The 922,746-nt window shown below is 55.6% G+C and carries 800 protein-coding genes, 6 tRNA genes, 3 pseudogenes and 4 riboswitches (1 of these 813 cut by a window edge); of the genes and pseudogenes, 407 read left to right on the forward strand and 402 right to left on the reverse strand.

The genetic code is table 11. From position 1 onward, the window contains the following. The 5 genes from NC979_RS00610 to NC979_RS00630 all read right to left on the reverse strand — a co-directional run. Positions 1-187: the beginning of an acetate/propionate family kinase gene (locus NC979_RS00610; protein ID WP_190522768.1), read on the reverse strand. It extends 1,019 nt beyond the left edge of the window; the window shows 187 of its 1,206 coding nt (coding positions 1-187); its start codon is at positions 185-187; its stop codon lies off the left edge, out of view. 83 nt (positions 188-270) lie between these two features. Next, the gene (locus NC979_RS00615; RefSeq protein ID WP_190522770.1) at positions 271-909 is read right to left on the reverse strand and encodes a histidine phosphatase family protein; all 639 of its coding nucleotides are present in this window, start codon (positions 907-909) and stop codon (positions 271-273) included. 61 nt (positions 910-970) lie between these two features. Continuing rightward, positions 971-1,609: a histidine phosphatase family protein gene (locus NC979_RS00620; RefSeq protein WP_190522771.1), complete on the reverse strand. Its 639-nt coding sequence runs from the start codon at positions 1,607-1,609 to the stop codon at positions 971-973. A 118-nt stretch (positions 1,610-1,727) separates the two neighbouring features. After that, positions 1,728-4,250, reverse strand: a complete 2,523-nt coding sequence (locus tag NC979_RS00625) for a glycogen/starch/alpha-glucan phosphorylase (RefSeq protein ID WP_190522772.1) — start codon at positions 4,248-4,250, stop codon at positions 1,728-1,730. A 129-nt stretch (positions 4,251-4,379) separates the two neighbouring features. Then, a complete protein-coding gene (locus tag NC979_RS00630) occupies positions 4,380-6,014 on the reverse strand; it encodes an alpha-D-glucose phosphate-specific phosphoglucomutase (protein WP_190522773.1) in 1,635 nt (544 codons plus the stop codon). A 183-nt stretch (positions 6,015-6,197) separates the two neighbouring features. Between NC979_RS00630 and NC979_RS00635 the strand changes: the two genes are divergently transcribed. Next, the gene (locus NC979_RS00635) at positions 6,198-7,184 is read left to right on the forward strand and encodes a GNAT family N-acetyltransferase (protein ID WP_190522774.1); all 987 of its coding nucleotides are present in this window, start codon (positions 6,198-6,200) and stop codon (positions 7,182-7,184) included. Positions 7,185-7,210: 26 nt separating this feature from the next. Here the strand turns inward: NC979_RS00635 and NC979_RS00640 are convergent, their stop codons facing one another. Then, a complete protein-coding gene (locus tag NC979_RS00640) occupies positions 7,211-7,864 on the reverse strand; it encodes a DNA-3-methyladenine glycosylase (RefSeq protein WP_199308989.1) in 654 nt (217 codons plus the stop codon). A 48-nt stretch (positions 7,865-7,912) separates the two neighbouring features. Here NC979_RS00640 and NC979_RS00645 point away from each other — a divergent pair, with 48 nt between their 5' ends. The 3 genes from NC979_RS00645 to NC979_RS00655 all read left to right on the forward strand — a co-directional run bounded on the left by NC979_RS00645 (position 7,913) and on the right by NC979_RS00655 (position 10,339). Beyond that, positions 7,913-8,035 carry a DUF8629 family protein gene (locus NC979_RS00645; protein WP_017297736.1) on the forward strand — a complete coding sequence of 41 codons (123 nt, stop codon included), beginning with the start codon at positions 7,913-7,915 and terminating at the stop codon, positions 8,033-8,035. A 65-nt stretch (positions 8,036-8,100) separates the two neighbouring features. Then, positions 8,101-9,837, forward strand: a complete 1,737-nt coding sequence (locus NC979_RS00650) for an MBL fold metallo-hydrolase (RefSeq protein ID WP_431190996.1) — start codon at positions 8,101-8,103, stop codon at positions 9,835-9,837. A gap of 103 nt (positions 9,838-9,940) precedes the next feature. After that, positions 9,941-10,339, forward strand: coding sequence for a PPC domain-containing DNA-binding protein (locus tag NC979_RS00655; protein WP_190522775.1), 399 nt, complete (start codon positions 9,941-9,943; stop codon positions 10,337-10,339). A 38-nt stretch (positions 10,340-10,377) separates the two neighbouring features. Here NC979_RS00655 and NC979_RS00660 read toward each other — a convergent pair whose 3' ends face one another. From NC979_RS00660 to NC979_RS00680, 5 genes are all read right to left on the reverse strand, one after another. Beyond that, positions 10,378-10,800, reverse strand: coding sequence for an HNH endonuclease (locus tag NC979_RS00660; RefSeq protein WP_190522776.1), 423 nt, complete (start codon positions 10,798-10,800; stop codon positions 10,378-10,380). Next, a complete protein-coding gene (locus tag NC979_RS00665; RefSeq protein WP_190522777.1) occupies positions 10,793-11,203 on the reverse strand; it encodes a hypothetical protein in 411 nt (136 codons plus the stop codon). Before NC979_RS00665 ends, NC979_RS00660 begins: the two co-directional genes overlap by 8 nt. Before the next feature lie 135 nt (positions 11,204-11,338). Then, on the reverse strand, positions 11,339-12,310 hold the full coding sequence (era, locus tag NC979_RS00670) for a GTPase Era (RefSeq protein ID WP_431190997.1): 972 nt from the start codon (positions 12,308-12,310) through the stop codon (positions 11,339-11,341). Continuing rightward, on the reverse strand, positions 12,294-12,731 hold the full coding sequence (locus NC979_RS00675) for a secondary thiamine-phosphate synthase enzyme YjbQ (RefSeq protein ID WP_190522780.1): 438 nt from the start codon (positions 12,729-12,731) through the stop codon (positions 12,294-12,296). The genes era and NC979_RS00675 overlap by 17 nt, the downstream gene beginning before the upstream one ends. Positions 12,732-12,826: 95 nt before the next feature. Next, positions 12,827-13,150: a ribbon-helix-helix domain-containing protein gene (locus NC979_RS00680; RefSeq protein WP_190522782.1), complete on the reverse strand. Its 324-nt coding sequence runs from the start codon at positions 13,148-13,150 to the stop codon at positions 12,827-12,829. A 250-nt stretch (positions 13,151-13,400) separates the two neighbouring features. Here NC979_RS00680 and NC979_RS00685 point away from each other — a divergent pair, with 250 nt between their 5' ends. From NC979_RS00685 to trxA, 3 genes are all read left to right on the forward strand, one after another. Continuing rightward, positions 13,401-13,751 (forward strand): hypothetical protein, encoded by a 351-nt coding sequence (locus NC979_RS00685; protein ID WP_190522784.1) that lies wholly within the window; start codon positions 13,401-13,403, stop codon positions 13,749-13,751. A 287-nt stretch (positions 13,752-14,038) separates the two neighbouring features. Next, positions 14,039-14,425, forward strand: a complete 387-nt coding sequence (locus NC979_RS00690; protein ID WP_190522786.1) for an alr0857 family protein — start codon at positions 14,039-14,041, stop codon at positions 14,423-14,425. Between the two features lie 122 nt (positions 14,426-14,547). After that, positions 14,548-14,898, forward strand: coding sequence for a thioredoxin (gene trxA, locus NC979_RS00695; protein ID WP_190522788.1), 351 nt, complete (start codon positions 14,548-14,550; stop codon positions 14,896-14,898). 6 nt (positions 14,899-14,904) lie between these two features. Here trxA and NC979_RS00700 read toward each other — a convergent pair whose 3' ends face one another. Next, positions 14,905-15,618, reverse strand: a complete 714-nt coding sequence (locus NC979_RS00700) for a hypothetical protein (RefSeq protein ID WP_190522790.1) — start codon at positions 15,616-15,618, stop codon at positions 14,905-14,907. A gap of 149 nt (positions 15,619-15,767) precedes the next feature. Between NC979_RS00700 and NC979_RS00705 the strand changes: the two genes are divergently transcribed. Next, positions 15,768-17,636 (forward strand): hypothetical protein, encoded by a 1,869-nt coding sequence (locus tag NC979_RS00705; protein WP_190522793.1) that lies wholly within the window; start codon positions 15,768-15,770, stop codon positions 17,634-17,636. Between the two features lie 4 nt (positions 17,637-17,640). Here the strand turns inward: NC979_RS00705 and NC979_RS00710 are convergent, their stop codons facing one another. The 3 genes from NC979_RS00710 to NC979_RS00720 all read right to left on the reverse strand — a co-directional run bounded on the left by NC979_RS00710 (position 17,641) and on the right by NC979_RS00720 (position 18,778). Next, positions 17,641-17,994, reverse strand: a complete 354-nt coding sequence (locus NC979_RS00710; protein WP_190522795.1) for a DUF4870 domain-containing protein — start codon at positions 17,992-17,994, stop codon at positions 17,641-17,643. 144 nt (positions 17,995-18,138) lie between these two features. Further along, positions 18,139-18,315 (reverse strand): 50S ribosomal protein L32, encoded by a 177-nt coding sequence (rpmF, locus tag NC979_RS00715; RefSeq protein WP_190522797.1) that lies wholly within the window; start codon positions 18,313-18,315, stop codon positions 18,139-18,141. Between the two features lie 121 nt (positions 18,316-18,436). Next, on the reverse strand, positions 18,437-18,778 hold the full coding sequence (locus tag NC979_RS00720; protein ID WP_348253514.1) for a hypothetical protein: 342 nt from the start codon (positions 18,776-18,778) through the stop codon (positions 18,437-18,439). Between the two features lie 308 nt (positions 18,779-19,086). Here NC979_RS00720 and NC979_RS00725 point away from each other — a divergent pair, with 308 nt between their 5' ends. Beyond that, positions 19,087-21,033, forward strand: a complete 1,947-nt coding sequence (locus NC979_RS00725; protein WP_190522801.1) for a caspase family protein — start codon at positions 19,087-19,089, stop codon at positions 21,031-21,033. Positions 21,034-21,195: 162 nt separating this feature from the next. Beyond that, the gene (locus tag NC979_RS00730; protein WP_190522803.1) at positions 21,196-21,696 is read left to right on the forward strand and encodes a DUF427 domain-containing protein; all 501 of its coding nucleotides are present in this window, start codon (positions 21,196-21,198) and stop codon (positions 21,694-21,696) included. A 45-nt stretch (positions 21,697-21,741) separates the two neighbouring features. Here NC979_RS00730 and NC979_RS00735 read toward each other — a convergent pair whose 3' ends face one another. From NC979_RS00735 to NC979_RS00750, 4 genes are all read right to left on the reverse strand, one after another. Next, positions 21,742-22,551: a hypothetical protein gene (locus tag NC979_RS00735; protein WP_190522804.1), complete on the reverse strand. Its 810-nt coding sequence runs from the start codon at positions 22,549-22,551 to the stop codon at positions 21,742-21,744. Between the two features lie 252 nt (positions 22,552-22,803). Next, positions 22,804-24,150 carry a UDP-N-acetylmuramoyl-L-alanine--D-glutamate ligase gene (murD, locus tag NC979_RS00740; RefSeq protein WP_190522807.1) on the reverse strand — a complete coding sequence of 449 codons (1,347 nt, stop codon included), beginning with the start codon at positions 24,148-24,150 and terminating at the stop codon, positions 22,804-22,806. Between the two features lie 7 nt (positions 24,151-24,157). Next, entirely contained in the window at positions 24,158-26,293 is a 2,136-nt protein-coding gene (gene glyS / locus NC979_RS00745) for a glycine--tRNA ligase subunit beta (protein WP_190522809.1), read from the reverse strand. A gap of 126 nt (positions 26,294-26,419) precedes the next feature. After that, positions 26,420-27,649, reverse strand: coding sequence for an adenylate/guanylate cyclase domain-containing protein (locus tag NC979_RS00750; RefSeq protein WP_190522811.1), 1,230 nt, complete (start codon positions 27,647-27,649; stop codon positions 26,420-26,422). A gap of 280 nt (positions 27,650-27,929) precedes the next feature. Between NC979_RS00750 and NC979_RS00755 the strand changes: the two genes are divergently transcribed. The 4 genes from NC979_RS00755 to NC979_RS00770 all read left to right on the forward strand — a co-directional run bounded on the left by NC979_RS00755 (position 27,930) and on the right by NC979_RS00770 (position 32,197). Beyond that, positions 27,930-28,829 (forward strand): CPBP family intramembrane glutamic endopeptidase, encoded by a 900-nt coding sequence (locus NC979_RS00755; protein ID WP_190522813.1) that lies wholly within the window; start codon positions 27,930-27,932, stop codon positions 28,827-28,829. Between the two features lie 430 nt (positions 28,830-29,259). After that, the gene (locus NC979_RS00760; RefSeq protein WP_190522815.1) at positions 29,260-30,690 is read left to right on the forward strand and encodes a lysophospholipid acyltransferase family protein; all 1,431 of its coding nucleotides are present in this window, start codon (positions 29,260-29,262) and stop codon (positions 30,688-30,690) included. A gap of 36 nt (positions 30,691-30,726) precedes the next feature. After that, positions 30,727-31,494 (forward strand): SDR family NAD(P)-dependent oxidoreductase, encoded by a 768-nt coding sequence (locus NC979_RS00765; RefSeq protein ID WP_190522817.1) that lies wholly within the window; start codon positions 30,727-30,729, stop codon positions 31,492-31,494. A gap of 100 nt (positions 31,495-31,594) precedes the next feature. Further along, the gene (locus NC979_RS00770) at positions 31,595-32,197 is read left to right on the forward strand and encodes a DUF4126 domain-containing protein (RefSeq protein WP_190522819.1); all 603 of its coding nucleotides are present in this window, start codon (positions 31,595-31,597) and stop codon (positions 32,195-32,197) included. A gap of 50 nt (positions 32,198-32,247) precedes the next feature. Here the strand turns inward: NC979_RS00770 and NC979_RS00775 are convergent, their stop codons facing one another. Next, positions 32,248-33,783 (reverse strand): alpha-amylase, encoded by a 1,536-nt coding sequence (locus NC979_RS00775; protein ID WP_190522822.1) that lies wholly within the window; start codon positions 33,781-33,783, stop codon positions 32,248-32,250. A gap of 203 nt (positions 33,784-33,986) precedes the next feature. Here NC979_RS00775 and NC979_RS00780 point away from each other — a divergent pair, with 203 nt between their 5' ends. The 3 genes from NC979_RS00780 to NC979_RS00790 all read left to right on the forward strand — a co-directional run bounded on the left by NC979_RS00780 (position 33,987) and on the right by NC979_RS00790 (position 36,464). Then, positions 33,987-34,172 carry a hypothetical protein gene (locus NC979_RS00780; RefSeq protein WP_190522824.1) on the forward strand — a complete coding sequence of 62 codons (186 nt, stop codon included), beginning with the start codon at positions 33,987-33,989 and terminating at the stop codon, positions 34,170-34,172. Positions 34,173-34,369: 197 nt separating this feature from the next. After that, positions 34,370-34,537: a hypothetical protein gene (locus NC979_RS00785; protein ID WP_190522826.1), complete on the forward strand. Its 168-nt coding sequence runs from the start codon at positions 34,370-34,372 to the stop codon at positions 34,535-34,537. A gap of 265 nt (positions 34,538-34,802) precedes the next feature. Beyond that, positions 34,803-36,464 (forward strand): transglutaminase domain-containing protein, encoded by a 1,662-nt coding sequence (locus tag NC979_RS00790; protein WP_190522828.1) that lies wholly within the window; start codon positions 34,803-34,805, stop codon positions 36,462-36,464. Between the two features lie 106 nt (positions 36,465-36,570). On the opposite strand, the gene NC979_RS00795 is transcribed toward NC979_RS00790, so the two are convergent. Then, positions 36,571-37,251 (reverse strand): transcription termination factor rho family protein, encoded by a 681-nt coding sequence (locus NC979_RS00795; protein ID WP_190522830.1) that lies wholly within the window; start codon positions 37,249-37,251, stop codon positions 36,571-36,573. Continuing rightward, positions 37,251-38,594: a ParA family protein gene (locus tag NC979_RS00800; protein WP_190522833.1), complete on the reverse strand. Its 1,344-nt coding sequence runs from the start codon at positions 38,592-38,594 to the stop codon at positions 37,251-37,253. The genes NC979_RS00795 and NC979_RS00800 overlap by 1 nt, the downstream gene beginning before the upstream one ends. A gap of 196 nt (positions 38,595-38,790) precedes the next feature. On the opposite strand from NC979_RS00800, the gene NC979_RS00805 reads away from it, so the two are divergent. After that, the gene (locus tag NC979_RS00805; protein WP_190522834.1) at positions 38,791-39,012 is read left to right on the forward strand and encodes a hypothetical protein; all 222 of its coding nucleotides are present in this window, start codon (positions 38,791-38,793) and stop codon (positions 39,010-39,012) included. On the opposite strand, the gene NC979_RS00810 is transcribed toward NC979_RS00805, so the two are convergent. From NC979_RS00810 to NC979_RS00840, 7 genes are all read right to left on the reverse strand, one after another. Beyond that, positions 38,978-40,306: a glycosyltransferase family 4 protein gene (locus NC979_RS00810; RefSeq protein WP_190522835.1), complete on the reverse strand. Its 1,329-nt coding sequence runs from the start codon at positions 40,304-40,306 to the stop codon at positions 38,978-38,980. The genes NC979_RS00805 and NC979_RS00810 overlap by 35 nt on opposite strands. Before the next feature lie 675 nt (positions 40,307-40,981). Next, positions 40,982-42,334 carry a leucyl aminopeptidase family protein gene (locus NC979_RS00815; protein ID WP_190522836.1) on the reverse strand — a complete coding sequence of 451 codons (1,353 nt, stop codon included), beginning with the start codon at positions 42,332-42,334 and terminating at the stop codon, positions 40,982-40,984. Positions 42,335-42,463: 129 nt separating this feature from the next. Further along, positions 42,464-43,660 carry a M20 family metallopeptidase gene (locus tag NC979_RS00820; RefSeq protein ID WP_190522837.1) on the reverse strand — a complete coding sequence of 399 codons (1,197 nt, stop codon included), beginning with the start codon at positions 43,658-43,660 and terminating at the stop codon, positions 42,464-42,466. A 125-nt stretch (positions 43,661-43,785) separates the two neighbouring features. Further along, positions 43,786-45,189, reverse strand: a complete 1,404-nt coding sequence (locus NC979_RS00825; RefSeq protein ID WP_190522838.1) for a FecR domain-containing protein — start codon at positions 45,187-45,189, stop codon at positions 43,786-43,788. Between the two features lie 239 nt (positions 45,190-45,428). After that, complete coding sequence (locus tag NC979_RS00830) at positions 45,429-49,028, reverse strand: CAAX protease (protein WP_190522839.1); 3,600 nt, start codon at positions 49,026-49,028, stop codon at positions 45,429-45,431. Further along, on the reverse strand, positions 49,021-49,938 hold the full coding sequence (locus NC979_RS00835) for a PHP domain-containing protein (protein ID WP_190522840.1): 918 nt from the start codon (positions 49,936-49,938) through the stop codon (positions 49,021-49,023). Before NC979_RS00835 ends, NC979_RS00830 begins: the two co-directional genes overlap by 8 nt. Positions 49,939-49,980: 42 nt before the next feature. Then, positions 49,981-50,490 carry a hypothetical protein gene (locus tag NC979_RS00840; RefSeq protein ID WP_348253515.1) on the reverse strand — a complete coding sequence of 170 codons (510 nt, stop codon included), beginning with the start codon at positions 50,488-50,490 and terminating at the stop codon, positions 49,981-49,983. A gap of 177 nt (positions 50,491-50,667) precedes the next feature. On the opposite strand from NC979_RS00840, the gene NC979_RS00845 reads away from it, so the two are divergent. Both NC979_RS00845 and ndk read left to right on the forward strand, forming a co-directional pair. Next, the gene (locus tag NC979_RS00845; protein ID WP_190522844.1) at positions 50,668-51,249 is read left to right on the forward strand and encodes a hypothetical protein; all 582 of its coding nucleotides are present in this window, start codon (positions 50,668-50,670) and stop codon (positions 51,247-51,249) included. Between the two features lie 166 nt (positions 51,250-51,415). After that, complete coding sequence (gene ndk / locus NC979_RS00850) at positions 51,416-51,865, forward strand: nucleoside-diphosphate kinase (RefSeq protein ID WP_190522846.1); 450 nt, start codon at positions 51,416-51,418, stop codon at positions 51,863-51,865. A gap of 151 nt (positions 51,866-52,016) precedes the next feature. On the opposite strand, the gene NC979_RS00855 is transcribed toward ndk, so the two are convergent. The 5 genes from NC979_RS00855 to NC979_RS00875 are packed head-to-tail and all read right to left on the reverse strand — an operon-like array spanning position 52,017 to position 54,408. Beyond that, on the reverse strand, positions 52,017-52,223 hold the full coding sequence (locus tag NC979_RS00855; protein ID WP_190522847.1) for a DUF2283 domain-containing protein: 207 nt from the start codon (positions 52,221-52,223) through the stop codon (positions 52,017-52,019). Then, entirely contained in the window at positions 52,220-52,483 is a 264-nt protein-coding gene (locus NC979_RS00860; RefSeq protein ID WP_190522849.1) for a hypothetical protein, read from the reverse strand. The genes NC979_RS00855 and NC979_RS00860 overlap by 4 nt, the downstream gene beginning before the upstream one ends. Further along, positions 52,476-53,189 carry an acireductone synthase gene (mtnC, locus tag NC979_RS00865; RefSeq protein WP_190522851.1) on the reverse strand — a complete coding sequence of 238 codons (714 nt, stop codon included), beginning with the start codon at positions 53,187-53,189 and terminating at the stop codon, positions 52,476-52,478. The genes NC979_RS00860 and mtnC overlap by 8 nt, the downstream gene beginning before the upstream one ends. Then, entirely contained in the window at positions 53,176-53,727 is a 552-nt protein-coding gene (locus tag NC979_RS00870; protein WP_190522853.1) for a 1,2-dihydroxy-3-keto-5-methylthiopentene dioxygenase, read from the reverse strand. Before NC979_RS00870 ends, mtnC begins: the two co-directional genes overlap by 14 nt. A 51-nt stretch (positions 53,728-53,778) precedes the next feature. Then, the gene (locus tag NC979_RS00875; RefSeq protein ID WP_190522855.1) at positions 53,779-54,408 is read right to left on the reverse strand and encodes a methylthioribulose 1-phosphate dehydratase; all 630 of its coding nucleotides are present in this window, start codon (positions 54,406-54,408) and stop codon (positions 53,779-53,781) included. Positions 54,409-54,714: 306 nt separating this feature from the next. On the opposite strand from NC979_RS00875, the gene NC979_RS00880 reads away from it, so the two are divergent. Further along, positions 54,715-55,113, forward strand: coding sequence for a response regulator (locus tag NC979_RS00880; RefSeq protein WP_190522857.1), 399 nt, complete (start codon positions 54,715-54,717; stop codon positions 55,111-55,113). A 179-nt stretch (positions 55,114-55,292) separates the two neighbouring features. Here NC979_RS00880 and NC979_RS00885 read toward each other — a convergent pair whose 3' ends face one another. The 7 genes from NC979_RS00885 to cheB form a co-directional block, all read right to left on the reverse strand. Then, a complete protein-coding gene (locus NC979_RS00885) occupies positions 55,293-58,283 on the reverse strand; it encodes a hybrid sensor histidine kinase/response regulator (protein ID WP_431190998.1) in 2,991 nt (996 codons plus the stop codon). A 90-nt stretch (positions 58,284-58,373) separates the two neighbouring features. Then, on the reverse strand, positions 58,374-59,831 hold the full coding sequence (locus tag NC979_RS00890; RefSeq protein WP_347403973.1) for a methyl-accepting chemotaxis protein: 1,458 nt from the start codon (positions 59,829-59,831) through the stop codon (positions 58,374-58,376). An 84-nt stretch (positions 59,832-59,915) separates the two neighbouring features. After that, the gene (locus tag NC979_RS00895) at positions 59,916-60,929 is read right to left on the reverse strand and encodes a chemotaxis protein CheW (protein WP_190522861.1); all 1,014 of its coding nucleotides are present in this window, start codon (positions 60,927-60,929) and stop codon (positions 59,916-59,918) included. A gap of 352 nt (positions 60,930-61,281) precedes the next feature. After that, positions 61,282-62,808 carry a CheR family methyltransferase gene (locus NC979_RS00900; protein WP_190522863.1) on the reverse strand — a complete coding sequence of 509 codons (1,527 nt, stop codon included), beginning with the start codon at positions 62,806-62,808 and terminating at the stop codon, positions 61,282-61,284. A gap of 2 nt (positions 62,809-62,810) precedes the next feature. Continuing rightward, positions 62,811-63,650 carry a pentapeptide repeat-containing protein gene (locus NC979_RS00905; RefSeq protein WP_190522865.1) on the reverse strand — a complete coding sequence of 280 codons (840 nt, stop codon included), beginning with the start codon at positions 63,648-63,650 and terminating at the stop codon, positions 62,811-62,813. 132 nt (positions 63,651-63,782) lie between these two features. Beyond that, complete coding sequence (locus tag NC979_RS00910) at positions 63,783-63,989, reverse strand: hypothetical protein (RefSeq protein ID WP_190522867.1); 207 nt, start codon at positions 63,987-63,989, stop codon at positions 63,783-63,785. 38 nt (positions 63,990-64,027) lie between these two features. After that, positions 64,028-65,092: a chemotaxis-specific protein-glutamate methyltransferase CheB gene (cheB, locus tag NC979_RS00915; RefSeq protein WP_190522869.1), complete on the reverse strand. Its 1,065-nt coding sequence runs from the start codon at positions 65,090-65,092 to the stop codon at positions 64,028-64,030. An 879-nt stretch (positions 65,093-65,971) separates the two neighbouring features. On the opposite strand from cheB, the gene NC979_RS00920 reads away from it, so the two are divergent. The 4 genes from NC979_RS00920 (at position 65,972) to NC979_RS00935 (ending at position 72,842) form a co-directional block, all read left to right on the forward strand. Further along, positions 65,972-69,439 (forward strand): PAS domain-containing hybrid sensor histidine kinase/response regulator, encoded by a 3,468-nt coding sequence (locus tag NC979_RS00920; protein ID WP_190522870.1) that lies wholly within the window; start codon positions 65,972-65,974, stop codon positions 69,437-69,439. Positions 69,440-69,472: 33 nt separating this feature from the next. After that, on the forward strand, positions 69,473-70,120 hold the full coding sequence (locus NC979_RS00925; protein WP_190522872.1) for a DUF1294 domain-containing protein: 648 nt from the start codon (positions 69,473-69,475) through the stop codon (positions 70,118-70,120). A gap of 57 nt (positions 70,121-70,177) precedes the next feature. After that, on the forward strand, positions 70,178-70,738 hold the full coding sequence (locus tag NC979_RS00930; RefSeq protein WP_190522874.1) for a hypothetical protein: 561 nt from the start codon (positions 70,178-70,180) through the stop codon (positions 70,736-70,738). Between the two features lie 286 nt (positions 70,739-71,024). Continuing rightward, positions 71,025-72,842, forward strand: coding sequence for an ABC transporter ATP-binding protein (locus tag NC979_RS00935; RefSeq protein ID WP_190522876.1), 1,818 nt, complete (start codon positions 71,025-71,027; stop codon positions 72,840-72,842). 97 nt (positions 72,843-72,939) lie between these two features. Here the strand turns inward: NC979_RS00935 and NC979_RS00940 are convergent, their stop codons facing one another. Both NC979_RS00940 and NC979_RS00945 read right to left on the reverse strand, forming a co-directional pair. Beyond that, a complete protein-coding gene (locus tag NC979_RS00940) occupies positions 72,940-73,416 on the reverse strand; it encodes a MerR family transcriptional regulator (protein WP_190522877.1) in 477 nt (158 codons plus the stop codon). Between the two features lie 224 nt (positions 73,417-73,640). Next, the gene (locus NC979_RS00945) at positions 73,641-73,898 is read right to left on the reverse strand and encodes a MoaD/ThiS family protein (RefSeq protein ID WP_190522878.1); all 258 of its coding nucleotides are present in this window, start codon (positions 73,896-73,898) and stop codon (positions 73,641-73,643) included. On the opposite strand from NC979_RS00945, the gene NC979_RS00950 reads away from it, so the two are divergent. Continuing rightward, the gene (locus NC979_RS00950) at positions 73,885-75,042 is read left to right on the forward strand and encodes a DUF4349 domain-containing protein (RefSeq protein WP_190522879.1); all 1,158 of its coding nucleotides are present in this window, start codon (positions 73,885-73,887) and stop codon (positions 75,040-75,042) included. The two genes, NC979_RS00945 and NC979_RS00950, sit on opposite strands and share 14 nt — an antisense overlap. An 80-nt stretch (positions 75,043-75,122) precedes the next feature. Here NC979_RS00950 and pheT read toward each other — a convergent pair whose 3' ends face one another. Next, the gene (pheT, locus tag NC979_RS00955; protein ID WP_190522880.1) at positions 75,123-77,561 is read right to left on the reverse strand and encodes a phenylalanine--tRNA ligase subunit beta; all 2,439 of its coding nucleotides are present in this window, start codon (positions 77,559-77,561) and stop codon (positions 75,123-75,125) included. A gap of 383 nt (positions 77,562-77,944) precedes the next feature. Here pheT and NC979_RS00960 point away from each other — a divergent pair, with 383 nt between their 5' ends. Beyond that, the gene (locus tag NC979_RS00960; RefSeq protein ID WP_190522882.1) at positions 77,945-79,534 is read left to right on the forward strand and encodes a serine/threonine-protein kinase; all 1,590 of its coding nucleotides are present in this window, start codon (positions 77,945-77,947) and stop codon (positions 79,532-79,534) included. Here the strand turns inward: NC979_RS00960 and NC979_RS00965 are convergent. Next, complete coding sequence (locus NC979_RS00965) at positions 79,531-80,721, reverse strand: AI-2E family transporter (RefSeq protein ID WP_242024167.1); 1,191 nt, start codon at positions 80,719-80,721, stop codon at positions 79,531-79,533. The genes NC979_RS00960 and NC979_RS00965 overlap by 4 nt on opposite strands. 217 nt (positions 80,722-80,938) lie before the next feature. On the opposite strand from NC979_RS00965, the gene NC979_RS00970 reads away from it, so the two are divergent. Together NC979_RS00970 and NC979_RS00975 are read left to right on the forward strand one after the other, a co-directional pair. Further along, positions 80,939-81,649 (forward strand): GDSL-type esterase/lipase family protein, encoded by a 711-nt coding sequence (locus tag NC979_RS00970; protein WP_190522884.1) that lies wholly within the window; start codon positions 80,939-80,941, stop codon positions 81,647-81,649. A gap of 29 nt (positions 81,650-81,678) precedes the next feature. Then, the gene (locus NC979_RS00975) at positions 81,679-83,097 is read left to right on the forward strand and encodes a DUF2252 domain-containing protein (protein ID WP_190522886.1); all 1,419 of its coding nucleotides are present in this window, start codon (positions 81,679-81,681) and stop codon (positions 83,095-83,097) included. 4 nt (positions 83,098-83,101) lie between these two features. Here the strand turns inward: NC979_RS00975 and NC979_RS00980 are convergent, their stop codons facing one another. Continuing rightward, positions 83,102-83,608 carry a Rid family hydrolase gene (locus NC979_RS00980; RefSeq protein WP_190522888.1) on the reverse strand — a complete coding sequence of 169 codons (507 nt, stop codon included), beginning with the start codon at positions 83,606-83,608 and terminating at the stop codon, positions 83,102-83,104. Between the two features lie 222 nt (positions 83,609-83,830). Between NC979_RS00980 and NC979_RS00985 the strand changes: the two genes are divergently transcribed. The 5 genes from NC979_RS00985 (at position 83,831) to NC979_RS01005 (ending at position 90,104) form a co-directional block, all read left to right on the forward strand. After that, a complete protein-coding gene (locus NC979_RS00985; RefSeq protein ID WP_190522891.1) occupies positions 83,831-84,808 on the forward strand; it encodes a carbohydrate ABC transporter permease in 978 nt (325 codons plus the stop codon). Between the two features lie 51 nt (positions 84,809-84,859). Continuing rightward, positions 84,860-85,708 carry a carbohydrate ABC transporter permease gene (locus NC979_RS00990; protein ID WP_190522893.1) on the forward strand — a complete coding sequence of 283 codons (849 nt, stop codon included), beginning with the start codon at positions 84,860-84,862 and terminating at the stop codon, positions 85,706-85,708. 171 nt (positions 85,709-85,879) lie between these two features. Next, positions 85,880-86,983 carry an ABC transporter ATP-binding protein gene (locus tag NC979_RS00995; protein WP_190522895.1) on the forward strand — a complete coding sequence of 368 codons (1,104 nt, stop codon included), beginning with the start codon at positions 85,880-85,882 and terminating at the stop codon, positions 86,981-86,983. Between the two features lie 121 nt (positions 86,984-87,104). After that, a complete protein-coding gene (locus tag NC979_RS01000) occupies positions 87,105-88,724 on the forward strand; it encodes a sensor domain-containing diguanylate cyclase (protein WP_190522897.1) in 1,620 nt (539 codons plus the stop codon). A gap of 84 nt (positions 88,725-88,808) precedes the next feature. Further along, positions 88,809-90,104, forward strand: coding sequence for an ABC transporter substrate-binding protein (locus NC979_RS01005; RefSeq protein ID WP_190522899.1), 1,296 nt, complete (start codon positions 88,809-88,811; stop codon positions 90,102-90,104). A gap of 209 nt (positions 90,105-90,313) precedes the next feature. Here the strand turns inward: NC979_RS01005 and NC979_RS01010 are convergent, their stop codons facing one another. Beyond that, positions 90,314-90,736, reverse strand: a complete 423-nt coding sequence (locus tag NC979_RS01010; RefSeq protein ID WP_190522901.1) for an acyl-CoA thioesterase — start codon at positions 90,734-90,736, stop codon at positions 90,314-90,316. A 45-nt stretch (positions 90,737-90,781) separates the two neighbouring features. On the opposite strand from NC979_RS01010, the gene NC979_RS01015 reads away from it, so the two are divergent. Beyond that, positions 90,782-91,447 carry a TetR/AcrR family transcriptional regulator gene (locus NC979_RS01015; RefSeq protein ID WP_431190999.1) on the forward strand — a complete coding sequence of 222 codons (666 nt, stop codon included), beginning with the start codon at positions 90,782-90,784 and terminating at the stop codon, positions 91,445-91,447. A gap of 52 nt (positions 91,448-91,499) precedes the next feature. Here the strand turns inward: NC979_RS01015 and map are convergent, their stop codons facing one another. After that, positions 91,500-92,486: a type I methionyl aminopeptidase gene (gene map / locus NC979_RS01020; protein WP_431191000.1), complete on the reverse strand. Its 987-nt coding sequence runs from the start codon at positions 92,484-92,486 to the stop codon at positions 91,500-91,502. A gap of 204 nt (positions 92,487-92,690) precedes the next feature. Between map and NC979_RS01025 the strand changes: the two genes are divergently transcribed. After that, the gene (locus NC979_RS01025; protein WP_190522906.1) at positions 92,691-93,218 is read left to right on the forward strand and encodes a GNAT family N-acetyltransferase; all 528 of its coding nucleotides are present in this window, start codon (positions 92,691-92,693) and stop codon (positions 93,216-93,218) included. Here the strand turns inward: NC979_RS01025 and NC979_RS01030 are convergent. Both NC979_RS01030 and NC979_RS01035 read right to left on the reverse strand, forming a co-directional pair. After that, positions 93,215-94,342: an aldo/keto reductase gene (locus NC979_RS01030; RefSeq protein ID WP_190522908.1), complete on the reverse strand. Its 1,128-nt coding sequence runs from the start codon at positions 94,340-94,342 to the stop codon at positions 93,215-93,217. The two genes, NC979_RS01025 and NC979_RS01030, sit on opposite strands and share 4 nt — an antisense overlap. Positions 94,343-94,430: 88 nt before the next feature. Then, positions 94,431-94,955 (reverse strand): bifunctional nuclease family protein, encoded by a 525-nt coding sequence (locus NC979_RS01035; protein ID WP_190522910.1) that lies wholly within the window; start codon positions 94,953-94,955, stop codon positions 94,431-94,433. A 310-nt stretch (positions 94,956-95,265) separates the two neighbouring features. Here NC979_RS01035 and ribE point away from each other — a divergent pair, with 310 nt between their 5' ends. Next, entirely contained in the window at positions 95,266-95,928 is a 663-nt protein-coding gene (gene ribE / locus NC979_RS01040; RefSeq protein WP_190522912.1) for a riboflavin synthase, read from the forward strand. 90 nt (positions 95,929-96,018) lie between these two features. Further along, the gene (locus NC979_RS01045) at positions 96,019-96,504 is read left to right on the forward strand and encodes a P-loop nucleotide/nucleoside kinase family protein (protein ID WP_190522916.1); all 486 of its coding nucleotides are present in this window, start codon (positions 96,019-96,021) and stop codon (positions 96,502-96,504) included. 5 nt (positions 96,505-96,509) lie between these two features. Here the strand turns inward: NC979_RS01045 and NC979_RS01050 are convergent, their stop codons facing one another. Together NC979_RS01050 and NC979_RS01055 are read right to left on the reverse strand one after the other, a co-directional pair. Then, positions 96,510-97,910, reverse strand: a complete 1,401-nt coding sequence (locus NC979_RS01050; protein WP_190522917.1) for a phospholipid carrier-dependent glycosyltransferase — start codon at positions 97,908-97,910, stop codon at positions 96,510-96,512. Then, positions 97,910-98,572: a glutathione S-transferase family protein gene (locus NC979_RS01055; RefSeq protein ID WP_190522920.1), complete on the reverse strand. Its 663-nt coding sequence runs from the start codon at positions 98,570-98,572 to the stop codon at positions 97,910-97,912. The genes NC979_RS01050 and NC979_RS01055 overlap by 1 nt, the downstream gene beginning before the upstream one ends. An 82-nt stretch (positions 98,573-98,654) precedes the next feature. On the opposite strand from NC979_RS01055, the gene hisC reads away from it, so the two are divergent. Genes hisC through coaE form a run of 3 tightly spaced genes read left to right on the forward strand, consistent with a single transcriptional unit; the run spans position 98,655 to position 101,928 of the window. Further along, positions 98,655-99,713 carry a histidinol-phosphate transaminase gene (gene hisC, locus NC979_RS01060; protein ID WP_190522922.1) on the forward strand — a complete coding sequence of 353 codons (1,059 nt, stop codon included), beginning with the start codon at positions 98,655-98,657 and terminating at the stop codon, positions 99,711-99,713. 5 nt (positions 99,714-99,718) lie between these two features. Then, a complete protein-coding gene (gene cobA, locus NC979_RS01065) occupies positions 99,719-101,344 on the forward strand; it encodes a uroporphyrinogen-III C-methyltransferase (protein ID WP_190522926.1) in 1,626 nt (541 codons plus the stop codon). Continuing rightward, positions 101,320-101,928, forward strand: a complete 609-nt coding sequence (gene coaE / locus NC979_RS01070) for a dephospho-CoA kinase (RefSeq protein ID WP_190522928.1) — start codon at positions 101,320-101,322, stop codon at positions 101,926-101,928. The genes cobA (NC979_RS01065) and coaE overlap by 25 nt, the downstream gene beginning before the upstream one ends. Here the strand turns inward: coaE and NC979_RS01075 are convergent. The 3 genes from NC979_RS01075 to NC979_RS01085 all read right to left on the reverse strand — a co-directional run bounded on the left by NC979_RS01075 (position 101,872) and on the right by NC979_RS01085 (position 105,524). Next, the gene (locus NC979_RS01075) at positions 101,872-103,950 is read right to left on the reverse strand and encodes a DNA methyltransferase (protein ID WP_190522930.1); all 2,079 of its coding nucleotides are present in this window, start codon (positions 103,948-103,950) and stop codon (positions 101,872-101,874) included. The genes coaE and NC979_RS01075 overlap by 57 nt on opposite strands. Positions 103,951-103,955: 5 nt before the next feature. Further along, the gene (locus NC979_RS01080; RefSeq protein ID WP_190522932.1) at positions 103,956-104,408 is read right to left on the reverse strand and encodes an SRPBCC family protein; all 453 of its coding nucleotides are present in this window, start codon (positions 104,406-104,408) and stop codon (positions 103,956-103,958) included. 168 nt (positions 104,409-104,576) lie between these two features. Further along, positions 104,577-105,524 carry a class I SAM-dependent methyltransferase gene (locus NC979_RS01085; protein WP_190522934.1) on the reverse strand — a complete coding sequence of 316 codons (948 nt, stop codon included), beginning with the start codon at positions 105,522-105,524 and terminating at the stop codon, positions 104,577-104,579. A 117-nt stretch (positions 105,525-105,641) separates the two neighbouring features. Here NC979_RS01085 and NC979_RS01090 point away from each other — a divergent pair, with 117 nt between their 5' ends. Beyond that, positions 105,642-106,427: a class I SAM-dependent methyltransferase gene (locus NC979_RS01090; RefSeq protein ID WP_190522936.1), complete on the forward strand. Its 786-nt coding sequence runs from the start codon at positions 105,642-105,644 to the stop codon at positions 106,425-106,427. 76 nt (positions 106,428-106,503) lie between these two features. Here NC979_RS01090 and NC979_RS01095 read toward each other — a convergent pair whose 3' ends face one another. Continuing rightward, positions 106,504-107,112, reverse strand: a complete 609-nt coding sequence (locus NC979_RS01095; protein WP_190522938.1) for a heme-binding protein — start codon at positions 107,110-107,112, stop codon at positions 106,504-106,506. 66 nt (positions 107,113-107,178) lie between these two features. Further along, positions 107,179-107,853, reverse strand: coding sequence for an HAD family hydrolase (locus tag NC979_RS01100; RefSeq protein ID WP_190522939.1), 675 nt, complete (start codon positions 107,851-107,853; stop codon positions 107,179-107,181). A 222-nt stretch (positions 107,854-108,075) separates the two neighbouring features. Here NC979_RS01100 and NC979_RS01105 point away from each other — a divergent pair, with 222 nt between their 5' ends. After that, positions 108,076-108,810 (forward strand): TVP38/TMEM64 family protein, encoded by a 735-nt coding sequence (locus NC979_RS01105; protein ID WP_190522941.1) that lies wholly within the window; start codon positions 108,076-108,078, stop codon positions 108,808-108,810. Positions 108,811-109,008: 198 nt separating this feature from the next. Here the strand turns inward: NC979_RS01105 and NC979_RS01110 are convergent, their stop codons facing one another. The 5 genes from NC979_RS01110 to NC979_RS01130 all read right to left on the reverse strand — a co-directional run bounded on the left by NC979_RS01110 (position 109,009) and on the right by NC979_RS01130 (position 113,590). Beyond that, positions 109,009-109,761, reverse strand: a complete 753-nt coding sequence (locus NC979_RS01110) for a glucose 1-dehydrogenase (RefSeq protein WP_190522943.1) — start codon at positions 109,759-109,761, stop codon at positions 109,009-109,011. 77 nt (positions 109,762-109,838) lie between these two features. Continuing rightward, positions 109,839-110,129: a type II toxin-antitoxin system VapC family toxin gene (locus NC979_RS01115; protein ID WP_190522945.1), complete on the reverse strand. Its 291-nt coding sequence runs from the start codon at positions 110,127-110,129 to the stop codon at positions 109,839-109,841. Between the two features lie 2 nt (positions 110,130-110,131). Then, entirely contained in the window at positions 110,132-110,374 is a 243-nt protein-coding gene (locus NC979_RS01120; RefSeq protein ID WP_242024168.1) for a hypothetical protein, read from the reverse strand. 115 nt (positions 110,375-110,489) lie between these two features. After that, entirely contained in the window at positions 110,490-112,238 is a 1,749-nt protein-coding gene (locus NC979_RS01125) for an ABC transporter ATP-binding protein (RefSeq protein ID WP_190522949.1), read from the reverse strand. 227 nt (positions 112,239-112,465) lie between these two features. Continuing rightward, positions 112,466-113,590, reverse strand: coding sequence for a YdcF family protein (locus NC979_RS01130; RefSeq protein WP_190522951.1), 1,125 nt, complete (start codon positions 113,588-113,590; stop codon positions 112,466-112,468). A 263-nt stretch (positions 113,591-113,853) separates the two neighbouring features. Here NC979_RS01130 and NC979_RS01135 point away from each other — a divergent pair, with 263 nt between their 5' ends. The 3 genes from NC979_RS01135 (at position 113,854) to NC979_RS01145 (ending at position 116,297) form a co-directional block, all read left to right on the forward strand. Further along, positions 113,854-115,518, forward strand: coding sequence for an ABC transporter permease (locus tag NC979_RS01135; protein ID WP_190522954.1), 1,665 nt, complete (start codon positions 113,854-113,856; stop codon positions 115,516-115,518). A gap of 67 nt (positions 115,519-115,585) precedes the next feature. Beyond that, the gene (locus NC979_RS01140; RefSeq protein WP_190522956.1) at positions 115,586-115,879 is read left to right on the forward strand and encodes a hypothetical protein; all 294 of its coding nucleotides are present in this window, start codon (positions 115,586-115,588) and stop codon (positions 115,877-115,879) included. A 10-nt stretch (positions 115,880-115,889) separates the two neighbouring features. Further along, complete coding sequence (locus tag NC979_RS01145; RefSeq protein ID WP_190522958.1) at positions 115,890-116,297, forward strand: type II toxin-antitoxin system VapC family toxin; 408 nt, start codon at positions 115,890-115,892, stop codon at positions 116,295-116,297. Positions 116,298-116,329: 32 nt separating this feature from the next. On the opposite strand, the gene NC979_RS01150 is transcribed toward NC979_RS01145, so the two are convergent. Continuing rightward, a complete protein-coding gene (locus NC979_RS01150; protein WP_190522960.1) occupies positions 116,330-116,548 on the reverse strand; it encodes a hypothetical protein in 219 nt (72 codons plus the stop codon). Positions 116,549-116,669: 121 nt separating this feature from the next. Between NC979_RS01150 and NC979_RS01155 the strand changes: the two genes are divergently transcribed. The 4 genes and pseudogenes from NC979_RS01155 to NC979_RS01165 all read left to right on the forward strand — a co-directional run bounded on the left by NC979_RS01155 (position 116,670) and on the right by NC979_RS01165 (position 120,407). Next, complete coding sequence (locus tag NC979_RS01155) at positions 116,670-116,852, forward strand: hypothetical protein (RefSeq protein WP_206755273.1); 183 nt, start codon at positions 116,670-116,672, stop codon at positions 116,850-116,852. 9 nt (positions 116,853-116,861) lie between these two features. Then, positions 116,862-117,473 (forward strand): annotated as a pseudogene (locus NC979_RS25260) (leucine-rich repeat domain-containing protein); the annotation flags it as partial. A 36-nt stretch (positions 117,474-117,509) separates the two neighbouring features. Beyond that, the gene (locus tag NC979_RS01160) at positions 117,510-119,780 is read left to right on the forward strand and encodes a COR domain-containing protein (protein WP_190522964.1); all 2,271 of its coding nucleotides are present in this window, start codon (positions 117,510-117,512) and stop codon (positions 119,778-119,780) included. A gap of 273 nt (positions 119,781-120,053) precedes the next feature. Then, a complete protein-coding gene (locus NC979_RS01165; RefSeq protein WP_199308991.1) occupies positions 120,054-120,407 on the forward strand; it encodes a hypothetical protein in 354 nt (117 codons plus the stop codon). A 137-nt stretch (positions 120,408-120,544) separates the two neighbouring features. On the opposite strand, the gene NC979_RS01170 is transcribed toward NC979_RS01165, so the two are convergent. Together NC979_RS01170 and NC979_RS01175 are read right to left on the reverse strand one after the other, a co-directional pair. After that, positions 120,545-120,691: a hypothetical protein gene (locus NC979_RS01170; protein ID WP_190522966.1), complete on the reverse strand. Its 147-nt coding sequence runs from the start codon at positions 120,689-120,691 to the stop codon at positions 120,545-120,547. A gap of 84 nt (positions 120,692-120,775) precedes the next feature. Further along, a complete protein-coding gene (locus tag NC979_RS01175) occupies positions 120,776-121,849 on the reverse strand; it encodes a Fe(3+) ABC transporter substrate-binding protein (RefSeq protein WP_190522968.1) in 1,074 nt (357 codons plus the stop codon). Between the two features lie 305 nt (positions 121,850-122,154). Between NC979_RS01175 and NC979_RS01180 the strand changes: the two genes are divergently transcribed. Then, positions 122,155-122,937: a hypothetical protein gene (locus NC979_RS01180; RefSeq protein WP_190522970.1), complete on the forward strand. Its 783-nt coding sequence runs from the start codon at positions 122,155-122,157 to the stop codon at positions 122,935-122,937. Positions 122,938-123,174: 237 nt separating this feature from the next. On the opposite strand, the gene NC979_RS01185 is transcribed toward NC979_RS01180, so the two are convergent. Then, positions 123,175-123,393 (reverse strand): NblA/ycf18 family protein, encoded by a 219-nt coding sequence (locus NC979_RS01185; protein ID WP_190522972.1) that lies wholly within the window; start codon positions 123,391-123,393, stop codon positions 123,175-123,177. Between the two features lie 274 nt (positions 123,394-123,667). Between NC979_RS01185 and NC979_RS01190 the strand changes: the two genes are divergently transcribed. Next, on the forward strand, positions 123,668-124,402 hold the full coding sequence (locus NC979_RS01190; RefSeq protein WP_190522973.1) for a GAF domain-containing protein: 735 nt from the start codon (positions 123,668-123,670) through the stop codon (positions 124,400-124,402). 23 nt (positions 124,403-124,425) lie between these two features. On the opposite strand, the gene NC979_RS01195 is transcribed toward NC979_RS01190, so the two are convergent. Continuing rightward, complete coding sequence (locus tag NC979_RS01195; RefSeq protein WP_190522974.1) at positions 124,426-125,091, reverse strand: Fe2+-dependent dioxygenase; 666 nt, start codon at positions 125,089-125,091, stop codon at positions 124,426-124,428. Positions 125,092-125,281: 190 nt separating this feature from the next. Here NC979_RS01195 and NC979_RS01200 point away from each other — a divergent pair, with 190 nt between their 5' ends. Beyond that, positions 125,282-126,646, forward strand: coding sequence for a D-alanyl-D-alanine carboxypeptidase (locus NC979_RS01200; protein ID WP_348253516.1), 1,365 nt, complete (start codon positions 125,282-125,284; stop codon positions 126,644-126,646). On the opposite strand, the gene NC979_RS01205 is transcribed toward NC979_RS01200, so the two are convergent. The 3 genes from NC979_RS01205 to NC979_RS01215 form a co-directional block, all read right to left on the reverse strand. Continuing rightward, on the reverse strand, positions 126,616-127,875 hold the full coding sequence (locus NC979_RS01205; protein WP_190522975.1) for a lipid-A-disaccharide synthase-related protein: 1,260 nt from the start codon (positions 127,873-127,875) through the stop codon (positions 126,616-126,618). The two genes, NC979_RS01200 and NC979_RS01205, sit on opposite strands and share 31 nt — an antisense overlap. A 129-nt stretch (positions 127,876-128,004) precedes the next feature. Next, the gene (locus NC979_RS01210) at positions 128,005-128,175 is read right to left on the reverse strand and encodes a hypothetical protein (protein ID WP_190522976.1); all 171 of its coding nucleotides are present in this window, start codon (positions 128,173-128,175) and stop codon (positions 128,005-128,007) included. A gap of 39 nt (positions 128,176-128,214) precedes the next feature. After that, complete coding sequence (locus NC979_RS01215; RefSeq protein WP_348253517.1) at positions 128,215-128,598, reverse strand: DUF2726 domain-containing protein; 384 nt, start codon at positions 128,596-128,598, stop codon at positions 128,215-128,217. Positions 128,599-128,857: 259 nt separating this feature from the next. On the opposite strand from NC979_RS01215, the gene NC979_RS01220 reads away from it, so the two are divergent. Continuing rightward, complete coding sequence (locus NC979_RS01220) at positions 128,858-132,262, forward strand: PAS domain S-box protein (protein ID WP_190522978.1); 3,405 nt, start codon at positions 128,858-128,860, stop codon at positions 132,260-132,262. A gap of 19 nt (positions 132,263-132,281) precedes the next feature. Here the strand turns inward: NC979_RS01220 and NC979_RS01225 are convergent, their stop codons facing one another. Then, positions 132,282-133,037: a hypothetical protein gene (locus NC979_RS01225; protein WP_206755274.1), complete on the reverse strand. Its 756-nt coding sequence runs from the start codon at positions 133,035-133,037 to the stop codon at positions 132,282-132,284. Positions 133,038-133,642: 605 nt separating this feature from the next. Between NC979_RS01225 and NC979_RS01230 the strand changes: the two genes are divergently transcribed. Continuing rightward, positions 133,643-134,473, forward strand: a complete 831-nt coding sequence (locus NC979_RS01230; protein WP_190522982.1) for an alpha/beta fold hydrolase — start codon at positions 133,643-133,645, stop codon at positions 134,471-134,473. 383 nt (positions 134,474-134,856) lie between these two features. Here the strand turns inward: NC979_RS01230 and NC979_RS01235 are convergent, their stop codons facing one another. From NC979_RS01235 to NC979_RS01250, 4 genes are all read right to left on the reverse strand, one after another. Beyond that, complete coding sequence (locus tag NC979_RS01235) at positions 134,857-136,224, reverse strand: SGNH/GDSL hydrolase family protein (RefSeq protein WP_190522984.1); 1,368 nt, start codon at positions 136,222-136,224, stop codon at positions 134,857-134,859. 754 nt (positions 136,225-136,978) lie between these two features. Continuing rightward, on the reverse strand, positions 136,979-138,292 hold the full coding sequence (locus NC979_RS01240) for a peptidoglycan-binding protein (RefSeq protein WP_190522986.1): 1,314 nt from the start codon (positions 138,290-138,292) through the stop codon (positions 136,979-136,981). 118 nt (positions 138,293-138,410) lie between these two features. Then, positions 138,411-139,223, reverse strand: a complete 813-nt coding sequence (gene cobA, locus NC979_RS01245) for a uroporphyrinogen-III C-methyltransferase (RefSeq protein WP_190522988.1) — start codon at positions 139,221-139,223, stop codon at positions 138,411-138,413. A 99-nt stretch (positions 139,224-139,322) separates the two neighbouring features. After that, the gene (locus tag NC979_RS01250; RefSeq protein ID WP_190522990.1) at positions 139,323-140,183 is read right to left on the reverse strand and encodes a CbiX/SirB N-terminal domain-containing protein; all 861 of its coding nucleotides are present in this window, start codon (positions 140,181-140,183) and stop codon (positions 139,323-139,325) included. 425 nt (positions 140,184-140,608) lie between these two features. Here NC979_RS01250 and NC979_RS01255 point away from each other — a divergent pair. The 8 genes from NC979_RS01255 (at position 140,609) to NC979_RS01290 (ending at position 153,689) form a co-directional block, all read left to right on the forward strand. Further along, a tRNA-Gly gene (locus NC979_RS01255) sits at positions 140,609-140,679 on the forward strand. A 540-nt stretch (positions 140,680-141,219) separates the two neighbouring features. Beyond that, positions 141,220-141,414: a heavy-metal-associated domain-containing protein gene (locus tag NC979_RS01260; RefSeq protein ID WP_190522993.1), complete on the forward strand. Its 195-nt coding sequence runs from the start codon at positions 141,220-141,222 to the stop codon at positions 141,412-141,414. A 35-nt stretch (positions 141,415-141,449) separates the two neighbouring features. After that, positions 141,450-143,699: a heavy metal translocating P-type ATPase gene (locus tag NC979_RS01265; protein ID WP_190522996.1), complete on the forward strand. Its 2,250-nt coding sequence runs from the start codon at positions 141,450-141,452 to the stop codon at positions 143,697-143,699. Between the two features lie 126 nt (positions 143,700-143,825). Beyond that, positions 143,826-144,431, forward strand: a complete 606-nt coding sequence (locus NC979_RS01270; RefSeq protein WP_190522998.1) for a cupredoxin domain-containing protein — start codon at positions 143,826-143,828, stop codon at positions 144,429-144,431. Positions 144,432-144,544: 113 nt separating this feature from the next. Continuing rightward, positions 144,545-145,147, forward strand: coding sequence for an NfeD family protein (locus NC979_RS01275; RefSeq protein WP_190522999.1), 603 nt, complete (start codon positions 144,545-144,547; stop codon positions 145,145-145,147). Between the two features lie 153 nt (positions 145,148-145,300). After that, the gene (locus tag NC979_RS01280) at positions 145,301-146,662 is read left to right on the forward strand and encodes a flotillin family protein (RefSeq protein ID WP_431191001.1); all 1,362 of its coding nucleotides are present in this window, start codon (positions 145,301-145,303) and stop codon (positions 146,660-146,662) included. Then, on the forward strand, positions 146,659-147,942 hold the full coding sequence (locus tag NC979_RS01285) for a flotillin family protein (RefSeq protein ID WP_190523001.1): 1,284 nt from the start codon (positions 146,659-146,661) through the stop codon (positions 147,940-147,942). The genes NC979_RS01280 and NC979_RS01285 overlap by 4 nt, the downstream gene beginning before the upstream one ends. A 1,244-nt stretch (positions 147,943-149,186) precedes the next feature. Continuing rightward, positions 149,187-153,689, forward strand: coding sequence for a DUF4347 domain-containing protein (locus NC979_RS01290; protein WP_190523003.1), 4,503 nt, complete (start codon positions 149,187-149,189; stop codon positions 153,687-153,689). 270 nt (positions 153,690-153,959) lie between these two features. On the opposite strand, the gene NC979_RS01295 is transcribed toward NC979_RS01290, so the two are convergent. Both NC979_RS01295 and NC979_RS01300 read right to left on the reverse strand, forming a co-directional pair. Then, positions 153,960-155,306 (reverse strand): Na+/H+ antiporter NhaC family protein, encoded by a 1,347-nt coding sequence (locus NC979_RS01295; RefSeq protein WP_190523005.1) that lies wholly within the window; start codon positions 155,304-155,306, stop codon positions 153,960-153,962. 179 nt (positions 155,307-155,485) lie between these two features. Beyond that, positions 155,486-159,499, reverse strand: a complete 4,014-nt coding sequence (locus tag NC979_RS01300; RefSeq protein ID WP_190523007.1) for a PAS domain S-box protein — start codon at positions 159,497-159,499, stop codon at positions 155,486-155,488. Between the two features lie 393 nt (positions 159,500-159,892). On the opposite strand from NC979_RS01300, the gene NC979_RS01305 reads away from it, so the two are divergent. The 4 genes from NC979_RS01305 (at position 159,893) to NC979_RS01320 (ending at position 165,111) form a co-directional block, all read left to right on the forward strand. After that, the gene (locus tag NC979_RS01305) at positions 159,893-160,522 is read left to right on the forward strand and encodes a DUF1176 domain-containing protein (RefSeq protein ID WP_190523011.1); all 630 of its coding nucleotides are present in this window, start codon (positions 159,893-159,895) and stop codon (positions 160,520-160,522) included. Between the two features lie 93 nt (positions 160,523-160,615). Beyond that, the gene (locus NC979_RS01310) at positions 160,616-161,923 is read left to right on the forward strand and encodes a P-loop NTPase family protein (protein ID WP_190523013.1); all 1,308 of its coding nucleotides are present in this window, start codon (positions 160,616-160,618) and stop codon (positions 161,921-161,923) included. Further along, a complete protein-coding gene (locus tag NC979_RS01315; protein WP_190523015.1) occupies positions 161,920-164,649 on the forward strand; it encodes an ATP-binding protein in 2,730 nt (909 codons plus the stop codon). Before NC979_RS01310 ends, NC979_RS01315 begins: the two co-directional genes overlap by 4 nt. Positions 164,650-164,829: 180 nt before the next feature. Next, the gene (locus NC979_RS01320) at positions 164,830-165,111 is read left to right on the forward strand and encodes a hypothetical protein (protein ID WP_190523017.1); all 282 of its coding nucleotides are present in this window, start codon (positions 164,830-164,832) and stop codon (positions 165,109-165,111) included. 198 nt (positions 165,112-165,309) lie between these two features. On the opposite strand, the gene cysC is transcribed toward NC979_RS01320, so the two are convergent. The 13 genes from cysC to NC979_RS01385 form a co-directional block, all read right to left on the reverse strand. Then, a complete protein-coding gene (gene cysC, locus NC979_RS01325; protein ID WP_190523019.1) occupies positions 165,310-165,861 on the reverse strand; it encodes an adenylyl-sulfate kinase in 552 nt (183 codons plus the stop codon). A gap of 37 nt (positions 165,862-165,898) precedes the next feature. After that, positions 165,899-166,843: a YihY/virulence factor BrkB family protein gene (locus NC979_RS01330; protein WP_242024170.1), complete on the reverse strand. Its 945-nt coding sequence runs from the start codon at positions 166,841-166,843 to the stop codon at positions 165,899-165,901. A gap of 419 nt (positions 166,844-167,262) precedes the next feature. Next, positions 167,263-167,427: a hypothetical protein gene (locus NC979_RS01335; protein ID WP_190523021.1), complete on the reverse strand. Its 165-nt coding sequence runs from the start codon at positions 167,425-167,427 to the stop codon at positions 167,263-167,265. 276 nt (positions 167,428-167,703) lie between these two features. After that, complete coding sequence (locus tag NC979_RS01340) at positions 167,704-168,516, reverse strand: Nif3-like dinuclear metal center hexameric protein (RefSeq protein WP_190523024.1); 813 nt, start codon at positions 168,514-168,516, stop codon at positions 167,704-167,706. 102 nt (positions 168,517-168,618) lie between these two features. Then, positions 168,619-168,966 (reverse strand): hypothetical protein, encoded by a 348-nt coding sequence (locus NC979_RS01345; protein WP_190523026.1) that lies wholly within the window; start codon positions 168,964-168,966, stop codon positions 168,619-168,621. A 195-nt stretch (positions 168,967-169,161) separates the two neighbouring features. Next, on the reverse strand, positions 169,162-171,072 hold the full coding sequence (gene ftsH / locus NC979_RS01350; RefSeq protein WP_190523028.1) for an ATP-dependent zinc metalloprotease FtsH: 1,911 nt from the start codon (positions 171,070-171,072) through the stop codon (positions 169,162-169,164). A gap of 163 nt (positions 171,073-171,235) precedes the next feature. Further along, positions 171,236-171,309: transfer RNA gene (locus tag NC979_RS01355), tRNA-Asp, on the reverse strand. Between the two features lie 86 nt (positions 171,310-171,395). Further along, the gene (locus tag NC979_RS01360; protein WP_190523030.1) at positions 171,396-171,683 is read right to left on the reverse strand and encodes an MSMEG_0570 family nitrogen starvation response protein; all 288 of its coding nucleotides are present in this window, start codon (positions 171,681-171,683) and stop codon (positions 171,396-171,398) included. A 128-nt stretch (positions 171,684-171,811) separates the two neighbouring features. Next, the gene (locus tag NC979_RS01365; protein ID WP_190523032.1) at positions 171,812-173,533 is read right to left on the reverse strand and encodes a peptide ABC transporter substrate-binding protein; all 1,722 of its coding nucleotides are present in this window, start codon (positions 173,531-173,533) and stop codon (positions 171,812-171,814) included. Between the two features lie 116 nt (positions 173,534-173,649). Further along, positions 173,650-174,189 (reverse strand): AAA family ATPase, encoded by a 540-nt coding sequence (locus tag NC979_RS01370; RefSeq protein ID WP_347403975.1) that lies wholly within the window; start codon positions 174,187-174,189, stop codon positions 173,650-173,652. 13 nt (positions 174,190-174,202) lie between these two features. Beyond that, on the reverse strand, positions 174,203-175,492 hold the full coding sequence (locus NC979_RS01375; protein WP_190523035.1) for a glucose-1-phosphate adenylyltransferase: 1,290 nt from the start codon (positions 175,490-175,492) through the stop codon (positions 174,203-174,205). Positions 175,493-175,768: 276 nt separating this feature from the next. After that, positions 175,769-177,502 carry a substrate-binding domain-containing protein gene (locus NC979_RS01380; RefSeq protein ID WP_190523037.1) on the reverse strand — a complete coding sequence of 578 codons (1,734 nt, stop codon included), beginning with the start codon at positions 177,500-177,502 and terminating at the stop codon, positions 175,769-175,771. A gap of 22 nt (positions 177,503-177,524) precedes the next feature. Beyond that, positions 177,525-177,911 (reverse strand): hypothetical protein, encoded by a 387-nt coding sequence (locus NC979_RS01385; protein ID WP_242024171.1) that lies wholly within the window; start codon positions 177,909-177,911, stop codon positions 177,525-177,527. 247 nt (positions 177,912-178,158) lie between these two features. Here NC979_RS01385 and NC979_RS01390 point away from each other — a divergent pair, with 247 nt between their 5' ends. Both NC979_RS01390 and NC979_RS01395 read left to right on the forward strand, forming a co-directional pair. Further along, positions 178,159-179,214: a ParM/StbA family protein gene (locus tag NC979_RS01390; RefSeq protein ID WP_190523039.1), complete on the forward strand. Its 1,056-nt coding sequence runs from the start codon at positions 178,159-178,161 to the stop codon at positions 179,212-179,214. Beyond that, positions 179,196-179,534: a hypothetical protein gene (locus NC979_RS01395; RefSeq protein WP_190523041.1), complete on the forward strand. Its 339-nt coding sequence runs from the start codon at positions 179,196-179,198 to the stop codon at positions 179,532-179,534. Before NC979_RS01390 ends, NC979_RS01395 begins: the two co-directional genes overlap by 19 nt. A gap of 202 nt (positions 179,535-179,736) precedes the next feature. On the opposite strand, the gene NC979_RS01400 is transcribed toward NC979_RS01395, so the two are convergent. Further along, positions 179,737-180,297 (reverse strand): HAD family hydrolase, encoded by a 561-nt coding sequence (locus tag NC979_RS01400; RefSeq protein WP_347403989.1) that lies wholly within the window; start codon positions 180,295-180,297, stop codon positions 179,737-179,739. Between the two features lie 532 nt (positions 180,298-180,829). Here NC979_RS01400 and bchI point away from each other — a divergent pair. After that, the gene (gene bchI, locus NC979_RS01405) at positions 180,830-181,936 is read left to right on the forward strand and encodes a magnesium chelatase ATPase subunit I (RefSeq protein WP_190523043.1); all 1,107 of its coding nucleotides are present in this window, start codon (positions 180,830-180,832) and stop codon (positions 181,934-181,936) included. An 8-nt stretch (positions 181,937-181,944) separates the two neighbouring features. Further along, the gene (gene ruvC / locus NC979_RS01410) at positions 181,945-182,445 is read left to right on the forward strand and encodes a crossover junction endodeoxyribonuclease RuvC (RefSeq protein WP_190523045.1); all 501 of its coding nucleotides are present in this window, start codon (positions 181,945-181,947) and stop codon (positions 182,443-182,445) included. Positions 182,446-182,494: 49 nt separating this feature from the next. On the opposite strand, the gene NC979_RS01415 is transcribed toward ruvC, so the two are convergent. Both NC979_RS01415 and NC979_RS01420 read right to left on the reverse strand, forming a co-directional pair. After that, positions 182,495-183,001, reverse strand: coding sequence for a GNAT family N-acetyltransferase (locus NC979_RS01415; protein WP_190523047.1), 507 nt, complete (start codon positions 182,999-183,001; stop codon positions 182,495-182,497). Positions 183,002-183,140: 139 nt separating this feature from the next. Further along, positions 183,141-183,722 (reverse strand): Uma2 family endonuclease, encoded by a 582-nt coding sequence (locus NC979_RS01420; protein ID WP_190523049.1) that lies wholly within the window; start codon positions 183,720-183,722, stop codon positions 183,141-183,143. Between the two features lie 157 nt (positions 183,723-183,879). Between NC979_RS01420 and NC979_RS01425 the strand changes: the two genes are divergently transcribed. The 4 genes from NC979_RS01425 to NC979_RS01440 all read left to right on the forward strand — a co-directional run bounded on the left by NC979_RS01425 (position 183,880) and on the right by NC979_RS01440 (position 187,997). Then, on the forward strand, positions 183,880-184,749 hold the full coding sequence (locus NC979_RS01425; protein ID WP_190523051.1) for a class I SAM-dependent methyltransferase: 870 nt from the start codon (positions 183,880-183,882) through the stop codon (positions 184,747-184,749). A 21-nt stretch (positions 184,750-184,770) separates the two neighbouring features. After that, positions 184,771-185,319 (forward strand): GNAT family N-acetyltransferase, encoded by a 549-nt coding sequence (locus tag NC979_RS01430; protein ID WP_190523053.1) that lies wholly within the window; start codon positions 184,771-184,773, stop codon positions 185,317-185,319. A 166-nt stretch (positions 185,320-185,485) separates the two neighbouring features. After that, positions 185,486-187,381, forward strand: a complete 1,896-nt coding sequence (locus tag NC979_RS01435) for a GTPase family protein (RefSeq protein ID WP_190523055.1) — start codon at positions 185,486-185,488, stop codon at positions 187,379-187,381. Between the two features lie 97 nt (positions 187,382-187,478). Next, positions 187,479-187,997: an NADPH-dependent FMN reductase gene (locus tag NC979_RS01440; protein ID WP_190523057.1), complete on the forward strand. Its 519-nt coding sequence runs from the start codon at positions 187,479-187,481 to the stop codon at positions 187,995-187,997. 105 nt (positions 187,998-188,102) lie between these two features. On the opposite strand, the gene NC979_RS01445 is transcribed toward NC979_RS01440, so the two are convergent. Next, the gene (locus NC979_RS01445) at positions 188,103-190,601 is read right to left on the reverse strand and encodes a ligase-associated DNA damage response DEXH box helicase (RefSeq protein ID WP_431191002.1); all 2,499 of its coding nucleotides are present in this window, start codon (positions 190,599-190,601) and stop codon (positions 188,103-188,105) included. Between the two features lie 467 nt (positions 190,602-191,068). Here NC979_RS01445 and NC979_RS01450 point away from each other — a divergent pair, with 467 nt between their 5' ends. Then, the gene (locus NC979_RS01450) at positions 191,069-192,778 is read left to right on the forward strand and encodes an SUMF1/EgtB/PvdO family nonheme iron enzyme (protein WP_190523059.1); all 1,710 of its coding nucleotides are present in this window, start codon (positions 191,069-191,071) and stop codon (positions 192,776-192,778) included. 108 nt (positions 192,779-192,886) lie between these two features. Here the strand turns inward: NC979_RS01450 and NC979_RS01455 are convergent, their stop codons facing one another. Both NC979_RS01455 and NC979_RS01460 read right to left on the reverse strand, forming a co-directional pair. Then, positions 192,887-193,768, reverse strand: a complete 882-nt coding sequence (locus NC979_RS01455; RefSeq protein WP_190523060.1) for an S-methyl-5'-thioadenosine phosphorylase — start codon at positions 193,766-193,768, stop codon at positions 192,887-192,889. 5 nt (positions 193,769-193,773) lie between these two features. After that, complete coding sequence (locus NC979_RS01460; RefSeq protein ID WP_190523062.1) at positions 193,774-194,643, reverse strand: Tab2/Atab2 family RNA-binding protein; 870 nt, start codon at positions 194,641-194,643, stop codon at positions 193,774-193,776. 315 nt (positions 194,644-194,958) lie between these two features. Here NC979_RS01460 and NC979_RS01465 point away from each other — a divergent pair, with 315 nt between their 5' ends. Together NC979_RS01465 and NC979_RS01470 are read left to right on the forward strand one after the other, a co-directional pair. Beyond that, positions 194,959-196,245, forward strand: coding sequence for a D-Ala-D-Ala carboxypeptidase family metallohydrolase (locus NC979_RS01465; RefSeq protein WP_190523064.1), 1,287 nt, complete (start codon positions 194,959-194,961; stop codon positions 196,243-196,245). 165 nt (positions 196,246-196,410) lie between these two features. Further along, positions 196,411-196,656, forward strand: a complete 246-nt coding sequence (locus tag NC979_RS01470; RefSeq protein ID WP_190523066.1) for a hypothetical protein — start codon at positions 196,411-196,413, stop codon at positions 196,654-196,656. Between the two features lie 19 nt (positions 196,657-196,675). On the opposite strand, the gene NC979_RS01475 is transcribed toward NC979_RS01470, so the two are convergent. The 8 genes from NC979_RS01475 to NC979_RS01510 form a co-directional block, all read right to left on the reverse strand. Further along, positions 196,676-198,058 carry a 16S rRNA (cytosine(967)-C(5))-methyltransferase gene (locus NC979_RS01475; RefSeq protein ID WP_190523068.1) on the reverse strand — a complete coding sequence of 461 codons (1,383 nt, stop codon included), beginning with the start codon at positions 198,056-198,058 and terminating at the stop codon, positions 196,676-196,678. 13 nt (positions 198,059-198,071) lie between these two features. Next, complete coding sequence (locus NC979_RS01480) at positions 198,072-198,260, reverse strand: hypothetical protein (RefSeq protein ID WP_190523070.1); 189 nt, start codon at positions 198,258-198,260, stop codon at positions 198,072-198,074. Between the two features lie 17 nt (positions 198,261-198,277). Next, positions 198,278-198,367: a cytochrome b6-f complex subunit PetN gene (gene petN, locus NC979_RS01485; protein ID WP_190523072.1), complete on the reverse strand. Its 90-nt coding sequence runs from the start codon at positions 198,365-198,367 to the stop codon at positions 198,278-198,280. Positions 198,368-198,481: 114 nt separating this feature from the next. Beyond that, the gene (locus NC979_RS01490) at positions 198,482-199,519 is read right to left on the reverse strand and encodes an agmatinase family protein (protein WP_190523074.1); all 1,038 of its coding nucleotides are present in this window, start codon (positions 199,517-199,519) and stop codon (positions 198,482-198,484) included. 15 nt (positions 199,520-199,534) lie between these two features. After that, positions 199,535-199,753 (reverse strand): HepT-like ribonuclease domain-containing protein, encoded by a 219-nt coding sequence (locus NC979_RS25265; RefSeq protein ID WP_431191012.1) that lies wholly within the window; start codon positions 199,751-199,753, stop codon positions 199,535-199,537. A 91-nt stretch (positions 199,754-199,844) separates the two neighbouring features. Continuing rightward, positions 199,845-200,177: a nucleotidyltransferase domain-containing protein gene (locus NC979_RS01500; RefSeq protein ID WP_190523076.1), complete on the reverse strand. Its 333-nt coding sequence runs from the start codon at positions 200,175-200,177 to the stop codon at positions 199,845-199,847. Positions 200,178-200,273: 96 nt separating this feature from the next. Further along, positions 200,274-201,557, reverse strand: coding sequence for a polyamine aminopropyltransferase (gene speE / locus NC979_RS01505; protein ID WP_190523079.1), 1,284 nt, complete (start codon positions 201,555-201,557; stop codon positions 200,274-200,276). A gap of 308 nt (positions 201,558-201,865) precedes the next feature. Continuing rightward, the gene (locus NC979_RS01510) at positions 201,866-202,417 is read right to left on the reverse strand and encodes a peroxiredoxin (RefSeq protein WP_190523082.1); all 552 of its coding nucleotides are present in this window, start codon (positions 202,415-202,417) and stop codon (positions 201,866-201,868) included. Positions 202,418-202,580: 163 nt separating this feature from the next. On the opposite strand from NC979_RS01510, the gene NC979_RS01515 reads away from it, so the two are divergent. From NC979_RS01515 to NC979_RS01525, 3 genes are all read left to right on the forward strand, one after another. Next, entirely contained in the window at positions 202,581-203,546 is a 966-nt protein-coding gene (locus NC979_RS01515) for an aldo/keto reductase (RefSeq protein ID WP_190523084.1), read from the forward strand. A gap of 324 nt (positions 203,547-203,870) precedes the next feature. Beyond that, a riboswitch (cyclic di-AMP (ydaO/yuaA leader) is annotated at positions 203,871-204,032 on the forward strand. 98 nt (positions 204,033-204,130) lie between these two features. Continuing rightward, positions 204,131-204,706: a universal stress protein gene (locus tag NC979_RS01520; RefSeq protein ID WP_242024172.1), complete on the forward strand. Its 576-nt coding sequence runs from the start codon at positions 204,131-204,133 to the stop codon at positions 204,704-204,706. 230 nt (positions 204,707-204,936) lie between these two features. Further along, the gene (locus tag NC979_RS01525) at positions 204,937-205,458 is read left to right on the forward strand and encodes a universal stress protein (RefSeq protein WP_190523086.1); all 522 of its coding nucleotides are present in this window, start codon (positions 204,937-204,939) and stop codon (positions 205,456-205,458) included. A gap of 190 nt (positions 205,459-205,648) precedes the next feature. Here NC979_RS01525 and NC979_RS01530 read toward each other — a convergent pair whose 3' ends face one another. Next, positions 205,649-206,305, reverse strand: a complete 657-nt coding sequence (locus NC979_RS01530) for a hypothetical protein (RefSeq protein ID WP_348253518.1) — start codon at positions 206,303-206,305, stop codon at positions 205,649-205,651. Here NC979_RS01530 and NC979_RS01535 point away from each other — a divergent pair. Further along, positions 206,304-207,320: an aspartate carbamoyltransferase catalytic subunit gene (locus NC979_RS01535; protein ID WP_190523090.1), complete on the forward strand. Its 1,017-nt coding sequence runs from the start codon at positions 206,304-206,306 to the stop codon at positions 207,318-207,320. The two genes, NC979_RS01530 and NC979_RS01535, sit on opposite strands and share 2 nt — an antisense overlap. A 78-nt stretch (positions 207,321-207,398) precedes the next feature. Here the strand turns inward: NC979_RS01535 and NC979_RS01540 are convergent, their stop codons facing one another. Next, positions 207,399-208,151 carry an ElyC/SanA/YdcF family protein gene (locus NC979_RS01540; protein ID WP_190523092.1) on the reverse strand — a complete coding sequence of 251 codons (753 nt, stop codon included), beginning with the start codon at positions 208,149-208,151 and terminating at the stop codon, positions 207,399-207,401. Positions 208,152-208,358: 207 nt separating this feature from the next. Between NC979_RS01540 and NC979_RS01545 the strand changes: the two genes are divergently transcribed. The 5 genes from NC979_RS01545 (at position 208,359) to NC979_RS01565 (ending at position 219,297) form a co-directional block, all read left to right on the forward strand. Then, complete coding sequence (locus tag NC979_RS01545; RefSeq protein ID WP_190523093.1) at positions 208,359-208,826, forward strand: molybdenum cofactor biosynthesis protein MoaE; 468 nt, start codon at positions 208,359-208,361, stop codon at positions 208,824-208,826. A gap of 261 nt (positions 208,827-209,087) precedes the next feature. Then, positions 209,088-215,195 (forward strand): hybrid sensor histidine kinase/response regulator, encoded by a 6,108-nt coding sequence (locus NC979_RS01550; protein WP_190523096.1) that lies wholly within the window; start codon positions 209,088-209,090, stop codon positions 215,193-215,195. Further along, complete coding sequence (locus NC979_RS01555; protein ID WP_190523097.1) at positions 215,192-216,883, forward strand: response regulator; 1,692 nt, start codon at positions 215,192-215,194, stop codon at positions 216,881-216,883. Before NC979_RS01550 ends, NC979_RS01555 begins: the two co-directional genes overlap by 4 nt. Next, positions 216,883-217,332, forward strand: coding sequence for a response regulator (locus NC979_RS01560; protein WP_190524431.1), 450 nt, complete (start codon positions 216,883-216,885; stop codon positions 217,330-217,332). Before NC979_RS01555 ends, NC979_RS01560 begins: the two co-directional genes overlap by 1 nt. Positions 217,333-217,335: 3 nt before the next feature. Further along, positions 217,336-219,297, forward strand: coding sequence for a hybrid sensor histidine kinase/response regulator (locus NC979_RS01565; RefSeq protein ID WP_190523098.1), 1,962 nt, complete (start codon positions 217,336-217,338; stop codon positions 219,295-219,297). A gap of 88 nt (positions 219,298-219,385) precedes the next feature. Here NC979_RS01565 and NC979_RS01570 read toward each other — a convergent pair whose 3' ends face one another. Beyond that, entirely contained in the window at positions 219,386-220,069 is a 684-nt protein-coding gene (locus NC979_RS01570; protein WP_190523099.1) for an SDR family oxidoreductase, read from the reverse strand. Positions 220,070-220,228: 159 nt separating this feature from the next. Between NC979_RS01570 and NC979_RS01575 the strand changes: the two genes are divergently transcribed. From NC979_RS01575 to NC979_RS01585, 3 genes are all read left to right on the forward strand, one after another. Continuing rightward, positions 220,229-220,783: a hypothetical protein gene (locus NC979_RS01575; protein WP_190523100.1), complete on the forward strand. Its 555-nt coding sequence runs from the start codon at positions 220,229-220,231 to the stop codon at positions 220,781-220,783. Between the two features lie 513 nt (positions 220,784-221,296). After that, positions 221,297-221,434 carry a hypothetical protein gene (locus NC979_RS01580; protein ID WP_190523102.1) on the forward strand — a complete coding sequence of 46 codons (138 nt, stop codon included), beginning with the start codon at positions 221,297-221,299 and terminating at the stop codon, positions 221,432-221,434. Further along, the gene (locus NC979_RS01585; RefSeq protein ID WP_190523104.1) at positions 221,431-221,673 is read left to right on the forward strand and encodes a DUF2811 domain-containing protein; all 243 of its coding nucleotides are present in this window, start codon (positions 221,431-221,433) and stop codon (positions 221,671-221,673) included. The genes NC979_RS01580 and NC979_RS01585 overlap by 4 nt, the downstream gene beginning before the upstream one ends. Before the next feature lie 323 nt (positions 221,674-221,996). Here NC979_RS01585 and NC979_RS01590 read toward each other — a convergent pair whose 3' ends face one another. Both NC979_RS01590 and NC979_RS01595 read right to left on the reverse strand, forming a co-directional pair. After that, a complete protein-coding gene (locus NC979_RS01590) occupies positions 221,997-222,740 on the reverse strand; it encodes a coiled-coil domain-containing protein (RefSeq protein WP_190523106.1) in 744 nt (247 codons plus the stop codon). After that, positions 222,737-223,378: a ParA family protein gene (locus tag NC979_RS01595; protein ID WP_190523108.1), complete on the reverse strand. Its 642-nt coding sequence runs from the start codon at positions 223,376-223,378 to the stop codon at positions 222,737-222,739. The genes NC979_RS01590 and NC979_RS01595 overlap by 4 nt, the downstream gene beginning before the upstream one ends. A gap of 393 nt (positions 223,379-223,771) precedes the next feature. Here NC979_RS01595 and NC979_RS01600 point away from each other — a divergent pair, with 393 nt between their 5' ends. Continuing rightward, the gene (locus NC979_RS01600; RefSeq protein ID WP_190523110.1) at positions 223,772-224,404 is read left to right on the forward strand and encodes a DUF1003 domain-containing protein; all 633 of its coding nucleotides are present in this window, start codon (positions 223,772-223,774) and stop codon (positions 224,402-224,404) included. A gap of 7 nt (positions 224,405-224,411) precedes the next feature. Here NC979_RS01600 and NC979_RS01605 read toward each other — a convergent pair whose 3' ends face one another. Next, on the reverse strand, positions 224,412-224,774 hold the full coding sequence (locus NC979_RS01605) for a response regulator transcription factor (RefSeq protein WP_190523112.1): 363 nt from the start codon (positions 224,772-224,774) through the stop codon (positions 224,412-224,414). 118 nt (positions 224,775-224,892) lie between these two features. Then, complete coding sequence (locus NC979_RS01610) at positions 224,893-225,795, reverse strand: cell division protein FtsX (RefSeq protein WP_190523114.1); 903 nt, start codon at positions 225,793-225,795, stop codon at positions 224,893-224,895. A 259-nt stretch (positions 225,796-226,054) separates the two neighbouring features. Between NC979_RS01610 and queG the strand changes: the two genes are divergently transcribed. Together queG and NC979_RS01620 are read left to right on the forward strand one after the other, a co-directional pair. Beyond that, the gene (gene queG / locus NC979_RS01615; RefSeq protein WP_190523116.1) at positions 226,055-227,035 is read left to right on the forward strand and encodes a tRNA epoxyqueuosine(34) reductase QueG; all 981 of its coding nucleotides are present in this window, start codon (positions 226,055-226,057) and stop codon (positions 227,033-227,035) included. Between the two features lie 46 nt (positions 227,036-227,081). Continuing rightward, positions 227,082-227,963: a tetratricopeptide repeat protein gene (locus tag NC979_RS01620; protein ID WP_313887172.1), complete on the forward strand. Its 882-nt coding sequence runs from the start codon at positions 227,082-227,084 to the stop codon at positions 227,961-227,963. A gap of 25 nt (positions 227,964-227,988) precedes the next feature. Here NC979_RS01620 and ppk2 read toward each other — a convergent pair whose 3' ends face one another. Together ppk2 and alaS are read right to left on the reverse strand one after the other, a co-directional pair. Then, positions 227,989-228,933 carry a polyphosphate kinase 2 gene (gene ppk2, locus NC979_RS01625; protein WP_190523118.1) on the reverse strand — a complete coding sequence of 315 codons (945 nt, stop codon included), beginning with the start codon at positions 228,931-228,933 and terminating at the stop codon, positions 227,989-227,991. 38 nt (positions 228,934-228,971) lie between these two features. Next, positions 228,972-231,623 carry an alanine--tRNA ligase gene (alaS, locus tag NC979_RS01630; protein ID WP_190523120.1) on the reverse strand — a complete coding sequence of 884 codons (2,652 nt, stop codon included), beginning with the start codon at positions 231,621-231,623 and terminating at the stop codon, positions 228,972-228,974. 339 nt (positions 231,624-231,962) lie between these two features. On the opposite strand from alaS, the gene NC979_RS01635 reads away from it, so the two are divergent. From NC979_RS01635 to NC979_RS01650, 4 genes are all read left to right on the forward strand, one after another. Then, positions 231,963-232,235, forward strand: a complete 273-nt coding sequence (locus NC979_RS01635) for an acylphosphatase (protein WP_190523122.1) — start codon at positions 231,963-231,965, stop codon at positions 232,233-232,235. A gap of 459 nt (positions 232,236-232,694) precedes the next feature. Beyond that, positions 232,695-233,777: a methyl-accepting chemotaxis protein gene (locus tag NC979_RS01640; RefSeq protein WP_190523124.1), complete on the forward strand. Its 1,083-nt coding sequence runs from the start codon at positions 232,695-232,697 to the stop codon at positions 233,775-233,777. After that, entirely contained in the window at positions 233,777-234,337 is a 561-nt protein-coding gene (locus tag NC979_RS01645; protein ID WP_190523126.1) for a hypothetical protein, read from the forward strand. The genes NC979_RS01640 and NC979_RS01645 overlap by 1 nt, the downstream gene beginning before the upstream one ends. A 56-nt stretch (positions 234,338-234,393) precedes the next feature. After that, positions 234,394-235,272: a hypothetical protein gene (locus tag NC979_RS01650; protein WP_190523127.1), complete on the forward strand. Its 879-nt coding sequence runs from the start codon at positions 234,394-234,396 to the stop codon at positions 235,270-235,272. Between the two features lie 155 nt (positions 235,273-235,427). Here NC979_RS01650 and rodA read toward each other — a convergent pair whose 3' ends face one another. From rodA to NC979_RS01665, 3 genes are all read right to left on the reverse strand, one after another. Then, positions 235,428-236,687, reverse strand: coding sequence for a rod shape-determining protein RodA (rodA, locus tag NC979_RS01655; RefSeq protein ID WP_190523128.1), 1,260 nt, complete (start codon positions 236,685-236,687; stop codon positions 235,428-235,430). A 116-nt stretch (positions 236,688-236,803) separates the two neighbouring features. Next, positions 236,804-237,868 carry an Mrp/NBP35 family ATP-binding protein gene (locus NC979_RS01660; RefSeq protein ID WP_190523129.1) on the reverse strand — a complete coding sequence of 355 codons (1,065 nt, stop codon included), beginning with the start codon at positions 237,866-237,868 and terminating at the stop codon, positions 236,804-236,806. A 211-nt stretch (positions 237,869-238,079) separates the two neighbouring features. Next, a complete protein-coding gene (locus NC979_RS01665) occupies positions 238,080-238,610 on the reverse strand; it encodes an SRPBCC family protein (protein ID WP_242024173.1) in 531 nt (176 codons plus the stop codon). 375 nt (positions 238,611-238,985) lie between these two features. On the opposite strand from NC979_RS01665, the gene hemF reads away from it, so the two are divergent. The 6 genes from hemF to NC979_RS01695 all read left to right on the forward strand — a co-directional run bounded on the left by hemF (position 238,986) and on the right by NC979_RS01695 (position 244,968). Further along, a complete protein-coding gene (gene hemF, locus NC979_RS01670) occupies positions 238,986-240,026 on the forward strand; it encodes an oxygen-dependent coproporphyrinogen oxidase (protein ID WP_190523131.1) in 1,041 nt (346 codons plus the stop codon). A 298-nt stretch (positions 240,027-240,324) separates the two neighbouring features. Next, positions 240,325-240,615 (forward strand): HU family DNA-binding protein, encoded by a 291-nt coding sequence (locus tag NC979_RS01675; protein WP_073609394.1) that lies wholly within the window; start codon positions 240,325-240,327, stop codon positions 240,613-240,615. An 8-nt stretch (positions 240,616-240,623) separates the two neighbouring features. Beyond that, on the forward strand, positions 240,624-241,739 hold the full coding sequence (gene cobD / locus NC979_RS01680) for a threonine-phosphate decarboxylase CobD (protein ID WP_199308996.1): 1,116 nt from the start codon (positions 240,624-240,626) through the stop codon (positions 241,737-241,739). A 94-nt stretch (positions 241,740-241,833) separates the two neighbouring features. Next, complete coding sequence (locus tag NC979_RS01685; RefSeq protein WP_190523132.1) at positions 241,834-243,378, forward strand: ABC transporter ATP-binding protein; 1,545 nt, start codon at positions 241,834-241,836, stop codon at positions 243,376-243,378. Between the two features lie 110 nt (positions 243,379-243,488). Further along, positions 243,489-243,971, forward strand: coding sequence for a peptidoglycan-binding domain-containing protein (locus NC979_RS01690; RefSeq protein ID WP_190523134.1), 483 nt, complete (start codon positions 243,489-243,491; stop codon positions 243,969-243,971). A 127-nt stretch (positions 243,972-244,098) separates the two neighbouring features. After that, the gene (locus NC979_RS01695; protein WP_190523136.1) at positions 244,099-244,968 is read left to right on the forward strand and encodes an arylamine N-acetyltransferase family protein; all 870 of its coding nucleotides are present in this window, start codon (positions 244,099-244,101) and stop codon (positions 244,966-244,968) included. A gap of 30 nt (positions 244,969-244,998) precedes the next feature. On the opposite strand, the gene NC979_RS01700 is transcribed toward NC979_RS01695, so the two are convergent. From NC979_RS01700 to holA, 6 genes are all read right to left on the reverse strand, one after another. Beyond that, positions 244,999-245,559, reverse strand: a complete 561-nt coding sequence (locus tag NC979_RS01700; RefSeq protein WP_190523138.1) for an FKBP-type peptidyl-prolyl cis-trans isomerase — start codon at positions 245,557-245,559, stop codon at positions 244,999-245,001. An 84-nt stretch (positions 245,560-245,643) separates the two neighbouring features. Beyond that, a complete protein-coding gene (locus tag NC979_RS01705) occupies positions 245,644-246,393 on the reverse strand; it encodes a winged helix-turn-helix domain-containing protein (RefSeq protein ID WP_190523140.1) in 750 nt (249 codons plus the stop codon). 223 nt (positions 246,394-246,616) lie between these two features. Next, positions 246,617-248,218 (reverse strand): GAF domain-containing sensor histidine kinase, encoded by a 1,602-nt coding sequence (locus NC979_RS01710; RefSeq protein WP_190523142.1) that lies wholly within the window; start codon positions 248,216-248,218, stop codon positions 246,617-246,619. Then, positions 248,154-249,197 (reverse strand): GTPase ObgE, encoded by a 1,044-nt coding sequence (gene obgE, locus NC979_RS01715; protein ID WP_190523144.1) that lies wholly within the window; start codon positions 249,195-249,197, stop codon positions 248,154-248,156. The genes NC979_RS01710 and obgE overlap by 65 nt, the downstream gene beginning before the upstream one ends. Then, the gene (locus NC979_RS01720) at positions 249,197-249,724 is read right to left on the reverse strand and encodes a DUF4168 domain-containing protein (RefSeq protein WP_190523146.1); all 528 of its coding nucleotides are present in this window, start codon (positions 249,722-249,724) and stop codon (positions 249,197-249,199) included. Before NC979_RS01720 ends, obgE begins: the two co-directional genes overlap by 1 nt. A gap of 166 nt (positions 249,725-249,890) precedes the next feature. Further along, complete coding sequence (gene holA / locus NC979_RS01725; RefSeq protein ID WP_190523147.1) at positions 249,891-250,877, reverse strand: DNA polymerase III subunit delta; 987 nt, start codon at positions 250,875-250,877, stop codon at positions 249,891-249,893. 145 nt (positions 250,878-251,022) lie between these two features. Between holA and NC979_RS01730 the strand changes: the two genes are divergently transcribed. Both NC979_RS01730 and cbiE read left to right on the forward strand, forming a co-directional pair. After that, the gene (locus tag NC979_RS01730; protein WP_190523148.1) at positions 251,023-251,640 is read left to right on the forward strand and encodes a precorrin-8X methylmutase; all 618 of its coding nucleotides are present in this window, start codon (positions 251,023-251,025) and stop codon (positions 251,638-251,640) included. Continuing rightward, positions 251,637-252,893 (forward strand): precorrin-6y C5,15-methyltransferase (decarboxylating) subunit CbiE, encoded by a 1,257-nt coding sequence (gene cbiE / locus NC979_RS01735; RefSeq protein WP_190523149.1) that lies wholly within the window; start codon positions 251,637-251,639, stop codon positions 252,891-252,893. The genes NC979_RS01730 and cbiE overlap by 4 nt, the downstream gene beginning before the upstream one ends. A 29-nt stretch (positions 252,894-252,922) precedes the next feature. Here the strand turns inward: cbiE and NC979_RS01740 are convergent, their stop codons facing one another. The 6 genes from NC979_RS01740 to NC979_RS25270 all read right to left on the reverse strand — a co-directional run bounded on the left by NC979_RS01740 (position 252,923) and on the right by NC979_RS25270 (position 260,113). Further along, entirely contained in the window at positions 252,923-253,687 is a 765-nt protein-coding gene (locus NC979_RS01740; RefSeq protein WP_190523150.1) for a CPBP family glutamic-type intramembrane protease, read from the reverse strand. 122 nt (positions 253,688-253,809) lie between these two features. Then, entirely contained in the window at positions 253,810-254,190 is a 381-nt protein-coding gene (locus NC979_RS01745; RefSeq protein ID WP_190523152.1) for an AbrB family transcriptional regulator, read from the reverse strand. Between the two features lie 1,275 nt (positions 254,191-255,465). Then, positions 255,466-257,433 (reverse strand): acetate--CoA ligase, encoded by a 1,968-nt coding sequence (acs, locus tag NC979_RS01750; protein WP_190523155.1) that lies wholly within the window; start codon positions 257,431-257,433, stop codon positions 255,466-255,468. Between the two features lie 324 nt (positions 257,434-257,757). Continuing rightward, positions 257,758-258,714, reverse strand: coding sequence for a ferritin-like domain-containing protein (locus NC979_RS01755; RefSeq protein ID WP_347403976.1), 957 nt, complete (start codon positions 258,712-258,714; stop codon positions 257,758-257,760). A gap of 11 nt (positions 258,715-258,725) precedes the next feature. Then, positions 258,726-259,445: a ferritin-like domain-containing protein gene (locus tag NC979_RS01760; RefSeq protein WP_190523157.1), complete on the reverse strand. Its 720-nt coding sequence runs from the start codon at positions 259,443-259,445 to the stop codon at positions 258,726-258,728. Positions 259,446-259,678: 233 nt separating this feature from the next. Next, positions 259,679-260,113 (reverse strand): L,D-transpeptidase, encoded by a 435-nt coding sequence (locus NC979_RS25270; protein WP_431191003.1) that lies wholly within the window; start codon positions 260,111-260,113, stop codon positions 259,679-259,681. A gap of 784 nt (positions 260,114-260,897) precedes the next feature. On the opposite strand from NC979_RS25270, the gene NC979_RS01770 reads away from it, so the two are divergent. Then, on the forward strand, positions 260,898-261,311 hold the full coding sequence (locus NC979_RS01770) for a hypothetical protein (RefSeq protein WP_242024174.1): 414 nt from the start codon (positions 260,898-260,900) through the stop codon (positions 261,309-261,311). Between the two features lie 88 nt (positions 261,312-261,399). On the opposite strand, the gene NC979_RS01775 is transcribed toward NC979_RS01770, so the two are convergent. From NC979_RS01775 to tsaD, 3 genes are all read right to left on the reverse strand, one after another. Then, positions 261,400-261,747, reverse strand: a complete 348-nt coding sequence (locus NC979_RS01775; protein WP_431191004.1) for a metal-sensing transcriptional repressor — start codon at positions 261,745-261,747, stop codon at positions 261,400-261,402. A gap of 70 nt (positions 261,748-261,817) precedes the next feature. Further along, entirely contained in the window at positions 261,818-262,237 is a 420-nt protein-coding gene (locus tag NC979_RS01780) for a glutaredoxin family protein (RefSeq protein ID WP_190523160.1), read from the reverse strand. Positions 262,238-262,314: 77 nt separating this feature from the next. Continuing rightward, positions 262,315-263,373 (reverse strand): tRNA (adenosine(37)-N6)-threonylcarbamoyltransferase complex transferase subunit TsaD, encoded by a 1,059-nt coding sequence (tsaD, locus tag NC979_RS01785; RefSeq protein ID WP_190523163.1) that lies wholly within the window; start codon positions 263,371-263,373, stop codon positions 262,315-262,317. A gap of 218 nt (positions 263,374-263,591) precedes the next feature. Between tsaD and NC979_RS01790 the strand changes: the two genes are divergently transcribed. The 3 genes from NC979_RS01790 (at position 263,592) to NC979_RS01800 (ending at position 264,874) form a co-directional block, all read left to right on the forward strand. Beyond that, positions 263,592-264,092 carry a Photosystem I reaction center subunit III gene (locus NC979_RS01790; protein ID WP_190523165.1) on the forward strand — a complete coding sequence of 167 codons (501 nt, stop codon included), beginning with the start codon at positions 263,592-263,594 and terminating at the stop codon, positions 264,090-264,092. A 48-nt stretch (positions 264,093-264,140) separates the two neighbouring features. Beyond that, positions 264,141-264,266 (forward strand): photosystem I reaction center subunit IX, encoded by a 126-nt coding sequence (psaJ, locus tag NC979_RS01795; RefSeq protein ID WP_190523167.1) that lies wholly within the window; start codon positions 264,141-264,143, stop codon positions 264,264-264,266. Positions 264,267-264,391: 125 nt separating this feature from the next. Next, positions 264,392-264,874 carry a photosystem I reaction center subunit XI gene (locus NC979_RS01800; RefSeq protein ID WP_190523169.1) on the forward strand — a complete coding sequence of 161 codons (483 nt, stop codon included), beginning with the start codon at positions 264,392-264,394 and terminating at the stop codon, positions 264,872-264,874. Between the two features lie 206 nt (positions 264,875-265,080). Here NC979_RS01800 and NC979_RS01805 read toward each other — a convergent pair whose 3' ends face one another. After that, positions 265,081-266,292: a methionine gamma-lyase family protein gene (locus NC979_RS01805; protein WP_190523171.1), complete on the reverse strand. Its 1,212-nt coding sequence runs from the start codon at positions 266,290-266,292 to the stop codon at positions 265,081-265,083. 139 nt (positions 266,293-266,431) lie between these two features. Here NC979_RS01805 and NC979_RS01810 point away from each other — a divergent pair, with 139 nt between their 5' ends. After that, positions 266,432-267,253 carry an acyl-CoA desaturase gene (locus tag NC979_RS01810; RefSeq protein ID WP_190523173.1) on the forward strand — a complete coding sequence of 274 codons (822 nt, stop codon included), beginning with the start codon at positions 266,432-266,434 and terminating at the stop codon, positions 267,251-267,253. Between the two features lie 225 nt (positions 267,254-267,478). On the opposite strand, the gene NC979_RS01815 is transcribed toward NC979_RS01810, so the two are convergent. Together NC979_RS01815 and gyrB are read right to left on the reverse strand one after the other, a co-directional pair. Beyond that, positions 267,479-267,832, reverse strand: coding sequence for a CU044_2847 family protein (locus NC979_RS01815; protein WP_190523174.1), 354 nt, complete (start codon positions 267,830-267,832; stop codon positions 267,479-267,481). A gap of 291 nt (positions 267,833-268,123) precedes the next feature. Then, positions 268,124-270,064, reverse strand: a complete 1,941-nt coding sequence (gyrB, locus tag NC979_RS01820) for a DNA topoisomerase (ATP-hydrolyzing) subunit B (RefSeq protein WP_190523176.1) — start codon at positions 270,062-270,064, stop codon at positions 268,124-268,126. A 206-nt stretch (positions 270,065-270,270) separates the two neighbouring features. Here gyrB and miaA point away from each other — a divergent pair, with 206 nt between their 5' ends. After that, complete coding sequence (miaA, locus tag NC979_RS01825; protein ID WP_347403977.1) at positions 270,271-271,158, forward strand: tRNA (adenosine(37)-N6)-dimethylallyltransferase MiaA; 888 nt, start codon at positions 270,271-270,273, stop codon at positions 271,156-271,158. A 94-nt stretch (positions 271,159-271,252) separates the two neighbouring features. Here miaA and ccmO read toward each other — a convergent pair whose 3' ends face one another. The 6 genes from ccmO to NC979_RS01855 form a co-directional block, all read right to left on the reverse strand. Then, a complete protein-coding gene (ccmO, locus tag NC979_RS01830; protein ID WP_190523180.1) occupies positions 271,253-272,122 on the reverse strand; it encodes a beta-carboxysome assembly protein CcmO in 870 nt (289 codons plus the stop codon). A gap of 36 nt (positions 272,123-272,158) precedes the next feature. After that, positions 272,159-272,827 carry a beta-carboxysome scaffolding protein CcmN gene (gene ccmN, locus NC979_RS01835; RefSeq protein WP_190523182.1) on the reverse strand — a complete coding sequence of 223 codons (669 nt, stop codon included), beginning with the start codon at positions 272,825-272,827 and terminating at the stop codon, positions 272,159-272,161. A 24-nt stretch (positions 272,828-272,851) separates the two neighbouring features. After that, on the reverse strand, positions 272,852-274,813 hold the full coding sequence (locus NC979_RS01840) for a RuBisCO small subunit-like domain-containing protein (RefSeq protein ID WP_199308998.1): 1,962 nt from the start codon (positions 274,811-274,813) through the stop codon (positions 272,852-272,854). A 127-nt stretch (positions 274,814-274,940) separates the two neighbouring features. Then, entirely contained in the window at positions 274,941-275,243 is a 303-nt protein-coding gene (gene ccmL / locus NC979_RS01845; RefSeq protein WP_073608507.1) for a beta-carboxysome shell vertex protein CcmL, read from the reverse strand. 6 nt (positions 275,244-275,249) lie between these two features. Further along, entirely contained in the window at positions 275,250-275,588 is a 339-nt protein-coding gene (locus NC979_RS01850) for a carbon dioxide-concentrating mechanism protein CcmK (RefSeq protein ID WP_017296879.1), read from the reverse strand. A gap of 138 nt (positions 275,589-275,726) precedes the next feature. Continuing rightward, positions 275,727-276,035: a carbon dioxide-concentrating mechanism protein CcmK gene (locus tag NC979_RS01855; protein ID WP_073608506.1), complete on the reverse strand. Its 309-nt coding sequence runs from the start codon at positions 276,033-276,035 to the stop codon at positions 275,727-275,729. Positions 276,036-276,892: 857 nt separating this feature from the next. Between NC979_RS01855 and NC979_RS01860 the strand changes: the two genes are divergently transcribed. Genes NC979_RS01860 through NC979_RS01870 form a run of 3 tightly spaced genes read left to right on the forward strand, consistent with a single transcriptional unit; the run spans position 276,893 to position 281,496 of the window. Further along, the gene (locus NC979_RS01860; protein WP_190523184.1) at positions 276,893-278,728 is read left to right on the forward strand and encodes an NAD(P)H-quinone oxidoreductase subunit F; all 1,836 of its coding nucleotides are present in this window, start codon (positions 276,893-276,895) and stop codon (positions 278,726-278,728) included. Between the two features lie 9 nt (positions 278,729-278,737). Next, complete coding sequence (locus NC979_RS01865) at positions 278,738-280,363, forward strand: NADH-quinone oxidoreductase subunit M (RefSeq protein ID WP_190523186.1); 1,626 nt, start codon at positions 278,738-278,740, stop codon at positions 280,361-280,363. Next, the gene (locus tag NC979_RS01870) at positions 280,360-281,496 is read left to right on the forward strand and encodes a CO2 hydration protein (protein ID WP_190523188.1); all 1,137 of its coding nucleotides are present in this window, start codon (positions 280,360-280,362) and stop codon (positions 281,494-281,496) included. The genes NC979_RS01865 and NC979_RS01870 overlap by 4 nt, the downstream gene beginning before the upstream one ends. 233 nt (positions 281,497-281,729) lie before the next feature. Here NC979_RS01870 and NC979_RS01875 read toward each other — a convergent pair whose 3' ends face one another. Beyond that, positions 281,730-283,151: an MFS transporter gene (locus NC979_RS01875; protein WP_190523190.1), complete on the reverse strand. Its 1,422-nt coding sequence runs from the start codon at positions 283,149-283,151 to the stop codon at positions 281,730-281,732. A 238-nt stretch (positions 283,152-283,389) separates the two neighbouring features. Between NC979_RS01875 and NC979_RS01880 the strand changes: the two genes are divergently transcribed. Beyond that, positions 283,390-283,920 (forward strand): phosphoribosyltransferase, encoded by a 531-nt coding sequence (locus NC979_RS01880; RefSeq protein WP_190523192.1) that lies wholly within the window; start codon positions 283,390-283,392, stop codon positions 283,918-283,920. On the opposite strand, the gene NC979_RS01885 is transcribed toward NC979_RS01880, so the two are convergent. The 6 genes from NC979_RS01885 to gloB all read right to left on the reverse strand — a co-directional run bounded on the left by NC979_RS01885 (position 283,886) and on the right by gloB (position 291,418). After that, entirely contained in the window at positions 283,886-285,058 is a 1,173-nt protein-coding gene (locus tag NC979_RS01885; protein ID WP_190523195.1) for a tetratricopeptide repeat protein, read from the reverse strand. The two genes, NC979_RS01880 and NC979_RS01885, sit on opposite strands and share 35 nt — an antisense overlap. A gap of 183 nt (positions 285,059-285,241) precedes the next feature. Further along, positions 285,242-285,862 carry a hypothetical protein gene (locus NC979_RS01890; RefSeq protein ID WP_190523197.1) on the reverse strand — a complete coding sequence of 207 codons (621 nt, stop codon included), beginning with the start codon at positions 285,860-285,862 and terminating at the stop codon, positions 285,242-285,244. Positions 285,863-285,964: 102 nt separating this feature from the next. Beyond that, complete coding sequence (locus tag NC979_RS01895) at positions 285,965-287,605, reverse strand: CHAT domain-containing protein (RefSeq protein WP_190523199.1); 1,641 nt, start codon at positions 287,603-287,605, stop codon at positions 285,965-285,967. A gap of 43 nt (positions 287,606-287,648) precedes the next feature. After that, positions 287,649-290,030 (reverse strand): protein phosphatase 2C domain-containing protein, encoded by a 2,382-nt coding sequence (locus NC979_RS01900; protein WP_190523201.1) that lies wholly within the window; start codon positions 290,028-290,030, stop codon positions 287,649-287,651. Positions 290,031-290,198: 168 nt separating this feature from the next. Continuing rightward, on the reverse strand, positions 290,199-290,546 hold the full coding sequence (gene ndhM / locus NC979_RS01905; protein ID WP_190523203.1) for an NAD(P)H-quinone oxidoreductase subunit M: 348 nt from the start codon (positions 290,544-290,546) through the stop codon (positions 290,199-290,201). A 98-nt stretch (positions 290,547-290,644) separates the two neighbouring features. Continuing rightward, positions 290,645-291,418 (reverse strand): hydroxyacylglutathione hydrolase, encoded by a 774-nt coding sequence (gene gloB / locus NC979_RS01910; protein WP_190523204.1) that lies wholly within the window; start codon positions 291,416-291,418, stop codon positions 290,645-290,647. Between the two features lie 229 nt (positions 291,419-291,647). Here gloB and NC979_RS01915 point away from each other — a divergent pair, with 229 nt between their 5' ends. From NC979_RS01915 to NC979_RS01940, 6 genes are all read left to right on the forward strand, one after another. Next, a complete protein-coding gene (locus tag NC979_RS01915) occupies positions 291,648-291,845 on the forward strand; it encodes a hypothetical protein (RefSeq protein ID WP_190523206.1) in 198 nt (65 codons plus the stop codon). A gap of 155 nt (positions 291,846-292,000) precedes the next feature. Next, on the forward strand, positions 292,001-293,059 hold the full coding sequence (locus NC979_RS01920; protein WP_190523208.1) for an NAD-binding protein: 1,059 nt from the start codon (positions 292,001-292,003) through the stop codon (positions 293,057-293,059). A 215-nt stretch (positions 293,060-293,274) separates the two neighbouring features. Further along, positions 293,275-293,751 (forward strand): response regulator, encoded by a 477-nt coding sequence (locus NC979_RS01925; protein ID WP_190523210.1) that lies wholly within the window; start codon positions 293,275-293,277, stop codon positions 293,749-293,751. Positions 293,752-294,342: 591 nt separating this feature from the next. Next, positions 294,343-296,652, forward strand: a complete 2,310-nt coding sequence (locus NC979_RS01930; RefSeq protein ID WP_190523211.1) for a sensor histidine kinase — start codon at positions 294,343-294,345, stop codon at positions 296,650-296,652. Continuing rightward, the gene (locus NC979_RS01935; RefSeq protein ID WP_190523213.1) at positions 296,606-297,052 is read left to right on the forward strand and encodes a response regulator; all 447 of its coding nucleotides are present in this window, start codon (positions 296,606-296,608) and stop codon (positions 297,050-297,052) included. The genes NC979_RS01930 and NC979_RS01935 overlap by 47 nt, the downstream gene beginning before the upstream one ends. Next, positions 297,013-299,052 (forward strand): response regulator, encoded by a 2,040-nt coding sequence (locus tag NC979_RS01940; protein ID WP_199308999.1) that lies wholly within the window; start codon positions 297,013-297,015, stop codon positions 299,050-299,052. Before NC979_RS01935 ends, NC979_RS01940 begins: the two co-directional genes overlap by 40 nt. A 7-nt stretch (positions 299,053-299,059) precedes the next feature. Here the strand turns inward: NC979_RS01940 and ileS are convergent, their stop codons facing one another. The 5 genes from ileS to NC979_RS01965 all read right to left on the reverse strand — a co-directional run bounded on the left by ileS (position 299,060) and on the right by NC979_RS01965 (position 308,451). Then, positions 299,060-302,044, reverse strand: a complete 2,985-nt coding sequence (gene ileS / locus NC979_RS01945) for an isoleucine--tRNA ligase (RefSeq protein ID WP_431191005.1) — start codon at positions 302,042-302,044, stop codon at positions 299,060-299,062. A gap of 60 nt (positions 302,045-302,104) precedes the next feature. Next, entirely contained in the window at positions 302,105-303,232 is a 1,128-nt protein-coding gene (locus NC979_RS01950; RefSeq protein ID WP_190523215.1) for a Ycf66 family protein, read from the reverse strand. 190 nt (positions 303,233-303,422) lie between these two features. Beyond that, positions 303,423-304,448, reverse strand: a complete 1,026-nt coding sequence (locus NC979_RS01955) for an anti-sigma factor antagonist (protein WP_190523217.1) — start codon at positions 304,446-304,448, stop codon at positions 303,423-303,425. Between the two features lie 204 nt (positions 304,449-304,652). Continuing rightward, complete coding sequence (gene acnA / locus NC979_RS01960) at positions 304,653-307,334, reverse strand: aconitate hydratase AcnA (protein WP_190523218.1); 2,682 nt, start codon at positions 307,332-307,334, stop codon at positions 304,653-304,655. 151 nt (positions 307,335-307,485) lie between these two features. After that, positions 307,486-308,451 (reverse strand): tetratricopeptide repeat protein, encoded by a 966-nt coding sequence (locus NC979_RS01965; RefSeq protein WP_190523219.1) that lies wholly within the window; start codon positions 308,449-308,451, stop codon positions 307,486-307,488. 171 nt (positions 308,452-308,622) lie between these two features. Between NC979_RS01965 and NC979_RS01970 the strand changes: the two genes are divergently transcribed. From NC979_RS01970 to NC979_RS01980, 3 genes are all read left to right on the forward strand, one after another. Further along, the gene (locus NC979_RS01970) at positions 308,623-308,988 is read left to right on the forward strand and encodes an NINE protein (protein WP_431191006.1); all 366 of its coding nucleotides are present in this window, start codon (positions 308,623-308,625) and stop codon (positions 308,986-308,988) included. A 10-nt stretch (positions 308,989-308,998) separates the two neighbouring features. Then, on the forward strand, positions 308,999-309,526 hold the full coding sequence (locus tag NC979_RS01975; protein WP_190523221.1) for a helix-hairpin-helix domain-containing protein: 528 nt from the start codon (positions 308,999-309,001) through the stop codon (positions 309,524-309,526). Between the two features lie 351 nt (positions 309,527-309,877). After that, on the forward strand, positions 309,878-312,277 hold the full coding sequence (locus NC979_RS01980; protein WP_190523223.1) for a phosphoketolase family protein: 2,400 nt from the start codon (positions 309,878-309,880) through the stop codon (positions 312,275-312,277). A 15-nt stretch (positions 312,278-312,292) separates the two neighbouring features. On the opposite strand, the gene NC979_RS01985 is transcribed toward NC979_RS01980, so the two are convergent. The 4 genes from NC979_RS01985 to NC979_RS02000 all read right to left on the reverse strand — a co-directional run bounded on the left by NC979_RS01985 (position 312,293) and on the right by NC979_RS02000 (position 316,065). Next, entirely contained in the window at positions 312,293-313,678 is a 1,386-nt protein-coding gene (locus NC979_RS01985) for an FAD-containing oxidoreductase (protein WP_190523225.1), read from the reverse strand. Then, complete coding sequence (locus NC979_RS01990; protein ID WP_190523227.1) at positions 313,678-314,136, reverse strand: DUF4126 family protein; 459 nt, start codon at positions 314,134-314,136, stop codon at positions 313,678-313,680. The genes NC979_RS01985 and NC979_RS01990 overlap by 1 nt, the downstream gene beginning before the upstream one ends. Before the next feature lie 368 nt (positions 314,137-314,504). Continuing rightward, on the reverse strand, positions 314,505-314,858 hold the full coding sequence (locus NC979_RS01995) for a hypothetical protein (RefSeq protein WP_242024176.1): 354 nt from the start codon (positions 314,856-314,858) through the stop codon (positions 314,505-314,507). Positions 314,859-314,970: 112 nt separating this feature from the next. Continuing rightward, a complete protein-coding gene (locus NC979_RS02000; protein WP_199309000.1) occupies positions 314,971-316,065 on the reverse strand; it encodes an HNH endonuclease in 1,095 nt (364 codons plus the stop codon). A gap of 481 nt (positions 316,066-316,546) precedes the next feature. Here NC979_RS02000 and NC979_RS02005 point away from each other — a divergent pair, with 481 nt between their 5' ends. Then, positions 316,547-316,837, forward strand: a complete 291-nt coding sequence (locus NC979_RS02005) for a hypothetical protein (protein WP_190523231.1) — start codon at positions 316,547-316,549, stop codon at positions 316,835-316,837. An 83-nt stretch (positions 316,838-316,920) separates the two neighbouring features. Here the strand turns inward: NC979_RS02005 and htpG are convergent, their stop codons facing one another. Continuing rightward, positions 316,921-318,894 (reverse strand): molecular chaperone HtpG, encoded by a 1,974-nt coding sequence (gene htpG, locus NC979_RS02010; protein WP_190523233.1) that lies wholly within the window; start codon positions 318,892-318,894, stop codon positions 316,921-316,923. A 1,116-nt stretch (positions 318,895-320,010) separates the two neighbouring features. Between htpG and NC979_RS02015 the strand changes: the two genes are divergently transcribed. Both NC979_RS02015 and NC979_RS02020 read left to right on the forward strand, forming a co-directional pair. Beyond that, positions 320,011-323,016 carry an ATP-binding protein gene (locus tag NC979_RS02015; RefSeq protein ID WP_190523235.1) on the forward strand — a complete coding sequence of 1,002 codons (3,006 nt, stop codon included), beginning with the start codon at positions 320,011-320,013 and terminating at the stop codon, positions 323,014-323,016. Next, positions 323,000-325,204: a two-component system response regulator gene (locus NC979_RS02020; protein ID WP_190523237.1), complete on the forward strand. Its 2,205-nt coding sequence runs from the start codon at positions 323,000-323,002 to the stop codon at positions 325,202-325,204. The genes NC979_RS02015 and NC979_RS02020 overlap by 17 nt, the downstream gene beginning before the upstream one ends. A 3-nt stretch (positions 325,205-325,207) precedes the next feature. Here the strand turns inward: NC979_RS02020 and NC979_RS02025 are convergent, their stop codons facing one another. Together NC979_RS02025 and dnaA are read right to left on the reverse strand one after the other, a co-directional pair. After that, a complete protein-coding gene (locus NC979_RS02025) occupies positions 325,208-325,804 on the reverse strand; it encodes a YdeI/OmpD-associated family protein (protein ID WP_190523239.1) in 597 nt (198 codons plus the stop codon). 119 nt (positions 325,805-325,923) lie between these two features. After that, entirely contained in the window at positions 325,924-327,345 is a 1,422-nt protein-coding gene (dnaA, locus tag NC979_RS02030) for a chromosomal replication initiator protein DnaA (protein ID WP_190523241.1), read from the reverse strand. A gap of 408 nt (positions 327,346-327,753) precedes the next feature. Here dnaA and def point away from each other — a divergent pair, with 408 nt between their 5' ends. From def to chlP, 3 genes are all read left to right on the forward strand, one after another. Beyond that, positions 327,754-328,317 (forward strand): peptide deformylase, encoded by a 564-nt coding sequence (gene def / locus NC979_RS02035; RefSeq protein ID WP_190523243.1) that lies wholly within the window; start codon positions 327,754-327,756, stop codon positions 328,315-328,317. A gap of 212 nt (positions 328,318-328,529) precedes the next feature. Next, positions 328,530-328,910: a hypothetical protein gene (locus NC979_RS02040; protein WP_313887178.1), complete on the forward strand. Its 381-nt coding sequence runs from the start codon at positions 328,530-328,532 to the stop codon at positions 328,908-328,910. 196 nt (positions 328,911-329,106) lie between these two features. Continuing rightward, positions 329,107-330,342, forward strand: a complete 1,236-nt coding sequence (gene chlP, locus NC979_RS02045) for a geranylgeranyl reductase (RefSeq protein ID WP_190523245.1) — start codon at positions 329,107-329,109, stop codon at positions 330,340-330,342. 327 nt (positions 330,343-330,669) lie between these two features. On the opposite strand, the gene NC979_RS02050 is transcribed toward chlP, so the two are convergent. After that, a complete protein-coding gene (locus NC979_RS02050; RefSeq protein WP_190523247.1) occupies positions 330,670-331,833 on the reverse strand; it encodes a GuaB3 family IMP dehydrogenase-related protein in 1,164 nt (387 codons plus the stop codon). A 169-nt stretch (positions 331,834-332,002) separates the two neighbouring features. Here NC979_RS02050 and NC979_RS02055 point away from each other — a divergent pair, with 169 nt between their 5' ends. From NC979_RS02055 to NC979_RS02070, 4 genes are all read left to right on the forward strand, one after another. After that, entirely contained in the window at positions 332,003-332,707 is a 705-nt protein-coding gene (locus NC979_RS02055) for an NAD-binding protein (RefSeq protein WP_190523249.1), read from the forward strand. 3 nt (positions 332,708-332,710) lie between these two features. Continuing rightward, positions 332,711-333,883: an anhydro-N-acetylmuramic acid kinase gene (locus tag NC979_RS02060; RefSeq protein WP_190523251.1), complete on the forward strand. Its 1,173-nt coding sequence runs from the start codon at positions 332,711-332,713 to the stop codon at positions 333,881-333,883. A 147-nt stretch (positions 333,884-334,030) separates the two neighbouring features. Beyond that, positions 334,031-334,492, forward strand: a complete 462-nt coding sequence (locus NC979_RS02065; protein ID WP_190523254.1) for a hypothetical protein — start codon at positions 334,031-334,033, stop codon at positions 334,490-334,492. 375 nt (positions 334,493-334,867) lie between these two features. Continuing rightward, a complete protein-coding gene (locus tag NC979_RS02070; protein WP_190523256.1) occupies positions 334,868-336,409 on the forward strand; it encodes a serine/threonine protein kinase in 1,542 nt (513 codons plus the stop codon). A 137-nt stretch (positions 336,410-336,546) separates the two neighbouring features. Here the strand turns inward: NC979_RS02070 and NC979_RS02075 are convergent, their stop codons facing one another. The 7 genes from NC979_RS02075 to NC979_RS02105 form a co-directional block, all read right to left on the reverse strand. Continuing rightward, positions 336,547-337,419, reverse strand: coding sequence for a universal stress protein (locus tag NC979_RS02075; RefSeq protein WP_190523259.1), 873 nt, complete (start codon positions 337,417-337,419; stop codon positions 336,547-336,549). A gap of 601 nt (positions 337,420-338,020) precedes the next feature. Further along, a complete protein-coding gene (locus NC979_RS02080) occupies positions 338,021-338,215 on the reverse strand; it encodes an NblA/ycf18 family protein (RefSeq protein WP_190523260.1) in 195 nt (64 codons plus the stop codon). Between the two features lie 526 nt (positions 338,216-338,741). Next, on the reverse strand, positions 338,742-339,494 hold the full coding sequence (locus NC979_RS02085; RefSeq protein WP_190523263.1) for a PP2C family protein-serine/threonine phosphatase: 753 nt from the start codon (positions 339,492-339,494) through the stop codon (positions 338,742-338,744). A 20-nt stretch (positions 339,495-339,514) separates the two neighbouring features. After that, positions 339,515-341,398 carry an ABC1 kinase family protein gene (locus NC979_RS02090; RefSeq protein WP_347403978.1) on the reverse strand — a complete coding sequence of 628 codons (1,884 nt, stop codon included), beginning with the start codon at positions 341,396-341,398 and terminating at the stop codon, positions 339,515-339,517. 110 nt (positions 341,399-341,508) lie between these two features. After that, a complete protein-coding gene (locus NC979_RS02095) occupies positions 341,509-341,838 on the reverse strand; it encodes a DUF6825 family protein (protein WP_190523265.1) in 330 nt (109 codons plus the stop codon). A gap of 124 nt (positions 341,839-341,962) precedes the next feature. Continuing rightward, on the reverse strand, positions 341,963-343,486 hold the full coding sequence (locus NC979_RS02100; RefSeq protein ID WP_190523266.1) for a protein kinase family protein: 1,524 nt from the start codon (positions 343,484-343,486) through the stop codon (positions 341,963-341,965). 83 nt (positions 343,487-343,569) lie between these two features. Beyond that, positions 343,570-346,344, reverse strand: coding sequence for a CBS domain-containing protein (locus NC979_RS02105; RefSeq protein WP_190523269.1), 2,775 nt, complete (start codon positions 346,342-346,344; stop codon positions 343,570-343,572). Between the two features lie 151 nt (positions 346,345-346,495). Here NC979_RS02105 and psbZ point away from each other — a divergent pair, with 151 nt between their 5' ends. From psbZ to NC979_RS02120, 3 genes are all read left to right on the forward strand, one after another. Further along, on the forward strand, positions 346,496-346,684 hold the full coding sequence (gene psbZ / locus NC979_RS02110; RefSeq protein WP_017301429.1) for a photosystem II reaction center protein PsbZ: 189 nt from the start codon (positions 346,496-346,498) through the stop codon (positions 346,682-346,684). Between the two features lie 12 nt (positions 346,685-346,696). Further along, positions 346,697-347,272: a 6,7-dimethyl-8-ribityllumazine synthase gene (ribH, locus tag NC979_RS02115; protein WP_190523271.1), complete on the forward strand. Its 576-nt coding sequence runs from the start codon at positions 346,697-346,699 to the stop codon at positions 347,270-347,272. A 115-nt stretch (positions 347,273-347,387) separates the two neighbouring features. Continuing rightward, a tRNA-Gly gene (locus tag NC979_RS02120) sits at positions 347,388-347,459 on the forward strand. A 432-nt stretch (positions 347,460-347,891) separates the two neighbouring features. Here NC979_RS02120 and NC979_RS02125 read toward each other — a convergent pair. From NC979_RS02125 to NC979_RS02135, 3 genes are all read right to left on the reverse strand, one after another. Next, entirely contained in the window at positions 347,892-349,649 is a 1,758-nt protein-coding gene (locus tag NC979_RS02125; RefSeq protein ID WP_190523273.1) for an adenylate/guanylate cyclase domain-containing protein, read from the reverse strand. A 259-nt stretch (positions 349,650-349,908) separates the two neighbouring features. Beyond that, entirely contained in the window at positions 349,909-351,111 is a 1,203-nt protein-coding gene (locus NC979_RS02130; protein ID WP_190523275.1) for a glycosyltransferase family 2 protein, read from the reverse strand. 185 nt (positions 351,112-351,296) lie between these two features. Further along, complete coding sequence (locus tag NC979_RS02135; RefSeq protein ID WP_190523291.1) at positions 351,297-352,118, reverse strand: HAD-IIB family hydrolase; 822 nt, start codon at positions 352,116-352,118, stop codon at positions 351,297-351,299. 386 nt (positions 352,119-352,504) lie between these two features. On the opposite strand from NC979_RS02135, the gene NC979_RS02140 reads away from it, so the two are divergent. Next, the gene (locus NC979_RS02140) at positions 352,505-352,951 is read left to right on the forward strand and encodes a T3SS (YopN, CesT) and YbjN peptide-binding chaperone 1 (protein ID WP_190523293.1); all 447 of its coding nucleotides are present in this window, start codon (positions 352,505-352,507) and stop codon (positions 352,949-352,951) included. Positions 352,952-353,048: 97 nt separating this feature from the next. Then, positions 353,049-353,852, forward strand: coding sequence for a peptidoglycan recognition protein family protein (locus NC979_RS02145; protein ID WP_347403980.1), 804 nt, complete (start codon positions 353,049-353,051; stop codon positions 353,850-353,852). Here the strand turns inward: NC979_RS02145 and NC979_RS02150 are convergent. From NC979_RS02150 to NC979_RS02165, 4 genes are all read right to left on the reverse strand, one after another. Further along, the gene (locus tag NC979_RS02150; RefSeq protein ID WP_206755277.1) at positions 353,849-354,550 is read right to left on the reverse strand and encodes a hypothetical protein; all 702 of its coding nucleotides are present in this window, start codon (positions 354,548-354,550) and stop codon (positions 353,849-353,851) included. The two genes, NC979_RS02145 and NC979_RS02150, sit on opposite strands and share 4 nt — an antisense overlap. A gap of 95 nt (positions 354,551-354,645) precedes the next feature. After that, positions 354,646-355,332 carry a response regulator transcription factor gene (locus NC979_RS02155; RefSeq protein WP_190523299.1) on the reverse strand — a complete coding sequence of 229 codons (687 nt, stop codon included), beginning with the start codon at positions 355,330-355,332 and terminating at the stop codon, positions 354,646-354,648. A gap of 212 nt (positions 355,333-355,544) precedes the next feature. Beyond that, positions 355,545-356,306 carry a response regulator transcription factor gene (locus NC979_RS02160; RefSeq protein WP_190523301.1) on the reverse strand — a complete coding sequence of 254 codons (762 nt, stop codon included), beginning with the start codon at positions 356,304-356,306 and terminating at the stop codon, positions 355,545-355,547. A gap of 113 nt (positions 356,307-356,419) precedes the next feature. Continuing rightward, complete coding sequence (locus NC979_RS02165) at positions 356,420-357,748, reverse strand: aminopeptidase P family protein (RefSeq protein ID WP_190523303.1); 1,329 nt, start codon at positions 357,746-357,748, stop codon at positions 356,420-356,422. Positions 357,749-357,989: 241 nt separating this feature from the next. Between NC979_RS02165 and NC979_RS02170 the strand changes: the two genes are divergently transcribed. The 3 genes from NC979_RS02170 to NC979_RS02180 all read left to right on the forward strand — a co-directional run bounded on the left by NC979_RS02170 (position 357,990) and on the right by NC979_RS02180 (position 359,645). Further along, positions 357,990-358,307 carry a hypothetical protein gene (locus NC979_RS02170; RefSeq protein WP_190524570.1) on the forward strand — a complete coding sequence of 106 codons (318 nt, stop codon included), beginning with the start codon at positions 357,990-357,992 and terminating at the stop codon, positions 358,305-358,307. Positions 358,308-358,375: 68 nt separating this feature from the next. Further along, positions 358,376-358,565: riboswitch (cobalamin riboswitch) on the forward strand. A gap of 119 nt (positions 358,566-358,684) precedes the next feature. Then, on the forward strand, positions 358,685-359,143 hold the full coding sequence (locus NC979_RS02175; RefSeq protein ID WP_206755278.1) for a hypothetical protein: 459 nt from the start codon (positions 358,685-358,687) through the stop codon (positions 359,141-359,143). A gap of 73 nt (positions 359,144-359,216) precedes the next feature. After that, the gene (locus NC979_RS02180; protein ID WP_242024177.1) at positions 359,217-359,645 is read left to right on the forward strand and encodes a DUF1636 domain-containing protein; all 429 of its coding nucleotides are present in this window, start codon (positions 359,217-359,219) and stop codon (positions 359,643-359,645) included. Here NC979_RS02180 and NC979_RS02185 read toward each other — a convergent pair. Next, the gene (locus NC979_RS02185; RefSeq protein ID WP_190523307.1) at positions 359,642-360,157 is read right to left on the reverse strand and encodes an ureidoglycolate lyase; all 516 of its coding nucleotides are present in this window, start codon (positions 360,155-360,157) and stop codon (positions 359,642-359,644) included. The genes NC979_RS02180 and NC979_RS02185 overlap by 4 nt on opposite strands. 130 nt (positions 360,158-360,287) lie before the next feature. After that, the gene (locus NC979_RS02190; protein ID WP_242024178.1) at positions 360,288-360,449 is read right to left on the reverse strand and encodes a hypothetical protein; all 162 of its coding nucleotides are present in this window, start codon (positions 360,447-360,449) and stop codon (positions 360,288-360,290) included. On the opposite strand from NC979_RS02190, the gene NC979_RS02195 reads away from it, so the two are divergent. Further along, entirely contained in the window at positions 360,420-361,253 is an 834-nt protein-coding gene (locus NC979_RS02195; protein WP_347403981.1) for a Uma2 family endonuclease, read from the forward strand. The genes NC979_RS02190 and NC979_RS02195 overlap by 30 nt on opposite strands. Before the next feature lie 139 nt (positions 361,254-361,392). On the opposite strand, the gene NC979_RS02200 is transcribed toward NC979_RS02195, so the two are convergent. Then, entirely contained in the window at positions 361,393-362,604 is a 1,212-nt protein-coding gene (locus NC979_RS02200; protein WP_190523311.1) for a hypothetical protein, read from the reverse strand. Positions 362,605-363,041: 437 nt separating this feature from the next. Between NC979_RS02200 and NC979_RS02205 the strand changes: the two genes are divergently transcribed. Beyond that, positions 363,042-364,190 (forward strand): pyridoxal-phosphate-dependent aminotransferase family protein, encoded by a 1,149-nt coding sequence (locus tag NC979_RS02205; protein ID WP_190523313.1) that lies wholly within the window; start codon positions 363,042-363,044, stop codon positions 364,188-364,190. Between the two features lie 223 nt (positions 364,191-364,413). On the opposite strand, the gene NC979_RS02210 is transcribed toward NC979_RS02205, so the two are convergent. After that, positions 364,414-365,988: a DEAD/DEAH box helicase gene (locus NC979_RS02210; RefSeq protein ID WP_190523314.1), complete on the reverse strand. Its 1,575-nt coding sequence runs from the start codon at positions 365,986-365,988 to the stop codon at positions 364,414-364,416. Between the two features lie 215 nt (positions 365,989-366,203). Here NC979_RS02210 and NC979_RS02215 point away from each other — a divergent pair, with 215 nt between their 5' ends. Beyond that, entirely contained in the window at positions 366,204-367,166 is a 963-nt protein-coding gene (locus NC979_RS02215; protein WP_190523315.1) for an aldo/keto reductase, read from the forward strand. Here the strand turns inward: NC979_RS02215 and NC979_RS02220 are convergent. Beyond that, the gene (locus NC979_RS02220; protein ID WP_190523316.1) at positions 367,131-367,340 is read right to left on the reverse strand and encodes a hypothetical protein; all 210 of its coding nucleotides are present in this window, start codon (positions 367,338-367,340) and stop codon (positions 367,131-367,133) included. The two genes, NC979_RS02215 and NC979_RS02220, sit on opposite strands and share 36 nt — an antisense overlap. Before the next feature lie 153 nt (positions 367,341-367,493). Between NC979_RS02220 and NC979_RS02225 the strand changes: the two genes are divergently transcribed. The 12 genes from NC979_RS02225 to NC979_RS02280 all read left to right on the forward strand — a co-directional run bounded on the left by NC979_RS02225 (position 367,494) and on the right by NC979_RS02280 (position 380,238). Continuing rightward, positions 367,494-367,781, forward strand: coding sequence for a YkvA family protein (locus NC979_RS02225; RefSeq protein ID WP_190523317.1), 288 nt, complete (start codon positions 367,494-367,496; stop codon positions 367,779-367,781). Continuing rightward, positions 367,781-368,623, forward strand: coding sequence for a metal ABC transporter permease (locus NC979_RS02230; protein ID WP_190523319.1), 843 nt, complete (start codon positions 367,781-367,783; stop codon positions 368,621-368,623). Before NC979_RS02225 ends, NC979_RS02230 begins: the two co-directional genes overlap by 1 nt. Before the next feature lie 358 nt (positions 368,624-368,981). Further along, the gene (locus tag NC979_RS02235) at positions 368,982-369,800 is read left to right on the forward strand and encodes an ABC transporter permease (protein WP_190523321.1); all 819 of its coding nucleotides are present in this window, start codon (positions 368,982-368,984) and stop codon (positions 369,798-369,800) included. Further along, positions 369,790-371,178, forward strand: coding sequence for an ABC transporter ATP-binding protein (locus NC979_RS02240; protein WP_190523323.1), 1,389 nt, complete (start codon positions 369,790-369,792; stop codon positions 371,176-371,178). The genes NC979_RS02235 and NC979_RS02240 overlap by 11 nt, the downstream gene beginning before the upstream one ends. A 64-nt stretch (positions 371,179-371,242) precedes the next feature. Beyond that, complete coding sequence (locus tag NC979_RS02245) at positions 371,243-372,076, forward strand: class I SAM-dependent methyltransferase (protein WP_190523325.1); 834 nt, start codon at positions 371,243-371,245, stop codon at positions 372,074-372,076. A 5-nt stretch (positions 372,077-372,081) separates the two neighbouring features. Continuing rightward, positions 372,082-373,119 carry a class I SAM-dependent methyltransferase gene (locus NC979_RS02250; protein ID WP_190523327.1) on the forward strand — a complete coding sequence of 346 codons (1,038 nt, stop codon included), beginning with the start codon at positions 372,082-372,084 and terminating at the stop codon, positions 373,117-373,119. Positions 373,120-373,286: 167 nt separating this feature from the next. After that, on the forward strand, positions 373,287-374,693 hold the full coding sequence (locus NC979_RS02255; RefSeq protein WP_190523329.1) for a glycosyltransferase family 4 protein: 1,407 nt from the start codon (positions 373,287-373,289) through the stop codon (positions 374,691-374,693). Then, a complete protein-coding gene (locus tag NC979_RS02260; RefSeq protein WP_190523332.1) occupies positions 374,690-375,607 on the forward strand; it encodes a glycosyltransferase family 2 protein in 918 nt (305 codons plus the stop codon). The genes NC979_RS02255 and NC979_RS02260 overlap by 4 nt, the downstream gene beginning before the upstream one ends. 11 nt (positions 375,608-375,618) lie before the next feature. Beyond that, entirely contained in the window at positions 375,619-376,797 is a 1,179-nt protein-coding gene (locus NC979_RS02265) for a glycosyltransferase family 4 protein (protein ID WP_190523334.1), read from the forward strand. A 170-nt stretch (positions 376,798-376,967) separates the two neighbouring features. Beyond that, positions 376,968-378,116, forward strand: a complete 1,149-nt coding sequence (locus tag NC979_RS02270; protein ID WP_190523336.1) for a glycosyltransferase family 4 protein — start codon at positions 376,968-376,970, stop codon at positions 378,114-378,116. 35 nt (positions 378,117-378,151) lie between these two features. Further along, on the forward strand, positions 378,152-379,114 hold the full coding sequence (locus tag NC979_RS02275; RefSeq protein WP_190523338.1) for a GDP-mannose 4,6-dehydratase: 963 nt from the start codon (positions 378,152-378,154) through the stop codon (positions 379,112-379,114). A gap of 50 nt (positions 379,115-379,164) precedes the next feature. Further along, a complete protein-coding gene (locus NC979_RS02280; RefSeq protein WP_190523339.1) occupies positions 379,165-380,238 on the forward strand; it encodes a glycosyltransferase family 4 protein in 1,074 nt (357 codons plus the stop codon). A 254-nt stretch (positions 380,239-380,492) separates the two neighbouring features. Here the strand turns inward: NC979_RS02280 and NC979_RS02285 are convergent, their stop codons facing one another. From NC979_RS02285 to NC979_RS02300, 4 genes are all read right to left on the reverse strand, one after another. Then, positions 380,493-381,305 carry a class I SAM-dependent methyltransferase gene (locus tag NC979_RS02285; protein ID WP_190523341.1) on the reverse strand — a complete coding sequence of 271 codons (813 nt, stop codon included), beginning with the start codon at positions 381,303-381,305 and terminating at the stop codon, positions 380,493-380,495. Between the two features lie 439 nt (positions 381,306-381,744). Beyond that, a complete protein-coding gene (locus NC979_RS02290) occupies positions 381,745-382,194 on the reverse strand; it encodes a phosphate-starvation-inducible PsiE family protein (RefSeq protein ID WP_190523343.1) in 450 nt (149 codons plus the stop codon). A gap of 13 nt (positions 382,195-382,207) precedes the next feature. After that, complete coding sequence (locus tag NC979_RS02295) at positions 382,208-384,442, reverse strand: molybdopterin oxidoreductase family protein (RefSeq protein ID WP_190523345.1); 2,235 nt, start codon at positions 384,440-384,442, stop codon at positions 382,208-382,210. A gap of 293 nt (positions 384,443-384,735) precedes the next feature. Beyond that, a complete protein-coding gene (locus NC979_RS02300; RefSeq protein ID WP_190523347.1) occupies positions 384,736-386,331 on the reverse strand; it encodes a ferredoxin--nitrite reductase in 1,596 nt (531 codons plus the stop codon). Positions 386,332-386,656: 325 nt separating this feature from the next. Between NC979_RS02300 and NC979_RS02305 the strand changes: the two genes are divergently transcribed. The 4 genes from NC979_RS02305 (at position 386,657) to NC979_RS02320 (ending at position 391,578) form a co-directional block, all read left to right on the forward strand. Then, a complete protein-coding gene (locus NC979_RS02305; protein WP_190523349.1) occupies positions 386,657-387,769 on the forward strand; it encodes a HEAT repeat domain-containing protein in 1,113 nt (370 codons plus the stop codon). A 237-nt stretch (positions 387,770-388,006) separates the two neighbouring features. Beyond that, positions 388,007-388,933 carry a LysR family transcriptional regulator gene (locus tag NC979_RS02310; protein ID WP_190523351.1) on the forward strand — a complete coding sequence of 309 codons (927 nt, stop codon included), beginning with the start codon at positions 388,007-388,009 and terminating at the stop codon, positions 388,931-388,933. Between the two features lie 46 nt (positions 388,934-388,979). After that, complete coding sequence (locus NC979_RS02315; RefSeq protein WP_190523352.1) at positions 388,980-390,062, forward strand: anthranilate phosphoribosyltransferase family protein; 1,083 nt, start codon at positions 388,980-388,982, stop codon at positions 390,060-390,062. A 382-nt stretch (positions 390,063-390,444) separates the two neighbouring features. Beyond that, complete coding sequence (locus NC979_RS02320; RefSeq protein WP_190523354.1) at positions 390,445-391,578, forward strand: S-layer homology domain-containing protein; 1,134 nt, start codon at positions 390,445-390,447, stop codon at positions 391,576-391,578. A gap of 60 nt (positions 391,579-391,638) precedes the next feature. Here NC979_RS02320 and NC979_RS02325 read toward each other — a convergent pair whose 3' ends face one another. Next, complete coding sequence (locus NC979_RS02325) at positions 391,639-392,310, reverse strand: MarC family protein (protein WP_199309001.1); 672 nt, start codon at positions 392,308-392,310, stop codon at positions 391,639-391,641. A gap of 109 nt (positions 392,311-392,419) precedes the next feature. Here NC979_RS02325 and NC979_RS02330 point away from each other — a divergent pair, with 109 nt between their 5' ends. Then, the gene (locus NC979_RS02330; RefSeq protein ID WP_242024179.1) at positions 392,420-393,070 is read left to right on the forward strand and encodes a TraX family protein; all 651 of its coding nucleotides are present in this window, start codon (positions 392,420-392,422) and stop codon (positions 393,068-393,070) included. A 143-nt stretch (positions 393,071-393,213) separates the two neighbouring features. Here the strand turns inward: NC979_RS02330 and NC979_RS02335 are convergent, their stop codons facing one another. The 12 genes from NC979_RS02335 to xth form a co-directional block, all read right to left on the reverse strand. After that, positions 393,214-393,378 (reverse strand): hypothetical protein, encoded by a 165-nt coding sequence (locus NC979_RS02335; protein ID WP_190523356.1) that lies wholly within the window; start codon positions 393,376-393,378, stop codon positions 393,214-393,216. 230 nt (positions 393,379-393,608) lie between these two features. Beyond that, a complete protein-coding gene (locus NC979_RS02340) occupies positions 393,609-394,070 on the reverse strand; it encodes an SH3 domain-containing protein (RefSeq protein ID WP_190523358.1) in 462 nt (153 codons plus the stop codon). Between the two features lie 74 nt (positions 394,071-394,144). After that, a complete protein-coding gene (locus NC979_RS02345) occupies positions 394,145-395,665 on the reverse strand; it encodes an AAA family ATPase (protein WP_190523360.1) in 1,521 nt (506 codons plus the stop codon). 108 nt (positions 395,666-395,773) lie between these two features. Further along, positions 395,774-396,289, reverse strand: coding sequence for a YceD family protein (locus NC979_RS02350; protein WP_190523362.1), 516 nt, complete (start codon positions 396,287-396,289; stop codon positions 395,774-395,776). Between the two features lie 39 nt (positions 396,290-396,328). After that, complete coding sequence (locus tag NC979_RS02355; protein ID WP_190523364.1) at positions 396,329-396,844, reverse strand: Jag family protein; 516 nt, start codon at positions 396,842-396,844, stop codon at positions 396,329-396,331. Positions 396,845-396,847: 3 nt separating this feature from the next. After that, positions 396,848-397,996, reverse strand: a complete 1,149-nt coding sequence (gene yidC, locus NC979_RS02360) for a membrane protein insertase YidC (RefSeq protein WP_190523366.1) — start codon at positions 397,994-397,996, stop codon at positions 396,848-396,850. Positions 397,997-398,103: 107 nt separating this feature from the next. Next, positions 398,104-398,499, reverse strand: coding sequence for a PH domain-containing protein (locus NC979_RS02365; protein ID WP_190523368.1), 396 nt, complete (start codon positions 398,497-398,499; stop codon positions 398,104-398,106). After that, complete coding sequence (gene rnpA / locus NC979_RS02370) at positions 398,486-398,863, reverse strand: ribonuclease P protein component (RefSeq protein ID WP_190523370.1); 378 nt, start codon at positions 398,861-398,863, stop codon at positions 398,486-398,488. The genes NC979_RS02365 and rnpA overlap by 14 nt, the downstream gene beginning before the upstream one ends. A 99-nt stretch (positions 398,864-398,962) precedes the next feature. After that, positions 398,963-399,100, reverse strand: a complete 138-nt coding sequence (rpmH, locus tag NC979_RS02375; protein WP_190523372.1) for a 50S ribosomal protein L34 — start codon at positions 399,098-399,100, stop codon at positions 398,963-398,965. Between the two features lie 63 nt (positions 399,101-399,163). Then, positions 399,164-399,739: a DUF2808 domain-containing protein gene (locus tag NC979_RS02380; RefSeq protein WP_190523375.1), complete on the reverse strand. Its 576-nt coding sequence runs from the start codon at positions 399,737-399,739 to the stop codon at positions 399,164-399,166. A gap of 212 nt (positions 399,740-399,951) precedes the next feature. After that, positions 399,952-403,242 (reverse strand): DEAD/DEAH box helicase, encoded by a 3,291-nt coding sequence (locus NC979_RS02385; RefSeq protein WP_190523376.1) that lies wholly within the window; start codon positions 403,240-403,242, stop codon positions 399,952-399,954. 221 nt (positions 403,243-403,463) lie between these two features. After that, positions 403,464-404,252 carry an exodeoxyribonuclease III gene (gene xth / locus NC979_RS02390; RefSeq protein WP_190523378.1) on the reverse strand — a complete coding sequence of 263 codons (789 nt, stop codon included), beginning with the start codon at positions 404,250-404,252 and terminating at the stop codon, positions 403,464-403,466. 76 nt (positions 404,253-404,328) lie between these two features. On the opposite strand from xth, the gene NC979_RS02395 reads away from it, so the two are divergent. The 8 genes from NC979_RS02395 (at position 404,329) to NC979_RS02425 (ending at position 410,621) form a co-directional block, all read left to right on the forward strand. After that, entirely contained in the window at positions 404,329-404,610 is a 282-nt protein-coding gene (locus NC979_RS02395) for a Precorrin-3B methylase (protein WP_190523380.1), read from the forward strand. A gap of 68 nt (positions 404,611-404,678) precedes the next feature. Continuing rightward, a tRNA-Ala gene (locus tag NC979_RS02400) sits at positions 404,679-404,751 on the forward strand. Between the two features lie 417 nt (positions 404,752-405,168). Next, positions 405,169-405,492, forward strand: coding sequence for a hypothetical protein (locus NC979_RS02405; protein WP_190523383.1), 324 nt, complete (start codon positions 405,169-405,171; stop codon positions 405,490-405,492). Further along, the gene (locus NC979_RS02410; protein ID WP_190523385.1) at positions 405,440-407,707 is read left to right on the forward strand and encodes a hybrid sensor histidine kinase/response regulator; all 2,268 of its coding nucleotides are present in this window, start codon (positions 405,440-405,442) and stop codon (positions 407,705-407,707) included. Before NC979_RS02405 ends, NC979_RS02410 begins: the two co-directional genes overlap by 53 nt. A gap of 612 nt (positions 407,708-408,319) precedes the next feature. After that, positions 408,320-409,108: a 4'-phosphopantetheinyl transferase family protein gene (locus NC979_RS02415; protein WP_190523387.1), complete on the forward strand. Its 789-nt coding sequence runs from the start codon at positions 408,320-408,322 to the stop codon at positions 409,106-409,108. A gap of 16 nt (positions 409,109-409,124) precedes the next feature. Then, complete coding sequence (locus NC979_RS25275) at positions 409,125-409,475, forward strand: penicillin acylase family protein (RefSeq protein ID WP_199309002.1); 351 nt, start codon at positions 409,125-409,127, stop codon at positions 409,473-409,475. Further along, positions 409,390-409,851 carry a penicillin acylase family protein gene (locus NC979_RS25280; RefSeq protein WP_199309003.1) on the forward strand — a complete coding sequence of 154 codons (462 nt, stop codon included), beginning with the start codon at positions 409,390-409,392 and terminating at the stop codon, positions 409,849-409,851. Before NC979_RS25275 ends, NC979_RS25280 begins: the two co-directional genes overlap by 86 nt. A 77-nt stretch (positions 409,852-409,928) precedes the next feature. Further along, on the forward strand, positions 409,929-410,621 hold the full coding sequence (locus tag NC979_RS02425) for an iron-siderophore ABC transporter substrate-binding protein (protein WP_347403982.1): 693 nt from the start codon (positions 409,929-409,931) through the stop codon (positions 410,619-410,621). A 38-nt stretch (positions 410,622-410,659) separates the two neighbouring features. On the opposite strand, the gene NC979_RS02430 is transcribed toward NC979_RS02425, so the two are convergent. Next, positions 410,660-411,622, reverse strand: coding sequence for a TauD/TfdA dioxygenase family protein (locus NC979_RS02430; RefSeq protein WP_190523389.1), 963 nt, complete (start codon positions 411,620-411,622; stop codon positions 410,660-410,662). A 907-nt stretch (positions 411,623-412,529) separates the two neighbouring features. Between NC979_RS02430 and NC979_RS02435 the strand changes: the two genes are divergently transcribed. The 8 genes from NC979_RS02435 to NC979_RS02470 all read left to right on the forward strand — a co-directional run bounded on the left by NC979_RS02435 (position 412,530) and on the right by NC979_RS02470 (position 418,767). Next, on the forward strand, positions 412,530-413,027 hold the full coding sequence (locus tag NC979_RS02435) for a protein tyrosine phosphatase family protein (RefSeq protein ID WP_190523391.1): 498 nt from the start codon (positions 412,530-412,532) through the stop codon (positions 413,025-413,027). 287 nt (positions 413,028-413,314) lie between these two features. After that, positions 413,315-413,851: an OsmC family protein gene (locus NC979_RS02440; RefSeq protein ID WP_190523393.1), complete on the forward strand. Its 537-nt coding sequence runs from the start codon at positions 413,315-413,317 to the stop codon at positions 413,849-413,851. 78 nt (positions 413,852-413,929) lie between these two features. Continuing rightward, positions 413,930-414,406 carry an acyl-CoA dehydrogenase family protein gene (locus NC979_RS02445; RefSeq protein ID WP_199309004.1) on the forward strand — a complete coding sequence of 159 codons (477 nt, stop codon included), beginning with the start codon at positions 413,930-413,932 and terminating at the stop codon, positions 414,404-414,406. 53 nt (positions 414,407-414,459) lie between these two features. Next, a complete protein-coding gene (locus tag NC979_RS02450; protein WP_348253519.1) occupies positions 414,460-415,083 on the forward strand; it encodes a hypothetical protein in 624 nt (207 codons plus the stop codon). Positions 415,084-415,102: 19 nt separating this feature from the next. After that, positions 415,103-415,933, forward strand: coding sequence for an ABC transporter ATP-binding protein (locus NC979_RS02455; RefSeq protein ID WP_190523396.1), 831 nt, complete (start codon positions 415,103-415,105; stop codon positions 415,931-415,933). 27 nt (positions 415,934-415,960) lie between these two features. Next, on the forward strand, positions 415,961-417,241 hold the full coding sequence (locus NC979_RS02460) for an ABC transporter substrate-binding protein (RefSeq protein ID WP_190523398.1): 1,281 nt from the start codon (positions 415,961-415,963) through the stop codon (positions 417,239-417,241). 81 nt (positions 417,242-417,322) lie between these two features. Beyond that, positions 417,323-418,102: an ABC transporter permease gene (locus tag NC979_RS02465; protein WP_190523401.1), complete on the forward strand. Its 780-nt coding sequence runs from the start codon at positions 417,323-417,325 to the stop codon at positions 418,100-418,102. A 53-nt stretch (positions 418,103-418,155) separates the two neighbouring features. Further along, a complete protein-coding gene (locus tag NC979_RS02470) occupies positions 418,156-418,767 on the forward strand; it encodes a TetR/AcrR family transcriptional regulator (RefSeq protein ID WP_190523403.1) in 612 nt (203 codons plus the stop codon). Positions 418,768-419,060: 293 nt separating this feature from the next. Here NC979_RS02470 and NC979_RS02475 read toward each other — a convergent pair whose 3' ends face one another. Beyond that, positions 419,061-419,534 carry an OsmC family protein gene (locus NC979_RS02475; RefSeq protein ID WP_190523405.1) on the reverse strand — a complete coding sequence of 158 codons (474 nt, stop codon included), beginning with the start codon at positions 419,532-419,534 and terminating at the stop codon, positions 419,061-419,063. Between the two features lie 124 nt (positions 419,535-419,658). Beyond that, a complete protein-coding gene (locus tag NC979_RS02480; protein WP_190523407.1) occupies positions 419,659-420,648 on the reverse strand; it encodes an isopenicillin N synthase family dioxygenase in 990 nt (329 codons plus the stop codon). A gap of 365 nt (positions 420,649-421,013) precedes the next feature. On the opposite strand from NC979_RS02480, the gene NC979_RS02485 reads away from it, so the two are divergent. The 4 genes from NC979_RS02485 to NC979_RS02500 all read left to right on the forward strand — a co-directional run bounded on the left by NC979_RS02485 (position 421,014) and on the right by NC979_RS02500 (position 424,442). Further along, the gene (locus NC979_RS02485) at positions 421,014-421,838 is read left to right on the forward strand and encodes a MetQ/NlpA family ABC transporter substrate-binding protein (RefSeq protein ID WP_190523409.1); all 825 of its coding nucleotides are present in this window, start codon (positions 421,014-421,016) and stop codon (positions 421,836-421,838) included. 19 nt (positions 421,839-421,857) lie between these two features. Further along, complete coding sequence (locus NC979_RS02490) at positions 421,858-422,865, forward strand: methionine ABC transporter ATP-binding protein (protein ID WP_190523411.1); 1,008 nt, start codon at positions 421,858-421,860, stop codon at positions 422,863-422,865. Beyond that, on the forward strand, positions 422,822-423,532 hold the full coding sequence (locus NC979_RS02495; protein WP_190523413.1) for a methionine ABC transporter permease: 711 nt from the start codon (positions 422,822-422,824) through the stop codon (positions 423,530-423,532). The genes NC979_RS02490 and NC979_RS02495 overlap by 44 nt, the downstream gene beginning before the upstream one ends. A gap of 121 nt (positions 423,533-423,653) precedes the next feature. After that, complete coding sequence (locus NC979_RS02500) at positions 423,654-424,442, forward strand: phosphate/phosphite/phosphonate ABC transporter substrate-binding protein (RefSeq protein ID WP_190523416.1); 789 nt, start codon at positions 423,654-423,656, stop codon at positions 424,440-424,442. 30 nt (positions 424,443-424,472) lie between these two features. Here NC979_RS02500 and NC979_RS02505 read toward each other — a convergent pair whose 3' ends face one another. Both NC979_RS02505 and NC979_RS02510 read right to left on the reverse strand, forming a co-directional pair. Beyond that, entirely contained in the window at positions 424,473-424,667 is a 195-nt protein-coding gene (locus tag NC979_RS02505; RefSeq protein WP_199303718.1) for a hypothetical protein, read from the reverse strand. A gap of 243 nt (positions 424,668-424,910) precedes the next feature. Then, on the reverse strand, positions 424,911-426,170 hold the full coding sequence (locus tag NC979_RS02510) for a tetratricopeptide repeat protein (protein ID WP_190523420.1): 1,260 nt from the start codon (positions 426,168-426,170) through the stop codon (positions 424,911-424,913). Positions 426,171-426,788: 618 nt separating this feature from the next. On the opposite strand from NC979_RS02510, the gene NC979_RS02515 reads away from it, so the two are divergent. The 3 genes from NC979_RS02515 to NC979_RS02525 all read left to right on the forward strand — a co-directional run bounded on the left by NC979_RS02515 (position 426,789) and on the right by NC979_RS02525 (position 430,430). Further along, on the forward strand, positions 426,789-428,303 hold the full coding sequence (locus NC979_RS02515) for a sodium:solute symporter family transporter (RefSeq protein WP_190523423.1): 1,515 nt from the start codon (positions 426,789-426,791) through the stop codon (positions 428,301-428,303). Between the two features lie 49 nt (positions 428,304-428,352). Then, a complete protein-coding gene (locus NC979_RS02520; RefSeq protein ID WP_190523425.1) occupies positions 428,353-428,823 on the forward strand; it encodes a hypothetical protein in 471 nt (156 codons plus the stop codon). Between the two features lie 281 nt (positions 428,824-429,104). After that, positions 429,105-430,430 (forward strand): LLM class flavin-dependent oxidoreductase, encoded by a 1,326-nt coding sequence (locus tag NC979_RS02525; protein WP_190523428.1) that lies wholly within the window; start codon positions 429,105-429,107, stop codon positions 430,428-430,430. Between the two features lie 334 nt (positions 430,431-430,764). On the opposite strand, the gene NC979_RS02530 is transcribed toward NC979_RS02525, so the two are convergent. After that, entirely contained in the window at positions 430,765-431,520 is a 756-nt protein-coding gene (locus NC979_RS02530; protein WP_190523430.1) for a Mut7-C RNAse domain-containing protein, read from the reverse strand. A 228-nt stretch (positions 431,521-431,748) separates the two neighbouring features. Next, positions 431,749-432,585: an SDR family oxidoreductase gene (locus NC979_RS02535; RefSeq protein WP_190523432.1), complete on the reverse strand. Its 837-nt coding sequence runs from the start codon at positions 432,583-432,585 to the stop codon at positions 431,749-431,751. A gap of 253 nt (positions 432,586-432,838) precedes the next feature. Between NC979_RS02535 and modA the strand changes: the two genes are divergently transcribed. The 3 genes from modA (at position 432,839) to NC979_RS02550 (ending at position 438,534) form a co-directional block, all read left to right on the forward strand. Continuing rightward, positions 432,839-433,660, forward strand: a complete 822-nt coding sequence (modA, locus tag NC979_RS02540; protein ID WP_190523434.1) for a molybdate ABC transporter substrate-binding protein — start codon at positions 432,839-432,841, stop codon at positions 433,658-433,660. A 32-nt stretch (positions 433,661-433,692) separates the two neighbouring features. Then, entirely contained in the window at positions 433,693-435,534 is a 1,842-nt protein-coding gene (gene modB / locus NC979_RS02545) for a molybdate ABC transporter permease subunit (RefSeq protein ID WP_190523436.1), read from the forward strand. A gap of 297 nt (positions 435,535-435,831) precedes the next feature. Next, a complete protein-coding gene (locus tag NC979_RS02550) occupies positions 435,832-438,534 on the forward strand; it encodes a bifunctional acetate--CoA ligase family protein/GNAT family N-acetyltransferase (RefSeq protein WP_190523438.1) in 2,703 nt (900 codons plus the stop codon). Between the two features lie 174 nt (positions 438,535-438,708). Here NC979_RS02550 and NC979_RS02555 read toward each other — a convergent pair whose 3' ends face one another. After that, positions 438,709-439,062 carry a hypothetical protein gene (locus NC979_RS02555; RefSeq protein ID WP_190523440.1) on the reverse strand — a complete coding sequence of 118 codons (354 nt, stop codon included), beginning with the start codon at positions 439,060-439,062 and terminating at the stop codon, positions 438,709-438,711. Between the two features lie 90 nt (positions 439,063-439,152). Here NC979_RS02555 and moaA point away from each other — a divergent pair, with 90 nt between their 5' ends. Beyond that, the gene (moaA, locus tag NC979_RS02560; RefSeq protein WP_431191007.1) at positions 439,153-440,154 is read left to right on the forward strand and encodes a GTP 3',8-cyclase MoaA; all 1,002 of its coding nucleotides are present in this window, start codon (positions 439,153-439,155) and stop codon (positions 440,152-440,154) included. Here moaA and ilvA read toward each other — a convergent pair. After that, a complete protein-coding gene (gene ilvA / locus NC979_RS02565) occupies positions 440,151-441,662 on the reverse strand; it encodes a threonine ammonia-lyase, biosynthetic (RefSeq protein WP_190523442.1) in 1,512 nt (503 codons plus the stop codon). The two genes, moaA and ilvA, sit on opposite strands and share 4 nt — an antisense overlap. Before the next feature lie 172 nt (positions 441,663-441,834). Beyond that, a complete protein-coding gene (locus tag NC979_RS02570; protein WP_190523444.1) occupies positions 441,835-443,346 on the reverse strand; it encodes a methyl-accepting chemotaxis protein in 1,512 nt (503 codons plus the stop codon). Positions 443,347-443,661: 315 nt separating this feature from the next. Between NC979_RS02570 and NC979_RS02575 the strand changes: the two genes are divergently transcribed. Further along, positions 443,662-445,938 (forward strand): hypothetical protein, encoded by a 2,277-nt coding sequence (locus NC979_RS02575; protein ID WP_190523446.1) that lies wholly within the window; start codon positions 443,662-443,664, stop codon positions 445,936-445,938. A 17-nt stretch (positions 445,939-445,955) separates the two neighbouring features. On the opposite strand, the gene NC979_RS02580 is transcribed toward NC979_RS02575, so the two are convergent. Next, positions 445,956-446,219, reverse strand: a complete 264-nt coding sequence (locus tag NC979_RS02580) for a DUF2584 family protein (RefSeq protein ID WP_190523448.1) — start codon at positions 446,217-446,219, stop codon at positions 445,956-445,958. A 187-nt stretch (positions 446,220-446,406) separates the two neighbouring features. Here NC979_RS02580 and NC979_RS02585 point away from each other — a divergent pair, with 187 nt between their 5' ends. The 7 genes from NC979_RS02585 (at position 446,407) to NC979_RS02615 (ending at position 455,801) form a co-directional block, all read left to right on the forward strand. Beyond that, on the forward strand, positions 446,407-447,144 hold the full coding sequence (locus tag NC979_RS02585; RefSeq protein ID WP_190523450.1) for an ABC transporter ATP-binding protein: 738 nt from the start codon (positions 446,407-446,409) through the stop codon (positions 447,142-447,144). Between the two features lie 31 nt (positions 447,145-447,175). Then, positions 447,176-448,570 carry an efflux RND transporter periplasmic adaptor subunit gene (locus NC979_RS02590; protein ID WP_190523453.1) on the forward strand — a complete coding sequence of 465 codons (1,395 nt, stop codon included), beginning with the start codon at positions 447,176-447,178 and terminating at the stop codon, positions 448,568-448,570. Between the two features lie 105 nt (positions 448,571-448,675). After that, the gene (locus tag NC979_RS02595; RefSeq protein ID WP_190523455.1) at positions 448,676-449,872 is read left to right on the forward strand and encodes an ABC transporter permease; all 1,197 of its coding nucleotides are present in this window, start codon (positions 448,676-448,678) and stop codon (positions 449,870-449,872) included. Positions 449,873-450,070: 198 nt separating this feature from the next. Then, positions 450,071-451,618 (forward strand): TolC family protein, encoded by a 1,548-nt coding sequence (locus NC979_RS02600; RefSeq protein WP_190523457.1) that lies wholly within the window; start codon positions 450,071-450,073, stop codon positions 451,616-451,618. Positions 451,619-451,845: 227 nt separating this feature from the next. Further along, positions 451,846-452,067, forward strand: a complete 222-nt coding sequence (locus tag NC979_RS02605; RefSeq protein WP_190523459.1) for a hypothetical protein — start codon at positions 451,846-451,848, stop codon at positions 452,065-452,067. A 115-nt stretch (positions 452,068-452,182) separates the two neighbouring features. Further along, positions 452,183-454,780: a chloride channel protein gene (locus tag NC979_RS02610; protein WP_190523461.1), complete on the forward strand. Its 2,598-nt coding sequence runs from the start codon at positions 452,183-452,185 to the stop codon at positions 454,778-454,780. A gap of 388 nt (positions 454,781-455,168) precedes the next feature. Continuing rightward, entirely contained in the window at positions 455,169-455,801 is a 633-nt protein-coding gene (locus tag NC979_RS02615; protein ID WP_190523464.1) for a PTPA-CTERM sorting domain-containing protein, read from the forward strand. 421 nt (positions 455,802-456,222) lie between these two features. On the opposite strand, the gene NC979_RS02620 is transcribed toward NC979_RS02615, so the two are convergent. From NC979_RS02620 to NC979_RS02630, 3 genes are all read right to left on the reverse strand, one after another. Further along, the gene (locus NC979_RS02620) at positions 456,223-456,876 is read right to left on the reverse strand and encodes a PTPA-CTERM sorting domain-containing protein (protein ID WP_190523466.1); all 654 of its coding nucleotides are present in this window, start codon (positions 456,874-456,876) and stop codon (positions 456,223-456,225) included. Positions 456,877-457,144: 268 nt separating this feature from the next. Further along, complete coding sequence (locus tag NC979_RS02625) at positions 457,145-459,331, reverse strand: GumC family protein (protein WP_190523468.1); 2,187 nt, start codon at positions 459,329-459,331, stop codon at positions 457,145-457,147. A 108-nt stretch (positions 459,332-459,439) separates the two neighbouring features. After that, the gene (locus NC979_RS02630) at positions 459,440-460,912 is read right to left on the reverse strand and encodes an SLBB domain-containing protein (RefSeq protein ID WP_348253520.1); all 1,473 of its coding nucleotides are present in this window, start codon (positions 460,910-460,912) and stop codon (positions 459,440-459,442) included. Positions 460,913-461,606: 694 nt separating this feature from the next. Between NC979_RS02630 and NC979_RS02635 the strand changes: the two genes are divergently transcribed. From NC979_RS02635 to NC979_RS02775, 29 genes are all read left to right on the forward strand, one after another. After that, positions 461,607-462,434 carry a WecB/TagA/CpsF family glycosyltransferase gene (locus tag NC979_RS02635; protein WP_190523472.1) on the forward strand — a complete coding sequence of 276 codons (828 nt, stop codon included), beginning with the start codon at positions 461,607-461,609 and terminating at the stop codon, positions 462,432-462,434. A 142-nt stretch (positions 462,435-462,576) separates the two neighbouring features. After that, the gene (locus NC979_RS02640) at positions 462,577-463,002 is read left to right on the forward strand and encodes a hypothetical protein (protein WP_199309006.1); all 426 of its coding nucleotides are present in this window, start codon (positions 462,577-462,579) and stop codon (positions 463,000-463,002) included. Between the two features lie 66 nt (positions 463,003-463,068). Then, the gene (gene gmd, locus NC979_RS02645) at positions 463,069-464,154 is read left to right on the forward strand and encodes a GDP-mannose 4,6-dehydratase (protein WP_190523474.1); all 1,086 of its coding nucleotides are present in this window, start codon (positions 463,069-463,071) and stop codon (positions 464,152-464,154) included. A gap of 247 nt (positions 464,155-464,401) precedes the next feature. Continuing rightward, the gene (locus NC979_RS02650; RefSeq protein WP_190523476.1) at positions 464,402-466,183 is read left to right on the forward strand and encodes a hypothetical protein; all 1,782 of its coding nucleotides are present in this window, start codon (positions 464,402-464,404) and stop codon (positions 466,181-466,183) included. A gap of 201 nt (positions 466,184-466,384) precedes the next feature. Continuing rightward, positions 466,385-467,083 carry a sugar transferase gene (locus NC979_RS02655; protein ID WP_190523478.1) on the forward strand — a complete coding sequence of 233 codons (699 nt, stop codon included), beginning with the start codon at positions 466,385-466,387 and terminating at the stop codon, positions 467,081-467,083. Positions 467,084-467,422: 339 nt separating this feature from the next. After that, positions 467,423-467,764, forward strand: a complete 342-nt coding sequence (locus tag NC979_RS02660) for a hypothetical protein (protein ID WP_190523481.1) — start codon at positions 467,423-467,425, stop codon at positions 467,762-467,764. A 257-nt stretch (positions 467,765-468,021) separates the two neighbouring features. Further along, positions 468,022-469,473, forward strand: a complete 1,452-nt coding sequence (locus NC979_RS02665; protein WP_206755279.1) for a lipopolysaccharide biosynthesis protein — start codon at positions 468,022-468,024, stop codon at positions 469,471-469,473. A 101-nt stretch (positions 469,474-469,574) separates the two neighbouring features. Beyond that, positions 469,575-470,648, forward strand: coding sequence for a nitroreductase family protein (locus tag NC979_RS02670; protein ID WP_199309007.1), 1,074 nt, complete (start codon positions 469,575-469,577; stop codon positions 470,646-470,648). A 107-nt stretch (positions 470,649-470,755) separates the two neighbouring features. After that, positions 470,756-471,904 carry a polysaccharide pyruvyl transferase family protein gene (locus NC979_RS02675; protein WP_190523485.1) on the forward strand — a complete coding sequence of 383 codons (1,149 nt, stop codon included), beginning with the start codon at positions 470,756-470,758 and terminating at the stop codon, positions 471,902-471,904. 35 nt (positions 471,905-471,939) lie between these two features. Then, entirely contained in the window at positions 471,940-472,926 is a 987-nt protein-coding gene (locus tag NC979_RS02680; protein WP_255524870.1) for a glycosyltransferase family 2 protein, read from the forward strand. A gap of 33 nt (positions 472,927-472,959) precedes the next feature. Next, complete coding sequence (locus NC979_RS02685; protein ID WP_190523489.1) at positions 472,960-473,871, forward strand: glycosyltransferase family 2 protein; 912 nt, start codon at positions 472,960-472,962, stop codon at positions 473,869-473,871. Positions 473,872-473,910: 39 nt separating this feature from the next. Continuing rightward, entirely contained in the window at positions 473,911-475,020 is a 1,110-nt protein-coding gene (locus NC979_RS02690) for a glycosyltransferase family 2 protein (RefSeq protein WP_190523492.1), read from the forward strand. Between the two features lie 60 nt (positions 475,021-475,080). After that, a complete protein-coding gene (locus tag NC979_RS02695; RefSeq protein ID WP_190523494.1) occupies positions 475,081-476,352 on the forward strand; it encodes a glycosyltransferase family 4 protein in 1,272 nt (423 codons plus the stop codon). A gap of 3 nt (positions 476,353-476,355) precedes the next feature. Then, positions 476,356-477,474, forward strand: coding sequence for a glycosyltransferase family 4 protein (locus NC979_RS02700; protein WP_190523496.1), 1,119 nt, complete (start codon positions 476,356-476,358; stop codon positions 477,472-477,474). A gap of 5 nt (positions 477,475-477,479) precedes the next feature. Further along, positions 477,480-478,721: a glycosyltransferase family 4 protein gene (locus NC979_RS02705; protein ID WP_190523498.1), complete on the forward strand. Its 1,242-nt coding sequence runs from the start codon at positions 477,480-477,482 to the stop codon at positions 478,719-478,721. After that, positions 478,709-479,884: a glycosyltransferase family 4 protein gene (locus tag NC979_RS02710; protein WP_190523500.1), complete on the forward strand. Its 1,176-nt coding sequence runs from the start codon at positions 478,709-478,711 to the stop codon at positions 479,882-479,884. The genes NC979_RS02705 and NC979_RS02710 overlap by 13 nt, the downstream gene beginning before the upstream one ends. After that, complete coding sequence (locus NC979_RS02715; RefSeq protein ID WP_190523501.1) at positions 479,881-481,275, forward strand: hypothetical protein; 1,395 nt, start codon at positions 479,881-479,883, stop codon at positions 481,273-481,275. Before NC979_RS02710 ends, NC979_RS02715 begins: the two co-directional genes overlap by 4 nt. 171 nt (positions 481,276-481,446) lie before the next feature. After that, positions 481,447-482,058, forward strand: coding sequence for an HpsJ-like protein, cyanoexosortase C-associated (gene hpsJ-C, locus NC979_RS02720; protein WP_190523503.1), 612 nt, complete (start codon positions 481,447-481,449; stop codon positions 482,056-482,058). Positions 482,059-482,138: 80 nt separating this feature from the next. Continuing rightward, positions 482,139-483,065 (forward strand): cyanoexosortase C, encoded by a 927-nt coding sequence (gene crtC / locus NC979_RS02725; RefSeq protein WP_190523506.1) that lies wholly within the window; start codon positions 482,139-482,141, stop codon positions 483,063-483,065. 222 nt (positions 483,066-483,287) lie between these two features. After that, positions 483,288-483,968: a PTPA-CTERM sorting domain-containing protein gene (locus tag NC979_RS02730; protein WP_190523508.1), complete on the forward strand. Its 681-nt coding sequence runs from the start codon at positions 483,288-483,290 to the stop codon at positions 483,966-483,968. A gap of 533 nt (positions 483,969-484,501) precedes the next feature. Continuing rightward, on the forward strand, positions 484,502-487,078 hold the full coding sequence (locus NC979_RS02735) for a DUF4347 domain-containing protein (protein ID WP_190523510.1): 2,577 nt from the start codon (positions 484,502-484,504) through the stop codon (positions 487,076-487,078). Between the two features lie 219 nt (positions 487,079-487,297). Next, a complete protein-coding gene (gene hpsJ-C / locus NC979_RS02740) occupies positions 487,298-487,921 on the forward strand; it encodes an HpsJ-like protein, cyanoexosortase C-associated (RefSeq protein ID WP_255524890.1) in 624 nt (207 codons plus the stop codon). A gap of 155 nt (positions 487,922-488,076) precedes the next feature. Further along, positions 488,077-489,561, forward strand: a complete 1,485-nt coding sequence (locus tag NC979_RS02745) for an NAD(P)/FAD-dependent oxidoreductase (protein WP_190523514.1) — start codon at positions 488,077-488,079, stop codon at positions 489,559-489,561. A 103-nt stretch (positions 489,562-489,664) separates the two neighbouring features. Further along, positions 489,665-490,813 (forward strand): glycosyltransferase family 2 protein, encoded by a 1,149-nt coding sequence (locus tag NC979_RS02750; protein ID WP_190523516.1) that lies wholly within the window; start codon positions 489,665-489,667, stop codon positions 490,811-490,813. A 44-nt stretch (positions 490,814-490,857) separates the two neighbouring features. After that, positions 490,858-493,482 (forward strand): glycosyltransferase family 2 protein, encoded by a 2,625-nt coding sequence (locus NC979_RS02755; RefSeq protein ID WP_190523517.1) that lies wholly within the window; start codon positions 490,858-490,860, stop codon positions 493,480-493,482. Positions 493,483-493,570: 88 nt separating this feature from the next. Then, positions 493,571-494,389, forward strand: a complete 819-nt coding sequence (locus tag NC979_RS02760) for an ABC transporter permease (protein WP_242024180.1) — start codon at positions 493,571-493,573, stop codon at positions 494,387-494,389. A gap of 1 nt (position 494,390) precedes the next feature. Continuing rightward, a complete protein-coding gene (locus NC979_RS02765; protein ID WP_190523519.1) occupies positions 494,391-495,647 on the forward strand; it encodes an ABC transporter ATP-binding protein in 1,257 nt (418 codons plus the stop codon). Positions 495,648-495,730: 83 nt separating this feature from the next. Next, a complete protein-coding gene (locus NC979_RS02770) occupies positions 495,731-499,255 on the forward strand; it encodes a trifunctional glycosyltransferase/class I SAM-dependent methyltransferase/polysaccharide deacetylase (protein ID WP_190523521.1) in 3,525 nt (1,174 codons plus the stop codon). Between the two features lie 717 nt (positions 499,256-499,972). After that, positions 499,973-501,337 carry a DUF8692 domain-containing protein gene (locus tag NC979_RS02775; RefSeq protein ID WP_190523523.1) on the forward strand — a complete coding sequence of 455 codons (1,365 nt, stop codon included), beginning with the start codon at positions 499,973-499,975 and terminating at the stop codon, positions 501,335-501,337. Positions 501,338-502,008: 671 nt separating this feature from the next. Here the strand turns inward: NC979_RS02775 and NC979_RS02780 are convergent. From NC979_RS02780 to NC979_RS02790, 3 genes are all read right to left on the reverse strand, one after another. Further along, on the reverse strand, positions 502,009-503,043 hold the full coding sequence (locus NC979_RS02780; RefSeq protein WP_190523525.1) for a bestrophin family protein: 1,035 nt from the start codon (positions 503,041-503,043) through the stop codon (positions 502,009-502,011). A 232-nt stretch (positions 503,044-503,275) separates the two neighbouring features. Beyond that, positions 503,276-504,940, reverse strand: coding sequence for a GTPase HflX (gene hflX / locus NC979_RS02785; RefSeq protein WP_199309008.1), 1,665 nt, complete (start codon positions 504,938-504,940; stop codon positions 503,276-503,278). 437 nt (positions 504,941-505,377) lie between these two features. After that, a complete protein-coding gene (locus NC979_RS02790) occupies positions 505,378-505,578 on the reverse strand; it encodes a chlorophyll a/b-binding protein (RefSeq protein ID WP_190523527.1) in 201 nt (66 codons plus the stop codon). A gap of 778 nt (positions 505,579-506,356) precedes the next feature. On the opposite strand from NC979_RS02790, the gene NC979_RS02795 reads away from it, so the two are divergent. Both NC979_RS02795 and NC979_RS02800 read left to right on the forward strand, forming a co-directional pair. Further along, a complete protein-coding gene (locus NC979_RS02795) occupies positions 506,357-506,797 on the forward strand; it encodes a CAAD domain-containing protein (RefSeq protein ID WP_190523529.1) in 441 nt (146 codons plus the stop codon). A 180-nt stretch (positions 506,798-506,977) separates the two neighbouring features. Further along, positions 506,978-508,282 carry a hypothetical protein gene (locus NC979_RS02800; RefSeq protein ID WP_190523531.1) on the forward strand — a complete coding sequence of 435 codons (1,305 nt, stop codon included), beginning with the start codon at positions 506,978-506,980 and terminating at the stop codon, positions 508,280-508,282. A gap of 98 nt (positions 508,283-508,380) precedes the next feature. Here the strand turns inward: NC979_RS02800 and NC979_RS02805 are convergent, their stop codons facing one another. From NC979_RS02805 to NC979_RS02835, 7 genes are all read right to left on the reverse strand, one after another. After that, positions 508,381-509,658, reverse strand: coding sequence for a serpin family protein (locus NC979_RS02805; RefSeq protein WP_199309009.1), 1,278 nt, complete (start codon positions 509,656-509,658; stop codon positions 508,381-508,383). Between the two features lie 113 nt (positions 509,659-509,771). Further along, positions 509,772-510,893: a tRNA (guanine-N1)-methyltransferase gene (locus NC979_RS02810; protein ID WP_190523533.1), complete on the reverse strand. Its 1,122-nt coding sequence runs from the start codon at positions 510,891-510,893 to the stop codon at positions 509,772-509,774. Then, the gene (locus NC979_RS02815; RefSeq protein ID WP_190523534.1) at positions 510,890-511,189 is read right to left on the reverse strand and encodes a DUF2103 domain-containing protein; all 300 of its coding nucleotides are present in this window, start codon (positions 511,187-511,189) and stop codon (positions 510,890-510,892) included. Before NC979_RS02815 ends, NC979_RS02810 begins: the two co-directional genes overlap by 4 nt. A 39-nt stretch (positions 511,190-511,228) precedes the next feature. Continuing rightward, positions 511,229-511,546, reverse strand: coding sequence for an ATP-dependent Clp protease adapter ClpS (clpS, locus tag NC979_RS02820; RefSeq protein ID WP_190523537.1), 318 nt, complete (start codon positions 511,544-511,546; stop codon positions 511,229-511,231). A gap of 300 nt (positions 511,547-511,846) precedes the next feature. After that, complete coding sequence (locus tag NC979_RS02825) at positions 511,847-513,190, reverse strand: sensor histidine kinase (RefSeq protein WP_190523539.1); 1,344 nt, start codon at positions 513,188-513,190, stop codon at positions 511,847-511,849. A gap of 85 nt (positions 513,191-513,275) precedes the next feature. Further along, positions 513,276-514,286, reverse strand: coding sequence for a thiamine-phosphate kinase (gene thiL, locus NC979_RS02830; RefSeq protein WP_190523541.1), 1,011 nt, complete (start codon positions 514,284-514,286; stop codon positions 513,276-513,278). A 105-nt stretch (positions 514,287-514,391) separates the two neighbouring features. Beyond that, positions 514,392-515,513, reverse strand: a complete 1,122-nt coding sequence (locus tag NC979_RS02835; protein ID WP_242024181.1) for a peptidylprolyl isomerase — start codon at positions 515,511-515,513, stop codon at positions 514,392-514,394. 252 nt (positions 515,514-515,765) lie between these two features. Between NC979_RS02835 and efp the strand changes: the two genes are divergently transcribed. The 4 genes from efp to NC979_RS02855 all read left to right on the forward strand — a co-directional run bounded on the left by efp (position 515,766) and on the right by NC979_RS02855 (position 518,305). Next, the gene (gene efp / locus NC979_RS02840; RefSeq protein ID WP_190524486.1) at positions 515,766-516,323 is read left to right on the forward strand and encodes an elongation factor P; all 558 of its coding nucleotides are present in this window, start codon (positions 515,766-515,768) and stop codon (positions 516,321-516,323) included. Positions 516,324-516,407: 84 nt separating this feature from the next. Then, the gene (gene accB, locus NC979_RS02845) at positions 516,408-516,899 is read left to right on the forward strand and encodes an acetyl-CoA carboxylase biotin carboxyl carrier protein (protein ID WP_190523544.1); all 492 of its coding nucleotides are present in this window, start codon (positions 516,408-516,410) and stop codon (positions 516,897-516,899) included. 27 nt (positions 516,900-516,926) lie between these two features. Further along, entirely contained in the window at positions 516,927-517,658 is a 732-nt protein-coding gene (gene pyrF, locus NC979_RS02850; RefSeq protein ID WP_431191008.1) for an orotidine-5'-phosphate decarboxylase, read from the forward strand. After that, positions 517,634-518,305 (forward strand): hypothetical protein, encoded by a 672-nt coding sequence (locus NC979_RS02855; RefSeq protein ID WP_190523547.1) that lies wholly within the window; start codon positions 517,634-517,636, stop codon positions 518,303-518,305. The genes pyrF and NC979_RS02855 overlap by 25 nt, the downstream gene beginning before the upstream one ends. Here the strand turns inward: NC979_RS02855 and cofH are convergent. From cofH to NC979_RS02870, 3 genes are all read right to left on the reverse strand, one after another. Beyond that, complete coding sequence (gene cofH, locus NC979_RS02860) at positions 518,203-519,414, reverse strand: 7,8-didemethyl-8-hydroxy-5-deazariboflavin synthase subunit CofH (RefSeq protein ID WP_199309010.1); 1,212 nt, start codon at positions 519,412-519,414, stop codon at positions 518,203-518,205. The two genes, NC979_RS02855 and cofH, sit on opposite strands and share 103 nt — an antisense overlap. A gap of 143 nt (positions 519,415-519,557) precedes the next feature. Continuing rightward, on the reverse strand, positions 519,558-520,616 hold the full coding sequence (locus NC979_RS02865) for an NAD-dependent epimerase/dehydratase family protein (RefSeq protein ID WP_190523551.1): 1,059 nt from the start codon (positions 520,614-520,616) through the stop codon (positions 519,558-519,560). Continuing rightward, positions 520,613-521,671, reverse strand: coding sequence for a Gfo/Idh/MocA family protein (locus NC979_RS02870; RefSeq protein WP_190523553.1), 1,059 nt, complete (start codon positions 521,669-521,671; stop codon positions 520,613-520,615). Before NC979_RS02870 ends, NC979_RS02865 begins: the two co-directional genes overlap by 4 nt. Positions 521,672-522,031: 360 nt before the next feature. Here NC979_RS02870 and NC979_RS02875 point away from each other — a divergent pair, with 360 nt between their 5' ends. The 5 genes from NC979_RS02875 to NC979_RS02895 all read left to right on the forward strand — a co-directional run bounded on the left by NC979_RS02875 (position 522,032) and on the right by NC979_RS02895 (position 527,514). After that, the gene (locus NC979_RS02875; RefSeq protein ID WP_242024182.1) at positions 522,032-523,234 is read left to right on the forward strand and encodes a polysaccharide biosynthesis/export family protein; all 1,203 of its coding nucleotides are present in this window, start codon (positions 522,032-522,034) and stop codon (positions 523,232-523,234) included. A 23-nt stretch (positions 523,235-523,257) separates the two neighbouring features. Continuing rightward, positions 523,258-525,438 carry a GumC family protein gene (locus NC979_RS02880; RefSeq protein WP_190523555.1) on the forward strand — a complete coding sequence of 727 codons (2,181 nt, stop codon included), beginning with the start codon at positions 523,258-523,260 and terminating at the stop codon, positions 525,436-525,438. 63 nt (positions 525,439-525,501) lie between these two features. Then, positions 525,502-526,212: a pyridoxine 5'-phosphate synthase gene (locus NC979_RS02885; RefSeq protein ID WP_190523558.1), complete on the forward strand. Its 711-nt coding sequence runs from the start codon at positions 525,502-525,504 to the stop codon at positions 526,210-526,212. 77 nt (positions 526,213-526,289) lie between these two features. Further along, positions 526,290-526,622: an MgPME-cyclase complex family protein gene (locus tag NC979_RS02890; protein WP_190523560.1), complete on the forward strand. Its 333-nt coding sequence runs from the start codon at positions 526,290-526,292 to the stop codon at positions 526,620-526,622. 187 nt (positions 526,623-526,809) lie between these two features. Next, positions 526,810-527,514, forward strand: coding sequence for a hypothetical protein (locus NC979_RS02895; RefSeq protein WP_190523561.1), 705 nt, complete (start codon positions 526,810-526,812; stop codon positions 527,512-527,514). 85 nt (positions 527,515-527,599) lie between these two features. On the opposite strand, the gene NC979_RS02900 is transcribed toward NC979_RS02895, so the two are convergent. From NC979_RS02900 to folD, 3 genes are read right to left on the reverse strand one after another with little or no spacing between them, the layout of a single operon-like run. Continuing rightward, a complete protein-coding gene (locus tag NC979_RS02900; protein WP_190523563.1) occupies positions 527,600-528,055 on the reverse strand; it encodes a divergent PAP2 family protein in 456 nt (151 codons plus the stop codon). Positions 528,056-528,069: 14 nt separating this feature from the next. Then, on the reverse strand, positions 528,070-528,999 hold the full coding sequence (crtE, locus tag NC979_RS02905; RefSeq protein WP_190523565.1) for a geranylgeranyl diphosphate synthase CrtE: 930 nt from the start codon (positions 528,997-528,999) through the stop codon (positions 528,070-528,072). A 57-nt stretch (positions 529,000-529,056) separates the two neighbouring features. Then, on the reverse strand, positions 529,057-529,917 hold the full coding sequence (gene folD, locus NC979_RS02910) for a bifunctional methylenetetrahydrofolate dehydrogenase/methenyltetrahydrofolate cyclohydrolase FolD (RefSeq protein WP_190523567.1): 861 nt from the start codon (positions 529,915-529,917) through the stop codon (positions 529,057-529,059). Between the two features lie 152 nt (positions 529,918-530,069). Here folD and NC979_RS02915 point away from each other — a divergent pair, with 152 nt between their 5' ends. From NC979_RS02915 to nadB, 3 genes are all read left to right on the forward strand, one after another. After that, positions 530,070-530,498: a hypothetical protein gene (locus NC979_RS02915; RefSeq protein ID WP_190523569.1), complete on the forward strand. Its 429-nt coding sequence runs from the start codon at positions 530,070-530,072 to the stop codon at positions 530,496-530,498. A 113-nt stretch (positions 530,499-530,611) separates the two neighbouring features. After that, positions 530,612-531,040, forward strand: a complete 429-nt coding sequence (gene psbU / locus NC979_RS02920) for a photosystem II complex extrinsic protein PsbU (protein WP_073608376.1) — start codon at positions 530,612-530,614, stop codon at positions 531,038-531,040. A 133-nt stretch (positions 531,041-531,173) separates the two neighbouring features. Next, the gene (gene nadB / locus NC979_RS02925) at positions 531,174-532,871 is read left to right on the forward strand and encodes an L-aspartate oxidase (protein WP_242024183.1); all 1,698 of its coding nucleotides are present in this window, start codon (positions 531,174-531,176) and stop codon (positions 532,869-532,871) included. 109 nt (positions 532,872-532,980) lie between these two features. Here nadB and NC979_RS02930 read toward each other — a convergent pair whose 3' ends face one another. From NC979_RS02930 to NC979_RS02985, 12 genes are all read right to left on the reverse strand, one after another. Further along, entirely contained in the window at positions 532,981-533,508 is a 528-nt protein-coding gene (locus NC979_RS02930) for a metal-binding protein (protein WP_190523571.1), read from the reverse strand. A 58-nt stretch (positions 533,509-533,566) separates the two neighbouring features. Then, entirely contained in the window at positions 533,567-535,639 is a 2,073-nt protein-coding gene (locus NC979_RS02935) for a hybrid sensor histidine kinase/response regulator (protein WP_190523573.1), read from the reverse strand. Next, positions 535,639-536,214: a chemotaxis protein CheB gene (locus tag NC979_RS02940; RefSeq protein WP_190523575.1), complete on the reverse strand. Its 576-nt coding sequence runs from the start codon at positions 536,212-536,214 to the stop codon at positions 535,639-535,641. Before NC979_RS02940 ends, NC979_RS02935 begins: the two co-directional genes overlap by 1 nt. After that, entirely contained in the window at positions 536,214-537,029 is an 816-nt protein-coding gene (locus NC979_RS02945) for a CheR family methyltransferase (RefSeq protein WP_190523577.1), read from the reverse strand. The genes NC979_RS02940 and NC979_RS02945 overlap by 1 nt, the downstream gene beginning before the upstream one ends. Before the next feature lie 171 nt (positions 537,030-537,200). Then, complete coding sequence (locus NC979_RS02950; protein WP_190523579.1) at positions 537,201-540,860, reverse strand: response regulator; 3,660 nt, start codon at positions 540,858-540,860, stop codon at positions 537,201-537,203. A 287-nt stretch (positions 540,861-541,147) separates the two neighbouring features. Next, complete coding sequence (gene tkt, locus NC979_RS02955; protein WP_190523581.1) at positions 541,148-543,154, reverse strand: transketolase; 2,007 nt, start codon at positions 543,152-543,154, stop codon at positions 541,148-541,150. Between the two features lie 239 nt (positions 543,155-543,393). Further along, on the reverse strand, positions 543,394-544,647 hold the full coding sequence (gene fabF, locus NC979_RS02960; RefSeq protein ID WP_190523583.1) for a beta-ketoacyl-ACP synthase II: 1,254 nt from the start codon (positions 544,645-544,647) through the stop codon (positions 543,394-543,396). Positions 544,648-544,800: 153 nt separating this feature from the next. Beyond that, positions 544,801-545,040, reverse strand: a complete 240-nt coding sequence (gene acpP / locus NC979_RS02965) for an acyl carrier protein (protein WP_073608383.1) — start codon at positions 545,038-545,040, stop codon at positions 544,801-544,803. Between the two features lie 236 nt (positions 545,041-545,276). Next, positions 545,277-545,873, reverse strand: a complete 597-nt coding sequence (locus tag NC979_RS02970; protein WP_190523585.1) for a Maf family protein — start codon at positions 545,871-545,873, stop codon at positions 545,277-545,279. Between the two features lie 243 nt (positions 545,874-546,116). Continuing rightward, a complete protein-coding gene (psbP, locus tag NC979_RS02975; RefSeq protein WP_190523587.1) occupies positions 546,117-546,659 on the reverse strand; it encodes a photosystem II reaction center PsbP in 543 nt (180 codons plus the stop codon). Between the two features lie 58 nt (positions 546,660-546,717). Next, positions 546,718-547,494 carry a class I SAM-dependent methyltransferase gene (locus NC979_RS02980; protein WP_199309011.1) on the reverse strand — a complete coding sequence of 259 codons (777 nt, stop codon included), beginning with the start codon at positions 547,492-547,494 and terminating at the stop codon, positions 546,718-546,720. 53 nt (positions 547,495-547,547) lie between these two features. Continuing rightward, complete coding sequence (locus NC979_RS02985) at positions 547,548-548,135, reverse strand: DUF2854 domain-containing protein (protein ID WP_190523589.1); 588 nt, start codon at positions 548,133-548,135, stop codon at positions 547,548-547,550. A gap of 115 nt (positions 548,136-548,250) precedes the next feature. Here NC979_RS02985 and NC979_RS02990 point away from each other — a divergent pair, with 115 nt between their 5' ends. The 7 genes from NC979_RS02990 to purD all read left to right on the forward strand — a co-directional run bounded on the left by NC979_RS02990 (position 548,251) and on the right by purD (position 553,809). Beyond that, positions 548,251-548,550: a hypothetical protein gene (locus tag NC979_RS02990; protein WP_190524573.1), complete on the forward strand. Its 300-nt coding sequence runs from the start codon at positions 548,251-548,253 to the stop codon at positions 548,548-548,550. Between the two features lie 134 nt (positions 548,551-548,684). After that, positions 548,685-549,002 (forward strand): 2Fe-2S iron-sulfur cluster-binding protein, encoded by a 318-nt coding sequence (locus NC979_RS02995; protein ID WP_073608387.1) that lies wholly within the window; start codon positions 548,685-548,687, stop codon positions 549,000-549,002. A gap of 146 nt (positions 549,003-549,148) precedes the next feature. Then, complete coding sequence (locus NC979_RS03000) at positions 549,149-549,331, forward strand: DUF8621 family protein (RefSeq protein WP_190523591.1); 183 nt, start codon at positions 549,149-549,151, stop codon at positions 549,329-549,331. An 11-nt stretch (positions 549,332-549,342) separates the two neighbouring features. After that, the gene (locus NC979_RS03005; protein ID WP_190523593.1) at positions 549,343-550,485 is read left to right on the forward strand and encodes a DUF3326 domain-containing protein; all 1,143 of its coding nucleotides are present in this window, start codon (positions 549,343-549,345) and stop codon (positions 550,483-550,485) included. A 135-nt stretch (positions 550,486-550,620) separates the two neighbouring features. Continuing rightward, positions 550,621-551,052, forward strand: a complete 432-nt coding sequence (locus NC979_RS03010) for a response regulator (protein ID WP_190523595.1) — start codon at positions 550,621-550,623, stop codon at positions 551,050-551,052. A gap of 49 nt (positions 551,053-551,101) precedes the next feature. After that, a complete protein-coding gene (locus tag NC979_RS03015) occupies positions 551,102-552,376 on the forward strand; it encodes a hybrid sensor histidine kinase/response regulator (RefSeq protein ID WP_190523598.1) in 1,275 nt (424 codons plus the stop codon). A gap of 152 nt (positions 552,377-552,528) precedes the next feature. Then, positions 552,529-553,809 carry a phosphoribosylamine--glycine ligase gene (gene purD, locus NC979_RS03020; protein ID WP_190523600.1) on the forward strand — a complete coding sequence of 427 codons (1,281 nt, stop codon included), beginning with the start codon at positions 552,529-552,531 and terminating at the stop codon, positions 553,807-553,809. Positions 553,810-553,812: 3 nt separating this feature from the next. Here purD and NC979_RS03025 read toward each other — a convergent pair whose 3' ends face one another. From NC979_RS03025 to NC979_RS03040, 4 genes are all read right to left on the reverse strand, one after another. Further along, positions 553,813-554,643, reverse strand: coding sequence for a DUF3598 family protein (locus tag NC979_RS03025; protein WP_190523602.1), 831 nt, complete (start codon positions 554,641-554,643; stop codon positions 553,813-553,815). 23 nt (positions 554,644-554,666) lie between these two features. Continuing rightward, positions 554,667-555,155, reverse strand: coding sequence for a MogA/MoaB family molybdenum cofactor biosynthesis protein (locus NC979_RS03030; protein ID WP_190523604.1), 489 nt, complete (start codon positions 555,153-555,155; stop codon positions 554,667-554,669). A 14-nt stretch (positions 555,156-555,169) separates the two neighbouring features. Further along, positions 555,170-555,505, reverse strand: a complete 336-nt coding sequence (gene psb28, locus NC979_RS03035) for a photosystem II reaction center protein Psb28 (RefSeq protein WP_190523606.1) — start codon at positions 555,503-555,505, stop codon at positions 555,170-555,172. A gap of 124 nt (positions 555,506-555,629) precedes the next feature. Next, positions 555,630-556,316 (reverse strand): hypothetical protein, encoded by a 687-nt coding sequence (locus NC979_RS03040; RefSeq protein ID WP_190523608.1) that lies wholly within the window; start codon positions 556,314-556,316, stop codon positions 555,630-555,632. Positions 556,317-556,449: 133 nt separating this feature from the next. On the opposite strand from NC979_RS03040, the gene NC979_RS03045 reads away from it, so the two are divergent. Continuing rightward, positions 556,450-557,877, forward strand: coding sequence for an MFS transporter (locus NC979_RS03045; RefSeq protein ID WP_190523610.1), 1,428 nt, complete (start codon positions 556,450-556,452; stop codon positions 557,875-557,877). 226 nt (positions 557,878-558,103) lie between these two features. Beyond that, positions 558,104-558,718: a fasciclin domain-containing protein gene (locus NC979_RS03050; protein WP_190523612.1), complete on the forward strand. Its 615-nt coding sequence runs from the start codon at positions 558,104-558,106 to the stop codon at positions 558,716-558,718. Positions 558,719-558,844: 126 nt separating this feature from the next. Here NC979_RS03050 and plsY read toward each other — a convergent pair whose 3' ends face one another. Together plsY and NC979_RS03060 are read right to left on the reverse strand one after the other, a co-directional pair. Further along, the gene (gene plsY, locus NC979_RS03055; RefSeq protein ID WP_190523614.1) at positions 558,845-559,495 is read right to left on the reverse strand and encodes a glycerol-3-phosphate 1-O-acyltransferase PlsY; all 651 of its coding nucleotides are present in this window, start codon (positions 559,493-559,495) and stop codon (positions 558,845-558,847) included. Between the two features lie 218 nt (positions 559,496-559,713). Then, the gene (locus NC979_RS03060; RefSeq protein WP_073608398.1) at positions 559,714-559,995 is read right to left on the reverse strand and encodes a hypothetical protein; all 282 of its coding nucleotides are present in this window, start codon (positions 559,993-559,995) and stop codon (positions 559,714-559,716) included. Positions 559,996-560,101: 106 nt separating this feature from the next. On the opposite strand from NC979_RS03060, the gene NC979_RS03065 reads away from it, so the two are divergent. The 6 genes from NC979_RS03065 (at position 560,102) to NC979_RS03090 (ending at position 566,032) form a co-directional block, all read left to right on the forward strand. Further along, positions 560,102-560,491, forward strand: coding sequence for a VOC family protein (locus tag NC979_RS03065; RefSeq protein ID WP_199309013.1), 390 nt, complete (start codon positions 560,102-560,104; stop codon positions 560,489-560,491). A gap of 411 nt (positions 560,492-560,902) precedes the next feature. Further along, a complete protein-coding gene (locus tag NC979_RS03070) occupies positions 560,903-561,988 on the forward strand; it encodes a D-alanine--D-alanine ligase family protein (protein WP_190523616.1) in 1,086 nt (361 codons plus the stop codon). Between the two features lie 355 nt (positions 561,989-562,343). Further along, positions 562,344-563,042: a response regulator transcription factor gene (locus NC979_RS03075; protein WP_431191009.1), complete on the forward strand. Its 699-nt coding sequence runs from the start codon at positions 562,344-562,346 to the stop codon at positions 563,040-563,042. A 315-nt stretch (positions 563,043-563,357) separates the two neighbouring features. After that, a complete protein-coding gene (locus NC979_RS03080; RefSeq protein WP_190523617.1) occupies positions 563,358-564,374 on the forward strand; it encodes an ABC transporter substrate-binding protein in 1,017 nt (338 codons plus the stop codon). Positions 564,375-564,434: 60 nt separating this feature from the next. After that, a complete protein-coding gene (locus NC979_RS03085; RefSeq protein ID WP_190523618.1) occupies positions 564,435-565,229 on the forward strand; it encodes an ABC transporter ATP-binding protein in 795 nt (264 codons plus the stop codon). Further along, positions 565,226-566,032: an ABC transporter permease gene (locus NC979_RS03090; RefSeq protein ID WP_190523619.1), complete on the forward strand. Its 807-nt coding sequence runs from the start codon at positions 565,226-565,228 to the stop codon at positions 566,030-566,032. The genes NC979_RS03085 and NC979_RS03090 overlap by 4 nt, the downstream gene beginning before the upstream one ends. Before the next feature lie 116 nt (positions 566,033-566,148). Here NC979_RS03090 and NC979_RS03095 read toward each other — a convergent pair whose 3' ends face one another. The 3 genes from NC979_RS03095 to NC979_RS03105 are packed head-to-tail and all read right to left on the reverse strand — an operon-like array spanning position 566,149 to position 569,359. Continuing rightward, the gene (locus NC979_RS03095) at positions 566,149-567,906 is read right to left on the reverse strand and encodes a CHASE domain-containing sensor histidine kinase (protein WP_199309014.1); all 1,758 of its coding nucleotides are present in this window, start codon (positions 567,904-567,906) and stop codon (positions 566,149-566,151) included. Positions 567,907-567,936: 30 nt separating this feature from the next. Then, on the reverse strand, positions 567,937-568,938 hold the full coding sequence (cbiB, locus tag NC979_RS03100; protein WP_278002597.1) for an adenosylcobinamide-phosphate synthase CbiB: 1,002 nt from the start codon (positions 568,936-568,938) through the stop codon (positions 567,937-567,939). Then, positions 568,916-569,359 carry an RrF2 family transcriptional regulator gene (locus NC979_RS03105; RefSeq protein WP_190523621.1) on the reverse strand — a complete coding sequence of 148 codons (444 nt, stop codon included), beginning with the start codon at positions 569,357-569,359 and terminating at the stop codon, positions 568,916-568,918. Before NC979_RS03105 ends, cbiB begins: the two co-directional genes overlap by 23 nt. Before the next feature lie 235 nt (positions 569,360-569,594). Here NC979_RS03105 and NC979_RS03110 point away from each other — a divergent pair, with 235 nt between their 5' ends. The 11 genes from NC979_RS03110 (at position 569,595) to NC979_RS03160 (ending at position 581,516) form a co-directional block, all read left to right on the forward strand. After that, positions 569,595-569,999 (forward strand): AbrB family transcriptional regulator, encoded by a 405-nt coding sequence (locus tag NC979_RS03110; protein WP_190523623.1) that lies wholly within the window; start codon positions 569,595-569,597, stop codon positions 569,997-569,999. A gap of 268 nt (positions 570,000-570,267) precedes the next feature. Beyond that, entirely contained in the window at positions 570,268-571,737 is a 1,470-nt protein-coding gene (locus NC979_RS03115) for a hypothetical protein (RefSeq protein ID WP_190523625.1), read from the forward strand. Between the two features lie 55 nt (positions 571,738-571,792). Next, positions 571,793-572,509, forward strand: a complete 717-nt coding sequence (locus NC979_RS03120; protein ID WP_190523627.1) for a C40 family peptidase — start codon at positions 571,793-571,795, stop codon at positions 572,507-572,509. Positions 572,510-572,542: 33 nt separating this feature from the next. After that, on the forward strand, positions 572,543-573,637 hold the full coding sequence (locus NC979_RS03125) for a putative bifunctional lysylphosphatidylglycerol flippase/synthetase (protein ID WP_190523629.1): 1,095 nt from the start codon (positions 572,543-572,545) through the stop codon (positions 573,635-573,637). Between the two features lie 66 nt (positions 573,638-573,703). Then, positions 573,704-574,750 carry a glycosyltransferase family 2 protein gene (locus tag NC979_RS03130; RefSeq protein ID WP_190523630.1) on the forward strand — a complete coding sequence of 349 codons (1,047 nt, stop codon included), beginning with the start codon at positions 573,704-573,706 and terminating at the stop codon, positions 574,748-574,750. A 52-nt stretch (positions 574,751-574,802) separates the two neighbouring features. Beyond that, a riboswitch (cyclic di-AMP (ydaO/yuaA leader) is annotated at positions 574,803-574,955 on the forward strand. 106 nt (positions 574,956-575,061) lie between these two features. After that, positions 575,062-576,399 carry an SLC13 family permease gene (locus NC979_RS03135; RefSeq protein WP_190523631.1) on the forward strand — a complete coding sequence of 446 codons (1,338 nt, stop codon included), beginning with the start codon at positions 575,062-575,064 and terminating at the stop codon, positions 576,397-576,399. A gap of 623 nt (positions 576,400-577,022) precedes the next feature. Then, positions 577,023-577,961 (forward strand): hypothetical protein, encoded by a 939-nt coding sequence (locus NC979_RS03140; RefSeq protein WP_190523632.1) that lies wholly within the window; start codon positions 577,023-577,025, stop codon positions 577,959-577,961. Between the two features lie 328 nt (positions 577,962-578,289). Beyond that, positions 578,290-579,909 carry a 2-isopropylmalate synthase gene (locus NC979_RS03145; RefSeq protein ID WP_190523633.1) on the forward strand — a complete coding sequence of 540 codons (1,620 nt, stop codon included), beginning with the start codon at positions 578,290-578,292 and terminating at the stop codon, positions 579,907-579,909. Between the two features lie 147 nt (positions 579,910-580,056). Further along, positions 580,057-580,776, forward strand: a complete 720-nt coding sequence (locus NC979_RS03150) for a hypothetical protein (RefSeq protein ID WP_199309015.1) — start codon at positions 580,057-580,059, stop codon at positions 580,774-580,776. 3 nt (positions 580,777-580,779) lie between these two features. Then, positions 580,780-581,229 (forward strand): surface-adhesin E family protein, encoded by a 450-nt coding sequence (locus NC979_RS03155; protein WP_199309016.1) that lies wholly within the window; start codon positions 580,780-580,782, stop codon positions 581,227-581,229. 128 nt (positions 581,230-581,357) lie between these two features. After that, positions 581,358-581,516 (forward strand): hypothetical protein, encoded by a 159-nt coding sequence (locus tag NC979_RS03160; protein ID WP_190524574.1) that lies wholly within the window; start codon positions 581,358-581,360, stop codon positions 581,514-581,516. 339 nt (positions 581,517-581,855) lie between these two features. On the opposite strand, the gene NC979_RS25285 is transcribed toward NC979_RS03160, so the two are convergent. After that, the gene (locus NC979_RS25285; protein WP_313887196.1) at positions 581,856-581,924 is read right to left on the reverse strand and encodes a BrnA antitoxin family protein; all 69 of its coding nucleotides are present in this window, start codon (positions 581,922-581,924) and stop codon (positions 581,856-581,858) included. 398 nt (positions 581,925-582,322) lie between these two features. Between NC979_RS25285 and NC979_RS03175 the strand changes: the two genes are divergently transcribed. Further along, positions 582,323-584,020: an NAD(P)H-quinone oxidoreductase subunit 4 gene (locus tag NC979_RS03175; RefSeq protein ID WP_190524512.1), complete on the forward strand. Its 1,698-nt coding sequence runs from the start codon at positions 582,323-582,325 to the stop codon at positions 584,018-584,020. Positions 584,021-584,316: 296 nt separating this feature from the next. Here NC979_RS03175 and NC979_RS03180 read toward each other — a convergent pair whose 3' ends face one another. The 8 genes from NC979_RS03180 to NC979_RS03215 form a co-directional block, all read right to left on the reverse strand. Next, entirely contained in the window at positions 584,317-585,087 is a 771-nt protein-coding gene (locus NC979_RS03180; RefSeq protein ID WP_190523634.1) for a carbonic anhydrase, read from the reverse strand. A 469-nt stretch (positions 585,088-585,556) separates the two neighbouring features. Continuing rightward, complete coding sequence (locus tag NC979_RS03185) at positions 585,557-587,572, reverse strand: hybrid sensor histidine kinase/response regulator (RefSeq protein ID WP_190523635.1); 2,016 nt, start codon at positions 587,570-587,572, stop codon at positions 585,557-585,559. Between the two features lie 9 nt (positions 587,573-587,581). Next, positions 587,582-589,711: an ATP-binding protein gene (locus NC979_RS03190; RefSeq protein WP_190523636.1), complete on the reverse strand. Its 2,130-nt coding sequence runs from the start codon at positions 589,709-589,711 to the stop codon at positions 587,582-587,584. Further along, positions 589,708-590,715, reverse strand: coding sequence for an ATP-binding SpoIIE family protein phosphatase (locus NC979_RS03195; protein ID WP_190523637.1), 1,008 nt, complete (start codon positions 590,713-590,715; stop codon positions 589,708-589,710). The genes NC979_RS03190 and NC979_RS03195 overlap by 4 nt, the downstream gene beginning before the upstream one ends. Before the next feature lie 14 nt (positions 590,716-590,729). After that, on the reverse strand, positions 590,730-591,110 hold the full coding sequence (locus NC979_RS03200; RefSeq protein ID WP_242024185.1) for an anti-sigma regulatory factor: 381 nt from the start codon (positions 591,108-591,110) through the stop codon (positions 590,730-590,732). Between the two features lie 4 nt (positions 591,111-591,114). After that, positions 591,115-591,531: an STAS domain-containing protein gene (locus tag NC979_RS03205; protein ID WP_190523641.1), complete on the reverse strand. Its 417-nt coding sequence runs from the start codon at positions 591,529-591,531 to the stop codon at positions 591,115-591,117. Between the two features lie 13 nt (positions 591,532-591,544). Continuing rightward, positions 591,545-592,396, reverse strand: coding sequence for an STAS domain-containing protein (locus tag NC979_RS03210; protein ID WP_190523643.1), 852 nt, complete (start codon positions 592,394-592,396; stop codon positions 591,545-591,547). Positions 592,397-592,688: 292 nt separating this feature from the next. Then, positions 592,689-592,850: a hypothetical protein gene (locus NC979_RS03215; protein ID WP_190523644.1), complete on the reverse strand. Its 162-nt coding sequence runs from the start codon at positions 592,848-592,850 to the stop codon at positions 592,689-592,691. 525 nt (positions 592,851-593,375) lie between these two features. On the opposite strand from NC979_RS03215, the gene NC979_RS03220 reads away from it, so the two are divergent. The 4 genes from NC979_RS03220 to NC979_RS03235 all read left to right on the forward strand — a co-directional run bounded on the left by NC979_RS03220 (position 593,376) and on the right by NC979_RS03235 (position 607,223). Beyond that, positions 593,376-596,705: a non-ribosomal peptide synthetase gene (locus tag NC979_RS03220; protein WP_190523646.1), complete on the forward strand. Its 3,330-nt coding sequence runs from the start codon at positions 593,376-593,378 to the stop codon at positions 596,703-596,705. Beyond that, complete coding sequence (locus NC979_RS03225; protein ID WP_190523648.1) at positions 596,702-602,545, forward strand: non-ribosomal peptide synthetase; 5,844 nt, start codon at positions 596,702-596,704, stop codon at positions 602,543-602,545. Before NC979_RS03220 ends, NC979_RS03225 begins: the two co-directional genes overlap by 4 nt. Before the next feature lie 247 nt (positions 602,546-602,792). After that, positions 602,793-603,368, forward strand: coding sequence for a Uma2 family endonuclease (locus NC979_RS03230; RefSeq protein WP_190523650.1), 576 nt, complete (start codon positions 602,793-602,795; stop codon positions 603,366-603,368). A gap of 210 nt (positions 603,369-603,578) precedes the next feature. Next, positions 603,579-607,223, forward strand: coding sequence for a CAAX protease (locus NC979_RS03235; RefSeq protein WP_190523652.1), 3,645 nt, complete (start codon positions 603,579-603,581; stop codon positions 607,221-607,223). 34 nt (positions 607,224-607,257) lie between these two features. Here the strand turns inward: NC979_RS03235 and NC979_RS03240 are convergent, their stop codons facing one another. Then, positions 607,258-608,673 (reverse strand): hypothetical protein, encoded by a 1,416-nt coding sequence (locus tag NC979_RS03240; protein WP_190523655.1) that lies wholly within the window; start codon positions 608,671-608,673, stop codon positions 607,258-607,260. A 108-nt stretch (positions 608,674-608,781) separates the two neighbouring features. After that, on the reverse strand, positions 608,782-609,528 hold the full coding sequence (locus NC979_RS03245; protein ID WP_190523657.1) for a hypothetical protein: 747 nt from the start codon (positions 609,526-609,528) through the stop codon (positions 608,782-608,784). A gap of 266 nt (positions 609,529-609,794) precedes the next feature. Here NC979_RS03245 and NC979_RS03250 point away from each other — a divergent pair, with 266 nt between their 5' ends. Continuing rightward, the gene (locus NC979_RS03250) at positions 609,795-610,610 is read left to right on the forward strand and encodes an FkbM family methyltransferase (RefSeq protein ID WP_190523660.1); all 816 of its coding nucleotides are present in this window, start codon (positions 609,795-609,797) and stop codon (positions 610,608-610,610) included. A 33-nt stretch (positions 610,611-610,643) separates the two neighbouring features. Here the strand turns inward: NC979_RS03250 and NC979_RS03255 are convergent, their stop codons facing one another. Next, positions 610,644-611,297, reverse strand: a complete 654-nt coding sequence (locus tag NC979_RS03255) for a hypothetical protein (RefSeq protein ID WP_190523662.1) — start codon at positions 611,295-611,297, stop codon at positions 610,644-610,646. 245 nt (positions 611,298-611,542) lie between these two features. Between NC979_RS03255 and NC979_RS03260 the strand changes: the two genes are divergently transcribed. Both NC979_RS03260 and NC979_RS03265 read left to right on the forward strand, forming a co-directional pair. After that, positions 611,543-611,953, forward strand: coding sequence for a hypothetical protein (locus NC979_RS03260; protein ID WP_190523664.1), 411 nt, complete (start codon positions 611,543-611,545; stop codon positions 611,951-611,953). Positions 611,954-611,957: 4 nt separating this feature from the next. Then, on the forward strand, positions 611,958-613,214 hold the full coding sequence (locus tag NC979_RS03265) for an aldehyde dehydrogenase family protein (RefSeq protein WP_190523666.1): 1,257 nt from the start codon (positions 611,958-611,960) through the stop codon (positions 613,212-613,214). 250 nt (positions 613,215-613,464) lie between these two features. On the opposite strand, the gene NC979_RS03270 is transcribed toward NC979_RS03265, so the two are convergent. The 8 genes from NC979_RS03270 to NC979_RS03305 form a co-directional block, all read right to left on the reverse strand. Beyond that, a complete protein-coding gene (locus tag NC979_RS03270; RefSeq protein ID WP_190523668.1) occupies positions 613,465-614,520 on the reverse strand; it encodes a glycosyltransferase 61 family protein in 1,056 nt (351 codons plus the stop codon). Between the two features lie 616 nt (positions 614,521-615,136). Continuing rightward, positions 615,137-615,628 carry a T3SS (YopN, CesT) and YbjN peptide-binding chaperone 1 gene (locus NC979_RS03275; protein WP_190523673.1) on the reverse strand — a complete coding sequence of 164 codons (492 nt, stop codon included), beginning with the start codon at positions 615,626-615,628 and terminating at the stop codon, positions 615,137-615,139. Between the two features lie 107 nt (positions 615,629-615,735). Beyond that, on the reverse strand, positions 615,736-616,518 hold the full coding sequence (locus NC979_RS03280) for a DevA family ABC transporter ATP-binding protein (protein WP_190523674.1): 783 nt from the start codon (positions 616,516-616,518) through the stop codon (positions 615,736-615,738). Further along, entirely contained in the window at positions 616,515-617,687 is a 1,173-nt protein-coding gene (gene devC / locus NC979_RS03285) for an ABC transporter permease DevC (protein WP_190523675.1), read from the reverse strand. The genes NC979_RS03280 and devC (NC979_RS03285) overlap by 4 nt, the downstream gene beginning before the upstream one ends. A gap of 53 nt (positions 617,688-617,740) precedes the next feature. Then, positions 617,741-617,926, reverse strand: a complete 186-nt coding sequence (locus NC979_RS03290; RefSeq protein WP_190523676.1) for a hypothetical protein — start codon at positions 617,924-617,926, stop codon at positions 617,741-617,743. A gap of 140 nt (positions 617,927-618,066) precedes the next feature. Beyond that, positions 618,067-619,230 carry an ABC transporter permease DevC gene (devC, locus tag NC979_RS03295; protein WP_190523677.1) on the reverse strand — a complete coding sequence of 388 codons (1,164 nt, stop codon included), beginning with the start codon at positions 619,228-619,230 and terminating at the stop codon, positions 618,067-618,069. A 9-nt stretch (positions 619,231-619,239) separates the two neighbouring features. Beyond that, positions 619,240-620,412, reverse strand: a complete 1,173-nt coding sequence (locus tag NC979_RS03300) for an efflux RND transporter periplasmic adaptor subunit (RefSeq protein WP_242024186.1) — start codon at positions 620,410-620,412, stop codon at positions 619,240-619,242. 158 nt (positions 620,413-620,570) lie between these two features. After that, positions 620,571-621,584, reverse strand: a complete 1,014-nt coding sequence (locus NC979_RS03305; protein ID WP_190523678.1) for a FecR domain-containing protein — start codon at positions 621,582-621,584, stop codon at positions 620,571-620,573. Between the two features lie 601 nt (positions 621,585-622,185). Here NC979_RS03305 and NC979_RS03310 point away from each other — a divergent pair. After that, positions 622,186-623,247 (forward strand): hypothetical protein, encoded by a 1,062-nt coding sequence (locus NC979_RS03310; protein ID WP_190523680.1) that lies wholly within the window; start codon positions 622,186-622,188, stop codon positions 623,245-623,247. 249 nt (positions 623,248-623,496) lie between these two features. Here NC979_RS03310 and NC979_RS03315 read toward each other — a convergent pair whose 3' ends face one another. Next, positions 623,497-624,072, reverse strand: a complete 576-nt coding sequence (locus tag NC979_RS03315) for a glyoxalase-like domain protein (RefSeq protein WP_190523687.1) — start codon at positions 624,070-624,072, stop codon at positions 623,497-623,499. 288 nt (positions 624,073-624,360) lie between these two features. Between NC979_RS03315 and NC979_RS03320 the strand changes: the two genes are divergently transcribed. After that, positions 624,361-625,137, forward strand: coding sequence for an RNA polymerase sigma factor (locus tag NC979_RS03320; RefSeq protein WP_190523689.1), 777 nt, complete (start codon positions 624,361-624,363; stop codon positions 625,135-625,137). A gap of 40 nt (positions 625,138-625,177) precedes the next feature. Next, the gene (locus tag NC979_RS03325; RefSeq protein ID WP_190523694.1) at positions 625,178-626,203 is read left to right on the forward strand and encodes a tetratricopeptide repeat protein; all 1,026 of its coding nucleotides are present in this window, start codon (positions 625,178-625,180) and stop codon (positions 626,201-626,203) included. Positions 626,204-626,288: 85 nt separating this feature from the next. On the opposite strand, the gene cphA is transcribed toward NC979_RS03325, so the two are convergent. The 4 genes from cphA to NC979_RS03345 all read right to left on the reverse strand — a co-directional run bounded on the left by cphA (position 626,289) and on the right by NC979_RS03345 (position 632,141). Then, positions 626,289-629,003 (reverse strand): cyanophycin synthetase, encoded by a 2,715-nt coding sequence (cphA, locus tag NC979_RS03330; protein WP_431191010.1) that lies wholly within the window; start codon positions 629,001-629,003, stop codon positions 626,289-626,291. 172 nt (positions 629,004-629,175) lie between these two features. After that, on the reverse strand, positions 629,176-629,919 hold the full coding sequence (locus NC979_RS03335; protein ID WP_190523697.1) for a DUF1995 family protein: 744 nt from the start codon (positions 629,917-629,919) through the stop codon (positions 629,176-629,178). 20 nt (positions 629,920-629,939) lie between these two features. Further along, on the reverse strand, positions 629,940-631,106 hold the full coding sequence (locus tag NC979_RS03340; protein ID WP_190523699.1) for a cysteine desulfurase family protein: 1,167 nt from the start codon (positions 631,104-631,106) through the stop codon (positions 629,940-629,942). Positions 631,107-631,232: 126 nt separating this feature from the next. Continuing rightward, entirely contained in the window at positions 631,233-632,141 is a 909-nt protein-coding gene (locus NC979_RS03345; protein WP_190523701.1) for a glycosyltransferase family 2 protein, read from the reverse strand. Between the two features lie 259 nt (positions 632,142-632,400). Between NC979_RS03345 and NC979_RS03350 the strand changes: the two genes are divergently transcribed. Beyond that, positions 632,401-632,562: a hypothetical protein gene (locus tag NC979_RS03350; RefSeq protein WP_190523702.1), complete on the forward strand. Its 162-nt coding sequence runs from the start codon at positions 632,401-632,403 to the stop codon at positions 632,560-632,562. An 18-nt stretch (positions 632,563-632,580) separates the two neighbouring features. Here the strand turns inward: NC979_RS03350 and NC979_RS03355 are convergent, their stop codons facing one another. Both NC979_RS03355 and NC979_RS03360 read right to left on the reverse strand, forming a co-directional pair. Beyond that, the gene (locus NC979_RS03355; protein WP_190523704.1) at positions 632,581-633,432 is read right to left on the reverse strand and encodes a glycosyltransferase family 2 protein; all 852 of its coding nucleotides are present in this window, start codon (positions 633,430-633,432) and stop codon (positions 632,581-632,583) included. A gap of 370 nt (positions 633,433-633,802) precedes the next feature. Then, complete coding sequence (locus NC979_RS03360) at positions 633,803-634,267, reverse strand: DUF309 domain-containing protein (RefSeq protein ID WP_190523706.1); 465 nt, start codon at positions 634,265-634,267, stop codon at positions 633,803-633,805. Positions 634,268-634,358: 91 nt separating this feature from the next. Here NC979_RS03360 and glmM point away from each other — a divergent pair, with 91 nt between their 5' ends. The 16 genes from glmM to NC979_RS03440 all read left to right on the forward strand — a co-directional run bounded on the left by glmM (position 634,359) and on the right by NC979_RS03440 (position 649,117). After that, positions 634,359-635,831, forward strand: a complete 1,473-nt coding sequence (gene glmM, locus NC979_RS03365) for a phosphoglucosamine mutase (protein WP_190523707.1) — start codon at positions 634,359-634,361, stop codon at positions 635,829-635,831. 224 nt (positions 635,832-636,055) lie between these two features. After that, a complete protein-coding gene (locus tag NC979_RS03370; RefSeq protein ID WP_190523708.1) occupies positions 636,056-636,820 on the forward strand; it encodes a hypothetical protein in 765 nt (254 codons plus the stop codon). A gap of 156 nt (positions 636,821-636,976) precedes the next feature. Then, positions 636,977-638,102, forward strand: a protein-coding gene (gene prfB, locus NC979_RS03375; protein ID WP_199309017.1) for a peptide chain release factor 2 whose coding sequence is annotated in 2 segments (ribosomal slippage) — positions 636,977-637,051 and positions 637,053-638,102 — 1,125 coding nt in all. Because the reading frame shifts where the segments join, the coding sequence is not laid out codon by codon here. Between the two features lie 114 nt (positions 638,103-638,216). Continuing rightward, on the forward strand, positions 638,217-638,417 hold the full coding sequence (locus NC979_RS03380; RefSeq protein ID WP_190523709.1) for a DUF3285 domain-containing protein: 201 nt from the start codon (positions 638,217-638,219) through the stop codon (positions 638,415-638,417). Positions 638,418-638,419: 2 nt separating this feature from the next. Next, positions 638,420-638,938: an rRNA maturation RNase YbeY gene (ybeY, locus tag NC979_RS03385; protein ID WP_190523710.1), complete on the forward strand. Its 519-nt coding sequence runs from the start codon at positions 638,420-638,422 to the stop codon at positions 638,936-638,938. Between the two features lie 72 nt (positions 638,939-639,010). Then, entirely contained in the window at positions 639,011-639,475 is a 465-nt protein-coding gene (locus NC979_RS03390) for a diacylglycerol kinase family protein (RefSeq protein ID WP_190523711.1), read from the forward strand. Between the two features lie 34 nt (positions 639,476-639,509). Continuing rightward, positions 639,510-640,115 (forward strand): anthranilate synthase component II, encoded by a 606-nt coding sequence (locus NC979_RS03395; protein WP_190523712.1) that lies wholly within the window; start codon positions 639,510-639,512, stop codon positions 640,113-640,115. 135 nt (positions 640,116-640,250) lie between these two features. Next, a complete protein-coding gene (locus NC979_RS03400) occupies positions 640,251-640,826 on the forward strand; it encodes a Uma2 family endonuclease (protein ID WP_190523713.1) in 576 nt (191 codons plus the stop codon). Positions 640,827-640,889: 63 nt separating this feature from the next. Continuing rightward, positions 640,890-642,533 (forward strand): phytoene desaturase family protein, encoded by a 1,644-nt coding sequence (gene crtI / locus NC979_RS03405; RefSeq protein WP_190523725.1) that lies wholly within the window; start codon positions 640,890-640,892, stop codon positions 642,531-642,533. A gap of 292 nt (positions 642,534-642,825) precedes the next feature. Beyond that, entirely contained in the window at positions 642,826-643,593 is a 768-nt protein-coding gene (locus NC979_RS03410; RefSeq protein WP_190523727.1) for an MBL fold metallo-hydrolase, read from the forward strand. Between the two features lie 114 nt (positions 643,594-643,707). Further along, positions 643,708-645,018 carry an aminopeptidase P N-terminal domain-containing protein gene (locus tag NC979_RS03415; protein WP_190523729.1) on the forward strand — a complete coding sequence of 437 codons (1,311 nt, stop codon included), beginning with the start codon at positions 643,708-643,710 and terminating at the stop codon, positions 645,016-645,018. A gap of 15 nt (positions 645,019-645,033) precedes the next feature. Beyond that, a complete protein-coding gene (locus NC979_RS03420; protein ID WP_199309018.1) occupies positions 645,034-645,297 on the forward strand; it encodes a hypothetical protein in 264 nt (87 codons plus the stop codon). Between the two features lie 117 nt (positions 645,298-645,414). Continuing rightward, positions 645,415-646,161, forward strand: a complete 747-nt coding sequence (locus tag NC979_RS03425; RefSeq protein ID WP_242024187.1) for a DUF1190 domain-containing protein — start codon at positions 645,415-645,417, stop codon at positions 646,159-646,161. Between the two features lie 6 nt (positions 646,162-646,167). After that, positions 646,168-647,514 carry a glutathionylspermidine synthase family protein gene (locus tag NC979_RS03430; RefSeq protein ID WP_190523731.1) on the forward strand — a complete coding sequence of 449 codons (1,347 nt, stop codon included), beginning with the start codon at positions 646,168-646,170 and terminating at the stop codon, positions 647,512-647,514. 44 nt (positions 647,515-647,558) lie between these two features. After that, complete coding sequence (locus NC979_RS03435; protein WP_348253521.1) at positions 647,559-648,401, forward strand: hypothetical protein; 843 nt, start codon at positions 647,559-647,561, stop codon at positions 648,399-648,401. A 643-nt stretch (positions 648,402-649,044) separates the two neighbouring features. Next, positions 649,045-649,117, forward strand: a tRNA-Val gene (locus tag NC979_RS03440). 1,235 nt (positions 649,118-650,352) lie between these two features. Here the strand turns inward: NC979_RS03440 and cas12k are convergent. The 5 genes from cas12k to NC979_RS03465 all read right to left on the reverse strand — a co-directional run bounded on the left by cas12k (position 650,353) and on the right by NC979_RS03465 (position 656,043). Next, complete coding sequence (gene cas12k, locus NC979_RS03445; protein ID WP_199309019.1) at positions 650,353-652,335, reverse strand: type V CRISPR-associated protein Cas12k; 1,983 nt, start codon at positions 652,333-652,335, stop codon at positions 650,353-650,355. Positions 652,336-652,568: 233 nt separating this feature from the next. After that, positions 652,569-652,988 carry a Mu transposase C-terminal domain-containing protein gene (locus tag NC979_RS03450; RefSeq protein ID WP_190523738.1) on the reverse strand — a complete coding sequence of 140 codons (420 nt, stop codon included), beginning with the start codon at positions 652,986-652,988 and terminating at the stop codon, positions 652,569-652,571. Between the two features lie 567 nt (positions 652,989-653,555). Beyond that, the gene (locus NC979_RS03455; protein WP_190523740.1) at positions 653,556-654,200 is read right to left on the reverse strand and encodes a hypothetical protein; all 645 of its coding nucleotides are present in this window, start codon (positions 654,198-654,200) and stop codon (positions 653,556-653,558) included. Next, a complete protein-coding gene (locus tag NC979_RS03460; RefSeq protein WP_190523742.1) occupies positions 654,197-654,727 on the reverse strand; it encodes a hypothetical protein in 531 nt (176 codons plus the stop codon). The genes NC979_RS03455 and NC979_RS03460 overlap by 4 nt, the downstream gene beginning before the upstream one ends. 959 nt (positions 654,728-655,686) lie before the next feature. Further along, positions 655,687-656,043 (reverse strand): hypothetical protein, encoded by a 357-nt coding sequence (locus NC979_RS03465; protein WP_190523745.1) that lies wholly within the window; start codon positions 656,041-656,043, stop codon positions 655,687-655,689. A 92-nt stretch (positions 656,044-656,135) separates the two neighbouring features. On the opposite strand from NC979_RS03465, the gene NC979_RS03470 reads away from it, so the two are divergent. Next, on the forward strand, positions 656,136-656,381 hold the full coding sequence (locus tag NC979_RS03470) for a helix-turn-helix domain-containing protein (protein ID WP_190523747.1): 246 nt from the start codon (positions 656,136-656,138) through the stop codon (positions 656,379-656,381). 205 nt (positions 656,382-656,586) lie between these two features. On the opposite strand, the gene NC979_RS03475 is transcribed toward NC979_RS03470, so the two are convergent. The 3 genes and pseudogenes from NC979_RS03475 to NC979_RS03485 all read right to left on the reverse strand — a co-directional run bounded on the left by NC979_RS03475 (position 656,587) and on the right by NC979_RS03485 (position 660,611). After that, positions 656,587-657,927, reverse strand: a complete 1,341-nt coding sequence (locus NC979_RS03475; RefSeq protein ID WP_190523749.1) for an FAD-dependent oxidoreductase — start codon at positions 657,925-657,927, stop codon at positions 656,587-656,589. A 1,009-nt stretch (positions 657,928-658,936) separates the two neighbouring features. After that, positions 658,937-659,887, reverse strand: a pseudogene (locus NC979_RS03480) (DUF3387 domain-containing protein). A gap of 331 nt (positions 659,888-660,218) precedes the next feature. Next, positions 660,219-660,611: an AbrB family transcriptional regulator gene (locus NC979_RS03485; protein ID WP_190523751.1), complete on the reverse strand. Its 393-nt coding sequence runs from the start codon at positions 660,609-660,611 to the stop codon at positions 660,219-660,221. 777 nt (positions 660,612-661,388) lie between these two features. Here NC979_RS03485 and NC979_RS03490 point away from each other — a divergent pair. Beyond that, on the forward strand, positions 661,389-662,270 hold the full coding sequence (locus NC979_RS03490) for a hypothetical protein (protein WP_190523753.1): 882 nt from the start codon (positions 661,389-661,391) through the stop codon (positions 662,268-662,270). Between the two features lie 59 nt (positions 662,271-662,329). Here the strand turns inward: NC979_RS03490 and NC979_RS03495 are convergent, their stop codons facing one another. From NC979_RS03495 to NC979_RS03505, 3 genes are all read right to left on the reverse strand, one after another. Then, positions 662,330-662,707 (reverse strand): hypothetical protein, encoded by a 378-nt coding sequence (locus NC979_RS03495; RefSeq protein ID WP_190523755.1) that lies wholly within the window; start codon positions 662,705-662,707, stop codon positions 662,330-662,332. A gap of 376 nt (positions 662,708-663,083) precedes the next feature. Further along, positions 663,084-663,782 (reverse strand): Type 1 glutamine amidotransferase-like domain-containing protein, encoded by a 699-nt coding sequence (locus NC979_RS03500; protein ID WP_190523757.1) that lies wholly within the window; start codon positions 663,780-663,782, stop codon positions 663,084-663,086. A gap of 146 nt (positions 663,783-663,928) precedes the next feature. Continuing rightward, complete coding sequence (locus NC979_RS03505; protein WP_190523759.1) at positions 663,929-664,471, reverse strand: hypothetical protein; 543 nt, start codon at positions 664,469-664,471, stop codon at positions 663,929-663,931. Positions 664,472-665,593: 1,122 nt separating this feature from the next. On the opposite strand from NC979_RS03505, the gene NC979_RS03515 reads away from it, so the two are divergent. Further along, the gene (locus tag NC979_RS03515) at positions 665,594-665,752 is read left to right on the forward strand and encodes a hypothetical protein (protein ID WP_190523762.1); all 159 of its coding nucleotides are present in this window, start codon (positions 665,594-665,596) and stop codon (positions 665,750-665,752) included. 32 nt (positions 665,753-665,784) lie between these two features. Next, the gene (locus NC979_RS03520) at positions 665,785-666,474 is read left to right on the forward strand and encodes an SAM-dependent methyltransferase (protein WP_190524531.1); all 690 of its coding nucleotides are present in this window, start codon (positions 665,785-665,787) and stop codon (positions 666,472-666,474) included. A 110-nt stretch (positions 666,475-666,584) separates the two neighbouring features. Here the strand turns inward: NC979_RS03520 and NC979_RS03525 are convergent, their stop codons facing one another. The 6 genes from NC979_RS03525 to NC979_RS03550 all read right to left on the reverse strand — a co-directional run bounded on the left by NC979_RS03525 (position 666,585) and on the right by NC979_RS03550 (position 670,726). Next, on the reverse strand, positions 666,585-667,244 hold the full coding sequence (locus NC979_RS03525; RefSeq protein WP_347403983.1) for a HupE/UreJ family protein: 660 nt from the start codon (positions 667,242-667,244) through the stop codon (positions 666,585-666,587). A gap of 136 nt (positions 667,245-667,380) precedes the next feature. After that, positions 667,381-667,737: a nitrile hydratase accessory protein gene (locus tag NC979_RS03530; protein WP_190523764.1), complete on the reverse strand. Its 357-nt coding sequence runs from the start codon at positions 667,735-667,737 to the stop codon at positions 667,381-667,383. Positions 667,738-667,771: 34 nt separating this feature from the next. Then, on the reverse strand, positions 667,772-668,380 hold the full coding sequence (gene nthA / locus NC979_RS03535) for a nitrile hydratase subunit alpha (RefSeq protein ID WP_190523765.1): 609 nt from the start codon (positions 668,378-668,380) through the stop codon (positions 667,772-667,774). 38 nt (positions 668,381-668,418) lie between these two features. After that, entirely contained in the window at positions 668,419-669,138 is a 720-nt protein-coding gene (gene nthB, locus NC979_RS03540; RefSeq protein ID WP_190523767.1) for a nitrile hydratase subunit beta, read from the reverse strand. Positions 669,139-669,190: 52 nt separating this feature from the next. Next, positions 669,191-669,754: a DUF1097 domain-containing protein gene (locus NC979_RS03545; RefSeq protein WP_242024189.1), complete on the reverse strand. Its 564-nt coding sequence runs from the start codon at positions 669,752-669,754 to the stop codon at positions 669,191-669,193. Between the two features lie 6 nt (positions 669,755-669,760). After that, positions 669,761-670,726, reverse strand: a complete 966-nt coding sequence (locus NC979_RS03550) for a CobW family GTP-binding protein (protein WP_190523771.1) — start codon at positions 670,724-670,726, stop codon at positions 669,761-669,763. Positions 670,727-671,195: 469 nt separating this feature from the next. Here NC979_RS03550 and NC979_RS03555 point away from each other — a divergent pair, with 469 nt between their 5' ends. Beyond that, the gene (locus tag NC979_RS03555; protein ID WP_242024190.1) at positions 671,196-672,401 is read left to right on the forward strand and encodes a transglutaminase domain-containing protein; all 1,206 of its coding nucleotides are present in this window, start codon (positions 671,196-671,198) and stop codon (positions 672,399-672,401) included. Positions 672,402-672,474: 73 nt separating this feature from the next. Here NC979_RS03555 and NC979_RS03560 read toward each other — a convergent pair whose 3' ends face one another. Then, a complete protein-coding gene (locus tag NC979_RS03560; protein ID WP_242024191.1) occupies positions 672,475-673,359 on the reverse strand; it encodes a GNAT family N-acetyltransferase in 885 nt (294 codons plus the stop codon). Positions 673,360-674,247: 888 nt separating this feature from the next. Between NC979_RS03560 and NC979_RS03565 the strand changes: the two genes are divergently transcribed. Together NC979_RS03565 and NC979_RS03570 are read left to right on the forward strand one after the other, a co-directional pair. Beyond that, complete coding sequence (locus NC979_RS03565) at positions 674,248-675,276, forward strand: HNH endonuclease domain-containing protein (protein ID WP_190523777.1); 1,029 nt, start codon at positions 674,248-674,250, stop codon at positions 675,274-675,276. A 3-nt stretch (positions 675,277-675,279) separates the two neighbouring features. Next, on the forward strand, positions 675,280-675,870 hold the full coding sequence (locus NC979_RS03570) for a class I SAM-dependent methyltransferase (protein ID WP_190523780.1): 591 nt from the start codon (positions 675,280-675,282) through the stop codon (positions 675,868-675,870). 280 nt (positions 675,871-676,150) lie between these two features. On the opposite strand, the gene NC979_RS03575 is transcribed toward NC979_RS03570, so the two are convergent. Then, positions 676,151-676,696, reverse strand: a complete 546-nt coding sequence (locus tag NC979_RS03575) for a tyrosine-type recombinase/integrase (protein WP_190523784.1) — start codon at positions 676,694-676,696, stop codon at positions 676,151-676,153. 347 nt (positions 676,697-677,043) lie between these two features. On the opposite strand from NC979_RS03575, the gene NC979_RS03580 reads away from it, so the two are divergent. The 12 genes from NC979_RS03580 (at position 677,044) to NC979_RS03635 (ending at position 687,785) form a co-directional block, all read left to right on the forward strand. Then, positions 677,044-677,334 carry a hypothetical protein gene (locus NC979_RS03580; protein ID WP_190523785.1) on the forward strand — a complete coding sequence of 97 codons (291 nt, stop codon included), beginning with the start codon at positions 677,044-677,046 and terminating at the stop codon, positions 677,332-677,334. Between the two features lie 89 nt (positions 677,335-677,423). After that, on the forward strand, positions 677,424-678,620 hold the full coding sequence (locus NC979_RS03585) for an exonuclease/endonuclease/phosphatase family protein (RefSeq protein WP_190523787.1): 1,197 nt from the start codon (positions 677,424-677,426) through the stop codon (positions 678,618-678,620). Between the two features lie 92 nt (positions 678,621-678,712). Beyond that, a complete protein-coding gene (locus NC979_RS03590) occupies positions 678,713-680,632 on the forward strand; it encodes a DEAD/DEAH box helicase (RefSeq protein WP_190523789.1) in 1,920 nt (639 codons plus the stop codon). Positions 680,633-680,649: 17 nt separating this feature from the next. Further along, positions 680,650-681,156, forward strand: coding sequence for a ribonuclease HI (gene rnhA / locus NC979_RS03595; protein ID WP_190523792.1), 507 nt, complete (start codon positions 680,650-680,652; stop codon positions 681,154-681,156). Between the two features lie 61 nt (positions 681,157-681,217). Beyond that, positions 681,218-682,261: an AAA family ATPase gene (locus NC979_RS03600; RefSeq protein ID WP_190523795.1), complete on the forward strand. Its 1,044-nt coding sequence runs from the start codon at positions 681,218-681,220 to the stop codon at positions 682,259-682,261. Beyond that, on the forward strand, positions 682,254-682,922 hold the full coding sequence (gene pnuC, locus NC979_RS03605; RefSeq protein ID WP_199309022.1) for a nicotinamide riboside transporter PnuC: 669 nt from the start codon (positions 682,254-682,256) through the stop codon (positions 682,920-682,922). The genes NC979_RS03600 and pnuC overlap by 8 nt, the downstream gene beginning before the upstream one ends. A gap of 42 nt (positions 682,923-682,964) precedes the next feature. Next, positions 682,965-683,324: a hypothetical protein gene (locus NC979_RS03610; RefSeq protein ID WP_190523798.1), complete on the forward strand. Its 360-nt coding sequence runs from the start codon at positions 682,965-682,967 to the stop codon at positions 683,322-683,324. Positions 683,325-683,365: 41 nt separating this feature from the next. Further along, a complete protein-coding gene (locus NC979_RS03615; protein WP_190523801.1) occupies positions 683,366-683,914 on the forward strand; it encodes a thermonuclease family protein in 549 nt (182 codons plus the stop codon). A 178-nt stretch (positions 683,915-684,092) separates the two neighbouring features. Further along, the gene (locus NC979_RS03620) at positions 684,093-684,572 is read left to right on the forward strand and encodes a PsbP-related protein (RefSeq protein ID WP_190523802.1); all 480 of its coding nucleotides are present in this window, start codon (positions 684,093-684,095) and stop codon (positions 684,570-684,572) included. A gap of 122 nt (positions 684,573-684,694) precedes the next feature. Beyond that, entirely contained in the window at positions 684,695-686,056 is a 1,362-nt protein-coding gene (locus NC979_RS03625; RefSeq protein WP_190523805.1) for a flavin monoamine oxidase family protein, read from the forward strand. Positions 686,057-686,092: 36 nt separating this feature from the next. Beyond that, positions 686,093-686,413: a hypothetical protein gene (locus NC979_RS03630; protein ID WP_190523807.1), complete on the forward strand. Its 321-nt coding sequence runs from the start codon at positions 686,093-686,095 to the stop codon at positions 686,411-686,413. A gap of 154 nt (positions 686,414-686,567) precedes the next feature. Then, positions 686,568-687,785 (forward strand): NAD(P)/FAD-dependent oxidoreductase, encoded by a 1,218-nt coding sequence (locus NC979_RS03635; RefSeq protein WP_190523810.1) that lies wholly within the window; start codon positions 686,568-686,570, stop codon positions 687,783-687,785. Positions 687,786-687,892: 107 nt separating this feature from the next. On the opposite strand, the gene recA is transcribed toward NC979_RS03635, so the two are convergent. Next, positions 687,893-688,981: a recombinase RecA gene (gene recA, locus NC979_RS03640; RefSeq protein ID WP_190523813.1), complete on the reverse strand. Its 1,089-nt coding sequence runs from the start codon at positions 688,979-688,981 to the stop codon at positions 687,893-687,895. A 166-nt stretch (positions 688,982-689,147) separates the two neighbouring features. Here recA and NC979_RS03645 point away from each other — a divergent pair, with 166 nt between their 5' ends. The 6 genes from NC979_RS03645 to NC979_RS03670 all read left to right on the forward strand — a co-directional run bounded on the left by NC979_RS03645 (position 689,148) and on the right by NC979_RS03670 (position 693,497). After that, on the forward strand, positions 689,148-689,372 hold the full coding sequence (locus tag NC979_RS03645; protein WP_190523817.1) for a hypothetical protein: 225 nt from the start codon (positions 689,148-689,150) through the stop codon (positions 689,370-689,372). 49 nt (positions 689,373-689,421) lie between these two features. Continuing rightward, the gene (locus tag NC979_RS03650) at positions 689,422-690,174 is read left to right on the forward strand and encodes a DUF4336 domain-containing protein (protein ID WP_190523820.1); all 753 of its coding nucleotides are present in this window, start codon (positions 689,422-689,424) and stop codon (positions 690,172-690,174) included. A gap of 183 nt (positions 690,175-690,357) precedes the next feature. After that, the gene (locus tag NC979_RS03655; protein WP_190523823.1) at positions 690,358-691,473 is read left to right on the forward strand and encodes a carboxylate-amine ligase; all 1,116 of its coding nucleotides are present in this window, start codon (positions 690,358-690,360) and stop codon (positions 691,471-691,473) included. 93 nt (positions 691,474-691,566) lie between these two features. Continuing rightward, positions 691,567-691,701, forward strand: a complete 135-nt coding sequence (locus NC979_RS03660) for a hypothetical protein (RefSeq protein WP_255524882.1) — start codon at positions 691,567-691,569, stop codon at positions 691,699-691,701. A 1,167-nt stretch (positions 691,702-692,868) separates the two neighbouring features. Then, the gene (locus tag NC979_RS03665; RefSeq protein ID WP_190523826.1) at positions 692,869-693,264 is read left to right on the forward strand and encodes a CAP domain-containing protein; all 396 of its coding nucleotides are present in this window, start codon (positions 692,869-692,871) and stop codon (positions 693,262-693,264) included. Then, positions 693,261-693,497, forward strand: a complete 237-nt coding sequence (locus NC979_RS03670; protein ID WP_347403992.1) for a CAP domain-containing protein — start codon at positions 693,261-693,263, stop codon at positions 693,495-693,497. The genes NC979_RS03665 and NC979_RS03670 overlap by 4 nt, the downstream gene beginning before the upstream one ends. Before the next feature lie 14 nt (positions 693,498-693,511). Here NC979_RS03670 and NC979_RS03675 read toward each other — a convergent pair whose 3' ends face one another. Then, positions 693,512-694,537: an endonuclease NucS domain-containing protein gene (locus NC979_RS03675; protein ID WP_190523830.1), complete on the reverse strand. Its 1,026-nt coding sequence runs from the start codon at positions 694,535-694,537 to the stop codon at positions 693,512-693,514. A 334-nt stretch (positions 694,538-694,871) separates the two neighbouring features. On the opposite strand from NC979_RS03675, the gene NC979_RS03680 reads away from it, so the two are divergent. After that, entirely contained in the window at positions 694,872-695,387 is a 516-nt protein-coding gene (locus NC979_RS03680) for a tyrosine-type recombinase/integrase (RefSeq protein ID WP_431191011.1), read from the forward strand. 938 nt (positions 695,388-696,325) lie between these two features. Here NC979_RS03680 and NC979_RS03685 read toward each other — a convergent pair. Next, a complete protein-coding gene (locus NC979_RS03685; protein ID WP_190523837.1) occupies positions 696,326-697,153 on the reverse strand; it encodes an AAA family ATPase in 828 nt (275 codons plus the stop codon). A gap of 1 nt (position 697,154) precedes the next feature. Further along, on the reverse strand, positions 697,155-699,029 hold the full coding sequence (locus tag NC979_RS03690; protein WP_190523840.1) for a Mu transposase C-terminal domain-containing protein: 1,875 nt from the start codon (positions 699,027-699,029) through the stop codon (positions 697,155-697,157). Between the two features lie 1,171 nt (positions 699,030-700,200). Here NC979_RS03690 and NC979_RS03695 point away from each other — a divergent pair. The 6 genes from NC979_RS03695 to NC979_RS03720 all read left to right on the forward strand — a co-directional run bounded on the left by NC979_RS03695 (position 700,201) and on the right by NC979_RS03720 (position 709,847). Continuing rightward, complete coding sequence (locus NC979_RS03695; protein WP_190523843.1) at positions 700,201-701,403, forward strand: sigma-70 family RNA polymerase sigma factor; 1,203 nt, start codon at positions 700,201-700,203, stop codon at positions 701,401-701,403. Continuing rightward, positions 701,387-702,517, forward strand: coding sequence for a DUF1822 family protein (locus tag NC979_RS03700; RefSeq protein ID WP_190523846.1), 1,131 nt, complete (start codon positions 701,387-701,389; stop codon positions 702,515-702,517). The genes NC979_RS03695 and NC979_RS03700 overlap by 17 nt, the downstream gene beginning before the upstream one ends. Before the next feature lie 11 nt (positions 702,518-702,528). Next, a complete protein-coding gene (locus NC979_RS03705) occupies positions 702,529-704,841 on the forward strand; it encodes a CHASE2 domain-containing protein (RefSeq protein WP_190523848.1) in 2,313 nt (770 codons plus the stop codon). A 303-nt stretch (positions 704,842-705,144) separates the two neighbouring features. Then, positions 705,145-705,876 carry a DUF928 domain-containing protein gene (locus tag NC979_RS03710; RefSeq protein WP_190523851.1) on the forward strand — a complete coding sequence of 244 codons (732 nt, stop codon included), beginning with the start codon at positions 705,145-705,147 and terminating at the stop codon, positions 705,874-705,876. Positions 705,877-705,937: 61 nt separating this feature from the next. Next, positions 705,938-708,898: a two-partner secretion domain-containing protein gene (locus tag NC979_RS03715; protein ID WP_190523855.1), complete on the forward strand. Its 2,961-nt coding sequence runs from the start codon at positions 705,938-705,940 to the stop codon at positions 708,896-708,898. Between the two features lie 340 nt (positions 708,899-709,238). Beyond that, entirely contained in the window at positions 709,239-709,847 is a 609-nt protein-coding gene (locus NC979_RS03720; RefSeq protein WP_190523857.1) for a hypothetical protein, read from the forward strand. Positions 709,848-709,994: 147 nt separating this feature from the next. Here the strand turns inward: NC979_RS03720 and NC979_RS03725 are convergent, their stop codons facing one another. The 19 genes from NC979_RS03725 to NC979_RS03815 form a co-directional block, all read right to left on the reverse strand. Further along, positions 709,995-710,630 carry a hypothetical protein gene (locus NC979_RS03725; RefSeq protein WP_190523860.1) on the reverse strand — a complete coding sequence of 212 codons (636 nt, stop codon included), beginning with the start codon at positions 710,628-710,630 and terminating at the stop codon, positions 709,995-709,997. Between the two features lie 20 nt (positions 710,631-710,650). Next, complete coding sequence (locus NC979_RS03730) at positions 710,651-710,881, reverse strand: hypothetical protein (protein ID WP_190523863.1); 231 nt, start codon at positions 710,879-710,881, stop codon at positions 710,651-710,653. A 117-nt stretch (positions 710,882-710,998) separates the two neighbouring features. Next, on the reverse strand, positions 710,999-712,723 hold the full coding sequence (locus NC979_RS03735) for a phage tail protein (protein WP_190523866.1): 1,725 nt from the start codon (positions 712,721-712,723) through the stop codon (positions 710,999-711,001). 98 nt (positions 712,724-712,821) lie between these two features. Next, positions 712,822-713,346 carry a hypothetical protein gene (locus NC979_RS03740; protein WP_190523869.1) on the reverse strand — a complete coding sequence of 175 codons (525 nt, stop codon included), beginning with the start codon at positions 713,344-713,346 and terminating at the stop codon, positions 712,822-712,824. A gap of 28 nt (positions 713,347-713,374) precedes the next feature. Next, a complete protein-coding gene (locus tag NC979_RS03745; RefSeq protein WP_190523874.1) occupies positions 713,375-716,089 on the reverse strand; it encodes a hypothetical protein in 2,715 nt (904 codons plus the stop codon). 3 nt (positions 716,090-716,092) lie between these two features. After that, on the reverse strand, positions 716,093-718,645 hold the full coding sequence (locus NC979_RS03750) for a baseplate J/gp47 family protein (RefSeq protein WP_190523877.1): 2,553 nt from the start codon (positions 718,643-718,645) through the stop codon (positions 716,093-716,095). A 6-nt stretch (positions 718,646-718,651) separates the two neighbouring features. After that, entirely contained in the window at positions 718,652-719,092 is a 441-nt protein-coding gene (locus tag NC979_RS03755) for a GPW/gp25 family protein (protein ID WP_190523880.1), read from the reverse strand. Then, positions 719,013-719,636 carry a hypothetical protein gene (locus NC979_RS03760; RefSeq protein WP_190523883.1) on the reverse strand — a complete coding sequence of 208 codons (624 nt, stop codon included), beginning with the start codon at positions 719,634-719,636 and terminating at the stop codon, positions 719,013-719,015. The genes NC979_RS03755 and NC979_RS03760 overlap by 80 nt, the downstream gene beginning before the upstream one ends. A gap of 4 nt (positions 719,637-719,640) precedes the next feature. Continuing rightward, positions 719,641-720,492 (reverse strand): phage baseplate assembly protein V, encoded by an 852-nt coding sequence (locus NC979_RS03765; protein WP_190523886.1) that lies wholly within the window; start codon positions 720,490-720,492, stop codon positions 719,641-719,643. Continuing rightward, complete coding sequence (locus NC979_RS03770) at positions 720,492-721,460, reverse strand: hypothetical protein (RefSeq protein WP_190523889.1); 969 nt, start codon at positions 721,458-721,460, stop codon at positions 720,492-720,494. Before NC979_RS03770 ends, NC979_RS03765 begins: the two co-directional genes overlap by 1 nt. A gap of 101 nt (positions 721,461-721,561) precedes the next feature. Further along, positions 721,562-725,206 carry a rhoptry family protein gene (locus NC979_RS03775; protein WP_190523892.1) on the reverse strand — a complete coding sequence of 1,215 codons (3,645 nt, stop codon included), beginning with the start codon at positions 725,204-725,206 and terminating at the stop codon, positions 721,562-721,564. Positions 725,207-725,273: 67 nt separating this feature from the next. Further along, a complete protein-coding gene (locus NC979_RS03780; RefSeq protein WP_190523896.1) occupies positions 725,274-725,849 on the reverse strand; it encodes a DNA circularization N-terminal domain-containing protein in 576 nt (191 codons plus the stop codon). A gap of 42 nt (positions 725,850-725,891) precedes the next feature. Beyond that, the gene (locus NC979_RS03785) at positions 725,892-727,160 is read right to left on the reverse strand and encodes a hypothetical protein (RefSeq protein WP_190523899.1); all 1,269 of its coding nucleotides are present in this window, start codon (positions 727,158-727,160) and stop codon (positions 725,892-725,894) included. Then, positions 727,150-727,305: a hypothetical protein gene (locus NC979_RS03790; protein WP_190523902.1), complete on the reverse strand. Its 156-nt coding sequence runs from the start codon at positions 727,303-727,305 to the stop codon at positions 727,150-727,152. The genes NC979_RS03785 and NC979_RS03790 overlap by 11 nt, the downstream gene beginning before the upstream one ends. Then, positions 727,302-727,661: a hypothetical protein gene (locus NC979_RS03795; RefSeq protein ID WP_190523905.1), complete on the reverse strand. Its 360-nt coding sequence runs from the start codon at positions 727,659-727,661 to the stop codon at positions 727,302-727,304. The genes NC979_RS03790 and NC979_RS03795 overlap by 4 nt, the downstream gene beginning before the upstream one ends. A gap of 147 nt (positions 727,662-727,808) precedes the next feature. Further along, positions 727,809-728,318 carry a hypothetical protein gene (locus tag NC979_RS03800; protein WP_190523908.1) on the reverse strand — a complete coding sequence of 170 codons (510 nt, stop codon included), beginning with the start codon at positions 728,316-728,318 and terminating at the stop codon, positions 727,809-727,811. Between the two features lie 15 nt (positions 728,319-728,333). Next, the gene (locus NC979_RS03805) at positions 728,334-729,332 is read right to left on the reverse strand and encodes a phage tail sheath C-terminal domain-containing protein (RefSeq protein WP_242024192.1); all 999 of its coding nucleotides are present in this window, start codon (positions 729,330-729,332) and stop codon (positions 728,334-728,336) included. A gap of 508 nt (positions 729,333-729,840) precedes the next feature. Next, complete coding sequence (locus NC979_RS03810; protein WP_190523922.1) at positions 729,841-730,581, reverse strand: hypothetical protein; 741 nt, start codon at positions 730,579-730,581, stop codon at positions 729,841-729,843. Positions 730,582-731,432: 851 nt separating this feature from the next. Then, positions 731,433-731,930 carry a regulator of G-protein signaling domain-containing protein gene (locus tag NC979_RS03815; RefSeq protein ID WP_190523925.1) on the reverse strand — a complete coding sequence of 166 codons (498 nt, stop codon included), beginning with the start codon at positions 731,928-731,930 and terminating at the stop codon, positions 731,433-731,435. 437 nt (positions 731,931-732,367) lie between these two features. Here NC979_RS03815 and NC979_RS03820 point away from each other — a divergent pair, with 437 nt between their 5' ends. The 11 genes from NC979_RS03820 to NC979_RS25295 all read left to right on the forward strand — a co-directional run bounded on the left by NC979_RS03820 (position 732,368) and on the right by NC979_RS25295 (position 745,665). Beyond that, positions 732,368-733,786, forward strand: a complete 1,419-nt coding sequence (locus NC979_RS03820) for an NB-ARC domain-containing protein (protein WP_190523928.1) — start codon at positions 732,368-732,370, stop codon at positions 733,784-733,786. Positions 733,787-733,983: 197 nt separating this feature from the next. Next, positions 733,984-736,566, forward strand: a complete 2,583-nt coding sequence (locus NC979_RS03825; protein ID WP_190523931.1) for a CHAT domain-containing protein — start codon at positions 733,984-733,986, stop codon at positions 736,564-736,566. A 162-nt stretch (positions 736,567-736,728) separates the two neighbouring features. Further along, positions 736,729-738,396, forward strand: a complete 1,668-nt coding sequence (locus NC979_RS03830) for a ShlB/FhaC/HecB family hemolysin secretion/activation protein (protein WP_190523934.1) — start codon at positions 736,729-736,731, stop codon at positions 738,394-738,396. Between the two features lie 182 nt (positions 738,397-738,578). Continuing rightward, positions 738,579-739,073 (forward strand): helix-turn-helix domain-containing protein, encoded by a 495-nt coding sequence (locus tag NC979_RS03835; RefSeq protein ID WP_190523937.1) that lies wholly within the window; start codon positions 738,579-738,581, stop codon positions 739,071-739,073. A 14-nt stretch (positions 739,074-739,087) separates the two neighbouring features. Then, positions 739,088-739,645, forward strand: coding sequence for an IS630 family transposase (locus NC979_RS03840; RefSeq protein WP_199309062.1), 558 nt, complete (start codon positions 739,088-739,090; stop codon positions 739,643-739,645). A 574-nt stretch (positions 739,646-740,219) separates the two neighbouring features. Then, a complete protein-coding gene (locus NC979_RS03845) occupies positions 740,220-742,538 on the forward strand; it encodes an NACHT domain-containing protein (protein ID WP_190523940.1) in 2,319 nt (772 codons plus the stop codon). Between the two features lie 241 nt (positions 742,539-742,779). Continuing rightward, positions 742,780-742,911, forward strand: coding sequence for a hypothetical protein (locus tag NC979_RS03850; protein WP_255524883.1), 132 nt, complete (start codon positions 742,780-742,782; stop codon positions 742,909-742,911). Positions 742,912-743,111: 200 nt separating this feature from the next. Beyond that, positions 743,112-743,507, forward strand: coding sequence for a hypothetical protein (locus tag NC979_RS03855; protein WP_190523943.1), 396 nt, complete (start codon positions 743,112-743,114; stop codon positions 743,505-743,507). A 322-nt stretch (positions 743,508-743,829) separates the two neighbouring features. Further along, positions 743,830-744,315: an allophycocyanin subunit alpha gene (gene apcA / locus NC979_RS03860; protein ID WP_190523946.1), complete on the forward strand. Its 486-nt coding sequence runs from the start codon at positions 743,830-743,832 to the stop codon at positions 744,313-744,315. A gap of 292 nt (positions 744,316-744,607) precedes the next feature. Continuing rightward, a complete protein-coding gene (locus NC979_RS03865; protein ID WP_190523950.1) occupies positions 744,608-745,054 on the forward strand; it encodes a response regulator in 447 nt (148 codons plus the stop codon). Positions 745,055-745,383: 329 nt separating this feature from the next. Then, complete coding sequence (locus NC979_RS25295) at positions 745,384-745,665, forward strand: DUF1830 domain-containing protein (protein ID WP_431191014.1); 282 nt, start codon at positions 745,384-745,386, stop codon at positions 745,663-745,665. Between the two features lie 50 nt (positions 745,666-745,715). On the opposite strand, the gene NC979_RS03870 is transcribed toward NC979_RS25295, so the two are convergent. From NC979_RS03870 to NC979_RS03885, 4 genes are read right to left on the reverse strand one after another with little or no spacing between them, the layout of a single operon-like run. Continuing rightward, the gene (locus NC979_RS03870; protein ID WP_190523962.1) at positions 745,716-746,843 is read right to left on the reverse strand and encodes a diguanylate cyclase domain-containing protein; all 1,128 of its coding nucleotides are present in this window, start codon (positions 746,841-746,843) and stop codon (positions 745,716-745,718) included. A gap of 5 nt (positions 746,844-746,848) precedes the next feature. Then, positions 746,849-747,538 (reverse strand): PAS domain S-box protein, encoded by a 690-nt coding sequence (locus NC979_RS03875; RefSeq protein ID WP_190523964.1) that lies wholly within the window; start codon positions 747,536-747,538, stop codon positions 746,849-746,851. A 59-nt stretch (positions 747,539-747,597) separates the two neighbouring features. Beyond that, positions 747,598-747,903 carry a hypothetical protein gene (locus NC979_RS03880; protein ID WP_348253522.1) on the reverse strand — a complete coding sequence of 102 codons (306 nt, stop codon included), beginning with the start codon at positions 747,901-747,903 and terminating at the stop codon, positions 747,598-747,600. Positions 747,904-747,961: 58 nt separating this feature from the next. Further along, on the reverse strand, positions 747,962-750,937 hold the full coding sequence (locus tag NC979_RS03885; RefSeq protein ID WP_190523966.1) for a chemotaxis protein CheB: 2,976 nt from the start codon (positions 750,935-750,937) through the stop codon (positions 747,962-747,964). A 916-nt stretch (positions 750,938-751,853) separates the two neighbouring features. Here NC979_RS03885 and ftsH (NC979_RS03890) point away from each other — a divergent pair. From ftsH (NC979_RS03890) to NC979_RS03900, 3 genes are all read left to right on the forward strand, one after another. Further along, complete coding sequence (ftsH, locus tag NC979_RS03890) at positions 751,854-753,710, forward strand: ATP-dependent zinc metalloprotease FtsH (RefSeq protein ID WP_190523968.1); 1,857 nt, start codon at positions 751,854-751,856, stop codon at positions 753,708-753,710. Between the two features lie 81 nt (positions 753,711-753,791). Beyond that, on the forward strand, positions 753,792-754,091 hold the full coding sequence (locus tag NC979_RS03895; RefSeq protein ID WP_190523970.1) for a P-II family nitrogen regulator: 300 nt from the start codon (positions 753,792-753,794) through the stop codon (positions 754,089-754,091). Positions 754,092-754,466: 375 nt separating this feature from the next. After that, positions 754,467-754,868: a fasciclin domain-containing protein gene (locus tag NC979_RS03900; RefSeq protein WP_190523972.1), complete on the forward strand. Its 402-nt coding sequence runs from the start codon at positions 754,467-754,469 to the stop codon at positions 754,866-754,868. A 198-nt stretch (positions 754,869-755,066) separates the two neighbouring features. Here NC979_RS03900 and NC979_RS03905 read toward each other — a convergent pair whose 3' ends face one another. The 9 genes from NC979_RS03905 to NC979_RS03945 all read right to left on the reverse strand — a co-directional run bounded on the left by NC979_RS03905 (position 755,067) and on the right by NC979_RS03945 (position 768,464). Then, a complete protein-coding gene (locus NC979_RS03905) occupies positions 755,067-759,686 on the reverse strand; it encodes a PAS domain S-box protein (RefSeq protein ID WP_199309024.1) in 4,620 nt (1,539 codons plus the stop codon). A gap of 752 nt (positions 759,687-760,438) precedes the next feature. Continuing rightward, entirely contained in the window at positions 760,439-760,684 is a 246-nt protein-coding gene (locus tag NC979_RS03910; RefSeq protein ID WP_190523975.1) for a hypothetical protein, read from the reverse strand. Positions 760,685-761,018: 334 nt separating this feature from the next. Then, entirely contained in the window at positions 761,019-761,492 is a 474-nt protein-coding gene (locus NC979_RS03915) for a TspO/MBR family protein (protein ID WP_190523978.1), read from the reverse strand. 168 nt (positions 761,493-761,660) lie between these two features. Further along, a complete protein-coding gene (locus tag NC979_RS03920; RefSeq protein WP_190523981.1) occupies positions 761,661-762,620 on the reverse strand; it encodes an aldo/keto reductase family protein in 960 nt (319 codons plus the stop codon). A gap of 218 nt (positions 762,621-762,838) precedes the next feature. After that, positions 762,839-763,789, reverse strand: coding sequence for an SDR family oxidoreductase (locus tag NC979_RS03925; RefSeq protein WP_190523983.1), 951 nt, complete (start codon positions 763,787-763,789; stop codon positions 762,839-762,841). A gap of 156 nt (positions 763,790-763,945) precedes the next feature. Beyond that, on the reverse strand, positions 763,946-764,506 hold the full coding sequence (locus NC979_RS03930) for a DUF2231 domain-containing protein (protein ID WP_190523986.1): 561 nt from the start codon (positions 764,504-764,506) through the stop codon (positions 763,946-763,948). A 674-nt stretch (positions 764,507-765,180) separates the two neighbouring features. Continuing rightward, complete coding sequence (locus tag NC979_RS03935; protein ID WP_190523988.1) at positions 765,181-766,827, reverse strand: alpha-amylase family glycosyl hydrolase; 1,647 nt, start codon at positions 766,825-766,827, stop codon at positions 765,181-765,183. A 520-nt stretch (positions 766,828-767,347) separates the two neighbouring features. Continuing rightward, complete coding sequence (locus NC979_RS03940; RefSeq protein ID WP_190523991.1) at positions 767,348-767,875, reverse strand: DUF2243 domain-containing protein; 528 nt, start codon at positions 767,873-767,875, stop codon at positions 767,348-767,350. A gap of 34 nt (positions 767,876-767,909) precedes the next feature. After that, a complete protein-coding gene (locus NC979_RS03945) occupies positions 767,910-768,464 on the reverse strand; it encodes a hypothetical protein (RefSeq protein ID WP_190523994.1) in 555 nt (184 codons plus the stop codon). A gap of 389 nt (positions 768,465-768,853) precedes the next feature. On the opposite strand from NC979_RS03945, the gene NC979_RS03950 reads away from it, so the two are divergent. Then, complete coding sequence (locus NC979_RS03950) at positions 768,854-770,017, forward strand: Gfo/Idh/MocA family protein (protein ID WP_190523997.1); 1,164 nt, start codon at positions 768,854-768,856, stop codon at positions 770,015-770,017. A gap of 80 nt (positions 770,018-770,097) precedes the next feature. Beyond that, positions 770,098-770,322 (forward strand): hypothetical protein, encoded by a 225-nt coding sequence (locus NC979_RS03955; protein ID WP_190524000.1) that lies wholly within the window; start codon positions 770,098-770,100, stop codon positions 770,320-770,322. Positions 770,323-770,663: 341 nt separating this feature from the next. Here the strand turns inward: NC979_RS03955 and NC979_RS03960 are convergent, their stop codons facing one another. After that, positions 770,664-770,801 carry a hypothetical protein gene (locus NC979_RS03960; RefSeq protein ID WP_190524003.1) on the reverse strand — a complete coding sequence of 46 codons (138 nt, stop codon included), beginning with the start codon at positions 770,799-770,801 and terminating at the stop codon, positions 770,664-770,666. Between the two features lie 487 nt (positions 770,802-771,288). On the opposite strand from NC979_RS03960, the gene NC979_RS03965 reads away from it, so the two are divergent. The 3 genes from NC979_RS03965 to NC979_RS03975 all read left to right on the forward strand — a co-directional run bounded on the left by NC979_RS03965 (position 771,289) and on the right by NC979_RS03975 (position 773,264). Further along, positions 771,289-772,026, forward strand: a complete 738-nt coding sequence (locus NC979_RS03965; RefSeq protein ID WP_190524006.1) for a general stress protein — start codon at positions 771,289-771,291, stop codon at positions 772,024-772,026. Between the two features lie 112 nt (positions 772,027-772,138). Beyond that, a complete protein-coding gene (locus NC979_RS03970) occupies positions 772,139-772,564 on the forward strand; it encodes a hypothetical protein (protein WP_190524009.1) in 426 nt (141 codons plus the stop codon). A gap of 181 nt (positions 772,565-772,745) precedes the next feature. Next, entirely contained in the window at positions 772,746-773,264 is a 519-nt protein-coding gene (locus NC979_RS03975; RefSeq protein WP_190524012.1) for a hypothetical protein, read from the forward strand. A gap of 230 nt (positions 773,265-773,494) precedes the next feature. On the opposite strand, the gene NC979_RS03980 is transcribed toward NC979_RS03975, so the two are convergent. Together NC979_RS03980 and NC979_RS03985 are read right to left on the reverse strand one after the other, a co-directional pair. Next, positions 773,495-774,208, reverse strand: a complete 714-nt coding sequence (locus NC979_RS03980; protein WP_190524014.1) for a response regulator transcription factor — start codon at positions 774,206-774,208, stop codon at positions 773,495-773,497. 283 nt (positions 774,209-774,491) lie between these two features. Beyond that, positions 774,492-774,563, reverse strand: a tRNA-Asn gene (locus NC979_RS03985). Positions 774,564-774,771: 208 nt separating this feature from the next. Here NC979_RS03985 and rpmI point away from each other — a divergent pair. The 8 genes from rpmI (at position 774,772) to NC979_RS04025 (ending at position 779,643) form a co-directional block, all read left to right on the forward strand. Further along, positions 774,772-774,969, forward strand: a complete 198-nt coding sequence (gene rpmI, locus NC979_RS03990) for a 50S ribosomal protein L35 (protein ID WP_073609358.1) — start codon at positions 774,772-774,774, stop codon at positions 774,967-774,969. Positions 774,970-775,024: 55 nt separating this feature from the next. Continuing rightward, positions 775,025-775,375: a 50S ribosomal protein L20 gene (gene rplT / locus NC979_RS03995; protein ID WP_190524018.1), complete on the forward strand. Its 351-nt coding sequence runs from the start codon at positions 775,025-775,027 to the stop codon at positions 775,373-775,375. A 49-nt stretch (positions 775,376-775,424) separates the two neighbouring features. Next, positions 775,425-776,192, forward strand: a complete 768-nt coding sequence (locus NC979_RS04000) for a transporter substrate-binding domain-containing protein (protein ID WP_190524021.1) — start codon at positions 775,425-775,427, stop codon at positions 776,190-776,192. 43 nt (positions 776,193-776,235) lie between these two features. Then, positions 776,236-776,775 (forward strand): tetratricopeptide repeat protein, encoded by a 540-nt coding sequence (locus NC979_RS04005; protein ID WP_190524024.1) that lies wholly within the window; start codon positions 776,236-776,238, stop codon positions 776,773-776,775. A 161-nt stretch (positions 776,776-776,936) separates the two neighbouring features. Continuing rightward, positions 776,937-777,098 carry a hypothetical protein gene (locus NC979_RS04010; protein ID WP_190524027.1) on the forward strand — a complete coding sequence of 54 codons (162 nt, stop codon included), beginning with the start codon at positions 776,937-776,939 and terminating at the stop codon, positions 777,096-777,098. 59 nt (positions 777,099-777,157) lie between these two features. Then, positions 777,158-778,243: a thiamine phosphate synthase gene (locus tag NC979_RS04015; protein ID WP_190524030.1), complete on the forward strand. Its 1,086-nt coding sequence runs from the start codon at positions 777,158-777,160 to the stop codon at positions 778,241-778,243. 123 nt (positions 778,244-778,366) lie between these two features. After that, on the forward strand, positions 778,367-778,591 hold the full coding sequence (gene thiS, locus NC979_RS04020) for a sulfur carrier protein ThiS (RefSeq protein ID WP_190524033.1): 225 nt from the start codon (positions 778,367-778,369) through the stop codon (positions 778,589-778,591). Positions 778,592-778,695: 104 nt separating this feature from the next. Continuing rightward, complete coding sequence (locus NC979_RS04025; protein ID WP_190524035.1) at positions 778,696-779,643, forward strand: DUF1517 domain-containing protein; 948 nt, start codon at positions 778,696-778,698, stop codon at positions 779,641-779,643. Between the two features lie 184 nt (positions 779,644-779,827). On the opposite strand, the gene NC979_RS04030 is transcribed toward NC979_RS04025, so the two are convergent. Further along, positions 779,828-780,451: an exopolysaccharide biosynthesis protein gene (locus NC979_RS04030; RefSeq protein ID WP_190524038.1), complete on the reverse strand. Its 624-nt coding sequence runs from the start codon at positions 780,449-780,451 to the stop codon at positions 779,828-779,830. A gap of 23 nt (positions 780,452-780,474) precedes the next feature. Continuing rightward, positions 780,475-783,303, reverse strand: a complete 2,829-nt coding sequence (locus NC979_RS04035; RefSeq protein ID WP_190524040.1) for an HAD-IC family P-type ATPase — start codon at positions 783,301-783,303, stop codon at positions 780,475-780,477. A gap of 90 nt (positions 783,304-783,393) precedes the next feature. Here NC979_RS04035 and NC979_RS04040 point away from each other — a divergent pair, with 90 nt between their 5' ends. Then, positions 783,394-784,485: an ATP-binding protein gene (locus tag NC979_RS04040; protein ID WP_190524043.1), complete on the forward strand. Its 1,092-nt coding sequence runs from the start codon at positions 783,394-783,396 to the stop codon at positions 784,483-784,485. Positions 784,486-784,555: 70 nt separating this feature from the next. Here NC979_RS04040 and NC979_RS04045 read toward each other — a convergent pair whose 3' ends face one another. Then, positions 784,556-784,978 (reverse strand): acyl-CoA thioesterase, encoded by a 423-nt coding sequence (locus NC979_RS04045; protein WP_190524046.1) that lies wholly within the window; start codon positions 784,976-784,978, stop codon positions 784,556-784,558. A gap of 262 nt (positions 784,979-785,240) precedes the next feature. On the opposite strand from NC979_RS04045, the gene cbiT reads away from it, so the two are divergent. Both cbiT and NC979_RS04055 read left to right on the forward strand, forming a co-directional pair. Then, positions 785,241-785,840 carry a precorrin-6Y C5,15-methyltransferase subunit CbiT gene (gene cbiT / locus NC979_RS04050; RefSeq protein ID WP_190524050.1) on the forward strand — a complete coding sequence of 200 codons (600 nt, stop codon included), beginning with the start codon at positions 785,241-785,243 and terminating at the stop codon, positions 785,838-785,840. Continuing rightward, the gene (locus NC979_RS04055) at positions 785,833-786,771 is read left to right on the forward strand and encodes an ADP-ribosylglycohydrolase family protein (RefSeq protein WP_242024193.1); all 939 of its coding nucleotides are present in this window, start codon (positions 785,833-785,835) and stop codon (positions 786,769-786,771) included. Before cbiT ends, NC979_RS04055 begins: the two co-directional genes overlap by 8 nt. A gap of 94 nt (positions 786,772-786,865) precedes the next feature. Here NC979_RS04055 and NC979_RS04060 read toward each other — a convergent pair whose 3' ends face one another. After that, positions 786,866-787,222, reverse strand: a complete 357-nt coding sequence (locus NC979_RS04060) for a hypothetical protein (protein WP_190524053.1) — start codon at positions 787,220-787,222, stop codon at positions 786,866-786,868. 130 nt (positions 787,223-787,352) lie between these two features. On the opposite strand from NC979_RS04060, the gene NC979_RS04065 reads away from it, so the two are divergent. From NC979_RS04065 to NC979_RS04105, 9 genes are all read left to right on the forward strand, one after another. Further along, on the forward strand, positions 787,353-788,390 hold the full coding sequence (locus NC979_RS04065) for a glycoside hydrolase family protein (RefSeq protein ID WP_190524057.1): 1,038 nt from the start codon (positions 787,353-787,355) through the stop codon (positions 788,388-788,390). Positions 788,391-788,662: 272 nt separating this feature from the next. Further along, positions 788,663-790,054, forward strand: coding sequence for a proton extrusion protein PcxA (locus NC979_RS04070; RefSeq protein WP_190524060.1), 1,392 nt, complete (start codon positions 788,663-788,665; stop codon positions 790,052-790,054). A 186-nt stretch (positions 790,055-790,240) separates the two neighbouring features. Continuing rightward, positions 790,241-790,423 carry a hypothetical protein gene (locus NC979_RS04075; protein ID WP_190524063.1) on the forward strand — a complete coding sequence of 61 codons (183 nt, stop codon included), beginning with the start codon at positions 790,241-790,243 and terminating at the stop codon, positions 790,421-790,423. A gap of 211 nt (positions 790,424-790,634) precedes the next feature. Next, positions 790,635-791,132 carry a DUF2231 domain-containing protein gene (locus tag NC979_RS04080; protein WP_190524067.1) on the forward strand — a complete coding sequence of 166 codons (498 nt, stop codon included), beginning with the start codon at positions 790,635-790,637 and terminating at the stop codon, positions 791,130-791,132. Next, complete coding sequence (locus NC979_RS04085; RefSeq protein ID WP_190524070.1) at positions 791,129-791,716, forward strand: DUF2231 domain-containing protein; 588 nt, start codon at positions 791,129-791,131, stop codon at positions 791,714-791,716. The genes NC979_RS04080 and NC979_RS04085 overlap by 4 nt, the downstream gene beginning before the upstream one ends. Positions 791,717-791,731: 15 nt before the next feature. Further along, a complete protein-coding gene (locus NC979_RS04090; RefSeq protein ID WP_190524073.1) occupies positions 791,732-792,694 on the forward strand; it encodes a cytochrome c oxidase subunit II in 963 nt (320 codons plus the stop codon). Beyond that, positions 792,687-794,372: a cytochrome c oxidase subunit I gene (ctaD, locus tag NC979_RS04095; protein WP_190524076.1), complete on the forward strand. Its 1,686-nt coding sequence runs from the start codon at positions 792,687-792,689 to the stop codon at positions 794,370-794,372. Before NC979_RS04090 ends, ctaD begins: the two co-directional genes overlap by 8 nt. Continuing rightward, entirely contained in the window at positions 794,359-794,964 is a 606-nt protein-coding gene (locus NC979_RS04100) for a cytochrome c oxidase subunit 3 (protein ID WP_313887078.1), read from the forward strand. Before ctaD ends, NC979_RS04100 begins: the two co-directional genes overlap by 14 nt. Before the next feature lie 116 nt (positions 794,965-795,080). Further along, positions 795,081-796,592: a GMC oxidoreductase gene (locus NC979_RS04105; protein ID WP_190524079.1), complete on the forward strand. Its 1,512-nt coding sequence runs from the start codon at positions 795,081-795,083 to the stop codon at positions 796,590-796,592. A 5-nt stretch (positions 796,593-796,597) separates the two neighbouring features. On the opposite strand, the gene NC979_RS04110 is transcribed toward NC979_RS04105, so the two are convergent. From NC979_RS04110 to NC979_RS04160, 11 genes are all read right to left on the reverse strand, one after another. Continuing rightward, entirely contained in the window at positions 796,598-797,305 is a 708-nt protein-coding gene (locus NC979_RS04110; RefSeq protein ID WP_190524082.1) for a carbonic anhydrase, read from the reverse strand. Positions 797,306-797,316: 11 nt separating this feature from the next. Next, entirely contained in the window at positions 797,317-797,628 is a 312-nt protein-coding gene (locus NC979_RS04115) for a P-II family nitrogen regulator (protein ID WP_190524085.1), read from the reverse strand. A 4-nt stretch (positions 797,629-797,632) separates the two neighbouring features. Next, a complete protein-coding gene (locus NC979_RS04120; protein ID WP_190524088.1) occupies positions 797,633-798,601 on the reverse strand; it encodes a sodium-dependent bicarbonate transport family permease in 969 nt (322 codons plus the stop codon). Positions 798,602-799,281: 680 nt separating this feature from the next. Then, positions 799,282-799,734: an orange carotenoid protein N-terminal domain-containing protein gene (locus NC979_RS04125; RefSeq protein WP_190524091.1), complete on the reverse strand. Its 453-nt coding sequence runs from the start codon at positions 799,732-799,734 to the stop codon at positions 799,282-799,284. Between the two features lie 371 nt (positions 799,735-800,105). Next, positions 800,106-800,792: a cysteine hydrolase family protein gene (locus NC979_RS04130; RefSeq protein ID WP_190524095.1), complete on the reverse strand. Its 687-nt coding sequence runs from the start codon at positions 800,790-800,792 to the stop codon at positions 800,106-800,108. A gap of 42 nt (positions 800,793-800,834) precedes the next feature. Then, on the reverse strand, positions 800,835-801,179 hold the full coding sequence (locus NC979_RS04135) for a cupin domain-containing protein (RefSeq protein ID WP_190524097.1): 345 nt from the start codon (positions 801,177-801,179) through the stop codon (positions 800,835-800,837). A gap of 52 nt (positions 801,180-801,231) precedes the next feature. Next, the gene (locus tag NC979_RS04140) at positions 801,232-802,776 is read right to left on the reverse strand and encodes an ABC transporter ATP-binding protein (RefSeq protein WP_190524100.1); all 1,545 of its coding nucleotides are present in this window, start codon (positions 802,774-802,776) and stop codon (positions 801,232-801,234) included. Between the two features lie 33 nt (positions 802,777-802,809). Beyond that, positions 802,810-803,568, reverse strand: a complete 759-nt coding sequence (gene biuH / locus NC979_RS04145) for a biuret amidohydrolase (protein WP_242024194.1) — start codon at positions 803,566-803,568, stop codon at positions 802,810-802,812. 154 nt (positions 803,569-803,722) lie between these two features. Beyond that, positions 803,723-804,652, reverse strand: coding sequence for an ABC transporter permease (locus tag NC979_RS04150; RefSeq protein ID WP_190524103.1), 930 nt, complete (start codon positions 804,650-804,652; stop codon positions 803,723-803,725). A 90-nt stretch (positions 804,653-804,742) separates the two neighbouring features. Further along, positions 804,743-805,840 (reverse strand): ABC transporter permease, encoded by a 1,098-nt coding sequence (locus NC979_RS04155; protein WP_190524106.1) that lies wholly within the window; start codon positions 805,838-805,840, stop codon positions 804,743-804,745. Positions 805,841-806,082: 242 nt separating this feature from the next. After that, positions 806,083-807,243, reverse strand: a complete 1,161-nt coding sequence (locus NC979_RS04160; protein ID WP_190524109.1) for a BMP family ABC transporter substrate-binding protein — start codon at positions 807,241-807,243, stop codon at positions 806,083-806,085. Positions 807,244-807,510: 267 nt separating this feature from the next. Between NC979_RS04160 and NC979_RS04165 the strand changes: the two genes are divergently transcribed. Further along, positions 807,511-811,254, forward strand: coding sequence for a WD40 domain-containing protein (locus NC979_RS04165; RefSeq protein WP_190524112.1), 3,744 nt, complete (start codon positions 807,511-807,513; stop codon positions 811,252-811,254). Positions 811,255-811,369: 115 nt separating this feature from the next. Then, positions 811,370-811,600: a regulatory protein SipA gene (gene sipA, locus NC979_RS04170; protein WP_073609289.1), complete on the forward strand. Its 231-nt coding sequence runs from the start codon at positions 811,370-811,372 to the stop codon at positions 811,598-811,600. Positions 811,601-811,635: 35 nt separating this feature from the next. Here sipA and NC979_RS04175 read toward each other — a convergent pair whose 3' ends face one another. Continuing rightward, positions 811,636-812,004, reverse strand: a complete 369-nt coding sequence (locus tag NC979_RS04175; RefSeq protein ID WP_190524115.1) for a hypothetical protein — start codon at positions 812,002-812,004, stop codon at positions 811,636-811,638. A gap of 306 nt (positions 812,005-812,310) precedes the next feature. Next, on the reverse strand, positions 812,311-812,487 hold the full coding sequence (locus NC979_RS04180; protein ID WP_190524118.1) for a hypothetical protein: 177 nt from the start codon (positions 812,485-812,487) through the stop codon (positions 812,311-812,313). A gap of 300 nt (positions 812,488-812,787) precedes the next feature. Between NC979_RS04180 and NC979_RS04185 the strand changes: the two genes are divergently transcribed. The 4 genes from NC979_RS04185 to guaD all read left to right on the forward strand — a co-directional run bounded on the left by NC979_RS04185 (position 812,788) and on the right by guaD (position 817,385). Next, a complete protein-coding gene (locus NC979_RS04185) occupies positions 812,788-813,258 on the forward strand; it encodes a hypothetical protein (protein ID WP_190524120.1) in 471 nt (156 codons plus the stop codon). Between the two features lie 187 nt (positions 813,259-813,445). Continuing rightward, positions 813,446-814,921 (forward strand): glycogen synthase GlgA, encoded by a 1,476-nt coding sequence (gene glgA / locus NC979_RS04190; protein ID WP_190524121.1) that lies wholly within the window; start codon positions 813,446-813,448, stop codon positions 814,919-814,921. Positions 814,922-815,086: 165 nt separating this feature from the next. Beyond that, a complete protein-coding gene (locus NC979_RS04195; protein WP_190524123.1) occupies positions 815,087-815,929 on the forward strand; it encodes a tetratricopeptide repeat protein in 843 nt (280 codons plus the stop codon). 100 nt (positions 815,930-816,029) lie between these two features. Beyond that, complete coding sequence (gene guaD / locus NC979_RS04200) at positions 816,030-817,385, forward strand: guanine deaminase (RefSeq protein ID WP_190524125.1); 1,356 nt, start codon at positions 816,030-816,032, stop codon at positions 817,383-817,385. Here the strand turns inward: guaD and kaiC are convergent. From kaiC to NC979_RS04215, 3 genes are all read right to left on the reverse strand, one after another. Continuing rightward, entirely contained in the window at positions 817,364-818,920 is a 1,557-nt protein-coding gene (kaiC, locus tag NC979_RS04205; RefSeq protein ID WP_190524127.1) for a circadian clock protein KaiC, read from the reverse strand. The genes guaD and kaiC overlap by 22 nt on opposite strands. Before the next feature lie 169 nt (positions 818,921-819,089). Continuing rightward, the gene (gene kaiB / locus NC979_RS04210) at positions 819,090-819,404 is read right to left on the reverse strand and encodes a circadian clock protein KaiB (protein WP_073609295.1); all 315 of its coding nucleotides are present in this window, start codon (positions 819,402-819,404) and stop codon (positions 819,090-819,092) included. A 71-nt stretch (positions 819,405-819,475) separates the two neighbouring features. Beyond that, on the reverse strand, positions 819,476-820,357 hold the full coding sequence (locus NC979_RS04215) for a circadian clock protein KaiA (protein ID WP_242024196.1): 882 nt from the start codon (positions 820,355-820,357) through the stop codon (positions 819,476-819,478). A gap of 191 nt (positions 820,358-820,548) precedes the next feature. Here NC979_RS04215 and NC979_RS04220 point away from each other — a divergent pair, with 191 nt between their 5' ends. Together NC979_RS04220 and NC979_RS04225 are read left to right on the forward strand one after the other, a co-directional pair. Continuing rightward, positions 820,549-822,519 carry a sensor histidine kinase gene (locus NC979_RS04220; protein ID WP_190524129.1) on the forward strand — a complete coding sequence of 657 codons (1,971 nt, stop codon included), beginning with the start codon at positions 820,549-820,551 and terminating at the stop codon, positions 822,517-822,519. Between the two features lie 123 nt (positions 822,520-822,642). Beyond that, positions 822,643-826,374 carry a bifunctional diguanylate cyclase/phosphodiesterase gene (locus NC979_RS04225; RefSeq protein ID WP_190524132.1) on the forward strand — a complete coding sequence of 1,244 codons (3,732 nt, stop codon included), beginning with the start codon at positions 822,643-822,645 and terminating at the stop codon, positions 826,372-826,374. 115 nt (positions 826,375-826,489) lie between these two features. On the opposite strand, the gene trpA is transcribed toward NC979_RS04225, so the two are convergent. The 4 genes from trpA to NC979_RS04245 all read right to left on the reverse strand — a co-directional run bounded on the left by trpA (position 826,490) and on the right by NC979_RS04245 (position 828,615). Then, positions 826,490-827,284, reverse strand: a complete 795-nt coding sequence (gene trpA / locus NC979_RS04230; protein WP_190524135.1) for a tryptophan synthase subunit alpha — start codon at positions 827,282-827,284, stop codon at positions 826,490-826,492. 167 nt (positions 827,285-827,451) lie between these two features. Then, a complete protein-coding gene (locus NC979_RS04235) occupies positions 827,452-827,757 on the reverse strand; it encodes a DUF3007 family protein (RefSeq protein ID WP_190524138.1) in 306 nt (101 codons plus the stop codon). Positions 827,758-827,763: 6 nt separating this feature from the next. Continuing rightward, a complete protein-coding gene (gene ndhL / locus NC979_RS04240) occupies positions 827,764-828,012 on the reverse strand; it encodes an NAD(P)H-quinone oxidoreductase subunit L (RefSeq protein ID WP_190524140.1) in 249 nt (82 codons plus the stop codon). Between the two features lie 123 nt (positions 828,013-828,135). Next, entirely contained in the window at positions 828,136-828,615 is a 480-nt protein-coding gene (locus NC979_RS04245) for an MOSC domain-containing protein (protein WP_190524144.1), read from the reverse strand. A gap of 447 nt (positions 828,616-829,062) precedes the next feature. Here NC979_RS04245 and NC979_RS04250 point away from each other — a divergent pair, with 447 nt between their 5' ends. The 4 genes from NC979_RS04250 (at position 829,063) to NC979_RS04265 (ending at position 837,368) form a co-directional block, all read left to right on the forward strand. After that, positions 829,063-830,022 carry a hypothetical protein gene (locus NC979_RS04250; RefSeq protein ID WP_347403984.1) on the forward strand — a complete coding sequence of 320 codons (960 nt, stop codon included), beginning with the start codon at positions 829,063-829,065 and terminating at the stop codon, positions 830,020-830,022. Further along, positions 830,022-833,606: a TonB-dependent receptor gene (locus NC979_RS04255; protein ID WP_190524558.1), complete on the forward strand. Its 3,585-nt coding sequence runs from the start codon at positions 830,022-830,024 to the stop codon at positions 833,604-833,606. The genes NC979_RS04250 and NC979_RS04255 overlap by 1 nt, the downstream gene beginning before the upstream one ends. Beyond that, positions 833,603-835,681: an OmpA family protein gene (locus NC979_RS04260; protein WP_190524149.1), complete on the forward strand. Its 2,079-nt coding sequence runs from the start codon at positions 833,603-833,605 to the stop codon at positions 835,679-835,681. The genes NC979_RS04255 and NC979_RS04260 overlap by 4 nt, the downstream gene beginning before the upstream one ends. A gap of 97 nt (positions 835,682-835,778) precedes the next feature. Then, positions 835,779-837,368, forward strand: a complete 1,590-nt coding sequence (locus NC979_RS04265) for a hypothetical protein (RefSeq protein ID WP_190524152.1) — start codon at positions 835,779-835,781, stop codon at positions 837,366-837,368. A 13-nt stretch (positions 837,369-837,381) separates the two neighbouring features. On the opposite strand, the gene NC979_RS04270 is transcribed toward NC979_RS04265, so the two are convergent. After that, the gene (locus tag NC979_RS04270) at positions 837,382-837,897 is read right to left on the reverse strand and encodes a pyroglutamyl-peptidase I family protein (protein WP_190524155.1); all 516 of its coding nucleotides are present in this window, start codon (positions 837,895-837,897) and stop codon (positions 837,382-837,384) included. 205 nt (positions 837,898-838,102) lie between these two features. On the opposite strand from NC979_RS04270, the gene hisH reads away from it, so the two are divergent. Together hisH and rsmD are read left to right on the forward strand one after the other, a co-directional pair. Continuing rightward, on the forward strand, positions 838,103-838,747 hold the full coding sequence (hisH, locus tag NC979_RS04275) for an imidazole glycerol phosphate synthase subunit HisH (RefSeq protein ID WP_190524158.1): 645 nt from the start codon (positions 838,103-838,105) through the stop codon (positions 838,745-838,747). Between the two features lie 2 nt (positions 838,748-838,749). Beyond that, complete coding sequence (rsmD, locus tag NC979_RS04280) at positions 838,750-839,301, forward strand: 16S rRNA (guanine(966)-N(2))-methyltransferase RsmD (RefSeq protein WP_190524161.1); 552 nt, start codon at positions 838,750-838,752, stop codon at positions 839,299-839,301. A 279-nt stretch (positions 839,302-839,580) separates the two neighbouring features. On the opposite strand, the gene NC979_RS04285 is transcribed toward rsmD, so the two are convergent. From NC979_RS04285 to NC979_RS04310, 6 genes are all read right to left on the reverse strand, one after another. Continuing rightward, positions 839,581-840,111, reverse strand: a complete 531-nt coding sequence (locus NC979_RS04285) for an HPP family protein (RefSeq protein WP_190524165.1) — start codon at positions 840,109-840,111, stop codon at positions 839,581-839,583. A gap of 295 nt (positions 840,112-840,406) precedes the next feature. Next, positions 840,407-841,768, reverse strand: coding sequence for a tRNA (N6-isopentenyl adenosine(37)-C2)-methylthiotransferase MiaB (gene miaB / locus NC979_RS04290; RefSeq protein ID WP_190524168.1), 1,362 nt, complete (start codon positions 841,766-841,768; stop codon positions 840,407-840,409). 187 nt (positions 841,769-841,955) lie between these two features. Further along, complete coding sequence (locus tag NC979_RS04295; protein ID WP_190524171.1) at positions 841,956-842,447, reverse strand: REP-associated tyrosine transposase; 492 nt, start codon at positions 842,445-842,447, stop codon at positions 841,956-841,958. A 293-nt stretch (positions 842,448-842,740) separates the two neighbouring features. Then, the gene (locus tag NC979_RS04300) at positions 842,741-843,028 is read right to left on the reverse strand and encodes a hypothetical protein (RefSeq protein WP_190524173.1); all 288 of its coding nucleotides are present in this window, start codon (positions 843,026-843,028) and stop codon (positions 842,741-842,743) included. A 189-nt stretch (positions 843,029-843,217) separates the two neighbouring features. Next, the gene (locus tag NC979_RS04305) at positions 843,218-843,361 is read right to left on the reverse strand and encodes a hypothetical protein (RefSeq protein WP_190524175.1); all 144 of its coding nucleotides are present in this window, start codon (positions 843,359-843,361) and stop codon (positions 843,218-843,220) included. Between the two features lie 414 nt (positions 843,362-843,775). After that, the gene (locus NC979_RS04310) at positions 843,776-844,036 is read right to left on the reverse strand and encodes a helix-turn-helix domain-containing protein (protein WP_190524177.1); all 261 of its coding nucleotides are present in this window, start codon (positions 844,034-844,036) and stop codon (positions 843,776-843,778) included. A gap of 117 nt (positions 844,037-844,153) precedes the next feature. Between NC979_RS04310 and NC979_RS04315 the strand changes: the two genes are divergently transcribed. Beyond that, entirely contained in the window at positions 844,154-844,402 is a 249-nt protein-coding gene (locus NC979_RS04315) for a hypothetical protein (protein ID WP_190524180.1), read from the forward strand. A gap of 39 nt (positions 844,403-844,441) precedes the next feature. Here the strand turns inward: NC979_RS04315 and NC979_RS04320 are convergent, their stop codons facing one another. The 3 genes from NC979_RS04320 to ntrB form a co-directional block, all read right to left on the reverse strand. Continuing rightward, a complete protein-coding gene (locus tag NC979_RS04320; RefSeq protein WP_190524183.1) occupies positions 844,442-845,284 on the reverse strand; it encodes an ABC transporter ATP-binding protein in 843 nt (280 codons plus the stop codon). 115 nt (positions 845,285-845,399) lie between these two features. Next, positions 845,400-846,806: an ABC transporter substrate-binding protein gene (locus NC979_RS04325; RefSeq protein WP_190524186.1), complete on the reverse strand. Its 1,407-nt coding sequence runs from the start codon at positions 846,804-846,806 to the stop codon at positions 845,400-845,402. 136 nt (positions 846,807-846,942) lie between these two features. Further along, positions 846,943-847,791 (reverse strand): nitrate ABC transporter permease, encoded by an 849-nt coding sequence (gene ntrB, locus NC979_RS04330; protein WP_190524189.1) that lies wholly within the window; start codon positions 847,789-847,791, stop codon positions 846,943-846,945. A 97-nt stretch (positions 847,792-847,888) separates the two neighbouring features. Continuing rightward, positions 847,889-848,048: riboswitch (cyclic di-AMP (ydaO/yuaA leader) on the reverse strand. A 431-nt stretch (positions 848,049-848,479) separates the two neighbouring features. On the opposite strand from ntrB, the gene queC reads away from it, so the two are divergent. Together queC and NC979_RS04340 are read left to right on the forward strand one after the other, a co-directional pair. Next, positions 848,480-849,166 (forward strand): 7-cyano-7-deazaguanine synthase QueC, encoded by a 687-nt coding sequence (queC, locus tag NC979_RS04335; protein WP_190524193.1) that lies wholly within the window; start codon positions 848,480-848,482, stop codon positions 849,164-849,166. A gap of 173 nt (positions 849,167-849,339) precedes the next feature. Continuing rightward, on the forward strand, positions 849,340-850,212 hold the full coding sequence (locus tag NC979_RS04340) for a phosphatidate cytidylyltransferase (protein ID WP_190524195.1): 873 nt from the start codon (positions 849,340-849,342) through the stop codon (positions 850,210-850,212). Here NC979_RS04340 and NC979_RS04345 read toward each other — a convergent pair. The 3 genes from NC979_RS04345 to NC979_RS04355 all read right to left on the reverse strand — a co-directional run bounded on the left by NC979_RS04345 (position 850,209) and on the right by NC979_RS04355 (position 852,840). Continuing rightward, positions 850,209-850,340, reverse strand: a complete 132-nt coding sequence (locus tag NC979_RS04345) for a hypothetical protein (protein ID WP_255524884.1) — start codon at positions 850,338-850,340, stop codon at positions 850,209-850,211. The two genes, NC979_RS04340 and NC979_RS04345, sit on opposite strands and share 4 nt — an antisense overlap. A gap of 109 nt (positions 850,341-850,449) precedes the next feature. Continuing rightward, on the reverse strand, positions 850,450-851,700 hold the full coding sequence (gene arsJ / locus NC979_RS04350; protein ID WP_190524198.1) for an organoarsenical effux MFS transporter ArsJ: 1,251 nt from the start codon (positions 851,698-851,700) through the stop codon (positions 850,450-850,452). 132 nt (positions 851,701-851,832) lie between these two features. Then, complete coding sequence (locus NC979_RS04355) at positions 851,833-852,840, reverse strand: ArsJ-associated glyceraldehyde-3-phosphate dehydrogenase (RefSeq protein WP_190524201.1); 1,008 nt, start codon at positions 852,838-852,840, stop codon at positions 851,833-851,835. A gap of 256 nt (positions 852,841-853,096) precedes the next feature. Between NC979_RS04355 and NC979_RS04360 the strand changes: the two genes are divergently transcribed. Continuing rightward, positions 853,097-853,711 carry a Uma2 family endonuclease gene (locus NC979_RS04360; protein WP_190524204.1) on the forward strand — a complete coding sequence of 205 codons (615 nt, stop codon included), beginning with the start codon at positions 853,097-853,099 and terminating at the stop codon, positions 853,709-853,711. 17 nt (positions 853,712-853,728) lie between these two features. Here the strand turns inward: NC979_RS04360 and NC979_RS04365 are convergent, their stop codons facing one another. Beyond that, positions 853,729-857,580 carry a hydantoinase B/oxoprolinase family protein gene (locus NC979_RS04365; protein WP_190524207.1) on the reverse strand — a complete coding sequence of 1,284 codons (3,852 nt, stop codon included), beginning with the start codon at positions 857,578-857,580 and terminating at the stop codon, positions 853,729-853,731. A gap of 170 nt (positions 857,581-857,750) precedes the next feature. Between NC979_RS04365 and fcl the strand changes: the two genes are divergently transcribed. Then, positions 857,751-858,704, forward strand: coding sequence for a GDP-L-fucose synthase (gene fcl, locus NC979_RS04370; RefSeq protein WP_190524211.1), 954 nt, complete (start codon positions 857,751-857,753; stop codon positions 858,702-858,704). Between the two features lie 15 nt (positions 858,705-858,719). Here the strand turns inward: fcl and NC979_RS04375 are convergent, their stop codons facing one another. Together NC979_RS04375 and NC979_RS04380 are read right to left on the reverse strand one after the other, a co-directional pair. Continuing rightward, positions 858,720-858,911: a hypothetical protein gene (locus NC979_RS04375; RefSeq protein ID WP_190524215.1), complete on the reverse strand. Its 192-nt coding sequence runs from the start codon at positions 858,909-858,911 to the stop codon at positions 858,720-858,722. Positions 858,912-858,981: 70 nt separating this feature from the next. Next, positions 858,982-859,542 carry a pilus assembly FimT family protein gene (locus NC979_RS04380; RefSeq protein WP_190524218.1) on the reverse strand — a complete coding sequence of 187 codons (561 nt, stop codon included), beginning with the start codon at positions 859,540-859,542 and terminating at the stop codon, positions 858,982-858,984. 306 nt (positions 859,543-859,848) lie between these two features. Between NC979_RS04380 and NC979_RS04385 the strand changes: the two genes are divergently transcribed. The 4 genes from NC979_RS04385 to NC979_RS04400 all read left to right on the forward strand — a co-directional run bounded on the left by NC979_RS04385 (position 859,849) and on the right by NC979_RS04400 (position 863,463). After that, on the forward strand, positions 859,849-860,958 hold the full coding sequence (locus tag NC979_RS04385) for an S-(hydroxymethyl)glutathione dehydrogenase/class III alcohol dehydrogenase (protein WP_190524221.1): 1,110 nt from the start codon (positions 859,849-859,851) through the stop codon (positions 860,956-860,958). Between the two features lie 134 nt (positions 860,959-861,092). After that, complete coding sequence (fghA, locus tag NC979_RS04390) at positions 861,093-861,944, forward strand: S-formylglutathione hydrolase (protein WP_190524224.1); 852 nt, start codon at positions 861,093-861,095, stop codon at positions 861,942-861,944. 48 nt (positions 861,945-861,992) lie between these two features. Next, complete coding sequence (locus tag NC979_RS04395; RefSeq protein ID WP_190524227.1) at positions 861,993-862,556, forward strand: DUF4168 domain-containing protein; 564 nt, start codon at positions 861,993-861,995, stop codon at positions 862,554-862,556. Between the two features lie 298 nt (positions 862,557-862,854). Next, on the forward strand, positions 862,855-863,463 hold the full coding sequence (locus NC979_RS04400) for a TetR/AcrR family transcriptional regulator (RefSeq protein ID WP_190524228.1): 609 nt from the start codon (positions 862,855-862,857) through the stop codon (positions 863,461-863,463). A gap of 85 nt (positions 863,464-863,548) precedes the next feature. Here the strand turns inward: NC979_RS04400 and NC979_RS04405 are convergent, their stop codons facing one another. Further along, positions 863,549-864,235: a glutathione S-transferase N-terminal domain-containing protein gene (locus NC979_RS04405; protein ID WP_190524230.1), complete on the reverse strand. Its 687-nt coding sequence runs from the start codon at positions 864,233-864,235 to the stop codon at positions 863,549-863,551. A 330-nt stretch (positions 864,236-864,565) separates the two neighbouring features. Between NC979_RS04405 and NC979_RS04410 the strand changes: the two genes are divergently transcribed. The 3 genes from NC979_RS04410 to NC979_RS04420 all read left to right on the forward strand — a co-directional run bounded on the left by NC979_RS04410 (position 864,566) and on the right by NC979_RS04420 (position 869,429). Beyond that, positions 864,566-865,333, forward strand: a complete 768-nt coding sequence (locus NC979_RS04410) for a hypothetical protein (RefSeq protein ID WP_190524233.1) — start codon at positions 864,566-864,568, stop codon at positions 865,331-865,333. 208 nt (positions 865,334-865,541) lie between these two features. Then, positions 865,542-866,231, forward strand: a complete 690-nt coding sequence (locus tag NC979_RS04415; RefSeq protein WP_190524235.1) for a DUF4079 domain-containing protein — start codon at positions 865,542-865,544, stop codon at positions 866,229-866,231. A gap of 66 nt (positions 866,232-866,297) precedes the next feature. Then, positions 866,298-869,429, forward strand: coding sequence for a UPF0182 family protein (locus tag NC979_RS04420; RefSeq protein ID WP_190524239.1), 3,132 nt, complete (start codon positions 866,298-866,300; stop codon positions 869,427-869,429). Between the two features lie 4 nt (positions 869,430-869,433). Here the strand turns inward: NC979_RS04420 and NC979_RS04425 are convergent, their stop codons facing one another. Further along, positions 869,434-869,871 (reverse strand): hypothetical protein, encoded by a 438-nt coding sequence (locus tag NC979_RS04425; protein ID WP_190524241.1) that lies wholly within the window; start codon positions 869,869-869,871, stop codon positions 869,434-869,436. A gap of 215 nt (positions 869,872-870,086) precedes the next feature. Between NC979_RS04425 and NC979_RS04430 the strand changes: the two genes are divergently transcribed. Next, the gene (locus NC979_RS04430; RefSeq protein ID WP_190524245.1) at positions 870,087-871,025 is read left to right on the forward strand and encodes a glycosyltransferase; all 939 of its coding nucleotides are present in this window, start codon (positions 870,087-870,089) and stop codon (positions 871,023-871,025) included. A gap of 68 nt (positions 871,026-871,093) precedes the next feature. On the opposite strand, the gene NC979_RS04435 is transcribed toward NC979_RS04430, so the two are convergent. The 4 genes from NC979_RS04435 to NC979_RS04450 form a co-directional block, all read right to left on the reverse strand. Next, entirely contained in the window at positions 871,094-871,300 is a 207-nt protein-coding gene (locus tag NC979_RS04435) for a hypothetical protein (RefSeq protein ID WP_190524248.1), read from the reverse strand. A 375-nt stretch (positions 871,301-871,675) separates the two neighbouring features. After that, a complete protein-coding gene (locus tag NC979_RS04440) occupies positions 871,676-872,671 on the reverse strand; it encodes an SGNH/GDSL hydrolase family protein (RefSeq protein WP_242024198.1) in 996 nt (331 codons plus the stop codon). A 199-nt stretch (positions 872,672-872,870) separates the two neighbouring features. Beyond that, a complete protein-coding gene (locus tag NC979_RS04445) occupies positions 872,871-875,741 on the reverse strand; it encodes a tetratricopeptide repeat protein (protein WP_190524251.1) in 2,871 nt (956 codons plus the stop codon). 105 nt (positions 875,742-875,846) lie between these two features. Then, entirely contained in the window at positions 875,847-876,380 is a 534-nt protein-coding gene (locus tag NC979_RS04450; protein WP_190524254.1) for a pentapeptide repeat-containing protein, read from the reverse strand. Between the two features lie 471 nt (positions 876,381-876,851). Between NC979_RS04450 and NC979_RS04455 the strand changes: the two genes are divergently transcribed. From NC979_RS04455 to NC979_RS04470, 4 genes are all read left to right on the forward strand, one after another. Continuing rightward, on the forward strand, positions 876,852-878,399 hold the full coding sequence (locus tag NC979_RS04455) for a SagB/ThcOx family dehydrogenase (protein WP_190524257.1): 1,548 nt from the start codon (positions 876,852-876,854) through the stop codon (positions 878,397-878,399). A gap of 74 nt (positions 878,400-878,473) precedes the next feature. Then, on the forward strand, positions 878,474-882,379 hold the full coding sequence (locus NC979_RS04460) for a PAS domain-containing protein (RefSeq protein WP_190524261.1): 3,906 nt from the start codon (positions 878,474-878,476) through the stop codon (positions 882,377-882,379). Further along, on the forward strand, positions 882,376-882,798 hold the full coding sequence (locus NC979_RS04465; protein ID WP_190524265.1) for a response regulator: 423 nt from the start codon (positions 882,376-882,378) through the stop codon (positions 882,796-882,798). Before NC979_RS04460 ends, NC979_RS04465 begins: the two co-directional genes overlap by 4 nt. Next, positions 882,795-884,945, forward strand: a complete 2,151-nt coding sequence (locus NC979_RS04470; protein ID WP_190524268.1) for a putative bifunctional diguanylate cyclase/phosphodiesterase — start codon at positions 882,795-882,797, stop codon at positions 884,943-884,945. The genes NC979_RS04465 and NC979_RS04470 overlap by 4 nt, the downstream gene beginning before the upstream one ends. 2 nt (positions 884,946-884,947) lie before the next feature. Here the strand turns inward: NC979_RS04470 and NC979_RS04475 are convergent, their stop codons facing one another. From NC979_RS04475 to gcvT, 4 genes are all read right to left on the reverse strand, one after another. Further along, the gene (locus NC979_RS04475; RefSeq protein WP_073609342.1) at positions 884,948-885,280 is read right to left on the reverse strand and encodes a hypothetical protein; all 333 of its coding nucleotides are present in this window, start codon (positions 885,278-885,280) and stop codon (positions 884,948-884,950) included. Between the two features lie 153 nt (positions 885,281-885,433). Further along, positions 885,434-887,425, reverse strand: a complete 1,992-nt coding sequence (locus NC979_RS04480) for an ATP-binding protein (RefSeq protein ID WP_190524270.1) — start codon at positions 887,423-887,425, stop codon at positions 885,434-885,436. 114 nt (positions 887,426-887,539) lie between these two features. Further along, positions 887,540-887,932: a glycine cleavage system protein GcvH gene (gene gcvH, locus NC979_RS04485; protein WP_190524273.1), complete on the reverse strand. Its 393-nt coding sequence runs from the start codon at positions 887,930-887,932 to the stop codon at positions 887,540-887,542. Positions 887,933-888,193: 261 nt separating this feature from the next. Further along, positions 888,194-889,300, reverse strand: a complete 1,107-nt coding sequence (gene gcvT, locus NC979_RS04490) for a glycine cleavage system aminomethyltransferase GcvT (RefSeq protein ID WP_190524276.1) — start codon at positions 889,298-889,300, stop codon at positions 888,194-888,196. Positions 889,301-889,515: 215 nt separating this feature from the next. On the opposite strand from gcvT, the gene NC979_RS04495 reads away from it, so the two are divergent. Further along, on the forward strand, positions 889,516-890,382 hold the full coding sequence (locus tag NC979_RS04495) for a GGDEF domain-containing protein (RefSeq protein WP_190524279.1): 867 nt from the start codon (positions 889,516-889,518) through the stop codon (positions 890,380-890,382). 7 nt (positions 890,383-890,389) lie between these two features. Here NC979_RS04495 and NC979_RS04500 read toward each other — a convergent pair whose 3' ends face one another. After that, positions 890,390-892,315, reverse strand: coding sequence for a hypothetical protein (locus NC979_RS04500; protein WP_190524282.1), 1,926 nt, complete (start codon positions 892,313-892,315; stop codon positions 890,390-890,392). Positions 892,316-892,574: 259 nt separating this feature from the next. On the opposite strand from NC979_RS04500, the gene NC979_RS04505 reads away from it, so the two are divergent. The 3 genes from NC979_RS04505 to NC979_RS04515 all read left to right on the forward strand — a co-directional run bounded on the left by NC979_RS04505 (position 892,575) and on the right by NC979_RS04515 (position 896,132). Continuing rightward, positions 892,575-893,288, forward strand: a complete 714-nt coding sequence (locus tag NC979_RS04505) for a response regulator (protein WP_190524285.1) — start codon at positions 892,575-892,577, stop codon at positions 893,286-893,288. A 121-nt stretch (positions 893,289-893,409) separates the two neighbouring features. Beyond that, positions 893,410-894,186 carry an RNA methyltransferase gene (locus tag NC979_RS04510; protein WP_190524288.1) on the forward strand — a complete coding sequence of 259 codons (777 nt, stop codon included), beginning with the start codon at positions 893,410-893,412 and terminating at the stop codon, positions 894,184-894,186. A 50-nt stretch (positions 894,187-894,236) separates the two neighbouring features. Then, entirely contained in the window at positions 894,237-896,132 is a 1,896-nt protein-coding gene (locus NC979_RS04515; RefSeq protein WP_190524291.1) for a serine hydrolase, read from the forward strand. Positions 896,133-896,336: 204 nt separating this feature from the next. On the opposite strand, the gene NC979_RS04520 is transcribed toward NC979_RS04515, so the two are convergent. From NC979_RS04520 to NC979_RS04530, 3 genes are read right to left on the reverse strand one after another with little or no spacing between them, the layout of a single operon-like run. Next, positions 896,337-897,077, reverse strand: coding sequence for an SH3 domain-containing protein (locus NC979_RS04520; protein WP_190524294.1), 741 nt, complete (start codon positions 897,075-897,077; stop codon positions 896,337-896,339). A gap of 43 nt (positions 897,078-897,120) precedes the next feature. Then, the gene (locus tag NC979_RS04525; protein ID WP_190524298.1) at positions 897,121-897,822 is read right to left on the reverse strand and encodes a class I SAM-dependent methyltransferase; all 702 of its coding nucleotides are present in this window, start codon (positions 897,820-897,822) and stop codon (positions 897,121-897,123) included. Then, positions 897,819-898,001, reverse strand: a complete 183-nt coding sequence (locus NC979_RS04530; RefSeq protein ID WP_190524301.1) for a hypothetical protein — start codon at positions 897,999-898,001, stop codon at positions 897,819-897,821. The genes NC979_RS04525 and NC979_RS04530 overlap by 4 nt, the downstream gene beginning before the upstream one ends. Positions 898,002-898,320: 319 nt before the next feature. Between NC979_RS04530 and NC979_RS04535 the strand changes: the two genes are divergently transcribed. The 4 genes from NC979_RS04535 (at position 898,321) to NC979_RS04550 (ending at position 903,048) form a co-directional block, all read left to right on the forward strand. Next, the gene (locus tag NC979_RS04535; RefSeq protein ID WP_190524304.1) at positions 898,321-900,852 is read left to right on the forward strand and encodes a mannose-1-phosphate guanyltransferase; all 2,532 of its coding nucleotides are present in this window, start codon (positions 898,321-898,323) and stop codon (positions 900,850-900,852) included. Beyond that, the gene (locus NC979_RS04540) at positions 900,849-901,316 is read left to right on the forward strand and encodes a single-stranded DNA-binding protein (protein ID WP_190524307.1); all 468 of its coding nucleotides are present in this window, start codon (positions 900,849-900,851) and stop codon (positions 901,314-901,316) included. Before NC979_RS04535 ends, NC979_RS04540 begins: the two co-directional genes overlap by 4 nt. A gap of 444 nt (positions 901,317-901,760) precedes the next feature. Further along, positions 901,761-902,840, forward strand: a complete 1,080-nt coding sequence (locus NC979_RS04545) for a DUF3095 domain-containing protein (RefSeq protein WP_255524886.1) — start codon at positions 901,761-901,763, stop codon at positions 902,838-902,840. Beyond that, positions 902,791-903,048 (forward strand): DUF3095 family protein, encoded by a 258-nt coding sequence (locus tag NC979_RS04550; protein ID WP_255524887.1) that lies wholly within the window; start codon positions 902,791-902,793, stop codon positions 903,046-903,048. The genes NC979_RS04545 and NC979_RS04550 overlap by 50 nt, the downstream gene beginning before the upstream one ends. Positions 903,049-903,266: 218 nt before the next feature. Here the strand turns inward: NC979_RS04550 and NC979_RS04555 are convergent, their stop codons facing one another. Genes NC979_RS04555 through NC979_RS04570 form a run of 4 tightly spaced genes read right to left on the reverse strand, consistent with a single transcriptional unit; the run spans position 903,267 to position 905,552 of the window. Beyond that, on the reverse strand, positions 903,267-903,926 hold the full coding sequence (locus tag NC979_RS04555) for a pyridoxamine 5'-phosphate oxidase family protein (RefSeq protein WP_190524310.1): 660 nt from the start codon (positions 903,924-903,926) through the stop codon (positions 903,267-903,269). A gap of 28 nt (positions 903,927-903,954) precedes the next feature. Next, the gene (locus NC979_RS04560) at positions 903,955-904,578 is read right to left on the reverse strand and encodes a transglutaminase-like domain-containing protein (protein ID WP_190524313.1); all 624 of its coding nucleotides are present in this window, start codon (positions 904,576-904,578) and stop codon (positions 903,955-903,957) included. Beyond that, positions 904,579-905,070 carry a GNAT family N-acetyltransferase gene (locus tag NC979_RS04565; RefSeq protein WP_199309026.1) on the reverse strand — a complete coding sequence of 164 codons (492 nt, stop codon included), beginning with the start codon at positions 905,068-905,070 and terminating at the stop codon, positions 904,579-904,581. It abuts the gene before it with no gap. Positions 905,071-905,108: 38 nt separating this feature from the next. Further along, positions 905,109-905,552 carry a GNAT family N-acetyltransferase gene (locus tag NC979_RS04570; protein ID WP_190524316.1) on the reverse strand — a complete coding sequence of 148 codons (444 nt, stop codon included), beginning with the start codon at positions 905,550-905,552 and terminating at the stop codon, positions 905,109-905,111. A 112-nt stretch (positions 905,553-905,664) separates the two neighbouring features. Between NC979_RS04570 and pdxR the strand changes: the two genes are divergently transcribed. After that, a complete protein-coding gene (pdxR, locus tag NC979_RS04575; RefSeq protein ID WP_190524318.1) occupies positions 905,665-907,122 on the forward strand; it encodes a MocR-like pyridoxine biosynthesis transcription factor PdxR in 1,458 nt (485 codons plus the stop codon). An 8-nt stretch (positions 907,123-907,130) separates the two neighbouring features. On the opposite strand, the gene NC979_RS04580 is transcribed toward pdxR, so the two are convergent. Beyond that, the gene (locus tag NC979_RS04580) at positions 907,131-907,901 is read right to left on the reverse strand and encodes an SDR family oxidoreductase (RefSeq protein WP_190524321.1); all 771 of its coding nucleotides are present in this window, start codon (positions 907,899-907,901) and stop codon (positions 907,131-907,133) included. Positions 907,902-907,987: 86 nt separating this feature from the next. Here NC979_RS04580 and NC979_RS04585 point away from each other — a divergent pair, with 86 nt between their 5' ends. After that, positions 907,988-908,338 (forward strand): hypothetical protein, encoded by a 351-nt coding sequence (locus NC979_RS04585; protein ID WP_206755281.1) that lies wholly within the window; start codon positions 907,988-907,990, stop codon positions 908,336-908,338. 256 nt (positions 908,339-908,594) lie between these two features. On the opposite strand, the gene NC979_RS04590 is transcribed toward NC979_RS04585, so the two are convergent. The 11 genes and pseudogenes from NC979_RS04590 to NC979_RS04640 all read right to left on the reverse strand — a co-directional run bounded on the left by NC979_RS04590 (position 908,595) and on the right by NC979_RS04640 (position 920,066). Then, the gene (locus NC979_RS04590) at positions 908,595-910,367 is read right to left on the reverse strand and encodes an ABC transporter ATP-binding protein (RefSeq protein WP_190524328.1); all 1,773 of its coding nucleotides are present in this window, start codon (positions 910,365-910,367) and stop codon (positions 908,595-908,597) included. 277 nt (positions 910,368-910,644) lie between these two features. Next, the gene (locus NC979_RS04595; RefSeq protein ID WP_190524331.1) at positions 910,645-911,022 is read right to left on the reverse strand and encodes a type II toxin-antitoxin system VapC family toxin; all 378 of its coding nucleotides are present in this window, start codon (positions 911,020-911,022) and stop codon (positions 910,645-910,647) included. Next, positions 911,022-911,237: a type II toxin-antitoxin system VapB family antitoxin gene (vapB, locus tag NC979_RS04600; RefSeq protein WP_190524334.1), complete on the reverse strand. Its 216-nt coding sequence runs from the start codon at positions 911,235-911,237 to the stop codon at positions 911,022-911,024. The genes NC979_RS04595 and vapB overlap by 1 nt, the downstream gene beginning before the upstream one ends. Positions 911,238-911,869: 632 nt before the next feature. Next, positions 911,870-913,648 carry an ABC transporter ATP-binding protein gene (locus NC979_RS04605; RefSeq protein ID WP_190524340.1) on the reverse strand — a complete coding sequence of 593 codons (1,779 nt, stop codon included), beginning with the start codon at positions 913,646-913,648 and terminating at the stop codon, positions 911,870-911,872. 203 nt (positions 913,649-913,851) lie between these two features. Next, positions 913,852-914,691: pseudogene (locus NC979_RS04610) on the reverse strand (YeiH family protein). Positions 914,692-914,703: 12 nt separating this feature from the next. Beyond that, positions 914,704-914,904: a hypothetical protein gene (locus NC979_RS04615; protein WP_242024199.1), complete on the reverse strand. Its 201-nt coding sequence runs from the start codon at positions 914,902-914,904 to the stop codon at positions 914,704-914,706. Positions 914,905-914,931: 27 nt separating this feature from the next. Continuing rightward, positions 914,932-915,654, reverse strand: a complete 723-nt coding sequence (locus NC979_RS04620) for a sulfite exporter TauE/SafE family protein (RefSeq protein ID WP_190524343.1) — start codon at positions 915,652-915,654, stop codon at positions 914,932-914,934. Between the two features lie 140 nt (positions 915,655-915,794). Then, the gene (locus NC979_RS04625) at positions 915,795-916,874 is read right to left on the reverse strand and encodes an Mrp/NBP35 family ATP-binding protein (RefSeq protein ID WP_190524346.1); all 1,080 of its coding nucleotides are present in this window, start codon (positions 916,872-916,874) and stop codon (positions 915,795-915,797) included. After that, positions 916,867-917,844, reverse strand: coding sequence for a HEAT repeat domain-containing protein (locus NC979_RS04630; protein WP_190524349.1), 978 nt, complete (start codon positions 917,842-917,844; stop codon positions 916,867-916,869). The genes NC979_RS04625 and NC979_RS04630 overlap by 8 nt, the downstream gene beginning before the upstream one ends. A 118-nt stretch (positions 917,845-917,962) precedes the next feature. Continuing rightward, positions 917,963-918,190 (reverse strand): 4Fe-4S dicluster domain-containing protein, encoded by a 228-nt coding sequence (locus tag NC979_RS04635; protein ID WP_017301328.1) that lies wholly within the window; start codon positions 918,188-918,190, stop codon positions 917,963-917,965. 172 nt (positions 918,191-918,362) lie between these two features. Further along, positions 918,363-920,066 (reverse strand): fumarate reductase/succinate dehydrogenase flavoprotein subunit, encoded by a 1,704-nt coding sequence (locus NC979_RS04640; protein ID WP_190524352.1) that lies wholly within the window; start codon positions 920,064-920,066, stop codon positions 918,363-918,365. 431 nt (positions 920,067-920,497) lie between these two features. Here NC979_RS04640 and NC979_RS04645 point away from each other — a divergent pair, with 431 nt between their 5' ends. Continuing rightward, a complete protein-coding gene (locus NC979_RS04645) occupies positions 920,498-922,540 on the forward strand; it encodes a LysR family transcriptional regulator (RefSeq protein WP_190524355.1) in 2,043 nt (680 codons plus the stop codon). Positions 922,541-922,746 lie beyond the last annotated feature (206 nt).

Here is a 922,746-nt window from a genome sequence, read left to right on the forward strand (position 1 = left end):
TGGGCAGCACCTGCTGCATCGATTCTCCTGCACCGCTGGCAGAGAGTTCTACCTTGCCCTGCTGATGGGTCCAGTCGAGGGCGGCGCGCCACAGGGGGGTGGGCACTGCGTCCTCGGCCCCCTGGCTAAGGTCAAACAGGCAGCTTTTGTGGCTGCTCGACCCGGCGTTAAGCACCAAAATTTTCATGGCACCCTACGAAACTCGGCCATTATCGTCCCACCTTCTGATCCACCAGCCGCCCAAAATCCAAAATCGCCATTCTCTAGTCCCTACGTCCCCGGTCTTGAATCTAGCTCGTCGGGTAGATGGGAGCGATCGCCGTGTTTGGCCAGCATCGGCCCATGTTGGTCGAACCGGACCAGACTGAGCGAAGCGACGGGCAGCTCGATGCGATCGCGGTACCGACCGCTATCGATACCCAACAGATTACAGAGCACCAGTCGAATCGTGGTTTTGTGCGACACAATCAGCACATTGCCGGTGCTGTGGTTGGCCTCAATTTCAGCCATCACCAGGGCGGCGCGGCTGGCTACCTGAACGCCCGTTTCGCCCCCCGTAGGCGGGTTCCAAGCGGGTTCGGCCAGCCAGCGCATGTAGTCTTGGGTGTACTCTGCCTGCACCTCGTCGTGGGTCTTGCCTTCCCACTCGCCAAAGAACATCTCCTTCAACCCGTCGCGCAGCTGCATGGTCTGGCCCGTGGCCTCACAAAAGGGCGTGGCGGTTGCCACCGTGCGCCGCAGCGGGCTGGCATATACTGCCTGCCAGTCTAGGTGCTGGTATTTGTCAGCAAAGGCCTGGGCCATAGCGGCACCTGAGGCAGTCAGCTCTGGGTCAGATAAGCCGCAGTAGGTGTCGCTCTGGCTCAATTCGGTTTCGCCGTGGCGGAGCAAGTAGAGGTTGAGAGTCATGGGGGAACGTCAAGACGCTACTCTCCTATCGTCTGGGTCGGCGCGATCGCTGGCATCCCCCCTAGGTGCCTGGTCTGGTCTCCAGCTCTGGGGGCAGGTGGGTGCGATCGCCGTGCTTCATCAACATGGGGCCGTTGTTACTAAATTGCACGTGGGTAACAGAGGCGACCGGCAGACTGATGCGATTGCGATAACGCCCCACATCCATCCCCATCAGGTTGCACAAAATAATTCGAATGGTGGCCTTGTGAGACACCACCAGCACGTTACCTTCGGCAAAGTTTTCTTCAATTTCGGCCATCACCAGCGAGGCCCGGCTGGCGATTTGCACTGAGCTTTCGCCCCCGGTAGGCGGGTTCCAGGCTGGTTCGGTGAGCCAGTGCAGGTAGTCGTCGGCAAAGTGCTCGCGCACATACTCGGCGGTTAGCCCCTCCCACTGCCCGTAGTTAATTTCCTTTAGCCCATTGCGCAGCTGCACATTCACGTCCACGGCTTTGCTCAAGGGCATGGCCGTCGCGATCGTGCGCTTCATCGGGCTGGCAAAGATAGCCTGCCAGGGCATGGCCTGATACTTGGCCGCAAAGGCATCGGCCATGGCCACGCCTTCTGTGGTGAGCTCGGGGTCTAGCTCGCCACAGAAGCCGCCAGTTTGGCTAAACTCGGTTTCGCCGTGGCGCAGGAGGTAGAGGTTGAGGGACATGGGGGATGTGGGGGTGGATGGGTAGGCGAGTAGGAGGGTGGATGGGGGGGCGAGTGAGTTTGGGCTTGGGCTCATTCACTTACCCATTACCCTCCCACCCATCTACCCATCCACCCATCTACACATTCAGTCCGGCCTGGGCCTGGACGTATTCCTTCAGTTCAATCTGCACGGGCTTGACGTGCCAAATCTGCTTGCAGTATTCGCGGATGGAGCGATCGCTCGAAAATTTGCCCATGCGCACGGCGTTAATAATTGACATGCGCGACCAGTTTTCTTGGTCTTGGTAGGCGGCGCTAGCTCGGTCTTGGGCGTCGATATAGGGCTGGTAGTCGGCCAGCAGCAGGTAGGGGTCGTGGAGGAGCAGGTTGTCGATCAGGGGCTTGAACAGCTCGCTGTCGCCCTTGGCGAAGTAGCCGCAGTTGATCAGATCAATCACTCCCTTCAGTTGAGGGTTGCTGTTGTAATAGTCCCAGGGGTTGTAGCCACGGGCTTTGAGGGCCATGACTTCTTCGGTGACCAGGCCAAAGAGAAAGAAGTTTTCGTCACCGACTAGCTCGCGAATTTCGACGTTCGCCCCGTCTAGTGTGCCGATGGTGAGAGCACCGTTCATGGAAAACTTCATGTTGCCGGTGCCGGAGGCTTCTTTGCCGGCGGTAGAAATTTGCTCGGATAAGTCCGCGGCGGGGTAGACCCGCTGGCCTAGGCTGACGTTGTAGTCGGGCAAAAAGATGACCTTGAGGCGATCGCCGATCGCGGCGTCATGGTTCACCACATCGCCGACAGCGGTGATGAACTTGATCATCAGCTTGGCCATGCGATAGCCGGGGGCTGCCTTGCCGCCAAAAATAAAGGTGCGGGGGGTGATATCCAAATTAGGATTTTGCCTCAGCCGGTCGTAGAGGGTGATGATGTGCAGCACGTTGAGGTGCTGGCGCTTGTACTCATGGATGCGCTTCACCTGCACGTCGAACAGCGAATCAGGACTCACCGTAATGCCGGTGCGCGTTTGGATGTAGGTGGCCAGATCTTGCTTGATGTCGCGCTTGATCTGCCGCCAGTGTTGGCGAAAGTCGGGGTCGTCGGCGTAGCCTTCCAGCGATCGCAGTCTTTCCATATCCTGTAGCCAGCCGTCCCCCACTTTCTCGGTGTAGAGAGCCGCCAAGCGGGGGTTGGCTAGGGCAAGCCAGCGGCGAGGGGTGACGCCGTTGGTGATGTTGCGAATTTTGCCGGGAAACATCTCGTGGAAATCTTTGAGAATGGTCTGCTTGACCAGCTCGCTGTGCAGCTCGGCTACGCCGTTGATGGCATGGCTGCCCAAGCTGGCCAAGTTGGCCATGCGCACGTAGCGCTCTCCCGACTCATCGATCAGCGACAGGCTAGAGAGTTTGGCCGAGTCGTTGAGATACTGCACCCGCACCTGATCCATAAACCGGTGATTGATCTCAAAAACAATCTCCAGGTGCCGGGGCAGCAGGCCGCCAAAGAGAGACAGTGACCACCGCTCTAGGGCTTCGGGCAGCAGGGTGTGGTTGGTGTAGGCGAAGGTGTTTTGGGTGACTTCCCAAGCCGTTTCCCACTCGATGCCGTGCTCGTCGATCAGCAGGCGCATGAGTTCGGCGACGCCGACGGCGGGGTGGGTGTCGTTGAGCTGGGCCGCAAACTTCTCGTGGAAACTGTCGAGCTGCCGGCCCGAAGTGAGATGAATGCGAATCATATCCTGCAGGGCGCAGGAGACAAAGAAAAACTGCTGCTCTAGGCGCAGCTGTTTGCCTTCGATTTGCTCGTCATTGGGGTAGAGCACCTTAGAGATATTCTCGGAGGTGACTTTGCTGTTGACCGCGCCGTAGTAGTTGCCAACGTTGAATGACTGAAAATCGAAGGACTCCACCGCTTCGGCTTTCCACAGGCGCAGGGTGTTGACAGTGTTGACCCGATAGCCGGGAATCGGCGTGTCGTAGGGAATGCCCTTCACCTGCTTAGCGGGAATCCAGCGCTTGCGGAAGCGGCCATCGGAGTCGGTGTAGCCCTCGGTGTGGCCGCCAAACCCCACGGTGACGGCCTCTTGGGGGTGGGCGATCTCCCAGGGGTTGCCGTGCTGAAGCCACTTGTCGGTGATTTCGACCTGCCAGCCGTCGCGAATTTCTTGGTCAAAAATGCCGAACTCGTAGCGAATCCCGTAGCCAATCGCTGGGATTTGCAGGCTAGAGAGGGATTCCATATAGCAGGCGGCGAGGCGACCCAGGCCGCCGTTGCCTAAGCCGGGCTCTTCTTCCTGGGCCATCAGATCGTTGAGGTCGAGACCCGATTCTTGTAGCGCCTGCCTAACCGGCTCTTCGATGCCGAGGTTGAGCAAGTTGCGGCCCAGATGCGGCCCCAGGAGAAATTCTGCTGACAGGTAGGTGACCAGCCGCACCTCCGAGCGCAGGTAGTTGCGGGTGGAATTGAGCCAGCGCTGCATCATGCGATCGCGCACCATGTAGGCCAGCGCCAGGTAAAAGTCGTTCTTGCTGGCCACCTCGGGCCACTTGCCCTGGATGTAAAACAAGTGATCGGCCAGGGCCCGGCGCAGGGTTTCAACGCTAATGCCAGTGCGATCGTCTTCGACATCGACGGTGGGGCAATTCATGAATGCTGTCATCGCGGGGGCTCTTTGAACAACAGAGGGGGGGAAGTGGTGAAGGGAAGAGTTTTGAGTTCTTAGTTTTGAGTTTTGAATTGCTGCCTAAATTCAAAACTCAAAACTCAACATTCAAAACTCTCCAGTCTTTTAGGTGATCACCGTGGGCTGGTCGCGCCCGGTCAGCGTCTTGATCTGCGCGATCTCGTCGGCTAGGGCAATCAGGTCGGCCAGGGCCTCCTGGGTATCTTGATTGTGCTTGGCGGCATCCGGTTCGTAGCGCTCCACATACAGCCGCAGGGTCGCGCCTGAGGTGCCAGTGCCCGACAGCCGGTAAACAATCCGCGAGCCGTCGGTGAAGCCGATGCGCACGCCCTGGTTTTTGGCCACGCTGCCGTCAACCGGGTCGGTGTAGGCAAAGTCGTCGGCGTAGTCGACGGTGTAGGGGCCAAAGGTTTGGCCGGGCATGGTGCCCAGCGCTCCGCGCAGGTTGCTGATTAAGGTGTTGGCGCGATCGCTCTCTACCCCCTCGTAGTCGTGGCGCGAGTAGTAGTTGCGCCCGTAGGTGCTCCAGTGCTCTTTGACAATGTCCTCCACCGACTGGCCCTTGACGGCGAGAATATTCAGCCAGAACAGCACCGCCCACAATCCGTCCTTCTCGCGGATGTGGTTAGAGCCGGTGCCAAAGCTCTCTTCGCCGCAGAGAGTGGCCTTGCCCGCATCCAGCAAATTCCCAAAAAACTTCCAGCCGGTAGGGGTCTCAAAGCAGTCGATACCTAGCTTCTCGGCGACGCGATCGGGGGCCTGGCTGGTGGGCATAGAGCGGGCAATTCCCGCCAGACCGTTGCGGTAGCCGGGGACTAGTGTGGCGTTGGCGGCCAAAATGGCAAGGCTGTCGCTGGGGGTGACAAAGAAATTGCTGCCGAGCACCATGTTGCGATCGCCGTCCCCATCCGACGCCGCCCCAAAGTCGGGGGCATTGTCGCCAAACATCACCTCGACCAAGTCGTGGGCGTAGACCAGGTTGGGGTCGGGGTGACCACCGCCAAAGTCCTCCAGCGGTTCGCCATTGACCACAGTGCCCACTGGAGCATTCAACCGACGCTCAAACAGGGCCTTGGCATAGGGCCCAGTCACCGCGTGCAGCGAATCCATGCAGAAGCGGAACTTGCCGCTAGAAAGCAGCTGCTTGATCTGGCCGAAGTCAAACAGGGTTTCCATCAGCGCCCCGTAGTCGCTGACGGAGTCGATCACTTCCACGGTGGTGTGGCCCAGGCTGTGGGTGGCGATGCGATCGAGGTCAATGTCGGTGGCGTCGAGAATCTTGTATTCGGTGATGGTCTGGCTGCGGGCATAGATCGCATCAGTAACGCCCTCGGGGGCGGGGCCGCCGTTGCCGGTGTTGTACTTAATGCCAAAGTCTTCGTCGGGACCGCCGGGGTTGTGGCTGGCCGAGAGAATGATGCCGCCAAAGGCGTTGTTTTTGCGAATTACGCAGGAGGCCGCCGGGGTGGAGAGAATGCCGCCCTGGCCTACTAGCACCCGTCCAAAGCCATTGGCGGCCGCCATTTTAAGAATAATTTGAATCGCTTGGCGGTTGTAGTAGCGCCCATCGCCGCCCACCACCAGGGTTTCGTTTTGATAGCCTTCCAGGCTGTCAAAAATCGACTGGACAAAGTTTTCTAGATAGTTTGACTGCTGAAAAACCTTAACTTTTTTCCGCAAGCCCGAGGTGCCGGGCTTTTGGTCGCTATAGGGCTGTGTGGATACGGTTTGAATACTCATAGGGTCAAAATTTGCTCCAAGGTCAACCAGGTGCAACCTCAGGATAAATCCCTAGCTAACTCTGAAGGATAAATCCCTCTCTAACTTATGGGGTAAATCGTAAGCCTTAGTTAAGGGATGGGGTTCAGGAATTGGCCCCTGCCGAGCTGTAGCAGCTCTAAAGCCCCCTCGTTTGTTGCATCTATGACTGCTCAACAACTGACCTCAATTCAGTCGCGCCCCAGCACAAGTCACGCCGATTTGCCCGCGATCGCCGCTTTTTACGAGATCTGTGAACAAGTTGACCAGCTCGACAACACCCCCACCCTCGCCGACCTCCAGCGCCGCCTCGACTACCCGCCCCCCGGCGGCACTCACCATCGCCAGCTCTGGGAAACCCCGAAGGGCGAGCTGGTGGGTCTGGTTGCCCTGTGGATCGACGACCCTGCTGATGTGGCCACCGATGCGCTAGAGGGTTGGGCGGGCATCTTTGTGCATCCCGACTGGCGCGGTGCTCACCTAGAAGCTGAACTGCTGAGCTGGGCCGAGCAGCAGGTGCGAGAGCAGGCCGCCGTTGCCCAGCGCTCCGCTAAGCTCTATGCCGGGACCAGAGCCGATGCTACCTACTACCGAGCTATCTACGAGACGCCGGGTTACGAGATGATTCGCCGGTTTCACACCATGGTGCGATCGCTGCTCAACCCCATCCCTCAGCCCCAGTTTCCTGAGGGCTTTACTTCTCGCCCAACCAACGCTGACGAAGCCGTTGCCTGGGTGGAGATGTTTAACGAAAGCTTTGTCGATCACTGGCACTTTACGCCGATGACGCTGAAGGACCGCCAGTTTCGCCTCACCTACCCCACCTACCAACCCGAATTTGACTGGGTGGCCGTTGCCTCCGATGGCACCCTGGCCGGGTTCTGCGGCGGTGCCATTGACCATGAGGAAAACACCCTGAAAAACCGCAAAGAAGGGTGGATCAACATTCTGGGTACCCGAAGAGGCTACCGCCGCCAGGGACTGGCGCGGGCTATGCTGCTGCAAGGGCTGCATCAGCTTCAGGCAGCGGGGATGGAAACAGCTCTGCTAGGGGTAGATACTCAGAACCCCAACCAGGCTATGGGGCTTTACGAATCCGTAGGATTCACCATCAAAGAAACTTACCTGACCTACCAAAAGTCTCTCGGATGAGAGCCCCAGTTGCTGGCCCATAAAAGCTACCGCTTTGACACGGCTTTGGATGCTGTAACATACCAGCGCCAGGGCAGGTCGGCTCCCTGGGTCAGGCCAATGCGGGTGGTTTGGGTGAAGTCGATCTCCCCCGCCTCAAGCCGCTGCTGCCAGTCAATATCCCGATGCTCTAGCCAGAGACCAGAGGCCGGGGTCAGGGGCAGGTCGGTGAGGGTGCGATTAATATCCAGCAAGAGGCAGAGCTTGCCAGGGCCAGCCCCCCAGCGAGCGGGTTTTTCGACCCGGTACCCTGCTAGCCAGGGGGGAATGGTGTCGAGTTCGACGGCACGAATCAGCACGGCGCTGGGGATGCGATCGCGATCGGTGATCACGTTAAAGCAGTGGTAAATGCCGTAGATCAGATACACGTAGCTGTAGCCCGGCGGGCCAAACATCACCCTATTGCGGACTGTTTCGCGGCGGTAGGCGTGACAGGCCGGGTCGCCCTCGGTATAGGCCTCGGTTTCGACAATGGTGGCGCTGAGCTGGCGACCGTCGGCCCACCGCCGCACTAGCCTACAGCCCAACAGGTCTGGTGCCACTTCTAAAGACGATCGTCCCAGCCAATCTGGGGTAATGGGCGCAGGCTGATTACAAAGCTTTATGTTGTCCTCTGAGGCAGGCTTGTTAAGATGACTCAAAACCAAAGCTCCGATAATACCGACCTTTCTATCATCCCTACTGCTCCTATGGATATCAAACTTGTACTGGCTGTGCTCACCGGGTTGTTTGTGGTTGCCACCCTCTTCTTTGGCACTAAAAACGGCTTCTACGACACTGACGACTACCACGGCAACGGTTCAGCTCACTAGGCTCACTCAGCATATTGGCCTGTTCATTGGCTTTGCTGTGCCGCCGTTAGGGTGTTCGCCGTTCCGTGAGTAATCTGGTCTGCTTTCCGTTTGGTGCGGGTCACGGCCAAGAAGGGCTGTGCCTAGAGCTGCGCATGGGGCCACGTCGCATCGTGCTCGACTGCGGCCTGCGGGATCTGTCGGTTTTAATGGCGGCGGGCGATGTTGGAACCGATACTCCTGAGCCGGTTTCCAAACGCTCTGCGAATCGCATCGCCTCCGCCGACCTGCTCTTTTGTAGCCACGCCCACAGCGACCACGCTCGCGGTGTTTGGGCGTTTAGCCAGGCCTTCCCCCAGGTGCCCATCTACGGCAGCGAGGTGACCGCCCAGCTGTTACCCCTCAACTGGCTGGGCGCAGAGGTGCCGCCCCACCTCTGCCAGGCGCTGCCCTGGCAGACACCTATCAGCTTGGCCGATGATCTGACGGTTCAAATTTGGCCCGCCGGGCATTTGCCAGGAGCCGCCTGTGCCCTGTTCACTTACCATGCGCCCCAACGCCCCTACACGGTGTTTTTCACGGGCGATTTTTTTATGTCCAATTCGCGCCTGGTGGATGGTCTGCCCCTAGAGGCGCTGCGAGGCCTCAAGCCAGATGTGCTGATCATCGAAGGTAGCTCTGGGTCGGCCCGCCATCCCCACCGCCGCCAGCAGGAGAATTTGCTGGCCAGCACGCTCCATGGCCTAGTGCAGCAGGGGCGATCGGTGCTGCTGCCCACGCCAACCCTAGGCATTGGCCAGGAGCTGGTGATGCTGTTGCGCAGCCATTACCAATTCACTGGCCAAGATATTACTGTCTGGGTCGATGAAACGGTGGCGGCAGGCTGTGACCTCTACTTGGAGCTGATGCCTGCCTTCCCCAGCAGCGTGCAGAATTTTGCCCGTCACCAGCCGCTATTTTGGGATGAGCGCATTTTGCCTCGCGTGCGCCGCTTAGGCACAGACGGTCACCCCCAGGGCGATTCTTCCGGTGCCCCCTGCATTGTGATCGCCCACCGTGAAGTCGATCTCAGCGACTACTGCCTCGCCTCGGCCCAGCCCTGGACCGTGCTGCTACCCGACTCGTTTGCCACCGCCATTGCCGATACGGTGCTAGGCACGCCCGCTACCGAGGCTGGGGCCGCTCTGGGCTGGCTGCAAACCCTGGCCGCCGAGCTAGAGTCGGAGCGGGTGCAGCTCGACACCTACCAGCTCACCACCCACAGCGATCGCGTCGGCACCACCCAGCTGATCCACAATCTGCGGCCTCAGCACGTGGCCTTTGTCCACGGCAATCCCACCCACCTCGCTGATCTGGCTGGGTTAGAAGAACTGCAAACCCGCTACCAGCTGCACCTGCCCTCCGCTGGCAAGGAAGTGGAGTTTCCCATCGGCGATCGCTTTATTCAGCCGGCCGCCCCCGACCCGGTCTTCGAAGGCGAAATTACCCAGGTTGATGACAGCGTATTGCTGCTGCTACCCGAAGACCTCACCACCGACCCCCGCTGGACGGCCTTAGCCGATACCGGCCTGGTCCAAGCCCGCTGGCAGGGCAACGATTTAGTGATCAAAGGGCTAACCCAACGCGACCTGCTGCGCACCGTAACGGGTGGGGAGACTCCCTGGCAACCGCCCAGCTGTCAAACCTGTCGCTTTCAGCGAGAAGGTCGCTGCCACGGCGGCGATTCTCCCCTGTACGGGCTGCAGGTGAGCCCCGATGGGGTGTGCCCTGCCTTTGAGGCGCGTCCAACTCGACCAGAACGGGATGATGAGGCGATGGCTTAAGGGGGAGTGGAGAGTGGGGAGTAGGAGAGTGGAGGAGCAGTGAATTCAAACCTCATTACCCCATCACCCCTTTACTCCCTTACCCCATCACCCCATCACTCCTATGCAAACCTACTGCCTACGCCTTACCCCAGGCCAAGATCTCAAGCAAGAGCTACAAGCCTTTGCCCAGGCTCAAGCGCTGGAAGCTGGGATAATTCTCACAGCGTTGGGCAGTTTTACCCAGGCATCGCTGCGGTTTGCAGCTGCCCCAGAGGCTACGCTAATCGAAGGCCCGCTGGAGCTGATTTCCCTCAGCGGGACGCTGTCGCGGCACGGCATGCATTTGCACGGAGCAGTGGCCGATGCCCAGGGTCGAGTCTATGGTGGGCACATCATGCCGGGCTGCTTGATTCGCACGACGGCGGAAATCGCGATCGCCAACCTGCCCCACCTGCGCCTGCACCGGCAGCCCGATTCGGTCACAGGCTACCTAGAGCTGGTAGTAGAAGCCCTTCCTTAAAGCGGGTTCGGCTTACTCTTCAACTTTTGCCGGAGTGCTCAGGGCGGATGCTTACCAAGTGCCGCCAATACCCTGCGAAGATTTACAATACCCTCTCGATTGAGCGCCAGTTTGTCTACGGTCGCTCTGCCAGTGGGTGTGATGCCCAGCATAAGGGTCAAATCTTGGCTCCAAACAAAATGCTCTTGCCGCTGGTGCTGGCGCGGATTGTAGAGCGGGACTATGTAGCCTGTCACAGGGTCATAGGCTTGAGTCTGAACGTACTTGCGGTTGTTGCAGCCCTGGCAGGCCAACGCTAAATTTCCTAAACTGTCATCACCGCCCTTTGAGCGAGGAATGATGTGCTCAATGGAGAAGGGGTCGGGAGAATATTTGACCTGACAAAGACAGTACTCGCAACACCCGGAAGCCCGCCGTGCAACGGCTTGTTTTTGTGACGAACTTAGGGATGGCTTAGCCATGAACAATGGGCTTGATGCCTAGATCGTCCATGACATTCTCTAAGGATTGCTGCCGTAACGCAGCGAGTTGCGCTAGGGCTTGGATGCGCTCTACATTGAGGGCTTCGATCCGGTCTGAAATCTCAATCAGTCGATAGTGCTCATCGGCGGTTAAGGTCTCAGCCTGGCGCTTGTCAATCAAGGCATAGTACTCATCCCACATTTCGCTGGGGAGGCCAAGATTGATGTACTGAAGTAGATCTGCTTCAGCTGCGGGTAGATGGTTAGTTGCCGTTTGGTTGGCGGATAGTCGGGTATGCAGGGTTTCTAAAATGTAGTGCTGAGGGTCGAGGCCCTGCTTGGCGGCTTCTGCCCGTAGTTGGATTTCCAGTTCTGGGGAGAGATAAAGGGTAATTTGAGTCATGGGATCGCCGGCGCTATTTGAGAATCTCTGGGCGTCTCTTGGGCGGTTGCGAGGAAAGCATATTGTCTGTGCAAAAAATCGCTTAACCCTATTCTGGCAAGCTTGCCCTCAAAGCGCACTACAACCGATGTTTCGCTACTCCTCGACCCGGTAGCCGAAGTCTTCAAGGCGGCTGCGGGATTGTCGCCATTTGGGCACCACTTTGACAAACAGCTCTAGATACACCTGACCCATCACCAGCTTTTGAATTTGCTGGCGAGCATCAGAGCCGATCACCTTCAGCATGCTGCCCTTTTTGCCGATCAAAATGCCCTTTTGCGACTCGCGCTCGACGTGGATGGTGGCGAGAATACGGGTGATGTTGGTGTCTTCTTCGACCCGGTCAACGGCGATCGCCACCGAGTGGGGCACTTCTTCCCGCGTGTTGAGCAAAATCTGCTCGCGAATCAGCTCGCCCATGATAAATCGCTCGGGCTGGTCGGTGACCAAGTTGGGCGGGTAGTAGTAAGGGCCGGGGTCGAGCTGGTCGATCAGCGTGGCGAGCAGGGTGTCGAGGCTGGTTTCGTGCAGGGCCGAGAATTTGACCAGCGGCCAGCCGTGGGCGTCAGCCATCTGCTGGTAGCTGGCGTCGAGGGGGGCGATCGCCTCCGGCTCCTCCGGCTGCTGGTCAACTTTGTTCATGCCCAGGATAACTGGGCCGCTGGTGTGGGCTAGCAGTTCGGCGACAAATTGGTCGCCCCGCCCCGCGTCTACGCTGCCATCGACCACAAACAGGGTGGTATCCACCGAGTCGATAGCCATGCGGGCGTTTTTGACCAAAATTTTGCCCAGCTCATGGTGGGGCTTGTGGATGCCGGGGGTATCGACAAAAATAATTTGGGCTTGGTCGTTAGAGAGAATTCCTCGCAGGCGGTTGCGAGTGGTTTGGGCAGTGGGGGAAGTGATGGCTACTTTTTGCCCCACCAAAGCATTCATCAACGTCGATTTGCCCACGTTGGGCCGGCCCACAATGCCCACAAATCCAGACTTAAACCCCTCCGGCGGGGTGGGGATAGCGTTGTAGCCAATCGGGTCAAAGGTGTCGACCATGCTAATAGCCTGTGACATGGACGATCACCTCGCGGCTTGATCCCCGCGCCCGGTGTTCCCACAGGTAGAGGCCCTGCCAAGTGCCTAGGCCCAGTCGTCCCTGCACAACCGGAATAGTTTCGCTGGTGTGGGTGAGCACCGTGCGAATGTGAGCCGGCATGTCGTCAGGGCCTTCGGTGCTGTGGATGTAGTGATTGCCCTCAGGCACCAGCTTGGCCAAGAAATTCTCTAGATCCACCAGCACGTCGGGGTCGGCGTTTTCTTGAATGATCAGGCTGGCAGAGGTGTGGCGCAGAAACACCGTACACAGCCCAGTCTCGATCCCCGAGGCGCGCACCACCTGCTCAACCTCAGCAGTGAACCGCTGGAGCGATTTGCCCCGCGATCGCAGGGTCAGCACCTGCTGGTGGTGGCGAGTGGTGGCGGTAGAAGATGTCATCGGGCAAGTTACCAGAATAGACCGTTATCTATTCTGGCAGAATTAAACACCCTCGGGAAACTTTGTTCCTTCGCCCTGCGGCTCTCCACTCTAAATCACTCCACACACAGGGGCACGAGGCGGCCCTGGGCGGTCAGCCCTAGCCGCATGGGCTGGTTGGCGAGAATGGGATTGCCAGTTAGGGCACACACCTGTTCACGCTCAGCTACCGCCCCAAAGCTGGCGCAGATGTCCTCGGGCTGTACCTGGGTTACACCTTCGCTAGGACCTTGCTCCACATACTGCCAAAGAATGTCGCGAATCAACGCCTGATATCCCCGGTTACCGGCCAGGGCTTTGAGTTTTTCCTTCAGCGATCGCTCTAGGCGAATGCTGGTAACTTCCATATCAGTGGTCGATACGCGAGTTAGGGTTGGCATTAGCGGGCACACCTCCAAGGGAAACATAAAAGACTTTTTCTGGAACGTGTCACAACTCGACTGTGGTTGTCACTAACGAGTTGTGTCTAACTAACAGTTTAGACAGACTAGACACGTTTGTATTACACGTGTAGTATTAACGTTATTCGAGCGTATCCGTCAAGCCTCCTCGCTGAGCGAAAGGTCTTGAGCTAACGGATGCCCTCATGCCTTCCTAAGCCTTGCTGTTTTACGCTTGAGGAACTCTGCCATGTTACGGATCTTGTCTACTGGCACCGCAATGAATATCGCCGTCACCACGGGCGATGCTGGCCAGATGGGCATGGTGGCGGGGTTCGCTGGCTATTTTAGTGGCCTGATTAGCCGACTGATTCGCTCTATGGGTGGGTTAGCCTTGGGCGATTTTGACAGGAGAGATCTATTTAAAGGGGATGCCTTAAGGGGCGACCGCCTTTGGGGAGATCTGTTCCTGTGGTTCAGGCCATCTCTAGTGCTAATGGGATGCCTCACTCGGGGCGATTCCCCTTTGGGGAAGTCGTGCCAACGCCTGAGCTGGCCCTATCCCCACTATTTTTCCCAGCATTCTGTGTCTCAGCATTAACCCGACCCCCGATCTGGCTCAGCGCCTAGAGGTAGCTGTTCCCAGCTAATTCCGTTTCGATCGGGCTTCAAATTTGGGTTTGCAGCAGTATTGCCGCCGTTGGCCTTTCACAAAGCCAAGGGTTCGCATCGGTATTCACCCACAGTCTGGCCGCTCAGGGCTGCCTGTGGTGCTCGTGATCCACCATGCGATCGCCTGGTTAGGCCACCGTTTTAGGGCCACTGCCGCCCCGACACAGCAAACTTAAGCAACGAAACTAGTTCACAAGTATCAAGGCATGAGGGATCATGTTGAAGCTAACTTATTCCGATGCAGATTTATTGATTGAGCATTTAGATCTCACCGTAGAAGCGATGGTCACCCAGCGCAGCTTAGTAGCTCTGCGGGCCGGACAGCCCCTGGTGGTGCAGCCGGGCTATGGAGCCTTTGCCCTGCCCGCCGACCTACCGGGAATTGCTGCATTCAAAGCTAGAAGTCAGGGGGCGATCGACATTGCCCCCTGCGATATCGACTGGCTCGAAGTCACCCTGCGGGGCACCTGGCTAGCCGACAATGCCGCCAGCGCCGAGGGCATTTTGGTGGTCGAACTTGGCCCCCAACTAGAGTCTCAGCTCGTCGCCCTGTGGCAGCGCAGCCTGAACTGGGTAGCGGCCCCCTGCTCTCAGGGGCGCTAAAAGTTGGGCGGTCTTGACCCCATCGCCCAGGCTTTGCAGTACCGTAGAAAATGAGGGCCGGATAGTTTTTACACTCCATAAAATCCCGACCAGACCAAAGACGCAGAGAAGGAGAGATTGAAATGGCTGACGATGCAACCTACCTCACCCTGACCGCCGACAACTTTGAGGCCGAGGTGATGCAGAGCGATGTGCCGGTGCTGGTCGACTTTTGGGCCGCCTGGTGTGGCCCCTGCCGCATCATGAACCCCATTGTGGAAGAGCTGGCCGAAACCTTTGCCGGTCGGGCTAAGGTCGCCAAGCTCAATGTCGACGAAGAAGACGCCCTGGCCCTCCAGTATCACGTGATGGCCATCCCCACCCTGATCTTCTTTCAGAATGGGGAGCGGGTTGACACCATCGAAGGTGTCGTCTCCAAGGATGACCTGGTGGCTCGGCTAGAGGCGTTGGTAACCGCCGGTTCGGCAGTTTAGACGGCTTTAGTTTTGGGTTGCCCCGCGCAGCACGGCCTCGCCATTGATAAACTCTAGGCCGTCGAGGGTGAGGCCGGCTTGGGGCAGGGCGAGGTTAATGCGCTCGGTGATTTGAGCTGGGTCGAGGCCAGTGAGGCGGGCTACATCGTCTAGCGATAGGTTGACTCGGCCGACTTGAATGCGGGTGTCATCGCCTAGCACTAGGCGGCCGTTGTCTACGCGGGGGCTGCCTTCGATGCCGATGTAGAGGGGGCGATCGCCCAGCATGGGCACGCTGCTCAGGGCCGTCTCTAGAGCTTGCTGAGCCTGGGGCGGCAGCTGTTGGGTGGGTAGGTCGGCAGGGTTGACAACAATGCCGCCGGCGACGCGATCGCCGCGAATCGTGGCGTTTAAACTATCTGCCTCTGGCAGAAACTGAGCCACCTCGGGCGTCTGGGCTATGCCCTCGGCCAGCAGCTGAGTTAGCTCAGCCTCGGTGAGGGAAATTTCAACTCGATTGTCGTCGCCATAGCGTACTCCCTGGCCGCTGGCCAGCTTACTCTCTAGCAGGTTGCCGCTGCCGGTACTGACATCGGCCACGGCTGTATCGGTACCGCTGGTGCTGTACCAGGTCGGCAGGGCCGTAGCCCGGTTCCAATAGAAAGCGGTAGCAGCGGCGGCCCCCGCCGAAAGACCGATCAATAGTGATAGCGCCAGTACAACAGCCTGCTTTGTCCGCATGTCTGACAACCCTCTCCCGGTCGTTTAACAGATATCATCGAGCCAGTCTAGCTCAGCTCTCCCACGCTAGCAAAAAGCTGTGTGGCGATTGCTGTAAAGACCCTAAAGTGGCCTATGGTATTGGTTGTAAAGACGTAGAGAATAGCAGCATGGGCACGACACAAGGGTTCATCCGCAAGGTCATGGGACTAGGACGGCGGGTTGTGGCCCTCTGTGCGATCGCGCTGCTCACTTTTAGTCTGGCTAGCTGCGCCAAACCCGTGCAGCCCACCGAACTGCTGTCAGAGCCTACCCCCCAGTCCAACCGTCTCACCGGGCAAATTGCCGAGGTGTCTCCCCCCGAAACCCTAGAGACCCTCAAGCAAATTATTGACGCCTACACGCCCCAGGTGCGTATTCTAAGCCCCCGCCCCGGCGAAGTGGTAGACGACACCAGCGTCTCGGTGCGACTCCAGGTGCGTGGTCTGCCTCTGTTTAAAGACGACGACTATGAACTCGGCCCCCATCTGCACCTGTTCCTAGACAACGAACCCTACAGAGCTGTCTACGACCTGTCAGAACCTGTTACCTTTGACGGGCTCTCCCCCGGTACCCATACCCTGCGCGTGTTCGCCTCACGCCCCTGGCACGAAAGCTTTAAGAACCAAGGAGCCTTTGACCAGCGCACGTTCCACATCGTGGCCCCCACGCCTCAAAACGAGCTCAATGCTAAGGCTCCCCTGCTCACCTACAGCCGGCCTCAGGCGACCTACGGGGCCGAGCCAATCATGCTCGACTTTTATCTCACCAATGCGCCTCTGCACATGAGCGCCCAGGCAGAGGCCGACGATGATCTGCACGACTGGCGCATTCGCTGCACCGTCAACGACCAAAGCTTTGTGTTTGACCAATGGCAGCCCATTTGGCTCAAGGGCTTTAAGCCGGGACGCAATTGGGTGCAGCTTGAACTGATTGACGAAAGCGGCAACCCTATCGACAACCGCTTTAACAATACCGTGCGCATCATCGACTATCAGCCCGGCGGCAGCGACACACTCTCTCGCCTAGTGCGCGGTGAACTGGGTCTGAAGGACGTGGCAGGAATTATCGACCCCACCTACGTGCCCCCAGCCCCCCCAGCTCCGGAGCCGACAATTGAGACCCCCGAGTCAGAACCTCAGCCTCCCTCCGCTGAAATAGAAACGCCAGGGCAAAATGCTCCTGAGCCTGGGACTACTCAACCAGAAATCGCTGCTCCAGAGTCATCCCAATCTGAAGCGCAGGAGCAACCCGCACCTGAATCAACTGCTCCAGACACCGCCACCCAAGGTCTTCCCCCAGTTGAACCTGAAGATGAGACGCCGCCCACGCCATTGCTTCTGCCAGAGAAATCAATAGAGTCAGAGGCGGCTAAGGAAGATCAACTTATGCTAGAAGACGATAGCACTGGGAAGGATGCCGAAGAGGATAGCCTGGAGTTTGAGCGCCCTGTTGAAGAAGCCCCTGCCTCGATCGCACCTGAGTCAAAAGATGCCATTGAGGATATGGTGCCCCCAGCAGATTTAGAGATTCCTCCCGTGCTGTCGCCCCAGGTAGAGCCCGAGCCTGTACCCGTGCTCCCAACTCCCCCCGCAATCTCAGAACCTACTCCAGAACCCAGCCCAAAAGGGTTGCTTAATCGTTTTAAGCAGTGGCGCAACCCAGCCAATTCGCCCTCCGCGCCCGCTAACCCCACCCCAAACACACCAGAAGATACCTTCGATCAGCTTCCCCAGGCCACGCCTGTCCCAGATGGGTTGTCTAACCCAGAGGCTGATGCAGCCCCTGAGCTACCTAGCGTAAGACCCGAGGAGGACGAGCCTACCGAGCCTTCTCTAGGTGAGGAACAAGCAGAGCCCAGCCCGCCCAGCACCGAAAAAGCCCCTGAGGCAGATTCCCCAGAGGCCGAGACCGACGAGCCTACGGAGTTGCCCCGCATTGAGCAGCCTAAGGTTGCGCCGCGATCGCCCCTAGTCCCAGAGGCGCGTCCGTTTATTTAGCTTGCTAATTTATTAATCGCAGCGTTAAGGGATATCGATAGGCTGTCCCTTCGTTAGCCTTAACTGCCGCTAAAATGACCAAAACTAACCAGGCGATGCCCAAAACAATCATTAAAGGAATCCCAACTAGCACAAAAATCAATACCCCTGCAACCACCATATAGATGGTCATGGAGATATTGAAGTTGAGCGCTTCCTTAGCTTGGTCATTGACGAAGGACATTTCGTCGCGCTTAACCAGCCAAATGACGAGAGGCCCAATAATATTGCCAAAGGGAAGAACAAAGCCAGACAGAGCGCTGAGGTGAGCAAGCATAGCCCACATGCGCGATTCTGGGTTGGAGTCGAGCTGGTTCATGGTGGTGGCAGAATGGAATAATCTGCCGCCAAGCTAACTTAAAAAGCAGGATAGACGCTCTATCCTGCTTACAAAATGTAGTATTCAGTTGCTGAATACAGACGAGGCAAACCCACAAGGGCCCATGAACATCGCCCTAGCACTTTACTCTTCGTCGTCGTCCTCTTCATCGTTGGGATACACAAAGCTAGTAGACCGCCCGGTGAGCACAGACTTGCCGAGGGACATGGCTTTCTTAGCCTGAAGCGCTGCGGTGCGCTTCCAGGTGGCGCGACGCTGGTCACGCTTTTGTTTGGAGGTTTTCTTCTTGGGAACCGCCATGACAGCAATACTTTAAGACTTCACAACCTTTCAAGCATAGGGCAAGAGGCTATTCTATGCAATTTTATTTTTCTGTCTAGCCCTGCGGAGCTCAACTACGCCTAGAACGATTGTCCCAGCGTTAGAGTTGATCGCCCGCATCCTCATCGCCGACCAAGTACCTAGCCGCTTCAAAGTAATCCGCCCATTGCGGTACATCGGGCAGGAGCTGCCACTCGCTGCGGCTGACCGGCACCGTAAGAATGGGGACAGAAATGCCCTGGTTGTCGCCAATGACGGTAACAATGACGTCGGTCATCAGCACATCGGCGTCGAAGCTGCGCTGAATGGCGGCCCGAGCGATAATTTCGGAGCGCTGCACTAGAGTTTCAAAACTTTCGCCCTGTTCGCGCACCAGGTAAAGGTTGACGCGCGACGTGTAGGCTTGGGCTGCGGGTGGGGTAACCAACGACGGCAGGGCCACACTCCCTAAACCCACCAACGCAGCTAGGGTGAATCGTGCTCCCAGAGACGCAATGTTGGACGGCCTATTGTGTCTTTTAGCGCGCCCATTTTTTAAAAGAGACATCAATTCCATGGACTGCTGCTCCACACATCCTCGCGGGATGTCCAAAAAGTGCTTTAACTCTAGCTATAGAGCCGCCAATCGTCAATTAAGAATTGTCGCCGTCTAGGGTTGCCGGTCTGAGCTTCCGTTTGGCCGAGCAGGCGCTACTATGGCAGGGGAATTTTTATCCCTCAACTCTGCAGTACGAGAGGCATTCAAAAGGCATGGCAAGCCACTGGCCCGTGATCGTTGGCATCAATCAATATCAATCGCTTCAGCCCCTGATGTACGCCCAGTTTGATGCCCTCGAACTGCGAGACTTTTTGGTGGCCGAGGTGGGATTGCCGGCCCAGTATTGCTCGCTGCTGACGGATATTTCGGCGGTGGTCTATGAGGGGGCGGCTGCGCCAACCCGCGAGGTGATGCTGCAACGGTTGGCCCAGAGCTGCGATCGCGCTGGCCCCGAAGATACCGTGTGGTTTTTCTTTAGCGGCTACGGGGTGCTGTGGCAGGGGAAAGATTACCTACTGCCCATTGATGCTGACCCCAATCGCATTGAGCAAACCGGCATTTTGGTAGAAACGCTGCTGAATCAATTGGCCCAGGGGAATCAGCGCCAATCCATCGTCATGCTCGACATGAACCGGCCTCAGAGCGCTCTCAGCCCTGCTCCTGGGGGCAGCAACCTAGGCGATCAAACCCTGTCTCTGGCTAAAAGTCTGGAGATTCCTCTGGTGCTCTCCTGCCAGCCCAACCAGTTTTCTCAGGAGACGCTGGCGGTGCGCCACGGGCTATTTACCGAGGCCCTGATTGAAGGCATGCGGTTCCACGGCTGTTTGACCTTGGCGCAATTGGTGAGTTACCTGCGCGATCGCGTGCCTGAGCTGTGCCAGCACCACTGGCGACCGGTGCAAAATCCTGTGGCATTGGTGCCTGCTGGCCAGCAGTACGCCATGCTCGTACCCCCAAGCCTGGTGGGCCAAATGCCCGTTGGCGTCATGCCCCCGCCTGAGATCTTGTCAGAACCTCAGCCAGAGCCAGAAATTGCCTTGCCGGTAGAGCCGAGTCCAGGCTGGTCGGTTTACCCAGCTCTGGTGCCTATAGATCCGCCCAACAATGAATTTGCTAAGCCTTGGCCACCGACCCAGCCGCTAGAACCGAAGCTGCTGCCGGGAGTTCTGCCTGAGGCCACGAAGCCGTCCGCTCCGAGTCAACCAACTGCCTCTAGCCTGGTGCCCTGGCAGCGCTGGGGAATTTTGGTAGCGGGCCTCCTGCTGCTCGGTGTGCTGTGGCGCAACCAAGAGAGCTTTGTGGGGGGAGGTTCTGCCACCGCGCCATCCGTCGTCCCCCCTACCGATGGGGCTGTTGTGGGGGGAGTTGCCAATCCTGCTGCTGAGACGGTTGGGGAACCCCTATTTCCAGGAACGGCTGCGAGTGGTGCCGAGGCCCTAGCACGAGCTAGAACGGCCCTTGACCAGCGTCAGTTTGGCGAGGCGCTGAGCTGGCTAACCCAAATTCCTGAGGGCGAACGTCCTGAAGATTACGAAGCCCTGGTTGACCAAGCTGAAATGGGCTATACCAACGCTGAGCTGTCGGGGGGGGCTGCCCTCAACCAGGCCCGCCGTCTGATTGAGCCGGTTTCGGCCTCCCTCTTTAACGATGCTATTGAGCAGGCTCGGCAGGTGCCTGTTGGGGATCCGGCCTATGACCAGGCTCAGGCTGATATTGAGCGCTGGAGTTTGGTAATTTTAGACCTTGCCGAAGGTCGAGCCGCTGCAGGTGATTTAGATGCAGCCATTTCGGCCGCCCGCCTTGTGCCTGAAGACCAGGGTGAGACCTGGGGACAGGCCCAGGCTCAAATTCAAAAGTGGGAGCAGAGTCGAATCAACCGGCAGCTGCTGCAAGAGGCCCAGAGCTTACTGCAGCCCGACCAGGCCACCTCGTTTCAGTCGGCGATCGCGATCGCTCAGCAAATTCCCCCCGACTACCCCGAGTCGGCGATCGCCCAGGAGCGTATCGATCAGTGGAGCCGAGATATTTTGGCGATCGCCCGCGCCCGCGCTGCCTCTGGCCAGCTTCCCAGCGCCATCTCTGCCGCGGGCCTAGTGCCCCCAGGTACTAGCGCCTATGAGCAGGCTCAGCAGGAGATTCAGCAGTGGCAGGGGCAGTGAGGGTAGGGGGTGGATGGGTGGGAGGGTAAATGGGTAGAGGGTAAATGGGTAAGGAGTTTATGCTTGAGACAATGCACTGCTAATAAATCACATTCAAATCCAGCTCTACTAATCCTCTTACCCCAGACCCATCCACCCCCCTACCCCTTTACTCCTTAACCCATGTTTTCTCCCCCCAACCGCATTGCCCCCGGTCCTGGTCAAGAATCCGTCTGGGATTACCCGCGTCCGCCCCGTTTAGAAGACTCGACTCGGCACATTCGCGTGGTGTTTAACGGTGTGGTGATTGCCGATTCGCGGCGCACCAAGCGGGTGCTAGAGACTAGCCATCCGCCGACATACTACATTCCTCCTGAGGATGTACAGATGCAGTATTTTCAGCCGGTACCCCGCTCGACGTTCTGCGAATGGAAAGGGGCAGCGGTGTATTTCACTGTAGCGGTGGGCGAACGGGTGGCCGAGCAGGTTGCCTGGGCCTATCCTCAGCCTACGGAAGCGTTCGAGAGCATTGCCAACTACATCGCCCTCTACCCCAGCCGCATGGAAGCCTGCTACGTCGATGATGAGCTGGTGAAGTCCCAGCCTGGCGACTTCTACGGCGGCTGGATTACCTCAGATATCGTTGGCCCCTTTAAAGGCGACCCCGGCACCTGGGGATGGTAATTCGGGTGGGCTATCCCTTACTCATCCACCCATCCACCCATCCACCTACTCCTCCCCCGTCTCCGAGCTACAGGTCGGCGCAATCCCCAAGTTGTCGCGGCTGGTGGTCATAATATCCACCGTGCGCTTAAGCTTGGCTTCTAAAAATTGCTTGTGATCGAGTAGCTGGCGCAGCTTTTGGTGACGGGCGATCGCCAAACTAATCGTGGACAGTTGCTCGGGTGGGCAGGGAAAGTACTGCACCCGACCGTCAGAGTCGAGGCTGCACAGACGATAGCCAGGACGGCCCAGATCGGTGCCGGCAGGGGCCGACTGCTCTTGGGGTGACTCTAGCGATTGACACAGCTGCTCGACGTAGCTGGAGAGGGCTTGGGGGTCGCCATGGCGCAGCAGGGCAGCATCGAGGGCAGCGGCTTGGCCAAGGTGCTCATCTACGGTCTCGAGCCAGCCATCGACGATCGGCCCTTCCATATAGAGGGTCTGAATGCGATGCACTGTCTGTTTTAGGTCTTGGTGCCAGGCTTCTACTGCCATTTGAATGTCTTGCAGCACCTTAACTGCTAAGGCTGGGTTGGCGTCGTGGCGGTGGCGGCTAAAGGTTGGCGATTTGCGGCGCGGTAGCAGGGGCAAATGCGAGAGCTGAGCCTGCACTGGAAAGGGAGCTAGGTGGGCCGGGGCATTCATAGCCTGGAGCACCGGCTTGGAATCAGCGCCGCTAGCAGGAGTATCGGCGCTGGCGGGCCTGCTGACACCGATGGTAAATGAAACTGGCCGTTGAGCAGAACGTCCTTCCCCGGCACCCACAGTAGGGGAGGGCACTGCAGAAAACTCAGCAGAATCAAACGAGTTGTCCATAGGGCATAAGAGAGACTGAGTCAGGCGGATGAGGGTAGATCAGGAACTGACTTGGGAAATGATTGCCCTGGATCAAATGGTTTGAAGGGCAGAGTTAGGCACCATCTGCTCCAATTTATACCTGAATAGTCAGGTTTAGACCAGCAAAAAGGTTTGCAGGATATAAAGTTTAGAAACTTTCAAATTGCAACCTTAACAACAATTGTTCTAGCTTTTGAACATTTCCTGAGCCCAACTTAGACGTTTAAGGCCCTAGGAAAATCGCTCCTGGCAAAGCTGGCGGAAGTGTTCGCCCCGCTGCTCAAAGTTGGGATACTGATCAAAGCTGGCACAGGCGGGGGAAAGCAGCACAACTGAGGCCCCCAGGGATGGGGCTACCTCAGCACCCCGCTCCACTGCTCGCTCCATGTTCTCGACAATGGCGTAGTTGCGGTAGCCTGCGGTCTCTAGGCGCTGGGCAAACTGGGGGGCGGCGTCGCCAATCAGCAGCACGGTGGCGGCCCGTTCGTGAATGCGCTGCACCCAGGCGGTGTCGTCGCCTTCCTTAGCTTCGCCACCGGCAATCAGCACGGCTGGGGCCTCTACCGATCGCAGCCCCACCTCAGCCGCATCGTAGTTAGTCGCCTTTGAATCATTGATGAAATCAATCCCCTGCCAGGTGCAGATGTGCTCTAGCCGATGGGGCACGCCGGGGAAGGTGGTCACTCCAGAGGCGATCGCCTCTGCATCCAGCTCTGCCAAGCAAGCTGCCGTGACCGCCAGCAGCAGATTTTGCTGGTTGTGGTCACCCACCATGCGTAAGGCATCGGCCCGCACGATAGGAATGCCTTCAAACTTTACCCAACCCTCGTCGATGTAGGCGGTGGGTCGCAGGGGCGCAATGGCCCGCTTCCCTGCGGCGCTCGTCCAGTAGGCAGAGGGAAACTCCTCCGGCATGTGCTGGCGCAGGTAGGGGTCGTCGCCGTTGAACACCGCCAGCTCTGAGCGGTGCATCAGCGTGGCTTTGATCTGGGCGTAGTTCTCGACGGTGCCGTGGCGCTGCAGGTGGTCGGGGGTGAGCGTAGTCCACAGGCCAATTTGCGGAGCCAGGGTAGCCGAGGCCTCAATCTGGTAGCTGCTCAGCTCGGCAATCACCCAGTCGGGCACCGTTGATTCTAGGGCCAGTTCGCAGGCGGCATAGCCAATGTTGCCGCAGGCGGGCGCATTGAGCCCAGCGGCCTGGAAGATGGCGGCGGTCAGGGCCGTGGTAGTGGTTTTGCCGTTGGTACCGGTAATGCCGACCCAAGGGCGATCTTGCAAGAACCGCCAGGCCAGCTCGGTTTCGCCAATGACTTCCAATCCGTTCTCGCGGGCGGCTACCAGGGCGGGGCTATCCCACGGCACGCCGGGGCTGACCACTAGCAGGTTGGTGCGGCTATCGGGCACAAAGCTGTAGTCGAGCAGTACGGTGATGCCGTCCTGGCGTAGGGCTTCCTGCTGGGTGACTAGGGCGGGGCTGGTGCCGCGATCGCTCAGCACTACCTGCCAGCCTTCGCGGTGCAGCAGCCGCGCTGCCGCTACTCCTGACTTACCCAGACCAATTACATGGGCGTTTTTCATGGCATCGCTATCCCTTAACGATAGCGCCAAAGTCGCCCAGTACCAGGGCGTGGTTGCGCAGCAGCCCCAGCAGGTTGAGGCGGTTTTGCCGCACCGCTGGCTCGTCGGCCATCACCAGCACGCTGTCGGGGCCATCAAAGAAGCCGCTGACCACCGGGGCTACCTGCTCTAGGCCCGCCACCAACCGGTCGTAGTCACGGCTAGCCTGGGCTGCCTGGGTCTGGGGCACCAGGGTTTTGAGCGCTGCCAAGAAGGCATGCTCGGCCTTAGCCTCTAGCTTGACCTCAGCAATCACGCCCTCGGGGTCGAGCACATTGGTGTCGAGGGTGCCCTGGGCGGCCAGGCGGGTGGCCCGGTTTACGGTTTCGTAGACCTTATCCATGCGGCCGTTACGGCGCATAGCTTGCAAGAACAGGGCGCGATCCTTGACATCTAGCGGATCGCTGAGGGCGCGATCGCTCAGTACCGCGTTCACCAAGTCGTAGTCGATGCCCTGCTCGTCTTGCAGCAGCGTCTGCACCCGCTGCAAGAAAAAGTCGTGGAGCTGGGTGCGCAGCGCTTCGGGGGCGTTGATCGCCAGGGTTGGATCCTGAGCAAAGTCTTGCACCACGGTATCGAGCAGTTTCGCCAAATTTAGGGGCAGCCCCGCCGCCCAGATAATATTTAGCACCGCGTTGGCGGCCCGCCGCAGGGCGAAGGGGTCTGAGGAGCCCGTGGGCAGCTGGCCAGTGCTAAAAATGCCAACTAGAGTGTCGAGGCGATCGGCAATGCCCACCACCTGCCCGGCCAGGGTTTGGGGCAGGCTATCCTGTGCGCCCTTTGGCAAATAGTGCTCGACAATGGCGGTGGCTACGGCCTCCGGCTCGCCGCTGTGGAGGGCATACTTTTGCCCCATCACCCCCTGGAGTTCGGGAAACTCGCCCACCATTTGGGTGACCAGGTCGGCCTTACACAGATAGGCGGCGCGGCGAATATGCTGGCGGGGCTGAGCTCCTAGGTTGAGCTGGTCGCAGAGGTGGTCGGCCACGGTGCCAATCCGCTTTACCTTGGCGGCCATGGAGCCCAGCCGTTCTTCAAAAGTGACGGTTTCGAGCTTGGCCACAAAGGCGTCGAGGGGCTGGGCGCGATCGGCGTCGAAGAAAAACTTGCCGTCGGAAAGGCGGGCGCGAATCACCCGAGCGTTGCCCTCGGCGATAATTGCGTTTTTGCTGGGGTCGCCGTTGGAGATGGTGATAAAGCTAGGCATCAGCGCCAACCCTTCGGCCTTCTGCTTCAGCGGAAAGTAGCGCTGGTGGCTCTCCATTTCGATGATGGCGACCTCTGGCGGCAGGTCGAGAAATTCGGTGTCGAACTTGCCCACGACGGCGGTGGGCCATTCCACCAGATTAGTGACTTCGTCGAGCAGGGCAGCAGAAATCATCGGCACGCCCCCCAGGGACTTGGCCTTCTCCTCGACCTGGTGCTGAATTAGCAGGCAACGGGCGGCGGGGTCGATTTCAACGTAGGCGTCGCGCAGTGCCTCGACGTAGTCTTGGGCGCGACGTAGTGGTACGGGCTCAGGGTGCAGCACGCGGTGACCCTGAGAGATGCGATCGCTCGTACAGACCAGCGACCCATTCTCGAGGGTGATGGGCAGCACCTCGTTATCCATCAGCGCCACCAGCCAGCGAATCGGGCGCGGAAAGCGCAGGTCGCCGTCGCCCCAGCGCATAAACCGCTTGCCCTCCAGCCCCAAAATCCACTGGGGAATCAGCTCGGTCAAAATATCGGTGGCCGCCCGCCCCCGAATCTCTTGATTGACAAACACAAACGATCCCTTGTCGGTGTCGCGCACCTCTAGGGCAGATACATCTACGCCCCTAGATTTAGCAAAGCCCTCGGCGGCTTTAGTCGGCTGACCATCCTTAAAGGCCGCCTGGGCCGGGGGGCCTTTGACCTCTTCCTGGCGATCGGGCTGGCGCACGGGCAGCCCGTCGAGCATCACCGCCAGGCGGCGGGGGGTGCCATAGAAGCGCACCGCTTCGGGGGCTAGAGCTTGCTCTGTCAATTCGGCAGGAATCCGGGTCTGCCACTGGTGGAGGGCATCGCTAACGAAACTGGCGGGCAGTTCTTCGGTGCCAACTTCCAGTAAAAATGTCGCCATAGAGTAGAGGTATGAGTTAACCGGGCATGATCTCGGGGGCCGTCTTGAGCACTGTACCGGGCTAAGCTATGCCGTGTTTACAGGATAGCTAGCTCAGCGGCCCGAATTTTTAGTCTCCCCAGTCTATCAAGCTTTTTGCTCAGGGCCGCTGTATTGATAGGTAGTCAAATAGCCATGACCTTTGACCATCACCTGGCCCACTTCTTCAAAGGTATAGCGGTGTTTGAGGTGCTGGTAAGTCGCCTCGGTAATTTGAATTTTGCCCGGCACGCCGTGGGACTCCATGCGGCTGGCGATATTGACAGCATCGCCCCAGAGGTCGTAGCTAAACTTTTTAATGCCAATCACTCCGGCCACCACCGGCCCAGTGTTGATGCCAATGCGCAGCTCAAACTTTTGCCCATCGTTGCGGGTGATGTGGGCGGCCGCTTCCTGCATAGCCAAGGCCATTTCCATGATGGCCTCGGCATGGTCTGGTCTGGGCAAAGGCAGCCCCCCCACTACCATGTAGGCATCGCCGATAGTCTTGATTTTCTCTAGCTGGTACTGCTCGGCCAGGCGATCGAAGGCCGAGAAAATCTGATTGAGCCAGTTGACCAGCTCTAGGGGGCTAATCTGAGCGGCCAGGGGAGTGAAGTTAACAATGTCGGCAAACAAAATCGTGACGTCGTCGAAGCGCTCGGCCAACGACCCCTCGAGCTGTTTGAGCTTGTCGACCACCGCCCGCGGCAGAATGTTTAACAATAGCTGCTCTGACTTTTGCTGCTCCAGGCGTAGGGCCTGCTGGGCCTGTTCGCGCTCCTGCATTTCTTGCTGAAGCTGAAGATTTTGAGCCTGCAAAAGCTGGGCTTGGCGGCGCAGAGCCTTTTGCAGATCGGCCAAGAGGTTAGTGGCGCTGCCCGCCGAGACCGCCCGCTGTGCCTGCTGCCGCAGCCGTCGCTGCATGCGGTGGGTGGTCACCTGGGCCTTAATGCGGGCGGCGGCCTCTTCAACCCAGAGAGCCTGGTCTATGTAGTCGACCACGCCAAATTCAAAGGCCCGCAGGCGTCGAGCCAGGGCCTGATCTCGGCCAATTACGGCTATGGCTACCTGGCGAGTGAGGGGCCGTTTTTTGAGGCGGTGACACAGCCGCATAGCGGCCGTATCAAACTGCTCTAGTGCTAGCAAAATTAGGTCGGGAGGAGTTGCTTCGGCTGCCGCAATGATGTCGTCTTCGCCAGTGGCCTGGTGCACCTCGTAGCCCGCGGCTCGTAGCACGTCTAATAACTCCACCAGAGGCCCCAAGGGGCTATCGGCCACTGGTGCCACTAAAATGATGCCGGGAATTGCGCCGGAATCTGGCGAAGCGTTGGTCATGGGGCCCTGGAGCAAGAATGACAGCCCCCATAACTATAGGCGCTGACCCGGAGGCGCAGAACAGTCACCGTCAATAAGCACCCTGCGGTGGGGCAGAGGATAAGCATCCTAGTTGGGGCTAAGCCCTGCCATGCTGCCCTCGGTCAAGGGCATAGTGCCTCAGTTATAGCGCTCCCTAATCAATTCATGGTTGAATCGGGGAAAACCGGATCAACTGCATCACCGGATAGCTTGAGGGCTGATTTCGCTGATTGGCGGTTTCTAGAACGGGTTTTGGTCTATGGCAGCGTGCGACAACAATCCGTTTCTGGTCCTGAAAGCCCGGCTGGTGGTGGCGACGTTTTTTGCTATTTTCATCGGCTGGCTCATGGTGTTGGGCACTCTGGGGGCCCTAGAGCTGTTGCCCCTGGAGGGCGATGACCCAATTTTGGCGCCCATCCTCTACAGCCTAATTTTTTTGGGCCTGTGCGGATCGATCTTGCTGGCGGCCCGGCGATCGGGCTTGCCCCTCAACCTGGCGGCGCTGCTGGGCTCTTGGCCTAGACGGCTGGCTTGGGTGCAGCTGCTGTGGCTGGTGGCGGGAGTGTTTCTGTTTTCGCTGGGGGCGTTTCAAGTGTCGTACCTAGGTTTGTCCGTGGTGGCTCCGGGGCTGGTGGAGGCCACGCTGCGGCAGTCGCTGCTGCTATCGGCTGACCAAGCGACGGATCCGAGTCTCTATAACGGGCTGATGCTGTTTTCGGTGTTGGTGGTGGCTCCCATTACCGAGGAGTTCATTTTTCGTGGTGTGCTGCTGCACCGCTGGGGGATGAAGTGGGGGGTGCGCCCGGCCATTGTGTTGACCTCGGTGCTGTTTGGGGTGCTGCACTCCAATTTGATCGGGCTGTTTGTGTTTGGGGTGGTGATGTCGCTGCTGTACCTGAGTACGCGATCGCTGCTGGTGCCCATGGCCGCCCACGCGATCAACAATGCGATCGCCTCAGGCATAGACGTTCTCTCTAACCAGCCCACCGCCAACACTATCGACACCCTGGCGGAGTTTCGCGCCAGCTGGTGGCTGGGGGTGCTCTGCTTGCTGGTGTCGGCTCCCTGGGTTTTGCGCTATGTGGTCTATCACTGGCCCAAGCATCGGGCGCTGCTGCCCTACTTCGCTAACCAAGGTTGCCGCCGCCACCCTGAGTAATACCACCGGCCTTGCCCTTCCCTGCCTGGGGAAAGTTGGCCAGGTTACGTAATTCCCTGGACGCCGCCAGGGTCGAAACCGAAGAGAATAAATTTAATTCTGAAGAACGCATGCAGGTCAGCTCAGCGGCTCACTTGGGGGCATTTGAACCTAAGAGCTGGTTTGTTTGAGAAAGCGTCCTTACAGGTAAATGTGTCTGACTCCAGGGGGCTTTCAGGGGTCAGACACTTTTATTTTTGGGGTGGTCCACAGAGGTGGACGCCTTGGTTGTGTGGTTCCGTAGCAGCGTCCTTCTCCTTTGGGAGGGGGACGTTGCTGTTTTGGGGCCTGAGGCTGTGATAGTCAAAGACTGGCGAAAGGCCAACGCAGGGGGGGGAATCTGCCCTACAGTGGGCTATGGAAAACTCGCCTACTGCTCCGGAGTCTGCCGTTGCCTCAGCTCAATCGCGCCCAGCCGCCCCTTGGCTTTATTCCGCCCCGCTACAAGTCCTGGGTGGTGCAGGGCTGCTATATCGTGCTGCCCCTGATGCTGCGGCTGCGGCTGCGGCCCTGGCTGCCGGCGGGCATTTGGCCGGTGACCTGCCACAATCCTGAGGTGTTGGCGGATTGCTTTCGTCAATTTCAGACGGGCAAAATTCGGCTGATGATGGCCTTTCGCCACAGCCAGGTTGACGATCCGTTGTGCCTGTCGTATCTGTTTTCGCGACTGGTGCCTCGGGCGGCCCGTCAGCGCGGTTTTAGCCTCAAGCGACCGCTGCACAGCTTTTTTATGTACGACCGGGGCATGCCTCTCTGGGCAGGGCGCTGGCTAGGCTGGTTTTTCGCCGCCATTGGGGGCATTCCGGTGCACCGGGGTCGGCGGCTTGACCTTAAGGCCCTGAAGGCGGTGCGCGAACGGATGATGAATGCGCCGCTGCCGGTGACGATTGCCCCCGAGGGCGCCACCAATGGTCACGGCGAAGTGATCAGCGACCTGGAACCGGGCACGGCTCAGCTGGCCTTTTGGGCGGTAGAAGATCTGCAAAAAGCGGGGCGTTCGGAGCAGGTGCTGCTGCTGCCGGTGGGGCTGCGCTACATCTACCCCCGCCCCGACTGGGCGGCCTTGAATCGGCTGCTGGCCCAGCTAGAGGCTGATTGTGGCTTGCCGGTGCAGTCGTTTAGTGAGCCGACGGCCATGGGGCCAGAAGACTACTATCCTCGGCTGCTGACCCTGGGGCGGCACCTGCTGGGCCGGTTAGAGCAGTTTTACCAGCAGTTCTATAATCTGTCGCCAGCTGCCGAGCCCGAAGATTCTGAACATCCCGCCGCGATCGCCCAGCGGTTGAGCCCCTTGTTAGACGGCTCGCTCAAGATCGGGGAGCGATTCTTTGGCCTACCCCATACGGGAACTTTGGTGACCCGCTGCCGCCGCCTCGAAGAAGCGGGGTGGGCCTATATTTACCGCGAAGACATTGCTGACCTGAAGCAGCTCTCAGCCTTCGATCGCGGCTTGGCCAACTGGATGTCGGAGGAAGCCACGCTGCACATGCGGCATATGCGCTTAGTAGAAAGCTTTGTGGCGGTGACGGGCACCTACGTAAAAGACAAGCCTACCTTTGAGCGCTTTGCTGAAACTACCCTGATTCTCTTTGACTTGGTGGAGCGGGTGAAGGGGACAAGGGTGCCCAAACGTCCCCAGCTGGGTACTCGCCAGGCGGTGATCAGTTTGGGGGAGCCGATGAATATTAACGATCGCTGGTCTGACTATGCCGAGTCACGGCGATCGGCGAAGGCTGCGGTGGAGACGTTAACGGCGGATATTCAAGCGGCAATGGAGGAGCTAATTCTGACGGCTGATGCCGCTGGGGGAGAGGCGTCATGACCCAGAAGTCTAACTTTGTGGAATGGCCGAGCCGCTATGACTGCTGAATTGCAAAACGATCGCCAAACCGGCTTGGTGGTGGGTGCTAGCCAAGGCATTGGACTAGGCTTTGTGCGGCAACTGCTGGCCGATGGGCGCTTCGAGCGGGTGTATGGCACCTACCGTCGGCCCGATACGGCCCAGGGGCTGTTAGCACTGGTCGAACAGTCGCCTCAGCTGGTTTGTCTGCCGGTAGATGTTACCGATGAGGCCACGATTGAGGGGGCGATCGCCCACATTCAAACCTTGACCCCGCGGCTGCACCGGGCGGTGTACTGCGTGGGGGTGCTCCACGACGGCGACTTTCAGCCTGAAAAGAGCCTGCGGCAGCTCACCAGCGAAAACTTGATGCGATCGTTTCAGACCAATGCCTTTGGGGCGGTGCTGTTGGCCAAGCACCTGATGCCTCTGCTGAAGCACGACCAGCCCAGTATTTTTGCCGCTGTATCGGCCAAGGTAGGCAGCATTGGCGACAACCGCTTGGGGGGCTGGTATGGGTACCGGGCTTCTAAGGCAGCGCTGAATATGTTCATGAAAACGGCCTCGCTTGAGTACGCCCGCCGTAGCCCCAATACCACTCTGGCTCTGCTGCACCCCGGCACCACCGACACCCGCCTGTCGGAGCCCTTTCAGCGGGGGGTGCCGCCGGAGAAACTGTTCTCGGTGGAGCGCACGGTAGCACAGCTCATGGCGGTGATGGATGGCCTCACCCCCGCCGATAGCGGCGAGTTTTTTAGCTGGGATGGCAGTCGCCTGCCGTGGTAGAGCCAGGCTGCCACAGATCTCTGGGGTTGTTGCTGGCTGGCTCGGGGGCTATTCTTAGGCCAAGGACCGGCATTTAGGAATAGTTGGGGAAGGACGCTCCATGGCTCTAAACCTTATGGATCTGCAATTGTTGGAGAGCATTGGCTTGGGCCTGGGCCTAGGGGTTGCCGCCGGATTTCGCGTAGTGGTGCCCTTTTGGGTGCTGAGTGCCGCCGCCCTATTTGGCCATCTACAGCTGACTAGCGGCATGACCTGGCTGAGCAGCACTACCGCCTTTGTTAGCCTTTCCATTGCTCTAGTGGTCGAAATTTTGGCCTACAGCGTGCCCTGGCTCGACAATGTGATCGATACCGTAGCGCTACCGGTGGCGGCAGTGGCGGGCACGCTGCTGATGGCGATCGCGGCTAACCAGCTTGACCCTTTTGCCCAGTGGAGCGTTGCGATCGTGGCCGGGGGCGGAGCCGCTGCCACGGTGAAAGGGTTGAATGGTCTGACCCGGCTAGTCTCCACAGCCACTACGGGCGGCGCCACGAACCTGATCATTGCTGGGGTGGAGCTGGTAGGGGCGATCGTGATCTCGCTGCTAGCTCTGGTGGCTCCCATCGTCATGTTTGTGCTGGTGTTGGCAGTCTTCATTCTGCTAGTGCGGTTTGCGATCAAGGCCTTTTACCGCTCGAAAAAAGCCGCTCCAGAGGTTGAATAAAGGGCATCCAAGTAGGATCGCGTCTGCTGACCAACCCCACGATTATGTAGCTAGCGGCTGAGCTTTGCCTCCACATGGAGGGCTAGGGCAGTCATCTCGGGCAGCGTGGCGGTAAATTGCCCGGCGCGGTTGACCAGCACAACTTTGGCATTGTTGGCACAGGCGGCGCCATCGGCGCTGAGACCCCCCTGCACTACATTGCAGTAGCGGCCCTGGGGCAGCTGGGTTTGAAAGGTGTGGGTCAGGGGTTCGGCCTCGCGGTTAATAGCGACAAAGCCCAGGTTGCCTCGGCCAAAGGCGATTTGGTTGGCCTGGTTGCTCCACCAGTTGGTGACTTCGGCCACGGATTGAGTGGCGTTGCGAAAGCCGACCATGCCAGAAATAGCTGGCCAGCGGTGCTCACAGACCCATTCATCAGAGCAGTTGGCCTGGCCATTTTGGTAGACGGGGCGGGTGGTGCCGTCGGCCTCGGCGGGTGGTCCCTGCTCCGAGTCGTCGAAGGCAAAGCTCGACATCACTTGGGGCTTGCCGTAGGGAAAGGCCAGCATAAATACGTTGGCCAGAGCGTAGAGGTCGCCGTTTTTGTAGGTGAGGTAATCACCGCCGCCACCATGGCCCCGTTGTTTGTCGTGGTTGTCGGTAAAAACTACTGCTTGGCTAGAGGGGGCCAGGCCCCAGCCCTCGCCTAGGGTTTGCAAGTTAGCTAGGGTCTCACCCTCTAAGCCTAGAAAGGCCTCGCCGATAAAACGGCCATACTTAAAGTCGAGCACGTTGCCGCTGTCGTAGAAGTCCTGTTTTCGAATGGCCTCGGTGCCGGGGTCGATCACTTCTTGGTAGATGTAGAGATTGGTGTCGGGGTGGCGATCGCGCAGTTGGTCTAAAATTTGCCCTAGCTCTTCGTTGCGAATGTGTTTGGCGGCATCGATGCGAAAGCCCGCTACGCCCATGTCGACCAGTTCACTCATGTAGTCGACGATGGTGGTCTGCACGGCGTTGGAGCTAGTGTTGAGGTCGGCTAAACCCACCAGCTCGCACTGGGTGACGTTTTCGGCATCGTCGTAGTTGGTGACGGGCTGGCGGCAGTTGTGAAAGTCTTCGGAGGCGTAGAGGTCGGGATAGTCGTATTTGCTGAACCGGGTGCCGGCGCTGCCCACTCCGCTTTCAAAGCCGGTCATGTGGTTGATGACGGCATCGGCGTAGATGGCGACTCCAGCATCCCGGCAGCGATCGATCATGGCTTGCAGGTCGGCACGGCTGCCGCTGCGGCTTTCGAGCTGATAGCTCACCACCTGGTAGCGCTGCCACCAGGGATAGCCGTAGTCGGCCAGGACAATGTGCTCGTGGGGTGGCGAAATTTGCACGGCTCGGTAGCCGTTGGGGCCGAGGTAGGTTTCGCACTCGGTAGCAATGTCGGCCCAAGTCCATTCGAACAGGTGCACCAGGGTAGTGGGGGTGGCTGATGCGGCTGGTGCTTGGGTAAGTGAGACTTCAGATGACAGTGCCGGAACTAAAGCACTGGGAGAAAACAGCATCACCAGGCCCAGTAGGCTGCTGGCTGAGACTGCACCCAAGACGATTTTCCACATAGGGGTATTTGGTCTAAAACGTATAAAAAACTACATTTTCAAGCAATAGCGTTGACTATTGTCACCGCTATCATGCACCTTCAACCCGCAAAAATAACCCTTCCCAGCTAAGGCCTGAGCCGGGTTGAAGAGAGTTCGGCCAGGGCTGCCATCCAGATAGGTATTAGTCGCGGGAGCGGCGGCAGAGGTTGCCAGGGTTGGCCATGGTTGCTGATGGCGAAATCGCTAAGAGTCTCGATACCATCGTTGTGATTGGGTGCTGGTTCCCTAGGCGAGCACCACATTTCAAACTCAACACTAATTTGATCAATGCTGATGCCCTTCAGCCTGAGCCTTATGGGCTACTGAAACTGGTGGTCTGTCACCTGGAAGAAGCGATCTTTTTCTAGCTGAGCTAAATTCAAAGTGGAACTAATGCAATTGTTCTATCAGCGGCTGGTGTTCCTTGGGGTGAGCTGTCGTGAGCACCTCTAGGCAGCAAACCTACCGCATGGCCTACAGAGTGGCCCTGAGCCGAGTGGTTGCTTAGCCTCTTTTCAGAAGCAAGGGTGCGTCCTTCACTATCCATTTAGCCCCCAAATTTCCTATGTTCCTTCCATTTTGTGCCCCCCCTTCCGCCGAATCGCGTCGCCAGTACCAGCGCTATAAGTTAGAGATGATGAAATCCTGGCGCGATTCCCTAGAAGCTCGCCTCGCCGCCCTCAATGCCGCAATTAGCACCGTGGAGCAGCAGGTTAGCCAGGAAGGCGAATAGAGCGAGGTGAGGGAGGTGATGCGGGGATGATAGGAACGCTCTTGGACTTCTCTATCTTCCTCATCCTCCCCACCTTCCTCATCTCCCCTATCTTTCTCACTCCCCCCACTTCTCTCACCTCTCCAATGAGAGAGATTGACTACAGTTTTCTTACGATGGGCTAGGGAAACTACACTTTTTGCCGTCTTAGTCCCCTAGGATATGACCTGAGCGGGTGCAGTTGCGGCTCCGCTAGCTATCTTCGTTTTGGGTTGCTCCGCTGGTTATGCCTGACTCTCCTTCTATATCCCCGGCCCTGCCCCTGGCGGGTGCTTCACTGCTTCAGCCGATTGGAGTCAAGGCGCTCTATGGCCTGACTTTGCAGGGCGATCGCCTGCTGGCGGTAGACCCTTTTCGCGGCTACCTGCTGCGCATCGATCCCAAAACCGAACAGGTAGAAGTTCTCAATACCTCCCAGGCTGAGGCTTTTTATGGAGCGACGGGAATTGCCTGTTGGCAAGATCAGCTGTGGTTTAGCTGCGATCACACCGTCTACACCACCACCCTTGGCGCCATGCAGCCCGAGCCTTTGCTGACGCTGCCCTACCCCGCCGATGGCGTCGCCGTGTGGGAAAACACCCTCTACGTTAGCTGCAAAAAGGGGGGCTGTATTTTTGTCTGCGATCGCACCTCGGGCCAGCGCATTACCCAGTTTTCGGCCCCGGGCATTGGGGTAGAAAATCTCTCAGTGTGGGGCGACTATCTGTGGGCCTGCGACCAGACTGAGCAAACCGTCTACTGCCTTGATCGCGCCACGGGCGAGCTAATAGTCAAAATGCTCACCCCCTTTGATAACCCCACTGGCATCGCGGTGCCGCCCCACACCACCCCCGACAGCGGCACCGTTTGGGTGGCCTACGCCGACGAAGAGCCCTACGTGCGCGACGACCCCAACGGCGAAGAGCCCTATGTGCTGACCTTTCGCGATCGCACCCTCATCCATCCTCTCAGCTATCGCTGGTACAAAGAGGCCAACTACTGCCGCACCACCGGCTACCTGGTCGAAATGACCTACGTCGAAGAAATCGACACCCTCGAAGACGCCCAGCCCCTAGAGAATGTGGAGTGGCGCATTGCCTTCCCTACCACGACCGATCGCCAGCGGGTTAAGTCGGTAGAGCCGGTAGGGTTGCCCTTTACGGAGGTGCAGCAGGCGGGCGATCGCATTGCCTGCTTCCGGTTCGACCGCATTGACCCCAACCAGCGCCACCTCTTTGGCTGGAAGGCCCTAGTCGAGGTCTACGGCATCAAGTACCAGCTCACTCCTCGCCAGGTCGAGTCGGCCCCGCCCCTGCCCCAGGACTATGGCCCCCGCTACCTAATCGACGATGACGAACTGTCTATGGATAAGCCCGCGATTCAGGCGGCCGCCCGCGAGAGCGTGGGCAGCGAAACCAATCTGCTGCGCCAGGTGCTCAGCATTCGCAACTACGTCTACGACAAGCTGTCTTATGCGGTGACGCCGGCGATCGAAACCCCTGAGGTCGTGCTCCAGCGGGGGCGCGGCTCCTGCGGTGAATACGTCGGTCTGCTGCTGGCCCTAATGCGCCTCAATGGCATCGCCTGTCGCACCGTGGGCCGCTACAAGTGCCCTGCCCACGCCGACCAGCCCGGCATTTACCTAGAGCCCGACTTCAACCACGTGTGGATAGAATTCTACGTGCCTGGTTTTGGCTGGGTGCCCATGGAGTCGAACCCCGACGATGTGCAGGAAGGCGGCCCCTACCCCACCCGCTTTTTTATGGGCCTGCCCTGGTGGCATGTGGAAATGGGCAAAGAAGTATCCTTTGAAAAGCTGGTGCTGCCGGCGGGTAGCCCAGACACGCGCCTGGGCGACATCGCGGTTAATCACATGCGATTTAGGATTATGGGCGAACTTGTCCCCTAGGGTTTGGCCACCAAGCCACGTATCGGCGCATCGTGAGTGCCCAAAACCTAATTCTTAGCCCACCTGAAGGCCATGAGTATAAGTGGGCATCCGTTACAACAGATGCTTAAGCTGCTGCTAGCAAGGCGACTAAATCTGCTTTCTTGAGCTTAGAGAGTCCTTTGAAATCGCGCTTTTGGGCCATGGTTTTGAGCTGTTGGGTGCTGAGCGACTCTAGCAGCTGACGGTCTGTAATTACCTCTGGCATGGGCTCTGGCGTGAGGTAAAAAACTTGCTCTAGCGTTTTTAGTTTTTTGCCAGCAGTGATGCGGCAGCCGAGTTTGGTAATGGGTTGCAGGTTCTTCCAATACTGGCGGGGAGCTGCATCTAACCGGGCTACTAAAGAAGCGTGACTGACGCCTTTGAGGGGAGTGCTGGGTTGACTCATTAGGTAATCTAGCGCGGCAGAAATCTCCTCGCGGCTGGCGGTGGAAAGGTTGGTTTTTGGCAGGGTTTCTTGGGCCAATGCTTGAGTGATGGCGACGGTCTCTGGCGCATCATCGGCAATAATACACCAAACTTCTTCGAGCCCGGCCTCGGCGGCGACGGCATAAATAAACGAATTGCCAATCACCTGATACTGATCAGGCGCAAGTTCTTTGACCACAAGCGGAACCCAGTTGCGCCCCTCAGGCCCGAGCTGGCTAGCTGCAGATTGAATGAGATATTCGTGGGCTTCGGTAGGTTCGCCAGGTTCAATTTCATCGAAGGGCAGGCACATTAAGTTGCCAATGTCTGAAAGACTCATTAGAGAAAATACTCCTTCACAAGATTTAGGTATTGCTCCCGCGCCGCTTTAAACGCAAATGCGGCCGGCATATGCATAAAATCAGCTCTTGATATGTAAGCCATGTAGGGAATGCTGATCATTTTGCGGTTCTCATGCCCTTGACTAGATTTCGGATAGAAATAAGGCTTGAGATCAAAACCATCAAAATTGGCTTTTGCATCTTGAATAATTTTGTCAATGGCTTGATGCATCAGCTGAATAGCTGGGCCGGTAGGCTTGAAAGTGTTGTTCATGAAGATCGGCAGTGCAATTGGGCCAGACTCACCAATCTGCTGACGTTCCTTTTGGATCTCAGGAATAAAGCGAGTGATAGCCGTTCCCGCATTTTGCAGGGAATGCAGATTGTCATGTCGTGCTGGAATTAAAACTGCATCGGCAGCGAAAATAGCTTTTTTAGCAAAAAGCCTCCAGTTTGGAGGAGCATCAATAAGGATGTAGTCATAATCGTTTTGCACTGATTCTAAAGCACGCTTTAAAGCATGTAGTTTAAGTTGTTGGCTAAGTTTAGCTTCGTCAAGATCGTTAGCCATCCCTTCGTCCGCAAGAATAATGTCAAATGAGGGAGGCCTTTGGACTTTTGGATGCTCTAATTTATGGGATGTTATAATTTCCCTAATATCTGGATCCCTGCTTTTAAGAATATTCAGCAATTTGCCTTGTAATGGTTGTAGATTAAGAGAGTCGCCTAAATCACTCTGATTAGGTTCAAAATCTACAATAAGAACCCGCTTTTTTAGAAGAGCTAAAGTGGTAGCTAGATTTAGCGTTGTCGTAGTTTTTCCTACGCCGCCTTTATTATTGTAAACCGTAACTATTAACGCTCGTTTTGGTGATTCGATGCGTTGTTTTAGATCTCTAGCAACACGTTGAATATCAGTATTTAATGGTATGCAAGGTGTTTCGGGGTGAATTACCTTGCCGTGCTTACGGAACAACTGCACATGCAAAGAGTTCACCAGAATGCCCCACTTTACCGATTCGGAGGCTGGATCTAAAAGATATCCCTTAAGTTGCCTAGCTGCTTCACGGTAATGATTATGATGTTCGTCCCCTAAATTTCTGACTCGTCCTTTGACCTCCATGTAGAGGTATGGGTGCTTTAGGTTTTGAGAAAAAATGTTGTCGTCACTATTTTTACGAGCAGCGTAGTCAACTCTGGGCTTTCCACCTATAGGAAACTGACTAAACCTTTCTGAAGCCCCGAAGCCTAAAGCTTCTAGGAACGGCGGGGCAAAAACCTCCATGACTTGGGCTTCAGCAGCATTTGGCAGAAGATTTTGAAAGGCTTGATCTAAATTCATGGGGGCGATCGCATGGCTTTAACCCTTTGTACAAAAAGAAGTCTTGAACACCTGAGCATTCAAGACAAAGTTGATAAAAGCTTTATGGACCATTTGTAAGCGCAATGCCTTGTGCAGAGGTGCGATCGCCTTACTAAACTGTGATCAGCACCCCTGCACGATAAAATGGGTCAGTTGAGTTATTCTCTTTAACTTCATGTCTATTTCTAAAGACGAGGCCAAGCAGCTACTAGAGCGCATGATTTTTGATGCCACCGACCCCCAAGACTGGGTGCAAGATGTGTGGGGTCTCAGCCCACTGATGGGCGACAGTGCTGCCAAGCTGCTAGAGGCTTTCTATATCCTCATCGACTGTTGCCCCGACGAGCAGCTTGACAACTTAGTCAAAGGACTTTATCGAGACCAACTAGAGTTTTAGCTGCTTTCTCCTTCGGCACAAAATTGGGCTTCGAGTCGGCGTTCAACAGGGGACGATGGGCTGTTTTTCGTCCGTATTTACTGATATCCAGGTTGCTTCTACAGATCTTTCGAACAACATCTTCCACCTGCGCTTCCCAACTTTTTGAGTACGAAAAGAATTGTTCTCTCAGAGCCAGAGCGTTTTTTTGCTTTTGCCGATAAAACTCTTTGTCCGTTGCCAGCTTCAAGATAGCGTTCAAATAATCGTCTACGTTGTCAGGGGCAACTTCCACCGCTGCATCTCTGACTACAGATAATGCTGGGCAAACAGGAGATGTGACAATTGGTTTTCCCATAATGACGCCCTCGGCAACAACCTTGTTGAATCCTTCAACAAAATCTTTAGTTGTTGGAACAGCAATAACATGGGACATTTCATACATCTTGCGAAGCTTATTGCGATCGCAGTGCCCATGGAGAACAAATTGCTTCTCAATGCCGGCTTCCAAAGCAGCCGCTTTAAGCTTTTCTACCTGACTACCAGTACCGCAAATGTTGAAAACACAGTTAGGATTGGTCAGGATAAATCTTTTCGCAACCTCTAAAAGTAAGTAGATGCCTTTGCTTGATTCCACTCTGCCAGCAAACAAAACCTGAAATTTCTCAGATTCAGTATCGTAATTTCGGCTCTTGATGTCGTCAAGAAACTCTTTTCTATAGGCAGGAACAAACGTCCGAATAGGGCGGCTGCGACCATTGGTAATTTTGATGATCTGATCTTTAATGTCTTCAGAGACGACGCAAATCTCTACACAGCCGTACCGAAAGAACCAGCTATTCAGCTTTTGAATAATTTGCTGCACAGTGCTAGGCCGCTTGTATTTGGGCCATAAAGTGCAGTGAATTGTGGGAATAACCTTAATGCCAAATAAAGGAAGAATACCTAGTAGGAACCAAAAGGTTCTGTCTTCAGTAACGATTAAAATATCAGCCTTGAAGAGAATTACTGAAAAAATCAGTCTCAATCCTGACCAAAGCTGACCAGCGAAGTAGGCCATGCTACTTCTGGATTGATGTTTTAGAGATCTAAATTCAATTTTAAAGTCATTATCTTGAATGAGGCCTTTCTTGTCTCTTGACGAAATAAGCCAAGATTTTGCATTGAATTTTTTGGCTAATTCATAAAAATGTTGAGCGTAGGTGATTGCAAAGTGAGAAGGATCATCTTGCCCTAAAACCCAATGCATATACACGCTCGTAGCGTCTACAGGGGCTGAAGAATATACTAGTTTTAACTGTTTAGCAGAGTTCATAGTTAGCAGTGGGGGCAGTTGTGTTGAGGGTTTCTGTACCAATCGCCACACAGCGTCTTGTGTGTTATCTCAATGACATTTAGAACTAATATGGCGGCTTGCAACCTGGCGGAATTAGCATGCCGACTTTTTGAGGGTTTTATCTATATATTTGAGTTCTTATCAAATAAGATGAGCGCTGAATCATATCGAGCTTGAAACTATTGATAGTCAAGCTCAATGATATATAAAGCCGCCGAGCGAGCCATACGCCTTTAGATAGGCTTTAATGCCTAGTTTTGACAGAACTATTCCTGGTTTTATTAAGCTAAGTTGAAGATAGTGAGTCTAGCTTTGCGATCGCGAACTAGAGCACTAAAGGAAATCTCAGTTTTTGGTTTTGCCAACGTCCTGTATTTCAACACTCCGGGCGGTTCTTAATGGCCAACGGCAGAATGCAAACTTTACCCTCTGCTGCCCTGGCTTGGTTAAGAAGAGATTATGGTTGCAGTGGTTGCTCGGAAAACGGTCAGCCTATTGGTATTTACGCATATAACAAATAGACCAGAGTGAATGCTATTCGCCCTGGTCTATTTGAGGTTAAAAAGCTAAGCTACAGAGCCGCTAAGAGGTGGCTAGACGAGCCTCCTGGCCCTCTACACTCCACTACGCTCATTACAATGCCAAAGTTTCAGGCTAGCCATTTGCCACTGTCTGTCGAATTAATTCAAACATTGCCCGCATGCCCATTGCCTCGCCGCCTTCGGGCCGACCGGGCAGGCTGCGCACGTTCCAGGCCATTAGATCGAGGTGTACCCAGGGAATCTCAGGCCGGATGAACTCCTGCAAAAACAGAGCAGCGGTAATTGACCCGCCAAAGGAGCTGTTCGAGATATTGGAGAGGTCGGCCACGGAGCTATCGATCATGTTGCGGTAGGGCTGGTGCAGGGGCAACTGCCAGAGGGGGTCATCGACGGCTAGGCCACAGGTCAGCAGCGTATTGGCTAGCTCGGGTCGGTTGCTAAAGCAAGCGGGTAGCTCAGTGCCCAGGGCAATGCGGGCTGCCCCGGTGAGGGTGGCAAAATCGACTACCAGTTGGGGGCCGGGTTCTTCGCACACGGCTTCCCAGAGGGCATCGGCCAGCACCAGGCGACCCTCGGCGTCGGTGTTACCAACTTCCACCGTTAGCCCCCGACGGGAGGGCACCACATCTAGGGGGTGAAGGGCATTGCCGGCGATGCTGTTCTCAACCGCCGGAATGAGCACCCGCAGGCGCACGGGCAGATGGAGACCCATGATCATCTCGGCGAGGCCAAGGGCGTTGGCGGCACCGCCCATGTCTTTTTTCATCAGCTTCATGCCGGCGGCGGGCTTGATGTCGAGACCGCCCGTGTCAAAGCAGACGCCTTTGCCTACCAGGGTGACTTTGGGAGCATCGGGGTTGCCCCAGGTGATGTCGAGCAGTCGGGGAGCCTGAGTATAGGCGCGCCCCACGGCGTGAATCATGGGGTAGTTTTGCTCAATCAGCTCATCGCCAACCAGGGTAGTGAGGTTGGCAAGGTGGCGATCGCACAGTTTCTGAGCCGCTGCCTGAAGCTGCTCTGGCCCCATGTCGCCTGCGGGGGTCGTGATCAGATCGCGCACTAGGGTGGTGGCCGCCACAGTGGTGGTGACGTAGGCAGTGTCGGCACCAGCCGGGGGCACAAGCTCTGCCGCCGGAGGAGGGGACTGGCGCTTGTAGGGGGTAAAGCTATAGCGGCCCAGGCACCAGCCCAGCCAGAGCTTGGTGGCTGTGGCAGCGGGCCACTCATCGGCGAGGGTGTAGGTATGGGGTGGCAGGGTTTTGGCCAGGTTTCCCAACGTCCAAGTGTCGACCGGGTCGGGTTTGCTCACCAGAACTTTAGCCAGGTTACCCTCGGGCCCGGGCACTAGGCAGACGGTACTAGGGTCGGCCTTGAACCCTGTGGCCTGGGCCCAAGCTTGGCCGTCGGCGTGGTCTTTGGCAAGGTCGGTCTGATTTACCAGGTAGATGGGAATCGGCGTTGACAACGTTACATCCTCCAGGGGTGGCACCCAAACCAATTAGTCTATCGAAGTTTTGGCCTGGGGGTAAGGCTCAGCCCGCGCGGGCCTAGCCTTGGGCCAAGGCAAGTATTTAGATGTGTTTAAACGGGGTTTCTAGCTACCCGGCGCCTGGGGCGCTAGCTGCCAGTAGCGGTAGCTGGCGTAGGCCATGGTGAGCACTCCAGCGGCGATCGCCGACTCATCCACTTCAAACTTAGGGTGGTGTAGTGGGTAGTTGATAGGGCGATCGGTAAAGCCTACCCCTAGGCGAAACATCGTGCCTGGGGCGTGCTCTAAATACAGCGAAAAGTCCTCGGCCCCTAGGGATGGCTCGTGGATAATTTGCAGATACTCGTTGCCTAGAACCTCACTGACACAGCGGGCGGTGAGCTCGGTCAGGGTGGGGTCATTGAGCACCGAGGGCACTCCACGGCGATAGTTGATTTCGTACTTGGCTCCGTAGGGCTGGCACACCCCCGCGACGATCGACTCAATCCACTGGGGCAGGTGGTTGCGGGTGTCGGGATGGAGCGATCGCACCGTGCCCAGAAGCTTCACCGTATCGGCAATTACGTTGGGGGCTCGCCCGCCCTGAATTTGGCCAATCGTCAGCACAATGGGATGAAGTGGGTTCTGGGTGCGGCTGATGGCCTGCTGTAAGGTCGTAATCACCTGCGATGCGATCCAGATGGCATCGATCGCCTCGTGGGGCCGTGCCCCGTGGCCCGATTCCCCCACAATAATAATTTCCAGATCATCGGCGGCGGCGGTGAGCGCCCCGTAGCGAATGCCAATAGTCCGCGCTGGCACCGTGGGGTAGGCGTGCAGCCCTAAAATAGCTGCGACCCCGGCCATTACCCCGTCCTCAATCATCCAGCGGGCACCCTGGGCAGTTTCTTCAGCAGGCTGAAACAAGAACCGCGTGGTGCCCGGCAGCGGCAGGCCCAGCTGAGCCAGCACCATAGCTGTGCCCAGGCCCACTGTTGTATGTACATCGTGGCCGCAGGCATGCATCATGCCCGACTGGTTCGAAGCAAAGGGCAGGTTAACCCGTTCGGCAATGGGCAATGCATCCATATCAGCCCGGATTGCCAAAATTCTAGGGTCACCATTGCCCGGCAGCTCAGCAACTACCCCGGTTTTGCCCACCAGCTCCTGCACCCGCAGCCCGCAGGAGGAAAGCACCCCCGCTACATAGGCTGCGGTTTTATACTCCTGTCCGCTGAGCTCAGGGTGGCTATGCAAGTGGCGGCGAATCTCTATCAGGCGAGGCGAAATCGCCTCAACAATCGATTTAATCTGGCTCAGCATGGGTTAGCACTGTCGGTAATGGCCACGTTTAGCCTAAAACAGGCCGGTTCTGATGTAACATACCGCACCAACCCGTTAGACTGGTTGCCCATTGACAGCCAATGTATCCCTAGGCGAGCCAAATTCTATTTGACAGGAGGAATAAACGGGTCGTCAGGTTGGGAACCACCCCCGCCGACCCCGCCGCCGTTACCAACGCCATTGCCCCCGCCGTTCTCGGAACCGTTGCCAACGCCGTTGCCATTACCGTTTCCACCGGCGTTGTTGTTGCCAGGGTCACCGCCTACACCGACACCGACGCCGTTATTGCCGTTGCCGCCGTTACCGTTGCCGCCGTTACCGTTGCCGTTGCCGGGGTCACCGCCCACACCGACACCGACACCGTTATTGCCGTTGCCAACGCCGTTGCCATTGCCATTTCCACCAGCGTTGTTGTTGCCGGGGTCACCGCCTACACCGACACCGACACCGTTATTGCCGTTGTTGCCTCTTGGATCGACACCTACACCCACACCGATGCCGCCGCCGCCAACCCCAATGCCTATGCTGCCGCCGTTATTACCAAAATCACCCCCTCCGGCGATCGGAGGTTGATTAAGACTCGGGTCAGGCGCAGGGGTATTAACCACCTCAGTCGGGAACTGAGAAGGGGTAGGAGAAACCCCAGCCGTAGCTGGAGATGGCAGCAGGTTTTGGTCAGTGATAATCTGACCATTGCTATCTATGCCAATCAGGGCTGGGTTCAGAGTGATGCTTTCGGAAAAAGGCACCTGCTCTGACAGAGCTTCTAAAGTCTCTTCGCGTACGGCCTCCAGGGCAGGCCCTAGGGGAGACTCAGCATTTGGATTGTCGAGCTCTAACCCCTCAACCAGCGGGCTGGTTTGGTAGAACGTGGGCAGGTCAAACTCAACCACCTGCACCTGATTATTTTGGATTAGGGCCATTTGGCCGCCGTAGAGGGCGTATTCGGTGGCGCTACAGTCGGCAACGCCTTCGCCGCAGCTGCTGGTAGTGATGGTCATGGGCCCGGCGGGGTTATTGGTGAGGGCCATAACCAGGGTCAGGTCGCTTTCTGGCACGTAGCGCACAACCACCGCTGAGCCCTGAATGCCTGTAACGGCACTAGGAGTTTGAATATTGGTACGGCCCTGCCCCGGCGGGATCAGCAGCAGAACGGTGCCGTTAGTGAGTCGAAAATTGCGCGTGTTGGGCACAAACCGAAAGGTAGCTCGCTCCCCAACCCGTGCCAGCGATCCATCGTTGAAGCGCAGGTCAGCCTGGGACGATGCGGCGGTGCGCAGGGCATCCCCGAGGGCTAAAAAGTCTGACATTCTCGCCGCCCGAGCCTGCCGTCCTCGAGGAATGAACTCAACTCGATTGCGTAGGGCTTCGACTTCGGCTCGGGTGAGGGTCACACTGGCTTGGGCTGGCAAACCCGCCAGCACGATCGCCACCAGAGAGGCTAGCCCGGTAATTTGAGTGGCTAGACGTCGGTGGCTCCGACGATAAAATTTACCGACGTTCAGCATGGCACAACCGCAGTAACAGCTTCTTAGGGTTTGAATGCTCTGGGCCAGGCAGCAGTGCGCTGGGAAGGAGCAGTTATTGACAACACTAGGAACACGACCAGTTCCGCTAACGACAATCAGGGGACCCTACGTATTTCTACAGTCTTGTGATAACAGATCCGTAAGAAAGTTATAAAGTGCCTGACCGACATTTTACTTCATCTTCATATACACATTACTTGATAAGTGCACAAGGTTCTTTACAGGGTGACAGGCGCTATGGGCTCTATTGTCGGGTCGTGGCCTCCCACCTGGTTAGTGCGCAATACCCACAGGCTAGCTCCGTAGCGGAGGCAGAGCTGGGTTATGGTGTCGCTGGCTTTGCGAGGCAGCATGGTGCGCCAGCTCAACAGTCCACGGCCCACGGTTTGAAGCGGAAAATCTGACAGGTTGCTGCCCAAAGATTCTCGCTCGTCGGCCCAATCGGCTCGGGCGCTGCCAAATGGCAGAAGTTTTTGCTGAAGGTGGCGGCGCAGGTCAAGCAACTGTTGAAACTGCTGGGCCTGATCGGGGTTGTTGGCCTCCCAAGCTTTTAGGGTGGTTCGGTGGGCGATGACCGCGGCCTCTAGATGGGCGGCGCTGGCGTACATGGCCTGGTTGGAATCTTGGGCGCAGTTGTTGGCAGGGCCGACGTAGGTAACGCCGGTGCCGTCGCCGGTGCGGTAGCGGGCGGTCATGAGCTCTAGCTCGATACGCAGATCGTCGAGGGCGGCCCAGACGGCTCCATTGAAATCAAAGGGCTCGGTGTAGGCGGGCAGCTTGATCAAAATGTCGGAGACGGGACGGGTGCCCAAAAATCCCCACTGGCGATCGCCCATGTACTTTGACCAGTCGAGGGTGCCCGCCACCAGCCCGCGTCGGTTATGGGTGTAGACCTGGTGATAATGGATATCGAACTGTAGCTCCTGGGTGAGCGGCTCGCGCGCCACGGTGGCGATGCCGTAGGCAAAGTGACCAAAGTAAACCGGGCCTCGGGCGGCGGGCTCGCGTTTTTGGCCGCCGATACCACCGTAGACATGCACCAGCAGGGCCTGGTCACCCTCTTGCCATTCGGCGATTGCGGCCTGCTCAGAGGGGGTTTTAGGATCGATCAGCACCGACTCGGTGGTGCCTTTTTTCTGCTCCAGGTTTTCCCATGATTCTCGGTGCAGGTGCTGCCGTCCCCGGCGGGCGCTGGCGATGGTGCGATCGGGTCGCAGTTGAAAGAGCTGACGGGGCCGCAGCGCCTGCACCACAAACTCGCCGTCGTGGGCCTGGGCGCCGTGGATGTACCAACCGGTTGAGTTGAGAGGCGATCGCTCCAAATCCCGATTGGTCGATGGCTCTATGCTATCCCCGTCGGGCACAACCTGCGGTAGTTGCACAGTTTCTTTAAGTCCGTCAAAGTTTTGAGTATCAGGGTTGTAGTGAACGACATGGTAGCGAGCGTTTGCTCCTGCCACCGGGTTCAGAAACTGCACCAGGGCGTAGTAAAGACCAGCAATTTGAATCGGCTCATTGCCAATGGTGAGGGTGAGAGAGTGGGGAGTGAGGGAGAGGGTGCTCCATTCGTCACTTGCGATCGCCTCCACAATGACGGGGTCAGGCAGCTTGACGATAATGTCGTCAACGGGGTGAGCCCCAGCCAAAGATTCTAATGGGGTGACCAACCGCCAGTGGTTGAGGCGGGTAGGCACAATCATGCCCTCTCGGTGCGAGGCCTCGGCTTCGGCGCTGAAGTGGATGTCGCGGGTCACGGCCTGGAAGCGCTTTTTCAGCCCTGGATTGCATCGCCAGCGCAGGTGTACCCGCTGCCCCAGGTAGTGCTGGTAGGCCGGAGGCGTGTGCAATAGCTCGAACCAGACGCCCTCTAACTGGAGACGCTCGTGGGCGTTGGGCAAAATCAGCCGCCCTAGCCAGTCGCCCACCGGGTGGTACTGGGGGGTGGGCAAGGTTTGCTGCACTGGGTAGTAGCTGGGGTGGTTAAAGGGCGCGCTCTGAAACCGGTAATAGTCGCCAGGATTGACCACCTGAATTTTTTGAATATCTAGGTATTGGCGCAGGTCGCCTGCCACAATGTCGAGGGTGAGGTCGAGGGTCTGCTGCAAGTGGCTGCGGCCATCGGGCAAAAAGGCCTGGTCGTCGAGCACGCCGCCGGGCACCTGGTGGCCCACTGGTCCTAGGCTGATGAAGCTGATTTTGCCTTTGCGCTTGGCTCGGTTCCAATAGCTCAAGGGGGCGATCGCCCAGCGCCGCGGAAACATAATTGGCCCCAGACGCTCAACCGGGTCGCGGCTGCCCACCAGGTGGTAGAGCTGCTCCGCCTCCATCACCCGCCCGTTGCCGCCAATCACCCCAGCGAGAGAAATCACCTCAATCGGGGCGCCCAAGGCCCGCTTGAGAAAGGGCACAATGCCCACGGCAATCTGCCCACCCCCGCTGTAGCCAATTAGCGTGAGGGGAATGCCCCCCTGGGCCGGGTAGCCGTTTTCTAGCAGGCTTTCGTAGACCTGCTGGGCCACCCCCTGGTTGTAGATGGGGCCAAAGCGCTGGTCGGCCGACACCGCCACAATCAAAATGTTGCGAATGTTGATGATCATCCCCACCCAGGGGCCGAGCCGCCGGGTCAAGGTTTCGACCCCGCGCCAAAAGAATGCTAGGGGACGGTTTTCGGTTAGCGACCGGTTGAGCACCGAGTAGGAAATCAGTCCCTTGACCAGAGTGATGTCGTCGGGGAGCTTGTGATCCAACTCGTCGAGGTAGCGAGCCACGCTGGGCTGGTAGTCGGCGGTGGCCTGGCTGATGCCGTCCAGGTAGACGATGTAGCGGCGGGGCAGCTTAGTGGTGGCTCCATCGGTCTTGGGCGTCTCGGGCGGAGGAGAACCGTCACCGTACCAACCGGCCCACCAGCCTAGAGCCTCCAGGGGAGCCAGCATGGCCCCCACCACTAAGGCGATCGCGCCAATCCAGATCAAATCAGCGAACCAGCGGGCCGGACGGCTCTGGCCATACCACTGGGTCATCAACCCTCTCAGGGGTTCTAGGCTGAGAGCAACCACCAGGGCTAGTAAACCCAAACCGCCGTAGATCCACAGCAGGGTCAACCGCCGCGATCGCGGCTTGAGCAAGGCTCCTGGCAAAGGTGTAGCACTAATACGGGCGGGCATCGCCCCCGGTAGTTCCGGCCCCAAAGGATTGGCCGCAATTAGCAGTTTGAGCTGACCGCGATCGACCACCAGCTGCACCCCCGCCGCCCAGTTGGCCAGCCAGCGCCCCAGGTTGACAATGGGCTGCCCCACGGTGGTTTGCTGCACCACCACCAGCCCCAACCAGCCGAGGGCCACATGCCCCGCCGCCTGCCCCACTGGAATCTGGCCCAACACCGCCAGAGCAAACACCACCGCCAGCAGGCTGAGCAGCGCCAGTAGCCGCAGCAGCGGCACGCCCAGATAGGGCATGGCTCCCAAAAAGCTAAACATCAAAGGCAGATAGCTCAGGGCCAAACTACCCTGCACCACCCGCCAGGGAATCGGTTGATCGAGCAGCCAGCGACTCACCATCCAAATGCTGAGCACCCAAAACAGATAGCCTGCTACAAACAACAGGGCCGACAGCACCAGGCTGAGCACAAACCGCAGCGGCTTGACTCGGTTGACGAAAAGCACAATGCCCTGCCCTACCGCCTGGGAAAAGCCCGCGACAAACACTAGCCCCAGAACGATGCTGTCAGGCATCTGGTGAAAGACTTGAAAGGCCTCTGGGTCTAATCTCAGCACCCCTCCCACTAGCTGCCAAAGGGTGTTGAAGGCAGGGTCAGCCATGGTTGGGGCTCGGCAGGCGATTCTCCCCTGGAGAGGCTGTGCCATCACCCAAAGTTGCTGCCAGAGTCGCTGCCGCTCGCTTGAGCGGGGGCAGCAACTCCAAAGGCAAGTTGAGTTGATTCAGCCCGGCCGCCTCCTTGGGCTGATGCTTGGCCCTGGGGTTGGGGGCACTGACTTTCGCTTCTGAAGGGCCGTGGAAGTCACTACCGCCGGTCATCACTAGGTCGTGATCACGGCAGTAGATTTCTAGACGCCGGATATCGCTAGGGCTGTGGTGGGGGTGATAGACCTCGACGCCCATCAGCCCGGCCTCCACTAGCTGAGGCAGCAGCGCATCAACGGTGGAGCCTTTAAACAAATAGGGATGTGCCCATACCGGCACGGCCCCGCAGTCCCGCAGCAGCTGAATGCCCTCAGCGGCAGAAAATTTGTCGTACTGCACAAAGACGGGGCCATTGTCTCCCAGCCAGCGATCAAAGGCCTCCCGCTTCGACTCGACGTAGCCTGCTTTGACCAGGGCGGCCGCTAAGTGAGGACGGCCGGGAGCCATGTTGCCCGCCATGGCAGGTAGCTCAATGGGGTAGCCCAGTTCGGCCAGCTTTTCGATCATCTGCTGGGCGCGGCGGCGGCGACCTTCAATGCGCTCTACGAGTGGTGGTTCCAGGGATTCTCGATTGGGGTAAAATCCCAGGATGTGCAGCGATCGCCCGTTCTCCACGGTGCTCAGCTCGACCCCCGGCACCACCTCTAGAGCATCTCCGGCGGCGGCGATCGCGTCATCCCACCCGGCTACGGTGTCGTGGTCGGTAATTGCCAATGCCTTCACCCCCGCCGCGATCGCTGCTGCTACGAGTGCAGCGGGGGAGAGAGTGCCGTCAGAAAAGGTGGTGTGGCTGTGCAGATCGAGCATTGCAAAGAGGCTATTTTATGTCTATTGTGCCGTATTTGCCCGCTACACCGCTGCCGTGGCCCGGTCAATAGCCTTTTCTACCAAAGCTTTTGCCTTCTCGTCGAGGGCTAACCAGTTGATTTCGCCATCCTCGTCAAGCAAAGCTGGATCCACCGAAACTGGCTGCTGAGGCTGGTAGTTGTCGAAGCACACCTCAAAGCACAGTTCCCAAACGTCTAGGGTGGCAGTGCGGGGCTCCTCAGCTGCGGCTTCGCTAGCGCTCTGGGTCAGCCGCAGCTCATAGCCGGGGGCTGGTGTAGGCAGCTGACTGAGCTGCTGGCGAATGGCTTTTTCGTCATCTGGGGAAGCCTCAGAGAGCTGAGCGGCTAAATCACGAACTTGCTGGCGCTGCTCAGGGGTGGCATCGCCGGGCCAGCGCAGCTGCTCCAGATAGTCGGTGCGCCAGTCAAGGGTTTCAGTGTGTTTGCGAATATTGTCGACTACGCGAATCAGGCAAGGCTGCATGAGCTCAGCGGCTTGGGCTTCATCGGTGGGAGAGGCAAAGGTTAGCATAGCGAAACCTAGGACAGCGTCGGTGCGTCGATCTGGGTTGGCCCAGCTGAGATCAATCTCGCCAGTGCAACCGCGTGACAGCATTTTAGCTGACCCCTGCATCTCCCAAATTTGTCTGCCCCTGCTTCAATAGAAGGCGAGAGGGCAGCTTTGCACTGCCGTCACCCCCGAGGACCTATGCCCCAGCGGCCTTTCCATAGCCCCGGCGCCGGGCTTGAATATCGCTTGCTGATGGCCCTAATCATGGCTAGTGCTGCCCTGGTTACGGTGCTGCTGATTCAGCTATTGCTGCCCTGGCTAGTGGTTGGAGGGCTAATTGCGGGTGCCCTGTGGTTTTGGCGGCGACAAAGAGCTCGAGATCGAGCGCTGCACCAGATTTTCTATGCCCAGGTTGCGGCCCATCAGGGGCGACTTAGCGTGCTCGACTTTGCGATCGCTGCCCAGCTCACCGGCAGTGAGGCCCGCCAATTTCTCGACCAGCGCGCCCAAGATTTTTGGGGCGACTTTGAACCCACCCCAAACGGGGATGTGCTCTACACCTTTCGTCCCACTACCCTGGACGCCGAGGTTGCAGCGCTCCAGGTGCTCTCGCTCACCGCTGCCGATCTGGCCCAACGTCTGGGCTGCACCGAAGCTGAGCTGACTCAGCCATCGGTGGCGGTGAATCTGCTGGTGTGGAGCCGCGATCGCGATCCCGACGGCTGTGGCTGGCGGTACGATGCTGGGCGCGATCGCTACTGGCCGGTACCAAAGGGTTAGGCGTATAAGTCAGGTTTCAGGAACAGCTTTCGCCTCTGAGCTGCGATCCGAAACCCGAAACCCAAACTCCCCCTCAACCATGAATCTTTGACCAAATCCTTTACAAAATGGCCACCGTTTCTGAGCATGGTAAAGGTCTTTCACCACGCACTAGGAACAGGTATCTATGGAACGCACTTTTTTGATGATCAAGCCCGACGGTGTCCAGCGCGGTTTGATCAGCAATATCATTGGCCGGTTTGAAACCAAGGGCTTCACCCTGGTGGGCATGAAATTCATGGCCGTCTCCCGAGAGCTAGCCGAAAAGCATTACGATGTGCACCGCGAACGCCCCTTCTTCGCCGGCCTGGTTGACTTCATCACCTCTGGCCCCGTGGTGGCTATGGTGTGGGAAGGCGAAGGCGTGATCGCCTCTGCCCGCAAAATCATCGGCGCGACCAAGCCCCTAGAAGCTGAACCCGGCACCATTCGTGGCGACCTGGGTGTGACCGTAGGCCGCAACATCATCCACGGCTCCGACGCTCCCGAAACCGCCCAGGCCGAAATCGCCCTGTGGTTCACCGACAGCGAACTCGTCAGCTGGGAACCCGCTGCCAAGGGCTGGCTCTACGAGTAAGAGATCTGAACAGGCCTCTTAGGCAAATAGCAACAAACATCGCAGCGTTCTTGGAACGAACGCTGCGATGTTTGTTGCTGAGGTTTGATGCCTTTTCCTTGAACCCTAGCTAACCCTAGATCTTCCCAGTCGTAATCTGCATTCTTATATTTTAAGCAGCTAGAAGTGGCACCCCGAGAGCTTGTAGGTTAACGGTTTCGACATTTTTGGAGTAGTTATCTAAAGTGATAGCAACAACTTTGCCATCACTGTCATAGTCCAAAATTAGATCATCAGTAATTGCATCTGTGTTGGTGATCGGTTTTGTTGTTAGCTCAATGGCAAGAGTATCTGTTTCTGGGAAATACTGAATCTTCATTGGGGCTCTTCACCTCGCTGCTGCCGCTTGTAAAAGTTGCGATCAAAAAAGGCATTGTGGACAGTTTCGCCATCCTCTAAGGTAACGACCCTCAACGTGCGACCTTCAGCTTCTTCAATATTGCCCCAGTAGGAAAGACGGTTATTCAGCTGCTTCTCTACTTTTACGGGGTTCGCCAAGACATAGCGTATCCATTCCCGCTTGACCTCTGGATGTTTCTGGGATGCAAAACCATCGAAGTAGCGAGTAGTTTTAAGCATCGCTAAACGTGATAGGCAGTTCCCCAAAGTGCCTAATCGACAATAGGTTTGAGGGGAAGTCGGAGGTGCCGGGGCGTTGTACCGCACGCACTTGCCAGCCGGCCTGTTGAGCCGCCTCCAACTCACCCAGATGGTCAGACAGGAACAGCAACTCCTCGGCGGCAATTCCTAGTGTGTCGGCAATCTTTTTGTAGGAAGTCGCATCGACTTTGGCTCCAGTAGTGGTATCGAAATACCCCTGAAAACAAGGGGTCAGATCGCCCACGATGGTATGGGCAAACAGCAGTTTCTGCGCCGCGATCGAACCTGACGAATAGATATATAGCGGCACTCCTCGCCGGTGCCATTCCTGAATGTGGGCGGCGGCATCGTCATAGACGTGGCTGTAGTAGGCCTTGGTGCGGTAGCCCTCGTCCCAAATCATGCCCTGCACGGCTTTGAGGGGGATGACCTTTTGGTCAGCTTTGGCCCAGGCCAAAAGTTGGGAGATGCAGTCTTCTACAGATAGATCGGCATCGCCCAACTCAGCCCACACCTGGGCCAAAATGGCCTGTCCCTCAGCCGTGGGAGCGAGGTCAGCCACAAAGGCCTCTAGCCGCTCCGTTGCGTAGGGGAACAGGGTATTTTTGACGAAGGCAATGTCGGTGGTGGTGCCTTCAATATCGAGCACGATCGCCCCTAGGGGTCGCTCTTCAAGCAAAAGCATGGTACTGGGGATATCCCTTAGCGATGGGGCTGTCGGTAAAGTGGGCCACCCAACCCTCGGGGTTATTGAACAGGCGAATGGCGGCGAACTGAGGTTCCTCACCCATGTCGAACCAGTGGGGGGTGTTAGCGGGTACGCCAATTAGGTCGCCAGCGGTGCAGAGGGTGGCGTAGATTTTGTCGCCCAGGTGTAGGTAAAACACCGCTTGCCCCTCCACGAAGAAGCGCACCTCGTCTTCTTTGTGAATGTGCTCATCCAAAAACTTCTGCCGTAGCTCGGTTTTTTGGGGATGCTCTGGGTGCATGCGAATCACATCGGCGGTGACGTAGCCGCTCTCGGCTTTGAGGCGATCGATATCTTTGGCGTAGGCAGTCAAAATGGCTTCGGGATCGGCCGCTGGGGGCAGTGGTGCCTGAGTCTGCCACTGCTCAAAGCGGACGCCAGCGCTGGCCAGGGCAGCGGCGATCGCATCCGCATCCCGGTACTCATCTAGCAGGGTCGCGCCGTCTTGATCGCTAAAAACACGAAGTAGGGTCATTGGAGTTAGTCCTTAAATTGAGGGTGTCCTGAAGGGATAAGCAAATCGGGGCTAAACAAATTTTTGATCGAGCAGTAAGGCTTGCAGGGCACAGCTCACCAGCACCTCTAATGCCTCAGTGGCCATGCGTGCCTGGGGCACGGTGGCTCCCCAGCTATACAATCCGTGGCCCGCGATCATGTAGCCCACAGACGCTGGTGCAGCCTGTAGCCGAGTCAGCACGGTCTCGCTCAGGGCTACCATATCTTGACTGTTGGCCACGATTGGGATGGCAACCTCTACATCATGGGTGGTAATTCCCGGCAATGCTTTGAGCAATTCATAGTTTGTTAACACCAGGTTGTCTTGTCCTCGGCTCAGCAGCCAGCGAGAGAGACTGACACAGTCTATAGAATGGGTGTGCAGCACCGCGCCCACCTCTGGGTAGGCCAGGTAGAGACTGGTGTGCAGCAGTGTCTCGGCCGATGCTCGCTTCCCCGGGCTGATGGGTTGCCCCTGGCTATCGACCACCATAATATCGGCGGGGGTGAGCTGTCCCTTGTCGCGTCCCGACACAGTAATGGCTACCTGCCCCTCAGCTAGCCGAGCCGAGTAGTTGCCGCTGGTGGCCGGTGCCCAGCCTTTACTGGCTAAGAAACCGCCTGCCTCCACTAACGACTGCGCGATCGCCTCAAACTCCATTCTCTAAGCCAGCCTTACCGATAATTTTGACTCACTACTCTAACACCATTGGCCCCATCACCGATGTCGCCTGCCACAGCTGGCTAAGGGGGGCTGATTACACGACTGTAGCGCGATCGCTTCAAGCAAACTGAACTGGATACAGTTCAGTTTGCTTGGCAACAGAAATTTCGCCGGTATTTTGGCATCAACACAGCGATGTTTGGGTAATTATCAAGCCGTTGCGTATAAGTACGTTATGAAAAAGATTAATTTTTGGGCATAACTATAACAAGCGCCCACATGATTTCAAGAGGTTGTTTGCATATGTCCACCTGCGCCGTCACCAAACAAACCGTCCTATCGGTGGATGACAGCTTAATTAGTCAGCAGATGATTAAACGCGCCTTGGACAACAGCTATCGGGTTCTGCTGGCCGACAATGCGGTGGATGCGCTGACTGTAATTTCTCAAGAGATGATCGAAGCCCTGCTGCTCGATATCTCAATGCCCGGCATTGATGGGTTTGAGCTCTGTCGCACGGTGCGCAGTCTGCCCCGGTTCAAAAACCTACCAATTGTGATGGTCACGTCTCGCGATACTGAGGCCGACCGGCAAGAAGCCCGCATGGCGGGAGCTTCTGGTTATTTGACTAAACCCTGCGAACCTGAGCGGCTCAAAGCCGTCATGGGTAGGCTGCTGCCCAAAGGCCTAGCTACAAACTAACCTCAGCATCCCAAATCGCTGACCTGCTGCGAAGTCGCGTTTGAACCTTTCTCCCAGCTCAAATTTGAGCACCTTTGCAATCCAACAGAGACCGGAAAAACTAGTTTTTCCGGTCTTTCGTTTTTAGGTTCTTTTAGGACTCAAGACGTCTGGCCGGCTTTGTCGTGACTCGAAGGCTGCTAAATCAGTCGGTTGAGGGTTTCAAACAGCACATCTTGGGTGAAGCTGCCCTTGGTGATATAGGCGTTGGCTCCGGCCTCGGCCCCTCTGCGGCGATCGTCCTCACTGGCCAGGGTGGTCACCAGCACCACGGGTAGTTCACTGTATTCCCGCTGCTGCCGAATGCGCTGGGTGAGGCCCAGCCCATCCAAATTCGGCATTTGCACATCTGATACAACGGCATCAAAAGGCCTGGTCTGTAGCTTGTTAAAGCCGTCTAGGCCATCCACCGCAGTCACCACTTCGTAGCCTGCCGATTCCAAAATGCGCTTTTCCTGAGTGCGGGTGGCGATCGAGTCTTCCACCAGCAGAATGCACCGAGGGCGGGCTTCGCGCAGAGCCGCAGTGCCGGTCGAGCTAGCCTCCGGTAGCGCTAGGGAACTGCCCGGATGGCGTACCGCCGTGATCAAATCCTGGGGGTTGAGCACCATGCAGACATCGCCAGTGCCTAGAATAGTGGCCCCAGAGATATACCGCACTCGCTTGAGCAACTGGCTTTGGGGTTTGAGCACCACCTCCTGCTCGTCTAGCAAGACCTCGACAAAGAGACCTAGGCGATCTGGGCCAGACTGCAAAATAATGCAGGCATGCCGCTTCTGGGGCCGTTCTCCCTGGTCGGATTGCCATCGCCCGCGCTGCTTGGGCTCAACCCTCGGCAGCCCCAGCAGATCGGCTAGCCACACCACCGAGAGCGGGCGATCGTCGTGCTTGATCGCGTTGTGGCCCTCTAAAGTAAAGATCTCGCTGGTCTGCACCAGGCAGGCCGTCTCTACAAACTCGGCGGGCAGGGCAAAAGTTTGACCGCCCGCAGCCACTAGCAGAACGTGGGCAGTGGCCAGGGTCGTGCCCAGCTGAACGCGGAGGGTGCAGCCCTCGCCCGGTTTCGACTGGACATCGATACTGCCCCTGAGGCGATCGACGTTAGTGCGTAGTACATCTAGGCCGACTCCGCGCCCGGAGATCTCGGTTACCAGGGTGCGGCTCGAAAACCCAGGACTGAGAATCAGCCCCTGAATTTGTGCGGCAGTCAGCAGCTCTAGTTCTTCTGGACGATATAGCCCCCGACGTACAGCCGCTTGTTTGATCGACTCGACGTCGAGCCCCCGGCCATCGTCACTTACTTCGATGCTGATGCCTGCCGATGTGCGGTAGCCGCGCAGGGTGATGGTTGCCACTTCTGGTTTGCCCTGCCGCCGGCGCTCGGCAGGCGACTCAATGCCATGGTCAATGGCATTGTGAATCATGTGTAGCAGCGGGTCTTTCATCTCTTCGAGAATGCGCTTGTCGGCGCGAGTGTCGCCCCCTTCAATTAACAGCTGTACCTCTTTGCCTTCCTGGCGTGCTAGGTCACGCACCAGTCGGGGAAACAGGTTAAAGAGCGTCGACAGCGGCAGCAGGCGCAGGGTGCGAATGCCTTCCTCTAAGCCGTCGGTGATGGTCTCTAGGCGAGTGGTGTCGGCGTGGAGGGCGCTGCCGAGCTGGCGCACCATGGTCCCAAACTGCTCTAGGTGCTGCTCAGTACGATTTTGAAAACTGTCGAGCTGTTGCCAGACGGGTTTACCCTGCTGGGCATCGTGAAGCAAAAAGCGACTCATCAAAAAATCGCGACTCCACTCTTCCCACAGGTTATTGATGGCGTCGATCTCGGCCAGTCGGTGGGCGACGCGAATTTTGGTGACCGTCAGCTCACCACTCTGGGTCATCAGAGCATCGAGGCTCTGGGTGGGGACGCGGATGGTTTCGATGCGGTAGTCGGTGGTGTTGGTTAGGTCGGGGTCTGAGGAATTGTGGGTGGGTAAGGGGGTGGTTGAGGAAGGGGGTGTAGGAGTAGAGAGTGAGGAAGTAGGGGGTGAGGAAGTAGGGGGGGAAGGGACTTCTGGAGATGGTTCTACGGGGTGACTGAGTAAATCGGGGGATGGGGAAGGGTCACCTACGGTGTCAGCGGTGGTGGGGCTCGCGGGTTTGGGGCTGAGGGAAGCACCCATGAGTTCGGTCAGGACGTAGAACAGGTTGATGTCGGTGGATTCGCCAGTGGTGGCTTCGTGCACTAGCTGATTCATAGCGGCTAGGCCATGGGAGAGGCGATCGCACAATTCCGCTGAGAGGGCTGCTTCGCCGCGCAGGAGTTCGCCGAGGATGTGCTCGATCTGGTGGGCGACCTTGCCAAGATCGGTGACCCCAAGCATGTTGCCATCGCCCTTAAGGGAGTGGGCCTCGCGCATAAGCGCCTCGAGGGTAGCTGAGTCGTCGGGGTGCTTTTCGAGGTGGAGCAGCCCGTCATCGAGGGCTTGCAGGCGCTCTTGGCTGGCGGTCTTGAAAATATCGCGCAGTTCGCTGTCGGTAATGTAGCGATCGCTAAGGCCAGGCGCGATCGCAGGGGCATCAATCAGGGCCGTACCATTTTGACTGGTTGCTCCCCCCATCTCCAGCAATTGAACCGGGGATGCATGGTTAGGGCCGAGACCATTGGTGTCTACCGGGGCGATCGCGCGATCGAAAATAGCGTCATCCACCTCTAGGGCCATGACCGGAGCAGGCGGCGCGGCTTCTGCCCCCATCAGCCTAGCCAGCACATAAAACACCTCTACCTCGGCGGCTTCGCCTGTCACCGCAGCGTGGACGAGCTGACGCATAGCCGCTACACCGTAGGCAAGGCAGTCAAACAGATCCGCGCAGAGGGCTTGCTCTCCGCGGCCGATGGCCCCCAAAACATGCTCGATCTGGTGGGCGACCTTGCCCAAATCGGTGACCCCGAGCATGTTGCCGTCGCCCTTGAGGGAATGGGCCTCGCGCATGAGTGCTTCGAGGATGGCCGAGTCGTCGGGGTGCTTTTCGAGGTGAAGCAGTCCGTCGTCGAGGGCCTGCAAGCGTTCCTCGCTGGCGGTCTTAAAGATGTCGCGGAGTTCGGTGTCGTCAATCATCATGGCAGGCGCTTCCCTCCGATGGGGCATGGGTTGCAGGAACAGGTGAGTGGGTCTATCCCGTGGAGATGTCTTCTCCTCAGCCTTCGGCGTTTAAGCCGTTAGGAAGGAGAAAGCAGCTTAAATAGCCACCTTGAGCTGGAGGGCACTCTCGTTGAGCTGATGGGTGCCAACCTTAATTTGGGTAATGCCGTGGGCGGTTTCTTGGGCGCCGGTGTTGAGGCTGTTCATGGCGCTCACCACCTGCTGAATGGCAACTGCCTGCTGCTTCACGTTGAGGGAAATCTGCTGGCTGTTGAGCACCACGTTGTTAACCGCCTCGGCTACCCCGGCAAAAGCATCGGCGGTTTCCTCCGCAATTCTGACCCCCTCTTCGACGGTTTTGGTGCCCTCGTCTGTGACCATCACCGTTGAGTTGATAGCGGTTTGAATGTCGGCCACCAGAGCGTTAATCTTTTCGGCCGATTTTTTACTTTGATCGGCTAGCTTGCGAATTTCGCCAGAGACAACCGCAAAGCCCTTGCCGTGCTCGCCGGCGCGCACCGCTTCGACGGCGGCGTTGAGGGCCAGCATGTTGGTTTGGTTGGCCAAATCGCTGACCAAGCTAGAGATGCCGCCAATTTGACTGGTTTGCTCACTCAGACGGAGAATTTGATCGGCGATCGCGTCCACTTTTTCTCTGAGGTCGCCCATGCCGTCAAGGCTGCGTTCAACGGCACGGGTACCACCTTCGGCCAAGGCTAGGACCTGTTGAGCACCGGCGGCGGCGGCTTCAGCTTGCTCTGCCGACTGCCGTGACGAAGCCCCTAGCTCATCCATAGTGGTGCTGGTTTCGCTTACCGAAGCGGCCTGTTGGCTGCTGCTGCGCTCCTGCTGCTCAATACTGGTGGCAATTTCGCTGGCTGAGCTAACAATGTTGCCCGCCGCTTGGTCCATAATGCGTGAGGCTTTGATAATTACCAAGGTGCCAATCAGAGCCGACAGCAGTAATGAGAGAGTGGCCGCTATCAGCAGCGTAAGTTGCAGCCGCCATAGGGCGGCCGCTTGGATCGTTTCTTGTCTAGCGACAATCTCACCTTCGAGGTCTTCCATATCGGTCAACAAGCTGCCGATCTCGCCGGTTAGAGCGCGCCCGTTGCTTTCTCGCCAAATTTGCACGCCTGCTGCGGTCTGATTTTGGTTGACCAGGTCGATCATGCCTTGATGGAGAGTAATGAACTGATTGATTAAAGTTGTAAGCTGAGCTAGGTTTTGCCGCTGTTCTTCATTGGTAATTTGAGCATCTAGCTCACTGACCACAGTCATGTAGTCTGATTTAGCTTCATTGAAGTCTAATAGAGAGGTTGGGTGTCTCTGGAGTAAATAGCCACGGGTAGCACGGGCCATAATCTGAAGGTTGAGGTTGACATGGTCAACCTTTTCGTGAGTTTCCCAAGCGCTTCTGAGTTCCTCAGAGATAGTCATAAGCTGGCGCACATTAGCCACTGCCATGCCCGCAGACACTACAAGGGCGAGTACTGGTACAGAGTAGCCTAGTACAATCCAGTGGCGTAGTTTCCAGGACTTGCGTTTGTTCACGGTGTCTCTCTGCAGAAGGGATGAAGAAAAGAAGCTAAAGGGATTAACTTTAGGGTTGAGCTCTAAGGAATCTTTCATAGTTAGCTAGTTTGAATGATCGACAACAAGATCGCCTGCGGTCAGCAATTTAGGCAAATCTAGAAGGGTTAACATAGAGCCGCCATGCTGAGCAAATCCTTTGAGGTAGGGGTTATTGCTGGAGTGGACGGCGGTGGGCGTTGCTGCTATCTCTGAAGCATGCAAATAAATCACATCGAAAACATCGTCAATGACAACCCCTGCTACTAGGGAGCCTAGCCGCATAACCACCGCTGTTTTAGGCAGGAGAGGAGCTGCCGGAGTCAAGTTTAGAAAATGGCGTACATCCACTAAGGTTAAAATTTCACCGCGCAGATTTATGTTTCCAACAATGTGCGCTGGGCAGCAGGGAATGGGAGTAATCTGAGGCACTTCAGCAAATTCGTACACGCTCTCTAACCCCAGGGCAAAGCGCTCGCCTTCTAAACCAATGACTGCCACCGCTGACAGATCTGACGTGCTTTCGTCGGCAATCAGCTGGGTTAATCCAGCGGCTCGGGCCTGGAGCACCTGTCGCTCGGCAGGGCTAAACTGTGCCATGAAGCGGTTGGTCTGGACCTCTGCAACCGAGGACGGGGCTGCACTGTGGGAGCCTTGACCGAGGGCTATTGGGTCTATTAAGACAATGACGGTGTCTCTCTGGCGGGCGAACCCAACAGTCAGCGGGTGTTCGCCACAGCCAAAATAGGGAGTCTCTAGGGCCGCAGTGATGCTGCTAGGGGCGATCGCCTCTACGTTTTGAATTTGGTCTACCACTAGCCCGATCTGTCGACTGCCGCACTGCACCACAATGACGGCTTGGCTAAGGGCGTTGGCCTGCTGGGGATAACCTAGGCACACCCTAAGGTTAATGACTGGCAGCAGCTGACCGCGCAGGTTCAGCACGCCAGCAACTTCTGGCCCCGATTCAGGTACCGAGATCAGAGCAGGCAGCAAGAACATTTCCTGTACGGCCTTAGCTGCTAGACCATAGTGGGCACCGTCTAGCGTGAACAAGAGGTAGGATGTCGGGGTCATCATGGGTTGCCCCCAAGGGGAATAAGCACGGCAAGGTAGAACGCAGATCCCTCCAGCCGACTCGATGAAGTCTGGGTTCGAAAGAAATCAATGCTTCGGGCTTAGCATTCCCCCATGGAATGAGTTATCCGCAATTCAGAGAAAATGTCTGGGCTCTAGCCATCGCCAGAACGATTAGGACATTTCACATACTCTTGCGTGATGGCTATATACCGTTGTGCTGCACCAGTTTTAGCTAGTGAAAGTCGGTATCCTAATCGCAACGGCGATCGCTATATTTTTAGCGCGCTGCTCATGGCGCAACCATTGCGCCATTCTACAAAAACTGTGATTTTGCTCTGTGTTGGAGACGAGATCAATCTTGAGATGATTGACGATCGCCGCCCGCGACCTGCTGCTTAAGATGCGCTTGCCATTGGGCAACGGTGGCATTGCTATGGTCGTCTAATACGGTGTTGGGAGGCAGCTTTGCTAATAGAGTGAGAGCATGCTCACGGGTTGTTTTAGCTTTCTCAGGCTGCTTGGCGCGATCGTAAATGCTAGCTAGGTCAAGATAGGCTTTAACGAAGTCAGGGTCTAGGTAAATAATTTTGCGCAGATGCTCTTTGGCAGCTTCTAAATTGTTCTCATCTTCGGCAATTTGGGCCAGCAGATAGTGCATGTCGAGGCTGAGGGGATCGTCGCAGATCACCCGCTGGCAGAGTTGTTTGGCCTGACTGTAGCAGCCTGTGTTGGCATAAGCCCGAGCGGCAATCTGACGCGCGGCGGTGCAGTCCGGATGGGCGAGGTACAGCTGTTTAGCAGCTCGAATGGCATTGGTGTAATCGTCTTGCTGGAGAAATGTATCCGCCTCTTGCAGGGCTGCTGCCAAGCCGTCATCCAGACTGGGGGGTGGGGTTTTGAGGGTAAGACGAGCTGGCTGTGAACTGGGTAAACTCTGCCATTGAGCAGCTGCGATCGACGCAGCGGCCTGGGGTAGGGCAGCCTGAGGTGGTTTTTGATAGACCACTGTCTCAGGAAAGCTAGTGACCAGAAACGGGCTGGTGTTTTGGCCGTAGAGTTCGGTATGGCCGGTGAGCAAATACCCCTGGGGAACTAGGGCGCTGTGAAACCTTTGAATAATTTGACCAATTGCCTGGCGATCGAGATAAATAAATACGTTACGGCACAAAATCAGGTCTAGGTCACCTGGCCCATGCCCCCGACTAGGGCAAGGGTCTTTGAGCAGATTGCCGACCTGAAAGACCACATGCTGCTGGAGGCGATCGCAGATTTTGTAGGCCTGGCGATCGGCCTGAAAATACTTTTGCTGTATAGCTGGGGGGGTCTGCCGAAAGGACCAGCTACTGTAAAGCCCCTGGCGAGCGCTTTGGACGGCGGCGGCGCTGATGTCGGTGCCAATCAGCTGCGCATCCCACTGGTGCCACGGAAAGTTGAGCTGGTCGAGGGCGATCGCAATCGAGTATAGCTCTTCCCCGGTGGAGCAGCCGGCGCTCCAAATGCGCAGGCTAGGTTTGGAGCCCAGGGAAGCCGCGGTCTGCTTGCGCTGCATAATTTCGGGAAGGAGGCGATCGCTCAGTAATCTAAGCTGGTTGCTGTCTCGAAAGAAATAGCTCTCATTGATAGTCAAAATCGAGTACAGCTCTTGCCATTCAGACCGCAGCTGGGGCGGGGTAGGTTGAGCTTTGAAACTATTTAGGGCAAGAAAACCTTGATCTAAAGCTTTGAGATAGTTGTGGTAGTCGGCTAAGGTCGTCAGCCCCAACGCTTTAGCCCGCAGCCAAACTTTGTCTGACAGGATCTGGAAATCTTGGGGGCGAATACACAGGCCAGAATGGTCGGCGATGAGATCGCTGATGCGCTTTAGGATCAGATCGTCCATGGCTAGTTGAGGGCGCTAGAGTCAATGGTGATGGCATCTCTGTCATGGCCCGGATGGGTCAAAATCAGTTGACCTAGGTTGACGCGCCACAGGTTTGTCTTTTTGAAGTTGGCCCCCGCCAGCTGGGCATAGTCGAGGCAAGCCTCAGAGAGGTTGGCCCGAAACAGGTTGGCATTTTCTAACGAGGCATTGCTCAGATCAGCTAGCCGCAGCACCGCTTCGCGCAGATCGGCTTCGGTTAGGTCGGCACCGCTGAGCACCGCTCTAAATAGGTTGGTGCCCACACAGCTAGCCCGCCTGAGATTGGCTTTGGCCATGTTGGCTCCCATCATGCTGGCGCAGTTCAAATTGGCTTGGCACAGGTTGGCGTTGCACAGGTTGGAGTAATAAAAGGTGGTTCTGACCAGATTGGCCGATTGCAGAATGGCCTCTCGCATATCGACTTCGTAAAAGTTAGACTCGCCCAGGTCAGCATCGTTGAGCAGTGTCTCTTGCATATCTGCTTTGTAAAAGTGTGAGTGGCGCAGGTTGGCGTTACTCAGATTAGCGGTATAAAGGTTGGTTTTATAAAAGTCGACCATGCTGAGGTTTGCCCGCCTCAAATCAGCCATGCATAGATCACAGCGGTAGAGGGTTGACGACTCAAAATTGGCCCGAGTGAACACACTTTCTCTTAGGTTGGCTTCGTAAAAATTGGCGTGGCGAAAGTCGATGCCAGGCAGATGCAATTTGCCTAAATCTGCTCCTTGAAAGTCTGGTCTAATACTGGGATTGTGAAGCCGCCAAGCATTCCAGCTCTCCACCCCTTTGTTGAGAATGTCTAAGTGTTCCGCATTTGCCATAGATAGGTGCTCCCTAAGTTACGCATGGAGGCCGCTTGACTAAGGGACCCTGCGCCAGGTGACGATGCTAAAAGAGGCGTTAACTAAGGGGGTGATGTGTTGGCGGCTATACCCAGTACGGCCAAAGGTCTGCTAGGTGAATTTTTGCCAAACCAAAAATGCCTCAGCCCTAGGGCTAAGCAGTAGATCTTTGACGAACTCTGTAGCTAGCCGATAACGGTGCCACAGCAGCTTACCCCAGTCCCAATTTTCCCTAGGGAGAGCGCTGGTTAACGCTTGTTCATATAGTTGGGTAATTTCCTCAGTCGCTGTTGCCGCGATCGCATTAATAAAAGCCAAAAAAACGGCAATAAAGTATCCAAGAATACTTTTAAGAGCTAATTAAGGCCGCTCACGAAAACCTGGCTGAGCAAAAAGGGAGCGATCGCGCTTAGGGGCAGTACCTGCTGAGCAGCCCCTAGGGCGATCGCCTCCTTGGGCATGCCAAATACCACACAGCTCGTCTCGTCTTGGGCAATGGTGAGCCCCCCCGCCTGGGACAGGGTCTGGAGTCCATCGGCCCCGTCGCGACCCATGCCCGTGAGCAGCACGCCCACAGCCGACCGGCCATAGTAGGCCGCCACAGATTGAAACATTACCGTTACCGAGGGGCAGTGCCCGGCCACTGGCTCCCCTTGAGAGAGCTGTATGCGCCCGCCCGCGTCGATTTCTAAGTGATGGCGTTCAGGGGGAAAGTAGGCTACACCAGGCTGCGGCACAGTGCCTGCTGTGGCGATGGTGACCCTCATGGCGCAGCTGTTGTCGAGCCAGTCGACTAACCCCTGCAAAAACCCATTGCTGATGTGCTGTACGCACACAATTGGCACCGGAAAGGTTTTGGGCAACTGCTGCATGATTGCCAGCAGAGCCTGGGGACCGCCGGTAGATGCGCCTAAAGCCAACAGTCGGGGGCGTCTCGCTAGCGAGGTGGTAGAGAGAGGCAACCCCGATGGAACGATTGGAGCTGGGCTGCGTCGCCGGTGAGTAAACACCGATACCCCTGCCAGCACTCGAATTTTGGCTAACAGCTCAGCCTTTGTCTTTTCATATTCGGAGGCTAAGCCCGTGCGGGGCTTAGGAAAGATGTCCAGCGCCCCTGCTTCTAAAATGCGAAAGACGGTTTGGGTATCTTCTTTCTGCACCGAGGCGCTGACCACCAAAATAGGGCAAGGGCAGCGGGCCATTACCTCTTCAGTAAGCTCTAGCCCGTTCATTTTGGGCATGTGCAAATCGGTGCAGATCAGGGTTGGCTTCACCGTTGCCATCATGTCTAGGGCTTCTTGGCCATTGTGGGCTACCCCCACGACCTCCATGTCGGCTGCCTCCCGCAAGATGCGCTGCAAAAGAACTAAGGCAACGGGTGAGTCGTCTACCAGCAAGAGGCGAATTGGGCCAGAGGGCATCTAGGTCTCTCTCGGAATCGTGGGCGGCTGGGTTCAGCGTAATCTATGGTGGCACCGCCTGACGCTGTTGCTGAGCAGAGACAGCGGGCCTAAATATACAGTCTCAGGCTGGGCAAGAACGCGGGGATAGACGGTCAATACGCGAAGCAAGTAAGTTAACCAGTGCGGTCTACGAGGGGTAGAGCGCTAGGTTGACCCTGTTTGTTTCACATTGATCTCGTCCCTGAGCTTGGGCGGTGCCGCAATTTCGCAGTTGACGTCAAAGCAGTGGGGGAGGCACTTTGCCTTAGCAGGCTGAGCGGTTGAACCTACAGTGCTGCGACAGCTTACTGATACTTAATTTTTCCCGCATAGCGACTGTGGCTACCGCTCAGTTGCACAACTACGCAATGGCAGCTAGCTCAAGGAAATGAATAGCTGCCTAGGAGGCAACTTGTATAAATAAACACCCAAAATAGAGGTCAAAGCCTAGGCTTAACAATTTGTCAGAGGTGTCATTCCCCAGGTTAAAGCTCTAAAATAAATCTGGGCAAATTGCCCTAGCACACCCTATCTTTGGGCGTTTTCCCCTGCCGGTGCTCTAAAAAGCAATTCTTAAAAATTAAGTGGTTCGCTTGAGCCCTGTAGTAGTCTGTAAGCCTGACGAGACGAGGGTGACGAGCTCTGTCTAATGTTTGGCAGGGAAGCATTTTGTCGACAGGTTTAGTGGTAGGCCACAGCGCAACGGGGCCCAACATCTGGTTTTCAACGTGGTTAATTAGTGATAGGCGTGTGCAGTAAAGAATGGCATTATCTAGCGGGCTGGCCTTTTTAAGAAACGGAGGAGAGACAGGATCTCTAATTCGAGCCTTTAATTGGTCAGATACGTCTTTAGGGCCTATGGAAACTTGGCCCCAAAGCTTGCGAATTGCGCTGCAAATTCTGCTGTCGTCCCGGTTTCCCATGCAAATTTTGTGGGGGCCAGACTACATTCAATTCTATAACGATGCCTATATTCCCATTGCTGGGAATAAGCATCCTGTCGGTATTGGTCAGCGGGCAGAGGAGTGTTGGCAGGAAGTATGGGATTTCTCGGGGGTGCTGCTGGCACAGGTCAGGGCTACGGGAGAGGCCACCTGGTCTGAGGATCTGCCGATGACTCTTAATCGAAACGGTCAGGCCGAAGAGGGGTATTTCACGTTTTCTTGCACGCCTATTTGGGATGAGCCGGACCAGGTGGCAGGTATTTTTATTGCCGTCAATGAAACCACTCAAAAAATTTTGGGAGAGCGGCGCGAACGGGCGTTGCTGTCCACCGCTCAAACGGCTGCTGAAAACTTAGAAAATGTCTTAACTAGCATCAGCGACGAGTTCATGATGCTGGACTCAAACTGGTGCTTTACCTACGTGAACGATCGCGCCGTAGCCGCTTTGCAAAGGCCTCGCTCCGAGCTGCTGGGGCAGCCGATTTGGGCGGTAGTTTCGGAGGCGATCGCCACTCCCTTCCATGAGCAGTTACACCGGGCGGTTGAGGCCCAAATCGCTACCAGTTTTGAACTGTTCTTTGCGACTGAGGGGCGCTGGCTTGAAAACCGGGTGTATCCCTTTAGCAATGGTGTGTCGCTGCTGCGGGTTGACATCACAGAGCGCAAAAATCTGGAGCGGGCTCTGCAAATCTCCCAAGAAGAGCTCAATAGCCTGCTCAACACCGCCCCAGCCTCGATCGCCCGCTGCCGCTTCTTTGCCGATCGCACCTACATTCTTGACTACCGCTCGGTGGGTTGTGAAGCGCTAACCGGCTACATCCTAGCCGAGATTACCCCCGAACTCTGGATGGCACGCACCTTTGCGGAGGACCAGGCTGTGATTGCCGGTCCGATGTTTGACGCGGTATTTGATCAACGGCCGATTACGGTCGAGTATCGCTTTCGCCACAAGGACGGCTCGACTCGGTGGATTGCCGACAGCCTGACCTCTCGCCGCGATCAGACTCAAAACTGTTGGATTGTGACCCTGGCGGGTGTTGATATCACCGCCCGCAAGCAGGCTGAAGATGCTCTCCGCTACAGCGAAGCCCATCTGGCTATGGCCCAGCGGTTAGCCCAGTTTGGCAGCTGGGAGTTTTACCCAGAGAGTCAGCAGAGCGTTTGGTCGGAGGCGATGTTTGACCAGTTTGGCTATGACCCGGCCCAAACGGAGCCCAACTATGGTGAACTCATGCAGCGCATTCACCCCGACGATCGCCGCATGGTGCAGCAGTTTATGGAACGGGCGATCGCCGATCACCATTCCTCTGCCTTTGATCTCCGGGTGGTCTTGCCCGACGGCTCGGTTCGCTACCTGCATTCTCGCTGCGAGCCGGTGATCGATGCTCAAAACCAGGTGGTCAAACTCATAGGCACCTGTTTAGACATCACCGATCGCAAGCAAATCGAGGTGGTCTTGCAGGACAGCCAATCGCGGCTACAGTTGGCCCTGCAGGGAGCGAACTGCGGCACCTGGGACTATGACTTGATCAGCCAAGATTTAGTCTGGTCCGATCGCTGTAAAGCGATTTTTGGTCTCGCCCCCGATATTAATATGAGCTTCGAGGTGTTCGCCCAGACCATTCACCCGGAGGATCGCGATTGTGTGCAGCAGGCGGTGGTAGAGGCGATCGCCCACCGCCAAGACTACGACGTGGAAATGCGTACCCTGTGGCCCGACGGCACCGTGCATTGGGTGCGCTCCATGGGGCGCGTGTATGACGACGAGCAGGGTCAGCCCTACCGTATGGCGGGCGTTGCACTAGATGTCTCGACCCTAAAGCAGACTGAAATTGCCCTGCGGGAGAGCGAAGAACGCTACCGGGTACTGGCGGAGGCCATGCCTCAAATGGTTTGGATGGCCGATCGCACCGGCGTTCAGTACTGGAACCAGCGCTGGTATGACTACACCGGCCTTTCAAAAGACGCCGCTGTTGGCCTCGGCGGCACTGAGATTGTGCATCCCGATGAGCAGGCGCGCGCTCTAGAGCTGTGGCAGCAAGCCCTGGACCAGGGCATTGGCTTTGATCTTGAGCAACGCATTCGTCGCCATGATGGCGTTTATCGCTGGTTTATCAATCGCGGCCTGCCGGTGCCCGACAGCAGCGGCACAGTTACCCGCTGGGTGGGCACCATCACCGATGTGGATGACCAAAAGCAGCTAGAAACCCAGCGTGTCCGGCTGCTAGAGCAGGAACGCGTTGCCCGAGAAGCCGCCGAGACCGCCAACCGCCTCAAAGACGAATTTTTGGCGGTGCTCTCCCACGAGCTGAGGTCGCCCCTCAACCCGATTTTGGGCTGGGCTCGGCTGCTGCGCATGGGTCAACTCAGCGAGAGCAAAGTTGCCTACGCCCTAGAAACCATCGAGCGCAACGCGAAACTTCAGGCGCAGCTAATCGATGACCTGCTCGATGTGTCGCGGATTCTGCGCGGCAAGCTGGTGCTCAACAGCCTGCCCGTTTCCCTAGTCACAGTTGTTCGAGAGGCCTTAGAAACCGTGCGCTCCTTAGGCGAGGCTAAGGAGGTGCAGTTTGATACCGAGCTCGACGGTGCATCACTCAAAGTCTTAGGAGACCCTAACCGACTCAAGCAAGTCGTTTGGAATTTGCTGTCGAATGCCGTCAAGTTTGCGCCCCAGGGTGGGCACATCGCTGTACGTCTAGCCTATGACGATAGCTGGGCGCAAATTCAGGTCAGCGATACTGGCAAAGGCATTGCCTCTGAGTTTTTGCCCCACGTGTTTGATCGCTTCAGACAGGCCGATAGCACTACGACCCGAGATTTTGGTGGCCTGGGGCTGGGGTTGGCGATCGCCCACCAGATTGTTGATCTGCACCACGGCACGATTGAAGCCGAAAGCCTCGGCGAAAATCAGGGAGCCACCTTTACGGTTCGGTTCCCGCTCATGTTTGACGCGGTAGAAATCCCAGCGGAGTTGCCTCCACCCTTGGCCCAGGGCGGCTTGCAAAATATTCACGTTTTGATTGTTGAAGATGACGCCGACAACCGCGATTTAATCACTACGACGCTTCAGCAGTTTGGTGCTAGGGTAACGGCTCTACCCTCGGCCGCCGCTGCGATTACGGCTCTCTCCCAAATGCAACCCGATATTTTAGTCAGCGACATTGGTATGCCCGGGATGGACGGCTACATGCTCATGGAGCAAGTTCGAGCATTAACCCATAACCAGCCCATTCCTGCCATTGCTCTGACCTCCTATACCAGCGTCGTCGACCAGCAAAAAGTGTTGGCCGCTGGTTTTCAAAAGCATTTGCCAAAACCGATGGAGTCGACCCAGCTAGTGGAGGCGATCGCAGCCCTGGTGCACCGCCGCTCGGTGTAGCCGAAGGAACAGTACTGAAGTTAGAATTCACCTATGAAATCTGACCTTCGCAGCGGCAAACTCACAAAATGGAACGATGATCGTGGGTTTGGCTTTATTCAACCGGCTGACGGAGGTAAAGACGTTTTTCTCCATGTGTCTGAGTTGAAAAACGCAACCCGTCGCCCTCGGGAAAATGACACGATTTACTATTACTGTCTGGTTAACCCAGACGGCAAAACCCGCGCTGTTGGAGCTTTTATTGCTGGTGCTAGGCAGCGATCAGAGTCTTCACTAAATGCTTCAAGGGGCACCCGCAAACCCGGCGAAAAATCATACTCCCGCTTGCCGATCGCTGAGCTACTGTTGCTGTTGGCGTTTCCTTTGGCGGGTGCAGCTCACTTTACCTGGCTGACAGGCAACCCGCTGCCGCTGGTGCTCTACCCTCTAATGAGCGTCATCACCTATTTCGTTTATGCCGACGATAAGAAGCGGGCTAAGCAAAAAGTGTGGCGAACCTCTGAACAAACTCTGCATTTCTGCGAGTTGATTGGTGGTTGGCCCGGTGGGTTTGTGGCTCAGCAAGTATTGCGCCATAAGAGCCAGAAACAGTCTTACCAAACTGAGTTTTGGGCGATCGTTGTAATTCACTACATGGCTTGGATAACCTGGCTAGTTCTAGGCAGAGCGCTCGTAGGCTAACCAGCAAAATTTTTGTGTAATAGCAGTTTTGAAACACCTGCATAGGTATGAGCCACTATGTCTGTCATGACTCCCATCTTTGCAGCTTGCCAAAGATTTGATTCCCAACGGGGCGATGCGTGGACTCGCTATGTTGAATGGTCTGGCTACGCGCACCTGAGCGAAGTTGTGTCGATGGACACGATACTTTGCCCATCGCTAATCGATGCCCTGATCGGCGCAGACTGGAATTTTAACGTTCATGCCGATAACCGAGTTCACTACTTTCGCGATTACGAATACCTAAAGCGTCGCATTGCCTATGATGGTGCGCGACATAATCTGTTGGCACTAATTGAAGCTCCCGATCGCCAGTTATCTGGATCTGATCTTTGGCCTAGTACCTTTAGCTTTTGCGGCTACGATATTTTAGACGTAGACAACTCGATTAGCCTGCTGCTGAACTGCGGAGCATTTCCATCAATTTTCGGGCCTGAGGATGTTAACCGATTTGGCCTGCTCGACCATTTTGCCCGTGCGGTAGAGATTGCCCATAGCCTGCGTCAGCTGTTTCCCGACGATTTTCACTGCAACGATTGTCGGATATGGGCGATCGCCCGGCATACAAATGCTACATAGCTATTTGAGTTTGGTTAAGTGTAGGCATGGGTAAAAGAACCTCAAGACGACATGCCTAATCCAGAAAAACTTGTTTTCTTTTACATTACGGTTAAAGCCACGCCGCCTATTTCGCTGGCGGGACGAGACCGTTGGTTTCAGGAAAGTATTCTTTTGGGGCAGCGTTGAATCCACACGGCAACTCTGCTAACCCTACGACTTCCCTGACAAAACACCTTGCGGAATCCAAGAACCTGTGTTGTAGTATCTATACTACAACGTATTCGACCGCAGGACGGTTACCGTCATGGCTTCCCTTCAGCATGTTCTCCGATACTACAGTCGCTACCGCTGGGCCGCGATTTGGAGTATCACCGCCAGCAGCCTGTTTCAGGTGGCGGATCTGGCAGTGCCCTACAGCATTGGCCAGTTGCTCAACGTTCTCTCAGACCAGCCCATTGACCCCCTGAGCCAGGGTATGGTCGACCGAGTGGCGGCTACGGTGGGCTATCCAGCGGGGCCAGGATTGGCGATCGCCCTCTTCCTAGCCATTATCTTTTTGGTCACTGTAGTACGCGCCCCCATTCAGCCCTGGCTGGCCGACTGGTTTCACTGGGATATTGCCCTGCGCACCCGACGCGACCATACCCACTCGGTGATTCGCAAGCTGCTGACCCTGCCCCTAGGCTTCTACGACCTGCACAACCCCGGCCGCATCTCGGGTCGGGTGGCGCGGGGCCTGTCTAACCACACCTGGACCTACCCCGAAATTGCCGGGCAGCTAATTCCTAAGTTGGTGCGCATTGCCGGCATTTTCGTCATCATTTGGTGGATTGACTGGCGCATCGCACTGATTTTTCTGATGTCCTTCATCGGTATTCTCAGCTTTAGCCTAAAGGATCTGATTCGCCTGAACAAAAAGGAGCAGGCCCTCGACACCTATATGGAGAATACCGAAAGCCGCACCTCGGAGATCATTACCAACATCAAAACGGTGAAGGCTTTTGCGGCGGAGAGTGACGAGCTGCGGCGGCAGAGTCAGCGATTGCAGCGCGAGTTCGCTGTAGTCATTCGTGTTATTCACAAAGGCTACGTCGTTCTGGGCACTTGGCAGGATCTAATCATCCAAAGTTGTGTGTTTGGGCTGCTGGTGATGACCCTGCTGGCTACCCTGCAGGGTCACATTTCACTGGGGCACTTTGTCACTACCCTGACGGTGTCAAGCATGGCCTACTCGGAGCTAGAGCCAATTAGCGACATGGGCGAAGTCTTTGCCCGCCGCTACGCCTCAATGCTGCACTTCCACGAGTTTATGGAAGAGCCGCTGGGCACCGACGCGGTGAATCTGACCGACGCCCCCGAGGGCCTGCCCACCTACCAGTTCACCGGCAAGGTGCATTTTGACCAGGTGAGCTTTGGCTACGACGCTGAAAGGCCCGTGCTGCAAGCCATCGATCTGCTGATTGAGCCTTACCAAATGGTGGCTCTGGTGGGGCGATCGGGTTCGGGTAAGTCGACTCTGGTGAAGCTGCTGTTTCGCTACTTCGACCCCCACAGCGGCCGCATTTTGATTGATGGCGAAGACATTCGCCATTTGGATGTGACGGGCTACCGGAAGCGGCTGGCGATCGTGCACCAAGAAGTGGATGTGTTTAACGGCACCCTGCTCGACAACCTGAGGTATGGCAACCCCACCGCCACCATGGATCAGGTGAACGAAGCCTGCCGCATCGCTCGGGTTGACGAGTTCATTCACCGCCTGCCTAAGGGGTATTACACCGTGGTGGGCGAGCGGGGCGTGCGGCTATCGGGCGGTCAGCGCCAGCGGTTGGGCATTGCCCGCGCCCTGCTGGTCAACCCCGATGTGCTGGTGTTTGACGAGGCTACCTCCAGCCTCGACTACGAATCGGAGCGATCGATTCAGCTGGCGATGCGATCGATTCTCGGAACGCGCACCACGATTATCATTGCCCATCGTCTAAGTACGGTGCGGGAGGCTGACAAGATCGTGGTTCTGGAGGAAGGCCGTATTGCCGAAGTCGGCAACCACGAAGAGCTGCTGGCCCACGGCGGTATTTACCACCGCCTGCACGTGCTGCAAGAAACCGGCGAAATGGTGTCCTAAGGGCTAATAGTTGCCTACAAGGTAGATGCCTAAGATCAAACCTAACAAAAAGCCTCTGGATGCTGAGTTCAGAGGCTTTTTTAGGATTGGACTTTGTCTATCGAGAGCGTGTCTTTCGTCTAAAGTGTTCGATATCTACCACCTTGGACGAGGTCGTCTTAGCCAGTGCATCGGCATAACTTAAGTCTGGCCCATTGAGAGGAGCCAGCACAAACTGCCCCATAGGGCAGCAGCTATGACCCACCAAATGAATAACTTGCGGTGTGGTTGTGCCCGATCGCACCCAGCTGACCCCGTGATTGCCAATCACCAAGTGCTTGTCGCGCAGGGTGCGGCCCACGCCGCGGTCATCAAAGTACTGTAGAATCTTGCGAATAGTCTGAAACGACAGGTGCTGGCGCAGCCGACTAATAGCGCGAATTTCAAGAATCTGCTCCCAGGAGTAGAACACCTCCAGTCGGGAAGAACCTCCGGACCGCTGGGGTACGATGATTCCTAGTTTTTCGAGATAGGCGAGTCGACTAGGGCTGCTGCGGGCTAAGACAACGGCATGGCGGCGAGGGAACCAGTCCATAGCGGGCGCTCCTACATAAACGCTAGATATGGGGTCAACAAGATTAACTCTACGCTATAGGTATGGAAAAGTCTGGGGCGCGATGAGCATTTCCAGAACTTGTGCAATCTTTTAAATACGGAAAAATGGGGATCGCCTATCCTGCCTTGGATGCGGCAACCCTAACGTTTTTTGAAGTTTCTTTGGCAAAGCAGAAAAGTTGCGATAGTTCGCTTGTGCTAGCTCTAGCCGCCGCTCACGGGAGGGATCAACACCACCTCGTCGCCGTCTTTTAGCAGAGTATCGTCGGCTACAAACTGAAGGTTGAGGCCCAGGCGGGTGCGATCGCGCCAAGCCTCCAACTTGGGATGCTCGGCTAGGGCGCGATCGCGCACCGCCCCCACCGTGGCCCCCTCTGAAAACTGCCACTGCACCTCGGGCTGGCCGTAGGCCTCCTGGTAAATGGCAAAGAGCTTGACGGTGACGGTAATGGACTCTGGCACTGGGGGCAATTCTCCTGAAGAGGCTGCGCTAACGCTCCTTGGCGTCAACCGTGCGATCCTATCAAGAATTACGGTGCGATCGCCCCTGCTCGCTCTACCGGTTTCAGTATTGGTAACTTGGGCGATTGCCGCGATCGCTCAGGCCATAGTAGAGCCATCCGAGTTTGGCTTAGGCGACCCGATGACCCGCTCTGCATTCCTCCGTGTCCATCGTGCTCAGTTTTTAGCGATCGCCCTAGGGGCTGCCCTGGTAGGCGGCTGTGCTGGCGTACCCGATATAGCAAGCCAGCAAGAAGCCATGGCCCCCGAATCCGGTGCAGTGTCGAGCGATGCTGCGCCAACTGCTAACCAGGCGATCGCTCCAGCAGATGCTGTGGCCTCTGATCGAGCCAAGGTTAGCGAAGTTATCGAGCCGGCTCCTAGCGACATTGGGCAGCCTGCGCCTCAGCTGGTCAAGCAGGCCAGCCTGGTGCTGGTGCTAACCGACATTGACGCCGCCGTAGACCAGGTTCAAACCATCCTTCAGCAGGCCCAGGGCGATATGCTGAGTCTGCAAGATCACCGCTCGCCTGAGGGAACGGCTCAGCAGGTGACCTTGACCCTGCGCGTACCCCAGGGCGAATTAGACGCGGTGCTGAACGCCCTCCGTCCCCTGGGAACCGTGCAGCAGCAGTCGCTGACGGCGGAGGATGTGTCGAGCCAGCTAGTCGATCTCGATGCCCGGCTGAAGAATTTGCGTCAGTCTGAAGCTGCTCTGCTGAAAATTATGGAGCGATCGGGGGAAATTTCCCACGTGCTAGAAGTAGCGCGGGAGCTCAGCACCGTGCGCGAGTCGATCGAGCGCATGGCGGCTCAGCAGCAAAACCTCAAACGGCAAGTGGCCTTTTCACAAATTTACCTAACCCTAGAAAGCCCGGTAACTCAAGTAACCCCGCTGCGCCCAGTGGGTGAAACTCTCGACAACACCTGGGAATCGGCAACTCAATCGGTGAAAGCGTTTACCGTTAGCGGGCTAAAGCTAGCGCTCTGGCTGCTGGCCTTTAGCCCCTATTGGGTGTTGCTGGCGGCGGTTGGCTACGGCGGCTATCGGCTGTGGCACCATCACACCGCACAGCCCGAACCGGCTGAGGCAGACAATAGTTAAGGTAATGCCCTAGTTAAAGCAAACCCCACGTTCCCTGAGCGGAACCGCAGGGAACGCGGGGCGGTGGCATGTCGGTGCAGTTAGCTGCGCAGCGTTACGCCAAACTGCTTCTCTAAGGTGGCGCGCACTTTTTGGTGCACAGGGTCTACCGTTTCATCGGTGAGGGTTTGGTCGGGGGAGCGGTAGACCAGACGAAAGGCCAAGCTACGCTGCCCTTGGGGGACGCTTTCGCCCCGGTACTCGTCGAATAGAGCGACCGACTCCAGCAGTTTGCCCCCGGCTTTGGTCATGGTTGTTGTTAGGTCGGCGACGGTGACCTCGAGCGGGGCGTAGAAGGCTAGGTCGCGATCGCTGGCCGGAAACGTCGAGTACGCGGCAAACTTTGCCGACTTTTGCAGCACTGGCACCAGGCAGGTCTCCAGCGCCGACCAGTTGAGCTGAAACACATACACCTCGGCGGGTAGCTCCCGCTGCTGCCGCAGCTGGGGATGCAGTTGACCAAAGCGACCTAGCTCCGTTCGCCCGCGCACCCATAGCGATGCGGTGCGACCGGGGTGAAAGCGTGGGTCGGTGCTATCGGCACGGTAGTCAACCGTCAGGCCCAGGCGGCTAAAGACTCCATCGAGAATACCTTTGGCCTCGTACCAGGTGAGGGGCCGATCTTGACCGCTGGTGACCCACTGGCTCGATCGCCCGTCGCCGCCGACAATGCCACCTACCGCTTCAGCCTCATGAATGCCGCCCTCGTCTTGCCAAAAGATGTGGCCGATCTCAAAGCCGTTGAGGGGGCCGTTTCCCTGGTTGAGGTTAAATTCGTAGGCATCAATCAGCCCATCCACCAAATCCTGACGCAGGGCCGAATATTCAGGAAAAAGGGGGTTGGCGAGGGTGACTTGGCGATCGCTAATTGGCTTAGTCAGCGAGTAGTGCAGCAGCTCGGTCAGCCCCGCCGCGCGAAACGTCTCCCGCAGCTTGCGACGCAGGGCCGCCTCTACCGATAAAAAGCCGCCGATCGCCTTTTGGGGCAGGGTGTCGGCAAAGTGGTTATAGCCGTAGAGACGGGCTACTTCTTCAATCAGATCCACTTCGCGCTCCAGATCGCGGTAGCGATAGGGGGGTACGGTTACGGCCCACACGCTCGCATCATCTGTCGGAGCTACCTGGCAGCCCAGGGTTTCTAGCAGCTTTTGAATGGTTTCAGGCGGCAGGTCTTGGGGCTGGTCGCCCAGATTGATCACTTTGCCCAGCAGTTGGGCTACCCGGCTCAGCCGCAGGGTAATCACCCGTTCGGGGATGGCCGCCCCGAGGGCGGTGGTGCCGGTGGTCTGGGCAATGACGGTGGCTCCAGCTAGCTCTTGCAGCAGCTGGAGGGCGCGATCGCAGGCCAGCCCTAGCTCTGCCGGGTTGACACCACGCTCGTAGCGGGCCGAAGCCTCGGTACGCAACCCTTGACTGCGGGCCGACTTGCGAATCGCCGCCGCGTCAAAAAAGGCGGCCTCTAGCATGATCGCCTGGGTGCCATCGTGGACCTCGGTGGCTTCACCGCCCATCACCCCCGCCAGGGCCACGGGCTGGTCGTTGGCCGTAATTAATAGAGTCTCGGGCTGAAGCTGACGCTTTTGGCTATCTAGGGTCACCAGGGTTTCGCCGGGCTGAGCATAGCGAACGCCGAGGTTGAGAGTGTCCCCAGTGGTCAGCAGGCGATCGCGGTCAAAGGCGTGCAGCGGCTGGCCCCACTCCAGGAGCACGTAATTCGTGACATCCACCACATTATTAATGGGGCGAGTGCCCGCTGCCACCAACCGCTGCTGCAACCACTGGGGTGAGGGGCCAAGGGCAATGTTCTCTAATACCGTGCCGATGTAGATTGGGCAGGCTTTCTCGTCGGGAAGGGCGATTCCCGGAGCTGTGGCGCTTTTTGGTACCGTCGGCGCCTGGGTCACCGGCAGGTGCAGCTCGGTCCCCGTAATCGCGGCCACTTCGCGGGCGATGCCCACCATGCTGAGGGCGTCAGCCCGGTTGGCGGTCGAGGTGACATCGAGAATCACATCATCTAGGCCGAGCAGAGGACGCACGTCTTGCCCCAGCTCTAGGCTGTCAGCTGCAAAAATATGGATGCCCTCAGAATCCTTCGCCAACCCCAACTCTGCCAGGGAGCAGATCATGCCCGCTGAGGGCACGCCGCGCAGCTTGCGGGGCTTGATGGTCAAATCTACCACCGGCAAGTAGGTATCGACGGTGGCCACTGCCACGTAGATGTCGGCTCGCACGTTGGCAGCCCCGCACACTATAGTTGAACTATCGGCTTGGCCAATATCGACCACACACACGCTGAGCTTGTCGGCATCGGGGTGCGGGGTACGCTCTACCACTCGGCCAACCACCACGCCATCGGCCCAAGTGCGTCTATCTTCAATGTCTTCGACCTCAAACCCGGCCATGGTTAGGGCATCGGCTAGCTCTTCGGCAGAAAGCTGGACATTGACGTATTCATTGAGCCAGTTCAGAGATATGCGCATGGTGGGGCTGTCTTGACCGTTAGAAAATCTAGAATGCTGTGGTTTATTGCCCAAACATTCTACCCCGTGGGCATTGCATCTACCCAAGGGCGCCAGCTCTCTACTGCACACCTGATTCACTATTGAGAATGGGGAGCAAGGGTTTATCGACTTTTCACATTTCCCCTGGATTTTGGGCAGAAGTATATATCCCTGTAGGTGAATGCTATAACCCCTCTCTGAAACAGGGAATAATTGGGGTAATGTGGCATTACCGAGAGGGGTCGGTCCCCACAGCTGCCGCGATCGCAGCCTTAGGGCTGCCCTGTTACTGCCCCGCTGCTGGTTAATTACCGCTTGCCGTGGCCTTCGGGCCCGTCTAGATACCCACCATTCTGGGCCGCATGAGCTACTGCATCAACCCTGATTGTTCTAAGCCTAAGAACCCCCCCACGGTTAACCAATGTCAAACGTGCGGGGCAGAGCTACTGTTGCGGGATCGCTACCGGATGATTCGGGCTCTGGGCCAGGGTGGCTTTGGGGCAACCTTTCTGGCTCGCGATGAGCTGCTGCCCGGCAAGCCCCCCTGCGTCATCAAACAGCTGCGCCCCTCCGCCGAAGCCCCCCACGTGCTCGAGATGGCACGAGATTTGTTTAAACGAGAAGCCAAGATCCTAGGGATGATCGGTAACCATCCCCAACTGCCCCGCCTGCTTGACTACTTTGAGAGCGAGCAAGAGTTTTTTCTGGTGCAGGAATATATCAACGGCCTCACCCTACAGCAAGAGGTCAAGCGCGGTGGCCCCTTCACTGAGGCTGGGGTCAAGCAATTCCTCAGCGAAATCTTGGCGATGGTGCAGTACGTCCACGATAACCACGTTATTCACCGCGACATTAAACCTGCCAACATCATTCGTCGTGACCAGGATAAAAAACTGGTGCTGATCGACTTTGGGGCCGTAAAAGACAAAGTCAACCCAGCCCAGGCCGCCAGCTCTGACCAGACAGCCCTCACCGCTTATGCCATCGGCACTCCCGGCTACGCGCCCCCTGAGCAGATGGCCATGCGCCCCGTCTACGCCAGCGATATCTACGCCTTGGGGGTGACCTGCATTTATTTGCTGTCGGCTAAAGCCCCCAAAGATCTCAACTACGACCCCAACAACGGGGAACTGCTGTGGCGTGAGCACGTGCACATTAGCGACCACTTTGCTGGTGTGCTGCAAAAGATGCTGGAGATCTCGGTCAAGCATCGCTACCAGAGCGTGGAGGCTATCCATCGCGACCTAGATCTTGAACCCTACATGGAAAGCCTGGCCCAAAACATGGCGTTTCCCACCTCGTTGGGGCCGGCCACCAGCGGCTATAGCATTGGCGGGCCAGTGAGTGGTTCCTCACCCCATGCCGCTATCAGCAACTCAGGGGGTGGCTCTCCGTCATCTCGCATGGCGGCAGCGATTCGAGCCCGGCGGGAGCGATCGCATTCGGGGGCCAAGAGCATGGCTCCCCTGGTGCCAACTCAAAACGGCTCGCCCACCCCGCGGAAAGCTACGCCCGCCGCTGCCGTGCTGTCTGCTGAAGATGTCAAGCAGAAGTACGCTAAAGGACGACGCGACTTTTCGCTGCAAACCTTCAAAGACCTTGATCTGCAGCGCACCCTGCTGGTCGAAGCTAACTTTAATCAATCAAAGCTGCCCAGTGCCAACTTCCAAGGCTCTGATCTCAGCAACGCCAACTTTGGCCGGGCTAACCTGTGCAAAGCAACCTTGCGCAACGCCAAGTTGATCAAGGCCTACTTCCACTATGCCAACTTGGAGGGGGCCGATCTGCGGGGGGCCAACCTCGCCCATGCCTGTCTGTCGAACGCTAACCTGCGGGGGGCCAACCTCTGCGGAGCTGACCTGACGGGAGCGCTAATTTCTGCCGACCAGCTGGCAGCAGCTCGCACCAACTGGTCTACGGTGATGCCCAACGGCCGCCGGGGCGTTCTTTAGGGCAGGGCTGGTGCTTTAGCCTGGGGTGAGCCAGCGCCGGAACTGACGGAGGCTTCTGCCTCAGGAACAGGCTGACGGGAGTTGCGCAGTGCCACTAGGGCTTCTTTGATAATGACAGCAGCGGGGACGGCCACAATTACGCCCAGCAGACCCCCTACCCTCGCCCCGGACAAGATGGCGATAAAGACCCAAAAAGGGTTCAAGCCAGTAACGCTGCCCAACACGCGAGGAGCAATGCCGTTTTCGACCAGCTGCTGCACAACAACCGCAGAAATCAGCATGGGGATGGCAATTTTGATATCCCGCAGGGCCACCAGTAGGGTAACGATGATCACGCCGACGGTGCCACCAAAGGGCACCAGCGCCAGCAGTCCCACGGTGAGGCCAAACAGTGAACCGAAGGGGACGTTCAGCAGGCCAAAAATAATTGTCAGAGCGGTGCCAAAGCAGCTGGCGACGATGAACTGGCCTAAAAAATAGTTGCGAAAGCTCTGCCGCAGGGTCTCTGAGAAGGGTTGCTGGAGGCGGGTCGGTAGCAGCCCTACCACCCCTTCCCACACCTCTTCGCCGTGCTGGAGCAGGTAGAAGGTGAGCACCACGGTCAGCACAACGTCGAGCAGCTTGTTGGCGGTAAACACCGCCACGTTAATGGTGAGGTTGAGGGCTTCCCCAGCAATGGACTGGATCTCGCGCTTGAGGCGATCGCTGGTTTGAGCGATTAGCCCATCGAGGTTGATCGGCCAACCCCATTCGGCCATCTTGCCGTCGAGCACTATGAGCTGGGTTTTGCCTGAGTCAAACCAGTCGGGCAAGCGCACTACCAGCTGCTGACCCTGGTCGATAACAAAGGGCAGCACTACAATAGCCAGCCCGGAAAATCCGACTAGAGCCAGCACTAGCACTAGGGTTGAGGCTAAGCCACGCTTGAGGCCGAGGGTCTCGAGGCGACCCATGGGATAGCTGAGCAAAAACGCCAGCAGACCCGCGATCAGCACGGTAACTAAAATTGAGCGGAAGTAACCGAAAATAACCGCCACCGCCCAAACGTTCAGTACGAGCAGCGGGGTAGCCAGCAGCACTAGGGTTGACTGCGCCATGGGAGTAAGCTCTTCCCACCAGCGGGCTAGCCAGCTTTTGGCGATCGGTTCGTTACCATGTGCTGCACCGTACTCCATACGTCTGCTCATGTGGGCCAGGGTCTATCGGGGCGCGGCCGTTATAGCCATCTACAGCCTAAGGCAAAGCAGCGGGTTTCAAGCTTGGGCGATCGCGCTTTTTTACCAGCCAGATGAAGGTTTGCCTCTGGCACTAGTCACCTCAAAGGGTAATATGTAAACAATTTAAAACAAATCCTTCTATAGTCCAGTTTGATTGGTTCGGCTCATTACCTAAGTTAATTACTCTATGCTGGCCTCCCATTCCGCCCCTACCTCAGGAATCATTCTCAAGCAGCCCCATCCCCAAAAGGTGCTGGTGCTGGGCGATAGTCTGGTGTACGGCTTTGGTGACCCAGAAGGCGGCGGCTGGGTTGAGCGCCTGCGTCGCTTGACCATGGCCCCAGGCCGTGAGGGGGCAGTTTTTTACAACCTCGGGGTGCGGGGGGATGGCGTCAGCCAGGTGAGACAGCGCCTTGACCATGAGTTTCGTAACCGAGGCGAGCTGCGCAACCGAGTGCCCGATCTGCTGGTGCTGTCGGTGGGTCTCAATGACTCGGCACGGGTGGGCAATACCCTGGGCCGTAACCGTACCGACTTTGACGAGTTTCAGGAGCATATGGAGGCGCTGCTGAACCAGGCGCAACGGCTGTGCCCGGTGCTGTTTATCGGCATGACGCCGGTCAACGAGCAGGCCATGCCCTTCTCAGAGGTGCTGTATTACACCCATAGCGACCAGTGGCGCTATCGTGAAGCCACTCGTCTGGTCTGCACCAGCCACAACATTCCTTACCTAGATGTGCTCAACCTGTGGATGGGCCGGGGTGAAGCCTGGTGGCAGCCGCTGATTTCTGTGGATGGCCTGCACCCCAACGTAGCTGGCTATCGGGCGCTGCTCCAGGACATTCTCACCTGGGATGCCTTTCAAGCCGCTGTCGATGTGCCGGTTGGTCAAGCCTAGCTACGCTGCTGTTTCTGGCCTGTATTGCTATGGTTACCGCTGACGAACCGGCTTCTAACCCAGCCGATGCTGATATACCTCAGTCGGTGGCCGATCGCATGGCAGCGGGCAAGGCTTTGCGGCAGCGGGTCAAGCGCTCTGACCTGGGCAAATATCACTCCCCTGCCAATCGCCCTGACCCGATAGCTCTGCTGCAGGCCCAGGCGACAACGCGCCTGCCAGCCCTGGTGCCGCTGCGCTACGGACGGATGCTGGCGTCACCCTTTGCCTTTTTGCGGGGTTCGGCGGCGGTGATGGTGGCCGATATTGCTCCAGCACCGACTACCGGCATTGAGGTGCAGGCCTGTGGTGACATGCATGTGTCTAATTTTGGAGTGTTTGCCTCGGCTGAGCGCAACCTGGTATTTGCCATCAACGACTTTGACGAAACCTACCTCGCCCCCTGGGAGTGGGATCTGAAGCGTCTGGCGGCCAGCATTGTGGTGGGGGGGCGGTATTTAGGAGGCGATCGCTCCCTTTGCCAAAACTCAGTGCGGGCGGCGATCGAATCCTACCGTCAGCACTTGGCCGCCTATGCCGACCTGCCTTACCTTGAGCTGTGGTACGACAACATTAGTGAATCCGAACTACTCGGAAAGCTGCCCGACAGCGCCGAGAAGTACGCCCAGCGAGTTTTGGATAAGGCGCGCGATCGCAACCACCTGCAAGTGCTCGACGAAATGACCAACCTGGTGGACGATCGCCACCACATCATCGAGTCACCGCCGTTGGTGGTGCGGGCCGAGACCCTAAGCGATGGCCCTACGGTAATAGCTGACGTGAAGACGCTACTGCAAGACTATTTGACGTCTCTGAGCGGCGATCGCCGCTTTTTGCTATCGCGCTACCGACTGCTGGATGTGGCCCGTAAAGTAGTAGGAGTGGGGAGTGTGGGCACCCGTTGCTGGGTGCTTTATTTAGAGGGCAAAGACGCCAGCGATCCACTGTTCTTACAGGTCAAAGAAGCCCAGCCCTCAGCGCTGGCTCCCTACTCCTCGGCGCGGTGTGACCATCGATTGCCCGACGACCACCAGGGGCGGCGGGTGGTGATTGGGCAGAAGTTGATTCAGGGGTCTCCCGATATTTTTCTGGGCTGGGGCAGCCTCAACGGCACCCACTACTACGTTCGCCAACTGCGCGACATGAAAGGCGGATTTAAGCTCGAACCCGACAAGTTTCAGGTGTCGAGACTGCCTGACTACTGCACCCTCTGCGGCTGGGCGCTGGCGCTGGCCCACGCTAAATCGGGCGACGCCGCCATGCTGGCGGGCTATATCGGTAAAGGCGATGCATTAGCCGATGCTCTGGTTCTCTTTGCCGAAGCCTACGCCGACCAAACCGAGCGCGACTACGATTGCCTAGTAGCCGCCGCTAAGCAGGGGCGCATTCCGGTTGACTACGAAGATTGAGGGGCTAGTCGAGACAGCCTTCATCTAGATCTGATCCTGTAGTCGGCGGCAGGCCAGACCGTTGAATTGGGCGGCCCAAAATCATATTCTGCGGCCGACTGACCGGTGGCGGCTGGGACGGGGCGGCTTCACACAAGGCCTCAACCTCGATTTCGACCAGCATATCGGGCTGCATGAGGGCAGGAATTTCGACGGTGGTGTTGACCGGGGGATGGTCGGCAAACAGCTCGTGGTGGGCCTGGGCGACTTCTGCCCAGCGGCTCATATCAGTGATGTAGATGCGGGTACGCACCACGTCGCTGAGGTCAGCATCCAGTTCTACTAAGGCCTGCTGAATGATCTCAAAGCAGCGCTTGGTTTGAGCGTAGGCATCGCCGGGGGCAAAGGTGCCCCCTTGGCCATCATTGGGAGCGGTGCCGGAGACAAAAATCTGTTGGCCTACCCGCAGCGCCCGGCAGTAGCCGACCTGCGCTTCCCACGGGGTACCCGAAAATGCTCGCTGCCGCGCCATCGCCCTGCCTAAGGTAAAATCAGCCCCAGCATAGCGTTATTCCTGGGTGGTGTCGGGCCTTTCAACCCGATGGCGGCTCGGAGCATCTCTAGAATGCCTGCCTTCAAACATAAGAGCGCTGAACTTGTTGCAGAATGGGGCATTGGCCCTGCAGCGATGGACGGGAATGGGTGGGCCTAGGGCAGGTAACGTCAAGACTGACTGACAGCTAATCGCAGGTCTATGGTTGTTTTCTCCAAGATAGGAATGGCGGTGCTGGCCATTTTGGTCGGTAGCGGTGGGGTTGTAGCTCTGTTTTATGGGGCGAATGCGCTGGTGGAGCGCTTTGCCCCAGGACGGCTCAAAGGTCGCATTCTGCCCTGGGTTTATCTAGGCCCGGCGCTGCTGCTGCTGCTGGCCTACCTGGTCATCCCAACGGTATTGACGGTTTACGTTAGCCTGCTGGATGCGCGATCGCAGTCCTTCGTCGGCCTCAGCAACTACATCTCCCTTTTTACTGATAAGGGCATGGGCGAGGCCTTTCGCAACAACATTCTCTGGCTGGTGGGGGTAACGGGGGGCAGCGTCAGCCTGGGGCTGCTGATTGCGGTGCTGGCCGACCGAGTGCGCTATGAGCCCTTACCCAAAACGCTGATCTTTCTGCCCATGGCGATCTCCTTTGTCGGAGCCAGCGTGATCTGGAAGTTTATTTACGCCTTTCGTCCGGCGGGGACTGCCCAAATTGGCTTGCTCAACGGGGTGATTACCAGCCTGGGCTTTGAGCCGGTGGGCTGGCTGGTTGAGCGATCGCTCAACAACTTCGCCCTGATCACCATTATGATTTGGCTGCAAACAGGCTTTTGCATGGTGCTGCTCTCGGCGGCGGTGAAGGGCATTCCCCAGGAGATGCTTGAAGCCGCCCGCATCGATGGGGCCAATGAGGTACAGATTTTTTGGCGCATTGTTGTACCCATGATTCGCTCCACCATTCTGGTGGTCTCGACTACCACCGTGCTGCTGGTGCTCAAGGTATTCGACATTGTGTATGTGATGACGGCGGGCAACCAGGGCACCGAGGTAATCGCCAGCCGTATGTTCAAGGAGATGTTTAGCTTTCGCCACTATGGCCGGGGCAGCGCGATCGCCGTCATTTTGCTGCTCGCCGTCATCCCCATCATGGTCGTCAACATCCGCGAATTCCTCCACCCCACTACCCGCTAAACCCCCTACCCTCCCACTCGCTAACCCTTCCACTCGCCAACCCTCTACCCCATGCCCCCCTGGCTCACCCGCACCCCCATCCACCTCGCCCTAGTCACCCTCTCCCTGCTGTGGACTCTCCCTAGCCTGGGTCTGCTGATCAGCTCCCTGCGGCCCCCGACTGACGTGCTCGCCAGCGGCTGGTGGACGGTGTTTCAGCACCCGTTTGAGTTCACCCAGTACAGCCTGGAGAACTACCGCGCGGTGCTGGGTGCGGCGGGCATGGGGCAGGCGTTGCTGAACAGCTTTACCATCGCGATTCCGGCGACGGTGATGCCGATCGCGATCGCCACCTTTGCTGCCTACGCCCTGGCCTGGATGGAGTTTCCCGGTCGCCAGTGGCTGTTTTTGGCGATCGTGGCGCTGCTGGTGGTGCCCCTGCAGATGACGTTTATTCCGCTGCTGCGCACCTACCGCGATTTGGGCCTAACGGGCACCTTTGCCGGGGTGTGGCTGGCCCACACGGGCTACAGTCTGCCCCTGGGAATTTACCTGCTGTGCAATTACATTCGGGCACTGCCAAAGGACTTGATCGAAGCGGCGGCGGTGGATGGGGCCACTCACCTCAAAATTTTTACGCGAGTGGTGATGCCGCTGTCGATGCCGGCGATCGCCTCCTTTGCAGTCTTCCAGTTTCTCTGGGTGTGGAATGATTTGCTGGTGGCGCTGGTGTTTTTGGGCGGCACCCCCACCGTCGCGCCCCTGACCATTACCCTCACCAACCTGGTCGGCTCGCGAGGCCAAGACTGGCATCTGCTCACCGCCGGGGCGTTTGTCACCATGACGGTGCCGCTGCTGGTGTTTTTTGCCCTCCAGCGGTACTTTGTGCGTGGGCTGTTGGCGGGGTCGGTGAAGGGGTAGATGGGTGGGCGGGTAGGCGGGTAGGCGGGTGGATGGGTAGGCGGGTGGATGGAGTAGATGAGCTTAAAACCCTGACCCCCTGATCCCTGACCCTTCCCATTCACTCTCCCACTCATCCACTCTCCCACCCATCCACCCTCCCACTCTCCCACCCATCCACTCCCCCACCCTATGCCCTCGGTCACCTTCAAGTCTGTTACTAAGCGCTACGGCGAGTTTGTGGCCCTCCGTGATTTGAATATTGAGATCGGCGATCGCGAATTCCTTGTCTTCGTTGGCCCTTCGGGCTGTGGCAAAACTACTACTCTGCGGCTGCTGGCGGGGTTGGATGCGGTTACTGCTGGGGATATTTATATTGGCGCTCGCCGGGTGAATGAGCTGGCTAGCCGCGATCGCAACATTGCCATGGTGTTTCAGTCCTACGCGCTGTATCCCCACATGACGGTGTATGACAACATGGCTTTTAGCCTGGAACTTCAGGGTTTGGGCAAGGGCGATATTCAGCAGCGGGTGCAGCGGGCGGCCCAGCAGATGGGGCTGGAAGATTTGCTTTACCGCAAGCCTAAGGAGCTATCGGGGGGGCAGCGGCAGCGGGTGGCGGTGTGTCGGGCGATCGTCCGCAACCCGGCGGTGTTTTTGATGGATGAACCCCTTTCTAACCTGGATGCTCAACTGCGCGTGCAGGCCCGCACCGAAATCAGTCGCCTGCACCGTGAGCTAGAAAGCACGTTCATTTATGTCACCCATGACCAGGTCGAAGCCATGACCATGGGCACCCGCATCGCCATTTTGAACCAGGGCGTCTTGCAGCAGATCGATACTCCCCAGGCGATCTACAGCGCTCCTAAAAACAAGTTTGTGGCCGGGTTTATCGGCAGTCCCGCGATGAATTTCTTTGATGGAGTTCTAGTCGAAATGGCCGATCAGCTTTGGTTCAAATCCGATGCTCTAAGCTTGCCTCTACCGCCGACAACCTCTGCCCAGTACCAGCGCTACATCAGTCAGCGGGTAATCTGCGGCATTCGCCCCGAAGACATTCACGATGCCCGCTACCTGCCTCCTAGCATAGTCACCGCTCCCCTCAAAGGCACCATTACCCACACTGAAAGCATGGGCCATGAGGTGATTGTTTACCTGGCTCTAGGCGACGGTCAGAGCTGCGCAGCTAGGGTAGATCGCCGCTCGACTCTGGCTTTGGGCGACAGGGTTGAACTGGCCGTGAACACCCATGTCCTACACCTGTTTAATTCCCACACTGAAGAGGCGATAAGTTAACTCTTTGGGTGGGGATTGTTTAGGAGCGACTTTTGCTAACTTAACAAAGAACAATGCTGAACAGGGAATAATTCGACTCTGGCACCTGTTCTGCTCAATCTACCACCAGAGGATTTTCTCTATGGCCAAGGTGCCTAGAGGTAAACGGCAGTCTCCCCGCTTTTGGAACGAGATTACTCCAGAGTCATCGGAGTTGCAGCTCTCCCCGACGGCATGGCGGCACGAGGCGACCGTGAACAGGCAGATTCAAGTTTATGCCCAGCTTCATCTGCTGCAGCAAATAGTTGACTCGATGCCTGCTTGCGTTTCCTATGTAGACAAAAATCTTTGCTATCAATACGTCAACGTCACGTATCAAGACTGGTTTGGTATCAAGCCGGAGGATCTCTATGGTCGCTCCTTGGAAACAGTGATTGGCACCGCCGCCTACGAAAAGGTTAAGCCCAATATCGATCGGGTTTTAGCGGGAGAAAAGGTGGTCTATGAAGCCACCCTACATTATGACCGGGCGGGGACGCGCTATGTGCACGCCACCCTGGTACCCGACTACGACACCGAGGGGGCGGTGAAAGGCTACTTTGCGTTGATTCAAGACCTGACCGATCGCAAGGCGGCAGAACTTGCCCTCCAGCGGAAGTCAGAGCAAGATCACACTCTTTGGCAGATCACCCAACGCATTCGACAAACCCTAGACCTACAAGATATTTTGGCCACTGCCACTGAGGAGGTGCAGCGCCACCTACACGTCGATCGCACCCTGATTTTTCAGTTCACCTCGGGCCACGGCGGCGAGGTCATTCAGGTTACCCATGAGGCTGACTGCCCTATAGCCATCACCGCTCATCAGTGCCAGGGGCAAGGGCTGCGGTCAACCTGCTATCAACATTATGGTCAGAGCACCGTGGGTGCTGTGGCCGACCTAGAGCAGCAGGATGCTGACCTCTGCCTCAGCCCCTTGATGCGGGCGATCGCGGCTAAGTCGGCCATTATTGCCCCGGTGCTACAGGCCCAGGGCGAAGGAGAAAACTGTCTTTGGGGGTTTTTGATCGCTCAGACCTGTAGCGACTACCGCCAGTGGAGTACGGGAGAAGTCGATCTGCTGGAGCAGGTGGCTGACCAGTTGGCGATCGCCGTGCAGCAGGCCGATCTACTGGCCAAACTCCAGTGCCAAGCTGAACGGCTAGCCGAGACCAACCAGGCCCTAGAGCAGGCCAACCAACGCCTCAATGAACTGAGCCGCCAAGATGCCCTCACTAAAATTGCCAACCGTCGCCATTTCGACGTCGTTCTTCAGCAGGAGTGGAAGCGCCTGAGTCGCAGCCAATTACCCCTTTCGCTGATCATGTTTGACGTTGATCGCTTTAAGCAATTCAACGATCGCCACGGGCACCTGGCTGGAGATGCTTGCCTGACCACCGTTGCCCAAACTAGCCAGGGCGTGGTTAATCGCCCTACCGATCTAGTCGCCCGCTATGGGGGCGAAGAGTTTGCTGTCGTCTTGCCCAATACCGATCTTTCGGGGGCACTCACCATTGCTGAAACCCTTCGCCGCAGCATCTGCGCGCTCAACATCGTGAATTTTGAAACAGAAACCGAGACGGTCTATGTCACCGTTAGCGTTGGGGTGGCCTGCCAAATTCCCACTGTCGGCACGTCGCCTCAATATCTGATCGACATCGCTGATCGGGCGCTCTACCGAGCCAAGCAGACCGGACGCAACCGCGTAGTCTATGGGGAATAAGGATTCTTTTCGCAGGGCTGGCACAGTAGAGTAACCTGGCCTAAGGTTAGGGCCATGCATGCCCACTGAGATCAGGCCACCACAATGAAAAAACTTCCCCAATTCGTCGGGCTTACGCTTATCTTCAGCGTTGTGATGGTTGGCTGCCGGTCGCAGTCAAACGCTCCCCAATCTACCGAAGCGCAGTCCGGCGATACCATCACCATTCTGGGCACCCTGACCGGCGTGGGCGAAGACAAGATGCGGGCCGCTATGGCTCCCTTTACCGCAGCTACCGGAATTGAAATTATCTACGAAGGCAGCGATGCCTTTACCACCCTGGTGCCGGTGCGGGTCGATTCGGGCAACCCGCCAGATATGGCCCTTTTCCCGCAGCCGGGGCTGATGATGGACTTTGCTGAGGCCGGGCAGATGGTGCCCCTCACCGACTTTATCGATCGCGCCACCCTGGGCGACGCCTACGACGAGTACCTGCTAAATCTGGTCAGTCTAGAAGACGATGTCTATGGCCTGTGGATGCGGGCAGATGTGAAAAGTCTGGTGTGGTACAACCCGCAGGCCTTTGAGGCCAAGGGCTACACTGTGCCTGAGACCTGGGCCGAGATGGAAGCGCTCAGCGATCGCATGATCGCTGACGGCAGCAAACCTTGGTGTGTGGGCATGGAAAGCGGACAGGCCACCGGCTGGGTGGGCACTGACTGGGTCGAGGACATTTTGCTGCGCCAGGCGGGGCCAGACGTTTATGACCAGTGGGTGAGCCACCAGATTCCCTTTGCTGACCCGCAGGTAAAGGCGGCGTTTGAGGGCTTTGGGGCGATCGCCCTCGACCCCGAGGCGGTGCTGGGCGGCACCACTGGCATTCTCAGCACCCCCTTTGGGGAGGCTCCGCTGCCGCTGTTTGCCAACCCACCGGGCTGCTACCTGCATCACCAGGCCAGCTTTATTGTGGAATTTTTGCCCGAAACCATCGAACCCGGCGTCAATCTCAGCGTGTTTCCGCTGCCGCCGATAGACCCTGCCCAGGGCAATGCGGTGATTTTGGGCGGCATTGTCTTTGGCGTCTTTAACGACACGCCAGCGGTGCGCGCCCTGATGGCCTACCTGGCCACCCCCGAACCCCACACGATCTGGGCCGGGCTGGGTAGCTACATCTCGCCACACCAGCAGGTGAGCCTCGATGCTTACCCCGATGACCTCACCCGCAAGCAGGCCGAGATTTTGAGAAATGCCGATGTGCTGCGCTTCGACGGCGCTGATCTGATGCCGGGGGCGATCGGCACGGGCGCCTTTTGGTCAGGCATTGTTGACTACGTCGATGGACAGGATCTAGATACCGTTCTCAGCGACATCGACGACGCTTGGCCCCCTGAATCAGAGTAGGGGCGAACGGCATTCATCTTCCAAGGGTGTTGGCTCTCGGAGCAGTTCTGTAACCAGGGTGCTGCACCAGTCGACGCGACCGATAAAAATTCTCAAGGCGATCGCTGGCGGCAGCGAAAAAGCTGCTCGAAAACACCCCAATCGTGAATGTGTCAGATCGCAGGGGCGCTGTTTCCCTTGGCTAAATGGAAAGATTCAACGAGCAAAAATTAGACTTCTGTGGCTACGTTTAGGTAGGGCGAAAACGAAGCCCTTTCATCAGGGGTCAGGCGCTTGGGACGCATGGTTTTAGCATCCACAAACAGACCTTTTTGCACGCCCTCAGCGGCCAACACCTGGTCGCCATTATAAAACCGAAACTGCATCACTGCCGAGGCGTTGCGCAGCTCCGACAGCCACATCTGGGCCTGGACGCGATCGCCCAAATACAGCGGCAACTTATAAATAATGTTGGTTTCAACTAAAACCGGCGCGATTCCCTGTTTGAGCACTTCGTGAATGGGCATGCCAATGGCTTCTAGCAGCTTGAGGCGACCAATTTCCATCCAGTGAATATAGACAGAGTTATTCACATGGCCCGCGAAGTCAATTTGATAGGTATAAACCTCAAGATCAAACAGTAGCTTGTGCATAGTCTGCTCTCAGCCAAAGAATGAATCGATCTAAGTCACCGCCCAGTGACACGGTATCATGGTCACCGGGTGGTGACAAGCCAGCAAGAGGACTTTATGGCGCGCGACAAAGAAGAAACCAAGGCCCGCATTTTGGCTGCCGTCGGCAGGCTATTAGCCGAATCTGGCTTTAAAGGTCTAGGGGTGAATGCGATCGCCCGTGAGGCCGGAGTCGATAAAGTTTTGATCTACCGATATTTTGAAGGGCTGCCGCAGCTGCTCCAAAGTTTTGCTAAGGAGGGTGACTACTGGCCATCAGTAGAGGAATTGGTGGGGGATGAGTCTACGGTGAATGCCGAAACTCTGGCCGGCTGGATGGCCTATCTGCTGTCAAGATTTTCAGACAATTTGCAAGAGCGCCCCATGACCCAAGAAATTTTGCGGTGGGAACTGCTTGAGGGCAATGAATTAACCCGTGAACTTGCCCATGTACGAGACAGATTTGCTCTAGACAGCCTAAAGTTTTTAGAAGAAAAAGGGTCTTTTCCTCCAGACAAAGATATTCCAGCCATTAGCGCTGTTTTAGTAGCGGGAGTGGTCTATCTCATGCTGCGAACTAAGTCTAGCAGCACGTTTATGGGCATCGACTTTAGCTCGCCTGCTGGTTGGCAGCGCATTCAGGCCGCCCTTGACTCCATGGTTCAGCTAACAGTTGCAGACAGCAAAAAATAACCGGTGACTTCGCTCAGCCACCGGTTATTTCAAATTTGCAGGGCTGCGATCGCTAGGCCAAAACCTTGGCAGGCGAGAGCGTCAGCACATCAACGCCGTCTTTGGTCACCACTACGGTGTGCTCAAACTGGGCCGACAGGGAGCGATCGACAGTAATTGCCGTCCAGCCATCCAGGAGCACTTCAGCCTCATAGCTGCCAATATTGATCATCGGCTCAATGGTGAACACCATGCCGGGACGCAGCTTTTTGCCCTTGCCCTTTTCGCCATAGTGAGGAATCTGCGGAGCGGCGTGGAAAATGCGGTGGACGCCGTGGCCCACAAAGTCGCGCACCACCGAGAAGCCTTCACCTTCAGCATATTCTTGAATGGCCGCACCGATGTCGCCCACCCGAGCCCCGGGCTTGACCGCACGAATTCCGCGCCACATGGCTTCTTCGGTGACTTCAACCAGACGACGGGCGGTGGGGGAAACATCGCCTACCAAGAAGGTGCGGGAGGTGTCGCCGTGGTAGCCGTCCAAAATGGGGGTGACATCGATATTGACGATGTCGCCGTCACGCAGCACGTCTTCGCCGTTGGGAATGCCGTGGCAGATGACTTCGTTGATGCTGGTACAGATAGAGCGGGGAAAGGGCATCACCGTACCGGCATAGCCCAAGGGAGCACTTTTAGCACCGTGCTTTTGGGTCCAGGTCTCGGCCAAGTCGTTCAGTTCTTGGGTGCTGACGCCGGGCTTGACGTGGGGAGTCAGATAGTCGAGCAGCTGAGCGGCGAGCTGGCAGGCTTTGCGCATTTTTTCTAGCTCGCGGCTAGAAAGGAGAGTGATAACTTCGGAGGGTTGCTTTTGTTCTTCCACGGTATCTTTGGCTCTGGGTGAATGGCTGGGGGTGAGTGCCTTAGCTATAGAGTAGGCATTTTCTCGGCGATAGAAACATTGAGGGTCTAAACCGACCGCTCCTGCCCAGCAGTAATTCCCTGGGTGATGATGCCAAAAATGCCATGCCGCTAGTATAGCAACCGACGTTCTACTGCTCATGGTTTGCTAAGTGCTTGCGTGTTTTAATGCCGGCTTTTTTTGACCAGAGGTAAGCTGATGCGTCCTCTGCTTGATGATGTCGCCCCCTTGGTGTGGTAGTAGGTCCATCCATCGTTACCCTCGCGGGTTATAGCGGTAGTTTGTTCTGCATTGCACAATGGTGCTCACCAAAGCCTGTTTCTTGAACAGTGAGTAGGTTGGCTGATGCCTTACCAAGTGCGCCCTGCAACCTTAGACGATCTGCCCAGTCTCACAGCCCTGCTAGAGGCGTACATGCAGGAGACCTTTCAGCGCCCTTGGGGTGGCACCTCCCAAAAGCTGGCCCAGGACGGGTTTGGAGCCGAGTTTGAGCTGATAGTGGCGGAAACAGAACCGCTAACGCCAATTGCCTTTGCCGCCTGGGGATCTCATTATGATCTGCACCACTGCATGAAAGGCGGTGTGATCATTGATTTGTTCGTCGATCCGGCCCATCGTGCTAGAGGCGTGGCGGCGCAGCTGATGATGGCGATCGCCGCTCAGGTTCAGCAGCGAGGTGGTGAGTATATTACCGGCGGAGCCGTCGATAACCCCAGCGCTCAACGGTTTTATCGGCGCTGTGCCCACAGCTTTTCAGCGGTAGAGTGCTACGTGTCAGGCCGGGCGTTTCGGCGATTGGCAGAGCTATCGGGCCAATCCATAAGCTACGTGGTGAGAAACCTACCAGAAGTCTCCTGGAACTACGAACCCTAATCGCCCCAGAGGCGGCGGCGGGTGGGGCCTTGGAGGCGATCGTGGGTGTCGCGCAGCAGAGTGGGAATATCTAGCTTTTCCGGGCAGCGGGGCAGGCAGTCGCCGCAGTCGGTGCAGCGGTTGGCCTTGCGGCCGGGGAACCAGTGACCTGCGTTCTCAAACATGCGGTACCGGTATTCGCCAAAGGGCTGCATGTCGTAGGCCACCGCCAGATTTCTGAGCCGCAGCACTTCTGGAATATTAATGGCTTCAGGGCAGGGCAGGCAGTCGTAGCACTGGGCGCAGCGATCGCTCCCTAAAGCAGCAGATTCCTGTACCGAGAGCCGTTCTAAGGCGGCGAGTTCGGCGGCGGTGAGGGGATAGGTGCGATCGCCCAAGCTTTCTAAAATTGCGAGTTCTGCCGGGATGGCGGGACCGGTGCTAAGGGTGGTGATGCGCGGGTCGGCCAGCAGCCAGCGATAGGTCAACTCCAACGGGGTAAACGGTGCGCAGAGTTCCTCAAGCTGGGCGGGCGGGGTGTAGAGCATACCGCCCTTGTCGCCAGGGGAGATGATGAAAATACCCATATCTCGCTCAGTGGCGAGGTTGAGGATGGGGGCGTGGCGCTGAAATAAATAGTAGTAGTGCAGGTTGACGAAATCGAACTGATCAGTAGCGATCGCCCCCTCGATCACCTCCCGACTGCCGTGGGTCGAAAACCCCACGTGGCCAACGCGGCCATCGGCTTGAAAGCGCCGCACCGCCGCCATGCAGCCCTGGGGATCGCTCACCCAGGCTAGGTGCTCAGGGGTGTTGAGGCCGTGGATGGCGAGACAGTCAATTTGGGGCAGTCCCAGCCGTTCCAGGGATTCCTCTAGGCGCTGAGTCATTGTGGCGGCGTCAGGCTGAGGTGTAACTTTGGTGGTGATTACCAAGTTGTCTGGCACCGCTGCTGTTTTGAGAAAAGCCCCTAACCAGCGCTCGCTAGTGCCATAGGCCTGAGCAGTTTCGATGTGGTTGATGCCCAGCGCCAACCCAGCGATCAGAGTGTCGCGAAACACCTTCTCAGAAGCCAGAGCGCGCATGATGCCCAGAGATAGCACCGAGAGCGATAGATTGGTGCGACCGAACCGCCGATAGTCCATAGCTGAAAGGTTTAAGGGGGCAGGGTATAGGGTTTAAGGGGTGGCCATAAACCCTGAGCCTTGTACCTTATACCCTAAACCCTTTGCCCTACGAGTCAGAGCTTTCCAGCGTATCGTTGCTGGTGGAGGACTTGCCCCGGTGGGTGAAATCGGAGGGGTTGATGTTGGCCAGAAAGGCTTGAAACGCTTTCTTCTCAGCCTCATCGGCGTCGGTATCGACAGGGATAGAGGCCTCGGCGACGACTTCTTCCATCACCCAGATGGGGGCGTCAAGGCGCAGAGCGATCGCGATCGCATCACTGGGGCGCGAGTCTAGCTCGCGGCGAATTTCGCCCTTGGAAAGGGTGAGCAGGGCAAAGTATGTGTTGTCTTGTAGGGAGTGAATGACCACGCGCTCCAGGGTCATATCCCACTCATCGAGCAAGTTGACAAACAGGTCGTGGGTGAGGGGACGGGGGGCGGGCTGGTTTTCGAGCACCGCGATGATGGAATTGGCCTGCTCGCGGCTGATGTAGATTGGAACCTGTCGGCGATCGGTAGTGTCTCGCAGCAAAATTACCGGAGTTCGCGACATCGCATCTAGGGCAATCCCGGCGACTCTCATTTCAATCATTGGTTTGGCCTCTTGGATCCGTTGATTGGCGTGCTCTAGGGGTGTTTGTCAGCCTGGAACCGATACTATTACTAGTGTACTGGGCTGTTTGCGTACCGGGCGATTTCTATGGATGGCAGGCTGAGGGTTACCCAGTGAAGCGATTCTAAAGCGACTGTGGGCGGGGGTTGCCCCCTTAGTCTACCTAAGCTTATCTATCAGCAGATGGAATACGGGATACTCTAAAGAAAAAAATTATTGCTTTAAGTATGCCCCGATTGGGCCCTAGGTGGGTCGCAGTTTCCCTGAGAATTTTCTTAAGGTTACAGCCATGTTTACTGGACTGATTCAAGCGACGGGTATGCTCTTTCACAAGGGCGATACCCAGGTCTACCTGCGCTGGGAGACCAGCCCACTGCCTGGTTCCCTTACCGATGTCGAACTGGGGGATAGCATCGCGGTAGATGGCATTTGCCTGACGGTAGAAACCATGTTGCCCGATGGCTTTGTGGCCGCAGTTTCACCGGAAACCCTCGATCGCACCTCCCTGGGCAACCTCCCCGACGGCAGTCGAGTCAACCTGGAGTCGTCACTGCGAGTGGGCAGCAAAATTGGTGGTCACTTTGTCACCGGCCACATCGACGGGCAGGGCCATCTAGAAGCGGCGATCGAAACCGACAACGCCTGGAAGCTTAGTTTTACCGTGGGCGATCGCCGGGTGGCCCGCTACATCGTGCCCAAGGGCAGCATTGCGGTGAATGGCATTAGCCTGACGGTGGCCGACTGTAGCCCCAGCGGCAACTGGTTCGCCGTGGCGGTGATCCCTGTGACCTACCGCGAAACCACCCTGCAACACCTGCGCCCTGGCCAGGCGGTGAACCTGGAGGGCGACGTGCTGGGTAAGTATGTAGAGAAATTCACGGTGGGCAAGGAGGATTCTGCGGCAGGAGGAGATGGGCTGTCGCTAGAGTTTTTGACAGAACACGGCTACTGATGCGATCGGCCAACACAGTCTGCTTTCGGGTCGGTTGTGCTATCAAAGTCAAAGAAAAAAGTTGGGCTAGGCGCAGATGAGGTGACGGCAATGGCTGACGCAACCCTTTACCTACTGTGCGGCAAAATTGCGGCGGGCAAGTCTACTAAGGCACGCGAATTGGCGAGCCAGCCCGGTACGGTTTTGATTGCCCAGGACGAGTGGCTGTCCACCCTCTACCCTGACGAGCTCAACACGCTGGCTGACTACGTTCGATGTAGCACGCGCCTCAACAGCGTGATGGGCACCCATGTTGAGGCGTTACTGAGAACGGGGCTCTCGGTCGTCCTCGACTTCCCAGCCAACACGGTGAAAAGTCGGCAGTGGATGAAAGCGATCGTTGAGCGAGCTGGAGTTGCCCATAGTCTGTATTACCTAGACGTGCCGGATGCCGAGTGCAAGCGGCGGCTGCGCCAGCGTAACGAAAGCGGCACTCACGAATATGCGCCAACCGAGGCTGATTTTGACCAGTTCACCAGCTATTTTGTGCCGCCCGCCCCAGAAGAGGGCTTTAACGTGATCACTATCCAGGGCTGAAGGCACTAGATCCACCCCGGCAGGAGCCAGCGGCGGTGGAGCGCTTCTAGCGAGAGGGGAGTGCCGAGGTAAAGGGGGAGCCAGAAAAGAAAGCTGAGGGCGATCGCCCCCAGCAGCACCAGAGCCAGCGGGCGATCGCGAGGGTGCTGCCACCACTGCGCCATTAGCCACGCTAGCCCCAAGGTGCTAACCGCCGCCATGCCCATCGCATGATACAGAAACGTGCAGCGACTCACCAGCGCCCAGGGCAGCCAGTTCGCTAGGTAGTTAAGCAGAATAAACAGCACTACGGCATTGCTTGGGGACCTAACCCCGCGATTTTCACCCGTCACTCGCCGACTCAGCCAGCCCAGGCCCAGAGCTAATACAGCCGCTGTCCCCAGCCACCACAACACTGGGTTCCCCATCGCGTGGATGGTCGTGGCTATGCCGTCAGCGCGTTCGTAAAAGTAGGCTACCGGGCGCATCATCAGTGGCCAGCTGTGCCAAGGCGAGCAGTAATCGTGACCTGCCCCCGCTGCGATCGATTGGTGGGTAGACCAAAGGCGACGGTGAATGCCCACTAGCGATTCGCCCGTTAACGCTAGATGGGGCAGCCACAGCAGCAGGTAGGTCGCCAAGGGAATCACGCCTAGGTAGGCCGCCCGCATGCGCCAGCGGTTGCCCCTCATCCCCCAGCCCCTTCTCCCTAAGGGAGAAGGGGCGCCAGAGAAAACTTCAAAGTCCCTCTCCCCTGGGGAGAGGGATTTAGGGAGAGGGGCTTCCCCATCGCTTGTGAGAATTTCCCACAGCAGCAGGCCCAGCCACAGTCCTGCCCAGTTCCACTTCACGCTGATGGCGGCCCCCAGGGCGATGCCTGCTACCCAGCGCCAGCGCGAGGAATGTTGGGCCTGACCTGCCCTGACCCATGCCCACTGGCCCAGCAGCCCCAGGGCCAGCCCGTAAATATTGATCAACGCCAGGCGCGACTCTACTAGAGTCAGCCCTTCCATCGTCATTAGCAATCCGGCCACCAGGGCGAAGGTGCGATGGCGCTGGGGTGGATAGTCATGGCTGAGGGCAAAGGCCAGCGCCGCCAACAGTACCGGAATTGTTGCGCCCACGATCGCATTCAGCCAGCGAAAGGCCAGCGGACTGACCAAAGCACCCTCTACCTCCACCGTGGGCCAACCCAGCCAGGCAACGGGCCACTGCCCAATCCAAATGCCCAAGGCGATTAGGTATTTGGCCAAGGGCGGGTGGGCGTCGAAGCTGGGCGTTCCCTGTAAATAGTCGAGCGAGAAGGGGACGTAGTAGATCTCGTCGAAGACTAGGCCATGGATGCGGCCCAGGCCAACCAGGCGCAGGCTGAGGGCGAGCGCCCCCAACCCCAGCATCCAACCCCAGAGAGGCACCCGACGAATCACTACTGCCCTTGGGCGGCCATGCGCTCTTTCATGCGATCGCGAAACGCCGCCAGATCTTCCGCTGAAGGTTGGGTCCTCTGCCAGGCGGGGCGATCCATCAGGCGGCTAGTCCAGGCTTGTAGGGTGGGGTAGTCGGCCATAGGCAGGCCCAACTGCTCAAACCAGGGAGCAAAGGTGCCCGCCACCACATCTGCCAGGGTGAGCTGCTCGCCGCAGAAAAAGGGGCCATTCCCCAGCTTGTCGGTATAGAACTTGAGCACCACCTCGGCCTTTTGCTTGGCCTGGGCGATCGCCTCCTCTGGGTCTTGGCCAAAGCCCATCATCTGTTTGATCAGCGGGTTGATGGCGGGCACCAGCTCGTTTACCGTCACCATTTCAACCATGCGCATCGTGGCGATGCCCTCAGGAGTGGTTGCCAGCAGCGAAGTCGTGGGGTACTTGGCTTCTAAATAATCCAAAATGGCGAAGGATTCAATGACCGTGAAGCCATCATCGACCAGCACGGGAATGTGGTGAAAGGGGTTGAGTGCCAAAAACTCAGGCTGAAATTGCTCTCCCCCCATGCTCATGGCCATTTCCTCGAAGGGCAAATTCTTCTCTAGCAGCGCCACCCAGACGCGGCGGGAGTTGACCGACAGCGGGGTATGGTAAAAGGTCAGCATGATCAAACCTTGCCTCAACAGGCTGAATGTCTGTGATCCAGCATTTCACAGGAAGTACTCTGATCCCCACGATTTATTTGTAATGAGTTACGTTCGCCCCAACATTGATGCGATGGCTGGCTACGTGCCGGGAGAACAGCCTCGCCCTGGCACAAGCATTATTAAGCTCAACTCCAACGAAAACCCCTATCCGCCCTCTCCCCAGGTGATCGAGGTGCTGCGGCATTTCGAGGATGAGCTGCTCAGGCGGTATCCTGACCCTTTTGCCCGTAACTTTTGCCAGGCGATCGCCGATGTTCTAGGCGTACCGGCGGACTGGATCATTGTGGGAAACGGGAGCGACGACCTGCTCAATCTTTTGGTGCGCGCCTGTGCCGACGACGCAGCCCGCTCGATTGTTTACCCCACCCCGACCTACGTGCTATATCGCACCCTGGCGGCGCTGCAACCTGCTACCGTAGTCGAGGTTCCCTATCCCGACGATTTTCAATTTCCTTTAAAGGATCTGGTGGCGGCCCAGGGGGCGATTACGTTCATTGCCACTCCAAACAGCCCTTCGGGCCACGTGGTAGCGCTGTCTGACCTGCGAGACTTAGCCCAGCAGGCTTCAGGACTAGTCGTGGTTGATGAAGCCTATGTCGATTTTGCTGAAGGTTCAGCGCTGTCGCTGGTGCAGGAATTTGACAACGTTATGGTGCTGCGCACCCTATCGAAGGGCTATGGGCTGGCGGGGCTGCGGCTAGGGTTTGGGATTGCCAATCCGGCGCTGTTGGCTGAGCTATTTAAGGTCAAAGACAGCTACAACGTCGATGCCCTAGCGATCGCCCTAGGAACGGCAGCCATGCGCGATCAATCCTACAAAAACACCTGCGTAGACAAAATCAAATCCTCGCGGGCGACGTTAACAAAAGAACTGCGGCATCTGAGATTTACCGTGCTCGATTCCCACGGCAACTTTGTCCTGGCTACGCCGCCCCAGCCCAACGCCGAGCAGCTGTATCTGGCCCTAAAAGAGCAGGGCATTTTGGTACGCTACTTCAAACAACCCCGGTTAGACGACAAGCTGCGAATTTCGGTAGGCACCGAGGAGCAAAACCACTCCCTGATCGCCGCCCTAACCCGTCTAACCCACGCCTTGTAATCGCTATGACTGAGCCAGGGACTGTCTATATTGTTGGGGCCGGGCCGGGGAGCATCGACTACCTCACCCTGCGGGGGCGCGACCTGTTGCAGCGGGCCGAGTGCCTGGTGTACGACGCGCTAGTGGATGAGGAGCTGCTGGGGTTGTTGCCGAGGGGGTGCGATCGCATCAACGTTGGCAAACGCGGTGGTCTGCCCAGCACCGCCCAAACCGACATCAATCAACTCTTGGTCAGACTGGCACTAGAAGGGCGTCAAGTGGTACGCCTTAAAAGCGGCGACCCCTTTATCTTTGGCCGCACTGCCGCCGAAGTGCAGACCCTACGCGAGGCGGGTTGTCCAGTAGAAGTTGTGCCCGGCGTTTCGTCGGCTCTGGCGGCCCCGCTGCTGGCGGGTATTCCCCTCACCGACCCGGTGTGGAGCCACGGCTTTGGCGTTTTTACCGCCCACGATCTTGATCTGCTTGACTGGCCCACCCTGGCTCGCCTGCGCACCCTGGTGCTGCTCATGGGCAGTCGCCACCTCGAAGAAATCGTTCACCGCCTGCGCCAAAACGGCTGCCGAGGCGACATGCCAGTGGCCATTATTCGCTGGGGCGGCCACCCCCAGCAGCAGGTGTGGGAAGGCAGCCTGCTCACCATTTGCCAGGCAACTCGCGGCGAAACCCTCTCCCCCTGTGTGATGGTGTTTGGGGAAGTTGTCCGCCTGCGTCCTTATCTGGCTTCGGGCAAGCAACCAACCCAAGATTCAAAATCCAAAATCCAACATTCTGGAGAGAGCCCTGGAGCGGTGCATTGCTTCGTGAATGCACCCTACGCATCCCATCACCCCATCACTCCCCTCCCTCTCACTCAAAAGACCATCCTCATCACCCGTGCGGCCGAACAATCCAGCGCCTTTGCTGACTTGCTCATCACCCAGGGAGCTACGGTGATCGATCTCCCCGCACTGGAGATGCGATCGCCGTCGAGCTGGGCTGGGCTAGATGAAGTGATCGCTGCTCTTCCCACCTTCTCTTGGCTGATTCTCTCCTCGGCTAATGCGGTGAATTTCTTTGTGGATCGGCTGCTGGAGCAGGGGAAGGATCTGCGCGCCCTGAGTTCGCTCAAAATTGCCGTGGTGGGGCGTAAAACGGCGGCGGTGCTAAGACAACGGGGATTGGTACCAGACTTTATTCCCCCCGACTTTGTTGCCGATTCCCTGGTCGGTCACTTTCCTGAAGCGGTGGCGGGGCAGCGGTTGCTATTTCCCCGGGTAGAAAGCGGCGGTCGGGAAGTGCTGGTGCAGGAGTTCACCGCCGCCGGGGCCGAGGTGGTGGAAGTGGCGGCCTACGAATCGGGCTGTCCAGAGTTCGCCGACCCAAACGCCTTGACAGCCCTGAAAAGTGGCAATGTGGATGTGATCACCTTTGCCAGTTCGAAAACCGTGGTGCATACGGCTCAGCTTTTGGAACAGGGTTTAGGTGCGGACTGGCGCGAGGTGCTGAAGGGGGTGGCGATCGCCTCCATTGGCCCCAAAACCTCAGACAGCTGCCGCGAGCTTCTAGGCCGGGTGGATATTGAGCCAGCGGAATATACCTTAGATGGACTGACGGAGGCGATTGTCACATGGGCCAGCGCATTATCGGCCTAACCGGGGGCATTGCCACCGGCAAATCAACCGTATCCGAGTACCTGGCGCGAGTACACCACCTGCCCGTGCTGGATGCCGATATCTACGCTCGTCAGGCCGTGGAGCCGGGGTCGGCGGTGTTGGGGGCGATCGCCAATCGCTACGGAGCATCTCTGCTTCACCCCGACGGCACCCTGAACCGGGGAGCGCTGGGGGAAATCGTCTTTAACCAACCCGCCGAAAAAGCCTGGCTAGAGCAGCAGATTCACCCCGTGGTCCGCCAGCGTTTCGGGGAGGCGATGGCTGAGCTGACCGAGGCTCCCGTCGTGGTGCAAGTCATCCCACTTTTGTTTGAGGCCAACCTAGCTGATCAGGTGAGCGAAATTTGGGTGGTGACCTGTCCCTTTGATCGCCAACGTCAGCGCCTCATGGAACGCAATGGTTTGACTGCCGAGCAGGCCACCGCCCGCATTCAAAGCCAGATGCCCTTGGCAGACAAAGTGGCCTTGGCGGATGTGGTGATCGACAACTCCGCCGACTTGGCCGCCCTATCCCGTCGGGTGGATGAGGCGTTGCAGCACACCCCCGAGGGCTTCCGGCGCTAGGGCCGTATTGGGCTTAGAAAAAGCGGCATAGGGGCTGCCCTGGGTTGGTCCCTGATGCCGCAGCCACAGTGCACAGAGCGTTGTACGAGAGGGGATGTCGGGCCAGAGCTTTTGGTGATTTGACAGGTCGAGCACGGTAGCCAGATCGGTTTGGCGCTGTAGCCAGTGGCGCAGGGGGGCACTGTTGCTCTGGGCCCAAAAGGGGTCGAGTAACACCCCGCAGCGACCGCCGGGCCGCAGGAGTTGCAGGCTGCGTTCTAGAAATAACCGAGACCAAAAAAGCCGATTCTGGCTCAGGCCATCAGGCCCTAAGCTGCTGTGGGGATATTGGTCAGAGCGGCGCAGGTAGTTACTCAGCCAGGTGAACTGGCCCCGGTACTCGGCCCAGGCTTGGGTGAGGTCGTGGTCGATGGTCAGCACCGGTTGGCGGTTGTGCCGAAAGGTAGAGGGAGCCACGTTTTTTTGCTCAAACAGAGTGGCATAGCGTTCCACAAAGCCCGCTTGGGTCGCCTCCACGGCCCCGCGAGGGAAGTGGCTGAGCACGATGTCGAAGCCGCCTTGATCGCGCCGCTGCTGGTGAAAATAGAATCCCCAATGGAAGGGCTGAGTGGCATCGACATCGGTCTGGTTCAGGGGGCGAGTGGGGCGATCGCCCGTCGGATCGGGCACCCGTAGGCCCAGCTGCTGGCTGCCCTCGCTCCACAGCAGGTGAGTGAGCTTGCCTTGGGCAATGGCGTCGAGTTCGTCGAGGCGATCGCGCAAAAAGTCGGCCTGGGCGTAGGCGGGCACGCTGCCCACTTCGGCCAGCAGCTGAGTCTGGCTGCGGTAGTGCTCTAGGCGCACCTGGCGCTCACCCAGCACAGACTGGTAGCTGTCAGCGATCAAGGGTTGGAGCAGATTTCCCTGGAGCGGAACGGCTTGTTCGGGATCTTTGACCCCACGTCGGGGCGGCACCTGATCGAATCGTTCGTCATCGACGCGCACTAGACCGACCAAAGCATTGCCCTGAAGCACGGTCAGGGTGAGGTCAGGCAATGCGGTGAGTTCTGTCGGTTGGCTGGTGTGCTGCACGCCCTGAAGCCACAACTGTAGCCGCGCTAGCTCTACCGCTGGGGGCCACAGGTCAAGGCCGTAGAGGGCGTGGGTGGCCAGGTGTTGGTAGAGGCCTAGGGTGGGGTTGTTGGGGGACGGTTTGGCCCAGTTGGGAATAGTTTTGGCAGAATTTTGGGTGGCGATCGCCCGCAATCCCAGGGCCAATTCCATCAGCTGATTGAGCGCCGCTACGAGAAAGCGCCCTGAACCACAGGCGGGGTCGAGTAAGGTGAGCTGCCCTAGCTCGGTCAACAGCGTTCCGGCCTCGGCGGGGGAAAGTTCCTTCAAAAGCTGTTCGGTGGAGCGATGGCGACGCCCGATCAGCACTTCAGCACGGTCGAGTAGGGTAGCGTGGATGGTGCGATCGCACAGTGCCCCTAGCAGTGGTGCTGGCGTTGCCATGGCGACTCCGTCATAGCTATTGACCGCCTGCTCTAGCAGCATGCCCAAGCCCGCGTCTAACCCAGCGGGCGTCGCCGCTGCCAGATCGGCCAGCCAGTGAAGGGTGGGCTCAAAGGCAGCATCGGGTAGGGGAACGTGGCCCCAGCGCTGGTCTAGTTCTGTAAATCGAAACGGCCCTGTGGGCACAAAAGGCAGTGGCCCTAGCCGCTGGCGCAAAGCTGGGGGGCGCTCCTCGGCGGGCAGGGTAAACCCCTGCTGGCAAAGCGGCTGTAGCACCTGTGAGAAGAAGCCATCTAGCTCGCGCTGCTGGCTCTGGCCAAACTGATTGTGTAAATACCACTCGTCACCGCCCAAGTAGCCCCGCTGTTGCAGGGCCGCCACGGCAATCAGCCGCGTGAGCAGCAGCGTGGCGTAGTGGCGGCGTTGACTGCCGGGTAAGGGCACCAGGGCGTCGGTCAACGTCTGCCAGCTCCGCTGAAAGCCTTGCACTAGGGTGGGGGTGGGGGGCTGCTCTACCGTAAGGCCCATGGTGCCTAGGGGGAAGGAGATTGTTTGTCCGCCATGGCGTAGTCGCGAAAGCGGTTGAGGTCGTCTTGCAGCGTAGCTTCGACCAACCGACCGAGGAACAGCCCGTCCATCCACTTGATGACGCCAGGCACCGAGTAAGACACGGTGAGCTTGACGGTTGACTGACCCTCTTTGCGATCGTAAAAGCGAATGGCCCCTCGGTTGGGCAGCCCGTCGATCGCCTCCCACTGAATAATCTGGTGGGTGACTAGGTTGGTGATCTTAGAGCGCCAGGTAAACTCAAACCCGCGGGAGGCCAGCTTCCACTCTGAAATCTCGGGGTCGGCATCGGAGACTTTGACAGAGTCGATCCACTTCATCCAGCGGGGCATCTGCTCTAGGTCAGACCACAGATTCCAGGACGTTTCTACCGGCACATCAACATCTACCGCTACGCTGTGATCGAGCCATTCACCCATGGTTTACCCCTGCCACTAATTAAGGCTGTGCCGCTGGCGCTTGCGAAGGCCATTGCAAAAGACAGGTGCGATCGCAAACTCAGTGCCAATGCGGTATTCCACGCCAGCACTGAGCCTATTCTACCCGTATTTCTTCGGACGCACTTTGTCTCCGCTGTTTTGTCGGTGCTACATTCCCTTGCGCGCTACTAAGGTGCGGTGGCGGGGGTCGCTGGGCACTGCGATGGGTGGCTCAAAGCCAGCCTCAACCAGGGCTGCTTCTAAATCAAAGGTGTAGTAGTCGTCGCTCCAGGGTTCGGTGCTTTTCATCAGGGTGAAGAGCACCGGGGGAAGCGCCTGAATCACGGGCGACTTGGGGTTGTTGTCGACAATGGCCAAGACCCCGCCGGGCCGCAGCACTCGCCGGGCTTCGGCAAAGATGGCCTGGGTAGCGGTGCGGGGTAGTTCGTGGGCAACAAACTGCATCGTCACCACATCAAACGACGCAGCGGGGAAGCCGGTAGCTTCTGCCGCCCCGTGTACCCATTGGGCAATTTCACGGTTGGTATCTTGGGATTGAGCCACCGCTAGCATGTAGGGCGACAGATCGAGGCCCACGGTGCGCACCGGATTTCTTTGAGCGTAGTGGCGGTGCAGACTGAGGGTAGAAATGCCCACCGAGCAGCCCACATCCAAAATGTCTGTCACCTCGGCTGGGCCATGCTGATCAAGCACCTCAAGAAAGCTGTGGCGCAGCCGGGCTTGAGCTGTTTGCCAGGACAACTCTTCCTGGGGCCAAACCCGCAGGGCCATGGCGTAGGTGGCGGGGGCGGCCTCAAAGGCGGCTTGCCAGCAGAGGTTGCCCTCGCTGTAGGCGTGGAAGGGCACTTGGTAATAGTCAGGATAGACCACCGCCGAATTGGTTAACTCATCCAACCGCTGACGCATTTCGGGAGTGTCGAGATCGAGGCAGGTTTGTCGCCAAGGAACACCATTTTTCTCGGCGGTTTTAATAAGCACCTGGCGGGCCTGGCGCTTCATCAGGGCGTAGAGAGCGGGGGTTTGAATGGCGCGGTTGACAATGCGCGAGAGCAGATCTTCGCCGGCCCAGTCGGGCTTGAGTTTAGTCGTGGTCATGGACGCGGTAAGGAGGGTTTAGGCTTACTGTACTGGATTGGCGAGGTGCGCTGGTAGAGCTTCTGACTGCTGCACCGCTGGGTTACGATAGCGACGTAGCAGTATGGCGATCGCTCTATGCCCCCCAATGTCTTACCGCTTCATACCCTAAACCCGCTGGGACGCTTTTCTGACCGCGCCCAAGACTATGCTCGCTATCGGCCGGGCTATCCTCCGGAGGCGATCGCCGCCATTTTGGCCGATGTGGACAACCTGCGATCGCTAGTCATCGCTGATGTTGGGGCAGGCACGGGCATTTCGAGTCGGCAGCTGGGCGATCGCGGCCCTAGGGTGATCGCGGTCGAACCCAATGCCGCCATGCGCGAGGCGGCCGAACCGCACTCCCAAGTGGTCTTTCACCCTGGCACGGGCGAACAGACGGGGCTGGCGGATGAGTCTGTGCATATTGTCACCTGTTGCCAGTCATTTCACTGGTTCAACGCACCGCTGGCGCTGGCGGAGTTTAGCCGCATCTTGCCGCCAGGGGGGCGCTTGGCCCTGCTTTGGAATGATTGGGATCTAGAGGACTCGGGCACGGCGGCCTACTATCAGATCATCCATGCCGTAGCGACCCGCGCCATTGACCACCGCGACCACACCCAGGCGCTCAAGGCGATTGAACAGCAGCGTGAGTTTTCGCGGGTGCAGCACCTGAGCTTTGACCATGGCCAAACGCTGACGCTGCCTGAGGTGGTGGGGCGATCGCTCAGCTCGTCCTATATTCCTAAGGAAGGGCGAGCCCACCTCCAGTTTCTCGATACCATCGCCGCCTGGCATGGAGCCTGGGCCACGATCGACGGCACGGTGACGCTGAAGTATGTTACCAACCTGTATCTGAGCGAAAAAATGGCCACCCACCCTTGAGTAGCTACATTATTCAGCTTTCACCGTTAACAGAAGAACTGCCGCTGCCGGAGCTAGACGAGCCGGGATGGTGCTATTAGTTCTTCCGAATTGGAATTTGAATATCGCTCCGCTTTAGGGCATCGGGCACATAGGGGCCATCGTAAAAGAAGCGGCGGGGCGGCCCTGCCACTGCATACTCAGGATGCGCTGCTAACCAGGCTTGCAGCTGTTGAATGCCGCTGGTGTAGACCTCGTAGTCATAGCCGCCCCTAACGCCAACACTCACCACCGTCATGGGCGAAATGTCTTCTACTTGCACGTTTTGGGCGATTTCCTGGGGCACGATATCTAAACTACGGTACAAAAACGAAACCGATGCGTCCCCTTCGCTCACCGCACCAGCCTCAAGGGTCGTAGTCGGGTAGCGCGTTTCTACCGGAGCCGTCATTGAAATATCGTTGCTGCTAATGTGACGAAAGAGCGGCGAGAAGCCTTGGGAGGGCGCGTTAGCTAAATCTCCCGTGACCTGCACCGTAGCGGCCCGATAGTCGGGATACTGCTTGATTTCAATTTCCCCATCCGCCGTTGGTGGCGGAAAGCCTACGGGCAGCGGTGCAGAGGCTTTGCTGTAGGCCCAAAGAAGCAGCGCCCCCACCCCGATTGCCACAACCCCCACAATTAGCAGACTCTGGCCCAGTTTCATAAAGACGGCTCGACACAGCTATAGCTTCAGTGTAACGACCTCCTCGAAGGCCTTCTTCGATAGGGGTTAACCCGCTGCGGCTTGCCCAAGGGGAGAGTGCTCGTAGTGGTGGAGCAGGTCGGCGGGGTCGTCGTAGATAGCGATCGCGCCCGCTAACTCCTCATCGCTAAAACCACCGCAGCGCACGGCAATCACCTTCACCCCGGCTCCGCCTGCCGACTCAATGTCGTAGGGGGTATCGGCCAGCATCACCATGCGATCGGGCGCGAGCTGTGCCTTTTTGACGGCGGCTTCGACGATGTCGGGGGCGGGTTTAGAGTTTTCGGCATCGCTGGACGTGGTGGTTTCGTGCAGCAGATCGTCCAGCTCGGCGATTTTGAGCATCACCTCTAGTTCCTTAGGGCTGGCGGAGGTGGCAATCACCACGTGCAGGCCCGCTTCCAGCATTTTTTGCACCAGCGCCCGTGCGCCGTTGGCGGGGGCAATGTCGGGCGCATACTTATTCAAGACCAGTTTTTTGCGATCGCTGGCGATTGTCTTGCCGGGTTCTTCTTCGTCATTGAGTTCAGGAATCAGCTTGGGCATGAGCTGATCGCCACCCATTCCCATCATCGCGCGCACCTGGTCAAAGGGCACGTCATAACCGTGGCTGGCGAAGGACTCAACCCAGGACCTGGCGTGGGCATCGTTGCTCAAAACCAGTGTTCCATCAACATCTAAAATGACGCCATCGAGTTGCATGCCGACCCCTGCTCTAGCTTTTGTTTGATTTTGACAGGAAAGCAACGGGCCCACATCTTCCAAGGGAAGAGTGTGTCAGGCATCAGTATTGAGTTTGTGTCCGTCTTATGATGTTCAAGCTGCAACGCTTACGTTTCTCAAGGCAGACGGCGAAAGTTCCGATCGCTGATTAAAGTTAACTACTCCCCCAGCCTGTCTCTATTGGCGCGGGATCTGACAGGTATGAAATTGACAATTTTGCGGAGCCGGAAGTTTTGGCTGTTGGCCTGCTGCGGCGTAATTGCGGCTTTGCTGAGCAGTCAACTGCCGCTGCAAGCTTGGTTTGTGAATATTGAAGGCTGGCTCAGCGCGTTGGGTTTTGTGGCGGCTCCGGTCTTTGTGGCGGTGTATTTGCTGGCGACCGTATTGGGTCTGCCTAACATTGTGCTGATTTTGGTGGCCGGGGCGGTCTTTGGTTTGATGCAGGGTATTGTGGTGGCTTCGGTGGCCGATACCCTAGGGGCGATCGCCTGTTTTTGGGTGGGGCGCACCCTAGCCCGCGATCGCATCAAGCGCTGGATGATCAAAAACCCCAGCTTTGCTCGCCTAGATCACGCCGTCGGCCAAAAGGGTTGGAAGATTTTGCTGCTGACGCGGCTGTCGCCCCTGGTGCCGTCTAACCTGCTCAACTATGGCTTTAGCTGCACCAAGGTGAATTTTTGGCAGTACTGCTTTTTTTCCTGGGTGGGCATGCTGCCGGTAATTACGCTGTATGTCTATTTGGGCTCCTTTGGCGTTGCCCTGTTTCAGGAGGGGCTCACCGCCAGAAAACTGTCGCTGCAAGGCGGTGGGGCCGTGCTGGCACTCTGTGCTGGGTGGTACACCACCAACTTGACTCGCAAAGCGTTAAACCCCAAGTGCCCCGACCAGTCGTCTGAGTCAGAGTGCAGACAATCTGAGCCAGAACGCAGACGATAAGGAGCGATCTCAACAGGGCAATTTCCTGCGTTAGCCCTGTAGCTTGAGACATGAGCTTTGGTAAACCCCGATTCATAATCAGGAAGCCCGTAGGGGCGTAGCATGCTACGCCCCTACAAATCGGGGGTACTCATGCGGGATTCGGGATCACAAGCACCTGTGCTTAACCCATAAATCTACTTCCCACCCCTGGGCTGTCTACTTTTGCACGGCGGTGAACCCGCCATCCACGACGAGGTTGTGGCCAGTCACAAACCCAGCCCCCTCAGAACACAGCCAGACGACGGCCTCGGCAATATCTTCTGGCCTGCCGATTCGCTGCAGCGGAATGCCGGCGGCTACCTGATCGAGCATTTCAGGCGGGGCTTCGGCCCATAGATCGGTTTTGACTGCGCCGGGGCTCACGGTGTTGATGCGAATGCGCTCGCTAGAATACTCCGCCGCCGCGGCGCGCGACAGGGCAATGACTCCCGCTTTAGCGGCTCCGTAGGCCCCATACCCAGCCACCCCCAGCAGTGCGCCTTGGGAAGAGGTATTCACGATCGCCCCACCGCCCGACTGCTGCATAGCGGGAATTTCGTACTTCATCGACAGCCAAACCGACTTGAGGTTGGCGTTGATTTCAAAATCCCAGTCGGCTTCGGAGAGGTCGGCCAGTTTACCCGAGGTGCCTGAACCGGCGTTGTTAAAGGCATAGTCGAGGCGACCGTAGGTGTCGACGGTTTGTTTAACCATAGCTTCGAGATCTGACGCCTGGGTGACGTCGGCTTGGATAAACATCGCCTCTCCCTGGGCTGCTTTGATCTGTTGGACAGTTTCCTCGCCCTTGTCGGAGCGGCGAGCGACCACCACCACAGTTGCACCCGCTTGACCAAAGGCGATCGCCGTAGCCCGACCAATGCCAGAACTTGCCCCAGTCACGATCGCAACTTTGCCTGCCATCGAAACCATGGATCACGCTCCTGAGTTACACAAGGATGCAGCTAATCCTAGCCCAGCCAGGGTTTTAGAGCTGTTTGCCTCATTACCTAACGGTCTATCACAAGGCCATCTCCAGCTGGTGCTGCTCCCATTCTGCCAACAGCCAAAGCCGACCCATCGTCAAAGGGAAGCGAGGTGAATTGCTTTAGGAACAACTGTTGTCGCTCTAGCGTTTGTACTGGATTGTTGCTACGCAAGGCACCGTAGAAAAGCTCGGCTTTAACCACTGAGCAGATTGCCATAGCTTTAGTCGGCGTAGAAAGTAGGCGATCGCGCACTAGAGGCGATCGCCCATTTAAGAACACGACGCATACGTTGGTATCGAGCAAGTAGCGCATGCTTAATCAAAAGCTCCGGTCAAATCGTCATCTAGAGCTGCCAAAATGCCGTGCCCGTCAGTCACAATGGGGTCATCAGCGCAGATGCCGTAGAAAGCTGCTAAGGATATTTCTACAGAAGCTGACGCCTGAACAGGTTGATATATCACCATTACGTCTACATCTCGGTCGGCCAACCCAACAGGCAGAGCAAGGTGCAGAATGCCATCTTGCCCAATGTGCTGACGCACTTTAATGCTTTCCATAGCGGTCATTTTCCTTGCTGTCTTCTTTACTCTGGCCTGGGTTTGATTGGCTGCTCTTTTTTCCTGTCAACCCTACCTGGATTTGCTCTAACCCACCCCCGGGCAAAGTGGCTCGCTACTGCAACACGGACTCTAGCTGGTGCTGCTCCCATAGGTTGCGGTAGAGGCCGGGCTGCTGCACCAGGTCGCGGTGGCGGCCCTGCTGCACAATGCGACCTTTATCCATCACAAAGATGCGATCGGCGGTGGCGGCGGCAGACATCTGGTGCGAGATAAACAGCACTGTCTTTTGCTGAGTGCCTTCCGAGAGGGCATTGAGAATGGCGGTGGCGGTGCGGTTGTCAACGCTGGAGAGGGCGTCGTCGAGCACCAGAATGGGGGCATCGACCACCAAGGCGCGGGCTAGAGCCGTGCGCTGCCGCTGCCCTCCCGAAAGGGTAATGCCGCGCTCGCCGACGATGGTGTCATAGTGGTGGGGAAAGTTCTGAATCTCTTCATCCATCTGGGCCTGCTTGGCGGCGTACTGCACCTCGGAGAACTCCATCAAGGGTTCGCCGTAGCGGATGTTGTTGTTGATGCTGGTGCTGAAGAGAAAGCTGTCTTGGGGCACGTAGGCGATCGCCCGTCTCAAGTCGGCCAAGGGCAGCTCGGTCACATCGTAGCCATCTAGATATAGCTGGCCGGGGCCAATGTCGAGCAGGCGGGGCAGGGCGTTGGCCAGGGTCGATTTGCCCGAGCCAATGGGGCCGACGATCGCAATTTGCTCCCCCGGCGCAATCTTAAAGTTCACCTCATCCAGTGCCGGGACTTTGCTGTCGGGGTAGGCGTAGTTGAGGTGGCGGGCCTCTAGGCTGCCCTTGATCTGCTCCAGGGGCAGGGGGATGGCGGTGGCGGCCGTCTGCACCTCCGGTTCGGCGTCGAGGATTTCTTCAATGCGGTTGATGCTGACCTCGCCGCGCTGGTAGGCGGTGATGGTGAACCCCAGCAGGGCGGTGGGAAACACCAGCCGCTCCACATAGAGCAGCAGGGCTACAAAGTCGCCCACGGTGATCACCCCCTCGGCGATCGCCCCCGCCCCCGTGGCCAAAATCACCAGCAGACCCACACTGGCCAGCCCCCCCAGCAGCGGAAACAGCATGTTACGGGTGCGGGCCAGCTTGAGGTTGGCGTCGAGCAGGCTGGTGTTGCGGTGGTTAAAGGCGCGGCGCTCGTTCTCTTCCTGGGCGTAGATTTTGATTAGCGCAATGCCGCTCATGTCTTCTTGAATCAGGTCGCTGAGGTCGGAGATGCGCTCCTGCACATGGAGCTGCTCGTTGCGCAGGCGATCGCTAAAGGTCTGCACCAGCACCAGCATCAGCGGGTAGACAATCAGCGAAATCAGCGTCAGCCGCACGCTGATTGACAGCATCACCGGCACCGTCAGGGCATAGGCAAACAGGGTATTGGCCAAGCTCAAAATCGCAAAGCCCAGCAAGCGGCGAATGTTGTCCACGTCGCTGGTGGCGCGGCTGATCAGCTCCCCGGCGGTGTTGCGGCCGAAGTAGGCGGGCTCCATGCTCAGCAGGTGCTGAAAGATGCGCTGCTTGAGGTCAAACTCCACCTGGCGGCCCACCCCAAACAGGGTAATGCGCGACACCATACGAATCACCCACATCACCGAGGCCAGCACCAGCACCAGCAGCGCGTAGTACATGATTCGGTCAAAGCTGAAAGTGACCTGAAGCTCGTCGATGCCGTTGCGAATCAGCAGCGGTATCCACACGCCAACCAAGTTCACAATAAATAGTGCAACAACACCCAGGCCAGCCTGCCGCCAGTGGGGTTTGAGGTAGGTACCCAGTTTTTGTAGCTGCGATCGCGCCATAACATCCGCCCTAATTGCCCCCCTATCCTAGACGAATTTGGCAGGGGCAATTGGACGCATACACTGGACTATAGCTGTTTCGTAAATTGCCGGAGAGGTACAGGGTATAGGGTTTAAGGTCTACGGTAACGCCCTGCACCCTACACCTTGCACCTTGCACCCTATACCCCGACCCTAACTGCTTGGAGCTCTAGCGCGCCGATTCCTAGCTGTCAAAACGGCTTCAACTAGATCGTCTCAACCACCTCATCCCACTGCATGCTAAAGGGAGGCAGCCAGCCCCGCAGGTAGTAGTAGATGGCGCTCAGCAGCTCGCCCCAGTAGCGCGTGGTCAGCGCCAGGGCGTTGACGTTGGGGGCTAGGTCGGCCAGGCTGGCCAGGGTATCGCGGTTTTCCAGGTTGGGGGTGCTATATAGCTCGGTGGGGGCTGCCACCACCTGAATGCCCTCATTCTCAAAGGCCAGTGCGGCGCGGCGCATAGTTAAAGCGGGGGCCACCAGCACCACCCGGTTAGCGTCGCGGTTGTTGCGGGCGGTGTCAAAGCGGCCTGAGCGGGCAGGCGCAGTAAACAACCCCTGCTCGCTTAAAAAGTTCCTTTGATCGACCACTGTGTTGCGAATGTCGGTGCCCGTGGCCTCAACCCGAATGCTCTCTGAGGGTACGCCCCGACCCACCAGCTGCTGACGAATTGCCTGCCTGAGGGGTTCTTGCTCTTCGCCCGTGCCAAACCGAGGCCCAGCGGTGACGGTCACAAAGGGGCGGGCCGCACTAATGCGGTTGTAGACATTGGCAGCACTGTTGAGCTGGGCCACCAGCGCCGGGTCGAGGGGGTTGTCGGCGTCGATGCGGCTGTTGAGGGCGTTGGTCAGGCGGTAGGCGTCAGCGTTTTCGCCAATCACCACAATTGACACGGCCCGATCGACGGGCACTTGATCGATCGCGGGGCAGATGTCGCTACATAGCCGCTGCTGGCTGGCGTAGGCCCGCTGCACCGACTGTTCAGAATGGTTGACCAAGGCCCGCGCAATCAGCGGCATGCTGGCGAAGAATAAAATCAGCAACGCCACCGTCACCATGCGCCCATTGACCTTTTTCATGCCGTCGCTGAGGGACAACGCCAGCAGCGTAATCGCCCCGCCCAGAGGGGTAAGCGGAAACACCAAAAACTGCCAAAACACCCCAATGGTGCTGTCGTCGGGGAATAAAAACGCCCCCGCAATCAGCGCCAAGATCATGGCTCCGCCGAACCAGGTCAAAAAGTTGGCGGGAATGAATTTTTTGAGCACCCACCACAGAAAGTAGCCGATGCCAAGCCACAGCAGCAGACGGGTTAATAGATTGAGAATATCCATAGTCAGATTGGCAACGGGCAGTTGGGTGCTGTCGGGCGAGGGGCGAAATTTGCGCCCTGGCCTGGGATGGCTTGGCGAGGGCTAACCTGGCCCCGCAGGAACTCTCTGCAAAGCATACTTCAGTAACGAAAACTCGGGCTATGTGCGGCTCTAATCATCCTCAAAGTCGTTCTTTGGCTATAGAAGACTTTTTAGTCGTGACCCGGTTGAGGGGCGGGGTTTCGTTCTGTGCTAAAAGGAATGGGTAGCAATAATTGCCGGTTATGAAATCCTTCGGTGCCCCCTGGAAAGCCTCACTGCCACGGCTCGACGGCTGGACGCTGGGCGTGGGGTTGATCGCCCTGGTGATGCTGCTGCCGGTGGCAATCATTCTCGCCAGCCTGTTTACTAACTCCAGCGACGCCTGGGGGCACCTGGCCGCGACGGTGCTGCCCGAATACATTCGCAACTCGCTGGTGCTAATGGTGGGGGTGGGGCTGGGGGTGCTGGCGATCGGGGTGAGCACCGCCTGGCTGGTGAGCACCTGCCAATTTTGGGGTCGCCGCTGGTTTGAGTGGCTGCTGCTGCTGCCGTTGGCCGCCCCCACCTACATCCTTGCCTACGTCTATACCGACACGCTGGAGTATTTTGGCCCAGTGCAGACGGCCCTGCGCGGCCTGTTTGGTTGGCAGCAGGCCACCGACTACTGGTTCCCCAACATTCGCTCCATTGAGGGGGCGATTTTGCTGTTTAGCCTGACGCTGTATCCCTATGTGTATCTGCTGGCGCGGGTGGCGTTTCTAGAGCAGTCAACCGCGACGCTGGAGGCGAGCCGCTGTTTGGGCTGTGGCCCCTGGAGCAGCTTTCGCTCGGTGGCGCTGCCCTTGGCTCGACCGGCGATCGCCGCTGGCACCGCCCTAGCTCTGATGGAAACCCTGAACGACTTTGGCACTGTGGCCTACTTCAGCGTGCCGACGTTTACTACGGGCATCTATCGCACCTGGTTTGGCATGGGCGATCGCCCGGCGGCGGTGCAGCTCTCGGCGGTGCTGCTGCTATTTATCTTTGCGCTGGTGGTGCTAGAGCAGCGGTCGCGTCGTCGGGCTCGCTACTACCAGGGCATGGCCCGCACGATTTCGCAGTCGCGTTACGGGCTGGGCGGGCTGCGGGCGGTGGGGGCCTGGCTGGTCTGCGCCGCCCCCGTGCTGCTGGGGCTGATCATTCCCACCGGGCTGCTGCTGGCGATGACGGTGCGCAATGCCGAGGCCACCTTGAATGGCGACTTTGTGGTGCTGGGGTTTAACAGTCTGGTGCTGGCGGTGTTGGCGGCGGTGCTGGCGGTGCTGCTGGCGCTGGTGATGGCCTACGGTCTGCGGCTCAACGGTAGGCCCTTTCTCACGCTGTCGGTGCAGGGGGCTAACCTGGGCTACGCCGTACCCGGCGCGGTGATTGCGGTGGGCACGCTGATTCCTCTGGCGCAGTTTGACAATGCGATCGATGGTTGGATGCGACAGACGTTTGGAGTTTCTACCGGGCTGCTGCTGAGCGGCACGATTGTTGCGCTGCTGTTTGCCTACCTGGTGCGGTTTTTGGCGGTGAGCTTTGGGGCGATCGAGGCGGGGTTAGGCAAAATTAAGCCTTCGCTGGATGATGCGGCCCGCAGCCTGGGCCAAACTCCCAACCAAACGCTGATGAAAATTCATCGCCCGCTGCTGGGGAGCAGCTTGCTCACGGCCACCATGCTGGTGTTTGTGGATGTGATGAAGGAGCTGCCCGCTACGCTGATCATTCGCCCGTTTAATTTCGACACGCTGGCGGTGCGGGTTTATCAATATGCGGCTGACGAGCGGCTGATCGAGGCTTCGGCCCCGGCGCTGGCGATCATTTTGGTGGGGTTGCTGCCGGTGCTATGGCTGAGCAAGCAGATCGCCAACGAGGGTAAGGTCTAAAATTGGCCGCTGAATGGCATAGATCGCTATGCTCTAGACAAGGTCTAGATCTCCTTGGAGGTATGCCATGACTCCACAACTTGAAGCCGCGATCGCTGCCATTCAGCCGCTCTCGCCCACAGAGCGGCTGCAACTGCTGCAAATTCTCACCCAAAGCGATTTGGGCGCAAATCCTCAACCCGATATCAAAGTGCTCAGTGCTCAGTTTTGGCAAGGCATCTCACTTCAGCAGCTACGCGATACCCAAAGCCCCACGACCGTTCATAGCCTAAAAGATCTGGCTGCTGACTTTTGGCCCGTAGAAGACTCGATTGAGGATTTCCTTGCCTTTCTGCGAAAGCAACGCCAGGAAGTGAGCTAGCTGAATTTTTATGGCTCTTTTGCTCATTGATACAGACATCGCTTCCTTCATCTTCAAAGGTAGTGACTATGCCGACCCTTACCTGCCACTGTTGAGCGATCAGGAATTGGCACTTTCGTTCATGACCGTTGCTGAACTTTTTCAGTGGGCAATCTTACGTCAATGGGGCGATCGCCGCCTTTCACGGCTAGAGCAATACCTATCAAATTATCTTGTTATTCCGGTTGACCAGCCGCTTTGTCGGGAATGGGCACAGGTTCGTAGCGATCGCCAGAGTGGAGGACGACTGATTTCTCCGCAGGATGCTTGGATTGCCGCAACAGCTTTACGCTACGGCTTACCGCTAGTTACTCACAACATCAAAGACTTTGCAGGAATTGGGAATCTACAGCTCATTACGCCTCCACCTAGCAACTAACCCGCGAGGTTTGGAAAAGGTGTCTCAGTGTCTCAATAGTCTAAACCTGCCATGAAATTGTCAACTGAACCGAACTGGACGTTGCCTTGAGCAAATTCGTGGCGAACTTGGGCTACGCTCTGGCTGAGTTCTTGGCGGCGCTGGTCTGCGATGCGTTTTTGCAACAGGGTGAGCACAGCCTCTTGATCTTGAAGGGAAAGAGACTCGACCGCATCAATGGCTTTTTGAAAGGCTGAGATCGGTTTAGGCATAGATTTTGGCGCGTACGCTGGATGGGTTGATCGTAGCACTGGCAGGAATTGTGATGCGGTAGAGAGACAGGGTAGCCAGAAAGCCGGATAGGCGGGCTATAACTGAGGCGGTAGATGGGTTTTGCAACGTAAAGGCACGGCGATGGCACAGAATGAGGCATACCGGATAGCGGAAGAGCGGATTGCAGCGGCGCTGAAGGAAGGGGCCACTGAGCTGGATTTGAGTGAATTGGGGCTGACTGAGGTACCTGCCAATATCACAAATTTAACCGGTCTCACAGCAATTAACCTTTCCAAAAATTAAATCACCGAGATCCCCGAGACGATATTTCAGCTTACCAATCTCATAGAGCTTAACCTTCGAGGGAATCAACTCACAGCGATTCCTGAGGCAATTTCAAGGCTAACCAATCTTACATCGCTTGATTTTTCCGAAAACCAGCTCACGGCAATACCCGAAGGTATATCCAAACTTACGAATCTTACAAGCCTTTACTTTTCTTACAATCGACTCACTCAGATTCCTGAGACAATTGCAACGTTGACAAAACTCACAGAGCTCTCCTTTTCCGTCAATCGACTCACTCGGATTCCTGAAGCAGTTACAAAGCTGACAAATCTTACAGAGCTTTTCTTTTCTCAAAATCAGCTAACCGAGATTCCTGAGGCAGTTGCAAAGCTGACAAATCTCACAGAGCTTTACCTTTCTGAAAATCAACTTAAAGAGGTTCCTGTAGTAATTGAAAAACTTTCAAAGCTTGAGACTCTTTTCCTCATAGAAAATCAAATTATTGAGATTCCTGAGGCGATAATCAGGCTCACCAATCTTACAAAGCTTTTCCTTTCTGGCAATCAAATCACTGAGATTCCCGAAGCGATTTCGACGCTAACTAATCTCACAGCGCTTGTCCTTTACGACAATCCTCTTAATCCTATTTTACAAAGTGCCTACTCGGGCGGCATGGAGGAGCTTTTTGCCTATCTCAGGAGTCTGCAAAATCCTCAGGAGGTGGAAACCCTCTACGAGGCCAAGCTGGTGTTAATTGGCGAAGGTGATGTGGGCAAAACCACCCTGCTCAAAGCGCTAACGGGCAAAAAACCTCAGGCGGGCGAGCAAACCACCCACGGCATCAGCATCGACATTCAAGCGCTCAGCTTGCCCCATCCCGACAAAGCTGATATCCAACTCAAATTCAACGCCTGGGATTTTGGTGGGCAAGAGGTGTATCGAGTCACCCACCAGTTTTTCTTTAGCAAACGCTCCGTCTATCTGCTGCTATGGGAACCCCGTCGTGGCGTGCAGCAGTGCCAGGTCGAAGACTGGCTCAGAATGCTGCGCCTGCGAGTGGGCGAAGCGGCCCGTGTCATTATCGTTTCTACTCACTGCAAAACCGGGGAGCGCATCGCCCGCATCGACAAACCCGTGCTCAAACGCGACTACGGCGACATGATTGTTGACTTTCTTGAAGTTGATAGCTTGATAGACGACCTAGACACAGGTGACAAAGTGGGCATCGCTGCCCTCAAGCAGCTAATCGCCGAAACTGCCAAAACCTTTGACCAAATGGGGGCCAAGCTCAACCGGGCCTGGCGCGAATCGCGCGATGAACTGCTGGCCTTGGCTGAACCGCGCATTACCTACGCCAACTTTACCGCCGTGTGCGAACGTCACGGTCTGAGTGCCATTGCCACTCGCACCCTAGCCGACCTGATGCACGACTTGGGCTACATCGTTTACTACGGCGACGACGAAGCGCTGCAAGACGACGTGGTGCTGCAACCAGAATGGTTAACCAAGGCGATCGGCTTTGTGCTGGAAGACCGCACCACCCAAGCCATGGACGGCATTTTGCCCGACAGCCGCCTCAAAGAGGTTTTGTTCGACCATCCCTTTGCCAACGAACCCCGCTACGAACCTGAACTATATCCCTTCTTTTTACGGCTGATGGAGAAATACGATGTCTCCTACCGTTTAGAAGACGGTACTGGTAGCTTGGTCTCTCAACACGTTCCCCAGGTGCGGCCCAGCTTGCCTTGGCTTCCAGAAGAAGAACCCGAACCCAACCGCCGCCGTATTGCCATGGTCTGCGTCATGGAAGAATCGCCACCGGGGCTAATTCCGTGGATGATTGTGCGTACCCACGAGTACATCTATCAGCGCCACGAAAACGACGGCAAAGAGCACCGGCTGCACTGGCAAAAAGGCATGTTTCTACGCAACAACCGTCACGGCGAAGCCATGCTGGAGCTGCGCGATAGAGAACTCCACCTCTATACCGAAGCCGTTTGGCCCGAGTATTTCACCAATGTGTTACAGCAAACTCTCCAGACCTTAATTGATTACACCTGGCCAGGATTGCAAGGCCGCTACTACTTTGCTGTCCCTTGTCCGACCAAAACAGATAACCAAGCCTGCATGGGTCGCTTTGAAATCGGCGCCCTACGACAGTTTTTAGAAGAAGGGGATGTTCGTTATCCCTGTCAGTTTTGCCGTACTCGTCACAATATTGTGGACTTGCTCTACGGATTCGAAGAAGAAACCACCCGTGAACAGCTCACTCGCATTGAGACCAAAGTTGATCGCGGCTTTGCCGAAATTCAAGATAACCTGGCCGAGTGGGAAAGCCGCATCGCTAACTACACCATGGGCATCATGCGGGCGATCGCCAATGAAGCCAAAGATGGTCCCCGCTTATTCACCCTCGAACCAATCGACGGCAACTGGCGGCGGCTATTCGACAAACGCTATCGCCTGCACCTGTGGTGCGAAGCCGAAAACTGCCAGCACCGGGTTCATCAGCCCAATTTAGGCGTCTATGAATTTGAAGCCCCCCGCGACTGGGTGATCGAAGTTGCCCCCTACGCCAACCTCGTCTCGCGGGTTCTGAAAACTGTACTGCCCCTGGCAATTCCTGCCGCCAACCTCTACTTTGGCAAAGACATCATGGACGATTGGACGATTCAGAAGTCTCTAGATGCCATGAAAGATGCTACAGGCACTCTGCTCAAAGAGGATTTTTCTGTCGCTGAACCCGGTCGCCTAAAGGATAGTCTACTCACCGAAGCCGAGCGATCGGGCCTTCTGGCTCTACATGCCTTTTTGCGCAAAGAAGACCCCCACCATCAGCGGTTAGGGCTAAAGCGAATGCCCACCTACACAGGCGATTACCTCTGGCTTTGCGAAGTCCACTATCAAGCCGCCCAGTCCAAAATTCCCGATCGCATCGAATAGCTTCCTTTCCAGGCGCAGGCCCAAAGCTCTCTTACGAATGGGTTTGCCCTGGCGATCGCCCATTGCCCCCTGGGCACCTTATTGCAATGGCAGATGGCCGTCATTTGCCACACTAAACCATCGCAAAGTGCTCTATCTTATGCCATACCAAAACATCAGTGCCGACCTGTCTACCGCAGACCTCAACGAAATCAAAGCTGCCCTGGCCACCATTCAGCAAAAGATGCCGTTTTAGTCAACCTCACCGCCGAAGAACGTCGCCGCCTCTACAAAATGGGCGACAAAAGCCTCGCCTTTGTCAGCAATAGCCTCACCGCCGCCCAGGCCAATCCCGACATTTTGCCCGCCAGCTTCGACGCCGCCGAGCTAGCCCGCGACTACCAGCTCGCCACGGTGCTGAGCGAACTGCGGCTCAACCTGCGCCAGATGACCGAAAAGGTTGACGACACCCTGCTAGCCGTCGGCAGCGAAGCCATGACCAGCAGCCTCAGCGTCTATGACTATGTCAAAGCCGCCGCCAAGCGCCAGCCCGGTCTCAAAGCCGTCGCCGCCCAGCTCGGAGAGCGCTTTAAGTCTATGCGTCAAAAAGCCGAGAAAGTAGACGTGATGGCCGAGGCTCGGCCCTAGCCGCTTGAGATACTGATACTCAATGCCGAAGCGCTGAGACTCAACTGCGAGACTGAAACACTCAGGCTTGAGTCTATCTAGGTTGACCCGCGAGAGTGTGGGTCTCGCAGTCGAGACTTTTTGCCTCAACCGTGAGACTAGTGGCCTCGCTGTCGAGGTTTAAAGCTAGTGGGGTGAGGTGCGATCGCCTTGCCGTCGAGTCTCAAAGACTCAGTATTGAGCCTCATACCCTCGCCGTCGAGTCTCAGAGCTTGGCCATCAAGTTCCCCGGTCTCGATCAGCAATCCTCGAACCCCTTAAACGATGAATGCCCTCTCAAACCTGAGAGGGCATTCATCAGTCAGCAGATGAAGCTAGCGATGCTAGACCTACTTCCAACCGGCGCGATCGGTGATGCGCAGAGCTTCGGGGTTGTTGCTGCCAAACACCGAGGCATTCAGCGAGTCTTCTTTAAATTCGCCAAAGCCTGCCACCACAGAGTCGATCTCAACGCCTTGCACCACGGGGTACTCGTTGTTGCTCTCGGCGAAGATGCGCTGGGCCTCGGGGCTAGCTAGATACTCTAGGAACTTCACAGCAGCCTCAGCGTTGGGCGCGGTCTTGACCACCCCGGCACCGCTGATATTGACGTGGGTGCCGCGCCCGTTAGCGCCATCACCCTGGTTGGGGAAGAACACACCCATCTTTTCAGCGATCGCCTGCTCCTCGGCCTTATCAGACTTGGCCAGACGAGCAAGGTAGTAGGTGTTGGAGATGGCAATATCGCCTAGCCCAGCAGCAGCGGCCTTGATCTGGTCGCTATCACCCCCCTCGGGGTCGCGGGCCAAGTTGGCCACCAAGCCCCGCGCCCACGCTTCAGTTTCTTCTGCCCCATGGGCAGCAATCATCGACCCGACTAGGGACTGGTTATAGATGTTGGTCGAGCTGCGAACGAGAATCCGCCCGCGCCACTTGGGGTCGGCCAGATCTTCGTAGGTCGATAGCTCAGAGGGATCAACGGTGTCTTTGTTGTACACCAGCACCCGCGCCCGCTTGGTTAGACCAAACCACAGCCCGTCGGGGTGGCGCAGATTTTCGGGAATCGCCTCGCTCAGCACCGATGAGGTGACCGGCTGGAACATATCTTCTTGCTCGGCGCGCCAGAGGCGACCGGCATCCACAGTCATGAGAATATCGGCGGGGCTATTTGCGCCCTCGCTCTTGATGCGCTCAATCAGCTGGTCGGCCTCGGCCTCAACCACGTTGACACGAATGCCCGTGGCTTCCCGGAAGCCAGTGTAGATCTGGTCGTCAGTGTCGTAGTGGCGAGCAGAATAGAGATTGACCACCGGGCCACGGCGAAAGCCAAACTGGGCGCTAGCAGGGCGCTGGCGTAGGTAGCCTGCGGCTACGGCAGTTGCGGCGGCACCGGCCCCTAAAAATGCGCGTCTTCCTAATCTCATAGGGTTTTTACCTCCAAAAATTAAACCTCAACTAAATCTCTAGGCAACTCCAACCGGACGGCCCCAGATCATTGAGATATCAGGTTGCATTGTATCGCTTAATGCGACCTTCTCTTGATAATGCCGCATTTAAGCTTAGCCCTATGGCGGATAGTCGCAATACCCTTGCGCTTCGTCGATGTCTCTGCTATTGAGTCAGTACCCTGTAGGCAAGGGCTTGAGACTAGAGAAGAATAGCTTTAGAATGGCCAATGAAGAATAAGTCTTGTTAGCTTAACCGCATCTGCGAGCGCAACCTTTCGACAATGACTCCCAGACTAACTACCCCACCGTTCTCCCTGCGCCGCTCTGCATCAAAGACCAAGGGGCGATCGCGATCGTGGCTGGGAGTAGTGTGTGCGATCGCGTCCCTCGCCGCCCACGGAGTCTTGCTGGCCCTGGTCGTCCCCGACTCAAACCAAGCTCCCCCGCTGACAGAAGACCTAGCAGAACCGGCTCCCCCGCTAGAGGATGTGGCGTTAACCGTGCTGCCACCCGCTGTAGAAGCACCTCCAGCCGTAGCCCCAGTCAAAGCACCGCCAGCTTTAACCTCGGCAAAGCCTGGGGCAGCTACAACCGCGATCCCTTCTCAGACTGCACCTCAAGCCTCAATAGCGCCGGCTCCCGCCGCTCAGCCCAAACCCTCGCCGCAGCCCACAGCGGCGGCTCCAGAACCGGCCTCAACCCCTCCCGCTGCACCCGCCTCAGAATCACCTGGCCCACCAGCGCTTTACGCCAACTTCCCCCATTTAGATGGGGCCCAGGCCGCCTGCCAAGGGCTGGCCGACTGCTGGCGCAGCCCGGTGAGCAGCAGCTGGCGCAGCGCCGCAGGCGATCTGCAAGCGCGGCTAGAATCCCAGGGCTACACCGTGAGCAACATCACTGGCGATGTCCTGTCTATAGACTCTGGGGTGCGGGTATACGCCGTCAGCAAGCCCGGCAAGCCCAACTATTACTTAAATCTGGTCTCGGTGCGGGAGGGTGTGCTCTACACCATGACCGCCGAACCCATAACCTCTGATCAAGTGTTGGCGTTGCAGCGATCGTAGGCAGTTTTGAAACTATCTGGTTAGTCAAAATACGGGCGGGCAGTTCGACAGATCTCTTCCAACTGCCGTTGCGGAACTTCTCACACCAATGTGAGATAGCTATATACCGTGGACGCCCAATAAAATGTTAGCCCAGCTTTTTCCTTGATCGAATGCTTGGAAAAAGCCGGGCTAATTGTCGCTGTAAGCGCTAAGCGTGAACTGTCTTGAGGTCATTGGCGTCTCTGGCAAAGGAAATTATCCTTCTGATAGTGCTTCGCGCAGGGAGTCGGGGCCTTTACCAATTTCCCAAGTGTTCTTCAAAATTTCCCGAAATGTGGTGGTTTGGTACAGCATTGCTTCTTTGAGCTGCACAAGGAGAGTTTGAGCATCTTCTGGGGAAAGCGATTGCACTTGCTCTTCAAATACCCGAAGCTCGAACTGTTGCTCAAGGGGTAACTCTTGGCGAATATCCATGATGACGTCTCTCTAATATGACTTCATGTTTATAAATGTAACACTTTATTAAAGGTTGTGGGAATATCTCTGCCTTGCGTGGTAATTAGCTTGCTCGTCGTTTCCTATGCAAGGCATTCCACTCGGCGAACGTTACCTCGTAGCTAGCTCTATAGGGCCAAGTTTTTACAAGGTACACGTTAAGCACTGTCAAGTCTTCGCTCGTAAGTTACATGCTTTTTGGTCAGCTTTTTAGAATGATTTATGCAATTGACCAAGGCATCGCCGCAATCTGATGCAAGCCAACATACCTACCCAAGAAGCTGATCGACTTGAAGCGCTTAGGCAATACAAGGTTTTAGATACACCCGCCGAGCGTTCCTACGACGACATCACTTCGCTTGCCGCCTTCATCTGCGATGTGCCCATTGCGCTCATTAGCCTGGTCGACGCAGAGCGGCAGTGGTTTAAATCTAAGGTAGGTCTTACGGCGCAAGAGACCGGCCGAGATGTTTCATTCTGCGCCCACGCCATCTTGAGCCCAGCGATCATGATTGTGAATGACGCGACCGATGACGAGCGGTTTGCCAACAATCCGTTGGTAACTGGCGAGCTAGGCATTCGATTCTATGCTGGAGTTCCTTTGATCTCTCCTGGTGGTCAGCCGCTCGGAACGCTGTGTGTGATTGACCGAAAACCTAGGACTTTAGAAGTCTGCCAAATCAGGACTTTAGAAGCTCTGGCGCGCCAGGTGGTGATGCAGTTAGAGCTACAGCGGGTGTCTTCGCAACTGGCTGAGGCGCTAGAAAAAATGGAGCTAATGGCTGGGTTAATTCCCATTTGCTCCTATTGCAAAGGCATTCGCAACGATGAGGGCTACTGGTCAACCGTAGAGTCGTTTATTCAGAAATATTCGGATGTCGGCTTCACCCACGGAGTATGTGACAACTGTATGAAACGACATTTCCCAGAGGTAGCAGACATTTTGCTCCCAAACCTGGGGACAAGGGGGATTATTCCAGAAGAATAGGCCTACTGCACAGCTCTGTGCCCCTACTCAGCCCACTGGCGTAGCAGGTTGGCGGTGGTTTTGGTCAGCAGATCAAACTCTGGGGTTTTGCCGGTTTGGGCAAACAGGGTGCGCTTTACAGTTTCGAGGTCGAAGAGAATTTCGCGGCGGGCGGCATCGCGCACCAGGCTTTGCACCCAGCCCACGACTACAATGCGATCGCCCTTTACCACCGGCTCCACCCGATGCAGCGTAGTGGATGGGTAGACAATAGCGCTCCCCGCCGCCAGCTTGTAGGGCTGCTCGCTGTCGGCTCCCTCAATCACCAGTTCGCCGCCATCGTAATCTTCGGGCCCGCTCAAAAACACCGTCAGCGACACATCTGAGCGATAAAAGTTGGCGCCTCCCATCAGGGCATTGTCGGTATGCCGTCCGTAGCTCATCCCCACCCCGTAGCGGCTAAACAGCAGGGAATGGATGATGCGGGGAAAGGCGATCGCCTGAAACAGCGGATTTCGTGCCAGAGCCTTTTGCACCACCGCCTTCAACGGCTCAACGGCCGCCTGTTTAGCTGCCTGCTCGTTCTGCTTAACCAGCTTGGCGTGCCAGCCCGCCGTCGTCTCCCCCGGCACAAATGCGGCCTGGGCCAGGCCCGCTTTGATTTGGGCCACTTCATCTGGGGTCAGCAGGTCAGCAATGCAGACAATCATCGGCGTGAACTGGGGAGGATATAAAGTTCAAGTACAGGGTAAAGGCTCGGGAACTGACCTTGGAGTTGCCGGCTTGAATCAGGGGTGAGTTCGCTCTCGGTATTCCCCTCGCCCTCTGCCCATCTCTCCGCTCACTGCCAGCCATCTGGTGTATCTTAGTCGGGTATCGCCCGAGATTGGGCTACACCGCGTGGAGGATTCGCAATCGGTGACTTCCCTATCGCTAATGACCCTACCCCTGGGCCTGTTCTCAGTCCTTTTAGGCATGGGAGAACCCAAGCCCCTGCAGCCGTCTGGGCTCAACCCCGCCGCGTTGCAAATTGAGTGGCAGTCGCCGTGGATTGCGGAGCTGGCCCGCGATCCGGTAGTAGAGGCGATCGTGGCCGACTATGTGGCGGGGCTGCAGCGGCAGGGCTGGTCAGTGCCCGACCAGGGCGTTTGGATTCAGGTGGGCCAGAGCGCGATCGCCGAGCACCGGGGCGACGTGCTGATGCCCGCTGCCTCGCTGACTAAGCTAGCGACCACCCTGGCCGCCCTTAAAACTTGGCCCCTTGACCACCGTTTCGAGACTCGGGTAGGCATGCGCGGCACCCTTCAGGCCGATGGTGTGCTCGACGGCGACCTAGTGATTCAGGGCAGCGGCGACCCGCTGTTTGTGTGGGAAGAGGGCATCGTGCTGGCCAACCGCCTGCAAGAGCTGGGCATTCAGCGGGTGACCGGGGAGATTTTGGTCAGCGGCTCCTTCACCATGAATTTTGGGGAGGAGCCGGCGGATTCTCTGGCGGATTTGCAGCAGGCGATGTCGGCATCAACCTGGACATGGGAGGCGCGCCAGGCCTACGCCAACCTGCCGCCCGGCACGCCGCAGCCCAGCCTAGAGATTGTCGGCACAGCCCGCTGGGTGCCGGCGACGGAGCTAGAGACCAGCGATGTGGAGTGGGTGGTGCAGCATCAGTCGCTGCCGCTGGTGGCTATTCTCAAAGCCATGAATATCTATAGCAATAACGTGATGTCTGAACTGGTTGCCGGCTTGGTTGGGGGGGCGGAGCCGGTAATGGCTAAGGCTACCGCCGCCGCCGAACTGCCCGCTGGGGAGATTAGCCTGGTCAACGGTTCAGGACTAGGAGTAGAAAATCAAATGTCGGCACGGGCGGCGGTGGCCATGACAACGGCCATTCAGCGGGAATTGAGCGCTCAGGACTTTTCGGTAGCTGACGTCCTGCCGGTGTCAGGGGAAGACATGGGCACCCTCATCGATCGCCGCATTCCTGCCACGGCGGCAGTCAAGACCGGCAGCTTAGCGGAGGTCAGCGCTCTGGCGGGAATGGTGCCCACGGCCGAAAAGGGGCCGGTGTGGTTTGCGATTATCAACAAGGGCTGGGACATCCCCGACCTGAGGGTGCAGCAAGACCAGTTGTTGCAGGCGATTCAGGCTCACTGGGGTGCGGCAGAAGCGCCCGCCGACCTGAGGACGAAGGTAGTCATGCAAACGGGGCCATTTCGCTATGGCGACCCCAGCCGCAATCAGGTGGCTGAAGAGGTGGCGTCGGAATAGGGCGCAGCGTAGTGCTGGTGCAGGGCTTTGGCGATCGCCTTGGCCGCCCCGGGTAGGCCCATACGACGGCGACCATTCTCGGCAATGCTCTGAAGCCGGGAGCCATCGGCCAGGCAGGCTTGTAGCGCTGCCCCTGTTTCACTGGGCTGGCTCAGCAAAATGATCGATTGCCCCAGCAACCTTGATTGAGACTCGGCAAAGGCGTAGGTGAACTGTGGCCCAGGGCCAGGGAAGGTGAAGACGGGCTTGCCCAGGCCGACGGCCTGCTCGGTGGCGGTGCCAGCGGTCGCGATCGCCGCGTCGGCCAGGTGCAGGCATTCAGCAAAGGCATTGGTGGTCAGCACCAGCCCACCGTTGTTTCGCTGAAATGTGGGGTATTTCCCAGCAACCGGCTGCCAGCCAGCGTCTAGCAAGACATCCTTAAATGCAGCCAAGTTGAGGGAGGGAGCGAGGGCAGCGAGTAGACGCACTTGGCGATCGCCGAAGGTCTCCATTACTGATGCGATCGCGCTTACCATTCGCTGCCAGTTATCAAAAGCTTCGGGCGCGCGGGAGCCGGGCAGCAGGGCCAGGGTGAGTTGAGCTGGAGCTGGGGCAAAGGTGGCAGTCAGCTGGGCGAGCTTGTCGGCGCTGGTGTTCAGGTCGTCCATCATCGGGTTACCGGGGTAGAGGGCCGGTACCCCGCGCTTTTGCAGCAGATCAGCGGTGAGCTGGTCGCGCACAAAAGCCCCTTGGCAGCGAGGGCGAGCCATCAGCCAGCGCTCCCAGGGCACATAGACCGAGCCCGACCAGCCTTCCAGGGGAGGGCGACCAGGCAATCGCCCCGTTTCGTTACGCAGATAGTATTCTGACTTGGCGGTACCTGTGAAAAAATACTCAGCGCCACTCTGCCAGGCGATCGCCAGGGGCACGATATCCCCCACCGCCAAAATTTTGCCGCCGCTTTTGGCCCACTGGCGGGCGGTTTTGATCTGGGCTAAGGTCAACCCCACCAGCCCCCCCTGCAAATCGCGCCACAGCTGGTAGCGATCCATGTAGATAAAGCCGCCGGAAGGCATCGCTTGGGTCGGTCCCTGGATGGCAATACCCGCTTTTTCATAGGCGCGTCCCTCACCCACAATCGGCAGCGCGGCCAGGGTCGGCGCACCGGGCAGTTGGCGCAGCTGCTTGAGAATGCGAACCGCAATGCCGTCTTCGCCGTGGCCGTTACTAATGCAGAGTAGCTTCATCGTTGCGGATTCAATGCTATCGGTGAGGATTCAACCCCAATGTTGAAAACTCAACACCATTGCCAACCCTAACAGAAAATGCATAAAGCACACCTGGAGGAATTGGACCGCAGCGGAAGGCACGGTCGCCTATGGTTTGCTGGGAGGCACTTTAGGTTTGGGCTTTGGCTTTGGTTTAACGCTGGGCTCGACTAGTTTGGCCTTTGGCTTGATCTCTGGCTTGGCTTTCTTAGACTGAGGCAGTCCCAACTTTTGAGCAATGTGGTGCTGAATGTCTTCGCGATCGTAGGCGGTCTGCACCGGAAAGCGAATTAGGGGTAGTCCAGCGCTCTTGACGGCCTAGTTGAGAAAATCGTCGCGTTTGACCCGGTCTACACGCTGGTGGCTGCTGTCGTCGAGTTCAACGGCGGCTAAAACTTTGAGGCTGGCGCGATCGCAGAGCACAAAATCGAAGTGTTTAGCCGATATCTTGTTGAAAGCCCGCTGCCAGTCGCCTCGGTTGTCAGTCTGAGGCTTGAGCACATCGGCAACGCGCACCTTGCCAAAGACGAGATACTGACTTTGGGTCGCATTCTGCAACGCGTGGTAGAAAGTAGTCTCCGCTTGGGTGAACAGATACTTTTGATAGCTGTAGGAGTAGGACTGAGCGGTGTCAGTTCCGTGCGCTTGGGTCGGCTTAGGCGAGGTGGAGTTGGCCTGGCGGCTGAGGAGGGCGATCGCCACAAATCCAACCCCAGCGCAAATCAGTAACAGAACAATCAGCGATGACACGTTTTTAACGACCCTTGACGGATGCTGGGCCCAGCATGCCCGACTCAACCCTCCTGGCCTCAGGGTCGTTAAATTATTGCTAGAACGAAAAACCCCTCAATGTTTCTTTGTGAAGGAACCGGATTTCGTTGCGAAACGGCCTTGTTTTCCCTACACCACCCTTTGATTTCCTTAGGATCTGGGTTTAGACCGTTTGCCGCTGGAACGCTCGATGAAACTGCTGGTGATAGAATCCGAACTGCTGGTTGCTCAGGCTCTAAAGCTGCTGCTGGACAGCGTAGCGTGCGCGGTGGAGGTAGCCTGTATTGACCCCCGCGTCACCCACAGCGACATTGCCAGCCTAATCGTCAAGGGACCATATGACTTAGTCATTCTCGATGGGGCTGTGGGGTTGAGTCTGGGGCCAGAGTTGCGCGCCCATCTGCCCCAAAGTCGCCTACTGCTGTTGACGAGTGAGGCCCTAGACACCCCGCTCTGGGCCACAGAAACCTTGAGAAAACCCTTTGAAGCGGTAGATCTCGTTGCTCGGGTGAGTGCTCTAATCGGTAAGCCCACCGCCTTAATTAGCCCCGTGGCTGAGCTGAGCCGCTGCAAACGGCTAGAGCTTTCCCTCAAGGCGTCGGAGGCGAAGCTCAGCAGCATTTTAGACAGCTCGATCGCGGCGATCGCCAGCTTTCAAGTCTATGCTGATGGCTGCTGGGAGCATGTATATTGGTCTGCCGGGTGCGAGCATCTGTTTGGCTACCCTCGTAGCGTCTACGACGACAAACAGTTTTGGCTGGCCCAGGTGCATCCCGACGATCGCGATCGGGTGATTATGCCCCTATTTAAAGACTTTTTTGCCGGTGGTCAGACCACCGCTGAATACCGATTTCGCCATCAGGATGGCACAATGCGCTGGGTTCACAGCGACTTTGCTTCGCGCGAGATTGCCGCTGGCTTTTGGGTGGTGACTTCTGTTAACTACGACATTACCGAGCGCAAGCAGCTAGAGCGCGATCGCGATCGGTTCTTAGCGGTGGGGTTTGATCTGCGCACGATTAGCGATCGCAGCGGCTACTTTCGCTGGGTCAGCCCTACCTTTGAGCAGGCCCTGGGCTGGACCGCCGCCGAAATGACCGCTGTTCCCTGGCGTGACTTTGTCCACCCCGACGATTTGGCAGCCTCTGTCAACGAAACTACCGCGATCTTCGAAGGGCGCAACACCTTGGCCTTTGAGAATCGCTACCGCCACAAAGACGGCTCCTACCGCTGGCTGCTGTGGAAGGCGCGGCTTCATGCCGACGACGATCGGATCTATGGCGGCGCGATCGACATTACCGAGCGCAAACGCTCCGAGGCCGCCCTGCGCGACTCAGAAGAAAAGTATCGCCTGCTGTTCAACTCTATGGACGAGGGGTTTTGCGTCATCGAGATGATTTTTGACGAGAGCGATCGCCCCATTGACCATCGCTTTCTCGACATCAACCCCACCTTTGCCCAGCAGACCGGCCTGATCGATGCCAAGGGCAAACGCGTCCGCGAAATGGTGCCCAACCTCGAAACCCACTGGTTTGAAAAGCTGGGCCGAGTGGCGCTCACCGGTGAGCCCGTGCGCTTTGAAGATCACGCCGAAGAAATGGAGCGCTGGTTCGACGTATTTGGCTTTCGCTTCGGCGCACCGGAACTGCGTCAGGTGGCGGTGCTGTTTCGCAATGTCACCGAGCGGCGGCAGGCCGACGCCGCCCTTAAGGAGAGCGAGCGCAAGCTGCGGGCCATCTTTGACAGCACCTTTGAGTTTATTGGTCTGCTTAAAACTGACGGCACCGTGCTCGACGTCAACCGCACGGCCCTGAGCGTGATTGCGGCTGAAGCCGAGGCGGTGATTGGCCAGCCCTTCTGGCTCACCCCCTGGTGGGATCACTTTCCTGAGCAGCGGGAGCGCCTGCGGCAGGCGATCGCCCGCGCCGCCCTGGGCGACACCATCCGCATGGAAAACCAGCACATCTGGGCCGATGGCTCCACCGCCTGGGTCGACTTCTCCATTAAGCCAGTTCTAGATGAGCAGGGTCAGGTGATTATGCTGGTGCCCGAGGGGCGCGATATCACTGGGCGCAAAACCGCCGAGCGCAAAATTCGCGAACAGGCGGCCCTGCTCGATATCGCCTCCGACGCCATCACCGTGCGCGACCTCGACCACCACCTGCTCTACTGGAACCGGGGGGCCGAGCGCCTCTACGGCTTTGCCGCCGAGGAGGTGGTGGGCCAGGTGGCCTACGACCTGCTACGCAGCGAAACCGCCCAGCACGGCGAGATGATGCCCGCCCTGCTAGAGCGCGGCGAGTGGCGCGGCGAACTCGACCGGTTTACTAAAACCGACCAAGCGGTGACCGTCGCCGCCCGCTGGACCCTGGTGCGCGACGAAGCTGGGCGGCCCAAGTTTATTCTCACGGTCGAGACCGACATTACCGCTAAAAAGGCTCTAGAGGCGCAGTTTTACCAGGTCCAGCGAGTTGAGAGTCTGGGGCGGTTGGCCAGCGGCATTGCCCACGACCTCAACAACGTATTTACCCCGATTGTCACGATCGCCCAACTGCTGCGCCTCACCCAGCATCACCTCAGCGACAAAGCTCAAGATCATCTGCGACTGCTGGAAGAGAGCGCCAAGCGCGGGGCCAGCATGGTGCAGCAAATTTTGTCAATTACTCGCAGCAGCAGCGGCACGCGCACGGAGGTCAATTTGGGGCCGCTGCTGCAAGATCTGGGGCACATCTTGCAGCAGAGTTTTCCCAAGCACATAGACCTGCACCTGCCGAAGCCAACTTTGGCCAGAGGCCAAGAGCTGCGGGTCAGCGTTGACCCAACCCACCTGCACCAGGTGCTGATGAACCTGTGCGTCAACGCCCGCGACGCTATGCACGAGGGCGGTAGGTTGACCCTGGCGGCGGAGCTGGTAACGGTGGATGTGGCCCTGGCTCAAGCCCACCTCGATGCTCATGCGGGGCAGTATGTGCGGCTGACGGTAGCCGACACGGGCACGGGCATTGACCCAGAGCTGCGCGATCGCATCTTTGACCCTTTCTTTACCACCAAAGCACCGGGCCAGGGCACCGGGCTGGGGCTGGCCACGGTGTTGGGCATTGTTAAGGCCAGCGATGGCTTTGTGCAGGTGGTCAGCGAGGTGGATGAGGGCACCCAGATGCAGGTCTATCTGCCGGCCCTCACCCAGCCCTCGGTCAGCGATGCCCCCGAGGCCGACGGGCCCGGCGCTCCCCAGCAAGGCCGGGGGGAACTGCTGCTGGTGGTAGAGGACGATGCCTCGGTGCAAGATTCGGTGCGATCGCTGCTGCTCAGCTACAACTACCGCATTGTGATGGCCAGCAATGGCTTCGAGGCGCTGGACTGCTTTGTTCAGCAGCCGACCTCCCTGGTGGTGGTCGATATGATGATGCCGGGCATGGATGGCATTACCCTGATTCAGCGGCTTAAAGCTATGCAGCCCAGCGTTAAAATTATTGGCACCAGTGGCTTGCCCACCTATCAGGAGAAGGCGCTGGCTGCTGGAGCCAGCACCTTTTTGCTCAAGCCCTACGACCTCAGCGACCTGCTCGACGCGATCGCCCTGCTGCTGCATTAGCCCGCTAAGGGAAGCTCGTTTAACAGCCCCGTGGCGGTACTCGGCTACCCGCATTAATGCGGTTAAGGTTGTTGAGGTTTAGCAAGGCGCTGCCATAGCGCACTACGCTGGGGCTAACCTGGCGACCTCGACGCACTTGCAAATAGCTGCTGGGTCCAAAACTTTGAAATGTCTCTCCGGTGCTGAGGACTTTAGCCCCCTGCAAATTTTGAACCGCAAAGCCCGATATCGTATTGCCACTTACCTGGCCTTGCACACAAATCGCTTCCCCATCAACATAGCCAAATACCCCTGTAATAGCGCTGCCCCGCTTGCTGAAAGTAAAGGTGACGCCACCGTTTGCAAGTAACGCCGCATCGGAGACAACACTGCTGCTAGGGGTGCTGTTCCAGTAGCGGTAGGTACCGTCTGGAAAATCTTGCACTCGGCTGAGGGCAGGCCGTGGTTCTGGGTTAGGTTCTGATATGACTTGGGCTTGGGTAATCAGCATCACCGTTTCTGTGTCAGCGCATTCGGGATCGCCTTGACACGAAGCCGCTTGGATGTCGCCCATTTCATAGGTAAATCGTACCTGCTCGCCAACGAGATTTTGCTCACAAATCTCAAAGTCGGCAAATTCTGTAAACGTTTCTCCCTCGTCATTTACCACTTCGACATAACAGGCGCGATCGCCCACATTTAAGCTTTGAACAGTGCCTATAGCAGGCTGCTGAGCCTTGCTGGGCTGTATTGATAGTAGGGGTAAGCCCAGCGCTAATAGTGCGATTGAGAGCAAGAAGTTTGTTTTTTTATGTAGCATAGTTTGGTAGACGTAGAATGGTTATTGACAAGTAGACATCCCCAATTAAACATGACTCTGATTCGCTAAAAGCATTCCTATGCGGTTCTTAATAGAGATAATCAAATAGGACGACCTACCATCAAAAAACTGATTTAACATAGAGTATAGGTAAGATAGTTTGATTGCGAGGTGCTTGACCTAACCAAGGCTGCGACTCTGCTGTAATATAATCGATCAAAATTTGTGCCCAGCTGGTGGAGAATGAATCCATTTGAGCGTGTAGCTTGATAAGCAAACACGCGTGTCTTAGAAAACGTAGGATGCGTTGTCGGCTTTAGAGTTGTTGCAATCCTCAGCTTTCCTTCGGATCGCAACGAACCATTTTTTCATAGGGCGATTTACTAACAAGTGCTATGCAATGGATAAGCAACAATTATTGCCGTAGATATAAGACTATAGGTTGTCGCTGATAGCGATCGCTAGACAGAGAGAATCACAAGAATCGTTTACAGTCAGCAGTAGCGCTTATCCCTCTTGAGAGAGCCCCACAAAGTATCAGGGTTTGTTACAGTCACAGAGATAGTAAGAATGGCAAGCGCATGTTTTTCAGCCAAGCTTCTACATCGCAATCCCAGTTGCATGAGCATTCTGTTGATCTGGGGGATTGCAAGATTTTTTATACCCTGGGCGGGCTGAAGTTAGACTCAGTTCCTATCGTGCTTCTGCACGGTTGGGGAATTTCTGTTGTGCCTTATCATGAAGTCCTGACCCTCCTGGCACAGCACCATCCTGTAATTGCTCCTGATTTGCCCAGTTTTGCCCGCTCGCCCTACTCCAACCTCATTCCCGATTACGACGGCTACGCTAAACTTCTACTTTCGTTTCTGGATGCCTTAAATCTTCAACAAGTACACCTGGTAGGGCACTCGTTTGGAGGAGGAATTTCAATTGCTTTATCTGCTCTTGCTCCAGACAGAATAAAAAGTTTGATTCTAGTAGATAGTACCGGCATTCCGACTGTATCTATCCCAGAGATAATACCAAGAAGGGCGATTGAAATGACAGCCCAATTGCTTCTTCCAAGACTAAGATTAAAATTGGTTGATATTCCCCGAGTCTTCTCCCATAACCTTTTGTTTAACACGGGAAACGTTATTCAAGCGTTACTACTTTCCTTACAGGTAAATCTGAAACATTTACTGCCAAAAATTAAAGCTCCTTGCTTATTGTTATGGTCAGAAAAAGACCTGACTGAACCGATAAGTGTCGCACGGGAGATGGCTGCAATAATTCCAGATTCCAGATTAGTTACTGTAGAGGAAGGCTGGCACGAATGGGGACTCTGGTATCCCGAGAAATCTACATCTCTCATGCTTGACTTTATTCATCAAGTCGAGCGTACCAACGCAGTTACGACAGGCTTTGCTTAAATTAGGGAGCGATCGGCAAACGTAAGGTGCTTTGTCAGCTTTAGGATCGTTGTAATCCTCAGCATTTAGCAGAGATCTGTCTGATTCATCCCACTTTTATGAAGATGCTGTTGACTTTTTTGTAAACCTTTCAACAAAGAGGAATATTGGGGTTCAATTTTATCGTCCACGCCTAGGTAATTCATTGTGTGAGTCACCGGAAGTGTATACGGTTGATTGGCTAGTGTCCTTTTCTCTTGAGGAGTTAGCTCCCATCAAAGACTTTCTCTCCATGAGGGACGTAAACGGGTTCAACAGCGAAAATCAGACATTTTCACCGACGTCCATTCCATATCCTTTTAGCGTTGGGTAGATTTTGCGTATCTACCTGATGCTTTTGTACTTCAGAGCCCATAGGGCTCGGGTTGAAGGGCCACTTGGTTAGCAATCGCCTCATAGAGCCGGTCTGATATGAGCGTGTAGGCCTCATCGGTTAACCCCGCTGGGCTTTGAAACGCCTGCCCCGCAAAGTCTTCATAGAGCGGGTAAAAATTCAACACCTGAGCATTGGCTGACTGGGTCTTGGCCTGGTTAGCAACAGCAGCTAAGCCTGCAAAACCAGTGCGCATTTGCTCCAGGTAAGCATTGTCTAATTCGCCCAAAATCGCCGATTCTTCAGGAGTCAAAGACTCTGGTTTGCGACTAGAGATCTCTGGCTCAATGGCGATGATGAGACGCTTTTTATTGGCTGCGGCCCAGCTCACCATCTGCCGCATGTGGCGACCGTAGCGATCGATGCGCTGTTCGAGTTCGGCTTGGTCGGCGGGCAGGCGATCGCTGAGGGTGGCATCCAAAGTGGGTGAGTAGAGATTGAGCGGTTCTGCCAGGCGCGGCTCTGCTTGCTGGCTTTGCAGACCGTAGCGTTTGATGCCCTGCACCACATAGAGCTGGTCAAACCAAGCCCGTGTCTGCTCACTCAGCTGAGCGCCAAACGACTGGCTTTCCCCGGTCAAATATTGCTCTAGCCCCGGCACATCGCTGCCCCGGTCGGCGCTAGGCAACATCAGGTCGGCGTAGCCCCCCATCACCACTACAAAGTCTGGATTGTAAGCGGCCACCCGCTGGGTCAGCATGGCCAGCGCATTGCCCGATGCGTAACCGGGTACGGCTGCATTCACAACTCGATATTGCCCATCGCGAATGCGCGGTGGCAGCGCTAGGGCTTTTTGCACCTGGTCAGCCCGAAAGGGCAGCGCACTGGGCTGAAACTGCCCAGGGTTAGCCCGCTGCTGGGCGACTTGATCGTTGAGCCGGGTTTCTAACTTGCTGGCAAAGGTGGTTTGGTTGTTGGAGCTAAGCTGCCCAAAAGCCGTCGAACCACCGAGGACAAAAATTCTAATCTCCCCTGCTGCCTTGGCGCTGGGCACGGCTTCTTCGTCTCGAAAGCCGCTGTCGTTGATCTGCCAAAAATTGCTCTGCTGGTTGCCCGCCAGCCGATAGCCCAATAGGGGGTCGCGCAGCGCGTTCAACTTGCCGTCGCTGGGCAGACCCGCGTAGGGCTGGCCATTTCGGCTGACAAACCGCAGATGGTAAGAATCAATGACATCAGAGGCCGGATTAGCGGTGAAGCGATCGCTGGTGCCCGTGGCGTGGGCTACCAGTCGCGTTAGCAACTCAATGCCAACAGGAATGCCAATCAGCAGCAGCAGAAACAGCGCCAACCGTAAACGGCGACGCGGCTTCTTCCTTTTGTATTGGTAACTGCTGTACATAAATTCCGCCACTCTCAAGTCCTACACATCAATAGGCAAATTAGCAGATCGATTGTAGGCGATCGCCGCCCCTTTGCTCGAATGGCCCTCAAATTGCAGTCAAACTTGGCACAGTCCATTATGAAGAGTCCAGGCCACGAGTTTAACCCCTTAACGTAGAAGCCAAAAGGGCAGCTTATGTTCCGCAACGCGCCAAATTGCTCAAAATCTACATAAATCAGGCGCGGCTAGCCTACCTGAGCGAGTGCTTTAAAGGTGAGCCACTGTAGCTTTTAGTCATCTATTGATACCACTTGCCTTTCTTAAAAAGCGGGATTTAGGGAGATCTTCACTTCTGCTACAAAAAACAGAACTTACCAATTGCCTTCTGATACAAAATCCGCCTTGAAAGATCCCGGTTCAAAACGGAGATCTCGTAGGGGTATTGCACTGCAATGCCCCTACAAACCGGGTGTAACCAAATAGGATTCGGTATGAAGAATATTCTATTAGTGTAGTGCTTATTTACTCCAGACAGAGGATTGTAAGATTCTCTCAAGTGAGATAAATAGCCTGATCTGTAAACTCTTTGACAGGCGGCAGATCAGGTAATCAAATATCTCTAGGGCTGTAAAAAACAACTTTAAAACAACCATGATCTCGCGACTTGTAAAAAGCAAAATAATTAATTTCATTTCCCCCAGCTTCAGGGTGCTGGGGGAATAAAGATAGAGTGATCTGCAAAGCGTCTAGACGAACATGGCAGTTTTGGTCGTTAGACCCCTAGACTGGCGCGGGTGCGGGAGCCGACAACGCCATCGGCGGTTAAGCCTCGGCTGGCTTGATACTGGCGCACGGCGCGATCGGTGCCGGGGCCAAACACCCCATCGGCTACTACCGAAAATCCGGCGCGGGCGATCGCCTGCTGCACAGCCCGCACATCGTTGCCTCGGGTATAGGGGTTGGCCAACCGCAGCACTCGTATAAAGGAGGGCGAGGTCGGGGTGGGTGGGGTGGTGGCCTGCTGTTGTAGCCTTGTCCAGGTTTCGGGACCGACGACGCCATCGGCGGTCAGACCTCGGCTGGCTTGAAACTGGCGCACGGCGCGATCGGTGCCAGGGCCGAAGATGCCGTCGGCGGTGACGGCAATGCCCTGGCGGCTGAGGGCCTGCTGCAGCGTCAGCACGTCGCTGCCCGAGGTGAGCGGGTTGGTGAGCCGCAGCAGCCGGTTTTGGGCAAGGGATGGGGCAGGAGGCGACTGTTGCAGCCGCGCCCAAGTTTGGGGGCCAACAACACCATCAGCCGGAAGGCCCTGCGATCGCTGAAACTGCTCGACGGCGATCGCCGTCGCCGGACCAAAATATCCGTCCGCAACTAGATTTGCCCCCCAGCGCACCAGCGCCTGCTGCACCTGCTGCACATCCTGACCATTGGTGTAGGGGTTGGTGAGGGATAGCAGTCGCGGTCCCGATGCTGTCGGTACCCCGCCGCCGCTGCCCGATACTGCGGGTCGGTTGGCTAGATAGGCCTGGGCCTCTTGGCTCAGGTAGCGGTTGCCGCTGGGAGTGCGACCGCCCGCTAGATAACGCTGCCCGGCGGTGCTGAGGGCTACCCCCGGCGTGCCTGCTAAAAACACATTGGCCTCCGATAGGCGGCGGCGCAGCAGCCCTTCCTCCACATTGGTGCCAGGGTTACGGTAGAGAATAAGGGCCGCCTCAAGGTTCTGCCACTCCTGATTGCGCAGCACCCGCGAAATGGTTTCAAAACCGCTGGACCCGTAAAAGTAGGCGCCCAGATTGTAGGCAAAGCTGAGAATCGCCCCCCGCTGGTTGTCATTCATCGTTGACCAGGTGGGAATGCGCTCCTGCGGCGGTAGATAGTTGTTGGCGACTTGCCGCATTAGTAGCTCGTCGGCCTCTTCTCGGGTGATGCGATCGCCCAACTTAAAGGGCTGGCCATTCTTATCGCGGGTTGAGCCCCAGCCGATGGTGATGGGCAAATTCCCGGTCTTGGGGTCTGGATAGGCTTGTAAACTCAAGCCCTCAAAAGTTTTGATCAGGTCTAGACCTGGCGTGGGCACCCCAGCCATAGCAATTACCTCGCGGAAAACGTTAGAACTTACCGCAAGTGTATCTAGACTCTGGGATGTCTTCGCTAGACCAAACGGCTAGGTCCGGCCTTAAACCGCTAGCCTCCCTACCCGAGGGCTAGGGCCAAAGGGTGCCGGTGGGACGACAGTGGCTAAAAACCTCGTGCCAGTTCACCACTGAGCCGATCACAGCGATCGCCGGAGCTTCAAACCCCGTCTCTGCCACCTGGGCCACGATGGTAGTCAGCGTGCCAATCAGTGTTTCTTGTTGCGGGTAGGTGCCCCAGCGAATTAGCGCCACGGGGGTATCGGCGCTAAGGTCGGCCGCGAGCAGCTCGGCGGTAATCGTCCCTAGGTTGTGAATGCCCATGTACACCACAATGGTTTCAGACCCCTGTGCCAGAGCGCGCCAGTTCACCCTCGGTCGATACTTGCCGGCCGACTCATGGCCGGTCACAAAAGTCACCGACGAACTCTGGCTGCGGTGGGTCACCGGAATGCCCGCATAGGCCGGCACCGCGACTCCAGCCGTAATGCCCGGCACCACCTCCACCCGAATGCCGGCTTCTATCAGGGCGGCCATTTCTTCGCCGCCGCGTCCAAACACAAAGGGATCGCCCCCTTTGAGGCGCACTACCACAGCGTGGGCCTTGGCCTGATCAATGATCAGCTGATTGATTTCCTCCTGCCCTAGGGAATGGCGACCGCGTCGCTTGCCCGCGTTGATCACCGTGGCCTGGGGGTTAATCATGGCCAAGATAGGAGCGCTTACTAAGGCGTCGTGGATGACCACATCAGCGCACTCCAGCAGCCCCTTGCCCCGCAGCGTAAACAGGCCCGGATCGCCCGGCCCTGCGCCGACCAGGTAAACCATGCCGTAGGGTTGGCCCCCCTGGGGCTGAACTGTAGGCCGAGAAGCTGCCGACACCATAGGCGTGATAAATCCAAACAAAAGGCAAAGAGGCTGGCTGAGGAAATTGGCCATTCCCTAGGGTAGACCGTTGCCGACCCAAGGTAGCGATCGCTGTGTCTAAGATACGAGCGACGACGGGTGAACCGCGTGGCGAAAGGCCACGCGCTGCATTGGCACCAGCGCCTGCTGAGGCTTGGTCGGTATGCGATCGAGGGCAAGGTCAATCACCAGGTTGGCCAGTTCGGGCGAAGGCCCCAGCGGCGGCAGCAGATGAAACCCCATTCGAGGAAAGCGCTCGGCCAGCTCTTCGGTGTGGTGGGTAATGGCATCGGTGGTGCTGCCCGCAAACAAGAAATAGGGCAAAATTGCCACCCGCTGCACCCCACTCTGCATATAGTGAATCACTTGGGTGTCTAGACTGGGAGCGACAGCCCAAAAGGCGGCAGTGCCCCCCAGCCCCTGAGCCAGGGTGTAAATAGGAGCATTGCCCCCGGGTCGGCGGCTGCCGTGGGACAACACAATTAGCGCTTCGGTGGCGGTGGTGCTTAGCTTGTGGCGCAGAAGACCTATAAGACCGGGATGGCTGCCCAAGTGCGGGCAGATCTCTAGGTTTAGGTCCGGCAGCTCGTGACGGGCCAGCTCGACCTCCGCTGGAATGTCTTCCATCACGTGGACGCCAGCCAGCAAAAACAAGGGGAGCACCCGCACGCGATTGACCCCGGCGGCCTGAGCCCGCTGGCTAAAGGCGACAATTTGCTGATGCAGCGGCACGGCTCCAACTTCAAGGCAGGCGGTGCCCACTAGGGGACCATTCACCGTCTCGGGCTGAGAGACTCGGCTGCGAAAAATACCGGCTTCTTCCCCAAGAGGGCTAGTCGTGCTGGGACGCAGCCAGTCTAACGCTGGAGCCCGCCGTAGAAATGATGCCGCCTGACTAGTCGCCGATCGCTCCATTGCCGCCCGTTCACCAAGCTCCATACGGCTATCTAGCTCCATACAGCTATCTGAACAGTTTGGGGGGCTCGGCTGGTTCCCCCATAGGCCAGGTTCCTGCGATCGCACGAAGTGAGCTAACCGCTCCATGCCTTGCCCGGGTCGTGGGTCGCGGCTACCGTGAGACACTAATAGATAAGCTGTCGATGCAGATGCAGACACAGGCAAACTCTAACTCTCTAAACAACAGCAGCAGGTCATCCACACACCGCTCAACCCTGGGGCTAGCGCACTACAGAGGGAAATCTTGCCGCCTTACAACAAGTAGTGCTGGCCCCTCATTATAAAGATTTAGTTCAAGGCGTCTGGTATCGTATCCATCAAAAGGTATGAGGGTTAGTTAGCTCGATATTTGGCAGCCCCAAGTAGCTCAGCTCCCAGACCCATTGTGGTAAAGTAAAAACTGGTTTGCGGGTGTAGTTTAGTGGTAAAACCTTAGCCTTCCAAGCTAATGATGGGGGTTCGATTCCCCCCACCCGCTTAGATGTTGTGCAGTGACTCACTATTTATCATCAGTAACGTATCAGTGTCGTTGAGGCCAGATTAATTTCATTGAGACATAGTGGTGTCGTCAAGCCGCTGGTGACACATTGTTTGTTTTCTAGGAAAAGCCTTTAGAAGGCTAAGGCTTTACCTTTCAACTTGCTTAAGGCCTTGTCGGCGCTGCTTTTTAAGCCATAATTTCTAGAATTTGCCGAAGTAGCAAGGTTGCAGGCCTTTCAGCTTCCCCTGTTTAGGGTGGTTGATTGTGACGGCAGCTTAAATAAACAATGCCTTCTGAGGCGAATTTAGGACAAAGGGTGAGCCTTGAACGATGAATGGAATAGCTAGCGGGAAAGACACCTTGCTGCATCCACAGGGGATAACCATTGACGTTGTGTAGCTGTAGGATGCGATCGCCCTATTTAGCCTCATGTGACCTGCCGGGCTAGCCGAGCAAAATAAATATACACCTACCCCCTTGACTCTCTAGCTCACTGGAAGCTTCACCATAGAGCCATACGAGTTCAAAGGCTTAGCCATGACGATTCAGCTGACTGTTCCTAACCTGGCCTGTTCTGCCTGTGTCAATACTGTCACTCAGGCAATTCAAGCAATCGATGCCACGGCCCAGGTGAATGCCGACCCCAAAACGAAGCAGGTCAACGTTACCACCGCAGCCTCAGAAACCGAGATTAAGCAGGCGATCACCACCGCCGGCTACACCGTTGCTTGAGCCCGCAGCCTACTCAAAATTTGAGGATCAAAGCGATGCAAAATCAAACCTTTAAGCTGCGGGGCATGAGCTGTGCCGCCTGCGCTAGCAATGTCGAAGCCGCCATTCGCTCGGTGCCCGGTGTCGATGTCTGTAACGTCAATTTTGGAGCTGAGCAAGCGGCTGTCACCTACAACCCTCGGCAAACGAATCCAGCCGAGATTCAGGCGGCGGTGGATGAGGCGGGCTACAAGGCCCAGCCCCTAGACGATGTTATGGCCCCAGAAGACGATGCCGAGCGGCGAGAGCGAGAAGCTGAAAACCGCAAACTCACTCGCAAAGCTGTGTTTAGCCTGGCGATCGCCGCCATTTTGGTGATCGGCTCGCTGCCGATGATGACGGGGTTGCCAATTCCCTTTATTCCGACGTGGCTGCACAACCCTTGGGTTCAGCTGGTGCTAACCACGCCCGTGCTGTTCTGGGCCGGGAACTCCTTTTACCTCAACGCCTGGAAAGCTCTCAAGCGCCACTCGGCCAGCATGGACACGCTAGTGGCCGTGGGTACCGGCACCGCGTTTCTCTACTCGCTGTTCCCTACCCTCTACCCCCAGTGGTTCATCGACCAAGGGCTCTATCCTGACGTGTACTTTGAAGCTGCTGCGGTGATTATCGCCCTGATTTTGCTGGGGCGACTGCTGGAGAACCGGGCCAAGGGCCAAACCTCCGAAGCCATCCGCAAGCTGATGGGGTTGCAGGCCAAAACCGCGCGGGTGATTCGCCGGGGTCAAGAAGTTGATATTCCCATTGCTGAGGTGGTGCTGGGCGACATCATTCTGGTGCGTCCTGGCGAGAAAATTCCGGTGGATGGCGAAATCGTCGAAGGCTCGTCCACCCTGGATGAGGCAATGGTGACGGGGGAAAGCGTGCCCGTGCAAAAGACCGTGGGCGACGAGGTGATTGGGGCAACCCTGAATAAAACCGGCAGCTTCAAGTTTCGCGCTACCCGCGTGGGCAAAGATACCTTCCTGGCGCAGATCGTCAAGCTAGTGCAGCAGGCCCAGGGGTCAAAGGCCCCGATTCAAAAGATGGCCGATCGCGTGACGGCCTGGTTTGTGCCGATGGTGATGGCGATCGCCATTCTCACCTTTATCGTCTGGTACAACGTCATGGGCAACGTCACCATGGCGCTGATTACCACCGTGGGCGTGCTGATTATTGCCTGCCCCTGTGCCCTCGGCCTGGCGACGCCGACCTCAATCATGGTGGGCACCGGTAAAGGCGCTGAGAATGGCATTCTGATCAAAGGAGCCGACAGCCTAGAGTTGGCCCACAAAATCCAAACCATCGTGCTGGACAAGACTGGGACAATTACCCAGGGCAAACCCACGGTGACCGATTACCTAACCGTAAACGGCACCGCTACCGAACTGCATCTGCTGAAACTGGCGGGATCTCTCGAACGCAACTCTGAGCATCCCCTGGCCGAAGCCGTGGTCAACTACGCTCAATCACAAGGGGTGACCCTAGAGAATTCCCAAAGCTTTGAGGCCATTGCTGGCAGCGGCGTTCAGGGCACTGTGTCTGGGCAGCGAGTTCAAATTGGCACCCACCGCTGGATGCAAGAACTCGGCATCGCCACCGATCGCCTACAGCAGCAGTGGGAGCGCACCGAATACCTGGGTCGTACCGTGGTGTGGTTGGCCGTTGATGGCCGGGTGAAAGCCATTTTGGGCATTGCCGATGCGGTCAAACCCTCCTCTGCCGCTGCCATTCGCACTCTGCAACGCATGGGCCTAGAGGTGGTGATGCTAACCGGCGACAACCGCCGCACCGCCGAGGTGATCGCCCGCGAAGTCGGTGTTACCCGCGTCTTTGCCGAGGTGCGCCCCGACCAAAAAGCCGCCCAGGTCGAAAGTCTGCAACGGGAGGGCAAGATCGTGGCCATGGTGGGCGACGGCATCAACGACGCGCCTGCGCTTGCTCAAGCCGATGTCGGCATGGCGATCGGCACGGGGACAGATGTGGCGATCGCCGCCAGTGACATCACCCTAATCTCTGGCGACCTGCACGGCATCGTCACCGCCATTCAGCTTTCCCGCGCCACTATGGCCAACATTCGCCAAAACCTGTTCTTCGCCTTCATCTACAACGTCGCAGGCATCCCGATCGCGGCGGGCATCCTCTATCCCATCTTTGGCTGGCTGCTCAGCCCGATTATTGCCGGAGCCGCGATGGCCCTCAGCTCCGTGTCAGTAGTGACGAATGCGCTACGGTTGCGGAATTTTCGGCCCAAGTTGCGAGGGTGATAGGGGTACGGGGTGATGGAGTGATTGGGTGATTTAAGTGTTGAATCCTCAATTACTCCCCAACTCCCCTACCCCATTACTCCCCCACTCCCTACTCCCTCACCCCCCATTCCCAGGTTCTTTCCCATGAAACTCAAACACCTTACCCTCAGCGGTTTCGCCAGTTTGGTCCTCACCACCACCCTTGCCAGCGGTACCCTAGCCCAAATGGACCATACGGGCATGGCTGAGTCCACTGGGCAGTTTCAGCGCATCGAACAACCCCTATGGTCTAGAGTTGCCGTTACCAGTGCTGGGCTAGGGCTGATCGGCCTCGAACTCTGGTGGTTCTTATTCAGCAAACCTAAGTCTCGCCAAGCTACGGCTACGGACGGTGTGCAGGAAGTCACCGTTACCGTCGATGGGGGCTACGATCCCAGCCACATCGTAGTGCAGGAGGGGCAGCCAGTGCGGCTGAATTTTTACCGCAAAGATCCCAGCAGTTGCTTAGAAGAAGTGCGCTTCCCTGATTTTCGCATTGCCCAGGTGCTGCCGGTAAATCAGACTACGGCAATCGAGTTCACCCCAACCCAGCCCGGTCGCTACGAGTTTGCCTGCGGCATGAACATGTTTCGCGGCACCGTCGAAGTGGTGGCCAATGGTGGTCAAGCCATCCTGCCTGAACCTATGACCGCCGTGAAATTTGCCCATTCCCCAGCTTATGCTGTAGATGCTGCCGCCGATGTGGGCTGACTCGCATCTGCTTTCACGTTCCAATTAGTGAAGAACACGGGCGTAGACTGGGTCGGCGCGAGTACCCTGGCAACGGGGATAAACCTGGCCAACCCCCTGAGGTGCCGCCAATTATGCTGATCTACGGTCTGTGTTTCATTGTCGGGGGCATTTTTGTCTTGTTGGCTGCCGTCGGCGGGCTGGATGGCGTAGACATCGACACCAATCTTGACTTCAATGTCGAAGCATCTGCCAGTGTTGACGACATTGACGCAGGCACCCAGATTGACCAAACGCTGACGGCTCTGCGCGATCGCTGGTGGCTGCCCTTTCTCAGCCTGCGGTTTTGGACCTTTGCCCTCTGCTTTTTTGGTCTGACGGGGCTATTGATCAACCTAGTACAGCCCAACTTAGCGGTCTGGTTAGGAACGCTAATTGCACTACTGATGGGTCTGTTTTGTGGGCTGGTGGCGGCGCTGGTGCTGCGATCGCTCGGTCGGCAGTCGGTTAGCAGCCTGATTCGTCCCGAAACCCTGACGGGCCAGATCGCCACGGTAGAAATTCCTTTCGATACCGACAGCCGAGGCAAAGTCAGCCTCAGCATTGCTGGCTCGACCGTCAGCTTTTTTGCCATTACCCAGGAAGACCGCGAGTTTCGCGTTGGCGAAACGGTGCTGGTGGTGGGGATGGAGCACAACAAGCTGTGGGTGGCCGCGGCTGAGGGGTTGAGGGAGTAGGGAGTGGGGGAGTGATGGAGTGGAGGAGTTAGAAAAGGCATCCTATCACCCTGTAACTCCATCACCCGATCACCCTATCACTCCCTCCCATTTTCAATATGGCCTGGTGCTAGCGATGACGACTCAAGGAAGAGGTTATGTATGGCGGATGGAATGACTAGAGCCGATACGGTGGCGATCGCGGAGGTGATGCCACCGGTGTCGGTGATTGGGCAGAGCGGGGGGCGGGCTTTGGGGGGGGGGGCGATCGCCGTCCTGATCTTCGTGGTGCTAATTACCATTTGGGGCGTCAACGCCCTGGTGCAGATCTGCGACCCCAACAAAATTTTGATTATCTCCGGGCGCAAGTATCGCCGGGCCGACGGGCAAACCCTGGGTTACCGGGTGATCTACGGCGGGCGAACCTTCCGCATTCCTATTCTCGAAACGGTCAAAACCATGGATTTGACCACCATGCCGGTGCCAATTGAGGTCACCAACGCCTACTCAAAGGGAGGCACGCCGCTGGATATTCAGGCGATCGCCAATGTCAAAATCGCTCGCGACGAGGTGCTGGTCGGCAATGCGATCGAGCGCTTTTTAGGCCGAGGTCGCGAAGAAATTTCTCGGGTGGCGCGGGAAACCCTGGAGGGCAACCTGCGTGGCGTGGTGGCCACCCTCACCCCCGAACAGTTGAACGAAGACCGGCTCCAGTTTGCCGAGCGCATCGCCAGCGACGTGCGTAACGACTTGGTCAAGCTGGGGTTGCAGCTCGACACCCTCAAAATTCAAAGCGTCGCCGACCAGGTTGACTACCTCAACTCCATTGGGCGGCGGCAGATCGCCAACGTGGTGCGCGATGCCGAAATTGCTGAATCTAACGCCGTCGCCGAAGCCGAGCAAATTGAAGCCGACAGCAGCCGCGAGGCCGAAGTCGCCAAAACCCAGGCCCGCACCGTAATTCAAGAAAAAGAAAACGAGCTGCGCCGCATCACTGCCGAGGTCGAAAAGCAGGCTCGCATCGAAGAAGAGCGCACCCTGACAGCCGCCGAAGAGGCCCGCGCCCGCGCCCAGCGAGAACTTCAAGCGATTCGCGCCCATTTGGAACAGGCCCGCCTAGAGGTGGAAAAAGTGCTGCCCGCCAAGGCCCAACAGCGCGCTCAAGAGTTTCAGGCCCGAGGGGCCGCCGCCACCCTCGAAGAAAACGCTAAGGCCTCGGCCCAAGCCAGCCAAATGCTGGTTCAGGTCTGGCAAGAAACGGGAGTAGATGCCTCCCAGATCTTTTTGGTGCAGCAGCTCGAAATGGTGCTCAAAGAGGCGGGGCGAATTCCCGGTCGCCTGCACCTAGGGCAAGTGAACGTAATTGACAACGGCGACGGCAAGGCGATTGCATCGCTACTCAACGCCTACCCCGAAATGGTGAAGCAGTTTCTGCGTCAGTCCGAAGACATCCTCGGTATTCCTCTAGCCGCTATCTCTCCCCTCACCCCCTCGGCCCCTACTCCCAAATCCCTACCCTCGGAGCAAACCCCATGAGCCTAATCTTCACCCTCCTGGTGGTCATGTTTGGGGCCACCGGCAGCCTGCTGCTGATCATCAAAAATCTCTACTACATCTGCCAGCCCAGCGAAGTGCTGATCTTTGCGGGCGATCGCCGCACCGTCGGCGATGGGCACAGCGTCGGCTATCGCTTGGTTAAGGGCGGCAGCAGCATTCGCAAACCCCTACTCGAAAAGACGTTCCGCATGGAACTCACTAACATGATCATCGAGCTGAAGGTGGCCAGCGCCTACTCCAAGGGCGGCATTCCCCTCAACGTCGATGGCGTGGCCAACATCAAAATTGCGGGTGAAGAACCGGCGATTCACAATGCGATCGAGCGCTTGCTGGGCAAGAGCCGCGAGGAAATCGAAAAAATTGCTCGCGAAACTTTGGAGGGCAACCTGCGGGGCGTGCTGGCAACCCTCACCCCTGAGCAGGTGAACGAGGACAAGATGGCCTTTGTCCGCAACCTGCTCGACGAAGCCGACGACGACTTGGCTCAGCTCGGCCTGATTCTCGACAACCTGCAAATTCAAAACATCTCCGACGACGTCGGCTACCTAAACTCGATCGGGCGCAAGCAGCGGGCCGACCTGCTGCGCGACGCCCGCATCGCTGAGGCTGAGGCCAAAACCCAGTCGGCCCTGCAAGCTGCCGAAAACCTCAAGCGCACCTCCCTGCGCCAAATCGAGGCCAAAATAGAAACCACCCGCGCCGATGCCGATCGCCGTCTGCAAAACGCCCTCAGCCAGCGCCAGGCCGCCATCTCCGAAGCCGAGTCCGAAATTGCCGCCGAAGTTGCCCGTACCGAAGCCGAACTCGCCGTTCAGCGCGAACGCCGCAACCAGGTCGAGCAGCAGCTCCAGGCCGATGTGATTGCCCCCGCCGCCGCCTCTTGCCAGCAGGCCCAGGCCCGTGCCAAGGGCGACGCCGCCAGCATTGTCGAAGACGGTCGCGCCCGCGCCGAGGGCATTCGCGAACTGGCTACTACCTGGAAGGCCGCAGGCGACCACGCCCGAGAAATCTTCCTCTTTCAGAAACTGGAGTCGCTGCTGGCGAATCTGGTCGACACCGTGCCTGATGTGCAGGTCGAAAGCATCACCGTGATCGATCCGGGACGGGGCGGCAATGCTACCAAGCTGGCCTCGTTTATGGAGCAGATGAAGCAGACCACAGGGCTAGATTTGGCCCAGACGTTGCAAAATCTGGGCGGCTGCAGTGTTTCGCAAGGGGCATTAGCCACCAAACTAGACGCTGATACAAATCAGGACTAAGGCGTTTGTTAATGGTTAGTTTTTAAGATCACTACTTAACCCTCTACGCTGAGCGAGAATTAAAACGCTAAGACATTTGGGCTTGGAATAGGAGAATCTTTGTAGCCCGCGGCTGAGTTTACCAAGCCGCAATACTAGGCCTTGGCTCAAACTGGCAGGATGAAGGGCTGCTGGTAGGCGGCAACTGCGGCGAGCTGCCCCCATCCGCTTGGCCTAGTAGAGCCAGGTGGGTTAAGCACTGTTGAAATGTGGCCTGCGTCAGCGGCGGCAGACTCAAGGGCAAAGTGGTGGTGCAAAAGCCTAGGGCGATCGCGGCTACTGTTGTCCAAAAAATAGGGGTTTTCTCTTAACGCGGGCTGTCAGTAATCCTAGTCTGGAGAGAAATGACCGTATTTTCAACTAGTAGCTTAAGGGAGCAAATCAGGCTGACGGCCAGACCATTGCGATCGCCTGCCCAAATTATTCTGTACCCACTCAACACCACCTCTATTGAGAGGATCTGTCCTCACCTCAGAGAAATTACTGAACTTTGTATTAGAGAACAGCGCTGACAAAAACAAGTAAGAAACTAAATTGGTATAGCTAAATTTTACGACTTTCCTGCTAGAAACAGAGATAACAAAAGGAGCGTGAAGAGCGGGTTGCCATCAGAGCTTGGAGTTACGGTTTGTAATGGCAGCAGGTGTTTGGGGTTTTTTGAAGAGAACTGGGCACATTCACTAGAGAGATATATGTTTTCGGTGGCGAATAACATTGAAACAGCCATTCTCTCTCCTGCTGTCTAGTCCATCTTTCGAAACGGATCCATCTATGCTTCAAGCCCCGTCCATGTTCGTTCAGCTTTACAATTTGAGTCTATTGGCGCACTCTACGCTTTAGATTTTTAAGCTACAAGCTTTTTAATTTGATTGCTCAAGCAACAATAACTTCATCATTTATCAAGTTGCTTTGTAGTAATCTGAAAAATCTAGGTCTACAACAGATAGGCTTATTTCACCTCAATTTATTAGTAGCCTTGGCATGTCGCAAACGAAGCAAAGCCTGCTAACTAATTCAGATGTAGCCGTTTAATACTTTTTGAGAGAAAGCAAATTTTTCTCCCAAAGTCTTGTTCATTCGCCATTGTTTTTGAGATTTCAGTGTTGCTTCTCAGCTTCATCGGTCGCTGGTTTTTCCGGTGCCTTGATTGCTTTTGAAACACCAGCGAAACTCAAAGTCTCGCTCATTCCACTAGGAGTACACTAATGTTTCAGCATACCCAGTCCGTTGTTTTTATTGATGCCAATGTTAGCGACGTTCCGAGCCTTGTAAGTGGGGTGTTGCCTGGGGTTGCTGTAAAGGTGTTGGCTGCCGATGTGGATGGTATTGGTCAGATTACCAACTACCTTGAGACTCACCCTGTCAGCACTGTGTATATTGTCTCCCACGGTGCTCCTGGTGTTTTATACCTAGGCAACACTCAACTCAATCTCACTAACCTAGAAGACCATGCCCAAGCGCTAAAGTCGTGGTTCTCTGGCCAAAATTCAAACTCTACTCTGCTGCTCTACGGCTGTAATGTGGCCGCCGGGGATGCCGGAACCGAATTCATCGAAAAACTTCACAAATTGACTGGGGCCGCCATCGGGGCCAGCACCACCAAAGTGGGTAACGCTGAACAGGGTGGTTCTTGGCATCTAGATGCCCACGTGGGAACACTCATTCCCAGCGATGCCTTTTCACAAGATGTGCTTGAAACCTACCCAGGGGCCTTTGTGATTTCAGTTACCCAGACTAATAACGCTACTACCTTGCTGAATACCCTGCTAGGTAATGTAGTTGGACTCAGTAATGTTCAACTCACAACAAGTGGTAATGCTGCTGCTTTTGGGACGTTTAGCAACGCGCCCTTCTCCTTTGACTCTGGTATTGTACTCAGCACAGGTGCCGTTACTAATGTTATAGGTCCCAATAATTTGGCAAATGCAAGTACCAATTTCGGTACTTCTTCTTCTGGCTTCTTTGACGTTGCCACCATAACCATAACCTTCGATGTCGCGGCTGGGATTATTGATCCTAAGGTTTTTTTTGATTTTGTCTTTGGCTCAGAAGAATTTCCAGAGTATGGAGGAGGAACCGTTAACGATAGCTTTGAGCTAAGACTGAATGGGACTAACCTAGCAAAGCTTAGCGATGGGCAAACCGTATCGATTAATAACCTCGCCCCTAGCCCCACGGGCCCATTTCACCCCGATTATGTGAATAATACGGGCGGGGCCGATGTGCAGCTGGATGCCTATACCAAGCCGCTAACCCTCGAAGGATCGTTGATCGCTGGACAAACCAATACCCTGCAGATTTTTATTGGTGATGTAGGCGATGGAGCTTTTGACTCGGCAGTTTTTATCCGGGGCGGTTCCTTTGGTACCGAGCCACCTCCCACTAACACCCCACCGACGGGCAGTGTCACCATCAGTGGCACCCCCACCCAAGGCGCAACCCTCACCGCCACCGCCACCCTAGCCGATGTGGATGGCCTTGGTACGATTAACTATCAGTGGCAAGAGTCCACCAATGGCACCACCTGGACCAATATTACCGGGGCCACGGCGGCAACCTTTGCCCTCACCCAAACCCAGGTGAACAAAGTTATCCGGGTGAACGCTAGCTTTACCGATGGCGGCGGCACTTTGGAAACGAAAACCAGTCCGGCAACCACCGCAGTGGCTAACGTCAATGACCCTGCCACCGGCGCCGTCACCATCAGCGGCACCCCCACCCAAGGCGCAACCCTCACCGCCACCGCCACCCTAGCCGACCCCGATGGTCTGGGCACTTTGAGCTACCAGTGGCAGCAGTCCACCGATGGTGTGAGTTGGACGACCATTGCTGGGGCTGCGGCTAGTACGTTTACCCTCACTCAAGGGCAGGTCAACCAGTTCGTGCGATCGCAGGTTAGCTATATCGACGGCGGCGGCACCCTCGAAACTGTTAACAGCAACGCCACGGCAGCCAAAGTGGCCAACGTCAACGATGCACCCAGTGGTTTAAGCGTTAAAAAGGTCTATCGCACTGCTGTAGAAAGGAACGTTCATGACTTTGCGGTTTACGACCCAACAACCAACAGTTGGAGTGCCCTAAACCCCATCACTACGGCTACTCAACTGGCAGTCTCGGCTAATAACGAGCTGTACATGCTAAACAGCGCTACCAACTCTATTCAACGTTATAACCCTGGCAATGATACTTGGGCCGATGTGCAGGCTGGGCCAAATGTCAATTGGGACTGGGGCAACTTAGAGGTTACCAACAACAACCAGTTTGTCCTTACAGCTCGGGGACAAACTACTCTCTACTACACCCAGGGTGGTACCTGGAGTTCTTTAGCGTTGCCTGGAGCAGCGGGTGGTTCGGCAGACTATGACCCAATCACAGGCAAGTTTGTCGTTAGCCAAGCTAGTGTACACGCTGCTTGGGAAGTAAACCTAGCCAGCGGTACCATCACGACATTTAATGTTGGTCAGGTTGGCACTGGCGAAATTCGTCGATTTGGCGAAATTTATGATGGGCGCTACTATGCGCAGGGGAGTGACACCCCAATTTATGCCTATGACCTGGCCAGCAATGGCATAGCGCTTCAGCAGGTTGGCCCCGCTAACAACCCTGTGGGCTCGTGGCTATCGGCGGCAGTAGATGCAGAAGAGGGGTTGTTTTATCTAGGTGGAATTTACGGTACCACCTTCTCTAGCTGGGATCCTGTAACCAATACCTTTACAGCCCTAGCTCCAGCGCTGACACCAAGCGACCACAATACTCTTGCTGTTGCAGCAGGTGGCGGGGGTGCTCCTGTTACCCTCAGTGGTGCTCCCCAGCAAAACAGCATACTTACCGCCAACACATCAAATTTGGTAGACCTAGATGGACTGGGTGTACTCAATTACCAGTGGCAGCAGTCTAGCGATGGCATCACCTGGACGACCATTGTTGGGGCTACGGCCAGTACCTTTACGCTTGCTCAAGGGCAGGTCGGCCAGTTCGTGCGGGCGCGGGTAAGTTACGTTGATGGCTTTGGCGCTGCTGAAGAAGTCTTTAGCGCTCCTACAGCTAGCAAAATCGCCAACGTTAACGATCTACCTACAGGTGGCGTGACCCTCACTGGTAATGCAGAGCAAGGCTCACTGCTCACTGCCACTGCCTCCGCCTCGTTTGGCGATCTCGATGGCTTGGGCACCTTAAACTACCAGTGGCAGCAGTCCACCGACGGCATCACCTGGACGACCATTGCTGGGGCTACGGCCAGTACCTTTACCCTTACTCAAGGGCAGGTTAACCAGTTCGTGCGGTCGCAGGTGAGCTACACCGACGGCGGTGGTAAAGCTGAGTTGGTTAACAGCAACGCCACGGCGGCCAAAGTGGCTAATGTTAGCTACGCACCCACAGGCAGCGTGACCATTGACGGCACCGTCGCCCAAGGTCAAATCCTGACGGCAAATACCTCTAACCTGTCTGATGCCGACGGCCTAGGCACCTTGAGCTACCAGTGGCAGCAGTCGACCGATGGCGTGACCTGGACAACGATTGCTGAGGCGACAGCCAGTACCTTTACCCTTACTCAAGGGCAGGTCAACCAGTTCGTGCGGTCGCAGGTTAGCTACACCGATGGTGACGGTACCGCTGAATCGGTCTTGAGCAATGCCACGTCTGCCAAAGTGGCCAATGTTAACGACGCACCTACGGGCAGCGTCACTATCAACGGCACCGTCGTCCAGGGTCAAACCTTGACGGCAAATACCTCTACTCTGGCTGATGCTGATGGCTTAGGCACTCTGAGCTACCAGTGGAAGCAATCTGTCGATGGCATTACCTGGAGCAACATTGATGGCGCGACTGGCAGTACCTTTAGCCCCCGCAATAACCAAGTAGATCAGTTCTTGCAGGTAGCGGTGAGCTATGTCGATGGACAAGGCACTGCAGAGTCGCTGACGAGTGCGAGCGGGAAGGTCGCGAAGTTCAACGCCACCTCTGACTTTAACGGCGACGGTTCTGTCGATATCTTTTGGCGGCACCAAACCGTTGGCGAGTCGGTATTCTGGCTGATGGACAACACTAAATTAGCCGGAGGTGATTTTCTCTCACCGGCTGTAGCGGATGTCAACTGGGACATCAAGGCCGTGGGTGACCTCAATGGCGATGGCGGCCCTGATCTAATCTGGCAGCACAAAACGAGTAATCAGGCCGTTGCTTGGCTCATGGATGGAGTTAACCTTGAGTCTGGCGCTCTTCTCTCTAACAGTTCTACCGATGGCTGGAAAGTGGTTGAAGCTGGCGACTTCAACAGCAATGGTAAAGACGACATCCTCTGGCGCAATGCCAATTCGGGTCAGCTTGCGGTCTGGTTTATGGATGGCACCAACCTAGTCTCTGGCGAGTTGATTACTGTCAATCCAGGCCTCGATTGGGAAGTGGGGGCCGTCGGCGACTTTACCAAGGATGGCAAGGTAGACATTTTCTGGGAACACCGCACTGCCGGTGTCAACGTGTTCTGGGAAATGGATGGCACTACCCTCGTTAAGGGTTATGAAACTACTGCCGCTGAAGCTAGTTGGAAGGCAGAGGGAGCCGCTGACTTTAACCAGGATGGTAACCTAGACCTGCTGTGGCACCATCCAGGCTCTGGGGAAAATGTCCTGTGGTTGATGGATGGTACGACGTTAAAAGATGGTGTTGTGTTAGACACCACGGAAGTTAGCTGGAACCCTGTCGTGTAGCGGCAAGGGGTAGGTTGCTGAACCGGGGTGGCTTACCACTCCGGTGTCAGTTCTCAGACCTGAGCAATTTTGAACCCATAGCCTGTACTAAGGTTATGGGTTTTTGCATTAAAACCACCGTGCCGACTCTTCACCTATGGGGCTTTGCCTTTATCACCGAGTTGCCCCACAGCTACGGCAAACTCATGTGGGTACTGACCCATAGGTCAAAGACAGCCTTAGATAGGCAAAGAGAATTAAAGCTAAACATCCCCCTTAAAGCGCTTAGACTCAGCAACGGGTTGTTAGGTTTTCACACAGCGACGATCGCCCCTTAACCCAGGCCAAACCCATCAGCGGCAGCAGGTAGAGATAGCAGGCAAAGGGAATAAACCCCGCATTCACTCCCAAAATGGTGGCGGGAACCAGCCCAGCGATGTTCCAAGGAATTAATGGGGAGATCACCACGACGGTGTTTTCTAGGTCGAGGGCTAGGGCAGGGGGTGGGACAGAGGTGCGGTGGTAAGTGGGGCCGAGCAGCTGTTGGGTCTGCAAAATGGCGATAGTTTGGGTGCAGCCAAAGGCGGCTGAGAGGGTGCCAATCACGGTGGTGGCCCAGATGCGATCGCCGGGTGTTTTGACCCGCTCTAGCGATCGCTCCAGCCGGTGTAGCAGCCGGGTTTCAGCAAAAATGCCCACAAAGGCGGTCGAGATTACTACCACCAGCGACACCCGCAGCATTGCCGCCACGCCGCCACCCAGCACAATAGCGCTGAGCGGCGAGTCAGCCTCTAGGTGAAACCCGGTGAGCAGATATTGCAGCACCTGCCACCCACTGTAGTGCTGATAGGCAATCGCCAGGGCGATCGCCGTGGCAGTGCTGGCCACCATGGCCCGCTGCACCGGTACCTTCAGCAGCGACAGCACCACCATGACCCCTGCTGGCAGCAGCGCCACCGGACCCAGGCGAAACTCGGCCGCCAGATCAGCCACCAGGTTGGACTCGGCTAGGGGAACTGGGGCAAACTCGGCAAAGCCAGCGTAGATTGCGATCGCCAGCCCCAGAGGCAGCAGCGAGGTGCGCCACATGTGGCGAATGTTGTCGTAGAGATCGGTGCGGGTGATGGCGGCAATCAACAGCGCACTAGAGGACATCGGTGAGGCGCGATCGCCTACGTAGGCTCCAGCAATAATTGCTCCGGCAATCAGGTGGCGATCAAACCCGCTGTTTTCGCCCCCCGCCACCATGATCATCAGCGCCACCCCTACAGTGCCCACGGTGCCAAAGGAGGTGCCCAGCAGCAGCGACACAGCACTAGCCAGCCCAAAGGCCACCAACACAAAGCTGTGAGGCGTTACCACTTGGAGGCCGTAGTAAACCAGCGTCGGCACCGTGCCCGCCGCCATCCAGCTGGCGGTGACGGCACCAATAATGAGCAGCACCCCAATTACGGGTAGGGCTTTTTGGCTGCCGGTCCACCCCATAGTCACCAGCGCCTGTAGCGAAAAGCCTCGCCGCCGCAGCACCCCCACAAACAAGGCCATGGCCAGCAGCAGCGGATAGGCGATAAATATGCCCTGCACCGCACTTACCAGCAGCAACCCAAACGACAGCCCAAAGGCCAGTCCAATATCCATAGCAGGGGATTCACCGAAAACAGCCTGCTTTACACCCTAGCGAAGGGCGATCGCCCCAGCAAAACCTTCCATCTATCCTGACTATCGATGCTGTCGATGGGCGATGGCGATCGCCGCTGCTAAAACCTTTGCTCTGATCCATCTGCTGTCAGCTTTTGAGTTAAGTGGGGGTGATTGCCTCACTCTAAAAGCTCACTGTGAGCGGCACGGCTGGCTATAGCTAGTTCTGTCACCACCAACAGCAGTCTTTCGGGCTCGATGGGTTTAGTCATATGTTGCTGAAAGCCATTGGCCAGGGCGCGGTGGCGATCTTCCTCGCGGGCAAAGGCGGTGACGGCGATCGCCGGTACTTGGCTGCCATATTCGGCCGGTAAGTGGCGAATCTGTTGCAGTAGGGTGTAGCCATCCATGTCGGGCATGGCGATGTCACAGACCAAGACATCGGGCTCAAAATTGGTCAAATGGGGCAACACCTCATGGGCCGAAGTGACGCCTCGCACCTCGGCCCCATGTTGACTCAACACCGTAGTAATCAAATCGAGACTGTCTTGGCTGTCGTCCACGGCTAGCACTCTAACGCCCGTTAGGTCGATGACGGTGGGCAGACGGGCGTCCTCAGTAGGTGGAACGGCGGCATCGGTCATCAGCGGCAGCCGCAGGGTAAAGGTTGACCCCTGCCCCTCGCCTGGGCTATCGGCGACAATGCTGCCACCGTGGGCTTCGACCAAGTACTTAACGATCGACAGCCCCAGCCCCAGCCCGCCGTACTGGCGAGTAATCGACACATCTTCCTGTCGAAACGAGTCAAAGAGCTGCGGCAAAAACTCGCGGCTAATGCCCTTGCCGGTATCGGTGATGGTCACCTGGGCGCAACCGTTCACCGCTTCGAGGCACAGCTCGATCTGCCCGCCCTGAGGCGTAAATTTGACGGCGTTAGACAAAAGATTCCAGATCACCTGCTGGAGGCGGGCGCTATCTCCTCTGACTAAGCAATCGTCGGCTAGGGTGGTGTGCAGCGCGATCGCTTTGGCCTGCACAGCGGTTCTCACCACATCGGTAGAGGCCTCAATTACCGAGGCTAAATTGATTGCAACATCGCTAATCTCAAGCTTGCCCCGCAGAATTTTAGCCACATCGAGCAGGTCGTCGATCAGCTGGGTTTGCAGCTTGGCGTTGCGCTCGATAGTTGACAAGGCGCGACGGGTCTTTTCGGCATCGAGCTGATTAGTCTGAAGCAGTTTAGCCCAGCCCAAAATGGGGTTGAGGGGCGACCTGAGTTCATGGGAGAGAATCGCCAAAAACTCGTCTTTGGTGCGGTTGGCCCGCTCCGCATTTTCTCGTGCCGTCTGCTCTCGCTCTAGCAGCTGCTTGCGCTCGGTGACATCGCTGGCCGCTCCAAACCATTCAACGATTTCATTGTGCTCGTTGAGTAGCGGCACCGCCCGCGACACAGTCCAGCCCACGGTACCGTCTGGTCGCAACACCTCGTGTTCTAGCTCAAAGGGGCGCTTGTCGCCAATGGCCTGCTGAATGGCCTCCTGCACTCGCGGGCGATCGCCCTGGGGAATGTAGGTGTCTAGCCATGAGCGATTGGGGCGATCGGTGCTGGGCAGAAACGCCTGGCCATCAATGCTGTACATCTCGCTCCAGTCAGCGCTCATTTTATAGAGCGTATCTGAGCTAGCGGTGACGAGTAGACGAAACTGGGCTTCGCTTTGGCTCAGTCGCGCTTCGGCCTGGGCGCGCTCGACGGCAGCCCAAGTGCGCTCGGCGGTCTCGTGAATCAACGAAATTTCAAGGGCCGTCCAGTCGCGGGGAACCGACTGACCGACGCTAAATACCGCGACCAGCTGGTAGTCTTTGACCAGGGGAATGGAGACCACCGCCGCCATGCCTAACTCTTTAAACTGGGCCTGTTCTGCCGGGGTGAGCATCGTGGTGTTGGCCACGTCGGCCAGCAGCAGCGGATGCCCTGTGCGCAGCAGCGTGTGCACAGTTGAGAAATCTTCAAAATGGTAAACCCCTGCTAGGCTGGGCTCACCGGCTTGTCTATAGTCATTGTGAACGGTACCCATGAGGGTAGCTTCGTTGTATTCGTAGTAATAGACTCGGCTGGCGTTTAGCTCTTCGCCAATCAGGTGGCAGGCGGTGGCTTGCACCTCAAGGGGGTCGCTCAGCACTCGCAGCGCATCGGCTAGGGTGACTCGAAACGCGTCTAGTTTGGCGGCTCGATGCAGTCGGGCCTCAGCCTCTTTGGCTCCGGTGATGTCTTGGAAGAGCACGGCCACTTTGCGCTCGTGGGGGGCACCGACGCGAAAGGCGTTGACGTCAAACCATCGACCCATTGACTGGGCCTGGTCTTCAAAGCGCATAGGTTCGCCGGTGAGGGCAACTCGGCCGAAGATGTCAAACCAAAAGGACTCAATATTGGGCACTAGCTCGCGAATGGTCTTGCCGAGGGCATTGGCTAGCCCCGACTGCCGCTCAAAGACGGGATTGGTCTCGATGTAGCGGTAGTCGATGGGCCGCTCTTGCTCGTCGAAGATCATCTGCAAAATGCAAAAGCCTTCGTCCATGGAGTTGAACAGTGATCGATATTTGGTCTCCGAGGCGCTTAGGGCGGCTTCGGCTAACTTGCGATCGTGGATGTCAACTAGGGTGCCAAACCAGCGCACAATTCGGCCAGTCTGCGGATCGCGGTAGGGTTCGGCCTGAATCAAAAACCAGTGGTAGAAACCGGCTGCTGAGCGAATGCGGTGCTCAGTTTTGAACAAACTGCCGCTCTCCAACGCTTGGTTGAACGTGTTCAGCGTCATGGTCACGTCGTCGGGATGGACGCAGCTGATCAGAGCCTCGATTGCTGTGGTTGGCTCGCGATCGGCCCCCGTATAGTTCCTCCACTGCTGGTTGACAAACTCGACTCGACCGGCGGCGTCGGTAATCCAGATTACTTCTGGCACCGTATTAGCCATCAGACGAAACCGTTCTTCGCTCTCTTGCAGGGCGGTGGCGGTGCGCTGGCGTTCGGTAATGTTGCGGGTCGAGCCCACCACCGCTTGCACTGAGCCGTCTGGGTCAGACAGCGGGGTGAAGATGTGCTCGTAGACGCCACTGATACCGATCGGGCTGGTGTATGAGGCCTCATCTCTGACGGGTTGGGCGGTGGTAAACACCTGCTCAACCTGTCGCTGAAATTTAGCCGCTAACGCCTCGGGGTAGTTGAGGTCAAAGAAGTTTTTCCCGACAACATCTTCTAACGACAATCCCCACAGATCGAGCAGGGGTTGGTTGGCAAACACAAAGCGGCCGTCGCGATCGAAGAGATAGACAAAATCGCTGATAGCCGACAGCATGGCGTCGAAAACGTGCGATTGCTCAACTAGATCGTCGTTGCTGTTGTCGAGAGCAGCCTCAGACTGTTTGAGCGCGCTGATGTCAACGGCGGTGCCGTAGCTCACCTGCTGCTCAGCGTCCAGCTGACAGCGCCAGCGCAGCCAGCGATAGGTGCCGTCGCGATGGCGATAGCGGTTTTCAAAGGCCAAAATTTCGCCGCCAGAGAGCAGGGTGTCGGCCGCTGCGATCGAGGGGGCAACATCGTCTGGATGGATAAAGTCAACCCAGGGGCGGGCGGTCATTTCGGCGGTCGTCCAGCCCAGCACCTGTTCAAAGGTGGGGCTCACCCAGCGAAAATAGCCGTCATAGCCGGCGATCGCCTGCAAATCTGACCCCACAGCCAGAAACCGTTCTCGATCTTGCGGTCTGGGGTAGGTGACTGGGTGGGTGCAGGGCATCATCGCATCGAGAGCCCGCTGAAGCTGATCGACGGTAAACTCGCTGCGGCACAGATAGTCGATCGCCCCCAGTTTCATCGCCTGGATAGCCACATTGGCATCGTTCTCGCCAATCACAATAATCGGTGGGCATTGGTGGTGCAGCTGGGCTCGGAGGTGTTGCACTAGCTCAAAACTGCGACTGTCGGGATGGTGAGACTCTAGAAGAATGCCATCGACTTGCTGAGTCTGACACAGGTCTAAGATCGGGCCGTCATACAGCTGAGCTACAACCTGATACGACAGTTCGCCATGCTGCTGCAAGAGCTGCTGATAGATATCGGCTCTGCCGTAAACCCGATCTAGAACGAGAACGGTGCGCTGGTTGTAGGTTGGCCTCGTAGAGCCATTGAGGTTTGCCATTATAGGGAGTGATGCCCCCGCCGCTCTAAGGTGTGAAGGTCTACTCCTAAATCGACGGCAAACGGCTTCTGAATACGCTCTGTAAGCTGCCCTAGGGTATAAACGAGGTAGCCCGCTTCCGGCTGCAATTGAGAAGGGGAAGAGGGTATCCGCGTTGACAGCATAGACTTCAGAATTTTGAGGGCTAGGTAGTTTTGTTCAAATTTTATCGGCTTTTCCCGATCGCGTTAATCCACCCGCAGACGGTACTTTAGAGCCTTTGCTTACCGCTAAAGAAGGATTGGGCTGAGGTTAGGGAATGCGCCGCTATTGAAGTTAGCTACTACCAGGACGGGAATGCTAGCAAAATAGGATCATGGCAACCTAACCGGCGATCGCGCTGAGGAGCACCGAGTGAGACAACTTAACGCCCAGAGCATAATGGCAGCTTTGGTGATAATTGCGATCGCCAGTTGCAATACGCCGCCAACCCCTACCCCCGAAGCATCATCTCCGACCCCAGCCGAGTCGGGCACTGCCGCTGACCCTAATAGTGAGAGCAACCTGCCTGCAGACGAGGTGATTCTGCAAACCGTTTACGACCAAGTCGAAAGCCTCGACCTCTGCAACGGGCTTTATCAGCCCGAGGTTGCCCAGGCAGAGTCGCGGGTTTATCGGTTAGATGACCGTGCCCTAGTGGAGCTGGTCTGTGCCAACGCCGCCTACCAGTCGGTCTACGCCTACGTGGCCTACCAGCCCGATGGCTCGTGGCAGCCGCTGTCGCTCGACGTGTTTTATCCCGATGAAACCGGGCAGTTTGTGCGCAGTAGCGAGGGCACTGTGGGCGGCCTGGCCACCTTTGACCCCGACCAAGAGCTACTGACGGTATTCAGTAAAGCGCGGGGCATTGGTGACTGTGGCTCCTTGGCCGACTACCGCTGGTCGGGGGGTGAGCTAGAGCTAGAAACCTTCCGCTACCAAGAGTGCAGCGACTTACCCGGGGAGGTTGTCGAGCCCGCTGACTATCCCCAGGTCTATCCCTAGATTCATTTAACCCTAAGAATAACGGTCGCTAAAGCTTTACCTTCGCCTACCGGCCCTTGCGCTACCCTGGGGGCAACCTTACAGCCGTTGCCTATGCTGGAGCTACAGCAGTTTTATGATGCCTGCGACCCCACCCAGCCGCTGCGGGGTAAGCGCTACTACATCGACTTCTCCACCGTGCGCGGTGGCGATATTGTTCAAGAGCTAGAGCGCAAAATTGCCCGCCTGGCTCGCAACCGTCCCACTACCCAGCTATTTACCGGCCACATCGGCTGCGGCAAGTCGACAGAACTCTTTCGCCTTCAGGACGCTCTGGTGCGGCGCAGCTATGAGGTGGTCTACTTTGAGTCAGACCGCGACTTGGAAATGGCCGATGTCGAAATCTCCGACATTCTGCTCAGCATTGCCCACAACATCAGCGAGCACCTCGACAAACTTGGCATTGCTACCCGGCCCACCTACCTGCAAGGCCTGTTTCAAAACCTGGCCGACACCCTGCGCACCCCGATGGAAATCTCCGATGTGAGCTTTTCGGCAGGCATTGCCAGCATTACGGCCTCGGCCAAGCAGAGCCCCGACATGCGTAGCCAGCTCAGACAGTATCTGGAGCCGCGCACCCGCAGCATTATTACCGCCATCAACGACGAGCTGCTCACCCCCGCCAACGATCGCCTCCAAGAGCAGGGCAAAAATCGCTTGGTGGTGATTATGGATAATCTCGATCGCATCGACAGCGCCCCCCGCTCCCAGGGACGGCTCCAGTCAGAATACATTTTTGTGGACCGGGGTGAGCAGCTCAGGCAGCTCGACTGCCACATGGTCTACACCATTCCCCTAGAGCTGATGTTTTCGAATGACCTGGTGCGGCTGTCGAATCGCTTTGGCACCAACCCCATGGTGCTGCCCATGGTGCCAATGCAGGACCGCAAGGGCAACACCGACGAGGCGGGCATGGCGCTGCTGCGGCAGATGGTGCTGATTCGCGCCTTTCCTGATTTCAACGTGAACCAGCGTATCGATGCGGTGGGCGAAGTCTTCGACGAGATGGCCACCCTCGATCGCCTCTGTCAGGTGAGCGGCGGTCACATGCGCAACCTAATTCGCCTGCTAGATGGCTGCCTGCGCAAGCAAGACCCGCCCTTTTTGCGCGACACCCTAGAGGCGGTGATTCGCAACGAGCGCGATAGCCTGATGGGTCTGGTCAGCGACCACGAGTGGGATCTGCTGCTCCAGGCCGTCTCCCGCCAGGATGTGCAGGGTGACGAAGATTACAACATTTTGGTGCGCAGCCTGTTTTTGTACGAGTACCGCGACGCCCAAGGCCGCTGGTTCGGCCCTAACCCCCTGCTGGCCGAGACCGATCGCTACCGTAGCTGGCTGGCCCAGCAGAGTCGACCATGAGCGGGCTTCAACGCCTGGGCACCAGTGACATTGTGGCCCACAACCGGGCAGCTCTGGCTGAGCTCAAGCGGGCGATTACCCTCAGGCCCAATCGCTTTTCGCTGGTGCTGGCTCGGTGTAACTACTCGCGCTTGCAGCGGCTGATGGTCGATCATTTGCAGACCTATACGCCCCTAGTGGAGCGATCGCTGCCCACCCACGTCACTACTCTGCTCCAAGCGTTGACCCTGCCCCCCGACTCCCCATTACCTTCGGCGCTGATGGTGACCGGTCTAGAGCAGCTGGAAAATGCTGCGGCGGTGTTTAAAGCCGCTAACCTGGGGCGCAACGCCTTTCCCCAAGCACTGCCGTTTCCGGTGGTGCTGTGGGTGAGCGATCGCACTCTGGCCGTTCTCAACCGCCATGCTCCCGACTTCAAGAGCTTTGCCGCTGCCCCTATCCCCTTTGAGTATCCCCCCGGTGAGCTGATCGACTCACTCCACGCCAGCGCTAACGACTTATTTGCCACCATGCTCTCATTGGGGGATAGCAGCCCCCACCCCGCCGAAGCCACCGACTTTCAACCGGGGTCGACCTTGCGCACAGAGCTAGAGTTTGCCCTGGCCGACATTGCCCAAACCCACGCCACCCTCGGCAGTGAGCTCACGGCCAGCCTCGACTTTCTCAAGGGCCGCGACGCCTTTAGCCGCAGCGACCTCGATGTGGCCCGCTATCACTTCGAGCAAAGCTTGAACTACTGGCAAAAATCCACCCGTGCCCATCCCCCTACCTCCCCACCTCTGACTCCGCCACCCCCTACCCCCCGTCAAAAACAAGCTGTCCTCCTCTTCTATCTGGGGGCGACCTGTCGCAGCCAGGCCATTCTGCAGCGGGTGGTCTACGATCGCATGCTGCACAAGGCTGAGAGCTACTTCACCGCTTGCCTGCGCATTTTTCGCGACCTGGGGGAGCCCGACCTGGTGGGCAAATTTATTCACGCCCTGGCGGAGGTGCAGCAAAAACTGGGGGCCTGGACTGCTCTGGCCCGCACCGCCCAGGAGGGGTTGACCCTGCACCGCCAAGACCCCATTCGCCTAGCCCGCAACCACGGCTACCTGGCGGAGGTGGCCCTGGCCCAAGGCGATGCTGCCACCGCCAAAACCAATGCTGAGCGGGCGTTGAATATTCTGGCGATCGCAGGGGCTGTTACTACCGGTTCCGCTAGCGAATCCGATGCCGAGTCGTCTCGCTCTGCCCTAGCGATGGCTAATCAGTATCAGCGGGGTTGGTACCTCTTTCTGCTGGGGCGGGTGTACATTGCCCAGGTGCAACCCGAGGCGGCTACTACCCTGCTCGAAGCGGCCTACACCTATACCGATCCCAACACCGATCTGCCCCTCTACCGCAGCATTCTGCAAACGCTGCAGCAGCAGTATTACCAGCAAAAAAAATACCGCGCCGCCTTTGGGGTCAAGCTCAAGCAGCGCCAGGTCGACACCCGCTTTAAGTTGCGCGCCTTTATTGGGGCAAGCGAAATTCAGCCCCAGGAGCCCCTGCGGGGTGGCGAGGGCTCTTCCCGGGCGCTGCTGGCCACCGAAATTCAGTCCTCGGGTCGCCAGGCCGATGTCGATGCCCTCACCGATCGCCTGGAGCAGGCCCGCTACCCGCTGGTGATTATTCATGGGCCGTCGGGGGTGGGCAAAAGCTCGATCCTCTACGCCGGGCTGATGCCCGCCCTGAGCAAGTCGTTTCCTGAAGGGCGATCGACCCTAGCGGTGCTGGTCAAGGGCTACCGCGACTGGCCCGATGAGGTCAACCAGGCTCTGGCTCGTGCCCTACAGCAGGTCAGCGAGGCCGACGGCATTCCCCCTGCGGCCCCCATTGACCCCATCGACCTGAGCGATCGCCTCAAACGCCTCACGGAGCAGAGCTATCGGCAAATCGTGCTGATTTTTGATCAGTTTGAAGAATTTTTCGTCGATGCCGTAGAGCTGACCCAGCGCCGCGACTTCTACGCCTTCTTGCTCGACTGCCTCAACACCCCTTACCTCAAGGTGGTGCTATCCCTGCGCGAAGACTACCTCCACCACCTACTCGAAATTGAGCGCGGCTTTGACCTCGATATTCTCAACAACGACATTCTCAGCCGAGAATACCGCTACTACCTGGGCAATTTTAAGGCCACCGACGCCAAATTTTTAATCCGCCGCCTCACCGACGACGCCCACTTCTACCTCGAAACGGCCCTGATCGACCAGCTGGTGGCTGACCTATCGACCCCCATCGGCGAGGTGCGCCCAATCGAACTTCAGGTGGTGGGGGCTCAGCTCCAGCGCCAGGAGATCAACACCCTGGTTGAATACCTTGACTTGGGAAACTCTCCCAAAGAAACCCTGGTGCAAAATTTTTTGGGCACCGTTGTGGACGACTGCGGCGCGGAGAATGCCGATCTGGCCCGCTTGGTGCTTTATTTGCTCACCGATATTGATCGCGACAGCCGCCCCTATCGCCCCCAACGCAGCCGAGAAGACATCGAAGAAGAGATTAAACTGCGCGGTGCCGTCTATCAATCAGACCAGCTCGACCTAGTGCTCGATATTCTGGTGGGCTCGGGCCTAGTGTTTTTGCTGCCCGATATTCCTATCGATCGCTACCAGCTGGTGCATGACTATCTGGTCAGCTACGCCCGTCGGGAACCGCCTGCGCGCTTGCTCAGCAAACTGCGGCGCAGCCGAGCTTTGGGGTGACGCTGGGTGCTTAGCTTATCCACTGGTACGCAGCAAGGGGAAGCCTGAATGTGTTTAAAGTCACCTGCTCAATGAAAATATCGCTCTTTTTTTGGGGAATCATTGATTTGCATCTACCTTAAGGCGTAATCTGAATCTATTCCTTAAGAGGGATGCAAAGTCGCCCGATAGAGTTGCCGTATGAATGACACCTGGCTTTCAGATTACGTTATTTACTCAGAACGAGCAGGGCAAGGCTACGCCCGACGAGCCTGTCGCCCCCTAGAATCCCACATTAAAAAGATGCTGGGGCTGCCCATTAGCGAAGTCTCTATCCAGGCCGAAATCAAATATCTTAGCCTGGTTGCCGGCGGTGCGACCTGCGAGTGCCCGGCCTGTAAGCTCAGAGCCCCTGGCAGTGCCGGCATCTTCTGGGCCGTCACCCGCAAAGACGCCGTGGAAAAGGTCTTTGAGGTAGAGTAAATCAAACCTCTGCTAGGGAGCAAAATTTCCTCGAAAATCTTGTTTCGCACTAGTTAATCCCGATGCCCATTATTCTGTGAGGAATAGTGGGCATCACTGCTATAGCGGTAAAGAAACTTGCGCCTACAGTCCGGGGGAGCCTGCCGTCGGATTGCCCAATTTGATGGCAGGCTAGGATGCCGTCACTAATAGCGTTGGCTAGGCTACCGCTGCCGCCGCCAGGTAGCCCATGGCTTCGAGCTTGTCAATCACCTGGGCCACGCTCTCTTCGACGGATTGTTGATCGGTGTGGCAGTGCACCTCGGGGTTGAGGGGCGCTTCGTAGGGGTCGTCAATGCCGGTGAACTGCTTGATCTCGCCAGCGCGGGCTTTTTTGTAGAGGCCTTTGACGTCGCGGTCTTCGCAGACGCTGAGGGGGGCATCGACAAAGACTTCCACAAAGTCACCTATGCGATCGCGCACCGTATCCCGCGCCTCGCGATAGGGCGAAATCGCTGACACTAGCACCACCACGCCGTTGCGAGTCAGCAGGTGCGACACAAAACCAATACGGCGAATGTTTTCATCCCGGTCTTCTTTGCTAAAGCCCAGGCCCTTGGTTAGGTTAGTGCGCACAACATCGCCGTCGAGCACCTCGAGCTGGCAACCCCGCTGGCGCAGTTCGGCCTCCAGAGCCCGAGCGATGGTCGATTTACCCGACCCGCTCAACCCCGTAAACCAGATCGTTACTCCACGCTGCGCTGTCGCCATTGGCCCATTCCGTAAACTGCTCTATAAATTAAACCACTTACTGGCCCCCTACCTTGGCCGTTAGCTTTTTCTGACCCTTACGGCTGCCAAACTGGTGGGCATAGACGTAGGTAAACTCGCCCCCCAAAAAGAAAATTTGGCTGGTGAGGTAAATCCATAGCATGAGCACCATGACCCCACCCACCACCCCGTAGGAGCGAAACTGACTGCCTAGGCTAATTACACTGTTGCTGATCAGCTGCTGCAAGATTAGCCACAGAACGGAAGTGAGCAGTGCCCCCAGCCACACATCGCGCCAAGCCACACGGGTGCTAGGCAGAGTTTTATAGAGCACCATGACCACCAACGTCAGCGTCACGAAAGAGATGCCTAGCCGCAGCCACGATAGCAGCTGTACCTGATCGATCGCCAGCACCGTCACCCACTCGTTCACCCCTTCCAAAATCTTGGTAATGGTGCCGATAGCAATGTTGGAAAGCAGCGACACAAAGATCAGGCTGGTGGCCCCAATCACCAGCAAAAACGCCAGAAACCGCCGCCACAAAAAGATAAAAGCCACTTCTCCCATGCCGTCAAAGCGGTGGTGACTGGGCTTGGTGTGCCAAATTTTGTCAAAAGACCGGCTGAGGGCCCCAAAAAAACCGCTGGAGGTAAACAGCAAAATGCCAAAACCGACGATGCTGGCGCTAGTGCTGCCGTTATGAAACTCTATGAGGGTGGCCTGCACTAGGGGAAAGGCGTCGGGGGGCAAAGCCTCCTGGGCGAAATGGAGCACGGCGTTGTAGGCATCGGTGCTGGGGCCAATGAGAAAACCCACAATGCTCAACGACACCAAAATCATCGGAAACATTGAAAACAGGGCGTAGTAGGCGAGGGCGGCACCCATCTCAAGGCAATCGTCTTGCTGCCACTTCATCAGGGTGCGGCCGATCAGCTTGGTCCACGCTGACTGCCCCACTCGATACTTAAAAAAATCGAGCATAGCCGCGTTGTTGATCCATTGGTGTGCCAGTGACCATGCGCGTCGCCAATGCTCTAACCGCGCCAGTTGTCTCCTCATTCTACTGACCCTATTTGTTCGCTAGAGGGTTGTGCCAGCTACCTACAGTGGCACAAAACACAAAAAGTAGAGCACTAAAGGACAAAATTGCTCGGTTTTGGGGCAATTCTCTTTCAGAGAGGCTGTGCCAAGCCCCGAAAACACAGGGTGTAGCTCTCAGCTCTCACAGCTCCATATTGTCAAATCCCTGCCGGGAAGGACGATCTACTGTGGCAGTTTCTACCAGTAGCTCAGGGCACCTACCGTTGACAAAAATGAGCTGCAAAATGCAGCCCCGCCGCACTCAGCTGCCGAGCGAGCTACAAAGACGTATTTGCTTCTATGAATGGCTTTGACTGGCGTCAGCTCGCTGATACTTTGACGCTGACTTTCTCACGCTTGGGGGCGGGAGCTACTAGGTGGGGGGCGATCGCCTGCATGGGGGCAACCTGAGGAGCCGTGGTGGTCACGTTCTGGGCGGCTTCAGTTTCATCCATTTGGTCGCAGAGAGCTTTAGATAGGGCCATAGCAGAGTAGATACCCGCCAAATAAAGCACAATATCAAACGCTCCAAAGTACAGATGGAACATGAGCCTAGCCCTCCTAGCGCATAAGGTTATTGCCGATACTACCCCATCCTTTATCAGGGTTCCAAGGGGGCAAAGTAATGGCTCTGCATAAAGCCCTAGCCAGTAGACAGGCAGTGGGCAGATTTTGATGAGGACAACTGGCTAGAAGTGCAGAGCTGCTGTTGAGAGTTCACCTAAGTGACTTGATATAACCCTTGAGATGAAACAGAGGCTTCAGTTGCCCCAAAATTGGCGAAAATCTTCGTCTTGGTCGCTGAGCTGTGCCCAGGGGGCACCCCACTGCTGCACAATCTCCGTCAGGCGATCGCAAGCGGGGCGTTCGGTAGCGTAGTGACCCGCATCGATCAGCACGAGGTTGCGATCGCGTCCTTCCTGAAACTGGTGAAACTTGCAGTCTGAGGTCAGGTATGCCTGTGCCCCGGTTTTAGCTACCGCTCCCATGAAGCTGGCGCCACTGCCCCCCAGCACCGCTACCCGGCTAATGGTTTGGGTTAGATCGGCGGCGGGGGAATAGATTAGGCGTGGCGGCGAGAGCTTGGCTTGGATCAGATCTAGCAGCCCTTGCAGACTGAGGGCGGGGCTGAGGTCGCCTACACGCCCGTAGCCAATGCCAGGTTGGGTAGGAACCACGGGTTCTGGGTTTTGCAGGTGCAGCACCTGGGCCAGCAGGTCGGCGGTGCCATCTTGCACCTGGTCAAAGTTGGTGTGAGCGGTGTAGATGCCAATGTTGTGGGCGATCGCCTGGCGCACCATATCCCCCACTGGGTCGCCCTGAATGACGCGCTTCAGCGGGCTAAAAATCAGTGGATGGTGGGCCAAAATTAGGTTTACGCCTACGCCTTGCTGACGGAGTTTGAGGGCTTCGGCCATCACTGCCAGGGTGGGCGTGAGGCATACCAGCACATAAGCCGGTTCGTCGAGCAGGCCGGGCTGCACTTGCCAACCACAGTTGTCCCAGTCTTCTTGCCAGGCGGGGTTGGCCCAGGCTTCGAGTTTAGAGATCAGATCTGCGATCGCGAGAGCCATAAAAAACACCGCTGACCAGGGTAGCCAGCTCCAGGAGAAAACCCTCCTAGTTTACCGCGTTACTCCCTGGCCAACGGCATCAGGAAGAGCTGTTGAGTGTGCTTACTTGGTCAAATTGCTCAGAGCGGCTTTGATCTTATCGATAGGCGAAGTGGCCTGGCCAGAGTTAGCGGGGGTGTTCATCTGGTTGGTATCGGCGTTTTTCTGCACTTCGTTCAGCCCTTGGTTGGCTCGGTCGATTACCTTGTCGCCGTCAAGGGCATTCTCAGGCTGCACCGATTTTTCAGCTTCGTTGTATACGCCGTTGAGGGGGGCTGTGCCCTGGGTGGGGCTACTAGGGGTACTGCTATTGGCCAGAGCAGGGGTAGCGGTCAGCAGCACCAGCATGCAGGAAAGAGCGATCGCAACATTGCGTGCCCAGGCCATCGCTGAAGCAAAAAAGGTATTCATAGTCGGTCTCCAGAATCGGATAGGAAAACTTATTTCGGCGATTTGGTGGTTCTGTCTCATCACCACTTGCCAAAGCTCCCCAGTTCTAGCGATTCGTCCACCCCAATTGAATCCCCCCACAGACATAGGTAGGAGGTAAAGATAGAGAGCATCAGCGTTCTATCTTTAGGCAGAGACAGGGCACCACAAGGTGTTCTAGCCAGCTTTGACCAAAAATTTCTCCGGAATTTGAGTATATTCGCTGACAATTTGGCGAAATTCTTCGCCGTCCACGGTCTCGCGCTCTAGCAGTACGTCTACTAAGTGATCCATCAACACGCGGTGCTCGCGCAGCAGGCTGCGGGCGCGATCGAGGCAGGTTAAGGCAATGCCGCGCACCTGGGCATCGATTTTGCTGGCCATTTCCTCCGACACCTCGCTGCGGGGCATCAGGTTGCGGCCTAGGAACACCTGGTTGTCCATGCTTTCTAAGGCTACGGGACCAAGCTCAGACATGCCGTAGAGGGTGACCATTTGACGGGCCAGGTTGCTCACCTGTTGAATGTCGCCGCTGGCTCCGGTGGTGGTTTCGTCGTCACCAAACACCTCGGCTTCGGCGGCAAAGCCTCCCAGGGCTACGGTGATGCGATCGATCAGCCAGTTGCGGGTGTAGAGGCCGCTATCGATGATGTCTTCGTTGGGCAACGACTGGGTAAAGCCCTCAATGCCGCCCGATCGTGGAATGATCGTCACCTTGTTCAGCTCGTCGGAGTGGGTGAGCAGGGTGGTGAGCAGAGCGTGGCCAACCTCATGGTAGGCGGTCATGCGCTTGCGGCTGCTGTCGAGCAGAGGGGTGAGGCTGAGGCCAATAGTGATGCGATCGATCGCATCTTCAATCTCGGTCATGCCCATCGACTCTTTGCGGCGGCGGGCGGTGAGAATGGCCGCTTCATTGAGCAGGTTGGCCAGCTCAGCTCCAGAAAAACCGGGGGTGCGCCGCGCCACTGCCTCAAGGGAAACCTCGGGCTCAATCTTTTTGTTGCGGGCGTGCACTTCCAAAATTGACAGCCGCCCCTTGTAAGTGGGCAGGTCAACCACCACCTGACGGTCAAAGCGGCCCGGACGCAGCAGCGCCAGGTCGAGCACATCCACCCGGTTGGTGGCGGCAATCACGATGATGCCGCTGTTGCCCTCAAAGCCATCCATTTCGGTGAGCAGCTGGTTGAGGGTTTGCTCACGCTCGTCGTTGCCGCCGCCGATGCCCGCGCCCCGCTGGCGACCCACGGCATCAATCTCGTCAATGAACACAATGCAGGGGGCATTCTCTTTGGCTTTGCGGAACAGGTCGCGCACCCGCGATGCGCCTACACCCACAAACATTTCCACAAATTCAGAACCGGAGATGCTGAAGAAGGGGACGGCGGCCTCGCCCGCGATCGCCTTAGCCAGCAGGGTCTTACCCGTACCAGGCTGACCAATCAGCAGCACCCCTTTGGGAATGCGCGCTCCAATGGCGGTAAATTTCTCCGGGCTCTTGAGGAAGGTAACTACCTCTTGCAGTTCTTCCTTGGCCTCCTCGATACCAGCTACATCGTCAAACACGACGCCGGTTTTGGCCTCCATCTGGAAGCGGGCCTTCGACTTGCCAAAGCTCATGGCGTTGCCTGCCCCTGCCGCCGATCGCCGCAGTAGCAGCAATAGCCCAAAAATTAGAATCAGCGCCAGCAGCGAATTGGTAGCCAGCCAGGCCAGAGCACCGCTGCTCGACGAGTCGCGAATTTCTACATCGACATCGTTGGCGCGCAGGCGGCGAATCAGCTCAGCGTTGCGCTCTCCGGCAAACAGCGCCACTTGTTCTGGTTGGGCGTCTTCAGCGGCATCCTCGAGGGTGACGTAGGCAATGCCTCGGGTTTCATCTAAGTCAACCTGTTCGACCTGACCCTGCTCAATTTTCTCTAAGAACTGCCCATAGGTCAGCCCTTCAGGCTCGCCCTCGGCCTGGGCAAGGGCGGGGGGCAGCGGCATCAGGGTTTGTAGCAAAAACCAGCCAATAGTCATGACACCCGTGGCGGTTGCGCCAGTGCGGGGGCGGAGGGCAGCCTGCTTGCCAGGGAAACGTAGGGTCATAGACGGTTTAACTCAGCGAAACTTTACCCGACGCTAGTATCGCCAGATACCGGATGGGCTGTTCACTAGTCTAACCCTCTCGTCCTGAAATGACCGCCTAGCCTACATACCTTTTGCCCCGCAAATTAAACATTCGCGGGGCAAAAGAAGAATTTGTGTAGAACGGGCCTGACGGGATTCGAACCCGCAACTTCCGCCGTGACAGGGCGGTGCTCTAACCAGTTGAACTACAGGCCCATGACTTAGGCAATTTCTATAGTGCGGCCTGGTGGGGCTTTTGTCAAACGACTGGCGAGAATTTCTAAAATTTTCTTTGAACCCCACTATTCCAAGAACTGGATCACCGTCACTGTGGGGGTGGATAGGTGGTCGTAGCGGCTGGCGGTGGCCTCGATTTGGCGCAGCTGACCCAGGGCCAAACTACAGGGCATGCCGTACTTGGCCTGCACGCGATCGCTGGCGATGGTCAAGGCAGTGCGCGATCGCTCCACAAAATCCGTCAGCGAATAGCTGGTAGCAGGGGCGAAGTAGTCTTTCACCACTAGCGATGGGGAGTAGCAGGTGTCTTGGTTGCCGTCGGGCCATTGGATTTGGAAGCGAATTTCGGGCATGGCAGGTGGATGGGTAGGGAGTGGATGGGTAAGGGGGTGGGCGAGTAGGGGATGAGGGGAAGGGGTGGGTGAAGGAAGAAACGCAAAACTCACCCATCCACCCCCTACCCATCCACTCATCTACCCCTCTAGGGGCGTCGCCACTCAGCGATATTCCAGGTACTGAGATCCCAGGGGGTGAGGTTGATGCCGGTGAGGCGGTTGCTGACGCCGGAGACATCGGCACGGTGGATGATGGGCATGACGGCGGCATCTTCGATCAGCAAGTCGTTCATTTGAATGAAGAGAACCTGGCGCTCTTCAGGGTCGAGGGTGGCGGCGGCCTGTTGCCAGAGGGCATCGTACTCGGGGTTGCAGTAGCGGGCGTAGTTGCTGCCCGACCAGTTGTTGGCCTTTTGGGCAACTTCGGCGCAGGTGTAGGTCTGCATATAGGACCCGGGGTCGGGGTTGGTGTTGCCAGTGGCAAACATTTGCAGGTCGGCAGAGAAGCGCTCGAGGGTTTCGCGGCTGGCCGGATCGCCTGAGAAGTAGACGCTGGCGTCGATGCTTTTCAGCTCTACCCCAATGCCAATCTGCTCCAGGGATTGTTTGACAATTTCCTGGGTTTTCTGGCGCACGGGGTTTACCGAGCTTTGAAAGACCACCTGCATTTCTTGCTCGTCTTTGTCGCGGGTGCCGTTGTTGTTGCTGTCGACCCAGCCTGCGGCGTCGAGCAGGGCAGCAGCGGCTTCGGGATCGTAGTCGTAGCTAGTGTTGCCCGAGGCAAAGGGGCTAGGGGCGACTAGAAAATTAGTGGTGGCCTGGCCAGTGGGACCGTAGATCTGGGTGGCAATGGTGTCGCGATCGAGGGCCAGATTTATGGCCTGGCGCACCAGGCGATCGCTAAAGAAGGGGTGCGGAAACTCGGTGCTGGAGGTTTCGCCGTCCGCGGTGGCCTGGTTAGGGTCGGTGAAGTTGATGACGACGCGCTCGAGCAGGGAGCCAAAGTTAGTCACCACTTCGCCCTGGCCCGCCGCCTCTAGCTGTTCAAGAATGGCGGCCTCGACCTGGAGGTTGTTGGCGTAGTCGACATCGCCCGTCTGCAGCACCGCCCGCGCTGCCGAGGTGGCGTCGCCGCCGCCCTTCAGCTCTACGCGGCTAAAGGCGAGTTGGTCGGCGTCGCGGTAGTTGGGGTTGGCCTCAAAGACAATCACGTCGCCGGGGGTAAAGCTGGTGACGCGGTAGGGGCCAGTGCCCACGGGCATGGTGTTGGCGGGGGCCTCGCGACCGTTGGGGCCGTTGTAGTCTTCAAAGATGTGTTTGGGCAGCACCATACCCTCGGTGCCGGTAAATACTAAATACCAGGCGGGGTTGGGCTCTTTGAAGGTGATCTGCACGGTGGTGTCGTCAATCGCCTCTACCCGTTCCACCAGCTCGTAGGTACCGGCGTTGACCGTAGCCACCTCAGGGTTGACGAGGAATTCATAGGTAAACGCTACATCCTCGGCGGTGAAGGGGGTGCCGTCTGACCAGGTAATGCCTTCTTTGAGCTTCCAGGTGACGGAGGTGCCGTCTGCGGCCACGCCGCCGTTGTCGAGGGTGGGCTCTTCGGCAGCTAAGAACAGCACCATGTTGCCCTCGGCGTCAAAGCTGGCCAAAGGTTCGAGGGTAATGCGGCTGGCCTCAGAGTCTTTGAACCCGCTGGAAAAGTGGGGGTTGAGAATGGTGGGAGCTTGCCAGTAAAGCAGCCGCAGAGTGTCGTCAGCGGCGACTGTGTCAGTGCCGGTTTCAGTTTGAGAACTCTCCGGTGCCCGACACCCGCCAAACAACAGCAAACAAAGACTAGCGGCAGCGATCGCACGAACGTTCATGGGCAACTCAATAGACTCTTGAAGATTGGCGGTGGGAGTTTAGACGCGAAGCGAGGCTTACGGATAGGGTTGACCCACGATGGCCTAAGTCCCAACAATCCCATGATCCCCAGGCATTAGCGTAGCGGGTCAGCAGATTGAGATGGTAAGCCAAGATACAGATCTGCTCTCAAAACTAGCACCCTGTTTACCCCCTCCTGCAAGGATGGTGGTGCTCCCTGAAGCTGGCGGTGCATGGTGGCAATGATGTCGGCCGGAACCTGGCGCGATCGCCCCCGGTTTTGCTCGATCGCTAGGCTCAGGGGCAGATCAAACCAGACTAGAGCGATGGAGGTAAAGCCGATTTGGCGGGCGGTTGCGATCGCCTCGCGCCGATGCCGCCGCCGCGCGTTGGTGGCATCGTAGATCACGCCCTCTAGCTCGCCTTGGTGAATGGCCGCGATCGTCTGCCGCCACTGAGTCATCACCTGCTGCCAGATCCGCAGCCAGTCGCCTTGAACGGCTTCGTCGCCGTAAAGCTGGGCCCGAAGGGCATCGGTAGACACAGTGCGGTAGCGGGGATGTGTCAAGACAAAATCCCTGGCCCAGGTTGATTTGCCGCTTCCGGGAATACCCACCAGCATCAACAGGGGCACAGGGATTTCAGCTTGCGTCACTGGATACCCGGCCTCAGATGATCATGCCGTCAGGAATCACCGCGTTCTTCAGCACCACGACAATGCCGCTGCGAATATAGAAGCCCAGATCTTCGCGCTCGGCCTCCTGCACGTTGTCCTTGTTGACGATTTGCACGTTGCGACCAATGCGGGCATTCTTGTCAATAATGGCGCGACGAATCACCGAGCCTTCGCCAATGCCCATGGGAATTTTGCCTCGGGTGAGGTGCTGGCTGCTCTCCGACAGTGGCTCGTAGTAGTCGGCTCCCATCAGCAGCGAGTCTTCGATCACGCAGTCGGCGTTGATGCGCTGGCGCAGCCCCACCACCGAGTGGTGAATGCGGCAGTTTTTAAGAATGCAGCCCTCGGTGATGCTCGACTGGGTGATTTGGCAGTCTTGCAGTTTGTTGGGCGGCAGGTAGCGGGCGCGAGTGTAGATGGGTGCGTCTTCGTGGTAGAAGCTGAAGTCAGGGTAGGGCTGCCGAGTCAGCGCCAAATTCGCCTCGTAGAAGGCTTCGATGGTACCGATGTCTTCCCAATAGCCGTCGAAGAGGTAGGCCTGCACGTTGTAATCGCGCGACGAGGCCGGAATAATTTCTTTGCCGAAGTCGGTTTGGTCGAGGTTCTTACGCAGCAGGTCGATCAGCACCTGCTTTTTGAACACGTAGATGCCCATCGACGCAATAAAGGGCTTCTCGACCGCCTGCTCAGCGCTGAGACCCAGGGAGGTGGTGTCGACCTTCATCTGCTCTAGGGCTTCGCCCTTGGGCTTTTCGCTGAAGTCGACTACGCGCCCGGTGCTATCGACCTTCATTAGGCCAAAGTCAGAGGCTTGCTTGTAGCCAATGGGCACTACCGACAGCGTGATATCGGCATTAGTGGCCCGGTGGCGCTGGACAAACAGGCTGTAGTCCATGCGGTAGAGGTGATCCCCGGAGAGGATGATGAAGTCCTCTACATTCCAGGAATCGAACAGCCACAGGTATTTGCGCACGGCGTCGGCGGTACCCTGAAACCAGCTGGGGCTCTCAGGGGTTTGCTGGGCCGCCAGCACTTCCACAAAGCCTTCGGTAAACTGCGAAAACTGGTAGGCACGACCAATGTGTCGGTTCAACGAGGCGGAGTTGAACTGGGTCAGTACGTAAATTTTGTGGATTTCGGAGTTGATGCAGTTACTTACAGGAATATCAATTAAACGATATTTACCGGCCAAAGAAACCGCTGGCTTAGCCCGAAATTTTGTTAATGGATAAAGGCGAGTGCCGGCACCGCCTCCTAGAATTATGGCCAGAACTGATTTCACAAGATTCCCTCAATAAGCCCACAAACTGGCTCGTTTTCACCGTCTGTTTCACATTTCCAGTGTGAGCCTGAGGGTACCGCTTGACAAGGGGTTTATGAAAATATTGTGGCGGAATGTGACCTAGGACACGCCAGCGGTTTTTGATGATCCCTATAGGGTAGGCCTTAGCCTCGGATAAGAGGTGCCGGCTGAGGAGCAGCCGGGCGCACAGATTATAGACCTACCGGTGAACTTGCCAACGTTCAAATTGTCTGGCCTTCTACTAGGATCCAACTCTTAAAGTCGGATCACCGACAGCGTTATGGCGCTGGTGTTGTTTTCGGGAAAGGTGTCGATAAAAAAAGCGCAAAGCTGGGCAGGTTCATCGACCTCTAGGGAGAGGGTGTCGGCATAGCCGTTGAGGGTGGACCAGGTGCCGTTGACCCAGACGCCAGTTTTCAAATTTGAGACCCGGCCGCCGTAGATCCACAGCAGTACCCAGGGCTCGCCGGATTGGATGTCGTCGCCGTAGTTAAAGGTGCCTGCTTTAATGCGAAGGATGTAGGAGCCGGGCTCGAGGCTGCAGGTGGCGGCTACCCGGTCCTGTAGGTACTGCATCTGGGCGCCTCTGAGCAAGACGGCGTTGTGGCGACTGTGCACGTTTATGGTTTGAATTGCGCAGGACCTAGAGACAACAGCCACATTTCGGACGGTAGCTGGCCCGGCTTTTAGGACTGCATCGCCAGCTACATTTCGGACGGTAGCTGGTTCGGCGTCTGGGACCGCATCACCAGCCATATCTCGGACAGGAGCTGGCTTGACTTCTAGGACCGCATGACTAGCTACATCTCGAACGGGGGTTAGCTCGGCTTCTGGGTTTAGCACAGGGGGTGGGGCTGCACTGCCTACCGAGGCTGCGTGGGGCGCTCCGGGTTTACTCTTACCCTTGAGCAGCCACCACAGCAGCCCGCCCAAAACAGGAATGCCCAACAGCCACCAGGGAAAACGCTCTGATGAAGCTGTCTCTGTTGTGGTGCCAGCGGGGGGGGCTAAAGCGGTGTCCTGTCCAGAGGTAGCGGTGGATTCAGGAGTTGCAGTTGGGGCTGGAGTAGCGATCGCAGGAGTAGCTTTAGGCGAGGGTGTTGCTGTCGGTGCTGTTGCCTTAGTTGCGGCAGCGGCAGTGTTAGTTGGCCCGGGCACCTTCATAAAAAAGCCGAGTAAGGCCAGGGCGGCGGGGGATGGGTCTTCGGAGTTGTAGACGTAGGCCCGATGCTGGGAGTAGGGATAGCGTGGGTCGTTGGGCAGCGTTTGGTGCATGGCTAAAACCCGGACATCGCTGCGGCCCAGCACCTGGGATGCCACCGCGTAGCCAATGCCGTCAGCACCGAGGGCATCGATCACGGCCTCGGTGTCATCGTCATCGATGGGGTCGGCGGTAGAGCCTGTGCCAAAGAAGGCTCCGTCGAAGGCGGCATAGCGGCTCAGGGCAATGCGGGTATCGCTGTAGTTGGGGCGATCGACCACGCGAATGCGGGCAGGGGCACCACCGACCTCTGCCCAGTTCCTAATTTCGCCGCGAAACATCTGGGCAAACTGATCGAAGCTGAGGCTGCCGTCAAAGGAGTTCTCAGTGCCGACAATCACGGCAATTTTTTCGCGCTCAATGGGCACTTCTACTAGACCTTGGCTGCGTTCGACGGCAGTCAAAGGTCGCCCGGCGGCCACAATATCTAGCTCGCCATCGATTAATGCCCTCAGGGCTGCGTCGGTGCGGCTGGCCCCCATTTCCACTGAGGCATTGGGGAAGCGTTGGAGGAAGCGATCGCGCAGGCCTTCGTTAACTAGCACCATACTGCTAGAGCCGTCGAGACGCAGCACCGCATCTGCCGGTAGCTCAGTAGGAATCGAGCCTTTGTCGGGGAGGGTACTTGGGGCTTGGGCTAGAAGGCGATCGGCGGCGATCGGAGAAACCGCCGCTGTGGTCAGCAGCAGCGCCACGGCCCGAGCCAGAGAAGGTGATTGAGTTGCCATGGTAGTATCTCTAACCGCTCCGCTAAACTCGCACGATCGAGAGGGTCAGTTCTTCGTCGTTGTCTTCTAAATACGTATCGAAGAAAAAGGCGCAAAGAGTAGTGGACTCCACCACCTCCATGACTAAGGCGTCGTCATAGCCGTTGAGCGATACCCAGGTGGCATTCACCGGCACGTTGGTCTTTTGGTTGATTACCCGACCGCCGTAGATCCATAGCAGCACTACCGGCTCATTGCGCAGAGTATCGGCCCCATAGCCAGAGCCCGAGCGAATTTTGACAATATTAGTGCCCGGTTCCAGCTGTACCGAGACTCCGGTTCGCTGCAGCGCCTCCATCTGCTCAGGGCCGAACTGAAAGCAGTTGCGCTGACTGTGGACCGTTAGGTCTGTGACTGTGCACCCATCCATAAACCCGGGTCTCCATCCAACGAGTTTGCTACTTAGAGACTGTAGGGCGATCGCCCCAAGCCCAAACAAAGATCCCACAAATTTTAAGGAATGCCTACCCGCTTGGACTTCTGAACTATGCCCTTGTCAGAATAATACAGGTGCACTATTGTTAGTTCATGCGTACTTATGGGTACAACCGTTCCCAATCTTACTGTGACGGTAGCCTAACGCACCGCTGACCTGATATCCCCCACGAGAGTTTCCTATGACCACGACTACCGCCCCCCGCAGCCGCTCCGCCGCTGGTGCGTCTCGGTCTTCGGCCAAGGCTCGCGGCACCCAGGCGGCCAGCGCCACCCCGGTGCTTGCCCTCGATGCCGGCAACTACGACCTCAAATTTTTTGCCGGCAGTGGACACCCCAAGGCCATTCGCTCGGTGCGCTACCAGCTGCCCCTAGGGCGCGATGCTGTCAGTTTCTCAGAAGCCTCTCCCCTGATCGAGCTACCCGATGGTCGCCGTTACCACTTTGGCGCCCAGGCCTACAAATACCGCCGCCAGCAGCAAACCGTCATCGAAAATAAGGTGGAACTGGCCAAACTACATCTCTATGCCTGCCTTGAGCCCCTAGCCGGCAACGTAGCCGACTACAACCTCAACCTCCATGTCTCTACCCCCAATCCGGCCCGCAATGGGGAAGATATTCAGGCTCAGCTGCTCGGTGTCCACGAGTTCATTCGCAACGACGTTGAGTTTCGCGTCAAGGTCGAATCGGTGGAGGTAGGCCGTGAGGGCATGGGGTCCTACCACTATGCCAAGGCCCAGGGCATTATCCCCGGCCAGGGCTACACCATTGTGGTCGATATTGGCGGCGGCACCTGGCTCACCCGCCTAGTCGATGCCGACGGCGAAGTGATTGACGAAAACATCATGGATCGTGGCGGCACCTACGAATTGGCCACTGCCATCAGCTTTGACCATCGCCTCACCGACCTCTTGGGCAGCAGCGCCGACCCCTGCATCGTCATGGATGGCTTTCGCACGGACCATGTCTACGCCGATACAGGCTTAGCCTGGGCTGATTGGCTCGATGAGTATTTAGACCCGTGGTTTAAGGGCATCTTCCAAACCGTGAAAGCCCAGTACACCCCCTACATGCCCAGGGTGACGCGCTTTTTGGTAACTGGTGGCGGCTCCCACCTGATCGCCGATCGCCTGCAAGGGCACGATCTGTTCGCCGTCATGGGCGACCCTCAATTTGCCAACGTTCGCGGCTTGTTCTTGATGACCGGGGATACCCAACTATGCATGACCACCAAATAACCCAGCCCGTCCCCAACTCGGGTCGCCCTACCCGCCACGACAATAAGGTTCGCCTCAGTCAAGATGTGCTCGAAAAAGCCGAACTCATTGCCGCTGAGTGGGGGCTTAAGAACGCCCGTGCCGCTGTAGAGGCTGTGTTTCGCCGCTATTGCGATGACTACCTCTACGGTCGCCCTCATGATGGGGGAGATAGTTTTGCCGCTCGGGAACCTGCTCTTCCTAGCTATGGCGAAGCCAAGTCTGCTCAAGTCAAGCGATCGCATCCAGCCCCGTCCAAATGTGAAGCGCTGGATGCATTAGATCAGCTCTTGGCACTTTGAAATGATTAAAACGCTAGCAGAAGTTTAGTTGACTTATAAGGTGCGCCAATGATTTACATTGCGCACCTTTCTTGTTTAAAGTTCTGCTCCGAGAGTATTGCAGCCAATAATAAATTCTGTTCTCGATAGCCCCCAGTTACCTGTCCTCAATAGCCTTAAGCTTCAGCCGAAAACTTCTTAAAAATTATATCCGTTGGGGCTGTCAGCTATTCCCAAAGCTCTGAAGGACGAAAGGGATTTCATTGAGGTCATTGATAGTTGCATCTGCTTCTTTTGCTTCCCCCCAATATAAACCTCGTTTCCAAATCGCTCTCATTCCGGCATTCTTAGCACCCACGATATCGACTTCAGGGTGATCTCCAACAAACACACTCATCTCAAGGGATGTTCCCAACTGCCTCGCGGCTCTGTGAAAGATCTCTGCTTGTGGTTTTCTTACTTGCTCAATCTCAGAAATTAAGATCACCTCAAAATAATCTTGAATTCCTAATCCTTCGATCGCACGAGTCTGAAACGTTCCTTTGCCATTGCTTACAATACCTAGCAAGTAGCCTTGCTGTTTCAAACCACTTAATACCTCAATAAGAGAAGGAAATGGAACACAGTGAGATTGAAACTGCGTCTCATAATCCTGGAGCAACGCTTGCCAATCTAAACCTCTTATCTCGAACTCCGCAACCAGACATTGATAAACCTTATCTTTCCAAACATGGCCACGACAGTCTAGTTCGATAAATCGGTTAACGTAATCGGCTTTAGGAATGTGGCTTAAGTAGTCGCCAAGTTTGTCATATTAGGCTGCAATAAACTGCTTAATTGATGCATCGCGATCGAGCAATGTTCCATCTAAATCAAAAAGAACTGCCTCAATCATCAGTTACGCTCCTAATAACCATCTCGACTCCTATACCGACGGACAAAGCAAGAATAGTCAATTCATAGTTAGAGAAAAGTTTTTTGCCTAAGACTTTATATAGAACAGATTTTCAGACGGGCTGTATTTGTCTGATAGCTTTGCAGAAGATATTAGGTGGAGGAATTCAGTGTAGCCGCATTGCCAATTTTGGTTGCGATCGCTCAAGCTCTCTTCAGCTTCAGCCTCTACAGAGCTGAAACTGTCTGCACCAGCCCGCTCGGTCATACTGTTTGATCGCACCCTAACTGCCCTTGTTCGCGTTTTGTCAGCTGCGGCTATTGAGAATCGTTCTTTTGCCTCGTGCTCAGCCAAAGGAGCGCAGGTACTGTGGCACAATGGAAGACACTCTTAAATTTTGCCGTCATCTTTTGAAACGCCTGTGAATTCTACTGTTGCGACCCCTTCGGCCACCTTTGCCCCCGCCCGCCGCGCGGTATTTCCCTTCACCGCCGTGATTGGCCAAGACGACATGAAGCTGGCCCTGCTGCTGAATGTCATCGACCCCAAAATTGGCGGAGTGATGATCATGGGCGATCGCGGCACCGGCAAATCCACCACCATTCGTGCCCTAGCCGACCTGCTGCCCGAAATCGAGGTCGTAGCCGATGACCCCTTCAGCCGTTCGCCCCAAGATCGCGACGTATGGGCCGAGCGCGGCACCGACGACCTACCCGTGGCGCACAAAAAAGTGCCCATGGTTGACCTGCCCCTGGGAGCCACCGAAGACCGGGTCTGCGGCACGATTGATATTGAAAAAGCCTTATCTGAAGGCGTCAAAGCCTTTGAACCGGGCCTGCTGGCCAAGGCCAATCGCGGCATTCTCTATGTAGACGAGGTCAACCTACTCGACGACCACCTCGTCGACGTGTTGCTTGACTCTGCCGCCTCGGGCTGGAACACTGTGGAGCGCGAAGGCATCTCCATTCGCCACCCGGCCCAGTTTGTGCTGGTGGGCTCCGGCAACCCCGAAGAAGGCGAACTGCGGCCCCAACTGCTCGATCGCTTCGGCATGCACGCCGAAATTCGCACTGTGCGCGACCCCGAGCTGCGGGTGCAGATTGTAGAGCAGCGCTCTGAGTTTGATCAAGACCCCGCCGCTTACCTGACCAAGCACCAGGCCGAGCAGGAAGCGCTCCAGGTCAAGCTGGTCGAGGCGCAGCAGAGGCTGGCTTCGGTCAACCTCGATTACGAAGACCGAGTGCGCATTTCTGAGGTGTGCTCAGAGCTAGATGTGGACGGGCTGCGGGGCGACATCGTCACCAACCGGGCGGCCAAGGCGATCGCCGCCTACGAGGGCCGTACTGAAGTCACCCTCGACGACATCAAGCGGGTGATTGTGCTCTGCCTGCGCCACCGTTTGCGCAAAGACCCTCTGGAGAGCATCGACTCGGGCTATAAGGTCGAGAAGGTGTTCTGCAAAGTGTTTGGTCTGGCCGACCCCGATGAAGCAGCGGTTAACGGTCGCCAGCCTGTGGGGGCTCGGTAAGCATCACTGTGGGTCAGCGCATTCTTGGGCTTGACCCAGGGTTAGCCATTCTGGGGTTTGGGGTAATCGACGGGGCCGATCTTTCGGCCCCGCCTGTCTCTGGCACCCACGCCGAGGCTGCAGTGGTCGATTTTGGCGTGATTGAAACCCCGGCTAAAACGCCAGTGGGTGATCGCCTCTGCACCATCTACACCGATTTGCACAGCCTGTTAGAACTGTACAAGCCGGATTTGGTGGCGATCGAGAAGTTCTTTTTTTACCGCATGGGCAACACCATTTTGGTGGCCCAAGCGCGGGGGGTGGTGATGCTGGTGCTGGCTCAGCACGGCCTGCCCTTTGTGGAGTTCACCCCGGCCCAGGTGAAACAGGCGCTGACGGGCTACGGCAATGCCGATAAGTCTGAGGTGCAGCAAGCGGTGGCTCGAGAGCTGAGCCTAGAGCGCATTCCCCGCCCTGACGATGCGGCAGATGGGCTGGCCCTGGCACTAGCGGCTTGGTATCAGCGTTAAGACATATCTAAATTCTTCGCTTCTCGTAATTGGCCAGCGGCTAGCAGTATTAAGGAATTTCGCTAGCGGCTGAGCCTAACTCCTTCTTCAGCAGAATGGCCTCGGGGTAATAGCCGAGAGATTGATATAGCGCTTGGGCCGCTTGATTTTGGCTAAACACTTGCAAGCTAATCTGCCTGTGCCCCTGCTGCTGCGCCCACTGGTGAGCCACCGTGAGTAGGGCCGTAGCGATGCCGCGCCGCCGATGCTCAGGGGCGACGTAGAGCATCAGCACGTAGGGATGCAGAACGCCGCTGCGTTGGTCGGTCGCCTGCCCTAACCAGATCGACCCCACTGGAGCAGCGGGGGGACCAGAAGTAGACTCTACATCCACCCACCAGAGGGGCGTGTCTCGGCCGAGGTAGCGATCGACCGTGGCGGCAATGTGGTCCGTGGGCTGGTGGGGGTCAAGCTCGGTGTAGGTGCGCTCCATAAATTTGACCACGGTGGCGCGATCGCGGATTGAGCCTATCCTCAACCTGTAGCCCGGCAGCGCAAAGCCATAACAGTGTTCCATGGACGCTTGACACAGACTACTTTGTAAAACCTTGTACTGGCCGCAAGGCCTCTAACCGTGGGTTTGAGTAATTAGGGTTTTTGAGGGTCAACAGATATAGTCTGTTGGTTTATTTAAGCACTTATTAGATCGGGTGTAGCTAGCTTTGCAGAATACTTGCAACGGTTAAGGTCAGTTCCGGAAAAATGGACGACTGAACCACGCTCTGGCTTTGGTATTCTGTGGCTTCGTACCACCCTTCCAGAAGAAGGCAAATGGTCACTTTACCCACCAGCGGGTCTACAATCCAATATTCTGGGATGTCCAGCACGCTGTACTCTGCCCGTTTTGCTCGGTAATCGGTGCTTTTGGTTGATTCACTCACAACTTCTACAACCAGCAGTGGTGGTGGCTCATTGAGGCGAATAACGGCCTCTCGTTCTTGTAAAGCCTCCCACTGCTCTAGTCTCAGCACCGATACATCAGGGATTCTGACGGTATCCCAACGTTCGCTGCGAGGGCTTTGCAGTCCTACTGTTCCCGCTAGGGCAATCCAAGCATTCTGAACTCGCTCAGCCTCGACATCAAACATCCTCTCCAGGCGCTTGATAATGGCCCCATGCTTACCAGTTCCCAAACTCATCGGTAGCAATTCCCCATTGATCAGTTCGCATCGGCGATCGCTGCCGTCGTCATAGGCTAGATACTCATCTAGGGTCAGGCGCTGAGTGGTAGTAGTCATGGCGTATCAGTACCGCTAGTGGTTTAAATTATGACATTCCCACAGTCATAGAAGCCTTCTCAATGGCTGTGGCGCGTTAACCCGCCCCTTTTCCCTGGCCAGAGAGAAACGAACTTGCTAGGCTGAGGGGAAGTTTGCGCGGCGTTGATATTGACCTATGGCAACTCAGTCTAAAACCCTGTTTGAGCAGTTCTTCGCGCCGATCTTTTCGCACCTGGTCGATCGCGATGCCCTGCTGCGGCTGCGCGACAGCATCGATTGGGAAGCCGGGGTGAACCAGTTCACCAATCCCCAGGTGGTGTATCCCAACTACTACAAAATCAGCAACTTTCACGGCATTAAAAACGGCTACCTGAATGTCGATGCCGCCCTCACCTACGACCCCATTACCCAGTACGTGCTGCCCCCTGGCGAAAACTGGGTGCGCGAGAGTCTGATCAAAGCCATTAAGGGCGAGCCTCGACGGATTTTAGATTTGGGCTGTGGCACGGGCACCACCACGCTGATGCTGAAGCGTCGCTTCCCTAATGCGGAGGTGATGGGTCTCGACCTGTCGCCCCAGATGCTGGTGATGGCCGACTACAAGGCTAAAGCGGCGGCGGTGGATGTGACATTTCGCCACGGCAACGCCATGGCCACTGGGCTGCCTGCCGCATCGTTTGACGTGGTGTGCGCCACGCTGCTGTTCCACGAAACCCCCCCAGCGGTGGCTAAAACCATTCTCTCAGAGGCGTTTCGGCTGCTGACGCCCGGTGGGCAAATGCTGGTGCTCGACGGCAACCAGCGCACCCTGCGGGCTAGCGACTGGCTTAGCAGCATTTTTGAGGAACCCTTTATTCGCGACTACGGTCAAGGCAATGTCGATGCCTGGTTGGGCTACGCCGGTTTCGAGCAGGTGCGCACGGAGGATGTGTTTTGGCTCAACCAGCTGAGCTGTGGCCGCAAGCCGTTGCCAGTGGCGGATCGCATAGAGCAGCCAGAGGGCGATCGCCAGTCCGATGATCTTCCCCTACCTCAGCCCGCCTAGCCTATTCAACTAGCTGAAGCCATGACCCAGGTTTTGCACACCGAGCGCCTGATGCTGCGGCCCAGCACTATGGCCGACCTCGACGCGGTGCGATCGCTGTGGACTGAGCCAGACGTGCGGCAGTTTCTCTTTGACGATCACACCCTTTCTCGCCAGGAGGCCAGCGACTTTTTGGCGGCCAGCGACGCGAGCTTTGCCCAGCAGGGCTATGGACTGTGGCTGTTTTTTGAGCGATCGCTGCTTGAGCAGTCGGGGGAGGTAATCGCTCCCTCAGACCCATCCCTAACTATTACCGGATTCTCTGGGCTAATCGCCGTTCCCGATGAACCACCCAGCCTGGTTTTTGGCACCCGACCTCAGCTCTGGGGCCGAGGCTACGCCACGGAATCAACGGCGGCAGTCTTGCGCTACGTCTTTGATGAGCTGGGGCTGGAACAAGTGGTGGCTGATGTGGATGAGCCGAATACGGCATCCATCCGCGTGCTGGAGCGTCTGGAGATGGTGCAGACGGGGCGAGCGATAGTGAATGACCGCCCTCTGCTCTACTACGCTCTGCAACCTACCAAATAGTCCTCAGAAATTGCTTGGAGCAAACCTTTAGCCTCCATTTCTGCCCTAAACCACGTGAAGAGTCAGGTGCGAATCCCTCAGCTCTAACTAACGTTTAGTGATTTGTGCCCTGGGTTTTAGCCCACCCTGCTTACACTAAAGACGTTGGATAGGTAGGGATAGGGCCATGGTGCGACTTCAACCCTGGCAGTGGGCGGTGCTGGCGCTGCCTCTGGTGGCGATCGCCGGATTCATTCTGACCGCAGCAGGCGCGCAAATTCACGCCTGGAAGCTGAACTGGATCTGGGGCGTGATCGTTCTCATGTTGGTGCTGTGGCGAGGATTGCTGGCTCGCTGGACTAAGCCTGTCTTTAAGCAGATGGAAGCGGCGCTAGAGCAGGTTCAGCAGGAGCTGGATGAGGTAACCGAAGCAGAAGCCCCAGCTAGCATTCCTAATGTTAAGTCCGCCGCTGCGGCACTGGAAGACATTCTCGTGGCGGCCCAGCAAGATCCACCCCTGTGGGAAGACTGGAACCCCTTTTGGGGGCGCTGCCGCGAGGTGGTGACGGCGGTGGCCCAGGCCCACCATCCTGGTGTGAAATACCCGCTGCTCAACATTTACCTGCCCGATGCCTATGGCCTGCTGCGGGGCACCGTAGACGATGTCGATCGCTGGATTGACACCCTAACTCCGGTGCTGGGCCAGGTGACCGTGGGTCAAGCAGTGCAGGGCTATGAGGTCTACCGCCAGGTCGAACCCTCGGCTCGAAAGCTCTGGCAGGCGTGGAACTGGGCGCAGTGGTTGATCAACCCCGCCGCCGCCGCCGCCCGCACCCTGAGCGAACCCACCAATGCCCTGGCTAACCAGCAGCTTTTGGGCAATTTGAATGCGCTGCTGCGAGAGGCTACCCTACGGAACCTGTACCGCCAGTCGGTAGCGCTTTACAGCGGTGAACTGCCAACCCTGCCTGGCCCCCAAAAGCCGCTGCCTACGGCCCAGACTCAGACTCTGCGGGAGATTCTCGACCAGGCTGAGTCGGTGGAGCAGGTGGCTGAGAAACCTGTCAACATTTTGCTGGTGGGGCGCACCGGGGCAGGTAAGAGCAGTGTGATCAACACGCTGTTTGACAGCGATCGCGCCGAGGTTGATGTGCTGCCCAGTACCGATACCATCAGCACCTACCGCTGGCAGGGCGACGCGGGCGAAACCCTCACTCTATGGGATTCTCCAGGTTACGAGCAGGTGAATCGCACCGACTATCGCGACCAGCTGCTCGACTGCGCCCGCGAGGCCGACCTGCTGCTGCTGGTCACCCCCGCCCTCGACCCAGCCCTGCAAATGGATGCCGATTTGCTGCGCGACATGCGCGAGGAGGTGCCCGATCTGCCCGCCATTACGGCTCTAACTCAGGTAGATCGGCTGCGGCCCCTGCGGGAGTGGCAGCCCCCCTACGACTGGCAGTGGGGCAACCGTCCTAAAGAAGTTTCTATCCGCGAGGCCACCCGCTACCGGCAAGAGCAGCTAGGGGAACTGTGCGATCGCATCTTGCCCCTGGTCACCCGCAACGCCGAGCGCCCTGGGTGGAATGTCGATGCCTTGTCCACCGCATTAGTCGAGCTGATTGACCCCGCCAAGGAACTGCGGCTGGCGCGGTTTTTGCGCGATCGCGAAACCAAGATCACGGCTTCGGCCCGTCTGATCAATCGCTACCGTCTGCAGATGAGCACCACCCAGGGGGTGACAGCTTTTCTCAAAAGCCCGGTGCTAAAGTTTCTCGCCACCCTCACCACCGGCTCCCCGGCTCTGGCCTACCTACTAGCCGAGCAAATTCCAGTCGAGCAGCTGCCCGTGGTGTTGGGCAAGCTCCAGCTCGCCTACGACCTGTTTAAGGTGATTGGCCCTGACAAGGTCCAGTTAGACCTACTCACCCTCTGGCCGCTGCTGCTCGACCACAACGACCAGCCCGATCGCGCCGCCTGGGCCTTTGGCCACGCCATGGTTGAATATTGGAGCCAGGGGCTAGCGATCGCCGACACCCGCCAGCGAGTTGAACATTACCTGGGGCAATACGATAATCGTTGAAATGCCACTAATCCTCCTGCCGATGGGCTTAAAATGCGCCAGCTGTCTTTAGCATCGGTGAAGCCATCGGTTCTGCCCCCATCACTCCCTGAGAACAATGCTGATCTTATCTGCCACCAACGGCACCAATCTTGAACTAGCCCGCGCCTTTGAATCTGAAGCAACCACCAGGGGCCTATCCGTAGAGATAATTAGCCTCCCCGATCTACACCTGCCGCTTTATGACTCCCTTGGGGGCAGCGGTGCTGACGATGGCCTGAGCAAGCTGGCCCAAGCCATGCGGCAGCACAAGAGCCTAGTCATCTGCGCGCCCGAGTACAACGGCTCCATTCCCCCAGTGCTGACCAATGCGATCGCCTGGCTGTCGGTGAGCACCGACGACTTTCGGGCATTATTCAACTCGCGGCCCGTGGCTTTGGCTACCCATAGCGGTGGCGGTGGGCAAAAGGTCATGCTGGCCATTCGGCAGCAGCTCTCGCATCTGGGCTGCACGGTGCTGGGACGAGAGGTGTTGAGTACTTCCCAAAAGGCGGCTAACCCCGAGGCGATCGCCGCCCTCGTCAGCCAGCTCGCCGCCCTCGAATCCGCCTATGAAGGCATCCCAGCACAAGGCTAAACGCATTCAGGCGAAACGTCACGGATGGCAAAAGAACGAGAGTTCAGCACAAAGAGCGAATGATACGTTCTTTGATCTTGGCTTTCTCGTTCTTTTACTATCCCCTCACTTCCTATCCCACTGCTCTTTCATACGCTGAATGCGCTCCAGCAGCGTCTCGTTCGACATACGAGAATTTAGCCGCTCCACCAGCAGCGGAAAGGCTAAGGGCGAGGGCCGTTTGGTGTCTTTCCACACAACCGATCGCTGATCTAGCCGCCTGAGCATCTTGGCCAATCGGTGAGTCTCTAGCTGGTCTTGCAGCACCTCCCGCTCCGCCTGCTTGAGCAGCAGATTGTCTGGCTCGTATTTGGTGAATACCTCGTAGAGCAGCGACGTACTCACCTGAAGCTGGCTCGACGTTTTGCGCGACCCCGGATAGCCCTTAAAAACTAGCCCCGCCACCTGGGCCACGCCGCGAAACTTGCGCTGGGTCAGCTCCGAAATGTTGAGGCTGGCGCGAATGTCGTCCTCCAAATTCTCTAGGCTAAAGAAGTCGCTAGAGAACAAATCTTGGTAGGGATACCCTTTGGGGCCAAGAATTTCAAAGCCGTAGTCATTGACCGAAATCGTGAAGGTCGCCGTCTTCTGCTTGGCGAATCGATAGCCCCAGAGAAACCCCAGCCCTTCGTGAACAAAGCGGCCCTCAAAGGGGAATACGTAGAGGTGTTGTCCCTCCCGTGTTTTGCAGCTTTCTACTAATAATTCATCGGCAGTGGGCAGCGTAGAAAGACGCTGCTGAGCTTCGAGAATGGGGGTAATGGTGAGAATTTCGTCGTTGGCGAGGGCAATATCGTGGTCAATGGTTGCGGATGGTGCACTGCTGTGCGAATGCACCCTACGGTTATCATCGTCATCGAGAAAGGATCGCACCCGTTCCACCTCGCGGCGCAAATGGTGGCTGAGTGTGTCTGAAATTGCCAGCTGCCCGCCGCCCCAAGTAGGCGTCACCGTCGATTTTTTGCGGGTGCCCTTGACGTAGAGCACCATGTCTTTCATTTGAAAGTATTCCAGCTGCCGCCCGCCGAAAAAGAACACATCCCCCTGCTTCAGCCGCGACACAAAAGATTCTTCGACGGTGCCAATCTCTTTGCGGTTGGTGTAGACAATCTTGACCGGCGTATTGGAAGTAATGGTACCAATGCCCATGCGGTGAATGCGAGCCAGTTTCGCATCACTAACTTTGAAAAGCCCATCTTCTCGCACTACTTTTTTGTAGCGAGGATAGGCTCCCAGACACTGACCACCGTTTTCGATAAAATCTAAAATCCACTGGTATTCTTCGTTGGTGAGGTCAGCATAGGCGACGGTTTGGCGCACATTGTCTAAAGTCTTTTGCGGCTCAAAGCCATCGCCACAGGCCAGGGTGACGAGATGCTGCACCAGCACGTCGTAGGGCTTGTGCTGGGGGCGACGAGTTTCCATGTCGCCCATTTCTAGCCCTCGACGAAAGGCAGAAATTTCGAGCAGTTCCAAAGCATTGGTGGGCAAAAAGAACACCTCCGAAGTACCTTCCGGCACGTGGGCGCTGCGCCCCGCCCGCTGCAACAGCCGTGCCAGATTCTTCGCGCTACCGATTTGCACGACCCGCTCCACCGGCTGAAAATCGACGCCCAGATCCAGCGATGACGTACACACCACCCACTTAATATCGCCAGACTTGACCCCCGCCTCGATCGCCTCTCGCTCTTTTACATTGATCGAGCCGTGGTGCAGGGCGATGCGATCGGCCTCTTCTGGCAGGGCAAAGTTTAGCGCCTGGTACCACCGCTCCGACTGGTTGCGGGTATTAGTAAAAATCAGAGTAGATTTCTCAATATCCAGCGCCTCCACCAGGGTTTCAAACATGCGCAGACCCAGGTGTCCCGCCCAGGGGAAGGTATCCACCGACTCGGGGCGAATGCTTTTGATCACCGTGTCGCGCTTCAAATTCGAGCGCACAATCACCGGCTCGGTGCCCAAGCCCACGGCGGTTTGAGCTGCTTCTTCCAGGTTCCCCAAAGTGGCGGAGATCGCCCAAGTGCGGAGCTTGGGCTGGAGCGAGCGCAGATACCCCAAACACAGCTCTGCCTGGGTGCCCCGCTTCGAACTCATCAGCTCGTGCCACTCGTCTAACACCACCGCCTGCAAATTGCTAAACCGCTTAGCCCCGTCTTTGTACGACAGCATCACCGCCAGCGATTCCGGCGTGGTGATCAGGATATTGGGCATGTTCTTGAGCTGCTTGGTCTTACGGGCAGAGCTAGTGTCCCCTGTGCGCGACTCGACGGTAATGCCCCAGCCCATCGCCTCGATCGGAGCTTTGATCGCCTGCTCAATGTCTCGTGATAGGGCGCGCAGGGGGGTGATGTAGAGCAGCTGCAATCCTTCTAGTGGGGTGGCAATCATTTCGGCGATCGCTCCCATTACCGCTGCATAGGTTTTACCCGACCCGGTGGGTACCTGCACTAGCCCGCTGCGTCCATCGAGATAAGCTGCCCAGGTTTCAGCCTGAAAGGCAAGGGGTTGCCAGCCACGGGTGGCGAAGTATTGGGCAATAGGGACAAGGCGCAGGTCAGATGTCACAGGGCTATTGAATGAAGAGATCGGCATCATCCCAGTGTAAAGGGAGATAGCTGCTCAGACTATTTACTACTCTTGCTGGCCTAGTTGCAGGTGGCGTGGAAAAGAGTGTTGAGGCACTAAGAGGAACATTGTTTTCGGCATTGATGACATCAACGATTGCTGTAATTCTTCTCAAATTGCCAACACTAAAAATTGATTAGTTTACTGGAGAAAGTAATTGAAAACCTTGTGAATAAACCTGAAAATAAGATTTTTTTACAGGTACTAGCTTGGGAATATGTCTAATCTATGCGGTGATAGCTAGAACGTTGAATAAGGGGTGAGACCCCTTATTCAACTGTTAAAAGTTCATGTTGTAAGGTCTGCCGTGTAAGGAATTCAACAATGTCACCGGAACTGGAATCTTTTGGTTGCCGTCTATCATCCTAGCTACCAGGTGTGCATTCTACTTTTGGCAGCTAACTCCTATGACTAATGCCAAGTCTATTTTCATTTCCTATCGTCGGTTAACTAGCATCGACATCACAGGGCGAATATATGACCGTTTAGTGGCTCATTTTGGCGAAAACAGCATCTTTAAGGATATTGATTCAATTCCTTTTGGAGTGAATTTTCGTCACTATTTAGAACAAGAGGTTAGCCATTGCCCTGTGCTGCTAGCAATCATTGACCCCCAATGGTTAAGGATTGCCGATGCTCACGGCAAGCCCAAATTGGCGAACCCCTCTGACTGGGTACGGGTGGAAATTGAGGCGGCTCTGCGACGCGATCGCCTCGTCATTCCCGTGCTAGTAAACGGGGCCACGCTTCCTGAAGATGCTGCTTTGCCCGAGGGGCTAAGGGGTTTAGTGCATCGCCAGAGCGCGGTGGTGCGCTGCGACCCCGACTTTCACCGCGATTTAGATCGGCTGATTCATCGCATTGAAGGCGTATTTAACAGTTTGGCTGTGGTTAGTTCCCCGCCGCCGTCGCCGCCGGTTTTCAGCCCGATCGATCGGCAGGCCGCTGCCCTGGACACCGCTAAGAAACCCGCTCAAGTGTCTAGAGCTCGGCCCATGGGGCGAAGACGCTGGTTACGCATGGCGGGTCTAGGCCTACTAGGCGGCGGCACGGCGATGGCGGTGCGTCAGCAGGTGCCAGCCCTACAGACCCTAGCCCCTGGAAATATTTCTCAGGCCATGCCCAGTCTGGTCACTCTACTCGATCGCCTTCAACAGGCCCTAGAGCAAGGGGAAGTTCCTACTGCAGAGCCACCAGACTTAGAACCTTCTGGTGTGGAGTCTCTGGAACCTTCTGAGGTAGCGACTCCTGACCCAGAGGTGCCTGCCCTTGAGGTAGCGGATTCAGGTGAGCTGTATAGCTATGAATCGGTAAGTGTCGATGAGTTTGGCATGGGGCGATCGCAGATTAAATTTTCCACTCCATCCCACAAAGCCCTGCGGTTAGAAACTCCGATTGGCCCAGTGACCCTGCGGCTGGTGTCGATTGTGGGGGGCCAGTTTGTGCTGGGTGCTCCCGATACCGAGCTGGGCCACGACCCCTCGCAGCCACCCCAAACCATTGCCGCCGTAGATTCGTTTTGGATGAGTGTGCACCCCATCACCCAGGGGCAGTGGCGGGCAGTGGCGCTGCTGCCCACTGTCAAGCGCGACCTCGACCCCAACCCAGCCTACTTCACCGGCAACGATCGCCCAGTAGAGCAGGTGTCGTGGCAGGAGGCGGTGGAGTTTTGCGATCGGCTCAACCAGTTGATCGAATCTCATCCCGATCAGCCTGGTCTACGGCGCTACCGCCTGCCCACAGAGATTGAGTGGGAATACGCCTGCCGCGCTAAAACCACTACCCCCTTCCACACGGGCCAAACCCTCACCACCGACCTGGCCAACTACAACGGCACCAAACCCTACCGCCAAGAACCAGTCGGCCAGTTTCGCGGTACCACTACAGCCGTTGGGGCATTTGGCAAAGCCAACGACTTTGGCCTCTACGACATGCACGGCAACGTGCTGGAATGGTGCTCCCCCAACCGAGACGCATCTTCTAACGATGACTGGCGAGTGGTGCGCGGTGGCTCATGGCAAAGCCCACCGCAGCAGTGCCGCTCAGCCTATCGAGCGGGCCTCAAGGCCGACACCCGCAGCAATGAGGTCGGCTTTCGCATTGTGGGTGAGGGGTGAGGGGCATTCAATGTAAGGGATGGAAAAGCAGGTTTACGGTATAAGGTGTAAGGCTTGCCGTAGACCCTACACCCTGCACCCTAAACCCATTCGCCTATTCCCCTAAACCTACTGCGGCAAATACTTTTTCAGCAGCAGGCTAAGTTTGTCGAGCGTGGCGGCGGGAGCCTTATCGAAGGGGGTAATGATGGCGTACTTCAGCGCCGAGTGGGCCTCCGACTCGGGCGGATTGGCGGCAACACGGTTCACCACTTCGCGAATTACCCGCTGGGCGTTGACGGCGTTCTTTTGCAGATTACCAATTACCATTTCGACGGTAACGCTGTCGTGGTCAGGGTGCCAGCAGTCGTAGTCGGTGACCAGGGCCAGGGTGGCGTAGGCGATTTCGGCCTCGCGGGCTAGCTTAGCCTCGGGCAGATTGGTCATGCCGATGATGGTCGCGCCCCAGCTGCGGTACAGCTCTGACTCGGCCTTGGTGGAGAAGGCAGGCCCCTCCATGCAGACGTAGGTGCCGCCCCGGTGCAGATCAACATCGGGTAGCTCCAAGCTTTCTACGGCATCGGCGAGCACCTTTGCCAGGGCTGGGCAAACCGGATCGCCAAAGGTGATGTGGCCCACTAGCCCTTCACCAAAAAAGGTGTTGACTCGGTTGCGGGTGCGATCGATAAATTGGTCGGGCACCACCATATCCAGCGGCTTGGCGGCTTCTTTGAGCGAACCTACGGCGGAGGCGGAGATGAGGTATTCCACCCCAAGGGATTTCATCGCATAGATGTTGGCGCGAAAGGGTAGCTCGGTAGGCATGAGGGTGTGGCCGCGCCCGTGGCGGGCCAAAAACGCCACACGAGTGCCATCCAGTGTGCCCAGAATGATGGCGTCTGAGGGGCTGCCAAAGGGGGTGTCAACGCGAACTTCTTCGATGTCGGTGAGGGCTTCCATTTGGTAGAGGCCGCTGCCGCCGATGATGCCAATCTGTGCCTGTGCCGCCATGGTAGTTACTGTCTAGTGCTGGACTGCATTATCATACCCGGCTGTTGCAAGAGCCAGAGGCCAGTGCTGGTCATGCCTGAGTCGTCCGGGCGCACTAGCAGAAAGTGGAGGCCTTGACTTGCCTGTTTACGCTGCTCAAAGCGTTGCCCTGCGGCAGCCACATCGGGGTCGCTGAAGGTGGTGAAGACCCAGCGATCGCACAATCCTGCATCCAAAATCAGTCCATCTGGTTCCCCCCGCACATAGCTCAGCCAAGCGGGATTGTTAGCCTGAATCCACTGGGCCAGGGCCATCGCTTGTCGTCCGGCATCGACTACAATTCCAGGAATTGGCGTGGTGCTGGCTAAGCCCAAACCGGAGGGCATTAAGCTCGGCAGCAGGTGGCGCAGGGGAATAGGTTCGTAGGGCAGGGTTTGCTCAAAGTCGTAGGCGGATAGCGCTGTGAAACCCCAGCGATCGCCCCAAAGATTTTCGGGCAGGGGAACAGGGGGCGGTGACTCGATATGCAGTGGGTTGTAGGGAATGGGGACGGCATTGGGTTGGGTGGGATACCATTTGGCCCGCTGCTGAAGCCACTGGTGCAGGGTAGCGGTGTGGCGGGTCGGTTCGACCGCAATTCCCAGCGACTCACAGCTCACGGTTAGCAGCGACAGCGCCTGGGGCCGAAACACCTGAATTTTCTCGGGGGGGCTACCGGCTTTTTCTAACGCTATGCCTATTTGCTCGCTCACCCAGGCTTTGTTCACCGACGATTGAGCAGTCATGGCCCCGTAGCTGAAAACAAAATCGTCGCTGCACAGCAAAATTTCCCAAAGGGGTTCACCGCTGGGGCTGGTCAGGGGTGGGCGGTGGAGATCGGCTTGCCAGACAGTCATGGTGGGTATCTGGCCGCTACGGGCTCAGCGCAGGGGCTTACATTTTAAGGCGTGGGGCTGAAGTTAGGCAGCAGGGTTGAAACAACCAGCGGCAGTCTCAGCATAGGGGAGAAGGCTAACTTTACCTTACCTAAATTGGTTGAGTGACGCGTCGATGAATGGTTGAGCTGGCAGGGGTCTCGCGTTCAACTGGAACTGGAGGCTAGTAGGCTCAGTCTGTAGAAACCATTGACTCGCACCCTTCCCTGGGTAGATGGCTTGGGGTTAAAAAATGGTGCTATATGATTGAGCCGTGGCGAGAGTGGGGAATGCAGGGTGAATCAAGTCTTACGCGTCAACCGGGCTACGGCGCTGGTGCTGAGGCCGGAGCCGCCGGGGCAGTTGGCTGCTAATGAGCAGGTAGCGATCGCCGCTGGGAGCGTCTATCCGCTGCAATCTTACGCCTATGCCGACGTTGACGGCGGGTTTAACGGCCACATTAAAGTGGCCTTTCGCGACAGCGCCCCCGGTGGGTTTAATACCTGGTTTGTGCCCAGTCGTGATACCCAGGTAGAGTCGGATGGCGTCGTGGTTTACCCCCACGAAGACCAGGAGGGCATGCCCGTGCTGTGGATTAATACCAGTACCCTGCTGAAGCGCCGTCCCCTCGACTCGGCTCTGCTCAACCCCAGCGAAACCGTTGCCGTGTCTCGGGGGCAATCCTACAACCTGCACTCCTACGCCTTTGCCGATAGCCAAGGCAACTTTAACAACCACATTAAAATTGCCATTCGCAACCCCGAGGACTTTGTCAATGGGCTGAGCACCTGGTTTGTGTATACTCCGCAAGCCTTTGTCACCCTCGACAACGATGTGGTGTTTCCGCGCCCAGACCCCAATGCCTTTGTCCTGCGCGTGACTGCTAACACTCTGTTTAAGCGTCGCCCGGTCGACAATAGCCAACTGGCCCCTAACGAGCGGGCCACTGCCTCACCGGGCACAGCAATCGTGCTCAGCAGCTACGCCTTTGCCGATGCTCAGGGGTCATTTAACGGCCACATTCGCTTTGCGATCAAGTACGTCAAAGATGACATCAACGGGTTGAATACCTGGTATGTGTTCCAGGGCCATGCGCGGGTCGAGCGGGCTGGAGTGGTCGTGTATCCACCTCCGACGGCACCACCGCCGCCCCAGTACGTGGGCCGTCCCTTTCGCCTACCGGGCAATACGTCAACGTTCTACACCGACCAGCCAATTATTCCCGGCGGTAGCTTTACCTGGGGAGAAGCCACACGAGACGCCACGCGCATTCCTGAAACCCAGGCGATCGTTGACAACATTATTGGTTTAGCTCGGGCACTCGAGACAGCGCGCGATCGCCTCAACCGCCCCTTTCAGATCACCTCCTGGTATCGTCCCCCAGCAGTCAACGCAGCGGTGGGTGGGGCCACTCGAAGTCAGCATCTCTTCGGCCGCGCCGCCGATATTCAGGTACAGGGGCTTAGCGGTCGCCAGGTAGCCAACGCGCTGATGCTGAGCTGGCCTGGAGGCATGGGCATCTACGGCAATATCCCCAACATCATTCACCTCGACACTGGCCCTAAGCGCACCTGGGGATTTTAGAGCTAGTGCTTAACTGAGAATACAACGTGCCATACCGAGCTCCCGAGGGAGCCACATCTGCAGTCCACATTGCCCAGAGCTACGGCTGAAATGGACGGGTACCTGCAACGGATTGCGATCGCTGGTTATGATAAAAGCGATTAAATTGATGTTCGCTAGATTGCTATGCCTCAGCCCAAACATACCCAGGCCCACCTGTCGCGCACGGTGCCCAAAGACCAGTCTGAATTCTTCAAAAAGCGCACCCGTGATTCGATGGAGTACTACATGGGTGCGAAGCTGCTAGAGGTGGGGGTGAACCCAAAAAATACTGTCTACCGCTGGACTTCGGAGATTAAGGGCAGCCAAGAAGTGATTACTGTAAGCGCCTACTGGGGCGATTCGCGCGAAAAGCTTGAGGCGTCAGAATAACGGTTTTTTGCGGAGCATGTTAAGCCTGCTGAAGCCTCACCATAAAGAACCCATCCATGTTTTGGCGATGGGGCCAGACGCGCACCCAGCCAGCGGAGGCAACCTCTAGTCCGTCCCCAAAGCCGGGTGTTGGCGGCTGCACCTGCCAGATAGGATGGGTGCGGCAAAATGATTCAATCACCGCTTCATTTTCGGTAGGGTGCAGCGTGCAGGTGGCATAGACCAGAGTGCCGCCGGGTTTGACGCAGCGAGCCGCTTCGGATAGCAGAGCGCTTTGCAGCTCGGTTAGCGTCGCTATGCTGTCTGGATTTTGTCGCCAGCGGGCATCGGCGTGGCGGTGCAGGGTGCCTAGCCCTGAGCAGGGGGCATCGACCAAGACTCGGTCGGCCTGACCGTGAAACTGGGCTAAGTCGGTGCTGTCGCCCGCGTGGGTATGCAAGTTGGTAAGGCCCAAACGGGTGGCGTTGGCGGTAATCTTTTTGAGGCGAGAGGGGGCGCGATCGCAGGCCCACACCTTGCCACCTTCCCCCACTATCTCTGCCATCTGGGTCGCCTTACCCCCCGGTGCTGCACACACATCCAGTACCGTCTCTCCGGGTTGCGGATCGAGCAGTAGCCCCACTAGCTGGGCACTGGCATCCTGCACGCTCCACCAGCCAGCTTCATAGCCGGGCAGGTTGGTGAGGGCTCCCTGGTGGTTCACCAGGCGCAGCCCCCAGGGAACACCGGAGATAGGTTCTACTGCAATATCTGCGGCGGCAAAGGCAGTTTTCACCGCTTCGACCGTGGCCTGCTGACGGTTGACCCGCAGGTCGATGGAGGGTACCTGGTTAAACCACTGGCAGAGCTGATCGGTTTCTTCCGCGCCAAGTTGGTCGAGCCATAGAGCGATGAGCCAGTCAGGGTAGCTGTGACGAATGCCCAGGGCGATCGCCGTGTCGTCGGGCAGGGCAAGGGGATCGGTACCGCCTTCCGACTGACGCAGGTACTGGCGCAGCAGGCCATTTACTACCCCAGAAAGCTTACCTAACCCATTCGCCTTGGCTAGATCAACGCTGGTATTCACCGCCGCCGAGTCGGGCACGGCGGTGAGGTAGCGCAATTGATAAAGCCCCAGATGCAGCACAAGGCGCAGCACCGGGGGCTGTTTATCCGCTGGGCGACTGCCCAGCTGATCGATGAGAGCGTCTAGAGTGCGCTGGCGGCGAACGATGCCATAGACCAGCTCAGTGGCAAAGGCGCGTTCGGCGGAGCGCTCCCCAGAGGAATCGCTTTCGCTCAACTTGGCCTGACCCAATGTGCGGTGTAGGGCTACATCGGCGTAGGCCCCGGCTTGCACTTGAAGCAGCACATTCAGAGCTAGTTGCCGTGCCCCAGAAGGTGCAGCAGCCCGAGTAGTCACGATTTTGGCCAAGCTAAGATTTTGCGCGCCGTTTGGAGGTCTGCCGATCGCGCTTGGCGGTCTGCTCGTCGTTTTTGCGGCGGCGGCGATCGCGCCAGTCGGCGGCGGTTAGATAGGCCACGCCGCCGGTCACGACGACCATTAGCACCAGGGCAATGGTGGCCAAAATGCTAAAAGCTTGAGCTTGTACAGTTGCTTCCATAGCTATAGACGCTGGGTTTAGAAACCGTTGCGACCCCAGACCACCATCGACAAAGAAAAGGTAAAGACGACCAGTAGTGAAACCCAGCCGAACGACAGAATGTCCATAGGTGCTTTCTTAAGACTCAAAACAACACAGCTACTTTTATCATAATGCCACGGCGTTTCCTCGCTTAAACATCTTGCTGCTCTAGGGAGCCAAGATTTCTGCTGGAAACCCTTTTATAGCCCCATCAAACAGCACAGCTTGTAAACGGCTCTAGCGCCCACATTGCCGTCCCACTCGCCGTCGCCTACTTCACAGAGGTCAAAGCCAACAATCTGCCGCCCGCTGCGCACCACTTGGCGCAGCAGACAAAATACCTCTTCCAGCTCTAGCCCGCCGGGGACGGGGGTGCCGGTGCTGGGGCAGAGCTTGGGGTCGAGGCCATCGGCGTCGAAGCTGACGTAGACTTTCTCAGGCAGGGCCGCCACGATCGCCTCGCACTGCTGCATCCAGGGAATACCCCGATAGGTATTTTCCTTCACCACCGAGTCGTAGTGGGTGACAACGCGCCCCTCAGACTGTTTGATCAGCGCCACCTCGTCGTGGCACAGGTCGCGAATACCCACCTGCACCAGCTTGCTCACCTGGGGCAGCTTCAGCAGGTTGTACATAATTGACGCGTGGGAGTAGCGAAAGCCTTGGTAGCCGTGGCGCAGGTCGGCGTGGGCGTCGATATGCAGCACGCCAAAGTCAGGGTGGCGCTCGGCCAGAGCCTGTAGGTAACCCAGGGGCACGCTGTGGTCGCCACCAATCACTCCTACCCGCTTGCCCTGGTCGAGAGCGGCGGCGGTCTGGGCGTAAAGCCAGCCGGTCATCTGTTCGCAGGCGTAGTTGACGTTGTCGAGATCGGTTTGCAGCAGGGGCTGGGTCGCGATCGCCACGCCCTCCTCCGTTGCTTGAATGACGCGATTCGCCGCTTCTCGCACCTGCTGATTGAGCTCATACAAATGCTGGGGAATCGGCGGCATATAAATTCCCTGGCGCCAGCCCTCAGGATTGTCGCGATCGTATAGATCGAGTTGGGGAGAAGCTTCTAGCACCCGCTGGGGCCCCTGGGCGGTGCCCTGGTGGTACGACACCGTCGCTTCCCAGGGCACGCCGAAGATGATAATGCCCGCTGTGTCGTAGTCGCAGGGCAGGCCGTAGAGGTTGCCGTTGTCGAGGCCGACACCACTGGGGTCGAAGGTTTGCAAATTGGCAGTTGAGGTAGTCATCGCAACGTGATCTTCTCACTTTTCGGGAGGGATATGTACCTTTAATTCTTCAATTAAGGGAGGAATTTCTGATTGAACTACTTCCCAAACAATATCGAGGTTAATATCATCGTAACTATGAACTAAGCGATTTCGCATACCGTTGATTTCTTGCCAAGAAATATTGGGCAAGTTTTGTCGAGTTGTCTCTGAGACACGTCTTGCCGCTTCAGCAATTACTAAAATCTTGCGAATGACCGCATCTTAGAGTTGAATATCCGCCACAAAATCGGTCTTTGAATATTGACCGATGTAAGCCGCTATCAGCTCCGCTGACTGAAGCATGTCAAGCAGGAATTGAAGATCCCGTTGCATAAATTACTTGGGTGGAGGAGATAATGGCTTGGCGCCGTAGGTAATTGCGACTAGTTTCTATCCCTTGACGCGTAATCAGATCAACTCTTCTAGAGAATAGAACCGTCAGTTCTGCTTCCATCTGGTCGAGGGTGCGAAAGGTTGGATGAGCCGCTGGGCGAAATTGCACCATCACATCGACATTGCTGCCACCATGAAAGTCATCGCGGAGAACAGAGCCAAACAAGGAAAACTCACTAACTTGCCAGCGATCGCAAAATTCAGCAATTTGTTCTATTGGTACTTCGATCTGAGCAACAGCCACGCTAGCTTGACCTGAGAACGGCAACCTACACTGCTCCGTAGAAGGGAGATAGGAGATTAGCAAAGAATGCTTCTCCTAATCTCCTAGTTTATTGCGTTAAGCCTTCAGCATGTTCTGCACGAAGGTGGGTAGTGCAAAAGCAGCTTGGTGCATGCCCACGTTGTAGTATTGCAGGCTGTGCTCGGCGGCAAAGGCTTCAGACTTCGCTGCATCCATGCCCTGGATGGGGTGAGCCGCGCCCTTGGTCGCGTAGTTAAAGCTCCACATGCCCGTTGGGTAGGTGGGAATAAACGCCAAATAGCAATACACGTTATCGTAGCCAAAAATGCCCTTCAAACAGTGGTGAATGTCCACAAAGGCATGCTGGTTAAACCGAGGTGACTCACTTTGAGCCGTGATCGCCCCACCAGGCTTAAGAATACGATGCACTTGCTGATAAAACGCCGTGCTAAACAGCCCCTCCGAAGGCCCCACCGGGTCGGAGGAATCGATCACAATGAGGTCGTAGCTGGCATCGGGGGCGTTGGCCACAAAGGCAATGCCGTCTTCGATGCGCAGGTCGAGCTTAGAGTCTTCTAGCGCCCCCGACAGCGAGGGCAAAAATTCCTTCGAGGCCCGCACTACCGCTTCATCAATTTCGACCATGGTGACCTTTTCTACCTGGGGATGACGCAAAATTTCGCGCACGCTGCCGCCATCGCCGCCGCCGATCACCAGCACATCCTTGAAGGTGGGATTTAGCAGCATGGGCACGTGGATGATCATCTCGTGATAAGCGTTTTCATCCTTTTCGCTGCACATCACCATGTTGTCGATGGTGAGCATTTTGCCGTAGGCAAAGGTGTCGAAAATCTCGACGGTTTGGTAGGGCGATTTTTCGCGGAAAATGCGATCGCCCTTGTGGCGAATCGACAGCGCAATATCGTCGTTCTTGTCGGTAAACCAGACGCTGCGGCTCTGTTTTGGGGTCACCAGCTTGTTGGTGATCTCGTCGCGCAGCTCACCCAGGTCAACGTCGATGCGCTCCAGCAGTTCGAGCTGGCCGCGGTTCATCTCTAGAGCCGAGCCGTAGTCGGCCTTGAAAGCGACCTTGAGCTTGTCGAAGGAGATCCAGGGGTTGACGGTGTCGCCGCAGGTAAACAGATCGACCGCCGCATAGCGGTACTCAGGCCAGGTGTGGATGGCCAAGTGACTTTCTTGAATCACCACTACCCCTGACACCCCAAAGGGCGAAAAATGGTGAAACACTGAGCTAATTACCGTGGCTCCGGCGTCGGCAGCAGCCCCCACCATGCTGCTCTCAATCAACGGTACGTCGTTGAGAATGTCTGACGAGCAGCCAAAGAACTCAACCAAAATATGTCGTCCGAGCGAATTCATGCGCCCTTTCCCCCTTAGAGTTGGCCCAAAACAAAGATCGACTACTGTATCACTGTTTCAGAGTCTATTTCCCCAGGGCAGTGCGAGGCGCTGCCTTAGGGATCTTGTAATGGTGTAGACCCCCAAGGGCGTTTTTGCCTGTCGGGCAGATCACAAGTTGTTGGGGAGCAATCGCGCTCCAAAAGATAAGGCCTACCGTCTCAAGGCCTTCCTTCGCGCCACCCGTACTCTCAGCCCTGTAGACTGCAAAGAATTGTGGGGACTGACTCTAACCCCGGCCCAACCAAGAGGCTAGGCCACCTATTCCCCTACACCTCCTGCTGCAACTCATCCAGCGTTGCCAGCACCTCTTGGCTGTGAATCACTGGCTGCACCCCTAAAAAGCGAGCCCGCATCGTGCCGTCGGGGCCAATGATGTAGGTGTGCCGCAGCGACATTGCTCCTAGCCATGAGCCGTAGGCTTTACTCACCGTTCCTTTTGGGTCAGACAGCAGCGGAAACTCTAACCCCTCCGAATCGCAAAACTCGGCGTGGGACTCAACACTATCGGCACTAACGCCAATCACCTGAGCATTGCGGGCTTTGTATTCAGCAATGTCGCGCTCAAAGCGCTGGGCCTCAATGGTGCAACCCGAAGTAAAGTCACGGGGGTAAAAATACAGCACTACCCACTGGTCGCGAAAGTCAGCCAACGACATTTCCCCATCGCCAGCATTGGTTGGCAGGGTAAATTCTGGAGCGGGCTCCCCCAGGGATATCTGGGTACCCCCCAGGGCTAAAGCCGGGGCGGGAGATATTACCCAGCTCAGCCAGGCCAGACAAAGACACAACACGGCCTGAAGTAAGCGACGGCGATTCATAAAAATCCAGTCCTGGGGAATAGAAAATTAATGGAAAAAACGGGACCAATCAAGCTCCAAATCATCCGATCGCTAGAGATTTCCGAAAGCTTTTTAACCAAAGTTTACAATATTGCTGTCTTCATCCTATGCCAGCTACCGCTCCCTTCAAGGAACTTTTACGATGCCTCTAACTACTGACCTACAAACCATTACCCTCGGTCCCAATGGCCCCACTGTACCGGCATTGGGGGTAGGTACCTGGGCCTGGGGCGACTCCCTGTTTTGGGATTACGGTAAAGCCTATAGCGACAGCGACCTGCACGCCGCCTTTGAGGCTTGTCTCGACGCTGGCCTGACTCTGTTTGACACTGCTGAAATCTACGGTTTTGGCAAGTCAGAGCGGTTGCTGGGTCAGTTTATGCAGCAGCGTCCTCAGCAGGCTGTGATTGCTACCAAGTACTTCCCGCTGCCCTGGCGATTTTCTCAGCAGTCGGTGGTAGATGCGCTGGCCGCCAGCCTCGATCGCCTTCAGGTGCCCTCGGTAGCGCTCTACCAAGTGCACTCACCGCTGAGCTTTTTGCTTAGCCAAAAAGACCTCATGCAAGCCCTAGCAGCAGAGGTGAAGCAGGGCCGCATTGGTGCCGTCGGAGTGAGCAACTACCCGGCCAGTCAGATGCGCCAGGCCCACGGTTATTTAGCTGAATGGGGCATTCCCCTCGCCGTTAACCAGGTGCAGTACTCGCTGCTCAACCGCAAAATTGAAACCAATGGCGTGATGGAAGCGGCACGGGAACTGGGCATCACTATTCTGGCCTACAGCCCCCTGGCCCAAGGGTTACTCACCGGCAAATACACTCCTGAAACTGACCTCAAACCCGCTGGTGCCAGACGTATCAGTCCTAGCTTTAGCCAGGAGAGCCTAACCAAACTCAAGCCTGTTATTCAGGCACTTCAAACAATCGGCGAAAAGCATGAACGTACCCCTGCCCAAGTGGCCCTCAACTGGCTAGTGGCCCAGGGCAATGTGCTGCCCATCCCAGGCGCTAAAAATGTTCACCAGGCCGCTCAAAACGCTGGGGCATTGGGTTGGCAACTGGCTGTAGATGAAGTCGACCAGCTGGCTCAGCTGACTCAGAACAAGCGCTAGGTCCAAAGGAGGCTAGGCTGCGATTGGGCCAGTGGCCCCAGGGGTATCGCTAGGCCTGACGGGGGGGATAGGCTGCGATCGCGACCTATCCTCTACCACTTCAAAGCCAAAGAATCCTTCTAACGGAAGATGTTCAATCAGAAATAAATGGTTTTCTTAAGAATATTTTTTATCTTGATTTGCGCTTTATTTTGTGTCAGTAAATTCACCCAAAAAATAAAAAACTATTGTTTTATTGCCCAGGTGTATCGCGAGATACAAATAGTCACATAACGCAAGGATTGTGTTGACGGTTTTCATTTTTCCCTTCTACAATTTAGAAGTCGAACAAGTCAGCCTAATCTAGTCGCCTCCAGGGGGCTAGAGCGGGGGAACCAGTAAAGGGGCGTGTTTCCGAGTTCTCAAACCCCCATGAAGGGTAATCGGAAAAGGGTATCTCTCAACCCTAGCCCGTCAGCTAACCTCGTCGGCGTTGAGGGAGACTGAACTATCACCATTTACGCTAATGCGTTGATTGTTTCAGTGTCCTAAGTCGTGTTAACACGGCTTGTTCGCTGTTCATGACTAGGCTCCAGGAGGGTCTCATGCAGCTCAAATCGCGCACCACTGCCCCATCAAGGCAGCCATTTCTGAATGCACCTCAGGTCTCTCCCGAGGCGGCAATCAAGCCCATGATTATGCGTTTAGAGGCGGCCCTAGGTCGTCGCGATCTCGCAAAGAATATTGTTTTATTACTGCGGCCGAAACCGCCTGTTACAGGCCCCAATACAGACGAGCAAACGATCAATTTTGTGGTCGGATACAGTGGCTCAGCCCATAGCCAGGCAGCCCTCGATCTGGCCCTATGCGTAGCTCATCAAACCCGTTTGGCTAAGCCTAACCCTGTGCTAGTGCATGTCGTCTATGTTGTCGATAAAACTCGCCCTAAAACCATTGCCAATGCCGATCGCATTCTGTGGCAGGCTCGCTGCTTGGCCAGTGAATGGCGCGGCTCACTCAACGCCCACCTGCGGGTAGGTCAGGTTGCGACCGAGCTTAGCCAGGTAGCCAAGGAGATCGGGGCTGAAGTGCTACTGGTGGGTTGTCACAACACCAAGCACCGCTTGGTGCAGCAGCTAGATTCTCAGACCCCGTGCTCTGTACTGGGGCTACCCAAGTAAATTGAGCACCTCGTCGACGTAGATCAGCACTAGGCATTGGACCTTCAACCGTGGAGCCGTCCTATTTGGTTAGGGTTCGCTATGCCCCTAAAAACCTATGTTGCTGATCTAGGTGTCATAGCCACGATTTGTTCTTGGGTGATGGTGGGGCGATCGTGTCTACCCCCACTTGAGCAGCTCCATTAGACGTTCTAAGCAACTTCGCCACCTATATTCTTGAGGAAGAAACTGTGAGCTATCAAAAGATTCTGGTGGCCCTCGATCGCACTGCCGCCTCCGATCGCGTTTTTGACTATGCCCTGGGGTTAGCCCAGTCTTCCCAAGGGCAGCTACAACTGGTTCACAGCCTCAATATCAGCTCCCACGACAACCTGGGGAAGCTGATTGATGCTGGAGTAGGCCTGCAAAGCCCTACTAATATGCAGCACGAAGAGGAGGCTGCCCGGCTACAGCGAGCTCAAGAGACTAAACAATGGCTAGAACAGTTGCGCGCTGAGGCTCTAAAACGAGATGTCTCAGCAGATTTTATTTGTGAAATGTCCGAGCCTGGCTCGTTTATCTGTCAGCTCGCTAAAACCTGGGGCGCCGACGTAATTGTGATGGGCAGCAGCGGCAAAAAGGGCTTGAAAAAACTCGTAATGGGCAGCACGAGTGACTATGTGTCAAAGCATGCTTCTTGTCCAACCCTATTGGTGCCCAACGATAGCAGTCAAGAGGTTGAACTTTTCTCTAAAGCCTCTGAACCTGCCTGAGCCGGAGTTTTTTAGCTGCCAATACAACACCTCCAAACAATTAGTATTGGGGAAATAAGACGGATACCTAAATTGGTATAGGTGTTGGGAAGTTGAAACTTTGTAGCTAATAAAAGCTTCAGCTCAAGTTAAGGCTACTTGCCCTACGCGGATCTGCTGGACGGACGTGCTGTTGTTTAAAGCTGGAGATTTACAGCACTAGGGGGTTGCCCCGGTTAGTAAACGTCACAGCCTCAATTCGCCAATCGGGCTGATTGATCAGGGTTTCTCGTAGGCTGCCCAGCAGGGCCTTTTGCTCACATACCGACAGCGATTGCAGCACTCGGCGCGAGTCGCGGGCCACTCGCAGGTCGATGGTAACGGTGTTGGTTTCTGGGTTAAAGCTGGTGCGGTAGCCCGAGAGGGTCAGCTCTGGAGTTACCTGCTCGGCCATGATTAGGGCAACGGTGTTCTCCATGCTCTGCTGGCGGGGTACCTGAATGGGCTCAGTTTGGTAGCCTTCGCAGCGATCGTCGAGGGTGTAGAGGTCCACGGCGACTGGGTCGGCAGGCACGACTAGCCGTCGGGCCTTGGCCTGCATCAGGCGATTGGCAGCGACAAGCTCATTGGTGGGGTCAGGCAAGGTTACCATGGGGCCTGAGCTTTCCTTGCCCAGTGGTTCGCTGGGGCTAGGGCTGGCAGTCGATTGGGTAGGGGTTGACGCGGCTATTCCTGACTCGGCCTCATTCTCCACGCACCCCCCCAGCAGAGCCAGCAGCGCTAGAGAAATCATCCCGAAGATCATCCTTGAGGCCCCGGGCCGGGTATGGTGGGGACGGTATTGAACGGGGTTGGGACAACGGACCATGGCAAGTGCTTCCTGGAATCGACGACACGTGCTGTCGCTGGCTGATTTTACGGCGGCGGAGTTTGAAACGGTGATGGAAACGGCGGTGAGCTTTTGGCAGGTGCTGTCGCGTCGCACCCGTAAGGTGCCCGCCCTGCAGGGGTTGGTGGTTACCAACATGTTTTTTGAACCCTCCACTCGCACCCGCAGCAGCTTTGAGCTAGCCGCCAAGCGCCTGTCGGCAGATGTGCTCAACTTTGCCCCCGGTACCTCGTCGCTCACCAAGGGTGAAACCATTCTAGATACCGCCAAGACCTACCTGGCTATGGGCACCAACTTAATGGTGATTCGTCACCAGGAGGCGGGGGTGCCAGGGGCGATCGCCGCCGAAATGGACCGGCTAAACACTGGTGTCGGCGTGCTCAACGGCGGCGACGGGCTCCACGCCCATCCCTCCCAGGCCCTGCTCGATCTATTCACACTGGGTCTGACCCTTGATCCGGAACAACCCACAGCATCGCTGCTGGCAGGCAAGAAAATTGCCTTGGTCGGCGATATTCTCCACTCCCGTGTCGCCCGTTCCAACCTGTGGTGCTTGACGGCCTGCGGCGCTGAGGTCCACTTGGCGGCCCCACCCACCCTGCTGCCCCCCGGTTTCGCCGACGCCTTTATTACCCAATCGCCCATTGATATTCCCCGCGCCATCGTGCAGCACAGCACCCTGGCCCCAGCCCTAGAAGGGGCCGACTTTGTCATGACCCTGCGCCTGCAAAAGGAGCGCATGGCCCAGCACCTGCTGCCCAGCCTGCGGGAATATCATCAAGGGTTTGGGGTAACGCGCGATCGCATCCAAGCCTGCCAACCTACCGTCAAAGTGCTGCACCCCGGCCCCGTCAACCGCGGCGTTGAAATCAGCTCTGACTTGATGGATGACCCCGCCCTAAGCCTAATTAGCGACCAGGTAACCAGCGGCGTCGCCGTGCGCATGGCGCTGCTGTACCTGATGGGAGTGGGGAAGAAAGGGAGTGAGGAGTGAGGGAGTAGAGAGTAGTTTTGCGTTAAGACATTTAATTCAAAACCCCATCACCCCGTAACCCCATCACTCCATCATCCCCTACGCCCCAAACCCCGGTTCCCCTGTTTCTCGCGCAAAATATCGGCCCATCATGCCATAGCCGATTAGTCCAGCCCATTCTCGCAGTACCAAAAATTGGCGTTTGCGATTGTCTAGACTTCGTGGGATGGGGCTGGGGTGGGGCGTGACCTCGAACCCCAAACTGCGGAATGTGAGGAGCGATCGCGCCATGTGGGGCGGGTCGGTGACTAAAATCAGCCGTCGAATTCCCCGAGGTTGCAGCAGTGCCGCTGTAAATAGGGCGTTTTCGTTAGTGGTGGCCGAGCAGGGTTCGCCGTCGATCGCCTCTGCTGGCAGCCCGGTGGCCTTTAGCATTTGGCCAATTTCTTTGGCATCGCTGCGCCCGCTGGCAAAGACGAGGGGGGCTCGCTGCTGCTGCCACAACTCGGCGGCCACCTGCACCCGGCTGGGTCGAAAGTCTCCCCCGCGGCCTAGTACCACAATGGCATCGGCAGGCTGGCCGCCATCGCGAGGAATCAGCAGCGCCAGTCCTTTTCCACCCATTTGGATCCTTAGGGGAGATAGGCCCAGACTGTAGAGCAGCACCAGCAGCACTCCAGCCAAACTAATCCGGCGCTTCCACCGGCGGGGGCGCACAATCCAGGGCGCAGCAATCATCACGGCCAGTACCGGCAGGATGGAGGTTGGCTGTAGGAGCAGATTGAGCAGTCGCCAGAGCGATCGCGTCAGGTCGCCCGCCGCTGTAATTTGACAGGCTGATAGATCAACCACGGTATACCTCCGGCTTAGACTTTAGATGCAAGGATGCCCACCCTATAATGCAAGGCATTGGCCACGGGGGCTGTCGGCCCCAATACGGGATGCCCCCGCCCTGATCGGTTGCCTTGCTAAGGGATGGCTGCATGACGTAACCGCCAGTTACGATAGACGAATTTTTGTGAAGCCGGTGCCGCTTCTGTCGTTATTTATGAGTTCTTTATGTCGCTTGCTACGCCAAAATCTGTTGCAGCACCTGCTGACAGTCTGCGGGTGACTTTTGCCCCTCTATCCCTCAACGAGGTTTATGGCCTGGCCGATGACCCCGCCAACGGCGCCGTGGTGGTGATGAGCGGCATGGTGCGCAACAACAGCGAGGGCAAAACTGTAGTGGCGCTGGAGTACCAGTCCTACGAACCTATGGCTTTAGAGGTGTTTAAGCAGATCGCCGCCCAGATCCGCGACACCTGGGCGGAGGCCACCCGTGTTGTCATTCACCACCGCACCGGCAAGCTGTCTGTGGGCGACATCAGCGTGTTGGTGGCCGTGGGCTGCCCTCACCGGGCTGAGGCGTTTGCCGCCTGTCAGTATGCGATCGACACCCTCAAGCACAATGCCCCGATCTGGAAAAAAGAGCACTGGGAAGATGGCTCGACCAGCTGGGTGAGTATCGGTGCCTGTGAGGAGTAGAAGATCGTCGATACAGCGCCCATTGTGTTTCGGCCCAGACAGGCGTTTTGAAGCGGAATGTGTAGGTTGCTTTCCTTATCTGTGGCTCCTTCTGTTCCGGTGATACCATGATCGCCAAGCGCTTCTGTCAAAGGAGCGGGCCGGGAGCAGTGTCCGTCCTTGTTTGGGGAGAATGTATAAAATTGCGGTGCTGAGTTTGTAACTATTTGCACCCATCGGCAGCGGCATTTTTGAGCGATCGCTAGGGATTCTTCAACGGTTTTGCAGGACATCACAGGCTATACCCTCCAACGAGCCGTTTATGAGGGAGCGCACACCCGAGTCTATGCTGGGGTGACTCAGCCAGGTGAGCAGCCTGTCGTGGTCAAGCTGCTGAGAGCGGAATATCCCTCCCTAGAAGAGATCACGCGTCTTAAGCACGAATTTAGCATTCTGGATGGCTTGGACAGCCCAGAAATTATCAAGGCGCTGGCACTAGAGCCATACCAAAATGGGCTAGCGCTGGTGCTAGAAGATTTTGGCGGCATTGCTTTAAGTGACTATCTGGGGCAACGTTCGCTAAGCAGCGATGAATTTCTTGCCATTGCCCTTCAGCTCACTGCTGCGCTAGCCGCACTACACCAGAGCCAGATTGTTCACAAAGACATCAACCCCCGCAACATTCTGATCCATCCAACCAGCGGACAGGTCAAACTGATCGATTTTGGCATTGCCTCGCGACTGTCTCGAGAAAACCTAACCGCAAGTCATCCCACGCTGCTGGAAGGCACCCTGGCCTACCTCTCGCCGGAACAAACCGGGCGCATGAATCGGACGATCGACTATCGCGCCGATTTTTACTCCTTGGGCGTGACCTTCTACGAAATGCTGACCGGTCAGCTGCCTTTTCAAGCCACTGACCCGCTGGAGCTGGTGCACTGCCACATCGCCAAAACCCCTGCGGCCCCCGATCAGCTCCGCCCCGACCTGCCCGCCGCCCTGGCTGGCCTGGTGATGAAACTGCTGGAGAAAACAGCGGAAGATCGCTACCAGAGTGCGCTGGGGCTGAAGGCCGATCTGGTGCGCTGTCAGCAGCAACTGCAAGAGACGGGCACTATCGCCCCCTTTGCGATTGGTCAACTCGACTGCTTCAGCCAGTTTCTCATTCCCCAGACTCTCTACGGTCGGGAAAACGAAGTCGCCACTCTGCTGGCCGCGTTTGAGCAGGTCAGCGCTGGAGCGGCGGAGCTGATGCTGGTGAGCGGATATTCGGGCATTGGCAAAACCTCTCTGGTGCAGGAAGTTCACAAGCCCATTGCTCGGCAGCGGGGGTATTTTATTGCCGGTAAGTTTGACCAGTTCAAGCGCAACAGCCCCTACGCGTCGCTGACTCAGGCCTTTCAAGAGCTGATGCGGCAGCTGCTAACCGAAAGTGACGACCGGGTCGCCCAGTGGAGAGCCAAGCTGCTGGTGGCCTTAGGTGCCAACGGTCAGATTGTGGTGGAGATGATTCCGGAGGTTGAGCGGATCATCGGGCCTCAGCCAGCGGTTCCCCAACTGGGGGCCTCGGAAGCGCAAAATCGGTTTAATCGGGTTTTTCAGCAGTTCATTGGGGTGTTCAGCCAGCCAGAGCATCCCCTGGTGATTTTTTTGGATGACTTGCAGTGGGCCGATCTGCCTTCCCTAAAGCTGATCGAGCTACTGGTGACGAATCCCGAGAGCCAGTATTTGCTGCTGCTGGGGGCCTACCGCGACAACGAGGTCAGCCTGGCCCATCCCCTCATGCATACCCTAGAGCAGATCCAAGCCGCTGGGGCAACGGTTCGAAATCTGGTGCTGCAACCGCTGGGGCTGCCCCAGGTCGCTCAGCTAGTGGCCGACACGCTACACAATGACGCCGCCCCAGCCCAATCTCTAGCCCAGCTGATCTTCAAGAAAACCCAGGGCAACCCCTTCTTTGTCACCCAGATTTTGAAATCGCTGCACCAGGACGGGCTGCTCTGGTTTGACTTTGACCAGGGCCAGTGGTGCTGGGATGGGGCGGTGTTGCAGGGTATTGAAATAACCGAGAACGTGGTGGAACTGATGGTGAATCAGATCCAGAAACTCTCTGCCAAGACCCAGCAGGTGTTAAAGCTAGCAGCCTGTATTGGGGATAAATTTTCCCTAGACGTGCTGGCGATCGTGAACGAAGCGTCTCAAACAGCAACGGCCAATGATCTGTGGGAAGCTCTGCAAGCCGAATTTGTGGTGCCCCTCACCCAGGCCTACAAAATTCCCCTGGTGATGGATTTAGACGATACTCCCGACGAAAGGTCGGTTGAGTCAGCGGCAGAAAAAACCACCGCTCAGATTGTCTACCGGTTTTTGCACGACCGGGTACAGCAGGCCGCTTACTCGTTAATTCCAGAGTCGCAACGGCGGTCAACCCATCTCAAAATTGGTCAACTACTGCTGCAAAATATTCCGGCGGCAGAGCGCAATGACAACATTTTTGCGATCGCCAACCAGCTCAACTACGGCGTCGGTTTGCTGACCTCAGAGGCTGAAGCCTACCAGATGGCCGAGATCAACTGGGTGGCAGGCCAAAAGGCCAAAGCCGCTGCCGCCTACGACTCGGCCCTGCGCTACCTGTCGGTGGGCCTGGAACTGTTGCCAGAAACCAGTTGGCAGCAGCAGTACGACCTGACCCTGGCCCTGCACAATGCCGCTGTTGAAACAGCCTACCTGAACGGTGATTTTGACCAGATGGAGGCCTGGGCCGCAACTGTTTTGCGTCAGGGGCGATCGCCCCTAGACACCATGACTGTGTACGAGGTCAAAATTCAGGCCTGCATGGCCCAGGTCAAACAGCTAGAAGCGGTGCACTTGGGGTTGCAGGCGCTGGAACGGCTGGGGGTGAGCCTGCCGCCGTCGCCCACCTTGGCCGACATTCAGCAGGTGCTGACCCAAACCGCTGGCTATCTAGAGGGCAAAAGTTCCGCCGACCTGCTCAACCTCCCTCCTATTCGCGACGCCGAGAAACTCGCCACCATTCGCATGCTGACCAGTCTCGGATCGCCCTGCTATCAGGCCGCACCGATGCTGTTTCCTTTAGTGATCTGCGAACAGATCGGTCTCTCCCTGCGCTATGGCAATTCTCCCTTCGCCGCCTACAGCTACGTGTGTTACGGGGTGATTCTTAACGGCATTTTGCAAGATAGTGAAGCGGCCTATCGGTTCGGCCAGCTCGCCCTCCAGGTGGTCGAAAAGTTTAACGCGGTGGATCTAAAAGCCAGCGTTAGCTTTATTGCCGGAGCCTGCACGCTGCACGGCAAAATTCACGTTCGCGAAACTCTGCCCTTGCTGTGGGAGGGCTACCAAAGTGGTCTGGAAAACGGCCAGCTTGAATACGGCGGCTACGCGGCGATTCAGCGCTGTCACCATGCATACATGATGGGGCAAGAACTGCCCAAACTTGCCACTGAAATGGCGACGATTAGCACTACTCTGGCCCAGCTCAAGCAGGACAACGCTCTGGGCTGGAACCAGATTGTGCAGCAATCGGTGCTGAATTTGATGGACTCGCCGGAGCACCCGAGCCGCCTCCAGGGAGCTATCTACCGAGAAGCAGAGGCCTTGCCCTTGCTCAAGGCCGGCAACGATCGCACTGGTCTGCACTACTTCTACCTCAACAAACTAATCCTCAGCTATCTGTTTGGCCAGTACGACCAAGCCCTAGAGGATGCGGAGCTAGCTGAACAGTACCTGGACGGGGTGAAGGGATTTTTAGTGGTGCCGGTGTTCCAGTTCTACGCTGTGCTGACCCGCCTGGCCCTGGGCGTGGCGGGAGCCCTGCCCCTCGACTCGGTGCTCAGCCAAGTCGAGCAGAACCAGGCGGCCCTACGGCGATCGGCCCAGTTTGCGCCAATGAACTTGCAGCACAAGCTGGATCTGGTGGAGGCGGAGACAGCCCGCCTGCTGGGGCAACCCTGGTTGGCCATGGAGCACTACGATCGCGCCATTGCCGGAGCCCGAGAGCATGGCTACAGTCAGGAAGAAGCGATCGCCAACGAGCGAGCTGCCGAGTTTTACCAGGCCCAGGGCCACGACAAAGTGGCTCAGGTGTATCGGGCTGAGGCCTACTACGGCTACCTACGCTGGGGCGCGATCGCCAAGGCCCAGGCGCTAGAGGCCCAATATCCCTCCCTGGGCACCCAGGCACCTAGGCAAGAGCCTGGCCCGTCGACAGCCTCGCTCACCAGCAGCTCGGTATCGACGGGCGGGCTCAAAGGCTTTGATCTCGCCACTGTCATCAAGGCCTCCCAAGCCCTGTCTGGGGAAATCGTGCTGAGCGATCTGCTCACCAAGCTGATGCAGATCGTGCTGGAAAATGCCGGGGCGGAGCAGGGGGCTTTGCTGCTGGACACCAATGGGCAGCTAGCGATCGCAGTCTCGGGCGCAGTTTCGGAAACGGTAGGTGATGATCGGGTTGCCGTGCAGCAGGGTGATCTTAAGCTCGGGAGCGATCGAGACGAGGTTGCTCCGCCGCCCCTACCCCTGTCGGTGGTCAACTATGTGGCTAGAACCCGGACCGCCCTAGTACTCAGCGATGCCACGGCCGAAGACCTATTTGCGACGGATCCCTACATCCTCGCTCAGCAACCCAAATCCGTTTTGTGTGCTCCCCTCCTGCACCAGGGAAAGCTGACCGGGCTGCTGTACCTAGAGAACAACCTCACCCCCGGTGCCTTTACCCCAGATCGTTTGGAGGTCTTGCAGCTGCTGGCAGCACAAGCCGCCATTTCGATTGAAAATGCTCGCCTCTATGCTGATCTGGAGGAGGCCAACCGCACTCTGGAAGCCAAAGTGGGCGATCGCACCCTAGAACTGCGCGATAAGAACGTCCTGTTGCAGCAGGAGATTCAGGAACGGCAGCGGGCCGAAGCGGCAGCCATGGTCGCCAACCGTGCCAAGAGTGAGTTTCTCGCCAACATGAGCCATGAGCTGCGCACGCCCCTGAACGGAATTTTGGGCTATAGCCAGGTGCTGAAAAAGCACCAGACCCTCACCGAACCGCAGCGGCAGGGCATCGATGTCATTCATCGGTGCGGTGAGTACCTGCTGACGCTGATCAACGACGTGCTCGATTTGTCGAAAATCGAAGCGCGCAGAATGGAGCTCCACCCAGAGGTCTTTCACTTGCCCCGTTTCCTCGAAAATGTGGTGGAAATCTGCCGCATCCGGGCCAGCCAGAAGCAGATTTCGCTGACCTACGAAATGATCTCGCCCTTGCCTGAGTACGTCTATGCCGATGAAAAGCGGCTCCAGCAGGTGCTGCTGAACTTACTGGGCAACGCCGTCAAATTTACCGAGGCGGGTCAGGTCTCACTCAAGGTCGGCCCTGCCCAAGCCTGGCTCCCGAGACGCGATCCGGAAGCTGATCGGGAGGGAGCGGCCGATTCTGCCAACCTGATTCGCTTTGAAATTATCGATACGGGGGTAGGCATTGCCCCCGAGCAATTGGCGCAGATCTTTGACCCGTTTCACCGCACCCCAGAGGCGGGGCAGCACACCGAGGGCACAGGGTTGGGGCTAGCAATTAGTCGCCAGCTGGTGCAGCTAATGGACAGCGACATTTGCGTCAGCAGCAATCTGGGCCAGGGCAGCCGATTTTGGTTTGACCTCGATCTGTCGACAACCCAGCCGGGCGAGACAAGTAGCCTGACCACCGGGCAGGTGATCGTCGGCTATGGGGGCGATCGCCGCACCGTTCTAGTCGTAGACGACAAGGAATATAACCGAGCCGTAATCGTCGACTTTTTAGCTCCCCTCGGCTTTCAGCTGTTGGAGGCGACCAATGGCCAAGAGGGGCTGGCCCTAGCGGTGCAGCATCAGCCCGATGTCGTGCTGGTAGACCTGGTGATGCCGCTGATGGATGGCTTTGAAATGACCCGTCGGTTAAAACAAATCCCGGCTTTGCAAACCACTGTTGTGATTGCCATTTCCGCCAGCGTGATGGAATTTGACTATCACCAGAGTCAGGCTGCCTGCTGCGACGATTTTCTGCCCAAGCCCATCCACGAACCGGCTCTGCTGGAAAAGCTTCAGCTCCACCTGGGGTTGGAATGGCTGTACGAGCCCATCTCTCCCACCCCCCTGCCATCTGCCCCAACCCAGCTCTCCACTTTCCCCCTCTTCTCCACCGCTATTCCTCCTGGGTCTGAACTCGACACCCTGCTCAACCTCGCTCTAATGGGAGATCTCAAAGGCGTCGTGGCCCATGCTGAGCGGCTCGAACAGCATGGGCCGCAGTGGGCCCCTTTTACCACCCAGCTCAGGCAGTTAGCCCTAAGCTATAAGGGAAGACAGGCCATCGACCTGATTAAACGCTATCAACCACCGGTATGAGCGAGGACGCCGCGAAGACTGCAAGCATTCTGGTAGTAGATGACACCCCGACCAACCTAGATGTGCTGTTCGATTTTTTGAACAATGCCGGGTTCAGAGTTCTATTTGCCGAGGATGGCGAAAGCGCCTTGGAAAAGGCGCGATACGCCAACCCAGATTTGATTTTGCTCGACATTCTCATGCCGGGTATGGATGGCTTTGAAACCTGTCGTCGCCTGAAACAGCAGGAAACCACCGCTGCTATTCCGGTAATTTTTCTAACCGCCCTCACGGAAACCACGGACAAAGTAAAAGGCCTGGCGCTGGGGGCGGTGGATTTCATCACCAAACCATTGCAGTACGAAGAGGTGCTGGCCCGGGTGAAAACCCACCTGCGCCTCCAAAGCCTAGCTCAACAGCTGCAAGCTCAAAACCTGTTGCTAGAGCGCGAAGTGCAGGAACGCACCGAGGCCGAAGCCGCTCTACAGCGCCAAAATCAGCGATCGCACCTGTTTGCTGACGTCACCCTCAAAATCCGCCAGTCCTTGCAGATCGACGACATTCTGCAAACGGCGGTCACTGAGGTTAAAACTATTCTCCAAGCCGACCGGGTGTTGATCTATCGCCTCTGGCCCGATGGCACCGGCAGCGGGGTAGCCGAGGCGGTGCAGCCCGGCTTTCCCCAGGTTCTAGGCATGGTGTTTCCCCAGGAGGTGTTCCCGACCGAATCTAAGGAACTGTACCGCCGGGGGCGGGTCCGCAGCTTAGTCAATGTGGCTCAAGATCACGTCGCGCCCTGTCTAGTCGAGTTCTTGCAGCAGTTGGAGGTGCAGGCCAAGCTGGTGGTGCCCATTCTCACCCAAGACGACCTGTGGGGCCTGCTGATTGCCCACCAATGTGCTGGCCCCCGGCATTGGACAGTGTTTGAAACTGAGTTGCTTCAGCAGCTCGCCGACCAAATTGCGATCGCCCTCACCCAGGCCCAGCTCCTAGAACAGGAGACCCTGCAGCGCCAGGAGCTCGCCCGCTCCAATGCTGAACTCCAGCAGTTTGCCTACATTGCCTCCCACGATCTGCAAGAGCCGCTGCGCATGGTCACCAGCTACCTTCAACTCCTAGAGCGCCGCTACAAAGGCCAACTCGACGCCGACGCCGATGACTTTATTCAGTTTGCCGTCGACGGGGCCCTACGCATGCGCACCCTGATTAACGACCTGCTGACCTATTCGCGCATTGGCACCCGGGGCCATGCCTTTGAGCTTACTAGCTGTACCGCCGCTGTTGAGCAGGCGATCGCCAATCTCCAGCTCGCGATCGAAGAAAGTGGGGCCGTCGTCACCTACCCAGACTTACCCCTTGTCCAAGCTGACCCCACCCAGCTAGTCCAGCTGTTCCAGAATCTGATCGGCAATGCCATTAAATTTCACGGTGAGGCTCCGGTTCGCATTGCGATTGCTGTCAGCCAAACGGAAGATGACTGGCTGTTTTCCGTCCAGGATAATGGCATTGGCCTTGACCCCCAGTACGCTGACCAAATTTTTGTCATTTTTCAACGGCTCAATAACCGCACTCACTATCCGGGCACGGGCATTGGGCTAGCGGTATGCAAAAAAATTGTGGAGCGGCACGGCGGCAGAATTTGGGTGGAGGCTGACCTAGACCAAGGATCAACCTTCTACTTCACCATTCCCCAGGGAGGCATGACATGATGGTGCCGTCCAGAAGCGTGGTACATCCCATCGAAATTTTGCTCGTGGAAGATAACCCTGGCGACATCCGGCTGACTCAAGAAGTGCTGAAGGAAGGCTCAATGCGCAATCATCTGAGCGTGGTGGATGACGGCGAGAAGGCGATCGCCTTTTTGAACCGCATTGCTCCCTACCGCCACGCGCCCAATCCCAACTTGGTGCTGCTCGATCTAAACTTACCCCGCCGCAGCGGCCTAGACGTGCTGAAAATGATTAAAACCAGCGCTGTGCTCAGGCACATTCCGGTGATTGTCTTTACCAGCTCCCAGGCCGAGGACGATATCAATCGCGCCTACGACCTCCACGCCAACTGCTACATCACCAAACCCCTTGATCTCGAGCAGTTTAGTCGCAGCATCAAATCCATCGAAGATTTCTGGCTGTCTGCCGTAGAACTGCCGTCGGAGTAACCTATGGTTCCCCAAGCCCCCATCCACGTTTTGCTGATTGAGGATAACCCCGGCGATCGACGGTTGATGCAGGAGCTGCTGCGGGAGGTGACCTCGGTTGCCATCCAGCTCGACTATGCCGACAGCCTGGATCAGGGCATGCAGTACCTCAAGCAGAGTCCCTTCGACGTCGTGCTGCTAGACCTTTTTCTGCCCGACAGTCAGGGGTTTGCCACCTTCACCCAGCTGCACCAGCAGGAGCGCAAAACCCCGATCGTCGTCACCACCGGCCTAAACGATGAAACCCTGGCGCTCAACGCCGTGCAGGCCGGAGCCCAAGATTATCTCGTCAAAGGCCAGATCACTGGCGAGCTGCTGGTGCGCTCAATTCGCTATGCCATTGAACGCAAGCGGGCGGAGCAAAAGATCCGCGAGCAAGCGGCGCTGCTCGATATCGCCACCGATGCCATTCTCGTTCGCGACGGGCAAAACCAAATTCTATTTTGGAATCGGGGCGCGGAGCGGCTGTACGGGTGGACAGCGGCAGAGGCCCTGGGGCAAAAAGCCACCGAGCTGCTCTATGCCGACGACAATTCAGTGCAAATGCAGCAGATTCAGCAGCAGTTAATGCTCGACAATGAATGGCACGGGGAACTCAATCAAATCACTAAAACCGGTCAAGCTATTACCGTTGAAAGTCGGTGGACTCTGGTGCGCGACGACGATGGTCAACCCCAATTCATTCTGGTGGTGAACACCGATATCACTAGCAAAAAACAGCTAGAGGCACAGTTTTTTCGCGCTCAGCGCTTGGAGAGCATCGGCACCTTGGCCAGCGGTATTGCCCACGATCTCAACAACATTTTGACCCCTGTCTTAGCCACCTCTCAGCTTTTACAGATGGAGTCATTCCATCAAGATGAACGCAGCCTAGAACTGCTCCAGCTTCTAGAGATAAATGCTCGACGCGGCGGCGATATTATCAAGCAAGTGTTGTCCTTTGCCCGCGGGGGTGAAGGCAAAAATGTAATTTTGCAAGCTGGACATGTGATTCGTGAAATTCAACAGATTATTCGCGGTACTTTTCCTAAATCTATTGAGCTGCGGGTAGATACCTCTATGGACCTGTGGCCCGTTGTGGGCAACGCCACCCAGCTCCACCAAGTGCTGATGAATTTGTGCGTTAACGCCCGCGATGCCATGCCCCAGGGGGGAACCCTAAAAATTTCGACAGAAAATCTCACCCTAGACGAAGCTTATACCCGCACAAATCTCGATGCTAAAGCCGGAAGCTATATTGCAATCACCGTTGCCGATAGCGGTAGCGGCATTGCGCCTGAGCTTCTCGATCGCATTTTTGAACCGTTCTTTACATCTAAAGAAATTGGCAAAGGCACCGGGCTGGGGCTGTCAACGGTGTTAGGAATTGTGAGGAGTCATCACGGCTTTATTACCGTCTCCAGCCTGCCCAATCAAGGTACTGAGTTCAAAGTTTTTCTACCTGCGGTTAAGGTTGCTGACCCCCCAGCGCGGAGTTCTACTGAGGTCTGGCTCGGCAATCAAGAGCTGATTTTGGTCGTCGATGACGAAGCCCCCATTCGGGAAGTGACTCAAGCCACCCTAGAGGCTTACAACTATCGCGTAATAACGGCCTGTGATGGTCTTGATGCGGTCGCCCTCTACGTTCAACATCAACATGACATTCGCCTGGTGATCATGGACTTAATGATGCCCGCTTTGGATGGGGCTACCACCTGCCGAATTCTACACAAGCTCAACCCCCAAGTGCATATAATTGCTGTCAGTGGGCTGCCGCAGCAAAATGCTGAGCCGACCTCCATTGCTGTCGAAATTGAAAGTTTTTTACCCAAGCCCTACACCATTGACGAACTACTTCAAGTCGTAGGTGAAGCGCTGAAACCTAAGGGATATCGGCAAGCAGGTTTTGCCCAACAGGTTAGTATTGGCCGCGGTGAAAGTGAGTGAGCTGGGAGGGCAAGCGAGGCAGGGAGGAAGGGCACGATTAAAAACTGCCGCTCTCCCCGGATCCTTTCCTTCCCTCATCCCCTATTCCCTACCCCGGTACTGTCAACGCGCGCCCATTATTCGAGGGCTGAAGGTTGAGGATATAGGGTACCGCTGCCTTTGCCCAGCTAGCGATAGGCGTATAGGCTGCAGCATCGTCGCCATAGCAGGTTTCGAGCATGGCGGTGTGAATAATGCCGGGGTTGAGGGCTACTGCCGCCATACCCGCCGGTAGCTCCTGCGAGAAGGCCTGGGTCAGCCCTTCTATTCCCCACTTGGTGGCACAGTAGGGGGCAAACTCTGGTGAGGTCGATCGCCCCCAGCCGGAGCTAAAGTTGACGAAAATGCCCGATCGCTGCTCGACCATGGGCGGCGCAAAGTGGCGAATAACGTTGACGGTGCCGTTGAGGTTGACTGCAACCACCGCGTCAAACTCTGCGGCGGGCACGCTCCACAGGGGGGCTGGATGATTGACCAAGCCCGCATTGTTGATCACCAAATCGGGCAGGCCATTGGCGGCGATCGCCTCCCTAGCCCAAGCTGCCACCGCTGCGTCGTCGCGAACGTCGACCGCCGTGAATTGGTGGGGGGCAGGGTACTGCGTCGTTAAGTCGGCGATGGTCTCGGCCCCGCGAGCACAGCCTGATACCCGATGGCCTGCCGCCACAAAGCCATCGACCATGGCTCGGCCCAGCCCCTGGCTTACTCCAGTGATGACGATGTGTTTACCCATGGTGTAGGTGCGCTCAAGGATAGTGCGATCGGACGATTCCGCTCCAGACTATGGCTGAGCATGCCTTAATCTGACCGTGGGCGCAAGGGGCGGGCTATGTCAGGATGAAATGAAATGGGGCATAGACAAGTCCTGGAACGTGGATACGGAAGCATCGTAATGGGCAACTGGAGATTGGGACTACGGCAAATACCGGTGGTAGTGGTGCTCTGCCTGGTGATGCTAGGGCTATGGGGCGTGAGTCAGCCCGCCCCTAGCGCCGTGGTGTGCGATCGCGCCGCCCCTGGTCAAGTCTACTGCCGGGCCACCCTACCGCTTCCCTGGGCCTGGCTGCCGAGTCAGAGCTTTTTGCTCAATGATGTGGCCATGACCTCAGAGCTGTGCGACAACAATCCCCACGGCGGCGTGCGCTTTTGCCACCGGCTGACGCTGCTGGGAACAGCTCATCAAATCACTCTGCCAGAGGTGCGCACGCCGCTGTCGACGGCGGCCTTAAGAGAGCAACTGCGCCAGTTTGTTGCCGGTGAGGGCAGCCCCCGCCTGAGCTGGTCTAGCCCTGGCAGCGGCGTGCCCTGGCGCACCCTGGTGATTGTGCTACTGCTGGTGGCGGCTAACTGGGCTCTGTGGGATGTGCGGTGGCCACCCGTGGCTCCCTCTCCCTTAGCCCTCGATGGCGCAGTGCCCGCCCGCCGTGCAATTGATACAAAGGATTAATATCGCCCAAAGGGCCTGACCATCAGCTAGAGCAATGCTCTTGACTATTGTCAAGAGATACACCGGCAAAACGTTACAAAACAAAATATCTAAAAGGGCTTTTCCCCAGGTTTTCCCCAGGTTCAACCGACTTTTCCCCAAGTTTTCCCCAGGAGTTCACGTTGGAGCACGGGCTTGGGCAGCCCTGTGGAAAACGGTATTTTCTTCAGCAGCGATCGCCTAGTCGGCTGCCTGCCCGCCTGTCTGCTGTTGGGAACCGCTAGAACCCCTACTCCGTCGTGGGAACCCTGGGCTGCTAGCTCAAACAGGCCTGTAAGGCAAGATTGACAGTATCCGAGGAGTTCGGCAAAATGATGCGACTGGCAGAGCCGAGTACCGCGCTCCCCCAGTCCGAAAGGCCCGTCTCTGGGTTCTTACAGGCTGGCTTATAGCACTCCGGTTTCGCCCTGGGCAAAGTTAGCCCAGATAAATCCCCATGTTCTTTTAGTAGACAGAGTGTTGCATCGGCAGGCGTTGAATCTTTCACGCCTGGTTGCTGTGGGCGGCTTTATGCTGCCCATCCCAATGGCTGGCTTCAACGCCGGTCCGCTGGATTTCGTCCCGCCGCGATCGCTACAGTTCATCTCCCCCTACCAAGGCAGCGCCCTATGACCCTCAACGTGAGCACTCCCAAAGTTAGCCTCATGGCAGAAGTGCCGGAAGACCTTTATAACGCGCTTCAGGTCTACCTAGATGCCAACCCCGCCTGGAGCCAGCACCGCGTATTCTGCGCCGCCCTATCGCTGTTTTTGATGCAGAGTAACCAGGGCGATAGTCAAAGAGCGGCCGCTAAAGGTCGTCGCGATGTCAACCGCATCTACCTCGATGCCCTGTTTGACTACACTATCTAGTGGCAAGTAGGCTAGCCGACCATGGGCTAGTACTTGACCAGGCTGATTGTGACAAGCTCTGACGGTCAGGGTTTAGGGTTTAAGGTCTCCCGTTCAGGGTGGGTCGTGAACCTTAAACCCTGAATTCCTAAACCTTGAACCCTCAATAATCAGTCACTTTTGGCTGGAGAGATTACTGGATTGCGATCGCTCGTAATCCGGGTTTGAGATGCAACTATCGCGCAAAATATCAGCGATAGTTTTTTCAACGGATTGCGATGCCCGTGACCTGGGTTTGAGGCGCAACTCTAAACGTCATACCTCAAACCCCGAGTTTTCTGCCCCTAATCAACCCAGCCAATATCGGAATCGGTCAACATCGGGTTGGGCTGCCCTTTTTGGATGGTGTACTCCGGCACCCCTCGATGGTAGGTAGGTCTATCCTTAGCTTCCATGGGGCGGCGGGGCGTGATGTCTACCCCAGAGGTACGGCGCGTTGCCGGAGACGGAGCCGCAGGGGGGGCCGGGGTCTCAGCTAGCTTCAGAATGGTTTTCTTAGCCTCATCCAGCTCGGCCTGAGTTTTGGTCAATGCCTCGGCCTTAGTCTTGGTTCCTGCCTCTGCCTGATCGAGGCTGTCCTTGAGCTCAAATAGACGGCCCTGTTGGGTTTCGAGATCTTTTTGCAGCCCGGCAATGATTTTCTCGAGCTGAGCCTTGTCTTTCTCAGCGGTGGCCAGGTCTTTTTCTAAAGCACTCACCCGCTGGGCTAGGTCAACATCGGGGGCGATCGGAGCCTCTGCTTTGTCCTCAGGCTCCGCCGTTGTGGCCTCTGCTTCAGCCTGGGGCTTAGCCGCAACAACCTCCGCCTTAGCCTTAGGGGCAGGCGCCGCTTTATCCTCGAGCTTAGCCGCCTGGCGGCTGGTAGCGGTGCGGCGAGAAGACCCAGACCGGGAAGCGCGGCGGCTGGCCGTAGCCTTAGGGGCTACAGGCGCTTCATCAGCCTCAGGTTGAGGGGCGATCGCAGGGTCTGGGGCGTCAGCCTTATTCACTTCTTCTTTAAGTAGATCGGAGAGGCTTTTTTTCGTCATGGCTGGGTCCAGTCTCGCTGTAGTTCTTCGGCAACTCGGCAGTAGTCAGAACGGGCCTCCTGGCTGTTTTTGCCGCGCCACTTGAGCACCGGCAGCCCCTCTAATGCGGCCCGCTCGTGAGCTTTGTAGGCACGAATAAACGCATTACAGGCGGGAATTTTTAGCTCCAGTAGGGTGTTCTGGGCTTCAATGGCTTCGCCGACGCTGCGGGAATCCACCTTCGTCAACAATACTCGATGGGATACCCCGCTGGGCGATACCGCTTCATTCACTGTAGTAATCAGCACGGCCAAATCCATGGGGGCCGGTGGTGTGGGCAACAGCAAATAATCCGCCGCTGGAATCACCGCCGCCAGGGTCGCTGACCCCAGCGCCGGCGGAGTATCCACTACGATCAGGTCATGGGTATGCTCCTGCCTGAGTCGTTTCAGCCGAGCTGGGTTAAATTCTGCTTTTACCTCAAAGCCCAGCTCAACCGGGCTGCGCCCCGTCCACCACAGGGCCGACCCTTGGGGGTCAGCATCGACTAGCAGCACCGATCGCGTCTCCGCAAACACCGCTGCTAAATTAACGGCGGTGGTGGTTTTGCCCACCCCTCCTTTACCGTTAAACACCGCTAACACAATTGGGCTAGCCAATTAAAGTTCCTCCTCAGGAGATGCGGCCAAAGCCTCTAGCAAGCTGACTACCAAGGTTTTTCGAGGATAGATCAGCTAGAGCAAGCGCTGCATTGCTCGGTTTCCAGAACCACGCCAACGCCTCAACCTACGGAATAGTACTGCAAGCTTGCTCGAACAGCATATCCAGATTTGCCCCATTCTCTAAAAACCTCGTCGCCTACCCCCACCCATCCCCCTGCCCCCTTGATAAAATACAGCCACCCTAGTCGAGATCAGCCCCAGGGCGCAGCATTATGCCATAACTGGCTGTGGCTGCCTCCTGGGGCTATTTGAGGCGATCGCTTTTGGAGATCCAAAAGCGCCCTATCGATATCGAAAGCTTATTACTCCTAACCGCTTACCCAATCTCCCATGGCTAATTCCACCGAGTCACCTGCCACTACGTCGTCAAGGACCTGGTTTAGCCGTCGTCCTAAGCAGCGCATTTTGACGGCTCCGCTGCCTGCCCCCATTGCCGAAAACATTGAAGCAATCATTGCCATTCACCGCCAGGAGGCCGAGAAGGCCTCGACCACCGAGCAAATTTTGGAGGTGGTGGCCTCGTGGTTTAGTCGACCTGGGTTCTTGTACCTGCTGCTGCTGAGTCTAGGCCTGTGGCTGGGTGGCGATGCGCTTAACCACGCCGGTCTGCTGCCCTTCGAACTACCCACCTTCGGCTGGGCGGACCAGGGACTAGATGCAGCGTCGCTGCTGATCTCGACCGGGGTGCTGATTCGCCAAAACCGCCAGGAAAGCTTTGCCGAACAACGCACCCAGCTGATGCTTCAGCTCAACCTGCTATCAGAGAAGAAAATTGCCAAAATCATTGCGCTGATAGAAGAGCTGCGGGAAGACCTGCCCGATATCGTGCAGCGCTACGACCACGAGGCCGCTCTCATGCAAATCTCCACCGATCCCCTGGCGGTGCTGGAGGCGCTAAAAGAAAACCTGGAAGAAGAAGTATCGGTGGAAAAAGAATCTAGAGAATCTGTAGAGGATGTTTAACCGAGAGCTAGCGCAGCAGCTGCTTGACGGTGCTGATCATATCGGCAGGGCGAAAGGGCTTGGTGATGTAGGCATCGGCCCCCTGCTTCATGCCCCAGTAGCGGTCAAACTCTTCGGCCTTGCTAGAGCAGATAATGACCGGAATATTTTGGGTGGCGGCGGTGTTTTTGATCCATCGACAGAGCTCATAGCCATTCATGTTGGGCATAACAATGTCGAGCACTACCAGATCGGGAGGCGTTGCCTGAATCATCTCCTGAGCTTCTACGCCATCTTTGGCTTCCACTACGGTCAGACCCGCCTTAATCAGCAGCCCGGCGATCATTTCTCGCAGGGTTGAACTGTCATCCACAATTAGCACTGTACTCATACCGATGCCTCGCTGACGGTATGCAGACCGCCCATTGCTCCGTAGCTATTATGGCCAATTTGGGCAGACTCTAACACTTTATTTGAGGACGGCATTGTAGAGGGTTATAGGGAAATAGCTAGCGCAGCGAAAACTTGCGAACTGCCAGCAAGCTGCCAATTAACCCCACTAGGGTACCTAGTCCCAGTAGTGCCGCAGGCAGCAAAATCAGCTGTTGGGGCGTTAGTCTCAGCCCCTGCACCACAAACTGAATAAAGTCGGCCTGCTGGGTGGCTAGCTCGGTTAAAAAACGCTGAATGGCAAACAACAATCCCCAGGCGACGGTGGCCCCAGCCAGGCCAAAGGTCGCCCCCTGCAAAATGAAAGGGAGGTAGATCCAAATGCGGGTGGCCCCGACTAGCTGCATGACCTCGATCTCGCGCTTGCGGGCCAGCACAATCAGGCGAATGGTGGTGGTGATGACGGCGGTGGCGGTGAGGGTGAGAATGGTGATGACAAATAGGCTGGTCCACTTGAGGCCGTCGTTGAGCTGGGCCAGGCGGGTGACAGCTTCGTCGACGTAGCGTACCTCATCGATGCCGTCGAGGCTTTGGAGCTGACTGGCGATCGCTGGCACCGACTCAGAATCCTTCGCTTTGACCTTGAGCTCGTCGACTAAGGGGTTGCCCTTGAGCTGATCGGTGGCTCCGGCAATGTCAGACAGGCCCAGATCGGCCACCAGAGACGCCCAAGCCGCTTCCTTAGTCACCGGGGTCACCGCCACTACGTTGGGAAAGCCCTCGACTACCGGCTGTAAATCGCTGGCCTGAAAGCCGCTTTCCAAATAAGCCGATACCTCCAGCTGGCTACCAAACTGGTTGAGCAGTCGCTCTAGCTGCCAGGTCGATTGCAGGCTAATGCCAAATAAGAATAGCAGCACGGTGATGGTGCTGATGGCCGCCCAGTTCATCCAGCCGCCGCGTCGCAGCCCTAAAAAGGTTTCGCGCAGCAGGTAGTCGAACTTGGTAAAAAGCTTAAACATAAGTGCCCTTGCCTGGGTGAGTTGGGCTGACGGTAATTGAACCGACAATAACAGATATGGGGGGCAGCACCCGATGCCAACGCTAACTACAGCATGGTACAAACTATGCTCTGTTCCTAACCTTGTCAAGGGGCATTCGTGATTCGCAACTGAGGTGGCTTGGGTCGGCTACTCTGAACCGAGCTTCAGGCCGCCCTGAGTAGGACTAGGCAGTAGCTAATATTAGAAGAGATCTAGGATTTTGAGGATAGACCTGTAAATGGCTGAAGCGGCTGGTTTGCCCGATCGCCAGGCGGTGATTGACCAGGCTCTAGCCCTGGGGTTTCACCTGGTGGGCATTGTGGCGGTGGGCCCTGAGCCGAGCCCCGCTGAAACCGCCGCCGTGGGTCACCTGCAAACCTGGCTCAACCAGGGCCACCAAGCCGATATGGACTGGATGGCAAACCCCCGACGGCAGGACATTCGTCAGGTACTGCCGGGGGCGCGATCGCTGATTTGCTTAGCCCTCAACTACTACACTCCCCATCGCCATTCCCAAAATCCGAGCCACGGCAAAATCTCGCGCTACGCCTGGGGTCGCGATTATCACCGGGTGCTGCACAAGCGCCTCAAAGCTCTGGCCGACTGGCTGACGACCGCTGGGGAGGGGACGGTTCAGGTGCGCTACTACGCCGACACTGGCCCGGTGCAAGACAAGGCTTGGACGCAGCAGGCGGGCCTGGGTTGGGTGGCCAAAAACGGTAACCTGATCACCCGCCAGTACGGTTCTTGGGTGTTTTTGGGGGAGCTGGTGACGACCCTACCCCTGGCTCCAGACCAGCCCCACACTGCCCACTGCGGCACCTGCACCCGATGCTTAGAGGCCTGCCCCACCGGAGCGATTACCCAGCCCTATGTGGTTGACGCCAACCGCTGCATTGCTTACCACACCATTGAGAATCGGGACGAAGCGCTGCCGGAGGCGATCGCACCTCACCTGCAAAACTGGGTGGCGGGCTGCGACATTTGCCAAGATGTCTGCCCCTGGAACCAGCGCTTTGCCCAGCCCACCACTGTCGACGAATTTCAGCCTCGGCCCGAGAACCTGGCCCCAAATTTAGATGACTTAGCTAATCTATCAGAAGCGGATTGGGACAGCCGATTTCGGGCTTCGGCCCTGCGGCGCATTAAACCGGCCATGTGGCGACGCAATGCCCAAACCGCTCAGAAGTGGTCGAGTGACCCTAACGCTGACCCGTAACCAAAGTACACTCTTATATAATTCTGCTGTCTAACCTGCGAACGCCGTGCTAAAACGCTCTCTCCTGCCCCTGCTCACCCTTTGTGGATTGCTTGGCGCTACCCTGCCGGCCCACTCCCAGGCTTTGACCCCCTATGTGCTGCCCCTCGACTACGACCTGATGACTGAGCAGGGGCAGTTTCTCGCTAACGAGGCCCAGCAGCTGGCAGAGTTTCAGCAGTTTGGGCGAGCGCTCGCCCTGGCACAGCTGGCGGCGCAACTGGCTCCCAACGATGGTCAGGTCTTGGCCCTGCTGGGCGGTCTCTATCTGCAAAACAGCGAGGTCGATAAGGCGCTACCGCTGCTAGAAGAGGCCCGCACTCTACTGCCCGAGAACGCCCGGGTGCTGTTTGCCCTAGGCTCGGCCTACCTGCAGCAAGACAACCCTCAGTTGGCCTCCAGCTATCTAGAGCAGGGTTTGCAGATTGAGCCCAACAACCCCAGCGCTCTGTTTGACCTGGGCAACACTTACTTTAAGCTGGGTCAGTATCCCCAGGCGATCGCCCAGTTTGAGCAGTCGGTGGCGGCAGAACCCGACTTTTGGCCCTCAGTGAACAACATTGGTCTGGTGCTCTACGAGCAGGGCGAGGCGCAACGGGCCGTGGAGTACTGGCGCTCCAGCCTGGAGCTAGCGGGCAATGAGCCCGAGCCCAAGCTGGCGATCGCAGCGGCCCTGCACGCCCAGGAAAACTGCGGGGTAGCAGTCCTTAGAGCTAGCAGCGCCGCCTGCCAAGAGGCGCTACGCCTGGGCACCGAAGCCCTGGAGCAAGACAGCCGCTACGCCGACATCGAATTTTTGAAGACCAACCTCTGGGGCGATCGCTTGCTAACCTCTACCAGCGCGTTCTTTGAGGTGCCTGACATCAAAGCCCTGATTGCCGAACTGTAGCTACTGATGGCAGGTTGCCGACCGATCAGTAGCGCTGGGGCACAAAAAACTGCTCGTTGATCGGGGGGCGCTCGTAGTCATCCGGCGCGCTGCGGCGTGGGGTTAGCTTGGGGGGCTCGGGGGTCATATCGACGTAGTCGATCTTGCTGAGAATGTGGCTAATGCAGTTAAGCCGAGCCCGCTTTTTGTCGTCCGCTTCGACCGTAAACCAGGGCGCTTCGGGAATGTTAGTGTGGGCAAACATGGCGTCTTTGGCCTGGGAATACTCGACCCAGCGATCGCGCGACTCCAGATCCATTGGGCTAAGCTTCCAGCGGCGGGCCGGGTCAGTAATGCGCGACTGAAATCGCCGCTCTTGCTCGTCATCGCTGACCGAAAACCAATACTTCAGCAGAATGATGCCCGATCGCACTAGCATGCGCTCGAACTCAGGGCAGGTGTGCAGAAACTCGTCGTACTGGGCGGCGGTGCAGAAGCCCATCACATGCTCAACCCCGGCCCGGTTGTACCAGCTGCGGTCAAAGCAGACAATTTCGCCGGCGGCGGGCAGGTGAGCCACGTAGCGCTGAAAGTACCACTCGGTTTTTTCGCGATCGCTCGGTGTTCCCAGGGCCACCACCCGGCAGCCGCGTGGGTTGAGCGGCTCGGTGAGACGCTTAATGGTGCCACCCTTGCCCGCCGCATCGCGCCCCTCAAACAAAATGACGATGCGGGTGCCGGTGTGCTTGACCCAGTACTGCATTTTCACCAGCTCCACTTGAAGGTGAGCCAGCTCTTTCTCATAGAATTTGCTGGTTAGCTTCGAGCTGCCTTCCGACTCAGAGATGAAGTGAAAGACAGGTGGCTCCAAGCCTTTGGCACGATCTTTTTTGCGCTGCTGCTTGGCCTTCTTTTTGGCTTTTTTCGTCTTTTTGGAGGAGTTAGAGTCCTCGGTGGTTCCGAGGTCGGCTGAGGCTTTGCGATCGCCCATGGGTGTTGCCCTAATAGACTGTCGCTATGAGCTTAACGTTAGACCAACGTCTCTAGCAGCTGTGCCTTAGCACTTGCCAACGCCTCCGGCAGCTTGCTGGCATCGCGCCCGCCCGCTTGGGCCAGATTGGGCCGCCCGCCACCGCCGCCGCCAGTGAGCTTGGCGATGCCGCCGATGAACTTGCCCGCTTGGAGCTTTTGCTCAATCACTTCTGAGCTGAAAGCGGCAACCAGGCTAACTTTCTCGGGTTCGGGCACGGAGCCCAGCACCACAGCCCCAGCTCCCAGCTTTTGCAGCAGGCGCTCGGCGGCGGTTTTGAGGGCTTCGGCGCTGACCCCTTCAAGCTCAGCCACGATGACTTTGAGAGAGCCCACGGCTTCGGCACTATCGAGCAGCTGGTCAGACTTCAGCACCGCCAGTTCAGACTTCAGTGCCTCTAGCTCTTTTTGGGCGGTCTTGAGGTCGGTTTGCAGGGTGGTGACGCGATCGCTCAGCTCCTCGGGCTTGGCTTTAAAGCGATCGCTCAGATCCCGCACCACGGCATCGCGCACGTTCAGATACTCCAGCACAGCGGGGCCAGCGACGGCCTCAATGCGGCGGGTGCCAGAGGCCACCCCGGTCTCAGAGATAATTTTGAACAGGCCAATTTCAGCGGTGTTGCTGACGTGGGTGCCGCCGCACAGCTCCATCGACACGCCTGGGAAGTCGATCACCCGCACCTCAGCGCTGTACTTTTCGCCAAACATGGCGATCGCGCCCTTGGCCTTGGCCTCTTCCAGCGCCATCACGGTGATCTCACCCTGGTGGCCTTCGGCGATCCAGCTATTCACCTGTTCTTCGACCTGCTGCATCTCGTCAGCCGTCAGGGCGCGGGGGCAGTTGAAGTCAAACCGCAGGCGATCGAAGGCGACCAGGGAACCGGCCTGGGAAATATCGGGGTCGACCAGCTTTTTCAGCGCCGCTTGTAGCAGGTGGGTAGCGGTGTGGTTGGCCTGGGCACGACGACGGCAGGCGCGATCGATTTGGGCCGTGACCTGATCGCCCACGGCCAGCGCACCCCGCTCGACTCGGCCAAAGTGAACGAAGAAGTCGCCGTCTTTTTTGACGTCGTGGACGCGAATCAGCAGGTCATCGCCCGACAGGTAGCCGCGATCGCCCACCTGACCGCCCGACTCCGCGTAGAACGGCGTCTGGTTCAGCACCACCTGCCCTTCCTGCCCCGCCTCAATGCGATCCACCGACTTCCCGCCGACCAGTAGTGCTTCTACTTTGCTGGCGCTGGTGGTGTCTTTGTAGCCCAAAAACTCCGTTGAGTGAATGTGTTCAGCTAGGCTGTCGAGGCTGCCCTGCACCGTCAGGTCAATGGTTTCGTGGGCATCCTTCGAGCGCTGGCGCTGCTCTTCCATTGCCGTTTCGAACCCGGCGGCGTCTACCGTCAGGCCCTGCTCTTCGGCAATTTCTTGAGTCAGCTCTAGGGGGAAGCCGTAGGTGTCGTAGAGCACAAAGGCATCGGTGCCCGAAATTTGCTGGGTCTGCGACTGGCTCTCGCGCTTGAGAATGTCGGTCAGCAGCTTTTCGCCCCGCTCCAGGGTTTCGAGAAAGCGGGATTCTTCGCGGTCGAGTTCGGCTTTGATCTGGACGTCGCGCTGCCGGGTGTTGGGGAAGGGCGTTTCTGCTAGGACGATCGCCGCCTCGGCCACCTTGCTAATGAACGCGCCCTCAATGCCAATCAGCCGTCCGTGGCGCACCACCCGACGAATCAGCCGTCGCAGAATGTAGCCTCGACCCACATTAGAGGCGGTAATGCCGTCGGCGATCATGTGGACGACAGCCCGCACGTGGTCGCCGATTACCTTGAGGGAGACCTTGGTTTTCTCGTCAGATTTTCCGTAGTCCAAACCGGCCAGCCCCGCCGCCGCGTCGATGATTGGCAAGATCAGGTCGGTTTCGTAGTTGTTGGGCACCTGTTGCAAAATCTGGGCCATGCGCTCTAGGCCCAGGCCGGTGTCAATGTTTTGGTTTTGCAGCGGCGTCAGGTTGCCCTCGGCATCCCGGTTGTACTGCATAAACACCAGGTTGTAGAACTCGATGAAGCGCGAGTCGTCCTCCAGGTCGATGTGGTCGTCGCCCAGCTCGGGGTGGAAGTCGTAGTAAATTTCCGAGCAGGGACCGCAGGGACCGGTGGGGCCAGAGGTCCAGAAGTTGTCGGCCTCATCCATGCGCTGGATGCGGTGGGCGGGGATGCCGATCTGGTTACGCCAGATGGCAAAGGCGTCGTCGTCTTCGCGAAAGACGCTCACTATCAGGCGCTCGGCAGGCAGTTTGAAAACTTCTGTAGATAGTTCCCAAGCCCAGGCGATCGCCTGCTCCTTGAAGTAGTCGCCAAAGCTAAAGTTGCCCAGCATCTCAAAGAAGGTGTGATGGCGCGCCGTGCGGCCCACGTTCTCAATGTCGTTGGTGCGAATGCACTTTTGTGAGGTGGTGGCGCGATCGACATCCGCCGGGCGCTGACCGAGGAAGATCGGCTTGAAGGGCAGCATGCCGGCAATGGTGAGCAGCACCGTGGGGTCTTCGGGCACCAGGGATGCGCTCGGTTTAATGGCGTGCCCCCGCGCCGCATAAAACTCCAGAAACGTCTGGCGAATCTCTGCGCCGGTCATCGTAGTGGAAGAGGTGGGGGACTTTGCCATGGAACGGGGGAAGGGGTGGATGGGTAAGGGGGTGGATGGGTAGGCGAGTCAGGGAAGCAACCGTAGGGTGCATCCGCAACGCGATGCACGGCCCTGGGAGCTTATAAATATCCCAAACTTCTATTTTGACCGATGATTGCAGATTGCGAAGCTAACTGGGTCAGATATTTGTGCAGAAGGGCGCGATCGCATCAATCTCGGTATCGGTGGGCCTCAGTCGAGTGGGCTGAGGGCGCATTTCGAGACAGCGGTTGCGATCGGCAGGGCGTGAGGGGTACAGGGTTAGAGCAAACGCCCTATGCGAAAATCTTGGCGTGATCAACCTACAGACCAGGGACTATGGAACAAATTCGAGCGGTGATTCATGGGACTGTGCAGGGCGTTGGGTTTCGCTATCACACCTGCCAGACAGCCCAAGAGCTGAAGGTTAAGGGCTTTGTACGCAACCAGCCAGATGGCACCGTTGAAATTGTGGCAATGGGTACTAGCGACCAGCTAAAGGCCCTATTGCACTGGGCACATCAAGGACCAGTGGGTGCCCGAGTTACCGGGGTAGAGATTGAACCTTATACAGGATCAGCTCATTTCGATGGGTTCACCATTGAGCGCTAGCCGCTGTGTCTAATGTAATGAATCAAAAGCAGCGCCGATCGCCCGTAGCTCCAGCCACAGCAGCGGAATGCCTGTAATGTAAGCCAGGCCAATAGTTATAACAATGTTGAGCATCACCTGAAACTGTGTAGCTGATGGCAGTAGTTGACGGTCTGTCAGCTACGGGTCGCTCTCTAAACCTGCGTCAAAGCGATCGCCGCCTCTCCACCCGCGCGATTTACCCCTGAAGATTTTTTTATCTACCTCCATAGTTTCATCAAGGTCGCTATCCATCTTGGTAGGGTGACAGTGAATTCAAACGGTAGCAAAGAGCAGTTAGAAACCCCTTACTTAGACCTTTGTATCGTTTCGCTCTTGAGGTGGGAAAAAGTTAGTTTTGTTTCGAATTCATAACAATTACTGACACCATCATCAATCAAAAGCATCACTCAAAAATCATCAATAAAATCAGGAGTCTTTATGAATAGCGATCGACAAGTCATAATCCAAAATCAGACTGATGCTGAGTCCGTCAGCCCTGCGACAAGTTTTTCACCCACCGTCAAGGTTCACGGTGAAGTGCCCCCAACCAACGTCTATGAGGTAGAGGCTAAGCCCGCGATCGACACCGAAGTCAAAACCGAAGTGAAACCAGAGCAGAGCCCACCCCAACCAACCCAGGAGAGTCAGTCTAACCCAACGCTGACCCGGTTATTGGTTGGTGGCCTAGTAGGCGGAACCCTAGGCACACTGGCTGCTGCTTTGGCCAATCGCAAAACCTCTAAGGGCTTTGACCACAGTGCCCAAGGGGTAAGCCGCGCCTTTAAAACCATTGGTCAGGGCCTGAGTCAGGCCGCCCAAGGAGTCGGTGATGCCGCCAGGAGCGTGGGTGAGGGTGCGACCTATGCCGTAGTGGGCTCGGCCCAAGACGCTGCCCAGAGCATCACGACAGGCACCCAACAGGTGAAATCGACCACTGCCGACGTAGTCCATACCACGACGGAGAAGGTGAACCAAACGGTTAAAGGCGCAACAGCGGGCATCACTGAAGCGGCTCAACAAGTAAAGACCACCGCGGCTGAAGCTGTTCACTCTACGACTGAGCAGCTCAACCACACTGTGAAGGACACTGCTGAGGGCATCACTGAAGGGGCTCAACAAGCAAAGACCACTGCGGCTGAAGCCGTTCAACCTACGACCGAGCAGATTAACCAAACTGTTAAGGACATTGCTGAGGGCACTCAACGCTCGGCGTCTGACGATTCAACAGTTGAACAACCCGTTTTAGTGGGTAATCAAGCCGTCATGGGTTCCACCTCAGAGATGGCTGATATTTTAGCGGTTGATGAACCTGCTTCAGAAATGAGTGATGTATTAGATGTCATTGATGCAGAGACTGTCAATCTTGACGACTGGAAATCAGAGGCTGAAATTCAAAGCGGTGTAGACGATTCCACCTCAGCCAACAAATTTGTTCAAGAAGAAATTACGATTTCTCCCCAGCCCTCTGCCTCTCTAGGGTTTGAGGCTACCCGCCCCAATGAGAAGCCAAGGAGAAAATAATGTCTACACCTAACGACGAAACCGTCACCACTAGGAATAGGAATCAGATTTCCCCAACGGTCGAGGATGAGTCTTATTCCTCTGAGCGAAACGTCGGTCCTAACAGTCAGGCGTTTACTAAGGTGGCCATTGGGGCTTTGATAGGGGCCACCCTAGGAGGTATTGCCGGCGCCTTGACCAACAGAGGCATTGTCGATCGCATCAACACCTCTGTGCGGGGAGTTGGCAATACCGTCAGAAAAACGACTGCTGGAATTGACGAAACTGTTAAAGGCGTGGGCGATGCGGTCCAAAGCGTTGCGGTTGGGGTCAATACGACCGCCAAGGAGATCAACGAAGCGGTGCGAGAAACGGCTGAGGGTATTAGCGGAACTGTAAAAAGTACCGTTCATACTGTGCAAAACACCGCTGATGAGGTTCAGGAGACGGTTGGCAGTACGGTGAACACCGTTAAGAGCGTAGTGGAGGAAACCACTGCGTCTGCCAACCCAGCACTGGATACAGAGCAAGCAACGCTCTATAAGCTAGTTCCTGTTACTGGCAACAAACCCAATGCCTAACTTCGAGCAACAAAGGGCACCCCAATGAACCCTATCGGCACGGCAGGACGTCGATTATGAGCTGGCTATCTCGACTGTTGATCAGAAAAAAAGTGCCAATCTGTCAGCCGACGGCAGCCTCGCCGGTTTCCCCAAGCCCACCACCGGAGTCGATGGCTCAGGTGGTGGTTGAGGAAACCATTATGGCGGTGGCGAAATGGTTGATCAGCCTGGCAAATCGCACCTTCGAAACGCAAGCAACCTCGCCAAAACCAGAGCCTCCCCCGCCGGCCGACCCAGCTGAGGAGCAGGTGGCCAGTGCCGAGGCTCCACCACTGGAAGAGACCAACCAAGCGAGTGTGGTAGACCAGCTGCTGGCAAAGTTTAGCGTTTTGATTGAGGAAGCTTGCGATCGCACCCAGTCAATTGCCCTGCTTGAAAGCCGCCTTCAGGAGCTTGAATCTGCTCGGCAAGGCACTCCAGATTGGCAAGACTCTATTCAACTTCTCAATCAGGCGGTGGTCAAACTTGATGGCCGCCTCAGCCAAGTAGAAAAGATATTGCAACAGGTTGACCTGGGCACGATCTCGGAGACCTTAGCGATCTCTTTGGAAAACGAATCCCACCTTCAGCAGTGGGCACAAACCTCGACCCAGCAAATTGCTGAGTTTAGCGTTCGCTTAAACACTGTCGAAACCGCTGCTGAAACAACCGAGGAGCAGCACCGCGCCAATCTGCATAAAATCTTTCAGGTAATTCAACCTACCATCCAACAAACAACGGCTCTTGAAGGGCGTGTTTCCTATTTGGAGAAAGTAGTCACTCAATTGAGACTGGTGCCTAAGTTCGTAGAGAGCAACCACCGCTCCATTACTACCCTGCAAAATCACCTTAAGCAGGTTGAGAGCAACTCAGTTTCAATCGGAAACGGGAACGGTGGCCAAAAAGGACTGTAGGTAAACCAGCTAGACCAACTCATGCTTGAGAGCCCCATAGAGACGGTTCCACAATCTGCCGCTTCTTACAGGACTGAGCGGTCCCTCGGTCGCTAGGTTCAGCGCTGATAGGGTTCGTCTGGCAAGGGTGAAGGTGGAGAATTTAGGCGCTCGCCCTAATCTGTAAACTTCAGGCGATGGCGAAAGTTTGCCACTGACTCAACCATGCCTAGGGCAATAAAGTTTGTCAGCAGCGCCGATCGCCCGTAGCTCAGCCAGGGCAGCGGAATGCCGGTAATCGGTGCCAGACCAATGGTCATGCCAATATTGACCACCACCTGGAACACAATCATTGATAACACCCCAATCGCCAGGAGTGAACCAAAGTCATCCTTGGCATTTTGGGCAATAATCACTAAGCGATAGCAAACTAGCCAGTAGGTGAGAATTACCACCATCGACCCCACAAAACCCCACTCTTCGCCCACCGCCGAAAAGATAAAGTCGGTGTGCTGCTCAGGAATAAAGTTGAGCTGAGTTTGGGTGCCGTTGCCCAAACCCTGGCCCCAGAGCTTACCCGCCCCAATGGCAATGCGCGACTGAATCAGGTGGTAGCCACCCCCCAGCGGATCTTTGTGCGGGTCGAGAAATAACACCAGACGATCTTTCTGGTAGTCCTGCAACAGGCCCCACAGCACGTCGCCCAGTTTGCCTGCAATCAGGTTCACCGCCGTGGCGACCACGGTGCTAAACCAGCGCCAGGGCAGCGTAAACCAAGCAGTCAGCCCCATAGCCAAACTCCACACCAGCCAGCCAGGTAGCACCAGGTGAAACATAATCGCCGCCACTAAGGGCGACACAAATAGCACCAACCAGCCGGGGTTGCAGTTGGCCCAGTAGAGCATGCCTAGGGTAATCGCCCCAAACACCAGCGAAGTCCCTAGGTCAGGTTGAACGAAGACAAGTACCCACGGCAGCACAATGACGGCGATCGCACTGCCAACTCCCCAAAGCGTGGAGGCGTCGCGGCGGCTGAGCATTGCCGCCAGGGTAATAATGATGCTCAGCTTGGCAAACTCTGAAGGCTGCACGTAGAAGCCGCCCAGGGCAATCCAGCTCTGGGCACCGCCGCCCACGGTGCCGATAAACATCACCGCCACCAGCAGCAGATTGACGATGCCGTAGATAATCCACTGCCAGTTGAGCAGGTGCTCGTAGCGACTGCGGGACACCCACAGGGCAATGCTCAAGCCGATCAGGCCCAGCACGCCATGGTTTAAGCCATAGTTGCCGTCAACTGTGTTGCGCTGAATGCTATGAATGACAACCGCCCCAAAAGCCGTGAGCGCCACGGGCAGCGCCACCAGCACCCAATCGATGCCCTGCCAGCCTACCGCCAGCGATCGCCACTGCTTTTGCGCATCGGTTAAAAACATTGCCGTTGCCTACCAGTTCGCCCAATTGATTATGCCAAGAACAAGCGGCAGAAGGTGCAAGGCGTAGGGTTCAAGGGACGACCTTAAACCCTATACCTTGCACCCTAAACCCCAACCTAAGACGCCAACGCCGCCACAGACACCCGAGCCGCCACCTGCTGGGCCATAGCTCGCAGCGCCTTAGCGCTCTCGGACTCAGGGTGCTGCACCACAATGGGTATGCCCTGGTCGCCGCCCTCGCGCACCGCCATCTCCAGCGGAATGCAGCCCAGCACCGGCAGGTCTAGCTCTTTAGACAGCAGCTCGCCGCCGCCAGAGCCAAAGATGTCGTAGCGCTTGTCGGGCGCGTCGGGGGGAATAAACACGCTCATGTTTTCGACAATGCCCAGCACCGGCACCTGGAGCTGCTGGAACATCTTCAGCCCTCGACGAGCGTCAGAAATAGCCACCGACTGAGGGGTAGAGACGATCACCGCTCCGGCCATGGGCACTGCCTGGGCCAGGGTGAGCTGGGCGTCGCCCGTGCCGGGGGGCAAATCCACAATTAAATAGTCCAACTCGCCCCACTCCACCTGGTAGAGAAACTGGCGAATAATGCCGTTGAGCATGGGGCCGCGCCAGATCACCGGCTGGTCGCGATCGATTAAGAAGCCCATCGACACCATTTTGACGCCGTGGTTGAAGGCGGGCTCTAGCACTTCTCCCTGCTTGACCACCACCTGAGCCTCGGTCAGACCCATCATGATCGGCGCGTTGGGGCCATAGATATCGGCGTCGATCAGGCCGACCTTTGAGCCCATTTGCGCCAGGGAAACGGCCAAGTTCACAGCTACGGTACTCTTGCCCACGCCGCCCTTGCCGCTAGAAACCGCAATGATATTTTTGACGCCGCCAATGCCGGTGCGATCGGGCAGGGCCTTTTGCTGGGGCGTCTCGGCGGTGACGTCTACCTTGACTGTTTCCACCCCCGGCAGCGATCGCACGGCTTTCTGACAGTCTTCAACGATGAACTCGCGCAGGGGGCAGGCGGGGGTAGTCAGCACCAGGGTGAAGCTGACAGTGCCGTCTGCAATCGCCACATTGCGGATCATATTGAGATCTACCAGGCTTTTTTGCAGCTCCGGGTCTTGCACCGGGCGCAGCACGTCTAAAACAGAAGCTTCGGAGAGGGTTGGGCTCATGGAGTTGAGGGAGTGGCCAGCAAGTTAAAGAATGGACGACATCGACAGTAGACGGCTTTGAATCACCAACCCTTGTAAACAATTGTTGACGATCGGTAGAGTGGGCATTGCCCAACGCTGCTCCTCTCGCACGTCACGAGATTGAGCAAACCATCCCCTATCTTAAGCTGCCCGGTCGCCCCTTGAGCACAAGTGCTTAGGGCAAGCGGTGCTACCAAACTTGAAAGCGAGAGTTGGGGCCGTTGAGCAGATTGGGGTGCTCAGCGGCTTCGGCCAAGGCCGAGGCCACCTTGGCGGCGTAGGGGCGCAGCAGCGACCAGGCCAGGGGCGACAGCCACCCCCGTAGGGTGACTGAATAAGAAATTTGAGTGCCCCGCACGGTGGATTTGAGGTGGTAGGTGACCCGCTCTTCCAGACCAGGAATGGGAAGTACCCGTACGCTCATCAACTCATGGGGCTGCACCCGTTCTACAAAAATCTTGACGGGAATGGGATAAATTCTGGTGAATGCTCGGTAGATTAGCCCCGGCTTAGGTTTTAGCCCCTGGGGCGCGTTGGTGCTGGTCAACAACGGATGCCAGGAGACATCAGCCAGGTTCATGATCGTCTGCCAGAGGGTTTCGACCGAGGCGGTGCTCACGATTAGATAAGACTTTTCAAGCTGCTGCTGCACCTGCACCCAGCGGTGAATCAGGTGCAAGAGGGTCAAAAACGGGCGGGGAAAACGCCCGACGCTAAACATAGCGATGCCCTCCATCGCTGGGCCGCCAGGCTTGAGCCTGAAGGCTATAACAAATTGAGGGGGCTGGCAAGACGATCATGGCGGGCGTTACGGGGGCAAACAAAGCTGGGCTAGGCCGAATTGTCGTTACAGAACGTTGCGTTTCTAAACATTTTTCTCAACCTGGCGGATGAGGTTGGTGTTGGGTCGGGTTTCACGGTAGCGTGTGAAAACTGGGTACCGTGACATGGTGTTGCCTAAGGCCAAACTGCCTAGACGGCCATCGGGCAAATACAGGCGGCGGGAAAAATTGGATCCGCAAACCCTGTTTAGGCCATTCCACAGTGTGACATATTCGACCCGGTGCCGACATAACATATTGTTTTCTCCACGCCCATGACCACCACCCCTGTATCTAAGCCCGCTGCTGCCAATACCGCACCTCCAACGGATTCTCGCGATCGCGTCAGCGCCATGCTGAAGCAGCTGCAAGACAGCATTTGTCAAAAGCTAGAGGCCCTCGATGGCGGTGCCCAATTTCAGCAAGACGCCTGGGAGCGGCCCGAGGGCGGCGGCGGGCGATCGCGCGTGATCAAGCAGGGCAATATCTTTGAGCAGGGTGGCGTTAACTTTTCTGAAGTGTGGGGCGACCACCTGCCGCCGTCGATTTTGGTGCAGCGCCCCGAGGCGGCAGGCCACCGTTTCTATGCCACTGGCACCTCCATGGTGCTGCACCCCCGCAACCCGCTCATTCCGACGGTGCACCTCAACTATCGCTACTTTGAGGCCGGCCCAGTGTGGTGGTTCGGCGGCGGCATCGACCTCACCCCCTACTACCCCTTCGACGAAGACGTGGTGCACTTTCACCAAACGCTGAAGGATACCTGCGATCGCCACAATCCCAATTACTACAAGGTCTTCAAACCCTGGTGCGACGAGTACTTCTACCTCAAGCACCGCGGCGAGACCCGGGGCGTGGGCGGCATCTTCTTTGACTACCAGGATGGTCAGGGGATGCTCTACCGAGGTCCCGATGCGGACAAAGCCGCCGACCAAACCAGCCAGGGCATTGGCGAGCTTCCCCCCCGCAGCTGGGACGACCTGTTTACCTTTGCCCGCGACTGCGGTAATGCCTTCCTGCCGGCCTACGTACCCATTGTGGAGCGTCGCCATACTACGGAGTACAGCGAGCACCAGCGGCAGTTTCAGCTCTACCGCCGGGGCCGATACGTCGAGTTCAACCTGGTGTATGACCGGGGCACGATCTTTGGTCTGCAAACCAATGGGCGCACCGAGTCGATTCTGATGTCGCTGCCCCCGCTGGTGCGCTGGGAATACGGCTATACCCCCGAGCCTGAGAGCCCTGAAGCTCGGCTATACGACGTATTTCTTAAGCCCCAGGATTGGGTTAACTGGTCGGGTAGCCCTGCTAGCTAGACTGACATCAAACCTCTGTATCCCTTAATAGGCAAGGGCTTGGAACATTGCCCTAGACCGCTTAGCAGCAGTGGTCTAGGGCTTTTAGTTGTTTAGATTTCTTAAAAAACCCCGGAATCCACATAAATTAAAGGTTTTGGCGATCCACTTTTCTAGGGATGCCCTTAGAATGGGGCAGTGAAATTCTGAATTGACAGGGGTTTCAGCCGTTTTGGCTACCGGGGCCGTTGTACGTGCTCTGGGTCTATCGTCAAATTGCGGCTGCTATCCCAGTGTTCTTTGCCCATAGGAGACAGTTATGAACAAAGCTGAACTCGTTGATAAGGTGGCTGAGAAAGCCTCTGCCGGCGATAAGTCTATGACCAAAAAAGACGTTGACTCGGTGATTACGGCCACCATTGACGCCATTATGGAAGCTGTTGCTACAGGCGAAAAAGTCACCCTGGTAGGGTTTGGCTCCTTTGAGCGCCGCGAACGCAAAGAGCGGGAAGGGCGCAACCCCAAAACCGGCGACACCATGGTCATTCCGGCAACTAAGGTACCTGCATTTTCCGCTGGCAAACTGTTCAAAGAAAAAGTGGCCAAGTAACCACCCCCTTGACTTTCATCCCGTCTGCTCCCACAGCTTCAATTCGACCCGTTCACGGGGGAAACCTGGTCTGGGCGGCTGCGATCGCCAACTGTTCCCCCGATTCTCTTATAGATTTTTCGGCCAGCATCAACCCCCTAGGGCCGCCCGAGTCGGTAGTTCTAGCTATGGCCGAGGCCCTGGGGCAGCTGCGCCACTATCCCGACCCTGACTATGTTGACCTACGCCGCGCCCTGGCCAACTACCACCAGGTGCCTGTCGACTGGGTGCTGCCGGGTAACGGTGCGGCTGAACTGCTCACCTGGGCCGCTCGAGATCTGGCTGAGGGGCCTGCCCCTGTGGGCTGCTACTTGTTGACTCCGGCCTTTGGCGACTATGGACGTGCCTTAGCCGCCTTTCGGGTTCCTATTCAGCCCTGGCCGCTTTCTCTAGAAGAGATTGCGGAGGACGGTACCTCTCAAAATGCTATCTCCTGGCCCGATGCCGAGGTAGCCGGCATCTTAATCAACAATCCCCACAACCCCACTAGCCGTTTATTTAGCATAGATAGCCTCAAGCCTCTGCTCGATCGCGCTGGCACCGTGATTGTGGATGAAGCCTTTATGGATTTTGTGCCGCCACAGCAGCAGCAGTCGTTGGTCGGTGAACTTGATCGCTACCCGAATCTGGTGGTGCTGCGATCGCTGACCAAGTTTTATACCCTGCCGGGTCTGCGCATTGGCTACGCCCTGGGCCACCCCGACCGCCTGCGCCGCTGGCAGCGCTGGCGCGACCCCTGGCCGGTGAATGCCCTGGCGGCGGCGGCGGCGATCGCAGCGGTGCAGGATAAGTCCTTTCAAACCCGCACTTGGGATTGGTTGCCCCCCGTTCGTACCGCACTGTTCAAAGAATTGCAGGCTATTCCTAAGCTGCGGCCTTTGTCAGGAGCGGCCAACTTCCTATTGGTTAGAACCACGATTCCTGCCCCGATACTGCAAGAAAAACTTCTGCGCAGCCATCACGTGCTGATTCGCGACTGTTTGAGTTTCCCTGAGCTGGGGGCAGACTACTTTCGGGTGGCGGTGCGCACCGCTGATGAAAATGAGCGCTTGCTAACAGCCCTGGGCCAGGCTGTGGCTGTATGATGCCCTCAATTTTGGCATCGGGCCTGGGCCAATTAGCCTGGGAGTCCTGGATAGTTGCCCTGTAGCGATTCCCGTCGAGATTCTTGAGCTACCTATGACCACCGTTGCTCCGCCTCTGCTGCACCTTAGTTCACCCCCCGAACTCAAGGTGGTGAACATGACCAAGCGGTTTGGTAGCCTAGTAGCCCTCAACGACGTCACCCTCACCCTCAAACCCGGCACCTTTCACGGGCTACTGGGGGAAAACGGGGCCGGTAAAAGCACCCTGGTGAAGTGCATTATGGGCTTTTACTCACCTACCGCCGGACAAATTCTGGTCAACGATCAGGTTTACCCGATCAAAAGTCCTAAGGATGCCCACAGCTGCGGCATTGGCATGGTGTATCAGCACTTTACCTCGGTGCCCGCCATGACCGTGGCCGAAAACCTGGTGCTCAGCCGCTACGATCGCACCCAAGTAATCAACTGGAATCGTGAGTACGCTGCCCTGCGCACCTTCATGGAGCGATCGCCTTTCCAGGTCGACCTTGACACGCCCGTAGGCCAGCTAGCGGCGGGGCAAAAGCAAAAGCTCGAAATTCTCAAGCAGCTCTACTTGCAAAGCCGCATTCTCATTCTGGACGAGCCCACCTCGGTGCTCACCCCTGACGAGGCCGACGAGGTGCTGGGGCTGCTGCGCCAGGAGGTGCAATCGGGCCACCTCAGCGTGCTGCTGATCACCCACAAGTTCCGCGAAGTGCTGGCCTTTACCGATGAGGTAACGGTGTTGCGCAAAGGCCATTTGGCGGGCCACGGGGCTGTGGCTGACCTGACCGTGGCCGATATGGCCCGGATGATGCTGGGAACCGAGCGGGCTACCAAGTCGGTCGATAAAGCTCCAATCGCAGAGCGCCATCCTGTGCTGATGGTGCATGGCTTGGGGGCGCTCAAAGACAATGGCCTATCCGCCTTTGGCCCCCTCGACCTGACGGTGCACAGCGGCGAAATTGTCGGCATTGCCGGGGTTTCGGGCAACGGCCAGCGGGAGCTGGTGGAGGTGCTGGCAGGGCAGCGATCGCCCACCCATGGCCACATCGAGGTCAACGGTGACCCCTACCGCGCCACCCGGAGCGAAATGTTTAGCCACGGCGTCTGCACTCTGCCCGAGGAGCCCCTGCGCAACGCCTGCGTGCCCGGTATGTCCGTAGCCGAAAACATGGCCCTGCGCACCTTCGATCGCCCTCCCCAAGCCCGCGCTCGCCTGTGGCTAATGCTCGGGGCTATCCGCAAGGCGGCTGAGGGATTAATTGCGGCATTCTCTGTCAAGACCCCCTCCCCCGATACCCCGATTCAAAATCTGTCGGGGGGGAACGTGCAGCGGGCGGTGCTGGCGCGGGAGCTGTCGTCCCCCGACGTCAATCTGCTGATTGCCGCCAACCCCTGCGTCGGCCTCGACTTTCAGGCTGTAGACCAGATCCACAACGCCCTGGTAGAGGCCTGCAACCGTGGGGTAGCGGTGCTGCTGGTGAGCGAGGATCTCGACGAACTGCTGGCCTTAGGCGATCGCATTCTGGTGATTAGCGAAGGGCAGTTTGTCTACGAGAGCCCTGTTGAGCAGGCCAACGTTGCCGACATTGGCCACAAAATGGCTGGTCACTAATGCCTTTGGGGGTTTTCCCCCTCGTGGAGCCGGTCTAGCAGCGGGTAAACTACATATCTAGCTTTGTTGCATGCTTTGTTGATACCGTACCAACACAGGCGAGTCAGACTATGGGTGAATCGTTAACGCAGCAAATTCCGGGCATTGCCGACGCCGAGTGTTTGGCTCTGGTGCAAGAATACTGTCGATTGGCGGTTCGCCCCAGCCTTAGCGATGCTGAAGGCCAGCGCCTTGATGAGCTGCTTGCCCTAGCTGAAGACGATGGCCGCCTCGACTTTTGGATCAATGAAGCCGACCACTTCATCGACCACGCTATTGGTCTGGGCAGCGCCACGCGGGTCTACGCCTCGGTGAACGAAAATCTCAAGGCGCGGCTGCGCGAACTGCTCGACCTCACCCAGACGGCTAACCCCGGCGATAAAGCCCTAGAGCTGCTTGAAGAGCTAGATGAAAGTCTGGCCGAGGGCGCTCGCCAGGTGCAGCAGCAGCTGGCCAAGCGCGGCTATGACCCTGGCCCGGTAGATGGGGTGGCGGGGCCTAAAACCCAGCGCGCTCTGCGAGACTTCCAGCGGTCTAAAGACTCTAGCCGCTGAGGTTAGCCCAGTCATCCGTTGACCTGATGCTTTTTCGGAGCCACTAGGCGATCGCCTGACGCTGACACTGCCAAGTCGTGGGTTGTCGGGGCAACAGGATTTTTGAGCTAGTTTGGGAGCGACAGCTATGGCACAAGATTCCCTCAACAACGCAGAGTCGGCGACTCTCGATCTAAAGGCTTATTTTGATCGCATTGACTGTGGTGCTTTGGGCCAAGCCTTCCAGAATGGAACGCTTGCGCCTACCTTAGATACCCTTAAAACCATTCACCAAGGCCATACCAGCACCATTGCCTTTGAGAATCTCAGCTCATTTTTCCACCAGCCCGTGTCCCTCGACCTGGATGCCCTGCAGCAGAAACTCATCCATGACCAGCGAGGCGGCTACTGTTTTGAGCAAAATCTGCTGCTGCGATCGGTGCTTGTGGCTCTAGGCTTTCAAGTTACAAACTTGGCCGCCCGCGTGCGGTGGAATCTGCCAGAGGACATCATCACGCCCCGCAGCCACATGCTGCTGAAAGTAGATATTGATGAAACTTCGTACATTGTCGACGTAGGTTTTGGCGGTTTAACGATGACAAAACCGCTGATGCTAGTGCCAGATCGGCCGCAATCTACCTCCCATGAACCCTACCGCCTGACGGTAGCTGGACAGACCTACTGCTTAGAAGCACAGCTCAACCAGGAGTGGAAACGGCTGTACTGCTTTGACTTGCAAGCGCAGCAGCGCTGCGACTACGAAGTGAGCAATTGGTACGTATCCACCTATCCTCAATCGCTGTTTGTCAATGCGCTGATTGCGGCTCGACCTGGGGATGGCTGCCGCTATGCCCTGCTCAACAACCAGTTGACCACGCGCTATCTCGACGGCCGCTCTGAGCAGCGTCTGTTGACCACCGCCACCGAATTGCACGACGTGTTGAGCGATCAGTTTGGGCTGCGGGTGCCCGAGACCCTAGATCTACAGCAAGCCCTAGAACGCTTCGCGGCATCCTAGGGCTTGCTTAGGGGAATTTGTGCTGGAAGGTTAACCGATACGCAGCAGTTCCACATCAAAGAGCAGGGTGGCGTTGGGGGGAATCACACCCCCAGCGCCACGGCTGCCATAACCCAGTTCCGAGGGAATTACCAGCTTACGCTGACCACCTACCCGCATGGTGCCAACTCCTTCATCCCAGCCTTTGATCACCTGGCCCACCCCAATTTGAAAGGTGAAGGGGCGACCGCGATCGCGGGAACTGTCAAATTTAGTTCCGTTTTCAAGGGTGCCGGTGTAGTGCACCGTAACCCGCTGCCCCGGCTGAGGCATGGCCCCTGTACCTTCAACAACGTCAACGTACTGTAGGCCAGAGTCGGTGGTCACCAAATTCTCTTCGGGCATCATGGTCGAGGCATCCTCATCGGCGGGAACTAGGTCAGCAGCAGCCTGGGCAAGTTGAGCAACGGGCGCAGCTATGACCTCTTCGGCAACCTGGAGATTGTCTAAACTTGCGGCCATGGCCTCGGGTTGGGGGCTGGTAAATTGAGCTACCAGCAGCACTACGCAGCAGGCTGCCAAAACTCCCAGGCTAATCAAAATTTCTCGCACGGCGTATCTCCCATTGCAGCTTGAGTTTTACCGATCATATCGCCTCTAGCGGCCCTAAGGGAAACCATCTACCTCCTTGCTCCCTTACCCAAACCGATACCCAAATCCTCGCAGCGTCGTCACGTACTGCGGGTGGGCTGGGTCGTGCTCAATCTTTTCGCGCAGCCAGCGAATGTGCACGTCTACGGTTTTGCGATCGCCCACAAAATCGGCTCCCCACACCGTCTGAATCAGCTCTTCCCGCGACCAAACCCGGTTAGGGCTCTGCATAAACAGTTCCAGAATGCGAAACTCCTTAGGCGATAGATTCACCTCTTGCCCCGCCACCAGCACCCTAAACTCTGTGGCGTGGAGCACGATGTCGCGGTAGGTCAGAATGGCTTTATCGGGCTGCGTCGCTGACCACTGGTATCGCCGCAGTAGGGCACGACAGCGAGCAATCAGTTCGCGCATGCCAAAGGGCTTGGGCAAGTAGTCGTCGGCGCCCACCTCCAAACCCACTACCCGATCCATCTCAGTTCCCTTAGCGCTCAAAATCAGAATCGGCATGTCCAGATTGTGGTGGCGCATCATCCGACAGATGTCGAGCCCGTTAACGCCGGGCAGCATGAGGTCAACAATGGCTAAATCAATGTCCAAGCCGGCAAAATTATCCCCAGCCGCTGGAAACATCAGCTCCAGGGCGCGATGGCCTGACTCGGCAGTGACCACTTGATAGCCCTGCTCCGTCAGCGCCAGAGCTACGGTTTCGCGAATTAGGTCTTCGTCGTCAATGATTAAAATACGCTCTTGCACTGTCGACAACGACGATCGACCGGGAGAAATTTTTTGCACAGCACAGCCAGCCTAACGGAGCGTGAACAGACGCAGGCAGACTGCGCACCACGGTCGATCGCTTCCCGTAGAGACTAGCTTGTAACCCAGGGAGTGCTCGTCAACCGTGGCGTTTGCCCGCCGCCCAGTTGGCGGCTCGGCGTCTGCACCACTCCGCTATCGTGTCGGACTTAGCTTAAGGAAACATCGGGTTCTGGTTAAGCTTACGTAAACTCGCCCCTACCTACCGTTGACAAGCGCTCTCGGCCGCGGCCGGGTAACCTAGCTCTGACTGCGCTTTGGTGGTCTCTAACCCCGGCAGCAGCACCATCAGCCGACAGTCGCTATCCCCACTTCCTTGGATGAGCAGCTGTCCGCCGTGACGCTGCACCAGGTGCTGGCCCAGCAAGATACCGAGCAGAGAGCGAGGGGGTTGACGAGGTACTGGAGAAGCCTGCAGTACGGTCACTACCTCCTGGGGTAGCCCTTCCCCTAGCCAAGGGTTAGACAGCCACAGGGCCAGAGCCAAGGTTTTGCCCCGCCGACAGGCATGGATGCGTAGAGCACCGTTTTCCCCGGCCACTTGCATGATGCTGAAGACCAGGTGATATAGGATTTGCTTGACCACGCGCTGGTCTAAGATCCAGTGGTTTTCGCCGGGTTCTACAGAGAGGTAGAGGGTCTGGGCGCTGGCTTCGGCCAGGGGAGTCAGGGTGGCTAGCACCTGCTGACCTATGGCTTCAATATCGACAGCGGTAGCCACCAGGCCAAAGCGTTCGGTCTCCAGGGGGTTGAGGTCGATAAGTTCTTCTACTAGAGCCATCAAAATCTGGCTGCTGCGATGCACAATGTCGGTGTATTCGCGCTGTTTGGGGGTGAGGGGGCCGTAGATCTCCCGGCTGAGCATGGTGGTCATGCCAAGCACCGTGGTCAGGGGGCTACGCAGATCCTGGGTGAGCTGACTAATTAGGTTAAGGCGCACTTGATCTACTAGAGACTCTAAGGGAGCTTGAGGGGTGGGAATTAGGCAGGTGGCCCGATGGCATTCGTACTCGCTCATGCCCCAACGAGCCGCCATGGCCAGAAACCCTAGCTCTTGGGCGGTGAACACTCTCGGCTGCACATCCATTACGGCCAGGGTGCCAATGCAGGTGCCCTGACCAGTCATAAGCGGCACTCCGCCATAGGCTCTAATGCCATAGGCCACGACTAAATTGTTTTGGGCCAAGACTGGATTCTCAAGCGTGTCGGTCACCAGCAGGGGCTGCTCGCTGTCGAGAATGTAGACCCCAAACCCCTCCAAGAGAGGAAGCTGGCGCTGCTGCGATAGGGGGTTGCCTACCCCCAGGGATGACAATCCGTGGGCCGCTCGCACGTACTCGGTCTGGTTGTCGGCCAAGGTAACCACGGCGATGGGGACGCCGAGGAAGCGAGCCGCCATTTGGACGGCCTCTTCCCAGGCGGGGACGCTGCTAGGTGAGCTGAGCTCAAGGGTAGCGATCGCCTGGCTGCGCCGCTGCTGACGCTCAGCCCAGGACAGACCTTGGAGGGAACAACAGGGCCAGATTTGCGGGGGAATTGCCGCTTCGTTCGCCGCTTTACCCTCGGGCACCACTGGAAACACAGAAACGCTCATGGCCAAAGCCCAATCCCTGATGAAACACAGGCTTAGCATGCCCGACGGGGATGGCTGAAGTAACGGTAGATAGGGGCAGACGGTATCTTTACGTACCGTCTGTGGGTTCTGGGTATAGGCGCTGGTGCTGAGGTTGCGATCGCGCTCAGTCTTGGGGTATGGCAAAGACCGTCGCTTCTGCCGCTGCCGCTGCTGCTTTGGCCTGGTCAAGCAGATCCCAAATCTGCTGAAGCATGGGGCCTAAGCCCGTACCGGCCACGGCTGAAATGCCATACACTGGCCCCGGCACCAGCGTTTCGAACTGGTGGATAAGCTCGGCTAGGGCTTCAGGGGTGAGGGCATCGACTTTGTTAAGGGCCAAAACCTGGGGGCGATCGCTTAAGTCGCGTCCGTAAGCTGCCAACTCCTGCTGGATGGTTTGGAAGTTCTCCACTGGTTGCTCGGCAGTGGCATCGACCACGTGCAGCAGCAGTCGAGTGCGCTCAATGTGGCGCAAAAACTCGTGGCCTAGCCCTAACCCCTGGTGTGCCCCTTCAATTAGGCCAGGAATGTCGGCGAACACGGTGCCGTCGCCCGAAGGACGGCGCACCACCCCCAAATTGGGAATTAGAGTCGTAAACGGGTAGTCGGCAATTTTGGGCCGTGCCGCTGACAGGGCTGAAATTAGGGTTGACTTGCCCGCATTGGGCAGGCCGACAATGCCGACCTCGGCCAGCAGCTTAAGCTCTAGGCGCAACCGCCGCTCTTCGCCAGGCAGCCCAGGCAGGGCGTGCTCTGGGGCGCGGTTACGGTTGCTGAGAAAATGGCGGTTTCCCAGTCCTCCCTTGCCCCCCTGGGCCACACAGAGCAACTGGCCAGGTTCGACTAAATCGCCCATCAACTGATCGGTGGCGACATCGTAGATGGCGGTGCCGCAGGGAACATCGAGGTATAGATCGACTCCGGCGGCACCAGTCATGTTTTTGGTGCCGCCCCGCTGACCGTTGTCGGCCTTAAATCGGTGGGCGTAGCGAAAATCAAGCAGGGTTTGGAGCTGCTGGGTAGCCCGCAGATAGATTGAACCACCGGGGCCACCGTTGCCCCCCGCTGGCCCGCCAGCGGGAACGTACTTTTCACGCCGAAAGGCAACAGCGCCATCACCGCCGTCGCCGGCAACGACCTCAACTTCAGCTTGGTCGATAAACTGCATTATTCAGCGCCGTTGACAGATTGTTGCTGAAGCTGGATCATTGCTGCTCGAATTTGCTCAGCCAAAGCCTGATCTTGGGGATAGGTGGCCGTGATCCGGTTGAACAGTCGTCCTGGCAACCCATGGGACTGCACAATTTCGCTGGCTCGGTTGCAGTAGTTGACGATGATCGTGCGGATGTCGCCACGCAGGTTGCGGGGCAGCTGGTTGAGGTTGGCGGTGCCAGTGCAGGACATATCAATGCTGCTAATGTCATGACTGGTGCCGGTTAGCAGGGTCTTGATTTGGCTTAAGGCCTCGTTGCGCGGGGCCTCCATCTCAAGAATTGAGGCGGCGTAGGCCGTTACTTCCTCAGAGGAGACCGAACTGTTTTGGGCTTGGGCAGCGGCTCCCAAGGTGACGTTGCCCGTGGCTGTGGGAATAGAAACGCCCGCGCCACCGGCTAGCACGGTCAAGCTGGCGATCGCAGTGGCCAAGACCAGGGTGCGACGGTGAGCAGATAAAGGGTAAGTCAATAAGTGAATCATTATGTTTATATCTCCTGTGCTGGTATCAACCAGAATGGCCCTGTGCTCCAACAAAAAAGAAGGCTCTCAAAGCAAAACTCTTTTTGGGTAAACGCCACCCTCGGCGCGATCGCTCGAATCTCACAGCCCAGACGGGACAGCACCCCTGTGAGTTCCAGCGGTGAGGCTAGGTACTACCGGGCCTAAACAACTGACAAATTTCTATCACTTTTGTGTGTAGAGTAGCGCGTTCATCCCTGCCCTGCTTTAGATCAGACTCTAATTCTAGTAGCAAAGGCAAACTCCGTTGCAATTGGGTGAGACTCAGCGATCGCACCTCTTGTTTTAAGAAGTAAATTCGCTTGGGATTAGCGATCTCTGCTGCCGCCGCCACCTCGGCGTCGCTGGCTACCCCAACTAGGGCTTTAAGCCACAGCCACAGCCGAAACTGGCTGACTAGAGTGGCCACAATGCGCAGGGCGGGCTCGTTGCGATCGAGCAGGTCGTTGACCAACCCCAGGGCGGTGGGGGTATCGCCCTGCTTGAGGACCTGGGCTAGCTTGAGGCTGGTCTGGGTCGATACCGTCACCAGCTCTGCGGCCACGGCAGGGGGAATAGGCTGTGGGTTTGCCCCCCAGTAAAGGGCTAACTTTTCCAACTCTAAGTGGAGCTGGCGGGTGTCGTTGCCCACCGCTTCCGTTAGCAGATCGAGGGTGCCAGACTCCAGGTTCATGCCCCGTTCCTTGGCTACGGCGGCGACCTGCTGGTGAATCTGATCAGTTTTCCAGGGGGGAATGGTGGCAAACTCGCGCACCTCACCCCAGGTTTTAAAGAATTTCGTGAACTTAGCCCGGCCATCGGGCTTAGCGGTGCTGGTAAGCAACAGTACTGAGGTGTCGGGCAGCTGGGGTAGGGTGCGCTCAAACTCGGCCAGAACGGGGTCTGGGCAGCGTTGCCCCAAGCTGGTATTCATTAGCCACACTAGCCGCTGGCCCTCGCCAAAGGGAGGCGTCATGGCCTGGTTGAGAGCCTGGGCTGGACCGTTGGCAGCCTCTGCTGGCACCACATCGTAATTAAAGCTGGCCCAGGCCTCGTTTAAGGTGCGCTGGCGTAGGGTTTGGACGGCCTTTTGGAGGGCAAAGTCGTCGTCGCCCCAGAAGTAGTAGGCGGGCATGGGAGGTGGGAAGTGGATGAGTGGATGGGGAGGGGAGTAGATGAGTAAGTGAAGGGAGATGGGGACGGTGGGGGAGTGGGGTGTGTGGGATGATGGCGTCTGAGATTGGGATGGTTTGTTGGGGCTAAGGGTATCTAGGGATTTTATGGCGCAGCTGTGGCAGAGCCCTATTTTAGAAGAAAGTTTTGCGCTGATTGACCGGGAAGTGGGCGAGCATGGGTTTACTCCGGCGGAGTATGCGGTGGTGCGGCGCGTCATTCACAGTACTGCCGATTTTGACTTTAAGGAGTTGGTGAGGTTTAGCGAGGGGGCGATCGCCACGGCGACCCATCATCTCTCAAATGGCGGCCCCATCATTGTAGATGTGACGATGGTGCGCCAAGGGGTGGCGGGCATGGTTGAGCGCACGTTTCAAAATCCTCTGCTGACAGCTGTGACATTGGGCGATTCGCCAGAGGATGGGCGCACCCGTACGGAGGCCGGACTGCTGCGGTGTTTGGAGGAGCATCCCAACGCGCTGGTGGCAATTGGCAATGCGCCGACGGCGCTAATGGCGCTGTGCGATCGCATCGCCTCAGGTCAGGCCCACCCTGCCTTAGTTATCGGTGCTCCGGTTGGCTTTGTGGCGGTCGAAGCCTCAAAACAGCGCCTGGCCCAGACCCCGGTGCCGCAAATTCGAGTAGAGGGCCGCAAAGGGGGCTCGCCGGTGGCGGCGGCCATCCTCAACGCCTTGCTGGTGCTGGCTTGGGAGCAGCAGGTATGACCCCAATTCAAGTGGTGGGAATTGGGTTGGATGGGCGAGAGGGGCTATCGCCCAAACTGCTGCAAATCATAGACCAAGCGGTAGTGCTGGTGGGCAGTCCCCGACATCTCAGTTACTTTCCTGACGCGACGGCAGAAACTTGGGTCTTAGGAGATCTAAAAGCAACCCTCGATCGCCTCCGTCAGTGGTTAGACACTACTAAACCCGGTATTGCCGTGGTTTTGGCCTCTGGCGACCCACTCTTTTTTGGCCTAGGGCGGTTGCTGCTCGACCACCTGCCCGCTGAGAGCCTAACCTTTCATCCCCACCTGAGTGCGGTGCAGTTGGCCTTTAGTCGGCTAAAGCTCCCCTGGCAGGGGGCGACGCTGATCAGCGCCCACGGCCGATCTACCGAAGAACTTACTACTGCCCTGCGGCGCGGGGATGCACTGATTGCGGTACTCACCGACCCGACTCACAATCCGGCTGCCCTAGGAAAGCTGATTCTCACGCTGGGGTTGCCCTATAGCTATCGGCTAACGATCTGTGAAAATTTGGGTGATGACGCCGAAACCATTCACCATTTGACGCCTGAAACTACGGCGAGTAAAACCTTTGCGGCCCTCAACGTGGTGGTGCTCCAGCGGCAGCATGAGGCAGGGCTCGATGCCGAAAATCTGCCGCTGATTGGCCTGCCCGATCGCGCCTTTGCTACCTTTAGTGATCGCCCCGGCCTAATTACCAAGCGCGACATTCGCATTCAAATTCTGGCCGACCTAGACCCGAGGCCAGGGCAGACTATTTGGGATGTTGGGGCCGGTACCGGCTCCGTCAGCGTTGAAATTAATCGCCTCTGCCCCACCGCCCAGGTTTACGCCATTGAGAAAACCGCCGCTGGCTACGGCTTAATTCAGCAAAACCAGCGCCGTCTAGGTAATACTAACCTACACCCGATCTATGGGGCTGCCCCTGAAGCCTTAGAAGCCCTGCCCGACCCCGATCGCATCTTTATTGGCGGCAGCGGCGGCCACCTGGCTGAAATTCTCGATCGATGCGCTCAACGCCTCCGACCCCAGGGCCGAATTGTCTTAGCCTTAGCGACCCTAGAGCACACCAGCACGGCGCTGTCCTGGGCCAGCGGAACCGCAGACGGTCGCTCTGCTTGGCCGGTAGATCTGCGTCAAATTCAGGTACAGCAAGGGGTTCGAGTCGGAGCACTGACCCGCTGGCAACCCCTCACCCCCATTACCATCATCACCCTGAACTATCCCTAATTCTCTTAGGTAATATAGCCATCGTCTGTTTATCCTAAAGCCCACACCCCTACCCCTGTAAGCACCAGCAACCCTAGGGGCAGCAAACCCGTGAGCGGCTGATCGGGCAGCCCTACTAGCCAAACTGGGCCATCTTTGCCGGGCTTTAGCAGGGCCAGGGCATCAATGGCGGCGATCGCAAACACCCAGCCGGCATGGAGCCCCCAGGCCAAGCCCAGGCTACCACCCCCGACCCAGCGAGCTAGCAGCAGCACCGCCCCCATCACCGCCAGCCCTGGCACCTGGCGCATTCCAGCGGGGCCATCCCACAGTAGGTGAGAGAAGGCAAAAATGAGGCAGACGGCGATCGCCATTAGCCCCACCGGCAGCGCCTGCCCCAGCCCGTTCACTAAGACGCCGCGAAATACCAGCTCTTCAATCCAGCCCACAAACAGCGCCAGGGGCAGTACCGCAAGCAGCACTACCCCTGGCGAAGGACTAGATATGGTTTGAGCATTAGTATGGCCCGTAGGGGAAAGCTCAGCCCCTTCCAAGGCAACGGGTTGATCAATCGACTGCCACCGTCGCCAGCCCAGCCCCACCTGCAATGCCACTAGCAGGACTACACCTCCGGCGGCTACCCCAAACCCGGCAGCGGTAGCTTTGGCAAAGGGCCAATCCCAAGCGATGCCGTAGGCTGACCAAGTGCTATTGGCGAGGCGACGATGCACCTCCACCGCTACGGGAGCCAGCAAATATAAAGGCAGCAGCAGGGGCAGCTTATGCTGTGGGGCAACGGGGTAGGTGAGCGGCACGCGAGCGATCCGCGCAACTAATAAGCAAACTGGAACCCCTAGGGTAATCCAGCTTAAAAAAAAACAATTAGATGCGCGATCGCTGACATATTCACAGACAGGATTGCCATAGTAAGCCAGTACTATTCTTCGTCAGAGTCGGCGTCGAGCTGCTTCAGATGAATGTGCTTGTAGCCCAGCTTAATCTCAAACTCGTCGCCAGACTTAAGGCCCATTTCTTGGGTGTAAGTGGCACCAATAACAATCTGGCCATTTTTGTGGACGCTAACTCGATACGTGGGTTCGCGGCCGCGGCCATCTTTACTGCTTTCAGGATCGAGGTTGATGCCTTTAGCCTCTAGTAGCGCATCGTAAAAGCCAGACAAATTGACCCGTACCTGATTGTCTTTGGTTAGGGTGTAGTAGCCGCATTCTTTAGCGGTTTCGCGCTTGGTTAGGTTAGATAGGTCTTTAACCTTTTGAAGCAATGCTTTGCCGGTCAGGGGATTGGGTTTTTCTGCCATTGTCAGGGAAAATCCTTGTGTAAGACGTGAAGCTGAATGCTAAAAAACGGCAGGTCGATCCTGGGAATAAGGGTGGCGACCATTGCGGAATAGCAGAAGAATAATAGCAAATAAATCTGCCCATTCGCACAACTAATTATAATCAAAGTATTAGAGGCTGTCACCCAAACAACAAACGATTTAGATCAGCTTTGACTGATTTTATTTCTCCGCTCATTTCTACTATAGGAGCAGGGTAGCTTCAGAAAAGCCAGGCTCTACGACTCTGCCATGGTCCAGGGTCACAATATTAGACTTTGCAAGCGCTTATTCAGACTGTCTGAGTTGCTTTTAATTACTCGCCCGATGACATTCCCTACTTCTCCTTGCTACCCAGCTTCCCCGTTTTTATCAAAATTTGGTGTGCTTAACGCCCGGTCCAAGACTCTCAGTCCGCGGCTTTGCTGATTGGAAAAAGGCATGAATGGCGATAGGGATAGTCAACTATTGCAAAGGCGCAGAGCATTGAGAGGCTGTTGAGAAAAGGATTGGCCGTAATGCTGTCCCCTGCTAGTTTCCCCTGACCTTCTTAAAAGGGGTTTTTTAGTCTCTACGTGCCCACTGGAAGGAAAAAATTGGGGGGATCTCAACCTTTGCTAGCCAGGGTAAGACTTTTAAAACACCCCCCTAAAACCCTGCTCAACCCGCTCGACCCACATTATCACTAGAATCATTTAGCCCCGTAAATTCTCCAATTCTGAGGGATTTACAAGCGCCAGCTCCCGCAGGGCTAGGGGCTGGGAACGATGCAAGCACCATATTAAGGGAAGGCGATCGCCCTAACCAAACTTTTACTCACTACAGGTTTTCCTTCAGCGGTTACAGATATGTTGGACGGGCAAGAAACCTGATTGGGCTTGCCACTCTAACTTGCAAGCGGTTGCTACGAGTGATGCCCGTAAAGTTACGGTGTCGCGATCGCTCAAAACTATCTCTCCCTGCTTTTAAACCTGTTTGAAGAACAAAATTTCCTCAAGAACGGCTCAAAATTAGCATAGTTTTTTTACAAATCTATCTCAAGATAGAGGTCATTGCGCCCCAGTTTAGAGTTGTTTGAGTGGAGTAAACACTGCACTTCTTTCCCAGGGAGGGTGTCTTGGTCAAGCACTAGTTATTCAGTCAGTTGTATAAACAAATCGGCGCGAGAAAGGCGCACTATGCTGGCAGAAGCCATGGCAGTAGTGCGCCTTTACTCAAGGAAATGCTGGATTTGCTAAAAGGAACCGAGGCTAAACGTTAGCCCTGGCGAAGTTGATCGAGCACACTTTGATCTTCCATTGTGGAAGCATCACCTGCGATCGCCTCGCCGCTGGCTAAATTGCGCAAAAAGCGACGGATGATTTTGCCCGATCGCGTCTTGGGCAGCGCATCGGCAAACCTAATTTCGCCGGGTCGGGCGATCGCGCCAATTTCATTCACCACGTGCTGTTTGAGTTCCTGCTTTAGCTCGTCGCTGGCGCTATAGTGACCCTCCAAAATCACAAAGGCAAAGATATCTTCGCCCTTGAGGTCATCTTTGCGACCCACCACGGCAGCCTCGGCTACCGCCGGATGGGAAACTAGCGCCGACTCGACCTCCATGGTGCCCAGGCGATGGCCCGACACGTTGATCACGTCATCCACCCGACCCATCACCCAAAAGTAGCTGTCGGCATCTTTGCGGGCACCGTCGCCCGCAAAGTATAGATATTGGCCGTTGACTGGGGCAATGTGTTCCCAGTAGGTGCGGCGGTAGCGGTCGTCGTCGCCGTAGACCGTGCGCATCATGCTGGGCCAGGGATGTTTGATCACTAGGTAGCCGCCCTCACCCGGGGGCACCGGGTTGCCGTCAAGATCGACCACATCGGCCAAAATACCGGGGAAAGGAAGGGTCGCGGAACCGGGTTTGGTGGCGATCGCCCCTGGCAGGGGCGTAATCATAAAGCCGCCGGTTTCCGTCTGCCACCAGGTATCGACGATGGGGCAGCGCTCGCCACCAATCACCTGGTGGTACCACATCCAGGCTTCTGGGTTGATCGGTTCGCCAACGGTGCCTAGCAGCCGTAGCGACGACAGATCTCGCGCCTTGGGCAACTCGTCGCCCATTTTGATAAAGGCGCGAATGGCGGTGGGAGCGGTGTAGAAAATGGTGACGCCGTACTTTTCAATTACATCCCAAAAGCAGCCGGGGTTGGAGGGCCGGGGCACCCCCTCATACATCACCGTAGTCGCTCCGTTCGACAGCGGGCCGTAGACGATGTAGCTGTGTCCCGTAATCCAACCCACGTCAGCCGTGCACCAATAAACATCGGTGTCTTTGATGTCAAAAGTCCACTTAAAGGTGGTGTGGGTGTATAGGTTGTAGCCCCCGGTAGTGTGCACCACCCCCTTGGGTTTGCCCGTGGTCCCGCTGGTGTAAAGAATGAACAGCAGGTCTTCGGCGTCCATTTCCTCAGCGGGACAGTGGGCTGAGGCAGTGGCTTGGAGCTCGTGCCACCAATGGTCGCGTCCTTCAACCATCGTCATCTCGGCCTTGGTGCGCTGCACCACCAGTACGCTAGACACACTGGGCACACCGCCGTCGGCCAGAGCCTGATCTACCGCGGCTTTGAGCGGCACAATCTTGTCTTTGCGAAAGCCACCGTCGGCTGTAATTACTACTTTGGCCTCAGCATCGTTGAGGCGATCTTTCAGTGCTTCGGCGCTAAAGCCGCCAAAGATGACGGTGTGGGGGGCACCAATGCGGGCGCAGGCGAGCATGGCGATCGCCGCCTCAGGCACCATGGGCATATAGATGCCGACGCGATCACCCTTCTGTACCCCCAACCCCTTGAGCACGTTGGCTACCTGGCACACCTCACGGTGCAGCTGGGCGTAGGTCAGGGTGCGGCTATCGCCCGGCTCCCCTTCCCAAATCAGGGCGGCTTTGTTGCGTCGCCAGGTAGTAAGGTGGCGATCTAAACAGTTGTAGGAAATGTTGATTTTGCCCCCCACAAACCACTTCGCAAAGGGCGGCTGCCAGTCGAGCACTGTATCCCAAGACTTAAACCAGTGCAGCTCCTGACTGGCGAGTTCTGCCCAAAACTGAGCTGGGTCTGCCGCTGCCCGTTCGGCCAGGGCACGATACTCCTCTAGGCTCTTGATGGATGCGTTTTGAACAAACTCATCAGCCGGCGAAAACAGGCGGTTTTCGTGGAGAATTGATTCGATGGTGGGGGAAGCCATAGACAATGCTAAGTCTCTTGCAAACACAAATAATATTAGAAGGCCGCTGTAGAAGAACGGCGTCCCTTAAAAACCATACGATTTTTAGTAGCCCTTTAAACAGCGTCTATGGTTTCCGTAATGTTTTCTAAAAAGTATGCTCAGCTTTCAAGATAGCTGTTTCTGAGGTACGGGAGGCCAGACCAGTTCAAAAAGCCCTGCCCTTAACTGTCTAAAACTAGACAAAAGCCGCTGCTCACGATAGAGCAACGGCTTTTGCTGAGTTAAAGCAGAGGTTTGTAAACGGCTCTGGTTAGCTCCGTAACGGTTGTCACCAAAGTGGGTTTACCACAATGCCCGAGGAGCGTTATTTTGTGTAGACCCGCCCTGGTTATTTGGCGTTGGGCTCGGGTTGTTTGGCGTTTGAGACCTGGGTTGGTTAGTTTGAGGAGCTTCAGTCAAAATCGGGCCGACGAGTGCCAAGACTTCACTCTGAGTTGCATAACCGTCGAATGCGTCAGAGCTAAAGGGAATAGGCGAACCCGGCCGATTTTCGTTGTAAATAACCTCAACACTGTTGGCGTTCTGTTTGGTCCTGGCATTCTCTGAAATCCAGGGATTAACATCAGCGCCTAGCAGGGTCTGCCGCAGGAACCTGACCCCGGCGGCATGGCGAGCTTCTACACTGTGGATTTCTAGCGCGGCCGCCAATACGGTTTTACCGGCTTCACCTGCGGCCAACAGGTTTTGTACTTGCCCTTTGTAAGCGGCAACACCTAGATCTTCGACGTACTGACCCACTAGCAGAAAGTCAGCCGGGTTAGCAAACGGGTCGCGGCCTAGAATAGCCGCGTAATTGGGGTTAGCTGGAATCACTACCGCATTTGGATTACCACCTAGCGAAGGCAGGACGGCTGAAAGATCGGCTACGTGCCGGGCTTCGTCTTGACCGTAGGAAACAATGATATCTTTCGCTGCCTGGGGAATGCCAGATAGACCACCGCTTTGAGCAGCCGTGACCGCACGGCGATAAAAGTCAGCTTCTAGTTTTTCCAAGGTGAGGGCATATTCAGTCACCTGTCGAGGGGACAAGACCGTTCCCTGGGCTTGGGCAGCAGCGGTCGGGCCAACACAGAAGAACAACAGCATTGCCAGCGGCAGAGCAAGGCCTATGGTGCGCCCTAGGTGCTGCATCTGCTCAATCTGCTGACCACAGCGATCGCGTAAAGCTGTCAGCTTGTCGAACAAGGGCAGCAGGGCCTGGTTTATCGGTTGAGAAATTGAATTAAAACGTGTTTTCACTGATGGTCTCCTTATGCAACGAGCGCGCCATTGATGGGATTGTTGAGAATGTCGAGGGAGCCGACGATGTCCACGATTTGTCTGGGACTGTAAAGCTCATCGTAAGCTCGGCCCTTGAATGGGTTGAGGCTAGCGACTAAGTCGTCATCACTCACCAAGCGATCGCTGTCTGGCTCAGTGGTGGGTCTCCCCAGCAGCGCTCGTACACCACCAGCATGGCGGGCTTCGACCGAAACAATTGAGCCTGCGGCCAGCAGGTAGGTGGGGTTGGTGAGGCTAGGGCCAGCCCCGTTGTAGGCATGGACGCCTACGTCTTCTAAGGTGACCGCTGTGTTGAGAATGGTGCTGCGATCGCTTAAAACAGCATTTAAGCCAGAGGAATTGAAGCTGAGATCAGTTGTTTCAAACAGTACCTGGTCGCCTAAAACACTCCGCAAAAATGTGACGTGAGCCGCTTCTTGAGCACCTAAAACTTGCATGTAATCCAGTTCTGTGCTGTCGGAAATTTGGCCAGAGTCAACGACAGCGGCGTAAAAAGCAGCCTCAAGTTCTTCTAGCAGCAGGGCAAAATTAAGAATACCCTCGTCGTTGGCAGCAAAGGTGAGGGTACTGCCGCCAGACTGGGCGCTGACCGCCTTAGGAAGAGCCGCAATCATCAACCCTCCAAAGCCTAAAGCCCCCCACTTCATCAAACTTCGGCGCGAGGCAAACAGTGATCTCTGTTGCTTCATATCGGCATCTCCTGAGAATCGTTCGTAGTTATCAATAGTCATGTGGATGCCATCGCAAAATTTTTTACGACAGACTCTACATACATAACGAACAGAGTGTGTTCTTGGATGTATGCCGTTTGGTATAAAAGAGCCCTTAGCTCCTCCTTCGAAGGAGAGAGGACTTTTTTAGAGCCGTAATTTAAGTAAGATGTTTGGCTCGGCCCAGCAGGATAACGTACGAGCAAAAAACGCTATGGCTCAACAATGACTGGGGTTCCCAACTTCACCATATCGAACAGCTGGCGAATATCTTCGTTGTACATACGAACGCAGCCGTGGGAAGCCGCCTGCCCTACAGAGTCCCGGTTGGGGGTGCCGTGAAATCCGATAACGTTGTTGCCATCACTCCAAAAACCGATCCAGCGATCGCCCAGCGGATTTTCTGAACCAGGCGGCATCACTTCATCGGTGAAAGGATTTGTCCATCCTGGCTGACTAATTTGTGAAAATACCTCAAACTCTCCGGTAGGCGTTTCCCACCCTGGCTTGCCAATGGCAACCGGAAAACTCGCCTCTACAGCATTGCCTCTGTGTACGTATACTCGGCGATCGCTCAAGCTCAGCCGCAGGTGCACCGGTTGCTCTACAACCTCGGGCAAGAGATCTGCCCCTAGCGGAGCAGCCACGGCAAATGAATCAGTTGAGGGCAAAGCCATCGTTGGACGAATCAGTATAGGCTCTGGCGTGCGTAAGCTAGGCTCTACCTGCTCAATTGGCTGCAACTGAGGCGTTTTTGATAGTGGATCAGTTTCCTGCTTATTAGAAGCCTTTGCTGCCCCCAAATCACTCAGCAGTAAGCTACTCAAACAAACAATTATTGACTTGTAGACCAGTGTTTTGGATCGTAGCAGAGCAGAGTTCATGGGCAACGGTGGATTTAGAGAAAAATCTCAGCAGGGTTACGACAACTTTAGCCTAAGCTAGTGAGCACGGTTATCTGCCTCAATTGCGATCTCTAGACAGCTACCTAAGCCCTTTCGACATTTCAATGTAAAGCGGCTGGGATTTTCGCTTGTTTTATTGTCGGTTAAACGTCTGGGACGGCAGTAGCTTGATCTTTTAGCCGTGGCCATTGACGACATTGTCGTAGCCAAGCTCAGTTTTCATATCGTGGGAAGCTGGATGGTTATATCGCCGATCTGGCTTTCAGCCACCGATCATTACGCGAGGCCACGGTGCTGTTTGGGGTGGAGGCGAAGTCGAGGGTAAGGAGCGTATGCGCACCTACTTTCTGGGGCAAAAAGGCCTGGCGATCGCGGCTAGGCCACTCTAAGCACTGGCTAACTCAACAATGATTTGTAGTGGCCGGCCGGGTATGCTAAGCCAAGGGAGTTCTTCTAGGTAGCCGGCGATACGTCTCGTGTCTATGGCTTGCTTCTTCAGTATCCTGTGCCACCACGTGATGGGTCTATGACTACGGTTAAGGCATCTGTACCGGCGCAGCCCGCGCCTCCGCTCTCTGCCCAAGACGCAATGCTGGAGAATATTATCGGAGTTGCCATCTTCGACTTCAGCGGTCTGCCCCGTGAGTATTTCGTCACCGCCGACAATGAAAGTACGAGCTGGGTGCAGGTCGTCTTTCAGGCCCTGGGGCTCAAATCCCTGCTGATGTCCTCGCTGAAGCTAGAGGGGTTCTCCCACATCTGCATTGAGCTAGACCAGCAAACCGCCTTTGTGGTGCGCACCAAAGAGGAGTACGTGGCTCTGCTAACGCGTAAACCGCTGGTGTTTGCTACGGCTCAGGAGAGCGATCGCTTTAGCCATTGGGTACGCCAGTTTGAACGCCTTCTTCTGCGCGAGCACAGTCGGTTTATCCCAGCCTAGAGGGTGCAGGGTATTAAAGGTGAAAGGATTGGCTAAACGCCTGCAATTTTGAGCCTAAACCCTAAACCTTGTACCCTTTGTCCCAAAGCTAAGGCAAAAACCGATCTAGTGCGGCCTTGAGCTCGGCGATTTCTTCTTCAATGTTGCCGTCTTCGGCAGCACGACCAATGCACTCAGTCAGGTGCTCATCGAGAATGATACGGGCGACGCGATCGAGCGCACCGCGCACCGCCGCCACCTGTACCAGCACATCCGGGCAGGGCCGGCTCTCCTGCACCATAGTCTTAATGCCGCGAATGTGACCCTCAATGCGGGCCAGCCGATTGACAATCCGCCGCAGCGATTCCGGATCATGGACGTGGGGATGTGCCCGGGTGTCGCCGGTAGGCTCGACCTCGTGCAGGTGAGAATGGGGGGTGGGGCTAGGGTTATGCAATGGAATTTGAGAATGAATAACAGACGGACAGAGGCGGCTGGCTCAACAGTAGAGCTTGCTCAACGCCACCCTATTGGGGCGGTAAAAACCCTGACAGATCGGCCAAATCGTCTAAAGACTTAACCCCTGGGGAGAGCTGACCATCGATTTCCCAGGTGGGATATCCTTGAATGCCCTTTTGCTCACACAGCTCTGGCTGGGGGTTATCGCCATCGGCGGCACACTCCACGTAGGGCACCCGATCCACAGCCTCACCAAACATCGCCTTTTGATCAGCGCAGTGGGGGCACCAGTAAGTCCCGTACATCACGCTGCCGGTATCGGCTAGGTGCTGGGCCAGCTGGGCCTCGTAGCTGGTCGCATCGGTAACTATTTGGGCCTGATCTGGCCCACACCCCGTTAGCAGCAGGGCACCCAGCACCAACCCTCCCAACCAGGAAAAGTTCAGCGGGGGCTGAGGCCAAGAACGAACGCGGTGCAGTGAAACCATAGCGCTTAACCAACACAACCCTTAAGCGGTGGATGGGCGATCGCCCACCTAACCCGCCGCTGAAACCCAGTGTAGCGTCAAGCCACGGCGATAGGCGCGTAAAGCTCCATGACCCGTGCCAGGTCGAGACGTGACTGGGCTCCCAGGGCGAAGCCTGAGCAATGCCCCTGATTTAGGTGGTCAGCGGCAGCGCAGCCAATCATCGCAGCATTATCGGTACAGAGGCTGAGAGGCGGAAACAGCATCCGCAGGCCGTGATCAGCGGCTGCCTGCTGGAGATGCTGTCGCAGACCGCTGTTGGCAGCGACCCCGCCCCCTACAGCCACTGTAGTAAGGCCGTAGGCCTGGGCACAGGCCACCACCCGGCGGGTCAAACTGCGGGCTACCGTGGCCTGAAAGCTGGCGGCTAAGTCGGCCACCGGTAGGGGATCGACCCCATCCGCCCTTAATTTTTCCACCAGTCGCAGCACCGCTGTCTTCAGCCCGCTAAAGCTGGAGTCATAGGGGTGGAAGCCCCCCTCGGGCCGCGAAATATTGCCCTCGGGCAGCGCGAACGCCTGAGGATTGCCAGTCTGGGCCAGCCGGTCGATGATGGGGCCGCCGGGATAATCCAGCCCCATCAGGCGCGCTACCTTATCAAAGGCTTCTCCAGCGGCGTCGTCGCGGGTTTGGCCCAGGGTCTGGTACTGACCGCAGCCTTTGACGTAAATCAGGCTGGTGTGCCCTCCCGACACCAGCAGGCACAGGTAGGGGGGCTCTAGGTCGGGACTGGCTAAATAGTTGGCGTAAATGTGCCCCTCGAGGTGGTGGATCCCCAAGAAGGGCTTGTGGTGCACCATGGCCAAGGTTTTGCCTGCCGTCAGCCCCACCAGCAGGGCTCCTACGAGGCCTGGGGTACAGGTGGCGGCGACCCCATCAATGGCGGCCCAGCTCAGTTCAGCCTGAGCTAGAGCTACGTCAATACTCTCACCTAGGGTAGCGACGTGGTGCCGCGAGGCTACCTCGGGCACGATGCCGCCATAGGGCTGGTGAATGGCGATCTGCGAGGCAACGACGGTGCTGAGGACGGTGCGATCGCGCACCACCGCCGCCGCTGTTTCATCACAGCTAGTTTCTATCGCTAAAATCGTCGCCATGGGGGTTGTGGTTCGAAGAGAACTAGAGTAAGCCGTGAAAGCGAATCAGAGTAAGGCGCACCGTAATTTGTAGAGATGTAAACACCCCACCGATCTTAGCTTTACGGGGGTTCGGCTGCGAGGTATTATGGCGACCAAGTTGGGTGAATTTTTGTTCAAAAAACTTAACTTTACGTTCAAATCGCCCTAGTTTCTTCGGTAATTAAAAGGAACAGTTTATGCGACGGTTTTTTGCTGTAGCACTTGTAGTGTTTCTCTGGTTTGGGTTTGCTGCCCCGGCTTCCGCTAGCCTGGCTGGCGACAACGTAGCCGGCCTTACCCCCTGTGGTCAAAACGAGGCATTTCTAAAGCGAGCCGCTGGTGCCAAGACTGAGGCGGCCAAAGCTCGCTTCGATTTTTATGGTAGCTCTACCCTGCTGTGTGGCAGCGAGGGCCTACCCCACTTGGTGGTAGACGGTGACCTGGCCCATGCCGGTGAGTTTCTAATTCCTAGCCTGTTGTTTCTCTACATCGCTGGGTGGATTGGCTGGGTAGGTCGCGCCTACCTAATCACGGTACGTGGTGACAAGAATCCCGAAGAAAAGGAAGTCATTATTGAGGTGCCCCTGGCCATCAAGACCATGTTAACTGGGTTTGCCTGGCCGCTACTTGCCTTCAAAGACATTGCTAGCGGGGCCATGTTTGCTAAAAACGAAGAGATCACTGTATCTCCTCGCTAGGTAAATCTCTCGCTGATCCCCAGAATAACGACCCAGGAGAATTAGACCATGAACAACGGCCTGCCTCGGTATTTGTCAACTGCCCCGGTGCTGATTACCGTGTGGATGTTGATTCACGCCGGTATTTTGATCGAATTCAATCGCTTCTTTCCCGATTTGCTGCTGCACCCTTAGGGAAAGACCTCGCGAGGCTGACCTTGCGAACTCGATGAAGAGATGGTTTCTGGAGACTTAACGGCGTCTAGAAACCGTCTTTATCTAATTGCTGTGATCTTGTTTGAGTTGGAGAAACTTCCCCCATGACAGACCTCATTCAGCCCGCTGGGGATCCGCAAATCGGCAACCTAGAAACGCCGATCAATTCCTCTGCGTTTTCAAAGGCTTTTATTGGCAATCTGCCCGCTTACCGCAAAGGGCTTTCCCCCCAGCGGCGCGGTTTAGAAATTGGTATGGCCCACGGCTATTTCCTCTACGGCCCCTTTGCTCTACTTGGCCCCCTGCGCGATTCTGAGATTCCTGGCCTAGCTGGGTTGCTGAGCGCGGCGGGACTAGTGGTGATTTTGACCGCTTGCCTGTCAATTTACTCGGGTTCTGGCCTTAACCACTCCGTTACTAGAGCCACCACCCCCTTCACCCCTCCCGCTAGCCTCGAAACCGATGAAGGCTGGAGCGAGTTTGCCGGTAGCTTTTTAATCGGCGGCATTGGCGGGGCTACCTTCGCCTACCTGCTGGCGGCTAATTTGCCTATTCTGACCACCCTAGTCAGCGGCGGCCACAGCTAAGCTTGCCTCTGTCATCTCGATTCTGTAAGCGCTAGGGGCGATGGACTGCAATCCGTCGCCCCTGGCCTCTTTAAAGGAGCCTTTCAAAATAGACAGCAGGGATGATATGTAGAGCGGGAAAAATCACTCTCTCGATAGAGCTTTGTGGGCTAAAGTTCTGGAGTCGAGCTAAGGGAACCGTGCCCAAGCTACAGCCAAAGGCTGTTTTACAACGGTCCGATCGCCTCTATCGCTGCCTCCACCGCTAGGGCCACGTGAGTCCAGTGGGTGCCGCCCTGGCAGTAGACGATGTAGGGCTCCCGCAGGGGGCCGTCAGCAGATAACTCTGAGGTGCTGCCGTCAATAAAAGTGCCTCCAGCCATCACCAGCTCGCTCTCGTAGCCAGGCATAGCACCGGGTACGGGTTCCACGTAGGCATCGATGGGTGAATGCTGTTGTACGGCCTTACAAAAGGCGATTAGTTTCTCGGGCGACCCCAGGCGAATGGCCTGAATCACGTCGCGCTGAGGCGCACTGGGGGCTGGGTTGACAGGGTATCCCAGAGCCGCAAAGGTAGACGCTAGCAGATAGTTGCCCTTCATCGCCTCACCGACCATTTGGGGAGCTAAAAATAACCCCTGGTAAAGCAGTCGGTTGAGGTTGAGGCTAGAGCCCCCGCTGGCACCAATGCCGGGGGCGGTGAGGCGGCAGGCGGCAGTCGCGACTAGGTCGGCCCGGCCTGCTACGTAGCCGCCAGTGGGGGCAATAGTGCCGCCAGGGTTTTTAATCAGCGACCCGGCTATGAGATCAGCTCCAACGGCCGTAGGCTCGCGGTCTTCCAAGAATTCGCCATAGCAGTTATCGACGAAACAGACAACGGTGGAATTCTGGTCTTTTACCGTAGCCACGATTTTTTCGATTTCGGCTATGGTAAGGGATGACCGCCAGCTATAGCCGCACGATCGCTGGATGTGCACCAGTCGGGTTTTTGGCCCCACTGCTGTCGCTAGGGCATCCCAGTCGGGGGTGTGGTCAGCGGTCAACGGTAACTCTCGATAGGACACCCCAAACTCTGCCAAGGACCCCTGGCCCTTACTCCGCAAGCCAATTACCTCTTCAAGGGTGTCGTAGGGAGTGCCTGCTACGGCTAGCATTTCATCCCCAGGGCGCAGCACGCCGTACAGGGCGCAGGCGATCGCATGGGTGCCTGAAACAAACTGCGATCGCACCAGGGCGGCCTCCGCCTGCACTATATCGGCAAAGACGCGATCGAGGGTGTCACGCCCCAGATCGTCGTGGCCGTAGCCCGACACGCTGTTAAAGTGGTGACTTCCCACCCGATGCTGTCGAAAGGCCTCTAATACTCGCGCTAGATTTTGCTTGACCTGAGCGTCAATTCCATAAAAAATCGGAAGGAGGGTCGAGTCAGAGGGCATCATCGGGTTTGATTGTTGCAATGGTTAAATTTTTTCGTTAAGAAACAGGGGTAACTATTGTCCCCTACATTTACTCTGCCTGAGCAAAATTCTTACTGAGGATTCCTGCTGGGGCGCTTGTCCAAAATTCTGAGATTTTCGCATGACTGCTGTAACTACCGAGCGTTTGTCCCGCGATTGGGTCACCCTTGGCTTCATGATTTTTGTCCACAGCATGGCGGCCCTGGCGTTTTTGCCCGCTAACTTTTCCTGGGCGGCGATCGGGGTAGCGCTGCTGCTCCACTGGTTTACCGGCTGTCTCGGCATTACCCTGGGTTGGCACCGGCTAGTCTCTCACCGTAGCTTTACGGTGCCCAAGTGGCTAGAGTACTTTTTTGTCTTTTGTGGCACCCTAGCTTGCCAGCATGGCCCGATTATGTGGGTCGGCCTGCACCGCCACCACCATGCTTACTCTGACCAAAGCCTCGACCACCACGACTCTAACAAGGGTTTTTGGTGGAGCCACATGGGTTGGATGCTGCGCGACGTGCCGGCCCGCCACGATGTTGACCGCTTCATCCGCGATATCAAAGACGATCGCTTCTACCTGTTCTGCGAGAAGTATTTCCTGCTGCTTCAGGTTGGCCTTGGCGTAGTTCTTTACGCTTTAGGCGGCTGGCCCTTTGTGCTGTGGGGCATCTTTGTTCGGCTGGTGGCGGTCTACCACTGCACCTGGTTGGTGAACAGCGCCACCCACAAGTTTGGCTACCGCAGCCACGAAACCGAAGACAAATCGACCAACTGCTGGTGGGTGGCGGTGCTCACCTACGGTGAGGGCTGGCACAACAACCACCACGCCTATCAGTACTCGGCTCGCCACGGCCTCAAATGGTGGGAAGTTGACATGACCTGGATGACTATTCGCCTGCTCGAAACAGTCGGTCTGGCCAAGAAAGTCAAGCTAGCTGGCTCTACTGAAAGCTAGATAATCGGTTCCGAACCAATAAAAGCAGGGTTAGTGCAAGTGCTGACCCTGCTTTTTATTGCGGTGCCAGCAGAGTTCTGCAGTATTTCGCTGGCATCAAACTCTTCAATGCTTCTTTGAATGGGCTAAACGCTCAATAAGTAACTGAACCTAAGGTCAGTTTTTGAGCTTAAGAGAAGAATCGCAGTTTCAGATTACCTACACAAATTTTGGCGGCTAGCTGATCTAACTCTCCTGGTTTTTAGGAAACTTGCAGGTGACCTCGACTTTAAAGTCACCATCAGTGGAACCATTAGCCAGCATAGGAATGCCGGTATCGGCGTTAATTTTAATACCAAAGCTGAGTTTGAGGTCTTCAACCTCAGCTCCAGCCAGGTTTTTGAATGCTCCTAGGGCATACATCGTGTAGGCACGAATAGTTTGGTGAACTGTTTGAAGCTGAGCACTAAAGGGCGGCGGCAGAGCCCGCGTTGGTGCGCCGGGTGGCAAACCATAGTCGCGGGTGGCATTGGAGTCGTAGGAGCCGGGTGGAGATGGTGCGGGTGCAGCAGGTAGAGCGACCGGCGGAGCAACTGGCATTCTGTAGGTCTCTACAACCTCAGTTTCCACATAAATGGTTTAGCTCGTGCCGTCATCATCCTCAAGCACAATCGGTTGAATCGTCGTCATAGATTGCCCCTAACCCAACGCTCCATAGGATACATTCGCTTGAGGGCGAACTATCCCATCAACCAAGGAATTGCTGCATCTCAAGGTTGTCTTAGAGGCACCCTTGAGATGCAACACAATGTTCACGCTGCTTCAATCCATGCCCAACGAGGGCCATGGTCGGTATGCTCAATCGCAATAAGCTTATCCTAGCTATCTACTCTAGATGTCCAGGTCTTCTAGCTTCATGCGGGAGCCGTAGGTTTCAATGAACTCGCGACGGGGAGCGACGCGATCGCCCATCAGGATCGTAAAGATGCGATCGGCCTCGGCAGCGTCTTCGATCTCCACCCGCTTCATAGTGCGGGTGGTGGGGTCCATGGTGGTCTCCCACAGCTGCTGAGGCATCATTTCTCCCAGACCCTTAAACCGCTGCACTGTGTAGTTGGCGTTGGCCGGAAACTCGTTGGTGATGAGGTTCTGCAGCTCGCGCTCGTTGTAGCAGTACCAGTGGTTGCGACCTCGCTCCACCTTATAAAGGGGTGGGCAAGCGATGTAAATGTAACCCTGATCGACCAAGTCACGTTGGTAGCGGTAAAAGAACGTTAGCAGCAGAGTGCGGATGTGGGCGCCATCCACGTCGGCGTCGGTCATCAGGCAGATGCGGTGGTAGCGTAGCTGCGATGAATCAAACTCCTCGCCGCGAATGCCCATGCCCAAAGCGGTAATCAGCGCCTGGATTTCAGTGTTTTTGTAGATCTTAGAGTCTTCGGTTTTCTCAATGTTGAGAATTTTGCCCCGTAGCGGCAGAATGGCCTGGAAGCGGCGATCGCGCCCCTGTTTCGCACTGCCACCGGCTGAGTCGCCTTCTACAATGAAGATCTCAGACTCGCTGGGATCGCGGCTGCTGCAGTCAGCCAGCTTGCCCGGCAGGGTAGACGACTCTAGCACCGACTTGCGGCGCACCAATTCTCGCGCTCGGCGGGCGGCCTCGGCGGCGTTGAAAGCCTGAATCGCCTTCTCTAAAATGGCGTCGGCTACGTTGGGGTGAAAGTCGAGGTACTCGGTTAGGGCTTCACCCACTAGAGAATCGACAATGCCGCGCACCTCGGTGTTGCCCAGCTTGGTCTTGGTTTGGCCCTCAAACTCGGGGTCAGGCACCTTCACCGAAATAATTGCCGTCAACCCCTCGCGGATGTTTTCCCCTGCCAGGTTTGACTCGGCGTCTTTGCGCTTGTTGCGCTTGCGGCTGAAGTTGTTGAGGGTGCGGGTCAGCACTGCCTTTAGCCCTTCTAGGTGGGTGCCGCCGTCGATGGTGCGAATGTTGTTGGCAAAGCCCAGCAGGTTGTCAGAGTAAGCGTCGATACACCACTGCAGCGCTGCCTCTACCTGCACCCCGTCACGCTCGGAGGAAATGTGGATAATCTCATCGTGGATGGGCTGCTTGTCGTTGTTGATGTACTTAACGTACTCAATGATGCCGCCCGCGTAGTGGTAGGTCGAAACCTTGGGCTGGTCCGACTTGATCACATCTAAGCGGTAGTCGGTGAAGATTACCTGAATGCCCGCGTTGAGATAGGCTAGCTCCCGCAGTCGCCCGCATAGGGTGTCGTAGTCAAACTCAGTACCGTTGTGAAAAATTTCGGTGTCGGGCAAGAATGTGACTGAGGTGCCTTGGCGTTTTTCGGCAATTTTCTCCGCCGATAGCTCGCCGATGGGCACACCGCGCTCGAAGCGCTGCTTGTGCACCTTGCCCTCGCGCCACACGGTGACTTCAACCCACTCTGACAGAGCGTTGACCACCGAAATGCCCACGCCGTGAAGGCCCCCAGATACCTTGTAGCCGCCGCCGCCAAACTTGCCCCCAGCGTGGAGCACGGTCATCACCGTTTCGAGGGCCGACTTGCCGGTGCGGGGGTGAATGTCGGTGGGAATGCCGCGCCCGTTGTCGGTGACGGAGACCGAACCATCGGCGTTGAGAGAAATATCGATGCGATCGCAGTGGCCCGCCAAGGCTTCGTCTACGGAGTTATCGACAACCTCGTACACTAGGTGGTGGAGTCCACGGGGCCCAGTGCTGCCGATATACATGCCTGGGCGTTTGCGAACAGGCTCAAGCCCCTCCAGAACCTGAATCTGATCGGCACCGTAGTCAGTTGTCATACTGTACGCTCCAAAAATGGGCTCTAAGCCACCCGAATGCTCGCCAGGTCAAAACACCTAGAAATTATAGCACAAAGCAGCCACAGCGGGCTCTAAGGCAACGTCAGCTCAAGAATGAACCAGGGATGCAATCACCTAAATTTTCCCGGCTAGAATCATCGTTTCAGGAAACAACGAATAATAGTTCAATTGTACCATTCCTATGGGTGATCGGCGGAGCTACGGCCACAGGCAAATCGTCTCTGGCGATCGCCCTAGCCCAGCGCCTTCAGGGGTGCATTCTCAGCGCCGACTCCCGACAAGTATATCGAGAGTTTGATATTGGAACGGCAAAACCTTCGGCATTTGATCGGCAGCAAATTCCCCACTATCTAATAGACATCTGCAACCCAACTGAAACCCTCACCCTAGCCCAGTACCAGCGCCAGGCCCAGCATCTAATTCACACCTTTCACCAGACGGGTGCTGTGCCCATGCTGGTGGGTGGTACAGGGCTCTACATAGATGCGGTGGTGAAAGGATTACGTATTCCGCCTGTGGCTCCCCAGCCCGTCCTGCGCGGACAGTTAGAGGCCCTGGGGCAGCCCCACTGCTACGCTCTGCTCAAAAGCCTGGACGCAGCTGCGGCCCAACGCATTCACTCTAATGATCCGGTGCGCACGGTGCGCGCCCTGGAGGTGTTCTATGTCACTGGCCAGCCCATGTCGACTCTCCAGGGAGAAGTACCTCCAGCGTATCCGGTGCTTTACCTAGCCCTCGACTGTGATTCCCTTGCGTTGGAGCGCCGCATTGCTCAGCGCACCCAAGCAATGATTGAGGCGGGATTTGTGGATGAGGTGACACATCTGCTGGGAAAATACGGCCCAGAGCTGCCCCTGCTGCAAACCCTGGGCTATAGCGAAATGCTGCGCTACGTGCAAGGGGATGTTTCTCTAGCGATCGCCCAGGCCGACATTGTGCAGCACACGCGTCAGTTCGCCAAACGCCAGCGCACCTGGTTTCGCAACCGGGCCACGGTGCAGTGGTTTGATGCCGATGCCGGAGATTTAGTAGAGCAAGTGTGGGATTGGTTCAAAGAGAGCAGGGATGGCTAGCCGTTGCCCTTTAATTGGGCAAGCGAAGACGATGCTCCTGGAGTGTCAATGGCATGCCAGACAACTTCCCTAGTTCAAATACTTTGCCAACTTGCTAAAGCTCTTCATCGGCTAGCTCTTGCTCGTCTACGGTCAGCTCTAGGGCAATGGGTGTGGCCTCTTCCGTCACCGCTTCGATTAGCACAGGTTCGGCTTCGGTCTCCTCTTGTTTGACTTCCAAGTTGAGGGGAATGCGCAGGGGTTCGGGCTGCTCCTGCTCCATTTCCATGACGGGCAGCGATTCAACCAGATCATCGAGGGGGCGAGGGATAACCATAACAGCGTGGAGTTCACCGATGCGCTCGGCTTCGTGCATGCCGGCTTCGATCGCGATCGCCACGTTGGGCAGCGATCCCCGAATCAAAATGGTGCAAAGGCCTTCGCCAATCGTCTCGTGGGACATCAGCTGCACATCGGCAGACTTGGTCATAGCATCAGCGGCTCCTACCATTGCTGGAAAGCCACGGGTCTCTAGCAGGCCAATAGCTTGACTGCCCATCTTGCCGCCGCTCTCGCCCCGCAACTCGTCCCAACGGGCGCAGATAGGCAGCACTGCTTCCAGGTTGGGCAACGGGCGCGGAATCAGCGTTGAAGAGACAAACTGACCAAAATCTTGGGCGGTTTTAATCCCAGCCTCTACCGCCATGCGCACGTCGGAAATGCCCCCCCGCACGATCGCAGTGCAGTGCCCACCGCCGGTCTTTTCATAGCCCACCAGCAGAACATCGGCGGCCTTTAGCATGGCGTCGGCTGTACCAACCACCGCCGGGAAGCTCTCCGTTGACACCATACCCAAGGCCGCGCCGCGATACTTGTCGCGCTGCTGGGCTTCTTTTTGACCTGGCGCAGGGGTCGCCAGGGTCAACCGCTTGGGCGTGCCAGACTTGAGGTCAAGGGGCGAGGCTAGTTTGCCGTCAGGTTGCATAGGGTGCCTCTACACAGGGGTATCTGCCTCTCCATTCTAGGGCCTGTCCTCTGAGCTAGCGCCATTGAGCGAATGACGCTGGGGAAATAGCGTGGCCAGTAGGCGATTGACCTGGGTTTTGCCGTAGACGGAGGATCCGTTTTGCCCAGCAACGTTTTGCCCAATACTGTTTTGAGTATTGCCGTTTTGGGCAGCACCGTTGGAGGTATTGCCATTCTGAGCGGCTCCAACAGCGGTATGCCCCGATCCGTTGAGGGCATTCCCCGTAGTGCCTAGGTTGCCGGCAGTTCCGTAGACGTAGCTACTAGTGTTAGGGGTAAACCCGTTAGATGCAGGCTCCTGGTCAGAAGATGTCTGCGTCGGATCGCCTAGCAAAGACCCCGGTGCGATCGCCTGGGAGGCCCCAATTGTGGGGTTGATGAGGGTACTATTAGCTCCAATACAGGTGTGCTGGCCAATGGAGCCGTGGCCCACTACCAGCACACCGCTGCCTAAGCTCACCCCTGGCTCAATCACCAGGTCACCGTGGTGGACCTGTATCACCACATCGACCCCCAAACAGACACCCGCAGAGATCACCAGACGGCAGCCAGAGGCTGCCCCTAGCAGTACCCCAGGTGCGATCGCCACTCCAGGCGCTATATCCACATCTCCCTGGATGTAGCCATTGGTAGGCTGGGTGATCACCTGGGCGGGTACTGCCACGGTCAAAGGTTGGATGAGAGGTCTCTAGGGTCGCTGGATAGTGGCTTCATGCACTCGTTTTTTCACCTTCGGATCGATGCCCACCAGGCGTACGTATTGGCCAGAGTGGTTGCGCAATTGCGACTCTAGGGCGTTGAGTACATCCGAGGCCCGACTTCCCTCTAGAATGCCGGCGTTTTGCCAGGCACCACTGCGGTAGCGGCGCACATCAGCATGCTCAACGCTGAGGCGATAGCCCTGGTTGAAGAGCCGCTGTACCTGCTGCACTACCTCCTGGGGAAGACCGCCCATAGGAGCTGCTCCATTGCTGGTCGGAGCACTGGAACTTGAGTAGGAGGGCGATGGGGCCGATGGGGCCGACTTCGAGCCCGGACGCTGCACGGTAACCGCAGCCACCCGCCGCTTAGCTCTGGGGTCAATGCCAAATACCCGCACATACTCGTTGGGGTGCTCAGCCACACAGGCATTGATAGCGCCCAAGACTTCTCCCTCGCGGTTGCTGGTGATAGTCTTACAAGACTGCCAAACATTGCTGTTGTAGCGGCGAGCATCGGCGTGCTCAGCCCCCACATGGTAGCCCTGGCTGAGCCACTGGCGCACCTGCTGAGCGACATCACCGCCGACCTGAGACGAACCACCGCTGGGACTAGGGGCTGACGCATAGGAGGCGCTGGGGGAGCCGCCCGATCGAGAATTCACTGCTGCGGATTTGCCGTCGGGGCGCTGGATGGTGATGGGAGCAACGCGGCTCTTCGCCTTGGGGTCAATGCCAAACAGGCGCACGTATTCACCTGAGTGCTCGGCTAGGCAGCGCTCAAGGGCACCAAAGACCTCACCCTCGCGGGACGACTGAATGGGGGAGCAGGTTTGCCACACGTTGCTGCTATAGCGGCGAGAGTCGGCATGCTCGGTGCCAATTCGATAGCCCTGACTGAGGTACTGACGCACCTGCTGCACTACCTCAGGCGACAGGGGGCCGCTGGCCGCAGCTGGGGCCGGACGATGGCCACCGTTGTTGGAAGGGCTGGAATAACTCGAATGGGAAGGCGCTGAGCCGCTGTTGGCGACAGATTTGCCATCGGCTCGCTGAATGGTGATGGGGGCGACCCGCTGCTTTGCCCTCGGATCGATCCCGAACATGCGCACGTACTCGCCTGGGTGCTGAGACAGACAGTTTTCGATCGCAGCCAGCACTTCAGGTTCCCGCTGGGACTGAACTGGGCTGCAGGTCTGCCAAACGCCACTGCGATAGCGGCGAGAGTCGGCGTGCTCGGTGCCAATGGTGAAGCCCTGGGCCAGGTACTGACGAACCTGCTGGACAACGTCGGGGGGTAGCAGTTGAGAATTCATAGTGCCTAATCCATCGCGTTCGTTTGAGTGTGCTGTGGTATGTAGAGACGCTGTGCTAGCTGACCCACCCAGGGGGGGCGCATGGCCGGGCGTTCCTGCAAGTTCCCTAATTAGGGCAATATCAATGGGGCCAACGTCGCGGAGGGCATCGGCCTGCTGCTGCTGGGTAATTACTGACCCCGAGGGAATCAGCTTGCCGGGCGGCACGTCCACGTCCTGCACCAGGGCGTGCATCATCACGACGCACCCGGCTCCCAATCGAGCATTGAAAAGAGTTGAGCGAAAGCCAATAAAGCAGTCGGCACCAATGTAGACCGGACTCTGCACCAGCACTTTGTGGGTGAGGATAGCGCGATCGCCTACCCAGACCGCCCAGGGACTGCGATCGTCTCCCAGCACCTGTCCCTGAGCACGACCATATACTGTGGCTCCCTCCTGCAGGGTGCTAGCGGCACCGAGCCGCACGGCGGCACCAGGGTCGGCCCGAACTACCGAGCCAGCAGCTAAAACTGCTCCAGGCTCGACAAGAACCTGGCCCTGCACCTGGGCTAACCCATGCACCCGAGCCGACGACCCAGATGACTGCTGCGAACCCCATGCCTGAGTCGGAGATGCCGCTGGTGTGCGGATCGCCATTGCCGTACGTCCTCCCAAAAAACCCCAACTAACTAGCTGCTCAACCACAGAAATGAGCTAATTGTGGGGAGAGTGTAGTCTTTGCCCGCGCTAGCTGAACTGGATCGCCCAGTGTCAAGAAAATCAACTAGCTAAAATCATCTCGCTTGTTGTAGAGATTGCCGCTGTCGAGACTCACAGTATCGACAATGGCAACCACCGCCGCATCCACAGGACGATTTTCGTAGCCGCGCTGCTGGCGGGCCCCGCTGCCCTGGGTAATCAACACCCATTCGCCGGGGCCAGCCCCTACCACATCGGCGGCCACTGTATAGTCAGGCAGTAAGTCGCCGGTTTCGCTAATGAGTTGCACTAGTAAAAACTTTGTGCCACTCAAGCTAGGCTCCTTGCAGGTGCTAACTACCGTGCCACGAACCTTAGCCAAGAGCATAGTGACTTATCTGCCGTAGGGGCGAATGCCGCTGACGCTCTCTCTAAACTGCTCTACCGCTTCGGTGTAGCGAATGGGCAGAACGAATTCTAGGTTTTCGTGGGGACGAGCGATGATGTGGGTAGACAGCACCTGGCCGCCATTGACCCGCTTCACGTTCTCAATACCAGCTGCGACAGAGGCCTGTACCTCAGACACGTCGCCGCGAATGATCACGGTAACGCGGCCGCTGCCGATTTTCTCATAGCCCACCAGGGTGACCCGGGCCGCCTTTACCATTGCGTCGGCAGCTTCCACCACAGCGGGGAAGCCCAACGTCTCGACCATACCAACTGCAATTGCCATGCTTTTATACGCCTTTTTTCAGAGAATACAGGAGCTCAAACGAGTGCTGAATTAGCCTTACCCCAGGCCAGGCCCACCAGCCCAGCAGACCCTTAAACCTTAGAACGAATAGGTCTCAAAAAACCGCACGCCCAAGGCCTAGCTGCGAAACTGCTCTACCGCTTCGGTGTAGCGAATAGGCAGAACAAATTCCAGGTTTTCGTGGGGACGAGCAATAATGTGAGTCGATAGAACTTCGCCGCCATTGACTCGCTTCACGTTTTCAACACCAGCGGCTACCGAGGCCTGTACCTCAGACACGTCGCCCCGCACAATCACGGTGACACGGCCGCTACCGATTTTTTCGTAGCCCACCAGGGTAACCCGGGCCGCTTTTACCATTGCGTCAGCGGCTTCCACCACAGCCGGAAAACCCAGCGTCTCAATCATTCCCACAGCAATCGGCATAGTCGAAATCTCCTTATAAATTTAGACAACCCTGGGTTTACCTAACGCACTTTGCCTGCTGTTCAGGCGCAAAAAAGCGTCCCAAAAGATGACAAGCCGGGAATCACCGTTGGGGAAGCAAAAACTTCAGATTGCCCAAAAATTCTTGATGACAGATTAAGCATAGGTGTCCGTAGTCACTTTTGCAATATAAGCCCCAATGATTGTTGCTAATGTTGAATATTATTAAAGCTAATGAGGCAAAGGTTTTTTTCTCGTAATCAATCCATAGGTTGGCAGTAGTGCTTGCTCACCTACTGCTTGGGCTTGGGACTCTACTGAATGGCTGGGCGGTACAAAGTGTAGGCCGTTGTAGTGTCTATCCAAGCTGGGCAGGCCGCCCAAATCTCCAAATTTATTGATCCTCAGTACGAATGCTCTAGATTGGGTTGTGATTTCTAATCGGTCGCTTCAGAAGTCTTTATTAGGTTACCCCCTCAAAATCATGGCTCTTGGGCCGACCCCCTCAGGGAATCAGGTAGAATAGCAAAACGCTTTGAATATAGAGGCAACGAGGCTTAGAGTTTTGCCCCGCCAGCTTTAGGGAGGGCCGTGCTCAACTTGGTAAATTTCTAGCCGGTTGGGGCTGATGGGTTGACCGTCGACTTTAGGTCTGATGCCGCAGGCTGCGCTTTGATTTGGCTCAGCTGTCAGCAAGTTGCTGCGGCCATAGGTAACCATCTGTGACGGCACGAGGTGCGATCGCGCCGCCAATCTGTCGAGCCTGAACTGCTGAATTTAGGCCGCCGTGGCCTTATTATTTGCTGAACCATCGCCGTTGGAGATAAGCATTTAAGGTGTTGTCAGAGAACGTCGGGATGACCCAATTTTTTGTTGAGACCAGCTGGCTGCTGCCGATGTATGGCCTCATTGGGGCGCTGCTATCGTTGCCCTGGTCCACGGGGTTGATTCGCCGCACCGGCCCTCGACCATCGGCCTACCTCAACATTGTGATGACTCTGGTATCCTTTGTTCATGGGCTCATGGCCTTTCGCGGCATTTGGAATCAGGGTCCTCAGGAACTGCTGTTTTCCTGGTTTGACTTTGCCGATCTACACCTCACGCTAGCCCTTGACATCTCGGTTCTCAACCTCGGTGCCCTAGAGCTGATCACCGGCCTCAGCCTGCTGGCCCAGGTCTTTGCCCTAGGCTATTTGGAAAAAGACTGGGCCCTAGCTCGCTTTTATTCCCTGATGGGAGTCTTTGAATCTGCCATGAGCGGGCTGGTGTTAAGCGGGTCGTTGTTTGTCTCCTACTCGCTGCTGGAGATGCTGACGTTGTCGACCTACCTGCTGGTGGGTTTTTGGTATGCCCAGCCCCTGGTTGTGACCGCCGCCCGTGACGCTTTCTTAACTAAGCGTATTGGTGACGTGCTGCTGCTGATGGGAGTGGTTTCCCTGGCTTGTCTGGCAGGCAGCCTCGACTTCAATGATTTGTACGAGTGGGTCAAGATAGAGCATCTATCCCCTACTATGGCCACTCTCCTAGGGTTAGCGCTGATTGCCGGGCCGATTGGTAAATGTGCGCAGTTTCCGCTCCACCTGTGGCTCGACGAAGCTATGGAAGGCCCAAACCCTGCCTCGATTTTGCGGAACTCGGTGGTGGTGACCTGTGGTGCGTACATATTGATTCGCTTGCAGCCGATTGTTGTGCTGTCACCGGTAGCCCTAGGTACGCTGGTGGTGATTGGCACAATAACGGCTCTGGGTGGATCTCTAGTTGCCTTAGCTCAAGTCGACTTAAAGCGTACGTTTTCTTACTCTACGAGTGCTTATCTGGGGCTGGTGTTTATTGCCGTCGGCACGACCTGGCCAGGGGTAGCGCTGCTGCTACTGCTGACCCACGCCGTAGCCAAGGCGCTGCTCTTTATGGCGGTGGGATCAGTGATTATGACCACCAACTGCCAAAACATCACCGAGCTGGGCGGTCTGGGGAGAAAAATGCCGGCGACTAGCCTGGCTTTTGTGACCGGTGCTCTAGGGATGGTCGGGGTAGTGCCCCTGGGCTGCTTTTGGGGGTTGCGGATGGGAGCAGATTTTCTAAGCCGTGACTATCCGCTGCTGACGCTGGTGTTTCTGCTGGTCAACGGGCTCACTGCATTGAATCTGACACGGGTCTTTCGTCAGGTGTTCTTAGGGACACCTCAGCCCAAAACCCGTCGCGCTCCAGAGGTGCCGTGGCAAATGGCAGTGCCGATGGTTACCCTGTCGATTATTACGCTGCTGCTGCCGCTGATCATGGGCAAGCTGCTGGTGCTGCCCCCTTGGCAATACATCAATTTGCCGATCGCGGCGCTGACGCTGGCTTCGGGCTGGATAGGCGTCGCGGTGGGAGCGACGGTGCCCCTGTCAAAATCGCTGGCGCGATCGCTCAACCGCCCCCTGCGCATTGCCCAAGACCTGCTGGCCTACGACTTTTACACCGAACGCCTCTACGACAAAACCGTGGTGGCGGCGGTGTCTACCTTGGCCCGGTTTAGCAGCTGGTTTGACCAATACGTGGTCGACGGCCTGGTAAACGGGGTGGGTCTGGCCTCGCTGTTTGGAGGTGAGGGGCTTAAATACAGCGCCTCAGGCCAGTCGCAGCTCTACCTATTGACTATCTTTGCCGGGGTGGGGCTGCTCGGAATTTTCATGACCTGGACGCTTTGGTAACGGTTGGCGATGCTGAGTGCACTGATTTTAATTCCACTGGTGGCGGCCCTGGTGTTGATCCTGTGGCCCGGCAAGCTAGAGGCGCAAACGGCTAAAGTCGTAAGCGGCATTGGGTTGGCCCTAACCTTAGTTTTGCTCGGCTTTTTGGCCACTCAATTTGAGCTGGCAACGCCGGGATTTCAGTTTGAGGAACTGCTGCCCTGGGTTGAGCCCTTGGGGCTGAGCTATCGCCTTGGCCTCGACGGATTGTCGCTGCCGCTGCTGGTAGTGAACAGCCTGCTGGGCCTGGTGGCAATCTATATTAGCGAACCCACTCTGCACCGCACTCGGCTCTACTATGTGCTGCTGCTAGTAATTAACAGCGCCGTGGCTGGGGCGTTTTTGGCGGCTAACCTGCTGCTGTTTTTTATCTTTTACGAGTTAGAACTAATTCCGCTGTACCTGCTAATTGCTATCTGGGGCGGGTCGCGGCGGGGCTACGCCGCCACCAAGTTTTTGATCTACACCGCCCTGTCGGGGGTGCTGATTTTGGGGGCCTTTTTAGGCTTGGTGTGGCTGTCGGGGAACACCAGCTTTGACTACGACAGCGGTCTGGCTGCGGCCCTGCCTCTGGCTCAGCAGGTTTCTCTGCTGGTAGCGCTGCTGATCGGCTTCGGTATTAAGGTGCCGCTGTTTCCATTCCACACCTGGCTGCCCGATGCTCACGTGGAGGCGTCAACGCCGGTGTCGGTGCTGCTGGCTGGAGTGCTACTGAAGTTGGGCACCTACGGCGTGGTGCGCTTTGGCCTCGGTCTGCTGCCCGATGCTTGGATGGCTCTGGCCCCCTGGATGGCGACCTGGGCCGTGATAAGCGTGCTCTATGGGTCGCTGGCGGCGATCGCCCAGACGGACATGAAAAAAATGGTGGCCTATAGCTCCATTGGTCACATGGGTTATGTGTTGCTGGCAGCGGCAGCCTCCACCCCGGTGAGCATTGTGGCGACGGTATTTCAGATGATTAGCCACGGGTTGATTTCAGCGCTGCTGTTCTTGCTGGTGGGGGTGGTGTATAAGGCCACGGGCACCCGCGACATGACGGTGCTGCGCGGTTTGCTCAACCCCGAGCGGGGTTTGCCCTTTGTGGGGTCAATGATGATCTTAGGGGTGATGGCCAGTGCTGGCATCCCCGGTATGGTGGGGTTTATTTCTGAGTTTCTGGTGTTTCGAGGCAGCTTTTTGATCTTCCCGGTGCAGACGCTGCTTTGCATGGTGGGTTCAGGTCTGACGGCGGTGTACTTTTTGCTGCTGGTGAACCGGGTCTTTTTTGGCCGACTGGCGATCGCACCCCCCACCGTTGCACCTCAAATCGATATTGATCTGCCCCCGGTGACTTGGCGCGATCGCGTCCCCGCTTTTGGTCTGGCCATGCTGATCATCGCTTTCGGGCTTCAGCCTAACTGGCTAGCCCGCTGGAGTGAGAATATTACCTTGGCACTGCACCAGCCCTACCAAGGCTTTGTGCAGGCTAGAACCCAATTTGCCCCCACGGCCGTACCCGCCGTTGCCGATACCCTTTTCGTTGACCCGGCCCTAACTCTGCCAACTCCTGTTTCCCCTGTCTTTGCCGACCCCAGTGCTGAGATCTCCCTGCCATGACCAAAACCCTATCTCTGGCCAAATCCAACCTCCACCCCCTAGAGCCCTTTATTCAAAAGCTACTAGGAGCCGAGGCGTTGCTGCCCGACTCTGAGAGCAACGTGATTGAGGTGGTGGGTATTCTCAAGAGCTATGGGGTCGTGCTCGATGCTTATTCCAAAAATCTGATTTACATTGCCGATCATCAGTTCTTGGTATTGTTTCCGTTTTTCAAGTATTTCAACGGCAAGGTAACTCTGCCTCAGCTACTGCGTCACTGGTGGCACGATCGCATCAACTTTGAGTACGCCGAATACTGCATGAAAACCATGCTCTGGCACGGCGGCGGCAAAATGGATGAATACCTCGACAGCGATGACTTTTTGCAGCACTGTCAGGCTGCCGTTGCTGCCAAGATCAAAACCAACCTACCGATTCGGGCGTTGAACGGTCTATTCCCCGATTTTCTGCCTGAGCAGGTGCGCCAGCTGGCCTACTACAGCGCCTTGGGACAGTTTTGGCGGGTGATGAGCGATCTGTTTATCGACCTGTCCGACGCCTACGATGCGGGCAAGGTACAGACTATTCCCCAGGTGGTAGCCTTCATCAAGGCGGGATTGGTGGCGGCGGCAGCGATTCCCATTAGCTATGCAGTCGAGATCGATGGAACCAGCTACGAACTGCTGCCCAAATCTGCCGGACTGACGTTTTTGATGGATGTGGCGGTTCCCTACGTGGAGGCAGTTTTCTTTCGCGGCACGCCGTTTTTGGGCACAGTTTCCTACAATGCTCAAGCCGACCAAATTTCCGCCGACCAGGGTCGCTTTGAGTATGGTGCTCTCTATGCCGACCCTTTGCCCATTGGCGGGGCAGGCATTCCTCCCACGCTGCTAATGCAGGATATGCGTCACTATTTGCCTGATTATCTGACGGCGTTTTACCAATCTAAGGGGCGCGGGCTTGACGATGTCCGGGTCAAAATTTGTCAGAGCTTTCAAAAGTCGATGTTTTGCGTCACCAGTGCCTCGCTGCAAGGGCTACTGCCCCACCCTGCGGATACCCAAGATCCCCGTGAGCAAGCCACTAACCACGCTTTCCTCGCTGGATGGATGGATCGCTTGGCGACTTCTCGGCTGGATGTGGTGCAGCTTTGACAAAGATTTTGAGCTAGCTTTTCATGAAGCTCATTTAGGTGATTTACGAGTTATACCATTCGGATACAGAGGCCTTTAAGGGGCACGAAGATCATCATCTTCGTGTCCTTGATCGTAGCGATAAACTTTCAATACTCGGCTGTACTGCGAACCGGAAAACTGGGCGGTGTATCGGCTGTAGATAGGCTATTGGTGTTAAGTGAGACGTCATCATTCATAGACGAATACTTTGGTCACCTCACTCCATCTATATCGTCTTGTTTCTGAACGCGATCGCGCTCAGCCAGTTGTAGCAGCATTTCTTCGTGCATCTGACGAGTGATAGGGTAAAGACGAGTCAACAGCATTGACATCGCTAGCAGCACCATGGGTACAGGGCCAATAAAAACGCGAATGGCTAGCAGGGCCGAGTCAGACTGCTGGGCCGCCTCGCTAACAAATCCTGAAGACTGTAGTGCCAGGCCCACCAAAAACAGCCCCAAAGCCAGGCCCACCTTTTGCAGCAGCGTCATAAAGGCGTAGAAAATTCCTTCTCGTCGCTGGCCGGTTTTGATCTCATCTAGCTCAATCACGTCGGGCAGCATAGCCCAGGGCACCACATAGGCGGTGGCCACCCCAAAGCTAATCACAATGCACAGCAGGTAGAGCGCCGCCACCTGCCCCGGCTGCACAAAGAACAGCGCAATCTGGGCAATGATCCAGGTGCCAATGCCGATGTAAAACACCTCCTGCTTGCCCAAACGACGGCTGAGGTAGTTGACCACCACCATCATCAAAATGGCGGTGCCCTGCACCAGCAGCGCCGCTAAAAAGTAAGAGTCAAGCCCCATCCAAAAAGTGGCGTAAAAGGGAATGATGCTGGCGGTCATCTGTAGGGCCAACCAGGCAAACAAATAGATGCCCACCACAAACACAAAAGCTCGGTTGGAAAAGACGACCCTGATCTGCTGGAGAAATGGCAACGCGGCTTCGTCAGTGTCGGCGGGCTGTAGGGCATTGCGCTGAACGGCATAGGGGTAGGTGCCCCACACGCACCACAGCAGCGGCAGCACCGACAGTACTGCGCAAATGCCACCTAAGACTAAATACTGCTGGCGCTGGTCAGTAATCACCTGGGCGATCACTAGACCGAGGCCGAGGGCGGCGATCGCCCCAAACAGCGACGCCCCCAGCCGAAAGGCGGTCAGCTCAGTGCGTTCGTCATAGTCCTTGGTCAGCTCGGCGGTGAGGGTGGTGTAGGGCAGGTTCACCACCGTATAAAACACCTGAAACAGCAGCGACATTACCACGTAGTACCAAAATCGGGCAGTGTCGCTCTCCCACCCCGGCACCACCCAGGTGAGAAAAAACGTCACCCCAAAGGGAATGGCTCCCAGCACAATCCAGGGATAGCGGCGGCCCCAGCGGGTACGGGTCTTATCGCTCAGATAGCCAATGAACGGATCATTAAAGGCGTCCCAAATGCGCCCGATCGCCAGCACCGACCCCGCCGCTACTGGGCTCAGACCTGCTGCTGTCGTCAAAAAAATCAAGAACGAAAACGACAGCAGGTTGGCGGTCATCCCTGGCCCAATGTCTCCAGCCCCAAAAGCCAGCTTGCCCCAAAGGGAAAACTTAGCAGGGGCAGCGATGGAAGAAGGCGGGTTAGAAGCCATAGATTACCTGTTTAGTGAATCCACACTCGATCGATGACAAGGCAACAGCTTGGGGGACGACAATTCAAACGGCGTCCTCGGTGTATTATTTCCCCATTGCACAATGCTTTACACCAAAGCCAGCTTAGGAACTGTAGCGCTTCCCTAGGCAAAACTCTACACTTGGGCTTAAATCACCTGGGCTTAAAACGGGCTGAGCACAGCGGCCTGCTGGGGGCTGCTTCAAAGGAGGATGGATATGGCTGATTTTTACGTGAGCTGGGACGACTATCACCGGGATATTGAAAAGCTCGCCATTCAGATCTACGAGTCAGACTGGGACTTTAACCAAATCGTTTGCCTGGCCAAGGGGGGGCTACGCATCGGTGACACACTCTGTCGGCTGTTCGATGTGCCCCTGGCAATTTTGTCCACCGCCTCCTACGGTGGGGCCGATGGCCGCACCCGAGGGTCGATCACGTTCTCCCGCGATCTGAGCATGACCACCCCCAGTCTGGGTAGCCAGGTACTGATCGTCGACGACCTAGTCGATTCAGGCTATAGCCTCAAGAAATCCATGGCCTGGCTGCACCACAAATATGGTTTCTACATTGAAGATGTGCGCACAGCCGTACTTTGGTACAAAGCTGAATCGATCATCAAGCCTGACTATCACGTGGTCTATCTACCCGATAACCCGTGGATTCATCAGCCCTTTGAACGCTACGAAACTATGAGCCCGGCCGATCTGGCGGCTAGTTATCAGCTTCAGCCGGAGCCGGCGACTTAGGGAAAGTTAGCTCCGCCGGTGCGGCAGAAGCTTCAGGCGGGCCGTAGAGGTGCTGGTAGCTCCAGTAGCCCATCAGCATCGTCACTAGGGTCAGGGAAATAATGCTGCCGGCTCGGCACAACCCCTGAATTGTCTTAGAGGCTCGCAGGGCACTGAGATAGTCGCCCTGCTGGTATGCCTGACGCAGATTCATGGCGCAGGCTAGGGCCGGAATGCCCAGGGGTGGAAAAATCACAAAGGCGGTGAGCAAGACTCGATGCCACCGGGCCGGGGGGCAGGGTTGCCCCTGAAACACCTTGTAGTGGCCCCGCCACTCAACTACCGGCTGACCTTGCACTTGGCCTGTGAGGTCGAAGCTGTGAATGTCATCCATTTGCCAGCTGATGAGCAGGGCGCGAATCTGATCGGGCAGGGTGAAATAGTTTAGCCCTACCCCCACCGGGCGGTGGATTTGAATGCGGAAACGGTCGTCTAAGTACTCGGCCTCGACGACGACTTGCTTAAGTCCCAGCTCCGCCTGTAGGCGCTGGGAAAGGGCGCGATCGCGGTGAACCTGCTGCAAGTGGTGCAGCTTTAGCCGCGCCTGATCGAGGTTGAGATCGTTGCAGAGGGCCAGCTCCCAGTCGTGGGCAGCGGCGATGGTTTGCCCGAGCTGCTCGTGAACGTGGCCTCGGTGCAGGTAGGCCTCAGCCAGGTTGGGGTTGGCGGCAATGGCGGCATCAAAATCGGCCAGGGCGGCGACATAGTCCTGCTGTCGAAAGTACAGCAGCCCCCGGTTGTAGTGAATTAGAGCATGGCCGGGCTGGTGCTGCAGCGCCTGCTGCCAGTCGGCCAAGGCTAGGTCATCTCGCCCCTGCTGGCAGTGGAGCAGGCCGCGGTTGCCGTAGGCGCGCACGTTGGCAGGATCAAGGGCGATCGCCGCCGAAAAATGCTCCAGCGCCGCCGCTGTGTCCTCAATTTGCCAGTATGCCTTGCCCAGCTCAATGTGGATATCGGCCGGACAGGGCGAGTGGTCTAGGGCCTGGGGCAAAACCGTCAGCGCCACCTCAATGTTGCCCTTGCGCATCTGGGTTAAAGCCTGCCGATGACGGTAGCGAGCCTGCTGACGACGTAACCAGGGAGTGAGGTAGAGTCCCATAACCTTGAAAATAGTGTGGAGGAGAAGCAACCACCCCCATGATTTCCCCGGAAATTAGGCTGTGTCAGTGAGGCGTTACGAAAATGTAACGGAGCATTAGGGCTTGGTAGTCGCTGTCATACAGGATCGCTAACTAATTGCCGCGATCGCCCCCCTCGGTAGAAGGATTTGTAGAAAAATCACCTATAGAAGCTCGCTACCCTCGTTCTGGGCCACCTTGAGAGCCACCGAGGCTACGGTCAGGGTGAGCCGCGCTTGCTCTAGATTAGATAACGAGTCCCAGTCAGTCGCCGGAATTGCCCGCAGGTTAAGCTCTAAAATCTCGCCCCGGCCGTCGCGTAGAGAGTAGGCCAGGGGGCGAGCCAGCACTGCCAAATCGTCAGCATTCCAGCCGGGCAGAATGTCGTCCACACACTGTACCAGCTGCTCAATTAGGGGTTGACCACTGCGGGCCAGGGCAGTGGCAGAGTTCGCCAGACGGTGTAGCAGCTCACTGGGCACGCGGCTCTGAAACTGTCGCAGATGCTCAAGCACCGGATTGACCGTCTGAGCCTTGGGGTCACCCATCTGGGTCGCCATCTGAGCAGATAATACTTGCCATCCCGCTGCGATCGCGGCATCCGTCTCTCCACCGTCGAGGGTGTCAAATTCTGTCTCTAGGCTAGCCAGGTAGGCCTCAGACTCAGGGGCCAGCGGTTGCCAGGGATACCCAGTTTCGGGGTCGAGAATACTGGCGAGCAAATCGTGTTCGGTAGCCATAGCGGGCTCAGAGGCGGAATTAGAAGACAGGGAAGACTGATTCATAGCGTTATCTACAGATGCACAAGAGGGTAACAAAGCCTGATGACTGTGGATACACCGCACTACTGAGGGATTCCGTACGGAGAGAACAATTTCCTGATTTCCCTAGCAGGGCGGGGATGATTTGGGGCTACCCTCAAGGGTAAATTCCATCAGTTCGCCTTCCGGACTACCAAACCGAATGGCCGTGCCCAGGGCGAGGGGCACCTCGGCCCGGTGGACGTGGTGCCAGCCATGGTTGTCAAAGTAGTACGACCCATAGCGGGAGCGATCGCGCAAGTAGTAGTGGGTCTCCTGCGTGCCGTTCTCAAACTGGGTGCGACAGAAAATTTCGGCGTGCTGCCCTGAGACCCAGGGTTCTAAGATGACCAAGTCGTTGTCGGGCAGTCGCCCTACCCGTAGGTAGCCATCGTAGAGGCGCCACAGCCGAGTTGGAGTAGCCAGGCAGCGCAGCACTACCGATTGGGTCATGCGCAGGTCTTGTCCCGGCAGCTGGGTTACAGCCAGGGCCGCCTCGCGCAGCAGATGCCCTTCAAACTGAGGGTGCTGGTATAGCACCGGCAGCGTCCAGGCTGGGTGGTTAAAGCGGTAGGCCGTCAGCAGATGTTGGCGGGCTAGGGCCACCGCCTGAGCGACCGGCTGCCGTTCGGCCAGTCCCCGAGCCAGCACCTGAATAAAACTCAGCGCCTCCTCGTCGGCAATGGAGTCGCGCATGGCCAACACCGCCGGCACCCCGTGGTGCAGCAGCACCTCCGCCAAGCTGCTGCGGGGGATGACCTCCTGCTGTTGCAGGTCGGGCTGGGCCCCCCAGCAGGTATTAAACACCGCCAGCCGAATGCCGTTGTGAGCTAGCCCCTGGGCCAGCTCCGTGCCGGTAAGGTTGCCCCCCTGGCGCAGAAACAGCATCCCACCGTCGGGGGCGGGCACCCCGTGACCCGCATAGAAGAACACGTTAAAGTAGCCGGTCTCTAAAGCCTTGAGCAGGGTTTTGGCATCGGGTTCTAGCAGGGTTTGCACCTGGCAAACTACGGGGCTCGCCCCCTGGTAGCTCAGGCGAGAGGCGCTCAGCTCCAGCAGCTGCTTCAGGGCCTCCGCTTCTTGGGGCAGTTGTAAAATCTGCTCGGTGTCTCCAGCGGTGATGCCGGGGTCGTCTTGACCCAGCACCAGCAGAATTCGCAGCGAGATGTCGAGCTCCGCCTCAGGCAGCGGCTCAACGGTGCTGGCAGTGCGGCTAAACAACACCTGGGGGCCCAGCGACAGCGCCGGACAGCCGGGTTGGGGCTGCATAATTTCCCAAGGCAGGCTAATTAGCTCAGGCGGGCGCACCTCTAACCGCAGCTTGAGCGGGCGATTTTGACCGATCGCCATGCCCAGACTGCGCTCTAAGGTCTGACGAATGGGGCCGTCAAACAGCCATTCCCACAGGCTGACTCCCAGCCCCTGCATCAGCCGCCCAGTGTAGCCGCCGGCTTCCGCCGCCGGAGCTACCCGGTCGAGCAGATCGTCGAGATGAAACTGGGGCACGTAGGCCGAGGGCACGTGGGGCACCTGGGGAAGCCCCCGCAGCGAAAAAAACTGCTGCCAGCTCTCCCAGATTTGGGCCATTTGGCTATCCCAGAGGCGATCGTGGTGGGCATAGCCGCCCGGAAACGGACTCTCTAATACCCAAATGGCGTAGTGGGTGGAGTCGGCCTGGGTGAGGCGATCAATGGCAAGGCACAGGGTAAGGTCATCGAATGACGGCATAGGCAGGCCTAAAGCATAGGGCCGGGTAAATCAGGGGAGCTGGCTAGGGCGTGCAGCGACCCGCTTGGGCCGGGGTGACTAGCTTTAGCACCGTGCCTGCCCCGTAGATCTGGCGAGTCTGCACCCAGCCCTCTTCCCCCGGAGCTAACAGGCGTTGACCTAGATTTGGGGCGGTAGGCAGGGCAGAAGGGGGTTGATTGGTTTCCTGAGGTTGTTGGTCAAGGGACTCGCCCGAGGGAATTGAGCAGACCCGCAACCGCACCCACTCGACATTGTCCGCCGTGGTTTGGCGACTGACAACCCTGAGTACGCTGCCTGTGGCTACGGCTCGAGTCTCTCCCGCTGCACTCAAGGCAGGCTGTGGGCTTAGCTGTAGCAGTTCACTGTTACCTGTTGCACTCAAAGGCGGCGCAGACTGCCAAAACGATCCAACGGCGACCTCAACAATGGCGGCCAAGGCGGCTTCCGGTAGCGGTCGCCCCGCCAGAGCAGGTGCCAACCCTGACGAGGCTATTGGTCGGAAAGCAACAGGCTCGGAGGAATTGCGGCTCAAGGCAAAGCCCACGCCCGCTAGCGCGGCGAGCACCACACCCACACCTCCCAAGAAGGGCACCCAAGGAAAGCCTGATCGTCTGGGGACTGGGGTCAAATCGGCCGGTGAGACTGGGGCCACGAGCCGGGTTGACGGCGTTGCGGCTGAACTGTCGGTCAAGGGGAGAGACCCAAGCACGCTGGGGGGAGTATTCTCTGCCTGCCGTAGGGAGCCCGCGGGTAGGATTGGCAGAGGGCCAAGCTGGGGCATAAACCGCATTAGCCCAACGGTGACGTTATCGTGGCCATTGAGCCGGTTCGCCTGCTGAATTAGGGCAGCTACAACCGGGCTGAGAGGACTGGGGGCGGTCGTTATAGGCGCTACCAAGTGGGGCGCAAGGATTTCGACGCGATCGTAGTCGCTGAGACCGTCAGAGCAGAGCAGTAGCACCATCGGATCGTCGAGCAGATGATGCTGTACGGAGGGATATAGCATGCCCGAGTCGCTGATGCCTAACGCCTGAATGAGCGCCCCTCCGCTAGGCAGCTGGACGGCCTCTGAGTAGAGGGCATAGCCCATTTGGGCTTCTCGGGACGCAACGTCGTCGTCTACTGTGATTTGGTAGCAGGTGTAAGGGCTGACTCGGTAAGCGCGACTGTCGCCAATGTGGGCGATGGAAACGTAGGGAAAATGCACCAGGGCCACCACCACGGTGGTGCCCATGCGGGCGCGGGCTGAACGATTCTCGTCGTTATTGCGGGCAGAAATGGCGTCGTTGGCCAAGATCAGGGCCTGCTTGAGGCGTTGGGCGATCGCCCCTGGAGATGGGTAAGCCTGCTGAGTGAGGGGCTCTAGCTCCTGCTGAAGCAGCTTGATGGCCGTTTGGGAGGCCACATTGCCCTGCTCATGACCGCCAATACCGTCGCACACCAGCAGCAGCGGCAGGGTCTCAACGCTGTCCGCTGAGACCGGTAGGCGCTGCTGGCGCGAGTCTTTCTCGGGATAGCAGGCATCTTCGTTGCGATCGCGGCTTGGCCCCTGATCGGTATCTGCCGCCCAATCCACCGTCACTAGCAACCCCTGGGCCAGGGTATGAATGGCTCCCTCCAGTTCGGCTACCAGCTCTTGGTCAGAAGCTAATTTCCCCTCCTTGAGGGCCTTACACAGCCAACTGAGGTAGGGGCGCACCTCGGGTTGAGCCGTGGCCACCAGCGCCTGCCACCGCTGGCTCAGCTGAGCCAGGGTAGGGCTAGAATCGTCGGCCACCAGCGTGGTGAGCCGCAGTAGAGCACCATCTACCCGCAGGTTGTCGAGTTCTAGAAGGGTAGTAGCCAACTGCTCTTCCATCAGCGCTGGCCACAGGGCTGCTACCTGCCGTAGCCAGTTGAGCTGCTGCAAAGGCGACCCCTCTGGCCACCGTTGAGCTAGCGAAGGTAGGATAGCGGCTTCAATTTTTCCTTGCCCAGGAGGAGCTCCTTTCTCGTCAACGGTCTGGGAATGCAGCCGCATAGCAATGGGAGCGTTGTCCAATAGCAACACCGTGGCCGATAACCCAGTTTGCTCTGACGTTAGGTAGGCATAGGGGCGAGGAACCTGCTGGGCCAGGTGAAACAGCTTTAGGTAAGCCATTACCGTGGCCGGAATTTTTTCTAGGGTAGGGGGAGGAGTGTCGGGCCGGGTGTCGAGCCAGAGTTGATGCTTCCCCTGGGTCCGTTTTTGACCCTCGCCCCAGACCAAAAAACGCCCGGCGATCAGCGTGCCAGAGCGCCCCGTGAGCAGCCCATCCCCAACCGCCAACAAAAAGCGATACAGCAGGGGAGTTTGGCAAACCTTGCAGTGGCTAGCAGGTGGGGTCGAAACCGACCGACAAGATGGGTTAGAGCACTGGAGCACAATCCGTTTGGGGCAGGTAAACAGCTCTTAATCCTTCATGGTATCTAACCCTAGCCGATTCAATGCCAGAATCTTTAGCCCCAGCCTAGCTGACTTCGACTAGCGCTAGGTCTGGGGCAATACCTTACCTATTTCACGGCGGTTGTGCCAGGGGTGCTAGGGACAGCCCTAGCTAGCTGACTTATCGGCCTCAACTCGAGGTAGCCCCATGCTGTAGTTGAGGGCGCGGCTCTTGAGGTTATAGCTAATGGCTCCCTGCTGCAGGAGCTGCCGAATGAAGTGCTCCAGATCGGAGCCAATGCGGCGCAGGTTGTAGTCGGTCAAATCTTCTCCGGCGGCGGCATCGACCAGTCGATCAAACTCGGCATAGACAGCCTTGATGGCATCGTCAGACCAGTTGAACTCGTTGTCGGGGTCAATGTCTAGGGTGAGTTTGTCTTCGCTGGGCACCAGCTCGTTGTTGGCAACAACAGCGGTGTAAATGTGAACGTGCCGAGTGGTCGATTTGAGCATCATAGCCAGGTGTCGCCCTTCTGAATAGTTGTGGTCTAGGGTGGTTTACCCCAGGATGTGCTGCTGTTGTGATTGTATAGCAACCGTTCCCTGGCTAGAGCTTAGAACAGGTCTTTTTTGCCCCTCAGCCGGGCAAAGGTCTGTACCGTTGAGGTGCTGTTCATGGCCTGCTGTAGGTTAGCTTCATCCCACCGGAGGAAGGGATTGGTTTGCTTTTCGAGCCCTAGCTCAGTGGGCACCGTGGGTTGGTCTTGGGCGCGGGCAGCCTCTACCTGTTTTAACCGCTTTTGCAGAGCGGCATTGGTGCCATCCACGGTGACGGCAAACTTGAGGTTGCTCAGCGTGTACTCGTGGGCGCACCAGACCCGAGTGGTGTCGGGTAGCTGACGCAGCTTGCCCAACGACTCAACCATCTGCTGGGGGGTGCCCTCAAATAGGCGACCGCAGCCTCCGGCAAACAGGGTGTCGCCGCAGAAGAGTTCTCCCCAGTCCTTGGCTGTAGCCGGAGCTAGGTAGTAGGCAATGTGGGCGTAGGTGTGGCCGGGCACGAAAATAACCTCGGCTTGGCGATCGCAGATCTGCACCCGATCCCCCTCCTGCAAAAAATGGGTCTGCCCAGGAATGCGGCCCCGATCTTCGGTGCCGCCGTAGACCTGAGCCTGGGGAAATTGCTCTAGCAGCTGGCGGTTACCGCCCACGTGGTCGCTGTGGTGGTGGGTGTTAAAAATGGCGGTTAGCGTTGCGCCCAGCTCCTTTAGGGTGTGGAGCACCGGCTCGGCATCGCCGGGGTCAACCACGGCAGCCTGTCCCTGAACGGCATCGTGGAGCACAAAGATGTAGTTGTCGCGAAAGGCCGCTACCCGATAAATTTCCATGTAGTGCTCCTTGTTCCGTGCTGTTTTTCCGTAGCTTTTCCGTGGAAAACCTGCCGTTGACCAAGCTTTAATACAGGTTTACTGAATCTTCACCAGCCGCTCAACCGTAGTGTTTAGAGATTGGGCATGCTGAAGGAAGCATGAAAATGTAGCAAGGGCTACACCGCAGGCTGCGGTACGGCCTTGCGAACTTCTACTATCGTCACTCCTGAATCGAGGATTTGCAATCATGGTGTCGTCTCTGCCCGCCCCAGATATTCAGTTGCTTGTTAGCGTTGCCATAGAGCAAGGGACTTTGAGCCGCCGCGACCATCTGAGCCTATCGACGGCGATGTTGAGCAATCCCCTGTTGACCGCCCGCGATCGCCAGTACATCAACCAGGTGTTTGACAATATTCGCTCTGGACGAGTGCGCCTGGCTGATTAGAACTTTCCTTATTTTTCTATACAGACACCGTTGCGCCCTGGCTAACCCCAGGGCGTTTTGCTTTTACAATTTAGGGCAGCTAGGGCTGCGGTAAGCTACGGGGTGGCCGTGCTCTGGGGCCAAGTTCAGATCTAGAGATTCAGCGGTCAACACCTGTGCGTCAAAACCGCCCTCGCTATGGCGAAACGACTGTTGAAGAAAGCTATCGGCACACTCGGCAACACCTGATTCGCGGGGCGATCGCCCTTGGCTGTGTGATGGTGTCGGGGGTGTGCTGGTATCACTTTATAGAGGGGTGGAGCTGGCTAGACTCGGTCTACATGGCGGTGATTACCCTGTCGACTGTGGGCTTTGGGGAGACAAACCCGCTGAGCCCCGAGGGTCGCCTCTTTACCATCCTGCTGATCATGACCGGGGTAGGCGTAATTGCCTATATTCTCAACAATCTCACCGAGGCGATCGTGCAGGGTCACTTTCAGGCCGGGTTTCGCTCACTTAAGCGGCGCAGATTTATGGAATCCATGCAGGGTCACTACATCATCTGTGGCCTCGGCCGTACGGGTCGCCAGGTTGCCACAGAGTTCTTTGCAGAGAATATCCCTTTCGTGGTAGTCGACTCTGAAGATAGCGCAGTGCAGAGAGCCCAACAGTTGGGATACATCACGCTTCAAGGTGACGCTACCCAAGATCAGGTGTTGCTCCAGGCTGGGGTAGAACGGGCCCGCTGTCTGGTGGCGGCCCTGCCCTCTGATGCTGAAAACCTCTACATCGTGCTCTCAGCCAAAACCCTGTCGCCCAATATTCGCACCATTGCCCGCGCCAGCAGCGAAGAGGCCATCCTCAAACTTCAGCGGGGCGGGGCTGATGTGGTGGTGTCGCCCTACATCACCGGCGGCAAACGGATGGCGGCGGCAGCCCTGCGGCCCCAGGTGGTGGATTTCTTAGATGGCATTCTCACTGGGGCTGAGCGCACAGTCTATGTGGAGGAGTTTTTGCTGCTGCCCGAGAGCTGTCCGATCATTGGCAAAACCCTGGCTGAGGCGCAGCTGGGTCGTCAGTCGGGGGCACTGATTTTGGCTATTCGTCGCGACGGTGGGGTGCTGCTTTTTGGCCCCACCGCCGATACTCGCCTCTACCCCGGTGACATGGTGATCAGCATGGGCAATACCGATCAGCTGCGGCTGCTGAGCCAAATTCTCAGCCCCATTGAATAGAGCAGAAAGGCGTGATTGTGGCTCTGAGGTTTATCTCAATCCAGAGCAGCAACCACTAAGGCTTTAAATCCTACAGTTTTCCGCACAGTAGTCATTTTCTGCCGTTTATCGCTAGTGTTCAGTATTAAGGTTTGATGCGCGGCCCACCCAGTGCTTGATCCGGGATGCGTTGATGGATCTTAGCCGAACCTAAACCCGCCCTTGGCGATGACCCTATGCAAGACCTGCAAGAACGCTTCATTTTGGTCATTGATCCCAACCCGGTCCATGCCCAGGTGGTTCAGCGGGTTCTGATCGAGGGATCAGGCTGCGATTCGCAAAGCGATCTGCCCCAGAATCACCTCGAAATTGTCGTGAGCGGGGAGGCGGCGATCGACTACCTGCTGCAGCAGGGTGAGTACGCCCAAGCTCCCCGCCCCGATTTAGTTCTGCTGGATCTCGATCTGCCAAAGCTGGAACTGTCGGAAAACGACGGCTACAACATTCTCACCACCATCAAGACGACGCCTCACCTCAGGCAGATTCCGGTGATTGTGTTTACGGAGTCTGACCGCAGCGAGGATATTTTGCGGAGCTATGCCAGCCAAAGCAACTGTTATGTAGTGAAGATGGCTGATTTAGAGCAGCTGTCTCACACGGTGAAGCAGATCGAGGCGTTTTGGCTTGGGATTGTAACGCTGCCGCTGCGGTAATCCTCTCCTGCTTCAATACATTTGGTAAACAAACAAAAACTATTTAGTATTCTTCCTCGTTGAAAGTCTGCTTTGAGAGAGTGATTGAAATCTAAATTTACCTAAAAAGCAAATTTCCTATTTTCTTAATAACCTTATTCTGAAGCCTCAATTTATCTAAGATATGCTGCTGAATAGAGCCACTTCAGAGCACGATGATCTAACTTGCAGCGGATGGTTGGGCTAGGAATTGTGCAGCACCAATGCATGGAACCCTGTCCCTTCTAGCCTCCTTGCCCAACCGCAGAGATTTTCCCAGGCCAAACGTTCGATTTTCTATGGAGTCCTAAATTTAAACAATTGGACCTAGGCTAACGTTTGTACTGCGATCGATGAGGTCGAGCCGAAAGCTGTTTTTCCTAGTTCTTAAGACTGCTTGAGACCTTGACGCGAGACATTAATGCTTGATTTGGTCGAGCCATTCTAAGGCTCTACTTGGCGCGGCATTGCAGGGCCTTTTCGGGACTAAACATTGCCCTAGACGATTAAAACTTACTTGCCTGAACACCGCCGACTAGCCCACTCATAACTTTCCCTAGGAGAGCGATTGCTATGACCCTTCGAAATCTGAACCTCGACGCCCAGCTGGTAAATCTCAAACAACCCGAGATTCACACCCTGACTCAGGTGCAGCCCCACGGGGTGCTGCTGGTGCTGCGGGAGGCAGACCTGTCGATTGTGCAGGTGAGTCGCAACACCCGCGATGCCTTTGGCCTAGCGGCGGAGGACGTGCTGGGCCAAACCTTGGATGACCTGTTCGACGCCTACCAGGTGGATCAGATTCGAGCGGGCCTGCGCCAGGAAAATCTGGACATCCTGAACCCTACCAAGGTGTGGGTGCGCCGTCGGGGCGATGACTACGCCGTGTACGACGCCATTTTCCACCGCAATAGCGAAGGCTTTTTGATTCTAGAGCTGGAGCCAGCGCTGACCAACGAGGCCATCCCGTTTCTGAGCTTCTACCACCTGGCGCGGGCATCAATTGGACAACTAGAGGCGGGGACAGCCAGCCTGGCGGATTTTTGCCGCATCATCGTCCACGAGGTGCGGCAGGTGACAGGCTTTGATCGAGTGATGCTCTACAAGTTTGATGATGACGGTCACGGCGAAGTGCTGGCCGAAGAAAAACTTGACGACATGGAGGCCTACCTGGGCCTGCACTTCCCCGAGTCTGACGTGCCTAAGCCGGCCCGCAAGATGTTTTTGTCCAACTGGATTCGGGTGATTCCCAACGCCAGCGCCGAGCCGGTGGAGCTGGTGCCTGCCCTCAACCCCGTCACCCAACACGGCACCGACCTGGTGATGTCGATTTTGCGGCAGCCCTACCGCTGCCACACCGAGTATCTGCACAACATGAATGTCGAGGCCTCTCTGACCATTTCGCTGATGAAGGATCAGAAGCTGTGGGGACTGATTGCCTGTCACCACAAGACACCTAAGTACGTGCCCTACGAGCTGCGCAAGGCCTGCGAATTTTTGGGTCGGGTGATTTTTGCCGAAATCTCGACCCTAGAAGAAGAAGCTGACCAGAGCTATCGTCTGAAGCTGGCGGCGGTGCAGTCGGCGCTAATTGACCAGATGGCGCGGGAAGATTACTTTGTTGACGGGCTGGTGCGCCACGACCCCAGCCTGCTGGATCTGGTGGGAGCTAAGGGGGCGGCGATTTGCTTTGGCGGCCAGTGGACCACCCTGGGCCGTACCCCGCCTGAGGAGGAGCTGAACTATCTGGTGCAGTGGCTGAGCACCTCGACCGAACAGGATGTTGTGGTGACCAATGCCCTGCCGCTGGACTACACCGAGGCTCAGCGGTTTAAGGATGTGGCCAGCGGTTTGCTGGCGATCGCCATCTCCAAGCGCAGCTACGTGCTGTGGTTCCGCCCGGAGGTGATTCAGACGGTGAACTGGGGCGGCAACCCCAACGAGGCCTATACCTTGGTGGGCGAGGGCGAGGAGCAGTGGCTGTGCCCGCGCCAGTCGTTTGAGCTGTGGAAGGAGACGGTGAGCTTGCGATCGCTGCCCTGGCAGCCGGTAGAAGTCAAAGCGGCCCTAGAGTTGCGCAAGGCGATCGTCAACATCGTGCTGCGTCAGGCGGAAGAACTGGCCCTGCTGGCCAACGACCTGGAGCGATCGAACGCCGAGCTGAAGAAATTTGCCTACATCGCCTCCCATGACCTGCAAGAGCCGCTCAACCAGGTGGCTAACTTTGTGCAGCTCCTAGAGATGCGCTACGACGCCAAGCTCGACGAAGACGGCAAAGAGTTTATTGGCTTTGCGGTAGAAGGGGTGAGCCTGATGCAAACCCTGATCGACGACGTGCTGGCCTACAGTAAGGTGGACCTCCAGGGCATTGAGTGGCAGCTGACGGAGGTGCAGCAGGCCCTCGACCAGGCCCTCGGCAACCTGCGCGGACGAGTAGCCGAAACCGGCGCGATCATTACCGTCGACCCGCTGCCCACCATCGTTGCTGACGGCACCCAGCTGATGCAGCTGTTCCAAAACCTAGTTGGCAACGCAATCAAGTTTCGCCAGCCTGGTGAAACGCCCCGGATTCACGTTGGGGTGCAGCGCCAGGAGGAGCACTGGCTGTTCTCGGTGGCCGACAACGGCATTGGCTTTGACCCCCAGTTTGCCGAGCGCATCTTTGTCATCTTCCAGCGGCTGCACACCCGCGACGAGTACGCTGGCTCGGGCATGGGGCTGGCCATTTGCAAGAAGATTGTCGAGTGCCACCGAGGCCGCATCTGGGTCGAGGCCGTCCCCGACCAGGGGGCGACCTTCTATTTCACCATCCCCGTTGAAGGACGCGATCGCAACCATGGCAACGGACGCAAGGCCAAAAACTATCTTTTTAGTCGAGGATAATCGCGGCGACATTCGCCTGATTCAGGAGGCCCTCAAGAGCACCGCCGCCCCGTGCGAGATTGTGATCGCCCGGGACGGCATGGAGGCGATGGCCTACCTGCACCGTCAGGGGGAGTTCGCTGAGGCCACTACCCCTGACCTGATTTTGCTCGATCTCAACCTGCCCAAGAAAGACGGGCGGGAGGTGCTAGCCGATATTAAAGCCAGCGACGCCCTCAAGCACATTCCGATCATTGTGCTGACCACCTCGCGGAACGAGGAGGACATTTGCAAGAGCTACGACCTGCACGTCAACTGCTACATCTCAAAATCGCGCAACTTGACCCAGTTGTTCAAAATTGTGCAAGGAATTGAGGCATTTTGGCTAGAAACAGCGACGCTACCCTCGAGTACCCCCTAAACCCGACGGCGGTGCGAGTTCTGCTAATTGAGGATGATTTGGCCGAGGCCCGATTTTTGCAGGAGGTGCTGAAAGGGGCACCTCGCAGTCGTTTTCAGCTCAGCCACGCCAAGCGATTGGGGGAAGCGATCGCCTGGCTAAGGCAAGACGGCTTTGATGTGGCCCTGCTCGATCTCACCCTGCCCGACAGTAGCGGCCTCGACTCATTGGATGTGCTGCTACAAGAAGCCCCAAGCCTGCCGGTGGTGGTGCTGACCAACACCAACGATGATGCTCTGGCGGTGGCCGCCGTGCGCCACGGTGCCCAAGACTATTTGATGAAGCGATCGCTCCAGCAGGAGGTGCTGGTGCGATCGCTGTTCTATGCAATCGAGCGGCAGCGAGCTGAAGACGCCCTGCGCAACGCCAACGAGATTTTGGAAGACCGCGTGCAGGCCCGCACCGCCGAGCTAGAAGCGGCCAATCGAAACCTGCGCCAGGAGATCGAGCAGCGCCAGCGCATTCAAGAACGCCTCACCCTGGCTCAAAACGCCGCCAGCATTGGCACCTTCGAGTGGTGCGTCGACGCACCCGATCGCGACCCCTCAAACCCGGTCGCAGATGTACCCTGGCCCATAGCCGACATGATGGCTAGCTTTAGCGACAGCTGGCCCTGGCCCATTCACCCCGATGACACCGAGCGGGTCACTCAGGAGCTAAGGCGGGCGCTGCAGCAGGGGCAGGGGCTCAAAACCGAGTTTCGTATTTTGGTCGGCGATCGGGTGCACTGGCTGACGATCAACAGCAGCCTGATTTGCGATGTGGAGACCCACAGCGAACGCCTGCTGGGCATTCATATGGACATCACCGACAAAAAACAGCTAGAGGCTCAGTTCCTGCGATCGCAGCGGCTCGAAAGTCTGGGTACTCTGGCCGGTGGCATTGCCCACGACCTTAACAACATTCTGACGCCGATTTTGCTGGTGGTGCAGCTCTTGCCGCTGAAGCTCAAGAACATGGATTCTTGGATTCTGGGGAAGCTTGATATCTTAGAGGCCAGCGCCCAGCGGGGAGCTGACCTGGTCAAGCAAATTCTTGCTTTTACGCGAGGGGTTGAGGGCAAGCGCTTTGCCCTCCAGGTTCACCATCTGCTGGCTGACATTCGCAAGCTAGTTCAGCAGACCCTGCCCAGATCCATTGATGTCTATGCCGACGTGCCAGATAGTCTGTGGCCGGTTTGGGGTGACGCTACCCAGCTGCACCAGGTGTTTATGAACCTCTGTGTCAACGCCCGCGACGCCATGCCAGCCGGCGGCACCCTGCACATTACCGCCGAGAACCTGACCCTAGACCATGACTCAGCCCAGCGGCATTTTCAGGCCCAGCCTGGCCCCTACGTTATAGTTACCGTTGCCGATACCGGCACCGGCATAGGACCAGCGGTGCTCAATCAAATTTTTGACCCCTTTTTTACTACCAAAGCCCTAGGCCAAGGTACGGGGCTGGGTCTATCGGCGGTGCTGGGCATTGTCGAAAGTCATGGTGGCTTTATCGACGTGCAGAGCCAGGTGGGCCAGGGTAGCCAGTTTCAGGTCTATCTGCCGGCCACCTTTGAGCCCAATCCTGCCGCTGTTACCCTCCCCAACCTGCTTGATGGTAGCCAGTCAACGGTGCTGGTAGTAGACGACGAACCCGCGGTCTGTGCCGCGGTACGCACGGTTCTAGAACTGCATAACTATCGGGTGATGGTGGCACACGGCGGGCAGGACGCGATCGCCCTGCTGAGCGAGCACGTGGATACCATCCACACCGTACTGATGGATCTAATGATGCCGACGATGGATGGCTTCGCAACGATTCCGCTGCTGAAGCGCCTTAACCCAGACCTGCGGGTGGTTGCCATGAGCGGCCTCAACTCCGTCGATGCTGTCGCCAAAGCCGAGCAGCAGGGGTTCCAGGGCTTCTTACCAAAGCCCTTCACTCGCCAAGATTTGCTTCAGCGCATGCAGCCTGTAGACTGACCAGCGGCTAAAAGGAGCCCGCTAGAGCTTCAACGCAGCGATCGCAGATCGTCGGATCATCGCTGCTCTCGCCCACGTGGATGGAGTAGTTCCAGCAGCGATCGCACTTCTCACCCTCGGCATCCACTACACCAATACCTAGGGCATCAGACTCGCTACTGCACTTAACGCTCGCCAGGGCTTCAGGAGTATCCAGCACCTCCACCTGGGAAACCAGGAACAGGTAGCGCAGTTCGTCTACGTGGTTAGAGGCAGGGGCAACTGCATCCGTAGGATTCATCGCTGCCAGCTTCGCCCGCAGTTCTGGATCGGCCACATATAGTAGCGCTTTAGCTTCCAGGGATGAGCCAATGTCCTTGGCTGTACGGGCCTGCTCTAGCACCCGGTTCACGTCCTGGCGCACGGTACGAATCTGGCTCCACAGATTGGCCAGATCCGGCTGCTGCCATTGGTCGTCCATTTGCACCCACCCCGCTTGAAACACCGATTTGTGGGCGGTGGGATAGGGCAGGTTTTGCCAAATGTCTTCGGCCATGTGGGAGAGCACCGGGGCAATGGAGCGGGCCAGGTTTTCGATCGCGATCGCCAGCACCGTCTGACAGCTGCGCCGCCGGAAGGAATCTGCCGCACTGATGTACAGCCGATCCTTGGCGGCATCCAGGTAAAAGTTCGACAGATCGACCGCGCAGAAATTCTGCACGGTTTGGAAGAACCGGAAGAACTGATAGGTTTCGAAGGCGTCGGTGATGTCGGTAAACACCTCGGTCATGCGGTGCAGCATGTAGCGATCGAGCTCGGGCAGCTGGTCGTAGGGCACGGCGTCCTTCGCTGGGTCAAAGTCGTGCAGGTTGCCCAGCAAAAACCGCGCCGTGTTGCGAATCTTGCGGTACACATCCGACATCTGCTTGAGGATGTTGCCCCCCAGGGGCACGTCAGAGGAATAGTCTACCGACGACACCCACAGGCGCAGCACGTCGGCCCCATAGGGCGGGTCCTGCTTCTGGTTTTTGCCGCCGTTGATCACAATTGCCGGATCTACCACGTTGCCGATGGATTTACTCATCTTGCGGCCCTGCTCGTCGAGGGCAAAGCCGTGGGTGAGCACCGTTCTGTAGGGGGCGCAGCCGTTCACCGCCACGCTGGTCAGCAGACTCGACTGGAACCAGCCTCGATGCTGGTCAGAACCCTCCAGGTACATATCCACCGGGTATTCCAGCTCGCCGCGCTGCTGAGCCACCGCCGCCCAGGAAGAGCCCGAGTCGAACCACACATCCATGGTGTCGGTGCCCTTGCGGTAGGTGTGGCCGTTGTTGCGGTACTGTTCTGGCAAGAGTTCCGCCTCGGTTAGCTCCCACCAGGCGTCGGAGCCTTTTTCGGCAAATAGGGCCTTGATGTGGGCCAGGGTTGTTTCGTTGAGCAGGGGTTCGCCTGTGGCTTCGTCGTAGAACACGGGGATGGGCATGCCCCAGGTGCGCTGGCGCGAGATGCACCAGTCGGAGCGATCGCCCACCATGGCCGTAATCCGGTTTTCGCCCGTGGCCGGAATCCACTGTACCGACTGGATCGCCTTTAACGCCTCGTCGCGGAAGCCCTCGACGGAAGCAAACCACTGCTCGGTGGCGCGATAAATTGTGGGCTGCTTGGTGCGCCAATCGTAGGGATACTTGTGGACGTAGGGCTCGTGCTTGAGCAAAGAACCCGCTTTCTCCAGGGCTTCAATCACCGCTGGGTTGGCGTTGGTGAGCACGTTGAGCCCCGCGAAAGGACCGGCTTCCTCGGTCATGTCGCCCTTTTCATCCACGGGGCAAAGCACGGGCAGGCCGTAGCGCTGACCCACTTTGAAGTCTTCGTCGCCGTGGCCAGGAGCGGTGTGCACCAGGCCCGTGCCCGACTCGGTGGTGACATAGTCGCCGCCAATCAGAATGGGGCTGGTGCGATCGAACAGCGGGTGGCGGTAGGTGGAGTACTCTAGGGCCGCGCCTTTGATTTCGGCTTTGAGAGTAAGTTCAGAGCCGAGCACCTGGGCCATGCGATCGCACAGATCCTTGGCAATGATCAGGTACTTAAACGGCTTCCCAGACGCTACCTCAACTACGGCGTAGGTCAGTTCCCCATTCACCGCTACCCCCAAGTTGGCCGGAATTGTCCAGGGAGTCGTCGTCCAGATCGCTACGCCCAGCTCGCCCAGGTAGGGCTCTAACGCCGCCTTGGCGTCAGGGGACGCACTCACCATAGGAAATGCTGCGTAGATGCTGGGAGAGGTGTGGCCTTCGGGATACTCCAGCTCTGCTTCTGCCAGGGCCGTCTGAGAGGTCGGACTCCAGTGAACAGACTTGAGGCCACGGTAAATGTAGCCCTTCAGGTACATTTGCCCAAACACCTCAATCTGAGCGGCTTCGTACTCCGGTGTGAGGGTTAGGTAGGGGTGATCCCAATCGCCCCAGACGCCGTAGCGCTTGAAGCTATCCCGCTGGCGATCGATTGCTTTAAGGGCAAAAGCCTTGGCTTTATAGCGCAGCTTGATCGGCGTCAGGTTAGCCCGCGCCTCTAGGTCCATGGCTTGGAGCACCTTCAGCTCAATCGGCAGGCCGTGGCAGTCCCAGCCCGGAATGTAGCGCGCCTTGCGGCCATTGAGCAGCTGGTATTTGTTGATTGTGTCTTTGAGAATTTTGTTGAGGGCGTGGCCAATGTGCAGATCGCCATTGGCGTAGGGTGGCCCGTCGTGCAGCACAAAAATCTCGCCGGGGTTGCTGGTCGACAGAGTTTCGTAGATCTGGTTTTCGGCCCAAAACGCTTGAATCTCAGGCTCGCGCTGGGTGGCGTTGGCCCGCATGTCAAAACTGGTCTGGGGGAGCAGAACGGTGTCTTTGTAGCTTTTAGGGTCTGTCACAGCCGGAGGTTGACTAAAGGTGAAGGATGCTCGCGCCATTATGGCAGATTCGGCCCGCTGACAGTCGCTGAGGGCCATCTCTGGTGAGCCATCTCTATACATTAGGCCAGGTTGAGGGCAATTGTCGGGCTAATCTTGGCGTTCGGGGTCGGGGGAAACGACCTATAGGTCGCTGGGCCAATTTTCCTCTTCCTCGGCTTCGGGAATGCTGGAAACCTCGCGGGCCTGAGGGTATGGGCTGGTCTCTTGAACGGCATCGGGTTCTAAAATGCTTGAACTGTCGCGGCTCAAGCTTGTATCCTGTGGCATTCCAGGAACGGGAACCGACTCGAAAGGAGTATCCCGGCGGGGCTCGTCCCCTTCAAACCCGTCAAAACTCTCAGTGGCTTCGGTATCAACGATAGTCACTGTCGAGGATGGATCCACGCCTGACGCGGCTCTGGCAGTGGAATCGGGGTTAGCAGCAGGTGGACGCTTGGGTTTGGCCAATGGCGAGGGCCGGGGTGGAATTTCGATTACCGCTCGCTTGGGTTTAGGGCTGGTTCTGGCTTTAACAATGTCTCCCACCCATGCCTTTAACCCGGCTAACCTGCTCCCGATCGGAGGGGGCTTCTGTTTAGTCTTGGCTTGGGGAGTTTTGGGGGAAGTTTGAGGATTTTTAGTGATTGGCGTAGCCTGCGGAGCGCGGGATTGGGGCGATCGCGCTGCTTTAACCGGTGGCGAAGTCGGAGATTTGGCAGGCTCCAAGACTACGGGTTCTGGAATGTGGCCTACGGGTTCAGGCGAGATGGCCCTAGAAGACGATGGCCGACGAGAGCTAGGCGCTAGCTCATCGACAAATTCGTAGTCCACATCCTTAAGAGACGACGCTCGAATTTCGCTGGTAGCGATCGCCGGATCGCCCGGCAGCCTGCCGTCTTCTGCCTGAGGCAGCCAGCGCCCCAGGGGAGTGCCCCGCAGCAGATCGACTGTCCACTGCTTCAGCTGTTGCCCAAAGGTCGCCCAAGACTCTTGAGTAACGAGCGTTTGTAAATCTAGCGGCGTGCGCTTGCGGCGCAAACTTAGAGTTTGCCAACCCAGCCAGCCCAGCAGCACCACGCTAGCCAAATGACCCAGCAGCTCAGTGGGCGAGGTTTGAACGGCGCTAAACCACAGCACCAGGCCGTAAAATGCCCCTACCCCGCTCCAGAAAAAGTCGTGGCGGCGATGCACTTCAGGGAAAAAGAAGGCGGCCCCATACAGCGAGATGCTGCCCAACCAAACTGCGATCGCTAGAACGTGAACCCCCATGCCGCCCACCGTGCCCGCTACCTCAACACCACTACTCTATCGCGGCTTGCTAGACCAGGTGCGATCGGACGGCTTCCTTAAAGTGGAAAATCTTTATTCTCCTTGAGAATAAAGATTTTCAGGAGTCTCTCGGCAGGTCAGCTATCCGCCCGCCTATCCTACTCACCTATCCACTTTTTCCCACGGTGCTTTACGACGCCCCGGCCTTCTTCGAAAACAGTACCAAAACTGTCTTAACGATCAGCTGGATGTCGTAGGCCAGGCTCCAGTTCTTCTGGTAGTCGAGATCCATGCGAATCACGTCTTCAAACTTTTTCACCGTAGATCGACCGTTGACCTGCCACTCGCCAGTCATGCCAGGTTTTACGTCGAGGCGCTGCCACTCAGGCACCTTGTACTGCTCAATTTCATCGGGGGTAGGAGGACGGGTGCCGACCAGGCTCATGTCGCCCCGCAGCACGTTCCAAAATTGGGGCAGTTCATCGAGGCTGGTGCGGCGCAGAAAGCGGCCTACTTTAGTAATGCGAGGGTCGTTTTCATTCTTAAACAGCGGCCCTTCTACTTCATTTTCGACCTGGGCCTTGAGCGCTTCGGCATCGGTCACCATGGAGCGAAACTTCCAAATGTGGAAGCGTTTGCCCATCCACGAGCAGCGCACTTGTCTAAAGAAAATCGGGCCGCCATCTTCGAGCTTAATAGCAATCACAATGGGCACCGACAGCACTGCGGTCAGCACCAAACCCACCAGCGCTCCGACGATATCCAGCAGGCGCTTGCCCTTTGAGGCCACTGAGGGATGGGTGGTCAGCGCTACAAATCTCATTTCGGGCTTAAGGGCAGGGCTCTCGGGCTCACCGGCAACCGGTTCAAAGGTAAACAGCTGCTCAAGGTCGGTTAGAGCCAGCACCATGCGTACCTGCTCTTGCACTCCCCGCAGCACCATGGCAATGCCCTTGGTCTGGCAGGTGCGATAGCAGATCACTAGGGCCCCTAAGCCACTACTGTCAATAAACTGAGTCTGGCTTAGGTCAATAATGATGGTTTCAGGGGTTGGTTGGCTTAGGCTGTGGTGCTTCACCTGTTGCTCAAACTCGACCGCCTCAACAACGGTTAAAGTAGACGGCACGCTAACAACCCGAGCGGTGTCTATCGCCTCATTAGAGAGCTGCTCTGCGACTACTTGTGGATCCTGATCTGGGGCAATGGATGAGGTCATACCGGCATCCCTGGTAATGGTTAGTGGCAATAGGTACTGTCAGAATTCCCTTGACAATGTCCAAACTATAGGAGGCGCGGTCTGGGGTTGACTTGACCACGCCTCCATCTTCAACGAGTCTTAACGAGTCGTTGATGAGTTGATTAGGAGAACCTGCGTATTTCTGCCCTTGACGGATACAGAATGTCAGGGTTCCAGAGCCCCCTAAGCAGCTAACAGCTGCCGCAGCACGTAGGGCAAGATGCCGCCGTGACGGAAGTACTCCACTTCATCTAGGGTGTCGATGCGGCACAGCAGCGGTACGGTGGTGCTGTCGTTACCGCTCCGGTGAATCACTAGGTTGACGGTCATGCCGGGCTGAATGCCGCCGCTGAGCCCCGTGAGGTCAAAGGTTTCACTGCCGTCGAGGTGCATCATACCTCGGTGCAAACCGTCTTTAAACTGCAAAGGCAGCACCCCCATGCCGACTAAGTTAGAGCGGTGAATACGCTCGAAGCTCTCGGCTACCACGGCCTTAACCCCCAACAGTCGGGTGCCCTTGGCCGCCCAATCGCGAGATGACCCAGTGCCGTACTCTTTGCCCGCGATTACCACGAGGGGGGTACCGCTGGCCTGGTACTTCATGGCGGCCTCATAAATGGACATGTCGGTACCGTCGGGCGTGTATCTGGTCACACCGCCTGAGGAACCGGGCACCATTTCATTCTTGAGGCGAATGTTGGCGAAGGTGCCGCGCATCATCACCTCGTGGTTGCCCCGGCGCGACCCGTAGGAGTTGAAGTCGGCAGCGGTGACGTGGTTGCCTACCAGGTAGCTGCCGGCGGGGCTGTCAGTCTTAATTGCTCCAGCCGGGGAGATGTGGTCGGTGGTGATGCTGTCACCCAAAATCGCCAGAGGCCGGGCACCAATGATGTCAGCAAAGGCCTGACCGTTGACGCTGGGGGCCATATCGGTGAAGTAGGGCGGATTTTGCACGTAGGTGCTGTCGCCGCTCCAGGTGTAGGTCTGGCTTTCGGGGGTAGCGATCTGCTGCCAGTCGGCGGTGCCGGTGAACACGTTGCTGTAGCGGCTGCGGAACATGTCGGGGGTGAGGGCGGCGGTCATTACCTCAAAGATCTCGGCGCTGGTGGGCCAGATGTCTTTGAGGTAGACGGGGCGGCCTTCGGGATCCTGGCCGATGGGGTCAGTTTTGAGGTCGATGGCGAGGCTGCCTGCGATCGCATAGGCCACCACCAGCGGCGGTGAGGCCAGATAGTTGGCCTTGGTGTGAGGGCTCACGCGCCCCTCAAAGTTGCGGTTGCCTGACAGTACCGCGCCCACCACCAGGTCGTTGCCATCAATGGCGCTGGCAATGGGGCCAGACAGAGGGCCAGAGTTGCCGATGCAGGTGGTGCAGCCGTAGCCCACTAGGTTAAAGCCCAGGGCATCCAGGTCTTCCTGAAGGTTGGCCTTTTCGAGGTAGTCGCTCACTACCTGGCTGCCGGGGGCGAGGGAGGTTTTAACCCAGGGTTTCACAGTCAGCCCCTTGGCCCGCGCTTTGCGAGCTACTAGACCGGCCCCAATCATTACCGAGGGATTGGAGGTGTTGGTGCAGCTGGTGATAGCGGCGATTACCACGTCGCCGTCGGTTAGCGAGTAGTCGGTACCCGCCACAGGGACGGATTGCTTCTCGGCGTAGGGCTTACCGCTAAAGCCAGGAAAGTCACTTTCCTTGAACTGCTGAGCCAGGGCCGCCAGGGTGACGCGATCTTGCGGCCGCTTTGGCCCTGCTAAGGAAGGTTCCACCGTGGCGAGATCGAGCGATAAGGAGTCGGTGAAGACGGGTTCGGGGGCGGCAGCATCGCGCCAGAGACCTTGGGCTTTGGCATAAGCTTCTACCAGGGCGACGCGATCGGGGTCACGACCCGAGAATTCCAGGTAGCGAATGGTTTCGCCATCGATGGGAAAGAAGCCGCAGGTAGCCCCGTACTCGGGAGCCATGTTGGCGATGGTGGCGCGATCGGCCAGGGTGAGGTGGTCGAGGCCGTCGCCATAAAATTCGACAAATTTGCCAACGACGCCCTTGGTCCTCAGCATCTGCACCACGGTGAGCACCAGGTCGGTTGCGGTAGCCCCCTCAGGTAGCTGCCCGGTGAGCTTAAAGCCCACCACCTCAGGAATCAGCATCGAAATCGGCTGACCTAGCATAGCGGCCTCAGCCTCAATGCCGCCCACGCCCCAGCCCAGCACCGAGAGGCCGTTGATCATAGTGGTATGGCTGTCGGTGCCCACCAGGGTGTCAGGGTAGGCAACGGTTTCGCCATTTGCGGTCTTGGTCCATACCACCTGGGCTAGATACTCCAGGTTGACCTGGTGGCAAATGCCGGTGCCCGGTGGCACCACGCGGAAGTTGTCGAAGGCGCTCTGACCCCAGCGTAAAAAGGCGTAGCGCTCAAAGTTGCGCTGAAATTCTTTTTCGACGTTTTGGCCAAAGGCGGCGGCGCTGCCGAAGGAATCGACCATCACCGAGTGGTCGATGACTAGATCGACTGGAGAGAGGGGGTTAATTTTGTCGGGGTCGCCGCCTAGGTTGACCATAGCGTCGCGCATGGCGGCCAGGTCGACCACAGCGGGCACGCCGGTAAAGTCTTGCATCAGCACGCGGGCCGGACGGTAGGCAATCTCGCGGTTGGAGGTTTTCTCCGTTAGCCAGTCGGCTACTGCCTGCACGTCTGTCGCCGTGACCGATCGCCCGTCTTCGTGGCGCAGCAGGTTTTCGAGCAGCACCTTAAGACTGAAGGGCAGGCGGCTGATATCGCCTAGGGCTGCTGCCGCAGCGGGTAGGCTGTAAATGGTGTAGGTGGTATCGCCTACGGTGAGGTGGGTCTTGGCATTAAAGCTGTTCACAGGGCTTGGGCTCTCCGATCGCGACGGGGATCTATCTATATTCGATCATAGATAGCGTTGCGATTTTATTACATGGGTTGTACCGCTGTGCTGTAGGCTTTGTTGCCAATCATTCCCTAAACCCAAGGAGGGTCTGGGGATTGCCTAGCGCTTAGCGGCTGGGACCTTTAGAAAATAGCTTGCCAAACAGAGATCGCTTAGGGCTGTCTGATGGTTTGCTATCCGGCTGCTTAGGGTTGTCCTGCGTAGGTGTGGCAGTAGGACGAGGCGGGAGATCAGTCATGGTGAGGTTGAGCTGCCGGGCATATTTCAGGGCTACAGCGTTGTTGGGATTGAGGCGTAGCGCCTGCTTGAAGTGCACCTTGGCCATGCCGGGCAGCTTTTGCATCAGATAGGCCTGACCCATCAGGCAGTGGTAGCTGCTGTTTTGAGGGTCAATTTTGAGGGCATCCTTGAGTTCTTGAATAGCGGCCTGAACGTTTTTACCCTTGAGATATTCTTGGGCTCGGCCGTAGTGGCGATCGGCGTAGGCCTGCCCCGATGATTTGCCGTTATTAGCAGGGTGATCTGCTAAGGGGTCAGATGCGATCGCGGTGGCAGATACTAGCCCGCTGCGCTTTTCGCGAATCACTGGCTCACCCATCTTGCGGCGCAGGTACACCAGGTTGAGTTCGCTGAGCTGCTGGGTGCAAGCTTCAAACTCGGTTAGAGATGTATATTGGCGATCGCACAGCTGATCGATCGCCTGCTCGTAAAACACGTCTACCTCGGCCTCGGCCACATCTAGCAGATACTTACCGGGTTTGCTGGTGGGCTGGAGTTTCTGATCGCGGCTGAGGCGGCGCACTTTGAAGCGGAGAGCCGCCAGTACCTCGTTGCGGCCCTTGTCTTGCTTGAGGCGCTGGTAGGCGGGGTTGACTAGCTTGGGCAGCACCTGGTCGGCCAGCTGGCGCAGCTCGGCCGGCACATCGATTAAGGCGTCGGGGTGCAGCTGTTTGGCTACCACCCGGTAGCGCTTGAGAATGCGACGCTCATCGGCTGCTACTGACACACCTAGTAGCGCGTAGGGATCGGTGAAACGGTTGAGCCATTCGGGGGAGAAGGCAGCGTGGGGCATTCAGGGGGCAGAACTAGAGGAGTTTATTCTATTGTTGCGGAACTAGTGAGAACGACGGCTCAGAATCCGGAGGGCAATGTCGATTCTTTACGCCCGTCTTATACTGAATTCACAAGCTAGTGCAAAGCTTTAGCCTCTATGGGCTCCATACGATAGCGAAGGGCAATGATGTTGGCAGAGCGTTCCCGTCGAACAGCCGTCATTCTAGCGTGGCTGGGGGTATTAGCCCCAGTGTCAGGATTCCACAAGTTTTATCTAGGTCAGCCCTTTTGGGGCACCCTCTATCTGCTCCTGAGCTGGACTCCCCTTCCTCGAGTTGCCTGTGCCGTTGAGGGTCTTATGCTGATGGCCCAACCTCTCAGTGCCTTTGCCCCATCAGAGTCTTCCACCAGTCAAGCTAAGGGGGGCCTTGACCCAGCTCAGATTAGCGCCCTTGGGGTGGCCCTGCGGGAGCTAGACACCCTGCGCCAGGAGGGGCTGATTTCGGAGCTAGAGTTTGAGCAGAAGCGACGTCAGCTTTTAGATCAAGTGGCCTAGGGATGCGACAGTGCTAAAACGTTGGCAAGGCTTGAGGGCACAGTTACATCCCCTGGCGGCTCGCCTGGGCCAACCGAACTATCGGCTCCAGTCTTACCAGGAGGTTGAGGTGGCCGCCAAGCTGGGGTTCACCTTGGATGTGAACCGGGCGACGGTTGATGACTGGCTGCGGTTGCCGGGGCTATCGATTCGCCAAGCCCAAGGGTTAGTGCGCCTGCGTCAGGCCGGGGTGCAGTTTCACTGTCTGGAAGATCTAGCGGCGGCCCTGGGAACGACCCCAACCCAGCTTAGACCCCTGGCTGCGGTGCTGTCGTTTTGCTACTACGAGGAGCACTGCGGTACTCTGCCCACGGTGAGTTTGAACCAGGCCACCCTCTCTCAACTGTGTGGCCTGCCCGGCATGCCCCCCGCGCTGGCCCAGGCAGTAGTGCAGGAGCGATCGCAGCGCGGCCCCTACCAAGATCTAGCCGATCTCCAGCGTCGCCTGGGTCTAGCCCCCGAGCTGGTGCAGACTTTGATGTACTATCTACGGCCCTAGCTATAGAGCTCAATCAGCATTACGAAATAGCTATATCAATGCTCACAAAAAAAGGCTGGTCCAACTCGTTTTGTGGAGTTGGCTAAGCAGCGATCGCACCTATCTTAGGGTTAGTTTTGAGGCGTAAATAGTTTCTTAGATGTCTGGAAATAAAACTATAAATCGCGATCGCTGACAAGCCTCAAATGCTTGCTTGGTAAAGTTCGTAGATTTTTTAGCTATCTTAATCAAAACTTAGTTTCAAGAAAGTATTGTCTAGACAATAGAAAATGCTCTAGAACGTTACCTAGGCACAAAAACCCTGTTTTTAATGCTTCAGAGATAGCGAGCACTTTTGCTGGAATTAACGTCATGGTAGTAGCCTCCCCGCCCCAAACCAAGCCCCTCACCGATGAGGAACTGCGCAAAACGCACGCCTATTGGCGAGCCTGCAACTACCTCGCCGTAGGCATGATCTACCTGCGCAGTAACCCTCTGCTAAAGGAACCCCTCAAGTCTGAGCACGTCAAGCACCGTCTGCTGGGCCACTGGGGCGCTTCGCCAGCCCTGAGCTTTACCTATATTCACTGCAACCGATTAATTAAAAAGTACGACCTCAATATGATCTTTGTGGCTGGGCCAGGCCACGGTGCTCCAGGGGTACTGGGGCCGGTCTATTTAGAAGGCACCTACTCCGAGATCTATCCCGACAAGAGCATGGATGAAGACGGCATGCGCCGCTTCTTCAAACAGTTTTCCTTCCCCGGCCATATTGGCAGCCACGTCACCCCCGAAACCCCTGGCTCAATTCACGAGGGTGGGGAATTGGGCTATAGCCTCTCGCACTCCTTTGGGGCCATCCTCGACAACCCCGAGTTAATCGTCGCTTGTGTCGTGGGCGACGGGGAGGCCGAAACGGGAGCCCTCGCCACCTCCTGGCACTCCAATAAATTTATCAACCCGGCTCGCGATGGCGCGGTGCTGCCCATCCTCAACTTGAACGGCTATAAGATCGCTAATCCGTCCATTCTCTCGCGGGTTTCTCATGAGGAGCTGGAATATTTGTTTAGGGGCTATGGCTACACGCCCTATTTTGTCGAGGGCAGCGACCCGGCCGATGTGCATCAGCAAATGGCCGCCGTCATGGAAGAGTGCATTCTCAAGATCAAAGACATTCAGCAAAACGCTCGCGTCAACGGCAGTCAGGAGCGCCCCCGCTGGCCAATGATTGTGCTGCGCACCCCCAAGGGCTGGACGGGGCCTAAAGAGGTGGATGGCCACAAGGTGGAGGGGTTCTGGCGGGCTCACCAGGTACCCATGGGCGGCATGCACAGCAACCCCGAACACCTGCGCCTGCTTGAAGAATGGATGCGCAGCTACGGTCCTGAGGAACTGTTCGACGAGAACGGTGCTCTGATTCCTGAGCTAAAGGATTTGGCGCCGGTTGGCCCTCGCCGCATGAGCTATAACCCCAACGCCAACGGCGGCATACTGCGCAAGGCTTTGAAGATGCCCGACTTCCGCAAGTATGCGGTCGACGTGCCGCAGCCCGGCAGCGTGGAGTATGAGAATACCAAGGCTCTGGGCATTCTCATGCGCGAAATTATGCGCGACAATCCCAACAACTTTCGCCTGATGGGGCCAGATGAAACGGCATCTAACCGATTGAACCCGGTATATGAGGTCTCCAAAAAGGCCTGGATGGCCGATTATTTGCCCGAAGACCTCGACGGCGGGGAGCTTTCCCAAGATGGTCGGGTGATGGAAATGCTCAGCGAGCACACTCTCCAGGGCTGGCTGGAGGGCTATTTGCTCACCGGTCGCCATGGCATGTTTCACAGCTACGAGGCCTTTGCCCACGTGGTCAGCTCAATGTTTAACCAGCATGCCAAGTGGCTAGACATTTGCAAAAACCACGTGCCCTGGCGGCGATCGGTGTCGTCGCTCAATATTTTGCTGTCGTCGCTAGTGTGGCGGCAGGACCACAACGGCTTTAGCCACCAAGACCCCGGCTATGTCGACCTGGTGACCAACAAAAGCCCTGACGTGGTGCGGGTTTACTTTCCGCCCGACGCCAACTGCCTGCTGTCGGTGGCCGACCACTGCTTCCGCAGCATCGACTACATCAACGTAATTGTTTCTGACAAGCAGAGCCACCTCCAGTACCTCGATATGGAGCAGGCGGTGACCCACTGCACCAAGGGACTGGGCATTTGGGATTGGGCCAGCAACGACGACTGCGGCACCGAGCCGGATAACCCTGACGTGGTGATGGCCTGCTGCGGCGACATTGTGACTAAAGAATCGCTGGCGGCGACCGCTATTCTGCGGGAAGAGTTTCCCCACCTGAAGGTGCGGTTTGTCAACGTGGTTGACCTGTTTACCTTAATTTCGTCTGGGGAGCACCCTCATGGGCTCAGCGATCGCGACTTTGACTCACTGTTCACCCCCGACAAGCCGATTGTCTTCAACTTCCACGGCTATCCCTGGCTGATTCACAAGTTGGTGTATCGCCGCTCAAACCAAGACCGCATTCACGTGCGGGGCTATAAGGAGCAGGGCAATATCAACACCCCGCTAGAACTGGCGATCAACAACGAGATCGATCGCTTCAACTTGGTGATCGACGTGATCGATCGGGTGCCCAAGCTGGGTTCGGCGGCGGCCCACGTGAAGGAGAAGATGAAGAACAAGATCATCGAGTGCCTTACCTATGCCCACACTGAGGGCAAAGATCAGGATGAAATCGTCAACTGGCAGTGGCCCTATTAAGCGCGGTCGGTGTCTTCAGGTGGGCGAAAGCGGCTGCATTTCGCCCACCACTGTGGGGATCAGCTCAGATACCGTGGGGTGAATGGGCACCGCCTTTTGCAGAGTGGTGTAGGGCTGGTCGGCAGTCATGATGTCGATCAGCCCGTGAATGGCCTCATCGCCGCCGACGCCCAAAATTGCCGCGCCGAGAATGCGCCGGGTTTCGGCATCGGCCACAATTTTGATCAAGCCCTGGGTCTCGCCTTTCTCAATGGCGCGGCCCACTTTTGTCATCGGTCTGGTGCCCATCAGCAGGGGCCGCCCGGTGGAGCGCGCCTGAGCCTCGGTTATGCCGACGCGCCCCAGGGGAGGGTCGGTATAGAGGGCGTAGGCGGGGATGCGATCGCTCACCCCTCGAGTCTCACCATCGAGCAGATTGGCGGCGACAATCTCAAAATCGTTGTAGGCGGTATGGGTGAAGGCACCTCGGCCATTGCAGTCGCCCAAGGCCCAAATGCCCGGCACAGTGGTGCGGAGCTGATCGTCCACGGTGATGTAGCCGTGCTCGTCGGTGGCGATACCGGCGCGATCGAGGCTGAGATCATGGGTGTTGGGCTGACGCCCTACCGCTAGCAGCACGTGGCTGCCAATCACCTCGGGCTCGCCGTCGGTACAGTCGAGATGCACCAATGCGCCATCGGCGTGGGGGGCAAAGGCAATACACTCGGCCCCTGTACGCACCTGTACACCCTCGGCTTCGAGCATGGCTCGAATCGCAGTGGATATATCCTCGTCCTCGCGGGAAACCAGGCGCGGGCCTTTCTCGACTACCGTGACCTCTGCTCCGAAGCGACGGTAGATTTGGGCAAACTCTAGGCCGATGTAGCTGCCGCCCACCACCACCAAATGTCGGGGCAGGCTGTCGAGCGCCAGCATAGATGTGTTGGTTAGATAGTCAATCTCCCCTACACCGGGCATATCTGGCACCCGCGCCCGACCGCCCACGTTGATGAAAATTTGCGGTGCGCTCAGGAGTTCGTCGCCGACCCGCAGGGTATTCGCGCTTTCAAAGCGGGCCTGACCATAGAACACAGTTAGGCGCTCCATACTGCCGAGCCAGGCCTCAAGGCCGCTGCGAGAATTTGCCACCACGGCATTGGTCCGCGCTTTGACCTGGGCCATATCGACCGCGATCGCGCCTGAGATCATCACGCCATAGTTGGCGGCGCGGCGGGCTAAATGTGCGGTATAGGCGCTAGCAACCAGGGTTTTGGTCGGTGTGCAGCCGGTATTAACGCAGGTGCCGCCAAACAGATGTTGCTCAATCAGCGCTACCTTCATGCCCGCCGCAGTCAGCCGTCCGGCCAGGGGTGGCCCTGCTTGACCGGCCCCAATGATTAGCGCGTCAAAGGATTGAGTCATCACAAGAGCCCCACAACTAAAACTGCGCCGACGATGGCGATCGCATCTTCGCTCAGCGCCGCCGGTAGGTCACGACCCAAGGCGGTAGCGAGGCGAGAACGGGCTGCCGCGCCGCCCAATGTGCCGATTACTGCGCCCACCGCACCTGCCATGAGTCCGCCCACCCAGGTGCCGCTAGGTAGGGCGATCGCCGCCCCTGAGAGGGCTCCACTGACAATGCGAGCGCCAAACTGGACTGGAACCTTGCGACTGGGTGTAAAGGGAAGTTGATCGGTGACGAATTCGCCCAGTGCCAACGCCGATAAGATCCAGGGGGTGAAGCGGTAGCCCAGGAAGGCGAGCCAGCTGCCGTCAAGGTCAAGGTAGCCCAGGTAGGCGGCCCAGCTGACAGCTGCGATCGCGGTCATGGTGCGTAGACCGGCAATGATACCTATCAGCAGCGCCAGCAAGTAAACCATAGGGCAGCCTCAACGGTTTGCATTCAATCACGGTCGCCTAGTCTCTGCTCTATTTCGCCCAAAACTCATAAGTAGACCAGCGCTAATTGATATAGCGACTGTCTATAGTCCGGCTTGTGAGAACTTTAATAACCGAAGGTTAAGAACCGATTTATCGTCTCGGGTACTGCGATGGCGAAATCATTGCATACACTCTCAATAGAGTCAACGACTTCTGTAAAGAGAGCCTTGACCCATGCAAATATCGTTACCTTTGGCTCTTTAAAAGCTAGAGATAGCCCGTTGGACTGGCAAAGTTGATGAATACCTACGCTCTGGCAGCTTAACCAAAGAACGCTTTTAACGGGTTCATCTACCTTGCTGAATAGCTAAGTTACAGAAAGTTCTAATGAGTTGTACTCGATTTCGACCCTGTCTCCATATTTGATATTTGGTATGGGCGGCGCAATTATTTCGATGATGGAAGGATTTTGAAAGTTGCGCTTTTTGGTCTCTGGGTGAGGGTAATACATCCAGCAGTTATAAGTTGAGGTTTGGAACAAAACCCGACAGCGAGAGAAGGAAAAGTCTTCGGGAGGATGGCGATCGGTCCACTCGACCTGGCGAAATGTGAGTTCAGGATCGGTTAGCTGAAAGGTGTGGGGACTAATGGAAATATTGAGCGTCCCCTTAAAATATTCTGTTAGATCCAACCCTAAAGCTTCAAAAAACGGCGTTTGCATTTCGATAGTCCCTCCAGGATAGGGACTATCTGTAGCGGAGCCGGAAGCTACTTGGTGGCCATGCTCCACTAAGCCACTTACAATGTGCCAATATCTATTAATCATCTACTAACTATTTATCTCTCAGGTCAGTCATATCTTTGTTTGATTTTCCAATATTGCATTTCCAACATAAGGCCTGCAAATTTTCTTTGTTATCTGTTCCACCTTTAGAACGAGGTACTATATGGTCAACATGCAGCGTAGTGCCATGCTCTTTAGCTGATCTTCCACAACTACAGCAAGTCCATTTATCTCTAGCTAATATTTCCCACCAAAGACCTGCTCGAATGAATTGATAGCTTTCCAATTCAGGCAAGTTGATTTCATCCTGAGCCTTTTTGAAAGGCTTATCTTCATCCGTCCACTCTTTTCGTCGGCTAAAATACCAACCTTTTGTGAACTGATAATCTATAAGCTTGTCCAACATCATCTCTAGTGGGTAGGTCTGACCTTTTGCAATTGTAATAAAGCTATCTAAAATTGGGTATAAAGCAACAAAAGCACGTTTAACTTCCCATAAACCTCTATGCCTGGAGGTCGGGAAGTAGTAAGTTGGGGAGAATATATATAGCGAGTATCTTGATAAATATTCGTCTTCTTCTGGGCTGTTAAGGATGGCGTCTGCAAGATTGGTATAAGTGAAATTGTGGGTAAATGTATATGAGATTCCATTTTCAGAAAATATTTTTTCTACTTTATCTATGCATTTATATAGGCTATCTGCAATTAATTTAATATAGTTATTATCCTGATCGAGACGTACGTATCCATACCCAAATGGCTGTAATACCACTGTTAATGCCCCATCTGGATATATTTCGTAAATCAACGAGCTACAGTGAATGCTGGCGTATTGACCACTTTTTCTTCTGAAGATTAGCTTTTGCTGGTGTCTTTTGCCTGAAACGCCCATAAAGACACTTTCAGAATCTACATTAGACATGGCCTCCTTGCGGTGGTTGGGACGATAGACAATGGTCATATTTTCGTAAGGATTTACACCGTAAACTTCCTCTATCTCTCGCAAAGATTCCTTGACTAAAACTTCTAGTCTGGGGAAGAAATAGTTTTGAAGAGTGTTGAGCCTAGTAGGTAGGTCAGGAACGTGAAATATCTCTTGATATTTGGCTTCAAATTTTAATTCGTCAAAGCTATTTTTGTCCATCTTGAATTTTTGATTTTGCTTGCTTCAAGGCTGCGAAAATGACATGCGTGCGAACCATTGTCTTGAGTTAGTTGAGCTAATTACTTTGATTGAACTGACTTCAGTTATAGTATTTTTTATTCATAGAACGTACGGCAATATCTTTCTCGAATAGGCTAAGAGTCTCTGTGTAGTTATGCCAATGAGAACTGCTCTATATGGCTAACTCCTCATCTAAGAATCCTATCTATCACTAACCTTTTAGAACTTATAACCGTTCCTGCAAACTTGGTTGCTGGCGAATGCAGTCATGGTGTGACTATACCCACCCCATGAAAGTACCCCTTCTGTAATAGGAGTATATTTACTCCATGGGTGAGCCTACTTCAGGTTGATAACTATGGAGTGTGGCCAACCTGGTAACTACCTGTAACAATTTAAAGCCCAGTCCTTCGGCCTCGAAAACTTCAGGACTGGGCGACTCACTATGGAGCTAAAACCCATGATGACAGAGACAAGACAAAGCGATCGCCTGATCACCTTAGATCTAGCTGCATCTCTGCCCGACCCCGAACCTCAGCAACCCTTGATCGACTTGAGAGATCAGCCATCTCCCGATGTTTTGCGTCTACTGGCGATCGGTTCTCCCCCTGTTGTGAACGGCTGTGTGATGACCCTATATCGCCTGGGCTATGCCCGCCCCGAAGAATGGTCACGGCAATTGCCGACTATAAACCCCAACGAGGTCATGCGAATATTGACCAAACGCATGACGCTGTTCGAGCGGGAGTAAGGATAGATAAGAAGTACTTGCAAACACTAAAAGAGCCCCAGCTTCTTTAAGAAACTGGGGCTCTTTCTTCAAAAAGTTACTTTCTAGCGCTCGGTGAGCTTAGTCAGCAGCGTGTTCGATCGCTCCACAAAGGTCTTCATGCCATTGGCATCAAAGCCCTTTTGGGCCATCAGCGCCGTGTCGTAGATCTGGTTGCAGATCATCGTCGCCATATCGCCTGCCGGAGAGCTGCCGCCGTCTGCCCCAATAATTGTGCTCTGGCTCAGGCCCAGCAGGTTTTGAATCAGCGGGTGGGCGGTGTTCACCATCAGCACGTGGTCGTCGGGGAACTGCATCTCCTGCTGCTGAATCATTGCCATGGTCTCCTGCATGCGGCGGGCTTCTTCGGGCAGCAGCACCATGGCTGGGGGTGCACCCTCACCCTTCAGCGCCTGGGGTTTGACGTTGACGCGGGGGCGATTGATCGCCTGCTCAAACATCTCTTTGATTTGGTCGTCGCGGGTTTTGTTGGTGGCCGGGTCAACGATTTCGCTCTGCTTCTCTTTGTCGAGCAGAGTGTCATCCAAATCCGCATCGACGCGAACGAACTTCACATCGGAGTACTCCCGCTCCAGGGTTGGAATAAAGTGGGTGTCGATGAACGAATCCATGAACAGCAGCTCAAGGCCCTGGCTCCTGAACAGCTCAATGTAAGTGGCCTGGGAGACTTCATCGGTGGCGTAGAAAACGCGATTTTCGTGCTTGTCTTTGTTGCGCTCTAGGTATTCTTGCAGGGTGGTGTAGAAGTTGCCCTTGGCATCGGTGGCGGGCTTATTGTCCGACACTTCTGACCAGGCGTCGCCCTCATCGGTCTGCACTTCGACCTTAGCGGCTTCGGTATCACCTAGTTTGGCGGTGGTACGGAAGATCAGGATGTCTTTGACCTGCTCTTTGAACTTGTCGTCGTTGAGGGAGCCAAATTTGACGAAGTTGCCCAGGTCTTGCCAGCTGGCGATGTACTTGGCGGGGTCGTCGCGGTACAAGGCTTTGAGGCTGTCGCCCACTTTCTTAGCGATGTAGTCGGCGATGCGGCGCACGGTGCGATCGCCCTGCAAGAAGCTCCGACTCACGTTTAGCGGAATATCGGTGCTGTCGATCACGCCGCGCAGGGGCAACAAGAAGCGGGGCACCACTTCTTCGCAATTGTCGGTGACAAAGACCTGGTTGCAGTAGAGCTTAATGCTGCTCTTGGTGATGTCGATGTCGGGCTTGAGCTTCGGAAAGTAGAGAATGCCGTTGACCACGAAGGGGTAGTCAGTGTTGAGGTGAATCCACAGCAGCGGGTCTTCCTGGAAAGGATACAGGTAGCGGTAGAACTCCAGGTAGTCTTCGTCGGTGAGGCTACTGGGCGATTGCTTCCAGGGGGCCTCGTGCTTGTTGACCACTTCGCCGTCAATCTTGATCGGCACCGGCATGAAGTCGCAGTAGGTCTTAATCAACTGCCGAATGCGGGCGGGCTCTAAATATTCTTCTTCGCCCTCCATCAGGGTGAGGGTGATGGTGGTGCCGACGGTGGTGCGATCGGAGGCGCTCAGCTCAAACTGGGTCGAGCCGTCGCAGCTCCAGTGCACGGCTTCGGCCCCTTCTTTATAGGAGAGGGTGTCGATCTCGACGGTGGAGGCCACCATGAACGAAGAGTAAAATCCCAAACCAAAGTGACCAATGATGGGATCTTCGGCGGCGCTATCTTTGTACTTGGTGATGAATTCTTCAGCGCTAGAGAAGGCCACCTGGTTGATGTACTTTTTGATCTCCTCGGCGGTCATACCGATACCGGTGTCGGAGATGCTGAGGGTCTTCTTGTCTTTGTCAAACTTGATTTCAATCTCGGGGGCGCTGATGTCGCCGGAGTATTCGCCCGATCGCGCCACCATGGAGAGCTTTTTAATGGCGTCGACGGCGTTAGAGACCAGCTCCCGCAGAAAGATCTCGTGCTCCGAGTAGAGCGCTTTTTTAATGATCGGAAAAATATTCTCGGTATGGATCGAGATATTACCCTGTTCCAGAATCGTCGTCATGGCGGTTCGGTGGTGGTTCAACTATGGGTTACTTAAAGGCAATTTTTGACCGAGACGACAAATTCCACAAGCGGCGATCTCTGTACTGAGAGGTTCGGTTGACCCTACTCACCAGGGTAGAGAGTGCCTGAAGCGACCAGTTCTGCCCGCCGGACGGACGTTCCATTTTCCAGCACTTAGGCAAAGGCTCGAATGCTTTGCCAAGGAAGCTAGTGACTTCAGCTCGGCCCCAAATCATCAGCCATACGGCGAAGACAAAATATCGCCGCTATAGCCTTGGTCAACCCAAAGCACCTTCCTGCTTAGGACTCGTGGCATCCTCTTCGACCATTTGCCGACAGATAGGGCCTGCGGTCTTTGCTATGTAGCGGCGATCGCATACACCTGATTTTGCTCAAGAGGGGCGATCGCTGATACTCATAATCTAGAGTGAGTCTCGCCGTTAACCCATATTATGCATTTCGGTTCACCGACTAATTTTAGAAGCTGTGAAAACAATCAGAAGATCTGTCTTAATAGTGATTCATTTTCCTAAATTTGTTCTGAGTTAATCAACCCAAATAGACCCTATCAAATATAACTCTTTCGAGCGATTGAGGAAGGGTGATCTTTACCTGAGTAATGGCTTAGCGTAGCCCCTCAAACTAATCTTGAGGACGCATTTTCTGCACTATAGCCTACCCTATCGCTCCTAGGGTGCTGATCTTGTGTTTAGTAAAGCGAGGAAAATTCCCGACCGAAATTTTCTTCCCTGGAAGCAGAAGTTACTGGAAAACGAACTTTAAAGACTTGATTCAACAGTATAGACACTGAACCAGCAGGTTAAGAAAAGTAAGGATGTGTATCGAATTTAAGCCCAAACAGCGTTCACTTAAGAATATTCGGTCACTCTAACTGGTTCTCGGCTGGTTAACTTTGGTTGCTAAGTCGGTTTTATTGGGGGCTGGGAACCTTATAAGCAGAGGTGGCGGCGCTAATAGGCCAAAGGTAAGCATTGCAAAACGCTAAGTGCCTAAAGCGTGACTATGGATGCAGGCCCTATTGGCATGGACGACGCAGCAATTAGGAATTATGAACAACGTTGTAGGAGACTTGTTAGCGCAGCAGCAAAAGAGGATGGCTCAGCGGAGTTCCTTCGGGTTAGTTATTCTGCTGATTTTAGGGGCTCTAGGAAATTATTTTCGCTGGTCATTCTTTTTTCATATTGACTTTCTCTTTGGCACAATCGCCGTATGGCTAGTGCTTAGTTACTATGGCGTTCGCTGGGGTGCAGTGGCGGCGGTAGTGGCCTCCAGCATCACCTACTTTCTCTGGAAGCACCCCTACGCCATTGTTACCTTTACCGCCGAGTTTCTATTTGTCGCGTTTTTTTATGCTCGCCACTCTCGGCGTAACCTGGTGCTGGTCAATGCCATTTATTGGGTGCTCATCGGCATGCCGCTGGCGTGGTTATTTTACTCCCTGGTTTTAAGAGTAGACCCCAACCAAACCCAGATTATTATGCTCAAGCAGGGGGTCAATGGCATCTTTAATGCCCTGGTGGCTAGTCTGCTGCTGTCCTATACCCCCATTCACCGCTGGATAGGACGGCCCCAGGCGGCTAGCGCACTATCGCTTCAGCAAACCCTGTTTAACCTACTGGTGGCCGCTGCCTTTTTCCCGACGCTGATTTTGATGGCGCAAGATAGCCACGGGGTTGTAGCCAAAGTTGTGGCCCAAGAGCAAATTCAACTCAACTTATTTTCCCAGCCCTTGGCAGCTCGCATTGAGGCTTGGTACGACCGCCACGTTGAGGCGACCACGGCTCTGGCCGACATTGCCGCTCAGGCAGCGGGGCCTTCACGCTCTCTGCAGAACCAGGGAACCCTACAAGCCCAGACCAAAACTATTCAAGCGCTGACTCCAGATTTTCAGCATTTAGTGGTAACCAACGGTACCAATGAGATTGTGGCCGAGGCCGCCAGTAACCATGGCCCTCCCCATGCGCTCAGGCTGCCTGACCCGAGCCAAGTTGCCAAGGACCTTGGGCCATCCCTATCCCGCGATCGCATGGGAGACCACTCCGCTCAAAACAGTACCGTGCTGCTCAGCCAGCCCGTGCTCAATCAGGGCCAGGTGCAGGGCCGCGTCTGGGGCGAGATTGATCTGTCTCCAATGAAAGACATGCTGGCAGAAACTGCCGCTGAGCTGCATTTTCAGGTGACGTTGGTCGATCAAAACCAGCAGGTGCTGCTGAGCACAAACCCTGAGCGGGGCTGGAGTAGCACCTTCGACCTGCGCCAAACAGGCGAAGTCGTAACTCTCAGCGATGGAATTTATCACTGGTTGCCGACCGACGGTAGCCCCCTGTACGTCACCCGCTGGCGCAACTCGTGGTTTGTAGAAGAACTGTCCCTGCCGGCTATTGCCGGGTGGAAGCTGATTGTCGAGTCTCCGGCCCAGCCCCACATTCAACCGGTGCAGCAACAGCACACCAGAAGTTTATTCATTTTGCTGGTGGTCACGGCGCTGACCCTAGCCATTGCGCACTGGCTCAGTCGGCGGTTTGTGAAGCCGCTGTTTGAACTGGCCCAGGTGACTACTAACCTGCCGACCCAGGTGCAGGAGCGCCGAACGATTCAGTGGCCCACCAGCCCGTTGATAGAGCTGCGATCGCTGGTGCAAAACTTCCAGCAGATGGCCGTCACCCTGACCCAAAAATTTCAGGAATTGCAGCAGGCCAAGCAAACCGCAGAGGTGGCAAACCAGGCCAAAAGCGAGTTTTTGGCCAACATGAGCCATGAGCTGCGGACCCCCCTCAACGCTATTCTGGGTTTTACTAACCTGCTGCATCGCCAGCCCGCCCTAGCCTCCCACCGGTCGGAGCTCGAGTTGATCAAATCTAGCGGCGAGCACCTGCTTGACCTAATTAACGATGTGCTTGATCTGGCCAAAATTGAGGCTGGGCGCATGACCCTCAAGGCCGCTGCCTTTAACTTGCTCGACTTTATCGCCAACCTGGAGAGTATGTTTTCGCTGCGAGCCCAGGCTAAGTCGATTGGCTTCGCCGTTGAGCGCGGCGCTGAGCTGCCGCAGTTTGTCCAGGCTGATGAGCGCAAGCTGCGCCAGGTGATCATGAACCTGCTCAACAATGCGATTAAATTTACCGAGGCTGGGAAAGTGACGCTGCGGGTTTTGTGGTCCCCGCAGCGGGAGGGCTGGTTGCAGTTTGAGGTGATCGATTCTGGCTTCGGTGTTGCCCCTGAGGAGATGAACCTACTGTTTCAATCGTTTTCGCAAACTGAGTCCGGGCGGGGTAGCAACGAAGGCACTGGTCTGGGGCTGCGTATTTGCGATCAGCTGATTCAGCTGATGGGAGGCACGATTGAGGTGCAAAGCCAGCCTGGCCAGGGGTCGCAGTTTACGGTGCAGGTGCCGGTATTGGGGGCGATCGCCGCTCAGCTGACGCCGCTCCCCTCAACCCGTCAGGCTACGGGGCTAGCTCCTGACCAGCTGCCCTACCGGCTGCTGGTGGTCGACGACCAGTTCAGCAATCGCCGGTTGCTGATGCAGTGGTTAAGCGACCTGGGGTTTGAGGTGCGCGAGGCCTGCCATGGTCGAGAGGCGATCGCCCAGTGGCAAGACTGGCAGCCCCACCTCATCTGGATGGACATGCGCATGCCGGTGATGGATGGCTACGAGGCCACCCGTCAGATCAAAGCCCAAGTGCAGGGGCAGGCCACCGCCATCATTGCCCTCACCGCCAGCGTCTTTGACGAAGAAAAATCGCTGGTGCTGTCAGCGGGCTGCGACGACTTTGTTCGCAAGCCGTTTGAGCCGACGGTAATTGTCGACAAGCTGGAGCAGCACCTGGGGGTGCAGTTTGTCTATGCCGAGCCCCTGGCCCCCGCCGCTGAGACGGCTCTCTGTCCAGCGGGTAGCCTAGCTATGATGCCCCAAGACTGGTGCGATCGCCTTTACCACGCCGCTACCCAGGCCGACCAAAAAGCTCTGTTTCACCTGCTCGAGGCCCTGCCGGGTGAGCAGGAGTTCCACCGTCAAGTTTTGCAAGGCTGGGTAGCCAACTTCCAATTTGACAAGCTGATGTCCCTCTGCCGGCGCGAAGATGAGCGAACGCCCTAACCCCAAGCCCACCATTTTGATCGTCGATGACGTTCCTGACAATCTGCATTTGCTGATTCGGGAACTGGGGGAGCAGGCCTACGAAACGCGGGGCGTCTTAACAGGGGCTATGGCCCTTACGGTGGCTCGCTCAACCCCCATCGACTTGATTTTTCTCGACATTATGCTGCCCGATACTGACGGCTACAGCGTCTGTGAAACCCTCAAGGCTGACCCTGCCACCCGTGATATTCCGGTTATTTTTATTAGCGCCCTCGACGAAGCCCTCGACAAGGTCAAAGCCTTTGCGGTGGGCGGCGTAGACTATATTTCTAAGCCCTTCAGAACCGCAGAAGTGATAGCCCGGGTTAACACTCAACTCAGTCTCCGCCAGGCCCAGCGTCAGCTGCAGCAGTTTAACCAGGCGCTAGAGCAACAGGTGCAGCAGCGCACCTATGAGCTGGGGGAGGTCAACCAATCGCTGCTAGCCGAAATTCAGGTGCGGCAGCAGGCGGAGCAAGATTTGCGCAGCAGCGAAATTCGCTATCGCCTGATCGCCGACAACATGAGCGATTTGGTCTGTCTGCACAACACCGAAGGGGAGTTTTTATACGTCAGCCCGTCAGTTCAATCCCTGCTGGGCTACGCCGCCACCGACCTGCTCGGCAAGCGCCTCCAGGATTTTTGCCACCCGGCCGATAGTGACTGCATTCAGCTCCAGTTTCAACCCTTGCCGGAGCAAGGCGAATCGAGCACCAGCTGCTATCGGTTTCGGTGTCAGTCGGGCCACCACATCTGGCTCGAAACCCTGGCTAAGCCAGTGCTCGATGACGCAGGGGCAATCACCGGCATTGTCACCAGCTCGCGGGATGTGAGCCGCCGGGTTGAAGTCGAACATCGGCTGCGCCACGATGCCTTGCATGACGCCCTTACCCAACTGCCCAACCGCGACTGGTTGGCCAAACGCCTGGAGCTAGAGCTGATGCAGTGCAGCTGGTATGGCGGCCATCGCTTTGGCCTGCTGATGGTTGACCTCGATCGCTTTAAGGCGGTGAACGATAGCCTGGGTCACCTGCTCGGCGACAAACTGCTGGTGGCCGTGGCCAACTTGCTCAAGGGCTGCGTTCGCGATATTGATATGGTGTCGCGCTGGGGCGGCGACGAGTTTGTGATTTTCCTAGAGAGAATTACTGCCGCCAACGAAGTCATTCAGGTCGCCAATCGCATCCAGGCCACGCTCGAAAACCCGATCGCCCTCGACGGCAAAATTATTTTTACCTCCGTCAGCATTGGCATCTTAATTGGCGATGGCTCCTACGCCAACAGCAACGACATTTTTAGGGATGTGGATATTGCCCTCTACCGGGCCAAGGAGATGGGGCGCAACCGCTACGAAATTTTTAGCCTAGAAATGTACCAGCAGGCGATCGCCCGACTCAACCTCGAAAACGAACTGCGTCTAGCCATTCAGCAGCAGCACTTTGTGGTGCACTACCAGCCAATTGTGTCGCTCAAAACGCGATCGCTGCTGGGGTTCGAGGCCTTGGCCCGGTGGCAGCACCCCACCCAAGGGCTGATTATGCCCGGCGAGTTCATCGATCTAGCCGAAGATACTGGGCTGATTAAGCCCCTCGGCGGGCAAATTTTGCGTCAGGTGTGCGAAACCCTGAGCCAGTGGAGCGCTTCCTATTCCCTAGGCAATGGTTTTCAAGTCAGCGTCAATGTGTCGGGCCAGCAGTTTCGCGACCCGGCCTTTATCCACACCGTCGACCGGATTTTGGTCGACACCGGGGTGGCGGGTCGCTGGCTTAAGTTTGAAATCACCGAGCGCATTTTGCTAGAGCAATCAGAGAGCATTGCCAGCACCCTAGCGGCGATTCGCAGTCGCGGCATTGAGCTCAGCATTGACGACTTTGGCACCGGCTACTCGTCCCTGCGCTACCTCAGTCAGTTTTCGGTGCAAACCCTCAAGATCGATCGCTCCTTTGTCAACCAAATGCAGCCCACTCGCCAGGGCATTGTGCAGGCCATTGTCGATTTGGCCCACAACCTGGAGATGACCTGTATTGCCGAAGGGGTCGAAACCGAGCTGCAGCTTACCCAACTGCTCAGCCTGGGGTGTGAGGCGGCCCAGGGGTATTTTTTCGCTCGCCCCCTGCCCGTAGAAGCGGCGACTCAGATGCTTGAGGGCGATCGCCGGTTGCCCTAGCCCCTAGCCGGGGCGTTTAGGCCAGCTGTTGGCGCGAAGGTTTTGGGCGGCCAGTTCTACGGTTTCAGCAATGCGGCGATCGCGGGTTTCAGCCCGTTTGGCGCTGGCAATCCATTCCAAAATGCCCCGCTTTGCCGAACGCGGAAAAGCCTCAAAATTTGCTCTGGCCAACCCATTCTCCGCCAAGGCCGTTGCCAGATCCGCCGGCACCTCTAGACGCTCGATCGGATCCAGCAACTCCCACGACCCATCTCGTTTCGCCGCCTCAATTTTTGCCAGCCCTGGCGGCATCATTAGCCCCGCCTCGCTCAGGGCAGCAATCCGCTTTTTGTTAAGCGCCGACCAGCCGGTACCCGGCTGGCGCGGGGTCATCCACAGCATGGTGCGCTCATCGTCGAGCTTGTTGCCTTTGCTGTCGATCCAGCCAAAGCACAGCGCTTCTTCCACCACCTCATCGTAGGAAACGTGGGGCTTACCCGACCGTTTCTTATAGGTGATCAGCCATAACCCTTCAGTCCGCGAGTGATTTGTCGCCAACCACTCGCGCCACTCAGCGCGGCTTTCAACTTGAATAGAATTGTCGGGCGCTTCAGTCGCCATGGCAGTCAGGACAAGTCATCCTCAAGCCTCAGCATACTCAATTCACCCCATTGTGCTGCTTCAGCAACATCCCAACTCATCCACCCATCCACCCGCCTACCCGCCTACCCACCCACCCTTCACCGTCCCCGCTCGGACATACTCAGGCGATCGCCCAACTGCCGAATGGTCTGGGCCAGGTCTAAATCGCGCTTCAGCAGCTTCTCGATTTTGGTATAGCTGTAAAGCACCGTGGTGTGGTCTTTGCCGCCAAAGGCATCGCCAATTTTGGGCAGGCTGAGGTCGGTGTGGCGGCGCATTAGATACATGCCCACCTGACGGGCCTGGCTGATTTCCCGCCGTCGTGAGGATCCCTTTAAATCTTCCACCGAGACGCCAAACTTTTCCGCCACCACCGCCAGAACCGAACTGGGCGAGGCCTCAACTTTATCTGCCGGAGGGTTCAGCACCGCCGTCAGGTGTTCGACGGTCATGGGCAGACCTGAAATCGAGGTGTAGGCGAGGGCGCGAATCAATGCCCCCTCCAGCTCGCGAACATTTGAGGTGTAGCTGGCGGCAATATACTCGAGGGCCTCTCGAGGCAGCTCCACCTGCTCGTACTCCGCCTTTTTTTGCAGAATAGCGATTCGGGTCTCGTAGTCGGGGGTCTGAATGTCGGCAATCAGGCCCATGGAAAACCGCGAGATCAGCCGGTCTTGCAGCCGCATAATCTGGTTGGGGGGCCGGTCTGAGGCCAGCACAATCTGTTTGCCCGCCTCGTGGAGCGTGTTGAAGGTGTGGAAGAACTCCTCCTGGGTGTACTCTTTGCCCTCAATAAACTGAATGTCATCTACCAGCAAAATATCCACATCCCGGTAGTGGGAGCGAAAGTGCTGCATGCTGTCGCGGCGAATGGCGGTGATCAGGTCGTTGGTAAACTGCTCTGTGCTGACGTAGGCCACTCGCGCCTGGGGGGCAACTTCCTGCCGGTAGTGGCCAATAGACTGCATCAGATGGGTTTTGCCTAAGCCCACTCCGCCGCACAAAAACAGCGGGTTAAACTCACGCCCTGGTGACTCGGCCACCGCCAGAGCCGCCGCATGGGCCATGCGGTTGTTGGCTCCCACCACAAAGCGCGAAAACACCGCCTTGTGGTTGAGGTCGTTGTAATTTTCCCGAGTCGGGGCGGGCGACTCCGCCGGCATTGCCCGGGTGGGCAATACTGGGGTCGAGCGAGCAGGTAGGGTCGGGGCCGAGGTTGGCCAGTTGACCTCAGCCATGGGCCGCAGCGCCGCCGAGGTATCATCCCCGTCGGGTACTACCGTCACCTGAAGCTCAATGGCCTTGCCCAAAATATTGTTGACGACTTGAGTAATGGTGCCTGCATAGTGCTTCTGCACCCAGTTGCGGGAAAAAGGGTTGGGGGTCGATATCACCAGGGCGCGATCGCTCAGGGTTTGCGCCTGAGCAGGCTTAATCCAGGTTTCAAAGGTGGGTCGGCTCAGCTCCACCTGAAGCTGATTCAAAACCTCTTCCCACAACCGATCCAGGGCCTGGTCCACGGTTTACCTCGTAAATAACCGCTGCCCGAAGGCAGACATCGCGCATGATTAGCTGATCGGGCTACCACTCCCTAGCCCGCTAGCATTCTGATGCCAGAACTGGGGCTTTCCAGGGCCGTGGAACCGTTTGTCCCGAACCTTAGCTGTAGACCGGGGCAGCCCAGTCCAACAGCTATTGGAAGATCTATAGGGTACTAGATATACAGATAAAAAATGTCCCTAATTCTACATATAGCGTTTTGGCAAAATTTGGATCCGGTAGTGCTCCAATTAAGCGAGGCACTAGAGGCGTCCCGCTGGTCTATTGAACCATAGGACTCTAGCCTCTGGGAAAGATATATACAATGGCTACAATATTGCTCACCTAACCCCGCCCCTGGCTCATCCTTTGACACCTAAGGCCTATCTATGACCACCCCAGAGTCTTCGTCGCCATCGCCATCCTCGCCTTCGCTACTAACCTTGGGCCATCCGGTGCTGCGCCAGGTCGCTCAACCCGTGACCGCGGTAGAAGATGGATCGGTACAACAGCTGATTGACCAGCTGTTGACCACAGTGCGCACCGCCAACGGTGTCGGCATTGCCGCCCCTCAGATAGGCCACTCGCTACGGATACTGGTGATTGCCTCGCGCCCCAACCTGCGCTACCCTCACGCCCCTCTAATGGAGCCGACGGTGCTGATCAACCCCCGTCTGGTATCGGCTAGCGATGAGCTAGAGCTGGGCTGGGAGGGCTGTCTCAGTGTGCCAGGAGTGCGGGGCCAGGTGCCGCGCCATCAAACCGTGGAGGTGGAATACTGCGATCGCCACGGACAAGCCCACCGTCAAATTTGGCAGGGCTTCGTCGCCCGTATTTTTCAGCACGAAGTCGACCATCTAGACGGCAAGGTGTTTCTCGACCGAGTGCAGTCTGAGGTTGACCTGCTGACTGAAGACGCTTACCAGGCTATGGAAATCGCCACTTTTGGCTAAGGGTTGTCCAAGCTTTGCCTGACCGTATCAGTTTCTTGGCGCTAGCCAATTAATTCTTGACGGGCTGTATTTCAGAATGCAACGACCCTAGCCCGATTTTGAAAAACATTCAGCAGAATCAGAGCCGTCCCAGGTCACTCAGTTACCCTGATACCTCTGGCCGGATAACTTCTGACCAGACTATCTGGCTGGCTAAGGCCAAAGGAAACAGCGTGAGTTCTCACCCGCAGCCCCGCATTGTCCGCCTCGACATGCTCGATACCGACTACGCCAAAATAGCGGCGGGAGAGCCCATTCCCGACGCCAAAAAGCAGCGGCTCTCCCAAGACAGCTACGACTTTACCCGCTTGGGGCAGCACATTGCCCGCTACCGCTACGGTGGGCTTGACGAACAGGGGCAAGACGACATTCTCTGCACCCTGGGCACTACCGCTGGGCTATTTACCCTGGCCGATGTCGAGGATATGAACGATCGCCTCCGTCAGACCGGTCGCTTTTACCTCACCCCTGGCGAGCGTCAGCAGGTAATCAACTGGCTGGTGGACGAGTTGGGCATCGAGTTGACTGAAGAACTGAACTCTCAGGGTGAGTAGATATAAAGCTCTATCTGTGAACATTTCATTCGCTATAGATTTATCTCTGGCTAACGAATAAAATCTGGCCCGTTCCCGGTATCTCAATGTAAACGAGTGTTTCAATCGAGTTACAACCCTTGAGAGTGGCCCAAAATGCCAAAAATCCCGTGATACGATGCCCTCGTAGCTTTTCGCAATAGTGGAGTAAGCACCCTTGGTACTTCGGGTAGCAGTAGTAGGATCAGGTCCAGCAGGCTCCTCGGCTGCTGAGACACTAGTTAGAGCCGGTATTGAAACGTACCTATTCGAGCGCAAGCTCGACAACGCCAAGCCCTGCGGCGGAGCGATTCCCCTGTGCATGGTCGAAGAATTTGATTTGCCGCCGGAGATCATCGATCGCCGCGTGCGCAAGATGAAGATGATCTCGCCCTCCAATGTCGAGGTCAACATTGGCAGCACCCTCAAAGAGGACGAGTACATCGGCATGTGCCGCCGCGAAGTGATGGATGGCTTTTTGCGCGATCGCGCTGCCCAGCACGGCGCTAAGCTGATCAACGGTACCGTTCACACCCTCGAAATTCCCACCACCGAGACGGGGGCCTATACCCTCCACTACACCGAGCACCGTGAAGATGGTCTAGTGGGCGACAACAAGTCGCTCCAGGTCGATCTGGTAATTGGTGCCGATGGGGCTAACTCCCGCGTCGCCAAGGCGATCAAGGCTGGGGATTACAACTATGCGATCGCCTTCCAGGAGCGCATTCGCCTGCCCGAAGACAAGATGGCTTACTACGAAGACCTAGCCGAGATGTACGTGGGCAACGACGTTTCCCCCGACTTCTACGCCTGGGTATTCCCCAAGTATGACCACGTCGCCGTAGGCACTGGCACCATGCGGGTCAACCAGGCCAAGATCAAGGGTCTTCAGGCCGGTATTCGCGCCCGCGCCGCCAAGCGTCTAGAGGGCGGTGAAATCATCAAAGTTGAAGCGCACCCCATTCCTGAGCACCCCAGACCCCGCCGCGTTGTCGGCCGTGTGGCTCTAGTCGGCGATGCCGCTGGCACCGTCACCAAGTCCTCCGGTGAGGGCATCTACTTCGCCGCTAAGTCGGCCCGCATGTGTGCCGAAACCATTGTGGAATTTTCCAACAATGGCCAGCGCATTCCCACCGAAGCCGACCTCAAGGTCTATCTAAAGCGCTGGGACAGACAGTACGGCATGACCTACAAAGTGCTGGATCTGCTGCAAACGGTGTTCTACCGTTCCGACGCCACCCGCGAGGCCTTTGTCGAAATGTGCTCTGACATCGATGTGCAGAAGCTCACCTTCGACAGCTACCTCTACAAGACCGTGGTGCCTGCCAACCCCCTGGTGCAGATGAAAATCACCGCCAAGACCATGGGCAGCCTGATTCGTGGCCATGCGCTAGCTCCGACCCGGAGCTGGTAGTAGGGCGATCGCTCAGTTTCTTTCTAACCCCCTAAGCTGACTGGCTTTGACAGAGTATTGTCAAAGCCAGTTTTTTATACTTGGTGAACCCAGAGTTCCTATTGATAACCTGACCCAATGCTCAACTCTTTGGCTCTAGCCTTAAGCTTTGCTTCCACCGCTTTGTTGGCACGAAGCCCAGACGTTGCTTCGGCACCCTCTTGATGGACAAAATCCTGGGCAGCCTACTTTAGTAGAGAATTTCTAGAACCCCTACAAAAAAAGGCTTTTGGAAATCTAGATTTCCAAAAGCCTTTTCTTAAGCAAGCGAGTCTCTGACAGTCTGGCTTATTTACCCATGCCGAGCTGCTGAGCTTTTTGGTAAACCTTACCCTCCGTCAGCAGCGAGGGAGCAATTACTACCTCTACCTGCTGCATCTCCTTCAGGTCTTTAGCCCCCAGAGTGCCCATGCTGGTTTGCAGCGCCCCTAAGAAGTTGTGGGTGCCGTCGTCTAGCCCAGCCGGACCGCGCAGAATTTGCTCCAGACTGCCGGTGGTACCCACTTTAATGCGGGTGCCTCGGGGCAGCACCGGGCTAGGGGTAGCCATGCCCCAGTGAAAGCCGCGACCTGGGGCTTCGGCGGCGCGGGCAAAGGGCGAGCCGATCATGACCCCGTCGGCTCCGCAGGCGATGCACTTGCAAATGTCACCGCCAGTGACCAAGCCGCCATCGGCGACGATCGCCACATAGCGTCCAGTTTCGGCGAAGAAGTCGTCGCGGGCAGCGGCGCAGTCGGCCACAGCGGTCGCCTGGGGAATGCCAATGCCCAGCACTCCGCGAGAGGTGCAGGCGGCACCGGGGCCAATGCCCACCATGACGGCAGCAGCCCCAGCTTTCATTAGATTGAGGGCGACTTCGTAGGTGACGCAGTTGCCCAAAATTACCGGCATGGGCATCTCAGCGCAGAAAGCGGCTAGATCGAGCGGGCTAATGTCTGCCGGAGACAGGTGGGCAGTCGAGACCACTGTGGCCTGCACAAATACTAGGTCGGCTCCGGCTTCGGTCACTGTCTTGCCAAACCGAGCTGCCCCAGCGGGGGTGAGGCTCACTGCCGCCACCCCGCCCCCAGCCTTAATGGCTTGAATGCGCTTGGTGATCAGTTCGGGCTTAATCGGTTCAGCATAGAGGGCCTGCATCAGGCCGACAAATTCCTCTTTACCCACCGAGGCAATTTTGTCGAGGATGGGGTTGGGGTCGTCGTAGCGGGTTTGAATGCCCTCTAGGTTGAGCACGCCTAGGGCCCCCAGTTCCGAAAGCCGAATCGCCATGCCCACATCTACTACGCCATCCATAGCGCTGGCGATGATGGGAATCTCACGCTCAATGCCGCCAATTTGCCAACGGGTGTCGGCCAGGCTTGGGTCTAGGGTGCGAGGCCCAGGCACCAGGGCAATTTCGTCAATGCCGTACGCTCTGCGGACTACTTTGCCGCGACCAAGTTGTATATTCACGTCCTTACTTTACCCTCTGGGCCAAAACCATTAGGCTAGCCTAGCAAAAAAGAATTCTCGCCGTATAGCCATTGGGCTGAAACCCCGTTGTCAACAGGGATACCGATGGTGGGTGATAATATTGGTCAGGCTCAAGCTAGAGCAGTATTTTTAACGGGGAAAAACGGTTGTGAATCTGTCGTCGCTGACGTTTTTGCGCAAAATGCGATCGCCCAATCGCCAGTTTGCCGTGATTGGTTTAGGGCGGTTTGGTCGAGCGGTTTGCGCCACCCTCAACAACCTGGGTTATGAAGTGCTGGCTGTCGATACCAACGAGATCCATGTTAGCCAGGCAATGACCGACCAAATTGCCGCCCATGCCCTCCAGCTCGATAGCACCCAGCCTTCGGCGCTCCGTGAAGCGGGCATCACGGACTTTGATACGGTGATTGTGGCGATCGGCAACTATGTCGAAGAAAGTATCATCACCACCCTCAACTTAAAAGAAGCGGGGGTTAAGAATGTGGTGGCCAAGGCGTCGTCAGAGATCCACGGCAAGCTGCTCGATCGCGTCGGTGCCGACCACGTGGTGTTTCCAGAGCACGAGATGGGCTGTGACCTGGCGCGATCGCTGACCTCCCCCGGCATTCTCGATCGCTTCGAGATTGACCCCAACCACTGCATTGCCGAGATCATTGTGCCCCAAGCCTTTGACCAAAAAACCATCGTCGACCTTGATCTGCGCAACCGCTATGAACTCACCCTGCTGGCCGTTAGCCAAGACAACGAGCCCGAGCAGTTTGAGATTAACCCCAGCCCCGTCACCCGGCTCAAAGCAGGGGGGCTGATGGTGGTGATCGGCAGCAATAAAGGCTTAGATCGTCTACCGGTATAGCCCATGCGCGTGATTGGACTAATTAGCGGCACCTCTGTTGACGGCATTGATGCCGCCCTGGTTGATTTGGAGGGGCAGGGCTACGACCTGACAGTGTCGTTAGTCGAGGGGCTAGCCTATCCTTACCCCGACGAGCTGCGTCGGCAGATTTTGGCGCTGTGTGCGGGGGAGGCGATCGCCCTCGACCAACTGGCCGCCCTCGACGATGCTGTGGCCGAGACTTTCGCAGCAGCAGCCCAGGCGCTAATCGCCCAGGCTGGCCCCGCCGAACTGATTGCCTCCCATGGGCAGACGGTATTTCACCGGCCAGTGGGTAGACCGGCACTGCCTGACCAGGGACCAACGCGGCTGGCCTACTCGCTGCAGCTGGGGCGCGGGGTGGCGATCGCCCAGCAGACCGGCTTACCCACCGTCAGCAACTTTCGTCAAGCTGATATTGAAGCGGGGGGTGAAGGGGCACCGCTGGCGCCGATCGTCGATCTCTGCTTACTCAGCCACCCCATCGAGCGGCGCTGCGTGCAGAATTTAGGCGGCATTGGCAATGTTGCCTACCTCCCCACCTGGAACCGTCAGGACAGTGCGCCCAAGGTGCTGGGCTGGGATACAGGGCCGGCCAATTCCCTCATTGACATAGCAGTGCATACCTTGTCGGCGGGGGCGCTTACCTACGACGTTGACGGCGCTTGGGCTGCCCAGGGCACTCCCTGTCTGCCCCTGATCAGTCAGTGGTTGGCGCACCCCTACTTCACTCAGCCGCCGCCAAAATCCACCGGGCGCGAGCTGTTTGGTTGGGAATTCTTTGAGCAGTGCCGTCAAGATGCTCAGAGGGAGGGGTTAGCGCCGCAGGATTTGGTGGCGACCCTGACCGAGTTCACAGCGGCCTCAGTGGCCCAGGAGTACCGCACCTTTTTGCCCGCCCTACCCGATCGCCTGCTAGTGTGCGGCGGCGGCAGCCAAAACCCAGTGCTGATGGCGCGTCTCCAGGCGCGGCTGCCCGAGATAGTGGTGCAGACCACCGATGCAGTGGGAGTGTCAGCCAGCTATAAGGAAGCGATCGCCTTCGCGGTGCTTGGCTATTGGTATCGCCAAGGTTTCCCCGGCAACTTGCCCACAGTGACTGGAGCCATCTGCCCCGTTGTGCTTGGGCATAGTAATGATATTGCCCTGCCCCGCTAGATTAAAGGGTTGACGAGGCCCATACCCCAGTCTGAGCAATAGGGCGTATGCTTGAGAGGCACGGGACAGAGGATAGCGGGCTATGCCGGACATCAGCAGCGACACAACCGATGTCCCAGGCCATGTCAAAGGCTGAGGGAGCATTGTGTGGACCATAGCTTTTTAATTGAGCCTGGCCGGTGGACGCTCCAGGGCAACTGGATGGAGCGCGATCGCCTGCCTACGCCAGTGAAGGGAAAAATCCTAGTCGCCTGGAGTCGTGACGACTGGTTCACGATGGTGATGAAGCTGGCTTTGCCCGATACCCAGCCCAACGAGATGGCGCTTCAGTACCGGGGTCGGTTGACCAGCGGCGATTGCCAGTACACGTTTGTGCTGCAGCACAGCCTGCTAGGTCGGGTAGAAGGAGAGGGTTGGGTGGCACCTGACTCGATCATTCAGCGCTATTGGGCTTTGGGCGATCGCCAGCGCCGCACGGGCTTTGAGACCCTATATCGCCTCGACCACGATCGCTACCACCTCTCTAGCGGCATTATGACCGGCCACTACTTGACCAGCGCCATGGAAGCAACCCTTCATCTGCAGGGGACCTCAGCGCCAGGGATGTAAACGACCTCTCTATAAGTGCTTTCAGGAGAATGTACTACAGTAAAAACAACACCTTTTAGACGCGGCTGGGCATATTAACTCTATGGCCCTGAGCGGTGGGCTGGGTCCAGCCCGAGGTATTGCGGGGTGCACAACCGGGGTGAATGTTAGTCAACAGGGCATCAGCGGGCACCATCATTCCCTGGGCTAACCCTGTGGATCATGGAACTGGCTAGTTTCAGTTCGTTGGCTCGCTTGCCGATGCATATCTAACTTAGTTGAGGGAAGCGGTCAAATCCTGGGCCTCACATCCGTCGCCGCCCCTAGTTTATATTCTGCTTCGCTGCACACCCTTGCCTTGCCTGCCCCTCCCTGCCTTTTGGCTAATACCGTTCTATGGCTGACTCAAACCTGGGCTGTAAACTGGCCAATCGCTACGAATTACTAGAACCTATTGGCCAGGGTTCGATGGGTCGGGTGTATCTAGCCGAAGACCTGCTGCTGGGCAGCGTAAAAGTGGCCATTAAGCTGCTTTCCCAAACCCTACCTGGCGAAAAAATGCGCGATCGCTTTATGCAGGAGGCCATGACCTGTGCTCAGCTGGGCCAAAAAAGCATTCACGTCGTGCGTGTTACCGACTACGGCGTCAGCGACGAAGGGGTACCTTTCTACGTGATGGAATATTTGCAGGGGCAAAGTCTTAGCCATCTGCTCAATCTTCAGCCCCTGCCCATGCCTCGATTTTTGGGCCTGATTCGGCAAATTTGTCTCGGTCTTCAGGCTGCCCACGAAGGCATTATTCTCAAGACCCAGCCTCAGCCGGTGCCCATTATTCACCGCGACATCAAGCCCAGCAACATCATGATTGTGCAAGACCCTACCCTAGGGGAGCTGGCGAAGATATTAGACTTTGGCATTGCCAAACTCATGCAGGTCGATAGCGATCAGACCAATTGCTTTATGGGGACTCTGGCCTACGCTTCCCCTGAGCAAATGGAAGGCCGCGAGCTTGACGGTCGCTCCGACATCTACAGCCTCGGAGTAATGATGTTTCAAATGCTGACCGGCCATTTACCCCTGCGGGCCAGCAGTCATACCTTTGGGGGCTGGTATAAGGTGCACCAGACCCAGTCGCCCAAGCTCATGAGTGAGGTGGCCAGTGGCATTAAAATTCCTAAGCTGCTCGAAGACCTGGTCATGGGCTGTATGGCTAAGCTCGCCGATGAGCGCCCCCAGAGCACCCAGGAAATTTTGAAAATTCTAGAGCCGCTTCAGTCTCGCTACGTCAACGGCTTTCGCATTAGCCAGCGAATTAGCACTACCCTCAGCCGAGTGCCGGTCACTCGCCAGCCAACAGCTACCGAGTCGCTCCAGGACGACCAGGTCTGTAAGTTAACTGTGTGGCCTACCGCCAAGCCCGTAGCCGAGATTGTCTTTCCCCACTCGCTGTCCACCAGCCAAGGGCCTTTGGCCACCCTGTGGGCGATGATGCCCGAAGCCGAAATCAACCGGCGGCTAGTCAGCACCCGCTACAACACCTTTATTTGCACCATGGCTCCTCACCCCATGATGCTCTGGCTGACGGTGCTCTACAGCAGTTCCCATGGCGCGCGCTGGCTGCCCTGCTACCTTGACCTCAAAACGGCTTTGGGCCAAGACATGGCTGGGCTGCTAGGTAAAACCGGTAGCTATAAGCTGCTGCTTTTTGCATTAGAGAACCCGCGCCCTTGTGCCCATGTGCTGAGCTGTAATGTCTCCGACCCTCAGCGCAGTCTGCTCCAAGAGTGGGCACTGACTGCTCGCAGCCGTCCTTCCACCGGGGCGATCGCCACCAGCCGAGACCTGTTGCGCAACGAACTACAAACTAAGCTAAAACCCAAGGTGCTGCAAAAGCTAGAGTCGATCTACGTCGATACAGGCTCTAGCCTCTCTGACTAGAGCACCAGATATAGCCATTGTCAGATCGGTGAGGACATCCTGCAGGCCTTTGGAGCTATAGCTATACGTCAGTGCGCCATCCAAGTTTTTGCTGGTGGTAATAACTTGTGTCCAAGTGCAGTGGCAACGCTATATATTTAAGCCGGGAAAAACAGCACTGGATGCCAGCTGCTACGCAAAATTTCGCGGGTAAGGCTGGGGGCTGACCACTTGAGAACGCCGCCCAGGTTGCTAGAGCAGGCGGCGATCGCTCCTATATCGTGCGTTTCTGCTGTTTTCAAAATTTCTGTCAAGGGGTTGCCCTCGACGACGGTGGTGTTGACGACTAAATTGAGGGCAGCTAACTCTGACTGAAGCTGGTCGAGTTCCTGTTCAGCCTGCTTCAGGGGATTATTGCCCCTCAACTCCCGGCGCACGCTTTCATCGACAACCCATAGCAGCCGCACCCGCTCTAGCACCGAGTTAGGATTGTTTTTCACCTGCTGATGAATTTTTTTGAGCAAACTTTTGCCTCCCTGGGTGCCGTTATAGGGAACTAGCAGGTAACGGAACAGGTGAGCACAGCGCAGTTTTAGCTCAGCGGTAGTGTAGGTCGACACGAGCTGTGGCCGCAAAATAACGATGGGAATCGTTGTCTTTTCGGCCAGATTAGCGGTAGTGCTGCCAAAGAGTTTCTCTTCCAGCAGGGTGCGGGTTGGGCTGCCCAAAAAAATCACGTCGCTCTGGTGCTTTTTAGCCAGGCGCAAAATGCTCTCGCTGGCGCGTCCCATCTGTACCTCAACGGTTACATCGATGTCGCTGGGTACATCGCGCAGCAGGGTCTGCAAGCGCTGGCGAGGTTTTTCTAGCAGCTCTGGGCTGTCCCGCGGAATTTCCCGCTCCCCGTCTACCGAAACGTTGTGAAAAAACACCAGAGACTTAAACCCTCCAGCGACGAGGCTCGGCACAAACTGGGCAAGACGGTAGATACCATCGTTGAAGTCGGTACAAATGAGCGCGCGCTGAAACATAGGTCCCCCGTTCAGGTGCAACAAAGCGTACAAAATCTGCGATCGCTCAATCTGGCAATCGTGCGGCATGTCCCTACAGACTATTGGCAGCCGTTAGGGAAGCCCTTCTCTTTACCATAGCGTTAGATAGGGCCGTTTTAACCCCTTAAAGGTCGCAACTCCCCTCTGCTCGGAGGTTCTGTAGGTCAAGCTAAACTGCTTAGATATCGACGGTAGCGATGTCGACGTACCAAAAATCAGAAATTGGGTAGAACTGAGATCTAAACAAGGTTAGTTTGACCGACTTCCTATGCTCTCGCTGCACAGGGGCATTGGGTCATAAAGATAGCTACTTTAGCTGTGGGCCAAGGGGCAGAGACGCATTGCAAGCGGTTGATTTGAACCCTTAACACAACTATGGCTGTAAAAAGCGACTACAAAAAACGAGTGGGTTGAAGCAGGTGGACTTTGACTAACGGAACTAACGTGAGCTTCGATTCTACAGTTGATGAAAACGTTTTCTAGCATCGAAGGTGACGCCCCGGCATCCCCGGCCTGATTCAAGAGAATCGTGCAAGAGAGGGAGGTCGCCGTCTTCATGCTGTTTAGGCAACGCGAGAACCTAGACTTGGGGAGTTGGCCCAATTCCCCATTCGTGCTTAAGAAAGTGCTTGTACATCGTTTCTCGCATCATCATCTGCTCATACATCTTGACTAGGAACTGCTGAGCCTGCTCCCGGCTCATTTTGTCAACTTGGGTCTCAAAGGACCTCAAACTAAACTGCTGCTCCAAAGAGAGTTGCATCGGTTCGTTCATGGATTTACTCCTGTGAGAGAGAGAGAACAACACCCCAGTAATGGCTATAACGACCAAGCTGAGCCTGAGTTATGCCTAGCTGCACGGGTTAGCCTCCCTAAGGAAAAACCAATCCCAGCACATCTGGTTTCGCTACCGGAATAAGTTGTAGCCACAGTACCGGCCTAGGCCAATACGTAATGGTTTACAAATTATAACGATCATTTGACAAAGATCCACTTACTGGTGTTGTAAGCGAATATAACAAGCCATTCCCAAACCGTCATCTGTCGGCAGAGAATTTACAACTTTTAGCAATGTCTGCTAAGTAAAAATGCTCAGAGCAAACTTCTTGATGTATTCGGTTACTCGGGCCCAGACAGCACTGGTACAGGGGTGCGTTACCCGCATTATTGCGTGGTCACAGCATCTCCAGCCGCCTCGAATGAAGGTTGTAGGAGCTATCTTCAATGCGATTGCATCGCTCAAAAGACTGACTTGGTGCAAATAAAATACCTGCCTCTCAGCAGGTAGGTAGTCGCCCAAACTAGCTGTCTGTGCCAGAAGGTGCTGATAGATTTACGACTACCACCGTGATGTTGTCGCGGCCCCCCCTCTGCTTAGCAGAGTTAACAAGGGCTGTGGCCGCCGCCTCACAGGCGCGAATCGACTTTAGGTGAGAGGCAATGAGATGATCCGATAGTTCTTCGGTGAGACCATCGCTGCACAGCAGTAGGCGATCGCCACTATGCACCTCAATGGGTTGAATATCAATTTCGGCAAGGTCATCGCGTCCTAAGCACTGCGACAGCACGTGGCGCCACGGATGGCTGCGCGATTGAGCCGAGCTGACCTCGCCGGCTCGAATAGCTTTGGCAATCCAGGTGTGATCTTCGGTGAGCTGCTCTAGGTGGTGGCCCCGCAGACGGTAGAGGCGAGAGTCGCCGACATGGGCACACCAGGGCTGCGGATCGCTGTCGCGAAAGGTGACTAACACCACGGTAGTCCCCATGTCTGCCCGTTCGGGGTGACGCCTCTGGTCGTCGAGAATGGCATTGTTGGCCTGGCGCAGGGCTTGCTCTAGAAGCTGAGCCGTGGCTATTTCCCCATGCCAGTGCTGATGCAAAAAGGTCTTGATGGCGGCGGTGGCCAAACGGCTAGCTTCCTGCCCCCCAGCATGGCCACCCATGCCGTCTGCCACAATGAAAAATCGTCCCTCAGGGTCGATGTAGTAATCATCCTGGTTGCTGGTGCGCAGCAGACCTGGATCAGATAACCCTGAAAAAACACAATCCACCATAGCAAACTTGAGCTAAACCATTAAGGCAGTCGATCGGCCCGGTTGACCTGAAGCACCGCTCGCAAAAACGCGATTCCTGTACCCGCCGCCAGTACTCCAGGTACTAGGGCCAGCCAAACGAATTCAGATAGTACCAGTACCGTTGCCGAAAGGGTAAACGCCCCCACCAAAATGGCATAATTGTTGGCCATCGTGACCCCACTAATGCGGCGCAGGGCGCGATCGGTCTCAATCGAGCGCACTCGTACCCGAATGTCACCGCGCTCTAGTTTGTCGAGGGTGTCTTCGATGCGCCGGGGTAGGCCCAGGGCAGAGGTGCTGACTTGGGCAGCCTGGCGGCTGAGTTCACCCAGCAGACTGTTAGCTCCATCGGTCGGATTGCCATTGGACATAAGCTGTGCAGCAAACGGCCTAGCCGCTTCCATAAAGTTAAACTCGGGGTCGAGCCCTTTGCCTACCCCTTCCAAGGTAGAGAACGCCCGCATCACAAAGGTAAACGTGGCCGGAAAGCGAAAGGGCTGATCGTAGGCGACGGCGTAAAGGTCGTCGCTGATGGCATTGATGGACTGCTCCTCAAAGGGGCGGTCCATAAAGTTATCCAAAATATACTGGATCGAGCGACGCACCGGGCTCATATCATCGATCTGTGCCAGTGCCCCCAACTCCACTAGGGAGTCCATTACCTGCCCAGCATCACGCCGGGCTACTCCCATGAACGTACTCATCAGCCGCTGGCGAGTCATCGGCTGTACCTGGCCCATCATGCCGAAATCGTAGAAGATTAACGATCCATCAAGGCTAACGGCAACGTTGCCCGGATGGGGATCAGCGTGGAAAAAGCCGTTGTTCAACAACTGGTGTAGGTAAGCTTGAGCCCCCAACCGAGCCAGGCGCTTACGGTCTAACCCAGCGGCTTCAAGGGCATCATAGTGGCTAATTTTAATGCCGGGCATGTATTCCAGGGTGACCACTCGAGAGGAGGTCAACCGCCAGAAGACGCGAGGCACATTGACCCAGTCTTCGCCGCGGAAGTTGCGACGAAAGGTGTCAGCGTTGCGGCCTTCGTTGAGGTAATCGATCTCTTCCCATAAAATGCGGCAGCACTCTTCATAGATGCCTAACCAGTCGCGGCCTTTACCCCAGCTGGGATGGCTCTGAAAGTAGCGAGCGATGCCCTTGAGAATCGATAGGTCGATGGTGAAAAGCGATCGCAGCCCCGGGCGCTGCACCTTCACCACCACCTCATCACCGCTGTGCGTCTGAGCCCGATGCACCTGCCCTAGGCTAGCCGCCGCCAATGGAATCGGATCAAAGGTGCGGTAAAGGGTGTGGATGGGCTTACCCAAGTCAGCCTCAATAATGTCGCGGGCCTGCTCATAGCTGAAGGCCGGCACCCGATCTTGAAGCTTTGACAGTTCCTCCACAAATTCAATGGGGAAAATATCAGCACGGGTTGAAAAGAGCTGCCCTACCTTAATAAAGGTAGGACCCAAATCGAGTAGAGTTTCGCGGATCCATACGGCCAGCTCCCGTCGTCGGGCGGTCTGGGCTTCAGCCGTGATGGTGCCACCGTAGCTCCAGGCTTTGCCATAGAGCCATCGGGCCCACAGCAGCCGCAGTACAAAACCCCAAATATCGACAAAGCGACGTTGGCGGGAGTATCGGCCCTGGTTCCAGCGGTAAGAGTCTTGACGGAAAGGTGGCGCCTTTTCACCGGCAGCAGATGCCAGGCTCGCCGTGCTGGCTAGGCCCAATGGAATGGGAGCAGCTCCGTCTAGGGGGTCTTCGAAATGTGAATTATTTGGGCTGCCATTCATGCCTTCAACATAGCTTAAGTCGCCCTCGCCGTTGTCGAGAGGGGAAGGCAGCTTGGCCGATGCGGAGGAATCAGAAACAGCAGACACTCAAGTTCCTAAGACAGAAGGGATGGCAGCAACTTACAAACCGATATAGTTCCGGGCAGCAGCCCCGGCAGGCTTAGACCTGGCATGAGGCCAAGCCGGTTTTTTGACTTTTAGATCTGGGAAGTAGCCCGATACTGCTGTAAGGCAACGCGCACCTGGGCAATTTCGGCTCGCAGGTTATCAATAGTGGCCTGTAGATCGGTGACTGAGCCCGTTGAAGCCGATGCTGTGTTCCCCATGGAGGGTTCTCCAGCTTCTGCCTCTACCTGCTGAGCCCGAGCCATTACTTCTTCCGTAAATTGGCGAAAGTATTCCCGCTGCTCGGCGTCAAACTTACCCACTAGGCTCAACCCATCGGTCAACAACCGCTCGGCGCGCTCATTAACCGCATCGGCTAGGGCGCGGCCAACATAAAACGCATGCAGCACGGGGCTACTCATGGCAAACCTCAGGAAGAACGGATGATGTAGCGAAACTCGCCTAACTGTAGAGAATTATAACGTCCTTATTCCTCTAGCACCGGGCGGATATTGGGTTAAGTTTTGGTTTACTCAGCAAAACCGTCTAGCTAGATGACGGCATTGGGGCCGGTGGGGCTAGGGGTGCTGGGGCTAGGGGCGCTGGAGCTGCTTCTTCCGTCGGAACGGGCTCCACGAGGACTGGTGCGGGTAGCGGCTGCGGTGCTGGAGCGGGCTCCACAGGCAGTGGCGCGGGGTCGCTGGGGAATATGGGTTCAAACTCGGGCACGGGTTCGGGCTGGGTGGGCACCGGAGTTTCCCAGTCTTCTACGGGTTCAGGGATAGGCTCAGGGACAATTTCAGGTTGGGGCACCGCTGGGGGTGGGGCAGCAGGTTCTTGAGGGTTGGGGCTAAAGTCGGGTACTGGCGCCGAACCCGGGGGTGGCGTGTTGCTGTAGTCGGGGCGATCGCGCCGGGCTGGGGCATCGGCCCAGGGCTGCAAGAGGTCGTCGCCATTCCAGCCAGGGAGCGGAGGAAACGACTGATTGGGATTGAGCCGCTCTTGACTAGCAGAGCTGGCCGGCTGGAGCCGAGCATAGAAGCCAAACCCCAGGCCGCTGATTGTAGCCATCAGCCCAGTCACGACTAGAGCCAGCATTGGCAGCGAACGATTCTGGCGTTGGGTTGAGCCAACTAGGGTGTTGACCTGCGCAGGATAGTCAACTTTTGTTTGGGGTTGGGCTCCGGGGTCAGATTGGCCAAATACTACCCTGGTCGGGGGGCCGGTAAAGCGTTGAGGTGCTGCACTAGGTACTGCACTGGGTGCTGGTGTCGCGGGTAGCTGCTCAGGGGGTGGCAAAAGGGCTTTCCACTCCGCCAAAGTAACGGTGGGTGTTGGTTCTTGCAGAGTTGGTGTAGCCCCGGTTAAAGGCCTGGGGCTGCCCAGGGCTAAGGCCGTATTAACAACGGTGGGTAGCTCGGGGTGTCGACGACGAACTTCCACTGTTAGGGGAGCGTTGGTAGCCTCCGCCCGCTGACCAGTTAGCAAAAAATACAGCAGGTGAGTAAGTCCGCGCACCAGGGCTGGCTCTTCTGGGGAGACATTTTTGTCGATAGGTTGTGGGATGACGGGGGTGGATGGCGGCAGGTCAAATCCTGTGAACGTGATGGTCTGCTCCTGGGGCTCGTACCACACTTGATCAGGGGTCAATCGCAACCCGGCCCAGCCTAGGGGGTGGAGAGTCTCGAAGGCTTCTGCAAGGCGCTGAACAATAGCCATGCTGGAGCGAGGTGCCAGGGAGTTGGTTTCAGTCACCAGGCGATCGAGGGGGGTGCCGGGGGGGCTGACTAGGGTTTGATAGCAGACGCCCTCTTCTTCAAAACCGCTTAAGCGGGCTGGAAATGCTGCCTGCTTGAGGCTGTTGACTTGGTCGAGGTACCGATAAAACACCTGGCGCTGTGAGACATCGGGCAGGGTTGCTGGACTGCGACTGCCCAATATGCGCAGCTGAATCCACTGCCCCTTAGACACATCCATCGCTAGATAGACGGGGCCAACGGCATCTTCGGCCACCCACGCATCAATTACGTAGGTGCCGTTTTGAAGGGCGGTGCCCACGGCTAGGGTCATAAAAGCAGATGGGGTCGATGATCTTTGCCACTCTACCCCGTTCTTTACCTAGTGGGGGAGATGTGCCAGTATCTTCTTCCTCCTTAGGGTTGAGGATAGTGCTGCCTCAAGTAGGCGATCGCGTCGGCCTGGGTTGCGATCGCGCCATCGAGCTGCGCGGCAAACAGGGTCTCCAACATCGGCCTAAAACTGGGGCCGGGGCGATAGCCCAGGGTTTTGAGTTGATCACCGTCGATCAGGGGCGACGTAGGAGCCCACTGCATGAGGTAACGCCACAGGGTTGGGCCCAACTGTCGCGGATGGCGAGCACTGATCAGCAGGTGAGCGGGAATATCAGCTTGACTGAAGGCGGCATATAGCTTGCTGGGTGCGGGCTCAGTTGCCACGAGGGCCTGCCACTGGTGTTCCCATTGATCGAGGTTAGCCAGGCGCTCAATGGCGCGATCGGGCAGTTGTAAATGGGTGGCCAGGGGCGATCGCGCCTCAGCCGGTACGGCGGCGAGCAGCCCCTGGAGCCGCAGTAGCCAGGGCGGCCCTAACTCAGGCCAGCTAAAGTGCTTTGCCCAGCGGCTGAGGCGTTGCAGCTGCTGCCATAGGGCTGGATTCATAGTCAGCTCACTGTGGAGACAGTGCAGTGCTCCAAGCTGGTCTAGCAAAGTTAGCGCTGACTGCCAGTAAGGTGCCTCCAGGATGTATTTCAGCTCGTTTTTGAGCCGCACCTGCAAGGCCGGGGCCCGCCGCATCTGATGTTGCATTTGGCTGTAAACCCCACTGGCAATGGCGTGGTGAATGTAGCCTTCAGTCTGGGCGTCAAGGCTAAACCCCAGCCGCACCGCAAACCGCACCGCTCGGTAGATGCGCGTCGGGTCCTCAATAAAGCTGTTGGCATGCAGGACTCGAATGGTGCCCTGGCGCAGGTCAATGAGTCCACCAAAGTAGTCAAGCAGCTGCCCCGTCCCAGGATTAGTGAGCCGCAAGGCTAGAGCATTAATCGTAAAATCGCGACGGTAAAGGTCTTGCTGAATAGAACTAGCTTCGACTTCAGGGTTGGCGGCGGGGTAAGGGTAAAACTCCGTGCGGGCAGTGGCGATGTCAATCATCAGCCCGGCCAAGGGATGGTCCAACTCTTTGCGCCAGACCAGCGACGCCGTTTGAAATCGCCCATGTACCTGCAAATCGACCTCTGGAAATCGTTCTTTGATCACGGTCGCCAGGTCGACCCCAGCCCCTACTTGGGCATTGCTGAAGAATCCATCCACCACTAGATCGAGGTCCGGTAGGGCCGCTGAAATGGAGTCGGTACAGATCAGCAGATCGCGCACCGCGCCGCCCACCAGGTAGAGGTGCCAACCCCGCTCCTCGGCCGCTGCGGTGATTTGCTGCAAGATGCTTTGCAATACGGGCGACAAACTAGCCCCTAGGGCCTGCTGTAGGGCAATGGCAGTATGTGGGCCTGGGAGAGCGGGTTGGGCTAGAGGAGAGGGCTGCCCCTGGTGCAGGTGACGCAGCAGATCGGTGCGGGTGACGATGCCCAACAGCGCTCCTTGATGCAGCACCGGTAGGCGGCCGATGTCGTAGGTCACCATCAGATGCTCGATATCGGTGAGGGGGGTGTCGGGGGTAATGGTTTTGAGGTTGGTGGCCATGTAGCCCTTGACTGGAGCATGGCTAAAACCGTGGTGAAATGCCAGATCCAGATCGCGGCGGGAGATGACCCCGACTAGGCGATCGCCCTCATCGACCACCGACAGACCCGAGTGACCATAGCGCAGCAAAATCCGCTGAGCCTCGTGAATTGTAGTGTCGGGGCGAATAGTGCGCACCGGCGACGACATCAGATCGCGGGCGGTGGGCTGGCGGGGAAGGTGCGATCGCACCACCGCCATCACCTTCTGCACCGTTCCTAAAGGATCCTCCGTCGTGAGGCTGGCCGAGGCCGCTGCAGGATGTCCGCCGCCGCCTTGGGCTGTCAGCACCTTGCCCCAGTCGAGGCGATCGCTAACCCGGCCTCGGGCACGGCCAATTAACGTGAGTTTTTGCAGCCCCAGCGATGGACGGGACAGATCCTGGTTTGGCAAACTGGCGGATTCCGCTTCTTCTTTGGCGGCGTAATAGGCCCCAAATAGCAGCGCGTCGGCGTCGGCTAGAGCTATCAGTTGCTCTGCCAACCCCGATAGACCTGGCACGTATCCATCAACCTGTAGTAACACCCAGGCCAACGTGTGGCCTCCTACGGTCTCCACCTGGAGAGCGGCCATAGCCTCTGTCAACAACTCCTGCAGAGCGGGGCTCAGGCCCGGTTCTACAAAGTCGGCAATGACCGACAGACTGGCTCCATGGGCCATCAGCCAAGCCAGGGCAGAAGCATCCCGCTCCGTCGCTCCGTCGTACAGCAGCGAACCTGTATCGACGTGAATCCCCAGGGCCATGACCGTGGCTTCCGCGACGCTCGGCTCAATTTTTTCGTTTTGCAGGAACTCCACCACTAGGGTGGTGGCTGCTCCCACAGCCTCGAGCGTCGTCTTCTGAGCCTGCACCGTTTCGGCACTGCTGGGATGGTGATCGTAGATCTCGATGGGCACCTGGTTATGTTCGGCCTGGGTGATCCACTCGGCCGCTGGGCCAAAGCGATCGCGCTGCTGAGCATCGACCAAGGTGAGTCGTTCAATCTGGCTAGGATCCACCGATCGCCGCTCAATCAGCGGGTACTCGTCCCGGTGGAGGGCCAAGAAACGCTGCACCGTTGGATGGCAGCCCCCAGTCAGCACAATGCGGCACCCTGGCCGCAAGCGCGCTAGCCCCACGGCAGCCCCTAGGGTGTCAAAATCGGCGGTGGTGTGGCAAAGGACTAGGTCCATAAGTTTCGGGCCTTTTTGAGGGCCACACTTTCCGGCGGGGCCTCTTTCTGATAGCGTACTGGTTAGGGTAGTGTGGCTGTTAGCCTGGGCCATTCATCAGGTTGTTCACCGCCGTCTCCGCTGCTGTGTTTGAGAGAGCAAATATAAACCCATGGTAATTCTGTTTCAACTCGCGCTGTTTGCCCTGGTCCTGATGTCATTTGTGCTGGTGGTGTATGTGCCCGTAGCCTACGCCTCTCCCCAAGATTGGGATCAGTCCAAACGACTCATCCTGTTTGGCTCTGTGATTTGGGGCGCTCTGGTGGTCGTCGTTGGCGGCCTCAACTACTTTGTGGTGTAAATAAGAATATTTATGGCGGTTTTTGAAGGCACGTTAGTCTCCACAGGGTCTCCCCGGTTTGCCATTGTGCTAGGCCGATTCAACGATTTAGTTACGGGTAAGCTGCTGGAGGGTTGCCAAGATTGCTTGAAGCGCCATGGTATAGACGTTAACCCCGAAGGCACCCAGGTCGACTACGCTTGGGTGCCCGGCAGTTTTGAAATTCCGCTGGTGGCTCGGCAGCTGGCCCTTAGCGGCCGCTACAATGCGATCATTTGCTTGGGAGCCGTTATCCGTGGCTCGACGCCCCACTTCGACTATGTGGCGGCGGAGGTTGCCAAGGGTGTGGCGGCAGCGGGTTTCCAAACCGGTGTGCCAATCATCTTTGGCGTACTCACCACCGATACGCTACAGCAGGCCCTGGAGCGGGCGGGTATTAAGGCCAACCACGGTTGGGACTATGCCATGAGCGCTCTGGAAATGGCCAGTCTAATGGGAGTGATTCATTCGGCTATGGGCAGTGGTATGGGTAATGGCTCAGCCCGCTTGGCGCCTGGGATGCCGGTGGCAGCTCAAGCCGTCGTGGTTCCCGACGCGGATTCCATTTAAGACCAAAGACTGCCTAAGAAAATCCAAAAAAATGTTGACATAGTCACACTTTTTTGAGATTCTAGATAAAGTCAAAACCAGCGAAACGAAGTTGCTTCCGACACTGGTTTTTAATGCGGGTATAGCTCAGTGGTAGAGCGTCACCTTGCCAAGGTGAATGTCGCGCGTTCGAATCGCGTTACCCGCTTACTAAGTTGTTGTGCAGTTTCCTAAGTATCTAGACCTTGCTAGTTTTTAGAACTAACTGCTCACGGCTACTAGGCAAATGCTTCGTAGGTTCAAGTTAGCCTTGAAGTACATACCCTCGATTTGGCAGGGATACCTTACAAGGCTGTTGCTAGATCAATTCAAAAGCTCGGGGAATTCCCTCAGCGCCTTTAGGGACAATTCAGCAGGATTGGGCACAAAAGCTAGGGGTCTTGTGACCCGGCTCTGGTACTGGTGCTTAATTGGCTGATTGCGACAAGCCTAACGACTGAGATCCAGGGTTCAAGGTGTACGGTCTAAGGTAGGCCGTACACCTTGAACCTTAAACCGTATACCCTTGCCCCCCACCGTTTATATTCGGCTTGGCAGACTACTAGTGGAATTCAGACCGCGAAGTAAGCCGTTTGAAACTCTAGGGAGTTGTAGGCTGAGTGCTTTCCCTACGAAGGGCGCAGAACAGTGCTTCAGGCCGGTGACCACGCAGCCAGTAGGTTTCCATTTCGCCACGCCCTTTAATAGCGATGCAGCCGCGACGTTCGAACCGGTATCTGTCCTTGAGGCGCTCATAGGTCGCAGCCGTAACCTGGATCTGACCAGGTTCGCTAGAGGCCTCCATACGGCTGGCCACATTGACGGCATCGCCCCAGAGATCGTAAATAAATTTTTTCGTGCCAATTACTCCGGCTACCACTACCCCGGTGTTGATGCCGATGCGGATCTCCAGCGGTTCCCCCGACTCGGCCTGGAAGGAAGCGGTGACCTGCTGCATCGCCAGGGCCATTTCGGCGATCGCCTCCGCATGATCGTCTCGCGGCATAGGTAGCCCGGCCGCCACCATGTAAGCATCGCCAATGGTTTTGATTTTCTCTAGATCTAGCTGTTCAGCTAGGCTGTCGAAAGCCGAGAAGATTTGGTTGAGCAGGTCTACCAGCTTAATGGGTGACAGATGGTGCGACAGGCTCGTGAACCCCACAATATCGGCAAATAGAATTGTCACCTCGTCAAAATGCTGAGGGATAGATGCCTTGGTCTGCATCAGCTCGCCCGCGATCGGCGCTGGAAGAATATTGAGCAAGAGCTGCTCAGCCTTTTGCTGCTCCTGGGCTAGTTTTGTATTGCTGATTTGCAGCTCACCCAGCATGTCGTTGATCTGTTGGCCCAGGGAACTCAGCTCATCGTTTCCCTGCACTGACACTCGTTGGGTGAGATCGTTAGAGCGTCCGATGTGCTGCACCTGCTGGCTAAGCCCCAGCAGCCGCCGCAAAATTACTCGATCGAGCAGTAGCAGCATGCCGCTGGTAAACACAAGACAAGACCCGAGCAGCGACCAGCCAAGATAGTGGCGACTAATCAGCCCTTGCCGGTAGATATCGCGGGGCAGCTTGACCTCCAGCAGTGCCTGGGGAGCGCCGTAGATGTCAGGCCAGAGAGTATAGCCCGTTAAGGTCTCAGCATTTTGAGGCCGTACTAGGGTAGCTGAGTCGGTGCGATCGCCAAGGGTCGTGAGGATAGGGCGCAGTGACTCCGATAATTCGTCTTGACCTAGGGAATAGAGCTGTAGATCTAGCCGCGTGCGCTGCGCTAGGGATTCAACGACGCTAGCACTCAGGGTTCGCCCCATGAGCAACGCCCCTCTAGAGGGACCTGTGGAATCGCTGCGCAGAATAGGCTCCACCACTACGAGCATAAGCTGTCCATCCACCATCACTAACCCTTGGTGGTTGGAGGCCAGGTGCTCAAACTCCATCAGCGGGCTGGTAGGAGTGAGCTGCTGGGCCAGATCGGGAGGTAGGGGTAGAAAGATTCTGTTGTCTAAGTCGTAGCCTGTGCCATAAACGATCTCGCCCTCAGGGTTGACGAAGGCTATAGCGTTGAGCTGTAGCCTTTCTAAGGCGTACTTGCTGAGATTTGACTCGAGATAGTTAGCGTTGCCGTCTTGGATAAAAGTATAGGTGTCGTTCCAAGCGGCCCAGTCTTCGGTAAGGCTTTGGAGTTGGGCTAGGTCACCCGCTAGCACCCCATCAACCCGTTGCAGGTTGCGCTGGGCATCCTGCTGCTCAAGGCGACTGTAGCTGCGCTGCAAGATCATGGAAAAACTGCCGTAGAGAATTGCCATCAGCCCCAGCAGAGGCAGCGTGGTCAGCAGTAGAGTTTTGTGGCGCAGTTTCATAAGGTTAGGGGCACTGTGGGGGGTGACACCCCTCAAAAGTACCTGTAGAGTACCCAAGACATACCACTCCAGCGATGTCCCTCACCATTGCTTTGAATTAAAGCGTCGTTTTTCAGCGCTTTTGTAAGGAGTCGTCGGGAGGGGATTTATTAAACTTAAAAGATTGGCAGTGTTACTCCGTGCTACCAATGACAGCTAAAACCTGCCCAAAATCACATCAGCCTTAGTGGTTGAGGAAGACTACTGCAACGGTAAAACGCTACCCGTCGCGCTCGGTGCGTACCCAGGTTTTTTCAGGTTTGACCAGAAATTTGAAGTACAGAGGAATTTTGTTGAGCACGTAGAGCGGCACCGTTAGCAGATCCTTAAGGGAGAGATCGCTGCGTCCGTAGCCTGCCCAGGCTAGGCTAACCCCGGTGCTGAGGGCAAGAACTGCCCCTAGGGCTATGTAGGCGGGCAGCCAGCTCAACCCAGCTAGGGCCGCCACTAGGCAGAGAGCTGCGATCGCCAAAGTCACCATGACTTGTAGCGAAATCGGCAGTACCGCCAGCTCTAGGGCCAGAGCGAGGAGGTCAACGCGCCCCTGGCGCAGGGCCTGACCCAGCAGCTTGGGCACGTACTCGCTCAACATCTGCAAATGACCATGCTCCCAGCGGGTGCGTTGGGTCGTGGCGGCTTGATTGCCGCTGGGTAGACGGCTGGTCACCCAGGCGCTTTGGCAAAACTGAGGTCCATAGCCAGCCAGCGCCAAATCGAGGCCGAGCTTCATGTCTTCGACGATGTGACCACTGGCGACATTGACCGCGATGGCGGCGTCCCAAGGCATGGCGATACCGGTACCGGTCAGCAGACACGGCTGCCCCAGCCGGTATAGCCCGAGGGGACGCACCCAGTTTTTGACCTTAAAGGCAAAGGCTGAAATGCCGTCTTTAAGCCCAGGGCTGGGGGGCTTTTCCATTAAATAGACAGCTTGAACCGGGCGCTGGCTGTGCTGGGCCTGGATTGCTAGAGCGGCTAAGCTGTGGGGCTGTAGGTCGCAATCGGCATCGACAAAAACAACAATGTCGGGTGGATTAGCCACGAGATGGCTGAGGCCAAAGTCGAGGGCATAACCCTTGCCGCGCTGGTTAACGTTGTGGCGCTCGATCACGGTGGCCCCCGCTTGACGGGCGGCCTCAGCGGTAGCATCGGTGCAGTTGTCGGCAATAACCAGCAGGCGATCGCTAGGACGCAGCTGGGGAAGAATAGTAGCTAAGGTGGTGGCAATGCCTTCAGCCTCGTTGTGGGCGGGCACCAGCACCGCTAGGGAAAGGTCGGCAGGCAGGGTAGAGGGGGTGGCAGACGACTGGGCTTTGCCCAAGGCCATCAGGCACTCGAGGGCAAAAAAGGCTGAGGTGGTCAGCAGCAGCAGCGGCAAAACCGCGAGCATGACCGTGATCAGGTCGCCTAGACTTACATTCATAACTACCCAACGTGTTTGACTTAATCGGTGCTGCTAGATTGCCCAGATCGCCAGGTCGTCCTGCGTCGGGGCCAACGCCCGCAGTAGGTACCTTAGCGAACCCTGTCCAATTCCACTAACTTCGCCCCATCAGATTTACAAGAGCTTCAAAAACCTGTGGTGTCAGCGCCAGGGCTGGCCTATAGCTAGGCCACTACCGCTGCTACAGCGGCTTCTACGGCGATCGCCCACCCCTCAGGCGCTGGCGCTGGGGCGACCTGCCAACCGCGATTAGCTAGCTGAGGATGGGGACCGTGGGCGCTGGGCAGTACAACCGGATAATCGACGTTCTCTAACATGTCGAGGTCGTTGGGGCTGTTGCCTAGCCCAATAGTAGTGATGGGCAAGGCCTTGGAACTGCTGGCTTGGTAGAGCTTCACCAACTGGTGTACGGCCCGGCCTTTGCCTGCATCGCTGCCAATCAGATGGGAGAAGCGATCGCCAATCACAACTCGAAACCCCATAGCTTCTACCGCCTCACGCAGCTGGTCAGCGGGCACATTTTTAGGAGTCATAAAGGGTTCCGTAAACTCCCTGGCCTTGGCTTGCTTGGCCTCTTCGGGGGATAGCCCGGTGAGCTGCACCACCTGGTCTACAGTCCAATCGCCGAAGCCTTTGAGGGGGCGACCGAGATCCTGGGCGATCGCCTTCAAACCAGCGCGAGCGGTGACGTAGTTGCAGCCCAGTTGCAGTATCCGGTAGCCATCAACATCGTCGCCTGGCGGTAGGGCAAAGTCTGTGTAGTCGGTGGGAATGTAGATGGCGCTGCCGTTTTCCACCACGAATGGATCGCGCAGGCCGACATCCTGCCGCAGTTGGGCGACCTCTTGACGGGTTTTGCTCGTGACCGGTACCACCGGAATGCCTTGGTCAGCAAGCTTGGCTAGGGTGGGCAAGGCCGCCTGGTAAGCGTAGGTTTCGCCATTGAGCAGGGTGCCGTCGAGGTCAGTGAAGATAATGCAGGCCATAGAAACAACGAGGGGGCGCTATAGATAAGGACAGAGGACCTATCCAAAGCCTACTGCAAGGGTCACCCTTAATTCTGACGTTTCAGATTCGGAGTAGAGGGCGCTGTGGTTTGCGATGGGCTTTGGCTTAGAGCGGCTGAAATTCCCGACTGGCAGAGAGCACGGGGCTACTGAGTAAATGGATAGATTTGAATCTGCTAGGGTCGTGGTGCGCTAGCGGTGTTGCCAAACGGCTGAGCTGCGAATAGGCAGCGAACGCGAGCTGACGTTAAAGCAAGAGTGAGACAATTGGAATGCTGCTTTTCCTTGGGTTCGTTCTAGGGCTAATCTGTTAGGGCTTTAGTTGACGGCTAAGGTTCTGCTGTTCGTTCCTCTAAGAGTGTTGTATGGAGTTTAAAACCCCTGGCCAGGAGGCGGTTTACCATCGAATTTTGCCCTGGATGCATGAGCTGTTTGGCGAAGCGCTGGTGGTATTTGAGGATGAACCCCTCTTCATTGTGAATTTGGGGTCGGCGGTGGCCTCGACTCGCGTGGTGCCCTGGCACGACTATGAAACGCTGATTACTACGCGAGCCTATGTAGTAACTGCGATTGACCTCACCCCTGAGTTGAGCTACTACCTGCTGCGGGAAAACAACGGCATCTACTTTGGCCGCTTTGCCTACGATGCTGAGGATGACATTGTGTTTGAGCACAGTCTGGTGGGTGAAACCTGCGATCGCCTCGATCTAAATCACTCCGTTGCCACCGTGATTCGCATTGCCGATAGCTACGACGACGAAATCGTCGCTCGCTGGGGAGGGCAGCGGGCCCTCGATCGCTGGGCTTCTTGACGATTTCACGTTGGTTCAGGGGTTTCATCGCAGGATGAGGGTTCATTGGGCCCATTTCGCGCTACAAAATAGTCTGACAATGCACCCGGAGGTTGCCGTGGCTCGTCGCTGGATTTGGATAGGGTTAGGGGGGGTGCTAGTGGCGCTGTTGAGCTTAGGGTTTGGTTCAGCCCGCGCGGCAGGCCCCCTAGAACCTATGCTCACTGTGAGAGGTTTGCCACCTATGCAAACCACGGCGGCGGCAACGCTTCAGCCGCTCAAAGCCGCTCAGCCGGAGCCAACTGATTTTGCGGCCCCAGAGCTGGCTCAGGCGGCTCCGCCCCGCCAGGTGACGGCCCTGGCCGACCCTACTAACTACGGCGATCGCTTTCTCACCGACATCAATGGCCAAGTCGTGCACAACGACTTCATTGCCGTGCTGCACGAAACCGTGGGCTCGGCTCAAAGTGCCCTTAACCTATTCCGGACGCGGCACCCGCGCGACCAAGACCAGGTCAGCTACCATGCCCTAATTGGCCGCGATGGCACGGTCTACTACATCGTGCCGCCTGAAAAACGGGCTTTTGGAGCCGGCAACTCCGTGTTCAATGGCCCTAATGGCCCAGAGGCGGTGCGCACCAATGCGGCGTTTCCCCCCTCGGTGAACAATTTTGCCTACCATGTGTCTTTGGAGACGCCCGGCGATGGCTTCAACAACCGCCGGAGCCACAGCGGCTATACCCAAGCTCAATATGATTCCCTAGCCTGGCTGCTGGCTCAGACCACCATTCCCGACAGCCGGATTACCACCCACCAAGCGGTCGATCGCTCCGGCAACCGCATGGATCCGCGCAGCTTTAACTCTTCTAGCTTTTTTAGCCAGCTGCGCCGCTACCCCACCCGTAGCAGCCTGACAGGCTAGGGGGCGACGTCGAACGACACGACCATTTCGTACACCGACGGCTCGAGCACCGTTAAGTTCGGGTCACTGCTAGCAAATATCTCGTCACCCATCGTGGCCTCGTAGGCTTCGAGATGTGCTGCTATAGCTGCGTCTGAGGGGGCTAGGCGCAGCCATAGGATGTCGTCGTACTGGGCTAGGGTAGTGTCTTCCAGCACAATTGTGCCGCCGTAGTCCCAGGCAAAGCCGTAGAGGTCGAAGTCGCCCAGCACTGCTTGAACCTCAGCGTAGGGCGCACCCACCCCTAACCCCTCTGGGGTTTGCCAGGCTTGGCCAAAGTCTTTGATGAGCCGGGGCCGACTTTGAGCGTCGTCAGCCCACACCACGGCAAACTGTTGGTCAGTACCAGGATTGACCACTGTGCCCACCTCTGTGCTGCCTTCCCCTAGGGAGATGGGGCGATCGCTCAGGGCAGCCTCACCATAGAAACTAGCTAAATCGGCGCGGCTCGTTTGGGCCGTAACCGGCCCCACTCGCTCGCCCGGAATCACCAGCTTGTCAAAATCCTCGCCGGGCGCATCGGGCGCTGCGGTAGCCGGTGTTTCAGCGGCAGTGCTGGGCTCCGACGGCTGTGCCTCGGGCAGCGCCTCCTGAAGTTGGCAGGCGCTTAAGGGCACTAACGCCAGACTAAAAACTACTGTCATCCACAATTGCGCCATGGTGATTCACCGAGTCGAGCGGCTTGGGCCCAAGTCAGGTAGCCGGGCTATTGCTTTGATCGAGACTAGGCGCGGTTGTTCTGAACGGTTGATGGCTAGGGCACCAGGTGGTGGCTAATGGCAAACCGCAGCAGCTCAGAACGGTTGCTGGTCTCGGTTTTGCGCAGCAGACTGCTGACATACTTTTCGACGGTGCGGGGGCTTAAAAATAAGCGATCGCCTATTTGAGCATTCGATAGCCCGTCCGATAGCAGCGTCAGCACATCCTGTTCCCGAGCAGTAAATTCAGCCACCATGTCGATTGGGTCAGGGGTCCAAGGCTCAACCGCTTCGCTGACTTCGCTCGACTGAAGGGCACGCTGCTGAGCAGTACTAAGAGCCACCTGCTGAATCCATGCCGACTGAATCAGCTGCGATCGCTCCAGCAAATTGCGCACGATCGCTCCGATTTCTTTCAGCTCAAAAGGTTTGGGCAAGTAGAGGTCACAGCCAAGCTGGTAGCCTCGAATTCGGTCTTGGGTCTGATTGTGGGCGGTGAGGAAAATCACTGGCAGCAGCCGAAAAGCCGGATACTGCCGCACCTTTTGCACCAACGTAAATCCATCGAGACCGGGCATGCCGATGTCGGTAATGATGAGCTGGGGTTGGTGGCTAAACACCTGGCTCAGCGCCATCTCGCCGTGGCTGGCCATCAGTACAGAATAGCCTTCAAGCTCTAAATAATCGCACAACGCAAGGCGAGTGCCCTCGTCGTCTTCGGCAATTAAAATGGTGAGCGGCATAGCGTTCTACCAGGGTTAGAGCGGCTGACAGGTCAAACATCACAGCCTACGGCCACGCTCTCAGCCTTGGCACGCAGCCGACTTTCGCTCCTGCCCCTTAAGCCTAAACGACAATTTAAGGACTCGGTTTATTTGTTGCTGAAGTTAAAGTCTTGTGAAGTAGGCACTCCGCAGGGATTAACATAGCCCCTGGCAACGGGTTTTGACAGCCCTTAGCCCAGACGATAACCAAAGCCACGCACGGTTTTCAGGTACTGCGGGTGGCTAGGGTCAACCTCCAGCTTTTCACGAATCCAACGAATGTGCACGTCTACGGTTTTGTTGTCGCCCATAAAATCGTGCCCCCAAACCTGGTCGATAATCTGATCCCGCGACCATACTCGCCGGGGTTGGCTCATAAACAGTTCCAGAATTCGAAATTCTTTGGGGGAAAGGTTAACTTCTTCGCCCTTCAAAAAGACACGGCACTCCTGGGGATGGAGCATGATGTCTTCAAATCGGAGCACGTTATCTTTCTCAACACTAGCTTTGCCACGCTGTCGGCGCAGCAGTGCCCGGCACCGGGCAACCAGTTCCCGCATGCCGAAGGGCTTGCTTAAGTAGTCGTCGGCACCAATTTCGAGCCCCACCACGCGATCGGTTTCGGTACCCTTAGCACTGAGCACTAAAATGGGCACGTCGATGCCCTGGTGGCGCAGCAGACGGCAGAGGTCAAGTCCATTCATGCCGGGCAGCATGAGGTCGAGTACCACCAGGTTGACTTCGGGTCGGTCGGTGCGGCTCGACACCGATGTGCCGCCCAGCATATCGAGAGCAGTCAAACCATCTTCGGCAACGAGAACATCAAATCCTTCCTCGGCCAACCCAAAGGCCAATGTTTCTCGAATCAATTCTTCATCTTCGACGATGAGTACCCGCCCTAAGCCAACCCGTAGGTTTGGCTGAGCCTGTGGCGCGAGGTCTACAGAATCCATAAGAAATGGTTAAAAACTGCTCACTGAGATCATATCAGCCCGCAGAGAGATGAGCGGTCTAGCAAAAGCTAAGACTTTGTAAACTCCAGCTTGGAGTGGGTAGAAAAAGCTCCTTAGGCTCTGCTAACCAGATCTTCTACAGCATCAGCGCGGGTAGGAAGGGCGGCAGTTAAAACAGTGCAACCCGTTGAGTTGATTTGCACGTCATCTTCAATGCGGATACCGCGTACCCCGTCAAAGGCCTTGAGACGGTCCCAGTTAATGGCATCGTCGTACTGGCCCGACTGCCGCGCCAGAGCGAGAATACCGGGTACTTGGTAAAAGCCGGGTTCGATGGTGACTACCATGTTGGCCGCTAAGGACCGGTCTAGGCGAAGAAATTTGAGCCCAAAGCGATCGCTGCGAGAGCGACCTGGCTCATAGCCCGCCATATCCCCTAAATCTTCCATATCGTGCACATCTAGCCCCAGCAGATGCCCCACCCCATGGGGAAAAAATAGGGCGTGCACATCCCGCTCGACCAAAGCATCAGGGTTTCCCCTCAGAATCCCCAGATCGACTAACCCCGCCGCCAGGGTGCGGCAGGCTAGCAGGTGTAGATCTCGGTACTCAATCCCAGGGCGAGCGGCGGCAATGCAGGCATCGTGGGCGACCAGCACCAGGTTGTATATATCCCGCTGGGGGGCGGTGAATTGGCCAGATACAGGCCAGGTGCGAGTAATGTCCGAAGCCCAGCCACTAGGGGCCTCGGCCCCTACGTCGGCTAGCAGCAGATCGCCCGGAGCCAGGGCATGGTGGTACTGCTCATTGTGGAGCACTTCGCCGTGGACGGTGACAATGCTGTTGTAGGCGCAGGTCATGCCCTGGCCTATAATCACCTGCTCCATGGCGGCCCGCACCTGGGCCTCAGTGGTTGCCCCCGGAGTGGCAACCATACCGGCTTTGTGGGCGGCGACGGAGACCGCCGCCGCCTGTTTGATTTGGTCAAGGGCGTAGTCATCGTGGTGCAATCGCAGGGCCACCAGGGCTTCGACCAAAGCTCTGCGACGTTCTGCGGCGGTGGTTTGGGCGGAAAGGGTCGCCGCTTCGCCTAAATAGGCGTCTAGGTCTTGATAAGGATAGGCGGCGTCGGCTCCGATATCAGCGGCGATCGCGTCTCGACTAGGGCTTGGCCCGTGCCACAGAGCCGCTTCGGTGGAGGTCTCATCCATAAACAGCGTCAGCCTTCCCCCTTCAAGATGAAGGGCAGCATTGGCCAGGGGCAGGCCCGCAAAGTACAAAAAATGGCTGTTGGCCCGAAAGGGATAGGTGTTGGCCGGAAAGTTGCGCGACACTGCCTGCCCCGACCACAGCACCACTGGCCCTGGATGAAGCTCAGCTAGGCGATCGCGGCGCTGCCGTAGCGCCGCAGCCAGCGATAAAGAGGTGGTCTGAGGGGGCATAGACAACCAAAGCCGACGACCTCTTTAGTCTGCCACAGCACACCAGTCCTAAAGATGTAACAAACTTGACAGGCTAGATCTAGCTTTAAACCTCGATTGCCAGTCGTTAACCCCAAAGAAGAGAAACATCCCTTAAAATGAAACCAATAAAATTAATTTTTTGTGAATTCTCCATTCAAAGCTCAGTTCAAATGAACTACTGTTGAATCTATAACGGCTAGCCTATCTCAGGTGCAGCGCTATGGCTTCCTTAACGATTTGTCTAGGATCACGGGTTCGCCTTAAGGGTCAAGACGACCACGTACCCGATTTTGTAGTAGTGCGGTGTGAGCGCGATCGCTGCTGGGTGCGCCAGCAAGACTGGGCTCCTGGTACCGAAATCAAAGTCAGTTTCAAGCAGATTCTAGTGCCTCCAGAGGCAGGCTCAACTCTGACAGTAGATCTGGCTCAGCAGGTCAAAGCATCAGGATTGTTGGCCGGCCACGGTGACCACCGCGCGGGAGAGAACGTGGTTTATATGGACGCCTACCGCCGTCGCCCTGCCCCTCAGAAGCGGTAGCGTTGATGGATGATAGTTTTGAGCTCTAAGTTGCAACGATTTGTTGCAGATGCTTCGTCCCTAAGGTGTTAGGATGCAGCTCTGTCGGTTTTAGCGGGGGTCAGCCGCTGAAGGAAACGGGGAAAGCGCAGCGAAAATCTGCCACTGTCCCGCAGCTGTGAGGCGATTTTAGAGTTCGGATTTTGGATTGACACTTCTCCAACGTCTAGACCTTAAAATTCTCCAAGTCAGAATGCCCGCCGATGGATGCCCACTGTTATTTCCATCTGCGAGGTACAGATGACTATAAATAGTTTTTGGTTTGCTCTAGGGCGCTGTAGCCCTGGGCGATATTTTTTGCTGCTGCACCAGGCCCCAAGCGATCGCCGGTGGTGGCTGTGCGCATAGATGACAGCGTGTGGCAGGGCTGTAGCGATTGGCAGCCGCTGTTTATTCGCGAATATTGGCTGCCCATAGGTCACCTCGCCTGGCAGGGGTTTTTGCAGCAGGGCCGAGGCATGATGCTGTGCGAGGTTCACGCTAGCACCGCCACGGTGGACTGGAGACGCACAGCGGTGCCCTACACTGCCCGTTTTGTGGCCGCAGGTGTCGTAGCTGCCTGCTGTCACGACCTCGGTCTGCCAGCTGATCAATTGCCTGCTCTAGCCGAGGCCATAGCGACCTACGACCCCGCCCAGGATGCGATCTTGCTCTTGATTGGAGACTCGCGCCCCTATGTGAGCTGCCTAAAGGCGTGGGCGGTGCCACCGCCGGAGTGCTCTCGCCAGATGGGCGATTCGCGAAGCGATCTGTCCTGGAATCGCCAGGCCGAGTTTACCGTCACTCCCAAATCTTAATTTCTCGGTTTTGTCGGTCTCCCAAGCTTCGAGGCTGGCTGGCAAATCCTATTCACCTATCTGTTTGAACCCAATGACCCAACCAACTTTATTTGTCTGCGCCCTGTGTAAATTCCCCGCCGCTGAGTCTGGCGTGGGCGATACCCCTGGAGGGCAGCACCTGATCGACCAGCTAACGAACTGCCTAGCCGCCGAAACCGGTTCGGGCGAAATCACCCTTCAGCCGGTGCGCTGCATGGCTGCTTGCGATCGCGCCTGCAACGCTGCCCTCAGCGCCCCCGGCAAGCTGACCTTTATCTTCAATGACCTTTTGCCCAGCCAGTCAGCCTCCGACTTGGCAGAGTTTTGTCGCCAGTACGCCGCTGCCGCTAACGGCAAGGTGCCCTACGGGCTGCGATCGCCCGCCATCAAGCAGGCCACAGCCTATGTGCTGCCGCCGCTATTAGCCGAGGGAGTAGAGGCTGCAATTCCGGAACGGAGCGCTTCGCGAGTTACCCATTAACTCATCCACTCTCCACCGACAATCTCAAACTCCAGCCCAAAATCCTGGGCCAAACTACAGGTTTGGTGGTCAGTAATGTTGGTGTCGCTCAGCTCTAAGTTGTAGAAGCTGATGGCGGCATCGGTAAAGTAAGGCCCTGCGTGCCAAGTGCCTACCTCTAGCTTGATAAAGCAGTTGCCGGGAATGTGAAAGGCGCGGATTTTACTCGGGTCGGGCTGCTCAGCCTTCCCCGGTGGAGCGACTGCCATAAACCAATCTTTGCCCTCCAGTGCTCCTAGGCACTGGGTACAACGTTGGTGCCGAGTAATAGTGCGAAACCGGGTGCCCTTGGCCTCTAGGGTCATGATGTAAAAGTGGGGAATGCCGCGATCGAGCTTGAGCTGGGCATCGCTAGGGCCGAAGGTAGCGCCGTCGGCACTGGGGAAGATCACCTGACCAAAGGGTGCAAAGCTCTCTGGGGTGATGGGCTGTGCCGTCAATTGCTGAAGGGTGAGGGGGGGAGAGTCATCCATTGGTACCGAGTTTTTGCAACTGTGGCGATCGCTAGCTCATGCTTACCTACGGTGGTTGCTCGATGTCTTGTAGGAGGAGACCATCATAAGATCCACTGGCTCAAGGCTATTGCCATGATAGCTTCTCAGCTTAGCTTTCCCCAGGCTTCAGCGTATCGGGTACCGCCATTGGAAAGTGGCGACCGCTCATCCGCCCTGAGTTTGAGCGCGCCATGCCGCCGCTGCCGTTACCAAAGCCGAGCTGGTCGAAGGAGTCGTCTATGTGGCCTCGCCCCTGCGGTTTCAACAGCACGCCGAGCTTCACAGCCGATTAGATACTCGGCTGGGTACCTATGTGGCCTTTACCTCCGGCACTCGCTCAGGCATTGAACCCACAGTGCGCATTGATCTAGATAACGAGCCTCAGCCCGATATTGTATTTGTGATGGATAAATTGACGGGCGGACAGGCTCGACTCAGTAAAGATGGCTACTTAGAAGGTTCGCCGAAACTGGTGATTGAGATTACCGTCAGCAGTGCGGCCATTGACCAGGGCGATAAAAAGCAGGCCTATTGGCGCAACGGGGTGGCAGAGTACCTGGTTTGGCAGGTGTTTGAAAACAAAATTGACCGATATGCGCTCAACGATGGTGATTATCAGCCGTTGCCAGTGGATGATGATGGGGTGATTCGCAGCCGTCAGTTTCCGAGGCTTTGGTTAGCGGCGAACGCCATCCTACAGGGAGATATGGCTCAGGTGTTAACGGTATTCAGTCGCCAGAGCACCAGGCATTTGTGGTTTCACTGGAGCGATCGCCGTAATCAAGCGCAACACTGCCGCCGCGTCGTCGTAACCGAGGAAGGAGGACATGTTATGACCTGTGACCATGCTAGAGCGTTAGCCTTAGCTAAAGCAGGGCAGTGGGATGCTGCTCACAACCTCGTGCAGCCCTACTACGATCGCAACTCCTGCCTGATTCACGCCTACCTACATCGGGTCGAGGGAGACAACGGCAACGCCCGTTACTGGTATCGGCAGGCTGGGGAAACCATGCCCGCCAATACGCTGGAGGAAGAATTGGAGCGGTTAACTGATGCGATTGTGGGTCAGGCGTAAATGGATTCACCGGCCCGGCGTTGGGCAGCCCATTACGACGTCTCCTGCAAATAATTCAGGAAAGACTGGACCCAGAGTAGCTGTATGTTTTTGCAATCCCCAGAACTAACTAACTAGTTGGAAGAAGCTCTGGAACCCATCATGATTCAGGAGGTGGCAACGGCGTACAGCGGCCATGGCGTAGAGCCAGCAACCGATACATCACCATAGCTGTCATGGTGGCAGAAATACCCCACATCGTGGCGATCGCAACAGAGCTCGTCAAAATCAACCCGGTGGTTGTATGGCCGATAGCTCGGGTAACAGAACCCAAAATAAACCAGCCCAGCCCCCAACTAACCGCACCGCTAATGACTTGAATTAAAACCCACCAGGCCATACCAGGAATCTGGGTATAAAAGACTAGCCCCTGAATACCACCGATTATCAGGCCCCCAACAGCTCCACTCATGATTAAACTGCTGTGAAAGGCAACATAAGGCCGCACCATTCTGCTCAGGACCACCCCTAACATCGTGGCCAGAGTCCATCGCACTGTTCCCGAAGCCCCCAAACGCAGCATTGAACCCTGCAAGAGACCGACTACAGCTCCTAGAACATAGGGAATGATTAGGTTTTGCTCAGCAGGGACGCTGATTACGGCTAATCCGCAGCCTAAAACCGTCAAGCCAACCCAGAGGAAGCAGAACTTCCAGGCCCTATGAGGGGGATAATTGGCGGCCAAGAATAGGGGACGGTTAAAGGCAGAAAAATTCATAGGAATGTCGTTGACGTAACGTTGGACCAGGGACGATACCATCGGTGGCGACTCCACCTGCCTGCCCTGCCAATAGCATACCCTTGCCTCCTGAGCCCATAGCGTAATGCGAAACCCCAAAACCCACGGGCAAGAGTAGTAGCGCTCCACATACCAGCGAATTTCTTCCAGTTCCACCGGCCCCGGGGGCGAGGTAAAGTGGTCGCAGCGGCTGGTAATACGGCGGCTATGGTCACGGTTGCAATCGGTAGAAATGTAGGTGAGTTCGGCGGTGATGGTGGCGCGGCGAATGCCATCCTGCTCGGTAATAATGGGATCGCTGAGCGTCAGCAGCAATTCCTCCACGGGTTCAACCGCAACGGGTCCGCCAGTGACCAAATCCGCAGGCAGCTCTAACCTCAGGGCCGCCGAGATTTGCGGCATGGCCTCGGTGAGGCCGTTGGAGCTGTCTTTAACGAAAATGTGGATCGGTTCGCTGGGGAAGAAGGGCTTGAGGATGCCCCGTTGTACCCCCGGCAGCACCACAGGAATCACCTTATAGCCATCGGTGCGGGTCTGAGCCACCTCCGAGGCCAGGCGAATTTTCTTTTGCACTCAGGCCGAGCCTAGGGCATCCAGGCTGACGACCACCAAAAAATGGCGGGCGGTGCGGATGGCCTTTTCAATGCTGGGGGGAGCGCATCCCCGCCGGCCAGTTCTCGGGAATCCACCTAGGTAGTTTGGCCGTGCAACTCAAGCGTTTCCCACAGTCGCTTCACGGTGGGGTCGTCTCTGCTGGAGTGGGAGATAAAGATATGGTCGCCCATGCCCAGGTTTGGCTTTACGAGGTGGTGCGTGGATGCTGACTACCTTTTGCACCATCAAGATAGCCGCCCTTTTTCCAGAAAGCCCAGGTTTTGCTACCCTAACCAGCGGCTGATTCAAACTACGTTGGCTACTTCTTACAACACCTAAAAGAAAATTCTCACCCTCTAACCCTTGTTGGTAAGCTGGAGGTTTGTTCTTCGATCGCAGAGTTGGGGCAGTAAGGCATGGATAACAAGTTGATGCTGATGATTCCGGGGCCGACCCCGGTACCCGAGCAGGTGCTGTTGGCCATGGCCAAGCATCCCATGGGCCACCGTAGCGGAGAGTTTAGCGCCCTGATGGGCGAGGTGACTGAAAACCTCAAGTGGCTGCACCAGACCAAAAACGACGTGCTGGTGCTCTGCTCCAGCGGCACCGGGGCCATGGAAGCCGGCATTATCAACTTCCTCAGCGCGGGCGATAAGGTTCTGGTGGGCAACAACGGCAAGTTTGGCGAACGCTGGGGCGAAGTAGCCCGCGCCTACGGCCTCGATACCCACGAAATTACCGCTGAGTGGGGCAAACCCCTCAACCCCGACGACTTCAAAGCAGCCCTAGAGACCGACACCGCTAAAGATATTAAAGCGGTAATTATTACCCACAGCGAAACCTCTACCGGGGTGCTCAACGATGTGGAAACTATAAACAGCCATGTCAAAGCCCACGGCGCGCTAATCATGCTGGATGCGGTGACTAGCCTAGGAGCTATCTCGGTACCGGTGGACGAGTGGGGTCTAGATGTGGTGGCTTCAGGTTCCCAAAAGGGCTACATGATTCCTCCCGGGCTGGCCTTCGTCAGCGTCAGCGCCAAGGCTTGGGAAGCCTACGAAACGGCTACATTGCCCAAGTTCTACCTCGACCTCAAGCCCTACAGCAAAGGGGCGGCTAAGAATACGACTCCGTTTACCCCCCCGGTCAACCTGTTCTTTGCCCTGCACGCGGCTTTGCAAATGATGCAGAAAGAGGGACTAGAGGCGATCTTTGCTCGCCACGATCGCCAGAAGCGAGCCACCCGCGCCGCCATGGCTGCCCTCAACCTGCCGCTGTTTGGGGCCGACGACTGCGCTAGCCCAGCCATCACTGCCGTCATGCCCCAGGGGGTAGACGCGGAGCAAATTCGCTCGGTGATGAAGAAGCAGTTTGACATTGTCTTAGCTGGGGGCCAAGACCACCTGAAGGGCAAGATCTTTCGGATTGGGCACCTGGGCTTTGTGAGCGATCGCGACATTCTCACCGCCGTCGCATCTTTAGAAGCCACCCTGACCAAGCTGGGCTACGACCAGTTCACCCCTGGGGCTGGGGTCAACGCCGCTGGCCAAATTCTGCTGGCCTAGACTCACCCCTAAAGGCCCTGGCTAAATCGCTTAACGCGGGTCACCATCCGCTGAAAGCTTCCGGGGCCGCACTCTTTCTCAAACTCCAGTACGATCCAGTCTTAGCGCTTGCCAATGCACTTGGCGCTTTCTGGTAGGGTGCATTCGTGCGAAGCACAATGCACCTAGAGAATCTACGCCAAGAGGTGGTGCATTGCTGCGCGAATGCACCCTACGTTCGTCGTTAAATAACTTGGCGTAGATTCGCCATTCGTTGAAAGCTGCCGGGGCCGCACTCTTTTTCAAACTCTTGCACAATCCAGTCCTGGCGTTTGCCGATGCGCTTGGCGCTTTTTTGCAGGTATTCAAAATACTCCAGCATCTGTGTAGGGGTGGGCCGAGGGCCGAGGATCGAGCCCAAGCACCAAGCATCTTTCGGCCTGCGACCGCAGTGCTCCCAGAACGATCGCTCCGCCCAGGTTGGCGCATTGCCACGCATATAGGCGCGACGGCGGTGGCTGTGAAACAGCTCTACCAGGGTAGGAATGTCGTTGATCTGGTGGGCCTGGTCGGCGGAGTAAATTTCCACCATGTCCTCCAGGTTGAGCGGGCGCTCATTAATCCACTGGTGGCCGCAGTCGGGGCACTTGGCGATGAACGACAGCACAATGCGCCCGCACTGGGGGCAGGGCTTTGTCGGTGGTGGATTGCCCCCCTCGCTGTCCTTTTGGGTCTGTACCGGCAGGTTGTAGTCCTTGATGTCTTCGGGAAAACCCAGGCGCTCCAGATTGCCCGCCTGATCGAGAATGATGCCGTACTGCTTGCCCGTCTGGGGCGAGATTCGCATCACTCGGCCAATCTGTTGTAGGTGTAGGGCGCTCGACTGGGTGGGCCGCAGCATCAGCCCCACCTCTACGCTGGGTTCGTCAAAGCCGATGCTGATCACATTGCAGGAGGTGAGCACCAGGATCTTTTCTTCCCGCAGGTCGCTGTACATGCGTTTGCGGTCTTTGATCGGGGTGCTCCCTTCTACCGTGTCAGCAGTAATGCCCGCCGCGCGAAAGGCATCGGCCACGTGGCGGGCGTGCTCGAGATCCACACAAAAGGCGATCGTGCGCTTGCCGGGGCAGAGGCGCTGCCACTCGCGGACAATTTTTTCGATCAGCTCGGGGCGATCACAGGCATTCTTCAGCCCGACCTCATCGTAGTCGCCCCGCACGGTCTTGACTTCCTTCAGGTTGACGACCCCGTCGGGGGGCATGCTGTAGTACTTCATTGGGGCTAAAAAGCCCCGCTGTTGCAGGTCACTGGGCACGGGCGAGGCCACCAGGGTATCCATAACGTCGCCCAGCTGCTCCTTGCCCAGGCGCTTGGGGGTTGCGGTCATCACCAGGTGCACGGCATTGGGGAAGGTTTTGAGCACTTTTTTGCCCACCTGGCTAAACAGGGTAATGTGGCCCTCGTCGTAGAACACTACATCGGGCACCCACTGCTTCCACCACTGTCGCTTTGACATGGTTTGAATGCTGGCGATCTGAATTGGGGCGTCGCGGTTCTCTTCCCAACCCGCTTTTATAAAGCCGCAGTGCAGGCCAAAAGATTCCATCTTTTCGTAAGTTTGGCCCACCAGCACATCCAGATGTACTAAGAACATTAGCCGCTTCCCTGCTCGCTCGGCATGGGCGCAGATTTGTCCGCTAATCACGGTTTTGCCCGCTCCAGTGCCGGCAATAATCGCTACCCGCTTGTGCCCCTCGTTGAGCTTGCGGTAGAGGTCATTGATGAGGTCAACCTGATAGGGGCGCAGTTGGGGAGGCATGGGGAGTGGATGGGTGGGCGGGTAACTGGGTGGATGGGCGAATGATTGGCTTTTTGGTTTCGAGCGTTCACAAGATATCCGGTAACTGTCACCTACCTGTCACCCAACACCCCCTCAATAATAAACGGGTACTACCTTCTGCTCTCGCGATCAAGAGCGCCAGTGGCAACGGCGCTATCATGCAGGTAGCTAAATCCAGGGATGGGCGCTTGAGCATGGAAACTCGCAAGTTGGGCAACACCGATATTGAAATCACTCCGCTGATTTTTGGTACTTGGCAGGCGGGTAAGAGCGGCTGGGTCGGCATAGAAGACCAGGATGTGATTGACGCGATGCAGGCAGCGCTGGATGCGGGGATAACCACCTTCGACACGGCGGAGGTCTACGGCAACGGCTATTCTGAGGAGCTGGTGGGCAAGGCGCTGTCGGATCGGCGCGACCAGGTTGTGCTAGCTACCAAGGTCTTCGCCAACCACCTCAAGGCTGACCAGGTGCTCGAGGCCTGCGAGAAGTCTCTCCAGCGTATGCAAACCGACGTTATTGACCTCTACCAAATCCACTGGCCGTCGGGGGCATTTAAGAGCGAGGTGGTGCCCATTGGTGAAACTATGGAAGCGCTGAATCAGCTGAAGGAACAGGGCAAAATTCGCGCGATCGGGGTGTCGAACTTTTCCAAGGCACAGATCGAAGAGGCCGCGCAGTACGGCCGCATTGATAGCCTTCAGCCGCCCTACTCGCTCTTTTGGCGTGGGGTGGAAACCGAGCTGTTGCCCTACTGCGTGGAGCATAACCTGACGATCCTCTCCTACTCATCCCTGGCTCAGGGGTTGCTCACCGGCAAGTTTGGCCCCGACCACCAGTTTCCAAAGGAAGACATTCGCAGCAAAAACAAGCTGTTTCAGCCGCCAATTTACGACAAAGCCCAGGCTGCCTTAGAGAATCTGCGTCCTATCGCCGATCGCTATAACACCACCTTGGGGAATTTGGCCCTAGCCTGGCTGATTGCTCAGCCTCAGACCACAGCGATCGTCGGAGCGCGCAACACGGAGCAGGCCGTGGAAAATGCCAAGGCAGCGGCGATTGCGCTCTCTGCGGACGATTTGGCGGCGATCGATGCCATTAGTCGCACCGTGACTGACGACCTACCCACTGACCCAGTGATGTGGGCCTTTGGGTAAAGGACTGCCTTTACCTTGGCCCTCCATGTGCCCATTTCCTTCGACGAGGATCGCCAACCCTCCGCGCAGGAACGTTCGAGCGGCTTGCTCAGCTTCGACTTTGCGGTGCAGGCGTTGCAGCGGTGGGGGGGCACCGCGATCGCTGAGCTTGACAGTGGTGGTAATGGTGGACAATTTAAAGGGCGTAGGCTTTGCGCTCTCTAGAGGAAACAGAAATCCACAGTAGTTTCGCTGCGAGGTTGTCCGCAGAAAGCGCCTAGACGATCGCCCAAGAGATTGTATTAAAGTAGTCGGTGACGAGTCCCAGCCCTTCTCTCCGCCTCCCCCATGAAAATTCCGTTCTTTAGTCGTCTCTACAGCGGCCTACTGAAGCATCCCCGCTACCGCTGGGTCGTCATGGGTGCGTCGCTCATCTACCTGCTGAGCCCTATCGACATTTCCCCCGACTTTATTCCCGTAGCGGGCTGGATTGATGATGGCGTAGTGGCCACCTTGCTAGCCACTGGCATTACCCAAGTCCTACTCGATCGCCGCCAGACCCTAAAAGCTCAGAAAACCCTGGCCGACAATGCTACCAGAGTGACATCTCTGCCTACCGACCCCAAGAACTCCTAATGAACTGGCTGCTTGACCCGCTCAACTACGACTTTATGCGTCAGGCGCTGCTGGCCAGTCTGCTAGTAGGTATCTTGTGCCCGGTGGTCGGCACCTATCTGATTGTGCAGCGCATGGCCATGCTCGGGGATGTGGTAGCCCATGGGGTGCTGCCGGGTCTAGCGATCGCCAGCTTTTTCAACCTCCCCATCCTGCTGGGGGCGTTTACCATGGGTCTGTTTAGCACCGCCGTCATTACCTGGATTCGCAGCCAGTCCCGCATTAAAGTCGATACGGCAATGGCCATTACCTTTTCCACCTTTTTCTCCCTGGGCATCACCCTGCTGACGGTGTTTCGCAGCCGTGTTTCCCTAGAACAGCTGTTGTTTGGCGATATCCTGAGCATCAGCCCTAGTGATGTCTGGCAAATTGCTGCGATCGCTGGACTAGTGCTGGTAGGCGTAGCCCTGTTTTACAAAGAACTGCTGTTCTTCACCTTCGACCCACTTGGCGCTGAAGCCCTAGGACTACCCGTCAACGCCGTCAACCTCGGTCTGATGACCGGTATAACCCTAGCCATCATCGCTGGCATGAAAACCGTAGGTGTAATTTTGGTTGTGGCCCTCATGGTTGGCCCTGCCGCCACCGCCTATCTGCTGGTCAAAGAACTCCACTGGATGATGATCCTAGGCGCAGTTCTAGGAGTACTCTTTGGGATCGTGGGCATGTACAGCAGCTACTATTTAGACATTCCAGCGGGGCCTGCGATCGGTCTGACGGTATTTGCTGGGTTCTTGCTAGCTCTGCTGTTTAGCCCCCGTCAAGGCATTTTCACCCGGCGTTTCCAAAAAGAGTGTAGCTAATAGGCATCCTCTTCTGGTTCACAGTCAGCTACAATTACCATCTACCTTATGTTTTTTCGTTTAGCTAAAGGCCTAAACTCTTATAGCTGAATTTGGCGTCAAGCCCAGTCAACTGAAACCCATAAGTAGGAAATATTTTGTTGATGCCAGAGTGCCCTACGATTAAATTGGTCAGCCAAAACCTTTGCCAAAGTCTGATTAATATCTATGCTTTAAAGATACAGCTCCACCAACGAATGGTTCGACCAAAACGAGGAATGAGAGTGATTCAGTTTTTTGGTTTGTAATAAAAACCTCATCTTCTTAATAAGGTTCTTGTTATCTCATCTGAGTTCTTTGAAGTATTTATTTTTGACTGATGCAGCAGTTTAGCTCTACGCCCAATGAATTAGTAGCAAGCTTTTGGCGTCACCGTGAACTCATCGGCTCCCTTATTCAACGCGATATCGTAGGTCGATATCGTGGATCCGCATTGGGCATAATTTGGTCTTTTATCCACCCAATGTTTATGCTGGCCGTTTACACCTTTGTATTTAGCGTTGTTTTTCAGGCTAGATGGGGAAATGGTAGCGATTCTAAAGCTGAGTTTGCACTAGTTCTTTTTGCTGGTCTGATTGTTTTTAACCTGTTTGCTGAATGTGTAAATCGAGCATCTGGATTAATTACGTCAAATGTTAACTATGTAAAGCGGGTTGTCTTTCCGTTGGAGATACTTCCCTGGGTAACTTTAGGCTCAGCTCTTTTCCATGGCCTAATGAGCATCATTGTATGGTTAGTGTTCTATATAGTGCTGTTCGGTTTGCCCAAGATTAGTATAATTTTGCTACCGGCAATAATTTTACCTCTCATTTTCTTGACTATGGGGCTTACTTGGTTTTTTGCAGCTCTGGGGGTCTATCTCCGTGATATCTCGCAGGTAACTACGATTATGACCACAGTGCTCATGTTTCTGTCCCCGATTTTCTACCCTGCCTCAGCTTTGCCGCAGAATTTTCAGCCCATACTCCTTCTAAACCCACTTACCCCTGCCCTTGAGCAATTTAGAGGAGTATTAATGTGGGGTGAAGTACCTAGGTTTCATGCTTGGGTATTGTACTTATCACTAACAGCTACTGTAGGTTGGTTAGGCTTTGCTTGGTTCCAAAAAGTACGTAGAGGATTTTCTGATGTCCTCTGACTTGGCGATTAGTGTCAACAGTCTCAGCAAATGCTATCAGATCTATGAGAAGCCTCAAGATCGTTTACTCCAAATGCTTAGTAGAAGCAAAAAACAGTACTTCAAAGAGTTTTGGGCGCTAAAAGACATATCATTTGAAATCGAAAAGGGTGAAACATTTGGCATAGTTGGTCGCAATGGTAGCGGTAAGAGTACTCTCCTTCAGATACTTGCTGGGACTCTAGCTCAGACAAGTGGAGCTGTAACTGTAAATGGTCGAATTGCGGCTTTGTTAGAATTAGGTAGCGGTTTCAATCCCGATTTTACGGGTCGGGAAAATGTTTTTTTGAACGGCAGCATATTAGGCTTAACAAAGCAAGATATTGCCAGTCGTTACGATGAAATTGTGGAATTTGCTGATATAGGCGAATTCATCGATCAGCCGGTCAAGACATACTCCAGCGGTATGTTTGTGCGCCTTGCATTTGCTGTGCAAGCTCATATTGACGCGAGCATTGTTATTATCGATGAGGCTTTAGCAGTAGGAGATGTCTTTTTTAGGCAAAAGTGCTATTCCCGCCTCGAGCAGCTAAGAAATTCTGGCGCAGCTGTGCTTATAGTCTCCCATTCTCTGCCTGATATCGAACAATATTGCACGCGAGCTATTTTACTCGATCATGGCAATCAAGAGTTTATAGGCTCATCTAGCGAAGCTGTTAAAAAGTATTACTTACTAAATCAATCGACTCGCCAATATTGGTCGGAGAAGCACAGCGTTGAGCTTTCTGAAAACCATCATCAGCCGTTCGACCTTCAGGAATTCTCTGTGCCGCCTAGAGAATTATTCCTTGATTTGTCAGGCAAAAATCAAGTTAACCAAGGAGGTGCTATTTGTACAGGAATCATCTTGTGCGACAACAAAAATCAACCCTGTTATAGTTTTCGGCAGGGTGACGAAGCCATTTTTTACTACGAGTTTGAGCTGCTAACTGCTGTAGAAATTCCTATTTGTGGGGTTGTCTTAAAAAATGATCGCGGGATTATTGTTCATGGCAAAAATAGTTGGCAAGTTAACCACGATCTGCCAAAAGCTATAGTTACTGGTAGTAGAATTTTGAGTCAGCATAAAATAACTCTAAATTTACAGCCTGGCGAATATACCTTTGAAATTGCCTTAGCTTCGTTAGAAAACTTTTGGTGGCAAAAACGTGAACACGTTTCCCATGAAGAAATCTCTTCCCAATTTCATAGGCTCTGTTGCCTTCCTGATGCCGGTTCTTTTACAATTGGGTTCGCTTCCAAGGATGGAGTGAGTGTTCTAACACATCATGGAATTGCTGACTTGCCAGGCGACATAAGGAGTACTTGTATCTTACAGTCCTCCGAGAAAGAAAATTGATATTTGAATCCTAAATAGTTCGAAATTAATCAATTTGCTGGTTTAACCTTTAAGGAGAAGTTATATGAGAACTCTGATTTTGCAGAAGCAGGAGGTGCTTCAAGGCTATGATGCAGTTTCTCAGCTCTATCCTTACGTTCCTCCTTTGAGCCATTGGCGTGCCTGGGAATATGCTGCATATCAAAAGTATGAGCTAACGGGCCATGTTCTGGATCTGGGTTGTGGAGATGGAAAGTATTTTGAGCTGCTCTGGCCACGAGCTGATCAAGTTACTGGAGTAGACATTAGCCCAGTTGCAGTTGAATTAGCTAAGAGAAGTGGTGTTTACCAAAACATTCACCTTACTTACGCCCACCAAATACCAGAACCTAATGCTATCTTTGATCATGTTTTTGCTAATTGCTCTTTAGAGCATATGGATTGCATTGATGAGGTTTTAGCAGAAGTCAATCGCTGTCTTAAGCCAGGGGGTACTTTGCTGTGCAGTGTGGTAACTGATCGTTATGAGCAATGGGCTTTACTTCCTAATCTTGTTTCGATGGCTGGTTTTAGCAACGCATCACAAGTTCTTAGGCAAGATTTTTCTACTTATCATCATCTGTCCAACCCATTTCATCCAGATAAATGGCAGCAGCACTTTATCAACGCAGGGCTCATACCCGAGGAACATATCCCAATTCTGCCAAAGCACAACAGCGGCTTTTTTCTTTTGATGGACGGTATCTGGCATGTTAAGAGTAAAGATGTAGGAGAAATAGGAGACTCTATTTTTCCATTTTTATCATCTAATCCTAATTTTCCGGCTGCTTTTAGGAGTTTTTTAGAAGGCTTGTTAGAGATGGAACTGGATTGGCAGGATTGTAGTGGCGCTGTCTTTATGGCAAGAAAAGAAAGGTAAAAGATATGCGTAGTTGCTGGTGCGGGAGTGCTGAATTTTCAGCGTTTAGCCCCGATTATAGTGAATGCAAAATTTGTAAAACACTTGTTCTTCAAAATTCATTGCCTGATAATTATCTCATCGTCAAAAATGATGAAACAGATTTTTATGGTAAACAATATTGGCTTGGTCATCAAAACAGAGACTTTGGTTATCCTGATGTCTATGAGCGAGCAAGGAATGATTTGACCGAGCGCAATCTTCATTGGTTCAAGGCGCTGATGAAGTATTGTTTGCCACCTGCAGATATTTTAGAACTAGGTTGTGGTCACGGTAGTTTTGTGGCACTTCTGCAGCAGGCCGGTTACAAAGCTTCAGGAGCCGAGATGAGCCCATGGGTTGTGTCTTTTGGCCGTGATACCTTTCAGATTCCTATGTATTTAGGGCCGGTTGAAGGTCTTGATATTCCTTCAAACAGTTTAGATGTGATAGCCCTAATGGATGTGCTAGAACATCTACCTGATCCAGTGGCAACCCTTTGCCATTGCGTTGACTTACTGAAACCGGGAGGGTTTCTGATAATTCAAACTCCAGAGTTTCAAGAGGGGATGAGTTATCCGCTTTTAGAAGAATCTAAAAGTCCGTTTTTGGAGCAGCTAAAGGTCGATGAACACTTGTATTTATTTAATCAAAAATCTGTAACTAAATGCCTTGAACAAGTTGGCCTAAAATATGTTTGTTTTGAGCCTGCTATCTTTGCTGCTTATGACATGTTTTTGATTGCTTCTAAAGAACCTTTGGTTACTCATAGTTCTGATGCGATAGAGAATGCCCTCTTGGCTCATCCATATAGTCGGTTGACGTTGGCACTGCTTGACTTAAGAGAGCGAGAGCTGGCTTTGGTTGAAGCATTGAAAGAATCGGAGAAAGATCGGGCTGAACGACTAGACCAAGTTACTATTTTGACGCAAAAATTAAAAGAATCTGAGATCGATCGCGAAGCGCGGCTAGATCAAATTGATGCTTTAACTAGATGGCTTAAGGAGGAGCGTGGTGAGATCTAGCTTCAGTAACTTTAAAGCTTTTTTCAAGGAGGATAGATTGTTTCCTGAGCCATCGAAGTGTACCTAATTTTGTATAAGCAAGCATTTCAGATGTAAACTTGTGTGCCTCATTAAAGTAAGGTTGTATAAAACGAATACCGTTAATTGTAGTAATAGAATTTCTATATATGGTGAAACCTTCTGTTATCAAAGTTGCTGTCGATTTAACACCTCTTCGTCCAGGTGGTGAAAATGGTGGAGCTAAGACTTTGATCTTAACTCTTTTAAAGGAATTCTCTTTAGTTCAGTCGAACGATTTTGAGTATCTCTTAATTGCTGAATCTTGGAATTATCAAGAGCTACTAGAATTTCAGTCAAGTAATATCACCTGTCTTCTAAAGTCAGACATCTTTTTTGCACTCACAGTAGAGTCTAATCAATCAAAAGAGGATTGCAAAAGCAATTTAGGCTTTCTCAAATTATCATCGCTCAAGTCCAAGCCAAAAAAAATATTAAAGATATTACTGAATAAATTTGTTATCGGTGGAAGATACGTTTTGAAAAAACTTCCATTTCGGTTTTCAAGACTTGCTCTTCCTCTTAAAAAATACCTAAACGAGTTTCGAAATGGTCTGCTTATACAAGAGGCGGTTGCTTCGGTCTTCAAGCCAAAAATCCTGCAAGAAAATTACAACATTGATTTGCTGTTTTGTCCTTTCTCTGCCCCAACATTTGCGGAGCCTGAACTGCCTCTTGTTGCAATTGCTTATGATTTGCAGCACTTGGATTTACCATTTTTTTTTAGCGATGATGAAAGATCTCATCGGACTCGGTTTCTCAAAGATCTTTTGCACAAGGCCAGTCAGATTGTTTGTATTTCTGAGTTTACGCGCCAGTCTTTCTTAACCCATCTGAATGGGGATGCTGAGAGGTTGACATCGGTTCCTATCTGTATCCATGAACGCCTGACCAAAATTTCAAATGGCTTGGCTGAAACTATTCTTAATCAGTTAGGTTTAGGAGAACGACAATATCTTTTTTTCCCTGCTAATTTCTGGCCTCACAAGAATCATCGTATGCTTCTAACTGCATACTCCATATATAAAAAAAAGTTTCCAGAGTCAGTCGTAAACTTAGTATTTACTGGAGCATTAGAGGAGCCACAGAGAGAAATTAAAGAATTAGTGTTTAAGCTAGGTTGTGAAAAACATATCCATTTTTTAGGCTTTTTAAGCCAAGTAGAATTAATTGCCGTGTGGCAAGGCTGCAAAGGTTTGATATTTCCCTCACTTTATGAGGGATTTGGTATTCCACTTCTAGAGGCTATGTGGTTTGATAAACCAGTTGCCTGCAGTTCGATCGGAAGCTTACCTGAAGTTGGTGGAGATGCAGCCGTCTATTTTGATCCGCGTAAACCAGAAAGTATTGCTGATGCGATCGCCGCTGTTGCTCACAATGATGCGTTGACTACTCAACTGAGAGGCCACGCTCAGAAGCGACTGAAAATGTTTAGCCAACGCTCCATGACTGAACAATATTTAGATGTGTTTAAAGCTGCTGTGACACATTTATCACCGCCTCGGAGATTGGTATGACTCTTACCTTTAGTGTAATTACCCCATCTTATAATCAGGGACAGTTTATTGAGCGGACGATTCAGAGCATTCTGTCTCAAACTTCTGTTGAATTTGATTATATGGTTTGTGATGGGGGTAGTAACGATGGGACGGTAGAAATCTTAGATAAATACCGGACTTATTTAAGCTGGGTTAGCGAAGCCGACAGTGGGCAAGCAGATGCCGTAAACAAAGGTATTCGCTCTACTAAAGGAGATGTTATTGCTTGGATTAATTCTGATGATATTTACTATCCTGAGGCTTTCAAGAAAGTAAGAAATATATTTTTAAATTATCCTGAAGTTAACGTAGTCTATGGCAATGCCAATCACATAGATAGAGAAGATAATTATATAGAGCCATATCCTACCGAGCCTTGGAACTATATTCGTTTAAGAGAAATATGTTTTCTATGTCAGCCTGCTGTCTTCTTTCGACGCCGAATGGTAGATAACTATGGCGACCTAGATATCAGTCTTAAATTTTGTATGGATTATGAGCTCTGGCTTCGGTATGGTAAGCAAAATGATTTCTTTTATATTCCAGATTTATTAGCTGGTTCACGACTTTATCAGGATACTAAAACTTTAGGTCAAAGGGTTGCTGTTCACTATGAAATCAATGAGATGCTAAAAGCTAAGTTTCTTAAGTCTCCTGAACGGTGGGTTTTAGCTTATGCTTCGGTCTCGGCAGAAGAACGAGAGAAATCTCAAGGGCGTGATCCACGCAATTTATGGGTCCAAGTACAGCGCGTTAATGCATTTTTCTTTGAGGCTTTTTATGGCTATCGTCGGTGGCGAAGTTTTGCAGTTTCACCTTCGACAGTTTGGCAAATATTGCGTTGGACAGTAGCTGCTTATTACCGTTTTTTGCGAAGTAGAGTTACTTTATAGTTAGGCTTGTTATGAGAATAGGGTTTGATATCAGCCAAACTGGCAGTACAAGAACTGGCTGTGGTTTTTATGCTGATGCTTTGATAAGAAAAATGGTGAGCCAACATCAAGAAGACACATTTTATCTTTATAAAACTTTTGGCACTACTTATTGGGATCCTGAATATCGGGAGAACATTTCGTCTTTAGACTTTAAGAATTGTGTTTATCCCTTGGATTTTAAGCGAAAAGAAGACTCTTTTCGCTTTTGGAGTAGTCCTCGGGGAATTGATGAAAGTCAAATTGGTTTCCCTGAAATTATTCATTCTAATAATTTTTCGAGTCCGCGCTTGCCCCAAGCCCGGTTAGTTTATACTGTCTATGATTTGAGTTTTATTGACTTACCTGACTGCACTACTGAAGAAAATCGTCACATTTGTTTTAATGGAATGCTGGAAGCATCGCTTTTAGCTGATATGGTAATCGCTATTTCTCATTACAGTAAGAAAAGATTTTTAGAAAACTTTCCACATTTTCCTGAGGAGCGTGTGGAAGTAACTCATTTGGGCAACCGCCTGCCGGTGCATGGTCCTGAAGAACCCGTGCCACAGCTTGCTACGGAAAAAAACTTTTTTCTTTCTGTGGGAACTTTAGAGCCTAGAAAAAACCTGCGCCGATTGCTTGCAGCTTACAAACGCTACGTTGGCCAGCAAAATTTGCCAAAACCACTGGTTTTGGCAGGGACAAATGGTTGGCTAGAAGATGATTTGAATACTTATATTGCTGATCTCAAATTACAGAATCAGGTGTATGTTCTGGGTTACGTTAGTGACGCTGTTCTTCGATGGCTTTACCGGCATTGCTGGGCATTTGTTTATCCATCTCTTTACGAGGGCTTTGGCTTACCCGTATTAGAAGCTATGGGATTTGGCGCGGCGGTGATCACGTCAAATACGAGTAGTATGCCTGAAGTTGGTGGAAATGCTGTTTTCTATGTTGATCCACTTAATGAAGAAAGTATTGTGGCGGCGCTAACGCAAGTTGATGGGCCTGTCTGCCGTAATTCATGCCGGGAAAAAAGCCTGCAGCAGGCTCAATTTTTCTCCTGGGATAGGACTTCCGCTGCGGTCCATGCTGCTTATGAGCGGGTATTGCAGATGCCACGTTACAGTCGCCCTGGCGCAAACACTGAGATAAATTGTTCTCAATAGAATAAGTTGTCAAGTGTGCTTGATTTGCCTGCGTAGAGGTGTCTGAAAAAGACTGTCTAGGAAGAAAAATTTTAGAGGATATAGAATCTGATAACGCAGAACTAGTTCGAGGAGGAAATAAAATATTTTGGTTTTTAATTAATTATGATGGTGTAGCTTTTGGCCTATATATGTTTAAGGTTGTTGTAGACGCTACCCCTGTTTTACCTAAGCCTAGTGGGGTGGGGCTATACGTACTAAATCTGCTGTGGGCTCTGCGATCGCTGCAATCAACTGAAAACTTTAGCCTCGGCGTTGCTTATCAACCCAGCTTGAAGAACTGGCTACGAGGGAATCTGGCTTTGCCTGAGGCGCTTGCAGTCTATAACAATGTGGCCGTCTTACCTCTGCCGGTGCGTTTGCTTAATCTGCTCGCCCAGGCACCTAGAAATCCGATTTTGGGACAGCTAGAGCATCGATTTGGTCAGCCCGACGTCTACCACGGCACCAACTATGCGGTCTATCCCTGTCGGCACAGCCAGCGAGTGATGACGATTTACGATCTGTCATTCCTGCGCTATCCCGAATATGTGACTGCCGTGGTACGCACCTACAGCCAGAGGGTGCGGCAGTGCTTGGATTGGACTGACCTAGTAGTGACAATCTCGGAAAGCTCGAAGCGCGACATTGTGGAGCTGTTGGGGGTGCCGCCGGAGCTGGTGTGGGTGACACCTTTAGCTAGCCGCTACGCCGATGATGCTCAGGCAAGTAGCGATGTTGTAGAAGCGGTTGATTTGGGCGATCGCCCCTACATTCTTTTTGTCAGCACCCTAGAACCTCGCAAGAATGTGGTTCGTTTGATTCAAGTTTTTGATCGGCTGAAGACTCAGCACAAAATTGATCATCAACTGGTGCTGGTGGGGCAGAAAGGATGGCAGTTTGAGCCGATTTTTGAAGCGATCGCCGCCTCACCCTGGCGGCACCACATTCGTCATCTCGACTATCTCTCCGATGCTGAGGTGGCCTACTGCTACCAAAATGCTGATGTGTTTGCCTACCCTTCGCTCTATGAGGGGTTTGGCCTGCCCGTGCTGGAGGCCATGACCCTGGGCTGCCCGGTGGTCACGGCCAATACGTCGTCTCTACCCGAGGTGGCCGGTGATGCGGCGCTGTTAATAGACCCTACCAGCGTAGAAGACTTGGCTGAGGCGCTGGAGCGGGTGGTTGGCGATCGCCCCTTACGCCAGACCATGATCGCCAAGGGCTACCAGCAGGCAGCTCAGTTTTCTTGGACTCGTACGGCTAAATCGACCCTGGCGGCCTATCGTTCACTACTATAGGTAAGCTGAACTCTTTGACCTATAGAGTATTTTCAATGGCCAAAAAAGCATTGATTACAGGCTTAACTGGCCAGGACGGCTCGTACCTGGCTGAGCTTTTGCTGTCACAGGGGTATGAGGTCTGCGGCATGGTCAGGCGTTCTAGTTCCAGCAGTTTTGAGCGCATCAGCCATTTTTCGAATCAAATTGAAGTCATATCGGGCGATCTGCTCGACCAGTTCTCGCTGATTGACGCCATCGATCAGACGCAGCCCGATGAAATTTACAACTTGGCTTCTCAAAGCTATGTGCCCCTATCTTGGACTCAGCCCGCCCTAACCGCTGAGTACACGGCCCTGGGGGTATCTCGCCTGCTGGAAGCGATTCGGCGCTGCAAGCCCAGCACCCGCTTTTACCAGGCATCAAGCAGTGAGGTGTTTGGCGAGCCCGATGAGTCTCCTCAAACCGAGCGCACGGCCTTTAGGCCCCGCAACCCCTACGGCGTGGCCAAGGCCTACGCCCACTGGATGACGGTGAACTACCGGCAAAAGTATGATCTGTATGCCTGCTGCGGCATTACATATACCCACGAGTCGCCGCGGCGGGGGGCCGAGTTTGTCTTTCGTAAAATTACCCGGGGGGCAGTGCAGATTAAACTCGGCCAGGCCAAGGAGCTGCGGCTGGGCAATCTAGACGCCCGACGAGACTGGTGTCATGCCCAAGATGTGGTGACGGCGATGTGGCTGATGCTGCAGCAGGAGAGCCCTGACGACTACATCATTGCCAGCGGTGAGACCCATTCGGTGCGCGAGCTAGTGGATTGTGCGTTTAGCTATCTGGGTCTGGACTACCAGCAGTACGTCAGCGTTGATCCGACGTTTTATCGCCCCGATGAGGAGGTGCAGCTGGTAGGGTCGATCGACAAGATTAAAACCAAGCTGAGTTGGCAGCCCCAGTATTCGTTTCAGCGCCTGGTCGAATCGATGGTTGATCACGACCTGAAAACGTTGAATGGGTAGGCATCAGCTAACCGCTCGTAGGCACGGAACACATCTTAAACGACTCTGGCATGACTGAGGCCTCACTGCTGATTAACTTGGCGTTTGTCCCCACTAAGCCCACAGGGCTGGGGGTCTATGCGCTTAATCTAATTCAGCATTTGTCGCGGGAAGATAGTTGTTTGCTCAGCGATCGCCCCATCGCCGGGCATCGCCATCTCCCCTCACCCATGGGGGCGACTACTGATTCAGGCAAGCAGGGCCATGCTCGGCGGCTGTGGTGGACTCAGTTTCAGGTGCCGAAGCTGTATCGCCAGCTTGGGGCAAAACTGCTGTTTTCGCCCATTCCCGAAACACCGCTCTGGTCATCGTGCCGAACGGTGGTGACGGTGCACGACCTAATTCCCCTGCACTTTCCCCAAAAGGGGTCGCCGCTGACGCTGTACTTTCGACACTATTTGCCCCAGGTCATTCGCCAGGCTGAGCACATTATTTGCGACTCGGAGTCAACCCTGCGCGATATCCACCATTTTTTTGGTCCACTACCCAAGGCAGCAACGGTCGTGCCTCTAGCCTACGATACTGAGCACTACCGCTGGCTAGATCTGCCACGTCAGCCCTATTTCCTCTACGTAGGCAGCCACTACACCTACAAGAACCTGGGCCGTCTGATAAAAGCCTTTGCCCAGACTGCACTGCCCGACTTTAAGCTGTTGATCGCAGGAGCGCCGGACCCTCGCTATACGCCAGCGCTGCAAGCTCAGGTGGAGGAGATGGGGCTGGGCAATCGCGTTCAGTTTTTGGCCTACGTTCCCTACGACCAGCTGCCTCAATTAATCAACCAAGCGATCGCGCTGGTGTTTCCCAGCCTTTGGGAAGGTTTTGGCCTGCCCGTTTTAGAGGCGATGGCCTGCGGCACCCCTGTAATTACGTCTAACCTATCATCGCTGCCGGAGGTGGCTGGAGAGGCTGCGCTACTAGTTGATCCTTACAACGTGGGTGAGCTGACCGAGGCAATGATTTCTATTGCTAATAATCAAAGGCTTTGGGAAACCCTGCACTATGCTGGGCAAGCGCAAGCAAGGCAATTTGGCTGGAGAAAGACAGGCTACCAGACCAGTGACATACTTAGGCAATATTTATAAAGGACTACGCCTCTGCAAGTTTGATCACCAAGCTTTGTTTAGCTAGATTTAGCCCGGTAGGGCAGACAGTTTTATTCCTGCGAATTTATCTAACAAAAATATAGGAAAAAAATTAAACTCAAATTTCTATTTGATTTTGAACAGGAAAGTATGAATAGAGTAAAAGAGTGCTGAGTCACGATTGGCATTGATGGAGTCTAGTCACCTATAACTTGCCTAACATATTACTCAACAATAATTTTCCTCTATTACTACTAGCTCTGTAGCCGATGATCTTCCATAAGAGATAGCATTTTGCTAGACACTTCCTCCATATTCGTCTGCTGAAACTCACTGGCAGGCACTTTGCGAGCAATAACAATACTGGTTAACCCTTTCACGGACTCGTATGCAAGCGAGATACTATGCTTAAGTTGCATTAATGCACCTTCAGGCGTGCTAATGTCGCATAAAGGTAGTTGGTTAACGCGGGCATACTGCTCAACAACACCAAAGCCAGCCTTTAGCATTATTTGTTTCTGCAACAAGAACGGCATATCCTTCTCAGTTGTTCCGTATTTTTTCATCACAGCAATGCTATCTTCGGTTTGAGAATGTCCAGCTCCTGGTTCGGCAGTAATTAGAATACCATTCTCATTTAAGGCATCGTAGATATTCTTGATAACCTTATAGGCGTCTTCGGCATGATGTAGAGCATCATAAATGACTGCAATGTCAAAGCCTGAAGGTAAGGAATCTACCTCGTAGTCGCAAACCTGGAAACGCAAGGAAGGCCCAGCACGTCGGTTTGCAAGTTCGATCATGTCAGGGCTGATATCGAGTCCTAAAACTTCGTATCCACGCTGGCAAAGGAGATCACTCGTCCAACCACTGCCAACACCTATATCGAGTAGACGTGCCGGAGGTTGCGGTAGAAAACGCATCATTTGACCAATATCAATTAAGTAGTTACCGCATTGGGCATCAGAAAACGGTTTTTGTTCTAAATAGTTTGTGAATTCCTCAACAGCAATACCCTCAGCGGACGATACATTTTTGATGTAGTTAATTTCATTAGATTTTGACATGACAGATTATATGTAATGTACAACACTTGGGGTGGTCTTAAAAATTGAATTGAAGAAAGGCTAGCTATGGCATAAAAAAGCTTATTTCTGAATACAGCACATGACGATAACCCTGAGTAAATCATAGCCGAACTATATGTATATCTCTCAAGGTGAGCAGGAGATTGCTTTGAGTCCATGATGGCAAGCTTAGGCAATCAAAACGACTGCTGAAGTCCATTAACCTCCGTTTAGTTCGTCGAGAATCTCAAATTCGCTGTACCGTTAAGATTTTTTATTTACAAAGAGCTTAGGAGTTTTCTGCACCATAAAGTTGTATGATATTAAGCTAGGTATATATGTAGCTTAAGGCACACAAGGTTTCTTGCAGTATGCACAACCCTATAATACCCCTACCTAAATTCGTGTTGCTATTCAGCATATTGTTACAAACTTTCCCTTAACGATGACTCACGCGCACAATCCAATAGCTGATGGCCAAAGCAAAGACGGCGATCGCTAGCCCAATCAGCGTTGTACCCGGTACATCCTCCAAGTCAAGAATAATGAACTTCCGACCTACCGCCGTCAGGGCCGTGGCGATGACCAGCTCAACCTGCACCACGTGCTTTTTAATGTAGGCGGTGATATTTTCTAAAATCTCCAGGGCGATCAGCACGGTTAAAAACAGGCCAAAAACATCGATTACAGTTTCGTCCAAAAACTCGCCAGGGGCGGTGGTAAAAATGGCTCTAACCAGCACCCAGGCCAGATCAAACACGATCGCCAGAATAACGATCACCATACCCAGGGAGAGCGCCTTTGAGACGCTGCCCTCAAACTGGTGCAGGCGGCTTAAAAAGGTGTCGTTTTCGAGTTGCTTGATTAACCGTTTGGCCCAATTTGCCATCGATGCTGACTGCTCAAGAAGTGGGTGCTGCTGAGAGAATAGACGATTCTGTAGCCTCGGGTAAAGTTTCGGCGGCTACAGTCGCCGCCTCGGGTCGCTTCAGCGGCACGACCTGCACTGCGCAGGCCTTGAGCTCGGGCTGGCCTGATACTGGGCAGGCCACCGGGTGGGTGAGGGCGTTGCACTCGGCATCGGTAGCCCACAGGCTGCCCCAGTGCATAGGCACAAATAGGGTACCCCGGCGAATATTTTGGGTGACCAGCAGGGGTAGCCGGACGATGCCGCGGGGCGATCGCACCTCCACCCATTCACCCCCCTGCACCTGGAGCTGCTGGGCATCGCGGGGGTTGATCTCCAAAAACGGAGCCGGGTGCATTTTCTGAATCTTTTCGATCCGCCCGGTGCGGGTTTGCGTGTGCCAGTGACCGTAGAGCCGACCGGTAGTGAGCACAAAGGGAAACTGGTCGTCGGGCGGCTCGGCCAGGCCGTTGGAGTGGAAGGCGGCGAAGCGAGCCCGGCGATCGGCGGTGTTGAAAATACCTCGGGTGTAGAGGCGCTTGTCGTGACGGGTGGCGGCGGTGGTAGCGGTCTCAGGGTCGGGACAGGGCCACTGAATGGGGCCAAGCTCTCGCAGGCGATCGTGGCTGAGGCCGGTGATATCGCAGGGCTGCCCTCGGGTGATTTGGGTAAACTCGCGGTAGACCTCGGCGCTGGTGGCGAAGTCAAACTGGTAGGCAAAGCCCAGACGGCGGCCCACCTCGGCAAAAATTTCCCAATCGGGGCGGGCCTCGCCGGGGGGCGAGCGAAAGGCGGAGCAGAGGGTCACTACCCGTTCAGAGTTGGTCATGGTGCCGGTTTTTTCGCCCCACTGGGCAGCGGGCAGCAGTAAGTGAGCAAACTCGGCGGTTTCGGTGGGGTAGTAGGCGTCTTGGTAGACGGTGAAGGGAGACTGGCGCAGCGCGGCCTTGGTGCGGTTGAGGTCGGGCAGGCTGACTGCTGGGTTGGTGGCGGCAATCCACAGCAGGCCCACCTGCTGGTGCTCTAGGGCCAGCATCATTTCGCCCACGGCCAGGCCCGGTGTTGCCGAGATTTGCCCGGTGGGCAATCCCCAGAACTCTTCCACCTGGCGGCGGTGGTCAGCGTTTTTCACCAGACGATAGCCCGGCAAAATGTGGGATAGCCCGCCGGCTTCGCGCCCGCCCATGGCGTTGGGCTGCCCGGTGAGGGAAAATGGCCCCGCCCCCGGTCGGCCAATATTGCCGGTCATCAGGTGAAGGTTGATCAGCGACCTGACCTTTGCCGTTCCCTCCGACGACTGGTTGAGCCCCATCGACCACAGTGACAGCACCGCCTTGGCATCGGCCCAGGCACGGGCGGCGGTTTCTAAATCGGCGACAGAAATGCCGCAGCGATCGGCCACAATGGTCGGCTCGTAGTGGCGCAGCACCTCGGTGTAGGCGGCAAAGCCCTGAGTGCAGCCGTCAATAAACTCGGGGTCGAGGCTGCCCCAGCGCAGCAGCAGGTGGCCAATGCCGTTAAGCAGAGTGATGTCGCTGCCGGGGCGAATTGCCAGGTGCAGGTCGGCGGCCTTAGCGGTGTCGGTGCGGCGAGGGTCGACTACGATCAGCTTGACGTGGCCGTGGCGCTTGTGGTGCTTGCGCAGGCGGTTAAAGGCAATGGGGTGGCACTCGGCGGCGTTGGTGCCGATCAAAAAAGCGCAGTCAGTAGCCTCCAGGTCGGCGTAGCAGCAGGGCGGGCCGTCGCTGCCAAAGCTCTGGATGTAGCCTGCCACCGCCGACGACATGCACAGCCGCGAGTTGGCGTCGAAGTTGTTGGTGCCCAGGCAGCCCTTCACCAGCTTTTGGGCAACGTAGTAGTCTTCGGTTTGAAATTGCCCCGACCCGTAGACGCAGATGCCGTCCGGTCCCATCTCCTGGCGCACGGTTTGAATGCGGTTGACGATCGCATCCAGTGCCATCTCCCACGATACACGCCGGAATGGCTCGTCGAGGGAGGCTCGCATCATGGGGTATTTGAGCCGATCGCGATCGAGGGATTCGGCCACGGTGGCTCCCTTGACGCACACCATGCCCTGGCTAGAGGGGTGAGCGCGATCGCCCCGAGTCTGCCACAGCGGATTGCCTGCTGCGTCACGGTTAGTGGGCTTGTTGGGCTGGGCCGGAGGTAAAACTTCCAGGCCGCAACCCACGCCGCAGTAGGGACACAAGGTTTTAGCCGGATCGGTCATAGAGGGTGGATGGGTAAGGGGGTGGATGGGTAGGGGGTAGCAGTTCACAGCAGGGAAGTTCTTGGTGGAGATCCCCCCTGCTCTACTTTCTAAGGGGGCTTCCGAGGGAATCTCCTACAGCAGAAAATTTGGGAAATCGGTTTGAATCTAAGAACGCCTCACTCCAGGAACATGCAAAAACACAAGGTTGTGAAAACCTAATATTTGGCCTCGCCACCAGGTTATGGACTGTGCTACGTTTGCCTCAAATGCAAACTGTGTGTCCTGGGGCCGTTGGCCAGCAGGACATTTTTTTAATCCACTGTCACCATCACGCCATTGAGGTTGGCAGCGGTGCTCCTGGGCTGGGCACCGAAGTTTTTGATCAGCAGCGATCGCAGCACCCCATGCAGCTCATCGCAGGGAATGCCCTGCTGCACCTTTTCGCCCAGGTGAGCCTCCTTGCCCACCTTGCCGCCCATGAAAATGTCCACCCCTTCCACGGTTTTGCCGTCCTTGCGCACCTTGGTGCCCATCAGGCCAATATCGGCCACTTGGGGCTGACCGCAGGAGTTGGGGCAGCCCGTCCAGTGAATGCGCACCGGCTGCGATAGGGTGAGTTCTGCGTCTAGGGCCTCGGCTAGGGCCACGGCGCGCTGTTTGGTTTCCACCAGGGCAAAGTTGCAGAACTGTGACCCGGTGCAGGAGACCAGCGATCGCATTAGCGCCGAGGGGGCGATCGAGAATTTCCCCAGCAGCGGCTCTTGCCGCAGCACCGCCAGCCGCGAGTCGGGCACGTTGGGAATAATTACGTTCTGCTCCACCGTCAGGCGCAGTTCGCCGCTGCCGTAGACCTCCGCCAGGCGGGCCAGGTCAAGCAGATCGCTGGCCTGCAATCGCCCCACCGGAATGTGCAGCCCCACGTAGTTGAGCCCCACCTGCTTTTGGGGATAAATGCCAATGTGGTCGCGCTTGTCCCAGTCCATTTCATCCTTGGGCGCAGCTGACAGCAGCGGCTGCCCGTAGGCAGTTTCCACCGCGGCCCGAAATTGCTCCATGCCCCATTCGTCAATCAGCCACATCAGGCGGGCCTTTTGCCGGTTCACCCGCGGGCCATGGTCGCGGTACACCTCAAGAATGGCGCGACACAGCTCCACGACACTGTCGTCGTCGGAGGGTACCCAGGCGTTGAGCGGAATGGCGGCCTCACAGCGGCGGGCAGAGAAAAAGCCCCCTACCACGACGTTAAAGCCCAGCACACCCTCTCGGTAGGCGGGCACAAAGGCAATATCGTTAATCTCCGCATGGATGGAGTTGTCGCGCCCGCCCTCAATGGCGATATTGAATTTGCGGGGCAGGTTGCTAAAGGCCGCGTTGCCTTCGCCATTGGCGGTGATCATGTCTTGAACTTTGCGCACCAGCCCTTGGGTGTCTATCAGCTCGTCGGCGTCAAGGCCCGCCACGGGCGACCCGGTGATGTTGCGTACGTTGTCCATGCCCGATTGGATAGAGGTCAGCCCCGCCGCGTGCATGCGCCGAAAAATATCGGGAATGTCTTCGAGCAAAATACCGCGCAGCTGAAGGTTTTGTCGGGTGGTGATGTCGGCGCTGCCATCTTCGCCGTAGCGTTGGATAATTTCCGCTAGGGTGCGGGCCTTATAGCCGTTGAGCAACCCGTTGGGCAGCCGCAGCCGCAGCATAAACTTGCCAGGCGTCACCGGGCGAAAGAAAATGCCCAGCCATTTGAGCCGATGGGTGAGGTCGGTGTCGTCCACGGCTTCCCACCCCAGCTGAGCAAACTGCTCCAGCTCGTGCTTGACTAGCAGACCGTCTTTGTCGGCCTTAAACTGTTCAAACTTATTGAGTTTGGCGGTGGCCGCTGTGCTGGCCGTGTTTATAGAAGTGGTCACTGGTACACCGTTGTAGCAAGACGTTTACCGACGCATCCCCTAACTGGTGAAAGTCTCCCAGTCTCCCCCAGACGCTACTGCCTCAATCGCTACAGAACGATCGAGATCAGCCTAGGGTTAGGTGTGGCTAGCCTAGAACCGCTCTAGAGAGGCTTTTGTATAGACTCATACGTTTTTTGAAGCACCATGCAGGCTCCGCAAGAGGCGGCTGCGCGAACTGCATAGTCAAACCTCGGGAAACCCAGGTTTAGGTCCTATGGTGTAGAAGGCCGGTTCCCGCCGATGCCAGTTCCAGAGCCAACCCAGAGCCAACTAGGAGCGCCCTGTGTCCTCTTTTGATCAGTTTGCGGTTTCATCATCTCCGTCGGAGGCGGCCCGAACTACGGTAGCCAAGTTAGGCGCCGGAGACTTCCACGATCGCTGGGAGCAGTCGCGCCAGGTCGCCGATCTGGGCGATGCGGCCTTAGACGATCTGCTGGCTATGCTTCAAGACAGTGAGTGCGATTGGGAAGCCCGCTGGTTTGCGGCCCGCGCTTTGGGAGAGTTCGATCGCCCCGAGGTAATTGCCGCCCTGGTCAACACCTTTGCCACCACAACCGACGAAGACCTGCGCCAGGCGATGGCAGCGGCCCTAACTCAGATTGGCCCTGGGGCGATCGCCGCCCTGGGTGAGCAGCTCGCTCAACCCGAGCTGCGGCCTGCGGCGGTGCAGGCCCTAGCCCGCATTCACCACCCCGCCACAATTCCTTGGCTAAAGCTGGCGATGGCCGATGCGCGATCGCCCGTGCGAGCTACTGCTCTCGATGCTCTCAGCGCCTTTGCCGACCTCACTCTGCTGCCCATGGTGCAGCAAGGCCTAGCAGATCCGGCGGCAGCGGTGCGGGCGGCGGCGGTGCGGGGGCTGCTGGCACTGCGATTGGGCCTGCCTGCCCAACAGCTAATCGACGCTCTCACGCCGCTGCTCGGAGACGCAGATGAACGGGTGGCCCAGCAGGCTACCTATGCTCTAGGGCGGTTGTCGAGTGCGGCGGCGGCAGCGCCTCTGCTACAGCTACTGCAAGCCCCCGGCACCCCTGAAGCTCTACAAATTTTCGCTGTGCAGGCTCTGAGTTGGCAGAATACCGCCACAGCCTTAGAAGGCCTGATTCAAGCCTGGGATTGGCTAGAGCTTCCCGCTCGGTTGACCCTGGTGCAGGGGCTAGCGGCTGTGGCCTCCAATCAGCGGTCGCGGGCCACAGCCGCTCTGGCGAACTGGCTACAGCTGTTGCCGCCCACCGCTGACAACAGCACCCTGCGTCGCCACCTGGTACTGGCCTTAGGGCAGGTCGGTGATTCTGTGCTGGAGTCAGAGCTGCGATCGCTGCTGCACGACCCTGACCCTGGGGTGCAGCTCCACGCTGAGGCGGCCCTGCGTCAGCTCCAGACCCAATCTGTCTAATCGCTTTTAGCCTGCTGCTGGGGAAGACTTAGGGACCAAGCATCCGTTATGCAAGGGCCGGAGTGAACTGGCCGGCTTGCGGCTCGCTGCTTTTCGCCAAGAACCCCGGCGACCTAAACCGGGTATCGCTACTTTTGATACCAAGTGCGGGAGTGCGATCTGCTAATCAAGACAAGGGCGGCCTAACGAAACCCCGTTAGGCTGTTTTGCTAGCAGCGGTGTGGATACCTGTCAACAATGCGCATAGAACAGCTCCAGGCGTTTCTATCGGTGGCTGAAACCGGCAGCTTTCAGTCGGCGGCGCAGCAGTGCGCGGTGACGCAGTCTACCGTCAGTCGCCAGGTGCAGGCCCTAGAGGCCGAGCTGGATGCGCCGTTGTTTCACCGGGGTGCCCAGGCCAAACTCACGGTGGCCGGAGAGCGTCTGTTGCCCAAGGCCCGGCGCATCTACCAAGACTGGATGCAGGTTTCTAAAGATATCGCCGATCTGATGGCCGGTAAGCAGCCCGAACTCTGCGTGGCGGCGATTCAGTCGGTGTGCGCCACGGTGCTACCGCCGGTGCTCCAGCAGTTTTGCTCGGAGTATCCTCAAGTGCAGCTGCGGGTGACGGCCTTGGGCAGCGATCGCTCCCTTAAGGTGCTGCGCGACGGCCTGGTTGATCTGGCCATTGTGATGGATAACCCTCGCCTCACCACCCAGCCCGAAATGGTGGTCACGCCCCTCTTTGAGGAGTCGGTTGAGGTGCTGATGGCAGGCAACCACGACCTGGCTCGCCAGCCCGTCATTTCCTGGGAGATGCTGGCTCGGTTTCCGCAGATTATTTTCAAAGATGGCTACGGCATGGCGCGGCTGGTGCAGCAGCAGTTTCAAGATCGGGGCGAAGAGTTTAACCCAGCGATGGAGCTTAATACCCTCGACGCCTTTCGGGCGGTGATTCGCCAGGGTAATTTTGTCGCGCTGCTGCCCCAGTCGGCTCTAGCCGACTGCCACGATGACCCCACCCTAGCGGTGCGCCCCACCGAAGCGCCGGTGCTGACCCGCTCAGTGGTGCTAGTGACTACCCGCGATCGCCTAGTGATTCCCCCCATCCAGCGGTTTCACGACCTGGTGCAGAGCCTGGCCACCCCCATTCGCCCTAGACCCGCAGCGGTGTCTTACAGTTAGGTAATCATCCTTTACGAACCCCTTGTTCCCAGGGTCAGCAGTCTCTATGAGCCATGAGTTTCGGGATTTGCTCAAGCAAGTTGGCAGCGGCAGCCACACCTCTAAGGCGCTGACCCGCGCCGAAGCCGCTGCCGCCACCCGCATGATGCTGACCCAAACGGCTACCCCAGCCCAGATTGGTGCGTTTATGATTGCCCACCGCATCAAGCGCCCCACTGTTGATGAGCTGGCGGGCACCCTGGATGCTTATGAAGCGCTGGGGCCGACCCTGCCCGCGATCGCCCCCGACAGCGCCTACAGCCGCCACGCTCTGGTGCTGAGCTGTCCCTACGACGGGCGGTCGCGCACCGCCCCCGTGAACCCGATCACGGCGCTGGTAGTGGCGGCAGCCGGGGTGCCAGTGGTGATGCACGGGGGTGATCGCATGCCCACCAAGGAAGGCATTCCACTGATTGAACTGTGGCAACAGTTGGGCGTTGACCTTCGCTCCCACAGCCTAGAGCAGGCCCACACCCTGCTCAACCGCACCGGTCTGGGTTTCGTCTATCTGCCTCAGCATTTTCCGCTGGCCCATGGGCTGGTGCCTTACCGCGAGCAGATCGGCAAACGCCCCCCCTTTGCCACGGTAGAGCTGCTGTGGTCGCCCTACGCTGGTCCACACACCCTGGCAATGGGCTTTGTTCACCCACCCACCGAGGAGTTCGCCAAGGGAACTTTTGCTCTGCGGGGCCAAACCGACTGGATTACCGTTAAAGGGCTGGAGGGCAGCTGCGACCTGGCGCGGGGAAGGACGGCGATCGTTGGGGTCAACCACCCTGGCCAGACCGATCGCCTGCTGCTGCACCCCCGCGACTATGGTCTAGAGGGCGACGATGTGGAGCTGGGCGATGAACTGACGCTGGGCGATCGCCTGCTAGACGTTCTGGCGGGCGGTACCACAGAACTTGCCAAGACTGCTCTGTGGAATGCCGGGTTTTACCTGTGGCAGGGCGGCGTGGCCGATTCTCTCGCAGGGGGCTTGGCCGAGGCCCAAACGCTACTGGCTACCGGTAAAGCACTGGCTAAACTAGAGGAATTCCGCCAGCAATCTGCCGATTTGACCCAGCCTCTCATCTACAGCCACAGTTAAATTACCGCAGAGTGAACCAATACTGTCTGTTGGCGTTTTCGACATTAATTAAAGATCAAGCCGGCATTTGCCGCCATAAATCAAGGGAAAACTCAGTTGACAGGAGTATTCTTGATCAAGTAGCGGAAAAGTCTCTGATAGAAACAAAATTTCGCTGCTTATCAAAGAATCGTGAAGGTTGCATAGAATTTCTATAAAGTGCCTCTGGCCCTGCAACACCTGGGTTTTGGGCGCGTCATGGAAGTTCAGCAATGAGGAGCATTGCGATTTCGATCGATGAGATGGGCAGACTGCGGATGTTGCACATGTACATGGTGCTACAAGAGTGTCTGTCTACCGCATCACTATTACACTCCAAAGACTCTACGGGGAATGAACGAGAATGACTCAAACTAACTGGGCTAAGCTACTGCGGGTAGCACCGCTTTCGGCGCTTTTGGCTACCTTGACCGTCGGCAGTGCGGCAGCGATCGCCCTAGCCGCCGAAGGGCCTATTCAAAATTTCAACTGGCTCAAAGATGAAGCCCTGCTCGACCAGGCTCTCGATGCAGCCCACACCAAAGACGATGACGACGACGATGATGACGATGACGGTGATGACGTCGAATCGGGCGAAGTCATCTACCAGCAGCAGCGCACCACGACCACGACGACCACCACCGTCAACCAGGTCAGCTTTAGCGATATTTCCACCAACTACTGGGCCAGCAACTTTGTCTATCGCCTCTCGGCCATCAAAGTCGTCAGCGGATTTCCCAGCGGAAATTTTCTGCCGAGCAACAATCTCACCAAAGCCCAGTATGCGGCGATGATTGCTCAGGCCTTTGATATGCCTGCTTCGCGTCAAACCGTCACCCTGCGCAACGTCAACCGCAGCTACTGGGCCTACAGCGCCATCCAAAAAGCCTATTCCATGGGCTTTTTAGAGGTCTCCAATGGGACGTTTGACACCAACGGCACCATGACCCGTCTCGACATGTTGGTGATGCTGGCCCGAGGGCTTAACATTACCCAAGTCACCTCTGGGCAGTCGGTCGATAGCCTGTTGAGCATCTTCAGCGATGCCAACCAGATCCCTAGCGAGTATCGCGTCATTATCGCGGCTCTGGTAGAGCGCGGCATTTTGGTGAACTATCCCACCATCACCCAGCTAAACCTGTTTGGGGTGGTTTCTCGCGCTGAAGCCTGTAGCTTTGTCTATCAGGCCCTGGCTTACATGGGCAAGGTCGAAACCGTTGAGTCGGCCTACATCGTCAACAGCAGCAACTTTTCCAATCTGACTGAAACCATCACCAACACCACCGAAACTACCACCGAAACTGGTGAGACTACCACCGAAACTGGTGAGGTGGATATGGGTGATGACGACGACGATGATGATGACGACGATGATGATGATCGCAGACAGAACTGCAACCAGGGCATCGGCAATGGTGCAGAGGGCTGTGACCCCGGCAACTCTCGCCCCCACGGCGGCAGCAATGACGAGGGTGGTCGCACCCCCGGCAACCGCTAGTCTACGTTCTCTGTCCTTATAAGTGTTACAAGACGCCCTGCGGGGCGTCTTTTTTTGCGCCTAAGAATCAGGGGTGGGGGTGTCGATGCCAAAGGCTTGAGCGGGGGGCAGTTGGAGCAGGCTGAGCAAGCCATCGAGCATGTACTGCACGGCCAAGGCTGCCAGCAGGACCCCCAGCACTCGGGTCACCACGTTGATGCCAATTTGGCCCAGCACCTTGGCCAGCGGCCGCGACAGCAGCAAAAACAGATAACACAGCAGCAACACCACCGCCGCTGCCGCTAACACCACACTCAGGCCCAGGTAATAGTTAGTTGACTCCCGCGATAGCACCAATATGCTGGCTAAGCTGCCCGGTCCGGCAATCAACGGAATTGCCAACGGAAACACGCTGACATCCTGCTTGGTACCCGCTTCCTGTGCTTCGGCTTCGGTTTCGCGCTCCTGGTGCACAAAGATCATGTCGAGGGCGATCTTAAACAACAAAAACCCCGCCGCAATTTGAAAGGCTTGCAGGCTGATGCCCAGGTTGTGCAGCACGTAGGCCCCCGTCAACCCAAAGGCTAAAAGAATGCCTGCCGACACCGCCACTGCTCGGGTGGCGATCTGGGTTTGCTCGGTCTCGGTGCGATCGCTCACCAACGCCAGGTACAAGGGCGCTAGCCCCACCGGGTCAATCACCACAAACAGGGTCAGAAAGGCTTTAGCAAACAGCGGCAGAATGATCGGCATAGGGACGCTTAGGAGACTGCCTCAAATCTACCGCTGTTCGGGGTAAACGGTCGCTCTCCCTTGTGTTAGATCAAGGGTATAGATCACCAGTCCAAACAGGTTTCAGCTATTGCAGTCAAGACCCAGCGATTTTCCCAAGGGATTAACTAGCTACCAGATCAAAGTCTTAGCGGCGGTGACCATGCTGGTGGATCACATCGGCGTGGTGTTTTTCCCTGAGGCGATCGCGTTTCGAATTATTGGGCGGATCAGCTTTCCGCTGTTTATCTGGCTGCTGGTACAGGGTGAGGCCCACACCAAGCATGTGGGACGCTATGGGCTGCGGCTGGTGGTGTTGGGCGTGGTGTCTCAGCCTATCTATCAAGCCACCTTTGATACGACTGAGCCCAATATTTTGTTCGAGCTGCTTTTGGGGCTGATCTGTCTGCGGTTGGTGCGGGCGTTTCCTCGATTTCAGCTGCCTATCTGGATTGGGGGGGCGGGTTTGAGCGAACTGCTGGCTATGGGCTACAGCAGCTACGGCATTGGGTTAATTGCTCTCACCCGATACTACCGCCCCACGGTGCCGTGGGGGTTGGCCTGGATCGGTTTTCATCTGCTTTGGGCCTGGATAGAGGGGCCATTTCAACTGCCGGCGATCGCAGTCCCCCTGATCTTTTGGCTGGCCAGTGGGAAGCGAGGACCCAAGGCGCGATGGTTCTATGCCTTCTATCCCGGTCATCTTGCCCTGCTATGGCTCATTCAGCAGGGTTTGAACTAACAGCAGGAGGCACCCTCTTACGATTTGAGGGCCAGGAGAACTCACGTCTGCGGCACCGCCTAGCAATAAACCCCCACCATCAGCAGTTGCTCTGCCGCCCGGCGGGGGTTACTGATTCAAGATAGAGGCGGTTTAAGCCAGGTCTACAAAAAGTGGTCGATCGCTACTGCTGAAACGGCTGCAAATGCAGTAATTGCCAGGCCCACAAACGGATTCTGCCCTTGGGCAACCGCAAAGCTAGTAATCACGCCAGCCCCTAGAGCCGCGATCGCAACGGAGCCAATCCAGTCTTTTTGTAGGTTATGCATGGGTTCTTAAAAATGGGGTATGACGCACAAGAATTGAGCAGCCGTTGTGTGTAGAAACTGCGTACCCAACTCTAGGGCTGTTCAGACCTCACGCTATCACCCTGGCCGAGTTCAAACGAAACCGCAGCCAGGAACTGATACCAAGCTTAAGGCTTGGTTAGATTAATTAACATTCCTCCCATAGGAGGAGCAGGCTCAACGGCAAAATCAGTCTTAGGAGAGGGGTTGGGCTATTCAACACGGCGGGTATTGCCTGCCTTGACCCAGCCTTCCTGACCGTTAGACACCACCCGCACCTTAACCCACGACTTGTCGGCGGGTTCTTCAAGCACCACCACCGCTTCGTTGACATCCACGCCCCCCACTTGGGGAAACTCGACACCGGGACCTTCGCGCATGACTAGGCCAATGGGCTGCACCACCGTGGCGTTGTAGTCACCAGGCTCGAGGGCGGGCTCTGCCGGCGGCTCCGCTGGGGCCGGTGAGGCTTCGACTACAGGCTCGGCAGGGGCTTCTGGAGCAGCCTCTGGGGCTGGGGTCGGCATTTCATCGCCATACAGTGGTTTGGGCGGCAGCACCGACAGGCGACCCATGAAGTAGCGGGCGGTGGCCACCCCCGCCATCGACAGCAGAATGAGGGCGATCGCCATGCCCAAGATTAATTTCGATAGGCCAATGAAAAATCCTTTCATGGAGGCAGCGGGCCGGAGGTAGGGTCTACAGGTTGCTAATGGTACAGCACCTCTTGGCAATCGGCATCGGGAAGCTAATCGCCACTGGGAAGAGTTGGGCGAAACCGGGAGTCGATACCGCCGCGGGATGCCATGCGGGCTTTGCCTGAGGCCGCCCAGGCTTGCAGCGCCTCAATTTGCTCCTGGGCAGTGCGGGCTAGAGGCACCATTTCGCTGGCGGCGGTGAGGATGTCGTCGGTGGTGAAGTCGCGGCTTTGACTAAAACCCAGGTGCATGGCCTCGACAATCGCCTGTTCGATCTCAGCCCCTGAGAAGTCGGGGGTTTCGTAGGCCAGCCGGGTGGTGTCAAAAGTTTTGAGAGTGTGGGGCCGCAGCCGCGAGAGGTGGACTTCAAAAATGGCCTGGCGATCGCTCTGGCTGGGCAGCCCGACAAAGAAAATTTCGTCAAAGCGGCCCCGGCGCAGCATCTCCGGCGGCAGCGCCTGAATGTTGTTGGCGGTGGCTACGACAAACACCGGTGAGGTTTTCTCCGCCATCCAGGTGATGAAGGTGCCAAAAACTCGGCTGGCGGTGCCCGAGTCGCCCCGGCCATCCATACCAGCAAAGGCTTTGTCGATTTCGTCAATCCACAGCACGCAGGGGGCCAAGGCTTCTGCCAGCTGAATCATTTGGCGGGTGCGGGCCTCTGACTCGCCCACCAGGCCACCAAACAGCCGGCCCACGTCGAGGCGCAGCAGGGGCAGGTGCCAGTGGTGGGCGATCGCCTTGGCGGTCAGCGACTTGCCCGTACCCTGAATGCCCAGCAGCAGCAGCCCGCGCGGATGGGGCAGGCCGTACTGGCGCGCTTTTTCGGAGAAGGCGGTGCCCCGCTTGAGCAACCAGTCTTTGAGGTTGTCGAGCCCACCGATGTCAGAGATCTGTTCCCTGGCAGGGTAGTAGTCGAGAATTTGGGTCTGGCGAATGCTTTGGCGCTTTTCGTCGAGAATCAGGTCGAGGTCGTTGGGGTCAAAGGCTCCGTGGGCGGCGATCGCCCGCGACAGCACCCGCCGAATGCGCTCTAGCGACAGCCCTTGGCAGGTGCGCACAACCTCCTCTAACATCGCTGGCGGCAGGTTCGTGCCGGTCGAGCCCAAGAGCTGCTGCACCTCGTGCCGAATGGCGGCGGCATCGGGCAGGGTAAACTCCAGCACCGTCACGGTCTCGCTCAGCTCGTCAGGAATGGTGAGCTGAGCTGAGAGAATGATCAGCGTCTTGGGTTGGGCCTTGAGCCGGCGGGCCAGGTTGCGCAACTTGCGAGAGATGGCAACGTCGTCTAGAAAGCGGTGAAAGTCGCGCAGCACAAAGATGGCTGGAGCCGTGGCGGGCAGCTTTTCCACCAGTTCTAGCGCTTGCAGAGGGTTGCGCTTGCCAAAACCTGCGTCGTTGAGGTTGCCCTGGTAGCCATCGACAAAATCCCAGGTGTAGAGGGCGCGATTGCCCTGCTGGGTGGCGCAGGCCGCGATATCGGCCTCGGCCCGCTCTTCCTCGGCGGTGGCGATGTAGATAATCGGGTAGCGGGCGCGAATCAATAAGCCCAGTTCGTCAGTAAAACCCATGTCAGCGCGACTCAGTTATCCCATAATGCTCAGTTGATGTCTCCAGCCTATCGGATTTTAAGGAGTCTCTGATTCTCTCGTGAGCATGAAGCTGTAGACTTCTGTTCTTTAGCGATCGGGCTGGTTGAGCTGCTGCTGAAGCTGAGTCAGGGCGGCCCAGCGGTGGTCTACGGGTTGGGCAGCGGCTGTCCCCTGCCCTCGCAGCTCAATACCGGGGCAGTCTTCGTCGCAGATCTGAGGCATAGGTAGCGACAGGCAAATCTGTTCGTAGACCCAGGTTTCAGGGTAGAAGTGACCATTAGGGGGTAGGGTTTCGAACAGGTCCTCCACCGCCACCTCCCGTTCTAGCGGTAGGGTGGCGGGGTCGGGCTCATTCTCAAGCCAAATCAGCTCCTGGGCCGACAGCGCTACGCGGTGGTTGTAGGCCTGCAGGCAGCGATCGCAGGTCAGCGTCACAATCGTATCGGCTCTGGCTTTGACCTCCAGGTAGGTGCCCTGGTGGGTAATCGTCATCTCGCCCCGCACGGGGGTTAAAGTCTCCAGCTCCGCCAGGTGCTGGTCAAGCTCAACGGTGAGAGTCTTCTCAGGCCGCTGTAGCAGGTGGGGAATATAGACTTTCTCCATTGTTTTTGCCTCCCATGGCTCGCGCTATCTCTGTGCGACCTAGCCGTCTGTAGCCTCGTTGTCCTGCTGCCCAGCTAAGCAGACCACCAAACGGCGATCGGGCTCGCGGCCCCGGCTGAAGGTGGCCAATCCCTCGTGGGCCGACATGAAGTGGTGCATTTGCCGCCGCTCCGCGGACGAAAGCCCCTGAATTTCGTACTCCTCACCGCTGGCCAGCACACGCTCTGCGGCTTCAGCAGCCATGGTCTTAAGTTCTTCGAGCCGCTTAGCTCGGTAGCCCGCTAGCTCGATGGTAAAGGCCTGCTGCTCCGCCTGCCCTTTGCCCAAATTGAGCGTAGTGTTGGCCAAATACTGAATTGAGTCAAGCACCGTGCCGCCGTCGCCGATCAACGCCTGCACCTGCTCGGGCGACAACGTGTCTTCAGCAATGGTGAGCCAGCAGCTCTCCCCAGACTCGTCTTCGACCGGGTGGGCAGTGACAGTGCTGGTTAACCCCTGCATGGTAAGCAGGGTCGTTAGCCAGTTTACCCCGGCTGTGGCAGCATCGGTGACCATAGGTTACGCCTTTTTCTTCTTGCTACGCCCGGGCTCAAAGGGCAGGGTCTGCCGATTGTCCTCGGTCTTGACAGTTTCGGCATCGACGATTTTTTGCAGATTCTCAGGCAGGGGCTCTCGCGAAAGAATAAACGTCTGCAGGGTCTGGAAAATGTTTGCAATCAGCATATACATCAGCACCCCGGCGGGTAGGGGAAAGAACAGGAACATGCCGGAGAAGATGATCGGCGTGAACTTGTTAACAGCCGCCTGTTGAGGATTATCGCTGGTGGTAGAGCCCTGGCCCGAGAGCACCTGGTTCAGGTACAAGCTGGCCCCAAAGCCCAGAATCATAATCAAAATATCCCAGTGAATGGCACCGTCTTCACCGGTTACACCAATCCGGCCCAGGGCTTTGATGAACAAAAACCCTTTGTTGGCGGCCAGACCGGGAGCCTGCACCCGCACGGTCGCCTCACCAGGAGCCAACGCGGTGATGTGACCCTCGGCATCGACCGCAACGACATCCTCACCCTTGGTGATCTCCCATTTGGGCTGGAAGCTGTCTACGTCTTCGTTGTACTGGGAAGCCAGCGCTTCAATAGTTTCGCCCTCGGCGGTTTGCAGGCGCACGTCGGTTTTTTCGCCCACCACGAGCTTATTGCCACCGGGCATCACCGCCGAGATGGGGAAGTGAGAACCGTCAGACACGTAGATAGCCTTAGGGGGCGTGGTAAACACTTGGGGCTGAATCTGCTCAATCTTTTCTTGGGGAAAGACCTGAACGTTGACGTCGTAGTTGATGTCAGAGAACGGCGACCCCCGCAGGGTGGCAAACAGGGCAAAGAGAATGGGCATTTGTAGCAGCACCGGAAAGCAGCCTGCTAGGGGGTTGCCAAACTCTTTGTAAACCCCGCTCATCTCTTCTTGCAGCTTGGTGGGGTTGTCTTTGTAGCGCTCTTGGATCTCTTTAACGCGCTTTTGCATCAGGGGCTGGGCCACCTTCATGCGTCGCATGTTGCGAATGGAGCCCGCGTTGAGGGGGTACAGGGCGAAGCGAATTACCAGGGTGAGGGCCACAATGGCTAACCCGTAGCTGGGCACGATTCCATAGAAAAAATCTAGGATCGGCAACATGATGTTGTTAGTCAGAAATCCAATTCCAAAATCCATGGGCACCTGAACCCTGCTACAGGGGATACGACGTTAACTGCTCAGTTACCTAATCTACCCCATCGTTGGGGAGGCAAGCCGCCCCAACGGGTTGGGATTGCCGTAAGTTAGCTTTTGCTAGAGGTGCCGCTGACGGCTTCAGCTGCTGGAGAGATGCGCTCGTTCATATATTCGTACACCTCGCGAAAACGGGGCATAGAGCGCAGTTCTAGGCGGCTGCCATCTTTAAGGGTGACGACCATATCGCCCCAGAGGCCCAGCCCGCGAGGCACCGTGACAATTTTACTAATTTCGTTGTAAATCAGGTCAGTGCGCTCACGCCCCATCCAGCCGCCGGTTACCGACAGCCGCCGGCTGGTGATGCGGTAGCGCAGCCAGAGGGCACGGGTAATGGCTCCAACCGTGAGGGGAAGGCAGATAATTGTGAAACCCAGCAAAATATTGAAAATCAAATCGCCAATGTGGGGGCCGCCCTCATAGAACACATCCTCACGAATGCCCATGGAATACCTCTAGCTTGGTAAACAACTGCTCCAATTCTCGCAAAAATTCGCCATATTCGCACTCGGCCGCCTCTGGCTTGAGGCTGATGACGATCCACTGAGCGGGATGCAGACGGGGCAGTAAGGTGCGCAGGGCGGCGCGCACTCGCCGCTTGAGGCGGTTGCGCACTACGGCTCGCTTGTGCACCTTAAGGCTTACAACAATGCCGATTCGCGGCGCAGAGCCGTTGGGTGCCCCGGCCTTGGCCGCAGGGGGTACTGACCACACGCGCAACAACAGATGAGCAGAGGCCGCTTTTCTGCCCTGCCGATAGACCTGGGAAAAATCTCGCGATCGCCGCAGCCGATGGTGTTTGGACAGCACTACCGATCCTCAACGCGCAACAATAGCCCCAGAGCTTAAGGTAGCCCCAGGGCTATGTAATGATCTACAAACGATGAATGAGGTAAACCCCAGCCAGCGCTAGACTGCGAGCTTGGCCCGACCCTTGCGGCGGCGAGCTTTAATCACCTCCTGGCCGGTGTGGGAGCGCATACGAGCGCGAAATCCGGAGGTTCGCTTTTGCTTTCGGTTGGTGCCCTCTAGGGTGCGCTTGCTCATGGCTTAGTCTCTGCCTGTTTCTGCTAAAAAGTCACGGTCTCATATAATAGCACCCGCTGGCTCCTAGCGGCTGTGATCATTGTCTGAGGCAATTTCCATGGGCCAGGTGCCAACGTACTGGTTGACCACGTCGCCTTGGTACATCATTCTCAAATTGAAGTAGTGGTAGCCATAGCGGCGGGGGTTGCGCACGTCGGAGAGCACCACCACCAGGTCGGTGTTGGCCTCAATCGGCTGCTCAGGGATGATTTCAATGCGGTTTTCCTCCTGAATCCAGTCGATAGCCTTGACTGGAATAACTTCACCACCGCGCCACTCACCCTTGCGTAGCTCGATGGCGTCGGCGTCAAACCGACCGCCCACTTCGGTAAAGGTATCGGGATAGTCAATTTCTAGGGAAATTACATCGCGCGGCAGCTTGGTGCGCATGATGTTGAGGTAATAGCGGGAGTCGGTGCTGAAGGGATAGTTGAAATCGATCATATATCTGAGGCGATATTCAACCTCAACGCCGCCAAAGATGGTCAACCCGGTTTGAGCCTGGATCGGCTGGGGCAGCGCGGTGCTGAGGCCGACCGCTGTGGCCACAGCGGCCAGCCCGAGGGCGGCCAATTTAAGAAATTTCTTAAGGGATGTCATGGTTTACCTCCAATGAAAACTGTCTGGCCGGGTAGCTTGGGGCAACCAATCTAGGCCACCCATCACAATAGCTCTAGCGGCATAAAGGCGCACTCCGATCTGTGCCAGTGGTGCAACCGGGTTCCTGATATTGGGGAATTATACGGAATTAGCCCCTAAACCTCTCCCGATCCTACCATTTAGCCTCTGTTCCTCAGGGCCTGCTGGCGGAGCTACTCGTCGTCGTCGATGATGGCATTGCGATCGAGCAGCAGCAGGTTGCGCAGCTGGTCGGTGTCGAACTCGGTGAGCCAGCCTTCGCCCGCGCTAACTACCTGCTCGGAGAGGGCTTTTTTGCTTTCGATCATCTCGTGGATGCGCTCTTCGAGGGTGCCGGTAGTGACAAATTTGTGCACTTGCACGTTGCGGGTCTGGCCAATGCGGAAGGCGCGGTCGGTAGCCTGATTCTCGATCGCCGGGTTCCACCAGCGATCGTAGTGGAATACATGGTTAGCGCGGGTGAGGTTGAGGCCGACGCCGCCCGCCTTGAGAGACAGAATAAACAGGCGCGGCGCGGCGGGGTCATTCTGGAAGCGCTCGACCATGGCCTCGCGCTGATTTTTGGTAGTGCTGCCGTAAAGAAACAGCGCCTCTTGACCCAGATAGGACTGGAGGTGTCGCTGGAGCAGCTTGCCCCACTCGGCAAACTGGGTAAAGATTAGGGCGCGATCGCCCTCGGCAATCACTTCCTCTAGCATTTCATCGAGCCGTTGAAGCTTACCCGATCGCCCCTTTAGCCCCAGGCTCGACTCCTGCAAAAACTGAGCCGGGTGGTTGCAGATCTGCTTCAACCGGGTCAGGAGAGCGAGAATTTGCCCCTTGCGCTGTACTCCGGTGGCGTCGTCCAGGGTTTCTAACGCCGCATCGACGGTCTGCTGATAAAGGTTGGCCTGCTCGGCCGACAGACCGCAGTACACGCTCATCTCCTGCTTTTCGGGCAGGTCTTGAATGATGCTGCGATCGGTTTTAAGGCGGCGTAAAATAAACGGCTGCACCAGACCCTTCAGCGCCTTAAGGGAGGCCACATCGCCATAGCGCTCGATGGGTGTGGCAAAGCGCCGTTGGAAGAAATTCTTTGGCCCTAGGTAGCCGGGGTTGAGAAAGTCCATAATCGACCACAGCTCACCTAGGCGGTTTTCTACTGGGGTGCCGGTCAGGGCAACGCGGAACTGAGCCTCGATCTGGCGGGCCGCCTTGGACTGCTTGGCGTCGGAGTTTTTGATGTTTTGAGCTTCGTCGAGCACCAGGCAGGGCCAGCTCACCGACTGGAGGGGTTTGAGATCGCGATAAATTAGCGCGTAGCTGGTGATCACCAGGTGTTTGCCCTGCACGGCTTTGGCAAAGCTGGCCCCCTTGGGACGGCGATCGCCATGGTGCACCAGGGTTTTAAGCTTAGGGGCAAACCGCTTGACTTCCTTTTCCCAGTTGCCTAGCACTGAGGTGGGGCACACCAGCAGTACCGGGGTCTCAAGCCAGCCGTTGTCTTGCAGGTAGAGCAAAAAGGCAATCAGCTGAATGGTCTTGCCCAAGCCCATGTCGTCGGCCAGGCAGGCCCCTAGGCCCCACTGTTCTAAAAACGCCAGCCACGACACCCCGCGCGCTTGGTACGGCCGCAGCTTGCCTTTAAAGCCGCTGGGGGCCTCCATTTCTTCGAGAGTTTGGTTGCCGGTGGTGAGGGTTTCAATCAGGGTTTGCAGTGCCCCGGTGGCCTCAAAGCTGACCACCGGCAGCCGATCGATCAGCTGGGTGTCGCCGGTGCTAATTCGCAGGGCGTCTTCCACTGACAGAGGCGTGGCGGTCTTTTGGCCTGCCAAGAACTGCCGGGCCGCCTTCACATCTTGGGGCTTGAGCTCGACCCAGCGCCCGTTGATTTCGACCAGCGGTGAGCCCTGGTTGATCAATTGCTCAAACTCGGCGGCGGAGAGGGTTTCCCCAGCGATCGACAGCTCCCAACGAAAGTTGAGCAGGCTCTTGAGACCGAGCCGCTGCCGCTGGTTTTGGGGCGGCACCTCCGCCTGCACCTTGAGACCCAGTCGCCCAGCCCCGTCTTCGGCCGTTTGGGCTAGGCCAGGGGGCAGTTGGACCTCGACGCCGTTGTCTTGCAGCTGCCAGGCCGACGCTTTAATAAACTGGTAGGCCTGGATCGGATCAAGATCGCAGTGGGCCGGATGCTGCTGACGCAGACTCTCGCGAATCGGTTCGTACAGCCGGGCAGCGCGCCCCAAAGCTCCTAATAGGGTTTCTTGAGGTGATTTGAGGGTCGCCCCCTGGTGATGCAGCTCGTCTACAGGATGCTGCCAGATCAGATCTGCCCCCATCTGCCAGTCGGGGTTAGCGGCTGACTGAAGCTGGTACAGAAGCTGCCAGGGCTGATCGAGCTGTGGGGGTGGCTGTAGCACTAGACGCAGGCGAAACTGGGTGGCGGGGTCTTCCGCCAGGGTCTGTAGTGGCGTGGTCCAGGTGATGAGGGCCTCTTGCAGGCGAGCGGCAGCGGCGGCGGGGGCCTCTAAAGTACTTTCTGGCTGGCTTAGGGCCTGAAGCCACGGCTGTAGTGGTAGCTCTTTGCTGAGATTGGCCAGACCGCTGAGGGACTGTGCCTGGGCAGCCTGGCGCACTTGGTGGTCGACCAAGGCAGCTAAAAAGGTGAGTAGTTGAGGCTGAGGGTCGAGGAGGGGAACTCCGCAGCCTAGGGGAAGCTCGCCCTTGGCAATGGGCGGCAAATGAGTGCGAGAAATCAGAGGCATGGCTCGCGCGAAATTGCGCAGTCGCTCCTGGTCGGGGGCGCTATCAAGCAGGGGGTGCCAGCCCGCCGCCAGGGTTTGACTAGTAAGCTCTAGGCCCGGCAAAAACTTGCCCCGAGCCAGAAGATTGAGCCCCCAGCGAGCAATGTGGCCCCAGTAGCGCAGGTCAGCTCCGATTTCGCCGGGGCCAGTGAGAGTTTGCTGTCCCAGGGGCAAAGCCAGCAGCATCGGCAAAAAGTCGGCTATTCCCAGGTGCCACCCCTGCACTCGCCAGGGGTGGAGCACCATATTGGCCTGGGCCGAATCGTCGGTCTGGGCATCGACTCGGGCTGAATGGACTGGCACGAGGGCCGATGGCGTAATCTGGGCGGGCAGCGGCAGGGCCAGCTCTCCCCAAATCGGTCCGATGGCGCGCGTCGCTGCTTTTGGTCCGCGTGATGCCCCTCGCCGACCGCTGCTTTCCGGTGCTTTTTTGGCGCTTTTGCCAGTGCCCGCCGCCTTGGTTAACGCCTCTGGAAATAGCTCCCCATTTGCAGAGCGGCCCACTAGCTGCTTTTGCATGGCGGTGAGCACCTGGGCTAGGTCGGTTTGAGCCAGGGAGTAGGGATGGGGGTGCAGGCCGTCCCAGGGGGCGAGCCCATCCGGCGGCAGGGGCTGCCAGGCTTCGGCCCAGAGAAAGAACTGCTGCGCCTGGGGAACCCAACTGACGTGTAGTATTGCCATTAGCCCTGTATCTACGACTCGCTCAAAAGTTTGGCATGGGTTGGGAGCAGGTAGATGGGGCCAGTTACCCCTCAATTGCGGGTCAAACGCCAGTAAATACTCCGGCGGGTAAGCCCATTTCCAATGCCCCGTCCTTGGTTACGCCTGGTGTGCAGAAAACCTGCTTAGTTCGCCTATCTTACCCTCTCCGGTTGGCCCTAATTGGGTACCCTCTAGAACCTTTAGGCATATTCCATAATGACTGGGGTGTGGTCGCTGGGTTTTTCCCAGCGGCGAGGTTCGAGGTCAATGGTGCAGCTGAGGGCGCGATCGCTCAACCCCGCTGACAGATAATGATGGTCAATGCGCCAGCCCATATTCCGCTGAAAAGCGGCGGTTCTATAGTCCCACCAGCTAAAGTGACCCCCCTCATCGTTAAATAGGCGAAAGCCATCCTTGAGCCCTACCGCCATTACCTCCTTGAGCGCCTCTCGCTCGGTGGGCGAAGACATAATGTGTTTCTCCTTGCCTTCGGAGTTGTAGATATCTTTGTCTTCAAGGGCGATGTTGAAGTCACCGCAGACGTTCAAGTTGGGATGCTCGGTGAGTAGGGCAGCCAAACATTCTTTTAAGCAGGCTAGCCAGCGCAGCTTGTACTCGTACTTTTCGCTGCCAACAGAACTGCCGTTGGGCACGTAGAGGTTCACTATATAGATGTCGTCCCACAGCCCGGCGATCACCCGCTTTTGGTCATCTAAGTCGCCGACCCGATCTTCCCCCAGCACGGGAGCAAAGCCGTATTGCACCTTATCTAGGGGCTGACGACTGAGCAAGGCTACTCCGTTATAGGACTTTTGGCCGTGGATATAGGCGATGTACCCCAGCTCGGAAAAGGCTGCTGTCGGAAACGTCTCGTTGACCACCTTGGTCTCTTGCAGGCACAGCACGTCCACGGGGTTAGTTTGCAGCCACTGGGTCGCATGATCGAGGCGCGATCGAATGGAGTTGACGTTCCAGGTGGCAACTTTCATAGAGGGCGGTAAGGTGAAAAGAGATTAGTCACAGTGTTCTAGCTTAAGGGCTTGACTGCCCAAAAGGATCGCGCCCGTGCCGCCAGAATCTCCCCTTGAGGGAAAAGCTTTAGTTAAGGAAGTGTGTCGCCGCATTCGGCTAGCTCGCAGCTATTGGGATGCCCACAACAACGCAGCCTGCCGGGGTGAGCGAGAAAAGGCGCTGGCCCTCTACAACACTCTGACCAAGGAGCAAAAAGACGAGATTCCTCAAACCCTGCGGGTGTGGCTGCGCTACCGCAGCGAGAAATATTTTGGCGCGCATCAAACGCAGCCAGGGAATAAGGGGCGATCTGCTAAGGGCCGAGGTAAGAAGTAGACAGGGGTTTTGGTAGAATACTGGCAAGTTCAGGGAAGTTAGCTCAGTAAAGGTGCATCGCACAACAAGGGGAATTAGCTCAGCTGGTAGAGCGCTGCGATCGCACCGCAGAGGTCAGGAGTTCGAATCTCCTATTCTCCATCTTTGAAAACACCTCAAACCATTACGCAACAAGGAACACATCCTTTGTTGCGTTTTTATATTTTGGCTACTTTTAGATCGATTTAGGCCGTTCTAGGCACTTTGGGAACTCTTGGGCACTCTCGGAAACCCTTGTGGTTGAGTGTTTTGAAGGCCTTTTTGATGCACTAGTACTATGCTCAGAGGTGCCAGACACTGCGGTCAGGCTCCTATCGTAATAAGTAGATTCCAAAAACTTAATAAGAGCACAGGTTCGGTTTTAGTCAGAAGAGACCGCTAATCCTGCGATGGCGAGTTGACGGATCGAACAAGAAAGTGTTGTGAAGTTGCCCAAGTTCATCACCCACCGGCACCCCTACCCGCTTTCAGCAAAAGGTAGACGATGGCGGCCGCTGGTACGAGGTCTATGTCTTTCGAGTGGGAGACCCGGCCCGGCGCCAGATCGGCATCTTGATTAACGACATTAGCGATCGCAAGCAGGCGGCCCTCGCCCTTCAGCGCCAGATTCAGCAAGAATATCTGCTCAACGACATCAACGAGGATATTCGCCAATCTCTCGATCTAGAGGCGGTACTGGCACGGGCGGTGGAGCGCAGCCAGGTAGTGCTAAAAAGCGAGCGGGTGGTTGTGTTTCGGTTGGTAGGCAGTGAGGAGGGCCAGGTGATTGCCGAATCGGTGGGCAGCGAGTTTGCGCCAATTCTCGGCAGCACCATTCACGACCCCTGCTTTAGCGATCGCTAAAGCAGGGGTCTATCGCCAGGGCCGAGTAGGGTCGATTGATGACTTAGAGCAGGCCGATATTGAGCCCTGCCACGCCAACCTGCTGCGGCAGTTTCAGGTCAGGGCCAATCTGGTGGTGCCGATTTTGCGCAGTGAGGCCGGGGCGGATGGCGACCACCAGAGCACCGATCTCTGGGGCCTGCTGATTGCCCACCAGTGCGCCGCCCCTCGCCAGTGGCAGCCCGCCGAAAAGGCCCTGCTCAAGCGCATTGCCAGCCAAACCAGCGTTGCCATTCAGCAGTCAGAACTCTACGGCCAGGTGCTGCAAGAACTCCAGGAGCGCGAACGGATGCAGCAGGTGCTGCAGGAGAGCGAGGCCCGGTTTCGCACCCTCAGCGCCACCGCCCCCATTGGCATTGGCCAGCTCGACAGTCAGGGGCGCTGCGTCTACACCAACGCCCGCTGGCAGGCGATCGCAGGGCTGAGCGCTGAAGCATCCCTCGGGAAGGGCTGGCTGCAGGTGGTGCACCCCGAGGATCGGCCCCGCCTGGCCCTCGTCTGGGAAGAATATCTGGCCGGTTGTCGCCCACGCCTGCCCGAGTTCCGCCTGCTCACCCCCCAGGGCGACCTGCGCTGGGTCGAGGGGGCGATCGCCCCCATTCATACTGCTACGGGCGACATCAGCAGCTACGTCAGCACGGTCGAAGACATTACCCAGCGCAAAGAGGCCGAGCGCCAGCTGCGGCAGCAGGCGGCCCTGCTCGACATTGCCTCTGACGCCATTTTTGTGCGCGACCTCGACCACCGCTTGCTCTACTGGAACCACGGGGCCGAACGTCTCTACGGCTGGAGCGCCGACGAGGCCCTCGATCGCCCGGTGCACGATCTGCTGGACGGCGACCTGCCCCAGCTGAACAGCATTATGCAAACCCTCTACAGCGAGGGCGAGTGGCGTGGCGAGCTGCACGAGGTCACCAAAACCGGCCAGTCAGTGATCGTATCGGCCCGCTGGACCTTGGTGCCCGACGAGGCGGGTCAGCCCCGCTTCATTCTCTCGGTGGAGACCGACATTACCGAGAAAAAAGCGCTCGAAGCCCAGTTTTACCAAGCTCAGCGGCTAGAGAGCTTGGGTCGCCTCTCTAGCGGCATTGCCCACGACCTCAACAATGTGTTTACCCCCATTTTGACCATGACCCAGATGCTGCGCTATAGCCAAAAGGGCCTCAGCGGCAATGCCCAAGAGCAGCTGCGCCTGCTCGAAGACAGCGCCAAACGGGGCATCAGCATGGTGCAGCAAATCTTGTCGATCACCCGCTCCAGCAGTGGGGTGCACACTGAGGTTGACCTGTCGCCGCTGCTGCAAGATCTCAGCCGCATGCTGGAGCAAAGTTTGCCCCGGCAGATCACGTTGCGACAGGTGGGGTTTGAGCCTGGGGTCGCGCTGCCCCGGGTTAGTGCCGACCCCACCCACCTGCACCAGGTGCTGATGAATCTCTGCGTCAACGCCCGCGACGCCATGCCCGATGGGGGCACGCTCACCATTGCTGCCGAGCCAGTGGCGATCGATGCTGCCACCACGACCATTCACCCCGATGCCCAGGTGAGCCAGTATCTGCGGCTGACCGTGGCCGACACGGGTACGGGCATTGACCCAGCGGTGCGCGATCGCATCTTTGACCCTTTCTTCACCACCAAGGGCCAGGATCAGGGCACCGGGCTGGGGCTGGCCACGGTGATGGGCATCGTTAGAGGTAGCGGAGGCTTTGTGCGGGTCGAAAGCGCGGTGGGGCAAGGCACCCAAATGCAGGTCTATCTGCCTGCCCTATCTACCACCCAGAGCGACAGCCCCCAGGCTGCCGGGCCAGAGACTCCCCCATCGGGCCAAGGAGAGATAATTTTACTGGTCGATGACGACGACTCGGTGCAGCAGGCCGTGCGATCGCTGCTAGAAAACTACAACTACAGCCCCCTGATCGCCAGCAACGGCCTGGAGGCGATTGATCTCTGTGCCCAGCACCAGCCCACCCTGGTAGTGCTCGACATCATGATGCCCGGCATGGATGGCCTCACCCTGATTCAGCGCCTCAAGCACCGCCAGCCCGACCTTCTGATCATTGCTACCAGTGGTCTAGCCACCTACCAGGCAGCGGCGATCGCCGCTGGAGCCAAGACCTTTTTGCCCAAGCCCTACGATTTTCGCGATCTGCTCAGGACCATAGCCGACCTGCTGCGTTAACCCTCTACTCGCTTTGACTCCGATGAGCCACTCGAACCCGCCCATTGCCCGCTGTGGCTAAGCGTTGGCAACCAGCTCACCCACTCTATTGGTTTTGGCGGTCCCGAGAATTATGGTGAGTCTGTTTCTACCCATAGCTTTTTGGTAATCGGCGTTGACTCAGCCTGGCTCCTAGGGCTCAGCTAGATGTTCTACAAAACGATATTCACACCGCTATGGTTCGGCCCGCGGTCAAACGCTCAGCGTTATTCGCTATATTCCGTGTCCTGTTCAAACAGCTTTTAGGACGTGTTAGAAAACTTCGACCTTTCTTTCTGCTGTTGATTATCAAGAAGGCTTAGTGTCCAAATATTTACCTGCTGCGTCTTGGCAAGTGTTTTAAAGATTGGCTGAAGAAATCTTGACATTGCCACTCCAGTAAGGCTCAATCCTTATTGAGATTAATTTTCATTTGTCTGTGGGAGGTCTATGGGCTGTAAGCCTTTGACTTCTGTTCATACTTGGTACAGGCGTTTGGGGCTATAGATACTGCTGGGTAGCGTCGAGGCAGGCTAAACCCTAGTAGCGTTTTGGTAGCAATACCAAAGCGCTGCCACCTACATCTGAGAGCCTATGGCAACCACTCGGCTGAGCCAAAACTGGCTGTTTCCGGCCACTGTCCCGCTATTTGGCGGGGGGGATGAGGTGCATGTTTGGCGCATAGATTTGTCGTTAGCTCCAGCTTGTCTAGAGCGGCTTCAGCTACTGCTTTCTGCCGATGAACGAGCGCGGGCGGGAAAATTTCGATTTCAGCGGGATCGCGATCGCTTCACAGCCACTCGGGGGTGTTTACGGCTGCTGCTGGGCCACTATCTGGGGGTAAAACCGGAGACCCTGCAATTTTGCTACGGACCCAATGGCAAGCCTGCCCTTCAGTTACCGTTTGCAACGGCGCTCTCGTTTAATGTCTCGCATGCTGGCGATTGGGCTCTAGTCGCCATTGGCCAAGGGCAACCTGTGGGTGTCGATCTGGAATGTGTTCAACCTAATTATGCTTGGCAAGAGGTCAGTGGTTTGGCGCTCTCACCGAGGGAACGGGCGATGTTAGCGGCGCTGCCACCGGAGGCCCAAAGTGCTGCCTTTTTTAGGCTTTGGACGGGTAAAGAAGCCTATGTCAAAGCGACAGGGGAAGGGCTATCAAGGCCCTTTAACCAGCTAGAGGTTTGGGAATTTGATCGGTTAGAGGCTGACGAAGATTTGGCGGCTACGTCGGTGCACTTGCCCGACCCCGAAGTCCCTGAAAGGAATCAACTCTGGTGTTTGTATCTGCTCCACCCCGTGCCAAATTATGTTGCCACCTTGGCGGTCCTGGGGCCTGCCGCCCTGAGCTGTTGGCAATGGCACGCTGAACTTTTAGCCTAAGGGCAATTGATTAGACATGATGCTGACGCAAAAACTGGCGATGGTTGGTCACCCCTGGCTCGGTCTGCGCCGGGGGTTACGCCGGGGTGTAGCCCTGCTGCTAGGGGTCGTGATGATGGTGACGATTGGCTTTTGCAGCCCGAGCTCGGCCCAAAGCTCCCTTGAAATTCTCTGGGACACCTATGGGGTACCGCACATACACAGCCGAGATGCCCAAGGGCTGTTTTATGCCTTTGGCTGGGCGCAGATGCAGAGCCACGCTGATTTGCTGCTGCGGCTGTATGGTCAGGCGCGGGCGGGCGGCGGAGTACTGGGGAGAAGACTATCGCGACTCGGATGTGTGGGTGCGCACGATGGGCATTCCTGAGCGAGCAGCAGAGTGGTACACCGCTCAAAACCCCGATTTTCGCGCCGATCTAGAGGCCTTTGCCGCAGGCATCAATGCCTATGCTCAGACCCATGGCGATCGCATTGATCAGGCTTTTGCTCAGGTTTTGCCCGTGACGGCTATCGATGTTTTGGCCCATCAGCAGCGAGTGCTGCATTTCACCTTTGTCGTGAATCCGGAAGAAGTTGCCGATTTAGCCCTAGAGGCTGGTGACGAGTCGGCACGCTCGCCTGTCAGACCTCTCCCTCCACCCGGCTTCCTCCGACCGCCGCATGGTGCAGCATCCTCTAGGGGAGACCTGTGTGCCCATGCAGCCAAGTCGAGTGGTCGCCCTCAATCACACCACTGCTGGTAATTTGCTGTCGATGGGGATAACCCCTATTGGGGTGGCCAGCAACTTGCTGCCCCAGCTGGCTGAGCGATTGCAGGGGGGTGCCACGTCTGGGGCAGAGCGAGCAGATCAATCTAGAGGCGTTGGCGGTTCTACAGCCTGATTTGATTATTGGGTTTACCTCGGATCTAGAGGTTACCTACGACAAGCTGTCGGCGATCGCCCCTACCGTTGCTTTTGAGATGCAGACCACCACCGATTGGCAGCAGCCCTTCCGCTTCCACGGCCAGGTTCTGGGTATGGTGGCCCAGGCCGAGGCGGTGCTGGGCCAATATCAACAGCGAGTAGAGGCCTTGAGAAGTCAACTGAGCGCATCGCCTATGCAGGTCTCTCTGGTGCGGGTGATGGCGCAGTCAAGCCAGGTCAGTTTGTACCTAAAAAACTGCTTTGGCGGCTCTATCTTGGCCGATATTGGCTTTGACCGGCCCCCCGCCCAAAATAACGGCACCCCTAAGCAGCCGCCTTTTACCAAACAAATTGGCCGCGAAGCTCTGCCCGAGGCTGATGGCGACGTGATTTTGCTCTTCACCTTTGGCGCGACTCCAGAGGTTGCCGCCGAAGCCGAAGCTGAGTTAGAGCGCCTGCGAACCGTCTCCCTTTGGCAGTCGCTGCGGGCCGTGCAGAAAAATCAGGTCTACAGCGTGGGGCACTATTGGGGCTCGGGCAACAGTCCCCTAGCGGCGGAGTGGGTGCTAGCCGATATTGAGCAATATTTGATTAAACCCGCCACCTAGCCAGGGAAATAGAAAAAACTAGAGCGCCTTTATCCCTGTCAAGATGCAACCGCTGACAGCCCGGTATAGGCGGCGGAATCACCCTTCAGGGCTAAGCTGGTTTCGCCATTGGCGTTGATGGGCAGATCGCCTGCCACCGTGACCCGACGCACACGGCGGGGTTGACCGTCATAGTCGTAGACCCCGTAGTGCTGGGTAGCCCGGTTATCCCAAAAAGCGACATCGCCCAGCTGCCAGCGCCAGCGCACGGTGTTTTCGGGTCGGGTGACGTAGCTTTGCAGCATGCGCAGCACATCCGCCGACTCAAACGTCGAAAGGCCACGAAGGTGACGCACAAAGCCACCGAGAAAGAGGCAGCGCTCTTGAGTCTCGGGGTGAACACGCACCACTGGGTGCAGGGTTTCGTAAACAGTGGCTGAGAATTTTTCTTGGAATGCTCTGGCTTCGGCGGAGAGAGATTGGGGTGCGGCAGCGTAGTCGTAGGCATTGCTGTGGATGGCCCAAGCACTGTCGGCCAGGGTTTTTAGGCAGGGGGGCAGGTCTTGGTAGGCGGTGACGGTGTTGGCCCAGAGGGTGTCGCCACCCGCAGGAGGCAATTCTAAAACACGCAACACTGAACCCAGCGGCGGCCGATCGACAAAGGTGACGTCGGTGTGCCAAAAGTTGGTGCGCGACGGGGTGCGGCCATAGTCGATATCGAGAACGGCGGGGTGGTCGGCGGGCGGGGCCACTGTGGGGTGAGCGCCGGTAATGTCGCCAAAGCAGCGGGCAAAGGCCACTTGACTAGGGTCATCTAGCGATTGGTTGCGAAAAAAGATCACTTTGTACTTCAGCAAGGCCTGGCGAATTGCAGCGACGGTGCCATGGTCAAGAACCGGCCCAGAAGGGCGATCGCCCAGCAGCCCTCGCAAATTTACCCCTCGAATTTCGGCCCCAATGCGTCCGCTGAGGGGTTGAATATCAAGGTCAAGGGCCACTGGGCGAAGGCTAACTGAGCTCATCGTTATCACTCCAAACATTAGTGTGGTGGGATGTCTCCCCGCCCTCACATAGCTCACGGCGGGGCAAGAGTAGAAAAGTCCGAAATTTTGATTAATTCTCGACCAACCGGTTGATTGATCGTGGCCGTCAAACACTCAGCCTGAAAAAGCAATAAGCCAAGTTAATTTTGAGATTCAGCTTACAAAAAGCAAATCTACTGTAATCCGGTCGGCTTGCCGGGGTAATTAATTCTGTACAGAGTAGCATGGTTTTTTCTTTGGTTGCTAGTGCTTATCTGCGTTTTTTGAATCTAATTTCTTAAAGAGTTTACCGCTAATTCAAATGTTTCTGACGCTACAATTTTTAATAAAAACAGACTTTGTGGAAGCTAAAAAATATCTGATCTACTAAGTTTTTTACTTGATTCTCTATTTAAAGTCCTTTTTTATGGCATTGTTCTTAAGTTATTCAGTGCCTTGAGTGTTTCTTCAAGAAATGTTGTCTCAATTACTTTTGAGAAACACTTAATGCAAAACATTGTTTTCTGGGCAACAAATATCTTTGCTGACACTTGCAATAGGTAAGGCAGCTGCCAATGAGTTCAGCAAAATAAGCCGAGATTTTTAATCACTTTTATTTAATCTACTGTAAACCTATCGACAAACCGTTCTTTATGTGGCAACTTGGTTAAATAAAGTTTTAGATAGCTGCTAAGCCAGATTTTTTGCAAGGTTCTATTAAGTGTCAATAGGGTTGGAAGATGCTCCGACCCATACTCTTTTTGCTGGCAATATCGCGGCTCATCTCGGTGATGCATCTTGCGGTAGGGCGATTTGTCTTTGCAAGCGCGCTATCTGTAGCAGACCTAGATGAATGACGGTTTGGCAATGGCAGTCACTAACCCTAGATTTTGCTGAAGGATGAACGATGGAATACGGAACAAAGGTGACCGATACCTTGACTACCATGGGGCAGGTGCGAGTCGAACAGCTGCAAGAAGCGGTGCAGGAAGGATTCAACTCAGTGTTGAACCTGAGAGTGCCCAATGAGCTGGGGTTTTGGGCCGGGGAGCAGCAGGTCGCAGAGTCTTTGGGGCTGTGCTATGCCCACATTCCCCTTCGGCTAGAGCATTTAGAAGAAGCGGTGATCGCTCAAATTTTGCGGCAGCTCGATCAGTTACCTAAGCCGGTGTTGGTACACTGTGCGGCTGGAATGCGATCGACCGCTATTGCCCTATTGAGCACTGCGATCGCCGAACGACTCACCCCCGAGCAAACCGTCGAAAAAGCCTACGCCATTGGCTTTCATTACATCGACAACACCCTAGTCAGTCCCCAGCTTAAGGAGCGTTTTTTCGACTATGTGGCCCAGCATTCTAAGGCGAAGCATCCGGCGGAGCCTCAAATTGAGGCCTGGGCAGCCTGAGTAAAAAGGTATGGATGGGAGGGGGTGGGCGGAAGATATCTCCTGCCCATCCTGAGCCCGAGCATCGACTATCAATTCAAATTAAATCTCAATTGGAATTCAATCGGCTTGCATTTCAAGCCAAGTTATGGCAATCTTCAGTTTCAACAACAGCAATTTCCTCCGACAGGTTGACACGATTCGGCTTCTAGCCAGGCCGAATTCTCGAGTGCAGAAGTAGCCCTAAGAGAATGCCTCAGGCTTTCTTCTGATTGAATTGTGTAGAACGTTCTATTTGAATGCATGCAATGACTCAACTAACTGCTAAAAGCCAAGGACTGCGCCCTGTGAGCCCAGAGGGTCTGAAGGGACTAGCCGAAAAGGCGCGCAACAACCCCAATGCGATCGCTACCGTCAAGGCCAAAACTATTTGTGAAGGTCAGTTTCGCAATCTCACCTACGTGCGCGATCTGCCTGCTCACGTGATCGACGAGCCTCCCACGTTGTTGGGGCAGGACACCGCGCCCAACCCCTCGGAGGCCGTGCTAGCGGCGTTGGGTTCTTGCCTGTCTGTGGGTATTCATGCCAACGCCATCGGGCGCGGCATTCAGCTCACCAAGCTGGAACTGGAGTTGGAGGGCGACATCAACATTACGGGCGTTTGGGGCATTGGCGACCTTTCGGAAAAGCGCCTGGGCTTTAGCGACATTCGCGTCAAAGTCAATATTGAGGGCAATGCCAGCCGCGAAGAGCTGGACAACTTGGTGGCCCACGCCAACGATTGGTCGCCTGTGGCCAATACCCTACGGCTGCCGGTGAACGTCGAGGTTGCCCTGGCCCAGTAAGAAGTGAGGATTGGGGGAACGGCCCAGCACCCCTACTCCATCACTCCCCGACCCCTTACTCCTTACCCCCTCACCCCCATGCTCCCCAACGCCCTACTCGATCGCGCCTCGGAACCTTTCCCGCCAGCGGTGGTTCCCTTTGACCTTGCAGAGATTCAAAGCGCGATCGACCAGCATCTAGCTCCTCTGGTGCCCGCCATTGACCAAGAGGGGGTTTATCCCAGCCAGTTTATGCACCGCCTGGGCGCTCTGGGTGGCTTTGGCCAGACCTTCAGCCCTGACTTTGGCGGCCGGGGTCATGGGTTTCGCGCGGCGGTGCAGGTGATTGAGGCGGTGTCTCAAACCTGCCTGTGCACGGGGTTTATTACCTGGTGCCACATCGCCTGCGTCTGGTATGTCCAAAACGCCGACAACGTTGCTCTAAAGGAGCATTTGCTGCCCCAGATTGCCAACGGTGAGGTGCTGGCGGGGACGGGGCTGTCGAACCCGATGAAGCACTTTGCGGCGATCGAAAAAATTGCCCTGGTAGCTGAACGGCGAGAGGGGGGTATGTAATCGACGGGCTACTGCCTTGGGTATCGAACCTAGGGCCGGGGCACTACTTTGCAGTGGTGGCCAAAATTGCCGGCAGCGATGACTACCTGATGGCGATTGTTTCCGATCGCCTGCCGGGACTAACCCTGAAATCGACGGCTCACTTCATTGCCCTAGAGGGCAGCAACACCTTTAGCTGCCAACTGCGCCAGGTATTTGTATCCGACGAATGGATTTTGGCAGCCCCCTGCGCCGACTATATCGATCGCATTAAGCCAGGCTTCGTGCTGGCCCAGGTAGGCATGGGGCTGGGGGTTATCCAGGCCTGCGTTGACAGCATGAAGCGGTCGAATCAGCGCTATGACCATGTAAACAACTACCTAGATGATTCGGTAGATCGCATTGAGGCAGATTTGGGGCGGTTGCGATCGCAGACCTACGCCCTGGCTGACACCCTCAATGCGCGGCCCCCCTACTGTGACCCTGGCTTCTTGCGACGGGTGGTGCAGGCCCGGGCCGACGCCTCCGAGCTGTCGCTGCGGGCCTCCCAGGCCGATATGCTCCACGCCGGGGCCAGGAGCTATTTGCAGGGAGGGGCGATCGAGCGCCGTCTGCGCGAAGCCTACTTTGTGGCCATGGTCACCCCGGCTCTCAAGCATTTGAAAAAAGTCTTGCAGAATCTACCTGCTACCCCATAATCCGGAGCGCATCAGTCCTATGAATGCTCGATTGCATCCGTCTTCGTCCCCGGTTGTCCAGGGAAATTCGACTGACCGTGCTGCCTTAGTGGTGGACGATCTGGCCAAGCAGTACACCACCCCTCAGGGACCGTTCACGGTCTTTGACGGCATTCACCTGACGGTGCAGTCCGGTGAGATTGTCTGCCTGCTGGGGGCCAGCGGCTGCGGTAAGTCCTCTTTGCTCTCCACCATTGGCGGGCTACAACCAGCAGACCGGGGGCACATCTACCTACAAGGCGATCGCATTCAGTCCCCCGATCCCCGCATTGGGCTGATCTTTCAGGAGGCCGCCCTGTTGCCCTGGCTGACGGTGCAGCACAACGTTGCCCTGGGCCTACAGCTCAGCCACATGCCGCGCCTCTCGCGTCCGGCACTGCGCAGCCGCATTGACCAGGCCTTGCTCAGTGTAGGGCTAGAAAAATTCCACCGCACCTATCCCCGCCAGCTCTCGGGGGGGATGGCCCAGCGGGTCGCGATCGCCCGCACGATTGCCCGCGATCCGCAACTACTGCTGATGGATGAACCCTTCAGCGCCCTCGACGCCATTACCCGGCTAGAGATGCAGCAGCTCCTGCTGGGGATTATCGCTCAGCAGCGTTGTGCTGCCCTGCTGGTTACCCACGACATCGACGAGGCGCTGCTGCTGGGCGATCGCATTTTGCTGATGAGTCGCAACCCTGGTCGTATCTATCGCGAATGGGTTGTCACCACTCCCCAGCCGCGAGTGCGCCACACCGAAGGCTTGATGGCCCTGCGCGCCGAGATCTTCACCGCTTTATCTGAAGTGATGGCTCGCTCCACCCTATAACTCCCACCCATCCCCCCCCAATCCTTTATGAACTCTCTCTGTGCCTGCTGCGGCCTCAACCGCCGCAACTTTCTTAAACTTGCCTCCCTCTTCTCTGGCTCTGCGGCCCTCAGTGTAGTCGCCGGGGGCTGTGGTACCCAGTCCACTACCGCTGAGAACACCGCTTCTGAAAGTACGCCAGCGCCGAATACCGCCGCTGGCAATCTCGATCAGCCTGTCAAAATTGGCTATCTGCCCATTCTCGACGCCTCTCCCCTGCTGATTGCCCACGCCAATCAACTCTACGAAGCCGAAGGACTCACCACCGAGCAGCCCATTCTGTTTCGCTCTTGGGCCGACATTGTCGAAGCCTTTTTGGCTCGACAGGTTAACGTGGTGCACTTGCTCAGCCCCATTACTGTATGGCTGCGCTACGGTGCTCAAAAAGTACCCGGCAAAATCGTCGCCTGGAACCACACCGACGGTTCAGCCCTCACGGTTCAGCCCGATATTAATGATGTAAAAGATCTGGGCGGCAAGGTGATCGCCGTACCCTTCTGGTACTCCATTCACAATGTGGTGCTGCAACAACTGCTGGGACAGGCGGGTCTCACGGTGGTAACTAAGGCTGGCACCGAGCCGATTCAGCCCGATGAAGTCAACCTGGTTGTCATGCCGCCCCCTGAGATGGTGTCGGCTCTGGCTAACAAAAGCATTGCTGGCTACATCGTGGCTGAACCCTTCAACGCTGCTGGTGAAACCTCCGGCAACGGCAAGGTACTGCGGTTTACCGGAGACGTGTGGAAAAACCACGCCTGCTGCGTCGTCTTTTTGCACGAAGACGACCTTACCCAGCGCCCGGAGTGGGCCCAGGGCGTGGTGAATGCTGTTGTCAAGAGCCAAGTCTGGATTCGCGATCATCGCGCCGAGGCGGCCAAACTGCTCTCAAAAGAAGGGGGCAGCTACACTCCCCACCCCGAGGCGGTGCTGCAAAAAGTGCTCACTGGCTTCGATGCTGCCGCCTACGCCAAACAGGGAGCAATTCAACACCCCGACTGGGCCGCCCAGCGTATCGATTTCCAGCCATACCCTTTCCCCTCCTACACCGAGGAGCTGGTGCGGTTGCTCCAGCAAACCCAGGTGGAGGGCGACAACGGCTTTCTACAGGGGCTACAGCCCGCCGAGGTGGCCCGCGACCTGGTAGATGACTCCTTCGTAAAGCAGGCCTTGCAGGCGGTAGGCGGCCCCCAAGTCTTTGGCCTACCCGACTCCCTACTGCGCGAAGAAACCCTCCAAGTCGCCCGTCTAGAGCATTCATCGCAGGCCTAGGTTGTCAGCGGTCGGAGTTCTGAACACTCCCCCCACCCATCCACCCGCCACCCATCCACCCCCTACCCCTACCCCTCACCCATGTCCCTCACCGCCGCTCCACCCCGCCGCCACCTTCGCTCCGCCCTTCCCATCTCCCTCTGGGGATTGCTTGGGACGCTGCTGCTCTGGTGGCTGGCTACCACGCCCCTGTGGCACAGCGGTGTGATTGGCGATTTTTCACCGGAGCGAGCCTTTGCGGCGATCGGGCAGCTCGTGGTTTCGGGAGCGATCTTCCCGCACATTTGGGCCAGCCTGCGGCGGGTATTTGTGGGCCTGTTCGCCGCTACGCTGATTGGCATTCCTCTGGGGTTGTTGATTGGCCTGTCGCGGGTGCTGGAGCAGGCGACATCGGTGCTGTTTCAGTTCGTGAGGATGATTTCACCGGTGTCGTGGATGCCGGTGGCGGTGATGGTGTTTGGCATTGGCGACTGGCCAGTCTACTTTTTGCTGACGGTGGCCGCCGTTTGGCCGCTGATATTGAATGCGGCAGCGGGGGTGGCAGCGGTCGATCGCCGCTGGCTACTGCTGTCGCGCAGTCTCTGCGCCACCCGTTGGGAAACCGTGGCGAAGGTGATTATGCCCGCGACGATTCCCCACTTGCTGACGGGGCTACGGTTGGCCGTGGGCATTATTTGGATTGTGCTGGTGCCGGCAGAAATGCTAGGGGTGAGAGCAGGGTTGGGCTATTTTATTTTGGATACCCGCGATCGCCTCGCCTATTCAGAGCTGCTGGCTGGCATCTTGATCATTGGTGCGATCGGCTACCTGCTTGACGCCACCTTTCGCTGGGCGAATCAGGTCTGGCAGCATCGGTCATAATCTTACTCAGACCTGATTAACTCTAGGCTGATCGCATTGGAGCAACGCCAGGGATGGTTCATCGCAAACGCACCCGTGAAGACATCCTTGAGGCCATGCTTGGCAGGGTGCACCGCAAGGGGCTAAATGGCATCGGGCTCAATGAGCTGTTCAAGGTGAGTGGGGCCTCCTCTGGCAGCTTTTACAATTATTTTGCCTCTAAAGATGAGCTGGGCCACGCGCTAATTGATTTTGACTGGCAGCGGCTCAAGACCCACCTGATCGACCCGGCTGCTGCCCAGGCCGATGACCCCATTGCCCAGATTTTCTGGATGATTGATGCGTTGGAAGCCAAGCACATCAACGGCGGCGACTGCTTTGGCTGCTTTCTCGGCAACCTAGTGGTGGATTTAGCTGAGTACGACCCGGCCTATCGCAACCATTTGATTGAAGTGTTTAAGCAGTGGCAGCAGGCGTTTGCCAATCGACTGGTCTTGGCTACGGCCAAGCTCAAGCCAGGGGTTGAGCCTCAAGCCCTGGCGGAAGAACTCTTGACGCTAATTCAGGGGGTGCTGCTGCTGGGGCGGCTTTACCAGCAGCCCCAGCGGTTAAAGGCCGGATTTGACCAGGTGCGCCGCCACCTGCGCGAGGCTTTGATAGAAGAACCTGGTACTGGGTTGGGATGAATTTGACGGGCGGGGTGGATGGGTTTGGGGGAGTGGTTAGATTTTGGTAGGGTTGTCGGTGGCGGCGTAGGTCTCGCCAGGGCGATCGCGGTAAATTACATCGTGCGCCACCCAGACTGTAGCCCGACGTTTTCTCACACCAGGGCGAAATACAAAAGCCCAAACCGAGTGAACTCGGCCCAGGCAGCAACTCAGCGTTAGTTGCGATCGCCCACTATGGCTACCGCAAAGATTGAGGGCAGAGGCAATGGAGGGGCCACAACGACCGATCGTTAACCATCGCCCGCTACGCCCTAGGCTCGAATCGACCAGTGGTTGCTAATTGGGATGCCGCTGCGCTGGAACAGCTGAAAAATAGGACATCGGCGCTCGGTCTCAGCTTGTAGGGTTTGAAAATCTGTGGCCGATGCACTGGTATCCACCACTGCGCGAATGGCAACCTGTTCAAAGTTAGGGTTGCCGTTTCGCGAGCCATTCACCAGCACAGCGGTGTCGAGGTCTGCGCGAATGTCAAACTCAAAGCCATTGAGCTGAATACCCAGATCCTTCGCAACCAGCTGAGCCGTGACCTGGGAGCAGGAGATCAGCGAACTCAGGGCATAGGCAATGGGGCTAGGGTGCTCGTCGTGCCCGCCAAACACCGGCGCTCCGTCAACCTGAATGATGTGCTGGGAGCCATCAATTTCAATAACTTGAGCCACCCCCTTGCCCTGAGAACGCAGTTTAAATGTGGCAGTCGTTGGCTTGACGCGAATAGCTGCGGTCATAGATTGTTCCGGTGTGAATGTTAGCTGCGACTGGAATCATCCTTCCACACCTCGCTTGAAATTGATGTGAATCGAGATACATTTACAAATGAATTGGAGTTATTCTGTCTCTCCTTCTCACCCTTCACTCAATCACCTCCCGCCTCAGTTGCGGAAACACCTTCCCCACTTTCCCCAGCACATAGTCGCCATAGGTGCCCTCAAACAGGCTCAGGCTAGCCCCATCCCAGCGCTCCTGCCAGTTGTCCGGTTGTGATTCAACCAGTGTGGGGATGGGCTGAATCTTAGCCTCAAAATTGGGGTCAAAGAAAAACGGAAAAGAGAGCCGGTCGTGGCCCGATCGATTCTTTACTCGGTGGGGCGTAGAGCGGTATAGGCCGCCAGTGATGCGATCGAGCATGTCGCCGATGTTGCAGATAAAGGTATTGGGAACAGGCGGAGCCTCAATCCAATGGCCTTGAGACTTTACCTGTAGACCTCCTAGGTGGTCCTGCTTGAGAATGGTCAACAGACCGTAGTCGGTGTGCTCGCCGACCCCCCACTGGTCGCTATCACTGGCTGCCGCAGGATAGTTAAAAATGCGAAATAAAGTTAGCGGGTCGTGGGTATAGCGCTCCTCGAAATAATCTGCCTCCAGCCCCAAACTAAGCGCAATTCCTCGCATTAAGACGTGACCCAGCTCCGTCATCGCCGCCATGTAGTCCAACACTGTCTGGCGCAGTTCGGGCAGTGTGGCGGGGAAAAGGTTCTGCCCGTGCAGAGGGGTGCCCGCCTTCACCAGAGGATGGCTATTGTCAAGTTCGGCCCCCAGGTAAAGCCCCTCCTTTAAATCAGGTTTGCCCGACGTCAACTCTCCCCCGACCGGGAAGTAACCCCGCCAGGCCCGCCCGCCTTTGGCCATGGCAATTTGCAGTTTGACAGCCGCATCTTGGGCAAAAAACTGACGACTGAGGGTTTCGAGCCGCTGCTGCAAGCTCTGGTCAACGCCGTGGCCGGTGATATAAAAGAACCCATACTGGCGACAGGCTTGCCCCAGCTGCTCGGCCACCACGGTGGATGACCCTAAGGAGGTACGCAACAACGTGATGTCGATGATGGGGATAGTCTCTAACACAGTTAATCGTCGTTTTTTAGGTTAGAAAAATTGGCTCGGCTGTGAACAGCCAATAGGATTACTCCACTCTAAATGAGCGGTGAATTTTGAGCGGCTTATTTGTAGCTCAAACTACAATTACGGTCAAATTGCAAGGAGCTGTTCGTGCCAACCACGGGCTCGGTAGAGACTTAGTAGTAAAGGTCGGGTCAAATCTCTACGCCTATTGCAGGCAGGGTTTCTTCCTTCTTCTACAAAAAATCGTCATTCCCCATAAAAATGCTCAAGGTCTTAGTTGTAGCTCGGGCAACTGACGCTAATGAATTAGGGTTATAGACTGGGGAGCTAGATTCTAAATGTATGGATGGTGCTCCTTGTCCAATCAAATGAATCGTCGATTTTTTCTGCTTACGGCCGGCTCCTTTGCCGCCACCACAATGGTCGCAGGCTGCGGTGCTACTCGATCGGGCGGCGGCAATGCTAGCGGTAACACACTCAGAGTGGGGGTAAACCCCGTGCCCCACGGCGAAATCTTAGCCTACGTGCGAGATAACCTGGCCGCTAGCGAAGGGTTGACCATTGAAGTTGTCGAGTTCTCTGACTACGTGCTGCCCAACACCGCCCTCAACGATGGGCAACTGGAGGCCAACTACTTTCAACACGTGCCCTACATGGAAGACTTTGCTAAGCAGCGGGGGCTAGATTTGGTATTTGTCAAAGGAGTTCATTTAGAACCCTTGGGGCTCTATTCAAAGAAAGTGACGGTTTTAAGCGAAGTGCCAGAGGGGGCGCAGGTTTCGGTGCCCAACGATGCTACAAATCTGGGGCGCGCCCTCAAACTGCTAGATGACAACGGATTGCTTACCCTCAAAGGCGGAGCGGGGGTAAATGCCACCAAGCAAGACATTGAGGCCAATCCTAAAAATCTCAGCCTGGTGGAGTTAGAGGCGGCACAGTTGCCCCGCGCTCTAGACGATGTAGATATTGGCGTAGTTAACGGCAACTATGCCCTTGAAGTAGGGTTGAACCCCGCTAAAGATGCTCTGGCGCTGGAAAAATCTGACGGCAACCCCTACGCTAATGGACTGGTGGTGCTGAGTGGGCAGGAAAATGATTCAAACATTCAAAAACTGGCTCAGTTGCTGAACTCTGATCAGGTCAGAACGTTTATTAACGATAAGTACCAGGGGGCAGTGATCCCAGTTTTTTAATGCTCCCTGAGGTAGGGTCATGATTACGATTCGAGACTTGCGGAAGGTGTACGGGTCGTTTGTGGCTCTCGACACCTTTAACGAAGAAATCAACGCCGGAGAAATTTTTGGGGTAATTGGCCAAAGTGGAGCTGGCAAAAGCACCCTGATTCGCTGCATTAATCGGTTGGAAACGCCTACCTCTGGCCGTGTGATTGTGGCTGGCCAGGACATTACCGCCCTGTCGGGTAGCGACCTGCGTCGGGCGCGGCAGCAGATGGGCATGATTTTTCAGCACTTTAACTTGCTGAGCTCGCGCACTGCTGCTGAAAACATTGCCATGCCCCTGGAGGTGATGGGTTATAGCCGTCTGCGTATCAAGGCGCGGGTAGCAGAACTGCTGTCTTTGGTGGAGCTAGAGGGCAAGGGTGATAGCTACCCCGCCCAACTGTCTGGGGGGCAAAAACAGCGGGTAGGCATTGCTCGGGCCTTAGCCGCTGACCCCAAGGTGCTGTTGTCGGACGAAGCAACCTCGGCCCTAGACCCCCAGACTACTCAATCTATTCTGTCGCTGCTGAAGAAGTTGAACCAGCAAATTGGTCTCACCATTTTGCTGATTACCCACGATATGGGAGTAGTGAAGCGGATCTGCGATCGCGTCGCCATTTTAGAGCAGGGTAAAGTCATTGAGCGCGGCAGGGTGGCTGACTTAGCATCCCAGCCTCACTCCCGCCTAGCCCAGGACTTTTTTCCTCGGCTGACGGGCTACCAACCTCGGCCTGACGTGCTGCTGGTCACCATTGCTTTTCGGGGTGAGGTAGCCAATGAACCATTTATTGCCACCCTGGTGCAGCGGTTCAATGTGGGGGCCAACATTATCAATGGGGCAATTGAAACCATTGGGGGGCAGCCGGTGGGGCAGTTTCAGATCGAACTGGCAGGGCCAGAGCGGTACGTTGCCCTCGACTATTTGACCCAGCTCAATCTTGCCGTGGAGGTACAGGATGGACGCACAGCTGCTGAGCAATTTGTGGACAGCAACCCTTGAGACGCTCTATATGGTGAGCGTTTCGTCGCTGCTGGCGGCGGTGTTTGGCTTACCCCTGGGGCTGCTGCTGGTGATTACGGGAGCCAGGGGCTTTTTGCCGAACCCATTGGTAAACCAGGGGCTGGGTTGGGTGATCAATGGGGTGCGATCGCTGCCCTTCATCATCTTGCTGGTGGCGATTTTGCCCCTCACCCGCTTAATCGTTGGCACAACCATTGGCAGCACCGCCGCCTTGGTACCTCTTACCCTCTCAGCCATTCCTTTTTTTGCCCGTGTGGCCGAAACTGCCCTCCTCGAAGTTGACCCAGGCCTGGTGGAAGCCGCCGAAGCCATGGGCTGTAGCTACTGGGATATCGTTCGCAAGGTGTTAATTCCAGAGTCACGGCCCGCTTTGGTGCTGGGTTTGACCCTGATGGTCATTAGTCTGGTGGGCAACTCGGCGATGGCTGGGGTCGTAGGCGGTGGCGGTTTAGGCGATCTAGCAATTCGCTACGGCTTCCAGCGCTTTGACACGCGGGTGATGGTGTACACGGTGGTCATTTTGATTGCCTTGGTGCAGCTGATTCAGTGGTTTGGCGACGGCGTGGCCTACCGGCTGCGCCGTACCGGCAATGTAGCGCCCTCCCCCGGTTGGACCAATCCCTTGGCGCGGCTGCGAAAGACCTAGGCTGTGCCTATATCGAACCTAGCGCCCTGGTGGAATTTCTTTACTCTTTAAATCTCTATGACAACTACCCTCAAGGAGGAGCTTTTGAGTCTGATTCGCCATCGATCGAGGTTGTTTTAGCATGCGCGGTGTCTCCTACCTCTCCCCCAATCTGCTTTGGCTGTATCGGGCTGTGGGTGACTACCTCGGTCGTCGCTTGGGCTGCTCGGTGGATGTGATGCAGGGAGCCGATGATCCTCTGACCGATCCAGATCTGGTGGGCGATCGCTGGGATCTGCTCTTTCTCTGCGGCCTGCCCCTGATGCGCTATGCCCAGCGGGTTCCTGATCAGCTGCGGCCCCTGGTAGCTCCGGTGATGGATCAGGCTCGCTATGGTGGGCAGCCGGTGTACTTTTCAGATGTGGTGGTGCGGAGCGATCGCCCCTTGCATACCTGGGACGACCTGGCACAGACGGTATTTTGCTACAACGATCGCGGCTCTCACAGCGGCTACAGCCGGATGGGCTACGAGCTGCACCAGAGAGGACTAGACTGGGGATTCTTTGGGCAGAAGCTGGAATCGGGGAGCCATTTGCGATCGCTCCATGCCATTCTCATGGGCCAGGCTGACTGCGCTGCGATCGACAGCACCGTACTCGACCAGGCCCTGAGAGACGACCCCATCCTCGGCCAAAAGATCCGCATTATTACTAACCTCGGCCCCTCTCCCATGCCGCCCATTGCGATCTCTCAACGGTTGGGTCAGGACGTGCTGCAAACCTGGCAAGCAGCACTCCTTCAACCCGACGCCACGTTGCAGCAGCAGCTTGCCCAGGCTGGAATCCAGCGCTTTGCGGCAGTGGACTATAGCATCTATGAGCCGGTTTTGGCGATGTATGAGGGGAGTAAAGGAGTTGGGGGTGAAGGGTAGGCAGTAAATTGCCCCTCTACCCCTTACTCCCTAACCCTCTACACCCTGTCCCCGCCAAGCCAAAAAAGCCTCCAGCGTCGGAAAGTAGCGAATCACCTCATCAAGGCCTATCGGTCTACCCGAGCGGTAGCCATCCCAATAGGCGGCATCGGTACTTTTGGGCAGTAGACCCGCATCGCGATCGCGGCACCCCCGCTGAAAAAATTCTTCTCGACGGCTTTTCATCACAACCTCCAGGACTCAACCAAAATGCACCCTTGCCATGCCGTGCCAATAGAACAGCAGCAAACCGGATTGCAGTAATGGCCAGGGTTTTAACCCTATGAGTTGATCTTACGAAGGTGGTTTGATAAGAGCAAATAGTCTTTTTTGTGAAAGTAATAGATTTTGTTGATGGAAAAGGCAGAGCTAGGAAAAACGGTGCGAATGTTGAGGTTTTGCTCGGTATCAGGGACCCAAACCTTTGCGCTATGCTAGCGCCTGCCGCAGGGCAAACTGCTGCGGAGCCTGGGCCTGCTGCTCTACAGCGTGACGATACACTTGCTTAAACAAGGTCTGTTGCGTGTGGCTGCCCCCCAGGCGATAGAGGTGTGGCAGCACGGGGCGCAGGTGGGCGATCGCCCCCACCCAATCCCCATTAGCGTGGGCCACTAACCCCTGAGCAGCGGGAACAGCCAGTTTGAGCCAGCGTGTTTTGGTCAGCTCATCCTGGCGATGGGCGTGGCGGACCATGTCGTCGATCATGGTGGCGGCATAGTCGTTGCGATCGCCTCGGGCCAGGCCATAGACATAGTGCAGGTCTTGAAAAGGCAGGGCATGCTCTTGCAGACGCGCTCGCAGCGGTTTGGCCAGCGATCGCCAGCGATTACCCACCGATACCCCCGCTAGCTCTAGCCGCAGCAGTAGCGAAATTGCCCCTACCTGGTCTTTGGGGGTGTGCCTGCGGGCCAGTCCCCATACGTGCTGGTCATAGAGTCTGAGCACCGTGGCGGTGTCGCCTTGGGCTAGATAAGCCAGGGCCACGTGCCACCAATTGTGGGTATAAAGCATCGAGTTACAGCCGCGCCAGGTGTCGGCGTTGGCCTCCATCCAGTCAATGTTTTCGCGGTGGTGACCCTGGACATCAAGCACGTGGGCTACGGCGTGGTGCGCCCAGGGGTTGTGGCGGCGCAGCTCTGTGGCCCGTCGGCCCAGCGCTTCGGCCTGGTCATACTGGTGGCACTGCTCTAGGCCAAAGGCCACCATGCTGTAGAGCAACGGGTGTTCGGGATGTGCCGGAAGGGCCGCCAGGGCAACTTCTAGCAACCCCTGGCTCTCTCCCTGATAAAAGTAGTGGTACTGGGCCTGCTGCACCGCCAGCAAATCCTGCGGGAAGGCCTGCACTAGAGCAGTTTGATAAGCGATCGCCTGCCGAATGTGGCCCCTAGCCCAGGCCGCAATACCGTGAATATAGCCCTGCTCTCGCGGCGATGCCGACGCTAATCTGGCTAGCGCTCGGTTGAGGTAAGGTCTGGCACGCAGCCGATCGGTGCGGTTTTCTTGGCTGAGGTAATAAGCGGCCGCGTAGGCATGGGCGATCGCACAGTTGCCGTCTGCCTCAATCGCCTTGAGAATCGTCGTCTCTGCCTGGTCGCCGTAGGTCAGCGCCTGGTCGATAAATTGGTCAATAGCGGTCACCGCTTGAACAGAATCAGTGGTGACCAGCAAGCCTTGAGCGTCTTGAAGCATTACTTATAAGGTTGAGATTGAACCTTTGACCTGAGCTTTAAGACAATCAGCGATTAAGTTCAAATTGAAAACAAATTGAGATACATTTGTAATATATTTTAACTTTAGCGAATAATTCAAGCTGTAAATGTTGTAAACCGTCCTTAGGAAAAACTTTGTCTTCACTCAGCGATCAAATGTTTAGTACTTCTATGATTCCCCCATTGCAAGAGCTATGGGTCTTGCAATGGGTGGAGATGGCTAGTTAGATTTGAGGTGCAAATTAATTTCTGATTCTGAATTGAAGGCAATTGTAACCCCAGATGCTTTTTTGCACAAAAGCAGAATGTTAATATCGCCCAGGCTGATGACTTGGAGAAAGCCGCATGGCGCCAAAAGCTCGGTACTTAGGAGTTTTGTGTCTTCTAATGAAATAGGTTTTAGTTTGATTAGAGCAGCTCTTGTCCACTTTAAAGTGTGTTAGAGGGCAGATTTAAGCTGAGGCCTTAAAAATCTTTATCTGTTGCAAATTCGTCATAAGAAGCATTAGGAATTGGACCGAGGCGACACTGTTAGCGCAGTGGATCTACATTCTATTTCAGCTATTTTTTGCCTAAAGCTAAGTAAAGGAAAGAGTTTATGCAGGAATTTGAATTTGTGAAGGCGTCACTAACGCCAGCACAAGGGATTTTTACCTTAATTGCATTAGGGCTTATCTTGCTTGCCCTAGCGAATTATGTGCGAGTCACCCTTGTCAAAAACACCCACGACTTTGTGATTGCTGGTCGCAGATTGGGTTTTGGATTTGGAGTGGCAGGCATCATTTCAATTTGGACATGGGCGATGGCCGTGATGATGTCCTCTGCAATGACATATACATATGGGACTTCTGGACTCTGGTGGTTTACTGTTCCCAACGGTCTAGCGGTAATACTTATAATTCCATTCGCTAGACGATTGAGGGCGAAGATGCCGCACGGCTACACGATTGGAGAATTTATCAGTTCCCGCTTTGACGGAGCAGGTTTAGCACGTGTTGTGATGACAGCGGGTTTGTTGTTTGGCGCTTTGCTAGCCATCATTATTAACTTGAAGGGCACCTCGCTCGTAATCTCAACTGTATTTGGGGTTGACCAGGGTACAGTAGCTATCATTACGGCAATCATTGTTCTAGCCTATACAGTTTTGGGTGGGCTGTGGGCTTCTATCTCAACCTCTACTTTGACAACACTGTTCATTACCGTACCGACAGCTTTTGTCGTTACTGCCGTATTAAGCCAGGTTGGTGGAGCTGAGTTTGTTTGGCAAACAGTTGCTAGCAAAAGCACTGACTTTCTGTCAGTAGCTCGTCCAGAGGCCGCAGTTGGCTTTGGTATTACCCTGGCGCTTGGCCTGATCACAGCTACCGTCGTTGGGCAGGATTTTTGGCAAGTTGTTTGGGGTTTGAGGGAGAGAGAAGTAAGCCGTACCTTCTTTTGGGCTGGCGCGCTGTTCTACCCTATTCCTATTTGCCTTGGGATCCTAGGACTTGTAGGTATTGCTCTTAACGTGGATCTAGCAACCCATCTAAACGGCGATGCTGCCGCTGTTGGACCGTTTGTTATTTCTCACATCGGATTGCCTACCTGGCTGATTCTAAGCTATGTATTCGTGATTTTGTCGGCCTGTTATTCGACCATTGATGGTTCTCTTTCGGCAATTTCGTCCGTTGCAGCTGTTGATGTGATTAAGCCTTTTTCTCCCAATATTTCTGAGCACAAACTGTTTTCCTACACCAGGCTATCGATGGTGATTGCCGCCCTGATTGCGACGCTGGTTGTGTTAAGCGGTGTTGACTTTGTCACCATTGTTTTGACAACCTACGCGATTCGTACCGCTGTGCTAATTCCGTTTATGCTGGCGGTCTTTTGGGATCGAATGACAGCGGCTGGGTTTTTTGGGGGAACCGTTGCGGCGATCGCGATTGGGATGCCCGTTCACTTTACCTATGGTGAATTGCCAGGCAGCATCACCATTTTAGTTATTAGCGCAATTGTTCCATTAGTTCTAGGATTTCAAAATCAAAATCGATTCGACTACGATCGCCTCAAAAAAGCTGCAGATATTTCGGATAACTCTGCTCCCGTTAACCCAATCATTCCGGTTAACAACTAGCGACACTTCATCACGCTGATTTCTATCCTCTTACCTTGCGGAGACGCCCATGCAGCCCTCGTCTAATCGTTCATACGGGTTGAATTTCTTTGGAACTTCAAACAAGCATCTCTTGATTGCGATCGCTACTAGCATTCTCGCCGCTCAGGGGCGATCGCTTGCTACCACAGGCTCAGCTAATTCTACCGAACCCAGCTTCTTTGTTTCTACCGAGACGGCGATCTTCTTCTTTATTGGCATTGTCATCTCCTTTTTTTATATCAAAGGGATGGCTGGGGTTTTACGTGATGCAGTTAGAACTTACTCTTCCGAAGAGGAAGACACTCGTGACACTTTCACCAAAGGTTTCGTCGGAGCTATTCTAGCGGCGATCGCCTCTGCCGTTGTGATCTGGTCCTATGGGCTTGGTGCCTATTTTCTTTATGTTGGACCAGTGCTTAGTTTGCTTAGCCCCATCGGCATCATCTACTTTATGGCTCTCGACATTCAGCGATACAAAGAGACCTCAAGTCCCAAGTAGTTTGAAATATTTTTTAGGAACAGCACAAGCCAATTCTGTAAGAGCTTGTAGAGATTTCCTTGGACATGGTGTTCAAAATCAGCTCCTATAAGCATCTCAAAACATAACCTTGTCAAACATAAAAACGATACTTGAAGAGGCCTGGGTTTCGACGATTCACCATAAGGTGCTAAGAAAAAGGGCTCTATCGGTCGCGGGGTCGCCGTTGGTGATGCAGGTTTTTATCACTACACTGTCAAATTTTCTAGTCGAATTTATTCTTTGAGTACACAGCAGGTTCTATGGCATCTCAGAAAAAGCAGGCCCATCTTTTAGGCTTCATTCAACATGGAGTAAACAGCCACGCCACCGGTATGTGGCGACATCCCAAAGACAAAGTTAATTGGGACTGGAGCCGCCCGCCCTACTGGCAACACATGGCCCGCACCATGGAGCGGGGGCTGTTTGATGCCATGTTTATTGCCGATGAGCTAGCCCCCTACAACAACTATGAAAAAAGCTCCGATGCCTGCGTGAAATATGCGGTGCAGTGCCCTACCCATGAGCCATCTACTCTGGTGCCCATCATTACGACGGCGACTAAACACCTAGGGGTTGGGGTAACGCTGTCCACTGCCTTCGAGCATCCTTACTCCATGGTCCGGCGGCTCTCTAGCCTCGATCATCTTTCCGACGGGCGCATTGCCTGGAATATTGTCAGTTCCTATTCCAAAAGCGAGTGGGATGCCTACGGGGCCGAAATGAGCGATCGCGGCCACCGCTACGAGCGCATGGAAGAGTACATGGAACTCTGCTACCAACTGTGGGATTCGTGGGCACCTGATGCCATTGTTGCTGATAAGGCCAGCGGCATTTTTGCCGACCCAGCTAAGGTAAAGGAGATCAACTTTGAAGGCGAGTTTTTCCGCAGCAAAGGGCGATCCTTCTGCTACCGATCGCCTCAAGGTCGTCCAGTGCTTTGGCAGGCCGGTTCCTCCGATCGGGGGCGCGACTTTGCCGCCAAACATGCCGAAGCCATTTTTGCCGTACACCCCAACGTCGATCGAATGCGGCAGTACAGCGACGACCTAAATCAGCGGCTGATCAAGACCTTTAACCGTCCCCCCGGCAGCGTCAAACTGATCTATGGCTTGCAGTGCATCGTAGGCGAATCTCGCGCCCATGCTCAGGAAAAGTACGAGCAAATTCGCGCCAATATTCCCCTAGAGGGTGCCCTCGCCTGGATCTCGGGCCACTTCGGCCCCGACTTTTCCACCTACGATCTCGACGAGTACGTGCAGAACATCGAAATCCCCGGCATCCAGGGCTTGTTTGAGAGCATTATCTACGCTAAGGGTGGCGACCCGATTACCGTAAAAGAAGCTGCCCTCTACTACGCCATGGGCATGGGTATGCCGATTACTGTGGGCACTGCTTCTGATATTGCCGACACTTTGGAATATTACATGGACGAAGGCGGTGCTGACGGGTTCATGCTAGTGGCCACCTACACCCCTGGCTGTTTTGAAGAATTTGTCGATTTAGTGGTGCCAGAACTCCAGCGGCGCGGACGCTACCGCACCACTTACCCCGGTACAACCTTGCGCGAAAACCTACTCGCTGATTGATTGAGGATGGGCTTCGTTCCTAACTAGCCATTGTCTGTAACCTAGATCTGGTGGCACTAGTTTTCTAACGGATGATAGGTAGAACGTGGGTTAGTGATTGTCTCCTGGCTAATGCGGTGTCCTAATCGCTCGCGATCGTGCTTATTGCCGTTCGCGATAAAACAATCAAACTGACAAGACCACTTCCAATGCAAGATATGGAGGCAATGAAAGAGAGCAGTATCTAATACCTGTTTTTCCAGGGCTGAGTTTCAGTTCAGCATTGAGCAACTTTGAGATTGACATTGAAGCAAAGACTTTTCTCCTAAAGTCTGAAACTCTATCGAAATAAAGGTTATGGGGGCGGGGTCGTTGGCTGGGTCACGCGGTTGACTAGCTGCTGAATGCGATCGTAGTGAGCCCCCTTCCAATAGATCTGAGCACAGCCCTGGCAACGGGCAAACTCGTCGTAGTGCAGGCGGGTGAGTGGCAGAAGTTGATCCGCTATTTCTGCTTTGTCGACCGGTAGCAGGGTGTCATTGCAGCGGGGGCAGCGCTCTAGGGGCGCAATGGCATCCTGTAAGCAGAATCGCTCTAGCACCTCTCGGGTCTGGGTCTCTGGTATGTGGGAGCGAACAATGTACCCGTGGGTGACAATACTGCGCTTCAAGAGACCTCGATCTTGGGTGAGCAGAATGCGCTGTTCTCGGTTTGCAAGGTGGGCTAGGTCACTATCCTCATAGTCGTTGCGGTAAAGCGCATCGAACCCCAGCAGTCGCAGGTAGGTGGCTAGCTTGCCCAGATGCACGTCCAGCACAAACCGCGTAGTGACCAGCGGGTGAGGACGCACTAGCGAAACCGGGCTGATATCAAGCTGCTTGAAGTAGGGGTAGACAGCGATGCGATCGCCATCCTGAGCCAAATAGCCAAAGCCAACAGACTCGCCGTTGACCAAAATCAAATCCACTTCTGGGTGAGGGATACCCAAGGACTCGATTACGTCCTTAATAGCAGCGGGCTCGTTGATCTCGTGGGCAAACTCTACTTGCTTGCGATCGGCAGGTAGAAAGTCGTTTAACTCAGCATAGAACCGGAAAATGAGCTGCAACATCAACGCTTACAGGGCAATCCAAGGCCAGAGGTCCATCCTCTTGATCTTGATAGAGTATTCTTCAATGACTTGGCAGTAGATAATTCAGGTATGAGGGCTGAGAGCTAAATAGCCGTAACGACAGCGCCCCGCACGGCTAACCCGACAGCGAGGTTTGAGACGAACATTGTTAAAGATACCGAAACCTCTTTGTTGAGGTGAGAAGCTTTGAAGCTGCTTAGGCATTCCTCATCGCGGCATTTGTGTGAGCCCAAACTGTCGCTTGAGTAGAAAATCCATCAGTTTGGGCGGCAACAGCTGCTTGAGCAACGGCAACCACCTGCTTTTTCTCCCTAGTCGGACTGTCACGGGTGGATGAGGCTTCATCACCAGTGCCACCAGCTGTTCGGCAAAGTCGTGGACAGGCGTAGCATTGGCTTGAGACAGCACCGCCCTGGCGCGAATCTTCGACTCCAGCGGCGCGTACCACGAGTTTGGCGAGAGCACCCCGGTCAATCCCTGACTCGCAGCTTGGCCAAAGTTCGATTGGATGGCACCGGGCTGCACAGTAACTACGTGGATGCCAAACGGGGCTAGCTCCATCCGCAGCGCCTCCGACAGGCTGTGCAAGGCTGCTTTTGACGCGCTATAAGCCCCAGAAAACGGCGTTGTAACTATCCCCGAGATACTGCCGATGTTGACGATGGTGCCCGATCGCTGCTCCTTCATCGCCGGAGCCACTCGCTGCACCAGCTCTAGAGGGGCCAGTACATTGGTGCGAAACTGGGCCTGAATCTGCGCCGGACTGAGATCCATTAGTGGGCCAAACTGGCCAAAGCCCGCATTGTTGACCAAAATATCGATTCGACCGACCTGGGCTAAAACGGTGTCAACGACCGACTTCATAGTCGCTGGGTCAGTGACGTCGAGCGGCAGGGTAAGAATGCCTTGGGCTTTCAAGTCATCTATGGCCTCTAGCCGTCTGGCTGTGGCCACAACCTGGCAGCCCCGCTGATGAAACGCCTGACATAACGCTTTGCCAATGCCCGATGAACAGCCGGTGACGATGACGACGGGAGAGGTCATAGGGATAGAACGGGTAGGCGATAGCTTTAGCAAGGTCTCTAGAGAATCCTAAGCAATGATGGGGTCAATGGGAGCGAAAAAACTGATGGCGAATGGTCAGATAAGTAAAGCTTTTGCAGGCAGATTTTCCGGCGATCGCTACCTCGTAGTTTATTGCACCGCAGGGGCTAGCCTAGCCTGAGGACAATGTGTGTTTTTGGAAACCGCTGGCTTATGCTCAACAACGTTACTACTGGGGAAAAAGGAGGTTTTTATGACTTCAATCAAGGGCCGTAGATTTTTGCTTCGGGTTTGTGGGGGTCTAGCGATCGCTTTATTTGCCGCTAGCTGCGGTCCTTCTGCTCCAACACCTAACCGTGCCGAGCCCCCAGCGCAGACGGTCGAACTCACCGTATCGGCGGCGGCTAGTTTGCAAGATGTTTTAGAGGCCATCACACCGCAATTTCATGCGGCCTATCCCACGATTAAAATTAGCTATAACTTTGGTGCCTCGGGTGCCTTACAGCAGCAAATTGAGCAGGGTGCTCCAGCCGATATCTTCTTTTCTGCCGCTGCTAAACAGATGGATGCATTAGCTGAGAAGGGATTAATTCTGAAGGATTCTCGGCAGGATGTGTTGACGAATAGCCTGGTGCTGATTGCCCCAGCTCAGTCGCAACTTGCGATCACAGATATTGCCCAACTCAAAGATGCTGAGGTGGGCGTCGTTGCGGTAGGCGAGTTTCGCAGCGTGCCGGCAGGGCAGTATGCAGAGCAGGTGTTCACCAAGCTAAATTTGCTGGAGGCCTTGCAGCCCAAGCTGGTGTTTAGCAACAGCGTGCGGGGGGTGTTGGCCGCTGTAGAGAGCGGCAACGCCGACGTGGGCATGGTCTATGCCACCGATGCGGCCCTCTCGGAGCGAGTTAAGGTGTTGGCGACGGCGACCGCAGCAAGTCATCAACCGATTGTTTACCCGATCGCAGTCGTCAGCAATAGCCCTAACCCCGACGCCGCGAAGACATTGATCGCGTTTTTGCAGACCCCTGCGGCCCGAACTAAGTTTAAGGAATTTGGCTTTGGGGTTGTCGCTCCGTAACGGCCTGCCATCCTACGGCTGCAAAACCTACCATGACCTTCTCTCCCCTGTGGATCTCCCTCCGGATTGCTGCGATCGCTACCCTGCTGGCATTTGTCTCAGGCATTGCTGCCGCGCAGTTTATGCAGGGCTATCGGGGTCGATGGCGATCGCTCTTAGACAGCCTGTTTTTGGCCCCTATGGTGCTGCCCCCTACGGTGCTGGGCTTTTTACTGCTGCTGCTGCTGGGTCGGTATGGCCCCCTTGGGGCCTTGATGGGGACAGCCGGTATCAACGTCGTGTTTACCTGGTATGCAGCGGTGATCACAGCGACGGTAGTGGCGTTTCCGCTGATGTACAAAACTGTGCTGGGTAGCCTAGAGCAGATCGATCGCTCGGTGCAGCAGGCCGCCCGCACTTTGGGTGCAACGGAGTGGCAGCTGTTTTTGGGCATTACGCTGCCCCTGGCTCTGCCCGGCATTGGGGCCGGTACCGCCCTGGCCTTTACCCGTGCCCTGGGCGAATTTGGGGCCACCCTCATGCTGGCAGGCAATATTCCGGGCAAAACCCAGACCCTACCTATGGCGATTTTCTTCGCCGTGGAGGCCGGGGCCTTTCACGAAGCCGCCCTGTGGACTGGGGTAATCTTGGCCATTTCCCTAGGCGGACTGGTGCTGATGAACCGCTGGCAATCCCAAGGTGCTAGGCTGCCAGCCCTGCGGTGGCTCGATCGAGGCTGGGCTGTTGTCTGCCGCACCCTGCACAGGCCATTCAACCGTCAACGTCCACCCCTTACGCCCCAACCCTTACGCCCTACCCCTCAACCCCCTCACCTCTCCATCAACCTCACCCACCACCTGCCTGGGTTCACTTTGGATGTGGCTTTCTCCACAGACCACTATCCCTTGGGTTTGCTGGGGGCATCGGGAGCAGGCAAAAGCCTAATTTTGAGATGTTTGGCGGGGCTAGAGACGCCCCACCGCGGCCGCATTGTAATGAACGGGCGGGTGCTGTTCGACTCAGCGTTGGGCATTAATCTACCCAGCCGCGATCGCAGAGTCGGCTATCTCTTCCAGCACTACGCTCTGTTTCCTCACCTGACGGTGGCCCAAAACATTGCCTACGGACTGCGGGGCGAGTCGAAAGCGGCGATCGCCCGTAAGGTAGCTGAGCAGCTTCAGCAGGTGCAGCTGGTTGGGTTTGGCGATCGCTATCCCCACCAGCTCTCTGGCGGTCAGCAGCAGCGGGTGGCTCTGGCTCGCGCTCTGGCTCCCAACCCCAAAATTCTGCTGCTCGATGAGCCCTTTTCGGCCCTCGATGCCCACCTGCGTAGCGAACTTGAAAAGCAGCTGCTCAAGACCTTGGCTAGCTACCCGGGGCTGACCTTATTTGTTAGCCATAATTTAGAAGAAGCCTACCGGGTGTGTGAGCGCTTGCTGGTGCTCTCGGAGGGCAGCGTCGTGGCCGAGGGGCCAAAACAAGCCATTTTTGACCGCCCCGGCAGCGTGACCGTAGCCCAGCTCACCGGCTGCAAAAACATCTCGGCCCTGCGACGCCAAGGCGATCACACCCTAGCCGCGCTGGACTGGTGCTGCCCCCTGCAAACCCTGGAGCCGGTGCTGCCCATTCATACCCACGTGGGCATTCGCGCCCATCGTCTGACTTTCCCCGAGCAGCCCACTCAGCCCAACACCTTCCCCGGCTGGATTGCTTGGACCAGCGAAACGCCCCACCGCATTAGCCTTTATCTCAAGCTGGGCAGCCCCCCATCTGGCCTCGACGATTATCACCTTCAGGCAGAGGTTTTTAAAGATAGATGGGCTGAACTGAAGGAGCGGCCTTTTCCTTGGTATGTGCACCTCGATCCAGCCCAGCTACTTCTATTGGGGAGATAGGAGATTGCCTTAGGGATTGCGGTTTGGGGTTCAGGGTTTGAGGTGTACGGTTTAAGGCAGATTATGACCCTGAATCCCCGCTAACTTGGCATCTTCGGCTTAGCAGACTGCTGGTAGCCTGTTCACCGTCACTAAGAAAGTCCACTGTGCCGCAGCGATCGCCGACATGGCCTTTGCAACGCTTTTTGGGCTTTGGGCTAGCTCACCCCTCCCTGGAGGGGATGACGCTGGCCCATTTCTGTCCTTCTCTGGGAGAGAACCCCAAGGTCGTGTATTAACCACGTGAGGATTTTGACCATGCTGACCCGCCCCGACCCAGTCATGGATCTTTGGAAAACCGGGAGCCATCCCCTCGACCCCATCTTTGCTCCCCGGTCGGTGGCAGTGATCGGGGCCACCGAGCGTCCCGGCAGTGTGGGTCGCACGGTGCTGTGGAATCTGATCCGCCACCCCTTTGGCGGCACGGTGTACCCAATTAATCCCAAACGGCGCAATGTGCTGGGTGTTCAAGCGTTCGATCGCATCCAGTCTCTTCCTGAAGTAGTGGATTTGGCGATCATTGCGATTCCTGCCCCTGGGGTGCCTGCCGTGGTGCAGGATTGCGTGGATGCTGGGGTCAGAGGCGCGATTATTCTCTCGGCGGGGTTTAAGGAGATTGGTGCCGAGGGTGTTGAGCTAGAGCGGCAGATTAGGGCGATCGCCGCGGGTCGTATGCGGTTGATTGGCCCTAACTGCCTGGGCATTCAGAATCCGCTGACGGGGCTCAACGCAACCTTTGCCAGCCACTTGGCGAGGCAAGGCAACGTCGGCTTTATCAGCCAAAGCGGGGCGCTGTGCACCTCCATTCTCGACTGGAGCCTGCGGGAAAACGTGGGCTTCAGCGCCTTTATCTCCCTGGGTTCCATGCTCGACGTGGGCTGGGGCGACCTGATCGACTACCTGGGCGACGACCCCCATACCCACAGCATCGTCATCTATATGGAGTCGATTGGGGATGCCCGGTCGTTTTTGTCGGCGGCGCGGGAGGTAGCGCTAAGCAAGCCGATCATTGTGATTAAAGCGGGGCGTACCCAGGCGGCGGCTCAGGCAGCGGCCTCTCACACCGGGGCGCTAACGGGCAGTGATGCGGTGCTAGATGCGGCCTTTCGGCGCTGCGGCGTGCTGCGGGTTGATCACATCGATGAGCTATTTGATACCGCCGAAGTGCTGGCCAAGCAGCCACGCCCCCGAGGCCCGCGCCTGAGCATTATCACCAACGCGGGCGGGCCGGGGGTGCTGGCAACAGATGCGTTGATTCGCGCTGGGGGGACTCTGGCAAAGCTTTCTGCCGCTAGCGTGGATGCTCTAAATGGGGCGCTGCCCTCCCATTGGAGCCACAGCAATCCTGTTGATATTCTGGGGGATGCTGAACCGGCCCGATTTGCCCAGGCACTCAAGACCACCCTGGCCGACCCCGACAGCGACGGCTGCCTGGTGGTGCTCACCCCTCAAGCTATGACCGACCCGACCAAAACCGCCCAGGCGGTAGTCGAAACCTGGCGCAACAGCGAATCGAGCCAGCCGATTTTGGCCAGCTGGATGGGGGGAGCTGAGGTCGATGCCGGCGAAGACATTCTCAACCGAGCGGGGATACCCACCTATCGCTACCCCGATCTGGCAACGCGGCTGTTTGGGCTGCTGTGGCGGCACAGCTACGCCCTCAAAGGGCTCTACGAAACCCCGACCCTAACCACCAACCACGGCATCGATCGCGCCACCGTTGCCACCCTTCTGCAAACGGCTCAGGCTGAAGCCCGCTCGCTGCTCACCGAGACCGAGTCAAAGGCGTTGCTGGCGGCCTACGGCATTCCGGTGGTGCCCACGCAGGTGGTGGCGACAGTGGAGGAAGCAATCGCCGCTGCCGACCAAATTGGCTACCCGGTAGTCCTCAAACTCTATAGCCTCACCCTCACCCACAAAACCGATGTGGGCGGTGTGCAGCTCAACCTTGACGATAGCCATGCCGTCGCTCGGGCCTTCGATCGCATCCGCACTGGCGTGACCGAAAAAGCCGGAGCCGAGCACTTTCAGGGCGTTACCGTGCAGCCGATGATTCGCGTCGATGGCTATGAGCTGATTTTGGGCAGCAGCCAAGACCCGCAGTTTGGCCCGGTGCTGCTGTTTGGCACTGGCGGCCAGCTAGTCGAGGTGTTTCAAGATAGTGCGATCGCCCTGCCTCCCCTCAACAGCACCCTGGCCCGTCGCTTAATGGAGCAAACCCTAATCTACAAAGCCCTCCAGGGTGTGCGGGGCCGCGAGGCTGTGGACTTGGATGCCCTAGAGCAGCTTTTAGTGCGCTTTAGCCAGCTAGTGGCAGAGCAGCCCGATATTGCCTCTATTGATATCAACCCTCTAATCGCCTCGTCTGACCAACTGCTGGCCTTAGATGCTCGGGTGATACTGCGTGCTCCCGACTCACCGCCAGCCCGTTTGGCCATTCGCCCCTACCCCACCCAATATGTCTGGTCAGGACGCAACGGCGTCACCATTCGCCCCATTCGCCCCGAAGACGAGCCGCTGATCACCGCCTTCCACGACATGGTGTCTGAGCAGAGCGTTTACCTGCGCTACTTCCATGCTATCAAGCACAGCACCCGCGTCGCCCACGATCGCCTCACCCGCATCTGCTTTAACGACTACGATCGCGAGATCGCCCTGGTGGCCGAAATGAGCGGCCCCGATCCCAAAATCATCGGCGTCTGTCGGCTCACCCAAAAGTACGCACTGCCCGAGGCCGAGTTTGCCATGCTGATAGCCGACCCCTACCAGGGACAGGGCTTTGGCACCGAGCTGCTGAACCGCCTGATCGAGGTAGCCCGCGCCGAAGGGCTGCACCGCCTGACAGGGGAAATTTTGGCTGAGAACCACGGCATGCAGCGCCTGTGCAAGCGGGTCGGCTTTCAGCTCAATCCGACGCCGGAACCCGGCATTTTATCCGCCACCTTAGACTTGATTGTCTGAGGTGGCAGAAACAACAGTTACCTGCCTAAGATGACCCACAGCCGCATGGGTGAGTTGCAGTCGCTAACTCCTAGCCAGCGTGTCTGGCTTGGAGTGCTTTTGTCGCCACCTTGAGCAGCCGTCGCTCGATCGACAACTTGCCCTTCCCCATTCACCTAACGAGCCCCGCTTGGATTACTGGGATGGATTGGAATTCAATACCTCCTTGACCTCTACTTCTAAAATCGATTCGCCTGTGGTGAGGGTCAGCCGCCTAAACTCACCCCGCAACTGAATCGATTTGTTGAGTAGTTGGTAGAGAGCTTCTGTATTGGTAGCCTGCGACCTTAGGTAGACCGGTTCCAGCTCGAGGTCTACCAGATAGAGCCGATTGGTCATCCGGCTGTCGGGGTGGGTGGCGCTATCGACGGCCAGTCGCCCCAACAGCACAACATCCGCTGGCTGCGCTAATGCTTTCACCAGGCCCAGGCAAGCGATCGCACCGGCAACTGCGCCAACCAGCATGCCCTTGAAAAACCCTTGCGGCATGGACTATTTCCCCAATCAGCAGATGCCGCCAGTTTAAGCCAACCCACCCCCTGGTTTTGGTGAGGGTGCCATAATCGGAGCATGCACCCTGTGGTTCCACCCCCTATGCCCGCCATTGACTACCTGCGCATTAGCCTTGTGGATCGCTGCAACTTTCAGTGCCAGTACTGCATGCCGGAGGGGGCTGACTTGCAGTACCTACCCCAGAAGGCGTGGCTGACCCGCGCCGAACTGCGGCAGCTCCTAGAGGAGGTCTTCATGCCTCTGGGGTTCTCAAACTTTCGGCTCACCGGGGGCGAGCCGCTGGTGCGACCCGGCATTGTAGATATCGTGCGCGATATAGCAGAGTTGCCGGGGACAAAAGACTTATCCTTGACCACCAACGCCTTTTTACTCGGTGGCCTAGCCCAAGATCTCTGGAACGCCGGGCTGCGGCGCGTCAACATTAGCCTCGATTCGCTAGATCCCGTCATCTTTGATCAAATCGTGGGCGGGAGAGGAAAATCTCGCTGGCCCCAGGTTTGGGACGGCATTCAGACCGCTCACCAAGTCGGATTCTCACCGCTCAAGCTCAATGTGGTGGTGATTCCGGGCGTTAACGACCACGAAGTGTTGGATCTGGCGGCCCTAACCCTCGATCGCGAGTGGCACGTGCGCTTTATTGAGTTCATGCCCATCGGCAACGACAGTTTGTTTGAGGCCAAGGGCTGGGTCGATTCGGAGACGCTGCGCGATCGCATTCGCCAGCGCTGGGGCCTGACCGCAGGCGACGTGCTCGGCCACGGCCCGGCAGATGTGTTCCAGATTCCGGGCGCTAAGGGCACCGTGGGTTTCATTAGCCAAATGTCAGAGTGCTTTTGCGATCGCTGCAACCGCATGCGCCTGTCGGCCGACGGCTGGCTGCGCCCCTGCCTGCTCAATGAAACTGGGCAGCTCGACCTCAAAACCCCCCTACGTCAGGGCGTCTCCACCGCTGACCTGAAGCGCCAAGTAGCGGCCCTACTAGCCGATAAGCCCGAGATCAACTACAAAATGCGCCAGTCGGGCACCACCGGAGCCTACGGTCGCACCATGTCGCAGATTGGTGGTTAGCCCAAAAACAGCTTGTAGGCGGGGTTTTGGTTTTCGTCCCAATACTGATAGCCGAGGGTGTCGAGAAAGCTCTGCCACTGGGGCATTTCCTGGGGCGGCACCTGAATGCCGGTGACGATGCGGCCATAGTCAGAGCCGTTGTTGCGGTAGTGAAACAGGCTGATATTCCAGTCGGGGCTCATGGCGCTGACAAACTTCATCAGCGCGCCGGGGCGCTCGGGGAACTCGAAGCGGTAGAGCAGCTCGTCGTGGGCCAGGGATGACTTGCCGCCGACCATGTGACGCAGGTGCATCTTCGACAACTCATCGTCGGTTAGATCCAGCGTCTTCAAGCCTTTGGATTCAAACACTTGAGCCATAGCAGCAGCATCGGCCCGACCTTGGACTTCTAGTCCAACAAAAATGTGGGCCTCGTGGTTGTCGGCAATGCGGTAGTTAAACTCGGTCAGGTTGCGAGTGCCCAGGCATTCGCAAAAGGCCTTGAGGCTGCCCGGCGTTTCAGGGATGGTGACGGCAAAGATCGCCTCACGGTGTTCACCGATCTCGGCTCGTTCGGCAACAAACCGCAGGCGATCGAAGTTCATGTTGGCCCCGCAGGCCACAGCTACCAAGGTTTGGTCGGTGATGCCTATGCTTTCGACGTAGGCTTTGGCTCCGGCGATCGCCAGTGCCCCCGCCGGTTCCAAAATCGATCGCGTGTCTTCAAAAACATCCTTAATGGCGGCGCAGATGTCGTCGGTGCTCACCAAAATAACGTCGTCCACATACTGCTGACAGAGGCGAAAGGTTTCTTCGCCCACCTGGCGCACCGCTACACCATCGGCAAACAGGCCGACGGTGCTCAGCCGGACTCGCTCTCCAGCCTTCAGCGATCGCGACATAGCATCAGCCTCGATCGGCTCCACGCCAATGATCTTGATCTCAGGTCGCAGCCGCTTCACGTAGGCGGCAATGCCGGAAATCAACCCACCGCCGCCGATCGCCACAAACATGGCGTGAATGGGCTGGGGATGCTGCCGCAAAATCTCCATGCCGATGGTGCCCTGGCCCGCAATCACATCCGGGTCATCGAAAGGATGCACAAAGGTCAGCCCCTTTTCCTCGGAGAGCTGACGGGCGTGGGCATAGGCATCGTCGTAGGTTTCGCCGTAGAGCACCACTTCGCCGCCCCGCGCCTTCACCGCGTTCACCTTCATCATCGGCGTCGTGGTGGGCATCACAATAATGGCGCGGGTGCCCAGCTGCTTGGCCCCCAGTGCTACACCCTGGGCATGGTTGCCCGCCGATGAGGCAATCACCCCCGCCGCCAGCTGCTCCGGCGATAAGTGAGCCATTTTGTTGTAGGCTCCCCGCAGCTTGAACGAAAACACCGACTGCATATCTTCCCGCTTCAGCAGCAGCCGGTTGTGCAGCCGCGCTGACAGGCTCGGGGCAATATCCAAAGGCGTTTCCTGCGCTACGTCGTAAACCCGGGCGGTGAGAATGCGTTCGAGGTAGTCGGTAGGCATTGCAGGTGAGAGGCGAAGGGATAAACCCTCATTTTAGAGGGGCGGCGTGTTTAGTCATCATCAACAATTTTTGGGGCATAGGGTTTTGGGTATAAGGTTCAAGGGGCTCCCCCAAACCTTGTACCCGAAACCCTATACCCTTCCCCAGCCTTGTCCATCAACTACCCCACATCTAAAGCTTAAAGTAGGCCATGGCCCGCTGGAGGTGGGCTGCGTGGGACGCCATGGCATGGCTAGAGGTTGCCAGTTGCTCTGCCGCTACCGCATTGTGCTGGGTGACTTCGTCTAGCTGCCCCATAGCGCTGTTGATTTGGGCAATGCCGTTGTTTTGCTCTAGGCTAGCGCGGGTGATGTCGGCCATTAGCCCCGAGGTTTGATGAATGCTGGGGACAATTTGCTTGAAGAGATCGCCGGTGCGTTTGCTGACTACCATGCTGCGATCGGCTAGGGCCGTAATTTCCTCAGCGGCAGTGCGACTGTGTTCGGCCAGCTTACGCACTTCCTTGGCGACTACAGCAAACCCTCTGCCATGGTCGCCGGCCCGGGCGGCCTCCATAGTGGCGTTTAGGGCCAGCATGTTGGTCTGTTCGGCAATGTCTTCGATGACGTGGATTTTAGCAATAATTTCTCGCATCACTTGCACCGTTTCAGTGACGGCTTTTTCGCCCTCATTCACCATGGTTGCCGACTGAACTGCCGATTGGTAGGTGTGCTTGGCTTTTTCGGCATTGCTGTTAATGACGACATTCATTTGCTCAATCGACACTGTCGTTTGAGCCACCCCAGCTGCTTGCTTAGAATTGCCGAAGGAAAGCCCTTGGGCAGCATCGTTGAGATGGGCAGAAATCTCCAGCATCTGTTTGGCCGCCACCTGTTCATCTTGAATAATGGTGGACAGACGCGTTGTCATCATCCTCAGGGCCTCCAGCATGCGGCCAATTTCGTCATCCCTACCGGCCGGAATTTCGACATGCAAATCTCCGTCGGCAATGCGCTGCACGATCGCCGCCGTAGCGAGAATCGGCTGCGTAATGCGACCCGCCAGATAGTAGGCCAAGACGATCACCCCAAGGCCAACTAAAATGCTGCCCCACAGGATGCCCAGCGCTAGCTGGGATGAAAAATCAAGGGTGCTGTTGAGATCACTTTCCAGGGCGGCGAGCCCGTTTTGAGAATCGTTCAGAAAACTCTCGATAGTTTCGGTATAGGCATCTTTAGCCTGTTGGTACTCAGCACCATCTAGTACAGCCAGGGCTTGTTTAGGTTGCCCCGCCTCTAGCAGCTTAAGGGATTCTGTCTCTAACTCAGCCAGTGTGTCGTTGAGCCCCTTTTGCTGATCAAAAAGCGCCTGAATTTTAGGGTCAGCGGCATCGGCCTGGGCAGCAATAATCAGGTCTTCTAGCGGGGTGAAGTAGAAATCGTAGCGTTCTTGCCAGCGGCTGTCTTGGGTCAATACATAGTTGCGCATCGACTGAGTGAGCACTTCGTCTAACCACATGATCTGCTGAGCGCGGGAGAGTTGTTGTTGTGATGCGCTGACAGAAACTAGCCTGGCGCGAATTTGCTCGATGGCGAAGTAAGTCACGGTACCGATAGCGGTGAGCGTGAGTGCACCGAAGAGATAACCCACAAAAATCCGCGTGCGAATTTTGCTAGAGGCCAATCTCTTAAATAGAAACATCATCACGTTTTCCCTGTTTGCTGTAGATGTGGTTGGGCGGCGGCAGTGGTATCAGTAACAGACCGTCCTGATGTTCTGTTCTGATAGAGGATCTCCCCACTAGTTGAAATGCTCCTGGTCTGAGCAAAGAACGCTACACAATTCTTCCCGTTATAAAGTGTTACCCAACGTCTCTCTAGCGAAAGAATTTCGGCTTTGGGGGTGCTTGCTAGCCGCGGGCGGGGCTTGAACTTCGTCAACCGCCGGGAAAAGGCCTCGCTGGAGGATCTGCCCTTGGTATCCTGCGATAGAGTTGCAGAGGAAATTGGCGCAGTTCCTATGCCCCTTCGTTTAGCTCGTCGTCCTAAGGTTTCAACCGCCAGCGCTCCGGGTGCCGTGCAGATTTGGGTCGGTACTCGCTCTCGTCGGCTCTGGCGCAGGCCGCTGGTGCTGGTGCTGGTTGCCGTTGGGCTCAGCGGCGGACTGCTGCTGCTGGGGCTGAGTTTTCGCCTGGGGCTGCGGCTAATGCTTGACCCCGAGGCGTTGCCCCAGGCCCTAGCTCGCTTGACGCGATCGCAGCCAGTGGCCCTGCCCCCTGCCATTAGCCTAGAAGAGCTGCGCCAGCAGGCGGAGGTGAGCCAGCAGCAGGTAGGAGAACCGCTGCGCTTAGAGCTGCCTGGGGCTAAGGACCGGGAGGTGCTGATCGTGCCGGTGCTAGAGGCGACGGGAGCGATCGCTTCCCTCCACCTGTTTGCCAACGATGACAAGGGGGGAGAGCTGAGGGCGATCGCTACCCTGCCTACTGCGGCCCTGCCCAAAGATACAGTGCTAGCGCCCTGGCTCAGCAGCCCCCAAGCACCTACGGCCGCTCCGGCAAATTTTGACTTCACTCGGGTCGTGGCGCTGCCGGCTCCCCCCGTTGCCACCGATGGGCTTTGGTTTACCCTAGAGGGCAGCTGGCAGCAGCAGGGCCTCACCCTGCGCTATGGTCAGTTGCTGCATGTTGACTCCCAGGCCCAGCGGCTAGAGCTGCTCACCCCCTGGAGCAGCCCGGCCAACCGCCCGCCCCAATGGGCCGACCTGGATGGTGACGGCCCCAGCGATCTAGTCATTGACGAAACCGTGGGGTTGGAACCGGCCCTGCGCGGGTTCCAGGTGATGCCTGAACCGCGCTTGCAGCCTGTGTCGTGGGTGCGAGTGCCTGTGGATGCCGGTGCCCAGGCAGGCGACTACCAGCAGGCCCTGCGTCTGGCTCGTGGCGGGCTCTGGCATCCCGCCCAGGCCCAGCTGGCCACCCTTAAAACAGGTTTAGCCCAGGCCTGGAACCCGGCAGCGGAGGCCCAGCTGCGGCTGATGGAGCGCCATCGGGCGATCACCCGTCAGCAGGCTGAGCAAGATTGGTCAACGCCAACCCAGCACATTCTCGCTCTGCTAATCGACGGGCGATGGGAGCCAGCCCTGACCCGGCTGGAGGCCAACCCTGAGCTGCTGCCCACCCTGCTAAATCGCCTCGGCGTTGACCAGGGCCGCCTGTGGAACCGCATCAGTGCCGCCGCCGCTCTGCCCGATCCGCCACCGGCTGTGTATGTGTGGGGCGGTCTGGCCATCAAAGCACAGCAAAACAAACCCACCAATCGAGATGGGGCTACCCCAGACTGGCTTAACCGTCAGCCAGTGCCCGCCGCCGCCCGCCAGCGGTTGGCCAAGGTTTTGGCTACTTTGACGACTACCCAGGCACAAGCGGTTGCCAGCGCTAAGGGTGCAACCGCTGCGATCGCCGCCCAGCCCCCTAGTGCCCAAGCAACAGGGAACCTTGCCCTGCCGCCCATCACTGCCCTCATTGGCCAGGCTCGCCCCATTCCTGCACCCCAGTCTGGCTATGCTGCCCCTGGTCAGTCTCTCGATGCCGCCCTAGGTCAGTGGTATGCCATTGATGTGCAGGCCGTGAACCAGAGTCAAGCCTGGCAGCAGGGAACTGGGTTAGTTCCCGCTGGGGCCACCCCAGCGGCGGTCTGGCCGGTGGTGCAGCCGGCAGCCCAGGCATCACCTCAGCTGCTGCGCTGGGTGAGCCCTACTACCGGCGTTTCAGCATCCCTGACCGTGCGCGGCCTTAGCTTGACCAATGGCACCGTGACGCTACTGGCCACTGGCCCTGCCACCAATACCTCTGCCTTGCCGCCGCTGGTCTTTTCCCAGGGGGCGCTGATGTGGCTTGATGGTAATCAGGGCCAAACCGCAGAACCGGGGGCGATCGCCGCCACGGCCACCGCAATCTTTGGCGATCAGCCGCTACCGGCAGACTTTGCATCTGCTCTGGCTAGTCTCACCCAGCACAGCATTGACCTGACCGGTGATGGCCAGCCAGAGCGAGTGCTGACTTGGGATGAAACGGCGCTGACCCAGCTGAAAAACTGGCGCGTTCAAGTAGAGCCAACTGCCGTCAAAACCATCATACTCAGCGCCGACGATCGAGTGCTCTACAGCGACATGTTTGCGCCTCAAACCGTAGTGGCGCTCACCAACCCGACCCTGGGTGGACCAGTCGGATTGCTGGTGCATCAGGCGGGGAGATATGAGCTGCTATCGTGGCAGGCGGCCAGTCAGCAGTTTGAATAAGGCTGAACTAACTCTGTCTACTTAACAGCGAACGGGGTTGTGTAGATGCGGTGAATCCGAAACTCTAAAGCGGTAGTCTGGTGCTCCCAGGTCAGTTTTTCGATGACAATGTCGCCGTGGGCAAGCCAGTTTTCATCGACTAAACTCAGCGGCACGTCGATGGGAAAAATGCGATAGCCGCCTTTTTGCACCTGGTGGCGAGCCCCAACGTCGAGAACGGCGGGGTAGCCCTGACCGGGCTTAAGTTTGAGCAAACTGTTAATTTCACAGGGCATTCCCATTGGCGGTACCTGGGTTTTTGGGGAGGATAATCTAGCGAAGAGATAGAGATTAGCGTCTCCTGAGCTGCTGCGTCTAGCTTTGACCCTCTGCGGCTCACAAATAGATCAGGTAAAGGAATTATCCTAAGTCTGTGGGTTTCATCTCGATATGAAACTTTTGCCACTTTAGCGTTCACGCGATCGCCCTATGTTCCCAACGCCCCACCCCTCACCTGCCGCCGTTATCACCATGGAGAATGTGTCGCGGGTGTTTGGCAGCGGCGAGGCGGCAGTGCGGGCCTGCGATCGCATCAATATCACCATTCACTCCGGCGAGTACTGCGCCATCATGGGTCAGTCGGGCTCGGGTAAATCGACGCTGATGAACATCATTGGCTGCCTCGATCGCCCCACCAGGGGTCGCTACCTTCTCGACGGCACCGATGTCTCAACGGTCGACAAAACCCGGCTAACCCGCATTCGCAACCGCAAAATTGGCTTTATTTTTCAGCGCTACGAGCTGCTGCCAAACCTGACGGCGTTAGAGAACGTAATTCTGCCGATGATGTATGCCGGGTTGGGGCGATCGGTGCGGCAGCGCCGAGCGGCAGCGGCTCTCACCCACATGGGCTTAGCTAACCGTATGGATAAACGCCCATCCCAATTGTCGGGCGGGCAGCAGCAGCGGGTCGCCATTGCCCGCGCCATCGTCAACCAGCCGGTGCTCTTGCTGGCCGATGAGCCTACCGGGGCACTCGATTCGCAGTCGGCGACGGAGGTGCTGGGCATTTTTGAAGCCCTGCATCAGCGGGGCATTACTATCGTCATGGTGACCCACTCCCACGAGGTGGCCCGCCACAGTCAGCGCATTATTATGATGAGCGATGGCAGGGTAACCGACGATCACCTCAGCCCCGCCGAACTGGGCCACCTGGCCCCCCTGTAGCAGCCGACTGCCCTTTGTTTGGTAATGCTCCGTGCCGCCCGAACCCCACCCCGATACTTCCACCCGTGCCAATGTTTCGGCAGATGCTGACCCGCTCTCGCCAGATCCTTTAGCTTCGGTGGAAACTGCCAGACCCCTTAGTCCTGGCCTATTCGATGACGACCTGCTCGACGATGGCGATCGGGCCAACTCTCGCCCTGGGCTTAGGTGGCTCATGGCGTCGGGGCTAGTGCTGGTGCTGGGCGTGGGTGGCTGGCTGGGCTATCGCACTTGGCAAAGCCGCAGCGTTGACCCTGTGGTGGTGACTACGGGTACCCCCAGCCGCGACACCTTAGAAAACCGGGTTGATGCCTCCGGCACCATGAGCCTGGGCAACCAGCAAATTCTCAAAGCACCGGGGGATGTCACTGTGGAGGCGGTGCTGGTAGAAGAGCGCCAGCGGGTAGCGAGGGGCACAGTGCTGCTGCGGCTGCGCGATCGCAGCCTAGAGCAAGAGCTGGACGAGGCCCAAATTGAGACCGAAATTCTCAGGCTGCAGCGGCAGCGCAACGCCGAGGTGCTGCAAGACCACCGGCGCACAGTGCAGAGGGCTGAAGAGCGGCTGAGTGAGTCGCGATCGCTAGTTGCTCAGGGGTTTATCTCCGAGGATGACTACAACGACGATCGCAACGCTTTAGAAGCGGCCCAGTCTGAGCTGCGGGGGGCCGAGGTTGAGCTACAGCGCTCCGAGCTAGAGATTCGCCAAAACCAGGCCAAACTAACTAACGTTCGCGCCCGCATTGCCGACAACGCCATCGTCGCCCCCTTCGACGCTGTAGTGCTCAATATCGACGTGCAGTCCGGCGACGGCGTGCAGAGCGAAGGCACCCTGCTCACCATCGGTGACCCCAACCAAGAGGTAGTGCTCTTTGACCTTATGACCCTCGACGCCAACAAGGTGTCGGTCAACATGCCCGTGCGGGTCAGCGTCATCGGCCCCAACCCAGAAAAATATCTAGGTCGGGTGGTCAGCATTGCCCCCCAGGCGATTACCGACAGCGACAGCGACGGCGGCGGTGGCTCCCAGGCTATGGTCAAGGCGATCGCCCAGCTCGATCGCCCCAGCGGTGTACTCATCTCTGGTAGTTCTGTCAGCGTCGAAGTTATTCTGGTGCAGCGAGAGAATGCCCTAGCCCTGCCCACCAACGCGATTCAGCAAGCAGACGGCGAAACCTTTGTCTGGGTCGTCGATGCCGACAGCCGCGCCCAAAAGCGCTCCATCACCACCGGCCTCGACACCCTAGAGGCGGTTGAAATCGTCTCTGGCCTACAAGACACCGACACCGTCATTCTCACCCCCCCACCCGACCAACCCCTCGAAGCAGGCATGACCGTAGAAACAACTCCCTCTAGCTTCCCCGCAAGCAGCCCCCGCCCCACCCTCTAGCTCACCACCCCCTTACTCCATCACTCCCCACCCCCTCACCCTCCTCATCTCCCCCAGCTTCCCCACCCATCCACCCTCTACCCCCGCTCCCCACCTCACCCTTCCATGCCCCTCTCCCCCCTCGACCTCAGCCTCACCACCCTGAGGGATCTAACCGGCAACTGGGTGCGATCGGGCCTCACCGCTCTGGGCATTTTCATGGGGGTTGCCGCCGTCAACGCCACCCTCAATATCGACACTATTGCCAATCGGGTGCTGCAAGAGCAGCTGGCGGCCAGAGATAACCCCAACATCACCCCTTTTGTCTACGGGCGCAGCCTCCCCCCAGTGGAATTTGATCAGGCGGCGATCGCAGAAATCCAAGCGGCTATCCCTGGCATTCTCAGCATTAGTCGGGTGACTCAACTATGGGGAACAGAGGTGCAGTACCAGGGCACCATCACCGACAGCGTTGATGCCCTGAGTGTGTCAGAGAATTACCAGCGCACCACTGGGCGGCAGGTCCTCGACGGCCGATTCTTTGACCCCGAAGACTTTAATGCCTTTCGTCCCGTCACCGTTATCGATACCGTACTAGCTCAGCAGCTCTTTCAAGAGACTCCGCCCTTAGGTGAAGGTATTTTTATCAACGGCACCCGCTTCACCGTGATCGGTTTAATTGAAAACAAGAACCTCTACGGTAGCGAGGAGGGAGAACCTACCGGCACTCTCTGGGTGCCCGAGCCCTACGGTGACCTGCTCCAGGGACGCTTTCGCTTCGGGAGTCAAATTCAGATTGCCTTGCAAAGCCTCGACGATTTTGAGACCACCCGCGACAGTGTTGAAGCCCAGCTTCAGCAGATGTTTCCGGGCTACGAACTGTATATTGATGGCAATGTGGCAGATCTCTACGAAGAAGAGCAGCGCCAGCGGGCTTCCATTCGCGTGCTCAAAGCCGTGGGTCTGCTCGCCCTGGTGATTGGCGGTGTCGGCATCGCCAACATCACCATCGCCGCCATTATGGAACGCACCCGCGAGATTGGCTTGCGCCGCGCCATTGGGGCTACCGATTTAGAAATCATGACCCAGTTTATCGCCGAAGCTGCCTTGCTCAGCCTAATTGGCGGCACCACGGCGGTGGCCACCGTCCACGGGTTGACCAAAGTGGCGACCACCACTGTATTTGAGGCTCCCTACGAGTTCAACTGGCGCGATGCAGCCCTGTCGATGGGAGCCGCCTTTGGTGTCGGCGTTGGTGCTAGTTTCCTGCCCGCCCTGCGGGTGACACAGATCGATGTCGTGCAGGCACTGCGAGGAGAGTAGCGAAGCTCTCGACAATTTCCTTTGCCTCTTAGGGAAGGCTACGCCAACAGCTTCTTTCAAGGCACGAGATACCTCGCTCGCGTTCAGCGTCTCTAGACGAGAAAGCCAGCGTGATAAATTGTCAGGGCAAACAGGACGAGGCGGTGATTTGATGCCGCCGAGCAGGCCAGATGGTGGTTGAAGGGGTGATAGGAATCCATGGAAATTTTGGCCGCTTTAACGCGTTGGGTGCTAAAAGCTGGTTGGGCTTTAGGGCTTTATAGCGCGATCGCCCTTCCCGCTCTAGCCGAGACTATCCCCCTCGTGGAGCCTGCCCCTGACACACCGTCCCTCGAACCAACCCTGCCGACGGCGGATGCTACCGAAGTGGTGACGCTCACGCTCCCCGACTTGCTTAACCTGACTTTGGAGGGCAACCGCGAGCTGCGCAACCAAGCTCTGGGACGCATCGTGCAGCGGCAGCAGCTCGCTGCCGCCGAGCAAATCTTTAACCCGCGTCTAACGCCTACCCTACGGGTTGACGCCACCCGCAGTCGCTTTGGCAATGGCGGTGACGTGGAGATAAATCCAGGCTCATTGCTGCTGGAGGGCAGTGACACTGACCTTGACCAGCAGGTACGGCTCGACACTACCCTTACCACCCGCCTAGGCACCCGCTTTGAGCTGGGGCTAACGCCCTTTGAGGGGGGACAGTCAGTACAGTTTGGAGTCAGACAACCCCTGCTGCGAGGCTTCGGCACTGCCGTCAACGAAGCCCCACTCAACCAGGCCCGCCTAGGCGAAACCCGCAATCAGCTGGCCCTGCGCAGCACCGTCATTGACACCCTCACCACTGCCATTCTCAGCTACAACAATCTGATTAATGCCCAAGCCCAGGTCGACATTCAGACCCAAGCCCTAGAGCGGCGGCAGCAGCAGCTCGACATTTTGCAGGCATTGGTAGAGGCGGGGCGGCGGGCTCCTATTGACCTGTTTGACCCGGAGCGATCGCTAGCCGATGCCCAGCGCAGTTTAGTTGATGCCCAAAATCAGCTCGACCAGGCCAATAGCACCCTACTCAACTTAATTGGCACCGATCGCAACCTGCGCTTTGTGGCCTCTGTTGAGACCATTGCCGAGCTGTTTGCTGCCGCCGACCAGTTGGCCACCTACCAGCCCGACGCCTTGGTAGACCTCGCTCTGGCCCAACGCACCGACTATCAGCAGGCCCAGCTTCAGCGGCAGCAGCAGGAACTCGACCTGCTGGTGGCTCAAGACAACCTGCGCTGGCAGCTCGACGCCGTTGCCGACGGCACCTTGGGCGATGGCTCCCGCAGCGCTATGGGGCTAGTGGCTACCCGCACCTTTGGTGATCCCCAACCCGAAACCGACCGTTTGACCAGCGACATCACCCTGCAACAGCAAGACAATACCCTAGCCCAATTGCAAGACCAGATTCGCAACGATGTCGTCGCCGGGCTTAGCGCAGCTCAGGCTAGCCTGAGCCAGGTGGTCGCTGCAGAGCGAGCTACCCTCAACGCTCGCCGTCAGCTTGAAGCAGACCAGGAGCAATTTCGCCTGGGGCGGGGCAATATCACGTTGTTTCAGCTGATTAGTCAGGAAGAGGCTCTGGTGACGGCCGAAACTAACGAGCTGGAGGCCCGTATTGCCTTCCTTAACAGCGTTGCCCAGCTAGAGAGGACCGTGGGCATCACGTTCGATCGCTGGGCGGCGGAGCTAGAGATTGCCCCTGAGCTACAGGGGTAGTAAGCGAGGGGATAGGCGCAGACGGCAGGTACCTCTCGTTGTATCGCTCCTGTTCAGTTCAATTCAAGGGCCTATGTAGACTCACTTGGCTGAGCCTGACATCTCAGGAGTGCCCCCTTTGAGCGAACTGTGGCAGCTCGATTTCTGCCCTGCAAACCCATCGCGAGATAGACGGCCAAGGAAGAGACATCCGTGAATATACAGAAATAACGAGTTCTCCTACCGCCATGCTAGATGTCATAAGTTCCACAGTTCGGCCGCTGCTGCTGGATGATCAAGTGCTGGAGGTGGCTTACCGACTTTATATGACGGCTCCTCACGGTGGGTCACCCGCCATTAGCCTCAAGCGTTTATCAGAACTGACTGGCAAAACGCCCCTCAAATGTCGCAACGCCATTGTGGAGGCCAACGGGTTGGGTCGTTTCCCTGACTGCGAGCTACATCCGTAGCAGTCCGATTACAGGCTACACTTTGGGATAGTTAAGGGAAGACTGCACTGAGTCGGGCGTTGCCCCTTTCTCTGGCTATGGTCTACCGTATCCCTGGAATGATGCCGCCCCTGTGATGTTGTTAAAGCGCCTGGAACCCTTGCTGAGCCGCAAGCGGGTAGCCATTGTTGAGGCGTGTGTTATTGGGCTGGTGTCGGGGCTAGCAGCGGTGCTGCTCAAGCAGGGGGTCGAGCTGCTTACCTTCTGGCGCACCTCCAGCACCCTACCGTTGTGGCTGGCGCTACCCACGATTGGTTTGGTGGGCGGCTGTCTGTCAGGCTGGTTGGTTGAACGGCTGGCTCCGGAGGCGTCGGGCAGCGGTATCCCTCAGGTTAAAGCAGCGCTTGGCTTCGCCAAAATTCCGCTAAACCTGCGCGTGGCGTTGGTGAAGCTAGTCAGCACTCTCTTGGCGCTGGGGTCAGGTCTTTCTCTAGGGCGGCAGGGGCCAACGGTGCAAATTGGCGCCGGCCTAGCGGCGCAGCTAAGTCGCTGGGTGCCAACATCGCCCGAGTATCGACGACAGTTAATCTCCGCTGGCGCGGCTGCCGGTCTGGCGGCAGGCTTCAATGCCCCCATTGCTGGGGTGCTGTTTGTAGTCGAGGAGCTGCTGCAAGATTTTTCTGACCTTACTCTGGGCAGCGCTATTTTGGCGTCATTTATTGGGGCGGTAGTGTCGCGGCTGCTGGGGGGGCAGGGGCTCAATCTAACAATGGATGCCCGGCACATCAGCCTGTCAATGCACGATCTGCCCTTTCTAATCATTTTGGGCTTGATGGCTGGGCTGCTGGGATCGCTATTTCGGCGGGGCATTTTTGGCAGTTTGGCGTTTTTTCGCCAATTTAAAGGTTTGGGATTGCCTGGACGCATTGGCCTAGCGGGGCTGATTACGGGGCTGGTGGGGGTGTTTGTGCCGGTGGCGTCGATTGACAACACCGGGCTGCAAGAGTTTTTGGTGACTGGCTCGGCTGGGTGGCAGATGATTGCGATCGCCTTCGTCGCCAAGTTTTTGTTGACGCTATTGGCCTATGGGTCAGGGGCCCCAGGGGGAATTTTTGCCCCCTCGCTGGTGCTGGGTGCAGCATTGGGATGTTTGGTGAGCTTCTTTGCCCAGGGCGTCTACACCGGCTTTGGGGCCTGGCCTGCACCGGCCGACTTAGCCACCACCACTACCTACGCGCTGACGGGCATGGGCGCTTTCTTTAGCGCGGTGACGGGAGTGCCGATAACAGCCATCGTGATCGTTTTTGAGATGACCGCCAACTTCAACCTGGTACTGCCCCTAATGATCGGCTCAGGGGTCGCCTACCTGATTGCCGATCGCGCCAACGACGGCTCGATCTATAACCGCCTGCTCGCTCTCCAGGGCATTCACCTGGAGCCAGTGCCTCAGGCTAACAACCCCTGGGGACACCTCAAGGCGGCAGACTTAATGCAGCGGCGGGTCGAAACCCTTTCTAGCCAAATGAGCTTACCCGAGGTGGTGCAAGCCTTTTCGCGCTCGCACCATCGCGGCTTTCCAGTGCTCGAAGACGGTCGTCTGGTGGGCATTGTCACCCAGAGCGACCTGAGCGACTCCACCACCCAGGGCCTAGATGACGACGTAACCCTGGCTAATATAATGACGACTCAGCCGGTTACCGTGGCCCCCGACGCTCCCCTGCCTCGAGTGCTGCACCTGCTCAATCGACTCAAACTCAGCCGCCTGCCCGTCACCCAGGGCAACAAGCTGGTGGGCATCATCACCCGTGCCGACATTATTCGCGCCGAGTGCGACCAGGTCAGCGGCGATCAGCTCAAACTCGGCCCCCAGGCAGAACCCTCCTATGTGGTGTTTCAGCAGCAGGCCCCCGCCACCGGCCAGGGACGATTGTTGCTGCCCCTAGCCGACCCCCGCACCGCGCCCGATTTGATCAAGATCGCGGCGGCGATCGCCCATGGCCTGCACTACGAGCTGGAGTGTATCCACGTCGTCCCCGTGCCCCGCAGTGTTGCCCCGGCTGAAGCCAAGGTTGACCTACAAGGGGTAGAGCCCCTGCGCCAGCTCGCTCTCTCCTACGCCGAAAACAGTGGGCTGTCGGTGCATTTTCAGGTACGGGCCGCCCATGAAATTGGCCGCACCCTGCTTGAAGTAATCAAAGAGCGCCACATTGACTTGGTGTTGATGGGTTGGCACCACCCTAGTCTTACCCCCGGTCGGGTGATCAGCGGCGTCGTCGATACTCTAATTCGCCAGGCCCCCTGCCAGGTGGTGGTGGTGCGTCCCGGCCGCAATCTCACTTTTAACCATTGGCTGATACCCACCGCGGGCGGCCCCAATGCTCAGAGTGCTCAGGCCCTGCTGCCCGGCCTGCTCACCCTTGGCCATTCCCCCGAGGTTCAACTTTGCACCATCTGCCACCCCGAAAAGGGCGAATGCCTCACCCTCCAGCATCTCTCTGAGATGGCTGACGGGCTCAAAGAAACCCTGCGCCGCCCAGTGTATACCCAGGTGCTAACCCATCCCTCGGTCTCGGAGGCGATCGTTGATATGGCAAGCCTGTGTCACAGCGACGCCATTTTACTCGGCGCTTCCCGAGAAAACTTGCTAAGCCAGGTCATTAAGGGCAATGTGCCGCTAGAAATTGCTCAAAATACTCAAATCACCGTTATCCTATTGCGTCAAGTCGAGGGCTAGCGAGTTCCCTACGACCCGGCTTAGACGCAAAAGAGAAATTTAAGTTTCTTGACCAGAGAAAATTCTAGGTAAATCGCCCTAATCAATAACTATGCTTAAAGCTGAGATAAATCAGCACTGGCTGGGGAGCTATTTAGGCTTAACGCAACTCTATATCTCTAGGTAAAGCAAAAACACGTTTAGAATTGCACCCTGTGCCTAAGCCTGTTTTGCAGAATACATCTACCGAGTTTATGCGCGGCTCGCACGTCATCAGGCGATCGCGATTGAGGAATCAGGGATAACTTCTACCGCAAGTGCACTACTAACTACTGGCTTAACCGCAAATTTTGTTTTTAAGCCTTACACAAGTTGGTATTCATCCACACCTACAAGGTAGATCCAGATTATGAGTTTTAAAACTTTTGGCTTAGGCCTAAGTGCCGCTGCTGCCTTTTCCGCAGTAGCTGTTTTAGAGGCTCCAGTTCAAGCAGCAAGCATTGCAAACCAAACCCTGAGCTTTACCGGCTCAGCCCGCCTAGAAACCCCAGACGCTGTCAGTAGCTTGCTTAACTTCTCAAGCTTTAGCAACACAACCGCGGGAACTGTAACACTCGCAGACGCCAGTGCTGATGTTTTTGGCGCTGCGGGTTCATCTTTTAGCCTAGGAGATTTAGAGCTGACAAAAACTACCGCCACCACCTGGGAACTGACCTCTGGCCCCACCACCAACTGGCTGACGGGATTGGCCGACGGCATTGGCTTTACCCTTGAGCAGTTTGTGCTTGAGCAAGTCTCTGTAACCGCTGGGCCTGCTACTATACCCCTTTACGTAGCCTTTGTTTCGGGCTTCTTTACGCCGTCTGGCCTAGCTGGCAGTGGTGCACTAACCGCTCAAGGCAGCCTGGTGTTCGATAGTGGTTCGTCGTTCTCGGCGGACATTACCGCAGTGCCAACTCCGGCATTGTTGCCTGGGTTAGTTGGTCTGGGTGCTATGGCACTCCGTAAGCGATCGCAAGACAGCGTTGAGGAAGAAGCTTAATATAAGTGATTCCCTTGCTTCACGCTTGAGAAGCTAGTTGATAATGCTCTGGAATTTAATTCCAGAGCTTTTTTGTGAGTAAAGCAGAGTAAAAAGCCCGGCTTTAAAACCGTACCAATTTTTATGGATGCTTGTAGTTTTCTGCAATGCTGGAGGATAGGGCAGAGAAACTAAAATTTGTAGCATTAGTATCAGGGTTGTATTATTAAATTGGTCGGCATGAATATTTAAACACAGCAGAGCACATCAAGGTTCTAGTGCCTACTTACAATATTTCTACACAAACCTTAGGATAAAGTCGTTCCGTTAACAACCGACACTGCAAATAAAAAGTCGCCTGTGAAGGCGACTTTTGTTAAAAGCTACTGACTAGACAGCAGCGGAAGAGCTGACCTCTAGAACAATATCCAACGCACTAAAACTAGGCGTTTTCTTCGGCTTCCTCCCTTCTGCGGCGCAATGCCGCAACGCCCATACCAATTATGCCAGGCAGTAGTGCTGGGGTTGGTACTGCCGTTATAGAGAGGGAATAGCTACTAGGGTTAACGGAGTTGAGCTGAGAAGTAAATAACCCTCTAGCTGCGATTGAGTCAGATCCACTAACAAAAATCCCTGCTAGATCTGCAGAGCCAGTAGAGCTATTCCAGACAAAAGATGTGAGATTAAAATTCACGTTTGAGAAAGGAGCGCTGCCAAGGTTAACTCCAGTGATGAAATTGGCAATCGGTCCACTAATTGTAAACAGGTTAGGGCCGCTAGCAACTAGCACCAAATCCTGAATACGCGGCAAGGGTGGGATAAGGCTAGTAATGTTTGAATTTGTGAAACTACCCGTGCTAGCAGAAACACCAGTAAATTGCCCACTAGTGTTGCCAGTAAAGGGATTGGTAAAACTGAAAAAATCTAGGTTGTTACCAACACGCTTAACTCCTCCCCCAATGATATCTGTATTGCTTAAATTGAGAGTGCTACCGCCAACGATAGTAGCCGCTTCAGCAGGGGCTGAGACTACCATTGTTCCTGTGATCACTGTGCCTGCGATCGCAGTGCTTGATATAAACGCTTTAAATGACATAGTTTGAAACCTACCTAAATTTGCTGAAACCGGGGCTAATCTTTCAGGCCTAATCTTTAGAAATAGCTAACCAGGGTTTGGTCAGCGTCAGAATAGGTGCACCACAGGTAGATTAGACAGCAAATGCACGGAATGCTTTCAGAATCAATCCTCTCTGTTATAAGCAATTTCACTAGGTAAGGACAGAGTTACCTAGGAAGCTTTATAGATTCCACAAACTTGGCTAGCAAGTATTTCTATACGATGTCAAGCCTTCACAGGATACGGCTTAGACAGGTAGCAGAGCTAGCTTAGTTGCGGCCTCTTTGGCAATTAGCCCAATCAAGGGAATCTTAGAGATCCAAAGTTTTTCGAGAGCCTGTTCTAGCTGGGCAGACTTCACTGTGCCCAGGTGTGATACCAGCACCATGCCGCTGCTCTCTGCTGATAGCAGGGCAGCATCAGCATATTCTGCAAAGGGGGGCGAATCATAGATGACCAAATCAAAATAGGATTCGGTCTTGGTGACAAACTGCTTCATCTTTGTCGATGACAACAGGCGGGCCGGGTCGACAGCGGTAGTGCCGGTAGTGAGCACAAACAGGTTGGGTTCGGTGGGCGATCGCTTGATCACATTCTTTAGATCCAGCTCGCCGGCCAAGATGTTCGCAAAGCCCTGCTGGTTCGGCAGATCTAAAAAGTTGTGCAGGTGGGGAAAGCGAAAATCGGCATCGATTAGCAGCACTCGGTTGCCCAGTTCAGCGGCGGCCCAAGCCAAATAAGCGGCGGTGGTTGAGTCAGCCAGTTGGTTATCGGCAGAGCTAATCACCAGCGATCTGAGCGGGCGATCGGCGTCGAGCCGCTGTAGGTTGGCTACCAGCGATCGAAACGCCTCGCGATAGGCGTAGAGATCATCGATGGGCAAGTCTCCCTTTTTAGGCCCTTGGCCATTCAACATCTCATCGACGACCTGATACAGCGACATCAAATGCTGCTCGTCATAACCCCGTTCAACGGCTCCATTGTGGGGAATCATCCCCAAAATCGGTACTGGCGTAACCCGCTTAAGATCGCGGGCGGTGTAGAGCACATCTTTTTGAGAATCGAGGGCGAGTGCCAAACCGACCCCGAGCAGCAGTCCAAGTAACCCCCCTAGCACCAAATTGTTTGATAGATTAGCAACGTCGGTTGCCACCGTAGCAGGAGTAATCAGCTCCCAAGGTAGCTCGCGCTGAGCCGCTTCAATTTGAAGGGTTTCGCGGCGCTGGAGCAGCTGGCTTAGGCTAGCGTTAGCAATGGCCAACTCTCGATCTAGATCAGTAAACTCGCGGGTTACCCCAGCCAGCTGACCTACGTCTACGTTGAGGTCGGCCAGTGTAGACGAGAGGGCCGCCTCTCGGGCCGCCAGTACGTTAATTTGGCCCATTAGCTCTTGCTGGGCATTAGCCCCCTCGCGAGCCATGAGTGCCAGCAGATTTTGGCGCTGCTCTTGTAGCACCTGCATATCGTCGCTGGTGCTGAGAAAGATTGTAGAAGCCTGGGCAATTTCGCTATCTAGGGCTAGTAGTTGCTCTACTAGAGCCTGATAACGGCTGTTGCTGCTGAGCACCGACGATACCGAGACATCCTGGGGTCGCTCGGTTAGCTGGCGTTCTAGCTCTTCGTAACGGGTCATGTTTTCTTCTAGCTCAACTAGCACTGCCCGATATTCGTTTTCAAAGGCAGCGATTTGCTCAGATAACTTGTCACCCTCAGCATCGGGAGTGATTAAATTCGAGCCCTGGCGCAGACTTTGCAGGTTGCCCTGGAGCTCATTCACCCGTTTGCGAGCATCGGGTATTTTATCGTCTAAGAATTTAAGCCCCTGCTGTAGGTCGCGCTGACGCGAAGCCAGCCCATAATTTAGAAACGTTTGGGCAATTAAATTGGCTACATACTCCACATCTTGAGACGACGCCCCACGGTACGTTGCCCAAAAAATTCTTGATTCTTTCGTGAGCTGAAGACTTAGTCGACTTTCAATTTGGCTATAACAACTTCTATTCAACTCTTCTTCAGATAGGCCAGTTGAGGCCGCTTGGCCTGGAGGCACACAGCCTTCTAAGCCCTTAGCGCGTAGATCGGCCACCACCGGTTGCAGTACCCCAGGGCTGGTTAAAATTTTGGTTTGGTCAGCTAGGGTCAGCTCTGTCGCCTCCTGCTGATTCACAGGCACTTCAGACAGTGAGGAGATGACCTCAGTCTCAGCACTTTGGGGCTGGATTAAAATCTCAAAGGCGGCAGAGTAAGACGGCGGGCTAAGGTAGGCCCGCAGACCCGCGGCCCCGGTCAGGGCAGCGGTTATGCCAGCAATTAAGAGCAGTCTGCGCCTGATGGTAGATAGCAAGCTGCCCAGATCTAGCCCACCTTCTGAGCCAGAGTCAGCCCCCGCAGCTATAGGGAGCGTGGGCGAAGGTTGGAGATTGTGAGCTTTCATCCCTGATTCCTAGATAAATAGTAGTGTAGGCGGTGAAGGGTTACTCCGGTAGCCAAACGTGCGCTCCGTGTTGAGCAAAGGGTAGAATGAGTCTTTGCTTCGATAGCCTTAGTCAAATAAGTTGAGGAAACGGAAGGGCGCAGACAAGATATTGAGGAAGTTGGCGAGCGGGTTGGCTACGCTGCCCAAATTGTCTGAAAATGCGGCTAATCCCGATCGCCCGACGACAATAATGTCGTTGTTTTGCAGAGCAGGGTTGTCGGCGTCGCTAATGCCCTGGGCGAAGTCGATGTTAATTTCTCGCTGGGTGACGGTGCCGTCTGGATTGAGTCGCACTAGCCCCACTGTAGTTGCTCTGGCTCGGGTGTTAAAGCCGCCAGCGGCCAAAATACCCTGGTTGAGGGGTGTATTGGGGGGTACCTCTACTAGCCCAGCATTGCGAACCTCGCCCACCACATTAATCCGAATTGTATCTGGCGCAAAGCTAGATTCGGCCAGGCGCGACGATTCTGCTGCGCCTACCGCTGCTGTCGCGGTGGGAATAAACACCGTATCACCGTCCTGCAGCAGGGCATTTTGCTGGGTGGCCCCCACCTCTAGCAGGCTCCACAGGTCAACATTAAAGGTCTGCTCGCCTCCACTACGAGTCAGACGACGCACCTGCACTTGGCGAATGTTGGCCATCGGCTTAATGCCCCCAGCAATTTGAATAGCATCGGTTATCTTTTGGGCCGTGCCCCCTGCCCTGCTTCCGCCTTCTCCCCCCGGTATGCCTGCATCGCCAGTGCGTGTGACGCCTCCCTGAAGGGTATATGGCCCAGGGCGAAAAACTTCGCCAATTACCGCAATGTTGATCGGTGAGCTAGTAGAGGGAGCAATGCCGGCCTCAGCTAACAACTGGGCTTCTTCGAGGGGTACCAGGGTAGAAGGAATAAAGATGCTGTCGCCATCGCGTAGGGTAATGTCTTGGTTCACGTTGCCACTACTGACCAAGTCCCATAGGTTGACGCTAAACATTTGGGGCTGACCATTGCGAAGCCGCTGCACCTGTACCTCTCGCAGGTTGGCGCTACGGGTAATGCCCCCAGCCTGAGTGAGCAACTGAGTCAGCTTTGGAAAGGTGGTGCCTTCATTGCTTAGGGTATAAGAGCCGGGCCGGTTTATTTCGCCGGCAACACCAACTACTAGAGGGCGGCGGGACAGCAGGTTGAGGGTAACCCCAGGACGCCGTAAGTACTGATTGTAGCGAGCCGTAATCCGCTCTCTCGCAGAGTCTAGGGTAAGGCCTAGTACATTGACATCGCCCACTACAGGCAGAGTGAGAGTGCCGTCGACCTGCACTTCAAACTCGCCGCTGTACTGGGGCAGTTGAAAGAGGGACAGCTGCACGCGATCGCCCGCGCCCAGCGTATAGGGTCTCTCAGGCTGCTGGGGCAGCGGTGCTGCTGGGGGCGATGGCCGATAGGGCTGACTAGAAGTTTGGGATAACGGAACTGTGGTTGGGGTAGGACCCGCAGTGCTGCCCGACATGGTTTGAGCCTTGCCCTCGCTGCATAAAAGCAGAGTCAGGGTACCGGCCAAAAAGAGGGGTATTTGAACTAAGGATACACGTTCGAAGGTGATGAACCAAAAGCCCATGTTATACCTCACAGGATTACCATCATGCTCTGCGGCCTAATTTATCTACTTAGCGCATCTGTTATTGATCCGGGCAGATGGGGGAATATCAGGTAAATTACTGAGCGGTTCATATAATTTTGGTGAACGGAGGATAAATGCGAAGATCGCTTAAATAAAGCTTAGTATTTCTACGCATACACAAGTAGTGTGCCAAACTCTGTCTTAAGTTGCTACGGTTCAGCGGTATTCAATTTAAAGGCATGAGAGTAGCGTCCCTCCAGTGTTATCTTTCATACCTGAGATAGATGTTTATATCTATTAGTTCTGCTCTTTTTAGGTGGGCACTGGCCTAAATTCGGAGTTGAGGCCTACTCAAGCGCGTGCTCTTAATTGGCTTAACAGGCCTGAGGACAGACGTTTGAAAGCTAAAGTTCCTGAATGCAGGTCTGTAGCTGCCATAGAGCGAACTCGGTATAAACTAAGGACTCGTCCAGTGAACTTTAATAGAGTAATTTTCGTCACTTGCCAGTGTGAGGCGGCTAAGGGCGGTGCCATAACTGACTTTTAGCTTTAGCTTCAACCTTTGTCGTAAGGCTTACGAAAAAATTCCCCTGGGACATCTACTGTAGATTTACCCATCAGAGCTTTTAGAACCATGTCAAACAAGTATGGCCTTGCTTGCAAGTCTAGTCTTGCCTGTGAGGATATTCTCGGGTTTTCGATTGCGACCCAGTCGTTTGTCGACCAAATCGAATTGATGATGCACTGGGCTCAGCAACGGCTCAGCCGAGTTATCTGCGTCGCCAATGTTCATATGCTCATGGAAGCCCAATGGGATCCCTCGTTTGCAAGCGTTTTACACAACGCCGACCTGCTAACTCCTGATGGAATGCCCCTGGTATGGACCCTGAATTTGATTCGCAAAAGCCGTCACGATCGTGTGGCCGGAATGGATATCTTGTTAGAGACTTGTCGTCAGGCCTCAGCCTTAGGCGTAGGAGTCTATTTCATTGGCAGTGATGCCGATACCCTGGGCAAAATGCGGCAGCAGCTAAAACAAGATTTTCCAAATCTGGTGATTGCAGGCATGCACCCCCTGCCCTTTCGCCCGTTAACCCCAGAAGAAGACCGCCAGGTGGTAGAGCATATTAATCAAAGCCAGGCAGGTTTTCTGTTTGTGTCTTTGGGCTGCCCTAAGCAGGAACTATGGATGCACCAGCATCGACATAAGGTTAAGGCTGTGATGGTGGGCCTGGGCGGTGTGTTCCCGATCTATGCGGGTCTGCGCAAACATGCCCCAGAATGGGTACGCACCTCGGGGCTAGAGTGGCTGTATCGGCTGGTGCAGGAGCCAGGACGGCTATGGAAGCGGTATGGAACGACCATTCCACCGTTTGTGTATCTGTCGGTTAAGCAGGTGATTACGACGAGGGTTAGCCGACGGCTAAATCGCATGTTTGGCGATCGCATTTCCCAAGTTTAACCCGAAGTTGTCCTCGGGATGCCGCTTTCTTGGGATATCAACTTGGGGCGGAGACGCGTTATTTGGTAGCAGCGCATTTGATTATTTTCCTGAAAGTCGTACCTGTTGACCAGATGATCTTCCTACAGCTAAGGATGTAACCATGGTGCAGCCACGACGCAACCGCAACCGGTCTAGGCGACGGGCCATTTATTGCCCCAGCCACAGTTGTTATTTAGATAGTGTGAGTCAAAAATATCCCCTCCACACCACAAAGCCTGAACATTTACAGCAGCGGGGCATGGGCCGCAAGCAAGCCCTCACAGTAGTGGCAGAGTTGGGTACTGTGCCCCTGCAAGGAGAGTGGCTAGAGGCATTTTGGTGCGACCACTGCCAGCAAACTCAGTGGTACCACGTGCGCAAAACGGCGGCCAATGGCTATGCGCTTAGTTTGGCTCCTGAGGATCTCTGGCTACGGGCTTCGGGGGTGATTTTTCCGGCGGGAAACCCGACGGTGGGAGAGTTTACTCGCCGGGTAGCCCAGCAAACGAGGTTTAACGGAGTGAAAGATTTTTGCCGGATTGGGTGATAGAGCTGTGAATGTTTGACCTGTAGGATTGTTTCAGTTTCGTTGTTTGTTCATTAAGTGGTCTCTATGACTATTACTAAAAAAGCTCTCATCACGGGTATTACCGGACAAGATGGCTCTTATTTAAGCGAGCTGCTATTAGAAAAAGGCTATGAGGTGCACGGCATTATTCGCCGCACCTCTACTATTAACACCGATCGCATTGATCACCTCTACGAAGACCCCCACAGCGATTCGGCTCGACTATTTTTGCACTACGGCGATCTCACCGATGGCACCACCCTGCGGCGCATTCTTGAAGAAGTGCAGCCCATAGAGATTTACAACTTGGGGGCACAGTCCCACGTGCGGGTGAGTTTCGACTCACCTGAATACACCGTTGACGCAGTAGGCATGGGCACGCTGCGCCTGCTCGAAGCCATTCGCGACTACCGCCAGCGCACCGGCATTGAGGTCCGCTACTACCAAGCGGGCTCTTCGGAAATGTACGGCAAAGTGCAAGATGTGCCCCAGAGCGAAACCACCCCGTTCTATCCCCGCAGCCCTTACGCCTGTGCCAAGGTTTATGCCCACTGGCAAACGCTCAATCACCGTGAATCGTACGGTATGTTTGCCTGCAATGGCATTTTGTTTAACCATGAGTCACCCCGCCGGGGCGAAACCTTTGTCACCCGCAAAATTACCCGCGCCGTGGCCCGCATTGTCGCTGGGCAGCAGAGCAAAATCTATATGGGCAACCTCGATGCTAAGCGCGACTGGGGCTATGCCAAAGACTATGTCAAAGCCATGTGGCTCATGTTGCAACAAGAAGAGCCCGATGACTACGTCATCGCTACAGGCGAAACCTACTCGGTGCGCGAATTTTTAGACATTGCCTTTGGCCATGTCAACCTCGATTGGCAAGACTATGTGGCCTTCGATGAGCGCTACCTACGCCCTGCCGAAGTAGAACTACTGATTGGTAACCCTGCTAAGGCCAAAGCAAAACTAGGGTGGGAACCAACCGTCACCTTTGAAGAGTTAGTACACCTCATGGTCGAAGCTGATCTACAAGCCCTAGGCCTGGTCACGCTCAACGGCAATGCGGCCACCAGCGTGCTAGATCGAGCCACCCTGCGGGCTGGCAGTGGAGAAAGAGTGGTCGTTGGGTAGAGTGCGTTTTGTTCTCTTTTCCCCATCTCAAATCACCGCTTGAAATCAAGGGTTTGTAGGAATTAAGGCTGGGTGATTCTTCTGGAGCTTTTTGGTTAGAGAAAATTAAGCATAGGTTAGAGAATACGGCCGATAGTGCTCAATGCTAGCTAGCGTCACATTGAGTGCTATCGGCCAATTTAGAGCAGAAAATCTGGCCTTAAAGAGCCTTTTTAGCTGCCAAAAGTCTTGATACTAAGGTTTAGGTATGGCTCACCTTAAGCAGGTTACTTCCTTCCTAAATGGAGGAAACACTAAGGTATTTAAAGCTGTACTCATTACAGCCTTCCTAGTAACGCTGGTCAGACTGTTTGGGCCTCTGCTAGTTAGCTGGGATCTCAGTATTCAGCTAGAAGCTGCTCATCGCCTGGCTCAAGGCTTAGGTATAACAAACGCGTTTTCTCCACAACTAGACCTGAGTCAGCCTCCGATCTCAGAAACTTTAATTCATTTTCCCCCTGGGATTTCGGTTTTAGTAGCAGTCTTTCTCTATCTCGGCTTCTCTCTTGCTGTTTCTCTTAAAATAATCTATACCTTGACAACAGTCATTGGTTGGGTTGCCTGGGCTGCGATCGCTTCCCACTGCCTCAAAATTCCAATGAAAGTTGGAAAGCAAACGCTACCTACCAATTTAATTGTTGCAGTCATACTGCCCCTGATTTATACGCCATCTTGGACAATTCAAGGAACAGATATTTTTCTATGGGCAGGCATACCGGTGGTAACACTGTTGCTGCTTTATGTTTTGAGAAGTTCCTTTTCTCTCGGCTCTACTGTTTTACTAGGCCTAACCATAGGTCTCCTGGTTTCCTTTCGCTACGCCAGTGGCTTTCTGCTGATAGCAACTTTTTTTATAATAGTTTATAAGTTCTTTCCTAAAATAAGGTCTATATTTGTCTTTTATAGCTCATTTATACTATCTTTTTTAATCACAACTTTCCCAATCTTTCTTTTCAATAATCAGGAAAGGGCTCAATCTAGCGAAAACTCCTTTGAAAAATTGATTTATGATCATGGATCAAAAAATGTAAGTGAAAGTAATATTAGTTGGATTTTGGAGTCACTAGACAAAGTTTTCTCTAGCTTTTCCAGCTTGTTTTTTTTGACTGGAATTGATCCGCGCAGAATCCAAGATTTTCTAGTATCTCAAGCATTGCTAAATAGTATTGTTGGTTTATCTTTCTTGCTCTTATTTTGCTTTTTGCCTGTTTTGTTGATCTGCCACAAGCGCTTGGCTCATCAGCGCAGAGGCAATATTGATAGCTCTATAACAGATATCTCTATTTTACTTTCTTGCGTAATCGTTTCCTTTATCGTGTTTTCGGCCGCGATTACGCCCGTAATAGCGTATAGCCCTCTTATAATCGAAAGATACTATTATCCTCTGAAGTCATGCTTAATTTTGATAGCCTATGGCATCACAACTATTCCCGGGTTTTCTCGATTTTGCAAGAGAATAGCAAAAGCATTTATTATTGTTTTTGTGCTATTTAATGTTTTTGCTTTGGCCTACTACAGTTACGCTTATGGTAGTAAGTCTCTAGTAACATTGCCTTTTGGGTTAGAGCCGAGCACAAACTTTAATGTTCATTACCCTAGCAACAAAATAGTTACTGAGCGTGAGGAAACCTTGCGGTTCTTAGTTGAGCTGGAGGAACAAAACCCAGACGCCCTATTTTTTGCTCAGCACTACCCAAGGTACATGGGCTATCTCAATTTTAAGCATCCTATAAAAATTCGACGGATACCTGATCAACTGTTTTGGGAGAATGCTTACTTGAGCGAGCCCACTAGAGTTTTTTGGGTTATTGAAGGAGATTGCCCTTCAATTTGTGCTTCTTCTGGGTTTTTTAATTCTGATAGTGATGTACAGGCTATTCCAGCTCTTGAATCTTTGCCCAATCTTAAAAAGATCTTTTCTAGTGAAAAGAATAGAACAAAGGTAATGGTTACCGATCTGTCGGCAGGTTATCGTTTTTCAAGTTTATAGAAATTGGCAAATTTATAGCTAGAATGTAGCAGTCAAACGGTTACCCAAAGTCGCTTTAAAGAGCCTAGTGACATCTGTCTTGTGTTGAAACTTCTAGACCATTAGAGCGTCGATATAGTTATCTACTGCATCTATGGGCCAGTTGAATAACGCACCAAATTGAAATCTGGCCTCCGCGTACTTTCAACCTTTGACAGCCCTATGTTTTTTCAATTAAGTTCGCTTTTGAACCCTAAAGGGTCTGATCTTCAAGCCGGCATAACAATTCCAGAAAGCGTTGCTAGGATGCCTATTCACCCATCAGCAACATCATTCTTTAAGCGGTGTCTTGACTTAGTAGGGGGGGGGATTGGGATACTGATAACGTTGATTTTGCTAATTCCCATTGCTATCGCAATTCAGCTCGATAATCCGGGTCCTGTTTTCTATAGCCAAACCCGCTGTGGTTATCGGGGAAAACCCTTTCGCATTTGGAAGTTTCGATCTATGGTAGCCAATGCGGATGAGTTGAAACACTTAGTAGAAAACCAAGCACAGGGGTTCATCTTCAAAAATGACAACGACCCTCGCATTACCCGGGTGGGCAAGTTTTTACGCCGCACTAGCTTAGACGAATTTCCTCAGTTTTGGAATGTGCTAAAGGGAGATATGAGCTTAGTAGGCACGCGACCTCCTACTGTAGCGGAGGTGAGCCAGTACGAAGCTCATCACTGGCAACGGTTGAATGTCAAGCCTGGATTGACCGGCAAGTGGCAGGCCCAGGGACGCTCTTCAATAAAAGACTTTGAAACAATTGTTAGAATGGACCTTGATTATCAGATGCAGTGGTCTTTAAAGCAAGATGCGCGTTTGATATTGAAAACCATTGAAGCGGTGGTGTTTAGCCGAGGAGCCTGCTGAGTAGGAGCCTAAAATTTTTTGAGTGAGAGCGTATATCAAATCTAGTTGAGGGTAACGTCAAACCGAGCTTAGCTACTGCTCCGGATAGCTTTGAATATCTTTGATATATTTTGATTGAGCCTTAAACCTTGAAAAAAGTAATCAGAGATGCAAGCAGTATCCGGAAGGATAGTTTAGTCTTGTAAAGGAAGATAACAATCTTAAACCAGACCTTGCCTGCAGAGGGGCTTTGACGGTCGTCTTAGATCTCAGTCCCTTTACCCTGTTCTTGAACGCCTAGGAGCGATCGGGCAGTATGCGGGATAGGTGTACCTGCGAGGTGTTCGCTGGTAGTCAGAATTGGCAATTTTAGAAAAGGCTGAGCTGCGGGCCACGTCGATGGTATCAATTGAGCCAGAGCTAGATTTGGGCAATGGGCGAACGCTGGAGATGTATTGGGAAGCTATTAACGCCATGCGGGCTAAGCAGCAAAAGTATAATGCGCTCCTGTCGAATGTAAATAGCTTATATAACGAACTGCTAGCAGAGGAGCGGACTTTGGGCGAGATGTCGGAGCACATGCTGAGCGGAGTAAAGGTGAAGTTTAGCCGCAATAGCCATGAGTATGAAATGGCAGGTGGCGAGCGGCGCTCTGATCGCAAGCGGGCCCAACGGAAAACGGTAGCGGTGCCTTCCACTTAGGCTAGTAAGAAACTGAATATTGAAAGCGTGGTCGCACCCTAAAGGCGACTGCACTTTTTTAGGAATCAAGCAGAAACGGCACTATAAGGATTGTTGGAGTAACAGCCCACACTGCTCCAGTAATGACATGAGCGCTTTATTAGTTAGTGTAATGCACCCATGCAATTGAGTAATGCCGTAGTTAAGCTTAGTGTAGTATCTCAAAACACTTTTAAAACTCATTAATCTTTCTCCTCACTGATAAACAAAGGCACAAGATGAGCTTGCAAAACAAAGTTGTCAAGGGTGTTTTTTGGTCTGCTATAGAAAGTTGGGGAAAACAAGTATTTTCATTTGTTGTCTTTGCTTTACTAGCTCGCCTATTAGAACCAGATGCATTCGGCATTGTAGCTTTAGCAAGTGTTTTTCTAGGTTTTCTACAACTGTTTTTAAATCAGGGAATAGGCCAAGCAATTGTTCAATCTGACAGTTTAGATAAGGCTGATTTAAATACCGCTTTTTGGGCAAACATTTTCTTAAATGGGGTTTTAACTATAATCGGTCTGCTCACTGCTGGTCTCGCAGCCAGCTTTTTTGAGGAGCCTGCATTAATGCCAATAGTACAGGGGTTATCTTTAACATTTGTCTTAAGTGCTTTTGGCAACATACAACAAGCTTTACTAGAAAAAGAGTTGCAATTTAAAGCTCTCGCAATTCGCTCAATTATAGCCACAGTTATTAGTGGAATTGTTGGTATAGCCATGGCCTTTAAGGGTTATGGTGTCTGGAGCTTAGTTGGGCAACAGCTTACTAATAGCCTTTTTCAAGTCATAATTCTTTGGTATTTAAGTGACTGGAGGCCGGGTATTAAACTTTCCCTAAAAAACTCAAACATGTTGATTTCGTTTGGGTTAGGTGAAATTGGGTTTAAATTATTTGATTACTTCAGCCGACGAGGAGATGATGTAGTCATTGGTTATTTTTTGGGCTCCACAGCACTTGGTTATTACACAATAGCTTACAAAATTTTGTTGGTAATGACTCAGATGCTGATCACAGTTACTAGCAAAATAGCGTTACCAGCTTTTTCCAAGATTCAAAAAGACAAGGAACGTTTGAGAAGCTCATTCTACGTGGCAACTCAAATGACTAGCCTGGTTGCAATGCCAGCTTTCTTAGCCGTATCAGTACTTTCAAAAGAATTAATTGAAGTAATTTTTGGTACTCAGTGGTTGCCAAGCGCGCCAGTAATGAGCGTTTTAGCTCTGGTTGGCGTTTTGCAATCCGTATCCTACTTCAATAATTCAGTTATTTTAGCTTTGGGAAAACCCTACTGGAGATTAGGTTTTATAAGTGCTAGTGGAGTGACCAATATATTAGCTTATCTCTTATTTGTCCAGTGGGGAATTTTAGCTATTGCTTCTGCTTACGTTATTCGAGCTTATTTGTTTTCACCTATTCCGTTGATTATGATTAAGAAGCTAATTGACATTAAATTTCTAACCTATTTGAAAAATTTAAGAAGTGCCTTTTTGTTTTCATTAGCAATGGTTGTAGTAATTATTGGAACTAAAGCACTAGTAGCTGATATGGTTTCGGTAAGAATGCTTCTTGGGATCTGTATAGCATCTGGCTCTTTATCATACGCTGGGTTGATTTACATATTTTCACCTGACATACTTCAAAAAATACTTTCAATAACAACTTCAGCAATTCCTAAAAAGACTTAGATTTTGTCAAAATCCTATTTAAGCCTGCAAAGTTTCTTGGTACATAATAAGAAGCTTCCGTAAATTACGAATTGGCAAACCTCAAATAAAGTGTAGGTGAAATGGTCGCATTTATTTCTAAAGCCATGTTTAATGGTACAAAAAGAAATTCATTAAAGGCATCTGCAAAGAGTTTCATCGAGAAGCGCTTGATGCAAATAGCTGTTCGCTCTCGTTTTTTAAGTTCTCTTTATTATTCGGTATTCTCAAAAGAATTTGGAAGGGAAAACCAGGCTTGTATTTACGGCAAGCTTGAATATCAAAAAGGCCTCAGCTCCAATCAGGAAAGCAAGTACCTCTTAAGGAGAAACATCCACCGTATTGAAAAAGGAATTTTAATGCGGCCTAGAAGAAGCGTTTTTGCTTCAGACTACATAGCGGAAACTTTTCAGGCATATAAGAGTTCATTGATAGAGAATAAAAATCCGAAGGATTGCGAGGAGCTAAGATGGGCTCATGACGTACTATCTGAGTATTTTTCAATTGTTGGAACAGAACCTAGCATTGATAGATGTAGGCAGGAATTCTTATCCTTAGCTCTGTTTGAAAAAACAGAACATCCTAAAATTCCTTATGAGAGAGGAGATTCTAGTAGCCCAGTAGTCAACTATGAGGATTTTCTGAAATTATCTATCAAGAGAAGATCCGTTAGATGGTATTTGCAAAAACCAGTCCCAAGAGATTTAGTTGATCAAGCAATTACTATTGCTTCTCTTGCTCCTAGTGCTTGCAATCGGCAACCTTTTGAATTTAGAGTTTTTGATGACCCCAAACTGGTGAAGCAAATCTCGTCTATACCTATGGGAACTAAAGGGTTTTATGAGAACTTCCCAGTCATCATCGTGGTTGTTGGAAAACTTAGAGCTTATTTTAGCGAAAGAGATCGTCATATTATCTATATAGATTCTGCTTTGGCATCAATGGCTTTAATGTATGCTCTAGAGACTTTGGGTTTAGGGTCTTGCCCTATTAACTGGCCAGATATTGAATCAAAGGAGAAACAAATGGTAGATTTGCTCGATTTAGAGCCTGACGAAAGACCTATAATGTTGATTTCTTTAGGTTATCCAGATCCTAGTGGAATGATCGCTTACTCTCAAAAGAAAAACCTAGAGCAAATTAGAAAATACAACTAGAGCACACATCTCAGCGCTTAGTTCTTCTCCATTTAACTCAGTGATGAGCTTTACTTCTAAAGCACATTTCATCACTAAGACTTTCTCTAATATTTAAGGCATTCAAAATGATAGTAGAAATTCGCGGAGTCCAATTTCAAAATAAGGGCGCAGAACTAATGCTGTGCGCAGCTGTTCAGCAATTACATAAGTGGGATAAGAAGAATACTGTTGCTATGAGGGTGAAAATTGGCAGCTATAGCCAGAGAGCACAATATGGAGTGCATCAGCTGCTGTGGTCAGACAAAAAAATTCCTCTGTTAGGCTCTTCAGCAAATACTGTCTTGAATCTAATCCCCAAAAAGACAAAAGCTAGTTTAGGCCTAGTTACTTATCCACAGATTGATGCTGTACTAGATGCTTCTGGCTTTAACTATTCTGATCAGTGGGGTCTAGAAAAAACTATTGTAATGCTGGATCTTGCAAAAAGGCTTAAGAAAGATGGGAAAAAAGTCATACTTTTGCCTCAAGCATTCGGCCCATTCCAAGATCAAGAAATTCGGAAGGCTTTTTCTGAGGTTTTGAGATATAGTGATCTCGTCTTTGCCAGAGATGATATTTCATATAAATATCTTCTTGAAATAAGCAACAGCCCTGAAAATATACGTCAAGCACCTGATTTTACAAACTTATTAAAAGGCATTCAACCTGACAATCTTCCTGAAAATATTCAGAATAGGGTTTGCGTCATTCCCAATACTAGAATGACAGATAAAACTTCTAAAAATGTTAGCAACTCTTATTTTCATTTCTTAGAATCTAGTATAAAGGTAATCAGATCGAGAGGCTTTGAACCATTGATTGTGGTTCACGAGACTTGTGATATCGAGCTGGCATCAGCTTTACAAAACAGTTTTGGTAATTCACTAGAAGTTGTTGTTGAGGAGCATCCTCTTCGGCTGAAAGGGCTTATAGGGTTATCCTATGCAGTTGTAGGTTCAAGGTTTCATGGTCTAATCAATTCCCTATCGCAAGGCGTACCGTGTCTTGCTACAGGGTGGAGCCACAAATATCAAATGTTGATGCAAGACTACGATTGTCCAGAGTGCCTTTTAGAAGATGTTAGCATTGAAGGTTTAGTTGAGGAAAAAATAGAACTTATAACTGCGTCTTCTAGTAGAGAGGCTTTAAAGAGTAAAATTCAGATTGCATCTGTAAAGCAAAAACTGCAATCTACTGTTATGTGGGATGAAGTAAAAAAAGTACTTTGCTGTTAGTTTTCACTTTACTAAGGCTCAAGTTCCCCTAGATTATGAACTCTCCAACTTATAAGGATCCCCTAGTTAGTGTTCTAATTAATAACTATAATTATGAGCGCTTCTTGACTGATTCTATTGATAGTGTTTTGGGCCAGACCTATTCAAATATCGAGATTATTGCTGTAGATGATGGCTCAACAGATGGATCAAGGGAGGTCTTAAAACGGTACAGAGACAAGATAACTTCAGTCTTTAAGGCGAATGGCGGTCAAGCTTCTGCAATGAATGCCGGTTTTTTAGCAAGCAAGGGTACTATCATCTGTCTTCTTGACGCTGACGACTTGTTCCTACCAGAAAAAGTTGCTCAGGTGGTCAGTTTGTTTCAGCTTCACCCCGGCATCGATTGGGTATTTACTGAGTCGGCTCCGGTTGAAACCTCTAACATTGATAGAGAGAGCTTTGAGCCGCTGTTCAATTCGATCAGACAAAGTAATTCTTCAGATACTGTAGAAAGCATTGATTTTAAGGATCAGATTTTGAAAGGCAAGTCACCTAGCTTTACGCCTTCAACGTCGAATTTATGCTTTTCTCGAAAACTACTTGAAGTAATATTTCCATTGCCAGAAATCAAGGGCCTTTCTGGGATGGCAATCACAGATTTATATATTAAAACTTTAGCTGTAGGGTTCTCAAGAGGATGTATAACCAAGCAGAATCTAGGAATTTATAGATTTCACGATAATTATTATAAGAATGTAGATTTAAGCAAGAAAAGAAGACTCTTTGGCGAAATTTATACTACTACAGGGTACTGGATTCAGAAAAACTTTCCAGATTTTGGAGTTATTGGCGAAAAACTGTTGGCAAAAGGATTTGCAACTTACCAGAGCAGCGAGTATTTCCCAGAGACGCCCGAGAATGCTAACTGCGATCGCATGTTTACGACTTACCTAAACTCATTATCGCCTGTGGGCAAAACAAGACTATGGCTAATCTATAGCTACTTTAAGAGCCGACTGCTTTTCAAGCAATTCGTTTAGCACTGCTTTGCTGCCCAACACAAAACTTAAGCCATGGAACCTAAGCCTACTCCCTTTGTTTCCGTCATTATTCCTGTCTTTAACGACAATCGCTATCTTGATATTTGTCTAAGCTCTCTTGCTTCACAGACCTATCCCCCAGAGCACTATGAAGTGATTGTAGTTGACAACAATTCAGATGAAGATGTTCAAATTGTCACTGGAAAATTTAGTTTTGTCACTCTGCTACACGAGCCAGTGCCGGGTTCTTATATTGCTAGAAACCGTGGATTTAAAGCCTCAGTGGGAGATATTATAGCCTTTACTGATGCGGACTGTATTCCAGCAAAAAACTGGATTGAGCAAGGTGTTGCAGCGCTTTGTAGTAAGGAAAATGTTGGTCTAGTCGCTGGCCACATTGATCTGTTTGCTAGAGATAACAACAGACCCAATCCTTTTGAGCTATATGAAACCATTGCGTTAGCGTTTCCTCAAGACCAGTTTCTAGCGAATGACCGCTTTGGGGTAACCGCCAATCTTTTTACCTTTAAGCACGTTCTTAACAGGGTTGGTCTGTTTGATGAGACGCTGAAGTCTGGGGGCGATCGAGATTGGGGTCAGCGTGTTTATGCTGCTGGCTATAATCAAGTTTATGGAGAACAAGCTTGTGTCAAGCACCCAGCAAGGGATAGTTGGGAATCTCTGCGAAAGCGGTCTGTTCGCATAGTAGGAGGGAAATTTGATCTACTTAAATCAAGCGAACCGTCTAATTTAGATCTCCTGAAAGATTTTATTCTATTTCTCAAGCCACCGTTTAGATTTTTTTTGCGGGTGTGGCAAGATGGCAGGCTGAAAAGCTTTCATCAAAAATTCCAATTCACGTTGATAATGCTTCGCCTGCGCTGGGTTGCTATTCAAGAGAGGTTTTTTCTGCAATTTTGCGAGGGAGTATCCAAACGAAGTTAGCTGTTAAATACGTTTAGTTAAAGAAATAGCTCACTAAATATGCAGAAGAATATTGAATCTAGCATTATTATCAATAACTTCAACTACGATCGCTTCCTCTCCCAAGCGATCGATAGCGCCTTGGCACAAACCTATGCCTATGTCGAAGTCATCGTTGTAGACGATGGCTCAACCGATGGCTCGCGCCAGATTATTGAGAGCTATGGTGATCGCATCACTGCTATTTTTCAGGCAAACGGTAAACAGGGAGCTGCTTTCAATAACGGCTTTGCCCACAGCAAAGGCGAGGTGATTATTTTTCTCGATGCCGATGACTACCTATATCCCACAGCGGTGGAGCAGGTTGTGGCGGCCTGGCGATCCAGTCTGTCCAAGGTTCATTATCGTCTCGACGTGATCGATTCGGAGGGGCAGCCTCGAGGTTTCTCTTATCCCCAGGGGAGCGTCCTGAGCCGGGGAGATGTGGCTCCCTATGTGCTTGACCGGGGCACCTATACCGGTGTGCCGACCAGCGGCAATGCCTTAAGCCGTCAGGCTCTAACTAATGTAATGCCTATTCCAGCTGAGTTCTACACGTCCTCCGACGACTATCTTTCGGTGCTGATGCCCCTTTACGGTGACGTCGCTGCGGTAGAAACGCCCTTAGGGGCCTATCGCATTCACACCAGTAACCAGTGGGCGCTGACCGAAGTGACAGGCGATCGCTTTCGTCGCTTTATTCGCCATGATCTGCAACGCTGCGAGCTCATTCAGCGGCATGGCCGTCAGCTGGGCTATGAGGTGCCCGACGATCTGTACATGCGTTTCTTTGGTCGAGCTTGGTCGCGGTTGGCCTCGTTGCGCTTTGACCCTACTCAGCACCCGGTACCCAGCGACCATTCCCTCTGGCTGACCTATCAGGGCATTCGGTCTATCTGGTTGTATTCGGGGTTCAACTGGCAGAAACGCCTCATTTTTAGCCTGTGGTTTCTGTGGGTGGGGTTGTTACCTCGACCATTAGCAAAACCCATGATCATCTGGCTGTTTGCGCCCCAGTTCCGGCCCAAGATGGTGGGGCAAGTGCTGGGTTGGCTTAAGGGTCTGGTCAATCGATCTAACCCACCCCCGCCCGCTAAAGCTGGCTCAGCCAGTGGGGCACCGTTGTCTTGAGTAGTGTGTCTCAAGTATCTACTGAGTTTCTTTCATCGGATTCCTTTATTTAAAGCTGCTATGACTAAATCATTTCGTCTGGGGGTGGTATTTACCCATCCGACCCAGCATCACGCTCCTCTCTGGCGGAAGCTCAATGAGCAGCCAGGGGTTGAGGTTAAGGTGTTTTATCTGTGTAATGAAAATCAGTCGGGAGGCGATCGCGCCCTGGGCAGCAGCGAACCCTGGGATGTGGATTTGCTTAGCGGCTACCCCCACGAGTTTTTGAAAACCTGGACGGGAAAAACCGCTACCGCTACCACTAAGGGGTTGCTGACTCCAGCCCTGGTCAACCGCCTGACTAAAGCCCATGTAGATGCGGTGTTTTTGCCCAGCTTTTATACCCTGTCGTACCGGTTAACGGTGACGCTGTGCAAGCTGCGGGGCATTCCAGTCATTATGCAAAACGATGCCACGGTGATTACCGATAGCGATCAGTCGGGCAGCCGTCGTTTGGCTAAGGCGCTCCTTTACCCCTGGATGTATGGCCTAGCCGATCGCTGGATTAGCAGCGGCGACCACAACGAGATTTACCTGCGCCACTACGGCGTCAATTCCGATATTGTGGTGCGGGGCTGCTACCCGGTCGATCGCGATCGCTGGGAAACCACCATGGCCCAAAATCAGCCGGAAATATTACGCCTGCGCCAGACCCTCTGCTGGGACGACAACACCATTCTCTACGGCTTTTGCGGCAAGTACATTGAGCGCAAAAACCCTTTTGAGTTTATTGAGGCGGTGGCCGAGGCCCATCGGCAAGATCCTCGCGTGCGCGGCATCATGATTGGCGGTGGCGAGCTGGCCCCAGCCATTGACCGGCACCTGGCTACCCTCAATGGCGAAGTGGTGAATGTGGGCTTTGTCAACCAGAGCAAGCTGCCCCTCTACTACGCCGCGCTGGATGTGTTTGTTTCGACCTCTTCGAGCGATCCGCACCCCTTGGTTATCTCCGAAGCCATGGCGGCGGGCACACCGCCGATTTTGAGCGATCGCTGCGGCAACTGGGGCTACCGCGATACCGTGCAGCATCGCTATAACGGGCTGGTTTACCCCTGCGGCGATCGGGTCGCCCTGACCGAGGCGATCGTGGCCCTGACTGATAGCGACACCCGCCAGCGCTACAGCCAGCGATCGCAGGAGGTGTTTGCGGGCCAAGACTTAGACTGCGAGCTGCGCGCCTTTCTCACGACGTTTCAGCAGCTACGGCCTGAGGTCGCCCTGCCTCAGGCGAGGCCCCAGCCGGTGCCCAGCCTGGCGACCCAGGCCAGCGTCCAACCCCAAGCCGAGGGCTAACCTATGCGCGTGGCTGTTGTTCGCCGGGCTCCCGGCGCGTCCTTTAGCATGGATGTCTATGCCAATGGCCTGGTGGCGGGTCTGCGCCAGGTTCGCCCTACCTGGGATATTGTAGAAATCACTCCGAACTTTAAAGAGTATCAGGGGTCGGCCTTGGGGGGGCTGCTCAAGTATGTGCGGCGCTACGGGCAGTTGCCGAGTCAGGTGGCGCGGCAGCAGGGCATCGACTTGTTCCACGTGGTCGACCACAGCGACGGCCACCTTTGCTACGCCCTGGGGCGCACTCCCCACCCGGTCGTGGTTACCTGCCACGACCTGATCAACTACATGCAGCCTGAGAACATTAGCAGCCAGGCCAAGCTGCCCTGGTTGAGCGCTGGGCTGTGGCGCTACGCGGTGCGGGGTATCGCCCAGGCCGACCACATTGTCACGGTGTCTGACCACACTGCCAAGGATGTGATGGCCACCTTTGGGATTGAACCGGCGCGGGTAACGACAGCCTACAACGGGGTTGACCCGGCCTTTTGCCCCCAGCCCCCAGAGCAAACTGCGGCAGCGCGATCGCGCTACGGCCTAGGAACTGAGCGCTTCTGTCTGCTCAATGTCGGCTCTAACCACCCGCGCAAAAACGTGATTGCCCTGCTTCAGGCTCTGGCGCTGCTGCGGCAGCAGGGGATACCTGCCTACTTGATCAAGGCCGGGGCCGATCTGACCGCCGAGCAAAAAATCTACGTGCAGCACCAAAACCTTACGGATTGCATTGTCTATGTCGGTAAACCTAATCAAACTGAATTGGTGGCGCTGTATAACGCCGCCGATGTGCTAGTTGCTCCCTCTCTGTACGAGGGCTTTGGCATCACCCCTCTAGAGGCCATGGCCTGTGGAACTCCAGTGGTGGTGGCTGACGCCACTGCCCTACCCGAGGTGGTGGGCAATGCCGGGCTGAAGGTGCCGCCCCAGGACATTGAAGCGATCGCTGCCGCCCTACGACAGCTCTATGAACAGCCCGAAGTCTATGCTCGCCTGGTCAACGCAGGTCGCGATCGGGCTCAGTCGTTTACCTGGGCTGCCCACGGCGATCGCGTTGCCGCCGTATATGAAACCCTGTTTAACCGGGGCTAACCACTATGAAACCGCTCAATATTTTAATCTCCGCCTATGCTTGCCAGCCCTACATGGGCTCTGAGCCGGGAGTGGGCTGGCACCTCGTTCAGGAACTCGCGAAACACCATCGAGTGTGGGTGCTAACCCGCCGCAGCAATCGCGATGCGATCGAGGCCGAACTGGCCCAGTATCCGGTGCCCACCCTCACCTTTCTCTACTGCGATCCGCCACCGCCCCTGCGTTGGTTGCCCCCAGCCCAGGTACCTCACTACTACGGCTGGCAGATAGGGGCCTACTATGCCGCTAAAACACTACTCAAGTCTGTAGACATTGACGTGATTCACCACGTTACCTACGTGCGTTACTCCACCCCTAGCTTTTTGGCCCTGCTACCAGTGCCGTTTGTGTGGGGGCCAGTGGGCGGTGGCGAAATGGCCCCCAAATCCTTTTGGGGTGACTTTAGCCGGCGGGGACAGATCTACGAAGTGCTGCGCAGTCTGATGCACCGATTCGGTGAGCTCGATCCCTTTACCGCTATGACGGCCCGCCGCAGCGCTCTGGTCAAAGCCACCACCCCTGATACCGCCCGCCGTTTACAGCCCCTGGGGGCTACCAATGTCCATATTGAGTCTGAGTCAGGTCTGTCCGCTGACGAGATTGAGCAGTTGGCCCAGTGCCCCACTCCGTCCCTGTCCCCGGTGCGCTTTATCAGTATGGCCCGCCTGCTGCATTGGAAGGGTCTGCACTTGGGCCTGCGCGCCTTTGCCACCGCTCAGCTACCTCCCGATGCTGAGTACTGGATTGTGGGCGACGGTCCAGAGCGCGCCAACTTGCAAGCTCTGGCTGAGCGGCTGGGTATCGCCGATCGGGTCAAGTTTTGGGGCCGTTTGCCCAGGGCCGAAACTCTGCACCAGCTGGGTCAGTGCCATGCCCTAGTGCACGCCAGTTTGCACGACTCGGGAGGCTGGGTCTGCCTGGAAGCAATGGCGGCTGGCCGTCCAGTAGTCTGCCTAGACCTAGGTGGTCCCAGTGTGCAGGTCACCGCCGAGACCGGCTTTAAGATCCCGGCCCAGGTGCCTGAGCTGACGATTCAGGGGTTAGCCACGGCAATGGAAAAACTGGCTGCCAACCCCACCCTGCTGGTTCAAATGGGGGCAGCAGGACAGCGCCGAGTGCAGCAGCACTTTTCCTGGCAGGCTCGAGGGCAAGAACTCAGTCAGCAGTACGCTGCCCTCTGTCAGGAGGTCGTCCCATGCGCATCCTAAGTATTCACAACGCCTATCAAATTCGCGGTGGTGAAGATGAGTCTTGTGCGGCCGAAGAGCGCCTGCTCGAAAACCACGGCCATCAGGTCGATCGCTATACTGCCACCAACGACGACATTCCCAACTACAGCGCCCTGCGGCTGGCGGCTAAAACCTTGTGGTCGCAGACGGCCTACCGGGAAGTGCGATCTAGGTTGCGATCGCAGCCCTATGACATCGTCCACGTGCAAAACTTTTTTCCCCTAATCTCGCCCTCGGTATACTACGCGGCCCAGGCTGAGGGGGTGCCCGTGGTGCAAACCTTGCGAAACTACCGCCTGATCTGTCCTAACGGACTATTTTTTCGCGATGGCCAGGTGTGCGAAGACTGCGTGGGGCAGGCCGTGCCCTACGCGGGCATTGTTCACAAATGCTATCGCCAAAGTCGCCCCGCTAGCGCCATGGTGACGGCGATGATTACCACTCATCGGCTGCTCAAAACCTGGGATCAGCAGGTGAACATGTTTATTACCCTGACCCAGTTTGCTAAGCAAAAGCTGGTGGAGGGCGGCATGCCCGCCGACAAAATTATTGTCAAGCCCAACTTTATTGACCCCGACCCAGGGGTGGGCAGCGGCAGCGGCGGCTTTGCTCTCTACGTCGGGCGGCTGTCGGTTGAGAAGGGGCTCGACACCCTGATCGAGGCCTGGCAACAACTCCCTACCCCCTATCCGCTCAAGATTGTCGGTGACGGCCCCCTGGCAGACCTGGTAAAAGATGCCGCCCAGGCCCTGCCCAACATCGAGTGGCTAGGTCGCCGCCCTATCGACGAAGTTCACCATCTGATGGGGGAAGCCAGCTTTTTGGTTTTTCCATCTAAATGGTATGAGACCTTTGGTCGGGTGGCCGTGGAGTCGTTTGCCAAGGGAACCCCTGTGGTAGCAGCGAAAATTGGTGCGATCGCCGAATTGGTTGAAACCGGCAAAACCGGACTTCACTTTGAACCCAGCAACCCCCAAAGCCTGGCCCAGCAGGTACAGCAGCTGCTCGACCACCCGGCTCAGCGGTTTGCCATGCGCCATGTCGCTCGCCAAACCTACCTGGAACGCTACACCGCCACTCAAAATTACACATACATTAGCGATATCTACGACAAAGTGATATTTAGCCAGCGATCGCGATGAATGTTCTTCCGCTTAGCGCCTATAAAACCATTCAACAAAAGGGATTCATTTCTAGCTCAAAGTTGATTTTGATCGCCTTTGCCACCGCCTTTTTCCCCCGTATTATTGAGTCGATTGGGGTACCGGCACCGATTAACTTCGTCCACTTTGTAATGGTGCCCATCCTCTGTCTGCTGGTGTATTTGCGCAGCCGCAACGTCAGTCGTCACCAGCGACAGTTGATGCGAGCAATCTTAATTTGCCTTTACCTCTACTTTGCGGTCAGCACGGCCAGCGCTTTGCTCAACCGAGCTGGGGCCGTGAATATTTTTTTGAATTTTATGATTCAGTCAGAACCATTTTTGGTTTTGGCAGCGATCGTCAGCATCCCCCTCACGGCCGAAAAGCTGGGGCAATTTCGGCGCTGGGTATTGGGCTTTGGACTGCTGCATCTGGTGCTGGCCCTGGGGCAATTTGTTGGCCTTCACGCCGGGCTCATATCCCACAGCCGTATGACTCTAGATGACAACATCCAGGGGGTTTTTTATCTGTCCAGCGGTGGGCACGTAGTTGGGGCAACTGTAGCTTTCGTATACGGCATTTTCTACTATGTAACAGCCAAAGAAGCAGGATTGACACTGCGAGCCTTGGTATTGAGCGCTGGTGTGTTCGAAGTATTGGTTGCCGATGCCAAGCAGGTGCTATTGGTGGGAGCGATAGCCTGGGTGGTGCTGATTATCAGCCGCACGGCAGACATTCAAAAGACAATTAAATACACGGTCTTGGCAACCATAGTCCTCTATAGCTTTTACTGGTGTGTTTATAACGTTGATATCGAGTATCTGCGCACATTTCGCACCTGGATACGGCCTGAGATTTACGGCCCTGATGGGGATGCCACTGTACAAAAGCTGTTTCCGCTGCGCACTATTCCCGAGCACTACACCTCGCTACTCAACTGGTTTCTAGGATTGGGGCCAGGACACACCGTAGGCCGCATTGGCGGCTGGATGATTCGCGATTACAGCAGCTTGCTTGACCCACTAGGTGCGACTCGCCACCCGGTAGTAGAGTCGATTTGGAAGTACTGGAATAACAGCTACCTCGACTCCAGCTTTTTCTCCCCCTTCTGGGGGTTTGCCGGTATTTGGGGAGACTTGGGCTTTCTTGGGTTGGGGGTATATGTGGGCCTGTGGTGGAGGCTGTGGACTCGTGTGTGTCTAGATGACCTGTCACGATTTTTGCTGCTGAACGTGATTGTCAACGGGTTTATCTTCACCACTATGGAAGAGCCTGGGTTTATGGTGACTATTGCAGTGCTGTTGGGACTGCGGTGGCATGAGCTCAACCCCCGATCCACCGTAGATGTTCCTGCTAATCATTGGGCTGGAGTCAACCCCTACCTTAACTAGGGCTATTCACTCGTCTATAAAGGTTTGATATTCTACGCTGGCTGAGATTAAAACTATCCGGTTAAACCTTGTCAGGCGAGAAAAGTGAACACAGAGCCATGACCTTCTCAAGGCGCACTCTTCCTTTGAAGAGTTTAAACGTATCCATTAGTTCTAACCTTTACGGCAACTATGGCTAGTTTTCCTCAGTCCCCTCTGGCTACTCCATCGCGATCGCAGGCCCCGTCTGCCAGCACCATTTTTTTGATAATTGGCCTGGCCTGCATCGGGGGATTTGTCATGAATCTAATGGCGATCGCCATTCCCCCTGACCCCATGTCTTTAGAGTGGCGAGTTGGGTTCATGCAGCAGGTTAGTGGGCGCGGCATTTTATTTTTTCTAGGCTTGGCGATGTCGGTCTACGGCAGTCTGAATCGGCCTAGCCTCTCCCGTTTCCTGGCTTTGATTTGCCTGGTTATAGGCATCTTATTTGTGTTGTCTGGGGTGATCGTTATTCGTGATGGACTGGTGCTACAAAATCAGGCTGTACGCAATATCGAAAGCGAAGCCACTGAAATTCGCTCTCAACTGCTAACAGCGCAAGATAACCCCAACCTGCCCGCCGAGGTTACACCCGAGCGTATCGAAACAGCGTTGGTGCAGGTTGAAACTCAAGCACAAGCCCTGCTCGAAAATGCCCGCGGTCAGACGACCAAATCAATGATGTCAATGTTGAGTACTCAAGTGGTGATTGGTATCGGGCTCCTGGCATTGGGACGGTTTGGCCTCAAACATAGTCGATAGAGTCGTCCTGGTGACTTTACGACAACCACTCGTTCCGAACGCCTTGCGAAACAAACCGATATGCCAATCCATTAAGAACCATGGCAGCCCTAAACCTAAATCTCAAGCCTCATCTGCAAACTATTCAGGCCTGGATAGTTAGCCTGGCTAAAGACACCCACGGGCGCTTTGTGCTGCTGGGGCTAACGGTTGGGCTAGTCTACCTGCCAGCCTGGCTAGGTTACTTGATGCCTAGGGCACTGCGGGGCAAAGTGGGCTGGTTTTTGGTGTTATGTATGCTGGGTATAGCCGTCGCCGAGTTGTGGAATCGCCGTGCCGTGCTGCAAAAACTTTTGGCTTCAGAGGAAGATCGCCTATTGGGACATCTACTGATTGTCTGCGCGGCGGTTTTGTTTCCGTTTTGCCGCTTCGCCCTCTGGCCCCAGGCCTTTTTGTGGCTGCTAATTTTGGCGGGCATCGCCTGTAGCACCTGGGGCGCTAGCTTTTTTACCCGCTTTATAGTGCCAACGTTTTTAATTGGCCTAACCACCTACCCGCGCATTGGTTTTGTCTCTCGCTTTTTGTGGGACTTTTTTGCTCCTTACCAATTTTTGGAAACTAAAATGGCTGAGATCAGTAGTGCGGCCATGCGAGCGCTTGGCTTTCCAGCTGTGCAAGAGGGAGTTTATATTACTTTCCCAGAAGGCGCAGTAGAAGTAGGCTGGGGTTGCAATGGCCTAGACATGGCCCTTTCTATCGCCGCTACCGGCTTCATCATGGGAATTTTGTACAAACAGAAGCCGCGTCAAATGGCTATATTGGTTGCTGTAGCAGCTATTATTTCACTTTTATTTAATATTCCCCGCCTAATGTTGGTCACAATTGCCCACGTGTACTGGGGCGAGTGGTGGTTTGACTTTTGGCACGGCTTTTGGGGCGGTCAAATTTTTGTGGGTCTGCTGCTCACAGTATATTATTACGCCATGATGGCGATGATTGAGCGAGCAAAAAAGCAAGTTCAGCAATAAATTATCCGACATTTTTCAGAAAAACTTTTTAGAAAATCATAAATTGAGAGTTTTTATAAAAAATAAAATAAGAGCTAGTGTTTCTACGTAGAACATTCTATACTTTTGAGAGTGCAGAATTACGCACTTATATGTGCAAAAGTCATCAAGGCCAACCTTGAGCTTTGATTTGTTTAATTAGGGTACTACCAAATTTTGATGTTCTTTCGTTTATAATAGCTAATGCGAAATTTGTTAGTGTTTGGTGCTTTTGCGGTAAGCACAGCTGCAAGCTTCTTAATCAGTGAAAATCCTGCACAGGCTCTCGGTATTGCCTGTCCAGTGCCTATTCAAAGCCTGGTATCACCGTTAGATGCTAAGGCATCCACACAAAATGGCTGTCAAATTGGAATAGGGAATGGTGGAAATGACAGCTTAGATGCGTTCAATGGTCAGGAGCTTTTTGGTAAAGGTGACTGGAAATTTGCAGGAAAAGACGAAAACGGTGCGCTTCTAGAGAATCGGATCGGTGTCAACTTTACACCCGGAGCATCTCTTTCCGGAAATTGGGATATCTCTGACCTGTTTGGTGGTACTGTTATTCCCGACGATTGGACTGATATCGCATTAGTATTGAAGGGATCGGGCAGAGTTCCTGGTGTTAGTGGAACAAATAGCTTCGTTGCCTATCTACTCTCAGGCGTCGGACCAGATGGTTTCTCTGGCACTGTTGATGATTGGACTGGGTCTTGGAGCTCACCTTTCGTCAACAACAACGGTAGAACTCAGGCCGTGTCTCATATCTCTCTTTACTACCGAAATGGTGGTGAGCCAATCCCCACTCCAGCCCTACTGCCTGGTTTAGTGGGCTTAGGTGTGGCTGCCCTGCGCAAGCGCAAACAAGAGGAAAGCGAGAGCGCGTAATAGCGTCTTTAGCTTTTGCATTTGATTGATGATTGAAAGCGCTACCTTTTCAAGGGGATAGCGCTTTTTTACTGCTCTTTTGAGTTTTTTAACGAAAATTTCTGGAAACATTTCAGTAACATCTAGCGTCCTGAAAGTAGCAGATTCTAAAGGTTTACAAGTAAGTTTACGGAAGGCAATGACAATTTGTGAAGTTAAGGTAAGGTAGTTAAAGCAGCTAGGTAGCTAATGAATCATGCAGCTAACTTGCCTAGCCAATCGTGCATTGCTTCAGGGTTTCTATCTACCAACTCTGTTTGTCGTCTTTGCCTTTGTTCCATAAATTTGTCTTTCGACGATCAGTCAATGCGCCTTTCCTTGGATTTTGTTCGGGAAATGACTGTTGGCTGATGCTCAAATAAAGCTTTGGATCATAGTCACGCAAGTCATTACATTTTTAGACCGGAGACATTTTGAATATGGGCCTTAGACCTTGTTCTAAGGCTTAGAACAGGCATTGAGACGGCATTTATCCCCTGTAGGTTGGAGAAAAAATGACGACTCAAAGTGTTCCTAGGCTGATTAAAGGTATTGTTTTTGTAGATGAGGCGATCGCCGATGCTGATACTCTGCTCAAAGGCCTTGACCCTGGCTTAGATGTAGTATTTCTCGACTCGGCCCAGGATGGTATTGACCAAATTACTGAAGCGCTGCGATCGCGCTCTGACTTAGATAGCATCCACCTGCTCTCCCACGGCGAAGCGGGTGGGCTGACGTTGGGGGCAACGGTGCTTAACACTAACACCCTCGACAGCTACGGCTCGCAGCTAAGCCAGTGGCAGCGATCGCTCAACGATGGGGCTGATGTTCTGCTTTACGGCTGTAATGTAGGGTTTGGCCGCGGTGGCCTTGATTTTGTCAATCGTTTTAGCCAATGGACCCAGGCCGATATAGCGGCCTCTGACGACATTACAGGTAGCGGCGGTGACTGGGAGTTTGAGGTATTTTCGGGTGCAGTAGAGACGATTTCGGTCTTTAGCGCCGAGGCTCAAGCTAACTACGGTGAGAACCTGAATATTGTCACGGTTACCAGCATCGCCGACAGCGGCCCCGGTTCGCTACGGGCTGCCATTGCTGCCGCCCCCGCCGGCAGCGTGATTAAATTTGCCACAACCCTGGCTAACCAAACCATCAAGCTCACCAGCGGCGAGATCTTTGTGGGCCGCAACATTACCATTGATGGCAGCGGGGTGTCTAACCTTACCCTTAGTGGCAACAGCAGCAGCCGCATCTTTCAGGTGGGTACCTCGCAAACCGCTGTACAGGCGACTTTCAAAGGGTTGACCTTAGTCAACGGCAACGGCCAGGGTGCTCAAGTTCCGGGTATGGGGGGTGCCATCAACGGTGCTAACTTTGTCCGCATTACGCTTGTTGACAGCTTGCTTAAAAACAACAAGGCGGGCCGTGGTGGGGCGCTGCAGGTGGGTTCTGGAGCTCAAGTCACCATTCTGAACAGCGTCTTTGACAGCAATGACGGCACTTTGACCAACAACGGCAAGAGCGGTGGAGCAATCTCCACTAACAGTGCCGGTGGGCCGGGTGGGCCAGGCTTTATGGTGATTGAGAACTCTCGCTTTACTAATAATCGGGGGTTTAATGGGGGTGCTGTCTACAATATTTCGTCACCCGTCACGGTTAAAAACTCGACTTTTCTTAACAATACTGCCATTGGTGAGGGCGGCGGCGCATTGTTTAGCGATGGCGCTGGGCCAGGTGGCCCAGGCACCACCTCAGGAGGGACTATTCGCATTGAGGGCAGCAGCTTTGAGGGTAACCAAGCCAAAGGTGGGGGTGGCGCGCTGTATATCTACAGCTACGGCACCGATAAGCTAGTGGTCGAAAACAGTACTCTGCTGAAAAATACGGTGTCTCTCAGCAGCCAAAATCTGGCTCGCGGTGGTGGGCTAGAGGTCAACGGCGGCACCGTCACGCTGCGTAATGTAGGTGTGGCCAACAATGTTGCAGAGAAGCAAGGCGGAGGTCTCTGGGTTCAGACTGGGCAGTCTGTCAATATCTCCAACAGCACCTTTTCTACCAATCGGGTCAACAATGATGCTGGGGGGGCAATGTTCTTAAACACCAGCTCTGCTGCCCCTGTTAACATTACCAATTCCACCATCGTCAACAACTTTGCTGGACGCGCTAACGGCGCACTATGGATGAACAGCGGTAATAAAGACTCAATTACACTGCGTAATTCGATTGTCGCTTTCAATAGGGCGGTTGATACGAGGCAGAACCAAGTCGGCTATACCCCCCGCGATGGCGGTGGCAATATTGAGTTTCCAGCGCCGGTCAATTCTGGCCCGCGGGTAGCTGCCAACAGTCGTCTTGTTGATCCACTGCTGGGTCCGCTAATGAAGATTGGCGATGACCTGGTACATCCGTTGCTATCGGGTAGCCCAGCGATCAACACCGGCGTGAAAACCACTGGCGTGCCCACCCAAGACCAACGCCAGTTCATCCGTGACTCTTTGATTGATGTAGGGGCCTTTGAACGGGGCGGGTTGCCGACTTATGGCAGTAGCAGTAACGATATTCTTTTAGGCACTTCAGTGATCAATAGCTTTTCTGGGAGCAGCGGCAACGATACTCTTTTAGGCCTAGGCGGAGCCGACACGCTAACTGGCGGTACTGGAGCCGATCGCATCGTTTACACCGGACGATCGCAAGCCGAGGCCTTTGGCCAGTCAACCCTGGCGGCGCTCGATCGCATTGTAGGCTTTGATGCCATCCAGGGCGATCGCATTCAGCTCGACTACAACAACAATTTGCTCACCTCTGAGCAGCCAGGGGGACTATTCAATGCTGGCTTGAAAACTGGCACGACCTTAGAACAGGCCGCTCTGGCCGCTTACCAAGATAAAAATCAAACCTCCAGCGGAGCGCAAGCTATGGCGGCAAACCAGGCGGTGTTTTTCCGCTGGGGAACCCGCACGTTTCTATCTGTCAACGATAGTAACGCTGCTTTTTCTAAAAGCACGGACCTAGTAGCCGAAGTCACGGGCATAGGAATGGCCGGGACTGATTCTACCGCTGGGACCTTAACGGTGACCAACTACTTTGCGTAAGACGACGATTTTCACACAGTAAGCCTGCAAAGCCCCGGCCATACGGCCGGGGCTTTGCAGATCAGGCGGGTCCACCTATAAACATTCAGTGAAGCTAGATAAAACTGGGCGGAAACCACCGTCATCCCCTGAATAGGGTTGAAGTAAGCCTGTGCCCTAGCAGTGGTGTGCGCTCTCCCCATCCTAAAACTAAGCATTTATAGATCTGGAGTTTTATCTATGGTTGGTGCTTCAAATCCGCTCTCTTCCCCCTCTCTCAGCGGCCAGGCGATCGCTCGTGTTGTCGGCTTTACCTGCATTTTTGGCTTTCTTGTCGACATGACCGCCCTTACCTTTCCCCTGGAGTGGGGAACAGCTTGGCGGGTGGGGTTATTGCAGCAAATGGGCGATCGCAGCATAGTGCTGCTCATTGGTGTTGCCCTATTAATCTACAGCGCTTGGGAGAACCAAAGCTTACGAAAGATGTTAGGCTTTCTAGCGATGGGACTAGGCACTCTTTTCCTGCTGATTTGCATGTTTGTAGTGCGCGAAAGTTTTCTACTTCACTCTCAGGCGATTGACAATATCGGCAACCAAGTTTCGCAGTTACAGACGCAGGTTGAAGCAGGCCGCTCCAACCCAGAAGTTATGGCCAATGCCACAGAGGATGATTTTGCTAATGCCTTGAGGGCTATTGACACTCAAGCTGAAACCCTGCGGCAAAATGCAAAAACCACTATCACCAGAAGTGCTATTGCCAGCACCAGTAACTTCGCGGTAGTAGGCATTGGTTTATTGAGCTTAGGCCGCCTAGGCTCAACGGGGAAATACAGGGGCCGAAGCGCTAAAAAGACGCGGAAATAAATTGCCTTTCACTTCGCCACAAAAATCGGTGCCGAATCAACCGGCACTAAATTTGTCGGCTTCACGTCATTAAAGAACGACTCTTTTCGCTTACCTATGGCTAGCCTTTTTAAGATCACGAATCAGCAATTAACCAACCTTTTACAGCGAGCTATATGAATGATTATCCCGTTGTCATTATTGGGGCAGGGCCAGCAGGCCTAACTGCTGCCTACGAACTGCAGAAGCATAATCTCAAGTCTGTAGTACTTGAACAGGCAGATCGAGTAGGCGGTATTTCCCGTACCGAGACCTATAAGGATTATCGGTTTGACATCGGTGGTCATCGCTTTTTTACTAAAGTTGACGAAGTTAATGCGCTTTGGCAAGAAATCTTAGGTGATCAATTTATTCGAGTGCCCCGACTCTCACGAATTTACTACGATGGTAAATTTTATGACTATCCCCTTTCCCTATTTAAAACTCTGAATAATTTAGGGCCACTGCAAAGTCTGCTGATTCTGATAAGCTATCTCAAAGCCAAATTCAAAAAATACCTACACCTTAACGCAAAAGCTGAGACTTTTGAAGAGTGGGTGATTGACTGCTTTGGTAATCGACTGTATCGAATTTTCTTTAAGACCTACACCGAAAAAGTATGGGGTTTACCCTGCAACCAAATTCGAGCCGATTGGGCAGCTCAGCGAATTAAGGATATGTCCTTGAAACGAGCTGTAATCAACGCTCTGTTTGGCAGCCAAAATGCCAAGAGTTTAATTAAAGAATTTGACTATCCACGCCTAGGCCCTGGCATGATGTGGGAGCGCTGCCAGGAAATCGTTGAAACCCAGGGCTCCCCCATTCATCTCAACACCAAAGTGGTGCGAGTCGAGCGAGAGGGCAGTCGCGTTACCAAGGTGATCGCCGAGCAAGGCAATGAAACCATTGAACTGACCGGCGATCATTTCATCAACTCCATGCCGATCTCGGCTCTTGTCCACCGTCTTGATCCTCCACCCCCTGACGAAGTTTTAGCTGCAGCACGAGGGCTGAAGTATCGAGATTTTTTAATTGTCTCGCTAATCATTAATCGCGACAAACTTTTTCCCGATAACTGGCTCTATATCCACAGCCCCGACTTTCGAGTAGGGCGCATTCAGAACTTTAAAAACTGGAGCCCAGCGATGGTGCCTGACCTCAGCAAAACCTGCTTAGGAATGGAATATTTTTGCAGCGAGGGTGATGACCTTTGGGAAATGTCAGAAGCGGAATTGGTTGAACTGGCTACTGAAGAAATTGTTGGTCTCAACTTGGGGGTGAAGCTAGTCGATGTGGAAGATGGCTGCGTGATTCGTCAACGCAAGGCTTATCCAGTCTACGACGGAGAGTATCGCCAACATCTGCAGATGCTGCAAGACTACGTGATGACTTTTGAGAATCTGCAAACGGTGGGCCGCAACGGCATGCACCGCTATAACAACCAAGACCACTCGATGTTGACAGCGCTGCTGGCGGCGAAAAACATTCTGGGTGAAGACCACGATCTGTGGAATGTGAACGTAGAGCGATCGTACCAGGAGAACTTTACGGACGAAGAGTGGAGTCGGCGACAGAAGGCTCAAACGCGGCCCGGCAGTGTGGCTCCCCTATCAGCGGTTTAGTGAATGGTGTCTTTCCTTATCGATGCTTACTCGTCTTGATCGCTGGGTATCACCTATGCCAAAGCAGTTGTGTACTCTATGGTTATCTTCCTACCGCTTACCAATGTCTCCTAGCAGGAACTGCGATAACACTACTTCTGAGCTAGAACTGGCTGAGACCCCGTTAATTTCGGTCATTATTCCGGCCTATAACGCAGAACAGTTCATTGCCCGAACGCTGGAGTCGGTGTTGGCACAAACTTACCGAAATATCGAAGTACTAGTTGTAGACGATGGCTCTCAAGATGACACAGCAGCGATTGTTCATCGGTATAAGCAGCAGGATGATCGAGTAAAGCTATTGCACCAGAGCAACGCTGGAGTTGCTGCCGCTCGAAATTTAGCGATTCAGTCTGCCAGGGGAGAGTTTATTGCCCCTATTGATGCAGACGATATTTGGAACTCGGAGGCGATCGCCAAGTTGGTAGTCCGATTTCAACAATCACGCTCTGACGTGGGAGTGGTATACACCTGGTCGTTAGATATTGATGGGCAAGAGCGACCTACAGGCGGTTTCCATGCGGCGGCGATCGCAGGCAATGTCTATAAAACGATGATTTGCCATAACTTCTTGGGCAATGCTAGTTCTACCCTAATTCGTAAGAGCTGCCTCGATCAGGTGGGCGGCTATGACTCGCAGTTAAGAGCCCAGCAAGCTCAAGGTTGTGAAGACTGGGATCTTTATCTGCGCCTTGCAGCCAGATATCCATTTGCCGTCGTACCAGAGTTCTTGGTGGGCTACCGCAAGCAAACTAGTAGTATGTCTGGTGACTATGGTCAAATGGCGCGATCGCAGCAGCTCATGCTAGAAACTGCCCAGCAAAACCATCCTGAAACGCCGGGATTTCTTTATCGGCTATCGCGCAGCAGCTTTTACCTCTATCTGGCTCATCAATGCCATAGTCAGGGGCACGCTACTGACACGGTGTTTTGGCTATGGCAAGCGCTTAAAGTTGATCCGATAACTCCTTTGGGGCGGCCTGGCTTTTACCAGTTACTAGTTACTAACTTGCTGCGATTAGGGCTTAGCCACAACTATCTTCCTACTCGGAAGGTAACCAAACTTCCTAATAAAAAGGCATCAATCTTAGATTTACCCCCCAGTGCAGTATCTACAACGGCATCCTCTGTAGCTCTCCGAGCCAGTCATCCAAAGGTGTGGATCAAGGTGTGGGTCAACGGAATTCTACACCGCACGTTGCAATTTATCTAAGTTAACTAACCAAATTCATTATTCTTGAGCCTGGAATCATCCCTATGCTATATCCGATCAAGGTTATTGATATTGAATTAAGCAAACCAATTCCTACGGTTAAGGGGTTAGAAGGCTATATGGGGCTACAAGGGCTGGTGCGTTTGCATGGTGTGCCCTTGGGCTATATTAAGGCCCCTATTTCCTTGGGTAAATGTACCGCCGCGACGTTGGGTAAGCTGATTTTGGAGGAGCATAGTGAGGCAATTATTTGTCAATTGCTTAAGAACGGTTTGGCCTCACCCCACCGGCCAGCGGAATTTAAACTAGAAGACCTGCTTAATTTGCCTCCTGTGGAATATACAGGAGAATGGCCACTGGTGACTGTGGCGGTTTGTACCCGCGATCGCCCTGACGATATCAAGCTTTGCCTAGAGGCCATTGCCCAGCTTGACTACCCCAGCCTTGACATTTTGGTGGTAGACAATGCTCCTACTACAGAGAGCACTAAAGACCTGATTGATTACCATTATCCTCAGGTACGCTATGTGCGCGAGCCTCGCCCCGGCTTAGACTGGGCACGCAACCGCGCCATTTTAGAAGCTCAAGGCGAGATTATTGCTTATACCGATGATGATGTGGTAGTGGATCGAGATTGGGTAAAGGCAATTGCGCTAGCCTTTTCAGAACATCCTGAGGTTATGGCAGTGACGGGGCTAGTTGTGCCCTATGAGTTAGAAACAGAAGCCCAAGTTTTATTTGAAAGTTATGGTGGATTTGGGCGTGGATTTGAACAAAAAAGGTATTGTACCGACCCTGGCAAACCTATGTCTTGGCAATGGCTAGGGGCAGGGCAATTTGGCACTGGTGCCAATATGGCTTATCGGCGATCAGTATTTGAAACAATTGGATGTTTTGATCCAGCACTAGATGTTGGTACACCTACTAACGGCTGCGGTGATTTAGAGATGTTCATTCGGGTCATCAAATCAGGACACATCCTGATTTATGAACCTCAGGCAATGATCCGCCATCGACATCGGCGAGAATATGCCCAACTTAAGCGTCAAATTTCTTTTAATGGAAGCCTTTACGCACTCTGGATTAGCCTAGGAAGCACTTACGCTGATTTATGGTTTTCTTGTCTCAAAGTTGGGATCTGGTGGATGCTTTACTGGAATGTGCGCCGGATTATTGTGTCTTTTTTTCATCAAACCCAATTTCCCAAAGATTTAGTTTTTTCAGAGTTCTATGGAGCTTTTTCTGGTTTCACCTCTTACCAAAAATCAAAAAAAGTGGTAGCCTCTATTGTCAAAAAATACGGTTGGCAAACAGAGCAGCCTTTACCTACTCGCTATAACTCTAATGGAGACTTTAGTATAAAGCCTTCATTGTCAAGACAAATCGCTATTCGAGAAGTTGAGCTTAGTAAACCACTGCACTCACTTACTGAGCTAGAAAAATACTCGCGGGTTCGTATTTATATAAGTTGGCATAATAGCCCTATCGGAAGTTTAGATTATCAAAATTTAAATTCTAATGTCCTCCAGCTCACTCTTTCTAGAGAAATCGTCAAAAAATTTTATCGGCTATTGCTAGATCCATCTAAATCCAAGGTTTCTGATGTGGTTTGGAGTAGCACCATAAAGGCCATTGGCAATCATTATAGTTTGATTAATGAGACTGATTCTGAGTCAATTCCGGACAATATTTCTGTCTCTGTTATCGTAGGTACGTTTGATAGACCGGATGATCTGCGTAGTTGCTTGACTCATCTTCAAAGACAAATAACAAATCGAAAATTTAAAATAATAGTTGTTGACAATCATCCTCAGTCAGAAATTTTACTACCCTTGAAAGGCGATTTTCCAGAGATTCTTTGGGTTGATGAGCCACGTCAAGGTGTTGCCTATGCCAGAAATGCGGGAATAAATGCTAGTGCCAGCGATATTGTTATTACCATTGATGATGATGTAACAGTCCCTCATGACTGGATGGAAAAACTAATAAAACCACTAGCTAATTCTCAAGTAATGGCTGTTACAGGTAATATTTTACCTCTAGAGTTAGAGACAGAATCTCAACAAAAATTTGAATATTACGGTGGCCTAGGCCGAGGTTTTGAATCTTTTTCAGCCGATGGTGATTGGTATGACTTGTTCCCTCACAAACCATCACCAGTTTGGGATCTTGGAGGCACTGCCAATTCTGCATTTCGAGCCGAAATATTCAGCCATCCTGAGATTGGATTAATGGATGAATCTTTAGGGCCAGGTATGCCTTCCGGAGTTGGAGAAGACAGTTATTTATTCTACAAAATTATAAAAGCAGGTTATACCGTGACTTATGAGCCAAAAGGGTTTGTTTGGCACCGACACCGTAGAACTAATCAAGCACTTAATAAGCAGATCTACAACTACAGCAAAGGTCATGTTTCTCACAATCTCACGACTTGGTTGCGAGATGGAGATTATAGAGGCCTAGCGCAAGTATTACTAGGCTTACCTTATGCACATTACTATCGAATAAAAGAGTATATTTTGAAGCGTAGTAATTACCCTATTACTCTGATTTGGCTGGAAATTAGGGGCAACCTAGCAGGTCCATGGTCTCTTTGGCGATCTCGTGTACGTGTACATAAACAAGGCCGTAGTCAGCCATATATTCCTATCCATAATCGGCCTAATTAGGAATATGATAATTAACCTTTAAAGATAGAAGATAAAGAATATTTCAAGTCAAACGCTATTATCTAAATAAGCCTTGTTCTCTCGATAAATGGGACTATTTGTTATGATAAGAACACCTAGAGGCTATAAGGCAATGTGGTCTTATCATCACTTTGGCTATCTTTGGGATCTGCTGCGATCGCTAGTTGATCGTGAGATGAAAATCATGTACAAGCGATCCACTCTAGGAATCGCCTGGACATTAATTAGCCCTTTGCTTCAGCTACTAGTTTTTGTTTTTGTTTTCCAAGTCATCATTAAAATTGATATTCTTCAATATTCCTCCTACGTCTTTACGGGCCTACTCGTCTGGAACTGGTTTCAAACTTCTCTATTCCAGGCAACTGGTATTATCGTTAGCAGTCGTCCACTCATTCGACAACCAGGTTTCCCCAACGCCGTTTTACCTATTGTTGTTGTCACCACAGGATTAATTCATTTTGTCTTAGCGTTGCCTGTGCTATTTGTTTTTCTACTCATTGATGGGGTTCATCTCACACCCATACTGCTAGCCTTGCCGCTACTTCAGCTTATTCAGTTTGCCCTTACTGTCACATTTTCTTATTTTCTTGCATCACTTAACGTCACCTTTAGAGATACTCAACATACCCTGGGTGTGCTGCTTCAGTTCTTGTTCTATTTAACCCCCATTTTTTATGAGATAGATAACATCTCCGACCGCTACTGGTTTGTCTATGGCCTCAACCCGATGGTGCACATTGTCACCAGCTATCGACAAATTTTAATGTGGGGTACACAGCCCGATTGGCTAGCTCTAGCGATTATCTCTGGCATAGTTGCTGTGCTCATGCCCGTTGGCTACACCCTTTTCAAACGCCAAAGCCTACGATTTGTAGAAGAAATTTAAAATGGGTGCTGCAATTCTGGTTGAAAATTTAGGCAAGCGATTCCATCGCTATCATGCCAAAAAGCCCGTAACCCTTATGGAGGCAGCTCTGTCGGGGCTGAGGCGCATTCAGCCGATGGATGACTTTTGGGCCTTGCGGGGCATTTCGTTTGAAGTAGCCACCGGGGAAATGCTAGGCGTCATTGGTCACAACGGTGCTGGAAAATCTACCCTACTGCAAGTGTTAGGCAAAGTCGCCCATCCCAACGAAGGGCGAATCAAAATGCGCGGCCGAGTGGGCGCGCTGCTCGATTTGGGGGCTGGGTTTCACGGTGATTTGACCGGCCGTGAGAACGTCTTTGTGGCCGCAATTGTCACCGGGCTGCGACGCCGTGAAGTGACTCGTCGCTTTGACCGGATCGTTGAATTTGCAGAACTGGAGAGCTTTATTGACAACCCAGTGCGCACCTACAGTTCTGGCATGATGATGCGCTTGGCCTTTTCGGTGGCTGTGCACACTGACCCAGAGATTTTACTGGTAGATGAGTTTTTATCGGTAGGAGATTTAGCCTTTCAGAGCAAATGCCTCAGCCGCATTGCCGAGATGAAAGCCCAGGGTTGTGCGATTGTGCTGGTGTCTCACGATGCAGGGCAGGTAGAAAGATTATGCGATCGCGCCCTCTGGCTTAAGCATGGCACCATCATGGCCTATGGCGAACCCGCTGCAGTCGTAGGGCAATACACCATGGAGATGCAGCTTAAAACCCAGCAGCTTACTCCCCAGCACCCTGCTCAATTCACTCCGTTTGGCACTGAACTCCGGGTTAACGAAAACCGCTTTGGCTCCCTTGAATCCGAGATTACTGGTGTAAGGCTGCTCCCTCAGACCCAGATTGACTCTGGAAGTCCTCTATATATCGAAATAGACTATCAGGCTCATCAGCCTACTGATAGTGCTATTTTTAGCCTGACTATCAGCCAGGAAAATGGTGAGGTGTGTCTAGACGTAAATACCTTAGTAATGGGCATTCCCTGTGTTCGATTACAGGAGGAAGGCACAATTAGGCTGGTTATTGACCGTCTCGATCTCCGAGGTGGAAGATACTTCGTAAATGTAGGAATGTATAAGCAAAACTGGGAATATGCCTATGACTACCACTGGCATGTTTACCCTTTAACTGTTGATGCTACATTGCCCTATAAAGAAATTGGAATTTTATGCCCTCCTATGCGCTGGGAAGTAGCAACCTTTGGAGTAAACGCGTTGCTAGCACCTTGAAACCATTCAGTTAGCACATCTAGTCGCTGTAAAAAGCATCAACAGCTCGTTAAGCAAACAAATTATTCTTAATCAGATATCCTATGCACCCTTCTAGTATTTCAATCATAATCCCAGCACATAACTCAGCAGCAACTCTAGCTGAAACCCTTGCTTCTCTATTGAAGCAAACAACGCTTCACTGGGAGGCAATTATTGTAGACGATGGCTCTGTAGATGAAACCGAAGCGATCGCCAAGCAATTTGCTGTCCAAGACAGCCGCATCCATGTTTTGAGCCAGCCTAATCAAGGAGTGAGTGCGGCTCGTAACGCGGGGGCTCAGATAGCACAAGCGCCATGGCTATTATTTCTAGATTCAGATGATTGGGTTGCCCCTGACTACATTACCCTTATGACGGCAAAGATCGAATCAGATTCATCTCTAGATGTCGTTCATTGTGGATGGGTACGTGTTGCTCCAGATGGCACATTAGTAGGCGAAAAAAACTCTCCTAATCTGCCTGACCTATTTCCTATTGTGGCTCGCTATTGCCCATTTGCTATCCATGCCTGTGTGGTGAAACAAACAGTCTTCACGCAAGCAGGCGGTTTTGACACATCTCTAATGACCTGTGAAGATTGGGATCTATGGCAGCGGATTGCTCGGCAAGGGGCTCGATTTGGAGGCATTCCAGAGATTTTGGCCTATTACAGAATGCGACCCAAATCCTTATCTGGAGATGGCACCCAATTCTTTAAGGATGGGCTTCGAGTTCTTCGTCAGGGTTGCACCCCAGATCCGAGGATCACTAACCCCCAACCCAACTATCAAGCTGGATTATCGGCGGATAACCTCAGCAACCTCGAATTTTATTGGGCAAGTTGGCCAGCAGGCTTAGTTTTAGGGCTAGGCAGAGATGCTAGCCCGTTGTTATCACTTCTTCATGGCCCTGCACCAGGGTTAGATCCTCACTGTGTAGCAGCTAATTTATTTGAATCGACACCATTACCAAGTTGCTCTCATCCAGCAGCTTGGTGGCAACTTTGGGAAGTAGTTTGTCCACTACTTCAGAAGTTTTTGAATGCCCTAGAAGAATTGTCAAAAGCGTCTGGCCTAGCGCAACGTGTGGCCAGAATTTTAGAACGGATGGTGTTGGAGCAAGCAATAGATGCTCCATGGCCGCTTCAGGTTGGGAAAACCTATGGTGTTTTACTAGAAATTACGCAGCCGATTGTGAACATTGTTCCTCCTGAGGGGTTTGAGCGTCTGTATGGCGTTGTAACTATGGCGGGACGGCGCTTGGGAACAATAGAACTTCCTATTTGTGACGGGGTAGTTTCCGAACTGGTTTTAAAGGACAGTATTGCAGATCAATATTACTGGTCAATTCTGGGATATTACTATAATCAAACTATCTATCGGCAGCAAAATCTACAAGAAAGTCAAGATGTGGCAGACTGGCAAGCTCATCACAATCAAGTGGGATGGGCAACATTCTTACAAGATCTATGGGATCGGCCGGCCTGGGGTGAAGAGGCTTTTTATAATGCTGCCTACTCAGACCCAGCCCCTACCCTCAAGGTAGAATCTGACCAACTGACGATAGAAGTAAGTGATTTTTTGTCAGATGTGAGCACTGCTAGCGATGCCTTGACAGTATTGGCGACCGTTGGTGGGATAGCCATAGGGCAATTTACGATTCCGACCCATAAAGGTTGTGTATCGGCTCAATCATTACGGGCTACGCTAACCCTGGAAGGGGGATTGGAATTGTGTCGCAGTGTAGTGCGAGAAGCCTGTATTGGACAGCCCATCGTGCCAAGGATGACCCTTAGACAGCGATTAGCGCTGGCCGCTAAACACCGGTTACACCACCAGTCGGCTCTCTCTATTGCCCTATCCGAAAGATTTGAGGAATTATCCCATACTCTTATTCTAAGGCATCGCCACCAGTTGTCTGGTAGTAGTGGTTCCCGCTGGGCTACCCTCCCCTCACAGGCGGCTGAAGCTATATTAACAATGGCTCAGGCAACGCGGGAAACGATCGCCCAACAGCCAAATTCTCCAAACTCTATTAATCGAGTTATGTATGCGGCCGATAGCTTCATAGTTGACAAGCCTCATGATCAGTTGAGGCCTGATCTAAACTCAAATCGATGGAACAATAGCAATCAACCACCATCGGTACAGACCGAGTTTAATAATCGCGATTACTTTGAAACTCTCTTTGCCACTCAACCAGATCCCTGGAAATATACTACCAACTACGAACAAGTTAAATACGAACAAACCCTTTCTCTTTTGCCCAAGCACGAGATACAACGAGCCTTAGAGCTAGCTTGCGCTGAGGGTCACTTTACTGAGCAACTTGCACCCCATGTGCAATCGCTGATCGCTACAGATATTTCGCAAATTGCGGTGGAGCGTACCGCCCAGCGATGTAGTGAATTTCCTCATATTCAATTTCGACAGCTAGATATGGCCGCCGATCCTTTGCCAGATTCCCTACAACTCATCGTCTGTAGCGAAGTACTTTACTACATTGGAGGTTGGGAAAACCTCCGAAACTTTGCCAAAAGGGTAGTGAATGCTTTGGAACCTGGGGGTTATTTTCTGACGGCTCATGCCCATTTAGTGGTCGATGAACCCGATCGCACTGGCTATAACTGGGATCATCCCTTCGGTGCTAAAGGTATTAGCGATACATTCATGGCAATTGGGCATTTCAAACTGGTCAATGAAATCCATACACCGCTTTATCGCATACAGCTTTTTCAAAAGAAAAAGCGGAGTTGGCTGCCCTGGTCTCAGTCTTCTCCCAGTGTGGTCAAACTGCCTCAGCCTACTGCTCCCCCAGAAGCTGCTATCCACCAGGTTTTGTGGCAAGGGGGCACACCCCAGAAAACTGAAGCTCAATCGATTGTTACCGATCGCCTCCCGATTTTGATGTACCACCGCGTGGCTCCTGAAGGCGCTGCTGCTATAAACCGGTGGCGGGTGACACCGGAGGCCTTTGAAGCACAATTGAGCTATCTACGGGACGCTGGTTACTACACCGTGCCATTAGAAACTTGGCAACGAGCGATCATCACTAAGAACCCCTTACCAGGGCGGGCCATACTGTTAACTTTTGATGATGGCTACCTTGATTTCTTAACCTATGCCTATCCTTTGCTTCAAGCCTATGGGTTCTCAGCCACTGTCTTCTTGGTGGCTGATCACGTTGGGCAATCTAATCAATGGGATAATATCTATGGAGAAGATATTCCACTCATGACCTGGGCGCAAATTCGTCAGCTACAAGCGCAAGGCATTGAGTTTGGTTCCCATAGCGCCAGCCATCGCCCGTTGACCTCTCTCACAGTTGAAGAGATCGTCAAAGAAGGCTTGCGATCGCGCACTATACTTACTCAGGAGTTGGGCACACCTGTACAAACCATTGCTTATCCCTACGGAGATGTTGACCCCGTCGTACAACACCTGATCGGAGCCTGTGGATATACTATTGGCCTGTCTTGCCGTCCCGGGCAAAGCTCTTTTCAAGACTCGCTTTTGTCATTGCCTCGCATTGAAGTAGAAGGCTCTAATAACCTTCAAGAATTTGTCAAGAAGCTAAGCAAAAACTGAAGACCTAGCATAATGGTACACTCTGACATATGCAAAGAATGGCGGAAGGCCAAGTGCTTTCAGGAAAACTTTTGTCCGTGCAAGCCCCTTTTCTATAGTCTGGGTCAGCGTAAACTCAGAGCCTAACTTGGCTCAGGCTGACGAAGCAGTGCTCGACCAAAAGCAGTGCTCGACCCGCACTCCAACCTTTCGCTGGATTTTGCAGAAGTTTTAGGCGATTCACCTAGTTTCAATCGGCTCTTCCCAGCAGGTCAGTAACCTTTTGGAAGGACGCCGCAAAATCGCTTGCCTCATGGGCTTTCCGGCTTTCCGCTATTATCTCCTTAATTAACCCCTGTCAACCTGTGGAATGTCGGTACATTGCTGCATGCAAGGAAAAGGTCAAATTCGAACTAGCTGATTTTATTCATTTGGGAATCAATAGCTCATGTTTAGAATAAGGCAAACTGAATAAAACGTAATGCAACTTAAGCTAGATGAGCTTTATTAAGTTCTGCTACTGTGCCATATAACTTATGTAATCAATTGACCTTGATGCCCTAAAAATATTTTTAATAACCTCAGGGAAAATTGCGATCGTCTTGAGGAGAAAGTATCCAAACTCTTCTCTAAAACTTAACCTATTTTATCCTTCTCCTAAGATTTTAGAAAAAAGATTTTTATCAAACTCCTAGTATTAAACTTAGTATAATCTAGGCTTAATACTGAGAGTTGAGTATGTTTGATGGAAAGATTTTGCAGCGATCTGTACCTATCACTGTTGGCCCTGAACGGTTTTGGGATTTCGTTATTTACCTTGCAGGCTTCAACTTAATCTTACTAGCAGGTACTTTTGTTTTTTCCCTCTACTACTGGCATGACCTCAAAGGTATTTGGGATGCAGGCTCTACAATTAAATACTTGCTTATTCAACTAGACCTGTCTCACGAAAACGTTTTAGCAGCTTGGTACTCATCTGTTTTGCTCTTTCTTGTTGCTGTAATGTCAGGGCTGTGTTTTTTGGCTGAACACCAATTAAAGCCAACCGGCCGCCCTTCGCTATTACATTATGGATGGCTTATATATACAGGAGTTTTCATTCTCTTGTCCTTGGATGAAATTGGTTCGCTCCACGAGCGATTGGGCATGTTGAGTAGCTTAAATCCTTTAGGAGACTATCCGTTAGGGTGGGTTTATCTGTTAACACCTCTCATTTTATTCACTGCTGTTTATATGATCTCGTTTTCTTGTCTTCATCTAAAGAACAGTAAAACTGCATTATTGTTTATGATTATTGGAGTTTTTCTGTTTCTAAGCATTCCTTTGCAAGAGCAGATCGAAGTGCTGTCTTGGGAGGGTGCAGTGTCCAAAAACTTAGTACGAAGACCTATAGAACTTTTGCTTTTAGAGGAAGGAGCAGAACTATTTGGCTCACTGATGATATTGGCCTCAACCGTCACCTATCTTAATGATTTAATGAATCAGAAAGATTCAAGACTTTGCATAGGAAAATCACTTCGGCTTGTTTTTACATTGAAAAATTTAATATTTTTTTATTTGATTTTGTTTGTAGGTTTAGGTGGAGTAATGCATGTTATACAACAAGCATGGTTCCATCATTTACCCGGAGATAGTGGAACGCCTCAGAACTGGTTTCCCGGAGTGTTTGCTGTCTTAGCTTTCCTTCTTGTGTGTTGCTGCCTTTCTAATCACCATTGTTCATCAGGGTTTAAATATAGGCTTGAGCATTCATTAGCAATTTTTAGCCTTTTTTTGTCATCTTATTATGGTGCTGGGTTAAAAGTGTGGCTCACTATGTCTATGATTCAAGATCAAAGAATAGATGACTTACTATATTTTTTTATTCTAACTACAGCATCTGCTTTAGGGATCTGCTTTATACTCTTATCCACTCACTGGGCTGAAAAAATAACTTGGATTCTCTGGGTAGTAGCACTAAGTGTTTCTATATTTTTTGGTACTCCCTTTAACGTCAATTTTTTGGATTTTATAGCCATGGCAATGCTTCTTTTGGCTACGGGAGTACACTTTTGCTTTTTATCTCAAAAACTTTATAGATCTGAGCTTCATGCCCTTCCTTAAGGAAGGATCGATTAAAGTTAAATTCTAAAGAATAAACGGACGACATTTAGCTAATGTTATGGGTGCCAAGTATTAGCGATAGTGGCTTTTCTCGACTAAATGTGGAGTCATCGTTAATCTTAGAAAAATCTTAAAGTGAGAATGTGGTTCTTGATGAAGCTAAGATTATCTGCTGACTTCGCTCATGATGAGCAAACTTCCAGTCAGCGCTGATTACATTAAGGCCGTAACCCTAATGCTGCTGACTGACCGTTGCTCGATGCTGCCATCAAGCTTTCTCGGTTCCATCTGACACCGCTTTATACATCTTTATGCGTCGCCCAACAACTGCCGCTGCTCCCATCGCAGCTTGATGCGCTCATGCTGCTATTTAAGGAACACCCCTATGAGTCTGAATCGGACGCAGCTGTTTTGAGTCGACCAAGGCTGTGGCAGCGATACTTTTGTCCTCGTGGTGTGGCTGACGATTGATTTAGATCTAAGGTGAGGTGTAGTCACTTTGCAGAATATTTGAGCCCTTGCTTAAGCGTTGGATGTAGAACGCACGTTTGGCTGGTTGAATTGGTACCGACAGCTGAATTACTGGAGCCGGTAGCTCAGCTTCAAGCAGTAGCAAGTCCCGCAAATAGAGGTGCGTTAACGCCTAGCCGTAGAGATTATGTCATTGGTAACTAATCTACATTCACCTCTAGGGTCTGAGAGGGTCTTGAGAGCTGGGGTAATTCTTCAAAGGGGGCGCTTTGCGATCGCCCCTCTCCCGGTGCCAGCGAGATCAAATCCTCAATATTCTGCTGCATGGTTCGACAAATTGCGTCCAGCGGCAGATCGTTGGGGTCGTGGCCAAAGGGGTTTTCGATCTCAATGCCAATCTCTTCGATGCCAAACACCGCAAAGCTGATCAGCCCCACCAAAAAGGGGGTGCCCCAGCCTACCGAATCCACCATTTGAAAGGGCAGAGCTAGACAGTACAGCATCAGCAGCTGCTTCAGGTGGATGCTGTACGCCACCGGCATGGGCGTCTTGAGTATGCGCTCGCACCCTCCTAGGGCATCCACCAGATCGTCTAGGGTTTCTAGACAGTGGGTGAGCTGGTGGGTGTTGAGGGTGCCTTGGGCCTGCTGAGTTTGCAGGTAGTCGGCTATCCAAAAGGCGACCTCTAGCGGTGGGTTGTTCATCTGTCTCAGTTTGGCGAACTGGTCGGCGGTGAGCAGGCTGGCCAGCTCGGCATCGGGAGGTTCACTGCGCAAGTGCAGCTTCATGGCGATCGCAAAGGCGGGCAGCTGGCGCACGGCGGCTATTTTGGCCTCGTAGTCTCCCGGCTGAGGCGTCTCGATCGCCACCCACATCTGTCGCGCCAAGTTGCGGGTCAGGTTCACCACGCTGCCCCAGAGCTTGCGCCCCTCCCAAAACCGCTCGTAGGAGGTGTTAGTGCGAAATACCAGCAGCAAACCCAGCACCAGACTGGGCACCAGCGACCCCAGAATGGGCGATGCCACCGGCCAGCCCCGGCTGTATAGCAGCAAAATTCCCAGAGCAAAGGCCGCACACAGCAGCACTCGGGGCATCACCGCCGGTATTACCGACCCCCGCACGCGAAACAGCAGTTTAAACCAGTCTTGTTCAGATTCGTAGCGGCGAATGCTGCGTTTGATAGTTTGGTTTGGCACCGACTCATTCCCCTGCACGATCTCAATCGACCTAGCCATACCGCCATCGCCACGGTGATTAGGCCAAGCTGAAGATAGCAATTTTGGGGTAGCGATGGCGAGCCAGATAGCGTATCAGCTTTTGGCTTTTTCGGATCCCATGTTCTGGGCTATCTGGCCAGCGTTATTCATGGTGGGTCAAGCTGCAGACTTAACCCACTATGAATAACGCGAGGTGTTCAGAGGCAGCCATGAACCATGGTGGCCTCACCGATTCCTGGTTTTCTTTACGCTATACCGTGACGGCATAATCGATCAGTTGCAGCAGACGCGATCGCAGCGTTTCTAGTCCTAGCCGCTCAGTGGCGGAGATAAACAAAGCTTGGGGGTACTCCTCTTGGGCGATCACTAGCTCGTCGCTACTTACCCGGTCGGCCTTGTTAAACACCAGCAGCATCGGCCCCGGCACAATCGGCATATCCTTGAGGATGCGCATGACCCAGTGAATCTGGTCTTGCCAGGCGGGGTGCGACACATCCACCACATGGAGCAGGGCGTCGGCCTCGGTGACCTCTTCGAGGGTGGCGCGAAAGGCATCCATCAGCGAGGCGGGCAGCTCTTCGATAAAGCCCACCGTATCGGTGACCACTAGCTGGGTGGTTTCGTTGGTGGCGGGGTCGGTGATTGCTAGGCGCCGGGTGGTGGGGTCGAGGGTGGCAAACAGCTGATCGGCGGCGTAGACCTCAGAGTTGGTCAGGGTATTCACTAGGGTCGACTTGCCCGCGTTGGTGTAGCCCACCACGGCGATCGAGGGTAGGTTGTCATCCTGACGGCGGTGGCGCAGGCGGGCACGGTGGGCTTGAAGCTGGTTTACCTCTTGCTGAAGCCGCTGAATGCGCCGCTGGATTGCCCGGCGCTCAGTCTCCAGTTTCGTTTCCCCTGGGCCTCGGGTGCCGATGCCGCCTCCCTGCCGCGATAGGGATTGACCGCGCCCCTTCAGCCGGGGCATTTGGTACTCCAGCTGGGCCAGCTCGACCTGGAGCTTGCCCGCGCCGCTTTTAGCCCGCTGGGCAAAGATATCGAGAATTAGCTCGGTGCGATCGACCACGCGCAGACCTACCATGTCTTCCAGGTTGCGCACCTGCATAGGGGAGAGGTCGCGATCGAACACGATCAGATTAGCGCCCACGGTTTGGGCCGCCAGGGCTACCTCCTGCACCTTACCAGCCCCCAGCACGGTCTGAGGATGGGGACGAGGGCGCTTTTGAAACAGAGTTTCCATCACTTCGCCGCCGGCGCTGTCGACCAGGCGCTCTAGCTCTTCGAGACGCTGCTCAAAGTGCTCAGGGGTTTGGTTATTGGTGAACAGGCCGACGACTAGGACGCGATCGCGCTCATCCTCCACCTGCAAAGCGGTAAAAGCGCGACTGAACTCGGCCTCAAGCCCTTCGGCCAGGGCGAGAAAGTCTTGCTGGGCCAGATCGTCTAAATCGATGGGGGCCGACACCAGCCAGCGCTGCTCAGGGTGAGGCACCAGGTGAGCCAGATAAGTGCTTTGAATGTAGCCCGTGGCACCGCCACCACGACGGGTAAAACCAGTGCCCGTCAACGCCAGTACCGCCAACACGTCTAGCCGCTGTAGGGCCATGGTGGTAAGAATAGCGTCGCTGGGTGAGCCGGGTTCAAACTGGGTGGCAATACAGCGAATGCCGCTGAGGCGCTCGGCACCGTAGCGGGGCAGCTCCGAAGGTGGAATTTGGGTCTGCCGCAGAGTGCCCACCCCTACTCGAATTACCTGACCACGGCGGTTGACGTAAGCGCATAGGGGGCTATTGATGTCGGTGCTCACTGCTGCCAGCCGCTGGGCAAACTCAGGAGTTACCACACAATCTCCCGGCAGTCGCTGGTGGTAGATGCCCTGCAGCTGCTTGAGCTGGCTGGGCTTGAGCCCCTTCAAATTGCCATAGATAGTTTCGATAAGGTCAACCTGCTCCTAAGCCAAAGATATCTTCAGCCCTGCTGAGGAGGTGCAGTCTTGCCTCTAGGAAACCAACCTCTCCCCATCTAGGCTGAGGATATAAATTATATAGCTTTTAACTTTGGCTTCTAACTCGGGGACGCGTGGAGAGATTCAAACTTTCTTGTCCTCTCTGGTTTAAAAGCCGTAGCTAGTTGCTCAGTCAAGAGTCCTTTAGAGGTAGCTGTTCAAACCTGCAGCGCAGTCGGTTAGCTTGGGGTATGGACAACTATCAATGGCAAGAATCAGAATGTTGGCCTGATGTATAGCAACCTCTTGCCAAACAGAAATAGCTAAAGCTCAAAAGCGGACGCTAATATAGCGTCCGCTTTTGAGCTTTGTCTTTCGAACAGCAATATACGGTAGAACTGTTTTGCTTAGAACAGACCCAGCCAATGGAAGAAGCCTTGGCCAGTGGTCAGTTCGACTAGCAGAGCGCCGAGGAAACCAATCATGGCGAGGCGACCGTTCCAGAGTTCGGCACTGGGGTTAGACCCAAATTCAAACTTGGTTCCGAATTCGCCATACTTGCGGGTAAATTGACCGTCGTAGGTAGTTTTGTCTTGGGGGTTAGCCATCGTGAAATGCCTCTAAATAGTTATGTTACAGCTGAGCAGTTGTCACACCTAAACCACGGGGGGTTAAAACCCAACGGCTCGCTCTCAAATGCTTTTGTTGCAATGACCACGAGCTCGTGGTGTGTTGTTACTCAACTTAACAATCCTGGCCGCAGCCGGCTATCTGTAGTTGGATAGAAGACTTAGTAAATTATTGATCTGTCACAACCATGCATGGCTGTTTGTCGGTAGTTGATAGACCAATATAGGGTTCTAGTAGCAAGGTTTAAGAGGGCTATAGCCCACAACCGAGCACTCTCTGCAGGCCCGACTTGCTAATCTAGCTTTAACCCACCTAACTACGGGAATTGGGTTACGTGATTCCCTCACCCTCTGGAATATACAGGATTCGGTATAGTACTAAGGCTGATTTTGAGGGCATACATGGCCAGACGACATCGGGCAGACCGTGAGGATGGACAGAGCTTTATTCGGTGGCCTTCAACATCAAAGTCTTCGAATTCTCGTTCTAGGCTGTCGTCCGATTTAGATCTGATCGTTGACCGGCGGCGGCTTTACAGCTATTTAGATTCCCTAGAGGGTTTGTCGGGGGAGTGATGCTATGACCTTTGGGGCGTCCAATCAAGTGGTTGAGACACTTACGCCCTAAGGAACATGAAAATTGGCAGGATCCGGCTTATAACACTTTCAAGAAGCAAAGCAAATTAGGCGAATTAGTGTATTCTTGTTTCGTCATTCTTGACTTCTACTGCTACCTAAGCCCCCGGGACTATTAGCTATGAGCGATTTTCAGTCAGACACCACTTACACAGAGTTTACGGAACCGGAAGACCCCACGGTTATCATTGACAATTCAGACTCTAGTGCCTCTGCGCTAGGTGACGAAGCCTCTCGTCAAATTCAGCAGGTGTGGGATAAGGTCTCTGCACTGTTGGGCAATCTCCCCGACTATGTGACTGAGTTCATTCAGCGATATCGGCGACCGATTGTCACCGTTGGCCTGATTGTCGCGGCGTTTATCGCAGTCAAGCTGGTGCTAGCGCTGTTGGGAGCCGTGAACGACGTTCCTCTGTTGGCCCCCACCTTTGAGCTGGTTGGGCTCATCTACAGCGGTTGGTTCCTCTACCGCTACTTGCTCAAAGCTTCCAACCGGCAAGAGCTGCTGGGCGATATTGCCGCCATTCGCGACCAGGTGCTCGGTAACGGGTCTCGGTCATAAATAAGGAGTAAGGGGTAGCGGGTCATATAGTAAAAACCTATAAAGGCCAGGGTTTACCCTCGTAATCCTCAAACCCCTTTCGGTTAACTTCCCCTGTGATTTGCGATCGCGCTTTCTATACTGGTTGTAGACGCAACTGGTGGTTGTGCGATCGTTAAAACCCAGGGGTTCGTTTTATTTATGACGCAGACAAAAACAATTACCCAGGCGGTAGAGCGGTTGGGCTACCGAGTCACGATAGGGGATGTGGCCGCTGAAGCCGGTCTGCCCCTTATGGAGGCGCAGCAGGGAGTGTTGGCCCTGGCCTCTGAGGTGCAGGCCCATCTCCAAGTAGCTGAGTCGGGCGAGATCGCCTACGTCTTTCCCAAAAATATTCAGGCGGTCCTCTGGAGCAAATCCTGGCGGCTGCGGTGGCAGTCAGCTTGGGAAAAAGTTTGGCGGGTGCTGTTTTACCTGATCCGTGTTTCCTTTGGGGTAGTGCTGATCTTGTCGCTGGTGCTGATTGTGATAGCGATTACGATTATTGCGATCGCAGCCAGCAGCGCTGGCCGTGAGGACAACGACAGCGGCGGTGGCGGCGGTGGGGGCATGGTGTTTTTGCCTCGGATTTGGTTGGGACCAGACATTTTTTGGATGTTTGACCCTAGGAGCGATCGCCGTCGGCGACCCCGCACCAAGTCAGAGATGAACTTTCTCGAGGCGGTGTTCTCCTTTTTGTTTGGTGACGGCAACCCCAATGCTGACCTTGACGAGCGCCGCTGGCAAAGCGTTGCCCAGGTGATTCAGGCTAACGGTGGGGCTGTGGTGGCCGAGCAAATCACCCCATTCCTAGGCGACTTGGGCAAAGGCTGGGATAAGGATTTGGAAGACTTTATGGTGCCCGTGCTCAGCCGGTTTAACGGGTTGCCCCAGGTCAGCCCCCAGGGCGGCATTGTGTACCAGTTTCCTGAGCTACAGGTGACGGCGAAGGCGCAACGCACCATCAACCCACCCCCATTCCTACGAGAGTCACCTCGCAAGTTTAGCCAGGCGACCTCTGGCCAGATTATTGGGGCTATTGCTTTGGGCAGTGCGAACTTAATTGGAGCCCTGGTACTGGGCAGCATGCTGCAAGACAACTCAAGTTTGGTTGCTGAGCTTGGCGGAGTCGTCGCTCTAGTCAACTCGCTCTACTGGCTGCTTTTGGGTTATGGAACGGCCTTTTTAGGCTTGCCCCTAGTGCGTTATTTCTGGGTGCAGCAGCAAAACAGCCGCATTGACGCCCGCAATGCTGAGCGCGAGCAGCGGGCCGAAGTCTTGAGCCAGCTCACCGACGACCAGCGCGAAAAACTGGCCTTTGCTCAGACTCTCACCCTCCAAACGGTGGTGGGTACTGACAACCTGGCCTACACTACGGAGAGCGACCTGACCGAGCAGGAAATTGCTCAGAAGGACAAGATCGACGCCGAGTGGCAACGGCTGCTGGAGCAGCGGGGGGGGAAGTAGGGGAGTAGGCGAGTGGGCGGGTGGATGAGTAGATGAGTAAAGCTGATCCACCTACTCGCCTACCCATCTACCCGCCTACCTATCTACCCATTCACCCTTCAACGCGGATCGACAATCGCTCCGAGAAACAGCAGTGTGCCTGTGTTGCGATCGCCAATGGCAGCTAAGAAGGGGCGATCGACCACCATTTCAAAGGGCGAATCGGGCGGCAGGGCAGCAGAGGTAGGCGCGACGCCGATCGCGGTGCTGGCGGCGGCTTCGGTGCCGGATTCGTTGACCTCGATAAAGGTTTTGTGGCGCACCTGGTTAATGAAAGCGTCCAGCTCGGTGAGGCCCGAGAAGTCGGCCTGGCCTGCCTCAAAGGCGATACCCATGCCCAAGGTTCGCAGGGTGGGGATCAGGTCGGCTTCGTACTCAAACTGAAATTTGGGTAGCTGAATTTCGCCGGGGCGCGATTGCATCTGGCTCATCCAGCTCTCCCAGGTGGCGGGGGTGAGCTGCGCTGATAGGGTAGCCAGGTCGGTGCCGGGGGTGGGCAAGATTACCTCAAAGCTGAGCGAGCCATTGCCGTAGGGCAGACTCACTGCCTGAAACTGGTCGGTTTCCAAATATAAATAGTCGTCCTGCTGGGCCATCAGAGGGTGCTGGATGGTTTCGCCGCTGGCTAGGGTGAAGGGGCGCTCCGTTGTGCGGGCGCGGTCAAAAGCTTCGCTCCAGGCTCCTTTAAAGTAGACAGCGTTGACTAGCACTAAAAGCTGGTCGGGCGGCAACTGATCGATGATGTTGGGGATGCGATCGCGGGTGTGCTCTTTGACCCAGCGGTTGATGCGATCGGTGGCGGCGGGCTGGCTAAAATCGAGGGTTGCCACTTCGGCGGCATAGGCCGTTTGCATGCGCTCTACGTAGTCGGGCCGCACTGGCAGGCTTTCATTTACCCATAGGGAATTGGCGATTTCGAGCGCTATCTCGGGGTCGAGCTGCGTCAAATACTCGGTTAGAGCCTGGTTGCCTGCGTTGAGCTGCTCGATGTCTAGACCCTGCACCTTGAGCGTGTTGGCGATCGCCGCCTGAGTTTCTCCGCTGGCACCGTTGTAGGCCATGGCCAAGGCTAGAGCCACGCTGGTCGGTGACACCAGCACATTCTCATTGGGTGTTGCTTGGCGCAGCTGCTCAAACAGAGCAAAGCCGAAGTCTAAGTGGGCCTGGGTTAATTCTTTATCCACAGTAGGGGCCTGGGCTAAACGGGGGGCACCCGAGTTGTGGTCGGGAGTTGGTGCGGGGGCAGTAGGGGGCTGAGCCTGTAGCTGAGCGCAGCCTAAAGTTAGGGCGGCTAGCCCGCTTAAAAGCACAGCCCGACCAATCCATCGGTGGTCCATAGGAATATTAGTTAACGCCGTTCTTACCTTGTCATGGCGACAGGGGGAGAGGGGCAGTGGTTGCAGGAATGGAAACTGATGGTCAAAGGCTCAGGCCCTACCCGACCTAAATTCTAGGGCTGAATTGCTTTGGCGATCGCCACACAATCCCTAAACGCCGCACTGGTTTTCACCCCCTGCCAATCCATCGACGGAATTGCCGCCTGGTAGCCCTTTGTCCGTAACGCCGCAATTAAGTGATCGCGGTTGGGAATATCCATTTGTCCGCGTCGGCCAATTTCGCCAAGGGGATAGTAGTAGGGGGGCAGGTCAATTTCTTGGGTCATGATGGTCAAAAGCTTCGCCTGAGAGCGCCAGTTCCAGCGATCTGCTAAACCCTGCATCTCCGCTAGCATGGCCCCATCGTGCAGCGGTCCTAGCCACATCGGCCCGCTCACCACGGGGGTGTCTTGCGCACCGCAAAGGCAATTCACCCGGCCCAGGTGTCGCCAATCTGCGGTTTGAAAGTGGCCACAGTGGTGACAGTAGGCCACGAAGCCATAGTTTTCCCCCGCCAGCGTTGGTTTGCTAACCAGGCGCACCATGACTCGATGCACCTGGCCTGTGAACAGCGAAAAGACTGGCTCTATGCCCATTCCCCGAGCCGCTGCGGTCTGGGCCGCATGGCCGATAGTCAGCCGCAACCCTTGCTCATGGGCGGCAGGGTGCGATCGCCCGCAGGCGCCGTAGGTTCTCAAACATCGCTCTGGGTCATGGCCGCTGGTGGCTCGGCCATCGGTGCTGGTTAGATACAGCAGTCCTCCTAAGCGTGTGGCCCACAACCCCGTGCTCACGTAGGGGGCGGGACTACCAAAGTTGTCGATATCCACTAGGTCGTAAAAGTCGCGCTGCTGGTAGCAGGTGAAAAATACCTGATTGGCATCCTGATAGGTGATGCGGCAGGCATCGGCGGGCAGAGTCGCCAGGTTTTGCTCCAAAACGCCCGCCAGCTCAGGATTACCCTCGTTGGCCCACACCCAGTCAGCTCCGGCCTCTAGCCCGTAGCGCAGGGGCCGCACCCCGCAGCCGGTCATGGCATCCAGCACCCGCAAACGACCGTGGTGCTGGCGATAAATAGCTGCCGCCAACACCGCCAGGTCACGGGCGATCGCGCTTTGGGGTCGATAAAAAGCAGACCCTACAGTAAAAGTGGCTTTACCTTCCTGCACTACGGCTGGGGGCAACCCTAGGGTCACCGAGCCGCCTCAACGGCCTTGGCGATCGCGCCCTCTAATGCCAGCTTCTCCAGTTCGGTCAGCACAAACACCTCTTGTACCGTCTTACCCTTGCGGGCAATGAGCTTAAACCCGCCGCGGATAGGCACCGACACTTTTACCCGCATCTCTGGGGAGTGGGCTCTAACGTTTGCAATTACCCCCGGGGTGACGGTCCCAATGCCAGGCTGCTCTAAAAGCCGTTCGAGAATAGGAATCAGCCCGGGCAAGTGGGTGGAGTGGTTCCAGACTAGGCGACCGTCCGAGGCTTGTGTCATTGGGGTAGTTTTAAGAAAGATTTAAGAAAGACTACTTAATTATGCTTTTTCGAGGGGGGCCATCGTCAAGCCAGCGCGGGTGAGCTGGGTGTGATACAGCTCCGCTTGCTCTAGGGGGCCAACCCACACAACTGCCTGACCGTCGTGGTGCACCTGGTTAGTCAGCTCCCAGGCGCGATCGCCATCTATGCCCGGAATGTATTTCATCAAGCACTCCGCCACATGTTGAAACGTGTTGAAATCGTCGTTGAGCACGATGATTTTGTAATTGGGATATGTCTCGCGTGTGGTTTGGCGAGTCTTTGCGGGGGCAGCGGCGGGGGCTGAGGAAACTGCTTGGGGCAAAACCGGAGTCATAGGAAGTGAACCTAGCTGAACCTAAACCTAATTGTCCTGCATACAGTTGCTAGAAGGCCGTTTGAAAGCAGCGATCGCTGATGCGATTGGCCTTTGCACAACCAATCAATCCCAAAATCCAGCTCACAGCTAGCTAGTACCAGCCATGAGCCTGTCAAGGGTTCTCAAACAACTTCTAAGCAAATTTTCTCCCCTTAGTGTATCGAATTCTGGTCGCCCCAACCCGCGCCTAGCTATTGCCCCGGGCGCGGGCTCACCTCAAATCGGGTTTAGAGGCGTCGGAGCCCCCTCGTTCCACCGCTAAAGCGAGAGCATGCGCTCGAGTTTAGGAATAGTTAAGGGCAAGTCGATATAGGCATCGGCGCTGGCTAAGCCGCCAGCCGCCCCATCCTCCGGCAGCAGAATAACCACTTTGATCGGCTGGGGCACCAGCGGCGGCTTCAACTGCTGCAAGTGATTCTCCAGGGCTGGGTTGCAGGCTTCGCGATCGCCCACGAGTAGCAGGTGGGGCTGGTGCTCTTTGAGGTGCTGGTGTACCTCAGCCCAGCTGCGACAGCCGCTAACCTGCCAGCCGCAGGCCCTAACGTAGGCCATCAACGCCCGATGGTGATCAAGGTCAGTGTCTACTACCACTAGGCGCTGGCCGCCCGTGCCCACCGGCACTGGTCTCACCGCCCGCACATCGGCAAGCGAACTACCCTCTGGCCCATGCAGTGGCAGAGAGATCACAAAGCAGCTGCCCTGGCCGACCGACGATGTCACCCGCAGATGGCCACCGTGGAGCTGGGCCAGCTGTCGAGTTAGCGCTAGCCCCAGGCCAGCGCCCTCGTATTGCCGATCTAGGCCGCGATCGATCTGAGTAAACGGCTGAAAAATCTGCTCCAGCTGGTCCGCCGGAATACCAATGCCCGTGTCCTCAACCTCAAACTCCACCAGGGCCTCGCGGCTATGGACCGTCAGAGTAACTCGGCCCTGGGCCGTAAACTTAATTGCATTAGAGAGCAGGTTGAGCAGCATCTGCCGCAGGCGACGCTCGTCGGCAATGCAGGTCGTTGGCCCTAGATCGGCCACCTGGTAGGTCAGCACCAGCCCCTTTTCGGCGGCGCGAGGCTGCATCATTGCCAGGCAGGCCTGACAGAGTTCTGTCAGCGACACCTGCGACAATCGCAGGTACTCTTGGCCCGCCTCCACCTTAGAGAGATCGAGAATGTCGCTGATGATCGCCAGTAGGTGTTCGCCGCTGCCGTGAATATAGTCCAGGTATTCCGCCTGTTTAGGATTAAGCGAGCCCACCACTTGCCGCGATAGCAGCGCTGACAGTCCTAAGATTGAATTGAGCGGAGTGCGCAGCTCATGGCTAATCATCGCCAAAAAACGGCTTTTAGCCTGGCTAGCAGCCTCTGCCGCTCGACGCTGTGCCTCTAGGGCCTGAGTGCGATGGGTCTGGCGAGCCATATCGAGCCTGCCCTGCTCGCGGCTGGTGTCTCGCTGCTTTAGCACCTGCTTCAGCTGCTCAAAGGCAGCGTCATCTCGGCAAAAGGGCCGCAGGTCTTCTAGGTCGTTGGCGGTCATAGGGTCATGGTAGGGCAGGCAAGCAAAGGCGTGGATGGCGGTGAATCCGGCCTGTAGCCAGATACTTCCCAATTAAACCCCACCTGGCTGGGGCCACAACAGCCTGAAAACATTATTTAGAGCGCCACAAATTAGGCGTAGAACTGGAGAGAAGTAGTTAGCCGAAGTGCTGAAATCCCTGATTAAAGCTGAGCACCTTTGGGGTAGCCCCGTCGCTGGGCCACAGCTCAACCTCAGCCGCTCCCGTCGTCTCACCCACGATCGCACAGCCATTCCCCAATGCTGCCTGTAAGGCCTCAGCCTGGGGCCAGGGCAAACACAGTACCAGCTCAAAGTCTTCGCCGCCGTAGAGGCACCAGTCGAGGGCCTGCGATCGCCCCACCCAATCGACTAACGCCTCATCCAAAGGAAGATCGCTCTCGCGCAGGACGGCTCCGACCACGCTGGCCTGGCACAGCTGCAGCACTGCATTGGCCAGTCCATCGCTGGAGTCCATAACGGCGATCGCTCCGGCGTCTGCGCTGGCCCCCAACACCTGCCAGAGGGCGGCGATCGCATCCAGCCGGGGCTGGGGTCTTTGGTGGGCAGCAATCCAGCGATCGCGATCGGCCTGGGCCACCTCAGTTCCCCGATCGGGATGCAGCAATAGCTCTAGCCCTGCCCGCGACAGACCGTGGTAGCCCGTCACCACAATCGCCTGCCCCGCTTGGGCCTTACTGCGGTACAGCGCCCGCTGGGGAGCAACGCTGCCCAGGGCGGTAATGGCCACGCTGACGGCGTCGGCCCGGCACAGATCGCCACCGAGCACCACCCCACCCCAGCGGTTTAGGCAGTCTGCCATCCCCTGATAAAGCCCCTCTACCCACGCTAGGGGCGTATGCCCCGGCAGGCTCAGGCCCACGGTAATGCCCTCGGGGGTAGCGCCCATCGCCGCCAAGTCTGACAGATTGGCGGCCACGGCTCGCCAGCCTACATCGGCGGGGGCAGTGGTGCGATCGCTAAAATGCACTCCCTCTACTAGCACATCGGTAGTCACCACTAGGTGCCGCCCCGCAGGCAGGGCCACTACCGCTCCGTCGTCACCAATCATGTCCCCAGGGCAGTAGCGAAACAGCCGCTTCAGCAGCCCCAGCTCCCCTAATTCAGCAATGGTTTGCGGATGTTCCATACAGATGTTCCCCGGTGAGCCTAGTCCTGCGCCCAGGGGAACGCAGCAGGTATCGGAATCTTCCTACCGCCTACCCATCCACCTGCCCACGTTTGACGACAAATTCTAGGAAGGCTGGACTAGATTCTCTGCCCCAGACACCACCCGAATCGACTCAATGCGATCGCCCTGGGTCATCTGGTCAAGCGCCTCTTTGTTCTCCACCACGTAGCCAAACACCGAGTAGCGACCATCGAGCAGGTTGAGACCTGCTGGGGTCATCTCCGGCTCAAACAAAAAGAAGAAAAACTGCGATGACGCGCCGTTGGGGTCATCGTTGGGGCGGGCCATACCCAGGGTGCCAAAGGCTGAGAAGGGCAGCACTGGTGCGTCTAGAAAGCGGCCCAGCTCTTCTAGGGTGTTGCCGTAGATCGGCTCGTCGTCGCCCTTCACCAAAATTTCTAGCGGGATTGCCCGGTAGGCCTTAGTTTTGGGGTCAATAAAGCCATCCTCAGAGCCATCTGGATCGCCGGTTTGTAGCACGTAGTTGTCTTCGGCACGGGTAAACTCCATGCCGTCATAGAAGCCCCGCTGCACCAGATCGACAAAGTTGCCGCCGGTCACTGGAGCGCTGTAGCCGTCGATCACCGCCTGCATAGTGCCTTTGTTGGTGGTGATTTCTACTGTGGCTCGCCCCTTGAGCTGGGGCAGGTTGCTGTACTTCTCCGGCACCTCAAAGGGAAAGGCCTTTACCATCAGCTCTTCAATACGGCTGACATCGTCGAGCATGGCCGACCGCTTGTCCTGCACGGTGGCGCGATCGCGCTGCTCCACCGCCTCCTTGAGGGGCACTAGCTGAGCCTGAATATCGTCGAGGTAGGAAATCGCCGCCGCCCGCTTGCCGTCGGGCACTGCTGCCAGCATCGCTTCGCGGCCGCGGACCAACACCCGCTCCAGCTTGGTCAGGTCTTTGGCCATAGGCCCCCAGCGCTTGCTCCGCAGCCACTCTGACAGGCCCTCTAGGGTGGCCTGCACCGTGCGAATGTCGGAGTTGTCGATGGGCAGTGAGTAGCGCAGCAGGGCACGACTGTCGGTAATGGCATTGCCCGGCGGCAGGTAGGCCACCAGTGGCCCGGCAGGTAATGCCAGGGCTGGAGATAGAGAGCCCAGCCACACCCCCACCACTACAGCTAATCCCCATCCCAGCCGCACCAAGGTGGCCCAGCCTAAACTCTGCTGTTGATTCATTGCGTGCATATCCTTGGCCATAACTCCTTGCTCCGCCCCAGGCGGCCGTTCACCACGTAGCGCACTGCGCCCCTAACAATCTTGTCATACTCTGGCGGCCCCTAGGCTGCAACTCAAGCCCCCAGTCCCCAGTCCAAATAGCCGCGGCAGCAACGCTGAGTCTTTGCTGGTTAAGGCTAAATCCTTCGGGAAATGGCCGCAGGGGGGTAAAATGAATTGCCAAACTTAACGACTGTCCCCGTAGCCAGCGCCATGATCTCCAGCAACGACTTTCGCACCGGTACCTCCATTGAGCTAGACGGTTCCGTCTGGCGTGTAGTCGAGTTTCTCCACGTCAAACCCGGCAAGGGCTCTGCCTTCGTGCGCACCAAGCTTAAAAACGTCAAAACCGGCAACACCGTTGACAAGACCTTTCGGGCTGGTGAAACCGTACCCCAGGCGGTAATCGAAAAGAGAGATATGCAGCACACCTACAGGGAGGGCGAAGACCTGGTGTTCATGGATATGGAGACCTACGAGGAGGTCCGCCTCACCACCAATGAAATCGGTCCTCAGGTGAAATACCTCAAGGAAGAGATGAGCGTCAGCGTCGTCAGCTGGAACGGGCAAATCTTGGAAGTTGAGCTGCCCAACTCCATCGTGCTTGAGGTCACCCAAACCGACCCTGGCGTCAAGGGCGACACCGCTACCGGGGGTACCAAGCCTGCCATTCTCGAAACCGGTGCCCAGGTGATGGTGCCGCTGTTTATTTCGATCGGTGAGCGCATCAAAGTAGATACCCGCACCGACGCTTACCTAGGTCGCGAATAAGGTTTTACTGGCTTGACGCCTGCGGCCCATGCCGCTGACTAAGCCTAGCCCATTACCCCTATAAGACCGTATGAGACTTACGCCGTGGAACTAAGCGTCACCGATCTAAGAGAGTTAGTCACCGCCCTGAGCCAGAGCGACATTGTGGAGCTCACCCTCAAAAGTTCAGATTTTGAGCTCACCCTCCGCAAGCCGGGGGCCATGGTGTCGGCGGTTGCACCGGCCCCTGTCACTCCCCGTGTAGACGCCGTCGCTCCCGCTGCCCCTCCAGTAACCGAGCCGGTGTCGGCAGCGCCCGCCGCCGTCCCTGCCGCTCCACCGGGCAAGGGCAGCGATCTGCTGCCCATCAGTTCCCCCATGGTGGGTACCTTCTACCGATCGCCTGCCCCCGAGGAACCAGCTTTTGTGGGCGTGGGCGATCGCATTACCAGCGGGCAAACCGTCTGTATCATCGAAGCCATGAAGCTGATGAATGAGCTAGAGGCCGAAATCAGCGGCGAAATCGTCGAGATTTTAGTAGAAAATGCCCAGCCTGTGGAGTTTGGTCAAACCCTGATGCTGGTACGCCCCGTCTAAAGTTTTGCCCCCTAAGCCCAGGCCTCTATGTCTATGACCGTTGACCAGCGCATCATTGTGCCCCTGGACGTGTCCTCAGCCTCAGCCGCCCTGGACTTGGTGGATGCCCTGCCCGAGGTGAGCTTTTGGAAGGTGGGTCTGGAGCTGTTTGTCAGCACCGGGCCAAGCCTGATTCAGGAGCTTAAGGCGCGGCAAAAGCGCATTTTTCTCGACCTCAAGTTCCACGATATTCCCAACACCATGGCCGGAGCCTGTATGGCAGCGGGGCGCTATGGGGTGGACCTGCTGACCATTCACGCGGCGGCGGGCCAGGAGGCCATGGAGGCCGCTCAGCAGGCTGCGATCGCCGGAGCTGAGGCCGTCGGCGTAGAGCCACCTCTGGTGCTGGCTGTTACCCTACTGACCAGCATTGACCCTCAAACTCTGGCAGTTGAGCTAAAAATTCCCCTGGACTCAAATAGCTACGCGCTGCAAATGGCTCTGCTCGCTAGAGACAGTGGCCTGAAAGGCGTGGTCTGCTCGCCCCAGGAGGCTAGCCAGCTGCGGCGGTTTTTGCCCGCCGACTTTGCCCTGGTGTGCCCCGGGGTACGCCCTACCTGGGCCAGCAGCCAGGACCAGCGCCGCACCATGACCCCAGTGCAAGCCCTCAATGCCGGGGCCACCTACCTGGTGATTGGCCGCCCGATCACCGCCGACCCCGACCCCGCTGCCGCCTTTGCGCGCATCTGCGAAGAATGTTCCACTGCGATCGCTCCCTAGTCCGCCAAGCGGCTCTAGCGGCGGGCACTGTAATGCTGCTGGCGTTGGGTGGAGATCTTCAAGCTCAGGAGCCGCCTGAGCCTGAGCTCAACTATTTGCGACCCGCTGAACCCTGCCCGAGCGATCCCCAAGTGCTCGCCACCCAACTTTTGGCCGACCTACCCAGCTATGCTAACCGGGTGTCTAGCCGCAACCTAGATCTATCTACTAACCCCATCCAACCTGTAACTACTATCTTGGTGGCCAGTGCCCCTGACTTTACCCCTCTAGATTTGTCCCAGCTATCGCCCACAGGGGTAACGAGCGAAGGTGAAGCCGACACAGATTTGCAGCAGGTGTTTTTTACCACCCTAGAGCGGCAGTACTGGCAAGGGCGACCGACATCCCTGCAACATTACCACTGGCTGTTTCTCGCCCCAACCCAGGAGGGTTGGCACATGGCCCTGCTGTTTTCTAGCCTGGGCCCCTATTCAAATAGTGGACCCTTAGGCTCCAGCAGTCGCCCTCCCACCCCGCCCCAGGAGAGCAGCGACGGCATTGTGGGTCAGGCGGTGAGGCTTTGGCTACGCGACTGTCGGGCTGAGGCAGTGTTTCCAACCGATGCTGAGGTCGAAAGCGTTTCCCCAGACCCATCGACAAATCCGTAGAGGGTGTCGCGCTGGCGGGCTGGGCGGCCTAGGCTAGCGATCGCCCCACGCAGTTCCGCCACCGTCATGCAGGTTCCCCCCTGGGCTCCGGCCATGGTGGTGATGTGCTCTTCCATCAGAGTGCCGCCGATGTCGTTGCAGCCCCAGGTCAACGCCTCAGTAGCACCGCTCAGCCCGAGTTTTACCCAGCTGGGCTGATGGTTGACAATCCAGTTACCCAAGTAAATGCGGGCTACTGCCATCAGCAGCAGCGCATCGGACAGCACTGGCTGGTCGTGCCCCACTCGGCGGCGCAGGGGCTTAGGGGCCTCCTGGCCCACAAAGGGCAGCACAATAAATTCAGTGATCGCCGCAGAATAGCCCGCCTCTAAAGACTGGCGCTGGAGCTGACGCAGCTTTTCTAGGTGAATGATTTGCTGAACGGGGGTTTCAATGTGACCCGACAGCATGGTGCTGGTGGTGGGTAGCCCCATCTCATGGGCCAGCCCCACAATCTCCAGCCAGGTGGCGCTGTCGATTTTCTCGGGGCACAGCACCCGCCGCACCTCATCGTCGAGCACCTCCGCCGCCGTTCCCGGCAGTGACCCCACTCCAGCATCCTTAAAGGCCAGCAGCACGTCGCGATAGCTCAGCCCGTCCTGGCGGGCGATGAACTGCACCTCCTGGGGCGAGAAGGCATGCAGGTGCAGGGCCGGGAACGAGCCCTTGATGGTGTCCACCAGCTTCAGGTAGTAGTTCAGGGAGCGGCCGTTGATTTTGGCGTCAGGGTTCAACCCGCCCTGCATACAGATTTCTGTAGCTCCTACAGCAACGGCCTCGGTGGTTTTTTCGAGCATGGGGGCAACGTCGAGCCAGTAAGCCCCCTCCGCTTCGGCATCGCGACGAAAGGCACAGAAGCTACAGTGTTGCTCACAGATATTGGTGAAGTTAATGTTGCGGTTGACCACATAGGTGACGGTCTCACCCACCTGCCGCTGGCGTAGGATGTCAGCCGTGTCGCGAATCGCCGCCAGGGCCGCAGGATCCTGCGGCTGCAAAAGCGCTACACCCTCAGTCGGGGTAATATCGCCACCAGCCAATGCCTTAGCGAGAATCTGCTCAATTTCCATAGCTGCCAGCATCCACCGTTACAACATCACTTCTTTATTGTGGCGATGGACTGGGTTTCTAGCAGGCAAATTTATTTCGCCATCAAAAAGCCCGTGTTTCCAAGGCTGGAAACACGGGCTTTTTGCCTAAAGCTGACAACTGATTAGCCTTGGGCGACAGGCTCTAGGGTTGGGGTGGCAGAAGCCTTGGCCAGCATGTCGCTCAGCAGGCACTGGTCGCTAACGCTGCGATCGAGGGCGGTCTCCAGGGTATAGCGAGGGGTCCAGTTTAGCGTTGTCTTAGCCTTGGCGTTGGTGTAACGAAAGGGCTTTAGTCGCGCATCCAGGCTGGCGGGAATCAGCAGACCCGGCAGGCGCGCCTTGCCCTTGAGCAATTGCTGATTCACGAACCAGGCCAAACTGGAGACGCTGCGCATCATACCCCAGGGCATGGGGATGACCTGGGGTGGGTTTTCGGTACGCTTCACCAGGGCTTTGGTGAATTGGCGGCGGGTGGGCAAATTGTCGTCTACCACGTTGATCACTTCGCCAGCGGCGGCAGCACTGCCCACCGACAGCACAATGGCCTCGGCGCAGTTTTCGACATAGGTGACAGGAATTAGGGCATTAGGGCCAATGAGCAGCCATTTGGAACCAAAATCGGCCCCGTGGCAAGCGTTCCATAGCGCTTCGCGCCCGTAGATCATGCCGGGACGAATTAGGGTAACGGTAGCACCGTTGGCGGCGCCCCATTCGCGCATCAGGTCTTCTTGAATCAGCTTAGTTTGGGCGTAGGCGTCACGATACTCGGGTTCAGACTCGATAGGAAAGGCTTCGTCAATCACCCGATTAGCCGCAGGATTGAAGTAGTCATACACCGAGAAGGTGCTGGTGGCCACCAACTTTTTCACAGCGGCGGTGGTCATAGCACCCAGCAGGTTTTCGGTGGTGAGCACGGTGCCCGCAAAGCGATCGTAGAAATCGCCGCCCTTCACCGCCGCCATGTGAATGACGCAGTTAACGTCGCTGAGGGCTTCGGCAATGCCCCGGCCCTGGCGCAGGTCGAGGCGCACCAGCTCCACCGCCGGGTGGTCAGCCCAGGCCAGACTTGAGGCATCGGCGGCGGGGCGCACCACAGCCTTAACGGTGTAGCCCTGTCGTACCGCCTCAGCCACCACGTACTTGCCTAAAAATCCCGATGCTCCAGTAATAAACAGCTTCATACGCGGTTCTCCTCTGCAAGTAGGGTTTCGATTAGTCGGTTGGTTTTGTCCATATCTTCAAAGCTCACCGGCATGGGCCGATTGTGAAGAATGGCAGCATAGGTCTGGTCGAGCAAGCGGTGCAGGCCCTCGTAAGGGGTGCGCTGCATGACTTTGTTGCGGAAGTTTTTGACGCTGGAACCCATCAAGTCCCACCCGTTGACGAAGTGGTTGATCAGCGGTGACAGTTGCTCACCCCCGGCCCGAGGAATCACGGTGCGTAGGTAGGGCTGAAACAGGTCGGTTTCGGCGTAGCCTCGGCTACCTCTGACGAATAGAGTAAAACACTCAGGTTTGGTGTAGCAGGTAAACCGCAGGCGGGCGTGCTGCTGGCCGTTGAGCAAAATGGCATCAAGGTCATCGTACTTAAATAGATCGCCGCCCCCGTGGTTGCTCCAAGCTGCTGCGACTCGGTCTACCTCGGGCATAAACCGCAGCAGCAGATAGGCCATGTGGGTAATGACGTCGTGCACGACTCCAGCGGGCAGCTTGTGTACAGGGTTGGGCAAGTTGCGATCGGCAAATCGCCCACCTGCCTCGCGGTAGCCTAGGGCAACACGCACTTCGACCTCTTGCACCTCGCCTAGAGCACCGTCTTTGACCATCTCCTCAATTTTGAGAATGGCTTCGTTAAACCGGTAGTTGTGGTTTTCGATCAGGTACAGGTTTTTCTCTTGAGCCAAATGCCAGAGGGTTTTGAAATCCTCATAGGTGGGCGTAATTGGCTTTTCGCAGATCACGTGAGCTTGGGCATTGAGGCAGTCAGTAACTAACTTTTGGTGAGTGTTCGGCGGGGTCAAGATGTGAACCACGTCAGGCTTGGTTTCCGCCAGCATGGCCTGGTAATCGGTGAAGGCTTGGCCAGCATGAAATGTCTCAGCGGCGTACTTAGCGGCGGCGGCAGATAGATCGCACACCCCGACTAGCTCGCTGTGGTCAGAACTATCTAAAAAGCTCAAATGTTGTTTGGAAATAACGCCGGTACCAATGACCGCAGCCTTTAGAGATTTACCCATTGAAGATACCTGTAGCAAGCCAGCTAAAACTAATCATAGAGATGTATCTAGACGGACAATTGAGCTACGCAAGGCTGAGTTTTACCCACCCCTAACTGGTGTACAGGCTATACGGCTGAACCAACAACGTGGGAAAAGCAAGAAATATTGCCAAGAAATTCAAATCTGTAGTTACACCGTAAAGTTTTTGCAAACTGCCGTACATACAAACTGAAGCTCGGTTGCCCCACCCCCAAGAGAGAAACTGGCGATGCGTCTGGTTATCGGCAACCTGCTCTGGAAGGTGCAGCAGAGGCAAGTTCAAAATCAGCGACTTTCTTCCCACGAGGCTGCGCCGAACCCTGTCCCACTGCTAGAAAAATGGGTCAATATTGGGTATTCGTCTACTGCGATCGCGTCCCTACGGTTAAGGCTATGGTTTTTTGTGGTTTGGCCAGAGGCTATAGGTCTGGGGCGGCCGTCCAGAGGCTAGGGCGCTGGGGTGGTCTGACGGGCATTTGGTTGGTAATTGCGATCGCCCCAGCGATCGCCCAGACTCCACCAGCGGCCTTACCCGATCGCCTCCCAGGTTCTAGCTTGAGGCTAGAATCCGAGAGCCTAGACAATGTCTTTAATGACTACCGCCTGGGGCCTGGAGACGGCATTTTTGTCAGCGTGCAGCGGTTTCCCGACCTGAGCTTTCCGGCCACCCTCGATATTCAGGGCAACGTGGTGCTGCCCCTAGCCGGCACCCTCAACCTCACCGGGCTCACCCTAGAAGAGGCTCGCGAAACAATTTTCGACCTCTACAACCAATACGTGGTCAATCCCGATGTATCGGTGATTCTCACCACCCAGCGCCCAGTGGAGGTGACTGTGGTAGGCGAGGTACCCCGTCCAGGGTTTTACCCCTTGCAGGCTCCGCAACTATCGGTGGCGCTGCTGACAGCGGGGGGCTCTACTACCCTTGCAGATCTGCGGCTAGTGCAAGTGGATCGGCCACTAGAGGGCGGTGACGTACTGTCGCGCACCATAGATTTGTTCACCCCCCTCCTTCAAGGTGAGCCCATTCCGCAGGTGCGGCTCCAGGATGGCGATGTGGTCACGGTGCCCCGTCTGGCCCCGGAGGACGTGGAGAGCTACGATCGCGCCCTAGTGGCCAGCTCAACCTTGGCCCGGCCTGAGATCACCATCCGAGTGCTCAACCGAGCCGCAGGGGCGCGGGGCGGAGAAGCCCGCTTTGGCGCCATTAATCTGCGCAACGGCAGCCGCTTTTTAGACGCGCTGGCCGTGGCAGGGGTTAACCCGGATGTAGCTGCCTACAACCGCATTGCCGTGCTGCGATTTAACCCCGAAACCGGCTCGGCCGATACGATTACGGTCAATGCGACGGCGGCGGTAAATGGCGATTTGAGCCAGAACATTCCCCTTCAGGAAAACGACATTCTGGTGGTTGACCGCAACCTGCTAGCGCGGGTCAGTTATGCTCTCAATACCTTTACTCAGCCCTTTCGCGATGTCCTGGGCTTTTTGCTCTTTTTTGACTCACTGACCGATTCAGCAGACTCGTTATTTAGACCCTAGGGTCTTGGACCCTGAAAACGGCAATGGTTTCTCCTTTTGTTAAGCGCTATCTGCTGGCCCTAGACCGCTACAAGTGGCCTAGTTTGGCAACCCTGCTGGGGACTTTGGGTATTTCGGCGGTGGTGGCCGTGCAGCCGCCGCCGCCGCCGCTGTACCGGGCCGAGGGGGTGCTGGTGCAAAATGCGCCAGTTGTTGCTCTAACCACCACCGGAACTGAGGTGCAGCAGCGGGGTCAGGGCATTATTTCGGAGGAATTCCTGCTGGCCGACGTGCTGCTTCAGCAGGTGTCCCAGGAATTGGAGCGGCGGGGGATTTCGATGGATCCTGAAACCCTGCGCTACCGCACCACGGTCAAGCTAGAGGGAGAGGAAAACGTGGTGCAGCGGGTCACAGTCACCTTTCGCGGGGCCGACGAAGAGCAGACCCAGCTCACCCTCAGCCTGCTGTTTGAGGCCATGGTGGAGCTGAGCCGAGTAACCAACCGGGCCAGAATTGGGGCTATCGTGACGGCGTTAGACGAGCGTCTGCCCGCTGTGGAGGCTGACCTCCGGGCTGCCGAACAGGCCCTCGAAGCCTACGATCGCACCGAAGGCCCAGCTATCCAAGCAGCTCTTGACGGCAGTCTATTAGGGGCGATCTCGGGCGGGCAGCAGCAGCAGCGCCAGAACCAACTCGCCCTGGCGGGGCTCGACTCCCAAATCCAAAGCCTCCAGCAGCAGCTGGGGCTGACGCCAGGGCAGGCATTTACCGCCTCGGCCTTGAGCGCTGACCCAATTATTGCCCAGCTGCGATCGCAGATTTTAGAGAGCGAAACCCAGCTCAAGCTGCTGTCGGCCACCCTGCGCGAGTCGCACCCCACCATTCAAGATCTGCGCCAGAATCTGACCGCCTACAACGCCCTGTTAGCCGAGCGCGCCCAGGAGGTGATTGGGGGCCAAGACTTAGCCGCCCTGCCCAGCGTTAGCGAAGTGCGCCAAAACAGCACCCTCGATCCGGCTCGCGCCGCCCTGGCCAACCAGCTGGTGACCCTCAGCGCCCAGCGAGCCGCCCTGGCCAGCCAGCAGCAGGTGCTCAGCCAGAGCGATGGCCAACTGCGCCAGCAGTACTCCAGCCTGCCCAACAAGCAACTAGAGCGCAACCGTCTCGCCCAGCAGGTCGCCCTCAACCAGGCCCTCTACGACCAGATTCAAGCCAAACGTATTGATGCCCAGGCCGCCGAGGCCGAGACCGCCAGCAGCCTCACCGTCGCCCAACCACCCACCACGACGCTCCAGGCCGACCCACCCACCAGCCCCGTCGTGGTTATGGCCGTGGGCGGCTTACTAGGGATTGTTGCCGCCGGAGCCGTGGCCTTTTTGCTCGATCTGCTCGACAGTACCGCCCGCACCCCCGAAGACCTCCAAGGCATTCTTACCGATCAAGATGTGCCGGTGCTGGGGCTAGTCCCGGCTCTGGCAGCTACCTCCTCCCAGGGCTGGCCGATTCTCTACCAGCCCCAAACTCCCGACCTTGAAATCTACGAGCGACTGCGCAGCAGCCTGCGGCGGGCCGGCAGCCTGTCTGAGGCTGGGGCACCCCCACGGGTGGTGCTAGTAGTCAGCAGCCGGTCGGGGGAAGGTAAAACCACCAGCGCCTTTAACCTAGGCATTGCCGCCGCCCGCGCCGGACGCCGGACCCTGATTGTCGAAGCCGACCTGCGCCAGCCCTCTTGCGGTCAACGGCTAGGAGTCAAGCTCAACCCAGCCGCCATCTCTGAACCGCTGCACTACTATGCTGGGCGGCAGCAGGAGCCAATTCAGCTCGCGCCCTGGGTTGAAAACCTGTACCTAACTTCTAGCCCGGGCCCCCAGCCCCACCCAGCAGCGATTTTAGAATCGAGCGAGATGGGGCAATTTTTGACCGATGCTCGCGCCCGATTTGACCTGGTGCTGATCGACGCGCCGCCCCTAGGCAACAGCAACGACGCCCTGCTCCTCGGGGCCGCCAGCGATGGGCTACTGCTAGTGACCCGCCCCGGCTACACCGACAAAGCAGTGCTAGAGGCTTTGTTAGAACAGTTGTTAGAAAATGAAGACCTGCCGCTGCTAGGTGCGATCGTTAATGCCGCCGATCGCACCACCACCCCGTCTGCCACCATTCCCCCAACCGATAGTGCCACCGTCACCCCCGCCCCCCAGCCCCTAATTCGCTCCATCGACTTTTAGCAGGGTAAGCCGATAGGGTAGGATCGTAGGCTGTAGCGTCTAGGAACGTTAAGGAGCGATCGCTTGCCTACCCTGGGAGTCAACATCGACCACATTGCCACGATTCGCCAGGCCCGTCGCACCGTTGAGCCCGACCCTGTGGCCGCAGCGGTGCTGGCCGAGCTAGCCGGTGCCGATGGCATCACCGTGCACCTGCGCGAAGATCGTCGCCACATGCAAGACCGCGACGTGCGCCTGCTGCGGCAGACTGTGCGCACCCACCTAAATTTGGAGATGGCTGCCACTGACGAAATGGTGGCGATCGCCCTCGACGTCAAACCCGACTACGTCACCTTGGTGCCCGAGCGGCGCGAGGAAGTCACCACCGAAGGCGGGTTAGATATCGCCGGCCAGACCGATCGGATGAAATCCGTAGTTAACACCCTTCAGAGCGCCGGCATTCCAGTCAGTCTATTTATCGACGCCGCCACCGACCAAATTGAGGCTTCAGCCCAGGTCGGTGCCCAGTTCATCGAGCTGCACACCGGGCCCTACGCCGAGGCCAAAGCAGAAGCCGACCTCCACCGCGAACTCGACATTCTCGCCCAGGGAACGGCCCAGGCGATCGCCCTCGGCCTGCGAGTCAACGCCGGCCACGGCCTCACCTACTGGAACACCACCCCCGTCGCCCGCATCCCCGGCATGGAAGAGCTCAATATCGGCCACAGCATCGTCAGCCGCGCTGTACTAGTGGGCCTAGAGCGCGCCGTCCGCGAGATGAAAGCGCTGATTTAGGGCGAGGGACAAGAAGTTTTGACTCTTCACCCCCTACCCATCCACCCCCTACCCCTTACCTATAAAGGAGACTCCCCATGACCACCTACTACTACGCCGTCGCCAGCCAAAAATTTCTGCTCGAAGAAGAACCCCTGGATGAAGTCCTCAAGGAGCGCCGCCGCTACTATCAGGAGCAAGAGCAGGAGGTGAATTTTTGGCTGGTCAAGTCCCCCGCTTTTTTAGATGCTCCCGAACTGGCCAGCATTAAAGCCCGCTGCCCCCAGCCCTCTGTAGCTCTAGTTTCCACCAGCAAGCAGTTCATTACCTGGGTCAAGCTGCGGTTTGATTATGTAGGCATTGGTGAGTTTGAGGCCCCCTCCGCTACCATTCCCGATCCCCTCGCATCTCTAGATGCCATAGCGTCCTAAGCTGAGGGCAGGCGCGATTGCGATCAAAACCTAGAATCTCTGCCCGCGATCGCTGCTTTAGGCTAGAATCGCTGGCAGATTACGGCGGTAACAAAGAGCAATGGTAAAGGGTTTGAAACGGAGCAGCGCACAGATATCGCTTAGTTGGATAACACTGCCCCGAGCGGGAAGCATTGCCCTAGGGTTATTGCTGGCACCGCTTGCGGGAGTGTGGACCGCTGCCCAGGCCCAGTTTCCGCCCTGCCCGCCCCCGTCTGCCAACGAGTATCTGCTGCTAGTCCGCAGCAACACCGAGGCCGAGCGCACGCGGGTACAAGACCTGCTGCCCTCCAACAGCACCGTCCTAGTTTGTGATTACCTCAACGACACCGTTGTGCGGGCCGGGGGGTTTACCAACCTAGAAAATGCTAATGCGTGGGCCCAGTACATGACGGAGGTAGAGGGCTTCCAGGCCTTTGTAGCCCGTCCGGCCACCACCGCGGCCCAGCCTGCACCTCCCACGGGTGGCACAACTCCGCCTGCGAACAGTGAGACTCCGCCCGCCAACAATACCCCACCCAGCGGTGGCACTCCGGCCACGGCTACTCCTCCAGCGACGACGCAGTCAGCGCCAACCGCCTACGCCCCTCAGCCGTTGGGAACGGGCTTTGCGGTGCTCGTGGACTACCAGTACCAGCCTGAGTCGGCGATCGCCATTCAGCGTCAGGTGGGTCAGGCTGTGGGCCTAGCGGTGCATCGCCAGCGCTCCTATCTACTCATCGCCCATAGCCCAGATGTGGCCGGAGCCGCCTCTACTCTGTCCGTGCTCACCAGTCTCAACATCGCCGGTTTTATCGTCGATAGCCAGGAAGTGGTAATGCTGACTCCAGCGGTGGCTCTCACCGCTCCTTGAGGCTTCCTTTTCAAGACGGAAATCTTGTAGGGGCATTGCAGTGCAATGCCCCTACAGATCGGGTGCAACCGAATGAGATTCGGCATCAGTAGGCAGGCGCGGCCAGACAAGAGATCATCGCTCCCAAAATTGACCCGGCAATCACCTGAAAAGGCGTGTGTCCTAGCAGTTCCTTCAGCCGATCTTCTCTAATCTCGGGCTTTTCTTGAAACAGCTCGTCAATGATTTGATTGAGCACTTTGGCCTGCTTGCCCGCCGCCTGACGCACTCCCGCCGCGTCATACATGACAATCACCGAAAACACGGCGGTGGCAGCAAATATTGGGCTTGCCCAGCCCAGAGTCTGGCCAATGCCGCCGGCTAGGGCCGTAACTAGAGCCGAGTGGGCGCTGGGCATGCCACCGGTTTCTACCATCACCCGCAGATTGAGCTTGCGATGGCGCACCAGCTCAATGACAGCCTTGAGCCCCTGGGCTGTAAAGCAGGCAATTAACGCCACCACGAGCACATGGTTGTTGAAGATGTCGCTAAAACTGTCCATCGGCGCAGGCAAACCTAGTAGGTACGGGCAACAATATAATCGGCGATCGCCAGCAGAGGTCGGTTCAGCTCCCCAAAGCCGGCCAAACTCTCCTTCGCCGCCTCAATCAGCTGGTTGGCCTGGCGACGCGATTCTTCAATGCCCCAGAGGCTGGGGTAGGTCACCTTCTGGGCAGTAATGTCTTTGCCGACCGACTTACCCAGGGTTTCAGACGTCGAGGTGATATCGAGAATATCGTCCACGATTTGAAAGGCCAGACCAATGCGCTGGGCGTACTGGCGTAGGTTGTCAATTGCCTCTTCGTCAGCCCCTGCCAGTATGGCCCCAGAGGTCACCGAAATTTCGAGCAGAGCCGCCGTTTTGTGGTTGTGAATGTAATTGAGGGTTTCCAACGTCACGTTGGGGTTGCCCTCGCTGGCCAAATCCACAACTTGACCGCCCACCAGACCTTCACCCCCTACCGCTTTACCTAGCCCGGCAACCACCCGCAGCACTCGCTCAGGAGAAGCCCCCTGGGTTTGGGTCGCCACATGTTCAAAGGCGTAGGTGAGCAGAGCATCGCCTGCTAGAATCGCCACGTCGTCGCCGTAGACCTTATGGTTGGTGAGCCGGCCCCGACGGTAGTCATCGTTATCCATTGACGGCAGGTCGTCGTGGATCAGCGACATGGTGTGAATCATCTCCAGGGCACAGGCCGTAGGCATGGCCATTGCTATAGTGCCGCCCACCAGTTCACAGGTGGCCAGGCAAAGAATGGGGCGCAGGCGCTTACCTCCAGCCAGCAGCGAATAGCGCATGGATTCGTAGAGGGTTTCGGGATAGCGCAGGGCCAGGGCCTGGTCGAGGGCGGCTTCTACCTGGGGGCGACGCTCTTTTAGGTAGGCTTCGAGGTCAAAGGGGCCAGCAGCAGCGGGTCTAGAATCGAGGGAGTTGGTTGGCACCATGGCGGCAGGCAGGTTGAAAGGCGACAAAATGAGTTTGAAACTGGATAAGTCCCGCGTCTACAGGCGGTTGCGGTAGCTGGTTACGGTGTTCTCAAGCAGCATGGCCACAGTCATTGGGCCAATGCCTCCCGGCACCGGAGTAATCGCCGAAGCCACCGGCTCTACCGAGGCAAAATCGACATCTCCCACCAGCCGAGCTGAGCCGTCGGGCTGCTCAACCCGGTTAATGCCCACGTCGATGACAACGCCGCCGGGCTTAACGTCAGCCGCTGTAATCATACCGGGACGGCCTACCGCCGCCACTAGAATATCAGCTTGCCGCATCACCGCGGCTAAATCGGGGGTGCGCGAATGAGCCATGGTCACGGTGGCGTTGGCCTCTAGCAGCATCAGGGCCATAGGCTTACCCACCAGAATGCTACGTCCCACCACCACGGCCGTGGCCCCAGCGGGGTCAATTTTAGCAGCCTCTAGCAGTCGCATCACGCCGTAGGGAGTGCAGCTGCGCAGGCCAGGTTCGCCGCGCACCAGCCGGCCTAAATTGATCGGGTGCAGGCCGTCGGCATCTTTGTCGGGGTCGATGGTGTGGAGCAGAGCCACGGCATCGAGGTGGTCAGGCAGGGGCAGCTGTACCAAAATACCGTCCACGTTGGGGTCGGCGTTGAGCTGCTGAATCAGGTCGGCCACCTCTTGCTGAGAGACGGTGGTGGGCAGGTGCTTACCGTAGGAGGCAATGCCCACGCGACTACAAGCCCGCTCTTTGTTGCGCACGTAGGCGGCGCTGGCGGGATTGTCACCCACCATAATCACCGCTAGCCCTGGGGGACGGCGCCCTTGGGCGATGAACGCCTGAACAGCGGTGGCCAGGTCGGTTTGAATTTGGGCCGCTAAGGCTTTGCCGTCGAGCAGTTGGGTCATGGCCGGGTGCGCTAACCTGTATCTCGGGAACGATCGCAGTTGAAACCCTAAGGCAAACTTTGCCCAGGTTGAGGATTCGACGCCTTCTCAGTGTCTCAGATTTTGATCCTCTAAACGTCTGCGATCGCCGCTCAGCGCCTTAAAAAGCTTCTATGGACTACTTAAAGCGTCAGTTTACCTACTATGGAGCGATTGGGTTGGCCCTGGTGGTCGTCACCAGCTGCGGGGCCAGCGTCGATGCCGGGGTGGGCTATTCCCTGCGCGATCGCCTCAGCACCTGGCCCGGCCTCGCCTGGCTTGACCCCGTTACCCCCATAGGCGAAGCCAGCCAGAGCCAAAGCGATATGGTTTATTTAGCTGGCACCGTCGGTCGCCATTTGCCCCTGGTGGGCCAGGGACTGTACGAGCTGGTGGATGACTCGGGCTCCATTTGGGTGCTCAGCGCTGCGGCCCCGCCTCCCCAGGGAGAGCCCATCACCCTGCGGGCCACCATTCGGTATGAGCAAGTTTTGCTGCGCGGCCAAGATATTGGCGAGTACTACGCTGAAGAGTTAGAGCGCCTACCTCAGGAATCTCGATGAAAACTACAGTAACGGCCCGATAGCGTTCTTCTCCGTTGTGGGGCCTGGAAAATGGTAGTCTCTTAGAAATGCTGTGTATAGTCATTCACACTGGTAGGAGAGGATTAGGGTAAATGAAACAACTGGTTGGCCTACTCGTTGCGCTGGCAGTGCTGTTTGGTTGGGTAAGCAGCCCCGCTGTAGCGCAGCCCATCTCTGGGGCAGACCTTCTGAGCGCCCCCTTTGAGGCCACGGCCTGGCTGGCAGAATCACCGCAGAACGCGGTAGACGCCAAGCTCAAGACAGAGTACGGGGCTAAATTAGACCTCAACAACGCCAACGTACAGGGCTTTAGAAAGTTTCCTGGACTGTACCCCACCCTGGCGCGCAAGATTCTACTCAATGCTCCCTACGAGAGCGTTGATGACGTGCTCGACCTGCCGGGTCTGAGCGAGCCTCAGCTTGAGATTCTGCGCAAGAACCTGGATAACTTCACGGTTACTGTGCCTGACTCCGCGTTTGTAGAAGGTGGCGATCGCTTCAACAACGGCGTTTACAAGTAGGCAGCGGGCCATCCCTCTATTTGGCTTAGCTGCCCCCCTTAGTAGCCCTGGTTGGTCAGGTTGGCCCAAGGTCAACGCTGGTTAGCCAGGGTTTTTAGCACCTTACTATTTGAATCATTCTTGGGAGTCGTCTTTGACCCAGCCTGATTTATCGCTGCCTGCGCCGTCCAATCACCCTCCTAACCAGCATTTCGACGTGCTAGTGATTGGGGGAGGTGCTGCCGGGCTTTACTCGGCGCTATCGATTCCGCCCCAGTGGCGCATTGGCCTGGTGACCAAAGATACGCTGTCAATTTCCGCCAGCGATTGGGCCCAGGGGGGTATTGCTGCCGCCATTGGCGTAGACGATGCCGTCTCGCTTCACGTAGCTGACACCTTGGTAGCCGGAGCCGGACTGTGTGATCCTCAATCTGTAGAGCACCTGGCTAGTAAGGCTGCTCCCTGTATTCAGCGCCTGGTGGATCTAGGGGTCGCCTTCGATCGCACCGAGGGCCAGCTGGCCATGACCCTAGAGGCCGCCCACTCGCGCCGCCGCGTGCTCCACGCTGCCGACACTACTGGGCGGGCGATCGTGTCGATTCTGGCCGAGGCGGTGCTCCAGCGGCCCAACATTACCGTGTTTGAAAGCGCCTTCGCTCTCGATCTATGGATGGTTGAAGGCCGCTGCCGTGGCGCATTGGTAGCCCATAGTCAGCAGCTTCAGTGGCTGTCGGCTCAGGCCACGGTGCTAGCTACAGGTGGCGGTGGCCAGGTCTATGCCCAAACGACTAATCCTACCGCCAGCACGGGTGATGGCGTGGCTATGGCCTGGCGGGCTGGAGCCCAGCTGCGCGATCTAGAATTTGTGCAGTTTCACCCCACATCCCTGGCGGAACCGGGGGCACCGCCCTTCTTAATCAGCGAAGCGGTGCGGGGAGAGGGTGCGCATTTAGTCGATCGCCAGGGCTACCGCTTTGCCTTCGACTATCATCCCGACGGCGAGCTGGCTCCGCGCGATGTGGTCAGCCGCGCCATTTTTCACCACCTGCAAAAGACCGGTGACAACCGCGTCTGGCTTGACATGCGGCCCATACCGCCCGATCGCTTGCAGTACCGTTTCCCCAACATTTTGCAGGTGTGCCGCACCTGGGGCATCGACCCCCTCACTGACCCCGTGCCGGTTTCCCCCGCCGCGCACTACTGGATGGGCGGCATCACGACGGATCTTCGCAGCCAAACCACTATTCCAAGCCTTTATGCCGTGGGCGAAAACGCCAGCACCGGGGTCCACGGCGCCAACCGTCTAGCCAGTAACTCTCTGCTGGAATGCCTAGTCTACGGCGCCGAACTGGCCAACCTGCCCCTGCAGGCGGACAGCAAGGTTGATCTTAGCGCCGCCTCAGCAACCTCAGCCCTAGATGAGGCCGCCTTGTGGTCCCAAGACACCGCCGAAGACGCCCTGCTAACGCTTCATCAACAGCGCGAGCAGCTAACCCAGCTGATGTGGGATGCGGCCGCCATCAGCCGCGAGCAGGTGCGGCTGGAGGAGGCGATCGCCGCTCTGAGCCAGTGGCGCACCGAGTGGCAACAGCACCCGTGGCAATCTCTGCACCAGCTGTCGCCCGGCCAGGCCTACTCCTTACCTGACATCGACTGGCCGTTGGTGCGAGCCTGGGGTGAACTGGGCAACCTCTACGACATCGCCTGGCTAATTCTCAACAGCGCCGCCTTTCGCACCGAGAGCCGGGGCGGCCACTTTCGCCAAGACTATCCTCAACCCAGCCCTCAGTGGCAGGTGCATACAGTGGTCGAGAGCGATCGCTGGTATACCTCTTCTCCTGTGGACCAGTAGATGGGTAAGTGGGGAAGCCAGTTTTGAGTGCTTAGTTTTGAGTTTTGAATTTCTGATGTGGGGAAAACATTCAAAACTCAAAACTAACTGGGTTTTACCCACCGCTCCACTACCGCCGCTTCCGCTTCTTGGATCGCTTCCGCTTGCCCTTAGACGCTGAGGATATCCAGTCGGCTACATAGTGGCTCAGGGCCCCGAGTTCTAACCCCACCACTAGGGCCAGCCACCAGGGCCAGTAGGTAACTAATCCCCAGCTGAGCCCGTTGATCAGGTCCTCCCAAGAAAGGGCGGTGCGCTGGGCGCTGTTGAGCAGATTGACGAGCAGCAGCCCGCCCATGCTTACCCATAGCGACAGGTAGAGCACCCGCACCACGGTGCCAATAATCGGCCCGTGGGACCAGTGCGATCGGTGGCGAATGCGGCTCCGGTAGGGGAGCCAGATCCACCGCAGCCAGCCCCAACGTTTGTATTGCACTGAGTGAATATCGAGATCGGGGCCCAGCATCCAGCCGCCTAGCAAAAATCCTAGACAGACCACTGCGGTTAGCTGGCCGCTGAGGGTGACGCGAAAGGCAGCCAACACCACCAGGGGTAAGGCCCAAAGAGTAATGCGATCGTGAGTGCGACCTGAGGACATGGCACAGATGTACCAAGATTTGGCCCTTCTGGCAAGGGGTAAGGGCTCAGCCGCTCAGCTAGGCTGCCGTTGCTCCGGTTACCTGGAGAATCGTGTGAATGAGCACTTCCGCCTCTACCGGCTTGGGCAAATGCTGCTGAAATCCGGTGGATAGGGCTTGGGCCTCGTCAGAAATGCGGGCGTGGGCGGTAATGGCGATCGCCGGAATCTGACCCTGGGGTGCAGGCAGCTGCGTTCTAATCTTCTGCATCAGGGTGTAGCCATCCATATCGGGCATGCTGATGTCGCACAGCAGCACCGCCGGCTGGGTTGTACTCAGCAGGTGAAAGCCCTCCTGCGCGGTGGCCGCCGCCGTGACAACCGCCCCCTGAGAAGCTAGCAGAAAGGTTAGATAATCGCGGGTGTCGGTGTCATCGTCAATGATCAAAATCGCCATATTCGCCAGGGCATGGGGACCAGCCTCGGCAAGCTTGTTTTCTGGCGGCGTGGGGGGCGTGGGGGCAAACGGGGAGGGCACCAGCGGCAGGGCCACGGTAAAGGTGGTGCCTTGATTTACCCCAGGGCTTTCAGCCCAGACATAGCCCTGGTGCTGCTCTACTAGGTAGTAAACAATCGCCAGCCCCAGACCCAACCCTCCCTGGGCGCGGGTGGTACTGCTGTCGGCCTGGCGAAACCGGTCAAAAATGTGGGGCAAAAAGTCGATGTCGATGCCCATGCCCGTATCGCTGATGCGCAGCTGAGCATAGCCTGGCGTATAGGCATCTGGGGGAGTTACTAGGGTCTTGGGCAGGTCGGTCACCATCGAGAGATGCACCTCTACACGCCCCTGATGGGGGGTAAATTTGATCGCGTTGGTGAGCAAATTCCAGACTACCTGCTGCAACCGCAGGGCATCTCCCACAATTTCTAGGCGGGCGGTGTCTTGAACGTTGTCAACTAAGGCAATCGCCTTGGCCTCTGCCGCTGGCCGCACTGTCTCTAACGCCGACTGGGCGATCGCCGCCAGATCTAGCGGCCGGCAGTGGAGCTGTAGCTTGCCCCGCACGATCTGGGACACGTCGAGAATGTCTTCAATGAGCTGTTTTTGAGCAATGGCGTTGCGCTCGATGGTGGCGATCGCGTACGCCGTCTTTTGCGGATCTAAATCGCGCGATCGCAGCAGGTGCGACCAGCCCAAAATCGAATTCAGCGGCGTCCGCAGCTCATGGGACAGGACCGCGATAAACTCATCCTTCATCCGGTTGGCCGTCTCCGCCTCTTGGCGGGCCGCCTGCTCGCGAATCACCTGGGCGTTGGCTGCCTCGGCCTGCTTGCGCTCGGTAATGTCTTCAACGGTGCCTACGTAACCGAGAAACTGCTTTTGCTCCGACACCAGGCGGGCCGAACGCACCGAAACCCAGCGAGAGCCATCATCCCTAGCCTGAACCCGAAACTCCTGGGAATATTCCTGCCCGTCGGCCATGAAAGCGTGCCAGGTCGATTGGGCGATCGCCGAGTCGTCGGGATGCACAGAGCCCAACCAGCTCTGCTCGGGGACGGCGTCGGCTGAGCCACAAATAGATTGATAGCGGGGATTGGTGTAGAGGCAGCGGCCCTCAGTATCAGTGACAAACACCCCCAGCGGCGAACAAGTGCTGAGCAGACGAAACCGCTCTTCACTCATCTGTAGCTCAGTGTTAATTGCCTCTAATTGAGAGGCCTGCTGCTGCAAGATTTCGGTCTTTTGTCGCAGGGCTTCAGTCTTTTTAAATAGCTCAATAAAAATGGTTACCTTTGACAGCAAAATATTGGGTGAAATTGGCTTGATTAAATAATCAACCGCTCCCAGGGCATAGCCCTTGAACATAAACTGTTCGTTGCTGCTAAAGGCGGTGAGAAAAATAATTGGTGTATCGCGCGATCGCTGGCGCTGGCGAATCAGTGTGGCCACCTCAAATCCATCCATCAGAGGCATTTGCACATCCAGCAAAATCACCGCAAAGTCGTCTTGCAGTAGACAGCGCAGCGCCTCTTCTCCCGAGGTTGATTTGACTAAATTGGCTCCCAAATCGCCCAAAATAGCTTCTAGGGCCACCAGGTTTTCGGGCTGATCATCGACGAGGAGAATGTTGACGGTTGCCTCGGTTTGCATCACCAATCTCCTGTCGCGGCGCAGAGGTGAATCAAGCGGGGCGCAATCTGCGAGAGCGGCAATATAGCATCGACGGCGATCGCCGCGATCGCGGCCCTCGGCAGTACCGGGCTCTCCGCCGTGTCTGGGTCTTGCACAATCGTGACCCCGCCCCGCGCCTTCAGGGTGGATAACCCTTTTACTCCATCCTGGTTGGCTCCGGTCAAAATCACACCAATCACACGTTCGTTATAGCTGTCAGCGGCAGACTCTAGCAGCACATCAATTGACGGACGCGCATAGGAAACCGGCTCATCAATAGACAGAGAAAAATATCCGTATTCTACCAGCAAATGATAGTCGGCAGGGGCGAGATAAACATGCCCCGCCTGGATGCGTTCCTTATCTTCAACTTCGTGCACTGGCAAAACCGTAAACTGTTGTAAAAAATTACCCAACCCTTGAGCAGACTCGCGGTGGCGATGCTGCACAACGGCCAGCGCCGCAGAAAAATTTTGGGGAAGGGCACCGAGCAGAGTTTTTAAGGCCGACAATCCGCCTAGGGAAGTGCCAATTACAATCAGTTCATAGGCCACTAATTGCGTCTCCTATACAGCTTTTCGGCTTTTGCCAAGTCATCGTAGGCAGTTTCATACTTAGTGAATCGAATAGTTTCCTGCTTGCCCAAACCAAGAATGCCAAACTTACATAGGCTGTTATAAAACAGCCCATGAACTTGGTTTTGCAGGGTTTGATTAAAGTAGATCAGCACATTGCGACAGATGATCACATTAAACTCATTAAACGAGCCATCGGTTACCAGATTGTGCTCGCCAAAAACCACCCGCTCCCGTAGGGCAGGTCGCAAAATAACGTTGTTGTATTTGGCCGTATAGTATTCCGAAAACGTGCGCAGGCCACCGGCTTTTAAATACAGCTGAGTGTAGTCCTGCATTTGCTTGGAGGGATAGATGCCCTGCCGAGCGATTTGCAAAACCCGGTCATTGGCATCGGTGGCGTAGATGCGGCAGCGGTGGTAAAGCCCTTCCTCCTGCAGCAGAATTGCCATCGAGTAGACCTCCTGCCCGGTAGAGCAGCCCGCGTGCCAAATGCGAAGAAAGGGATAGGTGCGCAGTAGCGGCACCACCTGCTGTCGGAAAGCCACGTAGAAACTTGGGTCCCGAAACATGGCCGTGGTGTTCACAGTTAGACCAAGCAGCAGCCGCTCGGCACAGGCGCGATCGGTCAGCACCTGTGCCCGCAACTCGGCTACGGTGGCGATTTCTTCAGTTTTGAGAAAGCTTTGAATGCGGCGCTTGAGGGAGGCAGAAGCATAGTTGCGAAAATCGTAGCCATACCGATGATACAGCCCTTCAATAAGCAAGTGAACGTCCAAATCGTCTGGTTTCAAAATCGTCGCCAGCACCCCATAGCCCGTTCAAACCACCTATTCAGAGCTGTTGTCAGAAGTATGCCATCTCAACCCAAATCGCTCTTTTAGGCTGGCCAAAGCTTGGCTTATTGTTACCCAGTTTTCCCTCTGAAACGTATGTCAAAGGGGAGATCTTGGCAGCGATCGCCACTACTGGTACAGCCACAGGCGCAGCAGCGTCAACAGCTGCTCGGTGTCAACGGGCTTGGTGATGTAGTCGGAGGCTCCGGCTTCGATGCACTTCTCGCGATCGCCCTGCATAGCCTTGGCGGTCAAGGCAATGATTGGCAGCGATCGAAACTGCTCCTGTTTACGGATCAGCCGGGTGGTTTCGTACCCGTCCAGCTCTGGCATCATCACATCCATCAGCACGAGGCCGACATCGGTATTGGCACGCAAGGTTTCGATGCCTTCGCGCCCGTTCTCGGCAAACACCACGGTCATATCGTACTGTTCTAGCAGGCTGGTGAGGGCAAAAATATTGCGCACGTCATCGTCAATGATCAGCACTTTTTTGCCCGCCAGGGCTGGGTCGCTGTGCTGCAATCGCTCCAGCATTTGCTGTTGCCCCGGCGGCAGATTGGCCTGTACCCGGTGCAGAAACAGGGCCGTTTCATCCAGCAGCCGCTCGGGCGATCGCACGTCTTTAACGATGATGGTTTCAGCCAGGCGGCGCAGCTGGGTTTCCTCTGCCTCAGTCAAGTCTTTGCCGGTATAAACAATAATCGGCAGCCTCACTAGGGCTGGGTCTTGCTTGATCTGCTCCAGCAGATCAAACCCGTTCATGTCGGGCAGGCCCAGGTCGAGCACGATGCAGTCGCAGGGCTGGGCGCGCAGGGTCTCTAGGGCGGCAGCACCGGTGTGCACGGCGGTGCTGGTGACATCGCCACCGCCAATCAGCTCAATAATGCTCTGGGCCTGCACCGGGTCATCTTCAATCACCAGCAGGTAGCGCACCCGGCGCTCTACAAACTGTTTGATGTCGATTAGAGTCTGGGTCAAAATTTCCGGCGCTACAGGCTTTTGAATATGGGCGATCGCCCCCATCTGAAATTCCTGCTGCTGCTCGTCGTTGATCGTCAGAATGTGGACCGGAATGTGGCGAGTGGTGGGGTTGTGCTTCAGCTGTTCAAGCACCGTCAGACCGTCCATATCGGGCAGGTGCAGATCGAGGGTAATAGCATTGGGCACAAACTGCTGGGCCAGCGCCAGGCCGGTCTGTCCCTGGAGCGCAATCAACACCTTAAATCCCTGCCCCCGCGCCATATCTAATAAAATGCGGGCAAAGTTAGGATCATCTTCAATTACCAGCAGCACTCGCTCGGCTGCGTTTTGCCTCCCTGGCAACAGTCGCGATCGATCGTCCTCCAAGTTGCCCGGTAGGGGCGGCAGTGCGTCCCCACTTGGGGCAGGGGCCACAACTGGGGCTAGCTCAGGGGTTGCAGAGCGGCGGTCTTGGGAAGCTAATTTTGTTCCCTCACGCTGGGCTCTGATCTGAAGCACTTCCCCATCGGTCGAGGGGGCAACGTAGCGGAGGGGTAGGTACAGGGTAAAGGTGCTGCCCTGGTCAGGCTCACTTTGCAACTCCAGGGTACCCCCGAGCAGCTGGGCTAGCTGTAGGCTGATCGATAGCCCCAACCCAGTACCGCCATAGCGGCGGCTGGTGGTGCCATCGGCCTGCTGAAACGCTCCAAAAACGGTGTACTGCTTTTGGGGTGCAATGCCAATGCCGGTATCGGTAACCGCAAAGGCCACCCGCTCCTCGGCTACCGGAAAGATATCCACCGTGACCCGGCCCTGCTCTGTGAACTTGATGGCATTAGAGATCAGGTTTTTGAGCACCTGCTGTAGCCGCCGAGGGTCGGTGGCCAGGGTAGTGGGCAAACCCTCATCCACGACAACCTCAAATCGCAGCCCCTTGCTGGCGGCGGTGGGCTGAAACGTGCGCTCTAGCTCAAACTGAATCGCCGTAAAGGCCAGCGATTCGATCACTACCTCCATGGTCCCCGACTCAATTTTGGCCATGTCGAGAATGTCGTTGATCAGCGAGAGCAAGTCTGCGCCGGCAGAGTGGATCGTGCGGCTATAGTCAACCTGCTTCTCGGTCAGGTTGCCGTCGCTGTTGTCGCTGAGCATCTTGGCCAAAATCAGCAGGCTGTTCAGGGGTGTCCGCAGCTCGTGGGACATGTTGGCCAAAAATTCTGATTTATAGCGCGACGACTGGGCCAGCTGGCCAGCCTGATCTTCTAGCTCCTGGCGGGCCAGCTCAATTTCTTGGTTTTTGCGCTCTACCTGCTGCTTCTGGGTTTCCAGCAGCTCTGCTTTCTCCTCCAGCTCCTCGTTGAGCTGCTGCAGCTCTTCGTTCGACTGCTGCAATTCTTCCTGCTGCTGCTGCATCTCCAGCTCTGACTCCTGCAGCGACTGGGTGCGCTCTTCGAGCAGCTGATTGCTCTGCAACAGCTCCTGCTGCTGCTGGCGCAGTTCTTCGGTCAGCACCTGCGATCGCTCTAGCAGTCTCTGGGTTTGCATGTAGGCGGCGATCGCGTTGATCATCACCCCGGTCAAGTCGCTGGCCTCATCCAAAAAGGCTAGCTGTAGGTTGTCAAAGCGGTGGAAAGACGCCAGTTCTAGCACCCCCTTCACCGCATTCTCAAACATCAGGGGCAGCACCACAATCGTTAGGGGCGGTGCCGAGCCTAGCCCAGAGCGAATCTGAATGTAGTCCTCGGGCACCTGAGTGAGCACAATGCGCCGCTTTTCTAAAGCGCACTGCCCCACCAACCCCTCCCCCAGGTCAAACGCGTTCGACAGGTGCTTGCGCTCCTGGTAGGCATAGCTGCTCAACAGCTTGAGCCGAGGTGGTTGGCTGGTAGAGTCCAACAGGTACAGCACCCCCTGCTGTGCGTCTACCAGGGGCGCCACATAGGTCAACATCAGCTCTGCTACGGTTTCGAGACTGCGCTGACCCTGCAACTGCTGAGACAAATCCGCCAGGTTAGACTTCAGCCAGCGCTGCTCTTCGTTCGCCCGAATCGTCTCCCGCAGGTTGGTCACCATTTGACTGAAGGTGCGGGTCAGAATGCCGGTCTCGTCTTGGGAGTTGCTGTCCGGTAGGGAGACGGACAAATCGCCGTCAGCCAGCCGTTCTGCGGTATTAGAGAGTCTGCGCAGGGGGTCAGAGATGTTGCGCGATAGCCACCATCCCACCAGCGACAGCACAACAAACGAGATTGGAATGCCAAAGGCGATCGTGTAGAGCGTCTGCTGCGAAGAGATCTGGGCCTGGCTGGCCCGCGCCTTAAGCATTTTCTCCTCTAGCTCAATCAGCTCCGCAATTTGGGCGCGGATCTGATCCATGAGCAGCTTGCCGCGATCGGTCAGAACATAGGCCTGTGCCGCCGCAAACCCCCCAGTGTTTCGCAGTTCAATACCCTCCGCTAGTCGGGCCAGCCTGGCATCAATTAACGGTTGAAGATTAGCTAGGCGACCCTGAAGGAGCGGGTCGTCGTCGGTGAGCAGCACCAGGGACTCGTACTGGTCGTCAATCTCCATCAGCGCACTATTGTAGGGTTCTAAATACTGAGGTTGGCCGGTAATCAGATAGCCTCGCTGGCCAGTTTCGGCGTTGATCAGCTCAGTTTTTAGCCCGTTGAGATAGCCCAAAATTTGGTATGACTGCTTTTCCCGCTCGGCACTACGAATTAGGCTGGTGGTAGTGCGGTAAGCAATGGCACCTAGCACAGCCAAGAGCGTTAGCCCCAGGGCAAACCCTGCCCCAATGCGTGTGCCAATTTTGAACCGATTTGCCATAGCGTGTCATCACCAAGCTAATGCACTACTGCGAGGAATTGCCGGAGGCGCTTTGCTGCTTGGGTCAAGGCCCAAGCAGTCCTAGGGTTCAATTCACCATCCACACTGTAATCTTTGCACCTCTTACCCTGGCATCCGCTCTTTAGGGACCGGTTTCCCTGAATCTGACGAGTAGCCCTCACCTCACCCGACTAGGCCATCAATAGTTAAAGGCTCCAGGGCTTTTAGAAAAGCCTGGAGCCTTGATTTAGGCGATCGCCTCCATCCCAGAGGTAAATCTAGAACTCTTAACCCAGCAGTGCCTTGGCCCGGCTGACTACGTTCTCGACCGTGAAGCCAAACTTCTCCATCACCAGGTCGCCAGGGGCAGAAGCCCCAAAGCGATCAACGCCAATCACGTCGCCTTCGGCACCCACGTAGCGGCACCAGCCCATGGTGATGCCCGCTTCTACTGCCAGGCGCTTGGTCACTGCCTTAGGCAGCACTGACTCCTGGTAGGCGGCATCTTGGATGTCAAACAGTTCCCAGGAAGGCATAGAAACTACGCGCACCTTGGTACCAGCGGCCCGCAGTTCCTGAGCGGCATTGACGCAGAGGCTAACTTCGCTGCCCGTGCCAATCAAAATTAGGTCGGGAGTGCCGTCACAGTCGTCGACGGTGTAGGCCCCTTTGGCCACGCCTTCGATCGAAGAGCCAGGCAGGTTAGGCAGGTTTTGACGGCTAAAGGCCATCAGCGTGGGGGTCTTGCGATGCTCCACGGCGATCTTGTAGGCCCCAGAGGTTTCGGTGCCGTCGGCAGGGCGAATCACGATCAGGTTGGGAATGGCCCGCAGGGAGGCAATGGTTTCTACCGGCTGGTGGGTGGGGCCGTCTTCGCCCAGACCGATGGAGTCGTGGGTCATAACGTAGATCACCCCGGCCTGGGAAAGGGCCGACAGGCGAATCGCCGCCCGCATGTAGTCGGCAAATACCAGGAAGGTAGCGCAGTAGGGAATCAGGCCCGAGTTGTGCAGGGCAATGCCGTTGCAGATTGCGCCCATGCCGTGCTCGCGTACGCCAAAGCGCAGGTTGCGGTTTTCGTAGGCTCCTTTCTGGAAGCTGCCGGAGATTTTTAGTTCGGTCAGGTTCGAGTGGGTGAGGTCAGCAGAGCCACCGATCAGCTCGGGGATGGCTGGAGCCAGGGCGTTAAGGGTAACTTCGGAGTTCTTCCGAGTGGCCAAAGCCTTGTCTTCGGGGGTGTAGGTGGGCAGAGCATCGGCCCAGCCGTCGGGCAGCTGGCCGGAGAGCATGCGCTCAAACTCGGCGGCCTCGGCGGCGTACTTGGTGCGGTAGGTAGCGAGGGTTTCTTCCCATTCGGCCTGCAGGCTAGCGCCGCGCTCAACCGCTTTGCGCATGTGGTTAAGGGCATCTTCGGGCACTTCGAAGTCGCCGTAGCTCCAGCCCAGGTTTTCACGGGTGAGCTTGATCTCGTCGCCGCCCAGGGCCGCACCGTGAACCCCAGCGGTGTTTTGCTTGTTGGGAGAACCGTAGCCGATGGTGGTGGTGACTTTGATCATCGAAGGGCGATCGCTAACGGATTTAGCTTCTTCGATCGCCTTAGCGATGGCGTCTAAATCGGTGTTGCCGTTCTCCACGTGCACCACGTGCCAGCCGTAGGCCTCAAAGCGCTTGCCCACGTCTTCGGTGAAGGAGATATCAGTGGAGCCGTCGATGGAGATGTGGTTGTCGTCATAGAGGGCGATCAGCTTGCCCAATCCCAGGTGACCCGCTAAGGAGCAAGCTTCGCCAGAAACCCCTTCCATGTTGCAGCCGTCGCCCAAGATCACATAGGTGTAGTGATCCACTAGGGTGGCATCGGGCTTATTGAACTTGGCAGCTAGGTGAGCCTCGGCCATCGCCAAACCCACGGCGTTGGCAATGCCCTGGCCCAGAGGACCGGTGGTGACTTCAATGCCGGGGGTTTCAAAGTTCTCGGGGTGGCCTGGGGTGCGAGCGCCCCACTGGCGGAACTGCTTAATGTCATCCAGCGTCACACTGTCAAAGCCGCTCAAGTAGAGCAGGGCATATTGCAGCATGCAGCCGTGACCCGCCGACAGCACAAAGCGATCGCGGTTAAACCACTGGGGGTTTTTGGGGTTGACCCGCAGAAACTTATCCCACAGCACATAGGCCATGGGCGCAGCTCCCATGGGCAGACCGGGGTGGCCAGATTTGGCCTTTTCTACCGCATCAATCGCTAAGAAGCGAATGGAATTAATACAGAGTTCTTCCAGGGATTGGGTTGCAACAGCCATAGGTTCAACAGCTTAACGACGGTTTTTTGAAGCAGCAGCACGCAGCACTAGGACTAGCCCAGGGGCTAACAAAGTTATCGGCTTAAATCGATCAAGACCCCACACACAGCCTTGCCTTTCAGCAGACCCCGCAACCAGACGATTGTCAATACCCTCTGGCTAGGCAAGGCACAAAGCTCAAGTGCCGAACGGCACAGATTTTAGGTCATTATACCTATCAATCGATTCAATCCGTAGCTCTAGCTACGGTATTTCTTAAACACTAGGGTAACGTTGTGGCCTCCAAAGCCAAAGGAGTTGGAAATCGCCACATCAATCGGCATGGGGCGACTCTGGTTGGGAATATAGTCGAGGTCGCAGTCGGGGTCGGGGTCGTGGAGGTTGATGGTGGGGGGGGCGATGTCGTTGGCGATCGCCAGACAGGTTGCCACCGCCTCAATCCCCCCGGAGCCTCCCAGCAGGTGCCCAGTCATCGACTTGGTCGAGCTCACCGCCACCTTATAGGCCACATCCCCCAAGGCGGTTTTGATCGCCTGGGTTTCGGTAGGGTCATTGGCCCCCGTACTGGTGCCGTGGGCATTGATATAGCTAATGTCACTTGGCGAAATGCCCGCGTCCTTCAGGGCTAGCTGAATACAGCGAGCTGCCCCTATCCCACCGGGCACTGGCGACGTCATGTGGTAGGCGTCACAGGTCATGCCGTAGCCGACGATTTCACCGTAGATCGTCGCTCCTCGGCTCAGGGCATGCTCTAGTTCTTCGAGAATGAGGATGCCGCAGCCTTCGCCGATCACAAAACCGTCGCGGGTTTTGTCAAAGGGGCGGCTGGCGGTAGTGGGGTCGTCATTGCGGGTGGAGAGGGCGCGGGCCGAGGCAAAGCCTGCCACCGACAGGGGCGTGACTGCTGCCTCGGTGCCACCACAGATCATCGCCTGGGCGTAGCCGTGCTGAATCAGCCGAAAGGCGTCGCCAATGGCGTTAGACCCAGCGGCGCAGGCGGTGACGGCACAGGTACTTGGCCCCTTGGCACCGGTATGGATGGCGGTTAACCCCGCCGCCATGTTGGCAATCATCATCGGAATCATGAAGGGGCTACAGCGGCTAGGGCCCCGATCGAGATAAATTTCCTGCTGGTCTTCTAAAACCTTGAGGCCACCGATGCCAGAACCAATACAGGTACCAATCTGTTCAGCATTGAGATCGGTAATGGTGAGCCCCGAGTGCTCAAGGGCGCGCTGACCAGCAATCACCGCAAACTGGGAGAAGCGATCCATGCGCCTGACTTCTTTCTTGTCGAGAAAGTCGCCAGGGTCGAACCCCTTAACCTCCGCCGCAATTTGCGACGCATGCTGGGAAGGGTCGAAGTGGGTAATGCGCGCCGTGCCGCTGCGCCCAGCTACTAGCCCAGCCCAGTACTCCTCCAGGTTGTTACCAATGGGGGTAATGGCATCCATGCCAGTCACCACAACGCGCTTTGAGTCAGAGTTTGCCATAGCCAAATTTCAGGTAAACCAGGTCGAGGTTAAGGGGGGCCGGGCCGGCCAACTGTAAAACCGATCGCATGGGGGGCACCCCTCGGCTCCCCCCATAGCTATCAGTACAGGCACTACCCTATTCCCAGGCTAACTACTGGGATTGGGAATGGCCTAGGCGGCTTTGTCTTCGATGAAATTGACGGCATCCTGCACGGTGGCAATGCCCTCTGCCGCTTCGTCAGGAATTTCGATGCCAAATTCTTCTTCCAGAGCCATCACCAGCTCTACGGTATCGAGAGAATCGGCGCCCAGGTCGTTGGCGAAGCTAGCTTCGGGCTTCACGTCAGCCTCTTCAACCCCTAGCTGCTCGCTGACAATCTTTTTGACCTTTTCAAAAGTCTCTGCGCTCATGATCTCCAACGCCTCGTTAAGTACGGAATTAATCGACAACAAAAAACCTTATCACCCTGCGACCCCATCGAGACGAATATCTGACGTCAAGCCCCAGCATAAGGTCGCTCAATTTTGGCCATCGTCCCTCGAGCAAAGTCGGAAGGGAAATGTTTCAGAATTTCTGACTTCGACAGTGCTTGGCCAGCTACAGTTACCAATTTTGAGCATCCCTCCATAATATCGGAAAAAGAACCCTACCAAAAATCTGTCGCCCGGTAGCCGAGTTCCTCTAGCATAGAGCGCAGCAGCGGCAGGCTGAGACCAATGACGTTGGTGTGGCAGCCCTCAATTTTTTCGATCAGCAGCCCCCCTTTGCCGTCAATGGAAAAGGCCCCAGCGCAGGCCAAGGGCTCTCCCGAATTGACGTAGGCCACAATTGTGGCATCGTCAACCTCAGAAAAGTAAACGCGGGTAGCGGCGCTGCGCACCAGAATTGAGCCACTGGGGGCAATTAGGGCGTGGCCCGTATGAATCTCGCAGGACTGGCCCCGCATCGCTTGCCACCGGGCGATCGCATCTTCTCGGTCTTTGGGCTTGCCATAGATTTTGCCCCGAAAGGCCATCACCGAGTCGCACCCTAGCACCAGGGCACTGGGAAACTGAGGCGCAACTGATTCAGCTTTGCAGCGAGCTAGCGTGGCCACATATTTAGGCGGGTCAGTGACAGCGACTTGATCTTCGTCAAAGTTGCTGGGGCAGACAAAGGGGTGAATGCCTGCCCCAACCAGCAGCAGGCGACGGCCCTTCGAGGCTGAAGCAAGAACAAACTGGGGGCGAGGGGAAGTAGGCATGGCTAACTGTGACGGCAATTGAAAGGAGTTATTCCAGGATAGAGACCCCCCAGGGCTTTTATGCTACAGAGCGTTTGCCGTTGAGATTTTCCCTACCCGCTAGACAAAGGGAGGAAACAAGAGCACAGCTTCTACAGCAGGGGCGTGGGAAAGGTTGGCGCACTGTGTATCGGCTGTGTCGGCCAGTTGAAGTATCCCCCTGTCAACCGTGCCCTTGCTGCCCGGTTGACAGAGGGAATAGGCCTAGGACACCTTAAACGAGGCCACCGACTGCTTCATCAGGTCGCGGACTTTATCCCAGCGGCCTTCGTCGGTAGAGGCGTTGAAGGTGTAGAGCTTGCCTCGGCGCACAATGGCGCTGGCTAGGTTGTGGCGCGGCCCGGCTGGCAGATCGGCCAGGTATTCCAGAATGTAGTAGGTCTTGTCATCGGCAGTGTCAATGCGCTGGGCACTGAGCAAATCGACGTTGCTATCATCCCCTGCTAGGGCGCTGAAGCTTTTAGAGAGTTTATAGCCCACTTCGGTGGGGGTGCCGAGCGCATCAAGGTCTTTGCCCTCGGGCACTTCGCTGATCACCACGCTGATGTTTTCGGTCTCGTGAATGATGTCATGAAAGACGATTTCGGCGGCACCGGGCACTTTGACCTCAACCCAGCCGGTAGGGTACATAAACTCGTAGCCCGAATATTGGTCGGCGTAGGCCTGAAGACCACCGCCGCCACCCACACAGCTCTGAAGGGTGACAGCAAAAACAATCAAAAGCACTGTGGTCAGCCGCTTCAGCATGGGTCAATATCCTCGGATCTTGATTATCAATAATAATTAATTGTCTCACACGGGCTGCTTAAGCCGGCTTCTGAAAAAACAGCAGGTGCTGCTCGGGTAGGCGGTCATCGGTCTTAACCCAGTTCAGGCCAACAGCGGCCATTTCGCGGCGCACCTGGGCAACGCTCATCTTGTGCAACCGCTTGATCATAACCATGGGGTTTTCGGCTTTGTACTCCGCCAGCACGACTCGTCCACCGGGCTTGAGGGCGGATACAACACCCTCCATGACCTCGCGAGGGCTGGCAAACTCGTGGTAAGCATCGACCATTAGCGCTAGGTCAATAGAGCCAGGCGGCAGATTCGGATTATCGGGCTGGCCCAACACTGGCTCTACATTCTCGATGCCCTTAGCCTCTAGCTCGGCCTGGAGCATGGCCAGCATTTCAGGCTGAATATCCACGGCCAGCACCTTTCCTTGGGGCACCAGGGGGGCAATGCGACGGGCGAAATAGCCAGTGCCTGCGCCCACATCGGCCACGATATCGGTGGGGGAAAGATCAAGGGCGGCGATCGCTGCCTGGGGTCGTTCTTGCAGTACTCGACTGGGGCGATCGAGCCAGCCAGCCCCCTGGTGGCCCATGGTCTGGGCAATTTCCCGGCCCAGGTAAACCCGGCCAATGCCGTCGGTACTGGGGGTCACCGTTTGATACTCGGTACTAGCCTGGAGCGTGGCCGTTCCGCAGGCGGTTAGCCCCCACAGCACAGCGACCAACACCAGGCAGCGCAGGGTGAATGCCATTTGGCTGAGAAGCTTGCGCCCGGTGGGCTGGGCTAGAGAAGGGCGACCTATCATAAAACAGCTACTGAACAACAAGACTTTCCCACTCGGACATCAACCATTAGTAACTAGGCTTCTACCGGAGCGGGAGCCGGTTCTAGCAGAGTAACCAACGCCAAATTCACTTGGTCTTCAGTGGGCTGGCTGAGTTCGGCGCGTATGTTAGGGCCAAAGAACGACTCAATTTTGGCTTTCTTCTCCACCCAGGTAGAAAAAGGCACCATGGATGAGTCAAACTCCAGCACCAGAGCATAGTTGCCGTCGACCTCGGTCTCATGCAGCCCGCTGAGTTCAGGACACTCCTGCCCTGAGGGGCTCAGCCCTAGCTTTTGTAGTGCGACATCGAGGTGGGCTTCCTGGCCGTAGCGGTAGCGGGTCACGTCGAGGCGCACCTGATTTTGAGTAGAGGTAGCCTGCTCTTCGCGCAGCTTTGTCACCTCCGGCGAGGTGGGCTGGGTATAGGGCACAGGCTCCAGCTCAGCGGCCCGCAGCGCTAACCCGCCCAGCAATACAGGAATGCCGTAGAAGAAACCGACCAGGTTGAGGGTGGAGTTGTCTTGAAAGTAGGCTACAAACCCGACGATGGTGAGCACCCCGCCCACCGCCAGCAGCACCAGACTCAGGTTAATTCGCCCCAACTTAATTCGCCCCAGCATACAACCCTCGGTGGAAAGATTACTTCTGACTATCATGCCGCCTTGTGGGTGAGAAAGGTAGGGAGGGGGCGGATAGTGGGCGGGTGGGCGAGTGGATGGGTGGATGTGTGGATAGGTGGATGAGTTGGGCACCTACCCGCCTACCCATCCACCCGCCTACCCATCCACCCATCCCCATCCCGCTACAAAGTTGTTTATGCTGTCGAAGGATAACCTAGGCCACAATCTTCAGGGGGACGTTATGGAACTGCAGATGATTCGCGATCGCATTGCCACCATTCGCTCTAAGCGAGAGGCGCTAATTCAGTTGCTGGAGCAGCCTGATCTCGGCACCCTGCGCATCGACGTTAACCAGGCGATCGAGGAAATGGACGATCTGCTAGAAGAATTTGACCGTACCTTTCCGGTGGGATGATAGGTTGAGATTTGGATTGCAATTCGCCCTATCCCGGTTTAGAGACTGAGTTTTGCCGGTAGGAAAGCTCAAGGGTCTGACATGGACTGGCGACTGTTCTTTCAACTACTCACCTAAACTTCCGTCAACTTGCTATGGCCACCAGCTACTCTGTCGAAATTCATCACCAGGGCACCACTCAAACCATTACCGTTCCGGAAGACCAAACTATTCTGGCGGCGGCCCACGCGGTGGGGCTAGACTTGCCGACCTCCTGTGGAGCGGGGGTGTGCACGACCTGCGCTGCTTTAGTGCTAGAGGGCGAGGTCGATCAGAGTGAAGGCATGGGGGTGAGCACCGAACTGCAGGCTGAAGGCTACGCGCTGCTGTGCGTCGCCTTCCCGCGCTCAGACATCAAGCTTGAGACTGAGAAAGAAGATATTGTCTACCAAAAACAATTTGGCCAGGGTTAGACCGTAGGGTGGGCAATGCCCACCATTAAGCTGGTTTCTGAAAGCAGTTATCCCCTCCTACTTGGGGTTCTTCTGTCTCCGCAATGCTTTAGCGCTGGGCACTGCCCACCATACACAAGGCAAAATCGCTCTTTTTTGGGTAAATGATGGCGTTAGCCACTCACTTTATTACTCTGAACATCAATCTGGGAGATGCTCAGGAGGACCTAGTGGGGATGATTGAAGCGGCCCTGGCTAAGCGGGGCGAACCCCTGCGCTGGGCGATTACTCAAGTAAACCCAGCTACTCAAACCGCTACGGTGGAAGCGGTAGTCACTACGCAAGCCTAGTCTGAGCTGCTATGAATGCCAATCCGAGTCGGCGTCCTTATACTGCGGTGCTGGTGGTGCCCACTGGCATTGGGGCAGCGGTGGGCGGCTATGCGGGGGATGCGCTGCCGGTGGCGCGGGCGATCGCCTCAGTAGTCGATACCTTAATCACCCACCCCAACGTGATGAACGGGGCGCAGCTCTACTGGCCGCTGCCCAACGCCTGCTACGTCGAGGGCTACGGGCTAGATCAGTTTGCTGCTGGGCGCTGGGGATTGCGCCCGGTGCATCGCAATCGCATTGGCCTGGTGCTGGATGCGGCGATTGAAGATGACCTGCGCTGGCGACATCTGCAAGCGGCGGATGCGGCTCGGGCCACCTTGGGCTTAGATTTGACCGATTACGTTGTTACCGATGCACCCTTGGGGGTGGAGCTGCGAAGGGCGGCATCGGGAGCAACCTGGGGCACAATTGGTCGGCCCGACAGTTTGCTGCGGGCGGCAGAGCGGGCGATCGCCGCTGGAGCCAATGCGATCGCCGTAGTAGCCCGCTTTCCTGAAGACACCGATGCTGAGACCCTGCAAGACTATCGCCAGGGCCACGGCGTAGACCCCTTGGCGGGAGCCGAGGCGGTGATTAGCCATCTGGTGGTGCGCACCCTGCAAGTGCCTTGCGCCCACGCCCCAGCCCTGAGCCCGCTGCCGCTAGATCCGTCGATTTCGCCAAAGTCTGCGGCCGAGGAACTGGGCTATACGTTTTTGCCCTGTGTGCTGGCGGGGCTGAGCCGAGCGCCACAGTTCGTGACCGGGCCAACCCTGGGACAGTCCGGCCCCACTCTCTGGGCTGACCAGGTTGACGCCATTGTGGTGCCTGCCAGCGCCTGCGGGGGCAGTGCCCTGCTGAGTCTAGGGCGGCGATCGCTGGCGATCGCCGTCGAAGCCAACTCCACCGCCCTCGATGTCAGCCCCGAAGCTCTCGGCATACCGGCGGTGCGGGTGTCGTCTTACCTAGAGGCGGTGGGGCTACTGGCGGCCCATCGGGCGGGCGTACATCCTCAAGCGCTGACCGCCCAGGTGCCGCAAATTCAGGCTTTGGGCTCTCTCCAAGCGGGTTCTTCCTTTGGGCAGATAGAAAACATCTCTCCAGTTTCTACAATTTCACCTGGAGGAGGTTGAGCGGGCCTAACATCCTACTGTCAATCTATTGTGGAAAAAAGGCTACCGATCGCCCATGGTATCAACCCCCTAGGGGCACGCCTTGGTGCCACCGCTAATGCGATTGAACCTCCGCTATCGTCGCAGGAGCATGTCATGACAAAGCGTACCGTCAACGTTCTGCTCGTCGAAGACGATGAAGTGGATGTAATGAACGTTCAGCGGGCCTTCAAGCGCAACCGCATCGAGAATCCTCTGTATGTCGCTAACAACGGGCTGGCAGCGCTCAACATGCTGCGCGGTAGCGACTCTAGTCCACCGTCAGTGCCAGAGCATCGCCGTCTGGTGCTGCTCGATATCAACATGCCCAAAATGAACGGGCTAGAGTTCCTGCAAGAACTGCGTCAGGATGAATCGCTGAAGTCTACGCCAGTCGTCGTACTGACCACCTCTGATGCCGACCAAGATCGGCTTGAGGCTTACCGATTGAACGTAGCCGGATATATCTTAAAGCCAGTCACCTTTGCTACCTTTGCAGATGTGGTGGCGGCTCTCAACCAGTACTGGGCGTTGTGTGAGATTCCATAACCAGACCTACTGGAATCCGCCATGGGTAGCAGAATCAGGTACTGAGCGGATGGGCAAAGTGCTAGAAATTTTGTTAGTGGATGACGATGCTGTCGATCGCATGGCCATCTGCCGCGCTCTAGCTCGTGCCGACTTACCAGTTGAAGTCACTGAGGTAACCAGTGCCGAGCAGGCGATCGCCAACCTCAAAAGCCGTACCTACGACTGCGTTTTTCTAGACTACCGCCTGCCCGAGCAAGACGGTCTGTCGCTGATCCGTCAGTGGCGGGCCGAGGGTGTAAGCATTCCGCTGGTGGTGCTGACTGGCCAGGGCGATGAGCAAATTGCCGTCGACCTGATGAAGGCTGGCGCTAGCGATTACCTCGTTAAGACCCGAGTGTCGCCCGATCGCCTAGCGCTGCTGCTGCGCAATGCCCTGCGCATGTACGAAGCGGAGCGGCGAGAGGCCAAAGTTATGGCCCAGCTTCAGCAAACCAACAAGCTGCTCACCCAGCAAAACGAAGAGTTAGAGCGCCAGCGTCGCTACATTGAAGACCAGAACCTCAAGCTGCTAGAGGCCTACCGGGTTAAGTCTGAGTTTTTGGCCACTATGTCCCACGAGCTGCGTACGCCGCTGAACGCGATCTTGGGGTTTTCGCAGATTCTCGATAGCCAGTCGAAGGGGCCTCTAACCTCCCATCAAGCCGAGATGATCAAGCGCATTTTCACCAACGGCAAGAACTTGCTCAACCTGGTGAACGACATTCTTGATCTCTCTAAGCTAGAGGCCCAGCGGCTGACGCTGAACCTGACCCAGGTGAATCTCCACAACCTGGTGCAGACGACGTTGTTAGACTTGCGATCGCTGGCTGACGGCAAAGCCCTCACCTTAAAAAGCACCCTCCAGCTCAATAACCCCATAGTGGTGAACGACGAACACCGGCTGCGCCAGGTGCTCACCAACCTGGTATCCAACGCCATCAAGTTTACCGATCGAGGCCAAGTGCACATCACCCTCACAGAGACAGCCTCTGATCAGATTTCTCTCACCGTGGCCGATACCGGCATTGGCATTGCCGAAGAGCAGTTGCCCCACATTTTTGAGGCGTTTCGCCAGGTTGACCAAACCATTCGTCGCCAGCGCCCCGGCACCGGGCTGGGATTGGCCATTGTCCAGTCGCTGGTTGGCATCATGGGCGGCACCATTGTCGTCAACAGCAAGCAGGGGCAGGGAACAACCTTTGTCGTCACGCTGCCTCGGCAAATTTCACTGCCGCCAGAAACCTTTAGCCTAGATACTGATCTAGCTGCTCAACCGCTGACCCTGAGCCTACACACGGAGTAAGATAGGGCCAGGTCTGCCAAAGAGGGGTTCAAAGCATGGACGAACACCCCAGCGGTTTGGGATCTAAAGCATCTATCCACCCTGAGTAAAGCCACCATCCATTTACGGTGGCAACGTGGGAAAATAAGGTTCGCATTTTTGGAAAATTGCCTGTGAAAGCTCTTGTGGTCGGCAGCGGTGGCCGTGAACATACCCTGGCCTGGTCGCTGCTGCGATCGCCCAAAATTACTGAGGTGGTCTGCGTGCCGGGCAACGGCGGCACCGCTACCCTACCCCACTGCCGCAACCTGGCCATGGCCGCCACTGACTTTGAGGGCATTGCTCGCTTTGCCCTGGTCAACAACCTAGAGCTGGTTGTGGTTGGCCCCGAACAGCCTCTGGCCGAGGGAATTACCGACTATCTGCAAGAGCAGGGACTCAAGGTATTTGGCCCCTGCCGAGCGGGGGCGCAGATTGAGGCCAGCAAGGCCTGGGCCAAGGCGCTGATGGTTGAGGCGGGCATTCCCACCGCCAAAGCCGAGGTTTTTGAAAAAGAAGCGGCCGCCCTGGCCTACCTAGAGCAGCAGGGTGCCCCGATCGTGGTGAAGGCTGACGGGCTAGCGGCGGGCAAGGGCGTCACTGTGGCCCACACCCTAGATGAGGCCACTCAAGCCGTCAAAGATGCGTTTAGCGGCAAGTTTGGGATCGCCGGCCACCAGGTGGTGATCGAAGAATTTATGACCGGCCAGGAGGCTTCGGTCTTGGCCATCACCGATGGGCATACCATTCGCCCCCTGGTGCCTGCCCAAGACCACAAGGCCATTGGCGAGGGCGACACCGGCCCCAACACGGGCGGCATGGGAGCCTATGCCCCTACTCCGGTGGTGACCCCTGCCATTATGGAGCGGGTGCAAAAGGAGGTGCTAGAGCCGGCGATCGCTACCCTGCGCCGTCGCGGCATCGACTATCGCGGCATTCTCTACGCGGGGCTGATGATTACGCCTGAGGGCGAGCCCAAAGTGGTGGAGTTTAACTGTCGCCTAGGCGATCCCGAGACCCAGGCCGTGCTGCCCCTGCTCGAAACTCCGCTGGAGCAGGTGATGCTCGCCTGCATTGAAGGGCGGCTCGACACCCTAGAGCTGAAATGGAAGCCGGAAGCCGCCGCCTGCGTGGTGGTGGCCGCCGAGGGTTACCCCGACAAATATCCAAAAGGCATGGAAATCGTCGGTTTTGAGGAAGCCGCCGCCACCGGAGCGCTGGTGTTTCACGCGGGCACTCGCCGCCGGGGCAACAGCATTATCGCCGATGGCGGACGAGTGCTGGGGGTGACGGGTCTGGGCGAAACCTTTGAGGCGGCGATCGCCAATGCCTACGAGGCGATCGACAAAATTTGCTTTGAGGGCATGTATTACCGCCGCGACATCGGCTACCGAGTCAAAAACTTGAACAGCTAGGGGCTAAGTTTTTTCCTCAGTCACCAGCGTCAGGCTTTCCCAGGTGCCTCGATCGTCGTAAGTGCGAATTAATCGCTGCCGCAGAGTTGGCGTAATTAGCCAGCCTGCTTCTAAAAACAGCGGCTGCCCCGACTGAATCTCGGTGGGGAAAGTAGCCGAAGCTCCCGCCGGTAAAAGTAGGACGGTCACTGGCTGGCTGCCCTGCTCAAACCGCACGGTCGAGCCCACTAGCTGGCCCTGGGACTGAATGGCGGGGCTGTTGCCAAAGGTGAGGGTTTGGGTAATAGCGCGATCGCCCCCCGGCTGAATTTCTAACCGAGTCGCCATCGATCGCTGGGGCTGCCAGTCAGGAAATACTGTGGTTGCCTCTCCTACCCAGGTGCCAATTAGCTGATCCACCGTGAGCGTGGGGCGCGGGGTGGGTTCGGTGCCGACCAAATGCTCTCGGATGAGTGTCAGGCTGCCGAGAGTGGGCTGCCGAGGAAACACCTGGGCTACGCGCAGGCGCTCGCTGCCGTGGATCAGGCCCAGCTCGGCCCCAAACTCGCTCACCGGGCTGCGCTGCATCGACCCCTGGGAAAAAGCACCGGTCTCGCAAAACAGCACTCCCCGCCCCAGGGAACTGTATTCCAACACCGTTTCGCTAGGGGGCTGGCCAGGGGGGCGCTTGCGAATCTCCTGGCGCATGGTGTTGCCCTCGTTCAGCGGGATCAGCGCCACCTCCGAGGGCGTATCCTGCAAAATTTCCCTCGTCGGCGACACTTGGGTAAACGAGCCCACCCAGGTGCCTTGGTTTTTGAGTAAACGCGCCCACTGAGTCGAAGCCGAGGTCATAGTGCGGTAAATAAACGGTAGCGTCAGGCTTGCATCAGGCTAACCAGGTGAGGCAACTCCGGCAAAATCAGCGCCTCCATAGCCAGGGTCACCGCTTTGCTAGACCCCGGTAGCGAGAAAACTAGAGTGGCTTGATAAACCCCAGCTACAGCGCGAGAGGCTATGGCGCGGGAGCCAATTTCCTGAAAGCTGAGATAGCGAAAGATTTCCCCAAACCCCGGCAGGGTTTTCTCTAGCAGGGCGGCGATCGCATCGTAGGTAGTGTCGCGAGGGGCAATTCCCGTTCCCCCGGTGAGAATGATGCAGTCAACCTGCGCGGCCAAGGTCTGGCACAGCGGGCGAATCTGCTGCGGCTCGTCGGGGACGATGCGATAGTCGCTCACCTGGTGGCCCGCCTCGGCCAGCAGGGTTTGCAGGAGTTGCCCGCTGCGATCGCTCTCGACGGTGCGGGTGTCGCTCACGGTGACTACCGCGCAGCGCACCGGTCTGCCTAATGCCGGGGGATGGGCCATGGTTGGGGTGGCACCTAGCTCTTGGTAAAGCCCAACCCGTTTTGCTCAGCGTAGCGGTTCATAAACCGCATAAAGCGATCCCACTCGGCTTCGCTTCTCATGATGTAGGTGGCCTCGATGCCGGCTGGTTCACCGTTAACAAACCGACCATTGACCTCGCGGCTGACCAACTCGCCCTCCTCGTCGACCAGGTACATACCGGTGATCTCCACCCCTTCCTGCTGGGAGAGCGCCTGGGGATGGTCAAAGTAGAAGGTGGCCGTACCGTCGGAGCCATCCTTGGCGCGGGTGAGCCGCACATCGGGAATCACTGGTTCTGCAACGCCACGGGCAAATTGAATCTCGGCCATGCCAAACGTCCTAATCTAAGATTGCCATTTATAAAAATTCATTCTCGCACGATACCGGAACTGGAGCTGACGCGGGGATCAACTCTGCCGCAGTCGCAGGATCAGGCTGCCCCACCCAGTAGCTTCAAGGAGTGCTGTCGGGGGGCTCAGCCATCGGATCGGCGGTCAGTACCGTGAACGATTCGGCCAGGGCCACGGCTTCCTCGGGGCTGACATCTTCGCAGGCCTGGAGCGACTCAAATAGGTCGCCAATGTAGGTCGCCCCCACCAGTCGGTAAGCGCCAGAAAGGCCTATCATCCAGTCGGTGAACAGGTTTGAGTCAGGGAACTCGGCTCGCAGATTGGCATCGGTATAGGGGCCATAGTGGAGGCCGTAGTCTTGGTCGTCAAACAGCGGCGGCTGAATAGGCAAGCGGCTTTCGGTGGCGGGGGAGTCGCCAATGCCCTGAGCGGCAAACTCGACGGCAAAGCACTGACTGCCTTGGCCAGGGGCCGCTCCTTCTGAGGCATTGCTTTGGTAGACCACCAGGTACCCAGGGCCGGAATCGCTTGAGTCAACCCGCATTTCCACGATCGCAAAGGATGGCGGCACCTGCCCTGGCACCACCACCTCAATCCCTAGACTGGTGAGCTGGCTGGTTTGGGTGGGCGACATCTGGGCCAAAAAAGCGCCTTCGGGGGGCGGCGGTGGTCCTTCGGCGACGGGGGTAGTGAGGGGGGCAGAGGTGGCGGTTGGAGGTTGGCGATCGCAGGCACTGACCAGCCCCATGACTAGCAGCAGCGCCGTTGCAACCTTTGTTTGGGTTGTCATGGTGGCTCTATCACCCGCTAAACAATGTCGCCGCTATCTTATCGCGTTGCCCGATCGCCCCAACCACCGAAAAACCGCTATCCCAGTTAAACCTATGGCATGATAATCCCCTGTTGACCTGGAGTCCTGCTCGTTGGCTAAGCTACCGCCCCTGCCTATTTCGGTAAAAGTGTTCTACGGCGTGGGGGAGTTAGCGGCATCGGTGCCCGCCAGCCTGTCAGCGTTTTTTGTGCTGTATTTTTTTACCACCGTGGCGGGGCTGAGCCCGGCTCTAGCAGGCTCGGTGCTGCTGTTTGGCCGCGCGTGGGATGCCATTGACGACCCGCTGATCGGTTGGCTGAGCGATCGCACCGTGTCGCCAGCCGGCCGGCGCTATCCCTGGATGCTGGGCGGGGTAATTCCCATGGCGATCTGTTCGGTGCTGCTGTGGATGGTGCCCCCTTTTGCGAGTCAGTGGGGGGTATTTGCCTATTACATTGTGCTGTCGCTCTTTGCCTTTGCTGCTTTTACCGCCGTGCAGTTGCCCTACACGGCCTTGGCCGCCGAACTGTCTGACGACTACGACGAACGCACCGACTTAATCGGTATGAAATCGGCCTTTAGTATTGGGGCCAGCATTTTAGCCTTGGTCATGGCCCAGGTGGTGTTTGCCCGGGTGGCCGACCCGGCTCGGCAGTTCTTCATTTTGGGATTACTCTCAGCCAGTTTGGCGGTGGTGATTATTGGCCTATGCGTAGCGGGCACCTACCGCCGCTATTGGCAGGTGCAGCAAAGTCGCCCGCCGCTAACAGGGGGCCACCACTCTCCAGCGCTGCTGACCCAGCTGCGCAGCGTGTTTAGTAACGCGGCCTTTCGAGAAGTGTTAGGTCTCTACCTCTGCGGCTGGATGAGCGTGCAGGTGACCGCCGCTATGCTGCCCTATTTTGTTGGTGCCTGGATGGGCTTGCCGGCGACTCACTTTGCCCAAATGGCCCTGGCGGTGCAGGGAACCGCGATCGCTATGCTCTGGGTGTGGGACTGGGTGGCTAAACGCACGGGCAAGCGCACGGTGTTTTTAACGGGGGCACCCCTGGCGGCGATCGCCCTTGCTGGTCTAGCTACGGTGCAGCCTGGCCAGGTGGTCTGGATGTATACCCTGGGTGTGATTGCGGGCATGGGGGTAGCTACCCTCTACATGGTGCCCTTTGCGATGCTACCCGACGTGATTGACCTCGATGAACTCAACACCGGCCTGCGCCGGGAAGGGCTGTACTTCAGCGCCTTGGTATTTCTGCAAAAGCTGGGGCTAGCCATGGCGCTGTTTATCTCTGGTCAGCTGTTGAGCTTGACCGGCTACGCGGCTAATACCGACACCCAGCCCGTCGCTGCTCTCAACGCCATCCGTTTGCTGATTGGTCCATTACCGGCGCTGCTACTGATAGTGGGGCTTTGGTTTTGCTACCGTTACCCGATCAATCGCGATCGCCATCAGCAAATTTTATTGGCCCTACAGCAGCAGCGCCAGCAGCGGTTTGACAACGAGGCCAACCCTGGCTCAGACCCCTCTGCCCCTGGGGCCTAACCGCATCGCTGGCCCTAAAGCCAAGAATTTTTCGTATGACGTCATCTTCCCTAAGGTAGATTGTTGGCCGCCGCTGCCAGAGTTCGTTTCTACCTATTGGGGGAGGGAGAGCCTTAGAGGCGCCGTTAAGGTATGTAAAGTGCTTTGGGCGCTGCTTGAAAGCGCTGCCCTCGCCCCCGATTTCGCACTTTTGTGCATGCAGTTTTGAGTGTAAGGATTGTTTTTGATGGCTATTTTGCGTTCCTCTCAGACAAAGCGGTGGATGGTTGGTTTGGCCAGCGTGGGTGCTGCGGCTCTGCTAGCTGCCTGTGGCGCTTCTGAGCCTACAGCTGAGACAGAGGTTGGGCAGGCCCCCACAACCACCGAAGAGCCCACTACTGCAACTGACCCCACAGCTGAAAGCACCACTGCCGAAGGCGACACCGTAGTGGATGTGGCCGCCAGTGACGAAGATTTCAGCATTCTCGCCGAAGCTATTGAAGCTGCTGACCTCACCGAGACGCTCAGTGCCTCTGGCCCTGTGACGGTGTTTGCCCCCACCAACGAAGCTTTTGAAGCTCTGCCCGAAGGTACCCTAGACAAGCTGCTGCTGCCCGAAAACCAGGACGTGCTGCGTCAGGTCTTGACCTACCACGTGCTGGAAGATGCAGTCCCCGCTGCTGAAGTCACCACGGGCGAAGTTCCTACCGCCGCTGGTACTCCGGTTTCCATTCAGGTGGATGACACCACCGGCGAAGTCATGGTCAACGAAGCCATGGTTGTTACCCCCGACATCCAGGCCAGCAACGGCGTTATCCACGCCATCGACCAGGTCATTCTGCCCCCCGGTCTGACTCTCTAGAGTCAATTTATTGGTCAGATGCTAGCGCGTAGTGTCTGACCCAACCTTGTCAACTCTCTGACTCCCTAAACAATCCCTAGGAGCGACTTTTAACCAAGTTATCTCCTAGGGATTTTCTCTGTTGGGCTAGCTGCCTTGGTCGGGAGACTGCTGCCCTAGCCGCGGTTCGGTACCAGCTAGGAGGCGATCGATATTGCTGCGGTGGCGCAGAATCACGTAGGACGCTCCCAGTGCTCCTAGCACCGCATAGGGTAGGGGCTGGCCAGTGACAACCATAAGAATGCCAGCCGCGATCGCCGCCACTATCGAGCTCAGCGACACAATGCGGCTGAGGGCTAGGGAGAGGCCAAAGGCGATCGCTGCCCCCAGGGCCACGGGCCAGGCTAGGCCGATTAGCACTCCCAACCCCGAAGCCACCGACTTGCCGCCGGTAAAGTTAATCCACACCGACTTGCTGTGGCCCACCAGGGCCAACAACCCGGCCCCAACCGCCACCCACGGCTGCCAGAGGGCATCTAGGGCCGTTAGAGCTGCCACTTGATGCCAGACCGCCGCTACCAGCAGCACCGCTAGCAGCCCTTTGAGCAGATCGATCGCTAGGACGGCGATCGCAGCCCCTTTACCCACGGTTCGCAGCACGTTGGTGGCCCCAGTCCCCCCCGAGCCATGCTGCCGAATATCAATGCCCTTGACTCCCTTAGCCACCAGGTAGCCAGTGGGAATCGAGCCTAAGAGATACGCCGCTGCTAACAGCAGCACAATTGCTAGAACCGCCAACGCCCTATGTCCTTAAAACGTGGTGTAACCCAAAACATGGTGCGACTTAGAGCATCCCCCACTCGGTCTGCCTTTAAAAGGCTGTGGATGCCGCTCACCAATTCCAGTCTAGGAGGATTGGGGCGCTACATCGGGGGACGGCGAGAAATCTAAGGACGAGCCAGGCCAAGTGGCCTTGACCAATCCAGCAGGGCTAAGTACTCGGGAACGTCCGCTGCTTAACTGACGGTGCACAGGCGCTCGATCACCTGCTCAGCCGTAATCAATCGCTTCAGCACCACCTGCCCAATCGGTTCGCTGGTGACGCCCTCGGGCTTAACCTCGATCATCAGCACGGTCTCTTCAACCTGATAAAGCCAGAGGGTTTCCCCCTGTTCTTGAATTGACAAATTGAGGCGGCGTATATGGGGCTTACGCTGCCAACCCAACTCATTCCACAGGCCACCAAACTCCCATACCCGGCCCGTCACCCAACCATCCGAAAGAAAAAAGTATTTCACCGCTCACTCTGCCACACCATATATCAATGGCATTATGCACCGTGACGACCCACTGGCCGCAGGCTTCACCTATTTAAACGTCAATGATAGTTAAATCGGCCGACCCATGATTCAGATTGCAGCGCTCGACCATCTGGTGCTCACCGTGGCCGATATTTCCCGCACCCGTGAGTTTTACCAGACTGTGCTGGGCATGGCGGCGGTGACTTTTGGTGGCGATCGCCATGCCCTTCGCTATGGCCAACAAAAAATCAATCTCCACCAGGCTGGGGCATCTTTTGCCCCCCACGCCCAGGCACCCACACCCGGCTCGGCAGATCTGTGCTTTCTCATTACCGGCTCCTTAGACGCCGCCTTGGCCCACCTCCAGACCTATGGGGTGCCTGTTATCGCTGGGCCAGTGCAGCGTACCGGGGCTACAGGGATGCTGCTGTCGATCTACATTCGCGATCCTGACGGCAACTTAATCGAGCTGAGCGTGCTGGCAGATGCTTAGTCAGAATAGCTTTAGTAGGTCATAAAGTCCCCGCAGCCCTCGCCCTAAATCCCTCTCCCAACTTGGGAGAGGGACTTTGAAGTCTGATTCCTGCTCCCCTCTCCTCCCTGGGAGAGGGGCTGGGGGAGAGGGCTGAATTACGGCAAGAAAGCATGTTTGTGATCTACTGAGCCTAGGCCCTAGGTGGACAGCTCGTCCGACTGGCCCAAACTTTTTGGCAATTTTCCGGATGGAGGCTACCTCATTCGTATTAGAGAAAGGTAGATGCACCCTGATTGTTAAGCCCTGGGATACCTGGAGGGATCCTAGGGCTTTTTTTTGCCTGATTTTTGCCTGAGACTAGGGGCAAGTTATGTGGCCTCGCTGCTGTGATACCCTATCCGCAATTGGCGCGATGGTGAGGAACTCCACATGGCAACAGCAACGGTAGGGCTATTGTTTGGCGGCTGCTCAGGGGAGCACGAGGTATCGATTCGCTCGGCTCAGGCGATCGCCCGCGCCCTGGCCAGCGGCAGCAATGCCCAAAAATACACCGTGCTGCCGGTCTACATTCGCAAAGACGGCGTTTGGCAGGCTGGATCTAGCGCTGAGGCGGTTCTGACCGCTGGTGTGCCCCCCCAGGATATGCCCGACGCGCCAGCCGCCACCGCCCGCGATCGCCTACCTCAGTTTGATCAGATAGCTGACATTGACATTTGGTTCCCGGTGCTGCACGGTCCCAACGGCGAAGACGGCACGGTGCAGGGCCTCTTGACCCTGATGCAGCAGCCCTACGTCGGTGCTGGGGTGCTGGGATCGGCGGTGGGGATGGATAAAATTGCCATGAAAACGGCCTTTGCCCAGGCCGGGCTGCCCCAGGTGAAGTACCTGGCGGTGAGCCGGGCAGAGGTATGGTCCAATCCCTGCGTGTTTCCGAAGCTGTGCGATCGCATCGAAACCGAGCTGGGCTACCCCTGCTTTGTCAAACCCGCCAACCTGGGCTCGTCGGTGGGCATTGCCAAAGCCACCAACCGCAAAGAGCTAGAGGCCGCTCTCGACAATGCCGCCAGCTACGATCGCCGCATTATCGTCGAAACCGGAGTGGTCGCCCGTGAGGTAGAGTGCGCCGTGCTGGGCAACGACAATCCCAAGGCTTCAGTGCTGGGCGAAATCACCTTTCAAAGCGATTTCTACGACTACGAGACCAAATACACCAGCGGCCAGTCGCAGCACACTATTCCAGCCCAAGTGCCCGAAGCGATCGCCCGCCGTATTCAAGAGATGGCGATTACGGCGTTTCAGGCGGTGGATGCTGCCGGCATCTCGCGAGTCGATTTCTTTTACGTAGAAGCTACTGGAGAGGTGCTGATTAACGAGATCAACACCCTGCCGGGGTTCACCGCTACCAGCATGTACCCAATGATGTGGGAGGCCAGCGGCGTCGGCTTTGAGGAACTGGTAGACACCCTGATTCAGCTAGGATTTGAGCGCACCGGCAGCAGCCCAGCTCAGAACTAGGCGTTCACGGCTTAGTCGTCCGGCAACGACGGCTTAGACCCAACTCTGCTTGGTTAAACCTCGGTTTAAAAGGGCGAATGCCATAGAGCCTCTGGCTCGGCTACGCCTACGCACCTACGGTTCCACCCTTTGAGACTTGGGATTATGTAATGCGGATCTAGTACTAGAGGTAACGTCCAAGCTTCGGGATTTAGGTATTCTCCAGGCCTTGCACCCTATTCTCTGCTGCAACTTCACAGCTGTTGAGAATGAGTGGCTTTCACCCTAGGGGCGCTGCCGACAGCAGAGGCTTTTGTATCAAAAATAACAATCAAGGGGGAAGGCCTGGGGCAGCATACCCTTGAGGGTGCCTAAAATGGGCACCGGGGCTAACCTCATGCGTGTTTTGCTGGTAGAAGACGACGGACGCCTGGCCGACTCCCTGGCCGAGATCTTGCTGGCTCAGCGCTACATTGTTGACTTTGCCCGCGATGGCGAAGCCGGGTGGAACCAGATCAGCGCGATCGCCTACGACCTGATTTTGCTCGATGTCACTCTACCGAAGCTCGATGGCATGGGGCTATGTCGGCGGATGCGCGATCGCGGTCTCACCACCCCTGTGCTTATGCTCACCGCCCGCGACACCAGCTCCGACAAGGTCATGGGCCTCGATGCCGGGGCCGATGCCTATATGGTCAAACCCTTTCATCTAGAAGAACTGCTGGCCCAGGTTCGCGCCCTACTGCGGCGAGGCCAAACCAGCTTTACCCCAGTGCTGAGCTGGGGTGCCCTCATCCTCGACCCCAGCAGCTATGAGGTCAGCTACAATCACGCCCCCATTCACCTCACGCCGAAGGAGTTTGCCCTGATGGAGGCGCTGCTGCGCTATGGGCGACGGGTGCTGAGCCGCAGTGCGATCTTGGAGCACATTTGGACCTGGCAGGAAGCCCCCAGCGAAGACACCATCAAAACCTATATCAAAAACCTGCGCGCCAAGCTCAAGGCCGCTGGAGCCCCTAAGGATGTAATTGAAACGGTGCACGGGCTGGGGTATCGACTGAGGGCGATCGAGTAGAGAGCGATCGTCCAAGGCAAGGTCTACAGCGTGCATAGAGGGAATTAGCCTCGACTCAAAAAAATCACCATAGCCAGATCTAGGGATTTTCAAAATCTCTGGTTTTTTAATAAGAATTATTGTTGTAAGGAACCGCCTATATTCTCCCCGGTTCCTTCACCAATTAACCCTTAAAAACTCCCCGTTGAGTCTGTAGATTTAGTTCCCAAGTTCTAACGGTTTAGGCATCAAGTTATTCCTTGGATTAGAAAGTATTAATTATTTTCTGTATCCGTTGATGCAATCGTATCGCAATTTTGGGAATTTGTGAAAACCATGGTGAATATTTGCAGGCGACATTTTCTTCAACTCAGCGTAGGGGCAGGGTTGGCCGTGGCCGCCCATGCCTGTAGCCAGCCCCAGTCAAAGGTTGCCCAGGGGGACGGCAGTGAATCTCCGGGTAAAATCGCGATCGGTTTCTGGCCGGTGGCATCAGGGCTGCCACTGTTCGTAGCGGTAGAAAAAGGCTACTTTCAAGAGGCAGGTTTAGAGGTGGAAGCGGTCAAATTTGCCAACCCCAACCAGGTGGCTGAGGCACTAATTGCCGGACGGTTGCAGGGCACAGGCAATGGTGTCGCCAGTGGGGCATTAGGCTTGGCAGAAATCACCTCGCCGGGGCTGTTTAAGATTCTGACCTCTAACCCCAGCAACGTTGATTACGTCCTCGATCAGGTGATTGTGGGACAAGATAGCGATATTAAAACAATTCAAGATCTCAACGGCAAAGCCTTTGCTACCGGGCCAGGGGCGCAAAATTTAGCGATCGCAGAAGCCATTCTCAACGCTGCTGGGGTAGCTGACCCCAAGGTGCAGCAGCTTGAGATTAGCCAGCACGTAGCGGCGATCGAATCGGGGCAAATTGACGCCGCCTACACCCTAGAGCCCACTGGCACAGTGGGGGCCGTCAAGGGCATTACCCGCGTACTCGAAAACGGTGTCGTGTCGAAGTACATTCTGGGTGATGCCAAAGCGCCCTGGTTCGGAGGTTCCGCTGCCCTCAGCAGCAAGTTCGTAGGGCAGTATCCCGAGACCACAGCAGCCTACGCCGAAGCCTACCGCCGCGCCGTGCAAGACATTCGCGACAACCCCACTGAGGTGCGCCAGTATCTCACGGGCTACACCGCCATTGAGGGCGAGTTGGTAGAAAAGGTGCCTCTGGTGGGCTACACCATGTACGACGAATTCACCCCAGAAGACATCGCCTATTTCCAAAAATACTTCGACTTCATGACCGAAAAGAAAATTTTCTCGCGCCCCATTGATGTAGCCGCGCTGATGTACAAACCCGCTTAAGCCAACAACCCATAGCAGATTTAGAGCAACTTAAACTCTTCAGCAAGCAGAAGACTACCCATGATGCTCGATACTCAACCCAATCAAGCGATCGCACCCCCTGAACACTTTGTCTCAGTCAAAGGACTCTGCAAATCCTTCGGCAATGCCGTTCTATACGACAACTTCAACCTCGATCTGCCCAGCAACCAGCTGGTGTCGGTCTTTGGCCCCAACGGCTGCGGCAAATCGACGCTGATCAACATGATCAGCGGCCTCACACCCTTCGATTCAGGGGAAATTTTGATCCACGACAAGCCGATTCGCCGCGCCCGCATTGGCTACGTGTTTCAGAACTACCGGGAGGCGATGCTGCCCTGGCTTAGCGCTTTTGACAACATTGCCTACCCACTGCGGGTGAAGGGGGTGCCCGAGGCGGAATGCCGCGATCGCGTTGAAACCCTAATTCAAACTTTCAACATTCAGCTCGATCTTAAGCGCTACCCCTACAGCTTTTCGGGGGGGCAACAGCAGCTGATTTCGATCATGCGGGCGCTGGTGGCCGACCCAGAGGTGTTGTTTTTAGACGAGCCCTTCTCGGCGCTGGATTTTGAAACCACGCTATTTGTGCGCGACAAGCTCCAAGAGATTTTTGAGACCACCAAAATTCCCATGTTTATGGTGGTGCACAACCTAGAAGAGGCGGTGTTTTTAGCCGACACGGTGCTGCTGCTCAGCAAGCGCCCCACCCGCCTAGTGGAAATGGTGTCGTTCAACGCGCCGCGCCCCCGCACCCTCGACACTCTATCTTCGCCAGAGTTCATTGAGACCAGCCGCCATTGCCTAGATATCTTTCGCCAGGAGATGCGCAAATGACTACTACCCTCTTAAAACCCCAGCGCCGCGCTATGGGCCGCCCGTTCCTGCAAAATCTGGATCGATTGTTGCCCCTAGTGGGGGTGGGGGTAATGTTTGGTCTCTGGTGGTTAATCGCCGTGTCGGGCTGGGTCAACCCGGTGCTGCTGCCCACTCCCTGGGCCACCTTGGGCACTCTCGTCACCGCCATGACCACCGGGGATATGTTCACCGACTTTTTTGCCAGCGTGGTGCGCACCTTTAGCGCTTTTGCGCTGGCGGCGGTGGTGGGCGTGCCCTTGGGGGTGCTGCTGGGCAGTTCTGAAAAGCTCTATCGCAGCGTGGAATTTTTGATCGACTTCTTTCGCTCGACCCCGGCCAGCGCGCTGATTCCTATGTTCATTCTTTTCTTTGGAGTGAGCGATTTTTCGAAGGTGATTATTGCTGCCTTTAGTGCTCTGCTGCTGATTGTGTTTAACAGCGCCTACGGGGTGCTGAATGCCCGTCAGTCGCGCATTTTGGCGGCTAAGGTGATGGGGGCCAACCGCTGGCAGGTATTCAAAGACGTGCTGGTGATGGAGAGCCTGCCGCAGACCTTTATCGGCCTGCGCAGCGGCATCAGCATCGCCCTGGTGATTGTGATTGTGGCGGAAATGTTTATCGGTACAGAACTGGGGTTGGGTAAACGGATTATCGACGCTCAGCAGGTGCTGAATGTGCAGGATATGTACGCATCGATTTTGATTACTGGGCTGCTGGGCTACGCGCTGAACGTGCTGTTTTTGCTAGGCGAAAAGCGCGTGATTCACTGGAGCGGTAAGTAGAAAGACTGGATGGGCGATCGCCGCTAGTGTTTGTGAGCAGGCTCATCTGGGGATACTAGCGTTGACATGGAAAGAGGTTTGAGAGGCCAGGACAACCCTGGCCTTTTTTTGTGGATTTACTCTAGGGGTAGCTGCACCGTTACGCTGGTACCCTCGCCCTTGGCGCTGTCGATGTGCCAGGTGCCTCGGTGCAGGGTGACAGCTGTGTGAACGATCGCTAACCCCAGCCCGCTGCCAGGCCTGTCGCCCACGTTGCTGCCCCGCTGAAAGGCCTCGCGAATACAGGCAAGGTCAGCGGTAGGAATGCCCCGGCCGCGATCGCGCACCGTGAGCGTCGCCATCTCGCCACAGCAGCTCAGGAAAACTTCGATGGGCTGACCTTCAGAGGAATAGTTGGCGGCGTTGAGCAGCAGGTTGGTGAGCAGCGATTGCCCCAGTCGCCGATCCCAAAAGGCTTTGATTGGCTCAGGTGGGTAGCTAAAGCTGAGGGACTGACTCACCTGGGGCTGCACCTCATCGATCACCTGCTGGCAAAATTGAACCGCGTCTAGCAGTACCGGGTTAAATTCCAGCTTGCCCGCCTCGGCTCGGGTGAGGGTGAGCAGGTCGGCGATCTGCTGCCCCATGTGCCGAGCCGTGAGCAAAATGCGATCGAGTTTGGTCTGGGCCGAGCCTGCCTGCGATCGCGCCACATCCTCTTGCAGCGACTCTGCCGACAGCAAAATGGTGCTCAAGGGCGTGCGCAGCTCGTGGGAAGCCATGGAAAAGAACCGCAGTTTTAACTCTCCAAGCTGCCGAGTGCGAACCAGTTCGGCCTGTAGGTTGTGCAGAAATAGAGCCAAGCTGCCGGTTAGCAATAGCCCGGTTAGCAGGGTGAGCGGTGCGCCGTAGCTGCGGCGCAGGCCGTAGGCGGTAGCGGGGGCAAATACCACCTGCCACTGGCGCTGGCCTAGGGTCAGCAGGCGGGTGCAGTCTGCTGGGCGAGGGCACACTGCTGGGTGGGGTTGCACCAAACTGGTTGGCCCGGCTACTACGGTTTTGCCCGCCGCCTCGTACTGACCCAAAAACTGCTGTTCTGACGAAGCGTTTTGGTCATAGAGGGCAAAATCAATCTCATAGCTCAGCGGTTGCAGCACCTCCTCAACTACATCTGCCACGCGAAACACCCCCAGCAAAATGCCGGAAAACTTGGCCTCGCGGGTTGGCTGATCGGGGGGCACGACCCCATTGGAGTAGAGCGGCAGCACCACCAAAAAGCCAAACTGGTCGCGCGGCTCTTGCACCAGGCGAATGCGCTCGGTGGCCATGATTTTGCCGCTGGCCCGAGCCGGGGCAATGGCGGCGGCCCGCGTAGCACCGGAGCTGAGATCGTAGCCCAAGGCCGCCTCATTGTTGAGAAATGGCGCGACGTAGGTGACGGGAATGTATTCTGCCCGCTCTTTGGCCCGCTGTAGCCGATTTTCTGGCGATAATTCAGTAATTTCAAAGTCGGGATAGCCCTCGGCCTGCACCCTGGCCTCAAAGGCGGCGCGATCGCCCTGGCGCACGAGCGGAGCCCACTCCAACGCTTGAATGCCAGGGTAGGTGGAGAGCGATCGCGCCACAAACCTAGCGAAGTCTTGGCGAGATACAGGTTCCTCGGCCACCTGGTAGTAGTTGTACAAAAAGGTCAGCACGTCGGTGTAGCGGTTGAGACTGCGCTGTAACGCCGTGGACAGATTCTCGATTTGCTGCTGAAACTGCGCCTGTCGCCGCGAGGCCTCCCATTGACTGACCAGCCAAGCCGCTCCCACCGATAGCCCGATGCCCAGGCCTAGGGTGAGTCCCATAATCACTGGGTAGCGCACCGAAGAATTAGGAAAAACGTCTTTCAAAGCCGCATCCAACCGCAGGGTAATGCCCCATTATCTCTGACTGAGCCATCCCAGACCTGCTATGACGGCTACGCCGAGGCCAGTCCACAGCAGGAAAGCGTAGCGGGTGAGGGCAAGGGCAGCAAGGATGCGATCGCCTGTAATCGGCATCACCGCATCCCCCAGCAGCGGCTTCTCCTTCACCTGCCCCCTATAAGTATTCCGTCCGCCCAGTTGCACCCCTAGAGCGGCGGCGTAGGCGCACTCGCTCCACCCGGCGTTGGGGCTGGGGTCTGCTGGGGCATCGCGGCGACATAGCGCCCAAACTTGCCAGGGCCGACCCGAGAGCAGGGCAATGGTGAACACCGTCAGACGGCAGGGTAGCCAGGTTAAAGCATCTTCAAAGCGGGCGCTAAACCAGCCCACGTGGGTGTAGGGCGCTTCTCGGTAGCCAACCATCGAATCTAGCGTGCTAGCCCCTTTATAGGCTAGAGCCACAGGCACGCTGCCCAGCGGCAGCAAGGCCCCCACCAGAGCATAAAACAGCGGCGCCATCACCCCATCTGTGGCGTTCTCGCTCACGGTTTCTAGCACGGCTCGCAATATTTCGGGCTCGTCCAGAGCTGCGGTGTCGCGGCCTACATAGAGGGCGAGACGCTCCCGCGCCAGGGAAATATCGCCCGACTCCAGCGGGGCCAGCACATCTGCCGCTGCCCGCCGCAGGCTGCGCCCGGCAAAGCAGCTAGCCAAGAGCACAACTTCGCAGCCCATTCCAGCAACAGGGTGAAACATCCCGCTCAGGCGCACCATGCTCCACCCGACCACTCCACTGCTGAGAATGACGCTCAGCCCCAGCATGACGCCCAGCGATCGCTCCCCACCCGGCGGCAGCTTAAGGCGAAAAATGCTCTGCGAGCCCCAGGTAATCGCCTGGCCGATCGCCTGCACCGGGTGAGGCCAGCTCCAGGGGTCGCCGACGATGCGATCGAGCCCAGCCGCCAGCACCACCACCGTTACCTGCTCGGCCCAGTTAAACCATAAAGCTGACATCATCCCCCTGGGCCGCCTGCCAACTGCGGGCATCAAAATACAAGTCTTCCAGGGAAATACTATAAAGGGCTTCCTTCAGCTTTTGGGACAGCCGGTTCCACACGGCGAAGGTAACCCAATCTTCGGCCTGGTCGGCCTGGGGGCTGTGGCGAGGTAACGGGTCAACCTGTTCGCCGACGGCTGCTAATATTTGGCCCAAAAAAATTTGGTCAGCGGGCTTAGCTAATCGGTAACCACCCTGGGGACCGCGCACCGATTCCACAATGCCCGCCCGCCGCAGTTCAATCAAGAGCTTTTCTAAGTAAGGCGGTGGGAGCCCCTGGCGCGTTGCAATAGTGTGCACTGAGACCGGGTGGCGAGAGGGATGTAACGTCAGGTCGAGCAGTGCTTTAACACTGTAATGTCCGCGAGTTGTTAATTTCATCTAAGCTAAATCACCCGTCGGTTATTACTATTCTACGGTGTTCACAGAGGACAAAAATACTGCTTTTTTGTGCCGTAGTGCTACACAATTAGGGAGACAAAAAAAGAGAATGCGAAAAACTATTTCGCTGTAGTATCATTTTGCATGTTGACATTAAAGTAGAGCCAGGTAGAACAGTTTTGCTGTTTCTGCCCCAAATGTCTGGAGCAAACCGTTGTGAACGAGAATACAGTTAATGGTTAAAGCAACTCAGATAGAACCACTGGTCGGCAAAGAATTACTGCAAAAAGTCAAAGATCTTGACGAGCTCAGCAAAGAAGAGAAGGCTAAAGCCTGCGGCTATTACACATTGACCAAGGCGGGCAACCCCCGGGTCAACATGATGAAATTCCTCAACGCCTTGATTGAGGCAGAGGGCATTCAGCTTGACAGCGCCCAGAATGGCAACGGGCGCGGCGGACGAAGCGCCAGTTTTCGTATCACGGTGCAGTCTAACGGCAACTTGCTAATTGGCTCGACTTACACCAAGCAAATGGGGCTTAGACCCGGCGACGAGTTTGAAATTACCTTAGGGCGCAAGCACATTCGTCTCAAGCAGTTGGGGGAAAACGGTCTTCTGATTGACGACGAAGACGAATAAAAGTACTGGTGGTAAGTACTCCCTCAGCTTTCGAACAATTGTGATCCGTTCTTAGGTCGCTTGAGTACAATGGGCGAACCAAGTCTACGATAGGTTGGTTCGCTCTTTTTTAGTGCTCTCTAGCTACCGAACAAGTTTACTATTTGCTCTCCTTTGCAGAGTTTAAACAGCATGAGCGGCTATTTTTTGCTGTTGAGGTCTAGCATGTGAGGGGTCGCCAGCATCGGGTAGGTTGAGGTTTAAAGATGCAGAATTGTACGGTTAGTCCATGAACTTTCCTATAGTTTTAGACATTGCCCTAGGGCTAGTCTTTATCTTTTTTGTGCTGAGCCTGCTGGCCAGCGAGGTTCAAGAAATTATTGGCACGCTTTTGCAGTGGCGAGCTGAGCATCTAAAGCAGTCCATTGAGGTGCTGCTAGCGGGTAATGACAGAGATAGAGAAGCGTCGGCCCAGGCCTTAGCCGATGCCCTTTACGAAAGCCCTTGGATTCGCAGTTTAAACCAGGAGGCGAAGGGGTCGATTGCGCGATCGTTCCGGCGCATTTCACACTTGCTTGGCCGCGTCTACCGCACCCTTACCGGCCAGCGCAATGTATTTGGGGCGGGTAAAACTAGCGGCCCTAGCTACATTCCACCCGAGGCTTTTGCCAACAGTCTGCTAGAGCGCATGCAGCTGGGCAATCTGTGGCAGGTACTGGCCAACGATCGCATTCAGGGCTTTGCTCGCGATCGCGTGCTGGGTCCTGTAACCAATATTCTCAGCGACCTCAAGGCCAGCACCGGCAACGAGTTTTTGCTCAATACCGAGCTCCAGCAGCTGGAGCAGGGCATTCACACCATAATTGATGACTTTCGGGCGGGCATTGTCTCGCTGCCCGAAAGCCTCGATCGCGTCGTCAACCGCCTAGATGAGTTTGGGCTGATGGCGGCTGACGTGCTACCCGACGGCCATCCCCTCACCGAAACCTTTTTGCGCCGCCTAGAGTACATCAAGCGTGGGCTGGCCAGTACCCCCACCGAGCGGGCGGCGATGCTCAGCAAGCTGCGGCCCAATGTGGCGCAGCTGCTCGACATTTTTGATGACAACAGCCCTGCCTATAGCGAGTTGAGACGTCTGGCTCAGGGCGGTAACCTCGATGCCCAAGCTTTGATCGATCGCTTGGCCCAGGCCCCCATTACCCCGGCTTTGCGCAGCAGTCTAGCGGCGATCGCTCGCAAGGTCGAAGTCACCGCCGCCGACGCCCGCGATGACGTGAAGCTGTTTGGCCTCGAACTCGAAAAGTGGTTCGATCGCGGCATGGAGCGAGCCACCGGCGTCTACAAGCGCAACGCTAAGGCAGTCGCGCTGCTGATCGGCATTGCCACAGCGGTCTCTATCAACGCCGACTCATTTCACATTGCCACTCGCCTGGCCGTAGACCCGATTCTGCGCAACTCGATTACCCAAACTGCCGACCAGCTGGCAGCTGAATCGACCGGAAATTTTGACCAAGACATTAAACAGGTGCAGACCGCCGTCAACCAGGCCCTCGACGAGATTCCCTTTCCGCTAGGCTACAACGAGGTGGTGGTGCAGCAGCAGCTAGTGGCCGAGCAGTCGTGGCCGGTTCCCTTTGTGCCGCGCCGTCTGCTGGGCTGGCTAGTCAGCGGATTTGCCATTTCTATGGGGTCGACCTTCTGGTTTAACGTGCTGAAGAAGGTGGTGAATGTACGGAATACGGGGGATAGGGGGAAGTAGGTAAGGGGATGAGGTAGATAGGGAAAATGAGGAAGATGGGGAAGTGGGGGTGACTATGGATTTGAATACGACAGCCTCTAGTCAAGAAGCATTATTGGCATCCTCAGGGCAGGAATATGTCTGTGGTCAGGCGCTCAACCTCTATAAAACTGACGGGTTGGAGGGGTTGGTGACCCAGGCAGCGGTGGGGCGGCATCTGCGGCTGATGCAGGCATCCCCCCAAGCTTACGCGGTGATCCTTCGCGAAGATGATTATTCTGGCTGGATCAGCGCTGCTGATGTCGATACGCTCAAGCCCGCTGAGCAGCCCTATCAGCCTGTCTCCCTCGATCGCAGCGCCATTGAACCTCGCCTGCCGGAGGCGATCGCCTTTACGCAACGGGCGATGGCTACCCCCAACACTTACCTCTGGGGCGGCACCGTCGGCCCCAACTACGATTGCTCAGGGCTGATGCAGGCAGCCTTTGCCTCGGTGGGCATTCGTCTGCCCCGCGATTCATACCAGCAGGAGGCCTTTACCCAGCCCATCGGCTGGGATGAGCTGCTGCCGGGTGACTTAATCTTTTTTGGCACCCCAGAACGCACTAAGCATGTGGCCCTCTACCTGGGTCAGGGCGACTATATTCACAGTTCAGGGATTGACCAGGGCCGCAACGGCATTGGCATCGACTCATTAACCGATCTGTCGCACCCGGTGAGCGAGGCTTACCATCGGCAGCTGCGCCGGGCGGGGCGGGTGATGACCAGTTACTGCCCAGGGGGCGCGCTATAGTCCAAGCAGCGTTTGCCTGTTTGAGGGGTGCTCTTGTCGTTTTTGCATGCTGCTTGGCTAACGCGCCTAAAGCCCCTAGCTCGCTGGGTGGTAGTGGGTGCGGCGATCGCCTTCTTACTCCACACCCTGGTGCGCCACTGGGCTGAGATTAGTGCCCTGCGCATTGGCCCCCAGGGTTGGAGCCTGTTGCTAGTAGCCCTCGGCATGACGCTGCTAGCCCACATCTGGGCCGGCTGGGTGTGGAGCTGGACCCTGCAAGCTCTGCAACAGCCCGTTACCGGCAGCTGGAGCGTTCTCGTTTATCTGCAAACCAATCTGCTGAAATACTTACCCGGCAACGTCTGGCACTTCTTTGGCCGAGTGCGTGCCCTACGCCATGTAGGGGTCGACAACGGCTCCGCCATTATCGGCACTGCCCTAGAACCCCTCCTCATGGCTGCCGCCGCCTTGGTCGTGGGCATTGCCACCACCACTCACTACTGGCCCTTTCAGCTTTTGGGCCTGGGCATCGTCCTCGCCACCCTTTCCCCCCGCTGGCTCAACCCTCTAGTCACTCGCCTCAGCTGCTCTAAAACTGCCCACCAACCTACCGAAGATTCGGTGTTGCTGAATCGAGGCATGAACCGGCAAAACCTCCAGACTCTGCATGGCCCCCTAAATCCCCCAATTCTGGGGGACTTTGAGACTCTGCCTCCCCCCAAAATTGGGGGGCCGGAGGGGCAAATCATGCCTGCGTTAAGCAACGCAGAATCTTCTCCCCCATCTTCCCCCACTCCCGGCCTTCGCCACTACCCTTTCAAGCCCCTACTCGGCCAGCTCGGCTACGTAGCCCTGCGCGGCCTTGGCTTTTGCCTGGTGCTTAGCGCCGTGACACCGCTAGCGGCGAGCGACTGGCCCAGCACCATCAGCGCCTTTAGTTTGGCCTGGCTGGGTGGGCTAGTGGTGCCGGGCGCACCGGGAGGGCTGGGCGTGTTTGAGGCGATCGCCCTCAGTCTGCTCCAGGGACAGTTCTCTGCTGCCGTAGTGCTCAGTGCTGTGGTGCTATACCGGGTGGTCAGCACCCTGGCCGAAGCTCTGGGCGCGGCCTTGGCCACTTTAGATCAGAGGCTTTCCAGTACACTCAAATAAATTGTTGTACTCCAAACGGCATGGATTGCGGTCTTTGCCGACCTCACCCGTTGTGCCGAAGCTGCTATGCCATCTATCCATTCCCCCTCAGTTTCTGCACTGCCGGCCCTCGTGGCCCCCGTCGACATTTCGGTGGTGGTGCCGGTGTACAACGAGTACGAGAGCTTACCCGCCTTAGTGGCGGCGATCGCCGGGGCGCTTGATGGGCTGGGCTACAGCTACGAAATTTTGGGGGTAGACGATGGCTCCACCGACGGATCGAGCGATCGCCTACGAGAGCTAGCCCAGCAATATCCCCAGCTGCGCGCCGTGATCTTACGCCGCAACTACGGCCAAACCGCCGCCATGGCCGCCGGGTTTGACCATTCCCGGGGTCAAATCGTCATCACCATGGATGGCGATCTGCAAAACGACCCCGCCGACATTCCCCGTCTGCTCGATCGCCTCAACGAGGGCTACGACCTAGTCAGCGGCTGGCGCAAAAACCGCCAAGACAACACCTTCACCCGGCTAATTCCCTCCAAAATTGCCAACTGGTTGATTGCCGGTGTCACAGGGGTTGAGCTGCACGACTATGGCTGCTCCCTCAAAGCCTACCGGGCCGAGGTGATCCGTGACCTCAACCTCTATGGCGAACTGCACCGCTTTTTGCCTGCCCTGGCCTTTATCGAAGGGGCTCGCATTACCGAGATGCCCGTCACCCACCACGCCCGCCGCTTTGGCACCAGCAAATATGGTCTGGGCCGCACCCTGCGTGTGGTAATGGACATGCTTACCGTCTACTTTATGAAGAAGTTTCTTACCCGGCCCATGCATGTCTTTGGCAGCCTGGGGCTAGCGTCGATGGCGTTGGGCGTTGCCTTGGGAATTTATCTCACCCTGGTGAAGATTTTGGCTGGTCAGGATATTGGCGATCGCCCCTTGCTGGTGCTGGTCGTCGTGCTGGTGCTGGCGGGCATTCAGCTGTTTAGCTTTGGCCTGCTGGCCGAACTGCTCATGCGCACCTACCACGAATCGCAGCAGCGCCCCATCTACCGGGTGCGTGAGGTGGTCAGCAATGCTTCATCCCCAGGGTTGGCCCTTCCTGTTAACCCCGGAACCAGCGGCCCCTAGGCCTTACAGATTGTTGATTTCGGGCAGATGTGCCAAATTCGCAGTCAATTCAATGGTTACGCGGCCTAAGTCAGCGCTCGTTGAGAGCGATCTGATGCGGAGGAACCAACTTTTGGGGTTATCTCAGGGCGAAACGCATCGCCAGAGAAGGGGCTCTCTCACCTCTCGCCCGTCAGCTAACTCCGTCGGCCTTGGGAGAGAACATCTGGAAGCTTTTTCTAACGCTATCCATAGTTCTCCTAGGATAGTTAACACCCTCGATAAAGGTTTTGTCTAAGGGTTTCGTTTAGCACCACAACAGGAGACAGGCTATGGAAACCTGGTCTGAGATCACCGCATCGGTGGTCTTTTTTGGGGTATTGGCCCTAATCGCCACCGAGCACATGCACCTCACCGTTGCGGCTCTCTTGGGCGCAATGCTGCTGATATTTTTTCATGTGCTGACTCTTGAGCAAGCCATTGGCTACATCGGCAACAGCCACGCCACCCTGGCGCTGTTTTTTGGGGTGATGGTGATGGTGCGGGCTTTTGAACCCACCAAGATTTTTGAATATTTAGCTACCCAAATGGTGATTATGGCCCGTGGGGAGGGCAAGCGGCTGCTGCTGGGCATTGTGGCTATTACCACCCCGGTCTGCGCCATGCTGCCCAACGCCACTACCGTCATGCTGCTGGCGCCGCTGATTCCGCCTATGGCGGCAGAGCTCAACATCAACTTCGTGCCCCTGCTGATCTTGATGGTGTTTGTGGCCAACAGCGCCGGTCTGCTCACCCTGGTGGGCGACCCGGCCACCTTCATTGTGGGCGACGCGATCAACATGAGCTTTTTGGAATATCTCACCAAGCTCAGTCTGGGGGGCGTAGTGGCGATCGCCACTATCGTCTTCATGCTGCCCATCCTCTTTCCCAACACCTGGAATAAAAAGCTGGATGACCTCGACCACCTACCTCATCCGGTCATCAACCATCCCCGGATGCTGGCCCTGGGTGGCCTGATTGTGGCCCTGGTACTAGGGCTATTTGTGGTAGGCGAAAGCCTGCCAGTGCCAGTCTCTCCCCCTGCGATCGCCCTACTGGGGGCCGCTCTCTGCCTGCTGCTCACCCACCACAGCGGCATCGACACCGTGCACAACATTCTGCGCGATGTCGACTGGAGCACGCTGATCTTCTTCATGAGCGTCTTTGTGCTGATTGGCGGCCTGCAAGAAACCGGGGTGATCAGCTCGGCCTCAGGGCTGCTGGGGATCGTAATTGGCAAGAACATTGCCCTAGGCTCGATGCTGCTGTTGTTTGTCACCGGCATTCTCTCCAGCCTGATTCCCAACATTCCCCTGGTGGTGGCGATGGTGCCCTTGCTGAAGGAATACTTGGTCAACGTCAATTTGGCCGGGCCGGAGCTGCTGTCGCCCGACTTCGCCGGACAGATCTCGCCCGAGATTTTGCCTCTGTTTGCGGCCATGATGTTTGGCGCTACCCTGGGCGGCAACGGCACCCTGGTCGGCGCATCGTCAAACATTGTGGCGGCGGGGATTGCTGAACAGCACGGCAAGCCGATTTCGTTTCGACAGTTTCTGAACTACGGCCTGCCGATCATGGCGCTACAGTTGATTACTATCAGCGCCTACGTGGGCATTCGATTCCTGCTGTAGGTGGCTCGACCCAGAGCAATTCTATCTGTGGGCTAGAGCCGAGCCGAGTGATCGTTTACAGGCAGCTAACTGTATTAAGGGTGCGTTACTCCGCTATGTGATGCACTCTTACTTTTGCAGCTTTAAGAAGTATCAAATGGTAGAACTCTATCGAGAAAATTTATCTGTGCTCAGAACAAAAGCCTCTCCTTATGAAGGTGTGAATTATCTACAGGAGAGTCAATTTAGCCCTAGCAGCTAACAGTTATTCTAAGATCCTGTCGAGGGGTAGATGCTTTTAGGGCGATCGCACAACCCTTATCAGCGATCGCCGTTTTTTGGTAAGCGAATGATTTTTTTATGGTTTTTGGTCTAAATGTAGATCTATCAAATTTAGGGGGATCATCTCTTCCTTGCGAGCGACTTCACTTTATAAAATTATCCTTAGGTTGGATTGAGAGCTTGTGAAGCTTAGAGTTTAATCTCTCGCTTTTTCGATCTGTCTTTCTAGGCTCAAACCTTCTCAGCTTAGAAAGAACCATCAAAAAAGTAAGAGGCGCAGAATTCTGGGTCACAAGCCAAGATTCTTTTGCCGTCAAAAAGCCATCGCGAATCTTGTACAAGATCCAAACTTGAGGTCCGTCATGAAAAGACTATCCATAGGAACGATTTCAGCACTCTTTCTAGCAGGGGCAGTTGCGCCTGCTGTTTTGGCCGATACCCACGGGACCTTGCAGTCTCAAACCCCCAGTCAGGGCCAAACTCCTGGGCAAATGCAAACTCCTCGCCAGGGTCAAAATCCTGGGCAGGCTCCCACCCAAGCGCCTGAGCGGGTACCTGGGCAAAGTCCAGAAGCTTACCCCAATGAAACTCCGGGTAACCAAGTTCCTAGACAAACTCAAACCCCTCGCCAGGGCCAGAATCCTGGGCAGATGCAAACTCCTCGCCAGGGCCAAACTCCTGGACAAATGCAAACTCCTCGTCAGGGCCAAAATCCTGGACAGGCTCCTACCCAAGCGCCTGAGCGGGTACCTGGGCAAAGTCCAGAAGCTTACCCCAATGAAACTCCGGGCAACCAAGTCCCCAGACAGTCTCCGAACTCTGGGCAGGGCCAAAATCCTGGACAAATGCAAACTCCTCGTCAGGGCCAAAATCCTGGACAGGCTCCTACCCAAGCGCCTGAGCGAGTACCTGGGCAGAGTCCGGAAGCTTACCCCAACGAAACTCCGGGCAACCAAGTCCCCAGACAATCGCCGAATTCTGGGCAGATGCGGACTCCTGGGCAAACCTCTGCGCCCAGCGCTGAGTTTGACAGCATGGGCACCGGCATGGGCGCATCTCTCTCCAGCGATCTCGTGAGCCCGTTCCAACTGGCTTACATGGCCGTTAGGGGCGAGCTAGACGCCGGCAGCGATGAAGGCTACTCGGTTTATAAAGCGCGCCACGGCACTGCCGAGGGTCAAAACATCGTTGAAGCTGCTATCAACCAGGGCTACATCAGCAGTGACCTCATGGATGACCAGGGCTACATCAATAGCGTCAACCAAGTCCTGAGAATGCAAGCTGAGACTTGGAGAGACTAACGCTCTCCAGTTAGCAGAGCTCTAGGGCCAACCTGTTACTCACATAGGACTCCCGTGCCGGTTCGATCGCGATCGACCAGCACGGGAGTCCTGTTTCTAAAGGGGTTAGAAGTCCTCTGGCAAAAATGTCTAGAAGCAGCGGCTGTGTCAGCGATCGCTCAAAAAGTTTAGGGCTAAGTCGTAGCGATTCCGACTTTGTGCCGGTAGAATAGTTAGAACCGATACATTTGCCTGATCTGCTCCGGAGCCGGATCACTTGTCGGTAGCTAGCTTCCGGAAAAAATCTACCGTCGATTTAGCACTTGCCGTCTACTCAGTGGGAGTCACCATGAGCAACCCGCCTAGCCACGATCGCATCTTAATCTTTGACACCACTCTGCGGGACGGCGAGCAGTCTCCTGGGGCCACCCTCAATGTCGAAGAGAAGCTGGTGATTGCGAAACAGTTGGCGCGGCTAGGGGTTGACATCATCGAAGCCGGGTTCCCCTTTGCCAGTCCTGGCGATTTCGAGGCGGTGCAGAAGATTGCCCGAGAAGTCGGTACAGAAAACGGCCCCACCATCTGCGGCTTGGCCCGTGCCACCAAGGGCGACATTGAGCGGGCCGGAGAAGCGATTAAGCCCGCCGCAAAGGGACGCATTCACACGTTCCTCGCCACCTCCGACATCCACATGGAGTACAAGCTGCGTAAGAGCCGTGAAGAGGTGCTGGCGATCGCTCCCGAGATGGTGGCCTACGCCAAGACCTTCACCAACGATGTCGAGTTTTCGCCCGAAGACGCGGGCCGCTCTGACCCCGAGTTTTTGTACCAGGTGCTGGAGGCGGCGATCGCCGCTGGGGCCACCACCGTCAATATCCCCGACACCGTCGGCTACCTGACGCCGAGTGAATTTGGCGACCTGATTCGCGGCATCAAAGCCAACGTGCCCAACATTGATCAAGCCGTAATCTCCGTCCACGGCCACAACGACTTGGGCCTGGCGGTGGCCAACTTTCTTGAAGCGGTGAAGGCTGGGGCGCGCCAGCTCGAATGCACTATCAACGGCATCGGCGAGCGAGCCGGCAATGCTGCTCTTGAAGAACTGGTGATGGCCATGCACGTGCGCCGCGCCTTCTACAATCCCTTCCTGGGTCGCCCCGCCGAGTCGGAGGAACCCCTGACCGCCATTGACACCCGCCAGATCTACAAGACCTCGCGCCTGGTATCGAACCTGACCGGCATGTTTGTGCAGCCCAACAAGGCGATCGTGGGGGCCAACGCCTTTGCCCACGAGTCGGGCATTCACCAGGACGGCGTGCTCAAGAACAAGCTCACCTACGAGATCATGGATGCCACCTCCATTGGTCTCACCGACAACCAGATTGTGCTAGGCAAGCACTCGGGCCGCAACGCCTTTCGCACTCGTCTGCAAGAGCTGGGCTACGAATTAGATGACCAGGCCCTCAACCGCGCCTTTTTGCGCTTCAAAGAGCTGGCCGACAAGAAAAAAGAAATCACCGATTGGGATATTGAGTCGATCGTTAACGACGAAAGCCGGCAGACCCCCGAGCACTTTCACCTCGACCTGGTGCAGGTTTCCTGCGGCGACAGCGCTAAGCCCACCGCCACCGTCACCATTCGCACCCCCGATGGCCAAGAGCTTATGGATGCTGCGATCGGCACCGGCCCAGTGGATGCGGTCTACAAAGCGATCAACCGGGTGGTCGATATTCCCAACCAGCTGATCGAGTTTTCGGTGCAGTCGGTGACCGAGGGCATCGACGCGCTGGGGGAAGTGACCATTCGCATTCGCCACGGCGATCGCGTCTTCTCGGGCCACGCAGCGAACACGGACATTGTGGTGGCTTCGGCCCACGCCTACCTGCACGCTCTCAACCGTCTGTACACGGCGTTGCAGACTGGGCAAGCCATCCATCCTCAACGGGAAACGGTGACGGCTTCACTGTAAAAACTACGGGGCAAGTTGGGGCTGATTCGCTACTAAGGGGGTTATGCCTATTCCTGTATAAAAAACAACTAACAAACGATAAATGACAATCCCCAAACAATAAATGTAAGATCCAGTCTGAGAACCAGTTTGGGATGGATGATAGTTATGCGATTACCCATTGGCAAGCTAATCGTCAGCCTTGGCGCTATCCTGGCATTTGGAACGCTACCAGCCCAAGCACAAGTTTCAGAACGTCAAGTTGCAGCTTTGGTCGAGGCGCTTCGTCAAGCAGCCCCTCAAACAGGACGTGCCGATGACGGGCTCTATAGTGACTGGCAGATTATGCCAGGGAACATCCCCCGGTGGTCAAAGTCATGCATTGGTCGAGAGCTGTCGCCGGCTGAGTTTGAGGCTAGCCCAGACGTTGCCCGTTCGGTTGTGACCTGTGTGATGCGAGATGTGCTGGCAGAGGAGTATGGTGCTAGCGGTAACAATGAAATGCTAGCGGTGCGGCGATCCGCTGCCTGGTGGATGCGGGGTGACCCATCTCAGTACAACAGTTCTGAAATCGCAGAGTACGTTCAGAAGGTCGTGACGGCCTATGAGGGGCAGCAAGGGACAGCGGCAGCGACAGCGGCGCCTCAATCCTCTCCGCCTTCGGCACAACGACCGCCCCAGTCATCCGAGTTTGATCGCTATATGGCGGCAGGATATGAAGCCACAGAGCAACGCGATTATGAAACCGCGCTGCTCTATTTTCAACGGGCCTTAGATGAACGTCCTAATAATTCCTTTGCCCAGCAAGCCATCCAAAATGTTGAGAAGTATCGCACGGGCACTTCTGAAAATCCGTCTGGTAGTCAACCTGAGCCTAACCCCCAGTAACCTATGAAAATTTTGCTTGTTGGTTTGGCCGCGATCATTTCTGCTGTCGGTGCCTCTGGTGCGCTGGCTCAGTCTAGTTCAGTAGACTGGGTTGAGGTGACGCAAAATGCTGTGGGCGATCGCTTCCTGGTAGAGCGTAACTCCATTCAATTAAGGGATGGAGCTGTTTGGTACTGGGAACATCGCGACTTCCCTGAACCGAACAACGCCTTTGTCGGCGTTGAGCTGGAGCAACCCGTTCATAGTGTCATGCTGTATCGCTCTGCCGATTGTGCAGGCAGTGTTTCTCGGATTAGGCAAATCATTGCTCGTGACAAGGATGGGCAGGTGATTCAGCGCATCAACTATGGGGATGCTGGTCAGTTGACGCAACCTCAGGCAGGCAGTAGCGCAGCAGCCGTCTTGCGCTTTGTCTGTGACCAACCCCAGGCAGCACCACCTGCAGCCTCATGATGGCGCTATAGTGCAGCCTAAGATGAAAGAACTTTGACTTAATAAATGCTCAAGTTCTTCATATACCTGGAGATTGTGCGATCGCAGATTCCAACAAACCTACATCTCGGATACCTAAGGTGCCCGCAGTGAGTACTCTCCGGGTGTTTTCGGGTCACGCGGCAAATACCGATATTGTGGTGGCCTTGGCCCACGCTTATCTGCACGCCCTCAACCGGCTGCACACGGTGTTGCAGACCGGGCAAGCCGTCCATCTTCAGCGAGAAATGGTGACGGCTGCGCTGTAAAAGCCGCAGGAAAAATGGGAGCTGTTGTGAGAGGTTTCTAATGGCACTGTTTCAGCCTCCCACCCTCAATTTTGACAGGGCAGAGCGACGGTCATGAAGTCTACGACTAGGCTGCTCAAACGTCCCTAAGGTTTGGCTCTTTGAGAATCGGGACTGCGTAATTTGGGTGTGATAACGTTCTCAGTCAGCGGTTGCAAGTAATCTTTGGGTCCCACCAGCCTCTCCCAACAATCTGCTGCACTGGGGTTGTTATGCCGCAGCAACCGTCGTTTCCAACTGCAACGTCCAATCTACCAGTTAGTGATGGGCTTCCATATATGCTCGTAGCAATTGATTGGTCTATGTTTGATAGCCCCGCCCTTGAGACTTAAACCATTCCAATACATCGCTGTCAATGCGGAGTGTCACTTGAGCCTTGGCTTTTGTAGCAGGTAAACCCGCCGCGCTGCTGCCTTGGCAAACATGTCTGGCGCAATCTCTCCCCAATCTGACGGGTCAATATCTTGATCGCTCATTGCATCTAATCGTTGCCAATCAGTTTAAGAGTTGCTCGAAATAGGTCCGTTGTTCATATTTCGGTGCTTTTCTTGTAGAAGTAATACGGGTGCAATCCTCACGTTCTGTATGAACAACGGCAACGACTCGCCCTTGGCAAGCGAGCCAGAAGAAAGAGGGGAGTGAGCGATTTCTACGCTAGATGCATAGTGCTAAGTCTATGGCAAATTAGCGAAGGATTGATAGGAAACGAGTCTCACAGTTGCGTAAAATGTTCCTAACCCAATGGATAGGTATTTATTCTCATTATGATGGAACAGTTCCCCTGGCTGACCGTGATCGTGCTATTGCCGTTGGTAGCCGCGTTATTCATTCCTTTGATACCTGATAAAAGCGGCAAGACGGTCCGCTGGTATGCCTTGGGGGTTGGCACGGCTGATTTTGCACTAATGTTCTACACCTTTTGGCGGCATTACGATGCGAGCCAGGCGACCTTCCAACTGGCGGAAAAGGTGGTTTGGTTACCGCAGTTGGGCTTGAGTTGGGCGCTATCGGTGGATGGTATTTCGGCTTCGCTAGTCCTGTTGGCGGGCTTTGTGACGACGCTTTCGATGTTTGCCGCCTGGCAGGTAGATCGGCGATCGCGCCTGTTCTATACATTGATGTTGATTCTGTATGCTGCCCAGTTGGGGGTATTTCTGGCCCAAGATCTGATTCTGTTCTTCATCATGTGGGAAGTGGAACTGGTGCCAGTCTATTTGCTGGTATGCATTTGGGGCGGGCAAAATCGGGACTATGCAGCGACGAAGTTCTTGATGTATACGGCCCTGGCTTCGATCTTCATTTTGGTGGCAGCCCTAGGAATGGGATTCTATGGCGATACGCTCACCTTTGATATGGCTGAACTAGGGAGAAAGCAGTTTCCTTTAGGACTGGAATTGTTTTTGTACGCTGGACTGCTAGTATCCTTTGGGGTCAAATTGGCAATTTTCCCCTTTCATACTTGGCTACCGGACACCCACGGCGAAGCTTCTTCTCCTGTATCCATGATTTTGGCAGGAGTATTACTGAAAATGGGGGGGTATGGGCTGATCCGGTTGAACTTGGAACTATTACCCCATGCCCATGTGTATTTTGCGCCGACGTTGGTGATTTTAGGGGTAGTCAACATTGTCTATGGGGCGCTAAACTCCTTTGCACAGACCAATATGAAGCGGCGGTTGGCCTATTCCTCAATTTCTCACATGGGGTTTGTCCTGCTAGGGATTGCTTCCTACACTGATTTGGGTGTGAGTGGGGCGATGCTGCAAATGTTGTCCCACGGGCTGATTGCGTCGGTGTTATTTTTCTTGGCAGGCGTTACCTACGATCGCTCCCGCACGATGATGATGAATCAGTTGGGTGGGTTGGGGCAGGCCATGCCCACCGTGTTTGCTCTGTTCACCATGGGGACACTGGCATCCTTAGCTTTGCCTGGAATGAGTGGGTTTGCCGGAGAGCTGGAGGTCTTGGTCGGCTTGGCCACATCGGACATCTATGGTCCGGCCTTTCGCTCGGTAGCCCTTTTTCTGGCAGCAGTAGGGCTGATTCTGACACCGATCTACCTGCTGTCGATGGTGCGGCAGGTGTTTCATGGGGCCAGTGCTGATCAAATGTGTGACCTGGTGCCTGCCTGTGATCTGGATGACCTAGATTTGAAGGCTCAGGGTAACCAAGAGGCAAACTGTTTTGGCACGGACTGTATCTTGCCAGAGGAGGCAGAGTTTAGGGATGCCAGTTCTCGGGAGATTTTTATTGCGGCTTGTTTTCTGGGGCTGATTATTGCGATCGGGTGTTATCCCAAGGTGGCGACCCAGATGTATGACGTAAAATCGATGGCGGTCAATTCCCAGGTGCTGACGGCGTATCATGAGACCTATCCAGATACGCTGCAGCGTTTGGCGCAGGGGCGATGGAGTTCGGCGATCTCAGCCGCTCAATCTGCGGATGTCTTGGGTGTTGTCAAATAATCGACGCCCGTCAATCACGCTAGTCAGGGTTAGCCCAGCGCATTGAGAAAGAGCTGGGCGCCAGGGCCAAGTACGCCGGTCTAGACACCTTCAAGCGCAAAGCACTGGTGTAGGTTCTGACATTAAGGGAGCACACAGTGGAGCGCCCCCTTAATCGACATCAGCGATTGAGTATCATAACGTTCCGTTTAACCCGCCGCAGATAGCTTGAACACTTCATCGATCAACCCTCAACGGTCGGGTTCAAACGGGTTATTAGCTGCAACCGCAATTTGCAGCAGTTACTTTTGTGTGCCTTAGTCGACTAAACTGATTTCGCCTGTATTCAGGTCATAGTAGGCGCCTACAATTTTGAGTTTACCTTCTTGTAGGGCCGAAGCAATTACAGAAGAGTTTTGTAGTCGCTGTACTTGCAAGCTCACATTTGACTTGATTGCGTTTGTGAGGCGATCGCCCGATTTTCCCTCCGAGGCTTGAACGGCTGGTCGAATTGCAAATACCAGTGATTCAATGACACCTGGTAATTCTCCCCCTTCCAGAGCCGCTGCCACGGCACCACATCGCTCGTGTCCTAGAACTACTAGTAGGGGGGTTCCCAAGACACCAACCGCATACTCTTCACTAGCAATATCTTCAGTGATAGCAATATTACCAGCAACACGAACGACAAAGAGATCGCCAATTCCCTGATCAAAAACAATCTCTGGCACGACTCGTGAGTCTGCACAACTCAAAATAGCGGCAAAGGGTGCTTGTCCTGACGCAACTTCAGCTAGACGGGCAGCATCTTGATTGGGGTTGAGCCGCTTGCTTTCGACAAATCGCTGGTTTCCTTCCATCAGTTTCGCCAGCGCCTGATCAGGAGTCAAAGCACTATGGGAATGGGCACTTCCAGGATCGGCCTTAGGGGCTTGGGCTTGCTTAGTACGGGATGACCGATGTTCGACAGCTTGGGCTAATGCGCCCGTTCCTAACCAGGCTGTTACCGAACCTGTGCCAACCAGCCCTGCACCAAATTGAAGAAGGTTTCTTCTCGAAAACCTTTGTTGATCCGAGGATTTTCTCATAATTGTGTCTTGAACAACGAAAGCATTTTTGGACAAGCAAAAATGGGTTAAAGCCCACTCCTAAATTGAATCTTCTATGTACAGGTGACACAAAAATTGCTGTTGAAGCAAATCTTTAAACTCAAACGCTTGCTCTGATGAGACAGGTGGGTCAACTATGTATTAAACGCTAGGTTTTGTATAGATAAGCCCCTAGCTCGGGGGCTTTATCTATTACTTTTGATGTCTAACTCTCTGGTGGAGGAGTATTGTTTGTCAATTATGATGGATATTTATTCTGAATAGGTGCTTATTCGGGTAACTTCTGATCTTGCAACCTATAAAGTTCGCATGGGTAAGTAAAGTGCTGTTACACGGTCAGCGGAGAGCGATCGCACCCATTACCCCTTCAGCAGTCGGTATCCGTAGGTTGAGATCTGAAGCTACCCTAACCCTTCACCTATTCCGGCGACACAGCCACCAAGCAACATTAACCCTCTTTCTGCACTAGCGTCCAAATCGTTTTCAGCAGTGTTTCTGGCTCAATTGGTTTAGTAATGTGCTGCTGAAATCCGGCTGCTAATACTTTTTGCTGATTGCTTTCTCCAGCATAGGCAGTAATGGCGATCGCCAAAATATTTCTGCTCTGAGCGGACGATTGTTCCCTGATATGGCGAATCAATCCGTAACCATCCATATCGGGCATCCCAATATCACTGATGAGCAGATCAAACTCTGCTTGCTGCAGCTGACTTAATGCTTCATGGGCCGTCCCTACCTGGGTAACCGTTGCACCCTGCTGTTCTAACAAAAAACTAACTAGCTCTCGAGAATCTCTTTCATCATCAACAAAAAGCACTCGCAATCCATTGAGATGTAACTCTGAACGATTGTGAGACAACGATTGATCTGAGTCGAGTTTGGAGGCAGCAATAATGGGAAGTCTCACAATAAAGGTTGAGCCTTGCCCTTCTCCTAAACTCGCAGCTTGAACGGTTCCGCCGTGCAGTTCAACCAAGTGGCTGACGATCGCCAACCCTAGCCCCAAACCCCCAAAACTGCGAGTCGTTGTGCTGTCGGCTTGCCGGAAATAGTCAAAGACATAGGGCAAAAAGCTAGCAGTAATGCCTTTACCAGTATCGCTAACCGTGATTTGAGCATAGGTAACGGGGCGGTGGGGAGGTGTGACATGTTCTTCAACTGCTTCAATTTGCTCTAACCGCACCTGCACGTTTCCACCCTGGGGCGTGAATTTAACGGCATTGGAGATTAGATTCCAAATGACCTGCTGTAGGCGACCAGAATCGCCTAGAACTTGCCCAACATTGGGTTCAAAGGTTGTCTCGATTTGAATGGATTTTGCTTCAGCCGCGAGTTGCACGGTCTCAAGGGCAGATTTGATCGTGAACGGTAAATCTACTGGAACTGTGTTTAAGCTCAGCTTGCCCTGAAGGATACGAGAAACATCAAGCAAATCTTCAATTAGTTGCGCTTGTAATCTAGCGTTGCGTTCAATCGTTTCCAATGCGTACTGCGTTTTTGCCGCATCTTGCTGTTTTGTTTGCAGTATTTTTGCCCAGCCGAGGATAGGGTTTAAGGGCGATCGCAACTCGTGAGATAAGACCGCCAAAAATTCGTCCTTGATGCGATTGGCCTGTCGCAGTTGATCCGCTTGCTCACGAGTCGTTTCATAGAGTGCATCTAGGCGTAGATTGCGCTCTTGCAGAATAATTTCTGCCTGCTTGCGTTCATCCTCAATCTGCTTGCGATTTGTGATGTCTACCAAAGTCAGTACGGCACCGGTGAAGGTGCCAAATTCATTTAGCACCGGGTCCATTGTTTTGGCAAACCAGCGTTTTTGACTTTGCAGTTCTAATATTTGACGCTGGTGTGTTTCTTTAGCGCGGTAAAAGCAGGTGCCGTCCCCTACTCCCAAGGTGTCATTCATCAACTCGTAATGAATCTTCCCTAAAATATCTTCGGCAGGCTTACCTAAAAGCCGCATCACGGCTTGGTTACAGCGCAAGATTTCACCCCGCTGATCGAGCAGGCAAACACTGTCGTTAATGGCATCAAAGGTGGTTTGCCACTCCCGCGCTGAAATTAGCGCTAACTCCTCTGCCTGTCGAATTCGGAAGAGCGATCGCACCGTCGCCAGGAGTTCAATCGGCTCAACCGGCTGGGCCAGATAACCATCAGCACCGCTGTCTAACCCTTCTGCTTTGTCTTGACTTTTAACAAAGCTGGCTGAGAGGTGCAGCACCGGAATAAAGCGAGTTAGCGGGTCGGCTTTGATCTGGCGACAGACTTCAAAGCCGTTTAGGTCGGGCAATTTTACGTCTAGAATGATCAGCGCTGGTTGATGTAAGCCGATCGCCTCTAACCCTGCGAATCCCGTCGCCGCTTCTACGACGGCGAACCCTGCATTCTGCAAAATTCGCCTCACGATGTAGCGATTGGCTTCGTTGTCGTCAATGTGCAGAATGGTTTCGCTGGGTACAAACATCACGCATCCTCAAGCATCTAAGACGAGTCCGGCTTTAGCGAGTGCTTCTCGAAGGTGAGAGGCTGCTTCTGCTTGAGATGTTTTCTCCTTAGATAGGATAGCGACACCTTGTTGGGCTAAACGGCTCCGGGTTTCTAAATCTAACTGGGTCGATGAGTGAATAACCACAGGGATGGACTGAGTAGCGGGGTTATGCCGAAGCTGCTCAAGTGCTTCAAAGCCACTCAGCTCGGGCATTTCCAGGTCAAGCAGAATGGCTGAGGGTTGTTCACTCTCTGCTACGGACAATCCTTCCCGTCCATTGGCAGCCTCCAAAAACTGTAACGGCAAATTGGTCAACAACTGTTTAACCACATATCGATAAGCTGGGTCATCATCAATAAGTAAGAGTTTCTGAGCTTTGCCCTGGCCGACTAGCCGATTGAGCTTGGTGAGTAAGGGCAATTGGTCTACAGGCTTAATCAGGAATCCGTCAGCGCCTAGGGCAGTGGCCTGCTTTTCGTTATCTACAACCGTAATCACCAATACGGGAATGTTGCGAGTTGCCTCATCACTTTTAAGCTCTCGCAGAAATGTCCAGCCGTTTTGCCCTTCTAGCAAGATGTCTAGCACGATCGCGGCTGGCTGAACCTGCTGTAGGGCTTGTCTGGCTTGAGCCAAGGTGCGGGTGGCGATCAGCTGATATCTAGACGCTTGCAGGTGCTTCTCGTAGATAAATAGCGTCTCAATATGATCTTCGATCGCCAGAACGGGTAAACGGGCTGGGTTCAGGGAAGTGATTGGTCGTAATGAGTCTGGTAGCTCTGTCACTTTAGGGTAGACGATCGGAATGCAGACTGAGAAGGTAGACCCTTGACCCAGTTCACTGTGAACGGAAACGTTGCCCCCCATGAGCTCGGCTAGCTTAGAGGATATTGGCAGTCCTAGCCCTGTTCCTTTTACCTGCCTTTGCAGCGCAGACTCAATTTGCACAAAATCCTCAAAGATGCGCTCCTGGTCGTCCGGTGAAATGCCGATGCCGGTATCAGACACCGAGAGCTGAATCATCTGACCGACTTGCTCAGCTGCGACTCGCACCTCTCCCTGCTCCGTAAATTTAAGCGCGTTTGAGATAAAGTTTCTGAGGATTTGAGCAATCTTTCCCTCGTCGCTATAGAGCGAGGGCAGCCCGTCGGGTTCATCAAACACGAGCGACACAGATGAACCCTGAACCAGCAGCGGACGCAGCATGCCCCGCAGGGTGGCAAACAGGTCACTCACTTCAAAGATACTGGGATTCACCTCAGTTTTGCCGGCTTCTACCTTGGCCAAGTCCAGGAGATCGTTGACCAGCTCTGACAACCCATCGGCCGCTTTTTGAATGAACGTTACCTGCTTTTCTTGCTCTAGGGACAGCTCCCCATCCATCCGAGTTAGCAGCATGCGAGAGAGGGACAAAATCGAGTTGAGCGGCGTGCGAAACTCGTGGCTCATGTTAGAAAGAAAGCGAGTTTTGAGCTCGTTTGCCTGTTGCAGAGAGCTGGCTTTCTCGTCTAATTCGGCGTATAGGGCAATTACGCCTCGATTGGTGTCTTCTAACTCGCGGTTGAGGTAGGTTAGCTCTTCTTCTCGCTTGCGGAGCTCGGCCATCGCCCGCAGCAATTCCTGGTTTTGCCGCTGAATTTCGTCGTAGGGGTTTTGGGGCGATCGCCCCACGACGGCCTCCCGAATCTGCTGCAATTCTAAATCTGTGAAAATGGGCGATCGCTTGGGCAGGGCTTTGCTGATTTTCACGGTGGTTCCCTGCTCGGTCGATTCGATCTCGAAGGACTCCATCAGCCGGCGCGTGCCAACGATCCCTAGCCCCATGCCCGTAGAAGACTGATAGCGTCCCGCTAAGACCTCGCTTAGATGCGGAATACCCCCGCCCTGATCTTGCACCTGAATCAGGAAGGTTTGGGGGCTTTCCTCCAGGTCAAACGTCACCGTGCCACCCTGGGCATACTGAAACGCGTTGCGGGCAATTTCTGAAACCGCCGTGGCTAACCGCGCCTGATCTTGCCCGTCGAACCCCAGTTGTTCTGCCAGCTCGCGGGTGCGCTGCCGCGCCTGCACTACATCCTGTTCGTAGTGGATTTCCAGGGTGAAGAGGGTTGTCATGCTCCCGTTCCTTTCGCCACCAGCATGGTTACATCATCCCGCTCACGATGAAAATCACGGTGTAACACACCGGCGATCAGGCTGGGATGCTTTTGGCTTAGGCCGGGGTAGCGATCGAGATTCCACTGAGTGCTGATGCCATCGGAGTGCATCGTTAGCAGCCCGTTGAGGTACCAGGGGTAGGTAAACTCCTTGATCTTACGAACTTCATGGCCCACGGTGCCGTTGTAAGACATCATGTTGTGATGTTCGGTGGCGGAAGAAATGCTGGCCGCAATATTGCCAATGCCTGCAAAGCAAACGGTCTGCTGCTCAAAGTTGATCTCAGCGATCGCCAGAGCTGCCCCTCGGGTGCTGCGCAACGCCGCATGGGCCGCTTCGACAATGCGCTGGGGCGACTGGTGATGACAATCGTGAAACACGCGGATAGCGGCGGTCGCCGCGCTGGCCGCCGCAGGACCATGGCCTAAACCATCTACCACCAGAAACAGGCTGCGGCGCTCATCCCCTTCCCAGGCCGAGGCATCTCCTGAAACCTCCTCGCCCAGTTTCGGTAAAGCGACCACACCAACTTCAATGATTTTGGGTGACGAATGGGGAGACGTTTTTGCCCAAATATGAGCGAGCAGTGCCGTTCCCTTATTGGGCTGCGAGTAGATTTCAAAGAAGTCAGAGAGGCGGCGAATTGCGCCTAGCCCATTGCCCGATGTTCCGGCGGTAGAAAAGCCATCTTGCAGGCATTCTTCCACATCTACCATGCCAGAACCTTGGTCTAGCCCCAAAACTTCGATGCCGATGATGTCGTCTTGGGCGATCGCCCTCAGCACAATCACTCCGCGACCTGCGTGCCGGATGAGGTTGTTCGCCACCTCTGTTACCAAAAGGCCAACCTTGCCCCGTTCGGTTTCTTCAAAGCCAAGCCGAGTGGCTAATGCTAGAGAGGCTCGCCGTGCTTCCCCAGTTTGACTCTGCTCGGTGATGGCGATCGCCGTAGATTCATTCAATTGATAACCTCGAATTACTTCCAGCGTACGACGATTATTCGCGTTCCTTCTCCTACCACAGACTCAATTTTAAACTCGTTGGCCAGCCGCTTTGCACCTCCTAACCCCATCCCCAGCCCGCCCCCTGAGGTGAAGCCATCCTTGAGCGCCATTTCAATATCTGGAATGCCTGGCCCCTGATCTTCAAAAGTGAGCCTGAGACCGCGCCGCCCACCGTCCTGAAGCGTTTCTAACTGAACAGTTCCCCCTCCTCCATAATCTAGGGTGTTGCGAGCGAGCTCGCTGGCAGCGGTGACAATTTTGGTTTGATCTACTAAACCAAAGCCAAGCTCAATGGCAAACTGGCGCACGGCTTGTCTAACCAAAACCACATCCGCAGAAGATTGAATTTTCATCTCCTCAATCTTCTGCATCGTCTTCCATGTCCCATTCCGTAGAAATGAACCGATCATTTGCGGATTTAGCGACCGTCGCCTGCAACAGTGTCATCCCCTTTTCCACATTCAATGCTGTGCGAATGCCGGTGAGGGAAAGCCCTAGCTCCACCAAGGTAATCGCGACGGCAGGTTGCATGCCAACAACCACCGTTTCAGCATCCATGACCTGCGACATTTTGGCAATGTTGCCTAAAATTCTACCGATGAAAGAATCGACAATATCTAGCGCAGAAATGTCAATTAAAACCCCGCTGGCGTTGGTTTGACTAATGCGATTAGTCAGGTCATCTTGTAGTGTCATTGCTAGGCGATCGTGCATGTCGACCTGAATGGTGACGAGCAGAAATTCGCCCATTTGAAGGATGGGAATCCGTTCCATTCTTTCCTCTAACCTACTTGCGGGTGATGGTGGTTCCCTTTCGCCTTAATGCCATGAGAAAGGCATCAGCTAAGGTTGCTTTTGTGGTTACATCAGCTAAATCGATGCCGAGATATACGATTGTTTGGGCAATTTGAGGTCGAATGCCGCTAATGATGCAGTCGGCGCCCATGAGGCGAGCGGCTGTAACCGTCTTCAGCAAATGTTGAGCGGTCAGCGTATCGACGGTCGGCACCCCAGTGATGTCAATAATGGCAACTTCTGAGCCGGTTTCAACAATCTTCTGCAGTAGCGACTCCATTACGACCTGAGTACGGGCACTGTCGAGGGTGCCAATGATCGGCAAGGCCAAAATGCCGTCCCAAAGCTTGACCACTGGCGTAGACAGCTCCATCATTTCTTCCTGCTGCCGCAATATCACCTCTTCTCGCGACTTTTGATAGGCTTCTACCACTAGCAGCCCTAGGCGATCGAGCAGGTTGGTGGCTTGCCAAATCTCTTCACCGAGCTCAGCGGAGTTTTGCAGTTGCTTCCGCAGACAATCAAAGAGCGGTCGCTTGAAGGAAAAGATAAAGGTAGCCGTTTCACTGGGCGTGAAGCCTTTGTGGGAGCGCGATCGCGAGATGCTAGTCAGCAGTTCTCGCACCTCTCGCCATTCGAGCGCCTGAATATTGCTCAAGTTACCGGATTGAGCCGCGACGCGAAGCAACTTGAGAAACTCTCGGCACTCTACCTGTAGCTCTGCTTCTTTAATCAACCCTTTGCGGGTGTTTGTAGCGATTAGTTCCTGATTCCACTCCGACAGCAATTCTGCCTCATGAGTTTTCAGTATCTCCGGTATCTTACTGGTGTGAGTCATTTCCATGAGGCAGTTTCCTTCATCCAGACCAGTGTAGTTTCGTTCTAAATCTGCTTTGAGGGGCGAACAGGGTGTCCTTCCAATGGCAGATGTGGAACATTCATATCAGTGTATGGCTATTCCAGCCTGTTGGTTTTTCCTGGGGAAAAATTGTGCAGTGCGAAGGCTAAGGTTCACTCAGGCTAAGGCGCACGACGGTGGCGCTGTTCCAACAGCGAGCACCCTAATGCACGGTTGACGCCGAGCGATCGCCCCAGTGAGCTCATCTACCGCCCTCTGTCGCTAACGACCAAGGCACTCAACCCAAAACCCCAAAAAAGCTTGCCACCTGATCTAGGGCAGCCTGGAGGGATAGCCGGTCGATAAAGCCGCAGCGATCGCCCAATAGTTGCCCGGTCTGGGGCGTGATGACTCTGGAGCGAGCGGGCGATCGCACCCAGTCACCAAGGTTATGCACCACAGCAGAACCACATACCCTAGACTCAACCACAACCGTCGAATCCACCATCCTTGTTTCGCAGCCATGCACCACCAGCACCTAAAAATCCAAAAGGGTTGGGGGAGATTGGCGATAGCCTTCTGAGTGCTTACGGATCCGTTAAAGTAAATGTCTAAGTATTGACGCTTGATGCGAAGCCAGCTGATGGTCCGCTCGATGGACACAGAGGCTTTAAACTACTTTTGTTTTAGTGCAATGAAATTGCTAGACACAGTCATCTCGTCCTCGACTAAACCATGGGCTTTAACGAATGCACTTTGAAGATTGAGCTTAATAGTATCCACTAGCCCCGCCTAAAATCGCTGCGATTTTAATGGAAAGGTTGAAACTATTTCGTGTAAATAGGTGCATTCAGCGTCACGAAGCCTTTATTAACGAGTGCGCAACAAAAAAACACAAAGTTTTTTGCCGAAATCTACCTTAAAGCATAATTCTTGATCCTACTTTTTCCCTACAACAGAGTGGGGCTCAACTGTGCAGGTGTGAATGATTGTAGACGAACCGACTCAGGCGCACATCGAGGAAGATGTTTTTGTCTTTCCCGCCTCGTTTGCCCAACAGCGTTTGTGGTTTATTGACCAGCTACTTCCGGGAAATGCTCTCTACACGAGTCCTTTGGTGTTTCGGCTTAGCGGTCACTTAAAGCGATCGCACCTTCAGCGCAGTATGCAAGCGATCGCTCAGCGGCACGAAATTTTGCGCACCTCATTTGATGTCGTTGATGGTCAATTAATGCAGGTCGTCGCCGCTCAGGTGGATGTGCCACTGCCGTCAATAGATCTGCGATCGCACCCTGCTAACCAGCGCGAAGTCATAGCGTTACAAGACATTTGGGAGACCCTTCAACACCCGTTTCACCTCAATCAAAGACCGCTTTTTCGGGCGCAACTGTGGCAATTGCAGGATGACGAACATCTGATGCTAATTGCGCTGCATCACATCATTTTTGATGAATGGTCAAGCGGTGTTTTGATTCGAGAATTGGGTGAGGGATACGCTGCTTCAGTCGAAAACAAATCCATCGCACTACCCGAATTGCCGATTCAATATGCGGATTTTGCTCACTGGCAGCGGGAATGGTTGCAGGGTGAGGTGCTGAATACTCAGTTGAGCTATTGGAAACAGCAGTTAAAGGATATCCCAGTTCTGCAGTTGCCGGGTGCGTTGTCGCCTACATTAGGGCAACCTTTATCTCAAGAACATCAGGGCGCAAGTCAATTGCTGGAACTGCCTCAGCGATTATTGGAGGCGTTAGAAAACCTGAGCCAACAGGCGGAGGTGACGCTGTTTATGACCTTACTAGCAGCATTTCAAACCCTGCTGCACCGCTACACCGGACAAACCGATTTAGCGATCGGCACTCCCATTGCCAATCGACATCAGAGTGAATTAGAAGGGCTAATCGGCTTTTTTGTGAATAGCTTAGTTTTGCGAACCAACGTAGAGGGCGATCCGACGTTTTTGGAATTGTTAGAGCGAGTACGAGAAGTTACCCTAGCCGCCTACGATCACCAAGATTTACCGTTTGAAAAACTGGTCGAGGAACTGCAACCTGTTCGCAACCTCGGTCAAAATCCCCTATTTCAAGTAGTGTTTGCTCTGCAAAACACACCCATGACGCAACTAGAATTACCGGGTCTAATTCTTAGCCCGGTAGATTTGGTAATCAAGACATCTCGCTTTGACTTGGAATTTTACCTTTGGACCTGCGGCGATAACTTTAGAAACTTGTGGGGTAAGGGTTGGCAAAACTCAGACGGGTTGCGGGGTATGGTGATTTACAACACCGAGCTGTTTGAGTCAACCGCGATCGCATCGCTACTCAAGCATTTTCAAACGCTGCTAGAGGGAATTGTAGCCAGCCCAAATACGCCTCTTTCTGCCCTGCCATTATTAACCATTGAAGACCAACAAGTATTGCTCCACCGTTGGAGCAGCAATCAATTCAAATATCCTAGCAATGAGTGCATTCATCATCTGTTTGAGGTGCAGGTGAGGGAACGACCCAATGCGGTCGCCCTGCAGTTTGGCAACCAACAATTCACCTATCAGCAGTTGAATCAGGGCAGCAACCAACTGGCGCGGTACTTGCAACGATTGGGCATTGGTTCAGAAATGCCCGTCGGTATCTGTCTGGAACGGGGCATAGGTGCGATCGCTGCAATGTTGGCAATCCTCAAAGCAGGAGGAGTTTACGTACCTCTCGACCCCAGCTATCCTGCAGAGCGGCTGCGCTTTATGGTGAAAGATGCGGGCATTACCGTCATTCTCTCGGAAGCAAACTGGGTAGATGAATTACAAACGGCGACTACTAAGGTGGTTTGTTTGGAGCAATCGTGGGACGCGATCGCCCAGGAATCAGACCAGAATCTATCCACTTCCTGTACCGCCGATCAGCCCGCCTATGTCATCTACACCTCTGGCTCTACAGGAACCCCAAAAGGCGTTGTGGTGCCCCATCGAGCGGTAAATCGGTTGGTATGCGATACCGATTACGTGCAGATTACAGGTGACGATCGCGTGGCGCAGGTGGCAAACCTTGCTTTTGATGCTGCCACCTTCGAAGTGTGGGGTGCGTTGTTAAACGGCGCTCACCTGATTGGTATTGAGCGAGAAATTACGCTGTCTCCCTCTGATTTTGCGGCTACCTTACAGCAGCAAAATATTAGAATTCTGTTTCTCACCACTGCTCTGTTGAACCAAACCGTTAGTCAGATTCCCGATGCCTTCCGATCGCTCAAATATTTGCTGTTTGGCGGTGAAACGGTAAATGTTGATAGGGTGCGATCGCTGGTGCAACAGGGCAAACCTCAACACTTGCTTCACGTTTATGGACCTACAGAAAACACAACATTTTCCACCTGGTATGAGATTCAGGAAATTCTAGAAACCGCTACTACAATCCCCATCGGTAGGGCAATCGCAAATACTCAGGTTTACCTACTGGATGCCCACCAGAACCCTGTTCCTACTGGGATGGTTGGGGAAATTTACCTAGGTGGCGATGGATTAGCAAACGGATATTTGAATCATCCAGAGTTGACCGATGAAAAGTTTGTTCGCTCAAAGCTATTAGACTTAAATTTTGCCTGCAACGAGTACCAGGATTTAATTCTGTATAGAACAGGCGATCGCGCTCTTTATCACCCCGACGGCAATTTAGAATTTTTGGGTCGCGTAGATAATCAGGTCAAAATTCGGGGTTTTCGAGTCGAGCTAAGTGAGATTGAGAAAGCGATCGCACAGCATTCTTCGGTACAATCCGTCGTTGTCGTCGTACGCGAGATCGACCAAGATCGCCAACTAGTCGCCTACGTTATTTTCAGTGCAGCGGCAGACCTAACTGAACGAGAACTACGATCGCTGCTAAAAAAACAGCTCCCTGCCTATATGATTCCGGCGGCGTTCGTAGTGCTGGACTCGCTTCCCTTAACCGCCAACGGTAAAGTAGACCAAAAAGCATTACCCCCACCAACGCTGCATCGGGCAGCATTCAGCGCAACGACGGCTCCGACAACGTCTTTAGAGACGACTCTAGTAGAGCTTTGGATGCAGCTATTGGGACAACAACAAGTGGGTATTCACGACAATTTTTTTGAGCTGGGAGGACATTCTTTGTTGGCCACTCAGTTTGTTTCACGGGTACGCGATCGCTTACACGTCGAGTTGCCCCTGCGCAGCATCTTTGAAACCCCCACCATTGCTGAACTAGCACAACAAATCACCGCCATTCAGGCAACACTTCAACCCGAAACCGCTTCAACCAGCGATCAAAGCGGAGCCAATTCTCAACGACGTGAGGAAATAGATCTATGACCAACTGGGCGATCGCTGACTTTATTTCTCACCTCAACCACCTAGATATCAAGCTCTCCCTCGAACCCGACCCCGCTGTTTCTCCCCACCCATTCCGACTCCGCTGCAACGCCCCCGAAGGTACCCTCACCCCCACCCTCCGTCAAGAACTCACCGACCACAAAGCTGAACTCATCACCTACCTACAAACGAACCCAAATATCCAAGAACCGCAGTCAAAAAATAGTCTCCCATCCACCCTCCCACCCATCCACCCTCCCACTCATCCACCCTCCCACTCATCTACTCCCGCTCCCCTCTCCTTCGCCCAACAGCGACTCTGGTTCCTCTACCAGCTCGCCCCTCACAACCCCTTCTACAACGTACCTGCCGCCATTTGCCTAACGGGAACGCTTGATCGCTCGGCATTAGAGCGATCGCTTCAGGAAATTGTGCGCCGCCATGGTGCCCTGCGCACCCGATTTACAACCGTGGATGGGCAACCTGTTCAAGTCGTCGAACCCAACGCCAATGTCGAACTTGCTGTGGTGAATTTACAGTCGGTTGCGCTTGGTGAACGCGATCGCATTCGGCAACAATTGGCGACGGCTGAGGCCCAACGCCCATTTAACCTGACGACCGATTCTCTGTTGCGCGTGACATTGCTGCACTTCGATGCAGCAGAATCAGTGTTGTTGCTAACCATGCATCACATTGTTGCCGATGGGTGGTCTTTGGGGGTATTGATTCGAGAATTGGGATATTTCTATACGGCATTTGTAGAGCAGCGATTGCCGACTCTCCCTCCCTTGCCAATTCAGTATGCTGACTTTGCGCGCTGGCAACTCAATTGGTTGCAGGGAGAGATCTTAGAGAAACAACTGAGCTATTGGCGACAACAATTACAAGATTTACCCGTACTGGAACTGCCCAGCGATCGCCCTCGTCCTGCTGTTCAAACCTATCGAGGCGCGACCTATCCTTTACATATTTCCCCTACCCTTTCCCAAGCATTAGAGACGTTCAGCCAGCAGTCTGGAGCGTCTCTTTTCATGACCCTGCTGGCAGCGTTTCAAACCTTGCTTTACCGATACACAGGGCAAGAAGATATCGCGATCGGGTCACCCATTGCCAACCGTCATCGCAGTGAGGTAGAGGGGCTAATTGGCTTTTTTGTGAACAGTTTGGTGATGCGATCGGATTTGTCGGGTAACCCAACCTTTCGCGAATTGCTGGAGCAGGTTCGTCAGGTTGCTCTGGGAGCATATGAGCATCAAGACTTACCCTTTGAGAAACTGGTTGAAGAATTAGACCCCGATCGCGATCTGAGCCGCAATCCCTTGTTTCAGGTTGCTTTTGCTCTACAAAATGCCCCTGTGCAATCCTTAGAGTTACCAGCATTGACGCTAGAACCTGCCCCCCTAGAGTCTGCTAGCACTCGCTTTGATCTAGAGGTTCACCTGTGGGAACCTGCCCACGGATTGAAAAGTGTGTGGCGATCGCAAGACGGTTTGAGCGGCTTCATTTCCTACAGCACTGATCTATTCGATCGCAACAGAATCGCTCGTCTGGTGGGTCATTTTCAAACGCTGCTAGAAGGAATTGTCGCGAATCCCGATGCCCGGTTGTCAGGCCTGCCGTTGCTCACGCCCGAGGAATATCAACAGATTTTGTATGACTGGAGCTTTGGGAGATCCCCTCTAGCTCCCCTTGATAAGGGGGAGAGCAGAAGTGCAGCTGAAGTTTCTCATCAGGGAGAACTCGGCAAGGAGCCAGATCCCTACTTTCATCACATTGTTGAAGCCCACGCAGAACAAGCTCCAAACGCGATCGTTCTTGTCACCGAATCTCAAACCCTTACTTATCAGGAACTTGATTGCAAGGCCGATCAACTAGCAGAAACTTTGAGGCAAATGGGAGTGCAGCCCAATTCGCTAGTGGGGTTGTGTGTCGATCGCTCTGCCGATGTGGTAATTGGCATTCTCGGCATTCTCAAAGCGGGAGCAGCCTATGTGCCGCTTGACCCGACTTATCCGAGCGATCGCCTCCAGTTCATTCTTGATGACACGCAAGTTTCCATCCTGCTCACACAATCCTGGCTTACCGAATCCTTACCCGCAACTTCGGCAACCATTGTTTGCTTAGATCAGCCATTGTGCCCTCATCCCCCAACCCCTTCTCCTAATCAGGGAGAAGGGGAGAAAGAGGATAGCCTGAAGCTAGAAGAAACTCCTCCAGGTCGGTCCCCCCTCTCCCGCCACTGGGAGAGGGGGCCAGGGGGTGAAGGATCTTCCGATCTGGCCTACGTTATCTATACCTCTGGTTCTACGGGCACCCCCAAAGGAGTTTTGCTCTCTCATCGGGGCTTGTGTAACGTTGTACAGGCTCAACAACAGCTCTTTCAACCCACTCGCACTAGCCGAGTTTTGCAGTTTAGCTCTCTCAGCTTTGATGCATCTATTTTCGAGATTGCCCTTGCCCTCGGTTCTGGCGGCACGCTTTATATTCCTCCCAAAGCTGCCCAATTGCCGGGTATAGCCCTAATACAATTTCTGCAAGAGAATGCCATCACTCACGCCCTAATCACGCCAGCCGTACTCGCCGTTTTGCCCCCTGGGGAACTGCCTGACCTTCAGGTGTTGGTCACTGGGGGAGAAGCCTGCTCTAGCCAGGTGATCGATCGCTGGGCTGTCAACCGCCGCTTCTTCAACGCCTATGGACCCACCGAAACTACGATCTGGGCAACGGTTGCCGAACTTCATCCTGGCGACAATCCTCTGACGATTGGTCGCCCTGTTCTCAATACTCAGGTCTATGTTCTGGATGCCCACTTAAATCCCGTTCCGGCAGGCATTCCAGGGGAGTTGTACATCGGCGGGACAGGGGTGGCCCAGGGATATCTCAATCGCCCGGAGTTGACGGCGGAAAGGTTTATCAATGTGGAGTGTTTAGGGCTGAGAGCCGAGTTAAAAAGCACCTTCTCTACAGCCAATAAACAGCACCCAACCCTTTACAAAACTGGTGATCGCGTCCTTTACAACCGCGACGGCACCATCCAGTTTCTCGGTCGAGTCGATCATCAGATCAAGATCCGAGGTTTCCGGGTCGAGTTGGGTGAAATTGAAACAACGATACAGCGTCATTCTGCTATTCAAGATGCTGTTGTCATCCCCTCCGCTGCCTCGTCTCTGATTGCCTACTTCAGCCTTGATCCTCAGTATCTGCAAGAAGCGAGTGTGCGATCGCTTCAAACTCAACATCTGCAACAGTGGCAAACCCTCTACAACCAAACCTACCAATCACCAGAATCCCCTCATCCTCCAACTCCCAGCTCCCAACCCTTCGATATTACCGGCTGGAACAGCAGCTATACCGGAGAGCCCATTCCGCTGGAGCAGATGCAGGAATGGGTAGGCGATCGCGTTCAGCAAATTCTGGCACTGAAACCTAAACGCGTTTTGGAAATTGGGTGCGGTACAGGATTGCTGCTGTTTCAAATTGCGCCGCACTGTCAAAAGTATGTAGGCACAGACTTTTCGGCTGTCTCCCTGGCATCAGTTCAACATCAACTAGACTCGCTCAATCTCTCCCATGTCGAGCTGTTGCAGCGCATGGCAACCAACTTTGAAGGGATTGATCTAGGGACATTCGACGTCGTGATTCTAAATTCGGTTGTGCAGTATTTTCCCGATGAGACCTACTTGATGCAGGTCTTGAAAAAAGCGATTGAAGCTGTTGCGGAGGGCGGTGCCTTATTTGTTGGAGATGTGCGAAACCTACCTTTGTTATCGGCATTCCACAGCTGGATGAAATTTGTTCAGGCAGAGGCCAGCATGGAGCGATCGCAGCTTCGGCATCAAGTTGAGCGATCGCAGTTTGAAGAGCCAGAACTGGCCATTGATCCGGCATTTTTTTACGCGCTGCAAGAGCAATTTGCCCAAGTTCAGCAGGTTCACATTCGCCTAACCCGAGGGCGCAGTCAAAATGAAATGACTCAGTTCCGCTACAACGTTTTGCTGCGAATGGGGCAATTCCGAGAGGTTAGCTTGAGGCATGAGACGCAACCTGCAACCGCTATCAAAGCAAGCAAAGGGGCGCAACTCAATTGGAAGCATCAGCCAGTGACCGTCCAAGAGATTCAGCAACAACTCCTGGCCACCGAACCAGAAATCCTCACCATTACGAATGTGGCCAACAGCCGAGTGAGTGCTGCTGTTGCAACAGCGCACTGGCTCCAGAACAAGAAAGCGCCCAAAACCGTGGGCCGCATGCGCGAGCTATTGCAAGACGCTGCCAACTCAGCGATCGATCCGCAGGACTGGTGGAGTTTAGAAACAATATTGCCCTACACGGTGGAGATTACCTGGTCAGCATCGTCTGAGACTGGAGATTATGATGTGGCGTTAATTCGTCACGGGGTTGATGTAGCAGATATTGCACTACGGCCCAGGGAGCGATCGCCCCAGCCGTTCACCAACTATCCACTTCAGGCGAATGTCGCTCGGCACCTTGTGCCTGAGCTGCGGCAACATCTCAGCCAGACCTTACCCGACTACATGGTTCCTGCCGCCTTTGTGCCGTTAGCCACCCTGCCGTTAAATTCCAGTGGTAAGGTCGATCGGCGTGCTCTGCCCCCGCTTGACCTTACCCACAGCAGCGATTCACCTGCGGCAAGCGCCCCCCAAACCTCAACCGAGACCGCTCTCATTGAGATCTGGCAAGAACTCTTACAGCTCAAGCAGGTCAACCGTCACGACAACTTTTTTGAGTTAGGTGGGCATTCCCTACTCGCGACCCAAATGACCTCTCGCATCCGCGACACCTTTGAGTTAGAACTCCCGCTCAAGAACGTTTTTGCCGCTCCCACCATTGCCCAATTAGCGCCCATTCTAGACGCGTTGCGCAATACTACCCCGAGCACGCCTCCCCTCGTTCGGCTCGATCGCACCGCTTACCGACGCAAATCCTCGACTTTGCTAAACCAGCCGGCTCAGGCTACTTCCGTTCCTCCCCAACCGGAAGCGCCAGCACTCAACACAGTCACCCCATCCCCTACTTCGCCGCTGGTTCCCCTGGCTTTGGGCGGCAGCAGTCCTCCCTTCTTCTGTGTGCATCCTATGTTTGGGGTCGTATTCCCCTATATGGAACTGGCTCATCACCTGAAAAGCGAGCGCAGTTTCTATGGGTTACAACCCCTCGGGTTAGACGGCAAATCTCAGCCCCTAAACCGAATGGAGGCAATCGCGGCCTATTACATTCAAGCCATTCAAACCCTGCAACCTCATGGGCCTTATTACATAGGAGGTTGGTCTTTTGGGGGATTGGTTGCCTATGAGATGGCGCAACAACTCACTCAAGCAGGCGAAACAGTTGAACTGTTGGCAATTCTCGATACTACGGCTCCCTGCACCAAACCCTCTCTTTGTCAGAGCTTTAAGTTTCTAGTGAAAACTGCCCTCCGGTCTACCCTGCCATTTTTGCTAGACTTTAGCGCTCTAGCAACCCACCGCCTACAAGCTAAACCGTGGTTTTCTCGCTGGCAATGGTCAGCCATCACCCGATTAATTCCTGAAGAGTCTCGATTGCGTCTATTAAATGAATCCGCCATCAACGCCATGCTGCCCATTGTCTATGCGAATAGTCAGGCGACCAACGATTATGTGCCTCAGCCTTACTCTCACGCGATCGCACTATTTAAGGCAGCAGACCAATCAGATGCTAATCAACCTGATGAAACATTGGGCTGGAGTGAATTAGTGAAGGACATTCAACTGCACGAAGTCCCCGGCAACCATTTATCGTTGCTAAAACAACCTCATGTGCAAGTTCTGGCGCAACAACTCAGACGTTATCTAACCTAGATGCAGCGTTTCTCTAACTTCAAGAGGTTACGATGTTGAGTTTTCTCCATTACTTTCAATTAGTTTAACGATTGCAATCACCGGGCGCAGATGTTTGAATAACTAACCTGATACCAGCAAAATATCTAATTTTCCGCTGTCTTCTGGAGTAGGCCTGCCCCTATAGGCTGGGCGGCCAGCCATACCCAATCCACTGCCAAAAAGCACACCCGGTAAAATAGTGGCATCGAGCAGCAGGTGATCGCCCGTGGTACAAGCCCAATCCCAGCTCAAAACCTTTAGCGACTTTCTCGCCTACGCCCAAGAGGTCGAAGGCTACTACGAACTCACTAACGGAGAACTGGTTGAAATGCCGCCAGAGTCTTACGACAACTTGCGTCGTGCCCTAAAGCTTTACGACGTATTGAAAGCGCTGGTAAATGCTGCTCAAGTTTGTCCTCAAGGTTTGGCTATAGCTGTGCCGGGGCAGCCCAAAAATCGGTATCCTGATCTAACAGTGTTACGCCCTGAGCATCCTGAGCAGATGCACGAACTGGGGCAGGCCGCCATTACGTTAGAAATGGCTCCTCCTTTGATGGTTGTAGAGGTGGTCAGCCCAGGGGCGGAAAATCATCGCCGCGACTATTTAGAGAAGCGCAACCAGTACGAGTGGCGCGGCATTGGTGAATATTGGATTCTCGACCCTGTGGTGGGCCGGGTGACCGTTCTGAGTTTGACTCCACAGGGCTATAGCGAGGCCACATTTGAGGGAGAAGCTGTGGTTGAATCACCTACATTTCCCGACTGGGCAATGACCGCTGAGTCTATGCTGACGGTGGGTTAGCTATGAGAAAAGCTTGTGTTGGCTAAGCTGCATTCGGCAACCCGCGTCACCAACTCTCTAGCTGCAACATTCGTGCCTAGATTGAGCTAACGTTGCGATTCGCGAAGCGTCCGTTCCGAAATCGCTCTAAAACCCTTCATTTAACCTAACAGTGGCAGTTTTACCTTTAACCTTGGAGTAAAATCTCGGCACAAGGTTGAGGCTGAGCCAATGCTAAATCGCTTCTGGGAAGTGCTGGGCTACGTGTTTGCTCTCAACGATGAAGCTTTTCGCATTGCTACTACCGTACCAGCCGGCAGAAGCCTGGCGCTGTTAGTGGTTCTGCTGGCGGGGCTATCCCTGGGCATTGGGCAGAGCATTATTCTCTTTGTCAACCAAGTGCGGCCCGCCCGGTTTGTGCTCAGCCTAGGCATCAATGCAGTGCTATTTGTCTTAGGCTTCTTGGCCCTGGTGTTAAGCACCTGGTTGGTGACCCTGATGCCGTGGGCGCAGAATATGTCCTTTGGGCAGCTAGTGACGGTGCTGGGGTTGGCCTACGCCCCGCTGCTGTTCAGCTTTTTGGGAGCGCTGCCCTACCTGGGGATGCCCATTCTCAACCTGCTGTCGGTGTGGCATTTGCTGGCCATGGTGGTGGGTTTTGGGGCGATCGCAAACCTGGGCCTCAGCCACGCCTTTAGCTACGTCGCCCTGGGCTGGATTTTGCTGCAAGTCTTGCAAAACACTGTGGGTCAGCCCATAGCCAATTTGGGCAAGCGCCTTGCTAACAGGGCGGCGGGGGTCAATCTCGTCACCAATCGCCGAGATTTGACCGAGTCGTTTCAATCGGGGCTGGCTGAAACCTCTACCCGCTGGCACGAAGAGTTTACCCAGCGATTTAGCGCCTTCAACCAGGGCGATGCGTTCGCCCCCGTTACTGGGGAACCCCCAGCCCTGGCTATGGCCGGAGCTGGGGGCTCGACCGTTTCTATTGATGCTGGCCCAAACGGCGATCGCCTTGACAGTTTTAAGACCCTGCTCGGTCTGGCTGCTATGGCGGTGCTGACGGTGGTGGTGCTGGCGCTGCTGCGGCCCATTCGCGTCTGGTGGTTCGGCTGGTTGAGTGACCTGCCCAGCCTAGTGCTGCTGGTGCTGAACTTTGTCTGGATTGGCATTGTCGCCCTGGTGGTGGCTGGGCTGCTGGCCCCACTCGAAACCCTGGGCTGGTGGGCCGGCTGGTATGACGACGAGGTCAACACCACCGTCAACGCGGGAGAGCTGGCCGAGCCCGTGGGCGATCGCGGCAAAATCAGCCGCTATATGGTTTACCTTGACGGCATTGGCATTTCTAGCTTTGAGTACCTGCCCGACATCAAAGAATTTCTCGATACCCTGGCTCCCACTCTGCCCCAAGGCGTGGCGCTGATTCGCGGCATCATGCCCTACTCAGTGATGAATGCGCCCCTGGATGAAGATCGGCCCCTGTCGTTCCTATGGCGCTACGCCGACAAGCTGCGATTTGCCAATCCCATGAGCGTGCTGGGCCTGCTGGTTAACATTCGCAACGTGTTGATTGTGGGCGTGTCAGCCGACAAGCGCTACGGTCCGCTCTACAACCAGGGCATTGCCCAAGTGGTGTTTAACGGCCTAGTCAAAAATGGCTACCGGGTGGGCAGCGGCACCCCCATCACGCTGATGGGGTATAGCGGCGGCGGGCAGATGTGCTGCGCCAGTGCCCCCTACCTCAAGCGGGCCCTAGGTGCGCCCATCGACGTGATTTCCCTGGGCGGGGTGATCAGCGCCAATATCAACCTGCTTCAACTAGAGCATCTTTATCACCTGTCGGGAGAAAAAGATGTGGTGGAAAAGCTGGGGCCAAAGATTTTTCCGGGGCGCTGGCGGCTGTATCCTCTGTCGTTCTGGAATCGGGCTAAGCGGCGGGGCAAAATCTCGTTCATTTCCCTAGGGCCGGTGGGCCATCAGGTGCCGGGGGGCATTCTCGACCCCAAGCTGGTGCTGCCCGATGGCCGCAGTTCCCTCGGGCAGACTATCGATACTATCAACGCTATTCTGCAGGGCGAAATGTTGGAGGTCGGGCTAGAGCGGGGCGGCAAAGCAAACAACTACGATATCTTTCGCGCCAACCCCCTGGTGCAGTACCAGAGCTATCCGCTCGATCAGCGCCTAAACCCAGCGCTCTACGTGCCTATTGCCGACTGGATTGGCCGGCTGATTTTGCCCGCCAAGGCTGAGCGCTTTGGTGGCGTCTTCTACGAAATTCACCACGCGCCCGACGACCACCGCAAGCTGTTGGGCCAGGTGGTGAAGCTGCGCTGGTCTGACAACCCCCTCACCCAACAGATGGTGCAGGCCGTCACCCACGATGTGCACTTTAGCGCCGATGCCGAGTACGCTAGTCGCTTTGGTGGGGTGATTAACCCGGTGCGGCTCAACCATTGGCTACGGGTCGACCCGTTAGAATCTCTGGCCGGATCGCTGCCGGAGGATGACCTAGTCGTGGTGGTAGAAAATCCTCAGGTGGTGCTGGATCGGGATGGGGTAACGCTCTTGATCGCGGCTCAACCGATGGAGGTGACAGGGCGCTATTTCGGCCTGGTGCAGTTTGTGGGGCCAACGGCAGGCGACCAGTGGCGAGTACGGCACTTTAACAAAGTCAGCCGCGCTTTTGACGGCCCTGAGGAGGTGGTGAGCCTGCCCCCGGTTGCCCCGATGGCGGTCTACGGCAGCAGTCCCTCTACTACAAAGGCTCTGGAGCGATCGCCCTACAACGAGACCGGTTGGTACATCTACGGTGCGCCCAATGCCAACGGCACCTTTGTGGTGCAATCCCTCGGTCCCAGAGCACTGTTTCGGCTCCAGCCCGATCGCGTCGTATTTGGCGGAGCAAAATCAGCCTACCGCTACGTTCGCAACGAGGCATGGGCCGATGTGGTGGTCCAAAAGGGCAAGGTCAGCTCGGTGCTGTGCACAGTGCAGGACAACGGTCGGCCCGAGGCGATCGCAGCGGCAATCGATGAGTGGCAGGTGGGCGATCGCGCCCTCATCCTCCACACCTACGGCGGCATCGGCGGCAACCACAAAGAACCCGCCGCCGCCACCCCCATTTTCTTTGGCCACTTTGCCTACGGTCGGGCCGAGGTAGTGCACGACCCTCTAGCCGACGAGCGGCGGTTTGAGATTCGCTACTACCAGGTCTACGCCCACAACATTGACGGGCTGATTGCGGGTACGATTCATTGGTCGCGGTATCAGGGCGATCGCCAGCGGGGCTGGCTGGGTACCCGCCCCACCTGCGACATCTTGGTCAAGCTTGATGCCTTTAGCCGCCAGTACTATTTTGATGACGAGAGGCGATCGCCCCTCACCCGTATGGAGGCCCACCTGCAAGCCATGACCGCCCGCTATCGCATTGGCGACGGCACCGGCGGCACCTTTGTGGGCCCGTCGAATAACTGTTCCCAAGACTCGAATCAGGCGCTATTTGCCAGCTTGCAGGGTACCGGCCTCAGCCTCTATCGCCACGCCGACGCCCTGATCGATCAGCATCCCGACCAGGCTGAGCCTCTATACCAGCTCGCCCTCTTTGGCAAAGACCTCAAAGACACCCTGCAACCCCTAGGGGGCCTGCGTCCCACATGGGAAAAGAACGAATTTAACCTGGGCAGCTCGATTGAAGACGAACCCGTGCGCAACCTGCTGATGGGGCTGGGCAGCTGGCGCACGGTGTTTCCCCGCAAGGCCAGCGATGTGGTCGTGCACAAGTTTCTCAAGTACGGCGCCTCGGCCTGGGTACTGCACACTAGTCAGGTGGGTGGTCACGATCCCGATATTGAACCGATCGCGCCGATGACGTTTTAGGGTTCTTGCTGACGACAGTAAGAACACTGTTGTCCTAGAAACTCAAGGGTGGAATGTGCATTCCCGTTGCTAGGGCACCGGCGATCGCGGCTGAACCTGCTGTGGTGAATGCCGTAATTGCTAGCCACCAAGCGGCGGCAGCAGCCGTTTTGCGGGTCTTGTTTAAGCGTTCTTGGGCTTGGGCTTTAAGGCTATCAACTCTGGCCTGTAGCCCTTGCTCAAATTGCTCTACTTGCTGCAACACCAAATGCTTCAAACCTTGGGCCTGCGGCAGCAAATAATCCTCGGTCCACTGCTGCGGTTGACCCATTAGATCCTGGGCATTTGATCGCACACTACTCACAACTTGCTCAACGGGGTTAGCCATCACGCTATCCAACGGCAGGCGATCGAGCAATGCATCCCAATCGATTCGGTTGAGCTGATGCAAAACGACTAGCGAAGCCGCTGTAGAAAACGTTAGTCCTTCAGACAAATGCTTCTGTAGCTTGGTTTTTAACTCAAGATCTGGGTCTGACTGATTATCTAGCTTACCTACAGTCTCTGTAAGGTACGTCGCAATCGGCTGAACAGTATCTAGGAGGGAATGTTGAGAATCTCGCTGTCTGTCTTCTGAAAATGCCAGATTCGCTTGAACTATCAATTGCTGCCAGGCTGCCTCAACTGCTTGCAGAACGTACTGACGCTGCTGCTTATCTAAATCCTGGCGTTCTCTCAATAGCGCCTTCAACTGAGTTCGATCTAGGGTCAGATGATGAGCTTCGTAGCTAGCATTTTCCAGAGCCTCTTCCAGCAGCTCATGAAGTTTTTTGTGGATGCGCTTCGGCGTCAGCCGCTTTAAGCGGGTGTGGCGCAAATACAGCGCCAACTCTTGCCCTAAGTGTAGATTTGCATCCTCCAAACTTAAGGGCAATTCCTCCGGGAGGTCGTCAATTTCAGATTGATTGGGGCGATCGCCAATGGGACGCTCAGGTAAAGGATCGAGGGCAGCAAAGTCCAGTGCCTGCCGAATTTCCTGTTGAACTATGGCAGCTATCTCCTCTTGGGATATTGAGTTAGATATTGAGGTATTGTCTTGGTTGCCAAAGGCGGCCGTCAAGGTAGCTATTAATTGGCGCAACCCACCCGTAGCTACCCCAAAAACTGCTCCCACCGCCGTACTAACCGCTGTTGAACTGACCCAGGTCAGACCTAACCAGTAGGCTGACCAAATCACCACCCCGGCGATCGCCCCCAGTGCAGAGTCATTCAGCTGACTAAATTTTGCTGCCAAAAAACAAGCGCTAAAAAGCACTGCATTGGTGCTCAGCAACAGCCCTAAGCCACCCCAGAAAACTACGTTGGTCATTGAGCTGGCTAAGCTGCTTTCGGCACTGTTGCTTTGCTGATCACCACTGTTGGCAAGCTCTGCATCAGCCCGTGAGGGAAGCCGCGAGCCTAGGGCTGTCATACCAACAGCCAAACCAAAAAACGCAAGTAACAGATGGAATGCAAATGCTGTTAGCAAACCAATCAATAGGGCAGTTAGCAATGCAGTTCCCACAGTTCATCTATCCCATTACTTACCTTTCTTCTTCTTAGCTTTTTTCCTCTTCTTCTCTTGCTTTCCACTCTTTTGAGCAGAGGGCGCGCTAGTGGCAAGAATTACCTTCACCCGATGGACGGCCTCGTCAATGACCTGAGCTACAGCTTTTTGAGTGGCACTAGCGGTATCCTGGGTGGCGTCAATGCGATTGCCTAAGGCCCGTCGCGTTTTACCCGCTCTACCTTGGGCTCCGGCGATCGCATTTTCAATCTGAGCAACCACAAACTCTCGCGTCTGATCCGCTTTCTGTTTGGTGTCGTCGATCAGCTCGCTAGCCCGCTCTTGGGCAATACCTGCCGTCACGGCTGTTTTCTCTTTAACATTTTCCACACCCTGGTCAATTTCATCGGCTGCGGCAGCTCGACCGTTAACTAGGGTGTTTTCTACCGTCTCTGACGCGTCTGAGGCCGGTGAAACGGCATCGACGATCGCGTCTTTCACTCCTCCCACAACAGTCTTCACCGAATGGTTGATGGGGTCGAGCTGATTTTGAAGTGTCTTTTTAGGGTTTGATTGAGCGACTGCCTCAGAGATTTTGTTGGCAGCAACCTGAGAAACCTCAGCAAGCACAGCCGCTGCCACTACGGAGCCAAGCTCTCGCGGACTGATCCCCAAAATTGTCGTATCGATCAGGGGCTTCTTGTCCTCGGGATGATTAACAGGTTGATCAACCTGAGTACTCTTTTTGATATTTTTCTTTTTAGCAGACTTAGTAGGCATGGTGTGACTCTCCGTTCCCAATTAATGAAATATGTCGCAAGCTAGCAATGGCTTAGGCAACTGCGTTTGCCCTAGTAAGTCGTTGCCCTACTGCCGCTGCTTTAGCGCATACACTAGAGCCTTTCACCTTAACGATGGGTTAATCTCAGTGCGTCTGCTCTGCGATGGATATGCGGTGCTGATGACAATCTTGATGAAGTCCACAAACTCTCCTGGGACCGCGATGCTCTACGCTTAGAACATTATTTTTCTCTAGAGCCGATCTAATGCGCGTAGAAGCTTGCTGCCAGGCCCTGCTTGAGCACCTGTTGCCCGACATCGACCCACAGCGTCAGGGGCTCTGTGTCGATGTGGGGGTGGGCACCTTTGCCTTTTATTGCGAGCTGTTTGCCCGCCTAGGGTTTACCACCGTCGCTGTAGAACCTTCCCCCACCGACAAATTGCGGACGGTCTGCCAGCAGTACCCCATTCGGCTGGTCGAGCAGTGTCTGTCAGATCGAGTCGGCACCCAAACGCTACATATGGGCCAGTTTGCCAACCTGGCCAACAGCAACTTTAGCTCCCTGGCAGCCGATTGGTTTGGGGCTTCTAGCACCACTCGCCAGGTGCTCACCCTCGATTTGGCGACTCTGCTAAAACAGGTGGCTGCGACCCAGATTACGGCCTTTAAGCTAGATATCGAAGGGTGGGAGTCGGTAGTGATCCAGCAGTTTGCCGAGCTGCCTGCCGAGCGACTGCCCCAAATGGTGATGTTTGAGTATGGCGGTGGCAGCAGCCGTAACCAGGGTGAAAAGGGTTGGTCACCTAAGTTTTTGACGGGCACTATGGATTGCTTGCAGACTCTGCAACAGCGGGGCTACGGCTTTAGCATCATGGTCGACTACGCTGCCGGCACTCAGCCTAAAATGTTTGACCTCCAGGCCCTAGACCTGGCCCAAGAGGCACCCTTTTACCCCAATGGGGTCTACGGCAACATGCTGTGTTTTTATCAGCATCAGTTCTCCGCTGAACGCATTCAATCGATCTGCGCACCCTACGGCGGGGGCTTGGCCAACTGGCTGGTCAGCAAGCTGGTGTCTTAGGGAGATCTGAGGCCTGGCGTCTCAATCGATCGCCTAGGCCCTAAACCCCTTAGGCACCTGCTCGTCGGAGTAGTAGTGCCACAGAGAGGCCACTGGTTCCTCTACCTCGATCGCACCGCCGACAGGGGCATCAGCGGCTGCTACCAGAAAGGCATCGGGGTCAGATCGGTAGGCGGCCAGCAGAGCCTTTTCTTCGGCGGAGAGATCGGGGGAGCTATCTTGCTCAATCTCTTCGAAGGTAGTTTGGATCAGCTCCATCTGCGCTTCGGCGGCGCTGAGCTCGTGATGGGTCTCGGCGTTGAGCAGTTGCTCGAGGGGTTGCAGTTCGGCTACGTGGCTAGCAAGGGCTTGTAGCCTCTCTTCGTAGGCGGTGGTCAACTGCTGGAGCTCTTGCCGGTGCTGGGCCTCTTGCTGATCGAGGGCAGCTTGCAGCCGCGCTTCCTGTCCTTCTAAAGCGGTTTGCATCGCCGCTTTCTCGGATTCAACGGTGTGTAGTTTGGCCTGGTGAGCCTTCAGCGACTTCAGCAGCGGCACCATTTGCCCTTTTAGGGTCATGTGCTCTACATCGAGCTGATTAAATCGCTCAGACAGCGTGATATAGGCGCGACATAGCCGGGTGTAGCGCTCTACCATCTGATTGACGTGCTGAAAGTTTCTCACTGCCGTCTCCAGGCGATCGGTAACCATAGCAACATCCTGCCCATTGGGGCGAGTGGAAACAGGGTTTTATCAGCCCTACATATCACGTTTGTCCTCAAGAATTCAAGCCACGGGGGATACAGTTTAAAGACAAAGTTGGGCTCTGCCAACCAGTTCCATTGCTGTCTGTCGGTTCTTGGCCGACCGCAGGTTGTATTTCAGGAGAGGTTTTGGTTAATGTGTCAGAATGATGAGTAATTTCAGCCCGTCTTCGCTCCCACCCCGGCAGTGCTGTGCGTACTTATAAAAGCCAAAAGATCGATCAGAACGCCGACTACCCCTGCCCTTGTCGTCGCAACGGGTGCATTAAGCCCATTACCCTGACCGAGGCCTTTGGCTGCGATCGCTGTCAGCAAATTTTTGTTGTGCAAGACGACGGCTACGTGATTGAGCAGCTGTCTACCCACTATCCCTACAAGCGTCTCTGGCGCTGGACCGGGCAGCAATGGCGCCTCGATCGCTCATCCCTAAACGTGAGCTACCTACCCCTGGTGGTACTGGCCGCCTTTGGCATGATGGTGTTCTTCTTGCTGCTGGCTACCCTGCAAACCCCCGACGGTGCCCAATCGGTGGCGCGATTGCTGACTACCCTGGCGGTGGCGCTGGCGGTGGTCGGTATGTTTTGGCTGGCCTCTCGGCGTTAGGCCCATGGTAAACCTGACTACTCAAGCAGACTTCAGCGCGGCAGTTGAGCAGGTGCGCCAGGCCGGTCGCGACCTAGCCACCGCCGGGTTCGACACCCAAACCCGCCTGCTAGAGGGGGTTGCCACCGCTATTGAAGCTAGCTTTGACGACATTCTCGAAGCCAATACCCTCGATCTCGAGGCCAGCTTGGAGATGGCTGTGCCCGAACGGGTGCTCGACTGGCTGAAGCTCACCCCCGAACGACTGCAAACCACTGCTAAAATTCTGCGGCGGCTGGCTTACCTGGGCGATCCCCGGGGGCTGCTGCACCCTGCTCCTAGTCGGCTGAGCAAGGCCGTGGCTGGCTATGGGCAGGTGGTGCCCATAGGGGTCGTGGCCATGATCTATGAGGCATTTCCGGAGCTGGCGGCGATCGCTGCGGGGTTGAGCCTGCGCACGGGTAACGGCCTCATTCTCAAAGGCAGCAACGAAGCCAGTCAAACCAACCAGGCAATTTTGCAGGCTCTCCACCAAGCCCTAGATTCTGTTGGGCTATCGCCTTACTGCATTCTGTCGCTGACCGAGGAGCAGGGCGACGTCGCCCGAAGCTGGCTCTTGCAGGATCCCGGCATCGACTTAATCATTCCCTACGGTCGGCCAAGCCTGGTGCAGCAGGTGGTGCGTCAGGCCGGTGTGCCTGTGCTGCCCACGGCGATGGGTAACTGCTATCTCTACTGGTCGCCCACAGGACAGCTCGACACCGTCACCCACATGGTGCTCGACAGCCACCGCGGGGAGCCTGACGCGGTCAATGCGGTAGAAAAGGTGCTGGTTCACCGAGGCGGCAATCCCTCTGCCCTGGTGCAGCTATGCCATACCCTGTGGGACCAGGACTTTGAGGTATTGGCCGACGAGGACCTACTGCCCGACCTGCCCAATGTGAAACTGGCAGCAGAGACCGACTGGAAGCGCCCTTTTTTGGGCAAAACGGTGGCTCTACGCTTGGTAGACAGTGTGCAAACGGCGGCAACGCTGATCAATCGCTACAGCAACGGCCACGCCAATGCAATCGCCACTGAAACCTATGCCGAAAGCAGCCGCTTTACTCAGCTCGTCACCAGTTCCGTAATCTATATCAATACCTCACCCCGATTTGTGCGAAACCCAGCCCAAGCGTCCTCTATTGCTCTGGGTATGACAGCGCAGCGCGGCCGCTGCAATGGCTTTGTGGGCCTCGGGGCATTCGTCACCACTCAGCACATTTTGCAGGGCCTTGAGTAGCTTTTGTCTGTCGTGAGGCTGGAGGTCGGTAGTTTGCTCAGAGCTGTCGCGATCGCACCGCACCAACACTACTGCATAGCTATAGCCCCTCCTGATTTGGTTACATCAAATCAGGAGGGGCTATAGACTGTGGACTCTCCAATGCCACCCTCTGTTCAGCGGGAAGCCGCAGGCGTTAAGTCATCGCAGCCTAAGGGACGTAAAAGGTCTGGACCAATCTGGCAAGGATACACCTTTAACACAGTACTTTTTATTTGCCCATACCAAGATAATCAAGTGCCATTTGAATAGTTCCGCAATCTACTTTAAAGGGATCTTTAAAGGGAGACTTTCGAGCGTCAGGAGTTATTTTGGCAAAATCCAGTGCCTCAAGCATTTGAGGGGTGATCTGACCTCGTACACAACACCATTTGCCATTTAGGGCATTAGTCATGTATCGATTCTCGTAGAAGTTCCATGAAGGAGACATCAACTCAATTAGCTTGAGTCCGCTGCCTGGCTCAGCATTGTCCCGCAGGCCGACACGGTTTAAAATGAAATTGCTGCTGGCAGCACCATGAACTACTACTACCTCCTTGGCATTGCGAGCAATTGACCATTCATCATCAAGCGCCAGATCCTCAAAGTAAAGCGTTTTAAACCCTCGCTCCTCCATAAATTTAGTAACTTCATCATTATTGATTAAGCTACGGCTTCCCCTACGAGGGATAAAGATTTTTTCAGGGGTTTCTTCTTTATATCCTGGAAAATCGAACCCAAAAAATTGGGGTCTAATGCTAAAGACCCTGTGCTCTGGACAGGTAACAATCTCACCACGGACATTGTCATCTGTAAAGATGAGGGGAAAGCCGAGTAATCGGTATACTTCCATAGTCATGCTGTATTTAGGTACCCTAGAACCTAGAACAACATGAATTTCAATGTCTTTTTGAAAATGTTCACTCAAGAATTTTCTTGCTAGAAGAACTCGAGTTGCAACATTCTCAAGAATGTGACCGATGTTTGTAAATACATCGAAGCGAGCGTCAAATATGAATTTTCCCGAGTAGTCGAGAGTTTTCTCCCCCTTTATTGCTTTGGAAACAAATAATTGAGCTCTCCGCTTCCGGCTAAGGGCGGCTGATTTCGTTGTGGCTACACCAGAACTTACTCTAACTTCTCCTTCAAAAGGTTCAAGATATTGCGCTGGCATTATCACTGGCTCAGCAGCTGGGCGCCATACGTCCATTGCACCGGTAGGAAAGCAGTACATCATTGAAGATGCAACTTCAAGACCTGGGACTTTATGCTTCAGAGTTATATCCATTTCAAACCTTTTGAAAAGTTTTCAGCTAATTAATGAATTTAGAAAAAACACTATCAACTACAAAATGAGCAAAGCTGTAAAATTAAAAATGAGTACTTATGCTTACGAGTAGCGCCGCAGTTAAGAATGACAGCCTTAATATAAAAGCAGAAGCCCAGAATTGTATCCTGCCAAATTCGACCCTCTACTTAACTTCACCGACCTTGGGCTTGAAACGCTTCAAGTGTTAAGGAAGAGTGAAGACCACGCAAGGAAGCCTCTATGCTCGTTCAACTACATCAGCTTGGACAGGCATAGACACTTGTCCTTGTGTGCCTCTTTGAGGCTGCATGTTGCGCCCAGTAGGCATAGCTATGACCGACTGGAAAGGAAAAAATCCAAGCTATCTAGTTACGCCCGCCGTTCACAGCCAAGACTTGCGGCAAAAACACCCTCTCTGTGGAGTCCTTGATGCTTCGAATACCCGCTGGGATGCTGTAGATGATGCGTTTGAAAAACCGTCTTACTCGGCTTGTCACGGGCAATAGGTTGAAGTTTTTGCTGCTGCCGAGTTTGAAGCACCTTAGGCGATCGCCCCCCATAGAACAATGAGAGTTCAGCTGAATAGAGCCATGGCTTAAGAGGCGATCGCATCCGCTAATCGGTCAATAGCGCGCCGACCCCCAAAGCGTTGGGCGATGACGTCATCATAGGTATCGGCAATAGTCACCACCGAAAGAATGCAGGTTTGAAGCTCCATCAGGTCCATGTTTTCGCCGCCGAGGACGCTTTCTGAGAAGAGCACTTGGTTGGCCTCATCTAGCTGAAAGGCACCGAAGCGCATACGGCGGTTTTCGGTGAGCAAAAAGTGCATCAGTTCATGGTCGATGTTGCTGCCGACGGTGACGCAGCTGGTGGCGCGCACCGTAGCCAGATCGGCCTTTTCCCAGGGGTGTACTTCCCATGGCAGCACCTCGATTTCAACCAGAGTAGAGCCATAGAGGATGTCGAACTGGGGCTGATCGGGATAGGCCCGCAGGCTGTCTTTGAACAGAGCGGCGGCCTGTAAATAGTCGGCGACCTTGGTGTAGGTGAGCGCCTGAACGTTGCTGACAAAGGAGATAGCCATGGGGAGTGGGAGGGTGGATGGGTAGGAGGGTGGATGGGCAAGTCATTTCGTAGGGTGGGCAATGCCCACCATGAGCCCTTGGAGAGCAACCTGCTTTCAGCCAGTCCCTACATAATGAACATCTTTTGATCGAGGGATTTGGGCACATGGGAATCGACGAACTGCTGGGGGCTCTCATCGGACTCTAGCCGGCCGTCCACCAGGTTGATGATGCGATCGGCCACGTCGAGAATGCGGTTGTCGTGGGTGACCATAAGAATGGTGCAGCCCTTTTCGCTTGCTAGCTGCTGCATTAGGGTCACTACGTCGCGGCCCGATTTTTTGTCGAGGGCAGCGGTAGGCTCGTCGGCCAAAATCAACTTGGGCTGGTTGACCAGGGCGCGGGCGATCGCCACCCGCTGCTTTTGCCCCCCGCTCAGGGCTGCAGGTTTGTAGTCGGCCCGCTCCGCCAGCCCCACTTGGCTGAGAATATCCACCGCCAGTCGCCGCTTGCTGCGAAAGTTGCCGGTTAGCTCCACCGCCATCTCTACATTTTGAGCAGCCGTCAGCGACTCAAACAGGTTGTGGGCCTGGAAGATAAAGCCAATATTGCGGCGAATTTCGACTAGCTTGCGGTTGCCCATGCCTACCAGTTCCTGGTTGAGCACCTTGAGGCTGCCTTCGCTGGCCGATCGCAGCGCCCCAATCAGCGTTAGCAGCGTGGTTTTGCCCGAACCTGAAGGACCGGTCATAATCACAATCTGGCCGGGGTGCAGATCGAGGCTAATGTCAAAAAGCACCTGCTTGCGCAAATCGCCTCGGCCAAAGAAATAGTCGAGGTGGCGCACCTGCACCGAGCTAGCGGTGACCTCGGAGGTTGGGGATGACGTAGACAACGGCGTAGCACTCATAGGCCAAATACCTCTGCGGGGTCAGTACGCTGCACCTTACGCACGGCAACAGCGCCAGAAATCAAACACATAATGAAAGTTGCTAGATACAGGTTAACCACCCGCTCTAGGGTCATCTTAAACAACAGGCCGGTGACGGTGGCACCCAGGTTGTAGAACAGAGCGCTGAGCAAAAAGCCCGGCACAAATCCCAGCACCGAGAGAATAATCGCCTCCTGAATCACCACCCCAAACAGGTAGGCGTTGTCGTAGCCGATCGCCTTCAGGGTGGCGTACTCCGACCAATGATCGGCTACATCGGTGTAGAGAATTTGATAAACGAGAATGATACCCACCACAAACCCCATCGCGGTTAGTAGCGAGAATACAAAGCCAATGTTGGTATTGACTTCCCAATAGGTGCGTTCGCGGGCGATGAACCCCTCAGGCCCCTGCATGGGCAAGACCAGCACGTCTTTGGGAAGCCCCTCGCTGAGGGTCTTTACCAGAGTCTCGATGTTGGTGCCGGGAGTTACCCGCAGCAGACCAATGTCGGCGGTGGCAAAGCTGCGTTCTTCCTCCTCAGGGCCACGATTGGCAAAAAACCGCAGAAAGTTTTGGTCGCTCATGATCAAGTTGCCGTTGCCCGAGGCAAAGTCGGTGCCCAGGCTAAAGGTGCCCACAATCCTAATTTCGCGATCGGCCAGCTCGGTGATGACCCCGGTTTCTCGCGGTCCCACCTCATCGCGAGAGCGAGTGTCAATCATCGCCGTGTTGGGTAGCCGCAGCTCCTGCTGGCGGGCCAGCACCTCGGGCATGGGCAGCACCGGGTCAGAGGGGTTGTAGGCGATTACCCGTACCGGACGGGTTTTGCGGGTGTCGGGGTTTTTCCAGCGGGCGTCGCTGAGGTAGATGGCATAGGCCCCTTCTACCCCGTCAAAGGCCTGGGCTTGGTAGAGGCGACGGCGGGCAAAGGAGCGAGGCACAAACATGTTCTCCTTCAGCCGGTTGATGAGCACGATTTCGCCGTTGAGTTTTTCGAGCAGCTGGGTCTGGCTATCGTAGAGGGCGTTTTTGAAGCCAGTGAACAGAAACATCAGCAGCACCGCAAAGGCCACCCCAGCCATGGAGGTGAGAAACTTCTTGCGATCGTGAATCAGGTTGAGGAGGGCGAGGGGGGTACGCTGCATGGCGCGGCTAGGAATTGGGGACGGGCAGTTTGAATCTTCGGCTCAGGCTACGGTTACCGGCGCGATGGCGGGCAGGTTAGGGGGCGATCGCCTACCAAGCTCTTTGCGGTTAGACCACCTCTCAGAGGCGCAAAGCCTGCCCTCATTAGCCGGGGGCAATCAAACATCAGGTGGCTAGAAACCTTTGAGACCGGATGGTCCACGGCAGGAAACAGCAGCGGCAGAAAACGTTGAGTCATACGGGTGATCCTAAACGGCTGGGTGAATAGAGTGTTTTTTTGAGTCGGGCGATGCTTTAGACAGTGGTTGCAGGCTGGACAGCTGCAAGCCAAACCAGTTGCGTCCCAACCCCAGACTCTAGGTTTTCTGGCGCAAGCGGTCATGCAAATACCTCCGCTGGGTCAGCTGTGACGGCCTTGCGCACCGAAATCAGCCCCGACAGGGCACACATCAGCACCGTCAGAGAGAACACGAAAATGACTCGAAACACCGTCATCTGCATGGGCAGGGTGCCCGCTGTAGCGTTGTAGGCCAGCTGGTAGAGCCCTAGTGCTAAAATCAATCCCGGCACATAGCCCATTAGGGCCAGCAGCAGCGCCTCCTGAAGTACGGTTTTGAACAGGTAGCTGCCACCGTAGCCGATCGCTTTGAGGGTGGCGTACTCCCGCAGGTGGTCGCGAATATCGGTGTAGAGAATTTGGTAGACAATCACGGTGCCCACCACAAAGGAGACCACTACCCCCAGGCCAAAAATAAAGCCAATCGAGGTGGTTTGAATCCAAAAGCGGCTCTCTTTGGCAACGATTTCGGGCTTGGTGTAGACCTCCACATCGGCGGGTAGCTGCTCTTGCAGGGCAATTTTCACCCGCTCGGCATCAGCACCGGGCTCTAGCAATATCAGCCCCAGGTTGACCTGGTCGAGCGGGCGCGGGTTGAAGTAGCGGAGAAAGTTTTGGTCGCTCATAATCAGGGTGCCGTCGGCGGCAAATCCACCTCCCAGGTCGTACTGGCCGGCGATGGTGATGCGGCGGCGATCGGCTTCGGTTTCGAGACCAAGGGTTTGGGGGCCAAACTCGGGACGCGATCGCCGGTCGATAAAGGCCGCATTGGGCTGCTGTAGCGCCCGAATACCCTCGGTTGTATTCAGCTCGGGCATGAGAAACACCGGGTCGCTGGGGTTGAAGGCATAGACAAACATTGCCCGACTGAGGCTAGTTTCGGGGTTCTTCCAGAGGGCGTATTCGGCATAGAGGGGCATCACCTGCTGCACGCCCTCAATGCCCGCTGCCTGGTACAACCGCTCGCGGGGAAACGCTTTGGTCGAGCTAATCTCTAAGGACTGGGGCGAAATTAGAAAAATATCGCCGTTGAACTGGTCGTAGAAGTTGACGGTGGTGCTGACTAACGCCCCTAAAAAACCCAGGTTCATAAACATCAGCAGCACCGCAAAGGTGACTCCGGCTACGGCCACCAGCAGGCGGGGGCGATCGTGCCGCAGGTTGTACCAGGCTAGGGGAATGCGGGGCAGGGACGGGAACTTCATCGCCACCTCCTAGGGTTCAATGTCGATGGCGACGTCAACTTGAAGGTTGGTGAGCGCCGCCACCGCATCACTCTGGTCAACCTGCACCCGCACTTCGACCACGCGAGCGTCGGCGTTGGCAGCGGGGTCGTCGTCGAGCACGTCGTTTTTGGCAATTTGCAGGCCAATCTCGCTGACGGTGCCGGTCAGGGTTTCGCTAAAGGCACCGTTACGGCTGGTAATGGTGGCGGGCTGCCCGACTTCAACCAGACCAATGTCGGTCTCGTAGACCTCGGCCACCACCACCATCTGGCTGGTGTCGCCCAAAGCCAAAATAGGGCCATCAGCCGGAGCTACGGCCTCCCCAGGATAGGCAAAGACATCGAGCACTTGACCAGCCTGGGGCGATCGCACAATGGTGCGAGCCAGCTGGGCCTCGGCCAGGGCTAGGTTCTGAGCGGCTGAGTCGACCCGGCTGGCCACCTGGTCGCGGGTGGTGGTGGCCCGGGCCGAAACCACCTGAGCCTGGGCATTTCTGATGTCGCTGAGGCGGGCCTGCTCTAGCCGCTGTTTAGTTGCCTGTGCGTTGCCCAGATCGGCGCGCAAGCTATTGACGGTGGCCTGCTGGCGGTCTAGCTCTTGGCGAGAGATCGCCCCCGATTCGTTGAGTGCTTGAAAGCGGGCCAGATCGATTTCAGCGACGCTCAGCTCGGCCTGAAGGCTCTCAACGGCGGATTGCTGAGCGGCGATCGCGGCCTGCTGCGGCCCATCGATTTGACCGACTCGAGTGCTGGCCTCTTGCACCTGGGAATTGCCTAAGGTCGTCTCAGCAGCGAGCTGGGCCCGAGCCTCGGCTAGCTCACTGGCAGCCACATCGCGCTCGGCTCGGCGCACATCGTAGGTGTCCAGATAGGCCAATACCTGACCCGCCTGTACCTGGTCGCCTTTCTCCACCTCAAGGCGATCGATGCGACCGGCTTCGGCCGTGGCTACGTCGATGACGCGGCTGGCAGGCTCAATTCGCCCCAGAGCGACCACCTTCACCTGCTGCGGGGGTGGCAGCTCGGCCTGCTCGCGAGCGGCCTGGCGGCTTTGCATGACGTTGCGCACCGCTATGGTGGAACCTGCCCCCACCAACAGCAGGGCACCAATCAACAGCCAAAAACTCGGCTTTCTCCAAGGCTGAATCGGGTGGGTAGACATAGGCGCATAGGACAACTGCACTGAATTTAACTGAACGGTGTAGTTTAGTCAATGGGCGCAGGCAGCTAAATTGGGACGAGGCCTAAAGCGATCGTCAGGTATTTCTCGCCAAACCCTTGGGCTAGCGAGGCTCAGAACTTAGTTATTGCCAACGGCCTCTAGGGGGGCGGGCTAAATGCTGGGGTTCCACCAACGCTAGCAGGTGTTGCCGCTGCACCTTCAACGGGCGGAGCCTCAGCGGGGGGAGCCTCAACCGTGAGAGGACTTGCCGTAGGTGGGGAAGCCGTAGCCGGGATGTCTGGCAGCGGGTTGACCACTCCAGGTGGCGTATCATTGAGGCGCCTCAGCTCTTCCACTGTGGCAGGAGTTGTGAGCAGCAGGTCCTCTACACCCTGGATGCTGGCTTCAGTAGCAAAGTCGTTAATTAAGGTAGGGTCTAAAATTGCGTTCTCGGTATTGAAGGGAGTCTGCTGCTCTAGGGTGCGGAGTAGATCGGGTCGCATAGCGGCCAGGGGGTCATTGAGGTCAGGGCGATAGGCGGGGTCATCTAGGTGCAGGTCCGCCATCAAAACGCTGGTTTGGTAAAACTCCAGCAGGTCAAACTCCACAACCTGCCAGCTACCGCCGCCAATCAAGGCCATTTGCCCTCCGTAGAGCGCCAGCTCCTGGCCTGTCTCGGCCGCCGTCACCAGCACGGGGGCTGTGGGTAAGTCGGCCAGAGCCATTACCAGGGTCAGCTGCCGAGAGGGCACATAACGCACTACCACAGCAGTGCTGTTGAGCCCCACGGTGGCATTCGGGGTTTGAACGGTCGTCCGCCCCTGGTTGGGAGGCACAAACAGGGCTACCGTACCTTGGCTCAGCAGCAGCTTCCGGGTGTCGGGCCAAAAACGCAGGCTGGCCTGCTCGCCCACCCGAGTCAGCGACCCATCATTAAAGAGCACCTCGGCCCTAGCCGAAGCGCTGGTGTTCAGGACCTCCCCTGGGCAAAAGCAGTCGGCTGCCGTGGCCGGTCGGGTGTTCCCGCTGGCGGCAACTAGGCTCACTTGATAGGTGCTGGCCCTTAAATTGGCCCAGGCCCAGGGCACCTCTGCCAAACCCGGAGACGCGATCGCAGTACTGCCTACAACCGCCAGCAGCACTGCCGAAAACTTATTGGTACGAAAAACCATAGCTCGGTGAAGAGTGACCACTAATTACAGCAGGTCCATGGCCTTAGGGTAGATGCGGCCAAATGCCCTAGCCCCTAAACTGCTGGGGCGATTGTGGGTAGGGTACCCTAGCAGTGGCAGTTGATCGCCAGGGGTAACACCATCAACTCAAAATTGGTGCAGTGCCGTCGCTGTTTTGGCAGAGTTCTAGCGAACTAGGCGCTACTCGAAGCGGAGCCTTAGCTCTATGGTAGGGTTCAGGCAATTCAATTTGGGGCGGATTCATAAATCTTGTATCCGCTTCAAATTAAATCTTTAATGAATGTGAGCCCTTTTTTCGGGAATCAGCAGCAAGATCAGTGATTCTGCTGGTGACAGGACAACACACGTTATATCCGAGCAGACTCCATTGGTTAAGCGGCACCCCTCCCTCCCCCTGGCGTTAGTTAGCTTTGGCTTGCTCTGCAGCGGCGTCCTGCCGGACCGAGCCAAGGCAGAGCAGTTGAACCTTCCGGCGGCCCCTGCCGCCAGTGTTGAGGTGATAACCTCGATCGCGGTCGAGGATGCGGCACCCCTACAATCTCCGTTATCACCCCTCCTTTCTAGGTTAGGAAACTCAACTGTGACCCTGGCCCCATCTACTGAGGAGGAGCCATTGGTCCGCGAACTGAGCCTCAACTCAGCTGCTACTGGGCCTGCGATCGCCCCCGACCAGGCCCTTGTTACGGAGACTTATCTAACCACTGCGGCCGCGCTGGCTCCACCAACCCCGGCATCCCAACCCTCGACTCCAGCATCCCTGGCTCAGGCTGACCCCAATGCTGACCCCACGGGTCAAGACCCAGAGCTAGGAGTCATTCAGGTGCGCAGCCCGCTAGAGGACAATGACCTAGGTATTTTGCGCATTCGCGATCAGCCCCAAATTCCCGTGGCGCCGCGACCACCGGCAAAAATTGGGTTTTTCTCGGCCCGCCTGGCGATCGCCAGCAGCGACAATATTTTGCTGGCCGTCAACGATGTGGGCGGGCTGACTGGTGATACCTTTTTGCGTCCTTCAATTGGGTTTGGCGTCTACCCTGCCTTGGGGCCGCAAACCGCCTTAATTGCCACTGCTGACTACGGGCTACAGCGCTACAGTGCTCAGTCAGCGCTCAACTACGACGATTTGCGGCTGCGGGTGGGGGTGCGCCAGGGGTTAACCCCCCGCAGCTATGGGCAGCTGGTCTTCACTTACCAAGAGCTGTATCGGCCTGGCGGCAACCGGGGAAGATTTTTCAAAAATACGGCTCTGGGCCTCACCTTAGGTCGCCGCGACCCCATTACGCCAAAGCTAGCCCTCGACACCTACTATCTGGTTCAGTTCAACGGTGCCCAGTCCACCAGCGGCGGCACCGCCACCGACTTTAGCCGCTTCTTCCAGTCGGCCGGAGGCTACCTGGGCTACGACATCACTCCTCGGCTACAGGCGGGTCTCAGCTACCAGCTCAACCTCATTGACTACACCGCCCAAGACCGTTACGACACTTTTCAGCAGGTGCTGGGGCAGGTGGTTTACCGCATTACCCCCGGCCTACGTTTTAACGTCTACGGCGGCGTTAGCTTTGGCCGCTCCTCCGAGCCCCGGGTGCGGTTCAACGACACCTTTTTTGGCGCAGCGATCGATGCCACAATACCCTTGTTCTAGTCAGAGGTTGTTGAGTTCGGCGATACCCCCGTGCTGGCTGTCAGCAGTGCCATGGCAAGGTCTGGGACACCAGAGACTGCAACTAAGTTTCCTAATGGGGGCCATGCAGAGTCTGGAGGTGTTGCCGATTCATTCCTTGATTCAGTAACACCTCATGGATTTAGGGCGCGAAAGGCTGGTCAATGAAGCGATTGACGCAATTGTGATTTAGCTCTTATAGAACCACTATCGACCTGGGTGGGCAGAAGGCTAGTCGTTGATTTCGGCTAGCTCGATTACCTGGTTGTCGTAGTCTTTGACCAGAAAGTTAAGGGGCTTTTCATTGCGAATTTTGTGCTGCACGCCGCCTAGCTGCACGCGCATCAAAATGTACTCCAGACAGTTGTGGTCAAAGCAGACGTGACGCTGCTGATTACGGTGGCCTAGGCTAGCACCACCCACCACGTGAAGCTGAGTATTTTTGCGCAGCTGATACCACAGCCCTTCGGGGCTGTTCATCACGTTCTGGCTAGCCAGGCTAGTGGCACCGCCCAAATACATGGGGTCAAGGCCAGCAGTGCCCAGGGTCTGCTCATAGTTGTAGTAGTAGTGCAGGGGCACCTCGGCGGCGGGCAGGTTGAGCATGCCTTCATAAAACCGACGGGCTACTTCCAGGTCAGACACCATCACCGTGTAAACCTTGGGGGCACCCTTCAGAAACATCCACATGGCCCCGGCGTAGGCCACTAGCAGCAAGACCATGATCCCCTGGGTCGACATGATGCTGTCGAGGGGCAGCCCCAGCAGGGAAGCCAGGCGGAGGTTTAGGGAGCAGTCAAGCAGCATAGGCCCACTCACAGGGTAACGACAAGGGCGGTTGTGGCACTCGCCCCAATACTAATGGCTCGTAACCAGTGTATCAATTCTGCCATCAACTCCCCAGTCGTGAGGTACTTGCTGAGGGGGTGGCGGTATCATGAGTCCAGGCTTGGAAAAATCTGTGAGTTTCACAAAAAATACGTCGCCAAAATCCCCATGGTAGGTATATTAAAGGCTGATTTAACCCGCAGCCTGGGTCAGTAGCGATCGCAGATCTGGGGGTGGCTTTGGTCAACGTTCTCCACGGCTCAACCTATGTCTAGCCCAGCGCCTATTCCTAATTTTCCTGAGTGTGACCACAGGCTGGTGCAGTCGCTGCACCATTTGAGCGATCGCGAACTAGTGCAGCTATTCCAGCGCCACGGCGATGCGGGGCGTTACTTTACAGCGATTTTTTGTCGCTATAGCCCGATGGTCTATAGCCTAATTCGCCATTCGGCGCGATCGCCCGTGCAGGCCGAATACCTGTTTGCCCTTACTTGGCGTCACATTCTCCTCGAGCTGAGCGGTGTCGAATGCCCTGAGGCAGTCGCAGGCGAAGGACCCGGAGCGTTTACCCTACAAAACTGGCTGATCAACATTACCGCCCTGTGCATTAACCAGGCGGTGGTGCCTGAGGTCGAGACCATCCACTATTCCCTCGACCAGGCCACGCCGCCGCTGTGGTGCTATGTCGAGCAGGCCCTCGATTGCTTGCCTCCAGTAGAGCGACTGGTGGCAGTCATGGCCCTGACCTTTCGCTGGAGCGAGAACCGCATTGCTGCCTACCTCCAAGCCGAGGGTGAAGCCCTGACCGCAGCCGATGTGCGCCAGAAGCTGGGGCTAGCCTTTCAGCACCTAGAGTCGGCCCTGCCCGAGGATATTCGCCAGATTTATCTGGGCGATGCGTCGCTGCGCCCTGAGCCTTTACCCGATGACCTCGACGGCCTGCTGACCGTTCCCGACCTGGAGGGAGTCAGTCTGGCAGATGCCAACCTAGTGGGCACCACGGGGGATTTGGGCGGGGACTTTGGCAACGAATGGGCCAACTAATTTTGACCGACAACGGGAGTCCTGGGGAGGGGCGATAGCAATGAATCAAATCGGTAAGAAGCACACCGGCAAACTGGGCCTGGCGCTAGGTCTCATGCTTCTGGTTGGGCAGGCCGCCCCAGCTGCCAACTTAGAAGAACAGCTCGATCTGCGCCCCAACAGCGCGACTCAGGGAGAGTCGCGAGATGTGGCTGACGGCTGGATGCAGCTGGGCAACCAGCAGCTGGCCGAGGGCAATCTCACCCAAGCCGTGGATTCTTGGGCCGAGGCGGCCGAGATCTATCGTCTGTTGGGTGACGGTCAGTCGGCGGGGCGGGCCTACGGCTCGATGGGAGCGGCTTTTGCTACCCTAGACCGCTACCCCGAAGCCGAGCGAGCGTTTGTGCTACGCATCGGCACCGCCCGGGACAACGACGACCTGTTAGGGCAGGTCTACGGCCTCAACAACTTGGGCAATCTCTACATCAATCAGGGCCGACTGAACGAAGGGCAGGCTCACTTTCAAGAGGCCCTACAAATTGCCCGCACTACAGGTGATTCGCGGGCGATCGGCATTTCCCTCAGCAACCTGGGCCAGGTAGCAACCCAACGAGGCGATCTAGACGTGGCGGTACAGTTGCTCGAAGCCGCTACCAACTACCGCATTTTGGCCAGCGACTACCTGGGTGAGGCCCACTCGTCCAACAGCTTGGGCGATGTTTATGTGGCCCTGGGGCGCGATTCTAACGCCATCGGGGCATATCGGGTAGGGCTACGGGCTGGAGTTGATGCGGGCGATCGCAATCTGCAAATTCGCGCCCTCGATGGCCTAATTGGTATTTACCTAGAGCGGGACGACCTAGTTCAGGCCAAAGGCTACCTTGACCGGCGTGCCGCCCTTACCTTGGGAACTGTGCCGCCGGATCTACAGACCGCCCTCAGCTACCGATCGCTGGGCGACTATTACCTGCTAGTTGACGATCGGGCTCGGGCCGAGCAAGCCTTTACTTTGGGGCTACAAATCGCGCGCGATCTTCAGCAAAAGTCCCTAGAAGCCGAGTTCATCAACCGGCTGCTGGAGTTTTAGCCTGCTGATACATCAGTTACTCAGAAGGGCTTCCCCGGAATTCTAGGGAAGCCCTTTTGAGTTGGAGGGGATAGCCGCTCGTCGCCTAGGGATGCACCTGAGCATATTGGTCGAAGGGTGCAGTTTTTAGTTCAGCGGCACCCTCTAACCCTGGCTTCACCGGGGGCAATGGATTGCGGGCTTTGATCAAGGCGATCGCCCGGGTCACGGTCTCGGGCAAAATCACCACTAGGCTGTCATCCTCAGCGCTGTCTAGAGCCGTGTTAATCGCCTCGGTTTCGTCGAGAATGGTACGGTAGCTGGCGTGGCCAACCCCCTCCTCGATGCCGTGGATAATCCACTTGGCGGCGTCACCACGGCCCCGGCCTCGGGTGTCGTCGTCCTCTTTAACCACGATGTCGTCAAACATCTGAGCCGCTAGCTTGCCGAGGGTGATGAAGTCATCGTCGCGGCGATCGCCGGGGCCACCCACCACGCCAATGCGCTTGCCCGGCCAGTTTTTCACAAAACCACCCAGGGCTTCGTAGCTAGCGGGGTTGTGGGCGTAGTCGACTAGGGCGTGGAACCGGCCTAGGTTAAACAAGTTCATGCGGCCTGGGGTTTGGTCAGTGGATGCCTCAAAGGTGTGCAGAGCCTGACGAATATAGCCAATGTCAACCCCCTGGGCGAAGGCGGCCAGACTGGCTGCCAGAGCGTTGGCAATCTGGAAGGGAGCTTTGCCGCCCATGGTTAGGGGCACCTTGTCGGCCTGCTCAATGCGCAACAGCCAGTCGCCCTTGAGAATGGAAAGATAACCCTGCTCGTAGACGGCGGCCAAGCCCCCCTGCTGAGAATGCTTGCGCACCAGCTCGTTGTGAGGATCCATCGAGAAGTAGGCTACCTGGCTCTTTACCTTTTGGGCCATGGCCGCCACCAAAGGATCGTCGGCGTTGAGCACCGCGTAGCCGCTGGGGCGCACGGTTTCAGCTACCACGCTCTTGAGGTGGGCCATGTCTTCGAGGGTTTCGATATCGCCTAGGCCCATGTGGTCGGCGGCGACGTTGAGCACTACGCCAATATCGCAGTCTTTGAAGGCCAGGCCCGATCGCAGAATGCCGCCCCGCGCTGTCTCCAGCACCGCCACCTCCACGGTCGGGTCCTGCAAGATTACCTGGGCGCTCTGGGGGCCGGTGGTGTCACCGGGCTCTACCATGTTGTCGCCGATGTAGATGCCGTCGGTGGTGGTGAAGCCCACCATCTGCCCAGTTTGCTTGAAAATGTGGGCGGTGAGGCGGGTAGTGGTGGTTTTGCCGTTAGTGCCGGTAATCGCCACCACCGGAATGCGGGCGGGCTGCCCCGGCGGGAACAGCATGGCCAGAATTGGCTCAGCCACGTTGCGGGCGATGCCGACGCTGGGGCATACGTGCATGCGTAGTCCGGGGGCGGCATTGACTTCCACAATTACGCCATCCACCTCGCGCAGGGGCTTGGAGATGTCGGTGGTAACCACGTCGATGCCGGCAATATCGAGGCCGATGGTTTTGGCGATCCGCTGGGCCACCCAGATGTTGTCAGGGTGAATGTCGTCAGTGCGATCGATGGCGATACCGCCGGTGCTGAGGTTGGCGGTGGCCCGCAAGTAGCACATTTCGCCCTCAGGCAGCACGGTGTCGAGGGTGTAGCCCTTGCGATCGAGCAGCTGCCAGGTGGTGCGATCGACCTCAATACGGGTCAACAGGTTGTCGTGACCTACCCCGCGTCGGGGGTCTTGGTTGGTAACGTCGATCAGCTGCTCGATGGTCGATTTGCCATCGCCGACCACGTGGGCGGGTACCCGCTCGGCCACCGCGATCACTCGGCCATTGATCACCAGCACCCGGTGGTCGCGACCCCGATAAAAGCGTTCAACAATTACGCCTCGGGACACCTCTTTGGCCGCTTCGTAAGCTTCCTCGGCTACCTCAAAGGTATCGATGTCGATGGTAATGCCGCGCCCGTGGTTGCCGTCGAGGGGCTTGATCACGATGGGGTAGCCGCCCACATCCTCGATCGCATTCTCGAGTTCATCTAAATAGTTGATGACGGTGCCCCGGGGCACGGGTACCCCAGCGTTGCGCAAGATCTGCTTGGTGCCCTCTTTGTCAGAGGCCAGCTCTACTGCCAAAATGCTGGTTTTGCTGCTCAGGGTGGCCTGCACCCGCTGCTGGTAGCGGCCGTAGCCCAGCTGAATCATCGCTCGGGTAGAGAGCTGCATCCAGGGAATATCTTGAATTTCAGCGGCGCGCACAATGGCTTCGGTGCTGGGGCCAAGGGCGGCATCAAGGCGAAACTCGGTCAGGTCGGCTAGGTCTTGCTCCAGATCTTCCTTGGAGTAGTGACCGGTTTCGACCAGGCTGTTGCACAGGCGCACGGCAGCGCGGCCCGCGTAGCGTCCGGCCTGCTCGTTCTGATACTCAAACACCACCTGATATACCCCGGCCTCGGCTACGCTGCGGGTGCGGCCAAAGCCAACGGGCATGCCGGCCATGGTTTGCAGCTCAAGGGCAACATGCTCAACGATGTGGCCCATGTAGGTGCCCTGGCGCACTCGACTCAAGAAGCCACCCCGATGCCCCGGAGAACAAAAGTGCTCGATCAGGCTAGGGAGCGTTTCTACCAGCGCTTCGTAAAACCCAGGAATCTGGTCGGAGGGGCGGTCAGCGAGATCTTCTAAGTCCAGCCGCATCAGAATCAGGTTGGGATAGCGGATGCTCCAGTAGTTTGGCCCTCGTAGAGTCTGGGTTTTGAGAATTCGCATGGGCTGTCGTAACTCACCAGTCATAGAACAGGGTTGGCCCGAGAGCAGCGCCGATCGGTAGAGATGATCGGGCAGGGGTGTAGTGCAGTATAACCTCAGGTCAGGACCCAAGACAGTATCCCCGAGGCACGATCTTGGCCCTAATCGGAGAAAGAATCTAGCCGGAATGCCCTCTGTGGCCGCTCTCTGGGGCTGATTACTGAGTCAGGGCGCGAATGAATCCCTGGAGCTCGCTGAGAAAGCCGCCTCGTTTGCCCTTCGGAGCTGCTGCGCCGGACTCGCTGGAGCCGGCCGTAGCCTCGCCCATCAAAATGCGATCGATCGCCTCACCGGAGGGCTTTTCGGGCAATTCGGCTAGCAGCTCATAGCCATTGTTGGTCTCTTGCCACACCTGCCAGGGGTGGGGGTAGCAGCGCAGTAGCACAGCCTCCTCCATGGGCCGCAGATAGTAGACCGGCTCTAGAGTGCTGAGGAAGCGATCGCGCAGCTGCCGCCCAGCATAGCCAATGCCAATGGTGGCCACGTCTTCGAGCTTGGGGTTGAGCATGATCACAAAGGCATCGCCCGCCTGGGCACACATCTCTTCGACCTGGTTAACCTCGAGCGACGAGGGTTCCACAAACAGGTAGGCCTGATCGCCGGGCTCCATCTCGCTGTGGAGCTCACCGATGGCTCGCACGACAAAGTCGGGGTTGCCCCAGTCGCGGCGGGCCAGAGCCGCCGCCCCCGCATCGGGGAAGTAGATTTTGAAGACCAGGCCCAGCTCTTGCAGGGCGGGGTAAAACTGCTGGGCCACAGGCATACCCTTCAGCTCGGAGTAGACCAGCTCGACCACCATCCGAGGCACCCCCGCCTGGATGGCCGCCTGGGTGGCTCCCCGAGCCTGGGCGATCGCGTCCTCGAGACTGGCTGGAACGCCCGTAGTTGTTACAGAATCCATCGCACTATCCATAGCAGGCTCTATACCGGAGATAAGGTCAAAGGAACGAGGGCACGTTGGAGCACTTGGCGCAGCACCATCGCCGTCCAGTCAACATCGGCGGCGGTGGTGTGCCGCCCCAGGGTAAGGCGAATGCCGCAGCGAGCCGCGCGATCGCTATAGCCCATAGCCAGCAGCACCGGGCTGGGGCTGATCTGACCGCTGTGGCAGGCCGAGCCAGCGCTAATGCCAATGCCCGCCAGATTCATCTCGCGCACCAGAGTGCGACCGCTGACGCGATCGCCATCGGCGGTGGCAATGCAAAAGCTAGCGTGGTGGGGCAGCCGGTGGCGGCGATCGCCTGTGGGCACCAGTTCAGCTACATCGGCTAGCTGCTCAAAGAGGCGATCGCGCAGCCCAATCAAACGCAGGGTCTCACTGGGCATTTCCGCCACCGCCAGGGCGGCCGCCACCCCAAACCCCGCTAACACCGGCACCGCTTGGGTACCCGATCGCAGCCCAAACTCCTGGCCGCCACCGCCCAGCAGTGGCTCTAGCTCAACTTTGGGGCGCACATACAGCGCTCCAGCGCCCTGGGGGCCATAGATCTTGTGGCTAGAGAGCGACAGCAGGTCGACCGGCAGGGTTTGCACATCGATGGGCAGCCGCCCCGCCACCTGCACCGCATCGGTGTGAAACAGCGCTCCGTGGTCACGGGCTATCTGACCCAGCCCCTCAATGGGCTGGAGGGTGCCCACCTCGCTCTGGCCATAAATAATCGACACCAGCACGGTGTTGTCACGTAGGGCCTGGCGCAGATCTGCCGGGCTCACCTGCCCGTGGGCATCTACCGGCAGCCGGGTCACCTGCCAGCCTAACTGCTCAAGGTGCTGAGCTGGCTGCTCAATGGCGGAATGCTCTACCGACGAAATAATTATGTGTTGGGGCACTCGGTAGCGCCGAGCCACCCCGAGCACCGCCAAGTTGTCGGCCTCGGTGCCTCCCGCTGTAAAGATCACCGAGTTGTCGTCAGCGTTGAGCAACGACGCCACCTGCAAGCGCGCCTGCTCTAGAACAGTGGCGGCTTGGCTGCCCCAATGGTGCAGGCTGGAGGGGTTGCCCCACTGCTCAGCCATGGCGGCCTGCATAGCGGCGATCGCCTCCTGACGAGGGGGCGTAGTAGCGCTGTAATCTAGATAAATCTGCATAGCGGGCTCGACAAGAGAACAGCGCCCCCCAGGGGCACAAAGTCCATCCTAGCAGGGACCGCTATCCCCAACGGGCAAACAAAATTTCGTGAACTACGGCCCACTTTGCCCCAAAGCAGCACTGCCCTACGACCTGGCCGCTAGTGCTGCCACCGGTGGGGTGAATATTGGGGGGCTGGGTACCTCGGCAGTGCTAAGCAAGCGATCGACTACGCCCATGTGCCAGCCTAACCGCCAGAGGCTGCTGTGCGATCGGAACCCAGTCCCTAAAACCCGCAACCCCCACAGCGGAATCAGCACTGCGCGTGGCGCCAGACCGTGCAGTTGCATGCCCTGATCGCGGTAGCGCAGGTAAAGGGTAGCTAGCCCATAGCCCCAGTTATAGGCTTTGCGGTAGGTTGCCTGGCGGGCCTCCACAAACGACTGCTTAGTACCCGCGCCGTGACGGTAGTGCACCACCGCCTCGGGCACATAGGTCAGGGCGTGGCCTGTCATCTGCACACGAATGCAGTAGTCGGCATCTTCTAGGTGAGAAATCGCTTCATCGAACCCGCCCACCGATTCGTGAATGTCTTTGCGGACGGCCAACGCGCAGCCGCCAGCAAAGGGATAAAAGGGCGTTCTAAAGTTTTGCAGACCCTGGTTTTGTGGAGTGTTGACAGCGCCCGGATTGAGCATTTCGTTGTCAAGTCGGCAGGCTAGAAAACCGTAGCTAGCGAAAGCTTGTTCCAGCGCCTCAAGCCACCCTTGATCGACGACATCATCGGCGTCGCAGAAGGCCAGGTAGTTACTATTGGCCACCTTGGCCCCTGCGTTGCGGGCGTGAGAAGCGCCTTTTACCCCCGCCGCATCAATCACTTTTAGGCGTGGTAGGCGATCGCGGTATTCCTCAATCACGGCAAGGCTGCTGTCGGTGGAGCCGTTGTTGGCCACGATTACTTCGTAGGGAGAAACGGTTTGCTTCGCCAGAGCCTCCAGCTGCTGCCCAATAACCGCTGCCTCATTGAAGCAAGGAACAATAACGCTTATTTTCATAGTTTTCGTTAGCCATAATTTAGGTAGGCAGGCGACTCGCGATCATAGTGCTCCACGTCCCTCGGTCATCCTTGTTTGGCCTTAGGCAGGCATAACACCGGGCCAATAAGTAACCGGCTTTAATTCGCAATCCTACTTTCGCGCCTCCGTGAACCCCATCTGCTAGAAGACAGAGATGCCCAACTAGCGGCTTTAGCGGCTGGTTAAAAAGTTAAATGAACAGCGATGGCCTAGAACGTCCAGAGTAATGGACGTGGATATGGCGACCACTGTGCCCAAGACACGGCTAGCAAAAATTGGGGCGGTGCACTTGCCTATAGCGGTTGCACCAGGGGTTGGGCAAGACATCCTAAATGAAAATTGCCAGGGCGATCGCCTCGGCAAGGCTCACGACGCGAAGCCAAGCGCCCAGGGCGATTAAAACAAACGTTGGGGCAGGCTACGACCCAGCCAGCAGCCGATTGACCACGCCCATGTGCCAGCCCAACCGCCAAACGCTGTTGTGGGACTTAAACCCAGACCCTAAAACCCGCAGACCCCACAGCGGGATTAATACTAGGCGCGGCGGTAGCCCGTACAGTTGCATGCCCTGATCGCGATAGCGCAGGTAGAGGGTAGCTAGGCCATAGCCCCAGTTGTAGGCTTTGCGGTAAGTCGCGCGGCGGGCCTCAAAAAAAGACTGCTGGGCATCCGTAGCGTAGCGATAGTGCACCACCGCGTTGGGCACAAACACCAAGGGATGATCGGCCATTTGCACCCGAATGCAGTAATCGGCGTCTTCTAGGTGGGGAATGGTTTCGTCGAACCCGTTCACCGATTCGTGAATGTCTTTGCGAATGGCCAACCCGCAACCCCCGGCAAAGGGATAAAAGGGCGTTCTAAAGTTTTGCAGGCCGTCGGTTTGTGAGGTATTGGCGGTATCGTTGTTGAGTTTTTCGTAGTCGAGGCAACAGGCTAAAAAGCCGTGATTGACGAAGGCTTGGCCCAGGGCCTCAAGCCACCCCTCACTGACGATGTCATCGGCATCGCAAAAGGCCAGGTAGTCGCTGGTGGCAGCCTTAGCTCCAGCGTTGCGAGCGTGGGAAGCGCCCTGCATCCCCGCTGCATCAATCACTTTTAAGTTCGACAAGCGATCGCTGTATTGCTCAGCTACAGTGCGGCTGTTGTCGGTAGAGCCGTTGTCGGCCACGATTACCTCATAGGGAGCAACGGTCTGCTTAGTTAGAGCCTCTAGCTGCTGCCCGATAAAGGGTGCGGTATTGAAGCAGGGAATGATAACGCTTATTTTCATGTGACGATTCAGGGTGGGAGGACAATCCGCGATCGCAGTGCTCCGTAGTTACGTATTCAAGCCGTTTTGCTAAGTCTTTTACCCAGGAACAATGGCTAACCGTCTGGGTAGGTCGATTTGCAATGCCAAGCTAGTGTATAGCTCCGTTTCCAAAAGCAGGAGATGTATCGAAGAGGTTTATGTAAATAGCGTAGATGTGCCTTGAATAGGCGGACGTAGTCTTAGAACTGAATGGGAACTCTATAGAGGCAGATAGAACGCCTAAAAGGAGTTTCTGGAGTTATGTGGAGCTGTATTACTGTAAATTTCATCACACAAATGCAGGCTTCAGGATGGTCCTGGTAGTTGTGCTGTCTAGACAGACTTGGGGCTACATGAATATATGTAGTGCGGGCAAGCGGTGCCCAACTCCAGCGATCGCCACTACGGCTTTGGGGTCAACTTCTGCCGCTGGCTCTCCCTGGGCCTGAAGCGCTGCCGCTGCTACGTCAGCCACCCGTTCAGGGCCGCTCTGGTGCAGGGCGTTCAACCAGGCCCAGCCACAGTCGACCAAGCGCTCTACATCAATGCCTCCATAGGTAGGTTCAAAAGGGCGCAGGCGGTTCACCCCTTCCCCTAGCAGAATGCTGGCCCCTTTCCAGTTGCGGTTGCCCAGGTGATAGAGCCCCACCGCAATTTGCAAAATACCTTGGTAAAACGGCTTTTCGAGGGTGTTGGCCTCCATCCAAATGGCTTCGAGTACGTCGTGGCAGGCATAGTACTCGCCTTGGTTAAACAGAGCAACACCTTCCCCCAGGCGGGGATCAACACTATCGCTAGACATATCGACGGCCATAACTATGGGGGAACTGGCCTAAAGGGATAGTTCCATCCTAAGGCAGAGGTGTTATCCTCCACTGTGAGTGTGAGGTGTGAGGAAAATTAACATGGTAAGTTCTCCGGTAAGGCCGACGGGCACGGTACCTGTCAGCCAGCAACTCATTGATACTGAGACCGTTGTCGAGCGATCGCCGAAGGGATTGGGCGGCCTACAACTTCCCGCCGGTCCTCTGTTTGGCACCGATGGCATTCGTGGCAAAGCAGGAGATCTGTTAAATGCTCCCCTGGCCATGGAAATTGGCTACTGGGCTGGGCAGATCATGCAGGCGCAGGGCTTGACCGACGGGCCGATTATTTTGGGCCAAGACTCCCGCACCTCTGGGCACATGCTGGCTACTGCCCTCTCCGCTGGGTTGACCTCGGCGGGGATAGATGTGTGGCACATTGGGCTCTGCCCAACCCCCGCTGTGGCCTACCTAGCTGAGTCGTGCCAGGCTCTGGGCGGCATTATGATCTCGGCTAGCCACAACCCTCCAGCCGATAACGGCATTAAGTTTTTTGGCGGTGATGGCACCAAGCTGGCTAGCAGCGTGCAGTCTGCCATTGAAACGGCTCTACGGGGTCAGGCGACATCGCTCGCCCCTGGATCTAGTTGGGGGCAGTGTTATTACCGCCCTGAGCTAGTCAATCGCTACGCCAGCTTCCTGCACGAGCCCTTGCTGCCCGGCCTCGATCTGGCGGGCATGAAGGTGGTGCTCGACATGGCCTGGGGTTCCGCCACTCGCTTGGCTGAGCAGGTGTTTGTGGAGGCCGGGGCTGAGGTGATTGCCCTGCACGGTGTTCCTGACGGCGATCGCATCAACGTCGGTTGTGGCTCGACTCACCTAGAACCCTTAAAGGCTGCGATTCATGCCCACGGGGCTGACCTGGGGTTTGCCTTCGACGGCGACGCCGACCGGGTGATGGCAGTGGATGCCCAAGGTCGCGTGGTCGACGGCGACTATATTCTCTATCTCTGGGGCAAGCGGCTGCAAGAGCAGGGTCGGCTGCCCAACGACACCCTGATTTCTACGGTGATGGCCAACCTGGGTTTTGAGCGCGCCTGGGAAAAGCTAGGCGGCACCCTGGTGCGTACCCAAGTCGGCGATCAGCATGTGCATAGCGAAATGGTGCTCCGGGGTGCCAAGCTCGGAGGCGAGCAGTCGGGCCACATTCTCTGCCACCACTACAGCCTGACCGGCGACGGCATTCTCACCGCCTTGCACCTGGCGACTCTAGTGCAAACGCTGGGTGGCTCGCTGGCGGCTCTGGTGGATGACAGTTTCCAGACCTACCCGCAGAAGCTTCAGAATGTGATGGTGGCCGATCGCGATCGCCGCCTCAACTGGCAAGACTGTACCCCTGTTTGCCAGGCTGTTGAGGCCGCTGAGCAAGCCATGGGTGACGCGGGTCGAGTGCTGGTACGCCCCTCCGGCACCGAGCCGCTGATTCGAGTCATGGTCGAGGCTGCAGACGCAAGCTTAGTCGATCGCTGGACTCAGCATATTGTGCAGGCCGTCACCCAGCATTTGGCAGTGTAGCTACCAAGATCCCTAGGCTTTCCCAAAACCTAAGGATCTGAATCTGCTCAAGTAAAAAGCCAGGTGTTTCCCAATCAATTGCCCAATTTTAGGGCTAGTCAGGAACAGCTGAAAAACCGGTATAGCGGCCACGTTTAGCCAAAATACAGCGGCCACCATGGGGGCAGATAGACGGGGATGTTTCCCTCATCTATCTGCCCCTTGATTGCGTTTGGAGCCTAACGATGGTGGCAAGTTTTTTCAGCCTGATGTTGGTGATAATTTTGCTGGGCATTTTTGGCCTCGCCCAGTGGTGGCAGATCCCTGTGGGCAACTTCGCCGACTGGGTTGTGGGCTTGGCCAGCTTTGGCTGGCTGCTAACGATTACCACCGTGCCCTGGAATATCTACTTTGAGGCCAAGGGAGCGCTGAGCGAAGCAACCCTGTCGGCAGAAAATGGCATCGCGGTAGACGATCGCCAGGTTGACTACGTGCGATCGCTAGCCCGCTGGTCGCTGCGGCTTGTCCTTGGGCTGCACCTGCTCACGGCCCTGGGCCTCTACCTGCTCGCCAGCACGGGCGTTAGTCAGCTGGGCTACTGGGGTTCGGTGGCGGCCCTGCTGCTTAGCGGCCTGCGCCCTGCCCTGCGCACCTACCAGTATTTTGCCGCCCGCATTGCCGCCATTCAGCAACAGTTTAAGTATCCCCGCGAAGATGTGGTCTGGCTGCGCGATCGCCTTACCCAAGCCGAAACCAAGCTAGAGCAGCTCACTACCCAGCTTGACACCGAAGACCCCGCCTCCTGGGCCGCCACCGAGCAGCGCCAGCGCCAGGCCCTGCGGCAGGATCTTACGGTTCTCGCTACGGAAGTTATGACCCTAACTGCTACTAATCAGACGGAGCACCAGCGATTGGCGTTAGAAGGACAACAGGCGATCGCCCAGCTCAGCGCCGACGGCCGGTTTCTAGAGCACGTGCGCGAAATTATTCGCTTCTTTAAGGCGGCGTAGAGAAGAGAAAGTAATGGGGTGATGGAGTCTTGGGGTGATGGAGTATGAGGAGTAAAACAGTCCCCAGAGTTCCTCCTCACCTATCCACCCCATCACGCATTCCCACCCCCAAGATTCGCTATAGTGATTTCCCAAGCCAGAAATACCTTCACTTCTATGATCGACACTACTGACCTCAAGCGCGAGCTGGACGAACTCACCAATCGCCTGGGTAAAACCCAGGAGTATCTTTGACATTCCTGCCCTCAAAGCCCGCATTCAAGACCTGGAACAGGTTGCTGCCCAGCCCGAGTTTTGGGATGACCAAAGCAAGGCCCAAGACACCCTGCAAGAGCTGAGCGACTATAAGGCCAACCTCAGCCAGCTCACCACCTGGCAAAGCAGCCTCGACGATACCATTGCCATTCTCGAGCTGCTGCAAGAGGACCAAGACGAATCTCTTTTTCAAGAAGCTCAGGCCACCGTTACCAGCCTCAGCCAGGAGCTCGATCAGTGGGAGCTTCAGCAGTTGCTCTCTGGCCCCTACGATAAGAAAGGAGCTGTACTCACCCTCAACGCCGGGGCAGGGGGCACCGACGCCCAAGATTGGGCCGAGATGCTGCTGCGCATGTACACCCGCTGGGCCGAGCGCCAGGGGTATCAAGTGCACCTGGTGGAAATATCCGATGGTGAAGAGGCCGGACTAAAATCAGCCACCTTAGAGATTACTGGACGCTACGCCTACGGCTATTTGAAGTCTGAAAAAGGCACCCACCGCTTAGTGCGAATTTCGCCCTTTAACGCCAACGGCAAGCGTCAGACCAGCTTTGCCGGGGTAGAGATTATGCCGATTCTCGACCAAAATATCGAGCTAGATATTCCCGAAAAAGATCTGGAAATTAAAACCTCGCGCTCGGGCGGAGCCGGTGGGCAAAACGTTAACAAGGTGGAGACAGCGGTGCGCATAACCCACCTGCCTACAGGCATTTCGGTGCGTTGCACCCAGGAGCGATCGCAGCTACAAAACCGCGAAAAGGCCATGATCATCCTCAAGGCTAAGCTGCTGATTATTGCTCAAGAACAGCAGGCCAAGGCGATCGCCGAGATTCGCGGCGACATGGTCGAAGCTAGTTGGGGTGCCCAGATTCGCAACTACGTGTTTCACCCCTACCAGCTGGTCAAAGACCTGCGCACTGGTGTTGAGACGACTGCCATTGAGGATGTCATGGCCGGGGAGCTCGAGGCCTTTATCCAAGCCTATCTGCGCCAGGAGAATCAGGTGCTGCAAGAGCAGACGGTCTAGGACGTGGAACGTAATCTAATGGAGTCAGCTGCCGGTGTGCCCTCCTAACAGTGCCCCCGCTACCCACTCAGAAAACCCAGTACATTAAAGCTATCTAGCACTGCGACGTTTCCTATGAGCCAAGAGCAACCCACCCTAGACCCGACTGCGACCCCGCAGCCCTCGCCAACCGCCTCTACTGAAGCGCCCCCCAGCTTTGTCAAATTGGCCATGCGCAACATGGTTAAGAAGGGCGGCAAGTCGCTGTTTCACTTCTCACTGACTGTGACCGCTCTGCTGACTCTGCTGGTGGGTTTAGCCTACCTAACCCGCTAGCCATGGCTACAACTCTTTCTCCTATGCCGACCCTAGAGGTGGCCCTAGACCCAGAGCATCCCGAGGCTGAGGTGATATCTACCGACGAGTGGGAGACCTGGTTCACTCAGTGGGGTCAGCAGATGGCCCTGGAGGGGTCGCCGATCGGGTCCTACGAGCTATCGCTTAAACTGACGACCGACGAGGCGATCGCCGCCCTCAACCACCAGTTTCGCCAGCTCGACCAGCCCACCGACGTGCTCTCCTTTGCCGCGCTCGAAACCGATTTTCCTCAGATTGACGAAATTTTAACTACCGAGCCCCTTTATTTGGGCGACATTATTATCTCCCTAGACACTGCCGCTCGTCAGGCAGCAGAAGCGGGTCACTCCCTGCGCTGGGAGACAGCTTGGCTAGCTGCCCACGGCTTCCTACACCTGCTGGGCTGGGATCATCCCGATGACCCTAGCCTGGTCGCAATGCTAGACAAACAAAGTGAATTGCTCGCTACTGCTGGGTTAAAGTCTGAAGAAGTAGGCTAAATTAGCCCTGATTCGTTCTCCACGGTACGGTATAGGGGCATATCGCCTAATGGCTTATATCAGTAGTTGTCTATGACCCTCTATAGCGAAAAATCTGAGACAGCGGTGTCGGTGCCTGAGGCTAACCTCAGTCCGGTAGACCGCTCGCTCTCTTGGAAGGTAGCCACAAATCTACTAGTGAGCTTCAGATATGCCTGGCAGGGGGTGGCTTATGCCTTTCGCACCCAACGCAACTTTCGCATTCACGTAGTGGTGGGCAGCTTTGCAGTCAGTTTGGCGATCGCCCTCAGCCTCGCCCCAGTAGAACTGGCGGTGATTATTCTCACCTGCGGCATCGTGCTCACCATGGAGCTGATCAACACCGCCCTAGAGTCGGTGGTCGATCTCACCGTCGAGCAGACCTACCACGAACTCGCTAAGATTGCCAAAGATTGCGCCGCAGCCGCCGTGCTGATCTCGGCGCTGATTTCGGTGTCGGTCGCCGCCTGTCTGCTGCTGCCGCCGCTGTGGCAACTCCTGCAACCTAAGTTCTTTTAGCCTTAGCTTTCTCAACCCCATTCTGCCTGCGCCCATGATTTTGGTCATCGACAACTACGACAGCTTCACCTACAACCTGGTACAGTACCTAGGCGAACTGGGGGCCGAGCTACCGGTGGCAGGCGACCTGCGGGTGTTTCGCAACGACGAGATCACAGTGGATGACATTACCGCTCTCAAACCCGACGGCATCGTCATCTCCCCTGGCCCTGGCACCCCCGACGACTCAGGGGTTTCGCTAGAGATCATCGAAAAGCTTGGCCCCACCCTGCCAATTCTCGGCGTGTGTCTAGGCCACCAGAGCATCGGTCAGGTGTTTGGCGGCAACGTGGTGCGCGCCGCTGAACTGATGCACGGCAAAACTTCTCCCGTCTTCCACACCGGTCAGGGCGTATTTGCCGGTCTAGAGAATCCTTTTTTGGCTACCCGCTACCACAGCCTGGTGATCGATCGCCCCACCTGCCCCGAGACCCTCGAAATCACTGCATGGGTCGAGGATGGCACCATCATGGGCGTGCAGCACCGCGACTACCCCCACCTGCAAGGGGTGCAGTTCCACCCCGAGAGCATTCTCACCGAGTCAGGCCTACAAATTTTGCGGAATTTTTTGGTATCGCTGCCGGTGCCAATCGCAGCCTAGTTGCAGCGTAGAGACAATGGCGGCTAAGAATTACTGAGCAGAATCTGGCTGAGTCCTCTGCTGTTGGTCTCCCATCCGCCTCCAAGCCGACCCGCAGCTACAATTAGAGCTAAAGCTTTTCCGGGGTTCTCAGCCATGAGCGTTACCAAAAGCCCAGTTCGCTGGACCACGAAAGACATCGAAGCGCTCCCTGAGAATGAGTGGGTTCGCTACGAGATTATCGACGGAGAGCTGTTTGTGACCAGGTCGCCTCACCACAAGCACCAGCAGCTGGCTGGCCGTATTTTTGCCGCGCTAGATAACTGGGCTTTCAGCTCTGGCCAAGGCGAGGCATCCATTATGCCGGGGCTGATTTTCTCCGATGCTGACAATGTTTCTCCTGATGTAGTCTGGGCAAGCACCGAGCGAATAGCCCAAATTCAAGACGAGGCGGGCCACTTCCAGGGGGCACCGGAGTTGGTCATCGAAGTGTTATCGCCGGGTAAAGCTAACGAAGACCGCGATCGCTCCGCCAAGCTTAAGCTCTACTCCATCCAAGGCGTCTTGGAATATTGGATTGTCGATCGCACGGCGCAGCGCATCGAGATCTACTGTCGCGAGCAGGCTCAGTTAGTCTTAGTTGCCACCCTTTTAGCCCAGGACACGATTACCTCAGACCTGCTGCCGGGATTTGCCTGCGAGGTAGCCCGCTTGTTTGCAGCGCGAGGTTAACCAGCAGTAGTAGAATACGAACACGGTATTAACGTTTGTAACAGAATCTCTCAGGAGTCAAGCATGGGCCGGAAACAGGCGATCGTGATTGGGGCTGGGGTAGGCGGGCTATCCATGGGTATTCGTCTGCAAAGCCTGGGGTTTGACACCACCATCGTTGAGGCACTGGATGCCCCTGGTGGGCGGGCCTATGTGCGCCGCGAGCAGGGCTTTACCTTCGACATGGGGCCGACGGTGATCACGGTGCCCCACTTTATTGAAGAGCTATTTTCGCTGGAGCGCGATCGCGCCAACCTGACTGCCGAAGATTTTCCCTCCACCATCCTCGATGAGAACAAGCGCATCAAAGAAGGGATTTCTGGTGGGCCCAACACTAGCCGCTACGTGCAGATCGTGCCGATTCTGCCCTTCTACCGCATCTACTTTGACGATGGCACCTTCTTCGACTACGACGGCGACGAAGCCCATACCCACGAGCAGATTCTGGCCCTGGGCGAACCGGGCGATCTAGAGGGCTATAAGCGCTTCCACGAGCAGGCCCGCGCCATCTTTGAGCGGGGCTTTTTAGAGCTGGGCTACACCCACTTTGGCGATGTCGGCACCATGCTCAAGGTCGCTCCTGACCTGCTCAAGCTCGATGCCGTGCGCAACCTGTTTCGCTTTAGCGGCCGTTACTTTAAAAGCGACAAGCTGCGCCAGGTGTTCACCTTTGAGCCGCTGCTGGTGGGCGGCAACCCCCTGTCGGTGCCTGCCATCTACGCCATGATCCACTTTGTCGAAAAAACTTGGGGCATTCACTTTGCTATGGGCGGCACTGGGGCGCTGGTGCAGGGCTTTGTGAAAAAATTTGAGGATCTGGGCGGCAAGATCAGGTACAACGCGCCGGTCAGTAAAATCAACGTCATCCGCAAAGACGGCAAGAAGGTAGCCACGGGCGTCACCCTAGGCGACGGCTTGACGATGACGGCCGATGCCGTCGTGTCGAATGCCGACTGGGCTACCACCTACGGCAAGCTGATCGAGCCCCAGTACCGCTTTTGGAACAGTGACCTGCGGGTGAAGGTCTCCCAGCAGTCGATGTCGGTGTTTGTGATCTATTTTGGTTTCAAGGCTGACGGCAACGAAACCGAGAAGCTGCGCCATCACAGCATCATTCTTGGCCCCCGCTACGAAGAGCTGCTCAAAGATATCTTTGGCCGCAAGATCCTTCCTAAAGATTTCTCCCAGTATCTGCACCTGCCGACCCTCACTGACCCGTCGCTAGCGCCTCCTGGACATCATGCGGCCTACACCCTAGTGCCCATGCCCAACAACAAGTCGGGCATTGACTGGTCTGAGGTGGGCGATCGCCTGCGCGACATCGTCTTCGACTTCCTCGATGAACGTGGATATCTGCCCAATCTGAGGGAGCGGCTGGTGTGCCACAGCTACATCACCCCCGACTACTTTGAAAACACCCTCGATGCCTACGCGGGCAATGCCTTTGGCCTCGAACCTCTGCTGGTGCAGTCGGCCTTTTTCCGGCCCCACAACCGCAGCGAAGACATCCACGGCCTCTACCTGGTAGGGGCAGGCACCCAGCCCGGCGCTGGCACTCCCAGCGTGATGATGTCGGCCAAGATGGCGGCGCGGCTAGTGGCGGAGGATTATGGCGTAGATGATGCGATCGTTAGTGGTCAGGCAAGCCCCGAGCTAAGCATCCGATAGATCAGGACCAGTGTAGGGTGGGCAGTGCCCACCCTACACTGCGGGTTTGCTCAACATACCCGCTCCTGTAAGCGGTGCATTGCGGTATACGACTAGCCTGGGAAATGCGCAGGGTTGGGGGCCGCTAATGCACCCTACACATCCTTGGGTGTCGGCAAACCCAAAACTGCCAAATCCAATATCCGGAATTGGTACGTCCAGTTCTATGGCTGGCTCAAAATGAGGCAATAAACCGGCGGGTTGCGGTCTACACTAGGCTAGCCAAAGCTATACGTGCGGGAGTGAGAGTGCAATGAAACGGCGACAACTACTGGGTTATGCAGGGGCAGGGTTGGGTGCCACCCTGGGGCTAGGGCTAGTTGGCTCCGCAGCCCAGGCTCAGACCGCAGGCATCACCATTCGCAGCCTGGGCCATACGGCCTTTCTCTTCACCGGCGGCGGGCGACGCATTTTGGTCAACCCCTTTCGCCGCATTGGCTGCACTGCTGGCTTCCCCTCCCCGGCCGTGCCTGCCGACCTGGTCATGATCAGCAGCCGCCTGTTTGACGAAGGCTATCTGGAGGACCTTCCCAATGAGCCTCGCGTGCTCACCGACCCCGGCATCTATGACTTTGAGAACCTGAGAGTGCAGGGCATTCTTACCCCCCACGATCGCCAGGGCGGGCGGCGCTTTGGCAACAACACTGTCTGGAAATGGACCCAGGGCGGCGTCACCATCGTCCACATGGGCGGAGCCGCTGCACCGCTGGGGGTAGAGGAGCAGATTTTGCTAGGCCGCCCAGATATTATGCTGGTACCCGTGGGCGGTGGCCCCAAGGCCTACACCCCTGCCGAGGCGGTGCAAGCCGTGCAGGTGCTAAAGCCCAAAATTGCGATTCCGACCCACTATTTGACGACGGTTGCTGGCGAAAGCTGCGAACTTTCCCCCGTGGACGAGTTTCTGAGTCTGATGCAGGGCACTCCAGTCACCCGTGCCGCCAACGGTTCCTTGAGCTTGCGCCCCAGCGACTTGCCCAGTCAGGGAACGCGGATTCAGGTTTATCAGTACCCTAGAGCGTAGGCTGCTATTAAGGACGTAGGGGTTTAAGGTATCAGGTACAGGGTGTAGGTTTTCCCCTAAGCCTTTACCTAACCCCTTCCACCCATCGACCCTTTCACCCATCGACCCTCCGCCATGACCTCCTCCTACGCCCACCGTCGTCAGCGCGCCATGGACCTCATTGGTGGCGGCACGGCCGTTTTTGCCAGCGCCCCTCCGGCGGTGATGCACAACGACGTAGACTACCCCTTTCGTCAGGACAGCAATTTTTACTACCTGACGGGATTCAACGAGCCGGGCGCGGTGGCCGTGCTGGCTCCCCACCACGATGAGCACAGGTTTGTGCTGTTTGTGCGCCCTAAGGATCCTGAAAAAGAAACCTGGTCGGGCTACCGAGTCGGGGTAGATCTGGCCAAGGAGCGCTTTGGGGCCGATGAGGTCTACCCCATTGGCGAGCTCGACGAGCACCTGCCCAAGTATTTAGAAAAGGCCGATCGCCTTTACTACCACTTTGGCCATGACCAAGCTTTGAATAACCAGGTAATGCGCCACTGGCAGCGGCTGCTGGCCACCTACTACAAGCGCGGTACCGGCCCGGTCGCCATCGAAGACGCCAGCCTAATGATGCAGGCCCTGCGGCGGGTGAAGTCAGCAGAGGAGTTGGATCTGTTGAGAAGGGCGATCGCGATCGCCGCCAAAGCCCACAACCACGCCCGCGACATCACCCGCCCCGGTCGCTTTGAGTACGAAATTCAGGCGGAGATGGAGCACATCTTTCGTCTGGAGGGGGCGATGGGGCCAGCCTACACCTCGATTGTGGCCTCGGGGGCCAACGCCTGCATTCTGCACTACGTCGAGAACAACTGCCAGATGCAGGAGGGCGACCTGCTGCTGATCGACGCGGGCTGCGCCTACGACTACTACAACGCTGACATTACCCGCACCTTTCCGGTGGGGGGGCGCTTTAGCGATGAGCAGCGAATTTTGTATGAGCTGGTGCTGGAGGCGCAGCTGCGGGCGATCGCCGCCGTTAAACCCGGTGCCCCCTTCAACGAATTCCACGATGCCGCTACCCGCACCATTACCGAGGGGCTAGTGGAACTAGGCTTGCTGGCGGGCAACGTGGACACCCTGGTCGAAGAGAAGAAGCACAAGGCCTTCTTTATGCACGGCACTGGCCACTTCTTGGGGCTAGACGTGCATGACGCGGGCATTTTGCGCAATCCCGATAAGACCTGGCAGCCGTTTGAGGTCGGCAACGTGGTCACGGTCGAGCCGGGTATCTACATTTCCCCCACCTATGAGCCGGTAGAGGGGCAGCCCCAGATCGACGATCGCTGGCGAGGCATCGGCATTCGCATCGAAGACGACGTGTTGGTGAACGAAACCGGCTGCGAGGTTCTAACCGCTGCGGTGCCCAAAACACTAAAAGATATGGAACGTTGAGGACTTTGTGAAACCATGATTGGCACTCAATCAACCGCAAAAACGGTCTTCCTCCTAGTCTCCATGGTGGGTTGGCTGCTGGTGGGAGCGGCCATGATGTATCTCTTCCCGGCGATCGCCGATGGGCTGGTGGGCAGCGATCTCACCCATTTGTGGATGACAAATCTCGCCCGCAGCGGCTACAACCCGACCCTGGGCTGGGTCGGGGGTGGCATAACCCTAGCGCTGACAGTAGCGGGTAACTGGGTGTGGTATCAGTACTTTAACGGTAAGCGTTAGGGCGATCGAACTAACTTTTTAGGTTTGTTGCGGGAATTTGTTATTATCCGATTCCCCTAAATGAGCTGGCTATAGTGGGAAAGCTCGATGAGGGCTCACGGCTTTAGCAAGACTCTAATGGCATATCCAAAACCAAATTCCCAGCCTCTGCAAACCCACTTTATCTATCGACAGCAACTCCACAGCAGTCTAGCTTTGGCGGCGGTGTTTGCTTCTCTGCTGGCTGGGTGCGACAACAGCAGCTCCACTATCAGCGACCAAAACGCTGAGGAGGCGATTCCGGCGGTGTTTTACGAAACCACGGAGCAATGCGAAGCCGACATTACCAAACAGCAGCAAGAATATCAGGTCTTACTTGAGGCCCATCAGCAGAATCAACTGGCTCAGCCCCCCACTCCCCCCGTGATGAAGGTTGAGGACTGCGCACCACAGATGCAGGCCGCTCAGCAGGAACACGATCGCACCGCTCCGGTCTATTCCAGCCTGGCAGACTGCCAGGCCGAAGGGGTACAGTGTGAAACCACGCCCGCCAACGCTGAAACTAGTGGCTACCGGCCGGCCTATGGCGGCACCTTTCTCTACCCCTATAGTTCTCCCAGCTTTGTCTATCTCAATTTTGGTGGCACCAACCGCAGCGTCTATCAACCCCACACCGTCTTCCGCAGCAGTCAGCCCGGGCAGGTAGTTACCCCCCTCGGACGCACCGTTCCCCAAACCAGCCCCGGGCCGGTGTCGGTGCCGCGCCACACCAGTGTAGTCGCCCCCCAACGACCCACCGGCACCGCAGCTAGGGGCACCATTACCGGTCGCAGCAGCCAGGGATTTGGCTCAACCTTCAAAAGTACGGGTAGGGGTGGAAAGTAGTCGCTTATGAAACCCTTCAAGGTAGTTCGACGTCGCAACTGGCAGCAGCACATCCAAGCCAACGCATACCAAACTGAGGTATTGAGCGACCCAAAGCAGCAATATTGGGTCGAGGCCCTGCCCCAGCCCTTTGCTCTCCAGTTTGATACGCAGGAAGAAACTGCGATCGCATCTGCCACCGAGCAATTGTGGCAGATGTGCGTAGAGTTTTTAGACTGGTTCTTCACCGACCACGAGCCGGGGGATGTCGATCAGCGTTTAGCCAGCTTACAAATTCGTCCCGATTACTGGCCAGCGATCAAGGCTAGCTGGGACCGCACCGACCCAGTAGAAGACCTCTCCCTCTGCACTCGATTTGATCTGGTGGTTACCGAAGACGGTCAAATCAAACTGATCGAAATCAACGGTGAAACGCCGCTGCTGGGGGCAGAAACTATTTATCAGTGGAACTGGTTGGTCGACTACAAGCGCAACCACCAAACTGGCTCATTTCCCCTACCCAACGACGCCAGCCAGTTCAACGAGTTTTGGGACATGGTAGCTGGTCAATGGCGGCGCATCGCTGAGGCCTACAACCTGCGCCAAACGGGCATCTCCTTCCTAGTCGATGAGAACCTAGAGGAAGATCTAGAAATGGCCATGCAGCTGATCCAGATCCTCCACGACGAGGTGGATAGCGACATCTACACCCAAATTGTCTACCTACGGGGCCTCCAAGATGAGCAGGGCCAAGAGGTGCAGCGGGGGCTGGGGCTAGATGAAGAAGGCTATTTCGTCGATCACGTGAACGATCGCATTCCAGTGCTGTGGAAAATCTACGACTGGTCTGACATTCAAAACGATATGGCCAACGCTCAAGCAACCCCTGTTCTGGCTAATCGTCTAGAGGCTGGAGATATCAAGGTGATCGAACCCCTCTGGAAGCAGGTGCTCTCTAATAAAGGGGCCATGGCCCTAATGTGGGACCAGTTCAAAGCCTCTGACTATAGCCCCTATTTGTTAGCAACCTACTTCGACAGCGACATTTCCCCTGAGGCCACAAAGCTGATGTTGGAGATGCACGTCAAAAAGCCCATGCTGGGGCTAGAGGGGGTGGGTACCTCAATTGAAACGGGGGTCGGTGAACTGGAGAAACGGGACACCCTAGGCTACGGTTCAGAAGGGTTTGTCATTCAAGACTATATCGAACTTCCCCAGGCCTTTGGCTACCACTACATGGTCGGTAGCTGGGTCATCAACGGCGAGGCAGCGGGCATCATCCTGCGCGGAGACACCTCGCGCATCACAGGACGCCACTGCCTGATCATTCCCCACATTGTCTCCGATGATGGGCTCTATATTGCCGGTATTTAGAGCGAGGACAGGCTACAGTTTTTTTACGGGTGAGGTCGATGGTATTGGCACGCAGGCCCAAACTGGGGCAAAACCATTGGGTTCTAGATCAGATTCTCCCTTTCGATCACTCCATTCCAGAACAGTATTTTGCTCATGCCCCCAACGGGGTTTGGCAAAACTTTTGCAGCTTGCTCAGCCGAGACGTCTATTCAGAAGGAGACTCCCAGTCGTTGTACGACTATGTGATGTCGCGCCAAGCAGAAATGTCAGCAGACTTTCTAGCCATGCTGAGGCTCTGGCTGGCCGATGAACTTAAACATTACGAAGCCCTGCGACGCACCTATCACTGCCTGTCAGGGGTAAGTTTTGTTGACATGGATCGCTGTTTCTCAGAACGGGTTCATGACTTTGATCCGTTGCAAATCACCCTGCAAGACGAATTTACGCTGCTGGTGACGTTGATGTTTGATGAAATTGGCTCCGTCTACTCCTACCGACGAGATTTGGCCGAATATTATCAACATTTCGGGCCAACTATTCAGAAGATCGGCCACCATCTGGTCAAAGACGAGGGTATGCATTTCAACAACGCGGCTGAACTGCTGTTGGCCCATCACCAGCATCGGCTGAGGGACGTTAGGGCCTTTCTAGAGCAAATTTCCCAGCTGGAAGGTAGCCTAAAGACCTACTACAAAACTTTTTTTCTAGATCACGCCCAGGAGCAGTATCGATTTCCCAAGCACTTTAACCAGGTCATTATTCGCGTTATCTTGGCCCGCCTAGGGTTGGGCCAGCAACCCACGTCAAAAGAACTGAAAGAGCTCTGGCAGTGGGTACCAGAGGGGCATAGCTTGGTACCAATCTTCGACGCCGCAACTCGGCGTCATGCCGCTGCTGTTAGCTAGTCGTTTCACCTCGTGGGCCAGCTTGTTTGCGGCGGGGCCTGCTGCTTTGCATCTAGGGGCAGCGATGCTGGGTTCTCTTCTCATCACCGAGTGGGTCGTGGCGCACTCAGCCAATCGAATGTTTATTCGCTGGGCTAGCGGTCATTGCCATCAGTTATTGCTCTCAGTCATCGTCTCGATTCCAGCACCCCCACGGCTTTCAGCCTTGCCACAGTGCCCCGTCCCGTACAAAACAGCACCGTTACTAATCTCCGCCATCCTATTGCAGCAGTTGATTTAATTAGGACACTTTGACAACCAAAATTCTCGGGTAGGGGCGTTGCACTGCAACGCCCCACATCGACGTGTCCTAACCCAATAGACGCTCGTAGTAGCCTGTGGCTCAAGTCTGAACCAACACCGCTCCTCTGAGGCTGTAGACAGCAGTTCGCTTGGGGACTGCCCCCTGCCTTACTGCAACGAGCTTCAGAACTGCTTTGGTCTTGAGCCTTAAAGTGACTTTGATACAGGTAGGAGCACGGGGCTTAACAGAATAGTCCAGCTCTAGTCCATGCGGTGTGACCGCATCCAATCGACCAGATTTCACAAAAAGGGTTGAAACGTTCCTATCCTCTGCTAAGATATGAAACTGCAAATGCAAAACGGGCGATTAGCTCAGTTGGTAGAGCGCCTGCCTTACAAGCAGGATGTCACTGGTTCGAGTCCAGTATCGCCCATATCTGTTGTTGTACGTTCGCACGCTAAATGTCGCGATTCGCAGATTGATGTCGTTTTTCGCACAATCGTGTCGTTTTGGCAGAAATTCTCTATCGAGATAGACAGAACTGCGCTTCGCAAATTAGATGTCGCTAATTGCTCCTGAAGATGAATCCAATTTAGATTTGGATCCATCTCTTGAAAATAGATCGTTCAGCTATTTACCCATCCAAATTATGAACGAGTTGGCGTAGCCCTTATTGTTGTAAGGCAGGCGCTCCTTTCAACCCTCCTCTGTCTTAGATGGTCTTAACTTATGCGGCGACCCCTTGCTGAGAGAGCTGATGCAACCACAGTCCTACTGTCAATGTAGGCTGACGGCCCAGCTTTATTGCGCCCTTTCAACCCAACCACAACTGGGAGGGCTGATGCGACCAGCGGGCCGAGTCATCCCGGCGCTGCCGGAACTCCAGCTTTCAACCCAACCACAACTGGGAGGGCTGATGCGACTATCTCGGCCAGCGGCTCTAGCAGGGTCGTCATGCTCACTTTCAACCCAACCACAACTGGGAGGGCTGATGCGACGGTAGTGTAGGTGGGTCGTGTTTACTGAGGAGTTAAGCTTTCAACCCAACCACAACTGGGAGGGCTGATGCGACTCCGCAGCGCAAGATCCTTGATGTGAGCAGGTTCCAGAGCTTAGTTTGGCGAACCTACTCTCTGTGGCTTTAGTCCGACTAGGTTGGAGACTACTAGCTCTCGCTAGATATCTTTCGAAGATAGCCTAGACAAGCCTTTCAGGACTTTGGCAAACCCCCTAGGGATTTTACCCTTGCTTAGGTTTGCCAAAAAATATTGGGGGAGGGTTCCTCCTTGATCGGAGGCGATTCGGTAGCCACCACTCCAGTTGTTCTACATCACTAAGGATGTAGAGGTTCTGTACCCTCACAAGGTGAAGGCTTTACTTCCTTTGCCGGGTGCGCACCTAAGCTACATTAGAAGAGAACACTCAACTAACCTAGCAAACCACCCATTCTCAGTTAACTGAGGTGGGCAGCGGCTTCAGAGTACATCCTTTGACGGGGTCGCGGAACGCGCTCGTTGGAAGCGGACAGCTACCAGGGCCGGAAAGAAAAGCTGTTGGACAACAGCCAAACTGACCCTCATTTTTCACAGTTCAGCGGCTTTGAAAAGCATGAACTGCGGCGCTAGAGTTCATCATATTCCATTTTCTAGGTACAGGAGTACTGGCAACCTATTTTGTTGCTGCCTGACGGCGGTAGTAAGCCGATAGAGCAACATTGCGGGCAGTCTCTTGGGGATTGTCTGCAACCAGTGCGGGAACAACCTCAACTGGAATGCCCAGCTTGGCAGCTTTGCTTTTGATCAGCTCTGCTAGCTGGTTGTAGCTCCAGTGGTGCAAGCGCAGGCTAGCAGCGCGAGCATAGCGCTTTTGGGCCGCTACCGAACCGACAATCTTGATAGCGGCTTGGGCTCGGAGCTGGGCTTCTAGTTTGTCTCTTAAGCCTCTGGTCTCGGGCAGCACGATAGCCGACACCTGGGCTTGGTAGGCGGCATCTACAACCCGTTTAGCCAAGACTTGATTGAGATAGTTGCCTAAGTTGGCTTCTTGGTAGGGAGCATAGTGCTCCCGTTTTAGGGCTTTATGGCGTTCATGGTTATGGCGCTGTTGCTGGATCTTTTGCTGTCGGAGGAGATGGGACTGATCGGTTTTGGCATTGGTGGTTTTGAGCAGTTGCCGAGTTGATCGATAGTAGAGGGATTGTTTGCTCCGTAGATCGACCACGGCTAGAGTGACGGGGTGCTGCAAGGCAAAGCTGACGCCTAGGATTAGGTGGGGTTGTCCTTCGTGGGGCTCCCGACTGGGCAGGGGAATAGGATACTGCTCGATAGGCTGGAGGCGATTTAGATGTCCTTGGCGTTGTTTCGCGACTTTGCTGGCAGAGTCGGGTGGGTAAAGGTTGGGGTTTTGAGTGCTGTTGAGTTTTTTCTGCCGCTTCTGCTCGATCCCCTCACGGGTTAAAAGCTGGGTATCAATCTGGCAGTGGAGGTAAAGGTAGTTATCCTGCCAAGGATTCCCGGTAGGTTGGTGGGATGACTGGTTAGCTGGTTTCCAGAGCAGGCTGGCGGTACGGAGGAGGAGAAGGCTGCCGGAGATGGGGCCTTTGCCACGCTTGTAGACATCCCAATCCTGTACAAACCGCTGGAAGTAATGATGCTGTCTGCGATCACACTGCACCTTAAACACATGTTCGCCCAGCCCGTTGAATTTGACGCAGATTTGTTGCTTGGGCGGTTTACCTTTACCTCGGGGTCTTTCTTCCACAAACCAGGTCAGGTCATTATTGCTGCCATACAAGATGGGATAGGGGAGGGGATTGGGTTTCCTTAGCAGTTGGGCCTTCCACTGAGCTAGCTCTGCTGCGCTGTTGGGGATCTGGTGAGTGAGTAATTCCAGGGCTTCCAAAAAGGTCTTATCGGTCAAGTCTCGGCCCTTGGGGAGTCTGCTTGCCAGCTGTTCTTCTAGGCGCTTAGCGGCTTTTTGCTTGCTCAGCAGCATGTGCTGATAGCGTTCGGGCTTCTCTGGTTTTTCTAACACTGCACAGCCATTCTTGAGCAAATGAACAGCGACACAGCGGGTTAGCAGAGAGGAGGATTCGTCGTAAAGCTCAAAGAGCTGATTGACTAACTGGCGTTTTGAAACGGTTCTGTCACTTCGTTCGCGCTGCTGTTGGCTGCCTCTACGAGACAGAGGAAGTTTGGGCTGGTCTGCTTGAAGCTGATCTATGACCCTCTGTAAGATTTCCTTTGCGCTGGCCCGAAAGGAGTCCCAATCTAAACTGCATAGTTCCAATATATCGGCATCGCTCTTCAGGATGTCGATCCAGCGTTTGAGACCATCAAGCCGCTGCTGGCGGGACGCTTGGAGGGCAAACCAGGCATCGTAGGTATAGGCCACAATCATTGCAGCAGAGCTATAAAAGCGGCCTGGCTGGCCGGAAAAGCGCTCATCTTGCCGGAGGGATGCACAGAGATCGCGAATTGCCCTAGCAGGAATCTTGCCAGCTTGTCTCCAATTTTCGAATTCAGTTTGGAGAGGGATAACCTGCATTAATTCTGAAACCAATGGTGTGTTGAAATGAGCCATCAAATTCCAGACATATTGTCGGGTAGCTACTAAAGCTGTCAACTGACACTGAATTGTGATAACACCCATGAAACCCTATCTTGAAGAAAGATTGCCTCAATGCGCTTTGTGGTTAAGCAGATGCTTTTCCCTTTGAAACTCAAAAATCCCAACTCTCCGCTGAAACTTAGAGGATAGATATTCCAAGACGAAATACTTTTGGAGATCGTCATCAACCTTACGAATAGGCAATGAATCGACCGTAGCAAAGCAAAAGATATCGATTTCCATGTAACTTCAAAAGCCTATGGAGAGAATTGGAGTTAGCAATTACTCCTGCTACTTCTGACAAGGCTTAGTTGCCTTAGTCCTTCAAAAATTAATCTTTGCTTTAACTTTAGATCTGTCAAAGACAACTTCTCCTCCTGCATATCTCTGACTTTAAGGACACCCAAAAATCGGGAAGGTGCATCTAGCTTTTCTTCCGTATAAGCAAGAATATGGGTTATGTTGTTTGGGTCATAGCGAAGTCTTACCTTGTTTATTTGGGGATCCAAAAGGCAATCTCCCTGATAAATTTGATTAAAAATTTGCACAAAGCCAGGTTTTTGTACCCTTCTCCCCGATTCTTGCTTCAGAAGGCATAAATCAAAACTTTGCTTATCAGGTACGTCGGGTTTGACTTCGTCTTGAATTTCATCAACAGATTCATCCGATGGTAGCTTGGGCGACAGTTCGCTCATGGCAAAACCTAAATCAGCAGTTTTGTTGGATTCTACACTAGCTGAAAAAATGATTCTCGAAATTGGCAGGAATCATAAGATATTCTTGAGGGATATTTCTCAAAGCAAGTGGCTTAAAAAACTGACCTTGATTATTCTGGCGTAAAGTCTGAAAAGCCTGTAGTTCAAGGATATTGACTATAGATAGGTATACAAAGCTAAAGGATTTGTTTGCTTCCCCAAACGACCAACTATCTTGATATAAGTTCGTTTCATTTTTTGCTTACCAGTGAATGATTTGGCTTAAGCTGTCTGCCGCACTAAATCATTAGTTGGCTTGGTAAAATTGACTATCTGAATGTTCAGATCGAGATAGATCGGATGGTCTACGCTTAAGATGATAGGCTTTCTAAGCGACATTGGAGGAATTTAATATGCCAGAGGACTAATTTGGTTTGAAAGCTCTTGTGAATATACGTCGATAAGCAGAACTTATGACAAACAGGATTTTAGCCCCTTGCATAGAAGGAAAGCATTTCTTGTGTGTAGTCTCAACTACAAACCCAGAAGAACCCTAACCATAATCAATCAGGGGCCTAGGTAGTCCATTATCTCAACCAACTTCTCTTTTGCTACAGTCCAGTGGTCATGCGACAAATGACTCAGATTTACCAGAACTGAGCTGTAGTCCACGATAAACAGGAAGTCATTCTCAGTAATTGTTGCTGGGAACCAGTCGCCCTCGACAACATATTTCTTCTGAAGAGCTTCCAGGTCAAATGTTGCGGTCTCTACAGCAAAGGCATACAGCCCATCGAACTGGCTCCCCATTGCCAAGGACGTAAGCTGAAACTGAATACCCTGGGCGGAAACTAGGGGCTCAGGTACCTGCCGGTGGTTCGCGTCTCCGTGTGCAGCAGCGGCAAGGCTCGCTATTTCCTTAGCCGCAAACTTCAGCCTATTCTGAGCGTCCTTGACATAAGAGCTGAAATCGACCTCTATCCCCCTTGCCTTCAGCTCTGAGTCGAGGTTCTGAGTTACCAGATCTAAGGAAGTTTTGAGCAGAGCTGCATCTGTCAGCCTCTCAAACTGGGCCTTCTCCAGCATGGTCTCTTTGACCAACTCGTTGAAGGTAGCATCAACGACCAGGTTGTTATGCCGCTCCTGGTTGCGTAGCAAGTCAATCAGGTTATCGAACAAGTAAGCCCCATTAGGGGAGTACAGAAACTTCATAACAAAATCTCCGTCAGATAAACTTGGTACTGGTTAGTGCCCAGAAAGGCTGTCGCCACCAAAAGCCCTCTGATAGAGCGCGTGTTTAGCTCTGAGCAGGCAGAGGTGTAAGAGGCCAAGCGGATAACCTCCTCGTCTATGGTTCGCTGGAGAGCTACTAGAGAGCCTGTAGAGGCTTTGGACTCCACCAGGTAGATCGCGCCATCGAGTGCGACCATCACGATGTCTGGATAGTCCTGGATAGGGCGGGCTAACTTACGGCAGCGATACAGTCGCTGAGCCAGAAATCCAGAAACCCCCTCCCCAATGCCCGCCACTGCTGTCTTGCTTGGGGATACAGAATGATTTTCACTACGACTGTAGAACAGAGGCGGGTAACCCGGTGCCAGAAAGTGCCCGCCGCGATAGGTAAACCAGATGTTGAGTTCCTCCAACGGGTCAAATACAACCTGTTCGGAGTACCGCCAAACACACCCTCGCAACACATCCTCGTGAAGCTCTAGGGTCTCCGTGGATCTATAGTCCACCAGACATTGACTGAGTTGTTGCTGGAATCGTAACTGTAGTCCCCGCCGACTAGCAGAGGCTTTAGCAATGGCTTGCAGTGTGGGAGATAACGAAATCTGTCGCCGTGAAATTGAAAGGCTAATCACTAGGAGTAACACGATAGACCTAGCCTCAAGTTACTCAGGTCTTCAGCGTTTGAACCCCTTTACCTATCACTGTGATAGGTCATCATCTTGATCCACTGGTGGACAAATGTATTTTCTGTACCGTCTGAATCCAGGAGGCAGTTTGTCGTAGTGCTTCAATAAGAAGTGCATCTCCGCTAATCGTCGCTGATATAACGGTTCTGCCTCCCTACGGCCTTCTCCTTGAGCAAACCATCGATCTACAGTCGGCAGTGAACATCCGCAAATCTGAGCCATTTGGGCATGAGTGACAGCCCAGCGGCTGTAGAACTCCTGAGGAGACATTTTTAGAGTGCATTTCGAGTAGAACTTCAGTAAAGCGAGTTCCTGCTGCCCAAGGCTCCGTGGATGCCTCATGACTCGGCTGCTCTCTGGAGACGAACACGCCGGTTGGAGAGCCGTATCAACCGAGTATGGATTAAATCAGCTTGCCAAACGACAGCGTATTGTTCCTGCCTCTGGCAGGATTTATTCCCCGGTATCGTGGCGATGTAGCACCAGTCCCCCTGTCCACCCTCGCTTCTAGGGATATAACCCCAGTGGATGACCCGTCCCCATTTTCTACCCTTTCTAGACTGTGCCCCGGTCGTATACCAGCACACCTGCTCACCCACATCGAATTTCCTCTGATCGCAAGTGGGTGTCTTTCCACTTTGCGGCAGGTAATCAGTAGGATTCCTAAAGGCAATAATTGCGGCTTCATAATCACGAAATACAGTCATAGTTTGGCTTTGAGTAATTTTCCTAGATTAATCGTCATAGCTCAGGCAACTGGCATGGGCTCAGGGGGACAGTCAGGGAAGACAGTTCCTCTTTTCCACACTGACAAGGACGCTCCATGGCCCAAGAATGTCGTCCTGCCATAGCAACACGTACCGCATTTGTTCTAATGAAGGACTGGTTTTATCCAGCTCAACCAGGTAATTCCAACGCCATTGCCCAAAGTGCTCCACCGGACGAATGCCGTATCCCTTGACAACACCGTGGTCAATGACTTCTCTCCCATCAGAGTCCTGTGCTTTCCAGCAAACCTTGTCATCTTGATCAAACCGCTGCTTGGGCCATTCCTTGGGATACGTGTCGCGCCAGGACTCTGAAAATGGCTCTAGCAGCCCATCCAGCGCATTCTGATACGCTAAAAATCCTCGCATCTACAACACTTCAAACGTAATGTACCTTATAAGATACATTATGTACCCAGATGAATGTAGACTTATGAGATACAACTCATGAATATTGAGTTGTGGAAAACAGCAGTCAAGCCGATATTAAAGTCCTTTTTGGCAAAGCCGTTCGTCGTCGCCGAAGAGAGTTAGATATTTCTCAAGAAGCGCTGGCCGAAAGGGCTGGTATGAATCGAACCTACGTTTCGAGCGTCGAGCGAGGTGAGCGCAATCCGACCCTTGAATCGATTGACCACTTTGCCAGAGCCTTAGACATCACGGTCTCAAGACTGTTTGTTGATTATGGAATTGAGGATGCGGAGTAAATCCACTTCTGAAGCGACAAACTGATCTCCCATCTACGAGTGGTTAGGGTCGGGAGAATTGCCTCTTCAGTAAAGGCTGACAGTGCTTAGCGCAGCCTCGATTCCTAGTAGCGTAGCGATGCTTTAGAAGCCCACGTAGACGCTATAGGATCTTGAGCCACTCCTAAAGAGTCTCAGAAGCAGAAGCACAGTAACACTGAGATCCCTATCCCCGGCTCAGCGCTTTCATGACCAGCCTCGGTTCCAAGAAAGCTGTAGGTGGCTTCACCATGTGGGCCACTTCAGTAAACCGAATATGGATCCATCCTTCCTGCTTCGACTTCTGAATGATTCTTTCTATGTACCCTTGAAACAGCCCAGCCATTGGACTAGACGGCACGATCCCTTCAGTCAAGGGGAACTGTAAGTCGGAACCCGTGGCAGCAGCCCAAGGGAATTCCAGTACCTTTGCTAATCTTTGCTGGAAACGAAAGGTCTCTAAAGGCTGGTGGCTCCTAGGCTGCTGTTGGAGCCAGTCCCGCAGTTCCATGGCCGATACGGCACTAACGGTCATTCCCTGACCATAGACGGGACATAGAGCACAGACTGAATCGCCGATGGCCGCAAAGCCATGGGGCACTTGGAGTTTTTCATAGTGGAACAACCGATTAGCCGTTGCCCGATGGGCCTTGATGTCGGATACCGGCTCTGCTGCTTTGAGCGCTTCGTAGAAGGTTGGATGAGCCAGGCTGTAGGCAAAGTCAAGAAAGCCATCTGGTTCCAACGGTGGATAGTCTTTGCTGTAACCGCCCAGAGTAGCAATCAGCTCACCACCTTCTACTTGAGCCATGTAGCCCAATCGGCAATTGTCTGGAGCCTCCTGAGCAATCAGCAGCACCTTCCAATCTGCTTTCCATGCCTCTGGAATCCGCAGGCGTTGCGTGGCATAGCCAACAAATGGATTAACGACTGTAGCAACTGGGACTGGAGCACCGATAGCTTCAAGCCACTCGGGTGCGCGGGTACTGCGTCCGCTGGCATCAACAACTAAGGCAGCCGAAAGCTGTTGCTCATCCCCCTGGCGGCCAGAGCGGTAGCAAATACCACTGATTTGATCAGGATCTCCAAGGAGACCACAAACCCGGCTGCTCTCAAGCCACTCCACGTTGGGTAGCTTGGCAACATAGCGACGAATAGTTGTCTCTAGCAGGGGACGGGTACACGTCACTGAAACCAGATTCGAATCCCCCTCAAAAGTGGCGTTGAAGCCCCCTTGATGGAAGTAATGGAATTCTTTGCCCCAATCAATCGAGACAGCACCTGCCAGTTCTAGGTCTTTTTCAATACCGGGAAAAAGCTCCTGCAGAATACGGTACCCTCGGACGAATAGGACATGAGGCTGAACTGACTGGGGTACTCCACGCCGAGGCGCACTGGTGGGTGGTAATTGATCCCGCTCAACGACAACCACCTGGTCGAAGGTTTCCGACAGTACCCGAGCAGCTAAGAGCCCAGCGATACTTCCTCCAATAACGACAGCCCGTGATGGAGAGGTGCCACTACTCATAGCCAAAGCCTTTTTCGTTGGTGGATTCTTGATTAGAATATCAAGCCCATCCTACAGGCGGTGTAGAAATTCCTTAACTCTCACAAGCTGCTCGTGAGGGGAGACACAAGCCAGGCGAATAAAACGACAGGTACCCAGAAACCGGCCCCGTCGTCAATAGTTACGATCTGGTCACGGCAAGAATTGGAAGGAGGAGAGTGAGTTCGTGGCGATGCCCAATAGAGTTAGGCCCCTTGAAGAAGCGCTGCCAGGTCACAAGCGCTACATTGAGCTACACCAGCAAGGCTGGGATAATGGCGAGATTGCTGACGTGATGGACGTGTCCCGCGAGCGAGTGCGGCAGGTATTGAGTTTCTACGGCCTGAAAAGCGTGAAGAGTGCGTCTCGTGAAGTAGCTGACAAGCAGCTCGTTGACGCGATTCGTCGTCTGTATGACTTTGAAGACCTAAGAGAGATTGCTAGGAGTATGCGAGTGGCAGCATCTGCCCTGGAAGAGGCTGTTCGGCAGCGAGACCCGTTAGCGCTTACACTCCAAGCCGAACAGCGAGCTGAAAGGCACAAGACAGCCCTGCAGCAACGCCTACAGGAGAAACTTGCCTACTGGAAGTCGGTCAGTCCGGTTGGTTTGCTGACAGTAACGTCTATGTGGCGAGATGAGTCTGGGGAGTTTCGCGCTGGTGCTCGGTGTGAGTGTGGCCGTGAGACCAGCGTGTGCCTGGCATTCCTGCGAAAGGGGCGAGTGTTTTCTTGCGGTAGGTCAGGTTGCCACGGACAAGTCAGGGCTTCAGCTGGTGCATTTAAGGCTAAAGCGTATCAAGCTGCTAAAGGCGAGCCAAAACATCGAGCCCGGAGAGGAGGAGAGTGCGATCAGGAGAAGCAGTTTGTGCGCTTATAACAAGCGACTTTCAATTCAATGAGAAAGCTTTCAAGGTCGTCAGTACGGAGGTATTCCAGCAGGGCAGCTAACTGCCGTCATCCACCGCTAAGCAGCCCAGTTCTTACAGAGGGTCTAAGCCTGCTGCAACACCGCCTGAGTCGCCTTCTCCTGCTTATCGGGCGGATAGCCATACTTTTTCGGCAGCCGCTTCACCATTACCCGCAGCTTCGCCCGCACCGCTTCCCGCTCCGTCCAGTCAATCGTCACATTGCTGCTAATTGTCTTAACCAGCTCCTAGGCAATGGTCTTCAGCGTCTCATTCCCTAATACCTGCACGGCGCTGTCGTTGACCTCCAAGGCGTCATAGAACGCTAGCTCATCCTCACTCAGGCCCAGGTCGATGCCTCGGCGGCTGGCCTCGCGCATGTCCGCCGCCAGATTGATTAGTTCCTGAATCACCTCAGCGGAGGTGATCGTCCGGTTCTGGTAGCGGTGAATAGAGGCTTCCAGCATCTCCGAGAAGTTGCGCGACTGCACCACGTTCTTGCGGGATCGAGCTTTGATCGCGTCATTGAGCAGCTTCCGCAGCGCCTCCAGAGCCAGATTTTTCTGAGGCAGGTCGCGCACCTCTGCCAAAAAATGGTCAGAAAGAATAGAGAGTTCGGGCTTGTTGAGGCCTGCAGTCTCGAAGATGTCAATCATCTGCTCAGAGGCGACGGAACGCGAGACAATCTGGCGCACGGCGACATCTAGCTCAGCTCGGCTCTCGCCCCCTTTCACGGTGTGCTTGCTGAGTCCCGCCTTTACTACCTGGAAGAAGCTCACATCTTCATGAATGGTCAAAGCTGCATCCTCAGCGGCACAAAGGGCGAAGGTTTTGGAGAGTTCGGTCACCGCTTGAATGTAGCGCTGGGGGCCTTTCATGTTTACCGATTTGGGGCGCAGCATCCAATCCATAGCGCTGCGGAGGATGGTCATACGCTGGGGTAGTCGCGTACTGTGGAAGGCGCGGTAGTCAAACCCATGAAACTGACCCGCTACGATTTCGTACTTCTCCTGCATCAGCGCCAGGGCCTGATCCATAACCAGGTCTGCTTCCCACCTCCAACCGAAACTTCTGTAGCAGCCTCATGGCCATGCACCTTGAAGAATACGAACAGAAACTCCTGTAAGGAGTATTCGCTGGGGAAGTACATGAGCAATTATTTGAGTGTGAGCACTCTGAACCCAAAATTTGGGTGCGATATGGTCAGATGGAGGAAGGCTGGATCGGCTAGAAGCAGTCTGCTGAATGGTCGAGTGTCAAGACAAACAGTTCTTTGAGTAGCTGGCATTGACCTAGTGATAAAATACCCTTTGAAAGATCAATTCCAAAGGGTATGAGTCGGGCCATTTAGTTCATCAATTAGTTTGGTTAGGCTTCATCATCATTGCTATCAGCATCTATCTGCTTCAAATGAAGGTGCTTATAGCCTAGCTTAATAGTGAACTCATCCCCGGTCTTAAGGCCCATCTCTTGGGTGTAAGCTGCGCCAATCACAATCTGACCATTCTTGTGAACCGTTAAAGTGTAAGACGGCTCCCGACCCCTGCCATCCGCCTTACCATTTTCCGGCTCAAGCTGAATTCCCTTGGCGGCTAGGAGAGCATCATAAAACTCAGCCAGATTCGCACGGGTTTGCCCTTCTTTACCGACTGTGAAGTAGCCACACTCCTTAGCAAGTTCCCGTTTAGAGAGGCCATCATTCTCCTTGACCTTGGCCAAGAGAGCCTTACCAGTCAGGAGCTCTTTACTTTTTACTGCCATAATTCATCCATCTTTAGGGTACACATCCAGTCTCAGATAACTGCTAGAAAATCTCTAGGATCATTTGGTTCTCCTCTTTTACACGATTTAACGGATAGGAGGAAAGGTCAAAGACAATTTAGCTTAGCCTAAATTTTGTTATATTTATCAACAGATTCAGCGTCTTGTAATTTTAGAGCTAATATCCAGATGCAATATTTTAGGAGAGTCACGTTGCCAACGCAATAGTTGAGACGGCCAATAACACAGATAATACTTGGCTTTATAAATGGTGATCCGCTCTGACTAGAGAAAACTATCCGTTGGAGCTACAAGAAAATGCGAGGGCGCAGGCTAATTTGAGTTTTGAGGTGACTGCTCTGAAGATAATTAGTAACGTCGAAAATATTCGCCAACTCAACGCGCGTGCCATGCGTCTGCACAGAGCATTCAGCTACCATGAGTAGGCGCAAGGGCAAGGCATGCCTCAAAACAAACGCGCAGCACCACTAGAACAGCCTGGCGCAGCTTGGGACCCCCTTGCGCCGATTCCAATGTGGAAATAGCGTCCCCTGCGTTGGTTGATTAAAGAAAAATTATTCTACATAGACAAAGAGCTATAAAGGATCCATATCTTACCTATCGATTATTTAAGGGTTGAAGGAGACAGACTATTTCAAGATGTGAAATTATTGGATTTGGCCTTTAAAGTAACCCTTGAGGGTAATAGACTAATTGTCCTGAACTTGCCATTCTGGGCTTACATCTCTCGTCTTTCACAGCTGGATCTCCGCTACCATGACCCAAAAAATAGCGATCGCCGTTATACACGGTATTGGACAAGCACGGCCAGAGTTTGCTGATCCACAGCACCCTAACTTTCTAAGTGGTATTGCTCCACGCCTTCAGAAAGAGTTCTCCCAGGAGCTGAAAGATTACACCAGTTCTACGGAAGGTGAATTGGTTTTTGAACCAGTTTACTGGGCTGACGTAGTGCAGCAGCCGCAAAATGAGCTGTACAAGGAACTAGGCATTAATAACTTTAGTCGGGTTTTTGGCTTGCGCGAATTTGTTTTTCATTCATTAGCTGATAGCATTGCCTATCAACCAACGGCTCCAAGTGACAAATTGAATATCTATGAAGAAGTTCATCAGATTTTTGCTCAATCACTTGAAAGATTGGCTAATAGGGCAGGAGGCAACGCTCCTTTATGCATTATTGCTCACAGTATGGGCGCAGCGATCGCAAGCAACTATATTTGGGATACCCAAGATAACGAGTTTCCTTCCTCTGCTAAGAATAACCCTTTAGAGCGAGGAGAGACTTTTTCTTCATTCTACACATTTGTTAGTCAGATCCCATTTTGGTCAATGCGATTTTACAAATTTGGCGTGCCAATTCAAGTTCCATCCCCAAAGCTATCCATGCACTACCCCAAAGCCAGTGGGAAATGGATGAATTTCTTTAGTCGCAATGATTTGTTAGGTTATCCAATTAAGGATATTAATGAACTTTACAAAAAGACGGTATTAGACGAACGAGAAGTTCAGGTTGGCAACCTATTAACACGGTGGAATCCTCTGTGTCATAACGAGTATTGGAAAAGTAGAGCTGTGACTCAACCTATTGCGAGTTCTTTAGCGAGTCTCTGGAGACAAATCAATCTTGAGCCCTCTTGATCCATCTTTTGAATTAAAAGCTGTAGGTAGAGTTATCTCCTTGTTCTTAAGCATGTTGCTTACAGCGAATCGTCGGCCCAACCACAATGCCCACAGTCCCAATGAATCTGGCCCTCAGTCGCTTTGGGCACTGGCATCTCACAGTTAGGGCACCGGGACGTAAACAGCGGGTGAGTATCTAGCATCTCCAGGCGCTGCTCCAGGTTCAGTCGCTGCACCGGGTCTAGGACCAGCTCACTATCGTAGTAGCTGGCTCCCGCTGGCTGCCATTCCTCCCCATACCAGGCCAACGGGTCATCAGGAACAGCGACCGCCCCAGTGTTCATCCTAAAATCCGGGCAGCGATCGCCCTCCACTCCCCTGGGATGCTCAGCACAAACCAGGTAGGGACTGTGGGCACAATATTCACAGAGATCGCAGCAGTCGAGCTTGGTCATTTGTATCCACAGGCATCTGCCCCAAGTGATCTGGTAATCGTACCGTCTGGCTCTAGTGTCGCGCACCAAATGCCATCAGCCCGCCAGAGCTGGTAACGATAGTTGGCCTCGTAGACAATAAAGATACCGGCCATTAGTAGAACGTTACAAGCTGCGATCGCACCAAGCACCCGTAAGGGCCTTACCGTGGTCCACGTAATTGGCTGAGTGTTTTTCATCTGGTCCCCTAGGCACCTTTGCTTAAAATGCCCAGAGAGGGGAAATCCATCACGGCTTCTGTGTAATGGGTGTTAGTTAACCGAAAAACCAGCGATCGCCTTTGGTACTATTGATATCAAGGTTGTAATCTACGCTGGTAATGGCCCCCGCTGCCCCCTTAAGAAATCCTTTCCATTTTCAAAGGGACTTCCTTGATCAGCCCATTCTCTACAGTGAGCTGATAAACCGTTGCATCAGCACGAGAAGAAATAGCCTTAAAAACTTGATCTCCCTTGAAATGTAAAGCACTCCACTCCGGAATACCATAGCCCGGTTGCGCTTCACCAGTCTTCAAAAAATGATGATAAGTTGGCTGACGTTCAGGCTCTGCATCGTAATGGGGACAGCAACTGCCTGGAAACCATCCAAGACACTCCATGACTTCCAATCTATTGGCCCATGAATCAGTGATTCCCTGCTGAAACCAACAAATAGCTCCAGCGCTACTGCCTGACAAAATAATTCCTCTTGACCATGCCTGATGGAGGATATCCGGCACCCCCCATTCTCTCCAGACTGCAAGCATACTTTTAGTATTCCCCCCGCCTATATAAATAACATCCTGTGCTAAAAGAGTAGATTCTAAATCGGGTGTCTGCTTAAAAAGTGGCACGTGAATAGGGCGGCAGTTCAAACTATTAAATGCCCTATAAAATTTCTCAATATAAGAATCTGAGTCCCCAGTTGCGGTTGCCAAAAGACAAACCCTTGGCAATTGGGAGTTATTACTTTGACCCAGAATGTATCGTTCTAAAGCCAGATCGTTTGTGATCGCGGAAAAGCCACCACCACCTGCTGCAATGATTTGACCTGCCATCTTTTGAGATATCCTCCAAAATAAATCTAATTACACTCAAGAAAATCTTTCATTTAAGGAGTATTGAGCAAAGCTTAGCTCCCGGCCAACACCTGATCCACAATCCCGCTGCCCGGTACTAGTCGAAGCGATCTTCCTGTCTCAGTTCAAGGTTCAACCGGACGTAGTTCAACCGGACGTGAACTGCCCCGCAGGATCCAAACAATCAAAATTGCAGTCACAACGCTGTAGACCAATATGCCAATCGGCGAGTTAAGAATCACCAGGTTGGACTGATTCAAAGCGAGCGGAATCTGCGCTACCCCCGCAATCAGCCAAGCAATGGACCTGGACGAAAACCGCCGCAGCAGAAACCACTGGGCGATCGCGGTTCCTGCCCAAATTGCGGCCGATGCGATGTCTAGGCTATCACCGCCCGATAATCCGACTCCGCTAGTAATAGCAGCCGCAATTGCTCCACCTGCCCATGTCGCGCCAAACCAGTGGGCGATCGGTAAGTAGTGTTTTAGCAGCCAACCTTGAGCAATCCCAATTGCTGGTGTAAGCAGCAGTGACATCAGGGCTAAAAAGACAATAGAACCCACCGGGCCCTCATTGGTGCCTTCGATCGCTAAGCCCAGTTGACCGGCAGTAAACCAGCTAATGTATAGCGCCACAACCCCACCGGCAAAGATGGCGACTGTGCTCACTAGGCACCACAACAAACCAAATCTCCAACTAACCCTGTGACTTGACATAGATTCTGCCTACTCACAATTGCCTCATCCTATATCCAACCTATGTGAATCGTGAAAATAGGAAAGGTAGCAATTGGTACCTTATCTTCTTGCGAGTCCTTAAGCTCTCTAAACAAGGTGCAGGCCACTTGGTTGCCGCTGGGTGGACACAGAGAAGGGCGAATAGCTGATACAGGCTATAGACATCCGCAGCCGCAAGCTCAGCCCCGATGCTGTGAAGTTCGGGGCAATGAGCCTGAAGCCCCCTAGTCGATACGATCAGACTACTTTTCCCAGCGCTACACGACCCACTGGGGCGAGGTTCCGACTGTGAAGGTTTGGCAAGGGGTAAGCAGCGAATCAACAAGACTGCCCTACGAGACAGTCCTATAGGACAGAACTTGACCTAAAAGGCTCAACCTAAGGAGATGCTGACATCCTAGGTGTATTGCCTGTGTCCTGTCCTGTCTTATCTATCTAGTCCTATGGCTTTTCGTTTAATCCTATTGACCCTTTCAGCTGTTGGCTTACTGGCTGCACCCTTGCCTCTAAGCGCTCAAAGCAGTTGCGATTCGGCTTATCCGGGTGTATGCATTGCTCCGCCGCCACCCGACTTGGACTGCAAGGACATCACCCATCGAAATTTCACCGTTCTGTCTCCAGATCCCCACAACTTTGATGGTGATAAAGACGGTATCGGTTGCGAAGGTAGGTGACCCTCATCGCCTTAGGTAAAGTCTTCAGCAAACTTCTCAAGCTGACGCGAGGTTAACGAGCTGCACCATCAGCTTAAGGGTTATCACGCATACCTTTCCTCCGATTTCTACACTACGTTGTAGCAATGGACAGAACCTCTCTTGCGCTCATAATTCTTGCAGCAGTGCTTGTTCTACTGCAAGCACCCCAACTGGTTATGGCGATTGGAGCCATTCTCGGAATATCAATTGTGGTAGTAAATTTATTTTGGCTCTCCTGGGAGCAGTAAGGATATGCAGTAAAGTTTGAGCAAAATTGACCTAGGGTTCAAGACTGTCCTATGAGACAACAGGCCAGGACTCAGCCAAACTGTAGAGACCCGCTACAAACCCTTCTCCTGTGTCGTCTACATCCGCCGAGCCCATCTCCTACACCGCCCAAATTGTGGCAGCTAAGCGGGCCATTGAGCAGTCCCTCCCCGTTCCACTATTCAATGACCCCTACGCTGCGGCTCTAGCGGGCAATGAGGTTGAACATCTTCTAAATGGCGCAAGGTAGCGGAAAGGCAGGGGCGATCGTTAGAGGATGTCATCGCCAAGCGCACTCGCTACATTGCCATTCGTACCCGGTTCTTCGATGACCTGCTGCTAGCCACTCCGCCCCAGTTGTCTAAACCTCAAGTTGTCATCCTTGGCTCAGGACTTGATACCCGAGCCTATCGGTTGCCCTGGCCACCCGCTACCAGGCTTTATGAAGTCGATATGCCAGGGGTTCTAGACTACAAGGCTAATGCCCTAGGGACCATTAAGCCGAACTGTTGCCACCACCTCATTGCGGGTGACTTGGAAAATTTTCAGACAGGTTGGATCGCTCGACTACTAGAGGCAGGTTTAAGGCAAGAAATTCCAACTATCTGGATCCTCGAAGGCGTTGTTATGTACCTGCCAGAACCCTCAGCTCATTCTCTACTGAGGACTGTTGCAGCGTTGAGCCGCCCTGGTAGTGTGCTGGGTATAGATGGGGTGAACAGCGGTTCTATACTGGCAGCTCAGAGCGCTAAGAACGCCAACCGGGGGCGAGTAGTACGCCACTGGCAGTTTGGCTGCGACGAGCCCCAGCAGCTTCTAAAGGACTATGGCTGGAGTGCCGAGGTGAGCCAACCCCAGGATATTGGCATTGCTCACGGTAGATACCCAGAGTCCATGCCAGTTACAGCTGAGGTGGGTGGACACCAGCAGGAGAGAGGGGTTTGGTTGGTAAAGGCTAGGAAAGACCAGTGACCCTTATCTCCTCAGATAAAGTCAAAAGCATTAACTTCAATTGCTTTAAAGAAGCAAAGGCTAGAAGATCGCACTTCTAGCCCATTCTGAGAATTCATCGAGTAAGTGACTTAAAAGCTAGCAGCCATAAATGCCATTCCAGCCCCTACAGCAATGTATCCGGCTAAACGTAGAAAATCAGGGTAGCTAACGCTGGGCTTCATGGCTTTTGTAGCTACCTTGAAGGCAATTAAAGAAATAATTGCCTGAATCAAAGTAAACCCAGCTAGATAAGCTGCTAAAGGAACTGCCGTAGCGCCAATAATAGCTTCTCCATAAGCATAGCCATGAAACAATCCTGCAATACCTGCCAGAACGATAATGATGGCTGTGCCAGGCTTCTCTAGCTTTGCTAGCAAGATGCCAGAGACAAGCACTGAAGCTGAAATAACTACTTCAACCATAGGTATATTCACCATCATTAAGTGAAGCCCGGTTCCTACAAGAGCTGTTGAGACAAACACAATAGGAATCCAGAAACCTCTGGCAACAGTTGACGCTAGCAATCCCACAGATATGACAAAAACTAGATGATCAAATCCAATGATCGGGTGGCCAAGCCCTGACAAAAAACCCTCCATAAAAGTAGTCGATATTGCACCTCCAGACGGGTGATGGGCATAGGCGGGAAAAGCTATCACTAGAAGGGCAGAGATGCCTATAACAAGCTTTACAACGCTGCTAAGACCCAAGCCAGCCCGATACTTAATGCCAGTAATCTTTGACGCCACTTTTGTGTCCCTCACAATTGAATTGGCTGCAAACGAGATGCCGAGAATGACAAACAACCTTCCAGGAGGGTTGAAAGCATTTAGAAAACAGAACAAAGCTAGGCTAAAGGCACTAAACGGGAAGAGCTAGCTCAGATTAAATCGAGGTTTCATTGGCCTCAACCAGCATCTGACGAGTTCGTTCTTCTAACTCCTCTTCGCTGACAAGGGAAGACTCAAGTACTAAACTCTCTAGAGATGCAAGCCAACGAAGATAATAATCCCAATCTGGGTCATCTTTGCAGTGAGTTGCTTCCCACTCAGCGATTGATGCTATGAGCCCCTGCCGAAAGTCTTCCCACTCGTAATGTCCTTTTTTAGACAAAGCAATTGCCATTCCAAAGGCACGGCCTTCCCAGGGCCTTTGAAATAGAATCTCCCCATTATCGCGTGGGGGAGAATCAGCGCTACCCAGCATACTAGCTGCTGCGAACTGTTCAAATTTAATCTGCATGGCTACCCAGTGATTTTTAGACGTTGCCGGATGATTAAGCTGGCACTACTACCCTGGCTGCCCCTTGCATAGATTCAGGAGTGACAATGGCCGCTAGTTGCTCTTCTGTCCACCCTTCCGTTCCTTCAGGGCGTTCTGGCAGAACAAACCATCGAATCTGAGCACTGGTATCCCAGACCTTAACTTCAACAGACTCAGAGACATCCAGACCAAACTCTTTGAGCACTTTCCGGGGTTCACGGATGGCCCTTGCTCGAAAGGTAGGATCTTTAAACCAATAAGGCGGCAGGCCCAACACTGGCCAAGGGTAACAGGAGCACATCGTGCAAACAATCAAGTTATGGACGTCAGGGGTGTTGGCAACAGCGGCCATATTCTCGCCTTCCGCCCCTGTCATACCACGGGGAAAACTCATCTCCGAAATTGCTGAAGGAGTATCTGCTAGTAGACGTTCCTTAAATGCTGGGTCAACCCAAGCTTTAGCAACAATTCTGGCACCATTAAATGGCCCCATATCCTTCTCAAAGAAGTCAATCACCTTATCGACAGTTTCGCTAGTGATGATTCCTTTTTCGATTAATAGGGACTCTAGCGCTCTAACACGAGCAGCGCTATAGGTTTCGCGATCAACGTTCTCAGTCATACCTAATTTTCCAAGAATACTTATCAAACATCCGTGAACTATTCTGGATCTTCCAAATAACCTTCAAAAATCTGAACGTAGATTTTGGTATTAGGCTCAGTGATGTCTTCCCAAATATCGTGGGAATCAAAGACGACATTGTAGATGGGCATAGGATCACCTACTCCATCACCTGTTGGAAAGTAATAGTTGTAGGTACCTTCGTAGACCTCATCAACAACGCCTTTCTTGGTTCGCAGATACCCAGGTAATTTACAGTGATCAACAGGGGGCGGATTTCTAACGGTAACGGTATCACCAACCTTAAACTTAGGTTGAGCATCCACATCACAAGCTGGTGAGTCTCCGACCCTCAGGTACTCAATTACTTGCTCATCAATAGCTGGCTCACCGCCACTCGGTAGTGGTGCATCTAAGTTGGCTAAGTAAGCTGCTGTTTTTGTACTTAGCTCTTCCTCTGTTACATAACCCGATTCAACAAAGAATCCAGAAATACCACCCAACCACTTCTCATAGTATCGGTATTTAAAGTAGTCAAATGGGTTCATTCCCTCTGCACCTTGGCGGAGATGGCCCCAAGTCCAAAAGCTACTGAACTTAGTTGGAACGGACTCAACAGCCTCTAAATGGTTACTCAGCCCCATCATGGCAACGTGAATGCCAAAGATACGTTCTTCCCACGGTTGAACGAAGACTTTCTTCTCAAAGCTAGAAGGTTCAAGTCCTTCAATTCCACCGATGTAATGCTGTAGCTTCATTTCATTCGTCCTAACGAGAGCATATTGAATAAATTCGAGCTATTAGGGAGGCTTAAGCGCGAGTTTGATTCCTTACGGCGGTAACTTCGCTTGTTGTCATAGCATCACCCCAAAACTCAGAGAGATAACCAAATAGCCCCCCTAAAATCATTGCTGCTGCCGCTACTAAACCTGGATTGGCCAAACCCACCGTAGTAATAGGAACTCCTGTAGCAACAGTAGTTCCCACTGTTGAAGCAAATCCCCAAACAATTGCAGGGATTACAGTAAGTAGAGGAACTTTAGATGCCTGGACCATGGCAGCACTTCCCAATCCAACACAGACGGCGGCAATAAACGGATTTGCACCCAAAGCGGTGATCGCAAGCAAAGTGAGCGAGGCAATCACAATGCCTGTCAAATTGGAAGCAATACTTTGTTTGAGGCCAGATGACTTCCCTCCTAAAATGAAAAACGATGCCCAGGCAATAAACGTGACCCAAACTGGCACAAGAATCACTGTTGCTGTGAGAAAAGTATCTACAGCACCTAATACTCCGATACTGACACTATAGGCATCTAGCTTCTTCATGGAACGACCTTTTCCTAATTTTTCAAACCACTCACTTTTTGGCAATACTCGTTATGCAAGGCAAGCCTGAAAGCCATCTTTGAGTTCCATCTCTGATAAGTTGCGACCGATGAATACGAGTTCATTCCTACGCAACTCATCACTTTTCCAAATGCGCCCAGGTCTACCATCTAATAGCATGTGAACTCCCTGGAAGACGAAACGCCTATCTTCTGAGTCAATATCTAGAATGCCTTTCATACGAAAGATATCCGCCCCTCTATTTTGTAAAAGCTGATAAATCCAGCGATTAAACTTATCGCCGTCTACGCTACCTTCTTCAACGATAGAAACCGAATAAACTGACTCATCATGCTCATGAGCATCTTCGTCTAGAAAGTCTGGATCTATATGCAGAGCCTGTTTCAGATCAAAGGCTTTGATGCCAAGAACGGAGTCCATGGCAATATCACTGTCCTGAGTTCTATAAACCTTGGCAAAGGCTGTCATTCCGCGAACTCTTTGCTCCAGTTCATCTACAACATCTGGAGATACTAGGTCAGTCTTGTTAAGCAATATCACATCTGCGAAAGCAATTTGCTCTTGGGCTTCGTCACTTTCCCAGTGCTCCCAAATATGCTTTGAGTCAACGACTGTAATGACTGCATCTAACTGAGTCTTAGTCCTCATCGTTTCATCTGCGAAAAATGATTGAATGACGGGTGCTGGGTCAGCTAACCCTGTCGTCTCAATCACCAAATGGTCAAACTTATCCTGTTTTTCTAGAAGGCTATCAAAGATGCGAACTAAGTCACCTCTGACAGTACAGCAGATACAGCCATTATTCATTTCCAAAATTTCTTCGTCAGCATCAATGACTAGCTGACTATCAATTCCTACCTCGCCAAATTCATTGACTATGACAGCAATTCTTTTGCCATGCTCCTCAGTGAGCATACGATTAAGCAAGGTTGTCTTTCCCGACCCTAAATATCCAGTAATGACACTTACAGGAATTGGTGAAGCATTAAGGCTCATGAGTTTCAGGAAGTGATTAATTCAAGCATCAAAAAGCCAACCTAAAGCACACTGTTGCTCTAAAATTTGGGTTTAAGTAACCGAACCCAAAAGCATTTTTAGAAGCGTAACTAAGCGAACTTTAAGCCAGTTATTATGACAACCTATCCTAGGGGGGAGGACAAGGAAGAGTTGTATCAACCAAGACATTTTTCACTTCTCACAGGACAGTCTTATAGGACAGCTTCAAAACCGGGCAACCTAGGGCTTATGCCCTTCCTGGCTGTTCTCTCTCCAAAATGACATGCGGTTTATATCCCTGAAGCTGCCCTTACTCATCACTCGAACACTGTTTTACCTAGCAGTCTTCCTATCCCCAGTACTAGGCGTGTGGTTAGCTTCCTCTCTTGTCGCCTATGTCAACGGTCCTAAGCTACTGACAGTTTTCTCAGGTATCCTCTTATTCCCCCTAGTGCCCATCCTGTGGGATATGCGAGGTCGCAAACGGCAAAAAGCACCCAGCATTCTGACTTGGGGCGATCGCATTGTTTTGAGAACGCTGTTGCTCAACCTGGCCTTCCTCTTTTTGCTGCTGATCCTGCGACCCCAAACCTCTTTCCTGGCCCTGTCTACCCGTGGCGATTGGTTCCTTGATGGCATGCAGGGGCCACAAGCAGAACTGACTCGTAAGGGCCTGTTTACGCTTGCCAGCGGCCTCGAAGGGCTATATCTGCGATTCCACAACAATCCTTTCGACCAATACGCCGATACAACGCAGGTGCGACCCCAGCCAGCCCCGTCAACTCGTCCGGCAGGGCAGGACAAAGGATGGCCTTGGACAGGGGCCGAGCTACATCCCGCCGTAATCGGCATGCCTCCTAGCGCTGAGACCAGCATTGCTTCTGTTGCCCGGTACATCGCCAGCCAGGAAAAGGATCCAATGCTGCGCATCAAGGCACTCCACGACTACGTAGCGGATCGCATCGCCTACGATGCCCCCAACTATTTTGCGGGCAACTATCCTCCTCAAGATGCTGAGACAGTCTTCCAGCGCCGAGTAGCCGTTTGTGCAGGCTATGCCAAACTGCTCGAAGCTCTGGGCCAGGCAATTGGAGAAGAGATTGTTTATGTAACAGGCGACTCCCGCAACTCCACCAGCGATCTAGAGGGCCAAAGCCATGCTTGGAATGCGGCAAAAATAAACGGACAATGGTATTTGATTGATCCAACCTGGAACAGTGGTTATGTGGATCGAGAGTCAGGTTTCACTAAGGCCTACAAGACCGATTACCTCTTCCCGCCCCCAGAGGTGATGGGCATTAGCCACTTTCCTGAGGACCAGGCATGGCAACTGCGCCTACAACCCATTACCCGTGGTGAGTTCCTGCGCCAACCGATGATGAAAGCCCAGTTCTTTGCCGAAGGGATGAAACTGGTTGCTCCCATGCGATCGCAGACAGATACCAATCAAGCGGCGGTGATCCAGCTTCAAAATCCTAACCAACGCTGGTTGCTTCCTAGCTACTCTCTTAAAGGCTCTTCCCAGGCTGAACACTGTACCGATAGCCCTACCCAAGGCCCACAAATTACCTGCTCCTTGCCTGTTTCTGGGGCTTACGAGGTCAGCTTGTTCAGCGGCGACGAGCAGTATGGAGAGTTTTCCTATGTAGGTCAGGTCGAGTTCAATAGGCGGTAGCTTAAGTGCCTAGAATAGTTCTACGAGATCGCAAAAAAATCGTTGAGTTTTTTGCGAGACTACCGAGGAAAGGTCATGTCTCGTCTAGAGATTTTGCGTATATTCTGTAGGTGCTAGTCTCAAAGATTTGATAACCTACAGCTTTTGCCAGAGGCAGTAGGGAATTTGATTGAGGCAAGAAGCCTCCAACAGATTGAAACTTCAACTCATAGGCCAAGCTACACAAGTCTTCTAACGCTAAACTCAATCCGGTTTGCGTACCACCTAGCCAACCTATCCAGAAAGTACCATCAGGATTTTCCATTTGGCTGCGAATGAATAAGCTAACCAAGTCATCTCCGTTGCTTACTCCCCACACCCAACCTTGCTTCAATTGCTGAGCGAGAATTTCAGGGGTAAGAGATTGCCATTTAGCTCCACGCACCACAAACAAGCGATCACCTTCTTCTAGGGCAAAGCGGTTAATGGTAGCCCAGACGCGTTCACAGTCTTGGGGCCTCAGTTGCTTCAGGGCAGTAGGGGCGCTGTCAGTAGCTTCAGCACTATAGACAGCGTGATTGCCCAAGGGCTTAAAGCCCTGTTGATTCATTAAAGGGTGCATAGACGTATTGGCGACACTGACGCAAGCGCGTACTGTAGTTAGCCCAAGAGAATGGCTTAAATCTAGAGCAGCATTAATGAGCTTGGTGCCAATGCCTTGACGGCGGTAGGCGCGATCAACCCGTAATGCTTCCCACCAGCCCTCAGTGGTAGAAAGTTGAACAAGTCGGGTCATGCCAATAGGTTGACCGTTAAAATCAGCAACCAAGATATGACCCGAGAGGTCAGCAGACCAAAGATCCCACACACTAGCAATGTAGTCGGTTTCATTGTTCCAAGTGTGCTGACAAAAATTGAGAATTGTGGGTTTGTCGGTGGGTAGGGCAGGCCGGATGTGTAGATTATTTAGTTGAGTCATGCCTCAAACGATCTAAATGCCTTCGGAATTGGCAACCTAAAAGGTATTGTCCTACGGTTGGCAAGACAGTTCTACAGAACAGTCCTACGAGAAAATGAGACCGCAGTGGAGAATTACTTGTGAACCTAACCTTATCCGACCCCGTCCTTTACACGCTCAAAGCATGACAGCAAAAAGGGCTATGAGCAGACTCATCCCAACCCCCTGTTTTAAGGCCCATACGCTGTCTCACAGACAGGCTGAAGCCGAGGTTGGTAACCTTTGAGAAGATAGCAGGAAGTAGTTCACAGACAAAAGCGTCCCGTAGAAGATGTGATCATAAAACAGATTCGTTACATAGCCCTTCGCACCCACTTCTTTGACGATCTGCTATGTTCTGCCTTGAGTGAAATAGGCATTTCCCATTTTGCCTAAGCCATCAGCCCATTTGATTCTCAAAACTCTGTGTGAGGTAAGTGCGGTGAGTAGTGTCTTGGGAATAGATAGTGCACGGCTGGGTCTGTCCTTACTGCTCAAAGGGCCAGAAAAGCTGACAGAGGTAGGGTTGTCCGTTGTTAGGTATTTGGATGCGATGATCCCATAGGCCTGCTAGCAGATCATGGCTGGAGCGCTGAGGTTAACCAACCTCAGGACACCAGAGATGCTCATGGTAAATACCATCAGTTCGCCGATTAAAGCTGAAATGTGCGACAAGGACAGTTGAGGAGTCCGATTAGTGATCGCTAGAGAGAAGCCAGGACTGCAATTGCTGCGACAAATTGACTAAGCTAAACCCGTAAGTATATTTCAGTCTGATCAGACCATAGATTCATCGTTCTTATGTAGAACGCTCCTATTCTAGGGAAATCTATTAAATATGTTGATCTACTAACCTCTGCTATAACCGTTATGACTAATTTCATTAGCCCACAACCGACTCTAGAAGAGTACTGGCGAGCGATAATTCTTTTTGGAAAAAATTCAGCTTCATATAAATTCTCCCTTGCAAAAACACTGCTTGATTTTGCACCTCAAGGGAAAACAACGCTCAAGTGGGATGATTTAGCAGTTCCCTTTTCTAGACATATCTCGGAGCACTTAAGAACAGCAGATAGACAGGGGACAAGTTCTTCCAGCCAGTTTTTAAGAGCCTGTCGCAATTTTAATGAGGGTCTAATTTCTAAAGATGAACTTATAAATGAAACCGTAAAGCGGGGGTTTACGAACGTTATTGAAGCTTTTCACACTGTTGGAAACGAGCCAATAAATACTCGCTTTTTTGAGGGGGATAGACGAAAGAACCCCGGTATCGTTTTAACAGACAACTTATACCGCCTTTTAGAAGGTGAACAACGAGATAGCCTACCTCATGAGGTTGAGGCAAGATGGCGGTTAGTAGAATCTTCCTGGGGGCTAGATCTCTCAGAGCATCTTATCTCAGTAGAATACGCCTCAAACGATAGTGGTATCCTACGTTCTAACTTAAAATTAGGCCGTGTCACAGTAACTTCATGCCGAGATGCGTTAAACGGCTATCAAAAAGGAAAATGCTTTTACTGCTTCAACAACATATCTATCAGCTCTATATCCCCTAATTTATGTGACGTAGATCATTTTCTACCATTTGTCTTAGCCAAAGAAAGAATTTTAGTTGGACTAAATGGTATTTGGAATTTGGTACTTTCCTGTCAAAGCTGCAATCGTGGGCAAAACGGAAAATTTGATAGGATCCCCGCAATAAAATACTTGAAAAGGCTTCATAGAAGAAATGAGTTTTTTATCGGTAGTCATCATCCACTAAGAGAAACGCTGATGAGCCAGACTGGCTTAAAGACTGACGCAAGAGGTAAGTTTCTTCAAGAAAACTATAAAACTGCGAAACAACACCTTATTCATGAGTGGACGGTTAAGCATGAAATACAGCCAGCGTCTTTCTAAGTCATGACCTCTATTAGTTTCTACGATGAGCAAGGGGATGCGTATTTTCAAGCTACTGTTGAAGTTGACATGGGCGAGTTATACGCACCCTTTCTATCATTGCTACCAGATAAAGCTCACATCTTAGATGCAGGATGTGGAGCAGGTCGAGATACTAAAGCATTCTTGGAGAAAGGGCACCAAGTAACGGCAATAGATGCTTCAATTAAGTTGGTAGAGCTAAGTTCTCAATTTACTGGTAAGTCTACTCAATTGATGAAGTTTCAAGACATGAATTTTGGAAATGTTTTCGATGGCATTTGGGCGTGTGCTTCGCTGCTGCACATCCCATCGCATGAAATTCATATGGTCTTGGCTCGATTTATAAATGCCCTCAAAATGGATGGTGTACTTTATATATCTTTCAAATTAGGCCACGGCGAACGCCAAGATGGGGATCGGCTTTTTGTGGATTATAATGAAAATTCCTTGCAAACTCTCATTGGCAGCTTTCCAGAGCTACAAGTCTATCGGATTTGGCGTAGTCCAAATAAAGGGCTAGGCAACCAAAACCTCACCTGGATTAATGCTCTCATATTGAAAAATTTTATTTAATTTGAAATGGATTTCGCCCCGCTGTCACGCAATGACTTGAAAATTATTTTTGACAATCCTCTTATGCCTTGCCCAAGCTGCGGTAGCTTGAACATTGGCTGTGGGCTTGAAAATTCTGCATCATACTGCGTGGCCTGCCAAGATTGTGGATACTTAGGTAAACAAATTGGTGTCAATGAAGGAGAGGAAGAAACTCCTCCTCTCTTGATGGCAATTAAATTTTGGAATAGGTATAGATCGACATAAACCAGATTTATCCCGATGGCTATTGCACTAAGTACTATCCCCACAATCCTCTTAACGCCTCATCTGCTTCCTGCTGCCCAATCTCCAAGTACCTGGCTAGGTTGCCAATGTCTTCATGCTGCGTGATTTTCTGAAGGGTTCGTAAAGAGTAGCCCTTCTCAAAATGCATCATCGTCAGCAGCGATCGCCGGAAGCTATGGGTAGAGACTCCCCGAATGCCTAGGTAATCGAGCGTTTCTCGCAGAGCTTTATCACAGGCCCTGGTAGTAATATGTCCTTGAAAACGGCCAGGGAATAGATATCCTTGCTCAGCCAAATCTTCTACCGCCAGTAGTTTCTCTAGCGGCGGCGCGATCGCAACCGAGCGAGTCTTCTTAGTCTTGGTCGTCCTGGCCCGGTAGACCACATAGCCGCCTACGATGTCCCCGACCTGGAGCTGCACCACTTCACCAATCCGGGCAGCGGTGTAGTAGCAGATCTGAAAAATCAGGTCATGGGGCTGGGGGAGGTAGTTGAACACCTCTTCCAACTGTTCAGCCTTCAAAACGGCTGCTTGACCATTGCGCTTTACCTTCGGCATGAAGCGAGTTCCGAATCTGGTCTTTTACGAACTGATATTTATTGATTTTACGTTGCTTCAGCCGTAATAGGTCAAATGCACCATCCCTATTGAGAACTATTCCTACATCTCTCCCTATGGTTTTTTGGATCTAACCTACCCGAATCTGGTCAAGCCCTCAGAAGCCATTGTTCACAAAGTCAACCCTAGTCGGTTTGACCCTCTCACCCGGTTAGGGTTGGTCTGATCTGTCTCACCTGAGACACCCCTTTTCACCCGTTTAGGTTGGTGGGGTTCACCCGACTAGGGTTTAGCCAGCTTTCGCCCGATTCTGGGCAAATTAGGGGCAACCTGATTGGTGGAGAGAGATGTATTCCGGTACTTTGAGTGCGATCGCCAGCGCCACAGATTTCCTCACCTACTTCCGTAAGCTGCCGCGCACTCAGCAAGACATGATCACGCCCCACCTCAATGAACCTCAACGCATGGCTCTGAAGGTGCTGAACTGCTGTAGTGAGTTGGAAGGGCAGAGTGTGGGGGCGATCGCTAGATTAGCTGATTTGCATCAGGAATCCACTCGGTCAATCTTAAAGTCTTTAGAAGGCAAAATGGTGGCTGCTGAAGTGACTGCTGGAGGAAAACTGTGGAAGCTTACTTAACAAATATTGGTTAAGCACAAGCAGTTAATATCTTAATTCTGATAGAGCCACTATCCTTAAAGCATAGAGCTATCTTAGAGGTCAAAGTAATGGCTGATTTGACTACTGATGAGTGGGCAAAAATCAATGCTTTGTTAGAGAGCAATCCCTATAAATACGGCATTCCTAAGCGTACTTACGGCTCTGCTGTGCTGGGGTCCTTTAATATCCGTAAGTTAGGTAACGTAAGCAGTCGAAGCACGAATACCTGGAACTTTCTTGCGAACATTTGTAGGCGCTTCGATCTCCTATCCGTCCAAGAAATTATGGGCGATTTGGAAGGCTTTGACAAGCTAGTAAGCTTGATGGGGCCTGAGTATGACGCTATTGTTTCTGACAAGACTGGGCAATTTCCTGGCGAACAAGGTCTAGGTGAACGTCTGGGGTTTATCTATAATCGAAACCTTATTCGTCGAGGCAACATTGTTTCCGATGTCTCCTATGACCGAACAAAAGTACTAAAGACCATCGTTGACAACTACAAAGTGCTGGTAGACACTGCTACGCCTTACGTGAAGTATCTTCAATCCCGTGATGCATGGCAAGAGAGCCCTGTTGGCCCTGAGCCAAAAGCACCAAAGATTCAGATTCCAGTCTTTTTGAACTTTATTCGTCAACCTTTCTGTGCCAGCTTTGAAATAATCGGCCATCCCGAAACAAAGCCCTATAAAATCATGGCAGTCAATGCCCACCTTTACTTTGGCGATTCTGTTGAAGATCGCCGCCAAGAATTTGATGCTTTGATGGAGTGGATCTTGGGTGGGGTACAGGAGGAAGACAATACAAGTTTCCCGAACTTCATTCTCATGGGCGACCTCAATTTAAGTTTCAGCAATCCAAAAAGAGATAGACCCCGAATCGAGAGACATATTAAAACCTTTAATCAGGATATGCAGGCATCTGGCCGCAGTATCAATGTCAATTTCCCGTTTTTGGATGTTCACAAAGGCTCAACTGAACCATTCCGTACTAATGCACGTTTAAGTGAGACTTTCGACCAAATTGGTTTGTTCAGCCATGACCCACGCCTTCCCTCCTATGACAAAAACCCAAAGATGGGACCTGAACCGCCCCAAGGTCCAGACTATGGTGTCGTGAATTTTGTAGAACTGTTTCGTGAAGCCCTTGAGCTACCGTCTATTGAGAGCTTAAGTAGCCAAGATAAGAAAGAGTTTTATAGAAAATTTGAACATGAAGTGAGCGATCATCTGCCCATTTGGTTGCGTTTGCCGTTACCCGAGGTTTAACTAAATAGGATTTTTGATGTACCTATTATGTGCCTGCTAGGCTTTATTTCTGTTCTGGGGATAACTAACCATAGTGGCCCATCCCAGCATCCATGGCTCTTACCATCCCCGAGATCATCCCCTCAACCGCCAGCCAGGGCGAACAACGGCTATTCAACATCCTCAAAACCAAGCTGCCAGAGGATTTCATCGTTTGGTATGAGCCGCGCCTACAGCGCAACCTCTACCCCGACTTCACCATACTCAGTCCTACTTTTGGCCTGCTAATCATCGAGGTCAAAGGGTGGTATGCCGGGAACATTGAGGAAGCCGGAGAGCGGTTCTTCAAAGTCAAAGATAAGCATGGGGCGATCGAGAGCTACTCATCCCCCCTACGCCAAGCCCACGGCTACTTCTGCGAGGCGGCAGAGCGCTTCAAGGGCTACCCCATCCTGCGCCGGCCTGATGGCAACTACCAGGGCAAGCTAGTCTTCCCCGTGGGCACCGGCGCTGTGATGAGCAATATCAACGAACCCCAGGCCCATGAGGAAAACATCTACAACTTTCTCCAGCAGCCCCAGGTCGCCTACCGGGATGAGCTATTGGAGTGGGAGAACTACACCCCAGAGATGCTGATACAGCGGCTGCGGGATATGTTCAAGGTCTACTTTGACTTCCCGATGCTGACAATAGACCAGGTGAACACGATCAAGGGCTGTCTACATCCCGAGACAATGATTAGAGAGAAGCCCGTCACCTCCAGCAGCGTGCCCGAAGGCGTTGAACTCCCGGTCGGCAGCAGCGTGGTGGTGCCCCTCGACATTGACCAGGAGCGCCTTGCCCGAAATATGAAGGATGGCCACCGCCTGATCTCTGGGGTAGCTGGCTCTGGCAAAACCTTGATCCTCCTGGCCCGCGCCAAAGTCCTTGCCAACCGCCTGCTCGACCAGCGCATCCTGATCTTGTGCTTCAACATTACGCTGGCCGCCCACCTGCGATCGCTCCTGCATGGCGACACAATGAACCCCCAGTACAAAGACCGCATCGAGGTCATGCACTTCCACAACTGGGCTAGGACAATCTTGAGCCGACTCCCGTATGTAAGCGACCCAACTACCTACGATAGTCTCCTAGGCCAGCAGGTTTTAACGGCTCTCCAGCAAATGCCCGAAACGGAACGATGGGACTCTATTCTGGTGGATGAGGCCCACACCTTCACCCGCGAATGGTTTGAGTGCTGTGTGGCTGGACTGAAAGACCCAGAGAATGGTGATCTAGTGGTTGTTTCGGACGGCAACCAGAGCCTTTATCAGCGGTCTAAGTTCACCTGGAGATCGGTAGGGATTAAAGCCCAGGGCCGCACGATGAAGCTGGCCCAAAACTACCGCAACACCAGAGAGATTCTAGAAGCCGCTTGGACGGTGGTGAAGAAGACAGATCAAGACCTGACGGACGATGCCACATTCCCCACCGTTGAGCCTGAAGCTGCCCTGCGCCAGGGGCCTCGACCCATGCTCTACCATGCGAACACCAAAGCTAAGGCTGTAGATATTGCTGTCGAGCAGGTGCAACGCTTGGTGATGCTGGGCTACAGCCCTTCAGATATCGCTATCCTCTACCGTTACAAACCTAAAAGGGACACCGCCCTATTCGACTCCCTACTCCAGCGCCTGCAAGATCTGAGCCTGCCGGTCTATTGGGTCACTGAGAGTCAGCAAACCAAAGTTGATTACAGCGCCCGTAAGCCGGGGGTGAGAATCATCACCACGCTATCCTCTCTGGGCCTGGAGTTTAAGGCGGTGCTGTTGCTGTGGGTTGAGCAGTTTGAGGACTGCTTTGATGAGAATTTGGATGCGCGATCGCTGGCGCGACGACAACTCTATGTGGCTATGACTAGGGCACAGGATGAGTTGCACCTGGTAGCTGGGGGGAATGCTGCTGTAGTCAATGCATTAGGCAAAAGTGATGCGGTAGATATAACTTCAGCAGCTAGATCTACTGCCTCAGTCAAGACTGATGGTGCGATCGCTTAGTTCATTTCTCTCTATCCATGTCCCAACTTCTCAAACCCGTCATCATCTACACCGATGGAGCCTGCACCGGCAATCCTGGCCCTGGCGGCTATGGAACAGTGCTGCTCTATGGTGAACACCGCAAGGAGCTATCTAGCGGCTATCGACTGACCACAAACAACCGCATGGAGATGATGGCAGCGATCGCTGGCCTACAGGCACTAAAGCACAAGTGCGCTGTGACCATCTACTCAGATTCTAAGTACGTTGTTGAGGCCATGATGAAGGGCTGGGCAGTGCGCTGGCGATCAAAAGGATGGATGCGTACCAAGACCGAGAGAGCCGTCAATGCCGACCTATGGCAGCAGCTACTTAGTCTCTGTGAACAGCACCAGGTCGAGTTTCAGTGGGTCAAGGGCCACAGCGGCAATGTGGAGAATGAACGCTGCGATAGCTTGGCGGTAGCGGCTGCCAAGCAGCTAAATCTACCGATTGATGAAGGGTATGAAGTACCGCAGGTTCCTCAACAGGAATCGCTGTTCTAGACTGCTGCCCTAAACCCCTTCCCCTTACCCTGATTGCGGTTCTAATCAATCTTCAGCCATTATGCCAACTCTTGGCCTCGCCCTCGGTAAGTTTGCCCCTCTCCACAAAGGCCATCAGTTCCTAATTGAAACGGCCCTAGCAGAGATGGATGAAGTGATTGTCATGGTCTATGATTGCCCAGAAACAACTGCTGTACCGCTGTCCATCAGGGCTAACTGGATTCGTCAGCTTTATCCAACGGTAAATGTCATTGAATCTTGGGACGGACCAACCGAGATAGGCGATACCCCTGAAATTAAGCAAGCGCACGAAACCTACATCTTGCAACGGCTCCAAGGCCTCAATGTGACTCACTTTTACTCTAGAGAGTTTTATGGAGAGCACGTGAGCCAGGCCTTAGGAGCCGTGAACCGCCTTGTAGACTGGACACCTCAATCAACCTGGACCAACCGCGCCACTGTTCCTATCTCAGCCACGCAAGTACGCCCTAACCCTTACCAACACCGCCAGTTTCTAGATCCTCTGGTCTACCGAGATTTAATCACCCATGTCGTCTTTCTAGGGGCACCCTCCACTGGTAAAACCACCTTGGCTGAAGCCTTAGCCCGTCACTATAAAACCCTTTGGATGCCAGAGTACGGCAGGGAATATTGGGAAACTCATCAAGTAGAGCGGCGCTTATCCCTAGAGCAGCTTGAAGAGATTGCTACAGGCCACCGAGAACGAGAAGAAGCGCAGCTGACCCAGGCCAATCGGTACCTCTTCACTGATACCAATGCCCTTACCACCTACCGTTTCTCGCTTTACTATCACGGCACCGCCTCGCCCCATCTGGCCCATCTCGCAGATTGCTGTGCCTCGCGCTATGACCTAGTGTTTTTATGTGAGACAGACATTTCCTATGACGAAACTTGGGATCGCTCTGGAGAGGGCAATAGAGCCGTCTTCCAGAAGCAAATCGTCAGTGACCTAGTAGTGCGTAAGATTCCCTTTTTTAGAGTAAGGGGCGACTTACAAACCCGAATAAGATATGTGGCAGGCATAATCGCTCAATTTGAGAAATACCACAATCTTTTAGAACACTTTCAGGTTGCCAATGGCTGATTTTCTCAGCATCAATACTATCGCCTTTACCATCCTCGGTTATCCGATGAGTTACATCGAGCTGATTGGGACCCTGCTTTACCTAGGGTCAGTGTGGCTAATTGCTCAAAAGAATATGTTGACCTGGCCTATAGGCATAATCAGTGTTCTGCTGTACATGAGCCTGTTCTACCAAATTCAGCTCTACTCCGATGCTTTGGAGCAAATTTATTACCTGGTAGCTAGTGTCTGTGGCTGGTGGTGGTGGAGTCAAAAAGGCTCAGTTCAAGATGCCACGGAAGGATTTCTTTACAGTCCCCGCCGCTACGGATTGCTAACGTTAGGCATTACATTGGGTGCGGGTCTAGCCCTTGGTGGGTTTATAGAACAGATCCATACCTGGCTGCCCCAGTGGTTCCCAGAAGCGGCTTCCTTTCCTATCCTTGATGCGGTTACAACCGTGATGAGCTTTACCGCTATGGCATTAATGGCTCTTAAACGGATAGAAAGCTGGCTCTACTGGATTGTGGTCGATGTCATCGCTATTGGGCTGTACTACGTTAAAGAGGTGCGGTTTCTCTCGCTTCTTTACGTTATTTTGCTGGGGATAGCAATTAATGGTCTGGTATCTTGGCATCAAACGTATGCAGCTTCAAAATTACATTCTTCACGGCTAAGTTAGGTGCTGGGTCTACTACTCAACGCTTTGGGCTGGAGGAATGAGATGCTTCTGGGCCTACTAAACATTGCCGAGGGGAATTTTTTGCTGCTGGTGCTTCTGCTACTGGGAATAGAGTTTCAGGTTCAACTTGCCTCTGTAGGGCGTTATGCCATCCTGGTGCTAACCAAGATTGGCTGTGGGTTGAGTTTAGGCTGGGCAGTTACCCAAGCCTTTGGGCTTCAGGGCGTGGAGCAAGCCGCTGTCCTCGCTGGAGCAGCCCTACCCCCTAGCTTGCTAACCCTACTCTTTGCCCAAGAGAACGATCTCGACACCCGCTTTGTTATTAGCTTCATCTCCGTTGCGGTACCTCTCTACCTGGCGATAGTCACTCCCCTTCTAGCTCATCTATCGCTGTCACCTTAGTTTTGCTGGGTATCCTAAAAACGCTGGTATTGGAGCAGGAGATGAAGGTTTGGCAGTGCTTGAGTTTGGCCGTTGGCCTCGGGGCGATCGCTAGCGGATGTTCTGGAACTGTGGCTATACCTCAAGATCAGGGGTCTATTACTGACTCAATGGCCAGCCAAAACCTACCCACCGCCACCGTTGTCTCGGTGGGCGACGGCGACACACTGCGGATGAACTATCAGGGCCAGAATGTCACAGTCCGGTTCGCCTGCATCGACGCGCCAGAGACTTCCCAAACGCCTTGGGGACCAGCGGCTACCGAACGCCTGCGCCAGCTTGCCCCCCAAGGTTCAACCATCCAGTTTCGCCAGGCCGACACGGACCAGTATGGGCGTATGGTGGCCGAGGTCTATGCGGGTAGTCAGAACATCAATCTAAAGCTGGTCAGCGAGGGCCATGCAGCAGTTTACACACAATTCTTGAGCAGCTGCCCCGACACTGATGATGTTCTCCTGGCCGCCGAGACTCAGGCTCAACAGCAGCAGTTGAACTTTTGGAATCAGTCCAATCCTGTAATGCCGTGGGACTATCGGCGGAACAATCGGTAAGGTTGAATAGGGAAAAACATGGCTCCATCAAGCGTTATTTAACAACCCGGATGGGTTGCCGAACCAATTGAATAAGTTAGATGTTCCTAGCATCAGAGCGCTGGTTGAGAAATTTCCTATGTTGAGTCGAATATCTCTTGCCCTATGTGTATCGCTGATGGTCGTTCCAACCTGTGCTATGCAAGCGATTGTCCAACCAGTCAAGGGCGAGAGCATTACCTCCAGAACGAAGGAAGCCGTCACCTCCCAACGTTTTTCCGTGGACTATCCAGACCATTGGAGCGTTACTCAAAATGACAATGACTATGTAATTATCTATAACCAGCGCCCTGCTGGTGTGACTACAACAGGTGCAACATCACCGTACTTGATCAAGACCGATGTATCCATCCAGCCCCATTCGCTTCGAGACGCTATTTTGGGCATTGGTGATGATCCAGAGGATATCCAGCGGATTGAGTTAGTAGAAATCAATGGGCAATCTGGATTAAGGGTTTGGGAAGAAAGTGAGGGGTGGGATTTTCCTAATACTCTCATCACTTACGTTCCCATCAACGATCAAGAAGTCGCTTATATTGTCAGCTTCTATAGTCCTGAGAATCAGGCCGCAGAAGATGCCATTATTCAGATGCACAACACATTAAAAGTCTTTGATTGAGTACAGGCCCAGAGCGGGGATTGAACTTTCAGAACTAGCTCAATCTTGTGATGCCCTAAGACTATCAGCGGAATAATCGTTCTGGCTGAGGATGAGTTCTTACTAAAGGCAAGGATGCCAGTATGCCAACTGCCTATGATTGCATTGTTGTGGGGGCCGGGCTGTCCGGACTGGTCGCGGCCCGCAATCTACACCGGGCTGGGCACAGTGTTCTAGTTATCGAAGCACAAGAGAACCTGGGCGGTCGAATGACTGGCAAGCTGTTGCCATCGGGGCAGTGGATTGACTTTGGCGGACAATGGGTAGGGCCGACGCAAGATCGGTTTCTAGCGTTGCTGGACGAGTATGGTGTCCGTCGATTTCCCTTTCCTGTTGAGGGCAAGAAAGTGCTGTTGTTTGATGGCGTCCGTTACGAGTTTGACGGATTCTTTGAGGGCTTTCCTGAAGGAGAGCCTCCTCAGGTAAGCCAGGAAGAATGGCAAGATGCTATGACGGCCTGGGAGCGGTTTGAAGCTCTGGCTAAAACCTTACCCCCCGGCCATCCTAGCCGCAATGAGCACACGCAAAAGCTAGACAGTCAGACCTTCGCCCAGTGGATTGAATCGAATACAACAACGGCTTTTGGGCACTGGTACTTTTCCTATATGGCGCGTACGGTCGGCTTCCTTGGTCCCGCAGAGCCCAACCAGGTATCGCTTCTGCATGTGCTCTGGGGACACATCTGCGCGTCCCAGGCCGAGTATCCAGAGGCCGAGCTTATCCGTGGTGGGGCGGGCCAGATGCCAGCCAAGCTTGCGGCTGAGTTAGGTGAGAACATTCGCCTGGGGGAACCTGTCCTACGAATCAACCAAAATGAGACCGGAATTGGGGTTGAAACCACAAAGGGTCGCTTCGCTGCACAGTATGCCGTTGTTGCCATGCCCCCACATCTAGCCGGCCGCATTTATTACGATCCTCCTATGCCACCGATGCGGGCACAGTTGACCCAACGAGTGCCGATGGGCTGCTGCGCTAAGGTACTAGTTTCCTATGACCGTCCATTTTGGCGGAAGCAGGGGCTAGCGGGTCTTGCCATAGGAAACTGCCCGTGGATTGAATTGTGTGCCGATGGCTCTGACCCAGAAACAGGCGTTGGGGTGATGGCTGCATTTGTTGTGGGCGATCGCTATGGAGTTTGGCAGTCTCTAGGGGAGGGCGAGCGTCGGGCTGCCATCCTTGCCGACCTTGCTAATTACTTTGGGCATGAAGCCCTTTCGCCTGTCTCCTACGATGAAATTGATTGGCCTAGTAAGCCGTGGACCGGGGGAGGCTATGCCGCCTTTATGCCCCCAGGTGTGTGGACTAGCTACGGTGAAGCCCTTGTTGCCCCAGTTGGGCGAATCTATTGGGCTGGTACAGAAATGGCTGAGCGCTGGCCTGGTTTCTTTGATGGTGCTGTGCGAACAGGTGAGGCGGCAGCAGCGGCGATCCGTGCCCTTCTGTAAACAGGGTGATTGGAGTTGATGGAGTGGAGAGGCGCTATGAGCATCACAACAGAGGACAGAATCAAAGTCATTCATAACTCCTTGGCTTGCTTTCAAGAAGTCGTTGAGCCTGTTCTAGATATGAAGATGGTTTACTTTGACCGACCGCAGAACCACACGCTACGTGTGGCCATTGAGAACTTCAAGGAAGGCTTGGGCGCTAACTGGCGCGACTACATCCAATCTGGCCTCAACGATGAGCTAGTGACTAGCTTTGCAATGGTGGCTCATAACCTGGAACCCAAGCCATTGAAAGAAGCAATCCAGTGGCTGCACTTCACGACCCAAGACATGCTGCTACTGGGGGAACGAGGGTAGCTGGGCGATCGCACCCCCTCCCCTGGGCAACCTGAACCAAGTAGATGCATCACTAAAAAGCCCCTGCTGAGAGCTTATTGAGTAGCCACAGCAGGGGTTTTCTTCTCGACCATGAGGTAGAAAGGATAGAACGCTGCCCTCTAGGTCACTAACTATGACGAGTCGTGCTGTCTCCTTTTGGCTCAATCCTCAAGAACTTTGCTTTCAGTCTGAGCAAGAGCTACCCCACTTAGCTGATGTAGTTGTCATCGGAGGCGGAATCACGGGCATCAGCACAGCCTACTGGTTAAGTCACCTGGGGCTACATCCTGTTGTATTAGAGCGAGGGGAGCTATCTTGCGGAGCAACAGGTCGCAACGGTGGGCACTTTGTCTTTGGCACAAATCAAAGCTTTAAGGATTCTGTTGAAGCTCAGGGTCTAGATGAAACCCTTGCTCTCTGGGCCTTTACGCGGCAGAGTGCTCAACTTTTGCAGGACTTAACGAACCAGCACGATATCGACTGCGATCTTCGATTTAATCAGCTAGTTTCCTTAGCTATAACTCCTGCGGAGGCCCAATCACTTCAGGAAAGCTGTGAACTCATGATGTCTCATGGCTTGGTTGTAACGTATTGGGATAAGAAAGAGGTTGAGCAAAATACTCAATGTTCAAACTTTTCGGCAGCAGCTTTAGATCCTCATCATGCTCAACTGTGGCCTGCCAAATTGGTTGTAGGTCTTGCCAAAGCCGCTCAACAGCAACAGGCTCACATTCAAACACAGATAGAGGTTCAGGCTGTCACCCGGCAGGCAGAAGGATTTAGGATCACAACTAATCAGGGAGGGATCCAGGCCAAGGCCGTAGTCTATGCCACTAATGCCCTGACCTATCATCTGATTCCAACGCTCAAGGGAGTCATCGTGCCCGTTCGGGGTCAGGTAATCGCCACCGCTCCAACACCCCAATTATTCGATTTTGACTGGTATTTGAGCAATGACACTGGATACGCTATTCAGCGTCAGGATGGACGAATCATCTTTGGTGGAATGCGGTGGAAGTCACCAACCAAAGAAATTGGCATTGAGGATGACTCCAGGTTGGAACCCTTAGTAGGCGAGGGCCTTAAAGCCTTCCTGAGAGACACGTTTCCATCTCTCAGAGATGTCGCTATTGAGTACGAGTGGACAGGCATCATGGCCTTTACTACCGATGAGAACCCTCTGATCGGAGAGCTACCAGGCCGACCGGGGGAGTATATCTCAGCTGGGTATACAGGGCATGGAATGCCTGTTGCTATTGCCGCAGGGAAGGCGATCGCTGAACAGATTGTAGGTTCGTCCCAAACACCTATACCTAAACCGTTTCGGCCAGAGCGCTTTTCGCGGGGCTAACCCTCCCTCGCAGCTAGCTACAGAGAGAGGGGAAACGGGTTAGTGCAGCTAGACCTTAACCTAATGCGCGATCGCATGTTCCCCCAGACACTAAAGCTGAGTTGCGTCTACTCGTCCTCGGCTAGGTAGGCTTCCTCTTCAGCCTCCACCTCAATTTCTACATCCGCGACTTCCACCGCAGGACTACCAATCTCTAGCTTCTCCCGCACCTGAGCTTCTACCTTCTGGGCAAACTCAGCATCCTCTTGCAGGCGCTGAATAGTGTTCTCCCGTCCCTGGCCAACATTGTTGCCCTCGTAGCTGTACCAGGCCCCTTTGCGGACAATCACCCCATGCTCTTCGGCCAGGTCAACCAGACAGCCCATCGTAGAAATGCCTTGGCCAAAGAGAATGTCAAATTCCCCAATGCGGAAGGGCGGGGCCACCTTGTTCTTAGCCACCTTTACCTTGGCGCGAATGCCGTACTCTTCGGTGCCCTTTTTGAGCGTTTGGATGCGGCGAATGTCGAGGCGTACTGAGGCATAGAACTTCAGCGCGTTGCCCCCGGTGGTGACTTCGGGGTTGCCGTAGGAAATACCAATCTTCTGGCGCAGCTGGTTCAAAAAGATGACCGTACACTGCGACTTACCAATACTGCCGGTGATCTTCCGCAGCGCTTGGCTCATCAATCGAGCTTGGAGGCCCACGTGGGCATCGCCCATTTCTCCCTCAATTTCGGCCCGTGGCACCAGCGCTGCAACCGAGTCTATGACCACTAGATCAACAGCCGAAGACCGCACCAGCTGATCCACCACCTCCAGGCCCATCTCTCCAGTGTCGGGCTGGGACACCAGCAGTTCATCGACGTTGACCCCCAGGGCAGCGGCATAAACAGGGTCAAGGGCATGTTCTGCATCAACGATCGCAGCTACACCGCCCAGCTTTTGTACCTCAGCCAGGGCATGGAGAGCCAGCGTTGTTTTACCCGAGCTCTCAGGGCCATAGATCTCAATCACTCGCCCTTTGGGTAAACCACCGCCCAGGGCTAGGTCGAGGGTCAGCGCCCCAGTGGAAATGGTTTCAACCTTCATGCGGGAAGCATCGCCCAGGCGCATGATTGCCCCTTTGCCAAAGTTGCGCTCAATTTGACCGAGCACCAGAGTCAGCGCCTTTTCCTTTTCGGTCTGCTCTTTGCTTCCGCCTTTCTTAGCCGCCATAGTTGCCTCAGTGCTGTAGGACAAGACCCCTGAACCCCAGAACAGTTGTCTTCAGAGATTTAGTTTAGTACACTTGTTCCAGATCGCAATAGGTAGATATCTATCTCAATCGGGGATAACTGGAATTTAAGCCTCCAGTCCAGAATCAAGGAAGGAGGGTCAAGATATGGAAGACTCTTTAGTTCAACTCATCGCCGTTTCTGACTGGATTGTGGCTGTTACCCGCTGCCGTGCCACAGGATATTTTTGCTGGGTGATCACTCCAGAGTTGTCTGCCCTGACTGATGGCGAGACCTACCCCACTTGTGAATTTGCCCTGGCAGCAGGTCGCGGTTTAGTGCAATGCTCCACTGGGCCAGAGATTGACTTCAGCCGCTGTCGTCTTTACTAGAATTAGCGACTGGCCTCAAAATGGTAGGGCCGCTATTCCTTGACTGGCCATGGTCAAAGACCTGCTGACGCTGTACGAACCCATAAACACCCTCAAGCCTGTTGATGACGGCATCTGGATCGTGGATGGCTCTATCGTCAAGATGTCGATGTACGGCATGGCTATTCCCTTCACCACTCGAATGACGGTTGTGCGCCTGGACAACGGCGGGCTGTGGTGCCATTCCCCCACAGAACTAACGCCTACTCTCAAAGCCGAGATCGACGACCTTGGCCCCGTCGAACATCTGGTATCGCCCAACAAGATTCACTATGCCCACATCCAAAGCTGGGTAGATGCTTACCCCGAGGCGATTGCCTGGGCATCCCCAGGGGTGCGAGAGCGGGCTGACAGCCAGCACATTCCAACAACCTTTCACGCTGACCTGGACGATACGCCACCGCCTCAGTGGGCCGCCGAGATTGATCAAGCGATCGTTCGCGGCAGTCAGTTCTTAGATGAAGTGGTGTTCTTCCATCGGCAGAGCAAGACGCTAATCTTGACCGACCTGATTGAAAACGTTGAACCCACCAAGATAGATAAAGCCTTTCGCTGGTTAATTCACCTGGCTGGTATAGCCGACCCCAACGGCAAGGCTCCCTTGGATTTAAGAATGACATTTTGGGGCCGTAAAGCCCAGGCGAAAAAGGGCTACAAACAGATGTTAGCCTGGGCACCCGAGAAGATTATTTTGGCCCACGGTCGCTGGTTTCCAGAGAGCGGGGTGGCGGAGCTAGAGCGGGCCTTTCAGTGGCTTAAGTAGTCCACAGTGGAGATGGAAGAGGCGATCACCCAGGTTTAGAATCCGGTGGGATAAGTTAGTGAAGGCTGAGTAGATGGAGGAAGCGTAGGCTAAATATCTAGAAGCCCGTTGAAGCTGTTGCAGCAATAATCAGAAAATGGCTTGTCATTACACATTCTCCAAACCTTACTAAGAACATTAACCATGTCACTTCCAACAGAAGACTTTACTATTGGGGTTGAAGAGGAATATCAAATTATCGATCCCGCGACTCGTGAACTGCGATCGCGTCAGCAGCAAATTCTACCAATCGCCAAAAAAGCGCTTGGTGACGAAGTACAACCGGAAGCTCAGCTTTCGCAGATAGAGATCGGTACGCCTGTTTGTCACTCGCTTTCTGAAGTACGCGCAGAACTTGTCCGCTTGCGCCGAGAACTTATTGCTGCCGCTGCCAAAGACGGCAATCAAATTGCTGCCGCTGGAACGCACCCATTTTCCGAGTGGAAAGAACAGCAAGTCACCCCCAAAGAACGTTATCAAGGGCTGATGCGAGATTATCAGCAACTGACCCGCGAACTCATGATCTTTGGCTGTCACGTACACGTTGGCATCAGCGATCCGGAGATGGCAATCCAGGTTATGAACCGTTCGCGAATGTGGCTGGCACCGCTGCTGGCGCTTGCCGCTTCCTCGCCATTTTGGTTTGGTGCGGATACGGGATATGCCAGCTATCGCACGGAAATTTGGGGCCGATGGCCCATATCCGGCCCACCGCTAATTTTCTCCTCACACGCCGAATACCAAAATCTTGTAGAAGATTTGGTAGCAACTGGAGCCGTAGAAGAAGCGACAAAGATTTACTGGGATGCGCGTCTATCAGAGCGTTACCCAACCGTAGAGTTTCGCATTACAGATGTCTGCATGACGGTAGATGAGGCAGTAATGGTTGCAGGACTAGTGCGCTCTTTGGCGCGAACTTGTTACGAACAAGCTCAAGGAGACAAACCATTTCCAGCCACGCGCCACGAAGTTATACGCGCCGCGCACTGGCGTGCTGCACGCTATGGATTAGATACAGAGCTGATCGATGTTGAGGCAATGCGTGCTGTTCCAGCACACGAACTCGTTGAAAAGTTTCTAGCCTTCGTGCGCCCGTCGCTAGAGGAGTATGGCGACTGGGACGAAGTTTCGTCGCTCGTGCGACAGACGATGCAGCAAGGCAATGGCGCAGCGCGACAGCGGGAAGTTTACCAGCGTACTGGACGCTTAGAGGATGTCGTTGATTTCATTGTTGCTCAGACGCTGAAAGGTATTGATTAACTTGATTAGGGGTAGCAAAATGTTGAATGTTGCCATTGTTGGAGGCGGTGTTTTCAAAATTTAGAGTCCCTAGCGGCACAACTAGAGTTGACCTTGGTGCGTCAACTACCCAAACGGCTGAACCGAGCTTTCAAAGCCAAAGTGCTGACTGATACCGCCTTTGGCGGTATGGAGTTTCTCCACGGCATCTGCAAGCTCAGCTACAGGCGATTACGGGATACTCTATGATCGCAAACTCAGCGATGGACGGCGGCTTTTTCAACTGCACAAATTGGGGCAACGTGTCCGTCTACAGGGACTGAATTATCCAGTCACCATCGCCTATACACAACCCTCTGAGCAGAGCGCCTACAGCTAAGTGATCGATAGCGCCGCTATAAAGACTGAAAGCGCTCAGAACATTAACCAGTCCGCTGTATCACCCTCTGACTAGGAAGTGATTGCTGTCCGGTGGCAAGAGGCAATCTACATCATTGGGCAAACTCCAAAGTCAGATGTCCTCTACAGCGAAGCCCAGGAGAAAAGAGAGCCGTACCTTCTAGCGTTACGTCGGCGAATACACCAGGAAAAATGGGACTCGTGTAAGTGGACATACACGTTGCCGATAATTCAACTTCTCAATAACTTATCCACTAACTGAGAGTACCTTCCTCCACCTGGGCACTATAGCCCCACAGCGGACAACGGCGGATTACTACCCGTAGTCAATCTGCACCCAAAATTTACAACCTCTGAGACTACCGCTGGTCTTGGAGGTTTTGTTTTTTGATCCCCTTGATGACGGTATTTTGCCGATAGTAGGGACGGAATAATTATGAAGTGTTAATGCTGTAATAGCATGGAAAATAAAGTGTGGATATTTTTCCCACCAATCAGATCAATGATGTAAGTTTTGTTTGGGTAGAAGGGGAATTATGAATCTACTTTAATCCTTAATTATTTCTAATGAAAAATCTAGTCTTGCGAGCACTAAAGTTCTCTCCTATTTGTTTCTTACTATTAGGTGGAACTACGGTTAGTGCTCAAAGTCTGCCTCCTTATGCAGGCACAACCTGCTCTGCCTTTGCGACCCATCCAGAGGCCCAGTGGCATTACTACATGGGGACTGCGCCATCTTCCGTGGATGACGATAGTGATGGACTAGCTTGCGAGTATTTGACCAGCACTATTAGGAGCGATGGCAACCGAATCTTTAACAATCAGGCTAATCGTGGCAACGTGAGATACACGATGGAAGTTTGGCGAGTTAACGCTACTGATGTTTATCTACGCATTAAATCGAGCCAAGGAATGGATTTCACAACCCGTAGTTTTCCATCTGATCCGGCAGCCCGCGAGCACATGAATACCTACTATCGAAATCTGCTCCGTTAATATCTTCTTGATGAGAAGCAGATGTCAAAGTATCGTTCTAGTCGAGCTGTAAGTCGCCGCCATCCTACGGCCCAGCACCATTGGGCAGTGGTTCTCTCTGCCCTGGTGTTTGGCAGCTATGCTCTGGTTCAGACTCACCAATTATTTTTCCAAAGCAATGGTGCGGGTGACCCCGGCTGGGCGATTGGACACCCTCAGGCTCAGTGGAACTTTCGCCTAGGCAATCAGCCGCTGCCCGAACTTAGAGCGCTGGCGCTGGAGGTGGTGAACCACGATCGCCTAACGAATGCTCTGCCGCCGCTAGTAGAAGACCCGTTGCTCTCCCAAGTGGCCCAGAAACACGCAGAAGACATGCTGGCCCGCCAGTTCACGACCACGTTAACCCCGACGGTCAAGACCCCTCAGCCCGTTTTATAGCGGCGGGTAGCCAGGTTAGGGCCGGGGAAAATATCATGCACCAGAAGGGGACTATCCCGATGGCCCTGTCCTTGGGATTGGTGGAGGAATACCAGCAGGGGTGGATGGAGAGCCTTGGCCATCGGGAGAACCTGCTGACTCCCCACTACACCACCTTTGGCTATGGCATCGTTGCATCACCAACAGGGACTGAAATCTATGCGGTGCAAATGTTTAGCTTTCTGGCGCAGTAGGCAAGGGTGAAGACTCACTCTCCTACTACCTGCTTCCATTCCGCCAAGGCTAATGCAACCAGATCTTCAACGGACTCAAACTGTGGTCGATAGCCCAACAGTGGATCACAGAGCTTAGCATAGCCTCCATAGGTGAAATGGTACTGGGTCAGACCAGCCCGACTTTTCCCTAGATAGAAGGTGACCGTCTTTTCTTCGGACCATAATGAGATACCAGCCCAGGCCAAACCTTTAACCCTCTCTTGTTTATATCTATGGCCTGGTGCCCCAAACTCTTTCTTTGCGTAAGGCAGCATTAGGTACAGTGCGGGTAAGTTGAAGCCTCCAGGGGGAAAGAACTCGGCGCACAGCTTGGTTTTGTAGACATCTTTCTCGCCTTTGGCCAGGCCGTACTGCGTGCGAGTAGATCGGCCCACCTCTCTCATGCGTTCATCAAACTCAAGGATTTGAAGCCTTAACGCTGAAACCAATTCTGCCCGTTCCGGGGTCATCTGTTCAAGCTGCGTCCGCAAGGACTTGGGTGGCCGCCCGACGACCCGCGTTGATGTAGTCAGCTCTAGATCTCCTTCTGTGGACCGCAGGAAAGGATAGAACTTAGGATCTACCTCAACTGCTAGTTCTGCTGCTAAGTCAGCACTGGCAATCTGGAAATTGAAACGGTTGTCAGCACCAGCGATGGTGAATTGGTAGAACTCAAAGTCGAGGCGGCTATGCTCTCGGTCGATGTGGTTATGGGCGTGAAATGTGGGGGAGAGCGCTATCAAGCGGATGGGCAGGCTGTAGTCTACTTGGTCGGCAAAGGGTTGGGCATGGCGCAGGCTAGCGTAGTAGCGGGTTAGCTGCTGCACAACATAGCGATCCTCTACATTCTTGAGTTCTAAAACAACGAGCTGCCGTTTTGAAGTAGTGGCCAGGATGTCACAAATTTGGCCCTCAATGATGTACTGCCGGGCTAAGGGTTTGAGGTCAAGTAGTGGCTTTAGATTGGCCCAAACGAATTCTTCTAAGTCAAATTCTGTGTGAAAAGCCCAATCTGCCATGTTTTTTCTGAGGCTACTTTGGGAAGAAGCGATTTGCCCAAGCCGGGTTGCTAGGTTAATTTACCAGCCGTTGCCAACCATGGGCAACATAACCTGCATCGGCGACTACGCCAATCAAGTTGACAGGAGTGTTAGCAGCCGCGTAGTAAGCGATTTGCGAGGATAGGTTGTCGATCGCCTCCACCCGACGCTTGGCGGGACGGATGTATATGACCGCCTATGCGCCCTAGCAGCTGAGTAGCAGTGTCAATAACGTCTTTTTCCCGAAGATCGTAGGCTTCGTGCTGTGATCCGCTACCTGACACCAGAGTAGCTTAAGGTCTTGTATCAGGTAGTGGCGTCAAGTTTGCGGATGAATGCGCTGGTTCATCTGCTGCACCGAACAGGGGCAAGGATCGCTGAGGTACTAACCCTTGTTCTGGACACCATGAACCTGGACCAGCGAAAGTTTCAGGTGGTTGGCAAAGGCAATAAGCGGCGGTGGTGTTTTTACAGTAACGACGCGGCTCGGGTTCTGGAGCGATACCTAAAATACGAGCGACACTCGGGTTGCTCAGCCCTATTTACAGCCCAGCAGCCTTTCACGCTGGAGGTGAGCCGGATGAGCTATCGCACGGCCCACCAGGATTGGACGGATTTAATCGCCCAAAGTTCAAAGCTGGAGGGCATTCGGATGCATGACCTGCGCCATACCTTTGCTACTGAGCGAGTAGGCCTAATGAGCATCGAGGAATTGAGAGCGTTAATGGGGCACCAGAACATTCAAACAACCCTGCGCTATCAAAAGGTGACGTCACAGCGGGCCGAAACAGTCGCTCAAGCGGCACTTGCTGCATTAGCCAAAAGCTAGTTATGACCCACCAAAAGCTTTGGTAAGTATGTATAGCTATATAGCATTTAGCTACATTCGCTTCTACTGATGCACAGTATATACAGTACTTTGCATCAAGAAAGTGAGGCGAAAAAGGAGCGCATTCAAAAGCCGTAGTAAATGGATCCAGGCTGGATCGAAAACCATCATATTCTGGATATTCATGCATGTTGTTAAAAAAACAAACATGAGCGCCAGTATCCATAGTCCTTACTAAGGTGGATAAGTTACTGAAGGCACGACCATTCGCAGAAAGCATTGCAGCTTAAGATGCACCGCTAAAGCTTGATTAGCAAGGTGCTTATTCTCAAGGAGAAAGCCACCTGACGCTCGTACCGGTATTTTGGGGCTGTCTAATCTAATGTTTTAACTCGCTTTTGCTTCTTGCCCATAGACCTAAAGGGCATTCCACAGTGGTGGCATTCACCTTTCTTCCAAAGGGATGGGATTTGGAAAGGTTTCTTGCAGCAAGGACACTTATTCAAAAGCTGTAGGTGGTGGCGATCGCATACTGGAGTCTCTGCCTTATATTGCCAATCCATGCGATGGCAAGGAACTTCGGAATAGCAAGCCCCACAAAGCAAGATAGGTCTAGGCTGCATAGATCTGCCTTTCTGAGGCAGCATTGCTTCCAGTAGGGTAAAATCCATTCTGCATAAAGCGGCAAGCATCTCCAGCGATTCGTTTTCAGGAAAAGGATTAAAGTAAAGCTTCTCCCAACGGGAAACAGCCGCACCTACCCCAATCAATTGTCCGAGGGCATATCCCGATGGCAGAGTATTAGCTTTAAGGTGACGAAGACGTCCAAGAAAATGGCTTATGCTTTCATTTTTGTAGGGCTGTACAGGAACCAGCCTTGGTAAAGAATCAAAATCTCTGCATCTCGTCAACTTACCACCTCTACCTTATCCCTCTTCTCAGAGTAAATACTTCTTTCCGTATCGCTCAGTTATTTTCAGCAAAATTTCTGGATCAACTTTTCTGTGCCCACTTTTCAGAGAGTGGAGAACGGCCTTAGTTAAAATTTTAATGAGAGAGCCCATTCTAGCTCCGGTACTAGAAGCCAGAGTCGCAAATAAGTCACCTTCCAGGTTAGATTCTTCAGGTAACGCGAGAATATCTAATTCTATAGTGCGCAATGTCATCTTAAAGTCATCTTCTTCAAGTTTATCAAACTCAAAGAGAGATGGAAAAGTAGAAAAGAGATCATATGAATCTAAACTGTTATCAAGCTCACTACTGCCGACCAAAGCGATAGGGACGCCCGACTCCTCGTGAAGTTGCTTCAGATCTAAAAAAGCTTCTTTCTGCAAGTTTTCTGCATTATCAATAATGATTAGCTCAACGCCAAAAGGCTCAATACAACCTACCAGCCGAGGTCGCAAATCTTGCCGTTTACCTTTGGAGGCTGCATGATTAACATCTTTCAATATCTGAGAGAATAATCTCTTAGAACTTGAGTTTGACCATGCCTTAATGCAAGAGACTCGTTTGTAATCTTCCTCTCGGTAACACGACGATGAGCGGCTTTTCCCTGTATCCCGGGGGCCAATTACCCGCCCACATTGCTTGACCAAGCGAAGTTCATCGAGCCATCTGAAATATTGAGATGCTCGGTGTGTGGGGATAAATGCCGTTCTAAATAGCTCCTCAATCTCCGCAGTCTTAGCAAGAAAATCGGTTATATCGAGGGCTGAGGGCAGCACCTCTACAGGGACATGTGTTACGAGCTGCGAGTTTGTCATGTTACCAGATCTTCTTTAGCTTTTTATCTTTGGGAATAATTAGTCTGTGACGCTTGCCTTCGTTTATGTCTCTTTTTTCACTAGCCTCAGGGATGGCAGATGTTTTATTGACTTGAGAAGTCTGCATAGCCTGAGCTGGTTTATCCTGAGAATAATCAATGCGTTCAGGCAGAAGCTCAGGCAGGCTTGCAGCGTTAGAAGACTTAGTCTTGCGCGCCTTTCTTAGCTCAACTACTTTTGAATTCTTTTTTCCTTTTTCTCTTAACTTTTTCTGTTCTGAACGCTGCTGCTGTTTTTTATCCTGCTTTCGTTCCTCAACCAGATTTTTGCGTTTGTCTAAAGCTAGTAAGGCATCATAATTTGAATGGCTGCGCTCAGCTTTATTCCTCTCTACATTTAGCTGCTCTAACTCGTACAAGCTCAAATCCTGCATATCCATGTTGATAGCATGAGCATGACCAATAAATTCCTCATCTGGGCTATAGACAAGCATAGTCAGCACATGATCAGGATCATAATGGAGAGTAACGAATTTGCCCTCCCACGACCTTAACTCCTCACAACGATAGAAGAAATTTTTGAACCTAACAGTTCCGTGTTCCTGGACAGTTACGTGTACCTCCTTCATTAGACAAAGATCAAGCTCTCGCTCATCGAGAGGATCTGGCAGTTTGTTTCCCATGCCTATGAACCAACGTTCATAGCGAGTAACACGTTTGTCGTTAGGATAAGGCTGATGGTTATAATCGTCGCAAAAATAACCTGCTAACATTTTGTCCAGATCATCTATGGTCAAGCAAGCTGCTTTTTCTGCCTTCTCTATTTGCTCTTTGTTTGCCCTGTTTGGTTGATATCCCGGCAAGGCCTCTAAGAACTGCGTATTAATCGTTTTGAATAGTCGCTCAACAATTCCTCCTTGGTTGGGCCTATCTCGCAATTCACACTGAAATCCCAATTTTTTCCCAAGAGCTTTAATATGTTTTGAAGCACTTAAGTCTTTGCCGCCATCCGTGAAGAAATATTGTAGAGGAGGACCATAAATATTCCACTCCTTCTTTAGCTCATATTCTGTAGGATAATCTTTAGGCAGGATAGCATTCCTAAGAGCAAGTCCCACCTCGTAAGCCCCTGGCTGCTTGTGCCATAGATGATAGCCAATCAAACAGCCAGAAAAAGTGTCTACAACTGTAGTGAGCCAGGGCCTCCACTGTAGAGTTATGCCATCAATCCCTATAATCCGAATGTCTAACTTGGTATGATCGCATTGGATAATTTGGTTACTGAAGTTAGCTCTAAGAGACTGACCATTTCGCGTTTCAACGACAAGCCAAGAGCCAGAACCAGGATTGCGGATTTTCTTTTTCCTTCTTTGTTGCTCGATGAGAGGCTTCAAAATTCGGTAAACAGTCGCTGGGTGGGGATAATCACCTTCTTCCTTTTTCTGGTCGATTAAAGCATGTCTTTGAACCTCTCGCACAATATCAGCAGGTTTGAGTGGATGTTTCTCCTTCAGACTTTTCTCATACACTCCCGAAATATAGTCCTGCCAATACTTGTCAACCCGATAAGTTCCCTTGTCGACACGCTGAACTCCCCCATCTTCCTGAAGCTTATCTTCAAGGTAATGATTCAGTAATCGCTCAACTTGGCGGATTGATATCTGAAGTGTTTCTGCTACTTTCTTTTTCCTATCGGACTTTACCTTTCGGTTAGGCGACTCAGCCAACCACTCAGCCAACCTATAGCGCAACCGATGAGAATCCGAGGTTTCAACAAGGACGCGAGAAGGATCCGTGCTGAAGGCCTGATCGCTCAAAAGAACTTCATCTAGAGATTGAGAGTCAGGATCTGTGACTTCAAATTGACTTCCATCCATGCGGGTACGCAATATCTAGCGATTCAGTACAAGGGTACCATCATGTTTTGGGGATGGCTAGTCTTGCGACAAGAATTTTGCGAATCCTTTAGATGTCAAGTTTCTCTGAGAAGACCAAAAGTAGCTTTTCCCATAATTATAAGAGGGCTTGAATTTGCACCCTAGGAAAACATTCAATGGCAATAAACCGGGATATTCTCAAGGCGCAATACATGTATGCCAACTATGCGACTTAGCTTGACAACCTGGCGCTGAACTTGACGTGTATTCAGCTGCTGGCCCGCAGTGGCACTGATGAGTCGGTGGCCCAACACCTGGTAAAAGAGTCAATTTTTCACTGAGTGGGTAGTGCTCGGCGTTGATCTAAAGATAGACATAGCGTTTGCCAAGGACTTAGTTGATCTACAACGGTTGCTGAGCCGGTGGAAGCTAGAATGGTCTGAGTTGTGGGCTAATGAGGCTAGACGTCAGGAGATAGCGACGCTGGCTCAGCAGTGGTGCGAGCGGATTTACGGCTAGGGAGAGTTGCTGGCGAGTTGCTAGCGATCGCTCCAAATCCATGCCTTTGGAGTTACAGAACAGCCCAAAACATCAGTAGGCTGAAGTGACCTTACCTCAAAAAAGTAGACAGGTAATTCAGGCAGCGTTGGAGGCAAGTGAATCATGGGAGTCTGTAGCGGCTTTGCTGCACCACGGGACACATGCCGATTTCTGGACAATGTGTAGAGAGTGGCCCACAAACGATTGAGCAGTATGCATGAGGGACGATGACTCAGCTGCAAGCTATTGAGACACTTCAGATGGGACAACCACAGCGGATGCTACCAACTTGGAGCGATCGGGTTCAGTGGTTAGCGGCATTCTATTTATCGAGTTCGCCGTCGATAGATTGATTGATAGAGGGGTACTGGGCTTTAGGTAAATGGCACGGGTTGTCTACATAGCTCTTAATCAGTATTATAGCTAGCGGCTTTGGGCCTTCGAATAGCCCCTTGGCTTAGTGAATCTTGTGGTTAACGGTGCGGCTAAGACATTTGCGGTGGGGCGAGCTTTTGGTTGAGAATAAGCCATCTGAGAGGTGAGTTCTGTCTTTTGAGTGCCGGTTGGACAACCTTACGTCAATACTTTTGAGGATTGTCTATACCTATGATTGAGACTCGCGGGTTTGGGAATGCAGCTACGCACCACGGTGATCGAACTTTTTTCAACCTTTATTCGGTTCTCGGGCGATCGTTTTGATGGTTGGGTCAGCGATTGGCGACTGAAAAAGGGGATGGCAGATCACCTGACTCGGGCAGACCAAGCGATACAATCGGAAGATTTTTGGGCATTGTACTGGCATCAACGTTGGCAGTCCGACATATCTAGTCAGGCAGAGGCTCACCTCCAGGCTTATCTGCAAGAACCCTGCTACTGGGCAGCCCGACGGATCACAGAGCGCTTTGTCCAGGGGCAATGGACTTTGGCCGATGGGTTTCAAACGGCGATCGCCCATACTCCCAGTATTCTCAAGCGCTATAAACCGGACTACGGCAGTAGCCTAAGCACCTATGCCCAGACTGCGTTTAGCAACGTCATTCGTGATCATCTGCGGCAGCAGCATGAGGCCAATATTTGCAGCGATTGGGGCCTGCTGCGCCGCCTCAGCCAGGCACAGCTCCAGCGATCGTTGGGGTTTGCAGGGGTGCCCCAAACGGAGTCTGCCATCCTAATATGGCAATGCTTTAGAGCGGTTTGTCTGCCCGATCCCCAGCGACCGGTGAAGGCTTTACCTCCGCCGACTCCCGACCAGATAGCCCAAATGGCTGAGCGCTACAACCAGCAACGGGTTCAGCTCAGCCCAATACCCCCCCGGCTCGGGGCTGAAGACCTGGTAGTGAGTCTTCAGCAAGTGGTGCAGGCGGCTCGTGCCTACCTGGCACCGCCGATCATATCGCTCAATCAGTCCCAGTTTGACCAGGCTGGTCAAGAGCAGTTAGATACCTTGAGTAGTGACGATAGTCCCATGAACCGGCTGCTAGCGAATGAAGCCTACGCCGAACAGCAGCGGCGGGTGCAGCAACTGGAGGCCGTGTTGGGAGGTGCGATCGCGGCGCTAACTCTAGCCGATCAAACCCTGCTGCAGCTTTATTATCGAGGGGGGCTAACTCAAGCGGCGATCGCCCAACAGCTGCAAATGCAGCAGTATCAGGTGTCGCGTCGGCTCAGTCGGGTGCGCCAGCAGCTCTTAGTCAATGTGGCCCAGTGGAGTCAAAAAACCCTGCATATTACCCTTGATTCCGCCGTATTAGCCAGTATGAGCGACGCGATTCACGAGTGGTTACAGCGGCATTATCAGAACACAGCAGAGGATCTCGATGAGCTTGGTGTTTGACAATCCGGTGCAACCCGTACTGGCGATGTCGCCCGATCTAGCGCTGTGGCAGCAGTGCCAGTCGATTACAGATCCGGCGGCCCGCTGGCGGGTCTATCTGCATCGGTTGGGGTTGGAGGCTCTGCGCGGTTGGGCGCAGGACGAAATTAACCAGTCAATTCACCCCTGGCCCGCCGATGCGGTTGATCTCTGGCAGTGGGTTGATGGGCTGGCCCTGGTGCTGGGTGATCGCCGCCTGGTGGTGATCTTGAGTGAGGCGATCGATGCCACATCGCTGGCGGTGCCCCAGGAATGGGTCGATATTCCGGATTGGGCAGCGGACTACTATGTAGCGGCTCAGGTGGATGTTGACGAGCAGCGGCTGGCACTGTGGGGCTATGGCACCTACGCCCAGGTGAAAATCCAGGGGCAATACGAGCCGCGCGATCGCACCTACAGCCTCAGCGCAAATGACCTGATCCAAGATTTTTCTGTTTTTTGGGTAGCTCAACAGCTCGAACAACCCCAAACCATTGCACTTCCCGACCTTCCCCCTCTCTCAGAGGCCCAGGCTGAGCGGCTGATCGAGCGGCTAGCCGGGGCTCTCGAACCAAGGCTAGATATGCCGTTTGAGCAGTGGGGGGCGCTGCTTAAGAATACCCGCTGGCGGCGGCAGATCTGGCAGCAGCGGCAGGGCATAGCGTCGGTTGACATAAGCGACTGGGTCAGACAACTATTTGCACCGAGTTGGCGATCGCTGGCCTCGCTGCTGCCCCAAACCCCGGCGTTAGGGTTTCGTTCTGTGGGCATCAGCCCTGGGATGATCAGTCGAGGCAAAGCCATTTTTCTTAACCCCCCCGGTTTCTATCTGGTGCTGGGGGTGCGGGTGGAGATAGCGGACGATGATCGTCGGAGCATTAGCATCCAGCTTTTTCCATCCACGGCGGACATATTGCCAGGGGGCATCATCCTTGCTTTAGATCTGCCAGAAACCGAAGCGCGGCTGCAAACGGTGCAAGCGGGCGATCGCGACAATTACATTCAGCTACCGAGTTTTCGCTGTCCGCTGGGACAACAGTTTCGGGTCAGGGTTCAGCTGGGGGATGCTATGGTGCAAGAGGATTTCATCAGCTAAGAGCTGAGACAATGGCACAGCGCATTTTGCTCAATCTGGGCCAGGGGGATTGGCACACGGGCTTTGCCAGCGTCACTGCTCAGCTTTGGGAAAATGAGCTGCCCCCCATTCAGTTTGTGGGCAGTTTGCCGCCGTGCCCCCACCTAGCCACCCAGTATCAGCGCTGGCAGCAGCTTTATGAAGCGATCTACGGTAGCCAAAGCCGCTGGCGACGAGCTCCGTCGCCGTTTGAGTTTGAGTCGACGACGGTCACCAATGTTTCGCACCACGAGTTTGAAACCCTCTGCACTTCCCTGCACAGCGAGCTAAACCAGTGGTTAATGGCGACCACCTTTGCGCCCATCGAGCGCCGCCTGCGCACCCACCTCTCAGCTCAGGCGGCCATTCAAGTGATGCTCACCGCCCAAGCTAAATCGGTGCTGCGCTTTCCATGGGGGCTGTGGCAGCTGTTTGAAGACTATCCCAAAGCAGAACTTTCCCTCAGTCTGCCCGACTATCACCGCGCCCTCAAGCAGACCCAAGGCAACCCCACCGGGGGGGTCAGCATCCTGGCGGTGCTGGGCAACGACACCGATATCGATGTAGAAACGGATCGGCAGATTTTAAGCCAGTTGCCCCAGGCCCAGGTGACACTCTTGGCCCAGCCTAGCCTAAGCGAATTACAACACCAGCTGTGGGAATTCTGCTGGGACATTCTGTTTTTTGCCGGGCACAGCACCAGTCAAGGCCAGGGTTATCTACAGGTCAACCAAACAGAATCACTGTCCATTGAACAGCTCAAATACGCCCTGGGGCGCACGATTCAGAATGGCTTGCAGCTGGCCATTTTGAACTCCTGCGACGGGCTAGGGCTGGCCTGGACTCTGGCCGACCTGCACCTGCCCCAAACGATTGTGATGCGGGAGCCGGTACCCGATGCGATCGCGCACCAGTTCCTCAAAGGGTTTTTGGCCTCGTTCGCCAGCGGCCAGCCGCTCTACAATGCTGTGCGCGAAGCTCGGGAAAAGCTCCACGGCCTAAGCGAACTAGGAATCTGTGCCGCCTGGCTGCCGGTAATTGTGCAAAATCCGGCAGAAGTGCCCCCCACCTGGTCCCAGCTAGCGAGTCAGCCCGTGGAAGTTCCCACTCCGATGATGCTGCCTCAGCCAAAGCCTGCTCGGCGTCGACTGGGACTGGGCAGCCTGGCCGTCACAGTCACGATTTTAGCCCTGCGTTGGGCAGGCATTCTGCAACCGATCGAGCTGTGGACCTACGACACCTTGATGCGGTTGCGCCCAACCGAAACTCCTGACTCTCGCCTGGTGGTGGTGACGGTCGACGAAAACGACATCCAATCCCAAACTTCCTCAGACCGACGCGGTTCGGTGGCCGATGAGATTCTGCACCAAGCCCTGACCATTTTGGCTGAGGGAGAACCTCGGACCATTGGCCTTGACCTGTACCGCGACTTTCCGGCCCGTGATCCGGCGTTGATGGCAGCGCTGGGGCAGCCTAACCTGGTGGGGTTATGCAAAAGTCGGGATGTGACCGCAGGCTCGGTTGGCATCAGTCCGCCCCCAGAATTGCCCAACTCCCAGGTTGGCTTCAGTGATTTCATTGAAGAGCCTGACGGCCTTGTCAGGCGGCAGCTGCTGACCCTGACCCCAGATCCGGTTTCGCCCTGCACCTCGCCTTACGGCTTTGCCACATTGGTCGCCATTCACTATTTGCAAGCAGAGGGGGTGCAACCCAGGTTTACGGCCCAAGGCGATTTGCAAATTGGAAATGTGGTTTTCCCCCGACTAAACCAGCGCACGGGCGGGCTGCAACGCATGGACAATGGTGGCAACCAGCTGTTGCTTAATTACCGCGCCCTGTCGACCCCAAAGCAAATTGCGGTGACGATCTCACTTCAAGAGCTTCTGGGTGGTCAGGTGAATCTAGAGCGGCTGCGCGATCGCATTGTCTTAATCGGCATCACTGCTCCCAGCGGTGGCGACTACTGGTCAACCCCCTACGGTGCCCAGGGCCAGACGCGCACGGCGGGCGTGTTCATGCAGGCTCAGATGATCAGCCAACTAATCAGCGCTGTGGAGGACGGTCGGCCTCTGATCTGGGTCTGGCCACAGTGGGCTGAAACGCTGTGTATTGCGCTGGGGGTGATCGCCGGTAGTTTGCTCGCCTGGCAGTGGAAATCGGCCAAGCTGGCGCTGGCTTGTGTGGTGACAGCAATCGCGTTAATCGCGATCGCTTGGGTAACCCTGTTAACGGGGGGCTGGCTACCCCTGTTGCCGACCTTACTAGCTCTAAATGGCAGCGCATGGGTCACCCGGACGCTAGAGTGAACTCCTTTTTTTGTTCGCCTACTTTTGCTATAGGGTTATTGCCAACGAGTACCTGCGGATGGAAATAGAGATCGCCGTTCTAAGGAGGCAGGACAACTATGTGAGGTCCTGGCTTGAGGCGGCTGTTGGCAGATTTAGCCTCAGCTTTTGAGGGGGACGACTCACTTCATAGTTGCTGAGCGCTGAGAAAAAGCCTAACGCTAAGCCTTAGCTTTGCTTCATAGAGTCTTTACGTTACAAAAGCGACAATTCTTGGCCCTTGTCCTCCATACTTGGAAAACACTTCTTAGGGAGGGTGACAGAATGACAGCAAGATGCGGCGTAAAGCGATCGCCCCTATTATCTGCCATTGCCGTATTGGGGTTAGCCGCTACCATCTGGTTGCCCCTAGCCACCCTAGCCCGAGCGATGCCCACGCCTCCAGACCAGGGTGCACCGTCTGGTCGACAGCGGGGCGGCGCGTCTCGAGGCGACTGTGCAGACTATCAAGGCCTCACAGCCCTGGTACCGGTGGTAGATGGCATCGTCTGGAGCCAGACCCATAGCCCTAACCCCAAGTTTTTCTTCCATGTGCCAAAAGCTCTCACCGCCGACATTCCTCTAGAACTGGTGGTGCAAGATAGCAACGATAACTATCTATTTCATCGACAGTTCTCTGTCGATGCCCCATCTGGCATCCTTACCATACCGTTGACCTCCGAGGGGGCTGGTTTGATGCCTGGGGAAACCTACTCCTGGACGTTCTCAATTTACTGCGATCTGGCCCGTCCCTCAGCGGCGGTGTCTGTCTTTGGCACCATTCGGCGGGTCGCTGACGCTGCTGTGCCCCTGTCGGATACATCACCCTCCACTCAGCCGCTCAAGTTGGCCCAGCAGTATGCCGCCGCCGGGCTCTGGCACGAGGCCATGGGGCTGACTCTATCAGTGGCCGAGCCCAACAATGCCGACTATCTAGCTACCTTAACGTCTCTGCTAGAGTTGGCTGGACTAGCAGACCTCTCGCCAGCGGCCTTGGTATATGAGGTGCCTGAGTGATATGGATAGCACTAAGGGGTACTGGCGAAGCCTCCCCCAAGGGACCTAGGGGGACGAGGTGATGGGAATTTATCAACTAGATGTGATTCGCACCATTTGTCCTTTGGTCACAGGGGCAGGGTTTGTGCTTCTAGCAATGGTTTTGAGTCCCCCTCTAGTGCAGGCTCAGGTGACTCCAGACGCTACCCTACCATTAGAGGGCTCCACCGTTACCTCTGACGGCACCACCTATCAGATCACTGGGGGGGCGACCAGGGGCAGCAACCTATTCCACAGTTTTGAGCAGTTTTCGGTGCCCGCTGGCACTACAGCGGTGTTTGTTAACGCTGACAACATCGCCAACATCCTCAGTCGCGTCACGGGCAGTACCCCGTCAGATCTTCAGGGTACGATTCAGGCGGGGGGTAACGCCAACCTGTTTTTAATCAATCCGGCAGGTATGGTGTTCGGACCCAATGCCCGTTTGGATATTGGCGGCTCTTTTTTGGCTAGCACGGGGGAAGGGCTGCAGTTTGAGAATGGATTTGTCTACAGTACTGCCAATCCTGAGGTGCCGCCGCTGTTGACCATCAGCGCTCCCATCGGTCTCAACCTGAGCAATGCTCTAGGGAATATAGCGGTGGTCGGGGCAAACCTATCCGTTGCTGCCGACCAAACTCTGGCGCTAGTAGGCGGTGAAGTCTCTTTAACGGGAGCCCAGTTAGCGGCTCCTGGTGGACGGCTGCAAATTGGCAGTGGGCAACAGGCCAGTGAGTTAGGCCTCACAGTTGATCGGTCAGGATTTGAGGTGAACTTTGGTGGGATCAGCAGGGCTGGCAATATTCAACTGTCTAATCGGTCGGTCCTAAATGCTAGCGGCAGGGGTGGGGGTGCGATCGCACTCCAGGGACAAGCAATTACTTTGGCGAACCAGTCAGCCCTCCTTTCCGATACGCTGGGAGACCAAGATGGTCGTGGAGTTCAAATTGTCGCCGACCAGTTCCGATTACTGGATAGCTCCTACATCGGCGCGGCTACCTCAGGCAGCGGAGCGGGTAGCAGTATTGACGTTACGGCTAACGATATTGAAATTGTTGGGACTGCGATCGCGAACTACAAACTTGTAGAGTTTAAGATTTTTCTGGGCGCCAGGCAAATCAGCGATCGGGAGATTGGCGGTATTGCTGCCACAACGGTAGCCGCGGGGCGAGCCGGAGACATTTCCCTGAATGCTCGAAACATCCTGATCGATGAAGGCGTTTTGGTCTCAACGGAGTCGTTTGGCACAGGTAACGGCGGCGATATTGACATTACGGCAACAGAGTCGCTCAGCCTGACGGGGTCTGGGCTGTTGGGGGGCAGTCGAGTGTCCGGAATTCCCGTACTCACCCTCGAAGGCACCCCCAGTGGACTCGCTACCGGCGGCATCCCCGCCGGTAGCGGGGGCAATATCAATATCAACACAGCTCGACTCACCATTGCCGGTAACGGTGCCATTGGAGTCGGCACCCAAAGCGATCAAGACTCGGGCAATCTTGTGATTAACGCCACGGAGTCGGTGACCTTGCAAGGCGGCAGCGTCGAGCCCTATATCTTCCCGACCCAGATCACCACAATCTCCCTAGGGGGTAGCGGGGCCGCAGGGGATATTCAAATCACCACCGGGCGTCTAGCACTGCTGGATGGAGCCTTGATGTTTGCCGACTCAGGGGTTAGAACCGTGGCTGGAATCATTCCGTTGGGTGGCCCCGCAGGCAATGTCACCATTACCGCCACTGAATCGGTCGATATCATTGGCAGTCAACCCCTAGGCGCGAGTCTATTGTCAAGCACGGTTCGATCTAGAACCTTTACTGATGCACCAGCTGGCAGTGTCCAAATCACCACCCCCAATCTGACTTTGCGAGACGGAGGGCAAGTGACCAGCGCCACTCTAAATGAAGGGGCAGGCGGTGCCATTACTATCGATGCCGAAAATATATTTGTCTCAGGCGCTGCCAGCGAAGACGCCGATAGCATCAGCGGTATTTTTGCCAATTCAGGGACTGAACTCCTGGTTTCCTTCAACACCGGGGCGGTTGAGTCTGTACCCGCGAGCGGAGCAGGGGGAGCCATCACGATTAAGGCAAACACGCTAACCGTGCAAGACACCGCTGAGGTCACAGTCGGCAGTTTTGGCTCAGGGGAGGCCGGTAACCTTGCCATTACTGCTAATGCTATCCGTCTAGCTAACAATGGCAGACTGACCGCCACGACAACCTCCGACAGAGGAGGCAATATCACGCTCACCGCCAACACTCTGACTTTAGACAACAGCAGCATTACCGCGAGTTCCGAAAGGGGCGATGGTGGCAACCTGACCTTTAATCTTCGAGATTTTCTCCTGCTGAGAAATGGCGGCCTGATTTCGACCGAAGCTGGTACCGCCGGGGCCGGAGGTAACGGCGGCAACATTAACCTCAACCTGCCCAACGGCTTCATCGTGGCTGTGCCGATTGAAAATAGCGACATTCGTGCCAATGCTTTCGAGGGTGACGGCGGCAGCGTCACGATCACAGCCCAGAATCTGTTGGGCATTTCGTTTCGGCCCGATGTGCTCGATACACCGCTGAGCGACATCACAGCCAGTTCTCGTTTTGGCAACAGCGGCACGGTCACTATCAATGAACTTGCCCCCGATGTTGCCCAGGATGAGGTAGCGCTCCCCACTGAAACAGCCCCCACCGCCTTGGCCCAAGGCTGTCGCGCTCAGGGAGCGCAAGCGGGTAGCTTTGTTGTTACTGGACGTGGGGGATTACCTACAAACCCCGCTGACCTGCTCAGCGCCGATGCCGTCTGGCAAGATTTGGCCCCAATTTCTATTGGTGAGAGCAATACCGATCGCTCCTTTGATGCCCCTATGCCTGCCATGACCGCTCCTGATGCCCTTATGGTTGAAGCCCAAAGTTGGACTCGGGCTGAGGACGGCACGATCACGCTGCTGGCTAACGCTACGGCATCGCCAGATTATTTTGTGCCACGGGTAAATTGTTCGGGTGAATGAGCGAAAAGCAAGGCAGTAATACAGTGCTGGTGCGATCGCAACTCCAGCACCACTGCCTTGTCGTACCAAAAGCATCCAAAAAAAGTTCAAATGCAAGGCTGAGAGCTGCATATATGGTTCGGGTCAACCGTATATCTCAATTAGCGGTGTGCCGTTAGGAGGGAAGCTACGTCGTGGGGGAAGTCGCTAGCTCCTGCGATCGCACCTTGTCTCCCAATTCGGCAACCGCGCTAGGCCGCTCTGCACTTTTTCATCGGTGTTTGTTATGCCAAAGGTGGTTTTAATCATCTCTAGCAATGAGTACAAGTGCCAACACAAAGCTAATTAAGGAATACAGAATATGACCATTGATGCAATAGGTGAACTTAACAATAAATGGGGCGTGTGTGGGTTCACAGGCGCACTGTATGCTCTTCACGAGAATAGGCCCACATTGGAGCAGAACAGGTTATCGAGTGCCGCACCAACCAAAACCCGCATGATCGCTGAGATCAAATCTTTCTTACGGCAGTTGCAGGCTGATCGTAGAACGGAGATGCTGAATGAAATTGAGACCTTCACTAAAACCTTTCCAAATTACGAGGATTTTACTATAACCAATTACATTAAGCGCATCAACGATGCAGTAAAGGTTACGGATGGAAATTTCGGCGATTTTTCCATAGCGATGCCGCCAGATGCGGTTGTAGCTTATCTAAATTACATTGGGTTTCCCAACGCAAAGAGATTACCGCTAAGTGCCGATTCGTTGAGCAAGAATGAACTGGTGCTAGGCCTTTCTAGAGGGACAAGTGAAACAGTACGTCACTATATCTATCGCAAAGGCACCACAATTTACAGTTGGGGACAACAGTTCGATAACATGACCCAACTCAATAGTTGGGTTCAATCCAAGGGTATACTTCGTTATAACGACGCCCCGTGCTTGGCTATATCACCTCGAGGGTGAGCTTCTATAGGGCATCTTGATTAATTGAGTTCTTTTTTAGTTTGACGTGAGACGAGTGATTTTACTTCGCTCGTCTCATAGGCTATTCAACTGTTGTACTTTATAGAGTAGATTGACCCTGATTTTGACAACACTAGCTTCCTTTTACTAATTTTCATCGTTGGAGCTTTCCTCATTGCCGTTACTATCAATATCTGTTTTCCACCCGGTAATCTGATCAGACTTGGTTTGGCTATTTTGAACTTGTCCGATCGTCCCAGTTGCAATAATAGTTTTTATTAGGGTAGCTTGATCAGGGGCAAGTTGGGTCATTTCAAGCTGACCGATCGCACAGAACCGAAGCCGCGATCGCACCTTGTCCCCATCATGTTTAGGGCTTGCACTCACTATCTGAATCTGGCGAAAACGATGGCGGGTGGAGATGGTGGAACTGCTGTAGTGATGGGCACTATCGCTGAGCAGTTGGTTACAATCTGCCAGCCAGATCTGTTGATTCAGGCTGATTAATCCCATAATCAGCGAGGTGAGCTGTTCCACCTGAGCGTTACTCTTCCCCATCAGGTCAATCCAAAGTTCTTGCTGAAACTCGCGGCAGTCTTGATCCCGAGACCTATTTTGGTGGATGGGCAAAAACGTGATGTCGCCACCGTAGATAGCCACACAGGGCACTTTAAGGTTTTCAACCTGCTCTAGGGGCATGCCATGCCACTGTGCCTTGGGCACTACTTTTACCAAGTCATTTTGTAGCTGGATTTTAATTAGGTCGATCAGTGGATTGATCACAGCATCAACAGGTCATAACATCAGGATCGATCAGCTTCAACGACGGTCTGAACAGGCTTCGCCTCAGCCGGGATGACCGAGGGGCTATCCTCAGCATTGGCTAGTTCTTCTAGAACCTGAATGGCACCACTAATTCGCAGCAAGGTATCGCGCAGGTTAGCCTGCTTGGCTTCGAGTCCTGCCAGCATTCTTTGTCCGGCTTCGTACTCAGTCTTGAGAGATTGGAGACGTTGTCGGATCTTTTCCTGCATGCTAATTAACTATTTTTAGAAGTATAAACCAAAGCTTAATATTGAGCCACTTAAACATGAATCTATTTCTTTCATTAAGTATTAACGTAACGTTGTCTCAATGAAAAAGTGTTAGGGCTATACTCCCACGTACTGAATGTAAGCTAAAACGTAAAAAGGAGGCATAATATCAATGGCTGTAGGAGAGGTGCTTCCCACAGTGGTCGCACTAGCGGTATGTGTGTGCGTCCCAGCAGTGTGCGTGTCTGGAGGTGGGGTTGTCCAGTCACTAAAGAATTGAGGGCGTTGAGTACTGCCACTAACTCCTTGTGGTGTAAACAATGGTTTTTCATATTTATGAGAATGTTCTCCAGCTGAGTTAACTGTTATCTCATGGGTATGAGATGGTATGTTGCTAGTTGCTAGCGTTACTCCTATGTTTCCACCTGTTGTCCCTACTGTATAACTTGCAGAATTGCCCAGAATAAACTTGCCACTCAAATTAGGCGTTCCACTGTCGCCATTGCAAAGCGCCCAACCTGTAGGAACATTGTTAGCATTACCACCCCACATAACTATCATTCCTTTCACTATTGCTCCGACACCTTCAAAAGCTGTTGCTGTAATCTTGCCTGCGATCGCAGCATTTCCAATTACATCTAAAGCTGAAGATAGCGCCCAGTAGCTTGTTGTGAGTACTGCATCGCCTTTATCAAAAGCTTTAAACAATTCTCGTGCACTATCTTTTTTGCCTTTCACAAATGCCAATGCATATGAAACGCTACCAATAAACTCATTACCTAATGGATTACTTGCACCAATGAACGCAAGCAATTCTTTAGCTCTTGAGCTTGTTTGAAGAACAGGTTTCACTCCACCACTACTGGCAACTACCACCACATCCCCATCAGAAGCGTTGCCTACCAAATTTGCCCAAGTTTCCCACAATGTTTGGCTTGACCAAACATTGTGGGAAAGCTCCCCCGTTCTAACACTTCCATCCGGCTTTAAAATAACGGTATTAATACCGTCTCCATTAGCTAGCTGGTGGATGGAAATATTTTTAACTTTTAAAGAAGTTTTGTTATTTGCAGAAGCAGCATTTGATGAACCAGTTACTTCGATGGTATAGTCCTGCACTCCGATAGAAAGAGAGCCTGCGATCGCCGTATTTCCATTCAACGTGCTAGTACCTGCAACGGTCAGATTACCGTCGGTACCTGTGGTAGAAAGGAAGCCTGCGATCTGAGTATTTCCATTTACAGATAGCTTGTCAGTTGGAGTTGCCGTGCCAATCCCTACATTACCGTCAGAGGTAATAATCATACGATTTTCCAAACTGCCGCTTATGGCGGTTTGGAACCGCAAGTCGCCGGCGTTGTAGCTACCACCTGGGCGAGAAGCGATCGCAGCGGCAAGCTTACTATTATCTGCGGGCCCGTTTTTCCAAACAATACGGCTCTCCTGTGTTGCACCAGTCCCGTTATTAAAAAGTGAGAGGAAATTAGTTTTTTGGTCATCTCCTCCTGTTATCTGAATCTCCAATTTTTCTGTTGGAGTTGTTGTGCCAATTCCCAGTTTGTTGTCACCTGTAACGGAGAGATTACCTGCGATCGTGACGGCTCCTTGTACTTTTAGCTGCTCGGTGCCAGGGGCGGTACCAATGCCAACCTTATCGTTAATGGTGAGGGCGGCTTCGATGGTGAGAGGACCCTGAATCTTATCTGTTCCCTTGCGGTTTACCTTATCTGTATCGAGCCGAAGAACCTCATTCATGGCATTGTTCCAGTCTTCAGACCGAATGATATCACCAGGTTTTTTGTCGGTATGAGTGAAGGGAGAATTGCCGTTTGTCTCGGTCATAGGTTAGGCTCCAGAAGGGCTAATTGCGTTGAGGCACAGGTTTTCGTTGGCTTCGCTTTGCTTGTTCTTTGTTCTGGGTTATTAATGCTTGCTTTAACCTAAAAAATGATTTCCCAAACTAGAGTGAGTTTGAAATCTGGTGTTTTGCTGATAGGCGGAAACACAACTCGGTTATACATAACTCCTATGTTTTCGCCAGGTTTAGTAAAGAGACCAGCCTCTTGTAAAACATAGGGCTGATCACTGTTTTTCTTTGGATCTGGCTCTTGAAAATCTAGGTCAGCGCTTAGTCGAATGCAGCTGCGGCGTTTCTTCTCGCCTGTAGGGTCCTCAATCTCAACTTCTGTAAGGTCTTGGTTGATGTCAAAATCCTTTAATTTTTTGCGGAAGACTTCGGTTTCTAATGTAGTGTCTTGGTCGGGGTGAACGGGCTTACTTCCGGTGCCTATAGCCAGATAGCTGATCCGCTCTGTGTTTTTGTCGTGGAACATTTGGGCTACTAACTGCCGCCCGCTAAAAACGATCGCATTATCCGCCGCGATTCCTTCTGTCAGCCGTCCATAGCGATCAAACTGTTGGATATGTAGTCGTCCTTTCATCGCTAAACCATCTTCTGAGAACATAGGAATCTCCTAAATAGCAGTAGGCAAACTAGGCAAAGGTATTACCAGAATCGAATTCTGTGTAGTCAAACATACCAGAGAATAGAAGGCGGTCATTCATGGCGTGTTCTAAAGTGGTTGGGGATTGATCAACCTCAGTTTTCAAGGTTTCGCCCATAGATTGTTCCTCAACAAAGTGGGGAGGGCGATCGCGCGATTGGATTGTTAATTGGTCAAACAACGGATGGGAAGTGCGGTCAGCAGGAATAACCGTTAACCAAGACCGAACATTGTTGTGCTCTAGAAAGGTAGGGGCCAGGGTAAGCCAATTTTGCAGCCCATGGTGCTCTTGAAAGCTTGTGATAAAAGCGGGGCTGGGCCGGGTATTAAGGGCATGAGATTCTTTTAGGATCTTGTGGCCAAGGAGGGAAAGCTGGGTTTGAACAGCGTGATTCTCTCGAAAGGTTTTGGTGTACGCGATCGCAAAGTGGGTGCCAGCTGCCCGTACCCGGTTGATGATGCTAGGAATCTGACGCCTAGGATGGTCAGTATTGTCGTCGAAGCGATCGGTAAAGCCCGGAATATCCCAAGGCACATTAACCTGGAAAAATCCAGGAGTCAGTTTGACCTGATCGTAGCCAATGGTGAACCCGTAGTTGCTGCCCTGCTCGGCAGTCAGGGTTTCGACTGTGCTTTCCTCTTGCTCAAATCGGGAGGAGTCAAACTGCCCCCCATCTAGCCGACCGGGCCATGCTCCTATACGGGCCGTGATGTACCATTGCGATTCGCCCACAGGTAGCACCAAGGCCGGGAGCGAACTCATGCTGATTCCGTTACGAAAGAGGCGACCATTGGTTAACAGCAGCAGCCTATCTCCAACTCGCAGCCCATGACCATAGGTGAAGTAGGGCTGGTCGGTAGCGGCATTTACCAGGGTCAACTGGCTGAGGGGGGCCAGGGAAGTCTCGCGGATAGGGCGCTGGTCCGTGAGTTCCAGGTGAAGGGTAATTGCCGTTGGCTCAACGTTTAGGTTGCTTAGGGTAAACCGATTTGGCAACGATGCCCCAGACCTCGACAAGTCTGGCACATCCTTAACCAAAGGGGTGAAGGCAATGACTTGTTTAGACTCGAGGGTGGGCTGGTACTCCTGGATGGTGATAGCTTTGCGGGCTTCCAGAGCAGCCTCGCTGTCGGCAAAGATGCCCAGATTGGCGGCCACAATGTCTAAAATGCCTTGCTGGGTCGAGGCTCCGCGCATTAGTACCTGAATCAGATCCCGCAGCCGTTCCCGATAGGGCACATAGCTTTTTTGTAAGGCCGTAGGAAAAGCAGATTCCAGCAGCAGCCGATTCAGCCGTCGTTGGAGACGAGCGTCTAGAGGTGGTTTGGCTTCGCTGGCTTGGATTAAGTCCTGGGTTTCCAGATCGAGGAGGAGGAGCTTAAAAAAGTTTTTGTTACGTGGATAAAGCTCAGCATCAGGCAAAATAACCTGATTTAGAAAAGTTGTTAGCGTTTCACGCACTGACGCTTCGGTGGGAATGCCGCTACAGGAGATTTCGCTGGGATAGCTAGCCTCTAGGCATAGACGATTGTGGCGAATGCGATCGCTAGGAGTCGCAGGGGCATAACGGGCCAGTTGGGCTAGGGCATCGGCCTGCAGGGTGGGGAACTGCCCATCTGGGCCGACGACATGGATTAGCATGGCCTGGGTGGCAGCTTGAAGCAACGCCGTCACCACTACCAGAGACAGACGCATATTGTCGGGGGCAGGGGTCACGGTGGCCTGGTTTTGGGCAACATCCAGCAGGGGTTGCCAAACCGCAGCATGGGGCAAACTGCTGCTGAGGTCGGGCTGTAGCCGAGTTACCAGATCGGACAGTTCGTTAGGGGAGAAACCATCCTCTAGCTGTTGCCAAAAAATTTGCTTTTGCAGAGGCAGGGGCAGTTTTTTGCGCAGGTAGCGGGCGAGGGCTTGGGGCAGGTCATCGGTGGTAAAGGAGAAAGCTGGGTCTTGGGTGAGGCGATCGCGGGCCGTGAACCAGGCCGATTGCAGGGCTTGCCCTAGGCGCAGATAGTCGAGTCGGTGGTACATGGCTTGGGTAAAGGCACGCTCCGACAGCAGGCGGTTTAGGTCGGCGGTGAAGGCCTCCAGTAGATCGGTGGGCACCTCGTTGGTTCCGGTATAGCGGTTGAGGGCGACTTGGGTAGCGTCTGAGAGGCGGCTTTGCAGGTATTGCAGCAGCGGATCGCGACCAATCAACAGTCGGGTTAGTAGATTGGCGGGCTGGAGCCAGGTTGCCGGGGTGATGTGTACTAGGTCGCGGCGATGGGCTGGGTCAACGTCGTAGCGGGCTAGCTGGGTAAAGTGGTCAGGGGACTGAGTGCGCCCTACGGCTTGTAGGTCATAACCCAGGGCGGTTTGGGGCCGAACAATCGCTGTCACCAACGTTTCCAGTTCTAACAAATCCCTGGGTTGAAACTGATTGTTCACCTGCACCAGTTGGGAAGTGCCACCCAGCCGCTCTAGGTATAGGGCAAACAGCCGATCTAGATCACCCTGATGCGCTGAGTTGGGGCTGTGCGTGCTACTGTTGCTCGCCGTATCGACAAAGCGCGATCGCAGCACCCGAATCAGATCCGTCTCGGCTCCCTCCAGGGCATCTCCTAGGGCCGCCGCCAGAGTATGCAGCGCGCTCCCTTCTCCGGTGGCGTAGAAGTCGGGGAGACGGCTGAGCAGGCTGAGGGTTTTACCGTTAGGGGGCATGGGTTAGGCGGTGAGTGGAGTGATGGTGATGGGGTCGGGGCTGGGCTGAAGGGTAATAGTAGACAATTGTTCTAGGGAACGGACATGGATAGTGGGCAGATGGGTGCGGTTGGTGGCGGATTGGGGGACAACAAACTCCGCCGTTTGCGATCGCCCATCAAGGCTGGTGGCTATAACCGTTAGCCCTGTAATGGTGAATTCCAGGTTCCGAAACTGACCGCTGCGATCGGGGGTGGCTTCCAGGTGTTGGTGCAGGATTGCCAGGTCTAGATCCTGACCAGGGGGCTGGGCCGGGAAGGTGGTTACAGCGTTTCTCAGGGTGGCCTTTAAAGCAGCGGTTAGGGTGTCCCGATCACTCACTGGAGCCGCATTCTCGTCATTCCCTGCGCTATCTGTGGCATTGAGTGAACCGGTGGATACCTCTGGAGTAGCAGGCTCCTGGGGATTAGATCGAATCCGCACTACCGTTGGCGGCGAGGGAATGTTATCGGCTAGCCATCGAGTGTTGAGTGCGAGGGCCGTAATGGTGACAGTGATAGCTTCGGTGCGATCGCTAATCAGCAGATGGGAAATCTGTAGCCGTTCATAAGGTTCCACCCGTATAGCCCGATTCTCAGCGTCCAGCCGATCCGCCACCTGAAAGTCCTGGACTTTGAGTTCTGTCAGAGGTAGAAATTCGTTGGCAACTTCTTGCAGTTTGTTTAGGGAAAGATTCTGTCGAGGAGGCAAACGATCAAGAAATTGTTGCAGATGTGCTCGTATCTCATCCCATTTCCGCTCCCGCTCGTCGGAGGTGAGTGGCTTTGGCAACGTCACCCGCAAGGCTCCTACTAGACCCAGATTTCGGTCATAGATCGCCAGCGGTTCCGCCAGCACAAAGCGCTCCGCAAAGCCGGGGATTAGAGCTGTCTCATTCTGTCGCACCAGGGGCGACAGATTTTGGGGGGTGAGGCTCAGGTTATGGAGAAGTGGTCTGACCGAAGCAGGTAGCTCGGCAAGGAGAGCGGCCTTTACCAGCGGCGTTCCGGGTTGAAGGGTAGCTTGGAACCAGGTCTTGAGGGCTTTGAGTACCGCCTCTTCTACCTCTGAGGTTGTCGCGGGTTCTCCTTCTGGGGTTGTCGTCTGCTCTCCTTCTGGGGTTGTCGTGGGTTCTGCCTCTGGGGTTGATAACTCAACCCAGAATGCTACCCGCACAGGAGTATCCTGGGGCTGGCTCATCACTCGGAAGTCGTTCAGGCGAAACTTGCTGGCTAATAACCCCTGAGTGCTGGGATCAAGGCGCTTGGCACTGCTCAACACGGGGTCTTGGGGCTGATTGGGGTCTTGGGGTTGATTGGGCCAGTGGGGCACCAGGGCAAACTCTTCCATATTGGCCACTCCCGGCACCGCGAGCATAGCCTGCACAAGGGGCGGAAACAGCAGCGGTTTGCCCAGGGGCAACCAAGCCAGGTGGGTAGCGATCGCCGTTTTAACCGCCGCCGTCACGGTCTCTGGATCAGCCGTGGCCTCCACTTCAACCAGCACCGTGCCGTCTAGCCTCGCCAGTTCCGCACCGTGCAGCCGCACATACACCCCCGCCGCCCGCACCTCATCGACCTTCTGTCGCAACGTGGCGACCCGACTCAGTTGGCGTTGCCACTCTGCGGGATCAAGGGTTGAGGGCGGAGGTTCTACACGCTGGCCAGGGACGCTGGTGGAGGTCGAATTGTTGGGCAACAGGGGCTGGGGCAGCCAGCCGTGGGGGGGCATAGTTTCCAGATCGCGATCGTCGATGTAGATATCCAGCACGCCGTAGGTTTGTCTTGTCTCTTCAGTCGCCGTCGCATTTTGACCAGGGCCAATAGATCTACGAGGGCTCGTCTCCACGGCTCCCGGCTCCACCACCTTCACCTCGCGCACTCCTGGCATACTCAGCAGGGCCGTTTCAATAGCCGTGAGGGAAGCTTTGCCGGAGGCCAGGAGGGCGCTTTTGGCTCGCTGGCGCAATTCGTTATCGGTTTCCAGGCGCTTGCCCAAAAACTGGGTGGCTTCATCGTTGCGAACGGCTTTTACCCCCGCCACGGGTAGGGGCATCACCGTGATGCTATTGGCCGCCACCACCTGGTCTTCCCCCCGCTCCACTGCCTGCACTTTCACAGTGATTTCGGTGTCGGTAGCAGGGAATAGCTTGGTTTCGATGGTTGCGTAGGATATGCGGGGGGTGCGATCGCTGTCCTCCGTTGTCACCAACGTACTGATGGGGATCTCGATATCCTCTTGGCCGACATCTCGCATAAAGGTGACGACACCCTCGGCATAGTCAGGCAGGCCCCGCCGAATACCCAAAATCGCCGCCACCATCTCCAGCTGTAGGCCACTGGCCGTATCAATAAAGGCGGAATGGTAGACCTGATCCATCTGCTCGTAGAGCAGCGCCATTTCGTAGGCAAAGGATTCGTAAAGGGTACGAACGACGCTGCCCACGGTTAGATCGACACCCTCTGCCCGGAGGCGAGTTTGGGTAGACTTTACCAACTCATCATAGATAGCCTCGAAGGGCTTGGGGGCAAAGCTCATGGGGCCTCACAGGGTCAGGGTTAGATCTAGGACGAGCGCCGCCAGATCGTCCACCGGGCGCAGACTCACCTGGGCGACAAGGGTACTGCGGCCCTCGCGATCGAGCTGAGAGGTGACAAAGACAACTTCTAGCACTTGGGCAATGCGCCCCTCCTGGGCAAGGCACTGGCGAATATAGAGTTCTGCCAACCGTCGGGTGCGATCGTTGTTCAGTTCTCCTACCAGCTCATGGAGCCGCGAACCATAGTCGGGGTGGCCCAGCTCCGCCAGGGTGCCCTGGTGGGTGTGCAGCCGATTGAGAATGGCCTGCACCAAATTGGCGCGATCGCTGACCGTGTTGAACAAACTGCGCGGATTGACGGCGAGATCAACGGCATCGCGGGTGGCTCGGTTGACGTTGTCGAGCGGGGGTTGACGCTGATGGGTGAGCTGGAGATCGCTGGGCATGGGTAGGTGGGGAAGGTAGAGGGACAGGGGTTGGGAACGGATGGAGGTGGCCGGAGAGGGAGATGTCGCCATTGACAGTGAGGCTGCCGTTGATCGTGACGTGACTGCTGGGGCCGGGGGTAAGGGTGATGGCGCTGCTGTTGAGCTGGATGCTAGCTCCCTCTGGAGTTTGCAGGTGAATGCCCTCAGGGGTGATGGCAAGGTGGATGACTTCAGGCTGGTCGTCAATGGCGATCGCAGCGGTAATGCGTTGATCGGACACTCTTAGGGCGGGAGTATTCTTGGCCGATAGGGTGATACCGGTGTGCTGATCCAGGCGAATTTTGGCGTGGCCAGTTTGGCGGTGCTCTTCAGCGGGGCAATCGCCATCGGTGCCCTGGCACCAGTGACCGTTGTGGGGCGCTTCCACTGAGCTAGGCATATCGTTGGGGCACAGAAAAATTTCTAGATACAGCGGACTGGCCCGCTTGTTTTCGCGAATGGGCGCTTCAGCGGGGGTACCCATGTAGGTGTAGTCGCTGTTGGCTCCTTTGATTCTCACCATTGGTCTATCCCACCTTGGTATTACGTGCTTTGGCCTGAATCGAGTTGATTTTTTCCATCGGCACCATCACCGGGCAGGGGGCACCCAGGTTGCCCACATGGGTGTGGCTAGACAGAATGATGTCGTCGTTGTCGGCGACGGCGTTGCCCGGTGCCCGCCCCCCCAACTGCACCCCGCCTGTGGTGGCATCGCCAAGTTTGATGCTGCCCATGCTCTTAATGGTGACGTTGCCGCTGGCCGCATCCAGGGTGATGCCGCCCCCTTCGATGGTGAATTTGCAGGTGCCGTTGCTGATGGTGATGTTGCCCCCCTTTAGGGCGACTTCGCACTGCTGATTTTTAGCGGTGATGTCTCCGTCCTTTAGGGTAAGGGTGCACTTCTCGTTGGTGGCCTCCACGGTTTTGTCGGTGACAGTAAGGATAGTTTTTTTGTCTTTGCTGGTCAGGGTTAGGGTGCCTTCGGCGTCAATTTTGAGGCAGCTTCCGGCCTTGAGGCTGTGTTGCAGCACAAACTCTTTATCCTTGCTCAGAGGCGGCTGATCTTGGTCGTTGTAGAGTCGACCAATGATGATTGGTGCATTCAGGTCGCCACCGACAAAGGTGATCAGCACCAGGTCATCAACGTTGGGAATGTTGGCTTGGCCGAGGTGGGGGGTGGCCACGGGCACCTGCCGCAGTTCAAAGTCTTTGCCGTTGGGCTGCTTTTTGTTTTTCAGTTTCACTGAGCATTGGTAATTGTTTTTGTCGTTTTCCGACTCATGGGGAAAAATGGCGGTGACAATGCCCAACTCGGTGGTGTAAATGCGGCGCATCTCCTGCTCCGCCACCTTTTTCATAACGCCGACGATAGAGTCCATCAGGGTTCCTCCTGCCATTGTAGAGTGGTGCAAAATCCTCGCCGCTGGCTGAGGCAGTGGCGCACCCCAGTAATTTTGTAGCGACCGCTGTGGGCGGCAATGGGCAGCTTGGCCAGGGAAAGGCGATCGCCCAACCCCACCGCCGGATTGCCCAAACCCTTGACCCAGCCCTGTCGCTGTACCTGATGGGCCTTCAGCAGGGCGGTGGCGATGTTGCCTGCGATCGCTTGGGTGCGGGCCGTTGGCTCCACCCGATGCAGCGTGGTGCCGCTGCGTTTGCCGCTGCTGCCCTTCACCTCCTTTTTGGATAACCAGCTATAGGCTTGGTCACCCTGGCCCTGGCTGGCTGGACTTTCGCCATACACCTCCACTCCGGTTAGCGGGCTTGGTCGCTCGCTCCAGCTATAGGCCAAAATGTTCACCCCGTAGGAAAAATCATGGGTCTGGCTGGGCTTGTAGGGGGCAAATACCAGCTTGTCGGCGCAATCGCCATAGATGTCGAAGCCGCACTGCTCCGCCAGGTGGTGCAGATGGCCATAGGCCGAGGTCTGATCACCCAGAGCATAGGCCGGAAACTGAATTCCCGCCTCGGCTTTGCCCATCGATACTCGACAGCGCTTAGCCACATCCGTCGCGATCGCCTTGGCGGTAGACTTTTCAAACAGCAAATTGAGGTAGGTAGTGGTCAGCCGCCGCAACTGGCTAACGGCCTCCACTTCCAGCCCATCCAAAACCCAGTGTAGGTGAGCAATCTCGCCCTTAAACACCGATTGAGGGGCGCTGTCATACCCCAGCTTCACCTCTACAGCATCGCCTACCGTTAGAGTTGGCGGGTTGGCTAACACTAGGCGACAACTATTAACAGGAACTGCCAGATCCGCCTCGGCGATCAGGCTGACCAAGGCGGCCTCGCTAGTAGGAGTAAGGGTGGTACTACCCACCGTAATTTGGTACTGGAAAGTGGGCATAAAACGGAGCCAACTACAGGATCGTAAAGGGTGGATTTAGGCGATTTCTGGAAGGTGATTTCTTCAGTCGCGGGCCGTGCCCATCCTTTAGATAAAGAGCATTAAACGGGTACGGCACTTAGTAGCTGCCGGTAGCCCCCGCTGATGTCTTCTAGACCAATGTTCAAATCCCGCTGCAATCGCCACAGGGGTTTCTTGAGCTCTAGAAAAATCCGGTCAATGCGGATGCCAATCAATTCCTCAAACTTCTCCATCAAGGCATCGTAGGCATCCTGTACCGCCGCCGCCACATTTCTAGGCAGCTCGCGAACTACGTCTACAATCTTGGCGTGAGTCTTGTCCAACTCCTGAATAACATCCTCAGGATAAAAGCCCTTTAGGGTTTCCATAAAGAAGGGGAAAATAGACTGCGCACTCAGCACTAAAGCGTCGCCATAGACAGTTTCTAAAAGAATACGATTCAGTCGTAGTCGCTGATCCTCTGTAAGGGTGGATAACTTATCGGCTAACAACTGCCCGTGGTCAGGCAATTCAATATCGCGAAATCCGCCCTCTGTATATAGGTTTTTATTAGCTAATAGACCGTTGAGGGCTACTACAATAACCTCATTCTCATCTTTCAGTTGATCAGCCTTTAATAACAACTGCTGGTTCACATCGAGTTGATTCCACAGCAGATTAGAAATAGGATCTCGACTGCCGGCCTTAAGCTTTTGCAACAGAAACGTTAACCCCTCTAACTTTAGATCGCTGACGTTAAAGGTATTCAGCAAGGTGGTTGGCCGAAGCGATCGCAGGGTTCTCTCCACTAGTTGATATGCGAGCCTTAAGGTATCGGAAACCTTGTTGACAACTTGACCTACAGCTGCACTCAGGGTTGCGATTGTATTGGTCAGATCATTTCTCAACCGCTCCGTTTGGCCGACCAAAATTTGAAGAATCTTGGGCGGTGCATTTCGTAAAGCTTGAAGCACTTCCTCAATCTTGTCAGTAATTGCTCTAGGCTTTTTTAGAACCTCATTCAGTATTGTTAAAATATTGCGAATTGGCTCTACAAACTGACTCTCAAGCTGATCAGGAAGCACATTCTTAAACTTAGCTACTAACTCATCGCTGCTTTTCAAAGATGTTTTTATTACGTTAATATCAGAAGCACTTGGAATCAACCGCTTCATTGCCGAATCATCTCCATCTTCTTCGGCAGTTAAAGCAATCCTATCCTCTTCGGCAGTTAGAGCAACTTTTTTTAGCCAATCATGATATGTTTTCTCTAAATCTTGGGTCTTATCTGCACCGATTAAGCGCTGATATAGAACATTTATACGGCGTACGACATCTTCGTAGTAAAAGTCTGTCTTTGTGACAGGCTGAAACTCTAAATTTAGCCCTTCAAACTTTTCTTGCTTCAGCTCCTTTAATCCCTTATTATGAGCTTCCCACGCAGTGTTCAATTTGCTCTTTGCTTCCAAGTAATCTGCCTTTGGATTGTCTGCGAATGTATTAATAGCTTTCCTTAAATCATCCAGCTCAAGCCTTAGTTTTTCCTCGTCAATGTTGCTGACACGCTCGTTGATTGTGGTTTGAATCTGTTTCAGCTTTTGCAACGGTTCATCCAGATCGAGACTAAAGAGTTCCTTTAGGTCATTCCAAAAATCAGAATTCATAATCTCATCTAGACCTAGGCCAGCAAAAAGTTTCTCAACGCTGCCTAATGCTGACTTAATGCGATCAATCAAGTTGTCAACAGGTAATACATTCAAAAGATCTTGAACTTTCGTTTTCTGCTCCTCCAGCAGCTTGATCAACCCTTCGGGAGACAGGACTTGGGCTATGTTGACAATTTTTTGGTACAGCCCTTCTAGCATGACCACCAGTTGATTGGGGTCAAGCTTATTGAGATTATGCAAAATTTTATCATACAGCTCCTTGACAGACTTGAGCAATTCTGAAGGCCGATATTGATTCAGCTCCTTCACGAAGCTGTCAATGTGTGGCTGTAGAAAGTCCTCCAAAAGCTTTCCTGGCTCAAAGCTTGTGACTTGTGCTTTGACTTGATCAACCTCCCGCTGCACCTGATCCACGATGTTAAGCACAGGTGCTAGAATCTCCTCAAAGGCTTGTTTCAACTCCGGATTCACAATCCCCGGCACATCTACACTTTCCAAGACCTTTTTACCAACCCCAAGCGCCGTTTTTTGGGCTGTTCCTAGACTGGCCACATTTATTTTTCGCAGATCACTCTCTAGAGTTTTGGATTTGGTCACGGCTAAATCGAAAGTAGACTTTAGCGTAATTTGCTCCAACGCCTTAGCCATTTTGTCGATGCCGCTATCTGCTGCTCTAATAGCATCCTTAACCTCTTGGCGCTCTAGCTGGATTGTGACTTTGCCGAGAAGATCACGAATTTTTTGCTGTAAGGCTTGATCATTTAAGTTTTTGTCAATGCCATCGTTGATTTTTTCAATTGCCTGTTTGACCTTGTCAGTCTGCGCTTTCACCGTTTCGGCTAGGCTTCTTATTCCTGCTTCTGCGGTTGTCGCCATCTGGCTCAACGCTTGCTTGGCCTTGACAACAATGCTCTCGACTTGGCTTCCTGCTTTTTCAATAAACTCTTGAATGGTACCAATCGCCTGACTAATGTAGGCCTCCATTTTTTCTAAAGCTTGCCGAGCAGCAGATAGCTTATCCTTAATAAACCCAACGATCTTATCGGTAATCTCCTGAACTTTGCTGATTCCCGTCTCTAGCAGAGCTTTGACCTTGTCCATCAAGTCTGTTAGCTGATTTGTAATGTCTGTAATGCGCTCGTCTAGCCCGGTCACAAAATTGGTAATAGGATTGAAGATTTGGCTTAATACCTGAATTTTTTCCCCCTTATCGTTGGGTAAGTTTTTGAGTAGCTTAATAAAATCTTTGGCCTTGAAGCCATCAATCCGCAGGGTAGCATTGACGAGAATGCGATCGCAGTCATCTAAAATTAGCTCCATCCTGCGAGCTTCCTCCCGCTGATGTTCCAGGTCAGCTTCGGTAGCGGTCTGCCGATTCAACCCCTTGATCATCTGCGCCAGTTTTTCTGCTTGAATGCTGCGGTTTGTGATAGCTTTTGCCCCCTGCCGCATGGCCTCCGGCGGTAGACTAGCGGCTACCCCCTTAATCTGTTCGATAAAAACGTTGGTAAGGGCAGTTTCGCTGAGTTCTTCTAGCCAAGCATCAGGATTTTTAAATTTTTCTAGAAGGGCCCTAAAGGCTTTAATCAAGGCATTCAACAGCCGAGATGGAAAAGCAGAGGCCCCCCTTAGAAAAGCATCGAATTCTGCAGAGATTGATGTTCCTGAGGAAGGGATATTGAGGCCACCAAAGTTAGCATTGCCAACGATGGAGGCTGTTAAGCCTCCCATCGAATTTTGAATTCCTGTCAGCTCTTGAGCGCTGAAGGCATCTGCTCCTGGATTTTGAGGAATGGCTGCGGCTAAGGAATCAATATTAATCTGATGTAGCCCCTCTAGTTGCCCTGTCACTTGAGTTTCCAGTTCTGTCGCCCCGATTGAAGGTTGGGGAATATCCTCTATCGCATAGCTGTCGCCCTCCAAATCCGCAATCAAATCAGATCCTAAGCTGGCATTGACTGGCTCTGGCTTATTTTGGCTCAATAAAGCTCTAGCTGAGGTGAAAGGATCGTCTGCAAAAGTGCTTTTTGCATCTAGTTCTAGGCTTTGTAGCTGGTCAATAATGGCGGTGAGGGTCATGGTTGTTTAGGAGAATGGGGCGAATTCAGAGAGGTTTCTAAAAAATGCTGCACTTAGCGTCAGTAAGCTAAATCCCTAGAATTTCTCGTAACCCTTTGGTATCGGCATGAATACTTTGGGTCGCGTCTTGGATGGGACGAATGGATTTGCGAATTGGCTCAATAGGGTTAGAAATTTCGGGCAGGGTTCCCATCTTTAGGGCATCGGGTAAGAGGGTTGCCTTCATGAAACTGGCGGCTTTAACTTTGATTTTGGGCTGCACCGCCGCCGGACTCGACTTGGCTTGTGTGGGCACCGCCTCTGCCACAATCAGCCGATAGCTGTATTCTCCGGGTGCTGCTGCCTGCTGCATCACCTCAAATTGCTCGATGATGACCCGGCTGAAGTAGGCTTGCCCCACAATTTCGGCTAAAAAATCTACGGCCTGCCGCTGTTTGTATGCTTGCCGCAGCCGTTCGAGATCATCCTGGGCTTTGGAGCCGTAGCAAATGCCGCGCACATCCAGCCGCACCGAGGCGCGCCCCAAATCTTGAGTCACGGTACCTTCTCGACCTGGGATATGGTGGGCCACCCAATTGGCTTGCTCTAGGGTGGCGAGGTGATGGATGCGGGTGAGGGCAATGTTGGCGATTTCGATAGGCATAACATCAGTCGGATAGGGAGATTAATGAATGAGGTCTGGAGTTTAAGGGCCATAGAAGCGTCGATAGTCGCGGTTGATAGTACGGGCGATCGCGTCCATGACCTCCTCCAAATCAACTTCATCCGGCGGTCGTGCACTGGGCGATCGCTCATTCGTCCAGGTCAATGATTGCTCTGGGAGGAAGGGTACCAGCCCATCACTAGATTTGTCCTGAGGCTTCACGATTTGGGAACTCAACGCTTGGGATTTCACCTCAAGCGACCCAGCCCAGTTCAGCGGTTCTACAACCTCAGATTTGAGGCTTAAGTCGCTGTGTTGTGCCGTTGTAGACGATGGTGCAGCTGCGGAGAAAGGCTGGCTATTGTGGTGCTGTCGACTTGCGTTCTGGTCCCAGGGGGTAGATTCTGAACTCAGTAAACTCTGCGTGAATAGGGGCATACCGGCCCCATCCATGTCACGATGTACCGTGTTCTGGTGCATGAATGCGTCTGTATCGTAACTGGCTAAATTCTCTGTTCCAGAGCGATCGCTCGTCTCGGTAGGGACCCTAGGATCTTTCCATTGCCCCCTATCAGCCCCGTTGATTATTGCCATGTCCACCATCGTGGCCTGTTCTAAACGGGTAACGCCCTGCAACGAATCAATCCCCGTAGGGTGAGCATCGGCCACGTCCACATTCTCTACGCCAGCAGCCCGTACTGCTCCAGCGTGATGCACCGCTAGTAGCCCATCAGGGTCAGCTAGCCGAGCCGTCAACTCTGCAAAACCACCGACGATGGGAGCCGTAACAGCAGCTGGAGTAGATGCCATTGCCCTTTCCTTGAGCTGATCAGGTTGGACAATCGGCGGCTTACCCTTCCTACTGCCGAGCGATGGAGCGTCAGCCTCAACCCCCATAGGGTGAGCATCGCCCACCGCACCTACGCTTTGATTCGCCATGGGATCCGCTGGTGCTGATACCAATTTCTGGTTACCCAAAGTCCCCTGAGCGGCATTGCTGAGCGCGGATACCGTAGCCTCCCCCAGCATTCCAACCTGGGGGGAAGCCAAAGTCTCAACGTCAATTCCCCGACTTCCTGACTCTGTTCTTTCCCCCAGCAGTCCTGCGGTCAACCAAGCGTAGAGGTGGGCAAGATCGTTGGACACGATCGCGCTCACAGCCCAATCCGCTGCCACCGCATCCAGCACAGGCAGATCGTTCCAAGCGGCGCTGGGCAAGAGCCAGTCCATATTACCGAGAACGGGGGCAAGATCTTGCTGAAGCAATCGCCCCAAGGTCGTTAATGACTCAGATCGCGCATCAAACCCCATACACATCAGCCTCCCTGTCCAGGCAACTGAGGTAAAGCACTGCCTGCCCCATGGTTAGAGCCTGCACCTGCTGGGGCGTCCAGCCAAAGGCTTGAGCAAAGCGAAAACTGACCCAGGTTAAGGACGGTGTAGGGGTGCCCGTCATGTTTTTTTTTCCTCCAAGCCGCTGAGGTGACGAATTTGGGTAATGAAAAAGTTCACCAACCCCAGTGGCATCGCCCGTACCTGATCTAGGGAGAGGGCCGGATTCACTAAGGATTCCTTAATCATCAACAGCGGAATCAGACCTGGATCCTGTCGACTGGCTTTCATAATTAGTTGCAGGGTGCCAATAGTTAGCGGTCGCAGCTGCACGACCAAAGGGTTAGCAGAGGTGCGATCGCCCGCCTCGCCGGAGTGCAAAAGCTGGGGCGGCACTGCCACCTCAAAGACCAGGGAAGCACCAGCCAACAGATCATCGGCAGTAAGAGTGAGGGTAGGGGCAGGGGTGGAAAGGGGCACAGGTGTTGGTGGCAAGGGGGAGAGAGGACAAGAAAGACTGGTACTAGCTGGTAGAAATAGGGCAACTTCCCTGAGGGTTCCAGGGGCTGGTTTCGGGTATCAGGAATAGTTGGCTGGCTAAAGCCGGGCTGTGCATGGGCGCGAGCATTAACCGCCTACGTCTTCGGCACTGACACGTAATGCCCGAAAGGTGATAGCTTCCATAACAAAATCGTCTTCGGGCAGACCAAAGCTCCAGCTATCAAACTTCACCCCAAAAACCGTAAGAATGCTGCTATTTTCGGGAATGGCGGGGTTGGTAAAGTTGATCACAATGTTGAATGAAGGCTGGGGAATTGACCCCGTCGGCGGTGGACTGGTCGATCCATCGCCTAATAACAGCCGTAGCATTGCTCCATTGATGTGGGCGCGCTCTACAAAGCCGGAGACATTGATATTGCCTGGTCTTAGTTCACTAGCAAAGCGCTTGCCAATTTCATGGTAGGGTCGCAGTTCGTTTTCCACCTTGACCTGCACATTTTGCAGCCGCCCCACAATACTAGACAGGGCATATTCGCCAATCAGCGCATCCGCCAGCTTGCCCTCCTCCGAGGCGCTATCGTCTACGGCCAGCACCAGGGAGGCATCAGAACCTCGAAACACGTTGGTATTCGGCATGGGTAAAACCTTCCCTTAGCTGAGGGACATGGTGACTTTGACAAAATCGATGCTGAAGGTAGGCTGGAGAGTCATAGCGACAATTGCCTCCCCCGCTACCTCCTGATCCCGGGTGGCTGAAACCTCCAGTTGGTATCCCACCAAAGCCTCATCCTCCACCATGCGGCTCAAAAAGCCGTTTAGGGTAGCTTTCATCGCCCCGCGCACCCGCACATTGTTCAGTTTGCCTATGTATGGGTTGCAGCTCGATCGCACCCCATAAATGGCGTAATCCACAATGCGACGGGTGGTAATTTGCCGCCAGGCCCCATCGTGGGTAGTAATACCTTTCACAATGCGAAACCCATCTCGCTGTTCTACCGCTAACAACCGCTTTTGCACCAGTTGTTCCAGAGTAGCGCTGTTGTAAATGTCCGTTAGCCCATCGACAGCCAAGGTTTTGTTGGTAGGGCTGGTATGAACGGGCAAAGACGAAATTAACCCCGCCACTGCTGCGGCTAAGTAGCCCGACGCGGGAGATTGCTCCTCCGAGTCGGGCTTTTCCTTCATAGCTACGCCAGGGGCGACTAAAATCAAGCGGTCATTGACGGGCACATCGTCGGGGACGGGGCCTTTTTTGCCCATGGCAAAGCCCAGACCCATGATTCCAATACGCTCTCGTCTAATTCCAGCCGTTTGGGTAAGATGACCGACCAAATGGGTCAGCATTTCACTATCGCCAGTATGCTGCCCGGCCAAAACCACAATGTTGACGGCATCCTTCTCCAAAGCTTCTAAGCCTTGCTTATAGTTCGGATCAACACCGCCTTTAAAGTTTCCTGCCGTCAACAAATTAGGGAGGTTATCTTTATAGTCCGCATTTATTTTTGCCACTCGCACCAGCTGAGATTTGGCCGTAACCGCTTTTTCCAAGTCGGCTAGACTACTGACTGGATATGACTCAGTTATTTTGCCTTGCTTAAGTTCTACCAGACGAATGGCTTCGGCACTTCCCTCTGCGACTTTTACTGTCAACGCGTCACCCTGTTTACCCGGATGGTTGGCTTGAAGCGTAATCCCACCTACTATTACTTCCTTATCGTTTTCGGTGATAGTGGTATTCAGGGTGCATTCACTACAAGTTCCAGTGCAAACTGCATAGACATTTTTGCCGCCATTTTGGTAGACCAACTCTAGCGATCGTATCAAGGTCAACCCATCACTAGCACCGCCAAACTTCGCGCGCGCTTCGCTTAGGCTACCGATCAAAACTACTCCCAACTCTGATCCCTGAGAGGCAGTTCCTACAATCCCAATATTTCCTGTTGAGATGCGCCCAGCACTAATTAACCCCTCATCTCGTACCTCAACATAGGTACCTGGCAAAATCATTTCTGGCATTGGTCACATTCTCGTGATAAGGAGCATTAAATTTCCCAAGAATATCTAGATCAAGACGCAGTTAACTAACGCTCAGCATCAGAGGCTGTGTGCTGTGCCGGCCGTCGTACGCTGTTATTTCCCGGGAGGAGTTGCATATAATTTATAGCAACAGGGAATTCGACAGGTTCTCGTGGCGGTTACTGGGCGACACGCTTTGCTTGAGAATTTCCAGCTTAATTTTCCCTCTTTCCACAGACACCGTTCTCAAGATTTCGTAGGTGCTGTTTGGAATGTCGTGCCAAGTGGCACGATTATCATCCGAGTATTGGTACACTTGGCTACAGAGATACGAGACCTTTTCTGGACCGGCAAAGTCAAAGATAGTCGGGCTCCAAGCCCCTTTTACATCGTGGGTGTCACTCATATTTCCGGCGCTACCTGACGAGGTCACGGCATTACCGACACCGAAGTGCTGACCTGGGTTGCGGTATGCCGGATCGAGGTAATTAATGGCTTGCAACGAAGCGGCACCCCAACTCACCCTTTCCCGAACGAAAATGTGGTCCAGATTCTGCAGATTGCCGGAATCGCTATCCCAAATAGCGTCATGCTTGATGTGACCTCCTGGGAGCGCGGTCAACGTCTGGGTTCTGAAGTTCACGAGACTCGCTTTCACTAACGCTGCAAGCGATGGCACCTCGGCAATCAGATAAGCACGGGTGCAAGCGTACTTTTTCCATTTGTCACCAGAGATGCGCTTCATTTCCGCGGCTACCTGGGGAGCTGTAAAGTTGCCGCTTGACATCAGCGCGACTAGGTCATGAAGATCGCTCCTCTTGACCCGTTCGTAGGTGGGATTATCTAGTTGAAGCGCCGTAGTAAATGCTTGAAAATTGAACATAATTATCCTTTGCAGTATTTGCCTGAGGCGGATACCGTAAGCGCTGAAGGCGGCTCATAGGCTTCTCTCTACCCGAACTCTTTATTAGCAATAGTCTGGACAGATTTAGCAACGAAGCTGAAAATCATATGAAGTAAACACTCTAGCGATAGCTCTTTAAATCAAAATTAGCTTGCGGACTGACGTTGATTTAAATACTTTGAGTGACATATGGTCTAGCTTGAAAAGCATTTTTTTTGCTCGAAGTGTTGATCTGGCGATCGCATCAAGGTCGACCCATCACTAGCGCCGCCAAACTTCTCGCGAGCTTCGCTCAGACTACCGACCAAGACTGCCCCTAACTCCGCTCCCTGGGAAGCGGTTCCTACAATTCCAATATTCTCTGTTGAAATGCACCCAGCACGAATTAAACCCTCATCTCGTACTCCAACGTAGGTGCCTGGCAAAATCATCTTTGGCATCGGTAAAACTCTCGTAATAAGTAGATCTAATCAACCTCTTGAGTCTCTCTTAACTACGCCTACAAGAAAGGGGGCATTCTACCTACGCAGATATATAGCCCCATTACGAACGGCTGCTTCTGGTGTCAGCCCCCACAAAATTTGAAGTAACACTCCGGACAGTTTTTGAGCAGCAACGGCGGAATGAAGGTTTTAGCTCTCTTACACGTTAGCCTAGCCAACGAGGAATTAAGAGTTTTAGCACTTTCCAAAAAGTGCCCAAGCTATTGCTGAGAACAGTGTCAAAGTTGTTTTGGGAGTATTATTACCTATTAATACTGACCTACAAAGGCCATATACTTCCATCATCTCTTTGGAGACTAATGTTTAAAGAGCAGCATCTAAAGGAAATCATGGAGATGAATAGTGGGTGCCCATCACAGCATCTACGCGTCTGGCAGCTTGCTTATAGTCTTCAGATAACAAATATCTGTTGAGTGTGTCATTTTTAATCAATCTACCTACCTCATCCTTCATGGCTACGATAGCATGCACTTTTTTATCAATTGAATCAGCATTTCTAAACTCAGCCATAACTTGGGCAGAAAAATTAACTTGACGGGGAGCTGTGTTTCCAACAAACTCATCGATAATGCTGTTTAACTTTGCTACTGCCATGCTCCTTGTAGATGGATCTTGAAATAGTTTTTCTAGCCCAATTGTTTTTGCAAAAAAATCCAAATTTTCTAGCGAAAACTCCTTTTCCGCAAAATTTCTAAAGCTTTGAAACCATAGATTATCCTCTCGGCCGAAGCGTTCTCGATCCATTTCTGGATTTAAGTAGCGAGGATTCGGGCGAAGATTCGGGCTTTCTCCAAGACTTAGTTGGAAGATAGGAGGTGTAGGCATAAGGAATCTCCTTAGCGTGCTTTAAGTAATTGAGCCAATTAAATTCTCTTAGCACAAATAGCTCAATCAAATTTTGCAACTTTAAGGAGCAAACTTAAGGTATTGAGATAGTGGCGTTCTATTACCAAAGCACTTTATCTCTCAATAGGATATTGAGCAGTCTTTATACGGGCACTAAGCATTTTGAAAGTATGGTGATGAAGACGGGCCGGAATGAGCATGAGTTACGACTTGTGTAGTGATGACTTTAACTCGAAAGTTTTACATGTTTCTTAACAATCCTTCTAGCTGAGATTTCACAAGCCTTTCGAACAATTGCAAGCGTCCTGACTCTGTCTGTATCTGCATATTCTGATGAGGTTGACCGTAATAACCCTTGGCCTGACCGAAACGGTCAAAGCTGTGTCCAACCTGTTAAACGTACATGCTTCCGGCTTATGGCATTGACTCCTCAAGCGCGTCCCCGGCATAGAAAGGTTATTGTTCTTACTGAATCAGGGTTTCAGAAAGTTCAGACCGCAAAGTCACAGTCTGACATTTGGGATGAATACACGAAAACCTGCACTTTAGAAACTTTAAGCGAGCGAACGGGGCTCTCAAGCCACACTTTAAGCAAAGTCCATGCTAGGAAAGCAGGAGTTGATCTGCGGACTTTAGTGCGCTACTTCAGTGCCTTTGGTTTGACCTTGGAAGCGAGTGACTATATATCAGTCGAGAAAACGGAAGAAAACGTTAAACCCGAGCAGATTACTCTATCCAGCGAAAAGCCTAGTGGGTCATTGCTGTCACCCATTTCTCTGGTGAACTGGGGTACCGCACCTGACGTTTCGAGATTCTGCGGTCGCACTGTTGAACTAGCCACCCTACAAGCCTGGATTTTAGAGCATCAGTGTCGCCTCATCACCCTTTCAGGTATGGGCGGCGTTGGCAAAACTTGGTTATCCGTCAAGCTTTTGGAGCAAATACAGACAGCCTTTGATGTCATCATTTGGCGCAGCTTGCGCCCCATATCTAGAACGCAACCCCTTGTGACTGTGAATGAATTGCTCGACGACTGGCTGAGACATTTAGTTTCCCCCTCAGAATCCCTTATTTCAGAAACGACCCATGCCAAAATCCTACAACTGATAGACTGCCTGCAAAAAAGGCCCTGTTTATTAGTTTTAGACAATATTGAGTCAGTTCTGACCAGGGCTCGCTCAGGTGACTCTGCTGAAGGGAACTTTACAAGTAGGTGTCAGGTCGGCTACGAAGCCTATGACGAGTTATTTCGTCTGATTGGGCAAGGGCGGCACCAAAGCTGTTTAATTTTGACAAGCCGCGAAGAGCCGAATCAGCTGCAACCATTATCGGGAGAAGATCGCCAGATTCGGCTATTTCCCCTCGGTGGTCTGAAGACTCTGGATATAAAACAGATGTTTGACGCGAAGGGTTGTTTTCAAGGGAGTGCCGATGAGTGGCATCACCTGGTGAATTATTACGGTGGGAATCCGTTTATTTTAGAAACGATTGCAACTACAATTCAGCAACTTTTTGGTGGTAGGGTTGCTGACTTTATGACGTGCGAAGCTCCACTACTTGACGATATTTGTGAGCTTATAGATCAGCAATTTGGATTGCTATCAGAGGCGGAAAAAGCAGTGATAGGCGCTCTTGCCAGTCAAGCGATGCCCCGTTCATTTTCAGAGTTGCGATCGCAAGTTTCACCTTCGATTTCAACAACCAGTATGTTAAGTGTCTTAAATTTTCTTAGGTCGCGATCGCTCCTTGAAAAGGCATCTACCAACACCGTCTTGCCGTCCTTACCAGGCAACTATGTCAGGGATTATGTCAATGAGCATTTTGTCCAGCAATGAACTCCTGCTCAAAGGCTAGGGTGCTCCAGGCAAGTATTTATACTAGGAACCAGAGAAGGCATGGCCAATCACATCGACAACTTTAGGATTTGTTTAGCATTTACTCTGAATGGTCCCAATTCGGGCTGAAGCATTAGCGTAAAATCAGGAGCATCGCAGCGTAAGCTCTAACCCGACTTAAAGCCTAGCCATTGTCCATGGTTCAAAGATTCCGCTCTTTCTGGTTTCGCTTTCTCAGGTTAGGCCTTTGCCTGCTGCTGGGGGTAATCCTTGTCAGCGCGTCGGCAATTGGTCACAGCATTTTCCCCTCTAGAGGAATCGGCAGTACTTTTCCTGCGATCGCAGCTACCCCAACCGAAAACTTACTAGACCAGGGCCGTCAGGCTTATGCGGCTCAGCGCTTCAGCGACGCCGTAGCTGCCTGGGAAGAGGCAGTTACGTTATTCTCACAGCAACCCCTTCAGCAAGCGCTGGCCCTCAGCTACCTAACCGCTGCTTACCAGCAGCTCAGCCAGTGGGAGATTGCCGACCGCAGCATCACCCAAAGCTTAGAACGGCTCGTCACCGTTCCTGACTCGGCTCAGAAACTGGCAGTTAGCGCCCAAATCCACAACACCCTCGGCAGCTTGCAATTTGCGCGAGGGCAGACCCAGGCCGCGCTAGCCACCTGGCAAACCGCTGCTGACCTCTATGCCCAAACCGAAGATGAAGCTCGCTACTTCAACTGTCGCTTAAACCAGGTGCAGGCCCAGCAGTCCTTGGGATATTACCAGGCAGCACGGCGAACTCTCACTGGCCTAGAGCAGCGCTTACCAGCCCAGTCGCCGCCGTTGCAAGTGCTCGGCTATCAGCGGTTGGGGCAGACCTACCGCTTGCTGGGCGACCTAGCGATCGCCCAAGCGCATCTGCAAACGGCTTTGAATTTAGCGCAGCAGGGAAACTTGGCGCCGGGGGGCATTTTGCTAGAGCTAGCGAACGTAGCACAGGGACAGGGAGACTGGGAGGGCGCGATCGCCATTTACCAACAAGCCTCACGGTCCAACGATGCCGAGATTCGCCTTAAAGCCCAGCTGAACCAACTCAAGTTATTCGTCCAGCAGAATCCCGATGCCGCCCGCAATCTCGCTGCCGCCCTGCCAGCTGACCTGGGCCAACTGCCGCCGGGACGTAGTCAAATCTATGCCTATATCAACGCTGCCCAGAGCCTACTACAGCTTAAAACTCGTGCTGAAACTGAGACCGCTGTCCGCCTGCTGGCCCAAGCAATTCAACGTAGCCAAGCTTTGCAGGATACTCGCGCCGAAGCTTATGCCAGAGGCTATCTGGGGCACGCCTACGAAATCTCCCAGCAGTGGAATGAGGCCCAGCAGTTGACCGAGCAGGCCCTGACCCTATCACAATCCCTCAACGCTACCGATACTGTTTATCAGTGGCAGTGGCAGCGAGGTCGCCTGCTCAAACAGCAGGGGCAGAAAGAATTGGCTTTGTCGGCCTACCGAGCTGCTTTCGAGGCACTCCAATCACTTAGGCAAGATTTAGTTGCCCTCAGCGATGACTTGCAGTTCTCATTTCAAGACAGTGTAGAGCCAGTCTACCGAGAGTTGATCGATCTACTGCTGCAACCTGAACCTCAAGCAGGTCTCCCCATTTCTTCACCTCCCCTTTCTGCACGCCTAACCGAAGCCCGATCTGTTTTAGAGGCGTTGCAGATTGCCGAACTCAACAACTTTTTCAGAACCGCCTGCCTGGAGGCTCAGCAGGTCAATCTTGAGGAGATAAGCCAAAGTACCACCGCTATCATCTATCCAATTATTCTGCCGGATCGGCTAGAAATAATTGCCAGTCTGCCGGGGCAACCCCTGCGGCAATTTACTAGCGCTGTGCCCCAGGCAGATCTGGAGCAAACCCTGCTTACCTGGCGACAAAATTCAGAGAAGCGGTTCACCGCCCCGGAAGGCAAAGCCCTGGGTCAGCAGCTTTACCGCTGGCTAATTGCCCCTATGCAGAATGCCCTGGTAGAAACCCACCCCCAAACGCTGGTCTTTGTGTTGGACGGAGCATTGCGGAATACTCCTATGGCCGCCCTGTATGACGGCGATCGCTACTTGGTAGAAGACTATGCGATCGCCCTCTCCCCAGGGCTACAACTCCTCGGCCCACGCCCCCTGCAAGAAACTCAGATGGCGGCCTTACTAGCCGGGCTCACGGAGCCCCGGCACGGATTTAGCGCATTGTTCAGCGTGAATGACGAAATTCAGACTATTCAAGCGCTGTTGGATAGTCGCGTGTTGCTGAACCAAGGTTTTACCACCACTGCCTTGGTCCAGCAGGTAACCAATTCCGAGCGGCCGATTGTGCATCTGGCCACACACGCTCAGTACAGCTCAAACCTCGAAGACACGTTTATCCTGGCCTGGGATCGCCCCATTCCCTTAGATGAGTTGAGTAGTTTGTTAAGAACCGGTGACCAAAACCGTCTAGAGCCCATCGAGCTGCTGGTCCTCAGCGCCTGTGAAACGGCCACCGGAGATAATCGAGCTGCCCTGGGACTGGCCGGTATCTCGCTGCAGGCCGGTGCCCGTAGCACCCTGGCTTCGCTATGGAATTTAGACGACGCTTCAGGAGCGTACTTCGTCAGCCAATTTTATCAAGCCCTAGCCCAGCCCCAAGCGACAAAAGCTGCCGCCCTGCGACAGGCCCAACTGGCATTACTTAACCACCCTGACTACCGCCACCCCGCCTACTGGTCGGCCTATGTGCTGGTTGGGAACTGGCTATAGCCCTATAATGCGATCGCCATTATCACAGTTTCCTGAAAATCTGCGTTGACTCAATTGCTGTACCGTTGCTATTGGGCTGGCATTGTTCTCGTCTGTCCAGCTATTTTTCAGATTCTGGCGTCTGTTCCCCCAGCCAAGGCCAAGACGATTGTTCGTTCCGAAATGGCCTATCCATCTGCTCAGTCATTATCCCAAGTGCCTCCGGGGTTACCCCGACTGCCAAACCAGCCAATTCCAGAGACACCCTTACCCGATCAACCGCTGCCAATCCTGCCGCCGCCTGAGGAACTGCTCCCGTTGGTCGAGCCCCAGATTCCTGAGTCTCGCTTTGACGAAACAGAAGACTCCTTCTTTGTAAGAACGATCGAGATTACAGGAAGCACTGTTTTTTCTGAGGCAGATTTTGCTGATCTGGTTGCTCCCTACATAAACCGTCAGGTCAGCTTTAGCAACCTGTTAGACCTGCGCTCTGCCATTACCGAACGATACGTTGCAGCCGGATACGTCACTTCAGGAGCGATCATTCCACCGCAAACCTTGGTTGATGACACGGTCACCATTCAAGTTATTGAAGGAGAACTCGAAGACATTGTGGTCACAGGGATGAATCGTCTAAACCCTGCCTATGTACGTAGTCGTATTGGTCTGGTCAGCACCCCTCCGCTCAACGTCGATCGCCTGTTGACTGGGTTGCAGCGCCTACAGCTTGATCCCCTAATTGAAACCTTGTCCGCTGACTTGCAAGCTGGCAGTAGACCGAATACTAGCGTACTAGTTGTCAACGCGACCGAAGCAGACTCGTTTGTCGTCGATCTAAGTCTTGATAACTACGGTTCTCCCAATGTTGGAACCGGACAGCGACGCTTGCTTTTGAGAGAAGGCAATTTGACGGGGCTGGGCGATCGCATCGCGCTGGAGTACGAAAACACCGACGGCAGCAATGAAGTTGATGTCAGCTACACCCTGCCCGTCAGCCCAAACAACGATGCCTTACGCTTCAGGGCCGGCTATTCAAATAGCCGAGTCATCGATGCTGATTTTGATGTGCTAGATATTTCCTCTGATAATTTCTACTACGAATTCGGCTATCGTCATTCCCTGATTGAAACCCCTACAGAAGAACTCGCCCTAGGGATCACTCTCTCTCATCAGCGAAACCAAACTTTCCTAGGTTTAGACAACATTGGCCCCTTCCCGCTGTCACCCGGTGCCAACAGTCAGGGCGTTAGCCAGGTAACGGCTCTGCGGTTCTCTCAAGAATGGAGCCAGCGTAGCCAGAGCCATGTACTAGCCTTTCGGTCTCAAATTAGCCTGGGTCTCGATCTCCTCAATGCCACTGTGAATGAAACTGGCCCCGACAGTCAATTCTTAGCCTGGCGTGGACAGGGGCAATGGCTACAACGCTTAGGTGCCAATACCGTCTTACTGCTACGGGGCGACGCTCAGCTGACAACCGACGATCTGCTGTCTCAGGAAGAATTTAGTTTGGGCGGTGCCCTGAGCGTACGTGGCTATCGACAAGACGCCCTGCTGCGCGACAACGGATTGCTGCTCTCGGCAGAGCTGCGATCGCCCATTGCCCGCGTTCCAGAACTAGATGGAACTCTGCAACTGATCCCTTTTCTGGATGCCGGAGTGGCTTGGAACGCGAACGCAAACTTACCGACTGGCCCCAATGCATTGATCGGCACCGGGCTAGGTCTGTTGTGGCAGCAGGGCGACAACCTATCGATGCGATTCGATCTGGGCATTCCGCTTGTGCCGCTTGCTGAAGAGAAAAACGGTTTACAGGAAAGCGGTATCTATTATTCAGTTCGGTACACGCTCTGACGCTTAAGCCAGAGATTAAGGGTGTTACAGCTGATATTGAGCATCTGGCTGACGTGGCTTTTTTCTCGCCTCGGTCAACGGCAGCAAGCACTTTGTCACAACCTCATGCCGATTGGCTTCTTATACCAAATCTGAAATATAGAGCTACAAGTAAAGGAGGGTAGCTCAAAAGAGATGTGGAAATGGCAGGCGTACTGAGGATTGGGGTCGAGGAATCGGTAGAGACACTCAAAACTCTGCTGGACGAGCAGCGGGATGCTGTCAGCCGGAGCAAGGTGCAAGTGTTGTGGTGGATTAAGACAGGGCAGTTAAGTAGCGTCAACGCCCTGGCTCAGATGAGTGGCTATCATCGCACAACTGTTTCAAGGTGGCTTTCAGCCTATCGCCAGGGTGGGTTAGAGGTTCTGTTGGCCGTGCAGCCTAAACCCGGTCGCCCTCCTAAGATTCGGGGGGCGATTCGGCAGCGCTTGGAGCGAGAATTACAGGACCCCGAAGGGTTCGGCAGTTACAAGGAAGTGCAGCACTGGCTGCAGGCCGTCTGTGGGGTAAAGGTGGCCTACAAAACAGTTCATGGAACGGTGCGCTACCGCCTCAAAGCCAAGCTCAAACGACCACGCCCCGTCTCACCCAAGCAAGCACCAGGAGCCGTTGAGGCGTTCAAAAAAACGTTGGACTAACCATTGATAGGTCTCTGAGCGACGAGCAGCGACAACGGTATGGCAGCCGAATCCGCTACTGGTGCCAGGACGAGTGCCGGGTGGGTCTGTTGACCGTACAGCATCGAAAGTTAACGGCCTTGGGTGTCAAACCGGTCGGAGAGGTACAGTGGCAATTCCTGTACCGCTGGCTTTATGGCGTGATTGAACCAGCCACTGGCAAAACCTTCATGCTGGAGTTCTCCCACCTCGACAGCCTTTGCTTTGAGACGTTTCTGACCGCTTTAGCGCAAGCCTACCCGAATGACTTGCACCTGATTCAACTGGACAATGCTCCAGCCCATCGAGCCCACGCACTGCAAGTGCCTGACAACATCATTTTGCTGTTTCAACCGCCGTACTGCCCAGAGGTTAATCCTATTGAGCGTTTGTGGCAGGAGTTGAAGCGGGTTCTAGCCTGGAGGCACTTTGATTCTCTCCACGAGCTACAGCAGGCGATTAGCCAGTGGTTAGCTCGACTCTCACCGGCTCAGGTTCGTTCTTTGACGCAGTGGGGTTGGCTGATTGACGCCCTTTGCGTAGCAGGAATTTAAGGAATTGGTATTAGTTGAGCAATTCTTTTTAAGAAAACGACATTTAATTTGAGAAGAGCAGGTCAAGGAGCAAACGACTTTTATTTTGCGAAAGTAGACTTTACGACATCGTCTATGCGAATCAAGAAAAGGTCGTTAAATTCATGGGCATGTCGCTAAAAGCCTTGCTGTAATTGGTTTTGAAGTAATTAGATGTTAGGGAAGCTAATCTGCGAATCGCGACATTTAGCGTGCGAACGTACAAACGATTTAGTTGTCGTCGTTAACAGATTGGCGTCGCGTTTTAGTTGGTTGCGGTCTTCAATAGCCGAAAGACAGCTTTGCTAAAATTTTTAATAGGTTAAGCCTAGAACGACACGGTTGTGCGCAAAAAAACCCTGTCTGTGCGGCATAAATTTTAACGTGCAAATGCTCCTACAAAGTATTAGGGATGAATGGGACTTGGGGATTTAGATGCGCTATGGGGTGCTGCTGGGCCAAAAGTCTCGGAAAAAGGCGTTAGTATGAGCCTCATATAAGACAACTGCTTTTTTCTTCTATTTAAATTCACAATTTAGGATTCTCTTTTTACGGTATGGCCAAGCGATCGCTAAAGGCCTCCCCCGCTGGCATTCAGCGGGCTAAGCGGGCGTTTGCGCTCAAGGGGTGGACTCAGGAAAATTTGGCCGGGGAGGTGAACCTCAAAACTCGGCAGCCGATCTGGCGGTTTTTTACTGGTCGTCCGGTCGATCGCCAGATTTTTGTGGAAGTTTGTCAGGTTTTGGACCTCGACTGGCGAGAGGTTGCTACCGATCCGCCCGCCGATTTTTCGGAGCCAGGAGAGTCGCTGGGGCCGCGCCCGCTGACGGTGGACGAGCTGGTGGCAGAGGTGCGATCGCAGCACTACGACACGATTCAGCACCAGTGCGGCATTCTGCAATTGCTCGATATTGGCCATCCGGTCAACATTGATGACATCTATGTCGAAGTCAACATTCTCCAAGCCGTCGCTAACCAGCAGTGGCTAGAGATTGCTGAGCTCAATAGTCTGGCCCCCACCGAGTTTGACCGGGTGGGCCTAGGAGCTATTGACCAACCCCAAATTTCTGGTGTGGAAGCGGTTAAAACCCACGGCAAGCTGCGGGTGCTGGGGAAGCCGGGGGTGGGCAAAACCACCTTTTTGCAGCACCTGGCCGTGCAGTGTAACCAGGGCGAGTTTGCCCCTGAGCAGATGCCCCTGTTTATTGTCTTGCGGGAGTTTGCCGAGGCCGCCAAACGCCAGGCCGACTTTAGTTTATTCAGCTACATTCACCAAACCCTGCTCACCGCTGGCATTGCCGACCCTGCCCAGCTCGAAATGCTGCTTACCGAGGGGCGAGTGCTGATGCTAATGGACGGCATAGATGAGGTGCTGAATCAGGACATCAACGCCGTTATTCGAGAGATTCGCACTTTTTCAGACCGGTACCACCGCAATCGGTATGTGGTGTCGTGCCGCACGGCGGCTCAAAAGCTGGCCCTGCACGGCTTTACCGATGTAGAAATTGCCCCCTTCAGCCAGGCGCAGATTGCCACTTTTGCCCAAAAGTGGTTTGTCGCCCTGGGTAAAGCGGCCACCCCCCAAGGCGAAGCCAGGGCAATGGCATTTGTTACCAAGCTTGAGCAGCCCGAAAACTGGCAGTTTCGCCAGCTAGTGGTGACGCCCCTATTTTTGCACTTGGCCTGTTGGGTGTTTCAGGGGGAAGGGCAGTTTCCCAGCAAGCGCACGGCCTTTTATAAACAGGGCCTCGACCTACTGTTGGGCAAGTGGGATGAGACCAAAGGCGTTGAGCGCGACGGTATTTACCGGGAGTTTTTGCTGCCCCAAAAAATGAAGCTGCTGAGTCAGCTGGCCGCTGTCACCTTTGAGCAGGGGCAATACTTTTTTGAGCAGCGCACCATCGAGCAATACATCGAAGACTACCTGCAAAACCTCCCTGGAAATGCCCTCGAACCTGAAGAACTCCAGCTCGAAAGCGAGGCGATGCTGAAGGCGATCGAGGCCCAGCACGGGCTGCTGATCGAGCGGGCGCGGGGCATTTTTTCGTTCTCGTATCTGGCGTTTCAAGAATATCTGACGGCGCGCAAAATCGTCGCCACCCATAATTTGCGGGCGCTGGAGCAGGCGCTGGGGGGGCTGGTCAGTCACATTACCGATCCCCACTGGCATGAGGTGTTTTTGCTCACCGCTGCCATGCTGCGCAGCGCCGACTCGCTGGTGCAGCTTATGAAACAGGAGATCGATGCCCTGGTGGCCCAAGACCCCCACCTGCAAGATTTTTTGATGTGGGCTAGCCGGAAATCTCAGACTATTCCCCCTAAGCCCAAGCTGGCCACTACCCGCGCCTTTTATTTGGCCATGGCCCAAAGCCCACACACCGCCGACCAGTTTGCCCTGGCCAGCACCCTCGACCAGGGTATTTTTTTAGATGCTGCCCTAGAAAACCTGCTGGTGGAGTTTGCCGTCGATCGCAGTCAAGATTTTGCCTATGTACACGCCTGTAGCGAGGCGCTCAGCAATATTATGGTCATGGTGCTCGATGCCGGATTTTATAAGTCGCTCCAGCAGTTGAAAGATCAACTGCCCGCCTCGCACCAGAGCCAGGAGCGGTTACAAGCCTGGTGGCAAGACAACTACCCAGCCTGGGTCGAGCAGATTAAACGCTCGATCGCTGAATACCGCAATATTCACCACCCCTGGCAGTTTAGTCCTGAGCAAGAACAGGTGCTAAAGCGCTACTACGATGCCAACCAGCTGCTGGTGGATTGTTTGAACAGCAACTGTGAAGTGACCGAAACTATTCGGCAGGAGATTGAAGCGACGCTGCTGCTACCTCAGAAGGAGTTGGAGGAGCGGGAGTGGCAGAGGGAGTAGGGGGTGGGGGGTGGATGGGTAGATGAGTGGAAGGGTAGATGGGTTGTTGAGAAAAGTGAGGGGATGAGGAAGATGAGGAAGGGTGGGGGAGATGGGGAAGGCGGTAGGGAAATTGCGAGAATTAGATACATTTTTGATTAAATCAAACGATTGAAACAGGGCTTAAACGGTAGTTCAATCACGGCTGCGACATAATTTAGACAACCGCTACATCAACCGCAAAACCGTGAAAAGATTGGCCATGCCACGCTCGATTGGCAAACAGTCAAATAGCGACTTGTGTGTGAAGCTGGTTTTGGTCCTGGCGATCGCCGCAGCTGGGTCTTTAGAAGGTCTCGGCGTGATTAAGGTTATGCCTGGCTTTGGGAATTAGCGATCGCGTCTAGAACGCCCAATCCTATTAACCTCCTTCTTGTATGGGCAGGGAATCAACATCTCAGCAGTAGGTACGTTTTGTCGCGAGTAGGTCTGATTCCCTCCTTTTCTCGGCAAAAGTTTTGGCTATTAACCCTCCCTAAAGAGGGGAACAGGTTTCGTTTAATTAATACCCCTTCAAGAAAGGACTTCTACACCATGTTTAAAAGTAGAGACATGATCGACAAAACTATCGTCTCCTACGACGCTGGAGAAAAAAACGAAACCGCTCAGCTTACCAACGAGCGCCTTCAGCACCTAGGTCACTATGCCAGCGAAATCACCAGCCAGCCTCTGCATGGCTTGGGCCGTACCACAGCGATCGCCCTGACCAGTGCCATCCTTGACCCAGCGGCGCAAAAGGCTTTTGTCACCGGCAAAGTTCCCCATCGTGAGGTGCTCACTCTGAGGGGCGGCTTGTTTGCGCTAGAGGGGCAGCCCATCACCCGTGAAATCGCCGATGCCGCTGCTGCCATAGGCATTTTAGACAACCTCTACCGCGCCGTAGGGGGCAGTTGGACAATGCCCGCAAGGTTGGATAAGGCTGGAGAATAGAAAAGCGAAAAAATGCTTGGTAGGATTGAACCCTGAAATTTTGGTCGCCTTTACTCCAGATTTCACCCGCTACAGCTTTATGCGTATTAATAACAAATTTATACCTCAAGCAATCTAAGCTTACTGAAGTTTTTGCCCAGCTCCTAGTCTCAATCAATTCACACATGAAATAAAACCTCTGTCTACCACGATTGTAAGAGAGGTTCCGACGAGCTTTCCCGCACTTCCATGTCAGCTTCATCCCTCAATTATTAGATACGTCCATATTGAGCTGTCGCAAGATCAAGCTGTCCGTGGTTAAGCAGATTAAGAGGGTAATTAAGTGAGCATTGTTAAAACATTAATTATTAATGCCGATGCCGAATGCCGCTACCTCACCCCAGGGGAAGCGGAGCAGATCAAAATTTTTGTCGCTAGCGGTGCCCGGCGAGTGCGGCTGGTGAAGGCGTTGGCCGATGGCCGCGATCGCATCGTTAAACAGGCGGCTAACCAACTCCTTCAAAACCGCCCCGACTTAGTTGCTCCTGGCGGCAACGCCTACGGCAAAGACATGACCGCCACCTGCCTACGCGATATGGACTATTACCTGCGTTTGGTCACCTACGGGGTCGCTGCCGGAGACACCACTCCCCTAGAAGAGATTGGCGTGATTGGCGTACGCCAAATGTACAATTCCCTCGGCACCCCCATGGAAGGGATAGCTGAGAGTATTCGCGCTATGAAAACCGTCGCGATCGCACTCCTATCAGCTGAAGATAGCAGTGAGGTTGGCGCTTATTTCGACTACCTGATTCGGGTCTTTGAGTAGGCTTACTCACTAGAACAGATAATTTATGACTACCCCCCTTGCTCAATCGGTTTCTACTCTGGAGAAAGTCAGCGCGATCGCTCAAAGGCGATCTGTGGGGGTTAGACAATCGTGCTCCTGCTGCTCAAATACACCGCTTCGCCATGCCCGATCGAACCAGGTGTATTGGCGCTGTAGCCATTGCCATCAAGCTATGCCTTTATTGGGAGATACGGTAGCGTTTACGGTCTAGGTCAATCAGCATTTTTCGGCAATTTTTGCACTTTGGCTATTTATTACAGAGGGCAATAGCATGTCTGATTCGAGCCAAGCTCTTTCAAATCCTGGTCTACTCAAGGATGTTCAGATACTTGTCGTTGACAATGATGCTGACAGCCGATATCTTTACGAAGTTTTGTTTGAGATCTGCGGTGCACAGGTAACGCCTGTTGAATCGATCGCCGACGCCATAGCTCTTTTAGACGATTTGGTCCCCGATATTCTAATCTGTGAATCTAGTTTTTTTAATGAAGATACATTATCGCTGGTTCAAAGAATTAAAGCCGTGGCTTTAGACCGAGAGCAGACGATCCCCATTCTTGTAGTTTCTGCTTATTATCTGGCCAAATTTGTCCAAGAAATGTTTCCAGTAGTTGAAGACTACTTGCTCAAACCTATCGATGTTGAGAAATTGGTTGACGAAGTTTCGAGTTTAGTTCGTCTAGCAAAGTCAACCGAAAAAGCTAGCATTCAAAATTGAGTTATCAAACATAAAGATAGTGCAAAGCAGCTTATTACTGCTAATGTGTAGCCGTAGATAATGTGCTCCTGAGGGGAGCAAAGCCAACTGTGACCCTTAGCCCTTTTGGTCAAGAAAAAGAAAAGCAAAGAAGCCTCCAAAATCTTCTCCCAAAAGAGGGATATTAGGGTGAAAAAACTCCCTGCGTTTTAAGCTGGCTGAGTTTAACTAAATTGTTTGCTTAAATGTAAAAGTTAGCTACATTATCAAACAAAACATGCGTTTACTTAAACAGCCTAGTGGAAAGCTTATGGGTAATCATCTACATTCAATATGATTTTCTAGAAGCTATGTCTTATATACTTTCTTTGTTAAAGTCCAAACTGCCTAATCAGTTAAGAGGCGAAGTTTCTTCGTCCATCCTTTGTTATTACATTAATGACACGACAGATATACAAATTATTCGGGTGGTAAGTGAGGCGATATACCGTTTCGAACGCATTGTCTTTCCAGAGGAGAGAGTTTTGTTCGAGGCTTCTTCAGAATCTTACCTAGAAATTCATTCGCCTTCTCCCAATGGGGCTCGAATAACTCGCTCTGAGTGCAGAACATTTCAAGTAAGTGAGGGATAAAGCAATAGCTCTAGCTGTTGCAAACGTCTGTGGATTTAGGGCCGCTACAACTACTGGCTTCCCTGGCTTTGTTCACCATCGTCAAGGCATTTGATGGTCAACCCCGGTTGGTAAAAACGGTAGGTATTGCGGCCCTGGTTTTTGGCTTGGTAGAGGGCATGGTCGGCGTGGCGCAGCAGGGTGGTGGGGTCGGTGCCATCTTGGGGAAAGAGGGCGATGCCGATGCTGGTGCCAATGTGCAGCTGGTGGTCATCAATTTCGAAGGCGAGTTCCAAGCTTTCTAAAATGCGATCGCAGGTGCGCCCTACCGAGTCTGCCGCAGTGAGCCGAGAGAGCACCAAAACAAACTCATCACCACCCCAGCGCACCAGCAGGTCTTCGCTGCGCAGGCATTGGGCCAAGCGCTCGGCCACCCGGTGCAGCATTTGGTCGCCCACCTCGTGGCCCAGGCTGTCGTTGACGTCTTTGAATTTGTCGAGGTCTAAAAAGGCCACCGCCACCTGAGTCTGTTGGCGATCGGCCTGGGCCAGCACCTTGGGCAGGTAAGTGTCGAGAAAGGCGCGGTTGGGTAGGCCGGTGAGCCGGTCGTAGAAGGCCTGGTAGTGAATTCTGGCCTCGGCCTGCTTTTTTTCAGTAATGTCTCGCACCAGCCAGCGCAGGTGTGATTCGCGGCCCTCGCGGCTGATGGAGACAGTAATGGCCACATCGATATCCGGGCCCTCCCGAGGCAAAAGCTTGGTTTCCCAAGCTTTTTTAGGCAACGCCTGGGCGGCGCGGCTGAGCTGGGCCAACATGGCGTAGAAGGCGCGGCGGTGCTTAATCGGTAGAAACAGCACCATGGGTTTGCCCACCAGCGACTCCTGGGGCTGGCACAGCATGGCTGCGATCGCCACATTGCCCGCCTGGATAATGCCCTTGGTATCAGTTACCAGGTAACCATCGGGGGCGAGGTTAAAGAGGTCTTGGTAACGCTGGCGCTCGATTTCCAGCTGCTGGCGATAGTCAGCCAAGGCTTGATTTTGCTGAATTAACTCTTCGTGGGCGGTGCGCAGCTCTTCGAGCACTAGGCTGAGGTCGTCTAGGGCCAGGGCCAGCAGCTCGGGCTGAATAGGCGACGCGCTGGCGTGCTGGTGCAGCAGTAGTGCCCGCTGCTGTACGGCATCAATGCGCTTAAACATGAGATTCACTGCAGCCTACCCTGATGGTAGTCGTTGAGATCTTGAAGCAGTTGGGCGTTGGCCTGCATGAGGTCTGCGGTGCGGACGGCAATGAGATCTTCGAGATCGACGTGGGCCGCCTGGAGCTGCTGCTCTACACGACGCTGCTGAGAAATATCTCGCAGCGACCAAAGAATGGTGGTGCCGCCTAAGCGGCTGTCTTTGAGGAAGTTGGTGGCGATTGCCACTATAACCGGATCCCCCTGCCGCGATTTGAGGGTGACCTCCCAGGGCTCAGTGGCGACAGGATGAGGGTGGGCTAGCCGCTGCTCAAAGTCTGACCAGTCGCCCTGATCAATCAGCACCATTAGGGGTTTGCCCACCAGCCCCGCCTGGGGCAGCGCAAACAGGACTTCTGCTGCTCGGTTAGCGTGGTAGATTTTCCCTTTAGCATCGGTGACCAGGTAGCCATCGGGGGCCAGCTCAAACAGGGTGCGGTAGCGCTGGCGCTCAAGGTCAGCCTGATAACGAGTGTCGTTGAGTATCTGGTTTTGCTCGTGCAGCTCCGCATCTACGGCCTGGAGCTCTTCAAGCACAAGGTAGAGATCTTTGAGGGCTAGCTCTAGCAGGGCGGGGTCAATGGGGTTGGTGGTGGCCTGCTCACGCAGCCGAAGGGCGCGTTGGTAGACTGCCTTGATTTGGTGAGAGATGCTCATGGGTCAGTCTCCCTAAGGATGGTTGGTCATCCCAAAAAGTGTAGCTGGCGGCACCTTCCTCAGAGGTTTAATTTCAGTCTAAAAAGCGCTTGCTGTCGAGAGATATCATACCAAAATGTTTTGCTGGGTATAATCTCCGGTGGACTGAGTTTGCCTTCTTCAGCAAGGATAAGGTCAGGCGTTCGTGACAGTCTTTCTACAATCGCCAGCCTAGTTCGGGAGCTGTAGATTTCTCTTAGGAAAAACTCCATTTCTGGGCCTGGATTAGGTCTAATTTTCTCTGAAGAAATACTGCTCTCAGGGCGCAGCCCACCCTTGCGGACTTTACTGTCGACTAGATATTGCAGGTTGGATTTTGCTGTCATTCGAGCTCTATTAGCGATTTACCTATACATTTCATACCTTTAATCAGACCATTTTCATCTAGTCTCCATTGGCGGCGCGCTCAAGCACGGTTTCAATCGCTAGCAAAACTAAATCGTTACCATTGACCTGGGTCATCTTGCGGGCGTTGAGCCACATAGTTTGGGGGCCAATGGTCTCAAAATTATGCACCACTTCAAAGTCGTCGATCTGCATGTTTTGGGGCAGCAGGTCGTGAAGCAGCGATCGCAGCTGAGGGATATCCCACTGGCCGTTGCCCAGATCAAAGATCAATTGCCCCTCGGTGTCGCCGGGGCTGACTTGAAAGGTCTGATAAAACTGCCGATTTGCCGTCACCACCCGCAGGTCGTGGGTGAGCACCACCAAGGCCTCGCGCACGGTCTGCACAATGGCATCGGCGTAGTCGCGGGCCTGGCGCAGCTGGTCGGCGCTGCGCTTGAGGCTGTCAATATCCACCAGCACCACTACTGCCCCATCGATGCGGTTGTCGAGGGTGCGGTAGGGGCGAATGCGCAGGTCGTACCAGCGGCCCTCCTGATCCTGCACCTCCTGGCTGCTCTGCTCTAGGGTATTGATCACCGCTAGGATGCGGGCCTCGAGGTCGGCGATTGCCAGGCGGTGGTTGATGTCGCCCAGGGGCCGGCCCACGTCGCCAGGAATCAGGTTGAACAGGGCCGCTGCGGTGGGAGTAAAGCGGCGAATTCTGAGGTCGTCCTCCAACATCAGAATGGGAATGTGGATGCTGCTGAGCAGGTTTTGGAAGTCGTTGCTGATGTGGGTGGTTTCGGAGTTGCGCCGGTAGAGCTCGTCGTTAATCGTGCTGAGCTCTTCGTTGGTGGCCTGAATTTCTTCTTTGGCGGTTTGCAGCTCTTCGTTGGTGCTCTGGAGCTCTTCGTTGCTAGAGAGAATTTCTTCGTTGGCGGCCCGCAGATCCTGGTTGGTGGCCTCCTGCTCTTGGATGATCGATTGCAGGTGCGATCGGGTGGTGTCGAGATCCTGCTGGAGGGCAAGGTTTTCCTGTCGGTACTGATTCTCTAGGTCGGCGGCGGGGACAGCGGCCTGGGAGGCGGTGCCGTCTGGTGCTAAATCGGTGAAGAACACCAGGTAGTAGGCCTTGTCAGCAGGCTGGGGATTGAGGGGCACAACCTCAATTTGCACGGGACGGCGATCGCCCGCTTCGATCAGCAGCGATCGCCGCTGCACCGCCTCGCTGGTTTGCTGCGCTTGGTAGAGGGCCGTGCGCAGGTCAAGCCGCAGCACCTCCTTGGCCATGGTGAGCACATTGAGGCTGGCGCGACCGGGCGCCGGCTCCAAATAAGGCCCTGTCTGCCCGCGAAACTGCAAGATCTCCAGCCGGTCATTCACCAACACCCCCACTGGACCGTAGCGGGCGAGCACCGTCTGGTTAGCTAGGTCATAGAGATCGGTTTCTGAGAAGCGCTCTCGGGGTGGCGCGGGCCGAGGGGGCTGGGGGCTGGGGGTGTAGGTGGTGGGGTCAAAGTCAAAGTTTAAAGGCAGCGACGACGACTGCTTGGCGTAGAGCTTGTAGCGGCTGTCAATCAGCGAAAACAGGTGACCAAACTCCCCCGTCGTCTCCGACGACCCCAGCAGCAAAAAACCGTCGGGCTTGAGGCTGTAGTGAAACATGGGCAGCACCTTGCTCTGCAAGGACACCCTGAAGTAAATCAACACATTGCGGCAGCTGATTAAATCTAGGCGCGAAAGGGGCGGGTCAGTGATCAGATTTTGGCAGGCAAAGATGCACAGCTCTCGCACCACTTTGTTGACCTGGTAGCCGCCGTCGGTGGGCACAAAAAACCGCTGCAACCGCTCTGGTGACACGTCGCTCACCTGTGTGGGCGAGTACCAGCCCGAGCGAGCTACCTCAATGGCCAGCTTGCTGACATCGGTGGCAAAAATTTGAATCGGCGGGCTGACGCTGTGGCGGCTCAGATACTCCAGCAGGCAAATGGCGATGGAATAGGCCTCTTCGCCAGTCGAGCAGCCTGCCACCCAGATGCGCAGGGGCAGTTCGGGGTTGCCTTGGCCCGCTTGGACCTGCCGTTGACGAAGCAGCGCCGGAAACACGGTCTGCTCTAGGGCCACAAACACGTCGCCATCGCGAAAGAAGCCAGTCACACCAATCAAAATTTCCTGGTGCAGGGCCTGCACCTCCTCGGGGTTGGCCTGGAGGTACTGACTGTAGCTCTCTAAGCTCTCTAGGTGGTGCAGGGCCATGCGGCGAGAGATGCGCCGCTTGACGGTGTTGGGCTTGTACTGGGCAAAGTCAATTTTGGTGGCCCGCTTCAGCAGGGTGAGAATGGTGTTTAGCCCAGTGTCGCTTGGGGCTTGCTCCTGGGCTACAAGTTCTGCTGGGCTAGGGCTGGTGATGTAGGGGTGGGCACTGAGGCCAGCCAGGGTTTTGGCAATTTCTTCTGGCGTTTGAATGAAATCGACCTGCCCGGTGGCGATCGCCATGTGGGGCATGCCGCTAAATTTTGCCGATGTCTCTGACTGCGAAAAGGTGATGCCCCCCGCCGCCTTGATCGCCTCTAAACCCAGGGTGCCGTCGGCATCGGCCCCCGAGAGCACCACGCCAATGGCTTTGGTGCCCCGCTCCTGGGCCAGGACGCTAAAGAAACCGTCGATGAGGTGGCTGCCGGTGCGCGATCGCGGTCGAGGTTGCAGCCGCAGCTCGCTCCCCACAATGGTCATCGCTGTATTGGAGGGGATGACGTAGACATGGTTAGGAGCGATCGCCACTCCATCGACCACCTCCATCACCGGCATCTCGGTGGTGCGGCCCATAATCTCGCTCAGCAGGCTGGGCTGGCTGGGGTCTAAATGCTGCAACAGCACAAAGGCCATGCCCGTGGTGGTGGGCAAATGGCTCAGCAGTTCGGTAAAGGCCTCTAGCCCCCCCGCCGACGCCCCAATGGCCACTACCGGAAACATCTTCTCTGGCTGGGATGCTGGGGGAGCATCATCGACGGGGGAGGGTGGCTGGGGAGACATACCTGGGGTGGGCTGCGGTCTAATAACTGCGCTGGGCCGGTCTAGATTAGTATGACGGCTCAACCCCCTCTATATACCGCGATTTTGCTTACCTGGGCCTGGATCTGCGTCCCTGGTGTAGGGTCTGTGTGGGCGATCGCGGGTGCACCTACGATCCCGCTCAGCCAGCACCTTGGAGCGAGAGGTTTGAGGTCTGGCGTTTCTCAATGATTACTCGGCGATCGGTTAAAGCTAGTCAATACCAACTAGACCGAAGCCATCTAGCGACAACGCCACCCGTTGCGAGGCAACCGGCGTAGGTGCCGAACTAGGTTTTAACACCACGTTAAATTCCATGCGCTTTTAAGTGAATTGCAAAATTCTGTAGGGTTGGCCTTTGCCCGGTGAGGGCAAGAACCTGTGGAAATTTCAAATATCAATCTGGATAGTGATGTTTAAGTCTTTAAATTAGGTAATGGTTGTGGGTAAGGAAAAGAAAGGCAATAGAGAAACCGAAGGCGGATTCTAGCGGGGTTGAGAAGTATAAAAAAGATTCTAAACGCTGTGACTCTTCTGCATAAGTTTTTGTAGTCGGCGTTATCTCACTCTTTTGACAGATGAACTTGTCGCCCTCGCCTAGCTCAGCCTTAAAACTAGTTGGGACGAGTATTTGGTTATCTAGTCTGCTATTTGGTGCAGGATTTTACAACCCTATTTTCTAGCGGTGGGCAGTGCCCACCCTACCTCTAAGGCAACAAAGAAAGATTACACAGCTGAGCAACACTAAAGGTTTCCATGCTTCCATCGCTCTAACCTCCGAGGCGATGATTTTTTGGGTGCCTAAACTTTAGTGTCACTCTTCATCAATTCAAACTCGAAATCAAACCTCAGACCGTCATTCTAAAAGAACCCTCTGCCCCATTCTCAGGTTACCAAAATGCCCATCAAAGATAAACCGACGACGCCAAAGTTTCGCCTCTTCAACAATATTTTTTTAATTCTTGGCGTCGTGTTTCTGGCGGCCAGCTTCATCTTGCCCAGCATCCTCGGGCCGAAGATTCCGGGGGTGCCCTACAGCCTGTTTATTCACCAGGTGCAGGAGGGCGAGGTGGCGCGAGTGCAGGTGAGCGAAAACCAGATTCAGTATCAGCTTAAGCCCGTGAGTGACGAGGAGGCTGGGCAGGTTTTCTCTACTACTCCGATTTTTGACTTGAGTCTGCCCAACACCCTTGAGGCCAACGGCGTCGAGTTTGCGGCTACGGCTCCGCCCAAAAACCGCTGGGTGGGCAGCCTGCTGAGCTGGGTGATTCCGCCGCTGATTTTTGTGGGCATCTGGCAGTTTTTCCTCCGTCGCAGCGGTGGCGGCGGCCCCCAGGGCATGCTTTCCATTGGCAAGAGCAAGGCCAAAGTCTATGTAGAGGGTGACGCCGCCAAGATCACCTTTGCTGATGTAGCCGGGGTAGACGAAGCCAAGACCGAGCTGGTGGAGATCGTCGATTTTCTTAAAACGCCGGAGCGCTACACCCAGATTGGAGCGCATATTCCCAAGGGTGTTCTTTTGGTTGGGCCACCGGGCACCGGCAAGACCCTGCTGGCCAAAGCCGTGGCCGGGGAAGCCGGGGTGCCCTTCTTCAGCATTTCAGGCTCTGAGTTTGTGGAGATGTTTGTGGGGGTGGGCTCATCGCGGGTGCGTGACCTGTTTGAGCAGGCCCAGAAGCAGGCTCCCTGCATCGTGTTTATCGATGAGCTAGATGCGATCGGCAAGTCGCGCAGCAGCAACGGCATGTACGGCGGCAACGACGAACGCGAGCAAACCCTCAACCAATTGCTCTCCGAGATGGACGGCTTTGCTGCTGAGGGCGCCACGGTGATTGTGCTGGCGGCTACCAACCGGCCCGAAATTCTCGACCCAGCTCTCTTGCGCCCCGGTCGGTTTGACCGCCAGGTGCTAGTCGATCGCCCCGCCCTTTCGGGGCGTGAGGCCATTCTCGGCATCCACGCCCAGACGGTGAAGCTGGGGGAAGATGTGGATTTGAAGGCGATCGCCACCCGCACCCCCGGCTTTGCTGGAGCCGACTTGGCCAACTTGGTCAACGAAGCCGCCCTGCTGGCCGCCCGCAACTATCGCCCAGCTGTAGCTCAGGCTGACTTTTCCGAGGCGATCGAGCGAGTAGTCGCCGGCCTAGAGAAAAAGAGCCGCGTGCTCAACGACGAAGAGAAAAAAATTGTTGCCTACCACGAAGTCGGCCACGCCCTAGTGGGTTCCCTCATGGCGGGCAGCGGCAAAGTCGAGAAAATCTCCATTGTGTCGCGGGGTATGGCAGCCCTGGGCTATACCCTGCAACTGCCTACCGAAGACCGCTTTTTGATGGATGAAGCTGAGTTGCGCGGGCAGATTGCTACCCTGCTGGGGGGGCGATCGGCGGAAGAAATTGTCTTCAACAGCATCACCACTGGGGCCTCTAACGATTTGCAGCGGGCGACAGATTTGGCTGAGCAGATGGTAACTGCCTTCGGTATGAGCAAGGTGCTGGGGCCGCTGGCCTATCAGCAGGGGGCACGACCGATGTTTCTCGACCAGGGAGCCAGCGGTCGCCGCACTATGAGCGAAGAGACTGCCCAGGCGATCGATCGCGAGGTCAAAGACATTGTCGAAACCGCTCACCAGCAAGCCTTAGACGCCATTCGCCACAACCGCGACCTGATGGAGACCATCACCATGCAGCTGCTGGAAACCGAAGCGATCGAAGGTCAGACATTGCACCATCTACTTGACCAAGCCAGGCCAGCTTAATAGCCATTCAGTGGGTTGCATCGGGGTTCGCCCTCCAACTTGCTACTCCAACTCCAAAACACCATACTTTAAGAGGTCAATATGTCATCTTCTTTAACCAAAGGCACCCTCGTCACCATCATTGGTGAAGCCGTGCTGCAAAATCGGCTGATTAGCTTGCTTACGGAGCTTAAGGTCTCGGGCTACACCCTGGTGCCCGCCCAAGGCGCTGGTAGCCACGGCAGACGCATGGGCGATATTGCCGGCTACAACACCAACATTGAGCTTAAAACCCTCGTCACCGCTGACATCTCCGATCAGCTGTTCGAAGCCCTGAAACCTCTTCAAGAGACCCACGCTCTCGTTGTCTTTCGCCAGACTGTAGAGGGCCTGTTTGATTGACAAGTAATCGCTGCTCAGCTTTCTTCTAAAGGGTGTTTGGAGAGCGGCTTGTTGTAGCTTTAGGCACCTCAAAATTCCCCCTACTCCCTAAAAAAGTTAAGGTCTCTTTATCCCTTTTGATGGAAGATAAGGAGACCTTAATTTTGCAATATATTTATACTCGCCCTGTTCACTAGTAGGCCCTGGAGCGGGTACAGCAATCGCGCACTATTGCGCTGTTTTAGACCTCAGTTGAGTCAGGCAATTTCTCTAAATTAAAATCTAAATAATGAATCCACGGCACGTTAAAACTAGATCTGTTATAGTTCAAAGTGTTAGCCGCTCATTTGTGACGGATGACCTTAGTTAACTAGTAATAAATCTAGGAAAAACCCCATGGCTGACATTGTAGATACTGCCGTAAGCGCCGGTTCATTTAATACTCTAGTAGCTGCTGTTAAAGCTGCTGGCTTAGTCGACACTCTTAAAGGTGCAGGCCCATTCACCGTCTTTGCCCCCACTGATGAAGCCTTTGCCAAACTGCCAGAAGGTACCGTCGACGGGCTGCTCCAAGACGTGCCCAAGCTGAAGGAAATTCTCACCTACCATGTCGTCTCCGGCAAGGTGATGGCTGCGGATGTTTCCGAGCTCAAGAACGCCACTACCGTCCAAGGTACCGATGTTAAAATCGATGCTTCTAGCGGCGTTAAAATCAACGATTCAACGGTGACCACCGCCGATGTGGCTGCTGATAATGGTGTTATCCACATTATCGACACCGTACTAATGCCCGCATAAGTTGTGCAGAGGAAGGGTGCGATCGCACTCTTCCCTTGCACGACGAAGCAAAAAACTCCCGCCCTATGGCTGGGAGTTTTTTTTCGCTATTTTCTTCAATCTTTAAACAACCGCTTAGGCGTATTAGCTAACCCCCTTATGCCTAGTCGCAGAACTAAGCGATTGGGAAATTTCTGAACAAGAGTTTTTTCTCAACGCTTACTTGCTGCTAATCACGGCCACAATCGTCTTAATTAGATCATCCGGTTCTACGGGCTTGGTAATGTGCCCTTGAAAGCCAGCGGCTAGGGCTTGCTGTTGATTTAGCTCTCCAGCATAGGCCGTGAGGGCGATCGCCTTGGGCACTAGCAACGCTTGAGCCGCCGGGGTTTGTCCCCCTGATTCTTGAAGCTGAGAAACCTGACGCATTAGCTCATAGCCATCCATCTCTGGCATGCCAATGTCGCTGAGGAGCAAATCGAAGGATGCGGTTGCTAGTTGTTGCAAGGCCTGGCTCGCTGAACTGACGGCGGTTACTTCGGCTCCGGCTTGTTCTACGACAAACACCACAAACTCGCGAGAATCAGCGTCATCATCAACGATCAGCACGCGCAGGCGGGCTAGGGGAAGATGGTCGGCCTCAACCTGGATGGGGTTGGTCACGTCCTCAACTGGCACCGTTTGTAGGCAAGGCAGTTCGACTGTGAAGGTGGCGCCCTGGTCTTCGCCTGGGCTCTCGACCCAGATTTTGCCGCCGTGGAGGGTGACAATTTGTTTGGCGATCGCCAGCCCTAACCCCAACCCGCCAAACTTGCGGGTTGTCGCTCCATCCTCCTGCCTGAAATGCTCAAAGACGTAGGGCAAAAATTCTGGGGTGATGCCTTTGCCGGTATCGCTCACTTGGAGCTGAGCCTGATGGTTGACCTGGGTGAGGCGAACGTCAACCTTACCGCCAGCGGGCGTAAATTTCACGGCGTTGGTCAGGAGGTTCCACACCACCTGTTGCAGGCGGCCTGCATCGCCAGCGACTTGCCCAACGTTGGGTTCACTGTAAACTTCAATGGCAACGCGTCTGGCATCTGCCGCTAGCTGTACGGTTTCGATCGCCGACGAAATGACAAACGCCAAACTCACCGGAGCCGCATTCAGCACCAGCTTGCCCTGCATGATGCGAGAAATGTCGAGCAGGTCGTCGATGAGTTGGCACTGAAGTTTGGCGTTGCGCTCGATCGTGGCCAAAGCTTCAGCCGTCCTTACCGGGTCTAGCTTGCCACCGCGCAGCAGTCTGGCCCAGCCCAGAATCGGGTTGAGCGGCGACCTGAGTTCATGGGAAAGCACAGCTAAAAATTCATCTTTAAGTCGGTTTGTCCGTTCGGCTGCTTCACGGGCGGCTTGTTCTTGCTCTAGCAGTTGCTCCCGTTCTTGCTCGACTTGCAGGCGCTCAGTAATGTCTGTGTTGGTGCCAAACCAGCGCAAAATGTTCCCTGCTGCATCTCTAACGGGGACGGCGCGCGACAGAAACCAGCCGTAGGTGCCGTCTTGGCTGCGCAGTGGGAAGGTGTCCTCCCATTCTTTGCCAGTTTCAATGCAGTGGCGGAAATGCTCGACCACGCGATCGACGTGTTCTGGATGATGAACCTGTTGCCAACCCCAACCCTGCATTGATTCAAGGGTGGTACCGGTATACTCAAACCAGCGGCGGTTGTACCAAAAGATTGAGCCGGTTTGGTCTGCCATCCAAGCAAACTGCGACATCTGATCAGCTAGCATCCGAAAGCGTTCTTCACTCTCCCGCAAGTTTTTCTCTGCCTGTTTGCGATCGGTAATATCAACAGCAACCCCACCAATCAAAGAGTTCTCAGATTTTTCAGCAATGGGAAATTTGTAAACTAAGAAATCGCCCATTGTGCCATCGGAGCGAGGCGCAGTCTCCGTCGTTTCTACTACTGTCTGGGTATCTGCTGCTTGGCGAATGTTGTCTAAAAACTGTTGAGCAATCTCCGCTGAATAGAGATCAAAAACGGTTTTTCCGATCGCATCTTGGGTAGAAAGCTGAAATATTCGGAAGTAGGTCTGGCTCAGGTAAAGCACTCGACCGTCGCGATCGGTGATCCAGGCGGCCGTCGGGCTGTAATTCATAAACGCTTGAAAACGCTCTTCGCTCTGGCGCAGGGCCTGTTCTGCCTGTTTGCGATGGGTGATATCTCGGGACACGCCAGCGACGGCTTCGACTGCACCGTCCGCGTCGAAAAGCGGCACAAAAACATATTCATAGTGGCCTGGCCCCGCCGCGCCGGTGAAGGCTGCTTCATCCTTAACGGGCTGGTTGGTCTCGATCACCTGTTGAATCTGAGCGTGGATTTTGGTGGCTAGATCGGTCGGATAGCCGTCTATTTCAAAGAGGGTTTTGCCCAGCACCTCAGCAGGTTTTTTTTGGAAAAGGTCGAGCAGCTGCGGATTAAAGTAGGTGAAGCGTCCTGCGCGATCGAAGGTGTAAATGAAATCGGGGATAGAGGTGGCGATCGCATCAAACCGGTGCAGCTGTCGCTCTAGCTCGGCGGAGGTTTGCTGTAGAGCGACCTCGGCGCGAACGCGCTCAACAGCGGCCCAGGTGCGCTCGGCAACTTCTTCCACCAGAGCTATCTCATCCGGGGTCCATACTCGTGGCTCGGTGGCGTGAATGGCCAGCCCCGCCACAAACTCGCCGTGCTTAATCAGGGGAATGCCGATATAGGCCCCAATTTGGATGGCCGCATAGGCCGATCGCTGAGTTGCAGACAGGTGAGGGTCGGCCTGCACATCGGCCACGGCCACGGTGCGACCGGCGCGGTAGGCCGCCAGCAGCTTTGGCCCAAAGGAATCAATGGGGTAGCATCCGGCTAGGGCGGCAACACCGTTGACATAGTCTTGCTCAACTACATAATCGGCCCCGCACACCTCAAAATAGGCAACGCGGTTTGCGCCCAGGTGTTCGCCCAGCAAATAGCTGGCAGTAGCCTGCACCTCGACTGGGTCGGCCAGGGGGCGGAGCCCGTCGGTAAGAGAAACCCGGAAAGCATCAAACGCGGCGGTGCGTTGGAAAAGTGCTTCGGCCTGTTTGCGATCGCTAATATTTTTGAAGATGATCGCCACTTTTCGCGCTTCTGGCTCGCCCATGCGGCAGGCATACACATCAAACCAGCGATTGCCGAGGGTTTTAGAGCTATTTTCAAACCGAGTGGCTTCACCTGTCAGCGCAACTCGACCGTAAATCTCAATCCAGTGCTCTTCTAGATTGAGCTGACGCGCTGTTTTCCCGACGGCGTGTTGTAGTCCGGTTTGTTGTTCAAACATTGGGTTGACTTCTAAAACGCGGTAGTCGCTCGGCGTGCCGTGAGCATCGAGCAGAACTTCAACCACACAAAAGCCTTCATCGATCGACTCAAACAGCGTCCGATAGCGTTCCTCAGATTGGCGCAGGGCAGCGGCAGTTTGAATTTGCTCGGTGACATTTGTGAAATAGATGGTGATCCCATTGGCGGCTGGGTAGGAGCGAACGTGGTACCAGCGATCGTGGTCAGGGTAAAACGCTGTGAGTGATTCAGCCACGCGATCGCGCATCACGCGCCGATGCATCTCCTCTAGTTGGCTGCCCGCCAAACCCGGAAATTCTTCCCAAAAATCTTTCCCAGTCAAATCGCCAGGAGCATATCCTAGAAGCGTTTCAGCCGTTGGATTGACATAGATAAACTGCCAGTTTTGATCCAGGGCAACAAAAGCATCACTGATACTCGCCAAAATGTTCCGGCTCTGCTCCTCGCTCTGACGCAGTATTTGCTCTGCCTGTTTGCGATCGCTAACATCTCGTGAAACAACCAGCAACTGCTTCGGCTGGCCCGAACCATCCAAAATGGGGGTCACCACCACCTCCCACCATTTCGGGGTTCCCTTCAAGGTGGGGCAATATCCACTAAACTGACCTGTTCCCCCGGCCTGCGCCGTTGTTACAGCCTGAGCAGCCTTCGGTCGATCGGAGACTTGCCAAAACTTAACCCAAACGGTGCCAACTAAAGGAGTACAGTCTTCAACCTCCATCAGACACCGCCCTGGACCATTCATCGAGAGCAGGCAGCCGTTGAGATCGAGAACTTTGATACAGTCAGCACTGCTCTCAAAAATCTTGTGGTTAAACGCTTCGCTCTCCTTCAGGGCTTGCTGAGACTGCAAGGCTAGCCCTGCCTCCTGACAGAGATGCATACTCTGCAACGCCGCCGCCGCAAACCCTGCCAGACTTGTCGCTAAGCGCAGATCTTCACGATCAAACGGTCGCTGCTCGGTGTGTGTGAGCAGCCACAGGGTGCCAAGCGGCTGATTCTGCCCGCAGATCGGCACTAGCAGCGCCTCAACGATGGGAATCGGCGACTGCCCCAGGTCGGCAAAATAGCGTTCGGGATGGGCATAGAGTTGTGGTTGCCCACAACGCGCCGCCATCCCCCAGGGGCTGAAGTTGCTAAGCGCTGCCGTTTGTGCCCCAGCCCCTAGAGCACCAGCGATCGCCACCCATCGAAACCCCAGGGAGCCATCGGCGAGGGTTTCCTGCAAGCTCACGCCCACCGTATCGGCTGGGCAAAGCTCTTTAATAGTCTGCACCAGGATTTCGAGCCTTGACTGCGGGTCGCCGGTCAGCTGTTGAGCGAGCGTAGCAAAGGCTTGGTTTTCAGCTCCTAGATCTGGCTGTCTGGCTGCTCGATCTGCTAGCGCTGCGGTGATTAAAACATCTGCTTCGGTGAACACTGAAGTACGCTTTTGGGGTAACCCATGGTTAGCCAGAACAGAGTGACTTGGGGGGCAGTCAATCATAGCGTCTCTGTCCTCAGCTTGAGCAATATTTGATTGATGGATCTAGGCCGCGGTCGCCCCTATCGTTTCGCTTAGGCTTAGATTGCTTTAGGGCCACAGGTAACAGCTGGATTTATCCCTCTCTTCAACGATTTGTGCTCTGCGCTGAAACGCTCAACTGGGTGATAATCTCAACCGGCGAGCGTGCAAACTGCTACTGAGGCGATCGCATGAAAAGATTGGCAAGCCAAGGCTGCGGAGCGTATTTGTGATTCGATTCATCGCAGATCCATTTGACCACAGCCTAGGCATTCCCACAGGTGTACCACAGCATTAGACGATCTTGACACCCCCTACCGGTGGGTGCCTGCGAAAAGAATAAGGTTAAGGGTGAATTGGGTAGGTTCATACCTGGATTTGGCAACGCCTTTTAGCCTTTGGTCCAACCTATAGACCTACTGGGCCGTGCGGTTGACCAGGTTAGCGAATTTCACTGCGACTCCCAATCACATTCATAGCGATCATCTCTTCCTTCTAGGTTGAGTCAACGCCTCTGGCTACTGATTACATAAATCAGCAGAGTGCGCCTCGACCCAGTAGGTTGGGGCGCACCTCAGTTAATATTAGGGAAACACCTTGTCCTGCAAGGGTTTCAGCCATGGTAGCTACTGTCTTCGCGGTAACTAACGGCAACCGCGTTGAGTGCGGCTCTGTCGTCGGCTCGCCTGCTACCAAACAGCCAGGGTTCTTATAATCATAAATATGCTGACCATTTAGCGCTTTGAAATTTTCCCCAGCTCGATCATGAGCAGCGCCCCACCACTGGCAAAAGCACCGCCTAGCATGCCCTGAGCCACCCGCATCTTGGGGGATTCGTTGAGGCAATACCCAGGTAGTGCTTGGGATTGGCTACAGGCCTGGTTTTTGGCACGCGCTGCGCCCCCGCCTAAGAGGATACCGACCGAGATCGCTAGGGTAGTGCCCCACAGCATGACATTTTTTTCGCGTTGAATAAACATTTCGGTAGTTGACAAACGGTTGGTTTAGCTTACCCAACTGCATCAACTTTTATAACGTGTGCCTGCCACTGGCCTACCAAAATTTTACTGAAACGATGGGAACCGTGTTGGGTAGGCGATAGTAAGGCTGTTCATAGGGATCAGGGCGATCGCCCTTGACTCGCCTCTGGCAGCAGGTTGGGGCTGTATCACCCCATGCTCTACAGCAGCGATTCTTGCAAAAGAGCCTGCTGAGATTCCAACGTCTCAGCAGGCTTAATGCTCACTTTTCAGGCAGAGCTTCAGAAATGAAGCTCTAGCTCAAGTAATGCTGTAGGTATAAAGGGCTACTCGACTAGCCAGCATTGGGGTTGAGGTCTATCATCTGGCCGGTGGTGTAGGTGCCAACTGGGCTCCAGATGACGTAGGGAAGAAGGAGCAGGGCAGCATACCCAGAGATAGGAGAAACAATGAGCGTGAGCAGAACGCCTAAAACCACCCCTAGCCCACCCAGCACGGTGCCTACTTTCAGGCTTCTAAACCACAGTGTGGCAGGAATGTAGGCAACAGTAATGACTTCCACCAATAGATAGAGACCCATCAGCAGCCAGGTTTTAGAGCTACCAGGATCGTCTTGCCAAACGAAGGTAGCCGAGAGCGCTCCGCAGGCAAAAATCACCGTCCAAATCAGCGGGATGGCAGGCTCGAAGAAGAGCCACCTAGGGCGATCGAGGCGCTTTCCCCAGGAGATGTCTCGGGGTCTAATAAAACTGCTGCCTAGGGCAATGACGAAGGTTATTCCGCCAATGATCATCCAGCTCTCGTGCATTTTAAGGCCAGGTTTTAGACTGCATAAAACTTTTTTGGAGGCTTAGAAAGCCTCATCTATCGACAAATTGTTCCAGCTTTTTTCGTCGTCGCCGTCAGCCTTTGGTAGGAATTTACGATTCCTCGCAGGGTAATGAGGCTTCGGGAGATTGCAGTCAAACTAAGAGCTTTACTGCCTTGCCGCCTGCGGCAGGGCAGGAGCCAGAACTCGGTCGATCTCTTGCAATACTTCAGAACTGAGCTCAACCCCAGAAGCGGCGGCATTGTCGGCCACCTGTTCGGGACGGCTGGCGCCGATAATGGCCGATGTCACCCGCCGATCGCGCAGAATCCAGGCGAGGGCCAGCTGGGCCATGGAAAGGTTGAGTCCTTGGGCGATGGGCTGAAGGTTCTGCACGGCGCTGAGAACGCGATCGCTCCTCAGCTCGCTCATAAACCCATTCATTTTGTCATTGGCGGCGCGGGAGTCGGCGGGTGGTGTGGCCCCCGGCTTGTACTTACCGGTGAGCACTCCTTGGGCCAAAGGCGACCAGACAATCTGCCCAATACCGTGATCAGCACAAAGGGGAAACACCTCGGCCTCAGGCTGTCGCCACAGCATAGAGTATTGGGGCTGGCTAGAGACAAACTTCTCTACGTTGGGCAGGCCCAGCGCCGCCTGAATCTGGGCGGGCTTCCATTCGCTAAAGCCGATATAGCGAGCCTTGCCCTGCTGCACTACCTCTGTGAGGGCGGCCATGGTTTCCTCTAAAGGCGTGTTGGGGTCGTAGCGATGGCACTGGTAGAGATCGACATAGTCAGTGCCCAGGCGCTGCAGCGAGGCGTCAATCTGTTTGTGAATTTGCGCCGCCGATAGCCCCTGATCGCTTGGCGACATGGGGAAAAAGACCTTGGTAGCCAGCACGTAGGAGCTGCGATCGCGCCCCCGCAATACCTCTCCTAAAAATGACTCAGCGGCTCCGCGTCCGTAGACATTGGCCGTGTCGATAAAGTTGATGCCGACATCAAAGGCTTTGTGTACACAGGCTTCCGCTTGTTGCCGCTCTACCCCGCCGCCGTAGGTCAACCACGACCCCAGAGCTAGTTCCGAGACGGTGAGGTCGCTATCCCCCAGCTGCCGATATTTCATCTTTAATCTCCTTCATCAATCGAGTTGAGACAAAATTTGGAACCCTGGGCTTGAGCTGACTGGGCTAGTTGTCAGCTTTAACCGTCAGCGTCTCTGGACTAACGAAGCTGGGTTATCAGCAGAACCCCCGCAAAACTTGGTCTGAGGGCGGGTTCAAATTATGCCAGCCGGTCTACCCGCCCCTCCGAGGTAACGCTGAGGGACAGGTAGGCCGGTAATTAGGTTCGTTGCCCAAATATGAGTTTGAGCAGCCAATCCGATAGGCTGGGCACAGTGAGGTTGTCAAAGTCTCCCTTTACCTGCTCATAGCCTGGCATCGGCTCAAACAGACCGTCTGGAGCCTGGGGAGTCTTCAGGTCATCGGTGCGCTGGCCGCGAAAGCCAACCAAGTTGAGGGCAACATCCATCAGCCCCGGCGACAACCGCTGGCCCCAGTCGAGCAGGCGACCCACATCCCCGACAATGTAGTCGCGGATTGGGTGCTCAGCAGCGTAGAGAATGGCATCGGTGACTAGGCTCGGGTCGTAGTAGGGCGGAATGCCTGTGGGCTTAACGCCGACTTTGGTGCGCATGTGGTTGTAGAAGGGGGTGTTGATCACCGCTGGCTTAATGCTGGTGACATTGATGGTAGACCCCTCGTGCTCTAGCTCTACCCGCAGCGATTCGAGAAAGCCCTCTAGCCCGTGTTTAGCCGTTGAATAGGCGCTCTGCAACGGCAGAGCCCGCCGCCCTTCCATGGACGAAATCGCAATCAACGAACCTCGTCCCGCTTGTTTAAGGTGGGGCAGGGCCACCTTGGCCCCGTAGACCTGACCCATCAGGGTAACGTCAATCACCCGACGAAATTCTTCAATGGTCATGGTCTCGAAGGGGGCGAGGATGCCGGCGGCGGCGCAGTGCACCCAGGTGTCGATGCGGCCAAAACTAGCGATCGCAGCATCGGCGATCGCGCTGACCTGCTCAAATTGGGAGACATCGGCTGTGACGGCGATTGCCTCTCCGCCCAGCTGCTGAATTTCTTTTACCAGCGACGCTAAGCCGCTCTCGTTGCGTGCGGCTACGACGACTTTGGCGCCTCGCTGGCTCAATTTCAGAGCGGCATCGCGACCGATACCGCTAGAGGCCCCCACTACAACGACAACCTGCTGATTAAGTGGTTTAAGCTCCATGAAAAATCTCTAAAATCCTTAAGTTAGGGCCTCGGACAAAATCTTGAAGTCAACCACCCCCAACGTCAAAAGAGGCAACGTTATCAAACCAAACGGGGTTTGCCCCAACAGGTTTGGGGGCAGTCAAACTAAGCTCGAAATCAAATCAATACGCTTTTAGGAAACGTGGGTTTCACCCGGACCCACAATCCCCACCTTGTGGCGAAACATCAGCTCGCCACCAAACCAACCGCTGGCCAGCAACAGCACTGACACCACCCAGGACAAGATTAGTCCGGTTGGCAAAATGCTTGTCTCTGGGTTGGCCAACCGTAGAGCAAAATTGCCGATGCTCAGCACCAGCACCGCTACATTAAGCCCCATGTGCAACCAGCCCGCCTGACGCTTGCGCGCTCTGGGAATGCGGACGAAGTCAAACATACCGGTTATGGCAGCGGCAACTCCAGACAGTATCCCGACACCCAATAGCCAAATCGAGGCCTGAGCCCAAAACTCACCTTTGGTTAGCCAGTAGCCCAAATCAGTGCCGGCCACGCCGCTGAGAAATGCGACCGGAAAAATGACAATAATTGGATGAATGGGGTGGCCAAAAATAGCTACAGTGCTGGTGATGCCAGTGCCGTGATATTCTGTGGCGCGGCTGTCAATCAGGGGTGGAATATTGGGATAGGGAACGTCACCACCCTGCCGCTCTTGTTGAGTTTCTCGTGTTTCCATACTGCCTCTTAGGTACAAAACTATACTGTCGACGCTCTGGGATCTATCAAACCTACAAGGTCAACCTGCTGAAACCATCCGGAGATTAGCCATTTCACTCTCTTGAGGGAAAAATGAAAAAACCAGTAGCTTGTCAAATCTCAGGACTGCATTTTCCAGTGTTAGGGAAAGACGTCACCGTGACTAACTCAGAACATTGCCATTCCGCCCCCGCCCGTTTCGACGCAGGCATAGTGCCTGGCCTCCAAAATTTTGCGAGTGGAGGCCGTTTCTTAACCAGAGATTGACAGCTGTTGCGATCGCCCTCTGATAGAAGTTTAACCAGGGTCTTCACACAAAATGTTGAGACCGTGGAATGGCACAAGGGAAATCCCTGTTCTAACAGGAGTCTAGTAACTGGCTCAGTCTATTTCGTCTTCCTTAAGAAGTATCTGCCTATTTCTTAGGGAGGAGTAAGCAGTGATGGCCACGCAACACCTTGGGGTTAGTTTGAGGGTTCTGCCCTACAGGCTGAAGATGCAGCAAAAATTAAGATTTTGCTACATCTTTGTGCTCTTCAGAAAGTCGTAAATCTTTTCTACAGAGCAGGCCTTTGAGTCTGTCCCTATTTTCAAGAGAGCCAATGAGGTTCGCCGGCCAGTCAAGGTACAACTGTTTCCTTTATGAATAGGGGCTTAAACCAGCACCTTTGCTTCGTATTCGGGTAAGTCTGTCACCCAAACACCATCGTGGACCTCAACGTCGTAATCGCTGATCCATTCGTGCCAGGTGCTCCCCTCAGGAAAGTTTTGGATCTCGTAGTCGGCCAAATATTGATCCGAAAAATTGACGACGACAACAACGCGCGATCCCTCATCATTCCAGCGGATGTAGGCCAGCACTTTAGACTCTGGGTCCTCGTAGAAAAATTCCACATTTTCGGTGCGCAGGGCATGGTTGCTTTTGCGTAGGTTGATCAGACCCCGATAGTGCTGCATCAGGTCGTGGTTGCGATCGTTCTGCAGTAGTGACCAGTCAATCTTGGCAGCTTCTAGAGTCTTGGGATGGGAGTCCCCAAACTCTTCTCCCATCCAGATCAAGGGCACGCCCATGGCCGTCGTCACCAAAACAGCCCCCAGTTTTGCCCGTTTAAAGGCGGTTTCGTCAAAGATCTCATGGTTGGCCAACTGCACCATCAGGCGATCGTGATCGTGGTTGCTGAGGTAGTTGATGGCGTTGACAGCCCCTAAATAGCCAGACCGTTTGGCATCGATTAGCTCTTTAACGGTTTCTATGTCGGTATCATCTCCCCACAGCAGAGGCCGCAACTGGTGCAGAAACCCATCGCGCCAGCAAGCATCAAGGGGGCCTTCTAAATTAGTGGCGTCGGGAGATTCGGGAATCAGTTCTCCAATGTTGTAAAACGGTTTGGGCTGAGCCTGTTTGCTTGTTTCGTCGGTTAGCTGCCCCAAAAATTCAAAATGGCCCATCTGGCTAACAGCATCAAATCGAAAACCGTCAATGTGATACTCCGTAATCCAAAAGTGCAGAACGTCTTTGACAAACTCTTGGGCAGGGCAAAGGTTCAAATTTTCGTCGTAGTGATCATAATCAAACTCTGGCCCCCAGCTTTGATCAGGATCCTTGGGTTCGCTTCGATACCAATAGTTGTAGTCAATTTTTGTCAGCGGGGCCTCGGAACCTGAGTGATTGAGAATAATATCTAAAATGACTCGAATGCCCCGAGCATGGCACTCGTCTACTAAATGTTTGAAGTCTTTGCTGCTGCCATAGGCCGACTCTACGGCAAAATAATGGTGGGTATTGTAGCCCCAACCCTGCTCACCTGGAAATTCTTGGATCGGCATCAGCTCAATGGCATTGATCCCTAATTCACAGAGGTAGTCAAGCTTTTCGGTGATATGTTTAAGCTGACCACGCGGGTCAGGATCATCCTCTCCACCAGAAAAGTCGCTAACCAAAATCTCGTAGATGATTAACTCTTCATTTTGCGGTAGCGCTTTGTCGTCGTGATGCCAAACGTAGTCGTCAACTATGGGTTCGCCATCTTTGACGTGTAAGACACCATTTTGATAGCTTTCGTTTATGTGACTAGCTCTTGGATCAATGACCTCAATCCACTGATCGGGCTCTAGAAAAAAGCTTTTAGACTGAACCCGAAACTTGTATTCATACTGCCCATCGTCCAAGTCAACGTGGGCACGAAAATAACCGTCTTCTCCTTTCTTCGTAGGGATATCTTGTCCGTTGGCAAAAGAGCCTATTAATACTGCGCTCTTGTTATAAGGAGCAAACAGCTTAAACTCAATAGGATTAGCCATAAACATAACGCCTTTTTCTTTATTAACTAATCTGACGCTAAAGCCTACAGTTTTAACCTATCCTTGGGCAGAAATTACTTAGCCTCTCAATTTCTTGGGGATCAGTATGAAACGCTGGTTTTGATGGCTGCAGACACCAGATTAGATGGGGGTTTATGCCTTGATGGGATCAAGCAGGTATTACTACTGGGGTTACACAGTGGTAATTGTTTCTGATGTGGCGATCGCCCTGAACGCAACAGCGCCAGCGTGCCACCCGTCAGTACTCACGGCAGCTTATACAATGTCTCCTACACATTGACCAGCTAGCGGGAATGCGGTGGAGCGTTTCATCACAATAATTGGGGCAACCAGTTGGCTTACAGCTGCTTATGGATCGATGCCAGAATCTCGTCAAATCGGCAACAGTAACTGTACCGGGTCGCCCATCTGCCCAGAGTTTTGCTCAAAACCGATTGAGAACAGACTGTTGACGCTACCTGCTGAAGCTCAACCAATGACTTCTAGCAGATAAAAATGTTTAGATATTGGCTTGATTACGCGTCATTAAATAGCCAACCCCAATCAACCCAAAGCCCAGCAGAAAGAAGGCTATGTCGTAGACCATGAAGTTGGGGACGTGGCGAATGTGGTGTAGCCCCAGCAGAGCATGAAAAAAAATACTGTCAAAGAGCTGGAACCCACCCCAGCCCATCAAAATCCAACCAACAAAGGCTGACGTTGTCAGAGGCACTGTTGGGGTTTTCTGTGCACTGCGCCACAGTACCCCAATACCAACTACCGTAATTAACCACATACCAGCGCTGAAAGCTCCATCCGCTAACACGTTCACTTGTAAGCCCGCCAGGGTATCCATTGACACTCGGCTTGAAATGAGGTGGTGCCATTGCAACAGCATGTGTAAAACAATGGCGTCAATAAACCCGCCCAGGCCAAATCCTAGTAAGAAGCCGGCCGCTCGGAACGCATTAGTGGGCGCGGAGGAGGCTCTCCCTGCACCACTTTCTGTAGCGTTAGCGGAGGGAGATTTAGGAGGTAGATAGGTCATGGCTAGATTCGATGTACCCTTTTGGTCAAGCCGCTTAAGCTTCAGGCGTTGGGTAAATATCCCAATCTTCGATGCCCTGCTGCTGGAAGATTGCTGCCGCCTGGTTTAGGTCTTCCTGGGTACCATCCACGATCACCATGAAATCTGAACCTAACAGGCGATCGCTAAAAGCTCCAACCCGCTCCTGTGGAATTCCCAAAGACTGCAATCCCTCCTTTAGATTCATTGTCGCTACGGCCCCGGCTCCCTGCCCTGCCATAACTGCCAAGAAGGCCGTTCCGATGGAGCCTACCGCTATTACGGCGCCAGCGCCGGGTATCGCCAGACTGCTTAACCCACCCAGCAACCCGCCCCACAAGGCACCGGTCAGCGCATCCTCTGGCCAGCGCTGGGAGTCGTTAATGTCTTGACCTTTGACACGGTGACCCGTAGTGGCGCCTCCTGCCACCACATCTTTTTTCAACTGCTTGGCTAAAATCGACACTTGACTCATGGCAAAGCCCGACGATTCTAGAGCCTTAACCGCTTGCTCTGCTTGGTCTTCCTTAGAAAAAAAACCGATGCCTTTATAGGTAAGTTGTGCTGTCATTGGGGTCTCCTAACCAACCGAATGAAAGACGCTACATGTCTGCTTAGCTTCATCTTTTGCCTTTTATCAGCGATCCTCATCAACCTGTAGATACAGTCTTTCTTTCGGCTCGAGTTGGTTTTTAGTACCTTTAGCGATCGCCCAACTACAGTTCTCTAATTGGCGTCTTAAATTCCTCTCCAGACCCCTCAATCATTAATCTCAAACCTTTCTAGAGCGTACGGCAGTCTCTCTCTATCTAAAAACAGAGATGCGGCCACAACTATCTGCCTCACCCGTCAGAGGCTAAGCTCGGCTTCGGTGCTTAAGCTAAGAGGATCAATTCTCCATGATTGTTCTGCCCTAGAGCGCAGCTGCGATCGCATGTCAGTCTCCTTGGAACTCACACCATGACTGCATCTCAAACTTCACTTGGCGATCGCTCTGTCCCTAAAGAGGTTCAATCCTCCTCAGAGAATCGAATACGTTACGCCGTAGTGGGGCTTGGCTGGTTCGCCCAGACCGCAGCACTACCCTCCTTCCCCAGTTCTGAAAACTCCGAAGTCGTGGCCTTGGTTTCTGACGACCCTGTGAAACTGCAAGAACTTAGCCAGAATTACGGGATTCAGCATACCTACAGCTACGACGAATACGAAGATTGCTTAACGAGCGGAGCAGTAGATGCTGTTTATATTGCGTTGCCCGACCATTTGCACTGTGAGTACACCGTGCGGGCAGCAAATCAAGGCATTCACGTGCTGTGCGAAAAACCGATGGCCACCACGGTAGCCGAGGGTGAACGCATGATTCAGGCTTGTCAAAGCAACGGCGTCAAGCTAATGATTGCCTACCGCCTGCACCTTGACCCAGCCAATATGCGGGCGGTCGAAATTGTCCAATCTGGGCAGATTGGGCAACCGCGCATTTTCAACTCCGTCTTCTCGCAACAGGTTAAGGGAAACAATATTCGGCTCCGGCAAGCAACCGGCGGGGGTACCCTAGAAGACATCGGCATTTATTGCATTAACGCCGCCCGGTATCTGTTTCAGGCCGAACCCGTTGAGGTGTTTGCCATGGCGGCTAATAACGGCGAAGAGCGGTTTCGTGAAGTTGACGAAATGAGCAGCGTCATAATCCGCTTTCCCGATCAGCAATTGGCGAATTTTACTGTCAGTTTTGGGGCCAGTCCGGTTTCGACCTATCACATCATTGGCACAGAGGGCGATCTGCGGCTAGAGTCGGCCTATGCGTGGGATGCAGAAATTACTCACCACCTGACCATCAACAATGAACTCTCCCAACGGACCTTTGCTTCCCATGGCCAGCTAGCCGCTGAGTTTGCCTATTTCTCTAACTGCATTATGCAGAACGAAGACCCGGAACCCTCGGGGATAGAGGGGCTTAACGATATCCGCATCATTTGTGCCCTGCATGAATCGATTCAGCAGGGCAAACCTGTCGTTCTCGACCAGATGGACTTTGTTCAGCACCCAACAGCTGACCTCATCACGGTTCGCCCAACCAGTGTAGACCCTGCTAATCTCATCCATGCAGCTAGCCCAGAGGATAGCTAAGGTAATGTGGCTAAGTCGCTTTAAGTCTCAAATTAACTGCACTGAAACCCAAAATTCTATATCCCGCTAAGGAATAAACCATGTCTTCCCATTCACCCACTTTTCACGATGAGCAAAGCTTGGCAGACGCGGCAGAAGACCTTGGTAACCAGGCTTTACAGCAGGGGCTAATCCACAGTTTTGTCGTGCGCCACTTTGCTGATACCCGGCAATTCTATATTCCCGATGAGCACCAAGAGCCGCTCACGCCAGAGCAGGCTTATTTGCAATTGAAGGCACTGGTGAAACCATCAAATCAACCTTAACCCAACAGATTGACGAAAGTAGCCTCCGCTAAAAGTGAAAGCTACTTTTATGAAAAAGCGCAGGTATTCTCTTTATAGCTGCACATTTCCTAATTGAGCTGAGGTTAAGCTAACGTCAGCAAAGACATCTAGAGCGGGATACAGATTCCACTCACTCCTAGTATCAGCGCACCCTTGCTAAAGTCGGTTCTTCATACTTTTTGCCATGAGGCCATGAAAAGGTGCTCGCTGCAACCTAGCACTCGCCAAAACATGCGCTAGCACAGACAATGCCGCTGGATAAATCAAGATTCATCCAGCGGCATTTGCCTACAGCTGATTTTGCCAACTACGTTGATATATTATTCAGCAACTTCAGACTCGGCTTCCTTTTTCTTTGCTTCCTGCTTCTTTTCTCCCTTTTCATTGATGTTGTCAACAAATTCTGTAATGCGCTCTTCGTTCTTTTCGGCGTAAGACTTGTGCTGCTTGTCAGTCATAATATTAACCTCAGTAGTCGAAATTATTCAGGTTTCAGTTTAGCGGCAGCCCCGAGCATTACCATCTACTAAATGAGTGATTTGCTTTAGACAATGTTCTACCACAAGGACTAATACCAACCGAAATGGTGAAATAACTCAAATGACTTTGCCTTATTTCTTTCAGGCGACTAAAGCTTGCATCCCTTAGGTCACAAGTTGTTTGAACATGAAGCATTGAGAAATTGATGAATTCCCCAAAAATATTTTTTAGCTAATCTGAGCAACTGAGAGGGGCAGATCGCTGGCGATCGCAGCTCAACTAAGCCCTTAACGGACAATGCTCATAGACGACATCTCACCTATAGGATCTCCTCCTTTCTACAATTTTTGATCCCTCTAATGAGCGATAAGGCTAGCCGATCGCAACCTTTAGGATGTTCAACAATGCAGCGATCGCCAGCTTTGCAATAGCCGCTGGCTTCGCACAACAAGGAGGAAGCACAACATGGCTTCACAACACAGACGAGCAGTAGGCATTTTCTCCAACCGTCCTAAAACGGCATCGGCTCTACAGGCACTCAGTGACTCAGGCTTTGCCATGAGCCACGTGTCAGTCATTGCTAAAGACTCCGAGCGGCAGAGTGCGATCGCTGGGGTCGAAGTAACAGACGAGGTCAGCAATCGAGCTGGTAAAGCTGGTACCGTCGGCGCGGTAACAGGCGGTGTATTGGGAGGAGTCACTGGTTTACTCGTAGGCCTTGGCACATTAGTCATCCCTGGCATTGGCCCTGCCGTGCTGGCAGGAGAAGCCGCTGCGGTCATGTCTACGCTGATCGGTGGGGCGGCTGGGGCCGCTGCCGGTGGTCTAGTGGGTGCATTAGTTGGTTTGGGCATCCCTGAGCACCGGGCTAAGCATTACCTCGATCGCGTAGCCCGAGGCGAATACCTCGTTATGCTCAAGGATACTGAGCCCGAAATTGCTCGTGCAGAACGCACTCTCAGGGCGGCGGGCATTGAAGATTGGGGGGTTTACGAGACTCCAGCCGACGCAGCCGATGCCAGAAGTGGTTCTCCCAACGCCACATTCAACGGGGCCGCTGACGTCACTGAGGGGCGAGGCAATCCCTACAACCGAGTCGATCATCCCATGGATGAAGCTTACCCAAATGACGGCTCTCGTCGAGGGGGAGAGGTGCCCTTGGCCACTGGACTGCCCCACGCTTCAAACCCCTTGGAGCCCTAAAACGCTGAAAGCCTAGACGCTGAAAGCTAGCAGCCAAGTCGAGAACATAGGCCGCCCGGCCGCGCCTGTGGCTAGTGCTGCTAAACGCGCTGTTGTTATTGAGGAAAAACCCGTGAATTTCTTAAAGTCTATCCGTCTTGGGGTAATCGCCCTGTGCTTAGGAGTAATTTTGCTCACCACTAGCGCCTGTGGTAGTGCTACTCCAACCAGTACCGCCCCCCGGCTATCGCCTACCAGTGCCTATAGTCAACTTGAACGGGGTGACACTGCTAGTGGCGAAAGCTACGGGCGATGGGTTATGCAGACTGCCAAGGGATTAGTCAGCGATGCTTTTGTCCGTGACAACAACAAGCTCGGCGTTGTGATCTCACCCGATGTCCAGCCCCGAGAGGTAAAAACCTTGGCCCAGTCGCTGGTGCAAGGGTTCCACAAAAAGTTTCCCAATCGAGATCTGAGCGTCTTGGTCTACGCACCTGACAAAGAGCTAATTCTAACCGCCAAATACGACGACACGACCCGGCAGGTTGAATACCAATAGGTGACACGCTCCCTGGAGGCGCGACTAAATCGAGCTATCAGTCTCGAGAGCGTCATCCACGCAATATTCCTAAGTTGCTTAGGGAAGGGAGCTTTGAAAATAGCGGTTTTCTTCAGCTCTATAAAGGCTGTAGAGACCGGTCAATTTGAAAGCAAAAAACAAAAATTTGGAGAGTTACGCTATGAGTAGCAGCAAAGATTATAAACGCGAAATCATGAATGACTTGGCTGGTGGCAATGTCGAGGGCATTGATGCCAAAGCCACCCAGCCCGAGAAAGAGTATGCCAACTTTGACGACTTCGCCAATCGTTCCTCTCGCAACGAGCGCCGAGAGTTGTTTGGGCGTGGGTTTCACCCCGATCGCATACCCACCAGTGAAATGGAGCCTGAGCTGCGTAAGGCGATCGCTCAGATCAAGCCCCAGCAGCGAGACGATGTTGCTCGCGACCTATTCAAGCATCTCAAAGAGCGTGGTCTCCACGATCGCGATCTAGAGAAACAGCTAGGGCTATCGACCCACCACACCGGTCGTATGAATGAAGACGACGTCTCTAAACTGGCCGCTTTTGCCTACCACAACCACCCTGATGTCTTTCAGGAAGTGCTAGCTGACCAGCCCACTATTCTCAAGTTTTTGAGCAATCCAATGGTGGGTGCAGCTGTGGGCGCGATCGCCGCCAAGTGGTTGGGCAAGCGCTAAGAGTCTTGAATCTGCTGCCCAGCCTAAGGTTAGCCCAGGCAGCAGAACCCGCATCTAGCAAGCATCTGCTAAATTGGTGCTCCTATTGATCCTAAAAAGCCGAGGGTTACCGTAATCCTCGGCTTTTTGGCGTCTACTTATATATGAGCCTTTTCTACCTCAGTTGGAGCCTGAGACAGGAGACAAGCATTGGGCAGAGGACCAAGAGCCCTATATCCTTTAGACCGGCTCTACTCTACAGTGACAGCGGGCAGCTCTAAGCAGTAGCCAGCTCCGTAAACGGTCTTAATGAATTTAGGATGCCGGGGATCAGGCTCTAGTTTGGTGCGCAGGTGCCGTACGTGGACTCGAATGGTTTCGATGTCGTCGTTGGGCTCGTAGCCCCAGACCTCTTGCAAGATTTGGCTAGGAGATACGGTCTGACCATGGCGCTGGAGTAGGCAGTGCAGCAGCTCAAACTCCAGATGGGTCAGTTTGACGGTGCCGTCAAACCAAATTGCTTCGTAGCGCTCAGGAATCAGAGTAAGGGGGCCGTAGTTAAGAATCTCGCTGTGTTTGGCCGCTTGGGGAATGCGATCGGTGCGGCGCAGCAGAGCGCGCACTCGCGCCAGCATTTCGTCTAGCTCAAAGGGTTTAGTGAGGTAGTCGTCGGCCCCAGCATTAAAGCCATCAACCTTATCTTGGGTCTGCGACAGGGCCGTGAGCATGAGCACAGGAATTTCGGCGGTGCGGCGATCGCGGCGGAGGCGCTGGCACACGGTCAGCCCGTCCACCTTAGGCAGCATCAGATCGAGCATGATCAAATCAGGCAGCAGCTGCACAGCTAGAGCCTGGCCCTTGATACCATCCCCAGCCTGGTTGACGTCGTAGCCTGCCATTTCCAAATTGACGGAAACGAGCTCCGCGATCGCAGGATCATCATCAATGACAAGAATACGAGGCATTACCAACTAGACCTGACAACCCTAAAACAACACTGACTCAGCTAGAGGCAAGCCACAAAGCTTTGAGTAGCCTAGCACCACAACGTAAAGAGCCGTGTCGGAATAATACAATTCCTCGATAAATTATAAGCAGAACCCTTAAATTTCCTTAAGTAAATCGGGTTACAGCCTTTTGAGCTTAAGGTTTCCTTTAGATTGCGAGGCGACCTAGCTCCTCTCGCCAGATCCTCAAAGGGACACGACGTAGAAGAGTCACTGCCTGTACTGACTATTAATTTAGAAACTCCCCAGGTAGGATTCGAACCTACGACCAATCGGTTAACAGCCGACCGCTCTACCACTGAGCTACTGAGGATTAACTGCGAAGCTCGCGAAGCTTATATTAACGATAAGTGTGCAACCTTGACAACCCTCCAATGAAAATTTTTGGGACAATTTCAAATCGGAACGGTTAGCAGTCATTCTGGTACTGGCCTGGGGCTTCAACCTCATGCCAGATTTTCATGCTGCCATTATGGGTCACTCATGGTATATTCAAAGACTGTGTCGAAATTGTGGTAACCATGCCCAAGCTTAAGTCTCGCAAAGCTGCCGCTAAGCGCTTTCGTCGCAGTGGCAGCGGCAAAATCATGCGTCGCAAGGCGTTCAAGAACCACATGTTGCAGCACAAAAATGCTGAGCGTCGTTCTCGTCTGTCTAAGATTGCCTTAGTGTCGGAAGAAGACGCTCCCAACGTGGAGCTAATGTTGCCCTACCTCTAGGTAAGGGGCTCTGAGTCTGCTAGTAGTCATTAATAGTTCCAAGGGTTAAACAGTCATGGCACGTGTCAAGCGCGGCAACGTAGCACGCAAGCGCCGCAACAAAATTCTCAAGCTAGCCAAAGGGTTTAGAGGGTCGCACTCTAAGCTGTTTCGCACAGCTAACCAGCAGGTGATGAAGGCGCTGCGATACGCCTACCGCGATCGTCGCAACCGGAAGCGCGATTTTCGCCGCCTGTGGATTACTCGCATCAACGCGGCTTCTCGCATGCACGGGTTGAGCTACAGCCAGCTAATTGGCCAGCTCAAGAAAGCTAATATCGACATCAACCGCAAAATGCTGGCCCAAATGGCCGTGCTCGATCCCGATGGGTTTGCGAAAGTGGTTGAAGTTGCCAACCAATCTTAGGGATTGGCCCAGACAGTAGGGGCAGTCGTAGTTTAGGCACGGCCGCGCCATGACATGGAACTGGCTTGGGTTTGGTTTAGCACTGGGGGCGCAGCTGGCTGTGCTCCCAGTTTTTGCTGCGGATCTTGACACCATTCGTGCCCGTGGGCACTTAGTGGTGGCGGTGCGGGATGGCTGGCAGCCTCTGAGTTTTCGCGATCGCGAAGGCAACCTGGTCGGTTTAGAAATTGACCTAGCTCACGGGCTGGCGACAGCAATTTTTTCTGACCCAGCGGCGGTTGAGTTTGTGGTGGTGCCCAACGATGAGCGCCTGCCGGCAATACTGGAAGATCGCGCTGACGTAGCGATTGCTGGCCTCACCTTAACTTCCGGTCGCCAGCGGCTTGTGAGCTTTAGCCCGCCCTATTACCTCGATGGAGCCGCCGTGCTGGTGCGAGATCCCCGGGTGCAGAGCCTAAGCGATCTCCAGCGCCAGCGGCTAGGGGTGCTTCAGGGGGCAAGTACTGTGGCGATAGTGCGCTATCTGCTGCCGCTAGCTATCCTCACCCCTCTAAACAGCTATCAAGAGGCCTTCGATCGCCTCAGCACCGGCCAAATTGACGGCTTTGCTGGCGACGTAACGGCGCTGAGAGGCTGGCAGCAGGCCCACAGCGGCTATTATTTGGTGCCCAGTCTGCTGTCGGCTGAACCCCTGGCGATCGCTTTACCTAAGGGCACTCAGTACAATGAATTGCGTAGCCTGGTCAACCAAACCGTCATTGATTGGCACCAAAACGGCTGGCTAGAAGAACGGACCACCTTCTGGGGGTTGCCCTAGCCATGGCAAGATAAGGTAGTTCTCAAGTGCAAACAAAGACCGCATGGAAAACAGCAACCTGCTCCTTATTTATCTAGGTATTCTGCTGGCGTTGCTGAGCGTTGCCGCTTTTTTTGTGGTGCGCCAGGTAATCAAGACCCGCCGCATCGAAAGCACTCTGGGGAGACTTCAGTCACGGTTAACCAAAGAAAAGGGCACCGCCCAGGAGTACTACGAGCTGGGCAGTCTACTGCTCGACAAAAAGCTCTACACCCAGGCCGCCCTCTACCTCCAGCAGGCCATTAAGCAACTGGGTAACGACGAAGCCGAAAACGCTGCCGTGGTTTACAACGCCTTGGGCTACTCCTACTTTGCTCAAGACCAGTATGACCTGGCCATTCGTAACTACAAAGAAGCGCTCAAAATTTCGCCCGAGTACGTCACCGCCCTTAACAATCTAGGCCACAGCTACGAGCGCAAGCAGCTCACCACCCAGGCCCTGGAGATGTACGAAGCCGCACTGGCCCTCGAGCCCAAAAACTCCACCGCCCGTCGCCGCTTCGACTCGCTCAAAAAGCGTGTTACTCCCGCCGAAAAATCTTAGCTATGGAGCCAAACTTCCCTGGGCTCAGCCTTCCTCTAGGCAGGCGTTATGAAAATGCAATCTTTAGGGTATATAAGTAGGTATAGGGATCCTGCTAGGTCAGGATATTGCACCGATACTCTACCTCTTTCTGCTCTTCATTGTTTTTCAGGGAGTGGTTTATGCGCCTCGATACTGGTACTCCGCTTACTCGGCTTTTCTCAGCGCTAGTGACTATTTTAGCGCTGCTGGCTTTTGGCTTCGTGGCCTGGAAGGCGTTTGATGTCTGGCGTTCTGACCCGGCGGTGGAAGGCATTCAGGATATTTTGCAACCCAAGCAGTAACGCCACTGCCTAGCCCTTGCCTGGTAGGATGTGGAGGTTCTTTGCCCCACAGTGTTTCCATGCCGGAGCTAACCGGGCTGCCAGCGCTGCCCAATCATGCTGATGCCGCCGTTTACCGCATTCTCGATGCCAACCTCGATCGCGCCCGCGAAGGGCTACGCGTTATCGAGGAGTGGTGCCGCTTTGGACTGAATAACTCAGCTCAAACCGAGCAGCTTAAGCACCTGCGGCAAACCTTGGCTCAATGGCATGCCCCTGAGCTGCGCCTGTGCCGCGACACCCCCGGCGACCCTGGCACCGCCCTCACTCACTCCCAAGAGGCCGAGCGCACCAATGTGACAGCGGTGCTCCAGGCTAATTTTTGCCGGGTGCAAGAGGCACTGCGAGCCTTAGAAGAATACGGCAAGCTCTACCGTGATGACCTGGCGGCAGGGTCCAAAGCTATGCGCTACCAGGTTTATGCTCTGGAGAGCGAAATTCTTGGCGGTCACCGACTTCAGCGGCTACGTCAGGGCTTGACCTATCTAGTGACATCGCCCTGCGATCGCCTACTGCCTATTGTCGAAGCTGCGCTGCAGGGAGGCATTGCCCTGGTGCAGTACCGCGACAAAGATACAGATGACTACCTGCGGTTAGAGCTGGCCAAAAAGCTGAAGGATCTGTGCCACCGCTACGGAGCGCTATTTCTAATTAACGATCGCGTCGATCTCGCCCTAGCTGTGGAAGCTGACGGCGTTCACCTGGGCCAAACCGACCTGCCTACCTTCACCGCCCGCAAGCTGCTGGGCAATCAGCGTATCATTGGTCGCTCGACCACTAGCCCCGACGAAATGCAGCGGGCGATCGCCGAGGGCGCCGACTACATCGGCGTTGGCCCAGTCTATGCTACCCCTACCAAACCCGGCAAAGCTGCCGCTGGCCTCGACTACGTGCGCTATGCTGCCGAGCACGCTACCGTGCCCTGGTATGCGATCGGCGGCATCAATACCGAAAATTTGAGCGAAGTGTTGCAGGCTGGAGCCGAGCGAGTTGCCGTCGTGCGGGCGCTGATCGAAGCCGAAAATCCCACCCTAATCGCCCAGTACTTTGCCGCTCAAACCAACCACCGTCGAGCCTTTCATACCGTCGCTGCGCCAACTGGTTGAGCAGCTATCAAGCGGATTGACTGTCGCAAACAATGGGGTTGAGGTGCAAGGTATAGGGTCTAAGGTTGCCATGCATCCCTAAACCCTACACCTGATCCCTTACACTCAATACCCGAATTCCCCATGCTTGATCCCACCAGCGAAAACTTTCATCTTCTCGTCAATGGCGAATCTCAGCCCTGCGCTCCTGGTACGCTGCTGCCTAATTTTTTAGAATCATTAGGTCTGAATCCTCGTCTGGTGGCGGTAGAGTACAACGGCGAAATTCTTCATCGTCAGTTGTGGGAAACTACCTACCTGCGTCCCAATGACAGGCTGGAAATCGTCACCATAGTCGGAGGCGGTTAGGGCCTCCAGGTACGGGTTTCCACCGCTAGTTCGCTAAGCAGCAGCAGCACTTCGCGTTACATTAAAGACATAAAGCACTCCACGTTAGCACCCGGTTTTACGCGATGGTTAAACAACTTTTTCAACGCCTCAAGCCGTTTTTGAAGCCCCTAATGGCCGTGGTCTTGGCCGTAGTTTTGGTGTTTGGCACCGCTCAGGGTGCCTGGGCCGCTGCAGGTGGCCGCATGGGAGGCGGTAGCTTCCGGGCTCCGGCTCCTCGCATGAGTCCGGCCCCTCGCACCTACGCTCCTGGTGGCGGTGGCGGCTACTATCCCGGTGGTGGCTTCGGCTTTCCGTTTTTATTCCCCTTTATTGGCATTGGGGGTGGTTTTGGCGGGTTGTTTACCCTGCTGATTTTTATTGCCATTGCCAATGTAGTGGTGCGTGGCCTCAGGGGCGCAACCGCTGGTGACGACTACGACTATGCTGCTCCTGCTAGCAGCAACCCGCCGGTATCCATTGCCAAACTCCAGGTAGGGCTATTGGCCGAGGCCCGCGCTCTGCAAGATGACCTTAACCGTCTGGCAACCACAGCAGACACCGGTACCTCCCAGGGTTTAGCCAAGCTGCTGCAAGAAACTACTCTGGCCCTGCTGCGCCACCCCGACTACTGGGCTTACGCCGCCGGCGAAGAAAAGCAAACCCGACTGCTCAGCGCCGAGCAAGAGTTTAACCGCTATACCCTCTCGGCCCGCAGCCAGTTTAGCGCCGAAACCTTGTCTAACGTTAACAACCAGCTCACCCAGGCTGAGCCCCAGGCTTTTCTGACGGGCGACACCGACCAGGCTCCCGGCGAATACATTCTCGCTACGGTGGTTGTAGCAACCCAGGGCAAGCTTGATCTGCCTAAGGTTTACTCCTCGGCTGACTTACGCCAGGCCCTCAACCAGATTGGTGCAGTTTCCGGTGAAAACCTGCTAGCTGTGGAAGTCCTTTGGACGCCTCAGCAGTCGGGAGAAACCCTCAGCGGTGATGAGCTGATCGCTCAGTACCCAGAGCTGAAGCTGATTTAGACTGCTTTTTAACTTCCACAAAAAAGCCCTTTGGAAACAAAGGGCTTTTTTGTGTTTATGGCATCCGGTGGTTAAGCGAAGTCAAAGCCACCGCTATGCTTGGGAAACCTCCTAGGGTCATTCTGTTCAGGTAGCCCCGCAGTAGAGAGCATGAACTCTTGGGAGAATCCAGCGGGATGCGGCCCTATCGTTGGAACCAGTTCTGAAGCAGCTCGGGCGATCGCCACAGTAAGTAACCCGCGAGGCCAAAGGTAGCGGTAATCAGCCCTGTGGCCACGTAGCCCAAAATCATCACTACACCATCGGCTTCAAGGGTGGCCACCACAAAGATTAAAATGCCAACCGTGGGGATGGGGTTGGTAAAGGGAATCGGACTCATCAACAGCAGCGTTAGCCAGCTAATACACAACCCGTTAATGTGCCAAACCGAAGGGTTGTTGGCCAGCCCCGGCATGCGAGGCCGCACGAACCGCTCGGTAACACGGGTCACCCGCTTGAGATTGCTGAGCACCGTTTTAGCTAGCACCGACGGAAACTGAAACTGGGCCACTCGTCGGGGCAGCCAGGGCGATCGCCGCCCCACCGCCATCTGCAGCGACAGCAGCAGACAGGCCGACCCCAGAATGGTGGTAAACCCCGGCGGCATGGGGAACAGGAACGGCAGCACCAGCAGCCCGATCACCAGGGAAAAGCCCCGCTCGGCGGTTTCATTGAGCACGTGGGAGAGCGTGAGCGGCTGCTCGGCTATGCGCTCTAGCAGGGCCTTGATTTCCTGGGAAAAGTGGAGTTGAGGAGAGTCAGAATCCATAGGGGTGAGGAAATTGGGTGGGATTAAAGCACGTGTTTAGACCCATTGGGCAGACCCGGCTGCTTGCGCCGTAGCGACAGTTGAATGACCAGTTTTTCGATCTCTAGCCAGGCAAACATCAGGGCGCTAAAGCCAAAACAAATCGCCAGTTCTGAGGCTGCCAGAGGATGAAGGCCGAAAAATTGCGCCAAGACTGGAACGTACAGTAACAACACTTGCAGGCCGGTGGTGAGTAAAACCGCACCCCATATGTAAGGATTCGACAAAGGATTGAGCTGAGCTGTTAAGCGTGTGTCTGAGCGAGCCGCCAGGGCATGACCCATTTGGGCTAGGCAGAGGGTCGTGAATACCATCGTCTTCCAGGTGTCAGGATGACCAGGGTAGCCGGGGGCAGTGGTATAGCGGTAGGCCCAGCCCATCAGGCCAATCGTCAACACCGCCAGCACGATACCCACCCGTACCATGTAAGAACCAAGGCCGCGAGCAAAGATGCTTTCTCGCGGGTTGTGGGGCGGACGTTCCATAACGTCGGGTTCAGCGGGTTCCATAGCCAGAGCCAGGGCGGGCACGCCGTCTGTCACTAGGTTCATCCACAGAATTTGCAGAGGCGAAAGGGGCACGCCACCCAGACCCATAATTGGAGCGGCGGCAATGGTGAGCACCTCGCCAATGTTGCTGCCCAGAATGTATTTGATGAAGCGGCGAATGTTGTCGTAGACCACCCGGCCCTCTTCGGTGGCAGCCACAATGGTGGCAAAGTTGTCGTCGAGCAGCACCATGTCGCTAGCCTCTTTGCTGACGTCGGTGCCGGTAATGCCCATGGCGATGCCAATGTCGGCCTGTTTGAGAGCCGGGGCATCGTTGACGCCGTCCCCGGTCATGGCAACAAATTCGCCCTGTTTTTGCAGCGCCTGCACAATGCGGAGCTTGTGCTCGGGGGCAACGCGGGCATAGACGCTGACGTCGGGGACGGTGCGCTCCAGTTCCTCAGGGGAAAGGTGGCTCAGCTCGCGCCCGGTCAGAATGGTGTCGCCGGGTTTGGCAATGCCGAGGGTTTCAGCGATCGCCTTGGCGGTCAGCGGGTGGTCGCCAGTAATCATCACCGGGCGAATGCCGGCCCGTCGACAGTCAATTACGGCGTCGCGCACCTCAGGACGCGGGGCATCGAGCATGCCCACCAAACCCAGCCAGATCAGGTTTTGCTCCTCGGGCTCTAGGTTGGCGTTGGGATTAGCTACGACGTTTGTGGGCTTCATGGCAAAACCCAAAACTCGCAGACCACTGGAGGCCATAGCATCGTTGTGGGCCAAAATAGCCTGCCGCTGAGCCTCGGTAAGCGGCACAAGCTGCCCCTCGCCTTGGCTAGTGCTACAACGTTCTAGCACTAGTTCGGCGGAGCCTTTGGTGAACATTACCTGGGGGGGCAGGGGCCAAGCGGCATCGCCATGGGCCTGCACGACGACGCTCATGCGCTTGCGCTCTGAGGTGAAGGGCACCTCGCCAATGCGATCGCTCTGTTGGCCCAGCTTTTCTTGATCAAAGCCACCTTTGCCCGCTACGGCCAGCAGGGCTCCCTCGGTAGGGTCACCCAACAGGGTCCAAATACTGCCGGACTGATTGAGGGTAGCGTCGTTGCACAGGGCGCAGGCCATTAGCAACGCCTGGAGGGATGAGTCGGACTGGGGAGCGATGGCAGACCCATTTTCCAGCAGGTTGCCTACGGGGGCATAGCCCTCGCCGGTGACTTCATACTGGTGTTCTACGGTCTTAACCTGCTGCACCACCATTTTGTTTTGGGTGAGGGTGCCGGTTTTGTCAGAGCAGATGGTGGTAACCGAGCCCAAGGTTTCTACCGCTGGCAGTTTGCGAATCAGGGCGTGGCGTTTCACCATGCGCTGGGTGCCGAGGGCCAGGGTGACGGTGATGACGGCAGGTAGACCTTCTGGTACCACAGCGACCGCCATACTGAGGGAAACTTCTAGCAGCTCATCGAACAGGCTGAGGTCGCCTGTGCGCAGCAGCCCCGCTGCCACCACTAGGGCTACGAGCACCAGCGACCCGGTCACCAGCACATTCCCCAGCTGGGCCATGCGCTGCTGTAGGGGCGTAGGCTCAGTTTCTACCGACTGAATCAGGGTGGCAATGCGGCCTAGCTCGGTGGTCATCCCCGTTTGAGTGACCAGCACGGTGCCGCGCCCCTGGAGAACTTCGGTGCCTTGGTAAACCAGGTTGAGGCGATCGCCTAGGGCAGACTCGTCTTCTAGAAGCAGCTCAGGCTGCTTGATCACCGCCTCGGCTTCGCCAGTGAGGGCAGCTTCGCGCACCTGCAAGTTGGCGGCACTGAGCAGACGGCCATCGGCGGGCACCTGCACCCCTGCTTCTAGCAGCACCACATCACCCGGCACCAGGGCTTTGGCGTCGATTTCCTGCTCTTGACCCTGGCGAATGGTGCGTACCCGGGGGGAGGTCATGTTTTTGAGGGCGGCCAGAGCTTTTTCGGCCTTGCTCTCTTGCAGGTAGCCCAAAATGCCGTTTAGTAGCACAATGGCAAAGATCGCGATCGCATCTTTGGGAAAGCCCCCCTCGCGCAGATCGAGCACCAGCGACACCAGAGCCACCGCGATCAGCATCAGCAGCATGATGTTTTTGAACTGGTCCCACAAAATTTCCCAGGGACTGCGGGTGGCCCCCTCCTGAAGCTCGTTGGGGCCATAGACCTGCTGCCGATGTTCGGCTTCGCTGGAGCTCAACCCTTCGGGACTGCTCTCTAACAGCGCGATCGCCCGCTCCGGGGTGAGGGTATGCCAAAGGTTAGCAGACGCGCTTTTGCTGGGGATGGTGCTTTGGGCCACGGGTGCAATTTACCTCAAAAATCAAGTGCTACTATTCGCCAGTATCTAGCCTACATTTATAGCACTAATAAATAGTGCAGCTCTGCCTTAATGTTCAATCCGTTTGTGCCGCAGTCGCTGATTTGCCGAGAGAGTGAATTAGAACGCGTCTGCGCCCTGCTCCGTCAAGACAGCGATTTTGTAGTAACCGGAGTGCCAGGCATTGGCCGCCGCACCCTAATTCGCAGCGCCGCCTGCCAGGAGGGCTCGCGCTGTCTGGAAATCGACCTGCTACGCTGCCGCAATGCGGGTCAATTTTTGCGATTTTTAGCCGATGGCATTGTGGACGCCTTCTCAGAACCGAGTGAAATTGCCCAGATTCAGCAGTGGAGCTTGAATCAGCCCCTCAGCATTGATCACACCTTAGAAACCGAAGCGCGGCTGGTGTGGCCCAAAACCCTGGGCAAAGAGTGGCCCTTGTTTGAGGACTTACTATCGCTGCCCCAATACCTAGCAGAATGGCTTAACTGTCAGGTGGTGATTATCTTTCACAACTTTCCCCACATTCGTTCGTGGGATCGTCAGGGCAAGTGGGAAAGCCACTTGCGCCAGGAGATTGAGCGACAGAACCGGGTCAGCTACGCCCTAATTGCCACCGTGGCCGAACCCTGGATGACCGCCAGCCAGCTGCCGGTGATTGCGCTTACCCCCCTGAGCGATCGCGAACTGCAACCCTGGGTAATTGGCACCATGGCCACAGCGGGCCTCAAGTTTGACCCCGAAAGCCAGGCCCTGGAGCTCTTTCTCAGCTACGTGCAGGGCCACATGAAGGATGCCATTACCCTGGCCCAGCGCCTGTGGTTGGGCTGCAATGCGATCGCCTCACCGATCCCAGAGCTAATTCAGGCGCACCTAGTGCACAGCACCATGCTAGGTCTAGCCCAAGATATGGCGGTTGTCTTTGAAGCCCTGCTGCTGCTCTTGCCCTCCACCCAGGCCCGCGTACTCGAAAGCTTGGCCCTCGACCCCACCGACAGCCCCCAGTCCAATGCCTACATTAAGAAACACCAGCTTTCACGGGGCGGCGGCTTGCAGGGGGCGCTCACTAGCCTGGAGCAAAAGGGCTTAATCTACGGTCCCCAGTTCGGCTACCGGATTGCGCTACCGCTGCTCGATTTTTGGCTCAAACAGCGGCTGCGGTAGGCGGTTGGCTGGGTAGGGGCGTTGCAGTGCAATGCCCCTACGAACAGGCAGAACCAGATAAGATTTTGAATTACACATCTTCTGCGGCGGGTACCAGTTCAAAACAGCCCGACACGGAGGCGGGAATGGTGCGCGGGCGATGGCTAACGGCATCGACAAAGACCCACTCAGTAGCGCCAGTCGCCAGCACGGTGTCGTCGCTGAGGCGCAAAAATTTGTATTGACGCGTGCTGCGGGCTTTGCGCAGGGTGGTGATCCAGGTGGTAAGGCGCAGGCGATCGCCCGCAAAGGCCGGGCGCAGGTAGGTGATTTGGTGCGATCGGGCTACCCAGGTAGCCCCTAGAGCTTGGGTCTCAGCGGTGCAGCCGACGCTGGTAGCGTGGGCAACGGCGATATCTTGCATCCACTGCACATAGGCGACGTTATTGACATGATTGTTGCCATCGACAACCTCCATTGGCACAACAAACTCGTGGTGGTAGAAGGCTTCCATGGAATAACCGAAAGAGTATAAGGAGTGCAGTGGGGGCAGAGGCAGTGTTGGGGTTGAAAGAACTCAACCTCCAGCACAGGCTAGGAAGCCTAACAGACTAATTGTTCGAAGTTCCAAACCTCGAAATTCTAAACACTTTGAGGTCTGGTGCCGATCGCGCTCCTTCTAGGGGATCTATTCAGTTTGCCGTTTTAGAGTCTGCGCGATCGCCCCTTCTTTTTCCCGCCGCCATAATAAAGCTAGCTTTATTCCCGGCAATTCTATGGCGAAACTTTGGCCCTACGCCACCCCTGGTATTCCCGATCACCTGTTTGAGCAGTTGCCCGGCATTCCTCTCAGCAGTCGGGAGGTGCGGCTGCTGCTTCTGGGCTACCTGCGGCTCAAGCCCAAGGATGTGCTGTGGGATATTGGTGCGGGCACCGGTACTCTGGCGATCGAGGCGGCGCTGATGTGCCCTGGCGGCAAGGTGGTGGCGGTTGAGCGCGACGAGGATGTAGCCGATTTGATTCGGCGCAACTGCGATCGCTTTGGCCTCACCAACGTGCAAGTCATTCAGGGCAGCGCCCCCGGCTGTTTGAGCGAGCTGCCCCACCACCCCGACTGCATTTTTGTCGAAGGCGGGCGCAACCTCAAAGAAATTTTGCTGGCTGCCTGGGACTATCTGCCGTCGCTGGGGCGAGTGGTGGTGACCGCGGGCAACCTCGAAACCCTTTATGTGGTGTCTGAGACCTTTGCCCATTTGCGGGTGCGCAACATTGAAGCGGCCCAACCCGCTGTCAACCGGCTAGAGACTAAGGGCAACTACCAGGTATTCACGGCGGTAGACCCGATCTTCATTCTCAGCGGCGAAAAGTATGAGTGATAGCAAGACCAGCTGGGTTGCCTCACAGTTGAATTCATTAGAGCGATTTCGAGGCTGTCTACTAGGGCTAGCCGTCGGTGACGCCGTTGGCACCACGGTCGAATTTCAGCACCGTGGCTCGTTTCCGCCCGTAACAAAAATGGTTGGCGGTGGTCCTTTCAACCTCAAGCCCGGTCAGTGGACCGACGATACCTCTATGGCTCTGTGCCTAGCTACTAGCCTCATCGAGGTCGGTGCCTTTGATGCCACAGATCAAATGAATCGCTACTGCGATTGGCACGAGAATGGTTATTTCAGCAGCACCGGCGACTGCTTTGATATTGGCAACACTGTCAGGCAAGCACTGTCTCAATACAAAACCTCCGGCAATCCATTTAGCGGTTCTACCCATCCCAAAACTGCTGGGAATGGTTGCCTAATGAGGCTCGCGCCGGTCCCCATGTTTTATTTTCCCGATCGCGATCGCGCCATCCAGTTTTCGGGCGAGAGTTCTCGCACAACTCACGGGGCACCAGAATGTATTGATGCCAGTCGTCTGTTTGGGAATATGTTATTCCGAGCGCTCTCAGGCGCTAGCAAAACCGAAATTCTCTTTGACAATGACTTAGAGACAATCGAATCTCCCTCTATTCAAACTATTGCCGTTGGGGAATATCAAAGCAAGCGAGTCGATGATATTCGAGGCACTGGATATGTCGTAGACAGCTTAGAAGCGGCGCTGTGGTGTTTTTGGACAACGGAAAGTTACGAACAAGCCGTTCTGGCGGCAGCCAACCTTGGTGATGACGCCGACACAACCGCCGCTATTTGTGGTCAAGTAGCTGGAGCTTACTACGGCGAATTGGGAATACCGATGTCTTGGCTTGAACAGCTCACTATGGGTGATCAAATTGCTGAGCTTGCTGAGCGATTACATGCTGTCACGCCATAATGCCCTTGGTGCCAACCTATGCTCCGTGAACCCCCTCTTAAAAAGATAGAGGGGGATCACTTGGCTTATCTCACAAGCGTAGAAAATGCTAGACCTACGCTTCCAGCACCCGCTGAATGCGGCGCTCTAGCTGATCGAGATCCAGCCCACCTTCGTCGCGGCTGATGCGGCGCACCGTCGAATTGACTTTAACCAAGTCCTCTAGCAGGTCAGTCAAAATTTCCTGCTGCTGCCGCGACTGAATTACCTCACGCGGTTCCTGCACCAGATCGCGCACGATGGTGTCTTCTGCCCGCGAGGCTACAACGGGATCGGTGTGCCCTTCTAGATACACAAACGTTCGCCGTCCTGGGCCGCGCTCCTCCTCAACCGGCTGCAGCGATGTCACCTGATCCGATCGCACATATTTGCCAAAACCTAAGTGTACCAATACCGATGATTGAATCTTCATACTGCGTATTACGTCTACTACCGATATATCCCTATGATAAAGACTTTTTAGAATCGCTAGAAGCAAAACTAGGAGAGGATTCTACGGTATTTTAGGTAGGGGTTTACGCGACGTTTTTACGGGTAGCAAAATGCCTTTTACAATGCAGCATCCCAGCCGCCACGTTTGGGATTTTTGGTATTACTTTGACTCAGAGGCTAAACTCTTTCATATTTTTTACCTAAATGCTGATCGGGCTCTGGTTGTGTCAGAACAGCACCACTATGCCTCCTGCGTGGGCCATGCCACTACCTCAGATTTTGCCGTTATTGATTGGGGCGACGAGAGTAGTTTTGACGTGCTAAAACCTCCTCTCAAACACTGGGCAAACACCTGCATTTGGAGTGGAGATGTTATTAAAGCCCAAAACAGCTATCTCATGTTTTACACATCAAGAGATCGCTATCAAGACGACGGTATGACCCAAAACATAGGGGTTGCTTACACCAGTGATTTGTTCTCCAATCAGTGGCATTTCTTTGATACCCAGCTAAAGCCAAAATACTTTTATCAAACCCGAGGCGTTGCCGACGATTTAACTATTCACGCGTGGCGAGATCCATTTTTGTTTCGCCATCGAGCCAGCCGCCAAATTTTTATGCTGGCATCAGCCAAGGCGTTGAGTGGCCCGGCAGGCAGGCGTTGCGTAATCGCTCTACTGCAAGTTGCTGACGACAACTTTGCCCAGGCTGTGCGCGGAGAGCGCGAATGGCAATATTGCTCGCCGCTATTAGAGCCCGGTGGCTACTCCGAAATGGAAGTCCCACAGCTTTACCAACGTGCTGAAGGTAGCTATGAGCTGGTGTTTTCGTGCTGGGCAAAATACGATTTTTCATCTGTGACCGGAGGGGTAGGCGGCTTCCAAGGCATCTCTATTCCTCCACTCTGGACGGAGGAGCGTGGTGGTCAAAGGCCGGTCCGAGAGGGCGATCGCATTCCGCTGCCCTTAGCTAGCCAAACCACCCATGTGTTGGCCCCAGAGACTCAAGGGCTCTATGCCTGTCGTGTCATACCTGAACTGGGTGGCGAAATCATTGGCTTTGATATTCAAACAGGCGGCATCCGCCGCAGTGGTGTGCAAACTAATTTGGCCTCAATGGACCGTGACTTTTCTGGTTTGGCGGTTTGAAATGAGCTAGCGTCCTAGGGATAGCTAGCGACACGAACGTTGTGCACAGATATTCTATGCTTGCTTTCAATTTTGCTCAGCTAGTAGCTGCAAGCAATCTTCTGATTAGTTCCGCAAAGCGTTGCCGATAACGTTGCCCAGAAACGGTTCACGTTGTTCAAAACGTGTATATATCAATGAATATATATGCTGCCTTGTCTACCGCCCTTCATCACCCTCGTCCTAACTGACTGTAGTAGGATCGGGAAATCTCAGCGCCAGCACCCAACCCAATGCAGAATTCAGGCTTTTTTCGCAGCGCCCAGCGGTGGGTTTCTCACACCCCCGAGCGTGCCCTCAACCAGGCCTATGAAGCCGCTCAGATGATTGAGGCGATCGAGCGTGAGTACTTTGGTGGCAACCCCATCTCGCCCCGCTACGGCAGCTACGGTGACAGCGCCATCGCCTACTTTCAGGGTGAGCTGAAAAAATATCTCAACCTGATCAAGGTTCGCATGGCTGTGTTTCGAGCCAGCCGATCGCTTGTGCGGGTCACCGACCCCAGGGTGACAGAGGTGCAGCTACCTGCTGCTGGGGCCGACGAGCTGGCCGTCAGTGTGATTGACCAGCAGGCGATGTTTTTTCGCAAGCTCCAGCTGATTGACGACGTGCTGGCCCGCTACGCCAGCCTCGACACCAACCCCGAACGGGTGATCACCCTCGCCAACGGAGCCAACGGAGCCAGCAGCAGTCTAGAGCCCGCTCCTTCAAACCAGGTGCTGCGATCGCGGACTGACCAGGCGCGGGACGGGCAACTATTAACCGGCCCAACCGGGGTGACTGCCAATACTCCTCCCCAAGACGGCACCAGAGCAGCGGGCCTCTCTGACCGGGCCAACGTGCTGCCCCGCTCCATCCTCCGCACCGTAGACCGCATTCGCCAAGACCTCGACCCCAATGCCGAGCAAGAAGTGGTCAAGGAGTTTCGCAACTCCAAAGCCAAAACCACCGCCGCCATTCGGTTTGTGCTGCTGCTGGTGATTGTGCCGCTGCTGACCCAGCAATTTACTAAAGCCTTCATCGTCGGGCCGATCGTTGATCGGGTGCGGGCTGGGGGCGAAGAAATCGAAGTCTTTCTCAATCCCGAAATGGAGGAAGAAGCCCTCCACGAACTCCAGCAGTTTGAAGAGCGCCTGCGTTTTGAGGTGCTAATTGGCAAAGTCCCTGCCCTGTCTGAGCTGAATATCGAAGAGCGCGTGCGCGCCAAAGCTGCCGACGTTGAGGAGGAATACCGCGAGCGCAGCGCCAGCTCCGTTAAAAACGTGTTTTCTGATATTTTGGCGGCGATCGCCTTTGCCCTCCTGCTGATTTACCGCAAGCAGGACGTAGCCAACATCAAAGCCTTTATGGATGAGATCGTCTATGGTCTCAGCGACAGCGCCAAAGCCTTCATCATCATTCTATTCACCGACACCTTCGTCGGCTTCCACTCGCCCCACGGCTGGGAAATCATTCTAGAAGGCCTTTCGCGACACCTAGGCCTACCCGCCAACCGTGACTTCATCTTCCTATTCATCGCCACCTTCCCAGTTATCCTCGACACCATCTTCAAATACTGGATCTTCCGCTACCTAAACCGCATTTCACCCTCGGCCGTGGCGACCTACAAGAACATGAATGAGTAGAGGAGTGGGGGAGTGATGGAGTAAGGGACTGAGGGAGTAATGGAGATGGGATGTGACGTGCGGCCCATTGCAGTTGCCCACAAATCCATTCGCAAAACAGAAGTTGAAACCGATGATCAATTCATCCTTTCCGTGAGGTGCAGGACGACGGAACGTCCTGCTCGACGGGGGTCTGGGGCCTGCGAAATGGCCCCAGCGACAGATCTGGCTTTCAACCCCAATTGTGCGCCGCCCCGCCCCAGAGTGTATCCCCAATTCAGCGCCAGGGATGTTGCACTGGGCAAATGCCATTTGCCCCTACAGCAGGGCGATCGCACCCAACCCATCCTCTACCCACAAGTAGATCACAATTCTCTCAACAAGAATTAACATTTCATAAAAATTACCATTGTCCCCCGCCCACCAGTGAGACAATCTGCCCACACCTAAGCTGGCCCTAGCTATCGATAGCTCTCATGCCTACCCTATAAAAAGCAGCTGGCTCTGCCCGCACCGCCAGCCTAAAAGTTGCCCAGACGCTAAACTCTAACCGTGCCGTTCCCCTCGTCGCTCAGGCCCCCTACCCCCCAAGGAAAGCCCCGTGTTTGAGTATCTGCCCCCCCTCAACGACCACAACCTACCCTACCCCGACACCATCCACCCAATTGTGGTGCACTTCGTAATTGCGATGGTGCTATTTGCCGTTCTCTGCGATCTGATAGGTTACCTAACCAAAAACACCCGCCTGTTTGAAGTGGGCTGGTGGAATATGGTATTTGCCACAGTTTCTATCTTTATCGCCATCATTTTTGGCCAAATCGAAGCCGGTCTAGCAGAACCCTACGCCGCCGCCGTCAACGACCTGAACCTACATACCCTGATCGGCTGGTCACTATCGGGCATTATTGCTGTCCTGACCGGTTGGCGCTATATCATTCGCATTCGCACTCCCGACCAGCTGCCCATGCCCTACCTGGGCTTAAACGTTCTGCTGACTGCAATTGTGTTCTTTCAAGTCTACTTGGGCGACAAGCTGGTTTGGGTTTACGGACTACACAGTGCGCCCTTAGTAGAAGCCGCCCGGGGAGGTTTACTGTGATTGTTTGGTTTTTGGCGGCTACAGGGGCTAACGACCTGCCCTATGCCATTCCTATTCACCCCAACCTGGTGCACTTGACGCTGGGTCTGTTTATTGTGGCGATTGGCTTTGATATTGTAGGGGCGCTGTTTCCCTTAGAAAAGCGGGTATTTAAGTTTCTGGCAATTCCAGCCACCCGCTCCAACTTGTTTGATGTGGGCTGGTACAACATGGTGGCCGCCGCCGTCATCACATTCTTCACCGTTGCCGCTGGCTTCTACGAAATTTTGCTGGCTGACATGTCGGTGCCTGGGGTCAGCGCTTGGGGCTTGGGAATCAAAGACACCATGGTCTGGCACGGTTTGGGAGGCGTGCTCATTCTAACGCTGATTGTAGCCATGACCATATGGCGAGGGTTCCAGCGCTATGTGTGGCGGCAGGATCGGGCTCGCCAGGTGCAGTGGAGCTACCTGCTAGTGGGGCTCGTTGTCTTTGCGCTGATGTTTGCTCAAGGCACCCTGGGCGCTCATTTGGGGGGTGATTTTGGGGTGCACGTCACGGCTGCTGAGCTGCTGCGATCAGGGGGCGACCCCAATCAGATCTAGAGGAACCACAGCGATATGACGACACCGACGACACCGAAAAAACCCCGTAGTCTTTCCTTTCGCACCGTGGCTCAGCTGGTCGCCCTGGCGATCGCCGATGCCGCAATCAGTCTTTGGGTCGGTCGCCAGGCCTACCTCTGGATGCCGCCCCAGGCCTCAGCCGAGGCCGTGCTGGTTGACGATCTATTTGGCTTTTTAACTACCATCGGCAGCTTCATTTTTTTGGGAGTCACCACCGCGCTGCTGTACTCGGTGCTGTTTCAGCGGGCGGACAAGTACGACATCAGTGATGGCCCTCCGGTCGAAGGCAACCTACTGGTCGAAATTCTCTGGACCACGATTCCCCTGGGGCTAGTGATCTGGATTGCCACCTACAGCTACCAGATCTATGACCAGATGGCGATTCTCGGTCCGATGGAGCACATGAACCACGTGCCCCAATTGGGCTTGATGCCCCCGGCCGAGGCGGCAACCCTGCCCGCGGTGCCTGAGAGAACCCCGATCGAAGTCCACGTGCGCCAATGGGCTTGGGAGTTTCGCTACCCTGATCAAAACATTGTCAGCACCGAACTACATCTGCCGGTGAACGAGCGAGCCAGGCTAAAGCTGATCTCTGAAGACGTGCTGCATGGGTTCTATGTGCCCGCCTTTCGCGTTAAGCAGGATGTGATTCCCGGCAGCACCATCGACTTTGGCTTTATGCCCATCCGCGAGGGGCGCTACCGGCTGCGCGACTCTGACTACAGCGGCACCTATTTTGCCGCCAACCAGGGCGTGGTGGTGGTTGAGTCCGAGGAAGCTTACCAGCAGTGGCTGGCCGATGCTGCCGCTCAGCCCCTCACCGAGGCTGACAATCGCGCCTTTCGCGAGTTTACTAAACTGGGCGATCGCCCCATCAGCGCCGGCTGGAAAACCGTCGAGCCTGCCCCGCCCCCCCGTGTAAATTTCGCCAGCTCTGAGGAAGATAGCTATGAGTAATGCGTCGCTCGATGCGATCGCCGCCAAGAGCGATCAGCCGTTTCCCGGTGCTCCCAACAACTGGCGACGGTTTTTTAGCTTCAGCACCGACCACAAAGTGATCGGCATTCAGTACATGGTCACCGCCTTTGTGTTCTTCCTGATTGGCGGGCTGCTGGCCATGGTCATGCGGGGCGAGCTCATTACCCCCGAGGCCGACCTGGTCGATCGCACCGTCTACAACGCCCTGTTCACCATGCACGGCACCATCATGCTGTTTATGTGGACCTTCCCGATGCTGAACGGGCTGTCTAACTACCTGGTGCCCTTGATGATTGGGGCGCGGGACATGGCTTTTCCCCGGCTCAACGCCGCCGCTTTCTGGCTGGTGCCGGTGTTTGGCACCCTGCTGATGGCGAGCTTCTTTGTGCCTGGCGGGCCGTCGCAGTCGGGCTGGTGGGCCTACCCCCCGGTCAGTCTGCAAAACCCCACCGGCAATCTGATCAACGGCCAGGTGCTGTGGCTGCTGGCGGTGGCCCTCTCGGGAGTATCGTCGATTATGGGGGCGGTCAATTTTGTCACCACCATCTTTCGCATGCGGGCTCCCGGCATGGGCTGGTTTAGAATGCCTGCCTTCTGCTGGACGGTACTGAGCGCCCAGATGATTCAGCTGTTTGGATTGCCATCGTTAACGGCGGGGGCCGTGATGCTGCTGCTGGATTTGACGGCGGGCACCAGCTTTTTTGACCCGGCCAAGGGCGGTGACCCAGTGCTGTATCAGCACTTTTTTTGGTTCTACTCCCACCCAGCGGTTTACGTGATTATTCTGCCGATCTTTGGCACGTTTTCGGAAGTTTTTCCGGTTTACGCCCGCAAGCCCCTGTTTGGCTATCGGTTTGTCGTGGTGTCTTCGGTGATCATTACCGTGCTCAGCGCCATGGTGTGGGTGCACCACATGTTTGCTAGCGGCACCCCTAGCTGGATGCGGATGCTGTTCATGTTCTCTACCATGCTGATCTCGGTGCCTACCGGGGTGAAGGTGTTTGCCTGGGTGGCCACGGTGTGGGGCGGCAAGCTGCGGCTCGACACCCCGATGTTGTTTGCCCTGGGCGGACTGGTCTGTTTCTTATTCGCGGGCATTACCGGGGTGATGCTGGGGGCGGTGCCCTTCGATATCCATGTCAACAACACCTACTTTGTGGTGGGCCACTTCCACTATGTGATTTACGGCGCTACGGTGATGGGCATCTACGCCGCCATCTACCACTGGTTCCCCAAAATGACGGGCCACATGTACTACGAGGGTTTGGGCAAGCTGCACTTTGCCCTCACCTTTATTGGCGTTAACCTCAACTTCTTCCCCATGCACCCCCTGGGGCTGATGGGCATGCCCCGGCGAGTATCTTCCTACGACCCCGAATTTGCCTACTGGAACGTGATCGCCAGCCTGGGCGGCTTTTTGTTGGGGGTCTCGACCCTGCCCTTCATTCTCAATATCGTTAGCTCCTGGGTGCTGGGCAAGCGAGCCCCAGCTAACCCCTGGAATGCGATCGGTTTGGAGTGGCTGATTCCCTCACCGCCACCGGTCGAAAATTTTGAAGAAATCCCAATTGTCGTATCTGGCCCCTATGGCTACGGCTCTAACGAATCTTTAGTTTCCAACAATCCCGCTGGAGAGTTGATCAGTGAGCACAGCTAACCTTGACCCTACCCTCAATGCCCACAGCGTCCATGCTGCCGAGCACGAAGAAGAAGACCATCGTATGTTTGGCTTCATCGTCTTTCTGCTGTCAGAAAGCGTGATTTTCTTGAGCTTTTTTGTGGGCTACACCGTCTACAAAACCAACATCACCGACTGGCTGCCCTCTGGGGTTGAGGGATTGGAGGTGCGCGAACCGCTGATCAATACCATCGTGCTGGTGTCGAGCAGCTTTGTAATTTACTTCGCCGAGCGGTTTTTGCACAAAGAAAATCTTTGGGGCTTTCGCGCCTTTTGGCTGTTGACCATGGCCATGGGCAGTTTCTTTCTCTACGGCCAGGCTGTGGAGTGGATGGGCTTGCCCTTTGGCTTTACTGACGGCGTGTTCGGTGGCACGTTTTATCTGCTGACCGGCTTCCACGGCCTGCACGTGATGACTGGCGTACTCTTGCAGGGGATTATGCTGGGGCGATCGTTTTTGCCCAATAACTATGCAGGCGGCGAGTTTGGCGTAGCCGCCACCTCCCTGTTCTGGCACTTCGTTGATGTGATCTGGATCATCCTGTTTATCTTGATTTACGTTTGGCAGTAATCAGCTATTCAAACAAGGCAGACGGGTATTACAGGCTACTTAAAACTCATTCATCCCACCCATCGCTGCATTTGAAATTCTGACGCCCTCTGAAAGCCCCATTGGTGAGGAACCCCATGATTATCGACGACCAGCACTACGACGTAATCATTGTCGGCACCGGGGCGGGGGGCGGCACCCTGGCCCGCAAGCTGGCGCCGTCGGGCAAGCGAATTTTGCTGCTGGAGCGGGGCGGCGCGATGCCCCTCGAAGAGCAAAATATTAGCGATGTGGATATTTTTCAAAAGCAGCGCTACCACGCCCCCGAGCAGTGGTACGACGGTGAGGGCGAGCCCTTCACGCCGCAGATGAAGTATGCGATTGGGGGTAACACCAAAATCTATGGGGCTGCCCTGCAGCGCATGCGCGAACGGGACTTTGAAACGGTAGATCACCAGGACGGCACTTCGCCCGAGTGGTGCCTTAAGTACGCTGACTTTGAGCCTTACTACAGTGAGGCTGAGGCAATATATCAAGTGCATGGCCAGGGCGGGGTAGATCCGACCGAACCGCCTCGCAGTGGAGATTTTGCTTACCCGGCGATCGCCCACAACCCCACCATTCAACCCGTAGTGGAGGACATTGCTAACCACGGCTGCCATCCCTACCCACTGCCGATATCGCTGTCGCTGCGGGAGGATGACCCGACTGGGGATGCTGAGGTATTCGGGGTCAATCCGGCTTTAGATTTTGGCAATGTTACCCTCAAGACCTCAGCCAAAGTTACCGGCATTCTCACCAACCCGACGGGGACGGCGGTCAAGGCGGTGCAGGCCGAGATCGGTGGTCAGCTCTATATCTTTACGGCCAACATTGTTGTGCTGGCCTGCGGGGCGGTAAATTCGGCGGCACTGCTGCTGCAATCGGCTAACGAGAGACACCCCAATGGGTTAGCCAACAGCTCTGATCAGGTGGGCCGCAACCTGATGAAAACTCAGCTGAGTTCGATTGTGCAGGTCACGGCTCAGTCTAACTCTGGCAAATTTCCGCGCTCTGTGGGCATCAACGACTACTACTGGGGCGACAATCAAGTTGACTACCCCATGGGTCACATTCAAAACATGGGCGGAGTGCTGCAGGACGCAATTTTTGCCGAGTCGCCGCCGGTGCTCTCGCTGGTGACCAAGTTTATGCCCAACTTTGGGCTCAAGCAGCTGGCGACGCGATCGATCGCCTGGTGGGCTATGACCGAAGTGCTGCCCGACCCCAAAAACCGGGTGACGGTGAAGGACGGCAAGCTCTCGGTTGCGTTTACCGCTAACAACGCTGAGGCCCACGATCGCCTCGTGTATCGCTGGCTTGATGTGCTGAAGGCTGTAGAGAAAGACAGCAGTCTATTCTCGCGATCGGGCCTGCACCCGCGGGGCGAGGTGCCTCAGTCGGTGATGGCCTACCAGTGTGGCACCTGCCGCATGGGCACTGACCCCGATACCTCGGTGCTAGATATCAACTGCCGCGCCCACGAGCTCGATAACCTCTACGTGGTCGACAGCAGCTTTATGCCCTCCAGCGCCAGCGTGGGGGTAGCGCTGACGGTGATTGCCAATGCCCTGCGGGTGGGCGAACATCTGCTGGAGAGGTTGCGGTAAACGCCTTAGGCCACTAGGGTGACAGTGCCGGTATCGAGATCGTAGCGGGCACCGACTACCTGAAGCTGGCCCGACTGCTGGCGATCGCGCACCAGCGACGACCTCAACACCTGCTCGACCTGGTAGCGCACATTGGCTGTCACCGCGTTGTCTACCGCATCCCCCGGCTGCCCCTTCACCTGGTTCACCGCCGGCAAAATCGCCTGGACAAAAGTGCCAATGTCTCCCGGCAGTGGTTCATTTTTCACGGCTGCCGTCACTGCGCCACAGCGCTCGTGGCCCAGCACCATCAGCAGCGGAGTTTCCAGCAGCTCCACAGCATACTCAATGCTGCCCACCACCTCAGGTGTAGCGATATTGCCTGCTACTCGCACGTCAAAGATGTCGCCCAGACCCTGGTCAAAGATGATCTCTGCTGCCACCCGCGAGTCGGCACAACTCAGCACTGTGGCGAAGGGATGCTGGGACTGGGTCAGCTCGAGCACCCGCTCCTCTGACTGGTCGGGGTGTTCGAGATGGTGCCCAGTAAAGCGCTGGTTGCCGTCTAGCAATCGCTTCAGCGCCTCCTCAGGGCTGAGCGATGACGGTGCTAAAGTTGCCGCTGCCGCTGATCTTGTCGGCCAAAGCGCTGGCCCTAGCGCCGCTAACCCCAGTAATCCACCGCCGAAAGTCAGTACTCGGCGGCGATCGATACCTCTATCGCTATGATCCATAACTCAATTTCCTACAGCGACGCCACACATTTCACGGAGCGAATTTCCATCACATCGGAGATGTAACAGGTGCCCCCAAATTTGTTCAACAGCGGCCGCACATTCTCGGCCACGGTTTTGATTTCGTCAGGCATGCAAAACGCAACGATGTAGACGTTGTCGTCCATAGTCATATCGAGGTCTTCGCTGCCGCCTCGCAGCCCCTCACCTTCCACATTGCGAATTACCGCGTGACCGTGAACACCTGATTTTTTGAGGCTGTCTAAAATCTTGGGTAACTCAAAAGAATTGGCAATAATCTCGATTTTTTTAACAAGGTGCATGGGCTTAGCTCCACAACAGGTTAATGCCGTACAGATAAAGCGGAATGCCAACAATAATGTTGAACGGAAACGTGACCGCTAAAGCCGTAGAAACGTACAGGCTTGGGTTGGCCTCGGGCACCGTTAGCCGCATGGCCGCTGGCACCGCAATATAGGATGCACTGGCACACAGCACAGCAAATAGGAGGGCATTACCTTGGGACATATCGATCGCCCTAGCGATTAGCAATCCAACGCCTGCATTCAGTATTGGGATCAGTATGGCAAAGGAAATTAGGAAAAAGCCGGTTTTTTGCAAGTCTTTAATGCGTCGAGCCGCCACCAGGCCCATGTCGAGCAAGAAGAAGGTCAGCACCCCGTAGAACATCTGTTGGGTAAAGGGCGACAAAACTTCCCAACCATGTTCTCCAGTGAGCACACCAATGATTAAGCTGCCGACTAACAAAAAGACCGAGCTATTAAGAAAAGCATCCCGCAGAACCTCAGACCAGACAAATTCTCGTTTTTCGTCTCTGGCGAAGAAGTTCACGAGAATCAGCCCGACAATGATGGCCGGGGATTCCATCAGGGCCAGAGCGGCTACCATAAACCCGTCGAAGGGCATGCCCAACTCGGTGAGGAAGGCGCTGGCCGTAATGAACGTAACGGCGCTGATCGAGCCGTAGGTGGCGGCGATCGCCGCTGAGTCGTAGGTGTCGAGCTTCAGCCGCAAAATAAAAAACGTGTATAGCGGTACGACGCAGGCCATCACGATCGCCGCCAAAATTGTCAGCACCACCTGCTGGTTGATGCCACTCTTAGTTAGCTCAACGCCACCTTTAAACCCGATTGCCAACAGCAAATACAGAGAAAACAGCTTTGGAATTGGCGGCGGAATTTCTAAATCAGATTTAACTAAAACAGCTATCATTCCCAAGAAGAAAAATAGCACTGGAGGATTCAGAATGTTAGACACGATCAAGTTGGCATTCATGTCCACCTCTTCTGATGCAGATATCGCCGAAACTTAAACAAACTTTGCATGCTGTCAACTATTATTGCCCTACGCCCCCATGGTGTATCGTGTTGAATCCCTCCCTGTCAATGGTTTCGTTAAAATCTTTGCCGATCTCCTGACAAGCAGAACGGTCGTTTTTTGAACTGGTTGCAGTCCTTTTAGGAATATTCAGAAAGCGCAGACACTAGGGAATCGGTGGGAAATCTTGGGTTTTTCCACTGCTTGATCTCTACCAAAATGGTCTGACAGATTGGCGAGGCTGAATCCTAACTGAATCCCGCTTCAAAATTAGATACCTAGCAGGGGCAGTCAGCTAAACCTTTCAACGGAATAGGTCCAACAAACAGGCTATTTCACAGCGTTTAGCTTTGAGATGTTGCACAACAACTTTTATACCAACAGCCAACTGCTCGACAAAAAAGGAGCTAGCCGTTAACGTGCCAACTCCTGAGTTTATTGTTCTGTCAAATTCAAACATACAAGTCGGGCAAACTGCTGGCGGACACGGCAAAGCCGATTGCTAGTCCGCTACAGCCCCAATTATTCATCTACAAACATCTCGTTTTTTGATGACTAATCGACCAACAGTAGCTAATCCCAAAATGTTTTTAGCTAGTGCCCGTCGAGGGCATGTGCTGCTACCCGAGAGTGATCTTTTACGCGCCCATGCTGGTGACTGCGTCGCGGGTAAATGTAATCCGCTGCTCAAAGTCTAAGGCTTTAATTTGGTCGACAAACCCTTGGGTGTTCTCAGGCAAAGAGTAGTCGCTGGGGACATTAATGATCTCGCCCGACTCCATACCCTGTGCCAGTAGTAGCCAAACCTCTAGCTTCGATGAGGGGCTGAGGGCACCATACTGTTTGCTGATGTCGGTATTAGCTCCGTTGGCGATATCGCGCTGAGCCTGAAGTTGGTCATCTTTGGACAGAACGACTATGTGATCGTAGAGGGTTTGGCCCATTCCTTCTACTTTGCTGTCGGGGTTAGGATTGAGCTGATCTTTGATGTCTAAATAGCCATACCACAACAGCGCTAGCTGGGTGTCAGCATCGAAGCTTTCAAACTGCTTTAGGGGCTCTTTGATCGCGTCTAGAGTTGAGTAAGTCATGGGGATTTCCTGTGTAAGGTTCTGCATTGTGCTTTTCCGACAAAACCTAGTTCAAGCTGAACTGAAGTTTTGAAAAGGTTAGGCTAACAACGCTTTCGTTACAGACCTTAACGAGTTAGAGCAAGTGATGTTGTCTGTCAGAAGGGATAACCCCAAAACCCCCGATTTGACAGAGTGACAAGGTTACACAGCAAGATTTAAGGAGCTGTAGAAAGAGACGAAAATAGAGGAGCGAAAAATGAACAAATACCTAGCCGGGTTGAATCCTGGCGTTTTGGGATTGTGATAGCCCAGACTTCACCTGCGGTAGCAGGCGGCGATCGCCCCTGAACCCCTACAGCGATCCAATTGTGCTTACACCTGCGCCATCCCTAAGCCATGACCGGAGTCTCATATTGCGCTGCTAGGGCGTTTAGCAGCGCCTCGGTGTGCCCCGTCCAGCCAATGATGCCATCCTGGGCGCGCACCATTTCGAGAGTAGATTGCTTGAATTCGGGGAAGTAGCTCTCAGTTGCGTCTTCGACCAACAGGCATTCGTAGCCGCGATCGTTGGCCTCGCGCATGGTGGTCTGCACGCAGACCTCGGTGGTCACGCCCGTAATGATCAGGTGGGTAATGCCCTGGGCTTTGAGGTGGGCTTCTAGCTCGGTGGCATAGAAGGCTCCCTTGCCAGGTTTAGGAATAATCACTTCGTTGGGCAAGGGCGCGAGTTCGGGAATGATGCCGTTGCCCGGTTCGCCCAGCACCAGAATGCGCCCCATGGGGCCGCGATCGCCGATTTTGAGTGAGCCATTGCCGCGATCGCGCTTCGACGGTGGACAGTCTGACAAATCGGGTCGGTGCCCTTCTACGGTCTGAAAAATCGGCAGGTTGTAGCGCCGAAACGCCTCCTGCAACGCCTGAACGTTGGGAATGATCGATCGCAGCAGACTGACATCATTGCCTAAGGCATCGCCAAAGCCGCCGGGCTCGATGAAATCGCGCTGCATGTCGATGATGACTAGCGCTAGGCCGGTGGTGGGTAGGGGGTAGGGGTAGGGTTGGGCGGGTAGGGGCATGGGGGTGGGTAGGGGGTGGATGGGTGGGTAGGGGCGTCTGTTTTAGGGCTCGATTTCGATGGGTTTAGCCCAGATGGCGAGGACGATGCAGCCGTCGGGGCTGCTGACGGTGTGGTGGGTGTCGGGCGGATTGACCACTAGGGTGCCCACTCCATAGGTGCCGTTTTCGTCGGTTTGGGAGCCTGACAGTACCAAAATGTGCTCAAACCCGGTGTGCAAGTGGCGAGGAACCGACGCGCCTGGCTGATAGCGCAGCAGCGCAGCGGCAGTTCCGTCTGGTTCGGCGGGGTAAAGCCGAAACATATCGACCCCAGGCCGAAACGGCTCCCAATCTAGTTCTGGGTCAGCCGCCATGGCCTTTAGGTCAGGCAAAACAATCGATTGCATAATAACTCTCCCACTCATCCACCCATCCACCCCCTACCCATCCACGCATCCACTAATGCCCAGCCATCTTATGGCCTAGGGTCTTGATGTCAGCGGTGGCGGTGGGGCTTTCGTAGACCAGCTCACCGCCGCTGATTACAAAGATGCGATCGCTCAGCTTTAGCAGCTCATCGAGGTCTTCGCTCACCAGCAGCACCGCCACACCGCGATTGCGGGCGGCAAGGATCTGGCTGTGGATGTAGTCAACCGCCGAAAAGTCGAGACCGAAGCAGGGGTTCGCCGCAATCAGCAGGTTGATGTTGGTTGACGACAGCTCGCGGGCCAGCACGGTGCGCTGCACGTTGCCGCCGGAGAGGTGGCCTACCGGGGTATCGACCGACGGGGTTTTGACCGAGAAGACGTTGACTAAGCCCTCGGCCATGCGCCGAATGTTGCGGAGGCTGAGCAGCCAGCCGCGTCGGGCCTGGGGCGGGCAGTCGAAGGTGCGTAGGGCCATGTTTTCGGCCACGCTCATGTGGGGGACGCAGGCGTTGCGCAGCGGTTCTTCGGGCAGGGTGTAGACCTGGTGACGAGCCATTTCTTTGCGGGTCGACTGATAGGGCTCGCCGTTGACAAGAATATCGCCGCTGTGGCGGGGGCGCTGGCCCGCCAGCACCTCCACCAGCTCGCGCTGACCGTTGCCCGAGACGCCCGCAATGCCGACAATTTCGCCACTGTTGACAATTAGATTAGCGCTGCACACGGCGGGCAGACCGTTGTCGCGATCGGCGCACAGGTCTTTGAGCTCTAGAACGGGCCGCGGGTCGGCGATCGCGACCTTTTCAACCGGGGTAGCCTCCGTTTTTTCGCCCAGCATCATGTGGGCCATGTCATCGACGGTTAAATCGCGCACGTAGCCGTGGCCCGCCAGCTTGCCCTTGCGCAGCACCGTCACCTCGTCGGTAAAGGCCATCACCTCGCGAAACTTGTGGGAGATCATCAGCACGCTGAGGTGGCCAGCGGTGACTTCTTCCCGCAGTAGACCCAGCACTTCGTCGGCTTCGTCGGGGGTGAGCACCGAGGTCGGCTCGTCGAGAATCAGCACCCGGCTATTCAGGTAGAGCTGCTTGAGAATTTCGAGCTTTTGCTTTTGACCCGCCGCCAGTTGAGCAATGGGAGTGCGCAGATCGATCTGGAAGGGGGAAGTGGCCATAAAGGCGTCGAGGCGATCGTACTCGGTCTTCCAGTTGATCCACTGGGGGCTGTCGTAGCGCGAGAGCACCAGATTTTCGGCCACGGTCATAGCGGGCACTGAGGTGAAATGCTGGTAGACCATGCCTAGGCCAAAGTGGTGGGCATCCTTGGGGCTATCAATGTCGCGGCACTGGCGATCGACCAGCACTTCCCCAGAGGTGGGGGTGTAAAAGCCCATGATGCATTTCACCAAGGTGCTTTTGCCGGCTCCGTTTTCGCCCAGCAGAGCGTGAAAGCTGCCGGGGGTAACTTTAATCGAGACCTGATCGAGGGCAGTGAAGCTGCCAAAGCGTTTGGTGAGATTAATTACCTCCAGCTCGAGCGGGGCGGTTTTGATTTGCGGTGCAGCAACTGCGGTTTTCATAGGGGAGTAGGGGGTAGGGAGTGATGGGGAGATTTAGGAGAAAGTAGGGTGTGCTTGCGAAACAACCGCAGGGTGGGCACTGCCTACCATTTCCCCAAAACTCATCTCGGATTGGACTAACGCTTCGATCAGGGCTTCGGAATGGGCTACAGCACCAAACACGCCGCCCTGCATCTTGACCATCTTCAGCGCGGCCAGGTGGTTGCCGTAGTCGGTGGCACCCGTGCAGTCAGACAGCAGTAGGCACTCGTAGCCGCGATCGTTAGCGTCGCGCATGGTGGTGTGGACGCACACATCGGTGGTGATGCCTGCGAGGATAAGGTTGCGAATGCCTTTGCGGGTGAGGATTAAATCGAGGTCGGTGGCGTAGAAGGAGCCTTTGCCGGGCTTGTCGATCACCACTTCGCCGGGCAGAGGTTGCAACTCGGGGATGAGTTCCCAGCCGGGTTCACCGCGCACCAAGATGCGTCCGCAGGGGCCAGGGTCGCCAATGCCCGCGCCAATCTGGCGCGATCGCCACTGTTTGTTCTCTGGCAGGTCTGATAGATCGGGGCGGTGGCCCTCGCGGGTATGGATGATGGTGAAGTTGCGATCGCGCAGCACCTCTAGCAGCCTGGCGATCGGTTGAATGGGGGCACGGGTGAGCGATAGGTCGTAGCCCATCTTGTCCACATAGCCGCCGATGCCGCAAAAATCGGTCTGCATATCAATCACAATCAGCGCCGTATTTTCGGGTCGCAGATCCCCGTCGTAGGGGTATGGATACGGCTCGGCTTCAACGAAAATTCCCATGGGTTGTCTCCAGTTGAATAGCTAATGGCGCACTGTAGGTGGTTAGAGCGAAGCGGCACCTAACAAATTTGCCGCTGTTGGGTTGCACTGCGTTTTACCCGACCTACAGGGCGAAACGTTCCTACAAAATGCATTAAAAGACGGTGGCAAACTGTTACTCCTGAGCTTGTCCCAATGCTCCCGGTGCGCCGGTTAACGTGCGCTTGGGCGAGCAGGTAATCACCATAATCAGCAGGGTCAAGATGTATGGCGAAGCGTTGAACAAGTAGTAGTAGGCGTCAATGCCCACCGACTGCAGGGCGGGGCCGATCGCTTGGGCACCGCCAAACAGCAGCGAGGCGTAGAGACACTGCACCGGGTTCCAGCGGGCAAAAATTACCAGGGCCACGGCCATCAAGCCTTGACCGCTCGAGATCCGCTCTGACCAGCTGCCAGGGTAAAACAGCGATAGGGATGCGCCGCCAATACCGGCTAAAAAGCTGCCCGCCACAATGCTGGCCATGCGTACCTTGAAGATCGAAATCCCCATCGCTTTGGCGGCGTCGGGGCTGTCGCCCACGGCGCGCACCAGTAGCCCCCAGCGGCTAGAGCGAAAGAACCACTGCATTAGCGGAGCGATCGCCACCCCCAAAATAAACAGCGGGCTAATGCTCAGGGCCGACTCGAGCTGAGGAATTTGGGTCCACCCCGCCAGGGATAGCGTCGGTAGCTGAGGAGCCGAGGGCTGAATGAAGGGCTTGCCCAAAAAGAATGCCAAGCCGCTACCAAAGATAATCATGGCAATGCCCACCGCCACGTCATTCACCCGAGGCTGTTGGGCCAGCCAACCGTGAATGAGCCCTAAGAACATACCGGCTACGCCGGCCATAACCACCCCCAGCCAGGGCGACCCGGTCAGGTACGACACGGCGTAGGCGCTCATAGCTCCCATGAGCAGAGTGCCTTCTAGGCCCAAGTTGATCTTGCCGCTTTTTTCGGTCAGACACTCTCCCAGGCTGACCAACAGAAACGGGGCGCTGCCCCGCAGGGTTCCCGCAATGATGGCGAGGGGTACGCCCCACCAGCCCAAAGCTTCACTGGCCATGGTTCTCACTCTCCGTGGGTGTGATTGCACTAAAAACGTGATGTTCTCGGTATAGGCTTAGCACTGCTAAGCCCATACTCCCTGGCTAACCTAAACTGGGGTGGCCGTGGCCACGGGGGGCAAAGGCCGCACCTTGGGTGGGCGCTCCTTAAAGATCGGCAGCCGCCCGTAGAGCGAGTCGCTGTAGAGCACCGAGAGAAACACAATGCCCTGGAACACCATCACCGTGGCGTCGGGTAGGCCGTGGCTGCGCTGTAGAATGCCGCCGCTGGCGAGAATGCCCCCTAAGAGCAGGGCCACTAAACTGGCTGCGATCGGGTTGTGGCGGGCAATAAAGGCTACCAATACGCCGCCGTAGCCGTAGTTCGCGTTCAGCGATTCGTTGGCCCGACCGTGGACTGCCGCCACCTCAACCATCCCCGCCAGACCGGCGCAGGCTCCGCCCAAAAAGCAGATTGCCAGGGTGAGCTTGCCCACGGGCAGCCCCGCCACCCGCGCCGCCCGCACATTGCCCCCGGCGGTGCGCGCCGCAAAGCCAAAGGTAGTGCGTTGAATTAAGAAATAGGCCAGTCCGCAGGCCACTAGCCCCAGCACTAAGCCGTAGTGCACCCGGCTGCCAGGCAGATTGCCCAGCATGTGGATTTCGGGCAGGGGATAGCTGGAGGGCTTGTTGAGGGAGCTGGGATCCTTCATAGGGCCGTTGACCATGTGGTTGAGCAGCGCGATCGCGATGTAGTTCATCAGCAGGCTGCTAATGGTCTCATTCACCGCCCGATAGTGCCGCAGCGCCCCGACAATGGCAATCCAGATACCGCCCGCTGCCATACCGGCTAGGGCCATACCCAACTGCACCCCAGGAGTGGGCAACCCCCAGCCCCCCAGGGTGAGGCCCCCAGCCACCGCCGCTAAGCCCCCCAGCACCAGCGCCCCCTCATTACCAATGATCACCAACCCCAACCGTGCCGGCAGCGCCGTACAGAGGGCACTCAACATCAGTGGCGACGCCTGAATCAGCGTGTTCTGAAACGAACTCCAGCTGCCAAAAGCGGCGCGATAGATCGAGTAATACACCCCAAACGGGTTCGCCCCCGCCAGGCCACAAAACAGGCCAAATATCACCAGGGCCGCCAGCAGCGCCCCAGTTGGAATGCAGGTTTTTTCGAGAAGACTCCGCCAGCGATCGCTCATCGTCATGCTCCTTAGTTCATTGGATGCTCAATAACGTCGTCAGAGAAACGTTGCGGTCAAACGGCCTTAGAGTCGGTGGAACGCGCAAGTAGGTGGCGCAACTTAAGGGCTAACGGGTAAGGGCCCCAGATGGATGGTGAGCATTACCAATTGATAGGAGCCGCAGATGAATGGTGGGCATTGCCCACCCTACGGCTGTTCACCCATCCACCCTCTACCCATCCACCCGCCTACCCACTCCCCTACCCCACACTCCCCATCACCCCTTCCGCCAGCCAGTTCATCTGCTCCAGCTCGATCGCCGTTTGCCCCAGTTCCTTGCCGCCAGCGACTACAGTCTTGCCCTGGTTGTCTTTGATTTCGCCTTTGTAAATCACCAGTTCCCTAGAAATCAGCTGGGCCTGGGCGGCCTCGGCCGCCTGTTGGGCCGAGGCGCTCACCGCTGGGCCAAAGGGCGACAGCTTCAAAAAGCCGTCCTTAAAGCCGCCCCGCACCAGGTGAGGAATGCCGCCATTCATCAGGGTTTTGCCCTCCTGCAGCAGGCTGACGTAATTTTTGTACACGGTCGACCAGTCCCACTCGGCCCCCGTGAGGTAGCCCTGGGGGGCCAATTCAGCTTGGTTAGCGTGGTAACCGGTGGCAAAAATGCCGCGCCGCTCGGCGGTCTCGATCACCACCTTGGGACTATCCACGTGGCAGGTGAGCACGTCAATGCCCTGGTCGGCCATGCTGTTGGCGGCCTCGGCCTCGCGCACCGGGTCGGCCCAGTCGCCGGTAAAAATCACCTGGGTAGTGGCGCTGGGATCGATGCTGCGAGCCCCCAGGGTAAAGCTGTTGACGTTGCGCAGCACCTGAGGAATGGGCTTGGCGCCGATGAACCCCAGCCGCTTGCTAGTTGAGGTATGGGCGGCGACAACGCCCGCCACGTACTGAGCTTCGTCGATGTAGCCAAAGTAGCTGCCGACGTTGTTGGGGTGCACACCCTCTTGGTACAGGCCGCCGCAGTGAAAAAACTGCACATCGGGAAAGTCCTTGGCCAGGGCCAGCACGTGGGGGTCAAAGTAGCCAAAGGAGGTGGCAAAAATCGCCGTGGCCCCGTCCAGGTCAATCATGCTGCGGATGCTTTCCTGCACCGCGTTAGTTTCGGGCACACTGGCTTCTTCGGAGGTTTTGACTCCGTCGAGGCCGTCGAGGCTGGCGCGACCTTCGGCGTGGGCCTGGTTGTAGCCATAGTCATCCTTGGGGCCGACGTAGATAAACCCTGCGGTGAGGGTGTCGCTGCCTCCCGCCGCCGTGGGGGAGCTGCTGCAGCCGCTAAGCTTAACCGTGAGGCCAAAGGCACCGGTAGCCAGCAATCCCCGGATCGCCTGGCGACGGGTCACCTGAAGCATGGGTTTCCGCATGGGGATTCTCCTTAGTGAGGGTGAAAGATAGTCAGGTTGAAGCACTGAATGTTAAGGAGAGACTACCAATGCCGGACGGGCGGGGAGGTGCGAGGAAAGTGCGCCAAAAGTACGTTTTTGATCGGGCAAAACCCGGTTCAGCAGGTGAAATGTTACCCAAGGTACAAAGTTGGGGGTAGGGCTTGGCTAGGATCAGCCCCATAGAACTCCCCTCAAGCCCCATGTCGCTTCGGTTTTAGAGCAGCGAGTAGCATTGGATACACCACCATGACCGACGACGATGCCTTAGGACTGGTTGAGCGGGTTCTCGTTGCGCAGGGGGTAGCGCTCAGCCCGCTGCAGGCGAGGTTGTTTCAGCAGGCCTGGGGCGATCGCACCTACCAAGACACGGCGCTGGCCCTGGGCTACGAGGTGGGCTACATCAAGCAGATGGGGTCTGACCTGTGGCAGTGCCTCTCCTCACACCTGGGGGAGAAAGTCACCAAGCGCAATCTGCGAGCGGTTCTAGCCCGCCAGCTCAAAGCCCTGTCGGTCAAAGACGCTGAACTGGGGGCAATCAGCCCCAGTGTCGCCCCTTTTCGGCGCCGTCGCGACTGGGGCGACGCTGCCACCGCGACGGTGTTCTACGGGCGCACCGACGAACTGGCTCAGCTGCAAGACTGGGTGGTCGCCGACGGCTGTCGGCTGGTGGGGCTGTTTGGCATGGGGGGCATCGGCAAAACTACCCTGGCGGTGAAGCTAGCCCAGCAGGTGCAAGACCGCTTTGAGGTGGTGATCTGGCGATCGCTGCGCCATGCGCCCCTGGTCAACGACCTGCTCAAAGACCTGCTGGGGGTGCTGTCGCCCGGGGCCAATGCCGCCGTTGAGTTTGACGGTCTGTTGCGATCGCTGCTCGATCAACTGCGCCAGCACCGCAGTTTGATCGTGCTCGACAACGGCGAAACGATTTTGCAGCCGCGCGATCGTACCGGCACCTACCAGCCAGGGTACGAAAACTACGCTCAGCTTTTCTACAGCCTGGGCAATGTCGATCATCAGAGCACCGTCATGCTCACCAGCCGCGAAAAAATCAAAGAAATTGCCCAGCAGGAAGGAGCTACCCTACCGATTCGCTCGCTGCGTTTGGGGGGCTTGCCGCCCCGGGTCGGCCAGTCCATCTTCCAGGCTCGGGGCCAGTTTGCCGGTAGCCCTGCCGACTGGCAGCATCTGGTCAACCACTACGCCGGCAACCCCCTGGCCCTCAAGATGGTGGCCGCCGTGGTGCAAGACTTTTTTGACGGGCAGCTGGGGCCGTTTGTGCAGATTTTGGCCCAGGGAGACTCGGTATTTGGCGACATTCGCGACCTGCTGACCCACCAGCTCGATCGCCTCACGACCGTTGAGCAGCAGGTAATGGCCTGGCTCGCCATTCATCGCGAGCCCGTTACCCTAGCGCAGGTGCGCGCTGACTTGATAGCGCCTCTGGCCTTGGGCGAACTGATCGAAGCCCTCACTAGCCTGGAGCGGCGATCGCTGATTGAGCGCGACATCCCGCGAGCCAATGCTCGCAGCACGCGCTTCACCCTCCAGCCCGTGGTAATGGAATACATGACTGACTGGCTGGTAGAGCAGATCAGCCAGGCCATTTTGGCACCGCCGACGATCGACCCTGGCCCGCTGCACACCCACGCCCTGATGTTGGCCCAGGCTAAAGACTACATTCGCGACGGCCAAACACGGCTGATTCTGCAACCGGTGCTGCAACGGCTGCGGCTGCGCCCTGACAGTTTAGCCCAGCGCCTGCGCCACCACCTCGACACCTGGCGCGGGCAGAGCTTACAGAGCTACGCCTGCGGCAACCTGCTCAATCTGCTTCAGCAGGCTGACATCTCGCTGGCGGGCTGGGATTTTTCTGAGCAGACGATCTGGCAGGCCTATCTGCAAGACAGCACCCTGCACAACGCCAACTTTGCCCAGGCCGACCTATCGCGATCGGTGTTCAAAGACACCTTTAGCCAGGTGCTAGCTATTGCCTTTAGCCCCGACGGCCAGCTGTTAGCAGCCAGCGATGTCAGCTATGAAATTCATCTGTGGCGGGTCAGCGATGCCCAGCCGATGCTCACCCTCCATGCCCAAGACGGCTGGTGCTGGGCGGTGGCCTTTAGCCCCAATAACCAAACTCTGGCCAGCAGCGCCAACGGTACTATCGACCTGTGGAATCTTAAAACCGGCGATCGCTACGGCCAGCTCAAAGACTCCTCCGGCCGGGTTTTTTCCCTCGCTTTCAGCCCCGACGGGCGCTTTCTGGCCAGCGGCTGTGAAGACCACCAGATCCGCGTGTGGGATGTGCGGATCCAGACCCTGGTTCACAGCCTGGTGGGCCATACCGATGAGGTGCGATCGGTGGCGTTTTCGCCCCAGGGCTACCTGCGCGGCGGTCCGAATTTAAGCGATTCGCGCAGCGGTTCGTTTCAGCATCGCTCGGCCAGCCATCTCTTGGCCAGCGGCAGCTATGACGGCACTCTGCGCCTGTGGGATGTGGCCAGTGGCGACAGCACCGTAATGGCGGCTGGGTCACCGGTGTGGTCGATCGCCTTTAGCCCTGACGGGCAGACCTTGGCCAGTGGTCATCACAACGGCAGCATCGGCCTCTGGAATGTTGGCACCCAAGCGCTGGTGCGATGGTGCCAGACCGAGCCCAAGGGGCGATCGCCAGGCTCCCCTCAGGCGGTGCGCTCCGTGGCCTTTAGCCCCGACGGCCGCATCCTAGCCAGCGGTGGCGACAACCAAATCCTGCGCCTGTGGAACTGGCAGACCGGGCAGATTAGATGGGCGGTCAAGGGTCATAGCAGCTGGATCTCAAACGTCGCCTTTAGCCCGGTGGGAGAAACATCCGCCAAAGAGAACGGCTACATCCTAGCCAGCGCCAGCGAAGATCAGTCCGTGCGCCTGTGGGATAGCCAGAACCACCAGCCCCTGCGGGTGCTGCGCGGCCACAACAGCGGTGTGTGGTCGGTAGCGCTACATCCCCAGGGTGACTATCTGGTTAGCGGTGGCCAAGATCGCCAGGTGCGCCTGTGGCCGTTAACCACCCCGGCTGCTCCCCGAAGGTTTATGGGGCACGATGGCTGGGTCTTTGCCGTAGCGGTCAGCCCCGACGGCCGCTGGATCGCCAGCAGTGGCGAAGATCGCACCGTGCGCCTTTGGGATAGCGAAACCGGAAACTGCCGCGCCACCTGGACCGACCACAGCCATGAGGTTTGGGCCTTGGCCTTTTGCCCCCAGGGCGATCGCCTAGTCAGCGGCAGTCTAGATGGCACCCTACGCCTGTGGAATCTCACCAGCTACGCCTGCCAGGGCATCTTCAGCGGCCACACCAGCGGCGTTTGGACATTGGCCATTAGCCCCGACGGTCGCCGCCTAGCCAGTGGCAGCCAGGATCAAACTGTGCGCCTGTGGGATCTTGAATCCCAAACCTGCCTACAAATCCTGCCCTGCGAAGGCAGCTGGGTGCGGGGGTTGGCTTTCAGCCCGGATGGCCGGTTTCTCTCCAGCGGCGGGTCTAACGGTTATGTCATGCTATGGGATTTAAAGCTGGGCCACCGCACCGTCATCGGCACCCACCCCAGCCTTGTTTTGTCCGTGGCTTTTAGCCCCGATGGACAGTGGCTGGCCAGCTGCGGCGGCGATACCACCATCAGGCTGTGGAACCTGCGCACTCGGCAATGCCATCAAACCCTTTGCGGTCACGACAAGTGGGTGCGATACGTTACCTTTAGCGCCGACGGCGATCGCCTAATTAGCTGTAGCCAAGACGAAACTATTCAGGTTTGGCAGAAGGTGCCGACCCCCGATGGCTTTATCTACTGCCACGCACAGACGCTGCGGGTGCCCCGACCCTACGAAGGCATGGCGATCGCTGGGGTAACCGGCCTCACCGAAGCTCAAAAAGCGGCCTTAGTGGCCCTAGGGGCCAGTGAAACCCTGGCCATCAGCTCAAAACCCTCGATCGCGCCTCTGTATCATCCGTAGAGTAGACTACACTCCAGGTATCACAACTGCCTCTAACCGCTAGCACTTGGCCTAGTCCAGAGGTCTCCAGCCCCAGGTTTGAGGCATTTAACTCTATGTTGACCCAGAGGTGGCTATGACATCTGAATTTGCCGTCGGCGATCGCGTCCGCCTCGCCGCCCTGCCCCCATATTTCAAAACCGCCGACCCGATGCCCATGCTGCGGCCTGCCGATACGATTCCCCTAGGGGCCGAAGGGGTGATTCTCAACCGTCGCCCTGGTGGCTACTGGGGCATCAAATTCGACAAAGGGTCTTTTCTTGTCGACAGCCAGTTTTTAGAGTTAGCAGAAACCCCGGCAGACTAAACTACCGGGGTCTGCAAGTTGTCCCTTGTCGCTAACTAGGCCGGCGATACTTCGGCGTCGGGCTCAGCGTCAGCAGGGCTATCTGCCACAGCTTCAGCAGCGTCACCTTCAGCAGCGGCAACGGTGTCTGCTTCAACGTCATCTGCTACCGTTTCTTCCGGCGCTGCTTCAGGCTCCTCAACAGCCTCAACCTTAGGCTTGGGTTTAGGACCACGCATGAGAGCGGGAGGGACCGAGGGCTTGCGATCGCGATCGTCGCGATCGCGACCTCTACCGCCACCGCCCGAGCGCTTACCCTGACCCCTAGGGCGATCCTCGCCGCCACCGCCGCCGTCTTCTTTAACTCCTACGGTAATAATCTTTTTCTTGGGCTTCTCAGGGGAAGCATCCGGCGTGTCTGACATGACTTTACAGTAGTTAACGTCGTGGAGATCTTACCCCGAATCTGGCCCTGGCCCAATTTCGATCTAACAGACAGCGGCGGCACCGTCTGATAATCCCGTAGCCCATAAAAAAGCCCCTTTTATGAACTGAGGCAGCCTGAGGCCCAATGACGGGCTTCCTGAGGGGCTAAGGCAAAATTGCTAAGGCTTTGATGAAAGTGCCAGTGTGTCAGTGGCGGTGCATCAGTGCTGGTTGCAGGTTGGCTAGCATTGGCGACATCTGAGTCATCTAACTCAGATATCGCCAACGCCCTAAACACTAAAAAGTTAGTCGACGACCCGCAGTCTCCCCTGGCTAAGCGCTTCATAAACCCGATTGATCAAGGCAGCATCATTGGGGCTTAGATCGCGCTGAGAAAACATGGCCATCAGTTGCTGTTGGTCGTTTCGGGTTAGGCGACGGGCTGCAAACATTCGTTCGATGGTCTGCTCAAGGTTTGACATGGTAACGCACTCTGATTGGTCGAACCGTGGCTATTCGGGGGAATGTATAACACAATTTGAGTGTTACCCCCGAAAACTATAACGCTTTGTATAGTACCTCGATTTTACTGAGCGGCCAAAGGGGCGGCATCGGCGGGATAACCTAGTTTCTTCATCAGGAGTTGTGCACATAGGAGAGTATATGTCCGTATTCTCACGGTTAGAGCAGGCGATCGCTTAATGGCTCTGCCACGACACTGCTCTGAAATCAAGAGTTCACCGGGTATACTCGTGCCATAGGGGTAATAGAGTCAACAGCTAATGCAATACCTGGCGAAGGTTCAAAAAAAAGCATTCCTGGGCGGTGCAGAACTTCTGCTGCTGGCCGAACAGACCTCTGAATCGACCTGGACGCTGCTGCCCTCAGAACGTATTGTCGAAACCACCCGCCTCCTCGCCTTTCAAGAAGGAAATCTGGTGCTGGTAGACCTCGACAACCTCAATCAGATCGTAGCGGTGCAAGACGCCACCCCCTGGGTGCTGGGCCTAGTCGAGCACTATCTAGCCTATGGGGTCACCCCTGAAGCCCTAGAGCAAGAGATTGAGCGGGCCGAACGGTGGCGGCAGTCGCTAACCCTCAAAAGTCAGGAAGTCGATCGCCGCGCCCTCGAAACCGCCGCCCGCCGCGACGAAATTCAAGAACTAGAGCGCAGCCTGAAACGCGAACGCGAGGAACTAGAAACCCGCTGGCAGGCTTTACAGCAGATACAGGGGGAGGGGGGTGAGGGGTGAGGGGTGGATGGGTAGATAGGCGAATGAATGGGTTGATCGCCCAAGTGCATATTCCCCAATCCCTACTCGCCTACCCCCTACTCCCTACTCGCCTACCCCTACTCCCTATCCTCAGACGCTTGCCTATGCCCCAACATCCTGATTGAATAGGGGCATTAAAAATGAAGTTTTATGACGGAAAGGCCCTATGTATATCGTGCAGATTGCTTCGGAATGTGCCCCAGTTATTAAAGCCGGGGGGCTGGGCGACGTGGTTTACGGCCTTAGCCGTGAGCTAGAAAACCGAGGCCACTGCGTCGAGATCGTTCTGCCTAAGTACGACTGCATGCGGTACGACCACATCTGGGGGCTGCACGAGGCCTACCGCGACCTGATCGTGCCCTGGTACGGTACCGACATTCGCTGCGATGTGCTCTGCGGCTGGGTACACGGGCGGCTGTGCTTCTTTATTGAGCCCAAGTCGTGGGAGATGTTCTTTAACCGGGGCTGCTACTACGGCTGCGATGACGACCCCATGCGGTTTGCCTTTTTTAGCAAAGCGGCGATGGAGTTTTTGCTGCGCAGCAACAAGCGCCCCGATGTGATTCACTGCCACGACTGGCAGACTGGGCTGATTCCGGTGATGCTGTTTGAAATTTATAAATACAACGGCATGGAGTTTCAGCGCACGCTGTACACCATCCACAACTTCAAGCACCAAGGCTTTGGCGGCAACGAGATTCTGGCAGCTACAGGCCTCAACCGGCCCGACTACTATTTTCAGCCCTACCGACTGCGCGACGACTTTAACCCCTTTGCAATCAACTTTATGAAGGGGGGCATTACCTACGCCAACCACGTCAACACGGTGTCGCCCTACCACGCCTGGGAGGCTCAGCACACCGACCAGGGCTTTGGTTTGGGACACACTCTGCACACCAATCAGCACAAGTTCTCGGGCATTCTCAACGGCATTGACCCGGAGGTGTGGAATCCGGAGAGCGATGCCTACATTCCCCATCACTACGGGCTGACAACCTTTGAAGATAAGGCGCTGAATAAGAAGGAACTGCGCGATCGCCTACTGCTGAGCCAGAGCGACAAACCTCTGGTGGCCTTCATTGGCCGTTTGGATGATCAAAAGGGCGTCCATCTCGTCCACCACGCTATGTACTACGCCCTAGAGCGGGGGGCACAGTTTGTGCTGCTGGGCTCGGCCACCGAGAAGAGTATTAACGACTGGTTCTGGCACGAAAAGACCTTCCTCAACGACAACCCCGACGTGCACCTGGAGCTGAGCTTTAATGAGGAGCTGGCCCACCTGATCTACGCTGGGGCCGACATGATTGTGGTGCCCAGCAACTTTGAGCCCTGCGGTCTCACCCAGATGATTGGTCTGCGGTACGGCACCGTGCCCATTGTGCGCGGCGTGGGCGGCCTGGTGAACACTGTCTTTGACTGGGACTATGACACCCTGCACGGTCCGGAGGAGCGCAACGGCTTTGTCTTCTTCCAAAATGACACTGTGGCACTCGAGTCGGCGATGAACCGCGCCTTCGATGTTTGGAACCAGGAGCCCGCAATTTTCAAGCAAATTGCTCAGCAGGGTATGGCCTACGACTTTTCGTGGAATCATCCGGCTCAGGCCTACATCGACCTCTATGACTATGTGCGCCACAAGTAGCGTAAGATACAAAGCATCCTTGCGAGCGGCGCTGAATTGACCGTTTCTTGATGGATGTAAAGCTGATGTGGGGCCACCCTGCTGACCTTAGCGATCGCCTTGAGGAAATGGGCAAGCTTGGGGATAGGTCTACCACCCAGCGCCTTAAACGGTGCCTGTTAATGAATGTCTGCTGGATCTGACGCCACCCTACCTAAGCTCACTCGTGCAAAGCTCCTCCGAGGTCAGGGGGATGCCCTCTACGCTATCGGTCGTCATAGCGAGGCTCTGTCGCGGTTTCAGGCCGTGCTCACCCTTGATGACAAGGACTATGAGGTGTGGACTCTGCACGGCTTTTGTTTGGCCGCCCTAAAGCAGTTTGAGGCCTCAATCGAAAGCTTTAACCAGGCGATCGCCTGCAACCCCGACTACGGCTTGGCCTGGCACGGCAAGGGGCACGCCCTGGCTAGGCTCAGCCACTTTGAAGAAGCGGTTACCCATTTAGAGCGAGCGGTCAAGCTCAGCCCCGGCGACAACAAAGCCTGGTACAACCTCGGTACTGCCCAAAACCAGCTGCGCCGCTACCGCGATGCCGTCATCAGCTTTGGGCACAGCCTCAAACTCAGCCCCCAAGACCACCGGGCTCGCTATAACCAGGGGGTCGCGCTCTGCGGCCTGCACCGTTACGAAGATGCCCTTCAGGCGCTGCACCAGGCCCTGGGCCAAAAGCCCGACGCCCACTACATTTGGAACCAGCAGGGTACAGTGCTGATTCAAATGGGGCGCTATGGCGAGGCCATTCAGAGTTTTGACATCTCCCTCAGTCACCAGACCCACAACCCCAATGCCTGGTATGGTAAGGCCCGTGCCTACGCCATGGCCGGCGACCTAGAGCAAACCCTCAAAAACCTCTACCGCACCTTTGTTCTCAGCCCCTACATGTATCGAGTGATGGTGCAAATTGACGCCCACTTCGATACTATGCGCCACCACCCTCGCTTTAAACAGCTCGTGGATGCAGCCCACTAGGCCGCTCAAAATGGTCAGCAGTGGCGGTAACCCCGTATGCTTAGCGCTCTAAATTGGGGTGCTATAGTGGCCTGCGGAACAATTACGGGTGCAGAAGGCTATGGGGCAAACACCGGCAACACCAGCTACCGGCGGGACGGTGGCCATTCGTGGAGCGCTGTTAGACTGCATAGCCGATCCCTTTTACGAACCTGAAGCTCAGGCTGTGCGCTATATCCCTGATGGGCTGCTCGTGGTGCAGGATGGGCACATTGCGGCCCTAGGTTCTTATGAGGAGGTGTCTCCCACCCTAGGCGACATCCCCATCAGCGACTACACCGGCAAGCTGATTACCCCCGGTTTCATCGACACCCACATTCACTACCCCCAAACGGGCATGATGGCCGCCTACGGCGAGCAGCTGCTGGAGTGGCTAAATCGCTACACCTTCCCGACCGAAGGCAAGTTTGCTGACCCCGCCTATGCTCGCTCTGTAGCCGAGCTGTTTCTCGACGAGCTGTTGAAAAATGGCACTACTACAGCCCTGGTATTTGCGGCCGTATTTCCCCAATCGGTGGATGCGTTTTTTGAGGCTGCCGAGGACCGACACCTGCGCATGATCAGTGGCAAGGTGATGATGGATCGCAACGCCCCCGACTATCTCAGTGATACGGCCCAGTCCTCCTACGATGAGTCGAAGGCGCTGATTGAGAAATGGCATAACCGGGGGCGATTGCTCTACGCCGTCACCCCTCGGTTCGCGGCTACCTCTAGCGAAGCCCAGCTGAAGCTGGCGGCCCAGCTGCTCGATGAATTTCCCGATGTCTACCTGCATACCCACCTGTCAGAAAATGTTAGTGAGGTGGCCTGGATTCAGGAGATGTTTCCCCAGTATCAGGGGTATCTGGATGTCTACGATCAGACGGGGCTGGTGCGAGAGCGATCGCTGTTTGCCCACGGCGTGCAGCTCACCGATGCCGAGTTTCGGCGGCTCTCTGAAGCCAAGGCGGCGATTTCCTTCTGTCCCACCTCTAACCTGTTTCTTGGCAGCGGCCTATTTCGCATCGAGCAGGCTAAAAATCCCGCGCATCCGGTCAAATTAGGCCTAGGCACCGACGTGGGCGCGGGCACCAGCTTTTCAATGCTGCAAACCACTAACGAGGCCTACAAGGTGGCCCAGCTGCGGGGGCAAAAGCTTTCGGCCTTTAAGGCACTGTTTCTCGCCACCCTGGGTGGAGCCAGGGCGCTGTGTCTGGAAGACAAGCTGGGCAGCTTTGACCCCGGCAAGGAGGCCGACTTTGTGGTGCTCGACCCTCAAGCTACGCCATTGCTGGCGCTGCGGAACCAGTCCGGGATTCCTGGAACCTTGGAGGCAATGGCAGATCTGCTGTTTTCGCTAGTGATTATGGGGGGCGATCGCGCCGTCACCGCCACCTATGTCCTGGGCAAGGTAGCCTACAGCTCAGAATCTCCCTGAACCCCTTGAATAATCCGCGATAGCTCACTCTTCTCATCCACCGCGATCCGAGTGGGCGAACCGCTGATAATCCGCTCCAGGTTGCGGAAGGAGTCTTTGATATCTGGCCCCTGGTTGTTGATCGTGTACTCGCGAATGCCCTTGTCGTGCCACGAGCCGCGCATCTTAAACACGTTGATCGCCCGCGACAGCTCGCCCCGCACCTCCACGTATTGCAGCATCAAAATCGTGTCGGTAATGGTGGAAATGTGCGACTCGGTAATCGAGTGCAGCCCCATAAACTGCTCAGTGGTGTTGGTGAAGAAGCCCGTGATCTCCTCCTGCTTAGCAAAGCCCGTCACGCCAATCACAAACTGCCGAAAAGAGTTGTTGCTGACGCCGCGATCGAGGGCCGACAGCGAGTCGATCGCCACCCGCGAGGGCTTGAACTGGGAGATCTCGGTCTTGATGATTTGCAGGTGGTCTTCTAAACCCGCCGACTCGGGGTAAGCGCAGATGATCTTCAGCAGCCCCTGCTCCTCCATGGCCTCAAAGTCGACCCCCCAGGAGTAGGCGTTGCGGGAGAGCTGGGCGCGCGACTCTTCGTAAGCAAACAAGATCGCCCGCTCGCCACTCTTGCAGCCATCCACCAGGAACTTGCTGACCAGCAGGGTCTTGCCCGTGCCCGTGGCTCCGGTCGCCAAAATGATCGAGTCTTTGAAGAAACCACCGCCGCACATTTCGTCTAACGTCGGCACCCCCGACGACACCCGCGCGTTAGACGATCGCTGGGTTAGCTGCATTGCCCCCAGCGGGAAGATATTGACGCCGCCGTTGGTAATCGTGAACGGGTACTCTCCCTTCATGTGGGTGGTGCCCCGCAGCTTGAGAATTTCGATGGTGCGGCGGCGGCGCTCCCCCTCTAGGGCGTTGCGCACAATCACCACGTTGTCTGAGACAAACTCCTCGACCCCAAAGCGGGCTACCGGGCCGTACTCATCCAGGCGCTCGGTGGTCATCACCGTGGTTACGCCCATCAGCTTTAAGCGGGCCACCAGGCGGAAGATTTCGCGCCGCACCACCGAGGCGGCATCGTACTGCTGAAATACCGCCGTCACCGAGTCGATGGAGACCCGCCGCGCCTTGTATTTACGGATGGCGTACTGAATACGTTCAATTAGCGCCGATAGGTCAAAGTTGCCCACCACGTCCTGGCCCTCGGGGTCGGGGGAGGCGTCGAGAATAAACAGCTTGCCGTCGTCCACTAAGCGCTGCAAGTCCCAGCCAAAGCTGTAGGCGTTTTGAATGATGTCTTCGGGAGATTCTTCGAAGGTGACAAACACTCCCGGTTCGTCAAACTCCGTGATGCCGTTATAGATAAACTGCACCGCGAACAGCGTCTTACCGGTCCCCGAGGTGCCGCTTACCAGGGTCGATCGCCCCGCTGGCATGCCCCCGTGGCTGATGTCATCGAAGCCTTCAATGAGGGTGCGAATTTTACGCACGCCTGGAGGGTGGGAGGATGGCTGCAAATCGGTTTGGTCAGAATCTGTCATGGGAGATCGCTAAGGTCATGGGCAGCGGGCCGCCCTTAATAAACTACAGGACATCTTGAGGATTAAGCATACCCCGAACCGGCTGCCCAACCGGATTTAAGCCAGCTGTCCCCAGACGTCAGACGTCCCTTGCCAGCCATCGGGGACTTGCTCACTGGAGCCGGAGTCGCTAGCCGTAGATATCGTCTTCGCGCAGCTCATCGTAGAGCAGGTCGAGGCCAATCAGCACGCGCTCGCGGTCCGACAGGTCACCAATAATTTTGCGCACTGGAGGTGGCAGAATTTTGGCTAGGGTGGGGGTCGCCAAGATTTTGTCTTCCTCGGCTAGCTGAGGATTTTTCAGCACGTCGATCACCTTGAGGGCATAGACGCCCTGAAACTCTTCTTCAAGAATGTTGTTGAGGGTCTTGAGGGCGCGAATAGAGTTGGGAGTATTGCCCGCGACGTAAAGCTTAAGGATGTAAGTCTTTTTGATGGAGCTCATAGAACCCTCTGGGCTAAGCAGGAACAAGCATGATTGTATCGAGAGTTTTTAGGTCAAGGACCGCGATCGCCCTAGGGTTCACGGGGGATCGATCGTCGGTACATTTCGCACAGGTGGGCAATGACGTCGATCAGGGTGAGGCGGTAGTCTAGCAAGATCTCTTCACTGCGCCCCTCTAGTTTGAGCTGTTTTGAGAAGTGATCCATCAGCTCCATATGAATTTCAACGATCTGAGCCACGGATATATCGGCCATGAACGCCTGATCGACAAAGTCGTCGATCAGCTGGTTGAGGTTGATTTTCGCATCCTTGGCGAAATAGCCCAAGACAATAGTGCGGTAGTCGGTCTTGAGCTGACCCAGAAACGCCGCGCGGTCATCGGGGCTCATGTGGCGCAAAAAAGAGCCGGGACTGCGCTTGTAATAGACTCCTAGATATCCTAACCGGGCTTTAAGTTTTTCTGTCAGGCGATGTTGCTGAGCGCTCAGGCTATTGGAGAAACCGTCAGCTTTGTCAGCGGCGGTTGGCGGTGGAGCCTTAGGGTTGGGTAGTTGTAAAAATCCTTGGATGGCATCCTGAATCACCTGGTCAAGCTGGGGCAGGGCATCGACAGCGCGATGCACTAGGGCTCCGGGGTAGGGTTCAGTGCCGGTAAGGGGGACTGCGTTGGTCTCTGGCAGCGGTTCAGCGGTGGAGTTAGGCGCACCAATCAGCACCACCACCGGCAGCATCAGGCCAAGCTGGATCAGCGCCGGACGCAGAGCCCGTTGCCAAACCTCGTTATCGACCACTAAGCAATCGGGTAGATCTGGACGACTCCGTAGCCAGTCTAAGACGTCGCCGAGCACAGCCGTTTGATGCACTACATAACGGCTAGGATCCAGATTCAGTTCGGGACCTGGTTTGGCCTGATCACCATGGGTCAGGATACAGATTTGAAGGGGAGCAACCAAGGGGTGACAGGGGTAAGCGGGATAGGAAAATGCCAGGAACGACGTTCAAGGCAAAACAGCCAGAACCCATCTGGGCCAGAACGTACTACACCGGCCTGAAAGGTATCAGGATATTGTCAATTGTAAAGGGTGGTTGCCAGAATACAGCCTACCCCCTAAACCTGGAAGCAAACCCTTCGGGGAATACGCCTATGGCGCTGCCGCCCCTCGACCATGTTTTGAGCCCTGTTCCGGCCTACGGTTTAACGACTCCCCTGGGCAAGATTGCCGATGACCTAGGGCAGCCGGGGGCAGCAACTCCCAGCCATATCATTGTGGTCAACGACGAGCAGCAGCCTGTGGGGGCGATCGCCGTTGGGCAGCTGTGGGCCATCAGCCAGGGCACTTCACCGTTAGCTGGATCGAGGGAGACCGCTGCTCTACAGCTGGCTGACTGCCAAGCTTGGCTAAAACCCGTGGTTGAAATAATGGCTAGTGATTGGGGCGATCGCGCCACCAGCAACCGGCTCAGAGCCCTGGCCCTGGAAGCAACCGCTGCTGTTTGGGTGGGCACCAGCACCGACGGTCAGTACCTGGGAGTGCTCAACCCCGTTAAACTCATGCCCTGGCTGGCCGAGCCCGAACCGGAGATCGGCGGGACGGTCGGCGATCGCCCCACCGCGCCGACGTTGGGGCTAGAACCGCAGGCTTGGGTGCTGGAACTCAGCCATGCCCTAAAGACCCCAATGACCACTCTGCTAGGCCTATCGACCCTGCTGCTCGACAGTCGGGTGGGGTTGCTCAGCGATCGCCAGTTTCGCTACGTCAGCCTGATGCGACAGGCCATTCGCAAGCTCACGGGCATGATCAACCTGCTGCTCGACTGGATGCGGCTAGAGTCTGGCCAGCTTAGTCTGCTGCCCCAGCGGGTAGATCTTCAACCCCTAGCCAATGAGTTGCTGCCCAATTTTTTGAGCGCCCAGCCCGAGGGCAGCGGGGGAGCGGCCGCCTGGGCCGATGACTTTACGGTGAATCTGGCGATCGCAGAGGGTTGGGTGCAGGCCGATCTCCTGCGCTTGCGCCAGAGTCTTCACTACGGCCTGGGTTACCTAATTGCCTACGGCGCTACTCCTGGCGGGCTGATCATTGAGCCGTGGGGATCATGGCTAGGAATCACCCTATGGAGTTCAACCTTCATTGTTGACCCTGGCCCACCCCTGGGAACAACGGTCGCCTCAGGCTTCGCTCAGCCTATCCCTCTGTCGCTAGAAGGGTTAGGGCTTGCCCTGGCCCGTCGGTTTACTCAGCTTCAGGGCGGTGAACTCAGCGGCCTGAGTGCCCCTAGCTGGGGTAGTCGCATTACGCTGCTGCTGCCTCAGCTAGGGAAACCCCACGAGGGCGAAACCACGCTAGTACTGCTGGCCAGCGCCAGCCAAGCCGTAATTGACCAGGTCTACGGCAATCTGCGGAGCAGCCCCTATCGCTTAGCGGTGGCCTCCTGCTGTCAAACCCTAGCGGCTATGCAAACTCGCCTGGCTCCCTGCTGTACGCTGATCCATTGGGAAGGACTGGCCGATGCCCCGGTTGATCCGGTGGCTCAGATGGCTCTGCTGCAGCGCTTGGAGATCCCCAAGGCAGTAGCCCTGCGGTCGGCTCCAGGGATGGCGGCGATCGCTGCCACCGAAGCCACGATGCCAAAGACGCTATATCTTGAAACCCTGACTCAACGGTTGCGGTTTACCCTAGATCAAATGTGCCTGGCGCCATCGGTATCGCTGCCCCTGCCGGACGGGCTGACTATGCTCCTGCTGCACCCGTCGGGAGAAGGCAGCGCGCTGCCTCCTCTGGTGCACACCTGGCTACAGCGCTACCACTGTCGCCTGTTGGAGGTAGACGATCTGCAACAGGCCAGCCTGCTCAGCCGGGTCTGGCAACTCAAGGCAGTCATTTTAGACGGGGAGGTACCGGTCGCTACTGCCTACCTACAGGCTCTGGCCCGCCATCCAGACCTGGCCCGCCTGCCCCTGATTGCCCTGATGCCCCTGGCTGAGCAGGACGCCGCCGCCCTAGGGCTATCCCTAGTGCTTTGCCCAGAGGTGCTAACCCAGCCACCGGCCCAGGCGGTGGTGAGCCTAATGCAGGCGATCGCCCAGTCCGGCCCCCGATTGAGCAAAAGCAGTTAGTTCTGACCTGCGATGGCCAAACTGGCGCGTGCAGTATAGTTGAGCAGCATTCTTAAGCGCGACTTTGGGCATATTGAGACCACTGCCACGGGCACTAAAACCGCCAAGCCAAGCCAATGACCTATGCACGACCCCGAGATCCATCGCGTTAACTCCGTAGTTTCTCTTCCATCGGTCGGCTTTTCCGCCTCCAACCCTACTCTCTACTGGCTTACCCTGGCACTGCTGAATTACTCTCACAAGGATGGTCAGACCGCTTTTCTGGCGCTGCTTCCAGGCACAGCGGCTCCCCAGCAGTTGATTGATGTGATGCCAGGCATTGTGTTTCAGGCCGATGGCGATGCTGGCTGGTCAATGCGCTACCTCAGTGCTGGCTGTTATGCCCTGACCGGATACCAGCCCGAAGAGCTGCTCAACCCAGACTACCCAACGTCGTACAACACCATTACCCACGCTGCCGATCTTCCCCGAGTGTTGACGAAAATTCAGCAGGCGGTCGATTTAGACCAGGCCTATGAAGTGGAGTACCGCATCCATACCCGCAGCGGCGAGGAGAAATGGGTTTGGGAGAAAGGATCGCCCATTGTCGATGGCCAGGGTCAGGTCAACGGCATTGAGGGGTTTATTACCGACATCACCCCGCTGAAACAGTCAGAGGCGGCCCTGCGCCAGGCGGAGCAGGCCCTAAAAGCGCGCGAGGATCTGCTGGAGCTGGTGCTAGACAGCATTCCCCAACCCCTGTTTTGGAAGGACAGCCAGGGACGCTATTTGGGCTGCAATCAGGCCTTTGCAACTGCCATGGGGCTGTCGTCGCCGGCCGAGATTGTGGGGAGCACCGACACCGCTCTGCCCTACCTAAATGTGGAGGAAGCTGACTATCGAGCTGCCCGCGATCGCCTAGTAATGACCCAAGGCATTGCCGATCTCCAAGCCATTGAGCCTCAGACCTACCCCGATGGCCATCAGGGCTGGGTCGACTGTAGCCGCCTGCCTATGCGCGATGCTGACGGCACCGTCATGGGAGTGCTCTGCACCTTTGAGGATGTCACCGCCCAGGTTGCCTCCCAGCAGGCTCTGCAGCGCCGAGAACAGACCCTAGCCACCCTAGCCGAAATTCAGCGTCTGCTGCTGGCCTGGCAGTGGGATTGGCAAGAGCCCTCGATTTTGGCGATTTTTGCGGCCCTAGGCGAACTAGCGGGCGCTAGCCGGGTCTATTACTACGAGCTGCAAGGGAGCCAGGGCGCTCCCTTTTTCCTGCGCCAGCGGGTAGAGTGGTCAGCGCCGGGCGTCGGGCCCACCGCTGGCGACCCCCTGTTTCAAACCTTGCCCTTAGACCCTATATTTACCGATTGGCACACCCAGCTGCGGCAGCAGCAGACCATCAACCAGGTAGAATCAGACTTTTCTGACCTCCAGCGCCAGCTACTGAGCAGCCCGCCGGGCAATGTGAAGTCGATTTTGCTGCTGCCTTTAACCCTGCAAAATCGTCTGCAAGGGGTAATGGGGTTTAGCAACTGCATTGCCCCACGCCCCTGGGCCGAGGCCGACATTGACCTCCTCCAGGTGGTGACCGCTGATCTAGCCCTGGCCTTGGAGCGTCGCCAAACCGAACTGTCGCTGAAGCAGGCAGAGCTCAAATATCGCAGCATGTTTGAAAATGCTGTCGAGGGCATGTTTCAAAGCACGCCCGAGGGGCAGTATCTGACCGTAAACCCGATGCTGGCTAGGCTTTACGGTTACGAGTCGCCCCAGGATTTGATGCATACCCTAGTGGACATCAATCAGCAGCTCTACGTGCAGCCTGGTCGCCGCCAGGAATTTACCGAGCTGATTCAGGCTGGTGGAGCGGTGCTGGGATTTGAGTCTGAGGTCTACCGCAAAGACGGGGCCGTCGTCTGGATTGCGGAGTCGGCGCGGTCGATCTATGACGATCGCAACCAGCTAATCGGCTACGAGGGCACCGTCGAAGATATTACCGATCGCAAGCGGGGAGAGGCGGCTATTTTGCGCCGCGATCGCCTGCTGCAAGGGGTGGCCGAGGCCAGCCAGTGCCTGCTCACCACCACCGACATGAACCAGGCCATTCCTCAGGTGCTGGCCCGCCTGGGGGATGCGGCCACCGCCGATCGCGCCTACGTCTATACCCACCATCCCCATTCGATCACGGGGGAACCGGCCATGACCCTGCGCTACGAATGGACCACCCCCACCACGGCCCCGGGCATTGATCAGCCCCACTGGCAAGACCAGAGCTACCGCGCCCTGGGCCTAGAACGCTGGCTCACCCTTTTGCAGCAGGGCCAATCGATCTGTGCCTTGACCCGCCACATGCCCTCTGCCGAGCAGGAAGTATTGCTCAGAGACGGCATTTTGTCGATTTTGATGGTGCCCATTTTCATTGATGCCCGCCTGTGGGGCTACATCGGCTTTGATGCCTGTCAGCAGGAGTGGGAGTGGAGCGCCAGCGACGAGTCAATTTTGGTGGCCGTGGCGGCGAGCTTGGGAGCTGCCCTCAAGCGTCAGCAGACCGAAGCTCAGATGTGCTACCAGGTCTACCACGACGCCCTCACCGGGCTGCCCAACCGAACCTTTTTTGACCAGCACTTGCCCCAGGCGATCGCTCGCACCAGCCAGAACGAGCAGATGCTCGCCGTCATCTTTCTCGATCTCGACCACTTCAAAACCATCAATGACACCCTCAGCCACGCTGTCGGCGATCTGCTGTTGCAGCAGGTTACCCAGCGGATCAGCGCCGCCCTGCGGGCAGAAGACATTGTGGCCCGCTGGGGAGGCGACGAGTTTACGCTGATTTTGCCTAACCTGGCTACCGCCAGCGACGCTGCCAAAGTGGCCCGGCGCATTGCCGACCAGCTCACTCCACCCTTTTTGCTGCAAAACCACGAGCTACATGTCACCGCCAGCCTTGGCATTGCCCTATTTCCCCAAGACGGCCAGGACATGACCACCCTGCTGCAAAACGCTGATGCCGCCATGTATCGGGCCAAGCAGCAAGGTCGCAACAACTATCAGTTCTACACCCAGAGCCTCAGCACCGAGGCCGCCCAGCGCCTAAAGCTAGAAACCTACCTGCATCACGCCCTGGGCCGCGACGAATTTGTGCTTTACTACCAACCCCAGGTGAATGTTGTCAGCGGGGTCGTGGTGCAGATGGAGGCCCTGCTGCGGTGGCAGCACCCTACCCTGGGGCTGGTGGCTCCCAACCAATTTATCCCCCTGGCAGAGGAAAATGGGCTGATTGTGCCCATTGGCGAGTGGGTGATGCGAACAGCTTGTACCCAGGTGATGGCCTGGCACCGGACGGGGCTACCCTTGGTCAATCTGGCGGTCAACCTATCGGCCCGGCAGCTTCAGCACCCCAATTTGGTCAATGTGGTCACCGCTGTGCTTAATGAAACCGGCTTGCCCCCTACTTACCTAGAGCTAGAAATTACTGAAACGGCGGCTATGGCCGATATGGCAGCCTCCATTGAGCGGCTGCGCGACCTGCGTCAGCTCGGCGTCAAAATCTCGATGGATGACTTTGGCACCGGCTACTCCTGTCTAAGCCACCTGAAGCAGTTTCCCCTCGATGGCATCAAGATCGATCGCGCCTTTGTCAAAGACCTTACCCACAGTTCGGTTGACCAGGCCATGGTCAATGCGATTATTGCCATGGCCAAGGGACTTTCCCTCAACCTGGTGGCCGAGGGGGTTGAGACCGCCGACCAAACCCTGTGTCTCTATGAACTGGGCTGTACCGAGATGCAGGGTTACCTGTTTGGCTACCCCCAGCCAGCCGCAAAGGCTGTGCCCTACCTACAGGCCAGCCATGGCCAAAGGTGGCGGTTGGAGTAGATATGGGAAAAGGTATAGGGTTTAAGGTCTAAGGCCAACTTCGAAACCCTACACCCTATACCTTGCACCCCAGTGCCCTGACTCCCATCTGCGGCAAAAATCGTCGCCCAGGTGCCTAAGCTAGGGCAGCCTTGAGGCTTTGGCAAAAGTCGGCAATGGTTTGCAGGGCAACTTCAGGGGTGTCAGCGGCCAAACGTTTGACAAAGGCGCTGCCCACAATCACGCCATCGGCTCCCCAGGCCTTGAGCTGCTGGGCCTGATCGGGGTCAGAGACACCGAAGCCTACGCCTACAGGCTTGTCGGTGGATTGTTTGAGGCTGTCAATCAGGTCTTTGACGCGGCTTTGTAGCTCACTGCGGATGCCGGTGACCCCGGTGACGCTGACCAAGTAAACAAATCCCTGGGCCTGGGCGGCGATCGCCTGAATGCGCTCGGGTGGCGAGGTTGGGGCCACCAGCAGCGTGACGTCAATATTGGCGGCAGCAGCCCCAGCTAGCAGCGCATCGACCTCTTCGAGGGGTAGGTCAGGTACTACTAGGCCCGCAACCCCAGCTGCCGCTAGATCGGCCATAAACTGGTCAATGCCTCGGTTGAGAATGGGGTTGTAGTAGGTAAACAAAATTAGCGGTGCCTGCAACGGCGGCTGCAGCGCTTTCACCATACCAAGAACGGCATCGAGGGTTACACCATGGTCCAGGGCGCGGGTGGCCGCCGCCTGAATCACCGGCCCGTCAGCTAAGGGGTCGGAGTAGGGTACCCCCAACTCGATGAAGTCAGCTCCATTTTGGTCGAGCACCCGCAGGGCCGCAGCGGTGGTGCCGAGGTCAGGATCGCCAGCGGTAATAAAGGGAATCAGGGCGCATTCGCCCCGCGCTCGCAGGTCACGGAAGCGATCGGAAACAAGAGCCATGGCAGGGTACCGAAGACTTAATGCAAAGAAGCTGGGCCAAAGAGGTTGAGCAAATCGCCCAATAGAGCACTCTAGGGCAAGAGGGGCACTACGTCTATGGTTGGGGATTTAAGGTTCAGGGTTTGAGGCTTCCACAGGTCTACCCCTTGAGAAACATGGATGACGCCCTACTCCTTGTCGCTCTCACCGAGCTTGTCTTGTAAAGCGGCTAGCTGTTCGGGGCTGAGCTCGTCAAGGCGTTGCTGCAACACTGCCGACTCATAGTCTTCCATCTGCTGGTTGAGGGTCATGTTGTGGGTAACCACCCGTAGCAGATAGCTGGCCAACCAGGCCACTAAGCCGCCCACCATCACGACCTGGCTCCAAATGCCGGCATTGATCCCGTCTAGGCCAAACAGCCGAAAGCCCAGAAACAGCCCGCCCCCGGCCAGGAATATGCCAATGCCAATGGCGATTACGTCAATTCGTCGCATAACCCCCTAAGCCTTGAGGTTGCGGGGCTGAGCACGAAAATTTAGGAAAGGGCTAAACAGCAGCATGCCGGGGAAAAAGACAAACACCAGCCCGTATAGCAGCGTGCGTTCGATCGATCCGGCGATGTACCAGCGCTGCCGCGCGTAGAAAATCAGCGCTAGGGGAATTACCACCAGGTAGACCCCAGCAATACCGGCGTACGCTCCCGCCGCCACTAAAAAATCGTTTGATAGCGCTGGCATTGTTATGGCCATTGTCCACTCACCTAACTGTAAAGCTGAAGGGCTTGGGCGCAGAGCTTCTTGAGCACCCCGCTTACCCCAAATCATAGTGCTTCTTCGACGATTGTAAAGGGAAAGCTGGTTTGCGGTTTTAGGTCACGCGCCCGCTACCGGCACAAAAGCGCGATTGCCCGTTCTCACCCATCCCTCTTGGAGCACTCGTGCGTACAGCCGGCTGCTGCCAGGGTGGTGCTTGTGGCTGATGCGGCTAAAGCGGCGATCGCTAAACCACCTCATGATGGTGCGGCAAGGAGTGGCATAGTCGGTAATTTCAAGCCGCACCTGGTCGCCCAGACAGAGCTGACTGCCTGGAGCCAGGCGGGCCCAGTCTAAGCCAGACAGGGTGAGGTTTTCGCCGACGCTGCCGGGAGCGATGGGATGCCCCTCCTGCTGAAGTCGTTCAATGACTTCTAGAGACCAGAGGCAGAGGGCGCGATCGGGGCCGCCGTGAAATTTGAGATTGCGCTGGCGATCGCCCTCCAGACCAGCCATAGTCACTTCACCAGCGGGCACCGGCAGTTTGGGCACCCCGCCGGGCGAAGCGTTGATCTGGGCAATGCGACCAATGGAATTCATAGGGTTAGGGCTAGAGGGCTGAGGCGGCGATCGCAGCGGACTAAATCTCTAGAACACTTGGGGTTTTAAAGCTTCTAGGTTACAGCCTTAAAAGCGGCTGGCTCACCCTACTGGCAAACTTGCGGGAGTGTGCCTTACAAATTTCATATAACCGCTGTGCTACGTTCTATCTCAAATTTATGGCGGAGCATTTTTGATGTCTGCCTGAATTTTTAGCATCAGGGATTGAGCATCGAGCCAAGGCAAATCCGGACCCATTTAAGAATCTTTACAGAAAGTTTGTGGAATTCACGGATGCCCTTGGTATGATTTGTCGAGTTTAGCGGCGGAAGTAAGTCTTTCGACTGTTGACATGGGCCGCTTAACCATCCAGGGGTGATAAGAGGTTTTTCTCGGGGCGACCTAGAGGAATGCCAGTGGTGTGACGAGTAGTCTCAGAGGGGTGGTGTGAGACGTAATCAGCGACGACTGTACCGGGGGCTGCTGTTCTGGCTAGCCCTGGTTTTAAGCTATTTCCTAAGCCATGCGGTGCCACCCTCGACGGTGGCGCAGGCTCAGAGCCAAATTTTTGTCAACCAAGCTTCAGCTCAGTTTGTGGGTCCCAACGGGCCGGCTACTACCGTCTCTAACCAGACAGAGGTCAGCACCCTGACGCCGCCAGGCCCGCCACCAGGCCCGGAGCTACCGCTGCTGCAAATTACTAAAACTGCTGACCGTGCCGCTGCTGAGCCCGGCGACGTGGCGATCTATCGACTGCTGGTTACCAACCTCTCGACGACCCAGCCGGCCACGCCCCTCACCATTACTGACCAGTTGCCCCTAGGCCTGCTCTACGTGCCCAACTCAGTGGAGGCGACTCCGCAGCAGCCAACCCAAGTAGTGGCCACCGACAGCAGCTTAACCCTGACCTTTGCCTCCTTAGGCCCTGGGGAGTCGGTGTCTGTAGCCTATGGAGTCTTGCTGACCCCTGACGCCGTGCGCGGCAACGGGCGGAACATCGCTCAGGCCTCGGCCCCCGGCTTTACACCGGTAACTGCCGCTTACCAGATGACCATTCGTCCCGGCATTCTGGCCGACTGTGGCACCATTCTGGGTCGGGTGTTTGTTGATAAAAACTTCGACGGTCAGCAGCAGCCCGGAGAGGATGGAGTACCCAACGCCGTCATCTTTATGGACGATGGCAACCGCATTTTGACCGACCCTGACGGGTTGTTCTCACTGGCCAACGTGCTGCCGGGCTACCGGGTTGGCACGCTAGATCTCTACAGCCTACCGGGCTACACCTTAGCTCCCAACCTGTACCGCATTGAAGAAAACAGCGCCTCCCGCTTTGTGCGGTTGTCGCCGGGTGGGTTGGGCCGGATGAACTTTGCTGTTACACCAACCTTTGGGGAGGAGCAGTCATGATGCCTCTGTCTTCTCGTTCGCTGGGGTTGGGCCTGTTGACAACTCTGGCTGGCTCATTCGGAATGTTGCTGCCCGGCCATGCCGCCCCTGAAGATCTGAGTACGGCAGCGGATCTGGAACTCTCCGGTGGCCCAAGTGCAGCGGTGCAATCCATCGTTGAACCTACGACCGAATCTGCCGCCGCCATTGAAACGCTAGAGCTACCTCTGCCAGAGTCGCCATCGACGAACTCTGAGGCCGTTGTTGCGACTACAGCTGCACAGCCTTGGGCAGATTCAACGGCGGCGATCGCCGCCGCCACCGTCCTCCCCTCAGGCGATCTGTCTGCTGTGCCTGAGTCCCCCGTGCCTGGAGAGGGTGGGGTGCCCTTAGCTAATCGCAGTGAAAACTCTGAGCTGTTTGAGTTTCAATTTGGCGGCGACCAGCTACCGCTCAACCCGCCCCCCACTCAGCCGCTGCGGCCTGTTGTGCCTCAGCCCGAGGTGGCGGCTTACAGCATTACCGTCGAACCCGAGCGCGACATTCAAATACCCGCTAACGGGCGATCAGCTCTGACTTTAGTAGGCGCTGTCACCGCCGCTGAGGGCGGGCCCCTCGATGACAATGTGGTGGTTACTTTAACCAGTAGCGCCGGCGAATTTGTTGGAGCCGACTACGACAGCGATCGCAGCGGGTTTCAGGTTCTGGCTCGACAGGGTCTGTTTGAGGCACGGCTGCGATCGACCCTCGATGCCCAGTCCGTTACCGTGCAGGCCATGGTCGATTCGCGCACCCTGCGCGAGCTTGACCCCACGCTGCGCCAGGACTACCCCGCCCTAGAGGCCACCACGCAGGTCAGCTTCGTCACCGACCTGCGCCCCACCATTATTTCTGGGGTGGTCGACTTCCGCATCGGCCGGGGCGGCACCAATCTGCTGGGCAGCTTCAGAGACTTTCTCAGTACCGACTCCCTCAACCAAGACGTTGAGGTGAGCTTTACCACTGGGCTGTTTGCGACAGGTGCTCTGGGCGATTGGTCGTTTACCGGGGCTTACAACAACACCCGGGGCCTCAACGATCGCTGCGACGGCAATAGCCTCTACCGCGATGTGCAGGCCTGCGACCAGACCTACCCCGTCTACGGTGACAGCTCCACCACTGACTTTCTCACCGAGTCAATCGATAGCCTGTACCTGCGCTTTCAGCGCGACTCCCTCGCCCCCGACGCTGACCCCGACTACTTCATGTGGGGCGACTACAGCACCCAGGAGTTTGCTGGAGAGTCGCAGCAGTTCACCGCCACCGTGCGCGAGCTGCACGGCTTTAAAGGCAACTACACCTTTGGCAACGGCCTTCAGCTGACCGCCATGTATGGCGACAACGTGCGGCCATTCCAGCGCGACACCATCGCTCCCGACGGTACCAGCGGCTACTACTTCCTGTCGCGGCGACTGGTGCTGCGAGGCAGTGAGAACGTGTTCATCGAGGCCGAGGAATTTAACCGCCCCGGCACGGTGCTGGAGCGTACTCCGCTCTATCGCGGCGTCGACTACGACATCGACTACGATCGCGGCACCCTGCTCTTTCGCCAGCCGGTGCGAGCCGTCGACCTCAACCCCCTAGGCACCACCCTGGTGCGACGTATTGTCGTCACCTACCAGGTTGATGACGCCTCGGTGCGGGGCAGTCTTTATGCGGGGCGCTTGCAGTACCGCCCCCAGGGCGACAGCGGCGGCGTAGTCGGGGCCACACTGCTGACCGAAAACCAGGGAGCCCAAGACTTTACCCTTTACGGCTTTGACTTCCAGTGGCCCCTGGGCGATCTGGGCCAGGTGACAGGCGAATATGCCCGCTCCTCCTTTAATACCGGGGCGACCAACAACCAAGGCAATGCCTATCGCGTTGAGCTGAGCGCCACCCCTTTTGAGGGCATCACCGGCCAAGCCTACTACCGCTCTACCGACAGCGGGTTTAACAACACCGCTACCAGCAGCTTTAGCCCCGGCCAGACCCGCTGGGGTGCTCAGGTACGGGCCCAGGTAGGGGCGCAAACTCAGCTGCGGGCCCTGGTCGATCAAGAACGCAACGTGGGCAACGCCGTAGCCGTGCAAACCACTGCGATCGGGCTGTTTCAGCCCGGCTTCAACCCGGTGCGGGGCGGGGTCATCGACAACACCCTCACCGAAATTCGAGCCGGTGTTGTGCAGCAGATCGGCAGCGCCACTCTGGGAGTAGATTTTGTCAATCGCTCCCGCGAAGACCGCCTGACCAACTTCTCCACCGACGCCAACCAGCTGGTGTCGCGGCTCAACCTGCCGCTGACGGCCACTTTGAGCGCTTTAGCCCAGAGTGAGATCAACCTGAGTGCCGGTGACCCTCTCTACCCGACCCGCAATACCGTTGGTCTAGAGTGGGCCGTGCAGCCCGGCGTCAGCCTGCGGTTGGCTCAGCAGTTTTTGTCGGGGGTGCAGGGGCCGAGTTCGATCACCAGCCTCGACACCATTGTTGACTACCAGCTCGACGACAACACCACCCTGACCAACCGCTACTCGCTGTTGGGGGGCTACAACGGCATTACTGGCCAGGGGGCGGTTGGCTTGAACCACCGGCTGACACTGGCCCCTGGACTGCGGGCCACCTTTGGTTTTGAGCGTATCTTTGGGGATGCCTTCAACCTCACTGGATTGGGCCAGCAGTTTGCCCAACCCTTTGCCGTGGGCCAAGGGGCTTCGGGTCTCGGGCTCCAGGCCTCCACCGTGTACTCAGTCGGGCTGGAGTACACCGACAACCCTGACTGGCAGGCCAGCGGACGCATTGAGTATCGCGATTCGCCGGGTTCGAGCAATCTGGTGCTGGGGGCCGCCGCCGCCGGGCGCATTACCGATGCGCTCACGGGCTTGGCCCGCTTTGAAATGGGCAATTTTGCCAACCAGACGATCACCGATCAGCTGGGGGATTCGAGCACCCTGCGGCTGGGGCTGGCCTACCGCAACCCAGTGAGCGACCAGTTCAACGGCCTGCTGAGCTACGAGTTTCGCAACAACCCCAGCAGCACCCCCAACAGCATCTTGCAGGGCGTCAGCTCAGAGGCCCAAGACCACACCCTATCGCTGGAGGGCATCTACGCCCCCAACTACCGATGGGAGTTTTACGGCAAGTACGGCCTGCGCTACAGCACCGCCAACCTCGCCCAGGACATTGGCTTCTCGAACAGCATTCACCTAGCTCAGGCGCGGGCCACCTATCGCTTTGCCTACCGCTGGGATGTGGGAGCCGAGGTGCGCTGGCTAGGACAGCCGGTGGTCGGCTACAACGAAACCGGCTTTGCCCTGGAGGCGGGCTATTACCTGACTCCAGATGTGCGGCTGGGTCTGGGCTACAGCTTTGGCGGGGCTAGCGACGGCTCCTTTGTGGGCGGCGGTGGCTATCGGTCGGCCAGCGGCCCCTACTTTGGCATTACCGCCAAGGTGAATCAGCTGTTTAACCGCTTTGGGGTGCAGCCGGTGTCGCCCCCTCAGCAGCAAGAGTCTTACGTGGATGAGGCGGCCCTGATCGACAGGCCCGAGGCCGATGCAACGGGCACTGCCCCAGGAGGTGAGGAATGAATCAACGGTGGTGGATCGGATATGGTGCGATCGCTCTGGGCCTGCCAGCTGTGGGCTTGGCGATCGCCCCGGCTTTGGGGCAGTCAACGATAGCGACCTACAGCATGCGGGTAACCAGCGCTGAGGATGGACCGGTGCAGCCCGACCAAGGGCTGACGCTGCGAGAGGCGATCGAGCTGGCCAATGGCACCCTTATCCCTGAGCAACTGAGTGAGGCTGAGCAGGCCTTAGTGCAGCCTTTACCGGTGGGCCAAGGATCGCGCATTGGTTTTGACCTGTCGGCGGGGCAAACCACGATCGCGCTAGTCGATCTACTGCCTGAGATTGTGGCCCCAGAGCTGGTGATCGACGGCACCACTCAGGCAGGCTATGACGCCGAAGCCACCTACGACCCTAAGTTTCCGGCTGCGCCAGTGGTGAGTTTGACGGTGGCAGAGGGCAGCGAGGTGGCTCGCGGCCTGACTATTGCCGCCGATGGGGTGACGGTGCGGGGGTTGAGTTTGTATGGATTTCGCACCAGCGAGCGAGCCACCCAGACCACGCCGCCTTCGGATATTTTTATCAGCGCCCTGGCGCCCCCGGTGGACGCTAGCCCCCTCAGTCCGGCTCTAGAGCTATTTCGTCTCGATCAGCCTGACCTGGCTCCACGCGGGGTAGTGATTGAGCAAAACTGGCTGGGGTTGCCCCCTGATGGGGAGTTCCCCACGGTGCCTTCGGCCTTTGGGGTGACGGTGTTTAATGCCGTGGAGACCACGGTTCGCAACAACCGTATTCAAAACCACGACGGCAGCGCCATCATTACGGGCTTTCGGGCCGATGGCTTGCAGGTGAGCGAGAACGCCATCATCGGCAACGGTCTGGCCGGCATGCCCGACGCCATTCGCTTAGAGGGCACCATCGCCGCCAGCGCTATTACCGACAACTTGATCTGCGCCAACGACGGCAGCGGCATTTATTTGTTTAAGTCGGAGGGGGCCACCCAAATCTCAGGCAACGCCATTCAGTACAACGGGCGGCGGTTTGAGCGGGCGGCGGTGTATCTAATGGGCAGCGACCACCAGCTCAGCGACAACTTTATTGGCTACCAGCCTGGGCCAGGGGTGGCAGTAACGGCCTACCCCCTCAGCCACCGCAACCAAATTCGCGGCAACCGTTACGCGGAGCTAGATGGCCTGGCCATTGACCTCAACACCCAGGGCAACACTGAGGTACAAGACTTTCAGAAGGGGGATGGGCCAAACCCGCCGCGCAACTCGCACCACCGCCGCCGCGAGACCGGCAACGCCGCCATCAACGCCCCTCAATTTGACGCCTACAGCTTTGCCAGCGGCGCAGCGGAGGTCACTCTCACGGGCACCGCCGACCCCGGCAGCGAGGTCGATCTGTACCGCGTGACGGAAGATGGCTTTCCCTACAGTCCGCTGACTGAGCCGTTGGGAACGGTGACCACCAGCCCTGAGGGCACCTTTAGCGCCAGTCTGGCGCTGCCTCCCGGTACGCGGGTGAGCGCGATCGCCACTGACCCCGAGTGGGGCACCTCAGAACCGGCCGCTGTGGCGGCTGTGCTCGCCGCCGACGGTACCCAGCCTGACCTGCCTGCCACCCCAGTAGAGCCGCCTAGCTGTAATCCACCCACACCGCCACCTGCGCCCGTTGAGCCACCGCCGCCGCTGGAACCCTTGCGCCTTGAAATTCCGCGCAACGTTCACTTTGCCCTCGATCGCTCCAACATCAGCGCCGAGAGCGCTGGGGTGCTCGACCAGATTGCCGCTGCCCTGCTGGAATATCCTTTCCTAACGGTGGAACTGCACGGCCACACCGACCCCCGTGCTAGCAATGCCTACAACCTGGCCCTCAGCGAGCGCCGCTCCTTGGCCGCCCGCGAGTACCTCATTCGCAAGGGGGTGCCCCTAGAGCGCATGCGAATTGTGCCCTTTGGTGAAACCCAGCGCCGCAGCCAGGGCAGCGGCCGCGTAGACTATGCCCGCGATCGCCGGGTTGAGTTTATCTTCACCGACGTGCGAGGTCTAGATATCATCTTCCTGAATCAAGAGGCCGACCTCCAGCTTGAGTAGAACCCGAGCCATGGATGACCCGCAATTGCCGTATTCGTCTTTAACCATGTTTGTCATGCCACAGTTTGCTAAGCCCCAGATGCAACCGAGGATCGCTGTGACGCTTTTGCCCTGGGTTGTGCGCTCGGCTGGCTTGATGGCCGGGGTTGCGCTGGTCCTAGCAACTGTGTTTGGAGGGGCCGCCCCGGCCTTTGCTCAGCTTGCTCCTCCAGTTGGGGTTGAGCAGTTGATCATCACTGAGCAGCCTGCTGTGGTCGGTTCCTTCCCCAGCACGCCCTATACCGTGCCTTGTGATCCCAACTCCTTTAATAACTGCAACGTAGCGGGGACCGTTACTAACCTCACCTTTGGGGCTGAGAACAACGTTGTGCTTGATGCTGTGATTGCTGCCGGCACTCGGTTTGAGCCTGCCACAGATTTGCTCCCGCCAGTAGGGTTAGCCCAGCAGATCGTGTTTCGTCGCAATACCAGTGTCGGCCTGCCCAACCGTCAGCTGCTCTTCTTTGAGCAAACGGTTGCTAACGCCAACACGCTAACCTTAGCCCCCGGCGAGGTTGGAGGCATTGAAGAGGCCATGCTGAGCAATATTATCAACCGGGGTATTGACAACGTTTTTAACAATGTGCCGGAGGTTGCTCCTGGGAATAACGGCCAAGAGACCGCCAACAACATCGAGAGAATTGACTACATCATCACGACTCCCGGCATTTTGGTTCCCGTTGCTGACCAAGGAAATGTAGGGTTTTTGATCTTGGAGCGGGGCGGCAACGATGCCTTCAAAATTGCGGCGATCACAGCCTTAGATGGGGCAGGAAATCCAGCGGCCTACGGCCCTTTAATTAATATTCCTACCGCTACCTGGGGTGCCAGTAACGATGTTCAGGTAGCATCGGCTGTAATGCGGTGGGACAATCTAGCCGATCCTACGCCACCGCGGTTTAGGCCGTCTCACCTAGTAGGGTCTCAGCCGGTGCGGGGCATCTTTTTTCCCATCAGTTCTCTAGTGACGGCCCCTGACAATGCAAATCCTATTTTTGGGTATTCGCTATTTGCTGTCGATGTGAATGGGTCAAGCGCACAGCTGGTCAATTTCAATGACACGACTGTTTTTCCTATTAACACCACAGGGGATAATGCGGTCGGCGGTCTCGACCTAATTGCTGGGGGTTTCGGTCTAATTCGGCGAACCGGGTCCTTCGCGCTGGTGAAGCGGGTCACCGATTTGCTGGGGCCAGCCAACCTGCCCGACTTTACCCAGGTTTTGGGCACCGGCAGCACCATCGACCTGCTGCGCAACAACAACCTGGGCCAGGGGCAAATTACCATTGCCGACCCCCCCGTGCAGACTGGTAACGGTATTGAGTACACCATTTATTTAACCAATACCGATACCGTTGGCGTCACCGACGTAGTGGTATGCGACCAGATTCCGGCAGGGACGACTTTTAACCCCGATGGCTATGGGCCGGGCCTGGGCATTGAGGCGATCGCATCCTCTAGCCCGCCGGGGCCAGCAGTCACTTACACCAGCGCTGCCGATGGCGACCCTGGCACCTTCTTTCCGCCGGGGGCAGCCCTGCCTGCGGTCTGTGGTGCTAACCAAAACAACGGCGCTGTGGTGGTAACGGTGGGCCCTGTAAACGCTAACCAGGTTGGGCTCATTCGCTTTCAAACCACCGTGAACTAATCGTCACCTCATCCTACGCAGAACGGCTGGCCAATAGGGTCAGCCGTTTTAGTATGAGGGCTAGGTCGTGGGCAAATATAGGGCGCGTTGCTGGGGTCAGAGGTGGAATGTGGACAAAGAGGGCTTGGACGGGCCAGCGATGCTGGGCGATCACCTCCAGTAGCCGGTAATACAGGTGGTTGCAGACGTAGGTGCCCGCGTCGTCGCTAACACCGCTGAGGTGGGTGTTGGCCAGCAGTGCCGCCAACGGCAGAGAACTCTGTAGCGCTATATCCTTTCCTTTGCCGTAGCGCTCTAAGTGCAGGTGGCTACGACCCTCGGCCATGCCGCAGCACACCACCACCGGCGATCGCAGTTCGACCAGCTTAGCCATCACTCGAATGGGGGCCAGCTCAAAGCTGACCGGGATGTGGCGCAGCACAGTGGTGCCGGGAGGAATCTGCTGCTGCTGTTGCAGATAAGCAACCAGATCGTCGGCGGCGTTGGATGGCTGATGGGCCCGCCAGGGAGCGAAGGTGGTGAGGAGCATGGGAGGGGTGAGGGAGGTGGGGAAGATAAGGGAGTGGCAGAGTAATAAGCTAGTTTTGAATCTTAAGGGTTGAGTTTTGCATGTACAGAAAGCATTCAAACTCAACCCTTAAAACTTTCCTCCACCCCCTACCCATCCACCCTCTACCCATCCCCAGGTAGGATAGAGTCTGTAGAAACCCCGACGCCAGAGCGCAGGAGCATGTATGGCTAATATTGCCGTGATTGACTACGACATGGGCAACCTGCACTCGGCCTGCAAAGGTTTGGCACTGGCGGGGGCAACACCGCAGATCACTGACGTGGTGGCCGATCTAGAGGCCGCCGATGCCCTGGTGCTACCCGGCGATGGGGCCTTTGACCCAGCGATGCGGCACCTGCGCGAGAAGGGACTGGTGGAGCCGATTAAAGCGGCGATCGCAGCGGGCAAACCGTTTCTCGGCATCTGTCTGGGCCTACAGCTGTTGTTTGACGGCAGTGATGAAGGCATAGAGCCAGGGCTGGGCATCATTCCCGGACGCATTAAGAAGTTTCAGAAAGAGCCCGACATTGCGATCCCCCATATGGGCTGGAACCAGCTGACGCTGACGCAGCCCCAGTGCCCGCTGTGGCAAGGGGTGAGCGATGGCGACTGGGTGTACTTTGTGCACTCCTACTATGCTGAGCCGAGCAACCCGGCGGTGAATGCGGCGACAACAACCCACGGCACCCAGACGGTGACAGCGGCGATCGCCCAAGACAACATCCTCGCCATGCAGTATCACCCTGAAAAGTCTGCCCCCGCTGGCCTGGTCATGCTGGCCAACTTCGTTGCCCTGGTAAAAGCTCAAACCCCTATGGCTGTTGCCTAGCCATGCTGCGTATTTACGGCAATCGCGCCCTTAAAACCCTGCCCGGTCTAGACACCCGCCCCACTGCGGCACGGGTGCGCGAGGCACTATTCAACATCTGGCAGGGTCGCATTGCCGACTGCCGCTGGCTTGATCTGTGCACGGGCAGCGGTGCGATGGGGGCCGAGGCACTGTGTCGCGGCGCGGCAGAAGTGGTAGGGATTGAGAAGTCGCCGGATGCCTACACCATTACCCGCGAAAACTGGCAAAAAGTGGCTCAGCCCGACCAAACTTTCAGCCTGTTTCGCGGCGATGTGGTGAAGCAGCTATCACGGCTGCACAGGCAACCCTTCGACTGCATTTACTTCGACCCGCCCTACGACAGCGAGCTGTACCTGCCTGTTCTTGAACGGGTGGCGAGCCTAAGTCTGCTTCAGCCCACGGGCGAGATTGCTGTGGAGCATCGACCCGATGCCTGGGTTCCGATTGCTATTCCTGGGCTAGAGTTGGTGCGGCAAAAGCACTACGGCACAACCCATCTGGCGTTTTATGCCCCTGAGGCACCCACTGCTTAAATTCAGTAGACCCAAACACGCTTTCTTGCAGTAATCTAGCCCTCCCCCTAAATCCCTCTCCCAAGCTGGGAGAGGGACTTTGAAGTCTGGTTCCGGCTTCCCTCACGTCTCTGGGAGAGGGGCCGGGGGTGTCGCTTGCTTCCCACAGGGTGGGCTGCGGGAACTTTCGAACTACTGAAACTACCTCTAATAACATTCAAACGTTTGAACGTTTTCAAGAGAAACGTCTCAACTAGATAACATACAGTGAGCTCTGTCTAGAGCATGGGGATAAATGCTTTACAGCCAATGTTTTGGGTAAGGGCGGCCGGGAATCCAACGGCTAAAGGCCACCGTACAGAGCACTAGCAAGACCGCCCCGGTCAACACGGGGGTAAAGACAAAATCCCAAGAGGCATTGCTCATGACGCCCACTAGGGCGACGGCTCCCCCAGGGGGATGCAGGGTGTGGGTGAGCTGCATCAGCTGAATAGCGGTGGCCACTGCTAGGGCCATCACCCAGGGCGCAGTGCCAAAGAGACTGACGCAGGCGACGCAGACCACCCCTCCGACCACGCATCCGCCAATTACGTTGCGGGGCTGGGCTAGGGGGCTTTCGGGCACGGCAAACACCAGTACCGCTGTAGCCCCAAAGGGAGCGGCAATTAAGGGATAGCCGGTGTAGACCGTGAGGTAGGCCAAAACGGCAATACCCACAAAGCTGCACAGGTAGGAGGTCAAAATTTGCCCGTGAGTGAACCGGGGCTGATGGGACGAGGGGCGCAACAGCCTCAGGGTTCGAGGTGCAGGTCGATAGTTAAGCTGTCTCATGGTGGTGTCCGCTGTTAGCCCTAAACCGCCTAAATGCTCAACGCAGTCGATAAGCAAAAATACTCTGGAAGTATTTTGTCATATTTTGCTGACATGGTCACAGAAATGTAGCTAAAGGCACAGAAATTAGAGGCTTTTGGGCGAGCTGCATTGGGCGATCGCGTCTTCTATGCCTGCAATCTCAATAATCGGGCTAGAGCAGCGATCGCACGACAATGCCGCGCAGCAGCACTAGCCCCTGCGCTCAGCGAATTATGGTGTTCTCAATTGCTCTCAGACAAACCCTCGAAGGTGGTTAGCCCGCGATCGCAGCCACCCGCAACGGTTCTCCCGTCAGGCTAAAGGGGCGCACCTCGGTGATCTTGACTGGCACAAGTTCGCCCTTCAGCAGTGCAATATCGCCGGGGAAAAAGGCGAGGCGGTTGCCGCGAGTGCGACCCATCACCTGGGTAGGGTTCTTAGGATTGGCGGCTTCGACTAGCACTTCTTCAATACGGCCCGCGTAGCGCTGCGATCGCTCCGCCGCCTTCGTATTCACTAGGTGATTTAACCGCTGGAGGCGATCGGCCTTCACCTCTTCAGAGAGCTGGTTTTCCCACAGGGCGGCGGGGGTGCCGGGGCGGGGAGAATAGGCCGCTGTGTTGAGCTGGTCAAAGGCGATGTCGTTGACTAAATCCATGGTGCGCTGAAACTGTTCTTCGGTTTCGCCGGGAAAGCCGACGATCGCATCGGCACTAAGGGCGGCGTCGGGCAGGTAGCGACGCACGGTGTCAATGATGCGGCGATATTTTTCGTGGGTATAGCCTCGCGCCATCGCCTTCAGCACGTCGTTGTCGCCTGACTGAAAGGGAATATGGAAGTGCTCGCACACCTTGGGCAGCTCAGCGCAGGCGCGAATTAGTCGCTCGGTAAAGTAGCGGGGGTGGCTGGTGGCAAAGCGAATGCGCTCAATGCCGGGCACATCGTGGACGAAATACAGCAGGTCGGTGAAGGTGTGCTGGTGCCGCCCGTCGGCGGTAGAGCCGGGCAGGTCGCGGCCGTAGGCATCAATGTTTTGCCCTAGCAGAGTCACTTCTTTAAAGCCCTGGCGGCCTAGTTCCTCCATCTCGGCGCGGATGGCCTCTGGCGTGCGCGACTGCTCGATGCCGCGTACCCCCGGCACGACGCAGTAGGTGCAGCGCTCGTTGCAGCCGTAGATTACATTCACCCAAGCAGTGATGGTGCTGTCGCGCCGGGGCTTGGTAATGTCTTCCATGATGTCCACCTCTTCGGTGGCAACGACCTGGTTGCCGTCGAACACCTGCTCTAGCAGGTCTTGCAGACGGTTGGCGTGCTGTGGCCCCATCACCAGGTCGAGTTCGGGCACCCGGCGCAGCAGGGCTTCGCCTTCTTGCTGGGCGACGCACCCGGCCACAATTAACGTCAGGTCGGGGTTTTCGTGCTTGCGTCTGGCCTGGCGACCCAGGTAGGAGTAAACTTTTTGCTCGGCGTTGTCGCGAATGGTGCAGGTGTTGTAGAGCACCACGTCGGCGTCGTAGGGGTCGTCGGTCCAGGTGAGGCCCATGGTGTCGAGAATGCCAGCCATACGCTCGGAGTCGGCCTTGTTCATCTGGCAGCCGAAGGTGGTGATGTGATATTGACGAGCAGAACCGGCCATAGGTTTAGGCTTTGGGAGTAGCAACAACGCAGTTTCCCATTTTAGCGCTATGGCTCTGCATCCTTTCGCCTGTGAGAGCGATCTGAGGTTAATAAGGGCACTTATGATGCCTGAACCAGGTCGCCGTCAGGCAAATGCCAACAAGCTTGTAGGGTGCATTCGCGCAGCAATGCACCACTCAGAGTATCTACCGCTCCTCCCGCAAATACCGATGCACACTTGAAAACGCCCAATCCGTTGGGCACTCTACCAACCCATGCTTCACCGGGTTGTTGTGAATGTACTCACAATGGCTCACAAAATCCTGCTCATTTCGAATGCAGCTTTCCCAATAGCGCCTCTGCCACAAATTTCCTTCCCTACGCCGCTCTCCCGATGGGCTTTTCTCAGATGGCAGCGTTAACTCCTGGCCGCAAGCTTTTGTCACCATCAGCTTGATCAACCGCCACCGCTTAGCGTAGTCGACATCCTTGTCAGGCAATGTCCAAATGCAATGAAAATGGTCGGGCAAGAGCACAAAGGCATCAATGGTAAAAGGATACTTCTGCCGCACTGTGATGATGGCATGACGTAAGGACTGCCTGCCCAAGTCGGTACAGAGCCAGGGATAGCGTTGATAGGTAACGTGGGTGAAGAAGAAGCTGCCGCCGGGTTGGTAGCAACGTCGGTAGTCGGGCATGGAAGCGAGGGATGCACTTTGTATCAAAGTGCCCAACGGTGGGTGGAACCTCAAAGTGGTGCATTGCTGCGCGAATGCACCCTACGGTTGGTGAAGATCGCGGAGCCTCGCCTGAGTGCTACGCACCCTAAAGCTGATCGTGGTCTTGGTTTTTGAGCGTATTGCCCAATGGAGAGAATAGGCGATCGCCTCAATGCAACCTGCTGAGCTTGCCTGGCTGATAGGAAGGTTAGGCCAACCAGAGCAGCTTAAATTTAATCGTGGGTAATGCCATTTTCTTCAGTGAGCCCTAATTATTCTTTCCTGTGCTTTTTCGCAAAGCTTTTGGCCAGTTCACTGCCATTTGCGCGCTTATCTACTCCAAAAGAGCAATAATTAGATTGTGGCTTTAGGATTTCTTCAAATGCCGTGATTAAGTCAAAAAGAACTTGCGGTGTACCCCATTGTTTGTTGCGAACCTGAAAAATCCAATCAAGCATTTCCGCACTACTATTTATTTCTTCCAAATCAATTTCATACCCTTCAACCGTATGATTCAGCGTGAGATTACTTGCATTAAAATTCCAATCGCCCCATCTCATAAGCTTTCTAGCCTTTTTCCTTGTTATTCAAAAAAACACACATTCAAAATACCATAAAAGCCTATTTTTACCACTAAGAGTAGTTAGTGATAAAAATAGGCAATCGCTCCAGTGAAAACTGTTGAACTTGTCCGGCTTTAAAGAATTGGGCTAACTAGAGCAGCTTGAATTTGTCTACCCTACTTGCTACTAAAATTTGCCTATGAAGAAATGCTCAATTGTTAGGCGAAAGGTGATGTAGGAAACAGGTAATCCAGCCAAGAATCCTATTACTGCTGTTGGAGCAGTAATAATATCCATGTCAATTCCCGCTGCCCCTAAAATCACGCCCATAAAGAAGCCACAGACGAATCCAAAAATTATGCCAATGATTGTCGATATTAAGTAAAAAAAATAACCATGCAACAAAATAATCGGACTCTTTAATTAATGTCTTTCTCATAGTTGCAACTCAATATCACTAACTTTTTTATGAAAACGAGACAAGCTTTATCTATGCAGAGCAAGCACTACGCAAACTCATCATGCAAGAAATACTACACCTAGCTAGGCGGCACCATATAAGATCACATCGGTCTTGCTTAAGAGTATTCCCCAAGTACATGTAATATCTCTGTTCCTTATATTGAGATTTCTCGATAGCAGAGTATTAATGTTCAGGCATAGCTAAGACCTTGGACTGGCAAGACTCAGACTCAACTAGGCTCAATCAGGTTGTTTTAAAAGTTGAAGCATTTATCCTATCAATTAGGTGGATTTGTCCTGCTCGTTGATCTCACCTTTCAGCATTTCGCCTAAGTAAAGATAGACAAAACTTGCTGCTGCTTCGTCACTTAAGTCTTTTAGAGCTTCTACAATATCCGCTACTGTCTCTGCGGTGGGGTCACGTTCTTCGTGGAACCACTTGTAGATAGCCGATCGCTGCAAACCCATTTTGACGGCGAGGCTATTTTGGCTAATGCCGTACTGCGTGAGGACTTCCCGTAGCGCTTTTCCTGCTCTTCCCATGCCCCCATCGTCCCAAAGGAGCAGAGCATCGTAAATGTAATCGCAAGAGATGACATGGGATGCGCAGATGCTATATGATGCACTTGTCATCTTAAGCGATTACATAAAGGTGTCCTTATGCCGCAAGCGTTTATTCCTTCGGTCTTGTCCAATCCCGCTCTGCAAGTCACCATCGAACCCGCTGCTGAGCCGGGGCGCGAGGTCATTCGCATCTTGGTCATCGGCAGCACCCACGGCGTTGAGCGCATCCTCCACGAACTCTATCGCCTCGGTTTTGCCGAAGTGCGCGAGTGGAGCAAGCCCCAACCCACCGGGCGCATCAACGAAATCATGCGCGTACTCACCCGCTACGTGTTAGCGGAGTAGAGCGAGTGGGTTGAGGTCAGCGTTTCCTTTTCGACGTCCCTAGCTCATTTGCTCAAAGTAGCTGTCGAGAAACCCTAGGGCATGGTTGCGGAGTTCAAAGTACTCTTTGGATTCGCGCAGGGCAGTGCGATCGCGCGGGTGCTTAAACGGCACCTCCAAAATTTCGCCAATGTGGGCATTGGGGCCATTGGTCATCATCACAATGCGATCGGCCATATAGATAGCCTCATCCACATCGTGGGTAATCATCATCACCGCCTGAGGGTTGCGCTCCCAGATATCCAACACCTGGCGCTGAAGGTGGCCACGGGTAAGAGCATCGAGAGCACCAAAGGGTTCATCCATCAGCAGCATCTTAGGCCGAATCGCCAGGGCGCGGGCAATGCCGACCCGCTGCTTCATACCGCCCGACAGCTCGTCAGGGTATTTCAAGGCTGCGTCGGTGAGGTTGACCATCGCCAGGTGTTCTTCGACCAGATCAGTGCGATCGCGGGGAGAAAGATGGTCGCACACTTCATTCACCGCCAGCCGCACATTCTCGCGCACTGTCAGCCAGGGTAGCAGCGAATAGTTTTGAAACACCATCATGCGATCGGCCCCTGGCTTTTTGATTGGTTTCCCTTCCAAAAACACCCCGCCTGAGGTGGCTTGCTCTAGGCCGCTGACAATCTTGAGCAGCGTCGATTTGCCACAGCCCGAGTGGCCAATAATAGCGATAAATTCGTTGGCGCCGACGGTGAGGTTGATGTTGTCGAGCACGACTGTGGGGTCGCCACCAGCGCTAGGGTAAGCCTTTACCAGGTCTTGAATGACCAAAAAATCGGTTCCAAGCTCAGCCTGCCGTTGCTCAGAGGGCTGTGAGTATTGACTTGACTTGACCATGGTTTTCTCCTGAATATTGCATCTAGAGCAAGGAAGACTGTTTGCGGGGCAGCGGGCTTAGCGTAGGGGGCCGGTTTAAAGATCTTGACATGTCAGCCCTTCAACCAGCCATCTCTCACCCCATATAGATCCGCTGGGGACGGTTAGCGCGAATCTCAAACCCGTTTAAATAGCCCACTGGGTCGCTGGGGTCATAAGCAAGACCGTCGATGAATAGCTCCCCAGGTTCTACCTTGTAGTCATCTGCTGGGCACTCAATGCCCATTTCCCCGGCGATATCTCGATATAAATCGGTGCGCCAGGCCTGCTTAGCTTTGGCTTCCGCATCGGCTGGAAACTCCTCGATTTGCCCCCAGCGGGTGGCCTGGGTCATCAGCCAGATTGACTGGGACTGCCACATAAAGGTGGAATGGTCGCCAGCTGGATGAGGCAGGTTCTCGGGCATTTTAAAGAAGACGGTGCTATCTGGCATTTGAAAAGTGCGATCTTTGCCATCAAAACCGCCGTAGTTGTAGTTACCCACCAAGGCAGGTTCCGTAAATTTAGGCTTTGCCCCAGTAAATGATCGAGCCGAGATAATCTCTGCGACTTCGGTGCGATTGGCCGGGTCGTCGCAGTAGCGGCAGGCCTCGATCATCGCCTTGACGAGGGAGCGGTAGGTTTTAGGATTTTCGTTGATGAAATCTTCCATCACCGCCAGCACCCGGTCGGGGTGCCCCTGCCACACCTCTTTGCCGTGGGCAAAGGTAAAGCCGACATCCTCGTTGCCGGTGATGGCGCGAGTATTCCACGGCTCGGCTACCATGTAAGCCTGCATGGCCCCAATGCGAATATTGGAGACCATCTGCGGCGGCGGACTGATAATGATGCGGAACGTTTCTACCGGGTCAACCCCTGCCGCTGCTGAGATGTAGCGAATGAAGTATTCGTAGATAGCTGAACTAAGCACCGCGGCCCAGACCTTTTGAGATGTGGGTATGCTGTCAAAATAGCCCCGAAAATCGCGACCAAAGGCCTCCAGATCGCCATTATATTCCCGCCAGGGGCGCAGGCCATAATCCCACATGGCGCGGTTCATGGTCATGGCGTTGCCGTGTCGGTGAATGGTCAGGGCCGCACACATGGGAGCCTGGGGAGCACCCTCGGCTCCAACGCGAGCATTGGTGACGGCCCCAGAGACTACCGGGGATGCGTCAAGCCGCCCAAAGATGACGGCATCGCGGGAGGTGCCCCAGCTGGCCTCGCGGTTGAGGGCAACCGTCAGCCCGTATTTGTGAAAAAAGCCCTTGGCCTGGGCGATCGCAAACGGAGCGCAGTCATTAACGGGCACATAGCCCACCTTAATGTGGGACCGCTCTAAACTGGCCGGGTCAACCACCTGCTCAACGTTGGCGGCCTGAGCCGCCCCGCCGCTAGGTGATGGACTGCTCGATCGCAGCGCCTGACTACAGGCCGAAGCCGCTAGCCCCGCCGTAAACCCAGCCGCCCCTTGCAAGAGCGATCGCCGGTTGATCATCGTCATGGCTTTAATCCTTGTTGTCTGTGAAGTGTCAGAAGGGATTGGACTGACCAGCCGCGTTTGGCTGCCTACTCAAAACCTGCTTTTTAAAGAACTTGCTCAGCAGTGAACTGAGAGGTTTTGCCAGTTAGCTTGAAGGCTACATAGCTTTGGCAGGACGGTGGGTTGCCCAGCGCTCGAGCAGAGTGATGCCGTAGTCCAACACTAGGCCGGTGAGACCAATAACAACCACCGCCAAAAATACCGAGCTAAGGCTGAGCCGGTTCCATTCATCCCAAATAAAGAAGCCAATACCAATGCCGCCAGTGAGCATTTCAACTGCCACAATTACCAGCCAGGCGATCCCCAAGCTCAGCCGCAAACCCGTGAAAATATAAGGTAGGCTGGCTGGCCAAATAATCTTAGTCATCTGCCGCCAGCGGGGCATTTCTAGCACCTGCGCCACGTCTAAATAATCTTTAGGAACGCTGGCCACACCCAGGGCGGTGTTGATCACCGTTGGCCACAGGGAAGTGATAAAAATTACGAAAATAGCCGATGGATTGGCCAGGTTAAAGATTGATAGGGCAATGGGCAACCAGGCCACCGGAGACACCGGGCGAAACAGCTGCACGATGGGGTTGATGGCCATCATGGCGCGGGGCGATAGACCAATCCAAAAGCCGACTGGAATGGCCACTAGCGTGCCTAACAAAAACCCCAGCAGCACCCGCCGCAAACTGGCCAGCAGCAGCCAACCAATGCCCAAATTGCCCGGCCCGCGCCGGAAAAAGGGATTAAAGATGTAGTCGAGGTTGGCCATAAACGCTTGCCCAGGAGTAGGCATCAGCGTGGTGAAAAATGTGGCGACCACCCACCAAACCAGCAGCACGACGAGAAACGCGATCGCCGGTAAGACAATCCTTTCCAACGGAAAGCGAAATGGCGGCTTGACAGACTTGGTCTGCCCCGAACGGGCAGCCGCACGGGTGCGCAACTTGGGCTGCATGAAACACTCCTAGAGGCTAATCATGGACAGCGAACAAGCCGTGTTAACACGACTTAGGACACTGAAACAGCCAAACATTAGTAAAAATGCTGACGATTCAATCTCCCCTCAATGCCGACGAGGTTAGCTGACGGGCTAGGACTGAGAGATGTCCTCTTCCGATTACCCTCAATTTGGGTATTAAGAACTCGGAAATACGCCCCTTTACTGGTTCCCCCGCTCTTGCATACCCAGACACTTAAAGGCAAAAACCTAAAGACACAGGGTTAGCAGACTAGGCTGACTTGTTCGATTTACTGAGTTTAAGCGTAAGAATCTGAGCCTGTCAACTAGAAACTTAGCAGCACTCAATGTATCTATCCTAGGTAAAGAGCTGTTTTCTCTCAATAGCTTGACTTCTCCCTATTTAAAGGTGCAATGGAAATTAGCTCATGACTTATTTTGTTAACAATAATGATTCGTCAGCGCCAAACATTTGCTATAAGTAATGACTTATTGCTTAAAGAAGCACAGACTTTAATGCACTTAACATGAGTAATTACCTATTGATTGAAGGGACAAAGATTCCAGCAGAACGCAGTCATCTGTCGGTACTAGAAACCCAAAATCCATAGGTTTTTGAGCAGCGTTGGGCTATTCTAGCTACCGTACAAATGGGTACCTAGTCGCTCCGGTCTTCATTTGCCCTATGGCTCAGTCAAGCGTTACTTCTAAAGCCATTGTGCTGCTCTCGGGTGGTCTCGATTCGGCTACGGCCGCTGCCCAGGCGATCGCCGATGGCTATGACCTGGTGGCGCTGTCGTTTAACTACGGCCAGCGGCACCAGCGCGAGCTAGAGGCGGCGAAGGCTGTGGCGAAGCATTTTGCGATCGCAGACCACCACTTCATTGATGTCGACCTGGCCCAGTGGGGCGCGTCTTCTCTCACTGACCTAGCCCAGCCGCTGCTCCAGGAAGGCCTTGACGCGGGCATTCCCTCCACCTACGTACCGGGGCGCAACACGGTGTTTATTGCCCTGGCTTTGGCCTTGGCCGAAGCCAAGGGGGCCGAGGCGATCTACCTGGGCATCAACGCGGTGGATTATTCTGGCTACCCCGACTGTCGGCCTGAATATCTGGCCGCCTTTCAGCAGTTAGCTCAGCTCTCCTCAAAGGCGGGGCTAGAAGGTCATGCCCCCAAACTGGTTGCGCCTTTGGTGGTGGATTCTAAAGCAGATATTGTGCGTCGAGCGGTGGCTCTGGGAGTGCCGATCGAGCAAACCTGGTCGTGCTACCAGGGTGGTGCGGAGCCCTGTGGGCGGTGTGACTCTTGCCGTATTCGCGATCGCGCCTTAGTAGAAGCAGGCTATCCCCAGCTCGCCACCTCTACTGGCTAAAGACAGGTTCAACCGGGCGGGTACACCTTTGGCCTGCTCTTACCGCTAGCCTCCTGTCTTGGTTTCCTGGCGGGGACTCTAGGGGAATGTGGCACAGTGTAATAAGCTGCATGACAGTTGCTGCCTCATAACTAGGGGCAACGCTCTGTTTAACCCCCTCTGCACTTCCACCTATGCTCTGGCCTCGAATCATTAGCGGAATAGTGGCGATCGCGGTCGCCTTGGTCATGATTTTGCTGGGGGGCTGGTACTTCACCCTAGGCTTTGGGGTGCTGATTTTCTTGGGGCAGCTTGAAATTTTTGCCCTGGTAAAAGCCAAAGGCATCTTGCCGGCGGCCAAAACTACCCTAGTGGTAAGCCAGCTGCTGCTGATTACTGCCCACCTGTCGCCGCCCTTAGCCGACGCTCTGCTGCCGCTGAGCGGTACGTTTATCTGCTTTTATCTGCTGTTCCAACCCCAGGTGGCCACCATTGCCGATGTGGCAGCGTCTATTCTAGGCCTGTTCTACGGCGGCTATCTACCCAGCTTTTGGGTGCGCCTGCGCGACTTGGGCGACACCGCCACCACCCTGCCCCTGGGCGGCTTCTGGCCCGCAACCTGGCCCCCTGCCCTCGATAGCTTACCCTACGGTCTTGTCATCACTCTGCTAGCTTTTGCCTGCATTTGGGCTTCAGATATTGGGGCCTACACCGCTGGAAGAATTATTGGCCGCACCCCGCTGTCTAACATCAGCCCCAAGAAGACGGTTGAAGGGGCGGTCTTCGGCATGCTGGGCAGCATGGTAGTGGCATTGATTGGCAGTCACTGGTTGCAATGGCCTCTCTGGCCTGCCACTGGAGCTGCCCTCGGCCTAATGGTGGGCACATCCAGCCTGCTGGGTGACCTCACCGAATCGCTGATGAAAAGAGATGCCGGGGTCAAAGACTCTGGTGCTCTCATCCCCGGCCACGGCGGCATTTTAGACCGCACCGATAGCTATGTGTTTACAGGCGCACTGGTGTACTTTTTCGTCACCCTACTGCTGCCCCTGCTGTCAGCGAGTTAGCGGCCCCGCTGCTCCCAAAAGTTCAACTCTTGGCGAATGCGATCGCGCTCTTCCACACTGGCGAATCGCAGTTGGTGACGCAGCTCTCCAATCACCTGGCGACGCTGGCTAGACGATTGCTTATCCATAACTTTCCTTCAAAAACTGTAGCTATAACTACAGTTTAGAGAGCAATGTTCCGGGTCTTACTTTCTATTACAAATCTTTGAATGGTCAACCAACGCCAACATTTGCTCACTAGCCTACCACCATGGTCGAATCAGCAGGGTTTGGCTCGGGCAGCTGCGCCGTAATCAGTGCCGCCGCCAGCACAAACAAGCTCGACACCCACAGGCACCCCACTAGCCCAAACCACTGGTAAAACAGCCCTGAGGTAATCGTCCCCAGCAGTCGCCCGCCCGAGTTTGCCATGTAATAGAAGCCCACATTGAGGCTGACATCGCGATCTTCGGTGTAGGCCAGCACCAGGTACGAGTGCACCGCCGAGTTAAAGGCAAACACAACGCCAAAAACCACAAGTCCGCCGGTCACGGCAATGTCGCCCCGCACCCCAGCCATCAGCGTCAGCGCAATCAGGGCTGGAATGGGCGTCAAAATGGATGTCCAAAACAGAATGGTCTTGGCCTTGGGCACCACCTTGCCGGTGCTGTCTTTGCGCAAAAGTTGCGGTGCCAAAAACTGCACCATGCCGTAGCCAATTACCCAAAGAGCCATGTAGCTGCCCACCTGCATAAACCGCCAGCCCAGCGCCTCATACAAAAACACCGGCAGCGCCACTACAAACCACACATCCCGCGAGCCAAACAAAAAGAACCGCGCCGCCGACAGCACATTGATCGCTTTGCTCTTAGAAAACAGCTGCTTGAAGGGCACTTTTTTGCCGATTTTGCCCATACCCGCAGGCAGGAGCGAGCCCGATAGCAAAATCACCCCCAGCACGGCCGCCTGGCTCAGTAGCGCTGGGCGAAAGCCCACCCCCTCTAGCAGGGCGGCCCCGACGAAAAATCCCACCCCTTTTAGCGCGTTCTTTGACCCGGTGAGCACCGCCACCCACTTAAACAGGCGCGATGCTGCTTCCTTGGGCACCACCAAACGAATGGCGCTCTTAGAACTCATTTTGGTGAGGTCTTTGGCGATGCCCGAGAAGGCCTGAGCCGCCATTACATAGCCCACCTGCACCGGCACCCCCCAGTCGGGGTTCAAGCAGCTCAGCATTACCAGGGCAAAAATTTGCAGGGCAATGCCGCCGTAGAGGGTTTGCCGAATGCCCACTTGGGAACCAATCCAGCCACCGAAGAAATTCGTCACCACGCCAAACACTTCGTAGAAGAGAAACAGCATGGCGATCGCAAAGGGGCTATACCCCAGCACGCGGAAGTGCAGCAGCACCAGCATCCGCAGGGCACCGTCGGTGATGGTAAAGCCCCAGTAGGCGGCGGTGATGATCGCGTAGTTGCGCAGGCTCTCGGGTTTGAAGGTGGAGGACATGGGGAGTGGATGGGTGGGCGAGTAGATGGGTGGATGAGTAGCCGTAGGGTGCATTCGCGCAGCAATGCACCACAGAGTTCAGGTCAAGAAAAGAGAAAATGTTCGCTGAGCCCTATCTTTTGAGGACTAGGTCTATAGGCTCTGCGCTACCTTGCGAGCCAGTTCCGCCATGCGGCAGGAGTAGCCCCACTCGTTGTCGTACCAGGCGAGAATTTTTACCTGGGTGTCGTCCACGACCATAGTGGAGAGGGCATCGACGATCGAGGAGCGGGGATCGTCTTTGTAATCCACCGATACTAAGGGGCGGGTTTCGTAGCCTAAAATTCCTTTGAGCGAGCCATCGGCGGCGGCTTTGAGGAGAGAATTGACTTCTTCGACGGTGGTGGGGCGATCGACTTCAAACACGCAGTCGGTAAGGGAGGCATTGAGCAGGGGTACCCGCACCGCTAGGCCGTTGAGCTTGCCTTTGAGTTCGGGGTAGATCAGGGCGATCGCTGTCGCCGATCCCGTCGTTGTTGGAACTAGCGACATGCCTGTGGCGCGGGCACGGCGCAGGTCTTGATGGGGAGCATCCACAATGGTCTGCGTGTTGGTGTGGTTGTGAATGGTGGTGATCACCCCGTGGCGAATGCCCAGCCCTTCGTGGATCACTTTGACTATGGGGGCCAGGCAGTTGGTGGTGCAGGAGGCGGCCGTCAGTAGGTGATGTTCTGCTGGGTCGTAGAGGTGATCGTTGATGCCGTAGACCACGTTGAGCGCGCCTGCTTTGACCGGGGCGGCAACAATTACTTTCTTAACGCCGTGGTCGTAGTAAGGGGCCAAGGATTCTACAGTGCGAAACTTGCCGGAGCACTCCAGCACCAGGTCTACGCCATAGTCGGCCCAGGGCACCTCATTGGGAGAAGCACCGCTGCTGAAGCTGAGGGGAATGCCGGCGATCGCAATTTTTTCAGAGCTAACGGCTTCGACTTCCGCTGCCCAACGACCGTGGACCGAATCAAATTTGAGTAGATGCGCCGCAGACTCAGGGCCGCCTTTGACTTCGTTGATGTGAACGAATTCCAGCTCAGGTAGGGCCCAGCCCGCTCGCAACACCAGCCGCCCAATGCGGCCAAATCCGTTTACAGCAACCCTGACCATTCCTAAACCCTCTGGATCGAACGATGGCGAATAGAAGCAAGAAACTAGCTGTAGCGCTTTGCACACAGCCTCATTTCAAAAAATATTGATGCTTTATTATTTCAAGAAAAGTTGATGTGTCAAGTTATGCAGACTACATCTCCCTGGGCTTTGGGGTCTCAAACGCCGCGCTGCTTCTTCAGCAGCGCGGCTAGGGTTAGCTGGCGAGTACGGTCAATTGTAGTCACATCTGTTCTAAATCACGGCGGGTGTCTAGATGGTGCAGACCACAGCGCAACCCCTCAGTTTTGAAGACTTTATCGATCAATACCCCTGCGATGGCGGGCGCTACGAGCTGATTGAAGGCGAGGTGGTTGAGGTGCGTCCCACGGGTGCCCATGGAGACATTGGTGGGTTTATTGCCCTCAAGCTTGGTGTTCTAATTGACCAGTTAGAGTTGCCGTTAACAATTCTTCGCACCTGCGTAGTGAAACCCCTGCGGCCCAATGCGGGCTACATTCCCGATGTGGCCGTGCTCGATCGCACTCAACTCCAGCACGAGCCCCTGTGGGAAAAATCGTTTACGGTCTGCAACGGCGCGACGGTCAAGCTGGTAGTAGAGGTGGTCAGCACCAACTGGCGGGACGACTACGGTCTCAAGCTGGCTGACTACGAGGCTATGGGCATCGCAGAATACTGGATCGTGGACTTCCGCGCCCTGGGGGCCGCACGGGTGATTGGCCAGCCGAAGCAGCCCACAATCACACTCTGTACCCTAGGGACCGATGGCTATCAGCTAGAACGATTTACTGGAAATGATCTACTGGTTTCACCGACCTTTGCAGCGTTGAGGTTGACAGCGCAGGACATCTTTAGAGCTGGCGCAGAATAGCCAGTTTTCTTTGCACCTCACTCGGGTTGATTGCCGTAGCCGCCACCGCCCGGTGTGGCTATTCGAATGCAGTCTCCCGCATCTAGGGCTATGGTGGCCTGCCCCGGCAAAGCCTCCACTTGGCCATCGGCGCGAATCACCTGGTTTTCTCCCACATCCCCTGGCTGTCCTCCGGCCAAGCCAAAGGGCGGTACTAGCCGATGGTTAGAGAGAATTGCGGCCGTCATCGGTTCGCGAAATTCCACTGTGCGCACAATGCCGTTGCCGCCAGCGTATTCTCCTGCTCCGCCGCTGCCCTGGCGAATGCAGAATTCTCTCAGCAGCACCGGAAAGCGCCATTCCAGGACCTCGGGGTCGGTCAACCGCGAGTTGGTCATGTGGGTATGCACCGCATCGGTGCCGGGGAAGCCGGGGCCAGCCCCCGAGCCGCCGCAGATAGTTTCGTAGTACTGATGGCGATCGCTGCCAAAGGTGAAGTTATTCATGGTGCCTTGAGAAGCGGCGATCGCACCCAAAGCCCCATACAGCGCATCGGTCACCGCCTGAGACACCTCCACATTACCCGCCACCACTGCCGCTGGGTAGTGTGGGTTTAACATGGACCCCTTTGGGATGACAATTTCCAGCGGTTTGAGGCAGCCCGCGTTGAGGGGAATGTCGTCATCCACCAGTGTTCTAAACACGTAGAGCACCGCTGCTTTGCACACCGCTGTCGGCGCGTTGAAATTGCTGGGCCGCTGGGGGGAGGTTTCAGAGAAGTCAATCTTGGCGCAGCGTCCCTCGCGATTCACGGTGACCTGCACGGCAATCTGACTGCCGTCATCCATTGGGTAGGTAAACTGGCCGTCGTGGAGGCGATCGATCACCCGCCGCACGCATTCTTCGGCGTTGTCCTGCACATGCTGCATGTAGGTCTGCACCAGCGCTAAACCATAGTGATCCACCAGCTTTTGCAGCTCTTGCGCTCCCTTTTCATTAGCCGCGATTTGGGCCTGCAAGTCAGCGACATTCTGCGTTGAGTTCCGCACAGGGTAGGGGGCCGTCGTCAGGATTTCTAACAGCTCAGACTCCAGAAACCTCCCCCGATCAACTAGTTGCACATTGTCGAGCAGCACGCCCTCTTCCTCAATCGAAGTGCTGTTCGAAGGCATCGAGCCAGGGGTAATGCCGCCGATGTCGGCGTGGTGACCGCGAGAAGCGACGTAGAACTGTGGATGAGTGGATGAGTGGATGGGTGGATGGGTGGATAGAGTTTGAGATGGTTTTGGATTCTCCTCTGTCCCCGACTGGGCGATATAGGCGTGGGGCTCGGCCAAAAAGACTGGAGTGATAACGGTTATATCCGGCAAATGGGTGCCGCCGTTGTAGGGGTTGTTTTGCAGATACACATCGCCCGGTTTGAGGTCAGCACCCTTGGCCTCGATTAAACTCCGCACGCTTTCGCCCATCGACCCCAGATGCACAGGAATGTGGGGCGCGTTAGCCACCAGTTGACCATTTTGGTCAAACACCGCGCAGGAGAAATCCAGACGTTCTTTGATGTTGACCGAGTAGCTAGTGTTTTGCAGCGTGATTCCCATTTCTTCGGCCACGGCGCGGAAGAGGTTGTTGAAGATTTCGAGTAGAACAGGATCAGGCAAGTTTGAATTTTGTTCGCGCAGCGTCTCCGGAGAAGTTTTGAATTTTGAATTCCCAACTCCTATTGCCTGTCCTCTCACCTCCTTCTTCAAAATCAAATGCCCCTTTGTTGCCAGAGTTGCCCTCCAACCCGGCTCCACAACATTGGTGCCCGTCGCCTCGATGATGAGGGCCGGGCCTGCGATCGCATCCCCTGGGCACAAATCATCGCGGTGGTAGACGGGGGTGTCGTACCAGGTATCAGCGGTGTAGACAGACACGCTGGTTTTAGGCAGCAGCGGCGTAGTGCGAGTTTTTTGAATGTCGGGTTCGTCGGGGCTGTGGGTTTGGCCAATGGCTTCGACTGCAGCGGTATCAACAATGAGAGTTTTATTCTCCTGGGCGAAACCGTAGCGCTGGCGGTGCAGAGTGGTGAACTGCGATCGCATCGCCTCCACCCCCGCAAAATCTACCGGCAGCACCGAATCTGTCCCTTCGTACTTCAGCAATAGCCGAGGCAAAACTTGGGGCAATTTTGAATTCTCCGGTTCCCCTCTTTCTCCGGGAGAGGGGCTAGGGGAGAGGGCCTCAAACCCCTGCTGACGCAATTCCTCCAGTCCCTTTTTAGCCAGAGACTCTACCACCTGCTGAATCTGCGGCAGCGTAGCCTCATCTAGGGGTAGTTCTACAGATTGCTCGTTTAGCGATCTCACATCTGCCAGCCCCATGCCGTAGGCCGACAACACCCCAGCGTAGGGATGCAGAAACACCTCGGTCATGCCCAGGGCCTCAGCAATCAGGCAAGCGTGCTGGCCTCCGGCCCCGCCAAAGCTGCACAGTACATATTCAGAAACGTCGTAGCCCCGCTGCACGGAAATCTTTTCGATGGCGTTAGCCATTTTCTCCACCGCAATGGCAAGAAATCCAGCGGCGACCTGTTCGGGGCTACGAGCATTCCCAGTGGCAGCGTGGATTTCCTCTGCCAGGGCCGCAAACTGCTCGCGTACCACCGCTGCATCGAGCGGCAGATCGCCCCCCGGCCCAAACACATGGGGGAAAAACTCGGGCTGGAGTTTGCCCACCATGATGTTGCAGTCGGTTACCGCCAGCGGTCCACCATGGCGATAGCAGGCTGGCCCCGGATAAGCCCCTGCCGACTCTGGCCCCACCCGATAGCGGCTGCCGTCAAAGCTCACGATCGAGCCGCCCCCCGCCGCCACCGTGTGAATCGCCATCATTGGTGCCCGCAGCCGCACCCCCGCCACCTCGGTTTCAAAGGTGCGCTCGTACTCGCCTCGATAGTGCGACACATCCGTTGAGGTGCCGCCCATGTCAAAGCCAATCATGCGATCGTACCCGGCCTGGCGGCTGGTCTGCACCGCCCCCACTACGCCCCCGGCAGGGCCAGAGAGAATGCTGTCTTTGCCCTGAAACAGCGCCGCATCCGTTAGGCCACCATTGGACTGCATGAACATAAGGCGGGGTGAGGAAGGAGGGGAGGCATGGGACTGCTTGTTCTCCCCCATCTCCCCCACCGCCAACTGCCCTGCCACCCGATCTACATAGCGCCTGAGAATTGGCGACAGATAAGCATCCACTACCGTCGTGTCGCCTCGGCTGACAAGCTTAATTAACGGGCTCACCTGGTGAGAGAGGGAGACTTGGGTAAAGCCAACCTGGCGGGCGAGGTCCCCTAAGCGCAGTTCGTGAGCAGGGTAGCGATAGCCGTGCATGAGAACAATGGCACAGGCGCGAACTCCAGCATCGTAAGCTCGCTGAAGTTCCTGGGTGAGTCGAGCTTCCTCCTCAGCGCTTAAAGCAATTAAAACTTCGCCCTGGGCGGTGAGGCGTTCGTTGACTTCGATCGCCTGCTCGTAGAGCATTTCGGGCAGCTCAATGTGGCGAGCAAAGATGTTAGGGCGATTTTGGTAACCAATGCGCAGAGCATCTTTAAAGCCCTGGGTGGTAACGAGGAGGGTGCGATCGCCCTTCCGCTCCAGCAGTGCATTGGTGGCTACGGTTGTCCCCATTTTTACCGCCTCGATCAGCTCAGCCGGAATCATTTCCCCTGGCCCTAACCCCAGCAGATCACGCATGCCTTGAATAGGGGCGTCGGCGTAGCGATCGGGGTTTTCGGATAGCAGCTTATGGACGATAATCTGTCCATCGGAGCGACGAGCCACAATGTCGGTAAAGGTGCCGCCGCGATCGATCCAAAATTGCCAGCGGTTGGGCAAGGGCTGTAGGGTCATAGCGTAAAGGAGTGGGAAACTTGAGACGGGCTTCAGGCTTCATTGTGAACTACCGCTAAACTCGGCGAGCAGGCGGTTGTCGCTGGCAGACTCCCGATGTCAGACTCGTGGCAATGGGGATAGGCCATCTACATTCAGTGCTGATGTAATTTTTATCTGAGCTCAACCCTATGGATACTCAATCTAAAATCTATGTAGCCGGTTCCCGTGGCCTTGTAGGCAGCGCCCTGGTGAGAACCCTCAAGGCTCAGGGTTATGAAAATTTGGTATTGCCCTCAAGCCAAGAGCTTGACCTGCGCAGCCAGGCAGCAGTGGATGAGTTCTTCGCCCAAGAAAAGCCTGACTACGTCTTTCTGGCGGCGGCTAAGGTGGGTGGCATTCATGCTAACAACACCTATCGGGCCGAGTTTCTCTACGACAATTTGATGATTGAGGCCAACATCATCCACAGCGCCTACCAGCACGGCGTGCAAAAACTGCTGTTTTTGGGGTCATCCTGCATTTACCCGAAGCTCTGCCCGCAGCCAATGAAGGAAGATTACCTGCTGACGGGTTTTCTAGAGCCGACCAATGAGCCCTATGCGATCGCCAAAATTGCCGGCCTCAAGCTCTGCGAAAACTACTGCCGTCAGTACGGGGTGAACTTTATCTCGGCCATGCCCACCAACCTCTACGGGCTCAACGACAACTTTGATCTGGCCAATTCCCACGTGCTGCCCGCGCTGATGCGCAAGTTCCACGAGGCCAAAGTCAATGGTGAGCCCACCGTCGCCGTGTGGGGCACCGGCACCCCCCTGCGCGAGTTTCTGTATGTTGATGATTTAGCCGACGCCCTAGTGTTTTTGATGAACAACTACAACGACGTAGATTTCGTCAACGTCGGCACCGGCCAAGAGGTTTCAATCAAAGAATTAGCCCTCACTATGAAAGCCGTGGTCGGCTATGAAGGCGACCTAGTGTTTGACACCACCAAGCCCGACGGCACCCCGCGCAAACTGCTCGACGTCTCGCGCCTCAACGCAGCGGGCTGGCAGGCTAAAACCGACCTTAAAACTGGTATCGAGCAGACCTACGCTTGGTTTTTGCAGAGCTACGACTCGCTCCGGGGCCGAACTGCCGCTTAGGGTCGTGGTGCCTCTTCAGGCGGGCTCGCATTTGCCGCTGCGAATCAACCCCACCCGGCGGGTAATGGCTTCCTGCTGGGTGGCGTAGGGTCCCCACATAGGGCGACGCTCCTGCAATCGCTCGCGGCTAATGCTTTCTGCGGATAGCACGTTGCAGGTGCCGTCTTCGGCCTGAACTACGTACCACCCCTCATTTCTTTCTGACATTCACTCACTCCTAAACCATGTCATGGCGCTAACCTATTAAACTCGGTTTTGCTCCAAGTGGGGGGAGAGGTTAATAACAGAAGCGATCGTTGCTGTTGGCTTGGGCATGTCCTTTGCCCTTGCGCATCGCCCCAATCATGGTAGAAACCACCACGCAACGGTGGGTTTCTTTGCTGCCATCCATGGAGAATGTGACGGTGCTAACACGGGTCTTGACGTTGCCGTACATATCAAACTTGACATAGTAAGTGCCACCTGAGCTAAGCATGGTGTTGTCGATATCGGCAAAAACGACGCCCTCAACCAAGGGAGACCAAGCGACCACCTGGGTCGATAACGTCGTTTCGGGATGACTAGCCCACTCAATGCGGCCGTTGCGATCGCGAATACTGAAGCGGCGATCGTGGCGCTGCTGCATGGCATCGGCCTGGGTAGCCCGCATCCCCTGATACACCATGTCTTGGGTGGCGTTGATCTTGCGCTGTTGCACAAAACTAAACCATGAGGGGGCTGCGATCGCCGCCATCAGCCCCATAATCACTACCACAATCAATCCTTCAATCAGCGTGAACCCAGCAGAATTAGCCTGCTTGTAGATTGGTCTGCGCGATCGCCGCCAGAGTCGAGTCATATTGTAGATGCAGAGAGCCCTATGCGCTCAAGATGCCCGTGGGCTAGGGGCATAGACGATCGCTTAGCCTCACATCGGCCATTGTGCCGAGCGATGTCTGAGAATGCTGACAGATAGCCTAAGCGCTGCAAAGTCGGTAAGCTGACTAAGAGGTTGCAATAGCTCATCTGAGCCGGTTTCAGCCCCTTGCCAAACTAGCCAAATTGGCGATTCCCATGACATGCGTTGATACCAAGCGACAGACTGTAAAATTCTGCGCTTGGCATCCACGACACCGTTTCGACTGCCCCAAAGGAGATCTTGCCCGTGGATGTTAAAGCTGCCGTTGCCCTTGGCCCTGGCCAACCCCTGACTATTGAAACCGTTCAGCTAGAGGGGCCCCGAGAGGGTGAAGTGCTAGTCGAAATCAAAGCCACCGGCATTTGCCACACCGATGCTTACACCCTCTCTGGCAAAGATCCCGAAGGGTTGTTTCCAGCAGTCTTGGGTCATGAGGGGGCCGGAGTGGTGGCCGAAGTCGGCCCCGGTGTGACCAGCCTCAAACCCGGCGATCACGTGATCCCGCTCTATGTGCCTGAGTGCCGTCAGTGCGAATACTGCCTCAGCTTTAAGACCAACCTCTGCCAGGCTATCCGCCTCACCCAAGGGCGGGGTCTTATGCCCGATGGCAGCAGTCGATTTTCCCTAGGGGGCGAGCCGCTGTTCCACTACATGGGCACCTCCACATTCTCGAACTACACGGTAGTACCCGAGATCGCCTTGGCTAAGATTCGCTCCGATGCCCCCTTCGAAAAAGTCTGCTATATCGGCTGCGGCGTCACCACGGGTCTGGGCGCAGTGATTAACACCGCCAAAGTTGAACCCGGTGCAAACGTGGTGGTGTTTGGCCTGGGCGGCATCGGTCTCAACGTTATTCAAGGGTGCCGCATGGTGGGGGCCAACAAAATCATCGGCGTTGACATCAACCCCAACCGTCAAGAATTGGCCACCAAGTTCGGCATGACCCACTTCGTCAATCCAAAGGAGGTGGAGGGCGACTTGGCAGCCCACCTAGTGGAATTAACGGGCGGCGGGGCCGACTACAGCTTTGAGTGCGTGGGCAATGTAAATTTGATGCGTCAGGCGTTGGAGTGCTGCCACAAGGGTTGGGGTGTCAGCGTCATTGTCGGTGTCGCTGCCGCTGGCGAAGAAATTAGCACCCGCCCCTTTCAGCTAGTGACCGGAAGGGAGTGGAAGGGCACGGCCTTTGGTGGAGCCAAGGGGCGCACCGACGTACCCAAAATTGTTGATTGGTATATGGATGGCAAGATCAACATCGACGACCTGATCACCCACGTCATGCCGCTAGATGAGATCAACACGGCCTTTGACCTTATGCACCGGGGTGAGAGTATCCGCAGCGTGGTGACGTTTTAGTCTCTTTTTTGACAACCGGGACGGCTATCTCACAAACCTGAAACCACCTGCTTTTCTCGGGTGGAATAGGGAGCCTGCCTGTCCCAGATAGACAGCCGAGAGGCTATCCCACAAACTCTCTACCATCTACCCCTATGGCCCTTACTCTCCATAAACAACATGCCTGCTTTGATGGCACAGTTAGCTACTACAGCCATCCCTCTGATGTCTGCAACTGCGAGATGCGATTTGCAGTATTTGTGCCGCTCCAGGCGCAGACTGGCCCGGTGCCTGTGCTGTTTTACCTGTCGGGGTTGACCTGCACCGAAGACAATTTCACCAGCAAGGCCGGAGCTCAACGCTATGCTGCGGAACACGGCATTATGCTAGTGGCCCCCGACACCAGCCCTCGCGGTGAAGGGGTGCCCGATGAGCCGGAGGCCTGGGACTTTGGCATTGGAGCTGGGTTTTACGTGAATGCCACGGAAGCGCCCTGGAGCAAAAACTACTCCATGTACAGCTATGTGGTGCAAGAACTGCCGGAGCTAATCGCTCAGGAGTTTTCGGTGCGGCGCGATCGCATGGGCATTTTTGGCCATTCCATGGGGGGCCACGGGGCGCTGGTCTGTGGCTTGCGCAATCCCGATCTATTCAAATCGATCTCAGCCTTTGCGCCGATCGCCGCCCCCTCCCAATGCCCCTGGGGTCAGAAGGCGTTCTCGGGCTATCTAGGGGCAGATTCCAATAGCTGGAAGGCTTACGACGCGACGGAGCTGGTGAAGGTTTACCCTCAGTGCGATCGCACCATTTTGATTGACCAGGGCACCGCCGATAATTTTTTGGCGCAAAATCAGCTGCTGCCCGACGTTTTTGCAGACGCTTGCAAAGAGGCCGGACAACCTCTAGTTTTACGCATGCAGCCGGGCTACGATCACAGCTACTTTTTTATGGCGTCCTTTATGGCTGACCATCTGCGCCACCATGCCGATGTGTTAACAAAGGGCTAGGCTAGGAAAGATTGTCCAAGCTGACTCGCGTTATCAGGAGACCCCGTTATGGTGAGATATTGTGTTGCTGCTCTACTAATAGTGCTGGCATGGCTGACCCCAGGGGCAGCTTGGGCCAGCCCATTATCCCCCCTGCTCGCCCAGGCTACTGGGGTAGAATTGCCCGAGGTTGAGGCCAGTGCGCCCCTTAGCGACGCCGACATTGCCACCTTTGCTAAGGTTTACCAGCAGGTGCAAACGCTGCGTCTCCAGGCCGAGCAAGAGATGGCCAAGGCCGTAGAAGACGAAGGTCTGACCATTGAGCGATTCAATGCGATCGCAGAGACTCAGCTCACCGATGCAGCCGAAAGCTCCGAAGATATGGCTAAAATTGCTGAGAAAGCCAAAATTTCTAAAAAAGACGACAAAAAGTTTAAAGCGGCCGTAGATCGCATCATCGCTATTCGCCAGAGCACCGAAGGCGATATGGAAAAAGCCATTGAGGCTGACGGGCTTTCGATCGACACTTTCAACAGCATTTTGGAGCGTTCTGCCGACGATACTACCCTCCAGCGGCAGATTAGCGATGCGATCGTTAAGCAAACTCTAGCCGCCGCTGAACCAGCAGCTTAAGGGTTTGCGAAGCCAAATTTGACAGGTTAATGGGGGTTTAGGGTTCAAGGTTTAGGGTTCAAGGTCTTAGATGCATAGCCTGCCTTAAACCGGGCACCCTAAACCCTAGACCCTAGGCATTAAATCTGTCACAGACAGCCCGGTCGCTTGACGACTTCAATTAGAGTCATCAACCACCCTTAGGAGTAGTTATCTCAGGTTTTATGAGGTTATGTGAACCCGGCCTCGGGCTGCGGAAAAATGGGGTCACAATGGGCCACAGAAGCCGAATCTGTGCTTACTCTTGAGGGTTTTTGTGATGGTGCCTTTCTTCAAAACCGCCCCTGCGGAAACCGATACGGAGACCAAGATTCTAAAAGCGGCTCTAAAGCTGTTTGCTAAGCACGGCTATGGGGGCACGACTACCCGCGAACTGGCCCAGAGCGCTGGGGTGGCTGAGGGCACTCTGTTCCGCCATTTTGAGAATAAGAAAGCGATTTTAGTGGCGGTGGCCAGCCAAGGCTGGGTCGAAATTCTCACCGACTTGCTGACTGAGCTGAGCGAAATGGCTAGCTATAAGGCGATCGGCCAGGTAATGCAGCGGCGCATGCTTAATCTGCAAAAGAACTCGGCCCTGATGCGGGTGTGCTTTATGGAAGCGCAGTTTCACCCCGAGCTGCGGGAGCAAATTCAAACCGAAGTGATCGGCAAAATGATTGACGTCGCCGAAGCTTTCTTCCAAACCGCCATGGATCGCGGCGTCTACCGACCGATGAACGCCCGCATGGTGGCGCGCGTCTTTTTGGGCATGTTTACGGTCGCCGGGTTTAGCCAAGACACCCTCGGTGACGAAGCCGCCTCGCCCCAGGCGATGAAAGATCTGGCCGAGTGTTTGACGGATATTTTTTTGAATGGGGTGCTTGCCTAGGAAAAGATAGGGAAGGTAAGGAGGATGAGGAAGATTTTGCTGATTTTCTTCCCCATCCCCTCATCTCCCTATCTTCCTCACTTTCCTACCGCCGTCCCTGACCAAACAGGATCGCCTTGGCCTCATCGCTCATGGTTGATTCGGCGCGCATTGACTCGGCGATCGCATAGGCCCGCTCCACCGCTGGCCGCGCTTTGATCGCCTCAAACCAGCGCTTCAAATTGGGGAAATCCTCCAGGTTTTGCTGCTGGGTTTCGTAGGGCACAATCCAGGGATAGCAGGCCATATCGGCGATGGAGTAGTCGCCGGCGATAAAGTCTTTGCCCTCAAGCTGCCGATCTAAAACGCCATAGAGACGCTCGGTCTCTTTGACGTAGCGGTTGATGGCGTAGGGAATTTTCTCAGGGGCATAGCTGCCGAAATGGTGGTTTTGACCCAGCATTGGCCCCAGCCCGCCCATTTGCCAAAACAGCCACTGCATGACGTTGGCGCGATCGCGCAGCCCCGACGGTAAGAACTGCCCGGTTTTTTCGGCTAGATACTGCAAAATTGCTCCTGACTCAAACAGGCTCAGGGGCTCACCGCCGTCAGCTGGGTCATGATCGACAATGGCGGGGATGCGGTTGTTGGGCGCGATCGCCAGAAAGTTAGGATTAAACTGATCGCCCTTGCCGATATTGATGGGCTTGAGGGTGTAGTCCACATCAGCTTCTTCGAGAAAAATGGTGACCTTGTGGCCGTTGGGGGTCGTCCAGTAATAGAGGTCAATCATGGCAAGCATCCTTGGGGGCAAAGCACGGGAGCAGACCCAAATAGCCTAAACCAAGTCCTCCGCTATTGTGAAAAATTTAGTACAATTGAACTATGTAATATCAACGGGCACAGCGCTTGAAGCAGCAACTTGGAGAAAACGCGCTGATATTGGTTCAAAACCCCGACCTCTAAGGCGTTGTAAGCCCTAGGTCGTGTGTGACTCAACATTTCTTTCGATTTTGTTCCCATCCAAATCTCGATCTGGCCTTAGAATCAAGCGATATTTCGGACTCGCGCCCGAGCAGACCGGCCTTTAAGGCCAGCCCACCGCCCTAGAGGATGACTCGTTATGGCCATTATTGCCCTCAAAGCCTGGTATCTCGAAGCCTACGAGCCGGTGCGAGATTTAGAGCAGCGGCCCCATGACCTGCGACTGAGCAAAAACAGCTTGCTGAAGTCGGCACTGCGGGCTGATTTTTTAGACGACAGTGCCGATGTGAAGCAGTCGGCCTGGTTTCAGCGGTATCTCGATGGCGAAACCGTGGAGTTTTACATTGAGGGCAGTGGCGGCTACGGGATTGCCAACATTGACCTGATCAGCCACGAGATCTACTTCACTAAGCTAGATGTCATGGCCCGCTTAGAGCCGATTGTCTACTTCTGCTATCAGCAGGAGTACAGCGAGTCGGCCGAGGCTCTGCATCAGGCCCTCACCGATGCGATCGAAAGCTTTAACAAGAAGTCTCGCATTGCCCTCACCCTAGAGGTGTCCCATCGGCTCAGCGACGGCCCCGCTCGGCTCAACAGTGCTCTCACCCGCAAAATTCGCAAGTCGCTGCTGTTTGTGGCCGATGGCACCCCGATCGCAGCTGTGGATGGCAACACCACGCTGCTGCTGCCCAGCCCCCACGTTTGCGTGGAGATGGGCTACGCCCTCCAGGCAAAGCCCGCCGAGCAGATTTTGCTGGCCCAAATGGAGCGATCGGACATTGTCGGGCAGTACCCCTTTGACCTACCCGCTCAAAACCGGCTGACCTTCAAGACTAAGGCCGACATTGCCAAGCAGATTCCTAAAGCCCTAGAGCAGCACCTATCTCGCTTCAATCTTTGGGCTTAGCGACGTTGTTAGGATGGCACCTGTAGACGAGTGGAAGTAGGGCGATCGCAAAGCGTCCCCTTAGGGGAATCGCTCGTCAGGGCCGGTCTTTGACCATCGCTCGGGTTGCCAACACTTGAGATTGTGCGGCGAATCACGGTGTCGGTTAAGAGCTGTGCTCTAAAGTAGGAAAAACTTAGCCCAACCACGCCTCTTTTCAGGAAGCCCCATGTTAGATGTCCCCGATCTGCTCAGACTGCTGCACCCGTTTCTGGCTGTTACGGTGGTGATGCCGCTGATTGGCGTAGCTGTTTATTTTGCGGTGCAGACCCGCCAGCGGCGTTTAGCCGTCGCCGACAAAGCCAAAACCACTATTTCTCCAGTGGTGGGCAAAGAGCATGTGCGGGTTGGGCAATGGCTGTCCGGGGCAGTGGTGAGTTTAGTGCTCTTAGGTTTAGCCCATCCAATTTTCAAGACCCTTTCCCAAGAAAATGTCTGGGCTGAAGACCTCTTTCGAGGGGTGTTTGTGGTGGCTATGTACGCATTCACCCTAGGAGCTTTGGTGCTGCTGTATCGCTCCAGCAACCGGGTTTGGCGGGGTACCTTTGCGACCTTGACCGGCATGGGGCTCTGGCTGTTGGGTATGCAGCCGGGGGTGTTTCGGCGTGGCTATGAGTGGCCGGTGTCTCACTTTTACCTGGGCATGGGGGCGGCGATGCTGATGATCTTTGCCCTCGCCACCCTGCCCGAGATTTACAAGTCTAAGAGCTGGCGGCTGACCCACGCCGCCCTCAACACCGTAGCGGTGCTGCTGTTCATTAGTCAGGGCATTACTGGCGTGCGCGATCTGCTCGAAATTCCGCTGCAGTGGCAAGAGCCCTTTATTTACCAGTGTGACTTTGAGAACAAGAGCTGTTGATAGCGGCTCAGCCCGGCGGCGCTACAATCTAGGCACTGCTGGGGTAGGTGTCGATCCGTAGGGCCCATGATCACTAAGGCATTTGCAAAGAGTCTGCCCCGATGGGGGTGGCTGGGTCTAGGGCTGCTAACTCTGATCTTTTTTGATGCGATTATTAATCTTCAAGCCGAGCAGCTTTGGTTTGAGGAAGTCAACTACCTAGAGGTGTTTTGGCTGCGGCTTAAATCACAGCTGCTGCTCGGCATCATTCCTATTTTGTGCACCTTGGGCTTTACCTGGGGCAACCTGGCGCTGGCCGATCGCGCTCAGCCGATGGAGAAACCTAGCGATCGCCGCGATCAGGCCAGCAGTCTAGGCCTCGGTGGGCTGCTGTTGTTGGGGGTCACCCTGAGCTTTTTGCTGGGCTTGCAGCTGATTTACCAGGGACAAATTGCCGGCGATTTTTGGCAGCAGACCACCACCCTCTACGATTCCACTACACCCCTGGCCCTGTGGCCCAAGCTACAGCTATTTACGGTCGTTGGCCAAATTTTCATTGCTCAGCCCTGGCTGCTGATCGCCCTGGGCATTAGCACCGTGGCCTTTCTGCTTTATCCTCGACAGCTGGGGCGACTGGCGGCCATGCTCATGAGCCTCGGCTACGGGCTAATTTTGGCCAAGCAGTGGCCGGCGGTGCTACTTTCTCTCGACCCGGTGCCCTACGGTCAGACAGAGCCGATCTTCAACCGTGACATTGCTTTCTATATTTTTCGGCTACCGGTGCTGCGCCTGCTCGAATTTTGGGTGGTTGGCGGACTCTTTTTTACTCTGGTCAGCGTGTACCTGGTTTATTTGCTCAGGGATAATACCCTCAGTCAAGGGCGTTTCTATGGCTTTTCAGACGCTCAGCAGCAGCACCTCTACAGCCTGGCTGGACTGCTGTTTTTGGCTACCAGCGTTAGTCACTGGCTAGAGCGCTACGACGTGCTCTATTCCAACGAAGGCGTAGTGTATGGCGCTGGCTACGCCCACGTCAACGTGGTGCTGCCCGCCAACTGGCTGCTGTCGCTCTTTACTCTGGGGTTGGGGCTGGTCTTTCTCAGCCGAGGGCTGCTGTGGACCCCGACATACATCAACCCCATGCGCAAAGGTCCTCCCGCTGGTGTCGCTAAAGCTCCTCAGGGGTGGTGGGTGGGGATGGGGCACGCCAGCCTGCTGATCAAAGGCATCTGTGGCTACCTGGTGTTAACGCTGTTGGGCTTGGTGCTGGTGCCTGCTATAGTGCAACGGCTGATAGTGCAGCCCAACGAACTTCAGCGTGAACGCCCATACATTACTAATTCTATTGCGCTCACCCGCTCGGCTTTTGATTTGGAGGCTATTGAGTCAGAACCCTTTGACTCTAGCGGCAACATCAACGCTGAAGACCTGGAGCAAAACGATCTCACCCTCGAGAATATTCGGCTGTGGGATTCGCGTCCGCTGCTCGATAGCAACCGTCAGCTTCAGCAGATTCGCCTGTACTACGAGTTCAAAGATGCCGACTTCGATCGCTACAACATTTTGAACCAGGACCGCCGCTCTGAGCGCCGCCAGGTGATGATCTCAGCCCGGGAACTCAACTATGAGCGGGTGCCCGAGATTGCCAAAACCTGGGTGAACGAGCACCTGGTCTATACCCACGGCTACGGCTTTACCATGAGCCCGGTGAATACCGCTGGCCCCGACGGGCTACCGACTTACTTTGTTAGCGGCATTAACAACCTACCCAGTAATGATGAGGTGCGCCAGAGCATTCCCATTGGGGAGCCGCGCCTATATTTTGGGGAGCTCACCGACACCTACGTCATGACCAACACCCAACTGCTGGAGCTTGACTACCCCAGCGGCAACGAGAATGTCTATACCTCCTATCTAGGCCGGGGCGGCATCAATCTGGGCAGCATTTGGCGGCGGCTGTTGTTTGCCCGCTACCTGCTCGACTGGCGCATGCTGTTTACCGAAGACTTTACTGCCGATACGCGACTGCTGTTTCGCCGCAACATTGCCGATCGCGTGCGGGCGATCGCGCCTTTTCTACGCTTTGACACCGACCCCTACCTGGTGGCCGCTGACATTGGTAACGCCTCGCGGCGGTGGGGCACTGGTCCGGTCCACGGCAGCCGTCCTCCGAGCACGGTCAGCTTTGAGGGCTTTCGCGATCGCGACCCCAACCTCACCGTCGAAAACTACGATTCCCAAGACACCGAGGGCTACCTCTACTGGGTGATCGACGCCTACACTGTCAGCGGTCGCTACCCCTACTCTGACCCCGGCGACAACGATTTCAACTACATTCGCAATTCGGTCAAGGTAGTAGTTGACGCCTACAACGGAGCAATCAGCTTCTTTATCGCTGACCCCAACGACCCCATCACTCAAACCTGGAGTCAGCTGCTGCCCGCCATGTTTGAGCCGCTAGAGGCCATGCCCGATAGCCTGCGCACCCATATCCGTTATCCGCAGGATCTGTTTTCGGTGCAGGCCGACTCGCTCATGACCTACCACATGACTGATCCCCAGGTGTTTTACAACCGGGAAGACCAGTGGCGCGCCCCCAGCGAAATCTACGCTAAAGAGTCACAACAGGTCGAGCCCTACTACCTAATCATGAAGTTGCCCCAGGAAGACACCGAGGAGTTTGTGCTGCTGCGGCTGTTCACCCCGGCCCAGCGCAACAACCTCATTGCCTGGCTGGCTGCGAGGTCGGATGGCGATCGCTACGGGCTGCGGCTGCTCTACCGTTTTCCCAAGCAGGAGCTGGTGTTTGGCCCCGAGCAGATCGAGGCCCGCATTAACCAGGATCCCGAAATTTCTCAGCGCATTTCCCTTTGGGATACCCAGGGATCCCAGGCCCAGCAGGGCAATTTGCTGGTGATTCCCATCGAACAGTCGCTGATCTACGTGGAGCCCTTGTACCTCGTGGCTGAGCAAAATCAGCTACCCACCCTGACTCGGGTGATTTTGGTTTACAAAAACCGTATTGCCATGGCTCCCACGCTACAAGCGGTGCTGTCGGCGGTGTTTTTAGAGGAGCCCGAACCAGCGACCCCAATTTTGCGCGAGCTGGGGGCAGAGACTCCTGAAACCGACCCACTGCAACCCCTGCCGGGTATAGACACCCCCATCGGGGCTCCGGCGGAGGGGGGCTTGTTGGAGGGACTGCCGGAGGGGGAGTGACTGCTTAGGGTCGATCTAAAAACTGCGCCAGCAGCTCTTTGGCGGGCTCTACCATCGCCCAGGTGCCATCGGCCTGGCGGCGGAGGGTGGCGAAGGCCACGGTGTTGCCGCTGCCAATGGTCTCACCCTGGGACAGGTCGCCCAGCTTCACCTGGCGCAGCCCGCAGAGGCGAAACAGGTAGGCCGGCACATCTGGGCTCGACAAAATGATGCACTGGTCGGCGTTGCCTTCGGCAGGTTGCACCTGACCATCAAACGGCATAAACACTCGATTGCCCTTGAGATCGACCGTAATGTCGCCTAGGCCGCTCTGTACTGAGTATCCTGCCAGGCGATCGCCGGGCTGCAGCGCCCACTTTTGGTGCAGGGTGACGTTGCGCGGGCTGGGCTCTGGGCGAGAACCGGAGCAGGCCGTAGTCAGCAGCACGAGGGCCAGAGTCATTCCCTGCCAAGGCCTCCACCCTAACTGATGGCCGCTGTCTATCCTCGTCCTTGACTCTGTCTTGGCGCCCATTGCTCGTCGGCTATAAATACACATGAACTTTAGTTCATTTATACTGAATATGCCATTATTTTTTGGGATAGATAGGGGCATAGCCCAATTGCGTCTAGAGCAGGCCAAGGCGCTAGGATATTAGGGCCATTTGGAGGCCCGCTGTGTTTTTTAGCGTTGTTACCCCCGCCTACAATCGCCAGCCCATTCTCGAAAAGTGCTTGCGTGCCCTTGAGAACCAGGTCTTTGACTCCGCCCTAATTACTGACTACGAACTGGTAGTGGTAGATGACGGCTCTACCGATGGCACGATCGAGTGGCTACAAGCCGCTGCTGCCGAGTTTCCCCACGTGCGGCTAGTGGAGCGTCACCACCAAGGGGCGGCGGCGGCCCGCAACTACGGAGTGCAGGTGGCCCAGGGAGACACTATTGTCTTTGTGGACAGCGATGTGATTATGCCGCCGGGCAGTCTCCAAGCCCACGCCCAGGCCCTAGCCGACGCCTACCAGCGGTTAGGAGACGATCGCGTATTCACCGCCGGTCGCTTGGTCAATACCAGCAACTTTGAACAGCCCACCGCCGAACCCGTCAAGGTGACGGATTTCTCCAACGCCTTTTTTGATACGGCTAACCTGGCGATCGCCCGCCACTGGCTGCTGACCGCTGGCCTGTTCGACACCGAGTTTAGCCAGTACGGCTGGGAGGATTTAGAACTGGGAGTGCGGCTCAAAAATCTGGGTGTCACTATGGTCAAAGTGCCCGAAGCCGTGGGCTACCACTACCACCCACCCTTTTCCCTCGATCAAATTCCCAAGATGATTGACCAAGAAATTCAGCGAGGCCGCATGGGAGCGATCTTTTACCAGAAGCACCCCACCCGCGAGGTGCGCATGATGATTCAGATGACCTGGCTGCACCGACTGCTGTGGGGGCTGCTCACCGCTGGCGGGCGATTGAACGAGCGCACCATGGCCCCTCTATTGCGCTGGCTGATTGCCCAAGGCAAGCCCCGCGTGGCTTTGGAACTGGCGCGGGTGTTTCTCAACTGGTATACGGTGCAGGGGGTGTATGCCGCCTACAGCGAACTTCAGCAGCAGGGATAGAGGGTGTAGGGTTCAAGGTGTAGGGTTTAGGGTCGGTTTTTAGCCTCATACCCTAGACCCTATACCTCTTACATCAGCCACATTTCAGCAGCACTGGCGATCGCCATCGCCAGCATCCCAACTGCCAGATATTGCATCAGGGGCGGCTTAGCTTGCCGCTGTCGCTCAGTAGAGCGCAGGGCACCGTAGATGTGGGGTGCTCCGATCAGAAAGAAGAACAGTTGGAGGATGTCGACCTTCCGCCGCTCCAGCGTGAAATCGGATTGGGGGTGCATCGGAAACTCTCCTTTGAGGTTGGCACTAAACGTTGGCCGTCGTGACCAGGCCCAATGTAACACAGCATTAAAAAATGTTGTGTTATGTCGCAACATGATCGTCTAAGCTTTCACCCCAAGGACAGATCTATGGCAGAAGAACGAAAATAGAAGAGAAAAAAGTGAAAAAATGGCTGATAGGCTTGAGTTTTGGCATTTTTGGCTTTCCTAATTCAGAATTCACCTGTTGTCGCAGAAATTTGCAGTCAGCTTTGATTAAGCTCAATCGCAGAGCGGAAGTATCCGTAGCGCTGTCGTCCGGCTCTATAAGCGGCTTGACCGGTGAACCTGTAGGAGTTTAGAGCCGGATTGCTTGCTGCTGGAAGCAGTGTCTCCTCACCACAGATCGCTCAGAGGCTCATGGGTGGATGGCAGGGCTGAGTCGGAAGGACGGTTCCAAAGTTCGAGCAGGAGCTTAGCCAAGGCTTGGCTCACCCAGTCGTTGCCCTCGGGGCTGAGGTGAATGTGGTCGAAGTAGAGCTGTTCATGGGCCGTCTGCTGAAACAGGGGCAGACCGTCGAGGTAGGGAATCCCTTCGTTTTGAGCAAAGACGGTGAGGCGCTGGCGGGCCACCAATTCGTAGTCGCGGGGGCCATCGGGATCAAGCTCGCGGCGCAGGGGAGTCATGGCGATCGCCAGTCGCCCGCCCGCATCTTGCACCACCTGGTTGAGCTGGCGTAGGGCCTCTAGGTTGACCCCCACGCGATCGCCGCCTTGGTCATGCAGCGCTTGCAGGGCGGGGCTGGGGGTATAGCTAAGCCGACGCTGGACCACCTCCCACAGGGCCAGGGGCGGACGGCGGATGGGGTAGGCGGGGTTGCGTCCCAGTTCGTAGCTGTTAGGGGCGATCGCAAACAGATCGTCAGTATTTAGCACCACCAGCACCAACTGGGCCTCAAAGGTGCCAAACCGCAGCAGATAGCCCAGCTCGTTGCGCGGCCCCCAAGAGTTGGCCGAGGCGTTGAGCACCTCCACCGATTGCACCCCTGGCGGCTGTAGGTCAGCTAACGCCTGCTGCACCTTGACCGACAGCAGCTCGCTTTGATCGGTCCACCAGCCGCCGTTGACAATGGAATCGCCCACCATCAACACCCGTAGGGCATCGGTCGGGCGTTGGGGAGCCACCGCTGGCCCCCGCATCGAATATTGGTTAATTTCAATGCGGTTGCCCCGCCGCCGCAGATTTTGGTTGGGGGCCAGGCGGTAGCCGGTACGGGCATCGGCGACATAGAGGGGTGGGTTGCCCAGGCCATAGCGCACCCGCAGCAGCAGCTCGGCGATCGCGATCGCCAACACCCCAATTCCCAACGCCCAGAGCAAAATTTTGATCAAGGTTGCCCCTATTGCAGCACCACATTTTAGTCACATTCCCCAGGGTTGTGGCAGGGGATGGGGCGATCGCGCTTCAGGTAGGCTGGCCAGATAAACTCTGTAATGCTAACTACTCGGGAGAAATCGTGCTCACTGTTGGGCGATCGAGAACAAAAACTGGCCGTTTCAAATCACCTTCAGCGGCAGTCATTGACGAGCGCTATTCCACCAGTTCGCGGAACCAGTTGTCGCTCCAGAGTTCATCAAAGGCAGGCTCGGTACGAGCTTCTTCGCGGTAGTCGGGATCGAGGCGCACTGCCTGCTGTAGCGCTTCCATGGCATTGTCGAACTGGCGTTGAAGGGCGTAGCAGAGGGCCTTGTGATAGTGGGCCTTGGGATAGTCGGGGTCAAGGGCGATCGCTCGATCAAAGCTCTTAATCGCATCCTCATCGCGCCCCAGTTTCACCAGGGCCAGGCCCCGATTATCCCAGCCCTTAGGAGCGTCAGGGTTGAAGCGGGTGGCTTTGTCAAAGCTGGCCAGAGCATCGTCGTAGCGCTCTAGCTCAATCAGCGACAGACCCCGATTGAGCCAGGCGATCGCATCGTTGGCCTGGTACTCCACCGCCTTGTCAAAGGAGTTAAACGCCTCCTCGTGCTGTTGCAAAATGCCGTAGGACACGCCTCGGTTAACCCAGGCTTCGTGATATTCGGGGTGAATCTCTAGCGCTCGGTCAAAGGCGGCGATCGCATCTTCGCGGCGCTTGAGGCGGCTCAGAACCATGCCCCGGTTGAGCCAGGCCTTGGCGTCATCGGGGGTAATTTCGGTGAGCTGGTCAAATACCCCCAGGGCGTCTTCGTGGCGGCGCAGCTCCCGCAAAATAAGCCCCTTTTGCAGCAGTGCCACGGTGTGTTTAGGCTCTAGCTCTAGGGCATGGTCGAGGGAATCGATCGCCCCCTCCAGCTGCTCTAGCGCCTGCTGGGCTGTAGCTCGGTTGAGCCACACCTGGGTGTTGACCGGCTGAATGTCGAGGGCTTTGTCATACTCGGCCACCGCCAGGGCATAGTCGCCGTCAGCCAGATAGCGATCGCCCCGGCCAATATATTCATCGGCGGTGAGAAACAGCTGGGGTCGGTTGGTCTCGAGCCGACCAATCTTGTCGGTAATCGTTTCGAACTGCTGCCGCGCCTCGCTCATAAACGAGTCGGCCAGGTACTGGGGCGACACTTCGCCCAGGCGGCGCATAATCTCGTCTTTTTGGTGCTGGGCTTCTGCCTGGATGGCCTCTAGCCGCACCCGGTAGCTCTGCTGTAAATCGCCCAAACGACCCAGGCTAACCTCGCGCCCGGCCTCAATATCGGCCTCCAATCGGGCAAAGCGCTCCGCCATTTCGGCCATCAGCCCGTCGAGCTGGGTGCGGGCCGCCGCCTCGCGCTCGGCGGTGGTGCTGCCCAAAGTAGCCAAATCTTCGCTGAGGCGGGCATCGAAGGTGTCGATTTTGTCGAGGATGCGATCGCGGCGGGTAAAGATAGTGCCACGTACCTGATTGAGCTGCTCGGCAAAGGCCGCTTCCATCGCCCGCAGACCGTCGAGCACCTGGAGCTGCTGCTCCCCTGCCGCCTCTTGCAGCACCCGCACCTGCTGGCGAAAGGCGTTGGCGGTGCCCTCCACATCGGCCAGCAGCGTCGATCGCTGAATTTCGGCCTCGGTGGCCATCTGGCTGAGCTGACCCTGCAACGTCTGGGCCGTGCGCTGAAAGTCGTCGAGGGTGTTTTGCTGGCGAGCATCTACCTCGGCGCGGGTAGCCGTAAAGCGCTCCAGGGCCTCATCCGCCGCGCGGCGCAGGTCGCCCAGCAGCATATCCTGCTGCTTCTGAATATCGATCTTCAGGCCACCAAACTGAGCCAAAAACTCGTCGGCCTGACGGCGCAGATCAGCCAAGATGCGACTGCGCTGACCATCCACTTCACTGCGCAAGTTGGCAAACCGCTGGGTAAATTCGTCGATGGAGCGCTGAATGGTTTGCAACGCCAAGTCGCGCTCTCCTAGGGCACTCACTTGCAGATCGCCCAGCTGGCGGCTGATCTCCTCGGTTTGGGTTTGCAGACGAGTGAGACTGCCCTGGCGCAGTGCCTCTAGGGCCTCGGCAATGGTGGCGGCCTGGCGCTCAACCTGGTCGCTAGCCTGGGTGGTGAGCTGCTGGCGCAGGTCGGCTAGGGCCACCATGACGCGATCGCGCTCTTCCTGCATCGCTAGGGTCATCGTGCCCATTTGGTCAGCAAAGCTGGTTTCGGCGTTGCCGATCTTTTGCAGCACCGCATCCTGATGCACTTCTACATCGCTGCGCAGTCGGTTCACATCGCGCAAAAAGCCGGTCTGATTTTCTTCGAGGGTGCGAAACACGACGTCGCGCTGAAGCTGCGTGTCTTTGCGCAGGGTGGTGATTTCGTCATCGGCGGTCGCCCGCAGCCCGGTCAAGTGACCCACGAAGTTGGCCTCGGTCGACTCTAGCTTCACCTGCAAATCGCTCAGGGTCGACTGCCAATCGTTGATTGTGCGCGCTTTGAATTCCGCCAGGTCATCCACCAGCCGATTGAGCACCTGCTTTTTGGTTACCGCTTCTTCTTGGAAGCGATCGGTACGGCTGTCTAACTCGGCGGCGCGCTCTTTCGCCTGATTGAGAATGTAGTCGAGGTCGCGGGTGGCCGTTTGAATTTTGGTTTCTAAATCGGTGATGTCGTTGATTTGGTTGCGCACAACGACAGAGACTTCTTGAATCACCGATCGCCGCATCAGCCACAGCATTACCACGCCAACGCTGAGCAGCAGCAGCAGCGTGCCCAACATGACAAAAAATAGAGTGGTGGCGCGACGAAAGGCTAGATCGGCCTCAGTGCTCAGCCGTTCTAGCTCGGCGGTGGTCGCCGTCTGGGCCAGCAGCATTGGTTCTGAGGCTTGGGCAACGAGTTGAGGCTTGGCTTGTTGAGAATCTTGCGCGATCGCAGGCCGCACCACCCCGCCGCTGATCAACATCAGCGCCAGCAGCAATAGGGGTCGGGGAACATCGGCCAGGGAACGCATGGGCTGCCTCATCAGGACTGTCCTAATGGAATAGGACTAGGATACCTGATACTTCAAAGGGTTAGGGCAGGGGCAGGCAACATTTGGCTGGGGGTTTACTGGCCACTAGTGGCCTTTCTAACGGCCATAGTTGTAGCCGTTGGGCAAAATTGTCGTACCGTCGCAGCGGCTCTCGACCAGGTCGGCCCCCGTTGCCCGAAACAGGTTACACCGGCTGAGGTTGGCACCGCTAAGGCTGGCACCGCTAAGGCTGGCTCCACTGAGACTAGCCCCTTCTAAATTGGCGGCACTGAGGTTAGCACCGCGCAGATCGGCCCCGCTGAGGTTGGCCCCACGCAGGTCGGCTTCACACAGACTGGCCCCGCGCAGATCGGCACGACCTAGATCAGCCCCGGTCAGCAGTGCGGCTTGCAGGTCGGCCCCGTAGAGGTTGACGTCGCCCAAATGGGCCTTTACTAAGCTCGCGCCCCCCAGTTTGGCCCCGCTGAGATTGCTGTAGGGAATGTAGCTCTCGTCTAGACAGCTACCCTGCAAGTCGATCTGACGCAAATCTACTTCGAACAATTCAGCCCCGGTCAAATCGATCGCTGCAAAGCATCGCTGACCGTTTTGGTATGCCGCCAGCAGGGCATCTTTTGTAAGTCGATCCATCGCTGTTGCTGAAATCAGGCTGTAAGCCTGAGTATTTGTGCTCAACTAAACGTCACCTGCCAATGTAAACGTTTACGTTTCGCAACATGAGCGCGTTAAGCTTCTCTTCAGGTTTTTAGCGCTGGTTTGCTTGTTCGACAGGGGCTGATCTCGCTCTTTAAGCTTCTTCCACTGAGCTGTTGTGTTTGGCCGTCCGGATCTCAGGACTCAAACCTTTGATGGTACCGACAGGCTTCAGCTGACGTAGCGTTTTCCCAGGAGCATGCCACGGATCGTTTTGAAGTCGTGCTGACCTGGTACTTAGCACTTGGCTAGATGCTGACTGCCCATCGGCAAGATGCTCGATTGGGAGAGTCGCCGGGGGCAGCGATCCCATGCTTTTCCTGTAGGCTACACTGATCACACCTGCCCGGCGCGGCCCGCGATGGCCCTTTGGGTCGGCCTTTGATCATCGCACCCTCCCCTCCGGCCATGCCCGACGCCCTGGTTTCCATCGCCCAGCACTACCACAGCCGTACCAAGTACGACCCCGACACCCTTGAGTCGAAGGCACGGCCCCTCGACTACAGTCGCCAGCCCACTCCTTTCAAGACCTACCGGGTGGGGACCGAGATTGACCTCAAACCCTATATAGACGAGAGCAACCCGCCGGAGCCAGACAGCGAGCGGGTCGATTGGATGCGATTGTCGCGGCTGCTGATCAACGCCTACGGGCTGACGGCCAAGTTTCCGACTGCCACGGGGCAGACCTTTTACCTGCGATCGGCCCCCTCGGCGGGAGGGCTGTATCCGGCGGAGATCTATATTATTTCGCGTGGTACTCGGCTGCTGCCAGCGGGGCTCTACAACTACCAGGCCCGCAGCCACAGCCTCTGGCGCTACTGGGATGACCACGGCTGGCAGAATTTACAGCGGGCTTGCTTTTGGCACCCAGCACTGGAGGCCACCCATTTAGCCCTGGTGGTGACGGGGGTGTTCTACCGTTCCGCCTGGCGCTACCAAGACCGAGCCTACCGCCGCATTTGCCTTGATGTGGGCCATCTATTGGGCAATCTGGAGCTGGCTTGCGCCCTGGTTGACTATCGCCCCCACCTGGTGGCCAGCTTTGCTGACGAGGCTGTGGCTGAGCTGCTCTACATCGACGCCACCCAGGAGGGAGCGTTGGCGGTACTGCCCCTGGCCGACCTGCTGCTGGTGGAGCAAAACTTGCCCTGTGCCCAGGTGGCCTTTGCTACGTCACCCCAGACCCAGTTCCCATCGGTGCCCGATGGAGAACTGCTGAGTTATTTTCACCAGGCGACTGCCATTGCCCCCACCGCCGATGTGCCCCCGTGGGCGATGCGCCCCACGGGCGATACCCCCCAGCCCGCTGATACCCTCGAAGATAAGTACAACTTGCCCTTTGGGTTGCGGGTGCCCACTACTACCGCCTCGATCGCCTGGGGACCCCAGCTAGAAGAGCTAGAGATCACGGTATTCAAACGGCGATCGACCCGGCGCTACACCGGTGGTTCAATTTCCCTAGAGGCGCTGAGGCTATTGCTCGACTTTACCTACCAGCCCCACCATTATTCTAACCAGGGGCTTGACCCCGACCCCGACTACTGCGATCGCAGCCTGGTGCATACTTTCGTGGTGGCCTGCGGAGTCGAGGGGCTTGACGATGGCTGCTACTACTATGCTCCCCGCAGTGAAGAGCTGCGCCAGGTGCGCTTTAAAAACTTTCGCCGCGAGCTGCACTACCTCTGTCTGGGGCAAGAGCTGGGCCGCGATGCCGCCGCCGTGGTGTTTCACACCGCTGACCTAGCGGGAGCGGTGGCGGCCTACGGCGATCGCGTCTATCGCTATCTGCACCTAGATGCCGGACACCTGGGTCAGCGGCTCAATCTGGCCGCCGTCCGGCTGGGGCTAGGGGTGAGCGGCATCGGCGGCTTTTTCGACGACCAAGTCAATGAGGTGTTGGGCATTCCACCCGACGAAGCGGTGATTTATGTGACTACTTTGGGGCAGCCAGGATAGTCAAGGTAGTTTAAACAGTAGATCGATCATCCCTTAGAGTTGATTGTTGCTCTGCTCAGTTGTGGCGTTGTGCTATGGCCCAGCCTCGGTCTCAGACCCCAATTACAGAAGAAGGCCCTTTGCACCAAGAAGCGGCACCGCGTGACCCAGTGAGCCTGCTGCTGCTGGTTGGGGACGGCGCTGAACGCACCCGGTTTAACCCGCCCGCTGCGATCGCCTCGCCCGCCTTTACCCTGATCGAGGCCGCTACGCTCACCCAAGCTTTGGACCTGTGGCTCACCGGCATGGCAGACTGGGCCGTCCTAGACTTAGTCTGGGCCGCAGGCAGCGGGCTAGCATTTTTGAGCGCCCTGGGCGAATGCCAGCAGCGTCCCCTGCCTGTGGTGGTGCTGGTTGGGCCTGGGCAGGAGCGCACTGCCTTAGAGGCAATGAAGCTCGGGGCCGCTGATTACCTCTTTGCAGAGGACTTCACTCCGGAAGATCTCTGGGCCAGGTTGAAGAAAGCTGGCCTAGGAGCGCAGCGAACGCTCGCCAATACCCCATATAAAGCTCGCCAGCACTACCAAAATCTGGTCGAAAACTCCCCCGATATTATTGAACGGTTTGATCGCAACCTGCGCCATCTCTACGTCAGCCCGGCGCTAACCAGAATTTTGGGTATGGATGCGGCCGCCTTTTTGGGCAAAACCTGTCGCGATCTCGGTTTTGACGACGCCATGGTCAACGACTGGGAAGCGGCGGCGGCTGTGGTGCTAGTTACTGGAGAGAAGCAGTCGATTGAATTCACCACCCCGACGGCCAACGGCTGGCGACACTTTGAGATGGCGATCGCCCCCGAGTGGTCTAAGCAAGGCCAGATTGAGTCGTTGCTGTGTATTTCGCGCGACATTAGCGATCGCGTGGTGGCCCAGCAGACCCAGCAGCGACTGCTCACCGAGGCCCAGACGGCCCAGCGCGAAGCCCAGTCGGCGCGAGACGGGCTAGTCCGCGTGTTTGACCGCATCAACGACGGCATTATTGCCTTTGACCGCAATTCGCGCTGCGTATACCTCAACCCCAGCGGCGAGCAAATCCTAGGGCGATCGGCGTTAAGGATCCTCGGCAACCACGTCTGGGACGAGTTCCCCGAGGCGGTGGATACCCCCATTTACGAGGTCTATCACCGCACCATTGAGCAGCAGCAGCCCGAGTTTTTGGAGTACTACTTTCCGCCCTTAGACAGCTGGTTTGAGATGCGGCTCTATCCCGACAGCAAGGGCACCACGGTCTATTTTACAGATATTAGCGATCGCAAAGCCGCCGCCGCCAGCCGCCAAAAAACCGAGCAGCTGCGCCACGAGCTAGCGCTGCTAGAACGCATCCTAGAATCAGTTTTGGCGGGCTATTGGGATATCGATTTTGTCGCCAACACCGCCTATATGAGCCCTAGCCTCAAGCGCATGTTTGGCTACGCCGACCACGAATTGTCTGACGCCATCGACACCTGGCAAACCCTGATTTTGCCCGAGGATTTGTCCCCCACCCTGGACAATTTCAATCAACATATTCAGAGCCACGGCCAGGTGCCTTACTACAATGAAGTGCGCTATCGCCACAAAGACGGTTCGATTGTTTGGGTGATCTGCGCTGGCCAGGTGATTGCCTGGGATGACGCCGGTCATCCCAGGCAGATGGTAGGCTGCCATGTTGACATCACCCAGCTAAAGCAGACCGACGCACAGCTGAGAAAAAGTCGAGTTCATCTTCAGGAAGCTCAGCGCATTGGTAATCTGGGCAGTTGGGAGTTTGAAGTGGCCACCGATCGCATCATTTGGTCAGAGCAGGTCTACCGCATTTTTGGCCTAGAAGTAGGGACCAGCCTCCTCAGTTTTGAGGCGTTGCAAAGCTGCTTCCATCCAGACGATCAAAACCGCCACCGTCAGACCGTAGAGGCGACCCTGACGACCCACCAGCCATACGACGACGAATTTCGCATTGTGCGCGCCGATGGCAGCGAGGGCTATATCCACGCCAAGGGCGAAGCCCTGGTTGATAGCGCTGGCCAGCTCACCCACCTAACCGGCACCGTGCAAGACATTAGCGAACGCAAGCAGCACAACGCTGAGAGGCAAAACCTGTCGCTGCGCCTTTCCCTGGCCCTCGAATCAGCCCGTATTGGCATTTGGGAAAGGGTTTTAGGCACCGATGAGGTGATCTGGGATCAGTGCCTGATTGACCTGTACGGCTTTGCTCGGTTGGGGCATCAGGCCACCTACCAAGACTGGCGAGTCCAGGTCTATGCCGACGACCTTGCGTGGGTTGAAGCCGCTGCCCAGGCTCTCATTGACAACAATAGCCCCTACGACGTGGAGTTTCGAGTCTGGCGGGGTGATGGCAGTCTAGGCTGGATTCACTCTAGCGCTCTGGTACAGCGAGACGCCCATGGCCAGCCCGTAAGCATTATCGGCATTAACTACGACATTACCGACCAAAGACAGGCCACCGTTGAGCTTGAGGACCTCTCAGCCCGGTTAACGCTAGCCTTAGAATCGGGGAGCTTTGGCTGTTGGGACTGGAATGTCGTCACCAATGACATCAACTGGGATCAGCGCCTGATCGAGCTATATGACTTTGATGAGGAACGGCCTACTACATACCAAGACTGGCGCAATCGGGTTCACAGCGACGATCTGCAGTTAGCAGAAGCGGCCCTCCAGACTGCCCTCGAAACCGGTGCCCCTTATGACGGTGAGTTTCGCATCTGTCGCAGGGACGGCGAACTGCGTTGGATTAAGGCCACCGCATTGGTCTATCGCACCCCCGAGGGGCAGCCCCTCAGCATGGTAGGTATCAACTACGACATTACTGAGAAGAAGCGGGCAGAGACCCAACTGCAAGAGCTGTCCCTACGGCTGTCCTTGGCCCTAGAGTCGAGCAAATTGGGCAGCTGGGAGCTGGATCTGATGACTGAACAGGTCAACTGGGATCAGCGCATGTATGCCATGTATAGCCTTACCCCTAGAGAGTCAGGGCTGACTCTTCAAGATTGGCGTCACCGCATTTATAGCGAAGATAGGAATTGGATGGATGTCGAATTTGCCCGTATTCTTGAGGGCGATTCCCCGCCCACCCTTGAGTTTCGCATTGACCGGGGCAACGGCGAACTCCGCTGGATCAGAGCCACTGCCGTAGCCCAGTACGACTCCAACGGTCGACCCGTACGCATGATTGGGACCAACGCTGACATTACCGAGGCCAAGCAGGCTGAGCAGCATCTGCTGCGCACTACCGCCCAGCTCGAAGCCTCGAACCACGAGCTCGAGGCCTTTGCCTACTCGGTCTCCCACGACCTGCGCGCTCCGCTGCGGGCGATTGACGGGTTTAGCCGCGCCCTAGTCGAAGACTACGGCGACCAGTTTGGGGAAGAGGGGCAAGATTATTTCAGCCGCATTCGTCACAACGTCGGCCGCATGGGGCAGCTGATTGACGATCTGCTACGGCTGTCGCGGGTGTCGCGCCAGGCCATGACCTACGTGTCCATTAACCTCAGCGCCCTGGTGCAGGAGCAGATCGATGAACTGCAGAGGGTGGATGCCGATCGCACGGCCACCGTCACCATTGCCCCCGCCCTCACCGTAACCGCCGACCCAACGCTGATGCGGGTGGCGATCGCCAACCTGGTGCAAAACGCTTGGAAATTTACGGCCCAGCAGCCCAGCGCCTGCATTGAGTTTGGGCTTGAAAGGCAGCAGGGTGAGCCCGTCTACTACCTGCGCGACAACGGCGCTGGGTTTGACATGGCCTACGCTGACAAGCTGTTTGGGGTGTTTCAGCGTCTGCACAACACCGACGAGTTTCCCGGCACCGGCATTGGCCTGGCGACGGTGCAGCGAGCGCTGCACCGTCAGGGGGGGCGGGTCTGGGCCGTCGCCGCCGTCGAGCAGGGGGCCACCTTCTACTTCACCTTGCCTCAGGCCCCAGGGGTCGAGGTGCAGCCATGACGGCGCTGCGCCCCATTCTGCTAGTCGAAGACAACCCCGACGATGAGCGTCTGACCCTGCGCGCCCTGCGCCGGAGCAACCTGAGCAACACTATCGTGGTTGCCCGCAACGGCGAAGAGGCCCTGCGGCAGGTGTTTACCTCAACCCCACTACCCTGCGTGGTGCTGCTCGACCTCAAACTGCCCAAGATCGATGGGCTAGAGGTGCTGCAACAGATTCGGGCCAGCGATCGCACCCGACTGCTGCCGGTCGTCATCCTTACCTCGTCCAGCGAAGACCGGGATATCATTGAAAGCTACAGCCTGGGAGCGAACAGCTACGTTCGCAAGCCCGTCAACATTGACGAGTTTACCGAAGCCGTGCGCCAGCTCGGCCTCTATTGGGCATTGATAAGTGAGCTGCCTCCCACTCTGCCATGACTGCTGAACCCCTAAGGGCGCTAATTGTAGAAGATTCTGACGACGATCTGCTGCTGCTGCTGCGCGAGCTACGGCGGGCGGGGTTCGCTCCTAGCTGGGTGCAGGTGCAAACGGCAGACGACTTTCGCGCTGCCTTGGAGGCTGAGGATTGGGATGTGGTGCTGTCTGACTATCAGCTGCCCCAGTTCAACGCCCCCGCCGCCCTGGAGATACTGCAGCAAAGCCCCTGCGATCTGCCGTTTATCGTGATCTCGGGCACCGTGGGGGAGGCCACCGCCGTCACCATGATGCGGGCCGGAGCCCACGACTACGTGATGAAAGACAATCTTTCTCGCCTGGCCGAGGCAGTGCGGCGCGAGGTGCGCGAGGCCCACAGCCGCCGCGACCGCCGGGCGGCGATGAGCGAGCTCGATCGCACCCGCGAGCTGCTGCACCTAGCCATTGAGGGCTCTGGCATTGGCATCTGGGATTGGCAGGTGCAAACCGGGGAAGTCTGGACCAGCGATCGCTGTGCGGCGCTCATGGGCTATAGCACCGCCGACCTCGGCCCCGCCCGCATCGACACCTGGCAGCGGTTTGTCCACCCTGACGACTGGGGCCACAAAAAGGTCGCTCTGCAGCGCCACTTTGAGGGCGACACCCCCGCCTACAACTGCGAGTTTCGGCTGCGCCACCGCCAGGGCCACTGGGTGTGGGTGCTCGACCGAGGCAAAGTCGTCGAGTGGGATGACGCCCGCCGCCCCCTGCGCATGAGCGGCACGTATACCGATATCACCGAGCGGCGGCTGGCCGAGGCTGAGCACCGCCGCGTGGCCGATCAGATGCTGTTCAACAGCCTCCACGATGCCCTCACCCAGCTGCCCAACCGCAACTTTTTGATGCAGCGGCTTGAACTGGCCATTCAGCGCTGCCAGCGCGGTAGCCAGCGCCAGTTTGCGGTCTTGTTTCTCGATTTAGACCACTTCAAAGTGATCAACGACAGCCTCGGCCACTTGACGGGAGATGAGGTGCTAGTGCTGGTGGCCCAGAAGCTGCGATCGCTGATTCGCACCAGTGATCTAGCCGCTCGTCTCGGGGGTGACGAGTTTGTGCTGCTGCTCGAAGACATCGACACCCTGCACGAGCCCGTGCGCATTGCCGAACGGCTGCTGCAAGAGCTGCAAGTGCCCCTAACTGTAGGCGGGCACAACGTCTTTCTCAACGCCAGCATCGGCATTGTGATGGGTGTGGGCGATTACCACAGCCCCTCCGACTCCCTGCGCGACGCCGATATTGCCATGTATCGGGCCAAGGCTCAGGGGCGAGGCCGTTACGTGGTGTTTAACGAGTCAATGCACCTGCAAGCCCTACAGCGGCTTCAGCTCGAGCAGGAGCTGCGCGACGCCATTGATCGCGATCAGCTGGTGCTTTACTACCAACCCATTTTTCAGCTCAAGACCAAGGAGATCTCAGGGTTTGAGGCTCTGGTGCGGTGGCAGCACCCCACCCGCGGCTTCATTTCCCCCGATAGTTTTATCCCCATCGCTGAAGAGACTGGGCTGATTGTCCCCCTCGATCGCTGGGTCTTGACCCAAGCTACCCAGCAGCTAGCAATCTGGCACCAGCGCTACCCCCACCGAGCCGATCTGACGGTGAGCGTCAATTTTTCGGTCAAAGACCTACTGCGCGCCGATCTGCTTAGTGATCTCACCCGCATCTTAGGGCAAACCGGACTTCAAGGCCACCACCTCAACCTCGAAATTACCGAAAGCACCCTGATCGAAGACATACAGGCCATGGTAACGATTTTGCAGCAGCTCAAACACCACGGCTTTACCGTCACCATCGACGACTTTGGCACCGGCTATTCGTCCCTCAGCTACCTGCACCAGCTCCCCGTCGACGCTCTCAAGATCGATCGCTCCTTTGTCATGGCCATGGAGGCCAACCGCCGTAACTCTGACATTGTGGAGACCATTATTACGCTGAGCAATCGCCTGGGAATGGCCGCGATCGCCGAAGGGGTCGAAACCGAGGCCCAGCTTTGCCACCTGCAACACCTGAGCTGCGAGCTAGGCCAGGGTTACTGGTTTGCCAAACCCCTGCCCGCAGAAGAGGCCGAAACCCTGCTGCTGTCAACCCCCGCTAGCACTGCGGCTATACTCTAGCCCTACTCTGGAAAGAAAAAGTCGGTGGGCTCTTCGTCCTCTTCGGCGGCAATATAGCTGCGGTAATACTCCTCTAGCTCTGCTGCCCCAATGGAGCGTTCGGAGGGGTTCTCAAAAAATGTTTTCACCTTCAGGTAGCGCCGCAACCCCTCGGCCCCAGCATCGTGCTGGGTAGCCGCTTTAAAGTCGTCGGGGAAGGTGTCGCTAATCTGCAGCCACGCCTCTTCTAAAACATCCTCCACGTCTTCGTTGGGGGCGCTCTCAATTAATGCCTCTAGCCCATCGAGAATGTCAATCAGCTTGAGAATCTCTGGAATTTTCTCCGAATCAGACATTGAGCCGTGCATGGATAGCGCTAAACAACCGCGAATGCTTAGGAAAATCTTAGTGGAGTATGGACCCGATTGATCGACCCTAGGCGGGAGAATCTATCTGCTAGCAGACAGATTCTCCCGCCTAGGGTACTGCCATAGTCCAAAAAAATCACCCTAAGGCATAGTTATGCCGCCTTGGGGCTCTAGGGCGGCGCGCCACTCGCGCAGGCGCAGCTGGGCTTGGGCATAGGCTTCAGTTTGGGCGGGCACGGCTTCGGCCAAGGTAATTGCCCGGCTGGGGTTGGTCATGGCTTCGGTTTCAGCCAGGCGCAAAATGTCCCAACTCCAGCGGGTGAGGGCCTGGGTGGCCTCGGTCCGTTGGGAGCTGCTCTCGGGCACCTGCTGAGCTAGCCGTATCGCATCCACTAGGGCACCTACGGTACCCGACTGAGCCACCTGGTAGGCCTGCTGCAATAGCTGTTGTCCCTGGAGCTGACCTCGCCAGGTTTGAATGTTGGCCTGGGCATCGCTGTGCAGAGCGCGGCCTGAGCCAATGCGCGAGGCTACCGCCACGGCTTCAGCTAATCGACCCTGGGCGGCAAGCTGACGAGCCTGACCCAGCAGAGGACCGTCTTCGGCCCGCTGGAGGTCGGCCCGCCACTGGCCAATCTCTCCCTGGGCTTCGTCGTAGAGGGCGCGGCCAGAGCCAATCTGGCGGGCAGTGGCGATCGCCCCAGCCAGATCCCCGACCTGGGCCTGCTGCTGCGCCTGGCTGAGAATAGGCCGATCTTCGCTGGTTTCGATCTGACTCCGCCAGCGGCTAATTTGATCCTCAGCGTCATCCCAGGCGGGGTTGGCGCTGGACACTTTTTGGGCCTCAATGATGGCGGCCTGGAGGTCGGCGATGGTGCCGGGGGTCGCCACCTGTCGGGCCCACTCTAGCTGCGATCGCCCCTCCACTTCCTCCTGCCAGCGGCGCATCAGGCCTTGGGCCTTATTGTAGAGGGGGCGATCGGCCCCAATACTTTGGAGCCGCACAATGGCTCCCTCCAGTCCGCTAATGCCGCCCTGCCACGACAGCTGGGTGGCGTCGATCAGAGTGCGCATGTCAGCAATCTCGGCTCCCATGTTCAGCGCCGCTGGAATTGCCTCTAGCATTTGCCCTGCTGCCTCGGCGTCGCGCCGCTCTAAGGCAGATTCAGCCATATCCAGCAGGTCGCGCCCAAACTGGCGAATTACCGTCTGCGCTTCAGCGTAGACCGGGCTCTTGCTATCGATGCCCTGGGCGATCTTCAAGGCCTCCTGCATGGCTTTGAGCGTGCCCTGACGGGCTAGCTCTTTGGCCTTGCCCAGTGTGTTGAGGTCTTCGCGGGCGGCGGTAATTTTAGCGGTCAGCTCGTCGTATTTGGTGGTTTGCCAGTGGGTGTTGTCTACGTCTAGTAGCTGAATGGCTTTGGCAAAGGCATCCTGAAAGGCCAACGCCTTGAGGTCAGCCTCGGCAGCCTGGTAGATGGTTTCAGCCTCTTTCCAGATCTGGTTCCAGTCGCTGACCTGCTGGCTGACGAGCTGGGCGGCAGCGGTGTGGTTGGGAATGCGCTGGGCGATCGCGATCGCCTCAGCCAAATCGCCTGCCTGAAACGTGTTCTCGGCCAGCGCCAAAATCTTTTCAGACCAGTCTTCAATGCGCAGGTCGATCTCGCCTCGCAGCGGGTGATCGGAAGGTAGGGATTCCAGTAGGGCGATCGCCTCTAAATAGCCCTCTACCGTAGCCTGCTCGGCGTAGGCTTCGGCACACTGCAATCGGGTTGTTGCCGACGCGGTCGGCCAAAAAATCGCCCGACAGTTGGGCAAGTTAGGAATCCGAAATAGGCTGATGGCCGACATCGCCCCCACCCCAGACACCAGCACCAGAACCCCTACCGACCAGACTGGCCAAGTTTTTGCCAGCCGCTGCACCAAGGCACGACGCGGCCGCGGCTGCACAGGAGCCGCAGGAGCCGCCACAGCACTGTGATCGGTCCGCTGCCGCAGTTCGGCCAGGGGATCATAGCGAGGCGACCCTGGCTCGCGAACGGGGAGCCCCGGGGGCAGCGGCACAGGTCGAGAAGACCCATGGGTTGGCCCTGGATAAATTGGTCGCTCAGAGGTGTCTTGGTCCGAAGCCATGCCCGCTTCCTGAGAGTGGCTCGCTGCTAGCCAATGGAAGGATTAAACCCGCCCAGCTAGAGGCGCAGTGAAAGTCAGCCCTAGTATAGCCATGTCTTGAATAAACGCAATGCCCTAGCCGCCCACTTGGTCTTTGTACTCGTCGGCGGTGAGGGCGTCATCGAGATCGTCGAGGTCGGTGGCTCTGATTTTAACCAACCAGCCGTCGCCGTAGGGGTCATCGCCAATCTGCTCGGGCGCTTCAACCAGCGCCTCGTTGCGCTCTAGCACCTCGCCAGAAACCGGCGATTTCAGCTCTTCTACCGCCTTGACCGACTCCACCGTGCCAAACTTTTCGCCTTTTTCGACGCTGTCACCGATCTCAGGCAGTTCTAAGAAGACAATGTCACCCATTTGGTCGATCGCAAAGGCGGTAATTCCCACGGTAACAATGCCCTCGTCATCATCGGCGCGGGCATATTCGTGACTGTCGAGATATTTTAGGGTTTCGGGATATTCAAATGCCATGGCGTAACCTCATATCGCCCCAGGAAGAGTAGTTTGTAGCGCAGCTACCGTGCAGAGTTGATAGATCCAGTGTCAGTGTGCCACGAGTCAGCAGTTTTGGAGCAGGGAATGGGGAGATGAGTGGATGGATGGATGGGTAGGGAGTGGGGGGTGAAGGGGGAGGGAGGGGAGATGGGAAGAGAGTTCTGAAATCATTCAAACCTCAACGTTCAACATTCAAAACTTTCCTTCTTCACCTCCCCCACACCCTCACATTCTTTCTTACTTCGCCCGATAAAAAGGCCGCTTCACCACCGTCGCCGCCTGGGGTTCACCGCGCACTTCGACCTCAAGAGCCTGCCCCACTTTAGCCAGGGGAGCGGCGACGTAGGCTAGGGCAATGGGGATATTTAGCGTAGGGGCGAGGGTGCCGCTGGTGACGGTGCCGATGCGATCGCCCTGGTAAATCACCGGGTAATCGTGGCGGGCGATGTGGCGGCCTGCCATGGCTAAGCCTACCAGGCGGCGGCTGACGCCCTTGGCTCGCTGCTGCTCAAGCACCGAGCGCCCGATAAAATCCCCCTTTTCGTCTAGGTGCACCAGCCAACCTAAGCCCGCCTCCAGTGGACTGGTAGTGTCATCAATGTCTTGGCCGTAGAGGGCCATGGCGGCCTCCAATCGCAGGGTATCGCGCGCCCCGAGGCCGCAGGGGACAGCACCGGCCTCGATCAGGGTCTGCCATAGGGCCAGGGCCGTGGCGGGGTCAGTCATGATTTCAAAGCCGTCTTCACCGGTATAGCCGGTGCGGGCAACCCAGGCTGGCTGTCCCAATAGGGCCGTGTCTTGGTGGGCGAAGCGGCCCAGAGCATTCAAGTCGAGGGCTGTGTGTGGCTGGAGCAGGGCAGCGGCGGCAGGCCCCTGGATAGAGATTAGGGCGCGATCGCGCGATTCATCCACCAAATTTATCCCCGTACCAGCCAGATGCTCCAGCAGCCAGGCTTTGTCTTTGTCGGTGGTGGCCGCGTTGACAATTAGCGCTACAGTCTCCGAACTCGTTTCTGAGCTAGCGGGTGGCGACTTGAGGTAGACGATCAGATCGTCGACAATGCCGCCCTTGGGGTTGAGCAGCACTGTGTACTGCGCCTGGCCCTGGGTGAGTCGCCCTAAGTTGGAGGGCACTAAGGTTTGCAGAGCAGCAATTACTCCCACCCCCCGTAGCTCAAACTTGCCCATGTGAGAGATGTCGAATAGCCCAGCGCGCTGCCGCACCGCCTGGTGCTCTTGCTTGATGCCGCCAAACTGCACGGGCATTGACCACCCAGCAAACTCAGTCATGCGCGCCTTTTGAGCGACGCAGGCAGAATAGAGAGGCGTTTGCAATAGTGTCATGGGGGGAATTCTAGGGCCATCCAGTAGTGTACTGAGAAAACCTCTGACTGATTAGGGCTTTATACCCTTGCCGCCCCAGAGTCTTTTGGTAAAGGTATGAAGGTCTGTGGTTACACAATGTTGCCATGTCGTTTTGTGCAGTGGTGGCATGGCATTAGCGGTAAGCCCAACTACCTACCGCAGGTGTAACGCGTGTTCCCTTAATTGTGTTTCCCATGATTGCTCTTATGCCCCACGGGTCCTGTTTCCTGTGGGATCTTCAGCTGACGTCTCTGCATGTGGTTAGCGATTTAGCAGTAGCAATAGCCTACTTTTCGATTCCGCTGCTGCTGCTGTTGAATCGGCAGCATATCGACACCCAGATTCGGCCGGTGCTGCTGCTCTTTGCGGCCTTTATTTTTAGCTGCGGCATTGGCCACTGCCTACGCGTGTGGAACATCTGGCACACCAACTACTGGCTTGAAGGTGCTTGGACCTGGCTCACCGCCATGGTCAGCCTCTACACCGCTTGGGAACTCAAGGGGTTGGTGCCGCAGCTGCTCAACACCCACAAGGACCTGGTCACCATTCGGGCGCTAGTAGAGCAAGACCCCCTCACTGGTATTGCCAATCGTCGGGGGCTAGAGGCCGCCCTAACGGCTCTGGTCTATCAACCTGGAGCAATGGGGCATACCCTCATGTTGCTCGACCTCGACGGGTTCAAAGACATCAATGACACCTACGGCCACAGCACCGGCGACCAGCTGCTTCAGGCCGTTGGGCAGGTGCTCAGTCGCCAGATTCGCACCACTGACCTGGCCGCCCGCATTGGCGGTGATGAGTTTGCTCTGCTCATGGTGGGCTGCCTGCCCGAAGAAGCCTTGGATAAGGCCGAGGTCATTCGGCAAGAGATTTTGCAAATCACTATGCCCCAGCTCCAGCCTCCCAGCCGTTGCCCACTGGTCTCGGTCAGCATTGGCATCAGTGGCTTTACCTCTGACCAAGGCGTCACCCAAAGCTATCAACTGGCCGACGCGGCCCTCTACGCCGCTAAGTACAACGGCAAAAACCAGATTAAGGTAGCCTCTCCCGCAGCTGTATAGCTCCGCCCTAATTCCTGATGAACCCGCCCAGGTCAGGCCGGTAGCGAGCCACAAACCCGCCCTGGGCGTCGTACACGGCCACCTGACGGTCAACTTGGTGGCTAGCGGTAATAATTTGCTCAATCAGCTGCTGAGAGCCAGGGTTGAGCTGGTTGGTAAAAGCAAAGGTGCCGTCTGCCGCCGGTGGGGTAATGGCCTGGCGCAGGGGCTCGGCGTACTGGCTAGAGAGCACCACGCGAATTTGGCTGGCGTCTTCACGCACCGTGCAGGGAGTGACTGAAAACTGGCAGAGCTGGGCCAGATTAGTGGTTAGGGTTTGCAGCGCCACGGCGGTGCGGAGGCGATTTTGAGCGTTGGCCAAGGCCGGCTGGTAGGTCTCCAGCAGCACTCCACCCTCCGCTGCCAAGATGGTGTCAGAGGGAATTTGCCGAGCGCTGGCCACCGCCTGACGCCACTGGGTCACCGCTAGAGTCCACTGGCCCTTGGCCTCGGCAGCGGCGGCGCTGCGGGCGGCCTGCACTGCTTGGTGGTAGTTTTGGGCACCGGCCTCCTCCAACGTAGAGCGGCTGCTGGCGCGGTTGAGCTGCCCCTGGTAATCCCTAATCTGGGCCTGGGCTTCGTCATAGACCACGGTGCCCTGAGGAATCAGCGACAGTCCGTTGATGGCCGCCTGCCACTCCTTGGCCGCCAGTTGCCAACCTGCCAGAGAGTTAGCGGTTTCCATGCGCTGACGAGCTAGATCGCCAGTTTGAATGGCGGTGTTAAAGTTGGCCTCGGCCTCCTCTTCGGCGACGATGCGGCGGCCAATGGCGCTGTAGTTAGCTCGATATTCGCGCAGCTTTTGCTGGCTGTAGTCAAAGGCTGGACTGTCGACGGAAACGCTGTTGAGCTGGTCGATCGCCTGCTGCCAGAGCAGGTGCACCTTAACCCACCGCTCCACGGGGTGAGGCGGCGATTGGCTCAGGTTGGCGGCCTCGTTGGCCAGCGCCTGGGCGCGAACAATGGCGTTGAGAAAGACAATGTTGCCTTCGTAGCGCGCTAGGTCGTCCTGGGCTATGTCATAGTAGGCCGACCAGGTGGGGATGGGGGTCAGCATATCGATCGCCGTTTGGAGATCGGCCTGGGCCGTAGCCAGGTCAGCGCCGTTAGGGTTGCCGACCAGAGTGGCCTGGGCCAGCTCGTAATACTCGGTGGCCTGATCGAGGCGATCGCAGCTGCCCACCACACAGGGCCGCGACAGGGCATAGGCAAAGGCCCCGCTGCCTACCAAAATTAGCCCCGCCAGTCCATAGGTCCAGTAGTCGCGCAGCGATCGCAACCCCTGGCGAGCCCATGTCTGCGCTCGCTGACCCCAGCTAGGTCCTGGAGGCGGCTGCACCGCCGTGTCGGGCAGCGCCAGGGCCGCATCGCTAAATCCAAGCCCAGGGGAATCTGCTCTGGCAGTAGCCTCGGCAGCACTGACGTCGGTCTCAAATGCCCCAGCACCAGCCAGATTATCAGGGAGGTCACTGGCGGCGGCATCGGCCTCAACATCGACCGCCGTATCTACCTCCGGGGGCGCAGCGGTGGCTGGAAAAATCACCTGCACCGCATCTCGCGGGTGCCAGGTGAACGTGTGCATGGCGTAGGGCTGAGCGACCGACTTGAGTTTGAGATAAAGCCGCACCGCCAGGGTATCGACCGCCGCCCAGTCGGCCTCCGGCAGCCCTACTGTCGGCACCAGCTCCCGAAATGCTAACTCCAGATCCTTCAGTAAGTCCCTAGGCTCACCCACCTCCGGGGCCCTGTGCTCTGCCAGCAGCAGCAACCGCCCCGCCCGCTCTGAGCAATCGAGGGTTAGCCCAGGGTAGCGGCGGGTCTCTTTGAGGTAGGCGGCGAAGGCCCGCTGTAGCGGTTCAAAGCCGGTATGGGTGGAGGGTGATAGTGAGGTCATAGCGTACCGATGGATATTGCCCCAAGCCGTATTGCTCCAAAGCGTGAACGACCAAACCGAACAACCCAGGTGGAGAAACCCAGGCCGTTTAAAGTGCTCCCAGGCCGAGGCTCAACCCTGAGTCATGCTGGGTCGGCGGCTCCTGGCCCCGGTTGGTGCTAGCTCAAGGGCTAACCTGAATGGGGCAGGGACTTCCTTAGTGAGTATGCTAGTGCAAGGTTGATATTCTGGGACAAGATATCTGGGGTGATAGATCGCGGTGCTGATTCTAATTGTGGAAGACGAGGCCGAAATTGCCCGCCTGATTCGGCTTTACCTCGAAAAAGAGGGTTTTACCTGTGAAATTTGCGACGACGGCGAAACCGCCCTGCGCTACCAGCAGACTCTCCAGCCCGACCTAATGATTCTCGACGTCATGCTGCCCAAGCTCGACGGGTTAGAGGTGTGCGCCCGGGTGCGCCAGGGGCCAGGGGCCAAAGATCCATACATTCTCATGCTTACCGCTCGGGGCGAAGAAATTGACCGCATCATTGGCCTGTCGACCGGGGCCGACGACTACCTGGTCAAGCCCTTTAGCCCCAGAGAACTAGTGGCCCGAGTGCGAGCCCTGCTGCGCCGCAGCCTGCGCCACAGCCAGGAGGCACCGGCTCAGACCTACCGTACGGCTCACTTTAGCCTCGACCTCGACCAGCGCACCGCCCAACGCCAGGGTGACTCTGGCGACCTAGAGCTGCTCGATCTCACCCCGCTAGAATTTGACCTGTTGGCCACCTTCATGAGCTACCCCGGCCGGGTCTGGAGCCGCCACCACCTGATCGAAAAACTCTGGGGCGAAGATTTCTTTGGCGACGAGCGCGTCGTCGATACCCACATTGCCCGCCTGCGCAAGAAAGTTGAACCCGACTCGTCGCAGCCCACCTTTGTGAAAACAGTGACCGGCGTGGGGTATCGGTTTGAGGATGAGGCGGTGTAGGGGAGTTGGGGAGAGTTTTGAGTTTTGAATGTTTCGCATCAACAAAAACTAAAACTAAGCACTCAAAACTTTTCTCCCCCATCCCCTCATCCTCCTCACCTCCCCCATCTCCCTCATCCTCATGTCCCTCTGGCAGCTAGATCAAATCCGCATCGTCCTAGTCGAGCCAGCGGGGCCTTTAAACGTGGGCGCTACGGCGCGGGTAATGAAGAATATGGGTTTGCGCCATTTGGTGCTGGTCAACCCTCAATGCGACCCGGCCTCGGAGGATGCCCTGCGGATGGCGGTGCACGGCGGCGATGTGCTGGCAGCGGCGACCACGGTGTTGAGCCTGCCGGAGGCGATCGCCGGGTGTGAGCGGGCGATCGCCACCACCGGTCGCCTGCACCGCCAAGACCAGCCCCTAGAGCTGCCGGAAACCGCCCTGCCCTGGCTGCTGCCCCCCACGCCAGCAGAGAGCTTTGCTGCCGCCCTGATCTTTGGCCCCGAAGATCGGGGGCTGAGCAACGACGAGCTGATCTATGCCCAGCGCTGGGTACGTATTCCGGCCAGCGACAGCTATCCATCATTGAATCTGGCTCAGGCGGTAGCGGTTTGTGCCTATTTGATCCATCGGGTGGCGATGGCTGAGGCGCTAGGGGCAGCGTTTCCGGCCGTGGGGGTAGCGGCGGCGGAGGGGCATTTAGCGCCTCTGGAGCAGATAGAAGGCTTTTATCAAGATTTGGAAATCGTTTTGCTGAAAATCGGTTATCTTTACCCCCATACCGCCGCAAGCCGCATGGCTAAACTGCGGCGATTGCTGCATCGAGCCGGTCCCGATCGCCAAGAATTGGCTATGCTTAGGGGCGTTTTGCGGCAGATCAATTGGGCGGCCAGCCAGGCTCCCAAGAACGACTAACTTGCGATCGCAGCAACAGACGGGTGAACGGGCACACAGGGCGAAAGACAATGGCACAGTACGACGATCCTCGCAATCCATTTTCGGCAGGCCGTCCTGAGGCGGGCTCGCCTTGGGGAGAGTCAAACCCAGGGCCTAGCCCTGGTCGCGACGGGCTTCAGCTGCCGGGCGAAGCCGACCCCGGTGGTTGGGGCAACGACGGGCAGCGCCCGTCGTCCGTTGCCCGCCGCCGCAACCAGTGGCGGCAGCACCAGCAGCTTGCCCCCGATTTTGGCTCAGCCCCGGTGGAGCCCGAGATCGAACCGGTCATTCGCCCCACTGCCCGCAACGCCTCGCTACCAACCTTTCGCCGGGCTCCAGCCCAGCCCCAGCCCAGCAGCCCTAGGCCCGCTGCCCCTAAGGGGCGAATTCCTGAGCCTCGCTCGGCTCCCCGGGGGCAGGCGGCTCCGCCGAGCGCGCCTCGACCGGGTGCCCCGCCGCTGCAAATGCACCCCCACAGCATTCACCCCAGCACCTTGAATCCCAACGGTACGGTCGCTCCAGCGGGAGAGCCAACCGTCGCCAGAGCCCTGCCTCCCAACGTCACTCCCCTACGTCCCCAGTCTCGGCGAACGGCGATCGCCCCCACTGCCCCCCAACCCCAGCGGACTGGCCTATCGGCCCCCGGCACGCTGGAAGAGGCTGCTAACCCCGGCGGCGTGGGCGACAGTTCGCTGCCGCCCCGGCGATCGCGGGCGGCGACGGCTCGGCGACGGCTAGCCAATCCTCCCCTGCCGCTGCTCTACCTGATTCGGCTGATTATTTTGGGAGTGGGGGTAGCGGCGATCGCCGGCACCCTGCTATCGGTGCTCAGCCCCAGCAATGTGGCTACCCCTGGGGAGGCTGCCGTCCCCACTGCCCAGGCTAAGTCCGGTCGTGCTGCCGGTTCTTTAGTGCAGGGCACCGCTGCCAGTGTGGCCGACCTGCGCCTGACCGGTGAAATTTCTCACCTCAAGAGCGAGCTTGAGCAGTTAGCCACCCTGACTCCAGGCCTCACTCCGGTCAGCTTTGCCGTTGACCTCGATTCTGGCCAGTATATTGACCTGGGCGGAGCCGAGCCCGTCGCCTCGGCTAGCACCATTAAGGTGCCAATTTTAGTGGCCTTTTTGCAGCAGGTCGACGCGGGCACCCTGGCCCTCAACCAATCCATGGCCCTGCAAGAGGAGTACATGGCGAACGGCTCAGGTACCCTGCGCGGCGAAGCGGTGGGCACTGAATACACCGCCTTAGAGATCGCCACTCGCATGATTGTGACCAGCGACAACACCGCCACCAACATGATGATTGCCTCCTTAGGAGGCATTGAGGCGCTCAACCAAACCTTTACCGCCTGGGGGCTAGAGCACACGGTGCTGCGCAACCCCCTGCCTGACCTAGACGGCACCAACACCACCAGCGCCAAAGACCTGACCCTGCTGATGGCCCTAATTGACCAGGGCGGTCTGCTGACGCCGCGATCGCGCGATCGCCTGTTCAGCATCATGCAGCGCACCGAGAATGAAAGCCTGATTCCCTCTGGCATTCGCGATGGCTCACTGCTAGCCAACAAAACCGGCGACATCGAGGCCATGCTGGGCGATGTGGCCCTAGTCGATGTGCCCAACGGCAAGCGCTACGCCCTAGCCGTACTGGTGCAGCGCCCCTCCAACGACGGCCGCGCCAGCGAGCTCATCCGCCGCATGACCGAAACCATCCACGCCGAAATGGCCCAGCCTGTGGCCCCCGTTGGCGGCAGCGGTGCCGCCCCTGCCCCGCTCAGCCCCCCAGGAGAATTTGAGACTGAACCGCTACCAGAGGAGTTTGAGACTCAACCCTCCCAGGGATATGAAGACCCCTATGCCCCAGCCCCGGTGGATTTGGCCCCACCCGATCGGGCCCCAGGTCGGGATGAGATTCCGCCGGGTTAATACGAAATCCGCCTTGAGAAACCTCGGTTCAAAATAGAGATCTCGTAGGGGCATTGCACTGCAATGCCCCTACGAATCAGGTTTAACTAAGTAGGATTCGGTATAAGACGTTGGAGGTAAGAAGGTGAGGTAGGAAAGTTTTGAGTGCTTAGTTTAAGTTTTTGTTGTATACAAAGCATTCAAAACTCTCTCCCCATCCTCTCCTCAATACAAGAACCGCTCGTGGCGAATCACGTCTTCGCCTTCAAGCTGGTCGTAGCTACCGCCGTTCACTTGATACACCGCCAGGGCCTGATCGCTAATGTGATACTGCTGGTTGCCGTCGATGGCAATATAGGTACCTTGGCTGTCGCGCACGTCGGTGGTGGCGAGGGTTTTGTTGTTGGTTTTGTTGGTGCCGATGTAGCTCAGCCCCTGGGGGGTTTGGCACAGGTGAATGTTAAAGGATTTGGTCTCAAAAAACGCCTCCGGTCGGTTGTCTCCGCAGGGGCCAGTGGTGACTTCTTCGGAGGTGGGAGACGGTGCAGCGACCTGGGCACTGGTATCAATAAAATCGCCGCGCACCCAGCCCTCGGCCTCAGATTGAGCAAACTTGACGTAGTACCAGCTCAGGCCCCCTTCGCCCTCAGCCAGGCGCAGTAGCGTCACTACATCGCCGCCTAGACCGTAGCCCCGAGAGTCAGATTGGGTGGTGGGCTGCGATCGCAGATTGACCTGCGACCCCTCTCCCTGGGTCACCAGCTGAGCCGTGCGAATGGGGTCAATGGGCGTCGAGCGATAGCCGCCATCCTCCGCTAGTGCCGCGGCATCGGTTGCCGCCGTGGGCGTGCTCTCGGCCCCTACCGAGGCCGCGTCGGAGACCTCAGCGCCCCGGTTACAGCTACCCAGTAGCGCTAACAGCAGCAGTCCTAGCCCCAGTTTGGCGTTTCCCGAACCCAAGCCCATGCGCGACCTCTCGACCAAATGTCGCCGCTAATGGTAGCGCAAACTAAGCGTCCCACTTCACCTTAAAGAGGCGAAACAGCTCATAGTCTTTGGTAGAAACGACCCGTGCGCCTTCGGCTTTGGCTAGGGCGGGCCAGCGATCGAGGGGTTCTAAATACACCTCGGCTCCTAAGTAGGTTTCGAGAATGGCCCAGGGTTCGGCCAGCTCGGCTTCGGGGTTGATGGCGTCGAACAAAAACCAGCCGCCGGGCTTGAGGACCTTTTTCACCTGTTGCAGCACCGTGGCCCAATAGTCGGCGGGGTAGTAGCAGCTGACGCCCGTGGCGATCGCCATATCGAAGGTGTGAGGCTCATACTCCAACCGGTGGGCAGGGCCTTGGGTGACGCCCTTAAACAGCTTCGAGTTGAGCTGGGGGCCGCGAGCGGTCAGCGCAGCGCAAGCCACTGAGCTAATTTCGTGGCCCTGAAACAGCGCCTCCCAGTCCCGCCAGGGGTAGATCAAAAAGCTGATGCCGCAGCCGATATCGAGGCAGCGATCGCGCTTGCGGGGCTTCACCGACTCCCAAAAGGGGGTTGAGATACGCGGCGTCAGCGTACCGGCAATCCAGTCTTGGAACACCGCCATTTCTTCTACCTCGGAGGGTAGGTCAAAAGCTTTGCCGCCAAACTCGTGGTCGTAGCGTCGGGCCACGGCCTGCACCTGGGTGCCCCAGGGGGAGGGGTCAGCGGCGGGCAGGCGGCTCATCCTTTCAGAGCCCGGCTAAAGTTCTGGCGGTACGACTTGTTAAGGGCCAAAAACAGCGGCCACAGCAGGGTGAACTTAACCCTGCCATCGGTAAAGTTGGTGCGGTTGAACCCTGTCCAAAACTTAAAGGCGCCGCCGCCATAGATAACGGCTAACAAAAGCGCGATCAATGTACCCATAGTCACTGCTCCTTTCTACCCGGTTCACCTATGCTTCTACAATACCAACGTTGCTCCTGGTTGCCCGCCATTGCCTTACTTTTTCAAACGTTTGCTCCCAAGACGCGGCGGGAGAGAACGGTCGTGGCAGGGCGAAACTGATCTTACCCGTGGTAAAGCATAGATCGTGTACATTTACTCTAATCTATCTTTGAGTAGATCAACGGCGGAGTAACGTTATGGATATCCCTGTCGATGGTTGTGTTCGGTGTTTGGTTGAGCGCCCTAGCTAGAGCTGGGGCAACCCCATCAGGAATGTTTACGCAGCAAGGAGACTCTAATGCGCGCAGTGCTAATGGCCGGTGGTTCAGGAACCCGTTTACGGCCTCTAACCTGTGACTTGCCCAAGCCCATGGTGCCGATCCTTAACCGCCCCATCGCTGAACACATCGTCAATCTGCTCAAGCGCCACGGTATTGATGAGGTGATCGCCACCCTCTTTTACCTGCCCGATGTGATGCGCAACTACTTTAGCGACGGCCGTGATTTTGGCGTGCAGATGACCTACGCCGTCGAAGAAGACCAGCCCCTGGGCACGGCGGGCTGCGTCAAGAATATTGCCGACCTGCTCACCGACACATTTTTGGTGATTAGCGGCGACAGCGTCACCGACTTTGATCTCACTGCGGCGATCGCGTTTCACCGGCAAAAGGGTGCTAAAGCTACTTTGGTGCTGACTCGGGTGCCCAACCCGATCGAGTTTGGCGTGGTGATCACCGACGAAGAGGGGCGCATCAAGCGGTTTCTAGAAAAGCCCTCCACCAGCGAAATTTTTTCTGACACGGTGAATACCGGCACCTATATCTTCGAACCCGAGGTGCTTGACTACCTGCCCGACAACGAAGAGTCTGACTTCTCCAAGGATCTGTTTCCCCTGCTGTTGGAGAAGGGGGAGCCGATGTATGGCTACGTAGCTAGCGGCTACTGGTGTGATGTCGGCCACCTAGAGGCCTACCGTGAGGCCCAGTACGATGCCCTGTACCGCAAAGTGGCGGTCAATTATGCATACCCTGAGACATCTCCCGGCGTGTGGATCGGTGACAATACCCAGATAGATCCAACGGTTCAGATTCAGCCGCCGGTGATGATTGGCAACAACTGCCGCATCGGTGCCCGCACGGTGCTCGAACCGGGCACCGTGATTGGTGACAACATCACCATCGGTTGCGATGCCGACCTCAAGCGACCGATCGTCTGGAATGGCGCGATTGTGGGCGATGAGGTGCACCTGCGGGCCTGCACCATTGCCCGAGGGGCGCGGGTTGACCGCCGCTCCCACGTGCTGGAGGGGGCGGTGATCGGTCCCTTGTCTTCGGTGGGCGAAGAGGCGCAAATCAGCCCTGGCGTGCGAGTCTGGCCGAGCAAGCAAATCGAGTCAGGTGCAACGTTGAACATCAACCTTATCTGGGGCAACACGGCGCAGCGCAATCTGTTTGGCCAGCGGGGGGTGGCTGGGCTAGCCAATATCGACATCACCCCCGAGTTTGCGGTCAAGCTGGGGGCGGCCTACGGGTCAACCCTCAAGCCCGGCTCTCACGTCACGGTGTCGCGCGATCAGCGCAGCATCTCACGCATGGTGTCGCGATCGCTGATCGCGGGCCTGATGTCAGTCGGCATCAACATCCAAAACCTAGAGGCGACGGCAATTCCGGTGGCCCGCAGCATGCTGGCGGCGATGGGCGTCGCTGGAGGCATTCACGTGCGGCTGCACCCCGATCGCCCCGACTACGTGCTGATTGAATTCTTTGACGAGAAGGGTATCGATATCTCTAAGGGCAAAGAGAAGAAAATCGAGGGCGCCTACTTTAAGGAAGATTTGCGGCGATCGCCCGTCCACGAAATTGGCACCGTCACCAATCCCACCGATGTCGTCTCCACCTACACCACCGCCTTTGAGAAGCACCTCAATATTCAGGCCGTGACCAACAGCCAGGCCAAGGTGGTGATCGACTACCTCTACGCCGTGGCCGGGGCGGTGCTGCCCCAGATTCTTGGCAAGTTTGATTGCGACGCAGTGGTGCTCAACGCCAGCCTGCGTCAGGTTGCCCTCTCCAACGACGAGCGCGAGGTCATGCTCAGCCAGCTTGGTCAGGTGGTGCAAGCGCTGCGGGCCACCTTCGGGGCCCAGGTGTCGGCCAACGGCGAACAGCTGATTTTGGTGGATGAGGTAGGCACCCGCATTCGCGGCGAAGTGCTGACCTCGCTGATGGCCCACATGATGCTGACTACCAACCCCCGCGGCACCATTGTGGTGCCGGTGCACACCTCAGGAGCGATCGAGCACATCGCCCGCCGTCACGACGGTCGAGTGATTCGCACTAAGGCCAACCCCACTGCCCTGATGGAAGCCTGTCAGAGCAATCCCAACGTGGTGCTGGGCGGCAGCGGCGAGATGGGCTTTATCTTCCCCGAGCTGCACCCCGGCTTTGACGCCATGTTCTGCATTGCCAAGCTGATTGAGATTTTGAGCCTGCAGCAGCGATCGCTCGGCCAGATCTGGTCAGACCTGCCTCGCATGGCCTACCGTATGCAAACCCTGCGCTGCCCCTGGACGGTGAAAGGTGCTCTGATGCGCTATTTGGTAGAAGATAACCCGCCCGAGCGTCTAGAGCTGATCGACGGCGTTAAAATCTTAGGTGACAACCCCGACGATTGGGTGCTGGTGCTGCCCGACGCGGGCGAGCCCCTGGTACACATCTACGGCAACAGCCAGAGCCGCGAATGGCTCGACTGCACCCTGGCCAAATACCAGCAGCACGTCCAAACCTTCATTGAGAAAGAACAGGGGATCAAGGAGCCCATGCCGCTATGAACAATTGCCTACTAATGGCCGAGATCGTGCAGTCGCCCCAGCTGCGCTACACCTCCGACAATCAAACTCCCGTGGCCGAGTTTGTGGTGCAGTTTCCAGGGTTAAAAGAGGGCGACCCCTCCTCGCAGATGAAGGTGGTCGGTTGGGGCAACCTAGCCCAAGACATTCAGGCCCAGTACCATGCGGGCCAGCGAGTGCTGCTAGAAGGCCGCCTAGCCATGAACGTGGTCGATAGCCCCCAAGGCTACAAAGAAAAGCAGGTCGAAATGACCGTGCAGCGCATCTACGCAGTGGGTGAGCTCAACACCATGCCCATGGCTCCCCCAGCCGCCGTTGCAGTTCCTGTGGCCACGCCTAGTCCGGCGGCCTCCCGCCTGGCAGCCACTCGTCCGGCAGCCCCGGCGGCTCCAGCAACCCCACCGCCGTCCACCCCTGCCCCCAGCTACGACGATATTCCCTTTTGATCAAGATAAAAGGGAATGTATAAAGTTGCTGGGTAAAAGCAAAAGCACCGATACACCTTGAGTCAAGGTTTTAGAAAGTCGTCTACAGAATGTAAAGCTGTAGACGACTTTTTTCGGTATAAGTTTTGTGCATATTTTTTGTAAAGTTATAGTCTCAAAAATGTTACGAGTGAAGATTTAACGAAGGCATTTATAAAAATCAGATTTTTGTCATGATTTAGGGCTTTCCCTACGGTATTGAGCCATCGCTCAGCCATTTGGTGACCAATTGCCAATTTTGTTAGATGAAGATGGCCTAGCAATTTCTAGTTCCAATAAATTTGTAACGCGCTTGTGCGTGAAGGGAAAAGAGGTGTTTTTGTTGTATATCTGGGCACACTTAACTAGTCAATCCAACAGAGCGCCTTTCCGGAACTTCTGTTCACACAGCATCTGCCCAAAAGTATGTCTACAGAACGTTTCTATGCCAACCTTCCTGCCATAGACAATTTGCTCAGTGCAATTGATGCCAACAATCTGCTGCCAGTACCAAGTGACTGGTACATCATCATCGCGGATGTTAGGGGTTCTACGGAGGCCATTGAGGCCGGTCGCTATAAGGAAGTCAATCTTTTAGGCGCTTCTTCCATTGCGGCGGTACTCAACGCGGTTAAACCGTTGGAGATTCCCTATGTTTTTGGCGGAGATGGGGCTTCTCTTCTGATTCCCCCTACTGTGTTAGAGAAGGTAAAGTCGCCTCTGCTAGCCCTTCAACAGCTAGCCCAAACGGAATTTAACCTTGAGCTGCGGGTGGGAATTGTTCCAGTGACAACGGCTAGCCAAGCAGGGTTTGAGGTGAAGCTGGCAAAGCTCAAGGTGGCAGAGCAGTATCACCAGGCTGTTTTTGTCGGCGGGGGATTAAACCACGCAACGGAATTAGTGAAATTTTCTGAAACGGCTGGTCGCTATCAAATCAGTGATGCCAAGATTTCCGAGGCGAATCTGGCAGGATTGGAGTGTCGCTGGCAAGACATTGCCAGCAGGTATGGGGAAACGGTAACGCTGCTGGTGCTAGCAACCGCCCATAGCCTAGCGGCAAATAATGCCTTGTATCACGATGTGCTTGAGAAGATCCAGGAGATCTATGGTACTGAGGATGACTTTCATCCAGTTGGGCTACAGAATCTCAATCTATCCCTAAGAACTGAAAAACTGCTTCCCCAAGCCAAGCTGCGATCGCAGCCTTCCAATTGGCTATCTCGCTGGCGCTATATCTGGAACCTCAAGATCGATAACATTTTGGGTTCGATCTATATGCGGTTTAACTTTAAAGTTGGCGGTATCAACTGGGGCTCGTATAAGCAGTTGGTGCAGGCTGCTAGTGACTACAAAAAATTTGATGACATGTTGCGGATGATCATCTCAGGCGATACCAATCAGCGAGAAAAGCTGACTGACTACCTTGAGACTCAATCGCGCGAAGGCAACCTTGTCTATGGCATACATGTTTCCAGATCGAGCTTTGATGACGTGTTTAGTATTTGAGCGCAGTGGGCGTGAGGTTCACTTTGTCGATGGGGCTGATGGCGGCTACGCTTTGGCTGCTAAGCCGCTGAAGGAAAAGCTAAAGCGAAAAGCAGCTAACTGGCAAGCCTATACCCGCATGGTAGGGCTTCGTGAAAAACTATCTAGCCAAGGACAAAATTCAAATCTTAGCTCTCAAGAAAAGGGTGAGGCAGCCTGTATTGATTAGGCTGTAATGACATACAGCGCCTTCTTATTCGTTGTAGAGATGCATTGATGTTGTAGAAGAGAGAAAGCTTGACTTAGCGGATCTTTTTGCCTAGAAATAGCTGAGCATATTTAGATTTTGTGCATGGATAAGGAAGGTAAGAAAAAGGGCGTGAAACTAACATTTTGTGGGAACAATATCGATTCTTGATCACGCCCAAAAGCTGATTTATCAACACATTATCCCCGCCGATAGCGCTGGGCATAGTCAGGAATTGCGACTTTCGGCGAGCACTGGGGATCGTTGATGGGGGCAGCGGCGGTGACCGCTAGGGGAATTTCCCCTGCCCAGACTGGCAGGGCATAGTCGGCAGCGGCATCGAGGGGTGGACCGCTGCGCACTTTAACCGAGGCCTCGGCAATAGGCAGGGCCAGCACCAGGGTACCCACCAATTCTGAGGCGGTGGGAGGGCGCACTTCATCCCAACGGCCAGGTACAACGTGGTCGGTAAAAGCTTTAAGCGCCGTCAGTTTTTCGTTGGCATCGTCTACCCGGGTGGCGGTGCCAAACAGCACCACCGAGCGGTAATTCATGGAGTGGTGAAACGCCGATCGCGCCAGCACCAGCCCATCGAGCAGGGTGACGGTGAGGCAGACCTCCACCCCCTGCTCCAGAGTGGTCAACAGGCGGCTGGCAGGGGAGCCGTGAATGTAGACCCGATCGCCCATGCGACCGTAGGCGGTGGGTATGACAAAGGGTTGTCCCTGAGCAACAAAGCCTAAGTGACAGACCAGGCCCTCATCGAGAATGGTATGGACCTGGGGGCGATCGTAGCTGCCTCGCTGGGGGAGGCGCTTGACCTGGGTGCGAGGGGTGGGGGAGAAGGATGCTGGGGACATAGGGGTGGATGGGTAAGGGGTGGATGGGCTAAAGGGCGGCGGGCAGGTGGGCAATTAGGTCGGCGGTGGTGGGGTGGGTTTGTAGGGTGGTGACGACTAGAGGGTGGGGTTGAGTGTAGATAGTGGGATAGTCAACTTCGCCGAGGTGGGGGCGGATGGGGAAGGCGAGCTGTTCGCGATCACCGTTAAACTCGGCCTGCACCCCAGGCTTATTGCCCCGCGCGTCGAGCCGCACCCAGCGCTCTAGCTCGGCTAGGTAGACGGCGTTGAGGCCGTGCAGGGTGTGGTGGGTGGGCTGGGCATCGTCGAACACGAGCCGCTGGTAGCAAAACCCGATGGGGATGCCGCGGTGGCGCAGCAGGGCCGCCAGCAGATGCGCCTTGGCAAAGCAAAAGCCGTGGCCCTGGGCCAGCACCTCAGAGGCAGCGCAGGTAACGGGGACTGCCTGGATGTCGTAGGTGTGGGCGATCGCATCGCGCACCCACTCGTAGACAAGCTTGATCTGCTCTACGGGTGAAGTGGCCGCTGTGGTGAGCGATCGCGCCCGATCAGCAATGACCGGGTGCTCACTATCCACTACCGTCGATGGCGCCTGATAGTCGGCCAGCCTGGCCGACTCAGAAATTAGAGCAATCGGTAAGGCAATCGACATCTAGCCCTCCTGGGATACGAGATTGAGTTCCATCAGATTGCTCTCGCTAAAGCCCAGCTTTTGGTAGAGCGACCGCGCCTGGGGGGCGGCATTGAGCACGGCTTTGGTGCAGCCGATTTCTTGGAGATATTCCACCATTAGCTGGGTCAGCCGGGTGGCAACTCCCTGATTGCGGTAGGCAGGCTCCACATAAACGCCCCAGATGTAACCGTACTGGCGATGGGTGGGTGACAAAACTGGGGGATACAGCTCGGCAAAGCGCTGTCCACTGACCGAGCCCACAATGTTTCCCTCAGCCTCAGCGACAAAGGCTTGGTAGTTGAGGGTGCGCCGGGCCTGATCGATAAACTCCAGCCCTATGGTGAGCCAGTCGGGTTGAATGTCGTTTTCATCCACGCCTAGGTCGCACCACATGCGGTAGAAATGCTGGGCAATTATGGCATCTTCTGCAGGACTGCTAATTCGAATAGTGATGGGGATTGACATTGACATAATTTTTGCGCGTCAGTCAGGATTTCTCAAAACACAAATCATGTCAGCGACAATGTGTAGTGATAGAACGCCTCGTCTCGGCAGTAACCCTGCGATTCATAGAGGGATTGAGCCGAGGTATTAGAAATTTGCGTTGATAGAACAATCCGGGCTGCATCAGTTGCTTGCGCAAATTCTGCTGCTGCATTCAGCAACAGCCCTGCCGTTCCTTTGCGCCTATAAGCTTCTTCTACAAACAAGTCATTTAAGATCCAAACCCGCTTCATTGATACAGACGAAAACGTGGGATAAAGCTGCGTAAATCCGACAATTTTCTCGCCATGACAGGCCACAAATATCGTTGAACTGTTTTCCTGAATACGCTTGCTGATGAATGTTTTTGCTGCTTCGAAATCTGGCGAGGCTTGGTAAAAAACTCGATAGTGGTCAAACAGTTTTGCCACTGCTTCAAGATGCTCAAACCCAGCTTGAAAAACGTTCATTTTTTCTTTTCTGAAAGCTTTGCTTAGAATAGAGGCGAAATTGGAGAGCCACAAGAGCCAATTTTGGCTAAACCGGCCAGTCCACTTTGCTCGTTCCTATGGGTTCACCCCGATGGATTTTGCCATTGCCCTCGACCCCCACAGCCCAGACCCCGTCTACCACCAGATCTACGCCGCTTTACGGGCTGGAATTCTCAAGGGACGGCTGGCTCCGCGCCAGCGCTTGCCCTCGACCCGTGCCCTGGCCCAAAGCCTGGGAGTATCGCGGGCCACGGTGACCCAGAGCTATGACCAGCTGCTGAGCGAGGGCTATCTGCAAACGGTGACGGGGTCTGGCACCTACGTCTGCGACCAGCTACCCGACGACCTGCTGCACTCACCTCCGCTGACCACCGTGCCACCGGGGCCGATCGCCGCCGTGCCGCTGTCGGCCTACGGTCGTCGCCTAGCGCAGGTCGACCCCGGTCCCAGCCCCGAACCCGCTGTGCCTCTGAGCTTTCGCTATGGCCGCCCGGCACTGGATCGCTTCCCTTTGGGGCTATGGCGGCAGTTGCTGTCTCGCCACAGCCGCCGCACCAATTGGCTCGACTACGCCGCCGACCCCATGGGGTATGGGCCGCTGCGAGAGGCGATCGCAGCCTACATATCCCAGTCCCGTGCTGTGCACTGCCACCCCGACCAAATTTTGATCACCAACGGCACCCAGCAGGCGCTAGCCCTTGCCACGCGTCTGCTGCTCTCGCCCGGCGACACAGTAGCCTTAGAAGAACCCAGCTACCTCAGCGCCCGCCGCGTTTTGGCTAGCCAGGGGGCAAATTTGCACCCGATTGCTGTAGATGGGGCGGGCATGGATGTGGCGGCACTGGCGGCCACACCCGACCCGATTCGCCTGGTGTATGTCACTCCGTCGCACCAGTTTCCGACCGGGGCGGTGCTGTCTCTACCGCGCCGATTGGCCCTGCTGGCCTGGGCAGAGCAGAGCGGCAGCCTAATTTTTGAAGACGACTACGACAGCGAGTATCGCTACGGGGGCCGCCCGATCCCGGCGCTGCAGGGGTTGGGGGATGGACAGTCGGTGCTGTACGTGGGCACGTTTTCTAAGGTGCTGTTTCCGTCGCTGCGGGTGGGCTACATGGTGCTGCCACCGGCTCTAGTGGCGGTGTTTAGCCGCGCCAAGTGGCTGGCCGATCGCCAGGGGCCGACCCTAGAGCAAGCAGTTTTGGCCGACTTCATCACCGAGGGCCATTTGGAGCGCCACATTCGTCGCATGCGGGGCATGTACGATCGACGGCGGCAAACGCTGGTTACGGCTTTGGCAAAGCACTGGGGCGATCGCACCACCGTGCTGGGCGAAAACGCCGGGCTGCACGTGATGGTGCGCTTTGCAACCGATATCCCTGATGACCTGCTGATGGCGCAAGCAGCCGAGGTGGGTGTTGGATTGATCGCTGCCAGCCCTCAATATCTCGGCCCTAGCCCAGGGCACGAGTTTATCTTTAGCTATAGCGAACTGGAGGAGGATGCGATCGCCCTGGGGCTCGAACGCCTGGCTGCTCTGAACCTGATCTAGCCTCTGACCTACTCCTCGTAGATCATCTTGCGGCCCATGCCGCCATCGACCACGATGTTCTGCCCCGTGATGAAACTGGCTTTATCTGACAACAAAAAGTAGGCCATATCCGCAATATCTTGAGCTTGACCCACTCGGCCCACCGGGTGCTGGGCGTGGTCCGTCGGGCTCAGGTGTGACTCCTGGGGGGGGTGTTTCAACGCACTGACGTCGATCCAACCGGGGCTAATGCAGTTGACGCGAACTTCGGGGCCGAGGCTCATGGCCAGGGCGTGGGTCAGCGCCACAACGCCTCCCTTAGAGGCCGCATAGGCTTCGGAGTCGGGTTCAGACTGGAGGGCGCGCACCGAAGAAATGTTGACGATCGCACCCCGGGCAGCGCGCAGATGGCGGACGGTATGCTTAACCATCAGAAAGTAGCCGGTCAGGTTGGTGCCAATCCAGCGATTCCAATCTTCCAGGGCTAGATCTTCGACGGGGCCGCTGTAGGGATGGGCGATGCCCGCATTGTTGATTAGCGCGTTGAGGTGGCCAAACCAATCCACAGCGGCTCCGACACAGCGCGCCACCTCATGCTCCTGAGATACATTGCAGGGCAAAAAGATAAACGACTCGTGAAACTGGGGCAGAGTGTCTTGCAGGGCAGCGCCGGCGGCCATATTCATATCGGCAACTGCAACGCGCCAACCCTGATTAAGCAGGAGTTGAGTGATGCCAAGGCCAATTCCTTGGGCGCCTCCGGTTACCAGAGCTACGGGGGTCTGCTCGACCTGACTCATCGGCGCACCTCAGATGGATTGGATAGAGCACTGGGCAATCTAGGGTGTCCTCCGCCCAGGCAGCGGTCTTTACTCTAACAAACCCTATGCGCCGGAAAACCGCTCTAACGGTTCTTTTTACCCTGACAGTTATGTTGATCATCGGCATAATGCTCGGGTTTATGCCCGCGCTCATGACGTCGATGATGTTAGCTGACCCCAAGGTTCTCGAAAGCCCTGCCGCAGTGACCCTAGTGATCAGCGTTGTCACCTTCCCAATTATTTGCATAGTGGCGGTGCTGCTGAGCTGGCTGGTGTTTTTGCTGCCGGTGTTTGCCCATTTGCGCTACCGTTACCTGTTGGCCTGCGGGCTCACCACCCTACCCCTGATCAATCTAGCCACTGCGGCAGCCACCATGGGCTGGATCTTCTATTTCAACGACGGCCTTTCTTGGTGAAGTTGAGTTAGAACAGCATAAAACATCAGGCTTCAAGTTCTCTTTGGCGGGCGTTGCTGAATTATCGCCCTCTCCCTAGCCCTCTCCCGAGGGAAGAGGGGACAAGAGGTTGGCTCTCTTCTTTCTCATGAGAAGGGTTGGGAACTGGGGACTTTTAACCCCTTTTTATAACGCTTGCGGCTTCCCGCAGGGTAAAGGGGGCAGGGGAGATCAGTAGGTGACTAAAGCCGCAGCAAATCACTTTTCAAACGCCTCCTCAATCCGTGCCTAGCTGCAGGCTGTAGAGGTTGGCGTAGATGCCCTGACGGGCCATTAGCTCGGCGTGGGTGCCCCGCTCGACAATGTCGCCCTGCTGAATCACCAGCACCTGGTCGGCCTGGGTGACGGTGCTGAGGCGGTGGGCAATCACAAAGCTGGTGCGATTGTGCAGGAGGCGGGCGATCGCTTCCTGCACCAGCCCCTCCGTACGCGTATCAATGCTGCTAGTCGCCTCATCAAGCAGCAAAATGCGCGGGTCAATCAGCACCGCGCGGGCAATGCTCACCAGCTGCCGCTGCCCCTGGCTCAGGGGTGCGCCACGCTCTCCCAGTCGGGTGCTATAGCCCTGGGGCAGCGAGGTGATGAACTCATGCACATTCGCCGCCTGGGCCGCCGCTTCGATGTCGGCCTGGCTGGCGTGGGGGGCACCAAAGGCAATGTTTTCGGCCACGGTGCCGGTGAAAAGCAAATTGTCTTGCAGCACAATGCCAATCTGGCGGCGCAGGCTGGCCTGGGTAACGCTGCGCACATCTACCCCGTCGATGCGCACCGCCCCCTCCGACACATCATAAAACCGCATGATCAGGTTAATAATCGTGCTCTTGCCCGCCCCGGTTGGCCCTACCAGGGCAACCATCTGCCCCGGCTGGGCGCAGAGGTTGACCTCCTTTAGCACCCGCTGGTTGGGGGTGTAGCCAAACCCCACCGACTCAAACCGCACCTCGCCTTTGATCGGCGGCATCTCAGTGGCGTTGAGGGCATCTTGCAGGGTAGCGGGCTCGTCGAGCAACAGAAAGATGCGATCGAGCCCCGCCAGCGCCGACTGTGCCTGGGTATAAAACTGGCTGAGAATCTGAATCGGCCGAAAGAACTGCTGCACGTAGAGCACAAAGGCCGTCACCGTGCCCACCGTCATCACCCCCGTCACCGCCAGATAGCCGCCGTAGGCCGTCACCCCCGCCGTTGCCAGGGTATTGAGCAGGTCAATGGAGGGCAAAAACGCCGCCGTTACCGCCACCGCCTGCACATTGGCCTTGCGGTTCGCCGCGTTGAGGCTGTCAAACTCTTCGATGTTGAGCTGGGTGCGGTTAAAGGCCTGGGCCTCTTTAACGCTGCCAATGTCTTCTTCCAGCTTGGCCGACAGGTCGCCGATGGTCTGCCGAGTGAGGCGAAACCGGCTTCTCGCCCAGCGTGAGAAAAACCCGGTGGTAAAAATCATCAGCGGCACCACCAGATTGCTCAGCAGCCCCAGCTGCAGATTGATCGAGAGCATGGCGATGATGATGCCCAGCAGACTAAAGGTCTGACCCAGCACCTGGGGAATGGTGAGGCCAAAGGCCTGGTTGACGGTGTTGACATCGTTGAGCAGGCGACTCATCAAGTCGCCCGCCTCGCTGCGATCGAAAAAGCTCACCGGCAAACTCTGGATTTTGTCAAAAATATCCTGCCGTAGCTGCCCCAGCAGCCGCTGCACGATCGCACCCATCCGCCAGATCTGCCCCCGAATTGCCCATACCCCAACGAGATAAATCACCGTCAGCGCCGCCAGCATCCACAGCAGCCCCGGCAAATTACCCTGCAAAATCAGGTTGTCGATCGCCCAACCGATCAGCAGCGGCCCGATCGCCTGGGTCGTGGCCCCAATGGCAACCAGCAACAGTGCGATCGGCAGGTCTTGCCGGTAGGGCGCAAAGTAGCGCAAAAACCGCCCCATGGTCGAGAGCTTGGGCTTAGCGTCGAGTGGAGACTGAGCGGCTGTAGCAAGAGTCATCAGTAAAGCGAATTGGTTTCTAAACTAAGGGGTTCTGCTTCAAGATAAAGCTCAATTGCCTCTCGTGTTATTTGAAGGCTTCCTGCTCGGTTGCATCCGCAGAAACACAGCCCGACAATTTGTGACACCAGACAGCCCAATCTCCAGTTTCTGTAGGCTGCTCCAAGCCCTCGCCATCCTCGAACCCAAGCTAAGGGCCGAGCACCCTGGGACGGTGCGCTGCCGCGAGAACTTAGCTAAGGTAAAGAATGGCAACTGACAAAGCGGGTTTCTGTGCTCAGGCCCACCTTCGCTGAATGGGATAGGCATCAAACGCTGTATCGGCACTGGCGATCGCAAGAGAATTCGTCATTGCCTGGGCGATCAGCATGCGGTCAAAAGGATCGCGATGGTGGAGCGGTAGGTTGAGATACTGTGCCGTATCAGCAAAAGCAAGGGGCAACATTCTAATTTCAAGTTCGCCCAAAACGTCGGGTAAAGATTGAAACTCAACCTGTAACTCTAGTTTGTTGATAGATAATTTAATCGCAATCTCCCAAAGCGATACTATGCTCGCGAAGACACTATCACTATCCTCAATCATGGATTTCAAGCTTGGCGGTAACTTGGGGTTATCTTCCAAAAACCATAACAAGATGTGAGTGTCTAACAACATCACATGTAGTCCTTAAGATCTTCAAGAGGAGCATCGAAATCTTCTGCCATCCAGATTTTGCCCTTGAGGGCACCAGCTTTGCGTTTCTTTTGAGGAGCCTGGTTGGCGGTGTCCTTGGCATATTTTTCGGCCAAGAATTCAATGTAGTGCAGAACTTCCGTTTGCAGAGATTCTGGCAACTGCTCTAATTTTTTTAAGATGGCTGATTGAACCATAAGATTTCTCCTAGTTAATGCTCTTTAAGCTCGTCAACTGTTGTGACGGCGGTAGTGTGTTGGGGCGATCGCAGACAAGCTTAGTGATTCCTATCGTAGCCTCCCATCCATCAACCCTAAAATTCTAATGTCCCATACTGTATTGCAACCTCACAGAGTTAATGCGTTACCGCACAACGTTTCTGTTGTAGGCTACACCTTTGCTGTTTCGCCCCGCTCCCTCAGTACGACAGCGCAACTCTTTAATGTCATGGCGCAACCCTTTGGTGCAGCAGCACAACTCTTTAATGTCACGGCTCAATCCTTTATTGTCCCGGTGCAACTCTTTAATGCAGTAGCGCAACTTGCTTGATCGCCCGGTCACAATGCTACTGCATTGGCTCAATCCTTTAAGTTTTCAATGCAATACGCTGCTGTCATAGAGCAACTTTGAATGTTCGCCCTTCCCATTCGTATCTGCTCAATGCACAACGCCATTGTCATGACTAAACATCAATAATTTGTGCCTTGCACTAAGCTTGCTGAGCCAGCAAGCTTTTCTGACCGCTAGCACTGCTTGACCAATTACGTCCGCTTAGGTCGAGCGGGGCCTGCAAGGTTCTAAACACCTGTAGACTGGCCATTATGCCAACTCAGCTAAGGGCCGGAGCGGCACCGACCTGAGATTCTAGAATTGCGCCATAGAGTGAGCTGTTTGCCATCAAATATTCGTGAGTACCCTGGGCCACCAGGCGGCCCTTATCCATCAGCAGAATGCGATCGGCGGTGCGGACGGTGCTGATCCGCTGGGCCACCACAAAGGCAGTGCAAGTGCGGCGGCGCATCAGGTCGTCGAGGGCGGTCTGAATTTGGGCGGCGGTTTGGGCATCGACGGCGGAGGTGCTGTCGTCGAGAATCAGCACCTTGTAGTCGGTTAGCAGGGTGCGGGCGATTGCAATTCTTTGCTTTTGCCCGCCTGAGAGCCCCACTCCGCGCTCGCCCACTAGGGTGTCGTAGCCCTCGGGCAGGGTCATGACAAAGTCGTGAATCTGGGCGGCTTTGGCCGCTTCGACCACCTCGCTCAGGGTGGCCCCGGCCTTGGCGTAGGTGATGTTAGAGAAGATGGTGCCCGAGAATAGAGTGGTCTCCTGAAAGACCGTGCTGATGCGCGATCGCAGACTCTCTAGGGTAAAGTCGCGCACGTCGCGACCGTCGATGCGCACCGACCCAGCGGTGACATCGTAAAAGCGGGGAATCAGGTTCGTGACCGTGCTTTTGCCCGAGCCGGTCATGCCCAAAATGGCGATCAGCTCGTTGGGCTTAGTCTCAAAGGAAATGCCGTTGAGGGCCGGGGTGGTGGTGCCGGGATAGCGAAACGACACGTTTTCAAAGGTGATACGGCCAGCGCAGGTGGTGAAAGGAATGGCATTGGGGCGATCGCGAATCTCGACCTCGGCATCGAGCACTTCGTAGACCCGCTCGGCGGAGGATGAAGCCCCGGCGATCGCTGGGGCGGCAAAGCCAATCAGCAAAATCGGTTGCAAGATCAGCAGCAGATAGGCGTTAAACGCCACCAGTTCCCCCACCGAAAACTGCTCATTAATGACCGCCACGCCGCCGTAGCCCACCACCACCACAATTACCAGGTTGCTGACCAAAAAGATGAAGGGGAACGTGTTGCGAATCGCTCGAATGGTTTTCATGTTGGCGGCGACTAGCTCACCGTTCAGCTGGGTGTAGCGCTCGCGCTCGGCATCCTCCCGCACAAAGGCCTTAACCACCCGCACCCCCAGCAAGTTTTCCTGCAAGACCGCGTTGAGGTCGCTGAGCTGCTCCTGCACCTGGCGAAACAGCAGGTTGTTTTGGTTAAAGAATCGCGCCATCAGCCACCCCGCCAGGGGCACCACCGTCAGGCTGATCAGCGCTAGCGGCCAGTTCATGATCAGGAGAATTGTGGCGATCGCCACCAGCGTCACCACCCCGCTAATCACCTGAACCAGGCTAGTGCTAAGGAAGGTGCGCACCTGCTCAATATCGCTGGTGACGCGAGTGAGCAGCTGCGAGGTTTGAGACTGGTCGTGGTAACTAAAGCTGAGGGTTTGAATCTTGCTGAAGATGCGGTTGCGCAGGTCATAGACCACGCTCTGCGACATCGCCTCAGCGCAAAAACTCTGGCCAAAGTTAAACAGCCCTCGGGCTAGGGCCGCGACCACCAGCCCAGCCCCGCTTTGCAACACCACCGTCAAATTGTTTGCGGCAATGCCATCGTCGATAGCCCAGCGAAACAGCTGCGGTGTCGCCGCGTAGGCCGCCACCAGCAGCAGGGCGCTGATTAACGCCCCCAAGGTGAGCCAAAGGTGAGCGCGCAAACTGCTCAATACCCGCAGCAGAGGCTGTTGCAAAGAGACGTCTTGGGGCTGAGACTGAACCAATCGCCTGCTCCTAATCACACCTCAGCATTCTAAACGGTGTTTTAAGCCGTCCAGCAAGTATTGGCGTAACCGTAGCTCAAAGCCCCTCTCCCAATTTTGGGAGAGGGGTTTGGGGAGAGGGCAAAAGCGCAGCTAACGATGTCACCTCCGATCTACTGAGGCTTTGCGCTGCTCTCGCAGTCCTCACACTACGGTTTACGCATCTACAGCTGACCCAGGTGAATCATTGACAGGCTAACTGCCGCCAGCAACAGCCACGAAAGCCCGGCCAGATAGAGCGGCTTGAGGCCCAGCTGCGACAGGCTAGCTAAGTTTGTCTCTAGCCCCATAGCCGCCAGCGACAGGCAAAGCAAAAGCTGATTACCACTGATCACCGCTTCCTTAATAGGCTGAGCCACCAGACCCAGGCTGTTGACCATCACCAAAAGGCAAAAAAACAGCACAAACCAGGGCATTGGCAGCGGGCGGGCGGGTTGCCCCAGCTGCCGAGGGCGACGGGTTTGCTAGCCCAGACCAACCATAATCGGCACTACCAGCAGCACCCGCGAGAGCTTGGTGACGGTGGCCACCTCGCCACTGAGGTCACCATTTTGAAAGGCGGTGGCAATCACCTGGGCGACCTCATGCACCGACGCCACACACCAAAGACCAAAGGCTTGAGGGCTGAGCTGCATGAGACTTCCCACTAGGGGATAGGTGAGCATGGCCAGGGTGCCAAAGCCGGTAATGGTGGCGATCGCATAGGTGACATCCTCTTCTGTGCCCTCGATTACCGGGTTGGTGGCCACCATCGCCGACGCCCCGCAGATCGAGGTACCCGCCGCAATCAGCTGAGCCAGACGCGGGTTTACCCCCAGCCACCGACCCGGCCAGCAGGTCAGATAAAAGGTGCTGATCGTGCTGACCGTCACCATGCCCAACCCCCAGGGGCCAACCGCCAGCACCTCCACCAGGCTCAGCCGCAAGCCGAGCAAAATTACTGCCAGCCGCAGCACCCGCTTCATCGCAAACTGAATGCCGGGGCGATAGGCGACGGGCACCACGCCCCACTGCCGTCAGCCAATGCCCAGTAGAACGGCAATCAGCAGCGGGTTGAGGGTATGCAGGTCGCTCAGCCGATCTAACCCTAAGGCGATCGCCGCCATCAGCATCGTTAGCAGCAGCCCCGGCAAAACTGAGCTGCCCTGGGTTCTCCAGTCACTCGTCACCAGACCCAGGGTAGAGACCCCTGGGCCAGCCTTAGAAGATAGTTTCATGGTTTAAAGACTGTTTATAGGGTGAGATCAGGCCACCAAAGCCAGCACCGCCACCGTCAATAACAGACCCATCACAAAGCGGCGAAAGAGTGCTTCGTCAACCCGCTTAAAGCACAGTTGCCCCAGCAGCTGCCCCAGAAAAAACGCCGGTAAAAAGCGGATAAACAAGCCACCTACCGCTATGGAGATCAGGCCGCTAGCCCAGTAGGACCCCAGGGCAATTAGCTGAATGAGAGCAAAAAATACAATAAAGTTGGCCCGGTTGGCGGCAGCTAGATTACTGCTAGACATCTGGTAGAGCACGATGGGAGGGCCGCCGATGCCCGCGAGGCCCGTCAAAAAGCCGCTCAGAGCTCCAACCCCAGAGGTCATAGCCAAGGGCGAATGGGTATAGCGGCTTTTGCCGCTCAACAGCAGCAGCACAAACCCCAAAATCAGCCCGCCGATGATGCGCCGCAGCAGGGTTGGCTCTAGCAGGGCCAGAAAGTGTGCCCCTACCGGCACCATCACCGTGGCGCTGAGCACCAAAGGCAAGACTTGCGGCCACTTAGTCTTTTGCAAGGCACCGGGTACCAACCCAGCCCCAGCCGTCATTTCAATCAGGAGAACGGTCACCACCACCAGCTGTGGGTGAAATAGCAAGCTCAGAGCCGGAGCGAGAATCAACCCCGAGCCAAAGCCAGAGAAGCCTCGGGTAAAGCCTGCAATCGCCACCCCCCCCAGACTGAGGAGCCACGTGCTCATGTCCATAGGGGTGCCTCCTGCTGGTGCGAACATTACGGAAGAGTGGGAGGGTGGGAGAGTAGATGAGTGGGAGGGTGTTTGATTTACCCATCCACCCGCCTACCCGCCTACCCACCTACCCGCCCTTCTCAACACACCGCCGTCAACTACTCCACCGCCGCCACTCCAAAGGTCGCATTCAACCCCAGGGCAATCTGGCCAAAGATCTGACTCAGGGGGGCATCGGGCAGCTTCATTGGCAGGGGCACACCCGTGTCGCCCTGTTCGCAGATGCGGGGGTCGATGGGCACCTGGCCCCACAGCGGCACCGATAGCTCAGTGGCGATCTGGGCACCGCCGCCGCTGCCAAAGATCGGTGTGGGTTTGCCGCAGTGGCCGCAGAGCAGGTAGCTCATATTTTCGACTAGGCCCAGCACCGGCACCCCCACTTGGCGAAACATGTGGACGCTGCGGCGCACATCGGAAACGGCTACCTGCTGGGGCGTCGTCACCATCACCACGCCGCAGATCGGACTTTCTTGGACGATGGTAATCTGGGCGTCGCCCGTGCCGGGGGGCAGGTCGATCAGCAAATAGTCCAATTCACCCCAGTCCACCTCGTGGAGAAACTGGGTGAGAATTTTGTGCATTACCGGGCCGCGCCAGGCCAGTGGATGATCGCCCTGAGCCAGCAGCCCGACGGACATGAGCTTGATGCCGTGGGCCTCTAGGGGCACAAACCGCTGGCCACTTGGAGTATCGATCACGCGGACTTCTGAATGACCCAGGCCCAGCATTTGGGGCACGTTGGGGCCGTAGATGTCGGCATCGAGTAGCCCCACCTTGGCCCCGGTTTTGGCTAGAGCCGCCGCCAGGTTCACAGCCGTGGTCGATTTACCCACGCCGCCCTTGCCGCTTGACACCGCCAGGGTGGTGCGTACCCCGGGGAGGGTGCAGAGCTGGGCGTAGGCTTTTTTGCACCAGGGCAGTTGCTCCAGAGTGGTTTGCACTTGCTCCTGTAGGTCGAGCTGGTGGCGGCCCACGTAGAGCCTCAGGTAGACATAGTCATCGACAACTTGCAGATTGCGCACCATGCCCAAGCTGACCAGGTCGTTGCCCAGGGTGGGCTCGCGCAGGGTTTTGAGCTGGGCGATTACCTCGGCTTTACGGGCGATCGCCTCGGCACTGGGCGCCACTTCAGCAGGAGCTTCAGCAGCGCGGTGAAAGGGAGAGGAATGGCTAGACATTGGAGGTTTCTGGCTGGGACTTCTGGATGGCGTCAATGGCCCGCTGGGAGAAAATCCGCACGTCCATGTCGGGGTCGTTGAGGGTCTGTTGCAGGGCGGGCAGGGCGTTGGTGTCGGCCAGTTTGCCCAAGGCGGTGGCCGCATCGCGCCGCACGTCGGAGTATTCGTCGGCTAGGGACTTGATCAGCACCGGCAGAGCTTGAATGTCTGGGGTTTTCTGCAAGGCGCGGGCGGTGAACTTGCGCACCTGCCACTCGGGGTCATCCATCGCCTTGACTAGGGATGCGATCGCCGCCGGGTCAGCCAAAATATCGAGGGACTGGGCCGCATTGCGCCGCACCTGCCAGTCTAAGTCACTGGTCAGCAGTTCACACAGCAGCGGCACCACCGCCGCATCACTGAGGTGGCCTAGGGTGAGCGTTGTCGCCCGCCGCACCGCCTCGTTGGGATCTTTCGCCAGGGCCAAAGCCGGTTCACAGCGCACTACCTGGTTCAAGTAGCGCAGGGTGATCACCGCCGCCTCCCGCAGCTCGGGGTTCTCCGACTCAAAGAAAGGCATAACGTACGGCAGCGCCTGGGCGTCGTGAATTTTGCGCAGCAGCACCAGCACGTTGAGCTGGGCGTGGACATTGCCCACCTGCAACACATCCAGCAGCTTCATCAAGTCGTTAGTAGAGACCAGCTCTTTGAGGGCCGACAGCGCCTCACTGCGCACATTCTCGTGGGGCGAGCTGAGGCACTCGATCAGCGGGTCGATGGCGATCGGGTTAGCAAATTCCCATAGAGCGGTAATGGCGATCTCTTGCACCATAGGGTTTTCGTCGTGGAGCGCCCCGAGCAGGGGCTCGATCGCATCCTCATCGCCCAGGTGTTGCAAGGTTTTGGCCGCGACTAGGCGCTCGTTGAGATCGGGCGATCGCAGCAGCTCAACCCACTGAGCAACTTCAGGGTCCATATCGGTGGTGTACATGGGGAAGGGTTCCAGAATGACGGCAGGGGGGTAGGGAGTGGGAGGGTGGATGGGTGGGAGGGTAGAAGGGTGGATGAGTATTTGCTTTACTCGCCTACTCATCTACCCGCCTACCTGCCTACCTCAACAGGAAAGGAATCTGAACCGTAATCGCCCCCGTGGGGCATTCCTTCTCACAGGGCAGGCAGAACCAGCACTCGTCATACTTCATGTAGGCTTTGCCGGTTTCGGGGTTCTTCACCAGCACGTCTAGGGGGCAGACTTCGATGCAGGCGTTGCATTTTTCGAGGCATTTCGATTCATCGACAATTACGGGTACGTCGACGCGTTGAGTAGTTAGGGCCATGGTTTTTCTTCAGTAGGAGGGTGGATGGGTAGGAGGGTGGAGGGGGAGGGGGAGGGTGGATGAGTAAGGGCAGACCGATATGTGTGACCAGAGAGCTTTGGATTGGGAGCGATGAATGACACCGTTCCTTCAAACGCCCATCCACTCATCTACCCATCCACCCATCTACCCCTCATCGGACGGCAACGTCGTAGACTTCTTCAACTAGGTCGACATCGACGATATAGGGCTCTACCGGACGCTTAAACAACTCCATATGGCCGGTTTCGCCTTTCTTCAGATTGACGTGGCAGAACCATTCCTCGTTGTTCTTCTCGGGATAGTCGAGGCGGTAGTGGTAGAGGCCCCAGCGGGTCTCTTTGCGGAATAGGGACGCGCGGGCGGCCATTTCGGCGCAGTCGCGGATGAAGTGCACCTCCATGCAGCGCATCAGCTCGTGGGGGTCGCGGGCACCCATCAGGCCGAGGGTTTCTTCGTAGGCGACGAATTTTTGCAGGCCGATGTCCATGTTGTTAGGCGACTTGGGCGGTTGCAGGTAGTCGTTGACCAGGCGGCGCAGTTTGTACTCAACCTGGGTGTGGGGCACGCCGTCGGGCTGTTGCAGGGGCGCGTAGATGCGGGCCTGCTCAGCGGCGAGAAAGTCGGCGTCGGGTTCAACATGCTCCAGGTTGCGCACGTAGTCCATGGCGTTTTCGCCCGCGATCCGGCCGTAGACAAAGGCTCCAATCATGTAGTTGTGGGGCACGCTGGCCATGTCGCCTGCCGCGTAGAGGCCAGGGACTGTAGTTTCGGCCCGCTCGTTCACCCAGACGCCCGAGGCGCTGTGGCCGCTGCACAGGCCAATTTCAGAGATATTCATCTCGACGCCGTGGGTGCGGTAACTCTCGCCTCGACCTTCGTGGAAGCGGCCTCGGCTGGGCCGTTCGTTATCCCACAGAATGGTTTCAATTTCGTTGATGGTATCGTCGTCGAGGTGGTACATCTTCAGGTGTACCGGGCCTTTGCCGGAGTGCAGCTCTTTGTAGACCTCCAGCATCATCTGGCCGCTCCAGTAGTCGCAGTTGATAAAGCGATGGCCCTCGGCGTTGGCGGTGTAAGCTCCGAAGGGGCTGGCCACGTAGGCGCAGGCGGGGCCGTTGTAGTCTTTGATCAGCGGGTTGATCTGGAAGCACTCGATGTTGGTCAGCTCGGCCCCGGCGTGGTAGGCCATGGAGTAGCCATCGCCCGCGTTGGTGGGGTTTTCGTAGGTGCCGTAGAGGTAGCCTGAGGCGGGCAGACCCAGGCGACCGCAGGCTCCGGTGCAGAGCACGACGGCCTTGGCCTGAATCACCACTATGTTGCCGTTGCGCACGTCGAGGCCCACGGCCCCGGTGACGCGACCGTTTTGCACCATGACGCGGGTGGCCATCACCCGGTTGGTGACGTTGACCTTGTGGCGCTTGACCTGGCGGGCGAGAATTTTCTTCAGGTCTTTGCCCTCGGGCATGGGCAACACGTATTTGCCGACCCGGTGCACCTGCTTGAGGTCATAGTTGCCCTCGGGGTCTCTTTGAAACTTGACGCCCCAGCTCTCCAGTTCTTGAATCACCTCAAAGCCCAGCCGCCCGGTTTCGTAGACGGCTTTTTGGTTGACGATGCCGTCGTTGGCGATGGTGATTTCGCGCACGTACTGCTCGGGAGTAGAGTTGCCGGGAATGACAGCGGTGTTAACTCCGTCCATGCCCATGGCGATCGCCCCACTGCGGCGAATGTTAGCTTTCTCTAAAATCAGCACGTCGCTCTCGGGGCTGGCCTGCTTTGCCTTAATGCCTGCCATCGTGCCAGCGGTGCCACCGCCGACGACTAGAAAATCAGTTTTAAGATACTGAATGTTCACTTAACCACGTCCTTGGTTTAAACGGCAGTGAAATTGAAATAAACCAAATCAAGTACAGAAGTGGAGTTTTGCCGATGGAGAAACTACAGATCCCAAGCTGAACTTGATGTATCACGGTTAGCTAATGCTTAAATAAAGGCAACTAACCCTTGGCTTATGGGCCTTTGATACGTAGCTTAAAGGAGACCACTAAAGCGAATCAACGGGATTTGTAACCGTGACTACGATTTACCCATCACAGCTTTCTATACACTCATCAAAAAAATCAATGAGACTCAACTGGCTATTCTAATAGCTGCACAAAATGGATCTTAATCAACGGATCTTGGCAGGTTATTCATATCTGCCAAGGTAAGGCAAAAGTATTATTAGGTAGAGTATTTTAGTAAATTCTTATACTAGTTTAAAAATGTTTAGGCAGGCCAGTTGAAATGGAAATTTACCAGCTAAAAGTATTTTTAGAAGTGGCTCGCTGCCTGAGTTTCACTGAAGCCGCCGACACATTAAACTTAACTCAGCCGGCAGTAAGCGCCAAAATCAAGTGCCTAGAGTCTGAGCTTGAAACCCCGCTTTTTCGGCGTTTAGGGCGACGGATAGAGCTGACTCAGGTAGGAGAATATCTGCTAGAAGAGGGGCCTAGTCTGGTAGATTTGGAAAGCCGATTGGTAGCTAAGATTGAAGAGATCAAGCAGGGGAAATTTAGCACCTTAAAAATTGGCTGCATGCCCGATATGCTGAGCAACTGGCTGCCGTCGGTGCTGTACGAATATCGCCGACTCCATCCCGATGTGCAAACTAGATGTTTGCAGTTTGATGCGGTCGAACCGCTGTATCGCGCCATTAAGACTGGCGAGGTCGATATTGGGGTCTCAGATCTGAGTTTTTCGACCTTTGATGAAATTTCAGAGGTTGCGATCGGCTCGGTTCACTATTCTCTAGTGGTGTCGAGTAGCCATCAGCTCGCTCAGCGTCCCTGGCTCAGTTTAAAGGAGTTGACTGACCAGGCCTGGGTCTTGCCGCCCGAGGGCGTTCCAGGTCGTATTGTGCTGCAAAAGCGCATGCAGGAATTGGGACTCAATCTCACCGATTTTGCCCATGTCGAAATTGTCGACGCGGCCAGTTTGATGCGCACCTATTTGCTTCAGGGGCACTACCTGGGGTTCGCCTCTGACTTTGAATTTCAGATGGAGTGTGAGGCCGGGCTGCTGCGCCGCATTCCTTTAGAAGAGTTTGCTTTGGGCACGCCCCTATTTTTGCTGATGGCCAAGCGTCTGGGTCGGGCTTTGGGCTTGGCGGGTCAACCCGCAGGCCGGGGCGGTTTGGGGCTAGAGCCAATCCGCCAGTTTGTGGCTATGGTTCAGAGCCAGGCCGCTGTCACACAGGGCAGTTCTCAAGGGCCGTCCATGCCTAAGCCGATGGACGCACCGTTGGCTGCATCCATTGATCGAAAAGTGCCCCGGTTTCAGGCTCCAAACTTTTTGGTGCGCTCTGGTTCCACCAGCGGCACCGAGACCATCAACCTCACCATTGGCACCCAAAACCGCACGATTCAAACCGTCACCGCTGGGCTAATTATTCAGCGGCTGGGTTTGCTGGAGCATTTCTTACCGCGCGAGGGCCGCTACAGCGGTGTGCAGTATCGGCTGCGCTGGTCTGACTATGGTTCGGGGGCACCGATTGTGGCCGGGCTCGAGGCTCAGCAGATCGACATTGGAGTGTTGGGCGATTACCCACTGCTGCTGAGTGCAGCGGGGGATAGCACGGCCCCAGCGGCGGGCACTCGGCTGATCAGTTTTGTTGCCAGCAACCTCGATGGCACCGGCAACGACATCATCGTGCCGCAGCATTCGACCCTCGACTGCATTGACGACCTGGCGGGGCGGGTGATTGCGGTGCCCTTTGGCTCGGCGGCTCACAGTATGGTGATGCGATCGCTCCACCACCGCCAAATTCTCAACGCCGTCACCCTCACCGCCCTCGAGCAGGCCCAGCCCCAGCGATCGGGCCGCGGCTCTGCCCAGGTGGATGGCTATGCCTACTTCGCCCCCTTCCACGAAATTGCCAAGCACAAGGGCCAGTTTCGTCGCCTGCTGCACGAAAACCTAGACGGTTTGCCCACCTTCCACGGCGTGGTGATTCGCGCCGACCTAGCCGAGCAGTATCCCGAGATCGCCGTCGCCTACCTGCGATCGCTGCTGGCCGCTCAGTATTGGTACGATACCCAGCCCATGGCCACCACGCTGGTCAGCCGCTGGGTAAATATGGACGCCGCCATTGTGGCCAAAACCCTGCGCGCTAGCACGAGCGATCGCGCCGATGTGGTCTATCTGCCCGAAACCCAGCTGCGCACCGACTGGCTCCAGGCCCACATCCGCCAGCTGGGCCAGATTGCGGGGCAAGAGCACCTGGGGCAAATCAACCTCGATCGCTGGATGCAGCCCGAGTTTTTGGAGCGGGCGATCGCGTCGCTTTAGCTTTCCCTATGCTGCCCCAGGGAAGGCTGTGCCACAGGGATCGCTTAGTCAAGGTGCGATCGCCCTAGCAGTCTGCCAAGTTTAAGGTAAGGGGTTAGAGGGGACAGGGTTCAAGGTTTAAGGCCTGTTGTGAACCGTATACCCTAAACCTTAGACCGCAAACCTTAAACCGCTAGAGCTTGTCGCAATTCGCTTAACTAAGTAAA

Origin of the sequence: Leptolyngbya subtilissima AS-A7, assembly GCF_039962255.1 — a bacterium.
Lineage (GTDB): Bacteria > Cyanobacteriota > Cyanobacteriia > Phormidesmidales > Phormidesmidaceae > Nodosilinea.

What these genes read in the sequence shown, in the direction of transcription:
- ybeY (WP_190523710.1), top strand. Translation starts at nt 638,420, where the DNA reads ATGGCTACAACTCTTTCTCCTATGCCGACCCTAGAGGTGGCCCTAGAC.
- NC979_RS02510 (WP_190523420.1), bottom strand. Translation starts at nt 426,170, where the DNA reads ATGCTTCAAGACGCTCAAGGCTTGCTGGTCACCACTGATTCTGTTCAA.
- cobA (WP_190522988.1), bottom strand. Translation starts at nt 139,223, where the DNA reads ATGGTGTCGGCAGCTTCTCGGCCTACAGTTCAGCCCCAGGGGGGCCAA.
- NC979_RS00655 (WP_190522775.1), top strand. Translation starts at nt 9,941, where the DNA reads ATGCAAACCTACTGCCTACGCCTTACCCCAGGCCAAGATCTCAAGCAA.
- NC979_RS01545 (WP_190523093.1), top strand. Translation starts at nt 208,359, where the DNA reads ATGTCGCTTGCTACGCCAAAATCTGTTGCAGCACCTGCTGACAGTCTG.
- NC979_RS02900 (WP_190523563.1), bottom strand. Translation starts at nt 528,055, where the DNA reads ATGGACAGTTTTAGCGACATCTTCAACAACCATGTGCTCGTGGTGGCG.
- NC979_RS03145 (WP_190523633.1), top strand. Translation starts at nt 578,290, where the DNA reads ATGAGCAACCCGCCTAGCCACGATCGCATCTTAATCTTTGACACCACT.
- NC979_RS04165 (WP_190524112.1), top strand. Translation starts at nt 807,511, where the DNA reads ATGACCGACGACGATGCCTTAGGACTGGTTGAGCGGGTTCTCGTTGCG.
- NC979_RS00685 (WP_190522784.1), top strand. Translation starts at nt 13,401, where the DNA reads ATGTTACGGATCTTGTCTACTGGCACCGCAATGAATATCGCCGTCACC.
- NC979_RS00660 (WP_190522776.1), bottom strand. Translation starts at nt 10,800, where the DNA reads ATGGCTAAGCCATCCCTAAGTTCGTCACAAAAACAAGCCGTTGCACGG.
- NC979_RS03900 (WP_190523972.1), top strand. Translation starts at nt 754,467, where the DNA reads ATGGCTGACATTGTAGATACTGCCGTAAGCGCCGGTTCATTTAATACT.
- NC979_RS04380 (WP_190524218.1), bottom strand. Translation starts at nt 859,542, where the DNA reads ATGACTCGACTCTGGCGGCGATCGCGCAGACCAATCTACAAGCAGGCT.
- NC979_RS01180 (WP_190522970.1), top strand. Translation starts at nt 122,155, where the DNA reads ATGACTCCCAGACTAACTACCCCACCGTTCTCCCTGCGCCGCTCTGCA.
- queG (WP_190523116.1), top strand. Translation starts at nt 226,055, where the DNA reads ATGGCTGAAGCGGCTGGTTTGCCCGATCGCCAGGCGGTGATTGACCAG.
- trpA (WP_190524135.1), bottom strand. Translation starts at nt 827,284, where the DNA reads ATGGCTCTTGTTTCCGATCGCTTCCGTGACCTGCGAGCGCGGGGCGAA.
- NC979_RS01665 (WP_242024173.1), bottom strand. Translation starts at nt 238,610, where the DNA reads ATGTTTAGCGTCGGGCGTTTTCCCCGCCCGTTTTTGACCCTCTTGCAC.
- NC979_RS02150 (WP_206755277.1), bottom strand. Translation starts at nt 354,550, where the DNA reads ATGGCGCAATTGTGGATGACAGTAGTTTTTAGTCTGGCGTTAGTGCCC.
- NC979_RS03225 (WP_190523648.1), top strand. Translation starts at nt 596,702, where the DNA reads ATGACCAACTGGGCGATCGCTGACTTTATTTCTCACCTCAACCACCTA.
- NC979_RS03135 (WP_190523631.1), top strand. Translation starts at nt 575,062, where the DNA reads ATGGAAACCTGGTCTGAGATCACCGCATCGGTGGTCTTTTTTGGGGTA.
- NC979_RS01335 (WP_190523021.1), bottom strand. Translation starts at nt 167,427, where the DNA reads ATGGCCCTATCTAAAGCTCTCTGCGACCAAATGGATGAAACTGAAGCC.
- NC979_RS00810 (WP_190522835.1), bottom strand. Translation starts at nt 40,306, where the DNA reads ATGAACTCTGCTAAACAGTTAAAACTAGTATATTCTTCAGCCCCTGTA.
- NC979_RS00790 (WP_190522828.1), top strand. Translation starts at nt 34,803, where the DNA reads ATGCCTGACTCTCCTTCTATATCCCCGGCCCTGCCCCTGGCGGGTGCT.
- NC979_RS02470 (WP_190523403.1), top strand. Translation starts at nt 418,156, where the DNA reads ATGGTTCATCGCAAACGCACCCGTGAAGACATCCTTGAGGCCATGCTT.
- NC979_RS02935 (WP_190523573.1), bottom strand. Translation starts at nt 535,639, where the DNA reads ATGCAAACCGAGGCAACCGTCAACATTCTCCTCGTCGATGATCAGCCC.
- NC979_RS02950 (WP_190523579.1), bottom strand. Translation starts at nt 540,860, where the DNA reads ATGGCAAATCGGTTCAAAATTGGCACACGCATTGGGGCAGGGTTTGCC.
- NC979_RS04510 (WP_190524288.1), top strand. Translation starts at nt 893,410, where the DNA reads ATGTCCCTCTGGCAGCTAGATCAAATCCGCATCGTCCTAGTCGAGCCA.
- NC979_RS02380 (WP_190523375.1), bottom strand. Translation starts at nt 399,739, where the DNA reads ATGACATCCCTTAAGAAATTTCTTAAATTGGCCGCCCTCGGGCTGGCC.
- NC979_RS02105 (WP_190523269.1), bottom strand. Translation starts at nt 346,344, where the DNA reads ATGGACCTAGTCCTTTGCCACACCACCGCCGATTTTGACACCCTAGGG.
- nthA (WP_190523765.1), bottom strand. Translation starts at nt 668,380, where the DNA reads ATGACTGAGAACGTTGATCGCGAAACCTATAGCGCTGCTCGTGTTAGA.
- NC979_RS04355 (WP_190524201.1), bottom strand. Translation starts at nt 852,840, where the DNA reads ATGGTCAGGGTTGCTGTAAACGGATTTGGCCGCATTGGGCGGCTGGTG.
- cas12k (WP_199309019.1), bottom strand. Translation starts at nt 652,335, where the DNA reads ATGGGTGTTATCACAATTCAGTGTCAGTTGACAGCTTTAGTAGCTACC.
- NC979_RS03300 (WP_242024186.1), bottom strand. Translation starts at nt 620,412, where the DNA reads ATGTCTACCCACCCGATTCAGCCTTGGAGAAAGCCGAGTTTTTGGCTG.
- NC979_RS02080 (WP_190523260.1), bottom strand. Translation starts at nt 338,215, where the DNA reads ATGAACGAACCGATGCAACTCTCTTTGGAGCAGCAGTTTAGTTTGAGG.
- NC979_RS01150 (WP_190522960.1), bottom strand. Translation starts at nt 116,548, where the DNA reads ATGCCTAAACCGATCTCAGCCTTTCAAAAAGCCATTGATGCGGTCGAG.
- NC979_RS00995 (WP_190522895.1), top strand. Translation starts at nt 85,880, where the DNA reads ATGCCCTCGGTCACCTTCAAGTCTGTTACTAAGCGCTACGGCGAGTTT.
- NC979_RS00615 (WP_190522770.1), bottom strand. Translation starts at nt 909, where the DNA reads ATGACTCTCAACCTCTACTTGCTCCGCCACGGCGAAACCGAATTGAGC.
- NC979_RS01385 (WP_242024171.1), bottom strand. Translation starts at nt 177,911, where the DNA reads ATGGATGGGTGCACAGTCACAGACCTAACGGTCCACAGTCAGCGCAAC.
- NC979_RS00835 (WP_190522840.1), bottom strand. Translation starts at nt 49,938, where the DNA reads ATGCTCGATCTGCACAGCCACACCACCTTTTCTGACGGCACTCTCTCC.
- NC979_RS04225 (WP_190524132.1), top strand. Translation starts at nt 822,643, where the DNA reads ATGCACGACCCCGAGATCCATCGCGTTAACTCCGTAGTTTCTCTTCCA.
- NC979_RS01870 (WP_190523188.1), top strand. Translation starts at nt 280,360, where the DNA reads ATGACCAAAACCCTATCTCTGGCCAAATCCAACCTCCACCCCCTAGAG.
- NC979_RS00635 (WP_190522774.1), top strand. Translation starts at nt 6,198, where the DNA reads ATGACTGCTCAACAACTGACCTCAATTCAGTCGCGCCCCAGCACAAGT.
- hemF (WP_190523131.1), top strand. Translation starts at nt 238,986, where the DNA reads ATGACCACCACCCCTGTATCTAAGCCCGCTGCTGCCAATACCGCACCT.
- NC979_RS03110 (WP_190523623.1), top strand. Translation starts at nt 569,595, where the DNA reads ATGGTTAAAGCAACTCAGATAGAACCACTGGTCGGCAAAGAATTACTG.
- NC979_RS00765 (WP_190522817.1), top strand. Translation starts at nt 30,727, where the DNA reads ATGACTGCTGAATTGCAAAACGATCGCCAAACCGGCTTGGTGGTGGGT.
- NC979_RS02500 (WP_190523416.1), top strand. Translation starts at nt 423,654, where the DNA reads ATGCGCGGTGTCTCCTACCTCTCCCCCAATCTGCTTTGGCTGTATCGG.
- NC979_RS04585 (WP_206755281.1), top strand. Translation starts at nt 907,988, where the DNA reads ATGCGCCGGAAAACCGCTCTAACGGTTCTTTTTACCCTGACAGTTATG.
- NC979_RS04325 (WP_190524186.1), bottom strand. Translation starts at nt 846,806, where the DNA reads ATGACGATGATCAACCGGCGATCGCTCTTGCAAGGGGCGGCTGGGTTT.
- NC979_RS04065 (WP_190524057.1), top strand. Translation starts at nt 787,353, where the DNA reads ATGCCTTTTACAATGCAGCATCCCAGCCGCCACGTTTGGGATTTTTGG.
- NC979_RS04590 (WP_190524328.1), bottom strand. Translation starts at nt 910,367, where the DNA reads ATGACTCTTGCTACAGCCGCTCAGTCTCCACTCGACGCTAAGCCCAAG.
- NC979_RS01380 (WP_190523037.1), bottom strand. Translation starts at nt 177,502, where the DNA reads ATGGCAACTCAATCACCTTCTCTGGCTCGGGCCGTGGCGCTGCTGCTG.
- NC979_RS03105 (WP_190523621.1), bottom strand. Translation starts at nt 569,359, where the DNA reads ATGAAATTAACAACTCGCGGACATTACAGTGTTAAAGCACTGCTCGAC.
- cheB (WP_190522869.1), bottom strand. Translation starts at nt 65,092, where the DNA reads ATGCCCTCTGGCCCAATTCGCCTCTTGCTGGTAGACGACTCACCCGTT.
- NC979_RS01855 (WP_073608506.1), bottom strand. Translation starts at nt 276,035, where the DNA reads ATGCCGATTGCTGTGGGAATGATTGAGACGCTGGGTTTTCCGGCTGTG.
- acs (WP_190523155.1), bottom strand. Translation starts at nt 257,433, where the DNA reads ATGGCTTCCCCCACCATCGAATCAATTCTCCACGAAAACCGCCTGTTT.
- NC979_RS01175 (WP_190522968.1), bottom strand. Translation starts at nt 121,849, where the DNA reads ATGAGATTAGGAAGACGCGCATTTTTAGGGGCCGGTGCCGCCGCAACT.
- cobA (WP_190522926.1), top strand. Translation starts at nt 99,719, where the DNA reads ATGACTGAGCCAGGGACTGTCTATATTGTTGGGGCCGGGCCGGGGAGC.
- NC979_RS03675 (WP_190523830.1), bottom strand. Translation starts at nt 694,537, where the DNA reads ATGGCAGATTGGGCTTTTCACACAGAATTTGACTTAGAAGAATTCGTT.
- NC979_RS04235 (WP_190524138.1), bottom strand. Translation starts at nt 827,757, where the DNA reads ATGCGACGAATTGACGTAATCGCCATTGGCATTGGCATATTCCTGGCC.
- NC979_RS01840 (WP_199308998.1), bottom strand. Translation starts at nt 274,813, where the DNA reads ATGGCGATCCGCACACCAGCGGCATCTCCGACTCAGGCATGGGGTTCG.
- NC979_RS01685 (WP_190523132.1), top strand. Translation starts at nt 241,834, where the DNA reads ATGACCACCGTTGCTCCGCCTCTGCTGCACCTTAGTTCACCCCCCGAA.
- NC979_RS02435 (WP_190523391.1), top strand. Translation starts at nt 412,530, where the DNA reads ATGGAATACGGAACAAAGGTGACCGATACCTTGACTACCATGGGGCAG.
- NC979_RS04375 (WP_190524215.1), bottom strand. Translation starts at nt 858,911, where the DNA reads ATGTCAGAAAGAAATGAGGGGTGGTACGTAGTTCAGGCCGAAGACGGC.
- NC979_RS04015 (WP_190524030.1), top strand. Translation starts at nt 777,158, where the DNA reads ATGCCGGAGCTAACCGGGCTGCCAGCGCTGCCCAATCATGCTGATGCC.
- NC979_RS03360 (WP_190523706.1), bottom strand. Translation starts at nt 634,267, where the DNA reads ATGGCCGTCGATATGTCTAGCGATAGTGTTGATCCCCGCCTGGGGGAA.
- gcvH (WP_190524273.1), bottom strand. Translation starts at nt 887,932, where the DNA reads ATGGCATTTGAATATCCCGAAACCCTAAAATATCTCGACAGTCACGAA.
- NC979_RS03390 (WP_190523711.1), top strand. Translation starts at nt 639,011, where the DNA reads ATGACCCTCTATAGCGAAAAATCTGAGACAGCGGTGTCGGTGCCTGAG.
- NC979_RS01420 (WP_190523049.1), bottom strand. Translation starts at nt 183,722, where the DNA reads ATGACTACTACCACTCAGCGCCTGACCCTAGATGAGTATCTAGCCTAT.
- NC979_RS04220 (WP_190524129.1), top strand. Translation starts at nt 820,549, where the DNA reads ATGGCGCTGCCGCCCCTCGACCATGTTTTGAGCCCTGTTCCGGCCTAC.
- NC979_RS01120 (WP_242024168.1), bottom strand. Translation starts at nt 110,374, where the DNA reads ATGGAAAGCATTAAAGTGCGTCAGCACATTGGGCAAGATGGCATTCTG.
- crtI (WP_190523725.1), top strand. Translation starts at nt 640,890, where the DNA reads ATGGGCCGGAAACAGGCGATCGTGATTGGGGCTGGGGTAGGCGGGCTA.
- NC979_RS03245 (WP_190523657.1), bottom strand. Translation starts at nt 609,528, where the DNA reads ATGCCTACTAAGTCTGCTAAAAAGAAAAATATCAAAAAGAGTACTCAG.
- NC979_RS01095 (WP_190522938.1), bottom strand. Translation starts at nt 107,112, where the DNA reads ATGAAACTGGGCCAGAGTCTGCTAATTGTGGGGGTTGTGGCAATCGGG.
- NC979_RS04360 (WP_190524204.1), top strand. Translation starts at nt 853,097, where the DNA reads ATGGTGCAGACCACAGCGCAACCCCTCAGTTTTGAAGACTTTATCGAT.
- NC979_RS03150 (WP_199309015.1), top strand. Translation starts at nt 580,057, where the DNA reads ATGCGATTACCCATTGGCAAGCTAATCGTCAGCCTTGGCGCTATCCTG.
- NC979_RS03235 (WP_190523652.1), top strand. Translation starts at nt 603,579, where the DNA reads ATGCTAAATCGCTTCTGGGAAGTGCTGGGCTACGTGTTTGCTCTCAAC.
- rpmF (WP_190522797.1), bottom strand. Translation starts at nt 18,315, where the DNA reads ATGGCGGTTCCCAAGAAGAAAACCTCCAAACAAAAGCGTGACCAGCGT.
- ppk2 (WP_190523118.1), bottom strand. Translation starts at nt 228,933, where the DNA reads ATGGGCGATCGCAAAGCCTCAGCCGACCTCGGAACCACCGAGGACTCT.
- NC979_RS03555 (WP_242024190.1), top strand. Translation starts at nt 671,196, where the DNA reads ATGCGAGGTCGCAAACGGCAAAAAGCACCCAGCATTCTGACTTGGGGC.
- NC979_RS04130 (WP_190524095.1), bottom strand. Translation starts at nt 800,792, where the DNA reads ATGCCCCTACCCGCCCAACCCTACCCCTACCCCCTACCCACCACCGGC.
- NC979_RS03355 (WP_190523704.1), bottom strand. Translation starts at nt 633,432, where the DNA reads ATGAAAATAAGCGTTATCATTCCCTGCTTCAATACCGCACCCTTTATC.
- NC979_RS02095 (WP_190523265.1), bottom strand. Translation starts at nt 341,838, where the DNA reads ATGAGTAGCCCCGTGCTGCATGCGTTTTATGTTGGCCGCGCCCTAGCC.
- NC979_RS01610 (WP_190523114.1), bottom strand. Translation starts at nt 225,795, where the DNA reads ATGTTTAAGCTTTTTACCAAGTTCGACTACCTGCTGCGCGAAACCTTT.
- NC979_RS03265 (WP_190523666.1), top strand. Translation starts at nt 611,958, where the DNA reads ATGGTAAACCTGACTACTCAAGCAGACTTCAGCGCGGCAGTTGAGCAG.
- NC979_RS02755 (WP_190523517.1), top strand. Translation starts at nt 490,858, where the DNA reads ATGCTATATCCGATCAAGGTTATTGATATTGAATTAAGCAAACCAATT.
- NC979_RS04120 (WP_190524088.1), bottom strand. Translation starts at nt 798,601, where the DNA reads ATGAATGCCAACTTGATCGTGTCTAACATTCTGAATCCTCCAGTGCTA.
- ndk (WP_190522846.1), top strand. Translation starts at nt 51,416, where the DNA reads ATGGAACGCACTTTTTTGATGATCAAGCCCGACGGTGTCCAGCGCGGT.
- NC979_RS00940 (WP_190522877.1), bottom strand. Translation starts at nt 73,416, where the DNA reads ATGGACTGGTTCCCTCGCCGCCATGCCGTTGTCTTAGCCCGCAGCAGC.
- efp (WP_190524486.1), top strand. Translation starts at nt 515,766, where the DNA reads ATGATCTCCAGCAACGACTTTCGCACCGGTACCTCCATTGAGCTAGAC.
- map (WP_431191000.1), bottom strand. Translation starts at nt 92,486, where the DNA reads ATGAGCAGTAGAACGTCGGTTGCTATACTAGCGGCATGGCATTTTTGG.
- NC979_RS02285 (WP_190523341.1), bottom strand. Translation starts at nt 381,305, where the DNA reads ATGTCAAAATCTAATGAAATTAACTACATCAAAAATGTATCGTCCGCT.
- NC979_RS03935 (WP_190523988.1), bottom strand. Translation starts at nt 766,827, where the DNA reads ATGGCTAATCCTATTGAGTTTAAGCTGTTTGCTCCTTATAACAAGAGC.
- rpmH (WP_190523372.1), bottom strand. Translation starts at nt 399,100, where the DNA reads ATGAGCAAGCGCACCCTAGAGGGCACCAACCGAAAGCAAAAGCGAACC.
- NC979_RS01880 (WP_190523192.1), top strand. Translation starts at nt 283,390, where the DNA reads ATGGCTGATTTTTACGTGAGCTGGGACGACTATCACCGGGATATTGAA.
- NC979_RS04470 (WP_190524268.1), top strand. Translation starts at nt 882,795, where the DNA reads ATGACTGCTGAACCCCTAAGGGCGCTAATTGTAGAAGATTCTGACGAC.
- NC979_RS01190 (WP_190522973.1), top strand. Translation starts at nt 123,668, where the DNA reads ATGCAAGCCAACATACCTACCCAAGAAGCTGATCGACTTGAAGCGCTT.
- NC979_RS03495 (WP_190523755.1), bottom strand. Translation starts at nt 662,707, where the DNA reads ATGACCAAGCTCGACTGCTGCGATCTCTGTGAATATTGTGCCCACAGT.
- NC979_RS02325 (WP_199309001.1), bottom strand. Translation starts at nt 392,310, where the DNA reads ATGCCGATCATTCTGCCGCTGTTTGCTAAAGCCTTTCTGACCCTGTTT.
- NC979_RS04040 (WP_190524043.1), top strand. Translation starts at nt 783,394, where the DNA reads ATGTTCAATCCGTTTGTGCCGCAGTCGCTGATTTGCCGAGAGAGTGAA.
- NC979_RS02685 (WP_190523489.1), top strand. Translation starts at nt 472,960, where the DNA reads ATGGAACCTAAGCCTACTCCCTTTGTTTCCGTCATTATTCCTGTCTTT.
- NC979_RS01160 (WP_190522964.1), top strand. Translation starts at nt 117,510, where the DNA reads ATGGAGGAGCTTTTTGCCTATCTCAGGAGTCTGCAAAATCCTCAGGAG.
- NC979_RS01390 (WP_190523039.1), top strand. Translation starts at nt 178,159, where the DNA reads ATGACCACGACTACCGCCCCCCGCAGCCGCTCCGCCGCTGGTGCGTCT.
- NC979_RS00900 (WP_190522863.1), bottom strand. Translation starts at nt 62,808, where the DNA reads ATGGACGATCTGATCCTAAAGCGCATCAGCGATCTCATCGCCGACCAT.
- NC979_RS03085 (WP_190523618.1), top strand. Translation starts at nt 564,435, where the DNA reads ATGATGCTCGATACTCAACCCAATCAAGCGATCGCACCCCCTGAACAC.
- NC979_RS04615 (WP_242024199.1), bottom strand. Translation starts at nt 914,904, where the DNA reads ATGAAACTATCTTCTAAGGCTGGCCCAGGGGTCTCTACCCTGGGTCTG.
- NC979_RS02805 (WP_199309009.1), bottom strand. Translation starts at nt 509,658, where the DNA reads ATGGACCACCGATGGATTGGTCGGGCTGTGCTTTTAAGCGGGCTAGCC.
- NC979_RS04125 (WP_190524091.1), bottom strand. Translation starts at nt 799,734, where the DNA reads ATGACTTACTCAACTCTAGACGCGATCAAAGAGCCCCTAAAGCAGTTT.
- NC979_RS01090 (WP_190522936.1), top strand. Translation starts at nt 105,642, where the DNA reads ATGCCCCCCAATGTCTTACCGCTTCATACCCTAAACCCGCTGGGACGC.
- NC979_RS01885 (WP_190523195.1), bottom strand. Translation starts at nt 285,058, where the DNA reads ATGGGACTCTACCTCACTCCCTGGTTACGTCGTCAGCAGGCTCGCTAC.
- NC979_RS03010 (WP_190523595.1), top strand. Translation starts at nt 550,621, where the DNA reads ATGACAAAGCGTACCGTCAACGTTCTGCTCGTCGAAGACGATGAAGTG.
- NC979_RS03080 (WP_190523617.1), top strand. Translation starts at nt 563,358, where the DNA reads ATGGTGAATATTTGCAGGCGACATTTTCTTCAACTCAGCGTAGGGGCA.
- NC979_RS02735 (WP_190523510.1), top strand. Translation starts at nt 484,502, where the DNA reads ATGACGACTCAAAGTGTTCCTAGGCTGATTAAAGGTATTGTTTTTGTA.
- NC979_RS01455 (WP_190523060.1), bottom strand. Translation starts at nt 193,768, where the DNA reads ATGGCGGCACAGGCACAGATTGGCATCATCGGCGGCAGCGGCCTCTAC.
- NC979_RS02240 (WP_190523323.1), top strand. Translation starts at nt 369,790, where the DNA reads ATGTCCTCTGACTTGGCGATTAGTGTCAACAGTCTCAGCAAATGCTAT.
- NC979_RS02335 (WP_190523356.1), bottom strand. Translation starts at nt 393,378, where the DNA reads ATGCATAACCTACAAAAAGACTGGATTGGCTCCGTTGCGATCGCGGCT.
- NC979_RS03820 (WP_190523928.1), top strand. Translation starts at nt 732,368, where the DNA reads ATGGCATTGACTCCTCAAGCGCGTCCCCGGCATAGAAAGGTTATTGTT.
- NC979_RS03850 (WP_255524883.1), top strand. Translation starts at nt 742,780, where the DNA reads ATGCCACGCTCGATTGGCAAACAGTCAAATAGCGACTTGTGTGTGAAG.
- NC979_RS04110 (WP_190524082.1), bottom strand. Translation starts at nt 797,305, where the DNA reads ATGGATCATAGCGATAGAGGTATCGATCGCCGCCGAGTACTGACTTTC.
- NC979_RS02515 (WP_190523423.1), top strand. Translation starts at nt 426,789, where the DNA reads ATGCAGGAATTTGAATTTGTGAAGGCGTCACTAACGCCAGCACAAGGG.
- NC979_RS02075 (WP_190523259.1), bottom strand. Translation starts at nt 337,419, where the DNA reads ATGTTTCAGCGCGCGCTCATTTGTACCGACTTCAACGATGGTATCTAC.
- NC979_RS04545 (WP_255524886.1), top strand. Translation starts at nt 901,761, where the DNA reads ATGTCTACAGAACGTTTCTATGCCAACCTTCCTGCCATAGACAATTTG.
- NC979_RS02800 (WP_190523531.1), top strand. Translation starts at nt 506,978, where the DNA reads ATGACGCAGACAAAAACAATTACCCAGGCGGTAGAGCGGTTGGGCTAC.
- NC979_RS01140 (WP_190522956.1), top strand. Translation starts at nt 115,586, where the DNA reads ATGACTCCACAACTTGAAGCCGCGATCGCTGCCATTCAGCCGCTCTCG.
- NC979_RS04400 (WP_190524228.1), top strand. Translation starts at nt 862,855, where the DNA reads ATGGTGCCTTTCTTCAAAACCGCCCCTGCGGAAACCGATACGGAGACC.
- NC979_RS03790 (WP_190523902.1), bottom strand. Translation starts at nt 727,305, where the DNA reads ATGACGGGCACCCCTACACCGTCCTTAACCTGGGTCAGTTTTCGCTTT.
- NC979_RS02890 (WP_190523560.1), top strand. Translation starts at nt 526,290, where the DNA reads ATGACCACCTACTACTACGCCGTCGCCAGCCAAAAATTTCTGCTCGAA.
- NC979_RS04320 (WP_190524183.1), bottom strand. Translation starts at nt 845,284, where the DNA reads ATGGTCAAGTCAAGTCAATACTCACAGCCCTCTGAGCAACGGCAGGCT.
- NC979_RS04345 (WP_255524884.1), bottom strand. Translation starts at nt 850,340, where the DNA reads ATGGATAAGCAATCGTCTAGCCAGCGTCGCCAGGTGATTGGAGAGCTG.
- NC979_RS01995 (WP_242024176.1), bottom strand. Translation starts at nt 314,858, where the DNA reads ATGCAAACGCCGTTTTTTGAAGCTTTAGGGTTGGATCTAACAGAATAT.
- NC979_RS01110 (WP_190522943.1), bottom strand. Translation starts at nt 109,761, where the DNA reads ATGGTTTCGATGGCAGGCAAAGTTGCGATCGTGACTGGGGCAAGTTCT.
- NC979_RS04300 (WP_190524173.1), bottom strand. Translation starts at nt 843,028, where the DNA reads ATGAGATGGGGCGATTGGAATTTTAATGCAAGTAATCTCACGCTGAAT.
- NC979_RS02315 (WP_190523352.1), top strand. Translation starts at nt 388,980, where the DNA reads ATGAGCCATGAGTTTCGGGATTTGCTCAAGCAAGTTGGCAGCGGCAGC.
- NC979_RS02365 (WP_190523368.1), bottom strand. Translation starts at nt 398,499, where the DNA reads ATGGGCATTCGTGAGGATGTGTTCTATGAGGGCGGCCCCCACATTGGC.
- NC979_RS01280 (WP_431191001.1), top strand. Translation starts at nt 145,301, where the DNA reads ATGACTAGAGCCGATACGGTGGCGATCGCGGAGGTGATGCCACCGGTG.
- NC979_RS03570 (WP_190523780.1), top strand. Translation starts at nt 675,280, where the DNA reads ATGACCTCTATTAGTTTCTACGATGAGCAAGGGGATGCGTATTTTCAA.
- NC979_RS04555 (WP_190524310.1), bottom strand. Translation starts at nt 903,926, where the DNA reads ATGTCCCCAGCATCCTTCTCCCCCACCCCTCGCACCCAGGTCAAGCGC.
- NC979_RS01570 (WP_190523099.1), bottom strand. Translation starts at nt 220,069, where the DNA reads ATGGGTAAACACATCGTCATCACTGGAGTAAGCCAGGGGCTGGGCCGA.
- NC979_RS02505 (WP_199303718.1), bottom strand. Translation starts at nt 424,667, where the DNA reads ATGAAAAGCCGTCGAGAAGAATTTTTTCAGCGGGGGTGCCGCGATCGC.
- NC979_RS02015 (WP_190523235.1), top strand. Translation starts at nt 320,011, where the DNA reads ATGGCTCAGCGGAGTTCCTTCGGGTTAGTTATTCTGCTGATTTTAGGG.
- NC979_RS03785 (WP_190523899.1), bottom strand. Translation starts at nt 727,160, where the DNA reads ATGGGGTTTGATGCGCGATCTGAGTCATTAACGACCTTGGGGCGATTG.
- NC979_RS04185 (WP_190524120.1), top strand. Translation starts at nt 812,788, where the DNA reads ATGCAATACCTGGCGAAGGTTCAAAAAAAAGCATTCCTGGGCGGTGCA.
- NC979_RS03175 (WP_190524512.1), top strand. Translation starts at nt 582,323, where the DNA reads ATGGAACAGTTCCCCTGGCTGACCGTGATCGTGCTATTGCCGTTGGTA.
- hpsJ-C (WP_190523503.1), top strand. Translation starts at nt 481,447, where the DNA reads ATGGCTAGTTTTCCTCAGTCCCCTCTGGCTACTCCATCGCGATCGCAG.
- NC979_RS04395 (WP_190524227.1), top strand. Translation starts at nt 861,993, where the DNA reads ATGGTGAGATATTGTGTTGCTGCTCTACTAATAGTGCTGGCATGGCTG.
- NC979_RS04285 (WP_190524165.1), bottom strand. Translation starts at nt 840,111, where the DNA reads ATGAGACAGCTTAACTATCGACCTGCACCTCGAACCCTGAGGCTGTTG.
- cysC (WP_190523019.1), bottom strand. Translation starts at nt 165,861, where the DNA reads ATGGCGACAGCGCAGCGTGGAGTAACGATCTGGTTTACGGGGTTGAGC.
- NC979_RS02640 (WP_199309006.1), top strand. Translation starts at nt 462,577, where the DNA reads ATGGTGCAGCCACGACGCAACCGCAACCGGTCTAGGCGACGGGCCATT.
- NC979_RS00855 (WP_190522847.1), bottom strand. Translation starts at nt 52,223, where the DNA reads ATGAAGATTCAGTATTTCCCAGAAACAGATACTCTTGCCATTGAGCTA.
- NC979_RS01115 (WP_190522945.1), bottom strand. Translation starts at nt 110,129, where the DNA reads ATGCGCTACTTGCTCGATACCAACGTATGCGTCGTGTTCTTAAATGGG.
- cofH (WP_199309010.1), bottom strand. Translation starts at nt 519,414, where the DNA reads ATGGAAATTGAGCAGATTCTCGCTAAGGCATTGGCTGGTGGCGATATT.
- devC (WP_190523675.1), bottom strand. Translation starts at nt 617,687, where the DNA reads ATGCAGCGTACCCCCCTCGCCCTCCTCAACCTGATTCACGATCGCAAG.
- NC979_RS03770 (WP_190523889.1), bottom strand. Translation starts at nt 721,460, where the DNA reads ATGCCCACTTTCCAGTACCAAATTACGGTGGGTAGTACCACCCTTACT.
- NC979_RS04520 (WP_190524294.1), bottom strand. Translation starts at nt 897,077, where the DNA reads ATGGGCTTGGGTTCGGGAAACGCCAAACTGGGGCTAGGACTGCTGCTG.
- NC979_RS00990 (WP_190522893.1), top strand. Translation starts at nt 84,860, where the DNA reads ATGCCCCCCTGGCTCACCCGCACCCCCATCCACCTCGCCCTAGTCACC.
- NC979_RS04475 (WP_073609342.1), bottom strand. Translation starts at nt 885,280, where the DNA reads ATGTCTGATTCGGAGAAAATTCCAGAGATTCTCAAGCTGATTGACATT.
- NC979_RS03810 (WP_190523922.1), bottom strand. Translation starts at nt 730,581, where the DNA reads ATGTTCAATTTTCAAGCATTTACTACGGCGCTTCAACTAGATAATCCC.
- NC979_RS02795 (WP_190523529.1), top strand. Translation starts at nt 506,357, where the DNA reads ATGAGCGATTTTCAGTCAGACACCACTTACACAGAGTTTACGGAACCG.
- NC979_RS01250 (WP_190522990.1), bottom strand. Translation starts at nt 140,183, where the DNA reads ATGGAGCTTGGTGAACGGGCGGCAATGGAGCGATCGGCGACTAGTCAG.
- kaiC (WP_190524127.1), bottom strand. Translation starts at nt 818,920, where the DNA reads ATGACAGATTCTGACCAAACCGATTTGCAGCCATCCTCCCACCCTCCA.
- NC979_RS01590 (WP_190523106.1), bottom strand. Translation starts at nt 222,740, where the DNA reads ATGACGAAAAAAAGCCTCTCCGATCTACTTAAAGAAGAAGTGAATAAG.
- NC979_RS04155 (WP_190524106.1), bottom strand. Translation starts at nt 805,840, where the DNA reads ATGAGCGATCGCTGGCGGAGTCTTCTCGAAAAAACCTGCATTCCAACT.
- NC979_RS03710 (WP_190523851.1), top strand. Translation starts at nt 705,145, where the DNA reads ATGACAGCAAGATGCGGCGTAAAGCGATCGCCCCTATTATCTGCCATT.
- NC979_RS02610 (WP_190523461.1), top strand. Translation starts at nt 452,183, where the DNA reads ATGTTGTTAAAGCGCCTGGAACCCTTGCTGAGCCGCAAGCGGGTAGCC.
- NC979_RS03415 (WP_190523729.1), top strand. Translation starts at nt 643,708, where the DNA reads ATGACCTCCTCCTACGCCCACCGTCGTCAGCGCGCCATGGACCTCATT.
- psbP (WP_190523587.1), bottom strand. Translation starts at nt 546,659, where the DNA reads ATGCTGAAGCGGCTGACCACAGTGCTTTTGATTGTTTTTGCTGTCACC.
- NC979_RS03560 (WP_242024191.1), bottom strand. Translation starts at nt 673,359, where the DNA reads ATGACTCAACTAAATAATCTACACATCCGGCCTGCCCTACCCACCGAC.
- NC979_RS03220 (WP_190523646.1), top strand. Translation starts at nt 593,376, where the DNA reads ATGATTGTAGACGAACCGACTCAGGCGCACATCGAGGAAGATGTTTTT.
- ftsH (WP_190523968.1), top strand. Translation starts at nt 751,854, where the DNA reads ATGCCCATCAAAGATAAACCGACGACGCCAAAGTTTCGCCTCTTCAAC.
- NC979_RS02350 (WP_190523362.1), bottom strand. Translation starts at nt 396,289, where the DNA reads ATGGAGAAAGTCTATATTCCCCACCTGCTACAGCGGCCTGAGAAGACT.
- NC979_RS00875 (WP_190522855.1), bottom strand. Translation starts at nt 54,408, where the DNA reads ATGGAGTTTGAGGCGATCGCGCAGTCGTTAGTGGAGGCAGGCGGTTTC.
- NC979_RS04140 (WP_190524100.1), bottom strand. Translation starts at nt 802,776, where the DNA reads ATGAAAACCGCAGTTGCTGCACCGCAAATCAAAACCGCCCCGCTCGAG.
- NC979_RS02570 (WP_190523444.1), bottom strand. Translation starts at nt 443,346, where the DNA reads ATGATGTTTCTATTTAAGAGATTGGCCTCTAGCAAAATTCGCACGCGG.
- NC979_RS04560 (WP_190524313.1), bottom strand. Translation starts at nt 904,578, where the DNA reads ATGTCGATTGCCTTACCGATTGCTCTAATTTCTGAGTCGGCCAGGCTG.
- NC979_RS03650 (WP_190523820.1), top strand. Translation starts at nt 689,422, where the DNA reads ATGGTCAAAGACCTGCTGACGCTGTACGAACCCATAAACACCCTCAAG.
- NC979_RS00925 (WP_190522872.1), top strand. Translation starts at nt 69,473, where the DNA reads ATGAAATCTGACCTTCGCAGCGGCAAACTCACAAAATGGAACGATGAT.
- NC979_RS02270 (WP_190523336.1), top strand. Translation starts at nt 376,968, where the DNA reads ATGTTTAAGGTTGTTGTAGACGCTACCCCTGTTTTACCTAAGCCTAGT.
- NC979_RS01935 (WP_190523213.1), top strand. Translation starts at nt 296,606, where the DNA reads ATGGCAACGGACGCAAGGCCAAAAACTATCTTTTTAGTCGAGGATAAT.
- rodA (WP_190523128.1), bottom strand. Translation starts at nt 236,687, where the DNA reads ATGTTTTTAACCGATGCGCAAAAGCAGTGGCGATCGCTGGCGGTAGGC.
- NC979_RS01850 (WP_017296879.1), bottom strand. Translation starts at nt 275,588, where the DNA reads ATGGCAATTGCAGTTGGTATGGTCGAGACGTTGGGCTTCCCCGCTGTG.
- NC979_RS02345 (WP_190523360.1), bottom strand. Translation starts at nt 395,665, where the DNA reads ATGGGTTTTACTGACGAACTGGGCTTATTGATTCGCGCCCGCTACCCG.
- NC979_RS02485 (WP_190523409.1), top strand. Translation starts at nt 421,014, where the DNA reads ATGAATCGTCGATTTTTTCTGCTTACGGCCGGCTCCTTTGCCGCCACC.
- NC979_RS04445 (WP_190524251.1), bottom strand. Translation starts at nt 875,741, where the DNA reads ATGAGGCAGCCCATGCGTTCCCTGGCCGATGTTCCCCGACCCCTATTG.
- NC979_RS00800 (WP_190522833.1), bottom strand. Translation starts at nt 38,594, where the DNA reads ATGAATTTAGATCAAGCCTTTCAAAATCTTCTGCCAAATGCTGCTGAA.
- NC979_RS01195 (WP_190522974.1), bottom strand. Translation starts at nt 125,091, where the DNA reads ATGATTGTCTGCATTGCTGACCTGCTGACCCCAGATGAAGTGGCCCAA.
- NC979_RS03070 (WP_190523616.1), top strand. Translation starts at nt 560,903, where the DNA reads ATGGCAACAGCAACGGTAGGGCTATTGTTTGGCGGCTGCTCAGGGGAG.
- NC979_RS03855 (WP_190523943.1), top strand. Translation starts at nt 743,112, where the DNA reads ATGTTTAAAAGTAGAGACATGATCGACAAAACTATCGTCTCCTACGAC.
- NC979_RS01240 (WP_190522986.1), bottom strand. Translation starts at nt 138,292, where the DNA reads ATGGCTGGGGTGCCCACGCCAGGTCTAGACCTGATCAAAACTTTTGAG.
- NC979_RS02520 (WP_190523425.1), top strand. Translation starts at nt 428,353, where the DNA reads ATGCAGCCCTCGTCTAATCGTTCATACGGGTTGAATTTCTTTGGAACT.
- NC979_RS01425 (WP_190523051.1), top strand. Translation starts at nt 183,880, where the DNA reads ATGGCAACTCAGTCTAAAACCCTGTTTGAGCAGTTCTTCGCGCCGATC.
- NC979_RS01600 (WP_190523110.1), top strand. Translation starts at nt 223,772, where the DNA reads ATGGCTAATTCCACCGAGTCACCTGCCACTACGTCGTCAAGGACCTGG.
- NC979_RS04570 (WP_190524316.1), bottom strand. Translation starts at nt 905,552, where the DNA reads ATGAACGTTTTTCAAGCTGGGTTTGAGCATCTTGAAGCAGTGGCAAAA.
- ftsH (WP_190523028.1), bottom strand. Translation starts at nt 171,072, where the DNA reads ATGACCCTACGTTTCCCTGGCAAGCAGGCTGCCCTCCGCCCCCGCACT.
- NC979_RS00705 (WP_190522793.1), top strand. Translation starts at nt 15,768, where the DNA reads ATGGGCACGACACAAGGGTTCATCCGCAAGGTCATGGGACTAGGACGG.
- NC979_RS01575 (WP_190523100.1), top strand. Translation starts at nt 220,229, where the DNA reads ATGGGCAACTGGAGATTGGGACTACGGCAAATACCGGTGGTAGTGGTG.
- NC979_RS01450 (WP_190523059.1), top strand. Translation starts at nt 191,069, where the DNA reads ATGACTAATGCCAAGTCTATTTTCATTTCCTATCGTCGGTTAACTAGC.
- NC979_RS02750 (WP_190523516.1), top strand. Translation starts at nt 489,665, where the DNA reads ATGTCTCCTAGCAGGAACTGCGATAACACTACTTCTGAGCTAGAACTG.
- NC979_RS04515 (WP_190524291.1), top strand. Translation starts at nt 894,237, where the DNA reads ATGGCACAGTACGACGATCCTCGCAATCCATTTTCGGCAGGCCGTCCT.
- nthB (WP_190523767.1), bottom strand. Translation starts at nt 669,138, where the DNA reads ATGAAGCTACAGCATTACATCGGTGGAATTGAAGGACTTGAACCTTCT.
- NC979_RS03610 (WP_190523798.1), top strand. Translation starts at nt 682,965, where the DNA reads ATGCTTCTGGGCCTACTAAACATTGCCGAGGGGAATTTTTTGCTGCTG.
- NC979_RS02780 (WP_190523525.1), bottom strand. Translation starts at nt 503,043, where the DNA reads ATGGCTAGGTCGATTGAGATCGTGCAGGGGAATGAGTCGGTGCCAAAC.
- NC979_RS00625 (WP_190522772.1), bottom strand. Translation starts at nt 4,250, where the DNA reads ATGACAGCATTCATGAATTGCCCCACCGTCGATGTCGAAGACGATCGC.
- NC979_RS03345 (WP_190523701.1), bottom strand. Translation starts at nt 632,141, where the DNA reads ATGAAAATAAGCGTTATTGTTCCTTGCTTCAATGAGGCAGCGGTTATT.
- NC979_RS00930 (WP_190522874.1), top strand. Translation starts at nt 70,178, where the DNA reads ATGTCTGTCATGACTCCCATCTTTGCAGCTTGCCAAAGATTTGATTCC.
- NC979_RS01000 (WP_190522897.1), top strand. Translation starts at nt 87,105, where the DNA reads ATGGCCAAGGTGCCTAGAGGTAAACGGCAGTCTCCCCGCTTTTGGAAC.
- NC979_RS04565 (WP_199309026.1), bottom strand. Translation starts at nt 905,070, where the DNA reads ATGTCAATGTCAATCCCCATCACTATTCGAATTAGCAGTCCTGCAGAA.
- NC979_RS00825 (WP_190522838.1), bottom strand. Translation starts at nt 45,189, where the DNA reads ATGCTGAACGTCGGTAAATTTTATCGTCGGAGCCACCGACGTCTAGCC.
- NC979_RS01865 (WP_190523186.1), top strand. Translation starts at nt 278,738, where the DNA reads ATGCTGAGTGCACTGATTTTAATTCCACTGGTGGCGGCCCTGGTGTTG.
- NC979_RS01470 (WP_190523066.1), top strand. Translation starts at nt 196,411, where the DNA reads ATGCCTCAGCCCAAACATACCCAGGCCCACCTGTCGCGCACGGTGCCC.
- NC979_RS03835 (WP_190523937.1), top strand. Translation starts at nt 738,579, where the DNA reads ATGGCAGGCGTACTGAGGATTGGGGTCGAGGAATCGGTAGAGACACTC.
- NC979_RS03075 (WP_431191009.1), top strand. Translation starts at nt 562,344, where the DNA reads ATGGGCACCGGGGCTAACCTCATGCGTGTTTTGCTGGTAGAAGACGAC.
- miaB (WP_190524168.1), bottom strand. Translation starts at nt 841,768, where the DNA reads ATGGCCGGTTCTGCTCGTCAATATCACATCACCACCTTCGGCTGCCAG.
- NC979_RS01080 (WP_190522932.1), bottom strand. Translation starts at nt 104,408, where the DNA reads ATGGGTGAATGGCTCGATCACAGCGTAGCGGTAGATGTTGATGTGCCG.
- NC979_RS03950 (WP_190523997.1), top strand. Translation starts at nt 768,854, where the DNA reads ATGACTGCATCTCAAACTTCACTTGGCGATCGCTCTGTCCCTAAAGAG.
- NC979_RS02525 (WP_190523428.1), top strand. Translation starts at nt 429,105, where the DNA reads ATGGCATCTCAGAAAAAGCAGGCCCATCTTTTAGGCTTCATTCAACAT.
- NC979_RS02180 (WP_242024177.1), top strand. Translation starts at nt 359,217, where the DNA reads ATGACCCAACCAACTTTATTTGTCTGCGCCCTGTGTAAATTCCCCGCC.
- trxA (WP_190522788.1), top strand. Translation starts at nt 14,548, where the DNA reads ATGGCTGACGATGCAACCTACCTCACCCTGACCGCCGACAACTTTGAG.
- NC979_RS00785 (WP_190522826.1), top strand. Translation starts at nt 34,370, where the DNA reads ATGTTCCTTCCATTTTGTGCCCCCCCTTCCGCCGAATCGCGTCGCCAG.
- NC979_RS03450 (WP_190523738.1), bottom strand. Translation starts at nt 652,988, where the DNA reads ATGAGCGAACTGTCGCCCAAGCTACCATCGGATGAATCTGTTGATGAA.
- NC979_RS00870 (WP_190522853.1), bottom strand. Translation starts at nt 53,727, where the DNA reads ATGACCCTACTTCGTGTTTTTAGCGATCAAGACGGCGCGACCCTGCTA.
- biuH (WP_242024194.1), bottom strand. Translation starts at nt 803,568, where the DNA reads ATGGGAATTTTCGTTGAAGCCGAGCCGTATCCATACCCCTACGACGGG.
- NC979_RS02605 (WP_190523459.1), top strand. Translation starts at nt 451,846, where the DNA reads ATGCTAGATGTCATAAGTTCCACAGTTCGGCCGCTGCTGCTGGATGAT.
- NC979_RS02715 (WP_190523501.1), top strand. Translation starts at nt 479,881, where the DNA reads ATGAATGTTCTTCCGCTTAGCGCCTATAAAACCATTCAACAAAAGGGA.
- NC979_RS04115 (WP_190524085.1), bottom strand. Translation starts at nt 797,628, where the DNA reads ATGCACCTTGTTAAAAAAATCGAGATTATTGCCAATTCTTTTGAGTTA.
- NC979_RS04420 (WP_190524239.1), top strand. Translation starts at nt 866,298, where the DNA reads ATGATCACTAAGGCATTTGCAAAGAGTCTGCCCCGATGGGGGTGGCTG.
- NC979_RS04310 (WP_190524177.1), bottom strand. Translation starts at nt 844,036, where the DNA reads ATGGGAAGAGCAGGAAAAGCGCTACGGGAAGTCCTCACGCAGTACGGC.
- NC979_RS04055 (WP_242024193.1), top strand. Translation starts at nt 785,833, where the DNA reads ATGAGTGATAGCAAGACCAGCTGGGTTGCCTCACAGTTGAATTCATTA.
- NC979_RS03655 (WP_190523823.1), top strand. Translation starts at nt 690,358, where the DNA reads ATGTCACTTCCAACAGAAGACTTTACTATTGGGGTTGAAGAGGAATAT.
- NC979_RS04005 (WP_190524024.1), top strand. Translation starts at nt 776,236, where the DNA reads ATGGAAAACAGCAACCTGCTCCTTATTTATCTAGGTATTCTGCTGGCG.
- NC979_RS01235 (WP_190522984.1), bottom strand. Translation starts at nt 136,224, where the DNA reads ATGTACAGCAGTTACCAATACAAAAGGAAGAAGCCGCGTCGCCGTTTA.
- NC979_RS01315 (WP_190523015.1), top strand. Translation starts at nt 161,920, where the DNA reads ATGAGCGGGCTTCAACGCCTGGGCACCAGTGACATTGTGGCCCACAAC.
- NC979_RS03865 (WP_190523950.1), top strand. Translation starts at nt 744,608, where the DNA reads ATGTCTGATTCGAGCCAAGCTCTTTCAAATCCTGGTCTACTCAAGGAT.
- NC979_RS01720 (WP_190523146.1), bottom strand. Translation starts at nt 249,724, where the DNA reads ATGATTCACTTATTGACTTACCCTTTATCTGCTCACCGTCGCACCCTG.
- NC979_RS03925 (WP_190523983.1), bottom strand. Translation starts at nt 763,789, where the DNA reads ATGGAGCTTAAACCACTTAATCAGCAGGTTGTCGTTGTAGTGGGGGCC.
- NC979_RS01105 (WP_190522941.1), top strand. Translation starts at nt 108,076, where the DNA reads ATGAAATTGACAATTTTGCGGAGCCGGAAGTTTTGGCTGTTGGCCTGC.
- thiS (WP_190524033.1), top strand. Translation starts at nt 778,367, where the DNA reads ATGCTTGATCCCACCAGCGAAAACTTTCATCTTCTCGTCAATGGCGAA.
- NC979_RS01675 (WP_073609394.1), top strand. Translation starts at nt 240,325, where the DNA reads ATGAACAAAGCTGAACTCGTTGATAAGGTGGCTGAGAAAGCCTCTGCC.
- NC979_RS00830 (WP_190522839.1), bottom strand. Translation starts at nt 49,028, where the DNA reads ATGGCTGACCCTGCCTTCAACACCCTTTGGCAGCTAGTGGGAGGGGTG.
- NC979_RS04460 (WP_190524261.1), top strand. Translation starts at nt 878,474, where the DNA reads ATGGCCCAGCCTCGGTCTCAGACCCCAATTACAGAAGAAGGCCCTTTG.
- NC979_RS03155 (WP_199309016.1), top strand. Translation starts at nt 580,780, where the DNA reads ATGAAAATTTTGCTTGTTGGTTTGGCCGCGATCATTTCTGCTGTCGGT.
- NC979_RS04075 (WP_190524063.1), top strand. Translation starts at nt 790,241, where the DNA reads ATGGCCCCAGCGACAGATCTGGCTTTCAACCCCAATTGTGCGCCGCCC.
- NC979_RS01395 (WP_190523041.1), top strand. Translation starts at nt 179,196, where the DNA reads ATGCATGACCACCAAATAACCCAGCCCGTCCCCAACTCGGGTCGCCCT.
- NC979_RS02875 (WP_242024182.1), top strand. Translation starts at nt 522,032, where the DNA reads ATGGGTCAATATTGGGTATTCGTCTACTGCGATCGCGTCCCTACGGTT.
- NC979_RS03575 (WP_190523784.1), bottom strand. Translation starts at nt 676,696, where the DNA reads ATGCCGAAGGTAAAGCGCAATGGTCAAGCAGCCGTTTTGAAGGCTGAA.
- NC979_RS02675 (WP_190523485.1), top strand. Translation starts at nt 470,756, where the DNA reads ATGATAGTAGAAATTCGCGGAGTCCAATTTCAAAATAAGGGCGCAGAA.
- NC979_RS02185 (WP_190523307.1), bottom strand. Translation starts at nt 360,157, where the DNA reads ATGGATGACTCTCCCCCCCTCACCCTTCAGCAATTGACGGCACAGCCC.
- NC979_RS04550 (WP_255524887.1), top strand. Translation starts at nt 902,791, where the DNA reads ATGGCATACATGTTTCCAGATCGAGCTTTGATGACGTGTTTAGTATTT.
- NC979_RS02070 (WP_190523256.1), top strand. Translation starts at nt 334,868, where the DNA reads ATGGCTGACTCAAACCTGGGCTGTAAACTGGCCAATCGCTACGAATTA.
- NC979_RS02695 (WP_190523494.1), top strand. Translation starts at nt 475,081, where the DNA reads ATGACTAAATCATTTCGTCTGGGGGTGGTATTTACCCATCCGACCCAG.
- NC979_RS00780 (WP_190522824.1), top strand. Translation starts at nt 33,987, where the DNA reads ATGGTTGCTGATGGCGAAATCGCTAAGAGTCTCGATACCATCGTTGTG.
- murD (WP_190522807.1), bottom strand. Translation starts at nt 24,150, where the DNA reads ATGAAAAACGCCCATGTAATTGGTCTGGGTAAGTCAGGAGTAGCGGCA.
- NC979_RS04540 (WP_190524307.1), top strand. Translation starts at nt 900,849, where the DNA reads ATGAACAATTGCCTACTAATGGCCGAGATCGTGCAGTCGCCCCAGCTG.
- NC979_RS04195 (WP_190524123.1), top strand. Translation starts at nt 815,087, where the DNA reads ATGTCTGCTGGATCTGACGCCACCCTACCTAAGCTCACTCGTGCAAAG.
- NC979_RS00620 (WP_190522771.1), bottom strand. Translation starts at nt 1,609, where the DNA reads ATGTCCCTCAACCTCTACCTCCTGCGCCACGGCGAAACCGAGTTTAGC.
- hpsJ-C (WP_255524890.1), top strand. Translation starts at nt 487,298, where the DNA reads ATGGTTGGTGCTTCAAATCCGCTCTCTTCCCCCTCTCTCAGCGGCCAG.
- NC979_RS01780 (WP_190523160.1), bottom strand. Translation starts at nt 262,237, where the DNA reads ATGGTTTCACTGCACCGCGTTCGTTCTTGGCCTCAGCCCCCGCTGAAC.
- NC979_RS02210 (WP_190523314.1), bottom strand. Translation starts at nt 365,988, where the DNA reads ATGCCTCCCCAACTGCGCCCCTATCAGGTTGACCTCATCAATGACCTC.
- NC979_RS02575 (WP_190523446.1), top strand. Translation starts at nt 443,662, where the DNA reads ATGCCCCTTCGTTTAGCTCGTCGTCCTAAGGTTTCAACCGCCAGCGCT.
- NC979_RS03940 (WP_190523991.1), bottom strand. Translation starts at nt 767,875, where the DNA reads ATGACCTATCTACCTCCTAAATCTCCCTCCGCTAACGCTACAGAAAGT.
- cbiB (WP_278002597.1), bottom strand. Translation starts at nt 568,938, where the DNA reads ATGATGTCAGCTTTATGGTTTAACTGGGCCGAGCAGGTAACGGTGGTG.
- NC979_RS03800 (WP_190523908.1), bottom strand. Translation starts at nt 728,318, where the DNA reads ATGCCGAATACCAACGTGTTTCGAGGTTCTGATGCCTCCCTGGTGCTG.
- NC979_RS03845 (WP_190523940.1), top strand. Translation starts at nt 740,220, where the DNA reads ATGGCCAAGCGATCGCTAAAGGCCTCCCCCGCTGGCATTCAGCGGGCT.
- NC979_RS02620 (WP_190523466.1), bottom strand. Translation starts at nt 456,876, where the DNA reads ATGTCATTTAAAGCGTTTATATCAAGCACTGCGATCGCAGGCACAGTG.
- NC979_RS01085 (WP_190522934.1), bottom strand. Translation starts at nt 105,524, where the DNA reads ATGACCACGACTAAACTCAAGCCCGACTGGGCCGGCGAAGATCTGCTC.
- NC979_RS03090 (WP_190523619.1), top strand. Translation starts at nt 565,226, where the DNA reads ATGACTACTACCCTCTTAAAACCCCAGCGCCGCGCTATGGGCCGCCCG.
- NC979_RS02135 (WP_190523291.1), bottom strand. Translation starts at nt 352,118, where the DNA reads ATGGCCTGCATTATCTTCACTGACCTCGACGGCACCCTGCTCAATGGC.
- NC979_RS02445 (WP_199309004.1), top strand. Translation starts at nt 413,930, where the DNA reads ATGCTCCCCAACGCCCTACTCGATCGCGCCTCGGAACCTTTCCCGCCA.
- NC979_RS01560 (WP_190524431.1), top strand. Translation starts at nt 216,883, where the DNA reads ATGGTGCCGTCCAGAAGCGTGGTACATCCCATCGAAATTTTGCTCGTG.
- NC979_RS04365 (WP_190524207.1), bottom strand. Translation starts at nt 857,580, where the DNA reads ATGACCCTACAGCCCTTGCCCAACCGCTGGCAATTTTGGATCGATCGC.
- tkt (WP_190523581.1), bottom strand. Translation starts at nt 543,154, where the DNA reads ATGGCTGTTGCAACCCAATCCCTGGAAGAACTCTGTATTAATTCCATT.
- queC (WP_190524193.1), top strand. Translation starts at nt 848,480, where the DNA reads ATGGCTCAGTCAAGCGTTACTTCTAAAGCCATTGTGCTGCTCTCGGGT.
- NC979_RS03585 (WP_190523787.1), top strand. Translation starts at nt 677,424, where the DNA reads ATGGCTGATTTGACTACTGATGAGTGGGCAAAAATCAATGCTTTGTTA.
- NC979_RS03015 (WP_190523598.1), top strand. Translation starts at nt 551,102, where the DNA reads ATGGGCAAAGTGCTAGAAATTTTGTTAGTGGATGACGATGCTGTCGAT.
- NC979_RS02595 (WP_190523455.1), top strand. Translation starts at nt 448,676, where the DNA reads ATGCCCCTCTCCCCCCTCGACCTCAGCCTCACCACCCTGAGGGATCTA.
- NC979_RS00805 (WP_190522834.1), top strand. Translation starts at nt 38,791, where the DNA reads ATGTCTATTTCTAAAGACGAGGCCAAGCAGCTACTAGAGCGCATGATT.
- NC979_RS04580 (WP_190524321.1), bottom strand. Translation starts at nt 907,901, where the DNA reads ATGAGTCAGGTCGAGCAGACCCCCGTAGCTCTGGTAACCGGAGGCGCC.
- NC979_RS02165 (WP_190523303.1), bottom strand. Translation starts at nt 357,748, where the DNA reads ATGCCCCCTCAGACCACCTCTTTATCGCTGGCTGCGGCGCTACGGCAG.
- NC979_RS01035 (WP_190522910.1), bottom strand. Translation starts at nt 94,955, where the DNA reads ATGATTGAAATGAGAGTCGCCGGGATTGCCCTAGATGCGATGTCGCGA.
- pheT (WP_190522880.1), bottom strand. Translation starts at nt 77,561, where the DNA reads ATGCGCATATCTCTGAACTGGCTCAATGAATACGTCAATGTCCAGCTT.
- NC979_RS01930 (WP_190523211.1), top strand. Translation starts at nt 294,343, where the DNA reads ATGACCCTTCGAAATCTGAACCTCGACGCCCAGCTGGTAAATCTCAAA.
- NC979_RS02770 (WP_190523521.1), top strand. Translation starts at nt 495,731, where the DNA reads ATGCACCCTTCTAGTATTTCAATCATAATCCCAGCACATAACTCAGCA.
- NC979_RS02260 (WP_190523332.1), top strand. Translation starts at nt 374,690, where the DNA reads ATGACTCTTACCTTTAGTGTAATTACCCCATCTTATAATCAGGGACAG.
- NC979_RS02265 (WP_190523334.1), top strand. Translation starts at nt 375,619, where the DNA reads ATGAGAATAGGGTTTGATATCAGCCAAACTGGCAGTACAAGAACTGGC.
- NC979_RS01345 (WP_190523026.1), bottom strand. Translation starts at nt 168,966, where the DNA reads ATGAATACCTTTTTTGCTTCAGCGATGGCCTGGGCACGCAATGTTGCG.
- guaD (WP_190524125.1), top strand. Translation starts at nt 816,030, where the DNA reads ATGGGGCAAACACCGGCAACACCAGCTACCGGCGGGACGGTGGCCATT.
- NC979_RS02835 (WP_242024181.1), bottom strand. Translation starts at nt 515,513, where the DNA reads ATGAATCAACAGCAGAGTTTAGGCTGGGCCACCTTGGTGCGGCTGGGA.
- ndhM (WP_190523203.1), bottom strand. Translation starts at nt 290,546, where the DNA reads ATGATGCTCAAATCGACCACTCGGCACGTTCACATTTACACCGCTGTT.
- rpmI (WP_073609358.1), top strand. Translation starts at nt 774,772, where the DNA reads ATGCCCAAGCTTAAGTCTCGCAAAGCTGCCGCTAAGCGCTTTCGTCGC.
- NC979_RS00920 (WP_190522870.1), top strand. Translation starts at nt 65,972, where the DNA reads ATGGAAACTTGGCCCCAAAGCTTGCGAATTGCGCTGCAAATTCTGCTG.
- NC979_RS04255 (WP_190524558.1), top strand. Translation starts at nt 830,022, where the DNA reads ATGCCTCTGTCTTCTCGTTCGCTGGGGTTGGGCCTGTTGACAACTCTG.
- NC979_RS04270 (WP_190524155.1), bottom strand. Translation starts at nt 837,897, where the DNA reads ATGCTCCTCACCACCTTCGCTCCCTGGCGGGCCCATCAGCCATCCAAC.
- NC979_RS00845 (WP_190522844.1), top strand. Translation starts at nt 50,668, where the DNA reads ATGCCCCAGCGGCCTTTCCATAGCCCCGGCGCCGGGCTTGAATATCGC.
- NC979_RS03485 (WP_190523751.1), bottom strand. Translation starts at nt 660,611, where the DNA reads ATGGCAGTAAAAAGTAAAGAGCTCCTGACTGGTAAGGCTCTCTTGGCC.
- hisC (WP_190522922.1), top strand. Translation starts at nt 98,655, where the DNA reads ATGAGTTACGTTCGCCCCAACATTGATGCGATGGCTGGCTACGTGCCG.
- NC979_RS01265 (WP_190522996.1), top strand. Translation starts at nt 141,450, where the DNA reads ATGCAAAATCAAACCTTTAAGCTGCGGGGCATGAGCTGTGCCGCCTGC.
- psbZ (WP_017301429.1), top strand. Translation starts at nt 346,496, where the DNA reads ATGGTAATTCTGTTTCAACTCGCGCTGTTTGCCCTGGTCCTGATGTCA.
- NC979_RS04030 (WP_190524038.1), bottom strand. Translation starts at nt 780,451, where the DNA reads ATGGATTCTGACTCTCCTCAACTCCACTTTTCCCAGGAAATCAAGGCC.
- NC979_RS02430 (WP_190523389.1), bottom strand. Translation starts at nt 411,622, where the DNA reads ATGAGCTCAGTTAGCCTTCGCCCAGTGGCCCTTGACCTTGATATTCAA.
- NC979_RS03255 (WP_190523662.1), bottom strand. Translation starts at nt 611,297, where the DNA reads ATGGTTACCGATCGCCTGGAGACGGCAGTGAGAAACTTTCAGCACGTC.
- NC979_RS04410 (WP_190524233.1), top strand. Translation starts at nt 864,566, where the DNA reads ATGGCCATTATTGCCCTCAAAGCCTGGTATCTCGAAGCCTACGAGCCG.
- clpS (WP_190523537.1), bottom strand. Translation starts at nt 511,546, where the DNA reads ATGACTCCGGTTTTGCCCCAAGCAGTTTCCTCAGCCCCCGCCGCTGCC.
- NC979_RS01030 (WP_190522908.1), bottom strand. Translation starts at nt 94,342, where the DNA reads ATGGACTATCGGCGGTTCGGTCGCACCAATCTATCGCTCTCGGTGCTA.
- NC979_RS02280 (WP_190523339.1), top strand. Translation starts at nt 379,165, where the DNA reads ATGACTGAGGCCTCACTGCTGATTAACTTGGCGTTTGTCCCCACTAAG.
- NC979_RS00860 (WP_190522849.1), bottom strand. Translation starts at nt 52,483, where the DNA reads ATGCTTAAAACTACTCGCTACTTCGATGGTTTTGCATCCCAGAAACAT.
- NC979_RS01290 (WP_190523003.1), top strand. Translation starts at nt 149,187, where the DNA reads ATGTTTCAGCATACCCAGTCCGTTGTTTTTATTGATGCCAATGTTAGC.
- NC979_RS00750 (WP_190522811.1), bottom strand. Translation starts at nt 27,649, where the DNA reads ATGACCAACGCTTCGCCAGATTCCGGCGCAATTCCCGGCATCATTTTA.
- NC979_RS04180 (WP_190524118.1), bottom strand. Translation starts at nt 812,487, where the DNA reads ATGTCAAACCTTGAGCAGACCATCGAACGAATGTTTGCAGCCCGTCGC.
- NC979_RS03500 (WP_190523757.1), bottom strand. Translation starts at nt 663,782, where the DNA reads ATGGCAGGTCAAATCATTGCAGCAGGTGGTGGTGGCTTTTCCGCGATC.
- NC979_RS02290 (WP_190523343.1), bottom strand. Translation starts at nt 382,194, where the DNA reads ATGGCAAATTGGGCCAAACGGTTAATCAAGCAACTCGAAAACGACACC.
- NC979_RS01690 (WP_190523134.1), top strand. Translation starts at nt 243,489, where the DNA reads ATGGGTGAATCGTTAACGCAGCAAATTCCGGGCATTGCCGACGCCGAG.
- NC979_RS01890 (WP_190523197.1), bottom strand. Translation starts at nt 285,862, where the DNA reads ATGAATCAGTCTTCCCTGTCTTCTAATTCCGCCTCTGAGCCCGCTATG.
- NC979_RS01925 (WP_190523210.1), top strand. Translation starts at nt 293,275, where the DNA reads ATGCAAGACCTGCAAGAACGCTTCATTTTGGTCATTGATCCCAACCCG.
- NC979_RS03210 (WP_190523643.1), bottom strand. Translation starts at nt 592,396, where the DNA reads ATGGAAATGACTCACACCAGTAAGATACCGGAGATACTGAAAACTCAT.
- NC979_RS03565 (WP_190523777.1), top strand. Translation starts at nt 674,248, where the DNA reads ATGACTAATTTCATTAGCCCACAACCGACTCTAGAAGAGTACTGGCGA.
- NC979_RS03765 (WP_190523886.1), bottom strand. Translation starts at nt 720,492, where the DNA reads ATGGACTCTATCGTCGGCGTTATGAAAAAGGTGGCGGAGCAGGAGATG.
- NC979_RS03625 (WP_190523805.1), top strand. Translation starts at nt 684,695, where the DNA reads ATGCCAACTGCCTATGATTGCATTGTTGTGGGGGCCGGGCTGTCCGGA.
- arsJ (WP_190524198.1), bottom strand. Translation starts at nt 851,700, where the DNA reads ATGTCCTCCACCTTCAAACCCGAGAGCCTGCGCAACTACGCGATCATC.
- fghA (WP_190524224.1), top strand. Translation starts at nt 861,093, where the DNA reads ATGGCCCTTACTCTCCATAAACAACATGCCTGCTTTGATGGCACAGTT.
- NC979_RS02060 (WP_190523251.1), top strand. Translation starts at nt 332,711, where the DNA reads ATGCGCGTGATTGGACTAATTAGCGGCACCTCTGTTGACGGCATTGAT.
- NC979_RS03370 (WP_190523708.1), top strand. Translation starts at nt 636,056, where the DNA reads ATGGTGGCAAGTTTTTTCAGCCTGATGTTGGTGATAATTTTGCTGGGC.
- NC979_RS03395 (WP_190523712.1), top strand. Translation starts at nt 639,510, where the DNA reads ATGATTTTGGTCATCGACAACTACGACAGCTTCACCTACAACCTGGTA.
- NC979_RS01260 (WP_190522993.1), top strand. Translation starts at nt 141,220, where the DNA reads ATGACGATTCAGCTGACTGTTCCTAACCTGGCCTGTTCTGCCTGTGTC.
- NC979_RS03130 (WP_190523630.1), top strand. Translation starts at nt 573,704, where the DNA reads ATGCCATCTATCCATTCCCCCTCAGTTTCTGCACTGCCGGCCCTCGTG.
- NC979_RS02550 (WP_190523438.1), top strand. Translation starts at nt 435,832, where the DNA reads ATGCTGACCCGCCCCGACCCAGTCATGGATCTTTGGAAAACCGGGAGC.
- NC979_RS04160 (WP_190524109.1), bottom strand. Translation starts at nt 807,243, where the DNA reads ATGCGGAAACCCATGCTTCAGGTGACCCGTCGCCAGGCGATCCGGGGA.
- NC979_RS25280 (WP_199309003.1), top strand. Translation starts at nt 409,390, where the DNA reads ATGGTCAGGCGCGGGCGGGCGGCGGAGTACTGGGGAGAAGACTATCGC.
- NC979_RS00755 (WP_190522813.1), top strand. Translation starts at nt 27,930, where the DNA reads ATGGCAGCGTGCGACAACAATCCGTTTCTGGTCCTGAAAGCCCGGCTG.
- NC979_RS03590 (WP_190523789.1), top strand. Translation starts at nt 678,713, where the DNA reads ATGGCTCTTACCATCCCCGAGATCATCCCCTCAACCGCCAGCCAGGGC.
- NC979_RS02970 (WP_190523585.1), bottom strand. Translation starts at nt 545,873, where the DNA reads ATGCCTACTTCCCCTCGCCCCCAGTTTGTTCTTGCTTCAGCCTCGAAG.
- ileS (WP_431191005.1), bottom strand. Translation starts at nt 302,044, where the DNA reads ATGTATAGAGATGGCTCACCAGAGATGGCCCTCAGCGACTGTCAGCGG.
- NC979_RS03895 (WP_190523970.1), top strand. Translation starts at nt 753,792, where the DNA reads ATGTCATCTTCTTTAACCAAAGGCACCCTCGTCACCATCATTGGTGAA.
- NC979_RS03030 (WP_190523604.1), bottom strand. Translation starts at nt 555,155, where the DNA reads ATGGCCCATCCCCCGGCATTAGGCAGACCGGTGCGCTGCGCGGTAGTC.
- NC979_RS02690 (WP_190523492.1), top strand. Translation starts at nt 473,911, where the DNA reads ATGCAGAAGAATATTGAATCTAGCATTATTATCAATAACTTCAACTAC.
- NC979_RS02275 (WP_190523338.1), top strand. Translation starts at nt 378,152, where the DNA reads ATGGCCAAAAAAGCATTGATTACAGGCTTAACTGGCCAGGACGGCTCG.
- NC979_RS03350 (WP_190523702.1), top strand. Translation starts at nt 632,401, where the DNA reads ATGGCGACCACTGTGCCCAAGACACGGCTAGCAAAAATTGGGGCGGTG.
- NC979_RS02310 (WP_190523351.1), top strand. Translation starts at nt 388,007, where the DNA reads ATGCGCATAGAACAGCTCCAGGCGTTTCTATCGGTGGCTGAAACCGGC.
- tsaD (WP_190523163.1), bottom strand. Translation starts at nt 263,373, where the DNA reads ATGGCGACGATTTTAGCGATAGAAACTAGCTGTGATGAAACAGCGGCG.
- NC979_RS01480 (WP_190523070.1), bottom strand. Translation starts at nt 198,260, where the DNA reads ATGGAAGCAACTGTACAAGCTCAAGCTTTTAGCATTTTGGCCACCATT.
- NC979_RS01965 (WP_190523219.1), bottom strand. Translation starts at nt 308,451, where the DNA reads ATGCCCCACGCTGCCTTCTCCCCCGAATGGCTCAACCGTTTCACCGAT.
- cbiE (WP_190523149.1), top strand. Translation starts at nt 251,637, where the DNA reads ATGACCCCAATTCAAGTGGTGGGAATTGGGTTGGATGGGCGAGAGGGG.
- recA (WP_190523813.1), bottom strand. Translation starts at nt 688,981, where the DNA reads ATGGCGGCTAAGAAAGGCGGAAGCAAAGAGCAGACCGAAAAGGAAAAG.
- NC979_RS02355 (WP_190523364.1), bottom strand. Translation starts at nt 396,844, where the DNA reads ATGGTCACCGATGCTGCCACAGCCGGGGTAAACTGGCTAACGACCCTG.
- ilvA (WP_190523442.1), bottom strand. Translation starts at nt 441,662, where the DNA reads ATGCCTACCGACTACCTCGAACGCATTCTCACCGCCCGGGTTTACGAC.
- NC979_RS01950 (WP_190523215.1), bottom strand. Translation starts at nt 303,232, where the DNA reads ATGGGGGTTCACGTTCTAGCGATCGCAGTTTGGTTGGGCAGCATCTCG.
- NC979_RS03965 (WP_190524006.1), top strand. Translation starts at nt 771,289, where the DNA reads ATGGCTTCACAACACAGACGAGCAGTAGGCATTTTCTCCAACCGTCCT.
- folD (WP_190523567.1), bottom strand. Translation starts at nt 529,917, where the DNA reads ATGACCCAACTGCTCGACGGCAAAGCCTTAGCGGCCCAAATTCAAACC.
- NC979_RS01285 (WP_190523001.1), top strand. Translation starts at nt 146,659, where the DNA reads ATGAGCCTAATCTTCACCCTCCTGGTGGTCATGTTTGGGGCCACCGGC.
- NC979_RS01585 (WP_190523104.1), top strand. Translation starts at nt 221,431, where the DNA reads ATGACCCTCAACGTGAGCACTCCCAAAGTTAGCCTCATGGCAGAAGTG.
- NC979_RS00680 (WP_190522782.1), bottom strand. Translation starts at nt 13,150, where the DNA reads ATGCCAACCCTAACTCGCGTATCGACCACTGATATGGAAGTTACCAGC.
- NC979_RS01435 (WP_190523055.1), top strand. Translation starts at nt 185,486, where the DNA reads ATGGTGCGACTTCAACCCTGGCAGTGGGCGGTGCTGGCGCTGCCTCTG.
- NC979_RS01980 (WP_190523223.1), top strand. Translation starts at nt 309,878, where the DNA reads ATGGTAGTAGCCTCCCCGCCCCAAACCAAGCCCCTCACCGATGAGGAA.
- NC979_RS02865 (WP_190523551.1), bottom strand. Translation starts at nt 520,616, where the DNA reads ATGAAGCTGTTTATTACTGGAGCATCGGGATTTTTAGGCAAGTACGTG.
- NC979_RS03050 (WP_190523612.1), top strand. Translation starts at nt 558,104, where the DNA reads ATGGCTATTTTGCGTTCCTCTCAGACAAAGCGGTGGATGGTTGGTTTG.
- NC979_RS01985 (WP_190523225.1), bottom strand. Translation starts at nt 313,678, where the DNA reads ATGACTCAATCCTTTGACGCGCTAATCATTGGGGCCGGTCAAGCAGGG.
- NC979_RS01745 (WP_190523152.1), bottom strand. Translation starts at nt 254,190, where the DNA reads ATGGCAGAAAAACCCAATCCCCTGACCGGCAAAGCATTGCTTCAAAAG.
- NC979_RS03455 (WP_190523740.1), bottom strand. Translation starts at nt 654,200, where the DNA reads ATGAAGTTTCTGTACTCCCCTAATGGGGCTTACTTGTTCGATAACCTG.
- rsmD (WP_190524161.1), top strand. Translation starts at nt 838,750, where the DNA reads ATGCTGCGTATTTACGGCAATCGCGCCCTTAAAACCCTGCCCGGTCTA.
- NC979_RS01805 (WP_190523171.1), bottom strand. Translation starts at nt 266,292, where the DNA reads ATGATGCCCTCTGACTCGACCCTCCTTCCGATTTTTTATGGAATTGAC.
- NC979_RS00700 (WP_190522790.1), bottom strand. Translation starts at nt 15,618, where the DNA reads ATGCGGACAAAGCAGGCTGTTGTACTGGCGCTATCACTATTGATCGGT.
- NC979_RS03755 (WP_190523880.1), bottom strand. Translation starts at nt 719,092, where the DNA reads ATGCCCAGCGATCTCCAGCTCACCCATCAGCGTCAACCCCCGCTCGAC.
- alaS (WP_190523120.1), bottom strand. Translation starts at nt 231,623, where the DNA reads ATGGCAAAGTCCCCCACCTCTTCCACTACGATGACCGGCGCAGAGATT.
- xth (WP_190523378.1), bottom strand. Translation starts at nt 404,252, where the DNA reads ATGAAAGTTGCCACCTGGAACGTCAACTCCATTCGATCGCGCCTCGAT.
- NC979_RS25275 (WP_199309002.1), top strand. Translation starts at nt 409,125, where the DNA reads ATGATGCTGACGCAAAAACTGGCGATGGTTGGTCACCCCTGGCTCGGT.
- NC979_RS03240 (WP_190523655.1), bottom strand. Translation starts at nt 608,673, where the DNA reads ATGACAGCCCTAGGCTCGCGGCTTCCCTCACGGGCTGATGCAGAGCTT.
- NC979_RS01520 (WP_242024172.1), top strand. Translation starts at nt 204,131, where the DNA reads ATGCAGCTCAAATCGCGCACCACTGCCCCATCAAGGCAGCCATTTCTG.
- NC979_RS02600 (WP_190523457.1), top strand. Translation starts at nt 450,071, where the DNA reads ATGGAAATTTTGGCCGCTTTAACGCGTTGGGTGCTAAAAGCTGGTTGG.
- NC979_RS00730 (WP_190522803.1), top strand. Translation starts at nt 21,196, where the DNA reads ATGTTTTCTCCCCCCAACCGCATTGCCCCCGGTCCTGGTCAAGAATCC.
- NC979_RS01075 (WP_190522930.1), bottom strand. Translation starts at nt 103,950, where the DNA reads ATGGGCCTTACGGTAGAGCAGCCCCCCACCCCCACCCTAGTGCAAGGC.
- NC979_RS00675 (WP_190522780.1), bottom strand. Translation starts at nt 12,731, where the DNA reads ATGACATCTTCTACCGCCACCACTCGCCACCACCAGCAGGTGCTGACC.
- NC979_RS03740 (WP_190523869.1), bottom strand. Translation starts at nt 713,346, where the DNA reads ATGTTCTCAGAAGATGGTTTAGCGATGAAAGGACGACTACATATCCAA.
- NC979_RS03920 (WP_190523981.1), bottom strand. Translation starts at nt 762,620, where the DNA reads ATGAAATATCGGCAGCTGGGGGATAGCGACCTCACCGTCTCGGAACTA.
- NC979_RS01760 (WP_190523157.1), bottom strand. Translation starts at nt 259,445, where the DNA reads ATGAAGCAACAGAGATCACTGTTTGCCTCGCGCCGAAGTTTGATGAAG.
- NC979_RS04045 (WP_190524046.1), bottom strand. Translation starts at nt 784,978, where the DNA reads ATGGAAGCCTTCTACCACCACGAGTTTGTTGTGCCAATGGAGGTTGTC.
- NC979_RS03750 (WP_190523877.1), bottom strand. Translation starts at nt 718,645, where the DNA reads ATGAGCTTTGCCCCCAAGCCCTTCGAGGCTATCTATGATGAGTTGGTA.
- NC979_RS01275 (WP_190522999.1), top strand. Translation starts at nt 144,545, where the DNA reads ATGCTGATCTACGGTCTGTGTTTCATTGTCGGGGGCATTTTTGTCTTG.
- NC979_RS03915 (WP_190523978.1), bottom strand. Translation starts at nt 761,492, where the DNA reads ATGCACGAGAGCTGGATGATCATTGGCGGAATAACCTTCGTCATTGCC.
- NC979_RS00775 (WP_190522822.1), bottom strand. Translation starts at nt 33,783, where the DNA reads ATGTGGAAAATCGTCTTGGGTGCAGTCTCAGCCAGCAGCCTACTGGGC.
- NC979_RS04010 (WP_190524027.1), top strand. Translation starts at nt 776,937, where the DNA reads ATGCGCCTCGATACTGGTACTCCGCTTACTCGGCTTTTCTCAGCGCTA.
- devC (WP_190523677.1), bottom strand. Translation starts at nt 619,230, where the DNA reads ATGAAGTTCCCGTCCCTGCCCCGCATTCCCCTAGCCTGGTACAACCTG.
- NC979_RS03420 (WP_199309018.1), top strand. Translation starts at nt 645,034, where the DNA reads ATGATTGGCACTCAATCAACCGCAAAAACGGTCTTCCTCCTAGTCTCC.
- NC979_RS02790 (WP_190523527.1), bottom strand. Translation starts at nt 505,578, where the DNA reads ATGGCTAACCCCCAAGACAAAACTACCTACGACGGTCAATTTACCCGC.
- NC979_RS01800 (WP_190523169.1), top strand. Translation starts at nt 264,392, where the DNA reads ATGACAGACCTCATTCAGCCCGCTGGGGATCCGCAAATCGGCAACCTA.
- NC979_RS01360 (WP_190523030.1), bottom strand. Translation starts at nt 171,683, where the DNA reads ATGCCCGAAATTCGCTTCCAAATCCAATGGCCCGACGGCAACCAAGAC.
- NC979_RS03190 (WP_190523636.1), bottom strand. Translation starts at nt 589,711, where the DNA reads ATGACAACCCTCTTCACCCTGGAAATCCACTACGAACAGGATGTAGTG.
- NC979_RS00980 (WP_190522888.1), bottom strand. Translation starts at nt 83,608, where the DNA reads ATGGCGCGGCAGCGAGCATTTTCGGGTACCCCGTGGGAAGCGCAGGTC.
- holA (WP_190523147.1), bottom strand. Translation starts at nt 250,877, where the DNA reads ATGCCCGCCTACTACTTCTGGGGCGACGACGACTTTGCCCTCCAAAAG.
- rnhA (WP_190523792.1), top strand. Translation starts at nt 680,650, where the DNA reads ATGTCCCAACTTCTCAAACCCGTCATCATCTACACCGATGGAGCCTGC.
- NC979_RS03320 (WP_190523689.1), top strand. Translation starts at nt 624,361, where the DNA reads ATGTCTAGCCCAGCGCCTATTCCTAATTTTCCTGAGTGTGACCACAGG.
- NC979_RS01220 (WP_190522978.1), top strand. Translation starts at nt 128,858, where the DNA reads ATGAAACTGCTGGTGATAGAATCCGAACTGCTGGTTGCTCAGGCTCTA.
- NC979_RS02385 (WP_190523376.1), bottom strand. Translation starts at nt 403,242, where the DNA reads ATGGCAATACTACACGTCAGTTGGGTTCCCCAGGCGCAGCAGTTCTTT.
- NC979_RS00960 (WP_190522882.1), top strand. Translation starts at nt 77,945, where the DNA reads ATGAGCTACTGCATCAACCCTGATTGTTCTAAGCCTAAGAACCCCCCC.
- NC979_RS01430 (WP_190523053.1), top strand. Translation starts at nt 184,771, where the DNA reads ATGACCCAGGTTTTGCACACCGAGCGCCTGATGCTGCGGCCCAGCACT.
- NC979_RS03335 (WP_190523697.1), bottom strand. Translation starts at nt 629,919, where the DNA reads ATGGATTCTGTAACAACTACGGGCGTTCCAGCCAGTCTCGAGGACGCG.
- NC979_RS01770 (WP_242024174.1), top strand. Translation starts at nt 260,898, where the DNA reads ATGACTACGGTTAAGGCATCTGTACCGGCGCAGCCCGCGCCTCCGCTC.
- NC979_RS02870 (WP_190523553.1), bottom strand. Translation starts at nt 521,671, where the DNA reads ATGGGTAAATCTCTAAAGGCTGCGGTCATTGGTACCGGCGTTATTTCC.
- NC979_RS02635 (WP_190523472.1), top strand. Translation starts at nt 461,607, where the DNA reads ATGTCAAACAAGTATGGCCTTGCTTGCAAGTCTAGTCTTGCCTGTGAG.
- NC979_RS00880 (WP_190522857.1), top strand. Translation starts at nt 54,715, where the DNA reads ATGTCCACCTGCGCCGTCACCAAACAAACCGTCCTATCGGTGGATGAC.
- NC979_RS03980 (WP_190524014.1), bottom strand. Translation starts at nt 774,208, where the DNA reads ATGCCTCGTATTCTTGTCATTGATGATGATCCTGCGATCGCGGAGCTC.
- glyS (WP_190522809.1), bottom strand. Translation starts at nt 26,293, where the DNA reads ATGGCGACATTTTTACTGGAAGTTGGCACCGAAGAACTGCCCGCCAGT.
- NC979_RS02670 (WP_199309007.1), top strand. Translation starts at nt 469,575, where the DNA reads ATGGTCGCATTTATTTCTAAAGCCATGTTTAATGGTACAAAAAGAAAT.
- NC979_RS01790 (WP_190523165.1), top strand. Translation starts at nt 263,592, where the DNA reads ATGCGACGGTTTTTTGCTGTAGCACTTGTAGTGTTTCTCTGGTTTGGG.
- NC979_RS02000 (WP_199309000.1), bottom strand. Translation starts at nt 316,065, where the DNA reads ATGGACAAAAATAGCTTTGACGAATTAAAATTTGAAGCCAAATATCAA.
- NC979_RS01440 (WP_190523057.1), top strand. Translation starts at nt 187,479, where the DNA reads ATGCTGATCTTATCTGCCACCAACGGCACCAATCTTGAACTAGCCCGC.
- NC979_RS02245 (WP_190523325.1), top strand. Translation starts at nt 371,243, where the DNA reads ATGAGAACTCTGATTTTGCAGAAGCAGGAGGTGCTTCAAGGCTATGAT.
- NC979_RS04535 (WP_190524304.1), top strand. Translation starts at nt 898,321, where the DNA reads ATGCGCGCAGTGCTAATGGCCGGTGGTTCAGGAACCCGTTTACGGCCT.
- NC979_RS03630 (WP_190523807.1), top strand. Translation starts at nt 686,093, where the DNA reads ATGAGCATCACAACAGAGGACAGAATCAAAGTCATTCATAACTCCTTG.
- NC979_RS02155 (WP_190523299.1), bottom strand. Translation starts at nt 355,332, where the DNA reads ATGCCGCTCACCATTTTAATTGCCGAAGACGACGAGGGCACTCGCCTT.
- NC979_RS01860 (WP_190523184.1), top strand. Translation starts at nt 276,893, where the DNA reads ATGACCCAATTTTTTGTTGAGACCAGCTGGCTGCTGCCGATGTATGGC.
- NC979_RS03875 (WP_190523964.1), bottom strand. Translation starts at nt 747,538, where the DNA reads ATGAGCATCTCTCACCAAATCAAGGCAGTCTACCAACGCGCCCTTCGG.
- cphA (WP_431191010.1), bottom strand. Translation starts at nt 629,003, where the DNA reads ATGACTGGTGAGTTACGACAGCCCATGCGAATTCTCAAAACCCAGACT.
- NC979_RS01730 (WP_190523148.1), top strand. Translation starts at nt 251,023, where the DNA reads ATGGCGCAGCTGTGGCAGAGCCCTATTTTAGAAGAAAGTTTTGCGCTG.
- NC979_RS02730 (WP_190523508.1), top strand. Translation starts at nt 483,288, where the DNA reads ATGCGAAATTTGTTAGTGTTTGGTGCTTTTGCGGTAAGCACAGCTGCA.
- NC979_RS01130 (WP_190522951.1), bottom strand. Translation starts at nt 113,590, where the DNA reads ATGGATATTCTCAATCTATTAACCCGTCTGCTGCTGTGGCTTGGCATC.
- NC979_RS02170 (WP_190524570.1), top strand. Translation starts at nt 357,990, where the DNA reads ATGGCTTCCTTAACGATTTGTCTAGGATCACGGGTTCGCCTTAAGGGT.
- psaJ (WP_190523167.1), top strand. Translation starts at nt 264,141, where the DNA reads ATGAACAACGGCCTGCCTCGGTATTTGTCAACTGCCCCGGTGCTGATT.
- NC979_RS00770 (WP_190522819.1), top strand. Translation starts at nt 31,595, where the DNA reads ATGGCTCTAAACCTTATGGATCTGCAATTGTTGGAGAGCATTGGCTTG.
- NC979_RS01645 (WP_190523126.1), top strand. Translation starts at nt 233,777, where the DNA reads ATGTCTACACCTAACGACGAAACCGTCACCACTAGGAATAGGAATCAG.
- NC979_RS03955 (WP_190524000.1), top strand. Translation starts at nt 770,098, where the DNA reads ATGTCTTCCCATTCACCCACTTTTCACGATGAGCAAAGCTTGGCAGAC.
- NC979_RS04315 (WP_190524180.1), top strand. Translation starts at nt 844,154, where the DNA reads ATGCCGCAAGCGTTTATTCCTTCGGTCTTGTCCAATCCCGCTCTGCAA.
- NC979_RS02160 (WP_190523301.1), bottom strand. Translation starts at nt 356,306, where the DNA reads ATGGATTCTGTAGACCTCGCGCCACAGGCTCAGCCAAACCTACGGGTT.
- NC979_RS03830 (WP_190523934.1), top strand. Translation starts at nt 736,729, where the DNA reads ATGGCCTATCCATCTGCTCAGTCATTATCCCAAGTGCCTCCGGGGTTA.
- NC979_RS03200 (WP_242024185.1), bottom strand. Translation starts at nt 591,110, where the DNA reads ATGAAAATTCAATCTTCTGCGGATGTGGTTTTGGTTAGACAAGCCGTG.
- NC979_RS00630 (WP_190522773.1), bottom strand. Translation starts at nt 6,014, where the DNA reads ATGAGTATTCAAACCGTATCCACACAGCCCTATAGCGACCAAAAGCCC.
- NC979_RS03930 (WP_190523986.1), bottom strand. Translation starts at nt 764,506, where the DNA reads ATGGAAACACGAGAAACTCAACAAGAGCGGCAGGGTGGTGACGTTCCC.
- NC979_RS01185 (WP_190522972.1), bottom strand. Translation starts at nt 123,393, where the DNA reads ATGGATATTCGCCAAGAGTTACCCCTTGAGCAACAGTTCGAGCTTCGG.
- NC979_RS03270 (WP_190523668.1), bottom strand. Translation starts at nt 614,520, where the DNA reads ATGGATATAACTCTGAAGCATAAAGTCCCAGGTCTTGAAGTTGCATCT.
- NC979_RS02490 (WP_190523411.1), top strand. Translation starts at nt 421,858, where the DNA reads ATGATTACGATTCGAGACTTGCGGAAGGTGTACGGGTCGTTTGTGGCT.
- NC979_RS01270 (WP_190522998.1), top strand. Translation starts at nt 143,826, where the DNA reads ATGAAACTCAAACACCTTACCCTCAGCGGTTTCGCCAGTTTGGTCCTC.
- NC979_RS01635 (WP_190523122.1), top strand. Translation starts at nt 231,963, where the DNA reads ATGGAACAAATTCGAGCGGTGATTCATGGGACTGTGCAGGGCGTTGGG.
- NC979_RS04090 (WP_190524073.1), top strand. Translation starts at nt 791,732, where the DNA reads ATGACGACACCGACGACACCGAAAAAACCCCGTAGTCTTTCCTTTCGC.
- NC979_RS04645 (WP_190524355.1), top strand. Translation starts at nt 920,498, where the DNA reads ATGGAAATTTACCAGCTAAAAGTATTTTTAGAAGTGGCTCGCTGCCTG.
- NC979_RS01415 (WP_190523047.1), bottom strand. Translation starts at nt 183,001, where the DNA reads ATGGAACACTGTTATGGCTTTGCGCTGCCGGGCTACAGGTTGAGGATA.
- NC979_RS04635 (WP_017301328.1), bottom strand. Translation starts at nt 918,190, where the DNA reads ATGGCCCTAACTACTCAACGCGTCGACGTACCCGTAATTGTCGATGAA.
- NC979_RS01460 (WP_190523062.1), bottom strand. Translation starts at nt 194,643, where the DNA reads ATGACTGTCTGGCAAGCCGATCTCCACCGCCCACCCCTGACCAGCCCC.
- NC979_RS04070 (WP_190524060.1), top strand. Translation starts at nt 788,663, where the DNA reads ATGCAGAATTCAGGCTTTTTTCGCAGCGCCCAGCGGTGGGTTTCTCAC.
- NC979_RS01990 (WP_190523227.1), bottom strand. Translation starts at nt 314,136, where the DNA reads ATGGTTTACTTGCTGGCGCTGCTGATAGGTATCATTGCCGGTCTACGC.
- NC979_RS04625 (WP_190524346.1), bottom strand. Translation starts at nt 916,874, where the DNA reads ATGTCTAGCCATTCCTCTCCCTTTCACCGCGCTGCTGAAGCTCCTGCT.
- ntrB (WP_190524189.1), bottom strand. Translation starts at nt 847,791, where the DNA reads ATGCAGCCCAAGTTGCGCACCCGTGCGGCTGCCCGTTCGGGGCAGACC.
- NC979_RS03065 (WP_199309013.1), top strand. Translation starts at nt 560,102, where the DNA reads ATGATTCAGATTGCAGCGCTCGACCATCTGGTGCTCACCGTGGCCGAT.
- NC979_RS03600 (WP_190523795.1), top strand. Translation starts at nt 681,218, where the DNA reads ATGCCAACTCTTGGCCTCGCCCTCGGTAAGTTTGCCCCTCTCCACAAA.
- NC979_RS03715 (WP_190523855.1), top strand. Translation starts at nt 705,938, where the DNA reads ATGGGAATTTATCAACTAGATGTGATTCGCACCATTTGTCCTTTGGTC.
- NC979_RS03005 (WP_190523593.1), top strand. Translation starts at nt 549,343, where the DNA reads ATGAATGCCAATCCGAGTCGGCGTCCTTATACTGCGGTGCTGGTGGTG.
- NC979_RS02125 (WP_190523273.1), bottom strand. Translation starts at nt 349,649, where the DNA reads ATGAAACTGCGCCACAAAACTCTACTGCTGACCACGCTGCCTCTGCTG.
- gyrB (WP_190523176.1), bottom strand. Translation starts at nt 270,064, where the DNA reads ATGACAACTGACTACGGTGCCGATCAGATTCAGGTTCTGGAGGGGCTT.
- gloB (WP_190523204.1), bottom strand. Translation starts at nt 291,418, where the DNA reads ATGGAAATTTATCGGGTAGCGGCCTTTCGCGACAACTACATCTTTGTG.
- NC979_RS02705 (WP_190523498.1), top strand. Translation starts at nt 477,480, where the DNA reads ATGAAACCGCTCAATATTTTAATCTCCGCCTATGCTTGCCAGCCCTAC.
- NC979_RS02215 (WP_190523315.1), top strand. Translation starts at nt 366,204, where the DNA reads ATGGAAACTCGCAAGTTGGGCAACACCGATATTGAAATCACTCCGCTG.
- NC979_RS04245 (WP_190524144.1), bottom strand. Translation starts at nt 828,615, where the DNA reads ATGAATTCCATTGGTCGCATTGCCCAGATCAACGCTTCGCCCGGCGGG.
- NC979_RS02440 (WP_190523393.1), top strand. Translation starts at nt 413,315, where the DNA reads ATGACTCAACTAACTGCTAAAAGCCAAGGACTGCGCCCTGTGAGCCCA.
- NC979_RS03945 (WP_190523994.1), bottom strand. Translation starts at nt 768,464, where the DNA reads ATGACAGCACAACTTACCTATAAAGGCATCGGTTTTTTTTCTAAGGAA.
- NC979_RS01515 (WP_190523084.1), top strand. Translation starts at nt 202,581, where the DNA reads ATGCCTCTAACTACTGACCTACAAACCATTACCCTCGGTCCCAATGGC.
- NC979_RS01045 (WP_190522916.1), top strand. Translation starts at nt 96,019, where the DNA reads ATGGCTGACGCAACCCTTTACCTACTGTGCGGCAAAATTGCGGCGGGC.
- NC979_RS02710 (WP_190523500.1), top strand. Translation starts at nt 478,709, where the DNA reads ATGCGCATCCTAAGTATTCACAACGCCTATCAAATTCGCGGTGGTGAA.
- NC979_RS01815 (WP_190523174.1), bottom strand. Translation starts at nt 267,832, where the DNA reads ATGCCAGTTGCTCCGCCGGTCGCTCTACCTGCTGCACCCGCACCATCT.
- modA (WP_190523434.1), top strand. Translation starts at nt 432,839, where the DNA reads ATGACTTCAATCAAGGGCCGTAGATTTTTGCTTCGGGTTTGTGGGGGT.
- NC979_RS02205 (WP_190523313.1), top strand. Translation starts at nt 363,042, where the DNA reads ATGGATAACAAGTTGATGCTGATGATTCCGGGGCCGACCCCGGTACCC.
- NC979_RS02235 (WP_190523321.1), top strand. Translation starts at nt 368,982, where the DNA reads ATGCAGCAGTTTAGCTCTACGCCCAATGAATTAGTAGCAAGCTTTTGG.
- NC979_RS03250 (WP_190523660.1), top strand. Translation starts at nt 609,795, where the DNA reads ATGCGCGTAGAAGCTTGCTGCCAGGCCCTGCTTGAGCACCTGTTGCCC.
- NC979_RS03615 (WP_190523801.1), top strand. Translation starts at nt 683,366, where the DNA reads ATGAAGGTTTGGCAGTGCTTGAGTTTGGCCGTTGGCCTCGGGGCGATC.
- NC979_RS00970 (WP_190522884.1), top strand. Translation starts at nt 80,939, where the DNA reads ATGCTGGCCTCCCATTCCGCCCCTACCTCAGGAATCATTCTCAAGCAG.
- NC979_RS02100 (WP_190523266.1), bottom strand. Translation starts at nt 343,486, where the DNA reads ATGACCCTAGCCGTGGGCACCGCCCTTCAAAACGGCACCTACGTAATT.
- NC979_RS01320 (WP_190523017.1), top strand. Translation starts at nt 164,830, where the DNA reads ATGAATGACACCTGGCTTTCAGATTACGTTATTTACTCAGAACGAGCA.
- NC979_RS04060 (WP_190524053.1), bottom strand. Translation starts at nt 787,222, where the DNA reads ATGAAGATTCAATCATCGGTATTGGTACACTTAGGTTTTGGCAAATAT.
- NC979_RS01230 (WP_190522982.1), top strand. Translation starts at nt 133,643, where the DNA reads ATGTTTTTCAGCCAAGCTTCTACATCGCAATCCCAGTTGCATGAGCAT.
- NC979_RS00710 (WP_190522795.1), bottom strand. Translation starts at nt 17,994, where the DNA reads ATGAACCAGCTCGACTCCAACCCAGAATCGCGCATGTGGGCTATGCTT.
- NC979_RS02025 (WP_190523239.1), bottom strand. Translation starts at nt 325,804, where the DNA reads ATGGCGACTGAAGCGCCCGACAATTCTATTCAAGTTGAAAGCCGCGCT.
- NC979_RS02650 (WP_190523476.1), top strand. Translation starts at nt 464,402, where the DNA reads ATGGCTCACCTTAAGCAGGTTACTTCCTTCCTAAATGGAGGAAACACT.
- NC979_RS03185 (WP_190523635.1), bottom strand. Translation starts at nt 587,572, where the DNA reads ATGTTTGTACCCAGCGAAACCATTCTGCACATTGACGACAACGAAGCC.
- NC979_RS02320 (WP_190523354.1), top strand. Translation starts at nt 390,445, where the DNA reads ATGACTCAAACTAACTGGGCTAAGCTACTGCGGGTAGCACCGCTTTCG.
- NC979_RS01955 (WP_190523217.1), bottom strand. Translation starts at nt 304,448, where the DNA reads ATGACCTCATCCATTGCCCCAGATCAGGATCCACAAGTAGTCGCAGAG.
- NC979_RS03700 (WP_190523846.1), top strand. Translation starts at nt 701,387, where the DNA reads ATGAGCTTGGTGTTTGACAATCCGGTGCAACCCGTACTGGCGATGTCG.
- ccmL (WP_073608507.1), bottom strand. Translation starts at nt 275,243, where the DNA reads ATGCTCTTGGCTAAGGTTCGTGGCACGGTAGTTAGCACCTGCAAGGAG.
- NC979_RS03665 (WP_190523826.1), top strand. Translation starts at nt 692,869, where the DNA reads ATGTCAAAGTATCGTTCTAGTCGAGCTGTAAGTCGCCGCCATCCTACG.
- speE (WP_190523079.1), bottom strand. Translation starts at nt 201,557, where the DNA reads ATGAATTCGCTCGGACGACATATTTTGGTTGAGTTCTTTGGCTGCTCG.
- NC979_RS02680 (WP_255524870.1), top strand. Translation starts at nt 471,940, where the DNA reads ATGAACTCTCCAACTTATAAGGATCCCCTAGTTAGTGTTCTAATTAAT.
- vapB (WP_190524334.1), bottom strand. Translation starts at nt 911,237, where the DNA reads ATGGTTCAATCAGCCATCTTAAAAAAATTAGAGCAGTTGCCAGAATCT.
- pnuC (WP_199309022.1), top strand. Translation starts at nt 682,254, where the DNA reads ATGGCTGATTTTCTCAGCATCAATACTATCGCCTTTACCATCCTCGGT.
- NC979_RS00895 (WP_190522861.1), bottom strand. Translation starts at nt 60,929, where the DNA reads ATGATGACCCCGACATCCTACCTCTTGTTCACGCTAGACGGTGCCCAC.
- ribH (WP_190523271.1), top strand. Translation starts at nt 346,697, where the DNA reads ATGGCGGTTTTTGAAGGCACGTTAGTCTCCACAGGGTCTCCCCGGTTT.
- NC979_RS02775 (WP_190523523.1), top strand. Translation starts at nt 499,973, where the DNA reads ATGTTTGATGGAAAGATTTTGCAGCGATCTGTACCTATCACTGTTGGC.
- NC979_RS03870 (WP_190523962.1), bottom strand. Translation starts at nt 746,843, where the DNA reads ATGTTTAAGCGCATTGATGCCGTACAGCAGCGGGCACTACTGCTGCAC.
- NC979_RS03635 (WP_190523810.1), top strand. Translation starts at nt 686,568, where the DNA reads ATGACGAGTCGTGCTGTCTCCTTTTGGCTCAATCCTCAAGAACTTTGC.
- NC979_RS00665 (WP_190522777.1), bottom strand. Translation starts at nt 11,203, where the DNA reads ATGACTCAAATTACCCTTTATCTCTCCCCAGAACTGGAAATCCAACTA.
- NC979_RS03140 (WP_190523632.1), top strand. Translation starts at nt 577,023, where the DNA reads ATGAAAAGACTATCCATAGGAACGATTTCAGCACTCTTTCTAGCAGGG.
- NC979_RS02130 (WP_190523275.1), bottom strand. Translation starts at nt 351,111, where the DNA reads ATGAATGTAAGTCTAGGCGACCTGATCACGGTCATGCTCGCGGTTTTG.
- NC979_RS01875 (WP_190523190.1), bottom strand. Translation starts at nt 283,151, where the DNA reads ATGGCTTCTAACCCGCCTTCTTCCATCGCTGCCCCTGCTAAGTTTTCC.
- NC979_RS04305 (WP_190524175.1), bottom strand. Translation starts at nt 843,361, where the DNA reads ATGGGCGTGATTTTAGGGGCAGCGGGAATTGACATGGATATTATTACT.
- NC979_RS04340 (WP_190524195.1), top strand. Translation starts at nt 849,340, where the DNA reads ATGCTCTGGCCTCGAATCATTAGCGGAATAGTGGCGATCGCGGTCGCC.
- NC979_RS01055 (WP_190522920.1), bottom strand. Translation starts at nt 98,572, where the DNA reads ATGCTGACCTTTTACCATACCCCGCTGTCGGTCAACTCCCGCCGCGTC.
- NC979_RS03705 (WP_190523848.1), top strand. Translation starts at nt 702,529, where the DNA reads ATGGCACAGCGCATTTTGCTCAATCTGGGCCAGGGGGATTGGCACACG.
- NC979_RS03960 (WP_190524003.1), bottom strand. Translation starts at nt 770,801, where the DNA reads ATGACTGACAAGCAGCACAAGTCTTACGCCGAAAAGAACGAAGAGCGC.
- ccmO (WP_190523180.1), bottom strand. Translation starts at nt 272,122, where the DNA reads ATGCAACCTGACGGCAAACTAGCCTCGCCCCTTGACCTCAAGTCTGGC.
- NC979_RS00690 (WP_190522786.1), top strand. Translation starts at nt 14,039, where the DNA reads ATGTTGAAGCTAACTTATTCCGATGCAGATTTATTGATTGAGCATTTA.
- NC979_RS01205 (WP_190522975.1), bottom strand. Translation starts at nt 127,875, where the DNA reads ATGAAGCTACTCTGCATTAGTAACGGCCACGGCGAAGACGGCATTGCG.
- NC979_RS01125 (WP_190522949.1), bottom strand. Translation starts at nt 112,238, where the DNA reads ATGGCGCGATCGCAGCTACAAAAACTGGGTACCTACCTCAAACCCCAC.
- NC979_RS02535 (WP_190523432.1), bottom strand. Translation starts at nt 432,585, where the DNA reads ATGACCTCTCCCGTCGTCATCGTCACCGGCTGTTCATCGGGCATTGGC.
- NC979_RS03305 (WP_190523678.1), bottom strand. Translation starts at nt 621,584, where the DNA reads ATGGTTTTTCGTACCAATAAGTTTTCGGCAGTGCTGCTGGCGGTTGTA.
- NC979_RS01295 (WP_190523005.1), bottom strand. Translation starts at nt 155,306, where the DNA reads ATGGATATTGGACTGGCCTTTGGGCTGTCGTTTGGGTTGCTGCTGGTA.
- NC979_RS03000 (WP_190523591.1), top strand. Translation starts at nt 549,149, where the DNA reads ATGGCGTTAGCCACTCACTTTATTACTCTGAACATCAATCTGGGAGAT.
- NC979_RS02815 (WP_190523534.1), bottom strand. Translation starts at nt 511,189, where the DNA reads ATGACACAAGCCTCGGACGGTCGCCTAGTCTGGAACCACTCCACCCAC.
- crtE (WP_190523565.1), bottom strand. Translation starts at nt 528,999, where the DNA reads ATGGTGCCAACCAACTCCCTCGATTCTAGACCCGCTGCTGCTGGCCCC.
- petN (WP_190523072.1), bottom strand. Translation starts at nt 198,367, where the DNA reads ATGGACATTCTGTCGTTCGGCTGGGTTTCACTACTGGTCGTCTTTACC.
- thiL (WP_190523541.1), bottom strand. Translation starts at nt 514,286, where the DNA reads ATGGAACATCCGCAAACCATTGCTGAATTAGGGGAGCTGGGGCTGCTG.
- rplT (WP_190524018.1), top strand. Translation starts at nt 775,025, where the DNA reads ATGGCACGTGTCAAGCGCGGCAACGTAGCACGCAAGCGCCGCAACAAA.
- NC979_RS03730 (WP_190523863.1), bottom strand. Translation starts at nt 710,881, where the DNA reads ATGCAGGAAAAGATCCGACAACGTCTCCAATCTCTCAAGACTGAGTAC.
- NC979_RS04295 (WP_190524171.1), bottom strand. Translation starts at nt 842,447, where the DNA reads ATGCCCGACTACCGACGTTGCTACCAACCCGGCGGCAGCTTCTTCTTC.
- ndhL (WP_190524140.1), bottom strand. Translation starts at nt 828,012, where the DNA reads ATGGCCATAACAATGCCAGCGCTATCAAACGATTTTTTAGTGGCGGCG.
- NC979_RS04530 (WP_190524301.1), bottom strand. Translation starts at nt 898,001, where the DNA reads ATGGGTACATTGATCGCGCTTTTGTTAGCCGTTATCTATGGCGGCGGC.
- NC979_RS02985 (WP_190523589.1), bottom strand. Translation starts at nt 548,135, where the DNA reads ATGCTGGGGCGAATTAAGTTGGGGCGAATTAACCTGAGTCTGGTGCTG.
- def (WP_190523243.1), top strand. Translation starts at nt 327,754, where the DNA reads ATGACCACCCCAGAGTCTTCGTCGCCATCGCCATCCTCGCCTTCGCTA.
- NC979_RS03205 (WP_190523641.1), bottom strand. Translation starts at nt 591,531, where the DNA reads ATGGAACGGATTCCCATCCTTCAAATGGGCGAATTTCTGCTCGTCACC.
- NC979_RS02915 (WP_190523569.1), top strand. Translation starts at nt 530,070, where the DNA reads ATGGACTACTTAAAGCGTCAGTTTACCTACTATGGAGCGATTGGGTTG.
- acpP (WP_073608383.1), bottom strand. Translation starts at nt 545,040, where the DNA reads ATGAGCGCAGAGACTTTTGAAAAGGTCAAAAAGATTGTCAGCGAGCAG.
- NC979_RS02585 (WP_190523450.1), top strand. Translation starts at nt 446,407, where the DNA reads ATGTTCCCAACGCCCCACCCCTCACCTGCCGCCGTTATCACCATGGAG.
- NC979_RS00965 (WP_242024167.1), bottom strand. Translation starts at nt 80,721, where the DNA reads ATGAGCAGACGTATGGAGTACGGTGCAGCACATGGTAACGAACCGATC.
- yidC (WP_190523366.1), bottom strand. Translation starts at nt 397,996, where the DNA reads ATGGATTTTGGAATTGGATTTCTGACTAACAACATCATGTTGCCGATC.
- NC979_RS04435 (WP_190524248.1), bottom strand. Translation starts at nt 871,300, where the DNA reads ATGCACCCCCAATCCGATTTCACGCTGGAGCGGCGGAAGGTCGACATC.
- NC979_RS03040 (WP_190523608.1), bottom strand. Translation starts at nt 556,316, where the DNA reads ATGACAACCCAAACAAAGGTTGCAACGGCGCTGCTGCTAGTCATGGGG.
- NC979_RS01650 (WP_190523127.1), top strand. Translation starts at nt 234,394, where the DNA reads ATGAGCTGGCTATCTCGACTGTTGATCAGAAAAAAAGTGCCAATCTGT.
- NC979_RS03775 (WP_190523892.1), bottom strand. Translation starts at nt 725,206, where the DNA reads ATGACCCTCACCGCCATTATTGACCAGCTACAAAGCCTAGAACTAGAT.
- NC979_RS02625 (WP_190523468.1), bottom strand. Translation starts at nt 459,331, where the DNA reads ATGAAAGCTCACAATCTCCAACCTTCGCCCACGCTCCCTATAGCTGCG.
- NC979_RS02745 (WP_190523514.1), top strand. Translation starts at nt 488,077, where the DNA reads ATGAATGATTATCCCGTTGTCATTATTGGGGCAGGGCCAGCAGGCCTA.
- NC979_RS02230 (WP_190523319.1), top strand. Translation starts at nt 367,781, where the DNA reads ATGAACTGGCTGCTTGACCCGCTCAACTACGACTTTATGCGTCAGGCG.
- NC979_RS03025 (WP_190523602.1), bottom strand. Translation starts at nt 554,643, where the DNA reads ATGACCTCGGCTTCGACTCAGTGGGCGCGTTTACTCAAAAACCAAGGC.
- NC979_RS03620 (WP_190523802.1), top strand. Translation starts at nt 684,093, where the DNA reads ATGCAAGCGATTGTCCAACCAGTCAAGGGCGAGAGCATTACCTCCAGA.
- NC979_RS02225 (WP_190523317.1), top strand. Translation starts at nt 367,494, where the DNA reads ATGAAAATTCCGTTCTTTAGTCGTCTCTACAGCGGCCTACTGAAGCAT.
- NC979_RS03695 (WP_190523843.1), top strand. Translation starts at nt 700,201, where the DNA reads ATGCAGCTACGCACCACGGTGATCGAACTTTTTTCAACCTTTATTCGG.
- mtnC (WP_190522851.1), bottom strand. Translation starts at nt 53,189, where the DNA reads ATGCTTTTGCTTGAAGAGCGACCCCTAGGGGCGATCGTGCTCGATATT.
- NC979_RS03815 (WP_190523925.1), bottom strand. Translation starts at nt 731,930, where the DNA reads ATGCCTACACCTCCTATCTTCCAACTAAGTCTTGGAGAAAGCCCGAAT.
- NC979_RS01895 (WP_190523199.1), bottom strand. Translation starts at nt 287,605, where the DNA reads ATGCCGTCATTCGATGACCTTACCCTGTGCCTTGCCATTGATCGCCTC.
- NC979_RS02415 (WP_190523387.1), top strand. Translation starts at nt 408,320, where the DNA reads ATGGCAACCACTCGGCTGAGCCAAAACTGGCTGTTTCCGGCCACTGTC.
- NC979_RS03465 (WP_190523745.1), bottom strand. Translation starts at nt 656,043, where the DNA reads ATGCGAGGATTTTTAGCGTATCAGAATGCGCTGGATGGGCTGCTAGAG.
- NC979_RS04620 (WP_190524343.1), bottom strand. Translation starts at nt 915,654, where the DNA reads ATGGACATGAGCACGTGGCTCCTCAGTCTGGGGGGGGTGGCGATTGCA.
- NC979_RS02460 (WP_190523398.1), top strand. Translation starts at nt 415,961, where the DNA reads ATGAACTCTCTCTGTGCCTGCTGCGGCCTCAACCGCCGCAACTTTCTT.
- NC979_RS02495 (WP_190523413.1), top strand. Translation starts at nt 422,822, where the DNA reads ATGGACGCACAGCTGCTGAGCAATTTGTGGACAGCAACCCTTGAGACG.
- NC979_RS02615 (WP_190523464.1), top strand. Translation starts at nt 455,169, where the DNA reads ATGAGTTTTAAAACTTTTGGCTTAGGCCTAAGTGCCGCTGCTGCCTTT.
- NC979_RS03115 (WP_190523625.1), top strand. Translation starts at nt 570,268, where the DNA reads ATGAACTTTCCTATAGTTTTAGACATTGCCCTAGGGCTAGTCTTTATC.
- NC979_RS01010 (WP_190522901.1), bottom strand. Translation starts at nt 90,736, where the DNA reads ATGCACAAGCTACTGTTTGATCTTGAGGTTTATACCTATCAAATTGAC.
- NC979_RS00950 (WP_190522879.1), top strand. Translation starts at nt 73,885, where the DNA reads ATGGACTCTGGCACTGGGGGCAATTCTCCTGAAGAGGCTGCGCTAACG.
- NC979_RS01605 (WP_190523112.1), bottom strand. Translation starts at nt 224,774, where the DNA reads ATGAGTACAGTGCTAATTGTGGATGACAGTTCAACCCTGCGAGAAATG.
- NC979_RS03975 (WP_190524012.1), top strand. Translation starts at nt 772,746, where the DNA reads ATGAGTAGCAGCAAAGATTATAAACGCGAAATCATGAATGACTTGGCT.
- fcl (WP_190524211.1), top strand. Translation starts at nt 857,751, where the DNA reads ATGGATACTCAATCTAAAATCTATGTAGCCGGTTCCCGTGGCCTTGTA.
- NC979_RS03905 (WP_199309024.1), bottom strand. Translation starts at nt 759,686, where the DNA reads ATGATTGACTGCCCCCCAAGTCACTCTGTTCTGGCTAACCATGGGTTA.
- NC979_RS03720 (WP_190523857.1), top strand. Translation starts at nt 709,239, where the DNA reads ATGACCATTGATGCAATAGGTGAACTTAACAATAAATGGGGCGTGTGT.
- NC979_RS00820 (WP_190522837.1), bottom strand. Translation starts at nt 43,660, where the DNA reads ATGCTGAGCCAGATTAAATCGATTGTTGAGGCGATTTCGCCTCGCCTG.
- NC979_RS02700 (WP_190523496.1), top strand. Translation starts at nt 476,356, where the DNA reads ATGCGCGTGGCTGTTGTTCGCCGGGCTCCCGGCGCGTCCTTTAGCATG.
- NC979_RS02465 (WP_190523401.1), top strand. Translation starts at nt 417,323, where the DNA reads ATGTCCCTCACCGCCGCTCCACCCCGCCGCCACCTTCGCTCCGCCCTT.
- ribE (WP_190522912.1), top strand. Translation starts at nt 95,266, where the DNA reads ATGTTTACTGGACTGATTCAAGCGACGGGTATGCTCTTTCACAAGGGC.
- NC979_RS04595 (WP_190524331.1), bottom strand. Translation starts at nt 911,022, where the DNA reads ATGTTGTTAGACACTCACATCTTGTTATGGTTTTTGGAAGATAACCCC.
- NC979_RS01340 (WP_190523024.1), bottom strand. Translation starts at nt 168,516, where the DNA reads ATGGCTCTCGCGATCGCAGATCTGATCTCTAAACTCGAAGCCTGGGCC.
- NC979_RS03290 (WP_190523676.1), bottom strand. Translation starts at nt 617,926, where the DNA reads ATGACTCAACGTTTTCTGCCGCTGCTGTTTCCTGCCGTGGACCATCCG.
- NC979_RS02665 (WP_206755279.1), top strand. Translation starts at nt 468,022, where the DNA reads ATGAGCTTGCAAAACAAAGTTGTCAAGGGTGTTTTTTGGTCTGCTATA.
- NC979_RS00735 (WP_190522804.1), bottom strand. Translation starts at nt 22,551, where the DNA reads ATGGACAACTCGTTTGATTCTGCTGAGTTTTCTGCAGTGCCCTCCCCT.
- NC979_RS02295 (WP_190523345.1), bottom strand. Translation starts at nt 384,442, where the DNA reads ATGACCGATCCGGCTAAAACCTTGTGTCCCTACTGCGGCGTGGGTTGC.
- NC979_RS02760 (WP_242024180.1), top strand. Translation starts at nt 493,571, where the DNA reads ATGGGACTATTTGTTATGATAAGAACACCTAGAGGCTATAAGGCAATG.
- NC979_RS01310 (WP_190523013.1), top strand. Translation starts at nt 160,616, where the DNA reads ATGCTGGAGCTACAGCAGTTTTATGATGCCTGCGACCCCACCCAGCCG.
- NC979_RS04135 (WP_190524097.1), bottom strand. Translation starts at nt 801,179, where the DNA reads ATGCAATCGATTGTTTTGCCTGACCTAAAGGCCATGGCGGCTGACCCA.
- NC979_RS03410 (WP_190523727.1), top strand. Translation starts at nt 642,826, where the DNA reads ATGAAACGGCGACAACTACTGGGTTATGCAGGGGCAGGGTTGGGTGCC.
- NC979_RS01100 (WP_190522939.1), bottom strand. Translation starts at nt 107,853, where the DNA reads ATGCAACTCGATGGCGTCATTTTAGATGTTGATGGAACACTGGTTTTG.
- NC979_RS02020 (WP_190523237.1), top strand. Translation starts at nt 323,000, where the DNA reads ATGAGCGAACGCCCTAACCCCAAGCCCACCATTTTGATCGTCGATGAC.
- NC979_RS02655 (WP_190523478.1), top strand. Translation starts at nt 466,385, where the DNA reads ATGTTTTTTCAATTAAGTTCGCTTTTGAACCCTAAAGGGTCTGATCTT.
- NC979_RS03780 (WP_190523896.1), bottom strand. Translation starts at nt 725,849, where the DNA reads ATGCCTATCGAAATCGCCAACATTGCCCTCACCCGCATCCATCACCTC.
- NC979_RS04480 (WP_190524270.1), bottom strand. Translation starts at nt 887,425, where the DNA reads ATGGCTTCGGACCAAGACACCTCTGAGCGACCAATTTATCCAGGGCCA.
- NC979_RS04260 (WP_190524149.1), top strand. Translation starts at nt 833,603, where the DNA reads ATGAATCAACGGTGGTGGATCGGATATGGTGCGATCGCTCTGGGCCTG.
- NC979_RS02005 (WP_190523231.1), top strand. Translation starts at nt 316,547, where the DNA reads ATGATGACAGAGACAAGACAAAGCGATCGCCTGATCACCTTAGATCTA.
- gcvT (WP_190524276.1), bottom strand. Translation starts at nt 889,300, where the DNA reads ATGACACTATTGCAAACGCCTCTCTATTCTGCCTGCGTCGCTCAAAAG.
- NC979_RS01025 (WP_190522906.1), top strand. Translation starts at nt 92,691, where the DNA reads ATGCCTTACCAAGTGCGCCCTGCAACCTTAGACGATCTGCCCAGTCTC.
- era (WP_431190997.1), bottom strand. Translation starts at nt 12,310, where the DNA reads ATGTCACAGGCTATTAGCATGGTCGACACCTTTGACCCGATTGGCTAC.
- NC979_RS00840 (WP_348253515.1), bottom strand. Translation starts at nt 50,490, where the DNA reads ATGCTAACCTTTGCCTCTCCCACCGATGAAGCCCAAGCCGCTGAGCTC.
- NC979_RS01145 (WP_190522958.1), top strand. Translation starts at nt 115,890, where the DNA reads ATGGCTCTTTTGCTCATTGATACAGACATCGCTTCCTTCATCTTCAAA.
- NC979_RS01005 (WP_190522899.1), top strand. Translation starts at nt 88,809, where the DNA reads ATGAAAAAACTTCCCCAATTCGTCGGGCTTACGCTTATCTTCAGCGTT.
- NC979_RS02475 (WP_190523405.1), bottom strand. Translation starts at nt 419,534, where the DNA reads ATGACCGCAGCTATTCGCGTCAAGCCAACGACTGCCACATTTAAACTG.
- NC979_RS02140 (WP_190523293.1), top strand. Translation starts at nt 352,505, where the DNA reads ATGGAGTTTAAAACCCCTGGCCAGGAGGCGGTTTACCATCGAATTTTG.
- NC979_RS03490 (WP_190523753.1), top strand. Translation starts at nt 661,389, where the DNA reads ATGACCCAAAAAATAGCGATCGCCGTTATACACGGTATTGGACAAGCA.
- NC979_RS02085 (WP_190523263.1), bottom strand. Translation starts at nt 339,494, where the DNA reads ATGGTGGATTGTGTTTTTTCAGGGTTATCTGATCCAGGTCTGCTGCGC.
- NC979_RS03400 (WP_190523713.1), top strand. Translation starts at nt 640,251, where the DNA reads ATGAGCGTTACCAAAAGCCCAGTTCGCTGGACCACGAAAGACATCGAA.
- obgE (WP_190523144.1), bottom strand. Translation starts at nt 249,197, where the DNA reads ATGCAGTTTATCGACCAAGCTGAAGTTGAGGTCGTTGCCGGCGACGGC.
- NC979_RS03325 (WP_190523694.1), top strand. Translation starts at nt 625,178, where the DNA reads ATGAATCAAATCGGTAAGAAGCACACCGGCAAACTGGGCCTGGCGCTA.
- kaiB (WP_073609295.1), bottom strand. Translation starts at nt 819,404, where the DNA reads ATGAGCTCCATCAAAAAGACTTACATCCTTAAGCTTTACGTCGCGGGC.
- NC979_RS02980 (WP_199309011.1), bottom strand. Translation starts at nt 547,494, where the DNA reads ATGATAGGTCGCCCTTCTCTAGCCCAGCCCACCGGGCGCAAGCTTCTC.
- NC979_RS00795 (WP_190522830.1), bottom strand. Translation starts at nt 37,251, where the DNA reads ATGAGTCTTTCAGACATTGGCAACTTAATGTGCCTGCCCTTCGATGAA.
- NC979_RS03530 (WP_190523764.1), bottom strand. Translation starts at nt 667,737, where the DNA reads ATGCAGATTAAATTTGAACAGTTCGCAGCAGCTAGTATGCTGGGTAGC.
- NC979_RS01915 (WP_190523206.1), top strand. Translation starts at nt 291,648, where the DNA reads ATGGTGTCGTCTCTGCCCGCCCCAGATATTCAGTTGCTTGTTAGCGTT.
- NC979_RS00725 (WP_190522801.1), top strand. Translation starts at nt 19,087, where the DNA reads ATGGCAAGCCACTGGCCCGTGATCGTTGGCATCAATCAATATCAATCG.
- NC979_RS01695 (WP_190523136.1), top strand. Translation starts at nt 244,099, where the DNA reads ATGGCACAAGATTCCCTCAACAACGCAGAGTCGGCGACTCTCGATCTA.
- cbiT (WP_190524050.1), top strand. Translation starts at nt 785,241, where the DNA reads ATGGCGAAACTTTGGCCCTACGCCACCCCTGGTATTCCCGATCACCTG.
- htpG (WP_190523233.1), bottom strand. Translation starts at nt 318,894, where the DNA reads ATGACGACGATTCTGGAACAGGGTAATATCTCGATCCATACCGAGAAT.
- NC979_RS01300 (WP_190523007.1), bottom strand. Translation starts at nt 159,499, where the DNA reads ATGGCAAACCTCAATGGCTCTACGAGGCCAACCTACAACCAGCGCACC.
- NC979_RS03120 (WP_190523627.1), top strand. Translation starts at nt 571,793, where the DNA reads ATGGATTTGAATACGACAGCCTCTAGTCAAGAAGCATTATTGGCATCC.
- NC979_RS04455 (WP_190524257.1), top strand. Translation starts at nt 876,852, where the DNA reads ATGCCCGACGCCCTGGTTTCCATCGCCCAGCACTACCACAGCCGTACC.
- NC979_RS03690 (WP_190523840.1), bottom strand. Translation starts at nt 699,029, where the DNA reads ATGGATGGAAGTCAATTTGAAGTCACAGATCCTGACTCTCAATCTCTA.
- NC979_RS02580 (WP_190523448.1), bottom strand. Translation starts at nt 446,219, where the DNA reads ATGGGAATGCCCTGTGAAATTAACAGTTTGCTCAAACTTAAGCCCGGT.
- NC979_RS01660 (WP_190523129.1), bottom strand. Translation starts at nt 237,868, where the DNA reads ATGAGCCCAACCCTCTCCGAAGCTTCTGTTTTAGACGTGCTGCGCCCG.
- NC979_RS01490 (WP_190523074.1), bottom strand. Translation starts at nt 199,519, where the DNA reads ATGACTACCTCAACTGCCAATTTGCAAACCTTCGACCCCAGTGGTGTC.
- NC979_RS03735 (WP_190523866.1), bottom strand. Translation starts at nt 712,723, where the DNA reads ATGACCGAGACAAACGGCAATTCTCCCTTCACTCATACCGACAAAAAA.
- NC979_RS25295 (WP_431191014.1), top strand. Translation starts at nt 745,384, where the DNA reads ATGTCTTATATACTTTCTTTGTTAAAGTCCAAACTGCCTAATCAGTTA.
- crtC (WP_190523506.1), top strand. Translation starts at nt 482,139, where the DNA reads ATGGCAGCCCTAAACCTAAATCTCAAGCCTCATCTGCAAACTATTCAG.
- fabF (WP_190523583.1), bottom strand. Translation starts at nt 544,647, where the DNA reads ATGGCAAACTCTGACTCAAAGCGCGTTGTGGTGACTGGCATGGATGCC.
- NC979_RS02455 (WP_190523396.1), top strand. Translation starts at nt 415,103, where the DNA reads ATGAATGCTCGATTGCATCCGTCTTCGTCCCCGGTTGTCCAGGGAAAT.
- NC979_RS02255 (WP_190523329.1), top strand. Translation starts at nt 373,287, where the DNA reads ATGGTGAAACCTTCTGTTATCAAAGTTGCTGTCGATTTAACACCTCTT.
- NC979_RS03825 (WP_190523931.1), top strand. Translation starts at nt 733,984, where the DNA reads ATGGTTCAAAGATTCCGCTCTTTCTGGTTTCGCTTTCTCAGGTTAGGC.
- NC979_RS01810 (WP_190523173.1), top strand. Translation starts at nt 266,432, where the DNA reads ATGACTGCTGTAACTACCGAGCGTTTGTCCCGCGATTGGGTCACCCTT.
- NC979_RS02340 (WP_190523358.1), bottom strand. Translation starts at nt 394,070, where the DNA reads ATGAAAGGATTTTTCATTGGCCTATCGAAATTAATCTTGGGCATGGCG.
- NC979_RS00985 (WP_190522891.1), top strand. Translation starts at nt 83,831, where the DNA reads ATGGTTGTTTTCTCCAAGATAGGAATGGCGGTGCTGGCCATTTTGGTC.
- NC979_RS00645 (WP_017297736.1), top strand. Translation starts at nt 7,913, where the DNA reads ATGGATATCAAACTTGTACTGGCTGTGCTCACCGGGTTGTTTGTGGTT.
- NC979_RS02765 (WP_190523519.1), top strand. Translation starts at nt 494,391, where the DNA reads ATGGGTGCTGCAATTCTGGTTGAAAATTTAGGCAAGCGATTCCATCGC.
- NC979_RS03280 (WP_190523674.1), bottom strand. Translation starts at nt 616,518, where the DNA reads ATGAGTGCTACGCCGTTGTCTACGTCATCCCCAACCTCCGAGGTCACC.
- NC979_RS01330 (WP_242024170.1), bottom strand. Translation starts at nt 166,843, where the DNA reads ATGCTCGATTTTTTTAAGTATCGAGTGGGGCAGTCAGCGTGGACCAAG.
- NC979_RS04000 (WP_190524021.1), top strand. Translation starts at nt 775,425, where the DNA reads ATGACATGGAACTGGCTTGGGTTTGGTTTAGCACTGGGGGCGCAGCTG.
- NC979_RS02555 (WP_190523440.1), bottom strand. Translation starts at nt 439,062, where the DNA reads ATGCCGCAAGGGTTTTTCAAGGGCATGCTGGTTGGCGCAGTTGCCGGT.
- psb28 (WP_190523606.1), bottom strand. Translation starts at nt 555,505, where the DNA reads ATGGCCGAGATTCAATTTGCCCGTGGCGTTGCAGAACCAGTGATTCCC.
- NC979_RS03685 (WP_190523837.1), bottom strand. Translation starts at nt 697,153, where the DNA reads ATGACAAACTCGCAGCTCGTAACACATGTCCCTGTAGAGGTGCTGCCC.
- NC979_RS03315 (WP_190523687.1), bottom strand. Translation starts at nt 624,072, where the DNA reads ATGCTGCTTGACTGCTCCCTAAACCTCCGCCTGGCTTCCCTGCTGGGG.
- NC979_RS03180 (WP_190523634.1), bottom strand. Translation starts at nt 585,087, where the DNA reads ATGAGAAAATCCTCGGATCAACAAAGGTTTTCGAGAAGAAACCTTCTT.
- NC979_RS03760 (WP_190523883.1), bottom strand. Translation starts at nt 719,636, where the DNA reads ATGGTGAGAATCAAAGGAGCCAACAGCGACTACACCTACATGGGTACC.
- NC979_RS03430 (WP_190523731.1), top strand. Translation starts at nt 646,168, where the DNA reads ATGAAACCCTTCAAGGTAGTTCGACGTCGCAACTGGCAGCAGCACATC.
- NC979_RS01640 (WP_190523124.1), top strand. Translation starts at nt 232,695, where the DNA reads ATGAATAGCGATCGACAAGTCATAATCCAAAATCAGACTGATGCTGAG.
- NC979_RS03425 (WP_242024187.1), top strand. Translation starts at nt 645,415, where the DNA reads ATGGCATATCCAAAACCAAATTCCCAGCCTCTGCAAACCCACTTTATC.
- NC979_RS03910 (WP_190523975.1), bottom strand. Translation starts at nt 760,684, where the DNA reads ATGTTTATTCAACGCGAAAAAAATGTCATGCTGTGGGGCACTACCCTA.
- gmd (WP_190523474.1), top strand. Translation starts at nt 463,069, where the DNA reads ATGACTATTACTAAAAAAGCTCTCATCACGGGTATTACCGGACAAGAT.
- NC979_RS01535 (WP_190523090.1), top strand. Translation starts at nt 206,304, where the DNA reads ATGGCAAGTGCTTCCTGGAATCGACGACACGTGCTGTCGCTGGCTGAT.
- NC979_RS04405 (WP_190524230.1), bottom strand. Translation starts at nt 864,235, where the DNA reads ATGATTGACCTCTATTACTGGACGACCCCCAACGGCCACAAGGTCACC.
- NC979_RS03745 (WP_190523874.1), bottom strand. Translation starts at nt 716,089, where the DNA reads ATGCCCCCTAACGGTAAAACCCTCAGCCTGCTCAGCCGTCTCCCCGAC.
- NC979_RS04025 (WP_190524035.1), top strand. Translation starts at nt 778,696, where the DNA reads ATGGTTAAACAACTTTTTCAACGCCTCAAGCCGTTTTTGAAGCCCCTA.
- modB (WP_190523436.1), top strand. Translation starts at nt 433,693, where the DNA reads ATGACCTTCTCTCCCCTGTGGATCTCCCTCCGGATTGCTGCGATCGCT.
- NC979_RS00935 (WP_190522876.1), top strand. Translation starts at nt 71,025, where the DNA reads ATGGCTTCCCTTCAGCATGTTCTCCGATACTACAGTCGCTACCGCTGG.
- NC979_RS02880 (WP_190523555.1), top strand. Translation starts at nt 523,258, where the DNA reads ATGGTTTCTCCTTTTGTTAAGCGCTATCTGCTGGCCCTAGACCGCTAC.
- NC979_RS03885 (WP_190523966.1), bottom strand. Translation starts at nt 750,937, where the DNA reads ATGTCTCCCCAGCCACCCTCCCCCGTCGATGATGCTCCCCCAGCATCC.
- NC979_RS03380 (WP_190523709.1), top strand. Translation starts at nt 638,217, where the DNA reads ATGAGCCAAGAGCAACCCACCCTAGACCCGACTGCGACCCCGCAGCCC.
- NC979_RS01555 (WP_190523097.1), top strand. Translation starts at nt 215,192, where the DNA reads ATGAGCGAGGACGCCGCGAAGACTGCAAGCATTCTGGTAGTAGATGAC.
- glmM (WP_190523707.1), top strand. Translation starts at nt 634,359, where the DNA reads ATGGTAAGTTCTCCGGTAAGGCCGACGGGCACGGTACCTGTCAGCCAG.
- sipA (WP_073609289.1), top strand. Translation starts at nt 811,370, where the DNA reads ATGACATCTGAATTTGCCGTCGGCGATCGCGTCCGCCTCGCCGCCCTG.
- NC979_RS04525 (WP_190524298.1), bottom strand. Translation starts at nt 897,822, where the DNA reads ATGAGCCGCCTGCCCGCCGCTGACCCCTCCCCCTGGGGCACCCAGGTG.
- NC979_RS04500 (WP_190524282.1), bottom strand. Translation starts at nt 892,315, where the DNA reads ATGACCTCACTATCACCCTCCACCCATACCGGCTTTGAACCGCTACAG.
- NC979_RS00975 (WP_190522886.1), top strand. Translation starts at nt 81,679, where the DNA reads ATGGTTACCGCTGACGAACCGGCTTCTAACCCAGCCGATGCTGATATA.
- NC979_RS02250 (WP_190523327.1), top strand. Translation starts at nt 372,082, where the DNA reads ATGCGTAGTTGCTGGTGCGGGAGTGCTGAATTTTCAGCGTTTAGCCCC.
- hisH (WP_190524158.1), top strand. Translation starts at nt 838,103, where the DNA reads ATGGCTAATATTGCCGTGATTGACTACGACATGGGCAACCTGCACTCG.
- NC979_RS04150 (WP_190524103.1), bottom strand. Translation starts at nt 804,652, where the DNA reads ATGGCCAGTGAAGCTTTGGGCTGGTGGGGCGTACCCCTCGCCATCATT.
- NC979_RS04450 (WP_190524254.1), bottom strand. Translation starts at nt 876,380, where the DNA reads ATGGATCGACTTACAAAAGATGCCCTGCTGGCGGCATACCAAAACGGT.
- NC979_RS02930 (WP_190523571.1), bottom strand. Translation starts at nt 533,508, where the DNA reads ATGTCCTCAGGTCGCACTCACGATCGCATTACTCTTTGGGCCTTACCC.
- NC979_RS01565 (WP_190523098.1), top strand. Translation starts at nt 217,336, where the DNA reads ATGGTTCCCCAAGCCCCCATCCACGTTTTGCTGATTGAGGATAACCCC.
- psbU (WP_073608376.1), top strand. Translation starts at nt 530,612, where the DNA reads ATGAAACAACTGGTTGGCCTACTCGTTGCGCTGGCAGTGCTGTTTGGT.
- NC979_RS00905 (WP_190522865.1), bottom strand. Translation starts at nt 63,650, where the DNA reads ATGGCAAATGCGGAACACTTAGACATTCTCAACAAAGGGGTGGAGAGC.
- NC979_RS03340 (WP_190523699.1), bottom strand. Translation starts at nt 631,106, where the DNA reads ATGCAGATTTATCTAGATTACAGCGCTACTACGCCCCCTCGTCAGGAG.
- glgA (WP_190524121.1), top strand. Translation starts at nt 813,446, where the DNA reads ATGTATATCGTGCAGATTGCTTCGGAATGTGCCCCAGTTATTAAAGCC.
- NC979_RS01135 (WP_190522954.1), top strand. Translation starts at nt 113,854, where the DNA reads ATGAAATCCTTCGGTGCCCCCTGGAAAGCCTCACTGCCACGGCTCGAC.
- NC979_RS03880 (WP_348253522.1), bottom strand. Translation starts at nt 747,903, where the DNA reads ATGACAGCAAAATCCAACCTGCAATATCTAGTCGACAGTAAAGTCCGC.
- NC979_RS04630 (WP_190524349.1), bottom strand. Translation starts at nt 917,844, where the DNA reads ATGTACACCACCGATATGGACCCTGAAGTTGCTCAGTGGGTTGAGCTG.
- NC979_RS02530 (WP_190523430.1), bottom strand. Translation starts at nt 431,520, where the DNA reads ATGTTGCAGCTCATTTTCCGGTTCTATGCTGAGTTAAACGACTTTCTA.
- coaE (WP_190522928.1), top strand. Translation starts at nt 101,320, where the DNA reads ATGGGCCAGCGCATTATCGGCCTAACCGGGGGCATTGCCACCGGCAAA.
- NC979_RS04495 (WP_190524279.1), top strand. Translation starts at nt 889,516, where the DNA reads ATGATTGCTCTTATGCCCCACGGGTCCTGTTTCCTGTGGGATCTTCAG.
- ctaD (WP_190524076.1), top strand. Translation starts at nt 792,687, where the DNA reads ATGAGTAATGCGTCGCTCGATGCGATCGCCGCCAAGAGCGATCAGCCG.
- NC979_RS01165 (WP_199308991.1), top strand. Translation starts at nt 120,054, where the DNA reads ATGGGCGACAAAAGCCTCGCCTTTGTCAGCAATAGCCTCACCGCCGCC.
- NC979_RS02995 (WP_073608387.1), top strand. Translation starts at nt 548,685, where the DNA reads ATGGCCACCAGCTACTCTGTCGAAATTCATCACCAGGGCACCACTCAA.
- NC979_RS00885 (WP_431190998.1), bottom strand. Translation starts at nt 58,283, where the DNA reads ATGCCCCATCGGAGGGAAGCGCCTGCCATGATGATTGACGACACCGAA.
- NC979_RS03580 (WP_190523785.1), top strand. Translation starts at nt 677,044, where the DNA reads ATGTATTCCGGTACTTTGAGTGCGATCGCCAGCGCCACAGATTTCCTC.
- NC979_RS01365 (WP_190523032.1), bottom strand. Translation starts at nt 173,533, where the DNA reads ATGAACGTTCGTGCGATCGCTGCCGCTAGTCTTTGTTTGCTGTTGTTT.
- NC979_RS04415 (WP_190524235.1), top strand. Translation starts at nt 865,542, where the DNA reads ATGTTAGATGTCCCCGATCTGCTCAGACTGCTGCACCCGTTTCTGGCT.
- pdxR (WP_190524318.1), top strand. Translation starts at nt 905,665, where the DNA reads ATGGATTTTGCCATTGCCCTCGACCCCCACAGCCCAGACCCCGTCTAC.
- NC979_RS02855 (WP_190523547.1), top strand. Translation starts at nt 517,634, where the DNA reads ATGTTCCACTGCGATCGCTCCCTAGTCCGCCAAGCGGCTCTAGCGGCG.
- NC979_RS03475 (WP_190523749.1), bottom strand. Translation starts at nt 657,927, where the DNA reads ATGAGTAGTGGCACCTCTCCATCACGGGCTGTCGTTATTGGAGGAAGT.
- NC979_RS03550 (WP_190523771.1), bottom strand. Translation starts at nt 670,726, where the DNA reads ATGAGCCTTAATGCTTCACCAATTCCTGTAAGTGTCATTACTGGATAT.
- NC979_RS01530 (WP_348253518.1), bottom strand. Translation starts at nt 206,305, where the DNA reads ATGGTCCGTTGTCCCAACCCCGTTCAATACCGTCCCCACCATACCCGG.
- NC979_RS01510 (WP_190523082.1), bottom strand. Translation starts at nt 202,417, where the DNA reads ATGAATCGCCGTCGCTTACTTCAGGCCGTGTTGTGTCTTTGTCTGGCC.
- NC979_RS04465 (WP_190524265.1), top strand. Translation starts at nt 882,376, where the DNA reads ATGACGGCGCTGCGCCCCATTCTGCTAGTCGAAGACAACCCCGACGAT.
- NC979_RS03645 (WP_190523817.1), top strand. Translation starts at nt 689,148, where the DNA reads ATGGAAGACTCTTTAGTTCAACTCATCGCCGTTTCTGACTGGATTGTG.
- NC979_RS04105 (WP_190524079.1), top strand. Translation starts at nt 795,081, where the DNA reads ATGATTATCGACGACCAGCACTACGACGTAATCATTGTCGGCACCGGG.
- pyrF (WP_431191008.1), top strand. Translation starts at nt 516,927, where the DNA reads ATGTCTATGACCGTTGACCAGCGCATCATTGTGCCCCTGGACGTGTCC.
- NC979_RS04175 (WP_190524115.1), bottom strand. Translation starts at nt 812,004, where the DNA reads ATGTCAGACACGCCGGATGCTTCCCCTGAGAAGCCCAAGAAAAAGATT.
- NC979_RS04425 (WP_190524241.1), bottom strand. Translation starts at nt 869,871, where the DNA reads ATGACTCTGGCCCTCGTGCTGCTGACTACGGCCTGCTCCGGTTCTCGC.
- NC979_RS03275 (WP_190523673.1), bottom strand. Translation starts at nt 615,628, where the DNA reads ATGGCTATCTCCTTTGTCAGCAACGTTCAGGCGCTCACCTACACCAAG.